The following is a 922,746-nucleotide window of genomic DNA, read 5'->3' as shown; positions in this document are numbered from 1 at the left end:
AAGAAATATAAAGACCCCTTCTCCTTCACCCCTTCCCACACACTGGTGTTATACACCAACCACCTACCCAGGGTCGGTGCGATGGACACCGGTATTTGGCGACGGCTCATCGTGATCCCATTCGAGCAAACCATCAAACCAGACAAAGACATCAAGAACTACGCCGACCACCTGTTCGAACAGGCAGGCGGTGCGGTATTGGCATGGATTATGGAAGGCGCTCACCTCATCCATGCAGAGGACTACCGACTCAACCCGCCCCCATGCGTGCTGGAAGCATCCGAGAAATATCGGGCAGCCAACGACTGGTTCGCTCACTTCCTCGAAGAATGCTGCCAGACCGGGCCAGGACTCTCAGAGAAATCGGGCGCGGTCTACGAGGCATACCGTGGATGGGCGTTAGCGCGCGGCGAATACGTCCGCTCGGCAGCTGATTTCTACGCCGCTATCGACAAAGGCGGTTTTAGCCGTCGTCGCACAAAAAACGCGCGGATGATCGATGGCCTTGAACTCATCAGTGAGTTCCTTGTCTAACAGCCCTTGGGTGACAGGGGTGTCAGGTGCTACTGGACTTCTCTTAAGAGAAAAACAATAACTACCTCTATAGAAGTCTAGGAAACCACATGACACCCCCGTCACCCTCCATAAATCATTCGGAGAGTGACATGAACGAAAAACACATCGAACAAGCCCTCAAACACGCCGTTGATGAGCTTGGCGGGCTGTGCTGGAAACTCGTCAGCCCCGGCACCGTTGGCGTACCAGACCGCATCTGCATCTATCACGGACGCATCGTGTTCGTGGAACTTAAAGCACCTGGACGTTCCCCGCGCCCGATTCAGCGCCGTCGTATCCAACAACTTCGCGACCACGGGATGAGCGTGCATGTTGTTGATTCGCGTGCAGGGATTGAGGAGGTGCGTGATGCGCTATCAGCCGCATAACTACCAAGCTCAAGCCACGCAGTTCATCGAAGATCACCCGCAGGCGGCAATCCTGCTCGGAATGGGGCTGGGCAAAACCGTCATCACGCTCACCGCGATCTGGAACCTCGTGCTGGACTCCTTCCAAGCCAGCCGAGTACTGGTGATCGCACCACTACGAGTAGCCCGCGACACCTGGCCCACCGAGGCCGCTAAATGGGATCACCTATCGGGCCTGACGGTCGCTGTCGCAGTCGGCACCAAAACTGAACGAATCAACGCTTTAGCCAGGCAGGCGATGGTCACGGTGATCAACCGCGAAAACGTGCCCTGGCTCGTCAAACAGCTCGGGAACGCTTGGCCGTTTGACATGGTCGTCATCGACGAACTGAGCTCGTTTAAGAACCAGCGCGCGCAGCGGTTCAAAGCCCTGGCTAGCGTGCGCCCGAAAATCAGCCGGATTGTTGGCCTGACCGGTACACCAGCGGCGAATGGGCTGATGGACTTGTGGGCCCAGTACCGGCTGTTAGATGAAGGCCAACGCCTCGGCCGGTTTATCACCGGCTACCGCAACCGCTGGTTCGTTCCCGATAAACGCAACGGACAACAAATCTTCACCTACAAGCCCAGGCCGGGAGCAGAAGACGACATCTACGCAGCGATTTCAGATATCACGTTGTCGATGAGAACCACCGACCACCTGCAGCTACCGAAACTGACGGTCACCACCACCAACGTGATCCTCGAAGCACGGGATCGGAAAGTCTACGACCAGCTTCGCGACGAACTGGTCGTAGACCTCGACGGACAGATGATTGATGCCGCGAACGCTGCCGCGTTGTCAGGCAAACTCTTACAGCTGGCCTCCGGGGCGATCTACAACAGTGACGGTGAGACGATCACAGTCCACGATGCCAAACTCGACGCCCTCGAAGACCTCGTGGAAGCAGCCAACGGACAAAACCTCCTCGTGGCGTACTGGTTCCAACACGACCTGGCTCGCATCCGGCAGCGCTTCCCACACGCGCGGCCACTGACCACATCGGCTGACATCGAATCCTGGAATGCAGGCGAGTTCAGCCTGGGGTTGATTCATCCGGCCTCTGCCGGACACGGACTCAACCTGCAAACCGGTGGGAGCCTGCTGGTGTGGTTCTCGCTGACCTGGAGCCTGGAACTGTATCAGCAGACGAATGCCCGCCTACATCGACAAGGCCAGCAAAATCCCGTCACGATCACCCACCTCGTCGCCCAGGACACGCTCGACGAAGCAGTCCTAGCAGCACTCGAACATAAAGACGTCACCCAATCCGCGCTCATTGACGCGGTCACCAGCGAACTACACCTACCCGACCACACCAGAAAGGCGTGAACGCAATGCATGTGATGACCAAATACCTCGACACAAGAAAGGCAGCAATCGCCGCCCTGCAGGATTTCCCTGTCATGGAGCACCTGGCCGAACAAACCAGCCACGTCGCAGACGACCTGCGCGCCGACCTGACTACGCCTGCAAGCCCGCGCATGGATGGCACCCCACGCCATGCCAACCCGCACGCAACCGAAAACCGGATCGCCGCCACCCTCGACAAGATCGACCTGCTTGCCGAACGCCAACGCCAAGCCCGCCAATACATGGACTGGTTCCTACCAGCCTGGGGCCTGCTCTCCGAAGACGACCGGTTCGTGCTAGAAGCGTTCTTTCTTGGTGATGGGCCACAAGAAGACGCCGTCAACCAGGTGTGCGACCACTTCTACGTCGAACGCTCCACGGCTTATCAGAAGAAATCCCGAGCAGTGGCCAGGCTAGCTAACGCCTTGTACGGAAGGCTCGAATAGAAGGCTGGCGTTAAAAGGTGTCACAAACACCGGATGCATTTCCGGTTTTGCCCACCTAGCCTAGTAAGTGGTTGAAAAGTAGGAACAGCGACCCCCAGACGAATTCTCGGTAGCCAGTCTGGGGGTCGCTGCTTTTCGTGGAAAGCGGGTGAGCCGGATGCCAAGGAAACCAAAGCGGCCATGTTCCCACCCCGGCTGTCCAGAACTCACTCACGATAGGTTCTGCCCAGCCCACGCGAAAGCAGAAGACACCCGCTACCGCAAGTATCAGCGTGACCCCGCAATCAACAAACGCTACGACCACAGGTGGAGAAAGATCCGCAACCGATACATCGCAGCACACCCACTGTGCGAAGGCTGCCTCGAGCGTGGCCACACCACGCCCGCTCAAGAAGTCCATCACGTTATGCCGCTCGAGCATGGCGGCACCCATGATGAGGCGAACCTGCGAGCACTGTGCAAGCCGTGCCATTCCCGCCAGTCAGCTCTTGATGGAGACCGATGGCGGCAAGCCCCAAGGGTCTATTCCTACTAGTAGATCGCACACGTCGCCCCCTGTCGCGTCCAGTTTGCCCAACCTCAACGATGCCCACCTGCGGCGTGTTCGCCCGACAGGGGCGATCCTGGTGCGCCTGGCAAGGGGGTAAGGGGGTGGCGATCTCTACGGCCTTTCTGCTCCTCAGCGGGCGGGGCCAACCGCGCAGAAAAATTTGGAATCAAACGGGGTATTGACCCGATCCGGTTTCAAAGATGATTCGCCATGGTTTTCGATTAAGGAGATCCATCACCCTGGCGGGCTGATAGACGAGGCTGAGACAGGTTAACAGCCAGTGCGCCCAGTCACCAGGCTCTTGCTCGTCGAAGCTCTCCAACGCGCCATGGCGAAGATGATCTCTTAACGGCCAAGGCAACCCCTCAGTTTTCTCCTGAACTATTTCATTTGCCTCGGCGATGACAGGTGAACGGTCAGATTTCAGTTCTAACCTGCCGATCATCTGTTTGGGTAAAAGTGGACGCTGTGTCGCCTCGTTGAGTCGGCTAACGATCTGGTTGATCTCTACGTCGCTGGTCGGAATTGATAGGACAGGCAGCTCTTGGACTGCGCGGATTGCTTCTGGTCTGATGGCTAGCGAGATACTGCCGGGGTCTTCGTGGTAGTTCACGTACCTAGCGACGGTTTCCGGGTCGCGGCACACGGCATCTGCCTGAATATCGCCGCCGAATTTACTGGGGTCAACAACCCAATCTGGGCGAATCACTACATCGTCTCTGAGTGCGACGCGGTAAAGATAGATCGGTTTACCGCCATCGCGTTGATCTCCTATCCGTCGATAAACGTTGTGGACGGCGGACTCGTAAGTGCCAAGATGCAATGCTTTAGTCTTTTGCCGGGCTGCCCACTGATCTAGGTTGATCTGGCGTCGCAGCCTAGGGATCGAATCTGGAGCCAATTGTGATATCGGATCATAATCACGTGGTGGCCAGTTTTCGATATGGGTTGTATGGAACCAAGCCTGTGAGCGAAGCACGTCGTCGTTGAGAACGGGTTCGTAATCGTAGATGTACGGTCGGGCGCAGTCCTCAGAATCAGACGGTTCGTCACACTTGGGACACGAACGTGAACCTTGTGACCAAAGGTCGAGCCATTCCCAATCGACCTGAAAAATGTAATCGCATCTTGCGCACCGCATGTTTCTGAGGCGAAAAAATCAATCCGACGATCAGTAACCACATCTTCAAAATACCCGGACTGGCCGCGACACAAGATACCAACAGACAAGGGAGGATCATCAGTGGCCAGAGACGGAACCAACCGGGGCGGACGGCGCGTGCGGGCGGGGGCGAAGCCAGATGCGTTGAATGACAAGCTTGCGAAGGGGCTGCCTGCTACTCGCCTGGAGGATCCGTTGAACCAGCCCTTCGATTTTGAAGGATCCGATATTGGCGAAGGCGCGGTACTTGCTGGTGAGACCATGCCCGAACCCTCTGACTACCTGTCAGAAATCCAGCGCGACGGTAAACCGTTGGGTGCTGACATCGTGTATCGGGAAACCTGGCAATGGCTCGACCAGCGCGGATGTTCACAGTTCGTGGCACCCCGCTTGATTGAAGCCTATGCGCAGGCTTTCGCACGCTACGTGCAATGTGAGCAAGCGATCTCGAAGTTCGGCCTGCTGGGCAAACACCCCACCACCGGTGCCGCCATCGCCTCGCCGTTCGTTGCCATGTCGCAGTCGTTTGGTAAGCAGGCGAATGTGTATTGGTACGAGATTTACGAGATCGTCCGCGCCACATGCACCACTGATTACTCCGGTGCTGCGCCTGGTGATGAGGTGATGGAGCAGCTTCTCAAAGCCCGCTCCTAACCCGCCGATAGTTTCTAACTTCTTTCCGCCTGTCCATCTAGGGGCAGGCGTTTTTGTGTGGCCTTATTGATGAAAGGAAAGTGCTGGTTGTGTTGAAAACTGCTGAGGCTGTGTGTATCGGCCATCCCGATAAGCTGTGTGATCTGGTTGCCGATACGATTCTCGATGACGTGCTGTTGGATGATCCGGCAGCTAGGGTGGCGGTCGAGGTGATGATCTCAGGTCACCGAGTGATCGTCACTGGTGAGATTTCGTCGACGGTGCGTCCTCGTATCCGCCAATCGGTAAGGGACGCGCTACTGCGGGCGGGTTATCGTCCGTGGCGGTTTATTGTCTTTGTGTGGGTACGCCGCCAATCACCGGATATTGCAGCAGGGGTTGCTCGGTCGTTGGAAGCGCACGCCGGTGATGATACCGCGTTCGCGTTACAAGGGGCGGGTGACCAGGGCACTGTTTACGGGTATGCCACCAACGAAACCCCGCAGCGTTTGCCGTTGCCGCTGGTGTTAGCCCGCGAAATGTGCCACCGCCTAGACAAAGCCCGCACGCAAGGAATCATCACTGGGATTAAACCGGATGGTAAGGCTCAAGTGAGCGTCCGCTATGACGACACGGGCAGCCCGGTGTCCGTGGAGACGGTGGTGGTGTCCATCCAGCACGAGGCTGACAAAGACCTCGACGAGCTGGCAGCTGAGGTGAAATCGCTGATCGTTGCGCCAGCGTGCCGACCCCACCTACCGGTTGATGCTGGCACGGAGGTGTTGGTGAACCCGGCTGGAGTGTTCACGGTTGGTGGCCCGAAAGCTGACACGGGGCTGACGGGTCGCAAGCTCATGGTTGACACCTATGGCGGTCTGGCTGGTCATGGTGGTGGTGCCTTCTCGGGTAAAGATGCTTCGAAGGTTGACCGGTCAGCCGCTTACATGGCACGCCTGATCGCTAAAACCATTGTTGACGCACGCCTTGCTGAAGAATGCCAGGTCGGGGTCTCGTATGCGATTGGCAAAGCTGACCCGGTCGCATTCACTGTTGACACGTTCGGTACCGGCCAGCACCCAGACTGGCTACTCACCGCTGCTGCACGAGACGTGTTCCCGCTACGCCCAGCAGCCATCATCGACCTGCTGCGTCTGCGCGCACCGGGCTACGCGAACTATTCGACTTACGGGCGCCTCGGCTACCCGGGGCAACGCTGGGAGGACGCGTTTAGCCATATTGACTCACTACGAAAGGCGGTGACCACTCATGCTGGTCAAACCCATGCCCATCAGTGAACTGAAGCCTGCTGACTATAACCCGCGTAAAGACCTCCAGCCAGGCGATGCGGAGTATGAAAAACTCAAACGGTCGCTGACCGAGTTCGGCTATGTCGAACCCGTCATCTGGAACCAGACCACGGGCAATGTGGTCGGTGGGCATCAGCGACTCAAAGTGCTCGAAGACCTCGGCCACACCACAGTCGACTGCGTGATCGTTGAACTCGACGAAACCCGCGAAAAAGCCCTCAACGTCGCCTTGAACAAGATCAGTGGGGCGTGGGATGAGGACAAACTCGCACTGCTGATCGCTGACCTGGATGCCAGTGATTTTGATGTGGAGCTGACTGGTTTTGATGATGCTGAAATCCAAACCCTCATCGGTTCCCTCGACGATGATGACGTGGCCGATGATGACTTTGATCTGAGTGCAGCCCTTGAAGCGGCCTCGTTTGTGGAACGGGGTGATGTGTGGACGGTGGGCAGGCACCGCCTAGTGTGTGGGGATGCCACGAATCCGGATGATGTTGCTGTGTTGATGGGTGGTAAGCAGGCCAATCTGGTGGTCACTGATCCGCCTTATAACGTGGCGTTTGAATCATCCGAAGGTCTCAAGATTAAAGGTGATAAGCAGTCGGACTCGGCGTTTTACGAGTTCCTGCTTGCCGCATTCACCAACATGAACACCTCCCTGGAAAAAGGTGGGTCGGCGTATGTGTTCCACGCCGACACTGAGGGCTTGAATTTCCGTAAAGCCTTTACCCAAGCAGGATTCAAACTGTCTGGGTGTTGCATTTGGGTCAAAGACTCCCTCGTGCTCGGCAGGAGCCCGTATCAGTGGCAGCACGAACCGGTGCTATTCGGGTGGAAGCAAGGCGGTAAACACAAATGGTATGCCGACCGCAAACAAACCACGATCTGGAACTTCGACAAACCCCGGAAGAACTCAGATCATCCCACATCGAAGCCACTGGACTTGCTGGCCTACCCGATCCGCAATTCCACGCAAGCCAACGCCATCGTGCTCGACACGTTCGCAGGCTCCGGGTCAACACTCATGGCTTGTGAGGCCACCGACCGCATCGCCTACTGCATGGAGTTAGACGAAAAATACGCCAGCGTCATCTTGCGCCGCTACGCCGAACACACCGGGGACGCGGCCGGGATCACCTGCCACCGCGACGGTAGGCAACTGTCGTACCTCGACGTCGTAAAAGACGTAGAACGCGACTAACCCCAACGATCACGACCAGTCGTTTTTCGCTGTGGATTAGCCGAAAAACGAGTGGATATCAGGTGCGACGTATGGCTGTATGTACATGACCAAGAACCGCCTGGCTGGCGGGCAAACATGATGAAAGGACTGGTCATGAGCGAATTACATATCGAAATCGGTGAGCTGATCGAAGCAGGCATCAACATCTACGATACCGACGAGGCCTACCAGGAAGCGAAGGTGCGCGGCTACCGGCTCTTACCTAGGCTGATCGAACGGGATCCGAACGGCTATCTCGACTTGGTTTTCTCTTGGTTCGACGGTGAAGGCGTGGTGGCGGCATGACCACCATCACCTTTGAACCGCATGAGGCAGGCCGTAAGAAACTCACTGGCACCATCGCCAACCTGCTCGGCGTAGCGGCGGTCTATGCGGGGACGCCATCATTTGCCTACCAGATCGGTCAGGCCACACTCGACCGCCACTGGACACTCACGCTACCTGATGGCGTGGACGCCAAGGCGGTGCGCCAGGCAGCTGCGCAGGCCGGATTCACCACAATAACGACTAGCGGCACGACGGCGCCCACCAGCGCCGGTGAGGCGGGCGAGATTGGGCTGACGGTCGTGGTGCCCGCTGATGGGTGGACGAGCCGTACGCGCGCCAACCTGGGCGCCTTGTTGGCCGCGAAAGGTGACCTGATCGCCCGCGCACTCAAGATTGAGGCAACACCGGTGGAGTTCACCTGTGACACGGTGGTCTTCCCGTGGTTTGCCACCATGCCGAGTAAAGAAGTAGGCGAGGCGGCGGCCTGGTTGATCACGGCATTATGCGACCGGGCAGCGACCGCGACCCGGATTCGTAGCAAACCGCCCGTGCCGGGTAATGATAAGTACACGATGCGCTGCTTCCTCATCTCGCTGGGCTGTATCGGCCCTGAGCACAAGACCACCCGGAAAGTGCTCCTAGCCAACCTGGAAGGTGATAGTGCCTGGCGCACCCCACCCAGCGGTGAACGAGACATCGCACAATCACATGGAAAATAGGCGGTGATCAGGGTGAATATGACTGGATACGTGGGCGAACGTATGGCTGTATATACACACGGCACACCTCAGGGAAAGGACCGGCAGCCATGACCACGACCACCAGCCAAGAGAACACCAAACGGTTGATTGCCCGCGCAGCAGAGCTGGGTTACACGATCATCGAGATCAACCCCGATGCGAATCGGATTGAGCTGATCCCCACCGACCCGGCCTCCTACACTCCACCGATGACGCGGGAGTGGGCAACCGGTCAGTGGCTGGTGCAGACCACCACCTACGGCCCACTTGCACCTGATGAGATCGGCAGAGTGGTCGATGGTTACCAGCAGGCGACCATCATGGCGAGCCTAGTCGAGCGGCTCGACGCTGCTAGCCTGGCACCCTATCGGATGACCCGATAATCCCGGCATCTGGCCGCAAGGTTATCCCTGCTCCGGGCAGGGGTTTCCTTGTCATTACGCTCGTGAATCTGAGGGATGTAGACCACTATTTTTCCTTGAAAATAAGCCAAAAATGAGTGGATATACCGTGGAAGGTATGGCTGTATATACATAACGAAACCACACCGGAAAGGACAATGACAGCCATGACCACAACGAAGATCACCACCGAAGAACTCCAGCGCAGGGTTGACTCCTACGGGGCGGTCCTCGCCCACGGCAACTACGTGCTCGCCACTTTCGCTACCTGGACGAAGGACGAAGGCTTCGGCAATAACGCGCAGGTCTACCGGCTGATCGAAGAACCAATCAACGGGTTCGGCCCAGACACGCGCGGTTTCAACGAATGCGGCCTGGAGCTAGTTACCGAAGCCGACCACTTGTTTGCTGATGCCGGACACGCGATTGCCTGGACGCTCACCCACATCTAAACGCTCACCCAACCGTTCACACCGCCCGGTAGGCAATAACCTGTCTGGCGGTGTGGCCCGTTAGTGATGTATCTGGCTAAAAATAGCCCCTGATCAGGGCGAATACGACTGGATATAGCCTGGCAGGTATGGCTGTATATACATGACCAAACGAGAACAAAGGAGAAGGTCATGAACAAGACAACCGCCAACCAGCTGCTACAGATCGCGAAGAACCACAGCTTCGAGATCGCCAACCGAGGCGACCTCGACCAGCGGATGAACGACAGCGAAGACTTCATCGAAGTCAGCGTCTGGGGATTGAAAGCGATGCTCGCCGAAGCCTACAAGCTCGGCCAACAACAGGCCCGCTAACCCGGCCCCAAGCCCGGCAGCCCCATCACCTGGATGGGGCACCGCTCGTACGACACGCCCCAACTCGTGGGGCTTTTCTTATGCCCAACTGGAAGGAACCGTCTGCCATGACCGCCTATACGCCGACACCGTTCATGGCCGAAGGCTCCACCTACGACCGACGCAAAGCCGACTATGCGGTCGCGTTCATCCAAGCCCTGCGCCACACCAAAGGAAGGTGGGCAGGCAAACCCTTCACGCTTTTACCGTGGCAGGAAAAGATCGTGCGTGACCTATTCGGCACCGTCAAAGCTGACGGATACCGCCAGTTCACTACCGCCTACGTCGAAATCCCCAAAAAGCAAGGCAAGAGCGAGTTAGCAGCCGGGATCGCGCTGCTGCTCACGTGTGGGGATGGTGAGCAGGCCGCCGAAGTGTATGGGTGTGCAGCAGACCGGCAACAAGCCAGCATCGTCTTTGAAGTGGCAGCAGATATGGTGCGCCAATCACCAGCCCTTTCCAAACGCGTTAAAATCCTGTCGAGCCAGAAGCGGATCATCTACAAACCTACCAACAGCTTCTACCAAGTATTGTCTGCTGAGGCGTACTCCAAGCACGGGTTCAACATCTCCGGCGTCGTCTTCGATGAGTTGCACACTCAGCCGAACCGGGCGCTGTTTGATGTGATGACGAAAGGATCAGGCGATGCCAGATCCCAGCCCCTCTACTTTTTGATTACGACGGCTGGCACCGATACTCACTCGATTTGCTATGAGCAGCACCAAAAAGCTGACGATATTCTCGCAGGCAAAAAGCACGACCCGACGTTCTACCCGGTCATCTACGGAGCAGATCCAGACGATGACTGGACAGACGAAGCTGTCTGGGCGAAAGCTAATCCCAGTCTTGGGGTCACCGTGCCAATCGAGAAAGTCCGCGCCGCCTGCAACTCTGCCCGGCAAAACCCTGCCGAAGAGAACACGTTTCGGCAGTTGAGGCTCAACCAGTGGGTAAAACAATCAGTGCGATGGATGCCCATGCACGTGTGGAACAACAACGATGCTCCAGTCGATCTAGACGAGCTGGAAGGCCGTCCCTGCTACGGCGGCCTCGATCTCGCCTCCACGACGGACATCACCGCGTTCGTGCTCGTCTTCCCACCCTACGGATCGGATGAGAAATACCAGATCGCGCCGTGGTTTTGGATCCCCGAAGACAACCTTGACCTTCGCGTGGCGCGTGATCACGTGCCCTACGACCTGTGGCAACAACAGGGTTTCTTGGACACCACTGAAGGTAACGTCGTCCATTACGCGCACATCGAGCACCACATCGAACAGTTAGGTGCCCGGTTCGATATCCGTGAGATCGCCTACGACCGGTGGGGTGCGGTACAAATGAGCCAAAACCTCCACGACGCAGGCTTCACCGTCGTCCCCTTCGGCCAAGGCTTCAAAGACATGAGCCCACCATCCAAAGAACTGATGAAACTCGCCCTCGAAGGCAAGCTCGCCCACGGCGGCCACCCCGTGCTCGCGTGGATGGTCGACAACATCCACGTACGCACCGACCCGGCAGGAAACATCAAACCCGACAAACAAAAATCCACCGAGAAAATCGACGGCGTCGTGGCCACCATCATGGCCTTAGACCGCGCCATTAGAGGCGGCAACACCAACACGAACAGCTCGGTGTATGACTCTCGTGGGCTGCTGGTGTTCTAACCGCCATGTTGGTGGGCGACATTAATGTCGGAGGCTCTTCGTATCGTTGTCACAGGACGACCTAACCGACATTGAGGAGCCCTGATGATCAATTACGACCAGTACAAAAACGACGCCGATTTCATGACGATTCTCAACGAGCTGCGGAGCAACTGCCTGTCTAGCGCCGATGAAATCGTTGACAGAACCGACCTGGATTGGGATGTCGTTGATCAACATTTTGATCTTGCCCAAGCGATTGTTGCCGAAGAGCTCGAGCACGGGATTGTCTTCGATCCCTACGGAGCCAGCATCGTCGAAGAGCTCAAGGTGTACTTTTCACAACACTAACCGGCCACCACGACCACCACAGGGCACCTCCCACTGCTACGTGCGAGGTGCCTTCTTATTGTCACGAAGGAACACAGATGGGCTTTCTGAACTGGCTACGCGGCACCAAAACCCGCACAACCACCGATCACGCTATCGGCTCTAGCTATTCCTTCTTATTTGGGCCGACATCGTCGGGCCGTCCCGTCACCGAACGTAGCGCGATGCAGATGACGGCCGTCTACTCGTGCGTGCGGATTCTAGCTGAAGCAATCGCCGGGTTACCGCTGCACGTTTACCGCCGAGAGGCGGATGGATCGAAAGTCAAAGCGACCGACCACAGCCTGTACCGGTTGTTGCACGATGAACCGAACCCGGAAATGACGAGCTTTGTGTTCCGCGAAACGTTGATGACGCACCTACTTTTATGGGGTAACGCGTTTGCTCAAGTGATCCGCAACGGGCTAGGCGAAGTGATCGGGTTGTATCCGCTCATGCCCAACCGGATGACGGTCGGCCGTGATCTGGACACCAAACAGCTCTATTACGAGTACCAAACCTCGTGGGATGAACCAGCAGGCCAGTGGGAACGCGTCCGGCTCACCCCTGGTGACGTGCTGCATATCCCAGGTCTTGGGTTTGATGGGCTGGTGGGCTATTCGCCGATTGCGATGGCGAAAAACGCTATCGGCCTCGCCCAAGCAACCGAAGATTATGGCGCGAGTTTCTTCGCTAACGGTGCCGCCCCAGGAGGCGTACTGGAACACCCAGGCACGATCAAAGACCCCAGCCGGGTGCGCGAATCATGGCAGGCCACATTCGGTGGAGCCCGCAATGGTAACAAGGTCGCGGTGTTGGAAGAAGGCATGAAATACACGCCGATTTCCGTCAGCCCAGAGCAAGCACAATTCTTAGAGACCCGTAAGTTTCAGATCAACGAGATCGCACGTATTTTCCGGATCCCACCGCACATGATCGGCGACCTCGACAAATCCAGTTTCAGCAATATTGAGCAGCAGTCGTTGGAGTTTGTGAAGTACACGTTGGATCCGTGGGTGATCCGATGGGAACAAGCCATCAACAAAACCCTGCTGTCGGAGCGCGAGAAGCCTTCGGTGTTTGTGAAGTTCAACGTCGAAGGCTTGTTGCGTGGGGATTACGAGTCACGGATGAACGGGTATGCCACTGCCCGCCAGAACGGGTGGATGAGCGCGAATGATATCCGCGCGTTAGAAAACCTCGACCGGATACCTGAAGACCAAGGCGGAGACGTCTACCTGGTCAACGGCAACATGCTCCCGCTCCCCATGGCAGGAGCCTACGCCACCACCACGACAGACCCGGCTGCCGATACAGACCATGCTGCTAGCCCGCCACCCGATGACGCTGCGGCACAGCACAGTAGTGAAAGGAAAAGATAGATGAGGCGGTTTTGGAACTGGGAACCAGATGGTTCCACAACTGATAGCCCGGCTGGGGATCCTGGCCGGGTTTTGCGTATTAACGGGGTGATCGCAGAAGAATCATGGTTCGACGACGATGTCACCCCAGCCCTGTTCGCCTCCGAACTGAACGCCGGATCTGGGGATGTGACGGTGTGGATCAATTCCCCGGGCGGGGATGTGGTGGCTGCCGCGCAGATCTACAACATGCTGCTCGATTACCCGGGGCAGGTGCGGGTGTGTATTGACGGGATCGCAGCCTCCGCTGCTTCGGTGATTGCGATGGCAGGTTCCACGGTGGCGATGTCGCCGGTGTCGATGTTGATGATCCATAACCCCGCCACGCTAGCAATCGGTGATAGAGATGAGCTCGCCCGGGCCATGGCGATGCTGGAGGCGGTCAAAGACTCCATCATCAACGCCTACGAGCTCAAAACCGGCCTGTCGAGAGCCAAGCTCGCCCGGTTGATGGATGCCGAAACCTGGATGGACGCGAAAGCCGCCATCGCCATGGGGTTCGCCGATGACTACCTCACCGGCACCACCACTAAGCCCACTGACCCCGATGATGACGAGGCCGACGACAACGAAACCGACCCGCCTGATGAGGATGATGACCAGCATCGACAGTCGTTGCCGGTTAAGGAGAACATGCGGGGTGGTGTGGTGTTTTCCCGCCGTGCTAGCGAGCAACGCCTCGTCGCTCATCTTGCTGATGGATCACCACCCCAAAGCCCGCCACCTGCTGTGCCTTGTGGTCGGCGGGTGGTTGACCTGTACGCCCAGTTAACGAATCAACCCTACTAACCCTGATTGGAGAACTCTTATGTCTACTGTGACTATTTCTGACCTACGCATCCGCCGTGCCGAGGCATGGCAGAAAGCTAAAGCGTTTCTTGATGAACGCCGTGATACTGAGTCTGGCTGCCTGTCTGCCGAAGACGATCAGACCTATGCGCGGATGGAAGCTGACATTGAACGGCTCACTGCTGAGATCGCCCGTAGTGAGCGCGCTGAGCGTCGGGACGCGGAGCTGGCCAGGGCCACTCACATGCCGCTGACGTCCATGCCTGGCCTTACTACGGAAGATTCCCAGCCGCAGACAGGGCGAGCATCGGCCTCGTATAAGCGCGCGTTTTGGGACGCGATGCGACTCAACGCCAGCCCGCTTGAGGTACGCAACGCACTATCTGAAGGTGTCGATTCTGAGGGCGGCTATCTGGTACCAGATGAGTTTGAACGCACCTTGGTGCAATCGCTCGCGGATCAGAACGTGATGCGCGGTTTGGCGAAGGTCATTCAAACCACGTCCGGGGATCGTAAAATCCCGGTCGTGTCCACACGCGGCACGGCAGGCTGGTTGGATGAGGGCAGCCCGTATACCGAATCCGACGAAGTGTTTAGCCAGGTGACGCTGAGCGCGTTCAAGCTGGGCACGTTCCTGAAAATCTCCGAAGAGCTGCTCAATGATGCGGCCTTCGATGTGGAGAGCTATTTGGCCTCAGAGTTTGCTCGCCGGATCGGGGCGGCCGAAGAAGAAGCCTTCCTCGTGGGCACCGGCTCTGGTCAGCCGACCGGTATCTTCACCGCTCATGGCGGCCAGGTAGGTGTGACTGCGGCGAAGGCGACGGACATTACGGCCGATGAGCTGATCGACTTGCACTATTCTCTGCGGGCACCGTATCGCAAGAACGCAGTGTGGCTGATGAACGACGCCACCGTGAAAACCGTGCGCAAGCTCAAGGACGGTCAGGGCCAGTATTTGTGGCAGCCCGCGCTCACTGCCGGTAGCCCGGACATGATCCTCGGCAAACCGGTCTACACCTCAGCGTTCGTGCCGGAAATCAAGTCGGGTGCGCGCACGGTCGCCTTCGGTGACTTGGGCTATTACTGGATCGCTGACCGGCAAGGCCGCTCGTTCAAACGCCTCAACGAACTATTCGCCACCTCCGGCCAGGTCGGATTCCTTGCCTCTCAACGCTTGGACGGCAAACTCGTCCTGCCAGAAGCCGTCAAAGTGCTCACCCAAAAGACCGGAGCCTAACCTGCCCCGGCATCCGCGAAAGGAAAGGAGGTGGCAGCCTAATGTCCACACCCACACCGCAGGCCGATTTGGTTGCGCTGGTGAAGGCGAACCTGATCGTGGCTCATGATGAGGATGACGCTTTGATTGGTTCGTTGGTGGAAGCTGCCACCTCCTACGCGGTGGCCTACCAACACCTCGACGATGGCCACTACGACAACCAGCCAATGTCAGGAGCGACCCGGCAAGCCATCGTGTTACTAGCGAGCCATTTTTATGAATCCCGTGATGGCTCGACGGCAGGGTTTTGGGCAGACAAACCCGAAGCAGCCAAAGCCGTATGGAACGCAGCCAACACTCTGCTGCGCCTTGATCGAGAATGGAAAATCTGATGGCCAGTATCGGCTCCATGCATGAAACCATCGACCTCATCACCCCCATCCCAGTCCGTGATCAGGCCGGGTTCACCACGACAACCGACCAGATTGTGGCGTCGGTGAGGGCCTATCGGGAAGTCCGCCACGCGTCGGCTGCGTGGGTTAACCGAGCCGCCTTCACGAAAGCCACCGTTTTGTTCCGCATCCGAACAATCCCCGGCCTGGACATCAGCGAGGAGATGGAGATCGCTACCCATGATGGCCGCTACGTGATCGACAGCGTGGAGACACTCGGACGGTATGTCGAAATCCTCGCCCACCACACCACCGCTGAAGGGAGCTAACCCATGGCACGCGCTCAGATCAAACTGCCCACCGCGTTCATCGACGCTCTCGACGCAGCAAGTGCCATCGTCGACACGTCCGCTGAAGACGTACTCAAAGCTGGGGCGGCCGTGGTTGAACCGCGCCTGCGAGCAAACCTGACCGCCGCCATCGGACAAGGCGTCACACCGTCGCGGTCAACCGGGCAACTCCTGGCCGCGTTAGGGACGACCTCAGTGAAGGTGAACTCTCGTGGTGAGTACAACCTGAAAGTCGGGTTTGCGGAAAACCGGTCTGATGGCAGGTCGAATGCGTTGATCGCCAACGTTCTCGAACACGGCCGCTCCAACCAAGCCGCCCGCCCGTTTCTAGCGCCCACCCGCAACCAAACCCGCAAACCCGCAACCGAGGCAATGAAACACACCCTCACAGCAGCCATCAACCAGATAGCACCATGACCACCGCGCCTTTACTCCAACGCCTCACAGCTGTGGCCGACCAGCTCGGCCTGCCACTAGCAGTAGGCATCTACGCCGACAGCCCCGCACCCGACACCTACCTCGTGGTGACACCCCTGAGCGACGTGTTCGAGGTGTTTGCTGACAACCAACCTGGCATCGAGGTTGAAGAAGCCCGCATCTCTGTGTTCACCAAAGCCAACTATCTACCCGTACGCAACCAGCTCACCGCCGCCCTTATGGAGGCTGGGTTGACGGTCACGGCACGCAGATACGTCGGCTACGAGCCCGATACCGGCTATCACCACTACAGCATCGACATTGCCACCTACACCCACTACCGATCATGAAAGGAACACATCAATGGCCACAATTGGTTTAGACAAGCTCTACTACGCCACCATCACCGAGGATCCCGCCAGCGGGGCAGAAACCTATGGCACTCCCACCCAGCTAGCGAAAGCAATCTCAGCCGAGCTCTCCGTCGAGCTTGCTGAGGCGATCTTGTATGCCGATGACGGGGCATCCGAGATCGTCAAAGAATTCAAATCCGGCACCCTCACCCTCGGGGTGGATGACCTGGGCACAGAGGTGGCTGCCGCGCTGACTGGTGCAACCGTTGACACTAACGGGGTGTTGATCTCGACCTCGGAAGATAACACCACACCGGTGGCGATTGGTTTCCGAGCCGCACGCTCGAACGGGAAATACCAGTACTTTTGGTTGTACCGGGTCAAGTTCGCGCTACCTGCCACCACGCTGGCGACGAAGGCTGACTCGATTACGTTTTCCACCCCGACGATTGAAGGCACGATCCTGCGCCGTAACAAACCCGACGCGAAAGGTCGTCACCCGTGGAAAGCCGAAGTCACCGAAGGCGGGCCTGGGGTCAAGGCCGAGACGATCACCAACTGGTACAAGCAGGTCTACGAACCTGCTACCACGACCCGGGCGAGCAGCTAACCAAAAGGAGAAGTTTTCATGGCAAAGACAAAGCAAACTCAGCCTAATCAGCCTGCAGGTGACTCGTCGGTGGTGATTGGTGGGCAATCCTATGAGCTGATTTTGACCACGCGCGCTACCCGGCAGATCGCTGCCCGCTATGGCGGGCTAGAAAACCTTGGCCAAGCGTTAGAAGCCAGTGAGGATTTCGCTGCCACGCTCGGTGAGGTGATCTGGCTGATCACCTTGTTGGCGAACCAGTCGGTCGCGATCCACAACCTTACCCATCCAGATGACCAGCGCGAAGAGCTGACGGTGGAGGCGGTCGAGTTGTTGACGGTACCGGCTGATATTGCTGACTACCGCCAGGCGATCAGTGCTGCGTTACAGCACGGCACCAGGCGGGCAATCGAAACGGTGCCAGCCCCAAAAGACCCGGCCAAGGACGCCTAAATGGCAGCGTTGATGCCACGTTCACCCGCCTGACCTACATCGGGCTCGCCCACCTGGGTCTACCCCTGGTGGAAGTGGAGTTGATGGTGTTCGGACGGTTATTAGATCTAGTGGATTGTTGGCTGATCGACACCGGACGGGCAGAACCCGTGAGGCATTGGTTTATCGACGACATTATCCCCGCAGGCATCTAAAACGGCATTGTGTAAGGAGGTGCGGATATGGCTGACTCCAGTTTCGGGCTCAAGATCGGGTTGGAAGGTGAGCGGGAGTTCAAGCGCGCGATTACCGATATTAACCGCGAGATGCGCGTGCTCGGCAGCGAGATGAAGCTGGTGGCCTCCCAGTTTGATAAGAACGACCAGTCTGCCTCGGCGTTAACGGCGCGCAATCAAGTTCTGTCGAAAGAGATCGACGCCCAAAAATCTAAGATCGAAACCCTTCGAGCAGCCTTGGATAATTCTGCTGCCTCCTTTGGTGAGAATGACTCGCGGACGAAGAACTGGCAGATCCAGCTCAATAACGCCCAAGCGGTGCTCAACGGGCTGGAAAAAGAACTCGCCGACAACAACTCCCAACTCGACAGTTTCGCTGACCACACCGATGAGGCCGGAGATGATGCGGCTGATGCGGCCAAAGACGCTTCCAAGCTCGAAGACGCGGTCGACGAGTTGGGTGGCGAACTCGACGACACTGCGGGCAAGACCCGCACGTTTGGTGATGTGCTGAAAGCCAACCTGGCCTCTGAAGCCATCGTGGCTGGGGTCAAAGGCATCGTGAGCGCTGTTGCTGGGGTAGCTAAAGGGTTCGCTTCAGCGATGAAAGACGGCGTGGAATACAACGCCCGCATGGAGCAATACACCACCAGTTTCACCACCATGCTTGGTGACCAGGCCAAAGCCCAACAACTGGTCAACGATTTGAAGGTGGAAGCTGCCCGTACACCGTTTGGGATGGAAGACCTCGCCAAAAACACCCAAACGCTGATGGCGTTCGGAATATCGGCTGATGAGGCCCAGCTACGCCTGAAACAGTTAGGTGATATTTCCCAAGGCGATGCAGTCAAACTTGAATCGTTAACGCTGGCGTTCGCGCAAATGAGCTCGACGGGCAAACTCACCGGGCAAGACCTGAATCAGATGATCAACGCCGGGTTCAACCCGTTAGAGGAAATCTCCCGCAAAACCGGCAAGTCTATCGGCGAGTTGAAAGAGGAGATGGGTAAAGGCGCGATCTCAGCCGAGATGGTCGCTGACGCGTTCGCTAGCGCCACCAGCGAGGGTGGCCGGTTTTATGGGGCGATGGACGCCCAATCGAAAACGTTTTCTGGCCAGCTCGCCACGCTAGAAGACGGGGTGGCAAACCTGAAAGGTCTGCTCGCTACCGGTCTGTCAGAATCGCTTGCTGGCACAGTGTTGCCGATGGTCAACGGCTGGGTCGATGAGCTCACGGCCGCGTTCGAACAAGGCGGCACACCCGCCTTGCTTGACACCCTCGGTGACGTGTTGCAAGAAGCGTTAACGTTTATCGCCGAGCAACTACCTGTGGTGGTTGAGTCGGGCATGTCGATCCTGCTCGCACTGATCGAAGGCATCATCGAAGTGCTACCCAGCTTGGCGGAGACTGCCGTTCAACTGGTGACCGCATTAGTGGAGGCGCTGATTGAAGCGCTGCCACTGTTATTAGAGGCGGCGATTGAAGTGATCGCCACGCTCGCGACTGGGATTGGCGAAGCGTTGCCGGAGTTAATCCCTGCAGCGGTGGAGATGATCACCACGCTGGTGACCTCACTGGTGGAAAACCTGCCGTTGCTTCTTGATGCCGCGTTGCAGCTAATCATGGGGCTAGCCGAAGGGCTCATCGCCGCCTTACCGGTGTTGATCGAATCGTTGCCACAGATTATTAGGGCGATTATTGATTTTCTGGTCGCAGCGATCCCGCAACTGATCGACACCGGCATCCGGCTATTGACCGCACTCGTCGATGCGTTGCCACAGATTATCTCAGCAATTGTCGCGGTCTTACCCCAGATCGTCTCGGCTATCGTGGATGGGATTATCCGCCTGGTAGGCCAAGTCGCCAAGGCTGGGGTGCGGTTGTTGACCGCGCTAATTAGTGAACTACCACAGATCATCTCCACCGTCGTTAGTGGTGTGGGCCAGTTGTTGGAGTCGATCCTGCGCGCCTTGGCAGGAGGCGTATCACGGATGGCCTCTGCCGGAGCTGATCTAGTGCGCGGGCTGTGGAACGGCATCCAATCACTTGCCGGATGGCTATGGGACAAGGTCTCCAGCTGGTGTAGCGATATTTGGGATGGCATCCTCGGCTTCTTCGGCATCCACTCCCCGTCCAAGGAAATGGCCTGGGTGGGCCACATGCTCACCGAAGGGCTGGCCGACGGTATCACCGCCACCGGAAAACAAGCCGTGGACGCAGCACACGACATGGCAAGCGACACCCTCGCAGCCATGACCACGCTGACTGAGGGCATCACAGTCCCAGTCACCACCACGGTCGATCCAGTGCGCGTGCCCGACATTGAACTTGCGCCCATGACGGCACACACCAGCCAAGCGTTCTCTGATAGCCGTAGTGGGAGTGGGGTGGATGTGGCATCGGTTGTTGACCAGACCACTCGACGGGTGTTGCAAGGGTTGGATATCAAGGTGGTGCTCAACGATGGCACGCTGGTCGGCAAACTGGCTCCTGGCTTGAATCGTCAGTTAGCCCGGTTGAGTAACCATCACAGCGTGCTGACCGGAGGTGTCATCTAATGCGAGGCTTCGCACTCAACCACACGACCAGTTCAGCGTCATTGGGGCTGCGGCTCGCAGGCTTAGTTGAGATCCCTGCCGCTCGGCGGGTAGTGGAAGATATCGAGGTCGCTGGACGGGCAGGCACCCTCACCCGGCTCGGCGGCTGGCACGACACCCTCATCACACTGCCACTAGCCATAAACCTCACCAAAGGTACTCATGTCTTTGACAAGGCAGCAGTGGCATTAATGAGCGCTACCACTATCGGGCTGTCGGGAGAGCCCGGGGTTTTCCGACACATCAAACACGCCAGCGTTTCTCCGCTGCGCCGCGAACTAGCCAGTTGGGGCATGTTCGATGTCGAACTTACCTGTGCTCCGTTTACCTACCTCGATAGTGGGCTGGAAACGGTCACGTTAACTAAGAGCGGGCAGGTAAATAATCCAGGGCTGATTGAATCCGCGCCGATCATCACCGTCTATGGCACCGGCAGGCTCACGCTCACCATCAACAACACTGCGTATCAGGTGAGTGCGCCTGCTGGGCAGGTCACGCTGGACTCAGCGCGGCTGGTCGCCCACGTGGCTGGCCGGATCCAAACCGATGCACTGACCGGTGATTTTCCACGCCTTACCCCAGGCAGCAACACGTTCACCTTCGGGGCTGGGGTGAGCCGGGTTGAGATTACCGGTAATTGGCGATCCCTGTAACCGCGTTTTGTTGTTTGTCTGCGAGCACTTCGCGGGCATGTCTTGAGAGGAATCACGCGTCATGTTGACTGTTCACGAGCGTGGGGCCACCGTTTTTACGACCACCGGTCTTGGCGTACTCGACCCGCATGTAGTTGAAGTGCGAGTGAGAGAAGAACTCGGCGGCCAATATTCACTGTCGTTGGTATATCCGGCAGATGGACCACTAGCTAAGCACTTAACGCTTGAGGCCATTATCGCAGCCCCCGTACCAGGATCATCGGCACGCCAAGGATTTCGGATCCACGAAGTCACCACCACGTTGGATGGGCTGCTTGAAATAACCGCGTTCCACGTGTTCTACGATCTGGCAGCGAACTTCATTGCCGACACCTACGTGGTTAACAAGACCGCGAAAGCCGCCCTCGACCAGCTACTCGCGGCTGCGACCACGGCACACCGGTTCACCGCAACCAGCTCCGACAGCACGACTCGGGCGAGTGCTCGGGTGGTGCGCATGCCACTGGCGGGCGCGCTGATGGACGCGGAGGCGGATAACTCGTTCGTCTCGCGGTGGGGTGGCGAGATCAGCCGCGATAACTGGCACATCCACCACAGTGTTCGTCGCGGCCAGGATCGGGGTGTGGTGATCAGGGATCGTAAGAACCTCACCGGCTATCAGTCCACCATCGACTTAAGCTCGGTGGTGACTCGGATCGTGCCCATCGGCTATGACGGAATCACCCTGCCAGAACTCTACGTTGATTCACCCAAGCTGGCCTCCTTTGTCACTCCACGGATTCGGGTGATGCGCTACCCGCACATTAAGGCCATCAAAAACCCGGAGCGTCCCGCCGACGATGAAGTACCCCTAGCTCAAGCCCACAAGCTGCTACGCCAGGCCGCGAAAGCCGAATATGCCATCGGCCGTGTTGATGAGCCGCATGCGTGGTACAAGGTGTCGTTTGTTGATTTGGCATCGACTAGCGAGTATGCCGACTTTGCTCAGTTAGAAACGGTGATCTTGGGTGACACAGTGACGGTACGCCATGGCGATCTTGGGGTGTCACTGTCAGCAAGAGTGGTGGGCTACGAATACGACCCGCTACGCCAGGCCTACCTCTCAGTAGAGCTGGGGTCGGTGGCTGCTAAGTTCACCACGATTACTCGCAGCATTGATTCCGCCGTGTCGGTGGCCGAAACCGCGCGTGACATGGCCGGGATAGCGCTCGCATCAGCAGATGGGAAGACCACCAACCACTACGGTGACACCCAGCCAGCTGCGGCGCGTTTGGGTGATACGTGGTTTAAACCCAACGGTGAAACTACTGAGATTTGGGTCTACCAAGAAACTGATACCGGCCAGCCAGGCTGGGTGGCGGTTGCAACCGATCTTAACCACGCCATCGTTAGTGCCGAACTAGATCGCGCGCGTCAGGATATCGAACACGCCCGCCAGGCCGTCACGAGCGTGAAAACTGAGGTGGCTGGCGTCCGTGAGGACATCACCAACACCAGCCAGGCGGTCACGAACGTAAAGACGGATGTTGAACTAGCACGGCAGGCTGGAGTCCGGGCTCAAGCCAAAGCAGACACCGCCCATGCACAAGCCATCCAAGCAATCACCCACGCTCAACAAGCCGCAGACAGTGCCGACCTGGTGGCTAAGGATCTAGCAGCCTACAAGCTAACAGTTAGCGATACCCACGCAGGCGTGGCCTCGCAGATTACTCAGTTGGCATCAGATATTGGGCTGAAAGTTGACCGGGGCGGGGTGATTTCCCAGATCAATGTCTCACCTGAGTCGGTGTTGATCTCTGGCAAACGGATCCACCTGACCGGCCAGACGATGATTGATGAGGCGATCATTACCGGAGCCCATATTCGTGATGCGGCGATCACCAGCGCGCATGTGGCCTCGCTAGATGCCGCGAAAATCACCACTGGCACACTTGATGCGGGCAGGATCGCAGCCGGGTCAATCACCACTGACAAGCTGACCATCGCACCGGCGAACCTGGTGTATAACCCGGCCATCGCCAATAACGCTGATGGATGGCATGGGTTTGGATCATGCACGTTCGCGATGAATTGGGACGGTCCTGCAACACCGACCACATTTCGTGCCACCCAAGTCAGTTCAGGCGATGGCCATATTTGGGTGGGTGCCCAAGATGGGGCAATGTTCCCTGTTGAGCGTGGCCGCACCTACCGGATCTCAATCACGGTACGCTCCAGCGTCGCCTTAGACCCTGACGCGATCCGGCTTGGGTTGGTGTTTTCCCCGATGATGTCGAATCCGACTGAGGTGGTCGCCTGGGAAGAAAAGATCGCGGCGAAACGGTGGCGGCAGCTGAGTGTCATGGTGACGGTGCGTGGCCGCCGGGCAGCTGGCGCGCTAGCTATCGAGTTCACCCCACCCCAAGGCGCAGTCATTGATTTCCACAGCCCCGTCATCGTAGAGGCTGCTGGAAGCGAACTGATCGTGGCCGGATCAATCACTGCCGACCACATCAAAACCGCCGCCATCACCAGCGAACACATCAAAGCAGGCGCGATCACTACTGAACATATTCAAGCCACCTCGATCACCGGTGAACACATTAAAGCCTCGTCGATTACCTCCGATAAGCTCACGATTACTGAAGGGTATATTCAGTCGGCAATGATCGGCGATGCGGCGATCACGAACGCGAAAATCGCTGGCTTGGATGCGGGTAAGATCACCACCGGTTTTCTCAACGCGCATCGGATTCGGGCTAGGTCGATTACCGCTGACAAGCTCGCCGCGAATGCGATCCAAGTCGGTCTAGCTGGCTGGAACCAAGCCATCAGAATCACCCCGACCCAGATCGCTTGGTATTCCGGTTCCTCGCTGCAAGGCCGCCTGGATGCTGACGGGATGGGGTTTTGGTACGGGACACGATACCTGGGAGGTATCGGTGAGCAGTACAAGAAAGGCGATAGCTCGATTCGCGGGATTTCGAACTCGCTGGACTACTCCGGGGATTACATCACCTGGGCCTACCGCGAGTCAGCTCACAGTGACACCTACACCACGATGTTGACCTTAGATCCACGCGGGGCGTTCAATGGCGGGAAAACCGGTATCCATCTGGGTGCTGACCTGCGTACTAACGGATACAAGTTCTTCACCTCCGGCAGCCGGTATGTCACGTTAGAAGACTGCGTCCTCAACGACGTGGGCACCTACCCAGGATGGGTCTCTCCCAGCGGGCTGGGTAAGGTCGTCTTCCACACCCACGACGTCATGATCGTCACCAACGGCACCTTCTACAACATGACCCGAGTATTCACCCGGATCGGCGATCTGATGCGGCGGATCAACACGCTGATCACACTGTTCAACCAAGGCTGGATCGTGTCCATCACAGGCAGCGGTTCCAACATTCAATGGCGCTACCACTCCAACACGGGGCTGACCACCATGAACACCAGCTTGTCCTAGCCACACATTGCAAGAAAAGGAGAAACGGTCATGAAGCTGCTTTTAGCAAACAAGTATGTGAAACCAGCCATCGAGCTATTGGACGACATGGCGCTTAAACCTGCCCAATCTCGGGCGCGCACCAAACTGCTCGGCCTGCTACGCGAAGCCTACGCCCGGTTCAGCGAAGACGAATACGCCCTCGTTTGCGCACACGCCGTCACCGACGATAACGGCCAACCTGTTATCAGTGATGAGGGGACGTTCACGTTGAAAGACCCCGGCCACGCCGAGCAATTCGCCACAGCCAGAACCGAGTTGTTTGAATCCCTCGCTGAAGTCGAAGGCCCCACCTACCACAGCCACCGCACAGACCTCATCGAACTCTTCGACACCTGGGACGGAGAACTCTCCGGCACAAAAGCCGATGCTTTCGATGCTCTCTACGACGCCCTAACTACGAAAGAAGGCCAATGACCACCGCATTAACACCTGACGGCCACGAAACGAGTCCAATCACGCCTATCGCGTCTGATCCGACCCCGGCCCCGCCAGCAAACCCAATAGGTGCTCACCCTGTGCCGGAGGCTGACAATGCCAGTCTTGACCTTTCCACACCGATTTTGGAGGTGCTGACCGACCCTGACCTGTAACCGTCCACGCTGCTTTTTGTCCCGCTCGTCCTTGGTGACGTGCGGGTTTTTTGTTGCCTCGACTTTGAAAGGAGCCTGTCATGTCACTAAAAGCACTATGGGCCACAATCCAAACCATCATCACCGGGATCGGAGCAGGGATCGGCGCTTTCCTGGGCGGCTTCGACGGCCTGCTCTACGCTTTGCTGGCGTTCGTGATCGCCGACTACATCACCGGCGTACTAGCCGCCATCACCGAACGGCGCGTCTCTAGCGCGGTCGGGTTCAAAGGCATCTCCCGCAAAATCGTGCTCTTCGCCCTCATCGGCCTGGCACACCTGCTCGATGTCCACATCACCGGCCAACCCGGCGTGCTACGCACCGCCACCATCTTCTTCTACCTATCCAACGAAGGCATCAGCCTACTAGAAAACGCTACTCGGCTCGGACTTCCCGTCCCGGCCCAGATCCGCCAAGCACTCGATGCGATCACCAACCACGACAACACCCGCCCACCACTAACCAACCACGACAATCACACTCAAGATGAGGAGAACTAGCCCATGAAGAACTGGGACACCCTTGACGCTGACGTCAACCAGATCATGAACAAGCACTACACCAAAGGCCGCTCCGGCAGGAGAATCAATAAGGTCATCATCCACCACAACGCAGGCAACCTCACCATCAAAGGCTGCTGGGACGTGTGGCAGACCCGGCCAGCCTCAGCCCACTACCAAGTAGAAACCTCCGGGCGGATCGGCCAACTCGTGTGGGACTCCGACACCGCCTGGCACGCAGGAAACTGGGATGCCAACACCACCAGCATCGGCATCGAACACGCAGATGCCACCACAAACCCGTGGAGCGTATCCCAAGCCTGCCTAGATAACGGAGCACACCTCGTTGCAGCCATCTGCAAGTACTACAAGCTTGGCCGCCCGCAATGGGGCAAAAACGTGTTCGGACACTCCCACTTCTCCGCCACCGCCTGCCCAGCATCCCTCGCCGGAACCCAACACCAGGCGTATATGGCACGCGCCCAGTACTGGTACGACCAGATGACCGGCCACACCCCAGCCCCCACACCCAAACCACAACCCGCACCAGCACCGGCACCGGTGAATATTGATGCGCTGGCTGATGCGGTCATCCGTGGTGAATACGGCAACGGCGACGAACGCAAACGCCGCCTCGGTGCCAACTATGCGGCCGTGCAAGCCCGAGTCAACCAAAAACTCGGTGCCACACCCCGCACACCAGCACCAGCCCCGGCAGTCAATATTGACGCTTTGGCTGACGCGGTCATCCGTGGTGAATACGGCAACGGTGAAGAACGCAAACGCCGCCTCGGCTCTAACTATGCGGCTGTGCAAGCCCGAGTGAACCAGAAACTCGGCTACTAACCACGAGCAAAATCCCATCAACGACATGCCCGCTGCCACCTACCACAGGTGGTGGCGGGGCATTTTTCATTTTCTGGCTGTTGGTGCCCGTCCGGATTAGCTGCCTGGTGAGGGCGTATAGATGGAAGGCCGCCCTACGTCCACATGTGGCCTTCGTGAGAAGGAGGTCAATGCGAGATGGCACTAGATGAACGAGAAAAACTTGCCATTAGGCGGATGCGCACCGATGGATTGGGATATAAAGCGATTGCTAACCGGCTCGCGGTTGGCCGAGACCAGGTACGCGCCTATCTGCTGCGAACCGACACCCAACCACAAGGAACCGTCGATGAGCAGTGGCGGTGGTGCCGGTGGTGCGGCGAAAGATTGCCTGCGCGAGCAGACGGCAAGAAACCACGATTTTGCTGTACCGAACACCGCCGCGCGTTTTGGAAACACCATCCAGATGAAGGCAACAGGAAAGCCTTCTACGCCTTTACGTGCGCCCATTGCGATACCGGGTTTAGCGCCTATGGCAACAAGAGCCGTAAATACTGTTCGCACGCCTGCTATATCCGCCACCGGTTCGCCACCAAAGGCGGCAAACGATGAACGTCACAGCAGAACTAGCCTTCGACCTCGCCTGGGACTACGTCGAACACCTCCACGACGTGGGCGTGTTAACCACCAGCGACCTCGACGCGCTCGCCACTGAACTGGCGCAGAAAACTGGGGCAACAATCACTGTCCTCAAAGCCGCGAATCGACTGGATAAATCCCGGCACATAAGTGATGTATAGACACGGCAAGGATACAAAACCACTAGCCACACTCAAGGAGGACATGATGAAAAAGATCGAACGGATCACCCCGCCCCAGGCTGGCCAGCAACTGAAGAAAGTTGCTGCATATGCGCGCATTTCAGCCGAGACTGAACGCACCCCCACATCACTATCGGCTCAAGTCTCGCACTACTCGGCTCTCATTCAATCCACACCCGGATGGCAATACGCAGGCGTGTATGCCGACAGCGGGATCTCTGGGACGACCACCAACCGGCCCCGATTCCAAGACATGCTTAGTGCTGCCCGCGACGGCCAAATTGATCTGATCTTGACCAAATCCATCTCCCGGTTCGCTCGTAACACCGTCGATCTACTCGAAACCGTCCGGGAGCTAAAAGAGCTCAATGTGGAGGTCTACTTCGAAAAGGAAAACATCTCCTCGCTTAGCGCGGATGGGGAACTCATGCTCACCCTGCTAGCTTCGTTTGCTCAAGCCGAATCAGAACAAATCAGCAACAACGTGAAATGGCGGGTATGGAAAGGATTCGAAGAAGGCAAAGCCAACGGGTTCCACCTCTACGGCTACACCGACTCCGCCGATGCGACCGATGTCGAGATCATCGAAGACGAAGCCGCCGTCGTGCGGTGGATCTTTGACCAATACATGAAGCAAGTATCGTGCGAGAAAATGGCAGCCCAACTCATCAACGACAACCGAGTGCCCCACCTTGCAGACAACAAGGCGCCAGGAGAATGGGTACGCCACATATTGAAAAACCCCGCATACACCGGCGATCTGCTCCTTGGACGATGGGCAACACCAGAAGGCAAACCCGGTAGAGCCGTACCCAACACCGGCCAGCACCCGAAATACTTAGTCAAAAACGCAATACCAGCGATCATCGACCACGACACGTTCCAAAAGGTGCAAGAAGAAATCGCTCAACGCCGTGAACTAGGAGCACGGGCAAACTGGTCGATCCCGACCACCTGTTTCACCTCGGTCATCAAATGCGGACGCTGCGGCATGTCATATTCACGCTCCGGCAAACGCTCAACCAACGGCAACATCAACTACGTGTGGCTGTGTCGCACCAAACGCAACGGACCTAAACGCAGCAAAGGCAGAACCTGCGACAACAAGATGATCCCAGAACCGACCCTGCAAGAAGTGTGCTGCGAAGTACTCAACATCGACCAGTTCGACCCAGACACGTTTAGCCAGCGCGTCAAACACATTGAGATCCCAGGTCCAAATCTCATTACCTTCCATCTCGCCGACGGAACCATCATCGAACGCGAATGGCAGTCTAACCAACGAGCAAAGTCATGGACTACTGAGCGTCGCAAAGAATGGGGCGAATACCAAAAACAACGCTGGACTGATGACATGCGTGCCAAGCGCGGTGAACAAACCCGCAGACGAGCCACACCCCAGCGTCGCGCAGAACACAGCCAAAAGATGCGCCAGTGGTACGCCAACCCCGAGAACAAGGCTAAACACCAAGCCATTATGGCCGACATTCGGAAACGAAAGAAGTCGGAGCGTGATGCCTAATGGCACGCACCGTCACCGCGATCCCCGCCACCAAACGCCGCTACACCGGCCAAGCCCTCGACCAACCAACCATCCGTAAAGTGGCCGGATACGCTCGCGTGTCCACCGACCACGAAGATCAAGTCACCTCTTACCAAGCCCAGGTCGACTACTACACCCGCTACATTGCCAGCCACGCAGGTTGGCAACTCGTCGACGTCTACACCGATGAAGGCATCACCGGAACCAACACGAAACAACGTGAAGGTTTCAAAACCATGATCGCCCACGCCCTGGACGGCAAAATCGACCTCATCATCACCAAATCCGTCTCCCGGTTTGCTCGCAACACCGTCGACTCGCTCACCACCGTCCGCAAACTCAAAGACGCCGGAGTCGAGGTCTACTTCGAAAAAGAAAACATCTGGACTTTCGATGCTAAAGGTGAACTACTCATCACCATCATGTCCAGCCTGGCACAAGAAGAAGCCCGCTCCATCTCCGAAAATGTCACGTGGGGACATCGCAAGCGCTTTGCAGACGGTAAAGTCACCGTCCCATTTAGCAGCCTGCTCGGATACGACAAAGGCGAAGACGGCAACCTCGTCATCAACCCCGACCAAGCAGTCACAGTACGACTGATCTACCGACTCTTCCTCGAAGGCAAGTCCATGGCCGGGATCAAGCGCCACCTTGAAAAACACGGACACACTACCGCCCAAGGACGCACCACCTGGACAATCACCGGCATCCGGAACATTTTGACCAACGAAAAATACAAAGGCGACGCACTACTACAAAAAACCTACATCGCTGACTTCCTAACCAAAAAGCAAGTCAAAAACCAAGGCGAAATACCCCAGTACTACGTCACCGGTAACCACGAACCCATCATCGCCCCACAAGTATGGGACTTCGTCCAAACCGAACTGGCCGACGTGAGGAAAGGACGCCGCTCCAGCTCACGCACCCGTGAATTCTCCGGCAAAATCAAATGCGGCCACTGCGGAGCCTGGTACGGCTCGAAAACCTGGCATGCCGGAACCAAATACGAAAAACGCATCTGGCGATGCAACCACAAATACTCGCAAGCCGAAAAATGTCCCACACCCCACCTCACCGACCAGCAAATCAAAGACACCTTCTCCCAAGCCCTCCACCAACTCGCCGCCCAAACGCAAGCCACCGTTGATGTTGATGCGCTCGTACTCGCACGGCTCGACACCAGGGAACTGGAAACCCAAGAATCCCTTCTCGCTGCACAAATCGAAACAGCGGCAGCCGAACTCGATAAACTCATCGCCACGAACTCACGCCAACCCCTCGACCAAGACGAGTACAACAAACGCTTCCAAACCCTCGCCGACCACCACACCAATCTGCTCAACCAACACCAAGACGTCGCGGGCCAAATCACCGACCGGCAAAGCAGACGAGCAGCATACGAGCATTACAAAACCCAACTAGCCGACCTGAAAACAGGCCACGACGCCACCTACACGCCATTTCGCTGGCACACCCTCCTCGGCCACGCCGAAGTAGACGAGAACGGAACCATCACCTACGCGTTCAGAGATGGGAAACGCTTGGGCTTACTTGCGTAGCGTGGAGAAGAAGCTGGCTATGGCATATTGTTGTCGCCGGGTTCAGCCATTACCCGAAGTGCTGTAAGCCCACTTTGATTGATGATGTCTCTTGTAATGTCATTAATAGTAGGCAGCAGCTCCTCGAACTCTGTTAACGAATCGAGTTCGACCGTAACGGGCTGAAAACTATCAATCGGGTCGCTGTATTCAATATCTAGCAACAAGTTCGAGCCACCTGTTGTGGTTCGAATATAGATTGGCTTTTCGGGATCACCCATCAGGCCAACCCGGATACGGAAACCCGCATGAGACTGACGCTCAGCGGCGTAAGCGCGCAATAGACTGAAAAAATCGATCACAGCCGATTCGATGTCCGAGACCATGCAATGATTCGATTCTCCAACCGGAAGGTAGGGTCTCGCCTCAGCGATATCTTCCGCAATCCCTAACTGATAACTGCAGGCAACAGTTGAGTCATCAAAAAGCGACTTACGGTAGGGGAAACGATTCCCGGCGAAACTGCGGATAACCCACTTGCGCAGGCCTTTCCTTACTTGCCCACGATCCCACCGCAATAAGGCACCAGAACTTGAATACACGAGCTCTGGCAAGTTGGGAAGCGAAACGTACTTGTACACAACATCTTCAGTAAGCGCCGGTAAAACGCTGGTTGGCTCATTAGGGATCGCCACCAACACACAGCAAACACCATCGGAAGGATTGAGAGACTTCCCTGTCTCTTCAAAGAGCTGTTGAAGCTCCCGCTCATCATCGTCGCGACGCTGAAACCGTTCTCGGAATCCTCGTTCGATGTCTCGCTCACTCATGAAAGCAGTGTGAGGACCATTTCGACGGGGCGCGACAAAGGCATCATTTCCTTTACGTGCAAAATGTGGAGCGTCGCGTGAATCAGGTACTCGCATCAGAACCACGTGGCCCTCTGCTAGTGGCAAGGCGAAAAATTCTAGCCCCAAAACCGGCGGGCTAACACGAGCGTAAGCTGTGCGAAGAATCCGCTGATGCTCATCCGAGTTCCAGCGAATCGGTTTTAGCTTTGAAGCAGCGCTTGTCTCGTTATCCTCAACAACCCCGAAAACGATCCAACCACCGCCGCTATTCGCCATTGCTGCGATATCTTTCGCGGCTTCATCTTGCCATCCGGGTCTACGAGAATCGTAAAGATCTGATTTCCAATCAAGTGAAGCTGTTTCTTCAACTTCAGCCGCTACAGCTTGCTCGAGCAAATCGACGGAAAGCCCACCAGGATCTAAGCCCAACGCTTGATGTATTGGTGTGAACACACCTACCCCTTCCAACTCGAAAACACCCCCTACGCAGCCAGCGCGTAGGTTCCGCTAATTTGTATCCATTTCGTGCTGGAAGTTTCAAACACCCGTATCTGACTAATTCGACTTAAAAGGGCGTTGAGTTTGGGCACGCTGTTTGCTGAACGATCGAACTCATCACGCAACTCGTCAAGGAACAACGGCTCAATAGTCTTCAGAATGTTCGGCACCGAAGTGTAGTGCTGGCCGAGCTCCGAACGACGCTCATCGCGGGCAATAGCCTGGAACATCGAACCGAAAATATCCGGGTTGATCTCCTGCCATTGCAGCTTGCCCAAATCTTCGAGAAGCTTGCGGGCGCGGGGAGAAAACTTGGGTACAACGTCGTCGTCGGTAATCGAAAATAGTCGCCCGTTAACGTACGGGAAGCGTCGTAAGTGGACTGGCTTGTTCTCGGAGTTCTCGGTATCCAAAGCCTTGAAGACCGCGCGAATCAGCTCGTCCGTATCTGACCCGTCCTCGCGAGAAAGCGACCCGATCGTCTCCGTAAATAAGTTCTGCGGGAAAATCTCCGTGTCTTCCGCAAAGTAGCAGAACAGCAGCCTCGTGAAGAATACATTCAACCCATGACGTTGGGCATCGGATTCAAGGAGTTTGGGGTTCACTTTGAGAAGCTCGTCGTACAGCTCCCCCATCCTCTCAGCTGCCCGCACATCCGCGTGCGCCTCCGCCGTGTACTGCGCCTTCTCCATCCCCGCCCACGGCAAGAAAAACGTGAAATACTGGTCGATCTGAGAGATCGGGATAATGAGGTTCTCGCGAGTCTTCGTGTCAATCGCGAGCAACTCTTCGTAATCAGTCACCACGATGAACCGCGGACGGAAGCGCACAGTCTCCGGAGCTGTCTTAATCGATTCAAGCTCACTAAGCGGATCGCCGTCCGTTTCCCGGAAATAGATCACGCCCTTTTGCAGGATGTCACGCGACTTGTCAGCCGCAAGATTGAGACTCCCGTTGCGCAACCGAGTCACCGAACTCTTGGAACGCCCGTAAGCCAGTAGCAAGTCGAAAATAAACTCGCGGTCGTAGTGCTCTCGGCCACCCAAAGGCGCTACCCGCTCCTCCACAGCCCTGAGATTCAACCTCGCCACTACACTGTCCCTTCTTTGCGACGCTGCACGCCTGCACCCTAGTGTAAGCCAGATGCGGCCAGCCGAACGGCAAGCGCGGCTTTGCGTGAATAGGCAAGAGAGCGTGTACATCGGCAAGCAGATACTTGGCGAAGCTGACCTCGCCTAGACAGCGGAAACTTTTCCTGCCTAGGCGGGTCATCTTCGTATATGCCAAGATCTCCCGCTATAGCGCGAAAAGTTTCCGGCCACGGCTCGCATAAGTGTTCCGCATCGAAAACTCACCCATCACCTTCGCAGTCCAACCCGATATTGTGTGTTTTGAAACGGATGGGAGGAACCGAATGCGTAAGTTTCTATCTCTTCTCACTTTCGCCTTGGCGCTCGTCATGCTGGGCGGGTGCGCCGACGCGGAAGAAAACCCGGATCCCAGCCCGTCGGTCAGTTCGCATGAAGACGTCATGGTTGAAAAGATGTCACTGGAGGCCACCGGCTGGACGAAGGCCAACAGCAATCCCGATCTGTTCCCAAACTCCGAAGCCTTTTACACCACCCCCGAAGGTGTTGAGGTAGCCATTGACCTGTGGGAAACAACCGACAGTGCAGAGGCCATTCGCGATTCCTACTACCGGGATGTCTTACGAGCCTCACCGCCCGAAGAGTTCGACGCTTTCCCTCTGGGCAGTCAGGAATCATACGGCCTGACTTACCCGATCGTCGATCCGGATCGAACCGTTGAAGTGCACTACGTGAGCTATGACGGAATACTGTATCGCATCGGTCTTCTCAGCCAGCCCGGTGAGCCGATTCCGGATTCTGTACACAATACGCTCCGCGATGACATCCGCTTCGAATAAGCAAACCGGCGTAGGCCTAGCGGAAAACGCCAACGGACTGGAAGGCCGACAGAATTTTATAGTTCTTTATAGTTCGCGCGATCTATAAAGAACTATAAAATTGGGACATCCTGATTTCTGGTCGAGTGTCTTCCCCTTTGTACACCCATTTACTACACTTGCCACATGGACACCATTTCCCACTACGAACTGCGCAACTACAGCAGCAAGATTCTCCGACGCGTCGAGGCCGGAGAATCCTTCGTGGTGACCGACAACGGGCGGGCCGTCGCCCGCGTCATTCCAGCCCCCAGGTCTCCGATCGATCGTGATCTTGCCGCCGGGGTTGCCATCGCCGCGCGTCGCGAGCCAGATTTTGATTCCACCCCTCTTGTTGACGGGCCTAGCACGGTCGACATCCTTAACGACATCCGGCGGGACTACTAAACACCCATCCCATGGGTACGGCCGCCCGTGGCAGAACTGCTACCACAGCAATAAATCCGGACTCAACAACTTTCGTGTTCGTTGACACTTTCCCATCGTCACACGCTGGTTCTGTTCACTCTTGCCTGTGAGTTTTCGGTTTCCGATAGAGATCCTTTTTCGCAAGCTCGGTAGCCTCGAAAGGAACATGGACATCAAATTTAGAAAGCTGTTCCCAAATCTTTTCAGCTTGCTTCTTTGTAGCGATGAGCCCCTTCATTACGGCCCGCACAAGCACATCTTCTGAAGACATATGCATGACCCCATGCCGCTTAGCGAGCTTTTGCGCCTCACCATCGTCGACAAACATCATGACTTTATCCCCGTTCCTCTGGAACTCTTTAGCGTGTGCGATTGCCATGTACTCGCCAAGATTCTTAGCTAATCCGCCTTGGAGATCGAATCTTGGGCCAGACCAGCCTTCAATGGTTCGGATCAACGCTGGATCATCATCGCTAATGATTTCTACACGGCGCGTTTGAAGTAGTGTGACCCATTTCGTCCTTCCTCCAGAAAATCGCCGCTGTTTGAGCTTCCTATCCATTTCATTAGCCACAGCATTCGGTATCCGGATGGAAGTCCCAGCCTGGTTAGCCAGGTCGATAAGAAAATGCTCGTTATGCGAGCAAATAAAAGAGAGCAGAATCGACGTGTCAGACAGTATGATGCGTGCGCTCATCACTTAGCTCCCGAAAAAGTCCTCGAGAAATCGTTCGCGCTCCATCTCAGTAGGGACATCTTGGGCTGAAAGCTCATCATCTAGGCCGTCAGCTTTTAGTTCCTCTGACTCCACCAGATCCATGTCCGCCTGCGTTTCTCCAATGGTGTCCCCACGCACGAACGCTAGCGAGCCAATCGTTACCTGACCCTCCAAATAAGCAGTGGTGACATCCTCGACAAGGCGGCGTGACACATGCGGTTTGCTAGCAAACTCAACATAATCGTTGTACTCGTTGATCCATCCCCAACGAGCCGCAAGAGCATTGGCAGTATGTTTACCGAGTTCTTTCACATCGTCGGCAGTGATTAAGCCAGCAGCCTCGAGCTGATATGCCGCTACTTCTGGCGACACTTTGAACTTTCGGACGACTCGTGACAGCATTTCAGTCTTGTGCATATTCTTAATCGTCTGATCCGAAGCAATCCCACTCACAGGGCACAGAAGATGGCGCGCAAACGAATGCGCGCGGGTCTCTTCAGCAGATCTCGGTGTGCATTCATGGATGCTTGTGGACGTAGAAACATCGCCCGCCAAGATATGCCCAATTTCATGCGCTAACGTGAATCGCTGGCGGAACGGAGCCCTCGACGTGGCTATCCCAATCAGAACATTGCCCGTTTGGGGATCTCGAAGCGTCAACCCATCCACGCCATCCGGCATGTCAGTCACCACAACATCGCACGGTACGAGATCCTCAAGTTCGGCGAAACTGATCGGTGAGCTTGCCAACCCACGTTCTTCACGAAGCTTCATCGCCAATTCCCGGCCCTGCGCGCTCGGCGATGTCATTATGCGGGCTCCATCGACACGATGTTGCGCAATTGCAGATACGGAAGCAGACGCTCCCGCACGTCGCGTACGTCTACCTGTTGCTCCGAACGAGCAGCCCACTGCACTCTTTCAGAAAGCGGGCATTCATCGACTAATTCGGAAACAGCTACGCCAAGCGCCCACGCAAGCGCAAGCAGCTCGGCCGCATCCGGATTCTTGGTTCCGTTTTCAATGCGGGATAGACCAGCTTGCGAGATCACCCCATCCAAACGCCGAGTTAGTTCGCGCGCTGAGAGGCCGCGAAGCTCTCGCATTTGCCTGATTCGGCCGCCAATACCCTTCAACTCCACCTGAATCACCCCATCTCTTCAGTGATTCAATTCTAGCTCCTATGACTCCAATGAATCAATATTTGCTGAAGTGATTCACAACCGTAACCATCCCGTTACTGCCCAAGCTTGGCGATAAACTCCTCCGCGCTCCACATCGGAATCCCAAGCTCTTGAGCCTTCTTCGTCTTGGACGCGCCCGGCTTCTCACCTACCACGACGGCCGTCGTGTTCCTTGACACCGAGCCCGTCGCCTTGCCACCGGCAGCCACGATTGCCTCGGCCACCGAATCGCGCGTAAACCCTTCAACTGCGCCGGTTACCACGATGGTCATACCCTCGAACGGGCGCGGCCCGGCATCCTCATCCGGATCTGCCCGTTCGTCTTCGAACACCACGCCCGCAGCTCGCCACTCCTCCACGATCTCCGCATGCCAATCCTCCTCGAACCAATCGAGGAAAGAGCGCGCAATAATCTCCCCCACGCCCTCAACATCAGCAAACGGCACCTCGCCCGCGGCAAGCTGCTCGCGGCCCGCAGCTAACATCGCATCGAGCGAACCAAACGTGTCAGCCAGCTCGCGGGCAGCCACCGGCCCCACATGCCGAATATTCAGCGCCACGATCTTCCGCCACAGCTCCTTTGACTTCGCTTTCTCAAGCTCGTCAAGCACCTTCTCCAGAGTCTTCGAGGGCACCGACTCCTTACGCAGCTCATAGCCCTCGCGTGTGGCGTTCGGCTTCAGCCAGGTCGGCTTCGTCCACCCTGCACGGATGTACCGCCAATCGCCGGTCTCCTCGCCCGCAACCTTCACCGGCTGCCACGTGCGCACATCCCGCATCGCCTCGGCCGTCAGCCCAAACAGCCCTGCCTCGGTGTCCAAATACGGCTGTTGCGCAGCCGGCAGTCCGAGCCGTTCCTGCACGTCACCGGGAATAATCGCTTCCGGATCAAGTAAAGCGCCGTCCTCGTCGGTAATCCCCAGCTCAACCCGCTGCTCCAGACTCAGTTGCATCCGCACCCGCGGATTAGCCCCGTCCTCCAGCGGCCACCCAGCCTGTGCGGCCGCGAGCGCCGCCTCGTCCGTCAGCTCGAGGGTGTGTCCGGTGGCGAGGGCGATCAGGGCGTCGTCGCGATACCTGTCTGGAGCCGCAAGCCACTGCGCTGACTCCTCGCCCAGCGACTCAATATCCAACGCCCCACGCGAACCAATATGAATCACGCGCTGATGTAACTGCGCGGGGCAAGACCGCGTGTTCGAACACCGCAAATCCTTATCGCCCTCTTTGGCCGGCTCGATCGCGCCGCCACACACTGGGCAGTCGGCTGGCATCTCGAAGTCGCGCTCCGAGCCATCCCGCTCAGCCAACACCGGGCCGACCACCTCAGGAATGATGTCGCCCGCCTTACGCAAGATGACGACGTCGCCAATCTTCACACCCTTACGCTCCACCTCAAACGGGTTATGCAAAGTGGCTTGTGCAACGGTCGAACCATCCACAAACACTGGCTCCATCACCGCATACGGGGTCACCCGGCCGGTGCGGCCCACTTGCACGCGGATATCGAGCAGCCGGGTTTGCACTTCGGTAGGCGGGAACTTGTAGGCCACCGCCCAGCGCGGCACGCGCGCGGTGTACCCCATCTGCTCCTGGACCCGCCGGTCCTCGAGTTTGATCACCACGCCATCAAACTCGTGGTCGAGGGCCGTACGTGCCCCTTGGTACTTGTCAAGATACGCGTTGATCTCCTCCAGGCTCGCCACCATTTCGGTGTTCGGCGAAACAGGCAACCCCCAGCTGGCAAACGCCTCGTACACGCCCTCCTGCGTGGCCATCGCGGCAGCCAGCTCGTCCGACGCGCCTTCCAGCGCGCCGATCCCGTGCGCGAGAAAATCCAGCGACCGGATGGCAAACCCCGTGGTGTCCTCCTGGCGCATCGTGCCCGACGCCGCGTTGCGCGGGTTGACGAACGTGCGCAGCTTATCCTCCCTGCGTAACCGGGCAAGCGGGGCTTCCCCACGCCGAGCACGCTCCCGATTTGTGGCCGCGAGCTCCTTATTAAACGCATCCACCTCCGCGTTACGCCGCTCGACCTCCTCGTTGCGCGCAGCCACGGCCTCGTTATACTCGGCGAACTTCGCCACCGGGAAGTACACTTCGCCGCGCACCTCCACCAACTCCGGATGGTCATCGCCGACTAGCCGCTGCGGGATCGTGGAAATCGCGAGCGCATTGCGCGTCACGTCCTCCCCACTCACGCCATCGCCGCGCGTGGCGGCCGTCTCCAACACGCCCCGCCGATAGGTAAGATTCAGCGCCAGCCCGTCAACCTTGACTTCGGCCGTAAACCGCGAACCGGCCGGCAACTCGGCCACGATCCCCTCGTACCACCTGGTCAGCTCCTCGCGGCTAAACACATCTTGAAGCGAATACATGCGCTCCCGGTGCGTCAATTCCGCCACCGCGCCGCGCGCCGCCTTCGCCCCCACTTTCATCGTGGGCGACTCCACGCTCCACAGCTGCGGATACGCATCTTCCAACGCCCGCATCTCGGCAATCAGGGAATCGTAGGCGGCATCCACCATGATCGGCTCGCCCGTCAAATGGTAGGCCTCCTGCGCCTTGCGCACCTTGGGCGCGAGTTCGTTCCACCGTGCTTTCGCCTCATCAAAATTCTTCACGCCCCCATTGTCTTATAAACCTCCGACACTTGCGAAGGCAATCCCTCCAGCCACCACGCCCTCAGCCACCACGTCCGCCGCTTTTCCCGCTAGGCTCGAAGCATGTGCGGACGTTATGCAACGGAGATGACCCGCGGCGATCTTCAACTCGAATTCGATATCGACGTCGCCGCCGCCGACTACCGCCCGCCCGTCAACTACAACGTGGCACCCACACAGGACGTGCCGATCATCGTTGCCCGCAAGCCACTTCCCGACGACGCGCCGCTGTCCAGCAACAAAGCACTTTCCGACGACGCCGTAGCCCGGCCCGCGTCCACCGCGAGCGCAGAATCCGCAATAGTCCGTGCCCTCACACCTGCCTTTTGGGGGCTGATCGCGCCGTGGGCAAAAGATCTTTCCCGGCCGGTGATTAACGCGCGTTCCGAAACGCTCACCGAGAAGAAAATGTTCGCGCAGGCCGCGCAGCGCCGCCGCTGCATCATTCCCGCGTCGGGCTATTTCGAGTGGCGCAAACCCGATAAAACCCCGTTCTACATCTACCGCCCTGACTCCCGCCCGCTCGCCTTCGCCGGCCTCTACGGCTGGTACAAACACGAGAGCGAATGGCTGCTCACCGCTACGATCGTTACGCGTGAGGCCACCGGCGAGATGGCCGACATCCACAACCGCATCCCCCTCATTTTGGAACGCCACGAATACGACACCTGGCTGGACCCAGCGAACCCGGATATCGGCGTCGTCGTCAGCGAAGCGCGAACCAACCCCACGCTCGCCTACCACCAAGTTCACAAGGCCGTGGGCAACGTACGCAACAACACCCGTGCAAACATCGAGCCAGCGTCGCACGGCGAGCAGTCACTCAACCTAGAGGGTGAGAACCGCCCGCACACCTCGCCCACCGGCCACGTAATCTAAGCACATGAGGAATTTCGCGACGATCAAAGGGGTCTCCCCATACGATCTCGTGCTCGCGCTGATCGCAGCCTGGTTCGGTATTTCGGAGGCAAGAGCCTTCCTGGGCGCCGGGGCGCTCAGCGATGCTGCGATGATCACGGGGATCGCGCTCGTCGTGCTCGGCACGTTCTTCCGCCGCCTCTACCCCACGCCCGCCGCGATCACCGTGTATGTGGGCGCGCTGCTCCGCTACGTGGTGGCACCGCAAGTCATTTGGATCTTCGACCTCTCCGTCCTCTTCGCCCTGTACGCCGTGCTCGCCTACGGGCCGAAGTCAGCGCGCTGGCCCGCCATCGCAGGAGCCAGCCTCGGCGCATTTTTAATCGCGCTACCAGCATTCGACAGCGACGCCAACCGGGTCACCGTCTTCCTCTCCGCTTTCGGCGCCCAGGCCACGGTGATCGCGACGACGACGGGCGCACTGCTGCGCCGTCAACAATTCAACCGGATCGACCACCTCGTTGACGAAGCCAAACTTGCCCAACAGAATGCTGAACGCGGAGCCGAGCTCGCCGTCGTCGGAGAACGCACCCGGATTGCCCGGGAAATGCACGACATCGTGGCCCATACCCTGTCTGTCGTCATCGCGCAGGCCGACGGCGGACGCTACGCGGCACGCACCAACCCCGAGGCCGCAGAACGCGCGCTCACCGTGATCGCAGACATGTCGCGTGCCGCACTCGCCGATATCCGTTCAATCATCGGCGTGCTTCGCGACCCGGACGATCCCACCGCGCCGCTCGCCCCCGAGCCCATCGACTCCGACCTCACCGAACTCATGGACCACGTGCGCGAGTCGGGGCGAACCGTCTCATACGTCACCACCGGCACGCAGCGCCCGCTGCCCGTGGGCGTGGGCAACGCGCTCTACCGGATCTGCCAAGAAGCGCTCACCAACTCGATGAAACATGCAGGCCCGCAGGCCCAGATCACGGTAGCCCTACACTGGCGCCCGTCCGGAATTATCCTCGACGTGTCCGACAACGGGCGCGGCGCCGCCGCACGCAACGACGGCAAAGGTCACGGGCTGATCGGCATGGCCGAACGCGCCGCAGTGTTCGGCGGAACAGTCGAAGCAGGACCGCGCCAAGGCGGCGGATACAAAGTCACAGCAACTATCCCAACCCCCACGGAAAGGACACCCCATGTCTGACGAACAAGACAAGATCAGAGTCGGCCTCGTTGACGACCAGGAGCTCGTACGCAGCGGATTCGCGATGGTCATCGACTCCCAGCCCGACATGCGCACCGTCATGGAAGCCTCGCACGGCCAGCAGGCGCTCGACCGCCTCAACCTCGTGCCCGCCGACGTCGTACTCATGGACATCCGTATGCAAGGCATGGACGGTCTGGAAGCCACCGAACGGATCACGCAGGCAAACTTCCCGCACGGCCAGCGCCCGAAGGTCATCATCCTCACCACGTTTGACCTCGACGAATACGTCATGCGCGCAATCCGCGGGGGCGCGTCCGGCTTCCTGCTCAAGGACGCCCCGCCAGACCAGATGCTCGAATCGATCCGCACCGTTCACAGGGGCGACGCCGTCATCGCGCCGTCGTCAACCAAGCGCCTCGTGTCTTACCTCGCCCAGAAAGCCGTGGAGGACCGCTCGCTACGCCCGGAGATCGTGGACGTGCTCACCGATCGCGAGCGCGAAGTGCTCTACCACATGGCCCGCGGGCTCTCGAACACCGAGATCGGCGAGGAACTGAGCGTTGCGCAGGCGACGATCAAAACCCACGTGAGCCGGATTTTTGCCAAACTCGGCGCGCGTGACCGCGTCCAGGCCGTTGTGCTCGCCTACGAGGCCGGCCTCGTTCGCCCAGGAGACCTCGGGTGAGCCTCATCAGCTTGGACTATGTGCGCAAGGCGTGCGGGGTTGGCCGCGCCCAGCGCACGGTTCTCGACGACGTCTCCCTCGAAGTCGATTCGGGCCAGTTCGTCACGGTGCTCGACCCGTCAGGAGCTGCTAACACGGTGTTACTCGAGGTCACGGCAGGACTGACGGATGCCGACGACGGCAACATCGTCATCGGCAACACCGACCTCACCAGGGCCACGAGCGCCGAACGCCACGAGCTACTGGCTCACACAGTTGGGGTGCTCTACGATTCCGACAACCTCATGCCAGCGCTCACCATCGCCGATAACCTCGACCTGCCCGCACGGCTTGGCAACATTGAGGTATCGGATGCGCAGCGGGCGCGAATCAGCGAACTTTTCGACCTCGCGCCCATCGCGAAATATTATCCCGACGCCGTCTCGCGCGCCGACCAGCAACGGGTGGCGATTGCCGCGCGGGTGCTCGCTGGACGCACGATCATGCTATGTGATGAGCCCACGGCCGGGCTCGACACGGCACAGGCCGATTCGATCCTCGCCCTGCTACGCACGTGCGTGCGAGAACTTGGCATGACCGTGGTCACGTTCACCGCGAACGCGCTCGCCGCCCAATACGCCGATAGGGTCTTTATTTTGGCGAGCGGGAAAAACGCAGGGGAACTCACCGACCCCACATTGGATGCGATCTTCAACGCCCTGCAAGCCATCCACGGCGAGGTCTAAATGCTCCGCAGACAGCTCGAGTACCACTGGCGTGAATACCTCTTCGTTGGCCTTCTCATCGCCGTGCAAGCAGCGTTAACGTTCGGCGCGCTCGCACTTGCCGACTACGGACAGCACGCCTTGACGACGTCGGTACGCAAGTCCACGCCGTCAGCCGACTTCCTCGTGTACGCCGACCACAAACCAGCCGCCGACATCGCTGCCGACATAGCCGCTAGCCCCGACGTCGTCAACGTGCATGTAGACGCGTGGCTAGCAGCCGAAGCCCTTTCACCTGGCGGGAAAGCGCCCGTGACCTTGCGCAAACTCGCACCTCTCCCCTTCCAAACCCAGAGCCTGACCAGCGGGGCCTACCCGAGCTCAGATGACCAGATCGCGCTCAGTAAAGATGTGGCCCGACGGCTCGGAGCCGACGTCGACTCCACAATCACCGTGGCATCTGGAAAAGTGGCCAAACGCTACGTCGTCAGCGGCATCTACGCCCGCTCCCCATTCGAAACGGGGATCAACCCCGGCGGAGAAGGCCTCGTAGTAGAACCGTCCGCCGACTATGTGGCAGCCCCACGCGACCACCTCGGCTACGGAGGTATCGAGGTGCGTGCCACGTCAGCCGCGAGCGCCGACAAAGTGTTGACCGACCTGCTCAAATCAGGAACCGGCACCGTGATCCGGGGAGATGATCGCGCGCAGATCGTGCGCGAACGTCACGCCCACGCACTTGACTCTCTACTCACTCCCATGCGCTGGCTCGTTCTTTCCGGCGCGGCAATCACCGCGCTGTTGCTGTTTATCGGGTTCGTGGCACTACACCAGCGGCGAATCACCCAACTACGCTACATGCGATCCCTTGGCGTAGCCCGTACGCGCCAGGCACGCATGGCGCTCGGCGAGCTGGGAACGGTCACCGCGCTCAGCGCGTCGACCGGGCTCGTGTTCGGGATTGTGGCCTGCTACGCAGTGGTGGCAATCGTGCGAGTAACCGGCTGGGCAATGTTCATGCCCGCACACCTGCGCGTATCACTGGGTACATACGCCCTCACGCTTGGCATCGTGGTGGCCAGCGTTGCCGGAGCCGCACTCTTGGCCGCAGTATTCGTAAGGCCGCACCACAACACAGAACTGAGCAGTGACGCGCCCCGCCGCCGCAGCCGCGCACTCCTACCGCTTCTCATCATCGCCGGCGCGTACGCCATCTACCGCGCGGCCATCCCAAGCTACGAACCCGCGCCCGCTCTGCCGATTCAAGCACGCTCGATAGGCATCATCGCCCTGTTGATCGCGGCAGTTTTTGCGCTTGTCATCACGCTCGTCGCCCTCATCATGCGCCGCCTCGGCCTCGGAGCACGCACCCACCTGTTCCCACGCACTCGCGGCGGCCTCATCAGGGCCCTTGCCCTCGTCGTCATCCTCGTGGGCACGAGCACCTTCACGGCGATCCTCACCGTCACCTATTCGATCGCCAGCCAGGGCGTGACCGTGCCGCCACTTTCTCGCCCGGGCACGGCGGCCTTCATCGTGCAGGCAGCAGTGTGCGTGGTCCTCGGTTTTGTGGTGCTCGGCCATGCACCGCGCGCGTTCCGCCTCTACGACGCGCACAGCCGCTACCTCCTCGCACTCGGAACCACCCGCCGTCAACGCGCCCTACGCCGCCTCCTGAGCGCCACCGTGTCCGCCGCCACGATGATCGTAGCCGGATGCTTCGCGGGCGTGGCCAGCGCATGGACGATCCTGTGGCAGCTACCCGGCACGCAGGGACAGCTGCACGTGCCGCTGCTCCACATCACCGCTGTTGCCACCACCAGCCTGATCATCTGTGTGACCTACGGCGCAACAGTCACCGTGGCGGGCGTGGTTAAGGCCACAAACGGCGCTAATTCAACGATTCTTAGGCATTAATCACAGTTTTTTCCCTTTACCGAAGGCGCAAAACCTGCAAAAGTTAGTTCAGTATTAACCGGCGATAATGATCGCACCTGTAAGGAGACGGAAATTCATGGATTGGCGCCATCGAGCATCTTGCCTTGACGAAGACCCGGAACTGTTCTTCCCGATCGGTTCGTCTGGTCCGGCAGTGGCACAGGCAGAACGCGCGAAGATGGTCTGCGCTACGTGCCAAGTTCAGCAGATCTGCCTGAATTGGGCTCTGGACAACAACCAGGACGCCGGCGTGTGGGGCGGCATGTCAGAAGACGAACGCCGTATCCTCAAGCGCCGCAAGGCCCGTACACGCCGCTAGGCGCGGGCTAACTCGCAGGCTGGGATCCAGCCACGAGGCATAGCAGCGGGTGCCAGATGCGGCTTAGGCCCCGCGAATTTTAAGATCAAGCACCACTACGGTGCCTCCGCTTTCTCGGTTTTTCCAGTCGATTGTGCCGTGCAATTCACCGGCCACCATCGTCTGCACGATCTGAGTGCCAAGCCCGGGTTTGTGCTTCTTCATCCCCACCCCGTCATCGGAGACTTCGATGTGCAGGTTTTGGCCGTCACGTTCGGCTTTGATGTCGAGCCGGCCGCCGTCGGGTAGACCATGTTCGATGGAGTTGGTGATGATTTCGTTCATGACGACTCCGAGCGCCGTCGCCTGCTCTGCTGCCACCCGCCCGAAGTTGCCACTAAACGTGGTAACAACCGGGTTGGACGTAACGGCCACGTCACGCACCATCCGCATGACGGGCACGAAGACCTGATCGAAGTCCACGACCTCGTCAATGGTCTGGGACAGCTTTTCATGCACGACGGCGATGGTCGACACGCGCCGCTGCGCCGTTTGCAGCGCCGTGCGAGTTTTCCGTGAGCCCGCCCGGCGCGCCTGCATCCGCAACAACGCCGACACGGTCTGCAAGTTGTTCTTCACCCGATGGTTGATCTCGCGAATCGTCGAGTCTTTCGACATGAGCTCTCGCTCTTGACGGCGCAACTCACTAATATCGCGGCACAGGATAATCGCGCCCTCCCGCTCCTTCCCGTTGAGCAGCGGCACTGCGCGAAGCATGACGACGACGTCGTTGCGCTCCACTTCCGCCATCCACGCCGCCCTGCCCATGAGTACTAGCGGTAGGGCCTCGTCAACCTGGTGCATCCCTTCCGAATTGCCTGTCACGAGCTCGGCAAGCACGGTTCCGATGATCGATTGCTCCACGCCCAGCCGGCGCAGGTGCGAGACCGCATTCGGGGAGGCATAGAGCGCCACGCCGTCGGGATCGACATGAATAAGCCCATCTGGCACGCGAGGCGTGCCGTGCCGGTATCCAGACGGTGAGCCGTCAATCGGGAACTGCCCCTGTTCAACCATCCGCAACAAAGCATCCGACAGGGTCTCATAGTTGGCCAGCATTTCCGTGGGCACCCGGTCCCCGCGCTTGGCCGTGACGAGCGCCATGACAGCAATGACCTGCCCGTCGTGGCGGACGGGCACGAGCCGCACGTCCACCTCCCCTGCCGGGTCGTCAACGTACATCTGCTCGCCGGTATCAAGCGTCTGGACGAGCTTAGCTTCGAACCATTCTTGCGGGCGGGCTCCCACAAAGTCGGTCTCATGAACCGTGGCCGCCGTCGATGGGCGTGCCTGGGCCGCAGACACCATCTCCGTCCCGCTTCGTACGTAAAGCACGAGGTCAGAAAAGCTAATATCGGCAATAATCTGCCAGTCGCCCGTCAACTGATGCAGCCAGTCGCGCTGAGCCGTGCTCAGGTTGGCCACCCTGTCTAAAATTCGTGAAAGCGTTGACACACCACCACAATAACGAGTGATCGTGTTGAATAGGAAATATGAAGTTTGAATCTGAAACAAGTTACGTCGGTCCCATCGACCTCGCCCTCAGCGTGCTCGGCTCCGAAGAGCTCTTTCGCAAGCGCGCACAGGCCGTGAAATTCGGCGGCGAGATCAGCTACAGCGGCGATCCGAACAAGCACACCGTGACCGCGCAGATCCCCGGCGATGAGATGCCGGCGGCCGCACGCTCGTTCCTCTCTGGCGGGGTCCAACTGCGCGTTGTTGGCAAGGCCACCACACTCGACCAGCCCGGCGTTCACGGCGCCTCCCTCAGCTACGACATCAGTGTCAAGGGCGCTCCCGCCTCCGGCAGCCTCCACATCATTTTGGCCGACGCTGGAGCCACCACCCCGGCGAAGGTGACCGGCGAGATCAACGTCAACGTGCCGTTTGTGGGCGGGCGGATCGAGAAGGCCGCCATCGAGCAGGTAGGCAAAGTGCTTGGCAAAGACACGAATCTGGTCAACGAAGAGATCGCCCGGCGGTTGGCCGGCTAGGGCTGGCTCGGCTGGAATGCAGAGCTAACGGTTGAGGATTTTCGAAACGTTGCATATATAAGCAACAAACCCGCAATTCTCAATCGTTAGCTCCCGGTCTCCCCGCTATCGCCTCCTTGCTAGACTTGCCCCATGATCAACAGGCAGTACGAAGACCTCCTCAAAGACGTGCTCGACAACGGCACGCGCAAAGGCGACCGCACCGGCACCGGCACGCTCTCAGTGTTCGGCCGCCAGCTGCGCTACGACCTCGCCCGCGAGGGCTTCCCGCGCATCACCACCAAATTCGTAGCAATGAAGGCAGTCAAGGGCGAACTGCTGTGGTTCTTGCGCGGCGACACGAACGTGGCCTGGCTACAAGAACGCGGGATCACGATTTGGGACGAATGGGCTGACGACGACGGCGAACTCGGCCCCGTCTACGGCTACCAGTGGCGCTCGTGGCCCACTCCGGACGGCCGGCATATCGACCAGATTGCTGACGTGATCGACCAGATCAAAAACACTCCGGACTCGCGGCGTATGATCGTCTCCGCGTGGAACGTGGGCGAACTCGACCGCATGGCCTTGCACCCGTGCCACGCGCTCTTCCAGTTCTATGTGGCTGACGGCAAGCTCTCCTGCCAGCTCTACCAGCGCTCAGCCGACCTGTTCCTGGGCGTGCCGTTTAACATCGCGTCCTATTCGCTCCTCACTCACATGGTGGCTCAGCAAACCGACCTGGAGGTTGGCGAATTTATTTGGACAGGCGGGGATTGCCACATCTACACCAACCATGTTGACCAGGTGAAAGAGCAGATTTCGCGTGAACCCTACCCGTTCCCCGAACTCGAGTTAAGGAAGGCGCCGTCGATTTTTGAGTACGAGATGGACGACATCTTCGCTTCCAAGGGATACCAGCACCATCCGAAGCTTGTGGGCGAGGTGGCTGTCTAGTGCTCGGGCTGATTTGGGCGCAGGGCCATGACAGGGCGATCGGCCGCGACGGCGCAATGGCCTGGCACGTGCCAGAAGACATGGCGTTCTTTCGCACGATGACTACCGGGCATCCGGTCATCATGGGCCGTAAAACCTGGGAGTCGCTCGGTGAGAAATACCGGCCGCTGCCTGGCCGGCAGAACATTGTCGTCACCCGCAATCCCGGATATTTTGCGAATGGCGCGCTGCTTGCTCCGAGCGTGGAGGAGGCCTACTCGCTTGCTCGGATGTCGGCGAAAGCTGCCACCGGGGAAGATGATCCGTTGGTGTGGGTGATGGGCGGCGGACAAATTTACGCAGCCGCATTAGAGCTAGCGGACGGCGTGGTGGTAACCGATATTGACCTGGAGGTTCCCGGGGCTGACACGTTTGCCCCACACATCCCGTTTGATTGGGAAACCGTGAGCTCCGATCCCGAGCGCGGCTGGCACACCTCTACCAACGGCACGCGCTATCGGATGAGCGTGTACCGGAAGAAGCGCTCCGGCTTCAACCCCGGCGGGCAAATCGGGCATTAAGGCGGGTGGAGGCTAGCCGAAGAGCTCGTCCATCGGTTTAAAATCCTCGAACAGTTCGCGAGCGGCCGCAATATCTGCCTCTGGGGCCGGTGCATCTAGCTCGTCATCGCCCTGTGCCTCGTCCGTGCCATGTATCCCCTGTTGGGCACTTGGGTTAACGGCCTGCACGATGGCCGCGAGCTCGCGGGCCGTGCGGTCAATCCGACCGCGGATGCCGGCACCCGTACCGTCGGAGTCGGCGGCGTGTGCACCAAAGTCCTCCGTCGCAGCGTACACGGCAGTCGGCGCGGTAATCGCATGCAGGTAAGTGAACATCGGCCGGATCGCGTGTTCCGTGACGAGCGAATGCCGCGGAGTGCCGCCCGTCGCGCCAATCGCCACGGGCTTGCCGCGCAAGGTTTCCTCCGGCAACACGTCGAAGAATGCTTTAAACAGCCCCGAATAGGACGCGTTATAGGCGGGCGTCACCGCGACCACAGCATCCGCGTTCTTCACGTCATCGAAGGCCGCCTCGAGGGCCTGGTTCGGGAAGCCGGTCAGCATCGCGTCCACGATCCCATGCGCGTGCTCACGCAGCGAGATCACGCTCACGCTCGCTCCCAACTGATCGGCAGTAGCCTCGGCGAGCGCCTCGCCGAGCTGGTGGGTGGTTGAGCTTTCCGACAGCGATGCTGATATGACGACGATGCGCATTATTCCCCTTCCGCCTGGCGGATCAGCTTATCAGCGTTGGCAACTGCCGCGGCGTCGGAATCTTGCTGCTCGTAGAACGAGGCGCCGGTGACGTCGTCGACAGCGCGTTCGCCGGCCTCGCCGCCGCCCTCCCCTTCACCAGCCTGGTCGTCGTTCGCCTGCGCTTTGCGAGCCGCGACCAGCGACTCGTGTGTGGGCGCGAGCGGCACGCCGGCCGGGCGCATCGCGTCGAACTCCTTGCGCATGACGGGCACAATCTCGCCGAGGAAATCAATCTGCTCGAGCACCGTCTTCAGTGGCAGCCCGGCGTGGTCGATGAGGTACATCTGACGCTGGTAGTCGCCCACATGTTCGCGGAAGCCGAGCGTGCGGTCGATGACTTCCTGCGGGGAGCCCACGGTCAGCGGAGTCTGCTCGGTGAAGTCCTCCATCGATGGTCCGTGCCCGTAGACTGGCGCGTTGTCGAAGTATGGGCGGAACTCGCGCTTGGCTACCTGCGAGTCGCGTGCCATGTAGAACTGGCCGCCCAGGCCGACGATCGCATGCTCAGCCTTGCCGTGTCCGTAGTGTTCGAAGCGCTGACGGTACAGGGCGATCATGCGCTTGGTGTGGCTCATCGGCCAGAAAATGTTGTTGTGGAGGAAGCCGTCACCGTAGTAGGCCGCCTGCTCTGCGATCTCGGGCGAACGGATCGAGCCGTGCCACACGAAGGGCGGCACGCCATCGAGCGGGCGGGGCGTGGCCGTGAAGCCGCGCAGCGGCGTGCGGAACTTGCCCTGCCAGGTCACTTCTTCTTCGTCCCACAGACGGCGCAGTAGCGCATAGTTTTCGATGGCCAGCGGAATACCTTGGCGGATGTCTTTGCCAAACCACGGGTAGACCGGGCCGGTGTTGCCGCGACCCATCATGAGATCCACGCGCCCATCAGCAAGGTGCTGGAGCATGGCGTAGTCTTCGGCGATTTTCACCGGGTCGTTCGTGGTGATGAGCGTGGTGGACGTGGACAGGAGTAGGGTTTTCGTTTCCGCAGCAATGTAGCCCAGGAGCGTAGTGGGTGAGGATGAAAAGAACGGCGGGTTGTGATGCTCGCCGATGGCGTAGACGTCGAGTCCAACGTCTTCTGCATGCTTGGCGATCGTGACCTGCGCTTTGATGCGCTCGGCCTCGGAGGGGGTGCGCCCCGTCGTCGGGTCTGTGGTGATATCGGATACGGACATGATGCCGAACTGCATGATTATCCCTTCGTGAGCTGGCTGGACGTGCGGCGCTCTGCCTGTGCGGTGAGAGCCAGATGTCTTGTCCCTGCCACCCTAACCCAGTTTAATTGAAGTTTCAACTACACGCGACACTCTTTGCAATGCACGTAAGATTCTCGTAGATTTTTAGCGACACCCACATGCCGACATAGCCGCAACCGTGTGCAGGAGGAAAACTCATGACTTTGTCGCGCCCCGTCTTTGCCGCCCTCGGGCTGGTCTTCTTCGGACTGGGGTTTATCGGCATGTTCGTCCCCGTATTACCAACCGTGCCATTTTGGCTCCTGGCAGCAGCATGCTTCATGCGTGGATCCCGCCGCCTGTACAAGTGGCTCATGACCCACCCGAAATACGGCGAATACATCTACCAATACCGCGAAGCGAAAGCCATCTCCACACGCACAAAAATAATTGCGATCACGATGATGTTGATCGGCATGATCATCTCGATCTGGATCGTACCGCTGGTCGCTGTCAAGATCGGGCTGGCTGTGGTGCTCGTGTGCGTGACGATCTACCTGGTACGCATGGACACCCTCACCGACGGCGACCTCGAGGCGGCACGCGCCACGTACGCGGACTTCGTCGCCACTGAATTTGGCAGCGACGCCGTCCGCGACTAGCAGCGTCTAACTAGCTTTACTTAGCCAGCTTGCGCTTGAACGTGGCACGCAAGCGCTCCTTGTTGACCGCAGCCACCGCACTGAGCGGAATGTTGGCCGGGCACACCGCCGCACACTCGCCATAGTTCGAGCACGGGCCGAAGTTCTCCTCGGCCACATCCACCATCGCCTTGGCACGCTGTGTGCGCTCCTGGGAGGGCAGGGGCAGCATCGCAAGGTGGGTGAGCTTCGCACCCAGGTACAGGTGTGCCGAGCCGTTCGGGCATGCAGCCACGCAAGCGCCGCAGCCGATGCATGCGGCGAAGTCGAGTGCATCCTCAACGGTCTCATGGCCCACGGGCACGGCGTCCGCGTCGGGCGCCGTGCCCGCGTTGATCGCCACATGCCCGCCAGCTTCAAGGATCTGGTCAAGGGCATGCCGGTTGACCATGAGATCGCGCAGCACCGGATAGGAGCCCGCCCTAAACGGTTCAATCCGCACCGTCTGTCCGTCTTTGAATTCGCGCAGCCGCTGATGGCAGGCGGGAGTGTTGCGTGCCGGGCCGTGCGGGGTGTCGCTGACCTGAATGCCGCACGCCCCGCAAATACCTTCGCGGCAGTCGGATTCGAAGGTCACCTGTTCCTGACCAGAGTTGACCAGCTCTTCGTTCAACCGGTCGAGCATCTCAAGGATCGACATCGACCCGTCGAGACCTTCCACCGTGTGTTTTTCGAAGCGTCCCTTGGCCTCGGGGCCTTCCTGACGCCAAATTTCTAAATTCAGTTTCATGAGTAGCTCCTCGTTGCCAACGGTACAGCCGTGAATTCAAGCGGCTCCATGTGGCGGGTAAACGTTCCATCAGGGTGCGATTCCCATGCGGAGGCGAACGCCCATTCCGCGTCGTTACGCTTCGCCTCGCCGTCGTCTTGATATTCAAAACGGAAGTGTGCGCCCGCGCTTTCTTCGCGGTCGAGCGCGTCGATACACATGAGCTCGGATAGCTCGAGGAAGTCGGCCACCCGGCCGGCCTTTTCTAGCGTCTGATTCACTTGGGCGCTCCCGCCGGGAACTGAGAGGTCTTCCCAGAACTCGCCTTGCAGCCTACGAACTTCGCCAAGCGCCTTCGTGAGCGATTCTTCCGTACGGCCCACGCCGCACCCCTCATACATGATTTCGCCCAGTTCGCGGTGGAACTGCTGCGGGCCGCGGGTGCCACCAATCGACATCAGGCGTTGCGTGCGCTGCTCTACCCGTGCGATCGCCTCTTGCACCGCTGGCGAATCAGGGCCGGGCAACTCTTCACCCAAATGGTCGGCCAAATAGTTTGGCACCGAGAACGGCAATGTAAACCAGCCGTCCACGCACGCCGACAGCAGCGAATTCGCACCCAGTCGGTTCGCACCGTGGTAGGCCCAGCCCGACTCCCCGCCTACGAACAGGCCGGGGATCGACGTCATCTGATCGAAATCAGACCACAGGCCGCCCATCGTGAAGTGCGCGCTTGGCGCGATCCGCATCGGCACCTCGTAGGGGTTCTCGCCGGTTGCGTGCGTGTACATGTCGAACAGGTTGCCGTAGCGCTCCTTGATCGTTTCCTTGCCATGGGCGCGCAGAGCATCCGAGAAGTCCAGGTAGACGGAGTTCTTCAGCGGGCCAACTCCGTGGCCGGCATTGATCCGCTCGGTCGCCGCACGCGAAGCGATATCGCGCGGGGTCAGATTACCGAACGCCGGATACTTGCGTTCCAAGTAGTAGTCGCGTTCGCTTTCCGGGATGTCGTTCGGCTCACGCACGTCGTTCGCATCCTTCGGCACCCAGATCCGCCCGTCGTTACGCAACGATTCGGACATGAGGATCGTCTTGGACTGCCACTGCGAGTTGACCGGCAACCCGGTCGGGTGGAACTGCACGAACGACGCGTGCGCCAAATAAGCACCGCGCTTGTGTGCCCGCCAGGCGGCCGACGCGTTCGAGTTCAGCGCGAGCGTGGACTGGAAGTACACCGAGCCGTATCCGCCGGTTGCGAGTATGACCGCGTGAGCTGGAATCGCTGAGATCTCACCGGTCACCAGATCACGGATGACGACGCCGCGGGCCACGCCATCTTCCATAATCAGCTCAAGCATCTCGCTGCGGATATGCATTTTGACCCGGCCGGCCTTAATCTGCCGCTGCAAGGCTTGCGAGCTCGACAGTTGCAGCTGCTGGCCGGTCATACCGCGCGAATAGTAGGTTCGCGAGACCTGCACGCCACCAAACGAACGGGTGGCGAGCGTGCCACCATATTCGCGGGCAAACGGCGTGCCGATCGCGTTCATGTGATCGATCACCCGCACCGACTCTTCTCCCAGCCGGAACGCTTCGGCCTCGCGAGCGCGGAAGTCCCCGCCCTTAACGGTGTCCGTGACGAAGCGCAGCAGCGAATCGCCATCCACCTTGCGGGCACGCGCCGCATTCACACCGCCCTGTGCGGCCACGGAATGCGCCCGGCGCGGAGCATCGTGATAGGTCACGGCATGGACGTTGTAGCCCAGTTCGCCCAGCGCAGCAGCCGCACCGGCTCCCGCTAGGCCAGTTCCAACGACGACGATCGTGAACTTCTTCGTATTCAGCGGGCTGACCAGCCGGTACGAATCACGCCTGCGCTGCCAGGCCGTGGCCGGGTCGCCGGCTGGCACTCCGCCGTCGAGAACCCTGCCCACTTTCGCACCCGGGATCTTCACCTTCGGAGGAGTGAACGCCGCACGGCGAGCAGCTCCCGCCGTCTCAGCCGCACCCTGCTTGCCAGCCGAACCCTGCTTGCCGGCCGAGCCCTGCCCAGCCGAAGTTTGGCCGCTCGCCGATGTGACGGCGTCGTCCTTACCTGTCAGCACCTCGCCGATCGTCTTCACCTTGTCTAAGAAACTCAACTGATCCACCCCATTTGCACTGCGATCGGAATCGACGCGTTACCGATCAAAATCGCGATTGCCGCAACCGCGCCCACGATCACAAACCCGGCACGCAGGCGCTTACCCATCGCACCCAAATCCACCGCAATGTTCTTCGCCCCGTGCGCCAAATGGATCGCGAGGAACACCATCATCAGCGAATAGAACGCAGCCACGAGCGGTCTGCTGAACGACGCGACCAGGTTTGAGTACGCCGTCGACTCCGTGGCCGTGGGCCCCTGGAACTGGTCCGTAGCAATGGGCTGCACTCCCACGGTCAGATCAAGAATATGGATGATGATGAACGCCAAGATCAGCACGCCCGTCAACGGCATCAACCGGGCCGACACCGCCTGCAGGCCGTTGCGATACTTCTTCGCCCGGTGTGGACCGCGAAAACGCCTGCCGCGGAAATACAAAATCGTGGCCGCACCCACGTGCAAGACCAGCGCAATCACCAGCACAATACGCATGATCCACAGCACGCCCGCCTCTGGGAAAAACGGCTCAAAGGCGTGACGCAACCAGAAGGCATAGCCATCAAACTTCTCGGCTCCCTGATAGACCTTCAGGTTCCCATACAGGTGAATAAGAACAAAGATCCCCCAGATGGATCCCGTGATCGCCATCGTGACCTTCAGAGCCCATGACGGCGGTGCTTTCAGTTTCATCTTTCCTCCTATGCACATTCTCCCAAGTTCCATGGACAATTGCCCGGGACTACCCTCCCGAAACAGCGCAAAAGAGTTGGGACGGGCATTTTTCCGACACTTTCTGGGACTAAAGTAGGTGAGAATCCTGCCACGTTAGGCTGCCCTAACCTGCAATTTTTTAGATCAGAGACGCCGCGCTGGGTGCGCTAAACTTGCGCTAAACTGACGAGCAATCTCTCCCGGGACGACCCGGCGAGCTTCACCAGACAAGGGACGGCCCTTAAGAAAGCGTGACATGCCCGCTGTAGTGAGCTGGATAGCCGTACTGGCCACACTCGTGATCACACCGATCGGCTCTGGAGCATTGCTGATTCTCCTCCCGATCATCGTCTACGCCTCATTCGGGGTGATGCGCCACGCCGACGCGCTTGCCCGCAGGCTCGGCGAACCCTTCGGCACGATCATTCTCACCCTGTCGATCAGCGTTATTGAGGTGGCGCTCGTAGCAAGCGCGCTCATTGGTGGCGGCAGCAAGAACGCCTCGATCGTGTCCGACACCGCGTTCTCCGCATCAATGATTCTGCTCAACTTCATCCTTGGCCTTGCGGTATTTCTTGGCGGGCGGCGCTACGGCACGCTCACTTTCCACGCTGCCGGCGCCTCGCAATACTTGGCAACTATTGTGACGTTCAGTGCGCTCACGTTCGCTTTCCCGCACTTGCTGGCCAGCGCCGATGCTCGCCGCGGCCCCAACTTCATCACGAGCGCCGACCTCGCGCGCGGCGGCGAGCTAGCAAGTAGCACCGGGCTGATGGGTGGTAGTACGCAGCCCACGCCGCTCAGCACCGAGCACGCGCTCACGATCGGGCTGATCATGCTGGCCCTCTACATTTTCTTCATGTGGCGCCAACTGGGAGCCAACTCAGCAGATTTCGCCGACCCCGACCCCGCACCGCGCAGCGACGACCCCGCACTGAAGAACTTCCTGTGGCTAGTCGCCACACTCCTGCCCGTCGTCCTTCTCGCAAACGTGGCCTCCCCCTTGATCACCAAGGCCCTCCCGCATAGCGCAATCGCCGGGCTGCTCATCGCGATCATCGTGCTTCTACCCGAAACATTCACCACACTAAAAGCCGGCCGCAATGGGGAGCTCCAACGCGCCTCCAATCTCACGCACGGCGCGCTCGTCTCCGTGCTTGGCATGTCAGTTCCGTCCGTCTTGCTCATCAGCGTGCTGACAGGTCACGACGTCGTACTCGGCGCCGGAGCAAGCGAGCTCGGCCTCCTCGGTCTCACCCTCGCACTGTCGATCAGCGTGCTTGCCGGGCGGCAGGCCACCGCACTACACGGCATGTGTCACCTGGTCATCTTCGCCATGTACATCGCCACACTCGTATGAGGCGCCGTCAGGCGGACGGCAGCCGAACCGTACGTTAGGCCTCCGCTGCAGGACTAGGGACGACGGCGTCGTCGCTACTTGCTGATTCAACCGCGCGTGGCGCTCGAGGCCAGCGCCAATCAAGAACCAAGCCAATGACGAGCGCGACGAGAGCTGGGACCACCCACGCCATGTGTACTTCGCCGAGCGGGAAGACATCGAGGACGTCGCGCAGCGGGGCGAACACGGCAAGCTTCGTCGAGTTGAGCGCTTCGAGCACGGAGAGCACGCCGGCTGTCCACGCAGTCAGGCGGTACGCCCAGTAAAAGCGAACGTGCTCACCACGATCCAGTAGAGCCACGATGACGAGGCAGATCGTCATCGGATACACCAACTGATTGAGCGGAGCAACAATTTCGAGGATTGTTTCCAAGCCCAAGTTCGCGAGCGCGAACGCGATCAGCACCTGCACCACCAGCCACGCGCGCATGCTCAGTGCCGGTACGAGTCCGTGGAAGTAGGCTGTCGACGACGCGAGCAGACCCAACGCCGTCGTCAAGCACGCCAGCAAAATAATCGCACCGAAGAACACTTGGCCGAAGCTGCCGAACAGTTTCTGGGTCATGCCCGCAATCACCTGCGCGCCGTTCGTACCCGAACCAGACTGCCCCACGCGCACAAGCCCAATGTAAACGACGGCGAGCAGCCCGCCAGCGATAAGTGCCGCATACGCCATGCCCGTCCGACTCTTCTTGCCCGTCCACCCCCACGACTTCAAAGCAGAAACAATAATCGCGCCAAACACGAGGGCGGCGATCGCGTCCATCGTGAAATAGCCTTGGATAATACCGGCTGAAAGCGGTGCGTTGACGTAGTCGCCGGTCGCTTCATGGCCCGCTAACGGCTGGCCGATACTGCCGATCACGAGGACTGCGAGCAAGATAAGCAGGGCCGGCGTGAGGAACGTGCCAATCCGGTTGACCACCGTTGATGGCCGCAACGCCGCCAAAAACGTGACTGCGAAGAACGCCGCCGTATAAAGAAAGAGGTTCGTTCGACTTGACCCGACAACGGGCGCGAGCGCCATCTCGTAACTCACCGCGGCCACACGCGGAATCGCATACAACATGCCAGTCGACAGGAAGATCAGTGTGGTCAGCACTAGGCCTAGGCGCGAACCCATCCGATCAGCAAGCCGCACCTCACCGGGCCGAATAGTAGCCATGGCGATCATCGCCGCAATCGGCAACGCCACACCCGTAATCAAGAAACCAGCCGCCGCAACATACGCGTTTGGCCCAGCCTCCACACCGATCATGGCAGGCAAAATCAAATTGCCCGCCCCGAAGAACATGGCAAACAGGGCAAAACCCGTAATAACTAATCCTCTAACACTGGGGATCCGTGGCATGATGTTCCTTTTTTGCGTGGTTAGTAAAGGCTGGCTGAGCCGCGCCAAACTTGGTGAGAAACCCACTCGCGCACCACAGCCACCTCACAAGAGTACGCTATCTTAAACGATTTCACGATCAGCGCCCGGATTTACCGAAAACGAGTCCACATTTCGGAAGCGGCTCGTCCACGATTCGGGAGCAGCGCGTCCGCAATTCGGGAGCGCGGCGCGGCTATCTGTGGGTATGGTAGTCGCGGCTACCTGCGGGTATGCATTCCAGCGCTGACGCCGGTGGGGAGCCCCGGAATTGTTGGTCGGCCGCCCGCCCACAGGCATTTCTGCTGCAGTAGCCGTTCCGCCCGGCCGTTGAGCGGCTATGGTGGGAGTATGAGAGAAAATCTTCTTGCCCCAGATCCAATTCTGTTACCAACCGACCCGGCCGCGGGTCTCGATCCGCTTGCTGCCGCAACAGCGTTCGCCCATCCGGAAAGCCCGAGCGTCTGGGCGGCGCGTGCCGAGCAAGCTATCGAGTCTGCTGAGTCTGATGATGACAAGCTCACCGCCTACGCCTTTGCCCGCACGGGCTACCATCGCTCCCTTGACCGTTTGCGTGCCAACGGCTGGCGGGGATCCGGACCTGTTCCCTACTCGCACGAGCCAAACCGCCCGGTGCTACGCGCGATTGCCGCGCTTGCGAAGGCCGCGCGGCTCATCGGAGAAACCTCCGAATACGAACGCTGCCTCACGATGCTCGACGACGCCGATCCGAAGGCTAAAGCAGAACTCATCGAAAGTTGAGATACCAAAGATAAAACCGGCCGACATGATCCGGCTCCAAAACGAGATGATTGGCTAAGTGGCTGCGAAATCTAGGCGATAACGCCTCTCGTTTTCTTCCCGCCTATCACGTAGGCTTGAAGGCAACAAGAAACGAGGTTCCCATGGAGTTCACCTACGACGACTACGGCGACACCGCCTTATACGACGTGTTCTATGAAGCAGGAACCTACTACGGAGGCGTGCTCGTCGCATTAAGCGATCAAGCCGAGGCGCAAGGCGACCATCAACGCGAACGCGAGCTTCTCAACGCGCGAATCGCTCTGCGGCGGGAGCGCGCGAACGTTCATCCCGATGATCGCGCCTCCCAGATCGCCTGTATCGAAAAGTGGCACGCTCGAGCAAATGCTGCACGCGAAGATTTACTTCAGCCAAGCACGTAGCTATGTCACCAGAGGAGTTACGCGATCTATGGCTCGAGGACGTCCAACCCGTCGTCTTTTCCCGCGCTGAGCCGAGCATCGAGCCCGTCACAGTTTTCCTTGGAAGCGGCACGCGCGAGGTCGTCGATTCGCCGGTCATTGATCATTTCACCGTCATGAAACGAGCCAGGCACACGTTGGCGGGAGCCTATACTCGGTACACTCCGCGTAACACATGAGAAAAGGGCCGATTTTCATGCTTTTTCGAAATGAGATTACGCTAGGTCATGTCTTACGCGGATTCGAAGCGGTATCCCCGCACCGAAGACACGAGCCATCACCACCAGATGGTTAGGTTTAAGTGACAAACGGGGAGCAGTCCAACGCATTCCCGGGGTACCTGTTACGTTCCCGGGGTAGACAAATCGCCGGATTCGGTACCCCAGGAAGTGAACGTGTACCCCCGGAACGATGTCCCGAGACATGCCGCCGGCGGCTTTCGGAATCGAAAAAGGCTTCCTGTTGCTTAAAACAGGAAGCCATTTCGTTAGTGGCGGGGGCAGGATTTGAACCTACGACCTCCGGGTTATGAGCCCGGCGAGCTACCGAACTGCTCCACCCCGCGTCGGCACATACAACCTTAAGAGCGATCGGAAAGATTTTCAAGGCGGACAGCGGTGCGCTTAATCACCTGCCGTACGCCCGCGCGCAACACAACGCCGAGGCCACAACGCGCAGCCCGAGCGATTAAATCCGCAGGTCAGCAAATAGGTCACAGACATTTCTCGCCCATTCGGCTATGGTGAGTATTTCAATACCTTACAGGCGGCACTAGTTAACAAAGCATCATTCAGCGTGGCTAAGGCCAACGCACATTACCTGATCGTGAGGCACACGCCAACGCGCGTTGCCTACCAAAGTAGCGCCCGCTGGCGTGTGACGCCCGTTGACTAGCCGATTCTAGAGAAATGGAAAGATTGAAAGCGTTATCGCACGTTAAGTCTCTGTTACCGCAGAAGCAGGATCTTGAAGAAGTTAAGCGGCATTGGAAGGGCGATATCCTCGCCGGAATCACTACCGGGATTGTGGCCCTTCCCCTTGCGCTCGCATTCGGCGCGGCGTCTGGGGTTGGTGCCGCCGCGGGCCTTATCACGGCCATTGTTGCGGGCTTAGTCGGTGCTATTTTTGGCGGGTCACGTTTCCAAGTGTCGGGGCCGACGGGCGCTATGGTCGTCATCCTCGCACCACTGGTAGCAACGCACGGCCTGCACGCAGTTCCCCTGCTTTCAATTATGGCCGCGCTCATTTTATTTGCGGCTGCACTTCTTGGCCTTGGCCGCATCATTTCTCTCATTCCATGGCCAGTCATTGAGGGCTTCACACTCGGAATTGCGCTCATTCTTTTCTTGCAGCAGGTACCAAATGCGCTTGGTGTCGACGTCGCTGCCGGCGGCAACACCTTAATCACTGCCGGATGGGCCGTGGTAAACGCGCCCTACCCGCAGGCGTTCATTCCGCTCGCCGTCGCGCTAGGCACGGTGCTCCTCATCGTCGTTTTCGATTCCATCCATCCGTCGTTCCCAGGATCGCTTGCGGCGCTGGCTGTGGTGTCGGTGGTCGTCGTCGTGACGAACACAAACGTGCCGTTGATCGGCGAAATTCCGGACTCGTTGCCTGCTCCGCACCTGCCTGCGGTCTCCCCGGATCTGTTCGTTGCGCTCTTGCCGGGCGCTATTTCGGTGGCTTTCCTCGCTGGGATTGAATCTTTGCTGTCAGCTCGCGTGGCCTCAGGAATGGTTGAAGGCGGCACCTACAATCCAGACCGCGAACTATTCGGGCAAGGTGCCGCCAACTTCGCCGCCGGAGTGTTCGGCGGTATGCCAGCCACGGGCGCAATCGTACGCACGGCAGTCAACATTCGATCGGGCGGGCGCTCGCGCCTGTCCCCGGTCATCCACTCGCTCCTGCTACTCGTTGTGGTCTATTCGCTCTCGGACGTTGTCCGGCAAATTCCGATGGCAGCACTAGCGGGCATTCTTTTCGTCACGTCGGCGCGCATGGTTCCCGTGAAAGCGACCAAGCAGATTTTGCGCTCCACTCGTTCCGACGCCGTCGTCTTCATCCTCACCGTGATCATCACGCTCGTGTTCGACCTCATCGTCGCAATCGCGATCGGCGTGCTGGTTGCGGGCGTGCTCATGTTGCGCCACTTCGCGCGTTCCTCGGGCGTGCATCGCGAATATCCAACGAAAAACAATAAGATCCGCGTGCTACGCATCGACGGCGCAATGTTCTTCGGCGTGGCCGACAGGATCGAGGAAGAGATCACGAGTCTCGACGACGTCCGCGTCGTTATCATTAGGCTCTCCCGCGTGGGCGTTATGGACGCGACGGGCGCGAAGGCGCTGACCGACATTGTTACCACTTTGCGCCGTGCGGACAATAACGTGCTTCTCGTCGGGTTGCGCACTTCTCACGAGGCGCTCACTGAACGCCTTGGTCTTGGAGCGGCGATGGGAGGGGCCGACCGCTTCTTTGACGATATGGACGACGCCGTGGCGGCCGCCGAGCGAATCATCGCCGAGGAGATCGCAGCGAAGGAGGCGGAACGGGAGGCGGAGCGCGAAGCGGCAAAGTCAGGTGCGGACAAGCCTGCGAAGGCGGCACCCAGAAAGCGTCGTATCCACGTCGACCGCTTACGCGAACGTGTGAAACAGCTGCGGCAAATCCAGCGCCGAAGGTTTAAACGTCCGCGAAGGTCGACGTCGTCGAAAAGCTAACGAGCCAGTGCGCTAGCCGCGCCTGCGCGTTTTCTTCCGCGGTAGGTTCTCCCATTCGAGGGTAACGCCGGCGGGGTTCAGCGCTTCGTAGGCTTCTTCGGTTCCCCAGTAGATTCCGTCGGCGACGTCCTCTCCGCCGGAGGTGATGTCGAGGACGACGGTTTCGGCGTCGTTACCGGACGGAACTTCGGTGAGCACCCAGCCGCCCCTTCCTCGGATTCCGTTCTCATCGGCGGGCAGCTGTGCGAGCCATGCGTCGACGGCGTCGCGCGCGTTTGAGCCGGACACGGTGAGCCGAACCGTGGCAAGCGAGCCGTCGTTGCGCGGCGGCTTGTCCCACAGCCAGTCGTAATCCATGAGATAACGGTTCGAATTCATGGTTTTAGGGTACGGCTTTGCGTCTGGTCATGTCTTATGCGGACGTGCCTCGCTACACCTTTCCCTAGCACTCGCACTGAGATCATTTGCTCACCTGTGCCGCAAGCGCTATTATCTGACTATGCACTCAGATAGTCAGATTCATGAGGAGTTTTCGCCATCCTCCGATAACGTAGAGCTAGCGGCCGAAGTGTTCGCCATTTTGTCGGATCCAACTCGGATACGTATTATTCTTGCTCTTCGCAAGCACGTCGAGTTGTCCGTCAACAGGCTGTCGGAGATAGTAGGTAAGAAACCTTCTGGGGTTTCCAAACACCTGGCGCGGCTTCGCATGGCACGGATGGTAACCACGCGCCAAGATGGCACAAGCGTGCTCTACCGCCTTGCCGACGAGCACGGAATATACCTCGTAGAAGAAGCGCTCAAGCAGGCTGAACACGCCGTCTATGGAGGGTTTCCACCGCACCACCGGTCTGAATCTGCGAGGTAACATTCATGCTCCACGTTCTTCAAGATCGAACGTACGCAAAACTGTTCGCCGCGCAGGTGATCGCGCTTATAGGGACCGGGCTACTCACAGTCGCACTCGGGCTCCTCGCCTACGACATCGCCGGATCTGACGGCGGTGCAGTGCTCGGGATGGCGATGACGATCAAGATGCTCGCTTACGTTTTCGTCTCGCCGGTTGCAGCGGCTCTAACTTCCAAGTTGCCCCGGCGAACGGTGCTGGTTGTAGCGGACCTCCTCCGTGCTGCCACCGCGCTCGCGTTGCCGTTCGTCACGGAAGCTTGGCATATCTACGCTCTCATTTTCGTTCTTCAATCGGCGTCAGCAACGTTCACTCCCACGTTCCAGGCTGTGATTCCGTCGATCCTTCCGCAAGAGGAGGATTACACGCAGGCTCTTTCGCTGTCTCGGCTAGCCTACGATTTGGAAGCTCTGGCAAGCCCTGCACTTGCTGCCGCTCTCCTATCGGTGACCAGCTATAACAATCTTTTCATCGGCACTGTTGTTGGTTTCCTTGGCTCGGCGGCACTTGTGATGTCGGCGCGGTTCCCGCAGATTGAAACGGAAAGTGAGTCGCCGTTCCTTGAACGCGTGACTCGTGGGGTTCGGATCTTTTGGCGCACACCGGATTTGCGCGGTTTGATGGGCGCGAATCTCGCAGTGTCCGCGCCGATCGCCATGGTGATCGTGAATACTGCCGTGTTGACGATGGATCACCTTCAGCGTTCGGAGTCCGAGGTCGCCATTTTGTTGGCTGTCAACGGTGCCGGTTCGATGATCGTTGCGTTGACCCTGCCGAAGGTTTTGACTGTGAGGGATGATCGTCAGGTGATGCTCGCCGGGTGTCTCGCACTACCCGCGCTGCTCGTTTTGGGCGCTGGAGCTATTCAGCTTTCGCCAGGTGCTCTGCAGTGGGTCGCTCTGCTTGCCCTGTGGGGTATTTTGGGGACGGCAACGTCGCTGGTGCTCACCCCTTCTGCTCGGCTTTTGCGGCGTGCTAGCGTCGAGAAGGACCGGCCGGCTGTCTACGCTGCACAGTTTTCGCTCTCGCACGCCTGCTATCTTGTGGCGTATCCCCTCGCGGGGATTGTGGGCGCGAAGATTGGTTTGGCGTCCGTCAGCCTCGTACTAGGTGCGGTGGCTTTGCTTGGCGTCGTGATTGCCGGCGTGGAGTGGCGACGACGGGCGTAGCGTTGCGGTACTCATACCAGTAATGGTCCTGAGCAAGGATTTTAGCGAGCTGTTCAGCAGGAAGAACATCTTCAAATTCTTCTACGATTGCCCACTGGCCAAGATGTTCTGGCTTTGAGCAGAACGAGTAGACCAGATCCTCTTCAGAAATCAGATCGTCGGCTTCCACCGGCACACAACGTGGCCACGAACTAGAGTCCCATTCGCCATTGATCCAGTATGAAAACCCAAGTTCCATGCCTACCTCCCACACGACGTCCTTGGCGACGTAACGTACATCATCTTCAGGATTTTTAGCGGGATAGAACGCCTTAACTTCGATCGTTGACCCGATCCCGTAGAGGTTAAGAAGCTGCTGAAATAGCTGTTGCGTTCGGGCACGTGTGTGCTCCACCAGTGGAAAGAAACTCGTCGTTGGATAGACGTCAATAGTTGTTGACATATTTCCACTTTACGAAAGCCCGCCGACAATTATCTGCGCCCATCGAGTTTGCCGTAGCACACCACCCAAAACAGTTACCATTACAACAATGGCCTCATCCCAGAACACGCAGCCGAAATCAAAATGAAAGTGTAAACCCGTGATATACCACGACATTGAATGGGAACAAGCAGCAGCAGTTGACCACTATGCATCTCAAAACTGGAATTCGCGATACCGCCTCACCTGGCATGGCGAAGACTCCTACATTGCTCGATTTGACACTACTTACGACAGTGAAAACGCTGGTGAACTCGACATCGATGAAACCGACCCCAGATATGACGAATTCATCAGCGTCGACTTCGAAATCCTCGAAATCATCACCGACGGACCTCGCCGCTACAACGAATACGTCTCCATCGATTACCGAGACTTCCCCGACGAAATCATCGACATCACCAACAACCACACCGTCTACCCCAACCCAAACGTGCCCCCACGCCCGTGACGGAAATGAAGCCAAAGCAGATAACCAACCTGGCGATGGCTCAACGCAATATCCACTCGCCTCGATGTCCAGGATGCGCTGAAAAACGGCACGTAATATCTCGACACCAAAAACCGAAGTATTGTTTACGTCAGAAATAATATCTCCGTAGCGACAGTACAAAATGTCATTACAACCGTATATAGAGGTAAGCGAACCTCTAGCATGGTTATTTGGGGGCGAGGATCCTGGGATGAATGATACGTTTTTAAGTGTTTCGGCCGGGCGAGTGGATCCGAGCGGCGAGACTACGATGTTCCGGCTGTACTGTGTGGATTCCGCTCAGGGAAGTTGGGTCGTGTCCGACGATATTTTGGACGTCTACTGGAAAACACTGATTTCTGACCTTCAGTCGATGGTCCTTGATGCAGAACGCGGGCGCATCGGCCTGACCGAAGGGGTTTGTGGCGTTGCAGGATACCCGAAAAATTACGCGTAGCTGGGTTCGACCGAGCTGCCGGAACCCCAGCTCACATTCAGTGTGTGGAGGCATGACACGGAAGACAAGGTTCTTTTCGAGGTCGAGCAGGATTTCTGGTCGGATGCCATAAGTCACCACTACGTCGTTTGTGCAACGGCTGCTGAGTTTCGCGCCTTTGTGGACGCACTCAACGAGGTCTTCGCTGGTCGACGAGACTCGGTCCAGCTTGGTGCAGCGCGTTTAGCTGCACGAGCCACGATTGGGGAAGCCATCGAGATTTCGCGTTCGCACGTGACTTTAAGAACGGGGTCACGGCGGTCCGTTCCAGTCGATTTATCCGACGACGATCACCAAAGCCTCGTTACCTTCTTTCACTCCCTGTTACGCGTAGGACACGACGGCGAGACTGCGACGTGGCACAGCAAGCGAAGCGATCTTTCCATCGTTGCAGTTTTTCAGCGCGATGATGACTCCTCCGTCGAAGCCGGAAGTTTCAATCTTTGGAAGCTTCGAATATGGGCGAATCAGTGGAGCACGATTAACCCCTTGGCAACTGTGCGCTTGTCTAAAGAAGCTACACAGCGCACACTCGACACCTCCGACGGACGATCACTAACCATCTATGGCACGGCGATTGACTCTTTCACCATTTAGGTGGTCGAGTCGATCTCCTGCCGCGCAGCAACCGCCCGATCAATCGCATCAGACAGCGCGTCTTGCGCCTTGCCGTACTCGGCCCAGTCGCCAGACTTCATCGCAGCATCCGAGCGCTCGATTGCCGCCTTCGCATCCTGCAGAGCAGTGTCCAAACGCTCCTGCGGGCTGCCCGCAGCGGGCGGAACCGGCGGAGTGGCAGGCGACGACGTCGGCTCATCCGGCGCAGGCGCTTCCGTAGTCGGCGCGTCCGTCGGCGGAGCACCAGGAGTCGCACCACCGTCGGGAGCGGCTTCCGGATCGGCAAGATTCGGATCTACAGTGCCGCCTTCAACCGGAGCTTCCTTTTCACCGACCACTTCGGCGTCGCCAGCAGACACACCGGAGTCACCGCCGAACACTTGGTCAAGCGATTCGTCGAGAGTCGGCGCGAATCCAACATTGTCACCGAACAGCGTGAGCACGTACTGCAGTGTCGGGTAACGCGTACCCGACGTGGCTTGCACGTAGATCGGCTGCACATACAACAGGCCGTCACCGATCGGTAACGAGAGCAGGTTGCCTTCCATGATCTCGGTACCACCCTGGCGCAGCAGGTTCAGGTCGGTCGACACCTTCGGGTTCGTCAGCATCGTATTCTCAGCCTGGCCCGGGCCCGGAACCGTCAGATCACGCGGGAGTTCGAGCAGGTTGAGCCTGCCGTACGATTCAGCTTTCACGCCGTCCTCATTCCCGGCGTCACCGGAGGCGGCCAAGAAGCCGGTCATCACGTTACGGTTCGTAGTACCGCCGGGGATGTACGACGTCGTCAGCGAGAAGTTCGTCTCCGTCTCACCTGGCATCTTGAGCGTCAGGTAGTACGGCGGCTGCTTCGGCGTCGTCGGCCCTGCCGGCATCGTGGGCTCCAATGGAACCTGCCAGAAGTCACCGCCCGAGTAGAAGGACTTCGCGTCCGTCACATGGTAGCGGGCCAGCAGTGTGCGCTGTACCTTGAACAGATCCTCCGGGTAGCGCACGTGTGCGATGAGATCGCCAGGCATCTCTTCCAGCGGCGTGATCTGGCCGGGGAAGATCGACTTCCACGCGTTAATAATCGGATCGTCAGCATCCCACTGGTAGAGGGTCACCGAGCCGTCATACGCGTTAACGATCGCCTTGACCGAGTTACGAATGTAGTTGATTTGCTCGGGCCGGTTCATGCCGGTGGCACCCATCGTCGTCGAATCCGTGGTCGCCTCAGACAGCGTTTCGCGCGCCGAGTACGGGTAGTTGTTCGACGTCGTGTAGGCGTCAATAATCCACACGAGCTGCTTGGGCGTGTTCGGATCGCCGTCCATGTCGACGGCGGCCGGCACGGCCTTCGTATCCAACGTCAGGTAGGGAGCCACCTTGCGCACGCGCTGGTGCGGATCACGATCGAAGAGGATCTGCGATTCGCTGGTCACCCGGTCGGAGAAGAACAGTTCGGTCGATCCCATGCGGATCGCGAACATCAACCGCGAGAACACGTTACCCACCGACGGCCCTCCGTTACCCGTATAGGTGTTCATCACCTGGCCGTTGGGAGCGGCATCGTCCGGGTAGTCAAGCTCCCACGGATCCGAGCCTTCGGGCGCGCCCACAATCGAATAGTTCGGGCTCTGCTGGCCGAAGTAGACGCGCGGTTCATACTCGCCGATCTCGCCGACCGACGGGATGCCGGCTTCCCAGAACTTCGGATCGCCACGGTCTGTCATCGTGTTTCCGTAGGCAGCAGCGACGCCGAAGCCGTGCGTGTAGACCGTGTGGTCGTTCACCCACGAGCGGCGTTCCGCATCCAAGCCGTCGAGGTTGAGTTCGCGCACGGCAATCACCGTGTCGCGGGTCTGCCCGTCGATCTCGTAGCGGTCCACCGTAAGCGGCTCGAGGAACTGGTAGTACTGCCTGTTTTGCTGCAACTGGTTGAATGACGGATCCACAATGTTCGGATCAAGCAGACGAATCTGTGCGGCGGTCTCCGAATCCTTGCGCAGCTGCCCGGGTTCGACGTCGGTGCGTGCTTCGTACTGCATCGTCTTCACGTCGGCCATGTCGTAGGCCACGCGCGTGGCATCAATGTTGCGCTGGATGTAGGTGGATTCCAGTTCGGCCGCGTTCGGGTTGACCTTAAAGTTCTGCATGAGCGCCGGGTAGAGCCAGCTGACCACGAGCGCGGTGGCCACCGTTGCTGCGATACCGACAAGCGCGGGCTTCCACATTTGCCGCACGGCCGCCACGATGAACAGGATCGCAACAATAGCGATGACGATCGCGAGGATCGTCAGCCCAGGCTTGGACGCGTTGATGTCCGTGTAGCTCGCACCGGAGAAGCGCTGCTGATTACCAAGGAGCAGATCGTAGCGCGAGAGCCAGTGGTTGATCGCCACGATCAACGCGCCCAGCGCCAGCAAAATACCGAAGTGGCGTTGCGCCTTCTTCGACACCTTGAAGCCACGCTGGTCAAAGCCCATGTCGCCTGTCATCCAGTAGGCAACGCCCGCGGCGAGCAACGAGAGCACGAGTAGGGATAGTAGGAAGCCCATAATCGCGTGGATCGCGGGCAGTGCGAATACGTAGAACGACACGTCGAGGCCATATTCCGGATCGGCAGTACCGAACGACGAGCCGTTGAACCACAGCAGGAACGTCCGCCAGCTGCCAGACAGGCTGGTTCCAAACAGGAGACCGACGACGGCGGGAACCACCCCGTATGTCAACCACTTCTTGGACAGCAGAGTGTTGCGGTAGTCGGTGGTCTGAGAATCCAGATTGATGACGTTACCCGGATCCTTCGGCTTCACTTTGCCGAGCGCGATCCGCAGGTTTAAGGCGACGACGCCGGCCACGATCAGGAAGCCGATTGTGCCCAGGGCGATTGAGGCCCCGTATTGAGTCCAAAAGACTCGCACGGCTCCGATCTGTTCAAACCACTTGAGTTCGGTCCAGAAATTAGCAAAAACAACGATGCCGAACACCAAAAGTCCGAGCACGAGCAAGGTGGGCAGGAATGCTCCACCGAGCAGTGAGCGCTCAGATTCGGGGCGTCCGGTGGTGGTCGTTTGATCGGTCAAATTAAACCTCTCCTCACACCCAGCTCTATGGGGCGACTTGTGCCGTGATCGACGGTGACAACTGACAAAACCGTATAACAAACTGGCACCCGATTGCCATGTAGTTCACTTAAAGAGTGGTTATTCGCGCCCGGCTCGGCGTGGTGTGTGACAATGACTGCGTGACTGACCATGATTCCGGTTCGACGCCGGCAGATGAGAAGACGCCCATGTTGAGGGCGCTCGAGAAGTCCACGTTGGAGATCGAGCGCCATGTTGCCACTGGCGGGTGGGATGCTCCGATGCGGCTGTTTGCGCTGGCCCGCGCGAAGGATGCGCTCGAACGCCATCCGGCGTTGGCTGATGAGCTTCCGGCTGATGTGCAGGCTGGTGCGATTAACGATCCCACCACGCTGTTTTCGATCGAGCAGGAGGGTTTGCCGCCGGTTGAGACTATCGAGCAGTTGGTGACGTCGATCGTGTGGCCCGCCGACGTCGACGGCGCGGCACTCTCAGTTGAGCGCATCGTGTTGCCTCCGGGTGCAGAAACCGCATTGCCGAAGGATCCCGAGGAAGCGGAAAAGGTTCTTGCTACTCATCCGGATCGGCAGGATGTGCGCATCGTGGCGTCCGTGTTGCGCACCGGCGAATCGTGGTGTGCGGTGCGGATGCGCAACTTTGACGATCCACTCAAGGTGCTGTCTGGTCGCAACCTTGTGCCCGGTATCGTTGAGGGCTTGCGGCTCGGTTTTGATTCGGATGAGGAGATTCCCGACGGCGTCTAGTCGCCTTCGCCTTCGACGAGCTGGATAGCCGAACATGGCACGAGCTGGGAAGTATCCCCCGCCCCGATAGCGTCGACGGCGCTGATCGCTTCGTCGATCGTGCGCACGGCCCACAAGTTCAGCCCGTCTGGCGCGAAGCCCTCGGTTTCCGGGCAGTTGACCGCCGGGGCGAGAAAGTCAGTGGCACCGGCTTGGCGGGCGCCATTGATCTTGTGGCGAATCCCGCCGATGGGCAGGATGTCACCATCCCAGGAGATCGCGCCCGTTCCCGCAATGGTTGCCGAACCTCCGAGTGATCCCGGGGTGACGGCGTCGTAAATCGCTAGCGTGAACATGCCACCGGCGGACGGTCCGCCAATTCCGTCGACGACGTAACTCACGTCCGCAGGTAGTTCGACGTCGGAGACCCCAACAGCAGCCCCAATCATTGAGCCGGGGTGAACCCACCCGGTGCGGTCAGGCTCGTGGGCGCGCGTGGTGATGACTGCGGTGTGTTCGGCGCCGGCACGCAACACGGTCAGCTTGACGTCGGTTCCGGCGGGGGTCACGTCCAAAACGTAGGCAAGATCAATAAACGTGCCGATAGGTACCACTTTTCCAGAGTCCACTGCAGGAGAAGAAATTGCCACCAGCTCGTCGCCTTCTTCAAGAACCCCGGAAGCTGGCGAATCTTCCGGAATCCCGGCAACCGTGAGGGTCATCTGCACGTCCATACCGGCTTTATCAAAAGCTACTGCGGCGGCCGTATCTTGCGAAAAGTCCATCAGGGCAAGGTTGCGTTCCTTCACGTCCGCCGAGCTCACCTCTTCCGGATACAGCGCGCGCACGGGCACGAGCTGCAGCTCGCGAGTCAGCAGGGAACCCGCGGCGATCACTCCGGGCACGCCGTGGTCGGCATTGCCTGTGGCGGTCACGGTGGTCATCAACAGGCTCGTGTCCGACTCGTGCGTGTCGGTTCCAGTGACGGCGAGCACTTGCTTGCCGTCGATGTCTTTCGTCACATCAAGCACGGGGCCGGGGCTTTGCACGATATACGACGTCGGAAGGGCAATACCTACAAGCGCAAAAAGCGCATACAAACTAAAAGCGACCGCCGTGCGCGAGGGTCGCCGCCACCCGGTGTGCCGCACGCGCTGTGGCCGCGAGCGCCAGTTCCCCAACAGCGCCATGTGTCCCCTCCCCTTGCTCGTATGTTGCTCTTGATCGAACGTTTCTTGCGCTTCGGCGTTCACGCCTGGCGCACCTATCCTCATTGTTATCTCGCGCGTTGCCAACTAATCTTGGGTACACACCAAGGAGGAAATTGTATGAGCAACAGTGATCATAGCGGGCAGGGCGCTCCCGGCGGTAACTGGGAGGAGATGCTGCGCGCGATCCTAGGCTCTGAACAGGCCGAACAGATCATTGAACGCATGAAGGCCGAGGGGCATGACCCGCAGGCAATGGCGCAGATGCTCAATCCTGGGAACATGGCGATGGTGACGAACCAGATTCGTCATTTTCTTGGCTCGTCGGGTGAGGGCCCGGTGAATTGGCAGCTTGCCGAGCGCGTGGCACGTGACACGGTGAGCCACGGCAGTTTGGATCGCCTCACCGCGGCGAAAGCGGATCGGGCACGTACCGCGATGCGGACGGCCTCCTTGTGGCTGGATGCCGCCACTGATTTTGCTCCGGCTACCGGCCCGAATCTTGCGCTCAGCCGCCTGGATTGGATTGCACACTCGCTGGGCACGTTCCGTAAGTTGCTTGACCCGATTGGTGCGAACGTGTCGCGCGCGTTTAGCGAAGTGCTGTCGTCGCACATGGATCACATGCCGCCACAGATGGCGCAAATGCTCGGTGATCCAAACAAGATGCTGACCACGATGATCGCCGCCGTGCTGGGCATGCAGTATGGAGGGGCACTGGCCGAGCTCGCAGTGAAATCTTTCGGTTCTACGGATACCGGCGTGCCGCTACTGGAGGGTTCGTCGTCGATCCTGGTGCCCGCAAACATCGCAGACTTCGCGGAGGGCTTGAACGTGCCGCAAGAAGAGGTGCTGCTGTACGTGGCGGTTCGCGAATGTGCCGCTACCCGCCTATATGGGCGCGTGCCATGGTTGCGCCCGCGAGTGCTGGATACCATCGCTGAGATCGCCTCGGGGATCGAGATCAACATGGAGTCGATTGAGGAGCAGGTGCGCGGCATGGCGATCGACCCGATGTCCGATCCGCAGGCGATGCCGCAGATCGACATGTCGAATATTTTCGTGCTCGAGCTGGGCCAGGACCAGCAAGATGCCGTGGAGCGCCTCCAACATCTGCTTTCGCTTATTGAGGGCTGGGTGTCTGAGGTGTCTGCGAAGGCGGTACTTCCCCATCTGCCGGCGGCTGTGCCGATGCGCGAGTTGTTCACCCGCCGCTACGCCACGGATAATCCGGCGAAGTCGGTGTGGGAGGAACAGCTGGGTATCGAGCTGGTTGCTCGCCGCCAGCGTGAAGCGTCCGCTTTTTGGGAGCTCGCTGAGAAGGAGAAAGGGATTGCCGGGCGGGATGCGCTGTGGTCACATCCGGACCTGCTACCGACGGCGGAGGCGTTGGATGACCCGGAGTCGTTCTTCTCTGACTCTCAGGAGGACATCGAAGCTGAACTCGATTCATTCCTTGAAGATTTGTTTAACGACGCCGAACAGTCTGGTGCTCCTCACGAGGAGCCTTTCGAGACGGGCAAGGATCCAGATAAGCCTAGCGATTCAGGCTCACCGCAAGCAGAGTAATCCACAGCCGTGCACAACCCCGGCGCCGCCTGCCACGGCGTCGTTAGCCTCGGTGTATGCAACTGAAAACTGGGGTGTTTTGGACGGCGCCGCGCAGCGCCCAAGTGGGAATCGATCCGCGTGTGGGAGTGAGTTTGGCCGGGCTCGACGTCGCCGAGCTTCGGCTCATTGATTCTTTGACCCGCCCGCAAACAGAAGCGGAGATCACTGCACGTGCTAAAGCGGCTGGCGTTGCCCCGCGCAGGCTTCGTTCCGTGCTGGCCATGTTGGAACGGGCCGGAGTACTCGACATGGATCCCTCCCCCGCTCCCGACGCGATCGCACACAAGCGTATTTACGGGCAGGCTCCAGACCGAGAAGGTAGGCACGTCCACATCGAACGCGCAGATTATCTGGGTGCGGGTATCGCCATCGGTTTGGCACGCTGCGGAATCGGGAAAATTACCACTGACGACGACGCCCCGATCACCTTCTATGATCATCCGGATATGCGCCGGCTCGGCGTTGGCTACGGGCGTGAAGGTGCCCTGAAAACCTTGCTACGCCACGCCCACCCGCGTGTGGCGACCGGGCGGCGTCGTTCCACCGTTCCAGACCTCGTCGTGGTAACCGGCACTTACGCTACCGACCCGGTGCTCGTGGGCCAGTACGTTGCCGACGACGTGCCCGTCTACCAAGCGTGGGTAGAAGAGGTGGACATTTACGCTGGGCCCATGACGATCCCTCACGAAACCCCGTGCGGGAACTGCCTCATGCTCCACCGGGAAACGTTCGACCCGAACTGGCGCACAATCATCCAGCAAGCATGTTCTGCGCCTCCGCTCATGCCGGACAACTCATCGGCGATGATGGCGATCTCACTGGCAGTACGCGATATTACCGAGGCCTTCGACACGGGTGCAGTACCAGACATGTGGCGGATCGGCCCATCCCCCAGCCCGCCCGAACAGCTCGTGCTAGCTCCGCATCCCGACTGTGGATGCACGTTAACTCCCGCGCCCGATCTGCGCCCAGAACCTACGCCCGAACCAGCACCTGTAACCAAGCCTGCTCCAAAGCCAGCGGCGCAGCCCGTGCACACCACCTAGCGTGGCTACTTGCCAGAGCCGAGTGGTTTGCCGTTGACGATGTCGAGGATGTCAAGCCCGTAGTCGGTGAGTTTACGGGTGCCAATCCCGCGCACTCGGCCAAGTTCTGCCAAGTCGCGTGGCTTGGTTTCGGCGATTTCACGTAGCGTGACGTCGTGTAAAATGGTGTGCGCCGGCCGGCCCGTACGCCTGGTCATCTCAAGGCGCCAGGCGCGTAGTTCTTCGAACAGGGGCACGTCCGCCGGGTTTTCTTTCGCCCAGTTTTCTTTCGCATCCTTCGAGCGCCTGCGCGCCCGGGTACTGCGCGAGACGGGTTGCGGCCAATGCGGTTCCACAAACCGGCTGAGCTTACGATTCGCTCTACCGGTGTTGCCCGTGGCGTAGGAAATGAACAGTTCCTCGCGTGCCCGGGTGACACCCACGTAGAGTAGCCGGCGTTCTTCAGCTATCTGCTCGCTCGTTTTCGCATGCGAGATCGGCATGAGCCCTTCGCTCATTCCCGCTAAAAACACGGCCGTCCATTCTAAGCCCTTTGCTCCGTGTAGGGACGAGAGGGTGACGGCGTTGGTCACCGGATCGTTGCCCGATTCTGCGCGCTCTTCCAGTTCTGCCACAAACTCGGGCAGCGTGGCCTGCCGGGCCTGCCACTTTTCTTCTGCAAGGTTCAAGATCGCCCGCTGTGCCTCCCAGCGCTCCTTCGCGGCGCCAGCCTGCGGAGCTTCCGGACGCCAGCCGAGCGTGCGCAGCGTGTCTTCTACCATGACGGGCAGGTCGTCACGCTGCGGGCCGCGTGCCACCGCACGCAAAGCCACCATTGCTTCACGCACTTCCTTGCGCTCAAAAAATCGCTGCGAACCTTTGACCTCAAAAGGTATCCCCGCCTGCGCAAGGGCCGTTTCAAACTCGAGCGACTGGGCGTTAATCCGGTAGAGCACCCCGATCTCCGACAGCGGTACCCCGGCCTCGCGCAATGAGAGAATCTTGCCGGCGATGTTGGCCGCTTCATCGGCGTCGTCGGTATATTCCGTGTACTCAACCGGCCTGCCCGATTTCATTGCCGAGACCAGCTCTACCGACGCCGGCGAGCGGATCGGCTCAATCATCTGGTTCGCTAGCTCAACAATCTGAGGGGTGGAACGATAGTCGCGATTCAACTTGACCGTGCGAGCCCGCGGGAACTCCTTCGTGAAATTCTCCAAATATCCGGCGGACGCCCCGGTAAACGAGTAGATCGTCTGTGAGACGTCTCCCACCACGCACAAATCTCGTCGATCACCCAGCCACAGCTGTAAAAGCCGGTGTTGCATGGGCGAGACGTCCTGATATTCGTCGACGACGAAATGCCGGTACTGTTCACGGATCCGCTTCGCAATATCCGGCCGGTCCACCATGATGCCAATGAGGATGAGGATGACGTCCTCAAAATCGATGACGGCCCGTTCTGTTTTCACCTCTTCATACGCCTTGATCAGGTTCGCAATTTGAGCGTGGGGATACTCGCCGATCAGCGCCCTATTGACTGCTTCGGCACGCTCAACATAATCATCCGGCGCGATAAGCGAAACTTTCGACCATTCAATCTCCGAGGCCAGATCGCGTACAGTCACCCGGTCCACGTCCATTCCCAAACTGGCCGCAGCCTGGGACACGAGCGGCATTTTCGACTCGCGAATCTCCGGCACGTATCCGCCGATCGCGTTCGGCCAAAAGTACCGCAACTGGCTGAGCGCGGCGGAGTGGAACGTGCGCGCCTGCACGTTACCCACGCCCAGGTCACGTAACCGCGAGCGCATCTCGCTTGCCGCCTTCGCAGTGAACGTGACGGCGAGGATGTTGCGCGGATCATGTGCGCCGGAGCGTATGGCGTAGGCGATGCGGTAGGTGATCGCCCGCGTCTTGCCCGTGCCGGCACCGGCGAGGACGGCCATGGGGCCGTGGACGTTTTCGGCCACTTCCCGTTGGCGGGCGTCGAGATGTTCGAGCAGGGCGTCGGCGTCGTCAAAGTTGTCAGTCATTTATGCCTGCCCACCAACGTGCTGGCCAGCCACCGGCAGCTCGCTGTTGCCAGCTACCGGCGGTTCGCTCAGCGGGCCGCCATACCAATCCGTGATCAGCGCGTGAGCAATCGAGGCCGGGCTTGGCAGACGCTGCGGGTTTTCGGTGAAAATCGCGTGTACGGCGTCGCGAGTAAACCAGCGGGCGTCAACAACTTCTACGCCGTCCACCTGAATCTGCTGGCTCTCGTTTGCTAGCCAGCCGTGGAAACCGAACATGAGCGAGCGCGGGAACGGCCAGGGTTGCGACGCGAAATAGCGCAGGCGCCCCACCCGAATCTGCACCTCTTCGAACACTTCGCGGCGCACCGCATCCTCCACCGTTTCGCCCGCTTCGACGAATCCGGCAAGCGTGGAGAACCGGCCCTCCGGCCATGCCCTGTTGCGGCCAAGCAGAATGCGCCCGTGCCCATCGTGAATCGCCATGATAACCGCCGGATCCATGCGCGGAAACACCATGTGGTTATTCGCGCAGCGCTGCTGCCACCCGGAGGCCTCCAGCTGGGTGGGCGTGCCGCACGTGGGGCAGAATTTGGCGCGCGCCTGCCAGTTCAACAGCGCGATCGCCGCCATCGCCAAACTGGCCTGCTCGGCCGGCAGGAGTGCCCCTACGCCGTAAAACCCTTCGAAAGTCACCGCTGCCAGTTGCTTCGACCATTCGTCGTCCACAATCAACGGCGCCACGTCGATCGCAAAGTGTGGGACCTTACCGATCTTGCCCAAATAAACCGGGCCGACATCACCGAGCGCGGCCGCCTGCTCGCGCGTCCACAGGTCCAACACCTTGCCGCGCACCGCCACCGAATCGCCGCTCACCAGCAGATAGCGGCCTGCCGGATCGGCCAACGCCTCATACGGATTGAGCCGAGTGGCGGCGTCGCGATCAAACACGGTGCTCGCTGCCGTTAACTTTCCATGCATAGCTTCTCCTCCTGCTCCACACTACCCACGCCCTCCGACACTCTCCCTACTTGTTCACATCCTGCTAACTAACGTGAAAAACGCCCCTGATCACGGGTTATCTCCCGCCATCTTTACCGAAAAACTAAATAACCTGCCAGAATAGAACGCGTGAATATCCACAACGCTCCAGTATCTCGTTACACGGCTCGCGAACCCGAGCCGAGCCTGCCGCTGGCCAGCCCGTATCGGCTCGGCGCCCACCTCACGCAGCAAGGGGTCGACGTCGCCGTTTTCGCCTCGCACGCAACCGCGGTGGAAATCTGCTTTTTTGACGGCTTTGGTCCGTATGCGTCGGAGCGTCGCTACAGTTTGGCCAAGGCCGCCCACGGCGTGTGGACCGGCCATATCCCCGGCATTCGCGCCGGGCAAGCCTACGGATACCGGGTACACGGGCGGTGGGATCCCGATAGCGGGCTGCGGCACAACCCCGCGAAAATCCTCCTTGATCCCTACGCCCGCGCGATCACCCGCGAACCGATCCTGCACCCCGCACTCTTTTCGCACTCCGTAGACGAGCACCTCAACCCCGAACCCGGCTACAGCCCCGACGATCGGGATTCTGCCGACGTCGCCGCGCTCGGTGTGATCGTGGACGAACCCGGCGTCGTCGACCACCATCCCTATACTCCCTGGGACAAAACGGTCATCTACGAAGCACACGTGATCGGCCTGACGAAACAGCTACCCGGGATTCCAGACGAGCTGCGCGGCACGTATGCCGGCGTCGCTCATCCCGTCACGATCGACTACCTCAAATCGCTCGGTATCACGGCGATCGAACTGCTACCGATCCACGCAAAGATGAGCGAACCTTTCCTCACCAAACAGGGCAAAGAAAACTATTGGGGATACTCCACGCTCAACTTCTTCGCCCCCGAACCCTCCTATGCGATGCAGTCCAGTATCGACGCCGGCCCGCAGGCGGTGATCGCCGAAGTCAAGGGCATGGTCAAACTGCTGCACGATGCCGGGCTCGAAGTGATCCTCGACGTCGTGTACAACCACACGTGCGAAGCCGGTTCGGACGGGCCCACCGTGTCCTTCCGCGGGCTGGACAACTCGATGTATTACCGGCACTCGTCGGCCCGCCCCGGCCAGCTCATCGACTCGACGGGCACGGGCAACTCGCTGGATTTCCGGCGCCTGCCCGTCATCCAACTCACGCTCGATTCGCTGCGCTACTGGGTGGAGCAGATCGGCGTAGACGGCTTCCGTTTCGACCTTGCCGTCACGCTTGCCCGCCAGGGTGATTCGTTCAACCACCAGCACCCGCTCTACGTGGCGATGGCCACCGATCCGGTGCTCTCGCGCGTGAAGCTCATTAACGAGCCGTGGGACATGGGCCACGGCGGCTGGCGCACCGGCCAGTTCCCGCCGCCAACCGCGGATTGGAACGATGGTTTTCGCGACACGCTACGTAGCTTTTGGATCACCGAACCGGCCTCCATTTTCAGCGGCGGCCAAGGTGGGGATCGGCGTGATCTGGCTACCCGGCTCGCAGGTTCTGCCGATCTGTTCGGCCACGGGCGCACGCCCGGCGGGCGGGGCGTGTATGCCTCGATCAACTTCATTACCGCCCACGACGGCTTCACCATGCACGACCTCACCGCTTACAACCACAAGCACAACGAGGCTAACGGCGAGGACAACCGGGATGGCACGGATAACAACCGTTCGTGGAATCACGGCGTGGAAGGCCCCACGGACGATCCCAATATTTTGCGTGCCCGGCGCACGACCATGCGCAACCTGTTCGCTTCCCTCATCTTTTCCGGTGGCACGCCAATGATCGCGGCGGGCGACGAGATCATGAAAACCCAGCACGGCAACAACAACGCCTACTGCCAAAACAACGAGATCTCGTGGCTGGACTGGGACTTGGATGAGCATCAAGAAAACATGCGCGACACGGTCTCCTACCTGCTGCGCCTGCGCCGCGATCACCGCGTGTTCCGGCCCAAGAATTTCTACATGGGAGCCGTAGCGCCCGGGGATTCGATCCTCGACATGGCATGGCTCGACAACACTGGCGAATCATTCCCGGACCACAAGTGGTTCGATCCGAATGTGCGGCTTTTGCAGACCCTCCGCTCCGGATTTGGCCAGGACGCCGACGCGCTCATCGTCATCAACGGCAACCCCGAATCCCGCGTCATCACGTTGCCGGAAGGGCGCGGCAATCCTTTCCGGCTCGAATGGTGTTCCACGTGGGAGCGCCCTCGCCGCGACGCGGAAGTCTACGCGCCGCGAGCCGTCACTCGCGTCGACCCGCTGTCGTTCACGTTGTTCTTCGCTAATCCGCGATAACGACGCCGCCACCCGGCTCCCAAGCAGGCCGGACGCCCAGCGTGAACCGATTTTCCGGCGTCGTCAATCACCCGTAACATGGGGGTATGAACGATACCGCACAACTGGACATCACGGACGCCTCGCTCGAACACGCACGCCAAATCAGTGCGAAGATTGACGCGGCGATTGACAAGGATCCGTCGGAGTTTCGCGTGCTCACCGGCGCGCGCCCCACGGGTAACCTCCACATCGGCCACTATTTTGGAGCCCTGCGTAACTGGGTGGATATCCAGCGGCGCGGCGTGGAAACGTGGCTGCTGATTGCGGACTATCAGGTCATCACCGATCGTGACGACACCGGGCCGCTCGCCGAGCGCGTCTACTCACTCCTCACCGACTACCTGGCGATCGGCATGGACCCGGAGGAGACCACGATCTTCGCGCACTCGCAAGTGCCTGAACTTAACGAACTGTTGCTGCCGTTCCTGTCGCTCGTTTCCGACGCCGAACTGCGCCGCAACCCCACCGTCAAGGCCGAGCTGGACGCCACGGGTGACCGCCCGATGTCCGGGCTGCTGCTCACCTACCCGGTCCACCAGGCGGCAGACATCCTGTTCTGCAAGGCGAACGTGGTTCCCGTGGGTAAGGATCAGCTTCCCCACCTGGAGCAAACCCGCGTGATCGCTGATCGTTTCGAAACGCGCTATGGGCACGACGGCGACGAACGGGTTTTCCCGCGCCCGCAAGCCCTGCTGTCTGAAGCAGAGAACGTGCTCGGGCTGGATGGCACCAAGATGAGCAAGTCAAAGGGCAACACGATCGAGCTCGGCATGAGCGCTGATGAGACCGCCAAACTCATCAAGAAGGCCGTCACGGATTCTGACCGGCACATCACCTACGATCCGGTTAACCGCCCCGAAGTGTCCAACCTGCTCCTCATGGCGGGCCTTGCGTCCGGGCGCGACCCACACGAAATCGCCACGGAGATCGGCGACGGCGGAGGCGGCACCCTCAAGGCCGTCGTCACCGAAGCTCTCAACGAACACCTCGCACCCATCCGCGAGCGCCGCGCCGAGCTTGCCGCCGACAAGGGCTACCTCACCCAGATTCTCACGCGCGGAAACGAACGAGCACGCGAGCAGGCTAGCCAGACGCTTGCGCAGGTCCACGCCGCACTTGGAATGGTTTATTAATAAAACGTGACGACTTCCTTACATCAGACTATTCCTAATTTGGAACCGGTCTTTATCCAGATATCCTAAAAGATGTCCGACGTGAGATCTCACGTATCAGCAAAAGGGGTTTCATTGACTCACTTCGATATTGAACAAGCAATCGGGGGCCAAGTTCGCTCGGTCTCTGGTAAGAACGCGCGCTCTGCCACTCTTATGGAGTACTGGCAGGGAACCGCTTCTGCCGTCGTCGACGCGATCGCGGAAAACTGGCAGAAAACCGAGGAGCGCTACAACGCTTCCCGCATGCAGCATTACTTCTCTGCTGAATTCCTCATGGGCCGGGCCCTTCTCAACAACCTGAACAACCTGGGCAAGATTGAGGAAACAAAGGCAGCGCTCGCCACGTACGGTCAGGAACTGTCTGACGTTCTCGAAGCGGAAAGCGATGCGGCACTCGGCAACGGCGGCCTCGGCCGGCTTGCAGCGTGCTTCCTTGATTCATCTGCAACTCAGGATCTGCCGGTTCGCGGCTACGGTATCCTCTACCGTTACGGTCTGTTCAAGCAGTACTTCGACAACGGTTTCCAGGGCGAAAAGCCGGATCCGTGGATGGAAGAGGGCTACCCGTTCGTCATCCGCCGTGAAGAAGAACAGGTGCTCATCAATTACGCCGATCTGAAGGTTCGCGCGATCCCCTACGACATGCCGATCACCGGCTATGGCACCGACAACGTCGGTACGCTGCGCCTGTGGAAGGCCGAGCCGATGGAGGACTTCGATTACAACGAGTTCAACTCGCAGAACTTCACCGGCGCCATCGTGGAGCGGGAGCGCGTCAACGACATTTCGCGCGTGCTCTACCCGAACGATTCGTCCTTCGAGGGCAAGATTTTGCGCGTGCGCCAGCAGTACTTCTTCGTCTCGGCGTCGCTGCAGCAGATCGTGGCCAACGAAATCGCTCAGCGTGGTTCGCTCAAGGATTTCGCGAAGAACAATTCGATCCAGCTCAACGACACCCACCCGGTGCTCGCGATCCCGGAGCTCATGCGCATCCTGCTCGACGAGCACGATTTCGGTTGGGATGAAGCCTGGAAGATCGTCCAAGGCACGTTCGCGTACACGAACCACACGGTTTTGGCTGAAGCGCTGGAGACCTGGGAGATCGCAATTTTCGAGCGTCTCTTCCCGCGTATCCTCGAGATCGTGCGTGAGATCGACCGTCGCTTCCGTGAAGAGATGGCCGAGAAGGGTCTGAGCGAGGACAAGATCAACTACCTCGCACCTGTCTCTGGCAACCGCGTTCACATGGCGTGGATTGCCTGCTACGCCTCCTACTCGATCAACGGCGTCGCCGCTCTCCACACGGAGATCCTCAAGGCTGACACGCTCAATGACTGGTACAAGCTCTGGCCAGAAAAGTTTAATAACAAGACGAATGGTGTGACTCCGCGCCGCTGGCTGCACCAGTGCAACCCGCGCCTGTCCGCACTGCTGACCGAACTCATGGGTTCGGATGAGTGGGTGCGCGATCTGGACAAGCTCAAGGAGCTCGGCCACTACGGTTCTGATCCTGCCGTGCTTGACCGCGTCAACGAGATCAAGCATGCCAACAAGGTGGATTTCGCGAAGTGGATCAAGAACCGTCAGGGTATCGAGATCGATCCGAACGCTATTTTCGACACCCAGATCAAGCGCCTGCACGAGTACAAGCGCCAGCTGCTCAACGCGTTCTACATTCTTGATCTGTACTTCCAGATCAAGGAAGATCCGTCGATTGAGGTTCCGCCGCGTGTGTTCATCTTCGGTGCGAAGGCCGCTCCTGGCTACGTGCGTGCGAAGGCGATCATCAAGCTCATCAACACGATTGGTGATCTGGTGAACGACGACGCCGATGTGGCCGGCCGCCTCAAGGTCGTGTTCGTGGAGAACTACAACGTCTCTCCTGCCGAGCACATCATTCCGGCAACGGATGTGTCCGAGCAGATCTCTACGGCCGGCAAGGAAGCGTCGGGTACGGGCAACATGAAGTTCATGATGAACGGTGCTCTGACGCTTGGCACGATGGACGGCGCGAACGTGGAGATCGTTGATTCGGTTGGACACGACAACGCCTACATTTTCGGCGCCGAGGAAGACGAGCTTCCCGAGTTGCGCAAGACGTACGATCCGCGCCGTACTGCGGCCGAAACGCCTGGCCTTCAGCGGGTTGTCGACGCGCTTGTGGATGGCACACTCGACGACGGCGGCACCGGGCTCTTCCACGACCTGCACCATTCGCTCATGACCGGCGACTGGGGCGGGGCCGACGAGTACTATGTGCTCGGCGATTTCGCCTCCTACCGCGAGACCCGCGACAGGATGGCGAAGGACTACTACGCCGATCGCCGCCACTGGGCTGCGATGGTGTGGAAGAACATCACCGAGTCTGGCCGTTTCTCTTCCGACCGCACGATCCGCGACTACGCGCGTGAGGTGTGGAAGATCGAACCGCAGAAGATCTAAGAAGATCTAACAGGTCTCATGCCAGCCTCGTTAAGCTGGCGAGCAGGCTCTTTCCCGTGGGCTCTTATGGACGCCCGTGGGAAGGAGCCTGCTTTTATTTCGGCCGAGGTCTCACGCCTGGCCGAGGTCTTGCGCTGGCCGAGGTTCCCCGTTTCTGCTTATATAGCAATTCTGCCGGACTCGAGGGCCTCCAACCTCCCCAAAACTGCTTATATAGCAATTCTGAGAGGCGTGCCGTCCGGCAGGTCATTTCGTGGTGGGTGAAGTCAGCAAAAATAGCATTGCTATCCATTAAGATCGAAGACGTGACAATAAACGCTGTTCCTCCCCGGCGCACTTGGCGCAGAGCCCGCATGGCCACGCCAAAAGTCGGCAGCGTCCGCTTCCCCCACGAGTAGGAAAGGCAGCTTCAATGACTGACAAGCCCGCGCCAAAGTCGGCGCCCAAGACCACCACTGCTAAGACGACTGCTGCTAAGACGGCCACGGCCAAGACCACCGCCGCTAAAGCCACAACGGCAAAGACCGCCGCTTCGAAGACGACGACGGCGAAGACCGCGGCAGCTAAGACCACCGCTACCGCTAAGGCAAGCACGGCGAAGACAGCCGCAGCTAAAGCACCCGCGAAGACCGCGGCAACCAAGACCACGGCAGCTAAGACGACCACTGCTAAGACCACCACCACGAAGCGCACAACAACCAAGCGCGCAACCGCCAAGTCCACAGCGCCGTCGGCTACCACTCCCCCGGGATTCACGGATCCGGTGGCTAGCCCTCAGGTTGCTCCGTTCGCGCCGGTTGGCCGGATTCCGATCGTGAACGTCCAGCCCGTTATCGAAAATGGCGCGTGGCCGGCCAAGGGCACCGAGAACGAAGCCTTCCCCGTGACCGCAACCGTGTTCCGGGAAGGGCACGACAAGTTTGGTGCGGCCGCCGTTCTCGTTGATCCGGATGGTAACGAAGTGCAAGAAGCGATTATGCACGATACTCATCCCGGCCTGAATATTTACAAGGGCTGGCTCACTCCAACCAAGCCTGGCGACTGGTCGTTCTTCGTGCGTTCGTGGTCGGATCCGATGGCCACGTGGTACCACGATTCAGAACTGAAGTTGAATGCGGACGTCGACGTTGAACTCGTCTTCCTCGAAGGCGAAAGGCTTTTCCGCCGCGCGATGGAAGCGATGCCCAAGGACTCCGACGAGTGGGATGTGCTCGACGACGCCGTGCAGGTCATGCAGCGCAAGCGGGTAGCAAAGGGTATCCGCTTTGCTGCGGCCACCTCCGACGACGTCAAGGCGGCACTCGCCAAGTATCCGGTACGCGATTCAGTAACGGAATCTGCGCGTTACCCGCTGGCGGTCGACAGGGAGCGCGCGCTCGTTGGTTCGTGGTACGAAATCTTCCCGCGGACCGTGGGCTCCTACTATGACAACGAGAAGAAGAAGTGGGTTTCTGGCACGTTCGAGACGGCCGCGAAGGATCTGGATCGTATTGCCGGGATGGGCTTCGACGTCATCTATCTGACGCCCATCCACCCCATTGGTGAAACGAACCGCAAGGGTCGTAACAACACGCTCAATGCTAAGCCGGAGGATCCGGGCTCGCCGTACGCTATCGGTTCGAAGGACGGCGGCCACGATTCGATTCATCCTGATCTGGGCACGTTCGATGATTTCGATAAGTTCGTGGCGCGTGCCAAGGAGCTCGGCATGGAGGTCGCACTCGACATCGCGCTGCAGGCCTCGCCGGATCACCCGTGGGTGAAGGATCATCCGGAGTGGTTCACCACGCGCGCCGATGGCACGATCGCGTTCGCGGAGAACCCGCCGAAGAAGTATGAGGACATCTACCCGCTGAACTTCGATAACGATCCAGAAGGGATCTATCAGGAGATCAAGCGTGTGCTCGAGGTGTGGGTCTCGCACGGGGTGACTGCGTTCCGTATCGATAACCCGCACACGAAGACGTTGCCGTTCTGGCATCGCCTGCTCGCCTACTTCCGTAAGAACCATCCGGACGTCATCTTCCTGTCGGAAGCGTTCACGAAGCCCCCGATGTTGCAGACTCTCGGTGCAATTGGTTTCCATCAGTCGTACAACTACTTCGCGTGGCGTAACGAGAAGAAGGAAATCGAAGAGTACTTGGTGGAGCTCGCCCACGAGTCGGATGCGCGCGTGCGCCCGGCGTTCTGGCCGACCACACACGATATCCTCACGCCGTACATGCAGCGCGGCGGAGTGCCAGCGTTTGCGATCCGTGCGATCCTCGCAGCTACCGGTTCGCCCACGTGGGGTATTTACAACGGCTACGAGCTGGTTGAAAATGTTGCCCGCCCGGGTGCCGAAGAGCAGATTGACAACGAAAAGTACCAGTACAAGAACCGCGACTACTCGGCCGGTGACGCGCTGGGTATCGCCGATCTGCTTGGCAAGCTGAATGAGATTCGCGGCAAGCATCTGGCGTTGCGGCGTCTGCGTAACGTGACGATCAACCCCACGAATAATGACAACATCCTGTGCTTCTCGAAGGTCACCAAGCCTGAAGAGTCACCGGACGGATCTGTTGATATGGTTATCGTCGTCCTCAACCTGAACCCGTACGAGACGCACGCGGCCACGATCAACCTGGATCTGTCTGTGTTCGGCACCTCGCCCACGTGGGACGGTTCGCCGGCCATCGAAGTTCATGACGAGCTGTCCGGGTCCACGTTCTACTGGAATGACCGCCCGTACGTGAGCTTGGATCCGCAGGGTCAGGTTGCCCATATCCTGTCTGTAAAGGTTCTGTAGTGCCCCAATCTCCGCACGCGTTACCGCAGCCGGCTACGGCTACCGATCAGGGTCATCGCCCGGGTTTGAGCAATGACCCTGATTGGTTCCGGACCGCGGTGTTCTACGAAGTTTTGCTCCGCGCTTTCGGTGATTCCACCGGTTCGGGCCAAGGTGATCTCCGCGGCCTGATCGACCACCTCGACTACCTGCAGTGGCTGGGAATCGATTGCCTGTGGATTCCGCCGTTCTATCCGTCGCCGATGCGCGACGGCGGATACGACGTGTCGAACTTTACGGCGATTTCGCCGGAGTACGGCACGATGGAGGATTTCGAGGAGCTGATCGAGGAAGCGCACGCGCGTGGCATCCGGATCATTATCGACCTCGTCGTTAACCACACGTCGGATCAGCATCCGTGGTTCCAGTCGTCGAGGTCGAATCCGGACGGGCCGTTCGGGGATTTCTACGTGTGGCGCGATACGGACACGGAGTACGCGGACGCCCGCATTATCTTCATTGATACCGAGGCGTCGAACTGGACGTTTGATCCGGTGCGCCGCCAGTATTTCTGGCACAGGTTCTTCTCTCACCAGCCGGATCTCAACTATGAGAATCCGAAGGTGCGTGAAGCGGTGAAGGACGTGGTGCGTTTTTGGGCGCGCCTCGGCATTGACGGCTTCCGCCTGGACGCGGTGCCCTACCTGTTTGAGGAGGAGGGCACGAACTGTGAAAACCTGCCGCGCACGCACGGTTTCTTGGCAGAGATGCGTGCGATGCTGGACGAGGAATTCCCCGGCAAGATCATGCTCGCTGAGGCTAATCAGTGGCCAGAAGACGTCGTGGAATATTTTGGCACCGAGGAAGAACCGGAGTGCCACATGTGTTTCCATTTCCCCGTGATGCCGCGGATTTTCTATGCGCTGCGCGACCAGCGTGCGACGGCGATCCGCGATATTTTGCGTGCGACGCCGGACATCCCGGCGGGCACCCAGTGGGGCACGTTCCTGCGTAATCATGACGAGCTGACTCTCGAAATGGTTTCCACAGAGGAACGCGCGAAAATGTATGGCTGGTATGCGGAAGACCCGCGGATGCGCGCCAACGTGGGCATCCGCCGTCGTCTTGCTCCGCTGCTCGGTAATTCGCGTGCCGAAATCGAACTGGCGAACGCGCTCTTGCTGTCGTTGCCAGGTTCGCCGTGCCTCTACTACGGCGACGAGCTGGGCATGGGCGATAACATTTGGTTGCCGGATCGCGATTCGGTGCGCACTCCGATGCAGTGGACGCCGGATAGGAACGCGGGTTTTTCGACGGCGGACCCGGGCAAACTCTATCTGCCTGTCATTCAGTCGCTCGTCTACCACTATCAGGCGATTAACGTCGAGGCGCAGCTGGCCCAGCCGTCGTCGCTGCTGCATTGGATGCGCGGAATCCTGTCGGTTCGCCGGCAGTATCCGGTACTCGGCAATGGCGAGTTTGAACTGCGTGAAGCGAACAACGAGGCCGTGCTCTCGTTCACTCGGGTTAACGAGGAGCAGGCGATGCTGTGCGTCATGAATCTGGCGAACACTCCGCGAGCCGCGGAGATTTCGATTCCGGAATTTGCTGGCTGGCAGGTCAAGGACGTGTTCGGCGGCGCCGGCTTCCCGCAGGTTGCCCGTGATGGCACCTATCCGATGACGCTCGGTTCGCGTGATTTCTTCTGGTTGGAGCTCATCCGCCCGGGCACACAGGAACCAGCGCCCGTGGAGGGTATTGAGGCTCCGGCGTCATGACGATGCACGGATGGACTACCTCACCTGCCCGCTTGGCGCAGGCAACCGGCGACTGGATTACTCAGGCGCGCTGGTTCACGGGCGATCCCGATGCGGAGCTCCGGTTCGTACACGCAAGTCCGATTGCGGTGACTGATCATGTGACTACCGTGCTGTTCCTGGTTCGTAGCGGCGAGCTACCCCTGAGCGTGCCGCTGACTTTCCGAAGGGCTGGCGGGGCGGCGTCGTCGCCTGGGCCCATCGGCGCTATCGATGACGTCCGGATTTGGGACGCGACGGACGATCCCGACGGCCAGCGTGCGCTCCTTGACCTACTCATGAGCGGGCGCACCGACACGTCCGGCGCGCTTCGCCTCGAAGCCCGCCCGTTGCGCCGGGATCTACCGGCGATAGCGAGCTCGCATCGGCTCACCTCGGAACAGTCGAACACGTCGGTCATCTACTCATTCGCCGAGCCGGATTCCACTGGTTCGCAAGGTTTGATCTTGAAACTTTTCCGAGTGCTCTCCAATGGGGTTAATCCCGACGTCGAATTGCAGCAGGCACTTGACGCCGTCGGCTCTGCGGCCGTGCCGCGACAGTACGGATCTGTGCGTGGCGCGTGGCAGGGCATGGAAGCGGACGTGCTCGTGGCACAGGAGTTTTTAGCGGGCGCGCTCGATGCCTGGCAAGTGGTCACCGGCCGGTTGAGCAACGCAGACTTCGCCGTCGGCGACGACATCACCCAGCTTGGAGCGTTGACTGCACAGATTCATCGGGAGCTCGCCGGTTCCTTCGATACGCAACGTCCGAATGAAACGCAGCGCAATGAGCTGATTTCTCAGTGGCACGCACGTGCCGAGCAAGCCATCGCAGACGCCCCTCAGTTAGCTGAACATCGCGACGCGATCAGGGCAGTGTTCGCCAAAGCACGCGACGTCGAATGGCCGGCGTTGCAGCGTATTCACGGCGACTATCACCTCGGCCAAGTATTGCGCGTACCCGATCGCGGTTGGGTGGCACTCGACTTCGAAGGTGAACCCCTCCGGCCGCTCGCTCAGCGCACCGCTCCTGATCTTGCCCTGCGCGACGTGGCCGGCATGCTGCGCTCCTTCGATTACGCGGGCGGTTCAGCACTCCTCGCGGGTGGTGACGAACAGCTGCTGGCGGACTGGGCCTCGCGAGCACAACATGCCTTCCTTACCGGGTACGGCGAACTGAGCGCTGATGAACAGGTTTTGCTGGACGCGCTCGTGCTCGATAAGGCGCTGTACGAGGTGTCATACGAGGTAGCAGCGCGCCCTGATTGGGTGGAGATCCCGATACTTGGAGTTCTTCGGCTCATTAGCCGCTCGAAAACATAAACCAGCGTAGAATGTGACTAATACTTGCCAGTGCCAAGCTAGAAGGAATGTGACATGACCGCACAGCCTGAACCGATGATGATCGACCACGAGATTCTTGATGCCGTGTCCAACGGAGTACACCATTCGCCTCATGATGTGCTCGGGCCGCACACCAATGGTGAGAACGTCACGATTCGAGTGAGCCGTCAGCTCGCCGATGAGGTGACGATCGTGACCGAAGACGGCGAATACCCTGCCGCCCACGAATGGAACGGCATCTGGGTAGTTGCCCTTGACGGCGGGGAAATCCCCACGTACCGGGTGCGCGCGAAGTACGGCGATTTTGAAGCCACCACGGATGACGGCTATCGCTTCCTTCCCACCATCGGCGAAGTGGATCGCTACCTGTTTTCTGAGGGCCGCCACGAAGAGCTGTGGAAAGTCCTCGGCGCACACATCCGTGAATACGACACGCCCATGGGTACCGTGCGTGGCACGAGCTTTTCCGTGTGGGCGCCGAACGCGCGCGTGGTGCGGGTGATTGGTGATTTCAACTCGTGGAACGGCGTCGCCTCTGCCATGCGTACCATGGGTGCCTCCGGTATTTGGGAACTGTTCATCCCCGGCGCGGACGATGGCCAGCGGTACAAGTTTGAAATCCAGTATGAGGACGGCTCCTGGCACCAAAAGGCAGATCCGATGGCACGGCGTACCGAGGCCCCGCCGTCAACGGCCTCCATCATCACCGAATCGCACTTCGAATGGGACGATTCCGAGTGGATGGAAAAGCGTGCCCAGTCCGATCCGCATCAGGGTCCGGTCTCGATCTACGAGGTACACCTCGGCTCGTGGCGTCAGGGCTTGGATTACCGTTCAGCCGCCGAACAGCTTATCGGCCATGTCAAGTATCTTGGTTTCACGCACGTGGAGTTCATGCCGCTGGCAGAGCATCCGTTTGGCCCGTCGTGGGGATACCAGGTGACGTCCTACTACTCCCCCACGGCTCGCTTCGGCCATCCGGACGATCTGCGTTACCTGATCTCCGAACTGCACAAGGCCGGCATCGGCGTCATCATGGACTGGGTGCCTGCCCACTTCCCGAAGGACGAATGGGCTCTCGCCCGATTCGATGGCACGCCACTGTACGAAGATCCGAACCCGATGCGCGGCGAACAGCCCGATTGGGGCACGTACGTGTTCAACTTTGGCCGCCGCGAAGTGCGCAACTTCCTCGTGGCCAACGCACTGTACTGGCTCGAAGAGTTCCACATTGACGGCATCCGGGTGGACGCCGTCGCGTCCATGCTCTACCTCGACTACTCGCGCGAGGACGGCCAGTGGCAGCCGAACGTGTACGGCGGGCGCGAAAACCTTGAAGCGATCTCCTTCATCCAAGAGGCCAACGCCACTGCTTACCGTAAGCATCCGGGCATCATGATGATTGCTGAAGAGTCGACGTCGTGGGGCGGGGTCACCGGCATGACGGAGCAGGGCGGTCTCGGCTACGGTCTGAAGTGGAACATGGGCTGGATGAACGACACCCTGCACTACATGCAGGAAAAGCCTGTCAACCGCAAGTGGCATCACGGCCAGCTCACGTTCTCGCTTGTGTACGCGTTCTCCGAGCAGTTCATTCTGCCGCTGTCACACGATGAGGTGGTTCACGGCAAGGGCTCGCTGTACTCGAAGATGCCGGGCGATCACTGGCAGAAGCTGGCGGGCGTGCGCTTGCTGTTGGCTTACCAGTGGTCGCATCCGGGTAAGCAGTTGCTGTTCATGGGTCAAGAGTTCGCGCAGATCGACGAGTGGAACTCCGGGCGCAGCCTCGACTGGTGGCTAACCGACAACCCTGGTCACGACGGCGTGATGAGCTGCGTCAAGCGCCTCAACGAGATCTACCTCGACTACCCTGCCCTGTGGTCTGACGACCACACGAACAACGGCTTCGAATGGCTTGAGGTCAACGATTCTGATCACAACGTGCTCGCCTACCTGCGCAAGTCCAAGGACGGCGAAGACATGGTGGTTGCCGTGTGTAACTTCTCTGGAGTTCCGCACAACGACTACCGGGTTGGCCTGCCCGTTCCGGGCGTGTGGGAAGAGATTCTCAATACCGACGCCGTCGAGTACGGCGGTTCGGGAGTCGGCAACCTGGGTGCCGTGGAGACTGAGGACATCGAATGGGCCGGCCGGCCTTACTCGGCTAACCTCCAGTTGCCGCCCTACGGCGTCGTCTACCTCACTCCGCAAAAGGCGAAGGCTGTCGAGGCCGAAGCTGCAGATGCTGTCGAAGCTGGCGCTGAAGACGCCGAATAGGGGGATGTAAACCCAAGCGCGTAAACCTAGCGCGGGGGCGGGGGCTCGATATCGGGCTCCCGCCCCTTGTGCATTCCAGTCGAAAATTCCAGACAGTGAGACGATTCGTCCCTCAATTTGGCCAAGCCGAGTTCATTTTGTAGATTAACCACATGAATATTTTCGTGTACGCAAACGCCCAGTCCGTTATGACTGCCCGTTTCGTTGCGCGAATGTGCGTGTGCTAGGTAGCAGCGCACGTTGGGCGCGCGGCCGCCTGTAGCACTTTTTAGCCGGAGTTATCCTCGCAGATCGAGTTTCTCCGAGCCCACATTTTCAGCCTTTATTCACATTCAGGATATTCATGCCTACAGATTTAGCATCTCCGGAGGCCTTCGGCTGGCTTCCGGCACCGGAATCAACACAACTACCGGCACACATCACCACGTCGTTTGAGGTCATGCCACCTCGTAACCCGGCGGCGGCGCCCAAGTTTTGGACGACGGTGAAAAAGCTCGTCGACGCCCGGCCAAATTTTATTTCCGTCACGTACGGGGCGGCCGGTCAGGATCGGCGTGGGGCGCGCGAGGTCACCGAAATCTTCGCCCGGCACATTCCCACTCCCCCGATCGCACACCTGACCTGCGTGGGTACGTCGATCAACGAGATCACCCAGATTGTCACCGATTATCTGGACTCCGGCGTGCGCACGTTCCTCGCGCTGCGCGGTGATCCGCCGGTAAACAAGCCGGATTGGTCGCCAGCCGACGACGCTCTGCAGCGTGCCACCGATTTGATCCAGTTGATTCGCGAGGTGGATTATAAGCGTGCGACGGCGTCGTCGTCGTTCGCCTTGCAAAGCGCGCTCGCTCCTATCCGGATCGCGGTTGCTACTTTCCTCAACGGAAACCCGGCATCGGGAACCACACGCGAACAGGAGATCTCGCGCCTGCTACAAAAGCAACTGGCCGGTGCCGATTTCGCGATCACCCAGCTGTTTTGGTGTGCCCGTGACTACGCAGATTTCGTTGCCGAAGCGCGTGCAGCTGGCGTGACGATCCCGATCGTGCCTGGCATTTTGCCGCCGGTGGAAACGCGCCGCGTGCTCCGCACTCAGGAGCTCACCGGGGTCACGCCGTCCCCGCGGATCCTCGAAGCTCTCGGTAACACCAACACCCCGGAAGAAGCCGAAGCGGTGGGCGTGGATATCGCCGCCGATCTGGCGCTCGAGGTGCTCGCAGAAGGAGCTCCGGGCATTCACTTGTACACGTTTAACAGGGCCGAACCGGCACTTGCGGTTATGGCCAAGGTGGCGCGCCAACACCGCGCCTAAACCATCATCACGACCTACGAAAAATCACAACACACAAAGGAAATACAATGACGAAGCTAACCTCTACGATCCTCGGCTATCCGCGCATCGGCGTGAACCGCGAGCTCAAGCGCGCGCTCGAATCCTACTGGGCGGGCAAGATCTCCAAGGAAGAGTTCCTGGGTGCAACGAAGCAGCTGCGCCTGGCCAATTACGAACGGCTAACCGATCTTGGGCTGGGCGAGCCTGGCGCGATCCCCGATTCGCACACCTACTATGACCAGGTGCTTGACGCGGCGTTCCTTGTTGGCGCGATCCCGCAGCGTTTTGCCGATCTGGACGGGCTGGACGCCTACTTTGCTGCCGCACGCGGTGATGCCACCCATCCGGCCAACGAGATGACCAAATGGTTCGACACGAACTACCACTACATCGTGCCAGAGATCGATTCACATACTGAGTTTGCTTACACGGATACGCAGATCGTGGACCGCTACCGGGAGGCGGCTCAGGCCGGGTACCAGGTGCGTCCCGTCGTCGTTGGCCCGGTAACCCTGCTCGCGCTTGCAAAGGGCACCGATGATGAGCCGGATTTCGATCCGCTCGCGCGTCTTGATGACGTGCTCCCCGCCTACGAACAGCTGCTCGCCGAGCTCGCCGCGCTTGGAGCGCCGTGGGTGCAGTTCGACGAGCCCGCACTTGCCACGGATAACCTGCCTGCTTCTCGTAAGCGACTCACGGAACTCGCGGGCAAGGTGTACACCCGGTTCGCCGAGATTGCCGACCGCCCGCAGATTCTGCTGGCAGTGCCATACGGTGATTCTTCGCAGGCGTTCTCCACGCTCGTCGGTACCGGCGTGGAAGCGATCGGGGTTGATCTTGATCGTGGCACGCTGCCCGAAGGCGCCACGGCGCAGGGCATCACGCTCGCGGCCGGCGTCGTGGACGGGCGTAACATTTGGCGCACCGATCTGCAGGAAGCGGCTGACAAGCTAGAGGCCGCTCGCCAGACGGGCGCACGGGTGGTGGCGAGCACGACGACGTCGTTGCAGCACGTGCCGCACACCCTCGAAGGGGAAACCTGGGACGAGCCGCTCAATTCTAACTTGCACTCGTGGCTGGCGTTCGCGGACGAAAAGGTGGCCGAGATCGTGACGCTTGGCCGCGGGCTTGCCGACGGCTGGGATGCAATCAGCCTCGAGATCGCCGAGTCCACCGCCGCGCTCGAGCAGCGCGCGGCAAGCGCTGGCGTTACGGTGCAGCACGTTCGCGAGCGCACCGCCGCCCTCACCGATGCTGACCGTACGCGTGGGGATGCTGCCGAGCGTCAGAAGGTTCAGCGGGAGAAGTTGCAGTTGCCGGTGTTGCCGACGACGACGATCGGTTCGTTCCCGCAGCGCACTGAGCTTCGGGTAGCGCGTGCGAAGCGTCGCTCTGGCGAGCTGGACGAGGCCGGCTACCGCGAGGTGCTGAAGAACGAGATCACGTCGGTCATCGAGTTGCAGGAAGAGCTTGGCCTAGATGTGCTCGTGCATGGCGAGGCGGAGCGTAACGACATGGTGCAGTACTTTGCCGAGCTACTCGAAGGTTTTGCGGTGACGCACAACGGTTGGGTGCAGTCGTATGGTTCGCGCTGTACGCGCCCGTCGATCCTGTGGGGTGACGTGGAGCGTAAGCAGTCGCTCGGTGGCGAGTGGATCCAGTACGCGCAGTCGCTCACGGACAAGCCGGTCAAGGGCATGCTGACTGGGCCGGTCACGATCATCGCATGGTCGTTCCCGCGCCGGGATATTCCGCTACCTGAGGTGGCCGACCAGCTCGCACTCGCACTACGCGATGAAATCGCTGACCTCGAAGCTCACGGCACGCCCGTCATCCAGGTGGACGAGCCCGCCCTGCGCGAGCTGCTTCCGCTGGACGCCGATAAGCACGCTGATTACTTGGCGTGGTCGGTGGGAGCCTTCCGGCTCGCAACCTCGGGCGTGCAGCCCCAGACCCAGATCCACACCCACTTGTGCTATTCGGAGTTCAACCAGATCATTGACGCGATTGCCGGCTTGGATGCGGACGTGACCTCCGTGGAGGCGGCGCGTTCACGCATGGAACTGTTGGAGTCGGTGGAGGGTAAGTTCTCGAACGATATTGGCCCGGGCGTGTGGGATATCCACTCCCCGCGCGTTCCAGCTACCGAAGAATTGGTAGACCTGATTGAAGCAGCGCTCGAGAACGTCCCGGCTGCGCAGCTGTGGGTCAACCCCGATTGCGGATTGAAGACCCGCGACTACGACGAAACCGTCAAGTCCCTACGCAACCTGGTGGCCGCAACGGCGCAAGTACGTGAGAAGCTCGAGGCAGCACGCTCGTAGTAGCCTCGTCAGCTCCTCGGAGCCTAGTCAGGTGGGGCCGGTGGTCTGAGACCACCGGCCCCACCTTGTTCACAATCAAGAGCCGTCAGAAAACGCGGTGGGATCCTACCGAACTGTCAATCAGACACTTATTCACTTTCGGCTATGAGATCCCACCGCGTTACTGCGAACTAAAGAAGTCTTAGCCCTTGACAGCACCTCCGGTCAGGCCAGAAACTATGTACTTTTGCAAGAACAAGAACAACAACAGGATCGGCAGCGCAGAAATGACCGAACCGGCAGCAAACCAATCCCACTGCTTGTCATTTCCACCAACCCACAAATTCATTCCCACCGCAAGAGTCCAGTTTGACTGACTGGTAAGGATCGTACGGGAAAGAATGAAATCATTGAATGCCGAAATGAAGGACAGCAGACCGACAACCGCAAGAATAGGGATCACCAGCGGCATGATGATCGTCCAGTACACTTGGCCGTGCGAGGCACCGTCAATTTTAGCTGCCTCATCAAGCTCCATCGGGATCGAATTGAAAAATCCGTACATGAGGAACGTGTTAGCGCCCAGCGCACCGCCAAGGTAAACACAGATCAGTGCTATCTTCGAATCTATCCCCAACCAAGGAATGATGTCCCCCAGTGTGGTAAGGAGCAAGAAGATCGCCACAAAAGTCAACAACTGCGGGAACATTTGGATCACCATAAGCGACATGAGAGTCACTTTCCGCCCCTTGAAACGGTACCGCGAAAAGGCGTATGCCGCCGCAGCCCCCATCAGGACAGTGCCAACCGCCGTCGCCACCCCAATGATGAGCGTATTCTTCAGCCACGTCCAAAACATGGTGTCCGAAAGCTCCTGAAAATTCTGCGTCGATACGTTTGCAAACAGATCATTCGCACCCGTAAGCGTGGTTGAAATATTCGGATTGAGAGCCGCTGACACGATGTACACAATCGGGAAGGCAGCATACACCACGGCAACAATTCCAACCACGTGGCGGAACCCTAGCTCACGGAACCATTGCCCGACGGGCATCCGGTTATCGCGCACCTGAAGTTGGGCAGAACGAGCATCGCCCGTCATATTCTCTTGATCTAAGCTCATTACGATCCCAACCCTTCGAACGCATTTGATTTCTTAAACGAGTAGAGCGAGACGCTCCCCACGATCAGGAAGATGACAAGCGACATTGCGGCTGCCAAACCGTAGTTCGGCAACGCCTCGCCTGTCAGGCCAGCGATCTTGTAAACCATAGAGATCAAAATATCTGTGTGCCCAACTGGAACAGATGCATCTGACATCGCTGGGCCGCCGCCGTTCAACATGTAAATCAAATTAAAATTATTGAAGTTGAACGCGAAAGAGGAAATCAGCAGCGGCGTTAGTGAGATCATCAGCTGCGGGAAGGTAACGTTGCGCCACACTTGGAAGGTGGAAGCCCCATCAATCTTTGCTGCCTCAACCAGGTCTCCGGGGATCGATTGCAGCGCCCCTGTCACGATTAAGAACATGTATGGGAAGCCCATCCACAGGTTCACTAAAATTACTGATACTTTCGCCATCGTGGGGTCAGTCAACCACGGAATTTCCATGCCCAGTAGCTCGTTGAAGAACCCATATCGAGCATTCATCAGGCCAGCAAAAAGGAACGCTGTCATGAATGATGGGAACGCATAAGGTAGCAGCATCATTGTGCGATAGAACTTGCGCCCCTTCATTCGCTCGTCGTTCATAACGATGGCTAAGACCATGCCCAAAAGGAACGTGGTAAGAACCGACATTGCCGCGAATATGACATTCCAGATCAGCACGGATGCAAACGGCTGAGCGTAGCGAGAATCGGAAAAGCCCTGGATGAAGTTATCGAATCCGACGTTCACCCGCCAGCCCACGCCGAGCTTCTCACCGGTCTGGCTTTCGAAGAAGCCTACCTCGTCGTTTGCGAAGTACACCTTGCCTGTTTCCGTGTCAACCATCGCGTCGCGTTCGTCGTCGTATTTTAACGACGACGTGAACTCGAAAGCCGTGGTTCCGGTTTGCGTTCCTATCGTACCGGCCTCCGGATCCGAGCTGAGTGGAACTCGCAACTGTGTTATCTCTTGCTGTCGTGCCGTAAGATCTGCACCGGTCAGCGGCTCCCAACCCTCCACTGTGACGATTCGGTTGCCATCGATCTCACCCGCGACCTTTTCAAGGGGTTGATCTGCGCTACCTACTTTGAGCTCTCCGTCGGCAAGGACGGCGAATCCGAGTTCGCCGTCCTTATGTACGAGCGCGAGCGGGTACTGTGGGGAACCCTCCACACGTTTGAAGCTATTTTGGAGCACTAGAGCGTTAATTGCTTGCGATTTATTAAGCGTGTGCTGATGGCCGTAGTTCGTAAAAGCAATATAGCCCGTATAGACGATCGTGAACGCTTGAAAGACGAGCAGAAAGATCAGCCCAGGCGTCAAGTACTTCAGTGCGAGGGTACGTTTAGAAAAATACACCCAGTCAGTGAAAATAACTAGGGCTACCATCAGGATCCCTAGCAGCCAAGAGCCTTGGCCGAAAGCAGTGAATATAACATGTATGCCGAGGGCATTCACCAATGCCATAAGAATAAGTTTGGCAATGAAACCAGGAGACCAGTTCGTGGCTTGCGAATCCTTCTTGCGATTTTCTTGACGACGCCGTTGCCTTGCCTTACTCGCCTCGGACTGAACCGTCATTGACATGGTTCCTCCTCGAGTTTTATTGAGGCGCGACCTTTGCCAGGTCGTGACTTGATAAGCCGGTGCCGGCTAGTTCTTACTCGCCGGCACCGGCCCTCATTCGATTTCTTACTTCGCTATCTCTGCTTCGATATCAGAGATCATCTTTTCCCACACCCCTGCTGGGTCGGAATCGCCTTGCAGGATCTGTGCTTCCGTCTTGCCCCAGAAGGTCCACACAGCACCCATCTCTGGCAGAGACGGCATCGGAAGCGCATCCTTACCAGCAGCAGCAAAGCCAGCCATCAGTGGATCAGACTGAGCGGCAGTGGCAGATTCGGTCAGCGCGGGCAGACGCTGGCCGATCTTGTACAACTCGTCTTGCACCTGCTTTGAGCCCACGTAGTTAACAAGGAAGTCTGTAGCGAGCAACTGGTTCTTCGATCCGGCATTGACGAAACCGCCTTGCACGCCAAGGAACGGTGATGCCGGCTTATCACCCGTGGTTGGAATCGGATCGACTGAGATATTCATATCCTTGAAATCTCCCAGCATCCACGGGCCACCCAAAATATAGGGCGACTGTCCATTCTTGAAAGCTTCGACCGCGATGTCATAGTTCACGTTGGTGTCTAGAACGCCCGTGCCACCCTGGCCGTTTGCGGAAAGCCACTTGGCAAACGCGAGCCCCTGTTCGCCTCCGAGGTTGAGTTTCTTCGTGTAGCCACCATCGCTGTCGAGTTCAAACACCGAGCCAGAGAACGAGGCTTCGAACGGATACATCGTGTACGGGTCACCCTCGCTGCCAATTTGCATGATGAACGGGTACTGGACGCCCGCCTCCTTGCCCTTGGCGATCATTTCGTCGAAAGTTGCCGGAGTCGAATCAACCAGATCAGCGTTGCGAATAATTGCAAGGTTTTCTACTGCGTAGGGAACTCCGTACGTTGTTCCCTCATACGTAAAGGCCTGAACCGCGAGGTCATTGAATTCCTTCGCCTTATCGCCAAGTTCTACCGGAGCTACGAGGCCGTTGGTCACGAACTCACCGAGCCAATCATGTGCGCCAAACACGATGTCCGGACCTTCACCGGCTGCTGCCTGTGAGGCGAACTCAGAGCGCATCTGGTCATTTTCTTTAACTACGAGTTCAACTTCGTTACCAGTATTTGCCTTGTAGTTCTCAGCTGCCATCTTGAACGCCGGTTCCCGGTTCGCGTCCGTCCAAATAACCAGCTTACCGCCGCTGTTTTCAGAGGTCTGTTCCTGCTTGGTGGCGTCAGCCGAAGGCTTCTCGCCGCCGTCGTTATTTGAGCAGGCGGCGAGCGTCAACGCCAGTCCTGCCGATGCCATAAGAGCAATGCTCCGTCGCATTTTTTCTCCTCGTATTCATGAAATTGTGTGTGTTCACTGTAACCTCGCATTGAGGTTAGCCGCGCGTCACCCGCTGAGCCTCCTCGCCCGCGTAGTGTTAACTGCGATTATAGGATTCCGTAACTTCACTGCACCGCTTTTCAGTATCTTTGCAAAAAGGCAGTTCTTCAAACCCCTTATTTATCAGGGATTACTCTTTTTCGGCGCCTCTGAAGCAGAGCAATTTTGCAAGATTTTCGAAAACTTGTTGCACTTTCGTTATCATTTTCGCAGGACAATGACGACCTATCTTCATGGAGGGGATCCATGGCTCATCGGATTCGGTTGGCAGACATAGCCGCTCAAGCCGGTGTTTCCACTGCTACCGTGTCGCGTGTACTCAATGCAAAGAGTTCTGTGGCGCCTAAAACGCGGCAAGCTGTAGTTGCTGCACTTGACCTTCTGGGTTATGAGCGCCCCAAAACCTTACGGGAACACGGCGGCGGGCTGGTCGGCATGATAGTTCCCGAATTGACAAACCCTATTTTCCCGTTCTTCACGCAATCGATAGTTTCGGCACTTTCACTTCAGGGGTACACTCCCCTACTGGGCACCCAGATGGCCGGAGGGACTACCGAGGATTCCTACGTTGAAACGATGCTTGCCCATCGCGTAGCCGGATTTGTTTTCGTTTCTGGCTTGCACGCGGATTCGACGGCGAATATTTCCAGGTACGAGCGTATTATTGCGCGCAAGATTCCTTTCGTGACCATCAACGGTGCGCACCCTGGCTTACGCAACCCTGATTTTTCTACCGACGACGCCGACGCAATCCGGCAAGCTGTCTGTCACTTAACTAGTCTGGGCCATCAGAAGATCGGTTTTGCATCTGGTCCCCTACGTTTTATCCCATCGCTTCACAAGACGGAAGCGTTTATTGACGCAATGCGCCACTCGCACCCGCACGAACAGCCGCGCGTTGTTCACACGCTTTACACGGTCAACGGGGGCGCAGGCGCGGCAGCTCAACTGATTGGCGCCGGCTGTACTGCCATTATCTGCGGCTCGGACATGATGGCACTGGGTGCGGTCCGCCACTGCAAAGCTGCCGGGATATCTGTGCCGAGCGACATCTCCATTGTCGGCTTTGACGATTCGCCTGTAACCGGATTTTCCGATCCTCCGCTAACGACGCTCCGCCAACCAGTCAAGGCAATAACGGAAGCAGCCGTATCAACCCTCGTTGCTCTTATCAAAGGCATGCAGGTGGATATAGGCAAGATGAGTTTCGATCCCGAACTCATAGTTCGTGGCTCAACCGCCGCCCGCAAGTAACACTCCAACCAATCGAGGTATCACACCCTAATGACTTTGTTGCTTCACACGGAAACCCCAGCCAGCGAGTGGTGGCGTGAAGGGGTGATCTACCAGATCTATCCACGTTCTTTCGCGTCCTCATCCGGGCCAATCGGCGGCTTGCCGGGCATCATCTCCAAGCTCGGCTACCTGCGCGATCTGGGCGTAGACGCCCTGTGGCTGTCGCCTTTCTATCTTTCTCCCCAGAAGGACGCCGGTTACGACGTCGCAAATTACAGGCAAGTTGATCCGATGTTTGGCACGAACGACGACGCCACGCGGCTGATTGCCGCAGCCCACGGTTGCGGGTTGCGAATCATCGTGGACTTGGTTCCTAACCACACCTCGGATCAACACGAGTGGTTTCAAGCTGCGCTCACAAACCCACATGCCCCCGAGCGTGAACTTTACTGGTTCGTCGACGAGACCGACGAACCACCTACCGATTGGCTTTCGGTTTTTGGTGGCGCGGCGTGGACGCGAGTGTGCGAACGCCCCGACGCGCCGGGATCCGCATGGGAAGATGACCGGAGCTGGTATCTGCACCTGTTCGATTCCTCCCAGCCGGATCTGAACTGGCGCAATCCGAAGGTACGGGCGGAATTCCGCGATATTTTGCGGTACTGGCTTGATCTGGGCGTGGATGGTTTCCGTGTTGACGTGGCTCACGGGTTAGTGAAAGATCCGCAGCTACCGAACTGGCAATACCATTACGACATGGTCGCCGGTTCCGGCGACGCCGCCGGCAGTATCCCTCCGCCGCCGCAGTGGAACCGCCCTGAGGTTCACGAGATCTATCGCGAATGGCGGGCCGTGCTCAACGAATACGGAACTGACAAGGCGTTGGTTGCCGAAGCGTGGGTCGATGACTTGAGCGATCTGGCCAACTACGTCCGTCCCGATGAAATGTACCAAGCCTTTAACTTCGATTTCCTCTCGGCTCCCTACACTGTCGATTCGTACCGTCACACCATCCGGGAATCGCTGGCCGCGATGGACGCAGTGGGCGCGCCAACTACCTGGGTGCTGTCCAACCACGACGTGGTTCGCGCGGTTTCTCGATTCGGTTTAAGTAAAACCGGCAAGGGGCCGAACGGGATCCGGCCGGGCGATGAACAGCCAGATGCTGTGCTAGGTTTCAACCGCGCGCTAGCAGCTCACGTCTTGCAGGCGGCTCTGCCCGGTTCGTGTTACATCTACCAGGGAGAGGAACTGGGTTTGCCCGAACACATGGCACTTCCTGACTCGGTGCGTCAAGATCCCGCGTTTTTCCGCACGAAGGGTGCTGAGGCAGGACGGGACGGCTGCCGAGTTCCCATACCCTGGCAAGCTGACGCCCCCGGCTATGGATTCTCCCCCTCGGGCGTATCGTGGCTGCCGCACCTCGACAGCGCGCACGAACTTGCAGCCGACGTGCAAGATCGTGACCCGGAATCTACGCTCAGCCTCTTCCGGCGGTTGTTTGCGCAACGTAAGCGCCTCCAGATGGCGCGGGCCAGCCTCTATGAAACCGACGAAGTAGCGCCGTATTTACACTATGTGTCCCGGCTGAGTGGGCGGGCGGACGTGCACGTGATCATCACGTTCGACACCCCGGCACCGCTCCCAGATCAGGCGCGGATCATCATACAATCACGCAACCTGGGCGAGAATCTCGCTCAGGACGCGGCGCGTAGCGTGCCGCCGAACGCAGCCGTGTGGTTTACCACAGATTAAAACAGCGCGTTCGCGAGCGCCTTCCGGGCCTGCGCAACAACCGGCTGCTCCGGGCCGAGAATATCGAAGTAGGCAAGCAGCCTCTCGCGTGCCTTCTCTCGTTCCTCACCGCTGGTGGCTTTGATGACGTCGATAAGCCTCCTGAACGCGGCGTCCGGGCGCTGATAGGAAAACTCGAGATCAGCGGCCTTGAGGTGAGAGTCAACGTCAGTCAACGGCGCGGACTGTGCAGCCGTAAGAATCTTCTGCGTCGCCTGGGTGTCGCCATCGGGATTCATCTGCGCGATCCGCTGGATGAGTTCGATCTGATAAAGCGCGGTTTGTGCTTCAGAATCGGCCGGATTCTGCGCGAGTGCCTCAGAGTATGCGGCGTGTGCGGCTTCGACGTCGCCCTTCTCCAAGGCTTCAAGACCAGCTTTGTGTAAAGGTGGGATTTCAGGTTCGGGCGGGGTGGCATCGGCGTCGCCATCGAGCACGCCCGTCATGCCGTATTCGCTCGCCGCCTGCAAAATCTTTGCGATCGTATCGGTTAACTGGGCGTCGTCGGGAAGCCCCTGGAACAGCGGAATCGGCTGGCCTTGCAAGATTGCGACGGCGGCCGGCACCGCGTTCACACCAAACGCCTGCGCCACATCCGAATTCTCGTCAACGTCCACGGTAGCCAACTGGAAGCGGCCCTTGTGCTCATTGACGAGCTTGCTAAGCATCCCAATCAACGCCTGGGAGTTCTGAGATTTATCCGAGTGGAACGCGGCGATCACCGGCAGCTGAGCAGACGTGTTAATAACGCCCTGCAGGTTCTGCGCCGTCACAGCGAGAACGTAAGGCCCCGGAACGGTGTCACCACCCCCGGCGTCGTCCTTCTTCTGAAATGCAGATAGATCGTAAACTCCACTCATCAATGTCTCCTCTTGGACTATTCCTCAGGTGCTACGTTCTCCACACTAATTAATGTTGGCTTCGAAGCACCAATAACGGATACGACCGCGTCCTGGCCAGCAGGTGGCACATAGAACGCTACAGTCGTGGCATATCTAGCTCGCCCCTCGTGAGAGATCTCGAGCATCGCGTTCTCGCCAGAATTTGCATGCAACGCACCGATTTCGCCACCAATTCGTAGCGTGGCGCCCTCGGCAGTTTTGGTGATAACGACGTCGTAGGTCATCTCTCCCACAATCACCAGTCCACCATTTTCGGTTGACACCCCACGCACGCCACTTTCCCCGACAGCGAAGTTCGTAGCCGCCGTTCCGAGATCGCCGAGCGACTGGACGAACGTATCTTGCTGAGCAGCGATCTGATGGAACAGCGGATCGCCTTCCGTGAACACGATCTGTTGCTGCTGGCGCGTGCCGTTATAGAGCGCGTATTGTTCCAGAACCTTACTCGGATCAACCGCATAGTCGCCCGCCTCCACCTCAGGGAAGCCGGGCTTATCGTTCAGTTGGTTCACCAGATCGGGAACTTTGACCCCGGGGAACAGTTCCACATCGGCCCACAGCTGGTAGTTCGAGCGCGGATCATTCTGGCTCCACACGGATAGCGTGCTGAGATTACGGCCATCACGCGGGGCAACCGCCGTAATCATGGTGCGCGGGAATGCACTCCCCGAAGAAATTGGTTCAGCTTCAACTTCGACAGGCATGGGATCCAGCGAGTAGGAATCCCCCAGCAACGATTCAAGTTTGAGCTGCGCGCCGCGATAGGTGCGCGCCGGGCCGCCAATCCGGTTTGTTAACGATTCAGGATCAAGGCTCGCGTTTGCGGCGTCAATCGACTCCTTCGCCTCCGTGGCGATCTGCGTATATTTCTCCGCGTCGATCACCTCGTGGGCGGCATTTCCCGAGGTAGCAGAGGGAACCGAATCGCCAGATGAGCATCCAGCCAATAGGAGTGCTGCCCCCGCAAGTGTGGCAGTGAGCTTACGCATCATCTTCTCCCTTCTTCCACGGAGATCCCCAATTGAAATTCCACAGCGAACGCCAGTCGTCGTCCTTGGACTCAGCCTCTGATTCTTCTTCGCCGTCGGTTGGCTCATCGCCTTGCTCATCGGCTGACTCAGCTGACTCACCGGCCGGTGAGTCGTCCAGTTCCGCCGGTTGTTCCTCAGGATCAGCAGGCTGATCTTCAGTTTCTGCGGGTTCGTCGCTGTTCGTCAGTTCTTCAGGTTCGCTGGCGCGTTCGCCGTCGTCGTCCTGTGCCGGCGGAATAACAAGTCGGTCGCCCTCATCAAGCGGACGGTTCCGAATGTCTTCATTTGCACCCGGCAGGACTGCCGCACCCAGCGCTCCGGCCGTCTGTGCAGCTGCTTCTTCCCTCGCCACGTCAACCTTGGTGAGCACTGCCGTTGCGGATTCTTGCCGCTGAAGCCGCTCACTGTATTTCGCGGCTCTCTTGCGGTTGATGCCCGCTTCTTGGTTGGCTGACATCACCATGAGCACACCAATGAGCGATGTCAACGCTCCGATGATGATCCACGGAACAGGATTGATCGCGGTCAGTTGGCGCTGCCACGTGAACGTCATCTCGGGTACCGTACCGGCCGATGTTGAGACGATCAGCGATTGCCGAACTCTTTGATCCGGTTCGAGCGCAATTGTGACGCTACCTTCACCCGAACCAGACTCTTCCCACATGTCTGACTCGTGAATGTTCCACCGTGATTCTTCCACAGCCTTTGCTACGGCGTCGGCTCCTTCTTGAGTGCCCGAACGCAACTCGTAAGCGGGAGTCTCCCAGTCTGCCAAGCCCGTCACCTGGATAGCAGAGGCATCACCGACGAAAGCTTCCACATCCGCCGTCGCACCCACACCCCAGTGCACGGTTCCTTCTGGAACGGACAGGGTGACGTCAACGACGTCGTTAACGAGCGACAACACACCGGGAGCGGTGTATGCCATCTGTGCTTCCGAGCTCGGAACCGTCACCTCGACGGTGTCTGGCTTCGCAGTCATGGAACTACGCAAAAACCCGAACGTAGCCAGAGCGATGCCCAGAAAGACGAAGATGAACCCGCCTTTACGTTTCATTCGTGTGTCTCCTCAAAAGCTCGACATAATCGCTCACAAAAATTATAACGATTTAATAACGATACCCTGTTTTCCTCATAAGATCATCGTAGTGTGAGTGAAACGACCCTGGAAAACGGTACGCTAGTGGATGACACTTTTCAAGGAGCACAAGTGAGTGAACAACAGTTTCCGATCGTCATGCGCGGCTATGATCGCGCGCAGGTTGATGAGCGCGTAGCAAAGCTTGAATCGAACCTCGAACAGACCCGCGATCACGTCACGCGACTCGACGCGCAGATCCTCCGGCTGTCCGCAGATCTCGCAGAGGCGCAAGCCGCTCTCGAAGAAAACGAGCGCCCGTCGTACTCCGGGCTCGGCACGCGAGTCGAACGCCTGTTACGTTCCACGGAAGAACAGGCCATGGATCTTATGACCCGCGCTCGCCGCGACGCCGATCACCTCATCTCCGACGCGCAAGCCCGCGCCGATCAGCTGCGCCGCTCCGCTGAACAAGACGCCCAGAAGACTCTTTCCCGCGCCGAACAGGAGGCCACCACCGTGCGTTCCGAAGCCGAATCAGAGGCCGGTGCCCTCGCCGAAACCACCCGGCGCACCTCCGAAGAGATGGTGTCCTCAGCAGAACGCGAAGCCCGGCGGCTGCGTTCGATGGCGGAAACCGAATCGGCATCACTGCGCTCCCAAGCAGAACACGAAACCAATAATCTTCGCGCCTCCGTTGAAGCAGAAATGACGAAGCTACGTTCCACTGTTGAGCAGGAAGTGGCCAAGATGCGCGCCGATGCAGAAAACGAGATCGCCACAAAATCGGCCGAAGCGGCACGCAAACTCGCCGAACAGGAAGAAGAACTGCGCACACGTTCTGCCGACATGGTTCAATCCGCCGAAACCCAGGCCAAGGATGCCGAGGCTCGGCTCGCCGAAGCGACCAGCCGCACAGAAGAACTTACTGCCCGCACGCATAGCGAGGCCGAAGCCATCGTGGCAAAGGCCCGCGAAGAGGCCGCGGCGATCCTCGAGGAAGCTCGCGACGAGGCCAGCCGCGTTCGCAGCGATGCAACCCGCGACGCCGATCAGAAGCGCACCTCAGCAGACGAATACATCGCCTCCCTCAGCGAACAGCGCCAGTCGCTCGAGTCCTACCTCGAAGACATGCGCGCCATGCTGACCTCCACCAGCCACTCCATCGTTCTCGACGAAATCGTAGAATCGGCAGAGAACAAGCACGACTCGGAACAAGCCAACCACGGCGAATAAACACGGGCCACGATGACAACCACAGTTCGCTCTGACGAATGGTGGCAGCTAGCCTGTATCCTCTAAAACTACTCAGCGTCCGTATGTTAGCTCAGTGTCGGATAGCATCTGCACGGACCACATCCGCATGGAAGTCTCGCAAAATCTTTGCCAGCTCCACAGGGTTTTCGTCTGCCGCGAAGTGACCCACGCCCTCGATCTCTTTGATCCGCGGCTGATCGGCACGCAACGCGAGCTGCATATACGATTCCAGCGACGCTGTTGGATCCTCGGTTCCACGAATAAAGTAGACCGGGCCCTTGACAAGGCCGACGGCGTCAGAGCGATCCTCGCGATTAGCCATCGCCCGCTGAATCCAGGCGAGCCCGGCGTTCGGCAGCGCCCGGAAGCGCGCATCGAGCGACTCGCGCACCTGGTCCGATGCTGCCGAGCCGACCATCGTCGTCGTCCAATCCTTCACAGCCTCATAGCCCTCGCCGCGATCGGCCATCTCGGCAACCGACCGGCGGAAAGCCTTTCGATCGGCGTCGTCGGCCGTAATGTTCGTGTCCATGAGCGCAAGCCCAGCTACCATGTGCGGATAAGCCGCCGTGAAATCAGCCGCGACCGAGCCGCCCATCGACAGCCCTCCAAGCGCAATCCTCAGGACGCCCAGCTCGTCCAACCGCTGCTTGATGGCATCCACGAAAGTCTTCATGTTCGGCTCGGCGTCGCTCAGCTCCTCACCGCGTGGCGAATCACCGAAACCGGGAGCATCGAACGTGATCACGTCCAGATCGCCAAGCTCCTGGCGTACCTGATCCCACATCGTTGAATCCAATGGCAACGCGTGCAAGAGCACGAGCGGAAGATCAGACTTGGGGCCAGTTCTACGGTATGCAATCATGCCACCCACGCTACCATTACCAGCCGAGTGCGCGCCGCCCGTTTGCCTTCCAACAACTCGTGTGCCAGTGCCTGCGCGCCTGCTGACCAGCCTCGGAACCAAACCAGGAGTCCTCCGTCCAGGCCACCACGTGAGACTCCCCGATAAGAATCAGCCCGTTGCATGCCGGACACACGTACTCTTTTTGCCCCGCACTGATCTGCCGCACGGTAAATTCCATCCCGTTATCTGCGGTCTCGTACGTCGTATAGTTCATCAACCGGCCAACATCGAGCGGCCGGTGGTCACCCGTATGTTTACGGCCGTGCTTGCGCCTGCGCCGTGCCATCAGAACAGCCGATCCTCAGGATTATCCACGCCGCGCATGGCATCGTAATCAAGCACCACGCACTCAATACCGCGATCCTCAGCAAGCACGCGAGCCTGCGGGCGGATCTCCTGCGCCGCAAAAATACCCCGGATAGGCCGCAGCGTCGAGTCCCGCTCCAACAACGTGAGATAGCGGGTGAGCTGTTCGACGCCGTCGATCTCCCCACGGCGTTTGACCTCGACTGCGATATGTCCCTCGGAATCACGCACGAGCAGATCGACCGGACCGATCGCCGTCGGAAATTCCCTTCGCACCAACTCCACATCCTTGCCCAGCAGCTGCGTTTGCTCTGCCAGCAGTTTTTGCAGGTGGTCTTCCACGCCGTCTTTGAGCAACCCGGGCTCTTCGCCGAGCTCCATCTCCATCTCATCGTGAATCTCGTAGATGTGGATGAGCAGGGCGTCATCAGTCTTGTCGTGATCCACCCGCCACACCTCGCGAACACCGGCCTCACGCTCAGGATCGGACGGCTCCTCAACCCGCATCGTGGCCGGCGGCGACATCCAATTCAGCGGCTTATACGAGCCGCCATCGCTATGTACGAGCACCGCACCGTCAGCTTTGATCATCAGGGCACGCTTAGCCGGCTCCAAATGAGCGTCAAGACGGCCAGAATAATCCACTGCGCAGGTGGCAAAAACGATTCGCACGGATGTCCTTTCCCTCCCGGTTCTCGGCGCGGAACATCCTACCAGACGCTTGGTTTAGCCGAGGGTTGGCTCAGCCTCCGGTGCCGCCGAATCGATCCATGACAGCAGGGCAGAAATCTCCCCGGGGCTAGAGGCAAGCTGCCAGCGATCCCCCGGGATATTCAACACAACAATCTGCACGCCAGCACGCGCAGGTTTCAGCTCGAAAGCGATGTGGTCGCGGCTCGTTTGTAACGACGGCGACCACTTCAGCGAACGCGTGTAATACACATCCAAACTGTGCTCAGACAGAATCACCACGCCGTTACGCCAACCGCCACCGTGCCGGATCGCCACCTGGATCGAGCCGGGCTCGTTCAGCAGACGCCGCATTCTCACCAGATAGACGGCACCAATCACGAGGACAACGAGCAAAACGGCGACTATCGCCCACGCTAGCGTGTCCAGCACCGCGCCTACTCTCCGATGGCCGCTGCGGGATTAGTGGGATGGTTAGGATCACGATCCTCGTCGAAGTTCTCCACGACAACCCGAATATGATCGGAGTCGACAGTCGCGAAGCCATCACCGATCTCCACAGACTTCTTCTGCCCATCCTCAGTGAAACGAATCGTTCCCTGACGCACCACGGCCATCACCGGCGAACGCCGTGGCAAAATACCCATCTCGCCGTGGAACGCCGGCAACACGACGTCGGAGACCTCCCCTTCGAAGAGGACTCCCCTGCGTGCCACAATCTCTAGTCTCATGATTCAGCCTGAATCTTGTGCCACGCACGCTCGATGTCGTCGATGCCGCCAATGTTGAAGAAGGCCTGCTCGGGAATGTGGTCGTACTCGCCGTCGGCAATCCGGCGGAAAGCTTCCACCGTTTCGGCGATCGGCACTGTGGAGCCTTCCACGCCCGTGAACTTCACGGCGGTGTAGGTGTTTTGCGACAGGTACTGCTCGATACGCCGAGCACGTGCCACGGTCACCTTGTCGTCCTCCGACAGCTCATCCACACCGAGGATCGAAATGATGTCCTGCAGTTCCTTGTTCTTCTGCAGGATCTGCTTGACCCGGGTGGCCACTTCGTAGTGCTCCTGGCCCACGTATTGCGGATCGAGGATTCGCGACGACGACGCCAGCGGATCCACTGCCGGATACAGGCCGCGCGAGGCGATGTCACGAGAAAGCTCGGTAGTGGCGTCCAAGTGTGCGAACGTCGTCGCTGGCGCCGGATCGGTGTAATCGTCAGCCGGCACGTAGATCGCTTGCAGCGACGTAATTGAGTGGCCGCGCGTGGAGGTAATGCGCTCCTGGAGAGCGCCCATCTCATCGGCCAGAGTCGGCTGGTAACCGACGGCCGACGGCATACGGCCGAGCAGCGTCGACACCTCAGAGCCCGCCTGCGTAAAGCGGAAGATGTTGTCGATGAACAGCAGCACGTCCTGGTTTTGCACGTCGCGGAAGTACTCCGCCATCGTCAGACCGGAAAGGGCGATACGCAGACGCACACCTGGCGGCTCGTCCATCTGCCCGAACACAAGCGCCGTCTTATCGAGAACGCCGGCCTCTTCCATCTCGAAAATCAGATCGTTACCCTCACGGGTACGCTCACCCACGCCGGCGAACACGGACACACCGCCGTGATCCTGGGCCACGCGCTGGATCATCTCTTGGATCAAAACCGTTTTGCCAACGCCCGCGCCGCCAAACAGGCCAATCTTCCCGCCTTGCACGTACGGGGTGAGCAGATCGATCACCTTGATACCGGTTTCGAACATGCGGGTCTCGGGCTCGAGCTGGTCGAAGGTCGGTGCCGGGCGGTGAATCGGCCAGCGTTCCGTCACCTCCAGGGTCTCCCCCTCCGGCAGGTTGAGTACCTCACCCACCACGTTGAACACGTGGCCGAGCGTGACATCGCCCACCGGCACGGAAATCGGGCCGCCCGTGTTGCGCACCGTGGCACCGCGGACCAGGCCGTCAGTCGGCTTCATCGCGATCGTACGCACAATGTTCTCACCCAGGTGCTGGGCAACCTCGAGCGTCATCGTGGTCGACGTCGGCTCGGCTTCGCCGGTAGGGAGCGTCACCTCGGTCTCAAGCGCATAGTTGATCTCCGGAAGTGCATCCGGAGGGAACTCGACGTCCACAACTGCGCCAACCACCTGGATGATGCGGCCAGTTGCCAACTTTTCAGACGTTTCAACAGTCATTGTCATTCCTTGTTCCGTTACGATCCGAGGCTATCCGCGCCGGAGATAATTTCAGTAATTTCAGTGGTGATCTCCGCCTGACGCGCGTTGTTCGCCAAGCGAGTGTAATCCTCAATGAGTTCTTGAGCGTTCTCAGTAGCCGCATGCATCGCCTGTTGGCGGGACGCCAACTCGGACGCCGCCGATAGCAACAGCACCGAATAAATACGCTGATCCACGTACATGGGTAACAGCGCGTCAAACAGCTCTTGAGCGGACGGCTCAAATTCGTAGAGCGGCTCTTCGCCCGGTTCATCATCACCATCGACGACGACGAGCGGCAGCATCCGCCGCGTCTCCACCGTTTGCCGGATCATGTTTTCGAACCGGGTGTACACAACGTGGACTTCGCTGATCCCGCCGTCTTCTGGCTCGGCCAAAAAGAGCCTGAGGAACTCTTGGGCGATGGTATGAGCGGTGTCGCCGCGCGGCTTTTCAGATTCGCCAATCCACTCTCCGGCCAGTTCCACCCCGCGGAACTTGTAGTAAGACACGCCCCTACGTCCGTACACGTACAGCAGCGGTTCCTTACCTTGGGCTTCGAGTTCCTCACGCAGCCTGTCAGCTTCACGCAGCACGGACGCCGAATAGGCGCCGGCCATACCGCGATCAGAGGTAACGATCAGCAAGATCACCCTGTTCGTGTCGTGACGCTCGTTGAGCAGCGGATGCTGCTCGTCTGCATGCGAGGCAACAGTGGCGATCGACTCCGTCAGCGCGCGCGTATAAGGATCTTGACCCAGCGCGCGTTCACGCGCGGCGCCAACGCGAGAAGCCGCAATGAGCTCCATCGCGGAGAAGACCTTCTCGAGCGTTTCAGTCGCCCGGATCTTCGCCTTGTACTTACGCTGTTCGCCCGCCACTACTAGCTCCTCTTCGGCCTCACGAGGGTCTCCTGCGTCTGTTCAGCAGGCTCGACCTCGTCGGTCGGCAGATCGTGAGTCTTGTATGCCGACGTGAACGACTCGAGGAACTCTTCGGTAGCTTTCCGCATCTCCTCTTCCGTCTCGTCAGTCAGCAAGCCCGTATCGCGAATCGTGTCCAAGACACTCGTATTGTGCTTGAGGTAGTCGATCAGACCGCGTTCGAACTTGTGTACATCTTCCAGCTCGATCGAATCAAGATAGCCGTTGGTGCCAGCCCAAATCGACGCCACCTGTTCTTCCACCGGATATGGCGTGTACTGCGGCTGCTTGAGCAGTTCCATCAGACGCTCACCGCGGGTGAGCTGCCGGCGCGTCGTCGCATCCAAATCCGAGGCGAACATTGCAAACGCCGCCTGGGAACGATACTGAGCGAGCGTAATCTTCAACGTGCCCGAGACTTTCTTCATCGCCTTAATCTGCGCGTCACCACCGACACGCGACACCGAAATGCCGACGTCGACAGCCGGGCGCTGATTCGCGTTGAACAGATCCGACTGCAAGAAGATCTGGCCGTCAGTAATCGAAATGACGTTGGTCGGAATGTACGCCGACACGTCATTAGCCTTCGTTTCGATCAGCGGCAAGCCTGTCATCGAACCGCCACCATATTCGTCAGAAAGCTTGGCACACCGTTCAAGAAGCCGGCTGTGCAGGTAGAACACGTCGCCAGGGTATGCTTCACGGCCCGGCGGGCGGCGCAGTAGTAGCGAGACCGAACGGTAGGCTTCTGCCTGCTTCGACAGGTCGTCGAAAATAATGAGCACATGCTTGCCCTGGTACATCCAGTGCTGACCAATCGCCGAACCGGTGTAGGGCGCGAGATACTTGTATCCAGCCGAATCAGAAGCGGGGGATGCAACGATCGTGGTGTATTCGAGTGCTCCGTGGCGTTCGAGCGTGCCGCGCACGGAAGCGATCGTGGAGCCTTTCTGGCCGATGGCCACGTAAATGCAGCGCACCTGCTTGTTCGGATCGCCAGATTCCCAGTTTTCTTTCTGGTTAAGCACGACGTCGATCGCGAGCGCAGTCTTACCAGTCTTGCGGTCGCCGATGATCAGCTGGCGCTGGCCGCGGCCGATCGGGATCATCGCGTCAATGGCCTTGATGCCCGTCTGCAGCGGTTCGTGCACCGACTTACGCATCATGACGCCGGGAGCCTGCAGCTCGAGGGCGCGGCGTTCGGTCAGGCCGTGGATTTCGCCCAGGCCGTCGATCGGATTACCTAGTGGATCGACTGTGCGGCCCAGGTAGGCATCGCCAACGGGAACGGAAAGAACTTCCCCTGTGCGGCGCACCTCCATGCCCTCTTGGATATGTGAGAAGTCGCCTAGCACGACCACGCCGATTTCGCGCTCCTCAAGGTTCATGGCAAGCCCTTGAGTGCCATCTTCAAACTCCAGCAGTTCGTTGGCCATCGCGCTTGGCAGCCCATCCACTCGGGCAATGCCGTCTGCTGTGAGGGTCACGTGGCCAACCTCCTCACTGGCGGCCTTTGCAGGTTCGTATGAACTCACAAAGCTGTCCAGTGCAGCCCGGATCTGATCCGGATTGATCAGTTCAGCCATTCTTCTTCCTTCGCTCGATTGCGGCTAGTGCCGCTGTTATTTCCTGACGGCCGCACGCGCGCGGTTAAGCCGGCTCGCGAGGGTGCCATCAATTACGTCGTCTTTGATGTGGATCCGAAGGCCGCCCACCACGGCCGTATCGATCGATACGTGGATCTGCACATCCGAGTTGTATTTTGCGGACAGGATGGCAGTGAGCCGTTCTTCCTGTTCACGCTTCAAAGGTAGTGCGCTCGTCACTGCTGCAACCAGGTGCTCGCCCATCTCGGCTGCGGCCGCAATATAGCCCCGCAAAAGTGAGCCGATTGACCGACCCTCACGCGCAACCGCTCGCCGCAACAAGCTGACCGTGTAGGGGTTAGCTCCGGTGAACACTTCGCTTACCAGGTCCATTCGCTGCTCGGCCGTGTGGATAACGGAGGTGAACGCCAAGCGCAGATCCCGCCTCTTGCGATATATCCGCGAGGAGCGGTAGAGCTGCTGTTCGGTTTGCCCCAGCAGGCTTTCTCTGCGTGCCCCGTACAGGATTGCGTGCACCGCGAGGTCTTCAAGTGCGCGGGTTAGATCGCCCATCTCCGACCACGATTCGCGTGCCAAGCCCATCGTCAGTTCAGTGACTTCGTCAGCGACCCGGCCATCAAATATCGCCTTGGCAAGGTTGGCACGATCGTCCTCACCACGGGAGGCGTCTTCCAACGCGTTAGCCAGGGCATGAGACTCTTCGATGGTGTCGACAACAGAGAAGATCTCCTCGGCAAACTTGAGCTCTTCACCCGGCCGATTGGCCAGTAAGCCTTCCCATCTGTCACGTGCCCGAGCAAGGGCGATACGGCTACCGGAACGCATTTACGCCTCAGCTCCCTTGGCGTATTCGGGTGTGTTTTGCGCAAGCTCGTCGATAAAACGGTCGATCACCCGATGTGCGAGAGCCTCATCTTGGATGGCTTCACCCACGATGCGCCCGGCGAGGTCAGTGGCGAGCTCGCCGATGTCGCCTTCGAGAGTGCGCATCGCAGATATCGTGTCGGCGTCGATCCGGCGCTGGGCTTTGAGGATCGTGTTCTCGGCTTCAGTATTGGCACGGGTTTGTGCCTCGGCCACGATAGCTTTCGCGTTATCTTGAGCCAGTTCCCTAATGCCGGTTGCTTCCCGCTGTGCCTGCCGGATTTCCTCTTCGATCTGCGCCCGCTGATCTGCGACCTCGGCTCGTGCCAGTTCGGCAGCCTTGAGCCCGGCGTCGATCTTCTCCGCACGCTCATCAAGGGTCTCCTTAAACGCCGGCCATCCGTACTTGTAGACGGCGAATGCGACCACGGCGAAAGCAACCGTACCCCAGATGAGATCTGCGGGTGCTGGGAGGAGGAGGTGGTAATCGATATCCCACCACGCGGATGTGGTCTCAAACATGGTTATACGCCAAAGACGATGCCAGCACCGAACCCGATCAGACCGAGGGCCTCAGCGAACGCCATGGCGATCAGCATGTTCACGCGGAGGAAGCCGGAGACTTCCGGCTGACGCGCGGTAGCTTCCTGGTTCTTCGCACCGATCATGCCGATTGCGATAGCAGGGCCGAGAGTCGCGATGCCATAGCCGATTGTGGCGATGTTACCGATCATTTTTTCTTTCCTTTGTGTTAGTGACTCTTTGAAATGGACAGGGAAACATAGATGGCGGAGAGCATGGCGAAAATGTACGCCTGGAGCGCCCCAACGAACATCTCGAAGATCAGGAAGGCAATGCCTCCGAAGAGCGCGAGAGTTCCAGAAGCGATTCCTACTACTCCGGACAGCTGGAAGTACAAGAAGTGAGTGCCCACGAAGAACAGCACCAAGATGAGGTGCCCGGCCACCATGTTCATCAGCAGACGGACGGTGAGCGTGAGCGGGCGGATGATGAAGGTTGACAGGAATTCGATCGGGGTCAAAATCAAATAGATCGGCCCAGGCACGCCTGCGGGCATGAGGGAGTCTTTGAAGAACGCTCCCGCACCCTTTTCGCGAATACCGGCCACGATGAAGCCCACATAGGCAAAGATTGCGTAGATGAGCGGCATGCCGATCAGTGACGTTCCCGCGATCTGCAGGCCGGGGATCACGCCGGTGATGTTCATAAACAAAATGCCCAAGAAGATAGTCATCAGCATCGGCTGATACTTTTCTGCCTGTTCTTTGCCAATAATCTCGTGGCCGATCTGCACGCGAGAAAAATCAAGGAGCATTTCCACCACGCTCTGGCGCCGATTAGGCACGAGCGTACGGCGTTTTGCATACCAGATGAGGATCAGGGCTAGGACGACCGCTGCGATCAACCGGATGAGAATGATTCGATTGATCTCGAACGGAGTGCCCGCGAAGAAAATCGCGGGCGGATCAAATTCGTGTTCCAGCGTTGGGGGAACAAATCCTTCGCCGTCACCGGCGCGCAAGATTGGCAACGATGAAAGTGCGTAAATATTCACTGTTCGCCTACACCCCAACTTGTGCGATATAACTCAGGCCTAGTGCCGGTAGTGCGTTCTGCATCACTGCAACCTGCCTTACCAGATTACCCCAAAACCGGGGCTGTGTAACATCCTAATCACATTTTATTGCAAAGCCGAATCAGTTTTTTCGCTGGTCTGGCTCGCATCCGGATCCTCGGCGTCGACGATTAGCCCGCGTTTACGCACCACAACGGCTGACATCACCACAAGCGAAAGCGCAATTGTGATAGCGCACACACCCACGACTGTTCGGGTTTGCGCGACGCCGGAGCTCGACACCCACCACAAGGTCGCAGCGAAAATGACGAGTTTGACGCCGTAACCGGCGAGCGCTAAAGCCGTGTCATAGCCAGATAATTTCGTTCCGACTTGCACGGATATCAAGGTCACAAGATGAAGCGTGATCGTGAGCGCCCCCGCGATAAGAATCGCAGCGCGCTCGCCTGCCACAAGCAGGCATCCGAGAATTGTGACGACGCCGGTTGCGCACGCCGCCATCACCGTGGCGTGCCGATAGATATCCACCTGGCGTCGAAGGCCGCGATTACGGCGTCGCACCCTCGACCTCCCGCTTCGCGCTTGTCTGGTCGTCGTCTAGCCGCTTTGCGTGCGCGCCCTGCCGAGCCGGGCGCTGGCCGCTCCCAAATTTACTCCACGTGATAGCCACACCCACGACCACAGCAACAAGCGCTATCACCAGCACCCACGCGTACGGGAAAATCGTGTAGGCCACGCCCGAAAACGATGCAATTGCCGTCCACATGTACAAAATCAACACCGCGGTGGTGTGCGAATATCCGCGGCGTAGCAGCCTGTGATGCAAATGCCCGGAGTCCGCAGAAAACGGCGACCTACCCTGACGTAGCCGACGCAGCACCGCCCACGTGAGATCAACCAGTGGAATAACCAAAATAAGCAGCGGAATAATGAGCGGCATGAAAGCTGGCAGCGCCTGGCGGGTCTCCACGGTTGCCGGATCAATCTGGCCAGTCACGAGGATAGTGGCACCCGCCAGCACTGTCCCTAACATGAGCGCACCCGAATCGCCCATGAAGATCTTCGCAGGATGGAAATTATGCGGCAGAAAACCTACGCACGCGCCTACCAACGCTGCCAGGACTGTGGCAGCCACCGACGTGTAATCACCCGGGGAGACCTCGCGAGTCAAATAGTACGCATAAATAAAGAAAGCGAACGCGGCAATCCCCACAACTCCGGCGGCCAGACCATCCAGCCCATCTACGAAGTTAACCGCATTAGCCACGATGACGACGGCGACGATCGTGACGAACAGGGTGAGCCGAGTTGAGCCCACGGTCAGGCCAAACAACGGCATCGTTACCAGCTGCACGCCCTGCCAGGCCATCACGCCGGCCGCGAGCAGTTCGCCCGCTAGTTTCGTGTACCAGTTGAGTTCCCACACGTCGTCGATCGCACCCAAAAGGCACATCATCGCCCCGCCCAGCATGATTGCCCACACCCCGGATGCTGGCGCGAAAACCTCCCGCAAATACGGGATCTGCGAGGCAATCACTAGCGCCAACGCGAACCCAGCAAACATGGCCACCCCGCCGAGCCGGGCCACGGGCGTGCTATGCACGTCACGCTCGCGTATCTGGGTTATAGCGCCCACGCGTAACGCCAAGCGAAGCACGGCCGGCACCAACAGGAATGTTAGTGCAGCCGACATCACCATGATGAGCAGGTACGTTCTCACACGCTCACCCCGAGCACAGCGCCGATCGCCGCGGCGTCGATACCACCGTGGCGCAAGATCGCCGGAGAACCCACAACAGTCACGATGGTTGAGGCAACCGCGCTACCGCCACCCACTTGGCCGCCATCAAGGTAAAGGGTGACAGCTTCGCCAAGCTGTTGTTCTGCCTCGCTCACCGTGGTCGCGGGCGGCTGACCATGTTGATTTGCGCTTGTGACGGCGAGCGGGCCGGTTGTGCGCAGCAGTTCGAGCGCCACCGGCGAATCCGGCATCCGCAGCGCAACCGTGCCATTCGTTTCGCCCAGATCCCAGCCGATATCGGCTCGGGCAGGCACCACGATGGTCAGCGCACCCGGCCAAAACGCCTCCATCAAATCCTCCGCCTCGCGTGATAGTTCCGCGGCCACGGAGCGGGCCTGGTCCACGCCCGCCACCAACACCGGTGGCGGATTGGCACGTGTACGCGACTTTGCGGTCAGAAGGCGGGTGATCGCCGACGCTGAAAACGGGTTCGCGCCAATGCCATAGACCGTATCGGTCGGCAGGCAGATCACTTCTCCGCGGGCAATAGCACGCTCGGCAAGCTCAATCGCATAAGGATCCGTTGCGGCTACCTTCATTGCTCCCCCTTTGCCGGCCCTGTTTTGCGCGCGCGTAGCCAGCGATCTCGGCCCGTCAAATCCTGACCGGTACGTGCCCTAAACCCGGCGTCGTCTGCAGCGTCCCGAAGTGCCAGGGCTTGATCATCGCCGTGCTCCATGATGAGGATACCGCCCGGGCGCAACAACTCGTGAGCCCGGCGGATCAGGCGGACGGGAAGCTCCAGCCCGTCTACTCCCCCACCAAACAGCGCGAGCTCAGGATCGTGGCGGACTTCCGGGTTGAGCTCATGATCACCGCGTACGTACGGCGGGTTCGTCACCACCATGTCGACCTTGCCCGCGAGCTCATCCAGAGCTGTGAGTGCGTCACCGTGCACGAGCCTCACCTTGCCCCCATAAGCCGCATTGTTGCGCTGCGCCGACTCGTAGGCCTCGGGCGAGATTTCCACCGCGCTCACGTCGGCGTCCGCCTCGGTGGCAATCGATATCGCAATCGCACCCGAACCGGTACACAGGTCGACGACGACGGGCCGCCCACTGTGGCTTGCCAGCCCGCCTGCTTCTGCACGCATCTTCGCCAGCTCATCGAGCGCTGCTTGGGCCACCATTTCCGTCTCGGGACGCACGATAAACACCCCTGGGCGCGCTTCCAGCTCTAGATACCGGAAATACATTGTGCCCACGATGTGCTGAAGCGGAACCCGCTGGGCACGCAAGGCGACCAGTTTGCCGTAGGCCGCCCGTTCGGCGTCGTCGATCTGCCTGGCCGGTTCAACAGGGTGGCGAACATGCTCGGCAAGCAACCGGGCATCGACGTCGGGAGAAGGCACACCGGCGTCAGCGAGCATGCTGCTCGCCCGGCCGATCTCGCGTGCCCACATTACGCGTCAGATTCCTCCGCGGCAGCCTGCAAACGCTCTTCTTCGTCCATCGTGCGCAAAGAGTCAATGACGGCGTCCAAGTCACCTTCCAACACGGCGTCAAGATTATGTGCCTTGTAACCAGTACGGTGATCGGCGATCCGGTTCTCCGGGAAGTTATACGTGCGCACCCGTTCCGAGCGATCCACCGTACGCACCTGACTGCGGCGCTGATCAGCTTCCTTCGCAGCAAGCTCGTCGAGCTGAGCCTGCCTGATCCGCGCACGCAAAATACGCATCGCGGCCTCACGGTTCTTAATCTGCGACTTCTCATCCTGCATCGCCACCGTGATCCCGGTGGGCAGATGGGTGATGCGCACGGCCGAATCCGTGGTATTCACCGATTGCCCGCCCGGACCAGACGAACGATAGACATCGATCCGCAGATCGTTATCGTTGAGCTCCACTTCCTCCGGCTCATCGACCTCGGCGAACACGAGCACACCCGCGGCCGACGTGTGCACGCGCCCCTGGGATTCCGTTACCGGCACGCGCTGCACCCGGTGCACGCCCGCCTCATACTTCAAGTGCGCCCACACGCCGTCAGCAGGATCATCCGGAACCGACTTGGCCTTAATCGCCACCTGGACGTCCTTGTAGCCGCCCATGTCCGTCTCCGTCTTCGACAGGGTCTGTACCGACCAGCCCTTCGCCTCCGCATAACGCTGATACATGCGCAACAAATCCGCGGCGAACAGCGCCGACTCCTCACCGCCCTCGCCGGCTTTCACTTCGAGGATGACATCGCGGCTGTCATCAGGATCACGCGGCAACAGGGCGTCACGCAAATCGGCTGACGCTTCCTCAAGCTCTGCTTCCAAGCGCGGCAGCTCGCTGGCAAACAATTCGCCATCCTCACCGCCAAGATCCACAATCTCTTGAGCCTCACGCAAATCAGTCGACGCATTCACCCAACGCTCATAGCGCGAAACCACACGCCGCAACTCTGCATAGCGCCGACCAAGCGAACGCAACTTCTCCGGCTTTGCAAGCACCTCCGGCGAGGCCATCTGCTGCTCGATGTCCTTATATTCCGCTGCCGCAGCTTCCGCTGCAGGAAACTCACTCATGTCAACCCTTCCCGACGACGGCGAAGACCGCCAACCATGCCTACCTACGGTAAACGCCGGTACAGAAAACTGTACCGGCGTTTCCAAGCTCAGCTACTTCTTGCGCTTACCGTAGCGCGCCTCAAAGCGGGCAACGCGGCCACCGGTATCAAGAATCTTCTGCTTGCCGGTGTAGAACGGATGGCATGCGTTGCACACGTCAACACGCAGCGCACCGGTGGTGATCGTGGAACGGGTCTCGAACTCGTTGCCGCACGTGCACGTCACCTTGATGTCCGTGTATTCGGGGTGAATTCCCTGCTTCATAATGTCTCCTTGGATCGTTAAGCGCCCTGGGTCCGAAAAATCGGTGAACCAGAAGCCGACGTTCAATTTAACCACACGTGGCCGCCAGAGAGAAACCGGCGGCCACGCGCGATTGCTCACAATGTCTAGTCCGCGTTCGCCATACTGCGCACGATCGACATGAGGAATTCGGCGTTCGATTCCGTCTTGCGCATCCGCCCAAGCACGTAATCAGAGGCCTCCTGCACGTCAAGGTTGCCCAGCGCGCGGCGCAGGTGCCACACCACTTTGAGTTCTTCAGGCGAGAACAGTTGCTCTTCACGGCGGGTACCAGACGCGGTGATGTCCACGGCCGGGAAGATACGGCGATCCGCAAGCTGACGCGACAGGCGCAGCTCCATGTTGCCGGTGCCCTTGAACTCTTCGAAGATAACCTCGTCCATCTTCGACCCGGTTTCCACGAGCGCCGTAGCAATGATGGTGAGCGAACCACCATTTTCGATGTTGCGAGCCGCACCGAAGAACTTCTTCGGCGGATACAGCGCAGCCGCGTCCACACCACCCGACAGGATACGACCCGACGCCGGAGCGGCCAGATTGTAGGCCCGCGACAACCTGGTCAGTGAATCCAGCAGAATGACCACATCCTGGCCGAGCTCCACGAGGCGCTTGGCGCGTTCCACCGCCAACTCGGCAACGATCGTGTGATCGGACGCCGGCCGATCGAACGTGGAGGCAATCACCTCGCCCTTGACGAGGCGCTGCATGTCCGTCACTTCTTCCGGACGCTCATCGACGAGCACGACCATCAGGTGCACGTTCGGATTGTTCTTCGCAATCGCCATCGCAATCTGCTGCAAGACGATCGTCTTACCAGCCTTCGGAGGCGATACAATAAGGCCGCGCTGACCCTTACCAATCGGCGCCACCAAATCGATGACGCGCGTGGTCAGCGCCTTCTGCGTGGTCTCCAAGCGCAGCATTTCGTTCGGATACAACGGCGTGAGCTTGTTGAACTCCGGGCGCTCCGCAATCTTCTCCGGCGGCAGACCATTGATAGCGGTCACCTCAACCAGCGGGTTGTACTTGTGCTGGCGCCCGCGCCGGTTCGTCATCTGCGACGCGTCACGCACCGCACCCTGAATCGCATCTCCCCTGCGCAGCCCATAGCGGCGAATGATCTGGGTTGACACGTAGGCGTCGTTCTTGCCGGGCAGGTAGCCACCCGTACGTAGATAGTTGTTATTGCCGTCGACGTCGAGAATGCCGGCAACCGGAATTAAAACTTCTCCGGAATCGTCGTCACGTGCCGAATCATTACCGCGGCGGTTACGATCTGACCGTTCCTTCTTCTCTGACCGATCCCGTTCATTGCTCTCCGAACGTTCGGCGCGCTCGCGCCGATCCTCGTTACGGTTACGGGTGCGCCTGCTCCGGTTACGCCGCCCGCGCGGAGAATCTTCATCAGCACGCTCCTCAGCGCGGCGCTCAGCCGCATCACCAAGAGCATCCAAAGCGGCTTTCTTTTCCTCATCGGACAGCTCTGGGCCCGCCGATGCTTTCGTACGCGCCTTAGGTAGCTCAAGCTGTTCGGTGGGATCACCGTGCTGGTCTACTGGCTTGGTCTCTTTTTCCTTAGCCTTCGCAGGCGCTGACTTCTTCGGAGTTTCCTTCCCGGCTGCCTTTTCCGCCTCACGGGCAGCACGAATCGCCGTAATATATTCGGGACGGCGGGATTTTGGCGGGAGGTCAAGGCCCATGTGCGCAGCAAGCTCTTTGAGATCGGCAAGACGCATCGTTGAAATAGGGCCGGTAGGTGGCGTTGATTTTTCGCTCACGAGGTTCCTTCCTCGGTTCCGGAATACAAAGCCGGAAGTAGGTATAGATTATTCATCCACAATTTAGCGCTACGCGCAGGTAGTGATTGTGACAGATTTGCAGATCACACGCGGAACACCGCCCGCTGTGCGCTCAGGCACGTAGCCTTACTGTCAATTTAGAATCATACACACTCGGCTAAATTTTTAACACTCATTCCACGTATTGTGTGCCTAAGCTCATCACCCGGCGCTTTAGGATTCGGCAACCGCATGCGCTCCACGCACCTGTTGCGAAGGAACCGCACGGAAACCTTGCTCTTCCAAAATTTTCACCATCACCGGATCAACCTCGGCAAACAGCAGGATCGACGGGCCAGCACCGGAGACGACGGCAGGCCAGCCGGCCTCACGCAAGGCCGCGAGCACCGCGCTCGTGTGCGCCATCGAATCGGCACGATACTGCTGATGCAAGCGATCTTCCGTGGCGGCAAACAGAAGCTGGGGCGCCTGAGCCAACGCATGCACCATCAGCGCGGAGCGCGAAGCGTTAAACGCGGCGTCAACCAGCGGGACGCGTTCGGGAAGAGCCGCTCGCGCCGTCGTCGTCAGCAAAACTTCCTCGGGAATAAGCAACGTGGTCTTCACGGCGTCAGCCACCGGCAGCTGGACGGTCTGATAACCCTCCCCCTCACGCCACGACAGCGTTGCACCACCGTAAATAGCAGGCGCCGCATTATCCGGATGCCCCTCATAGCCAGCCACAATGTTGAGCACTTCAGCGCGGGTAAACTCCTCGGGCTTGCCCAGCAGTTCACGCACGAGCATGACGGCCGCCGTCAGCGCAGCCGCCGACGAACCCATGCCCTTACCCTGCGGAATACTATTGCGGCACACCAGCTCAATCCCAGACACGGGAGCGCCCACACGTTCAAACGTTTCCCGCATCGTCTGCACGATCAAATGCGATTCATCCTTTGGCAGGCTCGCATTGCCCTCGCCGAGAATCAACACGCGCGACTTGCCCGTGGTCAACGTGACAGACACGTCGTCCCACACGTCGTGCGCCATCCCCATCGAGTCGAAACCGGGGCCGAGATTGCCCGACGACGCCGGCACCTTCACTCGCGCCGTGTCCTTCACGATCCTCACAGCCCAAGAACCTCCATCGCGGCCGCCGTCGTCGGTTCAATCGGCGTGAAATCCAGATCAACATCGCCAAGCGCCGTAGCGGTATCTTTCAGCCCGTTGCCCGTCACCGTACACACGATCGTCGCCCCTTCAGGAACCTTGCCCTGCTCAGCCGCCTGAATGAGCCCAGCAACAGAAGCCGCCGACGCCGGCTCTACGAAAATCCCCGCCTCAGCAGCCAGAATCTTCTGGGCCTGTAAAATCTGCTCGTCCGTCACCCGGTCGATCCAGCCGCGCGAATCATCACGCGCAGCTTCCGCATACTTCCACGACGCCGGATTGCCGATCCTGATCGCTGTTGCGATCGTCTCCGGATTATCCACAACGTGCCCGAGCACGAGCGGCGCCGCACCCCAGGCTTGCACGCCCCACATCTGCGGAACCTTCGTGGCCACCGGCTCCATATGCAGGGCCGAATCATCCATCGAGGCGAGCGTAGTCTTACCCGCGTACTCGTTGTAACCCATCCAGTAGGCCGAAATATTGCCGGCATTCCCAACGGGCAGCACGTGAATATCAGGCGCATCACCAAGCGCGTCCACAATTTCAAAGGCGGCAGTCTTCTGCCCTTGCAAGCGGTAGGGGTTCACCGAATTTACGAGCGCCACCGGATGTTCATCGGTCAGCTCGCGAACGATCCGCAGGCAATCATCAAAATTACCATCCACCGCCACGAGCTGCGCTCCGTGCACAATCGCCTGAGCCAGCTTGCCGGCAGCAATCTTGCCGGCTGGCAAAATAACCGCACACGTCAGCCCAGCAGCCACCGCATAGGCAGCCGCCGACGCCGAGGTGTTCCCCGTCGACGCACAGGCCACCACCTGCACATCAGACTGCTTCACCTGTGAAATCGCGGTGGTCATCCCGCGGTCTTTAAAAGAGCCCGTGGGGTTCGCACCCTCGACCTTAATATGAACGTCCGCGCCTACCCGCTGCGAAATCGCACGAGCATACACGAGAGGCGTGCCGCCCTCGCCCAGGCTCACAACCGGATCGTCGTCGCCAAACGGAAGCCTATCCCGATATTCGGCAATAATGCCGCGCCACTGATGCGCCATAAAGTTCTCTCCTTGGAACCCGAAGCCTACTCGTCCGCCACCCGCAGCACGCGCGAAACCTTCGCCGTCTGCGTGTCATTAATACTTTCGATCGTAGCGGCAAGATCAGCTGCCCGGGCAGTGTGGGTCGTAATCGTGATTTCCGCTTCGCCGTTGCCAGCCACAGATTCTTGCTGCACCGACGATATCGACACGCCCGCATCAGCAAACAACCTAGCCAGTTGCGCAAGCGTGCCCACTTCGTCTTGGACGTCCATCCGTACAAAGTACTTCGACGTCGAATCCTCCGCAGCCACGAACTCAGACTTTCCAAGCACGATTTCTTGCGGGGCTCGCCCGCCCACCACGCGCTTAGACGCAGCCGCCACGACGTCGGACAGCACAGCCGACGCAGTGGGCGCACCGCCCGCACCGCGCCCGTAGAACATGAGCCGATCCGCCGCTTCCGCTTCAATAACGACGGCGTTAAACGAACCGCCAATCGACGCCAGCGGGTGTGCCTCCGGCACGAGCGTCGGGCCAACCCGCACGTCAATCTTGCCCGCATCATCCTGCGTGGCCTCAGCGATCAGCTTGATGACGTAACCGCCAGCAGTTGCCGCCGCAATATCACTCGATGTGATTTCACGAATACCCTCCACCTGGACGTCGTCGATATGGACGCGCTTGTGGAACGCGAGCGAGGCAAGGATCGCGATCTTCGCCGCCGCATCATGCCCGTCCACATCGGCAGTCGGATCCGCTTCCGCGAAACCGAGCTCTTGGGCGGTGGCCAGCACCTCATCGAAGGGCAGCCCCTTCGTGGTCATCTCGTCAAGAATGTAGTTCGTGGTGCCGTTCAAAATACCCTGAATCGCCTTGACCGTATCGCCCGCGAGCGACTCGCGCACCGCATACACCACAGGCACGGCACCCGCGACCGCAGCCTCATAGTAGACGTCAACATTCTTCTCTTTCGCCAGATCATAAATCTCCGGGCCGTGCTCAGCCAGCAATGCCTTATTGCCCGTGACCACGGAAGCGCCCGAATTGATCGCATACAAAATGAGTTCGCGCGGAAGATCAACGCCGCCGATCAGTTCGATGACAATATCAGCCTGATCGATGATCGCCTTCGAATCCGTGGTGAGCAGCTCGCGATCAATCCACGGATCGCGCTCGGCCTCAAGATTCGACACCGAAATCCCCACCAGTTCCAACGGGGCACCCGCACGCGCGGCAAGCAACTCATTTTCTTCCTTGAGCAGGCGAGCCACCTGGCTGCCTACCGTCCCTGCACCTAGTAGCGCAATCTTGATTGTCATTGTTTCTCTTCCGTTTGCTTCTAGCGTTTAGCCGACGTCGAGCGCCAGCAGGTCATCGATCGTCTCGCGTCGAACAATTTCGCGAGCCTGTCCATCCACGACGGCGACCACACCGGGACGGCACATCATGTTGTAGTTCGAACCCATCGAACGCCCGTAGGCGCCGGTGACGGGCACCGCGAGCAAATCGCCCGCCTCCACACTATCGGGCAACCCCACGTTATGCACCACAATATCGCCCGATTCGCAGTGCTTTCCCACGACGCGCGAGCGCACCAGCTCGCCGTCGGCATTCCGGGACGCGAGCGCGGCCGTGTAGTTCGCTCCATACAGCGCCGGACGCAGGTTATCCGACATTCCGCCATCCACCGACACGTAGCGGCGCGGCCCCGAATCCGTCTGCACGTCCTTAATCGTGCCCACTTCGTAGAGCGTCAACATCGCCGGCGCCACGATCGACCTGCCCGGCTCAATCGACACCAGCGGTGCCGGCAGGCCGGTCTTCGACACGTGGTCGCGAACCGCCTGCGCAAGCACACCGGCAAATTCTTCGGGAGCCGGAGGAACGGCGTCGTCGTCCGTATAGCGCACACCGTAGCCGCCACCCAGATCCACCTCGCGGATCTGGGTGCCCTGCTCAGCAGCCCACGTGCGCAAATCGAGCACCACTTTCGCGGCCTCGCCAAAACCCGCCGTCGCCAAAATCTGCGAGCCGATATGCGAATGCAAACCCAGCAGGTCAAGGTGCTCGTTAGCCGCGATCTCGCGTATCGCCTGCTGCGCCGCCCCCGAGTTCACTGACAGGCCAAACTTTTGATCCTCATGGGCCGTCTGAATGAAATCATGCCCACCAGCATGAACCCCGGTGGTCACCCGCACATAAACGGGCGCGCGCATTTTCCGTTGTGCCGCAAGGCGCGCAACTTGATCAATCTCCGGCAGCGAATCGATGACGATATGGGCGATGCCCTTCTCCAGCGCGAGCGCGATCTCTTCATCCGACTTATTGTTGCCATGCAACCCAATCCGACTACCGGGCACGCCCGCCGCGAGCACGGTCTGCAACTCGCCATACGAAGCCGTGTCGATGTGCAGGCCCTCGGCGGTCATCCAGCGCGCCACCGCCTTGGACAGGAAGGCCTTGCCGGCGTAATACACCTCGGCTCCCGCCAGATCGGCGAAGGCCTCGTCCATGGCTCTCTTCCACGCGCGAGCACGGGAGCGCATGTCGTCCTCATCCAACACGTAGGTTGGCGTGCCAAACTCGCGCGCAATATCTTCCACTGACACTCCAGCCACGGTAAGCACGCCATCTGAATCTCTACGCGTGTTCACCGACCACAGGCCATGACGCTCGCCATTTGGCTCGGGCGTTGCCATCATCTCGCTCATTACATCCGCTCCGGAGCACTCACACCCAGCAGCCCCAGCCCGTTACGCAGCACCTGCCCGGTGGCGTCGTTCAGCCACAACCGCGTTTGATGAACAACGTCCACCGGGTCATCCCCACGCGGAGTCACCCGGGAGACGCCGTACCACGAGTGGTACTTACCCGCGAGTTCTTCAAGATAGCGGGCCACCCGGTGCGGCTCACGCAAACTAGCCGCCTGAACCACGATGTCTGGATACTGTGCAAGAGCCGCGATCAGATCGCCGTCGGCCTGACTATCAAGCAAGGCCGGATCGAACTCGTCGCGAGTAACCCCGTGCTGAGCCGCATTCCGGTCCACCGCACACGTACGCGCATGCGCATACTGCACGTAATACACGGGGTTCTCATTCGTATGCGACGTAATGACATCCAAGTCCAAATCAATCGGCGTATCGAGCGCCTGGCGCACGAGCGAATACCGCGCGGCATCCACTCCTGCCGCATCCACAAGATCACCAAGCACCACAATCGTGCCGGCCCGCTTCGACATCCGCACCGGCTCGCCATCCTTGACAAGATTGACCAGCTGACCAATGAGCAGCTCGAGGTTTTCGCCGACGCCGGCCGTGTCACCAAACGCACGAGCCATCGCGTACATTCTGCCCACGTACCCGTGATGGTCGGCGCCCAGCATAATGATCACGTGGTCCGCGCCGCGGTTGCGCTTGTTGAGATAGTAGGCAATATCGCCCGCGAAATAGGCCGCATCCCCGTCGGATTTAATAATCACGCGATCCTTATCATCACCAAAATCGGTGGTGCGCACCCACGTTGCGCCGTCGGCCTCAAAAATCACGCCGCGCTCACGCAGCTCGTCAATCGCCTCGGCCACCGCACCCGATTCGTGAAGCGAATCCTCGTGGAAATACACATCAAACTCAACCCGGAAATCGGCGAGCTCCTGCTTGATCGAGTCAAACATCAACGTGACACCACGCTCCCGGAACACCTCCAGCGCCTCGGCGTCCGGCAACGACGCCGGGTCAGGTCTACCAGCCTGCTTTTCGCCGTTGATCACCTCGGCCGCAATGTCAGCGATGTACTGGCCGCCGTAACCATCCTCCGGCGCTTCCTCACCGCGAGCCCGCGCCAACAGCGACGCCGAAAAGCGGTTAATCTGCGCGCCGTGATCATTGAAATAGTACTCGCGCACCACCTGCGCGCCCGCAGCCTCAAGTATCCGGGCGAGCGAATCACCCACCGCCGCCCAGCGCGCCCCGCCCACATGAATCGGGCCTGTTGGGTTAGCCGACACGAACTCGAGGTTCACCGTGCCGCCGCGCAACGACGTCGTCGTACCGTAATCAGACCCCGCCTCCACAATCGTGCGAGCGAGTTCCCCGGCAGCCGCCTTATTCAGCGTAATATTCATAAAACCCGGGCCGGCAATATCCACGGCCGTAATCTCATCCGCCCGCTCAATACGCTTAGCCAGAACCTCCGCGAGCGCACGCGGATTCGTACCCGCCTTCTTCGCATACTGCATCGCCACGTTCGTCGCCCAATCACCATGCTCGCGACTTCGCGGACGCTCCACCTTCACCTCACCAACCTCGGCCGGATCAAGAGTGACCTCACCAGCCACAATGGCCTCATTCAAACAGGTGCGGATAAAAGCAGAGAGTTCTTCTGGAGTCATGGCACAAAGTCTAGCCGCCAAGGTGGCCGAGCAAAACTTTGGTCTCTCATATCGGGCTCGAAAGGATGCGGCACGGAACCGATTCTAGGCAGGCTCAGTTGCCTCGTCGTTCGCCGCCGCAAAATCCGGCACCAAAATCTGCACGTTGCCCGTACCAAATTCTGCAACCAGATAGGAGCTCATCACCCACGGCCGCTGCGCCGCCAACTGCCACACGGGTTTACCCTCACGATCAATCAGGTAGATCATCCCCACCTTGTCATCTACCAGTGCATGCTTGCCATCTGCCGTCACAGCCACAATCTCCGGCGCTGGAGTTTCCTTGTGCCCAGTGTCCGAGGTTGGCATCGGGCGAGCATCCGGCGCTGACAGGTCATCCGGTGCGCGCGGAGTTTCGACGTCGCCAGCAGGCTCAGCCCGGAACTCCTCCAAATCAACCTCAAAATTCGCAGGATTACCCTGCGCATCAAAAATAGGACCCGCCTTCGGATTAAGATAAATATTCAGCGGAAACAATGCGCCAGCCCGAGCTGTCGGCACATAACTGCCACCTTCAAAACTCTCATCCAACTGGGAGACACTCCCGTCGAGGGACACGAACGTGAACGGGGCGTCGTCGTCGGGCTTAAACATGAAACCGTCGCTCGTGTACGTCACCGGACGCTCTGGCGGAATCGACTTGTCCACCACAATCTTCCCCGTCACAGCGTTGACTACATGCACCTGCGCGCCCTTGTCACGCATCCCAAAAATATGGCCCGTCATCAAGTTCTTCGACCACGACCACCCCGGCGCCGCCAACTGCCACATCAGCTCGCCGTCCTTATTGAGCCCATACAACGAGCCATCCACATTGAGCACGAGGACACCGCCCACCGCACCCATGGGCATCGGCGCACTCTCCGAACTCGGATCCAACACCGGAATGTCCATCAGCGACTCGCCCGTAGCAAAATCGAGGAGCTCTCCAGACTTAGGAAGCTCCTCCGACTTGTCGGCGGTCCGGTTAACACCAACGACCACGCCCTCAGTCAGCCTCTGCGGAACCAAACTATCCTTAGCACACAGCCGATCGGGAAGCACCCACGCAACAGTCCGCGTGGGCACATACCACCCCCGCACCTCACGCGACACAGGATTCGACGTCACCACAAAATCCCCCTGCAACGCACACAACTCCTCACCATGCGGAATTGGGAACGCCTCAGGAGCTTTAACCTCATACTCATTGAACGCCCATGCGTCAGGACTCGAATTATCAGCAATCCCCGACGTCTTAATCTCCGGCGCCACCACCGGATACGGAGTATCCTCCGTTGAACTGTGTTCCCCCGACGGACTCGTGGGCGAACTACCACCCGGGCCCACATCCCCCGTGCACGAACTACACGCAAGGCCAACCGCTGTCACAACAGCTGCAAACATCAACATCAACCTGCGAGACATTCATGATCCTTATCAACGACGGCTAGCGTGGCGGCACTTCCGCAAAGAATGTTAACAGCACAACGCAGATAGATAAATAGGCTTTCGCGTAGGTCTGAACCGGCAGGTGAGGCTCATGGCCCTGCAAGGCGCGAGGTGGATTGTTCACATTTTCTAGGTTGATTCGCGGGCTGAACAGAAACGGTGTTAGACTGGCAAATCGCTGAGCCCCGATAGCTCAGGGGATAGAGCGTCTGCCTCCGGAGCAGAAGGTCGTAGGTTCGAATCCTATTCGGGGTACCAATCAAAACTGGCCGCTTTGCGCCGGAAACCCAGTCACAACCCGGCTCAGCCCGCCTCTACTCACGCGTTTCTGCTTATATAGCAATTTTGCCGGACTCAAGGGCCTCAACCCCCGCCATTTCTGCTTATTTAGCAATAACGCCTGCACCAAGCCGTAACTATTTGCAGGACTGGCCCCAGCCCCTCTTAACCGGAAACTATCACACGATAAAGCGCCGGTACGCGCGCTACCGCTCGGCGATCACGGCACGGGCCAGCGACGGCTCGTCGGTGATCAGCCCATCCACGCCAAGCGCCAAGAGCTTACGCATGTCAGCTTCTTCGTTCACGGTCCACACGTGAACCGCCAAGCCCAGCGAATGCGCTAACGCCACAAAGCGCTCGTTCACCACTTCAATCTCTTTAAAAAACTCCGGCACTTGCACGGCTTCAACCCCCTGCGCGGGCCCGGGTAGCTTATGAACAACTAGCCGGCGAAGCGCACGCGGCGCTTTGGAAGCCACCACGATCCGCGCGATCGCCATTGTTCCCATCGACGAGCGCACCCCCGGCAACATTCGCCGCAAACGCCGCAGCCGCCGTTCACTAAAACTCGCCAGTGACACCCGGTCAACAGCGTTATGCCGGGAAATGACCTGAGCCATCGGAGCTGCTACCTCGCCGGTTTTCGCGTCCACATTGAGCACGAAGTCGGGGAACTCTTCAAGCAGTTCATCGAGCAACACGATTCGATTACCGGAATGATCCTGCACATGCTGCAGGTCATCCCACGTCCAGTCAGAAATTAGGCCGCTGGCATCGGTCACCCGATCGAGAAACGGATCATGAAACACCACCACGCGCCCGTCGGCAGTCAGCTGACAATCCGTTTCAATATGATAAAAGCCCAGTTCGTGCATAGCCCGAAAGGCCTCAATCGAATTCTCCGGCGCCTCGTTACTTCCGCCCCGGTGTGCTAAAACAACGGGTTCACCACCAACGGACCACAGCCGGTTAATTAACACAGGTCTGAGACGTCGATCGCGCCAAGCTCGTTAAGCTTGTCCATCGGATCGATAATGTTGTCGATCGAGCCATCCTCCAGTACGAGTTCGTGACCGGTGTGGATCTCAAAATGTAGATGCGGCCCGGTGGAACGGCCATTCGACCCGACAGCACCAATATGCTGACCGGCTTTCACGACGTCGCCGGTCTTGACGAACACGCCGTCATCGTACATGTGAACGTACCAGGACATGTACTTTTCGCCGTTGATCTCGTGCTCGATCACGATCACATTGTTTGAACGCCCGTCGATTCCTTCGCCGGCGTGAACCACGGTGCCGTCGGCCATCGCGTAAATCGGCGTGCCCGTAGGTGCAGCCATGTCCACGCCAAGATGGATCGACGGGGTGTAGCTAAACGGGTCAAGCCGCCAGCCGAAAGGCGAGGTGATTCGATACGTGTTCGCAGCCATCGGCATGACCACGTATTCTTCACCCTCCACAAACGCGGAGACCAGTGAATTCGGCGCGCGGCGCACATCGCATTGGACGACGTTCGTTCCAGCAAATCCGCGCTTGAAACCGTTGTACCGTGCGGCGTCGGCAGCACTATTGGTTTTCTTTAGCGACTCCGGAACGGCCGGTTGCACGTTCGGTTGGGTGCCGTCGTCGACGACGCCGTGTGCGGCAAGCGCGTCATGCGGCCCGGAAAAACTGAGCGCAGACACGGCAGATCCGACCGTGACCATCGCGGCCAGCCCGGCACCGATGAGCACGCCCCGGCGGTTAGCCAACCCGTTGCGCGGGCGCGTGAGTAAAAACTTAGGCGTGCGCGGCTTAACCTTCTTCATTGGGCCGCGCGCATAACCAGCGGTATCGAACGTGGCGGTTGCGACGACGTCGTCCCGCTCCTGGTCTACGCGTTCCACGTGCGTAGCGGCTTCTTTTTCAGCGGCCTCGCGGGCCAGCCTGAGTTCTTTGCGGGATGGAAGCGTCTTGCTCTCATCGTGGTTCAAGCCCGCTTCTCCCTTCATACAAAAATCTGATGCGTGCGATTGGCACACAGACAAGAATAACGGTTTGATAACAATCGCGCTACCCGGTTTGACTCCAGCACGACCACTAGACGTGTGAAAATCATCATGGAAAGCGCGCTAAAGCGGCGTTACAGACTAGTCGGCACCCCGCCTATTTCTGCATGGCGTCGCGGACCTCGCCCACGAGCTCTTCCAGGATGTCTTCGAGGAAGAGAACTCCAGCGATGTTGCCGTTCACGGAGACTGCAGCAAGGTGGGTGCCGTCTTTTTGCATGGAACGCAGCGCGGATTCGACTTCGTCTGCGGCATCGACTTTAGACATCTGCCTAATCTTCCACGGCGAGATCGGTTCCTCACGCCGATCCGGTGCGACGTCGATGATGTCTTTCAAGTGGATGTAGCCCATAAGTTCACCATGCGAAAGCACGGGATACCGGGAAAAGCCCGTGCGCGCGATTTCGAGTTCAACCTGCGCGGGTGTCACCGCGGGGCTCACGGTTACAAGGTCGTCGGTGGGCACCATGAGGTCGCCGGCACTGTGTTCGGAAAATTCGAGCGCGGACGAAATCAGTCCGACATCCGCGTCCAGCACGCCAGCCTTCTTTGACGCGTCCACGATGGACGCCACCTCGTCAACGGTAAAGGCCGAACCCACTTCGTCTTTCGGTTCGAAACCGAACAGGGAAATGATGTGGTTGGCGAACCAGTTGAGCGAGTGCACGATCGGTAGCAACACTTTCGAAATCGCAACCAGCGGCGGAACGAGCACGTACGAGACCTTTTCTGGGGTGGTGACGGCAAGATTCTTCGGCACCATTTCCCCGAGCACCACGTGCAAATAGACCACAAGAACCAGCGCGATAATGATCGCAACCGGATGCACCATCGCTTCGGGCACGCCCACGGCGGCGAGCGGGCCGGCGATCCACCCGGCAATAGCCGGCTCTGAGATCGCACCCAGAGCAATCGAGGCGACCGTGATCCCCAGCTGGCAGGTGGCCAGCATGAGCGTCACGTTCTCCAGCGCATAGAGCACAATTTTCGCTGACTTTTTCCCCGCTTCAGCAAGAGGCTCAACCCGCGAGCGCCGCGCGCCCATGACGGCGAACTCTGCGCCCACAAAAAACGCGTTAATTGCCAGCAGGCCGACGGTAATCAGAAGTGCCACGCCGATGCTCATGATTCATCAACCCCGGAAATTCGTATCTGTTCGATTCGGCGCCCGTCCATCGCTTCAACGACGGCGTGTACACCATTTTCTGTGCAGGCGTCACCAACGTGGGGCATCCGGCCGAGGCGCGCCATCATCCATCCGCCGATTGTTTCCCACGGCCCGTCGTCGGGAACGTCGAGCCCTAATTCTCGCGAGACTTCATCGGGGCGCATCGCCCCTGGGATCATCCACTCCCCGCCGGTAACGATGCGGGTGCGTGCGCGGCGGCGGTCGTGTTCGTCGGCTACTTCGCCCACGATTTCTTCCACCGCGTCTTCGAGGGTGACCAGGCCGGAGGTGCCGCCGTATTCGTCGACCACGATTGCCATCTGTAGGCCTTCGGCACGCAGTTGCACGAGCAACGGTGCGAGCTCGATGGTTTCTGGCACTTGGGTGGCTTCCACGAGTAGCGACGACGACGTGACACGCACGTCCTCACGCGATTCGTATGGGACTGCGATTGCGCGGCGTACGTGCACGAAACCACGGATGTCATCAAGGTTTTCGCCAATCACGGGGAAACGGGAGTGTCCAGTTTCGCGGGCGAGTGCGACGACGTCGGCAGCCGAAGCGTCTTCGGGAAGGACCTCGACGCGGGTGCGGTCCGTCATGACGTCAACTGCGGTCAGCGCGCCGATGTCGATCGAGCGTACGAGCAGGCGCGCAGTCGACACGTCGAGCGTTCCTTCTTGCGCCGAACGGCGCACGAGGGCGGTCAGTTCGGTGGCAGAGCGTGCACCGGAGAGTTCTTCGGCCGGTTCGATGCCGAACCTGCGCAAGATCCAGTTGGCGGTTTCGTTAAGCCCCACAATGAGAGGCTTGAAAACAGCGGTGAAAACCCGCAGTGGTAGGGAGACGAAAGCGGCTGTGTTCAGCGGCTCGGCGAGCGCCATGTTCTTCGGAATAAGTTCGCCGAACAGCATCGAGAACAGGTTGGTGATGATGAACGCGAGCGCGGCCGCGGTACCGACCGACGCGGCTGCGGCCATTCCCTGATTGGTGAACAGACGCTCAAAGATGTCTTGGAGTGGCTTTTGCGCCACGTATCCGAGCAGGATCGTCGTGAGAGTAATGCCCACCTGGCACGAGGACAGCTGCAACGAAAGATTGTGCAGAGCTTTGTTGACAGATTGGGCTTTCGTGTCTCCCGCCTGCGCCCTGTCGTCGATCGTTGCTGGATCGAGAGCAACGAGCGAGAATTCCGCGGCCACGAAGAGTGCGTTTCCAGCGATGAGAAGTAGGCCGACGCCGAGAAGTATGAGATCAGTCCCCAAGGCGTCCCCTATGTTGTCGTCCTTCCATGCGCTCATCGTAACGCACAGCGCACGCGAGGCAAGAAGAAGTCTTGACGTATCGATGAAATTCTCTTGACGGTAAGACATCGCGTGGAGAATTTTTGCCCTATTTGAGAGGTAATTCGGGTGCGCGAATCCCATTTCGAGGCGAAGATCACTAGGCTTGAATGAAAGATCGTTCCTTTAGCAGGTGAGGCAAGACAGTGTCGTCAACGAACTCCAATGATTTTGGTCCCAACCAAGGCTTCGTAGAAGATCTCTACGCAGCATTTCTCAACAACCATGAAGGTGTCGGCCCGCAGTGGTCCGAACTGTTCTCCAGGTGGCAGGCCGAAGGGCGCAAGCCACACGCAAGCGCAAGCCAGGCAACCGGCCCGGCAAGCGAAGCACAGCGCAAAGTGTATGCACAGGCGGATCGAGCATCAACGAAATCGACGAACGTCACGCGCTCGGATCTTCCTCCCCAGCCGCGTTCGGCTGCGGAGCCCGCACTCACCCCGTACGCCAAAACCTATAATCTTGCCCCCTCCACCGCCCCGGACGACATGGATCCCAAGGCCAAAACGACCACCGTTCTCAAGGGCGGCGATCGCGGACTAGCCAAGAATATGGATAATTCGCTGTCGATCCCCACGGCGACCTCACTACGCGCCATCCCCGCACGGGTCATGTTCGACAACCGTACGGTCATCAACAACTACTTAGCATCTACCCGCGGCGGAAAGGTTTCCTTCACGCACCTCATCGCATACGCGATGGTCGAATCGCTAGCTGAAATGCCGGACATGAACGTCTCCTACACGCTCGATAACGGCAAGCCGGCCCTCGTCGAACCCGCACACGTCAACCTCGGCATCGCGATCGACGTCGTGAAACCGGACGGTTCGCGCACGCTCGTCGTGCCCTCAATCAAAGCAGCTGAAACGCTCACCTTCTCCGAATTCGTCTCCGCATACGAAGAGCTCGTGGCCCGCGGGCGCAACAACAAGCTCACAATGGACGACTACGCGGGAACCACCGCAACCCTCACAAACCCGGGCGGGCTCGGCACCACACAATCCATCCCGCGCCTGATGAACGGGCAGGGTCTGATCGTCGGCGTCGGCTCGATGACATACCCGCCAGCTTTCCAAGGGACAGCCGACGAACAGCTGGCCAGGCTCGGCGTGTCCAAGGTGGTCAACATCGGATCCACGTACGACCACCGCGTCATCCAAGGAGCAACCTCCGGGCGCTTCCTGCGCCTCATGGAAACCAAACTGCTCGGCCTCGACGACTTCTACAACCGCGTCTACCTCTCACTACGCGTGCCATACGCTCCCGTCGTGTGGGAAAAGGACGTGGAATACGACGCCGAACGGGAAATGGGCAAGCCCGCGCGCATCGCCGAGCTCATCCACGCCTACCGCTCCCGCGGCCACCTGATTGCGGACATTGACCCGCTCTCCTTCCACCTGCGCCGCCACCCCGATCTCGACATCGCCTCCTACGGGCTTACCCTGTGGGATCTAGACCGGTCCTTCCCCACCGGCGGATTCGCCGGCACGAGCAACCTGACACTGCGCGACATCCTTTCGCGGCTACGCCAGTCGTACTGCCGCACGGTGGGCATCGAATACATGCATATCCAAGATCCAGTCCAGCGCGCCTGGTTCCAAGAGCGCCTCGAATGCGCGCCAGTGCCGGCCACCACCGCGCAGCGGCTCAAGATCCTCAAGAAGCTCAACGAAGCCGAGGCCTTCGAGACGTTCCTGCAGACCAAGTACGTCGGCCAAAAGCGATTCTCGCTCGAGGGCGGCGAATCGCTCATTCCGGCACTTGACGCGATCCTCGACGGGGCTGCCGACGACGGCGTCCACGAAGTCGCCATCGGCATGGCACACCGCGGCCGCCTCAACGTGCTCACGAACATTGCGGGCAAGAGCTACGCGCAGGTGTTTTCAGAGTTCGACGGCGTCGTCTCGCCAAAGCGCCGCGGCTCAGGTGACGTCAAATACCACCTTGGCACCGAAGGCACCTACACCTCTGATAGCGGGGACACGGTGGGCGTCTACTTGGCGGCCAACCCCTCGCATCTCGAAGCGGTCAACGGCGTGCTTGAAGGCGTGGTTCGCGCCAAGCAAGACGCCCTCGACCTCGACGACGACGGTTCAGCAGTCATGCCCATCCTCATCCACGGCGACGCCGCATTCTCCGGGCAAGGCGTGGTCACCGAGGTGCTCAACCTCAGCCAGCTACCGGCCTACCGCACGGGCGGCACGGTCCACATCATCGTCAACAACCAGATCGGGTTTACCACGGCCCCGTCAAACTCGCGCTCCTCGCGCTACCCCACCGACATCACGAAGGGCCTGCAACTTCCCATTTTCCACGTCAACGGTGATGATCCGGAGGCCGTGGTCAAAATGGCACGCATGGCCTACGAGTACCGGATGGAGTTCAAGAAGGACGTCATCCTTGACATCGTGTGCTACCGCAAGCGCGGCCACAACGAAGGCGACGATCCGTCGATGACCCAGCCAATCATGTACTCCCTGGTTGGTGAGAAGCGTTCGACCCGCCAGCTCTACCAAGAGGCCCTACTCGGCCGCGGTGACATCACGGAAGCTGAGGCTGCCGCCGTTGAACAAGACTTCAAGGACACGCTCGACCGGGCGTTCACATCCGTGCGCGAGCTGGAAAAGAGCGAGGAAAAGGACGCCAAAGATGCCTCGCTCGCCCTCGGTGTTCCACAGTCTCAGCAGGAGGACGCCGGCACGATGGTTGGGTGGACGACGGCGGTACCTCCCGCGGTCATCCAACGCATCGGCCAGGCACACACGACCCCGCCCGAAGGCTTCACCCCGCACCCGAAGGTCACCCAGCTGTTCGAGCGTCGCAACAAGATGGCGAACGAAGGCGATATCGACTGGGGCTTTGGCGAACTGCTCGCCTTCGGCTCGCTTTTGATTGAGGGCGTGCCCGTGCGCATGTCCGGTCAAGACTCCCGGCGCGGCACGTTTACTCAACGCCACGCCGTCGCCCACGACTACACCACGGGTGAAGAGTGGACCCCGCTGATGGGACTCACCGAAGATCAGGCTCGGCTGAAGATCTTCGACTCCGCCCTGTCCGAATATGCGGTGTTGGCCTTCGAATACGGCTACTCGGTACAACGCCCGGACGCGCTTGTTATCTGGGAGGCTCAGTTCGGTGACTTCGCCAACGGCGCGCAAACCGTAACCGACGAATTCATTACGTCTGCCGAGCAGAAGTGGAACCAGAGCTCATCGCTTGTGGTTCTTCTTCCGCACGGCTACGAAGGCCAAGGCCCCGATCACTCCTCGGCGCGCATCGAGCGTTACCTGCAGATGAGCGCTGAAGACAACATGATCGTCGTCCAGCCCTCCACGCCGGCGAACTACTTCCACATGCTGCGCCAGCAGGCCTACAACCGTCCGCGCAAACCCATGATCGTGTTCTCTCCCAAGCAGCTACTGCGCCGCAAGGCCGCCAAGTCGCAGCTGGCAGATTTCACCAGCGGCACAGTGCAAAAGGTGATTGGTGAACACGCGAATCTCGGCCAGGTGGATCGTGTGCTGCTGTGTTCGGGCAGGATCTACTACGACCTCGTCGCAACCCGCAGCGCGAACGACGACGACCGCACGGCCATCATCCGGATCGAGCAGCTCTACCCTAACCCGGTTGCCGAACTCCGCGCCGAACTCGACAAGTACCCGGACGCCGAGGTCATCTGGGTACAGGACGAGCCGGCCAACCAGGGCCCATGGGCGCACTTCGCGCTTGGCATGTTCACGGAGCTCGACCGCAAGGTCAGGCTGGTCTCCCGCCCGGCGGCAGCCTCAACCGCCGCGGGCATGACCTCCGCGCACACACGCGAGGCCGAACAGCTCATGAAGGAGGCCTTCGAACGCTAGCGTGCTCCCAACTTCCGCGTTTCTGCTTATACAGCAATTCTGCCGGACTCGAGGGCTCCGAACCTCCCCGTTTCTGCTTATATAGCAATAACGGTTAACTTGGTTTGCGCATCCTCAGGATTCGAACCCGCTCCAGGTCAAGAACCAAGACCGAAACCGCTATTTGGGGAAAAGTTTTCCCAAAATCGCATTTTCAACTACACTGGAGCTATGAAGATCCTTTCTTTCGTGGCACGGAATCATCGCAGCTTCCGGGACGAGTTCTTTTTAGACATGACGCGGGAGTCTCTTAAGACTAATGTTCCTCGCGCGGGCGAAAGCTGGTCGGACCACCTGTTCCCCGTTGCCGGCATTTTCGGAGCAAACGCGTCGGGAAAAACGTCGGTCATTCGAGCCTTCGAATACGTTTATGCCGCAATCTTAAGTTCAAGTGGCGAGTGGTCGGATAAACGTGTGTTTCCACGTGACCCATTTCGTCTTGACTCGCACTCGCGTTCTTCTGAAAGCTTCTACGCCCTCGATTTCCTTCTCGACATGACAGAGGAACAGGCTTCGCACTTCAACAAACCCACGGGTTCCGATCGCACATTCCGGTTCACCTACGAATTTTCTGTTGATCCTCAAGGCATCAAGCATGAGTTCCTGCAGGTGTATCTCAGCTCTCGGCCAACGGTTTTAGTTGAACGGGAACGCTCCGATGTCAGACTCGGCGCGCGTTTGGGAAGTATCGAAGTATCGCCCAGCGAGCTCGTCCTCTCTCGAGTCTTACGGGTGAACAGGGGTATCCTGACCTCGATCAGTGAATCGATCGTCGAAGGTCTGCATATCTTCCATGTCGGTGACCGTGAACGCGACTCTCGTCTCTCATATATCGCCAAAGAGGTCGCGAATAACCGTCTCGATCTTAAAGATCTGATCGATCTGGCTCGAATCGCCGACGTCGGCGTCGAAAATATCACGGTCGATGAAGAGGAGTTTCCACCAGACATCCTTCCAGACCTAAAAGAATACCTAGCCAAATTTTCCGGCGGTTCCGAGCCGCTCGAAGACACGGGAAATAATTCCGACGCAACATCACATGAGCCCGCGGAAGCGGATGCACTTGTTCGGTCAATCTTCCCACGATCCCTACGCTTCGAGCACCGCGCCGACGGAACCGCCGATCAAGCAGACTCTTTCAGCCTTGAAGACGAGTCATCAGGCACGTTAGCCTGGCTTGCACTCGCCATAGATGCGCTTACGGCGCTACGGAAAGGAACCGTGCTGTGCGTTGATGAACTAGACACCAGCCTTCACCCGCAACTGGCTGCTCTGCTCGTGTCGCTCTTTCAGAATCCGGAGCACAACCCCCGCGGGGCACAGCTCATCTTCACCTCGCATGATGTGAGCCTTCTCAGCGCCCACAGCGGGCTTGATCTTCACAAACGCCAAATCTGGTACGTGGACAAAGATAACTCGGGCGCTAGCGAACTGTATTCCTTAGGTGACTTCACAGACGTGAAGAAAAACTCCAACATCACCAAGCAGTATCTTGAAGGCCGCTTCGGCGCAGTTCCGCGCTTAGCTCCCTCCCTCATTTACCGCTTGATCGGTAAGCCTGATTCGCCGTCGACTGCAATCACCGAAGAGGCATCATGAGTAAACAGCGCAAACGCGGCCGGAACGCTTACAAACCGCGCTCAAGGCCAGTCCGGCGCAAGTATCGAAAAGTTTTAGTGGTGGTGGAAGGATCAAAAAATAAGTCCGAACAGGCCTATTTCGAGCAGCTTAATCAGGAGCTCCGTCAATCCGCTTCCATTTCGATTGTTGTTGAAGCGGGAGAAGGTGAGCCTTCTAAAGTATTGCGCGCATGTCAACGCAAGACAGTACAGGAACAAGAACGCACAGGCGACTCCAAGCCTTTCGATATTCGCGTCCTCGTCGTCGACGTCGACGAACACGCCAAGTTACCGTCTGTCTTGGAGCAATGCGAAAAGGAAGGCATCCACGCTCTCGTAACTAACCCCAGATTTGAGCTCTGGCTCCTATGGCACAAAGAGGACTACACCCGGGCGGCATCTGCACAAGATATAGATGCGAGGGTTCGCAGACTCAAGCTAGTTGGCGGATCAGGAGGGAAGGAGCTCGGGCGCGAATTTCTTATTACAAACTACGCAGAAGCGATTCAGCGAGCACGCAGGGCCTGGCCTGAGCTGTCACCTAACCACATAGGACCAGATCCTTCTAGTGCTATCCCGTGGCTCATCGACAAACTTTCTAGCGGATAGCGGCGCGAAGCGCGCAAATTGCCGTAAGGTAGAAGGGTGAGTATCCGAGTTTTCTTTGTTGGTGACGAACTGGTAGCCGGTTATGGTGATGCCCGGGCGCTGGGCTGGGTTGGCCGCACAATCGCCCGCTCGCCACATGAACCGCCGATCATGGCCCTACCGCTAGCCTGGCCTGGTCACAGCACGGAACATTTATCCACCAGCTGGGAACACGAAGTACTTCCCCGCTTGGATCGCGAAGCAGATAACCGCCTCGTCATCGGACTCGGATCGCGCGATATCGGCCGCACCTCCACGGCACGCTCCCGGCTCTACCTTGCCAACATGCTCGATAACGCGCAGCGTCAAGGGTTGGCGACATTCGTCGTCGGGCCACCGCCGCGCCTAGATGTTTCCGATCGCGCCCAACAAGACCTCAGTGATGCGTTCCAGGAAGCCTGCGACCGCCGCCAGGTCCCCTATGTGGACACCTACACGCCACTCAAACGCCACGAACAGTGGCTCACCGACATGGCCACCTCACCAGACGGCTACTGCCCACGCCAAGCCGGATACGGGCTCATGACCTGGCTCATCCTCCACAAAGGATGGCATAACTGGCTCGGCATCGAACCGCCGGTCGCAGAATAAAAAGATGGCCGGAGCAACAACTCCGGCCACCGTAGCTTTACGAATTCGGGCGCTTACCGTGATTCGCAGGGCGCTTCCTGCGATCCTTACGCTTCCTACCACGCTTCGACATATTCAGCTCCTTTTCTCAACTCCACAAGTGTAGCGGCTATACAGCCTACCGGCCAACCTGGTACTTGGTGATCCGCGTGATCTTCATCCGCAACGACTCGGGCGCGGATTCGCCACAACACCCGCGGCGGATCACTTTCCGGATCACGATCTCTTCTTCGATCCGGCGCAGACAGGCCGGGCAGTTCGCGCTATGGCGAATGAGGCGTAGCGCGTCTTGTTCGGTGATCTCGTTGTCGAGCAAGGCGAAAAGCTGGTCGAGAACGTCGTCGCACCGACACTGCTGCGCACAGTCACAACCGGAGCTTTCGCACGCGCACTCTTGCAGCTGCGCCATGAGTTCGTCCAGTTTCCTGCTCACACCGTCTCCTTCACATAGCCCAAATCGCGTGCGTAATCACGCAGCAGATCGCGCAGCTGTTTGCGCCCGCGGTGTAAGCGAGACATGACCGTGCCGATCGGGGTGTCCATGATGTCGGCAATTTCCTGGTAGGAAAAACCTTCCACGTCCGCAAGATAGACGGCCGTACGGCGGTCCTCCGGGAGCTGTTCGAGCGCTTCACGAATCTCTTCGTTCGGCAGGTTCTCCAAGGCTTCCATTTCCGCCGATTTCAACCCGTACGGATGATGATGCCTGGCCCGATATTCCTGCCAGTCTTCGGCCTCACCCGCATCGGACTCCAATGGCCTGCGCTGCTTTTTGCGATAGTTGGAGATAAACGTGTTGTTCAAAATCCGGTACAGCCACGCTTTCAGGTTGGTACCGGGTTTGAACTGGTGGAATGCCGCGAACGCTTTCTCGAACGTTTCTTGGACGAGATCCTCGGCGTCTTGCGGATTGCGAGTGAGCCGCATGGCCGCGCCATACAGCTGGTTAAGGTACGGTACGGCGTCGCGTACGAACCGTTCGCTACGTTCGCGTTCGGTTTCGTCGCCAGCCCGCACTAGTGTCTCGTTACCCATTCGTCTCCTTACGCTATTCAATATAGCGCACGGCTAGAGTACGTTGCCTTCCCGGATCACCTGCTCCACGTCGAGGGCGTCGTTCATGACGACGGCGTTAACCGTGGCACCCGGCCGCCAGGTCAAAGTAACGCCCGGGGTGTCTTCAGAAAAACCGACCGCTCGTGCCGGGGCTCCCACGCAGCAGCGCACGGCGTCTTCCATTGACACGTAGCCGCCGCCGACCATCCGCTGTACCTGTTCGGCCATCCGCGATGTCCCTCCGGCAATCGCACCGCCGCGTACGAGCCGGGCAGTTCCGTCCACGATCTTGACGCCCTGCCCGCCAAGCACGTATTCGCCGTCGGGCATTCCGGCACCTTCCATCGCGTCCGTGACGAAAACGACGCCGTACGGGTTGGATTCGCCGACGTATTCGACGACGTCGTGCACCAGATCCGGGTGGACGTGCACCGAGTCGGCAATCAGCTCGACCACACACGTGCCCTGTTTGGCTGCCGCAACTAGTTCACGTACCGGGCCTGGGGCCCGGTGGCCGAGCGGTGGCATGGCATTGAACAGGTGGGTGGCCGTCTGTGCGGGAACCTTCAGCCCGATGTGAACGCCGTGAGCGGTGCTTTCTTTCAACACCTTGCGGGTTGCTTCCAGCTTGGCATTCGTGTGCCCCCAGGAGGGCACCGCACCGTACTCGTGTAAGAGCTTGGCCGCCTCCACCGCGCCGGCCACTTCAGGGGCGATCGTCATCGTTTTAATCCAGCCCCTGCCGGTCTCTAGCCACTGGCGAAGCTCGTCCAGATCCGGTTCGCGAATCGCCTCCGGATTCTGCGCGCCTGCCTTGTGTGGCGAAATATACGGGCCTTCCAAATGGATGCCCTGCAGCAGTCCTTCATCGCACGCCGTGGCAAGGCCGTCGATTGCCGGGATGGTATCCACCAGGGAGACTGTGGAGGCGAGCATCGCCGTCGTCCCCATCTGCCGGTGTGCATCCACAGCCTGCTTGACGCCGGCCAAACTCGGATCGTCCGGAAACGAGGATCCCCCACCGCCGTGGCAGTGAATGTCAATGAAACCGGGCGTGATCCAGCCGGTCACTGACGGATCGGGGTCGAGCACGCGCACAACCTTTCCGTCTGCAATCTCCAGCCCGGAACCGACCAGTCGGCCGTCACCGTCAAGAAGTTTTCCGCGGATAATCATGCCAGCTTCTCCCAGCGCACAGCGTGCATCTCCCGGCCGCGCAGCTTCGACGCCGCCGCTTCATCCACATACACCCGTACGGACGGATGCATCTGCAAGATCGACGCCGGGCAGCCCGACGAAATCGGACCTTCCACCGCGCACGCAATCGCGTCTGCCTTGCCCTCGCCAGTCGCAATCAGCATGATGTGCTGCGCCTCGAGAATTGTGCCGAGACCCTGCGTGATACACATGTCGGGCACGTCGTCGATGTTGTCGTTAAAGAAACGTGCGTTGTCTTCTCGAGTTTGGCGGGCCAGCGCATCCACGTGTGTGCGCGAAACGAGCGAGATACCCGGCTCGTTGAATCCGATGTGCCCATTCGAACCGATTCCAAGGATTTGCAGGAACACTCCCCCGTTGTCACGGATAACGGCGTCGTATGCGGCGGCCGATTCACGCGCGCCGTCTGGGACGTCGACGTCGCCGTTCGGGGTAAACAGGTTCTCGTCGCGAAGTCCCGTCTTGTCCTCGCCCACAAGCTCACCTTGGAGCACTTTACGGTAGCTTTCCGGATGCCCCACCGGCAGGCCGATGTACTCATCGAGCGCAAAGGCTTTCGCGTCGGCGAGCGTGAACGTGCCGGCGGCGTGTGCCTTGCGTAGCTCTTCGTAGAGCGGCAGGGGCGTAGAACCGGTAGCCACTCCCAGATTACGCGGCGTTGCATCGGCCATCATGGTGATCAGGTAGTCGGCTGCCGCTTTCGCCAGCGAAACCTCGTCCGTAAAAACTCCAACCTTCATATCGTGTCCTTTTCTCGGCACGTGCCGCTATGTGCGCGCTTGTTCGCACGCGAAAATTTATTGTTATTTGTTGACCGCGTTCACGAACCACGACGTGATTGACGTTGGGTGTGTGATCGCAGTTCCGACGACGACGGCGTACGCCCCGGCGTCCATCACCTGGCGGGCTTGCTGGGGCGAATGTACTCGCCCTTCGCAGATCACTGGCAAGTCAGGGAACTCTGCCACCATCTGCTCAAGCAGCTCGAAGTCCGGGCCGTCAGTTTTTTCTCGTTCTCCGGAATAGCCGGCGAGTGTCGTGGAAATGATATGCGATCCGGCCTCGGCGGCCATCCGCGCGTCGTCGATCGACCCGCAGTCAGCCATGATGAGTGCACCCTCGTCTTTCAACGCGGCCACGGTTTGGGTGTAGGTCAGCCCGTCCGGGCGTGGGCGGCGCGTGGCATCGATTGCCACGATGTCTGCTCCTGCCATGATGCACGCGCGCGCATGCCGCAGGGTGGGCGTAATGTAGACCCCGTCGTGGCCTTCTTTCCACAGCCCGATCACCGGCACATCTACTTGCCCTTTGATCGCCGAAATGTCGGCCAGCCCCTGACACCGAATGGCAGCGGCACCCCCGCGTTCGGCCGCGAGCGCCACCTGCGCCATCGTCTCCGGATGGCGCATCGGTTCTCCTGGATAGGCTTGAACTGACACGATGAGTTTCCCGCGCAGTGATTCGATCACGTCGTTCGACATATGTTGGCCTGTCTTTCGTAGGTTATTGGTTGCGTAAGAAATTGATGGCCGCACCCATGAGGGGCGCGCTCGATCCTAATTCACCGAGAACGATCGGGGTGCCGGCAACCGGGTCCATTGCGCGCGCCGCATAGCCCTCGCGCAGTGCCTGCCACCAGCGCTCGCCCGAACGAGTCATAGAGCCAGAGAGCACGACGACGGACGGGTCGATCGAGTTCGTTAACGTCGCGATCGTCTCCCCGAGCGCGAACGCGGACTCGGTGAACACTCTTTGAGCAAGCTCGTGGCCGGAGTCGGCAAGGTCTTGGAGCTCTTTACCGTTGGCCACCCGCGGATCGCCGAACTCCCGGCGCTCGTTGAACCAGTTCGTAATGCCGTGCCCGGAGGCGATCGCTTCGATGTGGCCGGTGCGCTGGCACGAGCACACCAGCCCATCAGCAAGACAGTGGTGGATGTGGCCAAAGTGACCGGCAAGGAAGTGCTCACCGAAGTCGATCTGACCGCCGCGGATCAGCGCTCCGCCGATGCCGGTTCCCACCGCCAGCGAAAGCACCGTATTAGCGCCCCTGCCTGCTCCCCGCATAGCTTCACCCAGGCCGTGAGCGTGGACGTCGTTGATGACGTGCACGGGAAGCCCGCTCGCCCGAGCGATAATCTTTCCGAGCTCAGTACCCGCCCACTGGGGCATCGTGTTCGTTGCCGACACGATGCGCCCGGTAGCCGGGTCAACCACACCCGCGCTGGCGATACCGATCCCGAGGAGAGAGGAGTGGTTCGCCGCCACCTCTTTTACGAGGTCTGCGAGTCGCTTGGCGACGGTCGGACCGCCAGCGCGAGCGTTGGTTGCCATGGTCTGGACGCTATCGAATGCGAGGTTATCCGCGTCCGTGAGCGACCAACCAATTTTGGTGCCACCAATATCAATCGCGAGGATCTGGGCACCTGTCATTGATTCCCCCTAGTTCAGCAGGCCAGCCTGGCGCAGTACGCCAGCGACGGCCTCCACGTTGTGGCCTTCGAGAGCCTGCACGGGTTCGGGCATGACGTTCGTGTCGAACACGCCAAGCAGCATGAGCGCCGTCTTGAACGCACCCACACCGGCCGCGAAACCGAACTCGCCAGTGGTGACCGATGTGATCCGCATGAGGCGCGCCGCGTAGTCCTGCAGTTCGCGCACTCGATCCCAGTCGCCTGCCTGAGCGGCATGCCACTGTTCCACGTACACTTTCGGTTCCACGTTTCCGAGCCCGGGCACGGACCCGTCGGCACCGGACATGTAGGCGCCGTCGACGACGACCTCGTGCCCGGTGAGCAACGTCAGATCGAGCCCTTCCTCAGTGCGCATGAGTGCAAGGTTGCGGAAGGAGACGTCGTCGCCCGACGAATCCTTCACACCTTGCAACACGCCCTCGCGGGCCAGCTCGATGATCATCGCCGGGCTGAGTTTGACGTGCACGCACACCGGGATGTCGTAGGCGAACAGCGGCAGATCGATTGCCTGTTTGATGAGGCGGAAATGCCGCTTGATCTCCTTCGGCCCGAGGATCGCGTAGAAGGGTGCGGTTGCCACAATGGCATCCGCGCCAAGTTCTTGGGCGACCCGTGCCTGTTCGATTACGCGCGGTGTGGTCGTGTCGATCACGCCGACGAGGATCGGCGTGCGACCTGCCACGATCCGCACTGTTTCCGTGATGACCTGCCGCCTGCGCTCGTCTGTCGAAAACACGACTTCGCCAGACGAGCCGAGGATGAACAGGCCGTCCACTCCGGCGTCGATAAGCCGGTTTACGTGCCGTTCGTAGCTGACGACGTCGAGTTCGCCGTCGGCGGTCAGTGGGACGACTACGGGAGGTATAACTCCGCGAAACGTCATGATGATGTTCCTCCGAGATCCGGATGTAGAAGGGAGGGCGCAGCGCCAAGCAGCGTCCGAGTATAGGGGTGGCTGGGGTTGGCAAGGAGCTCCTTTGCAGGACCTTCCTCGACAACCTGGCCGGTATTCATCACTGCGATACGGTCAGAAATGTAGCGCACTGTCTGAATGTCATGGGAGATGAACACCATGGCGAGCCCAAGTTCGTTCTTCAGGTCCATGAGCAGATTGAGAATCTGTGCACGGACCGAGACGTCCAGGGCCGACGTCGGCTCATCCGCGATGATCGCATCGGGGCGTAGCGCGAGCGCACGCGCAATAGCCACGCGTTGACGCTGACCGCCCGACAGCTGGCCGGGTAGCGCGTCAAGCGCCGACTGCGGGAGTCCCACCTGCGTGATGAGTTGTTCCACACGCTCGTTGCGCTCCTCGTCGGTGCCGATGTCATGCACCCGCAGCGGGTCAAGCAGCTGGTCGCGAACGTGCATGCGCGCGTTCAACGCTGTTGCTGGATCCTGGAAGACGACGGAAACGACTCGGCCGATCTTGCGCCGATCAGCGGCACTGCGCTTCGTCACTTCCTCGCCCTTGAAGAACACCTGACCGGAGGTCGGTGCTTGCAGTCCGCACATGACGTTTGCCGCGGTGGACTTACCAGAACCGGACTCACCGACGATGCCGAGCACCTGGCCGGGCATCACCTTGAGGTTCACCCCGTTAACGGCATGCACCTTGTTCGGGTTGAAAATCGATCCCGTGCGGGTCTTGAACACCACGTGCACGTCACGCAGTTCAATGATTGGTTGTGTCATCGCTGTTCCTCCTGTGGTACACCGGGCTGCTGGGGAGCTTCATAGCCGGCCTCTTCCCACGCCGAATCAGGTACCGCGGCATACACGTGATCGCGCCCGGGGATCTCCATGCGCACCGGCGGAGTGTGGATTCCGACGTCGGGATGCGAGGAACGCGGTGCGAACCTGTCTCCATCCGGGAAGTCCTTCGGCGAGGGCACCGTGCCCGGCACCTGGTGCAGACGCTCGGCGCCCGCTTCGATGGACAGCACCGAACCAAGCAGACCGCGGGTGTATTCGTGAACCGGGTTGGACAGCAGCTCGGATGTGGGAGCTTGCTCGACAACCTGGCCCGCGTACATGACTGTGATCTTGTGTGCCACTTCGGCAACCAAGGCCAGATCGTGGCTGACGAACACCATGGCAAAGCCAAGCTTTTCGCGTAGCTCGTTGAGCAGGTCGATAACCTGCTTTTGCACGGTCACGTCGAGTGCCGTGGTCGGCTCGTCGGCGATGATGAGCTTCGGGTCGCGCGTGAGCGCCATGGCGATGAGGACTCGCTGGCGCTGACCGCCCGATAGTTCGTGCGGGTAGGACTCGAGCGTCCGCTTCGGATCGAGGCCCACGAGCTCGAGGAGCTCCTCGGCGCTGCGGGTTCCGCCGCGCGAGGTCAGCTGCTTCATCTGCGAACGGATGAGCATTGCCGGGTTGAGCGAGGACAGCGCGTCCTGGTAGATCATCGCCATCTCGTGTCCCAGCAGGCCCTGCCGCTCGGACGCGGGCATCGTCAGCAGATCCTTGCCCTGGTACAGAGCTTGACCAGAGATCTGCGCGCGGGAATCGATCAGGCCCATGATCGTCAGTGCCGTAATCGACTTGCCACAGCCGGATTCGCCGACCAGGCCCATCGTTTCGCCCTCGTTGACGGTGAAGGACACGTTGTCGACGACGTTGACGTCACCGTGACGCGGGAAGCGAATCGACAGGTTGCGCACCTCGAGCAGTGGCTTACCCTCGCCCGTTGCCACGAACCTGTCAGTTCGCTTGGATTCCACCGCGGCCAGCTGGTTAAGCCTCTGCTGGAGCGATTCGGCCTGCTTTTCGTGTGCCAGGCGCGGATCGAGCAGGAGCTTATCCTGTTCGCGGGTGGCTGCAACGTTGTCAACCTTCTGATCACCAGAGGGGGCTGCAACCATGGCGTCCGTAATGCCTTCGGACAGGATGTTCAGGCACAGCACGGTCAGCATGATGAACACGCCCGGGAAGAACGCTGTCCACCACTTACCTGCCAGCACCGACATGTTCGACGACGCGTCGGACAGCACGTTACCCCAGGTGGCAACCATCGTGGACTGCAGGCCCGAACCGATAAAGGTGAGCGAGGCTTCCAAAATGATCGCGTCAGCCACGAGCACCGTGGCGAACACGAGCACCGGCGCTGCAGTGTTGCGAGCGACGTGCTTGATGAGGATCCACGGTGCGCGAGCGCCCGCCACGATGACGGCGCGCACGTAGTCTTCGCCGTACGCGCTCATCACGTTCGCGCGAACGATACGTGCCAGCTGCGGCGTGTAGACGAATGCGATCGAGAAGATGATGACGGCCACGAGGCCGATCACGTTATCGGGCTCCAACCTGCGCGAGAACACGAGCACCATGACGGCCGCCATAGCAATGCCGGGCACGGCCATGATGATGTCCATGATGCGCATGATCACTTCGCCGATCCACTTGCGGGATACGGCGGCAACCGCGCCGATGATCGAACCGAAGAACAGTGCCACGAGGGTGGCCAGCACGCCGATCATGAGCGAGTAGCGCCCGCCGTACAGGATGCGCGAGAGCACGTCACGCCCGGAGTGATCGGTTCCGAAAAGGTGTTCCTTTGAAGGCGCTTCCCACACGCCAAACAGTTCGTCAGGAGTGTAGGGGGCGATCCATGGAGAAAGGAAGGAGACGATGAGGATGATGACGAGGAAGGCCAGCGCTAGCTGCGAGCCGAGGCTCATGTTACGAAGCCGGCTGAAACGCTTCGTCGTCACAGTGTTGAGTTTCTGCTTCTTAGATGTCATGTCACACCGACCTAATGCGCGGGTTGATGAGCAGGTAGAGCATGTCAACAATAATGTTGACGACGATGAAGGCCAGTGCCACCACTAGCGCACCACCCTGCACGAGGTTGACCCAGTTGTTTTGGATACCGAGGATGAGCACTCGGCCCATGCCTTGAATGTTGAAAATGATCTCGATAACGACGGCGCCGCCCATGAGGTAACCAACGCGCAAACCAAGCACGGTCACCGGCGTAATCAGGGCGTTACGTAGAACGTTACGGCCGATCACAACGGAGCGTGGCACGCCTGCACCGAGCGCGGTACGAACGTAGTCGCGGTCAAGCTCTTCCACCATCGAGGTACGCACCACGCGGGTCATCTGGCCGATCACAGGAACGGCCAAAGAGATCGCCGGCAGTAGCATGCGCATGAACCAGCCGCTGAAGTCTTCCGTCATCGACGGCAACTCACCGGACACCGGGATCGAGCTGCCAACGAATGCGAGCACGAGCAGCGATGCGAGCCAGAACGAGGGTGTGCCGATGCAGATCACGGACAGCACGCGGATCAGCTGATCCGGCCACTTGTCACGGTAGATTGCCGAGACGATGCCGAGCGGGAACGAAACAAGCACGGCGATGATCAGGCCGAAGAAGGTGAGAGAAAGGGTAACGGGAAGTGCCTCAGAGACTAGATCTGTGACCTTGTTTCCCTCGCCGATGCCGTAAAAGCCCAGATCGCCCTGGAGCATGTTGAGAAGATAATTGCCGTATTGCACGAGGAACGGATCGTTGTACCCGTGCTTGACGCGGAACTCTTCGAGAGCTTCCGGCGTCGCGAATTCGCCGAGTGCCGTGTAGGCCGGATCGATCGGCGAAAGAGACATGATGAAGAAGACGAGGAACGTTACGCCTATCACCATGATGGGGAGCGCTAAGAGTCGCCGCCCAAGTAGTCGTAAAAGATTATTCACTGTCCTGATTTCCCCTTCTACTGCGAAGGACGAGATTCAGCTGTGCTGAGTTATGCCACCGCGCTGTGGCGCACGTGCGGTTTGTGAAAATGAGTGGGAGCCGTGGAGGGGGAGGTTGATGCCCTCCACGGCTCCCAGTTTGATGCGCTAGAGCGCGTTACTTCTTGACGGTTGCGCCAACGAGCTCAAGGCCCGTGGTGCCGATGCCGTCAACGTTGTCGAGCTTGTCCTTGTTGAAGCCCGTGATCATCGTGCGGTGGAAGAGCGGGTACAGTGGCGCTTCTTCCGCAATCAGATCGAGTGCCTCAGCCCACTTGGCCTTGGCCTCGTCGCCCGTCAGCTGGGAAGCTTCGGTCGACAAGTCGCGGAGCTTCGCGAAGGCCTCCGGCGAGGTCTTCGCCCAAGACGTACGCTGCTGGGTCCACACGTTGTCGCCGTACCACCAGTCGATGATGATGCCCGGATCCTGGCCGAACACGGACGGATCGCCCGGTGCGAGAGCGACGTCGTAGGTCGGGTTGTCGACGTCGGCGAAGTTGGCGTACAGATCACCGGACGCCATGGACTGGACGTTCACGGTCAGGCCAGCGGCCTCGAGATCCTGCTTGATCTGCGGGGTCAGGTTCTGAACCCACGGGTGATCCGTAGAAATCAGGGTGACTTCCTTCAGGCCGGCGTCGGCGAATGCCTTCTTGGCTGCTTCGACGTCGAAGTCCATCTGGGTCTTGGCCTTGGAGTACATCGGGTTAGCTTCCGGCAGGAAGGCGGTGGATGCAATCGCGTCACCGGACAGTGCGGTGTCAACCAGCTTCTGGCGGTCGATCGCCTGGTGGAACGCGCGGCGAACCTCAGGCTTGTCGAACGGGGCCTTCGTGGTGTTGAACATCAGGAAGGCGTTGTTGTAGCCGGGAACCTCGTCGAGGCTCCAGCCAGAGCCGGCGAGCTGGTCCTTGGTTGCCGACGGCACGGTTTCCATGACGTCGATCGTGCCGCCGAGAGCAGCGGAGAGGCGTGCGGAGTCATCCTTGAGGACTTCCCAGTGCATGCGCTCAACCTGCGCCGGCTTGGAGCCGTTGTAGTGCTCGTTCGGCACTGCTTCAACAGCGGTGTTTGTGATCGTCTCGTACTTGAACGGGCCGGTACCAATCGGGAAGGAGGTCATCTCTTCCTGGGTGGACTTGGCCGGAATGATCTTGACGTTGACGAGGCGCTCCTTCAGGCCTGCGAACGGGTACTTGAGCTTAACGGTGACCGTGCGGTCGTCCTTCTTCGTCACCGAATCGATGAAGGTGAAGAACTGCTTGTAAATCGAGGTTTCGTCCGTCGTACGTGCCCACGATTCGAGGACGTCGTCAGCTGTGACGTCGGTTCCGTCCGAGAACTTTGCACCTTCGCGCAAGCCGATCTCGTATTCGGTGTCCGAAATCTCAACAGGGTCGCCAGCAGCAAGTGCCGGGTAGACCTCGTAGGTGGCCATGTCGAACTCGTACAGACCTTCCATCACGTGCCAGTTTGTGCCCATGGCAAGTGCCGACGACGTGGTCGACGGATCATAGTTGGTCGTTTCGTAGGCGACGCCCAAGTTGATCTGACCCGAAGGCCCGGCGCTTGTGCTTTCGCCCGTCGACGGCGAATCTCCGCCGCCGTTTTCACTTCCTCCGCCACCGCAGGCGGAAAGGACCAGCATCGCTGCCGCCGCAACGGCAGTAACCTTGGCCCAGCGCTTTGATGAACGCATGTTGTTTCCTCTCCATCGAGTGAATTATGAAGCGTCCTTGCTCCATATCGGGTACAATCAATCGTATGTTGTCAGACAAGTCAGCGCAACTGCTTTTAGAAAAGTTCTCTCCGCCAACGATGTCGGAGAAGCCTCGCGAGCCGATTTCGTCCGTCAACCGCTCTTTCGCCACGATGGATGCAATCAAGTCGTACATACTCCATCATGAGCTCAAGCCCGGCGACCCGCTGCCGAGCGAAGCCACACTGTGCGCCGATCTACAGGTCTCCCGTTCTTCGGTTCGGGAAGCTCTTCGTAAGCTGGAAGCGCTCGATATTGTGCGCGTGCAGCAGGGGCGCGGATCGTTCGTCGGGAAAATGTCGCTTGAACCGATGGTAGAAACCCTCGTCCTCCGTTTTGCACTGGATGCCCGCTCGGGCACCGAATCTTTACGGCAAGTGGTCTGCACGCGCCGGTTCCTTGATCTTGGAGTTGCCGATTCGCTCGTGGCCGCAATGAAGGGCACGTCGAATCCAGAGCTGGAAAAGGTGGTCGAAAAAATGATTGCCAAAGCTACGCGGGGCGAAAAGTTCATGGACGAAGACATGGCATTCCACTCGGGGCTCATGGCCTATCTCGACAACGAGCTGCTTTCTCAGCTGAATGCGGCCATGTGGCTCATCCACCAAACGTTCATTCCCGAACTGGATCCGCAATCCGCCGAAAGTTTGTTGCTCACGGCCCGCGCCCACGAGCGCATGCTGATCACCGCGCAAAACGGTGACGTGGGCGCCTACCGAGAAGCTGTGATCGACCACTACGAACCACTTGTCAGCCTGCTAGAAATGGACTAATGGATTTACCGCTTGCATACACCCGGGTTGGTTCCGGGCCACTTGTCATACTCTGCCACGGCGTCACAGATAGCGCGGCCGCACTGGCCGATCTCGCATGCCGCTTGGCAGACCAGTACACGGTTGCCTCGATTGATTCCTTGGGCCACGGACTATCTCGCCGCATGACGACGGCGGAACTTGCCGATCCGATGAGCGCCGCCTTATCCGCGTTGGAAGACACGGTTGCCGGCCTTGTAGAAGCGTTCGGCCCGGCCGTGGGAATCGGGCATTCGATGGGCGGCGCGCTTGTTACCCGGCTGGCAGCCCTGCGCCCGGAGTTGTTTGCGGGCGTGATCGGTGAGGATCCGGCGTGGCTCAGCCCGGAGCAGGCGCATGCTTACGCCGCGGCGGCAACGCGCTCAGTGGACGCCCAACTGGCAATTCGCCGCGATCCGGCTGCCGCGTTGGAGGCGAATCGGCAGGAGTATCCCGCCTGGCCAGGCGCCGAACGTGCCGGCTGGCTGGCTGGCAAACTCCAGGTGGATCTCGACTTTCTGGCCACTGGCGAGGTCGGCTACACCGATTGGCGTTCGTGGGTGCCAAAGCTGGCGGTTCCCACGCTCATCGTGACCGGCGACAGCGCAGACGTGATTCTCGGCCAGCGCGGCCTGGACGAGATCGGCGCGCTTGGCAACGCGAACATCGAGGGCCAGGTACTTCCTGGTACGGGCCACTGCGTGCGCCGCGACGACGCCGATGCTTTCGATCACCTCGTGCGCGGCTTCCTAGAGCGGGTACACCAGGGCGGTTCGACGCCGTCAGCCACACAGACAACTAACCTCACGCCCACAGCCAGCTACACCCCCACAGCCAGCTACACCTCAGCAACCAGCACTACCTCCACACCTATAGCGAGTACAGGGCAGCTGCCCGCGTGGCAGTGCACCGGCACTTTCACTACTGGGCCTGTGCTCACGGGCGATGCCGATGACGGGCGCTGGACGCTCGCAGTTCGCGACGGCGCGCTGCGCCTGTGGGGTACCGGTTTCGACTATGACATCGAAGATGCACACATCCTCGGCGATCATGCGATCACGATCGTGGCAGGCGACTACACCCGCGTTTTCTTGGACGGCTACGAAGTGTGGGCGAGCGAGATTCGCCTGACCGGCACGCCCACAGTTCGGCAGGGCAGGCTCACCGAGCTGAGCATTCCCGCTGGTTCTCCCGACGCCGTAGCAACTCGCGTACGCGACGCCGCGCCCCTGCCGCGTCCGCTCGTGCCGTTCGCGGCGATGCGCCTCTCGGATCGAGATGCGGCCATGGCAGGCGCACTCGACGAGCTGGTTATTCATGCCAAGTTCCGGGTGCGCGGCCCGGGCCAGTACGGAACGATTGTGGCCGCGGGCGTTTCTGAGGCAGACAACACTGCGCCCATGCCCGTTTTCCACGCCGAGATCGACGGCACTGCCGGCATTGTTCTCCACTTGGGAGACAGCACAATTTTCGCCGAGGGCAACTGGTCCGACGGACGCTGGCATCACCTGGCACTGGCCTTCACCCGCGGCGCCATTCAGATCTGGGTGGACGGCTGGCTGCACGCCCACGAACCGGGCACCGCGCCCGCGTTCACCGCGCTCGCCATCGGCCAGGATTTGGCCGGCCACCGGCTCATGGGTGAAGTGGGCGGCGGCGGAATCTACCGCCCGCTGTCCGATCAGCAGATCGCGTTGCTCGCTGGTCGCCCTACACTTTCACAGGTGCCTGTTTTTGATGCCTATCCCACGGGAGCTTTCCACCGGATCCCGGCGCTCACCCGCACGAGCCGCGGCACCCTACTTGCGTTTGCCGACCGCCGCCGTGACCTTCCCAACGATGCCCCGAACGCTACCGATCTGGTGTTGCGCCGCTCGTTCGACGACGGCGCTACCTGGCAGCCTGTGCAGGTTGTGGCGAGTTTCCCGGGTGAGGGCACGGACGGCGTCGCTGTCACAGATGCGGCAGCCGTGGAAGATTCCACGGGCACGATCCACGTGCTAGCCGATTTTTACGCCGCACACACGGGCCTGCTCAACGCCCGCCCCGGCCCGGGTATGGATGAGCGCGGCGTGTGGCTGCATGACTCAGCCGGCACGCAGTACTTCCTGCCGGGAAGGTGGCCGGCCGCACCCACCGGCGTCGTCGATGCCGACGGCAACCCGACCGACTGGGAGGTCTCCCCCGATGGGGCGCTCACCAAGAACGAAGCCCCTGCTGGAAACGTGCTCATCGACAGCGAACTGCTCGCCTACAAGACGGCGCATATTGGGGTGTGGAGCTCCGATGACGACGGCGCCACCTGGTCGCCCATGCGGCTGATCACCGACCAGGTGAAAGAGCCGTGGATGACCTTTTTGGGGATAGGCCCAGGCAACGGCATCCGGCTTGCTTCGGGCAGGCTGGTTGTGGCGTGCTACTTTTCGACCGAAGATGGCACGCAGCACTCGGCGGCCACGCTGTTATCAGACGACGACGGCGCCACCTGGCAACGCGGGCCGTCGCCAAATGATGACCGGCTCGTGGCAGGAGAACACGTAGACCCGCGCACGTTTACCGATCCGAGCCTGACGATGACGGAATCAGCGCTGGTCGAGATGGGCGGGCGGCTAGAGATGTTCTCCCGCTCCCAACATCCGCGAGTGCTGCGCACATACTCCACCGATTCAGGCAATACGTGGGCTGAGGTGGTGGAAGATCCGCAGTTGCGGGAAATTTTCTGCCAGCCCGCCGCCACCGTCACCTCGGACGGCGCGCTCGTGTTCGCGAACGCCTCCCGCATGCTTCCCTACCGGGGCTGTGGCACGGTGTACCGACTCGACGATGGCCGCTGGGTGGAACGTGCGATCAATCCGCGCCACCACGGCTACCAGGCACTAGCCGCGCTTGACGATGGCGACGTGGCGATGCTGTGGGAACGGGAAACGGCTGGGGTCTGGTTCACGCGCATCCCGGCGTCGATATTTCAGTAGACTGTGAACGACCACACGTAAACCCTGCCGGATCGGAGAAGCACATGATTACTGCCCTCGCTCGCCCTTTGCTGGCCGCACCGTTCATCGCCTCCGGGCTTGACGCCGTCATGAATCCTGAAGAGCACCGCGAAGCGGCCAACCGAGCGTTCGACGCCGTGGGCATGCCGCTACCAAGTAAGACCTCAATCGACCTCGTCACCCGTGCCACCGGCGTGGCGTTCACTGTTGCAGGGCTGTGCCTTGCGCGCGGGAAAATGCCGCGCACATCCGCTCTGGCACTCGGGGCAATGTACGCTCCGATTTCGCTGGCTCGCAATCCGTTTTGGACTCAAGAAGGGCGCGAACGGCGGGATTCGATTTCCGCGCTCATTTCGGCTGCCGGGCTGATCGGCGGAGCGTTCATCGCGTCCCAAGATCGTGGTGGTAAGCCGTCGCTTGGTTGGCGCGCCCAGCAGATCGCAAAGAACGCGTCCGAAGCGGTATCCGAGCGAGTTCACACAGGTGAGCGGCGGTGACGTGGGCTGCTCCGCACTGTGAGACCGTTACCGCAACCGTTGAACTTCCCGGTTCCAAATCACTAACTAACAGATACTTGGTGCTCGCCGCGCTCGGCGATAAGCCGACGACCATCCATCATCCGCTCGTGGCGCGCGACACCGAGCTCATGGCAGGCGCACTCGAGGCACTCGGTGCCGCGATAGAACGCTCCGACGACGACACGGTATGGACCGTGCATCCCGGCGCGTTTCGCGGCGGCCGTGTTGACTGCGGGCTGGCTGGCACAGTCATGCGTTTCATCCCGCCGCTTGCTGCCTTTGCCAGCGAGCCGGTGACGTTCGACGGCGACCCTGCGGCCCGCGTGCGTCCGATGAGCGCAATTGTGGGCGCGTTGCGCGATCTTGGTGTGCAGGTGGATGCGGCGAGCTACGACGGCGCGCCAGTCCTTCCGATCACGGTCCGCGGCACCGGCGAGGTCAGTGGCGGGCAGCTCGAGATTGACGCTTCGGCGTCGTCCCAATTTGTGTCGGCGCTCCTGCTGGCCGCACCACGCATGACTCGCGGTCTCGACCTGCGCCACGTGGGCGGCACGCTACCGTCCCAGCCGCACATCGACATGACCGTCACAGTGTTACGCGAAGCGGGGATCGACGTCGTCGCCGAACCTACCCGGTGGATCGTCACGCCGGGGATTCCGCGCCTCCCGGACGTCACGATCGAGCCGGACCTATCAAACGCGGGGGCTTTCCTTGCTGCCGCGATGGTCACCGGCGGCAGCGTATCAGTCCCCCGCTGGCCAGAACACACCACGCAACCAGGGGATGCGTACCGGCAGATTTTCGCCGATATGGGCGGGCACGTATCGCTCGACGACGGCGTTCTGAGTGTCACTGGACCGCAACAGCTTGTGCCCTACGATGCCGACATGAACGACGTCGGTGAGCTCGTACCGACCGTGGCCGCAGTCGCCGCGTTCGCACCCGGCACCTCCCGACTACGCAATATCGGCCAGTTGCGCGGGCACGAAACCAACCGTCTGGCTGCCATCGTCACCGAACTGGGCAAGGTCGGAGTGCCAGCTCGCGAAGAAGGCGACGACCTCGTCATTACGGGCACGCCCACCCGGGCCGCCGTCATTGAGTCTTACGACGACCATCGCATGGCCACCTTCGGCGCAATCCTCGGCCTGCGTATCCCGGGGATACGCGTGACCAACATTGACACGACGGCGAAAACCCTGCCCGGGTTTGCGAACATGTGGACGGCCGCCTTTGGGGAAGCTTGCGACCATGAGGCGTGACATCGGCACCGACGATCCGCGGGTGCGCGTGCGGCCGGGCAAACGCTCGCGCCCCCGCACGAAAATCCGGCCCGATTATTCGAACGCCCGCCGCGGACGCGTCTTCCGTGTTGATCGTGGTCGCTATCACGTCACAATGCTCGACGACGGCACGAAGGTGACGGCCGTGAAGGCGAAAGAGTTGCCGCGCGGGGCGATCGTCGTCGGCGATGTGGTGGCGATGACGGGCGATCTGTCTGGCAGAAAGGACACGCTAGCGCGGATTACCGAAGTTGACGAGCGGCGTACTGCCCTGCGGCGCTCGGCGGAAGAAACCGAGGCTGCCGGAACGGAACGGGTGATCGTGGCGAACGCTGACCAGCTCGTCATCGTCACGGCGATCGCGCAGCCAGAACCGCGGCCGGGCATGATCGACCGGCTCTTGGTGGCTGCCTACGACGCCGGCATGACCCCGATCCTGCTACTGACCAAAGAAGACCTCGGCGATCCGAGCACTTTGCAAGACCTCTACGCCCCGCTCGATCTGGACATCTATACCTCGGCGATTGATGAGGTGGCTGGCACGGCGGAGATCACCGAGATCGCGCAGGCGCTCGAAGGTCACGTGTCCGTGCTCGTCGGCCATTCCGGGGTGGGCAAATCCACCCTGATCAACGAACTCGTGCCCGCTGCTGACCGGGCAACCGGAGATGTCAACGAAGTCACCGGCCGCGGGCGGCACACCTCGACCTCCGCAATGGCCTTCCCGCTTGCCGAAGGCGGCGTGGTTATCGATACTCCGGGCGTGCGCACGTTTGGCCTCGCCCACGTGGAGCCCGAAGATCTCCTCCGCGGCTTCCCTGACCTGCAAGAGATCGCAGATGACTGCCCGCGCGGCTGCGAACACGCGGACGCCTCGATCGACTGCGCGTTCGACGACGCACTCGCCCAGGCGAGCGACGGCCGGTTACGCGCACGCGTCGACTCGTTTCGTAGGCTACTCGCCTCCCGCACGGCGATGGAACCGGACTGGGCGTAAAAAGCCGTCTATGCTGGAGACATGAACATTCCACGCTACTCTGATGATCTGCAAGTCGCGCTCGGGATCGCCGACCGCGTTGACGTCTTCACGATGCAGCGCTTCCGCGCAGCCGATCTCACCGTTGAAACAAAACCAGACATGAGCCCCGTATCGGACGCCGATCGCGGCGCTGAACGGCTCATTCGTGACATGCTCGGCCAGTTCCGCTCACGCGATGCGATCCTCGGGGAAGAGGAAGGCGAAACTGGCGTGTCCGGGCGGCGGTGGATCATCGACCCGATTGACGGCACGAAGAACTTTGTGCGTGGCGTGCCCGTGTGGGCCACGCTGATCGCGTTGGAGGAAAAGGGCGAGATCGTGCTTGGTATCGTCTCCGCGCCCGCACTTAAACAGCGCTGGTATGCGGCCAAGGGACTGGGCGCCTATAACGGCAGGTCGGCCACGAGTGCGCGCCGCCTCAGCGTGTCGAACGTTCACAAGATTGAAGACGCCTCGTTTTCCTATTCCTCGCTGGGCGGATGGAGCCAGCGCAATCAGCTGCGCGGTTTCATGCGCTTGGCACAAAGCTGCTGGCGTACACGCGCCTACGGTGATTTCTGGTCGTACATGCTCGTAGCAGAGGGTGCCGTTGACGTGGCGGCCGAACCGGAGCTGGAACTGTACGACATGGCCGCACTCGTTCCGATCGTTACGGAGGCCGGCGGTAGGTTCACGTCGCTCGATGGCACGGACGGCCCGTGGGGTGGCAACGCGATTGCGTCCAACGGGCGCCTGCACAGCGCGGCGCTCGAGATTCTTGACTCTGTTCGCGACGACGACGCATGAGATTCCTTCACACCTCGGATTGGCACCTGGGCAGGCGACTGCACGGGGCCGATCTGACGCCCGCGTTTGAAGCGTGGACTGATCACGTGGTGGAACTTGTAGCCACGCAGGACATCGACGCGCTGCTTATTTCTGGCGACGTGTATGACCGCGGCATTCCGCCGGTTGACATGGTGGAGCTGCTATCCGACACGCTCGCGAGGGCCTGTGAGCACACGCGCGTCATTATTATTTCCGGCAATCACGATTCGCCGCAGCGCTTGGGATTTGGTGCCAATCTCATGCGCCCGGGCCTGCACTTTTATACTGATTCCCGCCGAGCACACATTCCGGTGGTGATCCCGGATTCAGAAGGCAATCCGGGTGCCTACGTCTATCCCATCCCCTATTTGGATCCCGACGCCGAACGCGCCCGGCTTGCCGACGATCCGGCCGAACCGCTCGAGCGCAGCCACACCGCGGTGGTGGGTAAAGTGCTCGACAACATTCGCACGGATCTGGCTGCGCGGACTAATGGCGGCGGCCAGAAGCGCCCCTATGGCATCGTCATGGCGCACGCCTTCGTGGTTGGCGCGGAAGAATCCGATTCTGAACGTGACATCACGGTGGGCGGTGCGGGGCAGATACCGGCGTCGCTGTTTGACATACCGGGTATCGACTATGTTGCGCTTGGTCACCTGCATGGCCCGCAGCGCGTGGGCGGCCCGAACCGTGCAGATGGCCAGCCGCTCATCCGCTATTCGGGCTCGCCGATTGCGTTTTCATTTTCGGAGCAGAACCATCGCAAGTCGTCGGTGATTGTGGATACTCAGGCCAAGGATCCTATCGAATTGATTCCAGCTCCTGTGTACCGCAAGCTGGCCACGATCACCGGCACGCTCGAGGAGCTCCTGTCCGATAAGTTCGCCGACTACCGCGATCATTTCTTACGCGTGATCGTCACCGATCCGGACCGGCCAGCCGACCTGTTTGCGAAACTCACGCGGCATTTTCCGCACGTGCTCGAACATCAGCATTTGACCGATTCGACCGCCGTCTCGCTGGCAGAGCTCGAAGCGATCCGTAGCGAACCGCTTGCCGTGCTACGCGAATTTTTTGAAACATCGGGCGGGCGCAAGCTCACCGAGGTCGAACTTTCCCTGATCGCGGACACGTGGGATGCAGTAAGGCAGGCTCATGCAGTTTCGTAGGTTAGAGTTCAGCGCGTTAGGGCCATTTCCTGGTAAGCACCTCATTAACTTTGATGAGCTGATGGCCAGTGGCCTGTTCCTGTTCGATGGGCCAACCGGCGCCGGCAAATCATCCATTATTGATGCGATTGTTTTTGCGCTCTACGGGAAAGTGGCCGGCGACGAATCTGACGACTCGCGCATTCGTTCCGCCTATGCCGATGATCGCACGGAATCTTACGCCGACCTCATTTTCACTCTGCCTTCTGGTATTTATCGAGTCCGGCGTAGCCCGGCCTGGCAGCGCAAAAAGAAGCGCGGCGAAGGCACCACACCCGTTGCGAGCACAGCGAATCTATGGCGGCTTTCCGAGGCGGTGTTGGGCGACGACGATCCTGCCGGCGAACACATCGCTTCCGGTGCACGCGACGTCGGCGAGGCCCTCAGCCCGCTACTGAGCCTGACCAGGAAACAATTCGTGCAAACTATCGTGCTGCCGCAAGGACAGTTCGCCCAGTTTTTGCGGCTCAGTTCCACAGAGCGTTCCGCACTGCTTGAAACCCTGTTTGATACCGAGGATTACCGGACGTTTGCTCTCGAGCTCAAGAAGGCCGCCGACGCCGCGCAAGCTGACGTCACCGCGGCACAAGCCGAGGCCGAACGGGCCTTACACGCCTGGTGTGACATTGACGGGCTTGCCGAGAAGTTCGACGTCGAAAATCTAGCTTTTACGGACGTTGACGACGACACTCCGCTCACGTTTATTGCCAAGGCAGATGCCGAGCTCGCTGGGCAGAGCGCGGCGGCGAAAACGCTTGCTACCAAGGCGAAACAAACCTATGACAGCGCTGTACAAAAGCGTCAGAAAGCTGAGGAGCTCCGGCGCGCCCTGACCGATCTTGCCACGCTGAAGGCTCGGCGTGACGAGCTTTCCGCGCAGGCTGACAACATCAGCGAGCTTCGCGAGCGTGTGGCCCTGCATCACAAAGTGGCCACCGCCGTCGACAGGCTCGACTCGGCAGACGCGGCTCGCGCAGCGCTTGAGTCTGCCACCACGGGATTGCCCGATGGTGCCGGGGATCTTGTAGCGGCGATCGAGGCCGGCAACGTGGATCGCCTCGCCGTGCTTGCCGACGAACTTGTCACGACAACCGGCACCGAGATCGGCAAGCTGACGAAGAAGGCGGGGGCGTTGGACGCCGTCGTCGTGCTCGAAGAGGGCCTCGAGCGGCGTCGTGCCGAACTCGCCGCGCTCACCACCGACGCCGACAAGCTCGGTCAGGATATTGCAAAACTCAACCGCGAACTAGAGGCCTTTCCCGAGCAGCTTGCCGTATTGGATAAGCAGGTGGCCGCTGCTCGTGCTGACGGCGAGACGGCACCCGCCCGCGAGGCCGAGTTGAACACGTTGCAAGCCTTGCGCACCCAGCTGGAAAATTTGGCGCGTGTAAGCGACCAGGTGGCCAAGGCTCGCGAGCGCCACGAACGCGCCGATAGTCAACACCGCGAGCAGCTTGTTCGCGTGCGCGCTCTGACTGATCTGTGGCGGGAGTCGACCGCGGCGAACCTTGCCGAGGAACTTGTGGAAAACGAACCGTGCCCTGTTTGTGGTTCGGTGTCGCATCCACACCCGGCTACGCCGGGTGCCGAGTCTGCCACGCTCGCTGACGTGCAGGCCGCAGAAGAAGCACTCGCGCCGCTGGCCAAGGAGCTCGAGGTAGCCGCAAACGATCATGCCAAGCTCAAGGGCAACGAAGAAGAGCTTCGCAACGTGACTGGCTCGGCCGAGCTGGCCGACGTCGACCAGCAGATTGACACCGCATCCCAGCAGCTCGCCTCAGCGCAGGCCGCGAAAAAACTCGAGACCAAGCTGCTCGGTCAACGGGTCGAGCGTGAACGTGCTCACCAGCAACGCGAAAAGCAGCTTGCACAGCTGCAACAAGACCTCAGAGCGCTCAACGAGCGAAACGCGATCGCCGCGAAGAGTTTGGCAGACGATTCGGCCGCCGTCGCACAGGCACGTGGCAGCCATGAGTCCGTGGCGGCGCTTCGCGCCGATCTGCTTGCAAAAGAGTCGGAGCTGAGCGAACTGCGGGCACGCGGGCAGCTCATTGGTGAACGTGCCCGCGCCTACGACACGGCGCGCGTGCAGGCGCACGAGGCTCTCGATGCGGCTGGTCTGGACGCTGGTCAAGCACGCGCCGGATTCCTGGCGGCCGAGGCGCTCGCCCAGGCAGAAGCGGCCATCAGCGAACATGACAAGGCCGTCGCAGCCGTGCAGGCCCAGCTGGCGGATAAGCGTTTTGCTGACGTTACGGGCACCGAAGAGCCGGACGTGGCCGGGGCCCAGCAGGCCGAGATTGAGGCTGACCGCGAGTACCAAGAAGCCCAACGGGCTCACACGCTTGCCGAGAACCGCTCTTCTGCCTCAGCCCGGTTGCGCAAGAAAATCACGAAAGAACACAACACGTGGAAGCAGGCAGTTGCCAACGCAGGGCCCGCACTGCGCCTATCGAGCATCGCCAACGCCGAATCACAGTCACTATCGAAGATTCGGCTATCCACGTGGGTGCTCCTGCGCCGCTTCGAACAGATCGTTGACCGCGCCAACGAACACCTGCGCGAGTTCTCTTTCGGCCGCTACGAGCTCGCCCGTACCGACGACGCCGACGGCGAACGTAAAACCGGCTTGGGGTTGGAGATCATCCACCACGATTCCGGGCCACGCGGCGATCACCGGCGCGGAATCGGCACGCTCTCCGGCGGGGAAACGTTCTACACGTCATTGGCCTTGGCGCTCGCGCTATCCGAGGTTGTCCAGGCCGAAAACGGTGGTATTCGCATGGAAACACTCATTATTGACGAGGGTTTCGGCTCGCTGTCATCGGAGTATCTCCAATCAATCATGGACACGCTCGGAAAGCTACGCAAAGGCGGGCGCACGGTCGGCATCGTCAGTCACGTTGACGAACTTAAATCTATGATCAGTGACCGGGTGAGCGTTCGGCCACTACCGGACGGCGGTTCCACGCTCGCCGTCATCGCAGGAAACTAGCGCAGTTCGGCGGCAAGATCGGAACGCTCCACGACGTCGTACCACAGCAAGTCGATGTCACCCGATGCGATGAACGCCTGCTCGTCTCCATCAAGGGCGCGTTGGATGAGGTCGTCGTACCCGGGCTCATCGATGAGGATCGTTTCGACGTCGTCCCAGCTCACAGGCTCCGACAGTGTCAGGGCCGTCGGCAGCTGATCGGCGGGAGCCACCACCGTATCCGCCACCTCGGCAACGCAGAGCATGCGGCGCAATGGGTTCGCGGCGTCGCCGAGCTGTTGGACAGCATCTCGTAAGCGCCGGAAAGAATCGTCTGCGGCGGCGAGCGTGGCGATCATTTCCCAGCCTTCGGCGTCTTCGTGGGGAACCGCGCTTTTCAGTTGCGGTGTGACGCCGTGAACGAGGCGCGGGGAAATATCTGACTGCAAATCGGCTGGTTCCAACGGAATGTAGATGCGCATGCGCCCATTCTAATCGCTGATCAACTGCTGCCACAGCCTGCGTATGCCCGCAGAATATGCAGACCTGGGATAAGCCCGCGGCATGGCCTTGGCCGTAAGCTCGCACTCATCGAGGCGATCCTGATCGGAGTTGATGATCGTGCACGGAATCGGCGAATCGGCCACAAGCGCCTTCGCTTTCGCCTTCCCGTCCACACCGAGCGCTTTAGCCGCAGCCAGGATCACCCCATGTTGCTTCGGAATCTGCTCGCCCACGGAGTCCACATGTTCAATGAACCGGCGCAGCCCCACCGGGCTTCCGCGGCCAACATGTAGAACAACGTCAGCCGCGGCCAGCGCCGAGCGCGTAACGGCGTGCCGGTCTTCCCGCTGCGCACGCCCATCCATCCCGCCAGACAGGTCGATAATGATGTGCCCAGCTTGTTCAGCCAGCGGTTCCCACATGCGATCCACGACGACGCGCGGCAGTTCCCGCCACCGCTCCCCCGTGTTGAGCCCGGCAAGAAACATAGCTCGTTGTGCCTGCGCGGCCCGGCATGCGGCAGGAATATCAACCAGGGCCGAGTCCAGCATGTCACGCGGATCTTGCCCGCGTTCAATATGCCTAGCCACGGCCACAATCGCAGAGGTCTCCTCCACTCCGTACAGCTGTGCTAATGCGGGCCGCTGCGTGTCGGCGTCGACCACTAAAACGTCGTCGGCAACACTCGCCAGATCACGGACCAATGCCGATCTTCCCGTTGAACCGCCAGGGCCCCATACGACGATCTGTTTGCCGTGATGAGACGGCGCCTGCCCCACCTCCTCAGCACGCTCCATCAAGAAAGCTGGAATGTCCGCAACCGCCTCAGCGCCAAGCGCACGAATCCTGCGTGGCGGCATACGCCCCGGAACAATCCCCACCCGCACGCCGCGCGCCTGCCATCGGTTCACGAGGGAAAGATCGAGGCCGTCAAGATCACCGGAGACGAGCACGGTCGTTGCCAGCCCGGCATCCACTCCGGCTGTCACTTCAGCTAGATCAGCACAGCTACGCGCAACTAGATCCGAACGATCAAAACTGGCCAGATGGTTGATAACCTCCTCGTCGCGGCCATCAGGCAAACACAGTAAAATCACCGCGCATCACCCACTAGCACGAGACCATCTTGCGTGCCGAGCACTTCCAGAATTGCAGGAACATCAGCGGGCGCCACCCGAATATGCGCTTTTGTCACGCCTGTCGTACTGGGCGGCTCCACGGCAATCACCACTGCCCCGCCAGCAATACGATGCGCCTGCGCCTGCTCGTCAAACTGTGCAGCGCGCACACGCCACACTTCAACGCTATCGCCAATCTCAATGGAGGCCGGCAGCTCGGCGAGCAGTGGGACGGCGAGGTCGACGCCGTCGTGCTCGCCCGTCAACGCCGAATGTGCCAATAACTCTCCCTCGCCAACAGAATGCGCCGCAATCGCGCCGTCGGCAAGCTCGCCGTTCAGCACGTAGGCTGAGCCCACACTCTTTGGAAGCTCTGCGATCGTGAACTGACTGTGGTCCACAGGCGTTCCCGCCGCGATCGGCTGACTTGCGCGCAACACGGGTATCGTCTCCTCTCCACTGAGTAGCAGCGAGCCAGCAAGCCCGCCTCCAGCGATCAGAACAATCCCTATGGCAAGGCGCGGATCCTTCCACGGTGTCAATCTAGTCATGGTCCTAGACTCCCAAAAACACGCGGAACGTGATGAGGTTCTCCACAGGTTCGCCAACTGTTGACAACTTTGCTCGACGTCCAAAAATAGTGACAGTATTGAGCTATGGCTAGATTCTTAACAATCGCTGACGTGGCAGAATACCTCAACGTTTCCGCTGGGCAGATCCGTACTCTTATCAAGAACGGTGAGTTACCCGCGATCCAAGTTGGAGGGCGCGGCCAGTGGCGCATTGAAGAGACCAAACTCGCCGAATATGTTGAACGCGGTTACGAAACCACCCGGCGCAAGATCGCAGAAGGCGAATCTCTCTAACGTCTATTCGCCAACGTTTGGCTGATATGTGACACGGCAGAAAATGGGATCGCCACCGCATCCTCGTATGCTGGCACGTCAACCTCATAGACGGGTTCCCACTGCCGCGCATACGAACCACGCCGGCTTTCGGCGTCGTCGATAACGGTCACGAAATCACGCCCCACATCGGTCACCGTTCCAGCGACGACGCCGTCCGAGCACGTTATCGTCACGTGCGAGCCGCGCAATTCCCGCAACATTGACGCAAGTGACACGGGTATCCCCTCGGCTGCTTCGCGCGCATAATTTGCCGCTTGCACTCGCGTCACTGCAGCTATTCGTACAATGTGCTGGGTAGTACCACCGATTAACAGGAACCAGCCCTCGCCAGAGGTACCCACCGTGCCGGTCAGCTTACCCTGACCGGCGAGATACACGACGATACGTCGGCCCGCAAAGGCGCGGATCCGATCGGCAAATAGCTGAGTAGCACTTTCGGCTTGTGCAAGTTCGTCAGCTTCTGCCAACAACTCATCGCGCTCTTCCTGTTCGATCCGAGCCGCGATATCGTGCGCCAAAATTTCCCACGTCATGGTGGTAAACCTAGCGCACTTCACGTGGGCTGTTTTCTCACACAGCGGGATACCGGGTATACCCACTCGCCGCCCCACACAAACGCACTCATACTTTCTCATAGACCATCAAACAACATCAAACAACACGATCGGAGGCTTTCGTGCAGCACTCGCCCACCGCGCAGCTTCAGAGCCTGCTCGAGCTGGCCGCAGCCGGCACGCTCGCATTCATCGCGGCATGGTATCTGATCTCGGCGCTCGCTTACGTCTACGGCCGGTATGCCAAGCACGCCGGCATACGCGCAGCAGTTGCCCGATGGGGCCCGCCCTTCATCAAAACCCTTGCTGCCACCAGCCTCATCACCACTCCCGCACTGGCCGACACCGTCGATCTCAGCTGGGGTGCTGATGCGCCGGCTGTAGAGTCTGCTGTGGTGCACGCGCCGGCAGGACACCAGCGAGCAAAGCACACGCCACCGCGAACTACAGCACCACTGGACTCGTCACAAGACTTACCGCACACAACAGCACCACCGCACACAACACCATCACACCACACAGTCTCCCCCGGTGAGAGCCTGTGGTCGATCGCTGTCGACCACTACGAACCCCACAACGCCGCCGAGACTACCGAACTTGTCGAGCAACTGTGGGAAGCAAACCTTGACGTCGTCGAGGATCCCAATCTCATCTATCCCGGTCAACAATTAAGGATGCCGTAATGTCAGCAAACACTGCCGCCCAACTTGCCCCGCTGGCCGTCACAGTGCCGCCGCCATCAAGCCGGCCTCCGGCGCAACCCTACAAGGTCGACGGTCCTGCGCTGGCCACGCCGATGTTGGATTCGTCGCTCCCGCAGCGTTTTGACCGCGTAGCGTTCGCATCCCCGAAAGTCACGACCTCCATTTTTGCTGACCGCAGCGTCGAACCCGGCACGCAACTACCACCACCAGACAGGTTCGCAGCCACGCTTATCAAGCAGGCAGTCGAAGCGCTTCTTGGCCACCGGCCAGTACGCCAACTACAAACCTGGCTCCATCCGGCAGTCTATGAAGCATTCGTGCGGCGGGCTGGTCTTGGCCAGCGCATTAACGGACGGGCAGAAAAATGCCTGCCACCGCACGTGAAGAAGGTCGTCGTGTGTATACCGCGCGAAGGCGTGGCAGAAACATCCCTAGTTATTTTCGATGGCACCAAAATCCGTGCGGCCGCCGTGCGCCTCGAGGTACGCCGATCACGCTGGCACGCCACGGCTCTCGAGATTATCTAACGCTTACCACGCTGCTTCGACCGCTTTTTCGCGGCCCGACGCTGCGCACGATTCATCCCCGCCTGTGGATTTGACTGGGCATTCGAGTAAGTGAGCTTCTTCGTCGGCTCCGGCTTCTTCATGGGCAACGCTTGCTCAGATGTGGTTGCCTTCTTCTTGACCGGCTGTTTCTTAACCGCCTGCTTTTGCCCAATGAAAGCACTGCCACCGGCATCTACTCCGCTCAGCGCCGCGTTCTTCGCCGCCTCAACGGCCTCGCGAGCCATCTTCTCCGACGGGGTCTCAAAGTTCATGAGATGACGAACGGTCTCTTCCCGAATCGAATCGTTCATCTGTTGGAACAGCAGGTAGCCTTCCTGCTTGTATTCGACCAGCGGGTTACGCTGCGCCATCGCACGCAGGCCGATGCCCTCTTTGAGATAGTCCATCTCATACAAATGTTCCCGCCACTTACGATCCAACACGGTGAGCAACACTTGGCGTTCGATGTTGCGCATCTTGTCGCTACCAAGCTCGTCTTCTCGCTCGTCGTAAACGGCCTGCATGTCCTCGCGTAGCTCGGCGCGCAGCGTGTCACGGCTGAGCGAGTCGATCCCGCCATGAGCGTCAACGAGCTCTTCGGCTGAGAAGCTCGGCTTATAAATACCCTTGACGTCCGTCCACATCGCATGCATGTCCCACTCGTCGGCAGGCCCTTGAGCGTGCAGGTTGACGACGTCGTCAACAACGAAGTCCATGAACGAACCGATCTGATCGGCCACGTCTTCACCTTCGAGAATCCGCCGCCGTTCGGCATACACGACCGTACGCTGTTCGTTCATCACGTCGTCGTATTTCAACACGTTCTTGCGCGTCTCCGCGTTACGCGACTCAATCTGAGTCTGGGCCCGTTCGATAGCCGAGGATAGGATCTTGAAATCCAGCGCCTCATCTTCCGGACCATTCTTGAACGCCGCGGTCGCCCGCGTGTTACCAAACAGGCGCATGAGGTCGTCGTCGAGCGAGAGATAGAACCGCGATTCGCCCGGATCACCCTGACGTCCTGATCGGCCACGCAACTGGTTATCGATACGCCGCGATTCGTGGCGTTCCGAGCCGAGCACGTACAGGCCGCCCAGCTCCACAACCTCGTCATGCTCCGCCTTTACCTTGGCCTGCGCTTCCGCGAGAACCTCCGGCCACACGCTTTCGTATTCTTCCGCGTTCTCCTCAGGATCGAGCCCACGCGCGGCCATGAGATCGACGGCGATGTGCTCCGCGTTTCCGCCGAGCATGATATCCGTACCACGGCCGGCCATGTTGGTTGCCACAGTCACCGCATGCTTCCGCCCGGCCATGGCCACCACTTGAGCTTCACGCTCGTGCTGCTTCGCGTTGAGCACGGCATGCGGGATTCTCGCCTTCTTCAGCAGTGTCGACAGGTACTCGGAGTTTTCCACCGACGCCGTACCCACGAGCACCGGCTGCCCCTTCTGGTAGCGCTCTTTGATGTCCTCCACGATCGCGTTGAACTTGCCGTTCATGGTGGGATACACCAGGTCAGTCTTATCTTCGCGTTGCATGGGCATGTTTGTTGGAATAGGTACGACGCCGATATCGTACGTCGACGCAAATTCTTCGGCTTCCGTTTCCGCCGTACCCGTCATGCCCGACAACTTCTCATACAAGCGAAAGTAATTCTGCAACGTGATCGTAGCAAGCGTCTGGTTTTCGGCCTTGATCTGCACGCCCTCTTTAGCTTCGATCGCCTGGTGCATACCCTCGCTGTAACGCCGCCCGGGTAGTACGCGCCCGGTGTGCTCATCAACGATGTGCACTTCGCCGTCGGTCACAATGTAGTCCTGATCGCGAGTAAACAGCTCCTTGGCTTTAATCGCGTTGTTGAGGTAGCCGATGAGCGGGGTGTTTGCTGATTCGTACAGGTTGTCGATCCCCAGCATGTCTTCGATCTTTTCGATGCCCGGCTCGAGGATACCCACGTTGCGTTTCTTTTCATCGACCTCGTAGTCGATATCCCGTTTGAGATGATTCATCGCCTGCGCGAACATCGAATACCACTTGTTCGCATCGCCTTCAGCCGGCCCCGAAATGATGAGCGGGGTACGCGCCTCGTCGATAAGAATCGAATCCACCTCGTCCACGATCGCATAGTGGTGGCCGCGCTGCACGAGATTATCGAGGCTCATCGCCATGTTGTCACGCAGGTAGTCGAATCCGAACTCGTTGTTCGTGCCATAGGTAATATCGCACGCGTATTGTTCACGGCGCGTGTCAGGAGTGAGCCCGGAGGTGATACACCCGGTGGTCATGCCCAAGAACCGGTACACGCGCCCCATAAGCTCCGACTGGTAGGAAGCAAGGTAGTCATTGACTGTCACCACGTGCACGCCCTTACCAGGGATCGCGTTAAGGTAGGCGGTCAAGGTGGCCACGAGCGTCTTACCTTCACCGGTTTTCATTTCCGCAATATTGCCCAGATGGAGCGCTGCACCACCCATGATCTGTACGTCATAGTGCCGCTGGCCAAGCGTACGCACCGAGGCTTCCCGCACCACAGCAAAGGCTTCCGGAAGAAGATCGTCGAGTGATTCGCCGTCGTGATACCGCTTGCGGAACTCGTCGGTTTGCGCCTTGAGCTCATCATCGCTCATCTCCTGGAAAATGCTTTCCAGTTCGTTCACCTGATCGGTGATCTTCTCAAGCTTCTTCAGCAGGCGCCCTTCGCCAGCTCGCAGAATCTTATCGATAAGTTTGCGCACGTTCGCTCCTCGTCTAAGCTCCGAACAGTCTACAGCCAACTAGTACATTCGCTCTACCATGCCGTGAGCGAACGCGACGAGGTAGTCATACACCGGATAGTCGTCGAGCCCTACAAGGTACGTCAGTGCATCATCCACCCAGCTGCGTGCCACATCCCGGGTTTCAGCGACGACGTCGTGCTCCCGTAGCGCAGCCACGACGGCGGCGAGCCGGTCGCCTTCGTCGAGATTGCCCTGGCGCAGCGCCGCTAAGATTTCCGCGCCTGCCGCGTCTAGCTCACCCTCGGCTTCCCGCTTGTTGAGCAACAAAGTAGGGTACGTGGGCACGCCTTCGAGCAGGTCGGTGCCCGCGGTCTTGCCGGTGAGCTCGTCGTCGGATAGGTCGATGACGTCGTCGGCAATCTGGAACGCGACGCCGATCCGTTCGCCGAACTGTTCAAGCTTGTGGCTGATCTCGTCGGAGCCCCCGGCAGCCATCACACCGTGGTGTGCCGCCGCTGCAATAAGCGAACCCGTTTTGCCGGACAGCACGGCCACATGATGCTCGATCGGATCTTCGCCCTCACGCGGCCCAACGATCTCGTGTAACTGCCCCATGCACAAACGCTCAAAAGCGTTGGCATGCATGTAGATCGCCTTCTGCCCGAGCCCGGCAACAATCTTTGACGCCCGAGAAAAAAGCACGTCACCGGCCATGATCGCCGACGAATTACCGAAAATGTACTGTGCAGTTGGCACGCCGCGCCGCATCGGAGCTTCGTCCATGACGTCGTCGTGATACAACGACGCCAAGTGGGTCAGTTCCATCACCACCGCCGCATCAATGACGTGGCTCGAATCAGGATTCGGCCCAAGCTCGGCCGCTAACAAAGTCAGTAGCGGCCTCAGCCGCTTACCACCCGCGTCGGCGAGATGGGACGTGACAGGATCTGCAACGACGTCGTCTACCCGGGTCTGCTCGCGCAGGCGGTCTTCCACAACCGCCATGCGCTGCGAGATGCGCCGGGCAAACGGATCGTCACTGGAAAGAAATTCAGCTACGCTCACACAAACGACCCGTTGATGAAATCAAGAACCGGGCCGGGCAACACACCCAGCGCAACGGTCAAGATTGTGGCCATGATGATCGCCACGATCGACATGCCCTCAGACTCGACAGCCACGGTGGTTTCGCCCTCCGGTTCACGGAAATACATTAATTGAATGAGGCGGAAATAGAACACCGCGGTGGCCGCCGAAGCGAGCACTGCAATCACCACGAGCACGGTCTGCCCTGTGCCCACACCGGCTTGGAATACCCGGAACTTGCCAATGAAACCACCCGTGAGTGGAATACCGGCAAAGGACAGCAGGAACAGGCTCATCGCCGCAGCCAGAAGCGGGCTGCGCTTGCCGAGACCAGCCCAGCTGGAGAGCTTGGTGGCCTCGCCCAAGATGTTGCCGTTGGCGTCTTTTTCGCGCACGAGTGTCACGATACCAAACGCGCCGACGGTAGCAACTCCATAGGCCAACAGGTAGAACATGATCGACGTGAACGCCAGCTGCGTGGTCGCTTCCGAACCGTTCGGATGGTTGATCGCGTTGATCGCGATGAGGATGAAACCGGCGTGCGCGATTGACGAGTACGCGAGCAGGCGCTTGATGTCCGTTTGGATAAGACCCATCACGGTGCCAACCACGATCGTTGCGATGATGACGATCCACATGAACACGTTGACTGAATCGTGCACGAGCGAGGCGGTCCAGAAGAACACGCGTGCCATCGCAAGGAAAGCGGCGGCTTTCGTGCCTGCGGCCATGAAGCCTGTGATCGGTGTGGGTGCACCCTGGTAGACGTCCGGGGTCCACGAATGGAACGGCACCGCGCCCACCTTAAACAGCAGGCCGATGAGCACCATGATCGCTCCCACGGCAAGTAGCGCCGTGAAGTCGCCACCCGGGCCGAAGCGGAAGCGGATCACCGCGCCCACGAGCGACAGCGAACCGGTAGCACCGTAGATCAGCGCAGCACCCATGAGGAAGATCGCCGAGGAGAACGCGCCCAGAATAAAGTACTTCAGCGCGGCCTCTTGTGACAGCAAGCGCTTACGCCGCGAGGTTGCAGCCAGCACGTAGAGCGGCAGGGAAAGCACTTCGAGCGAGATGAACAGCGTGAGCAAATCGTAGGCCGAGGTGAAGGCCATCATCCCGCCCGTCGCAAACATGGCGAGCGGGAAGATTTCGGTCTGCTGGCGGCCGGCCTTCGTCATCTCCCGTTCGTCAGGCGACCCGGGGCGCGTGGCTGCAGAAGCGGCAAAGGCACCCTCGCGGGTTTCGCTGCGGTCGGCCATGACGAGGAAGGCGAGTAGCGCCGAGGTCAGGATGATCGCCTGCCCGATGAGCGAAATGTTGTCTTCTACCAGTCCGACGCTCTGGATTCCGGTCGGCACCCCTTCAAATCCGGTACCTGGCATGCCAGCGAGCGGATGGGCCGGAAGCGGCGACGACGACAGCGCCTGCGCTTGAATATTGGCAGCTTGCAGCTCGGTCCACCGCCACACGACTGCCACGAGGGCGGCGGCAAGCGAGATGAGCGAGCCCGCAATCTGGATTGGCCGGCGGAACCGGTGCGGCACAAAAGCTTCGACAAGCGTGCCCACGACCCCCGCACCGAGCACGATCAGCAGCGGAATAACTGCTACCCATTCAATGTGGAAGTTCACTTGTTGCTCCCTTCGCTCAGGTCAACATAGCTCGCATACTGCTCAGCTACCGGATTAATAGCCTCCAAGGCGGGAGCCGGATAGATGCCCAGCCCGAGCATGGCCGCAATAAGAACACCCACCACGACCTTCTCACGCCCATCAAGATCCTTAGCCTCCACGTCTGGCTTCGGGCCGGTAAACACGCGCTGGTAAGGCAACAGGATGTAGAGCGCTGCCAAGACGACGCCGATCACGGCCACAAGCGCAAATACCGGGCGTACCTTGAACGTGCCCATGAGAACCATGAATTCGGGGATGAATCCGGATAGGCCTGGAAGCGCGATCGTTGCAAGCCCTGCGATGAGGAATGCGCCCGCGATCAGCGGGGTGACCCGTTGCCAGCCGCCGTAGTCGGCGATCATGTGCGACTTGCCGCGCTGGCCGAGGAAGCCGACCACGAGGAACAGCGCTGCCGTTCCCACGCCGTGTGCCACCATGTACAAGATCGCGCCGGCCATCGCCGTCGTCGATCCAGAGAAAATACCTAGCACCATGAAGCCGAAGTGCGACACCGACGTGTAAGCCACGAGGCGCATAAGATTCTTGGACGCAATCGCCATGAGGGCGCCCCATATGATGGAAACCAGTGCTAGGACCATAATCACCGGCGCCGCCGTCGTTGATGCCTGCGGGAAGATCGGCAGGCAGATGGCGATCATGCCGAACGTGCCCATCTTGTCCAAAATGCCAACCAGCAATGTGGAGGTGCCCGCAGGTGCTTCCTCAGTCGCATCCGGTAGCCACGTGTGGACGGGCCACATCGGAGCCTTGATCGCGAACGCGATAAAGAAGGCGAGGAAGACCCACATTTGTGCAGACTCAGAGATCTGCAGGCCGGTGGCCAGGTTGTCGATCATGAAACCGCCAGCCCCACCCGGGCCGTATGCGTACACGGCGATGACGCCCACCAGCATGATGAGCCCGCCGAGCAGCGAATAAATGAGGAACTTCATTGCGGCCCGGCGCCGGTTCTCACTCTTGCCGTAGCGGCCGATCATGAAGAAAATCGGGATGATCATCAGCTCGAAGAGCACGTAGAACACGAACAGGTCACGTGCTGCGAACAGGCCGATGATGATCGCTTCCAACGCCAACACCCACGCCAGGTAGCCGTGGATGCGCTCGTCGTCGATTTCAGAAGAGGCGAGAATAACCACCGGAACAAGGAAGACGGACAGGGCGATCATAACTGCGCCCATGCCGTTGATACCCCATGCCAGGCTCACACCCAGTTGCGGGATCCACGAGTAGTTTTCGGCTACCTGAATGGTGCCTGCATTGGCGACGTCGAACTCGGTCACCAGCGCGACCACGTAGAGCGCCGCAACAACGACGGATAGGCCTAACGCGAGTGGGCGCGCGAACTTGCGTAAGGGCTTGATAAGCCACAGTGCGAGCGCGCCTGCCGCGGCGAGGAGAATGATGGTTGTCAGCCAGGGGAAGCTGGCCTCTGAAACTGTGTGCACGTCAATCTCCTCCTAGAACCCGATCGCCGCAACGACCGTGATGAGCGCTAGCACCACGCCAATCGAAATGTAGCTGGCATAGTTTCGCGCGTAGCCTGTTTGCAGTTTCCCGAGCTCGCTTCCGAGCGCGGGCCCGCCCTTCGCGATTGCCTCCACAGCGCCGTCAACCACCACGCGATCGGCAGCATCCGTTGCCGCAACAAGAGCCATACCGGGCCTCATGAACAGCGACTCGTTGATGTCGTCTTGGAACAGGTCGTTACGTGCCGCGCGGGTCAGGCCAGAGCCCACCGGGGCGGCCTTCGGCATCGGGTTCGCCACGTACATCTTCCATGCAATACCGACGCCGATAGCCACGGCAAGTAACGTTATGCCGGTAATGACCGGGATCGGCAGAACCGGATCCTCGTGTGCCATGTGTCCGATCGACGGCTCTAGCCACGTGAGGAATCCACCATAGTTGAGCACGGCGCCAAGGCCGAGCGAACCAACGGCCAGGATCGCCATCGGAACCCACATGAGTGCCGGTGGATCGTGCGGATGCTTCGCATCCGGGCCTTCGGAGCTCCAGCGTTCCTTTCCAAGGAAGATCCCGAAGAACAGGCGCGACATGTAGAAGGCCGTGAGCGCGGCAACTGCCACCGTGACCGATCCGAAGATCCAGGGCTGTACGCCCTCGCCGGTGAAGGCAGCTTCGATGATCTTGTCCTTCGAGTAGAAGCCCGAGAGGAATGGGAAACCAATGATGGCCAGATAGCCAGCAAGGAACGTGTAGTAAGTGATCTTCATGTGCTTGGACAGCCCGCCAAAGCCACGGATGGAGACCTCGTCATCCATCGCGTGCATGACCGCACCAGCACCAAGGAACATGTTGGCCTTGAAGAAGCCGTGCGTGACGAGGTGGAAGATCGCGAAGCCTGCACCTACCGGTCCGAGCCCGGCTGCCAGCATCATGTAGCCGATCTGCGACATCGTGGAGGCGGCCAGTACCTTCTTCATGTCGTCTTTCGCCGCACCCACGATCGCACCGAATACGAGCGTGATCAGGCCGATCAAGGTCACCACGAGTGCCGCCGTCGGGGCCGCCGCGTAGATCGCACCCGAGCGCACCATGAGGTAGACGCCCGCGGTCACCATCGTGGCCGCGTGGATGAGCGCCGACACCGGGGTCGGGCCGGCCATCGCGTCGCCCAGCCAGGCTTGCAGCGGGAACTGCGCCGACTTACCACAGGCAGCCAGCAGCAGGAACAGGCCAATGAACGTGGCCGCGCCGGTACTGAGCGTTGTGGTTTCGACGTCGGCAAAACTCAGCGAACCGATGTTGGCTACCATCGCCATCATCGCTACGAGCATGCCCAGATCGCCCACGCGGTTCATGACGAAAGCCTTCTTGCCCGCCGTCGCATATTCGGGAACGTGGTTCCAGAACGAGATGAGCAGGTAGGACGCCAAGCCGACGCCTTCCCAACCGAAGAACAGCACCACGTAGGAGTTCCCGAGCACGAGCAGCAACATGGCCGCCACGAACAGGTTGAGGTAGGCGAAGAAACGCCGCCGGTCCGGATCGTGCTCCATGTAGGCCACCGAGTAGATGTGAATGAGCGTGCCCACGAAGGTCACGAGCATGACGAACGTCATCGACAGCGGATCAACCCGCATGCCAAAGTCCACCGCAAACTCGCCGGGAATAAGCGTGAAATACGTGTTGTCAATAACGCGCGCGGCAGAGTCCATACCCAACAGCTGAATCGTGGCTCCGGCACCAACCAGTAGCGACGCCGTCGACGCGGCAATCGCCAGCCAGTGCCCCCACGCGTCGGCTGCTCGGCCTGCGAGCAAGAGAATCGCGAAACTCGCCAGCGGGATCGCGACGGTTAGCCAAATCATGTCAACCAATTCTCACACCTGCCTAATTCTTCATGAGGTTCGCGCCGTCAAGCGAGGCGGACCTGCGGGTTCGGAAGATGGACACGATAATGGCTAGGCCCACCACGACTTCCGCGGCGGCTACCACCATGACGAAGAATGCGAACACTTGCCCTTCGAGGTTTCCCCACATACGGGAGAATGTGATGAGCACAAGGTTGCACGAGTTAAGCATGATTTCGACGCCGAGCAGGGCCACCACGCCGTTGCGCCGGGTGAGCACTGTTGCACCACCGATAACAAAGAGGATGATAGCGAGGACTAGATAAGGCATTATTGGTCATCCTCCTGCGCTTCGAGTTCGGCGGTGTGCCCGCTACCGGATTCAAGCTGTTCCAAACGCTTGAGCGCCGCGTCGTGATCGGGTGCGATCTCGCCGGGCATGCCCATGAGCTTCGACCTGCCGACCTTGCCGTAGGTGCTCGGCCCGGAAATACCATCCCCGGTTGCGATGCGTTCCACGGTCTTCGGCGAAATTTCGCCAACCGTACGCACCTGCCCGCGGATCTGCAGCACGCGGTTCACCGAGCCCTTCTCAGGCTGGCCGTAGGCCGTCAGCGCGGGATTGGCCGAGGAGTTGGACTCCGCGTACACGCCCGGGTTCGGCTTGTGGCCCACATGGGTGCCCTTGGTGATGAAGTCGCGCATCTTGCGGTGTGCACGCTCTTCTTGGGTGACGATCGGGCGTAAGCGATCCTTGTGGGTGAGCGTCATCGCGCCGAGCGCCGCCACGATGAGCAGCGTGCCGGTGATCTGCAAGGTGAGCACGTGGTTGGAGAAGATCGACTTGGCCACGCCCACCGGGTTGCCCTCCGTGTTCGCCGCCTCGAGGCCCACGGCCGGCGGATGCGCGGCTCCCAGCAGCACGCCGATAAGGATCGCCGCCACGCCGAGCCCGCCGAGCACGGCCACGGCACGCTGCCCCTTGAGCGTTTCGTGGGTCGAGTCAGCAGAATCCACGCCAATAAGCATGAGCACGAAGAGGAACATCATGAGAATCGCCCCGGTATAGACCACCACTTGAGCCACCCCGAGGAATGGGGCCTCCTGCGCGGTGTACAACACTGCGAGTCCCACCATGATGAAAATGACGCAGACCACGGAGTGCACGGCCTTGCGTGCAAACAGTAGCCCGTACAGTGCGAGTGCGACCATCATGACGGCAACGACGCCGAAGATGATCATCTCGCCAAGAGAAATCTCTAGCATGCTACGTCGGCCTCCTGCCTATCGGATGCCTGTGCTGTTTTCAGCGAAGGATCGTCGGGGCGGTTTTCTGCCACCCAGTCGATCTGCGCCTGGGTTGGCCCGGTGACAGCGCCGCGGTAGTAGTCGGCGTCGGTCGTGCCCTCCGCCATCGGATGTGGCGGGTTGAGCATGCCCTCGGCCAGCGGTACCAGCAGTTCGCCCTTGTCGTAGATCATGCCCTCCCGGGTTGGGCCGGTGATCTCGTAGTCGTTCGTCATCGTCAGCGCGCGGGTTGGGCAGGCTTGGATGCAGTACGAGCAGAAGATACAGCGCAGATAGTTGATCTGGTAGACCTTGCCGTAGCGTTCACCTGGCGAGAACTGCGCCTGCGGGGTGTTCGTGCCGGCTTCCACGTAGATCGCGTCGGCCGGGCACGCCCATGCGCACAGTTCGCAGCCGATGCACTTTTCTAGGCCGTCGGCGTACCGGTTGAGCTTGTGCAAACCGTGGTAGCGCGGCCGGGTAGGAACCTTCTTGTACGGGTACTCTTCCGTGACGGTGGGCCGGAAGATCGTCGAAAACGTGACTCCGAAGCCCGCGACGGGATTGAGGAACCGGGCGATGGGGCCTTTCTTTGTTGGCCCGTAGAGCGCCGGATCCGGCTGTTCAAAACGTGGCGTATTATCAGACATTCTCGCTCTCCTTGGTGACCGTCGTGCGCGCTCGTGGCGACGGCGGAAGGTGCTGACCCGGAAGTGGTGGAACGGGGTATCCGTTCTCGAAACCGTCGAACTCTTGGCTCTCCCGCTCGGCGATGATCTCCTGCTCCGTCTTTTCTTCCGTGTCGTCTCCGAAGGCCCAGATCAGCAAAATCAGTGCGTAGCCGGTGGAGAGGATGACCATGACGTTGCGGACGTTAATTCCGACGACGGCGTCGACTCCGATCACGACGAGCACAATCGCCAGCCATCCGAGGGCGGCCGGGATGAGACCCTTCCAGCCCAGGTGCATGAATTGGTCGTAGCGGAAACGTAGCAGCGTGCCGCGCACCCACACGAAGATGCCCATGAAGAACCATGTCTTGGCGAGGAACACGAGCACGGGGAACCAGCCCTGGTTGGGATCCCCGCCCCACAGGCCGAAGATCCACGTGAGGATCGGACCCGAGCGCCATCCGCCAAGGAACAGGGTGGTGGCGAGCATCGACATGTTGAGCATGTTGATGTACTCAGCCAGGTAGTACCAGCCGAACTTCATCGAGGAGTATTCCAGGTGCGGGCCGGCTACGATTTCGCCTTCTGCTTCGGGAAGGTCGAAAGGCAGACGGTTGGTGCCGCCGAACATGGTGACGAAGAAAATCATGAACGCGGGCAGTGCCAGCAGGATGTTCCACAGCGGCTGCTGGGCGGCCACGATGCCGGACGTGGACATCGTCTGCGCCAGCACGAACACCGTGACGAGCGACAGCCCTTGAGCCAGCTCGTAAGAAATCATCTGCGTGGCCGCGCGCACCGAGCCATACAGCGGGAAGGTGGACTTTGCCGACCATCCGCCGAGTACCATGCCGTATTCACCTAGCGCGGCCACGGCGAGCACGAACAGCATCGCCACCGGCGAATCCGCCAGTTGGATCGGCGTGTTATTCCCGAACATGGACACGTTCGGGCCGACCGGGATGACGGCCATGACCGTGAACGCCGCGAGCGCCGAAATCACCGGGGCGATCGCGTAGATCACCCGGTCGGCGCCGGCCAGCCAGAAGTCTTCTTTCAGCATGAGCTTGAGCGCGTCCGGGAAGGACTGGCCAAGCCCGAGCGGGCCGACCGTGTTTGGCCCCAGACGGTTTTGCATTCTCGCGAGCAGGCGCCGTTCGAACCACAGCGCGAAGATCACGGAGAAGATAAGGAAGAAGATGATGGCAACAGCTTTGATCACCCAGATCCACCAGGTGTCCTGGCTGAAGTCCGCGGCTACCCCGCCGCTCATGAAGACGTTCACTGCGTTACCTCCAAGTCGACGACGTCGCCAGCGTTCGCCCCGATCAGGTGGATCTGGCTCCCCGGCGAGTTTTGCGGTACCCACACCACGCCGTCGGGCATCGCCTGAGTCACAGCGTCGAGTGTGAGCGTTCCCTTCGGGCCGCGTAGGGTGACCGTGGTTGCCCCAGCCGCAGTGTTCGGCGACATGACGGCCACTGGCTTGCGGGCTGTCTTGGCCAGGTGCGGTTCGTGGCTGAGGAGGGCTCCGGCGTCCAGCATCTGCTTCCAGGAAGCGAGCACGGCCTGTCCGGGGCCAACCGCGGGTACCGGTGCGGCTTCGACGTCGTGTGCGACGGCGCGCTCGCCGTCCCAATTGCGCAGCTCGGCCATTTCTTCGACGGCCTGCGCAAGCGTTGCCAGCCCGAGGTCAACTCCCATTTCTTCGGCCAGATCATGTAGCACGCGCCGATCTGGCAGCGACGTGGTGACGAGCGACTGTCCGAACGGACGCAGGCGGCCTTCCCAGTTGACGAACGTTCCGCCCTTTTCGGCCGTGGGCGCCACCGGGAGGACGACGTCGGCAAGCGCCGTCGTCTCCGTATCGCGCACTTCAAGTTGGACGACGAACACGTTGCGTAGCGCCTCATCTGCCCCTGCGGGAAGATCAGCAAGTTCAACGCCGCCCAGGATGATCGCGTCGATCTCACCAGTGCGGGCGGCTTCCAAGATCTGCTCGGTCGAGCGCCCCGGTTCGGATGGTAGCGCCTCAACGCCCCACACGGCTGCCGTGTCGATCCGTGCTTGCGGATCGGCCACCTGCCGCCCGCCGGGAAGCAGATTGGGCATCACGCCGGCATCAATTGCGCCGCGGTCGCCAGCACGCCGCGGAATCCACGCGATGCGTGCACCCGTGCGCTCGGCAAGCCTGCGTGCCGCGGTCAAAGCCCCCGGCGTCGCTGCCGTACGTTCACCGATGAGGATGATCGCGCCGTCGGTGTTCAGGTCTGCGAAGACCTCGCCGAATACGCCCTCGGCGCCTTCGGCCATCGCGTTCAACACCTCCGCTTCCGTGCCCGGTGTTGCCGGCACGAAGCGTGCATTCATTTTTTCGGTTCCGAGTGTCTTGTAGGCAGAAATCACTGACACCGTGGTGGTCTTGGCGAGCACGCCCTTGCGCAGCCGCAAGAACACGCTGCCGATTTCGTCTTCGGCTTCCAGCCCCACCGTGAGCACATGCCCGGCCTTCTCCAGATCGCTGTAGGTGACCCCGAGCCCCGTTGCCGCGACCTGCGCAGCAAGGAAGGAATCTTCTTCGTCCGATCCGGCGCGGGTACGGAAATCAACATCGTTCGTACCCAGCACGATACGGGCAAACTTCGCGTAGGCGTAGGCGTCTTCGAGCGTGACGCGCCCGCCGGTAATAACTCCCACGCCCTTGGCCGCTTGCAGCCCGTCAGCCGCTGCGCCGAGCGCGTCGAACCACGACGTCGGGCCGTCGGGCATATCTGCAACACGCGGGTACTTGAGCCGATCCGGACCAGCCTGCCAACGGAAGGCGAAACGATCCTTATCGGTGATCCACGCTTCGTTCACATCCGGATCTTCTTGCGCCAAACGGCGTACCACCTGCCCGCGGCGGTAATCCACGCGAATCGCAGATCCAGAGGAATCGTGCTCGGTCACGGACGGTACGGACACCAAGTCAAACGGCCGCGCGCGGAAGCGGTAAGCCGCGGACGTCAGAGCGCCAACCGGGCAAATCTGGATGACGTTACCGGAGAAGTACGACGCAAACGGCTTGCCCGTCACGTCCATTTCGCCCGGCTCAACAGGACCGGCGGCGAAACCAACCTGACTACCGGCGAAGCCTCCCGGCCCGGCATATTCATTATCAACAATCTGTGCGTCGTTGCCCTCGTGGTCAGTAAAGCCGAGGATCGAGGCGTCAAAGTTACCGATCTGCGAACCGTGCAGGCCGTGCACCTCCATGCCCGGTGAACCGCCGGAGCGGCCCTGCAGCTGAATAAACGGGTCACCGGCGATCTGCTCGGAGAACCGGGTACACCGCTGGCACAGAATGCAGCGGTCGCGATCCAGCAGGATTTGCGGGGAGACCGAGATCGGCTTCGGGTACGTCCGCTTGATGTCAACGAAACGGGATTCGGTGCGCCCGTCCGTCATCGCCTGGTTTTGCAGCGGGCATTCGCCGCCCTTGTCACACACCGGGCAGTCCATCGGATGGTTAATGAGCAGAAACTCCATGATCCCGTGCTGGGCCTTTTCGGCCACCGCGGAGGTCTCCTGCGTGTAGACCTCCATATTCGGCGAGACCGTCACAGCACACGCCGGCTGCGGTTTCGGCATCTTTGCCACCACGCCTTCCCGGTTCGGGGAGGCCACCTCAACCAGGCACTGGCGGCACGCGGCCGCCGGTTTCAGCAACGGGTGATCGCAGAACCTCGGAATATGCACGCCGATCTTCTCAGCGGCACGGATGATCAGCGTTCCTTTCGGAACGGAGGTCTCTTTGCCATCAATCTTGAGCGTGACGAGCTCGTCTGGCACGGTCATAGAACACCTACCTCAGCAAAGAGTGCGGACTTTTCGATCGGGAACTGCTCACGAACCGGCGTGCCCATGCACGCTTCGAACTCGTGGCGGAACAGGCTAATCGCCGAACGCACCGGGGTTGCTGCCGCATCACCCAGCGCGCAGAACGACCTGCCCGCAATATTGCCCGCGATTTCATCAAGCAATTCAATATCGCCTTCGCGTGCACGGCCGTCTTCAAACCGGTGCAGGATCTGGCGCATCCAATACGTGCCCTCCCGGCACGGCGTGCACTTGCCGCACGATTCGTGCTGGTAGAAGTCGTTCCACCGGGAGACGACCCGCACCACCGACACCGTGTCGTCAAACACCTGTATCGCCCTGGTCGCAAGCATCGACCCGGATTCGGCTACTTCTTCGTAACCCAGCGGCACGTCCAGATGGTCGGGTGTGCACAGCGGCGCGGACGAGCCGCCCACCGCGTAAAACTTCAGCTCGTGCCCGTCGCGAATACCGCCAGCCAACTCGAGCAGCTCGCGCATCGTAATACCAAACGGCGCTTCGTATTGACCGGGCCGCTTGACGTGCCCCGATAGCGAGAAAATACCGTGACCGGCCGAGTTCTTGGTGTTCTCGCCCATTTTCTTAAACCAGTCCGGGCCGTTATTAATAATCCCGGGTACCGAGGCGATCGACTCGACGTTATTGACCACTGTTGGCCGCGCATACAAGCCCTCCACAGCCGGGAACGGGGGCTTGAGCCGAGGCTGGCCACGTCGGCCTTCAAGAGAATCAAGAAGCGCGGTTTCCTCACCGCAAATGTAGGCGCCGGCACCGGCGTGCACGGTGATCTCCAGATCATAATCGCCATTCGGCCCGAGCCCGCGGCCCAGCAACCCGGCTTCGTGTGCCTCGCGCACGGCCGCCAGCAACCGCCGGTACACGTGCACCACTTCGCCGCGCAGGTAGATGAACCCGTGGTGACCGCCAATGGCGAGCATGCAGATCATCATGCCTTCGATAAGCACGTGCGGATTGGCCATCATGAGCGGAATATCTTTACACGTGCCGGGCTCGGATTCGTCGGCGTTGACCACAAGGTAGCGCGGCCCGCCGTCGGCAGGAGGTAAGAATGACCATTTGAGCCCGGTAGGAAAGCCCGCTCCCCCGCGCCCGCGCAGGCCAGATTCCTTGACAAGGTTGGTAATCGCGCCGTCCTCGCCGGCCATCTGCCACGCTTTTTCAATGGCCTGGTAGCCGCCATTAGCCCGATAGGATTCGAGCGTCCACGAACGCTCCTTGTCCCACATGTCGCTGAGCACCGGCGCAAGCGTCCCGGGCGCCGTCAACTCGCTCATTGCTGCTCCTCCTCGCTCACCGGTGCGGTCCAGCCCTGTTCGCGGGCAATCCGCAGGCCGGCCATCGTGGCCTCGCCACCCGCCGGGCCTTCGTCCACGTGACCATCTTCGAAACCGGCCAGCACGCGCGAAATCTCCTTGAACGTGTGCACCTTGTCCGGGCCGCGCGTGGGATGAATATCTTTACCGGCCCGAATGTCGTCCACAATCTGCTTCGCCGACGCCGGAGTCTGGTTATCGAAAAACTCCCAGTTCACCATGATCACCGGCGCGTAATCGCAACCGGCGTTGCACTCAAGCTGTTCGAGCGTGATCTTGCCGTCCGCCGTCGTCTCATCGTGGCCAACCCCGACGTACTCGCTGAGCTCGTCCCAAATGATGTCGCCGCCCATGACGGCACACAGCGCGTTCGTGCACACGCCCACGTTGTATTCACCGTTGGGACGACGCCGGTACTGCGAATAGAACGTAGCCACGGCCGAGACTTGGGCCCGGGTCAGGCCAAGGATGTCTGCCACTAACGTGATACCGCGCGGGGAACAAAAGCCGTCCTCAGACTGGATCAAATGCAACAGCGGCATGATGGCCGAGCGCGAGTTCGGATACCGTGCAATCACCTGCTCGGCATCCGCGCGTAGCCGCGCCTCAACTTCAGGGGTGTAGTTCATTAGCGATCCACTCCTCCCATCACTGGGTCAACTGCCGCCAGCGCAATAATCAGATCGGCGAGCAGACCGCCCTCGCTCATGATCGCCAGCGACTGCAGATTGTTGAATCCCGGATCACGGAAATGCGCGCGGTACGGGCGCGTTCCACCGGACGACACAAGATGAACACCGAGCACACCCTTCGGATGCTCGATCAGCTGGTACACCTGCCCGGCCGGCACCCGGAAGCCTTCCGTGACCAGCTTGAAATGGTGAATCAGCGATTCCATCGATTCGGTCATGATGTGCTGAACGTGCTCCGGGGTGGTGCCCTGGCCATCGGCCGCAATCGACAGTTGCGCCGGCCAAGCAATCTTCTTGTCTTCCACCATCACCGGCTGACCCTTCGTCTTATCCAAGTGATCGAGCACTTGGTAGATGATCCGGATCGACTGGTAGCACTCTTCAAACTTGACTTTGATGCGGTTGTACCCATCGCTCTTATCAGCAACCGGCACGTCAAACTCGTAGAGGTCATAGCCCGAGTTCGGCTGGGTCTTACGCAGATCCCACGGCACGCCGGCCGCACGGATCGACGGGCCCGTCATTCCAAGTGCCATGAGCGACGACAGCGGGGAGACCGCCACGTCCACGTGCCGCTTTTTAAAGATCGGGTTGCCAAGCGTGAGATCCTGCATCTCCGAAATCGTGTTGCGGATCCCCGGCAGCAGTTCGCGAATATAGTCGGTGCCGCCTTCTGGCAGGTCATCGAGCACGCCGCCCGGGCGGATGAACGCGTTGTTCATGCGCAAGCCCGTGATGTCTTCCAAAATCCTCAGCACGTCTTCACGCAGGCGGAAGGTGAGCGTCAGCATCGTCGTCGCACCCAGCTCGTTACCACCCGAGCCGATGCCCACGATATGCGAAGAAATCCGGGTCAGCTCCAGCAGCAGCACGCGGATCGCCTGCGCACGCTCCGGAATCTGATCCTCGATCCCAAGTAGCTTCTCAACCGCCTGGCAGTAGGCCACCTCTTGGAAAATCGGAGCCACATAGTCCATGCGAGTACAGAAGGTCACGCCCTGAGTCCAGGTGCGATACTCCATGTTCTTCTCAATACCCGTGTGCAAGAAACCAGTTGCGGCACGAACTTCGTTAACCCGTTCGCCGTCGAGCTCCACCTGAACGCGGAGCACGCCGTGCGTGGACGGATGCACCGGGCCAAGGTTGACAACAATATGCTCTTCTCCGAGCGCTTCGGCGTCCTTAGCAATATCGCCCCAGTCACCGCCCACAGCTTCGTAGGTTTTAGCGCCCGCCATCGACTCTTCCGTGGCGGCGCGTGTGGCACGTGGCATGGTCATTAGTTGTACTCCCTCCGTGCATCCGGCGGCGGAATAACGGCGCCCTTAAACTCCACGGGCACACCGCCAAGCGGGTAGTCCTTACGCTGCGGGTGGCCAACCCAGTCATCCGGCATCGCCGAACGGGTGAGCCCCGGATGGCCGTCGAAAATGATTCCCATGAGATCGAAGGCTTCCCGCTCAGACCAGTCATCGCCCGGGTAGACCGAGCAGATGGACGGCATGTGCGGATCGTCCTCCGGACACGTCACTTCGAGCGCGATCATCCGGTTGTGCGTGATTGAGAAGAATGGGAAATACGCGTGCAACTCGCGGCCCTTATCGTGCGGGTAATGCACGGCAGACACGCCCAGACACAGTTCGAAACGCAGATCCTGATCGTCGCGCAGATAGCGGGCGACGTCGACAAGGTGTTCCCTAGGCACGAAAATCACCAGCTGGTCATTTTCCACGCTGACTTTTTCGACGACGTCGAGACCATCGGCTTGGCCGAGTTCGATGATGATATCTACCACCTCATCAAACCAGCCGCCGTACGGCCTGGAAGCAGGCGGGGCGACGACGAAGACTTCCTCAAGATCCCCAAAACCGGTGGTGTCGCCAGTATCGGTGACACCCCACATGCCTTTACGTTTGGCGACGACGGAGGGGCGCGCCTGATCGATTCTGCTTAGCTCATCGCTCATACCAGTAGCCCCTTCTGCTCTTCGACCGGGATCGCAGCCAGCGCGGCCTGCTCGGCCTTGCGAGCGATTTCCTTCCGGTGTTCACCGATGGGACGGCCTTCAATGTGGTTATTACGCAGTTCGAAAATCGCGTTGATGAGCATTTCCGGGCGCGGCGGGCAGCCGGGTAGATACACATCCACGGGCACGAGGTGATCGATACCCTGCAAGATCGCGTAGTTATTAAACATGCCGCCAGACGAGGCACACACGCCCATCGAAATAACCCACTTGGGCTCCATAAGCTGGTCGTAAATGTTACGCACCACGGGAGCCATTTTCTGGCTCACGCGCCCCGAGACGAGCATGAGATCCGCGTGGCGCGGCGAGGCCCGGAAGACTTCCATGCCGATACGCGAGGCGTCGAACCGGACGGCGCCGAAGGCCATCATTTCGATCGCGCAGCACGCCAGACCCATCGTGACCGGCCACGGCGAGCGCGCCTGCGCCCAACCGCCAACGGCCTCGATGCCTGCGAGCAGTTTGCCTGATGCTTTTTCTTCAATACCCATTGCTTACTCCCATTCGAGTCCGCCCCGTCGCCACTCATAGACGAAGGGGACGGTAATGAGGAACACAAAACTTGCGATTGTAATAACGCCGGCAAGGCCGAGCTGGCCAGCCGAGACAGCCCACGGGTAGAGGAACACCACTTCAATATCGAAAATGATGAACGTCATCGCCGTCAAAAAGTATTTGATCGGGAAGCGCCCTTCTTGACCCGCGTTGGGTGTGGGTTCGAGCCCGCATTCATAGTTGGACACTTTAACGCGGTTATAGCGTTTCGGCCCCAAAATAGCTGACATCAGCAAACCGGCGACCGCAACTACGCCGGCAGCGATGATCATAACTAAGAATGGAACGTATGAATACATTAGTCCCTCAAACTTTCACCGTTGAAAATGCCGCCTGCACTACCGCAACACTTTTAATTCTATATCTTCCAGATAAAAAATTCTGGCTCATCAGGCTTTAGGCACCACTTTCGTCAGCGCGGTGATCAGCCGATCCATCCAATCTCCGCCCCGCCGATCGTAGGCATCGGACAGCAGCTTCATCACTAGGGTCATGAGTGTCTGCCGGGGCAGCCCATACTTGACACAGATGTGCATAATTTCCGGGCGTTCGATCAGCGCCGCGAAAATTCGGCCAAGCGTATAGTAGCCACCCAACTCTTCACGCAGCTCGGCAGGGTATTGCATCATCGCCCGGTCCTGTTGGCCTAGCGTTGGCCGTAGCAGCGCCTGCGCAATGAAGTCCGCCAGCAACCGCCCGGATGCGAGCGCGTAAGCGATTCCTTCGCCGTTAAACGGCGAAACCATACCGCCCGAATCGCCAACGAGCGCCAACCCGTTCGCGTAGTGCGGTTTACGGTTGAACGCCATCGGAAGCGCCGCACCCCGGATAGGGCCTCGTTGCGTTTCAGCATTGAGTTCCCATTCGGGCGGAGTGTTTGCAAGCCAGGTTTGGAATACTTTGCGGTGATCCACGCCGGTGGGTTTCGCCGTCGACGACAGCGAACCAAGCCCCACGTTGATCAAGCCGTCGCCTACTGCGAACGCCCACGCGTATCCTGGCAGCTGTTCGGATTCGTTCGGCTTGCCGGCCCACAGTTCCAGCCAGGATTCCATCATGTCCGTGTCTGCAAGCGGGGCTTCGAAATAGGTACGCACCGCCACGCCCATCGGCCGGTTCTGTGCCTTTTCACGCCCGAGCGCCGTCGACAGACGCGCGGCGACTCCCCCGGCGTCGACGACGAAGCGGGCCGAGAACGTCATCTCTTCGTTACGATCCGCCGTGCTACGTGCTTTCACGCCGACGACGCGGCCGGATTTTTCATGTACAACGGGCCCGGTCACAGTGACGCCTTCGCGCAGCCGCGCCCCAGATTCGACTGCCCGCCGAATAAGAATCTCATCGAAGTCGGTACGCGGACACGCGCTGCCCCAATTCGGCTGCGAGGCCAGTTCAGGCCAGGGCACTTCGATTTCATGGCCGGCGCCGCGGGCACGAATCCCATAGTTGCGCACCCAGCCGTCAACGGAGATCCCCATCCGAATCAGTTCACCGACCGCGCGTGGTGTCAGCCCGTCCCCGCACACCTTGTCGCGAGGGAAGGTGGCTTTTTCTAGAACGAGAACATCTACCCCGTTCTGTGCAAGATAGTGAGCTGTTGCGGCTCCTGCAGGCCCGCCGCCGACAACGACGACATCTGCATGCTCGACCATAATTTCCCTTTCAGTCATCCCCGCCGCAACGCCAATCAGTCTACGCATCTTGGCATACCTTGAGAAATTATGAGGCCCTGAATTACGTAAGACTTGGCTTACTGAATTAGGAAGTTACTGTGCCGCCTTTACCGCACTGTGAATCGCCATAATGCCGTTGGTCAGATTCTTATATGACACATCCGACCACCCTGCATCCCGGATCCTCGCCACGAATTCTTCCTGCGCCGGCCAGGCCTCGATTGACTCGAACAGATAACCGTAGGCCTCGGCATTAGAAGACAAAAGCGATGCCACGAACGGCATCACCTTCCCCAGGTAGAAATGATATAGCGCGCGGAAGGCGCGGTTTGTTGGCCGGGAAAATTCGGCGACGACGAGGCGCCCGCCCGGTTTCGTCACGCGCAGCATCTCGCGTAGTGCGGCGTCGGGGTCTTTCACGTTGCGCAGGCCATACGAGATCGTCGTGACGTCAAAACTGTTGTCTGCGAAGGGCAGGTCCATCGCGTCGGCTTTCACGAACGTCAGTAGTGGGAAGCGTGCGCGACCCTTGGCGATCATGCCTTCGGAGAAGTCCGCGGCGATCACATCCGCACCATACTTGGCGTAGCAGTTCGCGGATGATCCGGTACCAGCTGCGATATCCAACACTTTGAGCCCCGGTTTAGGCCCGATCGCTTCCCGCGTGGCGGTGCGCCACACTTTGATCAAACCGAAGGTCAACACGCCGTTCATGACGTCGTATTTATTCGATACCGTGTCGAACATGCTGGCAACATCACGCGGATTTTTTTCTAGTGTGGCTCTACCCATGTCTGCATTTAACCAAATAGAGACGTAACATCGTTATTCGTGTTCGAGATACCACATTTACGCGCCCAGACGACGCCGCTGCCCGATGGCTACGAGCCAGAGCTTGCAGCCCTATTTTTGGACGGGGAAATCGCCTGGATTAAAGACGGCACGGGTTTCGTGGCCGCAGGTGAGGCGGCGCGCTATGAGGCGCCTGCGACGCCGTCGCGTTTTGCTTTGGCATCCCAGTGGTGGTCGCGCGTGCTTGCCGACGCCGAGATCCGCGACGAGCTTCGCCTACCCGGCACCGGACTGATTTCGGTCGGCTCGTTTGCTTTTAACCACGCGTCCCCGGCCGGTTCGGTGCTTATCATTCCCCAAGTTGTGGTGGGCTGGGATGGGCAGACGGGGTGGCTCACCTTGATCGGCCCGACTGATCGCGACGTCTTTGACACCCTCAGCCCCGCTGCACGTGAACTCGTAGACGATACGCTCCGGCGTCGTAGGCCGCCTGCTGGCGAGGTTGCGCGCGTTTCGTGTGCGCCTGCCAGCACCGCAGAACGCGCCGACCATCGCTCCGGCGTCGTCGCTATTCAACAGCGCATCGGCGCAGGTGAGGCAGACAAAGTCGTGCTCGCGCGGCGGCTTGAGCTGGAAGCCAGCGAGCCGATCGACCAGCGCAGTGTAGTACGCGCACTCGCTGCTGCTAACCCGGAGTCGTGGACGTTCGCCGTCGACAGTCTTGTCGGCGCAACGCCCGAACTGCTCGCCGCAACAAAGGGCCGCGAGGTTCACGTACGCGTGCTGGCTGGCACGGCGCCTCGGGAACGCGATGCGAAAGCGTGGCTGATCTCGTCAACAAAAAACACCGCCGAACATCACATGTCAGTGGAGTCGGTGGTGTGCGCCCTCGAAAAACTTGGTGCCGTTGAGGCCGGGTCGCCGTTCGTGCTCGAACTACCGACCGTGCTTCACCTTGCAACCGACATCCGCGCGCATCTTGACCTAGATGCCACAAGCTTAGAAGTGGCGGGCGCTTTGCACCCAACAGCGGCACTCGGCGGTACACCTACCCACGCGGCGCTCAAGATAATCGACGAAGTCGAAGGGGCCGACCGCGGGCGTTATGGTGCCCCCGTGGGCTGGATGGGTTCCCACGGGGGCGAATGGTGTGTAGCACTCAGGTGCGCCCAGATTGACGGCACACGGGCGAGGGCCTGGGCCGGCGGCGGTATTCTCGCCGATTCCGACCCGGATACCGAATGGGCCGAAACCGAAGCGAAGTTCGCCCCGATCCTCGACGCTTTTAATCAGGCCGAGTAGCTAACGTGACGTCCACGTTCAGCAGCTCGCCGTTCCGGACGAGAAGCAGTGTGACGACGTCGCCGGACGCAAATTGGCGCACGTATCCGGTGAGCGCGAGCGCCGAGGACACGTCTCTGCCGTTGACCTGTAAGACGACGTCGTTTTCCTTGAGCCCGGCCGCTTCGGCCGGCGTGCCCGGCTCCACGTGACGCACCTGCGCGCCCTTCCAATTCGTGCCCTGTGCTTGGCCGATTCCGTCGACGATCGACACGCCAAGGTAAGCATGTTCTGCGACGCCCTTCTCGATCAGTTGGGCTGCGACGCGCTGGGCTAGGTTAGCCGGGATCGCAAACCCGAGGCCGATCGAGCCTGCTTTGCCTTCGCTTTGTTTGAGCGAGGCAATCGAGGATGCGACGCCGATGACGTGGCCTTTCGCATCAAACACGGGCCCTCCCGAATTTCCGGGGTTGACGGCCGCGTCGATTTGGATCGCGTTGGTAATCACCCTGGTCGGGTCGCGGTCAATGCCGCCTTCTTTCACGGTCTGCACGGGCCGATCCAACGCGGAGACGATTCCGGTGGTCATCGTGGAGCTCAACCCGAGCGGGTTACCAATCGCCGTGACCGGATCACCGACGGCAACCTTGCTCGAATCCCCGAACTGGGCCACCGTCAAATCCTCCGGTGGTGATTTCAGTTTGAGCACGGCCAGATCGGTCGACTCGTCGGTACCCACAATCTCGGCCTCGTAGACGCGCCCGTCGTGCAAGGTCACATATACTTCCTGCGCGCCGGACACAACGTGATCGTTGGTCATAATATGGCCCTGCTGGTCGATAACGAAGCCCGAGCCTGTGGAGGCACCTTCCGCCGTTTTCACATCAATGGCAACCACAGAATGTCCGACCGCCGTGGCCACCGCATTCCAGTCCGGCGCAGTGCCGGTACTTTCCACAGTTTCAGTGGTGCCCGACTGTGTGGAAATGGGCGCCGCCGCCGGGCGCGCATTACCCCAGCGCACGTTCATCACCCCGACTCCGAGCACGCCGCCAAGCAGCGACGCAATAAGACAGGCAACAATCAGCGCCGGCCAGCCTGGGCCGCGTCGGGTTTTCTGTACTGTTTGTACGGGCGGCGGTTGCACTGGGTTGGGCTGATAGTACCCGAAATCGTTTGGCCTGTTTTCTTCTGGCCTATAGTCGTCTGTCATTAATCCTCACTTCTGGCGCCTGCAACAGATTCTATGGAGCGCAGGCACCCGCGGTTAACTTTCGCCGTCGTTTTTTCCTCTCGGCTCAAGTTCGTACGCTACGCTCGTCACCGTTTGAGCAAATTGTGCGCGTCTCCCTCGCTCGGCTGACATGCTCGTCCGCCCAAGGTCGACGTGCACGATCCGCACGCAGTCCGATGGCATGTTCGCAACGAGCTGCGCAAGTTCACTCGCCGTCGTCGCACGCACGTACTTCGCGCCCACCGCTTTCGCATAGGCCTGGACGTCAATGCCGCGTTCGGTGCGAAACAGCTGGTCATAGGCTTGTTCGTCGCCCTTGCCGTATTCGAGGGTGGCAAACAGTGAGCCGCCGTGATCGTCGACCACAACCACGTCCAAGCCGGCTACCTTGTTCTCCACCCCGCGGATGAGCGCCCCGGCGTCGTGCACGAATGCGAGGTCACCAACGACGACGCGTACCGGTTCGCCCAGCGCGATCGCCAACCCGAGCGCCGTCGACATCGTGCCATCAATCCCAGCAAGTCCGCGATTGGCAAACCTTGGCCCGCCCGGTTTTCCGCCGTAAAGGTTCACTTCTCGAATAATCGACGACGCCGCCAGCTGAGTCGGCACCGGTGCCGCGTTGATGATCCGGGCGATGGCCGGGTACGTCAGCTCATCGCTTAATGCCAGTTCGTGTTCGATTGCTTCTTCTACCCGCTGGGATGCGTCCAGCCACTGGTCCACCCATCCGGGCTGCGTCGGAAAGTCGCCCACATCATCCACCACCCACGCCGTGCCGGCCACGTCGGTATAACCTGCGGGCTCGTCCACGGCATACACAGTCACCTTCGGATCAGCCAACAGTGCCGTCACCTCACGGGAGAGGGTCGGATGGCCGACGACGATCGCGGTATCAATCTGGTCACGAAGCGGGCTGCGCAATAGCAGCGGGTTGACACTGGTGGGCGCCCCGCGTAGCGGGCTGGTGGGCTCAGCGAGGATCGGCATATTTTGTGGAACAGACTTTGTTGGCGCGGCCGAGCCGGCCTGGGTTGCCGGACCCGCTATCACCACTGGTCTGCGCCCGGCTTGTGGAACTTCCTCAGTGCAGTCGCCGAGCGGATCTTCCCACGGCGTGCTGGGCATGAGCGGATCGCGGAAGGCGACGTTGATTAACACGGGTCCTGGTTCGCAGCCGGTTGCTTTATGCACCGCCTTGCGGACCTGCCCACGCACGCTTAGCACCCCGGCCGGAATTTCGGCGACGAAGCGCACGGACGCTTCCAACACTCCCCGGTGATCGGCCGTCTGTGAGGCCCGCACGCCTCGCATCTCGTGGGGCCTGTCTGCTGCCAGGACCACCATCGGCACTCCGGCGTAGGCGGCCTCTTCGACCGCCGGGTGTAGGTTCGCGACCGCCGAGCCCGACGTCGTCACAACCGCTGCCGGTGAGCCTGCGATTCCCGAGCCTAGCGCAACAAAGCCGGCCACCCGTTCGTCGGTTTCCACATGTAGTTCCACAACACCGGCTGTTGCTGCGTCACGTAGCGCATAGGCTAGCGGCGCCGAGCGTGATCCGGGGCAGAGCACGAACGTCGTCACGCCCGCTTTGACTAGCTCGGCCACCACGGCGCGCGCGAGTTGTTCACTGTTCATCGAAACCCTCCTTGGAACTCGTAGTTCCCGCTCACCCAGTGTCGCTGACGTGCATACTCCCACATCCGTTCCAGCCGCGTTGCCCATCGTTGTTCTAGCTCGGCGCTCACTGGCTCGGAAAATTCGGGGACGACGTCGCGAACTTCTATCTGGCCGTCGTGCGGAACAAGAGGTTTTGAGGTGATGTCGCGGTCGAAGAGCCGCGAGGTTGCGAGCCCACACGCGTAGGGTAGTTCCGGCAGTGCTGCCGCGAGCGCAATCCCGGCCCGGAGCCCTACCGAGCTTTCTACTGCTGAGGAGACGACGACGGGCACTCCCAGCTCTTCCTGCAGTCGCAACGCCCTTCGCACCCCGCCAAGCGGCTGGTTCTTGAGCACCACCAGGTCTGCCGCCTGTGTTCGTACGACCTCCTGTGCTAGCCCATCGATGCGAATCGACTCATCGGCAGCAATCGGCACGTCGACTTTTCTGCGCACCTGCGCCAGTTCGTCTACCTGCCTGCAGGGCTGTTCCACATATTCGAGTCCGCCCGCTGCTCGGTTCATCAGGCCGATATTGCGGACGGCTTCTTCGGCGCCCCACGCACCATTAGCATCGATCCGGATACGCGCCGTCGGTGCCGCTGCACGTACCGCTTCGAGCCGGGTGAGGTCTTCAGCGAGGGATTCGGGGTGGTCGGCGATTTTCACTTTAAAGGTGCTGCACGATGAGGCTGCAGCTAAGTCGTAGGCGGTCTGAGCGTCGACCGCGGGGATTGTTTCGTTGACGGGTACTTTTTGCCGGATCGGCTCAGGGTATCCCCGCTGTGCGGCTTCGTATCCGGCGGCTAGCCAGCGTGCGGCGACGTCGTCGTCGTAATCCCAAAACGGCGAGACTTCCGCCCAGCCTGTTCCGCCTTCGATTAGTAGGCCGTCTCGTTCGTCGAGGCGGCGGAAGCGGTTGGTAAAGCGTAGGCGGTAGACGTAAATGTTCACGCTTTCACAATACGCTGGCACAATAGGGGTATGACTGATTCACGTGTTCCCAATAAAGTGTCAGAGATTTTTGATCCGCGTAAGTGGCGGTCGATTGACGGTTTCCCGGATTCGGATATTACGTATCATCGGGGTGTTGAGAGGACGTTTGAGGGTTCACGTGTTGTTTCCGAGCGTGATTTGCCGGTGGTGCGGATTGCGTTTAATCGTCCGCTTGTGCGGAACGCGTTTCGTCCGGAGACTGTGGATGAGTTGTATCGCGCTATCGATCACGCGCGGCTTTCCGGCGAGATTGGCGCTGTTATTTTAACCGGGAACGGGCCGAGTCCCAAAGATGGCGGTTGGGCGTTTTGTTCTGGCGGTGATCAGCGTATTCGTGGGAGGGATGGCTACAAGTATGAGAGCGCAGGTTCTGCGGGCGGCTCACACGCCGGGCGTCTCCACATTTTAGAAGTGCAGCGTCTTATGCGTACGTCGGGCATGATTTTTATTGCTGCGGTGAGTGGTTGGGCGACTGGTGGTGGGCATTCGTTGAATGTGGTGTGTGACCTGTCGTTGGCTTCGCGTGAGCATGCACGGTTTATGCAGGTTGATGCGAATGTGGGCTCGTTTGACGCAGGCTATGGCGCGGCGTTGCTTGCGCGGCAGGTTGGGGATCGGCGGGCTCGTGAGATTTTCTTTTTGGCTCGTGAGTATTCGGCGGCGGATGCTGAGCGTTGGGGTGTTGTGAACGAGGCCGTGCCGCATGCGGAGCTTGAGGATCGTGCACTTGAGTATGCGGCGATCTTGCGTACGAAGTCTCCACAGGCTTTGCGCATGTTGAAGTTCGCTTTCAATCTCGCCGACGACGGCCTCGCCGGCCAACAAGTCTTCGCCGGCGAAGCTACCCGCTTGGCCTACATGACCGAAGAAGCACAGGAAGGCCGCGACGCTTTCCTCGAAAAGCGCCCACCAAACTGGGATGATTTTCCGTTCTACGCGTAGAGGGCTTCCGCCCAACGCCCGAGCGAGTTCAAGCCACCGCCACTCGCCCAGCTAGCGCCAGCCACTCGCCCGAGCAAGTTCAAACCGGCGCCACTCGCCCAGCCAGGGCCAATCACCTACCCTCATCCAGGTGGTCCGGGCGGTTGCGATTCAGGTGGTCCGAGCGGTTGCGAACTTGGCTCCGTTCCGACCATGCCATGTGAGTTACTTCGGTTATCGGACGACCAACTTCGGTTACCACTCGACTCACTTCGAGCATCACTGGGTCTACTTCGAACATCACTGGGCTTACTTCGGTTATACGGATCTGGGATTTCTTTCCCGTGCGCATCGTAGAAAATCCAGCCTCGTTCGTAGTGGATCGCGGTGATCTTCATGTCGTGAATGAGTTTGTGGTGATACCAGCAGACGAGCACGAGGTTATCCATGTCTGTGTTTCCTCCGTGCTCCCAATAGAGGGCATGATGGATCCGACACGACGCAAACGGGTGGTCGCATCCCGGGAACTGGCAGTGTTTGTCTCGTGCTCTCACTGCTCTGGCCTGCGAACTTGACGCTAACCGTGCCTGCCGCCCGAGGTCTAACACCTCGGATGGCTGCCCGAGCACCACCCGCGATATCTGCGCATCCGCCACAATCATCTGTAGCTGACCTGGCGACAACGGGCTGCCATCATCTAAAGTGGCCGGTTCCAAACCTTCGAAGAAAACAGGATCGATACCCGGGCTGATTTCTGCCAACTTCCGACCCAAATCGGGATGTACTGCAGGAGCAACACGCGAACTGGTACTTCCTCCCAGATGCCCAGACTCTCCTGCTGCACTTTGCCCTTCATTCCGTGCAGCCTTGTAACGAGCTTCCGCCACAGCCAAAGTCTCAACCGGACACAGCACCGACACATGCGGTGACACCCGGGCCGACCCCTCATACATGCCTTCTTCAAGCACCCGCGCACTAAGTTCAACCAAAGCAGCAGCCTGATGTTGTGCAGCAGAAAGCTTGCCCACCGAGGAGCGCGAGACGGCTTCGTTTCCGTTCACGCTGCCATTCCCGCTGCCCCTTTCGCCGGTTACCGCGCCATCGTTCCCGCGCGTACCAGTCTCTGCACCACCCGCGCCAGCTCCACCCGCGTGAGCCTCATCTGCATCTTCTTGTTTCGAACGCAGGTTGGTGCGCACGATGGCTTGCAAAAGGTTATACACCACCGCACCGTTGAGTAAAGAAAACCGACCGTTGAGAATGTAGTGGTTGTCTTTACGGAACATGTGAAGCTTTTCTTCGACCGCTTCGGCTTGAGCCTGCTTGTCCGCCAACCGTGGCGAATGCTTATAGACCCACGCCCGTACCTTCTTCGTGAAGGCGTCAATACCCATCTCAGCCGCCCATTCGACTAGGCGCGCTTCGCCCACTTGTTCATCCGCAAGCTTGGCTTTCAATTCCTCTGTGCAAATCAGCTTGCGCACGACGTCCACATACTCATCCGTGATCCGGTTCTCCCGCAACGCCTGACGAAATAGCGGAAAATCCTCCCTGAGCGCCTGTGCACGCTCCACCGTAGCGCGTGCCTGCCGATACGACGCCTTCGTGCGCTTCTGCTCCACCTGCGTAGGTGTGCGAACACCCGATTCCTTGGGCACTTCCGATTCTTCAACAACGACGAGGTCATAGCGCAACGTACGAAGCTGACGGTAGACGGTATCCAGATCATTGGAGAGCGCATTCTTTGCCACCGAGCCTAACCTGCGCAAGTCGATCCCCATCAGCACAGATACGGCAGTCTTTATTTCCTCCACAGACAGCGCGGCGGCTCTTTCGTCGGCCAGAATCGACCCGGAAAACTCTTCATCTCCACGGGCAGGCGTGCGCTCCATCCTGTCCACATGAACCCGAGGGTTAACAGCACATGCACCCATCACTGAGCTTGCACTGCCCACAGCACTTGCAGTTGCCGCACCCGTCCTACGCATGGCGGTTTCTTCTGACCGCCGAGCGCTCACACCAAAATCCAACTGCCCTTGTTCGAACAACATAGCGCACACCTCCTTCCCGGCCTATCAACGGACGCCAGCAGAAAAACATGACAACCAGATAAACCGCGAGCTACCAATGCTTTCCCGCCCATCTATCGGACTGCTTCTCCACTGCCGTCGCCCTTGTTTTCGTACTTAAATTTTACCTCAAAAACACCACAAACGTTCGGTTCATGGCATACATCATACCCAATCGCCGCATTTAACTTCCTGTGGAAAAGTTTCTCTTCTCCCCCGCCAACGCATCTCGTGCCGAGCCCCAAAGGTGAAATCACCACCGTCGCGCGCCTATCATCCGGTTATGGTCACTGTTGTAGAAGGCGGGCGCGGCCCCGAGGCTCGCAACCGCATTGAGCACGCCGTACGCCATGCACTAAGCGCGCATCTTTTCCCCGCCACTACCGCTCCCAGCCACCACGACGCCGCCACCGCCGCTACCGCCGTCACCGCCGTCACCGCCGTCACCGCCACCGCCGCCACCCTCAGCACCCCCACGCCCACCGCCGCCAACCCCACACGTTCCACCCAAGCCAACAACAACTACAGCCCGCTGTTCGTCGTCGCGCCCGGCACCAACGCCGAGGAGGCCCGCTCCGAAGCTCTCGCCCTTGGGATCCCACCCAACACAGGCGTACTCATGCGCACCTCTGGCTCCACCACGGGCACCGGCAAAATCGTAGCCCTGAGCTGGGATAACCTCATCGCATCAGCCCACGCCACGCACGCCGCGCTCGCCGGCCCGGGCGCGTGGGTCGCCGCTCTCTCCTACCACCACATCGCCGGCTTCCAGACCATCGTTCGCACAGTTTTAACCAGCCTCACGACGACGTCCGAGGCCGCCAACTCCACCCCCAGCCAGCTCGACTTTGCTTCACACGAGGCCGCCCGCATCCGCCCCGGCTACCTCGACCTTTCTTCACCCGACGCCATCTCCGCCGAACTAGCCGCCACACTCGGCGCCCCACCGTGCACCCCGACCACCACGGCCACCAAAGGCACACCAGCAGCCGACATCCCGATCTACTTCTCCCTCGTCCCCACCCAGCTACAACGCATCCTCGACTCCCCACCCATCCTTGACGCGCTGCGCAACGCGATTTTCCTCGTCGGCGGAGCCGCAATCAACCAGAGCCTGCTCGACCGCGCCCGCCACGCTGACCTGCGCATTCATACCTCCTACGGCATGACGGAAACCTGCGGCGGCTGCGTTTACGACGGCGCCCCGATCGGCGACACCGAGATCCTCATCGACGACGACGCCCGCATCAGCTTGCGTGGCAGTGCCGTCACGCTCGGCTACCTCGGCACAGCGGAAGGCTTTTCTAGCACACCACCGCGCACCCATCACACGCAAGACGCCGGCCGCATCATTGACGGCCGCCTCGAGGTTCTCGGCCGGCTCGACGACGCCATCACCACCGGCGGCCTGACCGTCATGCCCCGCCTCATCGAAGAAGCGCTCGCGAAAGCCGGCTGGAACGCCGTCGTCGTTGGGGTACCCGACCTCGAATGGGGAGAAGCCGTGGTGGCAATTATCGACGACGTCGACAAACCCGCCCAAAGCTGCAACGTCACGGTGATGCGCAGTTTCGTCAAGCTCGAGCTCGGCCCGGGGTGGAGTCCGAAGTACGTGCTGGGGATCTCGCAGCTCGGCGGACACTATCCCCATACGGACTCAGGCAAGATCAACCGGCGCGAGCTCGCCAACATGGCAGCCGACTATCTCGGTTTGTGAGCACCCCACACCACGCGCGACACGAGCCGCACGGCACAGCCCCCGCTAACGTGCGCCTAACAACCGGTATGATGGAGCGGCTGAAAGGACGGTTATGGCAACCATCAATGACTGGCTGGAAGGGGCGCGTGTGCGCACGTTGCCCGCGTCGGTGTCGCCGGTCCTCGTGGGGACGGGCGTGGCGGTCATGCACGACGGCGCCTCGTGGGTGCGCGCACTACTCGCCGCGGGAGTAGCGCTGCTGCTGCAGATCGGCGTGAATTTTGCGAACGACTATTCCGACGGCGTTCGCGGCACCGACGAGTTCCGCACCGGCCCACCCAGGCTCACCGGCGGAGGAAAAGCATCGCCGCAGGTAGTGAAAGCGGCAGCGTTCGCCAGTTTCGCGCTCGCCGGCCTCGTCGGCCTTATCCTGGTGGCCCTGACCGGCCAGTGGTGGTTGATCGCCGTCGGCGCTGCAGCCGTGATCGCCGCATGGTTCTACACCGGTGGCACGCGCCCGTACGGGTACATGGGCCTCGGCGAAGTGTTCGTCATAATTTTCTTCGGCTACGTCGCCACCGTGGGCACCACGTACACGCAAACCGGCACCGCGCCCTGGGAAGCGTGGGTGGGCGGCACCGGCGTCGGGCTCATCGCGTGCGCACTGTTAATGGTGAACAACATTCGCGATATCCCCACCGATTCCCTCAGCGGCAAAAACACCCTCGCCGTCCGCTTAGGCGATCGTCGCGCGCGGCTCGCCTACGGCCTCATGCTCGCCGCGGCCACCGCATGCGGACTCACACTCGGCATCACGCACTGGCCGATCGCGGCAGGCATGGTCGCCATCGGATTGTGGGCCGGCCTGCTCTCCGCACGCGTCCGCTCCGGCCTCACCGGCCGCGACCTCATCGGCGTCCTTCGCGACACCGGCCTGCTCGAACTGGGCTTCGGCGTCGTGGTCTTACTCGCGTCGTTCACAGCGTAAGCGAACGACGACGCCGTCACTCCTGCTGTGGCGAAATCGTGTTTATTCTTCAGCTCAATTGAACTAAGGTGGTGCGCGTGGCACGAATAGTACCGATCATTGTTGGCGTCGCGTTGATTATCTACGCGTTTATTGATGCTGCCCGCACGGATTCGACGAAGATGCCGGCGCGCATCAGCAAGCCGCTGTGGCTGTTGCTCATTGCGATTGTTCCCGTGATCGGCGCGTTGATCTGGCTGTTCTTCAAGTATCAGCACGTGTTCAAATCGGACTATAAGGTGACCGGCTATTCCAATCCGTTCTCGCGCCCGAAGAAGCCGTCTGGCCCGGTTGCTCCCGACGACGATCCCGAGTTTCTTGCCCGCCTCGAGGCCCGTAACCGGCGTCGCGCTTACGAGCAGCGCCTGCGTGAAGAGCAGGGGCTCGATCCGCTAGCGGACCAGGACGACGAGAACAGCGAAGAAAGCGACGACGACCGCAACGAAGGCGGCCTCTACGGCGCCCGGTAATCCCGGCCCACCCTATTCGCCGGCGCCGTGCGCGTGTGCCGCCGAGGTTCCGGGAACCATGTCCGCGGCTTCATCGAGCAGGTAGCCCACCGGCTCCCAATAGTCGAGTGCTAAGAGTTGCTTTCCTGCGAACGTCAACGACGTTACCGAGGCGAGGGAACATTCGCGTTTGCGCGGATCGTGTGCGGGCGGTTTGCCTTCCACGAACCTGCGCATCGTCCAGATCGGTAGCTGGTGGGAAAACAGTACGGCCTCGCCGCCACTGGCCTGATCTAGCGCGTAGGCAACAGCGCCAGACATGCGCTCAATAACATCCGTATACGGCTCACCCCACGACGGCTCCAACGGGTTCACATACCACGACCAGTAGCGCGGATGGGCCAGAATCCAACGATTCTTGTTGACGGGAACGCCCTCAAATTTGTTGTCTGCCTCGATGAGGCGCGCGTCCTTGACAATCTCGAGCCCGGCCGCCCGCGCGGTTGGCGTGGCTGTTTCCACGGCACGTTCGAGCGGGGATGCCATGACGAGCCGCACGTCATGGTCCGCGAACTCCTCCCCCAAGCCTTCCGCCATGAGAAAGCCGAGCTCGGACAGGTGGTATCCAGGCCGGCGCCCGTACAGTACGGCCTCCGGATTGTGTACCTCGCCGTGGCGGACCAAGTGAACCGTTGTAATATCCATGCCCCCAATTGTGCCATGACACGTTCGACGCCGTCGCCCGGCTCTCACCACAGCCCGGCTCTCACCACGGTTCAGCTAGCATCACAGCCCGGCTACCAGCACAACCGAACTACCAGCACTGCCGAGCGCTACGGCGTCGCACGCCCTACGGCGTCGTGCTCACTACTGCTGTGCGTCGATAAGTTTCGCCATGACGCGCCCCAACTCCAAAAACTCTTCCTGCGTCAAATGAGAGATCAGGTGTTTGCGAACCGATTCCACGTGCATGGGCGCGGTGGTGTCGAGTTTGGTGAACCCGGCGTCGGTGAGCACGCAGATGATGCCGCGCCGATCGTCGGGGCAGGGTTCGCGCGATACGTAGCCGATCTTTTCAAGACGTTTGACCGTATGGGTGAGCCGGGAGCGCGAGTGGACCAGATTTTCTGCAAGGTGGGACATCCGCAGTTGCCGGTTCGGCGCTTCGGATAGCCGTACGAGCACCTCGTATTCGTTCAAGGTGAGGTCTGAATCGTTGTTGAGATCTTGATTTATTGCGTCAAGGACGAGCGCCTGCCCGGTGAGGAAGGACCGCCAGGCCACCTGTTCTTTTTCGCTTAGCCAATCAACCATCGCCGCCTCCTTGCACCCTGATTGAATCTTCAACAACCCAAGTATGTCACACATTCCCGATTTTGTGAACGCCCACAGCAAAATCCACCAGACGAAACGTGAAACCAAAGAAAAGAACCGGCTCCCCTTAACGGAAACCGGCCCTGAGCACCAAGACTCTACTTCTTGTTGCGGCGCTGATGGCGCGTCTTACGCAGGAGCTTGCGGTGCTTCTTCTTCGACATCCGCTTCCGGCGCTTTTTAATAACAGAACCCATCGGTTTCCTCCGCTTCTATCGGCAATGACTCAGACTAACGCCCAGCCACGTGAACGAGAAAATAATACCCCAGTGTGTGCGTATGCCACATCTTGCGTGCGCAATACCACGACCCGGATAGCCCGGACCTACGCCGTGGTTGCTTCACCCGCGGTTTCGCCGCCGGACAGGAGGTTAGCGACAGCCGACTTGGGCACCCGGTAAGAATTGCCAACGCGTACCGCTGGCAACTCGCCTGAGTGCACCATCCGGTACACAGTCATTCGTGAAACACGCGTCAATTCAGCAACTTCGGCCACAGTAAAAAACTGCGGAGCCGACGGGGGTAATTGCGCCATGCCTTAACCGTCCTTGTATTCCACACGGGTATAAAATCTTGTACCGAAGCCTGCCGAGCTGCATGCCCAGCGGCTTCACTTCCTTACACACCATACCCGATTTCACCAACTTCAACACTGAAAACGTCATTTTCGAGATGAAATCACTTTCCTAGTCGCTGCTCACAGCGCCGAAGCTCTCCGACGTCGGGTAAAAAGCGTAATCTTGTATACACCCGCCCAGCAACAGGCCACATGGAGGCGACATGGAAAAAGGAGGCGCCACCGCCGGCACGCGACTTCGCGACCGGTTAGATCACCTTGCCCGCCACTGGCCTGCCCGCTTGGCCATGGTCGTCTTCGCCACCATCATCCTCATTATTACCGCGCTGTTACTGCTGCCGTTTGCCAAAGCCGGGCCGGGTAGTGCCTCCTTCCTTGAAGCGCTTTTTACGGCGACGTCGGCCGTGTGCGTCACCGGACTCACCGTCGTCGACACCGCTACCCACTGGACCCCGTTTGGACACGTGGTCATCGCGATCGGTATCCAAATTGGTGGCCTAGGCGTCATGACACTCGCCTCCATCCTTGGACTCGCCGTGTCCCGCCATATCGGCCTCACCCAGCGCCTGCTGGCAGCTTCTGAAACGAAGTCGAAGCTTGGCGACGTCGGCGGGCTCCTCAAAGCCGTGGTCATCACGTCGGTGTCGGTCGAACTCCTCATCGCTTTCGCGCTCTTTCCGTCGATCATGCAGATCCAGGGAACGTTCCTTGGCACGCTCGGGCACTCAGTGTTCATGGCGATCTCCACGTTCAATAATGCCGGCTTTGTGCTGACCACCCAGGGGTTAGCCCCCTTCGTTGGCAACTGGGCGATGTTGTTGCCGATCATCATCGGCACCATGGTCGGCGCCATCGGCTTCCCGGTGATCTTGAACATTTCCCGCAACCCGCGCTCGCCGAAACGGTGGTCGCTGCACACCAAAATCACGCTCATCACCTACGGCGGACTGTGGGTGCTCGCCGTCATCATGATCGGCGCACTCGAATGGAACGGAGCGTTTAGCGGACTGCCCGCCGACGAACGGCTTCTCGCCTCGCTCTTTCACGGGACGACGCCGCGCTCGTCCGGCCTATCGACAGTCGATATCGGCCAGATGGGCGAAGGCACGTGGTTCGTTATGGACGTGCTCATGTTCATCGGCGCCGGCTCCGCCTCGACCGGCGGCGGCATCAAAGTGACCACGTTCGCCGTGCTCGTCCTCGCCATCATCGCCGAAGCGCGCGGAGATCGCGACACGGAAGCATTCGGCAAACGCATCCCCGCCGACGTCCTCAGGCTCGCCATTTCCGCCGCATTCCTCGGCGCCTTCCTCGTTGGAGCTGCCACGTTGGCCATCCTCAGCCTGACCAACTTCCCGCTGTCTCGTGTGCTGTTCGACGTCATTTCCGCGTTCGCCACCGTTGGCCTGTCGACCGGAATCACCCCGCTCCTGCCCGGCTCTGCCCAAGTGATCCTTGTGGTCCTCATGTACTTGGGGCGAGTGGGCACCATGACGTTCGCAGCCGCACTCGCGTTGCGCTCCCGGCGCCGCGTTATCCGACTGCCCGAAGACAGGCCAATCATTGGATAAAATCACCCCCAATAGGAGGGATACACATGCCGCATAGAGTTTATTCGGATACTGCCACGCTGGTCATCGGGCTGGGGCGCTTCGGTTCGGCCATCGCCGCAACTCTCGATTCCCTCGATAAGGAAGTGCTCGCTGTCGAAGTTAACGCGGATTTGGCGCAGCAATGGTCGCACCGTTTCACGGTTGTTGAAGCCGATGCGCGCACGTCGGAAGCCCTCCACCAGTTGGGGGCCGAAGATTTCGACGTCGCCGTCGTCGGTGTTGGCGCGCTCGAAGCGTCGGTGCTCATCACTGCGAACCTCGTTGACCTCGGGGTGAAAGATATTTGGGCGAAAGCCACCTCGCGTGAACACGGCACAATTTTACGGCGGATTGGCGCCCACCACGTCGTCTACCCCGAGTACGACGCCGGAACCCGGGTAGCGCACATGCTGTCCGGGCGGATGCTCGATTACATTGACATGGAAGACGGTTTCACGATCGTCAAAATGGTGCCGCCCAAAGAACTCATCGGTTTTTCGCTGGCCGATTCGAAGGTGCGAGATAAGTACGGTGTGACGATCATCGGCGTGAAGTCGCCCGGCCAGCCGTTCGAATACGCCACCCCGGAGACCACGGTGGGCTCAGGCGATCTGCTCATCGTGTCTGGCGAATCCTCACTGCTTGAAGAGTTCGCGAACAGAAATGTCGGAAGGCCGCGCTAGCCTACAACCATGGCAAAGAAACACGGCTCGTTTGAGTGTAGCGAATGCGGCTGGACGTCCATGAAGTGGGTGGGCCGCTGCGGCGGATGCCGCGCCTGGGGCACGGTGGACGAAACCGCGCAACCTGTCGGCCCGTCAAAAGTTGCTGCACTGACACCGCAATCGCCAGCACAGCCGATCACGGAGGTGTCTCAGCAAGCCTCTGTGAAAGCCCCCACCGGCGTGCCTGAACTTGACCGGGTACTCGGCGGCGGGATCGTTCCCGGCGTCGTCATCCTGCTCGCTGGCGAACCAGGAGTAGGCAAATCTACGCTCCTGTTGGATGTGGCGGCGAAGGCCGCCGCGCAGGCCGCGAGCGCGGGCAAACGCCCGGTGTTGTACGTGACCGGCGAGGAATCGGCGTCTCAGGTGCGTTCGCGGGCGGAACGGATCGGGGCGTTACACGAGCATCTGTATCTGACTGCCGAGGCGGATTTGGCGAAGATCCTCGGGCATGTGGGGGCATCAAAGCCGTCGTTGTTGATTGTGGATTCCGTGCAGACCATCGTCGATCCGCAGGTCGATGGTGCGGCGGGTGGCGTGGCGCAGGTGCGCGCGGTGGCCTCGGCGTTAGTGAACACTGCTAAAGCTTCGGATCTTCCGGTGATCCTCGTGGGGCACGTGACGAAGGACGGCTCGATTGCCGGCCCGCGCGTGCTCGAACATCTTGTGGATGTGGTCTGCCAGTTTGAGGGTGATCGGCATTCGCGTCTGCGGCTTGTGCGAGCTGTGAAGAATCGGTACGGGGCCACCGATGAGGTCGGCTGTTTCGAGCTGGTGGATTCTGGGATTCACGGGCTTGCCGATCCATCCGGGCTGTTTCTTTCTGCGCGCAATCTCACTGTTCCCGGCACGTGCGTGACGATCACGCTGGAAGGTCGCCGGCCGATGCCCGTTGAAGTGCAGGCGCTGGCTGTGGCGGCGGCTGGACCGCCGCGGCGTACGACGTCGGGGGTCGATTCTTCACGTGTTGCGATGATGCTTGCTGTACTGCAGTCGCGGCTGGGCGTGGAGTTTGAGAAGAATGACGTGTTCGTGTCGACCATCGGCGGTGCGCGGGCGTTGGAACCGTCGGTGGATGTGGCGGTGGCTCTCGCTCTGGCCTCGGCGTCTTACGATCTGCCCTTGGCTCCGGGCGTGATCGCTATCGGCGAGGTCTCCCTTACGGGCGAGTTACGGCCGGTGGTCGGGTTGCAACGCCGTCTGAACGAGGCCGCCCGGCTCGGTTTCCACACGGCGGTGGTGCCGCATACCGCCGACGCCATCACCCCACCTGAGGGCATGAAAGTACGTTCTGTTGTTGACGTGCTGGAGGCCGCAAGAGCCGTACTCCCGGTTGAGGCCTGAGCCACGGGCACACTGAACCCCACTCGTAAAGCGCACTCGTGCAGCCGAGCCGGGAACGCTACTCGCTGGACTGTGCCGCCTCGTTTTCGGCGTCCTCGTTTTCGGCGCCCTTGTTGCCTGAGCCCTCGGCTCCTGAGCCCTCGTTGCCTGAGCCCTCGGTACCTCTAGCCTCGGTGTCGGAAGTTTCCGCATCTGCACTCTTGGTAGTTTCGCTGTCCTCAGACTCTTCGCCAGGGTCGGAGGCTGCCGGTTCGTAGGCTCCTCCGCCCAAGTTCATGACCAGCCCGCTATCGAGTAGTTCAGCAGAGTTGAGGAAAAGCCGTGCAACATACGTGCCACTCTTAGCGGGATTAGCCGCCGTGCACAGTGGACCCGTATTCATACCGTTCCAATGCAGAGATTGCGCCGTTTCCAATTGGGTGTCAAGCAACAGCATTTTTTCGTCACGGTCCGGTTCACACGCGGACGTGTCATAAATGGTCTGATCGCCGGATTCAATGCGCAAGTGCAGGTCGGCGGCGTCGAAATAGCATGGCCGCGATCCAGTGTTCTTGATATTCGCAGTGAAAGCCACGGGCTGGCCCGCCTGCGTTCCACTCCTATCAACCGTGACGGCAAGGTTCTGCGGATCGCATGCCACATGCTCGAATTTTTCTAACGGGTCGGGGCGTGGCTCACCATCGGCCAACTTTGATGTCAGGAAATTGTAAACAAGAAGAATAACAAGACCAGCGCCCACAGCTCCGGCAAGGATTTTGACGGCCGTCGTCCCCCAGATGCCTCCCACGGACTTTTGAGTGTTTGCGGAGGTTGCCGGGCTCCCCGCACGTGACTGCTGCGGTGTGCGCTCGCGCGGCGCTTGAGTTCTGTTTTCCCTCGCCTGGTTTCTGCCCGCGCGCGCCTGGCCGCTAGTCGCACGCTCCGGCCTCACGCCCGTTCTTGCCTGCCCACGAGCTGCGGCCTTCCGGCCTGCCTCCGTAGGCTTTCCGCCAGTGGGAACGCGCTTTCTGGTCTGCTGAGGGCTGTCTTTTCGGCGTCGTTTCGCCTGCTCGCGGTTCCCCTCCGACCCACGGGCTCGGCGCTGCGAATCTGGCCTCCGCCCACGCTTAGGGCTATCTTCCTGGGCAGGCCTACGGCTAGCTTCCGACCCAGACCGACGGTTACCTTGCTGGCGTGGCTTCCGGTTCTCATCCGGGCGAGACTTACGGCTGCCTTCCGGCCCGCGAGCGCGCCGGGAGCCGCGTGCGCTATCGGGGCGCCGCGGACGTCGAGGTGTTTCGTCAGCCATGCCCATACCGTAACCGGAATCTCCTCAGTGGCGCGCGACGCTCGCCGCGAGATGCTGACCACCTACCACGCCTTTAGGTTGGCAGACCCAACACTGTTCGTACTGCATGTTGGCCGTGTCATACTGCTTGTTGACTGTGCCAGGCATGGGCATATCGGGCATATTGCAGGCTTTTGGGGAAGGCTCGCCCGCACACCGGAGCTAACAAGTGAGGCTTTTCAAAACGTTGCATATATGTGCAACGTTTCGGAAATCCTCAATCGTTAGCTCCGCACTCAAACAACACCTTTTGGTAACCCGCGTATAGTGGCAGGGATGGCACCAACACCCGAGCACGCGTTTTCCGTTCTTCGCGCGTGGTACGAAGACAACGCCCGTTATCTGCCGTGGCGGCACACTAATGATCCGTGGGCGATCCTCGTCTGCGAGATTATGAGCCAACAAACTCCGGTAGCACGGGTGGAACCGGTGTGGCGCGAGTGGATGGAACGGTGGCCAACACCGCGTGATCTTGCCGCTGAATCGCCAGCCGAGGTACTGATCGCATGGGCCTCGATGGGATATCCGCGCCGGGCACTACGACTGCAGGAAGCAGCCCAGCAGATCACCAACCATGGCTTCCCCACCACCTACGAAGGCCTGTTAGAACTGCCGGGAGTGGGGCAATACACGGCCGCTGCGGTTATGGCTTTCGCTTACACCAAGCGCTCGGTCGTGCTCGACACCAACATTCGCCGCGTGTTAGCCCGCTGGCACGGGAACGCCCTGCCCGCGCCAAGCCAGACCAAAGCAGAGTTTTCCCGCGCCGCTCGTTTCGTTCCGCACGACGACGCCGCGAGCGCCACGTGGAATGCCGCGATTATGGAATTTGGGGCGCTCGTATGCCAAGCCCGAGCTCCCCTGTGTGAGCAGTGCCCGTTGACCGCCCAGTGCGAGTGGTATCAGGCCGGACGGCCGGGTGACACTCACGCGCATCGGCGTCGACCACAAAAATGGGAGGGTACTAACCGGCAGGCGCGCGGAGCAATCATGGCCCAGCTACGGCAGGCGCCCGCCTCCTACGATTCGCTGCTCGTCGCCACCGGTCTCGAGCCGGCCAGATTCGTGCCTGCTCTAGACGGGCTCGTGGCAGACGGCCTGGCCGAGCGTCACGGTGATATTGTGCGACTTCCGCTAGCATCAACACCATGAATGCCACCCATCCACTCCTTGCGCGAGTCGGCGCAATCCTAGCTGTCGTCGCGGTTTTCATTTTTGCTATCGGCCTCGTGGCAACCATGACCCCCGCGGCCAGCTCGCTGCCCGCCATTATCGCGGGCGGTGCAGGGCTCGCACTTGTCGTGGCAGCGGCCTATCTTGTGCTCGCCTCACGCCGTGGCGAGCCGTGGAATGAGGTGGCCGAGGCGAGCGTGGCCGTGCTCCGCCGAGCCGCGCTTATCACGGGCTTGGCGCTCATCGGCGCTATCATCGCAAGCCTGGCGCTCAGACGCACCACAAGCGCGTTGCCTGCGATTATTTTCGGCCTCGTCGGCTTGCAAGCACCGGTCGCGTTGGTCATGGCGGCCGGATACATCGCGAAGGCGCGCCCCTAAAGTTCTTTGAGCATCCGATAGTTGCCCAGCGTATTCGGCTTCACTCGAGCAAGGTCGAGGAACTCGGCCGTGCCGTCGTCGTGGGAACGCAAAATCTGCTGGTAGACATCCACACCCACCGGGGTGCCCTCGATCTGTTCGTAGCCGCGGCTTTCAAAGAAGTCGATTTCGAACGTGAGGCAGAACAGGCGCCGCAGGCCAAGCTCACGCGCACGGTCTTCCAGTTCTGCGACGATCGCCTTACCCACTCCTTGCCCGATCATCTCTTGTTTGACGGCAAGCGTACGGATTTCGCCGATGTCTTCCCAAAACACGTGGAGCGCTCCACAGCCCACGATCTCGTCGCCTTGTTGCGCGACCACGAACTCTTGGACGTCCTCGAAATAGTCGATGAGGTCTTTTGCCACGAGGATCCGCCTGCGCACATAGGGCCGCACGATGTCAGCAATTGCGCGGACGTCGCCAGCGCGGGCCGGGCGGATATGTACGGCGCTCATCGCAGCTCCTGCCGTTTGTTCCACGCTCCAGGAGCGCGCATCATCCGGTTTCGCATCGACCCGCAACCGTGCTGATGCCGAACCCTGTGTGCCCCGCCCATTTTCGACAGGGCGTAGGCGCGCAACTGCTCGGCGGTGTCTTCGTCGATGACGAGGTCGGTGATCACCCCGGCACGTAGTGCGGCGAGTGTGGCCGTCTTCTTGTCCAGTCCGGAGACGACGCCGATCCGCCGCGGAATTTTCTTCAGGTCTGTTGGGGTTGGCCCGGACGCCCGAGAGTTAATCTCGAGGTCTTCCCATGAGCCATCTGCCCGCAAGAGCACCGTGCAGATGTCGCCCACCACGCCTTCTTTGCGCAGGCATTCGATCTCTGTTTCGCTCAAGTATCCGCCGGAATAGACGAGTGAACGGTTCTTCGACGTCATCGACCCGATACCGAACAGCGCAACATCGGCCCGGGCCTGCATTTCCCGCACGGCGCTGATCGAGCGTTCCTGCCACAGCGCATCGCGTGTGGACGCGTAGTCAAAGAACGCCGGCACGGAAAAGTACATGACTTCCGAACCGAAAGCTCTGCCAAATTCTTCCATGAGAGAGCCGGCGTAGGGCACGCCCGTCGTGGATGCGTTCGCGGCGCCGTTCAGTTGTACAGCGACGGAACCGCGCGCCTGGCGGGGTACGAGGTGGTCGACGACGGCGGCAACAGTGTTACCCCACGCCACGCCGATCACGGTTTTCGGTTTCATGAGATCAGATACGGTGAGCGCTGCGATTTGTGCGACGGCGTTAAGCCGGCGGGTTTCGTTCACCCCGAACGGAACGGGCACAACTTTCGCGTTCACGTTGAACATTTGCGAAATCGACTGTTCCAACTCGCTCGCCGCTGCCTGCGGCGGATGGATCGTGACCTGTACGAGTCCGCTTTCCTTTGCTTCCGCGATCAAGCGCGAGACTGTTGACCGCGATACAGATAGGCGCCGCGCAATCGACTCCATCGTTTCTCCTTGCACATAGTGCAACACGGCAGCTTCATACGCTGCGTGTATACGATCTTCTCGCACCATTTACACCCCCACAACAATTCATTACTTGGTAGAATCTTACACACATTCTGAAATCAGTTTCAGATTGGTTGCACGAGCGTGCACGCTTGGGCAATTTCCTTTGGCGACTGCGGTAGGCGCCGCGCGGCAGGCGGCGTCGTCGTACATTGGAAACGTCTATTCCGGGGAGAATACGGAAGAAAAATGAATACTGTTAACACCGATGTTGTTGTTATTGGCGGCGGAGCAACGGGAGCAGGTGCCCTTCGCGACCTCGCAATGCGCGGCTTTAAAACCGTGCTAGTAGAACGCGCCGATCTGGCGCAAGGAACCTCGGGCCGTTTCCACGGCCTACTTCATTCGGGCGGACGCTACGTGATATCCGACCCGCACTCGGCCACCGAGTGCGCGGAAGAGAATGCGATTTTGCGGCGCATTCACGCGGATTCTGTGGAAGAGACCGGCGGCCTGTTCGTCGTCGGCCCAAACGACGATCCCGAATACTCCACGCGCTTTCTTGCTGCGGCGCAAGAAACACGGGTTCCGGCTCACGAGCTGACGATTAAGGAAGCTCTCACGCTGGAGCCCCGGCTTAACCCGGGTATCCAGCGCGCCTTCCACGTTGAAGACGGCTCGGTTGATGGCTGGGCAATGGTCTGGGGCTGTGTGGAATCGGCACGCGAATACGGCGGGCAGGTGCTCACCTATCACCGCGTGACGAAGATTCACTCCGAGAACGGGAACGTCTCGCAGGTGGTGTGCACGAACGAAAAGACCGGCGAGGTGGTGAAAATCAACTGCCGTGCGGTCATCAACGCAGGCGGTCCGTGGGCCGGCCAGATCGCGCAGATGGCCGGGGCGCACGGCGTGGACGTGGTGCCCGGGCGTGGCATCATGATCGCGATGAACCACCGGCTGGTCAACATGGTGGTCAACCGCTGCATCCACCCCGCGGACGGCGACATTATCGTTCCCGCCCACACCGTGTCCATCATCGGCACTACGGATCAGCGGGCGGACGACCCGGATTTCCTCGAGATCAAATCCTCCGAAGTGCAGCAAATGCTCGACTCTGGCGAGGATCTCATTCCTGGCTTCCGCAAGGCACGTGCCGTACACGCGTGGGCCGGTGCACGCCCACTCGTCAAGGATTCCAGGGTGGACGAATCGGATACCCGCCACATGTCGCGCGGGATGTCGATCATCGACCACTCCACGCGCGATGGCATCTCAGGCTTCTTCACCATCGCCGGCGGCAAGCTGACCACCTACCGGCTCATGGCGAAGAACATTGTGGACGTGCTGCTGACCCAGATGGGCGAGTTCGTGGAGTGCACGACGGCGGACGAGCCAGTTCCCCCGCGGGCACCACGCACGCACAAAATCACCGATCGACTGAAGGAAGCCGAAGAGCACCGCCATGACGATCCCATCTTGTGCGAGTGCGAACTGTTGCGGCGCTCCGTATTCGAGCAACAGTTGGAAGCTCAGCCGGAGGCGAATCTTGATGACCTGCGCCGTCGTACCCGGCTTGGTATGGGCCCGTGTCAGGGCACGTTCTGCGGGATGCGCACGGCCGGGGTCATGCACGAAAAGAAGGCGGCGACCATCACGGATCCGCAGGCGAACGCCGATCGCACGTCTGCGATGCTGCGGCTGTTCGTGAAGAACCGGTTCTCCGGGCTGGAGTCGCTCATGTACGGCGAGCAGCTGCGTGAGGCCGCGCTGAATAAGTGGATTTTGGCCGGCAATCTCGACATCGATCATCTACCCGCACCCGGTAAGGACGCCGTGGTTGCCACCGGTGATCTGGAACTGTTGCACGGCCGGCCGGTAAAGGCTAAGGAGGCTTAAGACATGAAGATCATTGTTATTGGCGCGGGGCTGGCAGGGCTCTCGAGCGCTCTTATGGCTGCCGAGGCCGGGCACCGCGTGAGCATCGTGACCCGCGGGCTTGGCGGCCTTGGTCTGTCCACCGGCACTCTTGACGTGTACGGATGGCGGGCAAACGGCCTTCCGGCCGACGATCCCTATGGGGAGATCGACGCCGTCGTCGCCGCTCAACCCGAGCATCCCTACGGTGCGATCGGCGTTGAGAACGTGCGCCGCGGCGTTGACTGGCTACGCGAGACCACCGGCCTGTTCGGCGAGAACACTGGAAAGAACGTGCTGATGCCGACGGCGATTGGCGCGATCCGCCCCACCGCCGTCGTACAAAAGACGATGCTTCCCGCGGTTGTTGAAGAGGGCAAGAAGTTCCTCGTGGTCGGTATCAAGCAGTTCCGGGATTTCCCGGCGGCGCTGATTGCGGATAATCTAGCCCGTTCGCCGCTCGTGAGCGTGAGTGCGCGGGCAACGACGATCAGCCTGGCTCCGCGTTCGCCCGAGGTTGATTCGACCGGAACCACGTTCGCTCGGGCACTCGACGGCGCGGACGGCCTTGACGGGCCAGCCACCCGCGACGCCCTCGTCCAGGCGCTGCGCGGCGAGGTTCGCGACGGCGAAACGGTGCTGCTGCCGGCGATCCTCGGCTTTTCGGCCGAGGCCTACGATGAGATCGCGGCCGAGCTGGGCGCGCCGGTTGGCGAAGTTCCCGTGCCGCCGCCGTCGATACCCGGCCGCCGCATCAACGACGCGCTCACGAACGCGGCACGCGCCAAGCGCATCGACATCAGCCTGAACGCCCAAGTCGTCGGTTTCGAAACTGGCGACGGCGAGGGGCGCGGCAGCGAAACTGGCGACGGCGTGCCCGCCATCACCGCACTGAAAGTGCAGCGTGCCGGGCGGGTCACCACCGAGAAAGTCGATGCCGTCATCTATGCAGGTGGCGGCCTCGAATCGGGCACGATCGAACGCGACTCCTACGGGACGATTCGCGAACGGGTCTTCGACCTGCCGCTCATGTTCCTGCCACCGGAAGACCCCGAATCTAAGTCGGTCACCGGCGAGGCGGTTGTCGACGGCGTCGATATCTTCGGATGCGGCGTAAAAGTCAATGACGACATGCTCGCGCTCAACGGCTCCACCCCGGTCTTCACGAACCTGCACTGCGTGGGATCGCTGCTTGGAGGCGCCCGCCCGTGGAGTGAAAAGTCCGGCGAAGGAATCGCACTTGGCTCGGCAGTTGCGGCCGTAGCAGCAATCAGCGCAAACGCACAGAAGGTAAAGGAAGAACGATGACTGTTAATCCACTCGAACATGCCAAAGCATCGCTGGCCCGGGCCTCGCTGGATGCGTGCGTCAAGTGCACGATCTGCGAAAGCCAGTGCCCGGTAGTGCGCTCCACCCCACTGTTTTCCGGGCCGAAATGGGTAGGCCCGCAGGCCGAACGCTTCCGGGACGGCAAGAGCGTCGACATGTCGCTCGACTACTGCTCCGGCTGCTCGATCTGCACCACCGTATGCCCGCAGGGCGTCAAAATCGCAGAGATCAACGCCCAGGCGCGCGCCGTCATGAAGGCCGACAAGATGCCGATCCGGGATCGGCTCATGCCCGAAACCGAACTCGAGGGCAAGCTCATGACCCCGTTCGCGCCCATCGCCAACGCCGCGCTCGCTGCCAAGCCGGTGCGCGTCGTCGTCGAAAAGGTGATCGGAATCCACCGGGACGCCCCGATGCCCACGGCACAGCCGCGCACCTTCATGTCCTGGTTCAAAGAACACGAAAAGACGCGCACCGGCCCGTTCCCGAAAGGGCCCATCGTGTTCTTCCACGGATGCGCCGGCGGATATTTCGAGGTCGCCACGTCGAAAGCGGCCGTGGAGGTGCTCGAACATCTCGGCTACGAGGTGATCGCCCCCAAGCAGGGATGTTGCGGGCTCGCCCACCAGTCCAACGGCCTGTTTGGCCGGGCGGCCAAAAAGCTGCGCACCCTCGTTGACCAGCTAAACTCCGCGGGCAAGGATCTGACCATCGTGGCCTCCTCCGGGTCGTGTGCGGGCATGATCCGCCACGAAGCCCACGAAATCATGGGCCTAGATGATCCCGACCTGCTCGAGGTGGGTTCGCGCACCGTAGAAATCTCGGAGTTCCTGGCCGAGCTCATGGACGAAGGCGAATTCCCGTTCGAGGATCTCAAGCCGTGGAACATCACGATCCCCTACCATCAGCCCTGCCAGGTCAAGAGCCAGGGTATTGGTAAGCCGGCGATCCGCGTCATGGAGGCGATCCCGGGGCTGACCGTCATCGAATCGGGGCAGGCCTGCTGCGGCATCGCCGGAACGTACGGGCTGAAGAAAGAAAAGTACGAGGTCGCCCAAGCCGTTGGTAAGCCGCTATTCGATATGATCAAGCGTACGAACCCGAAGCTTGCCGCCTGTGAAACCGACACGTGCCGCTGGCAGATCCGCAAATCGACGGGCGCAACAACCGTGCACCCGATCGAGATCATCCACCGGTCACTCGGATTGGGGCAAGCATAAGACCAAAGGAAGGCTGCCCGTGTTTGAACAAATAACCCCCGCCGTCGCATACCACGGCGAAGGCCCGGTGTGGTCACGCGAGTGGGGAGGGTTGCGCTGGGTGGACATGCTCGCCGGCGACCTGCTCACGCTGTCCGACGACGGGAGCGTTCACCGCCTTCACGTCGGTTCCCCCGTGGCGGCGTTTGTGCGCCCGCGGGCAGGGGGCGGCTTCGTCGTCGGCTTGGAGCGCGGGATCGGGCTTGCCGACGACCCGTTCGGCACCGTACGCCCGCTCGAGCGCATGTGGGACGATCCCGACATTCGCATGAACGAGGGTGGCACCGACCCGTGGGGGAACCTGTACGCCGGTTCCATGTCCTATTCGCGACGTCCGGGCGCGGGCAAGCTTTACAAGATTGCCCCGGACTATTCGGTGAGTACCGTGCTCGATTCGGTGTCGACGTCGAACGGCATCGACTTTTCTCCAGACGGCACCCGCGCTTACTACCACGACACCTCCCAGCGCAAAACCGAGGTGTTCGACGTCGTCGAGGGCGAACTGACCAACCGGCGCACGTTCCACGACGCCACCGGTACAAGCCCAGACGGGCTGACCGTCGATTCGGAGGGCAACGTGTGGGTGGCGCTCAACCGGGTGGGCAAGATCCGGCTCTACTCCCCCGACGCCGAGATTCTCGGCGAGTGGGACATCCCGGCGCGTCTCGTTACGGCTGTCACACTTGGCGGAGAGGATGGGCGCGACGTGTTCGTCACGACGTCGGCGGAAAACCTTGCCGATCCCACACCAACCGAGGGCGCAATCTTCCACGGGCGCGCCGACGTGCCCGGAAAGCCGGTGGTTCCTTTCGCGGGCTAGGGCGCTGCGGGCTATATACTTGCCACCATGTCCACTCCCCTGTCCGACGACGGCCTGTTCGACCTGCCGCATTCCGCGCGCCGTCCCAACGCTCGGGTCGTGCTCGTCATGGGCGCGTCCGGGAGCGGCAAAACTCGTTTCACTTCGCGTACCGGCCTGCCCGTCGTGTCGCTGGACGATTTTTATTACGACGGCGACCGGCCCGGCATGCCCACCCGCCACGGCATGGTCGACTGGGACTCCCCACTCACGTGGGATAAAGACGCGGCGATGGACGCGCTGCGCAACCTGTGCACGACGGGCGTGGCTACCGTGCCCGTCTACGACATTCCCACCTCCCGGCGGATTGGTGAACGCACACTTGAGATGGACGGGCGGCGTTACGTGCTCGCCGAGGGCATCTTCGCCGTCGAAATTATTGACGACCTGCGGGCCGAAGGGATACTTGCCGACGCGCTCGTTATCAAACGGCCCCGATTGCAAACCTTCTGGTTCCGGCTCATGCGTGACCTTGATGAAAACCGCAAGCCGCTGCCGAATCTGTTGCGGCGCGGCATCGCACACTTCCGTAAAGAGCCCGCCATGTACAAGCGGCTCGCCGACAAGGGCGCCCGCCTCGTGTCCTACTCCGAGGCACAAGAAGCCCTGACGCAGATGCTTGCTGCCCTACGCTGGGGCGAATAATCGCCGTCGTGCCTGCTCACTCACGCGTCACCGCCGTCGTGCCCGCTCATTCGCGCGTTTTCACCCCAGCCTGCACGTTCTCCACACGTGACGCCACCAGCTGAAATTTCTTGCAACATCACTGTATCGCGGCTCACTTTTCGGTGGATTATGGGAGAGTTAAGGGAGCGCGTTTTGCTGTGCGCAGCGACTACAGTGTCGGCGCGCGGACAACACGCCCATACCGTTCAATGAAGAAGGGAACTCAATGGCGACTCCAGAAAAGAAGTACGTAATGGCGATCGACCAGGGCACTACGTCCTCGCGTGCGATCATCTTCGACCACGGCGGCAACATTATCGCTGTCGGGCAGAAGGAACACGAACAGATCATGCCCAAGGCGGGCTGGGTCGAGCATGACCCGGTCGAGATCACGCACAATATTCGCGTAGTTGTTGGTGAAGCTCTCTCCCGCGCGGACATCAACCGCCACGAACTCGCCGCCGTCGGCATCACGAACCAGCGCGAGACCGCCGTCGTCTGGGACAAGAACACGGGCGAACCGGTCTACAACGCTATCGTGTGGCAGGACACCCGTACCGACAAGATCGTTCGCGAGCTCGCTGGTGACGAAGGGGTCGACCGTTTCAAGCCCATCGTCGGGCTCGGCCTGTCCACTTACTTCTCCGGCCCGAAGGTCAAGTGGATCCTCGACAACGTGGAGGGCGCTCGCGAGAAGGCGGAAGCTGGCGATCTGCTGTTCGGCAACATGGACACCTGGGTGCTGTGGAACCTGACCGGCGGCGTTAACGGCGGTGTCCACGTGACCGACGTGACGAACGCGTCGCGTACCATGCTCATGGACGTGCGCAAGCTCGAATGGGTCCCAGAGATCTGCGAGGCGATGACGATCCCGATGTCGATGCTGCCCGAGATTCGCTCGTCGTCCGAAGTCTACGGCCACGGCTCGAAGAACTCGCTCATCATCGACACGCCCATTTCCGGCATCCTTGGCGATCAGCAGGCCGCTACCTTCGGTCAGGCCTGCTTCGAGAAGGGCATGGCGAAGAACACCTACGGCACCGGCTGCTTCATGCTCATCAACACGGGCACCGAAGCCGTGACGTCGAAGAATGGCCTGCTGACCACGGTGTGCTACAAGATCGGCGACCAGGACACGGTCTACGCCCTCGAGGGCTCGATCGCTGTGACGGGATCGCTCGTGCAGTGGCTACGCGACCAGCTGGGTATCATCAACTCCGCTCCGGAGATCGAGGAGCTCGCTGGAACCGTTGCCGATAACGGCGGCGTCTACATCGTGCCGGCCTTCTCCGGCCTGTTCGCGCCTTACTGGAAGGACGACGCACGCGGTGCGATCGTGGGCCTGACCCGCTACAACAACAAGGGTCACCTGGCTCGCGCAGTGTTGGAGGCGACGGCGTTCCAGACAGCCGAAGTGCTCGAAGCAATGAATGCCGACTCCGGCGTCGCTCTCGAAGAGCTACGCGTTGACGGCGGCATGACGGCCAACGACACGCTCATGCAGTTCCAGGCCGACATCCTCGGCACGGACGTGGTGCGACCCGTCGTTGCAGAGACCACCGCGCTCGGTGCGGCATACGCCGCCGGTATTGCGGTTGGATTCTGGGATGGCGAACAGGACGTCATTGCGAACTGGCAGGAAGACAAGCGCTGGACGCCGTCGATGGACGCCGACGAGCGCGACCGCCAGATGCGCCTGTGGAAGAAGGCCGTCACCCGCACATTCGACTGGGTGGATGAGGATACCGAAAAGGCTCACACAGCAGAGGCGTAGTACTTACTACTCGGCCATGAGGCCTATCGAAAGCCGGGTGGGGCTAGCGAAAACGCTAGCCCCACCCGGCTTTTCGCGTTCAGTGCAGCCGGCCGGCGTCGAGCTCCCCATTCCGGGGGTACCTGTTGCGTTCCGGGGGTAGACAAATCGCCGGATTTGGTACCCCGGGAAGCGAACGTGTACCCCGGGAACGCAAGGAAGGTTCAGCGCGCGGCGCTACTTGCGGGCCTGCGGGCGTACGAACGGGAACAGGATGGTTTCCCGAATGCCCAGACCGGTAAGCACCATGAGCATGCGGTCGATGCCCATGCCCATGCCGCCCGACGGCGGGAAACCCTGCTCCATCGCCTCGATAAAGGCCTCGTCGAGTTGCATGGCCTCCGGGTCGCCGGCCGCCGCATCCAGCGACTGCTGGGTGAGGCGCTCGCGCTGGATCACCGGATCAGCAAGCTCGGTGTAGGCAGTGGCGACCTCCACGCCTCGCACGTACAAATCCCACTTCTCCGTTAACCCTGGCTTCGAGCGGTGGTTGCGCGTGAGCGGCGAGGTATCCTCCGGGAAGTCGAACACGAACGTGGGCGCCCACAGGTGATCGCCCACCAGCTCTTCCCAGATGTCTTCGGCGATCTTGCCGTTAACGGCGTAGTCCTTCACCGGGATGTCATGCGCTTCGGCGAGCTCCACCAGGCGTTCGCGCGGGGTCTCCACCGTCACCTCTTCACCTACGGCCTCGGACAGGGACTCGTACAGGTCCAAACGAGTCCATTCGCCGCCGAGGTCGTAGTCGGTGCCGTCGGCGAGCGTTACCGTCGTCGTACCAAAAATGTCGCGGGCCGCATTCTGGATCAGATCGCGAGTGAGCGTGGCCATCTCCTCGTAGGTGGCGTACGCCTGGTAAGCCTCCATGGCCGAGAACTCCGGCGAATGCGTGGAATCAGCACCCTCGTTGCGGAAGTTCTTGCCGATCTCGTACACCCGCTCCAAGCCGCCAACCACGGCCCGCTTCAAGTAAAGCTCGGTGGCAATACGCAGGTAGAGATCCTGGTCGTAGGCGTTGATGTGGGTTTCGAAGGGGCGTGCCGCCGCGCCGCCATGCAACGGCTGCAGGATCGGGGTTTCCACTTCCACATACCCGCGCTCGTCGAACGTTTTGCGGATCGACTTCATCATCTTCGCGCGAATCCGCACAATATTTCGCGCGTCAGCACGCGTGATGAGGTCAAGGTGACGGTTGCGCACGCGGGTCTCCTCGTTGAGGGACATCTCGGTGCCGTCTTCCGCCGTGAACGTCTTCGGCAGGGGGCGAATCGCCTTCGACGCCATCTTCCAGCTGGTCGCAAACACGGACAGCTCGCCGCGCTTCGACGCACCCACGTATCCTTCCACGAACACGTGATCGCCCAGATCGACGTCGGCCTTCAGCGCGTCCAACGCTTCCTTACCCACGTTGGCCAACGAGAAAATCACCTGAATACGCTCGCCCGCACCGGCCTGCAGCTGCACGAACGCGATCTTGCCCGACGGGCGGAACAGCATGACGCGCCCAGCGATCGCAACCGTGACATCGGTCAGCTCATCGCCCGGCTGGAGCACGGTAACGTCCGCGTCGACGCCGTTACCCGCGGCCTCGCCGTCGCCAGCCGTATCCCCGCCGTCGGCAACCACATACCCGGCACGAATCTGCTCAATCGCATGCGTGACGGTGAGTTCGGGCGGGTACGGATCACGCCCCTCGGCAAGCATGCGCTGGCGCTTTTCCTTGCGCACGGCGATCTGGTCGGAGGTGTCGTCGTACTGTGGCTGTGTCATTCAGTTTCCTCTTGTTGTGTTGACGTTCCCAAGCCTACGCGGCAAAGCCGCAGGTTAGTGATAGTTAGAGCTGATCCTTAATATACGGCGGCACAATCGAATCTAAAGAATCGAGCACGTAGTTCGGCTGATCCTTCTCTTGGCGGTTGCGGGCGTCGTCGATCGTGACGTCGCCGGCCAGGATGAGCGCGGTCGGAATACCGAAACGCTTCGCCATGCGAATGTCGGCGCCTAGCGAGTCGGTGACGAGCAGCGCGTCCTGCGGCTCTGCAGCCAGGTCTTCGAAAATCATTTCCAGCAGGTCGGTTTCGGGTGCGCCGAGGTTCTTCACCACGCGCTTGCGGGTTGCCACCTCGATGGCTGTAACGATTGAGAGTGTGCCCGGTTCGCGGGTGCCGTCCGGCTGGCGGCGTACCCTGCGCAACGACGACGCGACAAGCTCGGCCCCGTTCTCATCGATCGCACGGAAGGCGGTGGCGAGCTTGTCGAAAGTGAAGTTGCGGTCGTGCGCGACGAGTACCACGTTGATTTTGGCCGGATCGTCACACAGCTTGATACCCGCACTGGACAGCTCGGCAGACAGCGTGTCATCGCCAATCACGAACACGTTCGCCCCCGGATACGACTTGTGCAGGTAGTTGGACAGCTGCCTGCCCGGCGTGACAATCTGATGCGGTTCAATCGCCACACCCTCCTTGGCCATCGCCTCGATCAGGGCGTCCGTCGACACCGTGGACATCATCGACAGGTAGCGCACCGGCCGGCGCAACTCATCCAGCACGTCGATGACCGTCTTCATCTCCGGCATAAGCTGCGTGCCCGCATAGAGGGTGGCGTCGATGTTGAGGAGGTAGGCGTCGAACACCCGCTGCGGCGGTTCTTGAACCATGACGTCAAGGTCCGCGATGCGCTGCGAGATTTCTTTTTCGCCGACGTCGGTACCCGGCGCAGTCGACACGCGCTCGGTTGCTGCCTCGTCGGCTTTTTCCGCAGTCTTACGTGCGAAACGTTCGCGCACCTCGTCGGGGATAAGAGCTTTAGGATTGATCTTCGGTATTTCGGGCATCTGGAAACGCATGCTTATTATCCTTCTGGGTTCTCGGGGCTAGTTGCTGTCTGGATGCTGGTTGTTTCGCGGCTGGCATCGGCGAACGGAATGCCAGACGAACGCAAGTCGGCAGAGCCTTCGGGGGCGCGGCCGGGATCGGCGTCGCGGCTCACGATTCGGTTGTGGTCGTCAACGAAGACGACGCGCGGCTCCACGGCATTCGCACCGGCGTCGTCAACCTGCGAATAGCAGATGATAATGACGAGGTCGCCGGCCGAGCACAGATGCGCGGCTGCACCGTTGAGCTTGATCTCGCCAGCTCCGCGTTCGCCGGGAATCGTGTAGGTGGATAGGCGGTTACCGTTCGTGACGTTGACGATGTCCACGCGCTCCCCCGGCAAAATATCCGCGGCTTCCAGCAGGTCAAGGTCGATGGTTACCGACCCCACGTAGTGCAGGTCTGCATCCGTGACGGTAGCCCGGTGAATCTTGCCGGTCATCATCGTGCGAAGCCTCATTGCACGGTCACCTCCATGTTGTCGATCAGGCGCGTAGGGCCTACGTAAATCGCGGCCACGAGCAGGCCCTTACCGGTAGCGGCAGCCTCCAGATCCACGAACGTCTCCGGATCAACAAGCCGCACGTAGTCCACCGTGACACCCTCTGCCGCAGCCAAAGCGTCGTGAGCCACAGCGAGCACCTCACCAGCCGCAGCACCGCCGCGCGCGGCATCCATCCCAGCCTGTAAGGCCCGCGGAAGTGCCAGCGCTTGTTCCCGCTCGCTGGCCGACAGGTAGGCATTGCGGGATGACAGGGCTAGCCCGTCGGCGTCGCGCTTAATCGGCACGGCACGCACGTCAACATCCATGTTGAGATCGGCCACCATCGTCTTGACGAGCGCGAGCTGCTGGGCGTCTTTCTGGCCGAAGAACGTCACGTCCGGGCGCACAAGGTTAAACACTTTGTGCACGATCTGCAGCACGCCAGCAAAATGCCCCGGGCGAGTGGCACCCTCCAAAATCGTGGCAACCGGGCCAGGATCAATACGCACGAGCGGCTCACGCGGGTACACCTCGCCGTCCGTCGGCAGGAACGCGATGTCCACCCCTTCGCGCTCGAGGACCGCCAGGTCCGCCTCGACGGGACGCGGGTAGCGCTCGAAATCTTCGTTTGGTCCGAACTGCAGCGGGTTGACGTACACGGACGCAACCAGCACGTCGGCCGCCGCCCGGCCGGCCTTCAACAGTTGTGCGTGGCCGTCATGAAGAGCTCCCATCGTCATGACGAGGGAGCGAGATCCTTCACTAGCCGCGAGCGCCTCGGCGAGCTGAGCGCGCGTTGAACAAACTTTCACGGCTCAATTCTACCCGCATTCCGCGTCGGGTTTTTGGGCTGCCCGTCCTATCACGTCGAGGATCGCAGCGTGAGCCTGCGCCACATCGGTCACTTCGGCGGATTCGGCCGCCAGCGTGGTGAGTGCCTCGAGGTGCCGGGACGCCGCGGCGTCGTCGGGAACCTCGGCCCTGCCTGCGAGCCCGCGTTCCAACGCGGATTGGGCAAACGACCGCAGCAAGTCACCCGGGACCGGCGCGTCCGGCCGGGCGACGGCGTCGCTATCACCCTCTAATTGCCCGCCGGTGACGATGCCGAGCACGCGGGCAGCTCCGGCAGCGGCGAGTTGAATGCCGGCGACGGCGTGGGCAAGAGCCGCGTCGTAGAGCGGGCGGTCAGCGGAATTAATGACGACGCCTTCCCCGCCCATCTCAGCCACGAGCGCGAGCCCGATCGGCTGCAGGACGGTAGGTGCGGAGACGGCGAAGCGGCATTCGGCTAGCCGCGCAACATCAAGTGACGTGCCGGTGAACTCCATGGCCGGATGGATAGCGAGCGTCAGGGCGCCCGCCTGCGCCGCGGGCGCGAGTACTTCCACACCAAAGCGTGCGGCCGTGTGAACCACGATCTGGCCTGCCTGCCACGTGCCAAGTTTGGCGAGCCCGCTGACCAAGCCGGCGAGTTCGGCGTCGGGAACAGCAAGAATGACGAGTTCGGCGCGCTCCACAATGGTCTCCACGTCAAGTGCGGGCACGCCCGGCAACATAGCATCGAGGCGTTCGCGCGAGGCTTCGGAGGCGGCATGCGCCCCGACGACGGTGTGCCCGGCTGCTCGCAGCGCACTACCAAGAGCGGTACCCACTTTGCCTGCCGATATGACGCCCACGCCCATGCGCCCGGTGGTGTTTTCGATGTTCACGCCCCCATTCTAGGTTGCCCGCTAACCATTGCGGTCAATGAGTAACGGTGAAAGAATTGCGGCATGAAGAAAATCATCAATAACCCCAATGATGTGGTCACTGATTCCCTGCGCGGCCTCGCGCTCGCGCACCCCGACATGGTCGAGGTCGATCTCGATCAGCACATTGTTTACCGCAAGGATCCAAAGAAGGATCGGGTAGCAATCATTTCCGGTGGTGGTTCTGGCCATGAGCCGCTTCACTCTGGTTTTGTGGGCACCGGCATGCTGGATGCCGCAGTGTGTGGTGAAGTATTCACCTCGCCCGTGCCCGACCAGATTATGGAGGCCACTAACAAGGTCGACGCCGGCAAGGGCGTGCTGCACATCGTCAAGAATTACACGGGCGACGTCATGAACTTCGAGATGGCCGCCGAAATGGCTGCCGACATGGAGAACACGCAGGTGGCCTCCGTGATTGTTGCCGACGACGTCGCAGTGCAAGATTCGCTGTACACCGCAGGTAGGCGCGGGGTCGGCGGCACGGTGTTCGTGGAAAAGATCGCCGGTGCCTACGCTGAAGAAGGTCACGACCTGGCCGCGGTTGCCGAAGTTGCCCAGCGGGTGGCTGATAACACGCGTTCCTTTGGTCTGGCGCTGACCTCGTGCACGGTTCCCGCCGCGGGCAAGCCCACCTTTGAGCTGGCCGAGAACGAAATCGAACTCGGCATTGGCATTCACGGTGAGCCTGGCCGCGAGCGCCGCGAACTCCAATCGGCCCGCGAGTTGGCAGGCGAGATTGTGCGGCCGATTCTGGCTGATCTTGACTTCACCGGTGCGCCCGTGGTTGCCCTGCTGGGAGGGATGGGTGCCACCCCGCTGTCCGAGCTTTACCTCATCTGGGGTGAGTGCGCGGCACTGCTTGATGAAGCTGGTGTGAAGGTGGAGCGCGTACTTGTGGGCGACTACGTGACGTCGCTCGAGATGGCCGGCTGTGCCCTGTCTCTGCTCAAAGCCGACGCCGAACTTCTGCGCCTGTGGGACGCGCCCGTGGTGACCACCGGCCTGAGGTGGGGTGCCTAATGCTGGATCGTTACGTGCACTGGATGGCCGCGTTCAAAGAGAAGATCGATGCCAACGAGGCCGAGCTGACCGATCTTGATCGTCAGATTGGCGACGCCGACCACGGGTCGAACATGGTACGCGGCGTGCAGGCCGTGGCCGAACTTGATGCTTCTGCAATCCCCGACGCCGGGATGTATCTGAAGAAGGCGGGCATGGCCCTCGTGTCAAAGGTGGGCGGCGCGTCCGGGCCGCTGTACGGCACGCTGCTCATGAAGATGGGCGGCGCACTCGGCGCCAACGCCGACGACGTTCCGAGCAAGGAGACCTTCTTCGCTGCCCTACGCGCCGGTGTGGAAGGCGTACAGGCACGCGGTAAGGCAAGCGTGGGTGATAAGACGATGCTTGACGTGTGGTTCCCGGCTCTCGAGGCGGGCGAAGCCGCCGGCGATTCACTTGCCGACGCGCTTGCCGCAGCAGTTGAGGCTGCACGCAACGGTGCCGAGGCCACGATTCCGATGGTTGCTCGCAAGGGCCGGGCGTCCTATTTAGGCGAACGCTCCGCGGGAGTCAAGGATCCAGGCTCGGCATCATCGGTGCTACTCATCGAAGCTGCCGCCGAAGCGTTCGGCGCTTAAGACCAGATACCCGCCAGCGAGCGATATGAGCGTTCGCGGACGGGCGAGGAGGATTCCCGTGGCTAACGTTGGGCTCGTTGCCGTTTCTCATTCTGCGCCACTCGCGCAGGCCGCCTGCGATCTCGCTCTTGACATGGGGCGTGATGCCAACGTCATCGCGGCGGGCGGGACCGGCGAGGAGGGCTTTGGTACGAACGCCGAGCTGATCGCCGCCGCGATCGAGCAGGCTGATTCTGGAGTGGGCGTCGTCGTGCTCGTCGACCTCGGCTCTGCAGTGATGAGTACTGACATCGCGCTCGAGTTCATTGACCCGGACATCGCAGAGCGCACAACAGTCGTGCCCGCTCCGCTCGTCGAAGGCTTGGTGGTGGCCGCGGTGGCTGCGTCGGCGGGAGCCGAACGGGCCGTGGTTGCGCGCGAGGCCATGGGCGCTCTAGCAGCAAAAGCCGCAGACATCCCCTACTCTGATCCAGCCGCGCCAGACGTGGCGAACGCCGCCGCAGGCACAGCTCCCGGCGGCGAGCCTTCCGGTTGCGAACTAGCCGGTAGCGAGCCCGCAACCAGTAAACCGTCCGCAAGCGAGCCACCAGCGGAGGAAGAGTGGGAAAGCCGGCGCTTCGTCGTCGACGATCCTGCTGGCCTGCACGCCCGGCCGGCTGCCGCGCTCGTTGCCGCGGTAGCGCCGTTTGATGCGCAGGTGCGTGTGGCGCTGGAAAGTGCGGGGCGCGGGCCGAATCCGGCCGATTCGATGACGGCACTCATCTCGCTCGGCGTGCAAGAAGGCGACGAAATCCTCGTGCAAGCGGCCGGCCCCGACGCGCTCGCTGCCCTTGACGCCGTGGGTGAGCTCGCTCGCCGCGGCTGGGTCAAACAGGGTGCGGACAAGCCCAAAGTCTCCACGATTCCTGCCCATCAGCGGCAGGTGGCATCCGGGATGGAGATCGCAGTTGGCCCGGCGCTCGTGTGGCGGGCCAAGCCGCGCACGGACACCACCCACACGGCCGGAAACCAGCTGGAGGCGTTCCACAGTGCGCGTGAGGCCGTGCGCACCTACCTTCATTCTCTTGCCGATACCCCACTGCTTGCCCTGCAGCTCGGGCTACTCGACGATCCCGCTTATATCGGCAACGTCACCAAGCGGATCGACACCGGCGTCCCAGCCGAGATCGCGATCCGCGCGGCAACAAACGAGATGGCAGCTTCCTATGCCGATCTGCCCACGCATTACCTGCGCGAACGTGGCGACGACGTCGTGGCCCTCGGCGAGCTGCTCATCTTGGCGTTGCATGGCCAGCCGCTTGGCGGGCTTGCCAACGCGGTGGCTGACTACGGGCGGGCGCCGATCGTCGTCGTCGAATCACTCACCCCGGCACTTGCCTCCGAAATCGAGACCGGCACTGTGATGGGCATCGTCGCCGCCACGGGTTCTATCACGGGGCACGGCGCGCTGATCGCGGCGGCGAAAGGCATTCCCGTCGTCGCTGGCAAACCGGAGGCCCGAGATATCAACGACGGCGACGAAGTAGCCATCGAACCGCGCGGCGCCACCCTCACAGTCAATCCCTCGCGGGCCGAACTGCGCGAATTACTGCGTGCCTCGAAGGAGCAGCAGCGCTTCGACGAGGTCGCCCTCGCACACGCCCACAAACCTGCCACGTTTGCCGGACACACGGTCACCGTGTGCGCGAACGTGGCGATGGTCGACGACGCCGCCCTCGGCGCACGCAACGGAGCCGACGGTTCTGGCCTGGTGCGTACCGAGGTTCTTTTCGCTGACGACGACGTCGCGCCCACCATCGACCGCCAAGCGAGCACGTTCCTCGACATCGCCCGCGCCATTGGCACTGACAAGCCGATCACGATCCGCACCTGGGACGTCGGCGCAGATAAGCCCGTATCGTTCTTTACGGCCGAGCCGGAGGAGAATCCGTTCTTGGGCGTGCGCGGAATTAGGCTCATGCGCCGCTACCCGCAGGCGCTCGTCGACCAGTTCTGCGCCATCATCAAAGCCGCACAGGAAGCCAACATTCAGGTGATGGTTCCGATGATCACATGCGTTGACGAACTGCGCTGGGCACGCGAACGCTTCGACGAGGCCGTCGCTTTGGAAGGCAACCCGCAGGTGCTCCCCAAGTTCGGCATGATGCTCGAAACTCCCGCGGCGATCCTGCGGGTTAAGGATTTCGCCGAGCTCGTGGATTTCGTGTCAGTCGGCACGAACGATCTCATCCAGTATCTGGCTGCGGCTGATCGCGGCAATGCGGGCGTGGCAGGGCTGGCCAGCGCAGTGGTGCCGCTCGTCGTCGACCTCATCGCAGACGTGGCACGCGAACTGGACGTGCCGGTATCGGTGTGTGGAGATCTAGCGTCGTCCGAAACCCACGTGCCCGCTCTTTTACGGGCGGGTGTGCGCGGGCTGTCGGTACGCCCGGGGCTCGTGCCGCGGATCAAGCAGGCCGTGCGCTCGGCTGACTCATCTAGCTAGCTGGAGCGCTCAGCTTAAACGCCGACGCGCTTGCGCCACTGTTCGATCGACTCCGAGATACCGACTTCGCGCGCCTGCGCGGTGAGGTTGTTTTCCACCCACATCATTCGTTCGACGTCGGCGATTTCCATGTTCTTCTGCGCGGCCTCGACCCCCGTTCTCACGAGGTCGAGCTTGATCGCACCCAGGTTAAACCGGCGCTGGATCGGGCCTTGGCTCACGCGTAGCGATTGGGTGTGGTCCTGCCACACGATGACCACCCTGCGGCGGAAGCGGCCGGTACGGAACACGGCCACATTCGGGGTCAGGCACACGCCACGGGATTTCCACGTGATCGGATCAAACCAGCGCGCCCTGCGAGGTGCCGACAAGAAGTATTTGCCCGTACCAGTGCCGTCGAGAGCGTCGCGGAGCAAGGCGGCGTCGTTATCCGTACCTGCAGACGGCAGCATCGTCCACAGCACGTCCACGATTTCACTGCGTGTGCCCACCGGAACAACGTGGCGGGCTTGGCCAGCCTGGGCGTCAGAATCGAGGTCGACTTCACCGGCGAGCACGGCATCGAGTTTCCACCAGTCTGCTCGGCGCCACAGCATCGGCTGTTCAATGACGACGCCGTGCAGCCGCTGCGGCGGGATTGACCGGGTGATCAGGCTCGTCAGGCCCGAGCGGATGCGCAAGCCGTTGGCTGACAGGAAGATTTTCGTACCATACTCGCTAAACAGCGATTGCGCCCACGCCCATAGCACCGAGACGAAGGCCAAGATTAAGAACAGGAATCCGCCCTCGTCGAGAATAATCGCAAGAGCAATGATGGCGGCCAGCGACAGCACCGAAAAAATGAAGCCGACCTTCAACATCGACGCCGCGATCAGGCGCCCAGTAGACAGGGAGAAGATCTGCCGGTCGCGTTCCAGATCGTCCGGGTCGAAGACGGGGATCTGCGGCGCTGCTTGGCCGGCTGGCGAAGGGCCGGCGCCCTGCCAGCCAGGCTGCTCAGCAGGTTGTGCGGCGGCGTAAACTGCCTGCGTGGCGGCCTGATCTGGGCTGACGTGCTCTGGCGTTACATGCTGGCCGCGCGCGGCGCCAATGGGAATACCAGCTCGCGCGTTGGCCAGCCCGTTCAGGATTTCGCGGCGCACGTTCCCGGCGTCTTCCATCGTGAGCAGGCCGAGCTGCATCGCCGGTTCGGTGCCGGCCGTTTCCACCTTGACCGATGCGAAACCGAAGATTCGGCCGAAGAGCTTCTGCTCAATTTCCACGGTTTGGATGCGATCCCAGCGCATGTGCTGGTGATCTTTAAAAATTACGCCCGAGCGTTTGTGCACACCAGATTCTACAATCGCGAACGACTGGTATCGCCAGGCAATCCACGAAAAGAAGACGACGACGGCGGTGAGAGCCACGAGCGCGCCCAGCCCGATGAACAGGTGCGTGATTGTGATCCTACGGATCTCTCTTAACGCATCGCCGAAACCGGCCTCGAACATCTGCATGACGATATTGAAGATGACGATGGCGAGCACAACCCAGATCACCCCGCCTTGCGACAGCGGAGTAACCTTGTGGAACTTCCGCCACGCCTGTTGGGGCACCGAAGCGCCCAGTTGGGTGGCCTGCGAACTGCGCGAATGACGTGAACTCACAGCCCCTCCATGTTCGCTTCGCCAAGCGCGGTGAGCTTATCGCGTAGCCGTTCGGCTTCTTCAATTGCGACGCCGGGGATCGACGCGTTCGTATCCGCCGAGGCAGTTACGAGTTCCACTGAGGCCAGCCCGTAACGCTTCAGGAGCGGCCCGGTTTCGACGTTCACCTGTTGCATGCGCCCGTAAGGCACCACGGACACGCGGTGGAACATGATCCCTGAACGGACCAGCAGTTCGTTGTCGAGTTCCGCGTAGCCGAATGCCCGGGCGCGGCGAAGTGCTAGCCACACGAGCCAGATTCCGCATAACACGCCCGCGACGGGTAGGAGCCACCACAGCGGGTTCGACGAGCCGAGATAGCCACCGATCGCGCCAGCAAAAGTCGCAATAATGATCGCGGCGGCGAGGGCTCCCCAGCGGATAATGGCCACTGTTTTAAACTTCGGATGCAACGGCGTGAACTGCACCGTTTGTGCGAACGGACTAGTCATAAAGCCAGTGTAAAGCCTGCAGCCGATGGTTCCATCACCCTCGAGACGGATTGCGCTACGCTCCGGCCGCCTGGGTGGTTTCTGGCTGCCCGTCGTCGTCGACCATACACCAGCGTTCTCCGATCAGCCCGGCCACCGTCATCACCAACGCGCCGAAAGCGGCAAGCCCAGCGTTGATCGCCTGCTCCGTTAGGTACGCGGTGGGCCCGCCCAGCCAGTATGCGACGCTGATCCCAGCCGCTCCGCCGCACAGAAGGGCGCCGGCTCTCGACGTCGCCTGGGTGAGCACCCAGATCCGTGCGGCATGAACAGGGTCCATCGCGCGCTTGCCCAGCTTGTAGGCGCGCACCAGCCAGGCCTGCCACGCCACAAGAATGCCAACACCAATCGGCGCCAAAAACAGCAGGCCGTGCACACCCACCGGGCTCGCCCCCGAACGAATAAGCAGAGCGAAGAGCACGAAGCACGTCACCCCAGCTACAGCCGCGAGCGCAGCCAACATGAGGATCGACGTCGGGGTGAGTTTCTGTGCCACGGCCGCACCCTACTCTTTGCCCGTTCGCAGATCGGCACCGCCGCATTCGCCCGCCGGTTCGCCCATCCGCCGCACGCCCTGATCTGGCAGGCCGGCCACAATACCCGCCACAGGCTGGCTGCCAAGCTCCGCCTCCGGCTCGATCTCCAACCACGGTTCGAGCACGAAACGCCGCTCGTGGGCGCGCGGATGGGGCAGGGTCAGCCACGGCGAATCCGACTCCAGCTCGCCGTCGTCCGTACGCGCTGTGATGATGTCGAGGTCAAGCGTGCGCGCTTCCCAACGTTCGGTTCGCTCGCGGCCGTGCACGTTTTCGATGTGCTGTAGATCGGTGAGCACGTCGCTGGGATGTGTGGGCGTCACGAGTTTAGCGACGGCGTTGACGTAGTCCGGCTGAGCCGCCTGCTCTGCGCGCAGCTGCGGGGCGGTGACGTACAGACTCGATGTGTCCACTACCTCGCCGACGGCGGCGAGCTCGGCCACCGCGCGGCGCACGTGCTCCTCCGGCTCATCCAAGTTGGAGCCGATAGAAATCACCAGCTCGTAGGTGCGCGCCACCCGCGGGCGCACCCACTCCTGCGTGACCGACACGTCCGCAAACTCATGCACAATCGGCGCGTTCGGCTTGTGCACCGTGACCTTCAGCGCGTCGACCGGCAACTGTGCCAGCTTGCGCACGATCCGATCCGCGAGCGTCTCAATAAGGTCGGCATGCTCGCCTTCAATGATCTCGACGACGACGTCGGCCACGTCCGCATACGACACGGTGTATGCGACGTCGTCGGTAGCGGCCGCCTCGCGGGTGGACAGGCGCATCTCGATATCGACCACGAAATCCTGCGGCTCCACCTTCTCGTGGTCGAGCACGCCGTGCGTGCCGCGTGCTCGCAGGCCGGTCAGCGTGATCGTGGCGGTTCGCATTACGGCGTTCCTTCGCCGGAGTCAGTCATTTGGCCAGCCAGGGCGGCGTGGACGTTCATCGCCGTCGCGGTTGCGGCCACGTTATGCACCCGCACAGCCCACACGCCCCTATCGGCTAGCAGTCCAGAAATGACTGCCGTTGCCACGTCGCGGTTGTCCCCCACCGTCACCGGCCCAAGGAAACGCTTGCGCGACTGGCCAATAAGCACCGGGTGGCCCTCCCCAAGGAACGCCTCGAGGCCGCGCAGCACCTGCCAGTCCATGTCGCCCACCTTTGCAAAACCGAGCCCCGGATCAAGAATGATCCGCTCCGGCGCGATCCCGGCCGCCACCGCTCGGTCGCGTGATTCCAGCAGCTCGCTGCGCACGGTTGCCACGACGTCGTCGTACTGAGCAAGCTCGTTCATCGACTGGGCGTTGCCACGCCCGTGCTGCAAAATGTAGCGGCAGTCCAGCTCGGCCACCGTGGCAAACATTGCCGGATCGCCCTGCCCGCCCGTCACGTCGTTAACAATATGCGCGCCGGCCTCCACCGACTTTTTCGCCGTATACGCATGGTAGGTGTCTACCGACACGGTAGTTTCCTTTGCGAGCGTGGCAACGACGCCGGCAATCCGCTCCCACTCTTCCTCGGCTGGTACGGGTTCGGCTCCCGGCCGAGTGGACTCACCACCCACGTCGATAATCTGCGCGCCGTCGCTGATCAGGGCGCGACCGTGGCGGATCGCCACGTCCGGGTCGATGTAGTTCCCGCCGTCAGAAAACGAGTTCGGCGTGACGTTTAAGATTCCCATGATTTTCATTCGCAATCCCTTTCCGCTACCCTGCCTGCATTAAAGTTCAGCCCCGATGCGAGGTGCCAGCCATGATGAGGCTCATCGCCTCCGAGCGCGTGGCCGGATCGTGCATCGAGCCGCGCACTGCCGACGTCACCGTTTTCGACCCCGGCTTGCGCACCCCGCGCATCGACATACACAAGTGTTCAGCTTCCACGACGACGATCACACCAGATGCGCCCAGGCGGCTATCAATCGCGTCGGCGATGTTGCTCGTCAGCCGCTCTTGAACCTGCGGACGCCGTGCATAGCCTTCCACCAGGCGCGCCAACTTGGACAGGCCGGTCACCCGGCCATCACCTGCCGGAATGTAGCCCACGTGTGCCACTCCGTGGAACGGCAGCAGGTGATGCTCACACATGGAATACATCGGGATGTCGCGCACGAGCACCATTTCTTGGTGGCCGACGTCGAATACCTTGTCCAAATGCTCGGCCGGATCGTCGTGCAAGCCACCGAAAATCTCCGCGTAACTACGTGCCACCCGGCTCGGGGTGTCCCGCAACCCGTCGCGGTCCGGATCCTCTCCGATCCCATACAGCAGCTCACGCACCGCGTTTTCGACGCGCTCGGCGTCGTACTTACTGGTCACTGCGCTCGCCCTCCTGCTCGGTGCCCTCAGCCGGGGTATCAGGCTCAGCCGGCGCCTCAATCTGTGCCGGCGTTTCAGCGTCGGCCGGCTTGTCGGCGTCGGCAGTCTTATCGGCGTCGGCGGCTACCTGCGGCAACGGCACAGGCGGCAACTCGGAGACGGGGCGGTGCGGCGAGGACAGCCACAGCTCCCGCTTGGGCGCCTTGACGATGTCCTGGAAAATCTCTTTGAGCTCGGTTTCCAGAACCGTTTCTTTTTCGAGCAGTACGGAGGTGAGCCGGTCGAGGACGTGGCGGTTGTCGATCATGATCTGCCACGCCTCTTGCGCGGCGGTGTCCATGAGCTGGCGCACCTCTTCGTCCACAGTGTGTGCGAGTTGGTCGGAGTGCTCGCGCACGCCGCCTCCGCCCATGCGGGTCATCGGGTCGGCTTCGTCGGCGGTGAGCCGCACCGCGCCCACCCGCTGCGACATGCCGTATTCCATGACCATCTTCCGCGCGGTATCCGTGGCTTTTTGAATATCGTTGGACGCGCCCGTCGTCGGATCGTGGAACACAACCTCCTCGGCAGCTCGCCCGCCCATCGCATAGACGAGCTCGTCGAGCAGTTCGTGGCGGGAGGTCGAATAGCGATCCTCGGTCGGCATGACCATCGTGTAGCCGAGTGCCCGCCCGCGCGGCAAGATCGTCACCTTGGTCACCGGGTCAGTGTGGTGCAAGGCTGCGGCTGCTACGGCGTGGCCGGCCTCGTGATAGGCCGTGACCCGCTTCTCGGACGGGTTCATGACGCGGGTGCGCCGCTGCGGGCCTGCGATCACGCGGTCGATCGCCTCGTCGACGTCGTCTTCAGTAATCTTCGGATGCCCGCGGCGAGCGGCCAACAAGGCCGCCTCGTTGAGCACGTTCGCAAGATCAGCGCCCGAGAAGCCGGGCGTGCGGCGGGCGATCGCCCCGATCGACACGTCGTCAGCGAGCGGCTTGCCGTCGGCATGCACCTTCAAAATTCCCTCGCGGCCCACCAGATCCGGGGCGTCCACGGCAATCTGCCGATCAAAACGCCCTGGGCGTAGTAGCGCCGAATCGAGAACGTCCGGCCGGTTCGTGGCAGCCATGACGATGACGTTCGTCCGCTCGTCGAAACCATCCATCTCCACAAGCAGCTGGTTGAGGGTCTGTTCACGTTCGTCGTTACCACCGCCGATGCCTGAACCGCGGTTGCGGCCGACGGCGTCGATCTCATCCACGAACACGATCGCGGGTGCAACCTTCTTCGCCTTATTAAACAGATCGCGTACACGCGAGGCGCCCACACCCACGAACATCTCCACAAACTCCGAGGCCGAAATCTGGAAGAACGGCACGCCAGCCTCGCCTGCCACGGCTCGTGCCAGCAACGTCTTACCGGTTCCCGGCGGGCCATACAGCAGCACGCCTCGCGGAATCTTCGCACCCATCTTGCGGAACTTCTCCGGCGTCTCAATAAACTCTTTGATCTCGCGCAGCTCTTCCACGGCTTCGTCAACGCCGGCGACGTCGTCAAACGTCACGCTCGGCCGGTCCGAATCCACGCCGTCGCGATTGACCTTGCCGAACTCGCCCATCCGCCCCTGCATCCGCGGAATCATCCACAGGAAAAAGCCCACGATGAGCAGCATGGGCAACATGAACGTCAGCAGCGAAAACAGCGCCGACTGCTGCGGAACCACAGAGTTATAGCCGTTCTTCGAGTTCGCCTCGCTCACCAGCTCGGCAACCTGATCGGCCTCCGGATCGGTGTACTGGAACTGGACCTTCTTCGTGGCGTCCAGCTCCTTGCCGTCCAACGCCGTCGGCTTATAGTCATTTTCCAGCCAGATCTGCACGATCTGTGAACCGTCCGTCACCTGGATCTTCTCGATCTCTTGCGTGGCCAGAATCTGCTTGCCCTCGGACGTTTTGACCGGCGTGAAACCACCCGGTTTCAACACGAAAAACAGGATAATCCCAGCGATCAGCAGACCGGCCGTCACAATCCACAGCCGGCGCCGCTTCTTATTGCTATCGCCCTTATCGTTCGCATCCGGCTTCTCGCCGTCGTTATTCTTACCCTCGCCGCTCTTAGCGTGGTCGTCATCCTTGCGCCCTTTGCGATTGAACTCCTCGAGGATGCGGCGCTGCCGATCGCTCATTTAACCTCCGTAAACGTGCGGAGCGAGCGTACCGACGAACGTCAGATGGCGGTAGTCCTCCGCATAGTCGAGGCCGTAGCCCACAACAAATTCATTTGGAATATCAAATCCTACATAATCGACCGGCACATCCACCTTTTGCACGTCCGGCTTACGCAGGAACGTGGCGATCCGCACCGAATTCGGGCCACGGCTTTCCAAATTGTGCTTCAGATAATCCAGCGTGAGCCCGGAGTCGATGATGTCCTCAACAATGAGCACATCCATATCCGTGATGTCCGTGTTCAGATCCTTCAAAATCCGCACCACACCCGACGACTTCGTTGCCGCCCCATACGAGGACACGGCCATCCAGTCCATCTGCAACGGAACCGAAATCTCCCGAGACAGATCAGCCATCACCATGATCGCCCCACGCAACACGCCAACAAGCAGCAGCGGTTTACCGCGATAGTCCTCACTGATTTCCCGGCCCATCTCGGCCATACGCTGCTTAATCTCCTCCTCAGAGATCAGCACGTTAACGATGTCATCCTTGCAATCTTCGAGCCTCATGGTCACTCCGGTGTGTTGTTCGCGCCGCGAGCCGGTGCGATGGTTAAAAGATCGGACTCCCTGCGAGCGAAGGCACCCGGCAGGTCGATATGTAGCTTATTGTCCTCTCCAATGACGAGCCTATCAAGTGCATCGACATGCCAGTAAACGAGGTCCCCCGGCCTTTTACCCACACTTGCCACGACTTCACGTAGCACACGAGTGCGCAGCGGACGCGGATAGTTCGCCAGGCGTTCGCACGGAAGAACGACGACGCCGCCCTCGCCCGGTTCGCAAATATCGTGGGCGATCGCGTTCGCCAGTGAGGAGAGGAACTCGTCGTCTTCCTGCGCCATCGCGGCCGTGCGGAACAAGGCGTCCGTGACTCCCCCGCCCAAAGCTTGTTCAAGTGCGGGGATGACAGTGTGGCGGATCGCGCTACGGCGCAGCGGCGTGCCATCGGCAGCCCGCCAATCGCCGTCGATGTCATTCGTGGGATCGTCCACCCACGGCAGGTCAAGTTCCCGGCAAACCGTGCGAAGCTCATGACGGCGCAGTTTGAGATAGGGGCGCATCATCGGCACATCCGGATGGCCAGGCAGAGAATCGATTTGGCGCATGCCAGCAATCGACCTCGCGCCTGACCCGCGCCCGAGTCCCATAAGCACGGTCTCTGCCTGGTCGTCCGACGTGTGGCCGAGTAGCACCGGGATCGGCGCATCCGGCCACGCCGTCCACTGCTCGAGCAGACCGCGCGGATCCCAACCGGCGTGCCGCGAAGCAATCATTTTGCCGGCCGCCCGGGCGATCTCCGCCAGCCGAGCGTAACGCGCCGCCCGCGCATTCCCCTCCGGACCATCGCCGCCTTCAGGTTTGACGCGCGTGATGATCGATTGATCCACCACCCGTTGCAGGTAGTTATCCACCGCGAGCGCTTCCGCCTCCGATTCTGGGCGCAGCCCGTGATCAATTGTGGCGCTGAAGACTTCAATACGTCCGCGAGCGGCCCACATCGCCACCTTCGTTAGCGCCATCGAATCCGAGCCGCCGGACACGGCAAGAAGCACCGCCCCGCCGTCGGGAATCGCGGCGAGCGCTTCAGTCATCTCGTGCCGGGCGGCAGTCAGCGCCGGGGGCGGGAACGACATTACGCATCCTGCCCGATCACGCGCGCCACCCAAGCTGCGGGCGATTCAAGCTCGTGCGACGTCGGCAAATTCTCTTCACGCTCAAACACGCGGTTAAAGCCGTCCATACCAGCGGCGTCCACGACGGCCGCCACGAACTTCTCCCCGCCCGTATACTGCGCGAGCTTCTCCGCCACGCCCAGCTTCTTAGATAGGAACGCGATCAGCGGATTTTTGGGCGTGCGCCGATCAGTCATCGCTTCCACGATCCGGTCCCGGCCGGGCATACGCTGGCGGGGCACGTTGTTCATCACGTACTCGGCGTGCCCCTCCAACAGTGTCATGATCGCCTTGACCTCGCTGAACAGTTGCTCGCCGGCGGCGTCGGACTCCGGAGTATCGGGCTCATCGCCCTCGCCAAGCCGTAAAATCTTAGCCACGCGCTCCACGACCGCCTCGCGCAACCACGGAGCGGCCGCGAACTGCACGGCATGCGTCAGTTCGTGAACTGCCACCCAGCGGGCAAGATCACGCTGATCGAGATCGTAGGCCGCACGAAAATCAGCAATATTAGGCGCCACCAAGTATAGGCGCCCCGGCGAATCCGGCGCCGAATAAGGATCGTACTGCCCAAGGATCCGCGGAGCGAACGCCACCAACGCAAGGCCCAACTCTGGCGTACCTACCGGGCTATCTTCCGGTGGCAACATTGCCGCGATCGACGCCGCAGCGCCACCCGCCCACGTGGCCCGATCAACCACAAGCACCTCAGCTTGAGCCGCGACCTTCGCCGCATCTTCCAGCTCGGTAATCTGTGCAACGAGCTCCGGGGCACGCCGGGCCTGGGTGCGGAGCGTATCAACAGTTGCGCTCGCCTTCGCCTCAGGTAACGCCGGCCCGCCACCAGACAACACTCGCGACAGCGCTCGAATCTTACCGGGATGAATGCGACGTCCAGAATTCTTCATGCTCTAAGACTAGTTGGGTGTCCGGCGTCGTGCCTACCGTCCGGCGTCGTACCTATAGAGCCGCAAGCTTGTCCAAGAACTCGTCCTGGAGCGCGCGGGAAGCAGGCGCCGTACCTTCCTCGAGCTCGTCCATGAGGATGACGAACGTGAGCGGATAGCCCGAATTAGTTCGCATGTATCCCGACAGCGAGATCGCCTTCACGAGCGTGCCCGTCTTCGCCCGTACCTGGCCGGGAATCTCCGTGGCATGAAAACGATTGCTCAACGTGCCATCCAGCCCGCCAACGGGCAGCCCCGCCGGCAGCGCAGCCAGCGTACACGCGTCACATTCCCACGTGTGGTTTAACACGTCGTGGAGTGAGTTCGCGGTCAGCCGGTTCATCTCCGACAGCCCCGAAGCATCGCCGAGCACGACGCCGTCGGTCCGCACACCCAGTTCGTTCAGCGCGTCCATGATCGCTTCCGAACTACCGGCAAATGTACCGCCCTTTCCGGCCTCGATCCCCACAAGGTGACCAAGTACCTCAGCAACGGAATTATCTGACACGGTGAGCATGTGATCCACCAGTTCGCGCACCGGCGCCGACTCCACGCGCGCTAGCTCGGCGGCCTCCTGCGGGGCGGCAGCTCGCTCAACAGTGCCAACCTCGATCCCGTTCTCGCGGAGCCGCTCAGCAAATTCCTTCCCGGCCTCGAGGTCGGGATTCGGCAGGTAACCCTGACCAGTGATCCGGCCGCGATCAATCGCGATCGGACGCAGTTCCATGACGTAACCGCGGTCAGCCCCCTCAATATCCGTAAAATACTGCGGGCCGGAAAACAGCGACGAATCAACCTGCACGTTCACAGCCGTAGCTCCGCGGTCCTTGAGCGCGGCCGCCGTCGCTTCCGCAAGATCGGCAAGACCAGCACGCCCGATCGTCGCCTGCGGATCACCCTTACCGCCGGTCATCAGCACGTCACCGCCACCTACCAGGTGTACGGTCCCGTCCGTCAGCGACGCAACCGTGGGCAGGGTTGTTTCCGGGCCGAGTTTGTGCAGGGCGGCCGCAGCCGTCACGATTTTCATGTTCGACGCCGGAAGGGCCGGCCGATCCGCCTCCCTGGTCGCAATCGGCTCACCAGTCAGCGCATCGGCGATGATGACCGCCGTTCGGCCCGTGTTGCGCTGGTCCGACGCCAACGCGGCGATCAGTTCGTCAACCTGCTCGGCAGCCGGCGGTTTGACGGATTGCTCCGGGGGATCCACCGACGCCGCATCCGTGACCGGCGTAGCAGGCCCGTATTCGGCAATAGTCGGGTAATCAAGAGGCTCAGCAGGCTCCGGCTTAGTTGTGAGCGGCCCTGGCACAAGATCCCACGCGTCAGCAAAGGCGTAGCCGCCTACCGCGACGACGGCGATGCCAACAGTAACTTTCTTCCACACTCGGCCATCTTCCCACAGGTTACGGCCAACCATGGCCAAATGTGCGTGGCTTGGCGCCAAATTCTGAGCCATCGCAAGCAAATGCGGGCTAGAATGAGGTATGCAACACTTGGCCGAAGGAGAGTTCAATGGACTTTGACGTCACAATTGAGATCCCGAAGGGCAACCGTAACAAGTACGAGGTCGATCACAAGACTGGTCGTATTCGACTTGACCGCATGCTCTTCACCTCAACAAGATATCCGGATGACTATGGCTTCATCGATGGCACGCTAGGAGAAGACGGCGATCCGCTGGACGCCCTTGTCCTCCTTGACGAGCCCACATTCCCCGGTTGTGTGATCCGCTGCCGAGCTCTTGGCATGTTCCGCATGAAAGATGAGGCCGGCGGCGACGACAAGGTAATCTGCGTGCCGGTTGGCGATCAGCGCGCGTCGTGGCGCACTGAACTGGAAGACATTTCTGAATTCCACCGTCTTGAGATCCAGCACTTCTTCGAGGTGTACAAGGATCTCGAACCAGGAAAGTCTGTTGAAGGCGCACACTGGGTAGGCCGTGAAGAGACGGAAGAAGAAATCCGCAACTCTTTCCAGCGCGCCATTGACACCGGGTACTACAAGGACAACCCGCACGGGCTTCCTCCACAGTAACGCGCACGTAAACGCAGGCGCGGCGATATGATCCGCGCGGGGTGGGCAGGCGACGAGGCCTGCCCACTTCGCGTTCCCGTTGCTCGCGTGGTCGTCCGCAGAGGCTCCCCCGCGTTCCCGGGGTACACGTTTGCTTCCAGGGGTACCAAATCCGGCGATTTGTCTACCCCGGGAACGAAACAGATACCCCCGGAACGGTGTGGTATCCGCTGAGCATGTAAGGAGGGGCTCGGTTTACGACCGAGCCCCTCCCTTTGTTCGTGATGCGGCTTGTTAACGTTGCATCTAACCGCGCTGCGTTTTAGAGCACGCGCAGGTAAACCGGGTTGCCCCACACTGCACGTTCCTGAGTGCCCCACGACGGGTTCCACGCTGCGATGTGCATGCCATTACCCGTGTACAGGCCAACGTGACCGGGCCACCACAGCACGTCACCGGGCTGAGCCTGGGACGCAGGCACCTGCCTGTATCCGCTCCAGAACTGGTTCACGTACTGGCCGGTTCGCCGCGGAGTGGTGTAGCCAAAGTTGCGGTAGACGTACCATACGAACCCGACGCAGTCCCATCCCGCCGTAGGCGAGGTACCACCCCACACGTAGGGGGATCCTTCGAACTGGCGAGCAAAGTTAACAACAGCCTGACCATTCGTACCCTGCGGTGGTGCCGGCGCTGGCTTCGGCGCTGGCCGTGGCTTCGGCTTCGGAGCGGGTGCCGGTGCAGGCGCTGGTGCTGGCGCGGGTGCTGGCGCCGGAGCAGGCGCAGGTGCGGGTGCCGGTGCAGGAGCTGGTGCTGGTGCGGGTGCCGGTGCAGGTGCCGGCGCCGGAGCAGGCGCGGGAGCCGGTGCCGGCGCCGGAGCAGGCGCGGGAGCCGGAGCAGGTGCCGGAGCCTGCTGTGCCTGTGCAGCTAGCCGTGCCTGATTTTCTGCTTCTGCTTGAGCAAGCACGCGCGCGGCCTCTTCTTCAGCTTTGGCGGCGCGCTCTGCTTCGAGCTGGTCCAAACGCTGTTGCTCGAGTTCGGCGGTTGTGCCCCGATGAGCGGCAAGTTCAGCAGCCAGTGATGCTCGCTGTTCGTTAGCACTGGTAACGAGCGCTGCCTGCTGGTCAGCAAGGCGCTGGGCCTCGTCAGCCGTTTCTTGTACAGCCTGAGCGGCCTCGGCTTGGGCGGCTGCGGCGTCGTCGGCCTCGGTTTGCATGACCCGCGCGACTTCTTCGAGTGCGCGGAACTTCTTGACCTTCGAGTCCACCTGGTTCGCTACCGCAGAGTATGCCTGCTGGCGCTTATTGGCGTCCTCCATCGACTTGGCACCGAAAACGTAGTATGACTGCGTGAGTTCTCCAGCGGAGTTTTGGTACATCGCCTGCGAGACTCCGCCGAGTTCTTTACGCGCTTTGTCAAGATCTGCGAGTGCTTCGTTCGCCTTGTCCTGTGCGTCCATCGCCGCCGAAATGGATTCAGCAAGATCCGCTTGGGCTTCAAGCGCCGCGGCCTGTGCTTGGGCGGCTGAGTTTGACAGCTCGTTGAGGTCTGCAGATAACGCAGCTACTTCCAGTTCAACGTCAACGAGAGAACGCTCTGTGCGTTCGACGTTTGCGCGTGCCCGCTCGATGTCGTCTTCAGTGACGGGATCAGCCGACGCCGGCATCACCATCGAGCCTGCGAGGCCTGCCACTGCGATGAGAACTAGTGACTTTCGTGTCCAGGCCACTCGTACCTCCGTTGTCTAAATCTGTTTCCGCGCTTCCATGGCGTGTTGCCTTGACATCTCGGAAACCTTCCCTAGAAGACCGTATAACAATTTGTTAGAAAATGAAACACGAGAAACTTAATTCACTAGATTTTCGTTAGCAACATCCCTCACACCGTCCTCAACATTCACATTATTAACACGAGCATCACGACGACGTCGTCGCTCCACGGCGTCGTCGTTCCCTTTCTTTGCAATATTGCGCCGCGCAACCTAGGGTGAGAAGCATGAGTAAGCGAATGTTGCGCGGGCGCTAGCCCCTCCACACGGACCTGGCTTGGCGCCCTTGATTGCCCACACGATCACACGGTCACACAACAGAGGAATCAATGACGCACATCAACTCACCTGCTAGCGCACCAAGTGCAGCTCACCCGGCCTATCTGGTCGGATACCCGCCGCTCACGCCCGTCACGGACGCTGCGCCAGTCGGCGACTATGACACCGGCTACCATCCCCCGCTCGTCCGCAAACCCGTGCCCGCAACCGGAGCATGGCTCCCAGGCGATGACCCCGGCGAACGCGAATTCGCCAGCATCGGCCCGGTCGAACTTGAACTCGGCGGGCGAATCCCTGACGTCACTCTCGCCTACGAAACGTGGGGAACCCTCAACGCGGACGGCACGAACGCCGTCCTGCTCTGCCACGCACTCACCGGCGACTCCCACGCCACCTCAAAGGACGGCACGGACGGCTGGTGGCACGACATCGTCGGCCCGGGCAAAGCCATCGACACCGACCGGTGGTACGTGGTGTGCCCGAACGTGCTCGGCGGCTGCCAGGGGTCGACCGGCCCGGCGTCGATCGCTCCGGATGGCAAACCGTGGGGATCCCGCTGGCCCGAGATCACGATTCGCGACATGTGCTACGCCGAAAAGCGGCTTGCCGATCAGCTCGGCATCACCCGCTGGGCGCTCGTGGCCGGCGCCTCGTTCGGCGGCAACCGGGTGATGGAATGGGCGGCTTCCTATCCGCAGATGACGGGCGCAATCGCCGTGCTCGTGTCAGCCGCAGCAACGACGGCGGAGCAGATCGCCTACGCGAAAACACAGATTCAGGCAGTCCAGCTCGACCCGTTCTTCAACGGTGGCGACTACTACTCCCAACCCGATAACCACGGCCCCCACCGCGGGCTCGGGTTGGCGCGCGAACTCGCACACATCACCTACCGTTGTCCTACCGAATTTGATGAGCGCTTCGGGCGCACCCCGCAAGAAGGTGAAGACCCTCTGGCCGGCGGACGTTACGCCGTCTCTTCATATTTGGATCACCACGCATACAAGTTAGCGCTGCGTTTCGACGCGAATTCTTATATTGCGATTTCGCAGTCAATGATCACTCATGACATTGGGCGTGGACGTGGAGGCACCGCTAAAGTCGTGGCCTCGCTGACGATGCCTGCGCTCGTGGTAGCCGTTGACACCGACCGGCTGTTTTATCCGCGCGATGTTGAAGCCCTCGCCGATGCGCTGCCCGGGTCCGGCCCGGCCGTCTACGTTACCTCTGACTACGGACACGACGGCTTCCTCATCGAAAACGACCAAGTCACCCGCATACTGCGCGACTTCCTCGATGACCAGGAACGGTTTACTGATTAGCTCCGATTAGATGGCGTCGCGGCTGAGGTCAGCCTCTTCCGGTTTCACAGCCGGAGCTTTCGTGATGAGCTTGTGGCCGATCCACAGGCCGAAGAACAACGGCAGACCAATGTATGACGACAGCAGCGATGCGAACTCGGCGTTGCCGATGAGTGCCTCGTAGTTCTGCCCCAAGATCACGATGATGCACATGAGTAGCGCGAGGATCGGGCCGAACGGGAAGAGCGCTGCCCGGTACGGAAGATCCTTGACGTCACCGCCCTGGGCCACGTAGGCACGGCGGAACTTCAGATGACACCACGCAATACACACCCACGTAATGAAACCGGCCAAGCCCGAAGCGTTGACCAGCCATGTGTAAGCCTGCCCCGAACCAAGCAAGGAGAGGAAGAAACCGAACGCGCCCACCGCCGTCGTCGCCAACAGCGCAGCCATCGGCACGCCGCGCTTCGTGACGCTCGCGAACACGCGCGGCGCCTTGCCCGATTCGGCAAGCGCGAACAGCATGCGGGTGGACACGTAGAGGCCCGAGTTACCTGCCGAGAGCACAGAGGTGAGGATGACGGCGTTCATCACCGAAGCGGCCGCGGCCACACCCACACGGTCGAACACGAGGGTGAACGGGGACAGCGCGATGTCGCCATCCGGGTTGAGGAGTGCAGGATCGGTGTACGGAATGAGGAAGCCGATCACCGCGATGGCGCCAATGTAGAACAGGAGAATACGCCAAAAGACCGAGCGGGTAGCGCGCGGAATGTTCTTCTCCGGATCTTCAGTTTCACCGGCCGCAATACCCAACATTTCGGTGCCTTGGAAGGAGAAGCCGGCGATCATGAACACGGACAGAATGCCAAGCCCGCCGCCCACGAACGGCGCTTCGCCAACAGTCCAGTTCTGGAAACCGACCGAATCTCCGCCGAGGATCCCGAAGATCATCGCCACGCCTAACACGAGGAAGATGATCACCGTGACCACCTTGATTGAGGCGAACCAGAACTCGCTCTCCCCAAACCCGCGCACAGAAATCGCGTTGAGTGTGAATAGCAGCGCAAGGAAGCCAAGCGACCACACCCAGCTCGGCACGTCCGGGAACCAATACTGCATAACGATCGCGGCAGCAACCAGCTCAGCAGCCACCGTGATCGCCCAGTTATACCAATAGTTCCAGCCTGTTGCGAAGCCGAAAGACGGGGAGACGAAGCGCGTACCGTATTCCTCAAACGAGCCCGAAACCGGAAGGTACGTGGCCATCTCCCCCAGCGATTGCATGAGGAAGAACACCATCATGCCAATCAGGGCGTATGCCACCAGCGCGCCGCCCGGCCCGGCCTGCGAGATCGTGGCACCCGAGGCCACAAACAGCCCGGTTCCAATCGCACCGCCAATGGCGATCATGTTGAGGTGGCGCGCATGCAAGCCACGCTTCAGTCCCGACGCCGTGGTACCGCTCGGGGTAGCCACCTCGGCAGTGTGGGGCGCAGGAGCGCTTTGCGGCTGAGTGCTGTGTGCCGGGTTGTTGCCGGCCGGGTGTGATGTGGACACGTTAGTTCCGCCTTTCGCTACATCCGGCCATACTACTCCGCGTGGCGGCGATTTCGGCGCGGGCTTCCCAGATGTGAGAAAAGCCCGCCATAACAGGCGGTGAGCGATATTTCGTTGCGCCGTGGAGCGTTATTTTGGCATAGACGAAGATGCGGCGCTGTAGTGCCATGAAATGTCAATGTTCCGATGAGCCGCCGGCTATGTGCCTCAGCCTGCGGTGAGGAATAATGGGGTTATGACGTGGATTCCCGATCCCCTCGGTGCTGGCTTCTACCATCGTTTTATCTCGCTTCATGACGACCAGTTCGGTCCTAACCGCGCATGCCTCGTCACCTACCTCCCGGACCAACGGCCGGTAAGCCCGAGCCCAGTTGCAGGCGCCGCCCCGGTGGCTGTTCCACGCCCGAAAGAACCGTTTGCCGTACTGGCCTTGCACGGCTGGAACGATTACTTCTACCACTACGAATTCGCCCACCAAATAACCGCGCTCGGCGGCCACTTTTACGCTCTCGACCTGCGCAAATATGGGCGGGCACACCTCGAGGGTCAGATGTGGGGATACGTGGAAGACCTGTCCACATACGACGAAGAGATCAGCGCCGCCCTCGATCTCATCTATGACGCACACGGGCTGGGCGTACCGGTTTTCCTTTACGGGCACTCGACCGGCGGGCTTACGGCCACCCTGTGGGCGAACCGCCACCCGGGAGTGTTGCGCGGGCTCGTGTTAAATTCGCCGTGGCTCGAATTGCAGGCAGCTACGGCGGTGCGACAGGCCGGCCAGCCACTGCTTGACGCCCTCCACAAAATGGTTCCCACCGCCGCACTACCTATTTCTGACGACGGGTTTTACCAGCGGCTCGTGACCGGCTGGATGAGCGAAGAGGAACGGGCAGAGTTCCGCGAGCGCCAACATGCAGCGGGGCAGCCCGACGACGCCGATCCGTTCTTCCGCGAAGGTGGCTGGAATCCTAATCCGGACTACCGCCACTACCCGACCTTCCCCATCCGCCCGGGTTGGTTGCGTGCAATCCTCAACGGGCATGAAAAAGTGGCGGGCGGCTTGGCGATCGACTGCCCCATTTTGGTGTTGACGAGTGCACGCACTCATTTTTCTGACACGTGGAGCGACGCGATGCGCCGCGCCGACACCGTGCTCGACGTGGAACAAATCTGGAAGCGCGTGCCTGGGCTGGGTGCGGTCACCACGCTCGTCAAGCTCGAGGATGCGATCCACGACGTGCTGCTGTCACGAGGAAGCGTATGCCACCAGGCCTACTGGCATATCGGCCATTTTCTTGGCCAGTACCTGGGCGCATAGCTTTAGCCGCCCAAGTGTGGGGCCGGATTCAGGCACCTAGACTTAGAGGCCAGTTTTGAGGCTTCTCGTTTCACGTACCGGCTCGCTTTGCCTACCGGCGGCTAGGTTGCCTAGGCGAAATCGCCGAGTGCACGCCCGTCGGGGACTTGCCAGACTTTCCAGCCGTTCGCGAACCTGTTTCCTGATGCGGCAGCAGCGGCCTTGCTCGGGTCTGCAAAAATACCGACGCCGCTGATCTCAATCAGCCCGTTACTGGTGAGCTGCGCGGAACGTGAGGAGCGTCGGCGCCTCGATTTCCACGTGATCGTCACAGCCCCCACGTCTCCAACCACGCGCTGAATGCGCGGGTCGGGAGTCAACGCCTCCGAGGCATCTGATTGGGCTTGCCCCGCATCAGGTTCCACGGCCGGCTGTTCAGGTGTAGCTTCCGGTGCCGAGCCGCCACTCCGGGGATTTTCATCTACCCAGCGGTCGGATTTCAACGCGGCATCCGCCACCGCATCCGACGACCTACGCGATGAATCCTGCTCCGAATAAATCCGTGCATCCGAGTCTCGTTTCGGTGCGCTCATGTCCCACAGGCGCTGCTCGGGGCGCTTAACCGCGGCTTTCACCTGCTCAAACAGCGTGGTGCCCGTATCTTGACGCTCACGCTCAAGCTTGTCGAGCGCTTCCTGCCGCCTGGTCTCGCGTGTGGCCTGCTCGTGCTGCCGATCCTCGACCTGGTCTTTCAAGACCTGCGCAGCCCGCTTGGCCGGGCGGCTCTTTTCATGCTTCCACCCGGTGATCTCCCACGCCTCATCCACCTGCATCGCAGCGGCAACTTCGGTGTCAACAGCCCGCTGGTCGTCAGATTCACCGTGCTCGGCGGGTTCTTCTTCGACGACGACGCGCTCGAACTCTACCGTCTCAGCGTCCGGCTCGGCCGGCTCTGGGTGCGCGCTAGCACTTTCGCCTTGAGCATCCGCTTGTTCCGGCTGCTCTGCGTCGACAGGCTCGACCTGTTCGGCGTCAGACACCTCCGGCTCAGTATCCACCGGCGTGGGCTCAGCATCCACTGACTCAGCGTCCTCGGGCTCAGCCTCCACCGGCGCGGGCTCAGCCTGTTCGGGCACGAGCACGTGCCCGATCTCGTACTGCGCTTGCCTCGTACCAACGGCTTCCCGCGCCTCAAATCCTGGCGCGATTTCCACGAGAAGGCCGCGAGCGCCGTCGTGCACCACCACCCGGTACGTTTCCACGCCCACTCCGCGTAGCGCGGCAAGAGGTTGTGCGACGCCGGCGTCAGCAGAAACGTAGAAAATGAAGAGTCGCGGGCCGCGTTTCATTTGCGGCGGGGAAGACTCGACGAAGTTTTCGTAGTCTGCCGAAAACGCGTCGCGGCCGCCCGGGTAGATTTCGGCGATGTCGTGGCGTTTCATGTCCGCATGCCGCCCGGCACGCGCCAAGGCTGCTACGAACAGTTGAGCATTCAGCCGCGGAATTACGTTGATTGTGACGACCTGGCCGGTGGGATCCAGTGCGAGGAGCGATTCGGCGTCGGCACCAATCCAGCCGACGGGAAATAGCGGACGGTCAATAAACTCAAGCATTTGCGCACGTACAGCGCTCAACACCGAACTGGCCATGCCGCCTGCTGTCGCCTCGGGTGCTGGCACAAGCTTGCCGCCTCGCAATTCGAAAACTCCCACGCGCTCTCCTTCCCCTCGCTCTAGACTACCCGACTCCCCCGTCCACACTACCGCGCATTTTCATCCGTGGGTATGAGGGAAAAGAATGCGCTGTTCTTACCGGGTTTTCACCTAGTGTGATGTGCGACGGCGAGTCGAGGCGCCGTCGCGCAGCAGTTCGGCCAGGTGTACGCCGGAGTTACCGGCCAGCTGCTGGGCTTGGGTGCGGCAGGAAAAGCCGTCGGCAAGATAGACGGCGTCGGGTGCGGCCTCGCGCAGTGCGGGCAACAGGTTGTTGTCAGCCACTTGCACGGAGATCTCGTAGTGGCCTTTTTCCATGCCGAAGTTGCCGGCGAGTCCGCAGCAGCCAGACACGGTGGTCACCTGCGCGCCTGCCTCTTTGAGGAGCGCGGCGTCGGCGTCCCAAGCCATGACTGAATAGTGGTGGCAGTGCGGTTGAGCCACCACTTCGATACCGGACAGGTCGGGGGCCTGCCACTCCTCCCCCGGCCCGATTGGTTCGGGCGCGGTGAGCAGTTCGGCCAGCGTGAAGGTCATGTCGGCGACGACGTCGGTGCGCGCGTCGTCGGGAAGAAGATCGCGGATGTCTTCGCGCAGCACGGCCGTACACGAGGGCTCCACGCCGACGATCGGGATGCCCGATGCGGCGAACGGCGCGAGGATCGTCAGCAGGTTGGTCAACTCTTTCTTTGCGTGGCCGAGCTGGCCGGTGGTGATCCACGTGAGACCGCAACATGCGTCCTTGGGCGGGATGAGCACGGTGTAGCCGGCGCTCTGCAGCACGGAGACCATGGCTTGCGCACCGGCGGTGTCGAGGGTTTCGGAAAACGAGTCGGCCCAGAGCATCACGTACTTGCGCCCGTCACTGTTCGCCTGCGCGGACTCCCCCGCGTGCCTTTCGCGGGCCTGCAGGTGCTTACCGACCCTCCGTGACGGTCCCTTCAATTCGCGGACCGTGCGTGAAAAGCGTTTTGTGGCGAACCCGGGCATCTGGCGGCGCGGATCGATCCCGAGCAGAGAAAACGCGAGCTTGCGCACCCACGAGAACTTGAGCGCCCAGTTCGCGATCCCAGCCACGGCCGGCACCCACGTCACCAGCCGACCGAGGATCGGCAGGTTGCCGAGCACGTAGTGTGTGATCGGGCGCAGTTTGCCCTTATACCCGCGATACAGAGCCTCCGATTTGTATTTCGCGAGGTTCACGCCCGTCGGGCAGTCGCGCCCGCAGGCCTTGCACGCCAAGCACAGATCGAGGGCCTCCATGACGGCCTTGTCCGCAAAATCTTTGACCAGCCGACCGTTCGTGACCTCTTGCAATACGCGAGCACGCCCGCGCGTCACATCCTTTTCGTCCTTCGACGCCAAATAAGACGGGCACATGAAAAAGCCCGCACCCGTGCGGTCCGCCCGGCAGTTTCCGACGCCGGTGCACCGGTGGACGGCACGAGTAAAGTCGCCGTCGTCTTCCCTAAAGTGGAACCCGCCCGCGTACGACGTCGGCCGGGCAGCTGGGCGGCGCAGGTTCGCATCCAACGGCTCCGGATCGATGAGCACGCCCGGATTGAGCACGTTATCCGGGTCGAACAGGTCCTTGACCGCGGCGAACAGTTTCATGATCTGCGGCGGATACATCCGGGGCAACAGTTCGGAGCGCGCCCGGCCGTCCCCGTGTTCACCGGACATCGAACCGCCGTAGCTCACCGCAATATCCGTGGCCTCTTCCATGAACTGGCGCATGATCGGCACGCCCGTCTCTTCGTCGATCGGGAAGTCGATGCGCACGTGCACGCAGCCGTCACCGAAGTGCCCGTACATGAGCCCGTCCAGGTCGTGGCGGTCCATGAGTGCACGCAAATCCCGCAGATAGTCGCCAAGTTTTTCGGGTGGCACCGCCGAATCTTCCCACCCCGGCCACGCGGGCGCGCCCTGCGGGGTACGCCCGCCAAGACCTGCACCATCGGCGCGAATCCGCCACAGCTCGCTCGCTTCCGGCCCGGGCGGACGCACCATGATCGCGTCCGTTCCGGCGTCGCGCCTAATCCCGTCCACACGCTCAGCGACGACGTCGATCGGTTCACCTTCTTGAGCGCCCACCTCAATAAACAACCATCCGCCACCGGGCGGCAGTTCGGGCACGCTGCCCTTCGACCGGCGGACCACGTCCACAAGTTCGGCGTCGATCCCCTCCACGGCCAGCGGGGAGTGTTGCAAGATTGCGGGCACAGCGTCGGCAGCGGCCGCCATGTCAGGGTAGCCGGCGACGATAAGCGTCGGTGCTTGCGCGAGCGGCACGAGCCGTAGCGTCGCCTCCGTGATAACGACGAGCGTGCCTTCCGAGCCAACCAACATTTTTGCGAGGTCGCGCCCATTTTCCGGGAGCAGATGCTCGAGCGAATAGCCGGAGACCTGCCGGGAAAACCGGCCCATGTTCATCCGAATATCGCCCAAGTTTGCGGTAACAGCCTCTTCTAGGCCGGGCACCGCACTCAGGTCGCCGGCCCCCGCGGTGAACTCACGTCCGCGACCATCAATACATTCGAGCGCCAGCACGTTATCCGCTGTACGCCCCCATGCCACCGCGTGCGGGCCGCACGCATTGTTACCGATCATCCCGCCGAACGTGGCACGGTTCTGCGTGGAAGGATCGGGCCCGAAACGCAGTCCGTGCTTGGCCGCCTCACGCTGCAAGTCGCTCATCACCACGCCCGGCTGTACCCGGGCGGTACGCGCCTGCGGATCGATCTCCAAGATCTTGTTCATGTAGCGCGAGAAGTCGAGCACTACGCCCTCGCCCACCGCGTTCCCAGCCACAGACGTGCCACCACCACGCGACGTGAACGGCACACCACGGTCCCGGCACACGGTGAGCGTGGCCGCGACGTCGTCGGCATCTTTCGGGAAGACCACCAGCCGCGGTGGCACCCGGTAGTTCGAGGCGTCCGTCGAATACTCCGCGCGCACGCGAACCGACCCATCAACCTCACCAGAAATACGGGCGGCAATGAGATCAGCGAGTGTGGCCTCGCGAACCGACACGGACATGCTCCCTCCTCAGGCGCATAACACTAGGGCGCCACATAGCAGATCCTAACCCTACCGTGGCGCCCTAGCGCGAATTGCCAGCTTCCGAAACCCCTGAGGGTTACCTCAGATCGTGTTCGGTAAACGGCCCATCCGGCGCATCCGGTGCGCCGCCGGGAGCGTTCTCGCCGGGCTGGCCGCCAAACTCACCGCCGGGCTGGCCGCCTGGGTAACTACCGGGCGCGGGCTTGGCCGCCGCCGACGACATCACCTCAGAGCCGTACTCCTTCGCGGTCGCATAGCCGCTTGCCACGGTCTTTTGCGCCTGCGACAGCGCCGGCGAAAGCCTCTTGCGGAACACAATCAGAAGCACGATAGCAACGATCACGAGCACCCCGATCACGATCATCGTGATGAGGAAACCCTGCGAGGGCCCCGAACCGTAACCGTAAAACTCCGGAAGATAGACGCCGTCGTCGTCGCTCAACGTCTTCGAAAACGTGGCCGTGCCGCCGTCGATCTCCCAAAAGATATCCCTGTCGTCCGTAAACTTGTGGAACGTGCCAAGGTTGATTTCAGCGTCGATCTGCTTCACCGATGCCCCAGACAGCAACGACTGCAAACTGAGATTCAGGCGAACACTATAGTCAGCCCCTAACATCTCCTTGTCATACTCGCTCGCTTCCGCCACGCGCACTGGCGTTCCGGCCCGTGGTCCATCGAGGTATTCCGCGATCGCATCCGCGTTCTCCTCGTTTTCTGCGATCTTGATCGAGTAGGTGCGCTTACCGTCGGCGTCGCTCGTCTTTATCGACCCAACATCCTCGCCTGGGGTGAGTTCTTCTTCGACGACGTCGAGCAACGATTCGTACTGATTCGTATCAAGGACGACGTCGATCTCGAGCGTCCACGCCCGCGACATCGACACGTCCATCTTCACATCCAACGACTCAAAGTTGACGGGCATCGCATAGGTGAATTCAAACTCGCCCGTGCTAGTGCGATATCCCAGCGAGTCAAACAGGAGCTCGTATTGCTCATTGTTGCCCGGGCTCAACACATCGACATCCGCCCAGCAATAGTAGTTCGAGCACAGATTCGAAGGATTCACTTTACCCGCATAGGTTTGTTCCATTTGGAGGTGTCCGGATCGGCGCTCTTGCGTGGCACTGAACTCGGCCATGTCCTCACCGAAAACAGCGTTTAGTTTTGCGTCAACCTCGTCGGCGTCCGCCGCGGTGAACGTCACCGGGCGATGGTAGGCCATGTCATTACTACTGAATAGGGTGCTCGGACCTTCGGTCAGGCCGTCGACGTCGATAGACGCGATCAACTCGTCGTCTAGCTTGTGAAGCTCCTCCTCCGGCTCAGTCCTGCGCGAGAGCCTGACGCCCACCTCGTAAGTGCCATCTTCATTCGGGAGGATGACGACGTCGATACTGTCAAAGCCGTTATCTTTGACCTGGTTAACATCAATACTGCTGCCGTAGAGGGTTTCGTAAGTCTGATCCTTGAACGTGAGCACCGCCGTGTCCTCAGAAAACACTGACGACTTATTCGACTCGTCAATAATCCCATCTTCCACGAGCCCGTTCGCAACCCACTCCAAAAGCGACCTCGACGAGTAGCTTTCAGAAAACCGGAAACCGCTCTTGAGCCGTCCGTCCGTCTCTTCAAATTCGAGATACGGCTCGTTCAAATCGCCGCCAGCTTCCAGCAGGGCTTTGACTTTGGACTCGTAATCGTCAAGCGAGGTGAACGTCAGGGTAAACGAGCCGGTGACGACGTCGTCGCCCACCGTCAACCCGGAATACTCCAGCTGCTCAGGCAAATGCTTTTTGATCGACGCGTCCACGGCCTCGAAGCCGCCCTGAATGTTCTCCTCCATCGACTCATCACGCTCAACCGTGAACTCGATGACCCGGGTTCCCGACCCGTCCTCATTCAGTGTCAGATTCGTATTCAGCTTGGCGCCACATGCCGACAGGAAAACCATGAGCGCCGCGATGAGCGCGAACAGCTTGATACGGCTACGCGGCTTGTGACTCGTTGTGCGCGCTATTTCAGTCATGATCTCACCAGCAATTCAACGATGATGAACAACACCAGCGCCACGGCCACGTTAGCCGCACCGACGCACAGCGTGTGTGGGATAAGCATCGACTTTTTAGCGCGGCCCAGCGAGTTCATCCCCACGTAAAGCGCGATCTCCGCCATGAAGCCGGTCATCAATCCGAGAAGCACCAGGATCAACATCGCCAACGCGAACGTGGCGACGCTCGGGATGATGCCAAAGACCGAGGCGAGCGCGAAAACGAAAATGACCGGGGTGACCGCGACCGCCCACACCGTAGCACTCTGATCGAACGACACCGGAAGCTTACTTATCCTCAGCGCGCCGTGCGCGGCCACCGCACGAGCAAAGAAAATCAGAGCGCCGAGAAAAATACCCGAAACAAAGAAGCTCAGGCCCGCACCGAACGCGCTTCCCACCGCACTCGAGCCCGTCAGCTGCACAAACACCGAGTTGACGCCGCGGGCTGCACTCACGCCACTGCCGAAAGAAAGCAGACCAACGAGAACAACGTAAAGGCACGCCACTGCACGCCAATACCACTTGTGCTGCGCGGCCACGCCAAAGGCCTGCACCAGCTGCCCCTTCACGATCAGGCTAAGCACCGCGGGTACCGCCTTGAACGCTCCTCCGATCGTTGATGCCGGGTCTGCTGGCGGCGCAGGCGGCGCTACCTGTGCGGGAGGTGCTGCCGGTGCGGGAGGTGCTGCCGGTGTGCCATCCGCGTATGGTGCCGGCATTCCGCCTGGCTGTTCCGACTGAGGCTGCGCCGGTTCCGGCTGCGGCTGCGGGTTTGGGGCTCCCGGCTGGAACCGCGCGGTCTCCGGGTTTGCTGCCTCAGGCTGCGGCTCCGGGTTTGCCTGTTCCGGCTGTGCATCCGGGTTTGCCGGCTGCGGCTGCGCCTCCGGTAGTGGCTGGGTAAGGTTCTGATCCGAATTTGTAGGCTCTTGGCCAGGCAAGTTTTCTTTTTCCACAGGACTGCCTTTCGTATTTTAAAAACTGTGCTGCGTGTATCAGTTTCAAACTATGGTCTTGAGTGGAATGAGTCAAGGCAGTCCCACCCCTCGACCTCGGCAAAACTGCTATATAAGCAAAAACGCGGATGGTGGCCCGGCCGCATCGGCCACAGCCACCATCCGCGTCGTTAGTTCGAGCTTTTACTCGGTCGGTACGAACTGCGTGATGTACGTGGTTTCGTTCTCCACCGCAGCGCGGCCGGCCTCAAGGCGGGCAATCGGCACGCGGAACGGCGAGCACGACACGTAGTTCAAGCCCACCTTTTCGAAGAAGTGGATCGACTGCGGATCGCCACCATGTTCACCGCACACGCCGAGCTTGATCTCGGGATTCGTCTTGCGGCCACGGGCCACGGCGATGTCCACGAGCGGGCCAACTCCACCCAGGTCGATGGATTCGAACGGCGAGACGCCGAAGATTCCGTAGTCGAAGTAGTCGTTGAAGAAGGCGCCTTCCACGTCGTCGCGCGAGAAGCCCCAAGCGGTCTGCGTCAGGTCGTTCGTGCCGAACGAGAAGAAGTCAGACTCACCGGCGATCGTGTCAGCCGAGATCGCTGCGCGTGGCAGTTCGATCATGTTGCCGATCGGGATGTCCAGCTTCACGCCGGTCTCCTCTTCGACTTCCTTGAGCACTTCTACGGCCATGTCGCGTACGATCTGCATTTCGCGCACGGAGCCGATGAGCGGAACCATGATCTCCGGCTTCGGATCCTTGCCGTCCTTGATCAGGCGGGCAGCGGCCTCGGAGATCGCGCGCACCTGCAGGCGGATAAGGCCGGGGATCTTCAGGCCGAGGCGCACACCGCGCAGGCCGAGCATCGGGTTCTGTTCGTGGTTCTGGCGGACGGCCGTGAGAAGTTCACGCTCTTCGTCCGTGATTTCTTCGCCCTTGGCTTCCTTGACCGCAAGGTCAACGGACAGTTGCGTGAGGTCCGGCAGGAACTCGTGCAGTGGCGGGTCAATCAGGCGTACGGTGACGGGCAGGCCATCCATCGCGTCGAAGATACCCACGAAGTCTTCACGCTGGTGTGGCAGCAGCTTTTCGAGTGCGGCCTTCTGCGCGGCGTCGTCCTTCGCGAGGATCATTTCTTCGACGAGCTTGCGGCGGTCACCGAGGAACATGTGCTCGGTACGGCACAGGCCGATGCCTTCGGCCCCGAAGTCGCGGGCGGCCTTCGCATCTTCCGGGCTGTCGGCGTTGGCGCGCACGTTCATGCGGCGAACCTCGTCAGCGTGTGTGAGGATGCGGTCGACGGCGTGCACGAGTTCCTTCGCGTCGTCGTCGGTCGCTGCGGCCAATCCGGCGTCGAGCCCCTTGGTCAGGTAGGCGGTCACCGGCGAATCCGTCACAGGTACTTCGCCTTCGAATACTTCACCGGAGGCGCCGTCGATAGCGATGACGTCGCCGACCTTGTACTGTTTGCCGGTGGACTTCACGTCCATCGTGCCGGCGACTTCGTCGATGACGAGGTCGTCAGCGCCGACTACACAGCAGCGGCCCATACCGCGGGCGACGACGGCGGCGTGCGAGGTCTTGCCGCCGCGCGCGGTGAGGATACCTTCGGCGACGACCATGCCCTGCAGGTCGTCCGGGTTGGTTTCCCGGCGTACGAGGATCACCTTCGCGCCCGCCTTGGTGCGTGCCACGGCCGTTTCGTTGTCCATGACGATTTCGCCGACGGCGGCACCCGGCGACGCCGGCATACCCCGCGAGATCTCGATCTTGTCCGCATCCTTGTCAAACTGCGGGAAGAGCAGCGCGGTGAGCTGGTCGCCTGTCACGCGAGTAACGGCCTCGTCACGGGTGATGAGGCGCTCGTCAACGAGCTGGTCGGCGATGCGGAATGCCGCGGCGGCGGTACGCTTGCCCACGCGGGTCTGCAGCATCCACAGTTTGCCGCGCTGCACGGTGAACTCGATGTCGCACAGGTCACGGTAGTGCGTTTCGAGTCGGTCCATAATGCCGAGCAGTTCGTCGTACGACTTCTTATCCAGCTCGCCGAGTGCCGACAGCGGCAGAGTGTTGCGGATGCCGGCCACCACGTCCTCGCCCTGAGCGTTCTCAAGGTAGTCGCCGTAGACGCCCGAGTGGCCGGTGGAAGGATCGCGGGTGAAGCACACGCCGGTACCGGAGCCTTCGCCCATGTTGCCAAACACCATGGTTTGCACGTTGACGGCGGTGCCGATGTCGTTCGGGATGTGTTCGCGACGGCGGTAGATGATTGCGCGCTCGGTATTCCACGAGTTGAACACGGCTTCGATGGCCAGGTCGAGCTGGGTGCGCGGGTCTTGTGGGAAGTCCTTACCGGTGTCCTTCTTGATGATCTCCTTGAATTCGGCGACGAGGCGCTTGAGATCGTCCGTCGTCATGTCCGGATCGCCGGCGTAGCCCTTCTCGTCCTGTAGGGCGTGGAGCGCGTCGGCGAACGGTTCGCCTTCAATACCAAGGACGGTCTTGCCAAACATTTGCAGCAGGCGGCGGTAGGAATCCCATGCGAAACGATCATCGCCAGACTGTGTGGCGAGGCCAACCACCGACTCGTCGTTGAGGCCGATGTTGAGCACGGTTTCCATCATGCCCGGCATGGAGAACTTCGCACCCGAACGCACCGACATGAGCAGCGGATCTTCCGGATCGCCCAAGTTCTTGCCCATTACTTCTTCAACCTGGCGGATCGCCTTGGTGACCTGCACCGACAGTTCCTCAGGTTCCTTCCCTTCACGCAGATAGGTACGGCAAGCTTCCGTGGTGATCGTGAATCCGGGTGGAACCGGCAGGCCAAGCTTCGTCATTTCGGCGAGGTTGGCGCCCTTACCGCCGAGCAGATCTTTTTGATCCTTATCGCCCTCGGTAAAGTCGTATACGTACTTCGTCATCTTCCCTCCGTTGGGATTGTTTGTACTTCGGGTGGCATGTATTGCGCGGCGGCTTCGGTACCGCCACGCACCTGCTTTAATCTACCACTGGACACGTTCCAATATCGACCTTGGTCCTACCCGTGTATTGGTTCGCCGACCAGCTGAAACCGCAGCTTGGATTCCCGTGGCGACGCGGCGTAAGTAGCGCTGACGACGCCGTCGCCCGGCTCTCCTTCCGTCCCGGCTAGTCTTCGACTTCAACCTTTTCGCCGCGCACGAGCTTGCCGGACGATCCTGCGCCGAGCTTTTCTAAGGCGAGGCGGCCAACGAGCTGCTGGTTCGTCGTCGTACGTTCCGAACGCGCGCCGGAGATGAACGAGGTGAACCAGCTGAGTAGCGTGCCGATTTGGCTCTTGAAGCCGACGATGTAGAGCAGGTGGAGGAAGCACCAGGCGAGCCAGGCGAAGAAGCCGGTGAATTCGAGTTTGCCCATTTGGACCACGGCTTTGAAGCGGGAGATGGTGGCCATGGAGCCCTTGTCATTGTAGGAGAACTTTTCGGGGGCGGGCTTGCCGGCCAGGCGGGCTTTGATGACTTTCGCGGCGAACACTGCCGATTGGATGGCGCCCTGTGCGACGCCGGGCACGCCCGGGAAGCTCATCATGTCACCCAGCACGAAGATTTCGGGATGGTCGGCGACGGTGAGGTCGTCGTTGACGATGACTCGCCCGGAGCGGTCGAGTTCCACGCCGGTCTGTTCGGCCAGGGTTTCGGTGAGTTCGGAGCCCTTGACGCCTGCGGCCCACACCTTGCAGTACGCCTCGACGGTGCTGACCTCGCCGTCCTTGTTCTTGAGGGTGAGCGAGTCCTTGTCGAGGTCGGTGACGAACGTGTCCATGACCACTTCGATACCGAGCTTTTCGAGTTCTTTGCGGGTCTTCTTGCCCAGTCTTTCACCGAAAGCGGGCAGCGGGTAGGCTGCGCCGTCGATGAGGAGCACGCGGGCGTCGTCGGGATCAATGTTGCGGAACTCGTTCTTGAGGGTTTGTGAAGCGAGCTCGCGAATCTGGCCGGCCATCTCCACGCCGGTTGGGCCGGCTCCCACCACAGCGAAGGTGAGGAGCTTTTCACGTTCGGCCGGGTCCAGCTCGTTTTCTGCCTTTTCGAAGGAGTCGAAGATGCGGGCGCGGATCTCCAGCGCGTCGTCGATGGTCTTCATGCCGGGCGCGAACACGGCGAAGTGGTCGTTGCCGAAGTAGGACTGCCCGGCGCCAGCGGCCAGCACGAGCGTGTCATATTCCGTTTCGTAGTTGGTGTTGTGGTTGCGCCACAGCACTTTCTTGTTCGCGACGTCGATATCCTCGACAAGGCCGAGGCGCACCTCGACATTCTGTTGCCGCTGCAGGATTTCGCGGGTGGTGGGCGCGATATCGCCCTCGGACAGGATGCCCGTGGCCACCTGGTAGAGCAGCGGCTGGAAAAGGTGGTGGCTGGTCTTAGCGATGAGCGTGATCTTCACGTCCGCCCTCTTGAGTTTCTGGGCCACTTTCAGGCCTGCAAATCCGGAACCGACGATGACGACGCGGTGTTGTGCCACGAATACTCCCCTCAAATTACGCAAGTCAATGCTAGCGAAAATCCGGCGCTGGCCTCCGTAAACGTGACGAGTTTCCTATCCGAGCCGGGCTGGGGCGCGCTTGCTAGTCTGGAGGCGTGACCGTCTTGCTCGCCATTATTTACGCCGCGTTTATTTCGCTGGGTTTGCCCGACGCCGTGGTCGGCGCAGCCTGGCCGTCGATGCACGGCGATCTTGGCGCGGATGCCGCGGGCGCGGCGGTGGTCAACGCGATGGGGATTGCGGCGACGATCGCGATGTCGTTCGCCTCCGGGGCGTTGCTGCGGCGCTTTGGCACGTTTCGAGTATGTGCGGGTTCGATTTTGTTAACAGCGACGGCGATGGCCGGGTACGCGGTGGCACCCAACTTTGCGTGGCTGCTGGCGTTCGCCGTGCCGCTGGGGTTGGGCGCCGGCGCGATTGACACGGCGCTCAACGCGTTCGTGGCCGTGCGCTATTCGGCCCGCCACATGAACTTCCTGCACGCTTCGTGGGGAATCGGCGCGGCGGCCGGGCCGTTGATCGTGGCGTTCTGGCTGCACAACACCGGCCAGTGGCGCCCGGCCTACTGGACGATTGCCGCGCTGCAGCTGGTGCTGTTTGGCGTGTTCCTGGCCTCGCGGAAAATGTGGGAACGGCCGGTGGAGGCGCCAGCGAGTGAGGGTGCTGATAATGCCGATGCTGGCGAAGAAGCTGACGGTGATCTGGATCCCAACGCGGGCGCCGAACTGGGCGCCGAGGCGTGCAGTGAACGAACGGGCGCCGAGCGTGGGGGCGCCGAGCTAGCGCAGAACCCTGACACCGAGCGTGGGGGCGCCGAGCTAGCGCGCCTGCCGTGGTATCGGATGCCAAACCTGCCGGTGATCTTGGTGGGCTTCTTTGGGTACTCGGCGGTAGAAATGTCGCTGGGGCTGTGGGGCGCCACCTATCTGGTGGAACGTTTCCAGATGCACGTGGACCTGGCGGCGGCCGGTGGCGGAGCGTTCTTCATCGGGATCACGGCGGGAAGGTTCGTGGCCGGGCTGGTATCGCATAGGCTGACCAACCAGCAGCTGCTGCTCGCCGGGGCGGGTGTGCTGGCCGTGGGTGTGGCGCTGCTGTTTATCCCGGTGCCGGCCGTGAGTCTGGCCGGGCTGGCCGTGGCCGGGTTCGGCTGCGGGCCGATCTTCCCGATGATGTTGCAGGAGACGACTGCTCGCTTCGGCTCAGCGAACACCGAGCGGATGATGGGCATCCAAATGGGCTTTTCGTATACGGGCATGCTCGTGGCGCCGCCGCTGGTGGGCTTGGCGCTCACGCGGGTGACGACGCTGGCGCTCCCCGCCGCGGCACTAGCCTGCACGGCCTGCGTAGCGGGAAGTGTGTATGTGGTAGCCCGCCAGCTTAGGTGCGCATAGTGTTTGAGGAAGAAAGGCTTGAACGAAAACGCTTCACATCACCCACCGCCCTTACCCACCTCTGTCAAATCCTCAAAGCCGACGACATGGAAAACACAATCAGCCGGCCCAAGGACCTAATCCTTAAACAGACAAATAAATATGCCCCATACTAGGGTCTGGTTCATTCTGCCAGAAATTCCCTCTACGACATTACCGATCGCCCAGGTTGAAGCCGGTGAGATTCTAGTATTTTCGAGGGCCTCCTAACTCCTTTTGGACTAGTTGAACACCAACTTTCCAGTCGTCAAAACGTGGCCCATCTATGCCGCAGTTGTACTCGTGCGAGAACACGAAAGTCGTGATTCCTTTCTTCCGAAGCAATTCAATATTTGAGGGCGAATCTTCTATATACAGATCTGCATTAATGTCATCTTTCACGCTGGAAAAACAGATAGAACCAAACGGGATTTTCCGATCATCAAGCCAATGGGCTGTATCCGAAATAATTTGAGCGTGGCTACCACCGAAGGTCAATCGATGGGTAACAATGCGAATGTGATAGCCAATATCGGATAGCTCCTTAACTGCTTCAGCAGCTCCGGGGATAACCGGAAGCTTTCTGTAAAGACCGGAAATCACCGCCTGCTTATGGTACCTATGATATGAATCGTAATCCTTGAATGGCCAACCGCTTTCTGAAAGATCGTAGTGTTGGGGGGTAGGAAATTCGCTGGCCGGATGCCCTGTTTCATTCATCATGTAGTCCCTAAACCCCGAGATGTAGTCAGCGCAAACTCCATCAAGATCGATTGCAATAATTAGACGGTTTAAATCGGTCATTTCACTCCTCGCATTGTATTTATGTGATTTGACACTGGGGTGAAAATCGCGAATGTATTCCTTAAGAATTCTAGGGTTTTTCGATGGTTCTAACCCCATTGGCGTTCTCTCCATTAAATGCCTTTTCATTTTTGTCAGATATCCGGCCGTAAGATAGTGAACGTCATAGGGTCCCGTTTCTGTCAGCGCAATCGTCTGATAGCGACTCTGGCGTGAGTTAATGTTGCGCACTTGATAATCTTCAACTTCAGACAATCTCCCAACTTCTTTTTTTAAGTCTTTGTGCTTTTTATTCGTTCGAAAATTGCAGAATCCGAATAACAGTATGAAAACAGCGCTAATGCAAAAGATCGCAACCTTATGCTGAGCGTGGTTACGACTTAACAGAAAGGCGCATATGATGTTTATAAAAGCGAAAATAAACATGACTAGGATTCGAATGTTTGTATACCTAAGCACCCTATGTTCAATTTCGCTGCGGCCGGTAGTAAATAAAATCGCGGCATAGATCGCAAGTATCAGTGTCGCAGCGCCAAAAAAATTACTCCAGGCCGGAGCTCCAGATTCTTCTTTCAAGAGTTGGATTAACAAAATTGCCGCAGAACCCAGCAGAGTAGCTATTGAGGCGCGGTTCGCACCAGCGACATTCGGTATCAACTGAACTGCGTATGAGCCGACGGTTCGCAACCAATCGCTGCTCGGGCTAATGTGAATTATTCCCGGTGAGGTCCTGTAAGAGTCCCGTCTATGAGCTTTTTGGCTAAGATTGGAACTCTCTGAAAAAGATCCCTGCCGCTCGCTATCGTTACGTGACGCTATCTTAATTTCTGCGAACGTTAAAATGTCCGAGTACTCCGATTCATAACCATTACTCTCATTGCCTGTCATTGAATAAACGCCTGCGATTACAAGATTTTGTGGCGGATTGAATTCAATGTGGGCACTCTCAGCAGAGCATAGAGAAACGTCAAAGTTATATAGACTCCCTTTTTCGTCGCTAAAAAATCGCTTAATAGTTTCCCACGCGGTTGATGACCATAATTTCATCGAGTCATAGCAGCTCTTAAACTTCGAAGAATCTCTAACGTGAGTGGAATTTCTTGCCGGAGAATCCCTCTTGTCTGAGTCAAGGTTCGGTTCAATATCAGATGACATTTTGAAAACGGCTCGCACTTGGCCCGCTTGTTGGGAAAACTGCTCATCTTGCTCTCGCGCATATACGTCACCTTCGGGCGTTACGACAGCCGAAAGATAGCTCAGTGAAACTGCGCTCATTAGAATGCAAAATAGCTCTCGCGCTACTAGATCGTTTTTATTGTCTTTATGCGCCTCGCGAAAGGGTTCAATATAGGTCTCAAGCAGACTCAAAATGAGGATCAAAATTGCAGGAGAAGAGTCAACGGCACGAATTTCTACGCGTTGTTCGTGCTCATAAGCTTCTTTTCCGGACTTCTCTGAAGTGAAAATGGGCCATACTGTCAAAAAGAACGAACGCAGGGGGCGCCCATGCCTGAGCGCTGAGATTATACTTGCGACGGTTCCGAAAGCCTCGTGTCGATGGACATCTTGTTTAGCAGCGAGTTGACCTTCATGCGAGGCACTGTAATCAGTTTGACTCGATGTGATCACTTGCCAAATAGCTATCTTTACAAGCTTCTCACCAAGGGTTTCGCTATTTACGGAACCTGAATCGCGCTGGTGGTCAGAAGACGCCCAAATATCATGCTCTTTGAGGAAATTGTCTACAATCTCATCAATCTGGTTGTCCTTGCTAAGTTTACACAAGGCACTGTAGGTGAGTAGAGCGTTTTCGAGGAACCCTACGCTACTTCTCGTATTTCCATCAGGGCCCGATATCCCCAAATTCACGATCGGCCCCTTACGGAGAAAAGTCAGCGGTACTATCACCCCTGTCATATTAGATTCTTCATCAATAGCTTTGGCGATGTATGAATACCTGAGACCGTCACGTACTGGCAGACAGAGATCGAAAGAAATTCTTCTTCGAGATCTACCATCGGGCTGAACAGTGACTTGTTCAACCCTTCGCTTAACCCAATTCCAATCTGTAATCAGCGGAAGTATCGCCTCTCCAACGATCGAAAGAGGCTGAGGAGTTGGGTGGCATTTTTTCGGATTCATACGATCGTCAGCGTATTGCTTAACAGACTGGGCAAGCTGTTTGGCCTCACAGCCCAACAGCCTTTCCAGATGTCCGAGTTGCTCTCGAACGAATTCGCGCCAGCTTTCTATTGATGAGGATGCCATAACTAGGAACCCGCTTTACTCTTTCTTCGATAGTCACATTCGTCGCCACTACACAACTCGCAGCGCATTTTCGACACTCTAAATGTCAAGCTTAAGCTCATAATACACGGCCCCTATGCGCGAATGAAGTGTACACCGGTTACGTGTATCATTGTTACGTATCTGCAATCCGCGATTGGCCGGCTGCACGCTCGGAGGCGGTCATCGTTCTCAACCTTCTAATCAGCAGACAGGCTCAACTGACTCTACATAGTGCCTAACGTCGTGTCACTATAAGCAACCCTTGTCCATACGATAACTTATCGCACTTTTTAAGAGCGTACTTTACCGATAAAACAGCCCGAACTCAGATAGCCGAACAGCGACCTGGTAGCTTTCGATGTGCCGACGCACGGCACAGTCAGGCGTAGCTGTCAGTAGGAAACCGAGAACTCTGATGGCCACCCTAGCCCCGCCGAGTCTCACGAGCACCAGGAACGCCGCTATTAGCTGCTCTAACGTCTGTTTCAGTCGACTTACCATTACGCGCGGATGAAGCTCCCGCCCACATATACCGTATGACGCCCATAATTCCAACCAGACATTAATCACACGGATAAGATCTTATTAAAGATCCATTTGATGTAGAGTTTTTCCATGGCCGAACCATTACGCGAAAATGACGAGATCCTTCCACTTCCGAGAATTGCAGGTGGTTTCTCCACGATCCTTGCAGATCCACCGTGGCGTTTTGCAAACCGCACTGGCAAGGTCGCCCCGGAACATCGCCGCCTCGACCGCTACTCGACTATGGATCTTGACGCAATCAAATCACTGCCCGTCAGCGACGTCGCAGCCAAAAATGCACACCTCTACTTGTGGGTGCCAAATGCGCTTCTACCAGACGGTCTCGAAGTCATGAAATCATGGGGTTTTCGATATGTTAGCAACATAATTTGGGCTAAACGCCGAAAAGACGGCGGCCCAGACGGACGAGGCGTAGGTTTTTATTTTCGTAACGTCACAGAGATGATTCTCTTTGGCGTCAAAGGAAAAATGCGAACACTCCAGCCGGGGCGTAGCCAGGTGAATATGATAGAGACTCGCAAACGAGAGCACTCCCGTAAGCCAGATGAACAATACAACCTAATTGAGTCTTGCTCTCCCGGCCCTTTCCTTGAGCTATTCGCACGTAATCCACGCGACGGATGGACAGTCTGGGGGGATGAATCTGATGGCGAAGTGCGAGGTAAAGTACACCGCGGATATGCTGGCGGTGAAATATTCCCTCCAATCCCACCAAACAGGCGACTACCTCAAGCAGTAATGGAGGAAATCGCCGCAAAAATAACTGGCCTTTATGAGCAGAACATGAGCATTCGAGAAATAGCTGCTGTCACAGGCTATTCCATTCAGCGTGTGAGAAACCTACTAAAAGAGGGTGGAGCTGAGATCCGCCGTCCAGGCGCTCAAAAACGGGATTAGCATCCGGCTAATTTCAATACTGTCCCGTCAGAGAACTCGAAATTATTCACGTCACTGCATGGAAGATTGCTAACCTTTTCCGGTTCAATTCCAATGCATAACAAAGGACACTGGCCGCCTGCACCGATATTGATCATTGGGATAAGCTTATTCCAATGAGTCGTCGAAGTCCCATACTTTGAGGATGGGTAGTGCCCTTCTGTTCCAAGGTAGTAAAGCAGTTCCTGTAGTCGAGGCCCACGAGTAACAATAACACCAACGGCAATAACTCCCTCACGGTGGAGAGCCTGAAAATTGTTGAGGTCACGATGAAAGAATGGATCCTTATTGTTCCACTCCATTTCCACTGCGACTCCCGGATAGCCGCCGTCGTCACCCATCGAAAACACATCGATCTCATGGTTACGGACTTTAAAGATTGGCTTTCCATCAACAGCTTTCTCAATCGTCACATTGTGCTCATGCCAACCGCGCCTCTTTAAACCATCATCGTGGCGTTTCGTATGCCGCGCTCGAGAACCGCCACCCACCAAAATGTCTTCTTCGTAATCAATATAGTACTCTTCAAGGTTGTTTACAATCTCTTGGAATCTCTGCGGGAACGCGTCCCTAAGAATGATGTCGGCATACCTCGTCACGCCGTAAGTAAACCCATCCGGAAGATCTACCGTTGGTTGCCAGACAACTCCTGGGAGATCTTCCTCCGCAAACATTTCGTCTCGTTTCATATACGAAGCATATCTGTTTATACGATTCCATAAGGCAAGGCAATAGCTTTCTCACGAAGGCCCGTATCAATTCCAATCGTCTCCAAACATGGAGTGGGCAAGTTTGCCCGAGCAAAAGGTCAGGACCCTTTACACCCCGCCGACACACGGTCAACTACAGGATATGAATGCAGCGCACGGCCGAACTCAGTCCTGCCGCCGTTCAGTGTCAGACTCTTAAACGTACTTTCTACTCCCACTAACCGGCTCTGTCTCAACGTCCCGTATCCTTGGAAGTAGGCGAAGGGACTCACATGGTCATCTGGTTAATGGGACGGCGCATCGGCATCGGCTTTACCGCGCTGGCTATCGGCGCAGGCATTCTCATCCTCGTCGTCGGGCTGGCGCTCGGCGGGGCCGGCCTGATCGTCGGCCCGCTCGTCGGCGTTCTCACCACCGCCGCACTCTTAACCGCCGGCCTGCCGCCACTACTCATCTCAAATTCGCACATCAAGGCCTACCGCCGGGTCGCCGCCAACGGGCCGCGCATCACCGCCGTCGTCGATGGCGTCTACGAGCAATACATCCACCCCGCCAACTATATTCAAAGCAAAAGAATGTGGACCGTACACGCCTACGGCCCCACGCTGCACGGCGGCGAACGGCCCTACACCGAAATCATCGGCGAAACCATGCCACGGGTCCGCCGCGGCGACCACATCACCATCGCCGTCGACCCGTCCAATCCCAACACATTCGCCATGCTCATCCCCGACACCGCGCAGTACCACGGCCAACGCTGGTAGCAACGCCAGCGAACGATAGGCTAGAGGCATGGATTATTCCCTTCGCAAGTTCGCGGTTCTCACGGCCCTCGCCCCCATCGTCTTCCTCGGCGGCGCCATCATCCTTCTCTTCGGCATATGGCAAGGCATTTCGGACATGGTGCCCGTGGGTGGCGTGATCCTCGTTCTCGGCATCCTCATGGGGATATCCAGCTTCGTGGCATTCTCCCGCGCACGGCAACGCTTCGTCGCCCGCGAGGCCCGGCTGCTCACATGCCCGCGCATCACAGCGCGTGTCACGCGCGTGGTGCCCAACCCGGACGTTATTATCAACGGCCAACACCCGTGGATGGTCGAGGCTAAGGATAACGACGGCGCCACCTACACCCAGACCTTCTCCTTCACAAAGCCCAGCGTGCAAGAAGGCCACCGAGTAGACATTGGGATCGACCCGGACGATCCAGCGCAATACCTCATCATCATTCCCGAGATGCTGCAAGAACAGAATCGACACCTAGCACAGGCGCACGGCGCAACCACGGAAGGGGAAGCAGATGAATAGGCGAATGGCGCTAGCGATAGTCGGCGCGGTACTGGCCCTGTTCGGCGTTTTCGCCGCGGTACTCATCTTCACCGATCACCGCGGCAGCGGCACCTCCTTTCCATGGGGCTTCATGGCTGTGGCGGGCGCCTTCGTCGTCGGCGGGTGCGGGCTCGCGCTCTACAACCTGCGGGCCAATGCTGCAGATTCCCAGCTGGTCGAAAGCGGAATCCCCTACTGGGGCGTGGTCACCGCAATCGAACGTAAGGTGCAATCAGCGATCTCCGGCAAGACGCACTACGTGCTCACCGCCACCGGCACGCACGGCTCGGACACCCGGGCGTTCACGAAAGTCTACGAAGGCGTGCGGCCCTTCCTCGACGAGGGCCAAGAGGTGACGATTTACGTAGATCGCGAAGATCCGGAGCGCTTCGTCATCAAACGCTAAGCAAAACCGGGAGCTAATAATTGAGATTTGCCGAAACGTTGCTCGTATAGTGCAGCAAGCCCGAAAACCTCAATCTGAATCCCGGTCGACCACACTAGACGTCAGCAAAAAGCGCCCGAACCGCCCTCTTATCCACCTTCGAGCCCGGCGTCAGCGGAATGGCAGGCACTCGCCGGAAATATACTGGCACCTGATAGCGTGCCAGCCGCTTATTAAGCGCTTCCTTCAGCTCTACCTCGCTGGTTTCCTCGCCGTCGCGCAACACTACTGCAGCGGCCGCGACCTCACCATAAAAAGGATCCGGCACGCCCACCACGCAGGCGTCCTCCACGCCATCCAGCCTGCGCAGCTCTTCCTCGACATCAATACACCAGATTTTCTCGCCGCCTCGGTTAATCATGTCTTTCTTCCGATCCAACACGTAGATGTACCCGCCGGGAGTCGCTCGCCCGATGTCGCCGGTCCGCAGCCAGCCGTCTTCGCTGAGAGCCTCGGTTTCTAGCCCGTCATATCGGCGCGCAATATTCGCACCACGTAGTACGATCTCCCCCACTTCCCCGATGGGCAGCTCGGTGTCGTCATCACAAATCATCACGTCAAGGCCCGGAATTGGCATGCCTGAGCTACCGAGATCCGCAGACGTCGCTGCATCGCACGGAAACACGAACGCGGGAGAACACGTCTCGGTAAGCCCGTAGACCGTGCGGAACTGCATGTGCGGCATCCACTCATGCAATTCAGCAATCCGCGTGACCGGCATGTGCGCCGCTCCGCATGCCATTTTCTGTACGGAGGGCAGCTGCGGGAATCGGTCGCGTTCCTCAAGCATCATGGCGAACACCGTAGGCGACGCGTGCACGAAACTCACCCCAGACGTGTAAATCTCTTTCACGAACGGCCTGCCCTCCATCCGCTTTTGAATATGTATCGCCCCGCCTAGATACACGAACAGACCGATAATCGCGATCATGCCCGTCACATGGTAGATCGGTACGGCGATAATCGTGGTGTCATCGCTCGACAAGTCCAGCACGCGCGCGTAACTGCGCACCGCGTGCACAGCATTCATGTTTGTCAGCAGCACGCCTTTGCTCAGCGACGTCGTTCCCGACGTAAACAGCAGCACCGCGTCGTTTTCGATCACCGGCATGGGCACGCCTTCCAGTCCGTGGGGCGTGTGCCAAGAGGGCAGTCCAGCTGCGCACGTATTCGACGACGTCGTTATCACCGGCATGTCCGCGAACCAGTCGGCTTGTTCGGGTTGGCATACGACAAGGTCAAGCCGCGCCCGCTCGCTGAGCGCGTCGATCTCGGCACGCCGGAACTTGCCCGGAAGCGGCACGATAATCGCACCCAGCCGGTTGGTGGCATAGAAGACGGTGATGAAATCGATCCCGTTATCGAGCAACACCCCCACCCGCTTCCCTGTGGTGATCGCGTAGCGCTGGGCGAGGTAGCCCGCAAATCCATCCACGAGCTCCCGCACCTGGGCGAACGTGAACCGGTTGCCGTCTTCGGCATAGATCGCGATCTTGTCCGGAAACTTCGCAGCCGTGTCGGCCAGGGTTTCATAAAGCGACTGTGGGCCGGGCACATAGGTGCGCACCGTGCGGTTATATACCTTAACCTCACGTATATCTGCGGTGATATCAGAAGGCCAGAGGGTATCGCCTACGATCATGGTTTTTCCTCCTTACAGTCTTGTTGAGTTAAGTGCCGAGACTCCGAAACGCTAGTCGCAAGGATTCGACAGGTCATACGCACGGCTTCAAAAAGCGACTTCTCCGCGTTAGCCAGAGCATCGGCAAGCGTGCCCACTTTCCGAACCGTCGGCACGATGGCCGAAAACCCAGCGTCGTGGAGTTCTTCTACTCCGTGTCCAAGATTTCCGGCGAACGCGATCGTGGGGATTCCCTGTTCACGCGCGGCGCGCATAACGCCCCAAGGGGTTTTGCCGAATTTTGTTTGAAAATCTATGGAGCCTTCACCGGTGAAAACAATGTGGGCATTGCGTAAGTGTTCGCCGAGGCGCACGGTGTCGATCACCAGCTCGACGCCGCGGCGCGGTGTGGCACCGAATAGTGCCATGAAGGCAGCCCCAAGACCTCCGGCTGCGCCTGCGCCGGGCGTTTTCGATATCTGCGTGGGCGCATGTGCGACGCCAGCCTGCTGTGCGTGTGAGTCCAACAGATCGCCCCACACCGCGAGCGCGGAGTCGAAAATGCTGACGTCGGTTTCGCTCAACCCTTTTTGCGGCCCGAAGACGGCGCTCGCTCCGTTGGGGCCTGTGAGCGGATTATTAACGTCGCAGGCGAGCGTGATCTCAACGGCTGCCCAGCGTGGGTCGAGCCCACTCACGTCTAGGCGTTGTGCACGAGCTAACTCGAGGGGGCGATCCGCAAGCGACTCACCCTGAGAATCGAACACTCTGACGCCAAGTTCGCGTGCCATCCCCCATCCGCCGTCGTTAGTTGCCGAACCGCCGAGACCCACGATTATTCTTGCTGGTTCGAGGTCGAGGATGTGGGTAAGTAACTGGCCGACGCCGCGGGTGGTGGCGGAGCGCGGGTCGCGATCTGCGGCGGCGATGTGTTCAATGCCTGCCGCTTGTGCGATTTCGACGACGGCGAGCCGCTCGGCTGGAATCCATCCGAAATGTGCCTCACGGGAGTGGCCGAGCGCATCGGTGACCGCTGCCGTGCGAAGCTCACCGGCGAGGGCGTCAACGAGGGACTGCGTTGTGCCCTCGCCGCCGTCGGCCATGGGGATCTCGAGGCATTGCGCATCGGGGAAGACGGCGTGAACGGCGTCAGCCATGATGCTTGCTACCCGAGCGGCCGACATCGTTCCCTTGAACGAATCCGGAGCAAGAACGAATTTCATTATCTCTCCCTTGAGGTGCTGGCAAAGTGGTCAGCCTGCTCGTGCTGTGCATAGCGACTGGCCGACCTTTGGCGGGCGGTGTGGGAGCTGGTGGAGGACCAGCTCCCACACATTTGAGATAGCTAAGTATCCCGCCAACGAGAGGCGCCCATCTCTCACGTGTTGGATGTGTCGAACAAAAGTGTCTAGTTGGTCGAGTCCTCCTTTACTTCGAGCGTTCCCTTTGGAATGAACAGTTGCAAGACCACTCCGAGAATTGCACATCCTGCCATGAACAGGAACGTGTAGTTGTAGCCCGCGGCAGCTTCCCAGCCACCGCCGAGCCCGATCAACCATCCCATGAGAATCGGGGCAAGTCCGCCACCGATAAACATTGCAGTAGTGATGAACCCGTTTGCTGTTCCATGCGCTCCATCCGGAGCATTATCTGTAGCCGCAGCGTAGTACACCGGCCAGACTGCGTTTGCTACCAGCCCAAAGAACAGTTGGAGTGCAACATACATGCTGATGTTGCTCACGAAGTAGAAGCCGCCAACACCGATTGCCATCCAGACGCCACAAAGGAGGATAGTCTTGCGGCGTCCAAGATAATCAGAGAGCGTTGGCCAGAAGATCTGCCCGAGGGCTCCGGTAATCGTGAAAACAATTGAATACGCGGCTGCCTGAGAAAAATCGAGGCCCATGATGTTCGCAAGGTATAACGGGAGAACGTAATTGATACCCATGTATACGATCTGGGTAAGCATCGTGGTTCCCGACGTCAGCATAACTACCTTGTTCCTGAGGCACTTCCCGACGGCATCTTCAGCTTCAGCATGAATCGCTTCCTGCTCGGGATCAATGGGAACGGTCATGCCGTTCTCTTCGATCACGCGATATGTTTCTTGGATGCGCTCACGGGTCGAGTACCATTTCCAGAACATCATCACTGGAATGGAAACAATCAATCCGATGAAGAACACGTACATCCAATTGTCGTCACCAAATGTCTTCAGCACCCACGCCACTGCAAGGCCAGATAGAAGAGCTCCGATTGGATAGCCAGTGTGGTGAACACCAAGGGCAAACCCACGACGTTCTTTCGGCCACCATTCAGTCGTATTGGAAATACCAATTGGCTCTCCAGCACCGGCTCCTAGATTCACGCCGATTCGCAGAGCGATGAACACAACTAGGTTGTTAGCGACAGCTTTGATTCCGGTTATTGCTGAGATCAGGTTGTAGCCAATCACAAGCGGAACCTGGAAGGCGGCACGCTTCCAACCTACTCCATGCTTATCACTCATTCTCGATGCATAGATCGGGAAAATTGCGAGTGCGAACATAATCAGCGAGGTTATTCCGCCCCACGCCTCGGGAGAAAGATCAAAATGATCCGATATAACCGGGCCGAGCCGCAGGATGACTTCACGATCAAATGCGTTAATTGCCCAGATGAGCCATGTGACGCCCAATGCTACCCATGACCCTCGTGGGATGAGCCTCAACGGGGCAGCATTCCGCCCCACTTTCATTTCTGACATCAGATGACCTCCTTTCCAAACCGAGGCGTCTCATACCCGCAGACGCCAATGTCATCAATCACATACAAAGCGCCGCGATCTGGTCCGTCTTCCGGGAATCTAGGCAACGGCGGCCTCGCCATAGTCGTTACGTAGAGGCGGTCAAGATTCGGCCCACCAAATACAGGGCAGGTAACCTTCTTGACCGGCATGTCAATTTGCCGTTCAAGTACCCCGTCAGGATCGTAACGATTGATCTTTCCTGCATATACGTGGGCCTGCCACACAAAGCCTTCTGCATCGACAGTCATGCCATCACAAGCTCCGCCGTCGGATTGATCCACCTTTGCAAATACGCGACGGTTCGAAACTGAACCATCTTCCAGGTTGTAGTCGTAGGCCCAGATTTCTCCCGTCCAGGTATCAGCAAAGTAAAAAATGGATCCGTCTGGCGACCAGCACGGACCGTTGGAACAAATGATTCCTTCGTCAAGAACTGTGAGGCCTTTGCCCTCTTCGTAGGAATAAAGTTTGCCGCTCGCTTGCTCTTCTAGCGTGTCCATGGAACCAAACACGAAACGGCCGCGAGCATCAACCTTTCCATCATTGAGACGATTCTTTGGAAGCTCCGGCTCCGGATCAACAAGTAATTCGGCCTTGTCAGATTCCAAATCGTACTTATAAAGCCCCGTTTGCAGGGCGACTATCGCAGATTTACCGTCCTTGTACAGAGCCATAGAACCGATCTTTTCTCGGACATCCCAAACCCGAAGATCAGTCGTATCCTCGTTGTGCATGAATAAGCGACCATCTTGAGAATCTATCCACCACAGCTTTTGAGTTTCGACATCCCAGATTGGTCCTTCACCAAGGTTTGGCTTGAGATCGATAACCTTCGTAATTTTCATAGTTTATGTCTCCTTACATCGCGCGGAATACTGCTGCCACACCCTGGCCGCCGCCAATGCACATCGACACGAGTCCGTGTTCCTTATCTGTGCGCTGGAGGTTGTAAAGGGTACGCAAGGTGAGGATGGCGCCCGTCGCGCCAACCGGATGCCCGAGTGCGATTGCACCACCGAGTGGGTTAGTCTTGTCCATATCGAGGTTTTGATCGCGGACAACAGCCAGAGCTTGAGCGGCGAAGGCTTCGTTCAATTCAATCCAATCGATATCGGCAAGGCTCAGGCCCGCCTTTTCGAGAGCACGGGGAATCGCTAGAGCAGGCGCAAATCCCATGACCTCGGGAGCGAGTCCGGCTTTCGCAAAACTGACGAGCTCACCAATCGGTTCGAGCCCCTCAGCCTTTGCGGCAGATTCGGTGGTCAGCACTAGCATTGCTGCAGCATCGTTAATGCCCGAAGAGTTTCCGGCGGTAACGGAACCTCCTTCACGGAAAGCCGGTCTGAGCCTTGCCAGCTTTTCCTCATCCGATGTGGGGCGCAAATGCTCGTCCACATTAAAGACCCGCTCCGACTTACGCTCTTTCACGGTGATATCCGTGATCTCATCCTTGAACAGCCCAGCTTCCTGAGCCTTGGCAGCAAGCCGCTGGGAACGCGCCGCGAAAGCATCCTGATCCTCACGTGAAATACCATACTTATCCGCCACATTCTCGGCTGTCACACCCATCGGATAATTCCCGAACGGATCGGTGACCAGCGACATCGTGCCGTCCACCAACGTATGGTTTCCGGTTCGCCACCCATTACGTGCCTGAAAATCCATAAACGGTTGGTTCGACATGTTCTCCGAACCACCGGCGACGACGAACGTCGAATCCCCCGCACGCAGTTCGTGCGCAGCCGACTGCACGGCTTGCAAGCCCGAGCCACACAACCGGTTCACTGTGAACGCGGTCGAGTCTTTCCGAACGCCCGCCTCGAGGGCGATCCGGCGGGCGAGGAATGCATCCCCACCAACCTGACCCACACATCCGACGATCACCTCGTCGATCTTGTCCATCGGAACGCCGGAACGTTCCACAGCGGCCTTCATCGCCGTCGCACCCAACACGTGATTCGGTGTTGTGGAAAGCGAACCCGCGAACGTACCAACAGCAGTACGCGCACCGTCAACAATGACGATCTTTTCCATTGTCTACCTTTCTCTTATCGCACTAGTACAGCGCGTTGTGTATGTACGACGCCGCTTCCCGCGCGGCGTCGTTATCATCGACCTCGAGAACCTTCCAGCCCTGCTCGGTCAACTGCAACAAATAGTGTTCTGACGCCAGATAAACCTCCTGCCCCTTGTCCAACGCGGCAGCACCATAGAACGTGAGTTGATCGACGTCGTGCACCCACTTCGGATGCTTCGAATCCGCCACCATGAGGAAACAAATCCGCTTTGCGCCATCAACAATGTCCATGAACCCGCCACAGCCGATAGCCTTGCCACCGAACGCGGAGACGTTGATATTCCCACGGCCATCTACCTGGCCGACCCCCATGAACGTGATGTCAACCCCGCCGCCGTTATAAAAATCGAACTGCTGCGGATGGCCAATGATCGCCGCCGGGTGCAACGCACACCCAAAATCGACGCCACCCAACGGCACACCCCCATAGGTTCCCGATTCCACGGTGAGGGTCACCTTCGCCAGCTGGCCGCTCGTCGCAAGCGCCCGCCCAATCGAATCTCCAGGCAGGCCCGTGCCAAGGTTGATGATGTCGCCGTCGCGAACCAACTTCGCGCCACGCTCACCAATCCGTATGCGAACATCCTCAAGCTCATTGGCCATGATCGAATCCGCAAGCTCTTGCGGCGACGCATAACCGGTGATCAGATCCATGTTCACCTCGATCGCGGAGTTCGTCTGCTTGTGATACTTCGCCGGATCAGACGTCACCATCACGTAATCCACGAGCACACCAGGCACGTTCACCAGCCGTGCAGGTATATCGCCTCGCTCAACGATCTCTTTCACCTGCGCAATCACGATCCCGCCGTTGTTGTGTACGGCCTGTGCAATTGCTAGAGAGTCTAGAATCGTCACGTCGTCGTCCTGCGACATGTTGCCATCCGGATCAATCTTCGAGCCGCGAATGATCGCCACATCCAACGGGAAAGACTTGTAGAACAGGTACTCGCGCCCATCCACATGAACAAGCTTGACATAGTCCTCCGGTGCAACCGCCGCCCGCGCAGAATCATTAATCCGTCCGCCATCCAGCCGCGGATCGACGAAGGTTCCCAGACCAACCGTTGAAAGCTGCCCCGGCCTATTGGCCGCAATCGTGCGGTACAAGGTAGAGATCTGCCCCTGGGGCAAGCAAATTGCCTCGACCTCGTCCTCGCCGAGTACATTCGCCATCGGCGGGTTAAGACCCCAATGCGGGCCGACCACTCGCTTCAACAGTCCCGGATGAGCTAGCCGCGCCAAACCGTCCACCCGGTTCGACTGACCAGCCGCGTGCACGAACGTCAGACCATTGGGCACCCCACGATCAAGAAACGACTGCTCAATAGCCGCATAAATCTCATCCGCCACGCCCATCATCGTGAACCCGTCTCCGGCTACCGTGGCACCATTCGGGATGAGGCTCGCAACTTCCGCGGGCGTCACCTGCGTGATCATAGCTTGTATCCTCCTCCGATGTTGATGACCTCGCCGGTCAAGTAGGACGCATCATCCGACACCAAAAACGCCACCAGATTGGCCACATCCTCCGGGGTTCCCGCACGGCGCAGCGGCACCTTCGCAACCTGTTCCTCGTACAAGTTCTCGAAACCTGCGCGAGAAGGCACGTCTTTCAGCTCGGTCGTCATCTGCGTCTCAATAAATCCCGGGCAAATCGCATTCGCCGTCACGTTCTTAAACGCCAACTCCTTCGAAATCGACCTCGTCAGCGATACAACACCGCCCTTCGCAGCTGCGTAGTTCGTCTGGCCAATATTGCCCATCCACGACGCCGAGGCGACATTACAAATCCGGCCATATTCGTTGGTGCGCATATGCGCGCCAACCTTTCGGCAGAAATAGAACACCGCCGAAAGATCTACCGCGATCACCGAATCCCACATCTCATCGGTCATCTTGTGTAGCATCCCATCCCGGTTAATACCTGCGTTATTCACCAGAATGTCGATCTTGCCGAAGTCCGCAATCACGTGATCCATGGCCTTGTCCACGGCTTCCCGATCCGAAACGTCCAGGCCAATCGCCCTCGAACTACCACCGCACTCCTGCGCGACCTGCGCCGCGGCGTCGCCGTTAATATCCACCACCACAACAGTTGCGCCCCTTTGCGCCAACTTCAGAGCGATCCCCTTTCCAATCCCTTGGGATGCACCCGTGACAACCGCTACCCGGCCGTCCAATCGAATCGAACTCATTTTGCTTTGCCTTTCATTTCGTTGGAGCACACCGGCACGAATTGCCAATGCGCAGTTTGTATGGACAGATAACATCGTGTTCCGCAACCTTGTCGTTCCTCATCAACGCCTCCAAATACCGCACCGCCTGCTCGGCCATCTCTTCAATCGGTTGCACAACAGTCGTCAAACTAAAACCCGGCACATTTGATGCGATCACACCGTCGAATCCAGTTATCGCCACTTCATCCGGAATCCCAATCCCGTGACTGGCGAAGTCCTCCATCAGCCCAAACGCAATCGCATCCGTCCCGCAAATTACCGCCTCCGGAAGACCGCGCTTTAACGAACGTAAATAGCGCCCCGCCGTCGTACCGCCCTTCATCCCCAGATTCGTGCGAATAATCCACTCCGACGGTACCGACAAGCCAGACTCAATCAGCCCCTCGAGATAACCTGTCTGCCGCTCATTCGACGCCGACGACCTCCGCGGGCCAATCGCCAGCGCAATCTTCTTGTAGCCGTGGTCGACCAAATGCAAGGCCATGTCTTTTGCCGCATTCTTGTTATCAATCCCAACAAATCCAGCCTTCACAGTCGGCATCTTCCGCGACACTTGCACATACGGCGTATTCGTTCGACGAAGCAAACTCGCCACAGACGCATCGCCGTCCTGCGTGGCGGTAAGAATAATGCCGTCGACTCCGTGTTCCGTCATCGTCTGCACTGCCGACATCAGCTCCACCGGGTTATCCCACGTGTGCGACAACAAAGAAGAAAGCCGATGCTGGCGAGCCTTATTAGAAACTGCCACGCCAAGTTCTTGATAAAAAGGGTTTCCAAGGTCAGCCAGCACGAGGCCTACCACGCGATTAGCGCCTGCCCGGTTCTTCGCACGATCCGGAATGTTCATCCCGAAAGAGCGCGCCAATTCCAGCACGGCACGGCGCGTTTCCATCGACACGCCCGGCTTTCCATTGAGAGCATACGACACGGCTGCTCTGGACACGCCCAGCTGATTCGCAATATCAGTCGCCGTACCCTTGTTCTGGTGTTGGCGCCGCTCATCGCCGGAACTAGTTTCAATATCCATCATTTCACCTCCTCGTGAAAGTGTTGAAAGCCGTCATCGTTGCCGAGCCTTTCGAACGCTTTCACTCTCGCACCTGCGCAGATAGTTAAGCAATGTTAAGTAGAAGCAATTTTCTCAAGCCTAATCGCGAGCGTCAGGGGGCGATTTTGGCCAACCCCCTGGCAAATCGTTGCAGCAAAGGCGTAAATCGCACGCTGAATCTCGGGCAGCCACGGCAATCGGCCTGCCTAAACGGCTGCGAACCCCACTTCACGCATAAAAGGTCCCGCCCGATTGTGCGTCGGGCGGGACCAGCGTGGCCTAGTTATTGCCGGGCTAACCCTGCAATAAGGCAGTTAGCTATGCGGCAATTGCCGTGATCGCGTACAGGAGCGTGGTACCCGTGAAGATCGCGAAGGCCGGCGGATCAATGTGCGTGTCGCCGTTCGAGTTCGACACGCGGGCAAGGAGCTCGCCCCACAGGCCACCCAGCGCGCCGACCACACCACCGATGATCGTGGCAATCGCCAGGTGGGTGGACGACCACTGCACGACGGCCGATGTACCCGCAATGATCGGCATGAACTTCAGCGCCGCAATCGAGGCAAGGATCGTCATGTGGTGGGTCACCGGCGTCTTCACACCCAGTGTGAGGAACAGCAGGGTGAACGCGGAGACCGCCCAGCCAATGAGCTGCGCGTGGTTGACGATGCCGGGCTGCGCTTCGAAGAACTTCTGCACCACAACCAGGGTGGCGAACGCGGACATAAGACCGGTGGTCAGGCCGTGAGCCGCAGTCACGCCCCACTTTTCCTGATGCTCCACCCAGTGCTTGCCCTCCCCGACTTCGAGCAGGCCAATGCCGTTGACCTTCTGGAACAGGCCCATGTTGCCAAACATGTACCGGATAACAATCGAGAGCACGATGATTGTGAGCGCCACGGTATCCGTTGCACCGATAGCCTCGTTGCCAAAGTGCAACGCCGGATCGCCCGCCTTAAACACCGGCAGGATCCACGCAAAGAAGTTGTTGAGCAGGTAGCCGAGCACGCCGAAGATGCCGCCGACCATAAGCACGTCCGAGCGTGCCAGCCCGGCCAGTGGGCTCACGATATCCCTGCCATTCACGCCCTTCGGCATAGCACCAACCTTTGCCGCGTAGGCAGCAGCAGCAACGCCGCCTACGAACGAGATGTGCGGGCCGAAGACCGGGCCAAATACCACGGAGTCCATGTACGGACCGGCGTCAGCCCCGGCCATGTACGTGCCCAGGCCGACCAGATACATGATGCCTGTGAAAGTAAAAGCAGTCTGGCCGCCGAGAGCCGCACCGAAAGCGCCGCCGCCGAACGCAGCCACAAGCCAAAACAGATCGATTTCCATGTAAGTTCCTCAAGTCTGATGTGTGTGATGACGTAACGCCCGCCGCCGACGTTGGCAACCAGCGCACTTCGTTGAGAACCAGCCATATCTAGGTGAAAGGGCGGTGCCACATCACCCGATATGAACAAGGCTCCCACCTTTGATTCAACTTAACACCGGTTGAATAAGATGTCACAAGGCTGGAAGAAACTGCACAATATTTCATTTCCGCGGCTCAATTAGACACATTTCACAGCCGGTTCCCGATCCGTGAGCATTTTCCCGACGCTGCCGGTGACTCTACGTACACCAAACCCGTGTTCGCGTGGGCATCCACACGAACACGGGTGAGGGGTTCATCGCGCGCCGAGCGGCCCGGCGCCAGCGATCCTTATCGCAGCACCTCGCCAGACTCCCAGGCGTTGCCCGGCAGTGACTCGAGGGTCTCGAGTTCGCGGCGCAACGGCAGAGCCTCCCAATCGCCATCGGAGGCGACGAGAATACCGCCCATGATGTGAGCACGCCGCAGGCGAGCAACTGGATCTAGACCATCGAGGAAACCAGAGAGGTAACCGGAGACGAACGCATCGCCCGCACCAATCGGATCCACCACGCGGACCTTCTTATTCGGGCATTCAAACAACCCCTCGGATGTCATCACCCGAGCAAGATTGTCAGTCTTCCACACCGCTTGCTTCGCACCGTGGCGTAACGTTGCATCCATACCCTTAATCGGATCGGCGTGCGTAGACAGAATCTCGTATTCCTCCGTACCGCCGATCACAATATCGGCAAGGTGCGCGATCTCCTGTAACACCGGTGTCGCCTCCTCGCGCGACCACAGGCGGCTACGGTAGTTGATATCAAACGAGACGAGAATGCCAGCTTCCTTCGCTTTGGTCGCCATCGCCAACGTAGCTTTGCGCGCCGTCTCGCTCAACGACGGCGTGATGCCCGTAATATGCACGATCTTCGGCTTGGCCGCAATCGCGCGCTCGATTTGTTCGGGCGAGAAGAGGCTGCCCGCCGAACATTTACGGTGATAGTCCACGCGCTTGGCTTCCGAGCCCATGCCACGAACGACCAGCAGACCCGTCTGCACCGGGCTTCGCTCAACAAAATCTACATACACGCGCTCGCCGCGCAGGGTACGTAAAATACCTTCGCCAAATGTATCGTTTCCTAGGGTTCCCACCCACTGCACGTTGTGCTTGAGCCGTGCGAGCGCAATGGCAACGTTGCCCTCCGCGCCCGACATCGTGATACCAGCTTCGTTCCCAACACCGAAATCGCCGCGAAGTCGAATGGTTCCCATGACTTCGCCCATCGTTACAACATCAAGCTCCATGATGCTCCTTTGCAAGCTAACTGTCTCTTGTCAGTTTATCCCCTAAAGACGACGGCGGGGCGCAGTCTACGAAAGAACTACGCCCCGGAATTTTCCGCCTCATTACTCGGTGCGAGCACCGCCCCCGCCACCTGCGGGTTCACTGGCGGTCTGGGCACCAGACTCCGACGGACCAGTCGGTCCTACAGCTGCAGGCTGTGCCAGGCCGTCGATCCGTTCCGTCTCCTGCGCGGGTTTCACCCCCTCGGGCAGCTGGTAATCCGAATCGTGACCGGTGAACGTGAACGTCTTCGGTTTAGCCTCGTGATCGACGTCGACGACGATCGTCTGCCCCTTGCTGAACTCCCCAAACAGGAGCTTCTCTGACAGCGTGTCCTCAATCTCGCGCTGGATCGCGCGGCGCAGCGGCCGGGCGCCGAGAACCGGATCGTAGCCGCGGTCGGCGAGCAGCTGCTTCGCCTCGTCGGTGAGCACAATCGACATGCCCTGATCCCACAGGCGAGCCCCGAGCTTGCCAATCATGAGATCCACGATCTGCAAGATCTCGCTCTTCTCCAGCTGTGGGAAGACGATGATCTCGTCCACGCGGTTCAAGAACTCGGGCCGGAAGTGGTTTTTCAGCTCCTCGCCCACCCTGTTCTTCATCCGCTCGTACGACGTGCGGGTGTCGGCGTCGAACTGGAAGCCCGTCTGCACGCCCTTGGCGATGTCCTTCGTGCCGAGGTTGGTGGTCATGATGATGATCGTGTTCTTGAAGTCGACCACACGCCCCTGAGAATCGGTCAGGCGGCCTTCCTCCAGAATCTGCAGCAGCGAGTTGAACAGATCCTGGTGGGCCTTCTCGATCTCGTCGAACAGCACCACGGAGAACGGCTTACGGCGCACCTTCTCTGTCAGCTGGCCGCCTTCCTCATAGCCCACGTATCCCGGAGGCGCACCGAACAGTCGCGAGACTGTGTGCTTCTCCTGGTACTCAGACATGTCGAGGGTAATCAGCGCGTCCTCATCGCCGAACAGGAACTCGGCCAACGCCTTCGCCAGCTCCGTCTTACCCACGCCAGTCGGCCCGGCAAAAATGAACGAGCCACCCGGACGGTTCGGATCCTTCAGCCCGGCACGCGTACGGCGGATCGCCTGCGACAGCGCCGTGACCGCCTCGTTCTGGCCAATCACACGCTTATGCAGCTCGTCTTCCATACGCAGCAGCTTCTCAGACTCCGCCTCCGTCAGCTTAAACACCGGGATACCCGTGGACATGGAGAGCACTTCCGTGATGATGTCTTCATCCACGACGGACACGACGTCGAGGTCGCCTTCCTTCCACGCCCGCTCGCGCTCGTTGCGCTTCTCGGTCAGCTGCTGTTCCTGATCACGCAGGGCGGCAGCCTTTTCGAAGTCCTGGCCGTCAATCGCGGCCTCCTTCGCACGCTTAACACCCGCGATCTCCTCGTCAAGTTCGCGCAGCTCGGGCGGGGCCGTCATCTTCTGGATCGCCAAGCGAGCGCCCGCCTCATCAATCAGGTCAATGGCCTTGTCTGGCAAGAAACGATCATTGATGTAGCGGTCGGCAAGCGTGGCCGCGGCCTCCAGTGCGTCGTCGGTGATCGTCACCCGATGGAAAGCTTCGTAACGATCACGCAGACCCTCAAGGATCGCGATCGTTTCCTTCACGGTCGGTTCCTCAACCTGAATCGGCTGGAAACGACGTTCGAGCGCAGCATCCTTTTCAATGTACTTACGGTACTCATCCAGCGTGGTAGCGCCGATAATCTGCAGTTCGCCACGCGCCATCATCGGCTTAAGCAACGACGCCGCATCCAGCGCACCCTCCGCCGCGCCCGCACCCACGAGCGTGTGCACCTCGTCAATAAACAGGATGATGTCACCACGAGTGTTGATTTCCTTGAGGATCTTCTTCATCCGCTCCTCAAAATCACCACGGTAACGCGAACCCGCCACAAGCGAGCCCATGTCCAGCGAATACAGCTGCTTGTCCTTCAACGTCTCCGGCACGTCACCGGCCGCAATCGCCTGCGACAGCCCTTCAACGACGGCAGTCTTACCCACGCCCGGTTCACCAATAAGCACCGGGTTGTTCTTCGTCCGCCGCGAGAGCACCTGCATAACCCGCTGCGTCTCATTATGCCGGCCGATCACCGGATCCAACTTGTTCTCCCGAGCAGCCTGAGTCAGGTTACGCCCATACTGGTCGAGAATCGTGGAGCCAGCCTTCTGGCCTTCACGAGCCCCACCCGGGCCAACGCCCACAGCTTCCTTACCCTGGTAACCAGACAGCAACTGGGTCACCTGCTGGCGCACCAACGGCAAATCCGCACCAAGCTTGACGAGCACCTGAGCAGCAACCCCGTCCTGCTCACGCACCAAACCAAGCAGCAAGTGCTCCGTACCAATATAGGAGTGGCCAAGCTGCAAGCCCTCACGCATCGCGTACTCGAGAACCTTCTTCGCACGCGGAGTAAACGGAATATGCCCAGAAGGCTGCTCCTGCCCCTCCCCAATAATCTCGATAACCTGCTCTTGGACGGCGTCGTAACTAATATTCAACGCTTCGAGCGCCTTAGCCGCAACGCCCTCGCCTTCCTTGATCAAACCAAGCAGAATATGTTCCGTGCCGAGATAATTGTGCTTGAGGTTCCGCGCAGACTCCTGAGCGAGCACAATGACTCGCCGAGCGCGGTCAGTAAACCGTTCAAACAATGTTCGACTCCTCCGAAATAATTTTCGCGTGGATCGTACACGACACCCTGTGCGCTGCGCCTACAATCCTGCGATTCCTCAACCACCTTAACGGCGTGCAAGCAGCGAACATTCGTCGTTTCGCCGCTGGCGTGACATCTCACAGCCAAAAAGCCATGCCAACTCCACTCAAAAGACGGGCTGACTCGGCCGGTAAACATGCCGGCGCCCCCGGAAAAACCGGGGGCGCCGAGTTGAGTTCACCCGTGCAGGATTACTTCAGCACGTCTTCCTCAGAGCCTTCGCGGTGAGCCTCAGCCGGGTACGGCGGGAGCGGAATCTCGCCAGTATCGACCGTAGGATCAGGCTGGTTCTCCGGGTACTTCGAGCGGTACAGCTCCGCAATGGCCTCCACAACCTGCTCGTACGTGATCGAACCGGTGTTAATCACCAGATCGTAGTAGGCATCGTTGTTCGGATCCCACTGGTACAGGTGGCGCGACATTTCTGCACGCAACCTATCTTCAGCCTCGAGCTGTGCAGTCGCTTCGGTCGGGTTGAGACCCCAGCGGTGCATGATGCGCTCGATACGCTTCGGCTTCGGAGCGATCAGACGCACGTGGATCGCGCCCACCGCGTGGTGCAAGACGTAGGCACCGTTGCGTCCGTGGACGACGCCGCCGTTGGCAACTTCTGCAAGCACGTTGCGGGTGTTTTCCGCAGCAACCTGGAAGTTCTGCTCTTCGGATGCGCCGAGCGCCATCGTGGAGTCCTGCGCGCCCGCATGTTCGACGGAGCGCAGCCAGCGGTCGAAGCCGGAATCGGACACGAGAGCTTCGCGGTCCACGAGTGCCAGCTCTTCGGACGAGAACTTCTGACCAACGTACGGAACAGCAAGTTCGCGTGCGAGCATCGGGCCAATAACCGACGCACCGGCACCCGACTGGCCGAACACGGTAACGATCGGCGGAACAGCCTCGCCCTTCTTGCGCAGACGCATCGTACGGCCGTCGCCAACCTCGGTAGTCTTGACTTCGCCTTCGGACATGCCAGCCATCTCCGTGACGGCCTTCTTGGTGCGGCGCTCGTTGAGCTCGCGCACAATCTGCGAATGCTCCTCAAGGCCAAGCGGGTAGCGCGACATGATGAGGATCGCGATGAAGGTAAGCACTGCAGGCAGTGCGCCGGTCGCAATACGAATACCTTCGATCGCCTGCTCGGTCTGTACAGCTGCTTGAGAGTTGTAGCCAAACGCACCAATCAGCGCGGCGCCGGCCCAACCGCCAATACCCTGGCCAACCTTACGGATGAACGACAGGATCGAGTACGAACCACCCTCGGAACGGGTGCCAGTCTTCCACTCGCCGTAATCCACCGTGTCCGCCTGCATCGAGAACATCAGAGCGTTCGTACCACCAACGCCCATGCCGTACACGAACCAAGCAATAATACCGGCCACCAGCGAACCGCCCGGTGCGAAGTACATGATCACAAAGGCAAGCACTGTGACAGCGCCGCCCAGCATGTAGCCCTTGCGCTTACCGAGACGAACCGTAATCGTTGGCACGGCCGACGCAATAACGATCGAGCCCAACGTCTGCGCGAGCTGCAAGAACGCATACCAGCCGGCGTTACCCAAAACGTCACGCGCGTAGAACAGTGCCACCGCAGACATGGTGAACATGCCAGCCAGCAGGAACATGGCACCCGAGCACAGAACCAGCAGCGGCTTGTTCGCCCGGACAGTCTTCAGCGTGGAGCGCAGAGTCACCTTCTGCTGCGGACGCTCCACAACTTCCTTCGTGTTCTTGAAACAGATCAGGTACAGGATCACCGCAATAGCGCCCAAGATCAGCGTGGTGATCATGAACTTTTGCCGGATGCCATCGGCCGCGGTGTCCTGGAACTGCGGCGCAACAGCGAACGCCAGCAAAACGCCGGACAGCGACGACGCAATCGAACGCGCACCCGACAGGCGGGAACGATCCACCGGATCCTGAGTCAGTGCAGACGACAGCGAACCGTACGGAATGTTCACGAACGAGTACGCAAGCTGGTACGCGGCGTCGAACAACAGAATCCACACGATCGCCATCGTGGTGCCTGCAATGCCGGCGGGAACCGAGAACAGCGCAACGAACACGATCGCAAGTGGGGCGGACCCGAACAGAATCCACGGGCGCAGACGCCCCCATCGTGTATCGAAACGGTCAACAGTCTGACCGGCGGTCAAATCAGTAATGCCGGCCCAGAACTTAGTCACACCATAAATTGCGCCAGCCACGCCGGCGGAGATGCCTGCGAGATCCGTCATGTACACGACGAGGAACATCGAGGTCATCATGAAGGTGAGGTTGTTTGCAACGTCACCCAACGCATAGGAAATTACTTTCCCATTAGAAAGCCGTGTTGAGGCCACGGCGCCTTTCGTATCTGTCATGGCAATTCCAATCCGCGTCGTCTTCGACGCGAGTTCTAGTGAGTGCTGTTAAACACTAGCTTTAATTGCCAATCTAGCACTTTCACGTGTTTTACAAGCTGAAACGCATAAAATTTGCAACAGTTGCCATAAAAATGTCGGCTTAGGGACTTAGGGCCTAGGATAAACCCACCAAGCTTGCTTTGACTGCTGAGCGCGCACCGCTTAGGGCGTTATGCGCAAACCCTATGTTTCGAACAAAATAGTAAAAGGGCCGTCATTAACTAATTCGACGTCCATCATCGCCCCAAACTGCCCCGTCTCAACCGGCACACCATACCCGCGCACAGCCTCCACAAGCTGATCGAACAACGGTTCAGCGACGTCGCCCCCAGCCGCCTTCGACCAGCTCGGCTTACGCCCCTTGCGCACATCCGCATACAACGTAAACTGCGAAACAAGCAACACGGGAGCGCCGGACTCTTCGGCAGACACCCGCGCCCCGGCGTCGTCGGAACCATCCGGACCGCGAAGCAGATGAAGCTGGGCAATCTTCCGCGCCGTCTTATCCACCTCCGCCGCACCATCACCGTGCGTCACTCCTACGAGCACACACAGTCCGGCACCGATTTCACCGACGACGACGCCGTCCACACTCACCGACGCGCGCTTGACACGCTGAATCACACTACGCATTACCAGCCTCCTCGCTGCCTACGACCCCGGCCACCGTGCCCGCCCCATGGCGATCCCATCCGCGAGCGCTCCGGCCCCAGATAGTACACCGCAGCAATTAACAACGCGAAACTCACCAGGCGACCAAACGGGAACCACCACCTCAGCACCCGCACAACAAAATACACCAGGCCGCCAATGCCGAGCACTGCCAACCAGAAATTCTTCGACCTCGCCGCAAGCGCGAACTGCCCTTCCGGACGCCGCGAAGCATCCACAAAACCCCACGCGAACAGGCCCGTGAGCATCAACGGCAACAGCCTGTACACGATCAGGCTCAGCAAGGCATTTGCTTCCCACATGTCTACCGACTGCCCAGCCCGCCGCGGGCACTCCCGAACGCGCCCGCACCGCCGTCGGCACTGCCTGGTCCGCCGCCCCTGTTGCTTCGGCGCAAGCCCTGGCCGGGCCGCTCCTGCGGCGACACCGACGACTTACCCTCACGGGCCACAATCTCCTCCTGCGAAGCAACAAACGCGCCCACCTCAAGCTGTGCGTCGAGTGCCGTCGCACGGCGCAACAACGCGAGCGCTACCGGGCCGTCCTCACTATCACGAGCCACCGACGTTAGCTGGCCGACCGTACGACCCCCGGACGTCACCTCAGCACCCGGCTCAGGCAAATCCCCCTCCGGACCTTCCAAATACAGGTAGGTAAGCCTGCGCGGCGGCTTACCCAAATTCACCAGCTTGGCCACAGTCTCCTGACCGCGGTAACAGCCCTTATCCAAGTGAACGGCCGTGCGTAGCCAATCCAGCTCGTGCGGGAGCACCTGATTCGCCGCCTCCGTGTTCGGACGCGGACGCCACTGCGCAATCCGCTTCGCCTCCCACGCCTGCACGCCCGCCGGCACGAACCCGGCCGCAATCAACGTTTCCACCACCGGTTCATTTTGTGCGACGACGAGCAGCGTACGGTTGGCATTCCGCGCAGGATGGTTTTCATCAGCGACGCCGTAATGCGCGCCGCCAGGTAGCGTGCGCGGCCACGGATCCTCCCAGATCACAGTGGCATGCGTTCGCGTTTTTTCCGAGAGCTCATCGGCCGGAACCATGAGCCCAATGACCGCAGGTTTTTGCTCGCCTTCCCAGCGCTCCACTTCTACCCGCATCCGGAACTGCATCGACTCCAAGAACTGCGCAAACGGCTCACTACACCCGGTGTCCATCAAAAACCAGGTGCGCTCGCCGTCGTCGACCACCGCCGCCGCGGCTTCAACATGCCCATTCGGGCTCAACAACAACATCTCCGACGACTCCCCCGGAGCAAGCGCCGTGAAATCCCGGGTAGTCAAATTATGCAACCAAGTAGCGCGCTCCACCCCAGATACGGAGAGCACCTCAAGAAACGACAGGTCTGTGAACGCCTCGCCCGCCGCCAACCTATTACCCTCCGCAAACGGATTCGCGTAATGCGCTGGCACACCCAGCGATTCATCCATCACCGCACCCGGCAGCCCCTGCGTCACGTTCATCGCTGCGCTCCCTCATCGGCATCCGTGTGCTCGTCGGTTTGCGGGCTAGCTACGGGCGCCGCAGTCTGCGTGTTAGCCGGGGCGTCGACGTCGTCAGCAAACTGCCGCGAAAGCCTCCCCGCCATATAACTACGCATCTCGAAACCAAACGCCTCCATGTCATAGGCGTAAAAGAAATCCGAGGCCACGTTACCTCCCATAAACTTCGCCGCCTGCACATCAGCGCCCGAACCGGAGCGCACAATCGTGTCAGTCACCATCTGCAAACGCGGACCAGCAATCAGGCCCACCCACAGCTGGCCGGTGCCAGTCGGCGTCGCGACAGTCGCTTCCAACTCCACCGCGCCATCCGAACGCGAAGGCGCCTCCGGGTTCACGCGAACATAGCCAGTCTCCGCCTGCCACAACCGCTCCTTCGTCAGCGAATCATACGTGACCTGCCCGGGAGCCTCCTTATCGACGACGCTCGCCGGCTCATTCGCCAACCACACCCGCGAATTAAACCGCACGTACGGGCCGCCATCCACGGCGTCGATCGTCAACTCATGCACGTACGCCGCAGCCTCCACATTGCCGTACTCGAGGATCCCCCCGCCGTGCCAGGAGTCAATCAACCACGCCAACGGATAGTTTTCCGGCGCCAAATTCTCAGGAAGTCGAAAAGCCATGCCACTAGGTTAAAGCAGAATCATCGTAAAAATATAGCCAATCACGCCCAGCGAACAATGCGGCACCAACGCCTTCGTAATCCCCTGCACCCACGTAAGCGGACGTTCAAAAGCAGTAAGCGCCCGCTGCACTCCCGCATACACCACACCAACAGCAGCCCCCGCGAACAACCCCATCCACACCGGACCACCCAACAGGTAGGCACTCACCGCGCCCGTCACCATCGCATTCAACGTGCCCAACCAGCCCGCATTCGGCGAATCAAAACCATGAATCAACGCCGCCACCGCAATCACAATCGCGATCGTCAGCCCCACAGTCGGACCCGGATCAAGCCTCGAATACACATCCTCATTCCACGCGCCACCCGCATGCACCCACAACGACGCGGACACCATCATCATCGCACCCGCCACCGACGCCGACATATGCTCAACCAACTTCACATGGCCATCCCGGCGGAACATCTCCCCGATAAACGCCGCAATAATCGCACCGGCCGCAACCACCGCCGTCGTCTTGATCGTGCCAAAATACGCCGCTGGCAACGCGGCCGCCAACGTGAGCAGCATGACCACCCGCGACACAACACGGTTCTCCACGCCCATGAGCACTGGCCAACCCGGAATAACCGCCAACCCAAGCAACAACGCCGCAACCGCCGACGTAAACGGGCCAAAACTCACACCCAACGCCAACACCGCAGCAAAAAACGCTCCCACCGACGCCCAAATAAGAGGAGGATGATAAGCAGCCGCCGGACGCGCAGGATTCACTCGATCAAAAAGCAACGACACAAGAGACCTCTTAGGGGTGCTCTTAGCGGTGGCGTCACGTGGTTGATCATGCGGGTGCGATAACTCTGATCGCCCCTGTTCGCTCGGGGTCATACGCCCAAGTGTATATCCCAAACTCCGGTATTAGGACTTTACCAAGTTTTACGTGACCTGGGGCTCGTTCAACCGCAAACGCGCCAGCGTGCTCACCGTTTACGCCGCGGAGGAAAACGTGCACACAGATCGGGTGACAAGCAAGGAAACCTCGGTTAGGCTGTAGGCAAGACACCGGATCGCGAAAGCCCCGGGCTCCAAATATCTGCCGCTACGAGCGGCCTTCGCGCCGACAGGCGCTCTCAGGTTCGGTGTCCTAGGCTTGCGGGGCCGCGCTTTCAGGCGCGGCCCCTTCCCTTTGCTGGCAGGATGCCCGGCTTGCTGACAGGATGGCCGGCTTGCTGACAGGATGGCCGGCGTCTGATTTGCCGGATTCTGGCTCCCGCTCCCATGCGCTTCTGCTTATATAGCAGTTTTGCAGGGGTCGGAGGGCTCAAACCTCGCCGTTTCTGCTTATTTAGCAGAAACGGCGAGCAACGTCCTCTAACGGGCCGGCTCGGACGGCGCATCGGCCGGTTCGGCGGACTTGTAGGCGTCGTCCCACGCATCCGAGCCGATCTCGCCCGGAAGGCCCGCCTCCGCAGGCACAAAAACCGGCTCACGGAAACGACCAAGCTCACCGGCTGGCGATCCTAGGTTCACACCATCCCCGGCACCAGCAGCACCAGCATCGGCACCAGTCCCAGCACCGTCACCAGCCCCGGCACCAGCAACACCAGACCCAGCACCGACACCAGCAGCACCAGCGTTAGAAATACGCACGAGCACGTATCCGTTGCGGGCGATCTCGGCGCGTTGACGCTCGTAGTCTTTCAGTGCGGCGATCACCCAGCGGGAGAGCGAAAGCACTGCTACCAGGTTCAGGATTGTCACTACGAACATGGCTAGGTCCATAAGCACCCACACGAAGGTCAGTGCTAGAACTGCGCCGACAAACGAGAACACGACCATGGACGCGCGCGCCAGCATGTGCACGGTCTTGTTTGCGCCGAGGAATACGAGGTTGCCCTCGCCGTAGGCGTAGGCGCCGAGGATGGACGAGAAGCCGAAGAAGAAAATCATGATGGCCACTGGCCAGGCCATCCAGTCACCCAAAGTGTTGGTGATAGCAACCGTTGTGAGAACACCGGAATCGTCTGGCGTTACGTTGGCGAGGTCGAGCACGCCAGAGGTGAGGATGATGAAACCGGTGGCGGTGCATACGAACATCGTGTCGATGAACACGCCGAAGGATTGGATGAGCCCCTGTTGGACGGGGTGCGCCACGGTTGCGGTGGCTGCAGCATTCGGGTTGGTACCCATGCCGGCTTCGTTGGAGAACAGGCCGCGGCGCATACCGTTGATAAGGGCGGCCAGTACGCCTCCGCCGATTCCTGCGAGGGATTCGCGCAGTCCGAACGCGGAGAGGAAGACGTCGGAGAAGAAGGCGGGCAGCGCGTCGATGTTCATGATGACCACGGCTGCTGCGATCACCAGATACACCAGTGCCATTGCTGGGGAGATGATCTCGGTGGCGCGGGCTACTCCGCGCACTCCCCCAAAAATGACGACGGCGGTCAGCCCGGCAACAACGAGCCCGGTCACCCATGGGGCTACGCCCTGCGAGTTCTCGAGCACGCCGGCGATCGTGTTGGACTGCACCATGGGCATTGCTACGGTCATGGAGAACACCATGGCCACGGCGAAAGCGATCGCGAGGGGCCGGGAACGAAGCCCGCGCAAAATATAGGATGCGGGTCCGCCGCGGAAGGTGCCGTCAGGGTGTCGCTTTTTGAACAGCTGTGCAAGCGTGGCTTCGGCGAAGGCGGTGGCCATGCCGAAGAGCGCGACGAGCCACATCCAGAACAGGGCACCTGGCCCGCCGAGGATGATCGCGAGTGCCACGCCGGTAATGTTGCCGATGCCGATGCGTGTGGCCATGCCGATGGCGAAGGCTTGGAAGGAGGAGATGCCGCCGCGGGCTCCTTTGCGTGAGTGCACAACATGCCGTGCCATATCCGCGAAGTGTCGGAGTTGTAGGCCTTTGGAGCGGATGGTGAGGTAGATTCCGGTTCCGGTGAGGACTGCCAGCATGATCCACGTGTAGAGCCAGTCTGATACTCCGGAGAGGAAGACGGTTGCTGAGGCTGTGATCGAGTCAAGCCATTGTTGTACTTGGTCCATGTGGTGTCCTTTGTGCTGGCGGGGCGCGTCTGTTTGTACCTAGTCAGTGTGCGCGCCTAGTCAGTTTCGCACAAAATGCGCTCTTGTTGTGCCAGTAGCCGCGATGCGATCACGACCATTTGCTGTTCACACTTTGCAGCCACGTTCACCCTGCCGTAATCTAACCATTGACGCACGTTAACTTATTGTTATCGGTACACGCGTTATGCGTGAGGAAGCATGAGGGCTGATGGCTAGTTTCTTTAGTCGCACGAAGAGTCAGCATAATGTTTTGCCGCTGTTGAATGAGCAGGCTGAGCACTTGGTGCGTGCGGCGAAGGTTCTTGCCAAGATGGTTGCTGCTGATTCGAAGACGCGCACTGACATGAATACGCAGTTGCATGAGATTGAGAATTCTGCGGATGAGGCGTCTCATCGTGTGATGCAAGAGGTGGGTTCGCGGTTTGCATTGCCGTTTGATCGGGCGGATTTGCTGTCGTTGTCGTGCCGGATTGATGATTGCGTGGATGCGATTGATGAGGCTGGCGACAACCTGGTGTTGTATCGGATTGGTCCTGTGCCGGCGGGCGTGTACGAGATTGCGGACATTCTTATTGAGTGCGCCGAACATGCTGTGCATGCGATTAAGAAGTTGAAGAAGTCTGATCCGGCGTTGCGCACGGAGTGGTTGCAGATTCACAACCTGGAAAATCGCGCGGATGGGATTTATCGCGAGCTGATTATTGAGTTGTTTAGTTCTGACCCGACGCCGAAAGCGCTGCTCACGTCCAAGATTGCGCTTGATTCGTTCGAGGCGGCGGTGGATGCCTTCGAGCAGCTGGCTGTTGCGATCGAGTTGCTGACGTTGAAGGAGTCGTAGGTGGATCCGGTTGTGGCGTTGGTGTGCGCCGTCGTCGTAGCCGCCCTCGGGTACGGTTTCACGAATGGTTTTCACGACGCCGCAGACGCCGTCGCCACGTCAATCGCGACTCGCGCGCTCACTCCGCGAATTGCGTTGGCGCTGGCTGCGTCAATGAATTTTTTAGGTGCGCTGATCGGTGTTGGGTTTACGACGGCGATCGGTGAACGTCTAGCCGACGTGGGATTCTTGACGACGCCGGACGAGGCGGCTGGGCCTGCAGTGCTGCTCGTGTTGTTGGCTGGGTTGACCGGGGCGATCGTGTGGAATGTTGTGACGTGGTGGTTGGGGATCCCGATTGCGTCGACTCACGCACTGGTTGGCGGCCTGGTTGGCGCATGTGTTGGCGCCGCGGTGTTGGTGCACTGGGACGTGGTGGCCACACGTGCTGCCCTGCATATTTTGGTGGTGCCACTCGGTAGTTTCCTGCTCGCGTTTTTGCTGATGAAGCTGGTGACGATTGGGCTTGCACGCGCGTCGCATAAGCCGATGATGCAGCATTTCCGTGCTATCCAGTCGATGTCGGCGTCCGTGAGCGCGTTCGGGCATGGCATGTTTGAGGCCGGCAAAATGATGGCGCTCATGCTGGTGGCACTGTGGGCGGGAGGCTACTATGCCGGCGAGACGCCCACGTGGGTGGTCGTAGCGGCGGCCTGTGCAATTTCGCTGGGAACGCTCGCGGGCGGCCAGCGAATCATCAAAACGCTCGGCAAGAAGATCACGCCGCTGGATCCTGCGCAAGGTTTTGCTGCGCAGGCGGTGGCGACCACGATGGTCTATGCCTCGGCCGTCTTGCTATCAGCGCCCCTGGGAACTTCGCAGGCTGCGACCGGGGCAATTACGGGCGTGGGCGCCGCGCAACGGCGGTCTGTTGTCCGGTGGAATACGGTAGGCGCGATCGCATTCGTGTGGTTGCTAACTATTCCTGCGGCTGGCCTTATCAGCGCGGCCATGTACTACGGCCTTACCCACGTCTTCTAACGCGCCCGCCGGGTTCAGTTCAGCTGTTCCCGGGGTCAGACCACATCGCTCCCGGGTTCAGTGCAGCTGTTCCCGGGGTACACGTTCGGTTCCGGGGGTACCGGATCCGGCGATTTGTCTACCCCGCGAAGCAAACGTGTACCCCCGGAATGGAAAAACTGCTCCGCAAAGGCAACAAAAAGCGGGGCGCCCGCTTGGGGCGCCCCGCCTGCACTCGCCCGGCCACCCGAAGGCCGAGAGGAATTGCCAGATCAGCCGAAACGGCCGGATACGTAGTCTTCGGTTTCTTGATGGGTCGGGTTGGAGAAGATCTTCTCCGTGTCATCAAACTCGATGAGGCGGCCGGGCTTGCCGGTGCCTTCGATGTTGAAGAAACCAGTCTTGTGCGACACGCGCGCTGCCTGCTGCATGTTGTGCGTGACGATCACGATCGTGTAGTCCTTCTGCAGCTCCTGCATGAGGTCCTCGATTGCGAGGGTCGAGATCGGATCGAGCGCCGAACACGGTTCGTCCATAAGCAGGATTTCCGGCTTCACCGCAATCGCACGAGCGATACACAGACGCTGCTGCTGACCACCGGACAGCGAGGAGCCCGGACGATCCAGGCGGTCCTTCACTTCCTCCCACAGGTTCGCACCGCGCAGGGATTCTTCCACAACCTGCTCGGCTTCACCCTTCGGAAGGTCACGCTTGTTGAGCTTCAAACCAGCAAGCACGTTGTCAGCAATCGACATTGTCGGGAACGGATTCGCACGCTGGAACACCATGCCCACGTGCTGGCGCACCTGCACCGGATCCACGCCCTCGGCGTAGATGTCCTGGCCGTTCACCAGCACGCTGCCCTTCACGTGTGCCTTCGGGATCACCTCATGCATACGGTTAAGGGAACGCAGGAACGTGGACTTGCCACAGCCGGACGGACCAATAAGTGCGGTAATGGTTCGCGGTTCGATTTCCACATTTACGTTTTCAACCGCGAGGAACTGATCGTAGTAAATGTTGAGGTTCTTCGCCTTAATACCTTCAGACATTGAGTTTCCTTTCTTGCGGCTCACGCCGCTGTCCGCCTGGACTTACTTTTCACCAGCGGGGGCGAACCGCTTGGCGATCCAGCGGGCCAAAAGATTGAGAATCAGGACGATGAGGATGAGCAGAAGCGCTCCGCCCCACGCCGCCTCGCTGTTTCCTGCGGTGTACTGGTTGTAGACGTAAACGGGCAACGTGTACATCTGATCTTGGAAAATGTTGTAGTTGTAGTAGTCGGTAGTTCCGGCCGTAATCATGAGTGGCGCGGATTCACCGATCACGCGGGCGACCGCGATGAACACGCCAGAGACGATACCGGAGACGGCGGTGCGAAGCACGACGCGCACGATCGTTCCAGCCTTCGTGACGCCCAGCGCGTAGGACGCTTCACGTAGCTCGTTCGGCACGAGCCGCAGCATCTCTTCAGTATTCCTGACGACGATCGGAGTCATGAGCACCACGAGTGCGATAGCACCCGCGAAACCATTCTTGAACTGGGCTTGGCCAAACAACGCCTGGTTGATCATCGGGATCATCGCGGCCGCAAACAGACCGGCAACAATCGACGGAATACCCGTCATGATGTCCACCATGAACGTGATCACGCGAGCGATCGGACCGCGGCCGTATTCAACGAGGTACACGGCCGTGAGGATGCCGAGCGGGACGGCGATCAGCGCCGTCGTCGTCGTAATCAACAACGTGCCAACAATCGCGTGTCCAGCGCCCGTGATCGCGTTCGGATCGGACTGGCCGGCTGTGGTCGCCGTGAAGAAACCAGTGGCTGTCATCCGCGTCCAGCCGTGCACAATCACTGTCCACAGCAACGACACGAGCGGCACAACTGCAGCAATAAACGTGCCGGTGATCACCGACGTCATCATGCGATCGGCACCGTAGCGGCGACCTTCCACCCCGTAGCCGAAGCCAATCACGAGGACGAAGTACACTGCCAAGAACGCCAGAACTCCACCGATACCGCTTCCAGCCATCTGCGCGACGACGACGCCCACCACGAGCGACACCGCAATCGCAGCCGGCGTAAACCACTTCGGAAGATACTTCTGCGTACCAGAACCAATGCCCTGAGGGGACTTAACTTCTGCGACACTCATGCATTTGCTCCTGAGAACTCAGCGTAACGGGCAACAATCGCACGTGCGATGAAGTTAACCACGAACGTAATAACGAACAGAATGAGGCCGAGTGCGATGAGGAAGTCGGACTCGATACCCGAGGCCTCCGGGAAGCGCAACGCAATCTGCGACGCGATCGTCGAATGCTGGCCGGGGCTCATGAGCTTGAAGTTAATCTCCAAGCCAGGCGAGAGCACCATGAGTAGTGCCATCGTCTCACCGAGTGCACGGCCAAGACCAAGCATCGACGCCGACACGATACCGGAACGCCCGTGCGGGATAACGACCATCTTGATCATCTCCCAGCGGGTAGCGCCGAGCGCGAGCGAAGCCTCTTCCTGCAGACGCGGAGTCTGCAAGAACACTTCACGAGCAAGCGAGGTGATGATCGGCAAAATCATGATCGCAAGGATCACGCCACCCATGAGGATGTTGCGAGCCGGCGGAACGAACTGTGCGGCGTCGTGAGCCAGCGGCCACCAATCCCAATTCTGGGCTGCGTACTTCAACCCGGGAAGGCCACCCTCCCAGCCGACCACTTCGCCGCTCTCCTTGATCGGCGCTCCGGAAAGGAACTTGAAGACGGGAGTCAACACCGAAGATATCCACGTGAAGATCGGGCGCATCAACGGTTCGAGCGTCCACATACCCCACAGGCCGAACACAACCGAGGGGATCGCAGCCAGAAGATCGATCACATAGCCAAGGCCAGAAGCGAGCTTACGCGGCGCGAAATGGGAAATGAACAGTGCGATGCCCACCGCGAACGGCACTGCGATCACCAGAGCGATCAATGCCGCAAGCAGCGTACCGAAGACTGTGACACCGGCGAATTGCCAGAACGTCTTACCGCGGGCGAAGCCGACCTGTTCAGCGAGCTCATCTCCGGGCGTGATGAGCACGTTACCCGAAGAGATGAGAAGGAATGTAAACACTGACGCGAGCAGAATAAGGATCGAGATTCCGGCGGCCGTGGAAAATCCACTGAACACCTTATCTCCAGTCCTCTTGCCTCCGGAGCCAGGCGCCAAAGCCGGCGCCTTATCGACTGTCGAAGGGCGAAGTGCGGATGCTGGATCCGGCTTTTCGTCCACTGCCACATCAGCAGAGTTGTCAACGTGTGCCACGTTATACTCCGATCATTTGCGTGGGTGCGGGCCAGCCCCTAAAGGCTGGCCCGCTGCGACATCTTAGTTAGTCAAATTAGTTGGTCTTGATCTGGTCAATCGCCTTCATTGCCGACTCGCGCAGCGTATCGGAAATCGGGGCGTTACCACCGTTAGCTTCAGCAGCCTTCTTCTGGCCTTCTTCCGAAGCCATGTAGGTGAAGAACTCCTTGACGATCTCAGCCGTGTTGGCGTCGTCGTACTGGGTGCAAGCAACGAGGTAGGAGATCATGACGACCGGGTATGCGCCCTTGATCGAACCGTCACGCTTGAGGTCAACCGTGAGCAGACGGTCGGTAGCATCTTCGGTCGGCTCCGAGCCGTCAACGATCGCTGCAGCCGCTTCAGGCGAGTACTCGAGGTATTCACCAGCAACTTCAACTGCAACCGTGCCGAGGTCACCAATCTGCGAGGCGTCCGCGTAGGTGATCGCACCAGGCGTGGTCTTCACCAGGTTGACAACACCGGTGGTCTTTTCTGCCGACTGCGTGCCGGTGATCGGCCACGTGTCCGACGGCTCGTACGGCCATGCATCCGAGGCCTCGACGAGGTACTGTTGGAAGTTCTCAGACGTACCCGAATCATCAGCACGGTTGACCGGGATGATCGGCAGGCTCGGCAGCTCGATGTCCGGGTTCAGGCTGGTGATCGCGTTGTCATCCCACTCGGTGATCTTGCCGTCGAAAATCTTGGCGATCACTTCAGCGCTCATGTTGACGTTCTCAATACCGTCAAGGTTGAACGCGATAGCGATCGGCGAAATGTACAGCGGGAGTTCGAGCGGCTCTTCGCCACCGCAGCGCTGCTTAGCGCCTTCCAGTTCTTCAGCGCTCAGGATCGAGTCCGTGCCAGTGTAGTGGACTTCGCCCGCGATGAACTGGTCACGGCCGGTGCCCGAACCGGTGGCTTCGTAGTTGACGATCGCGCCGGTGTTGGCGGTGAAGTTATCGCGCCATGCCTGCTGGGCGTTCACCTGGGAGGAAGCGCCAGATCCGTTGATCGTGCCGCTGAGGCTACCGCCCGAGCCGCCGGTGGACTCGCCACCTGCTTCGGTGGTTGCCGGAGCCGAGCTGGTTTCTTCGCCACCATTACCCGAGTCAGAGCAAGCGGCAAGGCCAAGTGCGAGTGTGAGAGCCGCGATGCTGGCTACTCCGCGATTACGTGCAATCTTCACAGTATTTCCATCCTTACTAGATGTCGTTTCCTGAGGAGCCGCAACCCCTCACCTCCAACTACAGTAAGAGGGCAGGATTGCCTTTCAGCAATCGCAAGGTTAACAATTGGTTAACTGTGTGTCGGCTCAGTCACATCTGGCGATTTAGTCCTTTGTGCTCCCGGGGTACGCGTTGGCTTCCCGGGGTACCGAATCCGGCGATTTGTCTACCCCGGGAACGAAACAGGTACCCCCCGGAACGCACTGGTAGAGATAACGACGCCGTCGTTCGGCTAGTCCAGCAGTGGGCGGATCTTCTCCAACGCCACGATCGTGGGGGCCTTGCCATGCCGGTTGGCCACGTGTGCCACGATCACTTCGCCGGTGCGCAACCACGGATCTTTTTCGGGAACTTGCCGCATGATTGCCTGCGGGGTGAACTCTTCAACAGTCTCCATGACGGTCGGAAGGGTGGGCCGGTGGAGGCAGACGACGGTCGGCCGCATCTCTTTACGCAACCACTTGCGTACGAGCACGGCTACAGCTCGCGGCTTCTTCTTATGTGCGGCTTCGGTCAGGGCGGCCTCGGTCTCGATCTCATAGCCGGTAGCCTCAGCGTAGGGTGCTACCGAATCACGGCACCTTTTCCATGGGGAAGAAATCACGCGCTCAACCCCATAGGCCGAAAATACGCGCACGAGCCCCTCGGCACGCTCATGGCCAGTGGACGTCAAAGGCCGGGTATGCTCCGCGCCCTCGCCGTCCTTTTCTTTCCACGCCGAACGCTTCATCGCCCGCGTATGCCGAGCGAGCACAAGCGGCACGGTTTTATGCTTGTCGTCCGACCACAAATCCTTCATATACCCAAGAATCTCGCGGTCGCCCTTGTGCGTGAGCAGCTTCTTCGCCTGTTTCAAACTCACCCACCGCACCTCGTCGACTTCCTTCTTCGACGCCAAAGACACCTTCGGCCGCACTTTCACAGCCGGATGACCCTTCGACTTCACGGTCGCCAACCAGTAGCGCACCTTCTTCGTACGCCCACCTGCGATCTTGTACCGTTGCGATCCGAGCGGTACGCCAAGAACGACGTCGAGCCCCGTCTCCTCACGCATCTCCCGGATACAGCACTCGTGTAAGGACTCCTCGCCCTTCACCTTGCCCTTCGGAAACGACCAATCATCCCACGACGGGCGGTGCACAACGAGCACCTGGATAGTGCGATTCTTCATCCGCCAGATAACTGCGCCTGCCCCCAGAACATCTGGTTTCGACACGAATCTTTCCCCCTGTAAGATCCCTGCTCTGCCACTTCCTGAACTGCCACGACGCTCGCAGCGTTCGACCCGCCGCGAGCGCTTTCACCACTAGCCGCGGTCAGCCACGTTCTTACGTGCCCGAGCCATGAGTTCGTCTTGAATGTGCGGTAGCTTGTTGCCGTCGGCGTCGGCTACGACGCGTTCCCAACCGTCGGCACGCATGTGCCACGACTGCACCTCGTCAGAGGTTGCCCGGCGTACCAGCTCCACGAGGAACTCGATCTGATCCGGCTCCTTGATCTTGATGAGTGCTTCCACACGCCGATCCAGGTTGCGGTGCATGAGATCCGCAGATCCGATCCACACTTCGGGATCGTCGTCGTTGCAAAACGCGTAAATCCGCGAGTGCTCAAGGAAACGCCCCAGAATCGAGCGCACTCGAATGTTCTCGGACAGCCCGGGGATTCCCGCGCGCAGGCAACAAATGCCGCGCACCTGAATATCCACGGGCACGCCGGCCTGCGAGGCGCGATACAACGAGTCGATGATGCGTTCGTCCACGATGGAGTTGCACTTGAGGCGAATCCACGCGGGTTTGCCAGCCTGGTGGTTGGCGATTTCGCGGTCGATCCGTTCAATCAGTCCGTTGCGGATGCCCTTGGGCGCCACGAGCAGCCGGTGGAACTTCGCCTTCGGAGCATAGCCGGAGAGCTGGTTGAACAACCGCGTGAGATCCTGCCCGGTATCCCGATCGCACGTGAACAGGCCAAGATCCTCGTATCCGCGCGCAGTCTTTGGATTGTAGTTACCCGTGCCCACATGACAGTAACGGCGCAAACCGTCGGATTCTTGGCGCACCACCAGCGACAGCTTGCAATGCGTCTTCAGCCCCACAATCCCGTAAACCACGTGCACGCCCGCCTGCTCCAGTTTGCGCGCCCACTCGATATTGTTCTCTTCGTCGAAGCGTGCCTTAATTTCGACGACGGCGAGCACCTGTTTGCCCGCGTTCGCCGCCTTAATCAGCGCATCCACAATCGGTGAATCACCGGAGGTGCGGTACAGGGTCTGCTTAATCGCCAGCACTTTCGGATCGTCCGCTGCCTGCTGGATGAACTGCTGCACCGACGTCGCAAACGACTCATACGGGTGCTGCACCAGAATCTCCTTGCGGCGGATCGCCGCAAACATGTCTGGCATCGACGCCGACTCGACGTCCGTAATCCCCTTCGCCGTCACCGGCACAAACTTCTTGTACTTCAAATGCGGGCGATCCAGATCGTGGATCACGTTCAACCCGGTCAGGTCGAGGGGTGCGGGTAGGGCGAGCACGTCGTCGTCGCGAATCCCCAGCTCGCGAACCAGCAGCTCGAGCACCCGCTTCGATGTGTCTTCTTCCACTTCGAGGCGCACCGCCTGGCCAAAACGACGCCGCAACAACTCCTTCTCGAGTGCCTTCAGCAGGTTTTCGGCGTCGTCTTCCTCAACTTCGAGATCCTCGTTACGAGTGACTCGGAACGTCGAATACTCCACGATCTCCATGCCAGGGAACAGGGTGTCAAGGTGTGCACCGATCACTTCCTCAAGCGGAATGTAGGAGGTCTTGCCGTATTCGTCGACGGGCACGTCCTCCGGACGGTACGGCCTGCCTTCGGAGTCGACGGCGATAAAGCGCGGCAACAACGGCGGCACCTTCACCCGGGCAAACAGCTCCTTGCCGTTCTTCGGATTGCGCACCAATACAGCCAAGTTCAGCGACAACCCGGAAATGTAGGGGAACGGGTGTGCCGGATCCACTGCGAGCGGGGTGAGCACCGGGAAGATCTGCTTACGATAAAACTTCGACAGCCGGTCCTTTTCCTTCTCATTCAAGTCCGACCAATGCTGGATGACGATCCCCACCTCTGCGAGCTTGGGCTGGACGTCGTCGCGGAACACGCGCGCATGCCGCTGCTGCAGCTCCTTCGTACGGATCGTTATCCCCTCGAGCACCTGGCGAGGGGCAAGGCCGGACGCCTTCGTCGTCGCCATACCCGTGGCAATCCTACGCATGAGTCCGGCCACGCGAACCATGTAAAACTCATCCAAGTTCGACGCGAAAATCGCGAGGAACCAGGCCCGCTCCAAAATGTGCAGCTCCTGATCCTCGGCCTGTTCTAGCACGCGCTCGTTGAATGCCAGCCAGGAGAGCTCGCGGTCCAAGAAACGGCCTTCCGGCAACTCGCCTTCACCGGCAGCATCCTGTTCGGCCTCCGCCTCAGCCACAAGCTGCTCGGCCTCCTCGACCAGCTCCTGCGGGCTGACCGCACTGCCCATCCGCATCCCTTCAAGCACGCGGCTACGCAAATCCTGCACGTCCTGTTCCGTAAGGTCTTCATCTTCCAGCAGCTCTTCGAGAGCGTCGGGAAGGGCTTCGTCAAGATCAATGTGATCGATTGGCGACGACGGGGTGAGCCCGGCTTGTTCATGGCGTTCGGGCGCTGTCTGGTCAGAGGTGTGTTCGCTCATACTTAGATAGTCTCAGATTTCGCCGCGCCATGACAACGCAACTTCGCACTCGGCTATCACGCAGTTACAGCTGGTAGGCAGTATGGCTTTCCGACACGTCAAAACCCGCGCGACGATACGACCGCACTGCCGGCTCGTTTTCTTCGTCAACATAGAGCAACGCCTGTTGGAATCCGTGCCCGCGCATCACTTTCAACATGAGCTTCGACAGCGCACCGCCAAGGCCCTGCCCCTGCACTTTCGGATGAACGCCCAGCACATACAGCTCCACGAGCGATTCCGACTGCGGCTTCAACCAGAGGAATGCCAGCGGCTCATCTGGCGCAAAACCGTTCGCCGCGGCCACTGCCGCGCTCATCGCCGCACCGCTCGTTGCACCCGGACCAGTTGTTGCACTACCGGCCACATCATCCATCCTGTCAGGATTCTTTAGCCGCGCGAGCAACAGCAACTGCGGATCGAACCACGGCTGAGCAAAACGCTGGCGCATGTCGTCAACCGTCAGTTTGCCCTGCTCGGGATGATCGGCAAAAGCTGCAGCGTTCAGCGCCGTCAAGGCCTCGAGGTCCCGCTTCGGATCGATTGGTTCGATATGCCAGCCAGGGATCGCGCTTGCCAAATCCGGCTTGTCGACCACGCCCACCAACGGCCGAGTCATCACTAGCAACGTCCGGGTAGCCTCCAAGTTTTCTGATTCCGCGAGCGCCCGCGCAGGCGGCAATGTTCCATGCGCCCACAGCACCGCACCGCCGAACCGCTTGCGGGCTTCTCGTAGTAGGCGCTGGCCCAGCCCGCGCCTGCGATAGGGCGCACCCACTGCCAGTTCCACACTGTTATTTCGCACGTCGCGGATTGCCACCCCGGCCAGCTCTCCCGACCGCGGCTCAACAAGCAACAGGTAGTCTGCCGCATCCGGCGCATCAATATTCAGCAGTGTCTGTTCGTCAAAGGCTGACACGCCGTCGTCGTCTTTGACCTGCCCCGCAAACTCGCGGATCTGCTGTGCATACTCACCCGGTTCTTTAACAACGCGGATCTCAAAACTCATCTATGTTCCTCTACCCGAGCCCCTGACTCTAGCCCAGCATGCCTTTCACCAAACGCTCGCCCGCCGCCTGAAAATCTTTGGACACCCGCAGCATCGCCGTGTCCCGGCGAGTCACCTCGGTAGCCAGCGGGTGTTCATCATCGCCGATCCACCCCGGTTGCACCCGGCCAATGAAATCCGTGAACCGAGCCGACGTGCGCAGCACGTCTGCGAAATCACCGCGGAAGTCACCTTTCAACACCTCGTCCCACTTCGCACGCACCTCCCGTGGGGTCAGCACCTGGTCGATCTTTTCCGGATCGTGCTCCTGTGCCGCCTGCTTGGCTGCCGCGAACCGCAATTCAACCTCATCCGGATAGCGGCGCACCCACTCCGCGAGCAAAAACCCGCGCCACAGTGTGCCCGGCAGCGAGTCTTCCGGCGAGTCCACCCATGACTCGGCAATCACGTCGATGCCCTCTTCACGGATAAGTTCCAGAACCCGCGCAATCACATCATCATCTTCGCGGCGCTCCACACCCAAAGGCACGATCGCCTGTGCGGACGTGTTCGCAAGTTCGGACGTCGCCGCCGTGTCCGCTCCCCCTTCAATCAGCTCAATCTGCTCCGGTTTGAGCTGGGCTGGTCTGCGTGGTTTCGTCATGGTTGCCTCCTCCGTGTTACCCCTATTGTCCCCCAAAGCGCTGCTTCTTGGGCGAGTAGGCGGAAGCTTCACCGTGCTCACAGGCATCACGCCAATCAAAACCGGTCATATCCGGCGCTACGACGGGCGGTATCTAGCACTCAGCGAAATCTGATCGCAAAATAGCGGGAGATCTTCGCATATAACGAAGATCTCCCGCCTAGGCGTGAAAAGATTTCGGCCGGCGTCAGCTGCCCGCCACGATGTCGGCGACTTCGCGGATATCGCGAACGATATACGTAGCGCCGATCTCCTCGTAGGTGGCCTTCACCTTCGCATCTGCAGCCTCGCGCTCAGGATCGCTCAGCGCTTCGTATTCGGCTTGCGTCAGCCCCATGAGAGACGAGCCCTCGATGATGCCCACGGTGTCAAGGCCAGCATGCTGGCCTTCCCGAATATCGGAAACCGTGTCGCCAACCTTCAGTGCCTTGTGAACGCTATCGATCTTCAGCGCTTCAAGGTTGCGGAACACCATGTACGGGTACGGGCGTCCGAAACCGCCCACGTCATCCGGGGTCATCATCGAGTCCGGGCTATATCCTTCGGCAGCTGCGCGAGGTAGCACCAGTTCCATCATGGAGGCGGTGTAGCCCGTGGTGGACCCGATTTTCACTCCCATGTCGCGAAGCTTCGCGATCGTGTCAACCACGTAGGGCTTGACCTGCGAATATTTCGGAATCAGTTCCAGAATCTTCTTCTCAGAAATTTCGTAGATCTCCTGGACGTCGTCTTCGGTCCAGTCCCTGCCGTGTGTGTCGCGCCAGGCTTGGCTAATGCGCTCCATGTGCAGCATGGTGCGGACGTGGTCGATCTTCAGCATGCCCATCGGCTTGCGAACTTCATCCAGGGTTGGTGTGATCCCCCGGCCTTCGAACGCTTCCACGAAGGCTTGAACCGGAGAAAAGCACCCGTAATCGACGGTGGTTCCTGCCCAGTCGAAAATTACTACTTCATATCTCACTGTTCTTGCCCTTTCTGCGTGTCAACCTGGTTCAGGTATTCCCCGATGATCTCAACAACCTTGCGCATGTCATCCGGGTAGATTTCACCAATGTTTCCGATCCGGAAGGTGTCTGCCTCCGTCACCTTGCCCGGATAGATCGCGTATCCGCGTTCCTTAATGTAGTCATACATGTCTTGGAACGAGAAGGTTGCGCCTTCCGGGTAGAAGAAGGTGGTGATGATCGGGCTTTGGTGCTCATCGCCAACATAGGTTTGAATGCCCAGTTCGCGTAGCCCGGAGATGAGGATCTCGTTGTTTTCCGAGTAGCGCTCGTAGCGCGCTGACACGCCTCCTTCGGCCTCCAATTCACGGATTGCCTGCGCGAACGCGAGCACCGTGTGGGTGGGCGAGGTGTAGCGCCACTTGCCGTCGCCATCCATTCCTGCCCACTGATCGTAAAGATCAAGCGAGAGGCTGCGCGCCTTACCCTTGCAGGTTTCCAGCGCGTCACGACGAGCGATGATGAACGAGAATCCCGGGACTCCCTGGATGCACTTGTTCGCCGAGGAAATGATGAAATCGATCCCCAACTCGCCTACAGCGATCGGAATGCCGCCGAACGACGACATGGCGTCCACAATAAACGTCAGTCCCGCATCCTTGACGACCTTGGCGATCGGCTCCAGTTCGTTCAAGATGCCGGAGGTGGTTTCGCAATGAACCATCGCCACGTGGGTCACGTCTGGATTGGCTGCCAGGTGGTCGCGGACGACGTCGGCTTGCGGAACCTCGTCGTAGTTCCAGTTCAGCACGTTGTGCGGCACCCCAGCGGTGCGTGCGATCTGCACGATCCGCTCACCGTAAGCGCCGTTGGTCAGAATCAGCACACGCTCGTCTGAGCCAACAGCTGAGGTGATCACAGATTCCACACCGAACGTTCCCGAGCCTTGCATGAGGACCGCGGTGTAGTCGTCTCCAACTTGCGCGATCTTCAACAGGTCTTTGCGGATCTGTTGGGTGATCTGCTTGTAGTCGTCGTCCCACGTGCAGTGGTCAACCAGCATTTCGTCGCGGACGGTGCTGCTTGTTGTGAGTGGGCCTGGAGTTAACAGCTTGTAGTTAATGCTCATAGTCGAATATTACCAATTCTTCGCATTCTCAGAGATTTCGATGTGCTCTTTCAGCAGGTCGGCAGTGAGTTTTTCACGGAACTGCTTGGGGTACTTCGAACGAGCCGACTCGTCCGTCGTTTCGTGTGTGTACAGAGCATTCGGATAGTACTCTTGGATTTCTGGGCGGGCTTCTTCGACAATAATCTGAGCAATCCGCATGGCGTCCTGTTTCGTGTCGTCACCATGGTCGACGACGGCCACAGACTCGGTCATCGACATGTTGCCTTCAACCGGATCCACGTACTCGATCGGAAGCCCGGATTCCTTGTCTCGGATCGCCTGATGGCGCAGTCCGAAACCGATACCCATCTCACCCGCGCGAACTTTCTTCAGCGGGCCAGAACCCGAAGATTCGATGTGATCAGCAGCATTGGTGTAGATCCCTTCGAGAATCTCGCCGGCCTCTTCCTCACCGTATTCGTCAATGAGGGCGAGCAAGAGCAGCCACCCGGTGGTCGACGACTTCGGATCCGTCACGGAAACGTAGCGCAGGTATTCGGGCTTAGCCAGATCAGAGATCCGCTCTGGTGGTTCAAGCCCGTGTTCCTTGAGGACCTCCGTGTTGTAGAAGAGTGCTCCCTCCTGGGAGGTGATCGGAGCGTAGTAGTCCGGTGTCTCGTCAATCGTGTCTACTGGGAATTCCAAGGGCAGGAACATGTCATTACGCTCCTGCTGGGTCTCTAGGTAGAACGAGCTCATGGTGACCACGTCTGCTTGAGTGTGCGCGCCTTCGGTCAACAGCTTTCCGCCGAGCTCGGCCGTACCGAACCCTTGGATAATGTACTTGCCCGCATAGCCGTTCTCGTCAAGCGCTACCTCGATGGCTTCAACCGCTTCGTCATCGGCGTTCGAGAAAATGATGATCTTGTCAGCATTGTCGCTCGACGAGCAGGCGGTCAGACCCACCATCATGAACGCAGCTATAACAGCAGTAAGAAAAGATTTTGCCCTAGACATTCTTCTTCTCCTTGTAGTTAGAAATAGCTGCCATGATTCCCCGCACCACAAGGTTGGTGACAAGGATGAGGATCGACAGCACGAACACCTCGTTGTACTTGTTGAAGTACTGCAGTTCGTTGATCTTCGTGGTCATCAGCGGTGTGAACGCACCGACGATAAACACGACACCGGACAGCGCAACCATCGCGTTGACGAAGTAGTAACTGAACACCTGCGCCATGGTGGAGAACACATTCGGTGCGATGATGCGCCGGACCGTCTTAAACCAGGTGTCACCCATGAGCGACGCCGTGACTTCCCACCCGGAATTCAACTTCTCCAACGCGCCCTTCGTCATGAGATAGGGCGTCGAGAAGTAGTGGACGATGTTGAGCGCCACAATGATGATCAGCGTATTTTGCAGCGGTGTGCCCAAGAAGAACATCATGAACCCGATACCGAGAACCATGCCCGGAACAGCGTTGGTCACAAGGGAGACCGACTCGATCACAGACGTGAACTTCTTGCTCATGTTCGAACGCGCCGTAATCAGCCCGGCCAGGAAAGCCAGGAGGGTTCCGATGAGCGCAGTCGCAAACGCTGCAATCAGCGAGTTCGTGTACACGCTCGTCATTGCCGAATCACTCAAGACGGACTTGAAGTGGTCCAACGTGAAGTCGAGTTGGTATGGCCAGTTCGTTGTGAACGGAACAACCAAAATGACGACGAAGACGCTGAGCACCGCCATGAGGATCAAAATCGACCCGATACCGAACGTCCAGTCACGCGAGCGCGATTTACTCAACTCGACGACGGAGATCTTCGAGTAACGGATATTAAACCGGCCCAAGTACTGCAAAATGATGATCGAAATCACCGACGGGATGAGCATCATAATGGCGATAACAGCGCCCTTGCCGTGATCCGGCACGGATCCGAGCATCTCCTCATAAAGAAGAGTTGCGAGCACTTTGAATCGGCCGCCGATAGCCGCCGGAATACCGTAGTCGGTAAACGCCAAGAAGAAAGCCTGCACAATCGCAGCCGCCAGCGTTCCAAGCAAAGGCCGCAAGACCGCCGTCGTGAACGTCTTAAACCGCGAATCGCCCAGCGCCCGCGACACAATAAGGTACTTCTTGTCGATGTACCGCATCGTGTTGTTGAGCAGCATGAACGCAACAGGCAGCGTATAGATCACGTATCCGAGCAGCAGACCATTGAACCCGTAGATCCTAAACGGCCTGAAGCCCAACAGCTGAGTGACGATGCCGTTGTTGCCAAACGTATAGATGATGGCGAAACCGTAGGTGATGGTCGGCAGCAACATCGGGAAGATCGCCAGTACCGAAATGATCCTCTTCAGCAACGGCGGGACATCCGTGTAATGGATCGTATATGCCAAGAAGAACGCGAGGGCAGTGGCGATCACCGCGCTCGTGGTGGCGATAAGCAGACTGTTACCAAAGGCCTTTCCGAAGCCTTTGGCCAAGATTGTCTCCGAATAGTTATCAAGCGTTGCTCCGGTCGGCGTCAAAAACGACTGCACCAGAACGCTAAGAAGAGGGAGAACGAGGAAGAAAATGAAAATGATCGCCAGGAGCGTGTAGATGAGCTTGATCTCGCGCGGGGTCTGCGACGCCTTCACACGCTTGATCTTCTTCTCCACCTTCATGGGCGCGCCCAGCTCAGTAGTGGTTTTAACGTTCGACATGCTTACACGGCCTTCAGGTAGTTCTCAAACTCATGCTTGAACAGCTCGACAATGTTCTGCTTCTTAATATCGAGCTGACGCAAAATGAACTTCTCAACGAACTCCGACTCCGGCTGCCGAATAATCTGCTCGGGCTCACCAAACTGAGCGATATCGCCCGCGTTCAAAATCATCACGCGATCAGACAGGGTCAATGCCTCTTCAGGATCGTGAGTGACGATGATCGTCGTGAGATTGTACTCGCGAGCAATCTCCTGAATCTTGGCCTTAATCGATTCCTTAATCACGCCGTCAAGCGCGGACAGCGGCTCATCAAGCAGAAGAATGCGCGGCTTCATCACCATGGTACGAGCCAAAGCAACACGCTGCTTCTGACCACCCGACAACTGCTCGACACCCTTATTTAGGTGCGGACGAAGATCAAGAAGATCAATGAACATCTCGACTTCTTCGTTCGTGCTGCGATCAGGCATGTTGCGCAAACCGTAAGTGATGTTGTCTTTCACGTTGAGGTTCGGGAACAGTGCGTAGTCCTGGAACACAATGTTGAATCCCCGCTTTTCTAGCGAAAAATCCGTGATGTCTTCACCCTCGTAGAAAATCTGGCCAGACGTGACCGGGGTGATTCCGAGGATCATGTTCAGCAGCGTGGTTTTGCCACAGCCCGACGGGCCAAGGATCGAGACGATCTCTCCCTGGTCGATCGTGAAGTTGATGTTCCGAAGAACAGAGTTGTCACCAAAAGACTTTGATACATCTTTAAGTTCAAGCACAGTGAGGTTCCTTTCGTCTGCGCCAAAATGGTGCGTGTCTGAATGAAAGTACTCGACGAAGATATCCGCGCAAGGTAACCCGAGCACCCATAAAAGGTGTCTGGCAAACGAACGAAAGGGAAACGAACGATGAACGCATGGCGCGTGAACACAGCTTCGCCCGGCACCTCTTATGTTGAGATACCGGGCGAAAGCGGCGGTAGGCCCCGTGGGACTCGAACCCACAACCTACGGATTAAAAGTCCGGAGCTCTAACCAATTGAGCTAGAGGCCCGCCCAACCGACGCGGCTCAGACCCGTAGATCCAAACCAGTGTGCCAGCTCGTGCTGGCACATCCGTGGTCGAGGATTGATTCTACCCCGGCAACGCAAAATGCGGAAACTTACGAGCCCAATTCGCGGCGTGAATCACGCCCACCCGAGCCGCTAGGGCGGAAGGTTACGAGCGCTACAGCAATTGAAATGAGCGCAAGGCCGCCTACTTCGCCTGCGCTCGGAAACTGCCTGAGCAACACCATGCCCACAAACAGCGAGGTGGCAGGATAGAGCGCATTGAGCAGGGCGAACGTGCTTGCTGGAACCCGCGTCAAGATCGTGACTTCCAAAACGTAGGGCACCACGGAGGAAAATACGCCCACCGCCACCATGAGCGCGAGTAACTTCGGGCTTGTCAGGATTGCACCAAAGCTAGGGATTGCAAGCGGCAGGTAGAGCAGGGCGCCGATCGTCATTCCAATAGCGAGCGAGTCCGGTCCCGAGCCGGTCTTTGCCACTTTCGATCCCAACCACATGTACACCGCCCACGCGGCCCCCGCCGCGAGCGCAAACCCAATACCGGCTAAGACGCCGGGGGCAGCGGCATCCACACCAACCCAGGAGATCATGAACACGCCCGCGGCCGCGAGCACGATGCCGATGAGGATTCGCCATCCCCTACCGATCACGGCAGCCAGTAACACCGGGCCAATAAATTCAAGGGCGACGGCCGTCCCCAGCGGGATCCGAGCAATGGCTTGGTAGAACAGTACGTTCATCGTGACCAGCGCGATCCCATAAAGTGCTGGCAGGCCAAGAGCGCGCCACTCGATTTTGGGGCGGCGCCAGATCATCATGACGCCGGCGCCGACGGCGACGCGCCCCCACGCCACGGCACCCACCGTGGCAGCAGCAAACAGGGTAACGGCAATCGACGCGCCAATGTACTGGATGATTCCGGACGCCACGAGGATCGCCGGCGCCGCACGATGCATAGCATCCCCGGAAAGGTTGCGAAGGCTTCCCGTTTCGAAGCGACGCGCTCTGCTCATTGCTATTCCTCGCAGCCAAGCTAGTCGGTGCCGGCGCCCGCTGCATCTGGCGCAAACCGTAGCGACACCGAGTTCATGCAGTACCTCAGACCGGTTGGCATATGCGGCGCGTCTGGAAACACGTGGCCTAAGTGTGATCCGCACGCTGAGCACAACACCTCTGTGCGGACCATGCCGAGCGAGCGATCTTCAACATAGGACACGGCATCTTTTTCATTCGGATCATAGAACGAAGGCCACCCACAGTGGGCGTCAAACTTGGTGGTCGACCTAAAAAGTTCGGCGTCGCATGCACGGCAGTGATACATGCCGGCGCGAGTCTCGTTGAGCAGTTCCCCCGTGCCCGGCCGTTCCGTGCCGGCCTCTCGTAACACGTGGTATTCCATCGGAGTGAGCAGGTTACGCCACTCATCATCACTCTTGTTGATGGGGAAATTCACGGCTTCTCCTCTGACTACTATGTGTTGCCCGCTATCTTAACCCTCAGCAGGCCCTATGGATGTTCCCCTTTATTGTTTTGTGATTCGCCATCGGATTCAGCGTCCACTTTGTCGAGGTCATCCCGGGATTCCTCTATTCTGCGTGTGCGCTCTTCATAGACCTTCTCCCCCGGACCCGAGTACGCTTTCGCGCGTTCCACGGCTTCCGGCGATCCAGTAAAAATCGCGGACTTAATAGGCCCCGTGCTTACACCAGTAGTACGGGTCTCAGTAGTGTCACCACCACCGTTGGCCTCGTCTGGTGTGCCCGGCTCAGCATCAGCGCCCTCCGTTAGCTGTGCCCCACGCTCGTCGAGGGGAACACGGCGAATGCGCTTGACGTCGTCGTCGGAAATAACCTCCGTCTCAAGCGTTTTCCTGCGCGTCTCCTCCTCAGATTCAGGTTTGAAAACCGGCGGCTTTTCCTGCTCGCGAAGATTAACGAGCGCCTCAGTCTTCTGTTTTTTCTCCTGAAAATCGCCCTTCTCATCCCGGTAAATACGGGTATGAGGCGCGGCTTGTGGAGCCTCCTCCTGGATCCACCGCACCATCTCTTCACGCACGTGATTTCGCAAATCGGTCAGCTTCGGGGAGCTTTCCGCCGAAATCAAGCAGCGCACGAGCACGCCTTCGGTGGTCGACGCGTCGTTAATCTGGAGCACTCCCGTCCGCCCATCCCATAGGTCAGTCGCCTCAAGGATTTGCTCGAGCCGCAACCGCGCGGCGTCGATAGGAACCTGCCAGTCCATCTTGATGAGCACGTCGCCAGTCATCTCCGGCGCACGCCGCGTCCAATTCTCAAACGACTCGGTTGTCATGATCTGCGACGGCACAATAATTCGCCGCCCATCCCACACAGCAAGCACCACGTATGTGAGCGTGATTTCCTCGACCGTCGTGTAATTTCCCTGGTAGTGGACGATGTCACCCACCCGGATCGAATCCGTAAACGCCAGTTGCAGCCCCGAAAACACGTTACTGAGAGTCGTTTGCGCTGCAAGACCGACGACGACGGACACGATACCCGCCGACGCAAAAATTGACGCACCCGCAGCTCGCGCCCCCGGGAACGTGACCAGCACTCCCGCAGCACCGAGAATCCAGATGATAGCCACGACGACGCGGCGCAAAATCTGCGTCTGAGTCTTCACCCGTGCCGCACGCCCCTCGGACGTCTCGGCCATTCGCTCATTAATCGCCACGGTGACACCGTTGACGAACCCGACGAGCACCCACGTCACAAGAATGATCACGCAGATGAGGAAAATATGGTCCAGCGAGTCAAGCCAACTCGGCCCGGTTTCACCAATATCCGCACGGCCCACCTGGAATCCGGCCCATGCACCAATAACCGCGACGGCGAGCTCCACCGGGCGTGCAACAGCCTTAGTAACCGGATCCATATAGGGGCTACGGCGCCCTAACAGGCGCGCAACCGCAATAATAAGGAAACCGGCAACGAGGCCAATCACCGCTCCAATGCCCACATTTAGCAACAGCCGAAAGGCATCAAACGTGGTTTCGACAGCCGCTTCGACTTCTTCAGGAGGCGTGACGTCACCTCCAGGCACTGTATGCCACACCCGGCTCAACGCCACCCGGTAGGCCGACTCGGAAGCCAGCGGAGAAAAGAGAGCTAAGGTTGTCATGAAACAAGAGTAAATCATGCCTCGGACACCGAACGAACAGTTTCGCTTCTTGCTCACAGCCAGCGGAAAGCCGCGTAGGCACCGGTCAAAGCAGCAATAAGTCTGATATACCACGGTAAACGGGTTTAGCTTGCGAACGTGGCTAACGCCACCCCCAATAAATTTTGCATTCTTACAGCGCTCTCGCATATGCTAGAGCCCGTTCCACCAATGAGATATGGCCGGAACGATGAAGACGAAAAGTCTTTGCCCCTATCGTCTAGCGGCCTAGGACCCCGGCCTTTCACGCCGGTAACACGGGTTCGAATCCCGTTGGGGGTACTGCTTCACCAGAAGCCGGTAGAAATACCAGATCTGGCCCTGTAGCGCAGTTGGTTAGCGCGCCGCCCTGTCACGGCGGAGGTCGCGGGTTCAAGTCCCGTCAGGGTCGCAGGGGGAATCGCCCGGTCTGACCGGGCATTTTTCCTCTCAGGCTCTGTAGCTCAGTTGGTAGAGCGTTCGACTGAAAATCGAAAGGTCACCGGATCGACGCCGGTCGGAGCCACGAAAGCCCTCGCGCCGCGCGAGGGCTTTTGCGTTTCCGCCAGCCGCCCCGACCGCGACTCAGACCGCACGGTTGGCCGTACTCTCACCCTGATTTTAGATGCAGGCACTAAGCCTCCGAAATCTAGGACGCCCGCCACAGTTTTCCGTTAATATGAACGGACAGACAGCACATCACCAATGCTGTAATTACGACAAAGGAGACGTAATGTCAACAGTACCTCACGTGCGCGCGCTTCGCGCAATCTACAGCCTATTCTCAGTGGAAAACATGTCCGTCATCATCACGGGCGCAGGCCAAGGCATGGGCGCCTCGGCCGCGGAAGTCTTTGGCGAGGCGGGCGCCCGCGTCGTCGTCGCTGACTTCAACGACAAGACTGGCCCCGAGGTCGTGGACCGCATCAAGAAAGCCGGCGGCGAGGCCGCATTCTTCAAGGTGGACGTCTCGGACGAAGAGCAAGTCGCCGAAATGGTCAAGTTCGCAGTCAAGACGTACGGCCGCCTCGACGCCGCCATCAACAACGCGGCACGCACGCCAGACAACAAGCCGCTAGCTGAGATGGACATCGACGCGTTCGACGCCGTCATGAACGTCGACCTTCGCGGCGTGGCACTGTGTCTGAAGTACGAGCTCAAGCAGATGCTCGAGCAAGGCCAAGGCGGCTCGATCATCAACACCGCGTCCGTGTCAGGAATTCGCCCGCAGCCGGGCACCCCAGCCTACGTGGCCGCAAAGCACGGCGTGATCGGCCTGACCAAGCAGGCAGCCATGGATTACTCGCCCTACGGCATTCGCGTCAACGCTATCGCCCCGGGCGCCATTGACACCCCGATGCTACGTAACGCGCTCATCGAGTTCGGCCTTGAGCCGGAAAGCTACGCCAAAGAGCTATCCATGCTCGGACGCTTCGGCCGCCCGGACGAGATCGCGAAGAGCTACCTATGGCTCGCATCCGACCTGTCATCGTTCGTGACGGGCACCACGCTCGAGGTCGACGGCGGCTACTCCAACAAGTAGTACGAGAACAAAACCGCGGGGTTCTCACTGTGGCCGGGTTCTTCGGAACCCGGCCACAATCGCATCCACCACCTACCGTACCGGCCGCCTTCGTCACCTGGAGCCCGCCGCTAGAGCAAACACGAGAGTACCGGTTTGGGCGTCACCGCAGGTAGGTCTGTGTACCTCACGACATTTTCACCCGTACTATCTGGATGCGCTCCACATTGCTCTAGTATTTACGAAGGTCAAACTACGTGCCGTACAGAGTTTCTGCATGCACAGTTGTCACAGTCGGCGTCGCACACAGCGCCCACACAGAGCGTAGAGCTCTTTTACTTAGGAGGTCATACCGTTGGCATACGCAACACGCTACTCGACCCGCAAAATAGCGGCCGCTGTCGGCGCCGCATGCCTCGCCTTGGCCGGCGTCACCATGCCCATCGCTTACGCACAGGAGACGGACGTCAGCGATGCAACCACCGCGCCCGATAGCGCCACCAGCGAATCCAGCACCACCCACGATTCTCAGACAACACAGGGCAGCCCGGCAGCTTCCTCACAGCAGAGCACGCCCGCAGTACAGCCCGAGGTAGTCGCGTATTACGTGCCGGGCGGCGATTCTATGCCTGATCCGAAAACGGGCCACGCCACAGCTACGGGAGTCGCTTACGGTAGCTTTCCTGAAGACACTGAAGGGGCGCCCCCGGAGGGTGTTGTGAACGAGATTCTTGTGCGCCAACATGTGAAGCCGAATAAAGACTATATGTATCGGCCACTTCCCGGAGCGCAGATTCGCGTGTATAAAGGCGTGTACGAGCAAGAAATTCCAGAGCTCGCAACTACCGCCGATGAACGTGGTGTGTGGCAGGTGCAGATTCCCGCCAAAGTTAACACCGGCGGTCCTTTTAACTACGACACGTATTACTTCGATATCTCCTAAGGCGGCAAGACCTCGCGAATTGGTGGCCCTACTGGAGTGAACCGGATGACCGCGGTGCTCCCCCGGCTGTGTGCGAATCCAAACGGCACTTGCAATTACACCTACGGGCAAGAAGTCACGAAAAAAGATATCTTCCCCGATCGGTTCTTCTCGCTCGGCCACGGATACTACGTGTCATCTAAGAACTTCCAATCGCCCTCCAAGGAGGAAATGGAAGCGGCCTTTGACGCGAATACCGAAACCTTCACGATTACGGATAGTTCCGGCAACGCCGTCGCCCCGGAAAATGTCACCAACAAAATCGACACCTATCAGGTGTATGCGAAAATCGGTTTCACTGCTCCCCGCTCCATTTTCTATTCGGTTAACTACAACAAATCTCTCGATCCTCTGCGGCCTTTGGGATACAAAGGTCTGGATCCGGATACCACGTATTGGGGCGAGAATCAGGTAACGATTCGCGTTACCGGTGAGCTCACCTACAACGCCAACGGCGGTACGGATGCACCGGACGCCGTCGCTATCAATCCAGGCGAGGATTCAACGATCACCGATGCGAAACCGACTGCTCCGGAACACAAGGTTTTCGCCGGCTGGAACACTAAGGCTGATGGTACCGGTACCGCGTATGCGGCAGGCGCTACGGAACGCTTCGAGGAAAACACCACGCTGTATGCGCAGTGGAAACCGGTGGAATACGCCGTCACGTTCGACACGGCTGGCGGTAGCGACATCGCCGCACAAAATGTGGCACATGCCGAAGCTGCGGTAGCACCGGAAGCACCAACCCGTGAAGGCTTCACCTTCGCCGGCTGGTACACGGACGCCGCATACACGATGCCGTATGACTTCGCCGCGGCCGTAACCGGGCCGATCACGCTGTATGCGAAGTGGGATCCGGTGCCAGCGCCGCCTGCTCCGAGTGCATCACCCCAGCAGGAAGCACCCCAGCAGGTAGCGCCGAAGGAGACAACACCGAAGACTGGCCTTGCTAACACGGGTGCCAGCAACATCGGCGGGCTTACCGGTGCGGCCGTGGGCATGATCGTTGCAGGCGGACTCGTGTCCCTCCTACGGCGCAAGAACAGCTAGCGCGCGGACGGCAACGAGCAGCGCAGGTTATCCCAGCAGATAACAGCGAATAACAACCGCAAGGTTCACACTGTGGCCGGGTTCTTCGGAACCCGGCCACATTCGCATCCACCATCTACTACGCTGGCCGACTTCCGTACCTGCAGCCGGTGCTAGAGTACATCTGAAAGCACTGGTCAAACCGGGAGCTGCGCGGATGACTCAAACCAAGAAGAAGGCGCTCGCGGCGCTACTCGGCGCAATACTCGCCATCATAGGGCTGACATCAATATGGCTCATACATAACCCGTATGACGAGGAGCCTGCCCACGTCTTCGAAGAGATGTCACGTACAATCAAGAAAGGCCGCCGCGGTCCACTTTCCAAGGCGCCACACATCTGGGCTACCCCACTCAATAACAATCAAGAAAGCGATGGTTTCCAATACTACGCATACGAGGTGAAAGAAGACTCGCTTCCACCACGATTCGAATCGCTGTCGATTTCAATGTGGCCAACAGGACGGATAGACGCCACTCTCGTCTATGAAGCATCCGACACCAGTCGCGTGATGAGCCGATATTCATACGCCCCTCGTTCACACCCGGATACCGCCACGTTTTCGATCAGCGGCTGGGATTTCGAATCTGGCCCGAATAGGGACCTGTCTGCCGATGAGGTGACGGCCGCGCTAGCCGAACACGACATGACTCTCGCCGATTTCCAGCAACTCACGCTCGAGTCGGTTAACAGCTACCTCATTGATGCCTGGACCGAGGTGTATGATTCCGCGTTTTCATCCGACGATTGGGGAGCCATCACGATTGTTGACGAGGGACTCGACGAGTAGCCGCACAAACGCCGTCGTTTCACCAAGCCGTCGTCGTATCGCCAAAAAGTGATTGAACCCACCTGCGGCATAGCGTAGACTCGTGCCCATCAGTTGTCAGACAACTGAGGTGCGAACCCAAGGACGGGTTCCGAGGAACACATTAGCAACGACGCAAAGGTGGACTCATGTCATCAACCACACCCTGGCGAAGGCGTATCAGCCTTGCCATTGCAAGCGTAGGCGCGTTACTACTCACGCCCCTCGCTCCCCTGGCCAGTGCAACAGACACGGCCGCGCCTAACCCGGACCTGAGTGCGGCACAGGTCTCCCACTACTCCTTCGATGAGGAATCGGACGGCACGGGCGCCGTCGCAGATAAGTGGAGCCAGCGCACAGGCACCGTCACTGGAACGATCCCAACGGTCGAAGGAAAGGTAGGAAAGGCAGCGTCCATCACCCCGGGCAACTCCGTGGCCTTCCCCGAACTCGACCTCGGAAAGAACTGGACCATCGGCTTCTGGGTGAAAGCGCCCACCGCGCCTGGCACGTCCAACATTCTCGTGGCCAAAGACGGCTACACGACAATCTCCCAGCGCATCCGTGCAAACGGCGACAACATGGGCGTGTGGGTACGCTCTGGCGCCGGCGGCTACCTTACCTATAACGCAACGATGCCCAACGACCAGTGGCAACACATCACGTGGACGAACAGCGCCACTGAAGGGCTGAAGCTCTACGTCGACGGCGAGCTCAGCGAAACCAAAACGTGGACGGTTCAAAACCCCATCGTCGCACCGGTGGACGTGCTCGGCGGTGAAGGGTTCACCGGCCTCGTTGACGAGCTGAAGATCTACAACCGGGCGCTAACTGCCGAGGAAATCCCGACGACGATCGAGAACCTTCCCGTTAAAGAACCGGAAGCACAGCCCAAGCTCAACGCCACGTTCACGATCTCCAATCCCAAGCCGGAGGGCGTGGACTGGCAGGTTGGCGACAGGATTAACTTCGACCTGCGAGTCACGAACGACACGGGCATGACCCGCTCCTTCGAATCAACCGCGTCCAACCTAGATAACTGGCACGGTTGCAAGTGGGGCGCCCTGCCCGCAGGGAAGACGGAGTCGTGCCCCTTCGCGTCGCATGTGGTCAACGAGGCGGATATCGAGGCCGGCGGCTTTACGCCCTGGATCGAATTCCAGCTCTACGACGACATCCGCTACCGTGGCAAGGCCAAGCCGATGGAACGTTTCTCAGGCGAGCAGGTCGGCGTCGCGCCCATGCTCGCAAAAGTGGAGTCCTTCGAGTTCACCGGCGGAATCGGCAAAGATCAGTACGCTGAAGGCGACGAACTCACGGCCACGCTGAAGATCTCGAACCCGACGGACAAGCCCGTGCAGGTCTCCCTCAACGACGGCGCCCCGGCATGTTCCGGCGAGATCGCACCGGGCGCTACGCTCACGTGCGACTCCATGACGTACCCCGTGACCAGCGTCGATCTGGAGCGCGGCCGGGCCGTGCTCGACGTCGTCGTCACAGCCAAGCAAGACGGCAAGACAACCCAGGTTCCGGCAACCGCTACCGCGGATACGCCGACGACGTGGGAGGCCGCCAAGCCGTTCCCCGCACCAAACGCAGATCCGCGGCTGGCGCCCACGCTGTCTGACATGGAGATGCTCGACGAGAACGTGCCCGGCGAATACAACATTCGTATTCCCGCGATCGCAGTCGCATCGAATGGCGACCTGCTGGCCTCCTACGACTACCGGCCGATCAACGCCATGACTGGCGGCGGCGACTCCCCGAACGAGAACTCGATCGTGCAGCGCCGTTCCACCGATGGCGGTAAGACGTGGGGCCCGCGCACGATCATCGCGGAAGGTAAAGTGGCCGGTCCGGGTGAACGCTACGGTTGGTCCGACCCGTCGTACGTGGTCGACCATGACACTGGCGAGATTTTCAACTTCTTCGTCGGGTCGCTGGATGCTGGCCTGCCCAACAACCCGCACTATGTGTACAAGGAAGACGGGACGATCGACGAAGCCGACCGGCGCACCATGAACTTCACCGTGGCCAGCTCGAAAGACAACGGGCACACGTGGAAGCTCCGCACGATCACGAACGACGTGCTCGGCGATCGCGGCAAAGATGTCAAGGGCTGCTTCGCCACGTCTGGCGCCGGCATCCAGAAGATGTACGAACCACACAAGGGCCGGCTCGTGCAGCAGGCCGCGTGCTTGAAGAAGAGCGGCGGCTTCCTCGCCATCTCCATCTTCTCTGACGACCACGGCAAGACCTGGCAGGGCGGTAACTTCACGTCCGACACCGACGGCGCACCCTTCGCCCAAAAGTGGAACTACGACGAGAACAAGGTGGCCGAGCTGTCCGACGGCCGGCTCATGCTCAACTCGCGTATTCCGCGCGGCTCGTACGGTCAGGGCTACCGGATCGTTGCCATCTCCGACGACGGCGGCATGAACTGGAAAGACTACCGCCTCGAAAAGCAACTGCCCGACTCGCAAAACAACGCGCAACTCCTCCGGCCGTTCCCGACCGCCAAGGAGGGCACGCTGCGTTCAAAGGTTCTGCTTTTCTCGAACACGAAGAAGTGGTGGGATCGCGTTGACGGACACGTTTCCATGTCTTACGACGACGGCGCCACCTGGCCCGTCTCGAAGCAGGTTCGCAATGGCGGCACTGGCTACACGACGATGGCAGTTCAGCCCGATGGCAAGATCGGCCTGCTCATGGAGCCGGCTGTTGCCAACAAGGTCTCCTACATTAACTTCTCGCTGAAGTATCTGGAAGAGAATCTGCCGTTCGAAGTGGGATTGGAGCCTGTGGCGAATGTTTCTGCTACTGAAGGCTCTGAGATCACCCCGATCAAGCTCGAGACCACCGGCAACGATCCACTGCTTGCTGACACGTTTAGCGCTGAGGGTCTGCCCGCAGGCCTGTCGATTGATCCGGCAACCGGGGAGATTTCGGGTACTCCAGCGGTCAAGAATGCCGAAGAGGCCAGCTTCGACGTGACCGCGACCGTGACGGAAGCCGACGACGGCACAGGTATTCCGCGTACCGCTTCGACGACGTTCACGCTAACGCTTGCGCCAAACCCGGAGCCTGTACCGGAACCTGAACCGACGCCGGAACCGGAGCCGACGCCTGAGCCCGAACCAACTCCGGAACCGGAACCAACTCCTGAACCTGAGCCTGTGCCGTCGTGTGTGGTGGCTGATGGGTTGAAGGTTGGGTCTCGTGCTAGTGGCGTTCTTGGCGATGCCACTGGTGATGGGATCGCTGACGTGTGGTCGGTCGATTCCGATGGCCGGGTGCATTTCTACGCTGGTAACGGCCGTGGCGGGATCTACCATGTCGGTGTTGTTGCCTGCGACCAGGGCAAGATCACGTCGATAACTCCGATTCCGGATGTGAATGGTGATAACCGTTCTGACCTGTTGGTCCGCCATGCGGATGGGACCGTGCACTACTACCATTCCGATGGCGGTGGCGCACTATCTTACGGTAAGCAGGCTGGCCGGGGCTGGAACGGGATGGACAACATTGTCTATGTTGGCCGTTTCGGATCAGACCAGGTACTGGTTGCCCGGCAGGTTGATAGTGGACGGTTGTTTGCTTACAACGTGCGAGCTAACGGACTCAACGGCCGGGGCCAAGTTGGGCACGGTTGGGGTCGAACAACCACGATCCTTGCCCCTGGCCAGTTCACTGGTGATGGCAACCCGGACCTGATCGGTATTCGGGATGATGGACACATGTTCGCCTACCGAGGCCACGCAGGTGGCACGTTTAGTACCGTCGGCCAGGTCGGCCACGGGTGGAACGGGTTCGCCCATGCAGTCATCCCCGGTGACCTTGATGGTGATGGACGCCGTGACCTGCTCGGAGTTCATACGAATGGACGCATGTTCTTCTACCGTAACCTTGGCAACAGCCGGTGGGGATACCCTGTTCAGGTTGGCCACGGATGGAACAACATGACCATCATCTCCTAACCAACCTAGGCCGGCTTGGTAACTGCCCCAGGTAACCAACTCGGCCACCGGGCTGGTGGTGTAAGGGCGAGCGTGATCTTCACGCTCGCCCTTACACATGTGCATGTTGCGAATTGCCATGTGAAGGAATGTTCGCCGCAAAATCAACCTGCCTATGTGTGAGTAAAGTGCAGTAGCATGATCTTGGGTTAGGCAAGCCTAACCTTATTAACATATGTGCACTACATGAACTACATGAAGGGAAAAGCGTTGAATACGTCATTTTTGCGTGGCGGGAAGAAACGCCCGCCGCACGCGCGCACAGTGACAGCCGCACTTGCCGCAGCAGCGTTGCTCGGCGTCGGCTTTACGGCTCCGGTTCATGCCGCGACTGTTGACGACGGCGTGACGACGGCGTCGCACTCTGAATCTACGAATACACCGATTGCGGTTGACGAAGCGAGCTTCCCGGATCCTGCCTTCCGGGAACATGTTGCCAGCAAACTCGATCTTGATGGTGATGGCCGGCTGAGTGAATCCGAGCGCGCCGCCGTTTCGGAAATCATCATTTCCGACTCGGGGCTCACGTCGGTGGAAGGCATTGAGCATTTCCCGAATCTGCAGAAACTGGACGTTAAAAACAATCAGATCACCACACTGGATGTGACGAATAATCCCAAGCTGGAACGTCTCCATGTGCAGTACAACGAATTGACGGAACTTGTGGTGTCGCAGAACGAAAACCTCGCAGTGCTGCAAGCGCATGGCAATTCGCTGACTGGGATTGATCTACCGGTGGCGCCGAACCTCGTTGAGCTTGACCTTTCGGATAACGCTCTTACTGAGTTGGATGTGACGACTCTTCCCAATCTGGAGTATTTGACGCTGTCGAAGAACGTTCAACTGCAGAATCTGGATCTGTCGAACAATCTGAAGATGGAGAATCTCGACATCGACCATCACATGTGGCCGGTTCAAGGATTTGAAAAGCTCAAGCCTTTCTTCGTTACGTTGCATGATGTTCCGGTTGTGAAATCGACGGGTGAGGTCAACACTTCACGTCTTGGTGATCTTTTCGATCCGGAGACGGCAACTGGTTTGCAAAACGCCAACATCGAAGATGGCAAGCTTTACATTGTCGATGACGAGCTTGTCCTGTGGTGGCGCACCACTAACGGGCTCCAAGTGAATATTTTTGCCGCGGAAAATGCTACGCACCAGGTGACGTTCGATATGGGCGGCCAAGGTGAGCAGGTGCCCGCGCAGAAGGTTGAGGACGGGGCGAAGGCCAGCGCACCGGAGGCTCCGGTTGCTGATGGCTTCGAGTTTGAGGGTTGGTTCGCAGATGCTGGATTCACCACCCCGTTCGACTTCGAGGCAGCCATCGAGGATGACGTGACGGTTTACGCCAAGTGGAAGGATATGCGCGACGACGACAACGACGGCGTACCGAACTGGAAGGACGAATGTCCGGCTTCGGCATACAAGGCTGTTGACGAACGTGGCTGTACGAAGGCTCCGGAGCTGCGCGACGTCATCGACGTCGTTAACGGAACTGTTGGCAAGGAGATCAAGCAGAAGGTTGCCACCGATTACAGCTGGGGCGGATTTAGGAACATTCAGTGTGTGGCTGATGGTCTGCCTGAGGGTTTGACGGTCAAGCGCAATGATTTCGTTCGTGGTTGTGAGCTCACGGGTAGGCCAACCGAGGCTGTGGATAACAAGGTGATCACGCTGCGGCTGACTGCCGAGCGGATTGAGGATGACAATCCGAACGTGCCCCAGCCTGCCACGTTCATTTTAAACATCGTGGAACCTGCGCCGAAGCCGGTGGAAAAGCAGTTGCCGATCGACGAAGTGAACTTCCCAGATCCAGTACTCCGCAAGTACGTTGCAGATAATTTCGACTGGCACAAGGACGGCAAGCTCACTGATTCAGAGCGCAACTCCGTCAAGGCTATTAGGTTGAAGGACTCCGGGCTGACGTCAGTGAAGGGTATCGAACACTTCCCGTGGCTAGCGACCTTGAACGTGCAAAACAATCAGCTGACCGAGGTCGACGTTTCGGCGAACACGCGACTGGAGTTCCTTTACGTTGATAACAACCAGCTGACCGAGTTGGATGTCAGCAATAATCCGAAGCTTTGGCAGATTTTCGCAGAGAATAACAAGCTGACGAAGCTGGATGCGTCGAACAAGCCCGACTTGAAAGAAATCCGGATTAGAAATAATGCGCTCACGTCGCTCGATCTCACGAATTCGCCAGACGTGGGCTGGCTCTTCGCGGATAACAATCAGCTGACGGAACTCGACGTCTCCGCTAAGCCCCGGTTGAGCCGTCTGCACGTCGGTAACAATAATTTGACGAGCATCGACGTTTCCAACAGTCCGAGGCTCGAATACTTGGACGTGAAGAAGAACAAGCTGACGGAACTCGACGTGACGAAGAACGACAAGCTCACTCATTTGTGGGCGAACAATAACGCTCTGACCACGTTGGACGTGTCGAAGAATCGTTACCTGGAATGGCTGATCGTCAACGATAATCAGTTGACGGAGGTCAACACGTCAGGGCTCGGCAACCTCCGGTACGTATATGTGTACAACAACAAGCTGACCTCACTTGATATTAAGCGGGGCCAGACTATCCGGTGGCTGTTTGCAAACAACAACCAGTTGAGCGAGCTTGATCTTTCGAGTAACGGAGCCCTCCAAGATTTGAGGGTGAGCGGGAACAACCTGACCGAACTTAACTTTAATGGTAAGGACCTGCACACACTCCGAGCTAACAACAATAAGTTGACTGCCGTTGACCTGTCGAGGGCTAAGGGGCTGAAGGAAGTACAGGTACTCGGCAACAATCTCACTGAGTTGGATGTCTCGAACAATCCTGAGTTGACGCGTCTGACTGCGTGGGTGAACGACGGTTTGACAGAGCTCGACCTGACCAACAACCGCAAGTTGAACCATCTGGAGATCGACTATGGCTTGTGGCCGTTGGCAAGCGCTGACGGTCTTAAACTCAAGGAATTTGGGCTGTCTGGTCTTCCGATCGTGAAGTCAACGAAGCAGTTGGGGACGGATCGGCTTGGCGACCTGTTCGACCCTGACACCCTGAGCGGACTGACGAATGCCGAGGTTAAGGACGGCAAGCTCGTCATCAACGAACCGAACAAGAGCGTCAGCTGGCAAACTGCTGACGGGATCAAGATGACCGTGCTAGCCGCGAAGACCTACACCCATCAGGTGTCGTTCGATATGGGCGGCCATGGTGAGCAGGTGCCGGTGCAGCTGGTCCTTGATGGGCAGAAGGCTACGACGCCGGACGTTCCTGTTGCTGACGGTTTCGAGTTCGAGGGTTGGTTTGCTGACGCCGAGTTTGCGACCGCTTTCGACTTCGAGGCGGCTGTCACCGGTGATGTGACGGTGTATGCGAAGTGGAAGGATATTGGCGACGACGACGGCGATGGCGTTCCCAACTGGGCAGACAAGTGCCCGGACACCGCAGAAGGCGTCGAGGTTGACGACGACGGCTGCGAAATCGGGCCCGTGGTTGTAGCCGAGGTTGCTGAACCTGAGTACTCTGCCGAGGCTGGCGGGATTGTGATCCCAACGGTTGTCGGCGTTGAGTACCTGGTTAACGGCGAGGTTGTCTCGGGTACGTTCGAAGTGGCCCCGGGCACGGTCACAAACGTGACTGCTCGCGCCCTTGAGGGTTACAAGCTCGCCGACGACGTGGTGGTTGACTGGGCTGTTAAGGCTCCGCTGCCACCCAAGCCCGAAACGATCACTGAGTATGGCGACTGGGTGGATGGTGAAGCTGATGCAGAACAGCGCATCGTGCACCAGACGCGCACCATTAAGACCGTTGATTGGACGTGGCGTGCTGCCGAGGGTAAGTGGGCCGAGGTGACCTTCGAGTTCACACAGACGCGTACCCGCCCAATGACGACCGAGGAGATCAATGCCCTGACGGTGGTCGTCTCTGAGGTTGCTGAGCCTGAGTACTCTGCTGAAGCTGGTGGGATTGTGATCCCAACGGTTGACGGCGTTGAGTACGTGGTTGGTGGCGAGGTCGTCACTGGCACGGTCAAGGTGAACCCGGGCACTGTCACAAACGTGATTGCCCGCGCCCTTGAGGGTTACAAGCTCGCCGATGATGTGGTGGTCGACTGGACTGTGAAGGTTCCGCTGCCGCCCAAGCCCGAAACGATCACTGAGTATGGCGACTGGGTGGATGGCGAAGCTGACGCAGAACAGCGCATCGTGCACCAGACGCGCACCATAAAGACCGTTGATTGGACGTGGCGCGCTGCCGAAGGCACGTGGGCCGAAGTGACCTTCGAGTTCACTCAAACCCGCACCCGCCCAATGACGGCCGAGGAGATCGCTGAACTGACTCCCGCGCCTGAGCCGGAGCCAACTCCTGAACCCGAGCCAACTCCTGAACCCGAGCCAACTCCTGAGCCCGAACCAACTCCGGAGCCGGAGCCCGAGCCGGAGCCGACGCCTGAACCTGCACCTGAGCCAGAGCCGGAGCCAGAGCCAGAGCCAACTCCTGAGCCTGAGCCTGAGCCTGTGCCGTCGTGTGTGGTGTCTGATGGGCTGCAGGTTGGGTCTCGTGCTAGTGGCGTCCTAGGCGACGCGACTGGTGATGGGATTGCTGACCTGTGGTCGGTTGATTCTGAGGGCCGGGTGCATTTCTATGCTGGTAACGGCCAAGGCGGGATCTACGGTGTTGGAGTGGTTGCCTGTGACCAGACTCAGATCACGTCGATCACTCCGATCCCGGATGTCAACGGTGATAACCGTTCTGATTTGTTGGTCCGCCATGCGGATGGAACTATGCATTACTACTACTACTCCGATGGCGGCGGAGCACTGTCTTACGGTAAGCAGGCTGGCCGGGGCTGGAACGGGATGGACAACATTGTCTATGTTGGCCGTTTCGGATCAGACCAGGTACTGGTTGCCCGGCAGGTTGATAGTGGACGGTTGTTTGCTTACAACGTGCGACCTAACGGACTCAACGGCCGTGGCCAGGTTGGCCATGGTTGGGGTCGGACGACCACGATCCTTGCACCTGGCCAGTTCACTGGTGATGGCAACCCGGATCTGATTGGTATTCGCGATGATGGGCGCATGTTCGCCTACCGTGGTCATGGTAATGGCACGTTCTCTGGTGCCGGCCAGGTCGGCCACGGGTGGGCCGGGTTCTCGCACGTCACTATTCCAGGTGACTTGAATGGTGATGGACGCCGTGACCTGCTCGGAGTTCATACGAATGGACGCATGTTCTTCTACCGTAACCTCGGCAACAGCCGGTGGGGACACCCCATCCAAGTCGGCCACGGATGGAACAACATGCACATCATCTCCTAACCAACTTGCCAGTTAGCCAACTAGCCGGTTAGTCAGCTAGCCAGCTAACCAACCCGGGCGGGCGCTAAGAGAACAACACGAGTAGTGATACTCGTCGAGCAGCTCTCAGCGCCCGCCCTGTGCTCGCATACAATTACTCCATGACTACGCCACCGGTGCTGCCCGTCATTGTTGGGGCAGATATCTCTGAGTACACGATCGCGCGCTTGTTCCATGAAGCTTACGGGCTCCGTTCGCTTGTGATTAATGATTTTGCGCGCGGGCCGGTCTCGGATTCGCGTATTCTCGATTTTCGTATCGTTGACAAGGGCACGCTGATGGATCCGGCGCGTCTCATCCCGCTCATGCAGCAGATCAGTGCAGACAACCCCGGGCTAACCCCTATTTTCTTAGGGAATGTTGATGAGCCGCTCGAGATCGCTGCCACGCATCGGGAAGAACTGCCCGGATGGTTCTTGCCGCAACCGACCCCGGAGGTGATCGCTCGTGCCAACGATAAGGCCGCGTTGGCCGAGCTGCTTGAGTCGCTTGGGTTGCACGCGCCTCAGCATGTGACGATGTCGCTGGCAGATCCTGATTCGTGGCATGCGATAGATGCGCTTCGTGCCCCGCTCGTGGTCAAAACCCGTTCGGGTGCGGACTTTTTCAAAAATTCTAAGTATGGCTTGGACAAGGTGTCGGTGGCGGAGGACCACGACGCCGCCCGCGCACTATTCGCACGCGTGGCGCAAGCTCGTGTCGACTTAATCGTTCAGGAGCTCATCCCGGGTGATGACACCACGCAATGGGTGGTCAACGGATACGTAACAACGCGTGGCCGTCTAGCCGCGATTGGATCCGGGCAGGTACTTCTTGGCATCCACGAGCCAGAGCTGATTGGTAACGCGGGGATCATTTACGTGCGTGAGCACCCGGAGCTTATCGAGCAGGCACAGCGAATTATCCGCAAGATAGGTTTGACCGGCTTCTTCTCGTTAGACGTGAAAATCGATCCCCGCGACGGCCGCATTTACTGGCTAGACCTCAACCCGCGAATGGGCCGCGGCCACTACTACCTCAAGGTGGGAGGTATTGATCTGGCGCGTATTGTTGTGGCGGACGCGCTGGGCAAGGCGGATGATGACGACGTCGTCGCCCGGCAAACGCGCGAAGGTATTTTCGCGATCGTGCCGCCTTTGTTGGCGAATAGGAACTATATACGAGACCCGCACCTGCGTAAGCAGGTGCGGGCGGCGCGGAGGAACACTGTCACACCGCTTGACTATCGGGTTGACCAACATCCAAAGCGAGTGATTTTCCGCTTGGGATCGGGCTTGAATTACGTGCGCAGGATGCGCAAGTACTATCCGACGCCCACGGATAGCGGGTTCTAGCCGCGCACTCGCTGCCTATTGGTCGTCGCTAGCTGAGGGCTGCTCGGGCGGCGTCGTAATCGGGTTCGCTCTTGGTCTCCGGTACTTGCTCGGTGTAGATGACCGTGCCGTCGCCGTCGATGATAACGACGGAGCGGGACAGCAGGCCCGTTAGTGGCCCTTCGGCCATGGTCACTCCGTAGTCTTCGGGGAAAGACGAACGGAATGCTGAGCCCGTCACCACATTTTTGATGCCTTCGGCGGTGCAGAAACGCTCGTGGGCAAACGGGAGGTCGAGTGACACAGCGACGACGACGGTGTTGTCGACTTCTTCGGCCAGCTTGTTGAACTGGCGCACTGATTGGGCACAGATTCCCGTGTCAAGGGATGGGAAAATGTTGAGAACCACACGTTTGCCTGCGAAATCGGAGAGCTTCACGTCGCCAAGCTCTGAGTCTGTGAGCGTGAAATCGGGGGCTTTCGTACCAACTGCGGGCAGGTCGCCGATTGTTGTTATTGGAGTGCCATTGAAAGTAATCGTTGCCATGTGTCAACCGTAGCGAGGCCACTCGCGCCGGTGAACCTGTTCACGCGGTCAGCATAAAAAGATCGATATTCGACGTGTTCGCGTAAGAAGTCGAAAGATTACGTTTATTCATGCCAAAATGAGAGCATGATCTTGGGCGGACTCGCCCACGTAAAGGAGTATCCGTGACTGACAAATCGACACCCTCGGGTGCATCCCACGGCCGGGCTGCGCCCTCGGATCACACGCCGGAAGGTCCCACTTCGCTGTCTGGAAAGGGGCCGGTGGCTCCTCGAAGCGGGCAGTCTATTGGCGAGTTGATCGCGAAAGTGACCGCCCAGTTCTCCGCGTTGATGCGTGACGAGGTTCAATACGCCAAGTTGCAGGCAGCAGAAAAGGTCAAGAAGCTGGGTGTGGGCGGAGCTCTATTTGCAGTGGCCGGGGTGCTCGCGCTTTACCTTCTGCCCATGCTGCTCATGGCCGCAGCTTTTGGCCTTGCTAACGTCATGCCACTGTGGGCGGCTTTCCTTGTTGTGTCAGGCATCCTCCTAGTCGTGATTGGGATCCTGGTGGCAGTGGGTGCGAACCGGATGAAGAAGGCTCGCGAACACGAAGTCGACCCGATAGGTGGATTCCAGAAGAATGTTGACGCCGTGAAGAAGGGACTCAATCAGTGACTCAAGCACGCCATAAGAAAGCTGTTGATTACGAGGCACCCAAGGGCCTTCCGGATAACCGCAGTGCCGCCGAGGTTGCCGCCGATCTGGAGCGGGTTCGCGATGAGATGACTGAGACCGTGAACGAACTGGCGGCTCGCCTGCATCCGGACACGCTCAAGGAGGAAGCGACGTCGTTCGCCAAAGATAAGGCGGCCGAAGGCAAGGTGCTGTTCGCTGACTTTGTTGAGAAAGTGAAGGCTGGAGATCGCCAGTCGATCGCGATTGTTGCTGGTGCCGCGCTCGGCCTAGCCATCATCGTGCTGCGGAAGATCTTTAAATAACCACTCGAAACAGTGTGGGGTGGATGCGATACGCATCCACCCCACACTTTTTGACTTGCTTAAGTCTACTTGTTTACTCTTACTCGGCCTTGGGGTTCTACTCGGCCTTTGGCACCCGTGAACTCCTGATCGCGTCCATCACATCTTTACGCGGAAAACGCCGGTGTCCACCGAGCGTGCGAACGTAGGGTAGTTTGCCGTTGTCGGCCCACCGTGACACCGTTTTCGGATCAACCCTAAACAGTTCCGCCACTTCTGCCGGAGTCATTAATTCGCTTTGCTTCTCCATGTTGTCCCTCACCTAACCTATTTTCCCCTTCTCGACACCCTGTTGCGATGTGGGAGAGCCTGCCGCATTTTCCTCCCACAGCGCCATTTGAACGATTTGCTCTTACGCCCATCCTAGTTCTGGATTGTCTTCGCCTTCAATTCTTAACAGTAAAAGTTTCATGCCGAAAGCATAAAATCTGGTTAACGATTAACGCGCGAGCTCGAAGCAACAGCCCCTTACACGCGCCATTTCCGAAAATCGAGACATTTCTTCGTGGTCTTTCCCCAAGGCGTAATAGTCACGTAGAGATTTACCCCCTCTTCAAGGTAAGGTATGAGCACGAACCATTGAAGGATTAAAGTTGAGGGGGGTCGAGCCAAGCATGGGGCGCGGCCGTCAAAGAGCCAAACAGCGTAAAGTCGCACGTAACCTGAAGTACTTCAGCCCGGAGACCGACTATGAAGCTCTCGAACGAGAGCTCGCGGGCAAGGCTGAACAGAAAGATGAACCTGACGACGACAGCTATGCAAACTGGGATGAATATGATCCGGATGCATACGAAATCCCTCCAGCTACGGACGTCTGGGACGAGGACGACTGGTCGCCTCGCCGCTAGGCTTCCCTACTGAGATTCCACATGAGAAACGAGCTCGGGCTCCGAATCGGAGACGAGCTCGAAGTGGGATGTCAGATCGTCGTCGACACCCATAAGCCGTACCCGTACCCGCTCTCCCACGGGAACATGATGTCCGTGGATTTTCACCTCGAGGGCGGGTTCGGCTATCGACACGACGCCGCGTTGGGTGTCTCCTAAGGGTTTGAGGCGATCGACGACGACGCCGTCGAACACTTCACCCTCGCGCCCGCGTAAGGTCAGTGCTTCGACTGCGCTGATCGCACGGTTTTCCACTGTGTTTGCGATCCGCGTGCCGTTCGCCATGGTCGCGGGCAGCGAGGGCAGTTGTTCGGCTACCCACTGCGGGATTTCCTGCCCGGCGACGACGCATCGGCACACTTCGAGCCCGTAGCGGTCGACAAGCCGGCGTAGCGGCGCTGTCACGTGAGCGTACGGTGCTGCGATGGCGTTATGGTGCAGGTCGGTTCCCTGTTTACCGTTAGATGGCAGCGCTTCGTATCCGGCGCCTCGGAACAGGGTGACCGCCTCATGAGTGAACGCGAACGCAGCCGGTTCACGGGAACTGAGCGACCGGATGAATGTGGGATAGTCGACGTCGTCGGGCCAGTCCAACCCTAGGCCGGCGGCCACGGCGCGTAGCCTGGCAATGTCTTTGTCGCGTGCAGGTGGCAAGGTGCGAAGAATACCGACGCCCGCACGGATCATAATTTTTGCGGCCTCCATGCCAGTCATGAGCGACAGCTGTGAATTCCACCCTTCCACTCGGGTCACGTGGCGGAACGTGAGCCGGAAACCTTTCCGACGTCGTTCCACGCGCTGTTCTGGAAGGTCGAGTGACACGCCGCCCCGGCGGACTTCCAGCTCTTCGCGTAGCCTGCCAACCAGCGCCAGATTGGCTGGTAAATCCGCTGGCACATTCACTGGCAGGTAGGCGGCGTCACTGTAGGCGGCCTGTACCTGCACGTACGTGAGTTGGGCGCGGGAGCGAATCTGCGCCAATTCCAGGTCTGTTGAGGTCACGTTTCCTTCCGCGTCCAACTGGAACGTCCACAGGTATGCCGGACGTACCACGCCAGGCAGCAACGACGCCGCATCTGCCGACAGCACTTCCGGATGCAACGGAATCGACCGATCCGGCAAATAAATAGTGGTGGCACGCCGGTGTGCCTCGCGGTCGAGAGCCCCGCCAGGCGTGACGAAAAGCCCAACCGCCGCAATCGCGTAGTACACGGTGATGCGCTCCCCGACGTCGATGAACAGCGCCTGGTCTAAATCCCGCGAACCTTCCGGGTCGATCGTAACGAACGGCAGATCGGTACGGTCTGGCAGGTGAGGAAAATGGCGAGGCGCAGTTTGTGCTTCGTGGAGCGCATCAGCGGGGAACTCGATCGACACTCCGGCCTCATCAGCAAGTTGCGAGATCGTGGTGGTCATCGCCTCGATACTGACGATGTTCGGATTAACAAATCGTTGCCTCACACCCTCAGCCTACAGAGATTCGCTCATAGTTCGGTGAGGAGAAGCACTTTTCAGCTAGGCGCGGCGGCCTGCCAAGAGGCACGGCGGCACGCAAACGACGTCGTTAATGCCCGGGCTGGCCAAGCTCGACCGGGCGGAAGATCGGGAAGAACTCGGAAATGTTAGCGCGCGTGCCCGAGTAGGTGACCTTGGCAGGATCGACCTGCACGTCCCCGGGCGCTGACGTTGCCAGCGCGAGAAACGTGTCCACATCCATTTCGACGACGTTCGGCGGCGTACCCCGCGTGTGTTCCGGCCCTGCGATCGCCTGCACTGCCCCAGCCCACGGGATCCGAATTTCCACGCTTCGCCCCGGATGCCGGCTTGCGAACTCTTCGAGGGCGAACCGGGCGGCCTGCCGTTTATCGCGCGTTGAAAGTTCTTCGCCGCGTGCGAAGGCGCGTATCAGGCCGAGCCCTTCATCGGGGTCGATGCGACGTCTCATGGCAGCAGTCTACAGCGCGGAGCTGGCATTGCTGGGGTACCTGTTTCGTTCCCGGGGTAGACAAAACGCCGGATTTGGTACCCCCGGAAACGAACGTGTACCCCGGGAACGCCCGCACTGAAGCCGGACCGCAGCGCACCATGCCCGCGCTAGACGATCCCCTGCTCGATCATGGCGTCCGCAACTTTCATGAACCCGGCAGCATTCGCACCCACAAGATAGTTACCCGGCTCATCCAGATCGGCCGCAGTGGCTAGGCAGGTGGCGTGAATATCCGTCATGATTGCCTCGAGCTTTTCTTCGACGACGGCGAACGGCCAGCTTTGGAGCGACGCGTTCTGTTGCATCTCAAGAGCTGACGTGGCGACTCCGCCAGCATTCGCGGCCTTACCAGGCGCGTACAGGATCTTAGAGTGCTGGGCCGTTTCGATCGCACCCGGCGTGAGCGGCATGTTCGCACCCTCTGCAATGAGTTGCACCCCGTTGGCACGCATCGTGCGCACGTCGTTCGCGTGCACCTCATTTTGGGTCGCGCACGGGAGCGCAAGGTCAGCTGGTATCCCCCAGACTTTCTGGCCGGCCTGGAACTTTGCGTTCGGACGCAGCTCCGCATATTCGGACACCCGCCCGCGGCGCACTTCCTTAATCTCCTTGAGAAGAGCGACGTCGATCCCATCCGGATCATAGACTGCTCCGCTGGAATCTGAAATCGACACAGCCTTGCCGCCCAACTGGTGCAGCTTTTCAATCGCGTAGGTGGCCACGTTCCCAGAGCCGGACACCACCGCCGTCTTCCCCTCCACTGATTCACCGAGTTCAGCAAGCATACTGTTTGCAAACATGACGAGCCCGTAGCCGGTAGCCTCCGTCCGGCCACGCGAACCACCCCAGCCCACACCTTTCCCGGTGATCACACCCGCTTCGTTCCGGTTAGCCAGGCGCTTATATTGGCCAAACAGGTAGCCGATCTCGCGAGCACCCACGCCAATATCGCCAGCCGGGACGTCGACGTCGGCGCCAACATGCCTCGAAAGCTCCATCATGAAGGCTTGGCAGAACCGCATCACTTCGTTGTCGGATTTGCCGTGCGGGTCGAAATCCGAGCCGCCTTTGCCGCCGCCGATGCTTTGGCCGGTGAGCGCATTTTTGAAGATCTGTTCAAATCCGAGGAATTTGATGACCGAGAGCGTGACCGACGGATGGAAGCGCAAACCGCCCTTATACGGGCCGAGTGTGGAGTTGAACTGGATGCGGTATCCGCGGTTGACCCGCACTTTATTCGAGTCGTCCTGCCATGCCACCCGGAACATGATTTGACGTTCGGGTTCAATGATTCGTTCAAGGATTGCCGCGTCCTGATAGTCCGTACGCGACAGCAGAAGCGTTTCGAGGCTTTCTATCACCTCGCGTACCGCCTGCTGGAACTCAGGCTGGGTAGGGTTGCGCTTGAGTGCTTCTTCGTAGACGGCTTCTAAGCGTGCATCCATTAGAACTCCTCACGTGGGCGGATTGGCCGAAGCACCGACCGCTGTTAAGAATAAAACAATCACGGGGAGCGAGAAAAGTTATAGCCTGGCGCGTTCACATCATGAACTCACAACCATCCACACGGATGCGTGCGGAATTAAGCAGCGTCTACGGCGTCGTCCAACTGGTGTTGAAACCTTCGGCCGGTGAAAACGTGCGCACGTGCTCGCGGATCTCATTGCGCTTGTCCTCGGAGATCGGACCGCCACAAAAACTCTGTGTAGGTGTGAATCGTGACGTCTTCAGCCATGTACATCACGGCTGACACAAATATCCGCGTCAATCTTTCCTGGTCGATCTGCGCGAAATTACGTTGCCCGTCGGTCAAGTTTGAGTTCGGAAACTTCTCCGGATCCTCTGTGATTTCACGAACCTTAATCCACACCCGGGCCACACTTTTAACCATGCCAATGACAGATATCACCCACATGTACACGGTGCCCTCGTACAGCGGGTGGCTGGAGATCGCTTTGTCGGAGTAAAACAGCCTGCTCCAAAACTCAACAAGGGAACTTTCGCTGTATTCGCAACCCGCGACGCTCGGGTCATCTTCAAGTTCCGCCACGCGCATGAACCGGTACACGTTCGTGTATTCGCTGATGAGCTTCACAAAGCTTGCGAAAGTACGTTCTAGGATTTCACTGAAAACCGCTCCGGATTCGATCGCATCGTTCACGTCATCCATGATTTTTCCGATGACGTAACAACCGACCGCGTACTGGAGGGTCTCCTTGTCAGTAAAATATTTGTAAAGGATCGACTTTGACGTTTTCGCCGTGTCGGCAATTTGGTCCATGGATGCGTCCGGGCCGTGACTGTGCACGGCACAGATGACGAGTTCTAACAGTTCCCGACGACGAGCAGAACGGTGGGCTTCCCAACGAGTATTGCGGCGATCAGGGTTCTCCGCCCGATGCTGCGGCATTCGACTTAACCTCGAGTTCACTAAAGTATCACATACTGCTACATTCAGTTGAACTCAATGATACCGGCGACGCCCATCGGCTTCAATTTGGGACGGGGCGAGCGCCCAGCGCCGCGCCCGCAATAAACCGGCTGATCAATCAGGGTTTGAACAGTTCTGAGCGGACGTACTTATAGCGACAGCTCATCTCTTCAACCACGTCAGCACTGATCGCGGGCATTTCACCAGTATCTAATACTCCCGGAACGTTGCCGGCCCACTGTGGCACGTTACGTTCAACGGCGTCGCGTACATAGTCCTTACCGAAAGAGCGCGGCTTACCTTGCGCTACTTCGTCAGCAATCCAATACGTGGCCGTATCCGGAGTGAACGCCTGGTCGCCCAGCACGATTTCCTCATCGCCCGGATCCGAAGGGGTGCCGAACTCAAGTTTCACGTCGGCAATAATAAGCCCCTTAGCCTGGGCGATTTCATTGGCTGCCAAGTAGAGCTCGAGCGAAATCTGGCGCAACTTGTTCGCCTCTTGCTTTCCAGCAATCTTCTTCATCGCAGAAAAACTGATCGGTTCGTCGTCGTAACCGACGTCGCCCTTAATCGCAGGCAAGAAGAGCGGTTCGGCCAACCGATCGCCCACCTTTAAACCTTTCGGAAGCCGCTGCCCGGCAAGCTTGCCCGTGGCCTGATATTGGGCGAAGCAGGCGGCCGTCATATAGCCCACAACCGTCAACTCAAAGGGAAACATGCGCAACCGGCGCACCAACATTGCCCGCCCGCGCACAGATTCTGGAACATCCTGATCAAGAAAATGATTCGGGGTGATCTCACGCAAACGCTTAAACCACCATTGCGAAATCGAATTAACAACCTCGCCCTTATCCGGGATGATGGTTGGCATGACACGGTCAAGCACGCTCATCCTGTCAGAAGACACGAGCAGAAGGACCTCTCCACCACCATGCGCCAGCGGGTGGACCGGCGCATAAACATCATTGACTTTTCCCGTGAAAATTCGGGACCAACCAGTAATAGAAACCACGGTGCTCCCTTCGCTAGATCGTAACTCAATTCTAGTCCATACCACCCACCTACCGTCTATACGCTTTTTGCGAAAAGACCGGGAAATCTACCGCTTGCAGCTCGGGCGTGTTTTGCGTGACCAAAACAGGGAATAACCACCGACGACGAACCACACGGCTCATCCGTACCAGCATGAAAAGTTAAAGATCTTTTCATTTGTTCAAGTTCCATTCACCAAACCGTGAGATGATGAGAAAAAATAACATGCAGATGTAACACGCAATACGCGAAAACGCGAAAGAAAGGTTGCTCATGACAACAGCGACTACCCGCAAGAGGCAGCTTGCACTTGCTTTGATTCTTCCCGTAGGCCTAGCACTTGCCGCCTGCGAATCAGACACCACGATTGGTATCAATGAAGACGGTGTAGCGTCGATCACCATGGAAATTCACGACACGTCCGGAATGCTTGCCGCCGGCGGCATGACCTCATGCGATGAATTCAGCTCATCGATAGCCGAAGGCGACGACTCGTTCACGGTAGAAGACATCTCGAAAGACGGCAACCTCGGATGCCGGATCACGGGAAATTCGGGAGTCTCCGCTGTTGACGACGACGTACTCGTCGAAACTGACGACACCTACATTTTCACGATTGATGAAGACTTGGGCGACACCGGACTCACTGACGAAGACCTCGCCATGCTTAAGCAAATGGGCTTCGGTTTCTCATTCACTGTTGAGATGCCCGGCGATATTGTGAAGGCTGATGGCGCTCAGATCAGTGGTAATCGCGCTACGTTTGACGATCCGAGCGTCTTCTCGCAAGGGATCACGGTGGAAGGTTACAAGAGTGGTTCCGGTGGCGGCAGCAAGCCTACACCTTCACCGACTGCGACGACGGAAGGCCCGGAGACGCCAACTCCGACCGAGGATCCAACCGACGAGCCCACCGACGAACCCACTGAGGCTCCGACCACCAATGAAGATGAGGACGGCGGCTTCCCCGTCTGGGGCTGGATCCTCATTGGCGTGGGTGCACTGGCAGTGATTGGCGGCGTCGTGTTCGCCGTGACGCGTAAGAAGAACGACGGCGACAACGGCGGATTTGGCGGCCCAGGATATCCGGGTGGACCGGGCGGCCCTGGATACCCGGGCGGTTACGGCCAAGGTGGCTACGGCCAGGGCGGTTACGGTCAGGGCGGTTACGGTCAAGGTGGTCAGCCGACCCAGCAGTTCGCACCTGGTCAGGGTGCTCCTGGTCAAGGTGGTTACGGTCAAGGCGGCTACGGCCAGGGCGGTCAGCCCACCCAGCAGTTCGCACCGACACAGCCGCTCCCAACAGGCCAGGCCAACTATGGTCACAGCGGCCATCCAGCTCCGCGTAACCCTGCCGGCTACGATGCGGCTCCGAACGTGCCGCAGTCGCCGGGAGCTCAGGGCGCCTACGGGCAGGTGGGCTCGCAGGGCGGATACCAGAGCTCTGGCCAGTCAACCCCGGCAGCCTCCAGCTTCAGCCGCGGGGGCGCCGAAGGCGGACTCAATGAGACCGGCAACATGCCTAAGCAGGACTAACGCTTAGGCGGTAGGCCGTTCTCAGGCGGTAGGCCACTTATCGAAAGGGCGGCGGGGCTAGCTGGATATTCAGCTAGCCCCACCGCCTTTCAGTTGCTCTTCAGTTCCTAGTTGCTCTTCAGTTCCCGGGGTACACGTTCGCTTCCGGGGGTACCAAATCCGGCGATTTGTCTACCCCGAGAACGAAACAGGTACCCCCGGAACGATGAGGCTACGCGTGCAGCGCGCCTAATCCATGAGTGGGTAGCGCACGATCGTCTGCGAGCGCTCCGGCCCCACACCGATCGACGAGATCCGGCATCCCGACAGCTCTTCAAGCCGCAGAATGTACTTCTGCGCGTTCTCCGGAAGCTCACTGAACTCACGGCAGTGCGAAATGTCCTCGTCCCACCCGGGCAGGTACTCGTAGATCGGCTCGGCGTGGTGCATGTCCGACTGGTTTTCCGGCATGTCCTCCACCCGGCCGTCGTCGATGTTGTATGCCACGCACACGGGGATCTGCTCGATCCCCGTCAGCACGTCGAGCTTTGTGAGCACAATATCCGTCAGCGAGTTCACGCGCGTCGCAAAGCGAGCAACGACGGCGTCGTACCACCCACACCTGCGCGGGCGGCCCGTCGTCGTGCCATATTCGCCGCCCACCTCTCGAAGCCGGTCTCCAGCTTCGTCAAGCAGTTCGGTGGGGAACGGGCCTTCACCAACGCGGGTCACGTAAGCCTTCGCGACACCGACCACCCGGTCGATCCGCCGCGGCCCCACGCCCGATCCGGTGCAGGCGCCGGCCGCCGTCGTCGCAGACGACGTCACAAACGGGTAGGTGCCGTGATCAATGTCGAGCATGACGGCCTGGCCACCCTCGAACACCACAGTTTCGCCGTCGTCAAGCGCCTTGTTAAGCGTGGCGGACACGTTGATGACCATCGGCTTGATCCGATCGGCATAGGAGAGAAGTTCGTTGGTGACGTCGTCGACGTCGAAGGGCTCCTCGCCGTGAATATGCACGAGTTCCGCGTTCTTGCGGTGGAGCGCGCCCTCGACTTTCTGGCGCAAGATCGACGGATCGAACAAGTCCTGGATGCGGATGCCGATGCGGTTCATCTTGTCCGCATACGTCGGCCCAATACCGCGGCCGGTGGTGCCGATCTTGCGCTTGCCAAGTAGGCGCTCGTTCGCCGAATCAAGCCGCTTATTGTAGGCGGGAATAATATGCGCGGAGGCGGAGATCCGCAGCCGCGACGTATCCACGCCACGCGCCTCGAGGGCAGCAATTTCTTCAAACAGGACGTCGAGATCAACCACCACGCCATTCCCGATCACGGCCGTACAACCCGGCGTGAGGATCCCTGCAGGCAGCAGGTGCAGAGCGAAGGATTCTTCGCCGACGATGACAGTGTGGCCAGCATTATTTCCTCCGTTAAACTTCACGACGTAGTCAACCTGAGTACCAAGCTGATCCGATGCTTTGCCTTTTCCTTCGTCGCCCCACTGGGCTCCAACGATGACGATTGCTGGCATGGCTATTCCTTTTATTTTGATTACTCGCGGGCACATCCCACAAGCCGGAACTAGCATATTACCGTATCGATATGTGGGCAATTGTTTCTCGCACGATGAGAGGTAAGCGACCGAATAGCGAACAGGGCATTCACGTGGGCGCGACCTTCATACTTTGGCGCCTCGTAGGAGCAGGGAACTACGAGCTACATATGGCCAGGTGCTAGGTTAGACCCAGCTAGCGAATTGCCGCTGACATATTGCCGATACGCCAAAGGAGGCTCAGATGCCCAGCAAAGAACAAGCGATCGCTCACTACATCGCACAAATGATCAACACGACGGCGTACTACGCACTACCCGACGTCGTCCGCTCCACAGCACTTAGGCGCACTCTTCGCCTCGGGCTCGGCGGGATCATGGCCTATAACGAGTTTAACTACCAGCTCACGCAGGGCAACGTGGACCTGAACGTCAACGATTTAATCGACGACGACGATGACGACGCCGGCGCGGAAACGGCCTCCGAGGGCATGAACCCGCTAGGCATGGCCGTGATTGGCGGGGTTGTGGCAGGTGGAATTGCGCTGGTCGTGGGCGTTGAGCGAGCAATCTTTAAGCGGGGCGAACGCAAGCGGGCCGAAGGCGATAGGTTTGCGCACCTCAAGCAGGGTCTCATGGGCGGCGCGCTCACCGTGCTGTCTTCGGTTGCCATCGACTACTTTGACAATCTACCGAATAACCACGAAACCGCCGATGTCGACGAGGAAGCTGCATCCGCCGACGCCTAGAGGCGCCCTAATCTCCGCGCTCATTCGATCACTCCGCCTCCGTTTCTGCTATTACAGCAATAATGGCGAGGTCGAAGCCCGTAAACGCCCGCGTTTCTGCTATTTAAGCAGAAACGCAGCGCTTCGAGCCCGTCGAGTCCACATTGCTCGCCACGACGACAGCAATACCGCGGCTAATAGAAACGCGTGGGTTCCAGGCCATTCGAACCTGGAACCCACGCGTTAGCTATGCAGCGAACTTACTTCAGCTTCTTACCTGCCGAGCCAAGCTGCTGGGTTGCTTCCACAACACGGGCAGCCATGCCGGCTTCGGCCAGCTTGCCCCACGTGCGCGGATCGTACATCTTCTTGTTGCCGACCTCGCCGTCGATCTTCAGCACGCCGTCGTAGTTACGGAACATGTGCTCAACAACCGGGCGGGTGAACGCGTACTGGGTGTCGGTGTCAATGTTCATCTTGATAACACCGTGCGACACTGCAGTGGCGATCTCCTCCGCCGACGAGCCCGAACCGCCGTGGAACACGAGGTCGAACGGCTTTTCCTTACCGTACTTCTCGCCAACCGCGGCCTGGATCTCACCGAGCAGCTCCGGACGAAGCTTCACAGCACCCGGCTTGTAGACGCCGTGGACGTTACCGAACGTGAGTGCCGTAATGTAGCGGCCCTTCTCGCCAAGTCCAAGCGCCTCAACCGTGGCCATGCCATCTTCGACGGTGGTGTAGAGCTTCTCGTTGATCTCGTGTGCCACGCCGTCTTCTTCACCGCCGACGACCCCGATCTCGATTTCGAGGATCTGCTTGGCCTGGTTCGTCAGGTCAAGGAGCTCCTGGGCGATCTCGAGATTCTCTTTGAGGGAGACTGCCGAGCCGTCCCACATGTGCGACTGGAAGATCGGTTCGCGGCCAGCCTTGACTTCCTCGATCGAGGCCATGATCAGCGGGCGGATCCACGAATCAATGTTTTCCTTGGCGCAGTGATCGGTGTGCAGTGCGACCGTGACGGGGTAGTTCTTCGCTACCTCGCGCGCGTATGCTGCCAGACCGAGCGAGCCAGCCACCCGATCCTTCACGGTGGAACCGGAAACGTACTCCGAGCCACCAACCGAGATCTGGATGATGCCGTCGGATTCCGCTTCGGTCAGGCCTTGCAGAACCGCTGTGAGGGTCTGGGAAGACGTGACGTTGAACGCGGGGAAGGCGTATCCTTCTGCCTTCGCCCGGTCAAGCATTTCGTTGTATACCTCAGGTGTTGCGATACCCACTTCGATGAGCTCCTTTGCTAGTGAAACTTTACGTCTCTGATTATCTCACCTTTCTTGGAGCGCGACTAGCCTTTTGGCCTACGTTGGGCTAAGTGCGAATAAAATCGGCGAGTGCATGCGGCAAACAGCGGCTGATCCTGCTTGCCGACTACACTGTAGACGAGGTGCATTCATGGTTATTTCAGATCCAAACGAGGCCGCAGCCGAGTTGGCTGAGCTGATGCGCGGGAAGAAAACGCTGGCGATCACGGGGGCTGGCATTTCCACAGATTCTGGTCTGCCGGATTATCGCGGCCAGGGCACTACTGAGAAGCCTTCCATTGAATATGACATGTTCGTGGCAGACCCGGTGTGGCAGCGCTGGGTGTGGCAGCGCAATCATGAGACGTGGCGGGTGTTCGAGGCGCTCGAGCCGTCCGCGGGGCACGTCGCGCTAGCCCGCTTGGAAGAGGCGGGTCTGATCAGCGGGGTTGCCACGCAGAATATTGATGGCTTGCACACGAAGGCCGGCTCGGTCAACGTGTGGGAGTTGCACGGCTCGTTCGCGCGGGCGCGATGCGTGGATTGCGGGCGTGTGATTCCGCGCGAGGACTACGCCGCCGACCTCGACGCTCTTAATCCCGGATGGCCGCAGTATGATCGCGATCCGGCTGTGCTTGCCACGGCCGATAGGGACGACGCCGAGGCCTCCATGTTCCGGGTCGCTCCCTGTAGCGCGTGTGGCGGGCTAATGAAGCCGGCTGTCGTGTTCTTCGGTGAGGGTCTGCCCGGGGACGACATGGATGCGGCCATGCGCGCGGCAAGCGACGCGGACGTGGCGCTCGTGGTCGGCAGCTCGCTCGTGGTCAACACGGGCATGTGGATCACCCGCCAGGCGTGGGCCACGGATTCGCCGTTGGCCATCATTAACTACGGCCCGACGGCCGCCGACGGTATCTGCGACCTTCGGATCGACGCCGGAGCTTCAGAAACGCTTAGCGCACTGACCGATCTTCTACTCGCCTAGCCAGGTTCCCTAGCCGAGCTCGCCTAGCTAGCGGGCGCCGCTTTCTTCCGCGTTCTGCGCTTCCCACGTTCAGCGGGCTTCCCGTTCAGCGTCCTTTCCGCTCAGCGTCCTTGAGCGCTGAGGAGTTTTTCAAGTTCGACGACGACGGGCACGTCCGCTGGTGCCCAGTCCAGACCTGCCAGTTCTTCGGGCGTGAACCACCCGACAGCCTCATGTTCGGTCAGTTGCGGCTGCCCGCTGACAAGCCTGCAGACATAAGCGTCGAGGCGGACCGTGCCGAACGAATAGTCGTAGTCGCTGCGCGCCACGAAATCGCCGACCTCGACCTCCACCAGCAGCTCCTCGCGCAGTTCCCGGGCCAGTGACTGCTCGGGGGTCTCCCCCGGTTCGATCTTGCCGCCGGGAAATTCCCACATGCCGGCCATCGACTGCCCGGCTCCGCGTTGGGCGGCCATGACCAGCCCGTCGCGCAGGATGACTGCTCCGACGACGTGGATGATCCGGCTCATCACTGCCTCGCTTTCGTTATCTGCCGCGTCCCCGCCCAGTGTATGCCACCCCGCCCCTCTATCCTTCTGCCGCCCTCTATCGCCCGCGCGTTTTCCATGTAAGAATCGGGCTATGAGCCTGAATGAATTGACAGCCCGTGAACTTGCATCCGCACTGAAGAACCGTGAGGTCTCCGCGCTCGAAGTCGCCGACGCCGCACTCGAGCGCGCCGACAGCGTCGGCGCGCAGGTGGGCGCTTTCGCCCATCTCACGCCCGATCTTGCTCGCGAGCAGGCGGCCGCCGCCGATAAGGCGTTGGCCGCCGGCGACGCACCCGCATTCGCCGGAGTACCTCTTCCGATTAAGGACGTGAACCAGGTGGCCGGCCAGCCGTTCGAGGCCGGCTCGCGAGTGCTCAAAGGCAACGTGGCACAGAGTACCGACGCCGCAGCCCAGCTCCTGTTTGACGCCGGCACGGTGTGTATTGGCAAGACGGCCACGCCCGAGTTCGCCTTCCCGCCCTATACCGAGCCAGTGGCCGGCCCGAAGGCACGCTCTCCGTGGGATCTGACCCGCACGGCAGGCGGCTCATCCGGTGGCGCGGCCGCTGCGGTTGCTGCCGGTATCGCACCGGTTGCACACGCCTCCGACGGCGGCGGTTCGATCCGCATTCCGGCGTCGGCAACTGGGCTCGTCGGCTTGAAGCCCTCGCGCGGTCTGGTCTCGGCCGCACCAGGTGCTGACGGCGTCGGACTCTCCACACAGGGCGTGATCACGCGCGACGTGCGCGACACGGCAGCCTTCCTTGACGTGCTGTCCGAGCCACAGCCGGGCGACCCGTGGATGCGCACCCGCCCGGCCACCACCTATTTAGACGCATGCGATCGCGCGCCCGAGGGCCTGCGGATCGGCCTGCTGTGGGAGCCGCTGAACGTGGAAGAGATCGACATGCATCCGCATTCGCGCACTGCCGTCGAGCTCACCGCGAAAACGTTGGAAAGCCTCGGCCACCACGTTGAGATCGCGCCGCGGCCCATGAACTCGACAGACTGGGAAACGTTCATGCCGCTGTGGTCCACCGCTGCAGCGCAACTGGCGATACCGGACGACGCCGTCGACCAGCTCGAACCTCTTACTCGCTGGCTGCGTGAGCTCGGCGAAAGTTACTCGGCCGCAGATTTTGCGAACGCCGAGGCTGGCATGCACACGCTCACCCGCACGGTCGTGACCGCGTGGGAAGACTTCGACGTCATCCTCACCGCCGCGCTCCCGCCGGGCACCCTGCGCCCCGAGGACCTCATGAAGGCCGACCCCGCCGAAGACTTCTACGCCCAGCGCCGGTTTACGCCGTGGACAAGCGTGTGGAACATGCTCGGCGCACCGTCAATCGCACTGCCGGTTTTCGCTGGCCCGGTTGGCCCGCAGTGGCCGAACGGCGAGGCGGTGACCGACGACGGCGTCGTGCTTCCGTTCTCGATCATGCTCGGCGCCGTGCGTATCGGCACGGACGAGACCCTGCTCGGGCTCGCCGCGCAACTCGAAGAGGCGTTGCCGTGGCGGGACCGCCAGATCGAGGTGATCCGCCGGTTCGCCTAACCCAAGCCGTTCGCGACCTCCGCGAACGGTGGCGATTTGTGCGAGAGTTAAGCCATGCATACTGAACCGCTTCCTGCAGATAAGTTCACGTTCGAGCACACGTACGTCGCTTTCGACGAATTTGACGTCATGCTTGGCGTGGGTGACACCGAGAAGATTTATCCGTACATGTCGGTGACGAAGCCGCTGGCGTCGTGGGGAATCCTCGTTGCTATCGAAAAAGGGCTTTTCACGCTTGACACCCCGGCTGGCCCGGAGGGGTCGACCTTCCGGCACCTGCTCTCGCACGCCTCCGGGTTGCCCGCCGAACCGGGCGACCCTATTTCCAAGCCTGGGCGGCGGCGGATTTATTCGAACTACGGTTTCGACGTCATGGCCGCCGAGGCCGAGAAGTATGTAGACATGCCGATCCAGCAGTGGATCAAGCAAGAAGTGCTCGACCCGCTCGGGATGAGGACGGTGACAATCGAAGGTTCGATCGCACATTCGGCGCAGGGGTGCGCCCGGTGTCTCGTACCGTTCGGGCGCGAGGTCATGCACCCGCAGCTAATTTCGAAGGACCTGGCCGAAAAGGCGTTCCAGTCGCAGTGGAGCCAGATCCCCGGGATCACCCCTGGTTATGGCAGGTCGAATAACAACCCGTGGGGGCTCGGCTTCTCGATCCGTAACCCGCTCGGCCCGCACTGGACGGGAGACAACTTCTCGAACCACGTGGTCGGCCACTTTGGCATGTCGGGCTCGTTCTTCTACGTCGACCTGTACCAGATGAAAGGCGGAGCGTTCCTCGGCGTCGAAAACTTCAACGACGAGCACAAAGAATTCTGGCCGGCACTGACCAACGAGATGATCGTGTTCACATCCGACCAGGCCCGGGAGCTCGCAGAAGAGCGCCTGCTCGGCAACATCGACTAGGAGCAGCGCGCCTAGCTCAGGGTGACGATGACCGGCACGTGGTCGGACGCACCCTTGCCTTTGCGTTCGTCGCGATCAATCTCCGCGCCGGTCACGTGACTCGCGAGCGCGGGCGAGGCGTAGACGAAGTCGATGCGCATGCCCTCATTCTTGGGGAAGCGCAGGCGCTGGTAGTCCCAGAACGTGTAGTTCGTGGCGTACTCGCGGCTCACCTCCACAAACCCGGCCTCTTCGAACGCGAAGAAGGCCGCGCGCTCGGCCTCGGTCAGGTATAGCCCGCCCGTGCCCGTCACGTCCCACACGTCCGCGTCGGTTGGGATGACGTTCCAGTCACCCACCAACGCGATCTTGGCCTGCGGATCCTCGGCCAGCCGCCGCGCAGCGTAGTCTTTGAGCGCGCCCAGCCAAGCGAGCTTGTAGTGGTAGTGCGGATCGTCAATCGCCCGCCCGTTGGGAACGTACAGGCTCCAGATCTCGATCTCCCCAAGTTTGCTGGCGTCCACGCGCGCCCCAATCGCCCGGGCTTCGGGCTCCCCACCGATGAACAGCTCGCCGTTGGCAGGCTCGCCCTTCGTGAAGCCGGGCTGGCCGTCAAAAACCGTGCGAACGGCGTCGAGCCCAATCCGCGACACGATCGCCACGCCATTCCACTGGTTGTGGCCGTGTGCCGCCACCTCGTAGCCGCGCTCCTCAAAAAGCTCAACCGGAAACTGCTCCGGCTTGCACTTGATCTCCTGCAAGGCCAGCACGTCCAGATCGTGCCGTTCCAGCACGCCGAGCGCCCGATCCGCGCGGGCTCGGATCGAGTTGATGTTCCACGTCGCAATCTTCATGCCCCTACCCTAGCGAAGCTCACCGACAAACATTCATGCGCTAGCCTTGGGCTATGTCAACAGCACTCATCACCGGAGCGTCGGCGGGCCTCGGCCGCGAGTTTGCCCGCACGCTCGCCCGCCAACATTCGAGCCTCGTGCTCGTGGCGCGCAACGAGGATCGCCTCAACGAGCTCGCCGACGAACTCAGCGGCTACAACATCCGCATCGAGGTTCTTCCCGCCGACCTCACCAACGACGACGATCTGGCGCGCGTCGCCCACCGGGCGAGCCATCCGGAAGGATACGGCAGGTCCGGGGACACGCTGGAAGTTCCCGGCCCGGTCACGACCCTCATCAACAACGCCGGGTTCGGCCTCGGGCAGGACTTCGTGGGCGGCTCGCTGCAGCGCGAGCTTGACGCGCTCAACGTCATGGTCAAGGCAGTCATGGTGCTGTGTCACGCGGCGGCCCCGGCGATGCGTGCACGCGGCGAAGGGCGGATCATCAACGTCTCCTCAATGACGGCGCTGACCGCCCAGGGCACCTATTCGGCCCACAAGGCGTGGGTGCGCACGTTCTCCGAGGGGCTGGCCGCCGAGCTCGCCGATGCCAAAGGGGTCAGCGTCACCGCCGTCACCCCCGGGCTGATTCGCACCGAGTTCCACGAGCGCTCCGAGGTGGATGCCAGCCAGTGGCCGCGCTTCGCGTTCGCTGACCCGCAACGCGTCGTTGACGAAGCTCTCAAGGCCGCCGACGCCGGACGCGTGCTCGTCACACCCACCCCGCTTTACAAGACCGCTGCCGCTTTGGCTAAATTTGCCCCGCGAGCGCTGGTTCGCCGCGTGGCCGGCCCGGGGCTGTCCGGGCGTAACTAGCGCCTAGCAGTCTGGGGCCGTCCGGACGTAACTAACGTCTAGCGGTCTGGGCATGCAACCTGCGCGCGCACACGGCAACCACCGCGGACTACAATGGGCATATGCTGACCAACGACGCCCCCAAGGCCCGCCTTGCAGAGCTGATCCGCGACCTGTCAGTTGAGCGCGGAGATTTCACGCTGGCATCGGGGCAGACGTCGAGTTTCTACGTTGACGTTCGCCGCGCCGCGCTCCATCACGAAGCCGGCCCGCTCATCGGCCACGTCATGCTCGACGCGCTGGAAGAACATGGGCTTGGCCCGGGTGATGTCGACGCCGTCGGGGGCCTGACCATGGGAGCAGACCCCGTGGCGATTGCCATCATGCACGCGGCTGCCTCGCGCGGGCTGGACATGGACGCCTTCGTTGTTCGCAAGCAGGCCAAGGACCACGGCACGAAGCGCAGGATCGAAGGGCCACCAATCTCTGGCAGGCGCGTGGTCATCGTTGAAGACACGTCAACCACGGGTGGTTCGCCTCTTACGGCCATCGCGGCGGCGCGAGCCGAGGGTGCGCAGGTGCTGGGCGTCGCGGTCGTCGTTGATCGCGACTCCGGCGCCCGCGAAGCCATCGAGGCTGAGGGGCTGCCCTATATCGCGGCCTTCGGGCTAGACGACCTCGGACTCCCCTAAGGTCGCTGCCATGCTGTCGTATTTCTCGCCGTGGCCGGTGCACCCGGAATGGTATCGCGATACCGTTCCGCCCGGGCACTTCACGTTCGCGTTCCCCGAGCGTGACCTCGTGCTGTGGTACGACGTCCACTTTTCCACGGCCGTCTTGCGCATCGGGCAACCGAATATCGACGACGCCGGTGGCCTGCAGTTTCGCTGCTACACCAACGCGGACGGGCTCACCCAGTTCGATGCCACCAACAAGCTCGTACCCTTCGAGGAGGGCTCCGACATCGTGGTGCGCTACGTGCTCGACACCGAATCATGGGTGGCAGGCCCCAGCCTCGACTACGGTTCGCAAATCTCCGTGCTCCTGGCTGACCTCATGCTCAAGCACCGCACCGACAGGCCCGCAACCATCGGGCCTGGCGCAGTGCGACTTCAGGGGCTCGATGGCGAACGCTTCGTCGCACACGTCGGCCTTCCGGGCGGCGTGCTCCGACTCTTGCACGTTGCCGACGACGGGGCGCAGCCAGGAGGCTCCGGCGCCCGGCTTTTCCAGGTGGTCGAGGCACCACTCGACGGACCGCACGCCCACGCAGGCGGCGCGCTCGTCGTCGCCGAAAACGGGGTGCGCATGTATGTTCCCGACGTCTCGCGCGGCCGCTTCACCCCGCCGCTCACCGGCGACGCCGTGCCGCACGTCTTCCACGAACTCGCGCCGATCTTGTGGGCGGGCATGGACCCCGATACGGGTGGGCTCGCGGGCGGATTGTAAAACGCGCATGGATAAGTGCCACAATGATCCCGTGAGCGAGATGGAAGATCCGCACGGTTTCGCGGTGTGGGGTAACGGGGAAAAGATCGGCGGCGTCGTTGGCGTGGGGCCGTGGGAAAGCGAGCATCCAGGCCAGCCCATTCCGGACGATCCGCGCTACGATCCGGAGCTGCTCGCGGGCGGCGACAGGCGTAACGTCGTCGACCGTTTCCGCTACTGGACGGTCGACGCTATCCGAGCCGAACTTGCCACAGACCGCTCCGCTTTGCACGTGGCCATCGAAAACCTCGAACACGATCTCAACATCGGTTCGATCGTGCGCACGGGCAACGCGTTTAACGTGGGCGGAATCCACATCGTCGGCCGGCGCAAGTGGAATCGGCGCGGGGCGCTCGTCACCGACAGGTACTTGGATGTGCACCACCAGCCAGAGCCAGCCGACCTCGCCCGGTGGGCGGATGAGAACGGCTACACGCTCGTCGCCGTCGACAACACTGGCAACGCCCAGCCCATCCAGCGCGCCGAGCTGCCGGAAAAGTCGGTGCTCGTCTTCGGCCAAGAAGCCAACGGGATTTCACCCGAGCTGCGCAGCGTATGTCCGCTCGCGGTGTACATCGAACAGTTCGGCTCCACACGCTCCCTCAACGTGGCCGCGGCGGCCGCAATCGCCCAGCACGAATGGGTGCGCCAGCATCGGCCGTCGTCAACGGCGAGCGACGCCAACTAAGCGTTCTTACACACTTCCCGTGGTGGCGCTTGACCTTGCCGGGCAGGTGCCGCCACACCCGTGCGACACCTACCCGGACTTCCTCGCTGACTAGAATCCCAGCCGATTAGTCGACGCGCGTCAGCTCCAACTTGTGCTTACGCGCCGGAGCTCCGCTCGCGAACACGGACGTGTCGATATCCGCCGAATCGACGCGCACTGTATCGCCGTCGTCGACCTCCCCGGACAGCAGCATGCGCGCCAGCTGGTCGCCGATCTCCCGCTGAATCAGCCTGCGCAACGGGCGGGCGCCGTAAGCCGGATCGTAGCCGTCCACCGTGAGCAACGACTTCGCCGAGTCCGTGACCTCGAGCGTGATCCGCCGCTCTGCCAGCCGCTCCATGAGCTGGCTGACCTGCAGGTCCACGATCTGGCTGATCTCCTCCACGGTCAGCGGGTCGAAGATGATGATGTCATCCAACCGGTTGAGGAACTCCGGCTTGAAGTGGGCACGCACAGCGCTCATCACCGCCTCGTGCTTATCGGTCACGTTCTCGTCCACGAGGAACTGCGAACCAAGATTCGACGTCAAGATCAAGATCGTGTTCCGGAAATCCACCGTGCGGCCCTGACCGTCGGTGAGGCGGCCGTCGTCGAGCACCTGGAGCAGGATGTCGAACACCTCCGGGTGTGCCTTCTCGATCTCATCGAGCAAGATGACGCCATACGGCCTGCGGCGCACAGCTTCAGTCAGCTGGCCGCCCTCCTCGTACCCGACGTAACCCGGAGGCGCACCGATCAGCCTGGCTACCGAATGCTTCTCCGAATACTCGGACATGTCGATTCGCACCATGGCTCGCTCGTCGTCGAAAAGGAAATCCGCGAGCGACTTCGCCAGTTCCGTCTTCCCGACGCCGGTGGGGCCAAGGAACATGAACGATCCAGTCGGCCGGTTCGGATCAGCGACGCCGGCACGCGAGCGGCGCACCGCATCGGCGACCGTTGCCACGGCTTCACGCTGGCCGATCAGCCTCTTTCCGATATGTTCCTCCATGCTCAGCAGCTTCTCGGTCTCACCCTGCATAAGGCGGCCGACCGGGATGCCCGTCCACGCGGCCACAACCTCCGCGATGCCATCGGCGTCCACGCGCTCTGCAATCATCGGCTCGACGTCGTGCTCTTCCTCTGCCGCCTCGCCGGCCTCGATCTGCGCCTCAATATTCGGGATGTCACCATTTTGGATGCGCCCGGCGTCCTCGTAACGTCCCTCGCGGATCGCCTTCTCGAGTTCCGTACGCAGCTCGTCAAGCCGCACGCGCAGATCGCCAACCTTGTTCCGGCCAGCCTTTTCGGCCTCCCAGCGCGCGTTCAACCCGGCCAGTTCCTCAGACTTGTCCGCCAGCTCAGCCTCGATACGCTCGAGCCGATCCGCTGCGGCGTCGTCGAGCTCCTCCTCCGTATCTTCAAGGTACGACTTTTCCATCTTGAGGCGGTTCACCTGACGCTGGAGCGCATCAATCTCTTCCGGGGAGGAGTCGAGTTCCATGCGCAGGCGGGAAGCCGCTTCATCCACGAGGTCAATCGCCTTATCCGGCAACTGACGGCCGGAAATGTAGCGATCCGACAGGCTGGCAGCCGCCACTAGCGCGCCGTCCGAGATGGTGACCTTGTGGTGAGCCTCGTACTTGGGTGCGATACCGCGCAAGATCGCCACCGTGTCTTCCACCGAAGGCTCGCCCACGTACACCTGCTGGAAACGGCGCTCCAACGCCGGATCCTTCTCGATGTTCTCACGGTATTCGTCAAGCGTGGTGGCACCCACCAGGCGCAGCTCGCCGCGCGCCAACATCGGCTTGAGCATGTTACCCGCATCCAGCGAGGAATCCCCGCCAGCGCCCGCGCCCACGATCGTGTGCAGCTCGTCGATAAAGGTGACCACTTCGCCGTCGGAATCGGCAACCTCCTGCAGCACGGCCTTGAAGCGTTCCTCAAATTCGCCGCGGTACTTCGCGCCCGCAAGCATCCCCGAAATATCCAGCGAGATCAGCCGCTTGCCCCGCAGCGACTCCGGCACATCGCCGTCGACAATCCGCTGCGCAAGCCCCTCGACCACGGCCGTCTTACCGACGCCCGGCTCGCCGATCAGGACGGGGTTGTTCTTGGTGCGCCGCGAAAGCACCTGGATGACCCGGCGGATCTCCGCATCCCGGCCGATGATCGGATCAAGCTTGCCATCGCGGGCCATCTCCGTCAGATCCGTGCCGTACTTTTCAAGCGCTTGGAAGGTGCCCTCCGGGTCAGGGTTGTCGACCTTCCTGTTTCCGCGCACGTTCGGCAACGCAGCCATGAGTTGGTCGCGGCCAGCGCCCGCCGAGCGCAGAATCTCGCCAGCCGAATGCTGGGAGGTTGCCAGCGCGAGCAGCAGGTGCTCGGTAGAGATGTAGCTGTCACCGAGGGAGGTCGCTTCCTTTCCGGCATCAGCAAGCACAAGGTTCGTTGCGCGAGACGCCTGCGGATTACCCGCCGAGGCTCCCTGCACCGAAGGGAGCGTTGCCAGCTGGGCGTTCGCCCGCTTCGCGATCGCGCCGTGATCCGCGCCGACCGCCTCAAGCAACGCGTTCGCCACGCCCTCCTTCTGATTAAGCAGCGCCACAAGAATATGGGTGGGCTCGAGCTGCGGATTACCTGCTCGCGTCGCAGCCGTGAGGGCGTCCGCAATCGCCTCCTGCGACTTAGTCGTTAGTTTGTCCATCAAAATCCTCCATCTATGGCTGCTCGCGGATATGATTCGCGAGCGAAAGAATGTTCCTAATAGATTCAACGGCAACTAAGTTGAGTCTATTCCACTCAACTGGTGGAGAGCGGGTGACTTGCATCACTTTCGCCTTTGGTGCCGCTATGCTTTGGGCGCTGACGGCTTTCGAAGCGAGCGGAACTTTACGATTTGACCACACCCGTACACTGGAGTCATGCCAGAAGGTCATTCAATCCATCGCCTAGCCAGAGTGCTGACCGAACTATTTGCAGGTCAGCGGGTTGCCGCGTCGTCGCCGCAAGGAAGGTTCGCCGCCGGCGCCGAGCTCGTGAACGGCAGCCAGATACTCCCCTCCCAAGCGTGGGGCAAACACCTGTTCATCCCGTTCACTACCGCGGAGGGCGGCCCGTACAGCTCATCGGGCGGCCCTGCTCGAGAAACCCCGTTCGGGCCGGAAACCGCGCTCGGGCCAGAAACGACCCTCGGACAAGAAACCGCCCTTGAGGCAAAGCACGCTACTGGTCTAGAAACAAAGCACGGCGCCGACCTAGAGACGATGCTTGCCGCGGAAGAGATCAGCTGGGTGCACGTTCACCTCGGGCTTTACGGGCGCTGGGTATTCAACGGCGACTCCACGTTCCTGCGATCTTCGCTACTCGGCGTCCCGCACATCATCATCGGCGAGGGCGACGAGATTCGCTCCGCCGTCACTAATCCCGACGATGACGTGCAATTCGGGCCGCGCACTGACTCCGCCGAGGGCGGCGAGGATGCTGCGGAGACTGGCCGAGCGGCCGCGTGGCGACCACCGGCGCCACGCGGCGCGGTACGCTTGCGGATTTTGACAGCACACGGATCGGCAGACCTCTCCGGTCCAAACCAGTGCGAGGTAAAAACAGGCGCAGAGGTTGAGGCGGTGCTCGACCGGCTTGGGCCCGACCCCCTCCACAACAACCCGGGTGACCGGGAGGAATTTATCGACCTTGTGCGGCGTCGTCGCAGTCCTGTTGGCGGGCTCATCATGGATCAGTCCGTAGCCGCCGGCCCGGGCAACATTTACCGCGCTGAATCGCTCTTTCGCGTGGGCGTGCACCCGGATAGGCCAGGCAACAAGGTGTCCCGGGAGCGCCTCGGACTCGTGTGGGACGACCTCGTCGATATCATGAACGACGGTCTTGCCACCGGCACGATCCAAACGATCCAGCCCGAGCTCGCACCCGCCGAGCCGATCGAAGCAGACCCGGAGGCTTCCCGCTGGGCCGTCTACCACCGCACCGGACGCCCCTGCCTGCGCTGCGGTGCCACCGTGCGCGAAAAGCTCATGCAAGGCCGCCGCCTGTTCTGGTGCCCGGGATGTCAGAGGTAGGCACGCCAACTAGGTTTGTGGATTCTGCTTCGGGTCGCCCTACCTACCCAAGCACTGACGGACCAGCCTCAAGAGTCGCCGCATCTAAAACCCACGGCTCGCGCGGCATCTCTTCTGGCACGACATCGCTCGGCTCGGCATCGGGCGCAAGCCCCAGGGAGCTAAAAATGAGTGCCCGCACGTCGTGCGCGCTCCAGCCGTATTTGGCAAGGTCCGTGAGCGTTACTGCGCCGTCGCGCTTCGCGAGCCGCTGCCCGGCCGGGTTAACTACAAGCGGCACGTGAATATATTCGGGTGTGTCATAGCCGAGGAGTTTCTGCAGGTAGACCTGCCGCGGCGTGGAAGAGAGCAGATCGTCAGCGCGAACGATCTGCGAGATCCCAAAGTCGCCGTCGTCTACGACCGCCACAAAGTTATAGGAGAACGCACCATCGCCACGGCGAATAACGAAGTCGTCCACTGTGCCGGAGTACTCACCTGCGAGCCTGTCAACCATCGCTAACTCACTGACATCCGTAGCGAGCCGGAAGGCCGGGCCACGGTTCATATGCGACAACTTTTCCCGGCCTGCCGCGCATTCGGCCTCCGTCAAGTAGCGACACGTGCCTGGATAAGACCCCGGCGGCTGGTGAGGTGCGGAGGCGACACTCGCTAACTCGCGGCGCGTGCAATAGCACTCGTAGAGCAAGCCTCTTTCACGTAAGGCGTCGAAAATCTCGGTGTACCTGCCGATACGGGAGGTTTGGTAGAGGACCTCGCCGTCCCAGTCCACGCCCACAGCAGCAAGATCCGCGAGCTGGCGGTCATAGTATTCGGGATGTGAGCGATCATCGAGGTCTTCCATCCGCATGTGGAAGCCAAGACCAGCACGGCGTGCGAACGCCCACGCCAAAATCGCGGTGCGCAGGTTGCCGATATGGAGGTCCCCCGTTGGAGAAGGTGCGTATCTGCCGCTCATAGGTGCGATTCTTGCACACTTGGGCCAGTCCAATAGCAAGGCAGGGGCTCTGACCGGAAACTTTTCACGCTATAGCGGGAGATCTTGGCATATACGAAGATAACCCGTCAGGGCGCGAAAAGTTTCCGCACATCACGGAACACTCTGGGATACCGCTACCCTTGAGGCAGGCACATGAGGAGGATCGTCGTGGATAAGGGCGCGAGCGGGGACAACTCCCGCGAAACCGCAGATAACAGGCACGCAGATAGCGGGCGCGCCAATGACGGACTCCTGGAGGGTCTACAAGATATCGGCGCGGTGGTCATCGGAGCAGGTCTCGAGGGCGGTGCGCTTGCCGAGCGCCTGCTAGATATCGGCATCACCCCAGCAATTGCAACCTCACGTCCCGCTGCCGTGCTCGCCCGCGACCTAGCTGGCACGATGCCCTTGAGCCGCGCGATCGACGTCGCCGACATCGCGCTCCTCCCGCACAACCTACCCGTGTTTGTGGCGATACCGCTGTCGGCGCTCCACACGATTCCGCCGGCCGCGCTGGCCGGGAAACTCGTGATCGACGTAATGAACTTTTGGCCCCGGCTCGACGAGGCCACAGCTTTCGCCAACGCGCCGCGGGATACGAGCCTCGCCGTACAAGAGCATCTCGCGGATTCGATCGTGGCCAAGACCATGAACCACATGGCCTACTCCGACATCTCGTTCGATGCCCGCCCCCGCTCGGCCGACTACCGCCGCGCTCAGGCCGTCGCCTGCGACGATCCGGTTGCTCGCGAGCGCGCCGCCCGTATCGTTGACGCGCTCGGGTTCGACGCTGTGGACGCCGGCCCGCTTGCCAATGGCCGCATGTTTGGCCCTGGCACACAGATCTTTAATGGCGGCTGGCGGACGGCCGAGCAGATCACGCGGATTCTGGCGCGCCGCACGGATTACCCGGCTGCCCCCTACGAGTTCTAGAGTGCCACGGCAGCCGGCGCCGCCGTATGATTGCCGCATGAGCATCTTTGAGTCGCTGGAAGATTTCGTTTCCCATCCGCGCACCACGCGCCTTGTGACCAAGCACGGCCGGATTATTGCCACGGTCGCGCGGATTGCGGCGAAGAAAGACAGGTACGTCTCCTCCCTCGTTGACATCACGGACGGCAGCCCGCGCACGCTCACCCGCTCGCTCAAAGGCGAGGGGCTTATGGCGGTCGGCGAGCGCGGCGAAGTGTATTTTACGTCCGGGCGCGACGACGCCGGCCTGCCATCCGCCGAGGCCACGGGCTCTGCGCTGTGGATGCTGCCGCCATCCGGCGAGGCGCGCGTGGTTGCGCGAACCGCCGGGCCGCTTGAGTCCGTGCACGCGGCTGGAGGCAAGCTCGTCATGGTGGTGGGCACGTTTCCCGGCCGCGATCCGGAGTCGGCCGCAAAGATCGCCAAGACCCGCAAAGAGCGCGGCGTGAGCGCGATCTTGCACGAGGATTTCCCGGTTCGGTTCTGGGATCACGATCTTGGCCCTACCTACCCGCGCCTGTTCATTGCCGACGCGCCAGCGCTGGACGACTTTTCGCCGTCGGGCACCACCGCGAACAGCGACGACGCCGAACCCGGCACGCCCTCGCCCCTCCCCGATTCTGAGGTGAGCTTGCGCGAGGTGCCGATTCCCGCGGGCAAGCTGGGCGAGATTTCGGTGTCCCCGGACGGAACCCGCGCGCTGATAACGCTCGGGCATTCCGTCCAAAATTCCACTGAACAAGTTTCGTCGGTCTACGAGGTCGAGCTGGCCTCCGGCGTCGTCACAGAGGTCGCTATTGCGCCCCGGCACAACGCGGACGTCCCGGACTACACGTCCTATTATGCCGGCTCCTACAGCACCGACCGCCAGCGCGCGATCGTGCAGGTGGAGTCCGGAAACATGGATGGCGACCCGCTACGCGCCTGGCTCGAGGTGTGGGAACGCGAGTCTGGTGAGCGATACCGAATCCCGGCCGACTTCGACGACTGGCCCGCCGAAGCTGAATGGCTCGATTCCGACACTCTCGTTATCGCGGCCCCGCGGCGCGGGCGCCAATCGCTCTACCTTGTTGACCGGGCCAGCGGCGCGGCCACGCTCATCACCGACGACGACCACGCCTACACGAATATCGGCGTGCGTGACGGGCAGATTATCGCGCTCCGGTCGGCGATCAACGAACCACCGCGGCCAGTGAAGGTGACGGACGACGGCGTCGTCGATCTTGCCGAGCTGACGCCGCCCGTCGTCGCTCCCGGACGCCTCACCGAAGTGGAAACGCGCGCCGAGGACGGCACCGACACCCGGGCGTGGCTGTGCCTGCCGGACGGCACGGAACCGGCGCCGCTGCTGGTGTTTGTGCACGGCGGGCCGTGGGGATCGTGGAACGACTGGACGTGGCGATGGAACCCGTGGCCATTTGTGGCGAAGGGCTATGCGGTTCTGCTCCCCGACCCGGCGATCTCCACCGGCTACGGCCAGGCCATGATCGACCGCGGCAACGACGCAATCGGCGATACGCCCTACACGGATATTCTGGCGCTCGTCGACGCCGCGGAAGCCCGGCCGGACATCACCGGCGACCGCACCGCCCTGCTCGGCGGATCGTATGGCGGTTACATGGCGAACTGGATGGCCGGCCACACCGGCACTCGGTTCTCGTGCATCGTCAGCCACGCCTCGCTGTGGAACATCGGCCAGATGGCCGGAACCACCGACAACGGTTCGTGGTACGAGTGGATGATGCCTACTCAGGAGGCGATCTATTCGCCGCACCGATTCGCCGACCAGATCGAAGTTCCCATGCTCATCATCCACGGCGATAAGGATTACCGGGTGCCCATCGGGCAGTCGCACGCCTTGTGGCAGGCGCTCAACCGGGTGGCGAAGGTGCGCGGACACAAGTTCCTCTATTTCCCAGACGAAAACCACTGGGTGCTGGGGCCGTCGAACTCGATGGTGTGGTACCAGACTGTTATGGCTTTCGTGGATCAGCAGGTGCTCGGCAAGGACTGGCGCCGCCCGGAGCTGCTCGGATAGCTCACGCCTCAGATGGCTTGCCGCCCTCGAATCAACGTTAGGAGTTTGCGCGATGAATAAGCGGATTTTTGCACACCGCGGGGTGTCGGGGATCTGCCCGGAAAACACGATGGCAGCTTTTCAAGCAGCTGTCGATCACGGTTTGGAGTGGATTGAAACCGACGTCGATATCATCGGCGACGGCACAGCCATCCTCATCCACGACACCACGCTGGATCGCACGACGAACGCGAGCGGATCATACTACCGCTTGGGTTCGTCCGATTTAGCCAATATCGACGCCGGATCCTGGTTCGCGCCCGAATACGCGGGCGAACGCATTCCCACGCTGCGCGAGCTGGTTGACTTCATGAACGACACCGGGTTAAACGCCAACATCGAACTGAAATCAAACGAGGCAGGTGGCGCGATGAGCTACCAGCTCATCAATAATGTGGGCGCCGAGCTGTCGAGGCTCAATGGCCCGCAGGTGATCGTCTCGTCGTTCAACCACCTGCTCCTGCGCATGATTAAAACCGAAAATCCTGAGCTCCCCATCGGCGCACTTTTCACTAAAGATAGCCTAGGGCCTGACTGGAGATCCGTACTCGACCTCCTCGAAGCCGACTACATTCACCCCGAATCCGCCGGGCTCACCCACGAGATGGTTCGCGCCTTCCGCAAGGCAGGTTTCGGGGTGAACGTGTGGACGGTCAACAGCCCCGCCCGCGCCAACGAACTGTTTAATTGGGGAGCCACCGGCGTGTTTTCGGACGTCCCACACCTTCTGAAACACCTTATCTAGGCAGCTAACGAACGATTTTTGTAGCTCGACGGCGTGCCGTTACGCGCACGACGGCTGACCCTACGACGGCGAACCACGGCACACGCCCGCAACCCCGGCTACCGAGAAAACCGCTCTGGCACGTCAATGATCCGCGTGCTGTCCCACGGGCGGGCCCAGCCTGCCACGTCCAGTAAACCGTCCAACAGCATGGCGGTGAACCCCCAAATCACGAATTCGCCATGCACAAAGGCCGGGCCTTCGTGGCGGCGCCGGGCGTTCGGCGTCGTCGATAAACTCGCACCGGATTTTGGACTGCTTTGCGCAGCTGGTTCTGGAAAGCGGGGATCGGGAAAGCGCCAGATTCCGCGGTGTTCCGGATCAGTCAAGGCGCTGACGGGAGCCGTGAAAATCTCGGCGACTTCGGCCGGGTCTGCCACCGCGTCAATCGGCAGCCCGCCCTGCCACAGTCCGACGACGGGCGTCACCGCAAACGACGTCACAGGCAAGACGCTCGCAGGAAGCCGGCCACCCACGTGCACGCTCCCCGGCGCAATCCCGCACTCCTCCCACGCTTCACGAAGCGCCGTCTGCTCGGGCGTTTCCGCCCCGTCCCGGCTACCGCCTGGGAAACTCACCTGGCCGGGATGCTTACGCAGATGCGAGGCGCGCACCGTGAACAGCACGCGCGGGTCGGGCTCATCGGTGAGCAAGATGAGCACGGCCGCCTTACGCATCGCGCCACCAGCAGCCGCACCTTCGAGCGAACTATCGCGCGACAGGCCCGCCGAACCGGGCGCCAAGCGCGCCACCTGCTCTGCCGCCGGACCGTCGTCGCGCGTCAGCGCTGAATGCAACTGTGAAAACACGTTCCTCCACAGGCGCTAGCTACGCGCCACATCGCCAAGCCGGGCTCGTCACCCGGCTGGCTAGTCGTCAAACAGTGTGTGCGGAATGAGGGTACGCGGACGCCACACCACGACGTCGCGACTCACCCGCGGCCCGCGCCGGGTTTCTCGCTGGTAGTCGCGCCGGTCGGCAAGCAGGACGTCGCCATCCATATCCGCAGCAAACACGCGGCTAAGCCTGCCGTCATAGCGGCTCAGCTGATCGTGCAAATACTCGACAGCATCGCGCAACTCCGCGACTTCATCCTCGGCTCTGGCCCGAGCCCGCTCGGCACGCTCCACACGCGCCTCAGCCCGCTCCAACTGCTCCTGCAACTCAAAGATCTTCGCCACGCCGTTCAGGCTCACGCCTTCTTCTTGCGAAAGACGCTGGATCTCCTGAAGCTTTTCGACGTCGTTGAGAGAGTAACGCCGGCCGCCGCCCTTCGTACGCCGCGCCACGACGAGGCCAAGGCGATCATATTGGCGGACAGTCTGGGCGTGCATACCCGCAAGCTCAGCAGCAACCGTTACAGACAGTATTGGTGCGTTCCTCGATATTTTTGCCATGTCCCCTCCTCTCTCACATTAAAGTTTAGCCATGTCATGAAACTCTCGGCGTGGATCGGCTTCAGTGGTGGCATCACGGAACTGTTCGACGATCTCGCGAGCGTGATCCGACAGCTTCTTCGGAACCACAACCTTGAGCCGCACGTACATGTCTCCCGCGTCGCCACGCCCGTTATCGATGCCCTTGCGCCGCACGCGCATCAGCTTGTCGCTCGACGACCCGGCCGGGACCTTCACCTTGACCTTCTTGCCGTAGATAGTCGGCACCTCGATCGTCGCACCCAACGTGGCCTCATCGAAGGAAACAGGCACGTTCACGTACACGTCCTTGCCCTTCACCTCGTACACCGGATGCGGCTCCACGTTCACAGTGACCAGCACGTCGCCAGGCTCTCCGCCGTGAACACCGGGGCGGCCCTTGCCGCGGATACGAATCTTCTGCCCGTCCGTGATCCCCGCCGGCACTTTCGCCGTCACATTCTGCCCGCCGGTTTGCACGGTCACCGTAGTGCCGTCCACCGCCTGACGCAACGGGATCGATATCGACGCCGTCAGATCGGCTCCACGCTCCGGGCGACGGCGAGATCCAAACCCGCCAAAACCACCGAAGCCACCGGCCGACTGTTGCTGCCCGCCACCGCCGAACATTTGCGACAGAATGTCCTCGAATCCCGGGGCGTCAGCTCCCCCGGTCGTATACCGGAACGTGCCACCATTACCGCCGCCGAAAGCCGTGAAGATATCTTCAAATCCTCCACCGCCCGAGGAGAAACGCGCGCCGCCACCCGCCATGGAACGGATCGCATCATACTGTTTGCGATCCTCCGGATCGGACAGCACCTGATACGCCTCCGACGCGGCCTTAAACTTCTCTTCCGCCTCCTTATTCCCCGGATTACGATCCGGATGATATTTGCGGGCATAAGAGTTGTACGCCTTCTTGATGTCGGCCTGGCTCGCGTCTTTATCAACGCCGAGCGCCGCATAAAAATCTTTCGTTATCCAATCTTGGCTAGCTGCCACTGTTCACCTCCTTCTTACCAGGATCTACGCCTGCACTTGCATATCGATTATTCAGGGGAGACCACTCCCACCCGCGCCGGGCGAATCACCTTATCGCCCTGCCGGTAGCCCGGCTGGATGAGCTGAGCGATTTGCTGAGTCTGCACGTCAGGGGAGGTCTGATTCATCAGCGCGTCATGCAACTCCGGATCGAACTCATCACCCTCTGCGCCATAGCGCACCAGCTGGAAATTCGTCTCCAACGTCTGCTCGAGCTTATCTACGATCGTTCCGGCCGGGCCGTCCAAGTCGCCGTGTTGGCGGGCGAGCGCGGCGTCGTCGAGCACCGACAGCAAAGTATCGAGCACTTTCGTCACGCCGTTCTCGTACTGCACAAGGCCGTCCGCCTTCGAACGCTTAACGTAGCCGTTGTACTCCTGCTGCAGGTTGTACAGATCCGCATTACGCCGCGCCAGATTCTCTTCAAGTTCGGCCACTTTCAGCAGCGCCTGGTCGAGTTCGCTCAGTTCGCTGGGCGCATCTTCGGCGTCGGGCTCGGCCTGTTGCTCGCCAAACACTGCTTCGTTGATCGAGTCAACCACCGACTCCACGGCGTCCTCACCAGCTGTGTCACTAGCCTTATCGGAAGCCTCCGCGGCTTTCTTCGCGGCCTCCGCCGCCTGGTCCTCGTGATCTTCCGGCACGAAATTCTGATCGTTGGTCATATTCGTTCCTTTCTATGTGGGGGCGGCGAGCAAAACTCGCCGCCCCCAATCTCGATCACTTAGTTCTTAGACTGATCTTCGTCATCGACGATCTCCGCGTCAACGACGTCGTCATCAGCCCCACCAGCCGCACCAGCCGCAGACTCCTGCGCCGCCTTGGCCGCCTCAGTCCAGCCCTCACCAGATTGCTGCGCCTGCGCGTCCGCATAGAGCGCCTCGCCAATCTTCTGCGCCTTCGTATTGAGGTCATCCTGAGCCGACTTAATCGCCTCGACGTCGTCGCCCTCAAGAGCCTTCTTCAACGCATCGACAGCCTCACGAACCTCGGTGACGACGGCGTCGTCCAGCTTGTCCTTATTATCGTCAAGCAGCTTCTCCAGCGAGTAAACCTGCTGCTCAGCCGTATTACGCACCTCAGCAGCCTCGCGACGCTTCTCATCTTCAGCCGCGTTCTCCTCGGCCTCCTTGACCATCCGCTCGATGTCTTCCTTCGACAGCGCTGAGCCGCCCGTGATCGTCACCGACTGCTCCTTGCCCGTGCCCAGATCCTTCGCGGACACGTGCACAATACCGTTCGCGTCAATATCGAAAGTCACCTCGATCTGCGGGACACCGCGCGGCGCCGGAGCAATACCGGACAGCTCAAACGTGCCCAGCTGCTTGTTATCCCGCGCAAACGGACGCTCACCCTGGTAAACCTGAATGAGCACCGACGGCTGGTTGTCCTCCGCCGTCGAGAACGTCTCCGAACGCTTCGTCGGGATCGCCGTGTTGCGCTCGATCAGCTTCGTCATCACGCCACCCTTGGTTTCAATACCCAGCGACAGCGGGGTGACGTCAATCAGCAGCACGTCCGTACGATCACCCGTGATAACACCGGCCTGCAGAGCAGCGCCCACAGCCACGACCTCATCCGGGTTCACGCCCTTATTCGGTTCGCGCCCACCCGTCATCTCCTTGACTACCTCGGTCACGGCTGGCATACGAGTCGAACCGCCAACCATGACAACGTGATCGATCTCTGACAGCTGGATGCCCGCGTCTTCAATCACCTTCTTGAACGGAGCCTTCGTACGCTCCAGAAGGTCGCGCGTCATCTCCTCAAACTTGGCGCGAGTCAACGTCTCGTCCAAATGAATCGGACCATTCTCCGACATCGACAGGTACTGGAGCGTGATGCTCGTTGAGGTTGTGGACGACAGTTCTTTCTTCGCCTGTTCCGCAGCCTCACGCAGACGCTGCAAAGCAATCTTGTCCTTCGACAGATCGACGCCGTAGCCGTTCTTGACCTGCTGCACGAGCCAATCAACAATGCGCTGATCCCAGTCGTCACCACCGAGCTTGTTATCACCCGAGGTTGCACGCACCTGGATGATCGAGAAATCGTCGTCATCCTTGCCGACCTCAAGCAGCGAGACGTCAAACGTTCCGCCGCCCAGATCGAACACGAGAATGAGCTCGTCTTCCTTACCCTTTTCCAGGCCGTATGCGAGCGCCGCCGCCGTAGGCTCGTTGACGATACGCTGCACGTTCAGACCCGCAATCTGGCCCGCGTCCTTCGTTGCCTGACGCTGCGCGTCATTGAAGTATGCCGGCACGGTAATAACCGCGTCCGTCACCTTCTCACCCAAGTAAGCTTCGGCGTCCTTCTTCAGCTTCTGCAAAATAAACGCGGAAATCTGCTGAGCGTTGTACGTCTTGTCATCAATCTCGACCTTCCAGTTCGGATCACCCATGTGACGCTTAACCGACTGAATGGTGCGTTCGACGTTCGTCACAGCCTGACGCTTCGCAATCTCACCGACGAGCACCTCGCCCGTCTTGGAAAAGCCAACCACCGACGGGGTGGTACGCTGCCCTTCCGCATTCGCAATAACCGTGGGCTCTCCGCCTTCGAGGACGGAAACCACGGAGTTCGTTGTACCCAGATCGATACCTACCGCACGTGCCATAAATGTTCTCCTTCTGTCCAGTCCTCCGCTCGGGAGGCCGGGTTCACAACTTCTTCAATCTCAGAATAGGCGGCTCTATATCCTTGCGTCAAATAGACTGCCAATTTCTTGAGTCCATTTAACTCAACCTTTAAGAGCCCGGCTTTATTCCCGGCCGCGCAAATGTGGCGCTCTTCACTTTTGATTCATGTTGTGTATCTGCTGGCTGTGTACTGCGCCGGGGCTGCGGCGCCTCCGGGCGGTGGCAACCGCTATGCCCGGAAACTTTTCCCGCCCTGGCGGGCGATCTTGGCATATACGAAGATCTCCGGCTAGAGCGGGAAAAGTTTCCGGTGACCCGGCCAAAACAGCCAGCCCGGCGCGAAAAAGAGCGGCCTGGCCGCCCAACTGGCCCTAGTCGCAGTGGTCATCCCGTTGAATGGGTAATTCGGGCGGGCTCCTCGCCCAACCGGCCTTATTGTTGCTCTTCGCGTGCTTTCTGCGCGGCCTCGGCCTTGGCGAATCTTTCCTGCCCAACTACGGCCTTTGCCGCTTTCATCAGCGGTCCGTACATTTCCCGCTCGTCGGTTTGCCCCGCACCAACACCCTCGAGCTCCCACGACATTGGCTTCCCGCCAGGTCGTAGCTCCCCGTGGTCGCGCAACATGAGCGAGCCAGCCGCTTCGCACACGCTCGCCACGTCCGCCTCTGGAGTAAACGCAGTCTCCTCGAAAAACGCCTCACCGTCGTAGCCGCCCATTGAAAAGTCGGCGGTACCATCCTCGTTCAGCTTGAGCGACCAGTAGTGGAAATACGGATCGGGAAGCGAGCCAGTATTCCACGTCACCCGCCCTACGCATGCGCCACTCTGCGGCGGCTCCGGCGATGTGGGATCATCTGCGTCACTGCAGCCGCTCAGCCCAAGGAGACTACCGATGGACAGCCCGGCCAACGCAGCTAAAACGCGGCTCTTTTTCATGCGACAACTCCCTACAGTTCCCAATCCCCCATACGGTGCCAGACATCCCTCTTACTGTGCTGGGTGCCCTTGGCACCGATCTTGCTCCGCTACTCCCGCGAGCGCCTCTTCGATATGTTGGCCGCATCCGGCCCACGTTGGTTTCCCGCACGTGCTACAGGTAATTCGCTTACACATGGTTCCAGAGTACCGAAATTCCGTGCACCTCGTACAGATCGCTTGCGCAGATGTGCAACATAAGTTCCCTCCACGAAAAGCCGCACAGCATCGCGATAGGACTTAGGTACGAGGCCACGCAAAGACGATCGCCGCACGAGCGATTTACCTGCTTAAACGGCCAGATTTCGCCTATGCGCGCCTGATTTCGAGCCTCATTTTCGATAGACTGAAAGTGCGGCTATATCAATCAGCGAACCCCTCTTACCCAGGGGTGATTCGCTCTATATCGAGGTGTGAAGATGACTCACGTTTTTTCAGCGGACGGGGAGCCAACCGGTGGGGGTACGGCGACGGCGACGAGCACAGTGCCTGAAAATTCTCCGGCGCTCACTGAAAACACGGCCTCGACCAGCACCTCTGTATATGCGGGTGCTACAGCTCCGACGGGCCCATCTCGCCGCACGTTTTTGAAGTGGTCGGGCGTCGCTGCGGGTGTTGCTGGCCTTGCAGCAACAACATCGCGCCTCGGCTCCCCCACTCCCGCGCATGCAACCCCCGGAGACGGCTACGAACATGCGGACAAGACGGTGTGGTCGGCGTGTGCCGTGAATTGTGGGGCGCGCTGCCCGCTGCGCCTGCAGGTCAGAGAGGGGCACGTGGTCCGAGTCCTGCCCGACAACACGGGCGGCGACACCATTAACGAACCGTGGCGTATCCCAGCCTGTCCGCGAGGCCGCTCGATCCGGCATCGCATTTACAACCCGGACCGCCTGAAGACCCCTCTCAAGCGCCGCGAAGGTACGCCGCGCGGGGGTGGCCAGTGGGAGGAGATCTCCTGGGAGCAGGCTTTCGATGAGATCGCCCAGCGCTACCAAGATGCGCTCGATAAGTATGGCCCGGAGTCGATCTTCCCGGTCTATGGAACGGGCGCCATCGCGGGCATCATGCATAATTCTTATACGCCCTACGTGGGTGCGGTCGGCCGGCTGTTTAATCTCAAGGGCGGTTTCCTCGGGTATTACGGGGACTACTCGACGGGCGGGATCACGGAGGCGATGCGCCTGACTCTTGGCGGTTATTTCGATTCGCATTCGTCGGATGATTTGAAGAACACCCGCCTGCACGTGCTGTGGGGGCACTCCCCGCTAGAGACGAAAATGTCTGGCGGTTCGGAGGCCTACTATCTGCACCAGTTCCGCAAAGAAAACAGTGTGAAAACGTGGGTGGTCGACCCGCGTCATTCGGACACGGCAGCCTTGCTGGCTGATGAGTGGGTGGCGCTGCGTCCAGGCACTGACGCCGCGCTGGTGGCCGGCATCGCACATGTGCTGATCTCCGAGAACCTGCACGACCAAGAGTTTTTGGATACCCATGCTCTCGGTTTTGACGAGGAGCATTTGCCCGACGGCGCTCCAGCCGGTTCGTCGTACCGCGCTTACATTGAGGGCAAGGGTCCGGATAAGACGGAGAAGACCCCGAAGTGGGCAGAGGCCATCACCGGCGTTCCGGCTGAAACGATCATTAATTTTGCTCGCGATCTTGGCGCGAACAAGCCGTCAATGATTCAGCAGGGCTGGGGTCCACAGCGCCACGCGAACGGCGAGAACTCGGCGCGTGCGGTCATCACGCTCAACGCAATGCTCGGCAACGTGGGCGTACCAGGCGGCGGGCTGGGCACAATGACCGGCAGCGCCGGGCTGTCGATTGCCAAACCGTTCTGGGACGTGCCCAACGGCGTCACCAAGATGATCTCCCACTTTTCGTGGCTCGACGCCGTCGAGAACGGCGAAGCCATGGGCGCAAGTCAGGGCGTTCGCGACTGGGATGCCGACGGCAACCCGATCCGCGACGCGAAGCTCGACACCTCGCTGAAGTTCCTGTTCGTGTACGGCTCGAACATGCTCATCAACCAGAACTCGGATATCAACCGGGCGAAGAAAGTCCTGGAAGATACGAGCTTGGCCGAGACGATCGTCGTCGTCGAAAATCAGTGGACGTCGTCGTGCGACTACGGAGACTACGTGCTCCCCGGCACGATGAACACTGAGGAAACCGACCTGATTTTGCAGGGAATGTCAGCGAATATGGGATATTCGATTCTGGCGAGCCAGGCGATGGAGCCGCTGTACGAGTCGAAGTCAATTTACGAGATCTGCTCGGAGATCGCACACCGCGTGGGCGTGGGCGAACAGTACACCGAAGGGCGCACGCAAGAAGAATGGGTGCGCGAACTCGTGCGGGCCTCCCGGGAGCTCACGCCCGAGCTACCAGATTACGAGACGTTCAAAGAGCAGGGTGTTTACAAGACCCTGATGGACACGTCCCGCACGCTCGTGGAATTTGCCGAAGATCCGGTGGCAAACCCGCTGGATACGCCGTCGGGACTCATCGAAATCTACTCGCCGGAAGCCGCGTGGAAGGCCGAAAACTGGGACCTTCCCGAAGGCGATGTCATCACCGCGCTGCCGGAGTTTATCCACACGTGGGAAGATGTCCAGGCCGCCTCCACCAACCCCGACTATCCGCTCACGATGATCGGATACCACTTTAAGGGGCGGACGCACTCGTCGTACGGGAACGTGGACTGGCTGCGAGAAGCCCACCACCAAGTGGCATGGATCAACCCGATTGACGCCGAGGCCCGAGGTATTGCCGACGGCGACACGATCGACGTGTTCAACCCGCGCGGCCGAATCCGCCTGTTCGCGAAGGTCACGCACCGGATCGTCCCCGGCACGATCACCGTGCCCGAAGGCGCGTGGTACAAGCCCGACGACGACCAGATCGGCCCCGAGGGCACCCCGATCGACATGGGAGGAAACCCGAATACGCTCACGTCACTGCGGCCGAGTGCACTCGCGAAAACCAATGCGCAGTACACCAACAACGTGCAGGTGGAGCGCGCGGCCAAGCAATTCCCCGACGGCGCCGACCCGTTCCGCATGTGGCCGTCCGCGCGAAACAACCACACGCCAGGGGCAGACACGGGCTTCCCGCCCGAACTGTCCACTAAAACAACCTATCGGCAAACGAACGGCTGAGAGCAGAAAGGATAACCCGTGACTATCAACATCACCCCGGCAAGCACCCGGCTGACCGGCGATGACCGCGTGGTGGACAAGGGCACCATCGCTACTGAAGCCGGCGCGAACTACGGTTTCTATTTCGATCAAGCAGTGTGCAACGGCTGTAAAGCCTGCCAGATCGCCTGCAAGGACAAGCATGACCTGCCGATTGGTGTGAACTGGCGGCGCGTCGTCGAATATTCGGGCGGCTCGTGGCAAACCTCCGGCACCACGCTGCGGCACAACGTGTTTTCGTACTACACGTCGATTTCGTGTAACCATTGCGAGGACGCCGTGTGCATGCGCGTGTGCCCGACCACGGCGATGAGCAGGCGCGACGACGGCACCGTGTGGGTCGACGACAACAAGTGCGTGGGCTGCCGCTACTGTGAGTGGGCCTGCCCCTACGGCGCTCCGCAGTTTAACGCGGAAACCGGGCACATGTCCAAGTGCGATCTGTGCTACGACTACCGGGAAACCGGGCAAGATCCGGCCTGTGTGGAGGCCTGCCCCACGCGCGCACTCGACTGGGGGCCAATCGACTTGCTCCGTGAGGCCTACGGTCACGAAGACGGCACGGCACCCCTTCCGGATCCGGCGATCACCAAGCCGCGCCTCGTCATTGCCCCGCATAAAGACGCCCAGCCATGGCACACCAACGCGGGCACCATCGCGAACCCGAAGGAAATCTGATGAACCTGCATGAACTGCCAATGATCATTTTCACCGTGGTCAGTCAGATGGCCGTGGGCATGTTCGTCTTGCTGGGCATTATTGACCTGTGGGTGAGTTCGAAAACCGACGACGCCACCGCCGACCGGCTGGTTACCCCGATCGTGTACGTGATCGGGCCGGTGCTCGTGGCGGCGATGATTTCGTCGATGTTCCACATGAACGACGTGACAAACACTCTCAACGTGATTCGCAACTGGAAGACCTCGTGGCTATCGCGGGAAATTCTTGCCGTGTCTGGGTTTGCCGGGTTGGGCGCCCTATATGCGGTGATGCAGTGGTTCCGCTGGGGTTCGCGCAGGTTGCGCCAGCTGGTTGCGCTGGCGACGGCGGCAGTTGGGCTCGTGCTCGTGCTGTGCGAATCCATGATTTACGCCTCTGTGGAAACCATTCCAGCCTGGCACACGTGGGTGTTGCCGCTGCAGTTCTTCATGACGGCGGTCATGCTCGGTGCCGCTGCAGTCAGTGCGTCGGTTGCCGTGATGACCTTGATCCGTAAACACTACGAGGACGCCCCTAAGCCCAAGGTGGGTCCGAAGTTGCAGGTGTGGCTTGACCGCCTTGGTTTCACCGAGAACGTGCGGGCGATCAACGCGCGCCCAACGCCCAAGGAGTGGGCGTTTTCGGTGAAGATCATTCGCGGTTCTGCTGTGACTGCCGCGCTTGCCGCCGTCGTCATTCTTATCTCATATGTGGTGCATATCCAGAATCTGGCGGTTCATCCTGAGCCGGCTGCGGCGTCGTCGGTGGCCGTGTTCTCCGGCGGGTTCTTCCTCGCGCGCCTGATACTGCTGGGGATTGGGTCTGTGGCCGTGGGCTTCGTGGCCTACCGGATGGCCGATGTTGACGCGCTCGAACGGCCGATCCCGCTCGTGTTCACCGTGGTGACCGGCATGATCATGCTGATCGCGGCCGAATTCATGGGCCGTTCGTTGCACTACGACTCGATGTTCCTAGTGGGGATCGGGTAAGACCAGCGGCGAAGAAAAATGTCGGTGCCCTTGCCTAGAATGACTCCATGACGAAGAAGCACCAGAAATCCGCGGATCCCTACCTTCACCTTGAGGAACTCAATAAGAAGAACCATAAGTGGGTGACGAAGGAATCCGAGCGCACGCTTGCCGAGTTTGGCGGGCGTGGTTTTAAGCGGCGTCGTAAGGACGTGGCGAAGATTCTCGCCGCGAAAGACAAGCTGGTTCTGGGCAGTAAGCGCGGCGAATGGATTTACAATTTTCACACGGACGGAGATAACCCGCGCGGGCTGTGGCGGCGTGCGAAAATGGCGGATTACCTAGCCAAGGATCAGGAGAAGATCGGCTGGGAGGTGCTCCTCGACGTCGACAGGCTGGGCAAGAAAGAGGGCGAATCGTGGGTGTTCCACGGGGCGAGCCTGCTGTATCCCAGTTACGACCGCGCGCTGATCACGCTGTCGCGTGGCGGGTCGGATTCGAACGTGGTGCGCGAGTTTGATGTGGCGAAGAAGCGGTTCGTCAAGGGCGGGTTTGAACGGGGCGAGTCGAAGGGGTCGATGAGCTGGGTGGACGATTCCGCCGTGATCGTCAGCGGCGATTTCGGCGCCGGCTCGCTCACCGATTCGGGCTATCCGCGCACGGCCCGCCTGTGGAAACGCGGCACCAAACTGGCCAAGGCGCCGGTCATTATCGAGGGCGAGGCGAGCGACGTCATCGTCGGAGCAACCTACGATCCCACGCCCGGCTTCGAACGGCTGATCGCTTATCGTGCCACCGATTTCAGGTCCACGATGATGTACGACGTCGATCTGGCCGCGGTTCGAAATGCCGAAGGTGTTGTGCCTGCTGAGGCGTTACGTCCGTTCCAGCTCCCGCACTCCGCCGAGGTTGGCGCACTGCGGGATTGGGCGCTCGTGACGCTGCGGCACGACTGGGAATTGGACGGGCACGTGTTTGTGGCCGGGTCTGTTCTCGTGCTTCCCTATGAGGCTGCGCTTGCCGGGCCGCGAGCTGGCGATGTACGCGTGTTGTATAAACCGACTGACAGCACTGCTTTCCTTGACGTCACGGCTACCGCAACCGGGTTAGTTTTGACCATTCTGGACAACGTGCAGACCCGCATCTTGTTTGCGGCCGATCCCCACGTGGCTGGTGGTGGTGCTGGTGGTGATGCTGGTGGTGCTGCTTCGCGGGCCGATGGCAGTGTGGCTGGTGGTGTTGCTTCGCGGGCCGATGGCAGTGTGGCTGGTGGCGATAAGTGGCAGATCGTCGAGGTGACTCCGGAGGCGGCGCAATTTGCGACGGTGTCGGTAGCGGCAGTTGACCCGCGCGAGTCTGAAGACGTGTGGATGACCATCTCCGATTTCCTTACTCCGCCAACGCTGTACTACGGGACGGTTAATCAGGAGGAGCTGCGGGCGCGCAAGCTTCGCAGCGCGCCCGCACGGTTCGATGCGGAAGGCCTCGAGGTTCGCCAAATGTGGGCCGAGTCGGCAGACGGCACGAAGGTTCCGTATTTCGCGGTGGGATCACCGAAAGTTTTAGATGGCAAGCGCCGTGCCCGGGTGCTCCTCGACGGCTACGGCGGCTTCGAAGTGCCGAGGCTACCTTCGTATATTTCCACCTACGGAAAGGTCTGGTTGGAAGAGGGTGGCGTGTACGTCGTCGCGAATATTCGCGGTGGCGGCGAGTTCGGGCCGGCGTGGCATCAGGCCGCGTTGAAAGAAAACCGCAACAAGGCCTACGAGGACTTCGCGGCCGTCGCCGCCGACCTGGTAGACCGCGGGATAACGAAGGTGTCGAAGCTGGCGGCCATCGGCGGTTCAAATGGCGGGCTGCTGATGGGCAACATGTACACAACGTATCCGCAGCTCTTCGGCGCGATTGTGTGCCAGGTTCCGCTACTGGATATGAAACGGTACTCGCACCTGCTCGCGGGGGCCTCTTGGATGGAGGAATACGGGAATCCCGACACCGACGACTGGGAGTACATGGAGCAGTACTCGGCCTACCACAACGTGGGTGACGGCCCACATCCGCCGATCCTGCTGACCACGTCCACGCGGGATGACCGCGTCCATCCCGGGCACGCGCGCAAGTTCCACGCCCTCCTCAAGGATTCCGGTTTCGAAACCTACCTGTATGAGAACACCGAAGGCGGGCACGCCGGCGCTGCCGATATCGAGCAGCAAGCACTCATGACAGCTTTGGTGTTCTCGTTCCTCGATAAGAAGCTCAAGAAGTAATGCGAGAACACACTGAGGGTGGAGAACGTGCGGAGTCCGGTGGCCGCGGCCTGGAAGGCCGCGGCGCAGCAGTTCCTACTGGATGGCGTGCAGCTGAGGGGCTTTCAGCTGACGCCCCTGCTGTCAACGAGTGTGCAGCCGAAAGGGTTGACGCCGAAGAGTCTGCCGACGCGAGCTTTGCTGCACAACGGTTCGTAGCCGAATGCCCTGTTGATCGACTGGACGCGCTGGCGGCGGCCTTTCTGACTCTCGGGCGTCTGCATTTGGAGCCTCCGACCGCGGAGACTCTACAACTCCTTGAGCAGATGTATCATGATTGGCCACTCGGACGGGGCTGGAAACTCAGGGGTGATCAGCTAGCTGACAAGAATGTTGACGGCGCTTCGCACATTGACGATGGCTTCCACGCCGCCGACAGTGCCGTCCACGCTGACAGTGTCATCCATGCCGACAGCGCCGGTCACCCCGACAGTGCCGTCCACGCTGACAGTGCCTTCCATGCCGACAGCGCCGGTCACGCCGACGGTGCCGTGGCCGACCCGAAGGCTACCTCGGATTCGGAGGCTGCGGCAGAGCTAGAAGCCAAGCCAGACTCGGATCCCGTGCCGGACTCAGATACCGCGGACGGGCTACGTAGCTGGGCGGAGGCATTCGCTCACGGCGAGAGCGCCGAACAGGTTCACGCGGATTTAACCACCCTGTATGGTCGGGTCGCGAAGGCGAAAGTGCCGCCCTTCGAATCGGTTCATCGCGGGCGTGACAGGCTTGTTTTTGACGAGCACACCTTCGAAGTGCGCGCCTACTACCGCAAACTCGGACTGCAAGCACCGCACGGAAATAAAGTGCCAGATGATCATGTCGGGCTCGAGTTTAACTTCGTAGCGCAAGGGCTCGAACGGCTGCTTGTTGCTATCGAACACGATGCGTTGAACGATGCGGCGACCTACGCGGGTATCGTCCACGACTTTTACACCGATCATCTTTCACAGTGGGCGCCGGCCATGCTGGCACAAGCGCGCGATGAGGCAGAAACCGAGTTCTACCGCGGGGTTATGTCGCTTTCGCTCGGTGCGTTGACCGGCCTCAGGCAGATCCTCATCTACTTCGGGAGCTAATGCTTGAGATTTTCCGATCTGTTGCACATATACGCAACAGATCGGATTTCCTCAATCATTAGCTCTCGATTTCCTAGCGGAGAGGCTTCGGCGGCTTCATATGCCGCCTCGTGCGAATAATTTTGTGAAGATAATCCTGAGTTTGTGGCCACGTTTCCCACACGTGTCGGTAACTCAGCCGCGCTGTGTGATATCCGAGAGTGGAAGCAATAAGGTCGCGTTGCCTGTCACGATGATAATCATAGGCCTTCGAATGGAACGCATGGCTGTCACACTCAAGAATCTGCGAGAGCCCAATTAACATATCCACTCTGCCTACACCGGGTATCCGAACTTGCTGCTCTACTTTCACGCCGAGTGATTCAAAGAAGTTTTTCAATCGAGTTTCAGAGCCGGATTCCGATCGCCCGTTTGCCCTCCTGAGAATCCGCTGTTTTTCGACAGACGCTGTACAGATAATCTCCGGCATGTCCACCCGCCCAATAAGCCCTTGATTTAAAGCGGACTCAAGAACGATAAGGCCAGTCTCAGCGTCATGGAATCTGCACACTTGCCGCAAAGATTCAACAAGGCTAGGAACGATCTCTTTGCCCAGAGCCGGGAGCCGGTGAACATATAACCGATTCCGTTCCCCTGCATCCCGCAGATTATTGGACTTCGCTCTGTTCTTGGGGGCCTTCGCCCCCACCGACATCAAGTGGTGGATACCGGAGTCCGGCGGCACCCATATTCCGTAGAGTTTGCACGCGCTCAAACAACCAATACGTCGACCGGCGGCAACTGCAGCAGCGACGTCCTGGTTTGCTCCGGGTACAGCGTAGTAGCCCCGACCTAGGCGAATGAGCTTTCCGGATTTCAGCGCTTTTCGAATACGGTAGTCCGTGCTCAAACCACGCACTTTCAGTTCGTCTCGGTGAAACACACCAAGGTTCAAGTTGGAGGCATCGGGATGATATGGGAGCTTGAGAAAGCCGGGGAAATCATCCCAGTTAGAGTTGGTAAGCGTCATGCGTCTAGTGTTTCGCGTTGGCAAAAATCGCATCTCGAGCAGCAGCTAGTTGTGGATAAAAATGACATATTGAAGCTTGTGCATAACTAACCTCTTTTACGCCCGCAACTGCCCGCATGGGGGGCTTTCATTTTAAGAGCACACGGTTGGAGCGGGAGCTAGTGATTGAGATTTCCCGATCTGTTGCACATATACGCAACAGATCGGATTTCCTCAAGCATTAGCTCTCGATTTCTGTGTGAAACGTGGGAAACTAGGCACATGACTATGACAATCGGGGTTGATATCGGCGGTACGAAGATCGCCGCGGGTCTCGTGGATAACAATGGCAACATCGTCCACATGCTCCGCAGGCCCAGCCCGGCACGCGACACCACGTCAGTGATTGCCACAGTCCTCAGCCTCGTAGCCGAACTACAACAAACCGGTGAAGCCACAGCCATCGGCGTGGGAGCAGCGGGATTCGTGAACTCAACGCGAGACCGAGTCATATTCGCACCCAACCTTGCCTGGCGCGATGAACCATTAGGCGATCAGCTCGCCCGCGAAACCGGCCTGCCCACGATCATCGAAAATGACGCAAACGCGGCCGCCTGGGGAGAGTTCCGCTTTGGAGCAGCAAAAGAATACAGCTCCGCCGCGGTGATCACGATTGGTACGGGCATCGGCGGCGGCATTATCCTAGGCGGGGAACTCCTACGTGGTGCCACCGGTTTCGCCGGAGAGATCGGCCACCTGAACATGGTCGCGGGAGGCGTGCCGTGCGGGTGTGGTCAGCGCGGATGTTGGGAAGTGTACTCGTCGGGCGGAGCACTCCTGCGTGCTGCTAGGGAAAATGCTCGCACTGACCGCGAGCGCTCGGCAATGCTCCTCGATCTTGCGGGCGGAGATCCTGAAAACATTACGGGGTTGATGGTGACGGAGGCGGCGCAGGCAGGCTGTGCGGGCGCACTCGACGCCTTCCAAGAAATCGGCAACTGGCTCGGCCAGGGCATGGCAGATCTTGGGGCTTTACTCGACCCGGAGGTGTTTGTACTCGCAGGCGGGGTCTCCGAAGCTGGTTCCGTGCTGCTCACTCCCGCAACTGACGCGTATCGCGAGCGCCTCACCGCGTCACAGTACCGCCAGATTGCGCCGGTTGTGCTTGCAGAACTTGGTAACGATGCCGGGATCATCGGCGCAGCTGACCTCGCCCGCCATCACACCTAGACAGACAAAGCGTCAGCGCGCCTCGGCGAACAAAGCGTCAGCGGGCTTAGACCAACAAGGCGTCAGCGCGCCTCGGCGAACAAAGCGTCAGCGACCCTAGGAAAACAACTCGCCGGCGACCTCGGCCAACAGCGCACCAGAGGGCTAATGCCGATCGAGAACGAAGATCTTGGCAAGCAAACGGCCGGGGATGCGGATCTCCTCCGCATCCCCGGCCCGTCGCATGCCTACCTCAGACATGCATCATGTATTTGAGTCCGTTGCCTTCCGATACCACGGCGGCTTTTATGCTCAGTGGTCTTCGTTAGGATCCGACTCGGCGTCTTCCTGAGTCTCATGTACGGTGCCCGGCTCGTGATCCGGTGCCGCGTAGATCGTGTACAGCTTCAGGGGCTCATCGCCAATGTTGGTGATGTTGTGCCACACGCCGGAGGGTACGAAGATCGCGTCGTCGTCCTTCACCTCGACCTCGAAGTTGAGGTTATCTTCAGCCGGTCCCATCTGGCACTTGCCGGTGCCCTGCTCGACGCGCAGGAACTGGTCTACCCCATGGTGGACTTCCAGCCCGATATCTCCGCCAACCGGGATTTCCATGACGGTCAGCTGCAGATGTTCGCCCGTCCACATCGTGGTGCGGAAGTTGGTGTTGTCTAGCGTTTCTTTTTCGATGTCGATCACCCACGGCTTCTTGCCTTGATCGTCGAAAACGCCTGCGTACTGTTTTTCGGCCATTGGTTTCCTCAGTCCTTTCGTTTAGCTATTCCAATTATCGCGCGTGGCGGCCCTGCACGCCCGGGTTATCGCTCAGCGATTAATTAGGGACGCCTTAGTCCACCGCTCCTACGCCTGTTCCCGCGTCCACGGCTCACGAGTCTGCTCCCCCGTCCGTAGCTCACTGACAGGCGCCACCGCACCGGAAGTACAGGCTGGTCCGTTTTAGGCCCGACGCCGTCGGGTCGGTTCTTTGACGAGGAAGATCCACACGAGTGCTACGGCTAGTAGGATCGCGCCGGAGAATCCGTAGGCGAGCGCGTAGCCGGAGTAGTCGATCATCAATCCGGCCACGATTGGTCCGAGGATTTGCCCGAAGTCTCCGGACTGTTGGAAGAATGAGACGACTTGGCTTCCTGGCCTGTTACCGACGATGTCGGCGACGGTGCCCTGTTGTGAGGGCTGGATACAGCCTGAGCCGAATCCTCCGAAGAAGCTACCGATGAGGACAACGGCGGAGACGTCCCACAAGCCCATGATGACGGTGAAAATTCCAGAGATGATGAGCCCGACGACGACGATCGGTTTGCGCCCGTAGACGTCAGAGAAATATCCGGCGCGGGTGAGCGCCAGGCCGTTGCCGGCTGCGAAGAACATGAGAGCTGCACCTGGTAGCCACCCTGGGGCGCCGGAGATGGAGGCGGCAAGTAGTGGGACGACGGCGACGCGCACGCCCATGTTCGTCCAGCCCTGGGCGAATGCGGTGAGGAGCACGACTTTGAAGCGGCGGACCGCGAGCGCTTCCCGAATCGTCATAGGGGTTTGGGATCTCGCAGATTCACGTGCCGGGGTTTGTTCACTGCGGATGGTGTCGGCGTTGTTGGCGGTGTCGCGTCTATTCCGGGAGGTGTTGCCAGAAGTGTGTCCAGGCTTGGCGTCTGTGGTGCCGCGGCTGGTCCGCGCCTCGCGGGTGTTACTTTCGCCTGAGTGGGTGCGGGTGCCACCGGATACATTGGCCGGCACCATGACGAACACGATCGTTGCTGCCACGCCCAGCAATATTGCGTAGATCCAGAACGGCCACCGGTATCCGAGGGGTGCGATCAGCGCGCCGACGGCTGGGCCGCAAATGTTGCCTAGCAGGAAGCCTGAACCGTAGGCTGCTGAAGCTCTCCCCCGCCCCTCCGGCGGGGCTAATTTGAAGATGAGCGACATCGCTGCCACAGTGAACGTGACTGAACCGATTCCGCCGAGCCCGCGGAAAACCAGGAGTTGCCAGTAGCTTTGCGCGAACCCACTGGCTGCCGACGATGTTGCAACCATCGCGATCCCGATGACGTACATCCAGCGCTCACCAAATAAGTTTGATAGCCGCCCGGAGGCGGGCGCGAAGATGAGCCGCATGAAGGCGAAGGCCGAGACGACCACGGTGGCGGCCGTTGTGGTCACGCCGAAACTCTTCGCGAATTGCGGCAGCACTGGCGCGACGATTCCGTAGCCAAGCGATACGACGACTGCTGCGGCGACGAGCACCCAGATTTCACGAGGAAGAGTTACACGGTTAGACACACTTCTTGTTCTATCACCCTCCTCCGACAAGTCAAAGTGCGCGCGTCACCATCGGCGCAGACAGTGAGGGTGGTGTGCGAGTCTGAGCCGGGAGCACAGCCGAACCGGATAGTGTGCCTGAGCCAAGCAGTGCAGTTGAGCCGAGCGAGAAAAATTAACGCTGACGGTGATAATCGCCGTGATCCGCCGCTTTTATTTTTCAGGAAGCGGACAATAAGAAGTTGAAGGACCCCGGCGGGCTATCCGCGCGGTCATCGTACAAGACTTATTTGCACAGGAGAGCACATGGCAGATTATCGGATGTTAACTGAGGTTAAGGATTACGCGCAGGCACAATTTATTGTGGACGGGCTGTCCGATGCCGGATTCCCCGTGGAGCACACGCGGATTATTGGTACTGATTTGGAGACGGTGGAGGATGTGCGCGGGCGTAAGACGATCGCGGGCGCGGCCGGGCAGGGTGCGCTGTCTGGTCTGTGGTTTGGTTTCTTCCTTGGTCTGATGTTCTGGATTCTTTTGCCGGGTCTGAACGTGCTTGCCGCGTTCGGTTGGCCGATCCTGTTCGGCGTTCTTTTCGGTGCGATCTGGGGAGCTGTGGCGCACTGGGCCACTGGCGGAGTGCGTGACTTTAGCTCCACGCATGCGCTGCGCGCCCAGCGTTACGAAGTGCAGGTGCGGGCCGAGTTCTTGGCGCAGGCGAATCAGGTGATGAGCGCCCATGGCATTCGCCCGCCCTCGCAAACTACCTCGTACTAGGGACTCATCGAAAAGTTTTCTCGCCTAGGCCGGTTATCTTCGGATATTCGAAGATAACCGGCTATTGCGTGAAAACTTTCCGCGGTTACCTCCTAAGGCGCCTCACCTAGTTGATAGAATGAGCGCGCCCACGCAGAAAGGACTGCCCATGCCAGGTTATGAATCATTCCGCGAACCGATCACGAAGATGGCAGACGGAACGATCAAACAACTCAACCCTTTCTCAGGAACGGAGGTGTGGACGGTACCGGGGCGCGCCAACCGCCCGCTCGGCATCAAGAACCCTGATCCACAGCCGATTGACCCCGAAAAGATTGGTCATCACTGCGCGTTTTGCACCCAGCGTGTTTTGGAGACCCCGCCGGAGAAGGCGCGCCTCGTACGTAAGGGCGACGACGCCGAAATCATCCGCACCACCAGCGTGGACATGCTTTCGCGCCAGTGGGAGTTCCGCCGGGTGCCGAATCTTTTCGAGATCCTTTCCTTCGATTACTGGGCGATGAACTACGACTACCGCCTCACTCCGGAAGCGTCGAAGCGGCTCGAGGCCTATATCGCCGATCCGGCTGGGCGTAAGCACGTGATGAACGTGCTACGCAACAAGTATGCCTCCCGGATGAGCGCGGATGAGTTCGAGCAGCTGCCCGAGGGGGAAAAGATCGCGGGCGCGTATTCATTCTTCGGAGGCGGACATGACCTCGTGGTCGGTCGCCGGCATTTTATTGATGGTGCGACGGACGATACCCAACTCGCGGGTTCGGGCACGCTCACTCCGCAGGAGCACGAGTGGTACATGCGCCTGACCATCGACGCGATGCGCGATCTGTACGAGACGAACCGGTATGTGCGCTACGTCCAGGTGTTCCAGAATTGGTTGAAGCCGGCGGGGGCCTCCTTCGATCATCTGCACAAGCAGTTGGTGGCGATCGACCAGCGCACGGTCAACGCCCGGATTGAGGTGGAAAAGGTTCGCAAGAATCCGAACCTGTACAACGAGGCGGGGATTAACTACGCGGGCTATCACAATCTGATCATTGCGGAGAATAAGCACGCGGTAGCGATCGCGGGATTCGGCCACCGCTATCCGACGCTCGAGGTGTGGTCGCGGTCGGCGAATATTCAGCCGTGGGAGCACACGCGCGAGGAGATCGCCGCAATGTCTGACCTCGTTCATGCGATGCATGCCGCCACGGGTGTAGACGTTCCGACCAACGAGGAGTGGTACACGAAGCCGGTCGATTCTGATGTCAACATGCCGTGGCGGATCCTGCTCAAGTGGCGCGTGTCGACTCTTGCAGGTTTTGAGGGTGGTTCGAAGATTTACGTCAACACGATTGATCCGTGGACGTTGCGCGACCGCGTCGTGCCGAAGCTTCTCGAGCTGCGCGCGGAGGGCAAGCTAGCTCGCAACATCAACATTGCGACCGAGTGTTCGTGCGAGGTGAACGCGCTGAAGTACAATCCGGCGCTTTAGTTTGGACGGTGTGTTGCCCGGCGGCAGCTAGCTACGTTCGGCGTAGCGACGTTGCGCCCAGCTGCGTTGCACCCAGTTACATTCAGCCGAGCTACATCCGGCCGAGCTACATTCAGTCCTGGTGCGTTGAGCTTGGCTACGTGAGTAGGCGTACGACGACGTCGGAAGCCGGCTCGCGCAATAATTGCTCGGCGGTTCCAATTTGGACGAGCCGTCCGCCGTCCATGATTGCTACGCGATCGGCGATGGCGAGGGCTTCTTCTCGGTCGTGGGTAACGTAGAGAGCTGTTGCTTTGACGCTCGTAAGGATCCGCCGCAAGTCGCTCGACAGGCGCGTGCGCAGGATGCGGTCGAGTGCGGATAGTGGCTCATCAAGGAGGACGACCTCGGGTTGCGGAGCCAGTGTGCGAGCTAGGGCGACTCGCTGGGCTTGCCCGCCCGAGAGCGTGGTGATCGGCCGGTTTTCGTAGCCGGCGAGCCCGACTAGGTCGAGGAGTTCGGCCACGCGGGCGGCTCGCTCGCTCTTCGGCAATCGTCGCCCCCGCACGCCACGACCAGAACCGGTGGACCCGGCGTCGTCTCCCCCGGTCTTTGCATGCCCGGGAATCTCCAATCCGTAGGAGATGTTGCGTGCCACGTTGCGGTGTGGGAAGAGTTGCCCGTCTTGAAACACCATGCCAACGCCGCGCCGGTGTACGGGCACGCCTGCCACGTTGGTGCCGTTGATGAACACTTCGCCGTCTGCAGGCTCGAGGCCAGCCACTGCGCGTAGCAGTGAGGACTTGCCCGATCCTGACTCGCCGAGGAGTGCGACGATTTCCCCGGTGTCCACCCGCATCGACAGGTCGTTGACGGCGCGAACCGGCGGCTCGTCATAAGTGACGGTGACGTTCTTGAGTTCAAGCATTCTTTCCTCGCATTACAGTATTCCTCCGTGAGAACCGCGCGGGCGCACACGCTCGGCTAGGAACATGATCGCGCTGGTGAACAGGGCCAAGATGACGGCGCCGGCGAGCGCCATCCCGTAGTTGTCTGCGCCCGGCCGGCTGAGTAGGCGCCCAATGAGGACGGGCAGCGTGAGGTAGTCGGGACTGGCCAAAAACGACGTAGCACCAAATTCGCCGAGCGAGATTGCGAAGGCGAATCCGAAGGCGATGCCGAGGCTGCGGGCCATGATGGGCAGGTCTATAGTGGCGAGCACACGGCCGGGGCTGGCGCCGAGGGTGGCGGCAGCTTCGCGCATGCGCGGGTCGATGGCCCGCAAGATGGGCACGAGCGAGCGCACCACCAACGGTAAGGCGACGACGGCCTGGGCAAGCGGCACAATATACGACGTCGGGATGGTGTTCGACGCTCCCCAGGTGATAAGGAAGCCGAAGCCGACCGTCACTGCCGAAATTCCCAGCGGCAGGAGAACCGCGGTATCCAAGAGCCGCTGGCCGGCTCGCGCCCACCGCCCCTCCGCACGGCGCGAGAGCGCGAACGCCAAGATCATGCCGATGACCAGTGCGATCACCGAGGAGTCGAGTGCGATGCGCACGGAATGATCCAGCGCTTCGAGCACCGAGGTCCCGCCGCTAAACCCGGCGCCCGTCTGTGTGAGAGCCAGGTAGTTGTGCACCGACCACTGCCCACGAACCCGCAAGGATCCTGCCACGAGCGCGATGATCGGGGCGGCAAGAAATGTGAGCGTGGCGGCGGTGACCGCAAGCGCGGGCACCGCCGCCCGCCCGATAGGCACCGCACGGTTATGCACGTTGAGGCCCAGTGCTCGTTCGGTGCGTGTTGACATCGCGCCGGAGACTATGAGCGCGAGTGCCACGATGGCGAATTGGACGACTGAGAGCACGGCTGCCACGTCGAGGTTGAGGTAGGCCGTGGTCTGCGTGTAAATCTCGGTTTCCAGGGTTCCGTATCCCGGGCGGCCGAGGGTTTGCACGAGCCCGAACGAGGTGGAGCAGAACAGGAAGACGAGCGCGCCTCCCGCAGCGATGGCCGGGCCGAGCTGCGGCAACGTGACTGTCAAGAATGCTCGTACCGGGCTCGCGCCCAAGGTCCGCGCGGCCGGCGTGAGATCTTCAATCGCCGCCCACATCGTTCCTACCGTGCGCACGACGACCGAGTAGTTGAAGAAGATCATCGCGAGCACCACCGCGGCCGTGCTCTGATCGAGGCCCAGGAAGCCGAGCGGACCGGCGTCGTCAAACAAGGCCCGGAAGGCTACACCCACCACGACTGTAGGGAGCACGAACGGTGCGGTTGCCAGCGCGCGCAAGGCGCGCCGCCCTGGCACGTCCAGCCGATAGAGCACGTAGGCGCCCGGCACTCCGAGCAGCAGGGCACCCGCCGTCGCAGCCAGCGCCATACCGAGCGTCTGGCCGATGATCCGCCACGTGCGGCCCGCGCTGAGCACCTGCTCGAACACGGCCCAGTCCCCCAGCCCGCGCCCGAGCATCGCACCGACCGGCCAGAAGAAGAACAGCGCCAAGAATGCGAGCGCCGCACCCACGGCAACTATTCCTCCGGCCGTATACGCCAGTCCGCCCAGCCCGCGCGAGCGGACGGACTGCCCTTTCGCCTCCGCCATCAAGGTTTACTTAGAGTGGTTTTCGTAGAGCTCAGTCCACTGCTGTTGCCACGTCTCCCGGTTCTTCGCCACAAGCGCGGGATCGGGCACGATCACGTTCTTGGGCTGGGCGGCGTACGTGGCCCACTCGGCGGGCAGTTCGACGTCGGCAACCGGGTACATGTACATGGTTTCCGGGATCTCCGACTGGAACTTGTCCCCCACCATGAAATCAATGAACGCCTTCGCGCCTTCTTCGTTGGCCGCACCCTTGACGACGCCGGCGTACTCCACCTGCCGCACGCACGTGCCATCAACGGCCGTAAACGCGCCCTCACCATAGGCAGGGCTGGAGGCGTAGGACACGACGAGCGGATAAGCGCCCTTTCCTTCACCTGCCGAAAAATCGGTGTAGAACGCCGTCGACCACGAATCAACAACCTTCGTACCGTTAGCTAGCAGGTCCGTCCAGTACTGCTGCCAGTCATCGGCCTGGTCAATCGAACCAACAAAGAAAGCGAGCCCCGGGCTCGACAGCACCGGGTTCGTCACCACGAGCAACTTGGCATATTCCGGCTTCGTCAGATCAGCGAACGACGACGGCAACTCAAGACCGGCCTGTTCGAAATACGCCGTGTCAGCGTTCAAGCACACGTCTCCACGGTCAATCGCCGTCAGCCCGCCGATCCTCAAATCTGCCCCCGGATCAGTGTCCGGGCGATAGTCAGTGACCACGCCCTCGTCGATCACCTGTTGAGCCGACATCGTGTCGATCCCGAACACGGCGTCAACGGTCGGGTTGTCCTTGTTAAGAATCAGCTGGTTGAGCACCATCCCCGAATCACCGGGCGACGTGGTACGCAACGTCATGCCCGTCTGCTCTTCAAACTCGGCCTTCGCCTCGTCAGAGATCGTAAACGAATCGTGCGTGAGCACAGTGACGGTCTTGTTATCCGTGGTGCCCGCTTGGTCCGCAGCAGAACAGCCGGCCAAAGCAAGCCCAGCCGCAGCGATAATAGAAACAATGGTGGATAGGCTACGCGCCTTCATTTTTCCTCCCACAATGTACGGGAGGGCCCAGGCGTTCAAGCCTAGGGAGAGATTGCTCGACTTCCTTCGCCGGTACTAACCGGAGCAGGTTCGAGGGTCTGCGATCTGTTCGCACTCTCAGCGCATCCGCGCTCCCCTGTCGTGCCACACACATTAGCACCTTTACAAGGCAAGCGCGACCGCACGAGCACGCGGCGTCACAAACGCGCGACTACTAGGCTTTCGCTCCGTACCAGTTCGCGGCCTTACGCTTAACAAACGTGGTGATCGTGGTGTGCACCAGGGTCGTGACCAGCGTAAACAAGACGACTTCCTTCAGCGGCAGATCCAGCATGTCGTCGTCATCTTTCGGGGTCTGCTTATGCAACCCCTTTTCCCACACTTGGCTCGCTATCGCATTCGCCGCCGCGCCCGCCGCAGCCGAAATGCCCGCGCTCATGAGTTTCCAACCGATGTTCATACGACCTCCAAACCGTGTCGTCTCCATTATCCCCACCATGCCCGCGCGTGTCACGGTGGGAAGTAAACATTACTGCTAGGCGTCGTCCCCGCGCGCCACGTCCTCAGCCAGCTCGTCGAGTACGAGCCGCCTGCGATCAACCCGGCCCGTCCGATACCCGGATCGTGCCATCATGTGCGCCGAAATCGGCGAGGTCACCAGCTGCAAGCCAATCACGAGCAGCATCGTCCACGTCATCGACGCCTCACGCACCAGCAACGACACCCCCGCCATGAGCATGATCAGCGAAAACACCTGCGGCTTGGTCGCTACGTGCTGGCGGGCGAGCAGGTCGTCATAGCGGAAGGCACCAATCGCGGCGATCAGGGTGAAAATTGAGCCGATCAGAATACAGGAAATTCCGACGACGTCGGCTATCGCTTCCCAGTTCACGAGTCCGTCCTTTCTGCGGCTGTCGCCCTTCCATGCCTCGGCCCGGTCTCCATCGGGTCGGGCACGCCGTCGTCCGCGTCGCCGTCGTCGTAGGCGTCGACGTCGTGCACCGGCGCGTCGTCGTCGCGGCGCAACGCCAGCTGGGCGTCGAGCTCCTTTTCCTCTTCGCGCGACAGGATCCGCTTGGCCTCTGGATCAAGCGGTGTGATGAACCGTGCCAAGGTCATCGAACCAACGAAGCCCACGAGCGCGAGCACAATAAACAGCGCGAGCAGGTCAGACCTGCGAGTCAGCGCGGCAAGCAGAGCCACCGCACCAATAAGGATCGAGGAGATCATGTCGACCGAGACCATGCGGTCCAGCGACGTCGGCCCCTTAACGGTCCGGATCGTCACCAAAATCGCGGCAATAAACAGCATTGCCATGCATGCGCCCAGAATGTAAATCATTGATCCACCTCCGCCTGTAGCGTGTTCCCGGCGATCCGCTGCATACGTTCGGCGCGTTCGTCACGCTTAGCTTTCTTCGCAAGAGCCGCGGAGACGTCGTCGGTGATCGACGGCGTGATCGGCTCGCCAGTCGGCGGCGCGTACGGAGTGGGCAGACGTCCAGCACGCGGAGTCGAGCCTGGAACATATCCGGCGTCCACCAGCTCGTCGTGCGAGGCGAACGCACGCAACACCCGCTCTTCAAGCTCCAGCACAGTTTTGTGAACGCCCTCAATACCACCCGCCAGGCGAGTATCGAACACGTGCACGTACAGCGTGCCCGTCACCCGGTGCGCTTCAACGACGACGGAACCCGGCACGAGCGCCGTCATCCCCGAAATCATCGCTAGGTACACGTCCGAATGGGAACGCAGGTGAATGCGGATGATCGCGGCCTGCGGCTGCCCGCCCGTCAAAATGAACTTGCCCTGCTGGAATGAGGAAACAATGATGTCCCACAGGAACCGTACGGCAAGGTGTGCCACGCCAAGCGGACGGAACCGCCCATCAAACGGGGTGGCCGGGAAGGGGGCCACCGTGGTCACGAGCAACGCCACGAGCAGGCCGGCAAGGAAGTTCCCCGCAGACAGGTCACCCCACAGCAACACCCACACGAACATGAGCCAGGCCAACATGCCCGCGGAGGCGTGCGGGAAACGCCCCGGACGCCGGGTGGCGCGATGGATCGCGCGCGCGGACTTACTCCACTGTGGTCTATCCATTATCGCTACCTCCTATCCCGCCTTTTTCGGGGGTGGGTGCCCAGTCGGGCGCTTCGGTCGGCTCGGGTGAGGGCAGGTCGTCGGCGGGAACAAGCGGGCTCACGCCCGTTCCGCGCCCGTCCTCAGGAAGCACGGCCACAATATACGGGCTACGTGCCTTGAGTTCGAAGGCCGCGTTCTTCGTGTATTCGTTGATTGGCCCAGCCCAGAACGAAATGAACAGTGAGACGACCACGAGCGCACCTGCCGACGCCGTCATCCCCCACGGAATCGGCTTAGCCGGCAACGGTTCGGGCGCGGTCTGCCAGAACGCCATATTCCACGCGCGCGCCACCGCATACAGGGTGAGCAGCGAGGAGATGATGCCCGCACCGATCAGCAGCCAGTCGATCCACATGAGCCGGTTAATCGACGCCTGGATCAGACCAACCTTTCCAAAGAAGCCGGACCCTGGCGGAATACCAGCCAGGTTGAGCGCCGGCACAAGGTAAAGGATCGCGATGAGCGGCGCGAGTTTCGCCAGCGAACCGAGCCGTACCAACGACGTCGTACCGCCTCGGCGTTCGATCAAGCCCACCACTAGGAACAGTGCGGTCTGCACGGTGATGTGGTGGACCGCGTAGTAGATCGTGGCACCCAGCCCGGCCTCGGATGCGATCGAAATACCCCAGATCATGTAGCCAATGTGGGAGACGAGGGTGAACGACAGCAAACGTTTGATGTCCTGCTGCGCTACCGCGCCGAGGATTCCCATGATCATCGTGGCCACCGCGATCAACCCCAACATGATCGACAGCCGGTTGTTCGGGAACAGCAGCGTCTGCGTACGAATGATCGTGTACACGCCCACCTTGGTGAGCAGGCCAGCGAACACGGCTGTAACCGGCGCGGGCGCCGTCGGATACGAATCCGGTAGCCACGCCGACAGCGGGAACACCGCGGCCTTAATACCGAAGCCGACGAGCAGCATCATCTGGATCGTCAGCCGCACATTCGGGTCGATCTCCGGCAGACGCAAGGCCAGCTGTGCCAGATTCACCGTGCCGGCTGCCGCATACGCCAAGCCGATCCCGATGAGGAAGACCACCGACGAAATCAGGGACACCACAATATAGACGGTTCCCGACCTGATCCGGTCTCGTGTACCACCGAGCGTGATGAGTACGAAAGACGCCACGAGCAGGATTTCAAAACCCACGTAAATGTTGAACAGGTCGCCAGACAGGAACGCGTTCGACACGCCTGCCGACAGCAGTAGGAACGCGGGATGGTAGACGGCGATCGGCGCGGCGTCGTCGCCATCAGCAACACCCTGTGCAAGCGAGTAGAGCAGAACCATCAAGGTCACGGTGACGGACGTCAGCAACATGATCGCCGACAGGCGGTCCACCACCAGCGAGATGCCCACGGGGGCTGCCCACGAAGCCACGTCCAACACCACTGGGCCAGAACGTGCCATCTGCAACAGCACAACAGCGACAACCCACACCGCGCCCAGCACGATTGCCGACAGCCAGCCCTGCATGCGCCGCACCGACGCGAAGGCCAGCGACAGGCCGGCGCCCAGAATCGGCAAGGCCACCGGGAGGGCAGCAAGGAATGTCCACGTCATAGCGTCTCCTCCCGTTCTCTGGGCCGGTCACGGACAGGATCGATAGTCCCGCCCAGTTCGTCGTCTTCAAACTCGCCCTCGGTCTCATCGTGAGCCTCGGAGGCGTCCGTCTGAATATCCGCAGGCAAATCTGCGCGGGCCTCAAACTCGGCTTCGCGCTCGGCGATCCGCCGATCCTCAAGATCGTCTTGCACCTCGTCGTTACCGTTGAGCTGCCACGACCTGTAGGCCATCGCGAGTAGAAACGCAGTCGTCGCCAAACCGATGACGATCGCCGTGAGCATCATGGCCTGCACGAGCGGATCAGCCATGTCCTCCGGTTCCGCGCCACCGACGAAGGGCGGTTCACCCGACCGGCCGCCTGCAATGAGGAACAGGATGTTCACCCCGTTCGTGATCGCGGATAGCCCGAGGATGATTCGCGACAAGGAGCGTTCCAACACGAGGTAAATACCCACCGCCGTTAAGAAACCGGCGAGGATTGCCAATGCCAGTGATGAGGTCACTTGTTCTCCTCCTCATCCGTGATACGCGGTATTGAACCGGTCGTCGTGCTCGTCGTACTCGGATCAGATGCCACGGTTCGCAGGCCGGTGCGTGGATCCACACGCTCGCCCGAATCATCTTCGGCACGTTCCGCACTCGAGCGGCGCACAGGCACCGACTTCGCGGGGCCGGACTCGTGCCGGGCAGCCGTATTATCCGCCTCAAGCACGCCGACAGCGGCCATCTCTTGGGTCATCTGACCAGCGCGTTTCTTCCCGTGAATCTGCTCGTTCTTCTCCTGCGTGTCGAAGTGGATCGCCTCCTGGGCATCCTTCGTATCGCGGCGAGTATCCGCGGACGGGGTGATGTCATAGCTGTCATCATCCAGACCTTCGATCTCGCCGTGCCGGTCAATCTCAGCACCCAGCGAGCGCAGAATATCCAAGATGAGCCCGACGACGACTAGGTAGACGCCGATGTCGAAGAACACCGCCGTCGCGATCTTCACCTCACCAAAGCCCCACAGGGTGACCGTGATCTTCGCCGACTGCAGGATCGTGCCACCCAGCAACACCGGGGTGAACGCCGAAATGCCAGCAACCGCGAGGCCCGCGCCCATGAGGTGCCCGGGGTGAAGCGGGATCGCAGCACCCAGTTCGTAGCGCCCGCCGGCCACATAGCGCAGCACGAGCGCGATACCTGCGAGCAGACCGCCCGCGAAGCCGCCGCCTGGAGCGTTATGGCCAGAGAATAGGAAGAACACGGAGACCACGAGGATCGTGTGGAACGTCAGGCGCGTACCCACCTCCAAGATCACCGAGCGGCGCCAGAACGGCATCTGATCCGTGCCTTCCAGCCAGCGGCGGTTACGACCCGGCGAGATCACCGATGATTCAATGACACGGGTGCGTGTACGGCGCCATGCCGGCCCGTCGACGTCGTGCGTCGGCCTTAGCACCTGGCCTGCCACGTTCGTCACCGGCGTCTGCAGGTTACGGAACCTGTCAATGCGCCCGCCGCGATCGCGGATGAACAGTAGCGACGAAATGCCGATCGCCGCGGCCACAACCACCGAGATTTCGCCCATCGTGTCCCAGGCCCGGATGTCAACCAGCGTCACGTTCACAATGTTCTTGCCATAGCCGTAGTTGTAGGCCTCGTCGTTGAACAGTAGCGAGATCGGTTCGTGGACGCGCGCCCCGGCCGCATACACGCCCAGGAACGCCACCATCGCACCAAACAGCGCCGCCAACGCGATCCGCCACCAGCGTGAAAACCGCAGCGGACGGTTCGAGAAGTACTGCGGCAGACGGCGCAACACGAGGATGAACACCACGAGGCTCATCGTCTCCACGAGCGCCTGGGTGACCGCAAGGTCGGGGGCGCCATACAGTTCGTAGGTGAGCGCGACGCCGTAGCCCGAAATACCCATAAGTAGCACGGCTTTCAAGCGGTGCCGGGCGCGAGCCGCGAGGAACGCCGCCAACATCGTCACAATAACGACGAGCAACTGGGCCACCGAATCGTAGCCGCGCACCTTCGGCAGGTTCGTCACCTCACCAATCGTGAGTGCGAGCAGAATCATGACCACGGTGAACGTGAAGATCGTCGATAAGTAGAAGGGCAGCGAACCACGCTGAGTGAAGGCGGTGGCGCGGCCCGATAGCCAGTCCAACCCGTCGAGCGACTTTTGATAGGTGGCATCCGCAGCAATCGGGAACTGCCGCGAGCCAAACACCCGCTCGAAGGGCCCGCGCGCCGCGAAGATTGCCACACCGGCCACGATGATCGCAATGGTCACGAGGAACGGCGTGCCAAAGCCGGGCCATGCCACCAGATGCCCCGGATCTCCCGGGATCTGTTCGGCGTGCGGGCGGAGCACGGCGTCGAGCAGGTGTGCACCAATTCCGAACACGAGACCGCCGAGCGACAGCACGATCACCGGCAAGGTCATCATCCACGAACGCTTTTTAATCTTCACATTCGTAACGCCCGGCTTATCCGCGAACGCACCCCACCAGAAACGTAGGGTGTATGCGGCGGTGAGCGCCGAACCAATGGCGATGGTGATCCACGTGAGGGTGTCGACGGCGTCGCCACCAATAAGCGCGTGAAGTGCCGCCTCCTTCGCTACGAAACCCGCGAACCCGGGAAAGCCCATCATCGACAGGCCGGCCAAACCGGCGGCCGTGGCCGTGATCGGCATGAGACGGCCGAGCCCGGACAGCTCGCGCAAATCACGAGTGCCGGTAGCCCAATCGACCTGGCCCACTGCGAGGAAGAGCGTGGACTTGAACATCGAATGTGCAACAAGCATGCCCAGGCCAGCAAGCAGCATCGCCGACGTGCCGTAGCCGACCATGAGCAAAATCAAACCCAACTGGGAGACCGTGCCGAAGGCGAGTACCAGCTTGAGGTCGTACTGTTTGAGCGCGCGGAAACCACCGAGCAGAAGCGTGCCCATGCCGCCAATGAGGATCATCCACCGCCACGCCGGTACATCCGCGAAACCGGGAGCCAAGCGCGCAACCAGGTAGACGCCCGCCTTCACCATGGCCGCGGCGTGCAGATAGGCCGACGTCGGTGTGGGAGCCGCCATCGCGGCCGGAAGCCAGAAATGGAACGGGATAATCGCAGACTTCGCGAGCGCACCCAACAAAATGAGCACGGTTGCCACCGGGATCACTGCCGAGGGCACCGACTCCGCGGCGATGGGTGCGACGCCGAGCGTACCCGCGTTCGCAGCCTCAATCAGCTCAGTGATCGAATACGAGCCACCCGGAATGTTGCCCATCGTAATGATGCCCACGAGCATCGCAAGACCACCCAACGTGGTGACGATGAACGCCTGGCCGGCCGCGCGTCGTGAAGCACGCTTCTCATAGTTAAAGCCGATCAGCAGGAACGAAAATACCGAGGTCAGCTCCCAAAACAGGTAGAGCGCCAGAGTGTTATCTGTGGTGACCAGCCCGAGCATCGCGCCCGCGAAGGCTACGAACACCCCGGCGAACCGGCCCATTCCCTGCGCCGCCGCCGAAAAGTAACGGGCACAATAGAACAGCACTGCCGCCCCAACACCCGTGACAATCAGCGACATCACCCACGACAGGTGATCAAGCCGGAACGTGAGATTAAGGCTTAACTGTGGCACCCATGCCCATGATTCAGCAGGGAAATCACCACTCAGCACCTGCCTACCTTGCGCCGCGAGAATCACAAACGACACGAGCGGGATCACCGACAAGATGACGTAGCCAAGCCTGCCGCGTCGCATAATCGCAGGCGCCAAGAGAGCGCCTATCGCGAAGGCCGCTAACAGAAATAGCATGTTGCTCCCGAGACGTAAGATGACGGCCGCGGCGCAACGATGGCTCGGCTGCCACGGGCGTCGTTGTTTTTTCCTTTCCCATCCTAGGAAAAATAAGTGTAAAAGTCCCTACGTCTCACGCTCTTGTGGACTAAAGTCACCTCCGCGCGGCCAACTTCGCTGGCGCTGTTCATGCGGCTGTGCGCCGCCGCGGGTTACTCGGTGAAGTTGTGGTCGGAGACGTCGATACGGTGGAAGTTCAGATCCGAGCGCGAAGCCGTTGGACCACGCTGACCCTGATAGCGCGAACCATGCGCGCCCTGGCCGTAAGGGCGTTCAGCCGACGAACTCAACTGGAAGAAACAGAACTGCCCCACCTTCATTCCAGGGAACAACATGATCGGCATCGTCGCAGTATTCGACAGCTCGAGCGTGACGTGCCCAGAGAATCCCGGGTCGATAAACCCGGCAGTCGAATGAGTGAGCAGGCCGAGCCTACCCAAGCTGGACTTACCTTCGAGCCGCGCTGCGACGTCGTCGCCAAGCGTAATCTGCTCGTAAGTGGAGCCGAGCACAAACTCGCCAGGGTGAAGCACGAGGTGGCCGTCTGCCGGGACTTCCACCAGGCGGGTGAGCTCTGGCTGCGGCTGCGACGGATCAATCATCGGGTATTTGTGGTTATCGAACAGGCGGAAGAACCTATCGAGGTGAATATCTACCGACGACGGCTGCACCATCTGCGGATCCCACGGATCAAGAGCGATGCGGCCGGTGGACACGTATGCGTGAATGTCGCGATCAGAAAGAAGCATGCCTTGATTCCCTCACGGGATTCGTGTTCTCTCATAAGAGTATGAGGGTCTGCTTTCTCTTGCGGAATGCGCGATCCGCCATAACAGTTTGGAACTTGACAGGTTTTTTCTTAAAATCAATCTCACCGGCTTTCAAGGCCGGTTCGCGGGTGTAGTTCAATGGCAGAACTGCTGCTTCCCAAGCAGCCGGCGCGGGTTCGATTCCCGTCACCCGCTCCACTACGACCTCTCGCGGCACCGTTCTTGTGTCGTGGGGCAACTTTTGTTTTGGCGCGGGACTGTCTCGGGACATCGTTCCAGGGTTCTCTCTGCATTTCTGCTGTGGTAGCAGAAACGAGGCCGGTTAACGCCGTCGAGTCCGGCAAAACTGCTATATAAGCAGAAACGTAGGGATTAGGCCGCTCGCCACCTATCTGCGCTGGCTTATCGGAGCACTGCCACATTCCTTTATTGCATTCCGGGGGTACGCGTTCACTTCCCGGGGCACCGAATCCGGAGATGATATGTCCCGGACCCACACGGCTATCGGCGGCCACACACCCGTCGAATATGAATTAATAACCGCGGCACCATTCGTGGAAGCCGCTTTGAAAAACGTCGGCAACTTGCGGGCAAGCCCATACCGCCTCGAGGAAGAGGAACGAAATATACAGGCCACAGATGGTGAAGCTGACCCACATGGGCGCGCCGAACAGGCCAATCGCGGCGCATGAGCTGAGTGTCATTAAGAAACAGAACCACCAGGCGAACTCTTTTTGGGAGGCGCCTACCCACTGAGGCTCGCGGCTGCGAACCGTGAACCGGCCGATCGCGAGGACGGGTGACCAACGCTCGCCGAGGGTAACGCGGATGGCCATGTCGAACATGAAGACCACGCCGAAGGGCTTGAGCGGGGTGAGGGGCCAGTCCATAATGGCGCGGACGTAGGCGATGTGCCGAGCACGAAGAGGATGCCCGCGCCAACGCGCACCGCGCGTTCGTTGATGACGGGTACCACGTAGCCGGGCGCGTGGCGGCCGATAAGGGGCTCATCCTCGGACGTGGTTGCACCGGTGTGCTCCGCCGTCTAGCGTGAATCCGTGACTGTCCTTGTTCGGGTATCTGACAGCCAATCTGGCATACCCCTAGGGGTATAATCGCGCGGGGACGAGCTGTTTTCGGGTGCCAGTAGGGTTCTTCAATTTGATGACTTCGTCGCAGGACTCGACTGCCTGCGGGTCGTGGGTTGCCAGCACGACGCAACTACCCGCTTTTGCGAATTCGCGCATGTAGCCCAGAATTCGATCGGCGTTGCTTCGATCGAGAGCGCCGGTGGGTTCGTCCGCAAGGATCAACGGTTTCGGCTTGAGGAGCAGGCGGGCAACGGCGAGACGCTGACGCTCTCCGCCGGAGAGGATTGCGACGTCGGTTTTCAGGGGTAGATCAAGATCCACCTTGGCTAGCGCCTCGCTCATCCGATCCCGCGAAACCTTCTTCGAGAAGACGGACGTGCGAGTGGCGATCTGAAGATTGTCTTCAACCGTTGAGTCTTCGACGAGCGCATAGTTTTGAAACAGAAAGCCGATGTGCTCCGCTCGGATCTGGCGTTGCCGGCCCTGATTGTGTGGCGAGAAGTTGCCGTCGAACATGATTGAGCCCGTGCTTGGCTCAATGAAACCCGCAATGCAGTTCAAAAGGGTCGATTTACCAGAACCGCTTGGGCCGGTCAGTGCATACATCTGTCCCGCCTCAAACGTGAACGAGAGATCATGCCACAAAACCCGTGGGCCGAATCGCATCGTGAGGTTGCGTGCCTCAACTGCTGTCATTGTGTTGCTCCTTTTTTAACCATGCGGTGGTGAACGAAGGCCGTACTGAGTGTGAAGACGACGACGGATGAGGCAAGCGCCACCAATGCGGCGATGCCGGCGAAAAACGGGGTGCCCGATCCCTGGAGCTCAACCAAGAGGTAAGACTCTTGCTCGGCACGGAATGCGGACCACTCGTTGAAAAGCCAAACTGCGAGCGCCGCTAGAGCAAGCGCTTCCAAAACGATGAACCACAGGTACATCGAGCTGAGTCTCCATCCGAAGAGATACTGAATCTTGAGGCGCTTTCGGGCGTATTGCCCGTAAGAGATAACGCCAGTCATTGTCACGATGATGAGCGCGATGATTCCTGCGACGAAGGCCGAGACTGCTGCCGCGAGGTCTGCGGACGTCGATGCGATGGTTTGATTCGCGATTGCGCTGAGTGGAGTGACGCTTCGTAGGTAGCGGTTGAGCTCTGGGTTTTCTGCAGCGTCTGCCAGTGCGCCGTCTCCATCAGTGACGTAGAACCCATCGCCGCTCAGCGCGAATCCTGTTGTGGCGATCGACCCTGGCGGAAGTACGGCAAGAACAGGATCACTCACGGACGTCACCGCCGAACTGCCGCCAGCTGACGGCATACTGTAAGTGGGGTAGGTGCCGGTACTATCGACATCGTGCACAATAATCGAATCTTCCGGGCTATCGGATTGGAAGGCGACGTCTTCAAGTGCGCCTGCCAACTCCTCATTTGAAATATGCGAGGGCCGGTAGACGTGCACCGAATCCGTGTTTTCGGTGGCGTGCGGCAATTGTCCGGGATTGCGCTCGAGGTAGGCATCGTTGACGTAGAGAAGGTCAATGGTGCGAGGTCCGTTCATGAGTGCGACGTGATGGGCAACGAGTCCATCGCCTCGTTGGTCCAAATCGGTGATCCAAGCACCGGCGATCGGGCCAACCTCGGACTCTTGCTCCTGCGTGTAGACTCCGCCGAATTGCACGGTGCTCAGATTCTCGTCCTTGATTTGATCCGCATACGTGCTGAAGCTGTCGAATCGGTGGCTGGCACTGAGAGCCGTAGCTCCCAAGCTCGCCACCACGATGAGGAGCAAACCATGAAGGAGCCACGACGTGAGGAGGAGCGAACGCCCGGGCGTGGCCCCTTGTAGGGCAGGCAGTGGATCGATCTGGTGGTAGAGGAATGTTGCAAGCGACATTCCAGCGACGAGAAATACAAAGAGGAGACCTGCAAGCAGGAAAGTCTGCCCGACGAACTCGCTCATGTAAGCGCCGTCGTAGAGAACGAAACAGAAGAGTACTTCTAATACGCCGACGATGGCCATTGTGGCAGCGAAAACGGCAGCGGGAGCATCAAGCATGCCCCAGAGTTTCGCGGTGAAGGTAGCTCCGTGTAGTTGCTGGACGGCGAGTGTGCGTTGGGCAGAGACGACGCGCGCAACGCCGATGCCGATGACGAGCAGAACGAGACACGCGAAGACTTGCAACAGCGACGGTGGTAGTGAGGAGATCGTGGGAAGCTGCGGCGGATTGCCGATGATTTCGGCAGTGATGCCCTCGGCGCTTAACCGCTCGATGAAATTCTGGAAGGCAGACACTGGCCCCCATCCGCTCCACTCGCCGATCGGAGAGAGAGGTGCGGGTGCGGCGTCGACGACGACCTCCGTACTCATCAATCGACCGAACTCTGGCGGGATATCGAGCATGTTGGACTCTGATGGTGTTGTTCCGGAGTTCACCGAGCTACCGCTGTAGAGGATCCGGGACGCGCGCGGATCTGCGGGATCCTGAACGATCTGGGCGACCTGCACTCCGCTCTCGTCAGCCAAGGTGGCGATCGCGTCTCGTATGTCTGTCCCTCGGCGCTCGCCGCTCCAATCCATGATGCGAAAGGCTGCCGTTGCTTGCGGGGGAGCGTTTAATGATCGTTCTTCAAGCGCCTGATACGCAATCATCGCGCTAAGGAGCGCGACAACAACTAGAAGAGGTGAGGTGATTTTCTTGAACATCTTCTCGTACGGTCTGGTTGAGGTGGCGTTGGCGGATAGTTGTCTTGCCGCCAACGCCACCGATGAGTCTTGAAGTTAGACTATCAAGTCTCTAGTAGCCGCAGCGAACCTTTGCCCAGTACGACCTGTCAATAGCCCCTCGCTTAGCGCGCTGAGAGTTGTTTGCCCACCTACCGCGGTTCGCCGAAGTGTGGGGTTACCCGCAAATTGTGGACATTTGTTTAAGCTGCGTTCTTAACTTGTTGGTTGGTAGTGTGTTTGGTTTCGAAGTCGCAGGGGCTAATGTAGCCCAGTGACGAGTGGCGGCGTTGAGATTACCCTCGAGTCCGGATTTATTGCTGTGGTAGCAATAACGCGTGGAAAGGACTATTAGAAGGGTCGGATTAGTGTTACATGTTCCCGAGTGAGGGCTATTGCCGTCGCGTTTCATACATTAGAATGCGTATAACAGCGCCTGCTGAACTTGCTTCGCGAGGAGTCCTATGTTGAAGTTCCTACGAAACCTCTTCAAGCCTGAATCGCCTGCGCCGGTAGGATGGGCTAAGCCCTTTAATGTGGTCAGCGTGAATAAGATCTATGCGCAAGACGGCAATGCGGTAATTCACGAAATAGTCACGTTTGATGTGGTTGCCTACTGCCACGATGTTGCACCGTACCGCACCCGCCTGAAGCTAAAAGGAAAACCTGGCGAGCTTCTCAAAAGCTCTGGCAGACCCGCGATTAAAGAATGGCCAATCCAGCGAGTTCGGCCAGACGTAGGAGACCTGATGACCGGCTCCAAAAAGACCCCCAAGCCAGCAAATTTCGGCACAGCAGATCATACTCGGATAGGAACGTTTAAGTCTGTATACCGAAAATAGGGAGCGTCGCTGAGTGACTCGTCGCGTACCAGTTCTTAATTCCTCTTTTGAGTTCAGGCTTGACTCTCCAGTAACTGGATAGCCCACACTGAAACTACGAGGCCAACGGCCGCGCGCCGGCGAAGCCTAATACGAAGGAGCAAGATGAGCATCAGCATCGGGGAGTTTTCCCATAGCACTGGACTGAACGTAAAAACGTTGCGCTACTATCACGACATCGGGCTGCTTGAGGCTGCCCGCGTGGATGAGTTTAGCGGGTATCGCTACTATCAGGCCGAGCAGTTGAAGCAGGCCGGCCTGTTGCGGCTATTACGAGCGACGGGAATGGGGATTGCCGAAATGCGGCAGGTCTTGTCCCATCCCGATGAGATCGACGCACAATTAGCCGTTCGCCGCGACCAGTTGCAGGTTCAGCGGCGCCTTGAGGATTGGGCTTTGGAGCGTGCAGCTACGTGGAACACCGACTTACAGCGAGTTAATCCTGTACGCGAACGACGAGCACGCCTAACACACTGGGCAGGGGTTTCGGCCGTTGTGGACGCCGCCGAGTTGGAAAACGAAATGGCTTCGACCGAAGAAGTGTTCTCTCGGTTGGAGGGGGATTTAGTAACTCTGCTGACGAGCTTGTCAGAGGTTTTCGCAACTGACGCCAGCGCCGAAATTCACAGCGACGAAACCGCAGTTTCCCAGACGGACGAACCGGTGGAAAACACCGGGTTCATAGCGAACTCGTGGACGAGTTTGCAGGTCGATAAGACTAAGCCCACCCGCATTGTCATCGGGCTATGTTTCGCAATCCCCGGCCCGCTCCCCGCCGATTTCCGCGCGGATGCGGAAATCTCGGCTGAAGTAGTCTCTGGGGTGTTACCAGAGCGCACCGAGGTTTGGATTCGAACCGCGAGCTTCGCCGACACCAGTTCACAGGTAGACGATTCCGACAGCGCCGACGGCGACGCCAACGGGGCTTGCGACGACGACGTAATAGAGGAACTGCTGCCAGGAGGGCCTCTCCCCACAGCTGAAGCAATCGCACTCTCGCTGTATCTAGAGGAACATGGCATCACCGAACCTCGAGAGATCCGGCAGAAAGTGGTTCAGGAAGTCAGCGCGGAGAACCCGCACGGGGCTACTCAACTGGAAATGAGCATCACGCTCGATTAGCCCGGCACCTCAACTGTAATCTGACATGCCAGCTTCTCTCTCTTGTGTTCTGGTTGGCATAGCAGCGGAAAAAATCCCGTCGCTGGAGCAGCTTCAGGCTGCCGAAGAGGACATCCGTGATGCCATCAAGAATCATAAAGGCACCGGACAATTCTGGGTTTTTGGTTCGGTCGCCAGGGGCGAGGCAACAAGCAGTTCAGACTACGATCTCTTAGTTGAATTCCTGCCTGGCGCAAGCTACTTCAATCTGACCGCGCTAGAAATTCAGTTGAGCGAAATGCTCGGACACCGAGTTGATGTGATGTCGAGTAAGTCGGAGGGCTACGCCGCAGACCACGCGAGATCTCAAGCAGTTTCCGTTGATCATGATCGCAGCTTCTAAACCAAAAACTAGCAGGCTGGGCCGGATGACCGGAAACTTTTCACGCCGTGGCGGGTTATCTTCGCATATGCCAAGATCTCCGGCTATAGCGTGAAAAGTTTCCGCTCGCCGAAGCACACCCAGTCGAAACAACGTGCTGCGCGCACACCCAGTTGGCTATAACCTGGTCCCATGCGAGAAAGCAAGGGCAGCGAGACCAATCCCGGCGTGCCAGAACCCGGCAAGTCCACACCTGGCGAACCCGAACCTGCCACGGACACCCCAACTGTCGGCCTGTACGAAATAGTTTTTGATTCCCACATACGCGAACGGTTTGCCGATGTGCGTGACCGCGTGGAGTTGCGCGCTGTTGACCAGGTAGATGTTCCGGCGGTGCTCAGCCAACACGTTGCGGACCGTCTGAGCACCGCCCTTCAGGCATTGGATGCTTCCGACCAGCTCAAACTGGCGTCCCAAATGTTGCATACGATTGACGCGTCTACCCTTGAGCTCACCGACGCGCACCAGGCGCAAAAACTCCTTGAGTTGAAGGCGGATGCTGGTTCGGCGTCGTTGCGCCGCCCGAACACGCCGCTCACTGATGCTGTGCTGCTCACGAATGCGGCCCAGGAGCCGTCGATCAACTCTGAGCTGGCGTCGGAATTCTTTTCGGCTGACGCGGTAGACGTCATCATGGCGTTCGTGAAGTGGACTGGGCTGCACACACTCCTGCAGCCGTTGCAATTGCTGCGGGATCGTGGGGTTCCGCTGCGGATTGTGACGTCCACGTATTTGGGCGTGACTGAGCGTAAAGCGCTTGACCGCCTTGTGCAAGATTTTGGGGCGCAGGTGCGCGTGGCTTATGACGGGCGTTCCACGCGGCTACATGCGAAATCGTGGCTGATTAGGCGCAATACGGGGTTTCATACGGCATTCGTTGGGTCGTCGAATCTTTCTCGCTCGGCCATGTTGGATGGTGTGGAATGGAATGTGCGCTTAGCTCACACGAGCACTCCCGCGGTTTTTGCAAAGTTTCAGGCAACGTTCGAGTCTTATTGGAATTCTCCGGCTTTCGAGGAGTACGTACCTGATCGCGACGCCGCCCGGCTCGACCGCGCTCTCGAGGAGGCGGCTGGGCACACGCCCGGCGGCGGACGTTCGCCAGCCGCTCTCGTGTCCGCCGGCGTGGATTATTCTCCGCTTGAGGTGCGTCCCTATCCGTATCAGCGGCGGATGCTTGACGATCTGGCACTGTCTCGCCGTCATGGCCACCACGAAAACCTTGTGGTGGCGGCAACGGGCACGGGTAAGACGGTGGTGAGCGCGCTTGATTGGAAGCGTGTGAGCGAGCAGCTTGCAGTTGAGCTTGGCCGCACGCCGCGCACGTTGTTTGTTGCACATCGGAACGAGATTCTTCAGCAGGCCCGGGCCACTTTTACGGAAGTGATTAAGCGCGATAATTTCGGCGTGTTGGGCACGGACTCAGGGCCGATCGCGCGTGCCACACTGGATTTACTGGCCTCCCGCGGCAACACGTTGTTTGCCACGATTCAGTCGCTGCATGCTCACGCGCTCGAAGCGATTCCGCCGGACTTTTTCGACATCGTCATCATCGACGAGTTCCACCACGCGGAGGCCGCTTCGTATCGTCGCCTGCTGGATCACCTGCAGTGGCGTGAGCTCGTGGGGTTAACTGCGACGCCGGAGCGCGGCGACGGCGTGAACGTCGCCCACGAGTTTTTCGGCGGCCGTATCGCCACGGAGTTGCGGCTGTGGGAGGCACTCGACGAGGATCTGCTCGTTCCGTTCCATTATTTTATGAACAACGACGGAACCGATCTTTCACAGGTGACCGTGCGCGCTGGTGAATATGATTCGGCCGAGCTTTCTCGGCTGTTTACGGCCAACGATGCCAGGTTCAGGCTGATCTTGCGTTCTTTGGAGAATCGGGTGCTCGATCCGGGCACGATGCGCGCCCTGTGTTTTTGTGTTGATATTGCGCATGCCGAGTACATGGCCGCTAAGTTCACTGAGGCGGGCCTCCACGCCGTCGCTATCACGTCGCGAAACACGGATCCGCAGACTCGGCAAGGCGCACTCGATGCGCTAGCACGCGGCGAGCTTCAGATTATTTGCGCGGTGGATATTTTCAACGAGGGCGTTGACATCCCTTCGGTGGACACGTTGCTCATGTTGCGCCCGACGTCGTCGCCTACCGTTTTCTTGCAACAGCTCGGCCGAGGGCTGCGCCGCGCTCCCGGAAAAGCCGTGCTCACCGTGCTTGATTTTGTGGGCAATCAGGCGCGCGACTTTGCGATCCACCGGAAGTTTCGGGTGCTGAGCGGCAAGAGTGGGAGGGCTCTCGAAAAGGCGGTGGAGCAGGGTTTTCCTTCCCTTCCGTCGGGGTGTCAGATCGTGCTTGACGAGTATTCGCAGGACGCGGTTTTGCGATCGGTGCGCGATAAGATTCGGGTGCGTTTTAAGGACGTCGTGCAGGATGTGCGGATCTCGGCGGAGCAGCGTGGGGTGTCGCCGGTCGATTACATGCTCGAACAATATTTGGAAGATTCCATGCACGATCTTCCAGATCTGTACGCGCGTGATAAGGCGGGCGGACGCGGGGTTAAAGCTCCATGGAGTTGGTGGCGGATCACCCAACTCGCCGCAACCGGGCAGGAGCCTCCCGGGCAGTGGGATGGGGTGCGCGTTCGGCTTCGTAATCTGGCTCGGGTCAACGACGCCGAACGAGCGGCTCAGTACGTGGAGCTCTTGATGAGTTCAGAGCCCGTGGTGCCCGACGACGTGCGTCGGTCCCGTTACGCGCACATGCTTGCTTATTCTTTCTTCCCCACTGGAAAATACGACGGGAAGAACATCGGAGATGTCAACGAGGCCTTGCAGATTCTGCGTTCCGTACCGGGCCTGGCCGAGGAGCTTCGGCAGATTTTCGCTGTTCGGCTCGCCCGTGATGAGGCGCTCGTCGCTAATCCCAAGTGGGCGGATGACAAGCTTTCCAGTGTGCCTTTGTTCGTGGGCGCTGATTATTCGCGTGAAGAATTACTGGCTGCGATCGACGTCGGGAAAAACTTTTCTGGGCAAAAGCCGGGTTCAATGCGCGAAGGTGTGCACTATTCGAAGGAACTGAACCTCGACGCGCTGCTCGTGACGCTCGTGAAGTCGGAAGCGGACTTTTCTCCGCACACGATGTATCGCGACTATGCGATGAGCGCGGATTCGTTCCACTGGGAGTCGCAGGCGACGACGCCCGCCGATTCGCCGACCGGGCGCCGCTATTCGAGTGGTTCTTCGAACGTGGCTCTTTTTATTCGCACCCACAAAACCGACGAGTTCGGTGGTGGAGCCGCCTACACCTTTGCTGGGCCGGCAACCCTAAAGTTCGTGCAGGGTTCGAAGCCTATGCAGGTGGTGTGGGATTTGCACCACGAGCTACCGCCGGATCTGTACCTGAGCGCTCGCGCCGTAGCGGGCGCGTGAACCGCTTCTCAGGCGATCGGGGCGGCGGTGTAGCATGAACACGATGACCAGCCAGCACATCGATCGCAGACACGTCGCCGTCGTCGCTCCGTCTACTCCGGCCGCGCTCATCGGCCCGGCGGTACACGCTCAGGCGATGCGCCGGATTCGCGATAAGTTCCAGTTGCCGCCCGTCGAATACCCATCGGTTCGCGAGAGCCTTCCCGCTCGCGAGCGCGCAGCCGACATCAACGTAGCCAGCAGCCGAGGTGATTGCGCGGCGATTTTCGCCGTCGTCGGCGGGAATGACTCGATCACTCTACTCAAGCACCTCGATCCGGATGCGCTAGCCGCGAGCCGGGTTCCGTTCGTTGGATATTCCGACAACACGGCCATCTGTAACTTTTTGTGGAAATTGGGTCGCACAAGTTTCTACGGTGGTTCGACGCAGGTCCAGCTTGGCGCGGGGCCGTCCGTCGATCAGATGCACGCCGCGTCGCTGAAGAAAGTGCTTGCCGGCACGGGTTCCCTTGAACTCGCACGCCCCGCCGATTATGAGGTGCGCGGGCACGACTGGCAGTCCCCGATCGCGTTGACCGAGGGCGGCCTGCGAGCACCCTACCCCGACTACCTCTGGGACGGCGAGGCGCGGATAGTCACTGGCAGGTCGTGGGGCGGATGCGTGCAAACCCTCCTTCAGCTCGCAATCATGAATGAACTGCCCTCTCCGGACCAACTGTGCGGCGCCATTCTTTTCTTCGAGCTTTCCGACGAGCATCTCGGAGAGGGCAACGTCCTCAAATTCGTCCGCGCGTTCGGTGAGGCGGGATACTTCGACGTCGTGGGCGCCGTCCTTTTTGGCCTTCCACCGCATTCACGAGACGGCGGGCAAATAATTCACGACGACGAACAGCGGCTCGCGCCCGATCCAGCCGAAGCTACCGCCTTCCTCGGCGCGATCTCCGCTGAGATCGGCAGATACCAGCCTGGTTTACCGCGTGTTTTGGGGCTTCCTATTGGTCATCTGCGCCCGCAATACGTGATTCCCTACGGCGGAAAAATCGAGGTCGACGCCGTTAACAGAAAGGTCACAGCGTTTTACGACGCGCTGTAAGCCGTTCAAGCTTCCCACTTAACTTCCCACCAACTTCCCAAAGTGTTATGTTAAGTGGGAAGTTAGGTGGGAAGTTGATTTCTACCCGGCCTACGGCATCGCTAAATTATGACCACCAGCCCCGCTCGCCGAAATCTATAATTTAAATTATAGTTGTCTTGAGGATTGGTCGTTTCCCATAAATTAGAAGCAATTCCGTTCAGGCCAAGGAGAGCCCATGACAATGCCGACGCCCGGAGACCCTGTTGGGCACGCCCTGCACGACGCCCTTCAAACCCTCCTAGACGGACGCCTTCTACCTGAACGCGCTGCCGTAGATTACAAGGAAGAGCCCGGCCGCCGCACGAAGAACGGCCGCATTCTTGATGGGGACACGGAGAACGAAGAAGCCGCAAGATTTCTCGCGGCAGAGGTGGCCTGTATGGCCAATTCCGACGACGGTGGCGCGATAATCCTTGGCGTTGCCGACGACGGTCAAGTTATTGGAACCCAACTGTCCCGAGAGTGGTTACACCTGCGTCTTTATCAGCTGCTGGGCAGGAAGGTTAACTGCATCATCACAGAGCATCAGATACACGACGCCCGAGTTCTGGCTATCCGGGTACCCGAATCAGCAGAGCCCATTGTTTACAAGAATAAATTCACCTGGCGCATCAAGGATCATTGCGAGCCAGCCACAATCACTGACTGGTATCGACATAAGCAGATTCGTGCCGGAAAAGATTGGTCTGCTCTGCCGAGCGGGGTGTCAGCCGCCCAAGTTCGCTCGGCTGCCCTCGAACTCGCGAGAAAGTATTTATTCGAATCCGGCGATGAGCGCGCCCTCGATCTTGCGCATGCACCAGATTTGGATCTTCTGCGCAGGCTCAACGTTATGACGGCGGAGGGAGATCTTCGCAACGCCGGGGTCGTCCTTTTCGTAGCCCGTGACGTGCCTGCCCTCGACTATGTTCGGCGCCCTTTCTTTGGCGCGGATAGCGAAGAGCGAATTAACGAGCCCGGAAAGTCTCTCCTGGAAGAGCTAGACACTGTCTTCACAACTGCCCGCGCTTACAACCCCGAAAAGCACGTCGATCGCGGTTTGCAGATTGCGCGTTATCGTTCACTTCCGCAGATCGCAGTTCGCGAAGCAATAGTTAACGGCGTGATCCACCGGGAATGGCTCGACCCGGCACCTACTTTCATCGAGCATGTCGGCGACACTCTTCGAGTCACGAGCCCGGGTGGTTTCTTCGGCGGCGTGACGCCCGAGAACATCATCAACCATCCACCGCATTCCCGGAACCCGCTCCTGAGCGAAGCACTCGCTAAGTTGCGTATCGCCGAACGGCAAGGGATCGGCGTCGACAGGATGTATGGTGAGATGTTGCGCCTCGGCCATCGCGCGCCCGAGTTCACGGAGCACGACGGCGCAAGCGTGCTCGTCGTCCTCGCCGGGGAAAATCCGGATGAAGGGTGGATGCGCTGGTTAAGCGACATCGGCGAAAAGGCTTCCGGAGACCTACGGATACTCATGGCGTTACGCAGGATTGCCACGTTGGGCTGGACGGACGCCGACGACCTCGAGCCTTATCTTCAGGTCACGCACAGCGAGGCCGAGCAGGTCATTGACGCGCTGCTCTCCCTCGATCTCAAGGGAAAGCCGGTCGTACAGGAGGTGCAAGGAGTGCCGGTCGGTTCACCGACGGTGGTCTCGCTTGGCGCCGACGCATATAGCGCGCTCGTCAATCCCTCCGCGGGCGCTCCGGCGTGGATTCGCCGTGCAGAACCGGCAGCCATAGCAAAAAGATATGCGGAGCATCGGGGGCGAATCAGCACCACCGAGCTAGCGTCGATCGTGGGCGGCTACTCGTCCAACATGGGCGTCTACCTCACCGCACTGGAAGACGACGGCGTACTCAAACCCTCACGTCCAAGCAGGCGCGGCCCAGGTTTTCACTACGTCTACTGCGGATAATTTAGCCGATGCCCTGCACCCGCCCGCGCAGGCTACCTGTGTGATTTCACGGCATCGTTCCGGTTATATCTCATGACATAGTTCCCGTCATGTCTCACGACATCGTTCCGTTTCGGGCTGGCGAGCTGACACGGTGATGGCTCGCCCAACACGTCTATCACCACAGGCACGTTCTCTCCTCCCACGCGCCTCGCCACGCGTTCTTGCCACCGAAGCAAAGTCGCGCTAGGCCTAGCAGGCCCGCAAGCTCCACTCCGCACGTTCTTGCTAAATAAGCAATGAACCCGGACTCGAGGGATGCCAAGTCCGTTTTCGTTACTACACAAGCACAAACGCGGCGAGAAGCCCAACCGTCGCGAGCGAACAACAAAGCCTACGCCCAGACTTGTACTGGGCACACTCCGCATAGCACATGAAAAAAGGGCCGGTTTTCATGCTTTTTCGAAATGAGATTACGCTAGGTCATGTGTTACGCGGACATGGGCAAGTATCCCAGCCCCGTAGACCTGGGCCAAGCCGCCATCAGACACGACTCACACCGCTACAACACGCACATTTTGTCCACCAACACCGGAACGATGTCCCGAGACACCTCGCGCCAAAAAACAACAAAAAATGTCTCGCGACACAGGAACTATGTCGCGAGACATCACACCCGCACGCGCAGGCTACCAATAAGCGCCGGACAGACCCGCACGTCGCTAAATTATGATCACAAGCCCAGCTCGCCGAAATCTATAATTTAAATTATAGATCCGGGCGAGTTTTGCGGGATCTCATAATTTAGCTCCAGACTCGGCAGTTCGGAAGGCAAGGATTGCCTGGAGGTTCAACAGTTAAGACAGCGAGAGTCGTCTCGAGGCTCGCCCGCGTGAAGGTTAACGGACGGAAAATAGTCGCCAAACTTCGCATTCGCAGACTTTTCTCAACGCGAAACGCGCGATAAAATGGAAATGACCCAAAGAGGAGAATGAGCGTCTAGCCTGCCACACGCAGGAGCCACGCATGACCAGAACACCCCTAGCACACACTGCAACATGCACGTGCGGACAATAGGAAGGACTGATCGAAATACGTGTAACAACGCTAGTGACCGCCGCCGTCGTCTACCTAATCCCACTCCTTTTGCTGCTAAACGTCGAGCGTCAATATGTCACCGCCGAATTCGGGATCGTCATCTTCGCTATCGGAGTGGTGATGTGGACCATCTTTACCTTGGCGATCGTGCGCCTCGGACTCGGTGGGTACAAGCACGCCAAGGCTCATCGCGAGGTGCAACAGACGGGCGTTCCCGTCAGCGCGGAGGTCGTCAGGTCAGAGGAGCGAGGCCGCGAAAAGGACATGGCCAAGCTCAGGATCGATGTGCGCTTTCGTAATCTCTCGGGATCTGACGTAGAGCGCGAGCTCGACATCGTCGATTCAAAACCGTACCTGCGCAGATACGAGCCGGGAAACCGGATCAACCTTAGGCTCAACCAAAAAAGCCACATTCCGCCGTTCACAGTCGATTCCGCAAAAATTACAGTTAAATTCCCGTTTGGCTACTTGGCATGGGCCGTGTTCAACGTGGCCTATTCGGTGGGCTTGTTCCTCGCCGAATACCATCTCTACGGGCAAGGTTTTGGCCTTCGCTTCCTATGGCCGTTTTCTATCTGGCTCTTCCCGCCGGTCTTGTTCTACTTCACCTTCGCCTTCGTTAGCGTCAGGGACAAAGACGAGATTTCCACTGCGAAGAACGACCGCCAGACCCACCAGCTCACGCTGTATGGAGTGGTGGCTACAGGCGAGATTATCAATTACCGCCAGACGGGCCACGTCGTCAACGAAAATCCAGAAGTAGAGATCACGATCCAATTCCTGAACCGCTACGGGCAGAAAGAGCAGCACAAACTGTCCCAGGTTATCCACCTCGTCGACCTATACCTGCTCGGGCAAAGCTCGATTAAGGTGCTGTACCTGCCGGACGATCCCAGTGTTTTTGAGATCACGCGAGAAATCTAGGGGGAAGCTCATGAAACGGAAAATCTATTTCACAGCATTCGCGGTGGCGATCGCCGTCGGCACGTCGTCGTGCTCAATTGCGGAGCAGATTTACGACGAAACCATGCAAGAGATTCCGGGCTCTGGCGAAGATACCGGCGATTCGTCGTTCTTAGACAAGTTATTCGAAAGAAATATTGAGTCCTGGACGCCCACCACGATTGTGGAAGACGCCAAAAATAAGATGGATTGGGAGCTTTCCTCCGATGTCGTATCTGAAATCAGAGAATATGCGGAGCGCAACAGGATCAGGCGCTCTCTCACTGAAGAGGAGATCCTCGAACTAGCTGAAGCTGCCGACGCGAAAAATTTCCTCATGGATTCCACGCTCGTGGTGGCGGCCTTCGATGAGCTGAAGAACGAGCTCGGAGCAGATGAACTCTACATTCACGAAGCAAATCTCTATGTCCAGGCGCGTGGGATTCAGGCAGATATTGTAGATCCGAATAACCCGCAACACGTTGATACGTATAACTACTTCGCCGGGGGTGTAAATGCGCCGCGTTGGGAAAACACGCCCAAAGTGGTTGACGACTACTCGGCAGAAGGAAAAACAGCACTCGACTTCGCCGTTCCCCTCTCCGAGATCAACTTCGGCGTGATTGATACGATGCGCGCCCACGCCGTCGAAATTCTCAAAGCCAACGGGATGGAACGCGATCACGACTATGCAGGAAGAACCGACTTCGGAATGGGAAACGTCTACGTCGGGTTCCCTGTATTGGCGGAGGAGGAAATTATATTCAGAAGCGGGGTAAATTTACCGCGCGGAGATGTGGATCTACGTTTCGATAATGAGGGCAACCGCATCGAGGAAAATTAGGCACGATTTCACCGCCCGGCCAGGATGCCCACAAACGGTAGAACGTTGCAAGAGTGCGAAAAATCGCAGAAATGAGCGGTAGAGCCACTTGGCGGGCGGCCGATAAAATATACGTATGAAGCTCCGACGTATCGTATTTGCGACTATCGGTGTAGCACTGGCTCTAGCAGGCTGCTCGGCTGATACGTCAGAATCCCACAATCAATCCTCATCAAACTCGGCCACCGCCGACGCTCCCGCGGCACCGACGTCGACCTCGGAGGGCGCTGCCTCACCCGATTCGAATCCGGGCGATAGCGACGTCGTCAGCCAACTCAGGCAGAACCACCCTGATTTCGAGTCCAAAACCGACGCCGAACTCCTCGCGCAGGCCGACCTCATGTGTGAGAAGTTGCGCGCGGGCGCCGAGAATCGGGCAATCCCGCATCCGATTTTCGCTGAGGTGACCCGGGAAGCGGTTGGTGCCGGGTTCACGGAAGGCCAGGCCCATCACTTAGTGTCGGCGGTTCCGGCGCTGCACTGCCCGGACGTGTTGCCCTGGCTTCAGGGCCATCCCGGCGAACATCCCATGCCACACGGCCCGCGGTAAAGAAAAGCACAGGTAACGGCGGGTCGCGGTTTAGTAACAATTTGCCCTGCGATTACGCAGCGAGCGCCGGCTCGTATCAAAATAGCGAGTATGAAAAAGCCTCTTATTGCCGTAGCTATGCTCTGCGCTCTTACGTCTTCGTTGCTGGCAGCATGTACATCCAGCACCAATGTCCCTTCATCTGGCGCCGATACTACTTCGATCAGCTCATCGCCTACGCACTCTGATTCGGGGGTCGAGGTAACTGAGCTATCCGCAGGAACCTTGAATGTGGATGGCACGGACATCCCGGTTCGAGGCATTTTGACGATGCCGGACAGCGCGGAAAGCACCAAGCCAAAACTGATTTTCGTGGGCCACCTGCGCACACCCAACTGCAGTGACGAAAGCTTCGCCTACCCCTGCCCGGCCGGCACCGAGGAAGTACGCCCGGATCAGGGCATGACCTATTTCGGCGAAGCAATGGCCGAACGCGGTTACGCCACCCTCATCCCAGACCTTTCGGTGGCCTACTCCGAAAAGGTGATCGACGAAAACCAGGCCGACGTCATCCGGCAGATCACCGAAAAACTCGCAGCCGAAGCCAAGCTTTCCGATCGGGTTAACAGCGACGGCGTTGACATGCTTGTTCATTCTCGTTCCGGCACGATGGTGGAGGCTTTTTCGAAGGGCCTTGGCATGGATGTGTCATCCGTGTTTGCTTACGGGCCGGTCTACCTCACGCCCGGTGATCCTCTCGGTCCTGACACGGATTACCTGGCCGTCATGGGCGAACAGGATTTCGAAGCCTCCGACTCCGCTAACCTGTGGATATCGGGCCATATCGCAGCCTCCAGAGAGCATCCCGCAACCGTGATCTCGGTTCCGCAGCTGGGACACAACTACATCAACCGGGCCCTGTCGGAGCGGAACTTCGACGATCGGATCGTGTGCGATGTTGAAGAATGCGCGAGCGCTGCGGACCACGAAAAGTTCCTTATCGAATCCGCCTACGCTTTCTTTACAGACCGCGAGATCCCGGAGCATAACCGCATTCTCGCAGTACCGGGCGGAATGGATATTGTGCGGCTGACGCCTCGGGACTTTGAGGGAACCGTGTGCCAGCGTGTGGATTCTATGGATCCCACCGAGTACGACAATAAATGTGCAGATCCCGAGATCGGCGTGATTATCGGACTCGATGAAATGCTACGGCTCGGCGAGGCGAAAGCTCAATTAGCTTCCGTGCCGACGAAAGCCCTCGTTGTTCACGCGCTACCGGTGGATCAACCGGCGAGCCTGACCGTGACCGTAGGCTACGCCTCCGGGGAATCAGAAACCCTTGAGATCGCGCCCGATACCAGCATGCTTCGCGATCGGGAAACTGCGGACGCTAACGACATCTACCTCGTCGGCAGTGAACGCGTAGAACTGGCTGGCGGCGACGTGGTGAGCATCGAGCTCTCAGCCCCAGACGGAGACGTGGAAGTACGCGGAATCGATCTTATTCCGTAGACCTGCCACCGGTGCTAGCCACGGCCGTCAGCGGCGGGCTCGAGCACAGCTCGAGCCCGCCGGCCTGACTAGCGCTAAGCCTGCTCGCGGGCAGCCGCCTCCTCAGCCTCATTCTGCTTATTGAAGTCCGCTTTCGAGGCCTGCCACTGGTCTTCCGTCATTCCGAGTCGCCAATATCCGGAGATCGAGGCGTCTTCCTTCGCGACGTCACCGTCAACGAAAAGGAACCTGCGAGTATCCTTGACCATTTCGGCCACGCCGTGAATAAACCAGGCCGTCTTCTTCTCCGGGTATCCCCCGGCTCGCACGGCCTCGATCAGCGCCGTACCATGAGTGGCACCATCACGCTTGACCCAGTTGACCGTAATATGCTCGCTGCCTGGGACGGCGAACTTGGCGTCGTCGTCGGCAATCTCGATATACGCCGTCGCGGACGCCCCCTCCGGAAGCGCCTCAAGCCCTGCGCAAATCGCGGGAGCCGCAGACTCGTCACCCGCAAACACGAAATGCTCATACTTGCTGTCAGGCCGCCACGCGCCGCCCGGGCCCAAGAACCCGATCGCGTCACCAACCTTGGCGTGCTCCGCCCACGGCCCCGCCAGACCCTGGGTGCCATGCGTAACGAAATCCGCCGTAAACGTACCCTCCTCCGTATCCACGTGACGCAACGTGTACGTGCGAGTGACCGGCCACATCTCACGCGGCTTCGTCTCCCGAATATTCGCAACATCGTAGGGCCACTCGTAGTCGGCACCCTCCGGCACGAACAGCAGCTTGATGTAGTGATCGGTGAACGGCAGGTCTGCGCCCTTCAGCCCCGGGCAATCGAAACTCAGCCTGATGAGGTCCCGCGAAATCCGCTCTTTGTGGGTCACGGTAGCTTCGGTTGCTTTACCGCGCCGCTTGAGCATCGCCTGCAACTGCTCCACGGTCACGCCAAGCGCTTTCGCACGCTCCGCGAGCTTGTCAGTATCAGGCGTCACTATGTTGCGAACCATTCGATCACACTCCAGCACTAAAATTTACTGGCTCCAATATAGGTGACTTAGGGTCACCTTATCTATGGTGTTCGCCTCACGCCTATTTTTTACGACGACGCCGGCGGCCCGGCAGCGCCCTAAGCCTCGCGCTCTCCCACCGCGTTAGGACCGGTGTGAATATCAAGTACCACCCTATCTGGCACCATGAGCGACTTCTCGTAATTGCACCGCCACATAGTAGCTGGATCCTTGGTTTGGCCCGCCTCGTCGCTGTAGTCCGATTCCTCTATACCGGCGATCGAGTTACCGCTACGGATTGGGAAGTCATGTTCGAGCTGATACTCGGCCACGGTCAGAGCGTGAGCTGCCACCTTCGTCAGGTCAAGGCCGCGGAAGTGGTACTGCACATCTGGTGCGCCGAGTTTGTGCAGACCAAAAGTATCGATCAGCCACTCGTCGCCGTCCATTCTGAACACGCGAACATTGGCTGCCAGCCGCACGTAGCGACGCCACGCCTGATCACGCACGTGTTCGGTACGCTCAGCATTTTCGGCAGCCTCGCCGTGTTCGCGCAGGTCAGCCACGCGCATGAGCCTGCCCGTATCTGCAAATAGCACAGCTTCCGTGGCGGGAAACAGTTCGAGGAGAGCGTCGAGGTAGAGCATGGTGAACGCGGCCCTATCACGCGGGTGAAGCACCGTGCCCAACACATCACCGCCCAACACCTGGTACTTGAGCGAGTCGAGAAGTTCGTTTTGGTGAGGAAACACGTCCCACATCTGATCGCGAATCGGCTGAGCAATAGCCGACGCATCAAACGGATGTGAAGGAATGATCTGCAACATTGGAGGCAGCTTCTTTGGTTCCTGGGCTGCCGACCCGCCGTCCTCGGCCTGATCGGCGGTGGCCTGATCGGCAGTGGTCTGGTCAGCACCGGCGCCAACGTCGACTGCCCATTCCAACATCGCCGCAGTTATGCCTTGCTCGCTGTGCTGCACGATGTTGAGCTCACCTAAATGCGATCGCAACACGTGGACGATACGTTCCTCAGTGGGCCAGTCTTGGCTTTCCGGTGAGAGTAGCTCGATGAATATTGGGCCAGGCGAGGTTCCGCCACTATCAGAGGTGCCGGAATCGGGTGAATTAGCTAGCGCATCGGTCTTATCGGACACATTTCCTCCACTAAGCTCGAAGTCATGTCCAGTTTACCCGCGCTCAGCCCTGCACACCGGAAACTTTTCACGCTATAGCCGGTGATCTTCGTATATACGAAGATCACCGGCTATATCGCGACAACTTTTTGCTCAACCACCGACGCCCTTCTAGGCGATGAGTTTCTTGATCACGTCAACAAAAGCCGGATCATCATTGATAGGAGGGATCCGCGCGTACCGCACCCCACCCGCCTCTTTGAAGGCGTCTTGGTTTTGGATGTCGAGCTCTTCAAGAGTCTCGATGCAGTCTGCAACGAAGCTCGGGGTGGCCAACATGACCGAGGTCACGCCTTTGTCCGGCAAGCTGGCCATCGTGTCGATGGTCGCTGGCGTGAGCCATTTGCCCGGCCCGAATTTCGATTGGAACGTGGAGATCACCGGCACGTCGATACCACGTTCGCACAGGGCCGCGCCGATGGCAGCTGTGCTGGCTTCGCATTCGGTGCGGTAGCCGGCTGGCCGGTGGACTTTACGTTCGGGCACGCCGTGATAGCTGCACACCACGAGTTGTGCCCGTTCGGATTCAGGCTGGGCCGCGAGCGCCCGCTCGATCGTATCGGCATGCCAGTTGATGAATGCTTTCTCGGTCGGCCAAGCCTTGACGATCCGCCACTGGAGCTTATCCGGGTTCTTACGGAAATAATCATGGACCTGGTCGGCAATCGCGCCAGACGAGCTCGGAGCCCACTGCGGGTAGAGCGGCACGACTGTCACATCGGTCACGCCCTCAGCCGCCATCTCATCTAGCGATTCGGCAATGGAGGGTTCCGTGTACGTCATCGCATATTTGACGTTCCATTCCGGCAGCGCTTCGGCCAGCATCTCTTGCTGGCGCTTGGTGTAGACCACGAGCGGCGACCCCTCGTCCATCCAGATCTGCCGGTACAGCTCCGCTGATTTCGCGGGCCGTACGCGTAGCACGATTCCGCGCAGGATCGGCTGCCACAGGAATGGCGGAAAGTCGATCACTTTCGTGTCGGACAGGAAGTCGCGCAGGAATGTGCGCACGTCCTCGGGGTCTGTACTATCTGGCGAACCGAGGTTGACGATGAGGAGGCCTCGCGTGGGCGTTTGCGTGTGTCCATGCATGATTCCTCATCTTATATGGAATCGCCCAAAATGCTATTTCGTGAAGATCGCTTCGATCCGAGCTTTGACTTCCGGGGTCAACCGTTCGAGTGCGTGCAGGGCGCCGAGGTTTTCGTTCAGTTGCGTCACCGACGACGCGCCCAAGATTACGGTGGACACGTTCGGGTTAGACGCCGCCCAGGCAGTAGCCAACTGCCCTGTGGTGACGTCGAGTTCCGCGGCGATGTCCGCCAGCTGACGCACCTGGTCAGCATGTTGCTTCGCGGTGTCCGCCAGATGTGTGTGCCCGGTGATCGTGGCACGCGAACCTTCGGGCGCGCCGTCGGCATATTTCCCGGTCAAAATGCCGCCCGCCAGCGGGCTGAATGTGGTGAGCCCGAGCCCGACATCTTCGTACAACCGCGCATATTCACGCTCGACGCGCCCGCGGTGCAGCAGGTTGTATTCGGGCTGTTCCATGACGGGTTTGCGCAGGTTGCGCTTGTCGGCAATCTCCCACGCTGCGCGGATCGAGTCCGCGGACCATTCCGACGTCCCCCAGTACAGCGCCTTGCCGGATTCGACGATGTCGCTCATCGCATACACGGTTTCCTCGATCGGCGTGTGCGGATCGGGCCGGTGGCAGAATACGAGGTCCACGAAATCCAGGCCGAGCCGTTCGAGCGAACCGTCAATTGCTTGCAGAAGGTATTTGCGGTTGAGCGTGTAGTGCATGTTCGGAACGTCGTCGTAAATACCCCAGAAAAACTTGGTGGAGATCACGTATTCGTGACGTTTCCAGCCGAGTTCCCGGATTGCCTCGCCCATGATCTGCTCGGATTTGCCCTTGGCGTATCCTTCCGCGTTGTCGAAGAAGTTCACGCCGGCTTCAGCTGCGGCCTGCAGTTGTTCTTTCGCGACGCCGGTGTCCACCGCTCCCCCGAAGGTCACCCACGAGCCGAAGCTGAATTGGGAGACCTGTAGTCCGGATGATCCGAGGCGTTTGTATGGCATGGCTGGCAATTTCGTGGTCATACCACCACCCTACACGCACCCTCCGACACCGAGCTACGCCGCCCACGCACACTGTTTATGATTGCGTGGCTAAGCAGAGTATTCTTGCTTGTCGTGGAACGCACTGCCGCGTTTTCTACGATCACTAGCACTGGGAAGAATTTAGGGAGTTATGAAAAACAAGCTATGTGCCGCCGGCGCCATTATTGCTCTTGCCCTCGCGGGTTGTTCAGATACGGCTGGGGATGCCGACGCCTCGAACACTGCCTCCGGCTCGACGTCGGCTACCGGACTGCCGCTGCATGGCACGTACAACAACGTTGACGAGCTGAAGGCTGCCGTTACTGACAAAGGTTACGCGTGTGAAACGCCTCAGGAGCTTGGCTGGAATCAGATTTCGTGCGACGGCGACGACGTGCTGGGCGTCTTCCCGAACCACGGCTCAACGACGGCGTACATTCACCGCACTGAGAAGACGGCCGAGGAACCGTTCCTCGCACTGGTTGGTGATAACTGGCTGGTGATCGGCAAAGATGCCGAACTGGAGAAATTGCAGGCCGAGCTTGGCGGAGAGATTGCCAGCTATGGCCAGCAAACCGCGGAGGAGTCAAACTAGGCACTGGGTTACTGGCTAGCCCACCGGGCACGCGGCTAGCCCGTCCGGTACCTGATTCGTCACCGGGAGCCTGGCGAACCCACCGGGCATGTAGCAGCCTGTCACAAGTGAACCTATCAGCGTGGGGGCGGATATGTCCGCCCCCACGCTTTTGGTAGGCTTTGTGATAGATGCGATAGCCATACCGCATGCTCACATTTCGAGGAGGCCGCCACGCATGTCTGCTTTTCTTCCACCTGATGACAAGCCACGCAACATCTTTTCTGGTAGCAGCTTTGATAATCGGCGCTCTCAGCGTCCTCCTCGCCGTGGAGCTTTCGACGACGACCACGATTCGCCGTACAACGCCCGGTACGATGAGCCTCACGGCGGCTCCTACCGGGGCGACTACGACTACCGCACAAGTAATCAGTACGGTTCTGGCCGTTATGGTTCGCGAGATTACGCGGATAACCGAACCTCGTATGACTACGATTACGCCTCCACCTACGGGAACGACGACTACCAATACAGCCCGGGCATGTTGTATCCGGGTGTGCGGCGGATCAATAAGCACCTGTTCGTGTGGCTGGCATCCTTCTTTCTTGGCGCATTCGGTGCGGATCGTTTCATCCGCGGCCAGGTGGGTCTCGGCCTTTTCAAGCTGTTTATTGGTTCGTGGATCTCGCTCGGTATCTGGCCGTTGGTCGACTTTGTGATCGCGGCTGTGAAAGCTTACGGCGCCGAGTATGCGCACACCGAATATTTTTATTTCGATTCCGAAGGGAATTACGCTCGTTAGGGCAACTCGTTAGGGCAGGTTGTCAATCGCGTATTGTGCTTGTTCGGGTGTGAACTCGTTTCCGTGGATGAGGATGTCGTAGATTTCTTCCTTCGACACATCTAAGTACTTCTGGTGGTCTTTCGCCGCTTCGAGTGCTTCTTCGTTCCAATCAACAGATATGTTCTTCAGAGCTTCCGTCGCTTCTTCCTCGGTGAAGCCGGCGCCGCCTTCGTAGGTGAGTTGCCCGAAGAGTTCCTTTTCTGAGAACGCCATGAGGTCGATGTATTCTTGAGCTATCTGATTTGCTTGCGCTTGCCAGTCGGCGTCCATGTTTTCGACGACGTACGTGGCCGTCTCTTTCGAAAAGCCGTCATAGATGAGCATGTCAATGAGGTCATTACGGGAAAGCGCTTCCACGTCGAGATAGTCGTTAGCAACCTTTAACGCCTCGTCATAATCTTCTGGGGTGCCCGCGACCGGTGCTCGGGGCGTGCTCGGTCGGATCGGCGTGGGCCCGGAGGTCAAGGTTGGCGACGGGCTAGGTCCGATGGCTTGGGGCGTTGATGTTGCGCTTGGCGTTGGCTCGGCGTCGTCGTTGTTTCCACTGAGTATCGCAATCGCGCCAACGATAATGCCGACGAGGAGAACAACGCCGACGACGATCACCCACCAGTTCTTGTTTCCCGAACTCGTGGCGGCCCCGCCCTGCACGTTCTGCAAGTAATCGCCCTGCCCGTAGTTGCCCTGCCCGTAGTTGTGCGGCTGGCCGTAGTTCTGGGCATAGTTTGGTTGTTGCCAATTGCCGTACGGAGCAGCACCTGAATAGGGACTCCCCTGTTGCGGATCACCCGGTTGGGGAATCCCCTGTTGACCCTCACCAAGTTGGCCTTCGTGCTGTTGTTCCGGTGCAAAGCGCCGATGTGAAGGGTCTGGCTGAGTGTCCGGTGGAAAACTCTGTTGCTGATGGCCGTTCCCCTCAGGATGGCCGTTGCCGTTAGGGTTTGGCTCGGGGCTAGCGAATTCCTCGGTGCGGTCAGTCACGGGTCCTCCAACTCTTTGAGTGTCCCTTCCAGTTTAACGATGTTGTAGAGGAATGCGCGCCCGGCCAAGCCGCCCAATCTCCCCGTTTCTGCTTATATAGCAGTTCTGCCGGACTCGAGGGCGCCGAACCTCGCCAAAACTGCTATTTAAGCAATAACGCGAGGGCGCTAGCCCTAGTAGCGGATTGCGTCGATGGGACGGACGCGCAGGGCCATGACCGCTGGGATGATGCCGCACAGCGCGCCGACGGCCGTGGCAATCCCGACGCCGGCGATCGCGGCAGACATCGGGAAGGCCGGGTTGTCCTGCACGACGACGTTGACGCTTTCCCACGGGAAGAGCCTGATGATGAGGATCGAGATCATGACGCCGATGAGCCCGGCCACGAAGGTGTCCACGACGGACTCCATGAACACAGCGAAGAAGATTCGTTTGCTCGACGCGCCGACCGCGCGGCGGATGCCGATCTCGCGGATGCGCTGACGTACTGTCACGATCGCAACGTTGAGCAAGCCGAGCGCGCCGAGGGCGATGACGATCGTGCCGATGCCTAACACAGCCTTGCGTAAGATGCTCTGCGCTTCGTCGATCTGGTGGAAGGCCTCGCCGCCGCCGATCCACACCTCGTACTCGCCGCCAAGCGCGGCGGAGATGCTTTCGGCCAGGGCGTCGCGCATCTGCAGCGGTTCGCTGTCTCCAACCCACACGCGCAGCGCTGGATAGATGCCACCGGTGTCGTTAGCCGCCCACAGCCACGATTCGTAGGGGATATAGCCCACTGGCCCTTCCCACGGATCGACCTGGTCGAGAACGCCGACCAGCCGGTAGGTGGCTGGCACCTGCCCCTGGGAGGACAGCAGGAACGGATGCTCGATGGGCGGGCTGCCGATGGTCTTCCAGAAGGTTTCGTTGATGACGATCGGGATAGCCACCTGATCGGAGTCCGACGGCGTGAGCCAGCGGCCGTGCAGCATGTTGAGCCGGTAGATTGTGCCATACATCGGGTCCACTGCCTCTACTTGGGTGGATCCGTAGCCTTGTTCAACGGGTTCTACTGGCCGCCCGTGAACGGTACCCAGGGTTTGGGCTTCGTTCAATTCCTTAAATGTGGCAGGGAAGCTGACGCTGCGCGCCCAGAACGGGACATCGAAGCGTTCCATGATCGCTTTGAACCTGTCGCCAATCGGGTCTGGAAGGGGCTCGTCGAGCGGGCGGGTGCGCTGGGAGCTTTCGGAATGCTGCTCCGGCATGAACTCCATGCTTCCCATCATGTCGCCCGATTCGTCAACCTTCTTGTCCACATTGACTGACAGGGTGAGGTTGCGCCCGTCCCAGCGTTCTTGCCGTTCCCGGTCGGCCTGCGCCATGAGGTTTCCAAGAGCGACGACGGTGGTCATCGCCGTCACGGCCGCCACCACGCCGATGAGGGACATGATGACGCGCGCCTTTTGGACTTTAACTTCTTCCCACGCTTCGACCAGAGCGCCCACGATCGACGTGATCATGATGGCACCTCCGTTCCCGCATGCTCTCCGGTTCCAGCCGGCTCACCAGGTCCAGCCGGCTCACTAGGTCCAGCCGGTTCGCCAGTTCCAGCAGGCTCACCAATTCCATCCAGCTCGCCAGATGCAGCCGCCCCGCCGGTGTCAGCCTGCCCGCCGGGCGCGGTGGGCACGAGCACCTGCGCGGCGTGGTCGATCTGGCTGAGCACGCCGTCAGCGAGGTGGTACACCCGCTGGGCGCGCCGTGCCACGTTGAGGTCGTGGGTGATGACGATGAGGGCGGCGTCGTTCTTGTGTGCTTCTTCTTCGAGGAGGGCCATGATCTCGCGCCCGGTGTCGGGGTCGAGCGCGCCGGTCGGTTCATCGGCGAGGATCACGCGTGGACTCCTCGCGAGGGCTCGCGCGATGGCGATGCGCTGTTGTTCACCGCCGGATAGTTGCGGCGGGTATTCGTCGAGACGTTCGCCAAGTCCCACCCGGTCGAGTAGCTCGGCGGCGATATTCATTCTGTCCCAGAATTTCTTGCCCTGCGCATACAGGAGCGGAACGGCCACGTTTTCTACTGCGGTTCGGCTGGGGAACAGGTTGAATTGTTGGAAGACGAAGCCGAAGTTTTCGCCGCGCATGCGTGCCGCCGTCGCATCGCCTAGCCGCGTCACGTCCTTCCCGGCAAAAAGGTAGTCGCCCGTGCTTGGCTTATCGAGCAGCCCGATGATGTTGAGCAGCGTAGATTTTCCGGTGCCCGAGCGCCCCACGATCGACACGTGATCGCCCGGATTCACGGTGAGGTCGAGGCCGCGCAGAATATGCAGGTCGCTGCCGTCGGGGAGGATGACTGTGCGCGTGATGGCGCGCATTTCGACGAGGCTCATTACATGCAGCCTTCGCCGGTCCACGGGTCGCATTGCATCTCGTCCCGGTTGATGGGGGTAAATTCGAGGACTTCCTGGTCGGGTCCGAGCCCTTCTTTGATTTCGATCATCGCGCCGTCAGTCAGGCCGAGCACGACCTCGTGCTTCTCGGGGGCCTCGGGGTCGTCGGTCGGCAGGTAGACATAGCCGGTGCCGTAGCGGCCCTCGACGGCGGAGACCGGCAGCGCGAGCACGTCAGCCGCCTCGCCGCCCGTCACAGTCATGCTGATCGCAAGCCCGGCAAACACTCGCTGTTCGCCGGGAATCGTGCACGTGAGCCGAACCCCCGCCTCGGTTGTTTCTTCTGCTGTTTTCGGCTGACTATCGATCCCGGTGTCCAGCTTCAGGCCCGTGCATTCGAAAGGCGCCGGCCCGTCCTTGATCGTGATCGTGGCCGTGTCCGGCACAGTGGCAAGCCGGTAGAGCAGTTCAGGGGTGAGTTGGGCGTGAGCGGAGAACGTGTCCGGGGATAGTTTGGCTACCGGATCTCCAATGTTGAACGTCTGCCCGCGCAACACATTCATTTTCACGCGGCCAGCCACCGGCGCTTTGATCTGCGTGTACTGGTACCACGACTGGCCGGGGGTGATGGTAACGTTCCCCTCCTCGTCTTGGGTTTCGACGTCGTCGCCCGGCATTTCTTTCCGCAGTTCTAGTAGGGGTGCACCGGCGTCGACCCATACGCCGTCGTCGACGAAAATGGTGGAGACTTCGCCCGACGACGTCGCAGGCACGTCCGTGGCCGGGTTCGGCTGGATCGTGCCGGTCAGTTCGAGGGTGTTCGTGATCGTGGTCGTTTCGGGCAGGATCGTCATTTGCGGGATCGCAAACTCGGGGTCGAGGGAGTTGTTTTCCTCGTCTTCGCCGGGGAAGAACGCGAATTTGACGAGTGCGATCGCGATGACTGCCAACACGATAAGGCGTGCAACCGCCATGAATTGTGAGAATCGGGATTGGCGTGGATGAGCCATGGGAGCCTCCTGGCCTGGCGCGAATAAGCGGCGGGTTATTCGTGGTAGTGCATGAATATAAGCACAGAGTACTCCAGTGAGATTGAAGACACATCTGGCTCGCATCATCCCTCGGGTTGATTGTGCACCCGGAGTTTTTCAGGGTTCCGCCCAGCTCAGCGCCGGGGGTGTTTCAGGTGCGGGGTTCCATGGTGGAGCGGCGCACCACCAATTCTGGTTCGAACATGGCGCGGATCGGTTCGCTACGCCCGTCGATTCGGCTCATGACGAGTTCGACAGCACGCCTACCCATCCGTTCTTGGGGTTGGGCGATGGAGCTCAAGGTTGGGGAAAGGACGCGTGCCATGGTCGTGTCGTCGTAGCCGATTACTGCAAGGTCAGCGGGGACGCGGATTCGCTCGTCGGCGGCAGCGCGCAATACTTCGGCGGCGGCCATGTCATTGTTAGCCACAATGCCGTCATATCCTCCGCTGCGGATGATCTCGCGTATCTGCCCGGAGTCCCACAGAGCAAGATGGTGGGTAGCAAGCTCGATCCCTGCCGCCATGGTGACTTCTCGCACGCCGCGTTCCCGGGCACGTGACGTGGCCGAGGCGGAGCGGGTGACGTAGGCAATCTTGCGCGCACCCACGGAGAGCAGGTGTTCGCAGGCGCGCCGTCCGCCTTCGACGTCGTCGAGGGTGACCGAATCGATCGTGTCAGGTAGCGAGTCGTAGCGGGCCACCACGCAGGTGGGCACGGTGGCACCTACTCGTTCGAGGTCGTGTTTACGCACCCACGACGAGACGATGATGATCCCGTTGACGCCCAGTTCGATCATCTCGTTCAAAACCCGGCCGAGCTTGTCTGGGTTTTCTGCGCCATTGCCGAGCACAACGCCGTGGCGGGCCGCGAGCGCTTCCGCTTCAATGCCTGCCACGATGGCGGTGTTGTGCGGGTTTCCGATGTCGTTGAGGACGACGCCGAGCACTCGAGTATCCGCGCGTAGTGCGCGTGCGGCGAAGCTCGGGTGGTAGTTGAGCTCCGCGGCGACGGCGAGTACGCGTTCCCGGTTTTCGGGGCTGACTCCGGATTCTCCGCGTAGGGCGCGCGATGCGAGGGATTTGGATACCCCGGCCATGTTGGCCACGTCGACGATTGTTACCCGACCGTGTTTCTTCTCAGCCATCCTCGCCCCTTGCAGTTTTTAGCTGAGTCTAGTCCTCCACGCGACGAGGTGCTCGGCGCTTGTGTTAAGAGCAGGATAGTGGCCGCCTGGTCCGGTGGCCACGTATCCGGGTGCGTAGTGGTCGCCTGCCTCTGGTTCGACGCCGTCGATCGGGTAGCGTAGCGGAGTATAGGTGCCGCCTGCTTGGCGCAGAATGAGGATTGCGGCTGCTACGTCCCACGAGTGTATGGAGGAGCCGAACGCGCTGTCTGTCCATCCGGCAGCGACATGGCATAGGCTGAGGGCGCCCGAGCCGGTGCGCCGCACCGAGCTGAAGGCCTTGATCCATGAGTGCAGTTCGTCGATTGCTTGCGGGCCGTCGATCTCGAGGTCACGAGCGGTGGGGTATCCGGTGATGACCGTGGCCGCATCGGTGGGCAGGGCTGGCGGGGTGCGCAGCTCGGCGCCGTTCAAGTAGGCGCCGGTCAGGTCGGCGGAAAACAGGTTGTTAGCCATCGGGTCGTAGACCGCTCCGGCCACGAGCTGCCCGTTTTCTTCCACGCCTACTGACGTGCAGAAGAAGGCCAGGCCTTGTACGAAGTTCGACGTGCCATCAATCGGGTCGATATGCCACAGCCGTTCGCCGTTACCACCGGAGAATCCGGCTTCCTCCCCTAGAATCCGCGCCTCCGGGTCGGCTTGTTCCAGGTAGGCGACGATGCGACGTTCGCAAGCGCCGTCGTATTCGGTCACAAGATCGTGGCGGTCGTGTTTTGCGCTGACGTCCATGTCGGATCGGAAGGCGGCGCGCAGGTCGTCACCGCACAGGGTGGCAGCCTGTTCGGCTATTGTTCGTAGGTCCACTCGTTGGTTCCTCTCAGTTGCTGGCCAGCTCGCGTAGCACGTCGAGTAGGCAGGCCGGATCGGCGACCTGCACTTGCGGGCGTGCGAGCACTCGGAAGGGGCGCTTCGGGGCACCCGGGGCGGGCATAAGCACGGATGCGGCCACCCGAGCACGCTGTCCGCACAGCACGTCACGGTCCACGTGGTCGCCGACATACCAGCACTCGGACGGCTGGCAGTCGATAGCTGCGGCGCCCAACCAGATCAGCTCCGGGTTCGGTTTACGAATACCGTACTCATCCGAATAGATCTCTGCTGCGATGGCATCTTCGAATCCGAACTGGCGGATGTGGTCGCGGTGCACCTGCCCGCAGAGCGCGTTTGACACGATCGCAACCGGAATCCCCGTCTCTTTGCAGTATGCGAGCAGGTCTGCGATCCCTGGGCGCTGGGTGCGCTGCGACTTCCAGTCCGACACCCAGTAGGCAATCTGCGAGGTGTGCGGGCGGATCGCCTCCCGCGCTGCGTACGGCCAGTCAGCGGCGATGTAGCCGAGCACGTATTCTTCGTGGCTGGGTTCTTTGGGGAACATGAGCCGCGATTGCGAATCACGAAACAGTTTGACGGCCGTTTCCCCGGCGTCCACGTCCGCTTCAATACGGTCAATATCGACGACGTCGGCGTCGGCGTCCACTAAAATCTTGTGGATTTCAGCTGCCACTTTCGGTGCCCATCCCTCGATAGGAGAGTCTTGGACGATGACGCCACCGAAGTCGAGCAGCAATCCTTTCGGCCCTGGCAGGCCGGGTTCGACGTGTGTTGGGTAGAGGGCGCGGTGGTCGAGGTCGCGCTGTGATTGCGGCGCGGATGCCATATTTTCCCCTTTCGGAAACGGGCTGGCCGCGCGCCCGCGGCCAGCCCGACGTCCACCAGCTTTCGGCTGGTTAGTGTTTACTTAGCGGACAGGCGCCAGAAGTCCTGCCAGTCTTGGCGGGTCTTCCAGTCCGTGTCGGCGCCAGCGTTGTCGAAGAAGAACACGTTCTCACGGTGCTTGGCAGCGTTCGACGGGTCCTCCGGCTGCGTAATCGCCGTGTTGGACGAGTACTTGCCGTCACCGATCTGCGGAGCGATGCCCTCTTCGGTCATCGCGAAGTGGACGAACAGCTTCGCCGCGTTCGGGTTCTTCGTGTTCGAGGCGATCACGATCGGCTTCGGAGCAGCGATACCGACGAAGGGTTCGATCCCCTCGCACACGCCCTGATGGTAGCCCTTTTCTTCCACGTTGCGGAACTTCGAGGACGCCATGAGGCCCATTGGCGGTTCGGTCTGGCCGGGCGAGCCGACGGCGGCCGAAATGTCTTCGTTCGAATCGGTCAGGATCGGGTTGTTGCCAGCGAGGCCTTCCACCCAGTCGCGCACCGCGTTTTCGCCCTCGTAGTCCTTACCGTAGTGATCCTTGTAAGCGGCCTTCATGTCGTCCTGCAGGAACTGATCCATTTCAGAGAACCAGTCGAGGATCTTGTTAGCACCGGCCGGATCTTCGATCGAGATCTTGCCGTTCCACTCCTCATCGGTGAACGCCCACACGTTGTCAACCGGGCACGTGTCATAAACCTCGGTGTTGTAGGACCAGAAGTTCGGATCGTTAATCATGATGAGCGGATCGCGCTGGGTGCTTTCGATGTCGTCAACAAGATCGCCGGGAATCCACGAGTACACGTGGCCTGCCGGGATCAGGTTGTTAGCAAGCGCGGGAAGGTCTTGAATGGCGATGACGTCGCCTTGCACGTTGCCCGACTCGGCTTCACGCGTAACCATTTCGAGTACTTCGGCCGAGTCCACTTTCACGCCGGTGGCCTGGATGCCGTACTTTTCGGTGAACGCTGCGGCCATGTCTTCGACTGCCGACGAGTTGTCGTAAATCGTGATCGGGCCTTCAGCCTTGGCCGCTTCAACGAGCGCGTCCAGGTCGAAATCTTCGTCGACCTGCGACTTGACAGAGTCAACGCCGCCGCCGTCTGCCGTGTTGCCGCCGTCTTCAGAGCCACCGCCGCCCGCACAGGCGGTCAGCATGGCCAATGGAACCACAAGCGCGATAGCGCGCTTGAAGATTGAGGAAGTCATGAGTTGTCCTTTCGGTTGGTTGTTGATCGTTCCGCTAGTCGGCGTGTTCAACGCGCATGCCGGCGGAGTCAAAAAGGTGAACATCTTTCGGGTATGCCCACATGACGACGTCGTCGCCCTCGCGAACACCCGGAAGCCTTGACGTGGTGCCGAACCAAATGTTGTCCCCATCGGTCACTTCGATGATGTAGGAGCCTCCGGTTGGCAGGATGCCCGAGCAGTGCAGCTCCAGGCCGAGGGCGTCGTTCGGGATCTCGTCGCGACTGAAGGCGAAGTTCATGTCCTCCGGGCGCATGCCGGCAGATTCTGCCTGCACTCCGCGCCCGCGCAGCCAGTCGGCGAGAGTCTTTTGTGCCCAGTCGTGGATCGACATTTCGATAATGTTGATCGGCGGGGATCCCATGAACTCGGCAACGAAGCGGTTGGCCGGCTTGCCGTAGATTTCCATGGGCGTGCCTTCTTGCTGGATGGTGCCCTTGTCCATGACGACGATCCGGGTGGCCAGGGTCATTGCTTCCCACTGGTCGTGGGTCACGAAGATCATGGTTGCTCCGGTGTCGCGGTGGATACGCTGGAACTCGGAGCGCATTTCAAGACGCAGCCGGGCGTCAAGGTTTGACAGCGGCTCGTCAAGCAACATGATCTTGTTTTGTGCGGCGAGCGTGCGAGCGATAGCCACACGTTGTTGTTGGCCGCCGGACAGTTCGGACGGGTAGCGTTCCGCATAGTCGGAGATCGCGAGTTTGGACATCGCGTCAGCTACGACCGCCTTCGTGGTCTCCTTATCTACCTTCTTGATTTTCGGGCCGAAGGCCACGTTATCTTTAACCTTCATGTGCGGCCACAGCGCATACGACTGGAACACGAGCGAAAGTTCGCGCTGTTCGGCAGGGATACGCTGCCCGGCGTCGACGTCGTCAACAACACGGCCGTCGATTTCGATACGGCCAGCCGACGGTGCTTCCAACCCGGCAATCATGCGTAGCGTGGTTGACTTGCCGCACCCGGACGGGCCGAGCAAGCACAGGAACTCCCCTTCGTTAATCGACAGGTCGATGTTGTCGACGGCCGGGTATTCCCCGCCGGGATACACTTTTGTAAGCGAGCTGATATTAATGATTGACATCGCAGTTTCTTCCTTGAACTAGGGCTAGGCGCCCATTCCCTGTGACAGATCGGCCTTCAAAACCTTGCGCGACAGCCAGGTCAAACCCAGTGCGAGCACGCAGATCACAACCGTGACAGCGTTGGCTGCCTGGTCGTATCCGGAATCGATGAGGAACATGTTGAGCGTGGTCATCATTTCCGTGCCAGGCGTGGCTAGGACGATGACGAGCGACAGGCTCTGAATACCTGAGACGAACGGCAGCAGGATCGCCGAGGCGAGCGCCGTGCGTTGGAGCGGGATGACGATCCGGCGCATGCGGGCCAGCCAGCCGGCACCCAGTGATTGCGCGGCCTCTTCGGGTTCTTTGCCGAGCTGCATCATGGCTGACACGCCGGCGCGTGAAGCGAACGGCATTTCGTCCATCATCATCGCGAAGATCAAGATCCACGGCGTTCCGTACAGGGCCGGGATTGGTCCGCGCTGGACGGCGAACAGCGAAATGTAGGCCGCAGCGAACGCGATACCGGGCACCAGGTAGGGGGTGAACGTGATGGATCGGAGGATGGTTCCTAGCCACTTCCACGGTGAACGGACGACGACGTAGCCGACGGCCATGCCGAGCACACCCGAGCCGATCGATGCGATACCGACGAACAATAGCGTGTTCTTCATCGCTTCCAGCAGGCGTTCGTTGAGCAGGATGCCGTCCTTGAACGCGGCGAAGGGAAGATCGCGGCCGATCCAGTAGTCGAGCGTCACGTTGTCCGCACTTAACACACCTGGCGTGCGAAGGAGCGTGGACAGGACGAGTACGAAGAGCGGGATGAAGACGGACACGAAGAACATGAGCGTGACCCACGTGAACGCCACCGGGCGGAAACGACCAAGCTTCTGCTCTTTCTTAGCTGATCCCTTGCCGCCCACGACCGTGTACTTGCTCATGTTGCGCACGAAAATGAAATCGACTGACAGCGAGATCGCACCAATCAGCACCATCGTCAGTGCGATCACTCCGGCCACGCCACCTTGCGAGGTGTCGATCGACTGGTAGAGCGTGGTGGCGAGCACCTGGAATTTCACCGGGGTGCCAAGCACGTAGGTCACACCGAATTCGCCGATAACCTTTGCCACGATGAGCGTGGCGGCCGACAGGATCGAGGGGCGCAACAACGGTAGAAACACCCGGCGGAAACGGACCGAGAAAGGAGCACCGTGGATGCGCGCCGCCTCGTCCATGTCTTCTGGAATGTTCGAGATCGCTCCCGTCACCAGAAGAATAATGAACGGGGTTAGGTGCAGCGTGAAAATAATGACGATGGGCACCGGCCCGTAGGCCAACCAGTCTGGCGGTGAAAAGCCCATGGCTTCCAGCCAGCCTTGCGAGCCCGCTACCTTGCGGTTTTTGAAGATCGTGCGCCACGCCAGCGCGAAGGTCCATGCTGGGATCATGTACGGCACGATCAGTGCGGTCGAGAACCACTTGCGGCCTGGCAGATCGGTACGCGCCAGCAGGAAGGCTGTGGGCACGCCAATCAACAGCGCAAAAATGATGGTCAGGCCAGCCAGCACGAGCGTGTTAAGCAGCGGCTGCCAGAAGGTGAGCACCGAAATATCGGAGGTGAGTGCACGCTCCAGATAGTAGGTGGTGAATTCGCCCGGCTCGGTTCCGGTTCGGAAACTATCGCCGGTGTTGGTTTGGATGGATGAGAGCAACAGCGAGATCACTGGTGCAAGGATCATGTAGCCGAAGAATGCGACCAGCACGATCCCCATCAGCGTGGCTGGATGTTTCAGCGCAAGCTTGACGTTGTATTTGCTAAATGGGCGATAGCGAACCGGTTCTGCTTTCGGCTCGCCCTTCCTAGCCTGCACCTCGCCGTCAACACCCGTTTGGGAACGTTCCACGATAAGACTCCAGATCTCCTCATGCAAACTACTGACCACTTGAGAGTAGAGGGCTGAAGATAACTCGCGAACACGCGTGCGCTAACAGTTCGTAAACGTTTGTGGAACGTTCCCCAATCTGCCGTCGTTTTGCGGCTTTTCGCCGCGCTCGGGCGATAAAACTATTTAATGTGGATAGAGTCTTTTATTCCGGCCGCAGTCGATTCGTCACCTGAATCCAGCGCTAGCGTGATCTCGTACGCATCACCCTGGGCAATGATCGAGTATACGTGGAGAGCATCGCCCTCCAAGGTCGTAATCTCAAAGGTTTCAGCTTCGTACCCGTTGAGATTCGTAGTGCCGAGATGACGCACGAAATCGTCGGCAAGTCCCAGGTTCTTCTTCAAAATATCCACATATTCATCCGGCTCCGGGATCAGCAGCGGGCTGCCAACCGCAGTGACAGCCACGAAGCCCAGCGATTCCGGATCAGGATCCACGAACGCAATCGGAACGTCCTCGGATGGCTCCTCAAGCGGCGTCCAGTCCGCAGGCACTTCTAAAGAAATGGCATCATTCGCCAGGCTCACCCACAAGCGATCTCCACGATCGTCAGTCTTCAACGGCAGCACCGTGTCGCCACTCGTGGGCTCCGACGTCGGCTCGGTCGGATCGCCTTCCGGACTGGGGCTTTCCGTCGCCTCGGCTGTAGCGCTAGTTTCGGACGTGGCAGCTGGGGTTTCATCGTCCGTACTATCCGAACAACCGGCGAGCGTAAGACTGACGACGACGGCGAACGCAAACAATTTCTTCATGGTGGACTCCTTCCGTCTCACCATCATTGTATGGCCTAGCACACACACCTGCACTCCGCCGCCCACCGTCTCCATGCGGTCCGTGCGGCCAGCGTTCTAGTCTCGCTCCAAGTGGCGGCGAAGTTCATCGAGCGACGGCTGGCCGGGCGCCGTCGTCGCCCCCGCAGCTGCAAACGTAGCCACCGAACCGTACGCGCCACCTTCAAGGCGCGAACGCTGGCCGGCCTCCCCCATCGCAATCGTGAGCACCGGCCGGCCGTGCCGCTCGGTCACCAGCCGGGTGATGTCAAGGAGGCGCTGCGTGTCCGAATCGTCGCGTGCCATGACCGCAAGTTTGGGGATCGCACCGGAAATTGCGAGCATGTCGTCAAGCATCACGTAGAGCACTTCGTCATCCGGGGTGTCGGCCCATTCGTGGTGAGAGACCACCGGCGTGTAGCCGAGCACGAAAGCCCGCCGGGCTAGTTCGGGTGTGGCATCCCAGTGGTATTCGAAATCAACGCCCACCCGGGCCGCCGGAAAGTTTTCTTGCAACATGAGGTCAAGCACGGTGGCCATGAGCACCCGATACCGGAACGGCGTCACATCAAGCTCCCCGCCCTGCCCGCGAGTACGAATAGTGAAGAGGATCGGCACCCGGGTTTGCTTGAACAGTTCACGCAATACCTCACGCCCGGCAGAATTGAGATCGTAATCCGGATGGTTAGCCAACAGGAAGTCAGCGCGGAACTCGAGCACGTCCGCGCCAGCGGCTTCGGCTGCGCGGGCCTCGTCAATGAGCACCTCCGCAGTCGTGCCAACCAACGGCACAATAATCGCCGGGCCATCCGATCCGTTACTAAAAATCACCAGTTCTCTCCACCATATCCACCGTAACCACCAGTGAGACCTTCACCTTGACGGCGGAGCCGTTCAGCCTCAGCCGCACGCTTGGCAAGCTCACGTAATTTGAGCTCCGACGTGCTCGGAGGATCCTCGCCGGTCGGCTCCTCCCCGCCCGGCTCGTCCCCTCCAGTGGGTTCCTCCCCACCCGGCTTATCCCCGCCAGGATTTTCCTTGTTGCGCTCGCGGGCGTCGGATGCCTTGGTGTCGGTGTCTTTCTTTTGCTGTTGGGGGTTTTCCCCTTGAGGTACGCATTGTTCCACAGTCTGGGAGGCCTGTGTAAAGGTTTGTTCAGCTTCGGCGAAATACCCGGCTGCGAACTGCCGGTCCCCAAGGATTTCTTGGCCGACCGCCATGTTCATGCGCACTCGGCACTCCGGAGTCAGCTCGTCTTCGTCGTCGTTGGTGGGAGTGCCGGCGTCGGCGTCTTTCGGAACAAACTGAAGAGCCACTGCGAGCGTGGCGACGCCGCCCTCCACATTTCCCGCCCGGATCTGCGCCGTGCCCTGCCCGAAATATGCTTCCCACCGGTCAAGCTGCTCGGGCAGCACTTTGCTCGCCGCCCGGTAGAACTGTGCGCTATCAGCGTCGTGACCGCTGGCGTACCGTGACTGGCCGGCCCACATGCCACCGACAGCTATTCCCGCCACAATCGCCACGACGGCGAGCACGAGCGCAAGCACGGCAGCCACCGCGCCCACAATTTTCTGCGCCGTTGTGCGCGTCATGTCTGATCACCACCGTGCGGCAGCCGGGCAATTCCCCTATTCGTATCAAGGGTCTGCCGTTTCGTGCTCAACGCAGTAATCGGCCGGAGGTGGCCGGCCAGGTGGGCGATCTCCCAAATCATGAGGAGAGCAAACGCGAGCGCGAACGGCCAGATAATCGGGCTGTAGCGCGAGTCGGCCGTCTCCTCCTGAAGAAGAGAGTCGACGTCGATGTCAGCGAGCACCTCGTCCATTCCACCCGGGCTGGTGCGGTGCACGTAGCGAACGCCGATCTGGTCGGCTGCGGCCTGCAATGCGCCGGGGTTCGCCTTCGATATCGCCACATTCTTATCCGGACCTATGATGTATTCGGGCCTGTGCAGCGGATATAGTTCGTTTTCCCTCATCCGCCCGCCCTGCTCCGTTCCATAGCCGAGCACCAGGCCGTCTGCAAACAGAGCAGACCAGGAGCCAAACGCCGGCTTCTCATCACGACTCGTCTGAGAGGTGTTGGTTGATTCGCCGTCGGTCATCAAGATAACAATCGGCTGATATTTCGTGAGATCTTGCCGTCCCATAATCTCTTCCACCGTCTCAACAGGGCGATTGATCGACGAGCCGTACGAATAGGCGGTAAATTCCCGATCGTAGCCCTCTAACCAGGTGCGCACGGCCGTCTTGTCGGAGGTCAGAGGAAGCTGCTGGGACGTCGTCGACGAATATTCAATAATCGAATAGTGCGCACTCGGAAGATTTTCGACGATCTCAAGCGCATCGGCTCGCACGCCATCCGTGCGCGGCGAATCACCGTTGTAGTCCTCCGCTGCCATCGACCCGGTCGCATCAATCACGAAGAACACGGCAAGGTTCGACGTCTCGTGGGTGGCAGTAATCGGCACGGCAGGAGCAAGCCCCATCGCGATCACCATCACCAACATGACGGCGCGGCGCAACCACGCCACGCGCCCCTGACGCCTCGGCACCACGCCCGCCACGATAAGCGCGACGCCGACGACGCCGATATTCGCGAGCGCCCAGCCGGGGATCAGATACTGGAAATTCATAGCCTGAACCTCCACGCAATCGCCAGCAACACAAGGAATGCGGCCGCGATCACCACCGGCCACGATCCCGGATTGTCCAGCGTGACGCTGTCTCCCATCGTGCCCAACTCGACGGCGTCGCGCGACTGGATCTCCTCAACAATCCGTTCTGCCGCCCCGGGGTCATCGGCCTGGTAGTAGTGCATGCCGTGGTTTTCTAACGCTGTTTGCATCTCGCTCGAGCCCCACCCGTATGACAGGCCTGCTTCCAGACCATGGACGACGATGCCTTTTTCTGCTGCGAGTTCAGCCGCCTCCTCAAGAGTGAAAACCGGGTTGCCCGCCAGCGAATTGTCCGTGGCGAAAATGATCGACCGTGAACGCTCCTCATCTTCGAGGTCAAACCCGCGAGTACACGAGGCAAGGCCATCCCCGATTAGTGAAGATCCGAAGGCGCCACCCGCATCCGTGCCGCTGATGAGTTCAAAAAAATCGTCGTTGTAACGTATGGCGCCGAATGCTCGCGCTGCCCGTTCCAGTTCGCTTTGCACCACGTTGTAGTCGCTCGCCAGTGGGAAGACGGTTCGCGTGCCGGAGTTCCACAGGAACAGGCCGATACGCTCCCCTTCGAAGTTCTCGGCCACGCGCGCGAATGCCTCCAACAGTTCCGCATCGAAATCTGTCATTGATCCCGACACGTCCAAACACAACACGATGTCCCTCGTAGCCATTTTTGACTCGAGCGTGAGCGTTTCAGACGGACGGGCAGCAACGTAAGCACTGGCCACTCCGGCAGTGAACGCACCTGCGAGAACGAGGACGAGCCCGGCGCGCAACAGGTGCAGACGACGCCGGAAGCGCGGGTGTTCCCGGGCGCGGGTGGTATGTGCGACGCCGACCCCGCTCGCCGTGCGCTTACGCGCCAGCCACCAGCCAGCGACGGCGCCAACCACGAAAAGCACGATGAGCAGGGCGAACAGCCAGGGCATTACCATGCGAGCACCGCCTCAACCGCGCGGTCGCGCGCCTTGGGGATATCCGCGCGCGCATAGGCCGCAAACGAGGGTTCTTCCCATGAGCCGATCGCTTCGGCGGCCTTCGACAGCGCGGGCACTTTGCTCAGCTGGGAGGGCTGCCACGAGCTGAGGTCCATCCCGGCGCGTTCGCTGAGGATTGCACGCAGTTCGGCCGCAAGTTCAATGTGCAAGGCGCGGGCCTGCTCGTCCGCACTATCGGCGTGCCTGGCGACGACGGCGTCGATCCTCGCAATCCATTCCTCCCGCTGGCTGCGCTTGACCGGCGCGAGCTTAATCTTCTTCACCGGCACGCGGCTCACAAACCACAGGCCAAAAGCGACCACGATGATCAGGCCAACCACGGCGCCGATCGCAATAGCGATGAGGGCGGTGGTAGGGCCTGCCGGATCAATAAGCTTGTCAGCGGGCACGGCGCCTCCCCAACAGTTCGATAAGCGCCCCCGGCACATCATCCGAGGAGCTCACTGTCATGTGGTTGACGCCCGTGGAACGCAACAGGTCACGGGCAAACGCGTGAGCACGCATCCGGTCCTCGTACAGATCGCGGCGGAGCGCGGCGTCGTCGCGAAGGAACTGCGGAATCTCGGTGCCATCCAGCACGTCCACCATCTCCTCCACACCCTCCTGCGACACCGGCATGTCCGCTACCCGCAGCACGAGCACCTCGTGACGGGTACGGATGCGCCGTAGCGTGCGCCCGTCGGGTAAATCCGGCCAATATTCGTCCGTCACGATGAGCAGCAGGGAACGCGGCTGGGGAATACGCAGCACCTCTTCGAGCATGGCCGATACGGCGGACGTGCCCGTCGTCGTCTCGAGCCTGGCTTGCGCGGCGTCAAGCGACAGATCCAAGTGGCTATTACCGTGCCGGGCCGGAACGCGCGCCAACCCCGTACTATCCCCGTACACCACCGACAGGCGGTCACCGCGGCTGATCGCCAGATAGCCCAGAATATTCGCGGCAAACATGCCGATCTCAGCCTTCACCTCACCCGACGGTGCCGCGCCGAGCATGTCCTTCCCCGTGTCGATGACCAGCTGGGTATACATGTCCGATTCACGTTCGAACCGGCGGATAATCGGGAAGCCTGCCCGCGCCGAGGTTTTCCAATCAATATCTGCCACGTCGTCGCCGTGCTCGTATTCCACCAAATCCTCAAAATCATGGCCGTGACCAGTGAAAATCGAGGCGTGACGGCCTTCAAACATTCCAGAGGCACGGCGGATCACGGGCAACGACACTTTCGCGCGAACCAACGCGGCGCGCGTCGCCTGAGCCCGATCCGACAGCCCGCTCATTACGGCGTGGGAACTGCTTGGAACACGGCGTCGATCAACGCCTCGGGCTGCACGTTGTTAGCCAACGCGTCATAAGTGCGCACAAGCCTGTGCCGCAAAATCTGGTAGCGCATCTTCGTGATGTCTTCCGGGATCACATAGTTGCGCCCGGCCAGCAACGCGAGCGCCTGGCCCACCTGCATAAGCGCCAAACCACCACGCGGCGAGGAGCCCACCCGCACGTGCCGCTTAAACTCTGGAAGTGGCCGCGGCCCGGCACCACGCGTCGTGTTGATGATGTTGACGATGTACTTTTTGATCGAGTCGTCCACGTACACCTGGCGCGCGGTTTCTTGCAGGTAGACGACGTCGTCGGTCGAAATCGGCTCCACACCCTCCGGGCGGCCAAACGAGCCCTCCGCCGTCTTGGTGAGGATCGTCAGCTCTTCGTCCGGCTCCGGATACGTGAGCACTTCCTTGATGAGGAAGCGGTCCATCTGCGCTTCGGGCAGCACGTAGGTGCCCTCCTCTTCGATCGGATTTTGCGTGGCCATCACCATGAACGGATCCGGCAGCTTGAAAATCGTTCCACCGATCGAGGTTTGCCGCTCCTGCATCGCCTCCAACATCGCCGACTGGGTCTTCGCCGACGACCTATTAATCTCATCAAGCAACACCAAATTCGCGTGAACCGGACCAAGCTGAGTGGAAAACTCGCCCGTCTCATAGCTGTAGATTTGCGTGCCCACGATGTCATTCGGCATGAGGTCCGGCGTGCACTGAATACGCGAGAACGTGCCCGAAATCGCGTCAGCCATCGTGACGGCCGCCGTCGTTTTCGCCAGCCCCGGCACCGACTCTAAAAGCACGTGACCGCGCGCAATCAACGCTGTGAGGAGCGCCCTTGCCAGATCCTTCTGGCCGACCACCCGGCCCTCAAAAATCTGCCTCACCCGGCCGACAAGATCGGCGACCCGCGCCATGTCGTCGTCGTTAATCTTTCCACTAGCCAGTGCGCTCATGTCACGTCCTTGCCTTCGAGGAACTTCCCCGGCCATTGTACGCGGTAAGCCGCTGAGGGCAGAAGCCGCAAACCGCGTTCTCATACTATGGGCGGATCTTTGCCCGCGAATAAGCGCCCCCGCAATGCGAGCCCGTGGTTTAAGATGAAATGACGTAAAGCTATTGTGCCCGCACAGCACGGGCAACACGCAGGGCGAGGAGGGCCGATGAGCAACGACTGGCTGCCCGATCATGAAGAAAAGTCGAGCCGTTCTTCAACTAAACGTTGGCCGCTCTACTTTTTCCTGGGTTCTGCGACGCTCTTGTTCCTCGTCGTCATCTTCATTTTCTACAGTTACGTGATCGGACAGGGGCGTTCGCTGGGCGAAAGCGGCGACGACCGCGGTACAGAACCGACGGCGCAGGCGACGATTCCGGCGCCTGCCGAGCCCACGCCAGAACCTGAGCCAGAACCTGAGCCGGAGCCGACTCCCGCACGGCCCGCTCCCGAAGGCGCAATCGAGGCCGCCTCCTTCACCACGCCGGCACAAAACATTCACTGCCACATCACAGACTCCAACGTCGAATGCTCCATCTACGTCTACGACTACCCCTCCCCCGGCCAATGCGAAGGCATCACCGCCACATATTCTGTAGGCGCGGAGGGAGCCGTGAACGCGGACTGCCAGCATTTCGTGAAAACCTCCGAAGTCTACGACTACGGCACCGCCATCGCGAAGAACGGTTTCGCCTGCACGCTCGAACGCAACGCCGGCATCACATGCTGGTCAGAAATGTCCGGGCACGGCTTCAACCTCACGCGGGCCGATGACACGATCTTCTAACGCGCGCGGGGCTGACCGCACGCGCGCCTCGGCTAAGAAGCGCAAACGGAAGCCTGGGCCGGGGTGGATCCCCAACTATCACGGCGCGTGGGCAATGATCACGGTGCCCGTGTTGATCGGCGTCGTTAAATCCGGTTTCGTGTGGGAACACCTGTTGCTGCTCGGGCTATGGTGGATTGGCTACTTTGCCTTTTTCGCCACCAGTTTGTGGCTGCGGTCCGGGCGCAAAGCTCGATATTTGCCGCCCGTGCGGACTTACTGGCTTGCCATGCTTCCATTCGCGCTGGGAGTGCTCGTCACCGCCCCGCACCTAGTGAAGTGGCTACCCGTGTTTGCGCCGCTCGTGGCGGTGGCTGCGTGGGCGTCGGCGAACCGTCAAGACCGGTCCATGATCAACAACGTGGCCACGATCCTCGCGGCCTGCCTCATGCTGCCCGTCGCCTACGACATGGGCGTTGGCGGCGCGACCTCCACGGCGAACGGCGGGCCTGGCGGGCTGGACGGCGTCGTAAACGCGGTGAGCGGCGGCGACTGGCCGGAGATCTGGCTGGTCACCGGCGTCGTCGCCTGGTATTTCGTCGGCACCGCGCTGTACGTGAAAACCAATATTCGCGAACGCGGCATGCGCAGATGGTATGTGGCGTCGGTGGTTTTCCACGCGGTGGGAGCCACTGCCGTGGTGGGTCTGGCGTCGTGTGGCGCTGTCACGTGGTGGCTTGCAGCTCTATGCCTTGTCATCTTGCTGCGGGCGATCTTCGTGCCGCTCTACGGGCACAACAACGGCTGGCTGCCGGCCAAGGTGATTGGAATGGGCGAGGTTGTAGCCTCGGTAGCGCTCTTCGTCGTCGTTATATAGCGGACTCCATCGTTATATAACGGACTCCAGTGGGGGCGTTACGTTCCCTTTCTGCTGTCTCGTACCTGGTGCGACTGTCCGTGGCCCAATCCAACGCGCACCGTGAACTGAAGTGGTCCGGGTTTTCTTCGTAGTCGTTTACTGTGCAGTCCAACCCTCGAGTATCGGGCGAACACGGAGCTAACGCTTGAGGATTTCGAGTTTGCTGCATATATGTGCAACGTTTCGGAAAACCTCAATCAGTAGCTCGCACATGTTCAGAGCCACCCCGCCCGTGACCTGCCAAAACATCGTATTTGCGCCAATTACCGGCATTTGCGGGCTTTAAATGCAGAATGTGCAGTGACCCTGGAGTTCCTCAACGCATCAAGCGCCACTTTCAGATTTAACGCGTTGATGGACTTATTCGTTACCAACACCGACCGTTCGCTCCGTCGTCGACGTTTCTGAGCACACCACAGGGGCGCTTCTTTTCCTCTCCACCCACGACAACGAGGTGGCAGGCTCTCATGATAAAGTTCGCTACACATCCACAACTAAGTTAGTAACACATTTTGAAAAGTACCCGCATGCTGGCAACCCTGCGCTCTGCCAATTCACAGCTCATTCTTTTGGCCTGGGCGCAGGGATTCCAAGCCTTGGCAGGAGTGCTTCTCACTCTCGCGTTAGCGTTCTACGGCGCAGCTAACAGTGATGCGATGGGCTTGGGGCTCTCCCTCGCCGCTCGTACGCTCCCGACGCTCCTCGTCGCATTAATCGGCGGAGCCGCCGCCGATCGGTGGAATCGAACGAAGATTGCAGCAGGGTCTGTGGCCCTAGGCGCCATCGCAAACGCTGGGCTAGCTATTGTGATTCCGCTATCCGGATTAGATTGGAAAGCGCAGTCGCTATCACTCATCGCCGGATTCGCAAGCGCCATCGGTGCGCCGTCGCTTTACGCACTATTGCCCTCAATAGTTGGGAACGATGAACTCGTCAAAGGCAATGCCGTCGTTCGCACTTTCCGAAATACTGCCAGCGCGTTAGGGCCTGGCTTAGGCGCCGCCGTCGCTTCCCTCGCTTCATTTCAATTCGTGCTGTGGGCGATCGTCGTATGCAACGCTTTAGCGTGCGTTCTACTTTCACAGATCAAGGTTGCTTCACGCGCTGTTAAGCCAACGAGCTTTCGACGTGAACTCGCCGGGCTCGGTTCGGTGTTGAGTGAAAACCGTTGGCTTCTTTTCGCTGTACCTTTCTGGGGTCTTTTCCTTGCAATCCAGTCAGGAGCCGCGGACGTAACTCAACCTTTGCACGTAATGGACCGGCATGGCACTGGCGTGTGGTCGATAATGCTGACCGCGATGACCATTGGCTACATCACCGGGAGCCTTATCGCGATAAAAATGAAACCTCGCAGGCTTTTTACATGGAGTGTTGTATTCGGAGCGTTTTCAATATCGCAACTGCTTGCCAGCGCCCATTCAGGAAGCACACTTGTTTTGATTTGCACCTCCTTCGTGACCGGTTTGGGATTTGAGATTTCTGGCGTGCTCTGGGGCGCCGCGCTCCAAAGCCGCGTGCCAGAAGAACACATGGGCCGTGCAGCGTCTTTTGACTACGCGATCAGCTTTGGCCTCACACCCATCGCCTACGCAGCCTTTGGTTTCTTTCCAATCGCTGATGCCATTCCCGTTCTCACGCTGAGCGCCGCGGTCTTGGGCGGGCTAACCGTAGCCGGCGTCTTCATCGGTTTGATACTTGACGCGGCATATCCTCGATCCGGGTGCTTCAGCCTCACACTCTGGGCAATAGACAAATAGCACATACGCCTCATAGCGGATATCTGAAGACGTGGGAAAAGTTTAGCCCCGGAATCACCGGGGCTAAACAGCAGTGTGTAAAGCACGCCCAATAAACGTGCTATGGAGAAAACGCTAGCAAGCGCAACTCCAGCTGTTCGGGTGCTGGCTGATTGGGCCAAGGCCGAGCAACAAAATCATTCTACGCGCCCCACCTTCACAAACGCAAGAACGCGAAGAAGCCCAATCATCATTCGACGTACTCGAGCCCGGGAAGAGTTGCTGGACCAGACATCGTCAAAATGTTCACCTTCCCCTGCTTAACGTCGTCAAAACTGTCCAATTCAAGAGCCCGCTGAAGCCTTTTCATTACTCGGTGTTTTGGATTCCGGTCAGAACGCGAACGCCCAGTTTTGGCCTGCGATCTTTCGTAGTTGATTGCACCCGCAACGACATCTGCCAGTTGAATAATGTCATGGGCTCGCGAGTCGACGTCGTAGGCCTCGAGAATTGGACTACCCGTAAGGTGCCGGTTGGCTTCCGTCTTCACATTTTCAACGACAGTCACCCCGCGTGGAGTCTGGACGAGATCGAGGAAGCAAATCACGTTCTCATTTTTGTTGATGTTGCCAACGATGAGTTTCCTAGCCATAGAAGCCTGCTCTTGCCACGTATCAAACGCGGGGTGGAAACCCGTTTTAGAATCGTAAACAGATCCACCCACTCTCGCCACGTAGTCACCTGTGGCTATCTCCTCAACTAGGTCGAAGTAGAATCTTATGTTCTTGCCATTGATGGATGAGAATTTGATTTCAGCGGTTTCTTTGTGGCGCTGTCGTATATCTCGTATTGCACGCCAAAGCAGCGAAGGTTCATAAGTTTTTATAAACCCCACGACAAATGCACCTCCGGCGCTGTTCTTGGCTCCGGATTCGTCTAGGTAAATTGAGGCTATTCGCGCTGGCTTGTCGTTCATTGCTACGTCTCCGCCTCTCCTCCCTTTCGTCGTCGCAACCATATGGAGCGTTACGCAATGGCCCGATTCTGACACATAGCCGAAGCCGGACCGCGCCGTTTCATAGTGCTGTGGAGAAAGCGGGAACAACAGACGCCTGTGGAGAGTGCGCCATTCGTCGTGCGGTGAGTAAAGTGCTCCGGGTTTTCTTCCCAAGCTCTCGTGACTGCACAACACGGAGCTAACGCTTGAAGATTTCGGGTTTGCTGCATATATGTGCAACGTTTCGGAAAACCTCAATCAGTAGCTCGCACATGTTCAGAGCCACCCCGCCAGCGCCGCCTAATTACTTGTTCACCTGGACAGAAGGCGGATTCGCTAGCCTTCGGCGTCCTGCTGCTCGCGCCTCTCAAGCTCGCCGAGCGTCCGCCCGTCGGGCATCTTCCAATCGACGAACCCATTAGAACTCGTGCCACAGACGAAAGCAGCAGCACCCGACGGCGAGCGGAAAAGCAGATCTGACGTCAAGACGTTACTTGAATCAATCCTGTCCGCATACTTCTCCCGATTCTTTCGAGCTGAATCCGGCGCTGACTTATAGAAATCGTCGAGGGCACGCAGCTGCGAGCCAGACAACACAACGAAGCCATCTGCCGTCTGGCGCCCACGAGCCACCAATCCGTGTCTGGTCAGCTGAAGCGTGGGTTCGGCTCCGCCGAGAGGCTGGTTGTTCGCTTTGACGTCGTCGGCAGGTTCGAAAACCCGATAACCGAGCGCGCCGATCACGAGCCGCGCGTAGTCAATAAACTCGTCGAGCTCGGCTTCCTTTTCTTCCGTGACCGTGCCGGGCGACGGGTCATTACCGTTCGTCACTTGGTACCGGCCGGCCTCTTTGGCAAGGTTCGTGAACTGGTTTTCGAGGTAGCTGATTTCGGTCGGGCCGAAAGAATTGTTTGACGTCACGAGTGCGACAGCGTGGGTCCAGTAATCGAGCTTTTCCTCACCGATGTGCTCGATGATACGGCCGAGTACGCCCGCGCCGTTCTTTCGCTCGCGGGCTTGGCCGATGTAAACCTTGTCGACGTCGTCGTCATCCGTACCAAAAAGCAGGTAAACGCCGGTCTGCTTGAGGTCCTCCCTATGTTTGAGCTCGCCTACGTCCGTGCGCGGGATGAGGTAGGTGATGCCGGTCCAATTGCCGATAGTCGCTTTCTTCGGCCCGTTCGCCGCGCCGTTCATTAAGAAAAGCTGGACGGTTTTCCCTCTTGCCATGTGCGCTCCTTTGCTGGGCTGCCCTGCTTCAAGACTAGCTGGAATGGGAGCTGACGAGTGCGAATGGCGGGTCTGCTGTACCAATACGCAAGGTTTCAGAAGACAGTGCGCGTCCGTTTTGTCTATTAACCCCCGCGACGGATTCCCTTTCGCCCGGCCGAGTGTCAAGTTAAATGAAAAGCGCAGGGACCCGACTAAGTCGGATCCCCCGAATTGGCGCTCTGGCGCACTATTTCAGCGCCCGCTTCCAATAGGAAGAATACTGCGCGCGCCGTTTTCGCGTCAATCCCTGAGTTGTCTGCTGGCAAGCACACTCGGGCCGCGCTTCCGGCGCCCTTACCCCTATTCAGATTCCACGTTCGGCGGGTATGGTGAGCGTTGACAAGAGAGTTGCTGGGATTGGGGGCGGTTACAGTGGCCGGTGAGGATCCGAAGGTTATACGTAAACAATTGACGGCGAGAGGCGAGCGTATTGCCCAGTTGGAAGCCGAGCTTGAGCGTATGACAGACGCGCTTAACCGCGAGCGTCAGGCGGTGGAGATAATGAAACAAGCTATGGCACTCGTGGAAAAGTTCTCCGATCCAGAAGCACCGGAATCGGATCAGACCGACAAGAGCTCATCGCCAAAGAAAACCAAACCAAGTAATGATTAACCAAAGCGTGGGATGCCAACGCCGGACGTTAGCGATGCTGGAGATCTCGCGTGGCCGTGGCATCACCACACCTGTGGCGGCCCGCGTGCACTCACGCGTTTCCGTTACCACGGCAGAAACGCACCCGGATCCACGAACCTGGCAACCCCAATCCGCGCATTATTGCTACCACAGTAAGAACGCGGCAAGAGGCCAACACAAGCAAGAGGCCCAGCAGCTGGCAAGAACTCGAGTATCGGGCGAACACGGAGCTAACGATTGAGGCTTTCGGGTTTGTTGCATATATGTGCAACGTTTCGGAAAAGCTCAATCAGTAGCTCGCACATGTTCAGAGCCACCCCGCCCGTGACCTGCCAAAACATCGCATTTGCGCCAAGTACTGGCATTTGTGGGCTTTGAATGCAAGAATGTGCAGTGACCTAACATCGCTGTTGGGTCACTGCACAACAGAATCGTTCTTTACACAACCGCCCGGTGGGGCTACCACTGCGGCAGTTGTTCCATACACAGTGGCTCGCCCTTGGCAGCCAGCACGGCCGCGACGGCATCCGCTACGCCGAGCTTCCGGGGTAGTGACGCACGGATCTGCCAGCGCAGGCAGCTGGAGGCGCCGCCACCTTCACAGAAGGACACGTCATGAGATCTTTATGGATCATGTTGATCGGTCTGGCTATCTTCGCGTTCGGGTATTTCGTGTATTCGAAGTATCTTGCGAAGAAGGTGTACCAGCTGGATGAATCTTTCGTCACGCCCGCTCATGAGTTTAACGACGGCGTCGACCACGTTCCTACGAACAGGTACATTTTGTGGGGTCACCACTTTACGTCGGTGGCTGGTGCTGCTCCGATTGTGGGGCCAGCCGTGGCCATTATTTGGGGATGGGGCCCTGCGTTCCTGTGGGTGACGCTGGGAACCATTTTCTTTGCTGGCATGCACGATTTCGGTGCCCTGTGGGCGTCGCAACGTAATAAGGGTCGGTCGATTGGTTCGATTGCTTCGCGTTATATTGGCCAGCGCGGCTCTTACCTGTTCCTTATCGTCATTTTCTTGGTGCTGCTCATGGTGGTTACCGCGTTTGCTGTGGTGATTACGGGGTTGCTGGTTTCTACGCCGTCGGCTGTGATCCCTACGTGGGGTGCGATTGCCGTGGCAATTTGTGTGGGCGTTGCGCTGTACCGGCTCAAGTTGCCGCTCATGCCGGTGACGGTGGTCGGCGTCGTCGTGCTGTACACGCTGATCTTTATCGGCGACAAGGTGCCGGTTGTGCTCCCCGAGGATTTCTTGGGGATTGGTCCGCACGCGTTCTGGATTATCGTCCTGTTTATTTATGGGGCGCTCGCGTCCACGTTGCCCGTGTGGCTGCTGCTCCAGCCGCGTGACTACATTAATGGCGTGCAGCTGTTTGTTGGTCTTGCGTTGCTGTACACGGCGGTGCTTATCGGCACGGTTATTGGCACTGATGCGACCGAGGTGGTTGCTCCGTTCTGGAACTCGAACACGCCTGAGGGCACGCCGTCGATTGTTCCGCTGCTGTTCGTCACGATTGCCTGTGGTGCGATTTCGGGTTTCCACGGGATTGTGTCGTCGGGTACGTCGTCGAAGCAGCTTGATAAGGAGACGGACGCGCGTTTCGTCGGCTACTTCGGTGCTGTTGGCGAGGGTCTGCTTTCGCTTGGCACGATCCTGTCCGTGGCTGGCGGTTTCGGTACGGTGGCTCGCTGGGAGGAGATCTACCACGCGTACGGCCAGGGCGGCGTTCAGGCTTTCGTTGAGGGCGGCGGTAACTTGATGGAGCAGGGTATTGGTCTTCCGGCGTCGCTGTCCGCTACGGTTCTGGCCACAATGGCGGTTCTTTTTGCGGCGACGACGATGGACACCGGCATGCGTCTGATGCGTTTCGTTGTCCAGGAGGCGGCCGCGACTGTCAATATCAAGGTGGGCAAGTATGTGGCCACCTTGATCGTGGTCGCGCTCGGTTTGGGTATGACGTTCTCGCAGGGTCTCGACGGCGGGGGCGGGTTGCGAATATGGCCGCTGTTTGGCACGTCGAACCAGTTGCTTGCCTCGCTTACGCTGTCCATTATTACGGTCATGTTGCTACGTAAGCGGCGTAACCCGTGGCCGGCGATCATCCCGCTCAGTATCGTGTTCGTGATGGCGTTCTGGGCGGCGATTGAACAGGCTGTCAGCTTCCTTAATCCGGACAACCCCGATTACCTGCTACTCGCAGTCGATGCCGTGATTATCATCAGTTCGATCTGGGTGGCCATCGAGGCCTTCCTTGCGATGCGGCGCGCCAAGATTGAGCCGCCGGAGGAACCGGACGCGGATGTCACCTACGAGTGGGCTCGCGCCGAATCTGAAAGCTAAGGCCTAGCTCGTGATGGAGTCGCTGAAGAGGCGCGCCCAGAGGATCTGGGCGCGCCTCGTGGCGGCCAATCGCGCATTCGAGGAATATTATGCGCGGCCTTATTCGCAGGCTATTGCCCGTGAAAAGCGGGACGAGGATGATTTTTTCACGCTCGTCGTGCTCGGCGAAGCGCTCGGGGTTCCCGACCCTGCCGCCTACTACAACGCCGAATTGCTCCCCTTTGTTTTTGAAGACTTCCACGCCTGGCATCGCCGCATGGGCATGCCTCGCTCCCCTTTGGACCACATCTCATGCTGCTAACTGATATCGCTGACCACAACGTGGTGTTCGTGGGCGGTAAGGGCGGGGTCGGTAAGACGTCGATCAGTTCCGGGCTTGCCCTTGGGCGCATGCTCCAAGGAGCACGCGTCCTCCTTATCTCTACTGACCCGGCGCATAACCTCGGCCACCTGTGGGGCCGCAAACTGTCCGACGCCGTCACCCAGCTTTTACGCCCGTCGGATGTCACGGGTCAGCTTGCCAGCCTGCACAAACGCCTCGGTGGTGGCGATGTTGGGCTGATCGACGTCGTCGAAATCAACCCCACAGCCATGATCGCTAAACATTTTGATGCGATCCACCGCCAAATGCTGCGCATCTTGCCGGAGAACATGCACGGCCCAGCCAAGCGGCACCTTGATTCGGCGCGTAACGCACCCGGTTCGCACGAGGCGGCCATGCTCGAGCGAGTGGCGGAGAACGTGGAGTTGGGGACGAGGGACTACGACGTCGTCATCTTTGACACCGCCCCCACCGGGCACACCCTGCACCTGCTCACCTTGCCCGAGCAGTTGAGTACGTGGACGGAAGAGTTGCTGAAGTCGCGTTCGCGGGCCGACCATTATTCGGCTGTGCTCGGGTCGATTGTGGGGCGGCGTGCCGACGACGGCGAACGGGCAACCGACCGTGACACTCACCTTCGGCGCACGCTCATCGCCCGGCAGAAGAAGCTCGCCCACCTGCGCGAGACTTTGCAAAGTGGCAATGCGGGGTTTGTGGTGGTCACGCTCGGCGAACCGATGCCGGTGCGTGAGGCGATTGAAACTGTTGATGAGTTGCAGCGCATGAACGTGGCCTTGCGTTCAGTGGTGGTGAATCGACGTTCGCCGCTCGATGCCGGAGAGTTCCTGGCACACCGGCATGCGCTCGAGGCCGAGCAGGTTGCCGTGTTAAAGAAGCATGTGGGTGGCAAGGTCCCGATCCGGGAGGTGCCGCTGCTTGCCGAGCCGCCGCAGGGCGCGCAGGGAGTTGCGCTCATTGCCGGCGCGTTGTGAGTGGGGCTTTTCGCGGAAAGTTGGCGACGGCGTCGTCGCCCTCTCACACCCAGCGGATAATGGTTATCCGTGTATCGCAGCGAAATCTGTTCACCTTTAAGCGCTAAAGGCGATAGCTTTAAGATCTGATTATTGGATAACGCGTAAAGGTGAAAGGCATGGGAACGTTTACTGACGCAGTGTGGGAACCTGACCTTTCGCTACCTGGGCGAGCAAACCAAAAGGGCGGAACGTATCGCTACTACACGCCTGATCTCCTGTCGACGCTTAGTATCAGTATTGATCCAGAGCTGAGCACCTATCTATCTCAAGTGGAGCGCCGCGTGCAGTCACTCGTAGGCGCCGAAGGGATCGCTGAGCTCGAAGATCTTTCCCGCTTCCTTCTCCGCTCTGAAGCGATAGCTTCATCTCAAATCGAAGGAATCGCACCCGCGGCAAGGCAAATCGCATTGGCGGAAATCGGCGAGGGAGAAGATGTTCGAGGTATTTCTGATGCCGCTAAACTCGTCGCACGCAACATGACAGTGGTGCGAGAAGCGTCTCAGCGGCTTGCATTCGCAGACAAAGTACAAACGGCCGACCTCATAGCGCTCCAAGCCGCACTCCTCGGAACCGACGGTTCAGCAACCGGGCTTCGAACTGTTCAAAACGGGATCGGCACCTCCAACTACCACCCCATTGACGCCGAGTATGTTCCACCCGCGCCTCACCTCGTGCCCGAACTGGTCGAGGACCTCCTGTCGTATCTCAACGGAGCAACCCACGGCCCTCTCGTCCAGGCGGCACTCGTACACGCCCAATTCGAGAATATTCACCCGTTCACAGACGGAAATGGGAGAGTTGGCCGTGCGCTCATTCACACCGTCTTAACAAGGCGCGGACTAACTCCCAGCAGGGTTCTTCCGGTGAGCCTCGTGCTGTCAACGTTCAGAACCACATACGTCTCCGCTCTCAACGCCACACACTTCGAAGGAGCAGCAACCGAACCAGAAAATACGGCTGCGCTCAATGATTGGATTCGAGTGTTCGCGAGCGCAGTCGATGAAGCCGTCACACAGGCCGAAAAGTTACGTGAACAGATACGGGAACTACATAAAAAGTGGTTCGCCCAATTGGCGGACTATCGGGAGCAGCAAGGGTTCACGCGAGCCCTCCGTTCGGACTCCGCCGTGGCGCAGATCCTTCCCAGGTTGGCCGGCTCGCCTGTGCTCACAATTAAGACGGCGAGCGACATTCATGGCCTCTCTCCTCAAAAAGCACATGATGCTCTCAGCCAGTTAAACGACGCCGGAATTATGACCACACGCAAGATCTCTCGCGGCACCAACGCCTACATGGCAAATGACGTACTCGACCACATCACCGTGAGCACGCGCGAGGAGGGGTTGGCATGGTTGTCGGATTGAACACGGACGGCTACTGGTTCACTATCGGTTCGGGAGATTTCTTTAATTCGTTCTTTTCCACTGTGGTGGTCAATCTCGAAAGCGGGAGATGGGGTAGCCGGTTTCCAATGATCATGAACGGGCTTTACCGCGGCAAGGTTGAGGCGAACGACGTCGAACCGACACTGGTTGAACTTGCTCAAATTCGGGAGGAGTTTCGCGCGTTGCCGCCGACCAGTGTGGTGTGGGATTTCGAGGACCGGAGCAAACAGCCGCCCTGGGGAGACGACGTCGCTGACAACATCACCGATCTGTCCAACTATTTCGTGACCAGCAACGGCGAGGACCTGTTCGAGGTGATCGAGGAAGGCCTGCAGAAAGCGAAACAGTACGGCTGGCCGATCGAAGTTGAAAGCTTATAAGTGCGGCGATGAGAAACGGGTCAGCCCACGCATTAGCAGAAGAGGCCAAGCACGAGTGAGGGCCCCGCATCTGCTATTGGTGTCGGAGGCCACGGTTAGAATGGACGCACGTGACAAAGGAGGCTAGGCATGAGCGATCGCATCCGTATTGCTGACACGAAACCCTACGACGTGCCGTCTTCGCTGGAGGCTCTCCACGGCCCGGGTTTAGGAGGGGTTCTTCACCTCGGTCACGAGATTATCTGGGCTCCACACTCGCAAACCATTCACCTGGCGACTTTAGACGACGCCACCTTCGCCTACACGGCTATCATCAACGAGGCAACCGCTGCCGACCAAGAGCGCTTGCTAAACAAGGATCTGCTGCTGGAGGTATGGCCCGCATTAACCTTGCCGTGGCGAGTATATGAGCTTTGGGAGGAGCGTTTCCCGGAGCTGCCGAGGAACGAGTTGAGCCATGCTTTCCTCCAGCGCTAACCAACGCCGCCTCATCCGCGAGTCATTGGACGCACTTGAACCCTACGGCTTTGCACTCGCTGGGTCCGGGGCGATCCGTGAGCACGGGATCACCGCCCGGCCTACGGAAGACGTCGATTTGTTCACGGTGATGGAGTTCAAAAGCGATTTCGCTCAGGCGGTTCTCACCCTCGAAGCACATCTTCTTGATCTGGGCTACAACGTTAAGATCTATCGGCAAACGGCTACTTTCTGCCAGCTTGTCGTCACAGATAGCACGAGTGGGCGGTTCAATGTTGACCTCGGCATCGACTGGAGGCAAAACCAGCCTACGCAGTTCAGTGTAGGTCCTGTGCTCAGTCAGGACGACGCCGTCGCCAACAAGATTGCCGCGTTATATTCACGGGGCGAACCGCGAGACTACCTCGATGCCGATGCCATACGCCAATCTGCACTGTATACCGACGCCGAGCTACTAGCCCTAGCGCAAAGTTCCGATCCTGGTTTTGACCTCACCATGTTCACCTACCGGCTACGAGCAGTTGAAACCATCGACTATCGGCGAGTCGAGCCCTATGACATCGACCCCGCAGAATATGAACGTGTGCAGCGCCGCCTCATCAGTTGGGCCATCAGCATTGAAAGCGCCGAGTAAGCCACGTAAGACCTCGCCTTGCCTTCTACGGATCGAAGCGAAGACGAAAGGCTGTGCCACCTCGCTTTTTTCTTCTGCTCCCCCGCGGGCGCAATTGCAAACATTAACTAAACATTCAAAAACCAGAGCAAACATTGAAAATGACCGCTTAAACATTGAAAACTTTTCATAGTTTCAATGTTTCTTTCAATGTTTGAATGCATGTGTGCGAGACGATTGTGGGTGACGGCTGGAAAGTAGCCACTTCCGCGCACGGTGATCATCAGCTAGTTTTGAATGACAAGAGCCGACTAAAGCAATTCGGAGGCGTCCAAGTGGACATCGCAAAGCAGGCAGAGGACTGGTTGAACTCACTAAGCCCGGAAGCACACTCACTGTGGGCTAAATCGGGCACGGAGGATGCTTACCTGCGACTTCCTCAGCATCTCATCGACGCCGCATGTGTAGCGGAATGGCTCTGGGAGCATTGGGTTTCTGATTCGCTCAAACGCTCGCTGGCAAGCACATGGAAACTCAGCGAATCCGATACCAAGACCCTCTACATTTTCTACGCCGGCACGCACGACGTCGGTAAAGCGACCGTGTCTTTCCAACGCTTAGTTGAGCACCGCGAAAACTCTAGTTACCTGTTGCAGCCCATCTACGACGTCGGTCTTTCACTTGACTGGCCAGAAGACGAGGGAGCGAACACCAAATTTCCCCATGGCACAGCCTCGGCGGGGTTCATCAAAAAGTGGTTGAGAGCGCAGGGCGTGTCTATGCCGGTAGCTGCTCGCATGGCCAGCGTCGCCGATGCTCACCACGGCTTCACTACCGATACTTGTGTCTTGGCCCATTTTGAAGAAGTCATAGAGCACCGAAATACGGAATTCGATACCGTCGCAATTGAATTCATCGAGGCCATGGCTCAGATAACAGATATTTTCTCGGTACTACCAAACGTGCCGGAGATAACTTCCGACGCCTGCCAGCTCATGACGGGCTTGCTCATCATGGCCGACTGGATCGCCTCCAACGAGGAGGCATTCCCCTACGATTTCATCGCCCCTCAGCCTGTGAGGGTGAAACAAGGAATGAGCGCGGTGGATCTGCCACCATCGTGGGATCCGGTTGCACCTCTCTCTAACGCGCAGGAGTTTTTTACTCGCACCTTCGACTGGGATGAATCTGCGACGGTGCGGCCCATCCAGCAGGCCGCCGTTGAGATCGCCCGCGCGGCTACTGGCCCCACCCTCATGATCATCGAGGCGCCAACGGGCGAAGGAAAGACGGAGGCGGGGCTCGCAGCTGCCCATGTGCTAGGTGAGAAGTCGGGAGCTCAAGGCGTTTTTGTTGCGGCTCCCACTATGGCAACCGCGAACGGACTTTTTGAACGCATCACGGAATGGGCTCGCCGAAGCTCCAAAAGTGGAAGCGTGGCTTCGATGTACCTTGCCCACTCGAAAAACAGGCTCTATAACCAGTTTCAGCAGCTTCGGCGTCGGCCTTTAGGAAAGCAAACAGCCGGCCAAGGTAGCCACTCGGATCAGGAGGAAAATAAGGGTGATCTGGTGGCCAACCAGTGGCTCTCGGGCTCGCGTCGGGGCATGCTTTCGAATTTCGTAGTGGGCACTGTTGATCAAGTGCTCATGATGGTGCTAAAGGTTCGGTTCTCGATGCTGCGCCACGTCGCGTTAGCTGGAAAAGTTGTCATCATCGACGAAGTGCACGCCTACGACGCCTACATGTCACAGTATCTCTACCGAGCACTCGAGTGGCTCGCGCGGTACGGCGCCAGCGTGATTCTCATGTCGGCAACTTTGCCGCCGCAGCAGCGGTTGGCGCTCGCTTCCGCGTATCGCAAGCAGATTCCCCACGACGTCGATGAGCCGGTTTGCGCCCTCGACTCGAGTTTCTATCCCCTGGTGAGCGTCGTTGACGGCGAGGGAGTTCGTTCAGTGGAGGTGTCTCCGCGCCCTGACGACGCCCAGATTTCTGTTCGTCGTATAGCCGATGACCTCGCCACCCTATCCGAGCTTGTAGGTGATCTCCTCACTGACGGCGGAATTGCGCTGGTAATCTGCAATACCATCAAACGCGCCCAGGAAGCGTACCGCTCGTTGCAGGTGGATTTTGCAGGTGAGATAGAACTGCATCACTCCGCGTTTATCGCCTCCCACCGAAGCGCGAAAGAGGACGCACTCCGTGAAAAACTCGGGCCAACTGCACGGCGCGGTAAGGGCAGGCCACTACGGCAAGTTATCGTAGCCACTCAGGTTGCTGAACAGAGTCTGGATATTGATGCGGACGTGCTGATCACCGATATCGCGCCAGTCGACCTCATCATCCAGCGCGCCGGGCGTCTGCATCGCCATTCGCGCCCGGTCGAGGATCGCCCGGAGAAAGTGCGCACGCCCAAGATGTTTATACGAGGGATAGAGGACGACGGCGAGGTCCCCGCTTTTGACCGCGGTGCGGTACACATTTACGGAAAGAAGCTCCTTTTGGCCACCATGGCTCACCTCCCTGAGGCGATTAATCGGCCTTCAGGGGTGCCACAACTAGTCCGCGAAGTCTATTCGGAAGAACCCGATATTCCCGCGGCGTGGCAGGTTCAATGGGAAGAGGCGTGCGAAAAAGCTGATGCCGAGCGCTCAGCCAAAGAAACACGGGCAAAGACGTTCCGTTTTCCTTCCCCCTCCAACGCTGCTGAGCTGGAGCTTTTGTTCGACAAGATTCACAACGATTCTCCCGATCTTAACGGCGAACAAGGTGGCTCAGCCCAAGTGCGAGACTCAGAATTCACCATCGAAGTGATCGCCATCCAGCCAACAGCCAACGGATACCGCGCATTCGGCTCGGACTCAGAGGTGCTCAACGGCGTTTTACCCACCTACAGCCAGGATCTCGATCTTGCGGGCAATTCTTTGCGCCTCCCTGCTTGGACCACGCGAAGCGATACGGATTTCAACTCCGTTATCGATTCTCTGGAGGCGAATACACCTGGAGAATGGGCATCGTCCGGTTTGCTTAGCGGGCAAGTCGCTTTGAATTTTGATGAATCCGGGATAGCCAATCTCGGCAAGTATCGCGTGGAATACGATCCCGAGATTGGCTTAGCCGTGAGCACTGATGAAACCCGCTAGAGATCGTTTGGCTCACTCACGCTAAATCGCTATGAGCTGAACGCGCTGGTAGAGGACCTAAATGAGCCGAACAAAAAGTGGGGACTCTGGAGAGTATTTTCGGGCGCGTTTTTCTGTCGGTGCCGTTTATTACTCTTTTCATTAAGACCACCACAAGGGAACAACCGAAAGAGGGCCGATGTTTTCTTTACTAGATGAGCCATGGATCAAATGTGTGGACATCGATGGGAAGCAGTTAACCGTCGGAATCAAAAACGTTTTTGACGGCTCTCAGAACATCTACCGGATCCAGGGGGATTCGCCAGCGCAAAACTACGCATTGACCAGGTTGTTGCTCGCGGTTTTTTGGCGTGCCCACCACCCCGAAACCGAGGTGCGGCCGGGAAGCACCTACGAGCACCGGAAATGGTTTGAAGAAACGCGTGAGGACTTGCGCCGTGCTGGACGGGACGAAGCCGTCCTTGAATATCTCAGGCAATTCGAGTCTAGATTCCATCTGCTCGATGTGAAACACCCGTTCATGCAGGTGGCTGATCTACACACGAGCGAAGGCGTGATCAAACCAGTAACACTGATTGTTCCGGAAATTAAAGATGATTATTTCTCGATGCGTGCTGGAAGCGAACGCGATTCGCTCAGCTTCGATGAAGCTGCACGTTGGCTTGTCTATCTCCAAGCTTACGATTATCGAGGCGTCAAAACAGGTGCGGTCGGTGATCCCCGGGTTAAAAAGGGAAAGGGCTATCCTAATCAGCCTGCTTGGACAGGTATGACTGGTGGAACGCTGGTGATCGGAAGAGATCTGTTAGAAACACTCGTGCTGAACACGCCTCAAGAAGCACTCATCAACCCAAATGATAAACCAGTGTGGGAACGCAATCCCGATGGCCCTGGTGAGCGCTCCACCGTTGGAGAACCGAAAGAACCGCAGGGGGCAGCAGATCTTGCTACGTGGCAGTCGCGCCGTGTACGTCTGTACTTCGAAGGAGATAGGGTTACGGGTGTTCTCGTAGCACTCGGTGATCTTACTCCTGACAAAGGCAAGAACGTTTTTGGCGATCCCATGACCCCGTACCGATACTCTCCCGCTCAATCTAAGAAAGGTCAGGATATCTACTATCCACGCCCTTACGATGTGGAACGGACGATATGGCGTGCCTTTGATGCTCTTGTAGTGACAGCAACAGACGGCGGCTTTAGCACTAAGGCCAAAGCGCCCAAGCGTCCGCTCAATCTCAGCAGTCTGGCGACTCTTGCTCGGCAAGTTGAGGGCATCCCAAAAGTTTTGAACGTTGAACTCGTATCGATCGCCTACGGATCAAACCAGTCATCGGTTGCCACAACATATTCTTCCACGATAAGCATGCCAACGATCCTTCTTTTGCAAGAATCACGGCATCTTCGAAATAAGGTACGCGCAGCTGTAACTGCTACTACGCAAGCCGCACTGGCGCTCGAAAAATTTGAGGGAAATCTACTCATTGCTGCGGGCTTGTGTCCTAAGGACGATGACGGACGTCTCAAATCTAAAGAGAATGACCACATTCCCAAAGGCACGCCCACCGACCGCCTGCTGACAGAACTCGAGCCTCACTTTAATCACTGGCTCCGGCAGCTGGCTAGCCTCACCCCAGAGGAAGCAAGCACAGATAGTAACCGTCTCGAAGAACTGGAAGCTAGCTGGCAAAGCACGGTGCGTAGCAAAGTTGAAGACGAGGCGCGCATAGCTTTACGCGGTGCCGGGCCGCGAGCACTCGTCGGCAAACTCGTGAAGGCGTCAAAAGAATCACCGAAGGAACTTGTCTCCGCAGCCGAATATTATCAGCGCTTGCTACTCGATTTGGACGAACACCTTCCTAAAACAGCAAGGAACAAAACTATGAACCATGAAAACACGGAGGAGAGTGCATAATGGAGCAACCACAGCCTGCTGCCACTGCAGGCAACTCCAGAATCGAGGATTCCCCAGTAAAGGGAAGAACGCGCAACCATCTCGCTAGGGCTATCCATGCCACTTGCTCAAGGTTGCAAGAGGCCTATTTCTCGGATCCGAACTCTCAGCGGCATCGCGCTGCTCGGGCCACACTTGCTGAGCTGCGGCGGTATTCAAGCTTGGATCTCCGAGCAAATCCCCTTGCCGTTGGGCAGGTGCTGTTCGTGATGCAAGAAGAGTTCAGTGAAAAACTGGTAGGAAAAGGGGACGCTCCAACACCGTCGGAGAAAGCAGCCTACGTATCACTCACTTTGTTCGCCATCCACATGCAATCGGCGTCCGAGCCTGCTCATGTAAGCGGTATCGGCTTCGCTCGAGCCTGTGGCAGATTGCACGCGAAGATCGCTTCCGGATCAGTGAAGGCTCGAGTTGATGCCATGCTGCTTGCCAGCAATGAGGATGCTCGGCTCGTACATATTCGCTCGCTCGTTTCTCTTCTCCGGTCAAATAATCTGGGTTTCGACTACGCTCGGTTAGCCACCGATCTTCGAGCCTTAGCATCCATTGAAAAGCGCCCCGGCGTCCAATTGCGCTGGGGAAGGGATTTTGCCTGGGGATACGACGAACAATGCAAAACTCAGTCCGACTCTACACGACCAAACCAAGATTAAAAGGAGCAAGATTATGACACTCGTAGTAGACATTCACGCCCTGCACACCATTCCGCCGAGCCTTATTAATCGAGATGATACGGGAGCACCGAAATCAGCAATTTTCGGCGGTGTACCGCGCCAGCGGGTTTCTTCCCAGTCATGGAAACGCGCCATCAGGAAATACTTTGGACAGAAGATAGGTAAAGACAGATTAGGCCTACGCTCCAAAAAGCTCCCAGAGATCATCGGTGCGCGAGTATTGGAAATCGCTCCAGATTTCGGTCTCGATAATGCCGTCGAAGGGGTGAAAAGCCTGTTTGAGGAAACTAAAATCACAATTGTTAAGCCTAAGTCCGGCAAGGATACTAAAAAAGACTCCAAGAACCAATCACCATATCCCACCACTGAGGCCCTCCTGTTTCTCAGCCCCCATCAAATTGAACGCGCGGCACAGGAAATTGTCGCAGCCAGAGGTGAAAAGATCTCGGAGAAAGATGCCGCGGAGATCCTCGACACCAGGCATTCCATCGACATGGCGATGTTTGGGCGCATGCTCGCAAAGCCTGCCGCATTCAGTGTCGATGCTGCTGTTCAGGTGGCTCATGCGATCGGCGTACACGAATCGCAGCCCGAGTTCGATTTCTTCACTGCGGTAGACGACGTCGTTGAAAACGCCGACGAGACCGGTGCTGGAATGATGGGCACGGTACAGATGATGTCTTCCACTCTCTACCGCTTCGCTACTGTCAATGTTGATGGCCTGGCAGCAAACCTTGGAGACGTAGAATTGGCCCTCCCAGCAACAAACATGTTTATCAGGGCATTCATCGAATCGATGCCCACGGGAAAGCAGAATACTTTCGCAAATAACACACTCCCTGAGCTTGTCTACGTGGCGATCCGAGATACGAGATCCGTTTCGCTCGTCAACGCTTTCGAAGATCCAGTCGAAGGCAAGGACGGCACCAGACGGCAGGCAGCGGCTCGTGCACTCGCGCAGGAAGCTCGGGAGATCGAAGAGACCTACGGCATGAAACCGATTGGCTCCTTCGTTCTCGCCACCGGAGGTCTAGACGAAGCATTCGGCGACTTCGCAGAAAAAGTCAATCTCCCGGAACTCGGCGAAAGAGTTCTCGATGTGCTCTCCTCAGCCAAGGAGGAATAAAGAATGGCACATTCCCTTCTTCTCTTGCTGAAAGGCCCGTTGCAGTCTTGGGGCGATGAATCTAGGTACAAGATTAGAGCTACTGGCACTACACCATCTAAATCTGGCGTGATCGGCATATTAGCGTCAGCGTTGGGAAGAGATCGCTGCGAACCCGTAGATGATCTTGTACAGCTCGAGTTTGCAGTTCGGATCGATCAACCTGGATCGCTGTTGCGTGATTACCAAACTGCACAGCCCTGGCAAGACAAGCCGAACGCCAACGCCAACCTGGTCGTTCGTTACTTCCTTTCAGATGCTGCTTTCGTGGCTGCATTAGGTAGTGAAGACCGTGCCTGGATCGAAGACCTTCAGCGAGCTCTTCGAGAACCTGCGTACCCGCTTTTCCTCGGGCGCCGCTCTTGCCCGGCACCGGCAAATCTGGATCTGGGGATCACCGATCAACCGCCTGTTGATGCTCTCCTTAATCACGAAGAATGGTATGCAACAGCCGCTCACAAAAAGGAATCCGCACGGATCGTGGAACTTCCCATCTACCGTGACGGGAGACCGGGAGAACAAGGCGAAGCCCGGCAAGACATCCCAGTTTCTTTCTCCCAAAATCATCGTAAATACGATTGGAGAACGGTTGTCTATGCCGGTTCTCGCACAGTGGAGAACGGGTTGTGCCAAGCATCCGATCCTTTCTTTAACGAGGTGATCTCGTAATGACTACATTTACCCGGCTGCAACTAAACCCCGCACGCCGCCAAGCTCGAAAATATCTCACCAATCCGCAAGCACTGCACGCCGCTGTGATGGCAAGTTTCCCCAGAGATGTCGATCAGAATAATGAGCGAATCCTGTGGCGGCTTGACCAGCGCGGCGAGCAGCACCTCCTCTACGTCGTCGGGCCGGAAAAACCGAGAGCCGCACACATAGTTGAAGAGGCGGGCTGGGAGATCCGACCGCAGGAAACTGCGGATTACGATCGCCTTCTCGAGCGCTTAGCCGAAGGGCAAGTGTGGAACTTCGAGCTTCTAGCAAACCCCACAAAAAGCATTAATCGTGGGCGCGAGCGGCGCGGAAAAGTGGTGGCGCATCTCAGTGTTCCCGAGCAAATCAAATGGCTGCTCGGGAAGGCCGAGTCAATCGGCGTCGACGTTGGTTCTTTGGAGCACCCCACCTTTAACGTGACCGAAAGCAAAACACTAAACTTCAGCAAGGCGATTGGAACCGAAGGCAAGCGCAGGAGAGTACATCTCGTTACTGCGCGCTATGCGGGACGTTTAAAGGTGACGGACGCCGAAAAGCTACGATCTGCTTTGGTCAACGGCGTGGGGCGCGCAAAAGGATACGGTTGCGGCTTGATCACGCTTGCTAGAGGGCAGGAGTAGCTATGGCATCAGGCCCGAGCAGCAAACCGATCGATCGCCTTCTTCTCACAAGAATGGAGAACCGGCTTTCCTTCCTTTACGTTGAACGGGCCGTGATCAACCGAGACGGTAATGCGCTTACTATCCAAGACGAGCGCGGAATCGTCCACGTACCGGCCACCCAGATCGGCGTCGTCCTCATGGGCCCTGGAACCAAGGTGACCTATGCGGCGATGGCGTTGCTGGGTGACGCCGGTACGTCGGTGGTGTGGGTAGGCGAGAAGGGGGTGCGATATTATGCGCACGGGCGCCCCGCCGCGAAAACCGCGAAGTTTGCTGAAGCCCACGCAAAAATCTGGTCGAATCAGCGTTCGAGATTGCGGTGTGCTCGGCGGATGTACGCAAAACGCTTTCCCGGCGAGAACATCAAAACCTTCACGATGGCTCAGCTTCGCGGCCGAGAAGGCGCTCGGATGAAGACGATCTATGCGGTAGAAGCGCAGCGCACGGGAGTTCCCTGGACGAAGCGTTCCTACGATCCCAATGATTTCGATTCGGGAGACCCCATCAACCGCGCACTGACGGAAGCATCCGCTGCTTTGTACGGCATCGCGCATGCCGTGATTGTAGGGCTCGGTTGTATTCCCTCGTTGGGAATCATTCACTCGGGCACGGATCGCTCTTTCGTTTTCGACATTGCCGATCTTTACAAGGCAGAGATCGCTATACCGGCTGCGGTTGAAGCGGTGGCTGCGTCTGCAGAAGGCGACGATCTGAATGTACGACGCCGGGTACGAGACAAGGTTGTTAGTGCTCGGCTGATGCAGCGAATGACTCGGGATTTGCAGGAACTCATGGAGCTGCCAGAAGAAGATTCGTATGCGGACGTAGATCTGTTTTTGTGGAGCGAACTCGAACCTGTTCCCGCTGGAACGAATTGGGATTTCGGGGCGCTGCAATGATTGTCCTTCAGCTCACTGCAGTTCCCGCCGGTCTTCGTGGCGATCTTACGAAGTGGCTGATGGAGATTGCACCCGGCGTCTTTGTCGGAAATCCGAGTGCTCGTATCCGGGAACTGGTGTGGGAAAGAACTGTGGAACTGTGCAAAGACGGACGAGCGATTATGGTCTGTTCCGCCGATACCGAGCAGGGGATGACGTTCCGGACCCACCGTCATGCGTGGGTTCCTACAGATTTTGACGGTTTAACTCTGATGATGCGCCCGGATAATTCGTCTAAGTCCAAAGCAACAGAAAGACGCACCGGGTGGTCTACCGCTCGGCATGCTCGGAAGAAGCGGAGGTAAACGGGAAAATGTTCCTATGTGCAAAGCGAGTTTAAGACACGACGACGGCCTCCCGACCGTTTTCTGTGCGCCGTCGACTAAGGCTGGCGATGGACGACTAAGCTAAGAAGTCGTATGTAAACTGGCTCAATCATTCGAATCTCTGCTGGTCAGCAAGAGTGCTCCCCGCGCTGGCGGGGATGAGCCCCGTGGAAGTGACGTGCCCAATCGTGGTGACCAGTGCTCCCCGCGCTGGCGGGGATGAGCCCCGTGGAAGTGACGTGCCCAATCGTGGTGACCAGTGCTCCCCGCGCTGGCGGGGATGAGCCCGAGACAAGGCGTTAGCCCGGCTACGAGAGCCAGTGCTCCCCGCGCTGGCGGGGATGAGCCCGTTCATGCCGTTAGGCTATACCATCTGGCATAGTGCTCCCCGCGCTGGCGGGGATGAGCCCATGTGATAGAGAGAGGCTAACGTGGGAGGTAAGTGCTCCCCGCGCTGGCGGGGATGAGCCCAGCGGGTAGGCCAGCGTCATCGGATCGCGGGCGTGCTCCCCGCGCTGGCGGGGATGAGCCCGTGTTTCGGCTGCCGATGCCGCAGTCTCTCATGTGCTCCCCGCGCTGGCGGGGATGAGCCCGTCTGGCCGACATCGCCCTCACTGAGAATCTGGTGCTCCCCGCGCTGGCGGGGATGAGCCCAGTTTCTCGTTCGACTGCTCAAGCTGGTCACGGTGCTCCCCGCGCTGGCGGGGATGAGCCGACAGGCTGAAGCCTCTGGTGATCTGGAAGATAGTGCTCCCCGCGCTGGCGGGGATGAGCCCAGTTTGGACAAAGATTCCAACGCACCCGTTTCGTGCTCCCCGCGCTGGCGGGGATGAGCCCGCCTCCCGCAATGACTCTGAGACCGGGGAAAAGTGCTCCCCGCGCTGGCGGGGATGAGCCCTGTACTGATTTCGTGTTTTGGCGGGTTAACCGGTGCTCCCCGCGCTGGCGGGGATGAGCCCATCGTGATAGCCACATCAGACACGGGCAGGCCGTGCTCCCCGCGCTGGCGGGGATGAGCCCCGGTGCGTGCAGCGGAAAATTTTCGCTGACGAGTGCTCCCCGCGCTGGCGGGGATGAGCCCCAATGTCGCTAGGCTACTTTACGAAAATCGCTGTGCTCCCCGCGCTGGCGGGGATGAGCCCGTCACCGTCTTCGGCACGTGAATAGAAGCCCAGTGCTCCCCGCGCTGGCGGGGATGAGCCCAGTTCTGATACTTGTTCAACGTCAGCCGCCCCGTGCTCCCCGCGCTGGCGGGGATGAGCCCTCGTGCGGCATGAAATCATCGCCCAGATTATGGTGCTCCCCGCGCTGGCGGGGATGAGCCCGGTGGTTCGTTGTCGAAAGCGGACTGCTGGTAGGTGCTCCCCGCGCTGGCGGGGATGAGCCCCGTCTGGCCGTCGAGGCAAGCGGAAAACGTATGTGCTCCCCGCGCTGGCGGGGATGAGCCCGGTCGGACTCGTAGGCTGTCCGGAACGAGGCAGTGCTCCCCGCGCTGGCGGGGATGAGCCCAATTACAGTACGCTAACGGCGTCGCAGTCATGGTGCTCCCCGCGCTGGCGGGGATGAGCCCTTGCCGGCCCAATCCAAGCCGCTCTGCCTTTAGTGCTCCCCTCGCTGGCGGGGATGAGCCCTGAGCACAGAACTATACCCAAGTGAACTATATGTGCTCCCCGCGCTGGCGGGGATGAGCCCCGGCGCACCCTCTACGGCGAGAAAGACAAGCCGTGCTCCCCTCGCTGGCGGGGATGAGCCCTCCACGAAAAAGCACAGGTGACCAAGCTATGAGTGCTCCCCGCGCTGGCGGGGATGAGCCCATCGTGGCATGGACGATAAGAAACCGGTCCGCGTGCTCCCCGCGCTGGCGGGGATGAGCCCATCGTGGCATGGACGATAAGAAACCGGTCCGCGTGCTCCCCGCGCTGGCGGGGATGAGCCTTCCTTTTCAGAAAGTGGAATCGCCTGCGTCAGGTGCTCCCCGCGCTGGCGGGGATGAGCCTGAGTATGCGGCCGCGTATTGTCAGTCGCTATTGTGCTCCCCGCGCTGGCGGGGATGAGCCCACGCGCTTAGCGTTTTCTGCCAGCTCATCTTCAGTGCTCCCCGCGCTGGCGGGGATGAGCCCGTGACTGCGGTGACGTGCTCGTGGTCGTCTTCGTGCTCCCCGCGCTGGCGGGGATGAGCCGGGGTTTGGGCGGGAGCCCATGCACGCCCCGCAGTGCTCCCCGCGCTGGCGGGGATGAGCCCTGGCGTACGCCCGGCGCGTTGTCATGCGTAACGTGCTCCCCGCGCTGGCGGGGATGAGCCCCCGCGTTAGAAGCGATGAAGACCGCGATAGAGGTGCTCCCCGCGCTGGCGGGATAAGCCTGTGGTACTCTTGTCAGTGATGAGCTTCCACTCTGGGTCGCCTGCAATAATGGATCGACAAAACCCGGACTAAGAAGCTCATCTACTACTTCACGACAATTTCAACTAAGTGCTCCCCGCGCTGGCGGGGACAATCCCCCGGCGCCCTCGCTACGCGCGATACCGCTTATACGCCCTGAGCAGCCTGAGCGAGGCCTCCGGCTCGGCCACCGTCACGCGCACGCCCTCATCCACAAACGTGCGCACCACAATCTTCTCCTCGGCGCAGAAGCGCGCGAAACGCGCCGAGTCCTCCCCCAGGTCAAACCACACGTAGTTCGCCTGTGGCTCCGGCCCGTCCCAGCCAAGCGCGCGCAGCGCCCCCACAAGCTTCCCCCGCTCGGCCACCACGGCCGCCACCCGCTTATCCACCTCCGGACGCGACTGCAACGCCGCCACAGCCGCCGCCTGCGCCAACACGTTGACCCCAAACGGCGTCGCAACCTTATCCAAACCGGCAACCACGCCGGCGTCGGCGATCGCGTACCCCACGCGAATCCCCGCCAAACCGTACGCCTTCGAAAACGTCCGCAACACGACGACGTTCCCAAACTCGCGAGCCAACTCCACGCCCCGCACGGGGTCGTCCATCTCAACGAAATCCACGTACGCCTCATCAAGCAATACCGGAACCTCGGCCGGCACGGCATGCAAAAACTGGTGCAGCTCGCTGTGAGTCAAGGCGGCGCTCGTCGGATTATTCGGCGTACAAATCAACACCGCGCGCGTGTCCGCACCGATGGCGTCCACCATCGCAGGAAGATCGGGCTTCCCGCCCTTCAACGGCACCCCCACGGGCGTGGCGCCAGCCACCTGAATCGCAATCGGATACGCCTCAAACGACCGCCACGGCATCACCACCTGCGAACCCGCAGTACACACGGCCGTCAAAAACTTCTCAATCAGCGCCGTCGACCCGTTGCCCACCGCAACATTCGCCGGCGACACCCGATGGTACGCCGCAATCGCATCACGCAACACCGCATTACCCATGTCCGGATACCGGTTCAAATCCCCCAGCCGCCCGTTGATCACCGCCGCCACACCCGGCAGCGTCGGGAACGGCATCTCATTAGACGCCACCTTGATCACATCCGGATCATCCGGATTCTTTCCAGCGACGTAAGCGGGCAGGTCAGCGATATCAGGTCGGAAGTACATACCCCTATCATGCACCGATTTCGCGCCCGGCGCATCGCCCCGCCACCCCTTGACCAAGCCCGTAAAGTAGCCCATATGAGGTTCTTAATCACTGCAGCAGTCAACGCCGTAGCACTGTGGGTGGCCACAATCCTGCTCTCCGGCGTACGACTCGACGGCGCCGTCCCCGCCGACTCCTTCCTGTCCGGCGTCGACCCCAGCGGCCAGCGCGCAATCTACTTCCTACTCGCAGGCGGTGTGCTCGGCGTCGTCAACATGCTGGTCCGCCCCATCGTCAAAGTACTATCGCTGCCGTTCTACGTGCTCACGCTCGGACTTTTCTTTATCATCGTCAACGCGCTCATGATCTCGCTGACTGCCTGGGTCACCGGCATGTTCGACCTCAGCCTTACCATCGACGGCTTCTGGTGGGCCGTGGGCGCCGGCATCGTCGTCGGCGTCGTCAACTGGTTCCTCAGCGCACTCCTGCCCGACCGCAGCTAACACCATGCCACGCACCTTCCGCAAAACCGCGAGCGCCCGCGCCATCGCCCACGAAGTAGCCGGTTTACAGGAGCTTGGAGGGGCGACGACGGCGGGCGGCGTTCCCGTCGCCCAGCTCGCCGGTTACACAGGCACGACGCTCGAAACCATCGCGATCACCGCGGTCGGGCCGAGCCGTGAGGCTGCGCGTGAGTTCGGCGCGCGGCTGGCACGCACCCACGCATTCTCCAATGGTCCGCGCGTGTTCGGCCAAGCGCCGGCCACGTTCCCGCCCGAGTTCGACGGGGTCGGCCACATGGGCGACGCGCTACTCCCGATGGTGCAGGCCGATTCGACGACGCCGGAGCGTCCCGCCCAGCAGGCCGCCCGGCGGTTCGGCGAGTTCTACGCCGCAGACCGCCTCCTGCCCTACGTGAAGGCGGCCGTCGACAACGGCTCGATGCCGAACGGGCAGGTCATCGAGCGGCTGGCAAAAAGGCTGCGCGACGGCGTCTTCGATTCACCCCAACCACACCTGGTGGCCACGGAGGCGGCGCTGCTGCATGGCGACCTGTGGTCGGGCAACGTGCTATGGGCGCGCGAGGGCGCCGTGCTCATCGACCCGGCCTGCCACGGCGGACACGCAGAATCCGACCTCGCCCAACTGCGCGTGTTCGGCACGCCGTTCGTAGAGGACATCTACGCCGGCTACCACGAGGTCTCACCGCTGGCCGACGGCTGGCGCGACCGCATCGGCCTGCACCAGCTACACATACTCATCGTTCACGCCGCCCTGTTCGGCGGATCGTACGGGCGGCAAACAATCCGGGTGGCCAGCCCATACCTTTAGCCCGCCTGCCTATAATCAGACCATGACGAAGTTTTTAAGCCCGCTCGATAGCCGCTACCGCGCCGAAACCGAGGCGCTCGCCGACTACCTGTCCGAACCCGCGCTCAACCGCGCGCGCCTGCACGTGGAGGTCGAGTGGCTGATCTTCCTGTCGGTCAACAAGATTCTGCCGGGCGCGCCCGTGATCGGTGAGTCCGAGATCGCCTACCTGCGCGCGCTCGTGGAGGATTTCGACGACGTCGCTATCGCCCGGCTCGCCGAGTTCGAGGCTGAAACACGCCACGACGTCAAGGCCGTCGAATACTATCTGAAAGAAAAGATGCACGCCGGGCCCGCCCCGCTTCCGCAGATGGACGAGATCGTGCACATCTTCGCCACGTCCGAAGACATCAACAACCTCGCCCACGCACTCAACATCAAGCACGCGGTCGAATCGGTGTGGCTGCCGCAGGCCCGCGCGTTCGTCGCCGAACTAGGCGAGCGCGCCCGCGACTACGCCGAGGTTCCCATGCTCGCACGCACCCACGGCCAAGCCGCCTCACCCACCACGCTTGGTAAAGAATTCGCAGTGTTCGCGTGGCGGCTCACCCGCCAGTTAGAGCGGATCGACGACGCCGTCTACCTCGGCAAATTCAACGGCGCCACCGGAACCTACGGCGCACATGCCGTGTCTGTGCCGGATGCCGACTGGCCGGCGCTCGCCAAACAGTTCGTGGAGGGCTTGGGGCTCACGTTTAACCCGCTGACCACGCAGATCGAATCGCACGATTGGATGGCGGAACTGTTCGCGGACGTGGCGCGCTTCGGGCGGATCGCCCACAACCTGGCCACCGACTTTTGGACGTACATTTCGCTGGGCTACCTCAAGCAGAACCTCGCGGCGCAGGGCTCCACGGGCTCGTCGACGATGCCGCACAAGGTCAACCCAATCCGCTTCGAAAACGCAGAGGCAAACCTGGAGATGTCGTGCGCGTTGTTCGACACGCTGAGCGCCACGCTCGTCACCTCGCGCCTACAACGCGACCTCACGGATTCCTCCACGCTGCGCAACGTGGGCGTGGCTTTCGGGCACTCGCTGCTGGCGGTCAAGAATCTGCGCCGCGGCCTGGCGGGAGTGGACGCGAACCCGCAGCGCCTCGACGAGGACCTCGACCGCGCGTGGGAGGTGCTCGCCGAGCCGATCCAGCAAGTCATGCGCACCGCCCGAATCGCCGGAGTCGAGGGGATGGAAGACCCCTACGAACGCCTCAAAGAACTCACCCGCGGCCACGCCGTCGACGAACACACCATGCGCGACTTCATCGCCTCGCTCGGCCTACCGGCTGATCTCGCGGAGAGATTGGCCAATCTCAGCCCCGCAACTTACACTGGGGTGGCCGCACAACTCGCCAAAAGTTAGGACCTGAATGTCAACCCTCGATGGGATCGCCGGCTGGGCAGTAGAACTGATGGAAGCCCTCGGTGGCGTCGGCGTGGCGCTGCTGATCGCGATCGAAAACCTCTTCCCGCCGATTCCCTCCGAAATTATTCTGCCGCTCGCCGGATTCACGGCGTCGCTGGGCACAAAATTCTCGCTCGTTGAGGCCATCATCTGGGCGACTATCGGCTCGGTGGTCGGCGCGTGGGCGCTGTACGGCGTGGCACGCGTGTTTGGCCGCGAGCGCACGCGCGCCGTGTTCGAGTGGCTGCCGTTGGTGAAGATCGACGACGTCGACAGAACCGAAGAATGGTTCCACAAGCACGATCAAAGCACCGTGTTCTTCGGGCGAATGCTGCCGATCTTCCGCTCGCTGATTTCCTTGCCAGCTGGCGTCATTAAGATGAACTTCCTCAAGTTCACGCTGCTGACCGCCGCCGGCTCGGCCATCTGGAACATTGTGCTCGTGGGAGCCGGATATCTGCTCGGCGAAAACTGGCACCTCGTGGAGCAGTACGTGGGCGTGCTGTCGAAGATCGTGCTCGCGGTCATCTTGATCGCGCTCGCCTGGTGGATTATTCGGCGGCTACGCCAAAACAAGTAACCGCCGGGCGCGGGCTACACGCTGGCCGCCACTCGGCGGGCACGCCGAAAGAATCAGGTGCGTCGGCTTAACCGAGGGCCCGTGACGTCTAGCCGGTACGTGGTGGCCTCTAGCCGGTGCGTGGTCATTTCTAGCCGAGGTCGCTGAGGTCGAGGCCGGACGTGCGCGGGGCGGAATCAAACCTGTCAATCCGCTCGAGCAACACGCCTTCGCGTAGCGCCCACGGGCAAATCTCCAAGCGCTTGATCTTGAACATCTTCATCGCCTTGTACGCCACTTCGGCTCCGGCCACGATCTGATAGGTGCGCTCCGGAGTAATGCCCGGCAGTTCCATACGGGAAGCCGCAGGAAGCCGCGCAATACGCTCCACCCAATCCCCCAAGTCGGAGCGGCTCATACGGCGTCGTTCCTCCGGGCCTACCACCGAAATCCGGTTACCAGCCAAACGTGCCAGCGAGCGGAAGGTTTTCGACGTCGCCACCACATGATCCGGCGACGGCAACTCCTTGAGCTGCTGCGCAAGCGGCTCAAGCTGGGACTCGATCTCCCGGCGCAACAACACGAGCTCAGAAGCACGCGGCGGATCGTGCTTCAAAAAATCCTTCGTCAGCCGGCCAGCACCCAACGGTACGGACGCCACGAACTCAGGCTCCTCGTCAATCCCAAGCGAGACCTCAAACGAGCCACCGCCGATGTCAAGCACCATGATCCGCCCGGCAGCCCAGCCATGCCAGCGCCGCGCCGCGAAATACGTGAGCTCCGATTCTTCCGCGCCAGACAGCACGCCGAACTTCGTGCCCGCAATCTTCTCCAGCCGTTCCATCACCTGCGGGCCGTTCGTCGCCTCCCTTACGGCGGACGTGACGATGCCGATCAGCTCGTCCACATTATTCTTCCGCGAAAACGCCACGGCCTTGCGGGTCGCCCGCTCAAGGGCCTGCACGCCCTCGGGGTTAATCGAACCGTCATCTTCCAAATACTGCATGAGCCGCACAATCGACCGCTCGTCGGCGAACGGATCGGGGCGCGCCCGCGAATAAGCATCAACAACCACAAGGTGAACCGTATTCGAGCCAATGTCTAAAACTCCGAGACGCATGCCACAAGGCTAGTAGGTTTTCCTGGTCGGCGGAGGCATTTTCGCGATCTTGTGCCGGTAGGGTGGTCATATGGTTACCTTCATGCTCGCCGTATCCGCACCCCAGGCCGAAGCACTGTTGCAGGGGTACGACGTCGTCTCCGGATACGCGGTGGACGCCGCGGCTGGTTCGCGCGTCACCGAAGTCTCCGACCTGCTCGACCTGCTCTGCCTGCGCTTTCCCGACACGCCCTTCGCCGATGACGAGCCGCTCGACATCGTCCACCTGCCCTCCGATCCGTTCACGATGGACCGGCACGCGGTGGGCCCGTTACATCCAGACGCGATACGCGGCGGGGTGATCGACTACGGGTTTGACGGGTCTGGCGTGGCACGCGGCGGCGGAGTGGAAACCGACCTGCTCTACCTGGAGCCTTGCCGGGTGACCAGCGGCGCCACCCTGTGGCGGTTCTATCCCGGAAACCCGCAGCCGGAACATCGGGGCACCTACCACGGGATCGCCTACGGTTGGGAAAACATGGAGACCGGCACGTTCACGGCCGCGGTGCCCACGCCCTTCCTCGGGCCGGTCATCAAACGGGATTGGGGTGCGGTGCCCTGCGACGTCGAAGTTGAGGGTGGCAAACCGGTGGCAGTCACGATGGTCTCGCCTGCCGAACCAGATCAGGAAGACGGCTTCCAGCTCATCGAATCGGGCATGTGGGCAAAGCGGATCGCGGTGGACGACTCGGCGCACATTTACACCGAGTTCGTGACCGGCCGCGTGTCGGGCATGCCGGTGCGCGTAGTGCGTACCGTGAACTCGAACGGGCGTCTGCTTTTGCAGGTGGCCTCGGCACTCACGGACGCCCTGTATCTGACCCGGGCGCAGTTCCAGCGTTGGTCAAGCGGCACGTTTACGGCGCTCATCGCACCGGACAAGGTGACAGATCAGCGCCGGATCGAGGCCAAGCCTACGGATTGGGATGTGGCCGACCGCCCCGCGATTGCTGCGCGCCGGGAATCTCCGGTGAATTTTTCGGACGCGAACGAGCTGCTTCGTGAAACGTTCACGCTGGTCTCGGACACGGCCCCGCCTGACTGGCGAGAAGTCACGCTGCGCATCCAACTGGTCGGCACCTCGGCGCTATACGAGGGGTACGCGAAGCTTGACGGCGACAGGTTCGCAGCGATGCGCGTGCTGCCGACCGCGGTCATCCACTACATGCGCCGCCTCAAGCAGGATCGCGTGCTCGCCGGCGAAGAGCCGTTCCTCGTGGCCGTCATCCGCCTGGGCAAAGACGGGCAGGGCACGCTCAACGTGAACGGCTCGCAAGAGCCGGTGTGGGCAGACCACGTCGATCCCGCCGAATGGAGCAACGAGATGGCGGCATTCCCGCGCGAGGCGCCGGACTGGATGGAAGAACGCCTCGCGAGCGCCCCGCCGGCAACGCACACGGGCCCGACCCCCTACCCCGCCGACCTCACGGCCAACATCCACTGGATCAAAGAGATAACCGGCGAGGACGAAGACGCGTAGCGGATGAACCGGAGGAACCCAGCTGTGGAGAGAGAAAAATGTGTCGGTGGCAATTGGTAGTGTCAAGGCATGGAGAAGATGGAAAGAACACGTCCGATAGCTGTTGACCTCTTCGCTGGTGCGGGAGGTCTGTCCCTTGGCCTTGAGCAGGCTGGCTACGACGTGCTTGCCGCGGTGGAATACGATCCAATTCACGCCGCGGTTCACGATTACAACTTCTCCTATGGGGCGACATTCGCCGTCAACGTTCAGAACATAACTGGTGATGAGATTCGGCGCGCATCGGCTATTGCAGATCAAGAGATTCATGTTGTAGCCGGTGGCCCACCCTGCCAAGGAATCTCGATGATTGGTAAACGCGCGATTGATGATCCGCGAAATGAGCTTCTCAAGGAGTACGTGCGCCTGGTGCTCGAGCTAAGGCCGCGCTACTTCGTGATGGAGAATGTGGCCGGTTTGTTGGTCGGCACTCACAGGCAACTGATTGGTGAGCTCATCGAATTACTGGAAGATGACGGCACCTACCACGTGGTCAAACCACTAAAGGTCTTACAGGCTGCGGCGTACGGCGTACCGCAATCACGCAAACGAGTGTTCATGATTGGGCACCGTAATGATGTGGCAGCTCCTCGTTATCCGGAGGAGAGCTTCACGCCGCGCACGATTCGTGGATCTATTCCCGCGAAAGCAGAGCTGCCGTTGGGCCCTTCTGTTGCAGATGCGATTGGCGACTTGCCAGATGTTGACCAATATGAGGAACTTCTCGTTTCAGACACACTACTGCGCGCTCCATATGGGTCAGCCTCGCCGTACTCAGCTATTCTTCGCGGGATAACAGTGGATGCACACGACTTCTCGCATAGAAGGCCTGCAGTTGATGGAATATTGACTTCCTCTATGCGCACTATCCATACTCAACGGTCAATTGATAGGTTTATGAAGACTGAACCTGGTACTACCGAGAAAGTCAGTAGGTTCTTGCGGCTCCACCCCGACGGCGTGTGCAACACACTGCGGGCCGGAACCGCCTCAGATCGCGGCGCGTTTACCGCGCCACGGCCGATTCACCCGGCTCGCCCCCGCGTGATCACGGTTAGGGAAGCTGCCAGACTTCACAGTTACCCGGATTGGTTTCGGTTCCACGAAACGAAATGGAACGGATTCCGGCAGATCGGTAACTCTGTGCCACCCATTTTGGGCAGGGCGGTAGCTTCCGAATTGTTAAAGGCTGATGGGATCGTTCCCATCGAAGGAATTCATGTTGAGCTTGGCAATGCTGCACTGTTGTCGATGACAGCAGGCGAAGCTCATGAGTATTACGGGCTCACAGAGCGAGCTATCCCACAGCGCAATCGAAAGGTAGGGTAAATATACTGTCCATGCACAATGCTATTCCGGACAAAAGAGAGAATCGCTACCAGCAACTCGCCGGCTGGGTGTTTTCCCGCCATTACAAGCCAGGCGACACCTCAGTGCGCTGGAAACGTGAAGAACTACGCAGTGCAGCGAAAGAACTCGGAATACCGCTGCCAAAGAATCTTGGAGACGTTCTCTATGCGATTCGTTACAGGATGCCACTTCCTTCTGTCATGTTAGAGACTGCACCAGCCGGTTTTGAATGGATAGTGCGTTCTGTTGGCCGCTCTGCGTACAGTTTTGATTTAATCCCAGCCCAAGTACGCATCGCGCCGAACCCGGCGCTTGCTGTGACGAAGATTCCCGATGCAACTCCGGAAATCATCGCGGCATCGGCACTTGGTGACGAACAAGCCCTCCTAGCTCTCGTGCGATATAACCGACTCATCGATATTTTCCTTGGAGTAACCGCCTACTCGTTACAGAATCATCTACGGACAACCGCCATAGGCATTGGACAAGTTGAAGTTGACGAAGTCTATCTCGCGGTTGACCGGTTCGGCCGACAGTTCGTTCTGCCAGTGCAGGCCAAGGGCGGCGCAGATGAGATAGGTATTACACAGACCGAACAGGATATTGCTGTGTGCGAGGAAAAGTGGCCTGATAAAATCTGCCGCCCCATCGCAGTTCAATTCGCAGACAGCGGCCGCATCGCGCTGTTTGAGCTGGCAATTCAAAACAACCAAGTCAGGGTCAGACGCGAATCTCATTACCAACTTGTCCCGGCATCAGTTATCACCAGAGATGACCTTGCCGAATATTCTCACAGTGCGATGGTAGAAGGATGATTCTTAGTCGCTGGTATTTCCGCGGTGGTCTGCTATGTCCCGGGTTTCCTTCCGAGGGTTAGGGCTGGAAGGACGGGGTTATACCCAAGTAATTTGATCAGGAGACGAAGGATCGGGTGGTGCTACATGAAGAAAAAGACGTGCTGGCTGAAAATGCCAGGCTACGGGCAGAAAATGCCGAGTTACGGGATATCAACGAGCTGCTACGTGTCACGTCGGCTGGTAGTGTAGGAGACGCGTTGGACAACGCGTTAGCAGAGGAAGAAGAATACAGGCAGTCACACACTACCAACCAAGAACAGGAAACCAAGGTAAACACCTAGGAAGAAAACCCGGGGCATTTCACCGAGGAGGTAAATCGTGGCTGAACCTGTACTTAGCGCTTCTTCCCTTTCGAAGAGATACAGCAAGAACGCCGACTTTGCCTTGCAAGATTTTTCGGCGGACTTTTTCGAAGGTGAACTAGTCGCTGTGATAGGCCCCAATGGAGCTGGCAAATCGACGCTATTCGACATCCTAGGCAGCCTCATCAGACCCACGTCAGGCGAGCTGACCACTCACGTTGACCGCTCCCACATTGGCTGGTGTCCGCAGCGTGAGGTGATCGATTGGTCGTTGACCGTCCGGCAAAACATTACGATGGGTGTGGAACTGAGAACTGCGAGTTTCCGTGCGTCTCATCAGGTTGAACACATTGCTTCACTACTTGGTTTGTTGCCGTACTTAAACCGGACGGCAGAAACCCTTTCTGGCGGGGAGCTGCGTAGAACGCAGATCGCACGCGCAATTATCGGCGATCCACAACTCATGATCCTCGACGAGCCCACAACTGGGCTAGATCCCTCAGCGATCAATACGGTGTTTGACTACCTTCGTACGCGAGTCGACGCGGGTGCAACCGCGTTAGTCAGCACGCATGAGACCTCGAAGTTCGCGCGGTACTGCACAAGGGTCATCGCCATCAATCAGGGAATCACCATTCGCGACATGGACGCTGCCGAGTTCATGAGCTACGCACCTCAAAGCAACGACCTGTGGGATGCTTTCCAAGCCTGTGTCAACGAAGAGGTATAACCCATGAAAAGAATGGTTATCTTAACGAAATACCACGTTGCCTCACTGTGGAATTGGCGCAGTGTCTATCTCGGCAGACTCGTGGAGCCAGTCGCATATTTCGTTTTCTTAGTCGCCGGTATTTCCGCGATGGTCTCCGATAGTTTCGGCACCGACTATGTACGCTACGCGCTCACCGGAATATTCTGCCTTCTGGCGTTCAGGGTATTCACCTTTACCGTGTCTGACGTGTCAAACGACCGGAAATGGGGAGTTTACGCGATCTTCACGATGCAAGGCGGCAGCCCTCGAGCTTATCTTCTGACAATACTTGCGGTTGACACACTCGTCTTCCTAGTACAATCTGCCATTCTGTTACTCGCCTACGTTGGAGTATCAGGCTGGAGCATCACAGCGCCCACCCTCACAGCGATCATTCACAATATTCTTGTTGCCGTGTTGGTGGTCTGGGGGTGGGCTGGGCTCGGAGCCGCCATCGGCGCGCTCGTCGATAGCTACTCGACACGCGACATGATTTCAACACTGACCTCGTTGCCCATCGTCCTATCTGCCCCTCTGTTCTACACGTTGGATTCAGTTCCCACATACCTGTACGCCATCGCCAAGGTAAACCCACTGACCTATCACGTTGAGTGGATACGAGAGCCAAGCATTGAAAACATGTGCTTCGCGGCTCTCTGGGCTGTCATCTGCTACGCGGTTGGCGCCTTCGCATTACAGCGCTCAGATCGGGTTAGTTCGGAGAGATAGCGGCGACGGCCGGAAACTTTTCCCGCCCTGGCGGGTGATCTTGGCATATACGAAGATCTCCCGCTATAGCGTGAAAAGTTTCCGCACGCGGGGGAATAAAAGCCGCTCCCCGGCCGTTCCGCCTGCATGATCAAAATCTACGTAGACGGAATGACGTGCAACAACTGCGTATCGCACGTAACAGAAGAACTCACCGCCATCTCAGGCATTGACGAAGTTATCGTCACGCTTGACGCGGATGGCACATCCACGGTTGAGGTCGTCGGCGAAGCAACAGACGACCAGCTGCGCGAAGCAATCGACGAAGCGGGCTACGACCTCGTACGCATCGAACGGTAATGCCCACCGACATTGACCTTGCCGTTTCGGGTATGACGTGCGCCGCGTGCGTGGCGCGCGTGGAAAAGAAACTCAACAAGGTTCCGGGCGTCGAAGCGGTGGTCAATCTGGCCACCGAGCGCGCCCACGTGGTCGTCAGCGACGATTCGATCACCCCCGATCAACTCATCGACGTGGTTACCAAGGCCGGCTACGGCGCCACCGTCGTTGAGAACCCGGCACAGGCCGACGACGCCGCACAAACAGCCGCAGAAGAACGCACAACAGATCTGTGGCGGCGCTTCGTTATATCAGCCGCGCTCTCGGTGCCGGTCGTCGGCATCTCGATGATCCCCGCCCTGCAATTTCCAGGCTGGCAGTGGCTGGTCGCCGCGCTGAGCCTGCCGATTGCTTTCTGGTGCGGCTGGCCCTTCCACAAGGGAGCTCGCGCAGGCACGATGGACACCCTCGTCTCCCTCGGAGTGCTCGCCTCGATGGGCTGGTCGCTGTGGGCGCTCCTGTTCGGCGGCGCCGGGCACATCGGCTACACGATGCACATGAGCGGCATCCACGGCCTAACGGGCAAGCCGCACCTGTACTTCGAGTCCGCCGCCATGATCGTCACCTTCCTTCTGCTCGGCCGATACTTGGAGGCGAAATCGCGCAGATCGGCCGGCGACGCGCTTCGCGCCCTCCTCGAACTCGGCGCAGACCAGGCTTTCCTCGTCTCCCGAGGCGGCGCTGAGATCGGCCGCATGATCCCCGCGTCCGAGCTCCAGGTTGGGGACATCTTCCGGGTCCGCCCCGGGGAAACGGTGGCTGCCGACGGCGTCGTCGTCGCCGGGCATTCGGCCATCAATGCCTCGCTGGTGACCGGGGAGTCCGTGCCCATCGACGTCACCGTAGGCTCGCCGGTCACCGGCGCGACGATCAACGAGCAGGGCTCGCTCGACGTGCGGGCAACCCGGGTGGGCGAAGAAACAACGCTGGCTCAGATGGGCCGCCTGCTCGCCCAAGCACAAACCGGTAAGGCGCCCGTGCAGCGGATCGCGGACCGTATCTCGTCCGTATTCGTACCCGCCGTTATCGTGATTGCGCTGGTCACACTGGTTGTGCGGCTCGCGCTCGGCAACCCCGTGCAGATGGCGCTGGCCTCGGCGATCACCGTTCTCGTCGTGGCATGCCCGTGCGCGCTTGGCCTCGCCACGCCCACCGCCCTGCTGGCCGGATCAGGCAAACTCTCCAAACTCGGCGTGCTCATCCGCGGGCCGGAAGTGCTCGAAGGCGCACACCGAGCCGAGGTCATCATGCTCGACAAAACCGGCACGCTCACCACCGGGGTCATGTCCGTTGACGAGGTCGTCGCACACGAAGCAACAGAGGCAGAGGTGCTCACCTACGCCGCGAGCCTCGAAGCCCATTCCGAGCACCCCATTGCGAAAGCAATCGTCCGGGACGCCCAGGATCGCGGCCTTACGCTACGCCAGGTCACCGGTTTCACGGCGGTTCCGGCCGGGGGCGTCGTCGGCGAGATCGACGGCGAACGCGTGGCCGCTGGCAAGCTCGACTGGCTGACCGACCACGACGTCGCGCCGGTACGCGCAGCCGCCGAACGGATCGCAGAATCCGGGTCCACCGCCGTCGTCGTCACCGTTGATCGCCGCGTAATCGGTGTGATCGGCGTACGCGACACGCTGCGCCCCGAGGCCAAGGAGGCCGTGGACGGGCTGCGCGACCAGAGGCTCACACCGGTGCTCGTAACCGGCGATAACAAGGCGGCCGCGCGCACCGTGGCCGCCGAGCTCGGCATCGACCGCGTCCACGCCGGCGTGCTCCCGGAAGACAAGGTGGCAATCGTGCGCGAATGGCAGCAAAAGGCGAATGTGGCGATGGTGGGCGACGGCGTCAACGACGCGGCCGCACTCGCGCAGGCAGACCTTTCGATCGCGATGGGGTCGGGAACCGACGTCGCCAAAGCGGCCGCCGACATCACGATCGTCAACTCCGACATCCGGGCGATTCCCGCCGCGCTACGCGTCTCGGCGGCCACACTAAAAATCATCAAGCAGAATCTGGCGTGGGCGTTCTCCTACAATCTGATCGCCATTCCGCTCGCTGTGGGCGGGGTGATCGTGCCGGGGATTGCGGCGTTTGCGATGGCGTCGTCGTCCGTGATCGTGGTTCTTAATTCGCTCCGGCTCCGTTAGATTATAGGATCACCTTGTGACCTCGCAGATCCAAACCCCGCGCCGCCGTGTGCTCTTAATTGATTCGCCGCAGCGGTGGGCTCGCAACCCCGCGGATCTGTTCGGGGCGGTGCTCGCCGTGCTCGGCGCGGTGCTTCTTGCTTTCGTGGCCGTCTACGCCCAGACCACTACGTTTGCGATAGCGGCGGACGTGCGCCGGGCAACCGGCGGCGTGCTCGAAACTCTGCTTGCGTTGCCGATCAACGTGCTTGAAGGCCTCATGTCGTTTTTCTTGCCGTTCGCGTTGATCGCCGAAATGATTGTGCGACGCCGTTGGCGCACGCTCGCCACTGCGGCGGTCGCTGCCGGCGTGTCCGCGGTGGTGACGAACGTGGTCGTGTGGGCTGGTGAGCATTGGTGGCCGACGTCGCGGTTCATCGACCAGCTGTCCACTGCGATCGAGCAGCAATCTCATATTGCGCTCGTGCCGTATGTGGCCGTGGTGGCTGCGATCCTGGCCGTTTCCGGATCGGCTAAGGGCTCGCGGATTACCCGCACGGGCTGGTGGCTGCTGGCCATCGTGCTCGTGTTCTCGGTGATCCAGGGAAACCAGACGCTAACCGCTGCGCTTTTGACCGTGTTCGTGGGGCTCGCCTGCGGGCTTGCCACCCGCTACGTGATCGGCGGTGAACCCGAGCGCACCACGGGGGCCGATCTCGTGACGATGATCCGCCGCGCCGGGCTCGATCCGGTCACGATTATCCGGATCGACGACCTCACCTCCGACGATCCGCTCTACGCCTACCACATTGATTCTGCCGCGCCGCTCGGGCACACCAACATGGCTGGTCTCGAGCAAATCCGGCAGATTATTCAAGCCTCCCCCACAGATAACGAGGTGACGTCCGAGGCGGAAAACCTCATCCGCGAACTTGAAGACCTCGCTAAACGTGACGACCTTGGGGAGATCAACGGGCTGGACGCCGAAATGTTTCGGCAAGAGGCGCGGGCTAAGTATCCGGCCACGCGGTCGTCGCTCGTGTCGCGCAACTATATTGCTACCGACGACGACGAGCGCGCCTTTCACGTCAAGGCGCTCGACGCCGACCGCCAGGTCATTTCTTTCCTTGACGACCTGTGGGCGCGGCTGACCCTGCGCACGACCTTCCGGCAAACCCGTAGCACGACCGCTGCGATGGCCGAACAGATGGTACTGATTTCGATGCGTGCGGAAAAGGTTGGGATCGATAGCCCGAAGCTTGTGGGCTTGGCGCGCATGGAGTCGTCGATCGTGCTCATCGAGCCTGCCTCAACAGAGCCTTTTATCGACGACGTACCGGCCGACGATATTTCCGACGCCGACCTTGATTCGTTGTGGGATCAGCTTCGCCTCGCACACCGCGCCGGCATGTCGCATGGCAACATGCACGCAAAATACGTGAAGGTCACCGATGACGGCCTGCGGGTGACGGCCTGGCACCACGGCTCTGTGCTGTCTACTGACGCCGCCCGCCAGGTTGATCTTGCCCAAACGGTTGCGATGTTGGCGTCTACCGTGGGTGTGGATCGCGCCGTCGCCTCACTGCAGCGCGCCCTGCCCGCGCCAATCGTGGCCTCGATTGCGCCGTTCCTCCAGCGCACCATCCTGCCCAGGTACACGAAAGATGCGTTTTCGAAGAAGGATCTGCAGGCGCTTCGCGACGCACTCGCCCAAGACATTCCCGAAGCGACTAATTTCCAAGACGTCGAGTTCAAGCGCTTCTCACCGAAGACGATCATTACGGTCACGATTGGCGTGGTCGCCGTCGTCGCGCTACTTGGCTCGCTTAATTTCGACGACCTACGAACCGCAATCGCGAACGCGAACCCGTGGTGGATGGTCGCCGCGTTCCTCGTGGGACTTGGCACGTATGTGGGTGCCGCGATCTCGCTCAAGGCCTACACGCAGGAAAACTTGCCGTTCGGTGAGACCCTCGCCGTGCAGGTGGCCGCCTCCGTCGTCACTCTCGTGGCCCCGGCAGGTATCGGCCCGGCAGCGCTCAACCTGCGTTTCCTTCATCGCAAGGGCGTGCCGACGACGCCGGCGGTGGCCACGGTGACGATCACGCAGATCGCCCAGTTCCTCGTCACTATCATTTTGTTGCTCGTGCTCTCGCTGCTCACCGGCGATCTTGGCAACCTATCTCTGCCGTCCGGGTCGGTGATGATCGCGATCGGCGTGGTCATTGCTGCGATTGCCATCATGTTCGTCATCAAACCGATCCGCGACTGGGTGCTTGGCAAGATTCGGCCCACGTTGCAGCAGATTTGGCCGCGGATGGTCTGGCTCGTCACGCATCCGACCCGCATCCTCTTAGGTGCGGGCGGAGCCGTGTTCCAGTCGGCGGCGTTCATCGCCACGTTCGGCATGTCGCTCAAGGCCTTCGGCTATGAGTTGCCGCTCGTCACGCTGGCCATCACGTACCTGCTGTCGAACTCGGTTGGCTCTGTGGTGCCCTCACCGGGTGGTATCGGCCCGGTTGAAGCCGCACTGACCGGCGGCTTAGTGATCGCCGGGATCCCTTCGTCGATCGCGTTTTCCACCGCTGTGCTCTACCGACTGTTCACGTTCTGGGGGCGCGTGCCGCTGGGCTGGATCGTCCTGCGGGTGATCCAGAAGCGGAACATCGTATGATGCCCCGCCGCCTGACTGCGCGCCCTATGCGTGATCGGCCCATGTCAGACCGGCTCATGTCGGACCGGCTCGGGTGGGTGCTCGCCGGGTTGGCATTTGCCGGCTATAGCGCGTTTTCGCTATGGCAGTGGGCGAACTTCGCGGCGCCCAGTTGGGACTTGGGGATTTTTACTCAGCTGCTCGACCGCTACCGTAATTTCGCCGAACCCATCGTGGCGATTAAAGGCCCGGGCTACAACCTGTGGGGCGACCACTTCCACCCCATCCTGTTCCTACTCACGCCGATTTTTGCCCTGTTCCCCTCCGGGCTCACCCTGCTCATTGTGCAGAACGCACTGTTCGCGGTGTCGATCGTGCCGGTGACGTGGCTTGCACGCAGGCAGCTCGGCAGACCAGGGGCGGCCGTCGCGCTTGCCTACGCGCTGAGCTGGGGGCTGGCCAACGCGGTGGCGGTACAGTTCCACGAGATCGCGTTTGCCGTTCCCCTGCTCGCCTTCGGCCTGGCGTGCTACGTCAGCGGACGCCCCCGAGCGGCCATCATCTGGATCGCCGCGCTGGTTTTCGTCAAAGAGGACCTGGGGCTCACCGTGGCCGCGTTCGCGGGCGTGGGGTTGTGGGACGCGCGGCGAGCGAGCTGGTCGGCGGCAAGCCGGGGTACGACGCCGTCGTACGCCCAGCGTCAGAACCTCGCCGCCCGCGCGTGGCTCGGCCGTGCCAGCCCGTGGATCTGCCTTGGCCTGTGGGGCGTGGGCTGGTTCGTGGCCAGCGTGTTCTTTATTATTCCCACCTTCAATACAGCCGGCGGATGGGATTACACGGACCGGATCGACGACGTCACGTTCGCCGAGCAACTCTTGGGCTTTGCCACGCCGTGGCAGAAGTGGTTCACGCTCGGGCTCCTCATCCTGCTCGGCGGGATCATCGCGCTGCGCTCCCCGCTCATGGTCATGATCGTTCCCACGCTCGCCTGGCGTTTCATTGGCAACATCGAACACTACTGGGGTTGGACGTGGCACTATTCGGCGGTGCTCATGCCGATCGTCGTGGTCGCGGGAATAGACGGGTATCGCAGGTTCGCCGCGAGCCGGGCTGACGAGAGCGACCCAGATGCTTGCGAGCCGGGCGCGAGCCGGGAGCACGTCAAGATCGCGGCGAGCGCGGTCGCCCTCACCTCGTCGCTCGTGATGGTGGGCAGCGGGCCGCTCGCGCATGTCGCCCACGGCTGGTACGTGTGGGATCCGGCAGGCTCGCAGCAGGCGCTCGCTGACCTTGCCGACGTCGAACGCGAACGCCACGAGCGCTCCGCTGGCAACCAAGCCGAGGGTGAGCAGGCCGACGCCGGTGGGCAGGCCGAGCGGCTCGTCGTCGCCTCGGATATCTCTCATCTGGCGTATCTCGCGCCCGATTATGAGGTGTATTGGACGGGATCGATGGGCAACGTGATCCCGCAAGCGTGGGTGGTGCAGCTGGACGAGCCGGTGGCGGACAAGGTCGCGTATGCGCAGGCAAGGTGGGGTGGAACGTGGGAGGCGCGCGTTCACGGAGACGTCGCTTTGCTGCTGCCTGACGGAAATTCATAGCGGTTGGCATAAATTCGTAGACCTGCGTCACAAAAAGTGAGAACATACACGTATGAACGAACGTGCTGGCAAACTTGCTCAAGAAGAAGATCTCATCGACGTTGATGCCCTCATTGCGGCGTACTATGACATCGAGCCTGATCCGGAGAATCCGGCTCAGCAGGTGGTATTCGGTACGTCGGGGCATCGCGGCTCCGCATTCGACGGCGCTTTTAACGAGGCGCATATCGTCGCAACCACTCAGGCGATTGTCGAATATCGCAGGTCGCAGGGAATCGACGGCCCGCTATACATCGGCCGTGATACCCACGCCCTGTCCGAACCCGCAGAGAAGACGGCTCTCGAAGTGCTGGCCGCCAACGATATCGAGGTGCGTATCGACGCGCGAAATTCGTGGACTCCCACGCCCGGCGTCTCGCTCGCAATCCTCACGGCGAACGGTGCGAACACGGCGGCTGGCGTGCGTACGAAAGGCCCCGGCCTCGCCGACGGCATCGTGATCACGCCCTCGCATAATCCTCCTCGCGACGGCGGCTTCAAGTACAACCCGCCACACGGCGGCCCGGCTGATACGGATGCGACGTCGGTCATCGCCGCGCGTGCCAACGAACTGCTGCGCGAGGGGTGGAAGAACGTTAAGCGGGTGCCCTACGAGAAGGCGCGTAATGCTGAGACGACGCGCGGGCACGACTTCCTGTCTGCCTACGTTGACGACCTCGCCTCGATCATCAACCTCGAGGCGATCCGCTCCGCTGGAATCCGCATCGGTGCAGATCCCATGGGTGGCGCCTCGGCAGAATACTGGGGTGCAATCGGCGAACGCTACGGGCTGGACCTCACGGTCGTGAACCCGACGGTCGACCCCACGTGGCGTTTCATGACCTTGGACTGGGACGGCAAGATCCGCATGGACTGCTCCTCCCCGCACGCCATGGCCTCACTGCTCGAGCGTATGAAGCCCGGCGCAGATGGTTCGGCACCTTTCGACATCGCCACGGGCAACGACGCCGACGCCGACCGCCACGGCATCGTCACCCCGGACGCCGGACTCATGAACCCCAACCACTACCTCGCCGTGGCAATCAACTACCTGTTCAGCCACCGCGACCAGTGGAAGGCAGATGTTGGCGTGGGTAAGACCCTCGTCTCCTCCTCGCTCATCGACCGCGTGGTTGCTGGCATGGGCAAGAAGATGGTGGAAGTGCCGGTTGGCTTCAAGTGGTTCGTACCCGGCCTGATCACTGGCGACATCGGCTTCGGTGGCGAAGAATCGGCAGGCGCATCGTTCCTGCGGATGAACGGAACCGTGTGGACCACGGACAAGGACGGCCTGATCCTCGACCTTCTCGCATCCGAAATCATGGCGGTCACCGGCAAGTCGCCGTCGGAGCTGCACCGCGAGCTCGTCGACAAGTACGGCGCATCCGCTTACGCGCGTATCGACGCGGCTGCCACGAAGGAAGAGAAGGCCAAACTCAAGGGCCTCTCCCCAGAGGACGTGACGGCCACCGAGCTGGCCGGCGAACCGATCACGGCACGCCTCGTCAACGCTCCAGGCAACAACGAGGCGATCGGGGGCCTGAAGGTCACCACGGAAAACGCCTGGTTTGCTGCCCGCCCGTCGGGTACAGAAGACGTCTACAAGATCTACGCCGAATCCTTCCTCGGAGAAGACCACCTCAAGCAGGTGCAAGCCGAGGCCAAGGAGGTCGTGAACGCGGCCCTGGCATAGGCTGAGATTTTCCTTGGTGGCCTAGGTTCCGTCTGGTTTGGTTCCGCCCAGCCAGGTAGCGCCTAGGCCACTGGCATTGCGACGAGGCGGCCGCCTACCGTTGCCACATCCACGTCCACGCCAAAAATCTCTTCGAGCTGCTCGGCACGCATGACTTCCGCGGGAGTCCCGTGTGCTACGAGGTGGCCGTCTTTGAGTGCCACCATCGTGTCCGCATAGGCGGCGGCCGTGTTGACGTCGTGAATAACGATGACCACGGAGATCCCCCGCTCGTCGCACACCTTGCGTAGGTGGCGCATCATGTCGCGGGCATGGCGCATATCGAGTGCGGACAGCGGCTCGTCAAGCAACAAATACTTCGTGTCCTGTGCGAGAGCCATCGCAATAAAGGCGCGTTGGCGCTGCCCGCCCGAGAGTTCGTCGAGGAACCTATCGGCGTGGTCGCGCATATTCACACAGTCCAATGCCTGGGCCACGTGTGCGTAGTCGTCCCGCGTGCGCCGGCCTTTCGAGTGTGGGTGGCGGCCGAGCATGACGATCTCTGCCACCGTCAGCCTGATCGACAGGTGGTTTTCCTGCCGCAGAATCGCTACGGTGCGCGCGAGTTCTTCGGCGTCCCAGTCGCCGAGGTCGACGCCGTCGATCCGCACATTCCCGCCGCGTAGCGGGTTGAGCCGCCCCACACCAGCCAGCAGGGTGGACTTGCCCGCGCCGTTCGGTCCGATGAGTGCGGTCACCCCCGAGTCGGGGATAGTGAAGCTGACATCGCACACCACCGGATCGGCGTCGTAGGCCATGGTGACGTTGGAAATCTCGATCACTTGCGAGCACCTCTCACAATCATCGTGAGCAGGAGCAGGCCGCCCACGAGTTCCAAAATGACGGGCAGGATTGTTGCCTGATGCAGAATGTGCTCGAGGATCGCCTGCCCTCCCACGAGCACGGCCACACCCATCGCAGACGAGCCGACGATCAGGTCGCGTAACCGGTTCGAGTCCGTAGCAAACACGGTGATGTTGACGATGAGTAGGCCGAAGAACATGAGCGGCCCAACCAGCGCCGTCGCTGATGCGACGAGAACCGCCGAGGCGCCGAGTGCCAGGCGCACTTCACGCCGGTAACGGATCCCGAGGCTGCGGGCCGTGTCTGGCCCGAGGGCGAGGATGTCCCATTCCGGGGCGCGCAGCCAAATGTAACCGAGCGCGAGAATCGCTAACACTACTGCCGCCTGCAACGACGTCGTGTTAATCACCGCGAACGACGCCGTATGGGCGTCGGCTACCGCCAGATACTCCCCCGGATCCATGATTGTCGTCAACAGCGAATTGATCGAGCGCAAAAAGGTTCCGACCACGATGCCCACGAGCACGAGCAGGTAAACGTTCGAGCGGTTGCGGCCGAGCACGGCCATGAACAGTGTGACCGCCAGGATCATCATGAGTGCCGTGTTGATGGCGAACATGACCGGCCCGGGCACTTTCGCGATCACCGTCGAGCCGAAGAAGAACACGGAGGCCGTGGCGGTGAGCTGATACATCGAGTCAAAGCCCATGACTGACGGGCTCAAGATTCGGTTACGTGTGACGGTTTGGAACACGGCAGTGGCCGTTGACAGCGCAATCGCGACGACGATCAGCGCACCCAGCCTTTTGGCCCGCAGCGGGCCGATAACTGCCCACGCGTCGAGCGCATCGTACGTTAAGAACAGGGCACACATCGCCGCCGCGGCCACGCCGATGATCGCAAGCTTGCGGCGGATGTCTGTGCGGCGCGCGTTAATCGCGCGGTCAATATCGATGCTCATTTCACCCGCCGAACCAAAATGACCAGGAAGATACCCGCACCGATAATGCCCATGACCACGCCCACCGGGATCTCCGCCGGATAAATGAGGCTGCGGCCGATGATGTCAGCGAGTAGCACGAACGCGGCACCGACGAGCGCCACGAGGGGTAGCGAGCGGCGAATGTAGTCACCTTGCACCATAGAGACGAGGTTGGGCACGACCAGGCCGAGGAATGGAAGCGGGCCGGCAACCACCGTGGTGATACCGGTAACCACGGCGACGATCGTCAGCCCAAAAGCTTGCACGGCTCGGAAGTTAAGTCCGAGGTTACGTGCGAGGTCCTCGCCCAAACCGGCCACGGTGAAGCGGTCCGCATAAATGTATGCCAGCGCGGCCACGGCAGCTACGATCCAGAGCAGTTCGTAGCGACCGCGGATAATGCCCGAGAAGTCGCCGGTCATCCACGCGTTGAGAGTGCCCTGCAGGCTGAACTCCCAGGCGAGGAATGTGGCGCCCGCGCCGATCACTCCAGACAGGATGAGGCCGATCAGTGGAACCACAATGATGTCTCGATGCGGTAGCGACCGGACTATTGCAGTTAGCGCGAACGTGCCCGCAAGTGCGAAAAGCACGGCCACGAGCATTTTTATTGGCAGGCTCATCGCAGGCATAAAGATTGTTGCCACGAGGATGCCTAACCCGGCGGATTCGGTGACGCCCGTCGTCGACGGTTCCACAAAACGGTTCCGCACCAGAAGCTGCATGACGAGCCCGGCCACTGCCATCGCCGCGCCGGACAGCACGACGGCGAGCGTGCGCGGGATGCGCGAGGCGCGCAGCACCTGCATGTCCTCCGCGCTGCCGCGGCCGAGCAGGATGTCCATCAGATTCATGTCGGCTCCGCCGATCGCCGTGGAAATGCCAGCCAGCACGACGACGGTGATAGCCGATACCGCTAGCAACAAGGCAAACTTGCCCCGCCTGCCTGACCTGCTACACGTGGGCGTGTGCGGGCACGATGCGGGATTTACACAAGGCCGCGCCGGCTCAAGGTTCAGCGGCTTGAGCCGGCGCGGGGGCGAGACTGTTGCGGCAGGTGTAACTCGCCCGGCAAGAGAAGTTTTCTTTTTACTTGATGGCATCTGCGATTTCGTTGAGCATCGCCGGGAAGTTCGAAGCTCCCTGCATCACGATGTACCAACGTTCAGGCGACAGGTAAACCACCTGCTCGTTCTGCCATGCGTTTGTGGAGTGAACCAGTTCGTTATCCAGAACCTGTTCCGCAGTCACTCCCGCGTCGGTCTTGCCAACCGCCGCGTCACGGTCAACCACGAAGATCCAGTCCGGGTTGAGTTCCTTCACTGTTTCGAACGACACCTTGTCGCCCTTGTGGCCTTCATCGGCCTCGTCCTTCTTGTATGCCTCGGTGAAACCGAAGACGTCGTAGATCGGAGCCCAGCGCGACTTCGAATCGTGCAGCGAGATCTCGCCACCGTTCGTCATGATGACCAGAGCGCTACCCTTGTCTTTAGCTGCGCCCTTATTGTCCGCAATCAGCTTGGTGATCTCATCAGCAGACTTTTCCGCCGCCTCATCAGCGCCAACTGCTTCGCCGATCATCTTGATCTGATCCGGCACAGTCTCCGAGTAGTTATCGACATCCCACGAATGCGTGGCATCAATAGTGGTGAACGACTTTTCAAACTCCGGGTACAGCTTCGCAGAGCGGGCACCCAACACCACCAGATCCGGATCCAGCTTGGCAATGGCTTCCATGTCTGGTTCCTTGAGGGAGCCTACCGACTCGACGTTGCTGTAGTTAATTCCGTCGTCGTCAGCCAGCCAGGTAGGAAGATTCGATGTGACAGTTCCTACGACCTTGTCTCCCGCTCCAAGAGCATCAAGCGTGTCAAGCGCTGCCATGTCCATGACGACAATGCGTTCAGGCTGTGCCTCAATCGTGGTTTCGCCCGACGCGTGCTTGACCGTGCGAGGGAAGTCTGCAGCCTCCGTGGTTGCTTCTGCTGGTGCAGTGGTCTCGTTCCCCTCTGCCGGCTTGTCACTGTTAGACGAACAGCCCGAAAGTAGAAGTGCGAGGCCAGCCACGGCGGCAAGTGCCTTCCTGATGTGCATGTATGCTCCTTAGAGTTTTGTTTAACGCTTGTTTAACGCAAGCGCATCTTTGTGTAATTAGGTTAGGGCAGCCTAAGCAAAAGCGCAAGGACTAAAGTCCCCTATTTGGATTTTTGGTGAGAGTGAACCGATCCGCGGCCTTCCGAGCCTTCGTTCTCAATATTGAACAAAATCGGCGATTAAACCGCGGTTTCGGTAAAATTATCTCTCGATACAGCTGGACTGAGGAGCTAACGTGGAAAACGTGGAATTTCCCACACCTGAAGCAGGAATCGCAGACATCGGCGTCACCGGAATGGGCGTCATGGGATCAAATCTGGCGCGCAATTTGGCGCGCAACGGCTACAAAGTAGCGGTACACAACAGAACGCCGCAGCGCACGGGCGCGATGATCGCCGAGCACGGCAGCGAAGGTCAGTTCTTCCCATCCGGCCCGATTGAGGATTTCGTGCGCTCGCTGTCCACGCCGCGCGTCGCGATCATCATGGTCCAGGCAGGTGCGGCCACCGACGCCGTCATCGAACAGCTCGCCACACACATGGACACCGGCGACATCATCGTTGACTGCGGCAACGCCCAATATGAAGACACCCGCCGTCGGGAAGCAGCTCTCCGCGAGCGCGGCCTGCACTTCGTGGGCGCCGGCGTATCAGGCGGCGAAGAGGGCGCGCTGCTTGGCCCGTCGATCATGCCCGGCGGCACGAAAGAATCCTATGACCGGCTTGGCCCCATGTTCGAAGCCATCGCCGCGAAAGCTCCAGATGGTACGCCGTGCTGCACGCACGTCGGCCCGGACGGCGCCGGCCACTTCGTCAAAATGGTGCACAACGGCATCGAATACGCGGACATGCAGCTCATCGCCGAAGCCTACGACCTCATGAGTCGCGTACTCGGCATGAGCGCCCCGGAAATCGGCGAGGTTTTCGCACAGTGGAACGACGGCGAACTCGGCTCCTACCTCATCGAAATCACCGCTGAAGTTCTCCGCCACACCGATGCCCGTACGGGCAAGCCGTTCGTCGACATCGTGCTCGACCAGGCCGCGCAAAAGGGTACGGGCGCGTGGACCGTACAAACCGCGGCCGGGCTGGGCGTACCCACCACTGGCATCGCCGAAGCCACGTTCGCACGCTCGCTGTCCGGTTCTGTTGCCCAGCGCGAAGCCGCACAGGGCGTCTTACCCGCACACACGACGCCGGGCGCGGACGGCGTTAATGAGGATGATCGCGCGGCCGCCATCGAAGATATCCGCCTCGCACTCTACAGTTCAAAGATGATCGCCTACTCGCAAGGCTTCGAACTCATTCGCACGGCCTCGGACGAATACGGCTGGGACATCGACCTCGGCGCCATGGCCCGCATCTGGCGTGAGGGGTGCATCATCCGCGCCCGCTTCCTCGACCGGATTACCGAAGCCTACGAGCGCAACCCGCAGCTGCCGCTTCTTATTGCCGACGAGTATTTCGCCGGTGAGATCAGCAAGTCGGTAGCGGCTTGGCGGCGAGTCGTCGCAAAGGCTGTGGGTGCGGGCATTCCGGTGCCGGCCTTTGCAAGCTCGCTGTCGTACTACGATGGCGTACGCTCCCCTCGCCTGTCAGCCGCACTCATCCAGGCGCAGCGCGACTTCTTCGGCGCACACACTTACCGGCGCGTGGACGTTGACGGCGTGTACCACACCAACTGGTCAGGCGACCGGCGCGAGGAACGCCAAGATGGCTGAACCTAACGCTGGTCAGCCCGGTGGTCGTGGGGGCCGCGGTGGCCAGCCTGGTGATGACCAGCCTGGTGATGGCCGGACTGGTAATGAGCGCCAGCATGCCAAGCCGGGCCGCGATCCCTACTCCCACCTAGGCGAACAGCTTGATGTTGGGCCATCCGACAGGCGTGCTTTCCAACACCGCGTGCGGGCAAATGCCGGCCTGCTAGGAATGATGGCGCTCGGCCTGAGTGCGATCATCCTTGGCTGCGTCATGCTTGCTATCGCGCTCTAGCTCTCCACTCGGTCCGGCTCTTCCCACGCAAGGCGGAGCTAACTATTGAGATTTTCCGAAACGTTGCACATATATGCAGCAAACCCGAAATCCTCAAGCGTTAGCTCCGCGTTTGGTGCCGGCCCGGCCCGGCCCAGCCAAACCGCCCGGCTCAGCCCGCCCGTTCACCTGTTGTTTACCGGAATATTGCCGACTCTCCTCCTTGCGTTGCTAAATTAAAAGAAAAGGTTCGGCAACGGTGAGGTAAGGAGATTATGGCCTCCACTCCGCGATACATTGACTCGTTTTCGGGCCGCGATCACGGTCTGAACAAGTGCCCGCGATGCGGTTCGGCTGAGGTCAAGGTCGACGCCGGCACGTTCACCTGCGCATACTGCAAGAACACATGGACCACCCGAACGGTTGCCGAACACTCATCCACCGACGTGCGGGAACTTACCGGCATGCACATCGGGCTGGGCGCCTCCGATATTGATAAGCATGCCTCCAACCTCGTCACAGTAAAATGCCAAGGCTGCGGCGGTGAGATCGTCCTCCACACCGACAACACTCTGCAAGCCACATGCCACTGGTGCCGCCAAACCCTGTCAATCAACCGGCAGATCCCAAACGGCCTGGTTCCCGACCTCATTCTGCCCTTCCAGGTCAGCCGCAAAGAAGCAATCAAGTCGATGAAACGTCACATGCGCAGCGGTGGCATCTGGGTCGACGGGCGTTTTCGCCGCCAATTCAACAAGGACGCCGTGCGTGCGGTGTACTTGCCGTACGTTGTCGTTGATACGAATGCGACGATCACACTCGAAGGTCGCGGGGAACGCCAGCAAGGCCGAGGGGTGGAAGGGTCGCGGAGGTCGTACGACGTCGACAGCTATCAGGTCGGGCGAAAGTTCAACATCGCCGTCGACGACCTGGCCGTGGAATCCTCCGCGGACTACGGCGTGTACTCGGAGGGCTACCAGGAAAAGCGCCCGAGCCGGTTCAACATCCTCGCCACGTCTTTTAAGACGCTCGCCGCATCCGTAGGCGTGGGAGCCAAGGGCGCCGTCAACATCCTCAATACGCTCCAGCCTTTCGACACCGAGAACGCCGTCGCTTTCGATGCGAACCTTATGCGCGGCTACACGTCCGAACGTCGCACGCTCGACGTCGACGACCTCACCGACGTCACCCTCTGGCAAGTGAGTGCCATCGGCCGCCAACGCATCCGGCCGACCCTCGCCCACTACGACCGGGGTGTGAGCTGGGATAAACAGCAGATTGACCTCGTGGGCTCGCGGTGGTTCGCCATCTACCTGCCCGTATGGCTCTATAGCGCGCGGTTCGCCAGCGCGAAGAAAGAGCCGGAGTTGGACTATCACGTGGCCGTCAACGGACGGACCGGCAAGGTCAACGGCTCGCTACCGGTGTCTCATCGGACGCTCATGGCGTTCAGCGGCGGCCTGACGCTACTCGTTTTTCTGCTCGGCCTATTCCTCACCTACCTCGGTTTCTTCCGCATGCCTGGAGAGACGAAGATCCTCGGCCTGGCCGCCTTGCTCTTCACGTTAGCCGCGCCGCTGCTGACCATGCTGACCGCGATCACGTGGGTGTATCGGCGGACCGTGAAACTCGAAGACACGCACCCATTCGAAGACGAGGCAAACGCGCAACTGTGGGACGTCACGCACCTCGACGAGTTCGACTACAACGATCCAGACGTGCAGGAAAGCAAGATCAAAGATCGCAACGAGCACCAGCCGCGCATGCGCATCAACGACACGACGATCACGAGATACGAGCCCACCTAACCTTTCGCGCGTGAGCCCACGTAGGCGTGGCGCGCGAACCGACATCAGAACCGACATCAGAACCGACACTACAAAAAGGAAAGCACATGGGATTCATCAAAGCATTCGCCGGCGCGATTGGCGGCACGTTCGCCGACCAGTGGCTCGACTTCCTCACCCTTCCCGCTGATCTTCCGCCGACGGCGGCGCTCGCCCCGGCCGTCATGCAGGAGCAGAACGCCGGGCGCGGCTCGAACACGCGGCACTCGCGGGCGATCGTGAGTAATGGTTCGCGTGTGGTGGTACCGCAAGGGTATGGCCTGGTCACGCTTGTCGACGGGCGGATCACCAGCTTCATCGCCGAGCCCGGCGGGTACGTGTGGAATCCGGGAGATCAGAACGCGAAGACCCTGTTCGTTGACGGTCTGATCTCGCCCACGCTGGCGACGTCGTGGCAGCGGTTCAAGTTCGGCGGCCAGCCTGGCGCGCAGCATGTGGCGATCTTCGTCAACCTCAAGGAGATTACGGGCAACCGGTTTGGTACCCAGTCGCAGATTCACTGGGACGACGCCTTCCTCGGCACGCAGGTGGGCGCGGTGGCACGCGGCACGTATACGCTGCGTATTTCCGACCCGTTCCTGTTCATCACGAACCTCGTGCCGGCTAACTACCTGCAGCCAGATGCGCCGGTTTTTGACTTCACTGATTCCGACAATCCGGTCGGCGAGCAGTTGTTCACCGAGCTGGTGGGCTCGCTGGCCGCCGCCTTTTCGCGCTACTCCAACGATCCAGAACGCGCCGGGCGGATCGCCAACCTGCAGGCCGATTCGGTGGGCTTCGCGCGCTCGCTGTCTGCCGCTGTCGAGGAGAACTACCACTGGACGAGCCGGTTTGGCCTCATCATTCCGTCCGTCGCGATCGCTTCTATTGAGTACGACGCCGACACAACCAAGCTGCTGTCTGATGTGCGCAAGGCCGACGCGCTGGCCGGTCAACGCGGCAATGCGTTCTTGCAGCAGTCGGCGGCTCGGGGCGTGCAGGCCGCCGGCGAGGCCGGCGGCGGTGACGGGCTGGCCATGTTCGGCATGGGTGCAGGAATGGCAGGCGGACTCGCGGCGTTGCAGCAACCCGCCGGCGGCGCTGATTCTGGCGCTGGTGGCACTACGGGTGGCACTGCGGGCGGCGAGGCAAACGATCCGGTAGCCACACTGACCCAGGCTAAGAAGATGCTCGACATGGAGCTCATCACCGAAGCCGACTACGACGCCCTCAAGAAGCGGGTGCTCGGGCTCTAGTTCTCCGCGTTCCGGGCTCAGGCACTTCCCGCGTCTAACGCGCTGGCCCTCCGCCTGCTGGGCCTACCCCATGTTCCGGGGGTACATGTTGCGTTCCCGGGGTAGACAAATTGCCGGATTTGGTACCCCCGGAACACAACGTGTACCCCGGGAAGCGCTGCGCTGGCGCGGGGCGGGCCGCCCGGAAGCGCAAAATACCAGCACCCATGCGCAAAGCGACAACAAAACGGCGGTGGGCCGGGTTTTCACCCGGCCCACCGCCGCTCTTCGAGTCACCACTCAGGCGGTTACAGCAATCCTGCAACTCCTGGGAGCCACAGCGAGATGGCTGGCACGAACGCGACCACGAAAAGCGCGAGGATGATTCCCACGAGGAATTGCCACAGCTTTCCGATCACCGGTTCGATGCGCAGGCCTGCAACCTTCGCGCCCACGAAGAGCACGTTGCCCACAGGCGGCGTAATCACACCTACCGACAGGTTCATGACGACCATCGCGCCGAAGTGCACCGGGTGCACGCCCAGCTCCGTGACGATCGGAAGGAAGATCGGCACGAAGATAAGGATGGCCGGGGTTGGATCCATAAACGTACCCACCACGAGCAGGATCAGCATGATGATAATGATGATGCCCGTCTTCGAGTCGGTGATGGACAGCAGGCCGTTCGAGATCATGTCGGGGATACGCGCGAACGCCATCACCCACGACAGGCCCGACGACACGGCCACGAGCAGCATCACAACCGCGGTGGTGCGCGTAGCGCTCACCAGAATGCCTGGCAGGTCCTTGATCTTGATGTTCTTGTACAAGAACCCAAGAACCAGACAGTACACGACGGCGATCGCGGACGATTCGGTCGCGGTGAACAGGCCGCCCAAAATACCGCCGATCACGATGACGATCATGAGCAGCGACGGGATGGCCCGCCACAGCGTAATGCCGATGACCTTCAGCGACGGGCGGTCCTCCGGCGGAACAACATTGTCCTTCTCATACTTGTAAAACAAGATGACGGCCACGGCCAAACACACGGCAACCCAGAGCAAGCCCGGGCCGACGCCGGCCATGAACAGCGCGGCGATCGACGTCGACGACACCAGCGAGTACACGATAAACGTGTTCGACGGCGGCAGCAGCATGCCCGACGGCGCCGAGGCCACGTTGACGGCGGCCGCGTATTCACGCGAATAGCCGTCCTTGACCATGCGCGGGTTCATGATCGTACCGATGGCGGAGGCCGCGGCAACCGCAGCACCCGACACGGATCCGAACAGGCCGTTAGCGACGACGTTCGTCTGCGCCATAGCGGCCGGAAGCTTACCGACCAGCACTTTAGCGGCGTCGATCAATCTGGCAGCGATACCGCCTTGATTCATGAGCACGCCGGCCAAAATAAAGAACGGGATGGCCAACAGCGAGAACGAGTTCACGCCGGTGAACATGCGTCCGGCGATCGACATGGCGGCCACGTCGGGGGCCATGACGGCCATGGCTGCGATCGTCGTCGGCAAACCAATAGCAATAGCGATCGGCACCGAGGTGGCGATCAGGATTACGATTCCAACAAGCAGGATCAGACCTGCGGCAGCTGTAGGTGTCACTTGTCTGCTCCCTTCTGTTCAACCTGTGCTTCCTTTTCGGCGTCGGCAGCCATCTTTTCGCCTTCTTCAGCGGCAAGTTCGGCTTCGGGCACCGGGTAGTTCGTCTCCCGGCCGGCCGAGATTTCGATGATGTGGTAGACGGCGTACAGCGCGATAGCGACGCCGGCAATCGGCATCACGAGGTAGACGGAACCGATGTTGACCGGCAGGGCCGTCAGGTTCTGCGACCACGCGTTCATTGCCGCGTTCCAGCCACCCCACACGAGTGTCATGACTGCGAAGATGAACGACACCACGTGGGTGAAGATCGCGAAGCCGCGCTCCTTCGAATCGTCGAACTTGCGGGCGACGAACTCCACGGCCATGTGGCCGCGTTCGCCATACACGAGGGCCGAGCCGAGGAAGGACAGCCATACGAACAGCATCTTTGCCAGCTCTTCCGACCAGGTGACCGGAGAGTGCAGGACGAGACGGGAGAACACCTGCCACGTGGTTGCCAACACAAGCAAAGTAAACAGGATGATGCACAGAATCTGGAGGAAACGGTTCAGTCCGTTATACACGGTAGTCATGATTACTTGCTCCCTTCTTTATCTGCATCGCGGATCGCTTCGAAAAGCGAACGCTGGTAGTCGGTCTTCAAGTATTCGTCCACGATTGGGCTAAGTGCCTCAGCGAAAGCTTCCTTGTCGACCTCGTGGAACTGGGCTCCCCCAGCCTCCGTCTCAGCCTTCGCTTCTTCGGTCTCCTTCAGCCACAGTTCGGTGTGGTTGTCCATCGAGTCGTACCATGCCTCGTAGAGCAGCTCCCGATCAGCCTCGGGCATTGCCTGCAAAAGATCGTGGCGCATAATCATGTAATCAAGACCCACCAGGTGGCCCGTGTACGACAGGTGCTTCGCCACCTCAAAGTGACGCGCCGTCAGGTAAGACACGATGTTGTTCTCAGCCCCGTCAAGCACGCCGGCCTGCAACGCCGAGTACACCTCACCGTAAGACAGCGGCGTCGCTGACCCACCCATGAGGTTAATCATCCGAATGTGCATGTCCGATTCCTGCACGCGGATCTTCTGACCACTCAGATCCTCCGGCACTTCAACCGGCCCGAACGTCGTGTACACGTGACGCTCACCCTGGGTGTAACCACCGAGCACCGTAATGTTCTCCTTCTCCTCCAACGAAGAGAAAAGGTCACCCACGATCTCGGGAGACTGCAGAACCTTGATCTGATGCTCGATCGAGCCGAACGTCGTCGGCATGTTCAACACCCGGAAATCAGTGTTAATGTTTTCCAGCTGCGTACCAGACACAATCGCCATCTCAATAGCCCCGGACTTCACCATTTGCAGGACTTCCTGCTGGGATCCGAGCTGTTCGTTCGGGAAGACTTCGACGACGTAGCGCCCGTTCGTCTTTTCGTTAAACTCCTTCGCAAACGCCTCAAGCGCAATATACGACGGATGGCTCTCAGTCTGGTTGAGCGCAACCTTAAAGTAAGAAACAGTGTCTTCGTCGCCGACACTATCCAGCTGAATACCACCGAAACCAGAACATCCGGTCACGGCAAGAAGCATGCTGGCGAGCACGGCGAGAAGCCTCCAACGTTTTCTCATTGGAACTCCTTAATGTGGCCCTGTGCGAGGGCTCACGCGTGGAAATTTGAGCGCGTTTCGCAACGCTGCGGATACGCTCCCGCAGATTCCTTTCCCTGTCGAAAGGAATCACGAGATGGGTAGAGCGTAACAATTTTTTCCGCCTAACTCGAGGGCTAAAAGTCCGGAATGTCAAAACCGTGATGTGCCGGGCGTCTGGTACCCGCCGGGCGTCTGCTGCTTGCCGAGAGACGGCGTCGTCGGGAAATGTTTCCCATCTTCACCAAACGGGTACCCATTCTAATCGCGACCACCTATCCTAGAATGAGAGCGGATCACCGATGATCCACCTCGCCTAAGGCGGGCCAACCAATCGCCTACAGGCAGGCAATATACAGAGGAAGGCAGTTATGAAACTCCAGCCGCATCCGGATCGCCTGTTCCCGGCCGATCCTACGACCCGCGACATCGCGCGCAAACTTCACGATTCCATCAAGGATGAACCGATCATCTCTCCGCACGGTCACGTGCCTCCGGAGTGGCTCGCGAATGACGAGCCGTTCAAGGATCCGACGTCGCTGCTCATCACGCCGGATCACTACGTCAACCGCATGCTCCACAACCACGGGGTTGACCTGGCGCTGCTCGGTGTTGGCCAGAAGGACTTCTCTGAAGAAGAATCCCGCAAGGCGTTCAAGCTCCTGTTCAAGCACTGGTGGCTCTACCGCGGCACGCCCGTGAAGTACTGGATGGAAAACGAACTCTACGACTACTTCGACATCCGCGTGCGCCCGTCGGCAGAAACCGCCGACCAGATCTACGACCAGATCGCCGAACGGCTGCAGGAGCCCGAGTTCCGCCCGCGCGCGCTGTACAAGCGCTTCCCGCTGTCGTTCATCGCTACCACCGACGACCCGGTTGACGACCTGCGCCACCACAAGAAGATCAAGGAAGATCCGGATTTCGACGGCGAAGTACGCCCGACCTTCCGTCCGGACAAGTACCTTGAGCCCGCCCGCGAGGACTGGCCGCAGCTCATGGAGGCGCTCGCGAATGCGTCGGGCGTGGATACGACCACGTGGGCCGGCTTCAACGAGGCCATGGAAAACCGCCGCGCCTACTTCAAGGAGAACGGCGCGATTTCTACCGACCACTCGCACGCCGATCCGGGCACCGCGCGCCTGTCCGACGCCGAGGCCGAGCGCATCTACAAGGAAGCACTGGCCGGCAAGGTCAGCAAGGAAGACGCAGACGCGCTGCGCAGGTCGATGATGTACGAGCAGGTCCGCATGGCCAGCGAAGACGGCCTGACCATGACCTTACATCCGGCCGTGTACCGCAACCACCACAGGCCAACCTTCGAACGGTTCGGCGCTGATGTTGGCTGTGACATTCCCACGAAGACTGAGTTCACCGAGAACCTGCAGCCCGCGCTGTCGGACTTCGGCACGTCGGAGAACCTGCACCTCATCCCGTTCACGATGGACGAGACTGTGTACTCGCGCGAGCTTGCTCCGCTGGCTGGCTTCTACCCGTCCGTGTTCATCGGCGTGCCATGGTGGTTCATCGACGCTCCGGAGGCAATGGCTCGCTTCCGCGGCGCCGTCACCGAAACGGCTGGCTTCACGCGCACCTCGGGCTTTATTGACGACACGCGCGCATTCCTGTCGATCCCGGCTCGCCACGACGTGGCTCGCCGCATCGACTCCGGTTACGTGGCCAAGCTCGTGGCCGAGCATCGCCTCGAGATGGACGAGGCCGAGGAAGTCATCAAGGAGCTCGTGGTCGGCAACCCGATCCGCGCGTTCAAGCTAGAAGGCATTCTGGGCGAGCAGGAGGGCGTGATCGGCAAGTAAGCCGGCCCGCTCTGGTTCGAGCAGGCTGCAGCTGCACCTAGCTGCTGGCTGTAGCCGGGCGTAGCCAAGCACAGCTAGTAGCTGGGCGAAGCCCTCTCATCACGTGAGCGAGCTTCACAGTGCAAACGGACATTTGCACCGTGAAGCTCGCTTTTTCTTGTGCTCAGCCGGCTCGAGTCAGCCGGTCAGTCGGTTTTAGCGAAAAGTTTTCCCGCTATAGCGGGCGATCTTGGCATATACGAAGATCTCCGGCTATAGCGGGAAAAGTTTCCGGTGCTACCGAGCAGCATCTAATAAGAGTCTGGCACCTCGCCGCCCGCCTGGCCTTGGCGCGCATAAATATAGGTATCCGCGAGCGCCTCCGACTGACGAGCCAAAATCGCCACGTCCGCCCCGACCAGGATGAAGTCGATCCCCTCATCGATATACCTATTCGCAAGAGTCGGATCGAAGGCGTTGATGCCTACCGGCTTGCCAGCTTTCCTGGCGGCGGCGATTGCTCGCTGCACATTCGCCACCACATCGGGATGACCCTGCTGGCCGATCAGCCCCATCGAAGCGGCCAAATCAGACGGCCCAATGAAGATCGCGTCCACGCCGTCCGTGGCAGCGATCTCCTCCGCATTGTCCACGGCTTGAGCCGATTCGATCTGCACGATGAGGGACACGAGTTCGTCATTAGCCCGCTGGAGATAGTTCGCCACGCGGTTCCACCGCGCACCACGCGCCAACGCCGAGCCAACCCCGCGCACGCCCTGAGGCGGATACCGGGTTGCCCGCACGGCAGCCTGAGCATCCTCAGGAGTATGCACCATCGGAACCAGCAGGTTTTGCGCACCAAGATCGAGGTACTGCTTGATGAGCACGACGTCGTTGGCCGGCACCCGCACCACCGGGGTTGCCGGATAGGCGGCAACCACCTGCAGCTGGCTCTGAATGTCAGCCAGAGACAGCGGGGCGTGTTCCCCGTCGATGAGGATCCAGTCCAGGCCAGAACCTGCTGCGATCTCCGTGTTGACGAGGCTTCCCGAAGTCACCCACATGCCGACCAGCGCCCGGCCACCAGTTGCCTGACTAGCCGTGGCCCGGCTATCAGCCCGACCAGGCTCGGCAGAGCCAAGCCCGGCAGGACCGGCGCCCACAGAGGGCTGACCAGCCGAACGCTGGTCAGCCAACCGCTGGGCGAATGTGGGCGGGAGTTCTACACGAAACGACATGAGATGGTTCCCATCTGTCCGTAGTCGCACAGCACGGTGTCACCGCGGTCGACCCACATGGGGCGTGTGAACGACCCGGCCAGGATGACCTCCCCGGCTTCGAGGCGGTCACCATGTTGGGCGAACTTGTTAGCCAGCCAGGCCACGCCGGTGGCCGGATGATTGAGCACACCGGCTGCCACGCCGGTTTCCTCAATCGTTTCGTTCTTGTAGAGCAGGGCGCCTACCCAGCGCAGGTCGATGGCGTCGGGCTTCATCGGGTTGCCGCCCAACACCATTCCGCCGTATGCCGCGTTGTCCGAGATCGTGTCGACGATCGTGCGCCCTTCGAGCTCGATATGCGAGTTTAGAATCTCCAACGCGGGAGTCACGAACTCGGTGGCTCGCAGCACGTCGAACACCGTGCAGTTCGGGCCTTCGAGCGGGTCTTTGAGCACGAACGCCAGCTCCACCTCGATGCGCACATTCAAGAACCGATCAAAGTCGATCACTGATCCGTTCTCGAACACAGTGTCCTCGAAGATCACGCCGTAATCAGGCTCGCTGATACCGGTGGCAGCCTGCATCGCTTTCGAGGTCAGCCCGATCTTGCGCCCAACAATCTTCCTCCCGGCAGCAACCTCGCGGTCCCGCCAGGCGGCCTGAATGGAGTACGAGTCCTCAATGGTGGCCTCTGGATACCGGGCCGTGATGCGGGGCATCACGGCCCGCGTCCGCTCCGCTTCAGCTAGCTCAGCTGCGATCTCATCTAAGATCCGTTGTTCTAACACCTGTGCTCCTAGCTCAGATCAAAGATCGGTGCGAAGAAGTTGGCGAGCGATTCCGTGTCCTCAAGCGAGGTGATGTGGGCGACGTACATGTCTGGCCGTACAACAACCACGGCACCATCACGCGAGATCCCGCGCGCCTCGAAGATGTCTTCCTTTTGGAACATGTTCGTGGTGGCCGGAACCAGGGCGTCACGCTTCTCTGGGATGCCCGGGTGGTGGATGATGCCGAACACTTCGTTCTTGTCTTCCAGCTGGTACTTGCCAACACGCGGGCGGAAAATCTCCGGCGCGTCCCCGAGCTCAAACTCGCGGTGCGGCTGCTGGTAGATGACCTTGACGTCGAACACCGAGTTGATGTCGTCGCCCGGCTTCGTGTGGCGCACCACCGGCGAGTCCGGCGAGTTCTTCAGCCAGTCACCAAAGGCGCGCACCTTCGAATCCGGGGCGTCAGCCTTCGGACGGTCGGCGAACACGTAGATGCGCCAGCGGCCGTCGGCTTCGTGCAGGTGGCCAAGGTGGACGTCGTGAGCGTCCGAGCGGCGCATCACACGGTAGGACTTGAAGCGCTTGCCCAGCGGGTAGCCGGTGGCCAGCTCCTGCTTCGCATCCGAAGCGATGAGCAGCGACGGCGGGTACTCGGTTCGGAACCCGGAGGGGAATTCCCACGTGCGCACGTAGAAGTCCTCGATCGATTCGTCGCTTTCCCCGGTGGCAGCCATCTTGCCAGACCATTCGAGGTCGAAGTCGATGAGGTCTTGCGCCACCGGCTGGCGCTCAGCGTTGTAGGTGGACAGCAGCGACGGCGAGGAGTAGCCGCGCAACACCTGCGCAAGCTTCCAGCCCAGGTTGAACCCGTCTTGCATGGACACGTTCATGCCCTGCCCGGCCTTCGCCGAGTGGGTGTGGCACGCATCGCCGGCGATGAACACGCGCGGGTCTTGGCTGCCCCGGTTTTCTGGCAGGACGTCGTCGAACCGTTCGGTCACGCGGTGCCCCACTTCGTACACGGACCACCAGGCCACGTCCTTGACCTGGTAGGAGTACGGGCTCATGATCTTGTTACCCTTGGCTACGATCTCCTCAAGCGGAGTGTTGCGCACTTGGTGGTTGTCGTCCTCAGGAACTTCGCCGAGGTCCACGTAGGTGCGGAACAGGAAGCCGCCCTCACGCGGAATGTGCAAGATAGAGCCGTGGTTGGAGTTGATGATCGCCTTGGTCATCGCATCCGGGAAGTCGGTGTCAACCAAAATATCGGCAACGCCCCACGCGTGGTTGGAGATCACGCGCGAGTTCTTCGCACCGATGGCCGTGCGCACGTTGGAGCGCGCGCCGTCGGCACCCAGCACGTACTTAGCATGCACGGTACGTTCTTCGCCCTTGTTGGCCGCGCCCGAGCCCACCAGCTCGCACTCCACCGGGTATTCCGCGCCTTCGTTAATACGCAGCGTGCGGAACTCCCAACCGAAATTCACCGGCATACGCGAGGCCTGCCGGCCCATAAAGCGCCGGAAGTAGTCCAAGATACGCGCCTGGTTGACGATCAGGTGCGGGAATTCAGACAGGCCGTTCGGGTCGTCGTCGGTCCAACCGGTGCGAATAATGTGGTCGGGGTTATCCGGGTCTGGCTTCCAAAACGCCGTCTCGGTGATTCGGTAACCTTCTTCAATCACTTCCTCAGCAAAGCCGAACGCCTGGAAGGTCTCAACCGACCTAGACTGAATACCGTCAGCGTGCCCGAGCGGGAGCCGCCCGTCACGAACGTCGATAATGCGCGCCTCAATCTCGGGGAAAACCGAGAGCTGAGCGGCCGTAATCATCCCGGCTGGGCCGGCGCCCACGATAAGAACATCCACCTCGTCGGGGAGATCCGGGTTGCGATCCACGCAGGATTCGTGTGCGATCTGCACGCGGGGATCTTCGGAAATATATCCGTGGTGATGGAACTTCACTTGAAAGCCTTTCCTGGTTATGTGGCAGTTGTGGTTTCAGTACCAGCAACTGGTTCCGTGTCAGTAAGTGTGTTGAGCGAACGCTCCAGCGATGCGAGCTTGTGCTGCCGCGCAAAAATCTCGATCTCGGTGGCATCGGCGCCGCCTTCAATGAGATTCAAAAGCTCGTGATGCTGCTGGACTGACGTCATGGAACGCTGGGCGTCGAACTCGAACGAGGTTCGGCGCATGAGCGCGACGCGTTCTGCTTCTCTTTTCATAAGACTAATGAGACGGGAATTGGGGGACGCGGACGTGAGCACAGCGTGAAACTGTTCGTTCAGTTTGCGATAGTTCGCCGAGTCAAACACGGGCATCCCGACGACGAAACGCATTTCGTCGTTGAGCTTGCGTGCCGTAGCGAGGTCGGCGCCCGTCAGGTGGGGTGCCGACGACGCCGTTGCCATTCCTTCTAGCAAGGCCAGTACGCGGAGCGAATCTGCGTATTTGGTGACGTCGATCTGGGTGACTTGCGCACCCACGTTATGGGTGTATTCGACGAAACCTTCGGCCTGAAGCCAGCGGATGGCTTCCCGGACGGGGACGGCGGACACGCCGAATTCTTTCGCTAACGTGCTGATGGTTAGCCGGTAACCCGGCGTGTACCGCCCTGCCACAATCGCATCGCGAAGAGCCTCGTACACCATGGTCGATTTTGACTTCGCGTTCCCCATGAGTTTCCCTCTCTTACTGTGAATCCCTTAGCAAGGATTCTAGTTGAGCCGTTAGAAGCCGGCTCCACGATCGAAGGTTGTTTCAATAACTCCTTCTTCTTCTGCCGCGATCTTTTCGATCTTTTCGTTGAGTTCGGCGTCGGCTGCCGGGCTGAGGTCACGGCCCGTGCGATCCTTCATCCACAGCAGTGCCGCCACTGCGACGAGGGTGACGATCGTAATGTAGACGGCCACCGAACGTGTGGTTCCCGTTTCGGCCACGAGGTAGGTGGCGATCAGCGGGGCGAATGCGCCGCCGAGGATAGCACCGAAAGCGTTGCCGAGTCCGGCACCCGAGTAGCGGATCTTCGCGGGGAACATTTCCGCAAACATTGCTGCCTGCGGGCCGTAAGTGAACCCGATGGGGATCGCCCACACCATCATGCCCAAGCCGATCAGCGTGTAGTTGCCGGTTTCCAGGAACTGGAAGAGCACCCACACCCACACCAGCTGGATAACGAAGCCGATCATGTACGTCTTCTTCCGGCCGATGTAGTCAGATAGCCAGGCCGAGAAGATCGTGGAGATGATCCACACCACGGCCGCTGCCGAGATCAGGTTGAGGATGATGTCTCGATCTAGACCCTTATCTTGGGTGGTGTACGACAGGATGAACCCGCCCGTGATCATGTAGCCTGCCACGCCGTTGCCGGCGAAGATGAGCGCTGATTGAACAAGTGGTTTCCATGCCGTGCGGAACATTTCCACAATCGGCAGGCGCACCTGCTCGTCTTTCTCGTCGGCCTCACGGATCTCCTCCATGACTGGCGATTCGCTCACGCCGAGCCGGATCGCCATACCGATTCCGATGAGTACGATCGAGAACAGGAACGGTACGCGCCAACCCCAGCTCATGAACTGGTCGTCGCTGGTCACGGCGGACGTGATCGATAGGACCACGGTTGCCATGAGCATGCCCAGTGGCACGCCGATCTGCGGGAAGCCGCCGAACAGGCCACGCTTCTTCACAGGAGCGTGTTCCACTGCCATGAGCGCTGCGCCGCCCCATTCGCCGCCAGCGGCAAAGCCCTGGAGCACGCGCAGGATGATCAGGCTGATCGGCGCGATCACGCCAACCTGGTGATAGGTGGGGAGCAGGCCGATGACGAACGTTGCAACACCCATAAGAAGGAGAGTTGCGACGAGCATGGCCTTACGGCCAATCCTGTCACCGTAGTGGCCGGCCACTGCCGCGCCGAGGGGACGGAAGAAGAAGGAAATGCCGACTGTCGCGAACGAGATCAACCGGCCTGCCACTTCGCCCGAGCTTTGAATGAACGGGTCAAAGAACAGTGGTGCGAACACGATCGCGGCGGCGTTTGCGTAGATGAAGAAGTCATACCACTCCACGGCCGTACCCACGAGAGTGCCTACAGCAACACGGCGATCTTCCTTCTTCTTCGTCGATAAGACGAGATCATCGCGATTGTACGGATGCGATTCTGGTGCCATTAGACCTGCTCTCCCAACTTGAAGCCCTTCTCCGTGTCGCCCTTACGGGTGTAGGAGAATCCGTCTGCGCCGATGGTGACGTCCATTTCACGTGAGTCGGTGCGCTCGACGAGCGGCTGCAGATTTCCGTCCAGGTCGAGCACGCGCGAGGCGTCCGTGTACCAGGAGGGGACGACGGGCGTACCCCACCAGTCGCGACGCTGGTTGTCGTGCACGTCCCAGGTGACGACCGGGTTGTCCGGATCGCCGGTCCAGTAGTCCTGCGTGTAAACTTCCACGCGGTGACCATCGGGGTCGCGGATGTAGAGGTAGAACGCGTTGGACACGCCGTGACGACCCGGGCCACGCTCAATGTGATCCGACATGCGCAGGGCGCCCAGCTTGTCGCAGATCGCCAGGATGTTGTGCTTTTCGTGGGTAGCGAAGGCGACGTGGTGCATGCGCGGGCCGTCGCCGCCCGTCATCGCCGTGTCGTGCACGGTTGGCTTGCGGCGAACCCATGCTGCGTACGTCGTACCCTCGTCGTCCTTGATGTCCTCCGTCACGCGGAAGCCAAGGTTCTCCATGTACTTCACGGCCTTCGGCACGTCCGGGGTGACCTGGTTGAAGTGGTCGAGGCGTACGAGCTCGCCGGGGACCTGGCGGTCGTATGCCCACGCGAGCCGCTCCACGTGGTCAACCTCGTAGAAGAACTCGTAGGGGAAGCCCAGCGGGTCCACGACGCGCACGGCGTTGCGGACGCCGTCGACGAAATCGCCGCGGCGCACTTCGCAGCCGAGCTCCTCGTAGTAGGCCGCTGCCTTGTCCACTTCCTCCTGGCTGCGCACGCGGAATGCGAAGGCGGCCACCGCAGCCTCCGGGCCCTTGCGCAGGATCAGGTTGTGGTGGATGAACTCCTCTGCAGTGCGCAGGTAGATCGCGTTGTCGTCTTCCTTCGTGACCACGAGGTTGAGCACATCCACGTAGAAGTGGCGTGACTTCTCGAGGTCGGTGACGACGAGTTCCATGTATGCGCAACGCACAATATCTGGAGCAGGCGCCTTGGGGCGCTTCGTGATATCAGTCATGTCAGTCTCCTTTGGCTGAATGCCGCACCTTCTGCCGGCGGGCTGGGTTGGGTAGGTGGGACGCGCCGCGTACGAGCACGCCCCACCAGTTTTTAGGCGCTCGGTCCCCCGAGGCCAAGATCGTTGTCTGCGTATCCGGTGGCACCGAACCGCGTGGTGTGAACCTCACCGAGGGTGACGTGGATTGCCTGCTGCACCGAGTAGAAGTCCAGCGAGCGGTAGCCACCTTCGTGGCCGAGGCCCGATCCCTTCACGCCGCCGAACGGGGTGCGAAGATCGCGCACGTTATGCGAGTTGATCCACACCATTCCGGATTCGATCTGGTGGGATACGTTGTGTGCCCGGGCGATGTCGTTCGTCCACACGTAGGCTGCGAGTCCGTATTCGACGTCGTTGGCCAGCTTGATCGCTTCTTCTTCCGTGTCGAACGGGGTGATGGCGACGACGGGGCCGAAGATTTCCTCCTGGAAAATCCGCGCGTCCGGGGCGACGTCCGCGAACACGGTGGCTTCCACATAGTTGCCTTCGGGCAGGTGTGCTGGGCGGCCACCGCCAGCGACGAGGCGGCCTTCGGACTTGCCGATCTCGATGTACTTGGTGACCTTCTCGTAGTGTTCCGGATGGACAAGGGCCGCGATTTCCGACGTCGGATCCGACGGCGGGCCGACCACGATCTTCTTCGCGCGCTCCGCGTAGGCTTCCACGAAACGGTCGTAGATCGGGCGCTCCACAAGCAGACGTGAGGAGGCCGTGCAACGTTCGCCGTTCAGCGAGAACACGCCAAACAGGGTGGAATCGAGGGCTGCTTCGAAGTCGGCGTCGGCGAAAATGATCGCCGGCGACTTGCCGCCCAGCTCGAGCGAGAGGTGCTTCATGTACGGAGCGGAACGCTCGAAAATCTTCTTGCCCGTTGCCAGCGAACCGGTGAAGGACACGAGCGGGGCGTCCGGGTGGGTGACGAGCATGTCGCCCGTCTGGCCGTCACCGTAGACAATGTTGAACACGCCCTTCGGCACGCCTGCACGCTCCATGATGCCCGGCCACAGCGACGCCGACACCGGCGTGAACTCTGCCGGCTTAAGGACGACGGTGGCGCCGGACGCCAGAGCCGGCGCCAACTTCCACGATTCCTGCATGAACGGGGTGTTCCACGGGGTGATAAGGATGGCCACGCCGTGCGGCTTACGGTTGACGTAGTTAAGCTGACGGCCCGGCATCGAGAACGCCTTGTCCTCATTGGCCACGATGAGGTCTGCGAAGAAGCGGAAGTTCTCCGCCGCACGGTTCGCCTGGCCGCGTGCCTGGCGGATCGGCAGGCCCGTGTCGAACGATTCGATCTGTGCGAGCTCGTCGTTAATCTTCTCGACCTCGTCCGCGATCGCGTTGAGGATCTTCCAACGAGCACGCGGAAGCATGTTCGCCCACGTGCCCTCATCGAAGGCTTCCTTAGCTGCGGCTACCGCTGCGTTCGCTTCCTCCTGGCCGCCCAGCGGGGCCGTGAGGTAGTTGGAGTTCGTGGTCGGCTCGAGGATGTCAAACCTCTCCCCCGAGGCGGAATCAACGAACTCACCGTTGATGTAGTGCTTGATCTCTTCGGGAATTCCCGCTGGCTTGGCTACCATGTGTCTACCTTTCCTGGTCTTCGCTTCTTGATGTTCTTCAGTGGCCTGGCGGCTAGCTCTGCCGCTAGCTTTAGTTGTCGTTTTGCTCCGCGAGCCACTCGTTGTACTTTTCACGCCACTGCGCGTTGAGCGGGTACAGCCCGTCGACCGATTCGCCGGCGGCGACCATCTGCGCAATGAACTCTTCTTCGGATTCTTGCTGTTCGGCGTCGGCAACCAGCTCCTCGACCATGTGGGGAGGGATGACGATCGCGCCGTCGTCGTCGCCAACAATCACGTCACCGGGTTGGACGGCGACGCGGCCGCAGGTGATCGTCACGTCGGTGTCCCAGGGGATGTGGACGCGGCCGAGCACGGACGGGTGTGCCGCCTGCGCGAACACTGGCAGGCCGACTTCTTCGACGGCGGCCCAGTCGCGGACCGCGCCGTCGGTGATAATGCCGGCCGCGCCGCGCACCTTCGCCCGCAGCGCGAGGATGTCGCCGAGCGTTCCGGCGTGTTCGTAGCCGCGCGCCTCCATGACGAGCACCTCGCCCGGATTGACCGTGTCGATAGCGCGCTTTTGCGCGTTGTAACCGCCGCCGTACTTCTTGAACAGGTCAGGGCGATGGCCGACGTAGCGCAGCGTACGCGCCCGGCCCACCAACTTGGTGCCCGGCACCTGCGGGCGAACGCCGTCAATCGACACGTTCGGGTAGCCCTTCTGCCGCATCTGCGACGACAGGGTGGCAAGGGCCAGGTTGGAAATCCGCTCGCGCAGCTCGTCGGTCAGCTCAAATTCCGGTTCGAGGCCGGCTGCTTCACGCGATCCCCAGGCGTCGATCCGCTGCTTGTCATCAGCCGCGGGGGCGGAGCCAACGTCTGCGAGCGCCGGGCCGGACACGACCGTCGTCGTCAATTCACCCGACGTAAGCGACGGGTCGGACTCCGAATAAACTTCGACCGTGACGCTCTGGCCCGGCTGGAGCACCGAGGAGCCTGCCGGCGTGCCGGTAAGGATGATGTCGCCCGGTTCGAGCGTCATGACGCGGGAAAGATCGGCGATGAAGTGCTCGAAGGGGAAGAGCAGGGTTCCGGAGGAATCATCCTGCATGACCGTGCCGTCCACGGTGGCCTTCACGCGTAGTTCGCGCGGGTTGATCTTGTCAGCGGGAATGAGCTTCGGACCGATCGGCGTCATGCCATCACCGGACTTGGAGCGCACGTTCGAACCCTTGTCGGCCGGGCGCAGGTCGAGGATCCCCATGTCGTTGGCCGCGGTAACGTGGCTGACGTACTGCCAGGCCTCCTCTTCGGAAACGTTACGAGCAGGCTTGCCGATGACGAGCGCGATCTCCGCCTCGAACACGAGCAGCTCAGCGTTGTCCGGGCGAACCACTTCACCCGGGCCGTTCAGCGACGACGACGCCTTCATAAAATACGAGGCCTCCGCCGGGATGCGCCCGCGCTGCTCGGCTCGTGAAGGATAAGACAGGTGAACAGCAATGATTTTGCCGACCTCATCCCCGAGGGTTTGCGAAACAATGTTCTGGCTCAACGCCCGCTCCTTTGCTGAGTCAATCTGCGATCTGCCTTAGGTGTGCTGCCGGTGGTCGTTCACCTGCCGCTGGGTATGCTGCCTTCTCCCGCTGCCTGGTTGCTGCCTCTGCCGGTTGCTGCCGCCTGCGACCAGTTCGCGTTTGGGGCTTGCGCTCCCCCAAGGTGGATCGTATATGATCTTGTATATGATCTTCGTTGGAAAACGCTCCGACGTCAAGAGCAAAATGGAAAGTCACCAAAATTGCTTCCACAATCACCCTTTGCACGGCGCCGTGCAGGGGGAGGAAAGGGCTAGAAATGAACGATTCACGAATCGCAGAGCTACTTGCAAACATCCCCACGGGTATTTTCATCAACGGTGAATTTACAGACTCGTCGTCGGGCGAACGCTTCGACGTCCTAAACCCTGCTACCGGCGACGTGCTTATTTCCGTCGCTGATTCCACTCCCGACGACGCCGCGCGCGCCATGGACATCGCCGTCGACGCTCAGTGGGACTGGGCCGTGTCTGCTCCCCGCGAGCGCGCTGAAATTTTGCGCCGGGCCTTCGAACTTGCCACCGGCAAGTATCGGGACACGCTCGCCACGGTCATGACCCTAGAAATGGGCAAGCCGCTCGACCAAGCTTACGGCGAGGTCACCTACGGAGCTGAGTTCTTGCGCTGGTTCGCCGAGGAGGCCGCCCGCATTCGAGGCGATTACTTCCGCGTTCCTGAAGGCCACCTGCAGGCGATGGTGGTGCGCCGCCCTGTTGGCCCGTGCCTCTTTATTACCCCGTGGAACTTCCCGTTCGCGATGGCCACCCGCAAGGCTGGCCCGGCGTTCGCAGCAGGTAACGTGGCGATTTTGCGGCCGTCGCAAGACACCCCGCTGACCGCCCTACTGTTCGCGCAGATCATGAATGAGGCCGGCCTGCCCAAGGGCGTGCTTTCCGTGCTGCCGTCGAAGAGTGCCCGCCCGATCACCGGGCCGCTCATCCAAGATCCGCGCATGCGCAAGCTTTCGTTCACCGGCTCCACCACCGTTGGTAAGGCGCTACTGAAGGAAGCGGCAGACAACGTATTGCGCACGTCCATGGAGCTCGGCGGAAACGCGCCCTTTATCGTGTTCGAGGATGCCGATATTGACGAAGCGGTGAAGGCCGCCGTCGCCACCAAGCTGCGCAACATGGGCGAGGCGTGCAACGCGGCCGACCACTTCTTCGTCCACACGGACGTCTACGACGAGTTCACCGAAAAATTCTCCGCAGCCATTGCGAAGCAAAAGGTAGGTGACGGACTGGCCGAGGGCACGGACGTGGGTCCGCTCGTGTCTGAGAAGCAGCTGGCCGACGTGTCAGGCATGCTGGACCGTGCAGTTGCGGCCGGCGCGAAGATCGCCGTGGGCGGTGGCAAGCCGTTCAACAATGGTTTCTTCATCGAGCCGACCGTGCTCGTCGACGTCGATCCCGAGTCCGAGATCGTCACTGAGGAGATCTTCGGTCCGATCGCTCCCGTCATTCGTTTCGACGACGAGGCCGAGCTCATCCGAGTGATCAACAAGGATTCAGTGGGCCTGGCCGGCTACTTCCACACGAAGGACATGAGCCGGGTGCTGCGCCTTGCTGAGCGCCTGGAAATCGGGATGCTCGGCGTCAACTCGGCGACCATTTCCAATGCGGCGGCACCGTTCGGCGGGCTTAAGCAGTCGGGGACGGGCCGCGAAGGCGGCAAGGAAGGCATCGAGGAGTACCTCGAAACCGTGTACGTGGGCATGCCCGCGCCCGACTTCTTCTAAACACCTCGATTGAGTGGCCCGTCAGCCCTGCTTGATCAGCCGGGCTGACGGGCCCGACCGTGCCGACGAACCCGACCGGGATTCACAGTGCGATATCAGCCTCTGCTACAACTACGCGCAGGGATGGCGATATCCGCATTTTGAATCTCGGCAGCCCGCTTGTCCGGTATGCTTTTTACCATCTTGGAGCCGGCAAGGACGAGGTGAGTGGATGATGTTGAGCCCTTCGATTATAGGCGCGGGCATAGCGGGTCTCGTCGTGCCGATCGCAACATGGATCGTCCTTTCCACTCGCAAACCGAAGGCGCCTGGGGTTGTGCAAACCTACTCGAAGGGCGCTCCGCTTCTTTTGATGCTGGTGGCCGTGGGAACCATCGCCACAGGCATTCACCTCATCGTCAGTGGCCCTGGCGAAAACAGTGTAGCCGTCCATTGGATCACAGTCGCTCTGGCGTTCATCGCCGGTCTGGCAGCGCTCGTGGGCATTTACTTTTATGGCAAGTACGCGCTCGTCGCCGATGAAGATTCGGTGGCGATCTACCACCCCTTTCGTGGGACTCACGTGCTCACACATCAGAACATCGTCGACGTTGAGGACTTCCGACTTAGAGGTACGAAGTATTTCGTAGTGACCTATCGTGATGGGAACAGAGCTCGAAAAATCCAGATTGACCCCGTTCGCTTCGATGTAACTCAATTTTTCGACAAACGGGCAGCAAATCAAAGATTTACCTACAGTGGCACCGCTCGTTTGGGAACAGATACCAAGAAGCATGGCCTGGTCATCACACCTGAGACCACACTTTTTGGAAACCGCTTCTACCCTGTCACTGAAGGGATTGGTTTCATTGCCGCAGGCGTGAACGAACTTGCTGACTCGTTTGAGACTTGGCGCCGGACGTGGGATGGAGGAGGCGAAGAAGGCCGGTTCTTCCACGGTGACTTCGAGCAGCTTCTAGCTTCGATGGAGCCGTTAGATAGAAGCCAGACTGCTTTCGTCCAGACAGCAAATCCGCAATGGACAGCTGTGTTTTCAAATGATTCTACGGCTGGTCAAGGATCCGATGGTAGCGTTGCTGCAAAACGGCTGCGTTGTGATTATGTGCAGGCGTCGATTGGGTTTGCGTCGGAGAATCCGGCCACGGGGTTTGGTGCCAAAGCGGGTTGGCTTTTCTACTACACGATGCCGTCATTCCCATATGGCGTGAACATGTATGTGCAGGTCAGTGATCAGGGTAATCATCGGGTTAAGTGGCAGTTTGATCATTCAGCGGCGTTTATGCCTTTTGAAGATCTGGCCTCTTATGAAAAACGTCGGATTGTTGATCGGTTCAGCCCGCAGATGGTCATCGACTATTGCCGGGCGGTAGGTATTGATCCTTATAACGAAGAGTTTTACTCCGGCCCGATTTTCGTGGTGGAAAACTCGGCAGCGAAAAAGAACGTTGAGCCGCAGTCTTTGTCGTATGCCCAAGCTCAGGATCGGGTCGGGGCTCATCGGCTTTAGTGCGAGGGGAAGTTAGTTGTGTTGAGGTTTTATTCGCATCGGACGACGTTGTTTGGTGGTCGGTTCATGCCGGTGACGGATTCGATCAGTTTCGTCCGCGCATCATTTGATGACGTGGTAGATCAATTTGATACGTGGCGTTTTCCTAGCAAGTTCCACACGATGAGTATTCGGACAAGTCCGGGATCGTTTGAAGAGAACCTAATCGGTCTGCAGCCATTGTTGGGTGAGCCGGACTACTTGTTAATGGCAACTGTTCCAGATGAATGGACCGCGATTTTAACGAACAGGGCAATTCTCCAGGAGCAAGAGTTGCTTTCCCATCGGATCGGGCTCACGTTGAAAAAAGACACGGTTGACGTGTCGTTGATCTGGCCCTCCCCGAAATCTGGAATTCGCAATTTTACTGACTTCGGCGCGTGGCTCCAGTACAACAAGAACGCCGGTTCGTTACCCATCGAGCATAGATACGTCTCCGTGTTCCAAAGTGATCTCGGATTGAAATGGAATAGGCCCTATCTCGTTGAACAGTCCCTAACGCCTTTCCCCTGGGCGCCTGCTGCTAGACCTGATGCCGATCCGTTTGAGGTATTCAACCCTGATCTGTTGGTTGATTACTGTCACCAGATGGGAATTGATGTGTTCAACGAGGGCTTCTACGCTGATCGGGCCGCACGCGTCACTGATGACAATCTGCTTGAGAAAATCAAACAGGTCGCTAGTAACTCAACATACGAAGCCGCTCAAAAATACGCAGGCATTGACTCACTCGTCCTCCCCTAAGGCTGACAAGCCACAGCGAACGTGCCGTAGATTTACGGCAATCTAACGTATGCCGTTTTGCGGCGCTTTCACACCCGCGGCCAATGCTCAGACTGAGCATCCAGCTGTTTAGTCGTAGATCGCCTTCTGGATCTCCTCATCCTGCCAGTTCGTGGCGTCATACCAATAGAAGCCGGAGTCGATCACTTTCTCCACCTCTTCGCCGCGCGCCGCCTTCACCGCCGTCTCCACCGCCATGTAGCCCATCATGTACGGGTTTTGCGTCACCGAACCAGCCATCGCGCCCTCACGGATGAGCTGCACCTGCACCGCGCCCGAGTCAAACCCGATCACGTGCACGTCCGCCCCCGCTCGCCGCGCGGTCTGAGCGGCGGCCACCGCGCCGTCGTCGTCGGTAGCAAAAATGCCGTCCAAGTTCGGCCGGGCCTGAATGATCGCCGACGCCTGCTGCTCCGCCTTCGCCTGATCCGAATCGTTGTACTGCACGTCCACCACCTTCAAATTGGGGGCGTGCTCGGCCAAATAGTCGATGAACCCGTCGCGGCGATCGGTGCCGGTCACCGACGTCGAGGACTGCGCCAAAATCGCCACCTCGCCCTCACCGCCGGTCAGCTCAATCATCTTCGCCGCCGCGGCAGCCGCCGCCGCACGATTATTTGTGGCCACAGTTGACACCGGAATATCCGAACCCGGCACACCCGAATCGAAGGCGACCACCGGGATCCCCGACTCCACAAACTGCTCGAGCGCAATCACCGACGCCGAGGAATCCAACGCCGAAAACACGAACGCATCCGGGCTCATCACATGCGCCAAATTAATCTGATCCACCTGGCGCACCACGTCCGACTCGGTGTCCGGCCCGTTAAACGTGACATTCACGCCCAGATCCTCACCCGCCGCGAACGAGCCCTCCTTCACGGCCGCCCAAAACGGGCTCGCATAACCTTTAGCGACGACGGCGATGTCCAGCTTGTCGTCAGCGTCCGTCAGCCGCTCACCCAGGCCAGCACACCCGGCCAGCGCGACGGCGAGCGCCGCAAGCAACGCACAAACTTTGGCGCGCCGCGCCCCACGCCGCCAACCAGAACGCTTACCGATGCCTTCTTTTTTCGCGTATACCATGCCCATACTCCCGCCTAGGCGATCTCTTTCGCTGGGCGCCGCCGCACATCCAAGTACACGGCGATGAGTACCACCACGCCGAGCAGGATCTTCTGGTTTTGATCCGAGACGCCCATGTGGACGGCGCCGTTGCGGATCGTGGCGATAAGAATCGCACCCACGACCGAGCCGAACACGGAGGCCTTACCGCCGCGCAGGGATGCCCCGCCGAGCACCGCCGCCGCGATCGCATACATTTCATACGACTGCCCCACATCCGGCTTACCGGATGCCAAGCGCGAGGCCATGAGCACGCCGGCCAGCCCGGTGAACACGCCCGCGAGCGCATACACCCGCCACTTCCACTTTTGCACGTCGACGCCGGAGAGCCGGGTGGCCTCCTCGTTCGAGCCCATCGCGAGCGCGTAACGCCCGATCAGCGTGTGTTTGAGCAGGAAGTGGGCGAAGATCGCGGCGATGATGCACAGGTAGATCGCGTTGGTCAGCCCGAAGGTTTCGCCGTTTCCGAGCTCGAGGAATGGCCGGTAGTCGTTGAGCGGCACCGACGACGTACCGGTGAGCGAGAGCGCGGCGCCCCAGGCAACGAGCATCATCGCCAACGTGGCCACCATCGGCTGCATGTTGAGCTTCGCCACGAGGAATCCGTTAACGATGCCAAGTGCCAGGCCCGCGAGGATGCCCGCGATCACGCCCGCGGTGATCGCCACCCACATTGGTCCGCCCGCCTTCGTCATGACGAGCGCGGTGATGACGCCGGTGAACGCGAGCCCGAACCCGGGGGTGAGGTCGATGCCCCCGGTGGCGATCACGAACGTGAGTCCGAGCGCGAGGAGAATGTACACCGAGGCGTCCAGCAGGAGCGCCGAGATGTTTCCAAGGTCCAAAAAGTACGGGCTGAGCAACGAAAATATCGCGATCAGCGCGAGTTCAGACACGACGATGAGCACCTGCGCCGGATGCCGGGTATACAAGGTGCGCACGTAGTTAACCGGGTTCATTGTTCTCCTCCCGCCCGCGCCACGGTAAAGCGCGTGGCAAGATCCATAATGTTTTCTGACGTCGCTTCTTCATTGGCGAGCACGCCCGTCATCCGCCCCTGGCACATGACGCCAATCCGGTGGCACACCCGCTGCAGCTCGGCAATCTCCGACGAAATCACCACAATCGCCTTACCCTGCGCGGCCAGATCCTCCATGAGGGCGTAAATTTCGTCCTTCGCCCCCACGTCCACGCCGCGGGTCGGCTCGTCAAAAATGAGCACGTCGCAGTCGCGTGCCACCCATTTCGCAATCACGACCTTCTGCTGGTTTCCACCCGAGAGGTTCCGCGCTTTCTGCTCCACCGACGGCGTAGCGATCCCCAGCTTCTCCACCGCCGTTTCGGCGACTCCCTGCGCCGCGGCGTCGTCGATCACGCCCGCCGCGTTCGCCCACCGCCCCAGCGAGGGCAACGCAATATTCTGCGTAATCGACTGGTCGAGCAGCAGGCCGTAGTGCTTGCGGTCTTCTGACAGGTAGCCGATCCCGGCACGCACCGCATCTTCCACCGAGCCGATACGCACCTCTTCTCCGCCGACGACGACGCTGCCGCCCTCTTTCGGATCAGCGCCGACTATCGCGCGGGCGGTTTCCGTCCGCCCTGCACCCACGAGCCCGCCAATCCCGAAAATCTCGCCCTTACGAACAGCGAAGGAGACGTCGTCGACCATGCCAGCCTTAATCGAGCGGACTTCGAAACCGATCTCCGGCTGCGGCTGCGACTCCGGCCGGTGCGAGGTGTCAATCGCCCTGCCCACCATGAGCGCGATCATGTCATCACGCGTGAGTTCAGCGGCCGGGTGGGTGGCCACATTCTTACCGTCACGCAACACCGACACGTGCGTACACAGCTCCTGGATCTCATCGAGCCGGTGCGAAATATAGACCACCGCGCGCTCGCGTGGCGCGGCGGCAATAAACTCGCGCGTGATCGTAAACAGCTGCTGAACCTCGTGGGCGGACAGCGCGGCAGTCGGCTCATCCATGATGAGCACCCGCGCGTCCATCGACAGCGCCTTCGCGATCTCCACCATCTGCCGCCCAGCCACGCTCAGTTCACCCAGCGGCATTCGCGGATCCACATCCAAGCCCACGCGCTGCAGGATCTCCCCCGAGCGGGCGGCCATCGCGTCGTCGTCAATCCGCAGCCACTTACGCGGCTCCCGGCCAAAGAAAATGTTCTGCGCGATCGTCAAGTCCGGCATAAGGTTGAGCTCTTGGTGGATGAGCGCGATCCCGGCGTCCTGGGCGGCGAGCGGTCCAGAAAAACTGACGCGTTCGCCGTCGTAGATAATCTCACCGGAATCTGCCTGCACGATCCCGCCAAGGATCTTCATGAGGGTGGATTTCCCGGCGCCGTTTTCACCCACGAGCGCGTGAATCTGCCCGGCCTCCAACTGGAAATCGACGGCATCGAGCGCCTGCACGCCCGGGTAGCGCTTGCTCATCTGGCGAGCTTCAAGAAGCATTGAGCCTTGCCTCATTTTTAATCGGGGTTGCGCGCCGGCACTGGCAGCCTCCCGCCTTTCGGCGCGAAACCGCGATTTGCCGCCGTTCTATGCAACCTTTGTTCGGTGTCTTCCCGCCAGTATATGTCATGACAAATGATCATTCCAGCGTTTCTCACAGCCCGGCGGTAAACTGTAGGCAGCCGCACAATCGCCGCACACGGAAAAGAGGGACGGATGGCAGAGCGCTACGAGCCGGACATCGACATCGACCGCACGTCGCCAGCGCCCCTGCACGCCCAAATCTCCGCGCCCATCAAACGCGCGATCCTCGACGGCGTCATCGGCCCCGGCACCCGCATCGAAAACGAGGTTTCGCTCGCGCAGCGCCTCAAAGTCTCCCGGCCAACCGCCCGGCAAGCCCTGCAAACGCTCGTCGAAGCAGGCCTGTTACACCGGCGCCGCGGAGTGGGCACCGTCGTCGCCGCCAGACCCCACCACCAACTCCTCCAACTGCCGTCCCTCCACGAAGAAATCCAGGACGCCGGGCACGAATCGACGTCGAAAATCCTGCAATACAACCACCGCCGCGCCACCGACGCCATCGCCAAACAGCTCGGCGTCGCCGTCGACGACTCGGTAGTCGAACTCGAACGGCTCCGCCTACGCGACGGCCAACCAGTCGCCATCCTCTACAACTGGCTGCCCGCCGCCATCGCACCGCCAGACGACCAGCTCGAACACCGCGGGCTCTACGAACTGCTGCGCGAATCCGGCGTCGTCCCCACCTCCACCACCCAATCCGTGGGAGCCGAACGGCCCGACAAACGCGAAGCCCGCCTGCTCGCCATCTCCACCCGCGACCCGGTGCTCACCATCGACCGCACCGCCTACGACGCGCGCGGCCACATCATCGAATGGGGATTCCACGTCTACCGGGCAGATTTATACCGGTACAAGTCCACCGTCGTCGCACACGGCAACACTTGATTCACACCAATCAACGGCAACACGCTCGTACACGCCTGCCCGCCTTGTAAACTTAACGCGTTACCAGCAGGAGGACAGATGCTTATTGGAGTGCCCACAGAGGTTAAAAACAACGAATACCGGGTGGCCATCACGCCGCTTGGCGTACACGAACTCGTCCGTGCCGGCCACCGGGTCATGGTACAAAGCGGTGCGGGCATCGGCTCGTGCATCACCGACGACGACTACGCCGACGTCGGCGCCTACATCGCCCCCACCGCCGCGGACGTCTGGGCACAAGCCGACATGATCCTCAAAGTCAAAGAACCCACCCCCGCCGAATACGACCTCATGCGCGAAGGCCAGGTCCTTTTCACCTACCTCCACCTCGCCGCCTCCGAAGAGCTCACCCGCGAACTCCTCGCCCGTAAAGTCACTTCCATCGCCTACGAAACCGTGCAGACCGACAACGGCGTACTCCCCCTACTCGCGCCCATGTCCGAAGTTGCCGGCCGACTCTCCGCCCAAATCGCCGCACACCTCATGCTCAAAGTCGGCGGCGGACGCGGCATCCTCATGGGCGGCGTACCCGGCACCCGCACCGCCAACATCGCCATCCTCGGCGGCGGCACAGTCGGCTTCCACGCCGCCCGCATCGCCTCCGCCATGGGCGCCGACGTCACCGTCTACGACGTCGACTTCCGCCGCATGGCCTACATCGACGACGTCACCTCCGGGCGCATCCACACCGAATACTCCACCGAACTATCCGTGGCCCGCGGGTTGAAAAACGCCGACGCCGTCATCGGCTCCGTCCTCATCCCCGGCGCCCGCACCCCACGGCTCGTCACCAACGAGATGGTAGCCGACATGCGGCCCGGCTCCGTGCTCGTAGACGTGGCCATCGACCAAGGCGGCTGCTTCGAAGCCTCCCGCCCCACCACACACGACGATCCAACTTTCGAGTTCGAAGACTGCCTGTTCTACTGCGTGGCCAACATGCCCGGCACCGTGCCCTACACCTCCACGTATGCGCTCACCAACGCCACCATGCGCTACGTGCTCCACATCGCCGACGCCGGCTGGCAACAAGCCATGCATGACCTGCCCGACCTCGCCCGCGGACTCTCCACATTCGACGGCAAACTCTACGAGCGCGGCGTAGCCGAAGCCTTCGGCCTCGAGCTGGCCACCTTCGGAAACTAGGGCTCGCTGGGCGCGCGCTAGGTGGACGGGCGGGTGCTGCCGGGCAGACCGGCGTCGTGCGATTAATGCGCGCCCACCCACCAAGTGGCAGGTAGGCTGGAACCATGGCAATTGCGAACTTGGCCCGGCGTTTTGAAGACGGCCTGAACCGGCGGAACATCGTGCGCCGGCGCGAACAAGGCTGGCTGCCACGGCTGACCGGATACACCGGCTACGGATCTGTGACCGCCGCGAAAGTGCTCGCGCGCGCCATCATGGCCGACCCGGACGAAGATTCAAAACCGTTCCAGATCCCCTTCTTGCCATCCTCCGCACACTCGTTCACCACGCAAGGCATGCGTGATATTGCCACACTCGTAGCCGAACAAGCCGAATACGCCCAACGCGGGTGGCGGCAATTCTTTACCACCCAGGTCGGCTTCCTCCCGGTCACCGTGCAACTCGGCCAGCAAACCATCGAGACGCGCACCGACCGCTCCGGCTACGTCGACCTCCTTATCGACAACCACGGCCTCGAACCCGGCTGGCACGAAGCCACGCTCACGCCCGCCGCCGGCGAACCCGTGACCGCGCCAATCATGATCGTCTCGCCAGACACCACCCACGGGCTGATCTCCGACGTCGACGACACGATCCTCGTCACGTCCCTCCCGCGCGCCATGATCGCCGCCTACAACGCCTTCATCTTGCACACCAACATGCGCAAACCCGTACCCGGCATGGCCGAATTCTACGACCACCTCCTCGAACCGGTCCCGGACGCGCCCGTCTTCTACCTGTCCACCGGCGCCTGGAACGTGTACACCTCCATGCAACTATTCATCCAAAAACACGGACTGCCCGTCGGCCCGATGCTCATGACCGACTGGGGGCCGACCCCCACCGGCCTTTTCCGCTCCGGCATGGAACACAAGAAGACACAGCTGCGCAACCTGCTCATCATGTTCCCCAACATCCAGTGGTATTTGATCGGCGACGACGGGCAGCACGACCCGATCATCTACGACGACCTCGCCCGCGAACATCCCAACCGGGTGCGCGGAATCGCCATGCGCACCCTCGACCCGCTCGAACAAGTTCTTTCGCACGGCACCACCGAAGCCACCCAAGGATCACGAAAAGACGCCGACATCGAAGATGCCGGCGTGCCCATCATCCGCGGCGCCGACGGCTTCGAACTACTGGACAAGGCCGGGCAGCTACGCGGCGACTAACTGCGGGGAGCTGGACCTATTCGTAAGTGATGTACCACTTGCCGTCGCGCTTGACCACCACGCCAGAATACGGCAAATCGTCAATTTCATATTCGACGATGACTCGGTCACCCATCTCGATCTCAGTGAGCTGTTCGGCCGTGAGCTTGGCAGTCGCTTCCACCACCCCTGGCCTGGCCTGTTCCATTGATGCTCGTATGGCCTCTTCGCAGGAGCTTTGCCGCGTCTCTTTCTTGAGGATTTCCACAGTTTCCGGGGTAACCATCGCGCAGGCTTTGTTCATGTCCCCGTCGCTTGTGGCCTTGAGGAACTCAAGCACAGCATCGGTGGGGGTAGCTTCTTCAGAGGAACATCCGGTGAGGGCGAGCGGAAACACCATGCATGCGGCAGCCAGCCGAGCGATTGTTTTCTTCATACTGCAACTATATCGCCAGGTCTAGCTGGCGCTGACCTGGGTGAACAGCACGTGGACGGGCGATGACTGTTTGTCGAAGCCCACCGTATGCTGGCTCCAGGCCTGCTGTATGTGGCTTCGGCCCTGCCCGTGTTCGGGCTCCAGCGACATTTCATTGCGCCCTGGAGCCCGATCTTCGTATATACGAAGATCTTGCGCTATAGCGCAATGAAATGTCGCTGTCGGTCGGTTAGAACCCGCGCGGCTGGGAATTTCGCACGATTCTTTCACCCATATCGGCTAAATCGGCGCCTGTCATGCCCGGCCATCCGAATAGGGCGTCCTTCCACTTCTGCGGAACCGCCGATTCGCCCCAACGTGCACCCAGCAAAGCGCCCGCAATCGCAGCAACCGTGTCAGTATCACCGCCGAGCTTGACCGCTCGGCGAACCCCATCAAACACGGCGGCCTCTCCGAAGTATTCCGTGGTGGCCTTGACCGCAAACCATGCGCACTGCAACGCCGAGACCACGTACCCGTTCGTCCGCGGGGTCACGAGTCCGCGATCGGCGTCGTCAATCAACGCCTCCCACTTATCCCGCGAATCCTCAAGCAAAAGGTCGAGACCTGCACGAACATCAAGCACGCCGTCCACCACGGCCACCCGCATCGCCTCCGCCCACAGCACGCAGGATTCTTCCACTTCCCGATCACAGTGCGTCAGCGACGCGATGTCGCGCGCGGCCCGGGCCGTGGCCTCCCGGTCCCACAGGAAAGAAATGCCAATGGGAGCAATCCGGGCAAGTGCACCGTTGCCAGCCGACCGGTCGGTACTCGCACTAAACTCTTTGGCCGCATGGCGCAGCCGGTCGGATACGTCGCCGTCCATGTCGGCTGCTCGCCCGAGGACCGCCCGGGTCTGGATGCCGATGTCGGACGCGCCGTCGCGCATCCAATCGATGAAGTTCTGGCCGATCTCATCATGTGCGGCGTCGGATGTGAGCCGCACGCCGGAGTCAGCAACGGACGCGACGCAGATCGCCATCTGCGTATCATCCGACCATTCGCCGGGCGAATACGGGCCAAGCCCGCCACCTATCATTTGGGGATCATCGGGGGCTTTGCCAAATTCGTAGGGTACGCCAAGCGCGTCGCCTGCAGCCGAGGCGAGCAGGGCGCCGCGAGCGCGGTCAACCATCAGGTCAGTGAGCTCAAAGTTTTCCATGGATTCCTCCTACCAAACACCTCCAAGTGTAGCGTGGATCACCTTTGCGTGTGGCCTGTGCTCATGGGTGGATGTCGGGTGTGGCGTGATACGCGCGGGGTGTTGCAGTCAGTAATGTTGCCAAATCGTTACAATCGAATATGGTTGGCGCCCACGAAACCGGGAGCGCCGCGACATAATTCCATGCGGCTTGAACGCATCACCGCAGGTGAGGGAATGGAGCATTCATGAGATTTGTTTGGGGTTTGCTGGCGATTGCGCTCGTGGGCGCGGGCGCCGTGACCTTGCGCCCTGATCTCGTGCCCGGCTTCACCGACGTCGCGCTGTCTGCTCCCATGGTTCACATCATGTCGGTGCGCCCGTGGCTTGCTGTCGTCTGCTTCGGCGCAGCGATCTTCCTGCTTATTTTCGGTCTTATTCGCCGCACGCTCGTGGGTGCAGGCAGAATCGCGCTCGTCACGGGTGTTGCTTACCTGGCGATGGCCCTTTTCCACGGTGGCACCGTCTACACGCGCGGGCTCGCCAGCCCCGATCAGCTTGGCCCCGACCGCGGCGTCACCAGCGCAGGCATCGGCAATGGCGACATCACCGTGCTCACCTATAACACGCTCGGGGGCAGTGTGGACGTCGACGCCCTCGTAGACGCGATCGATAGCAACGGCGTGGACGTGGTTGTTCTTCCGGAAACCGCTACTGCGCGCGGCACCGAACTTGCGAACATTCTGGCCGAACGCGGCCTGGCGTTCCAGCATTTCAACACGGGAACAGATCAGTATCAGCCCGAGTTTAAGTCGACGCTCGTGCTCGTGTCGGAGGCGATGGGCGAATATCGGCAGACGACGTCGGCTGACGGGCTCGCCACCAGCGTGGCGGTTGCGCCCGCAGCTGGGAACGGGCCGGTGATTGTGGGCGTTCACCCGCGCGCCCCGATGATGGAATCGATTGACCAGTGGCGAGCGGACGTCAGCGCCATATATTCGCTGTGTGACGAGCGCGATCCGCTGATTGTGGCCGGCGATTTCAATTCGACTGTTGACCATCAAATGGTTGTGGGAAGCCAGTGTCACGACGCCGCTATCGAAGCCGGCTCTGGCGGTCTGGGCACGTGGCCAACCCGCCTGCCGCAGCTACTTGGCACGCCTATCGACCGGATCGTACACAACGGCGCATATCGCGGAGTAGACGCCATGCATATCGAGCTCGGCTCCTCAGACCATCGCGGCCTGATCGTGCGGCTCTCCCCGGAAAGCTAACTCCCGCCTGTGCCTAGGCGCAGCGCGTTAGTCACGCACCAACCCTGTAGGTTGCTAGAGGTTTAAGGCAGGGCTTATCCCTCTCGAATTGCTGCCTTATAGCGTAAAATCGGATATCAGTATGCGATTGCATAGGGAGGAATAACATGGGCTTTTTAAGAACACTAACAGTCGGCGCGATCGGCTACGTGCTCGGTGCGCGCGCTGGGCGGAAGAGGTACGAGCAGATCAAGGCTGGTGCGCAGCGGCTGTGGGAGTCGAATACTGTGCGGCAGGGTCGCGACGCCGTGCGCAACCAAGCAGCCGAGACCTTCGCGCAAGCGCAGGAGGCAGCGACGGCGAAGTTCGCCGAGGCGGCAGAGGCAGTGAAGGATAAGGTTCGTAGCGATGACTCGGCAGAATCGTGGTCTGCCGATGAGATCGTGGTCGACGAGATTCGGGTTGAGGCCGTGCGCGTCGACGATCACGACAAGCCTCGAAGCTAGCTGTAGGACGCGACTAACCTCGGTCTCAGCTAACGCCTAACAGATTCACACCTGAACCTGCACTCGAACTTGCACTGCTCTTGCACTGCTCCCGGGGTACCTGTTGCGTTCCCGGGGTAGGCAAATCGCCGGATTCGGTACCCCCGGAACCGAACGTGTACCCCCGGAACGCTCAAGGTAATAGCCGAACGCGCAGAGGAACCACAGGAGGGGGCGCCCGGGATTTCCCGGGCGCCCCCTCCGCCACACTAGCCCACCACCGCAGTGGCGCGGCTAGCTTGAAGCAGTGTTAGCGCTGCACGCGAGCAGAACCACCAGCCACAACACGCTCGATCTCCTCGAGCGAGGCCATCGTGGTGTCGCCAGGCGTGGTCATCGCGAGAGCACCGTGCGCCGCACCGTACTCAACGGCTTCCTGGATCGAATCCTTCTCGAGGATGCCGTAGATCAGGCCGGTGGCGAACGAGTCGCCGCCGCCCACGCGATCCATGATCTCCAGGCCGTCACGCTGGGTGGCCTTCACGAAGCCCTGATCCTTGTGCCAGGCAACAGCAGACCAGTTGTTGTTCGACGCCGTAATAACCTCGCGCATCGTGGTTCCGATGATCTGGAAGTTCGGGAAGTCCGCGCTTGCCAGTTCGATCATCTTGCGGAACGACTCAACCTCAAGGTTGTCGAGGTTCTCCGACGCGCCTTCGATCTCGAAGCCGAGCGACGCGGTGAAGTCTTCCTCGTTGCCGATCATGACATCGACGTACTTGGCCAGTTCGCGGTTAACGCGGCGGCACTCGTCGAGGCCACCGTGTGCCTTCCACAGCGACGGACGGTAGTTCAGATCGTAGGACACGATCGTGCCGTACTTCTTCGCAGCCTCCATGGCAGCCTTCGCGGTCTCTGCGGACTGCTCGGACAGCGCGGCGTAGATACCGCCGGTATGCAGCCAGCGGGCACCGTACTCGCCGAACAGCTTGTCCCAGTCCACGTCCTCAGGACGCATCTGCGAAATAGCCGTGTGACCACGATCCGAGGTGCCAACCGCACCACGGATGCCGAAGCCGCGCTCGGTGAAGTTCAGGCCGTTGCGGGCCTTGCCACCGTAGCCGTCGGACTCTACCCACTTGATCCACTGCGGATCCACGCCACCGTTGAGGATGAGGTCCTCAACCAGGCGGCCGACCTCGTCCTTAACAAGCGCGGTCACGATCGCCGAACGCTTGCCGAATGCACGGCGCATGCCACGAGCAACGTTGTACTCGCCGCCACCTTCCGAAGCACGGAACTGACGAGCCGTACGAATACGCCCCTCGCCCGGATCCAGGCGGAGCATGACCTCGCCTAGGGAAACGACGTCGTAACGGACCTCGTCCGCTGGACGCAACTCAATAAGACTCATTTACGAAGCTCCTTCACTTTTTCCGAGGCTTCCTTTGAAAGCTCGGTGATCTTGTCAAATTCCTTGTTATTGATGAGGTCTCGCTTGATCATCCACGATCCCGAGACTGCAGCAATTGCTGGATCTGTGATCCACTCCTCAAGGTTAGCAGGGTTCACGCCGCCCGAGGGCACGAATGCCGTGTTCGGGAATGGCCCGCGCAGTGCCTTGACCATCTTCAGCCCGCCAGCTTCGCCACCGGGGAAGAACTTGACCACGGTTGCTCCGCGGTTGACGGCCATCATCACTTCCGTGGCCGTCTGCACGCCGGGCAGGTACGGGATGCCACGCTCTGCAGCAACATCGGCGACGCCGGAATCCCAGCCCGGCGAGACGAAGAACTTCGCACCCTGATCGGCTGCGCGTTCTGCCTGCTCACGGTTGAGGATCGTGCCCGCGCCGACTGTCATGCCTTCAACAGCGGACATCTTCTTGATCGCCTCCGGGCCAGCCGCCGTACGGAACGTGACTTCCGCGCAGCAAATACCACCGGCCACGAGCGCTTCGCCAACGGCGACGGCGTCCTCGGCGTCGTCAATCACGACGACGGGAACAATCGGGTTTTCTGCCAGGAATGGCAGTGCGTCTGGGAGATTCTTAGGCATTTTCCTTTTCCGCCCTTTCCTTCAAAAGTACTGTGGCATCCCACAGGCCGAGCAGGTACTGGGTACCGAGCGCGCGATCGTAGAGCGGGTAGCCTGGACGGCCTTCTTCGCCCCAGATCATGCGGCCGTGGTCGGGACGCACGTAGATGTCAAACGGTTCGCCTGCATCCTTGGCTGCCTTTTCGACGTCGTAGAGCACTTCCATGCACTCTTCCATCGGGTTGTCGCCAGTGCGGGACAGGTGCGGCGACTCCTTGAACGTACGCTCCGAGAAGTGGATGACGTTACGCTGATGCGTAGCGTGTAGGCGGCCGCGCTCACCGACGTAGCGCAGGATTGCCGGCAGATCGTTCTTGAGCTCCGAGCCGAGCGAGCCGATGCACACGCACAGGCCGTGCGCCTTGGACTCGTGCAGATCAAGGATCTTTTCGATGTCTTCCATGTTCTTGAACACGCGCGGAATACCGAACAGATCCCATGCCGGATCATCCGGATGGCAGGCCATCTTGATGCCGACCCTCTCACAGGTGGGGATGATCGCGTCGAGGAAGTACTTCCAGTTCTCACGCAGCTTGTCGGCTGTCATGTCCTGGTAGAGCTCCATGACTTCGTCGAGGCGCGCGAGGCGCTCTGGCTCCCAACCCGGAAGCGTGAGGCCGCCGGACTCTTCCTCGGTGGTGTTCACGATGTCCTGTGGTGTCATGCCCTGGATCTTGTCGTGATCGTAGAACAGCGAGTTCGAGCCGTCCTCCGGATCAACGTGAGCCAGGTCGGTGCGCAGCCAGTCGAACACGGGCATGAAGTTGTAGACCACAACCTTGACGCCGAACTCGGCAAGGTTTTCGAGCGTGGTCTTGTAGTTTTCGATGTACTCATCGCGCGTGTCGAGGCCAAGCTTGATGTCCTCGTGAACGTTGACCGACTCGATGACCTCACATTCGAGACCAGCAGCGTGAACGCCGTCGATCAGTTCCTTGATCTCTTCCTTCTCCCAGTTTTCACCTGCCTGCTTGTACGACAGGGTGCCCATAATTCCGGACACGCCCGGGATCTGCTTGATGTACTGTAGCGGAATCGGATCGTGACCTTCGCCGTACCAGCGGAATGTCATCTTCATGCCATCATCTCCTTGTTGAGGGTTGCGCGGACGGCGCCCGTGCCGGCCACGAGTTCGGTAAATAGTTGTTCGATCCGCTGGGCGAGCGGAGTGTCGTACAGATTGACACCAAAAATAGCTGGGTTAGAAAGAATCGGCTGTAGCACTGCGTGTGCGTCGACCGGCTTGCCGAGCTCAACGCCCTTCAGGTGGCCCTGCAGCTCGTCGAGGAGCGGATCCGGCGACGGATCGAACGGCTTACCCGAATCGTCCACCGCGAGCAGGTAACGCATCCAGATGGCGATCACGAGCGGGATTGCCTTCAGTTCGCCCAGATCACGGCCCTGCTCGATGTACTTCTTGATCGTCTCACCGAAACGGATGCCCACCTTCTGCGAGGTGTCCATCGCGATACGCGACGGGTTGTCCGGCAGGTAACGGTTCGGGAAGCGCACCTCAAGCACTTCGTTGAGGAAGTCTTCCGGATCCACAATTCCCGGATTGACGACGACGGGCAGGCCTTCCTTACGGCCGAGCTGCTCGACGAACGCACGCAACGCCGGATCGCGCATTTCGGCGTCGATCGTTTCGAATCCGAGGACGACGCCGGCCGTGGCCAGTGCCGTGTGCAGCGGATTGAGGCAGGTGGTGACCTTCATGTTCTCGAAGTCATCGGCCACCTTGCGTGAGGTGACGTTGACGCCGTACTTGTCGAAGTTCGGAACGTCGCCGACCAGCACGTCCTCAATAATGAGGTATTCCGTAGGCTCCGCGTTGACGAAGCCAGCAATCGGCGTACGGCCCAGAAGTTCAACCTTCATGTCGGTGAAACCGAGCTCCGTCAGCTCGTCTGCCACCGACTCGTTCGGGCGCGGGGTGATCTTGTCAATGACCGACACCGGGAAGGCCACCTTCTCCGGGTTTTCCACCCATTCGAGCACGGCCGCATCCAGCTTGCCGCCCTCAACCCAGCCACGCATGACCTGCGTAACCGAATCGCGCAGCTTATCGCCGTTGTGGGAGAAGTTATCGAACGACATGACGTTGATCGGGACGCCACCGGCGTCGTACCGACGAACCAGCAGGCCCGCAATGTTGGCCATCGTGTTCTTGTGGAACTGGCGCGGATCGGAAGCGATGTCCTCAAGCACCTGCTCGGACAGGTTGCCCTGCGAATCGTGGATGCCGTAGCCCTTTTCCGTGATCGTCATCGAAATCATCGTGACGCCCGGATCCTTCACGATCTCCACAAGCCGCGCGTAGTCGTCCGGGCGCGCCCATGCCAAGCCCTCCGAGATACCCGCAATGACCTTGAGGCCGCGCGTACCATCCGGGTTGAGCGTGACCGAGAGCGTCATCAGATCGTGCGCTGCCAGCTGACGATCCAGTTCCTCCGGGTTCATCGGCACGACGGCGGTGATCGGCCAATGCTCACCATCAGCAATCAGATCGTGCGCCACGCGTGCGGGGAATGCACGGAAAATATTTCCCGGGCCGAGGTGAATCCAGCGCGGGTTCGCCTTCCCCTTCTCCTGCATCTCGGCGACGTCGAAGCTAGGTAGCTCAACGCCCGCCTTCTCGAAATCGGCCTTGTTCTTAATGCCGTCAATAGTTAATTCCATGTACGCTCTCCATCGAACTCCAACGAACCGTGATCTAGCGCGTGGCTACCGGCACGATGCGCATCTCTGCGTTATCAGCGCTAACCGCGGGCTTCTCATTGTTGAAAGCATATCCGTTCGGTAAATATGCTGCCATGAGTCTATCTTAGTGTGTACGCGGCCACAGCGAAACGTGATTACTCAACTTGGAGGAAGTCCATCTACGCTCGCTGCGAATCCTGGCGCACAAGTTTTTGGCACCCAACTACTGGCACTCAAAAATTGGCACGTAAAATATATGCGCATATATAAGCGCAAAAATTCGCGCGCAAAATATTGGCACGCAAAAGGCAGGCAGGTCGTGGTGCCTGAGCATGATATGCGAGCGAAGGGGCTGACATTGCGGTGCTACGTACAGCCCTCGCGGTTTCTACGCAGCCCACTCGCGCGTGCCGGGCAGGATCTGCCTTACTTGGCAGCCCCTTGCAGTTCGGCTTCCAGCATCTCTCCACACTTGGCGGTGGCGGTCTCGATCAGTTCGATATCCTTTTCGGTGCCCTCCGCAGCAACACCATCATCAATCAAAGACTGAATAGTGGAGGCAGGAAGCTCATCGTACGTGTCGTCCACGATGCAGTTTAGGTAGTTGTCAATCACCTGCTGGTGCTCCTCGCCGAGCATTGACCGGTAGGAGTCAATGTTGGACACCTCAACAAGCGCCTCGCGGTATTCTTCTTTACTCGGTTTAGACTCCGAGCAAGCTCCCAAGCTAAAAGTAAGAAGTACTGCCGATCCAATAGCTGCTACTCGAGCGAATGACTTACGCATAATGCGATCCTCCACATGTTGTATGGCTTGCGTCACTACGCATGCTAACACACAGAAGCAGCTAATCAGTGGGCTGCTCATTCTGTGATCATTCCAGAATTTGCGACTGTTCCCGGGGTACCTGTTTCGTTCCCGGGGTAGACAAATCGCCGGATTCGGTACCCCGGGAACGCAACATGTACCCCCGGAACCGAAGCAGGCTTACGATCTGGGCGCTGCCGGCTGCACAAATTCGACTGAGCTTTCCGTATCCCGCCGCCCCGAACTCCACAAGGCGGGTTCGGGAAGCAGCTGACCGGCGTCGTCGCGTGAAAGCCGCAGGTCAATAATCCGTTGGTTGCTCGAACCTCGGAACGCCAAATCATGGTGATACAAGCGTTTGATAAACGGGCCGTCGACAAGGACGTCGCAGGCCTCAAGCAACTCGCGCTTATCCGCCTGCTCGGCCAGTAGCTGTTCGTACGTGTAACCCGACCAGATCCAAATATCCTTCGCGTCCCCAAAACGCTCGCGTACCCGGCGTACCAGCGGCAACAGGATCGGCGCGGACAGCATTGGTTCCCCGCCCACGAGCGACAACCCGGCCACATACGGCTGCGCCAGGTCGTCCATGATCCGTTCCTCGAGCTCAGGAGTATACGGCTTGCCATAGCGAAAACTTTGCGCTGCCGCGTTATAACAACCCGGGCACTTAAACGGACAGCCAGAGACGTACAGCGAACAGCGCACGCCCTCGCCATCCACAAAATTGAACGGCTTGTAATCCGCTACGTAACCGGCAGACAGCACACGGCCATCCCACTCCCCAGGGCGGGGAGCGGAAATGCCGTCACTATCCTTAACCGCCACAAAATCCCGCGCCTTCCCGGCGCTCCCCTGCGCTTTCCTAGCGCGTCGGACCATCCATGTGCTTCACACGCGAAGAAATCTCCACGTGGCGGCCATGCACCATCGGACGCTTCTGCGGGTTACCCAAGTAACCACAGGTGCGCTTCACGACGTCGCAGGTGGCCGGATCCTCGTTACCGCAGTCCGGGCAAGCAAAGCCCTCGGCGGTCGGAGAGAACTCGCCCTCGAAGCCGCACTCGTAGCACTTATCAATCGGCGTGTTCGTGCCCAGGTAGGCCACGCGGTCATACGCGTAATCCCACACGGCCTCCAGCGCCTTCGTGTTGTGCGTGAGCTTCGGGTACTCGCAGTAGTGGATGAACCCGCCCTTCGTCAGCTCGGCGTATTCGGCCTCGAAGTCGATCTTTTCGAACGGGGTGATCTTCTTGCGCACGTCGTAGTGGAAGGAGTTCGTGTAGTACTCCTTGTCCGTCACGTGTTCGATCACGCCGAACTTCTCCCGATCCAAGCGGTTGAAACGATCTGTCAAAGACTCCGACGGCGTGGAGTACACCGAGAACCAGTACGGGTACTCCGCCTTCCACTCATCCGTGTAACGGTTCATTTCACGCAGGATGTCCAGCGTGAACTCCTTCGCTTCCGGATTCGACTCCCAATCCGGGCCGTAGAACAGCGTGGCCACTTCGTACAGGCCGATGTAGCCCACCGACACCGTAGCCCGGTGCCCGCGGAAGAACTTGTTGACGTCCGTCTCGTGGTCTTCAGCCCGCTTGCCGAAAGCTCCGTACTTGTACAGGATCGGCGCGTTCGCTGGCGTGGCTTCCTCACAGGTTTGAATACGGAAGAGCAGCGCCTGCTTCATGATGTCCATGCGCTCGGCGAAAATCTCCCAGAACTTCTCCTTATCGCCCCGCGCCTCAATCGCGATACGCGGCACGTTCAGCGTGACCACGCCCAGGTTGTTGCGGCCGGCGTTCACGGCCTCGCCCGTTTCCGGATCAACCCACTTCGGCAGGAACGACCTGCAGCCCATCGGCGTCTTGTAATCGCCCTCGATTTCGGTGAGGCGGTCGTAGGACAGCACGTCCGGGTACATGCGCTTTACCGAGCATTCGAGCGCGAGCTGCTTGATGTCGTAGTTCGGATCCTCCGGCTCGAGGTTGACACCGCGGCGCAGGCCGAACACCAGCTTCGGGAAGATCGCCGTGTGCTTATCGCGGCCGATACCGCCGATGCGCACGTTGAGGATCGCCTTCTGGATTTCCCGCTCGAACACGCCCGTGCCCAGGCCAAAGCCGAGGGTGACGAACGGGGTCTGCCCGTTGGAGGTGTAGAGCGTGTTGATTTCGTACTCCAGCGACTGCATCGCGTCGTAGATATCCTTGCGCGTCTTCTCCATCGCGTATTCTTCACGCAGCTCTTCGGCCACCCACTTTTCGGCGTCGGCCATGTGCTTCGTGTAGTTGATCTTCGCGTAGGGAGCCAGTACCTCGTCGATTCGATCCACGGACGTGCCGCCGTACTGCGAGGATGCGACGTTCGCGATGATCTGCGCAATCTGTGCCGACGCCGTGTTGATCGACTTCGGAGATTCCACCCGCGCGTTACCGATCTGGAAGCCGTCCTTGAGCATGTTCGGGATGTCAATGAGGCAGCAGTTGGTCATCGGCTGGAACGGGTTGTAGTCCAGGTCGTGGAAGTGGATGTCGCCTTTGATGTGCGCGTTGGCTACCGGCTTGGGCAGCATGTGCTTGAGCGCGTAGGCCTTTGCCACCGAGCCCGCCGTGAGATCACGCTGGGTGTTGAACACCGTGGCGTCCTTGTTGGCGTTCTCGTTGACTACCGACTTGTCACGCGAGAGTAGCTTGCCCACCGAGTGCTGCACGTCCATCGCCTGCTCGCGAGCCACATCGCGATCGTGACGGTACTCAATGTAAGCACGCGCGACTTCCGGGTACTTTGAGCCCATGAGGTAGTCTTCCACCGCGCGCTGGATCGTGGGGATGTCCAGGTTTTCCTGCGGAAGGCTGGCGACGACGGCGTCCGTTGCCCGTGCTACGAACTCGTGATCTTCAATGCCTCGGCTGTTAAGAGCGGCTTCGATAGCCCGGTAAATCTTTGCCGCATCAAATCGCACCGTACGCCCGTCACGCTTGGTCACCGTGACCTTCGCGTTGGCGCCGTGTGGCTCGTGCGTGTTCTCCGTTGACGTGTGCACTTCTGCCCGCGTGTGATTGGCCAGTAGCGACATTGATGTCCCTCTTCCCCCATGCTCGTTCAAGTGTGTTGTTAGGCGTAACGTCGGCGCCGCGGCGTACGCACGCGGTGAGCTTCGCATGCGATGCTTGGCCGATGTAAGCTTGTGCTTTGATTTACGCGGAAACCCTATATTTAGTGTTCCGATTTTTTTCAAGCACTACATATGGTAGCCCTTTTTGAATCACATCGCTGTCATTTCCACGGGGTGGACGCCACTTGTCGCGAGCGCACGTGAGCCGAAACGCGCGACACGCCGCATGTTCCGCGCCTCTTGCCGCTCTCGAACCCCCGAGAAACTGCAAGTGGCGTCGGCCACACGGCGTGTCGCTGGTGCTTCTTCTTAACTACTCGACCTCGTCAGTCGCCTCCACGAGATGACGTCGCCGCACCGCCACGCCCCCAAGGAGGAGCAGCGCAACCGCAACCGCCATCAGCCCTGCCACTGATGCACCAGTCCACGGCAGATCCCCACCAGGCGTGGGCGTGGGCGACGGCGTTGGCGTCGGGTCTGGCGTCGGATCCGGATCCGGCGTTGGCTCTGGCGCAACCACCACGCCCACGTCGATATCCGTGGTCTCCTTGTCGGACACGACCGCGGCTGGATCGGAGTTGGGCCCGTCGGAGTCGCGCGTGCGATCGTCGCCAACCAGGCGGGTCGTCCACTCATAGGTCATCCCGTCTGCCAGCGCGAACGTGACGGAGTACTGGCCTGGCCTCAAGTTGCCGAACAGGTACGTGCCGTCCTCGGCCGTCACCGCCGGTGCGACCGGGTTTCCGTTCACGTCGACGGCGGGCTCGCCATCGGCGTCGAGGAGCGTGACTCTGATGCCGGCCACGCGCTCTTCCCCGTCGTCTTGGAGGCCGTTGGCATCCGCGTCGAACCACGCCAGGCCGGATAGTGCGCCCGGGCGGAACAGGCCGGTGTCGTAGCCGCTCACAATCACGCCGTTGGGCACGCCGTCGATCGCGATGTCACGGCCATCGGAGTCGCGCGTCGGATCGTCTCCGACCCTCAGCGGCGAGTCGTACCACCCATCTCCAGGATGAACGGTCACGGAGTAGTCGCCGCCGAGCAGGTTGGTGAACTCGTACGTGCCGTCAGCACCCGTGGTCACGCACTCGACGGGGTTTCCGTCGAAGTCACGGGCCTGAACACCGTCTCCATCGGCCAAGCAGACCAGCGCGCCTGGGATGCCCACTTCTGCGTCGTCGCGAATGCCGTCCGCGTTGACATCGTGCCACACGATGTTTGTAATGGCAGAGCTGCGCTTCAACGTGAGCATGGCCTGGTTGATGACCGGCGAGAACACCTCGTCAGAGAACGCTTCGACGTCGTTGCTCCACTCGAGGGTGTGCCCGTCGCTGGTGATCTGCCCGATCGTGGTCACCACGGTGAATTTGACGTAGCCATCGGCCGGTAGCGTGTCGATTGTCCACACCACCCGGTCGCGGCCCAGCTCTGCGCCGTCGCCCTGATCTTGCGCCGCGGCAGCCTGCGGGTCTGCGAGCGCAATGCCCTCAACCCCCGTGCTGGACTCCGCGGACCAATCGGACAGCGTCAGCTTGCCCACGCCGTTTTCTCCTGGCAGGGTATCCACGACATTCACGTTGTGTTGATCGCGGCCAGACGTGTTGACCACGAGGACATCCCAGGTGACCTTCGTTCCAGCAGCCCCACCATCAGAGGGTGCGAAAGCGAAGGTTTGCTCGAGCGGTGTCTTCAAGATCGACAGTTCAGCATCGGGGTACAGGTAGGGTGCTTTCGCTTGCGCGCGCACGGTCGCTTTGCCGTTGCGGGAAATCGCGGTGGCTGACGCCTCGTTGAACCCGGATGTTGCGGCAAGCGCGGGAGCCTGCGTCTCGAACCGGATTGTCACTGACTGCCCGGAGGCCAGTTCGTCGATGACGGGGAACGTGAGCTCTCGGCCATCCTGCGCCACGCCGGCCAGCGGCGTAAACTCACCGCGCTCCTCGGTGTACGGGGCAGTCATCTCGACGCCGTCCAGATCGGCCACCCATTCATCGGGGAGCAGGTCGCTGATCGTCAGGTCGTAGATGTTCTGGCTTCCCACCGACGACGCCGTGAGGCACCACGTCATACGCCCATCTGGGCTCACCATCCCGGCAGGCATATCACATTGGGTGCCCGCGGTCTTCGTCAGCTGCAGACCCGGAGCATCCAGTGGCGCGTGTGCCTCGGCAAATTCGTTGCTCGGATACCACTTGGAACCGGTGGGCATCGGCGCTGGCTGAGATGCGAACCCGTTGATTTTCGCCGTGTTGTCCAGCTGCGTCTTCGCTTCGGCTTCCTCTTCGTATCCGCCGCGAACCGTTCCGCTGTACCGGACCGTAGCGGTCTGGCCGGGAGCGATCGACTCGATCCACAGCCCGAAGGTGGGCGCGTCGGCCGTCCAGCCCTTCACCAGCACCGTTTCGCTGTTCATGTCCGTGATCTTGACGTCCGTCAAATAGTAGTCGGGCGCGTCTTGCACGGAGGTTCCATAGGCGGTCGTGCGCCCGGTGTTCGTGACTTCCAGCAGGTAGTCCACCTGGTCACCGGTCGAGTACGGGCCGTCGCCCACCACAGACTTCGCAATCGTCAACGACGGCTCTCCGATCACCGTGATGGCCGTGGCTACCGCCGGCTTGAACGCCGTCGGATGCTCGGTCGGGATCTCGTCTGGCATGGTGTCTTCTTTAACCACGTCCTCCGAGTAAGCGTGCGTTTTCACGGTCAGCCTGTCGCCGTCATTCAACGACGACGCCTGGTCACCATCCGAGATTCGCACGTTGACGGGTAGGGTCACGTCGCGTATCTGGGGAGAGGCCTCAACGTTGCCGAGCCACCAGCCGATCGTCGTCGTGCCGTCGTCGTTAGTGATCACGTCCCACGCGCGGGTAGTGTCAGCCAACTTCTTACACGTGTCGCCTGAACAAGCGGGGTCTCCGAGCGACTCGACAGTCATCCCTGCCGGGATGGTCGCTGTCACGTAGAGGTTCGACCACACTTTATTCTCGCTCAGCGGCACCGTCACATTAACGGTTCCCTTTTGGCCGGGTGCGAGCAGGTCCGGGGTGTCGATCCCAACCGCGGGCGGCGGCGACGGGTTGACCACCGTGAACCGGGCAGAATCGGATGCCTCCTGCGGCGGGATTCCCGTCACCGCGTAATCATTCGTCACCATGCTCGAGCCGTAGTTCTGTTCCGGAGGCCCCCACACGTCTCCAACTTGTCTGCTCCTGTCAGCTTGTACGCGCACAGAGTTCGCGATCTGCGTTCCATCTTGGACGTCGTCTGGAACAGTGAACGGAACGTGAATCTTCACCTCGTTCGGGATGAGCTCATACGTCCTCGGACCATCAGGATTCTCATGATCTTCCTGCATGTGGTAGCTCACCATGCGGGTTGCGTCGATTTCCCACTGTATCGTCACAGAATCGTCGGTTTGCTCCACGATCGTTTCCGTCAGTGATATCGGTGGGTCAAACGGTCTGAGGTATTCAAACCAGAGATCTGAGGACGTTGCCGTGTCCGGTACAGACACGGTGGCGGTTCCCGGCTCGTATTTTCCAGGCCCGGTAATGGTATCCGTGATCACCATTCGGGGTATGTGCGGATGGTGGAATGCCACCGAAATGTCGAAGCCATCAGCTCCTCCAGCCGCAACGTAACCGTCGTCGGGTTCCTTACTCACCTTCATCGTGCGCATGGTGGCCACGGTGGCCTGCGTGTTATGCACGCGCGAGCCCGCTATCATTTCGAACTCGACGCTGGTTTGTGCCGTGAAGCCCGTCGCGGCGAGATGGCCGGCTAAGCCTTCGAACTTATACTTGTTTTCCGGATCCGTCAGAGTGTACGACGGGTTCTTCGCATACGTGTCAGACCAGTAGTTCTGCAACGTCCACGAATCTGAGCCAACCGAGTTCGCGAGCGCCTCATCCGTATTCACGTCGAAGACGAGCACGGCAGTCAGGGCAGACGTGCGATTCTCCACCTTGGGCAGGCTATCGAAAACGCTTCTATCTATCTCCCATGACAACCGCTGCCCGCCGGTGTTATGCGCCTTCGTGGCGTCGGCTAAATCGGTGTAAGTCTCGACCGCGTCCACTTGCGGGTCTCCCGATATGGTCGGATCGGGAAGATTAACGAGTCCGGGATTAACCTTCACTCGGTGGTCGTCGCCGAAGTAGAACCAATTGGGGCTTCGCGTCTGCACAAATAGTTGCGAGCTACCCGGTACATAGGAAAAGCCCTTTGGCAGCACGTCGTTAATTCGAATGTTGTTGACCAGCTCTGGGCTGTTCGCTTCGAGGATGATGCCCGCTTTGAGCGTGTCACCTGCGCCAAACGGGTACTTTAGGGGATCTTGGTAAGCGATGTTCAACGCCTCTCGATAGACGCTCAGACCAGATTGATCGGTTCCCCCTCCGTGGTAACGCGTCTCGTTGTCCGCGCTCGTGTACAGGGTCGTGGCAAGCTGTCCCTTCCAGTCGGGGAAATACCAGCCGCGTTCAATGTTCGTCTCGGGCAGCGATAGCCCGAACTGGTCGAAGGCACGGAATGGCCAGTTAGGCTTGTCACCCAGAGAAACTTCGATTTCGTTTCCGCTCGGCGATTTGTACATCCACCCACGCACTTCGGCCCAGTTAGTCGCTTCGCCAGAGGTGCGTGCACGCAGCATAGCCTGCGACATGGGATTCATGTATGACACGGGGTGCTCGGATGGAACGTTTGGCGCATCGCCAGTGACCGCGAGCTTGACTTTGTAGTCTCGCGATTCGCCCGGCTGTAACTCTTCGATGATGTCCCACGTGATCGTGTTGTCCGAGATCACCGGCGAGCCTTCCGCGGACACGACGGTAGCGGACACTGCAGTGGTTTCAAGATTCTGATAATCAAGCTTCCACGTGGCCTCCGTTGGGAGCAGATCGACGAGGGTGAATCCCTGCACTGGAACCGTCCCGACGTTCGTGGCCGTGATCGTACATTCCACATTGGCCTCGCCTGCGGCGGAGAACGCCGTCACGTCCGGTGTACAGACCTTCGACGGTTCGACCTTCCCGGCTACAGCATTCACTTTGGCGCGGGTATACACATTGGGTTGGCGCGTGCCGTCGACCGTCAGCCAAGAGATGACGTCGTTCGTCAACGTCGCGGGTCTCACATACGGAGTGACCTCATCCAATTCACGTGACGCCACCTGGTAGGTCAGGCGGAATGTGCGCGGCTGGCTGGACGGAGCAAGATCTTTCACTTCACCCCATATGTCCGAACCGGGATACATGTAGATTTTGAAATCTTCCCACGACTGGGGGTAGCGCTTGCTACCAAGCGACAACGTTATGTCCAGCTGCTCGTCGGGAGCGCAGTCCACGCACGTCAGCGTTGGCTCGCTGGCCAGACTCCAGTCCCGAGGCGCACCCGGCCGGCCCGGATTCCAATCGGCCTCCATGTGGTCGCGGAACTCCAACGTGACGGGCCGTTCACTCGCGGGCACCGTGAAGTCGACGTCGAACGTGTGGGTCGACCCGAACACAGCCTCAGCCGGTGTTCCAGACTTGGTCACCTGCAGTTCGCCGCCGTCGATCACCTGCACCGAATCGGTAGCACACAGAGCACGATCGCCGTACCCACACGTTGAATGCGACAGCGAGCCGTAGCTGACACGCACCTCGTTGGTCAGCCTTTGGTTAAGCGGCACGTCGTCGGCGAGCGTGGTTGGCATCGTCACGCGCACGGCACTATTTGGTTCCTGGTCGGCAATAGTCCAGGTCACGCGCTGGTAAGACTTACCGTGATGCTCGTCTTGTTCAACGGTTTCGTCGTACTCAATGGGTGCCCAATCACCACCCCCAGTGCGCGCCTCAATAACAGCGGTCTTCGGCTCGTACACGATGCCCACCGGCAGAGAATCCGTGATCGTGAAATCGCCTTGGGCTCCCGCCGCGCGATCATGCCAGTTCATCCTCCACGTAATGGTCGGATCGTCTTTCACGTCGACGACGTCCGGCCCGTCATGCGACTTCCACACCGATGGCGCAGTCGAGCTTCCACATGTCAGTGAACTCGACACGGAATAGTCATAGATGAAGCCAGAGTTTTCGCCGCGCTTAGAATTGCCCGACGTATCTTTCCACGTGAACTCCATCGAGCTCGACATCGACTTTTCTTCGATATCCGCGGTTACCTCACCCGCGACGGTAAAGGTCGAACCACGCCCCCGTGCTACGTCGCCCAGAGGAACAGCCAGCTCATAGCCCGCCTCTTCCGTGCCCCCCACAATGTATTGCTCAGCAGGTTCGTCGTTTACAGTGGCCGGCTGGAAATTCCGGGGAAGCTTGATGTTCCCGACGACGTCGATCGCCCGCCCAGCCGATTGATCTTTCAGCGCGCGTCCTTCGGTCGTATCACCGAAGTTCACCGAGTAGTGCAGGGTCGTCGTCGACCCTGCAGGCATCGCTCCACACTGCATCGACCCACTCGGATAGCTCGCGGTCGGAGTAGCGACATACGTTATTTGGGTAGCCGACACAGAATCGGTGTAGGTCACATCCGTGCCTTCCGCGCCGAACGTGTCAACCTTCGCAGTATTGAGCACGGCCGCAGCAGACTGGGGACGCACCGAATTAAACGGAATAAGATCAGCCGAGTTCGGCGACGTCGCAACGTACGTGAGGGTGGCGCTCTCCCCGGCAGGAAGCGCGTCGATCAGCCACGTCAACGCATCGCCGTTCACCTGCGCACTTCCTACGCTTGCCATAATCTCTGTCACGTCGGTCAACCCCGGCATCTCGCCGCCATGACCGAGGTCGTCAACAATGTTGACGTCCGTTGCTGTCACATTGCCAACGTTCGACACCTCGACCGTATAGGTGTTCTCGGACGACGGGCCGACGTTTGAGTACTTTGCCTTCTTGTCGATGCGGAAGTGCGGAGCCAGCGGACGCACGCCCGCAGCCGAGGACGGGCCTCGCCGATCAAACACGTCTGTCCGATGCTCCGGAACGGCGGTGAGTGCCTCGCCATCCGTCGTCGAAAACCACGGCTGCACCGTGTTAACCAGCAGACCATCACTCTTCGCCAAATTCACTTCACTCACCCGCGCACCGGGGAGCGGGACCAACGTGCGTGACGTTCCACCAAACGTTTCGTCAATCTTGGCAACAACAGTCGCCCGGTAGACAGCCGGCTCGTCGAGCGGCGTCGTCAAATCACCCAAGTACCAACCCAGGTCCGTGCTGCCCAGACTCTCCCGCTCAAGCGCAGTAATTACCCCGCCGTCCGAAAGATTCAGCTCGGGGCCAGACACGTGCGTCAACTGGCCCTGCTCGACCACGGACATACCGCGAGGCAACTGATCAATGATCGTCACGTCATACTGGGCTGCCGCGTGGGCCGGCACAGTGACGTCGATCGTGAACGTGACCTCTTCGCCTACTGCCGCTTCAGGCACGTTCACACTCTTAGCAACCTCAACCTGCTTCATCGCAGAAATCAGCTCGAGCCAGCCCTCCGCTGAGGCTTCGAATCTTCCGTGCTGAATCGTGGCCGTATTTCGATAGAGCGAACCAATCTCTGCCGCAGACCCGTCATGCTTCACCGGCACCGGGAACGTCACCACCGCACCCGCAGGAAGCACCGGGATCTCCCACGTCACCCTTTCACCATCTGATGCAGTGGCAGGAGCCGCGGTAAGCTCCCTCATCTCCACCTCGGCGTCGGTACCATTCACCGTCAACTCAGGCACCTCGCCTGGGAACGCATCTCGATCAAGCGACAGGTGGGCCGGTAACTGGTCCACCACACGCACGCCGCGAGCCTCCACATTACCCGAGTTACGAACCGTCACAGTGTACTGGCCAGCACCAGACTGCACGACAGTTCCTGGCCTTTCTTCCTGCGGCGTCTTCGTAATCGACAGGTCCACCGCACCCACAGTAAGCCGAGCCTGCGCGTATGCAGAGAAACTACCGTACGGCGTACCATAAGCGCCGAACGTATCGTTACCGTACACGTAAAGCTGGTTAGTTCTCGGACCGACTTCCTGACCCTCCGGAACCCGGAAACTCGCCCGGAACTCTCCAGACTCTCCCGGCCGCAAGGAACCAGAGTCGAGTTTAAACTCCACATTACGCGTGCCCGTCTTAGAAAATTCGACCGGCTGACCTGCGACCGTGATGGTCACAGAATCGTCCACCAATTCCCACTGACGCGGCGGAGTATCCCGCAACCTCAACTCGTAGATCGGGGCTTCACCCGTGTTCGTGAACGTCGCCTGGAAATCAACGACATCACCGGAGGCCACCGTCGTCGCACCCACCACCTGCTTCGACGCGCCCAGATCCGGATGGGCAACCTTCGTCACCATCACGTTCGAATCAATCTGCTTCACACTCTCTTGATCAGTGCTCGGTTGGCTCAAACGTTCTTGGCCGGCTTCCTTATACTCATAGATCCGGCCAACCACCTGCAAGATCTCTTCATACTCTGGCGTCATGCCCACTTGCTTGCCACCAATGTGTGCCGTCAACTCAACAGATTGCCCCGGCTCAATCCTCGCAATCGTCGCCGTTGATCCGCCTTCCACACCACTGGCATCGCTGAACTCGTGGGTGTTATAAAAACGGTACCACTCGCCCACCGAGTCCAACGCCACAACCACATCGTCTGCGGCCATATCGCCATCGTTACGAACCGTGAGCTTATATTCGAGCGTGTAATCATCACCATCACGGCTCGGCACCCAGTAATCAGTCTCCACCGTTCCAGTGATCGCCAGTTTCGCCGCACCCAACGTCACATCAGCACTCGCCTCAGAGTTAAGCGTGAAATCCGGCAACCTGCGAGTATCGGGCAAAGCCCCACCCAGCGTATCAACCGGATACGCGCCAAAACGCGCCGTGTTCGTCAGCGTCTGCCCCGCCTGACCCGTGACTTTCGCAGGGTACGTCAAACGGTACGTCACCGGCGTCGGCGCCGGATCAATCGTGCCCAAATACCAGCCGACGCTCGTTGCTCCCAGATCGTTCGTGTGCGTCGTCAGCGGATCAGCAACCACCGGCGAAGCAGCAGTACCCTCAACGACGCCGAACGTGACGTCGTCGACAAACTCCAGTCCCTCCGGCAAGGTATCAGTGATCGTCACGTTAAACAGTGGCGTCTGTGCCGGAACCTGCACGTCGATCGTGTAGTGGACGGTCTGCCCGTCCGCCACCTTCGGAATGTCAACCTGCTTCGTGATCGTCGGCGAGGTACCCGCCACCGCCAAGCTATTATCGGCTTCAACCGGGCCCACCTCTGAACGCGCGCCACCCTGGTCCACCACGTCCTGCGGCAAGGTGAAGCCCTTTGCGACAGCCTTATTCGTCACCGTGACATGGCTTGCATTCTCATCGCCCACAACCTTGACCCGGTACGTGAAAACCTGTTCCTCACCCGGCACGATCTTGGGTGCGCTGAACGTCAGCACGCCGTCGGACAACGATCCCTCCCCGGCGTCGACAAGCTCCACATACTCCGGAAGCTCATCCGAGATCGTCACCTCATACACAGTGGAGTCAACCGCGCCAACCCGCAGCTCGTAATCAACCTCGGCACCCCGCGTCACAGCACTACCAGGATTCGACAACTTTGAGATCGTCAGCTGAGGATCGACCACCTCAACCTGCATACGCTGCTCCGACGAGGAAATACTGGACGCCCCATCAGACATCGACGCATAGAAACGCAACGAATCAAGAGCCGAACCCGCCTCGGCATCCTCAGGCACGCGCATACGAGCATCAAACGTCACCGTTCCACCCTGCTCCAAACCAGGGACCGCAGCCTCGGCGCTAGGCTCCGCTCCCTCGCTGTTAGCCTCCGGCTCGGAAAGTGGCGCGTAGATCCGGATAACGCCATCTTTGTTGTGGCGCACCCACTGGCCGGCCTGCGGCTCAGTACCCTCGACCAGCTCAACCGGCTGCCCATTCACCGCCAGCTGGTAGCTGTGCATATCCTCCAGCTGCGTTGAAAAGTGAAGGAACGTCGCATGATCCACGCTCCCATCCGGACGCACAAAAGCCCGCTGATGGACAGGTTGCGTGAACGTCGCAGTCATCGACACATCAACCGGCTCACCCGCCACCACCTTCGTGGCTCCGCCAGCCGAACCACTCGACACCGCGGGAGTAGCACTCGACTCTAATTCGATTGCGTCTTGCTGCACCGCCACAGCCAGTGACGTTGGCAACACGAGAAGAGACACCAAGAGCATCCCCAGAAATTTCGCGAATGATTTTGCTGCGCCATTATGCATGAGTTTCGTCCTTAAACTCGCCTAAATCTCACTACTCCGAAATGTGCAAACAACCAGTACTCGCAGTCTGGTGCAAGTCCAAACTAACGCGACACAGCTGGTTGAGCAACCGGTAGTCAACACGCGGACGCCATACGCGGCGTGTTCTCTTGCAATCCCCGGGCGTGGCGTCTACCTCCGGGCGCGAGCGTGGCGTCTACCAGCTAACTTGCGACCTGCTGGCCATGACAACTGTCATGGCAAAATTCGAACGGCTGACACTTCCCCGGGCTCGCTGCTTCCCGCGATCATGGTGATATGAACACAATTGAAGCCCGCGGGCTCACCAAGAAATTCGGATCGGTCACTGCCGTTGACGGAATCGACCTCACAATCAGGCAAGGCGAGGTGGTTGCGCTGCTCGGCCCCAATGGCGCCGGCAAGACCACTGCCCTTGACATGATCCTCGCCCTCACCACGCCCACATCCGGAGAGCTGCGCGTACTTGGCGGCACTCCAAGTGAGGCGATCCGCGCGGGGCGCATATCCGCGCTCCTCCAAACAGGCGGCTTGCTCGCGGACATGACGGTGCGCGAAACCGTCACCTACATCGCAGCGGCCTACCCATCGCCGCCATCAGTTGACGAGGTGCTTGCCCGAACAGGTCTTGACACGATTGCGAAGCGGCGTGTGTCGAAATGTTCGGGCGGCGAACAGCAACGCCTCAAATTCGCTTTAGCCCTCATCGCCGAACCAGACATCTTGGTGCTCGACGAACCCACCACCGGTATGGACGTCGGCGCCCGGCGCGAATTCTGGGCCACCATGCACGCCGAGGCCACCGAGGGACGAACCGTCATCTTCGCCACCCACTACTTACACGAGGCCGAAGAGTTCGCCCACCGCATCATCCTCATGAACAAAGGCAAGATCGTCGCGGATGGCCCGATGGAAGAAATACGCGGGCTCGCCGGAATGCGCCAGGTTCGCGCGCGTGTCAACGCTCAACCAACCCGAGCCCGCGACATGCTTGACGCGCTCATCACGGCGGTGCCGGGCACCGTCGTCGACATCGATGACGATTCTTTCACGGCAACCACGCCGGACTCCGACTCGGCCGCGCGCTACCTGCTAGCCCAGCCCGACGTCGTCGACCTAACAATCACCCCTGCATCCCTTGAAGACGCCTTCATTGCACTCACTCAAGACGCCCCCGCCGACAACTTGCGCGCAACCGCAGCGAAAGGAGCCTGACATGACGACCATGGTCACCATCGACATCAAACGCGCACTGCGCGACCCCGGAATTTTCTTCGTCATCGGCATCCCCGTGCTCATGTACCTCATTTTCGGAGCCGCGCAAACATACGGCTCCGAAAAGATCGGGAACGGCAACGTGGCGATGGCCATCGCGATCGGCATGGCCGCCTACGGCGCCGCCTCCGCCACGCTCACCCTTTCCACCTCCGCAGCCGTAGAACGAATGCAAGGCTGGGGCCGGCAACTCTCCCTCACACCGTTGACCTCGGGCCGATTCATGGCAGTGAAATCGGCGTCGGCGCTCCTGTTCGCCGCCATCACACTCACCGCCATCTACGCGGTGGCCGCAGCCACGGGATCGCACGCCACTGGCATGGGATGGGCCGTATCGTTCCTCGTGATCCTTGTTGGATCGCTGCCCTACGCGCTCCTTGGCCTTGCCATCAGCTACATCTTCCGCTCCCAAGTAGCGATGTCAGTTGGCTCCGCGTTCCTCTTACTTTTCGCTTTCGCAGGCAACCTATTCGTGCCACTATCCGGAAAACTCCTCGAGATCTCGAGATTCACGCCCATGTGGGGCTATATCACGCTGGCACGCTGGCCCGTCACAGAGGGCATGTGGACCACATCGGAGGGTGTTCCCTACCAAGACGAGCTCTGGCAAGCCGGACTATCGTTCGGTGTATGGACACTCGTCTTCGCCGTGCTCGCAGTGCTCGCCCTTCGCCGGGCGGGGAACCGGCCATGAGCACGCAACAACTCAGCGAGCGCGTAGGGCGGATCGTCAGCTACGGAATGGCACTCGTATGGCTCGGATTCCTTGCCTTCCCGATCTGGGCGCTTATCCGTGCCGATCTGACGGGCCTCGAACTCGCCTTACGCCTCGGTGTTCTTGCGTTGTTCGCAGCGATGTACGTGTGGGGCATGGTCCACGCGTTACGGCGCGAGGACCCCTTTTCCGACGAACTACGACCACTGGCTGTCGTCCTCGTCGTCTCACATATCGCGCTAATGTTGGCGTTCGTTGCACTGACGGAGCCCGAATCCTGGATGCTCGGCACCTTCACGGTGGCGCTCGCCGTGATCACACTACCGCCACGCTACGGGTATCCACTCGGCGCGCTCCTCGCCACAACCTGTTCGTACGCACTGATTTCCACATTCGGCGGCTCCGGCGCTGCCGCCGTACTGATTATTGTGGGGATTTACGCCACCGTGGTCGGCTCGAGCTATTTCTCTCGGCAATCCGACCGGGAAATCGCAGTCAGTGCCCGCGAGGCTGTGGTCAGCGAACGGGAACGTGTGGCTCGCGACGTCCACGACGTCCTCGGCCACACCCTGACCGTTATTTCTTTGAAATCCGACCTCGCACACAAACTCATCGACCGCGATCCGGCCCGCGCCAAATCAGAAATCAGCGACATCCACAACCTAAGCCGGCAAGCGATAGCTGAAGTACGCGCCACCGTGTCCGGGCTGAGCGTGCGCCAACTCTCGGCCGAACTTGAAGCCGTCCGCAAACTCGCTAACAATGCCGGTCTTGCTCTCGAGGTACGCGGCACACCGGATGACGTGGATCCGCGCCATCGCATCCTCTTCGCATGGATCCTCCGGGAAGCGATGACGAATGTGATCCGGCACGCGGGCGCGAGCCGCGCCCGCGTGCAGCTCGAGCAGTCTCGGATCACAGTCAGCGATGATGGCAGAGGATTCGACCCAGCCACCTGTGAAGGTCACGGTCTTGCAGGATTGCGTAAACGAGTAGAAGATGCTGGTGGCACCATGGAGATCGACAGCTCTCCAGGCGGTGGAACCACAATCGAGGTGCGAGCATGAGCAACAAAAGAGGACTAACTGCGGACGGCGCGGGCTCGAGTGACACGGGTCCGAGCCGTGCAGGATCAAGTGGCGCTCGCGAGCCGATCCGGGTGGTGCTCGCCGACGACCAAGCGCTCGTGCGCGGAGCTCTCGCCGCTCTGCTCTCCCTCGAAGATGGCATTCATGTTGTGGGCGAAGCAGGCCGAGGAGATGAACTCGTGGATCTGGTGCGAGAACGGCGTCCCGACGTTGCCCTCATCGATATTGAAATGCCGGGACTCGACGGGATTGCGGCCACGGAGCAGATTGTGGCGGAGTGCCCCGAGGTGGCGTGCCTGATCGTCACAACATTCGGGCGGCCGGGTTACCTACAACGTGCACTGGAGGCGGGAGCCCGCGGCTTTATCGTGAAGGAAACACCCGCCGAGCAGCTCGCGGACGCCGTTCGGCAAGTTCATGCTGGTCAGCGCGTGGTAGATCCTTCGCTTGCTGCAGAGTCACTGTTCTCCGGGGCGAATCCTCTCACTGCTCGCGAGCGCGAAGTGTTGACACTCGCCTTAGAGGGCGGGCGGGTCTCTGACATTGCTCGAGCCGTCTACCTGTCAGAGGGTACGGTGCGGAATCATCTGTCGTCAGCGATAGGGAAAATGGGAGCCGAAACACGGGTTGAGGCAGCGCGGCGTGCAAACGACCTCGGCTGGCTGTAGAACTAGCTTTCGCGATCTGGCTTTCATCGCTTCGCACCCTGCCTTTCATCGCTTCGCTCTCGGGCTTTCATCGCTTTCGCGTTCTAGCTTTCGTTAACGAACTGCAGAATACGAGCGGATTCACCGCGGCGATGATGCGTGCTATGCCTTGGATCCTCGCGGCTTTTTCAAATAATCTCGATGGCTAATCAAACTATCGAGCATGGTCTTGGTGTTTTCCCAGTCTTCCCAGATCTGCTCGTAAGTTAACCGCGTAACCTGATATCCCTTTGACTGGAGATACAAGTCTCGTTCCCTGTCATTCCTATAGGCCGCAATCGAGGAGTGGTACCTCACCGAATCACACTCAATCACCCACGACTCACCCACCAAGATATCCACCCGGTTAGCCTCGTTCGGGAACAACGGAACTTGCTGACGGACCCGCAAACCTTTGGTCCGGAGGTAAAAGGACACGCGTGTTTCACTTCCCGACTCCGAAAGGAGCTGAAAGCCTGTGAGCCGCCGTCCGCGCCGTTTAGGTATTCGATCGAGCATGGCATCAGCCCACTCGACGTCCACCACGTTCTTATTCAGCGCTGATTCAAGAACGATGAGCGCGGATTCGGTGTCATGAAATCGAGCCACTTGTTCTATGGCCTCATCCACCGGACATACAAGTTCCATCTTGGTGCCGTGCACGCGGTGAACGATGGGACTGTGCATTCCGCGTGTGGCTTTTAAGACCTGAGCTGCTACATGTTCTCGGTTCTCGTACTGGGCTGCGAGCGCGTGAATGTGGTTCGGTTCGGGTAGCACCCATAAACCGTGGTAGCTACACGCGGTGAGACAGCCGAGCCGCGTATGAGCCCGGGCCGCGATAAGTAGCCTCGGATCCGCATCAGGCTCCGCATACCAGTTTCGTGACACATGGGTAAGATCGCCGTCTCGCACCCGCTGCTCAATATTCCATCGCGACAGCCCTATTCCGGCAAGATCAGGCGCCGTAAAAACACCTCGGTTCATGCACTTAGATTGCTTTACATTCTTTTTGAGCGTCATAGATAGCCACAGGTGTGGAAAATTAACGGCAATGCTCTGGCGATTGGCATAGGAATGTCGCCGCTTTACAGACGGCACTCGCAAACGTACAGCCCGTTACTAGTGTTTCTGGCATCGCACTTCACCCCTTGCAAGCCTTTCTTTCATTGCTAACCCGCCCTCTGCGAGCGGTCATACAAGGCCCACTCCGCACAGCACATGAAAAAGTGACCTAAAATCGCCATTTTCGAAATGAGATTACGCTGGGTCATGTTTTACGCGGACTGCCCTCAGCATCGATCGCATTTCGAGGTCGCGAAGCCTGCGCATAATTGCCTCATTCTGGAACAAATACCCCGGCCCACTATGATCGTTGAGCTGTCTCCCCATCGGCACAGCTCTGCATCGCCATCGCACAAGCGCATGGTGGTACGCGCTAGCACGTTGGTCGCGCGCGGAATCGCTACCCGTACGGTCTTTGCTGACCCGCATGAAGGCCCGGGCGTTCACCCAAAACGCGTCGACTTGGCGGGCGTGGCACAATAGTGAGCAATGACGAGCCACCGTAATCCAGATTCTTCGGAGCCCCACGACCGCGCGCCGCGCCGCGGCTCACGTGGGCAGCGCAGTTCACGCCAACACCGCAGTTCACAGAAGCGCCGCCCGCGCGGCCCACGCCCGTTCACGCCTGCAGAGCTTGAGGCACGCCGCGCGGCCGTGCCCGAGATTTCTTATCCACCACAGTTGCCGGTGTCGGCGCGCCGGGAGGACATCGCCGCGGCAATCCGGGACAACCAAGTGGTGATCGTGGCTGGAGAAACGGGGTCGGGTAAAACCACGCAGCTGCCAAAGATCTGCCTCGAGCTTGGCCGGGGCATCACCGGCATGATCGGGCACACGCAGCCGCGGCGAATTGCGGCCCGCTCGGTAGCCGACCGCATCTGCGACGAGCTTGGCGTAGAACTCGGCGGCGCTATTGGCTATCAGGTTCGTTTCACGGAGCAGACTTCGCGAACCACGCTCGTCAAGCTCATGACTGACGGCATTCTTTTGGCCGAAACCCAGAACGATCCCGAGCTGCGTAAATACGACACGATCATCATCGACGAGGCGCACGAACGCTCACTCAACATTGATTTCTTGCTCGGCTACCTCGCTCGCTTGCTACCCCGCAGGCCCGACCTCAAACTCATCATCACCTCAGCCACCATTGATTCGCAGCGCTTCGCTGAACATTTCGGCCGCCACATGCACGGCGGTGGCCCTGACTGCGAGGCCCCAGTGATTGAGGTGTCGGGGCGCACGTTCCCCGTAGAGATTCGCTATCGTCCGCTTTACGACGACAGTGCCACCGATCTTTCCGGGGCGAGCGCCGGTGGCAGACATGGTGGCGGACATGCCACTAACGAGGGATCAAGCCTGACCGCCCGAGGTAGTGGTATGTCCGCCACCGGCTCAGAAAACTTGACCGCCCAAGGTGGTGGCCGTGCGCCCGGTGGCAGACGTACCGCTAACGAGGGATCAAGCCTGACCGCCCGAGGTGGTGGTATGTCTGCCACCGGCTCAGCAAGCCTCACTGCCCGAGGTGGCGGTGTGTCTGCCACTAGGTCAGCCATCCAGGAGCGCGACCAAATCACTGGAATCCTTGAGGCTGCAGATGAGCTGATGGCGGAGGGCCCCGGCGACATTCTTGTTTTCCTTTCGGGAGAAGGAGAAATCCGGGATACCGAGAAGGCTTTCCAGGAGGAGCTCGGCCAGCGCTACATCGAGCCGGGTGGGCGTTCCTCCGTGCCGAACGCGGTGGAAGTGTTGCCGCTGTTCGCCCGGCTGTCGGCTGCTGAGCAGAGGCGTATTTTCCAGCCGCATAATCACAGGCGGATTATTTTGGCCACGAATATCGCGGAGACTTCGCTGACCGTGCCTGGTATTCGTTACGTGATCGACCCCGGCACCGCCCGCATTTCCCGCTATTCGACCAAGACGAAGGTTCAGCGTCTGCCGATTGAGGCGATTTCGCAGGCGTCGGCGAATCAGCGTTCGGGTCGTTCGGGTAGGGTCGCGGACGGCATCGCGATCCGGCTTTATTCTGAGGAGGATTTCGCGGTGCGCCCGGAGTTTACTGAGCCGGAGATTCAGCGCACGTCGCTTGCGTCGGTGATTTTGCAGATGGCGGCGATGAATCTGGGTTCCGTCGAAGACTTCCCGTTTATTGACCCGCCGGATATGCGGGCGGTTCGCGCTGGAATCCAGCTGCTTGAGGAGATCGGCGCGCTTGAACCGGTTTCGAAGCACGACGCCGGAAAACCCGACCAGCGCACGCCTGGCAACCGCACCACATCCAGCCACCCCAAGGACCGCGGTGAAACCGGCCGGGCCCGAGTGGTTGGCACGGGAACGCACGTGCTCACCGAAACTGGTCGCACGCTGGCCAAGCTTCCTATTGATCCGCGTCTTGGCCGGATGCTGCTCGCCGCGGTGGATAACGGAGCGGCGTCGGAGGTGTTGGTGCTGGTGGCGGCGATGTCGGTGCAGGATGTGCGCGAGCGCCCGGCCGAGTTCCGCGCGCAGGCTGACCAGTTGCATGCCCGGTTCACGGATCGTACGTCTGATTTTCTGGCCTACCTGAATTTGTGGCGGTATTTGCGCACTCAGCAGCGTGAGCTTTCGGGTTCGGCGTTCCGCCGGATGTGCCGGGCGGAGTACATCAATTGGCTGCGTTTCCGCGAGTGGCAGGATGTCGTCGCCCAACTGCGTGAACTGCTCCGCCCGCTTGGAATCAACCTCAAGCCGATCAAACTCCCCACCAAAGACCAGCTACGTGCAGCAACAGAAGAGGGCAAGGACAATTCGCATAATCAGGATGTGGCGCGGGCGGTGGTTCGCTTGGGGCAGTCGTCGGATACGCCGGCGGCGGACGCGATTCACAAGTCGATCCTCGTCGGTCTGCTGTCTAATCTCGGTTCATGGGATCAGCGCACGAAAGATTACCTCGGTGCTCGCGGCACCCGCTTCGTCATCTGGCCGGGCTCTGGCTTGCATCGGCGCAACCCCGAGTGGGTGATGGCCGCCGAGCTCGTTGAAACCTCGCGCCTATTCGCCCGGTCCGTGGCTCGCATTAAGCCTGAGTGGGTGGAGGAGGTGGGCGGTCACCTCGTCAAACGCCAGTATTCGGAGCCGTTCTGGTCCACCCGCATGGGCGCGGCGATGGTTCATGAAAAAGTGCTGATCTACGGGCTGCCGATTATTGCGGATCGGCGCGTGTTGCTATCGAAAATCGGCACGGAATCCGCCCGCGAACTCGCACGCGAAATGTTTATCCGCCACGCGCTCGTCGAGGGCCAGTGGCGCGCCCACCACGTATTCATCAAGCACAACAAGGAGCAACTCGCGCAGGCCGGCGAGGTCGAGCAGCGCATGCGCCAGGTGGGGCTTGTTGCCGACGACGACGATCGCTTCACGTTCTTCGACGAGCGCCTTCCAGCGGGCATCGTCTCGGCCGGGCATTTTAATTCGTGGTGGAAGAAGGAGCGCCGGAAGAACCCGGAGCTGTTGAACTTCACGCAGGAGTTCCTGCTTGGGGATACAACCGTCTCGGAGGAGGATTTCCCGTCCGAGTGGGTGCAGGGCGACATCTCGCTGCCGATCGAGTACCACTTCTCGCCGGGTAAGCACGCGGACGGGCTGACGATCGACGTGCCGGTCACGCTTTTGCCACAGTTGACCGACGACGGTTTCGACTGGCTCGTTCCCGGCCTGCTGCCCGATCTCGTGACGGCCACGATTCGCGCGCTGCCGAAGCCGGTGCGCCGCAACCTCGTACCAGCGCCCGACGTGGCTCGCGACATCCTCGCCGTACTCCCGCCGTGGAACGACGTGGCGCACGGCCAGCCGGGGGCGCCGTCGTTCCGCGAGGCGTTCACTGCTGCCGCGCGCGAGCTGCGTGGGATAGATATCGACGACGGCGCCTGGGCGTCCGTCAACCTGCCGCCGCATTTGGAGATTACGTTCCGGGTGCGATCCGAGCGCGGTGCGGTGCTGGACGAGGGGACGTCGATCGCCTACCTGCAGCGGGAGCTGGCGCCGCAGACCCGTTCGGCGGTGGAGTCGGTGGTCAAGGGCGCTGTGGCGCAGGCTCTCGACGAGGCCCGGGCGGAACTGCTGCGCGCCGCGGAGGGGGCAGGTCACGATCAGGCGGGCGGCGCGGCGGCCGGCCCAGGTTTGGAGTCGGGCGCAGGCACGGAGTCGGGCGCCGGGCAGGCCGGGACAGATTCCGCACGGCCAAGTTCCGCGGAACCTAATTCTCCGCGCTGGGACGCGCCCGATTCCGAGAATCTGGAGACCTGGCCTGAGCAGATCGCGGAGCTGCCCGCGGTGGTCGAAACACAAAAGGGTCGGATGACTGTGCGCGGGTATCCGGCGTTTGTGGAGGTGCCTGCGCCGGGTGCGGCTGGGCGGACGGACGTCAACGTCGCGCTCCAGGTACTCGCAGAGCCGGCTGAGCAGGTGCGCGATCATCGCCGCGGAATCATCCGGCTGCTAGCTATTGATCTGGCTCTTCCGGAATCGCGGGTCACCACACGGTGGACGGGCGCGGAGTCGCTCACGCTGGCGGCCACGCCGTATCCGAGCACCGAGGCGCTCGTGGACGACCTTCAACTTGCCGCCGCCCGCAATATCGCCGATCGGTGGGCGCGGACGGCAGACCAGCCACTCGGACGCCTGCGCACTCGCAGCGCCTATCTCGAGCTGCGCGCCCACGCCCGGGAACTTCTCGAAGACGAGGTCTATCAGCTAGTGAAAACCACGGTACGAATCATGCAGGCATATGGCGAGGTGGACGGCGCGATCCGCGAGTCCAGTTCGATCACGCTCATCAACACGGTGGCCGACGTACGTGCTCACATCTCCGGTCTGGTCTTCAACGGATTTATTTCCGCGACGCCGGAGGCTCAACTCCCGCACCTCGTGCGCTACTTACAGGCCGCTAAGATCCGCCTCGATAAAGCCGCAAGCAACCCGGCCGCCGACGATTCACTCGCCTGGCAGGTCGCCGACGTCGTCGAACAACTCGACGCCGAGTCCGCCGAGTTCGCCGCCGGAAGCTACGACGCCGGCCGCGCGCGTACCCTCGAGCAGGCGCGGTGGATGGTCGAAGAACTGCGTGTGTCCCTCTTTGCCCAGCAACTCGGCACGGCAGGCAAGGTCTCCCCGCAGCGAATCCGCAAGCTCTTGCGCCGGTAACACGTGGCTAAACCGCCACATATCTGCGCATACATCTGCGCTTACTCGACGTAGCTTGGCTCTGGCTCGGGCGACGGCGTCGTCGTCGGCTCTCCTTTAGGAGCTGCCTTTGGCACGTTTGCCAGGTCTAGCCAAACGGCCGTGTCGTACCAGGCACCTTGGGCAGCAAGCCCGAAGGCCTGCGCGGTTTGGCCTTCCTCGAGCCGGAAAACAAAGAGCAACTTCGCGCTTTTTCCTGGTGGGAGGATGAGTTGTGCATACTGGTCGCCATCAATGGCCGGTGTTTCAGCTCGCCCGTATTCGCCGTCGTCGAAGCGTATGAAGGCTCCCGGTGCGGTGGTCGAAGAAATGTTTTCCGTGCCAACATTCGTGACAGTCGCTTCAATGGCGAGGAAACGTTTGTCACTTGCATAAATCACAATGTATCCGTGCTCGTCGTTGAGGGAATCGGCGTCGTGTATGGATTGACTGTCCGCGGTGATCTCAACATTTCCGCTGATCAACCCTGAATCGTTCTTGTTGACGAGCGTGAATGTGGTTCCCTCGAGCTTGACGTCGTCGGAGGTGGTTGGCGGCGTGGTCGGCGTCGTCCCACCGGTGCCGCCACCAGTAGCGCCGCCTGTACCTCCACCACCACCGCCGGTTCCGCTCGTTGCCGGCGTGGCTGGGTCGAGTGGCGGATCTGCTTGGAGGGCCGGCCCGCGCAGGGCGTAGATGCCGAGCGCAATGCCTGCTGCCACGATCGCGAGCGCCGCCAGCACTGCGAGTGCAATCCGGCCTGCTTTGCGCCGAGGCTTATCTGGGGTGTGTGAGCCGTCCTGGTGAACGTCGTCGGTCATTGTCTGCCTCCGCCTGCTCGTTGTTCGCGTGCCGCCGGTTAGGCGATCGCCCAAATAAAAAGAATTGTGATGAGCGCGCCGCCCACGATCGCACCCCACCATTGCGCTGCCGCCCACCAGGGCACACGTTCGAGGGGTGCTCGGCGCATGGGTAATGTCGGCGCCGTGTTGGAGAGCATGCGCGGTTTGCGTATGAGGCGGTCGTGGAGGTCGGCCTGTTCGGGGGTCACCTGCTCGATGTTTGCCAGCTCGCCCATTCCCGGCTCCACCTGTTGCAGGGCCATGAGTGTGCCGACCGGCGGGTCTTCTACCTGCACGCCCGGCTGCGTTTCGCGAAGTAAAATCACGGATCGAAACGCGTCTGACCCGTCCACTGGTGCGACGACGACGGGCACGAGCAAGCCCTTATTCGATCCGCTTTTCACGTAGCGCACGTACGGGCTTTCCGCGGTGGCCAGCGTGCGCGCAATCACCGGCACAGGATCGCCCGCCCTGGGCTCTTTCGTCACTTTCCACACCACTATCAGCGCGATCACAATGATCACTGACGGGATGAACGCGAGAAATATTTTCGTGTGAGCCAGTGCGGCCATGTTCATGACCATGCCGATCAAGGTTCCGACGAACACTCCCACGGTGGCGCCCGTGACGATCCGGCGAGCGTGGTCAATCGGCCGGTTGGCGGGCACGGCACCCGCCTCGCCGATACGAGCCACAAGATCCGAATGCGATGCCATAGTCCTCCTCGGCAGCCATCTTACTGATCATCAGCAAGGTACCGCAGGATTTCTCGGACAGCCGTCCGCGAATCTCGCCGCGCCCCCACCGTTGACGCACTCGCCCCGTAGCCCAACAAGTGCAGGTTCGGATAGGCCGCAACCCGCGTGCCACGCATAAGAATGCCGCCACTTTCCCCAGCTCCCTTGCCGCGCAGCTTTAGCGGTGCCAAGTGGTTGAGGTGCGCGCGAAACCCGGTCGCCCACACGATCGCATCCAGTTCAAGGTAGCGTTCACCCCACCAGGCGCCATGGGCGTCGAGCCGGTCGAACATGGGGAGCCGGTCGAGTAGTCCGCGCGCTTCCATGTCGCGTACTTTGTCGGTTCGGGGTAGACCAGTTTCGGCGACGACGGGCAGCGGCCTCAACCCGGCTTCAGTTCGCGCTCGCACCCGGTTTTCCACAGCCCGCCCAGCTTCGACGCCGAGCCCGCGCTGCTCGTTGGGTGCCTGAGTAGCCGCCGTTCCTGCACTGGCAGGCGAAGGACCTCCCCGGCCGAAGTCGGCCATATTCTTCCATCGCGGTGGGGTGCGAGTAGCCCAATACACGTGGTCGGTCACTTGTGAAATTTCATCCAGGTGGTCGAGGGCAGAAATTCCGCCACCGACGACGAGCGTGCGCTTACGCCAAAACACATCCGGATCACGGTAATCACGCGTGTGTACGTGTAGGCCTCGGAACTCATATAGCCCCGGATACCACGGGATGAACGGCGATCTCCATGTGCCCATACAGTTAAGAAGCGCACGGGTGCGGAACTGGCCGGCCGTCGTCGTCAACACAAACTCCGAGCCCTCGGCCGAAACCGATAGCACTCGTACCGGGCGGAAAATCGGCAGGTCAAACTCCACCTCGTATTCGCTGAAATACTCGGGGATGAACTGAGCCGACTTCTCACTGCCCGAATACGGCGGCGCCGCCATTCCCGGCAAATCCGCAATATCGTTGACGGTCGCCATCGTCAGACCCGGCCACCGGTGCCGCCACGCTCCACCTGGGCCGGCCTCGGCGTCGAGCACAACAAACGTGAGGGGATCGGCGTCGTCGTTGGGAACGGACGACGGCGCATACCCGGCCACCCCGCGCCGTTGCAGTTCGCGGGCCGCCACCAAACCGGCCTGGCCGGCACCAATAACGACGACGTCCACCTCGTGGACGCCCTCAGGCCGTGCGTAATCATGCATGCGTTAAAACTATCGCATTCACGTGGACATCAGATGAACTGTCGGAGGCGGGCGCTATGATCGAGGGCGTGAATCTTAGTGACGCCGCCGTGCTTGTGCGGGATCTGATGGACGCCCAGGGTCTTACCGACTGGGCGCTCGTCTTCGACCGCGCGAAACGACGCGCCGGGCGCACGAGGTTCGCGGCGAGGGAGATTTCGCTCTCGCGCGAATTCATCGAGCTTTTTACGGCCGAGCAGGTGCGCAAGCTTGCCCTGCACGAAATTGCGCACGCGCTCGTTGGCCCTAGTCACGGGCATGATTCCACGTGGAGGTCGACGTGCCTGTCCATCGGCGGCGACGGGCGCACCAAACTCGATCCCGCCATGCCCGTACCGCGAGGAGTCTGGCACGGGGTCTGTCCGTCGGGGCACGAGGTGTGGCGGCATCGGCGCCCCTCCCACCCGAGCTCGTGCGCGGTCTGCAACCCCGATTTTGCCGAAGCAAACCGGTTCACGTGGCACAACATCCGCACCGGGGAGGTGCTCGTATGACCACCGCTCCGCTTGCTCGAACGCCGAGGCGTAACCGTCGCAAAGCCAAAGAAATAGCTACCGCATGGGCGATGCTCGTGCCGTCACTGATCGGCGTCGGGCTGTTTTTGATGGTGCCGATCGTCATCGTCATCGCGCTCTCGTTCTTCCGGTGGGACCTCATCTCAGACCCGGTGTTTGTTGGGCTCGCCAACTACAGCTCGATGGTGGACTCGGCCGGCTTTTGGAACTCCGTGTGGGTAACGGTCAAATTCTCCGTGTTCGCCATTCCCGGGGCGATCGTCATCGGCCTGCTCATCGCCGTCGGCCTCAACCGCAAACTGCCCGGCTCGGGAGTGCTGCAAATCCTGTACGTCACACCCTGGGTGGCTGCCCCGCTCGCACTGGGCATCATCTGGTCGTGGCTACTCGCACCATCAGGGCTGATCAACGACGTGTTCGGCACTCGCACCGCATGGCTAGCAGATACGACGACGGCGCTGCCCGTCGTCGCGTTCGTCTACATTTGGCAAAACGTCGGCTACATTTCCCTGTTCTTCCTGGCCGCGCTGCAGTCGATCCCGCGCGACATCTACGAAGCGGCCGAACTCGACGGCGCAGGACCAGTGCGTAAACTGTGGTCGATCACCCTGCCGCTCATCCGGCCCACCACGTTCTTCGTATCCGTCACTTCGCTCATCTCGTCGTTCCAAGTGTTTGACCTCGTGTACGGGCTGACCGACGGCAACCCCGGCTACCCGGGCGGCACCACTGACGTGATCGCCGCACGTATTTATAACGCGGCCTTTTCTTCTCAACAGATCGGCAATGCTGCCGCAATGGCCGTGTTCCTCATGGTGATCATCGTGATTATTACCCTTGCCCAACAGCGCTACTTCTCCTCGCGCATGACCTACGACATGAGCTAGACCATGAGCGATTCACTTTCACTACAGTCATCGAACTCGCAGAACCTGGCCGGCGCTCGCAGCGTGGGTAAGCCGGGGCGTCGGGAACAAGCCGGGCTACGGCGTCGTCGGAAACCACGCAACAAAAACTCGCTCCTATCCGTGCTACTCACCTATGGCGTGCTGATCTCCGGCGCGCTGCTCACCGTGCTGCCGCTCGTGTTTTCGATCCTCATCTCGTTCCGCACCGAACGCGACCTCATCAACAACGGCGCACTGTCCTGGCCAGAAACGATCACCCTCGACAACTATGTGCGCCTGTTTACCGACCACGACTTCATTGTGCCGCTGGCTGTGACCGTGCAAGTGGTGATCGTCATGGTGATTGGCCAGTTTACGGCGTCGATCCTGGCGGCCTACGCGTTTGCTCGCCTCGAATTTCCGGGGCGTGACGTGCTGTTCTGGGCCTATATTTCCACGATGATGATCCCCGCAATCGTCACGGTCATTCCGCTGTTTACGATGATGTCGCAGTGGGGGTTGCGCAACACGTTCGCCGGTATCGTGGTGCCCTTCATGCTCGGATCTCCATACGCGATCTTCTTGCTGCGCCAGAATTTCCGGGCCGTTCCGCAAGAAATCTTGGATGCCGCCGAGCTCGACGGCGCGGGCTTTTGGCGGCAACTATGGTCAATCGTGCTACCGATGAACCGGCCAATTCTGGTGACGCTGTTCCTTATTACTGTGGTCAGCCAGTGGAACAACTTCCTGTGGCCGTCGATCATCGCACCGAATAAAGAATGGAACGTGCTCACCGTCGCGACCGCCGGGCTACAAACTCAGTACACGTCTAACTGGACGCTCGTCATGGCCGCCACCACGTTGGCGATCCTGCCACTGCTCGTTCTCTTTATTGCGTTCAATAAGCAGATCGTCCGCTCGATTGGCATCACTGGCCTGAAATAGGCGGCGGTTTCGGTACTTCCCGTAGAGCTTCCCGGGGTACCTGTTGCGTTCCCGGGGTACCGAATCCGGCGATTTGTCTACCCCGCGAAGCAAACGTGTACCCCGGGAACGGCCGAATGCTGCACCGCACACGCCTGGCCGCAGCGCTAGGCGGCGCGCGAACAGTCCTATTCCACCCCGTGCTGAGCTGGTAGGCTCAAAAGGAGTAACACGCACGACTAACTCATCAATTGAAATTTCAAGGAGATCACATGAAGAGATCGATCTACACCGCCGGAGCGATTGTTGCCACGCTTGGCCTCGCGCTGGCGGCATGTTCGCCGAGTACGGGTGGCGGCTCGTCGCCCTCATCGTCCGCGAGTGGGAGTTCACAGCCCGCCGGTGAACAAAAGACGATCACCTTCCGCCTGTGGGACGAAACCGCGGCACCCGCCTACGAAGAGTCTTTCGCCAAGTTCGAAGAGAAGAACGCGGACATCAAGGTTGAAGTTGAGCTCGTGCCCTGGGGTGACTACTGGAATCAGCTTCCACTCGACGTCGCATCCGGCGAAATGGCCGATATCTACTGGGTCAACTCCTCGAATTTCGCCCGCTACGCAGATAACGGCAACCTCATCAACATCACCGAGGAACTCAGCCCGGATCATGACGAATGGCAACAATCCATCGTCGATCTGTATACGCGCAACAACGCGCTGTGGGGCGTTCCCCAAATCTGGGATTCGACCGCGTTGTTCTACAACAAAGACCTGGTAGAAAAGGAAGGCATCGACGTCACGAACCTGAAGTGGGGTGGCGACGACGACACGCTGCTTCCCGCCGCGCAGGCCCTCACCGTGGACAAGAACGGCAACAAGGCCGGCACACCAGACTTCGACCCGGAAAATATTGCCGTCTACGGGTTCAACGCACAGGCGGACCTGCAGGCGATCTACAATCCGTGGATCGCGTCGAACGGATCGAGCCTTCAAGACGACGCCGGACAGTTCTCTTTCGCTGACCCGAAAGGTGTTGAAGCGTTCCAGTACCTCGTGGACATGATCCACACCCATCACGTAGCGCCTCCGGCAACGGAAACCAACACGAACGGCGACATCACACGTGACATGTTTATTCGCGGAGAGCTGGCGATGTACCAGTCTGGCCCGTACCACCTCAAGCAGATCGATGAAAACACGAGCGTGAAATGGGCGCTCGCCCCGCAAGTGGCCGGGCCGGAAGGGCGATTCTCTGGCTCGCACGGCGTGGTCGCCGTCGGCAATGCGCAAACCAAGAACCATGCCGAAACGTTGCGCGTGCTCGAATGGCTAGGGTCTGCTGAAGGCCAAAAGCCGCTGGGCGAAATGGGCGTGTCCTTCCCGGGTGCGGTTGACGCACAGTCCGCGTACGTGGACTACTGGGCCACCAAGGGCGTTGACGTGTCCGTGTTTATCGAAGCAGCCAACGGCAACACGGCGAAGGCTCCGTTCGGGCCGGACGTCAACTCGGGCGCCTCAGCATATTCGCCAAAGCTTCTTGACGTGTTCCTCGGCGTTGTTCCCGTTGAACAAGGGCTCAAGGAAGCCCAAGATCTCGGCAATGCTGCGATGAACCACTAAGCTGGGTCGGATATTCCGCATGGGATGAGCGCGCTTCGGCGCGCTTTCTCATTCCCAGCAAATTCCCAGCTAAACCTAGCTGTCTTGCAGGGTTATCACAGGGTTTAAAAGCTAAAGTAGACCTATCTGTTTTCACACTTTCTAGGTTGTTACTAAATGAGTCGCTGAGGTCAGGCAACGAGAGGGGATTTATGCAGCCAGGTCGCGTCATTGCAACGCTTGGAGCAATAGCCATCGCCGCAGGTGGCTGTTCCAGTGGCGAACCCGCGGGAGCCGCATCCGGCTCGCCAGCCGCAGCGCGAAGCGTCGACCACTGCACCAATCCCCTCGACGGAAATCCGCAGACTGTCAACGCTCAAGAACTCGCCTTCTGCCAGGCAGAAGCACTTGGCAAAATCAGCGGTTGGGTGCAAGAAGATACCGTGGACGGCACCCTCACCTCCACCTCGCGAGTCAACATTGATCCGCTCGCAGTTGAGATCCAACCATACGACGCCGCCGGCACCCCCGGGTCGCGGGCGATTCTGATTCGCGGCAACACGTTCGTAGAGAAAGGCGGCCGGTGGATCCAGGCCACGAAGAATTCTGACGACGACGCGCTCGCCTACCAGGCCACCATGCCCATGCGATTCGAAGCCCTGCTCAACGCCGACATTCGCGCGGCGGGCACGGATCCAAACTTGACCTACGACGTCGTCGGCCATGAAACCCTCAACGGGCAAGAGGTGACCGTGCTGAAAATGCAGGTCGCGTCGGATTCCCCGAGCGGTGACAGCCTCACGTCAAAGCTGTACATTCGCGACGACTACGTGGTGGTTCATTCCGAGTCAACGTTCCAAGTCGACGGATCGGAGCACGTGCGTGCAGCCACGCTCACCACGATTGACGAACCGCAGGAGATCATCAACCCGCGCTTCGAGACTGATTAGTACAATCGCCCGCCCGGAAATCGCCTTGTGAATCCCGCAGTCGGCGTGACACCAGCCGACAAACCGGATAAACGCCCGTGATACCGGGCTTATTAAGCCCGTTCGGACTGGATGTAGTCCACGACGCCGTCCGTCCCGGCATGCACGCCGTCATAGGTGTCGTAAAAGTCCTCTTTCGTGCCATACCACGGATCGGGAACGTCGAATTCGCCGGCGGAGTAGTACAGATTTGCCGAAAGGGAACCGCCCAGATCGTTGGCGAGCTGTCCGCCCGGACCAAACACGCCGCCCTCGCCAAACGCACCTCCGGGAGCGACCGGAAGCGTGCCGTCGAACTCGCGCCACAGGTGCAGTTTGGCCACGTCGGCCCCCGCGGCCTCCATCATCGCTCGCAGAGATTGAGCGTGTCCGCTGGTCATGGCTAGCACGAGGTCGGCCTCGCGCAATTCCGTATCGCTAGCTCGATGGGCCTGATGCCCGCGCGGTACGGCGTGCCCGAATTCTTCGAGAACCGCCCGTGCCCTGCGGTCGATCGGGTTGCCGGTTTCCTCAGTGGACACGCCCGCAGAGGTAACCACAACATCGTCGATCCCCAACTGTGCCAAGCGATCCCGCAACACCACCTCGCCCATCGGCGAACGGCAAATATTTCCTGTGCATACAACCAAGACTCGATAAGCCATGCCCTCTACCCTACCCATTCGTGCACGCAATCTCCCCGAGGAGCAGTCCACCCGCTCCGGGGGTACACGTTGTGTTCCCGGGGTACCGAATCCGGCGATTTGTCTACCCCGCGAAGCGAACGTGTACCCCGGGAACGAAATAAGAGAACTGCGTGAGGCGCCCGCTCTCGCGGCCTGATAGCGTGGCGAGGGAAGGTACCGCGAGTGCAAACGTGAAGGAAGGCTAATGATGAGGGCGGAACTGTCGATTCTTGATCTGGTGCCGATCACCGAGGGTGCCACGGCAAAGGATGCGATTGAGCGCTCCATGCGCGGGGCTGAGCTCGCTGACGAGCTCGGCTACAAGCGTTACTGGTTTGCCGAGCATCACAACACGAGCAGTCTGGCCTCTTCGGCGACGGCCTTGCTCATTGGTCGGGCGGCCTCCCGTACGAGCAGGATCAGAGTGGGCGCGGGCGGTGTGATGCTGCCGAATCACGCGCCTTTAGTGGTGGCAGAAAACTATGGCACGCTGGCGAACATGTTCGGCGAGCGCATCGACCTCGGGCTTGGCCGCGCGCCCGGCACCGACCCGCTCACCGCCCAACTGCTCCGCCGCACCGCCGCCGACCCGCAGTCTTTCGCCACGGCTATCCACCAAATGCAGGGGTGGATGTCCGACGACGGCTCCCCGGGCGGCGTACCGATCAGCTCGGCGGCGTCGGCGGGCACGAACGTGCCGATGTGGGTACTCGGGTCGACTGTGAATGGGGCGTCGATTGCGGCGCAACTTGGTCTGCCATTTTCGGTGGCCTCACACTTCGCTCCCGATTCCCTCGACGATGCGATTTCGCTTTACCGCGCGAACTTTAATCCGGACGCGCCCACCGCGCAGATCTCCGAGCCACGGGTGATGGTGGGCGTCAATATCCTCGTGGCGGACTCCGACCAGGAGGCCGAGTTCGAGTTCACGTCGCACATGCAGATGATGTTGGACGGCGCCACGAACAAGCGCCGGAAGGTGCAACCACCGGCGGAGGTGGCCTCGTTTGCTGACGACCGCGCGGCCGCTTTCGTGAACGCCACCCTACGCGTACGGGCGGTAGGTTCGCCGGCTACGGTCAAGGAGCGCCTCGACCAGTTGCAGGCACGCACAGAGGCCGACGAGTTTATCTTCACCTCATACATTTTCAACGAGGAGAAGTGGCACAAATCTTTGCGCCTACTCGCCGACCTCTGGGGAATGGCCTAGCAGCCCGGTTTAGAAGTCCCAGTCGTCGTCCGTCGTCGCTTCGGCGGTGCCGATCACGTATGACGAGCCGGAGCCGGAGAAGAAGTCGTGATTCTCGTCCGCGCCCGGGGATAGCGCTGCGAGGATCGCCGGGTTGACGGCGGTTTCCTCGGCCGGGTAGAGGGCCTCGTAGCCGAGGTTCATGAGCGCCTTGTTGCCGTTGTAGCGCAGGAACATTTTCACGTCTTCAGTCAGGCCGAGCGGGTCATACAAGGCGGAGGTGTACTCCACTTCGTTGTCGTAGAGCTCGTCGAGTAGCTCGTAGGCCCAGGCCTTGAGTTCTTCTTGGCGTTCTTTCGACTGCTTGGCGACGGCCTTTTGGTATTTGTAGCCGATGTAGTAGCCGTGCACGGCCTCGTCGCGGATGATGAGCCGGATCAGGTCGGCGGTGTTCGTCAGTTTGGCATGCGCGGACCAGTACATGGGCGCGTAGAAGCCGGAGTAGAACAGGAATGATTCGAGCATGACGGACGCGATCTTGCGGCGTTCCGGGTCGTCGCCGAGGTAGAGCTCGGAGATGATCTTGGCCTTCTTCTGCAGCGTGGGATCTTCGTTGGCCCACTTGAAGGTTTCTTCGATTTCCTCAGAAGAAATGAGCGTGGAGAAGATCGACGAGTACGACTTCGCATGCACAGATTCCATGAACGCGATGTTCGTGTAGACGGCCTCTTCGTGTGGGGTCTGCGCGTCGGGAATGAGCGAAACCGCGCCCAGGGTGCCCTGGAGCGTGTCGAGTAGCGTGAGGCCGGTGAACACGCGGGTGGTCATCAGCTGTTCGGCCTCGTTGAGGCTGTTCCACGACGGGATGTCATTCGACAGCGGAATCTTTTCCGGCAGCCAGAAATTCTCCGTCAGCCGATTCCAGATCTCTAGATCCTTCTCGTCTTCAATCCGGTTCCAGTTAATCGCCTCAACGGTGAAAGTTGTGTCTGTCATGATGTAAACCTTTACGCTTCACGTTTGTTGACGACGGCGTTCGCGCGGCGCGCGCCGTCCGTGCCCTTTATCCTCTCACGCCGGGAGGACTTTGGCCCCACCGAAATACCCGGAATGTTTTCCAGCGAATGACCTCACAATCCGCCTCCGGAATGACGTGGCGTGAAGCGTGGGAGGCTGGCGCGGCTTTACGCTATATCCCATGACAGTTTCAGATTTTGCCTCTTCTTCTGGCACGCGCTCCGACGTCGACTCTGCATCGTCTCAGCCGCCGACGCCACCCCCGTCCGCTGACAAACCGGCAGCCGTGAGCGCGAAGAAGCCACGTATTGCCGGGATTGATATTGCCCGCGGGCTAGCCATTATTGGGATGATTTGGGCGCACACTAAAGCCTTTTCGTTTGAGCAAACCTCGATCGGCGACTACCTGTCTACTATCCCGGATGGCCGCTCGGCCGCGCTGTTTGCGCTGTTGGCGGGCGTGTCCCTGTCGTTAATGACGGGCCGTACGCAGCCGTATACGGGTACGAAGATGTATCACGCGAAGTTGCGGATCGTGGGCCGCGCGATCATGTTGTTGGCCATCGCGGGAATCTTCGTGTTCTTCCCCACGCCGATCGCGATTATTTTGGGTTACTACGCGGCGTGGTTCATTTTGATGATTCCCGTGCTGGGGTGGTCTGCGCGCCGACTGTTTATTGCGGGCGCAGTGCTGGCGCTGGTTGGCCCGCCGCTCATCCAGGTGATTGAGGCTCCGGCGGTGGACCAGCACATCATGTCGGCGGGCAATATCAACAATCTGTTCCATGACGTGCTCGTTACCTCGATGTATCCTGGCTTGGCCTATTTGGGTTACGTGCTGATCGGCATGGCACTGGGCAGGCTTGACCTCACCCGGCGTGACCTGCAGATTTCCATGGTTGTGATCGGCACAGGCGTGGCGTTGTTGGCCTACACGGGCTCGTATGCGATCACCCGCACCTGCGACGACGGTTTTGACGGCATCATCAAGGAAATTCCGGCTTCCGAGTTTCCAAGTTCCCAGCTTCCTGATACCGAGCTTGACGGCTCAACGCCCGGCGGCTCGGAGCTTCCCGACGCCGCCCTTCCCGCACCCACCGACGGTACGACGGATGGTTTGAGCGGCTTGGACGACGCGCTATCTGGCGGCGAACTCACTCCCGAGCAGCTCGAGAAACTGAAGAAGAACGGCGACGTCGAGATCATCACGCCCGGCAAACCCGGACAGGGCTCATCTCCCGCCCTTCCGGGCCCGGACTCTTTTGATCCAGACTCGAAGGGCAACGACTTCCCGGGCAAGGACTTCCCCGATAAAGATCTCCCTGGGGATTATTTCCCTAAGGGCGACTTCCCCGACGACGACTATTACCCGGGTGACTGGTCAACGATCAACACGTGTACGCTCTTCAACGCGAATCCGCATTCGAACACGACGCCCGAGGTGCTCGGCAACACCGGAGTTGGGGTAGCCCTGCTAGGACTCAGTCTGCTGCTGTCCCGCCTCGCCCGGCACGTGCTCTTCCCGGTGGCAGCGATCGGGTCGATGGCGCTAACCGCCTACACGGCGCACGTCATCATCCTGAGCCTCCTGCCTAACTCCTTCGGTTTCTACGACGGCGTTAACACCACTTTCTTGTGGTTGACCGGCGGGCTCATGGTGTTCTGTTCGCTGTGGAAGCTCCTGCCGATCGGGCGCGGACCGCTCGAGTAGCTGACGTGGAAGTTCTCGCTCTGGTTCGCCCGCCCGAGCAAGCCAGCACCAGAGGCTACGGCCGGCCCGGCCGCCGACACCAGCCCGAGTGCTACGGACGAGCCTGGGCAGCTGCCCGCGCAGCCCGCGGAGCAGCCTCGAGAATCCGAGTGATCGCGGCGTCGTCGTGGGCGGCGGACACGAAGTAGGCCTCGAACACTGACGGCGGCAAGTGAACGCCGTCGGCGAGGAACGAGTGGAAAAAGGCCGGGAAGCGGAACTGCTCCTGAGCCTCCACGTCCGCCCACGAGCGTGCCGGACCTTCGGCGAACAGGATCGAGAACAGCGAGCCGACCCGCTGGACGTGATGGGTCACCCCTTCGGCGCTGAGCGCCTCGCTGATGCCGCTGGCCACGGCGTCGGCGGCGCGGTTAATCGCGCCATAGACTCCGGCGTCGGCCAACCGTAGCGTGGCAAGCCCGGAGGCGGTAGCCAGCGGGTTACCGGAGAGTGTGCCGGCCTGGTAGACCGGGCCGAGCGGGGCGAGGTAGTCCATGACGTCGGCGCGTCCGCCGAGTGCCGCGATGGGCATGCCGCCGCCGAGTACCTTGCCAAACGTCATGATGTCGGGCGCGTACGGCTCGTCTTGGTCGATTCCCCACATGCCGGCGGGTGACAGGCGGAAGCCGGTGAGCACTTCGTCGTAGATAAGCAGGGCATCGTGACGTTCGCATACGGATTTGAGGAAGGCGTTAAATCCGGGGTCGGGCGCGATAACGCCCATGTTTGCGGGCGCGGCCTCCGTGATGATGGCTGCGATCCGATCACCGTGCTCGGCAAACAGGTCAGTGATCGCCTGGCGGTTGTTGTATTCGACCACCACCGTGTCGCGAACCGTGCCGTCCGGAACGCCCGCCGAGGAGCTCATGCCAAACGTGGCAACCCCCGAGCCGGCCGCTACCAGTAGTGCGTCCTCGTGGCCGTGATAGCAGCCTGCAAACTTGACGATGAGATCGCGCCCGGTGAACCCGCGGGCCAGCCGGATCGCCGTCATCGTCGCCTCCGTGCCGGTGGACACGAAGCGTACTTTTTCTACGGGCTCCACCCGGTCGATCACCACTTCGGCCAGTTCGACCTCGGCGAGCGTGGGCGCTCCGAAGGACAGCCCACGCGCCGCAGCCCGCTGGACCGCGTCAACCACCTCTGGGTGAGCGTGGCCGAGCAGCGCCGGCCCCCACGAGCCCACCAGGTCCACGAATTCGCGGTCGCCGGAATACGTGTAGGCTCCGCGAGCGCGGTCGATAAACACTGGGGCGCCACCCACGGATCCGAAGGCGCGCACGGGCGAGTCCACGCCCCCGGGGATGGCGCGTTTGGCGCGTTCAAAATCAACCATGATTACCCTTTCTGGCCGGCGCTGACCGGCTGTGTGTGCCTGTTAGCCTGCCGCGTGTGCGGCTTTGTGGGCGAGTTCGGCGGCCCAATACGTGCAGATCATCGTGGCGCCCGCGCGGGCGATTCCGGTGACCATTTCGTCGATCACCCTATCGCGGTCGATCCAGCCGCGCTCGGCCGCCGCTTCCACCATCGAGTATTCGCCAGAGACTTGGTAGGCGGCCACGGGCACGGGCGAGATCGCACACACGTCAGCCAGCACGTCGAGGTAGGAGCTTGCGGGTTTGACCATGACGACGTCGGCTCCCTCGGCGATGTCGAGCTCTGCCTCGCGCACGCCTTCCCGCCGGTTGGCCACGTCCATTTGGTAGGTGCGCCGGTCGCCGCTCAGCTGGGAGTCGACCGCTTCGCGGAATGGGCCGTAGAACGCTGAAGCGTATTTCGCGCTGTAGGCAAGGATGGCGACGTCGGTGTGCCCGGCGGTGTCCAGGGCCGCGCGGCAGGCGGCCACCTGGCCGTCCATCATCCCGGACAGGCCAAGCATGTGTGCTCCGGCTTCGGCTTGGCGAACTGCCATTTCTTGGTAGATCTCGAGCGTGGCATCGTTGTCCACCCGGCCGTGATCGTCCAGCACTCCGCAATGGCCGTGGTCGGTGAACTCGTCAAGGCACAGGTCGGCGATGATCACCGCGCTATCGCCGATCTCTGCGCGCAGGCGGGCAATCGCCCGGTTGAGAATGCCGTTCGGGTCGGTGCCAGCGCTCCCGACGGCGTCGCGCTGTTCCGGCACGCCGAAAATCATGAGCCCGCCAACTCCCGCCGCCACGGCCTCCCGGGCCGCGTCGACCAGCGAGTCCATCGTGTGCTGCACAACCCCGGGCATCGACTGGATCGGCGCAGGCTCGGTAATCCCTTCCCGTACGAACATGGGCAAAATGAGGTTACCCGGGCGGTATCCGGTTTCTCGCGCAAGTGCACGCATTGCTGGTGTGGCGCGCAGGCGCCGAGGGCGGTGAATCATGAGTGCGTCCTTTCCAACGTCTCTAAACAGTCTTCGATTCCCCGGCGGTCCGGGGTGGCGGCCACGCCGGCAGGCGGCGCTCCGAGGCTGGTCAGCGTGTCGGCAGTCGGCTGCCCGATCGCCACGAGCAGCGGGAGGTCTCCCGGCCAGTGCTCGGCGAGCGTACGCCCCGCGCTTGATGACGTCACGACGACGACGTCGGGCCGCTCCGCCGCCATCTTTCGCACGCCCTCCGGGCTCGGCTCGCTCGTGTAGATGTCTATGCGCGTAGTCGGGATACCTGCTGCGGCAAGGGAGTCGGTGAGCGTGGTGGCCGCGAGCGCGGACGCCGGAAACGTGACGCGGCGCGGTTTGGCTGCCACGAGCGCGACCGCGAGCTGCGCGGCGGTGGATGGCGCGGGTGCGATCAGCTGGGGCGAGCGGGGTGCTCGCCGGGCGGTTGCCTGGCCGACACACGCGATCGGCATACCCTGCGGTATCTCAAGGCCGCTCTCTGCCAACACGGTGAACGTGTAACCGGAGGTCACGGCCAGCCAGTGCCCGGCCGCAGCGTCAGCTCCGTGCCGCACTGGTTTCTCCCTGCGGCCTTCATCATCACAGCAAGCCGCAATCTCGGTGAAGGCTTCGCGCAGCCGGGCAATCCCCTCGGGTAGCGGCACGCGCCGCGTGACCGGGATGCTGATCCACCCCTCGGTGAGCTGCGAGGGTGCTCGCGTAGCCGCGATCTTCATCGGTTGCCCACGCCCGCTGCCAAGAAGTGCTCGGCCAGCTCGCTAGCGCAATCCAACGGATCTGGCCCGGTGACCTCGTGTTCGACGTGCTCTTCGGCGTCGACGTACCTGGCTCGCACGCTCAGCTGCCCGCCGCTATCGGTGGCCAGTACGCCCACGGGGGTCGTGCATCCGGCGCCGATGAGCCGCATGAACGCCCGCTCGGCAGTGACTTCCCTGCGGGTTGGCCCGTGATCTACTCGGGCAAGTATCTGCTCCCATTCCGATCCGCGGGCTGTTTCTATCGCGAGCGCGCCCTGTGCCGCCGCTGGGATCATGATGGTCGGGTCGAGGTCCTCGCCTACGTCCAATCCGAGCCGTTCGAGTCCGGCGCGGGCGAGTATGACGCCGTCGAGGTCGTCGCCTGCGCGCGCCAGCCGGGTGGGAACGTTCCCTCGGATCGCCACAACATCAAGATCTGGGCGGCGTGCCAATAGCTGGGCGCGCCGGCGCGGTGAGCCGGTGCCGATCCGCGCCCCCTGCGGGAGTTCGGCGAAAGGAACGGATGCGCAGAGTACGTCGGCCGGATTGGCTCTGAGCGGGTAGTAGATCGCCAGGTCCGGGTGGTCTGCTGCGGGAAGGTCTTTCGCCGAGTGGATGGCAACATCGCACTCCCCGGCCAGGATTGCTTGGCGTACCGCCGAGGTGAACAGGCCCGTGCCGCCAATCTTTTCCAGCGGCGCACGGTCGACATCGCCGCGGGTGGTGATGCCGACGATCTCGTATCCGCTCACGCGCATATCGACGCCGCCAGGCGAGCCCAAGCCGTCAGGCGAGCCCGAGCCGCTGTCTGCACCGGCGTCAACAATGAGTTGCGCGGTCGCTTTCGCCTGGGTCAAGGCCAGGTCAGAGGTGCGGGTGCCCACGCGTAACACCCTGGGAGCGCGCGGAACCTGGCGAGCGGCGTCGTCGTTCATCTCGCTCATCCCCGCTCCAGAATCGCGCTCGCGGTCGCACGCGCGTGCGGGATGACCGCCGAGATTCCCGATCCGGCCTTCCACACGCCGGTGATCCACACCGTGGGTGGGGTTTCGATCCGCCGGGCCCACGCGCGCAGGCCCGCCGTGGCCGGGGTGAGCGCTCCGCCCCAGCGCAGTACGTAAGAATCGGCGACGTCGTTGGCGGTGATTGCCGTGCCGAACAGCGCATTCACGTCCTCAATCGCGTGAGACACCGGCACGTTGTCGTTGACCGGGTAGCTCACGCGCAGCACGTGCAGGTCGGTGGCCTCGCCCAGCCAGGCCCACTTGTGCGACATGTGGGAGATTGCCTTCGTCCGCGCCGTGCCCGCCACGCACAGCATGCCCGAGCCGCGCGGTGCGGCGTCGAGTTCCTCGCTGCGCACCGCCAGCGAGACGTGGGTGGTCAGCCGCCCCTTTGGAAGCTCGAACGGCTCGAGCACCATCGCGCCCGGCAACAGCTGCTGCGCCCGCGCCACGCCGGTGGCGACGACCACGTGGTCGGCAGCCAGCGTATGCGTCGTGCCGCCGCGCTCGTAGGTGACCGACCGGGCCGTCATTTCTTTCGCCTTCGCTCCGGTGATGATCTGCGCGCTGGCCTCTGCCGCCTGCTCTGCCAGTCGCTCGGGAAGGCGGAACATTCCCCCGCGCACGGTCGCAATCGCCGGGCCGGTCAATCCCGCTTCCACTGCGCCCGCGAGCGTGCCGTGCTCGGCGAATCGCGCCTTCAGCAGTGGATCGAGGGCCAGATTATCGGGATGCGTGGAATAGATTGCGCTGACGATCGGCGAGACCAGGCGCTCCACAATCTCATCGCCCATACGCGCCCGTACGAGCTGCCCGAGCGTAGCGGCATCCTTACCCACGTGTGCGGGCATGTCCAAATCGGCGGCCACCCGCGCCGGATCAGCCAACAAGCCTGTGATCTCGTCGGAGTGCGGATCGGCCGGGATGCCCAGCTTAGCCCGCGCCGGCATCGGAAACGCCTCTCCGTTCCAGATCCACGACCTTCCCGTCGGCCCCATCGTCTCCAGCCCAAGCCCGCGAATGTAGTCGGCCACCTGCTCGGGCTGGGTGGTGAACGCGTCCGCACCCAGGTCAATCGGCACGCCCGCAAGCTCGCCGCGAGGAATAAGACCGCCTAGGTTCGTGCGCTCTTCGAGTACGGTCACGGCCTGCCCGGCTAGTGCCAGTTCGCGGGCTACGGTCAAGCCGGCAAGTCCGCCGCCGATGATAACGATCATGCCTGCTCCTTGATGTAATCCACGATCCGGGTGAGTACCCCGGGATCCGTCGTGGGCGGCACGCCATGGCCAAGATTAACGATGTGGCTCGGCGCCGCCTTGCCCGATTCCAGGACGTCGTCGACGTGCGCGCGCAGCGTCTCCCACGGCGCCGTCAGGTAGGCCGGATCAATATTTCCTTGCAACGGTTTACCGGGAAGCTGCGCGGCCGCGCTGGCGAGTGTGATGCGATAGTCGACGCCGACGACGTCGCCCACCGTCCCCATAAGGTCAAGGATGTGTCCGGTGCCAGTTCCAAAATGAATAACGGGAACCGGCAGACCCTCGACTGCGGCACGCGAATACGGCAGCACGTAGCGTTCATAGTCGGCGCGGGAGAGCGAACCGGCCCACGAATCAAACAGTTGCGCCACACTCGCGCCAGCCTCCACCTGAATTTCGATAAAGCGCCGCGTGGTGTCCGCCGCCCAGGTCATGAGCTTGTGCCAATACTCCGGGTCAGTGTGCATGAGTCCACGCGCAGCCAGGTGATCGCGCGAGGGCTTGCCTTCCACCATGTAGGCAGCGAGCGTGAACGGGCCGCCCCCAAAACCGATCACCGGCACACCCGCGTTAGCGACACATAGTGAGACAGCCTCACGAATCTCCGGCGAATCCTCCAGCCGGTGAGTGAGCACATTATCGATGTCGGCTCGGGTGCGTAGCGCCGTATTAAAAACTGGGCCAACGCCAGGTTTAATATCGACGTCGATGCCCGCAATTTTCATGGGAACCACGATGTCAGAAAAGAACACGGCGGCATCCACCCCGTGCCGGCGAACCGGCTGCAACGTGATTTCTGCTGCTAATTCCGGAATCAAACACGCCTCCAACATTGGCGTCTTTGCGCGGATTTCTCGGTATTCGGGGAGCGACCTTCCGGCCTGCCGCATGAACCATACCGGCGGGCGCACCCCGCGCTTCCCACGTGCCGCATCAACAAGAAGACTCATGGCCGTAAGTGTTCCAAAAGTGGACGTCCTTATCAATTCGAGTAATAATCATGGGCGTGGCTCTTTTTGTCGTTTCAGCAAACCATCACGATCTCACGATTTCAGACGTGGAACGGGTGGCTCAGCACGCCCAAAATCTTAGCGACACTTTAAGAGACACCGTCAGCATAACTGGTCACGCTGTGCTGTCCACATGCAACCGCTACGAGCTCTACCTCGACTCTACTCGCGAGGCCGCTGAGGCTATCCGGGAACAGCTGAACGGCGCGACCACGCAGGGCGGTGTCATCCTACGCGAAGCCGCCGAGGCGGCCCGGCACATTTACGCCGTCGCCTCCGGGCTGGACTCAATGGTGGTGGGCGAACGTGAAATCGTCAGCCAAATGCGCACCGCGCTCAGCTCGGCTCGCGAGGCACACACCACCACGCCCCTGCTCGAACAAGTCCTGCAGGGCGCACTTGCCACCTCCCGCAAAGTCGCCTTGCACACAGACTTTTCCGCGGCCGGCAGGTCCATCGTGGGCGCCGCGCTCGACATGGCGAACTCGAGCGGATGCGAACGCGCCGCCTGCGACGACGCCGGGCGTTCCCCGTGCGACGACGTCGCAATCCCCCGGAGTAACTGGGCGAATATTCGCGTGCTGCTTGTGGGCACGGGCGCCTATGCGGGGGCAACCGTCGCCGCGCTTAAAGACCGGGGTGCGACCCATATTTCGGTGTGGTCAAAATCCGGCCGCGGCCACCAGTTCGCAGCGGACCACGGCGTCGTCTACACGCCCGTGCTCGACCTCATGAGCCCCGCCGTCGTGATTCTTTGCCGGGGAACAGGTTCGCCCGTCATCACCGCGGACGCCCTGCGCGAGGTCATGCCCCGCCGCAGCCCGCTCACGCTTATTGATTTGGCGCGCTCACGCGACGTCGAAACCACAGCCCGTGACGTGGAAGGCGTGCGGCTCATCGACCTCGAGGTCATCCGTCACCACGTGCCAGCCGCGTGCCAGGGCGATATTGAACGTGCCCAGCAGATCATCGCGGACGGGCTCGCGGATCTGGATAAACAGCTGGTCGGCCGGGCAATGGACCCGGTCATCATCGCGATCCGCAACCACCTGGGAACCATGCTCGAACGCGAACTGGAAAAGTTCCCGGCCGGTGGCGACGTTCCAGCCGAACGCTCCACCCGAGCATTGCAACGATTTGCAGCCACCTTGGCCTATCAACACTCAGAAAACGCGCGCCGGGCCGCCGAAGGCGGGCGGGCAGAAGAATTTCATGCGGCAGCCGAATTAGTTTTCGGTATTTCACTTCCCGAACCTCAACCAGTTAAAGGATCGTCATGACCGACGCTTATATGATCGTCTCCTACGGCGGGCCGGACAAACCGGACGATGTCGTGCCCTTCTTGCGCAACGCCGTCGCCGGCAAAGGAATCCCTGATGAGCGGCTCGAAGAAGTGGGCGAACACTACTTCCTTTTCGGCGGCAAATCCCCGATCAACGAGCTCAACAGTGAGCTTGCCCAGAACTTGCGCGAGGAGCTGGCGCGGCGTGGGGACACCACGCCCGTCGTCGTCGGGAATCGGAACTGGCTGCCCTATGGCAACGACGTGCTTCGCGAGCTGTACGACGCCGGGGCGCGGTCGGTTCGTGCGATAGCGACGTCAGCATACGGCTCGTATTCATCGTGCCGTCAGTACCGTGAGGATTTGGCTCGCTGGCTCGGCGAATTGGACCTGCCCGAAATGGATATTGATAAAGTGCCGCCGTTTTGGGACACGGAAGCGTTCTTCCGGGCGTATCGGGATTCGACAGCGCGCGCGTTGCGTGAGGCGCCCGATGGTTCGCGGGTGTTGTTCGTGACGCATTCTGTGCCGACCGCGATGAACGAAGCCTCGGGGGTGGCTCGCCCGCTCACCTATGAGGGTCAGCATCTGAGCCTGGCCCGCCGGATCGCGGATTCCCTCGGTATCGCCGAGTGGGACATGACCTACTGTTCCCGCTCGGGCAGCCCGCGCACGCCCTGGCTCGAGCCCGATGTCAACGACCACATCGAGTCCCTTGCTGAGCGCGGCGTGACCTCTGTGGTGATCGTGCCGATCGGGTTTATTTCCGACCACATGGAAGTCATCTACGATCTGGACACGCAAGCGAAGGAAACCTGCGACGAGCTCGGCATCGCCCATCACCGCGCAGCGACCGTGGGCACCGATCCGCAGTTCATTTCCGCGCTCGCCGATCTTTTACAAGCGCCCGAGCATCCGACGTGTGCGGCGTCGTGCTGCTGGGCCGGCGCAAAGGAGCCGGCCGTTCCCGCGCTTTGACATCGATCTACGAACCTTCAACACCAAAACTGAGAATTTAAAAGTAAAGGAGTAATCATGACTCATCCACACCACGCCGAACATGGCGGTCATCCGGGCGCGGCTATCTCTGCCGTTCACGGCCACGACGACCCCGAATTCGTCGAGAAACTGAACCGCGAGCGCCCATACGTCATGTGGGCCGTGTTCGCCGGGGGCTCGTTCGCCGCCGACGACGCCGCCCAGATTGCAGCCGAGGTGGAAGCAGGCATCGCCAAGACCGGCGTGAAAGTGCGGGGCTTCTACGATCTGTCCGGATACCGGCACGACGCCGATCTCATGGCCTGGTTTATTGCCGACACTCCCGAAAAGCTTCAGGCCGCCTACCGCGTGATTGCGCGTGGCAAGCTTGGTGTGGAGCCGGTGTGGTCTGTCATCGCCCAGCACAAGCCGGCCGAGTTCAACAAGGCGCACCTGCCCGGCATGTTCGTCCACGAAGAAGCGCCGAAGTATGCCTCGGTTTATCCGTTCGTGCGCTCGTATGACTGGTATCTCATTGAGCCGTGGAAGCGTGCGGCGATCATGCGCAACCACGGGATGGCCGGCCGTGAATTTGGCGACCTCGTCACCTCTACGCTGGCGACCTTCGCGCTGTCGGATTACGAATGGGTGGTCTCGCTCGAAGGTGACGACCTCACCCGGATCGTTGATCTGCTCTACGCGTTCCGCAACACCGAAGCGCGCATGTACATCCGCCAAGATACGCCATTCTTCACCGGCGTCAAGTGCGAGCTGGCGGACTGGGCGCGCAAGCAAGCTCGCTAAACCCGGCCGTCGTCGCCGACACTCGGCGGCGATACCGTCAATGGGCAGGAAAGCAACCCGCTTACCTGCCCATTTGCGTATCATGCACCGAACATACTCACCCGTTAGTAAAACAACGCTGTTATACTGAAAGCGTACAGACAATACCCATGTCTGGGAGACGGCACCTGGGCAGATGGCACTGCTCGGCCGCAACATAAAAAGTTAACTTTTCTGGAGGACACACCATGCACGTTCAAGACAGGCGTCAGGCGCTCGTCGCGCCGATCATCGCCCTTGTGCTGACACTCTTGCTGAGCTTCGGTGGAATGATTTTCGCCAAACCGCCCGCACTGGCACAGACCAGCAATAAGGCTCGAGTTGAGCTCGACCTATCGAATAATTCGAATGAGGGCACTGCTGGCGTTGAGGTCGGCAAGCTTGCGTCATACAACGTGCAATGGACGTGCCAGGGCACGGACACCGGGTGTGACGACCTCGTGCTCACCGTCAAGATTCCCGGACTCGAACAGGCCAATAACACGGAAAAGAACGTACATTCTCTGTATGTCTCGCCCGATCGCGGGCCGACGGCCGCCCAACCGGTGGTGTCAGGTGACACGATCACCTGGAACATTGGCTCCGTGGACCCGGGCGCTACCGGCTCCGTTCAAATCCAAGTTGCGGCACAGAACCGCATGTGGCCAGCCGGCGAGGAGTTGTCGGTGAAGGCCACACTCACCTCCAGTGGTACGCAAAACCCGGAGATCACCGATGTTGCGACCACTCCGATCCTCGTTGCTGGAGAAATCGACGTCGCTAAGAAACGCCGTGGCCCCCAACCCTATCCAGGAGCCGAAGTCCGCTACGACATCGCCTACGGATACCACGGCAAAAAGCGCGAGTCGAGCGTCATTTTTGACGCGCCCAACGAGGTTGGTGTGCACGGCATTCTTGACACGAAAGTTGTTGACCAGCTCCCGGCTGAAGCCGAGTTCGTGGCAGCGTCCTCCGGTGGCGTCTACGATCCTGCCAGCCACACGGTGACGTGGACTCGCCCCGGCCTGCTCAGCCATGTGAACGACATGTGGGTGGACGTGCGCTATCCCGAGGACCAGGTCGTTGAATCCGGCACAGAGGTGACCAACACCGTCACCGCCACAGGCACCAAGCGCGGGGGCGTCCCCACTATCGCAACTGACACCGATGTCAGCACGTTCCGCGAGATCAACCCCCGGACTAACCAGCGCAAAGTGACGGTTAACAGGTACCGTACGACTGCCCGCGGCGCTCTCGCGCAATGGGAGCTCGAATGGTCCAATACAGGCAACGTGCCACTTGAACTCACCATTGAGGACGCCCTGCCCTGCCAGTACACGTCCCCAACAGACGGATCAACTGACTGCGCCACACCCGCACTCAAAGACATCCGCATTCACGGCAGCCGCCCGGCAACCGGGCCGACCACACTCGTCTACTACACGAACCTCGACCCAGACGGACGAACGCTCGAGCTTCAAGGATCCACGCGCGAACGGCGCCTTGAGGTTAGCGACGGCGAGTGGGTCACCAAACTCGTGTTCAAAACGATCATCAACCCTGGCGACTCCAGCCGCAACTGGACTGTGACCGGCGTCGTCGTCGACGATTTCCCCAGCGAAGCACCTACTGCCGTGACAGGAGCCGACGGGAAGACCACCTATGTGGCACCAGACGGCACGCCCTACCACTGGGCAACAAGTGCTTTCACTCAGGGAGTACCCGTCATTGAGAACACTGCCAACTATTCGTGGCGAATCGACCCCTCGCTCGGCATCACCGACGACGATCTTCCACTCGACGAAAACGGCAACCGCATCGCATCCAGCGGCACTGCCACATACACGGACTACGTACAGGTACGCGAACCTTACCCCACGTACGGCACGTGGAAGTCCATCGAATCAGAAGACGGCAAGCAGATCAAAGCTTCCCATCTGACTAGCCCAGAGAACGACAAGCTACAAGCTTTCAACCCAGGAGACGACATCACATTCCGAGTCGGCTTCTACACGGGCGAATCCGGCACGAACTTCTACCCCGTCATCGTTGACACCCTCCCAGAAGGCGTCAAGTTCAACGGAGTAGACACCGTCAAGTTTTCGAAGAACTGGCCGGCGACCCTGCCTGCCGACAAAATGAAAGTCGACGTGTCAACCGTTGAGATCAAAGGCAAGAAACACGAAGTCGTACGCTTCTCGTGGCCAAGCGATTCTGAGGGTGAATACTACGCTCCTCCAAAGCTCGGAAGCGCATCAAACAATCGGAGCACGGAAGCAACTTTCAGCTTCACGGCACGAGTCACGCCAGACACGCCCGCCACGGGCGCAGCCACTGTGGGCTACCACGAAAACAAGGTCGCGTTCTACGACGCCAAAGTGCCCAACTACGATACGTACCTTCATCCGCAACAGTGCTTGTGCTCCTGGGATCCTGATAATCCACACGAGAAAGACGAGCACGGCCTGTCCGGGCTTGTCGACGCGGCCGGGAATCCAGACAAGGAGCGTATCGGCTGCTACCAAACCGTGCCATTCACCGTGATCGGCGCCCCCGCCTTGCAGGGAAGCAACTGGGTGAAAGGCACCGACCAAAGCGACTTCCTCAAGCATCCGAACTTCGGCGCCGCCGACCTCTCTGAGCCCGCACAATTCCGCGCCGAAATCAAGAACACCGGCAACGTGGAAGCCAGCGGCCTGATCCTGTACGACATCCTGCCCTACCCAGGGGACTACTCAGTCGCCTCGAAAAACACGAAAGCCGACTTCCGGCATTCCGAATTCCGCGTACTCATGGACGGACCCGTCAAGTTCAGCCCGGACACTCCTGAACCTAAGTCGGTGCTCTACTCGACGTCGTCGAACCCGTGCCGCGGCGAAATCCTTTCCAAGGGTGGCACGCGCGAATCCGGTCCAGAAAACTGCTACGACCAGTGGATCCCTGAAGACGAGGTCACCAACTGGGCGACCGTTCGGTCCATCCGCGTGGAGTGGGACGACGAGACGAGGCTCAAGAACGGCGATGTGTGGAACATGGACATCGACGTCGTTGCGCCCTCTCAGCCCGTGTCTGGAGTTGCGTGGAACAACTACGCCGTGACCGGAAAGAACGCGCTCACTGATGCGCACTTGCTCGCAGCCGAGCCAGCCAAGGTTGGCTTGACGCTAGCGACGGATCCGAGCATCAGCAAGACAGTCGCAAAGTCTACTGTTGAGTCCGTTGACGGATATGAGGGCGTCGACCTTCTCGATCGCACCGACAGGTGGCAGGAAGGATCGAAGCTCGAATACACGATCACGGCCTCCAACGGCGGGCCTGGGCCTCTCACTCAAGTGAAAGTGAACGACCCGCTACCCGCCGGCGTGAACTTCCTTGCCGCACATGCCGACAACGGCAGCTACGATCCTGCGACTGGCATATGGACCCTGTCCGAGCAGACTCAACTGACTGATGAAGCGGGCAACAAGGCGTATTCGTTGCGTGAAGGAGCGAGCCTGCCCGCCGAACACGCCTCCCACACCGGCTACATCTATGAGACTGCGGCCGGAGATTTCCAGATTCATGCGGAAACAGGGGAACCCACCTCGGTTGTCATGAACCGCGACGATCTTGAACCTGTGATGACCGACAAGGGCATTCCGGGTGGATCTTCAGCAACCCTGAAGATTTACGGCGAAGTCGCAACCGATGTGACGCCCGGTTCCCCGATCTGTAATACGGCAGGCTATGCACCGGGTAGTCCGCAGGTCGACGCACACAGCCCAGACCAGCGTCCGAGCGCCGAGGCATGCTTCACGCCGGTGGAGCCAGATCCTGAGCCGACGCCAACGCCTACGTCGACTCCGACGCCAACGCCGACGCCTACACCTACACCGGAGCCGACTCCTGAGCCGAGTCCGGAACCGTCGCCGACTCCTGAGCCGAGTCCGGAACCGTCGCCGACTCCTGAGCCAACGTCGGAGCCAACTCCAACGCCGGAGCCGTCGCCCGAGCCTAGCCCGGAGTCAACACCCAGTGAGGATCCAACACCGGACCCGACGCCAACGCCTACGCCGTCGCCGGCACCGCAAAAGCCGCGGCTCCCATTGACTGGTGCTCAATCCGGGCCTCTACTGATCGGCGCACTTGGTGCGATTGCGCTCGGTGGCTTGTTGCTGGTGCGCAGACACCGCAGCATGAACTAGGAGCTTAGGTCTAGATCCGTCCCACGTTCCGGGGGTACACGTTGCCTTCCCGGGGTACCAGATCCGGCGATTTGTCTACCCCGAGAACGAAACAGGTACCCCCGGAACCCGTGTACGGGACCCCTTTTTCCGTAACACGTGAGCCCCTCGTGCGTTTCTGCTTATATAGCAATTCTGCCGGACTCGCGGGCCCCAAACCTCGCTATTTCTGCTTATATAGCAAGAACGCGCGGCTTTGATGCGTGTGCATGTGTAAGGGCGAGCGTGAAGATCACGCTCGCCCTTACACACTAGCCAGGTGGCCGAGTTGGTTACCTAGGTCAGTTACCAACCCGGCCCAGGTTGGTTAGGACAGGATGTGCATATCGTGCCATCCGTGGCCGACTTGGATGGGGTGTCCCCACCGGCTGTTGCCGAGGTTGCGGTAGAAGAACATCCGCCCATCGGTGCGTACTCCGAGTAGGTCACGGCGTCCATCACCATTCAAGTCACCTGGAATAGTAACGTGGGAGAACCCGGCCCACCCGTGGCCGACCTGGCCGGCACCAGAGAACGTGCCGTCCGCGTGGCCTCGGTAGGCGAACATGCGCCCATCATCCCGAATCCCAATCAGATCAGGGTTGCCATCACCAGTGAACTGACCAGGTGCAAGGATCATGGTTGTTCGACCCCAACCATGCCCAACCTGGCCACGGCCGTTGAGTCCGTTAGTTCGCACGTTGTAAGCAAACAACCGTCCATTATCAACCTGGCGTGCTACCAACACGTGGTCTGATCCGAAACGGCCAACATAGATGATGTTGTCCATCCCGTTCCAACCCCGACCAGCCTGCTTACCATAGGACAAGGCGCCGCCTCCATCGGAGTAGTAGTAATGCATAGTCCCATCACTGTGGCGGACCAACAAGTCAGAACGGTTATCACCATTCACATCCGGGATCGGAGTGATCGACGTGATCTGACCTTGATCACAGGCAACCACTCCAACACCGTAGATCCCGCCTTGGCCATTACCAGCATAGAAATGAACCCGGCCATCGGAATCAACCGACCACACGTCAGCAATCCCATCACCAGTGGCATCGCCAAGCACGCCACTAGCACGAGACCCAACCTTCAACCCATCAGCCACCACACACGACGGCACAGGCTCAGGCTCAGGCGCGGGAGTCAGTTCCGCGATCTCCTCATCGGTCATCGGCCGAGTGCGAGTTTCTTCAAACTCGACCTCGGTTTCGATCCACGCAGCCTCAGACGCGCTCCACGTCCAATCAGTCGTGGTCACGGTGCGGGTCTGATGCACGATGCGCTGTTCTAGGTCAGCCTCACCATCCACCCAGTCGCCATACTCAGTGACCACGTCGGGCTTGGGTGGTAGCGGTGCCTCGACAGTCCACTGGGCTATGACGTCCTCAGCGAGCTTGTAACCCTCAACAGCGCGAGCAGTCACATCCGTGACAGTGCCCGGGTTCATCTTGACCGTGCCCGAGACGACGTCGCCATCAACCAGGTACTCCACGCCTTCAACCGTTGGGATCACAATCCCACCAGCCTCAGCAGAATACTCAGGTTCAGCAACCTCGGAGACCACTACCGTCAGGGCATCGATCTCCTCGGCAGTCATCGGACGAATACGCGTCTGCGTGAACTCGAAGGTCACCTCGGCCCACGTGCCTTCGGCAGCACGCCAGGTCCAATCGATGTTCTTGACAGTACGAGTCTGGATTACAACGCGCTCAGCCTTATTGACTTCACCGTCAACCCACTCACCGTACTCAGTGACCGCTTCCGGCTTCGGTGGCAGCGGAGCCTTCACGCTCCACTGGGCCACGACGTCCTCAGTGAGCTTGTAACCCTCAACAGCGCGAGCAGTCACATCCGTGACAGTGCCAGGCAAGACCTCCACAGTCCCAGTGACGACCTCGCCACCAACCAGGTACTCAACGCCTTCAACTGTTGGGATCACAATCCCACCAGCCTCAGCAGAATACACAGGCTCAGCAACCTCAGAGACCACCACCGTCAGGGCGTCGATCTCCTCAGCCGTCATCGGACGAATACGCGTCTGTGTGAACTCGAAGACCATTTCGGCCCACTTACCTTCGGCAGCGCGCCAGGTCCAATCGATGTTCTTGACAGTACGAGCCTGATGCACGATGCGCTGATCTGCATCAGCTTCACCATCGACCCAGTCACCGTACTCGGTCACCGCTTCGGGCTTCGGTGGCAGCGGAACTTTCACAGTCCAGTCAACCACCACATCCTCAGCGATCGTGTAACCATCGACAGCGCGAGCAGTCACATCCGTGACCGTACCTGGCAAGACCTCCACAGTCCCAGACACGACCTCGCCACCGACCACGTACTCAACGCCCTCAACCGTTGGGATGACAATCCCACCAGCTTCAGCAGAGTACACAGGCTCAGCAACCTCAGAGACCACCACGGGCAGGATTTCACAGCCGTCATCGTCGACCTTGACGCCCTCCGCAGTGTCCGGGCACTTGTCTGCCCAGTTCGGAACGCCGTCGCCGTCGTCGTCGCCAACGTCCTTCCACTTCGCGTACACCGTCACGTCAGCCGTGATAGCCGTGTCGAAGTCGAAAGCGGTCGCAAACTCGGCGTCGGCGAACCAGCCCTCAAACTCGAACCCGTCAGCAACAGGAACGTCCGGCGTCGTAGCCTTCTGCCCATCAAGGACCAGCTGCACCGGCACCTGCTCGCCGCGTCCACCCATATCAAACATCACCTGATGCGAATAGGTGTTCGCAGAGAACACGATCAGGTTAAGACCGCTCGGGCTCACCCACGAAATACCCTTGGATTCATCCACGATGAAGAGCTTGCCGTCCCTGACCTCCGCATTCGCAGCCTCGCTCGCAGCCTCAGGATCGTACAAGTCACCGAGCCCATCCGTGATCAACTGTTTCGTCGACTTCACGGTCGGAAGGCCAAACAGACCCAGAGTCTCAAGCTCAAGACCCTCAGCGCTCGCCAACGGCCACAACTCATAGTTGATGTTAAGCCGTTCAAGCTTCTTGTTGTTTGACACGTCGAGAGCCGTGAGGTCGTCATTCAACCAAAGGGTCAGATACGTCAGCTCAGGATTCTTCGACACGTCAATGGCGCTGAGCTGATTACCTGACAGGTTCGCGATCTTCAGCTTCTTCGCCTTCGTGAGATCCACAGACGTCACATTATTGGTCTGAGCATACAGCTCCTCCAGATGTAGCCCTACGAAATTCAGTTCGGACAAGTAATTGTTCGACACGTCCAGAACTTCGAGGGCTCCGTTACGAGACAGATCAATCTTCTCAAGGTTGTTATTTCGTGCATACAGCCATTCGATGCCTTCACTGTGCTTGACATCAAGCGCCGTCAGCTTGTTGTTATGCACGTAAACGTAGATGAGATTGCCGAGACCTGACGTGTTGACCTCCGTCAACTGATTATCGTTAACGATCAGCCACCGCAAGTAACGATTCTTCGACACGTCCAACGTGGTCAAAGCGTTATCGTTCGCCCACAACCGTTCGAGCTCTTTGTTCGTCGACACGTCGAGTTCCGTCAGCTTGTTCTTCTGCACATTGAAGTAGTAGAGCTTCGGATTGTTCGACACGTCGATGCTCGTCAAATTGTTGTTCGGCACATACAGTCTTTCCAGCTTCGGATTCTCAGAAACGTCAAGCTCTGTCAGCTGATTGTTATCCGCGAAGATCCAAGACATCTTCGGAGAATTCGTGAGATCAAGCGACGTGAGCGCGTTATTCCTGACTCGGATTTCGCTCAACTCTGGCTTATCTGACACGTCCAGCGCCGTCAGCTTGTTGTTGTCTGCAAAAAGCTGCCTCAAATCCGGATTGTTACTGACGTCAATCTCTTCTACCTGGTTATTGTTCAGGTTCAGGAATCTCAACTTTTGATTAGCAGAAACATCAACCTCAGTCAGCTGATTACCCGACACATTCAGATTGGCGAGGTACGGGAAGTGCTCGATACCTTTCAGCGATGTCAGGCCGGCCTTCTCCAAGTTGATGTTCTTGACGGAATTGCGCTCCGAATCAGTGAGCTTGCCATCGTTATGCCAGTCGAATTCATCGGCAACGTACTTGCGGAGTACCGGATCTGGGAAGTTCACTTCATCGATCGGAAGCTGATTTTCAACAGGCTTCGGAGCCGGCTCCACAATGTTCAAAATGAACGTCGCAGGCAGCGGGACGTTCGGGTTATCATCTTCGATCGGATCAGCTGTAATCCGGAGAGTGATCACCTTATTATCCACAGCCTCGGTTGGCGTACCCGTGAGCTCACAACCACGAACGAAATCATTGCTCTGGACCGTCAAACCCTCAGGCAGACCATCGGCAACGCATTGGACGTTCCAAAAACCGCCGTAGCTGTGATCATCGGCAACCTTCTGCTTGATCTCTTTACCAACAGTTCCATTGACGACGTCGACGACGTTGCGCAGCTCCGGAGCCTTCGTGCAACCACGTTCGTCAACAGCCTTGTATGCCGAAGCCGGACATTCGTCCTTCCAGTTCGGCACGCCGTCGTTGTCGTCGTCGCCCATGTCTTTCCACTTGGCGTAAACCGTCACGTCACCCGTGACAGCCGCGTCGAAATCGAACGGCGTGGTCAACTCAGCGTCGGCATACCAGCCATCAAACTCGAAACCATCAGCGGCCGGAGCCTCCGGCGCGGCAACCTTCTGCCCATCAAGCACGAGCTGCACCGGCACCTGCTCGCCTTGACCGTTCATCTCGAAGGTCACCTGATGAGAGTAGGTGTTCGCCGAGTACACAGCCATGTAGACACCGCTCGGGCTCACCCAGTTAACGGACAGACCCTCGTCGTCAACGTAGAGCTTGCCGTCCTCGATCTTTCCGTTCAAGACCTTTTCGATCTTGTCCGGATCGAACAAATCGCCAAGCCGACTGGTATCCAACTGTTTCGTTGACTTCACGATCGGCAGGCCGAGCAGTTTGAGATTCTTGAGGTCAAGATCTTCAGCGCCTACCACCGGCCACAAATCATAGTTGATCTCGAGTTGTTGTATCTTCTTGTTGTTCGACAGGTCGAGATCTGTCAGCTTGTTTAACCAGACGGTGAGATGCGTCAGCTCAGGATTATTCGACACGTCAACGCCGGTCAGATGGTTCCCCGAAAGGTCCAGAATTTGCAGCTTCGGAGACTTCGTGAGGTCAATGGCCGTCAACGCGTTGCGATCCGCATACAACCTTTCCAGATGCTCGCCAACGAAATTCAATTCCGTTAAGTAGTTATTCGACGCACCCAGAATTTCGAGAGCAGTGTTATTGGACAGGTCGATATCTGCGATCTTGTTGTTTCGCATATGCAGCCACCTGACGTTTTCACTTTGCGTGATATCAAGCTCGGTCAGCTTGTTGTTATGTACGTAAACGTAGATAAGCTTTTCGAGCCCTGACGTGTTGACCTCCGTCAGCTGATTGTTCTCAACAAGCAGCCAGGTCAGGTTTTTATTCGTCGACACGTCAAGCGTGGTCAGAGCGTTATCGTTCGCCCACAACCGATCGAGATTCTCCAGATTCGACACGTTAAGACTCGTCAGCTTGTTCTTTTGCACATCCAAGTAGACAAGCTTCGGATTATTGGACACGTCAAGAGTCGTCAGATTGTTCTGCGGTACAAACAATCTTTCCAAATCAGGATTCTCGCTGAGATCAAGCTCGGACAGCTGGTTGTTGTGCAACGACATCCGATTGAGTTCCGGAGAATTCTTCACGTTCAACGAGGTCAGCCCGTTATTTTGCGCGTAAATCGAATACAGCTTCGGCAGATTCGACGCATCGAGCTCCTTGACCTGGTTATCCTCGAAAGAAACTGTTTCCAATCGCGGATTCTTGCTGATATCCAGCTCGGTTATCTGGTTTTGATCGAGCGTCAGGACTTGCAGGATCGGGTTCCACGAGACGTCAATCTCAGTCAACTCGTTGTTCTTCAGGTTCAACGTCCGCAGGTACTGGAAGTATTCAATACCCTTCGCTGATGTCACGCCCGAATCTGGCAGATGAATGAGTGCGCCCCAACGCTCCGATTCTTTGAGCGTGCCATCGTTGTTCTTGTCGAACTTTTCCGCAATATACTGCCGGAAAACAGAATCTGGGAAGTGCACCTCGTCAATCGGAATGTCCTGGGCAAACGGCCTTGGTTGCAACCTGGCCTGCACGTTCCATTCAACCACCACGCCGTCGGCGATCTCGTAACCGTCAACAGCACGAGCAGTCACGTTCGTGACCGTACCCGGAGCGACCTGGACCGTACCCGAGACGACCTCGCCGTTCACCAGGTACTCAACGCCTTCAACCGTTGGGATCACAATCCCGCCATCTTGGGCAGAATACACAGGCTCAGCAACTTCAGAGACGACGACGAGCACGATTTCGCAGCCATCACCATCAACTTGGACGCCTTCCGCGGTGTCCGGGCACTTGTCTGCCCAGTTCGCAACGCCGTCGCCGTCGTCGTCGCCCATGTCTTTCCACTTGGCGTACACCGTGACGTCACCAGTGACAGGGGCGGCGAAATCGAACGGCGTGGTGAATTCGGCGTCGGCATACCAGCCGTCGAATTCGAAGCCGTCCGCGGTCGGGGTGTCCGGTTCTGTAGCCGTTCCGCCTTCCTCCACGAGCTGCGCAAAAACCACCTCGCCGTGACCGTTCATCTCGAACGTCACCCCATACATAATGATTTTCGGCGCAACAATCCTCACGTGGATCGCTCTAGCGGTGACCCACCACACGTCGAATTCTCTATCGAGAAGGAAGAGCTTGCCGTTTTCGATTTTGCCGTTGTCCAGGCGAGTTGTCGACCTTGGATCAAAAAGTTCACCCAGATGCCCGGTATCAACCTCGCCCGTATCCTCCGCAATCGGAACTCCATGCAAGGTAACGAAAATGGGCTTTATATTCTCCCATCCTTGAACCGGCCACATGTGGTTGTCGAGTTCCAGACTGTACATGTTCACATTGTTCGACAGGTCCAAATTCTGCAGGTCAGGATTCCCCGATACGTTCAATTCCTTTAGATTCGGAAGAGCCGTCACGTCCAATTCGGTGAGCTGGTTATCCCACGCTTCAAGGACCACAAGCTTCGTATTCTGGGAGACGTCGAGTTCGGTGAGCTCGTTCCTATCCACCCGCAGTTTTTCAAGATTCGGGAAGTGCTCAATGCCCTTTGCCGAAGTCAATTCGTGCCACGTGAGTCTGAGTTCCGTGACGGCATTCCGCTCTGCTTCACTCAGCTGACCATCACCATCAAGATCGAGTTTGCTGGCAACATGTTCCCGGAATGCAGGATCCGGAAAGTTAGCTTCGTCAACCGCAATCGACGTATTTGTAGATTCAGTGTGCGACGCCGTTGTGGCGCCGTCGTCCACAGTGGCGGCGTGTACTGGGGACGTAAAGCCGACGCCGAGCAACGCTGCTGCGGCAAGTGCGGCTGTCACTGAGCGCGCTTGCTGGAATCGTCCTTTCCAGCCGCGCAAAAATGACGTATTCAACGCTTTTCCCTTCGAATAGTTTATGTAGTGCACGTGTAGCGAGTTAGGCAAGGCTTCCCTAACCCACGATCATGCTACTGCACTTCATAACCAAATCGGTAGGTTGTTTTAGCGGCAAAAGCGGCCGGAGCACAACCTGCTCCGGCCGCTTAGCCCTTATCAATCAAGATTCAGACTGGTACGCGCCTACAGCATGCACGACACGCAACCTTCAACCTCCGTGCCCTCAAGCGCAGCCTGGCGGATACGCATGTAGTACAGGCTCTTAATGCCCTTACGCCACGCGTAGATATAGTTCTTGTTCACGTCACGCGTGGTCACGGTGTTCGGGTAGAACAGCGTGAGCGACAGGCCTTGATCCACGTGCTGGGTCGCTACCGCATACGTGTCAATAATCTTCTCCGGACCGATCTCGTAGGCGTCCTGGAAGTATTCGAGGTTGTCGTTCGTCATGTAGGCGGCCGGGTAGTACACGCGCCCAAGCTTGCCCTCTTTCCGAATCTCGATCTTGGACACGATCGGGTGGATCGACGACGTCGAATGGTTAATGTACGAAATCGACCCGGTGGGCGGGATGGCCTGCAGGTTCTGGTTGTACATGCCGTGCTCCATCACCTGCGCCTTGAGCTCACGCCAGTCGTCCTGCGTTGGAATGTGAATGCCGTCGAACAGTTCGCGCACCCGGTCATGTTCCGGTTCCCACACCTGGTCGATGTACTTGTCGAAGTACACGCCAGAGGCGTAGTCCGACTTCTCGAAGTTGTAGAACGTCTCGCCGCGTTCCTTCGCGATCTCGTTCGACGTCTTAATCGCATGGTAGGCCACGGTGTAGAAGTACATGTTCGTAAAATCGAGCGCTTCAGGCGAGCCGTAGTAGATCCGCTCCCGGCCGAGGTAGCCGTGCAGGTTCATGGCGCCGAGCCCGATTGCATGCGAAAGATCATTGCCGCGCTTGATTGACGGCACCGACTCGATTGACGTTTGATCCGACACGGCCGTCAACGCGCGGATCGCCGTGCTGATCGTCTTCCCAAAATCGGGAGAATCCATCGCCTTCGCAATGTTCAGCGAGCCCAGGTTGCAGGAAATATCGCGGCCAACATGGTCGTAGGACAGATCGGCGTTGTAGGTGGACGGCGTCGACACCTGCAAAATCTCCGAGCACAAATTCGACATCGTAATCCGGCCGTCAATCGGATTCGCCCGGTTTACCGTGTCTTCATAAATAATGTACGGATAGCCAGATTCGAACTGGATCTCCGCCAGCGTTTGGAAGAACTGCCGAGCGTTGATCGTCGTCTTCTTAATCCGATCGTCGGCAACCATCTCGTCATACTTTTCCGTCACCGAGATTTCGGTGAACGGCACGCCGTAGACCCGTTCGACGTCGTAGGGCGAGAATAGGTGCATGTCCGCGTTATCGCGGGCCAGCTTGAACGTGACGTCAGGGATGACGACGCCGAGCGAGAGCGTCTTAATCCGGATCTTCTCATCCGCATTCTCCCGCTTCGTGTCAAGGAAACGCATGATGTCTGGGTGGTGGGCGTGCAGGTAGACGGCGCCTGCACCCTGGCGCGCACCGAGCTGGTTCGCATACGAGAAGGAATCTTCGAGCAGCTTCATGACCGGATTGACGCCGGAAGACTGGTTTTCGATCCGCTTAATCGGCGCACCCTGTTCGCGCAGGTTCGTCAGATTAAGAGCGACGCCGCCACCGCGCTTGGACAGTTGCAACGACGAATTGATTGCCCGCGCAATGGATTCCATGTTGTCTTCCACGCGCAGCAAGAAACAGGAGACGAGCTCGCCGCGAGCCTTCTTCCCCGCATTAAGGAATGTGGGCGTGGCAGGCTGGAAACGGCCCGTGATCATCTCTTCCATAAGATCCATGGCCATCTGCTCATCGCCACGCGCGAGGAACAGGGCCACCATGACCACGCGATCTTCAAACCGTTCGAGGTAGCGCTGACCGTCGAAAGTCTTGAGCGTGTACGACGTGTAGTACTTGAACGCCCCAAGGAATGTGGGGAAGCGGAAGTTATGGGCGTAGGCAGCCTGATACAGCGACTTAATGAAGTCGAACGAATACTGCGCGAGCACCTCCGGCTCGTAGTAGCCTTCCTCCACCAGATAGTCGAGCTTTTCCCGAAGGCTGGGGAACTCCATCGTGTTCTTGTTGACGTGCTGAAGGAAATACTGGCGTACAGCCTCCTTGTCGGCGTCGAACTGAATCTTGCCGTCGGCGTCGTACAAATTCAGCTGCGCGTTCAGCGAATGGTAGTCGAGCTCTGGCGGCAGGATGTCGCTACTCGTATCCGTCAAAGTCGTGTCCAAAATTCTTCCAATCCCTCACGAACCAGCTGCAGATCTCTGTCTGTGCCAAGCAGTTCGAACCTATACATATGTGGCACTTTTGTTTTTGCGGAGATGATGTCTCCGGCCAGGCAGTAGCCTTCGCCAAAATTCGTGTTACCCGCAGAGATCACGCCCCGAATGAACGAGCGGTTGTGCTCGTCGTTCAAAAACTTGATCACCTGCTTGGGTACGGCACCGCGAATGGTGCCACCCCCATAGGTGGGGGTAATCAGAACGTAGTCCCGATCAACGTGCAAAAACTCATCGGACGGGCGCAGCGGAATCCGATCGGCCGGAAAGCCCAGCTTTTCCACGAACCGATGCGTGTTGTTCGTGACCGACGAGAAGTAGACGACGTAAACCATGGCTCCAGCGCTACGCGGTCACAGAGTTTACTCGGGCTGCGGCAAGAGCCTTGATCCGATCCGGACGGTAGCCAGCCCAATGCTCACCATCGGCAAAAATCACCGGAGCCTGCTGGTAGCCAAGAGCCTTGACGGTCTCCAGCGCGTCGTCGTCCTCCATGAGATTCACTTCCGTGAACTCTAGACCGTACTTTGTGAGCGCTCGCATCGTCGCAGTGCACTGAACGCACGAGGGCTTTGAATATACGGTGATCGCCATTGAATGACTCCTTAAGTGACTTTATTGCCTTTATTATCAGCTTGGGTTCGAGGTGTTTTCTCGGCGCTTTCGGCCTGACCTCGAATACGGATATCAACACTACACCTAGTAGGAAATTTTTTAATCACCACTAGATAATGTGTTTTCGGCGTGTCTTCCACCCTTCCGCGGCAACTCAACGGAAACCCTTTGTGGAGAGATTCCAATCACCGCGGTGAGCGACGGCGAACGAGCGCGAGATATCCACGAGGATATCCACGACGACGCGCACGGCGTTTCGCCAAGTTCCACGGCTAGCTGGCTTTCATCCACATAACCACAGCCTGTGGATATCTTTATTCCACTTATCCACGGATGTTGATAAATTAATCCACGGCAGTGGACAACGTGCCATTTTTTTCGGGCAGTGCAGAACGCGCCACAGTTTATCGACCGGCGTGTCGTACGAACCATAAAGGTAGGTAGCGCCCAAGTGGTCACAGTTCGCCAACCAATGTTGCTTTACTGAATCTTTCAAGAGAAAATAAAGGTTATGGAGAGACCATTTAAAGATCAGTTGCGCGATGTTGGCCTGCGAGTCACCCGCCCACGCCTCTCTGTTCTCGAGGAATTGTCCGAAAACCCACACTCGAGTGCAGATCAAGTGCGTAAGGGCGTTACTCGGCGTTTGGGCTCGGTGTCGACGCAAGCGATCTACGATGTTCTCCACGCACTGACCGAAAAGCGTCTTCTTCGAGAGATTGAACCGCACGGTTCGGTGCCGCTCTACGAGCTCGCCAGGCCGGACAATCACCACCATCTGGTGTGCCGCTCGTGCCGGAAAATCGTCAACATTCCATGTGTAATCGGCGCTGCCCCGTGTCTAACACCGGACGACGACCACGGTTTCACCATTGACGAAGCCGAAGTCGTATTTTGGGGATTCTGCCCCGACTGCGAGGCGGGCTCGGACACCGAGTAACGGCCACGGATGAACGGCCACCAACGAGCGACCACCCGACGGTTCGCGGCACCTGCAGGCATTTACCTTACCCGGCGAGCGCTTTGCTCATGGGTGACTATCTTACTGCGAGCCTCCCGCGAACTAGCGAACCTTTGTGCACAAGCTACGCGTTGACGTGCACGTTTCTTCAAACCTAGCAAAAACGCGATCACCACTATAGCATTGACCCAAGGGTTTGATGCTTATGTGCGACGCCCCTTGCACACGCGCAACGTACATGCAGGAGACGCGAATGGAAGAAATGAACGTCGAGTCGTTTAACCTCGACCACACCAAAGTGAAAGCGCCGTTTGTGCGGATCGCGGATGTCAAAGATTTAGGAGGGGCAACTCTCACCAAGTATGACGTCCGCTTTTGTCAACCGAACGTTGACCACCTGGGTATGCCTACGATCCATTCGATTGAGCACTCGTTTGCTGAATACTCGCGAAACCACGCGTCCGACGTCGTCGACTTTTCCCCTATGGGATGCCAAACCGGGTTCTATCTTCTTCGTGCAAGCGCCCCGGATCTGGAATCAACAATGAACCTTATCGAAACTACTTTCCGCGATATTCTCGCGGCTGAATCTGTGCCAGCGGCAAACGAGGTCCAATGTGGCTGGGGTGAAAGTCATTCACTTGAAGGTGCACAGGCCGCCGTGGCCACCATGCTTGCACAGCGCGCAGAATGGGGAGTTGTATACGCATGACGAACGTGAACGCCATCGTTGTAGCTGCGATGAAAGACGAGATGAAGCCAATGCTTAGCCAGCTCGAAGACCTCACCGTCACGTCAGTGAGCGCCCCTCACGGCAAAGCACAGCTGGCTCGTAAGGGCAGGTCGCGGATCCTGCTGCTGACTACCGGCGTTGGAATGGTCGCTGCTTCATCTTTGCTCAGTTGGGCGCTCGCACAGTATTCCACCCGTATCGTCATCTCGATCGGCTCGGCAGGCGGCTTGGATTCGGCGCTCAAGGTGGGAGACCTCGTCGTCGGCACGAGGTACATCAACTGCGGTGCTGATGCTACGGCGTTCGGGTACGACGTCGGGCAAGTACCCGGCCAGCCCATGTACTTCGATATCCACGAATCACTGGCCGAGCCGCTCGCTCAACTGCGTGACCAATCCGACCAGACGGTCCATGTGGGCACTGTGCTGTCATCTGATTCTTTCGTCACGGAAGACATTGCGCAACGGCTCATCACACAGTTCCCGGGCGCGCTGTCTGCGGATATGGAATCGCAGGCGCTTGCACAGGTGGCTCAAGGATTCGACGTGCCGTTCGTGTCGCTCCGCTCGATTTCCGACGTCGCAGGCGGGCAAACCGCATCCGATCAGGCCGAAACGTTCAAGACCACGGTGAGCGACGTCGCGAACCTCGCCGCGAAAACAGCCATCGACGTGTTGTGGAGAACCGGCGCACTCGACGTCGAACGTTCTGCTCACGGACCAGCGCAACATTTTTCAACGACGTCGTTACGTGCGGCTATGTACCTCATGCTCGCCCGAGCACACAACCTCGAGCCGGCAACAGACGTGCCGGTTGACGACATGGAGGACATCACCTCTCACCTCGCTGACCTGCCAGAAGATGTTCGCGACCACACGTTGGGGCTCGTGGTCGCCGGATACGAGCTTGCGAAAACGGACACCAACGCCACGTTGACAGCCAAAAAGTACGACGAACACCGGGCGCAGTTTGTGGAAAACTATTCCGAGGAGGACCGCAAGGGTTTCCTCTGGCCACCCACGTCTCAGACGGTGATCAAGCGCTTCAACGGTTATTGGAATGATGCGCTCGCGTCGATCGGGTTGACCCCGCGCCGTGGCCGCAGCCGCGGCGGGCTCAAGTTCACGACCGACGACTACCTGTTCGCCATCCGCTCCTACATTGTGGATTCTCAGCGGGAACACCGCCAGCCGTCGTTCAACAATTATTCGACATGGCTGACCGACTCCGGCAACTATGGCAAACTGCCGTCCGGTGCGGCGATCCGGCAACGCTTCGGCTCGTGGCGCGAAGCATTAACCGCCGCCCAGACACGCTCCTAGGGCAGGCTGATTGTTAAAGCTGGAGGGCACGGCACCCGCCGTGCCCTCCAGCTTAATTTCGGGTTGCAGCTGGCTAGGCTACGCCGAGCTGACGGAAAATGAACGCTAGCTCGCGAGCGCGGCTCTCCCAGGCCTTGTAGCGGCCAGATCCGCCGAAGTGCCCTGCGACCTTTTCGGTGTGCTGAACGATGAGCCCGGAATCGTCAGCCACGGTGTCTCGTAGTTGCTGGACCCATTTGGTGGGTTCAACGTAGGAGACGCGGACGTCGTTGAGCGACGTCGTCGCAAGGATTGCTGGATAGGTGACGTCTCGTACGTTCTCATACGGCGAGTACTCGGACATGTACTGGTACACCTCGGCCGATTCGATGGGGTTGCCCCATTCTTCCCACTCGCCGACTGTGAGTGGGAGTTCGGGTTTGAGAATCGTGGTCAGTGCGTCAACGAACGGCACGCCCGCGTGGATCACGCGGTATAGCTCTGGAGCGAGGTTAGCAACCGCGCCCATGAGCAGACCGCCCGCAGACCTACCCTCGGCAGCGATCCGCCCCTCGTCCACCAGACCAATCTCCACGAGGTGCCGGGTGGCATCCACGAAATCAGTAAACGTGTTCTTCTTCTTGAGCAGCCGGCCGTCTTCGTACCACTGCCGGCCCATATCCCCGCCGCCGCGCACGTGCGCAATCGCGTAAACAATCCCGCGATCGAGGATCGGCAGACGCAGCGGCGTAAAGTTCGGATCCATCGAGATTTCGTATGATCCGTAACCGTAGACGAAACCGGGGTGGGCGCCGTCGCGCGCGAGATCGGCACGGTGGGCGATGGTCAACGGGATCTTCGTGCCATCTGCGGCAGTGGCCCATTCACGATATTCCACGTAATCATCTGGGTTGTAGCCGGGCACCTCGAGGGTTTTGAGGGTGTCGAGTTTCTCGTCGCGAACGTCCCATGCCATCCACGTCCGCGGACGGGTGAGCGATTCGGCAACCACCACAACCTCAGACGTTTCCCACATCCGGTTTTCGCCCAGGTCAACCGTCATCGTTTCCGCGATCGGCACGTCAATGGGCTCGCCCCAGCCGGTGGCCTCGGCGTCGGCAACCGTGTCGACGTCGTCACGGCACAGCACGCGCACACGCTGGCCACCACCGGAACGCAAGGTGAGTGCGGCGAAATCCTTGAACGCCGCGACGTCGAGGAGCCGTTCGCCGTCGCCAGGTTCGACGACGACTCGCCAGTCCTCCGGCTCGCTCGGCTCAAGCGGAGCTGTGGAAAGTTCAAACCCGGGATTGTTGGCGTTGTGGATAATAAGCAGTTGGTCGCCGGCAGGTTCCACACTGTAGAACAACCCGTGACGCCGCTCGCACACCCTGAACCGCTCGGTAATGTCCACAGTCGAAATGATGTGGTACTCCGTCGTATCAGTGGAGACAACAGCAATGACCGCCCACCTGCCATCCCGTGACATCTCGAGGCCAACACCGAAAAGCTCGTCGTTTTCTTGGTAGATGAGCACGTCCTGCTCCGGGTGCGTACCCACCTTGTGCAGCCACACTTGGAACTGCCGCCACGCCGCATCCGTACGCGTATAGAAAACGCCACTGGAATCAGCCAGCCAGCCGAGCCCGTAGCCAATCCCTTCTACGGCGTCGTCGATGACGATGTCACGTTCAATATCGTGGATGCGAAGCCTAAACTCTTCGTCACCTGCCGTGTCGATCGCGAGCGCAAAATATTTTCCATCCGGCGAGACGGCAGAGGATCCTGTGGCGAAGTATTCTTCACCCGCGCCGAGCACATTGCCGTCAAACACGCGGGTCTCACCATATCCACCGGCCTGCGGACGAACGGGGCCGGAATCTTTTTCCACCTGCTTATCTTTACCGTTGCGAGGAACTCGGAAAAGACCAGAATACGGGCGGCCTTCCCACGTGCGCGTCCAGTACCAGTAGTCGCCCTCAAGTACGGGAACCGACACATCTGTTTCCTTCGTGCGAGCAGCGATCTCGGCAACGATCTGATTGCGCAGCTCTTCCTGGTCGGCCGTGTGCTGCGTAAACCAATCGTTTTCGGCGTCGATATGCGCGATAACCTCAGGGTTGTCAATATCGCGGAACCACTCATAGTTATCCACAAACGTGTGCCCGTGGAACGTGCGTTCTACCGGTATTTTCTTAGCGCGAGGCGCGCCAGCGTTAGGCGAAGATGTCATTGCACCATTCTATGCGTTCGGCCCGGATACGCAGAACTCGAACCTGCCCGCATAACAGCACCGAACTTTCGTGGAATCCACCAAGTTTTCGCCAACCATCGGTAGGCTTGACCCCATGGCACATCAGATTGTTGTTCACGTGTGGTCCGATATCGCATGTCCGTGGTGTTGGATCGGTAAACAGCGCCTCGAAAAAGGCATCGAGCTGTCAGGCAAAGACGTCGCAGTCGAATACCACTCCTACCAGCTCTACCCCGACGCCTCCTCATCCGAGGATCGCAGCTACGCGCAGGCGCTCGCCGACATCAAGAATGCGAACATCGACGACGTCGTCCCCATGATCGAACAGGTCGCCGAGGTCGCATCAGCCGAAGGCCTCGAACTGAACTGGCAGAACGCCAAGCACGTAGGAACTTTCCTCGCTCACCAATTCGTCTACGCGGCGAAAGCCCACGGTAACACGGCTGAAGAGGCCGCCGAGCTGGGCGGTAAAGCGTTCGAGCGGCTCTACCGCGCCCACTTTTCGGAAGGGCGCAATGTGGGCGATACAGATACGTTGCTTGAACTCGCCGAAGATATCGGTTTGGATGTTGAGCGCGTGAGCGCTGAACTTGAATCCGGTGAACACGCGAACTCCGTGCGCTCCGACATCCGCGACGCCCGCAGCCTCGGCATCCAAGGCGTGCCCTTCTTCGTGGTCGGCGGAAAATTCGGCATCTCCGGCGCACAACCACCACAGGTTTACGCGGACACGATCAACCGCGCCCTCGCCGAAATCCAATACGCTCGCGCGCAAGAAGTTCCCGTAGAAATTCCAGAGATCACCAGCGACGACGGCGGTGTAGACCGCCCGTAACGCCCACCCGGTTGATTTCGCTTGCGGCACCAAGCGCTTGGCGTGCGCCGGCTAGTTCTGCGCGAATTTCGCCGTCTGCTCCACCGCAAGCGAATCGGCCATCTCGTTGGCGGCGTCGCCACTATGGCCGCGCACCCACTCCACGTCCGTGCGCCCGGTACGCGACTCGTAAAGCTCAAGCATCCGCTGGATCAGTTCTAGGTTGAGAACGGGCTTGCCGTCCGCTTTCTTCCAGCCGCGACGCCGCCAGCCGGGCGCCCACTCCGTCATCGCCTTGATCACATAGCTGGAATCCGAACGCAGCAGCAGATCAGGCTCCGGGCCAGCGAACTCTAGCGCCGAAATCATGGCGGTCAGTTCCATGATGTTGTTCGTCGTCGACGGCGAACCGCCCGCTTGCGTCTGCCCAGAGATTTGCTCCACCCACGCCCAACCGCCAGGGCCGGGGTTGCCAGAACACGAGCCGTCCGTAGCAATCACGAGATCGTAGCCAGGTTTCGGGTTTCCAATAGGATTCGACATGCGACTACCCTACGGCAGGGCGCTCGCGGATTCCATGAGGCGAAGCTTTTCCACAGCGCCACTGCCGGTTGGCCAGCTTTTCCGGCTGCGCCGAGCTTCCGGTTACGCCGGGCTTGGCGGCGTCGTCGGCTTGGCGGCGTCGTCGGGAATTGTTGCTCAAGTTACAGCGCGCGGCGAACTCGGGTAGCCTAGAGGTAGCAACTGCAGGAGGGTTTGTGATGCTGCCACTGTCTGAATATCAAGACGCCATTAAGCTTTCGGAACCGTTCCCGGTACCGGCTGACGACACCCGCTCCACCTACGACCTACTGATGACCGCCCTCGGCGGGCTCCCCGACAAGCACTACACCGGCACAACCGGCGTGGCACATCTTTCTACCGACGACGGCCTGTTGCGCTGGCTCCAAGCCGAACTGGCCCTGCGTGATCCGGCTCCCGTCAACCCGGTGGCCGGCCGTGCGATTAACACCCTGCTCTACCGGCAGGTAGGTGAACACGGGCGAGTCGAGGCGAATAACCTCCGCCGAGTCAACGCCCTACTCCCGCAAAACGACTTCGGACAGGCCTCGGAAACCGTGCTGTACCGCGGGGATATGCGCCAGCTCGTCATCGACGTCATCGTGAATACTGCACTCCCATCACTGACCGGGTGCCGCATTCCCCTGCACGGATGCCTCGACTCCGTACTGCACGCTCAGGCCGGGCCGTGGATGCGCAACGACTGCGCGAAAATCATGGAGATGCAAGGCCTAGATGAAGAGCCTGCAGGCAACGCGAAAATTACCCGCGGATACCGGCTACCCGCGCGCTATGTGATCCACACGGTTGGCCCCGATGTGAAAGACGGCCAGATCGAAGAGCAGGACCGGGAGATCCTCTACAACTGCTACTGGAACTCACTCGATCTGGCTGGCAAAATGCCTGACGTGCGCTCGATCGCCTTCCCGGCTATTGCCACCGGCTACAACGCTTTCCCAATCCGCGAAGCCGCAACAATCGCGCTCGGCGCAGTCAATGATTGGATGGACGCGCACGGCCACAACCTCGACCTCATCGTTTTCTCGGTACAGTCCGAGGAAGATGCGCTCGTGTATGCCGACGTGCTCAACACCTGGATCGACTAATCGGCTAGATTCGCGGTTTCATTCCTCATCGTCGGCATTGTCCGCTCAAGCCTGCCGACCCCCTGCCGTTTCTGCTTATATAGCAGTTTTGACGCGTTTCGGGGTGGCCGACCTTCCTGTTTCTGCTAAATTAGCAATTCTGCGGGACTCGACGCCTTCAAATCTTCACATTTTTGCTGTGGTAGCAGGAACGCGCCGTGCTAAGTGCCTAGTGGTGCTCGAGGGGGGAGTTGAACCCCCACGCCCTCAACGGGCACATGGACCTGAACCATGCGCGTCTGCCTATTCCGCCACTCGAGCATGCGGACTTTAGCTTACACTCACCGGCGCACGCGATCAAAGTTGATATCTGCGATGTCACGATTCTCACGGGTTTGTAACGATTCATAGGTTAGGCTGTGGGCTGACCACCTCGTTCAACGGAAGCGAGTAACCTAGTGCCATACACATCCTTCGGGAAGATGGCGAAGACTCGGCACACTGCTACGGTCTAGGTGTTAGGAGAATGATGAGCGCATTCGACAGAATCGAACGCGGCGTGGAAAGCGCATTCGAGAACGTGTTCTCTCGCGCTTTCAGGTCGGACCTTAAACCTGTAGAGCTTGCATCCGGCATCAAGAAAGCGATGGACGATCGCGCGGCAGCCGTGAGCAGAGAGCGCGTGGTTGTTCCTAATGAATTTGACGTGATTCTTTCGGAATCTGATTTTGGAAAGATCGCAGAATGGGGCGAGGAGGCGATGCGTGACGAGCTGATATCCGTGGCAACCTCGTATGCGGAAGAGCAGCGGTACACGTTCCTTGGCCCGGTCACGATTAGTTTCAGTCACGATTCTGAGCTATCCCGCGGAAAACTCATCGTACGCGCACGGTCCAAGCGTGGCCCTGCAGCGCCGGCAACGACGCGGGATGCCAGCCCGGAAAATCCGATCATTGACGTGAACGGCGAACGCTACCTGTTAACCGGAACGGTCACGGTGATCGGGCGTGGATCGGCTGCTGATATTAAGGTTGACGATTCTGGAGTATCGCGCCGTCACCTGGAGTTGCGGATTACGCCCGGCGGCGTGATCGCCACTGATCTCAACACCACGAACGGCACCTATGTTGAAGGCCACCGGATCACGGCCGCAACGCTGTTGGACGGGAATACGATCACGATAGGTCGCACCCGCATCATGTTTTGGACAAGCCCGGAGATGCTATGAGTGCTGTTGTTGTGGCGTTATTGCGCCTGAGTTTCCTCGCGTTGCTGTGGATTTTCGTGCTGTTCGTATTGCTTACGATCAAGAATGACGTGTTCGGCACGTCAGTGAATTCACGTGGATTTACAGGGCAGGGGCGCCCGCGGTTGCGAGAGCGTACGACGCCGAACAAACCACGCGCACAAGCACCTTCCCGCGCCAGTGATGCTTCGCTCGTCGTATCCAGCGGATCGCTCGCGGGCACAACACTGCCGCTGTCCGGAGCCACGGTCACTATTGGCCGCTCACCTGATTCGGCGCTTGTGCTCGATGACGGCTACACGTCAGCCCGCCACGCCAGAATTTTTAATAGCGGCGGGGATTGGTATGTTGAAGACCTTAATTCTACGAACGGCACGTGGGTGGGTAAAGAGAAGATCTACCAGCCCACGCGCCTGAGTTACGGGGCGCCAATCACGATTGGCCAGACCACTTTGGAGTTACGCCGGTGACGATTAATCTGCGCTACACAGCGATGTCCGATGTCGGCCTGATTCGTAAGTCGAATCAGGATGCCGGCTACGCGTCAGCGAACCTGTTGGTTCTTGCTGACGGGATGGGCGGAGCGGCCGGCGGCGATATTGCGTCGTCGGTGGTGGTGGCGCATTTGGCCGAGATTGACGACGTTCACCAAGCTGAAGATCTCGTGCCTTTGCTGGTCAGTACGTTGGAAGAGGCCCATGAGGATCTGATCGCGCGCGCTGAGGAAAAGGCGGAGCTCGCGGGTCTAGGTACTACGTGTATCGCGATTTTGCGGGCCTCGAACAAGCTTGGCATGGTTCATGTGGGTGATTCTCGCGCATATTTGTTGCGCGATAACAAGCTGACACAGATCACCCGCGATCACACGCTCGTCCAATATTTGTTGGATAAGGGTGAGATCACTGCCGAGGAGGCCGAGAATCATCCGAAGCGTAACGTGATCATGCGCAACATCGGTGATACTCCTGAGCCGATCGAGTTGGATGAATCGGTTCGCGAGGCCGTGCCAGGGGATCGCTGGCTGTTGGCCTCGGATGGGCTTTTCGGCGTCGTGTCGAATGAGAGTATTTCGCAGACTCTGACCGAACATGAGGATCTTGACGAGTGCGCTCGCGAGTTGATTGATCTCGCGTTGGCGGCGGGTGCTCCGGATAATGTGACGGTGGTGCTTGCCGACGTCGTCGACGACGACCGGACGCCAGACGCCAAACCGGTGATCGTCGGTTCGGCGGCGGTGGATGCGGGCAGGCCGACGCGCGCGGGTAGGTCGGCGGCGGGCAGTCTGGCACGCTTGCGGCGCAGGCCGGAGGCCGAAGCTGAGGATAGCGACGTCGAACGAGCACCGGGCAGGTGGGCTCGCCTGGCGGCGATAGTTGCGTTGGTCTTGCTGTTTGGTGGTGGTGCGACTGGCGCGTATGCCTGGTCGCAGACCCAGTATTATGTGGCTCCCGCGGCCGGCAATATTGGCATATATAAGGGTGTTCCGGCGAACCTCGGGCCGATCACGCTTTCGCAATTGTATGAGCGGTCTGATGTGACGATTGGGGACCTCAACCAGATTGCACGCGACCGGCTCGAAGAGCCGATCACTCGCGGGTCGTTGGAAGAGGCACGCCAAGTGGTAGACGATCTAGCTAAGCAGGAAAAGCCTGCGGATCCTCCCGCGACGCCGGCGGATACGTCCACTCCGACAGGTCCGGCAGTTTTCCCGTCGACCAATCCATCCCCGAGTTCGTCGACCACCCCGTCGCCCAGCGCGACCAGTTCAGGCAGCCCACAACCAGCTGACGATTCTGATGGCACGTCGAAGCCGGGGCGGGCAGGAGGCGGATCGTGAGCGTCGTCGCCCAAAAGAATGTGAGTAATGGCCGGTTCCGTGAACTGGGCCTGCTCGTGCTTGCCCTTGCCATTGTGCTCATGGGATGGGTACTCGTCTATCAGGGTGTGACGGTGGATCCGCCGTCGGCACTTCCAGAGAATTTTGCGAAAGTCGCAGGGATTGCCGCCGGTTTCGTGCTCGCTGGACATATTGCTATTCGGCTGGCAACGCCGTGGGCGGATCCGATTTTCTATCCGACAGCCGTGTTGCTCACCGGGCTCGGTCTGGTGATGATCCACCGGATCGACGACGTGCTTGTGGCCCGCGGGGAAAGCGCCGAGGTGGGTGGCCAGGCCATGCTTGCCGGGGCGGGCCTTGTGCTCATGGTCATCACGATTGCAGTGATTCGTGATCATCGCTTGCTGCGCAGGATCACCTATATTTCGCTGATCGCGGGCGTGGTGTTGTTGCTGTTGCCGATGGTCCCTGGCCTTGGCCGTACGGTCTATGGCGCGCGGATTTGGATTAATGTGGCTGGTTTTTCGTATCAGCCGGCAGAGCTAGCAAAAATATTTTTCGCGATTTTCTTCGCGGGTTATTTGGTGAGTCAACGCGATAATCTGGCGTTGGCAGGCAAGAAGTTCCTCGGCATTCAGCTGCCGCGAGCGCGTCATTTCGGTCCGATTATTGTGGGCTGGGCGGCGTCGATGATCGTGCTCGTGTTGGAAAAAGATTTCGGCACGGCCGTATTGTTCTTTGGTTTGTTTGTGGCGATGCTCTACGTGAGTACCGAACGGGTGTCGTGGCTGATCATTGGTGGTTTGTTGACGGCCGTCGGCGTGTATTTCATCGTTCAGGTGATGCCACATATTCAGGCGCGTTTTGATATTTGGTTGGATCCGCTCAGCGCCGAGTTGTATGACGCCAAGCATGGCTCGTATCAGATCGTTCAGGGCTGGTTTGGGATGGCTTCGGGCGGACTGTTCGGTACCGGGCTCGGCAGGGGTTATCCGGCGAATGCGTCGCAGTCGAATTCGGACATGATTATCGCCTCGTTCGGTGAAGAGATCGGGCTGATCGGCCTGCTGGCAATGCTGTCGGTGTACCTCGTGTTCTGTGCTCGTGCGCTCAAAACGGCGATCGATTTACGCGACGGCTTCGGCAAACTTCTCGCCTCCGGCCTCGGTTTCACGATTGCACTCCAGTGCTTTATCGTTGCCGGCGGCGTGACGGGCGTGATCCCCATGACCGGCCTGGCGATGCCGTTCATTGCACTCGGCGGCTCGGCTCTGCTGACGAATTGGATTATTGTGGGCTTGCTGTTGCGCATGTCGGATGCAGCCCGGCGTCCGTACGTGCCCGATTCGACACCGCTTCCTGATATCGACGACGCCGTTCCCGCGGCTAGCGAGCCGGAACCCGCGGCCGATTCTGATGCCGACACCGATGAGACGACGAACATGTCCGCGCTTACTGGTGAAGACCGTTATCCGACGGAGGTGGTCCGGTGAATCCGCCTCTTCGTAAACTAACCGCGGTTGTCATGATCATGTTCGTGACCGTGATGATCGCTGCGACGTCGATTTCCTTTTTCCGTGCTGATTCCTTGAACGCGGATGCCCGTAACGCGCGCACGTTGTATAAGCAGTACGGCGTGGATCGAGGCCCGATCATTGTGGCTGGCGAAAAGATTACGGATTCGGTGGAGACCGCCTCGCCGTACAACTATCAGCGCAGCTACCTGCAGCCGGAGCTGTACGCGCATCTGACCGGGTATTTTTCGGTGTCTCATAATGCGATGACCGGGCTTGAACGTGCAGAAAACCCGATTTTGGGCGGCAGCGCAACTGAGCTTGCACCGCAGCGGCTGGGGGAGATGTTGACGGGCGCTGATCCGGAAGGTGGCGCGGTTGCTCTGACGATAGATCCCGCCGCACAGCAAGCAGCCTGGGATGCGCTGGGGGAGCGCCGTGGCGCCGTCGTCGCCATCGAACCGCAGACGGGCAAGATTCTGGCGATGGTGTCCAAGCCGTCGTTTGATCCGAACCTTATCGCCTCGCATGATTCAGACACGGCGAACGACGCCTGGGAGTCGTATAACTCCGCCGAATCGAAGCCGCTGCTCAACAGGGCAATCGGCGATGATCTGTATGCTCCCGGTTCGGTGTTCAAGATTATTACCACCGCGGCCATGATCGAGAACGGCGCGAACGCTGACGAGCCAGTGGAAGCCCCACACAGCTATTCTCCTCCTGGTACAACCCACGAGATTTTCAACCCGGGCAGGTTGCACTGCGGTGACGGTTCGGGCTCGGTCCCCCTGCGCACGGCTTTCGTGGAGTCGTGTAATACGGCCTTCGCGATTGGTGGGCTCGAACTGGGTGCTGAGAAGATGACTGAAATGGCTGAGGCTTTCGGTTTCCACCAAGAGCTGGAGATTCCGTTGACTGTGCGCCCGTCGCGCTTCCCTGAACCGCAAGACCAAGCGGAACTGGCCGGAGCGTCATTCGGACAGTACAACGTGGTCACCTCTCCGCTGCAAATGGCAATGGTCGCCGCCGCGATCGCGAACGACGGAAAACTCATGACCCCCTACCTCGTCCACCAGCGGCTCACCGCTGATCTCGGGGTCATTTCCACCACCTCGCCATCAACGTTTAGTACGCCGATCAGCAAAGACACCGCTGAACAGCTCGAATCCATGATGATCGACGTCGTCAACAAAGGCACCGGAGCGTACGCCGCATCAAGCCACGTGCAAGTTGCGGGCAAAACCGGCTCGGCAGAAATCGCCGCGGGCGTGGAACCGCACGCCTGGTTCGCCGGTTACGACGCGAGCGACAAGCCGCGCGTGGCCGTGGGCGTGTTCGTAGAGAACGGTGGCGACGGCGGTCAACAAGCAGGCCCCATCGCACGCGCAGTCATAGAAGCGGTGGTGGCGAAATAATTGCAGAAACGTAACCGTATTGTGACTATATTAAGCCGACGTACACAATTTACGGCACTATGTTGGAAGGTGTGGACTGCACACCAAGAAAGGGAAGGGCGGCATGGCAGAAATACCCCGCGTCCTAGGTGACCGCTACGAGGTCGGGGACCTCATCGGTCGCGGCGGGATGGCGCAAGTGCATTTGGGGTACGACACCCGGCTATCACGGACAGTCGCCGTGAAGGTTCTTCGTACCGATCACGCCACGGATCCGACATTCATTGCACGCTTCCGTAGGGAAGCCCAGTCGGCGGCAGCGCTCAACCACCCGTCCATTGTGGCCGTGTATGACACGGGCGAAGAGACCGTTGAATCGGCATCCGGGCGCACAATGTCGCTTCCCTACATCGTCATGGAATACGTCAAGGGCCGCACCGTCTCCCAACTGCTGTCCAAGGGTGACGCGCTACCGATTAACGAGGCCGTGCAGATCGTCGTCGGCGTGCTCTCCGCCCTCGAATACTCGCATCGGGAAGGTATCGTCCACCGCGACATCAAGCCGGGCAACATTATGCTCACCCCGGACGGCAAGGTGAAAGTGATGGACTTCGGCATCGCGCGAGCGATCGCCGATTCGGCCGCCACGATGACTCAGACGAATTCGGTGGTGGGTACAGCCCAGTATCTTTCGCCCGAGCAGGCCCGCGGCGAAGTTGTTGACGCGCGCTCCGACCTGTATTCCACAGGTTGCCTGCTCTACGAGCTGCTCACCGGGCAGCCCCCGTTCCGCGGCGATTCTGCGGTTGCGGTTGCCTACCAACACGTGTCGCAGGAGCCCGCGAACCCGAAGTCGATCGCCGCGGACGTTCCGGACGCGATCGACCGAGTGGTCATGAAATCTTTGGCTAAGCGCCGGGAAGATCGCTATCAGAGCGCGGCAGACATGCGCTCAGATCTGCTGGCTGCCTCGCGTGGCGAACACGTTTCGGCGCCAGCCGTGTCAGCGTATCGCACCGAAGTGGTTCCCGCTCCAACACAGGTTGCTCCTGCCCAAGCTGCCAGTGCGCCTTCCCAGCAAACCGCTACGCAGCCGCAGGCCGAACCTGAGGAGAAAGAGTCGAAACGCAATAAGACGTTCATCGTTCTCGGCGTGATCTTGCTGTTGCTCGCCGTCGTTGGAATCGGATGGGCGATCAAGAACGCTAACGAGGATCCGCGCGCGAACGAAACCACTGCCGTGCAAACCACGGTTCCGGATCTGACGGGCATGAACGAAACCCAAGTGCGCGAAGCACTGCAGGCCGTTAATCTCAAGCTCAACATTGGAGATCCGGTTGAGGACGACGACATCGCCGAAGGTCTCTACGTGTCATCCAACCCGCAGATCGGTTCCACGATCACCGAGGGTGAGACCGTGACCGTGCACTTCTCCTCCGGTAAGGGAAGCGTGAACGTTCCCGATCTGACGAACGGAAGCTACACGCAAGATCAGGCCAAGCAAGCGCTCGAAGCCGCTGGCCTGGAAGTTGGCAGAGTAGACACTAAGGATGTGCCAGGGCGTGCCAGCGACATCGTTGCGGAAACCTCCCCGGCGGCCGGCACCAAGGTTGAGCGCGGAAGCTCCGTCAACCTCGTGGTTGCGTCCGGCGAGATCGTGTTGGAAGACGTCCGCGGCATGAGCAGATCCGACGCCGAAACCCTGTTGCGTTCCGAGCTCAAGGTTCCGCTGATTTCCATCACCGAATCTGAGACTGCCGACGCCGAACCAGGCACCGTGATCGCGCAAAGCCCGCTCGCTGGCAAGGTTCCTTTCGACCAGAGTGTCGAGCTCGTGATCGCTAAAGCACCGCCACCACAGCCTACGCCCGAGCCCACTCAGGCGCCGCCAGCTCCAAACCCGCAGCCTGAACCGGAGCCCGAGCCGAACACGTCCGAACAGTCAGGTAGCTGATTGTCTACGAGCTGATCGTCTACGAGCTGATCGTGTTATCCACAAGGTTGGTGTTTTCCATGACCCACGGGAACACGTACTCAAACAGTACGAAGACCACGGCAAGAATGAGGATGATGGCTTCGATGACTTTCAGCCACGTCGGGCCTGGAAGAGCCCGCCAAATTGCTCCATACATGTTAGTTCTCCCTTTCTAGGGTGTGGCTTTCTAGGCTATGGCTGCCAGCTGCTTGGACGTTATCTTGGCCTGGCTCAACGAGCGCTTCGGGCATGCCGTCTTCTCGCTTCGTCCAATATTCGAATTCTGCGTGGACTACCCACCGTTCATTGGACACGAATGGCGGATGACACGTAGTGATCGTGAGCAGGCGCCGCGTTGGTTCCCCCATCTGGGCGCCGCTCTTTTCACTTTCTAAAGCCTGGAACGGATCAGCAGCGATCGTCCACACGTCAGTCGGAGCCACCACTTCGTCTGCCACAATCGAGTAAACAAGGAACTCGTTTGGCCGTTCGACCACAATCTTGTCACCCAATTCCAGCTGGTCAACGTGAAGCATCGGAGCACCGTAGGTTTGCCGGTGTGCCGCCGTCGCAAAATTACCAACCTGCCCGGGAAGAGCCGTATCCTCGTAACGACCAAACGCGCCAGTATCGAGAATCTCCACCATGTCGGTTCCGTTTTGGATCGTGTAAGCGTAGTCGTAGCCAAACTCCGGAATACGCATGATCCCAAGGGTCTCTCCGTAGCCCGGCTCATGATCCCACTCCGGCGGCGGGCCAGGTTGAGCAGGCGCAATACGCGTAGCATCCGTCGGCCCGTACTCTTCTTGCAACGCAATAATTTTCTCGTTTTGCGCCTGGTTGGCCTTGATATCAGTCCACCAAATCTGCCACACGATGAACAGCACAATCACCAGACCCGCGGTGATAAGCAACTCCCCGATCACCCCGAGAATACGGTTAAAAAGCGAGGGCTGTTTTTTGTGCGTCACCGCCCGCGCGTGTGCGGCCGTGTTCGCATGAGTCATATTTTTCCTTCAGCTGATGGTCAGGCAGGCTGAGCTGCTTGCCGGATCCGGTTGACCAGTTAAGCAATTTGTTTCAGCATAGTGGAAGATCATGCCAGTGGTCATGTTTCGTGTTTTCCACATGTGCGTATAAGATTTGGACGTACCGACAAACAAAGGATAGCGATGCCAGAGTCTAAGAAGCGCAAGAAGGTTGAAGAGCGCCGGATTGCACGGCAGCAGGCACAGGAACGCCGCAGCAAGAACAAAGCCGTCAAAGTTGAGCAGGGCTCACCGAAATGGTGGGTGCCCGTCATGGTCGGCCTTGCCGTTATCGGATTAATCATCATCGTCATTGCGTACATCACCGGAGGTCGCTACCCGATCCCTGGTTTGGACAACGGAAACATCAACCTGTTCGTAGGCATCGGCTTCATCCTGGTCGGCTTTTTGATGACGATGGGATGGAAGTAGACGGCGTTAGCTAAGTCAGCTCTACGCCGTTCCGTTCCCGCCGTCCTCAGTAAAAATTTTTAGTTATCCACAGGTGGGAAAACTGTGGCCCTAGGTAAATTACATCGATGTAATTATCCACAGGGTTAGTCGCAGGTGGGGATAACATCAAAGGGCGCTCCCTTACTGGAACGCCCTTTGAGCTTTACTAACGCGCTTTCTTCACCAGTTCATGTCAGCGGACCCAGATCAAGAAGCCCACAGCTACAAGCACGAGGAAGATCACCACGGTTGCGAGCACCTCAAAGAAAGGCCGCCACCTCGTTTTCTTGCCTCTATAGCGTTCTGCAATATGCAACCACGCCCAGGTCAACGTCACACCCGTGACCAGGCCGCCCAGGTGCGACTCCCACGAGATCCCCGGAACCACGAAGCCAAGCACAAGGTTGATCACCAACAGGCTCACCACGCCTGACATTTTCGCGTTGACCCGCTTATAGAGGACGGCGAGCGCACCAAACAGGCCGAAGATCGCACCCGATGCCCCAACAGCCCCGATGTTCCACTCGCCACTCAGGTGCGACATCAGCATAATCGCGGCATTGCCACCTATTGCTGACAAAATATACACCGTGATGAAGCGCAGCTTCCCGAAAGCCGGCTCTAACACGCGGCCAATCAGCCACAGCGCATACATGTTGACCACAAGATGCCAAAACCCGCCATGCAAAACAGCCGACGTCAAGAAACGGTAGGGCTGCTCGAAAGCAAACGGCGGATAGAACATGAGCTCCGCCGTCACCTGTGGCTGCATCCGGCCAAGAATCGCCATCGCCACACACACGACGATGATCGCCGTCGTCAGTGGCGGCACATGTGAAAAACGACGCCGAACGCCGGAACGTCCGGCGTCGTTACTCGTCGACTCCTCGGACGTCACTCAGTAACCGTAATCGACGTGATCACGACGTCCTCGAGCGGACGATCCATCGGATTCGTGTCAGTCTTCGCAATCTTGTCCACAACCAGCTGCGAATCGACGTCGCTCACCTTACCGAAAATGGTGTGCTTACCCTGCAGCCAGGTAGTCGGAGCAACCGTGATGAAGAACTGCGACCCGTTCGTGCCACGACCACCCTGCTTACCAGCATTCGCCATCGCGAGCATGTACGGTTCGGTGAAATTCAGTTCGGCGGCAATTTCGTCGTCGAACCGGTAACCCGGGCCACCCGTACCCGTACCAAGTGGATCCCCACCCTGGATCATGAAACCAGGGATCACCCGGTGGAAAATGACGTTCTCATAAAGCGGGGTATTCATTTCAGCACCCGTACGCGGATCCGTCCACGCCCTCTTACCCGTAGCAAGACCAGTAAAGTTCGCTACCGTTTCGGGGGCATGCTCCGGGTAGAGCTCAACGTTAATGTCACCAAAATTCGTATGTATTGTTGCTTCCATACAGTCAATCTTGGCACACTACACGCCCAAGAGCCGACTTTGTCAACAGATTTATCTCCTCGAACCCGCTGATGGCGTAATTTCCGAAAAAGAGCTGTTTACTGGCTCTATCTTGTGGCAATCTTGCCTGACAGCCTGCAAAAGTTACATTCGCGTGCAAAGATTAGGTAAGTAACCTGCGATTGCGAACGACATGGGAGGTATAACATGTCTTTTCTCAGGAAGAAGAGTACGAAAGATAAGGTTGCCGAACGGGTAGAACCCGTTGCAGATCAAGCGTCCGAAACGCTTGGGAGCCTTGGCAGGAAGATTGCGGACGTTTTCACCACGGCAGTAGAAATCGCCAAGCCAAAAGTTGAGGATGCCGCAAAGCGCACCTCCGAGTTCGCTCACGACGTGTCAACCAAGGCACGCCCCTATGTGGAAGACGCCTACCTTCGTACCCGGCCCTACGTCGTCGAAGCATACGATCGCGCGAACGAGGCCGCTCACGATGCTTACGAAAAGGCTCGCCCCTATGTTGAGGATGCGACGAAGCGTGCCGAAGTAGCTGCCGAAAACCTGCGTGAAGATTACATTCCGCGGGCTCGCCGCGCTGCCAATGCCGCTTTGGAAGAGGTGCGCACCGGATCCGGTGACTTACAGACCCGTGCTAAGGACGTCATTGAGGTGTCGCGCAAGGAGTTGGAGAAGCAGGAAAAGAAGAAGCGCCGCGGGCGTAAGCTTCTTGGCTTCCTCGCGGTTGCTGGTGCTGGCGCTGCTGCCGCCTACTATGCGTGGGTGAAGTCGAAGCCGGTTGCCGATCCGTGGGCGGAGGCCTACTGGGAGGACGTGTCAGTACCCCAGGATAACGATTCTGAGGTGGCTGAGGATCAGACGAGCGATGCGGCTGCTGAGTCTGCTGACGACGTCGCCGGTGATGCTCAGGCTGCTGACCAGCCGGACGAGGCCGACAATCCAGAACAGGCCGAAGAAGCCGAAGATGAAGAACAGAATCTGAGCGAGGAAGACGCTGCCAAGGCGGCCGGCCTTGCGGAAGAAGACAAGGACTCCGACGCCAAGTAGGCGCCTAGGTTCAATAAATACGCCGAGGCCGGTTAGATTCGTCTGTACGGATCTAACCGGCCTTTCGTCGTCGTGTTCCCGGGGTACCTGTTTCGTTCCCGGGGTAGACAAATCGCCGGATTCGGTACCCCGGGAACGCAACGTGTACCCCCGGAACACGGGTGGGCCTATGCAGCAGTGCCGCGTTCAGCCAATGACTGAGTCACTATTCATAATGAGTCCACATGCGTAGGACGTGAACGATTTTCCTATCAGAGTCGACCTCGTACACGAGCCTGTGCTGGATATTAATCCTGCGAGAGTAGCAGCCTGACAGATCTCCCACGAGCTTTTCGAACCGGGGTGGAGTATGGAAGGGATTGTCTGCAAGTATTTCTAAAAGTCGCTGCGCTTTCGGTTTCAGACCAGCCTCACGTAACCGCTTCGCATCTTTCTGAGCGGCCCGTGAAAAGACCAGCTGCCATTCGCTCACCAGTCAAGCTCCCGCGAACCCGCCTCGACACCTTCGTGACGCGCTTTCTGAATCGATTCCACCATCCCTGGCATAGACATCAAGTAGAGCGTTTCCTTAATCGCATGCCAGTCATCTTCCCCCACAAGAACAGCGTTGCCTCGCTGCCCCGTGATGGTGATTTCTGTCGACTCTTCGTTTACCTGATCAATCAACCGATATAGATTCGCACGAGCATTGGTTGCGCTGAGCGTCGTCATATTAACCTCCCACCACATAGCGTACGTTAAGACGTACGCTCATTCAATAGTTGGGTTTTACTGAAGAAAAAGGGGCCGTGGGTTTCAGTGCTATTCGTTCCCGGCGGCGCCCGGCTAGGCGGCGCCGCGTTCCCGGGGTACCTGTTTCGTTCCTGGGGTAGACAAATCGCCGGATTCGGTACCCCGGGAACGCAACGTGTACCCCCGGAATGCGAAGAGCGCAAAAAGATGAAGCCTGACCGGTATCAGTCAGGCTTCTTGCTGGTGGAGCCGAGGGGACTCGAACCCCTAACCCCCTGCTTGCAAAGCAGGTGCGCTACCAATTGCGCCACGGCCCCGCAGATCTTCTGCGAAGATCCCTAGAAATCGACCTCATCAGTGACCTGCTGCCAAAGTGCTTGGCGTTGCAGATTCTCCTGAATCTTCAAGGCGAGTAAAACTCCCCCTGCGAGAGCCAAGCTGGTGAAGATTACCTTCTTCATCTTGACCTCCTCGATTCCCGGAGTGGGCGTAGGTGGACTCGAACCACCGACCTCCACATTATCAGTGTGGCACTCTAACCGGCTGAGCTATACGCCCGGGTGCGCCTTTGGGCGCCGAATTAGGTTAACTCATTTCCTTCCCGATATTCAAACCAGTATCACCTGTAGCGCTATACCTCACAGTTTCCCTGCACTGGCTACGAATTCCCTGCACTGGCTGCGAAAGCTCCGAGGGGCTGCGAGCGCGCCGAACGCTCCACGGCTTATTCGTCGGTCACCGTAATATACAGGCCACCGACCAGCATCGCCACCACGTTATAGAGCAACGCCATGACGGTTCCAAACAACGTCAGTAGCACGACTTCGATCACTCCGACGACGACGGCGAACGACACCACGCGCCCAAATTCCATAAACTGCCCAAGTTCGAGCAGAGGCTCCGAATTAAGGGTAACGAGCAGGTTCTCGATCCGCGCCCACACGTGCATCGCATCGAGCACGAACCACAAGATGATCGCGGAGATGACGATCATGATGCCGATCCCAACCGAGATGAGGAACGAGAGCTTGAGTGCCGACAGCGGATCCACCCGCGAGATCGTCATGCGCACTCGCCTAATTCCCACGTCCTGACGTGGCGGTGCCACCGGTGCCGCTCCGGCCGCCTGCTCACCACCGGCGGCTTGCCGCGCTGGCGGATTATCTCCTGCCGCAGGAGGTTCCACATTGACAACGGTTGGATTCTGATCAGTCTCGGTCATGATCTTTCTTTCGTCGATAAAGTTCCGTTAGGTAGACGCTACCGCTTTTTCGCGGTGAGCTCATCGTTCTTCAGTCGGTTCGTCGGTGTCTGGGCTTTCTTCCACGTCAACATCGACGACGGCGTCGTCGCTATCTTCGCCATTATCCTCGTCGTCATCCAAATGTGGGGCCATGGCGATGACGCGATCGCCGTTGTCAGGCCGTACGAACCGTACGCCTTGAGTGTTGCGCCCTGTGAGGTTCACTTCGTCAACAGAAGAGCGCACAACCTTGCCACCTTCCATGATGACGAGCACCTCGTCGCCTGGCTGAGTAATCAAGGCACCCACGAGGTTGCCGCGTTCTTCGACCACCTTGGCCACGCGGATACCGAGGCCGCCACGCTTTTGGGCGCGATATTCGTCGATGTGCGTGCGCTTGGCGAAACCGCCGTCGGTGATGACGAACACTTCGGAATCGTCGCGGACGACTTCCATCGTGAGCAGCGAGTCGCCGTCGCGGAACTTCATGCCCCGCACGCCAGACGTAGCGCGTCCCATGGGGCGTAGCGCGTCGTCGTCGGCAACAAAACGCAGCGATTGGCCTTGTTTGGATACGAGTAGCAGCTCGTCGTCGCGGTTGATAAGCCGCGCGGAGACCACCGTGTCGGTTGAACCGTCTTCGCGTTCCCGCAGGTTGATCGCGATGAGGCCGCCCGTGCGCGGGGAATCGTAGTCGGATAGCGCAGTCTTCTTCACCAGGCCGTCTTCGGTGGCGAGCACCAGGTAGTCGGCCTGATCGTAGCTGCGCAGCGTGAACGCGGACGCGATTTCTTCGCCCGGCTGCATCGCAAGCACGTTCGCCACGTGCTGCCCTTTCGATTCGCGCGAACCTTCCGGAATCTCGTAGCCCTTGACCCGGTAAACCCGGCCCATGTTCGTGAAGAACAGGTGCCAATCGTGGGTGGAGGCGATTCCCATGTGTTCGACGACGTCGTCCGAGCGGAGCGTCGCGCCCTTCACGCCCTTGCCACCGCGGCGCTGGGCGCGGTATTCGGATACCTTTGTGCGCTTGATGAAGCCAGAGCGAGTGACAGTGACGACGACGTCTTCTTCCGTGATGAGGTCTTCTTCCGATACCTCGCCATCGAAGGGCAGGATCTTCGTGCGCCGGTCGTCGCCGTACTTGTCCACAACCTCGGTCAGTTCCTCCGAGACAATGGCACGCTGACGCTCGGGCTTAGCCAGAATGTCCTTGTAATCCTCGACCAGGGCGAGCTTTTCGGCGTGCTCGTCCATGATCTTTTGCCGTTCGAGCGCGGCCAGGCGGCGCAGCTGCATGGCAAGAATGTGGTCGGCTTGAATCTCGTTGATGCCGAGCAGGTCGATGAGACCTTCGCGGGCGACGTCGGCGGTGGGCGACCTGCGAATCAGCGCGATCACCTCGTCCAGCATGTCGAGAGCCTTGACCAGACCCTCGAGGATCATCAGCCGCTCCTGCGCCTTACGCAGGCGGTAGGCCGTCCGCCGGGCGATGACCTCGACCTGGTGGTTCACCCAGTGATAGATGAAGCCGTCCAGTGAAAGCGTGCGCGGAACGCCGTCGACGAGCGCCAGCATATTCGCGGAGAAGTTGTGCTGCATCTGCGTGTGCTTGTACAGGTTGTTGAGCACAACCTTCGGCACGGCGTCGCGTTTAAGCACGATGACGATACGCTGACCGGCGCGGCCAGACGATTCGTCGCGAATATCGGCGATTCCGCTCAGGCGGCCATCCTTGACGCCTTCGACCATCCGGTCGAGTAGCCGGTCCGGGTTCACCTGGTAGGGCAAATCGGTGACCACCAGGCACTGCCGCCCGTCGATCTCGTCGATGTCGACGACGGCGCGCTGGGTAATCGACCCGCGCCCGGTACGGTAGGCCTGCTCGATCCCCTTCGTACCTAGGATCGTGGCACCCGTCGGGAAATCCGGCCCGGAAATCCGCTCGAGCAGAGCTTCGAGCAGCTCGTCGCGTGTGGCATCCGGGTTGTCAAGGAACCACTGGGCTCCCGCAGCCACCTCGCGCAGGTTGTGCGGCGGGATCGAGGTCGCCATACCAACCGCGATACCCTCCGAACCGTTGATCAGCAGGTTCGGAATGCGCGCGGTGAGCACTTTCGGCTCTTGCACCGAACCGTCAAAGTTCGGCTCAAAATCCACGGTGTCTTCGTGAATGTCACGCACCATTTCGACGGCGAGCGGAGCCATCCGCGCCTCGGTATATCGCGGGGCTGCCGCGCCGAGATCACCGGCCGTACCGAAATTGCCTTGGCCGGCTACGAGCGGGTAGCGCATGTTCCACGGCTGGACGAGGCGCACCATCGTGTCGTAGATCGCGGCATCGCCGTGCGGGTGGTAGTGGCCCATGACGTCGCCAACAATCTTCACCGACTTCGAAAACGCCGAATCTGGGCGGTATCCGCCATCCCACATCGCATAAATGACGCGGCGGTGCACGGGCTTCATGCCGTCACGCACGTCGGGCAACGCGCGCCCCACAATCACGGACATCGCGTAGTCGAGATAGGAGGTTTCCATCTCCCGCTGCAGATCGACGTCCTTAATCGCGCCGTCGAGCGGCTGGGTGCCTGTATCTTCTGTCGTCTTATCGCTCACGATCGTCCTTTAAATGTCGAGGAAACGCACGTCACGGGCGTTGCGCTGGATGAAAGACCGGCGCGAGGCCACATCCTCACCCATGAGTACGGAAAATGCTTCATCAGTAGCCGCAGCTTCGCCGATATTGACGCGCTTGAGCGTGCGAGTCTCCGGGTTCATCGTGGTGTCCCACAGCTCCGAATCGTTCATCTCACCCAAGCCCTTGTACCGCTGAATGCCCTGGCCTTCCGCCTTGGGAAGCTTCTTACCGGCGGCAAAACCAGCTTCGAGCGCGGCGTCGCGTTCCGCATCCGAAAACACGTATTCGTGTTCCGCGTTCGTCCACTTAATGCGGTACAGCGGCGGCATGGCAAGATACACGTACCCGCCTTCGATCAGCGGTTTCATGTACCGGTAGACGAGCGTGAGCAGCAGGGTGGCAATGTGCTGGCCGTCCACGTCCGCGTCCGCCATGAACACGATCTTGTGGTAGCGCAGCTTATCGATATCAAATTCTTCACCGATACCCGTACCGAACGCTGTGATGAGTCCCTGGATCGTATCGGAGGACAGTGCGCGATCCAGCCGTGCCTTTTCCACGTTGAGGATCTTTCCGCGGATCGGCATGATCGCCTGGTTGTGCGGATCACGGCCGTTGACGGCCGAACCGCCAGCAGAATCACCCTCAACGATGAAAATTTCGCATTCTTCCGGGTTACGCGAGCTGCAATCCTTGAGCTTGCCTGGCATCGACGCCGACTCCAGCACCGATTTCCGGCGGGTCGCCTCACGAGCCTTCCGGGCCGCGATCCGCGCCTGATAGGCCTGGGTGGCCTTGCGGATGATCTCGCGCGCATCGGTAGGGTTCATGTCCAGCCAGTCATTGAGCTGCGCGTACGTCTGCTGCTGTACATAGGTGCGCGCTTCGGTGTTACCGAGCTTCGTCTTCGTCTGGCCCTCGAACTGCGGTTCGCCGAGTTTGACGGACAGCACGACGGCGAGGCCTTCGCGTACGTCGTCGCCGGAAAGATTCGGATCCTTCTCTTTGAGCAGGCCCTTATCCCGTGCGTACTTGTTGATGACCGTGGTCAGCGCCGAACGGAAACCTTCCTCGTGGGTGCCGCCCTCGGTGGTGTTAATCGTGTTCGCGAACGTGTGCAACGTTTCGGAATAGGCGTTCGTCCATTGCATCGCCACTTCGAGGGAAATCTTGTTGTCGGCGTCCTCGGCCTCGAAATAGATCGGCTCAGAGTGGAGCGGGTCCACCTTCTTGGTTTTCACCAGGTGCTCAACGTAGTCGCGCAGACCGCCCTCATACTGGTACGACACCTCGCGTTTCGGAGCTTCTCCGCTGGTCAGCGACTCGTCTTCACCCGTAATTTCTTCGCCTTCAGCGACGACGTGCGCCCGCTCATCCGTGAGCGTGATGCGCAGCCCCTTGTTCAGGAACGCCATCTGCTGGAGGCGGTGACGCAGGGTTTCAAAATCGAACTCGACGGTTTCGAAAATCTCTGCGTTCGGCCAAAACGTTTGGGTGGTACCGGTCTCGTCTGTTTCCTCGCCCTTTTCTAAGGGGGCAATCGGCACGCCGTCTTCATACGAAATCCGCCACACGTGCCCATCACGCTTGACTTGCGTATCCATCCGCGAGGACAGTGCGTTGACCACTGATACGCCGACGCCGTGCAAGCCGCCGGAGACCGCATACGAGCCAGAACCGAACTTGCCACCGGCGTGGAGCACGGTCATAACAACCTGGACTGCAGGCAAACCCTCACCTGGGTGGATATCCACGGGAATACCGCGCCCGTCATCTTCCACCCGCACGCCACCGTTTTCCAGCAGGGTTACTTCAATATGCGTGGCGTACCCGGCCAGAGCCTCGTCAACGGAATTATCCACAACCTCGTAAACGAGATGGTGAAGACCCCGTTCGCCCGTCGAGCCAATGTACATACCCGGACGCTTACGAACGGCCTCGAGGCCTTCGAGCACGGTGATATTAGACGCGTCATACGACTGGTCGGAAGAAACCTCCCCGATCTTGCCGTTCGACTCCTGCGCATTCTGGTTGTCAGACAATATCGTTCCTCACACTCGCACACATGTGGTGTACGTCTCCATTGGACCGTAAACGCCATTTCTAGGCGTCGAACTGTGTTGTGGTAGGTCCCTACCAATTTGGCCCAAGACGTAAGTATACCGCTTTTAACGTGCGAATTCGAGTTATCAACAGGTCTTCCAGAGCTGTTTTCACCAGCCGCGTGGCTATCCGTAGGTATCCCGCGGCCCGCGGCCAGGCACCGAATAGGGGCCGTGTTTCCACGACGGCGCATTCGGACCTTTCACCACGATGTCTTTGACCACACCCTCACCCAGCTCGTCTGCCAGTTTCTTATCCAAAAACGCGAGCAGCGCACGGATCTGGGTCTGCCACGACGTCGATTTCGCACGTAAGGTGAGCACGCCGTCGTCGGAAAAATCCTCCACCACACAGTTTTGTGCGACGGCGTCCCCAACTATTTGCGGCCACCTCGCCTGGACCGAGCCTACGCTCAAGCGTTCTTGCCAGCCCATCTTTTCCACAAGGCCAGACACAATGAAACTTAACGGCTTCGGATCCCTCTTCGACGGGCGGGCACCCGAGCCCACGTCCTGGCCGGGGCTCGGCACATAAACTTCCTCGCCCATCTGGTCCTCGTCACGCAGCGGATTGTCCGTCTCAATCCGCCTGCGCACCCATCCGTGCTGTTCGGCCATCCGGCGCACGCGCTCCAAGACTTCCAGCGGCAGGCGATCACCGAAACGCTCCGCAGCTTTCTTACGCGCCGCAACTATTCGTGAGCTCGGCGTCTGAGCAGAAGGCGGCTGAGGACTAGTCATCGCCAGGCTCTTCCACGTGTTGCACGGTTCCGTCATGGACAACAAATCTTGTGCCGCCCAATTCTGGTAGGTCTTCGCCGACCGCGGCGGTCACGAATACCTGCTCGGCCTCCGTGACGATACGAGCGAGTTGTTCCCGACGCCGGGAGTCGAGTTCCGCGAACACGTCGTCGAGAATCAAAATCGGCTCTTCGTTGTCTGCCCAATCACCCGACGAATGGCTACGCAACAACTTCCATGAGCCGAGCCGCAACGCGAGCGCATACGACCACGATTCGCCATGGGACGCGAAACCTTTTGCGGGCAGGGTTCCCAGGCTCAGCGCAAGATCATCGCGGTGCGGACCAACCAAGTTCACGCCGCGGTCGATCTCATCTGCGCGCCACTGCTGCAACGTTTCGCCAAACAAACGGGCAGTCGCCTCGACGTCTTGCGCGTCTCGTTCGTGGGCTGCTACCTTGTCGCGGGCGCTTTGCCGAACCTCGGCGTCGTCGCTATTGAGCTCATGAGGTTCGGGCAGATCCCAGCCGCGGCGAACGTCAAGGTTGGCAGCGTAGTCGATCCGGGCCAGACCCCGCCCCGCGGATACAGCCGTGTAATACTCCTCAACGAAGGGGCGCAAACCCGCCACAATCTCCGCGCGGGCCGCAATAATTTGCGACCCGAACCGGATCAGCTGAGCATCCCACACGTCAAGTGCAGCTTCGTCATAGTATCCGCCGCGGCGCTTGGCTTTCGCCATCGTCTTCAACAACGCTCCGCGCTGACGTAACACCTTGTCATATTCGGCGCGGACTGCTCCAAGACGCGGGCGGAACTGCACCATGAGGTCATCAAGAAAACGACGCCGTGCCGCGGGGTCTCCTTTCACGAGTTCGAGATCCTCGGGAGCAAACGTGACAGCGCGGACGATTCCTAGCAGGTCAGCAGGCCTCGCATTACCCCGGTTAATCCGAGCACGGTTGGCTTTGCCTGTCAGGATTTCCAGTTCGACCATTGTGTCCGAGCTGCCACGGTTCACTTTCGCCCTGATAACACCGGCGTTTGCGCCCTGCCGTACCAAAGCGGCGTCGGCTGCCACCCTGTGGGACGAAAACGTGGCAAGGTAGCCGATCGCCTCCACGAGGTTCGTCTTCCCCTGCCCGTTTTCCCCTATAAAGGTGACAACTCCGGGCGAAAACTCGAGCACGACCTCGCGATACGACCGAAAATCGTGTAACGCCAGATCTGAAATATACAAAGGTCTGTGTTAGTTCGTTCCAAACGTGCGGATAGGCATGAGCAACAGGCGGTAGTCGTCGCTTACCTCGCCGTCCTCATCCTGCGCAGTCATGACCGCCGGCTTCGTGGGATCTGTAAACGACAGCCGCACAAATTCCTTGTCCATCGCAGAAAAACCATCCTGCAAGAACACCGGGTTGAACGCCATCTTGATTGGCTCGCCTTCCAGCTGAGCCGGCAGTACTTCAGAGACTTGCGCGTTATCGCCATGCCCGGCCTCGAGAACCACATCGCCCTCGGAAAATGACAACCGGACGGACGCGTTCTTTTCCACAACCAACCGGGAACGCTTGATGCCTTCAAGGATTTCTTGCCGGTTCATCACCACGTACCCGTTCATCTCCGCTGGGAACAATGAACGGACCTGCGGGTATTCGCCGTCGATCAGCTGAATCGTGTTTTGGCGCCCGCCAGCCGAAAAGCCGATCATGGCACCCATTCCCTGATCCTGGAGAGACACTTCAATCGGCCCAGACGAACCGAGTGCTTTGGCAACGTCAAGCAAGCGGGACGCGCGCACGAGGATCCGAGTAGAAATATCAGAACTCTTGGGAGTCCATCCAAGATCACGGATAGCAAGCCGGTACCGGTCGGTTGCCATGAGAGAAATCTGGTCGCCCTCGATTTCGATGCACACCGAAACGAGCATGGGCAGGGTGTCATCATTCGACGCCGCGATAGTGACCTGAGAAACGGCCTTTTCCCATTCCGCGCCATCAACCGTGCCCACAACATCCGGCATGGCAGGCTGTTCAGAGTAGTCCTCAAGCGACATGGTCTTCAATGAAAAGTGCGACGACCCGCTTTCCACCTCGAGTTTCCCGCCGTCAACATTCAGTTCGATGTCTTGGCTAGGCAGCGAGCGCGAAATTTCAGCGAGCAGCTTCCCATTGACGAGCACTTCGCCCTCTTCGTCCACACTGCCATCAATGGTGATGTGAGACGACACATCCGAATCTCGCGATCGGAGAGAAATCGTGCCATCGTTACCCGCGCTGATGTGCAGGCCTGCAAGCACAGGAATGGCAGGACGATTTGGAATGGTACGCGATGCCCAGGTGACTGCATCGGTAAACACGTCATGATCAACGCTAATTTTCACCGTGTGACCCACTTTCGTTTCATACTGGATTCAACTTTACGCGACACCGACGATCTTTGCTTTATTAACCAACGGATCGAGTAGGTGGCTGAAAAGTAAATGGTCTTAGTTTTTATTTAGTAGTAGTTGTAGCCTCTGTGGAGTTTGTGGAAAAGCATGTTTCCCCTTGGAAAATCAAGGCTTTACGGCTGTGGACATGTGTGGGAATAAGTCTGTGGGTAAGAACAGGATTTTGTGGATGGGACACTTCGCTGCTTGAGTTATCCGCAATATTTCACGGATCCTCCACGGTTTTCAGTCACCTATCCCCGCCTTTTCCACAGCTTATGTGGATAACTTCATGCTTCGCGTTCAGCGGCCTGTGTTTGGTCTTTACACGCCTGCTTGATCCGAGACGTTAGCTCGGTGACCTGATTGAACACCGTCTGCTTTTCAGCCATGAGCTTTTCAATCTTGCGAAGGGCATTGAGCACAGTGGTGTGATCACGCCGATTAAACGCCTCAGCGATCTTCGGCAGCGACAGGTCCGTCATTTCCCTACACAAGTACATTGCGATGTGGCGGGGCTGGGTGAGGGTTCGCGTCCTGGTGGGCGATTTAAGATCGTCTACACTCACCCCGAAATACGACGCCGTCTGGCTCATGACCATGCTTGCCGTCACGGTGAATGTACTGGTATCCGAAATGATGTCTTTGAGCGCTGTTTCGACGACGTCGATCGTGACCGGCTGGTCGAAAAGACCAGCATAGGCCGTGACCCTACGCAGCGATCCTTCCATTTCTCGAACGTTCGTCGTGATCCTGCTGGCGATGTACTCGAGTGCTTCACGTGGCACGTTGAGCATTTCGGAAGCGGCCTTCTTTTCCAAAATCGCGATTCTTGTTTCGAGATTGGGAAGGTCAATATTTGCCACGATTCCAGACGCGAACCGGGAAATCATCCGATCCTCGAAACCATCGAGCAGCCGGGGTGCGACGTCGGATGTAATGACGATCTGCTTGTTCGCGTTCGCCAGTGCGTTAAACGTGTTGAAAAACTCTTCGAGCGTTCCTTCCTTGTTGGACAGGAACTGGATGTCGTCGATGAGGAGGATGTCAACAGAGCGGAACAGGTTCTTGAAATTGTGGCCCTGCTGCGTGCGCATCGCGTTGATGAACATGTTCGTAAATTCCTCAGAACTTACGTACAGAACCCTGCTCCCCGGGAACAGGCTGAGGTAATAGTTTCCGATCGCGTGCAACAAGTGGGTTTTACCCATGCCCGAGTCCGAGTACAAAAACAGCGGGTTGTACGTAGAACCAGGGGCTTCGGCGACGGCGAGCGCGGTTGCGTGCGCAAAGCGATTTGATTCACCGATCACGAAATTATCGAAGGTGTAGCGCGGATTCAGGTGAGCATCCGACTGATTTTTGTTCGTCTGAATCTTCGGAAGCATCGGGGAAAGCCGATCATCCGACGGAGCGGACGGCAGCTGCGAAGCCGGTTCTACCGCACGTAACGGTTCGGGACTATGCGGAGCCGGTTCCTGTGGCCACGGATGATCCGGCCACGTGGGTGTTGCCGGCTGGCTCGGCGTCGTCGGCTGTTCAGACAAAGACGGATCGACCGAGATGACAAGCCGAACTGTTCGCCCCAGAATGTCAGACAGTCGATTTTCCATGATCGCCGACACGTGTTCAGTGAGCCAATCTTTCACGAACTCAGAGCCGACTCCGATCATGAAAATATCGTCTGCGGTGGCAAGCGGATGTGCGAGACGAACGAAAGCAGTCTGCGAATCAGAAAGCTCTCCTTGCGCGCGGAGCAGTTCTGTTGCTGCTGTCCATGCATCCTGCGCAGGTGAGGTATCCACTATTTGTCTCCTCGAAATTTGATGATACTGACCCATACTAGAGAAAAAATTGTGGAAAGTCAGATCAGTTATCCACAAGGTTGTTCACATGTGTGGATATTACATCGATGTAATTCACATATGGGATCCGCGCCGTCTCATAGGAAAAGATCTCCCACAGGTTTAACCACAGGTGTGGAGATCTCAAGAAAGTGGTTTTGGTCAACTTTTCCTCATCTGTGGGAAAGAAAAGTAGTGACACAGATCGTTGTTATATCTGTCACCGCAGGCCCGTTAATCGTTGCCTTTTCGGGGAAAACTCCAGTAAAGTCATCAAGTCATGTGTGTCAAACACACAAGCCCAATCTCTGGGTGCCATGTCCGAATCTAGAATTTAGGTGTACAGATGACTACGAAGCGCACGTTTCAGCCGAACAACCGCCGTCGTTCCAAGGTGCACGGCTTCCGTAAGAGGATGTCCACACGCGGTGGGCGGGCAATCCTCGCTGCGCGCCGTCGTAAGGGACGCGCCAAGCTTTCCGCATAAATGCTTCCCGCAGTAAACCGTATGCGGAGAACTGAAGACTTCCGGTTCGCTGCCCGCACGGGACTGCGCAGAGCAAACAGATATTTCGTCCTCCACGTCGTTGAAGGCGAACCCGGAGCCGGCCTATTGGTCGGCTTCACTGTTAGCAAGAAGGTAGGAAATGCCGTGGTGCGCAACCAGGTACGCCGCAGACTGCGGCATATCATGCGGGACTATCTCGATATACCCGCCGCGATGGTTGTGATCCGCGCGCTTCCAGCGAGCGCTGGCACGTCGTCGTCGGTATTGCGAACGGCGCTGCACAAAGAATTTGTAGCGTTAGGGCTCGCAGATGAGTAACCCGGCCGTCACTATCCTCACCCGAGCCATCCGCTGGTACCAAACGAACATCTCCGCACACATGGAGCGCAGATGTAGATACCAGCCCACCTGCTCCGCCTACGGGCTTGAATCGATTCAGATTCACGGGGCAATAAAAGGTACACTCTTAACTGTCTGGCGGCTTCTTCGGTGCAATCCTTGGTCAAAGGGCGGCGTGGACTGGGTTCCACCCAAAGGATCCTGGCCGAAAAAGCCTCTCGGCTACCGCGAACTGATCGCATACCGCGAAAAAGAAAATACAGATCATCAGGCCAGCCGTGGCCACGGCGATGATCCCGACGCACCATAAGGAGCGCACAGGTTGGATACCATCCTCTTCCCCATCATGTGGGTTATTTCCTACATCATGTACGGAGTCCACAATCTTCTCACCCTGGTCGGCATGCAAGCAGGAGCCGGACCAGCGTGGGTGCTATCCATTGTCGGCCTCACCGTCGTCATCCGAATCCTCATCATTCCGCTGTTTAACAAGCAGACTCGAGCATCTCGAGCAGGCCAAGAGCTGCAGCCTGAGATCCAAAAAATTCAGCGCAAGTACAAGGGCAGAACCGATCAGATTTCGATGCAGCGCCAACAAGAAGAGATGATGGCGCTCTATCGCGATCACGGCACGTCTCCGTTTGCGGCATGTATGCCGGCGCTCATTCAGATGCCGATCTTCTTCGCATTGTTCCGGCTGCTGTATGCGGTGCTTCCGCTGTCGCAAGGCACCTATCAGGGTGGATCACGAACGGCGATTGGACCGATTAACCAAGAAGTAGCGCAAGAGATCGCGAACTCGACCGTGTTCGGTGCGCCGATTTCGTCGTCGATCGCTACTCGTCACGAGTTCAGCCAGCCTACGAACGTGCTTATCGTGGCCGTCGTGCTTATCGCGCTCATGATGATTACACTGTTCTTCTCGCAGAAGCAGATCATGACGAAGAATCTGCCTGAATCTGCGAAGGATCCGGATAATCCGGCATACAAGATGCAGAAGTACATGATGTACGGTATGCCTCTTATTTACGTGTTTTCTGGTGGCGTGTTCCAAATCGGCGTTCTCGTGTACTGGTTGACGGGTAATTTCTGGAATATCGGCCAGCAGACCTGGCTCATCACCACGAATCCGGCGCCGGGATCGGAAGCGTATAAGGCGCGTCAGGAACGCTTGCGTAAGAAGCGGATTCGCAAGGGCCTGCCGCCCGAGGAAGATAAGGGCGACGCGTTAGAAGGTCCCGTTCAGACGGGGCAGCGTGCCCAGCCGCTTGGCAAGAAGCGTTCCAAGAAGGCACGCCAGACCGGGCAGATTCCCGAGAACGCGCTCGTTCCCGACGAGATTCGGGAAGAGATCGAAGGCGCAGACGAAGAAGTTCGCGGCCCGGACGGGCTCACTGACGCCGAGCGTGCACAGAAGCGCTACGAACGCAGAATGGCAGAACGCCGTCGTTCTAAGCAAAAGCGCAAGAAGAAGCGGCGTTAGACATGGGCGTTGGACATGCGGCGTTCAGCGGCTCGCGGCACCTGACGAAGCACAGATTTTGTAACCACTACCTTCCTTATCATTAAGGGGAAACACTATGACTGAAGAAAATGTTGAGAAGCTGGATCGCGAAGGCGATATCGCAGCGGACTACCTCGAGGAATTGCTCGACATCGCCGATCTTGACGGCGACCTTGAAATCGGTATTGAAGCGGACCGCGCGTCCGTTGGTATTGTTGCCGACGACGGCGGGGATCGCCGACTCAAGCGGCTCATCGGACGCCGTGGTGAAACCCTTGAATCTCTCCAGGAGCTCACGCGTCTGGTTGTTCAGCAAGAAACTGGCGAGCGTTCCCGGATGATGCTCGACATCCTGGGCTACCGGGAAAACCAGCGCGAGAATATTGCTGAGATTGCTCGCCGCGCTATCGAGCGAGTGAAAAAGACCGGCGAAGAGTATGCAATGAAGCCGATGAACCCCTTCGAGCGTAAGGTTGTTCATGACGTAGTTGCGGACGCTGGGCTCTTCTCTGATTCTTCGGGTACGGGTAACGCCAGGCACGTTGTTATTTATCTCGAAGAGCCGGTAAGCGACGACTTCGATGATGATTACGATGATCAGGAAGATGACGAATAGATTCATTTCGAGCATCAACTAGTACAGAGGGAGTCGGCGGTTTGCTGGCTCCCTTTGTACTAGTGTTCGAAGCAGAGTTCTCAGGGAAAGGGTAAACGTGGAGCATAACGCGCGTGTGGAGCCTGCACCGGATGGTGGTGCTGCCAGGTTCGGTGAGGAAGCGTGGCAGAAACTCGTCAGCTTTTCCGAGATGCTGTCGGCTGAAGGCGAGTTGCGCGGACTAGTTGGCCCTCGGGAACTCGAAAGATTGTGGACCCGCCACATTTTGAACTCGACGGCGGTTTGTGAGTTTTTACCGGATAGTGGATTAGTTGCGGATGTTGGTTCTGGAGCTGGATTCCCTGGAATTGTTTTAGCAATAGTGAGACCAGACCTTCGTTTTGATCTTATTGAGACGATGGAACGACGCACGGATTGGCTCGACCACGTGAAACAAGAATTGGATCTTGCCAACGTCCGCGTGATTCGTTCACGTGCGGAAGATATGCCTAAACGGTATGCAGCTGACGTCGTGACTGCGAGAGCCGTAGCTGCTCTGAAGAAACTTATCCCGTGGACTCTCCCACTTCTTAAACCGGGAGGGCACCTGGCAGCTCTCAAGGGCCAGCGAGCAGAACAGGAAATCCAGGACGCACACTCTCAGCTCATGAAGTTTAACGCGCAACGCGCGGATGTTTATGACGTGGATGTGTGGGGCTCGGACGAAGGCACGAGAGTATTACTTGTGGAAAAGATGAAGTAATTCAGTTCGTTAGTTTTGAGCTTTTTGGTTGGACCGGAATGTGAGGCGTTGTCCCAATCTAATTCAAAATCCAATTTGGATTGGTGGGGTAGCTGAAGCGATTTTCATATCGAGGTGACTTACGTTTCTGGCTGGCTGCCTCTAGATGTCAATGATCATTCTCAAGGTCGACCGTATTGGAAGTGTTTCACGTGAAACATTCCTTGCTCCATACACCGATCTGCTCATATGTTCGGCGTTGTCCAGCTGTTCTTGACCGAGAACAATATTTAATGGCAGCCTTATGCGGACAAGATTTACATGCGGTATGCGATCATCAACAAGTGGTTCACGTGAAACAAATACGTCGGATTTTAATATTTCGAAATTAAACCGGAATTTCATTGGGGAAACGTTTCACGTGAAACATCTACGCTCTACTCAAATGAATCTGAGTAGCACTACCGGTCTTCGACTCAGTCAAACAATGTCAGGTATCCGGATTGATTGTAACGTTGATTAACAATAAGTCTGAACCTTTCGAGAAGGTTTCACGTGAAACATTTTCTTATCACTTACATGAATTTGATTCTCGGCATCTAGTTCAACCAGCCCATAAAATTAAAGGACTACGTTTATCGCTAAGGTCAATTAGCTAGGTATCAGAATTGTTCGAGAATGTTTCACGTGAAACGGTTAGTCAAAGTAATTCTTCCGTGTTAACAAAATGCCGCGAAGCATAGGTACCGTGACAAGAGTGCTGCAACTAAGGTGACGCGAGGAAAATGTTGACGTGACCAGGTCCGTCAACGAACACAGCCTGCATTATCAGATCCGACAACGAACAGCACTGCTTTGAATGTGCTGTGAGGAATGTTCTTAGAAGAAAGTGATGTGAAGAAAGATGATGCGTGAACTGCTCTTGCAATGAAAAGGTAATTCCATAAACGATTACAGTCTTGAACCGGTCCTGCGATCAGAAGGTGACGCCCTAAAAAACAGTCCTGAAATTTCCGCGACGAAGAAGTTCCGGAAGATTAATATGCGGTAATAAAAATGTGCAGTCAATTAGAGCTTGTCAAGAATGTTTCACGTGAAACATGTGGATAACCGTTGTTATCCACACCAGGTATGCAGACGAAGAACCATCTAAGACTCGGGTAAGATTGATATTCGAGATTAAGGAGCAGATGTGGCAGATCCACGAGATATAGCGAAGCGACCGCGCAATATAAAGCGTGTCAATAGAACCTTTGCGGATCAATTCTCTGACAGCAGCTCGCCATTGGGAGCACAGCTCGTCAGGGATCGCGAAATGCTCAAGGATCTATCCACCACCGATCTTCCGCGGCCGCCACGTCGCAGAATTATTACAGTTGCCAATCAAAAAGGTGGCGTTGGCAAAACAACATCCACGGTCAACATTGCCGCAGCGCTTGCCATGGGTGGATTACGGGTGCTCGTTATCGATGCTGATCCCCAGGGAAATGCGTCAACTGCACTCGGCGCAGAACACTCATCCGGAACGCCGTCGTTGCATGATGTGCTCATGCAAGAAAAGTCAATCAACGACGTCGTCGTTCCATGTGAAGACGTGGACAACCTCGATGTCATACCCTCCACGATTGACCTTGCGGCTATTGAGATGTCGTTGGTGCTCGAAGAACGCCGCGAATTTCGCCTCAAAGACGCAATCGAGCAACTAGACAAACATTACGACTACATTCTTATCGACTGCCCGCCAAGCCTCGGCCTACTCACACTCAACTCCCTGGTTGCAGGACGTGAAGTCATGATCCCAATCCAGACTGAATACTACGCACTCGAGGGTCTCACGCAGTTAATCAAGACGATTGGCGTCGTGCGCGAATCATCTAACCCTGAATTGGAAGTATCTACCATTTTGTTGACTATGTACGATAAGCGTACTAACCTCGCGCAAGAGGTGGCAGGCGATGTTCGGCAACATTTCCCAGAACAGACCCTCGACACCGAAATTCCGCGAAACGTCAAGATTTCCGAGGCGCCAAGCTACCAGCAGACCGTTGTGACATATGATCCCCGGTCAGCCGGAGCAGTAGCGTACCTCGCTGCGGCACACGAAATCGCCCACAGAATAGGATAGACAATGGCAGAAAAGCGACGCGGCTTAGGCAGAGGGCTCGGAGCCTTGTTCCCTGAGGAACAAAAGGAAAACAAAAGCCGGGCAATCGACATTTTCTTCAGTGCGCCGCAGAGTGATGATGAGATGCCTCCAAGCGCAAACACACCCACTTCTGCGGAAAGCACCCCCGCTACCGTTGAAACACAAAATAACTCGGCTGAATCCGATGATATTGATTTAGTTCCCGTTCCCGGCGCGACCTTCGGCGACATCCCGGTTGAACAGATCATGCCCAACCCTCGCCAACCCCGCGAGATTTTCGATGACGACGAACTCCAGGAACTCGCCGATTCGATCAAAGAAGTCGGTGTGCTGCAGCCTATTGTGATCAGGCCGATGTCGGAAGAATCGGAGGATTACCCCGAAGCGCGCTACGAACTCATCATGGGTGAGCGGCGCTGGCGAGCTACCCAGCGTGCGGGCCTTGACACCATCCCCGCAATCATTCGCCAAACCGATGATTCAGATCTGCTCCGTGACGCGCTCTTGGAAAACCTACATAGGTCGAATCTCAACGCCCTTGAAGAGGCGGCGGCCTACCAGCAGCTTCTAGAAGACTTCGATTGCACGCAAGAAGAACTCTCCCGCCGTATTGCCAGATCCCGCCCGCAGATTTCTAATACGCTGAGGCTGCTCAACCTGCCACCACTCGTACAAAACCGGGTTGCAGCCGGCGTGCTCTCAGCAGGGCACGCACGTGCACTGCTTGGACTACGAGACCCGGCAGCAATGGAACGCCTCGCGCAACGCATCGTGGCAGAAGGTCTTTCCGTCCGCCAAGTAGAAGAAATCGTGGCGGTCGGCGATGATCAAGCTGCGCCGCGTACCCGTCGTTCTCGCGGGGGCCGCCACCAAGAAGAACTTAACGAACTCGCCCTACGGCTGTCTGACCGATTCAACACGAGGGTGAAGGTTAACTTAGGAGTCACAAAGGGCAAGATCGCCATCGAATTTGCCACCATCGAGGACCTCAACCGGATCCTAGGCGAACTCAACGAAGACGAGGTTGAAATCTAGTTACCTTGGTCGGCGGAAATCGCCGCGGTCTTGAGAATATCTAAGTAGATATCATCGAGTGTCCTGCCCTGCTGGCGCGCAAGAGCGGACGCGGCTTGCGGGAAGATCGACGTTTCAGTCATGCCCGGAGCCACGTTCACGTCAAGGAACCAAGGCTGCCCGGCGTCGTCGACAATGATGTCCGTACGTGAATAGTGGCGCAAACCCAAGGCTTCGTGGACGTCCTCGGCCACCTTCCCCACCTCAGCAGTGTCACTATCGTCAATGAAATATTCCACTCGACCGGGGTTGTACCGGGCGTCGAAATCATATGGTCCACTCGCCCGGATTTCGACCGGCGGGAGGGCGCGCGGACCGTCACCCAGATCAGCGACGCCGACGCCGTATTCCCGGCCCTCAATATACTGCTGGATAAGCGCGACGTCGCCATAAGCGAAACAATCCACCATCGCGCCGGGGAGGTGTGCGCGGTCTTCGACGATTGACAGACCCATCGATGATCCGGCCTTCGTCGGCTTAACCACCAACGGGAACGAAAAACGCTGCTCCACCAAATTCAAAATATTGCTGACCCCCACCTCGCGGAAGAGTGTTTGTGGCAGCGCAGTCGAATCCGGCACCCGAATTCCTACCTTCGCCAACACGGACGATGCCACCGACTTATCCGAAGCCAGCCGACATCCGTAAGCTTCCGAACCAACAAACGGCAAACCGGCCAAAACCAGCAAATCCTGCAGTGAGCCATCTTCGCCGATCGAACCATGCACAAGCGGCCACACGACGTCGGGCTCAATCGCAGTTAGGCGCTGCAACAGCTGACCGTCGACGTCGAGAACCTTCACCTGGATACCCTGCGAACGCAGCGACTCCGCAACCCGCCTCCCCGAATTGAGTGAAATTTCCCGTTCGTGGGTTAGCCCGCCCGCGAGAACCGCGACTGTCATTGGTCCCATTGTCTTACCTTTCCGGATTGCCAAACATCTGAACGGTCTCAAGCTCGCTCTTAATGACGCCAGCAAGCCGGCGCACGCCCTCCTCGATCCGCTCGGGAGTCGGATAGCAGAACGAAAGCCTCATATGATCAGAGCCCTGCCCGTCGGCATAGAAAGCCGTCCCGGACACGTAGGCCACCAAGTTGGTAGTCGCCCGCGGCAACATATCTTTCGCATCAATCCCGTCGGGAACCTTTACCCACGTGTAGAACCCGCCCTCCGGCACATTCCACGACGCTTGCGGCAAATACCGATCAAGCGCGGCCGTCATTGCATCCCGGCGCTCGCGATACATGGCACGATAATCCTTGATTTGCGCCATCCAGTCGTAGGTGCGCAAATATTCGGCTATCGACAGCTGCCCGACCTTCGTTGGCGAGAGCACCGCGTTTTCGTTCGCCAACGTAAGACGTTGCGTGACGGCGTAGTTCGCCAGCGCCCACCCCACACGGTAACCAGGGGCAAAAGTTTTGGAAAATGATCCAAGATAGATGACGCCGTCGGGATTAATAGTTTGTAGCGGGCTCATCGTCTGATCGTTAAAGCCGAGCATGCCATAGGGATTGTCTTCCAAAATCAACACATGGTGGCGTTCGCAAATCTCCACGATCTGCGGACGGCGCTCAGCGGACATGGACACACCGGCCGGGTTGTGGAAATTCGGCACGGTGTACAAAAACTTTACTTCGCGGCCCTCGTTAGCAAGCTTCGTCAGCGTGGCCTCCAACGCCTCCGGGATCAGCCCGTCCTTATCCAGCGGAACATGCACCACGTTTGCCTGATAAGCCCGGAAAACACCGAGGGCTCCCACATACGACGGCGCTTCAGCCACGATTACGTCGCCAGGATTAATGAAAATCTGCGTGATGATATCCAACGCTTGCTGCGAACCTGTGGTCACCGTGATGTCATCAGGATGTGCACGAATCCCCTCGGGTCGCATCACTTCCACGATCATCTCACGCAGTTCTTCTTCACCCTGGCCGCCACCGTATTGCAGCAGTTCAGGGCCGCGATCACGAATTAGGCGGGCGGTCATATCCGCCAAAAAATCGAGCGGTAGCCCGGCAATATTCGGCATGCCACCCGCAAGCGAGACCACCTCCGGGCGATTCGCCACCGCAAACAGCGAACGAGTCTCGGACTGTTTCATCCCGAGCGCCCGATCCGCGTAGCGATCAAACCACGGGTCAAGCCGAGTGCCCGAGCGTGTTGACGCATCGAGCTTCGAAGCAATCTTGGAATCAAACATTGGCGTCATCCTAGATAGGCTTCCACGTCGAGAGCAGCCTTGGCTCCACTTCCCGCGGCCGTGATTGCCTGCTGGTAGTAAGAATCGACGACGTCGCCACAGGCAAACACGCCAGGAATCGAGGTTGCTGTGGACGGCTCGGAGACGACGATATATCCGGCGTCGTCAAGCTCGAGCGCGCCGTCGAGAATCTTTGTGCGCGGCTCGTGACCGATCGCAACGAACATGCCAGACACGGGCAGGTCGCGGGTTTCGCCGGTCTGTGTATCACGCAGCGTGAGCGATTCGAGTTTGCCTTCGCCGTTAATTTTTTCCACAACCGAGTTCCAGTGCATCGTCACTTTGTCGTTAGCGAGCAGGCGATCAGCCATAATCTGCGAGGCGCGCAGCTCGTCACGGCGGTGGATAACATGCACGGTGGAACCGAACCGGGTCAAGAACAGCGCTTCAGTCACGGCTGAATCACCGCCGCCGATCACCGCGATTTCGCGGTCTTTGAAGAAGAAGCCGTCACAGGTGGCACAGTACGATACGCCCTTACCGGTGAAGAGTTCTTCGCCCTCGAGGCCGAGCTTTTTGTATTCGGAGCCGACGGCCAGGATAACCGCGCGCGTCCGATAGGTGTCCTGATCGGTACGGATCTCCTTGATGTCGCCGTCGAGTTTCAGTTCGACGGCGTCTTCGTAGCGCATGTCCGTACCGAAGCGGACAGCCTGCTCTTCGAATTTTTGCATGAGCTCCGGGCCCATAATGCCTTCAGGCCAGCCGGGAAAGTTTTCTACCTCAGTGGTGGTCATGAGCGCACCACCCGCGTCCATCGTGCCGGCGAGGAGAATTGGTTTGAGTCCGGCGCGTGCCGTGTAAATAGCGGCAGTCCATCCGGCAGGGCCGGAGCCTACGATGACGACGTCATGAATCATTCTATTTCACCTTGATCTCATTAACTATTAGCTGGTTTTCACCGGCGCCGTTCTTGGGAAGTTCAGTAATCCACATGATAAACGAACGAGTCTTCAGGGGCTCATTGAGCGTAAACGTGGTTTCGCCCGCTTGAAGCGTACCTTCGGCCACCACTTTGCCCGACGACGGCGCATCCGGCACCGTGTCACGAATTTGAATGTTTCCGCCCGTCGACTGGGTATCGAGCACGACCTCGCTGACCACGGCCTCGTCCTGCAACTCAATATGCAAGCCGATTCCCGACATCGGGGCCATTGACGCATTGACATACGTCCACGTCTTCCACTGGGTTCCCGGATTGCCATCGACGGCGTTACCCACCGACGACGGGTTATCCAACGTTGCCGGGTCAGTTCCGGCGATCATGCCAGCATCGGGGGAGACGAGGGTTGCCTGTGCGATCGCTGGCGGATTCGTGGGCTCAGGAGCTGGTGGCTCTGCCGGCTCGGCTGGTTCGGCAGGTTCAGTCTCTTCGCGCACAATATCGGAATCCGGATCCTGGAGTGTGACGGGATCGAAGGGCGCCGTGAGTGCCTTGATCGCGAAGAATCCGATGACCACCACCAGTATTCCAAAGAACGCCAACACGAAGCGGGAGGAATTGAGGGTGGGTTCTTCATCGGTGGCTTCAGGCGCAGCTACGGAAACGGCAGGCGCAGGTTCGGAAACTTTAGGCGCAGGTTCGGAAACTTCGGGAGCTACATCGATGGGCTCTTCCACTGTCTTAGGCGCAGCTTTGGGAACCTCGGTTAATGATGGCCACTCCACCTCAGATTTCAGTTGGTGGCGTTCGTCGATGTTAAGCCTGTCGTCGATAACGTCTTCGACTTGTTCGAGGGTGCTTGCAGGCTTAGGCAGCGCCGCCGAATCCAATGCAGGCCATTCGATTTTATTTGGCAGTTTGCCCCACGGGGTGAAACGTAGGCTGAGGTCGGCAGCGGAGGCCGCCCCGTCGCCGTCGCGTTCTTGGCGAAGTAGCCCGGCCATGGGGGTGTCGAGCTCGGCTGCTTCGGCGATGACGGCGTCGTGCTCATCGGCCTCGGGCATATCCCGGCCGAGCAACAGCGATGCGATTAACACGGTCAGTCCGCGTGCCTCGTCGCGTTCGAGCTTGACAGGATCGGCGTCGGTATCAATGCCAGCGAGCGCGGCGTGAACGCCAAGCCCGTCGAGGGTGACGTCGTCGCCAATATATATGCAGTGAGCGTTGACCTGCAGGTGGTGAACGCCGCGGCGGGACGCCTTCGCAATCACCCGAGTCACTTCGCCCATCACCACGTGCACAAGTTCGGCATTCGGCCGCCCGGTGAGATAGTCCGCCAGCGGTTTACCCTGCGGAATCTCAGACACGTAAGCCTTTTCTTCCGCCACAACTTGGAGAATGGGAACGAGATGAGGATCGACGATGAGGGCGGCACGGCGTGCGGCGTCGATGACGGCGTCGTCGTCCACCTTCATCACCCGCACTTGGCGCGAAAGCGCGGTATCACGGGCAATCCACGCGTCAGCGTTGCCCTTATATGGCTTTTCCAGTTCGAAGCGCCCAGCGATCATGTGCATTCCTTACTCTAGCTCCGCTTTGTGGCGGCAACGAAGTCATCGGGCTCAATAGGTTCGGAGCGGCGGCCATCACGGATCGACTTCACTACGCCAACCACGAATATTAGCCCTATTAGGCTCGCGATGATCACCGTTCCTGTACTCTCCCAATCTGCTCGCACTCTCACATGCAAGGTATCAGGGCTTCCCACCAGATCGCCTGCACTGTTCGTCACATATACCTTGGCATCGATATTGCCAGAACCGTGCGCTTCTACTGGAATCGACACGGTTGTTGTACCCGGCGGTAGTTCCGCTTCCACGGCCTCGGTGGCTACCAACCGGTTGTCGGGAGTATCAAGATGCACGGTCACCTTCGCCGGCTGGTTGAAACCGTTCGTGACGGGAATCGGCAGTTCGGAGCTTTCCGAGATCATATTAATTGGCGACGACGTCGTCACCGATATCGCGCTCAGCTGGTCGGGGGTGGGTGCGATCTGGGAAATCTGCTTGTTAAGGCCCACAGAATCCTCCCGCCATCTGGCACCCGTAAGGAAACTGGCCTGTTCGCGGGCTTTGGCACTGAGGTTGTCGCCGTCGGGGAAAATACTGCTCAGCGCGTCGAATTTAGCGAGTTCGGCATCGATCTTGTTGAGCGCGTCCGCGGTTAACGGCCCCGGCTCGGAGCGGTCAATAAATACTCGTTCGACCGGCGCCGGTTCGCCCGCGCTGATCTCGGTGAGCCCAACAGGTTCCACCCACGGGATGCTCAGTAATTCTTGTGCGGCGGCGAACTGTTCGTCAGTAGCGCCGCGTTCCAAGGCGACGACGATCGGGCGCGGATCGTTAGGGCGCTGGCGTTGGTGAACAGCCGACAGGGCCACGGTGACCTGCCGCCGATCCAATGCGTCTAGGTCAAGTTCGGCGTCGCCTGGTTCGGCCACGAACTTCCCGTTGATTGCCGAGCCGATCACGGAATGGGTGGCAATCGCCGGCGTGTGTTGATCGGGGAGCGTGGTGACCGCACTGGGCGTGTAGGTCAGTTGGCGTGCCGGCGGATAGACGGCGTCGGGAATGAGCACGTGCAAGCCTTTACTGGCGGCGACCTCTAACGATTCCAGTGAGGGCAAGCCGGCTGGGAGGAAGACGTCGTCGCCTTCCGGAATCTGATCGGCCCTCCCGGCATCCACGAGCGCTGCGATATCGGCGTCGTAGGGCGGCAACGCTAGCCGTTGCGCATGGGTCGGCTTATTGGTTTTGAGCATCGGATCAACGAGCAGAGTGAGGCCGGGGTAGTCGGCAAGGCTTTCGGCCTGCGAAGCTGTCGGCTCTTCCTGCCACAGCAGTTCGTTGATCGGAGACTGGTGAGATGACGTCACCGGCACAACCACCGTAGCGGGATAGGGGACGACGTCGTCGGGCGCCACCGTGATCATCGTACGATCCGAGGCCGTACTGCCCACGGCCCGCACCTCAATCCCGCGCGGACCCGAATCCCATGGCAGCTCCTCGCGGGGGATCGTGATCGTCGTCGTCAACGTGTCCCTCGCTGGAACGGTGTAGGTGCCGTCGGCATCGGCAATATGCCACGACGTCGTCACGTCGCTCATCCACGAATAGACGGACGTCGGCGAAATTGCCGTGCCAGCCTGCGCATACAGTTCGAAACCTTCCAAGTTGACCGGCTGTGAACTGTGGTTTCGGTATTCGACCGTGATCGTCAGATCCTCACCGGGGTCTAACGTGGGACCATCGGTGTCAATAATGGTGAGGGATTGGGCGTTCATTGCCAATGCTACGGCGAGTCCGATCATAGGTCCTCCCCGTAGAGCAAATTTTTCGCCATTCCGATGATTCGGCGCTCGTTGGGATAGGCCAGGCGTGAGGCGACGGCATCGAGCCTTACCCATTCGGCTTTTTCAGCTTCTTGGTCGGGATCGTTGTCAACAGTCAGCTCACCCGAGAGCGCTTCAAGGAGGAAGTGGTGGACGACCTTATGCACCCGCCTCTTGGAGTCAGAGAACCAGTAGTCGATGGACGATAGGTGGCCGAGCACCCTGCCGTAGATGCCGGTTTCTTCCGATACTTCCCGGATTGCTGCTTCCTCGGCCGTTTCATTGCCTTCAAGGTGACCTTTGGGTAGGCACCATTCAAGGCGCCCGGCGCGATTACGCCGTGCGATGACCGCAACATAGGCCTGCCCGTGGTGAACGGCCACCACGACACCGCCCGCCGACGTTTCGCTGACGACGGGCAAGTGTTGCCGCCGCGGACGCACCTGCTGACGCCTGCGGCGTGGCCCCTTATGATTCCTTGACATATATATCCACTGTAGTGATCTAAGCCTGAGGGTATGCTTTCGCCTTCACTTTTCTGGCACCCTTAAAGGGTGAACAAACGCGATATCACTTCCCGTCAGCTAAACCAGCGTGCCCAGCTTCTTGCTCAAGCACAGCGAACCTTGAATGAGTTGCCTCAGGCAATCCATGAACTGGGATCTATTTTCGCACGTTCTGGCCACGAATTGGCAATTGTTGGTGGACCTGTGCGAGATGCTTTTCTGGGTTTGCCTGTTCATGACTTTGATTTCACGACGTCGGCACGCCCGGATGAGACGCATGCCCTGCTTGACGAGTGGGGTGATTCGGTGTGGGACATCGGCAAGAAGTTCGGCACGATCGGCGCGGCTCGGGATGGGCTCGTGGTTGAAGTGACGACGTATCGGACGGAGAGTTATACGCCGTCGTCGCGTAAGCCCGATGTGTCCTATGGTGATTCTCTTGAGGGCGATCTGACGCGCCGGGATTTCACGGTGAACGCGATGGCCGTGCGGCTGCCGCAGATGGAGCTCGTGGATCCGACGGGTGGGCTGGACGATCTGCTTGATGGCGTGCTTGATACTCCCGCGCCGGCTTCTCAGTCGTTCGACGACGATCCGCTGCGCATCATGCGTGCCTGCCGGTTTGCCTCCCAGCTGGGCTTTTACGTGTCCGAGCCGGTGATGAAGGCGATGGGTACGATGGCGGCCCGGTTGGAGATCGTGTCGGTGGAGCGTATTCAGGCCGAGCTGGAACGGTTGATGATTGGCCGCAACCCGCGAGCCGGCCTGGAGCTCATGGTGGAAACCGGGGTTGCCGACGTCGTGCTTCCTGAACTGTCGGCGCTGCAGGAAACCGTGGACGAGCACGGCCGGCACAAGGACGTTTACGAGCACACGCTCACCGTGTTGGATCAGGCGATTGCCTTGGAGACCGACGAGGATGGTCCGGTGCCGCGCCCGGATTTCGTGTTGCGTTTCGCGGCGGTCATGCACGACGTCGGAAAGCCGGCGACTCGCGAGTTTCAGCCGGATGGGACGGTCACGTTCCACGCTCACGACATTGTGGGTGCGCGAATGACGGCGAAGCGGATGCGGCATTTGCGGTTTGATAAGGCGACGACGAAGGCCGTGTGCCGTTTGGTTGAACTTCACTTGCGCTTCCATGGCTATGGGGAGCAGCTGTGGAGTGATTCGGCGGTGCGCAGGTATGTGGCTGACGCGGGGCCGCTGCTCGAACGCTTGAATCGGCTGACTCGTGCCGATGTGACCACGCAGAATCGGCGTAAGGCACGCTGGTTGGCCGCTGGTATGGATGATTTGGAGCGGCGTATTGCCGAGCTGAAGAAACAGGAAGAGATTGATGCGATCCGTCCGGATTTGGACGGGAAGCAGATTATGGAAATTCTTGACCTGAAGCCGGGCCGCGAGGTTGGCGAAGCGCGGAACTACCTGTTGCAGGTGCGGATCGAGGAAGGTCCGTTGGGCGAGGAGGAGGCCACGAAGCGGCTGCTGCAGTGGTGGGAGAATCGTGAATAATCTGATTGAGCAGCTGCGGGCTGTTCTGCGGTATCCCAAGTATCGCAAGCTGCTGGCCGTGCGCCTGGTGTCGCAGGCTGGCGATGGCATGTTCCAGGTGGGGCTGGCCACGCTGTTTTTCTTTAATCCGCAAAACGCGACGACGGCCGGAGATGTGGCTGTGGCGTTCGCCGTCTTGCTGTTGCCGTTCACGGTGGTGGGGCCGTTTGCGGGGCCTTTGTTAGACCGGTGGAGCCGGCGGAACGTGTTGCATTATGCGAATTTGGTTCGTGCCGGGCTCACCGTGGTGCTTGCGGTGCTCGTGTATTTTTCGCACTGGTTGGTGTACGTGTTGGCGTTGGTGACGTTGGGCGTGAACAGGTTCTTGCTGTCTGGCCTGTCGGCTGGTCAGCCGCATACGTTGCCGAAGCACTTGTTGGTGATGGCGAATTCGATTACTCCGACGTTGGGTTCGGTGTCGGCGGCCGTGGGCGCGGCGGCTGGCTTAGTACTGAATTTCGCGAGCGAGGGCCTGCGTAACACGATTGCGTTGTTGTTGGCGGCGGTGCTGTTTACGGTTGCTGCCTTGTTGGCGTTGCGGCTGGGCGAGTGGGAGTTGGGCCCGGATGAGAAGCCGACGACGTCGTTGAGCGACGATTTTCGCCGCGTGCTTGGCCAGATGGGTGAAGCTGTAGGTTATTTGACCCGGCGCGGAACGCCTATGTATGGGCTGGGGATTATGGCGATTCACCGGTTTTTGTATGCGGTGAACTTTATTGCCTTGTTGTTGATTTCTCGTAATCTGCTGTCGGATCCGTTGGATGCTGAGGCTGGCTTGGCGACGTTTGCGCTGGTGGGCGGGATTTCGATCATCGGGAACGGCTTGGCGATCGTGTTGACGCCGACGATGTATAAGTGGGTTTCTCCGCCGCAGTGGATAATGGTGTGTTTGGGTTTGTCGGTGGTGTCGCAGGCGTTGTTGATTGTGACGTATCGTGCGCCGTTGATTTTTGTGTCGGCTGTGCTTCTTGGTTTGGGTGTGCAGGGTGCGAAGATTGCGGTGGATACGATTGTGCAGGCGGATACGGCGGATGCTTACCGTGGCCGCGCGTTTGCCTTGTACGACATGATGTACAACGCGGCATTTGTGGGTGCGGCGTTTTTGGCGGCGTTGACGTTGCCGGATACGGGCTGGTCGCCTGCCGTGTTCGCGGGGCTTACGGTTGCATATGTGTTGGCGGCTGCGTGGTATTGGCGCAAGATGAAAGCAATTGATTTTGAGCCGCGTGGGGTTTAGATGATAACTCTAAGATCTTAGGTTGCGACCACGAGTCTAAGTTATCGTCTTACCTTCGGGCGTGGTGAACACCCAGCCGTGTTCGTAGTGGGTGGCTGTGAGGTCGAGTTGGTGGATGAGCGCATGGTGGTACCAGCAGACGAGGACCATGTTGTTCAGATCCGTGGGACCTCCGCGTTCCCAATAGTGGGCATGATGTATTCGACATGCGGGGAACGGATGACTGCACCCGGGATATTGACAGTGTTTATCTCTCGCCCGGATTGCTCTGGCTTGGGCTGGACTGGCTAGTCGGGCTTGCCGCCCGAGATCGAGAACTTCGCTGCCCTGTCCGAATACGACGCGTGATATCTGCGAGTCCGCAATAATCGTTTGCAATTGCGCGGGTGATAGCGGAGTGCCATCATCGAGCCGCGCCGGTTCGAGGCCGGTGAAGAATTCTGCGCTTATGCCCGGCTTAATCTGACCGAGCTTGCGCCCGAGATCGGGGTGGATATTGGGGTGGATATTGGGGGGAATATCGTGTGCGCTAGATTCGGTTGCTGGAGCGCCGATCATGCCCGCTTCTCCATGCAACCGTGCCCCTTCTTCATGCAACTGCGCTTCTTCGTAGCGCGACTGTGCCACGGCGAGCGTTTCAACAGGGCAGTGTACGGACACGTGTGGGCTCGTGCGAGCTGAACCCTCGTAGACTCCCTCTTCCAATACTCGCGCGCAGAGTTCCACGAGGGCGTTGGCCTGAAGTTGGGCAGCCGTAACCTTCGGCGACTCCGAGTTAGCCGCAGAGTGCAAGGAAGCCTGCTGCTGTGAAGGTTGAAGATCATGCTGGAGCTGCGTGCTGCTATCGTCGGGACGAACACCATGGCCGCTTTGTTCGCTGGCAGGATTTTGCCCACTGCCCGCGTTCTGCGAGTTACGTAGGTTCGTGCGCGTGATCGCCTGAATCAGGTTGTAAACCACGGTGCCATTCAGGAGTGAGAGCCTGCCGTTAATGACGTAGTGATCCTGCTTTTGGAAAATATGCAGCTTTTCTTCGACGGTTTGCTGGAGAGTCTCCTCATTAGCCTGCCGTGGCGCCCATCGATATACCCATGCTTTAACTTGCTTGGCGAATTGGTGGGTGCTCATCGAGCGTGCCCATGCCAACAGGCGCCCTTCGCCGTGAGTAGGATCGCTCAGCTTTTGTTTCAACTCTGGCGTATTGATGTAGCGCCGCACGATATCTACGTGCTCCTCAGAAATGAGGCTCTCCCGTAGCGCTTGGCGAAACAGCGGGAAATCCTCCCGTAACGCCTGCGCCCGCTCCACTGTTTTGCGCGCCTGAATAAACCCGCCATTCGAAGTCTTCACTTCGAGCTGGGTAGGAGTGCGCGCACCAGATTCTTGAGGAACCTCGGCCTCGTCAATCACGACGAGGTCATAACGAATAGCCTTCAGGCGCCGCCATGCCGTATCCAAACGCTGCGACAGGTCGCCTTTAACCCGCGCATTCAACGACTGCATATCCATCCCAGCCAGCCCGTCCACAGTCTGTTCGAGGCTAGCGACAAGCTCATTTGCTCGAAGACCAAGCACGTCGGACGAGGCGGGTGATTCTAGATGCGCACTGACGGATTCCAGATGAGTGTCATCCAGATGAGTGTCATCCAGATGAGCGCCATCCGAATGCTCATCGCCCAGACGCGGGCCGCCCAGAGGATTTCCGGGACCACTGCTCGCAGCGTCATCCCGCGCGGTCATAGCGTTGAAACTCGCCACGCCGTCGTCAAACAACATCGCCACCGCCTCCTCTCCCGAGCCGAATCTTGGACTAATACCTTTCGAACTGCTCCCATCCTACCACAATCCGAACAGCCGTTCGATAAAATGTGGTGCGTTGCACGATTTTCTCCCATGTACAATCGCGCCGCACGTCACGCCCGATTCCGGGAACCACACCGCGCTTCCGCAGGGCCAATAGTCCCGATTCGCAAAAAACCAACCTCTTATGATGATCCAAAATCGGCAGCGACGTCACAGCGGCAACGACGCCACGCCACAGCAGCACTTCAGCACCAATAGGAAAGGCTGAATATGAATCGCGCGCACACTGAAAGCGACAGCCAGCACCCAGAACAGCACAGCAGCCAACACAGCCAACACACAAACCAGAACAACAGCCTGTGGCGCCAGCGCGGCTACCCGCAGTGGTTCACTGCGGACACGACGTTCACCCTCATGGGCGCGATCCACGGCTTCGTTATTTCGCTGCTCGTCATCGCGGAAACTGGCTCGGCGGCGCAGGCGGGAATCGTCACCTCAGCAGGCCTGCTAGCATCCGGCATCACGAGCTTCTTCGGCGGCTGGTACCAAGACCGCTTCGACCGCAAGAAAATCGCGATCTCGCACGGGTTACTCGGCGCATTCTGGTACGGCCTCGCGATCGTCCTCCTCATCACCGGCAACTTCACCTTCGTGTCGGCAATGATCCTGGCAATCGGGCTCGGGATCCGCTCAGGCCTCGGCGGAAACGTCACCGACGTCATGCTCCGTTCCTTCCTCCCTGCCAACATCCTTCCCAAGGCAATCTCCGTGGGCCAGGCGCGCGACGCCGTCGTCGAATTTACCGGCCCACCGATCGCCGGCTTTCTGCTCGGCGTCGGGAAAATTCTGCCCTACACGGTCAACGTCGCCTTGAGCCTCGTCGGTGCAATCGCAAGCTATTTGTTACCGGATTCGGTGGGCAAGCCGGCCGCGGCCAAAGCCAAAAACGACGTCAAGCCCAGCGACGACGCCACGCCCAACGACGAGGCCAACGCCGACGCCACCACCACCAAGACCCCCAAAGCCCGCTTCACGTTCGACGAACTGATCGCAGGTTTTAAAATCACGTTCTCGATGAGGTTCCTGCGCGTGCTCGCAACCTCGGGAAACCTCGCGTTTGCAGTGTTCAACGCGATGATCACGGTGTGCGTGTGGGAGACCGTCAAGATAGAAGGGAACGCGGGATTTGCAGGCTTCGTCAACACGGCGGTCGCGATAGGCGTGTTCGTGGGTGCCGTTGCCGCAAGCAAGCTCACCCAAAAGGCGCACGGCGGCGCGATCGTGGTTCTCGCCTACGCACTTCCGCTGCTCTCCACTGTTTTGATGGGCGCGTTCGACTCCACCTACGGCCGAATCGCAGCCCTGCTACCCGCAATGCTCCTCTTGCCCGCGGGCAGCGCGGCCATGGGGTCGATCCAGATGCTCGTCGTCCCCGACGCCAAGCTCGGCCGCATGTTCTCCGCCATCGGCGTTGTGGAACTGGCGCTCAGCTCGGCCGTGTTTTCCGCCGTCGGCTTCCTCTACGAACACCTCGGATATACGACGACGATCGCGCTCGGCTCCGCATTCATGGCCCTCTGCCTCGCCCACATCGTAAGCGTTCGCGACATCCGCCAAATTCCGAAGGCCGCCGACTACGAAGAGTATGCCGCCACGATCACGCAATAACGCATCACGCCGTGGCGCTCCACTCGCTCGACGGCGTCTACACACGCCCGTTGGCGACCATAGGCGCGCTGTATGACCGTGGTGCTATTCCGCCCGCGTACTATCGTGAGATGATAGGCGCATGACGAACCAGGAGTCTTCCCAAACAACTCCCGAGGTGGCAGCCCCGGCGGATACAGCCACGTCGGGTTTCCAGATTTTGCTCGTGCTCGGCCTGCTGACCCTGCTCGGTGCGGGCCTGCACTTTATCTCGCCGGTGTTCACGCCGATCTTCCTGGCGCTCACGCTCGTGTTGGCGGTGCGCCCGGTGGGTCAGGTGATGATCCGCAAGGGCGCCCCGGCGTGGTTGGCTGCGCTCGTGGTGATAATCGTGCTCATCGTCGTCGTGTTCGGAATCGTGGGCGTCACGGTGCTGCTGCTCACGCCCGTTCCGCAAACTCTGATGAACTACGCCGGCAATTTCGAAGCCACCACTACTCAGTTCCTCAACTGGCTTGCAGAACGCGGCGTGGAAACCGTTGATCTTTCCACATATATCGACCAGATCAACTTCAACTCGATCATTAGCCTCGCGTGGGATCTGGTTGACCGGATGTCGTCGATTGGCGGACTGATTGCGATCATCGTGGTTGCCGCGTTCTTCATTACGATTGACACGACCATCATGAAAAGCCGCCGAGCACTCATAAACAAGCGGCATTCGAACCTTGGTCAAGCGCTCGCCGATTTCGAACGCCGCGTGCGCTCGTACTGGGTAGTCTCCACCGTGTTCGGTCTGATCGTGGCGGTCATCGACGGTTTCGCACTGCAAGTGATGGGCGTACCGCTGGCATGGACGTGGGCGTACTGGGCGTTCGTCACCAACTACATCCCCAACATCGGCTTTGTCATCGGCGTCATTCCGCCGATGGCGATGGCGCTGCTGGATCAGGGCTGGCAGTCGATGGTGTGGGTGCTCGTGCTCTATTCGGTGATTAACGTGGTCATCCAAACGTTTATCCAGCCGAAGTTTACTGGCGACGCCGTCGGGCTGTCGCCTACCGTCACGTTCATTTCGCTCGCGTTGTGGACGAGCATCGTCGGCATTCTCGGGTCGATCCTGGCCGTGCCGCTGACGCTGTTCTTCAAGGCTCTACTTGTGGATTCTGATCCGCGGGCACGCTGGCTTGACGCCTTCCTCATCTCCGAAGAACATATCGAACGTAAAGAAGAACAGGGGCTCTATAGCCTTCCAGCCGCAGAAGAATCGACCGCGAAGACCCGGCGCAAGTCGAGTCTCAGATCGCGCGCCCAACGGGCGAAGAAGACAAAAGCGGCTAAAGAAGTGAGTTATCATGACGAAGAATAAAAAACGCGGCCGCGGCTATCCCCGGCAGGGCATGGGTCCGATCCGGCGGTGGCTGCCCTCGTGGCGGGTTGTGCTGGGAACATTCCTTACGCTCGTCGCCATGGGTATCGGCGCCCTCGTTGGCCTGTACGTCACCACGGACATTCCGGAAGCCGACGAGTTTGCGCTCGCGCAGAAGACCACCGTCTATTACGAAGACGGCACCACCGAACTCGGCCAGTATTCGGAGCTCAACAGGTCGTCGGTTCCGCTCGATCAGATTTCGCCGAGCCTGCAGCATGCTGTCATCGCCTCGGAGGATGCCTCGTTCTACGAAAACTCTGGCATCGACCTGCGCGGAATTGCCCGCGCGTTTTGGAACAACGTCCAGGGCAAGCCGCTGCAGGGTGGATCTACGCTCACCCAGCAGTACGCCGAACGTTATTACATGGGTACGACGACGTCGATCCCCGGCAAAATCAAAGAAGCCATCCTGGCAATCAAGATTGATCAGACCCAGTCGAAGGAAGAGATCCTCGAAAACTATCTGAACACGATTTACTTCGGCCGTGGCGCCTACGGTATTGAGGCGGCGGCACAGGCATATTTCGGGATTCCAGCTGCGAACCTTGACCTTTCTCAGTCGGCCATGTTGGCCGGGATTATTCCTGCGCCGTCCGCGTGGGATCCTGCCGTTGATCCGGACCGGGCAAACGAGCGGTTTGAACGCGTTCTCGGACTCATGGTTGACGAGGAATGGATTACGCAGGCTGAGGCGGATGCGGCGTCGTTCCCGAACGTCCAACCCGTGACGCAAAACAATAGTTTTTCGGGCACGAACGGCTATCTGCTGGATTCGGTGCGCTCCGAACTGTTGGCAAACGGGTTCACCGAACAAGAACTGGCCACGGCCGGGTTCCAAATCGTCACCACGATTGATGAAGAGAAGCAGCAAGCCGCCGTCGACGCCGTCGCCGGACTTCCCGAGGATAGGCCGGATAATAACCATGTTGGCCTGCTTTCCGTCGATCCGCGCAACGGGGAAATCTACGCCATGTATGGCGGCGCCGACTATCTGGAACGCCAGCGCAACTCGGCCACGCAAGACCGCGCGCAGGGTGGGTCCACGTTCAAAATGTTCGGCGTGGTGGAAGCCCTCGATCAGGGTATTTCCCCAGATAAACGCTACGACGCCCCCGCCCAATACACGGTGGGTAACCCGGGTGGCAGCCAAATCGTGTTCAACAACGTTGACGAGCGAAGCTACCCCAACGTGACGGTCCGCGACATGACCGCCAGGTCGCTCAACACGAGCTTCATCAAGCTCAACGAAGAGATCGGCCCACATAATACGAAGGAGATGGCGATCAAGCTCGGCCTGAGTGAGGATACGCCAGGTTTGGACGACGGCGTCGGCAACGTTTTGGGTTCGGCGTCCCCGAATGGGGTGGAGATGGCGACGGCGTTTGGCACACTTGCGAACGACGGCGAACGGGTCACCCCGCATATTGTGCGCGAGGTGCGTGACCGGGACGGCAACCGAATCTACACCGGCGACACCACGGCCAAGCGCGCGATCAGCGCCGAGACCGCGCAGTTGGCGACCGACGTCCTGCAAGGCACACTCAAGTCAGGTGGCACGGCGGCCGAGCACGCCCTGCCGGACCGCCCGGCTGCGGGTAAGACGGGCACGTCGTCGGGTCCCATGTCCGCATGGTTTGCGGCTTACGTGCCGCAGATGGTCACGGTGGTCAACATGTATGCGATTGCCGACGACGGTTCGGAGGCCATCGTTGAACCCTTCGGTGGCGTCTACCAGGTGGCCGGCGGTAATTTCCCCGCCCAGGTATGGCACGACTACATGGTGGCCGCGACCGAGGATATGGACGTGATCGAGTTCGCCGACGTGAGCAAGCTGCTTGCCGAGCGGGCTCCCGCACCTGCCCCGGTGCCGACTCAAAGCCCGAGTCCGTCAGAGAGTCCGAGCCCGACGCCGTCGCCCACACCGTCCGAACCGGCACCTGAACCGGAACCAGAGCCAGCTCCCGCGCCTCAGCCAACACCAGCGCCTGCACCGGCACCGGCACCCCCACCGCCGGCGGATGACCAGCAACCACCACCCAATGAACCCGAACCTGAGGCCGACGGAGCCGGCTAGTGCGGTGTGGCCAATCCCGCACGAAAGCACGGCAAAAAGTGGGATAAGCTTAGGTGCTATCTACCAAACCAGTGCGAATCTCCACACGAGATTGCGGGGGTGGTAGAGCATGACCCTCCTGTCACGGAAATCCCGTGACCGCGAAGACCAAAGGAGGCGGGTACATACATGCGTCAATACGAGATGATGATCATCCTCGATCCGGAAGTTGACGAGCGCAACCTCCAGCCCAAACTGGACGACATGCTGAAAGTCGTGCCAGCCGAAGGCGGAACCCTCGACAACGTGGACATCATGGGCAAGCGTCGCCTTGCCTACGAAATCAAGAAGAAGACCGAAGGCATTTACGTCGTCGTCTTCATGACGGCCACGCCAGCCACCGCACAGGAACTCGACCGCCAGCTCGGCCTTAACGAAAACGTTATGCGCACCAAGCTACTGCGTTACGAGCCCGAACCTGCAGCCGAATAAGAAGGAGAGCTGACATGGCAGGCGAACCAATTATTACCGTCGTCGGAAATCTCACTGCAGATCCCGAACTCAAGTACGTTGGCTCGGGTACGCCAGTCGCATCCTTCACGGTCGCGTCGACCCCGCGTACCTATAACCGCAACACGGGCGAATGGGAAGATGGCGAAGCCATGTTCATCCGCTGTTCCGTGTGGCGTGATTACGCTGAGAACGTCACCGAATCCCTGACCAAGGGGATGCGCGTGGTTGTTCAGGGCAGGCTCCAGGTCCGTAACTACCAGCGCCAGGACGGCTCGCAGGGCACGTCTGTGGAAATGCAGGTAGACGAGGTTGGCCCCTCACTGCGTTACGCAACGGCACAGGTCACCAAGACCTCCGGCCGCGGCGCAGGCGGCGGATTCAACCGTGACCAGCAGGGCTACGGCCAGCAAGGCTATGGGCAGCGAGGTCAAGCTTCATATAACGCGCCCCAGGGCGGATCGGCGAATGATCCGTGGGCCCAGCAGGGCGCAGGTGGTTCGGCGTTTGACGACGATCCGCCGTTCTAAAAGTTTTTGTTCACAGAAAAAGAGGATTCAATCATGGTTGCAAAGCCAGTTTTGCGTAAGCCCAAGAAGAAGTCGAACCCGCTCAAGACCGCCAAGGTCGGCAAGATCGACTACAAGGACACCGCAACTTTGCGTAAGTTCATCTCCGACCGCGGCAAGATTCGTGCTCGCCGCGTGACCGGAGTCAGCACGCAGGAACAGCGTCAGATCGCGCGCGCAGTGAAGAACGCCCGCGAAATGGCTCTCCTGCCGTTCTCCAGCTCGAACCGCTGAGGAAGGGGATAAGTTTTATGAAGATCATCCTTACTCACGAAGTTGAAAAGCTCGGCAAGCCCGGCGATGTGGTCGAGGTTAAGGACGGCTACGGCCGTAACTACCTGATCCCGCGCGGATATGCCACGAAGTGGACGAAGGGCGCTCAGCGTCAGATCGACCAGATGAACGAGGCACGACGCCGTCGCGTCACCGAAGATATCGAATCGGCACGCGAATCGCGCGAGGCTCTCGAAGCCGGCCCGATCACGATTGCGAAGACTGCCGGCTCGAACGGCCGTCTGTTCGGTGCGGTGACCACGGCCGATGTTGCCGAAGCCGCATCGGAGATCACCGGTAAGAAGATCGACCGCCGTCAGGTGAACCTGACCGGTTCGCTCAAGTCCGTGGGCGAATATGTTGGTTCGATCAAGCTTGCTGACGAGATCAACGCCGCGATCAAGATCGAGGTTGTTGCTGCCGAGTAACTTAAGCAGCTGTTTGTGGGGCCCTACCATTCGGTAGGGCCCCACTCTTATTATGTGATCCCGTTCACAAAGATTAAATACGCGACGGCGGCCTTGCTAAATTAGGTTAGGGTAACCTAAAACTTGAACCGTTCTGGAGAACCAGGCTGGTAAAGGAGCACGTAGGCAGTGACGTCAAAGCAGATGACCACTACAAGAAAAGCCACGCCACGAAAGGCTAGGCTCATCGGCCTCGTTCTTGCTTTGATGGTTGTCCTGGCCGCGTGCGGCAGTGGAACGGGCACCCAGCAGCAGGGGGATACAGACCCGGTCAAGCTTTCCGATGCCACGTTCGCTGAAAATCCGAAAGAGTACGTCGGCCCATCGACCGCGGTGATGACAAACAACGTGGTTCGCCCCGTGGCGGATAACCCGAAGCCGCAACTCCCTGTCACGGTCACCGACGCTCAGGGCACGGTCACCACGGTCACGGACGTGTCGCGCATCCTTGCCATTGATTTGTACGGCACGGCCTCCCGCACGGTCTACGAACTAGGCTTGGGCGACAACGTGGTGGGCCGGGATACGTCGTCGGGATTCCCGGGTATTGAAGACAAGCCGGTGGTCACGCAAAACGGCCACAACCTCAACGCTGAAGCCATCCTCGAACTAGCGCCCACCGTGATCATTACCGACACCTCGCTCGGCCCGTGGGACGTCATGCTCCAAATGCGCGACGCCGGAATCCCAGTGATCGCCGTCGATTCCAAGCGCGATATTGACTCCACAGAAGAATTCACCATGCAGGTGGCCGAGGCGCTCGGCGTGCCAGACGAAGGCCGCAAGCTAGTCGAACGCATCCAGTCTGAAACCACCGAGGTTCTCGAAGAAATCGACCAGTACGTGCCGAAAGACGATTCGGAGCGGCTGCGCATGATGTTTTTGTACGTGCGCGGACAGGCCGGGGTGTACTACATTTTCGGCCCTGGATCGGGCACGGACTCCCTCATTGAAGGGATCGGAGGCATCGATGTGGCCAGCGATATTGGCTGGGAGGGCATGCAACCGATGACGGACGAGGCAATCGTCGAAGCTCAACCTGATCTGGTGCTCATGATGACACTCGGCTTGGACTCGGTAGGAGGCGTTGACGGCCTACTTGAAGCCGTGCCCGCTCTCAAACACACGCCGGCCGGCCAGAAGAAACGCATCGTCGACATGTCCGACTACGAAGTGATGAGCTTCGGGCCAAACACCCCGGGCGTGCTGGAAGCGCTCGCGATCGCCGTCTATGCACCTGAGACGAAGGTGCCGCCGTCGCCACTATGCGGCGTGCGAATCGACTGCGGGGGTGAATAGTCGCCTATGAGTATCGCTGCCAAGCCGCTTGTTTTCGCGCCGGAGCGCACGTCCGGCAAAGAGGCGAACGCGCAGTTACTCACCAACAACGCCGCGCAGGCCGTACTCAAACGGCAGTCGACAGGCCGCAGCCGTTGGCTGTTTATCGTGCTCGCAATTGCGCTGGTCGTCATGATCCTTGTTGCCGCGGGGGTGGGGCAGATGTCGATCACCCCGGCCGAAGTGGTCGCCTCGATCCTCCGGAAAATCGGCATAGAAACAGGTGTTACCGCAGAGCACCAGTACTATGAGGCGGCGTTGTGGGATGTGCGCTTCCCGCGCATCGCGCTCGCCGTGCTCGTAGGTGCAGGGCTGGCCACCGGCGGCGTGCTCATGCAGGGCGTGTTCGGAAACCCGCTGGCTGAACCGGGAATCGTAGGCGTGTCGTCCGGTGCGGCGGCGATGGCTGCGATGGTCATCGCACTCGGTCTTGACGTGTTTGGTTCGTGGACGCTCGTGGTCGGCGCGTTCATCGGCGGCCTCATCGCCACGCTCACCGTCTATCTCACGGCACGCAAGAACGGGCGCACCGAAGTGGTCACCCTTATTTTGACGGGCGTCGCCGTCAACGCCGTAGCCGGCGCCGTCACCGCACTCATGACCTTCCTTGGTGACACGAACGCCCGCGAAGAAATCGTGTTCTGGCAGATGGGTTCACTCAACGGCACGCGCTGGCCAGAGGTCTACGTGGCCGCCCCGGTCATGATCGTGGGCATCGCCGCGTCGCTGTTTTACATGCGCAAACTTGATCTTCTTGCGCTCGGCGAACGGCAGGCCCGGCATTTGGGTGTCGACGTCGAACGGTTGCGCCGCGAAGTCATCGTGCTGGTTGCCGTCATCACCTCGGCCGCGGTGGCCTTTTCGGGGATCATCGCCTTCGTGGGCCTCGTCGTGCCGCATATTGTGCGGATGATCGTCGGCCCGGGGCACAAAGTGGTGTTGCCGGCGTCGATCCTTGGCGGCGCTGTGCTGCTGTTGTGTGCGGACACGGCGGCGCGCACGCTCATCCCTTACGCAGACATGCCGATCGGGATCCTCACCGCACTCGTGGGTGGCCCGTTCTTCTTCTACCTCATCAGGCGCACCCGCCGCGGCGCAGGGGGGTGGAGCTAATGGATTCGCGTCCCACGCCTTCGCTGGGTGGCCCCGCGTTGGGTGGCCCCGCGATGAGCGGCCGCAACCTCAAGGTCGAGCTCGGCGGCAAAACAATCATCGAAGGTATTGATCTAGAGGCCTACTCGGGCCAGATCCTCGCGCTCGTCGGCCCGAACGGCGCCGGCAAATCCACTCTGCTCAGCGCCCTGACCGGCGACTACGCGCTCAGCGACGGCGAGGTGCACATCCGCGGTGAGGTCCAGTCCGGGCTGTCGGTCCAGGAGTTGGCAAAGATTCGCGCCGTGCAAGTGCAAGAAAACCAGTTGTCGTTTGCGTTCACGGCGAGCGAGGTTGTGCGGATGGGCCGCGCAGCCTGGGCGCGCACGGAAGAGGAGGTGCGCGACGACGTCGTTATCTACTCCGTCATGGCGGACACGGAAACCACGCACCTAGCGCAACGCACCTATCCCACCCTGTCTGGCGGAGAAAAAGCCCGGGTGACGTTTGCTCGCACGCTCGCCCAAGAAACGCCGATCATGCTTCTTGACGAGCCGACCGCCGCGATGGATATCCGCCACCAAGAGGCCGTCCTGCAGCTGGTACGTCAGCGAGCCGACGACGGCGCCGCAGTCGTCATCGTCGTCCACGACCTGTCAGTGGCAGCAGCCTATGCGGACCGGGTGATGATCTTGCGCGATGGCAGGCTGGCCACGGTGGGCTCACCTCGGGAGGTTCTCACCTCCGAGATTCTGTCAGACGTGTACGGCTATCCCATTGACGTGTTCGACCATCCGCGCTCTGGCGAGCTCGTCGTCGTTCCTCAACGTACTCACCAACACACTCAACCTGTCGAGTTGGAGGTTTCCCTATGATCTCGTCTATTCAGGCAAAGCATTCGGCGCGCATTCTCAGCGCGATTGTCAGCCTCCTGCTGGCGCTCGCGGGTGTCATAGTTGTCGGCGCGGCAAGCCCGGCACATGCCGCTGGTCAAGTAGTCGTGTCCGGTATTGGCGGGCAGCCGGTGGTCTCGGCGTCGGGGGTCACCGACATCCGGGTGTCCGGGCGCGGATTCCAATCGCTCCAGGGAGGTTTCGGCGGAATCTACGTGCTTTTCGGCTGGGTGGACGATCCGCAGGGCGGAAGCTGGAAGCCTTCCCGCGGCGGGCAGACCGGCGTCAACTACGCCTACGTTCCCGATACCGAGGAAAAGGACAATCTTGGCTACATGCGTTTCGTGACGTTCCCGGGATCGTCGACGGCGTCCGCAGCCAATGGCGGGGAAATCGCGGCTGACGGCAGTTGGAGCCTGACCATGCGCACGCCCGGCGCACGGTTCGTCACCCGCAACCGGGATGGCAGTGAGCGGACGATTGACTGCACCCAAGTACAGTGCGGGATCATTACGATCGGGGCACACGGCGTCGCTAACTCATCAAACGAAACGTTCACGCCCGTCACGTTCCAAGGCCAGGCCGGGGACGCGGTCAACGTGAACGTGGATAATTCGGCTGCGCAGGCGAACCGGCAGGCTGCCGGTGATCGCACGGTTGGCGGGCAGCGGGTTGCCAATCCGCAGCAGGCCGCGATTGACGAGGCCGCCCGCCAGGCACAAGGCAACCAGCAGCCGGGCGAGAACGACGGCGAGGTGACGGCCTTACCCGGATCGGGCTTCCTCACACTCGCCTTGCAACAAAAAGCTATCCAAGCCGGTGCCGTTCTTGGTTTTACCGGCCAGGGTTTCCAACCGGGTGAACAGGTGGTGGTTACCCTCGGTGATGGGTCGACGGGCGCAGGCCCGCTTATTGCGGGAACGCGCGGCGAAGTGGCTGGCGCGATCCCGATTCCGGCCGATGCCCGGCCGGGAACCCAAGTGTTGCGGGTAACGAGCGCGTCAACCGGGCAGACGGTTGAAGAGCAGTTCCGGGTGTACGCCCCGATCGCAGCCGCAGATGGCGAAGACGCCGAGGATGGCTGGTCGTGGGGTCTACGCGTAGTGATCCTTATCGCCGCGCTGATCGTCGCGTTCATTGTTGCTTCCCTCATCATGTCTGGTGTTCGCCAGCGGAGGCAGAAGAAACAGATTGCAGCACTCGAGGGCGCTGGACTCTCGCAATCAACGCCGCGGGATAGCGAGGAGCCAGCCACGCAGACTCGGCGGATGCGCCGAGTGAGCATGAAGGACGGTGAGACCCAGTGAGAAAGCTACGCATACTCGTCCTGCTGCTCGCGCTGATCTTTCCGGGCTTGATCGCTCCTGGGCTTGCGGCGCCGGCTAGCGCGGATGAGACCATCGACGTCGAAGTTGAGATTCCCGAGCCGCCAGCCAAGCCCTCCGATCACAGCCTCGTTATTTCCAACGCGGAGCTGCGCTGGGGTATCAACGTGGAAACCAATTCGGGCGCGTTCTTCGGTGGCTGTAACTGGGTGCAAGCTGGTGAGGCTGGAAACTGGGGCAGGTCGGAAGTGTGGACGGATGCCCGTTTCTGGAAGAGCCGAGATGGGAACGTGCGTATCGAAAAGCCGGACGCCAACGGCAACATGGTTGAGCCCACGTGGGAGAACAAGTGCCAGGACTTATCTGGTTCGCAGCCGCGCAACGTCACCACATTGGAGACCCACGAATCTGGACAAGGCACGAAAGCTGAAGTGGTCATCACAGGCGGAACAGGTAAGTACGACGCCGATACGGACACCTTGCGTATTGAATGGCAGGGTTCGTTCACGGTGGTTTTCTACGGCGGTATGACCTACTGGTGGGCACGCAACCCCGTCCTTGAGATCCGCAACGGCGTGGGCACGCTGACCGCTGATCTTGGCGGGTACGGCGCAGACATGCACGATTCCTCGCGCTGGGAAGTCCTCCCAGTGCACAAGAACGTGCCGCTTGCCCAGCTTAGCGGAGTGAAGCTCGTACGTGATCACAATGGGAGGCTGACCGGTTTCCAGCATCGCCCCGACTATGAAGGCGTGAAGGTGAACGCGGCGGCGTCCGGGCCGTCCCAACCGCAAAACCGTACCGAGCCAGGCTGGGGAGCCTTCCCACAAGAATTCATCGACTTCCAGGTGCTGACCGGGCAGGCCGGATACTGGTACACGAGCGGAGGCATTCGCGATCGTGCCAAGCCGCCGCATGACATCATCGTGTCGTTTGACGCGAGTAACCCGCTTGATGCCGAGCGCCCCGACGTGGCCGGACCTCCGCCGTCGTCAGGCACGCAGCAACAACCGGGCTTGCCCACGCAACCGCAACCGCCTGATCAACCCGGGCAGCGGGTAGCGCCCCAGAATTTGGGAGTTGCCGGTGCGGGCGTGACCACGGTGCTGCCGAACACGTACGAGCCCGTTGACCTTAGTGCGCTGATCGCAGCGATACGGGGCGAGGCCGAGGGTGAGGACGTGTGGTACGCGGGGCACACCCCCGAAGCGCAAGACATCGAATGGCTGGGCGGCGGACTCATACCGCCCGCGGTTGCCGATTTCGTACGCGATCACCAAAAGACTTTCTGGTGGGCCCTTGCGGGCTTACTAGTGCTGGGCGGAATCACTATCTACGCCTACCGAAGGGGATGGCTCACTGTGCCGTGGGCATAGGGCCGGACTCAATCAACACACAACATCATGGAGGATGACATGAAGAACACAGTCAAGCGCTTCATCTCCGGCGCGGCTGGCCTAGCCTTGGCGGCGGGTGCCTTTCTCGGCCTCGCCGTCCCGGCACAGGCCGCACCCGTGACGGTTGATGATGCGACATTCCACTGGCAGGTCAATCGCGAAGCTGGCAGTGGAGCATATTTCGGGGGTTCGAACTGGCTCGTCGCCGGCGAGCTCCCAGACGTACACGGAGTCGTTGGCCGCGGAGCTACCGTATGGAGCGACGAGGACGGCGCGAAGTACTACAAGGCCGCAGAGGGCAACGTGACGATCACGCGCCCCACCTTCGATCCAGAGACGAAGACTCACAACTTCGACGAGCAGGTTCCTGCCACGTGGGAATTCCGCAATTCGCAATCCCCTACGGATGCGTCTTTCGCTCTCCGGCCGTACCTCGCGTCCTGGAATCAGGTGAACATCGCCAACGGCACGGGCTGGGTTGATCCGGCAGCAGGTACCGCTGAAATTCAGTGGACCGGCTCGTTCTCGCTCGTGTTCTACGGCGGCATGACCTACTGGTCAGTCAACGATCCGAAGCTCACGGTCCAGGACGGCAAGGGCGTTGTGACCGCCCGCCTGTCCGGTTACGGTGCGTCGATGCAGGACCTGACCAAGTGGACAAAGCTGGACGACGCGAACAACGCGACGATCGCAACGCTGAGCAACGTCGTCGTCACCGAAAACGGTATCGAGTCGACCATCGACTACGAGGGCGTGGAGTTTGACTCGTCCGCCTATCCTGATGCGACCCCGCAGGACCGCTCCAAGGAAGGCTGGGGCTCGTTCCCGCAAGATTGGGTGGAATTCAATATCGGCACCGGTCAGAGCTCTTACTGGTACTCCTCGGGTGGCGCGGCTGATCCGCGCAAGAAGGCCGAACCGATCACGATCAACTACACGGCCCAGATCCCTGCAGAGCCGCTCCCCGAGTGCTCTGTTGACGGCTCGGTTGGTGCCGATGGTGATGCGAACATCTGCGTCGACACCGAAATCCCGGTACAGCCAGGCGAAGAGCCGGGTGAAGATCCGGACGATCCAGTTGTGCCACCGGCACCGACCGGCGAGTTCCGCTGGAAGGTTGCAGAGAACAACGGGGTTGTGCTCGGTGGGTCGGCCTACAACGAGGGCGGTAACGTAACGGCGACGGGCGAACTGCCAACGGTCACCGTGATTGATACGCGCTCGAACTCGGGCGGCTGGTCCGTCTCCGGCGTGGCAAGCGACTTCACTGCTGCTTCCGGTACGGAAAGCTTCGGTGCGGCCGCACTTGGCTGGGCGCCACAGGCGAACGCTGAAGGCATCGCAGCTGGCGTAGTTGAGCCGAACAATCCGGGTCTGGCCAACACGGCACAGCTGGGCAGCTCGCTGGGAGCAACTGGTGAGGCCGGCGTGCAGTTGAAGGCTGCGCTCAACCTCAACGTGCTCAAGGACAACGTGCCGAAGCCGGGTAACTACCGCTCGACACTGACCCTGACTACGATCGCCCAATAGAATAAGCGACGACCCTAGGTGCGTGGCTCGCTCCGGCGGGCCACGCACCTGCTACACGCCGCGCTAGCATAGGACATTCCATGACATCACGCACTCCTTCCCGTTACCGGTCTGTTTGGTTGGCGATCATCGCCATGCTCATGGCCGCACTGGTTGTTTCAGTGCCGCTGCCGCACGCGCGGGGCGCCGCCCAGGAAGTGGAATGGTCGGTGGCCCCCGCTGATGGTGATTTCGGTGCGGGGCGCAGTTCGTTCCGGTATTCCGTGGATCCCGGGGCGTCGTTCACGGATGCGATCGTGGTGCGTAACTACAGTGCGATCACTCTTGACCTGCAGGTGTTTCCGCTCGACGGTATCGTGACCGATTCGGGCACGCTCGGCTTGCCGCCGTCGGGCACTCCAAGTACGCAGATTGGCGCGTGGGTAACCGCCGATAAGGCTGAGGTGTCGATTCCGGCCGGTGGAGAAGAGACCGTGACCTTCCAGGTGAACGTGCCGGCCGACGTCGCTCCCGGCGACTACGTGGGCGGCCTGGTGACATCGCGAACGGCTCCCGGTGCGAACCAGGTGAATATTGAATCGCGGCTCGCCTCCCGGATTGTGGTGAGCGTGGCCGGGGATGCCGCGGTGGGAACTCAGATTGACAGCGTAGAAGTGGTTGATGTTGACGGCGCGTGGATTCCTTTCACACCCGTCAAAGGCACCTTGCGGTACACGGTGACGAACACGGGTAACGTGCTCACCCGGGTGAATACCAATAATTCGATCACGTTGGGCTCAGTTCGCGACGTCGCGGCTGGCGGCACCGGGGATCCGGAAGCTGCGAACAGCGTCGAGCTCATGCCGGGCGGGACGGGCGTGTTCGAACAGGAAATTTCTGTGTGGCCGGCGTTCTTCCACAAGGCTAGTGTGGAGATCACGCCGGAGGCGTTGACGGGAGAAATAGGCGAAAGCGTGTCAGCTTCGGCCACGGTGTGGGTAATCCCGTGGGGATCGCTCGGCGCGATCGTGCTGATTGCGGCGGGAGTGGTGGTGGGCGTGCGCGTTCACCGCTCGAATAAGGCGAAGGAAGCAGAGTTGGCAGCACACAAAGAACGGCTCTTGAACGCTGACGACGACGCGCAAACAATCCGCGAATGACGGTGAGGAGACACATGACGACGACGCAGGCACGGCAACGGAACGAACACTCGCGCGCTCGTGGGGTGGCTCGCACGTCTACAGCGGGTAACCGGGGTAGTCAGGCACACGTTCAGGTGGGCACGGCAGGAGGCCGAGCAACCACGCGCACGGTCATGCTCGTGCGGATTGGAAGTGCGATAGCGACGGCGGTCGCAGTCGTCATGCTCGGGCAAGCGATCGGAACGTACGCTGCCAACGCCGGGGCGAATGTGACCTCATGGCTTGCCGGTGCCGTGTGTGCCGGGCTTGTGGCCGGAGCGCTCGCGGGCGCCGAACTCATCATTGGCACCACCGGTGCTCGCCGGGAAGAAAAGCAGCTGCGCCGCCAAATCTTACACACCGCGTTTGAAGCGACCACGTTACCCAAGAATGCCGAGGAAGATTCCGATTCGGGTGCGCTCATCACGATGGCCACGCAGAACGCCGAAAAGATGACGGAATACCGCCAGCAATACTGGGGATCGACCAAGGCGGCGCTGCTAGTGCCCGTGCTCGTCGTCGCCTATATTGCGGCGGCTATCGACTGGCGGCTCGGACTCGGAATGGCGGTCGCCGTGCCGATCATTCCGGTGCTCGTGATTGGCTTCCTCGTGGTGTTGCGGAAAGTGTCTAAGCAGTCGCGGCAAGAACGCGCCCGGCTGACCACGCAGTATATGGACGCGCTGCGTAACCTCACCGTTATTCGGCTTTTTGGTGCTGGGCCGCGGCTCGAGAAAAAGCTCGCTCAGCAGGGCGAGCGCAACCGCGGCGCGATCATGCGGCTCCTCGCTGGTAACCAGCGGGTGATTATCGTCATCGACGGCGCGCTCTCGCTCGTCATGATCTGCTGGTCCGTGTTCCTCATCAGCCAGGGCGTACAGCGTGGAACCATCGACGTCACCGGGGCGGTCACCGCAATGCTGCTCCTCGTACTCCTGCTTGAACCGCTCACCCAACTCGCCGGCTTCTTCTACATTGGCATGGGCGGGATCGCCTCCGAAAAGATCATTGGCGCCTACATGGGCCGGGAGCAGGCCAAACAGGCAGCAGCGATACGGCCCAAGAGTGCTGGCGACGCCGGGGCGGGGCGTGGGTCAACGCGGGCTGTCGAGCTGCGGGATATTACCTATGACTACGGCCGCGGCGAAGTACTGCACGGCGTCAGCCTCAGCCTCGACTACGGCGAAAAGGCTGCGATCATCGGACGATCGGGAGCAGGAAAATCCACGCTGCTGTCGATCCTGCGCGGCTCCCTACCGTTGCAGGGCGGGGCTGCTTACGTGGGCGGCCAGGACCTAGGCGCTCTCAGCGCGCCCGACATCCGCTCCCTTAGCGCTACGGTTTCCCAGTCGACGTGGTTGTTCAGCGGCACGATCGCAGACAATCTTCGGATCGCCAACGAACACGCCACCGAGGCCGAAATGTGGGAGGCGCTCGCGGCCGCACACGTTGCCGACGACGTGCGAAACATGCCGCTCGGTCTCGACACCGAGGTGGGTGAACGCGGGGCGCAGCTATCCGGCGGGCAGGCCCAGCGCGTGTCGCTCGCCCGCGCCCTGATATCCGGCCGCAAGATTCTGTTCCTGGATGAGCCGACGTCGCAGATCGACCTCGCCTCCGAAGCCGCGATCATCGATGCGATCGGCGAGCTCGGCCCGGAATACGCGCTGCTGATCGTTACCCACCGGCATTCGCTTTTGGAGATCGCGGACACGGTGTACGAGATGGCCGACGGCACGATCCACCGTCTGCACGAAGAAAGGAGCGGGCGATGAGTGAACCTTCCGTCAAGCAGATTTTGAGGTGGTTGACCTCGATCACGCGACCCGTGCACGCACCCCTGCTGGCCTCGACCATGTTCCGCTTCGCCTACCTCACGCTCGAAATCTTGTTGTTTGGCGTGGCCGGGTGGGGCGTTGCGAAGATCGCCCAAGGTGAGGGCTCCGCGCACCTGTTGCTGTGGCTGGTGGTCATCGCCGTCGTGAAAGCGCTGAGCTTCTACCTCGAACAGTTCCTCGGGCACTATGTGGCCTTCAAGGCGCTCGAACTGTTGCGCGGGCATTCGTTTGCCAAGCTGTGGCCGAAGGCGCCAGGCATTTTATTGCACTCGCGTTCTGGCGATTTGCTCGCCTCCCTGACGGCCGACGTGCAGCGGATCGAAGTGGTTTACGCGCACACGTTCGCCCCGGTCGTGTCGGCCGTCGTCGTGCCGACGGCGGTACTCATCACGGTTGGCGCCACGGTGAGCTGGCCGCTCGTCGCGATCCCCGCCCTGTGCTATCTCGTGTCGATTGCCGTGGTGCCGGTGTTGGGAATCCGGCGGTCGTTCGCCGCCACCGACGCCGCGTTGCGCGCTCGCGGAGAATTAACAGCGCACGTCACCGACTCGATCTTCGGCATCGAAGAGGTGGTTGGTTACGGCCGCCAAGAATCCCGCCTGGCAGAAACGGACGAGATATCCGACGTCGTTAACCGGCATTCGCGCACGCCCGCCTACTATCGGGGGCTGCGCCGCGGGCTCAACCTGCTGTTGCTGCTCGTGTCGACCACCGCCGTCGTCGGGGTTGGGATGCACCTGGAGCTCGCGTTGCCGCTGCTGGTTGGCCTAGCCGCGGGAAGCTTGCGCCTGTTCGAAGGGCCGCGCGGCGTGGAAGACGCCGTGGGCGCGCTCGACGCCTCGATCGCATCGGCCCGCAGGCTCTGGCACCTTACCCACGCGCCCGAACCCGTCACCAGCGGCAGCCGGGACTTCCCAGAGCTGGGCGGCGGCGTGGAATGGCGCGATGTCACCTACACGTATCCCAGCTCGCGTACGGCGCACGTCGCCGCCGTGAAGAACGTGACCGTGACGGCGCCTGCGGGTAAGCACACGGTGTTCGTGGGAACGAGCGGCAGCGGCAAGACCACCGCGTTGCAGCTCCTTTTGCGTTTCGACGATCCCGACTCCGGGCAGGTACTCATCGGCGGCGTGCCAGTGCGCGAGCTCAAGCTCGGCGAACTGCGCTCGAACGTGGTGCTCGTGCAGCAGCGCAACCAGCTCCTGGACACAACGATTGCCGAAAATCTGCGGCTTGGTGCCCCGACGGCGTCGGACGACGATCTGTGGTGGGCACTCACCGTGGCTGAACTCGACGCGGAAGTGCGCGCCATGCCGGACGGCCTGGAGACGAAGGTGGGCCAAGACGGCTCGCAGCTGTCCGGCGGGCAGGCCCAACGCCTGAGCCTGGCGCGTGCACTGCTCATGCGGCCGGCCGTGCTGCTTTTTGACGAATTTACGTCCAACCTCAACGTTGAACTGGCACGCACAATCCGAGCAAATTTGGCGAGTGAGTTTCCGGGGCTGACGACCATCGAGGTCACGCACCGGGTGAGCGAGGCGGCCGACGCCGACGTCATCTACCGGTTCGATTCTGGGCGCGCCGAGCAGGTGTCAGCCGACCAGGTGGTTTCCTAAACCATCCACTCGTCGCCGCGCACGCGCCACAGCATCGTGCCGGCGCGCATGCCCATGAACACCACGGCATAGCCCGCCCACAGCAACAGCATCCCGGCGGTTCCCCAGCCCGCGCCCGGGCCGCTAAAAAACAGTGCTACGGGTGTGAACGCGGCCAGCGCGGCGATCATGTACCAGGCCAGCTTGCGCGTGTCGCCGGCGCCGATGAGCACGCCGTCCAAAATGTAGGCGACCGCCGCGATTGGCATTGCCGCGCTTGTCACCCACATGGTTTGGGTGGACAGCCAGGCGACGGCGTCGTCGACGCTCATCAGATGCGGAACCACGAACGAGAGCGCCGCGAGCACGATGCCGAGCACCACGCCGACTCGCAGGCCGTAGAGGAGATTGCGGCGCAAAACGATGCGGACGCGCTCGCGGTTGCCCGAGCCGAGGCCTTGGCCGACGAGGATTTGTGCTGCTGTGGCGAGCGCGTCGAGGCCGAATGAGGCGAAGTTCCACATCGTCATGACGATCTGGTTGGCGGCCAGCGCTACCGTGCCGAGCGAGGTGGCCGCCGAGATTTGGAGGAGGATCGCGCCGCGTAGGGAGAGCGTGCGGACGATGAGCGGCACGGCGTCTTTGAGTGAGCGCAGCACGCCGGCGCCGCTGGGGCGCAGGGCTACGGCGTGTGTGCGGGCCAGGTTTTTAACGACGACGCCGAGGTAGGCGCCCATCGCGATCTGCGCGATCGCCGTGCCGAGTCCGGCGCCTGCCACACCGAGGCCGACCGGGTAGATGAGCACGGCGTTGAGCGGAATGTTGAGCAGCGCTCCCGCGGTGGCGGCGATGAGGGGCGTGCGGGTGTCGGCGAATCCGCGCAACGTGCCGTTCGCCGCGAGGACGAGCAGCATGCCCGGCAGGCCGAGCGCGGAGGTGCGGGCATACCGGACTGCTTGGTCAAGAACGGGCGCTTCCGGGCCGAACCAGCCCAGAATGGTGGGTGCGAACGCGAAGAGGACGACGCCGAGGATCACTCCGAGTCCGGCGCCCAGCCACATGCCGTCAATCCCTTGGCGCAACCCCTTGGCTGGCTCGCTGGCACCAACGTAGCGGGCGGTGGCCGCCGTCGTCGCATACGACAGGAAAATGCATATCCCTACCAGCGTGGTGAGCACGGTGGACGCGAGCGACAGCCCGGCGAGCGGATGCGTGCCGAGGCGGCCGACCATCGTCGTATCGACTGCGATGAGCAGCGGCTCGGCGAGCAGTGTTGCTAGCGAGGGTAGGGCGAGCTGCCGGATGGAACGGTCGATATCGCGCGGGTTCGATTTACCTGTGGACACGGCCTAAGTATCGAGCGCGCGACCAGGTTTGACAAGTCCGCCCCGTCTACAGGATGCGGTCAAGCACCGTGAGCAAAATCGGAATGGAAATCAGCGCAATGAAAATCTTCGACCCGAACGAGGAGCCCTCGTCCTCATCATCATTGGGCTGCGCGGGCCGCGGCGGCGCAGCCGGAGCCGATGCGGGCACGGCGTTGTGGGCCGGTGGGGCTGAGCGCGCGCCGATCACCACGAGGCGTTTGTTCATCTCCGGATCGCCGCCCTGCCAGGCATCGTATTCCTCTTTGGTGAGCTCGACGCCGTCGAGCGTGTACCCGGATGAGTTGGGGATCGTTTCGTCGTCTTCCACAACACGGAGACGATCGTTGAAGAAGTTGTTGGCGCTACGTTTCATTTTGCCGACTGTCGAATCATCGCTATGAACCGTGACGCCGACGAGCCTGCCCACCTGGGTGGTCCCCGGGGGCGGGCTCATACGCTGAGGTGCTGGGGTGGCTGTGCGAGGTGGCTGGGCCATGTGAGCCCGTGGGGCCGAGTATGCCCGTGGCGCCGACTGCGCTTGCGGGGCCGAATGCGTCTGTGGATCTGGAAATGCCTGCGCAGATGCAGGCCTGTGCGGCGTTTCCTGCGCAGGCGGGCGGGGTGGCACCGGCTGGTTGGGCCCAGGGCGTTGAGTTGATGGTTCAAACCGGATCGCGGGCTGTATCGCCTGCGCGACCGGTTCGATAATCCGGGCGACTGAAGCGGAATCTTGGGCTGGCCGAGAAGAGGCGCTTTCAGGTGCGGGAGTCCACGACTTCGGCTGATTCTTTTCGTGACGCTTCTGTGCGCGCTTCATCTTGCGGGATCTGCGCTTATCAGCCTTGGCGTAGTCGCCGGCGAGGAATGCAGACTCGACCGGGCGACGCCGTTGCGGCAAGCTTAGACCCGGCCGCGGAGACACCCATGCAGAACCGGTGGTGTTATCCGATTGAAAGCCAGTCACTGTTTCCTCCCTTGCGTTCCGCCGAATCGCTGCTCACTATCAACTTTAGCCGCCTATCACCTTAATTTTACGTGGAACTAGCAAACCTAAGGTAAACGCATACTCATACTGGAGTAGGGCATTCGCTGTGGGGTACGACGTCGGGACGCCCGGCGTGACACGCGAGCCAAGCAGTTAACCTTGCCGTTGCCAAGAGGGCACGCGGAGTTAAAACTTAAAGTTAGCAGGATCACACGGCGAGAAACTGTTTTTGTGGTCGAGACGTGTTTTCCACACTTGTGGATGACCCTGTGAACGAATTGATGCCGATTTCCCATCCCGTCTCCACAGTTTCAGGAAAATGTGAACAACCCTGTGGATAACCAGGGTGAATTGCTCGCAGTTTTCCCACAGGTGCTCGGCGTGCCTCCACAGAAATACTTAAAAAATTCACAGGATATCTTCGCGCTTGTGGAAAACTATTGTTCTAATTTTTGACATCGACAGCCCGATACGTTATCCACAAGGTAACGACACGGTTAACTCACCTCCGCCACGCGATCGCAACGCACGGTGAAAGGCGCTGACCTTGTGCTGAAGAGGTCTGGTCGGTGAGGTGAAAAGTGTCGGAGCAGCCCGCTAGATTTAATGGCGAGACCAAAGGAGGCGCAGTGTCAGAAGTGTCATCATTTGAGCGCGTGCCACCGCAGGATATTGATGCGGAGCGCTCTGTTCTCGGCGGAATGATGCTGAGTAAGGACGCGATTGCAGACGTGCTCGAAGTGCTGCGCGGAGAAGATTTCTACCGCCCGGCACACGAGACGATATTCAACGTCATCCTTGAACTCTTCGGTCGCGGTGAGCCAGCCGATGCGATCACCGTGTCGTCTGCCGTGGCAAAGAACGGGGATTTGGACCGGGTTGGCGGGCGCACCTATATTTTTGACCTCGTCAATAGCGTGCCGACTGCGGCAAACGCGAGTTACTACGCGAAGATCGTGGCAGACCAGGCGAAGATGCGAAAGCTCATCGAAGTCGGTACGCGTATCACTCAGCTGGGATATACCACCGACGGCGGAGATGCGGACGAGCTGCTCAACATGGCGCAGTCTGAGGTCTATCACATGACCGAATCGCGAGCTACACAAGACCACATCGAAATGAAGGATCTCGTCAAAGAGCTTGCGAGGGAAGTTGATGCCAACGCGAGCCGAGAAGATTCCATCGTTGGTCTATCCACGGGTTTCCAGGAGCTTGACGACATCCTGAACGGTCTGCGTGGCGGCCAGATGATTATCGTGGCGGCACGCCCGGGTATGGGCAAGACGACGATTGCGATGGACTTTTGCCGCCATATTGCGATCAAGGAAGAACGCCCAGTCGCATTCTTCTCGCTGGAAATGAACCGCGTTGAGCTGGGCCTGCGTATTCTTTCTGCAGAATCTGATGTTTTCCTCAAGAATCTTTTGAAGGGCGATATTCGGCAGAGCCAGTGGGCGCGCATTTCTAAAACCCTTGAGCGGATCTCCTCTGCGCCGCTCCTCGTAGACGATTCCCCGAACCTCACGATGATGGAGATCCGTTCGAAGGCCCGCCGCTTGAAGCAACAGTTCGACATCGAGCTCATCGTTATCGACTACCTTCAGCTGCTCACGTCTGGTGGGCGCACCCCCGAATCGCGCCAGCAAGAAGTCTCCGAATTTTCACGTTCGATCAAGCTACTTGCGAAAGAGCTCGAAATTCCGATTATTGCGATTTCGCAGCTCAACCGTAACCCGGAACAGCGTGGAGACAAGCGCCCCGCCGTCGCTGATCTTCGTGAGTCTGGTTCGCTCGAGCAGGACGCCGACGTCGTGCTACTCATCCACCGCCCACAAAGTGTGGACGGCGCTCCTGACGATCCGCCGGCAGAAGTGATCGTGGGTAAGAACCGTTCCGGCCCCACGGGCAAGATCGAACTCGCATTCCAGGGCAACTACACGCGGTTTGCCAACTTCGCTGCAGACCAACCCTAAAGCCCTAAAGTCTGCATAGACCCACTGCGGCCGATCCACAAAACCTGCTCAGGCACGCCGGACATGCAGTGTGTGGATAACCGCGTGTGTGAGCGCGCACACGGGTAGAGTAGAGTCCAATGGTTTATACGCGAATCGGTCGCGTGTGGCGTGCTCAGGGAAGGTAACCGTGGTTTTCCTCGATATTTCATACCCATCATTCAATGACCGCGACGAGGTGTACGCCTGGATTAATACTCCGGTAGGTGAGGCGCCGCTCGCGATTGTGCATCTCGTGCACGGCTTAGGTGAGCATTCGGGCCGTTATCAGCGCCTCGTCACGGAACTGGTGGAAAACGGGATCGCCGTCGTCGCGAATGATCACGTCGGCCACGGACGAACAGCCATGAGGTCTGAAATCTGGAAGGACACCGGGGAAACCGGCTGGCAAACCTATGTGGAAGATGAGCGTGAGCTCGCCCGCCAGGCGATGGAATTCTTCCCCGACGCCGCCTACTACATGCTCGGACACTCATGGGGGTCGCTCATTGCGCGGGCGTACACCCAAAAATATGGCGGCATGCTAGACGGCCTGATTCTCACCGGTCCCGTGGAGCAGATGCTCGGTGCGAAGAAGGTCAACCGGAAGACACTGCAAAAACAGATCGACGCCGGTAAGGGCGCCGACAAGGTTACGCAACGATACTTGAAGCAACTGTTCGCCGGGGTCAATGACAGGTTTGGCGAGTTCGCCCATCCGAATGCGTGGCTGTGTACCGACGACGCCGTTGTTTACGACCACGAAATCGATCCGTTTAACGGCTCGGACGAAATAATGAGCTACCGGTTCCTCAAAGATTTTCTGGATTTGTACGACGCCGTCACCTCGGCGAACATTGCTGACACCTGGCCAGCTGAGCTGTCCGTGCTTCTCCTTGCTGGAGACAAAGATCCGGTAGGTAACTATGGTGAAGGTGTTTATCACCTTGCAAACAAGCTCATCGAGGGTGGAGTGACGGACGTGCACACCCAGGTGATCCCAGGAATACGCCACGAAGTGTTGAATGAGCCGAAGATCAAGAAGAACGTTGTTAACGACATCCTGATGTTCATCATGTTTCACACGGTGGGGCCGATTCTGGAAGAAGAATTTGGGGACGAGTTACCCTCTGATCTCGACGACTTCTTCCCCGGTTCGTTCGGCGGGCCTGGCGAGCCCGATTTCCCGATGGGTGGGCCTGGCTTTGGCGGCCCCGGGTTTGGCGGGCCAGGTTTTGGAGGCCCGGGCTTTGGCGGCCCCGGGTTCGGAGGGCCCGGCTTCGGTGGGCCGGGTAATATTCCGCCGAGTTTCCTTCGCGGCAGCGGGTTCATAGGAGATATTCCAGACACGATCCCGGATGACTTTATGACCGACGATCCTGACGAGGGCGCCAAGTAGACACAACGCTCCCACTGCGGGAAAACGAAGGGCCGCGGCTCCGACACGGAACCGCGGCCCACTGTAATCCGTGCAGCTATCCGAGGTACTTCTTCTCAATGCGCGCGAGCGTCACGGCGCCAATTGCGCGGAACGGATGTAGCGGATCCGGATCTTTCGAACCCGTGGGCCCACCGAGCTCGGTGTGCGCAACGGCGGACATGAGCGTGTAAGCGTCTTCCTTGCTCAGACCCTTATCGGTGGTCAGAACGTCGAACAGTGATTCGTAGGCCATGACGATCGAATCCTGGACCGGATCGCCGAGGCCAACAGCCACGATCTCGTCGGCGGTTTCCACTCGGGGAGCGCGCAGGCGCGAAAGGGAATTGTCCTCGCCTGGAGCCTTGATGAGGTCTACGCTCACGGTAGCTTCGCCGGCGGCCTCAATTGCCACGAATGAGGATTCGCCGCGGGACATCACCGCGTGCAGATCACCAATGTAGAGCAGTGCGCCCTCCACCTGAATCGGCAGATACACGGTTGATCCCGGTGCGGCGTCGGTCAGGTCCATGTTGCCGCCGGTCGGATAGGAGGGCATGACGGTCGACATCGTGACGTCCGCAGCCGCTACACCGATACAGCCGATCATCGGGGCTGCCGGCACCGACATATTCTCGGTCACATGCACCTGGCCATCCACGACCGGAATCTTGCGGGTGTACATCTCGTCACCCATCTGCGCGGCCAAAGCGCCGGCGCCCGGTAGGAACACTGACCAGCCAACCTCGGACGGGAACTGAATATCGTGAATGTGTACGGCCAGCACGTCTCCAGGTTCGGCACCTTCCACGTACACCGGCCCGGTGAGCGGGTTAAGTGTGGCAGTCACCTTATCCATCGACTTGAATTCGTGCATTTGCGCGTAGGCTTCGTCGTCGGTTTCGAACGTGATCTTCTCACCGGTGCCCGGCGCGATGCGCAGTTTCGGTTCCCGATCGGCGTGGAAGCCGTCCGTACCGTCTGCTTTACTGAGGAAATGTGTAGTCATCATGGGCTCCTTCCCCGTTGTAGTATTCGCTCCCACCGTATCCAATACGACGGCGACATGGACCCCCTGGCTTCACTGAAGCGCCGCGCGCCGCCGAAGAGTTTCGGCAACGCGCGGCGCCAGCGCATGCACCTGTTTACACGGTAAACGTGCTCACGTTCGAGTCATCCTCGGACGACGTGCCCACGTATACCTTGAACTCGCCCTTTGGAACTACGAAGTCGTGAGCGACCACGTCCCACACGCCAAGCGGGTGGTGGGTTGCGCTGGCCGGAATGTCGATCTCCACCTTCTCGGACCCGCCAGCTGGCACGGTCACCTTCTCGAATGCGACCAGGCGCTTCGGCGGCTGCCCCTCCGACGGCACGCCCAGGTACACCTGGACCACCTCGGCGCCGTCGACGTCGCCCACGTTCTTCACGGTGGCACTCACCTTCACGCCGTCGGCCGAACCGGACACCTCCACGTCGGCCAACTCGAACGTGGTGTACGACAGTCCGAAACCGAACGCGAACTGCGGTTCGACGTCGTTGGCCTGGAACCAGCGGTAACCCATCTCCAAGCCTTCGCTGTAGTGGATCGTGTCGTAGCCTTCGCCCTCGTTGATGCCGGGGTAGCGTTCGGGGTGGCCGTGGCCGATCCAGTCCTCTTCGCGCTTCGGGTAGGTGGTCGGCACCTTGCCGGACGGGTTGACCCGGCCAAACAGCAGGTCGGCAACCACGTGGCCGTCTTCAACACCCTGGTTCCACACTTCGAGGATGGTGGCGGCGTCGTCGACCCACGGCATGACCATGGGCGCCGACGACTTGAGCACGACAACAGTGTTCTTGTTCGCCTCAAGAAGCTTGGCAACCATGTCGTTCTGCTTGTTTGGCATGAGCATGGTGGGCGAATCGGCGCCTTCCGTGGCGATGAGACCAGCCATGACGACGACGATATCCGCGCCCTTCGCAGCCTCCACGGCCTCATCAAGGTTCGCCAGATCATCAGCAACGATAAACGAGCTGACCTCCGTCTTCCCGCCAAGCTCTTCGATAACGTTCTTCATGCCCGGCTCCGGATCGACCACGTAGATCGGGCTCACCTTCGACGAGCCGCCGCCACCCTGGCAGGCATCCTGAGCGAACTTCTTCTGGCCAACAATGAGCATCTTGCCCTGATCCGGCGACAGCGGAAGTACGTCGTCGTCGTTCTTCAGCAACACCGCCATTTGGGCGCCGAGCTTGCGTGCCAGCTTGCCGTTCTTCTCACCGTTGATCGGCACCGGGTTGTATTCCTTGCCGAACTGGTTGAAGCGGAACATTTGGGTGAAGCGGCGGATAAGCGCGCGGTCAATAAGATCGATTTCCGTCGAGGTGTCTTCGAGTGCGGCCTTGAGCAGATCCTCGTTAAACCACTTGGCGTCTGGCATCTCGTGGTCGAGGCCGGCGTTCAGCGACGCCGCACACGAGCGGGTCGACCAGAAGTCAGACTGCACGTAGCCTTCGAAGCCCCAGTCGCCGCGAAGCACGTCGTTGAGCAGGTAGCGATTCTCCGTAGCATAATCGCCGCGCACGCGGTTGTATGCGGACATGATCGACGCGATGTCGCCGTCCTTGACGAGCATTTCGAATGGCAGTAGGTACATTTCGCGCAGCGTACGCTCGTCAAGCTCCACATTGGTGCGGAAGCGGTCATGTTCCTGATCGTTGACGGCGTAGTGCTTGCCCATCGCGATCACGTCGTGCGACTGGATCGCCTTCGTGACCTCCACACCCATCGCACCGGATAGGTAGGGATCTTCGGAGAAGTATTCGAAGTTGCGCCCTGCGGTGACGGTGCGATGCAGGTTGACAGCCGGACCTTCGAGCACGTGCTGACCGGCGTCGGCGGTTTCCTCGCCGATGATGTCGCCGTATTCGTAGGCGAGCTCCTTATCGAAAGAGGCGGCCACGCCGATCGTCATCGGCAACGCGGTCGCTTCGGGAGCCTCTGCGCCGTCGCCCATACCAACGCCCACCGGGCCGTTCGTGATACGGAAGCGCGGGATCCCGAGCTCCTCAATTCCCTTGACATGGCGCTCCACGTTAATCTGGGCGGCCAGCTGCTCCATGTCCTCGGACGACTCAATGTCGTTCGTCATTGCGTAAATGTTGATCGTTTCCATGCCGCCGTGCATTTGAGCGATCTTCTGCTCGAGGGTCATGGCCTCGACGAGTTTTTCAGCGCGCTCCCGAGGTGAGAGCGATTCGTCCATCCAGGGACGATTCTCGGTAGTCATCATCGGTTCCTTTCCTGAAGACGTCGGTGTCTTACGTCTCAATTCTGACAGGCACCTTGGAAAATGTGGCCGGGTTTCCGTCAGTTTCCTAAACACAGGCGGGAAAACGGCATTGGGGTGCGATTTAGGGAAAACCTGCCCATAGTGACAGCAAAGACTTAGATCGCCCTGTTAGCCGACGTCGGCCAGCAGGCGGGTGAAGTATTCCTGCTGGAAATCGAGCCGGTCGATCCACATCTGTTGCGCGGCCTCGGTGGTGCATTCGTAATCGTAGAGTCCGCTCAGGTTGAACAGGTAGTCCTTAATAAATTCGCGCTGCTCGGCGGTGGATTTGTCCATGAATCGCACGTAGTGGAGGGTGTCGGCGATTCGGTAGGCGCTAAACCGATCGAGGTTATCGCAGTCGCCGATCGACGTGGCCACCGGGCCGGGATTGCGGGTGAAGGTGAGGTAGGGCTCTCCGGAGGCAGCGCGGTCTGTGCCCTCGCCGTCGGTACGCGGGTTGAACTGGCCGTCCACGTGCATGGCGATTCCTTGGACGATTTCATCGGCGGCCGATCCGTGGAAGCCTTGGCTGTCGAACCAGGAGTTGACGACGACGGCGCCCGCCCGGCCATGATCCACCGGCACTTGCGCGTCGTACTTTCCGATGTCGTGGAGGAGGCAGCCAAGCTGAAGCATGTCCGGGTCAAGGTGTGAGCGTTCGGCGACGACGCGGCCGAGCCGGGCCACGCGCAGGCTGTGCTCGAAGCGGTAACGCACGGCAGGGCGGGGTGCACTGGTGGCCTCGAGGTGGGCGCGGAGAAGTTCTTGTGTGGCGGGCAGGAGTGAGGCGGCGGTCGGTGCCATGGCTGACCTTTCGTTGACGCAGGCGGTGGTGGACTCCTTTCCCAGCTTAGACGGGTGTGGCGTGGCGTGCTTGGCGTGCGGCAATTCACAGTTGGGGAGTGAGACCGGCTTTAAAAATGGAATGAGAATCATTATCATGTAGGGAGGTTGTCGTTACACACAAGGAATGCCATGAAAACTATTCGAGAAGGTGGGGGCCTGAGGCCTCGCACCGCCGTAGCAACTTACACAGGCGCGGCCGCTAGTACGAGCGGTGCCCGCGCACATCGACTGCTCGCCGGATTCGTGGCCTTGATTGCCATGTTCGCGGCGGTCTTTTCTGCCGCACTTCCAGCGGCAGCTACCTCAGAAGATTCACAGGACAGGCCCACGGTCATTTTGACCAAGGGTCACACCGACGCCGTGACCGCGGTCCCCAACGGGCCGACGATCTCGCTCGTGTCTAAAGAAGACGTGACCGATCCGCTCGGGTACGTGACCTATCACAACCCGGATCGGATCGTGTTCGGCGTGCTGGATGCGGCGTCACAGAGCGAAACCGCGAAGCTTCCGGAGATCGGAGCGTCAGGATACTTCCTGCCGCAAACGCAGGATTACAACCTGCTGTGGCCGGGATGGGATTCCACCAAACTCGGTGAGATCGATGCGACTAAGACTCGTTTCATCACCGAAGCTGTTGAGGGCCCGGGTGACATCTTCGTGTGGCAGCAGAGTTTTGCCGGCATCCAACCGATCTTGGATAACGGTGCCTACAAGATGGTCGCAGGTACCGTGAACACGCATATCGAGCCTGCGCATCAGCACGGCAACTGGCTGTTCACCAAGCCGGGCACGTACACGCTGAGAGTGCGCGCGGAATCAGAGACTCCGCGCGGCACGCTCGTGTCTGATCCGGCCACGTACACGTTCGCTGTCGGCCAGCAGGCAATCGACGAGCACACGGCGAAGGCGAACACTGTTAAGCCAGAGATCACCCAGAACGAAACGAACCAGTCAAACACGCCCCCACCGCCACCGGGCAACCAGCAGCAACGCCAGCAACAACAGCAACAACAGCAACAGCAAGGCGGCGGAGGCGGCCAAGGTGGCGGCCAAGGCGGCGGTGGCGGTAACAACGGGGAAATCGAACCGTGTATCCCCACCCCTGTGGTTCGCGAGGGTGCATCAGGTGGCGTGACCACGAAGGTTGGCGATTCCTACACTGTTCCGGCCAACACGCACGTTCACCCGAATTGGGTGTTCACCGCGCCTGGCACGTACAAGGTCTCGCTCACGCAAACCGCGAAGCTGAAGTCCGGGAGAACCGTGAGCACGAATGGCACGCTGACCTTCATCGTCGGCGGTTCGGGTAATGCGAACTCCGGCCATTTCGATATTGGTACGACGGCGACTGCGAACGGCATCCAAATGCTCATCAAGGATGACCGCCACTCGCCGGCGCGCTGGGTTAGTCCGGCGAGCCTGACGTTCGGGCTGGGCAATGCCGCAAAGAAGAAGGCTCCGGCCGGTATCGAGTTCATTGCGTCTCCTGGTCAGGAAGTGTGGATGATTCAAGCCACGCAGGAACCGAACGTTCCGTGGGTGGGAGCTAATACCCAGCATCCTGACCTGCTACGCAACACCACTGGTGCTGTGACCTGGACGCTGACCGGAGTGACCGGGCCGGGTGCGCTCGCGGTCTTCGAGTCGGGTAATTTGGGTCAGCCGGTTGGTCGCTTCTGGTTCGGTGGAGCGACCAACGCTAAGGGCGAGTCGATCGTGGAATACGTGGGCAAGACCCCGTCTGGAGAGGACTGCGAGCTGTCTCCTGAACAGATCGCACAGCTGCAGGCTGAGGGTCATAAGGTAGCCGGTTCGTCTGGTTCTGGCGATCCGCTGTCGCACACCGGTTCCACGGTGGCTGGCTTGGCAACGGTGGCCGTCGTGCTGATTGTTGCCGGTGGCAGCCTGCTCGTGATTCGTAGGCGTAGGCGTAACGCGAGAACGGTGGCATAGCGCGTGATGAGTCGGATCCGCCAGGTGGTACTGGCCGCAGTGGCCACCGCAGTAACGATCGGATTATCGGGCATGGTGATTGCCAAGCCCGCGGTCACGAGTGCCGCGAGTGGCGCTGGCGCTGCATCAGGCAGCGCCAGCGGCTCCGCGCCCACCATCGTGGCATCCACCCCGATCATTGCTGACCTAGTGCGTAATGTTGCTCCGCAGGCACACATTCACACGCTGGTACCTCCTGGTGCGGATCCGCACACGTACGAGCCGTCGATGGCCACGTTGCGCGATATCACTCATGCTGACATCGCGTTTTCGAACCAGCTCATGCTGGAGGAACGCTCGCTTATCTCCACAATCGACGCGAATCTGCCCGACGGCGCCCCGCACGTGGCGCTCGGCGAGCAGGCCGTCCAGTTTGGCGGCTACCAGATCCCGCTCGTAGAAAACGCGGCGCTATCCACCGTGTGGTTGGGCTTGCGCGTCGATGGGCGTGCTTCGGATTCGACGGTGTCAATCGCGGCCACGGATTCGCGTGGGCCCGGTGAGATTTCGGCGTTTACGACGGGCACGTTCGGGCAGCCGACCCCGTGGATGGCGAGCTACGACGGTTTCGACGAGGCCGACGTCGTCGAACTTCCCACGAACGCACACACGCACATGTCGTGGGGCTTCACCCAGCCGGGCGTCTACGAGCTGGACATGACCGCGGCGTACAACGCGAAGGGCGCCGACGCCGACGGCGAGTCCCGCGAGCTGGGGCAGGCGACGATCACGTTCGCCGTGGGTGTCGATCCGCATGCGCTCGGCAAAAGGGTGATCGACGCTGGTCACTTCGACATCACCGGCCACCTCGACGGTGGGATGACGCTGTATGGTGACACGCCGGAAGGCGACCAGATGACACTGGATCCGCAGTCCGTGGTGATCGCTGTACCGCACACGACCACCACGGTGGTGCCGGATCGCAGCTGGGAGTTCCTGGGTGATCCGGGTGAAGAAGCGTGGATCTTGGCGCAGGCCGTGCTCGGCCGGCACGTGCATGGTGAGGTTGATCCGCACCTGTGGCACGACGTCGGCAACGCGATCGCTTACGTGGAGGTTATTGCGGACGAGATGGCGAAGGTGGACCCGGCGAACGCCAACGCGTATGCGGCAAACGCCGATACGTATATTGAGCGCCTGCGGACGCTCGATTCGTGGGCGGGCATGGTGCTCGGCTCGATCCCGCGCGGTCAACGCACGCTCGTCACAGCACACGATTCGTTCGGCTACCTGGCACGCGCCTACGACCTAGATATTGCTGGGTTCGTGGCCCCCAACCCGTCGTTGGAACCGTCCGTGCAGCAGTTGACCAACTTGACTCGAACGTTGCAGTCTACGCCAGCGGCCGGAGTGTTTTTAGAGCCGACGTCAATGAAACATGTGGGCGAGCTCGTGTCGATCGCTCACGATACCGGTAAATACGTGTGTTCAATCTATTCGGACACGCTCGATCAGCATGTGACCACGTACGAGCAGATGGTCGAATACAACGTGCGATCCCTGAAGTCTTGTCTTGATCCAGCCGGATTACCAGCATGGGATCCGGCCCAGCACACCGCGATTCCCGTTGTGGCAGACGGAACCGGTGTATCCCAAGGAGAAAATGAATGAAAAAGTTAACCACAGGTCTTATCGCGCTCGCGCTGGCCGCGTTCGGGTTGGTGCCCGGTGCTGCTGCCACGCAAAACGATCCGGAGCAGGCGGATCCCGCGCTCACGCAAGTGGTGGAATCTGACGAGAACATTGTGGAGCCTGGCAATCCCGTAGAGATTTCCGCGGGCCATATTGACCTCGGCCCGAAGTTTATTGACGGCACGTTCACCCTCATGGCGCGCGATGACACCGCGATCGAACCTGTGTGGCGTCAGCTTGACGACGTCGTCTTCCGGGTGTCCGACGCCGCGAAACTCGAGCTGCCCAAGGACGATCCGGACTACGACTTTATTAACGCCGACGGCGAAGTGTGGGTGGTTCCGCAAAGCGAAATCCGCAACGTGGTCTGGTTGGGGTGGAGCACCCAGGATCCAGAACTGATCGAGAAAATTGAGGGCGGGGTTTCCCTCGTCTATGGCGGGCATGAAGGCGACGGCGACATGCACGTGTTCGTCCAGGCCGGCAACTTTACGGGCCCGCAGCAGCTGTGGAACTCGACCACGGAGGCAGCGCAACCGATTCACGTGGAGGCTAACTCGCACGCGCATTCCAACTGGGTGTTCACCAAGCCGGGCATCCACCTCATGCGGCTGACCGCCCAAGCAAAACTTGCTGATGGCACCACGGTTGAAGATACGCGTATTTTGCGTTTCGCCGTCGGCGACGCCGCAGACGCGCAAGCAGCGCTTGAAGCCAAGTGGAGCACGGAAAACCTGCCGGAGACGGTGGCTGACGTGGCCGAACCGTCGGAGCTGGACCAGTCGTCGTCGGTGCCGCTCTACATCGGTATTGGTCTGCTGGTTCTTGCTGTGGGCGCGGTAGCGGGCGTGGCGCTCATGCGCAGCCGTAGCGCCAAGCAGCGTGACGCTGCCGAGCGCGCTGTCGTCGGAAACGACTCCCACCACGAAACGGGTGGTGTTCAGTGAACTCAGCGCTAGCGGTGCAGGATCTCGGCGTGCGGCTATCCGGACGCCAGATCCTCAGCGGGGTGAACGTGCATGTGAATCCCGGTGAGCTCGTGGGGCTCATCGGGCCGAACGGCGCGGGCAAAACCACGCTGATGAGGGCCATCATGGGGCTCATCCCCGCCAGTGCCGGAACCATTGAGGCTTCGGGGCCGATCGGCTACGTTCCCCAGCGCCAGGAGCTGGACTGGGGATACCCGATGAGTGTGGAAGAACTTGTTGCGACGGCGTTCATCCGCGGCTGGCGGCCGAGTCGGGGCAATCACTGGGAGGCCGTGTACCGCGCGCTGCGCAAAGTGGACATGTTCGACTATCGCAAGCGAACGATTAACGAGCTGTCTGGCGGTCAAAAGCAGCGGGTGATTATCGCCCGTGCGCTCGCGCCGCAGCCGCACATTCTGCTGCTGGACGAGCCGTTTACTGGCTTGGATCATCCGAATCAGGACGTGCTGTCGGACCTGTTTGTCGGTTTGGCACGCTCCGGCGTTGCGATTCTCATGTCCACCCACGACCTCACGCAGGCTGTGGATATTTCCGACGAGCTCGTCATGCTCAACGAAACGGTTCGAGCCTGTGGAAAACCGGATGAACTGCTGAAGCCGGAGTTGTGGATGGAGACCTATCAGGTGAAAGAAGATTCGGCGCTGCTGCGCTCGCTCGGGATGGTGAGCCGATGAGCTTCGTCGATTTTCTTGGTGACCTGATGAACCCGAACTTGAGCTTCCTGCCGCGGGCGCTGCTCGTGGCCGTGCTCAGCTCGGTGGTCTGCGGGGTTGTGGGAGTGCACGTGGTGCTGCGCGGCCTGTCGTTTGTTGGCGACGCGCTCGCACACTCGGTCTTCCCGGGTATCGCGGTGGCGTTTGCACTGCAGGGCTCAATCCTGCTGGGTGGCGCTGTTGCCGGCGTGATCGTGGCCGTGCTCATCGCACTGTTCTCGCAAAACAGGCGGCTGCGCGAAGACTCCCTGATTGGGATTTTCTTCGTGGCAGCCTTCGCGATAGGCCTGGTCATCGTCTCGCGCACGCCCGGCTACACGGGCTCGCTCGAGTCGTTACTGTTCGGATCGTTGACGGGCGTGACGAACACGGACATCGTACTGTCAGCCGCCGTGGGCGCCGTCGTGCTCGCCGTGCTCGTCGTGATGCACAAGCAGATCGTGCTGGTGAGCGTCGATCGCGACTACGCGCGTGCGAACAAGATCCCCGTGGGCTTCGTGGATCTGGTGCTCTACCTGGTGATCGCGGCCGCCGTCGTGATCTCCGTGCAAAGCATCGGAAACATCCTCGTGCTCGCACTGCTCGTGGCTCCTGCTGCGACGGCGCGCATGCTCACCGACCGCGTGGTGCCAATGATGCTCATCGGTCCACTCATCGGTGCGATCTCGGCGTTTGTGGGGATCTGGCTGTCGTGGGCGTGGGACGTGCCCTCGGGGGCAACGATCGTCATTGTTGCCACCATCATTTTTGTTTTTGTTTGGATTTTCGCCCCAAAGAGGGGCCAAGTTGCTGGCGCGATAAACGCTAGCCGGAAAGAAAGGGTAGCCTCATGAAACGGCTTTTTGCGGTACTGGTTACCATGTTATTCATGGCGACGCCGCTCAGCGCGTTTGCTGCTGACGCACCGCCTGCCGAGCGCGAGTTGCGCTTTGAAGGGCACGTTGACTCACCGAAGGTTGCTTGGGATGGCAGCCAGTTGGTGTTGCAGGCCGGTCCGAATCCGTCGGTTCCTCTAGATTCGACGGTGAACTGGCTTCACCGCGCGTATTCGAACGGGAATCCGTACTACTACTACACGGTTCCGGATGAGGCGCGGATGAGCTTCCTCGGCGAGCCGGGTGAGCACCTGTACTGGGGTTCGCCGGCGAACGCTCCGGGTGGCGCGAAGGCGCTGTGGATCGGCTACGCCGGGGATACTGACATGCCGGCGGAACTGTTCCAAGATGAGAACACGAGCCTGGAGATTATGCGCTTCCATGGCCCGGGTGAGATGAACCTGTTTAGCATCAGTGACTGGACGCCGCTGAAGCGCATGCTATCCAGCCACGATTCGGGCTACCGTGCGACGCCCGTCACTGCTGGCACGCACACGCATCCGACGACGACGTTCTCCAAGCCTGGCCGCTACCAGGTGACCTACCGTGCAACGGCCCGTACGACGGATGGCACGTTCATCACGTCGAAGCCGACGATGGTGGAGTGGCAGGTTGGCGGTACGAACCCGCTTGAGGCCGACGCGGGCAGTGTCAAGGCTGCTTACGACGCCGCGGCTAAGGGCGAGGCGGGCAACTACTCGTTCGCCATGTCGCGTACGGGGGAAAATGAGCCGCTCACGCGCTTCACGTTCTCAACGGGCAACGCAGCCGATTCGGGTAAGGTGGCCTTCTTCATTGATGGCTTCTTCCTGGCTGAAGTGCCGGTGGCAGACGGCGTCGCTGTTTATGACGACATGATCGGCGCTGGCAGCTCGAACTTCCAGGCCGTGTACGTGCCGGATGCTGGAAGTCCGTCCGGTGCGTTCGTGACCGAAGGCATCAACTACGCGTTCGACCAGGCCGTGACGGAAGTCAAGGGCGCTGGAGCGTTCCCTGTTCCTGCCCCGCAGAATCCGGCGCCGGAATTTGCGCCGGGCGGTTTCACGGCGTCGAGCACAGACGTGCAAGTGACGGCAAAGTTCGAAGGTGACTCCTGGAGGATCACTGCAACTCCTGCCGATGACAGGCTGACGTTCCACGTGGTTGGCGGCCCGGAAAGCGACCTCCACACGGCTATCAATAGCTGCCCCGTAGAGTTCATGTCCGCCCCGGGAAGCCGTTCCTACGTGGTCGAGCGCGACTGGGTGGAAGACTGCGACCCAGATACCGCTACCTTCCAGCTATCGCCGACCCCGCAAGGCAACGTGGGGCGCACAGTATTTACCACGACGGCGGACAGCCACGAGTTCGTGACGAACCAAAACTTTGCTGACGGGCCGGCAGACGCTAGCGCGCCTGCTCCCGCGCCGGAGCCTGCACCGGCACCTGAGCCGGAGCCTGCCCCTGCGCCGGCACCGGAACCGGAGCCCGAGCCTGCGCCTGGTGATACCGAGCAGCAGGTGGATGACAAGCCGGTCTACATCGTGCACAAGGGCCACATGGATCACGCGATTGCGTATAAGGGTGGTGACGTCCGCGTGTTTGTGGATGATACTGCTGATCCGCGTAACCCGCTGGTGCATGAGTCGGGCGAGTTTGCGTTTGCTGTTCCGGATTCGACTTTCACGAAGATTCCGGAGCGGGCAAGGGGTTTTGACGCGCTGCGTGAGGCGGCACCGGATGGCATTTGGATTTTGCCGCAGGTCCAAGATCATGCGATTCCGTGGGTTGGTTTCTCGACCGAACGGGTTGATTACAGCCTGATGGACAAGTCCAAGGGCATTACTGTTCACATTGAGAACTACTCGGGTCCTGGCCGTTTTATTACTGGCCATACTGGGCTCTTGGGTCTGGAGATGAAGCTGGATTCTGCTGATCCGGATTCGAAGATTGTGTACCCGATTCGGGCGCACGATCACCAGAACATGTTCTTCACTGCTGCGGGTGTGTATGAGATGGACTTTGTGTTCACGATGTACCATGCCGACGGAAATGTGACGGAGCATCCGTTGCGGACGAGGTACTTGGTCGGTGATGAGGCGATTGCAGCTGCAGCAAAGCCTGCGCCAGAACCAGAGCCTGAGCCTGAGCCGGAGCCTGCTCCTGCACCCGAGCCAGAGCCAGCTCCCGAACCTGCACCGGAGCCAGAGCCCGAGCCAGCTCCCGAACCTGAGCCAAGCGAGGAGCCTGGTGACCAGCCGGGCGAAGAACCTGGCGAAGAGCCGGGCGAAGAACCTGGTGAAGAACCGGAGCCTGCACCAGAGCCAGAGCCTGCTCCTGCGCCGGCACCTGAACCCGAGCCGGAGCCAGAACCCGAGCCAGCTCCTGCACCGAGTGACGATGTGGAAATCCTCAACGACGACGTCGTGCTAAATAATGGCCATGTCGATATGGGTCCGGTGATGAAGGGCAACCAGATGCTCATGGTTGTGCGTGATGATACGCGTATCCATGAGAAGCGTTCCGTGCTCCGTTTCCCGGAGTCGGTGACATTCGAGGCGAAGGTGCCGAAGACCGTTCGCGGTAAGAAGGCGTTTAGCACGAAGCATTTCGACTTCCTTGGCGATGAGGGCACTGAGTTGTACGTCATTCCGCAAGAGTCGAAGCCGGGAATTATTTGGCCGGGATTCTCTACGGAGAATCTGGATCCGAAGCGTTTCCCGAATGGTGCTCGCGTTGATGTCAAGCCTCGCACGGCACCTAAAGGTGCTAAGTGGTGGGCGTTCACGCAGAGTCCGTTTGGCGAGGTGGATATGGTCGCGTCGTCGCAAGGCGAATCGTCGATCGACTGGGGTAGCCCCATGCACCTGCACGTGAACTGGGTGTTCACCGAGCCGGGCACGTATGTGATTGATGTTGCGTCGGAAGCGACTGATGTCGACGGCAACACGTACACGGCTGGCCTGCGCAGCTACTTCTTTGAAGTGGAGGAGCTGACGAAGGATTCGAACGACGACGTCGGCGAGCCCGCTGTCGATGAGCCAGGCGATCAGCCGGGCGAAGAACCGGGCGAAGAACCGGGCGACCAGCCAGGTGAAGAACCGGGTGAGGACCCAGGCGAGGAACCTGCTCCTGCCCCGGAGCCTGCCCCTGCGCCAGCGCCAGCTCCGGAGCCTGCTCCAGCGCCGGCTGACCCCGACAAGCCGGCAGACACCACGTTGCCGAAGGAGAATGGTCAGTACGGTGATATTTACCTGGTCATGAAGGGTCACATGGATCATGCGCTTGCCTACACGGGTGATGACGTTCGCGTGTTCGTGGACGACACGGTGGATCCGCGTAATCCGCTGGCTCACGAGTCGGGTAAGTTCGCATTTGCTGTTCCGGATTCGACTTTCACGAAGATTCCGGACCGGGCGAGGGGCTTTGATGCTCTGCGTGAGGCGGCACCTGAGGGCATTTGGGTGCTGCCGCAGGTCCAAGATCACGCGATTCCGTGGGTTGGTTTTTCGACCGAACGGGTCGATTACAAGCTGATCGACAAGGCCAAGGGCATCACTGTTCACATTGAGAACTACTCGGGACCTGGCCGTTTCGTGACTGGTCATACTGGGCTCTTGGGTATGGAGCCGAAGTTGGATTCTGCTGATCCAGATTCGAAGATTGTGTACCCGATTCGGTCGCACGATCACCAGAACATGTTCTTCACGGCTGCGGGCGTGTACGAGATGGACTTCGTGTACACGATGCACCACGCTGACGGGAAGGTGACCACGCATCCGCTGCGTGCCAAGTTCTTGGTTGGTGATGAGGCGATCGCGGCTGCGGTGAATCCTGCACCGGAGCCAGAGCCCGAGCCAGCTCCTGAACCTGAGCCCGAGCCAGCTCCTGAACCTGAGCCAGCTCCCGAACCTGAACCAGAGCCCGAGCCAGCTCCCGAACCTGAACCAGAGCCCGAGCCCGAACCTGAACCGAGTGAGGAACCTGGTGAACAGCCGGGCGAAGAGCCGGGTGAAGAACCGGGCGACCAGCCAGGTGAAGAACCTAGCGAAGAACCTGGTGACCAGTCGGGCGATGGCCAAGGTGACAAGAAGCCTGGTGACCAGCAGGGTGAAGAACTCGGCGAGAAGCAGGATGACGACAAGAAGTCAGACGACCAATCTGGCGACAAGAAGCCTGACACTGATACGACTGCTGACCTGGGCGAGAAGCTCTCCATAGACGACCTCGTTGACAAGCTCAACAGGGAAGTCCGGGGCAAGTCTGGCGACCAGGGCGGTACGACCAATACTCAGGTAACGAATGGTGGGTCGAACAAGAACACCCAGAAGCCGGAAGAAAAGGTCGATACACAGCAGAAGCCCAATGGTCAAGGGAACACCGATCAAAACGGTGTCGGTGAGGGAGGCCAAGGTGACGGCCAAGGTGGCGGCCAAGGTGGCGGCCAAGGCGGCGGCGGTGGCCAAGGTGGCGGCGGAGGCTCCGACAATAGGCAGAACGGCGTCAACCAGACGGCACTAACAGCAGGCGAGCTTGCCGCGTTGGGAGGAGGCTCCGGAGGAGTAGTCCTTCCAGGTGGCGGTGGTGGATCCGGTGCGATCTTGCCAGCTAGCGTTCCACCGGCCGGCGGGGATGCTACTGCTGAGGGCGACGAGAATCCGGAGGAAGCTGGAGAGGAATCACTGGAGGATGCCGACGAGTTGGATGAGAACCCGCATCTTCAAGACGCGGTAACACCGCTGTCGGCTCCGGGAGATTCGGTGAATGCTCTTGCTGCGCCTGCTGTTGCTGCAGCTGATGATGGCAAGAGTGGTACGCCGATCTGGCACTGGGTGGTCCTTGCCCTAGGCATCTTGGGTGCCGGCGGCGTGGGTGCCTGGACGCTACGCTTCGGACACTGAGCCAGCTACTCCGGTGCAGATCCTGCTGATGTGGTGCTGATCCTTATGGGCTGGAACTGAGCCACAAAGGCGGGAGCTGAGCCCGAGAAGCCGGAGCCCAGCCGGAGAAGCCGAGATGGCCGGGTCACGGAAATTCCGTGACCCGGCCATGTCATCCATTCCGGGGTTCACTGCACGGGTTCCGGGGGTACCTGTTTCGTTCCCGGGGTACCAAATCCGGCGTTTTGTCTACCCCGGGAAGCGAACGTGTACCCCGGGAAGCGATGTACTACTCTCCGGAAAGCGCGCGAATCGTTTTCGGCTGCATGGGTTCGACATCGGTTTCCCAAGGGCGCCCCTCAACCGGATCAAGTTCTGTGTTCGGAAAACCAGCCTCAATTTCAGCTCCCCAACGCTGAATATCTTCGTCGGTAAAGGGTTTTCCGTTACTTGCGATGTAATCCATTCTCAACCTCCTTCTTGAATCCCTCGGTGAGCCAATTAGCGAGAAAGATTAACACGCCCTCGATAGTGTGAGCGAAAACCAGCTCAATGGGTTCCGGGGGTATCGGTTTCGTTCCCGGGGTACCAAATCCGGCGTTTTGTCTACCCCGGGAAGCGAACATGTACCCCGGGAAGCGATGTACTGCTCCCGGGGAACGGCTGAACCGCACCCGGAAAGCGGGCGGAGACTTAGTCCTGAGAGGCGCAGCCGCACTGGCCGTCGCTGCAGCCATCGCCGTCTGCTGAGCCGCCGCCGGTCATCTCGAGGTCGGAGTAGTCCACCTGAGCTGGGAAATTGTAGTCTTCCATCGGCTTGAAGGCGCCCTGCCATACGGTGTTGAACGGCGTGTTGGCACTAACCTGCGCGTCGATACCCTGAGTGACCAGGTCCTTTGCCACGCGCACGGCCTTGTGGATGTCCGAACCCTTTGCCAGCTCGGCGGTGATCGCGGCGGCGAGCGTGCATCCTGCACCAGACACCTTCGTGGTCCCGATCTTCGGCACGGTGAACGACACGGCCTTTTCGCCATCCCATAGGACGTCGACGGCGTCGTCGCCCGGGAAATCCATTCCACCCTTGACGATCACATACTTCGGCCCGAGCTCAGAAATCCGTTGCGCGGCCAGCGCCAAATCCTCCACGGTCTCCAGCGCGTCCATGCCGCTCAGCGTGAGCGCCTCAAAATAATTCGGCGTGGTTACCGTGGCAAGCGGCAGGATCTTTTCCCGCAGCGCATTATCCGTGTCGAGCGCCTGCCCGGGTTCTTGGCCCTTGCAGATCAGCACGGGGTCAACCACGATGTTCTTCCACGGCTGCTTCTTCAGACCTTCAGCGACGACGTCGATCGTGGCCGGCGTGCCCAGCATTCCAATCTTGACGGTGTCGAGTGTCGCATGCCCGGTGGCCGCTTCCATCTGTGCGGCGATAACCTCCGGCGGTACGGGCACGAAACGATGGTTCCAGTTGTCGTTCGGGTCGAAGGACACGATACAGGTCAGCGTTCCCAACCCGTAGGTGCCAAGCTGGTGGAACGTTTTCAGGTCGACTTGGAACCCTGCACCGCCGGTCGCCTCCGAACCTGCGATTGTATATGCGTACGTGACCATTTCACTGCCTTTCACATGACCGTCACTACTGGCCGTCATCATACTCCCCACCGGCGCAATTCGCAGTAGTGGCCGTTTAGCCGAGACGTATCCGCCCCGCGCGTCGCCTCCCGCTTTCACGCAAGACGGGCAGGTACGACGACGTCGTCACATCCGGTCGAACACGTCTGGGTGCCGCCCGGTGCGGCCTTCTTCCCCGCGATCGAGGTCGTCGATGCGTGCGATCTGCTCGGGCGTCAACGAGACGTCCGCCGCTGCGAAGTTCTCCCGCTGCCGATCCGCGTGCGAAGACTTCGGGATCGCAATGTAGCCCTTCGCCAGATGCCACGCGAGAATAACCTGCGCCGGAGTCGCATCGGTTTCCTGAGCGATCTCGCCGATCACCGGATCGGCAAGCACACCGCCACGCCCGAGCGGACTCCACGATTCGACGGCGATCCCGCGCTCCATGCAGTAGTTCGCCACTTCGCGATTCTGGAAATACGGGTGTAACTCGATCTGGTTCACGGCAGGCGGGATGCTCGTGCCGGCCATGAGTTTATCCAGGTGATAGGTCTCGAAATTCGACACCCCAATCGACTTCGCCGTTCCCGCGTGCACGAACTCTTCCATCACGCGGTAAGTGGTGACGAAGTCGCCGTCGTAAAACATTGGCATCGGCCAGTGGATAAGGAACAGGTCTACGTAGTCGGTGCGAAGGTCTCGTAGGGACTGGGCGAACGTGCGCCGCACGTCTGCTGGCTCGTGGTTGGGAGTGTTGAGCTTCGTCGTCACGAACACATCGCCACGGTCAAGGCTCATTGCGGCCAGTGCCTCGCCCACGCCGCGCTCGTTGCCATACATTTGCGCCGTGTCCACGTGCCGGTAGCCGGCATCGAAAGCGGACAGCACCACCTGCTGAGCATCCGCATCCGCCACTTTGTAGGTGCCGAACCCGAGCTGCGGAATCCGGTGGCCAGAGTTAAGTTCAATCACACGCCCGTTACTCATAGCGCAAGTATCGCACGCATTGGGCGGCGCCGATAGTGGTTTCGTTACCGGCCTAGGCGTGCGGGCGGCGGGTCACCGGCCCGGGAGTGCGGGCGGCGGGTTACCGGCCTAGGCGTGCGAGCGACGGGTTACCGGCCCACGCCACCGGCCTAGCCAAGAGCCAAGCCGCGGCGGCCTCAGGCGTCTTCGCCGCGCAACCGCGGAGGCGTACCATTCTCCGGATTAAATCCGGCGGCGTCCTTGTACACTTCGCGGATCTTCTCCATGTCAGCAGCCATGTCGCCCGACACATGAATCGATTCGCGCCAGCCGTAAACCATCCGATTCGAATCAATGTAGGCGAGCGTCACTGGCAGCCCAGACTGGTTGGCAATATGCCAAAAGCCCGACTTCCAGTAGTCCTTCTTCTTGCGCGTCCCTTCGGGAGCGATCACGAGCTGAACCTGGTCGAGGTCGGCCATCTGGCTGACGATCCCCTCAACCATGCCCGTGTTACGCGGGCGATCCACGGAAATCCCGCCCAGCCAGCGAATGATCGGGCCAAGCGGGCCCTTGCCGAGCGAGTCTTTGACGAGGAACTTGAACGGAATCCCCAGATCCCACAGTGCCATGACCATGAAGAAACCGTCCCAATACGATGTGTGGAAAGCACCTATAATAATGCCCTTATCGGGCAACGGGCCGGGCTCGAACGTCCACTTCGAAAAGCGCTGATACGTGCGTGAAATAAAACGTTTAATTTTCATGGTTGACCTCGCGTGCTGTGCTGACTGCCAGTGCGCCACCACCGCTGCCGTTACGCCGCTGGCCGGGCCAGCTCGGCGTCGACCACCTGGGTGAACGTCTCGAATGGAATGTACCCCGGCACGTAGGAATATCCGATGATGAACGCCGGCGTGCCGGTGATCCCAAGTTGCTGGGTGCCGCGCACGTAATCTTCCTGCACTTTCGCCACGATCTCTGCGGACGTCATGTCGGCCGTAAACTTGTCGATGTCCGCCACGCCGATCTCTCGTGCGACGTCGGCAAGCCCAGCTTCCGTGAACTCCACCGGGTTCTGCTCGTGGTGACGTTGGAACACGTAGTGGTGGAAGTCGGCAAACTTGCCCTGGTTCGCCGCAGCAAGCGAAGCCTGCGCGGCCAGCATCGACTCTTCGCCAAGCACGGGAAGATTATGGTATTCGATCCGGATCGTCCCATCATCCACAAGCGGTTTAAGCTGCGGCTCGAGCTCGACCGCCGCCTGCGCACAGTACCCACAACGGAAATCGAAATAGGTCTGTACCACGAGCTTGGCATCCAGATTCCCGACGGCGAGCTGATCGGCCTCGTCCAGACGCCACTGGCTTTCCACAACCTCTTTTAACTCGGGGCTCACAGGGCCAAGTTCGCGCGGCCCGTCCGGCTCACTAGGCGCGTCACCGCCTCCGGGTGCCGTGCCCGGATCGGCGCTCTCAGACTGCGTGACCTCCGGCGTCGGATTATCTGCTGAACCCGCAGACTTCTTCCCCAAACTAAAGAAAATCGCCCCGATCACCACCACGAGGATCACCACACCCGTGACGGCCACCGCGATAACGCTATTCCTGCTCATCTTCCGCTCTTTCGGCGGTTCGGCAGTATTGAGTTTCTTCGACATGTGATCCTTCCGGGTTCTCGTGGCACGCACGGGTTTTCGGCGCACTCGCCGTCCATACTATTACTTTTCGGCGCGCCTAGACCACGAGACCACCTAGACCACGAGACCAGCTAGAGCACGAAACCGAAAGCGGCCGAATTGGGTTCCAGCTTTTCGATCTCCAGCTCGGAGGTCTTCATCCGCTCGAGCAGGGCGCCGAGCTGGCCGGCGTCGTCGATCTCAATGCCCACGAGCGCGGGCCCGGTCTCTCGGTTGTTCTTCTTCGTGTACTCGAACTGGATGATGTCCTCGCCGTCGGCAAGAACCTCGTCGAGGAAACCGCGAAGCGCGCCCGGCTTTTGCGGGAACGTCACGAGGAAATAGTGGCGCAGCCCTTCGTGGACCATGGAGCGTTCGACGATGTCGTCGTAGCGCGACACGTCGTTGTTACCGCCGGTGACGATACAGGCCACCGGCCCGGGCGGCAGCTCGTCAATATAGTCGAGCGCCGCGCTCGCCAGCGCCCCCGACGGCTCCGTAATAATGCCCTCCACCTGGTACAGTTCGAGCATTTCAGTGCAGATCGCGCCTTCGGGTACGACGACGAGGTCGTCAATCAGCTCGCGAATCACCTGGAACGGGATGTCGCCGGCACGGGCGACAGCGGTGCCATCGGCAAACGTGTCGATCTCCTCGAGCGTCTGCGGGCTACCCGCTTCGAGGGCTGCTTTCATCGACGCCGCCCCCGCAGGCTCCACGCCAATCACCTTCACGTCCGGGTGGAATTGCTTGACCCAAGCGAGCGTGCCCGCCGCCAATCCGCCACCGCCAATCGGCACGATCACGCTGCCCGGCCGCTCCGGCGCCTGCTCGAACAGCTCCTTAACCACGGTGCCCTGGCCGGCGATCGTGCGCGCGTCGTCGAACGGGTGAACGTAGACGGCGTCGTGCTCGTCCGCGTATGCGACGGCGGCAACCGAACACTCGTCGAACGTCAGCCCCTGCACCCGCAAGGTCACCCACTCCCCGCCAATATCGGCGATGCGGGCGCGCTTTTGGCGCGGCGTCGTCGACGGAATAAAAATCGTTCCGTGAATCTGCTTCTCATTACACGCGAACGCCACGCCCTGCGCATGATTACCCGCCGATGCACACACCACTCCGTTCGCCGCGTCGGCCGGGTCCATCGTGGAAATAAAATTGTAGGCCCCGCGCACCTTATACGACCTGCCCACCTGAATGTCCTCGCGCTTAAGCAACACGGGCCTGCCGTATTTGGCAGACAGCCGTGGCGAGTTCTCGAGGGGCGTAGTACGTACCGTGTTGCCAAGCGTTTGAGCAGCAACGACGACGTCGGTTCCAGTAGGGGCGTGATGTGTCATGATTCTATTTTCGCCGCGGATGGAAGCGAAAACAAATTCCGTCACCGGCGCCGCGCCTGTATCGTGGGAGAATAACAGCGAAAGGACGCGTATGAGGAAGCAGGCGGCGCTGGCAGCTGCAGCGGTGAGCGTGGTGTTGGCAGGATGCTCGAGCTCGATTACAGAGCCGGCAGCTCCGGCGACCCCGATGACGCCAAGCCCGCGCGCCACCGCGAGTGAAGCACCCGCAACGCCCACGCCCGCCCCAGCACGCAACCCGTATGAGACCGGCGCCGAACGCGGCTGGGCAATCGAACCGTCGGCCGAACCGACCGCCGTCGTCTTTGACCGTCAATCCAGAACCGCGATTGCCGTCGTGCAAGGGCACGCCGGCACGACCCTCGAAGCATTCAACATCACGAGCAGCGGACGCACCGCGCCCGCGTGGACATACGACGTAGCCGACGGCGGGCTGGTTGGCGCGATCGACGCGGCGAGCGGGCGAGTCTACGTGCAAGTCGGCGCCAAACCAGACGACCTCGTGGTATTAAACGCGCGCACCGGCGCCGAACAGACACGCTGGACCCGCGCACACGTACTCGACCCGGACGTCCCCGCGCTCGTCGGCGCCTACGACACCGGCGGCGGCATCGCCAAACTCAGCCGCGACTCCATCCTCACCGCGATCATCAACGACGCCGGAGAAGCCATCAACGACGAACGACTCTTCATGTTCGACTCGTCCAGCGACGAGCTGACCATCGGCCACAACATCGTCAACACCAACCTCAGATCACGCGCCGGCAACGCATTCGTCACCTTCCCAGAACTCAGCGTGGTCTCCGGCGAAGAATGCTGGACGGTCAGCGACGGGATCGTGTGCATCGCCGCCGACTCCGGCAAGCACACCGTGGCCGAATACGACCCCCGCGGTGGCACACTCAAAGTGCACGACGTCGACGCCGGTGCTGCCGCCCTCACCTATCAGCCCGTAGCGTTCGACGCGGACGTGACCGCGAGCGAACTGGCAGAGGCGCTCGCGGACAAGGTTGGCGAGTCGGGTGGCGAGACTGCTGACGGCGAAACGGCGGGCGAGGCTGCTGACGGCGGCGAAGCTACGGGCGACGGTGAAGCTACGGGCGAGGCTGCGGGCGAAGAGAATGCTGAGCCGGATGGTGAGCCTGCAGGTGACGCGCCTGCCGAGCGGATCCCGGCAATATTGCATGATGGAACGTGGGTCACGGATCTACCGCAAGCGAGCGAAGGCGCTGAGGTTGTGCCGATCGAGCGGGGTGCACCGTTCGTGCTGGTCGGCAAGCAATTGGTGAACGCGGCCGTCGGTGAGGTGCTGACCGTGGACGGTTCGCCTGCTGAGCAGAGCGCTTTCCTCGTCGGATCGGGCCACAGCTTCGACATGTTCTTCGAATGGGACGGCGCCGCCCTGCACTACTTGGAGCCCGTGGGATAACGCCCACGCAGGGCAGAAAAGGAAAGGCACGCATGGAACTCACCGACTTCTCCTTCGAGTTTGAACGCAAGTTCTTAGTGCGCGAACTGCCCGAGGGCGTGGTCGAACACGGCGCCCCACAAGCGATCATCCAGGCTTACGTGTTCGCAGAGGCCGGCTATGCGATCCGGGTGCGCTTACAGTTCCGCGGCGTTGAACTCCCAACCGGGAGATTCGATCCCGCGCTCGACGAACTGGGGGCCTACGAACGCCGCCTGCTCGCCGAGCTTATGAAGGAGGCGGGCGACGGCGTCGTCGCTACAATCGCAGTGAAATCGCCGTCGGTCAACGGTGAACGCTACGAAATGGAAACCGAACTCGACGCGGACGTGGCGGTACAGATCGTGCAGCGCGCGCCGCGGGTGATCGCGAAGACCAGGCACTCGCTGTGGTTCAACGAAGACGGCTGGGAATTCGACGTTTTCGCAGGGCAAAATGCGGGGCTCATCGTTGCCGAGATCGAACGACTCGGGCCGGTTGTGGACCTTGCGATCCCCAACTTTTGCGTGACCGAAGTGACCGCCGACCCGCGCTTCACCAACGACTCACTCTCAAAACAACCCTGGCAACACTGGGACGTGCTTTACATGAACGAGCTCGCCCAACGCGGCCCGTTCTTCATGGACCTGCGCGGCACGGACTAGCCGCGGCTAACAACCGGGCCGTGAGCATGGCCGGGCTGTGAGCATGGCCGGGCCAAAAGCCGGAAAGCCGCGAACCCAGGACAAACCGGGCGAGGCTTCCACCTGCAGGCGGACGGCGCCCGAAAAAACGCAAGGGATAATAACCGCATGGTTACCTCGCAGAAGGCACACGCTGTTGCGCCGCAAATCCTCATCGCACTGGGCCTTGCGCTCATCGTGCTCGTAGGAATGACAATGGCGGTAGCTGAGCCAGAAAACGATAGCGAGGCAGCAGAGCAGATCACCTACCGAAACCACGACATCGCCGGCATAAGCGCCTACGAATCCGCCTATGTAGGCGACAGCGTCAACACGGTAGAACTGCTCTACTCGTTGCCGCTCGGCGAACGAATCGAACGGGTGGAGATTCACGAAACAGATGTGGTCGTGACTCTCTTGGACGCTCCCAACATCGACCAGTTCGCCGAGCGTGACGACGCACTATATTCCGCAATCGCGTTCATGGCCTCAGTAGACAATGCGACGTCCGTGACTTACGAGAGTCCCGACTACGAATACAGTGTGAGTCGAAACGACGTGGAAGACAGGTTCAACGCACCACTCAGCGGGCTGCTCGACTCCCCAGACGACTGGCGGCGCGTACGCACATTGGTACCGATCGAATCCGACTCCTTAGTCTCTTGACGTGCGGATTCAGACAGGCTGATGTGTGGCTTTGCGGGCGGGTCGCGCGTGGTGTTGCTCGCGGGTGGTGTGCGGCTTTGCTGGCGGCTGGTGTGCCAGCGAAAATGACCGTTTGACCAGTGAGAATAATTCTCTTGAACTTTTGATCAAACCCAGAATCCGTGTTGACACCCGCGCGCGATTGGGTAGGATAAGTACCAGCTTGCGCGCCAGGTCAGTGATCTGAGCGGCGCTGGCAGGGTCCTTCCAGATTGACAACTGAGGTGAGCGGTTTTCAATCAATTCCCCTGCCTTAACTGGCTGGTACGAGGTGTTTGCTGTCCTCTCGTACCAGCCAGTTCCTTTTGCTGTGGGTCGGTTGGCCGGAAACTTTTCGCGCTCAGGCGGGTTATCTTCGTATATGCCAAGATCGCCGGCTATAGCGTGAAAAGTTTCCGGTAATCGGCTTGCATGCGCCTCGCGGGAGTGGATTTATCGGGCGTATTGGGTATCTTTGGCGCCCGGTGCGAACTTTTCCTTCGCGGGGTTCGGTGCAGCCCGCACGTGCACACTGTTCCCGGGGTACTTGTTTCGTTCCGGGGGTACCAAATCCGGCGATTTGTCTACCCCGCGAAGCAAACATGTACCCCCGGAATGCGCGGATGAGAGAACAGGTCGGTTAACCTTGGCGCACCTAACGGATTAATCCGTTAGTGAGTAGTGGATTAATCCGTTAGCTTGGGGTGGAGTAATCCGTTAGGCTTGGGTTGTGAGCAAGCATTACATCCCCAGAATTGTCGACGCCGAACTGCGGCGAGCTGCTGAAACCGCCGGTGCCGTCGTCGTTCGTGGAGCGCGAGCCTGCGGGAAAACTGAGTCCGCTCGCCAGATCGCGGCCTCCGAACTGCGCCTTGACTCTCAAGACCCGGTGGCAATGCTCGCCCGTACCCAGCCCGAGGTTGCGCTTGCCGGGAAAACCCCGCGGCTCCTCGACGAGTGGCAAGTCGCGCCCGGCTTGTGGAATGCGGTACGCCACGCCGTTGACGATAGGCGCGAGCCTGGGCAGTTCATCCTTGCTGGATCAGCTAGTCCAGACGACGATCCAAGCCGGCACTCCGGCGCGGGCCGCTTTCGCCGCGTTCGCATGCGAACCATGACTCTGAGTGAAAGCGGGCATTCGACGGGCGCGGTCTCCCTTGCATCGCTATTGCAAGGTGACATTCCACCCCTCGAAAGTAGCGACATCAGTTTCCCCGATCTTGTTAGTCGGATCGTCAGCGGTGGATGGCCAGGTTGGATTACCGCCGACGAACAGCCGGCACAAGCCATGGCTCATTCATACATTGAAGACATCGCTGAACACGATTTTCCAGCTGTTGCCGGAGCAAGGCGCGATCCACGCAGAATCCTCGCTTATCTCACCGCGGTTGCTGCTCTGACTGCGCAACCCGTAACCAACGCGGCCATTGTGCGGCGGATGCGAGAGGAGGCGATCGGCCCGGTTGGCGAGGCGGCCGTGCCGCAACTCCATGACTTCGCAGAACGCATGTTTCTTGTGGAAGAGCAGCACGCATGGGCGCCTAAGCTGCGCTCTCGCCAGCCTCTCGTGCAAATGCCGAAAAGACATTTGGCAGACCCTTCGCTGGCCGCAGCCCTTCTCAACGCAACCTCGGACCGGCTTATGGGCGAGCTTGAAACTCTTGGTTTCCTCTTCGAATCACAAGTCGTGCACGACCTGCGGGTATACGCGCAGGCAAACAGCGCCCGCGGCGTATTCCATCTTCGCGACGCCAAAGGGCGCGACGAAATCGATGTGATAGTCGAAGGTGAATCCGGCCAGTGGCTTGCTATTGAAGTAAAGCTCGCCATGAGTGATCCGAACTCGGACGTCATCGAGGCGGCTGCGCAGAACCTGCGGCGCGTGTGCGCAAAGATTGAGCGCCCGCCTGTGGCCATGATCGTCATGACGTCTACCGGGATCACCTACCGGCGTGACGACGGCGTGCTCGTTGTTCCGTTGACGGTGCTTGGGCCTTAGATTTCTTGGGCCCTAGATAACGCTCCTGCGCGGTGGAGCTCATGAGTGAGGGTATTCGAGTTTTTGTTCCGGGGGTACCTGTTTCGTTCCGGGGGTACCAAATCCGGCGATTTGTCTACCCCGCGAAGCAAACATGTACCCCCGGAACGCGCGGAGGTTCAGCGGAACGCGCGGAGGTCCAGCGCGGCGCGCCCGGGTAGACTTGCCACATGCAGGAACTCGGAATCTCGGCCATCCACCCGGAAGCGCCCGCCATGTTTTCGGCAGCGGCCATCATGCGCGCACCCGTCAACCTTGACGAGACGATCGGCCAACTCGCCGCGCTATGGGGTGAGACCATCGATCCGGTCTGGGAGCAGGCCGACTCGGCCGACCCCAACTCGCGCATCCTGCACTTCGAGATCGACGGCGTCCACGTGCTCCTCACACCGGTCAACCACGGGCTCACCCTGGAAAAAGGCCAGCTGCCCCTGCACCGTTTCCACGTGGCAGCCAGCTTCTTCGCGCCAGAGGACCAGGCCGACGAAGGCCGCATCGCAGGTGAAAGTGCGAACAATCCGGTACGTGAGCTGCGGCGTCGTCATCGAATGGTCTCCGCACACGTGGTCTACACCGAAGTCATGGACGCGCTCATGCGCGAACCCGCGGCGATCGGCGTGTATCGCGACGAGCTGGGCGTGCTCATGCCGCCAACCATGGTGACGCAGCTGTCGGACATGTTGCGCCACGGCCAGGCGCCGCTGCCGCTGTGGATAAACGTGCGCGTCCACAAACACGACCTCACGAACGGGCGAACGCTCGGCCTACCCACGTTTGGCCACCTTGACCTGCAGATTCGCGAATCCACGAGGTCGGACGAAGACGTGTACAACCTGCTGATGAACGTGGCGAACTATATCGTCACGGGTGATACGTTCCTGCTGCCCGGGCAGAGCCTGGGATACGCGGATGGGGAGGCGCTCGCGATGTCGCAGGAGATTTCGTCGGCCGACGGCGCTACGGTGATCCGCCTCGACTACTGAGTGAAAGAGAGGGCAAGTTTCCACAATGTGCGAGCGTCACAGCCCTCCGCTTTGTGCCAGCCGCCACCACTAGATATAGTGGTGCAAGAAAAAATGACCCGAAAATATAGGATGTGACAGCACCCGTGGCACTCGTAACCATTGGCGGCATGATCGGAGTCGGGAAGACGACGGCGGCCCGCCTCATCTCAGATCATCTCTACGCCCCTCTCCACCTTGAAAGCGTGGAAGGCAACGAGATTCTTGAAAAGTTTTACACGGCCACGCCGGAGGAGGAGCAGGCCAAACGCTATCCGTTCCTGCTTCAGCTGACGTTCCTCAACTCACGCTACACGGATATCAAGCGCGCGCTCGTCAATCGGCATGCCGTGCTCGACCGGTCGATTTATGAGGATTGGTACTTTGCTCGGGTGAATACGGACATGGGTCGGATCTCCGAACTGGAGTTTTCGATTTACGAATCCCTGCTTGCGAACATGATGGAAGAGCTCGAGTTCTTCCCGAAGAAAGCGCCGGACCTGTTCGTGTTCTTGCACGCGGAGTTCGACACGATTCTGAAGCGCATTGCCACCCGCGGCCGGGATTTCGAACAGGACGAATCGCAGCTGTCCTACTTCCGCCAGCTGTGGGAGGGCTACCGGGATTGGGTGGACACGAAATATAAGGAGTCGCCGGTGCTCATCTTCGACACCGACCGCTACGACCTTTCCGTCCCCGAACATCAGCAGTATTTGCTGGAGCTTGTTGACGCCGAGTTGGAACGCCAGCGTACGCAGGAAAGTTAGCACGACGACGTCGTTCGGCCGTCCGCGCACGTCGTGCTAGTATCCGAGTGGGCGTTTGAGTGATCGGCGCCCCGCCGCGTTCACACCGTGAGCGCAGGCGCGCCGGGTAGTGGCAGTGCCCGGCGGGGTTCACGCACGGCGACTTCCGTCCTTTTCCCGTGCGATCTCGAAAGGACATCATGACTGCCACATCTTCCCGGGAAAGCACTGCCCCGGCCTACGCTCCGATCCGCCGCGGTTATTACGATTATTTCGCGGTTTTCTTCGTCGCGTTCTTATTGCTGTCGAATATCGGGGCGACCAAGCTGATCCAGATCGGCCCGCTAACTTTTGACGGCGGGGCCGTGCTTTTCCCGCTGACCTACGTGATCGGTGACGTGCTCTCGGAGGTCTACGGATTCCGGGCCGCGAAGCGGGCGATCCTCATGGGCTTCGTGGTCTCCGTGGTCGCGTCCGTGACGTTTTGGCTGATCATCGCGCTGCCCGCTCATCCTGACTACACCTCCCAGGCCGCCTTCGAGGAAGTCTTGGGTGTGGTGTGGCGGTTCGTGGCGGCGTCGCTCGCGGGATATCTGGTCGGCCAGCTGCTCAACGCCAAGGTGCTCACCTCTATTAAAGAGCGGTGGGGTGAGCGGCATTTGTGGGCGCGGCTCGTCGGCTCGACGGTGGTGGGCGAGGCTGCTGATACCGCGATTTTCTGCGTCGTCGCCTGGACCGGCGTGATGGGGTGGGGCGTGATCGCGAACTTGGCCGTCGTCGGCTTCGCCTACAAGGTGGCCGTGGAAATCCTGCTGTTGCCCGTCACGTATGCGGTGATCAACTGGGTGAAGCGCCGCGAGCCGGACTACCACGCCGCGTTGCCCCAACCAGCGGGCGAGCCCCAAACCGCCAATCAGCCCACGAAGTGAAAGGACATAAGCTAGCACCATGACGTTCACACTCGGCACTCGCCTCGATGGCCAGCTCGGCCGCACCGGCACGATCCACACCCCGCACGGCGACATCCACACCCCGGCGTTTATTCCCGTGGGCACCAAGGCCACGGTCAAGGGCGTCACGCCCGAGCAGGTGGGTGAGGTGGGTGCGCAGGCCGTGCTTGCGAATGCCTATCACCTTTATTTGCAGCCGGGCTCCGACGTCGTCGATGCGGCTGGTGGGCTGGGCGCGTTCATGAATTGGCCCGGCCCCACCTACACTGATTCGGGTGGGTTTCAGGTGATGAGTCTGGGGTCGGGGTTTAAGAAGGTGCTGTCGGAGGAGTTTTCGGGCAAGCGTGTTGCCGACGACGCCGTGGCGGCCGGCAAGGAGCGGCTGGCGAATGTGGACGACGACGGCGTGTGGTTCCGTTCCCACCTCAACGGGGATTTGCATCGGTTTACGCCGGAGGTGTCGATGCGGATCCAGCACGAGCTGGGTGCGGACATTATTTTTGCGTTCGATGAGCTGACGACGTTGATGAACTCGCGCGCCTATCAAGAAGAGGCGTTGGAGCGGACGAGGTTGTGGGCGGAGCGTTGCTTGGTGGCGCATAAGCAGCTGACGGAAGAGCGTGTGGATAAGCCCTATCAGCAGTTGTTTGGCGTGATTCAGGGCGCCCAGTATGAGGATCTGCGGCGGAAGGCGGCTCGCGATCTCGGGGCGATGGAGGTGGACGGCCAGCGCTTCGACGGTTTCGGGATCGGCGGAGCCTTGGAGAAGGAGAATCTGGCGACCATCGTCGGGTGGGTGTGTGAGGAGCTGCCGGAGGGTCGGGCTCGGCACATGCTCGGCATTTCGGAGCCGGATGATTTCTTTGCCTGCATCGAGAATGGGGCGGATACGTTTGATTGTGTGAATCCGTCGCGGGTGGCGCGTAACGCTGCGATTTATTCGCCGGACGGGCGGTTTAACGTGACGCGGGCAGAGTTTAAGCGTGACTTTTCGCCGCTGGTCGAGGGCTGCGAGTGCTACACGTGTACGCATTACACGAAGGCCTACATGCATCACCTGTTTAAGGCGAAGGAAATCCTCTCGGCCACACTGGCCACCATTCACAACGAGTACTTTACGGTCAAGCTCGTGGACGGCATTCGTGCAGCGATTGAGGACGGCACGTACTGGGAGTTCAAGGCCGAGGTGCTGGGCAGGTTCTACGCGGGCAAGTAGCCGCCGCTCTACCGGTTGGCCTCGAGCGTGAGCAGACCGCGGAAACGGTCGATGAAGTCTTGCAGCCGCTTGATGATGCGGGCGCGTTTTTCTGCACGTCCGCTGTCGGGTTGGAAGCGCGAGACGGGTGGCATGACCTCGGTGACCGCGGTGCCTTCCAATGGGATGTCAGTGTTGTCACGGAAAATGTTCTCGGTCAGCGTGCGAGCCTGGGCGGGCCGCAGGTTTTCTGCTGCGATGATCGCATCAAGTTCGCTGTCGAACTGCTGGCGAATATAGCTCTGCCACTCTTCGTCGATCTCGGAGTCGGCGTTGATGCGCGCAAGGAACTCTTCGATGAGGTCGCGCTTGTTGCGCAGGGTTGGGCTGGCGTTGATGGCGCGTTCGATGTCGGCCCGGATTTCCTTGTCGGCAAAGCTTCCGTGTTGTTCGATGTGCTGTTTGACGAGCATGAGGATGTAGTCGACGTTCACCTCAACTTGTTTGGCGAGTTCGATTTCGAACACGACGTCGTCGGCAATCGACTCCTTGTCGCCCTGCGAGCGACGGCGGAACTCGTCGTAAAGGTCGAGGTAATGGCTCTTGTAGTCTTGGATTTGGCGAGGGTCGAGGAGTTGCGAGCCCGCGAACTCGGGGAACGAGTCCAGGATGTTGATGAGCCGTAGGATGGCTCCGAACAGGCCGACGAACTGCTTTTGGTTGTCTTCGCCTTCGATACGCCCGCCGAGGGGAAATCGTTCGAGTAGTTCGGCTACTTTGGCCTCGTATTCGCCGTAGTACTCGGCGTATGGCTTGAGTAGGACGATACCGGCGGCGTCTTTGTTGCCGAACAGGGCAAGCGCGGCGTTGGTTTCTTCTTCGAGGTTCCGGTAGCAGACGATGTTGCCGTATGTTTTCACGGAGTTGAGGATCCGGTTGGTGCGGCTGAAGGCTTGGATGAGTCCGTGTTGGCGGAGGTTTTTGTCAACCCACAGCGTGTTGAGCGTGGTGGCGTCGAATCCTGTGAGGAACATGTTGACCACGATGAGGAGGTCGAGTTCCCGGTTCTTCATGCGTAGGGAGACGTCTTTGTAGTAGTTTTCGAATCCTTGCCCGTGGGTGGAAAACGAGGTCTTGAACTCGGTGTTGTAGTCCTGGATGGCATCTTCGAGGAAGTCTCGGGAGGCGGCGTCGAGTCCGTCTGCGGTGAGTGCTTCTTCGCCGAGCAGGCCGTCGGGTTGCGCCTCGTTGGGATTGTAGGAATAGATGAGTGCGACTTTGAGTTTCCTGTCGGATGGGAAGTCGTCGGTGGCCTGGGGTCGCGTGAACGCGTTGTAGTACGCCTTGGCTGCTTGGATGGAGGCTGTGGCGAGGATCGAGTTGAAGCCGCGTAACCGTTGGCCGGAGTGGCTGTAGCTGGCGGAGCGTTTGGTTTTGATGTCGAAGTTGTCCCGAATGTGTTCGGTGATCATCTGGATACGCTCGGGGTTGAGGAGCGCGGTTTCGGTTTCGATGCCGGATACTTGCTGGTCGGGCGTGGTTGGGTTGTCTTTGATCGTGTTGACGTAGTCGATCCTGAAGGGCAGCACGTTCCTGTCGTTGATAGCGTCCACAATCGTGTAGGTGTGGAGCTTGTCGCCGAAGGCTTGGGCTGTGGTGCGTAGGTTGACGTTCTTCCCGCTTCCGGCGTTTTCGGCGAAGATCGGCGTGCCGGTGAATCCGAACAGGTGGTATTTTTTGAACGCTTTGGTGATGGACACGTGCATGTCGCCAAATTGGGAGCGGTGACATTCGTCGAAGATGATGACGAAGTGTTTGGTGAACGCGGGATGTTTCGGGTTTTGTTTGATGAAGATCGCCAGTTTTTGGATCGTGGTGATGATGATTTTCGACGTCGTGTCCTCGATCTGGCGTTTGAGTTCGGCGGTGGACGTGTTGGAGTTGGCGGCGCCTTTTTGGAAGCGGTCGTATTCGGCCATGGTCTGGTAGTCGAGGTCTTTACGGTCGACGACGAAGAGCACCTTGTCGACTGTGCCGAGCTGCGTGGCTAGTTGGGCTGTTTTAAAACTGGTGAGCGTTTTGCCGGAGCCGGTGGTGTGCCAGATGTATCCGCCGGCTGCGAGCGTGCCGTATTGCTTTTGGTTGGTGGATGTTTCGATGCGGTTGATGATGCGTTCTGCGGCGACGATCTGGTAGGGGCGCATGACCATGAGCGTGCGCTGGGTGTTAAAAATGCAGTATTTGGTGAGGATGTTGAGGATTGTGTGTTTGGCGAAGAAGGTTTTGGCGAAGTCGATGAGGTCGGTGATGGGTTGGTTGGCGCCGTCGGCCCACCATTGGGTGAAGGCGAAGCTGTTGGAGGTTTTCTTGGCGTTGGGTTTGTTGCCGTTTTCGCGGATGACGAGGTCGCGGGTGGTGTTGGAGTAGTACTTGGTGAGGGTGCCGTTGCTGATGACGAAGATTTGGATGTATTCGTAGAGTCCGGAGCCGGCCCAGAAGGAGTCGCGCTGGTAGCGGTTGATCTGGTTGAAGGCTTCGCGCAGTGGCACGCCTCGGCGTTTGAGTTCGACGTGGATCATGGGTAGGCCGTTGACGAGGATCGTCACGTCGTAACGGTTGTCATAGTTTCCGGTGGTTTCGTACTGGTTGAGTACTTGCAGCCGGTTGGCGTGGATGTGTGTTTTGTTGAGGAGGAGGATGTTTTTGGTGCTGCCGTCGTCGCGGGTGAGGAGTTGGATGTGGCCGTCTTCTTGTATTTTGGCGGTTTTCTCTACGATGCCTTCGTTTTGGTTGGCGATGACGGTAGTGAAGAAGCGTTGCCATTCGGTGTCTGTGAACTGGAAGTTGTTGAGCGCTTCGATTTGGGTGCGGACGTTTGCGATGAGGTCGGCTTCGCTGGTGATGTGGAGGCGTTCGTAGGCTTGTTTTTCGAGTTGGGTGATGAAGGCGCGTTCGAGGTCGGCTTCGGATTGGTAGTCGACGTGCCGTTCGGCATCACGTTCATAGGTGGCGACGACGGTCGCCTGGTCGCTGACCGCTACGGGCAAGTATCCGTAGGCCGAGTTGGGTTCGTTCATGATGTTGCGTCCTCCTTGAGCTCGGGGAAGGTGAGGAGCTTATCTCGATAGTACTCGTACTGTTTGCGCCGGGCCTCGATCTCGGCGGGTAGGCCGGAGCTGATGTCGTTGACGAGGGCGTCGAACTTGTCGAGGATCGCGACGATGCGCTCCTGCTCCTCAAGCGGCGGGACTGGGATTTTCACGCGCTCAAGTCTCTTTACAGATAAGCCGGGCTGAGCTGATTTCGTGGCATATTGATTGAGGTTGAGATGAGTTAACAGGTGGTACGCCCAATGTATGCTGATCATGTCGTTGTCTTTTGGTCTCGTGACGACAGCATGCTCCGTAGCAAAAAATGGGCCAGAAGAACGGGCAATATTCCCACAGAGAGCACCTTGTCGACCGATGAAAATGGCAGGTTCTGTATCGCTTGGCGTGGATACGTAACCGCGGATCCCATTTCCTCCGAAACACGGAATAGGTGTTGCCGCAGAGTGTGTGGCACTAATTTGGTTCGCCTTGATTGCTTTACCGGCTGCCATTTGAAAAGTGCTACCCAAGGTCGCCCACCTGATCGGCCCCCCCTCAGGTGGGAAGGTGAGAAGCGCGTCGCGGTAATACTCGTATTGCCTGCGGCGCGCTTCCAGCTCCGCTTCCAGCTCCGCTTCCAGCTCCGCTTCGAGCGCAGTAAACGAGTCAAGAATCCCAACGATTCTTTCACGCACCGATTTGGGTGGCCAGGGAACTCTGATCTTCGAGAATTTGGAAATCCAGTGACGCTCATGGTTGCTCGGCTGATAATTGAGACTCTGAAGAACGTAGTAAATAAATTTCAACGAGAGTGGAGATCCGTCCCTAGCCGTTATCAACTTCATAGCTGATGATTTTGCTTTAAACCGAAAATCAACCCATTTTGAAGCGGTAGTGAAATCGTCGAATATGACGACTGGATTCTTATCAGATGCCGGGTAGATTCCGTCTTCTTCATCTGTATATCCCAAGATAAACGTCCGGCCGGCTGTTAACACCGGAGTAGTGTAAGAATCGTCGTAATTGGTAGACGAAACCAGAAACTTTGTAGGTTGCTGGTAATTTGCAAGTTCGCCCAGCGGTACATATTGCACCCCGTCTGGACAGAGTTTGTCGACGAGCTTTTCTACCGAGTTCATTCCTTCTCCACCTGCTTTTGAGCCGCTTTAATTGTGTCGAGATACGCGCGCTCCACCGGCGTCGGTTCGTCAGCTATCGACTCTCGATACTTGGCTAGTTCGGCCTTTGCATACGCATCCGCCTGAGCCTTAGTTCGCTTTCCGGCGTTCTCAAGCACAGGAGCGTCCATGGCAACCAACATATTGTCCAAATGAACGAGCCAGTCCTCCATGCGAGTCACCTGATGCATTTGCGCACGCAATTCGGCTGCATCGAAATACGCCGATACTATGAGGTTCAACCGAGAAAGCTCCTCCTCTGAAAGGTAGTTCTTAGCTACAGTCACGTCGGAGGATTTCGGCTGGTGCCCCTTGAAGCTTGTCAAACCCATGAACGGTTGAGTCGCGTCGGCACGTTCAAAAATAAGCTCTGCAGCGGTATGCCCGTGCGCGGCAAAATGTAGTTTATTCTGCACGGTTGCGAAGAACTCACGGCTAACCTCAGCCTTCGGATCGTAATCCACGCTCGTGGCATATAGATCTAGGACTTGCTGGTAGAGCCGACGCTCACTCGAGCGGATATCACGTATCCGTTCGAGGAGCTCTCGCCAATACGCATCCGGACCGGAGGCCATCCGGGCGTCGTCCATCGTGAAACCTTTAATGATGTACTCCCGTAAGACCGCAGTAGCCCACTGTCGAAAACGAGTACCAGCAAGCGACTTAACCCGATATCCGACCGAGATAATCACGTCAAGGTTGTAATGTGTTATGTCGCGTTCAACTACGCGAGACCCCTCTTGACGAACTGTTCGGAAATCCCGAACAGTTGCTTCACGCTCGAGTTCCCCTTCCTCGAAAACATGACTGATATGCTCGCTCACATTGGATTTTGATGTCTGGAAAAGCTCGACCATCTGGGCCTGCGACAACCACACCGTCTCGTCCTCAAGTCGCACCTGCAGCTGCGTCACCCCGGACTCGTCTTGATAAAAGACAAGCTCACTTCCCGTGCTCATTCCTTCTCCACCTGCTCACCATCGGCGCCTTCGAGGTCGCGGACGATCTCATCAATCTGAGCTCGCAGCTGCGCCTGGCGGATCACGATCTTCTCAATCTCCGCATTGAGCTCGGCAATATCGATGATCTCGGTGGTGTCCTCGGGCTCCACATAGCTCGTCACCGACAAGTTATATTGATTCTCCCCGATCTCCGTGTTGTCAACCACGGTGGCAAAATGCTCCACATCCTCACGAGCAGTAAACGTGGCAAGAATCTTCTCTTGATCCTCCGGACGCAACACATTCTTATTCCCACTCCGGGTGAACAAAGCAGAAGCATCGATGAACAGCACGTCGTTCTCCGGCTTCGACTTCTTCAGCACGATAATGCACGTGGCGATAGTCGTGCCAAAAAAGAGGTCCGCTGGAAGCTGGATGACGGTGTCGACGTAATTATTCTCAATCAAATACTTACGAATCTTCTGCTCCGCCCCGCCACGATACAGAACGCCCGGGAACTCAACTATCGCTGCCGTGCCATCCACAGCCAACCAATGCAAGATATGCATCGTAAACGCCAAATCCGCCTTCGACTTCGGCGCAAGCACACCGGCAGGAGAATAACGCGGATCATTAATCAACAGCGGGTTCGCATCCCCCTCCCACCTCGTGGAATACGGCGGATTCGAAACGATCGCCTCAAACGGTTCGTCATCCCAATGCGCGGGCTCAATCAGCGTGTCGCCATTAGCGATTGAGAAGTGGTTGAAGTTGATGTCGTGCAAGAACATGTTAATCCTGCACAGGTTGTACGTGGTCAGGTTGATCTCCTGACCAAAGAAGCCACCACGCACGTTCTCCTTACCCAGGATCGACGCGAACTTCAGGAGCAGGGAACCTGAACCACACGCAGGATCGTAGACCTTGTTGACTTGTGTCTTGCCCACAACCGTCAGCTTCGCGAGTAGCTCCGAGACTTCAGGCGGCGTGAAGAACTCTCCGCCCGACTTACCAGCGCTCGAGGCGTACATGGTCATCAGGAACTCGTAGGCGTCACCGAACGCGTCAATCTCATGGGTGTCCGCACTGCCAAGCGGAAGATCGCCGATCGCGTCAAGAATTTGCACGAGCTTCTTATTCCGCCCCACAACCGTAGACCCCAGCTTCGGGCTATTCACGTCAACATCCGCGAACAGCCCTTTCAGATCATCCTCCGACGCCGTGCCCGTGGCAGACCCTTCGATGTCACGGAACACCGCTGCCAGAGTCTCGTTCAGATTCTCCTCTTCACCGGCATGTGCACGTGCACGCACGTTCTCGAACAACTCCGACGGCAGAATAAAGAAGCCCTTTTCGGCGACCGTCTCGGCACGACCCACCTCAGCCAGCTCGTCCGGCAGCTTCGCGTAATCGAAATCAGGATTACCTGCTTTTCGTTCCTGCTCGTTCAAATAATTCGTCAAGTTCTCCGAGATGAACCGATAAAACAGGAAACCCAAAACATAGGCCTTGAAATCCCAGCCGTCCACCGTTCCGCGCAAATCATTTGCTATCCGCCAGATCGTCTTATGCAGCTCGGCGCGCTGGGCCGTCGTCGTCGAAGGAGTCATGCCAACAGTATGGCACACGCCTCCGACAGAAAAATCGAAGACTGCTCGCAGTGAAGTAACCGGCGAACGCCGCTACTCTCGCCGGCCGGCGCGCTCAGCAAGAGCGTCGAGCGCCGCCAACGGAGCCGGGGCGATCCAGTAGCTCCCCTTCTTGTAGGCGTTCTTCTTCTCGACGATGCCTAGCGATTCAAGCCGCTTCATATGAGGGTAAATGTTAGTCGGAGAGATCCCTATCTGCTCTGCGAGCAGGCCCGCAGTTGCAACCGGAAAGGTAAGCAATGCATCGATGAGATCCCATGCGCGGGCGTCCCGCCTGATCTTGGCGGTGACGAGCCGATGCTCCCAGTCAGAATGCACCGCCTGCAGCTCAGATACAAGGCGGCGTGAATTTTCAACGGCGCGTAGCGACGCATGCGCGAACGCCTCGAGGATAGGCGCGATGTCGCCTTCACGGTAAGAATCGAGTGCGCTGTGATAGTGATCTAGGTTTGCAAGAAGTCCGGCAGACACGGGTATCGCAACACTGCGGGTCACCCCTCTGTGGCGAAGAAGCGCCTGAACGAGTGCTCGCCCAGTCCGGCCGTTACCATCCGTGAATGGATGGATAGTTTCAAACTGTGCGTGGGCAAGTGCCGCCAGCGTCAACGCCGGAATATCACTACGTTCCATGAACAGTTCTAAGTCCGCAATAAGACCAGGCACGCGTTCAGGCGTTGGTGCCACGTAGTCGGCGCCAACCGGAGACAGCGACGACGTTCCTATCCACACCATGTCTTGACGCCACGTCCCGGTCGACTCGTCTGGAAGAAGAGCGCTGTGCATCGCAAGAATCGCGTGCGCATCCGGCTTGCCAGCCAACTCCAGCGCTGCTTCCATCGCGCGGGTGTTCCCCACGATAACTCGCGAGTTGCGTGACGTGGCAAGATCCAACTCGGCAGCCAGCACGTTACGTGCGCTCGCCGTGAGGTTCTCAATACGTGAAGATGAACTGGCCTCTGACCGCAGGAGGAGCGGGCCAAACCCATGCAGGTGATGACCATGTTCAGCGTCAAAGCGAGACAGTTCCAACGTCGCAGACTCCAAAAGCTGCGCGAGGTTATCGTCGATGGCAGGGGTAGCCTGCGCAATCTCTGCGGGAATCGCCGAGGTGTAACGAGCGCGCGAGCGTGCTAGTTCTTGCGAGCGCGGAATCCACGACGTCGGCCCCTGCCACGTTTGTTCCTCGTAACTAACTAGCGGCCAGCTCATACACACCTCCCTCGCTGATTATGACTTAAACGCTAAGTCATAATCTATCCGGCAGCAGATTATGAGTTCAAGAGTCGGCGCAGCTTCTCGCGTGATGTCGCGAGTCTTCGTTTCGGCGTTAGCGGACAAAATGTAAGTCTAATGGCGTGGCATATCGGGTGTTTGATGCGGGGATACCTGGCCATGTCCGCGTAACACATGACCAGGCGTAATCTCATTGCGAAAAAGCATGAAAACGGCCGTTTTCTCATGTGTTACGCGGAGTGTGCCCAGTACAAGCCCCGTCGTGGGCTCTCTCGTTTTCTCGACATTGTGGGGTTTCGCGCCGCCTGCTCCGCCATCAATCTTGGCGCGTCTCTTTCCCGAAGTTCGAGATCGCAAAGCAGCTCTCGATATAGACTTTTCCCATAAAATCCAAGGTCGATGACGATCGAGGGCGAGGTGATCTGAACCGTGGGCGTCGTTGAACTAGTGTTCTGCCTGTTGAACGGAGTAGTTATGGTTGGAGGCGGCGCCTTTGTGATCGTTATCGGACGGCGAATGAGGAAAGACCAAATTCGCCCTAACGAATTGATGGGGACGCGGACGCCATACGCGATGGAATCCGAAGAGAATTGGTACCGAGTTCAGAGAGCCACAGCAACGCCGGCTCTCCTGATGGGATGCGCAATTCTCGCCGCGGGGGTTATTGCCTCCATTGGCGCAGTTGTAGAGTATGTTGATCCTCGTTATAAGGTTTCGTTCGATTCTTTAGTGTTTTCTATGGCGACATGCGTGGTCGCCATCATCTTGTTCTGGGTTCGCTATTTTCGGGCAAAAAGAGCTTTTGATTCTGACGAAAAAGGTCGAGCTAGTTAGGCGCAGCTTACCGAGTACAAGCCCCGGCAGCCACTGATTATGACTCCAAAAGACGGCGCACCGTTTCGCCCTAGAACTGGCGGTCGGTGGCACCCTTCAGCGCGAGCAGCGTGTCATCATCGGGGAAACCGGTGATCGTGTAGCGCGGCGGCCACACGTTCGTATCGTCAGAAAAACCGGCCGGCCACAGTTCACGTGCCACGTGCGTGCGCACCGTAATATTCACAGGCGTAACATCCTCCCACGGATGCGGGGACGGCCGGCGCGTGAACGTGACGAAGTCCGTCTTCGGGATCGTGCCGTGGTCGTTGCTGGCATCCCACGTGGTCACAGACACGCGCTCCCCGCTCGTCAACCGCCGAATATCGAACGAGGTCACGGCCCCCACGTGCGGCCACTGCGAGATGACGTCGAGCTGGGCGCGATAAATCTTTTGCCGGTAGTGGTTGCGCAGGTTCGCCAGCACGTCGGCAAGGCGCGACCCGGGGAAGGGCTGCCATTCGAGCCACCCATCCTCGGCCACCGTGTGCGGAAGCGGATAGACGACGTCGCTCGCATCCCGCTGATCAAGCAAAAACTCAAAGAAATCAGTCAAATGCGGGTCGTCGGCAAATACGATGTACAGCTTGGACCTCGACGCCGGCACGAACAGCGGAATGTCGTCGGGCCGGTGTTCGGAAATCCGCTCGGCGATATGCATGGTCATCTCAACGTCCACGAACCACGACACCTCGTAGTTCGCCGGCTGCAAGAACGACATGACGCGCGCGCCCGCAATCTCGGTCACCTCAATCTCGACGCTCTGACTCCTGCGCCCAGCCGCCTGCCGCAGCCTGTTAACCGCCTCGGACACCACTTCGCCGATGTCCGCATCGGAATCCTCGAGCTGCGAATAGTAGATCGGCTCGATCGTATCCGGATAGTCGTGCGCGATACCCACGGCAAGAAAATCCGTGATCGGCAAGTAGACCATCGAGTCAGAACCGCGATGCGAGGCCAAAAAATAGTCGGCCGCCCGCACGATCGGGAAAATGGGCGCCTCGCCCTGGTCCTGAGGCTGCCCGACGCCGGATTCGCTTCCAGACTCGCCGCCGCCTTCGCCCGTCCGTTCTCCGCCGCTTTCCTCATCTCGGCCACCAGACGAGTCCGCCGGTTTGTTTGCGACGACGCCGTCCCCCGGCTCGTCGGCGGCCTCCAGCACGCGTGATTCTTCGGCTTGCTCCACGCCGACGTCGATCAGGCGATCCAGCAACACCGTGCGCTGCTCAAGTGGGGCGTCCGACTTGATGAGGGCACCCGGGCGGAAGCGGAATGCTCGCCCGTCGGGAAGCAGCACGTCAAGCCATTCGCCGCTGGCGCTCACAAACGCGCCTTCCAACTTCGGATGCTTCACGGCCTGCTCAAGTGCCCAGTCGATAAACGTCATGGCGCAATTGTTTCAAAGGTAGGTGGTGGAAAGAAACCAAATGTGAGCACTATGGCCATGGCGGTGGCCAAGGCGTAGGCTAGAACGGTATCGACAGCGAGGTTTTCATGTTTAAGCTTTCGGAAGGTTCACTCAAGAACCGCGCGTTTGTTGCGCTTGTGTCCATTGTTATTGCCGTGCTCGGAACGTTCTGTGTGGGGTTGCTTCGCCAAGAGCTCATCCCGCGCATCGAGCTGCCAGTGATCAATGTGCTCACGGTGAGCCCGGGAGCAACCTCGGAGCAGATGCGTGACCGCGTGTCGATCCCCGTCGAACAGCGCGTGATGACGATTCCGGAGGTGGCGAACACGACTACCCGTTCGTCGTCGTCGGTCTCCTTCGTCACCATCGAACTGGACTACGGAACCGACGTCGCCCGGGCGGCAAACCGCGTGGAACTTGCGATTAACCGGGCCGATGAGAACTTCCCCGAGAACGCCGATTACCAGGTGATTGCGGGCGGAAGTTCGGATATTCCGCTGGCGTATGTGGCGATCACGTCGGAGGGAACGCCGTTGGAGACGGCGGAGCGGATCCGCAACACGGTCATGCCCGAGCTGGAAAAGATTAGCGGCGTCGCTTCGGCCGAGCTCATCGCCGCTCCGGAACAAAACATTTCCATCACGCTGAACGCCGAGCGTGTGGCCGAGCTGGGGATCAGCCCGGACGCCATCGAAAAGGCGCTCGACGACAACGGGCTATCGGTCCCCGTGGGCACGCTCGTCGAGGGCGGGCAGGCCAAGGACGTCACGGTCGGCAACCAACTCGACTCCATCGAAGCGCTGCGCGCAATTCCCATCGTCGCCGGCGACACCGAGGCCGGTCAGCCAGCCACCGTCTACCCGCTATCCGAGATCGCCCAAGTGGAGTTCACCGACGGCGCTCGCGACATGGTCGGGCGCATCGACGGCGAAGACGCCATCGCGATCGTCATCTTCCCCACCGCAAACGCGAACATTGTGGACACCTCCGCCGAGGTAGGCGACGCGCTGGACAGGCTCGCGCCGTCCGTGGGCGGCAACACCGAATTCACCATGCTGTTCGACCAGGCGCCCTACATCACCGGCTCGATTGAGTCGCTCGCGCAAGAAGGCCTGCTCGGCCTCATCTTCGCGGTGCTCGTGATCCTCGTGTTCCTCTTCTCAGTGCGCTCCACACTGGTCACGGCGATCTCGATCCCGCTCTCGCTGCTCGCCGGATTCATCGGCATGTACGTGGGCGGATACTCGCTCAACATGCTCACGCTCGCCGCGCTCACCCTGTCGATCGGGCGCGTGGTGGACGACTCTATCGTCGTCATCGAAAACATTAAACGCCACCTGGATTACGGGAAGGATAAGCGCGACGCCGTGCTCGACGGCGTACGAGAAGTCTCCTCGGCGATCACCGCCTCGACGATCGTGTCCTTCATCGTGTTCGTGCCGATCGGCCTGGTGCCCGGGCTCGTGGGCGAACTGTTCCGCCCATTCGCGTTCACTGTGGTGATTGCGCTCGCGGCGTCGCTGCTCGTGGCACTAACGATTGTGCCCGTGCTCGCCTACTGGTTCTTGAAGCCGGCGAAGGCAGCGCTCGTTGCCCAGCGCACCGGTGAGCTCGAGGAATATCAGCAGGTGGCCCGGCGCAAAGAGGAACGCTACTGGTTGCGCCGCGCCTACGAACCCGTACTGCGCGGCACGCAAAAACGCCCGGTGGTCACGCTGCTGGTGGCACTCGTGATCCTCGGGGCGTCGGTGGCGATGTTCCCGCTACTCAAGATCAACCTGCTGGGCAGCGCAAACCAGGGCTCGATCTCGCTCACCCAAGAGGTGGAGCCGGGCTCGTCCACGCAGGCGCAGGTGGAGGCCGCCGCCGAGGTGGAGCAGGCGCTGAGCGAGGTGCCGGGCACGAACACGATCGGCACGCTGATCGGGGCGAACCCGATGACCGGCGTGCCGCAGATTTCCTATTTCGTGAGTATCGACGAGGACGCCGACGTCGACCAGATTACCGACGCGCTCCAGGCCGCCGGCGACGCGGTGGCAGGCGAGGGTGCGCTGACGACCTCGACGGAAGGGATGCTCGGAAGCGGCACGATTGACGTCAACATTACGGCCCCCGATCCGCAGTCTTTGGCGCAGGCTACGGACGACGTGCAGGCGGCGCTCGCCGAGTTAGCTGAGGTCAAGGCGGTGGAACACAACCTTGCCGCCGAGGCTCCGGCCGTGCAGGTCACCGTGGATCGCGACGCCGTGGCAGCGGTGGGGCTGACGGAGAACGACGTCGTCGGCATGATCGCCGCCCAAATGGTGGAGCCGGAAATCGGCACGATCGCGATTGACAACGTGGATACGGCGATCAAACTGTCGATCAACGACCCGGTGACGAGCGTGGACGAGCTGCGCGCGATGACGATCATGGGCCAGCCGATCGCGGCGTTCGCACAGATCGAGGAGGTCGGCTCGATTCCGACCATCGTCACGATTAACGGGCAGACGACGGCGACGGTATCGGCAACGCCCGTTGCCACGGATAACCTGGGCGAGGCGAGTGCGGCGGTGGAGCGAGCGCTGGCCGACGTGGACTTGCCGGACGGCGCGGTGACGATCGTGGGAGGTTCAGCGGAGCAGCTGGCCGAATCCTTCGAACAGCTCATCTACGCGATTGCCGCGGCCATTCTGCTCATCTACGTGGTGCTCGTGTGGATTTTCAAGTCGCTCGTGCAACCCGCGTTGCTGCTGGTGGCAATCCCGTTCGCGGCCATCGGCTCCTTCGGCGCGCTGCTGCTCACGGATACGCCGCTCGACCTGTCGGCGATGATCGGCCTGCTCATGCTCACCGGCATCGTGGTGACCAACGCGGTGGTGCTCGTAGACCTCATGAACCAGTACCGCGAGCGCGGCTACGAACTCGGCGAGGCGGTGCATGCGGGTGCGATGCGCAGGGTGCGGCCGGTGGTCATGACGTCGCTGGCAACCATTGCAGCGATGACCCCGATGGCGCTCGGCGTATCATCGGCAACCGGGTTCATCTCCACGCCGCTGGCGATCACGGTGATCGGCGGACTTATAACGTCGACGCTGCTCACGCTCGTTCTGCTGCCTGTGCTGTACCGCCTGGTCGAAGGCGCGAAGGAGCGGGCGGCTGCCCGGCGCGCGGCGAAGGTCGAGGCGATGGTGGCCGCCGAGGTCGCGAAGGATGCGGACGCCGTCGTTGACGGGGATGCGGACGTCGTCGTTGACGGGGATGCGGACGCCGTCGTTGACGGGGATGCGGACGTCGTCGTTGACGGGGATGCGGGCGCTGACGGGGTGAAAGATAGCGACGCCACCCAAGACGAAGATCGCTAAGATTGCCCGGACGTGCCTGCCGGATAGGTAGCATGGAGGGGAAATCTTTTGCGAGCAGGGAAGGGAAGCGAGCACATGAGCCCGAAGATTTCTGCGCCGTCGGTACGCGAGCACAAGTCGATGATGTTCGAAAAGCTGGTGGATAGCGCGGAGGATGTGCTGCGTAACGAAGGCCCGTCGGCGCTCACGGCGGGCGTGGTGGCCAAGGCTGCGGGAATTGCCCGCAACTCGATCTATCGCTACGTCGATTCTGTGGACGACCTGCGAGTACACGTGTTAGAGCGCTATATTCCGGGTTGGGTGGAACGCCTCGAGCAGGCGATCGCTGAGCACGACGAACCCTACGAACGCCTCGAAACACTCATCAGTCTCAGCTTGGATATTGGCGCGGAGGCCGGCCATCAGTGGATGGTTGACGTGCTCACCGTGGGAGCCGGCCGCGGGAAGAAGCCGGAGCATCCGGCCACCGGCGAGGAAATCCAGGCACGCTCGGGTGCAGTGATGAATTTCCACCAAGAGCTTGCGCGCAACATTATGGAACTGTGGCAAGAACTCACTCCCGAGCAGGCCACGATCAATTCCCGCATGACCCGCTCGATGCTCGACGCCGGCCTCAAACTCCTCGACGCCGGCCACGACCTCGCGCAGGTCAAAGCCACGTCCCTACGCGTCCTCGCGGCGCTCGCGAACGTTGACTGACCGCCTCATCGCCCGTCCGCCGGATTTACCGGTCGCTGCGGGGCTCGCGGATATCGCGGCGCAGACCGGCAACGTGGTGGTCACCGCTCCGCCCGGTTCCGGCAAAACAACTCTCGTGCCGCCGCTGTTCGCCAAGATACTTGCCGACGACGCCGTGGGGTCGGCGAGCCCCGGTGTGCTGGCCGGTGTCGTGGGTGTGGATCGTAACGCTGGCGGGGATGGAACCACCGCCGCGGGCGCTGCTGCTTCGGGCGCGGCGGGTGCGGCCGGCCGGAAGGTGATCGTCGTGCAGCCGCGCAGGGTGGCGGCCCGGGCTGCGGCACGCAGGATCGCGGCGCTGATCGGTGAGCCGGTGGGCAGGCAGGTTGGGTTCCGGGTGCGCGGGGAAACGAAACCTGGCACGCGGATTGAGATGGTGACGCCCGGCGTCGTGCTACGAATGCTGCACGCCGAACCGGACCTGCCGGGCGTGGGCGCGCTCATCATCGACGAAATACACGAACGGGACCTCGACACCGATCTCGTCACCGCCTTTGCCCTCGACGTGCAGGAAACCCTGCGACCGGATCTGCGGATCGTGGCCATGTCGGCCACGTTGGCGGCCGAGCAGGTGGCCGAGCTCATCGGCGGCACGGTGGTGGACGTGCCGGGCGCGATCCACCCCGTGGAGGTGACGGAGAAACTTGGCCCGCGGGCGCTCGGCGACGTCGGCTATGGGATTACCGTGACCCGCGAGTTTTTGGCCCATGTTGCGGGTGTGGTTCGCGAGGCGGCGGCGAGGCCGGGCTCCACGCTCGTGTTCCTGCCGGGCGTGGGGGAGATTAACCGGGTGCGCCAGCTGCTTGCGGGCGCGCCGCTGCCGGTGATGGCGCTGCATGGCCAGTTGAGTTCGCGCGACCAGGACGCCGTTCTGGGCAGCGCCGAGGACCGGATTATTTTGGCGACGGCGGTGGCCGAATCTTCGCTGACGGTGCCGGGCGTGCGGACCGTGGTCGATTCCTGTTTGGCGCGTGAGCCGCGGTTTGATCCGCGCACGGGGATTTCCGAGCTGGTGACGGTCCATGCGTCGCGTGCACGGATGACCCAGCGGGCCGGGCGAGCTGGACGCGAAGGGCTGGGGCGGGCGTATCGCTGTTTGGCATTCGCGCCGGCGGCCGAGTTTTCTGAGCCGGAGATTCTGTGTGCGGACGTGACGGATGTGCTGTTGCAGTCGGCGGCGTGGGGCAACCCTCGAATGGACGGCTTGCGGCTCCTCGACCGGCCGCGCCCGGCTGCCGTTGACGCCGCCGAGCGCACCTTGCGCGGCCTGGGCGCAATTGACGACGACGGCGCGATCACTGCCGCTGGCCGCGCGCTTGTCGACGTGCCGGCCTCCCCGCAGCTGGCGCGCGGACTGATCGCAGGCGCTCGAGCCGTGGGCGTGGATACCGCCGCGGGCGTCATCGCGCTGCTGAATCTCGGCGTGCGGGCGGCAGGCTCCGACCTTGCCGCTGAACTGCGCGGCGCCGGGAAGAACCGGGAATGGACGGCCGAAAAGCGGCGGCTCGCCACGATCGCTACGGAGCATCTGGGCGCTGAGCGTCTGGGCGCAGAGCATCTGAGCGCTGAAGCGGGCGCAGAACATTCAGGCGCGGGGAAGCGAAACACGCAAGGGGCGAGCCTGGCAAGTCAGGATGAGGCGATTGCCGACGTCGTCGCGCGTGCGTATCCCACGTGGATAGCCCGCCGCCGTGGGCGCGGATATCTGCTGGCGAACGGCGCGGGAGCCACGCTGCCCGATGGGAGTCCGCTGGAAGGCTCGCCGTGGCTGGCCGTCGCCGAACTGAGCGGCGGGCAGGGGCGTGCCGACGCCGTTATCCGCGCGGCCGTGCCCATCGAGCAAGACGCGGCACTAGAGGCGGGGGCGGACATGCTGACCGAGCGCCTCGAAGTGGAGGTCGCGGGAACGAAGGTCACCGGGCGGACCGTGCGATCCCTGGGCGCCATCGAGATCGCGAGCGCGCCCGCGAAGCTCACCCGGCAGCAGGTGGCCCGAGCGCGCGCGGACGATATCGCGAACCGGGGGATTGGCACGCTGGACTGGAGTGAGTCGGCCACGCGGCTACGGGAGCGGATGGCGTTTGTGCGTGACGTCGTCGGCGATCCGTGGCCGGACGTGTCGGATACCGGGCTGGCGCAGCGCGTCGACGAGTGGCTCACCCCGCAGTTGGGCGCCGCGTGTCCGGACCTGGTGGCCGGGCTGCGGGCGTTGTTGCCGTGGCCGGAGGCCGCGAACTTTGACGAGCTTGCCCCGGAGCGGATTGCCACCCCGATGGGAACGGCGAAAGTGGACTATTCGAGCGGTAAGCCGACCGTGCGGTTGCGCATCCAGGAAGCCTTCGGGTGGGCGCGAACGCCGGAACTTGCCTGCGTGCCGGTGACGTTGGAGCTGCTCTCCCCGGCGCAGCGGCCGCTCGCGATCACCGACGACCTCGCCTCATTTTGGGCCGGCCCCTACAAAGACGTGCGGGCTGACATGCGCGGGCGCTATCCGCGCCACCCGTGGCCGGAGGATCCGCTCCGCGCCGAGCCCACGCGGCGTGCCAACAAGAAACGCCCGCGCGGCACGTAACATAGACCCATGCTGTTGCACCGCGACCTCCACGTCGGCCACGAACCCCTCCTCGACTGCCACTACTATGCGGCCGCCGAATGCCGTTCGTGCACGCTCATCACCACCCCGCAAGACGTGCAGCTCGCCCGCAAACAGGCGCGCGCCGAAGAACTCATCCTCGCGGCGCAGTGGCTGCCACCGCACGCGTCGGCCCGCGAGGTGTTCCGCAACAAGGTCAAACTCGCTGTGTCGGGCACGCCCGGTTCGCCGCGGCTCGGCATTATTGATCACGACGGCGTGGGCCACGACCTGCGCGAGTGCCCCCTCCCCACACCCGGCATCCAGGAGGCAACCCCGGCGCTCGCCCAGTTCGTCGCCGAGTGCGGCTTCAGCCCGTACAACCCGCGTACCAACACCGGTGAACTCAAATTCATCATCATCACCGAATCGCCGGACGGGGAGCTTATGGTGCGATTCGTCGCCAAACGCCGGGGCATACAAGGCATGCTATTCAAAAAGCTTGCCCGCCTGCGCGAGCTCGTGCCGGCCGCCCGCGTCATCTCCCTCAACGTACAACCGGAACGCAAGGCGATTATCGAAGGCCCCGAGGAGATCGTGATTTCTGACGACGACGTGCTGCCCATGCGCCTGCAGGTTGCCGGCCAGGAACTCGAGCTTTTGCTACGCCCGCAGTCCTTCTTCCAGACCAACACCGACGGCGCCGAAACCCTCTACACGCGGGCCGTCGAATGGCTGGCCGAGACTAGCACCGCGTGGGACCTCTACTGCGGGGTGGGCGGGTTCGCGTTGGCGCTCGCGGCGAGGGGCGTGGACGTCGTCGGCGTGGAAACACAAGAGCAGGCCGTGGCGGCAGCACAGGCGGCGGCAGAGCGGCTACGGGACGTGGCCGGCACGCAGGTGAATGCCCAGTTTATTGCGGCCGACGCTACCGAGTGGGCGCGCGCCCAAGCCGGTGCACAGGGCAGGCTGCCGGACGCGATCGTCGTCAACCCGCCGCGCCGCGGAATCGGCGCCGAGCTGGCGGGCTGGCTCAACGACGCCGGGCCGGCCACAGTGCTCTATTCTTCATGCAACGCGGCCAGCCTTGCCGCCGACCTTGCACGGATGCCGGCCTACGGCGTCGTCAAAGCCCAAGTGGTGGACATGTTTCCGCACACCCGCCACTTCGAGGTGATTGCCCTGCTCGAGCGGTAATAGTGGTTAGTCGACTACCTTATTTCCGCCGTGAATAAGGTCTTCATAATGGGTGTCCATGTATGAACCTTTAACCACGTGAACATCGACACCCAGCAAGAACAAAGCACCATCTTCTATCTCTTCAGGTTCAGCTTCTTCTGGGAAATAGAAAGATTCAAAACTCTCGCTATATAGGCCGTTATATCCGATCGTTTTAATGGCTTTAGGAATCGTGAACTCAGTCAACCCAGTTAAGTAAAACGCTTCCGATCCAATTGACTCAACGTTTTCGCTGAGCGTCAATTCGGTGAGCTGCGGGGTATTGATAAAAGCCGTGTTTTTGATCTCAGTGACGCTATTACCCATTGTCACCTTCTTTAAGCCTTTGCAGTGTGAAAACGCTGACTGTCCAATAACTTTGACGTTCTCAGGAATTGTTATTTCTTCCAGACTTTCCGTACTGGCAAAGGAGTAATCGCCTATTTCAGTCAAGCCGCTAGGTAGCTCAACGTGCTTAAGGTTCGGCGCCCCATAAAAAGCTTGATATAGTTCAATATCCTCGTCGCTCTCAAAAACAACGGTGTCTATTTGGCTGTCTTGCAATAGCGGCCCCGTTATTCCTTTGGCTCTTTTGGGAATGACCAAGGTTCCGGATGTAGGAGCCTCGTCTTTCTTCAAGGCGAGAATGTTGTCATCTTCCCACAGAAAGTAGTCCTCATTGGCCTCGCCGGAAGAAACACTTGTTTTCTCTTGGCGGTCTCCACCTTGGCTGTCTTCGCTTCCGCCACATGCGCTCAAGGTAATCACCAGCGCAGACGCTAAAACTATTCTGAAGAGATTCTTAATTATGAGCATTTTTCCTCCTCTATAAGTAAGGCTAATCCCCGCAGATCCTGCCACCAAAATGCTGAGGTGAATTGTTGGTCAGTGTTTACCTTGTGTTTGGCATCTGTAAAACTGGCAGGCGGGGCTCGCGCGGAGGTTATCGGCGAGGCGAGGTCCGCAGCCAGGGCTCACAGTGTGCGGAGGACGGGATGCGGGCGGCGATGTCGGAGGGCCATGGCAGGATTAGACTGTGGAACAGACCAACGGGAAAGATCAGCGAAGGAGAGCTCATGATTCGCGTGGCGATTAACGGATATGGAAACCTTGGCCGGGGCGCCGAAATCGCGCTCAGCCACACCACGGACATGGAGTGTGTGGCCGTGTTTACCCGGCGCGATCCGGGCTCGCTCGTCACGCAGGGTGCGCCAGTCGCACACGTGTCCGACATGGCCGACTACGTGGGCAAGGTGGACGTCGTGCTCAACTGTGGGGGATCGGCGTCGGACCTGGGCACGCAGGGCCCGCAGGTGGCGCGCATGTTCGACACCGTCGATTCCTTTGATACGCACGCGAAGATTCCCGAACACTTCGCCGCACTCGACGCGGCCGCGAAGGAGGCAGGCACGCTCGCGCTGATCTCCGCCGGATGGGACCCCGGCCTGTTCTCAATGCTGCGCGTACTCGGCGAATCCGTGCTCCCCACCGGCTCAACCGCCACGTTCTGGGGGCCGGGCGTATCCCAAGGCCATTCGGACGCGATCCGCAGGATCGACGGCGTCGCCGACGCCAAACAGTACACGGTACCCGTCGAAGAGACCGTGCAGGCCGTTAAGGAGGGGCGCGACGTCGAGCTCACCCCGCGGACAATGCACAAGCGGGTGTGCTACGTCGTCGCTGAAGAAGGCGCAGACCAAGCCGAGATTGAGCGGCAGATCGTGACCATGCCGAACTATTTCGCGGACTACGACACCACGGTCAACTTCGTGTCAGCAGGCGAACTTGCGCGTGACCACGCCGGAATCCCGCACGGCGGCCAAGTTATTCGGGCAGGGCAGACGAGCGAGGGCACCACCAGCTCGGTGACCTTCCAACTCGACTTGGGGTCCAACCCGGAGTTCACCGGGTCAGTGCTTGTCGCCGCAGCGCGCGCCGTGGCACGCAAATCCGCGCGGGGAGAAACCGGGGCGATCACGCTGTTCGACGTCAGCCTTACTGATTTGTCGCCGCACAGCGCGGAAGAGCTACGCAAAAACTACCTGTAAAAGCGCAGGGGAGGACGCCCTCACAGGTTTAAGAGCGAGGCTCCCGCGATGTGCGGCAAGCTTGATGAATCGATTTATGAGTCGGTTATGAGTCGGCAGAGGGCGCAGACACGGAGTCTGCCGAATCTGCCTCGTAAACCTTCGGCGCCGGTGCGGCCTGCCGAGGTTGAGGAGCGGGAGCAACATGCTGCGGTTTAGGAGCCTGCCCGGAGCCACCTCCGGACCCGCCACTACCTCCTGCTCCGCCACTGGAACCGCCACTGCCACCAGAGCTGCCTCCTGTAGCAGCGCCACCAGCACCGGAAGAGCCCGAACCGCCCGCCCCGGTGCCATCAGCACCTGCCGTACCGTCAGGGGAATCGGCGGGATCTTCAGTTGGTAGCTCTGTGGGAGCGGGGATCTTGATAGCAGTGTTGCGGTCGCGCGTCGTCGAATCGTCAGCCATCGCTAAACCAGCCCCCACAGCGATCAAAGCCGCTGCGGCAAGAGAGCCCGTGATGGTCCATATCTTCTTCTGGTCAGCCACGTATCCTCCTAGCTACAAGATGCGTGTTAGCTCTAAGCTACACGAGCAACCGGCAAGGAACCATCCGAAAGCCGACGTTGACACTCCACCGGTGTGAGCGAACGAGCGCCGAATCCCGGCGTCGTTCGCCCACACACGCTTGAGCTTAGGAATTGGCCGACGGTGCCGAGTAGGAAGCAGCCGACACCGGGGACGGCGCCGAGACCGGGGAGGGAGCCGAGTACACGGGAGCCGGAGCCTGACGCTGTGCCGGAGCAGGACGCTGAGCCCGAGCCGGCGACGGAGCCGACGGCGCCGAGTACGCACGAGCCGGAGCAGGAGCCGGAGCCGGGGCAGGAGCCTGGGCGCGGGCCGGAGACGGAGCCGACGGAGCCGACTGGGCACTCACCGTGTTCGGAACCACCGTATTCGTATCGGACGCACTCGGAGCGGAATCCGCGTCGGTGCCTGGCGTCTGCGCATCCGGGTTAGGGATCGTCACGCTCTGATTCTTCGAGTTGTTGTTCGCATCGTTTGCGATCGCCAGACCCGCTCCAGCCGTAATCAGCACGGCTGCTGCCAGCGAGCCGGAAATAGTCCACAGCTTCTTCTTGTTGTTCATCTCAAAACCTTTCTCAATCTCGCGAACCCTTCTGGATCGCTGTTGATACCAGTATGGAAACCGAGTGTGAAAACTTTAAGATGAAGAAAATGAGGATTCTTTAATCCACTTTCATGTGTGCGCGTTGCCGTGTTTGTGCCAGTGTTTCGGCCGGCCTACGTTTGTGCCGGCCGGCCTACGTTAGCGGGTGTGCTAGTTTTCCAAACCGGCTTTCGCGCGGGCTAGCGCGGATTGCACGCGTTCGGCCATGCCGCCCGCTCCGCCGTCGGGAAGATCCGCGACCGGGAACCAGCGCACGTTCTCCGACTCTGATGAGACGACGACGGGCGCGTCCGCATCAGCGAGCGCCACGAAACCCACATCCCAATGTTCCCGGCAGATCGCGCCGAAGCCGCCGCCCAGCTCGTGAATGTCGAAGTCGCAGGGTTCGGGGAGCACGTGGACGAACTCGGCTAGGCCGGACTCTTCGCGCCCCTCGCGCAATGCGGCGTCTGCGAGCGAGGCGTCAGCGCGCTCAAGATGCCCGCCGAACTGCAACCACATTTTCGCCTTCTTATGCTCGGCGAGCAGAATCTGCGACAGGTCAGTAGACAACACAAACAACGACGCCGTAATGTGCCGCGGATGCGTTCCCTTAAACAGGGCGCCCTCACCGTGTTCGAGCACGAGCTCGCGGAAATCGGAGAGCCTGTGTGCAGTGAGCGGGGCGGTGGTGGGCCGTGTGTTTGTGGTGTGGGCGGTGTCGCTGGCGTGGACGGCGTCGGTGGTGGGCCGGGCGTCGTCGTCGCTGGCCTGTGCGGGGTTGCTGGAGCGGACGGCGTCGTTACTGGAGTGGACGGCGTCGTCGTCGCTATCGAAGAAACGCGCGTGCCAACCGGCAAGTTCGGCGGCAACTGAATCCGGGGTCAACATAGGCCAAGCCTACAAGAAGCCTGATCCGGGAGCTGGTTGGTGGCTTCCACCGTAAATTCCGCATGTGCTTGCACGCTCTCTGAAGCCTAGTCAAAAAGAGCGTACTGATCTTTAGTGACGGAAATGTTTATCCGCGCCCCAACAGCAAGCGCATAACCAATGAGAGTTGAAATCTTCGGGTTATTATTAGGGTCCTCGATTTTGGCAACGGCCTGGCGACTAATCATCAATTCGTCTGCCACGTCCTGCTGGCGGAGGTTCCGCTCTTTGCGGATCTTTACGAGTTCTTGCGTAACCTCTCGCAACTGTGAATACATGTCAATCGAATTCGTTACACCAACATCGTTGACATCAACACCAAGCTGATCAAAAATATCCATGGCTCCCCCTTTCTTCATCGTTTTCTACCCATTTCTATTGTGCAACTTTTTAGTTGCATTCCGCTAGTGGTCTTAGGGACTGTTATTGAGGGACCACCAATCATCGGCTCGGAGCAGTGACTCGTCAATGTGGCGGTTCTGCTGATTTAAGCCAAACTGAGAAGCATCTTTCGGCTCGAGCAGCAAGAAAACGATCAGTTCAGGATATGCCGGCTCTGCGAAATACAAACGGAGTCGCTTGCCTTTCAAAAGAATTTTGGGAGGATCAAAACGGTGCTCAAGCCGGACTTCAAGAATCTTGTTGCCGCCACGGGCGAGCTGCTCCACCTCACCAGTCCTGTCCCCATAGCCATCTGTCGTTACTGGGGTCAGTTTGCCAAGGAGTGCGTCGCGGATGGTTGCTATGACGAGACCCTGTATCTGCTTCTTCAATGTGTCTGTCAAGCCGTCGAGTAGCGAGTTAAACTCGCGAGCGAAATTACCGTAATTGCCGTTATAAAGATCTGCGTCGTATTTTGTTCCGTCGCGCGCCATTTTGCATGCGCGTCCGGGAGGCCAATCGAGAGGGATGAAACCGGCACCTTTTCGCATGCTTCCACTTCTTCGCTGTCCTTGGGCTGAGTGAGGTCTTTCCAAATTTAACCTATTTTGGAACCTCGACGAGGCTCTTTCCACAAGAGCGGATTGGGTAATATCCGGAAGGCTTGGCGCGAGTGTGGGGTTGCTACTCGCCGTTCCGGGGGTACCTGTTTCGTTCGCGGGGTAGACAAATCGCCGGATTCGGTACCCCGGGAAGGCAACGTGTACCCCGGGAGTGTAGGGCCGCGGGTACACGTAGAAAAATCGACCCAGCGGGACACCTAAGTCAACCACTGGGCCGAAGCGCGCCCGGAGGGACTCGAACCCCCAACCTTCTGATCCGTAGTCAGACGCTCTATCCGTTGAGCTACGGGCGCTGGTTTCTTAGAACGTCGTTCAGTCTACTCGCCGTACAGTCACAAACGCCAATTGGTAGATAGTGTTTTTGAGCACGGCCACCACCACCCAGTAGCTGGAGTGGCTTGGGGCCAGCGTTTTTAAAAAACACTGGCCCCAAGGCTTCGCGAGTCTATTGCCGCGTCAGAGTTGAATCCCGAGTACGAGTGGTCCGAACACGACAGTCCAGAAGGTGATGAGTACGACGCCGATAACGTTCAGCCACGCACCGGCTTTGACCATTTGTCCAATGGTAATGTACCCAGACCCGTACGCGATCGCGTTTGGCGGTGTGGCCACGGGAAGCATGAACGCACAGGTTGCGGCGAGCGCCACCGGGATGACCAGCAGTTGCACGTCCACGCCCATGCCAATCGCCACTGCGCCGATGATCGGCAGGAACGCTGCGGCGGTAGCGGTGTTCGATGTCATTTCTGTCAGGAGCAGCACGATTCCGGCCACGGCGGCGATGATCACGATCACCGGCAGACCCTCTAGGGCTCCAGCCTTTTCGCCAATCCAGTTCGACAGGCCCGTCTTACCGAAAGCGGCAGACAGCGCCAGGCCGCCACCGAACAGGAGCAGAACGTCCCACGGAATATCCTTTGCGGTCTCCCAGTCGAGGATCGCCACGCCCTCAGAAGGCTTAGCGGGAGTGATGAACAGGACCATGGCGAGGATCATGGCGATAGTCGTGTCGCCAATCGGCCCGTCCGGCCACACGGTCGGGATGATAATCCACGACAGCGCTGCAAGAACGAAGATCGTTGCCACGATCTTCTCCTGCGCAGTCATCGGGCCCATCTTGTCCAGCTCGCCCCTGATGAGCTCCCGCCCACCAGGAATCTCATTCACTTCAGGCTTGTAAAGCCGAATGAGTAGCTGCCAGGCGATCAGAAGGAAAAGCCAAGCCAACGGCGTCGCAAATACCATCCACAAGCCAAAGTTCAACGTGATGTCGTGGTTATCCTGCAGGTAGCCGCGCAAAAGCGTATTCGGCGGAGTGCCGATGAGCGTGGACAGCGACGCGATCGACGCCGCGTACGCAATACCCAGCATGAGCGCGGTACCGAAGTTGGAAAGCTTCTTTTGCCCGCCGGCGTCGTCCACCTGCCCGATGGTGGCCAGCACCGAGATGCCGATGGGGAGCATCATGACGGCCGTCGCCGTGTTCGACACCCACATCGACAGGAAGCCGGTAGCGACCATGAACCCGAGCACGAGACGCGACGGCTTCGTACCAACGGCCAGCACGATTCGTAGCGCGAGCCGGCGGTGGAAGTTCCAGCGCTGCATGGCGAGCGCCAGGAAGAATCCGCCCATGAACAGGAAGATTGTGGAGGAGGCGTACGAGCTGCCGACCTCGGAGTACGTCATAATTCCCATAATCGGGAACACTGTGACCGGCACGAGCGCGGTTGCCGCAAGCGGGATGGCTTCCGTCATCCACCACGCGCCCATGAGGACAGCGACGGCGGCCGTGAGCGCGATCTTGTGGCCGTCAGCTTCGATGTCTTTTTCGGCAAGTTGCGCGACGAGGTCGGCGGAAAGTTCCTTCGGGAAAATGAAGTAGACGACGACGGCGAGCACGAGGCCTAGCGTAAGACCGCCAAGGTGGCGGATCCACGGCCGGCCAGGGGGCATAATTGTTTCGTCAGAGTCATCTAGCTGACCTTGCGATACGTATGAATCCATCTGGAGTTCGGGAGTACTCATGGAGATCCTCTTTTCTGTGTGATGCCAGCTAAGGCTGTGATGCCAGCTAGGCGAGTGGGTGCACGTTCACTGCATCGTTGCCGCAAATTAGTGCGTGTGGGTGAAGCCACATGCCCTGTGAAAACTATACGTGTTCTGGCTAACAGAAAAAGCCTTGATGTCGAGATGTTATCAAATTGTAATGACTCCAAGCTGCGCGGCAGGTTGTCCCCGGAATTTTCAGGGAGTTTCTCTTCCGCTTCTGCTGCTCTCTTCTGTTTCACCTTTGCGGTGCTCTAGAATCTCTGAAAGGGACTTGGAGGTTGTGCCTGCCGATGTGGGCATGGCAACCGTGTTGTCATCAGGATGAGTCCGTCTGGGAAGGTGGTGTTTTGGGTTAATGGACGATGAGCTGCGTAACCGGAATATTGCTTTGTTCTTCGAGGGCTTTTCGTTGGAGGAGGTGCGTGAGGTGCTCGAACAGTTCCCCCGTACGAAGCCGACGGACTATACCGATGATGAGGAGGGTTCTTTTCCTGTTATGGTCGGTTATTCAACGCCTGTTCCTCCTGAGGAGATTCAGGAGTTTGTGAAGGAACGGCTTGGTTATCGGCCGCCGTCTGATAAAGAATTTGAGACGCTGCCCGATCTTGAAAGCGTGCGTGCCTTCGCGCGTACTTAGTTGTGGTGTCGACGTCGGCTAGGCGTGGAGCGCCGTGTGTGACGCCGTTCGAGCTGCGCGATGACATGCGGTTTGGGTAGTTGGTGATGAACGTTGGATAAGCCGGTGCAGTATATCCGTGAGGAAGACAAATATGTTCTTCGTAGTCGTGAGTACTACGAATCGCTTACGCCACGTTCGCTGAGCAAGGCATACTGCATGGAACATGTCGATATTGCGTTAAAACAAGCGGTAGGCGTTTCAAACGAAAAAGAACGCTACTTGCTTCGGATGTTTTCAGGGTGTTCAATTCGCAGCCGAGGCGTATGGTCGATCGATGGCGAGATGAAGCCAAGAGTTATCAGGCCATGCAGTCACGACACGACGGAGAGGAATCGTCTTGAAACGCGGTTGCGGTTGTGCTCGGCACACTCCGCGTAGCAGGTGAGAAGAACGCTGATTTCTACGATTTTGGTAATGAGATGCGGAGATGCAGGGAAACTAAAACACGCCCACTTTTCCGCACTGCGCCAACTCGATAGGTAGAAAAGTACCCCTCACGCCCGGCACGAACGGCCAGAACAGGGCTGCTTAGCTCCTGTTTTTGAGGTCGGTTCTCGCTTCGCGTCCTGGCCGGTTGGCTTGCCAGTGGTCGACGGTTTCGGGCAGCCAGCCGTGGGTGGTGGCGTTGCTTTCGCCGATGACGTCCGGACAGCCATCATGCTCACGTGGAATAAGCCAGATCTGTATCGTATAACTGGAGACCGTTTCGAAGCCAGAAAGATGATAAATATTGTTGTGGTGCATGTGAGCGTGGATGACAAAGACACCGAGGTTTCCGCGCTGCTTATACGCTCGGAGGAACAGGTGTATTTATTGACATCCTAGATGGTGAAACGCCTAGAGACGTTCCCCTGATTGGGATTCGGAGAAAAACAGATGGAAAAAGATATAGACACAGACGATTTGCTGGAGCTGTTGAATACACATGTTTTTCCCTTGTTGAAAAGAAAATATCAGTGCGTGATAGAAGATGATAGAGTTTCAGTTGACATTGCGATGGAAGTCGACGATTTTCTCCAATTTGCCCTTCTCGACGGCGTGAGAATCTCTGATGACATTCTTGATGTTGCAGAGGCTGAGGTGCGTGGTGGTTGGGATCCGGAGTTGACTGAGCGGACGCTCGGCTGGATCGCCAAGCATCGAGAGAAGAATGCTGGTGCTTAGCGAATAGCAGTAAATGTTCGTTCCGCCTTTTTCTGAGTGGGCTTACTTTCATGATGCAGGTGGTAGAGTGTAGGGGAAGATCCCCGGAGGTTTTCCGAGGTCTTCCTGAAGGTGTTTAGTCCTTCTTCTTGTTGGAGAGGATTGCCACGATAATGGTTCCGATTCCCACTAGCGTGGCTCCTACTCCTTCAAGTAGTTTCCCTGCTTTTCATCCGCGTATTGCCCAATTGCCTATAATTTCTTGCAAAGGGTTTTCGGTTATGCCGACGGATGTCGGAGGCGAATTTGCATCGTTGCCGGGCTGGGGCGGTCTGTGAAGGTGGTGTTTTGGGTTCATGAGCGATGAGCTGCGTAATCGACAGTTTGAATTATTTTTCGAGGGCTTTTCGTTGGAGGAGGTGCGTGAGGTGCTCGAACAGTTCCCCCGCACAAAACCGACAGACTATTTTGATGATGAGGATGTTCCTTTCCCAATTATGGTCGGTTATTCAACGGCTGTTCCGCCTGAGGAAATTCAGGAGTTTGTGAAGGAGCGGTTAGGCTATCGCCCTCCGACGGACGAACAATTGGAGGAACTTGGAAGCTTTGATGATGTGCGCGCCTTCACACGCACTTAGTAGCGGTGTGTATCCCCTCTACGATATGGGCATGGCAACCGTGTTGTCGTCGGGCTGGGTCGGTCTGGGAAGGTGGTGTTTTGGGTTCATGAGCGATGAGCTTCCAAATCGACAGTTTGAATTATTTTTCGAGGGCTTTTCGTTGGACGAGGTGCGTGAGGTGCTCGAACAGTTTCCCCGCACAAAGCCGACGGACTATTTCGACGAGGAGGAAGGCCCTTTTCCGATTATGGTCGGTTATTCAACGGCTGTTCCGCCTGAGGAGATTCAGGAGTTTGTGAAAGAACGGCTTGGTTATCGGCCGCCGTCTGATGACGATTTTGATACGTATCCTGATCTTGAAAGTGTGCGGGCCTTTACGCGCACCTAGCGTCGGCGAAATGAGTGTGCGGTGGGAGGATCTGACATGACATTGTTCGCCAGACTAATCGTTTATGAGAACGTCACGTTTCCGCGTCTTTTTCAACTGCGCGATGACGTGCACTGTTGCGTAGTTGGTGATGAACGTTGGATAAGCCGGTGCAGTATATCCGTGAGGCAGACAAATATGTTCTTCGTAGTCGTGAGTACTACGAATCGCTTACACCTCGCTCGCTGAGCAAGGCATACTGCATGGAACATGTCGATATTGCGTTAAAACAAGTGGTAGGCGTTTCAAACGAAGAAAGAGCGCTACTTGCTTCGGATGTTTTCAGGGTGTTCAATTCGCAGCCGAGGCGTATGGTCGATCGGTGGCGGGATGAAGCCAAGAGTTTCAGGCCATGCAGTCCCGACACGACCGAGACGAATCGTCTTGAAACGCGGTTGCGGAGTTCAGCTTGCCAATATAGGCGACGTTTAGAATGCCTTTAAAATGCGCGATTCTGCCGTGGCGACTATCCACAACCCGAGGCTAACCTCACGAGACGAGTGCAGCTGTAGCGTTGATCCATGTCGGCAGATCGATGTTATGCCTTGGCGAGTTGGGAGATGCGGGCACGGGAGACGCCCATGAGTGCTGCCGTGTCTGCTTGGGTGTATCCAGCATCGAGCAGGGAGCGGACTGTGGCACGGGTTTGGGCTGCGGCTTGTTCTTGGGCTTTGGCGGCTGCTTCGGTGGCGGCGCGTGCTTGGGTCAGGCTCTCGGCCAGTTCTCCAATGTCGGGAATGATGTTGATGGTCCAGCCGGTGTGGTCGACGTCGTCGTACATGGTGTCGAGGTAATCGATGACTTGTTGGCGTGCGTTGGACAGGTGGCGGACTTGGGTGTGATCGGTGGGGCTGATTTCGAGTTCCCAGCCGCCGCTCCAGCGCGATGCGGTGACATTAATGGTGGTCATTTGCTGCTCCTTTCGATGGCGTTGAGTAGGTCACGTGTGACCTTTGGTGACAGCTCGCGGGATTGGGTGATTGTGACTGTGACGGAACCGTTGCGCCAGATTTCGTGGTCGCCTTTGCCTTGGCGCGATGTGAACCCTGCTTTCTTGAGGAGTTTGATCGCGTCTCTGCGTTTCATTGGCTTCGTCACAGCTAAAGTATACCCCCACTTAACGCTTAGAGTCGAGGCGGGGTTAACAAGAATTAAGGAAGTGCGCTAAATGTCCACACTTTGGGGTAACCCCAATCTCCATCTGAAAATGGTCGGCGACCACTTCGCATGTCAGCTTTGCGGACGCGATTTAGAGTTCAACGTTCGAAGACCATTTTAGGTATGCGTATCGATCAAAAGCTGGTTTAATGGAAATTGGGGAGCTTGCGCAGTCTGAGGAATTCCAGGCGTTGATGCCGTACTTCAACACTCTGCCAGGAGAACAGCTGAAAGGAGTTGCCGGGTATGAAAAGTAACCAGTTCATAGCTGAGGAAGATAATATTCTCGGTGCTCGCATATGGGATGTGACCGAGATTGACGAAGATGGTAACTCGCCACGAGGTGTTCACCTCGTGACGTTTGATAAGAAAACAGTTCTCAATCTATTCGCTGATTACCCGCATAATTTCAGTGCTGAGCAAATCGAAATCGTTAAGAAAGAGCGCCCGTTTTGGGCTGACTTTTTCAAAGGACGATCAGGTGCATAACAGTAGCGGTGGGTGTCTACTCTACGATATGGATGCGGACACCGTGTTGTCATCGGGATGAGTCCGTCTGTGAAGGTGGTGTTTTGGGTTAATGGGCGATGAGTTGCGTAACCGGAATATTGCTTTGTTCTTCGAAGGTTTTTCGTTGGAGGAGGTGCGTGAGGTGCTCGAGCAGTTCCCACTTACGAAGCCGACGAACTATTTTGATGACGGCCCAGGCCCTTTTCCGATAACAGCCTGTTATTTAACGGCTGTTCCGCCTGAGGAGATTCAGGAGTTCGTGAAGGAACAGCTAGGTTATCGGCCGCCGTCTGATGAACAATTTGAGACGTTGCCCGATCTTGAAAGCGTGCGGGCCTTCGCACGCACCTAGCGGTGCCGATAGTTTAGTTGCGGCGGGCTTCTTGCGCTGGTCTGTGAAATCGACGTTTATCTGAACGCATGCCAGTAGAGCTAAAGTTAAATAGTCAAGAATTGGAGAACGGAGTGGTTTTGATGCCAAAGGCGTTAGGCAGTAAAGGCCTGCTAGAACTGTATGCTCCGTATTTTCCGCTTCTGAGTTCCACGGCGAAAGCTTTCGTTGCCAGTGGGAGGAATGGTGCAGAGCCGGGAATCGAGCTCGATGCGTTTCTTCAGGGAATGTTCCTCGAAGACATTGAGGTGCCGATAGAGCTTCTTGATATTACCGAGGCTGAGGTGCGTGGTGGTTGGGATCCGGATTTGACTGAGCGGACGCTCGGCTGGATCGCCAAACACCGAGAGAAGAACGCACAGCGTAGCCGATAGCGCTACAAGTTCGTCCCACTGCTTTCTCGTGGGTTTTGGCCCTTAGGGGCTTAGCGCACCTCAGAAGTGCGCCTAAGATTCCCGGCCTCAGTCGGAAGAGACCCGGTGCCGGGGCTCGTACTCGGCGCCCTTCGCATAGCAGGTGAGAAAAGGGCCGATTTCCTGCTTTTCACCAATGAGATTACGCTAGGTCATGTCTTACGCGGAACTGGCGAGGTATCTCGCGCCAAAAACAACAAAAAATGTCTCGCGACACCGGAACGATGTCGCGAGACATCACAGAGCGGAGATGGAGGGAAACTAAAACACGCCCACCTTTCCGCACTGCGCCAACGCGTGGGCTAGAAAAGTACCCCTCGCACCCGGCGCGAACGGCCAGAACATGGGCTGCTTAGCTCCTGTTTTTGAGGTCTGTTCTGGCTCCGCGTCCTGGCCTGTTGGCTTGCCAGTGGTCGACGGTTTCGGGTAGCCAGCCGTGGGTGGTGGCGTTGCCTTCGCCGATGATCGCATCGGGTGCGGGTAAGCGCTTTTGGCGTTGATAGTTTCGAATGGTCGAGTAGGCGATTCCTATTCGCGCTGCGAAGCCGTGCAGGGATAGGTAGTGGGTGGTCATTGGTTCCTCCCTGTGGCGCGCTGGATTGCGCAGAGGGCTGCTGTGAGGCTGACGAGGCCTAAGGCGAGCGTGACTGCGGGCGTGAAGTTGCAGGCAAGCGTGGCTAGGCCAACTGTGATTGCGGTGGCGATAAGTGTTGTGTCTTTGTTCATGGCGCTGTGATAGAGTCTAGGGGAAGATCCCCGGAGGGGTTCCGGGGTCTTCCTAGAAGAAGTTGCTATTTCTTCTTTTTCCTCTTCTTGGGCTTGAGGACTTTGATCAGTGCGGCAAGGCTACCGATGAAGACTCCAAGCCCGGCGAAGAGGTTTCCTAGGCTGTCTATCATGTTGCACCTCCTTTCTTGTTGACATCTATAAGTTTAGTCCACCAGACAACACCAGTCAAGTGGTGGACTAAACTCATGGGTGTGGACTAGACCACAAACACCACGCTCAGCCAACCACTCTCGATAAGCCGCCACCACCCACATTGGTACGCCCAACTCATCAGCAATCGCCACCACATTCACCCCAAACAGCCGCTCGGCAGCCGCATACTCCACAGGCGAGATCAACAGCTGGGCGGCCTCACGATCCACCGAGGATTCCACAGTCTCATCTTGGACGCCGTCGTGGCCGTGCAACGCGTGCACATACTCATGGGCCAACACGGCCCGCTGCTCCACTGCTGGCAGGCCAGAATCAACCACGATCAACCTGATGTCGTGCACGTAGCCGCCAGCCACGCCGACAGGTAAAAACACCACATGCACACCAATGGCAGCACAGGCAGCCACTAGTTCATCAATACTCACGTGCTAGAGCCTAAAAGCCACCTCCGACAGAAAAAACTAGCCGCCTATAGGCGCTAGAACGCAGTCCCTTATAGATGCAAGGCCGCGAAAAGGCTAGGATTGAGACATAACCAAGGTCGGATGTCCAAATAGTCGCCCAAATGGTGTGCGTGCTCAAAACGAGCTAGGACATCCGACCGTTCTATTGTCTGCGGTCAGCCAACGAAATAAACCCGACCCCGGCGCTAGAAATGCACAACATGTTCTCGAGGAGAATTCAACGCAATATCCTCCCCACGATCAGCTACTTCGTACAGAACGATAAGCCTAACCAAGCTAAAGGCAATTAAAGCCACCATCCCAGCCGAAGCGCCAGTCAAGATTCGAGAAAATGAATCGGGCACAAAGAACAATGCAAGCGCCAAGATTGCGGCTGAAGCGCAGTACACCATCACATACTTGATATTCCTACGTAGCGTCGGCGCATGCAGTTGATAGATTTCACCCAGTTTCGTTGACGCGGCCGCCAAGAACCGGTTACGAACAACGGCCGAGAACCCCAAAACAATTGATGAGACCGTCGCAATCGCACCATAAAGCTGGGAACCGAGAGCACGGTCAACCACAGGAGAAAGGAAAATACCGGCGAGCACGCCGACGGCCACAGCCAGCGCGAAATCCAAGCGCGGACGATCAAGCAACCTATCTAAAAGCCGCATCGTGCTACCTCCCCTCTGGCTATCCGTATAGCTTTTTTATCCTATCGAGATTGTCCGACAAACACGAGACTACATTCGCCTGCAACTGCTGCAACCCTTGCGCTCCATTCGGGTCAATCGAAATATCAACCTCAACAGATAGACGTTCTTCTATTAGGTTCATAACCTGCTGTGTGCCATCGTCGCCAAAGAGTTTGACAGAGAACTTCGAACCGCTACGCACTACAGGCGGCACATCGTGCCGTAGATTCCGGAGGAATCTACGCCGAGTTTCTTTAGATTGTTTGCCCGTGTGCGTGAGCTTTGCGGTGATGGTGATTTCTAGATCCCCTCCGATGGTGTTGGCGTAGGCTTCCATTGCAGCGACCAGCCCGGACTGCAACTGTGTGTTGAACAAATCGTGTCGTGTAGGGAACCGTAGCGTTGCTTCGGTGACGCCGCCAGAGTAGTTATCGAAGTCTTTAATTGAAGATCTTTCGATGACTGCTTCACTGCCCCATCGGCGTTGGACGCCTTGTTCGACTGGTAGCGTGGCGGCTTCGTCTAAAAACACCTCTAGCGCGTTAGCTGAGGGTGCTGACTGGCTGCTACGTATCATGGCGATGATGCCGGTTGGGCCGTCGACGGCGAACACGCTCGCGTGGGCTAGCACTTCGTCGGGGTCGTCGTCGGGGGTGAATAGTTCTGATATTTCGCCGTTTGATCGGTTGTAGCGAGTAATGAAGTCGTCGCTCATTGGTTTGAAGATGGTGACTGTGGGGTATTCGGTGGCGTGGTCTGCTGAGCAGTACATGTCGACCCCGTTGACTTTTACGTGCTGTTGGTCTGCTGGAAGTTTGGCCCATTGTTCAAACTTGTTTGCAAGGCCGGAGTGGATGGATGGGTAATTGGCGAGTTTCTCGCCTGGCGCTAGGGAAGTTAGTTTCCTGAAGTAGGCCTTTTTAGTTTTTGGTTTAGTCGTCATTGTTCCGTTTTCTTACTGTCCGCTGTTCTCGTTTTTGTGGCGTGCTGCCATATCCCACTCGTGGGCTTCGAATAGGGTGCGTTTGGCGTCGGCTTCGGTGAGGTAGGCGTCAACATCATTGGTGGTGTTTTGTTGGCGGGCTTTGATGAGGAGGCGGATGATTTCATCAACAGCCTCACGCTCACGCCTAGTAAGCAGCGCAGCCTCTTCCGGAGGCCTATACTCCTCAACTTCCTCTCGGGCTGGACGGCCCAGAATATCCAAAAGCTCTTCAGTCGAGATGCGAAACGCCTCTGCGAGCCCCGCAAGAGTCTTGAGCTGCGGCCGCGCGCTGCGCCCAGAAACCGCAGAGTAAACAGTCGGCCGAGAAAGCCCCGACCTTTCAGCCAGCTGCCCGTAGGAGGTAATGCCTACTCTGTCTGCCAGGGTCTTCCACGGTTCTGGGAATGTGCTACTCATACTTGAATCCTCGCCCGCCTATAGCCGTTTGTCTACGGCAATTGTAGACGAGCCGTATACAAACTACGGCAATGTAATTCGCTAAAACGTCGAAGTTTCGCCAAAAAGCAGTTGCAACCCTGTAGACGTTGGCGTATACTGCTTGCGAAAGCGGTAAACAAAAGTCTACGCTAAGGAGTAAGAGATGAAGAGATACAACTGGAGGTTCTCAGTGAAACTCATATCGCCTGAAGCGCTAAAGCAGTTCCTGCGCTTCCGAGGGATGAGCTACGCGGAACTCGCTTCCCGCGTAGGCTGCTCAAAGTCCCTGATCGGACACCTCGCCTCCGGCCGAAATACTCACACTGGCGTCGACGTCGCAAAGGGAATCGCCAAAACCCTCGACGTCCCCGTCGACGCTCTTTTTTGCCGGAGGTGTCTACTGTTCGACCAAGCGCCAATCATGGGCGGCGGGAGGTGTCGGCATGAGGACCCACCCGTACGCAGACAAATACCCAATGCTCCCAGACGACGAACTAGCCGAGCTGGCTGAGTCGATCCGCGCGAACGGACTACGCCAACCCATCGTCACCGACCGCGAAGGACGCATCCTCGACGGACGCAACCGCTACCGGGCGTGCGAACTGGCAGGCGTCCAACCAGACTACGTCGTCTACGACGGCGAGGACCTAGCCGAGTACGTGATCGACTGCAACACGTCACGCAGGCACATGTCGACCGGTGCTAGGGCAATGGCCACCGCGCTCGTGCTGGCTGAGGATGGGCGTCGTCGTAACGGACGTTGGACACGCGGATCAATCGATATTACCGGATCCGGTAATAGCAGCCAGTGGCGTCAACGCCTCACCGAGGCTGGTGTGGTTCTCGACTACACACCCCACCTCGCCAACAACATCATCACCGGCACACTCGCCCTCGACGCCGCCTACCGCGAAGCCAACCAAGCCAAACAATCCGCCGAAGCTGCGAAAATCGCGGCACGCAACCAAGCCCGCGCCCAACGCGAAGCCGAACAAGCCGAAGCCGAACGCCAAACCCGCCTCCTCAACGAGCTCACGGAAGCAGCGGCCACCCAGTTCTTGGCCTACATCGACTCAGGTGAAATGACCATCCCCACCGCCCACGCCGCTTGGACCGAGGCAACCCGCAAACAACGCGAAGAACAACAACAACTCGACCACTCCTACCGCACCACCATGCGAGCCATCCACACCGCCCTAACCACCTTCCAAGGAGGAGCCGACTACGCAACCACCATCTACACCAAGGTCTACCCCCACGAACACCGACTCATGGACCCCCACGAACACCTAACCATCCCACTCATCAACACCGCTATCGACTACCTAACCCGCTTAAAGGAGCACCTACAATGACCATCAACATCACCGCCCTGTATGACGCTCACGTCGCCCGCCATCCTCACGGGGTGACCACGGCTGACACGCGCGCCTATTTGAAAGCCCAAGTCAAACAACGCCTCGAACACGCCCCACGCGACCTTGAAGCGGAAGCTGACAACCTGGTGGCCGCCCAGCTGCCCCGCCTGCGTGAAAAGCGTAAGAACCTGGTTCGTACGAACTTCACGCGGATCATTGACAACCTCACTGGTGATGATGCCCAGTTGGATGTGGAAGCCATCTCGACGATTGCGTTGCCGACTGGTGACCCTGCTGGGGTGGATAAGACACTGCGGTTTTGGACGTTGGCCGACGCCCAACTGTGGTTGGAGGCTCGTCGTCAGCATAAGGATGCTGCGGTTGCGTCGTTCCATGCTGACTTGGACACGATTGGCCGGTTGTCGGAGTTGATGTATGCCAAGCGTGCGGTCACAATCGGTGACCTCATCCCCACCAGCGAGGTGAACTAGCCATGCGAACCCGCACGTCAACCACCCGCTGGCTGTCCCCACGCCAGGTCGCCGACACGCTCAACATCCCCGTCAACCGCATCTACGAAGCCGTAGCACGCAAAGAAATCCCACACAAGAAAATCGGCCGCCTCATCCGCATCCCAGCCAACTACCTAGAGGTGGGAGACCAACGATGAGCATCAACGCCGACCTACACCCACACGCGCCCCGGCTAGAGCGTGACCACTGGATCAACCGGGCCGTGTGCACGCAAACAGACCCAGAAATTTTCTTCCCCCAATACAAAGGCGACACCTATGTTGAAGCCCGCCAAATCTGCAGCACCTGCCCCGTAGTCCAAGAGTGCCAACAGTATGCGGACCGTGCCGAAAAATTCCAAACCGGGACGCTGCATGGCATGTATGGCGGAGAAACCCCCGACGAACGGGCAGCCCGCCGCCGAAAAACCCGAGAAAGGAAAACCCCGCAATGAAAATCACTTTCGTTGAAGAAATCGCCGACCACTACCACCCCGCAACAGTGGCCCACTTGCTCGGCATGCCACTCGAAGATGTGCACGCCGAAATCCGCGCAGGCACCATCCCCCACAAAACCGTGTACGGCACCCCCTACGTACCCGCCGAATACGTCAACACAAAAAAGGAGTCCCACTCATGAACACGATTGCCAGAAACCTGCTCATCGCCGTCGCTTTCGGCTGGACATTCGTCGCAGGCCGCGCCTGGGAATACGCTAGCTGGCCAGCGCTGGCCATCTGCCTTGTTCCCCTCGTCGGCGTCTTGTACGCGATCCACGTCCTCGACCAGGACGCAGCAGACGCCGAACGAGCACACTATGAGCGGCTTGATTACTACCGAGCCAAGGCTGAGCAGGAACGTCGCGCCTACTATCAGAAGCGGTTCGCCAGGCTTGAAGCGAAGGTGAACCAGCCATGAAGTGGATGCCCGAAAACTTCCACCCTTTTAAGGCAAGGTCGCAGTTTAACCAGATGGTTCCGCGCGAGCTGATGCGCAGCCTGTACCGGAACCCAGGCAGGTGGGCGTTGCTAGCAGATGCGTGGCAGCCCGACAGCCGCCAAGAACCAAACTCGCTACGCGCCTACTGCGCCACCCACGGGATCACCACCTCAATCCAACTCACCTGTGAAGACCCCCGCCAATACGTAGTGTTCGCCTGTTACGACCCGAAGTCGTCGTATGCACGCCAGCATGCTCGACGCCACAACAAGAAAGGAGACTGAAATGACGCCTGAAGAGACACTCGCCGCCCACAACAGAGGAGAAATCGAGTTGACCGCTGCCGAGATGGCAGCCGTAGAGCTCTCCCTCGCCGTCAAAAAACGGCTCCTCGAAGCAACCATCGATGACTTCGAGGTCGCTGTCGATGATCTGAAACCCCACATTTAGAAAGGAAACCCTTGACGATGACCAGCCACAAAGACCCGCTCACCCCCGGTGAAGCATTCCGACTCGCCTCAAACGCAGTCGTCGACGCAAACATCGCCTACGACTACATTGGCAACCGGCTCGACGACCTGACCGCGTCCACGATCACCGACGACGACATGGACTTGCTCCGCAGCATGGTCAACCGAGAACGCAAAAACCTATCCGCAGCCATCGACATGCTCGACGCGAGCGTCAAGGCGTGGCTAGTCAAAGACGCGTGCGACGACCTCGACAAGGTCAACGACGTCTCCGACCTTGGCTTCACCGACGAGCGCGACCATGACTAGCCCGCACAGACTGCCGTTGTTTCACTGCGAAACCGCACTCACACTCCTAGGCCAAGACCCGGTCGACTTAGACCGTGTACGCATCCACTTAACGTCCGCAATAGCCCAACTCAAACAGAAAGAAAACAAGAAATGACCACCACAGAAGAACTCATGAACACCTACCAGGCACTCAAAGTGCAGCGGGAGACGATCACCGAACAAATGGAACAAACCAAAACGCTGCTAGCAGCCGCGTTGCCTGATGGCGGGGAAGTGGCCGGTCACAAAGTGGTGTATACGCGTGGCCGCGTCAACTGGGCGAAAATCGCCCGCACCTACCCGCAAGAAAACAACCCGCACCTGTACCAGACCGTGACCGAGCTGAATCGTAAGGCGGTTCCGGAGAATGTGCAGGATGAGTTCCGGGCCGAGGCCACGGTGACCATCCGATGACCTTTGAGTACATAAGCCCTGACTACCTCGACGACGCCCGCCTGCACCCGGGTGACATCATCCGCATGTGCAATGGTGAAGCGGCGATCTTTCACGTCACCCACTTCAATGATGAGCGGCTCTTCTTCTGGCGCACCACAGGTTCAGTGTGGCTAGACCACCCGCTGCCCAAACACGTGTTTCCGATCCGCCTGCTGTACTCCCACTACGAGGAGGCCAATAAGTGACCGCCCAAACACTACCCGTCATGCAACCGGTCGCCCAACCTGACCTCAGTGTCCAGGAGTCGGTGATGGGCATGCTCAAAACCATGATCGAACACGAAATCACCAACCAACCCCGATCCCTGCAAAAAAGGATCGGACCGTCGGAGATTGGGATGGACTGCGATCATTGTTTGGCGGCGCGGCTGGCCGGGTGGGACAAACACGAACCCGTACCAGCATGGCTGCCGTTCATCGGCACCGCCGTCCACGCCACCCTCGAGCGACTCTTCACACAGGCTAACGACGAGATCGTCGCTAAAGGCGATAAGCCGTTGTGTTTGGTTGAGCAGCGGGTCACGGTCGGCCAAATCGGCAGCCAGACCATCACCGGATCCACCGACCTGTTCCTACCCGACCAGTTAGGCGCAACGAGCACGGGGATGACCGTGGACTGGAAGATTGTTGGCAACCGGACGCTCGATAAGGTGCGAAGCGCCGAGCACCCCGGCAAGCAGTACGAGGTGCAAGCACACTTGTACGCACGCGGTTGGGAGAACGCAGGCTATGACGTGTCGCATGTGGCCGTGTATTTCATGCCCCGCCAAAAACCAACCCTCAACGAAGGATATTGGTGGATCGCCGAATACAACCCAGATATTGCCGACAAGGCGTTGGCACGTGCGAACCACTTCCAACGCCAAATCGACGCCCTAGCCACGATCAGTAGCGATCAGGTCGGCAAGTGGATTAGTGGTCTTGACCGCGCGGCCGGTTGTTACGACTGCGCGAAATACCCCGATTATCACATGGACGCCAATGGGCAGACCAGCCTGGGCTCCGTCCTCAACATCAAATGAAAGGAACCAAGACTATGTCTTCTACTTTGAACGAAGTCCTCAACGAGGACACCAGCAGCGAAGTTGCCTCCATCGATGCCGGTGAACTCCCTCGATACTCTAACCCATTCGCTCATTTCATCGCGCTGCTCAACGACGGTGCACTTAACCGGGATGCCAGCGGCGAACTACGGAAACTGCTGTCACGCTGTGACCAAACCGGAGGCAAAGGCACGCTCACGTTGACAATCACTGTTGATGCTGAAAGAACAGACCACTCCGGAGAAGCGTTGATCTCTACCAAGCTGGCCAGCAAGCTGCCTGACTACCCGCGCGGATTCCACACGCTACGCCACAACGACGGCTACTTCCATCCGACCTTGTTCTAACCCAACCAATTAATTGAAAGGAAACTAATTATGTCTCTGACACTCAACGACGTGCTCGCACCAGACGGGATCACACTCAAACCCGAAACCATCGGCGAAACCCTCGGCGGCATAATCACCGCCACCGAAGTCCGCCAGGCCAACGACTATACAACTGGCAAGCCTGACTTCTGGGACGACGGCAAGCCGAAAATGCAGATCGTCGTCACCGTCAACACCGGCAGCAAGACTGCTGAGGGTGATGACGAGCTCGGCAACATCTACATCAAAGTATGGGGCGAACAACGCACCGCGCTGATGAAAGCCATCAAGGACACCGGATTGGACGCCGACGCCGCCCTAGCCGCCGGTAACCAGTTCTCAGTGACATTTACTGGTGAGAAGCCGAACGAGAAGAACCCTCGGTTTAACGCGACGAAGCTCTATGAGTATCGGATTGTTCCGCGTGCGAACGTGGCTGGCGCTCTGGCAGAACCCACGCCAGCGCCTGCTGCGCCTGCGGCTCCTGCGGCTCCTGCTGCGCCAGTGGCACCAGCCACGGTAGCCCCACCCACACCCGCTGCACCTGTAGCGGCTGCACCCGCGGCGGCGGCTACTCCAGCAGACACCGCCCGCCAACTCATCGCCCAAGGCCTCGACAACCAATCGATCGCCATGGCCACCAACCTCGACCCGGCCGTCATCCAAGCCCTCCGCGGCCAACAATAACCCCCACCCCTACGGGGGGGTGCCTGTGAAGCGAACCAGCGCAACCACCGGGGTGCAACTCCCCGGCACAGGACAAAACAACAACCAACGACGACGAAAAAAAGAGGACACCGTATGACCAGCCCGATCCACGACCGCGCACTACACTTACACTCCTACGGGCTCGCCATCCTCCCCATCCACGCCCACCACCCAGAACGCGGCGACAAACGCCCCGCTATCAACTGGAAACAACTCCAAACCCAGCACTTAACCACTGCTCAAGTCGACCAATGGTTCCACAGTGGTGACTACGGGATCGCCGTCGCTATGGGCGCCACGTCCAACGGGCTCATGATGATCGAACTCGAAGGCAACGCAGCATCTCATCTTGCCGAACTAACCCAGCTTGCTCAAGACTCCGGGCTCGAACACCTATGGCGGCGCTTGTTTGGTTGGTGGGAAACCACGCCGTCTGGCGGCCACCACTGGTACATCTACGTCCCAGACAACACGCATGGTAACCGGAAGCTCGCCCGCACCGCTGACGGCAAAGTGTTGGCTGAGACGCGCGAGAACGGCGGCTACAGCGTCGTCGCACCCCTCGACGGAGCCAAGTTCCATCATTCTGGGAAAGGCGCCTGGACGGTCTTACAGGGTGGTCCAGAGACCGCTGGGACGTTCACGGTCGACGAGCTCGACGACGTCCTGGCCGTGTTTCGTACGCTCGACCAGACCCCACAACGCGAACCAGCCCGGCCAAGGCCTGTGAGCGCGCTGTCTGAGGTTGATCCGCACGCCGGGATTAGCCCCGGCGACGCCTTTGAAGCTGCACACACGTGGGAAGACATCCTCACCCCACACGGATGGACACCAGTCGCTCAACGCGGCAGCGAGACCTACTGGCGGCGTCCTGGCAAGAAGCATGGGATCAGCGCGTCGACCGGCCGCGCAGCCGACCGCGACCGACTCTATGCCTGGACCACAAGCACCATGTTCGAGGCTGAGGTGCCCTATACGAAATTCGGCGCCTACGCGCTGTTAGAGCATGGTGGTGACCACTCGGCAGCGGCTAAACACCTGCACGGTAAGGGTTATGGGCGGCAGGCTGAGCACGTGCGGGACACGACCGGGTTGGATGCGTGGATCACCCGCAAAACCACAGAAACCCAGACTGAGACTCAGACTGACACTCACACTGAGACTGAGACTGACAGTGTCGCTGCGCCTGATGCTGCACCTCAACCCGCAGCCACGACACCCACGACGCCGCCCACGCTCACCATCGTCGAGCCAGACGTGTACACGCGTACCGACGACGGCAACGCCCTCCGCTTCACCGACACCTACAAACACGAATTCAAATACATCGAAGAACGCAACACGTGGGCACACTGGGACGGATCCAAATGGGACATCGAAGGCGGCAACGCAGCCGCCATCGAAGCAGCACGCACCCTCGCCCGCAACCTCCCCACCGACGACAAAGCCGACGAAACCCACCGCCGCCGCTCCCTATCCGCCAACGCCATCCGCAACATGTTATCGCTTGCCCGCAACACCAAAGGAATCTACTCCCACATCACCCAATTCGACGCAGACCCCTACACGTTAAACACACCCAAAGGAACCATCAACCTCCACACAGGCCAACACACACCACCAGATCCTGCGATCCTCTGCCTACGCTCCACCACCGTCGAACCCAACTGGCAACAACCAACCCCCAGGTGGAACCAGTTCATTGATGAGATCTTCATGGGCGACACCCACCTCGTCACCTACATCCAACGCTTCCTCGGCCAAGCCATCATCGGCGAAACCAAAGAACAACTCCTACCCTTCTTCTACGGAACCGGAGCCAACGGCAAAACCACGCTACTTAATGTGGTCCAGCATATTCTCGGCATCGGCCAAACCGGCTACTCAACCACAAGCCCTGCCGAAATCCTCACAGTCGCAAACCGGCACCCCACCGAAATCGCCGCCCTATCCGGCGTCCGCCTAGCCGTCATCTCCGAACTCGAAGAAGGCCAACGCATTGCTGAAGCCAAAGCCAAAGAACTCACCGGCGGCGACAACATCACCGCAAGGTTCATGGGACGCGACTTCTTCACCTTCAAGCCGACTCATACGCTAGCCGTCCTCACCAACAACACGTTAGAGACCCGTGGCGGCGGCAGCCCAGCGTTGTGGAGACGCATGCGACTCATCCCATTCCTGTACACAGTCCCTAAACGCGACCGCGACCCCTACCTAGAACAAGCACTCATGGACGAAGCCCCCGGCATCCTCGCCTGGCTCATCCAAGGCACCCTCGACTACCTCAACGACGGACTACGCGAACCAGAATCCGTCCGAATAGCCACCTCCGAATACGAAGCCGACCAAAACACAGTCCGCCAGTTCGTATCGGAAGTGTGCACGATCCATGAGGTTAATCAGGATTTGTTTCAGGTGCCGGTGCCGAGGGTGCGTGCTGCTTATGAGCGGTGGTGTGAAGCCAACGGATACGACCCGGTTAATGCGATCGCGTTCGGTCGTCGCATGCGCAAAGAAGGACTCGACGTCAAAGTCTCGAACAGCATCCGCTTCTACGTTGGTTTGTCGTTGCCTGACGACGCCTTGGAAGGAGCGCTAAATGACTGATTTAACCGAGTACGGATCAGCACTCAACATCCGTACTACATCCGTACTGATCCGTACTTTTCCACAGGATTCTGTGGACAAGTCAGTACGGATAGTACGGATCAGTACAGATAAAAAACTTGATCCGTACTGCCACTTTTCCGCTCTAACTAGCCACTCCATAAAACAAAAGTACGGATGTACGGATACTTTTCAATACATATGTGATGAGTATCCAGAAGAGCTATCCCAAATGTCTAAAAACAAAAACCGTAAAACGCTATATACGCAACGCGACTCAAAAACATCCGTACTGCCGTACTGTGCTGCTTCCGGGCAGGTGGCCCATGCGTGAAAAAACACTCGAACAACACCTCACCAAAACCGTCCAAGCCCAAGGCGGACTCTGCTGGAAACTCGTATCCCCCGGCACGGCCGGAGTCCCAGACCGCCTCATCATCCTCCCCGGAAACAAGATCGGCTTCATCGAACTCAAAACCACCGGCCAAAAACCACGCCCAATCCAACAACACCGACTCAACCAACTCCACGCCCTCGGAGCCACCGCCCTCACCATCGACCACCCCAACCAAATCCAGGAGGCACTCAATGCAATACAAGCCTCATGACTACCAACGCACCGCGATCACATTCCTCTACACCCACCCGGCTGCTGTGCTCCTACTCGACATGGGCTTAGGTAAAACCGTCATCACGCTGACTGCTTTGCAGGGCTTGCTCTCATCCTGCTTGTCTCGCCGGGTGCTCGTCGTCGCTCCGAAACGAGTCGCCCAATCCACATGGCCACAAGAAATCAGCAAGTGGGATCACCTCGCCGACCTCACCTACACCGTCTTAGCAGGCAGCCCCGCCCAACGCGCACAACAAGCCGGCACGCAAACTCACATTCACATCATTAATCGTGAACTCCTACCTTGGCTCGTCACCCACCACGGTAAAGACTGGCCATACGACACGGTCGTCATCGACGAGCTCTCCAGTTTTAAGAACGCCCAATCCAAACGCGGCCGAGCCCTCTCCCGCGTCCGCCCACACATCAAACGGATCATCGGCCTAACTGGCACACCCACGCCCAACGGACTCTTAGACTTGTTCGGTCAATATAAGATCATCGACCCTACGATTTTCGGCACAAGGATCACCGCCTACCGCGAAAAATATTTTCAGCCCACCAAATACGTGTACGGCCGCCCAGTCGACTGGCAACCCATTGAGGGAGCCGAACAACAAATCCATGACAAGATCCGGCCCGTCACCCTGTCCATGTCTGCTGCCGATCACCTGTCCATGCCTGACCTGTTCACCGTCAACCACCGGGTGGTCATGCCTGCTAAGGCTGCGGCGTTCTATAGTCGGCTTAAGCGTGACCTGGTCGCCGACCTCGACGGCGACACTATTGACGCGCTCAACGCGGCATCCCTTGCCGGCAAGTTGCTGCAGCTCGCTAACGGCGCTCTTTACACGTCAGAAAACGAGTGGACCGAGGTTCACAACGCGAAGCTTGACGGGCTCGAAGACCTACTCGAGGCAGCCAACGGACAACCCCTGCTCGTCGCTTATTGGTATCAACACGACCTCGAACGCATCCAACAACGCTTCCCACAGGCTCGGCTGCTGGATGCGGCCGAGGATTTCCAAGCATGGAACGAGGGTGCGGTGCCGCTTGGCCTGATTCACCCCGCGTCCGCTGGGCACGGACTCAACCTCCAGCAAGGCGGACACCTACTCGTCTGGTACTCACTCACCTGGAGCCTTGAGTTGTATCAGCAGACGAACGCCCGCCTGTACCGGCAAGGTCAAACCCGACCTGTCACTATCACCCACCTTGTCACCCAGGACACGATCGATCAACGAGTCCTCAACGTACTCAACAACAAAAACAACGTTCAAGCAGCGTTGATTGATGCTGTGAAGACCGAACTCAACAACCAATGAAAGGACGATAACGATGACCACAGGATTCCACCCGGTCAAAACCACGACCACTGACGGCTACATCGAAATACAAAGCGGCAGAATCGAACTGACGATCTCCCGCAAAGACCCCGTCGCAACACTGCACATGCCCGGACTGCAATGGCATGCACCGACAGAACACGTCAAAGCATTCATCGATCAGGTAGTCCGCTGCCTAACCGGCCAAGCTACGACGACGCAAAAGCATGGCCCGTTCACAGTCTACGGATCCGCTAAAGGCGACTTCCTCGTCAACGTGATAGCGGCTGCGTCCGAGTTCCGCGACGGTGGCTTCTTCTTTGACCTGCACCGATTGTATACCACCGTCGATTTTGAACCGCTGCTCGACATTGCCGCCGGGATCAACAGGCACGGCTGGTGGGAAAACAACCAGGAGGATAACTCATGCAGCCTGTAGGTTCCCCTCGGTGCGTCCACGCCCACAAAGGCAATCTCGCCATCACCCTCTACGAAAACGGCACCGGCCACTTCACCCTCGGCAACACCACATGGGATGCACCCAAACCGAAAATCATCGCTCTGGTCAACCACATTGTGGCCGGGCTCAACGGCAAGTCTGGTTCGATGCGCCGCCACGGCCCATTCCGCGTGTACACGGCACGCGCCAACGAGGGCTACATCGGCGTCACCGTCACCGTCACCGAAATGTTCGACGACGACCTCGCCACGTTCGAGCAGCTGTACCGCAACGACGACTTCACCGACTTGCCGGTCATGGTTGAAGCGCTCGCTAAACATGGCTGGTGGGAACAGGAGGACGGGCGATGAGTAGCAAGTCTTATCAGAAAGGCCGCAAGCAGGGCTACCAACGAGGCCTGACTCGCGGGCTCGAACTGGCCCCGCACACGGTTACGCGACATCAACTTCGCGTTAGCCAACAAAGCAGCAGGCCCCGGCTCACGTTACGACCTATACAACACCGGTTATGCGCACGCCATGCGAGAAGCTCGCAAAGCGATCGAAGAGCTGCGCCGCGAACTCGCCGACGACCTACTACGCCTGCACCTAACAAACCCCAGCGACGACAACGACGACGACTAGAAAGGACTACTGCTAGTGGCTGTGCTCGACCTGACAACCATCCTCGCCGACCTCAAAACATGGGAGCCCATCATGAACGACGCCTCCCACATCACGGTGCCTGCGATCCGGTACACGCACGGCCACACCACCGGCGCACAGGCAGACTCTCAGGTCGAGCGCGCCACATATGCTAAAACCCGATACCTAGCCGACCTCGAAACAATCCTGAACGCCGCCTACTCGACAGGGTGGCGTGACGAACCGCGTGACGGCAGCCCCTACGACTGGCTGACTGCTCGCGCGGATTGGGGGCCACGCAACGGCCCACAATGGGCGCAGCATGTCACCGCTTTAGAGCAGGTGCATGCTCGTTGGCAACACGCCTGCGCACCAGCCTCCGAAACCTCGGACCACTTGTGTCCGGCCTGCGGCCACGCAAACCTGATCTGGCACCACCACGAACGCCTCTACCGCTGCCCGGCATGCTCGTACGCAGCCACAGCCGAGCAAGCCGCCAACCTCCGCCGACATGTGATCCGCCAATCCGACACGGGGCTCACCCGCCAAGACGCCAGCACACTGTTCGACCTGACCCCCGCCGCATTGCGTAAACATATCCAGCGCGGCAACCTCACCCCCAACCCTGACGGACTCATCCACACTGGTCAGCTGCGAAACCTGCCACGCCGCTAACCCCAAACCCCGCCACACATCTGCTATAGTCACGCCTAGAGGTCACTCACTGCACCCAAAAACACCCTCACCCATAGTTTTCACGCCCACCCCACCCGGGAGGTGAAACCATGCCCACCCCCAAAAAACCACGCCGCCGCATCAACAACTACCCCTACCGCGACCTCTCCAAAGCCCTATACCGCAAAAGCAAACGCACCAACGCACCCTGCTGGATCTGCGGCCAACCCATCGACTATGACGCCCACTGGAAATCCAAATGGTCATTCACCGCAGACCACATCACACCAATCGCGCTAGGCGGCAAATGGCGCGGCGAACTCCGACCAGCACACCGCTCCTGCAACTCCCGCCGCGGCGACACAACCAACAAAAACCAACAAACAACAGTGAAACCACCAACAACCAACAGCAGGAAATGGTAAAAACCAAAGAATAACTTTCCTCAACAACTTCGACGCCACCAAAACCCCAGGGGGACCACACCCCACCACGCCCACCTGCCACCCGCGTGCATAGGCAGTTTTTTACACGAACCTAGTTTTCGCGAGTTACACGAAAAAGAACAGGAGGGTCACGATGGCTAAAACAGTTAAGCCGTGTGGGACTCCTGCGGCCTATCAGCGTCATCGGCGGGCTGGTGAAGAGCCGTGTGATGCGTGCCGGGCTGCCCAGCGGGAGAATTCGCGCCGGTATCGGCAGCGTAAGCGAGACGGGTCGGCTGCCAAAGTTAATGATGCGGTGGCGGAGGCTGCGCCGGTTGAGACCGTGGACGCCTTAGAAGAAGCGTTGGATTCGTTGCGGATTGTTCGCGCCGTGTTGCATGGCGGTGAGGTTCCGGCGAACGCGGTGGCGGGGTTGACTCGGCGGCGTGATGAGCTGGTTGACCGGATCGGCCAGTTGCGTGGCGAGTCTGGCCAGAAGAATGAGGGCGGGGTTTTTGATGAGCTTGCAAAGCGTCGGAAGAATCGGGGCGCAGCGTCCTAGGATCGAAACGGTTCCGTCTGATGCCGTGTTTTTTGAGCCGGGTGAGATTGCCGCTGATTTGATGGCGTTGGCGGGTAAGCCGTTGGATGATTGGCAGGCGTACGTGGTTCGTGCTGCTCGTGGCCAGCGTGCCGACGGCAGGTATGCCGCATTCGAAGTAGGAATTAACGTGCCTCGCCAGAACGGCAAGAACGTGATTATTGAGGCGGTTGAGCTTGACGGGCTGTTTATGGATCCTGATTGTGAAGTGATCACGCATTCAGCGCATTTGTTTTCGACGGCGCGGAAGGCGTTTCGTGAGTTGGAAGCGATTATTAGGTCTTCTCCTGATCTTTTTGCTCGTGTGGTGGGCAGTGAGGGTAAGGGGCTGCGTGATGACGTGCGTGGGATTAAGACATCATCGGCGGAGATGAGTATTGAGATCATGCCGTCAGCGGATAAGCCGCGGGGTGCGAAGATCACGTATTTAGCGCGGTCGGCGGGGTCTGCTCGTGGGTTGACTGGTGACTTGGTTGTTTTGGATGAGGCTTATGATCTGACGGCGGATCAGATCGCGGCGATGATGCCGACGATGGCTGCGCGGACGATGGATCGTAATCCGCAGATTTATTACACGTCTTCGGCGGGTATGCCCTCGTCGGAGGTGTGGGAGGAGGTCCGGGCGCGTGGTCTTGCTGGGGATAGTCCACGGTTGGCCTATTTTGAGTGGTCGGCTGATGATGATGCTGATTCTGATGATGTGGATGCGTGGTATCAGGCTAACCCGGGTCTTGGGGTGCGGATCGATGAGGAGTATGTGGCTGAGGCTGAGTATCGGGGCATGGATGAGGAGCGGTTCCGGCGGGAACGGCTAGGGATCTGGGCTCGTGTTGGTGACGAGCAGGGGTTGTCTGATCGTCAGTGGGCTCGCCAGCTTGATGAGGGTTCGATGCCTGGGGATCTGGTCGTGTTTGGGCTGGACGTGTCCCCGTCGCGTGATAGTGCTGCGATTTCGGTGGTGTCTGCACGTGGGGATGGCCGGTTGCATGTGGAGCTGGTCGACCACCAAGTGGGCACGGATTGGGTTGTGGCTCGTGCGAAAGAGCTGTGTGACCAATGGAGCCCTGGCGGGTTGGTGGTTGATGCGGGGTCGGCTGCTGGTTCGCTGGTGGGTGAGTTGTTGCGTGCCAGGGTGAAAGTGATCCAAGTGTCTGGCCGGGAGTATTGGCAGGCCTGCGGGCTGGCCTATGACCTTTTCCAGCAGGGAGCGTTAGCGCATATTGGGCAAGAGCCGTTGGATGAGGCGGTGGGGAACGTGAAGATTAAACCTAAAGGGGATTCGTTATTTACGTGGGCGCGGATTGACACGGCGGTGACGATCGGCCCATGGGTCGCAGTCACGTTAGCGGTCGCTGGTTGGGATAAGACGAAGAAACGCCGGCCTCGTAAGGGTGGTTCGAGCGGGTGGAAGGTGGTGGCTTTATGAGCATGCTTTCTGATGGTGAGTGGGCGCTGGTTGGGCGTTTGGAGGAGACAATTCGGGATAAGCAGCGGCGTAACCGGCTGCGCACCGCCTACATGGATGGCAAGCATGTGTTGCGCCGGTTGCCGCCGTCGGCTCCACCATACTTGCAGCACTTGAAAACAGTGCTGGGTTGGCCCGCTAAAGCGGTGGAGTTGTTGGCACGAAGGATCCGGTTGGACGGGTTCGACTACGGTGCTGATGACGTGTTCGGCGTTGATAGTTTGTTGGCTGGGAATGATTATTTTGCGGCGGTGGCGCAAGCTCAGATCTCGGCGTTGGTGCATTCGACTGTGTTTCAGACGGTGACTGCTGGTGGTGAGGGTGAGCCGGGTGCGGTGATCTCTCAGGTGACCGCGCTGAATGGGACTGGCGAGTGGGATGGTCGACGTCGCGCGTTCAAGAATTTCCTGGCTGTCACCCAGTGGCCTACCCGTGGTGAGACTGGTTTGCGGTCCAGTGGTGAGTTCACGCTTTTCCTTGACCATGAAGTGGTGTGGGTGGTTGATGGGCGTGTGGTCTCGCGTGTGCCGAGCGTGGTGCGCATGCCGGTGGTGCAGTTGCCGTATAAGCCAAGGTTGGATCGGCCGTTTGGGTCGTCTCGTATTTCGCGTGCGGTCATGTCGATTACTGATTCAGCGGTGCGCACGCTAATCCGTTCAGAGGGCACTGCAGACCTGTATGGTGTGCCCTGGTTCGTGATTTTCGGGCCGGATGAGTCCGCGTTCTCACGCGATGGCTGGCAGATGATCATGGACCGGATCAACGTAATCCCAGACAACGAGGACGCGGCCAGTCCGCGCGCGGAGGTCCAGCAGTTCTCGCAGGGCTCTCAGCAACCTCACGTGGAGCAGTTGCGCGTACTAGCCGGGCTGTTTGCCGGTGAGACGAACATCCCGGTCAGTTCGCTGGGTGTGGGCTTGTCGCAGGCTAATCCGACGTCGGCGGAGTCGTATATTGCTTCGCGTGAGGATCTGATCGCTGAAGCATTGGATGCGCAGGCGGCATGGTCTAGCGCCCACCAACGTATCGTGCAGTGGGCATGGCAGATCGCTAACCGTGAATCGGTGTTGCCGGTTGAGTTGGAGCGTATGGTGCCGGTGTGGCGGGATACCCAGTTCACTTCGCGGGCGGCCGCAGCCGATGCGACCGTGAAGCTCGTGTCGGTGTTCCCGTGGATGGCTAGTTCGGACGCTGTGGTGGAGTCGCTTGGTTTTGATGCGGGGACGACGCAGCGGTTGAAGCAGGACATGCGCCGGGGTGCAGGTCGGGACATGCTCGCTGGACTACTAGGAGGCGAACGTGGTTTCACGCAGGGAACTAGCAGCCAAACAGACTCTGGACCGGGCGTTGGAGGAAGCGTTACTGGCTGATCTTGACCGGCTGTGGGACCAGATTAAAGGCTGGGACCGTGTCGCGGTGGAGAACGCGCTTGTCGAGTTGCTGCCGGGCATCGTGGATGCTTATGGGGCTGCCTATGCGGAGGTTGCTGCACTGTGGTTCGAGCAGCTGGTCGGTTCAAGCCCGGTGGTGGGCTCGCCGGATCGGCGTGAGGCTGTGACTCGGTCGGTGCGTTATGCGTTGCGTCCGTATCTTGAAGGGGCTGCGTTGGGTGTGGTGCAGTCTCGGGTGGCGTCGGTGGTGTTGCGTCATGCTCGGCAGGCTGGCCGGGATGTGATCGATGATTCGGTTCGTGCCACGCCCGGGGTGCGCTACGCACGGCGGCTCACCGGTACAGAAAATTGTGATTTCTGTGTGATTCTTGCTTCGCGCGGACCGGTGTATGGGACTGAGTTGGATGCTGGTGGGTGGGGGAATCGGTATCACGATGATTGTGATTGTGAGCCGGTGCCTGTACGCGGCCAGTGGCGGCCAGACTCGGATTCACCACGGGGTGTGTCCTGGGATGGGGAGAACCCGGGCTATGACTTTGAAGAGCTTTATCTTGATGAGTACCGGCCGTATTGGCGTCCGGGTGACAAGATTACTGATGTTACTCGTAGGCGGCGGGATGCGCGACCTGCAGGTCGGCCGGGTAGGCCGAAAGGATCGAAGAACAAGAAGCCGAAGGTTGCGACAGGTGCTGGTGGTGGTGGGAAGAAACCACCGGTGATTCCGTCGGTTGAGGGCATGGACGTACCCGAGTGGTTGACTGACAGGGTGCTGGATAAGATCATGAACGGCGTTATCTGGGTCGACAGGAGCGGTAAAGCGATACTGCATGGCGGTCACAAGCATGGCAAAGGCTGGCTAAACAAAACTGAGTTTCCCGAATCGTGGACTACTGATGACGTCCGGAAAGCCATCATCCTCACGTGGAACAAACCTGATGCGGTCAGGTTTAGTGGAGATCGAAGAGAAACAAGAAAAATTATTGATGGCGTAGTTGTTCATGTATCTGCCTATGGGCGACACTACGATAGATTCATTGCAGCGTATCCTCTTGGCGGGGCGGGAGTGCGTGAAAATCGGATTAATAAGAGTTATAATAAAGTCATCCCTCCTGATTGGAACGATAAGAGGCAGAGATGGCAGAGATCTTAGGCGCAACTCGTCTACTTGAAATCTATCGCGCCCAGATATTTCCAAAATTAGACCCGGGATTTCAGGGGACAATTGAAAGCGACCAAATAGCAGGAGAAATATCTTGGGAACTCGAGGGATTCTTGCAGTTTTCTCTGCTTGATGGCGTAGAAATTCCCGATGAGCTTCTTGACATCACCGAGGATGAGGTTCGTGGTGGTTGGGATCCGGAGTTGACTGAGCGAACACTCGACTGGATCGCCAAACACCGAGAGAAGAACGCCGCCGCATAGGCGATCACACTACAAGTTTCTACCCCACCTAATGGTGGGGTTTAGTTTTGCCCATCCCGCACGGGATGGGTTTTTCAATGCCCGCACGGGAGAAAGAAGGTTGACCATGGACGAAACCACTAAGCCAGACAGACAGACAGACGAGGCTGAGAAGAATGATTCTCAGGTTCAAGAATCTGCCAGCACCGATACTCATCCTGCACAGGAAACAGACTGGAAAGCGCAGGCTCGCAAGTGGGAAGAACGAGCCAAAGCCAACAAGACGCGTGCCGACCAGCTCAAAAAAGAGCTCGACGACGCCAACAACGCGTCAACCGACCTAGACAAGGCCCTGGCACGGATCAGCAAGCTCGAAGACCACAACAAGCAGCTGCAGCACTCCGCGCTCGTCGCCGAAGTCGCAGCCGCGAAAAACGTGGACGCCAGCCTGCTGTCGGGTACGACTCGCAAAGAGTTAGAAGCCCACGCTGACCGGCTGTTGGCATGGCGAGGATCTGGGGCGGCTAGTGCTGCTGCGCCGAACCTTGGCGGTCAACCATCGAACCAACCAGAACCTGACGCCACCAGAAAACTGGTGCGCGAACTATTCAACAAGGAGTAAAAACAATGGCGATTATTGACTCTAATAGCCTGAAGGCGGTCTTGCCTGAGACGTTTGCGGGCAAGATCGTAGATAAGGAAAAGTCCACCTCGACGGTGGCACGCCTGTCTGCGTCCGAGCCGATGCTGTTCGGCCACGTCAACTACGTGCGGTTCAACGACACGGTTCGTGCCGAGTTCGTTGAAGAAAAGGGCGAGAAGTCCTCGACGAGCGCCGCATGGGAAAAGGTGACCGCCGTGCCGCACAAGTCCGTCGTCACCGTCCGCGTGACCGACGAGTTCCTGTGGACGGACGAGGACCATCAGGTGCAGATCATCGACCGGGATGTGGTTCCGGCGATGCGCCTGGCACTCGCGCGTGCTCTTGATCTTGGTCTCTATCATCGGATCAACCCGCTCACGGGCAACACGATTGACACGTGGACCAACTACCTGACCTCGACCAGCCTTACGGTCGAGCAGAACACGGCCGACGCCGACGTCGATATTCGCACGGCGGCCGGGCTCGTCGTCGCTAACGACGCACCAGTCAATGGCCTGGCGTTGGACCCGAAGATGGCTTGGGAGCTGGGTAACCTGCAGGGCAAGCTCGCTAACGGCGACCCTGACGGCCGTCAGCGCTACCCTGAACTTGGCCTGGGCGCCGACATCACCTCATTCATGGGGCTTAACACCGCCGTGGGTAACACGGTTTCTGGTCTGCCGGAAGCTGCGGACACGAAGGTCCGCGCGATCGTCGGTGATTTCCGTGATGGTATCCGGTGGGGTATCCAAAAGGAACTCCCGCTCGAAGTGATCCCCTACGGTGATCCCGACGACCAGGGTGACCTCAAGCGTGGTAATCAGGTGGCGCTGCGTATCGAGCTGGTTTACGCCTGGTATGTGCTGGCTGACCGGTTCGCCGTCGTGAAGGCGAAGGCAGGTGCCTAATGCGGCTGGTGCATAAGCAGACGCAGGTCGTCGTGGATGTGCCTGAGGATTTTGTGGCTCGTCTTGGCGTGGGCTGGGAACCTGTGAAGGAGTCCAAGCCCGCCGCTAGGGCGGCTGCAGCCAAGAAGGCGTCAGCTAAGAAGTAAGCAGCATAGAGGGGTAGGGGGTAGTCGTGGCGTGGACAACCGCAGATGATGTTTTTGATTCGTGGATTGGTGCGAATGTGCCGTCCGAGCCGCTCGTGGTGTCACGGTGGATCGCGAAAGCTGAGCGGCTACTACGCCGCGAGTTCCCCACCCTCAACGACCGGATCGCTAGTGGCGATGAGCCTGACCTGTTAGACACGGTCAAAGACGTCGTGATTGCGATGGTCACCCGCGTGTTCCGCAACCCGGAAGGGATCCGCCAGATGCAGGAGACTGACGGGTCGTTTACGGGGTCGATCACGTTTAGTGGTGACCAGCCGGGCGGGCTGGTGTTGCTGGACTCGGAGCGAGACGCGCTGCGCGAGCCCGGCATGCAGAAGACGGGGCAGGTGTTCAACCGGAGCATGCTCCCGGCCGGTCATGGTGCGCATTTGCCGTGGTGTGACCGCACATGGAACCCGGCTCGGTGTTCGTGCGGGGCGAGCCTTGCCGGGTATCCGTTGTGGGAGGGCGGTGAACATGCTTAAACGCATCACCACCACGCTGATGATCTACCGGGCGCCGCAGGGCGTGGACGATGACGGCTATCCGTTGTTGGAGCGGCCGTGGACGCAGTGGGAGACGGTGGCGTGGCCGGTGTGGACGGTCTCGCCGCGGTGGGAGGAGCGTGAGCATGCTGGCGGTCGGCAGACCGTGGCCAGCGGGCTACGCATCTCGGCTCCTATCGACGGGCCACGGCCCGAACCCGATGATGTGGTCATGGTTCCTGGTTTGGAGTCCGGTGGCCCTTATCGCGTGTCGGGTGAGGTGCTCGTGTGGGATCGTAACCCGTTCTTGGCGGTGACCCGGCTGCGCGGGATCGTCGTCAACCTTGAAAGGAGCAGACGATGAAAATCGAACGAGTCCAACTCAACCACGGTCAGATCGCCGCGTTCTTAAAATCCGGGGACATGACTGCGCTGATGAGCGAACATGCCGACCAGGTCGCGGGGCGTGCAGGTCCAGGCTACCGGGCATCAACCTGGCACGGTGATAATCGTGTCATCGGCTCGGTCGAGACCGACACGGTCCAGACGATGAGGCGTGAAGCTCGTGACCACAGGCTACTGCGCGCGTTAGGAGGCTAGACGCGATGGAAAGCATGGTTGCACCTGCCGATGTGGCCACCGGCGTGCAGCGGTTCTTACGTGACTGGGGTTTCGACGCTCGTTCGAAGTTCCCACTCGACGGGGGAGAGCGGGCTTGTCCGTGTCTCACGCACCGGTGGCAGCCCGATCAACGCTAAACAGGAACGAGCCCAGGTTCTTATTGAAGTCTGGGCTGATTCGCAGCGGGACTCGTTCCTGCTCGCACGTCGCCTGTGGGCACGGTTCGCCTCTGTATCGCGTGAGGATCAGGCCGCGTTTCCCGGGCTGGTGGTCTACGAGGCAGTGCCCTCGATGCCAGTGGAGTACCCAGACCCAGATACGCGGCTGGTTCGCCACCAATTCACTGTGTCGATGATCGTCGGCCTGGACGTCATCGACCTACCAGACAAACAAGCATAGAAGGAAGATGAGACACCATGGTTAAGGTGCATCATCCGCTGCTCGACCACGTGGTCTATGAGGTGGCGGACAACAAGGGGGAAGATTGGACGGCAGCCGGATGGCAGGTCGTCGAAAAGCCGCAAGCAGCGGTGAAGAGTTCTAAGAAGAAGGAGGCCTAACGATGGCTTTGCCAGAGATTATGATTGGCGCCCCGCTGACCGCTGGTGGCGCTTTCGCGGTAGCCCCGGTTGGTACCGCACTGCCCACGGATGCGACGTCGGATCTGAATCCGGCGTTTAAGACGCTTGGCCTGATCGGCGAGGATGGGTTCACGCTCACCCAGAACCGATCAACGAACGACATCAAAGTGTGGGGTGGTGCGACCAAGCGTCGACTCACGAACGAGTTCTCAGAGACCGTCGGTGCGACGTTCATGGAGTCTGCTGCCGCTGAAACACTCAAGGCGATCTTCGGTGAAGATAACGTGCAAGTGGCGGGGAAGAAGATCTCTATCGCGCACACTTCCGACGGGTCTGCTGAGCAGTCGTATGTGATCACCATGAAGGATGGGGATGCTCGTCGTCGTCTGGTGATTCCGCGCGGCCAGCTGTTCTTGACCTCGCAAATCCAGTACGTGCATTCCGACGCGATCAAGTACGACGTCGAAATTACCTGTTACGAGGACGAGGACGGGCGTACGTCGCTGGAGTACGTGGACGACACGGCAGCCTAAACGACAGGCTGGCCGTTGTTTTGGAGGCCGGGCAGGTTTTGTGGGGTTTCCTGCCCGGCCTCCGCCTCACTACCCCACAGTTTTAGGAGTGTGCCTGAATGGCGAAAAAGCCGGTTGTAAAGCTGCATGATGAGCAGGAAATGTTCGAGTGGGAGACCGTTCACGGCGTGATTCGTCTACCGTTTTTAGAGAACCTGCCCATGGGTCTGATCGAGGACTCGGAGGGCTTGTCTGCCCAAGAGTTCCTCTCAAAAGCAGTACGTGAACTCATGGATGAAGATTCGGTGGCTGTGCGTAAGAAGATGACGTTGCAGTCGTTTAACAAGATGCTCGTGGCGTGGAATGAGCAGTCTGCGATTAAGTTGGGGGAATTGTTCGCCTAAGCCGCTGGTTAAAGGCACACCGTGACGCGATCGAGTATGAGTTGGTGTGTCATGGGCTTAGGCTGCGTGACGTGCCCGGTCCTGCCGTGAACTGGCGTGACGTGTGGCTTATTTGCGTGCATGCCCGGCCAGATAGTCCGCTTGCAGCCCGGCTTTCCGGGCAGGACGGCGAGGATTGGGGCTGGGGCTGGCAAGAAATACTGTTAGCGCAGGCAGTGGACGTGTTGCACGTGTTGGTGTGGATGCAGACCGCTGATGGGCGTAAGGGCAGGAACCGGCCTAAGCCAATTCCCCGTCCGCCAGCGTTCCGCGCCCCCACCACGTCTAACGATGACGGCGAGGGTGTGGTGCGTCGTCAAGGTGACAGGTTGACCCAAGAAGAAATCGCCGACCTTATTTAAACCCGCCACAATTTTGGCGGGTTCACAAGTGCGTGAAGGGAGACATTAGTGGCTGTTGAATTAGCGAAAGCTTATGTGCAGATTGTGCCGTCCATGCGGGGCACGGTTCCCGCGTTGAAGAAAGAACTCGGCGGGGTCGCAAAGTCTTCTGGTGTGAGTTCGGTCGGCAAGCAGATCGGCGGTCGGCTGACCTCTGCGATCGGTAAAACTTTGAAAACTGGTGTGGTGGCTGCTGGTGTGGCCACCGGCGGTGTGCTTGCCACGTCACTGAGTAAAGGTTTTGGTCGGCTGCGCGCGTTCGAGCAGGCAGAAAAGTCGCTCGAGGGCATGGGACTGGCGGCTGACCAGGTTGCCACGGTCATGGCTAACGCGAACGCTGCGGTTGATGGCACGGCGTTCGGGCTAGACGCTGCGGCCACGGCCGCCCGTGGGCTTGTCGCCGCTGGTGTCGAACCCGGTGAGCAGCTTGAACGCGTGCTAACGCTGGTGGGGGATTCTGCTGCGCAGGCCGGGACATCCATGGACGAAATGGGTGTGATCTGGCAGAAAGTTGCTGCTAAAGGCCGCCTGCAAGGCGATGAAGCCCTCCAGCTGATGGAACGCGGCATCCCGATCTACCAGATGGTAGCCGACCAGCTGGGCATCACGGCGGAAGAAGCCACCAAACTTGGTTCGCAGGGCAAAATCAGTTTCGACATGTTCGCCGACGCGATGGAATCCTCGTTCGGTGGCACCGCTTTGCGTATGGGCGAAACCGTCACCGGGTCGTTCCAAAATGTTGGGGCGGCCTTAGGGCGGCTTGGGCAGGGGATTCTTGCCGGGCCGTTTGCTGACCTGCCGGGCTTGTTTATGAGCGTGCGGGATCGGATTAACGCGATCACTCCGGCGGTGACCGAGTTTTCTGACAAGGCGTATAAAGGTTTGAAAGGCGTGGCTGAAATCTTGTCGGGCGCGTCCTTTTCTGACAACTTGTTTGCGGTGTTTGGGTCGCAGACGTCTAAGGTTGTGGGGAGTTTGCGCCGGTTGCGTGGCGGCCTGGACGATGTGAAGGGCGCGGTCGCAGGTTTCTCGCAGGCTGTCCAGGTTGAGTTTGGTCGGCTGCGGACAGTCCGGTTAGATGATTGGTTGGCTGGGTTTGACCGTGTCGGCCAGTTCTTCACTGATACGACTGCTCGGTTGGTTGGTGTGGGTACTGCGTTGGTGCCTGTGGTGTCGCATTTTGCGCAGGCTGGTGCCGTGTTGGCTGGTGGAGTGTTTAGCGCGGTTGAGCGGTTGACGCCGGCTTTTCTTGATTTGGCGTCTGCTGTGGTGGAGGCTGGGACGCCGGTGTCTGCCGTGCTCGTCCCCACCGCTTCGGCCGTGGTTGCCTTGGCGACCCCTTTGGTCAATTTGGTCGGTAGTCTCGTTGAGGGCATGTCTCGCCTGCCCGGACCAGTACTCGCCGCTGGCGCAGCTTTCATTATGTTGAAGCGGCATTCTGAGGGGATCACTGGTGCGGTCACTAAGATGCGTGGCGCGTGGGATACGCTCAAGCTGCGGAAGCATTTGGCGTCGATGGAGATGACTGCAGCGGGGGCTTCCGGGCTGCAGGGCGCGATGACGCTGGCGGGGACTGCGGTGCGCGGCCTAGGCGCAGCGTTCAAGAGCCTACTGGTGGCTAATTTGCCGATGTTGGCGATCACCGGGATCGTCTCTGCAATCGCCGCATTCAACTCGACGTCGGAGAAAGGCAAGCAGCAGGCCGAGTCGCTGGCGAATTCGTTTGATGAGCTCGGCCAGGCTACTGATGATACTAAGCGTCAGATTGTGGACATGCTGGCTGACGACGACCTGCCGAACAGGTTTGAGAAGGTTGGTATTTCGACGAAAGAGGTGACTGATGCCCTTTTGGAGGGTGGGGATGCGGTCGAGAATCTGAAATCCAGATTGCAAGATATGCGCGAGGAAGCACTCGCTACGGGGGATTATCAGCTGGCCAATGGTGAGCTGAAAAACCTACAGGACGCGCTCGACAAACAAAGCAAAAAAGTCGACGAGGCCAAGGGCAAGTGGGGGCTCTATAACGACGTCATCGGGAGTTCGGCTGCCGAGCAGAACAAGCTCGAGGACGCGATCAAAGGCGTAATCGAAGCTGACAAAGCGCGTCAAGACCAACTCGCAGGCGTACAGAATGCTGCACTGGCGGCTCGAGCCGCTGAACGTGATTACGCGCAAACCGTCGAAGACGCTATGGCCAAGATGGCTGACAGTGAGGCTACGGCGCGTGATCGTGAAGCAGCGCTCGACGCGATCGCTAAAGCTACTCGGAACACGGCTGAAGCAGCGGCTGAGGCTGGCAAGCCGCAGGAAGAGTTGAATGCGATTATTGCTCGTGGTGAAGAGGATTTCCGTAAGGCCGCTGAAGCCGCAGGCATGAACGCGGCAGAGATTGATGAGTTGTGGAAGACCATCGGTATGGCTCCTGATTCAGTGGTGACCCGTGTGGATGTGGATACGATGGCCGCCTGGACAGGGCTCGCCGACCTCAAGGTCGGCATTGACTCGACCAGTGGCCTAGTCACCATCGACGGTGACCCGATGTTAGGCCACACCAAACTGCGTGATCTCAAGGGTGCTATCGACAATGAGGATGGCACGGTGACGATCAACGGTAACCGGGTTCCGGCTGATCAGACGCTCGATGAGTTCCTGGCTAGCGTTGTTGAATCGCATGAGTATGTGACGATTGACGGTGATCGGGTTAAGGCTGACGGGGTTTTGCAGGATACGTTGGCGGCGATCCGCCGGGGCGAAGAAAGCGTGACCATTGATGGTAAGGATTACAAGGCGCGTAGCGTGTTGAATCAGTTGCAGGCTCAGGTGCAGCGGACTCATGGTCATGTGAATATTGGTGCAAACCCTGCGAATTTTGATTCGTGGGTGTCCCGTGTCCGCGGCAAAGTCGTCGGCACCGCCTACATCCAGATCGGCGCGACAGGTTCGGGCGTGCGCATGTTGCAGCAAGCCCAGGGCGGCGTGCTTGAGTTCTATGCCCATGGTGGGTTGAAAGAGAAACATGTTGCGCAGATTGCTCCTGCTGGGGCGTGGCGTGTGTGGGCTGAACCCGAAACTGGTGGTGAGGCCTATATTCCGTTGGCGGCGTCGAAGCGTGCCCGGTCGACCCAGATCCTCGCAGAGGTGGCTGACCGTTTTGGGTATCAGTTGCAGAGGTACGCGGACGGCGGTTTAGCTGGCGTGAGCAGCAGTGTGAGTGCGGGGTTGCCGCGGAGCGTTGTGTTGCAGGTGGGTGACCGCGAGTTCACGGCGTACGTGTCGGAGGTTGCTGATGCTCGGATGAGCGTGAATCCGGGAGTGGCCGCCGCCAACGATCTGGTGGCTAACCATGCGCGGTATCGGTCGCAGTTAGGAGGCTTCTAGGATGGCGATTTCGTGGGGTTCATGGTCTGGTCTTGCCAGGCTTGGAATTGAGTTCAGCCGTGTCGCTCAACATGCGACTACCGAAGTCTGGCAGCTTGATGTTTACCTTGGCCTGTCTGGCTGGGTGTCCGACAACTACAACACGCTGCGCGTGTCAGGCTCGTTCGATTACTCGGGTAATACGCCGGTTAATTCGGGTGCGACCTCAGCGCTCAAACTGTACTCGACGCAGAAGGCATTTAGTCGCATGTTGGGCCGCACGTCTGGTGGGCATGTGTCGGTGTCACTGTCAGAGTTTTCGGGTGGCAGCCCATCGGCCTCTGCTGCGTTTAATGTGTCTGCTCGGCCTTATCAGCCACCGACGACGCCGGGCGGCGTATCCGTCACCATCAACCCCAACCAGACGGCGACCGTCAGGTTCACGCAACGCGCCTCCACCGACGCCCCCGTGGCTGGGTTCGATATCAACCAGCAAACCTGGCCGGGTGGCGGCACTAGTCTGGTTGGTCAGCCGGGATCTTCGCGTACATCGTGGACATCTAGCACGCTTGAAAATGGGCGCGAGTACAGGTTTTTGGTGCGTCAGCGCGGCGCTGGTGGCACTAGTGACTGGGCTTATACGGCGTGGGTGCAGACCCGGCCGGTCGCACCAGCACACGTGACTGCTGAACGCGACACCGGAAACATTGTGGTCACGTGGAAAGGCATGTCTGACTACCGGCCAGGCCGATCCACATACAACATTTATCGCAATGGCACCCGTGTCGCGACCGGTATCACCGCCCTGGCGTGGACGGACACGTCTCCGGTGGCTGGCGAAGCAGTCTACGAGGTGGCAGAAGTCAACTCAGCTGGCATAGAGGGACCAAAGGGTGCGGCGCTGCCGGTGTCTGTGTTGGCTCCGCCTGCTGCGCCGTCTAACCTGCAGCCTAATGGCGGCTACCAGCCCGCTAACAACCCAATAGTTTTCGCATGGGAGCACGCCCCCATTGATGGGACTGATCAGGAAGCTTTCGAGCTGCAGTATCGTGTCAACACGGGCTCGTGGACGACTGTAACAAGGGATAAGGGCTCGTCGAACGCTAAAACCCTGTCGTATCGTGTGACCTCTTCCAGTTTCACTACAGGGGCTGTGGTGGAGTGGCAGGTGCGCACTAAGGGTGCTCATGCGGATTGGGGGCCGTGGTCGCCTGTGGCCGCAGTCGACATGGCCGCACGCCCCACCGCCACAATCACCGCACCCACATCTACGATCACCGGCAACACCACCACAGTAAGGATCACCACCAACAACACGAATAAGGATCATTCGTGGCGGGCGGTCGCTTATGTGGACGGGGTTGAGCATGATGCGACGTCGGGTTATGGGCGGCCACCCTACACGTGGCCGCTCACAGGCCTACCCAACAACAGCCAACTCCGCATCGTGGCCACGGTTCAGGCGGAAGTCGAATCCCGGGAAGCCAGCCGGACGGTGAAAATCGAGTACGCTGCGCCCGCGAAACCAACAGTGTCAGTGGCGTGGATTCAGGCAACCGGCGCGGTCCAAGTGCAGGTAGACAATCCCAGTGGTGGTGTGGTGGCCGCGGTCGACAATCAGGTTCAACGCCGGGTTCCGGGCGGCACGTGGGAGACCATCGCCGAACGGGTCCCACTGAACGGGACAGTGACTGACCCGGTACCACCAACACACACGGCCGTCGAATATCGCGTAATAGCGTTCGCGGCCACGCGGGCGGCCGCCTACAGTCAGCCAGCTTCTCCACCCGGTCGGCTTGGCGAGGCGATCTACCTCAACTGGGGCACCGGTTGGACTGAATCGCTACGCGTGCTTTATAACCCGGAGGTCGGCTATTCGCCCGGGCTCGCCCACCAAGAACTCGTCTACTTCGCAGGCCACACGACGCCCACGTTGTTGGCAGGCCCGCAGACACGGGAGACCGCGAAATACGCTGGCACACTCGTCGACGACCAGCCCGGCGATGTGGTTGAGCAGGCTGACCGTGCCCGCCAGCTCGCATGCCAGCCGGGGTTGGTCATGGTCCGCCACCCAGAACAAGCCCCAACGGTCGGCGCCGTGTCAGGCATGACCGTGAACCGTACCCAGACCGGCCGCTACGACCTCGGGTTCACGCACACGAAAGCGAGATAAGAGAATGGCGCTACAGGACTGGTGGACTTTCGATCTGGTTGGTGGCTATGGTGCGGTCGCTGGTCGACTCGACGGCGTCGTCACCGGCTCACTGACTGGGAATGTTCATGCGCAGATCAGGTGGGCAGGCAGGCTCACGCTCGACAAGGATCCGAGCGTGGACTGGGGACAATTCCGGGTGCGCCCGGTCCGCCACACCCAAACCAGCCAAGGTGTGGTGCGCTCAGAGCCGTATGGAGTGTATTTGGTACGCGAAACCACGGTCGACGCCAGGCCGGGAGTGCACCGGGTCGAACTCGACCTTTTAGACCGGACGGCCGTCGTCGCAGAAGACGCGACCGCCACGTCATTTACGGTTCCGGCTGGTACAAACATCGTCACCGCGGTCGGCCAAATCATCGCATCCACGGGCGAAGTCGGCACCGCCCTCACACCCACAGACGACGTCACCAGCTCAGACCTAGTATGGGAGCCCGGCGAAACCAAACTCAGAATCATCAACGACCTTTTAGAGCATGCTGGCTATTTCGCGCTCTGGGCCGACCATCACGGCCAATTCCGGGTTGAACCGTATGTGGCGCCGCAAGCCCGCCCAGTCGCCTACCAAGCACTACCGGGAGATGCAGCAGTGCACGTGGCTGACACGCGGTTTGACTTGCCGGGACCTGTGCATAACCGGGTTATTTGTGTGTCGCAGAGTACGGGGGATAATCCGGCGATGATCGCCGACGTGATGAACGCTGACCCGGATAGCCCGCATAGTTTTCAGGCTCAGGGTCGGTGGGTGACCCGGGTGGTGGAGAATGTGGAGGCTGCGTCGCAGGCGGTGCTCGACCAGCATGCGCAAAGACTTTTGGCTGGTGAGGGGACGTCGGGTAGGAAGATTTCGCGGCGCATGTTGCCTAGTCAGTTGGGGTTGAATGCGATTATCACTTCGAGGGCTGATGGTGGCGGTGTGCGGCGGGAAACCGTCGAAACAATCGAAATCAGCTTGGAGTCGGCGGCGTTGATGGGTGTGACGTCGCGGGAGGTGGCCTAAAGTGTTGAATAATAATCCGCTGACAGATTTGATGCGCCCGACGAGTGTGCCGGAGTCGTGGCGGTGGGCAACCGTCGTCCAAACCAACCCAGTACGGGTACGCCTAGACGGAGACACTGAGCCGTTGCTGGCTACTCCGGATTGTTTGGTGCCCGTGTCGGTTGGGGATCGGGTGCGGGTGCACATGTTGCACCGGCGAATGACCATCGCCGGAAAATTGTATAGGGGTTCGCCTGATCCGGGCAGCATTGTGATCGGCGGTACGGCCTACGCCACGTCAGGCACAATCCGGATCCCTGCGTTCACGTGGGCGTTTCAGCAACCACCCGTTTACGCGACGACCGTGCACATGCCCATACCCTATATGCCGCCTGACGGGTGGTCTTTCCAATTCCACATGGCTGGCAGCACCGGATTCACGTTTTTGCAGAATATCGGTCCGGGTGTTTCTAATGGTGGGGTTTATTGCCGTCTGGTCCAGTTCGGGAATGCTTCGACGACGGCGGCTCATCTGGCACGCTGGCAACTAGTCAAAAACTAACAAAAAGGAGAACAATATTATGTCGTTTTCGTCAATACACGACTGCGCAATCAACACTGATTTCCGTAACCGGATCGCCGTCTGCGCCACCCAACTAGGAGCAGCACCCGCCGGGGGAGAAGCGTTCGCTACCCAGCATGCGCTCGCCATCGCCGCACACAAACCCATCGCCGACGCGTGGGAAACAAGCCTAACTGAGCAGCCGTATCATTCCCGGCGCGGCTGGGACGAAAACATCATCTCAGACCAGCTTATCCGCCGGGCAGTACGCCGAATCGCCAAACTCGACGGAGAACCAGACCCCGCCTAAAAACGCCTGCTCCCTACACCACTCACAACAAGACGATGGAAAGGAGCACGCTTTTGGACGGCAACCAGGCAGAAACCATTGGCCAGATCGTCGCCGGAATCGGGCTAGGCCTACTACTCCTAGCCCAATTCTTTTGGGCGCAGGCCAAAGAAAAATTCTTAGACTGGCGCAAACGGCGCGTATCGATCGTGAAAAGCGTGCAGCGGATCGAAGAATCCACAGTCAACGCCCACTCAACCAAATTACGGGATGATGTGGATGATCTTGCCAGCCGGTTGGGGATTGTGGAGCGGACGGTGACGGCTAACTCGGAGGGGCTTGGCCGGATCGAAAAAACGTTGGATCAGCTCGTGTCGATCACTCAGGACACTTCCGACAGGCTAGCCAACGAAGAACGCGACCGCTACGCGCTGGGCGAGCAAGCCAGGTTGGATCATGCTCGTTTTGATCGCGAGTTGCGGCATTTGAAGTCTCGTGTGGGTAGGTGCCCGGCAGCGAGCAGTGATGACAAAGACTAAGCCCCGCTCATTCGGCGGGGTCTTTTTCAAACCAACCTAGAAAGGGGCGAGCGCCGTGGAGTTCATAGAAGCAAAACACTTTACGAAAGGCCGACAAGGCAAAACTATCAGTCAGATCATTATTCACTGGTGGGGTGACCCAGCCACCAACCCAACCCACGACGGCGTCGTCACCTGGTTCCGCACCGGCGGCGGAAACAACAGCGCGCACTATGTGGTGTCGGCTGGCCGAGTGACCCAAATGGTGGCCGATGAGGATACGGCCTGGCACGCCGGAAACTGGGACACCAACCTAACGAGCATCGGTATCGAGATTTCGCCTTATGCGACCGAAGCCGACAAGCACGAAGCAGGCAAGTTGATCAGCCGTTTGTATGCGAAATATGGGCGGCTACCGCTCAAAGGCCACAAGGACGTCTCTAACCGGCCGACGGCTTGCCCAGGCATCTACGACGATCCTGAGCGCGTGCTCGGCCCATACATCAAACAAAAACCGACTCAAGGAGAAAACATCATGGTCAGAATGTCTAGTCCCGCCGTGGGGCGGGTGTCGTCCGAGTATGGGTGGCGGCCGCGCCTGAACCGGTGGATTCCGCGCATGCTGCACGCCGGCATCGACATCGCCAACAAAACCGGCACCCCGGTTCACGCCGCCTACGCTGGCACAGTCGAAAAAGCCGGCTGGAACATCGTGCCCGGTCGCACCGGCAACGGGATCCTCATCCGCAACCCCGACGGCGAAAAGCAGTATTACGGCCACCTCAGCGCTATCCAAGTCCGTGTCGGCCAGAAAGTAGCTCTCGGTCAGCAGATCGGGCTGATGGGTGCTACCGGCCGCGTGACAGGTCCGCACCTGCATTTTGAGTGCTGGGACCAGCGAGGGAAGACTCGTAATCCGCGTATTGATTTCGCGTCGCATGGGGTGCGTCCGGGTGCTGCGCCTGTGATCCCAGCGAAAGCGCCCGCACCTTCGCAGGTCGCACCCGGTGATCTCAACCGCGACGGGAAGGTTTCGTATTACGAGTATGCGATCGACGGCGTCGCGGGCGTGGAAACGATCAAGGGGCTGCAGCGGTTTTTACGCGATCGCGGCTACTACTCGCGAGCCATCGACGGCAAGACCGGCCACTATACGTGGCTTGGCTGGCAGAAATGGTTGCGCTCGCGTGGCTTCTACCCAGCCAGCAGGTTCGCTTTAGACGGCCAGCTCGGCTACTGGACGATCTACGAGACCCAACGGTACTTCCAATCGCTGGGGCAATATCAAGGTTTCGTGGTCGATGGCAAGGCAGGAAAAGAAACAATTAAAGCACTCCAACGGGTGCTTGCGACGACGAAAAGGAGCAAATAATGATGGATCAGGTTTTTAGTCCTCGGGTGCGTTCGTGGATTTACGGCGTCTCGGTCGCGCTCATCGCCCTGCTAGTGGCGTTGGGTGTGATTGCTGACGGGCTCGACACGCAGATTCTCAATCTGGTTGCGGCGGTGCTCGGGTTGAACGCTTCGGCGTTGGCGTCTGTGTATCGGCCTACGAGGGTGCCGGAGGATGCGCCGGACGTTTACGCTGAGTAAGCCGGGGGACTTACTCGCCGAGAATATGAAACTCCCCGCCACGGTGGCGGGGAGTTCTTACGAGATGAAATTTGTGTTCGGATGCCTGACTACAGGATACAGGATTTACAGCACAGAGTGAAGCGGAATAACCCAAGTGTTTCCGACTTTCCTGCCGGGAAGCGTACCTGAGTTCAGCCGCTTGTTCACTGCCTGTGCTGTGATCCCGAGAAGCTCGGCTGCTTCGCTGACGGAAACAAGAGGCGGGATGTCTCCGTAGGCCGTATCTGAATCGACAAGATCGGTGGGTGCGGTCTCGATTGCGTATGGGGTGCCGATGGTTTCAGCAATCCTAGTCGCGCTAGCGACTGCTTCACTGAGGGTATCGGCCTCGTAGGTAAAGACCGCCCGGTATCCGTTCCTCGATTCACCGATCGCGCCATGGTAAGGTGCGAGCCGGTCGAGGGCGTCGTCAACGTCGAGGTTGGTAGCGACGTCGACGGTGGCGGTGTACTGCATGGTGTCTCCTTTCTCACGAGATGAAGTTCAGGTGCCAGAGTGGGGAGGGGGGTGGTGCCCCACGTGGGTGGGGCACCGGGACTTTCAGTTCTTGAATCCTGCTTTGGCGAGAAGCCGTATTGCGTTCTTCAAAGCCCTGTAGTCCGATGGAGTCGCAGGAAGCGTTGTGATGAGCTTGCCGTTTGCGCGAACCTTGATGTGGTTCTTGCGGGTGGTTTCGCAGGTGAATCCCTGTGATTCAAGCTTTTTCACGAGTTCCTTGACTTCCTTACTTGGCATCTGTTCCCTCCTTTCATCTCGTGGTTTCAGTTTAGCAACCTAGTTGCGGAACTGCAACCACGGCGTGGGAGGGTGTCGAGAATCACAAGCAAGCGCCCCACCTACTACCCGTCTGGGTGGCAGGTGGGGCGCTATTTCTATGCCTAAACCCTGTCGATCAGCTCCCGATCCCGCTGCGCCGACGAATGCTGATACACCATCACCGTATCCGCATCAGCATGACCCGCCCGCTCCATCAAATCCGCCAACGTCGCACCCGCACGCCCATACAACGTCAACCCCGTATGCCGCAGATCATGACAACGCAACTCGCTTGGAAGTTTCGCCGCAGCGGCCGCATCTCGAATGATCCCGTTCCACCTACGGTTGGACGTCAACCCCTCATGCCAAAACACCACGTCAAGCGGATTCGGCTCCGCAAACAGACGCAAATGTTCCTCGACGATCTGCCCGTGCCTGGCAGGCAGCGCATTAGTCCGATAGGCAGCCTCTGACTTCGGCACCCCCAAACACAAACCACCATTCTTATCGCGCTTGACTGATTCATCCACGCGCACAGTCAACCGCTCCACATCAAGATCATCAACCTTAACGGCTGCGCATTCCCCATAGCGTAGACAGCCATAGGACATCAGGAGGATTCCGAGCCGCCATTGCCCTGGAGTGGCCGTAATGAGGTCGTCGACCTGGTCGGCATCGAGCGCAATCTTCGGCCGTATCGGCCTATGCCGCTTAAGCCCACCCTTAACCTTGACCGGATTCTCGGTGACAAGCCGCGCATCGACGGCGGCGTTCATGCACGATGAGAAGCATAAGAGCACGTTGCGGGCGGTGATCGGTGCGACCTTGCCCAGGGCGGTGGCGTGGACTATTTCGGCGTGCTCGGTGGTGATCTCGTCGAGTTTGAGGTCTCCGACGATGGGTGTGATGTGGACGGCGAGTAGCGACGTGTAGGCGCGGATCGTGTTCACCGATAGGCCGGCTTTTTCTTGCGCGGTGATCCACTCATCTGCCCACGTGGCAAACGTCGGTGTGTGCCGTGTTTTGCGTAGTGGCGGCGTCCACTGGCCTTGAATCATCTCAGTGCGGATTTGGGCGAGCAGGTCGCGGACTTCTGTTTTGGTGCGCATCGTCGCGGTGTAGTAGTCCTTGCCGCCTACGCGGTAGCGGCCGATGTAGTTGCCGGATTTGGTGCGTCTGATGGAGCCGAATAGTGCGCGTGCCATGAGAGTACCCCTTCGCTGGTTTTTGGTGGTGTCTTTAGAGTACCCCTAAGGGACGACAATAGGCGTGACTAGACGGGAATAGGCGGGAGAGTGGCCACCGGCGAAAACCCGCACCAACCCAACGAAAACCCCGCCAACTCAACGAGTCGGCGGGGTGACCTGCGGAGATGGAGGGATTTGAACCCTCGAGCCGCGTATTTGCGACTACTCCCTTAGCAGGGGAGCGCTTTCGACCACTCAGCCACATCTCCAAGCCACATCAGAATAACGGATGGGCAGGCTCGGTTGCCAATCGGTGACAAACGCCACCGACCGCACAAACCGCGGAGAGTGGGGGATTCGAACCCCCGATACGGGATCACCGTATAACGGTTTTCAAGACCGCCTCATTCGGCCGCTCTGACAACTCTCCTTGACACACGGCAGCCGCCGCTAATCACGGCGCGAAAGGTGTGCCACCGTGCCATTGTGGCACGTCGCGGCTTTTCACGCAATCTACTTGCTACTTGGTCGATCCTTGGAGGAGGGCGTTGACAAAGTATTTTTGCCCGGCGAAGAACACGAGCAGCGGGATGATCATCGACAGGAAGGCGCCGGCGGCGAGGATGTCGATGTTCGACGAAAACAGTCGCAACTGCTCAGACAGCGCCACGGTGATCGGTTTGTCTTGAGGTCCGGCGAAGATGAGGGCCACCAGCATGTCGTTCCACGACCACAGGAACTGGAAGATAGTCAGCGACGCCAACGCCGGCGCACCCAGCGGGAGTGCTATCCGCAGGAAAATCCGCATTTCACCCGCGCCGTCCAGCCGGGCGGCCTCCATGAGCTCGGGCGAGATTTGCCGGAAATAGTTGCGCATGAGGAAGACGGCGAACGGCAGGCCGAACGCCGTGTGGAAGAGGATGACGGCCCACCGCGTGCCGAATATGCCCATCGCGCCAAACAGTTGGGCGAGTGGAATGAACGAGACCTGCAACGGCACGGCCATGAGGCCCACGATGATGGTGAGGACGGCGGTGCGGCCCGGGAAGTCGATCCAGGCGAGCGCATAGCCGGCCATGGCCCCAATGAAAACAACTAGGAAGGTGGATGGAATGACGATGAGGACGGTGTTCCACAGCGAGCCCATCATCGTTTCGTTGGCGAGGATGGATTGGTAGTTGCCCCACGTCCACTGCTCGAAATTGTCAAAGATTGTCCACCAGCCGGTTTGCGCGTTGTCTTGGGGTGATCGCACGGACTGGAAGAACAGGCCGACGGTGGGAAGGAGCCACATTGCGGCAACGATCAGGAGCACGACGTTGACTGTCGAGTTCGCCAATACTCGGTTGATGCGGGCACTCAGGGTGTTCTTCATCGTTACTCTCCCTTCCTGAAGTTGCGGATCTGCCAGGCCATGAATGGGAGGACCATGATGACCAGGAGGATTGCGAGTGCGGATCCGATTCCGTAGTTGATGTTGCCGAAGTTCTTCCACATTTCGACGGCGACGACGGTGCCGGCTTCTTTCGATTGTCCGGGTGGTATGACGTAGACGAGGTCGAAGATTTTGAGCACGTTAATGGTGAGTGTGACGAGCACGACGGTGACGGTGGGCAAGAGTTGTGGGACGGTCACGTATCGGAAGACCTGCCATTCGTTCGCGCCGTCGACTCGTGCGGCTTCCATGAGGGAGCGGTCGACGGCGGATAGGCCGGCGCCGATCATAACCATCGCGAAGCCTGCCCAGATCCAGATGAAGGCCACGATCATGACCGGGGTGATGAGCGAGGGGCCGAGCCAGTCGATTCCGGCGGGTGCTTCGGCGAAGTTCGCGGCGGTGAGTTTGAGCTGGTAGGGCTGGTCGCTGAGGTCGTCGAAGACGAATCGTCCGGCATCGTCGGTGTGGGTGGCAGCGACGACGTCGCCCGCTTCGTCTAGTAGCTCGACTTCGAGGTGGTTGAGTCCGGCTTCGCCGTCGTCGATGACGCCGGGCTGTCCGCCTCCGCCGCGGCTGAAGTCGAGCCAGACTGTGCCGGCGATTTGCCCGCTGGCAGCGTCGGCACTGAGGGCTTGGGTTTGCTCGTCTTCAGAAGGTAGGGCGTCTTGCCGGATGCCGACGAGGGGGAGGTCGACGACGTCGCCGGGGCTAACGACGCCGGTGGTCACCATGGAGCCGTCCTCTGCCTGCGCGAGTGCGGCCTCATCGCGGGGCCGTGCTCCTGGGTATTGGGTGGAGTCGCCAACGAATTGTTGGACTGCCACGATGGCCGCGTTCGCGAAGCCGATGTTCGGGTTTTGTTGGAAGATGGAGCGGAAGATGATGCCGGCTGCGAGCATCGAGATCGCCATCGGCATGAAGATGATGAGCCGGAATGCCGTCTTCCATTTGATCTTGTCCATGAGCACGGCCAAGATCAGGCCGAGCACCGTGGTGATGAGCGGAGCGGCGAGCACCCAAATCAGGTTGTTTTGCAGTGACTGTTTGGTGGACGACAGCGAGAACATGCGCACGTAGTTGTCGAATCCGACGAAGTTGCCGGCGTCGTCGAACAGGGAGCGCACCACGGAGTAGCCGGCCGGGTAGATGATCATGACGATCAAAATTACGGCGGCAGGGCCAAGGAACCACCACAGGGCAGGGTTGATCTTCTTGCCAGACTTGCCAGGCTCGCCGGACTTTCCGGCCGTGCCGGGTTTGCCGGTCTGGCCAGGCGCGCTGTCGTGGTCGGCGGGCAAGGCCGCGCTGTCGTGGTTAACGGTGGTGCTCATACGTGTCCCTCATATCGTGAGTTAGGCGCTGGGCCTGATTAGTGCATGAACCGCACAGTGCATGCGAATGTGGGCGGGGCATACGCCCCGCCCACATCCAATCACCTCTTACTTGGCGTAAGCAGCTTGTGCCGCCTTCTCAAGAGCGTCCATAGCGCCCTTGATGTCGCTGGGGTTCTCGTAGAAGTTGATGAACTCCTGCCACATGCCCTGGCCTTCCGTGCCGCCGAACTCGGACGGCACGAGGTCTGACATGTCGAAGCGGAACGTTTCAGCGTTCACGAGCTCCTGTGCGATCTGCAGAGCTGTCTCATCTGGGTAGAGCGACATGTCTGCCTTCTGGTTCGGGGATGTGAAGCCGCCGAGCGGGATCCAAATGTTCGCCGAATCCGGGGAGGCCAGGTACTTCATGAGTGCCTGGGTTGCTTCGGAGTCGTCGAAGGCAACAGCAACGTTGCCTGCGCCCATGACTGCCGGGGCCGAACCGTTGATGGACGGGAACGGGTAGAACTTGGCGTCCTTGCCGACGACGGACGAGGTCTGGTCCGCAATATTGCCGGCTACGAAGTCGCCTTCGTACACGGTTGCGGCTTCGGGGTTGTCGCCGAACACGGCGGTGACCGAGTCGGGGAAGGTGCGCTGTGCGCCGCCGGGCTGGACCACGGCCTGGTTGCCCCATACTTCAGCAAGCACCGTGAGGGCCTCTTCGACCGACGGGTCGGTCCACGGGATTTCGTGGTTGGTCAGCTGGTCGTACTTTTCTGGGCCTGCGGTACGCAGGTAGACGTTTTCGAACCAGTCGGTGAGCGGCCAGCCCACATCAGCACCGATGGAAACTCCGTAGGTGCCGGAATCAGCGAGTGTTTGCAGTGCGGTCACGTACTCGTCCCAGGTTTGGGGTGGCTCTACGCCTGCCGCGTCGTAGAGCGCAGTGTTGTACCACATTGTCGACTTGTTGGCGGCCTTGAACCACACGCCGTATGCCTTGTCGTCCTTCGACCCGAGGTCAACCCAGGTCTCGGCATAGTTTTCTTTAACTTCGGCCAGCACGTCGTCGGACAGGGGCACGATGGCGCCGTCGTCGACCAGCTGGTTCATCAAACCTGGCTGCGGGATAAGTGCGATGTTTGGTGGCGATCCGCCTTCAATCTGCGTGCCAAGTGCCGTGGCCACGTTATTGCCAAGCGACGTGTAGACCACCTTGGCACCCGTCGCCTGCGAAAAGGCGTCGAGTACCTTTTCAAAATTTGCCTGTTCGGCACCAGACCAGTCGGATGCGACCGTGAGGGTCTCGCCCGTCAAGTCCGGGTAGTCGCCGGACAGGGTCGAGCCTGCGTCACTGGTGCTGGTCGTGGTTGTCTGGCTATCGGAGCCAGTGTTGTCAGAGTCATTCGAGCTACATGCCGCGAGTGACGTACTCGCCAGCAGTACCGCGAATATTGCAGCAATCCGCTTCATTGCGTCCTCCTCGTTAGTGTAACGCCGATCATAGTGCCGTCTTTTGAATAGTTCAAGGTTTAACGGCTATTTGGTTCATTGTATTTTTAAAATGGCAGGTCACGACGCCGGGCGCGCGGCTATACGCGAGTGGGATCGGCGGTTTCCGGGCACGGCTATCCCATCCGCCTCTAACAAACGAGGCGAGACATTAAAGCGTTGCGTTACAGCAGAGCCTCGAGTACGTGGGCTAGACCGTCGTCGTCGACGTCGGGCGCCATCGTATCTGCGAACGACGCCACGTAATCTTTCGCGTTGCCCATGGCAATGCCGAGGTCGGCCCAGGCGAGCATTTCACAGTCGTTGCCCGAATCGCCCACGGTGATCGAACGTGTCGTACCAAGAAGGTCGGCAACTTCTTGCAGGCCAACGGCCTTGTTGATGCCCTGGGGTGCCAGGTCCATCCACGCCGACCAGCCGACGGCGTATTCCACACCCTGCAAACCCAACTTGTTGATCGCTTCGAGCATCTCGACCGCGCTCATGTGCGGGGCGCGGATGGTGACGCGGGTGGTGTCGGGGACGACGAGCTCATCGACAGGCACGAGCACGGCGTCGTCCATCAACTCGCCTTCGGGGAATGGCCCGGAAATCCGTGTAGGCCCGGTCAGTGATTCGACGGCGATCACAGCCTCCGGAAGCCCGTTGGCGATCAGTTTGATTTCGCGGTGAGGGCTGAACGTGTGTGCCCGCAGCAGCTGAACGGGCACGCTATCGGCGGCTACTCCGCGTGCAAAGTCTGTGGCCGCAACACCGTTGTCACCGTTGCCGATCGTAATGATCATCGCGCCGTTGGAGACGACGGCGATCCCCTCGGTCAGCCCGATCGCGTCGAGTGCGATCTGCGTGCCCTGCACGCCACGGCCCGTGGCAATCACAATGTGGGTGCCGGCTGCCACGTGGGCGAGGATGGCCTCACGTACCCGGTCGGACAGCGAGGTGTCGTGGCGCAAGATCGTGCCGTCGACGTCGAGCCCAATCAACAGGTCCGAACCGGCGGAATAATCTTCGAGCCGCTCCAGGTAGTCCCGCTTGGGCAGGTCAGCTGGATCGCCCGTGTATTCCGGCGACGGATAGGTGTTCTTCGGTGTTTCGTCACTCACGTTGCTCACCCTTCCCCCGAATCGGCTCAATAACCTCACGCCCGCCCAGATACGGACGCATCGCTTCAGGCACGTAGAGCGAACCATCGGCCTGCTGGTGATTTTCCAAGATCGCCACCAGCCAACGCGTGGTGGCCAGCGTCCCGTTGATCGTGGCGACGACGTTCGTGCCATTCTCCCCGCGCTCGCGAATCTTCAGCCGGCGCGCCTGGAAGGTGGTGCAGTTCGACGTCGATGTGACCTCCATGAACCGGTTCTGGCTGGGCAGCCAAGCCTCGCAGTCGAACTTGCGGGCGGCAGACGTGCCAAGATCGCCGGCCGCGGTGTCGATCACCCGGTAGGGCAGCTCTACTTTTGCGAGCATTTGCTCTTCCCACTCGAGGAAGCGGGCATGTTCGGCCTCCGCCTCGGCTGCGGTGGTGAAGGAAAACATTTCGATCTTGTTGAACTGGTGCACCCGGATGATGCCGCGGGTGTCACGCCCATGCGAGCCGGCCTCGCGCCGGTAACACGTGGACCACCCGGCATAGCGCTTCGGACCATCCGACAGGTCGATAATCTCATCGGCATGATAGCCGGCAAGTGCGACTTCGGACGTTCCTGTCAGGTAAAGCTCGTCGGCGGGCAGATAGTAGATCTCATCGGAGTGCTCGCCAAGGAAGCCGGTTCCGCCCATGACTTCCGGTTTAACGAGCGTGGGGGTCATCATCGGCGTGAACCCGGTTTCTTGCGCCTGATCCATCGCCATGTTGAGCAGGGCCAGTTCGAGCCGGGCGCCGATCCCCTTCATGTAGTAGAAACGCGCGCCAGACACCTTGGCGCCGCGATCCATGTCGATCGCGTCAAGCCCTTCGGCGATATCCAAATGATCCTTGACCGGGAAGTCAAAATCGCGCACCTCGCCCACGTGCTTGAGCACGGTAAAGTCCTCTTCGCCGCCGGCCGGCACGCCGTCGACAATCAAGTTCGGGATCTTGTACATGGCCTCGGTGAAGGCCTGCTGCGCCTCGTTGGCCGCGCCCTCCAGGGCTTTGACCTCGTCCGACATCGCCTTGGCACGCTCCAAAATAGCCGGGCGTTCCTCGGGCGTGGCCTTGCCGATCGACCGCGAGAGTTCCTTTTGCTCGGCACGCCGATCTTCGAAGGCCTGCAACGCGCTGCGGCGGGCTTCATCAAGTTCGACGACGGCGTCAACCAGCTCCTCGCTCGTGCCACGGGCACGTTGGGAAGCCTTAACAACATCGGGATTTTCGCGGATTGTGCGGATATCGATCATAGTTCAAGGATAGGTCGGAACAGGGTGCAGGGGCAATTGCGCAGGCGCTACCATTGACCCATGGATGCGAGCCTGATTCTTAGTATTGTTGGCGTTCTCGTCGCGGTCGTTGCCGCGGTGGTTGCCTTGCGGGTGAACAGTCGCGTCGATGCCAATAAGCGGACTGTCGAAGAAAACCGGGCGCACATCGCCGAGCTTCGCGAAATGATTGCCTCCCAGAAAGAGGAGATTGCGGCTCAGCAAGAGGAGATCGCCAGCCACGAGCTGCGCGCCGGAGTGCAACCGGCTCCAGAATCGGGCCCCGCCGTCGTCATTTACAACCCGACGAAGAACGCAGACTTCGACCACCTCAAGTCCGTGTTGGCCCGGGCGGCCCGGGATGCCGATCTGCCCGATCCGATCTGGCTGGAAACCACGGCCGACGATCCCGGTTTCGGTCAGACTCGCAAGGCACTCGACATGGGCGCGTCCGTCGTGATCGCCGCGGGCGGGGATGGCACGGTGCGCAACGTGGGCGAGGTGCTGACCGGCACGAACACGCCGCTCGGACTACTGCCCGTGGGAACTGGCAACATTCTGGCTCGCAATCTTGATCTTCCGCTGTCGAGCACGCGGCGCATGGCGATCATCGCGCTCACCGGTAAGGCGGCGTCGATCGACGTCGGCTGGCTGACGATCCCCGAACAAGGCGAGCCGGCAGCTGATGAGCTTCCCGACGACGCACGGATTCCGGGCGGGGAGATCACGCTCGCAAAACCGGGTAAGCATGCTTTCCTCGTCAACGCCGGCATCGGTTTCGACGCGGCGATCATGGCCGCAGCCGACGAGGAGTCCGAACTCAAATCCAAGATTGGCTGGCTTGCCTACGTGAAAGCGGCAATCCCGTACCTGCTCGCTCCGAAGATGAACGCGCGTATCCGCACGGGCGAATCTCACCACGTTGACGTGGAAGCCCGTTCGGTCATGACCCTCAACTGTGGGCAGCTGCTCGGCGGCTTCGTACTCGACCCGCACGCACAACCCGACGACGGCTGGCTCGACCTCGCCGTCCTCGACACGCGCCGCGGGCTCATCGGCTGGGCAGATCTGGTGCGCCAAGTCGGCTTGAACGGGGTTGGCCTCAAACCGATCACGCTGCCGGGCGTGGAACAGTCGGGCGAGATTGACGTGCATCGCATCAACGGCGCGCAGATCGAAGCGCAGACCATCCAGCCCGTCCAAGTGGACGGCGACGTGCTTGGTTTCGCCCGCGAAATCTCGACGAGCATCGAGGAGGCCGCGCTACTCGTACGCGTGGGATAACCGCGGCTAGATCGAGCGTTCGATGAGCCCGTCTACCCAGGCGCGGGCGGAAATGAAGTCGTCGTCGGTAGTGCCAGGGCGCAAGCGAATCCGGTGCTGGTTCGCACTCGGATACGAGCCCAAGAACGTGACCCGCGGGCACACCCGGTGCAAGCCGAGGAGAACGGCCTGGATGCGTTCGTCGAAAAGGTGGCCTTCGGCGTCGATGGAAAACGCGTAACGCCCGAGCGAATCGCCCACGGGCCGCGACTCGATCCGCGAGAGGTTGACGCCGCGGGCCGAGAACTGTTCGAGCATGTTGAGTAGGGCGCCGGCTTCGTCGGTGGCGAGTTGAACCATGAGCGTCGTCTTATCGGAACCAGTGCGCTCCGGTAGTTTGCCTACTTTGCCGATGAGCACGAAACGCGTGACGGCATCCGGATTATCCGCAACCCCGCTTTCGAGGGCTTCCAGCTCGTACTGTTCGCATGCGAGCGCCGAGACCAGCGTGGCCTGATAGCCCGGGTCGCCTTCTTCGGCAAGGCCTGCCGCGCCTGCCGCCGTCGACGCCGCCGGCAAATGAACAACCTCCGGCAAGTGCTCACCCAGCCAGTTGCGGCACTGCGTCCACGCCGCGTGATGCGTGGAAATATGGGTGATATCAGCCAGTGTGGTGCCTGGGCGCACCGCCAACGTAAACGCCACCGGCACGAGGACTTCCGCGTAAATCAGCAGATCGGAATCGGCGGCCAGCGTGTCCAACGTGGCGTTAATGCCGCCCTCGACCGAATTTTCGATAGGAACGACGGCGTAGTCGGCATCCCCGTTACGCACCATCTTGATCGCCCGCGGAGCATCCAGCGCAGGAATATGAATCGCCTCCTCCTCGGTGGCAATCTGATTCAACGCCTGCTGGGTAAACGTGCCACGCGGGCCAAGAAATGCGAAACGAAGTTGACTCATGAGCTCATTGTATAGACGCCGCGCCACCTGGTGCCGGGGTGCCTCGCCTTTTGGCACTGCGCGCCGTGCAAACATTAGGCTGTGCCTATGAGCAGTATCAGGGCGTGGCGAGCTGTGGTGGTCGGCGTCGTCGTGGCGCTCGTCGCTACGCTGGTGCTGCCAATGTTGCGCGACTACGATCCGCAGCCGATCCCGGCCGACAACGGCAAAGTGGTGGTACTCGGCATGGCGGGTGTGCCGTGGGAGGCCGTAGACGAACGCACCCCGCATCTGCAGCAGCTTTCCACCGGCGCGGTTTTAGCAAACGTGTCCGTACGCACTTTCGGGATGACGACGTGCCCGGCAGCCGGCTGGATCACTCTCAACACGGGCGTCCGCACGGCCGGGATCGACGGCGACGCCGAACCGTGCGCACAGTACGGGCAGGGCATGCTTCCCCAACCTGCCACCGAACGGCTCGCCATCTGGGACGACGTGCGGGTAGCCAACTCCGCGAACCGGTTCACCCCACAGTTCGGCCAGCTTGCCGAGACGGTGACAGGGCAGGGCAAGACTGTTGCTGCGGTGGGGCCGGGCGGGGCGCTCGCGATCGCAGACAGTGCGGGTATTCCAGCGGGCCCAGTTGTGCATCCGCCGATGAACGGACCGGTGAGCGAAGGAGCGGCTCGCGCCTACCGGCAGGTCAAGGACGCCGACCTCGTCGTCGTCGATCTTGGCTCCGCACATCGCGACTCGGCTCCGGCGAGCCAGCTCGAGATGACGTTCATTCCACCCGGGCCCGTGTCCACGCAAACGCGTGCTCTGGCCGCCCGAATCGACGCTGAGATCGGCGCGCTCATGCACGAGATCGAACCGGGCACCACGTTGATCATCACGTCGCTTGCCGACGCCGACAGGCAAACCGCGCGCCTGCAGCTCTACTTGCAATTCGTGGCGGGCGACGACGGCGCGGGCGACGCTCCCGGAAGCGGCGACGTCGAGGGCAATGCGGGTGATGCCCAGGGCGGGAACTGGTTGGCGACGTCGGCTTCGACCCGGCAGGCGGGCATCATCCAAAACGTTGACGTGCCGCACGCCGTGTTCGCCGCACTCGGGGTGGACGCTCCGCGCGGGGGAGCAGGCGCTCCGGTGTCTGCTCTTGACGCCGGTTACGCCGGGCCGACCACGCTCGCCGACACGAACGAGCGCGCCATCATGACCCGCGCGATGGTCGGCCTGTTTTACGTGCTCTACGTTGTTGGCGCCCTGGTGATCCTCGCCGGCGTTGCGATCATGATCCGCGGGCACCGCTTTGGCCCGCACCACGCCTTCGCACTCTTGGTCTCGAGTTCGCTGCCTGCGGCGTCGTTCCTCGTCAACCTGTTGCCGTGGTGGCGTGCCGGGCGTTTTTCTGCGCTCACATACACTGGCCTAGTCACGGCAATCGCGCTCGTGATCGCCTTTGCCTCGCTGAAAATAGCTGCCGGAAACAACCGCGTCGACGAGATCGCAGGCCGGCGGCGAATCCTCGCCCCCGGGTTTATTGCGCTCACGACGGCGGTGACGCTCGGCGTCGACTCCATGCTCGGCGCACCCCTCCATTCGATCTCCGTGCTCGGCGACCAACCTCAATCCGGTGGCCGCTTCTACGGAATGTCCAACGCGCCGTTCGCGGTGTGGGCGGTGAGCATGATCCTATTGGCCGTTATTGCCGTCAACATTGTGAAACAGCATAGGGCGCGGGTGGCCGTGCCCGGCGTCGTGCTCGCAATCGCGTTCATCGCGATCTACGTGGACGGCGCCCCACACATCGGCGCAGACTTCGGTGGGCCACCTGCCTTGGTGCTCGGCTTCGGTGTGTTCCTGCTTCTCGTGATCGGGGTGCGCCTGACCGCCACCCGGATCGGCGTGCTTGTTGCGGCCGCAGCCGTAGGCACACTCGCGATCTCGTTCGCCGACTGGCTCCGCCCACCCACCGCGCGCACCCACCTCGGCCGCTTCTTCGATTCGCTCCTCAACGGCGAAGCGCTCACCATCGTGGCACGCAAAGCCGACCAACTCATCACCCAAGTGCCCTGGTACGGTTGGCTCGCCGCAATCTGCGCGGTCATATTTTTGTGGTTGCTCTGGCGCCGCGCCGACCTCAGCATCGTCCGCCACAACGACGACGTGCCCGAACTACGCGCCGGCGCGATCGCCGTCGTCGTCACCCTGCTCAGCGCAATGCTCATCAACGACTCAGGCCTGGTTATTCCGCTGATTGGCGGGCTGTACGGAATGTGCCTGTGGGCGATCGCCGCCATCCCAGCCACGCCCGAAGCGCACTGGACTAATCGAAAGAATTAAACGGGACGCCGGGCTCCACGCGATCAGTCTTACGCTTACGCCGCGAAATCCGCACCCGCCGGGCCCGGCGCGCAGCAACCGCGCGAACAACGTCCACGTACTGGCTCGCCCGATGCAACTGACCGGCAAGATCGTCACCAGACGGGCGATGATACAGCTTGCAGGCGATCTCCTGGACCGTGAAACCCTGAGTGAGCAGGTCGATCGTCAACCCCACTTCCACACCCCAACCCGATGCCAGCGGCTGAGCGGCAGTGAGCGCCTCGCGCGTCAAACAACGCTGACCCGACAGCGGCTGCTGCGGATACCAGCCCGTCAACCGGCGAATCCACTTGCGCGCATACCCCGTCACAAGCCCGCGCCCACCCGCGCCCGCCTGCGGAGGCAAATACGCGATCGTCATATCCACCTCGCCACTCAACACCGGAGCAACAAGAGGCGCACACTCAACCGCCGAATCACCCAGATCAGCATCCAAAAACAGCACCAGCCGCGGCGGAGCATCCTCCGGATCCCGCATCGCCACCACCGACGCGCCAGTCTCCAACGCCGACGCCTTACCACGATTCACCGAATGACGCACCACCGTGGCACCCGCCGCCCGAGCCACCTCACGCGTATTATCTTCCGAGCCATCATCAACGACGACGATCAAATCCACTCGCGGAATAGCGCGCGCGGCCCTAATTGTTGCGCCGATCCGGTCGGCCTCATCTTTAGCCGGAATAACTACTGCAACACGATTCGCCTGCACGGTTAAAGTCTATATGGCAAAGGTCAAGAATGAGCAAAGAATCCGCCACTTGACCTCGGCGAAGTTTGACCTGCTTAGCGTAGGGTGACTTGGCGGGAAATAATCCCCGAGCGCGTGCGGCGCTCGTCGGGGCTGAGCGGGGCGTCGTCGTCGATAGCGGCCTGGAACTTCTTCGCAAACTCGGCCATCGGCTTTTCCAACTCGTCGGCCTCGGAACCCGCCTCGAGCTCGAACACCGGAATCAGCAAACCGGCCGCGCGGAACGCGCCCACGAACCGTGAACCGTCAAAGGTCAGCTCGCGCTTGTGCTGCAGGCGTGCCAATGCGTCGGCCACGGCGTCCTCCGCCTCCGGGCGCACCCAGCGCACGAACTCGCGCTGCATCCGACACCAGTACGCACCCTTCACGCCCGGCACCTGCGCTGTGGGCACCATCTGCTCGGTGGCCTGCGCGATCGCCGCCTGCACATCCGGCTTTTCTGCTTCGGAGGAATCCACCCAGTAATCGTAGGTGTCGTGAATCTCCAGCTCGGCCGGCGCAGAAAGATCAAGAATGTCCTGCAGGCGCGGGCCCGGCTCAGGCTGATCGGTCTGGTTGAACGACTCGCCAGGTGCCAGTTCGACGCCGCGAAGAGTCCTCTCCGCAATATCCAGCGACACATCACCCGACGACATCACCGTCTGCATCGCCACCAGCAGCTCGCCGTCGTTCCTGCGCAGCGCGGCCGCCATCCCCGGCAACAACGTCACAAACGTCAGCTCGTGCCCGCCATGCTCCTCGGTGAGCTTCACGCGCATCGACGCCGACGGAATAATCTCCCGCATCGCCACCAAGTCAGCCTCGAACTCGATCCCCTCAAACGGGCGATCCACATACTGGATCCGCGACTTCTTCTTCGCCTTACGCGCCTCAGCGCGGCGCTCGCGGCGGCTCTGCTTACCCATAACGTCTCCTCATACAACCGGATGGTGCACACGAATAACCACCACAGACTAACAAATTAGACGCGCCCGAAAAAGGCGGGTTGCCAACGGCGCCGCGCGTAGGCGAGCCGGGGTTTAACAGGGCGGCGAGCCTGGGCGGCCCAAAGTGGGGAGCCTAGGCGTTAGTAGCGCGTGGTATCTCCCGCAACGTCCACTGCCCACGCAATCGACTCACGCGTATAGAACTCGCGGGCCGGAGCCTGCGACAGCGCCAGGTCATGCCGCCCACCCGGCACTTCCAGCAGGTCCACGTGCGCACCCAGTTTCGGTGCGAGCCGCACCATGTCCGCAACGTTCAACACGACGTCGGTGCTCGCCAACTCGTCGGCGCTAGGCTTCGTGAAACTTCCCGACGCGTCGCTATGCGCCACCAGCACAGGCTCACGGATGGCCAAGCCGGCCGCCACTTCCTCGTGTGCGAGCCGTACCGCCCGGAAGAACCCTGCGAACACAGGAACCGGGTCGAGGGGCTTATGCGCCGGATCGAAAGCGAACTCCCCGCCGTAATCCATGTGCAGGTTGCGTGCGTAATCCGGTTTGAGCATGCTAATCGGCAGCCGTGGTAGGCGCGTGCCCACCCGTTTGACCAGCGCAGTCGCCTGATTCTTTTCCAGCGGCGGCCCGTTGTGATCAAGCCACGGTGAATTCAAAATCACCGCGTCCACCTCGCCCGGCCTATCGTGAGCAAAAAGTGCGGCGTGCAGGCCGCCCGTCGAATGACCAATAAGAATCAGCCGGCGAGCACCCCATCCGCGTAGCACCGCGAGCGCCTTCCCGATCTCTTCGTGGCGAACCCGCAGGTCGCGCACGTCGTCGCGATAACGCGGATCGCGCAGTGCCCGCCCACCCCGACGCATGTCCAGACCCACCAACGGGATGCCCGCCGCACGCCACGCGGCCGCGTGCTCCACGTGGAAAAACGAATCCACGAAACCGGGGATCCACAGCGCCGCAGTGCCCGTGCGCGAGATCGCCTCCGGGGCGTCGGTCTCATGCACGAGCACCGCCACGTCTGGCCGGGAAACGGGGGCTCCGCCGTCGTCGTCACTAAGCGCAATTGACGACGCCCGCCACGCGGAGCCGAGATAATCGCGGGTGGGCGAACCAAGCCACGAGGGCCGAGCTGAGCTGGTCATTTAGTCGACGACGCCGTAGAGCCTGTCGCCGGCGTCACCCAAGCCCGGCACGATGAAGCCCTTCTCGTTCAAGCCCTCGTCAACGGCGGCCACCACCACGCGCACGTTCGCATTATCGGACAGGTGCTCCTCCAGAGCCTGCAGGCCCTCCGGGGCGGCGAGAATGCAGATCGCCGTCACGTCGCGGGCGCCGCGCTCGAGCAGGTAGTCGATTGACGCGATGAGCGTGTGACCCGTCGCCAACATCGGATCCAGCACGAAGCACTGGCGGCCAGTCAGATCATCAGGCAGTCGGTTCGCGTAGGTGATCGCCTCCAGCGTGTCCTCATCACGCTTCAGACCCAAGAACCCGACCTCCGCAGTGGGGATCAGGCGCGTCATACCCTCGAGCATGCCTAGGCCAGCACGCAAAATCGGCACAACGATCGGCGGAGGCGTGGACAGCACCTTGCCCGTCATCGACGTGACCGGCGTTTCGATCTCCTGATCCACAACCTCCACGTCGCGCGTGGATTCATAGGACAGGAGCATGATGATTTCCTCCACCAACTGGCGGAAAATCGGGCTCGGCGTGGTCTTATCACGCAGAACCGTGAGCTTGTGGGTGACGAGCGGGTGATCAATGACTTGAAGTTTCATACCTTAAATCTAACGCGTCTCGGCTGGTCGCGTTGGCTGCCCGCGCGGTCTGTCGGAATATTCGTGAAAATTACTTTGGGCTGGCGGCTGCGGAGCTGGTGAAAGCCGGGGCAGTGCTCGCGTGCGGTGATCTCGTACGATTGATGTATGAACAACGATTTTGCGTGGATCAACCATGTGCTTGAGCTGGCCGAGACTGCCGGTGTGGCAGGTGATGTGCCGGTGGGTGCCGTCGTCGTTGACGAACATGGCCGGCTCCTGGGTAGCGGGGTGAACACGCGTGAAGTCGATGCCGACCCGGTTGGTCACGCGGAGGTGAACGCACTGCGGGAGGCCGGGCAGGCGCTCGGCGCGTGGAACCTCAGCGGATGCACGCTGTATGTGACGCTGGAGCCATGCACGATGTGTGCTGGGGCGATTGTGAACGCGCGGATATCGCGGGTCGTGTTTGCGGCGTGGGATCCCAAGGCCGGGGCGGCGGGATCAGTGCGCGACGTGCTGCGCGACGCCCGGCTCAACCACACGGTCGAGGTATTAGGCGGGGTTTCCGAAGAGCGAGCCAACCGTCAGCTCGTGGAATGGTTCGACCAGCGGCGTTGACGTTCAAACGGCGCCGTTAAAGTGCGGGCTTCGTGTGAGCTAGCTAGCAGAACTAGGGTGCGACGTTGCTTGGCGGCCGAGAAAACGGTTAAGATGGCGTGCCGAGGTGGAGTGTCCGAGCGGCCGAAGGTGCAGCACTCGAAATGCTGTGTGGTGCAAGCCACCGTGGGTTCAAATCCCACCTCCACCGCCATTGTGATGTCTCGCGACATAGTTCCTGTGTCGCGAGACATTTTTGTTGTTTTTGGCGCGGGGTGTCTCGGGTTGTTGGCCTATAGGTCATGTGGTGTTGGTGGACAAATTTGGGGTTAATGGCAGGCTGGTTCGGGTGTTTAATGCTGGGATACTTCACCGAGTCCGTGTAACAGGTGACCTAGCGTAATCTCATTTCGAAAAAGCACGAAAATCAGCGTTTTTTCACCTGCTACGCGGAGTGCACCGAGTATCAGCCCGAAATTCATCCCTGATGAGCCTCGAGCTCCCCCGCTGCGTGGGCTAGGCGATTACCTGCCAGCGGTAATACAATCGCACTAGTCAACGTGAAGGAGCTTGCGTGCCACGCATCGGATTTGACCGCGATCAGTACATTGAGATGCAGTCCGCCCACATCTCGCAACGCCGCACAGCAATCGGCGGGAAGCTCTACCTTGAAATGGGCGGCAAGCTCTTCGACGACCACCACGCCTCCCGCGTGCTGCCCGGTTTCACGCCTGACAACAAGATCGTCATGCTCGAGCAGCTCAAGGATGAGATTGAGATCCTCATCTGCCTCAACGCCAAAGATATTGAGCGCCGTAAAAAGCGGGCTGACCTGCAGATTTCCTACGAGGATGACCTGCTTCGCCTTATCGACGTGTTTCGCGAGCGCGGCTTCCTTGTCAACAATGTGGTGGTCACCCAGATCACCGATGAGCACCATCAAGCGCACGCCTTCTCCCAGCGCCTCGAGCGTCTGGGGCTGAACGTGTTCCACCATCACCCGATTGCCGGGTACCCCTCTGCCACGGAGCGTGTGGTCTCTGAGGAGGGATTCGGGTCTAATCCGTACATTCCTACCTCGCGTGACGTCGTGCTCGTGACGGCTCCCGGGCCGGGCTCGGGGAAGATGGCGACCTGCCTGTCGCAGGTGTACCACGAATACAAGCGCGGGGTGCCTGCCGGTTACGCGAAATTCGAAACGTTCCCGATCTGGAACCTGCCGCTCGAGCACCCGGTCAACCTCGCCTACGAGGCGGCCACCGCCGACCTCGACGACATCAACGTCATCGACCCCTTCCACCTGCAGGCATACGGCAAGCAGGTCACGTCCTACAACCGGGATGTTGACGTGTTCCCCCTGCTCGAAGCGTTGATGGAGAAGATGCTGGGGGAGTCGCCGTACAAGTCTCCGACCGACATGGGCGTCAACATGGTCGGTTATTGCATCAGTGATGATGCCGTGGTGCGCGAAGCGTCCAAGCAGGAGATTATTCGGCGCTACTACAAGGCGTTGGTTGATGAGGAAGTCAACGATCTTGAGCCGGTGCAGTCTGATCGGATCGCCCTCGTCATGTCGAAGGCGAAAACTCGCCCGGAGGATCGCCGGGTGGTTGGCCCGGCGCTCGCGATTCAGGAGCGGACCGGGGAGCCGGGCTCTGCGATCGAGCTGCACGACGGCACGATTATCACAGGTAAAACCTCGGCGCTTCTTGGGTGTTCCGCGGCGATGCTGTTGAATGCGCTGAAGCATTTGGCGGGGATCGACGACGATCACTTGCTGCTTTCGCCGGAATCTATTGAGCCGATCCAGACGTTAAAGACCCAGCATTTGGGTTCGCGTAATCCGCGTCTGCACACTGATGAGGTGCTGATCGCGCTATCGGTGTCTGCTTCCCAGTCGGAGGAGGCGCGGATGGCGTTGGATGAATTGCGCAATCTCGCGGGCTGTAATGTTCACACGACGACGATCCTGGGCACGGTTGACGAGGGAATTTTCCGGAATCTCGGAATCTTAGTGACGTCGGAGCCGCACTACCAGCGTAAAACGCTCTATCGGAAGCGCTGACCGGAAACTTTTCGCGCCCTGGCCGGTTATCTTGGCATATGCGAAGATCTCCGGCTATAGCGTGAAAAGTTTCCGACGAAGGCTACAGCTGAATCTTATAAACTGATCGCCCTATCGGCTTGCGCTGCTACCTCAGGGTCGTGAGTCACGATGACAAGCGCTGCGTTGTAGGTGTGTGTTGCTGCGAATAAGTGTTCCATAACTTCGTCTCGTGTTTGCATATCCAACGAGCCGGTGGGTTCATCGGCGAGGATGATTCGGGGCTCCGAAGCGAGAGCCCGAGCCAGCGCTGTTCGCTGAATTTCACCACCGGAAAGTTCCGACGCCAGAGTGTTGGGTGGAACTCCGACATTACGGAGTGTTTTTTCGGCATGTTCCCAGAGATTCGGTTGCGGGTGCTGAGTGAGCATGAGTGCGACTGCTACGTTCTCGGTGGCTGTCAGTTCGTCAATCAGTTGCCCGTCTTGATGCACCATGCCTATTTTTTCGCGGCGGATGTTCAGTTTCTTAGCGGCGGGTGCGGAAACGATGGATTCTCCACAGATCTTAATATCCCCACTGTCGACATCGCGAAGCCCCATAATCGCTGCAAGCAACGTTGATTTTCCGGTGCCGGAACGGCCTACGATCGCGACGCTCTCTCTTTCTCCAACGCTGAAATTCAGGTTGGAAAACAAAGTGCGATCCGGAATGCTGCACGTCAGATCTTGTACTTCTAAGAGGGGCGTCATTGTGTTCCTTTCACAAGAGAACGGAGATTCCTAGCACTTACTACCCATAGTGCAGAGAATAATAAGGCGAGCGCTATGAAAATGGCGGGCAGGGTTCGAGTAAAAAGATTGAGGCTCTCGCCGTACAGCAAAACTAGACTTATCGAGAAGATGCTGGCTAGAAGTAGCCCCGCGGCGGCGCCGAGCCCAACGGGGAGTCCGATTCTGATGAAACTGATTTTGTTGACGTGGATAGGACGCCCAGAAACAGTCTTCATTTGAGCGAGACGTCGCAGGCCGTCATTACTTTCATCGACGATAAAGACGACAAGCGACAATGCCAGGAGTCCTAGTGCACCCAGTACAAAGAGCTCGACCCAATCGTTTCGGGCTATTGACTGAGTTTGAGCTACTATCCATGATTCTTCCGGGATTTGCATGAATGGCAGAGGCGCGATTGAGCCGAAAGCTATCTGTTTGACTTTGGCGATATCCAACGTTCCGGGAGTGTGAGATATGAATACGAGTTCCCATTCGGGGTGAATTTCTTCGGCGGGTATTGACGCGTCTGTATTGCGCAGTTGAAGGGCCTCTTTAATCGTTAATGTCTTGATTGAATCCGAGTCATCGCCAATTTTCTGTTGACGCATGCTGACATATTCTCGAGCAATTTCATTGTCCAATAAGGCCCTGTCAGTTGGGTCGTTGAGGGCGATTTCGAGCTTTTCTTGCTCTGTGCTGGGGTCAAATCGTGTGGAAAGCAGTAGTGCGTGAGCTGACTGAGAGTCGTCGACAGCGTCAACGAGCTGAGCGATGTGTTTCTCAGGCATCTCTGGAAAAAGAGATAGGACCAGTACAGAATTGTTGAATTTGGTAAATGTGGCTTTTGCTGTCTGGTCGGCTTGAGCGAAGATTCCGAGGACTGTTTGAATAACGACGGCGCTGAGGAGCGCCATGAGGGTGGTGACAGCGATTCTATTGACTGACGAGCTGCGGCTTTCCAGAGTTGCCGAGGCGACCAGTGTTTCTGGATCCTCTCTGTGTTTCGCGCGTTGGCGAAGGCTACGGGCACAGTAGAGGAGCAGGGCCCCAATTGTGTCGGAGGTTGTGATGATTGTGATGACCACGAGCGCTATAAACGCAAAGAAAGCTAACGTGTTTTTCTGGTCGGCGCCGATGGTGGCGACGACGATTGTAAGAGGAGCTGCAATCGCTCCTATTCGAGCCCGCTTCGGACTATAGCTTTCTGCGATAGAACTGGGGCGTGTAGTCACTTTAGTATCGAGAGGCTTGAGACTAACGGCTAGCCATACGAAAGAAAAAACTACGCTCACTAGTAAAGCTGTGATAACAAATGGGAATAGTCCTGCTTGAAAGTCGTCTGCACTTATTACGAAATTGATGTTGGGAATCCGAAGTCCGAACGTGCATAGGATAGCGAGGCCGATTATTGCAAGGCACGCCCAACCGATGAAGGGTGCGACAACCTTTCCGAGGTGCCATAGGATTAGCTCTAACCTCTTTGCTCCTAATCCAAACAAAACTGTTGATTCTCGGCGCCGATGGTAAAGCCCCATTTTCAGCGTGGAACGAACGAGAAGAATAAGCGGTATACCTAGAATTAAGAAAATTGCTTGTAACGGCTGGCTGATTGGAGGCCTGTCTAAAAGGGAACCGGTCAGTGCTGGACGTGAGGCCCCGAAGTGGGATACCGGCTGAAATCTCTCATCTAGTGTTGGTCGGTCGGCGGGATTGACATATGCGAATAACTCGTTTTCTGTCGTGAGCCCTCCAGGTGAAATTTCTCCAGCTAGCTCACCATAGCGCGTTTCTATTCCTTCACCTTTTCCGGCCTTAAGAAGTGCGGGAGAAAGGTAGACTTCCCCTGGCTGAGGCCATTCTTCAAGCCCCGGTGGCGGAGCAGCCGTGATATCTTTCGGTATGACATATGCGACCGTGAACTGTAGCGAAGCGCCCGAGAGTCGGTCAAGGACAAAGGCTATGTGACTTGTTGGCTCGGAATCGGTCGCGATAACAGGAGCTCGTTGTGAACCACGAGCGTCTTGTCCTTGATAGCTTGCGACCGTTGCTCCAATACTCCAGACAAATAGCGTAAGGCTCAAGAGCGTCAGCAAGAAGAGCGCGGCGTGGCTTATGCGAGCCTGGTTTGGTTGCGCCCGAAAGCCGAGCGCAACCAAACCAGGACTTCTAGATGGGTAACTGGCCACGTGCTAGTACTTCCAAGATCCGCATTCCATTGGCTTGAGCCAACGGGAGCGGCAAATCTTGTCGTTGTTAATGTTGGTCAGTTCGGTCGCGGAGGTGCTCTTCATATAGCCCAGCTTATTTGTGAAAGAACCACGCGATTTGTGATTGTCATACACATAGTGAGCAGCCACGAATTTCCCGTCATCGGCGTTGTCGCGTAGTGTTATCTTTTTCCCATGGACGGTGACGTATCCCCCCATTGAGGTATGCGTCCAGCTGGCCGAGACTGCGGGCGCTACGAAGCTAAAGCTACATATCAGAAGGATTGCAGCAACTATTTTTTCTTCATCGTAGAATCTCCTTTGATTCTGAGCTCTGACTCATCGCCTAGAGCTGTTGTGAGAATTGTTGGGTGTACAGCGGTGTCGTGATGCCAACGCTGTGAAATGAGACTAGCGCCACATGCTTTTGTGTGTCTAGGTTTTGGATAATTCAGGCTTTGCACGCTTGGGTGATCCCGTTGTCCTGGTCCGCACCGGAAACTTTTCGCGCCCTGGCGGGTTATCTTGGCATATACGAAGATCTCCGGCTATAGCGGGAAAAGTTTCCGGCTAAGCGGGTCAGACCCTCGGCCGACGCCGCCCCTTCGCACGTGGTCAGCGAAATGATTAGGCTGAAAGGCGACACCAACGCCACGATCACAACGCCACGATCACGACGCCTAGATCAGAAGGAGCCCCATGAGCGAAACGGCTCGCACGTCAACGCCAACAACACTGGGCCTAACTGCCAGCGAAGTGGAGGAGCGCCGCCGGGATGGGCGCGCTAACGAACTCCCGCCGCGCACCGGCAAATCCGTGGGTCAGATCGTTAAGCAAAACGTGTTCACTCGGATTAATGCGATCTTGTTCGTGCTGTTCGTCATGGTGCTGAGTACGGGCTCGCTCATCAACGGCATGTTCGGCCTGCTCATCATCGTCAACTCCGGGATCGGGATCATCCAAGAGTTGCGCGCCAAGCGCACGCTTGAATCGCTGACGATTGTGGGCGAAGAACATCCGCGCGTGTGGCGTGATGGCGAGCTCGTCGAGGTCACGCAAGAGGATCTGGTTCTCGACGACGTGGTGCGCGTCGGGGCTGGCAACCAGATTGTGGTTGATGGTGTGGTGACCACCTCCGACTACCTCTCGGTCGATGAGTCCAACCTCACCGGCGAATCCGACGCGGTGCGCAAAGCCCCGGGTGATCCGATCATGTCAGGCTCGTTCGTCGTGTCTGGCACGGGCGACTACACGGTCACCAAGGTGGGCGCGGAGTCCTATGCGGCAAAGCTCGCGGAGGAGGCCTCCCGCTTTTCGCTCGCGCACTCCGAGCTGCAGGCGGGTATCAACAAGATTTTGAAATACATTACGTGGGTGCTCGTGCCGGTTGGCCTGTTGACGATCTGGTCGGCCGTCCGCGGGGGCGCTACGGATTGGCAGGCGGTCGTTCTCGAAATTACGGGCGCGCTCGTGCCCATGGTTCCCGAGGGGCTGGTGCTCATTACGTCGACGGCGTTCGCGCTCGGCGTGATCCGGCTCGGCCAACGTAAGTGCTTGGTGCAAGAGTTGCCCGCGATTGAGGGATTGGCGCGCGTCGACGTCGTGTGCGCGGATAAGACCGGCACTCTCACCGAAAATACGCTCGAGTTTTCCGAGATCATTATGGTTGAGGGCTGCCCGGAAACCGCAGCCGAATGCGAGGAGATCCTCGCCCAGCTCATTGCCACCGATCCGGATCCGAACGCTACTGCCGCCGCAATCGCGCAGCGCTTTCCGCTTACGAGCAAGCCGTGGACGCAAGGTGCGCGCCAGCCGTTTACGTCGGCAAAGAAATGGTCGGGTACCACGTTTTTGAACGACGACGGCACGGCATCGTCGTGGCTGATGGGCGCCCCGGACGTGCTCGCGGGAGACCATCCGGCAGGCCAGAAGGCCGAAGAGATCGGCGCGCAAGGTTTGCGCGTGCTCATGCTCGCGCATTCCCCGCACCCGGTCGATGCAGCGGATGCGCCGGTGGACGTGCGCCCGGTCGCCCTCCTCATTTTCGATCAGAAACTCCGCCCGGACGCGCAGGATACCCTCGAGTATTTCGCGGATCAGGGCGTGGAAGTGAAAGTGATCTCGGGTGATAACGCGGCTTCGGTCGGTGCGGTCACACGCCGCCTCGGAGTGGACGCCGGCCAGGCCGTCGACGCCCGCCACATCGACACCGATTCTTTCGCGGACACGATCGAGAACAATCGCGTGTTTGGCCGGGTGCGCCCGGATCAGAAGCAGGCCATGGTCACGGCCTTGCAGGAGCGCGGGCATACTGTGGCGATGACGGGCGACGGCGTCAACGACGTACTCGCCCTCAAAGACGCCGACATCGGCGTCGCCATGGGCTCGGGTGCCGCGGCCACGCGCGCCGTCGCAAAAATCGTGCTGCTCGACAACCGGTTCGCCACCTTGCCGTACGTCGTCGCTGAAGGGCGGCGCGTGATCGGCAATATCGAACGCGTCGCCAACCTGTTCCTCACCAAGACGATCTACTCGGCCATGCTCGCCATCCTCGTGATCATTGCCGCGGTGCCGTTCCCGTTCATGCCGATCCACGTGACGATCACGGGCTGGTTCACGATCGGCATCCCCGCGTTCCTGCTGGCCCTGCCGCCGAACAACAACCGGGCCCGGCCTGATTTTGTGCCGCGCGTGCTACGGTTCGCCGTGCCCGCTGGGTTGATCGTGGGCACGTCGGCGTTCCTCACGTACATGATCGTTTCCGGCTGGGACGTGCCCGAGCAGCATACCCAGGAGTCGACGGCGGCACTGCTCGCGTTGATCATTCCGTCGTCGTGGGCGGTGTGTACGATCGCTCGCCCGCTGTCGCCATGGAAGTTGCTGCTCGTGGCGCTACCGTTGGTTGGCTACGGGGTGATTTTCAACTGGTCGTTTACGCAGCAGCTGTTCTATCTGGATTCGTCGAATACGGCGATGATGATCCAGGCAACCGCGATCGGCTTGGTGGCGGCGGCATGTATCGAAGCGCTGTGGTGGATGTTGCGCCGCAAGGCCCAGCCGCAGATCCCGCTGTGGAAGCCAGAACCGTTCTTTGATAGGGATTAGCCAAGCGAGCGCGGAAGGATTGTCGATGATTGTGAACGTGCGATACTTCGCGGCAGCCGCGGCTTACGCCGGCGTGGATGCGGAGCGGTTTGACCTTGCGGACGGCGCGAGCGTGGGCGACCTTGTGGCAGCAATTAAAGCCAAGCACGACGCCGGGAGCGCGCCCGACGCCGTACCACCGGCTAGCGAGCCCGGCGCCGGCAACCCCGCCGGCAACGAGCGATTGAGCCGCGTACTAGAACTGTCGTCGTTCCTCGTCAACGGGGTGCGGGCAGAGTCTGCTGACGTGCTTCCTGCCGACGCGGACGTCGACGTCCTGCCACCGTTTGCCGGCGGCTCGCCAGACGAGGCGCAATGACTAGCGCGCGTCCACTTGTGGAGCCGGGCCCGAAGCTGACTGGCGAGCAGCGGGAGCGATATGCCCGGCACATCGTGCTGGAGGGCATGGGAGAGCTCGGGCAGCGGCGGTTGCTCAATGCGCGCGTGCTCATGATCGGTGCTGGCGGGCTCGGGTCGAGCGCGCTCACCTATCTCGCTGCGGCGGGGGTGGGCACGATTGGGATTGTTGACGCCGACCGAGTCGACCTATCGAACCTGCAACGCCAGATCATCCACGCCACCTCGGCTATCGGTGAGCTGAAGGCGGAGAGTGCGGCGCGGCGTCTGCGAGACATCAACCCGGATATCGACGTGATCCCGCTGCCGGTGCGGCTGGAGAAGCACAACGCTGCCGAGCTGCTGACCGGTTGGGATGTGGTGCTCGACGGCACCGATAACCTCGCCACCCGGTATCTGATCTCGGATACGGCAGTGGAACTTGAGATTCCGGTCGTGTTTGGCAGCGTGCTCCAGTGGGGTGCTCAAATATCGGTGTTCTGGACGGGGCCGCGCGCGGTTGCCGCGGGATTCCCAGCTCCGAACGGCTTAAGTTTGCGCGACCTTTTCCCGGTCGAAGCTCCGCCCAGTGCCGTGCCAAAAACCGCGGAGGTTGGGATCATGGGCGTGGTTCCGGGCCTTGCCGGGACGATCATGGCGAGCGAAGCGATCAAGCTGATTACCGGCACAGGCTCCGCGCTCATCGGGCGCGTCTGCTATGTGGATGTAGCCGGCGCCCGGGTGGCCGACATCCCGCTGCGCCCGCGCCCGTAAAACTGGTTACCGGTCTTAGTCTGCGACTGTAAAACTCGTTACCGGTCTTAGTCTGCGACTGTGAAGTGGCGCGCGAGCTCCATTGCCCGCCCCTGATCAAGAACCGGCAAGTGCGGCAGGGGGTTGATTCCCGCGACCTCCACGAAATCCGTCAGCATCCGGCGTGACGTTTCGCGCAGATCCTCGGGATCCCACGGCTTGGCAATGTAGTGGTCGAGGTCGGCGTCGTTGACTGCCCGCACGGTGTCCGCCAGATCGGCCTGCCCGGTCACAAGCACTTTGCGTGCCATCGCCGTCCGTTCGTCGTCCATCATCTCAACAAGGAAGTCGACGCCGGTCGTGCCCGGCATCCGGTGATCGCACAGGGCGAGCGCGACGACGTCGCCGTCGGCATCAATCTCGTCAATCACGTCCCATGCGTCCGCGACGTCTTCGGCCGGTTCGATACGGACGTGGTCAGCAAAATCAATGAGGTCGCGCTCGATTGAGGTGCGCACCTCCGGTTCATCTTCAACGATGAGAATCGCGAGTTTCATGTTTCCTCCCTAGTGGTTGGCGCGTGAGAATCCGACGGCGGGTTCGCCAGGGGTACTTCGCCGTCTTCTTGGGGCCCGTCGATGGGCAGGACGATCGTGAACGTGGTGCCGGCTGGGCTGGAGTCGAGGTCGAGCGTGCCCTGGTGGCGGCTGACAATAGACTGAACGACGCTGAGCCCGATACCCATGCCGTAGCGGACCTGCCCGTTCTTCGTGGTGAACCGCGGCTGGAACACGCTCTTTTGCAAATCCTGGGGGATGCCTGGCCCGTTGTCGGCGACCTTGACGAAGATGTGCTCGGCGTCGAAACATCCGGTGCTGATGGTGATCGTGGCATCGTCTTGGTCGACCATCGCTTCAGCCGCGTTGGTGATAAGGTTCGTCCACACTTGCGACACTTGGCCGGGATAGCACGTGATCGGCGGGAGCGTGTGGTAGTCGCGGCGTACGTCCACGTTGAGCAGTTTGTGGGACAGCAGGCGGATCGTGTCGTCGAGGCCTTCGTGGACGTCGACGTCGGTGATCGGGTCGCCGTCCGGGCGCGCGTAGGAGCGCAGCGAGGCGACAAGTTCGGTGATTCGGTGCGACGCCGTCGACACGTTCCGCAACCCCGTACCAATCGACGCGGCAAGCTCGATGGTTTCGAAGTCGATGCTGCGCGAGCGTTTGATCTCTTTGGCAAACTTCGGGTCGTGCAGGCCGGCGAGCACGAGCCGTTGCGCCAGGCTACGATCCCCGGTGACGGCTTCGAGTTCGCGGCGGATGCTTCGGGCTTCGCGGGTGGTGACCGACGTCGAATTGTGTGCCGTTTCGATGGCAGACAGGGTGCGGCGCGCCCACTTTCGATCCGGAGATTTTTTGATCAGCTCGCACACGTCGGTGAACAGGTGGTCTGATGTGCGCCCGATGGCCGCCATCGGATTGTTGAGCTCGTGAGCCACGCCAGCCGCCAGTTCGCCGAGCGACGCAAAACGCGCCTGCGCCATGAGCTCGGTACGCGCCGCCTCCAGATTGCGCAGAGCCGCCGCCAAGTTCGCCCGCTCCTTTTCCAACTGGACAGTCAGCACGTGCTGCTCAATCTGGATGTCCTCCGAACGCCGCAATCGCCGATCAAAGGACCGAACGAACAGCGCGGCAACGAGCACGGGAATCTGTGGGTCGTGATTCCAAATGTAGTTCAGCTGTTCGAAGGTCAGTTGAACGGCGACGACGTTCGTCGTCGTCCGCGACGTAAAAAATGCTTCCCGCCCGGACGTGAGCGCGAGCATGCCGATCAGCCGCCCGGTGGTGGATTGGTGCATGAGCACGTCACCCTCGCCCGACGCACGCTCCAGCGAGACTTGGCCAGACAGCGCGAGCGTCACCTCCTCCACCCGGTGGCCTTCGGACGTGAGATGCACGTCGGGTGGGAAGTGAATACGCGGCTGATAGCCAAGCAACCGATCCGCGATCGCCACGATCTCGTGCACAATCTCCAGATCGGACACGTCGATGTTCAGCGCGAAACGCTCATCAGCCGTGGTCCGTTCAGGTTTGCCCGCAACCGCGCGCGTGTTCTTGCGATAGCGGCGGAGCTGTGTGCGAATATCGCGGGTGAACACTTTCGGCCGCAGGTCGGGCAGATAGGCGATGAGGTCGAGCCGCGACCTGTGTGCGAGCGTAGCCAGCCCGTGCGTGTCACGCTCCGTGGCCAGCACGACAATACGCACGAAATCATGGTCTTTATCGTCGAGGAAGCCGTGGATCGGATGGTCGTCGCTGACGCCGTCGCTATCAACCGTAATTGTGATAACGGCCAGCTCGTCGAGCCGATGCTCAATCTTTTTTAGCGCGGCGAAGTCGGGCACGGAGTGGATCGTGCATTCACCCTGCAGGTTACGTGCCAGCCAGGGGCGTACGAACAGGGTGGGCTCGTCGGCGCCGATCATGACGACGTCGAGCACGCGCTCGTCAACCTCCGAGCTGCCGTGCTCGGACGGTGGGATCACTCCGGGATGACTCATCGCGCCTCACTCATCACTGCAATAATCCGAGCAGATCCCACACGGGCGGCAGGCCGAAAACTAGGAGGGCGGTGGCCAGCGAACCAACGACCATACCTACGAGCGCCATCTGCGAAATCTTGATCTCGCCAGTCGAGTAGGCGATCGCATTGGGCGGCGTGGAGATCGGCATCGACATGCCAAGCGAGCAGGCGATAGCGACGACGACGGCCACGGTGATCGTGTCAATGCCGTCGAGCGAGACCGCGAGCGAGACGGCGAGCGGCACGAGCAGGTTCGCCGCAGCCGAATGTGAAATCACGTTGGCCATACCGAACGCGATGAGAGCAAGAAGTGCGAGGATCGCGAGGCCAGACATCGTCTCCCACGGCACCGACGAGACAAGCCACTCATCCAGCCCGGTGGCGCCCACGCCCGTGCCGAGCGCGATACCGCCGGAGACGAGCCAGAGCACCGGCCAGTCGAGCTTCTTGATGTCGTCCCCGCCCATGACCTTCAGCGCGAGCAGTGCGACCACCGGGAAGAAGCCAACGATATTCGAGGAGACTCCGTGCAGCGGCTCCGTCATCCACAGCAGAATCGTGGTGGCTGCGACCGCGTAGAACAGTTTCGCGTTCGTGGACATGTCCCACGAGGACGTCATGTCGATCTTGATCTTGACATCTTTCGGCAGGAACACCACGGAGATGAACAGCCAGGAGAAGATCAGGACGACGAGCATGAACGGGATCGCCATGATCATCCAGTCCACGAACGACACCGTGATCCCACGCTCGGCGAGAGCCGCGATGGCAATCGCGTTCGGTGGGGTGCCCACCGGTGTTCCGATACCGCCAATGTTCGCGGCCGTGGGGATAGCAAGAGCCACGCCGGCTCGCGCCTTACCCTTCGGCAGGCTACGCAGAATCGGTGCGACAACGGCGAACATCGTGGCCGTCGTCGCCGTGTTCGACATGAACATGGATAGCAGGGCAGTAATGAGCATGAGCCCCGCCGTCGTCGCCCGCGCCGAATCAGAAAATGGCTTGAGCATGACGGCCGCAAGGTTCTTGTCCAGGCCGAACTTTTCGGCGCCGTCGGCAATCATGAAACCGCCGAGGAACAGAATAATGACCGGGTTGGCAAGCGCCGCGAAATAATCCGCTGCGGGGAGGGCGGCCTCGGCGAGTGCGGGATCCCCGCCACCCGGGTCGAGGATCGCCCCCGAAGAAATGAGGATGACCTCGAGGAAAATGACGAGCACCGCTGTGGCGGTCAACGAAATCGGTTCGGTGATCCAGAAGACGATTGCGAGTAAGAAGATCGCGAGCATCCGCTCGCCGGGCACCGACAAGTTCGGGATATCAACGAGGAACGGAAACAGGAACGCTACTAGGCCAAGCACGAGGCCGATCTTTTGCTTAGTTCCCAAAGGCGGACGCTTCGTGGTCACGGGAGGTTTTGTGGTGGCACGGCGAACTGGCCGGGGGCGGCGAAGAGGTTGTCGGGGCTGCGGCTGGCCGCTCGGGGAAGGGGTGTTTTTACTCGCGTGGTCAGTCATACCTCTAATATATGCGTTTCTCTAGCGGGGTGGGCACTCGGCTCGTTCGGGTGACCTTAATCCGCGCGTGCCAGCGGAACGTGAACGGCCGTTCGCCCCGGCCAGACCGTGTGTGCTGCGGTTGGGCAGGCGCGAAAATTCCCAGACAATTCCCAGACGGAATCAATGGTTATCTAAGGGTCGCCCCACATAATAGAGATATCGCAAGGAACAATCCCTTAAAGATTTACCTTTCGTGTGTGTGATGCTGACGTGACGCGCAGGTCAGAGAAGGAATTTGTGCAGTCTTCTCGATGAAGCCAGTGCGTCTTGCCCGAGGCGGGCGGCCTTTTTTGCGTGGATGGCCGCCCGCCTCATTAATTTCTGCAAACCCGGTCGTTTCGCCGTTACCTGAGCGCGTACGCGGAGCTAACGATTGAGGATTTTCGGTTTGCTGCACATATACGCAAGGCTTCGGAAAATCTCAATTGTTAGCTCCGCCGAGCAAGCAAGCGTTCCGCAAAATCGCCCATATTGCCTGTTATGACCGCTCCTAGAATTGGCGTCTGTGCCTAGACACCGCCCGCAGACTGCGAGTCGTCACGGCTAGCCGACCTGACCGGGATAATCCGCACCTGCATCGCCTTGACCTCGGCCACAAGCTCCGTGCCGACCGTGATGCCAAGCTCGGAGGCCGCGGCCGCCGTGATGAGCGCGCGCAGAGGCGTTGTGCTCCCAATGTCGAGTCGCACGTCTACGCCCACGGAACTTGCCTGAATCGAGGTCACCGTGCCGGGTATGGCGTTGCGAACGGAGCTGCGTCCAACTGTTCCACGACTAGGCGCTTCCCCAGTTTGGATATTGTCAGTGCTGATCGTGTGGGCATCGGCTTCCCCATGTGGCACAGTCCCGCGTGACACCGCGCTAGGCGGCACCGCCCGCAGTGCCACGGCTCGCGGGTCGAAGACGGCCGCCGCCCGGGCTCCCTCGTGAACGTCGGCGAGCTGGCCGTGAATCTGCACCTTGGCGTCGTTGATCTGGAGCACCCCGCCGGTGACGTGCCCGAACTGCATGTTAAGCCCGGCGAATTCGGCGGCGAACGCCGTGGCGGGATTCGTCAGGCAGGAGGAGGTGGGGCCAAGATCGGCAAGCCGCCCGGCATCGAGTACGGCCACGCGGTCGGCGAGGCTGAGCACGTCGATGAGGTCGTGGGTGACGATCACCGTGGTCAATCCGCGAGTGCGCGCGGCGATGAGGGAACGCAGCGCGTCGGCGGAGGCGGCGTCGAGCGCGGCGAAAGGTTCGTCGAGGAGTAGGAGCTGCGGGTCGACGGCGAGCACCCGGGCCAACGCCACCCGCTGCGCCTGACCTCCGGAGAGTTGCGCAGGCGCCCTGTCTGCGAGGTCGGCGAGCCCAACGGTGGCGAGCTCGGCGCGTGCCCGCTGCCGCGCGGCGGTCTTGCTAAGGCCGTGGCAGCGCGGGCCGAAAGCAACATTGTCGAGCACGGACATGTGCGGAAATAGCGACGGCGACTGGTCCAGGAATCCGATCGTGTCTGGCACGTCCACGCGGGCCGTCGGGCTGGTGATGTCGCCAGCCAGCAGGCGCAGGCCGGTGGACTTACCGGAGCCGTTCGGCCCGATAAGCGCGAGCGTCTCACCCGGTTCGCCGGTGAGCTCATAGGCGACCTTGCGTTCGGGCACGTGTGCCACGAGAGTGAACGGCGCCGGGGCGGGTGAAGGCTCGCTTGGTGCGTTCGTAGGCCCGGGCTCAGGCGTGTTTGCTGCACGCCCAGGGCCCACTGCGGCGGTTGCTGCGCTTGCCGCTTGGACCGGCATGCTTGACGCCTGGCCGGGCGCGCTCGCTGCGGGGTCGGGTGCGCTCGCGATTGCCGCGGCTGCCGTCTGGTTCGTCTTGCTCGCAGTCCGAGCTGCCAGCTTGGTAAAGCCTGCCGCATCGCCGAGCCCTGAAGAAGCCACGCCGCTCCCGGTGTCGTGCCCGGTGTCATGCCCGGCGTCGTGATCTGAGTGTGCGAAGCGGCGCATGTTACGCGCCTCCAACACGGAGGTCAGCCCGGTGAGCGCGAGCGCAAACACGATGAGTACCAGGGCGAGGGCGAGCGCAGCGGCCGGATCCTGCTCGCGTTGCAAATAAACTTCGAGCGGGAGCGTGCGAGTGGTGCCTTGCATCGACCCGGCGAAAGTGATGGTGGCGCCGAATTCTCCTAGCGAGCGAGCGAATGCGAGCGAGGCGCCCGATGCGATTGACGGCGCGAGCAGCGGAAGCGTGATCCGGGAAAACTGCACCCAACGGCTAGCCCCCAGGCCGCGCGCCGCGTGTTCGAGGTCCGACCCCGCGGCGCGCGCCGCAGTTTCCACCGTCATCACCAGGTAGGGCAGCGACACGAATATTTGCGCGAGCACAACAGCGAGCGTCGTGAACGGCACCTGGATTCCCACCGCCTCGAGCGCTGGCCCAAACACGCCCCGCCGCCCGAATGTGGCTAGTAGCGCCAAGCCGGCCACGACCGGCGGCATCACCAGTGGCACGAGCACGAGCGCGCGCACGGGCGTGAGCCAGCGCGGCCTCACGGGCAGCTCGCCGGCCCGCGCAAAAATGAGCGCCAGCGGGCAGCCGATCACAAGGCTCACGGCAGTCGACACGAGGCACGTGCGCAACGAAAGCCACAGCGCCGTCACAGACGACTCGGAGGCGAGGATCGTCCCCAAATCCGCCCACGGCACGCGCGACGCCATGCCGACCAGCGGCAACGTCAACGCGAGCAGAGCAAGCAGCGCAGGCAGCCAGAACCAGCTGGGAATCCCGCGGAGTTTCATCATCGTGCCGGGCCTACCGGGCCCCCTCACTTCGCCGTTTCACCGAAGCCGTACTTGGCCATGATCTCTTGTCCGGCATCGGACATGACGGCGTCAATAAACGCCTTGGCAAGCTCCGGATTGGGAGCATCTGAGAGAGCCGTGATCATGTACGTGGTTCCGACGGCGGCCACGCCCGGAGCATCGACGATGTCGACGGCGTCGCCAGCAAGTAGCGCGTCAGTGAGGTAGACGAGCCCGGCGTCGGCCTCACCGCTTTCCACCTTTGCGCGCACGTCGCTCACCGACTGCTCCTCAGAGACGGGCTGCAAGGTGATGCCCTCAGCCTGCGCGAGCTCCTGGCTGGCCGCCCCGCACGGCACCTGCGGTGCACACACCACGAACTTGGCGGCGTTGGCCGATTCGAGGTCGGTCACGCCCGCCGGGTTGCCGGCCGGCACAATGAGCCGCAGCGTATTCGTGGTGAGCTTGGTGGGCTCTGCGGCGAGCCCGGCGTCGGTCACTTTCGTCATGTTGGCCTCGTTGGCCGAGGCGAACACGTCCGCAGACGCGCCAGACTGCAGCTTTTCCGCAAGCGAACTGGAGCCTTCAAAAGCAAAACGGACGACGACGTCGGGATGGCTTTCAGTGAAAACCTCCTCCGCGATTTCTGGAAAAGCGGCGTTCAGGGAAGCGGCCGCAAACACGGTGATCTCGGTGGTATCGTCCGAGGGGCTGGCGTCGTTGTTATCGTCGGCCGAACATCCGCCGGCTGCCAGTCCAATGAGTAATGAGCCCACAAGGGCGAGGGTGCGCGTTTTCATGAGATATTCTCCTGCCTTGCAACGTAGGTCCCGAGGCGCCGCCGGGGCGTTGCCATTCCCGGCGAGAGGACGTGTGACGGCAGCTTTCGCCCTGCCGTGGCGTGTCTCCATCTTATGCTGTTTTGGGTTAGCACGTGCCAAATTTGCGTCTCTTGATTCGACCAACTCTTGACTATTTACTTACTCGGTTTATGCTGGATGCATGGACATTAACGCGGCAGTAGTGACTGTGTCAGACAGGGCGACGGCGGGCGAACGCGAGGACCTCTCCGGCCCCACAGCAGTGCGCCTACTTGAAGAAGCTGGCGTCAAAGTGCTGGAAACAGCAGTGGTTAGCGACGACGTGCGAGCAATCGCCGAAGGCGTACAGAACGTTGCCTACGACGAGATCGACCTCATTATCACCACCGGCGGCACGGGCATCACGCCGCAGGACTACACGGCGCGCGCCATGGACCCGCTGTTGCGCTTCGACATTCCGGGCATCGCCGAGGCGATTCGTCACCGTGGAGTCCAAAAAGGCGTACCTGGAGCTCTGCTTTCGCGCGGGCGGGCCGGCGTCATGGTCGGCGGTAAAAACCGCACACTCGTCATCAATCTTGCCGGTTCGCCGGACGCGGTTGAGGACGGCCTGGCAGTCGTCATCCCCGTGCTCGAGCACGCGATTGCGCAGATGCGCGGCGGAGACCACTGAGCGGCTCGCCTAAATTCGGCCAGTCCGGTTAGAGCGGGATAATTTGCACGAGGTCGCCGGGCTTTACTTCAGTCACCTCCGCGTCGACGACGGCGAGCACCTGCGCAGCGTGCAACGAAGCGGCCAGGTGCGATCCGGAGCCGAGACGGTGAACTGGCACGACGACGTCGTACCCGTCCCCGTCCGTAGAGCCCCCGGCTGTAGAATCCCCGTGTGTAGAGCCCTCGTCCACAAGGTTCTCGTTTGCTGAACTCCGAACCGTAGAACCGCCGGGCAGGAGCGCACCCGGCAAGTATTGGCGGCGCCCGGGCGACGAACGCCACGCGGGGCCCGCACGGGCCATGCGCGTCGTGCTCGCGAGGCTATCAGGCTGACCAAGCAGTCGGCCGATAAACGGCCGCACAAACAACCGGAAAGATACTGCTACCGACACCGGATTGCCGGGCAGGGCAATGACGGGAACGCTGCCGGCCATGCCGTGCCCTTGCGGTTTGCCGGGTTGCATGGCCACTTTTTCGAACGTCCACCCGTGGGCGAGCCCGTATTCTTTGACGGGGTCGAACGCGCCCATTGATACTCCGCCCGAGGTGACGATGAGGTCGACGTCGGTGGGCAGCGCCGCGCCGAAATCCGCGGCGGTGTCGCCCGTCGTGCGCGCTAAGACGGCCTGCCCGCCAGCCTCACGAACGAGCAGTGCCAGAAGAGTTGAGTTCGAATCGGGGATCATCCCGGGGGAGAGCTGTTCTCCCGGTGCGGCCAGCTCGGCGCCGGTGGCCAGCACCGCCACCCGCGGGCGCGTGACCACCTCGACCTCGCCATACCCAATCGCTGCAAGCGTGGATGCCGTGCGCGCACTGATCACGCTTCCCGCGCTCACAACGAGATCCTCGGCTGCAATATCCTCGCCGGCCAGGCGCACGTTCGCTCCCGGCTTCGGCGCGCGGTGCACCGTGACAGTGCGGGGTGCCGCGGAGGCACCACGCGGGGCGTCGGTATCCTCGACCGGCACGACGGCGTCGGCCCACGCGGGCATCGGCGCCCCGGTCATGATGCGCGCAGCCGGCGGGAGCTGGCCCACCTCCTCGCGCGCTGTGCCTTCGACATCGCCACGCGCGGTGGGCGTGTGCCCGGCAGCAATATCCGCAACGACGGCGAACTCCCACGGCCCGTCGTCGTGCCCGGCGTCGTCCCCAAAATCGGCGCCCCTCACCGCGAAACCGTCCATCGCTGAATTGTCGAACGGCGGAACGGAGAACGTGGCGTGTGCGTCGTCGGCGAGCGTACGGCCGTGACTATCTGCCAGCGAGACCACCTCGGTGCCCAAACGCTGCGGGGCGAGGTTCTCGACCAGCAGCTGCCAGTAGTCCTCCGGTGTCAGCGGGCGATCAGAGGTCGATGACATGATCATCCTCGAAACCTGGCCGCTCCCATGTGCCCGAACGGCCCCCGGACTTGCGGGTAATAAAAACGTCAGTGATCGCAGCCGACCTGTCCACGCCCTTCACCATGTCCACCACGTTGAGCGCCGCCACGGCCGCCGCCGTCAACGCCTCCATTTCAACACCCGTGCGATCAGCGCTGCGCACCGTGGTGCGAATGAGCACGTGGTCGGCGCCCAGGGCAATATCAACCTCGGCGCCGTGCACGCCAATCGTGTGCGCCAGGGGTAGCAGATCCGGCACGCGCTTCGCAGCCGCAATACCAGCAACTCGGGCCACCGCGAGCACGTCACCCTTCGGAACCGTGCCCTCCCGCAACGCCGTCATCACCTCGGGCGCCACCAGCACCTTTGCCTGTGCGCTCGCCTCACGGATCGTGGGCTGCTTCGCCGTCACATCAACCATCCACGCCTCACCGGCGCCATTCATATGGGGGAGCTTCATCGTTTCCTCTCGCAGATCACCTCCCATGTTAATGTGATCTGCAGGCCACGGCACACTAGGAGACGCCATGAACACCCGCATCGGTTCCACCGGCATCCAATGGGAACCCCTCGACACGGACACCATCGCGAGCACCGTACGCTCCGATACGTGCGGCGCCGTCGTCATCTTCGAAGGAATTGTCCGTAATCACGACGCCGGGCGCGCGGTGAGCGGCATCGAATACAGCGCCCACCCCTCCGCGGCAGAGGTTATGTACGACGTCGCCGCGGAAGTCGCCGGCAGGCACCCGGAGTGTCGGGTGGCCGTGGTGCACCGAGTCGGCACACTTGGCATCGGCGAGCTCGCCCTCGTGGCGGCTGTGGCAAGCCCGCACCGAACGGCGTCGTTCGCGGCGATCACCGACGTCGTCGACACCGTTAAAGAAAAACTGCCCGTGTGGAAACGCCAAGTTTTTGCCGGTGGCACCGACGAATGGGTAGGCAGCGCCTAGCCGCCAATCTCCGACATGTAGCGGTCCGGCTGCACGAAACTCGGGTCGTCAATCCCGTGACCGGGCTTCTTTTTCCACGTGGCACCCGCCCATATTCGCGCGAGCTCCTCATCGGATGCGCCGGCCCGCATCGGACCGCGCAGATCGGTCTCTTCGCGGGCGAACAGGCAGGTGCGAATCTGGCCGTCGGCGGTCAGCCGCGTGCGGTCGCAATTCCCACAAAACGGCTTCGACACTGAGGCGATCACCCCGACCGTTCCCGCCGGATGATCGCGGCCCGGCGCCACCGCCCACAGGCTCGCCGGCGCGGACTCGTCCACGCGCGGCAGCGGCGACAGCTCGAACTCGGCGCTGAGCAGCTCGAGCACATCCTCCTGTGTCATCATCGCCTCCCGCCGCCACGTGTGCCGCGGCCCAAGCGGCATATGCTCAATAATTCTCAGCTGCGTGCCGGCTTGCAGGCAGTAGCGCAGGACGTCGGGCAGACCGGCGTCGTTAACCCCGCGCATCGCTACCGCGTTAATCTTGATCGGCGTTAGGCCAGCGGCGCGCGCGGCGTCGATTCCGGCGAACACGTCCGGCAGGCGGTCCCGCCCGGAAATGCGCGCATAAAGTTCGCGGTCCACCGTGTCCAGCGAAATGTTCACCCGAGAAATCCCCGCTTCGGCCAGCGCGGACGCCTTCTTGTCTAGCCCGAGCGCGTTCGTGGTCAGCGCGAGTTCCGGGCGTGCCCCACTGCGAGTGCGAAGCGAACGCGCATAGGCCGCAATATCGAGCAATCCGCGGCGCAAAAGCGGCTCGCCACCCGTGAACCGAATCTCCTCAATGCCCAGCAGGCTCACCGCTATGTTGATCAGGCGCTTCACCTCGGCGTCCGTGAGAGTCTGCGCGGTGGGTAGCCAGTCGAGACCTTCCGGCGGCATGCAATACGAGCAGCGCAGATTACAGCGGTCAGTCAGCGACACGCGCAGATCTCGCGCCACGCGACCCCACTGATCCGCAAGCGCCAACATGCGCATAGGCTCAACCGTCATGCTCACCATCCTAGTGTGGGCGCTCGTATTTAGCCGATCTGCTTCGTTCCGGGCGCGCATGCCCCCGTGCCTGCCTGCACGCTACGAGTAGCATGGGCTCGAAGATATCGCGCAATCAGAGCAGGAGGAAGATTGTGAACGAGGCGGTTCAAGCGATCATCATCCTCGGCGGGGGCACGGGCGCCCGCCTCGGCGGCGTCTCAAAACCCGAGTTTCGCGCCGGCGGCCGGCGGCTCATCGACATCCTCTTCGACCAGCTCGGAGAGACCGGGTTCGCGGGGCGGCGCGTCCTCGTCGCGCCGCGAAGTGTGGAGGTGCCGCCCGGCGTGCTCGTCACGCTTGAAGACCCACCCCACGGCGGTCCGGTTGCTGGCATCGGAGCCGGGCTAACAGCGCTACACGATATCGACGACGCCGCGCTTATCGCCCTTGCCACCTGCGATGCGCCGGTGGCCGTCCGGCTTTTGCCTGAACTTGCCACGGCGATCGGCGTTCACGACGGCGCCGTACCTGTGAACCCAGAAGGATGGCCACTATACACGCACGGCGTGTACCGGGCTGGTGCGCTGCGGACGCTGGACTATCCGCGCAACGCGTCCGTGCGAGCAGTGCTATCCGTGCTGGATCTTACCTATGTGGAGGATACGGCCGGGCACTGCATCGACGTCGACGAACCCGCCGACGTGCCGGTGTTGCTGCGCCACCTGGATACTTTGAGCTGAGCGAGCTCGCCTGATCTAAGTGCGCGCGAACATGCGAAACGGGTACTATGTGTAAAACTGGTAGCAGCACACGCGGTTCGCATCCATCCACAACAGGAACGAGGTCTTCGCCATGCGCTTTCTACTCAACATCATCTGGGTTATTTTCGGAGGGCTTGCTCTATTCTTGGAGTACCTCCTGGCAGGAGCCGTGTCATTTATTTTCATCATCACAATCCCGGCCTCGATCGCGTGCTTCCGTATTGCGGGATATGTGCTGTGGCCGTTCGGTCGGGTGGTTGTGGACAAGCCGGGTGCGGGCGCCGGTTCAACGTTCATGAACGTCGTGTGGTTCTTGGTGGCCGGGCTCTGGCTTTCCATCGGTCATATCGTGACCGCTGCGGTGCAGGCGATCACGATTATCGGCATTCCCCTTGCTATCGCCAACATTAAGCTCATTCCTGTCACGTGCTTCCCGTTCGGCAAGATGGTCGTGTCAGCTGACCAGGCGCGGTTTTATAACAACCCCCGGGGCCAGCAGATTTTCATCGGCCAGTAGCTCAACGACAATCGCGGCGCAGGTGAACCTGCGCCGCGACAGCGAGTCGGGGTGGCGGTGTGTGATTTCACGACATCGTTCCGGTTCGGGCTGGTGAACTAAAACGGTAACGGGCTTGCCCGATCTCACGTACAAAGAACGCTTATCCGACCCTTCTAACAGCTCTTTCCACGCACTATTGCTACCACAGCAATAAATCCAGACTCGAGGGCTGCTGCATCCGTTTTCGTTGCTATAAAAGCAGGAACGCGGCATGAAGCCTAACCGTGACGAGTAGACAGGAGCGCCTGCGGCATGACCCATACTCGGCCCGCTCCGCGTAGCAGGTGAGAAAAGGGCCGATTTCCTGCTTTTTGGCAATGAGATTACGCTAGGTCACCTGTTACGCGGACTCGGTGCGGTATCCCCGCACCGAAGAGCTGAGCCCACCATAGGGCTAAGGGACAAACGGGGAGCAGCACAACGCGTTCCCGGGGTACCTGTTTCGTTCCTGGGGTAGACAATTCGCCGGATTTGGTACCCCGGGAAGTGAACGTGTACCCCCGGAACGCAATAAAGGATTGCGGCAGTGCTCCGACGAGCCAGCGCAGATAGGTAGCGAGCCGCCTAATCCCAACGTTTCTGCTTATATAGCAGTTTTGCTGGACTCGACGGCGCTAACCGGCCTCGTTTCTGCTTATATAGCAGTTCTGCCGAGCTCGAGGGTAAAAACGCGTGGGCAACAGGCCAGTGGGCGGCCAGCGGACCTGAAACGACAATCGCGGCGCAGGTGAACCTGCGCCGCGACAGCGAGTCGGGGTGGCGGGATTTGAACCCACGGCCTCTTCGTCCCGAACGAAGCGCGCTACCAAGCTGCGCCACACCCCGTTATGGCAACCTAATTATGATAACCAACTGCCAAGAAAATCAGAAATCACCGCAGCACACTGCGCTAGAGTTCACAGCCGGGCTGAACCTCGTGTTGCGCCCTTAATCCCGGAACGGAATCACATCTAAGACGATCGCTTCAGGCGGGCAGAACGTGCGCACCGGAGCATAGGGCGAGGTGCCAATACCCGCAGAGACTTGCACCCAGGCTGAGCCCGCAGCACGCGAACCGGGCTGGGAATGCGAGATCACGGCGCCGTCCCCTTTAAGCACCGCGATCTGCCCGCTCGGATCTGGCTCGCCACCGGCGCCCGCAGCACTCCCGTGGTCGTCGCGTGGCCACGTAAACAATCCCGAGGCGAACTCGGTATCCAGATCGCAGTTTGTGACGAGTGCGCGCCCGCCCGGCAAGCACACCTGCCCGCCGTGCGTGTGACCAGCGAAGATGAGCGAGCAGCCGTCATCGACCATCGCGTCGAGGACCCGCGTGTAGGGTGCGTGAGTCACGCCAATACGCGCGTACGGGCCAGAGGCCGGCACGGCCTCGCTGTCAGGCGCGGGGAAAGCATCGTAGTCGAGGTGCGGGTCGTCAACCCCCACAAAGTCAAGCGTCCACCCGCACACGTCGAGGCGCCCGCGCTGATTGTTAAGGTTCAGCCAGCCGCGCTCTTCGAAAGCGGCACGCATCTCACGCCAGCGCAACTCGCGGGTCTTTGCTGAGCTGCTATCAGAACCCACATTCGATGGGCTGACCAGATAGCCGAAGGGATTGCGGAAGCGGGGAGCAAGGTAGTCGTTTGACCCAAAGACGAACACGCCCGGCACGTCCAAGAGCGGATCGAGCGCGTCGAGTACAGGTTCAAGGGCGGCATCCTCGGAGATCATGTCGCCGGTGAGGACGACGAGGTCGGGCCGCATCTCCCCAAGTTTGCGCAGGAATGTGAGGCGTTTGGCATGCCGGGCGAGCGTGTGCGCGTCGGAAATGTGGACGATACGTAACGCTTCGCCGTCGCTGTGCGGGACGAGTAGGGAACGACGCCGCACCCGGTAACTATGCGCATGCGCAAGCCCGTATATTGCGCTGGCTCCCGCGCCAAGAACTCCGAGCCCGAGGCCGGCAGTGAGAAACTTTTTCACACGGGCCACGTTAACCTCGCCCTGACGAGATCCAGATTTCGATCTGAGTGCCAGTTGCTGCGGCGGCCCCCGCTTCGGGAACCTGCCGCACCACGGTACCCGCTGGCGCGCTCGAATCAACAACGCGTGTCACGTACCCATAGCCGGCCGTGAGTGCGGTCGATTGCGCGTCGTCTTGCGATTTGCCGATCAGGTTTGGTGCGGCCTCGCCAGGCGGTGGCGCCTGGGTGTCCTCGGCAGGAGTTTCGTTTTCTTCTTCCTTCGACTCGTCTTGCTGATCGGAGGCCGGGTCGGTGGTTGGTGCGCGGCGGGCCGAACGCGGATCCTTGCTCGGCGCCGTGAACTGCTCGATAGGCTGGTCGGCAAGCGCAGCATCCATGAACGCCTTAAACGTCTGCGCAGGATACAGGCCGCCATACACTTCATAGTGGTATTGGCCGTTGATGACCGAATTGAACATCGAAATGTAGCCTTCGTGGTGGCCTTGCCACACGGCGGTGGCAAGCTGTGGCGTGTAGCCCATGAACCAGGCGTGCCAGTCCATGTTCGCGGTACCAGTCTTGCCTGCGGCTGGGCGGTCACCGGATAGAACGGCCCGGCTTCCCGTGGCGTTCGGGGCTACCACCGTTTGCAGTACGCTCGTGGTTTGCCGTGCGAGTTCGGCGTCGATCACTTGCCGGCATTCGGGCTCGTTGGTGGCGATAACGTTGCCGTCCGAATCGGTGATCTTGGTGAAAGACAGCGGCTTGCAGTACTTGCCATCGGCCGCGATGGTCGCCATCGCGTTGGCCATCGACAGCGGGGTCACCGGGTTTGATCCAAGCGACGCGGCCGGGTTAGGCATCAGCGGGAGGGTTTCACCATATTCGAATGGGATCCCTGACTTTTCAAATTCGGCGGTTTCGGGGTCACCTTCCACGGCCATACGTCCGCGTTCTAGGCCGAGGTCGCTCGCTAAGTCGACGATGTCGCACATGTCGAGCTGGTTGGCCATGGCCACGTATGACACGTTGACTGACAGACGAGTGGAATCGAGCACGGTCATCATGCCCGAACCGATGCCTTCAAGGTTGGTTGGCCGGTAGTCATCACGCAGACCGGGGGCACAGCGGATGGACCATGAGTCACGTGGGAAGGTGCGCCCGTTCGCGTTAACCCGGTCGTAGACTCCGTTTCCTTGCCGCAGCCACTCCATGAGCGTGAACACCTTGAACGTTGATCCGCCCTGATATCCGGAGCCGCCACCCATCGTCATGCCAACGTTGAGGTTGAGTGTCATGTCCTCCGGGTTTTCCGGGGTGGGGTTGCCATAGTTCGTGTTTTGCACCATGGCTTTGATGTGTCCGGTACCCGGTTCGACACTGGACAGGGCCATGTTGATCGACGACGGGTCGTCGACCGGGGTGGAGGCGACGACGGCGTCGTAGGCGTGCTGCTGGTCGGCAGGGTTGATCGTCGTGGAAATGACGAGGCCGCCGCGGTAGAGCTTTTGGGTGCGCTCTTCGCGGGTTTCGCCGAGCGACGGCGAATTGAGAAGGTCTTTGACGACGTATTCGCAGAAATACGCTGAAATGCCAGCCTCGGCACACCCGTTGGTCGCTTCGGTGACGTTAAGCATGTCTTCAATTGTGACGGCCGTGGCTGCTTCAAACTCTTCACGCGTGATCATGTCGAGTTTGTACATTTGCCCGAGGACGACGTCGCGACGCTGCTTTGCAGCCTCCGGGTTGGTGACCGGGTTCCACTTGCCGGGCGCCTGTGTGATGCCGGCGAGCATCGCGGCCTGTTCGAGGGTGACGTCTTTCGCGGACACGCCATAGAAGTATCTGGAGGCCGCCTCGACTCCCCATTGAGACGGGCCGAATTGTGCCAAGTTGAGGTAGCCGGTGAGGATTTCGTCTTTCGTTGCCACGTTTTCGACGGCGATCGCGAAGCGCGCTTCGTTGAGCTTACGCGAAATGGAACGTTCGGTGGCTTTCGCAATCATCGTGTTATCGCCGCTGATACGCCCTTCTTCGATGATGGCGTTCTTCACATACTGCTGGGTGATCGTGGACCCGCCGGAAAGTTGGCCGCCCATGAGGTTCGTCATCGCGGCGCGAGCCAGACCTTGGGCGTCGATTCCGTTGTGCTGGTAGAAGCGTTCGTCTTCGATAGCGACGGCAGCATTCTTAATATGCTGCGAGATTTCGTCCGAGGCGACGATGATCCTGTTTTCCGCGTAGAACGTGGCCAGCTTCGATCCGTCGGCTGCAAGAATGACGGATTGTTCTGACGGGCGTGTGAAGTCGATGTCTGTAGGCAGGTCATCGAACATTCGGGCGCCCGCGTTGGCCACCGTGCCCGTCGTCGCCGCAAACGGAAGCGCAGCAGCGGCCATCAGCCCGCCCCCGATGCCCGTGAGCAAGAAAAAGCTGAGGAGCGCCACGATCATTTGCCGTAGCGTCATCTTGCGTCCAGAATTCTGCATGCTATTAACAATAGTGGTTTCGCGCGGCGGCGTCGCCTTCCTTCCTCAAATCACAACCTTCACTTAGCGCATAAGAATTTCAAAACGTGGGACTTTGGTTGTGAAAAACAGGTATTCCCACTGTACTATTGGGCTAGGTGACGGCGGTCACGCCAGTCATTGGTTCGAAAGCAAAGGCGCTTTCGGAGGAGGGACAGTAAAATGACGCAAGTCTATGAAGATCAAACATGGGCGGTTCGCGCTATCTGTGCAGATTCGGATCCAGACGCACTATTCGTGCGTGGTTCAGCACAAACGGACGCCCGGCAAATTTGCTTTTCGTGCCCGGTACGAATCGAATGCCTAGCCGATGCTCTCGACTCGGGAATGACCTTCGGCGTGTGGGGAGGCATGACCGAACGTGAACGCCGAGCCCTCTTGCGCCGGTTCCCGCATATTACAAACTGGTGGGAATACCTGACGCAGTCTGATGATCAGGTTGCCACGGAACTACGCGCCGGGAGGATACCTCGCCTGTCGCGCAGGCCCGTTGCCCGCAAATAGGGGTGTAGCGGCCAGATCGACGTCGATCCCTTGCCACGTGACGCGTGGTGAACGTACCCTAAAGGCATGACTACTTGGGAATATGTAACCGTGCCACTGTTGGCACATAACACGAAGCAAATTCTAGATAGCTGGGGTAAGGATGGTTACGAGCTCGTGACCGTTATCCCCGGTCCGAACGGCACCAATCCGGTGGCGTATATGAAACGGCCGATCGAGTGAGTGCTGGGCCAGTATCGCAGCGGCTTGCCGAGCTCGGCATCGAACTACCAGAGGTTGCCGCACCCGTGGCCGCCTATGTGCCGGCACGCCAGGACGGGGCGCAGGTTCGCACGTCGGGCCAATTGCCGTTCGTCGACGGCGAGCTGCCGGTTTGCGGCAAAGTGGGCGGGCAGGTCACTGCAGAGCAGGCGCAAAAACTAGCGCGTCAGTGTGCGCTTAACGCGTTGGCGGCCGCTGCCGACGTCGTCGGACTCGACAACCTCGCGGGCGTTGTGCACGTGACTGGTTTCGTTGCGTCCACAACGGATTTCACGGGCCAGCCAGGCGTGATCAACGGCGCCTCCGAACTGTTCGGCGACATCTTTGGTGCCGACGGCGCACACACCCGATCCGCGGTGGGCGTGCCCGTGTTGCCACTCGACTCAGCCGTCGAAGTGGAAGTGACGTTCGCAGTTCGGTAACGAACGCAAGGTATGAGAAGTGGCCGCCCGTTTCCGGGCGGCCACAACGCTTTAGAAGCTCAGCGTAAGGCTAGCTCAGTGTGCGCGGCGCTGCAGGCGCCCCACCTGGATGAGCATGACGGCACGGCCTTCGAGGCGGATCCACCCGCGTGCCGTGAAGTCAGCAAGCGACTTGTTGACCGTTTCACGCGAAGCACCCACGAGGTGGGCGAGCTCTTCCTGCGTGAGGTCGTGAGCCACATAAATACCTTCGGGGGTGCGTTCACCGAAACGCTCAGCCAGATCAAGCAGTGCCTTGGCGACTCGGCCGGGAACGTCAGAGAACACGAGGTCGGCCATCTGGTCGTTCGTGTTACGCAGACGCTTGGCGAGTTCGCGGAGCATCGACTTTGCCAGCTTCGGGTGGTCGTCGATGTAGTTCATCATGTCCTTGTGTGACAGGTACAGGAAACGCGACGGCGCGATTGCCGTGACAGTCGACGACCGGGCGCCAAGATCAAACAGTGATAGTTCGCCGATGATCTCCCCGGGGCCGAGGATTGCGATCAGGTTTTCCCGCCCGTCGTCGGACGTGTGAGAAAGCTTCACCTTTCCTTCGATAACCACGTAGAGGCGGTCTCCGGCATCTCCTTCATGGAATAGCGATTCGCCGCGCTTCAGGCTCGTCTCTGACATGAGGGAGAGCAGGGCGTCGCGCTCGTCGTTATCCAGATCCCGGAACAGTTCAACGTTTGCAAGGATGTTCAATTCCATCCACGTACCTTCCTTCTAGGTCTTAGTAAATCTCCAGGCGCGGAGCGGTGTTTCCATCGCCTTCTCGCCGCGGAAGCACGAGCGCTGCGGGCGCGTAGCGTTGTGCTTGAAGTCATACAGTTTATATCTTGCCACGTGAGCGGCGGAAACGCACGAGGTTTAGCGATTCTTCCGGGATAATGAACAAAGTATCGTTCAAGAGTTGAGGTTTGGGGGTTCGCACATGGTGCAGGTCGAGCAGGTGGATGGCATTTTGCGGTCGTTGGCCGTGCTTTATCCTGATGCGACAACCGATCTTGTGCATGCGAATCCGTACGAGCTGCTCGTGGCCACGATCCTGTCGGCACAAACCACTGACGTGCGGGTCAATCAGGTGACGCCCGAATTGTTTGCTCGCTATCCTGATCCGCACGCGTTGGCGGGCGCCTCGCGGGAGGACTTGGAGAAGATTTTGCGTCCGCTGGGATTTTTCCGGGCGAAAGCAAAGTCCTTGGAAGGTCTAGGAAAAGCGTTGGTGGAAGAGCACGACGCCGTCGTCCCGGCTACTCGCGACGAGTTAATGAAGCTTCCGGGCGTGGGGCGTAAGACGGCGAACGTCGTATTGGGTAACGCGTTTGGGATCCCGGCGATCACGGTAGATACGCACGTGGGCCGCCTCACGCGGCGCTGGGGGTGGACGGCGCATAAAGATCCCGTCAAAGCAGAACGGGATTTGATGGAGATCATGCCGGAAGACAACTGGACGATCGACTGCCACCGGATTATCTATCACGGGCGGGCCGTCTGCCATGCCCGGGCGCCCAAGTGCGGCGCGTGCGAGCTTGCGGAACTGTGCCCGTCGGCCAGCTAGAGCTCGATCGTAGCCAGAAAATCTAGTAGAACCTTGGTGAACACGTCCGGTTGTTCTTCGGGGACGAAATGCCCGGCGTCGGCGATCCGCATTTTCCGGTAGGGTCCGAAGGCGAACTCTAAGTCTTTGTTCCACGCGCGGTCGGGCAGGAGCGGGTCTTGTTCTCCGCGCACGGCCAGCACGGGCACGTGGATCGCGTTGGCGGACTCACGCAAATATTTCCGCCCGGTGGGCGAGTGTTGCGAGCGCCAGGTCCAGCGCAACTGGTCGAGGGATACCTTTGCGGCGCCGGGCAACTGGAGAGCTTGCGCGTATAGCTCGGCCTGTGCGGCAGCGCCGTCGTTGTTCGGTGCCGACCATTCGGTCAGCAGGCTGCGCACAGCATCCTCACGTACGAGGCCCTTCTGGCTGAGCGGGCTGATCATGCTCGCCAGAACATGGCGCCACGTGCGTAGCGTGACGTGCATGCCCACCCGGTGTAACGTGCGCGGATGTGGGGAGGACACGGTGACGAGCCCAGCGAACAGGTTTTGTTCCATCGACACGGCAGACCAGCCGAGCGCCCCGCCCCGCCCGTGGCCCACAAGCACGGTTTTACGTGCGCCGAGTGCGCGGACAACCGAGATGATGTCGAAAGCGAGGGTGAGCCCGTCTTCCGAGTTCGGAGTCTTGTCCGAACCACCAATCCCACGCCGGTCTATGGCGACGACGTGATATCCGGCACCCGCAAGCGGCTCGATCTGATTGCGCCACGCCCACCAATACTGCGGAAAACCGTGGACGAGGAGCACGAGCGGGCGGTCGTCGCGATGTTCCCCGGCGATTGCTGCGTGGAACTGTGCTCCGTTGGCCTGAATCTTTTCGTGGCGCCACGGACCGGGCATGGTGATACACGTGGTGTCAGCGGGCATGGGACCCTTTCTGGTTAACTCTGGCTATCGGCGTGGCCGGATTATTGGCGGCCGAGCAGGAAGTTCCGCCGCGTCACAGCGGTGGCGTGCCGTTCTCCGCGCCTGCGAGCAATGTGTGCCACAAGCCCGGTGAGGAACAGTAGCAGGCCGAAGATAGCGATGCGGCCGGTTGCGAGGTCGTTGGCCAAGTGGAAGACCACGTTGCCGGTGAAGTCGTTGAAACCGCCGATCGCGTCAGCTAGAGATTCGACGAGGCCCTTGGCTGTTTTCGGGATGATCAGCGCGACGACGCCGGCCAAGCCCACGATCGCGCCAATCACTTGCGCGCCGAGCGACGACGAGCGGGCGAACAACCAGATCACCGCCAGAACAGCGAACGCGCCGAGCATTTCGAGCAACGGTAAGACTTGCACGGAGCCCGTGATCCACGGGTTGTCGACGACGGCGCCGAGCCGTGCACCAGAATCCGCCATGAGATACCAGGCCACCGGCACAAGCAGCAAAGTGACGAGCACGGACAGGAAGTGCATGAGCCCGCGGCCCTTCGGCTGATCGGGAATATCGAGGGCAAGAGCGCTGTCGCCAGCCCCTGGAGCCCACTGGTTGGCAGGCTGATTCGGGCCGTCGGTGGCAGGAGGATTATCGGATGGCAGCGGCGGGAAAGCAGGACCCGAGTGATGTAAGGCCGGTTCGGCCGGAACCTGTGCGCCCGCGGCGGCCGGTGCCGGGCCGGAGGGGATTGCCACGCCCTCCGATGGTGCCGGAGCCATCGGTGCTGCTCCGCTCATGACAGACGTGCGAGTAGGGCCGACGGGCTCGTCGGAAACAAGGCTACCAAGAGTCGGATTATGCGACTCGGCATCCGGTTCGGCAGCCGGCTCGCTCGGCTCGGCGTCGCTAGGCTCGCTCGCGTCGCTGGCCGGCTCGCTCGCAGCGTCGCTTGGCTCGGCTGCCGGTTCGCCAGCCGGTTCGGCGTCGTCGCTCACGTCAGCGTCCGCGTCAACTGCCTGCCCGTCAGGAACATCTCCTGGCTCATCGGACTCGAACGCGCGGTCCCAAGCGGCCTTGTCGGCGTCGTCGGAAGATTCGAGTGGTTCGAGGATCGATTCGTCATCGTCAAAAGGGCGGCGAGAGCCGGAATTATATGGATCTGTAGGCGTTGACACGGTTTCTCCTATCATGCGTTACACCCAGCGTAACGATAAAAACGGCCAAGGCGGCGGACGTTTTCGGCGTGCCTTTGTGGAAAAGCGTGGTTATCCACATTTGCAGGAACGCTTTAGCGGGCCGTGAGTGCCCTGCGAGACTGCGGCCATGATGAAAAACGACATGCTGTCTGTGGTCTACTCCGGGAACGATGCGAAGGTCGCCGATGAGCTTTCCCGGCTGGCGGAACTGGTGGGCGTTGATTTTACGCGCGGTCAAGGCCCGGCCGTGCTCACATTTTCTGATGCGGAGGCGAACACAGTGGTGGCGCATTTTCACGACGTGTTCTCACCGTATTTTCCGCGCGGGCGGGTGCGCTTGCACGTTCGTGACGACACGGCGGACATCCTCGAGCTTCTCGCGGCTGTGGGTAGCACGTTGCGTGGCCGGGTGGTGGGCGTCATTGGGGCGCATGGCGGTGCGGGTACGACGACGCTCGCCGCCTGGCTGGCCCGGCTTTTTGCTGAGGGGGCCTCGGCGGGGCTGATTGATGCGAATCCGGCGTCGGTGGGAATCGACCACGTGCTCGCGATCGACGCGGCGCCGGGTAAACGCTGGGCAGACCTAGCGGGTGACGGCGTGATTCTTGCCGGGCGGTTAGCGAACTTGCTGCCAGGCTGGCATGGAGTGAGCGTCGTGTCTGCAGACGAGCGTGGCGCGATGCCGAATCCCGCCCTCGGCGCACAGGTGATCTCCGCGCTTGCGCAGACTCAGCCGTGGACGGTGGTCGACTTTTCGCCGGTGGAACTCGTGCGTTCGCGCGGTCTGGCACCCGGCGAAACGGCGGCTGATCGAACGGAAAGCCTTATCGAATGGTGTGACCAGATCGTGCTCGTCACTCGGGCTGACGCCGTCGCGCTCGCCCACGCCCGCAGGCGCGCTAGCGAGTTGCCTGGCGCGCTCGTCGTCGGAATTGGAATCTCGGGCAAATCCGAGGCTGCGCACGCCGCCGACGTGATCGGCGTGGCCGACGTGCTCGGCGTGCGGCTACTGCGCGGGATGCGTGGCGACGTCGACCACGGGCTAGCGCCGGGGGATCGCAACAGGTCGGGCACGCACCGCGACATTCAGGCGATTCGTGAGCGCCTCGAGGAGCTGATCGCATGACGTTGAATCCGCAGCAGCTTGCGCGTATCCGGCGGCGTATCGCGGCTGGGGAGAATGTGCGCGCCGCGTTGGACGACATGCCGGGCACGCTATTTACGGCGGACTTGGCGGCCGTCGATGCCCAGGTGCGCCACGAGGTTATTGGCGCCGGGCCAGTGATTGCCCCGCTGCTCGAAGACCCGGCGGTGACCGACGTCGTCGTCAACGGAACGGACGTGTGGGTGGATCGCGGGAACGGAATGGAACCGGTGGATAGTACGGGATTGGGCGGCGAGGAGGAAACTCGGGCGCTTGCTGTACGGTTGGCGGCTCGGTGTGGTCAGCGGTTGGACGATGCGAGTCCGATTGTGGATGGCACGTTTCCGTCCGGGGTGCGCTTGCATGCGGTGATTCCGCCGTTGAGCGCGGAGGGCACGTTGATTTCGCTGCGCACACATCGCTCCCGCGTGTTCACGCTCGATGAGCTTGCGGCCGCAGGCGCGGTGGCCGGCGAACTGGTGCCGCTTGTGCGCAGGCTCGTGTTAGGCAAAGCGAATGTGCTCATATCGGGGGCCACCGGCGCGGGCAAAACGACGTTCCTGAACGCGATGCTCTGCCTCGTGCCGGCCAGTGAACGGATTTTGATTATTGAAGAATCGGCGGAATTGCGGCCGGCTCATCCGCACGTCGTCCACCTGCAAGTCCGCAAGGCAAACGTGCAGGGCGCAGGTGAAGTGACGATGAGCGAACTGGTGCGCGCGGCCATGCGCATGCGCCCGGACAGGATAGTGCTGGGCGAATGCCGCGGCGCCGAGGTACGCGACGTGCTCGGTGCGCTCAACACCGGGCATGAGGGCGGGTGGGCCACGATCCATGCCAACTCGACCGCCGACATTCCCGCGCGGCTCGTGGCACTCGGGGCGCTTGCGAACATGGCCGAATCCACCGTGGCCGCGCAGGCCGCGGCCGGCTTAGACGCGGCGATTCACGTGCGCCGATCAGGCAGGAAACGGTTCTTGGCCGAGATCGCCGTGTTTGAGCGGCGCGGCGGGGAACTGTTCGCGCCGGTGGCTGTGCGAGTGGGGGCGGACGGCGTCGTCACCCATGACCGGGCGTGGAACGCGTTGTGCGAGCGGCTGGCAGCGAAGGAGAACTCGTGATCTGGCTGGTAACAATCCTGCTCGTGGCCTACGTGAGCGTGCCGCGCAGAACAGTCGTCAGAAAACGGGAGGTTCGGCGCAAACCCGTGCGCGCTCGGCCCCGGCCGATCGACCTTGGTCAGATCGTTACCGAAGTAGCATCGCGGCTACGCTCCGGCTCGCAGCCCGAACGCGCCTGGGCACAAACCTTGCGGCAGGCCGGGCTGCACGTAGGCGAGCCCGTGTTAGACGAAGACGGGGTGCCGCTCGCACTACGCGCACTTCCGCACATGTCGTGGCGAGAGCGGAAGCGGCTGGGCGTCAACGACGTCGCACTCCACACCCTGCCGGCCACGTTCGCCGTATGCACGATGAGCTACCGCACGGGCGCGCCCATGGCCGAAGTGTTGGACGCGTGCGCCGTAGGAATCACCGAATCGGGTGAGGCGCGCAGCGCTCGCGATGTTGCCCTGGCCGGGCCGCTCGCCTCGGCACGCATGCTAGCCGCACTGCCCCTGTTCGGGTTGGCGTTGGGCTGGGCGATGGGCGCTGACCCGCTCGGTTTTCTACTGACGACGCCGCTCGGCTGGCTCGCGCTCGTAGCCGGGCTCGCTTTCGAAGCGGCGGGAATTGTGTGGACGATGCGCCTGGTCGCACAGGCGCGGGCGGCGGAGGTCGAACAGTGAAACTGCTAGCCGTAGCGTTAGCGGCAGGGTTGGCGTGGGTGTGGGCGGTACCCGGGCCGCCGCGGGCGCGCAAGCCGGCACCGCCACCAGCCGTGGACACCGCCGTCGTGCTCGACTTAGCTGCGGCGGCAATCTCGTCGGGCCTGTCAATCCCGGGCACGTTGACCGCGCTGGATGTGGCGACGGGAGGAGAACAGCGAGCAACGGCAGCGCGACTGTTGCTCATGGGAGCCTCGTGGGAAGAAGCCTGGGAAGGCGTGGACGGCCACATCCTGCGCGATGCGCTACACGCGGCATGGACCGACGGCGCGGCCCCAGTTCCCCTCATCGAACGCGCCGCACAGACCGTGCGCCTGCAACGTCGCCGTAACGCGAAAGAGGCCGCCGAACGGCTTGGAGCGAAACTCGTGATGCCCCTCGGGCTGTGCTTCCTGCCCGCCTTCATACTGTTGGGCGTGGTGCCGGTGATCGCGGGCGCGGCAGGCGCGCTGTTTTAACTGTGTGTGGGCGTCGCCGGCGGTGGCGGCGTCGTCGATCGGTGATAGTTCTCCACAGGTGGCGAAGCGCTGAGGTAATCCACTTTTGGTCGATGTTCGCCGCGGCGGATTTTGAGAAAAGCGCAAACTGAGGGTGTCACACAGGGTGACCACCGGAAGCGAATTCGCGTAGCGGTGATAACAGCGCCGAAGGGTGCAGAAAGAAGGAGAACATGATCAAGAACATGCTGGCCGCGGCGGTAACGCCACAGGCAGAGTCGGGAATGGTGTCTGCTGAATACGCAGTGGGCACGGTTGCCACCACGTCGATTGCAGGAATCCTCGTCTGGCTCGCGCAGCAAGACTGGTTCCGCGACGGCATCGCGGCCATCTTCAAGATGATCTTCAAGTTCATTTGAAGAGGGCCAGGTTACATGATGTTGACCTAGGTAAGCGGACCGCGTGGGGCTCGGCGATACAGGGCGCCGAGCCCCACGGGTAGCCCCTCGCGAACAAGAATGGGAGGAGACTATGAGACGGCAGACGCGAGTGAGTGGGCAGACTATCCGCCCGAAACCGGAGCCGGGAATGGTGACCGCCGAGTTCGCGCTCGTCGCACCTATGTATTTTCTGGCTGCGCTCGCCATGATTGCTGCACTCGTGGGTGGGTGGAAGACGATCGTCGTCGCCAATGAAGCCAAAGAAATCGCCCGCGAATACGCTATTGACGGTTCCACGCAGATTGCCACGGACGTCGAGCGAGCCGGCGGAGAGGTCACGATCGAGACCGAGGGCGGAGTGGTACACGTGGTGGTGCGCCGGGAGGGAACGGGCGTTTACGATCTGGTGGGCGTGGACTTTGTGGGCCAGCACCGGAGTGTCATCGAACCGGGGGGCGCGCGGTGGATAGGCGGACAAGGTTGCTGACACCGCAGCCGGAGGCCGGTTTTGGTACGGTGAGCATCGCGCTCACCATGTTGGCTACGGCGTTGGTCATGGTGGGAATGCTGCAACTGTTCTACACCGCTTGGGAACGGGTAGAGGTGCGCAACGACGCTGATTTGGCTGCGATCTCAGCCGCAATCGTGTTGCGTGATACGGGTGTGGCCGACAAGGCCTGCGCTCGAGCCCGGGACATCGCCGCGCCGAGCGAGATCACGTGCAGTGCCGACGGTGAGATCGTCACGATTAACGCCTCGCGCAAGGCGCGCTTTACGTGGATTACCGCAGAACATTCGGCGCGGGCGGTGGCCGGCCCGGCGTCAATAGCGCCAGTCGCCAACAAGCCTGCGAAGTAGGAGGCGGGCGCCTTCTTTGTCGAGTGGCTCGTTGTTGTTGCCACACTTGGGCGACTGCACGCAGCGTGGGCAGCCGTGCTTGCAGTCGCAGGCCTCCAGCGTGTCTAGGGTTGCTCGCAGCCAGTCGAGTCCGGCGCTAAAACCGCGATCTGCGCATCCCGAGCCGCCGGCTGTGGCGTCGTGGACGATGATGGTTGGCATCCCGGTCTGCCCGTGAACTGCCGTCGACAGCCCGCCGATGTCCCACCGGTCGCAGGTTGCGAAAAGTGGCAAGAGTGCGATCATCGTGTGCTCGGCGGCGTGAAGCGTGCCCGGAACGTCTGCTGGGGCGATCGCGGCGGCGTCGATCACCTCTGGTGTGATTGTCATCCACACGCCCGTCGTTTCCAGCGTGCGCATCTGCATGTCTAACGGGACGTGGCCGATGTACATGCCGTCGCTGAGGCGCCGGATATCGTAGCCGACCACGCGTGACTGCACAGCTACGTTCCCGCGCGCCCACGTGCCCCACGGCAGTTGTGCTTCTTCGGCCGTGTTGAGGATTTCTACGGACGTCTGCTCACGAGGATAGGTGCGGATCTCCTCATCGCGGTGGCGGTGGACGAGCGCGACGTCGTCGCTCAGCGACTCCACAAGATAGGCCACGCCCTGATGAAGATAGATCGCGCCGGGGTGAACGGTGTGGTCGGCGCGTGCCTCATCGACGGTGCCGAGCAGGGTTCCCGATTCGCTGTCAATGATCGACACGGTGGTCCCGCCGCCGCGGATGTCAACTAGCTCGTGTGGGCTCGCGCCCATCGCCGGATTCCAAAACCAGCCCGTGGGGCGTTCCTTGAGTAAGCCCGCTTCGACGAGCTCGGTGAACGCTGCTGGTGACTCGAGTGAGAACACTGGAAGATCGGCGGCCGTGAGCGGCACTTCCGTGGCGGCGGCGCACAGGTGACCGGGCAGAATCCACGGGTTCGTGGGATCGAACACGCTCATCTCGGGGTTGCCCTCCGCGAGCGTGTGCGGGTGCGAAAGAATGTACTGGTCGAGCGGGTTGTCGCGGCCAATGAGCACGGCGAGCCCGGGCTGGCCTGCCCGGCCGGCCCGGCCGATCTGCTGCTGGAACGAGGCGCGGGTACCCGGCCAGCCCGTCACTATCACCGCGTCGAGACCGGAGATATCGATGCCGAGCTCGAGCGCGGACGTGGTGGCAAGGCCGCGCAGGTCGCCGGTGCGTAGCCGGGCTTCCAGTTCGCGGCGCTCTTCGGGCAGGTAACCGCCGCGGTAAGCGGCGACCGTGCCTTCTAGGTGGGGTGCGTTAGCGTTGAGGTGCTCCTGCGCCACTTCGGCCACTCGTTCGGTGCCGGGGCGCGACCGTACGAAGGTCAGTGCTCGGGCGTTCGCGGCCACGAGGGTTGCGGTGAGCTCGCCGGCCTCGGTGTTGGCAGCCCGGCGTTGAACCTCCCCGGCAGAGTTCTCGGTACCGGGAACTTCCCGGCAGATGAGCGTCAAAATATCGCGCTCCCCGGCTGGTGAACCGTCATCGCTGACCGCGGCGACCGGGCCGAAAGCTTCCCCAAGAAAGCGCTGCGCTGATACCTGCGGCTGATAGGCCGTGGCCGAGAGAAACACTACGCGTGGATCGGCGCCGTAGTGGCGGGCGACGCGTAAGAGCCTGCGTACCACGAGTGCGACGTTCGCGGCGAAGGAGCCGCGATAGGAGTGGAACTCGTCGAGGACGATGAGCCGCAACCCGCGCCACAGGCGGTGCCACACCTCGTGCCGACCGAGCAGGCCAAGATGGGCGAAGTCCGGGTTGGTGAGGATGATGTCGGCGGATTGGCGCGCCCATGACCGGGTTGCTGTGTCGGCGTCGCCATCCACGGTGGCGATACCGATCCGGGGGTCGACGAGGTGAGCGAGCCGGGTGAGCGATTCTTCTTGATCGGCAGCGAGTGCCTTGGTGGGGCTGATGTAGAGAACGGTGGAGCGCGCCTTGACTTCGGCGAGCGAAGGGGTGGCCATCGAGGAGGCTGAGACGATCTGTGACAGGGCGGGCACCCATGCGGCCAGCGACTTTCCCGAGCCCGTGCCGGTAGCGACTACGACGTTGTGGCCGGCGTGAATGAGGTCGGCTGCCTCGGCCTGGTGAATCCACGGCCGTTCGGCACCGATCTGGGCGAGGGCTGCGCGTACGGGTTCGGGCACCCACGCGCCCCATTCGCCGTGGCGGGCAGCTCGGGCGGGAACGGTGACGTGCCCGGTTAGCTGGTCGCCGGCGTAGCGCAGCGCGGTCTCCAAGAGTGTGGCCATGGCCTTAGTGTGCCATCGGCTCGCCCGGCGAGCGAAAACTTTTCGCGCCCTGGCGGGTTATCTTGGCATATACGAAGATCTCCCGGTATAGCGCGAAAACTTTCCGCTATTAAGGCTACTAAGCCTATTAAGAATGTAAAGGTGCCCCACACTAGCAAGTGTGGGGCACCATGTGTCGGTCGCGGTGGCGGTCAAGTTGCGATCTGTGGCTGGCGCGCGCAGCAAGCGCCCGGTGTTAGTAGCAGTGGCCGGTTAAGCATTGACCTGTGGCTGGCACGCGCAGGAAGCACTCGATGTCAGCTGGGCTGGCCGGTCATTGTTGTAGAAGATAATCCATGAAACCTTGTGCAATTGCGGCGCCCCAGGGATCGTAGATGATCCCATTGTCGATCTCTTCAGAAACAATCGCCTGGGCTAGAGAGTAATGTCGATTCACGACATCCACATCCAGACCGGTTGCGTTAGCGACCTCTTCGGGAACGTAAAGACAGTTGTGCCGTATCTCGTCAAGAATCCTCATGAAATCGGGATTGTTCTTGTGCTCGTCGTAGTTGATCATCGGAACTCCTCAGTGTTGGTTGGGTTGTTCAGTTACAACGATACGAAGAGCCTCCGACATAAATTTGCTCCTCTGAAAGGGCGGCTAGAACACCATTAGCGCCCGGTGAGCGAAAACTTTTCGCGCCCTGGCGGGTTATCTTGGTATATACGAAGATCTCCCGATATAGCGTGAAAAGTTTTCGGTGCTCGAAAGCGCCTGCGGGCAAAACAGGCAAAACGAAAGGTGTGAGATGGGCAATTCGGATGCGAGGGGCGAGGCTGGCGCCTTTTTGGTGGCGTTGCGGACCGATATCGCCGGGTGGACCCGCGAATCGGTCGCCGGCGAGCTCGGGAAAGACGCGCTCGCGGCCCTCGACCGCGACATGGCCGTGCCGGCCTCGATGGCCTGCGCAGGCGGCGCGCAGATCGCCCAGCTCACGAGGCTGTTCTGGCTCGGCGAGGAACTCAGCGATGACGAGCTGGCGGCGGCGTTGCCGACCGCGTGGCGGAAGTTAATGGGTGGCCGCGAGATTGTGAAAGGGCACGAAGGCGCGGAGAACCAGGACAAGCTTGCGGGTGCGGGCCAGCCTGTAGACCGGAGTGCGGCCGGGCATGTTCTGTTGGGCAGCCGCGGCGCGGGCGCGGGCCGCCTGTGGCGCTCACGCTGGCAGGTCGTTCCGGTCAACGTGCCGCAGCACGTACGGCAGGCGATCCAACGAGCCAACCCGGAATCGGCGGCGGCCCGCACGAACACGGTGTGGATCGCGTCCTCCCACGGCACACTGCAGGGCGCTCGTCACGCAGAGGACTTCGTCATGGGCGTGGGAGGCGCAACCCGCACCCTCGCAGCACTCGCGAACTACGAGCCCGGCCAGCGAGTGCTCGACCTCGGCACCGGCTCGGGCATACACGCGATCGTTGCGGCGCTCGCGGGAGCACGCGTTACGGCTACGGATATTTCGGACGCGGCCCTCGAACTGGCACGCCTCAACGCCGAGCTCAACGGCGTTCGCATTGACCTTCGCAAGGGATCGCTGTTCGAACCCGTGGCAGGGGAACGTTTTGACGTCATCGTGTCGAACCCGCCGTTCGTTATCACCCCGCCGGCCGCGAGGCCGGCCGTGGGCGCACTCGACTACCGCGATGCCGGCCTAGAATCCGACCAGGTCAGCGCGCGCGTCATCGGCGCGCTCGCCGATCACCTCACCCCGGAAGGCCGGGCCTGGATGCTCGTGAACTGGGAGATCCCCGCAGACCCGAACTCGGATTCCGGTGTGTCGACACCAGAGTCTGAAAAGGGGTGGGCGGCGCCCGTGCGCCGCTGGGCACACAAGCTCGACGCTCACCTCATCATGCGCGAGCAGCTACCCGTCACCTCCTATATTGAAACCTGGCTCGGCGATGGTGGCCTACGCCCCGGCCACCCTGATTTCGCGCCCGCCTATCGGGCCTGGCTCGCCGACTTCACTGAACGCCAGGTGAGCCACGTCGGGCTCGGCTACCTCGCGGCCGGGCTCCCACCGGCCTCACCGCCAACGCGCGAGCCGGTCTTCCTCGCCCAACACCTGCGCGGCACCGCGCCGGCGAACCTGCACGACTACATGAGCGCGATCTGGGCGGGCCGCCGCCTGAGCGCCACCGATCTGGTCAACATGAAGCCGGTGGCTAAGGACGTCGTCGAACATCGCTTCTATCGGCCGGGCGAAGCCGAACCGTGGATCATCAAGTTCACGCAAACCAACGGTTTCGGCGAGGAAATCCAGGCGGATACGGCGCTAGCCGGCTTCGTGTCTGTGGCGGACGGGGAGCTGACCTGCGGGCAGATCGTGGCGGCGCTCGCGGAATTATTGGGGGAGGATCCCGCTAAACTGGCCGCAACCCTACTGCCCAAGGTTGTCCACATGAAACAGTTGGGTATGCTGACATTCGATAACGCACACTAGGATCGAGCTAGCGCGGTTACGAAGCGGATAGAGCGGATAGAAAGAAGGAGTGCATGACGAAGCTGGTCATCGTCGAGTCGCCGGCGAAAGCGCGTACGATCGGGAACTATTTGGGGCCCGAGTACGAGGTTGAGGCGTCCATCGGGCATATCCGCGATTTGCCGCGCCCGTCCGAACTGCCTGCGGAGATGAAGAAGGGCCCGTATGGCAAGTTTGCGGTGGACGTGGATAACGATTTCGAACCGTACTATGTGGTGAGTCCTGATAAAAAGAAGAAGGTCTCGGAGCTGCGTGCCAAGCTCAAGGATGCCGACGAACTCTACCTCGCAACCGATGAGGATCGCGAGGGTGAGGCGATTGCGTGGCATTTGCTGGAGGCGCTCAAGCCGAAGATTCCGGTCAAGCGCATGGTTTTCCACGAGATCACGAAGGAAGCGATTGAGCGCGCGCTAGAAAATACGCGTGACATCGACACGGAGTTGGTGGACGCTCAGGAGACCCGTCGGATTTTGGACAGGCTGGTCGGCTACGAGGTCTCGCCGTTGCTGTGGCGGAAGGTGGCGCCGTCGCTGTCGGCGGGGCGCGTGCAGTCGGTGACCACTCGGCTCGTCGTGGAGCGTGAGCGGGAGCGCATGGCGTTCGTGCCGGCGTCGTATTGGGATGTGACGGTGCGCCACGCGAAGGCGAGCGAGAGCTTCGAGTCGAAGTTACATTCGCTGGATGGCGCGCGGATCGCGTCGGGTAAGGATTTTAACGACGACGGCGAGCTGAAGCCGAAGCCGGTACGCGACGGCGTGCGTGCGCTCGGCCAGGAGGACGCGGAAGCGATCGCGAAGGTGCTTGAGGGTGCGGAATCGTCGGTGGCGTCGGTGGAGACGAAGCCGTATCGGCGTCGGCCGGCGGCGCCGTTTACGACGTCGACCCTCCAGCAGGAGGCCTCCCGGAAGTTGCGGATGAGTTCGCGTGACACGATGAGCATCGCTCAGGCGCTGTACGAAAACGGGTATATCACGTATATGCGTACGGATTCGACGAACCTGTCCGGTGAGGCGATCGCGGCGGCACGCAAGCAGATCAAGGAGCTGTACGGGGCGGCGAGTTTGCCGGACAAGCCGCGGGTGTACGCGTCGAAAGCGAAGGGCGCGCAGGAAGCTCACGAGGCGATCCGCCCGGCGGGTGATTCGTTCCGCACGCCGCAGGAGGTGGCCAGCGAGCTGCGCGGGCGCGAATACGCGCTCTATGAGCTGATTTGGAAGCGCACGGTGGCGTCGCAGATGGCGGACGCGACAGGGTCGACGGCGTCGGTGCGGCTTATCGCCGATCTCGGCGGAGCTGCGGGTGCGCAGGAAGCCACGCTGGCGGCGTCGGGAACCATCATCACCTTCCGCGGGTTCCTGGCCGCCTACGAGGAGGGCGAGGACAAGAAGCGTTACGAGGACAAGTCGGATTCGCGGCTGCCGGACCTGCACGAGGGTGAGGTCGTGGCGAACGAGGAGGCCACGGCGGACGGGCATGAGACGACGCCGCCGCCGCGCTACACCGAGGCGTCGCTGGTGCGCGAGCTGGAGGAGAAGGGGATCGGCCGGCCGTCCACGTACGCCTCCACGATTTCCACGATCATCGACCGCGGATACGTGTATAAGAAGGGGCAGGCGCTCGTGCCCACGTGGCTCGCGTTTTCGGTGGTGCGGCTGCTCGAGGAGAACCTGCCGAACCTGGTCGACTACGATTTCACGGCCGACATGGAGGCCGAGCTTGACGACATCGCCGCTGGTGAGAAGGGGCGCGTGGAGTACCTGGAGCGGTTCTATAAGGGCGGCGACGGCGTGGAGGGCTTGCACGAGCAGGTCGAAGGTCTGGGTGACATCGACGCGCGTGCGGTGAACACGATCGAGCTGTCGGACCGGATTGCGGTGCGCGTGGGGCGCTATGGCCCGTATCTTGAGGAGACGAACGAGGCCGGCGAGGTGGCGCGCAGGGCGAATATTCCCGACGACGTCGCCCCCGACGAGCTGACCGTCGACAAGGCGAAAGAACTGCTCGACGCGGCACTGCAAGGGGATCGCGAGCTGGGTAAGGATCCGGAGACGGGGTACACGATCGTCGTCAAGGACGGGCGGTTCGGCCCGTACGTGTCCGAGGTGTTGCCCGACGACGCCGTCGCCTACACGCCCACGGGCAAGGTCTCGAAGGTCAAGCCGAAGCCGAAGACGGCCTCGCTGTTCGCGTCGATGAGCCCGGACACGGTGACGCTCGAGGAAGCGTTGAAACTGTTGGCGTTGCCGCGCGAGGTGGGAGAGAGCCAGGGCGAGATGATTATCGCGACGAACGGACGCTACGGCCCGTATATGAAGCGCGGTAAGGAATCGCGGTCGCTGGAGACCGAGGAGCAGATTTTCGAGATCACGCTCGAGGAGGCGGAGGCCATTTTTGCGCAGCCGAAGAAGCGGGGGCGGGCGGCGGCGCGTCCGCCGTTGGCGGAGCTGGGTAAGGACCCGGTCTCGGGTGGCACGATCCTGCTCAAAGACGGCCGGTTTGGGCCGTATGTGACGGACGGGATCGTGAATGCGTCCGTGCCGCGCTCGGACGACATCAACCAGATCACGCCCGAGCGGGCGCAGGACCTGCTGGTGCAGCGCCGGTTGAAGATCGCCGAGCAGGGCGGGCCGAAGGCGCGCAACAAGACGAAGAATACCGTGCGCGCGAAGGGACGCGGGCGCGGGAGTAAGGCGAAGAAGTGACGTCGCTCGGTGCCCGCGGCGGGCGGCGCGAAGGCCTCTTCATCTCGTTTGAAGGTGGCGACGGCTCGGGGAAGTCCACGCAGGTGAAGCTGCTGGCCGGCGCATTGGAAGCAGCCGGGCATGAGGTGGTCGTGACCCGCGAGCCGGGCGGCACGGCGATGGGCGAGCAGATCCGCGAACTGTTGCTGCACGGCGGTGAGATGGGGCCGCGCGCCGAGGCGTTGCTGTATGCGGCGGACCGGGCTCATCACGTGGAGTCGAAGGTGCGCCCGGCGTTGGCCCGCGGGCAGGTGGTGATCACGGATCGGTATCTGGATTCGTCGGTGGCCTATCAGGGTGCGGCGCGCGAGCTGGGTACGGGTGAGGTGCGCGACCTGTCGTTGTGGGCCGTGGGCGGCCTGCTGCCGGATGTGACGTTTTTGCTGGACGTGTCGGCCGAGGTGTGCGCCCAGCGGGCGCACGCCCGCACGGGCGGAAAGCTTGATCGGCTGGAGCGCGCCGGGGCGGAGTTTCATGAGGCGGTGCGCGCCCAGTTCCGCGAGTTGGCGGCCGCAGAGCCGGATCGGTTTTATGTGCTTGATGCGGCGCGTTCGCCGGAGGACTTGGCAGGCGAGGTCCTCGGCGTCGTCGCTGAATTGTTGGATGCGGGCGGGCAGCACAGTCGCGGCGCTCGCGGCGAGGCGGAGGCGCGGCCGTGAGCGTGTTTGCTGATCTGGTGGGGCAGGAGGCGGCCGTCGCAGAGTTGCGGCGGGCTGCTGAGGCGGCCCGCCAGATCGCGGGTGAAGACGTCGCTTCGGGCGAGCTCGGCAATGCGGCGATGAGTCACGCCTGGCTGATCACCGGCCCGCCCGGTTCGGGGCGTTCGCTCGCGGCGCGCGCGTTCGCGGCGGCCCTGCAGTGCACCGAGGCGGAACCGGGGGCGGGCGAGTGCGCGCAGTGCAAAGCTGTGATGGGCAACAACCACCCGGACGTGACGGCGCTGACCACCGACCTCGTCACAATCAAGGCCGACGACGTGCGCGCCTACGTGGCCAGCTCGTATCAGGCGCCGAGCTCGGGCAACTGGCGGGTGTTCATTATCGAGGACGCCGATCGGATGCTGCCTCGCACCACGAACGTGCTGCTCAAAGCGATCGAGGAGCCTGGCCCGCGCACGGTCTGGATCCTGTGCACGGCCGCCGTGGCCGACGTGCTGCCGACGATCCGTTCTCGCACGCGCAACGTTAATCTTGTGACGCCGTCGGCTGACGACGTGGCACGCCTTCTTGTGGAGCGCGAAGGCGTGACCGAGGAGAAGGCGAGGGTGGCCGCCCAGGCGGCGCAGTCGCATATCGGCGTGGCGAAGGCGCTGGCCACCGACCCGCAAGCTGGCGAGCTGAGGCGGAAAACGCTGGACGCCGTCGTCGGAATTAAAACGACGGGCGACGCCGTGCTGGCCGCGATGGAGCTGACCGACATGGAGGCGATGCGCGGCGAGGCAGGCGCGGAGGCGGACGAGGAGGCGATTGAGCGGGAGGTCGAGGAACGGTTGGCGGCCATGGGCTTGGAGGCCGGCGCGCGCGTGCCGGCGGCGGTGCGCAGCCAGGTGAAGGCGGCCGGCGTGGATTCGAAGCGGCGCGCCACGCGTACCATGCAAGACACGGTCGATCGCGAGCTGACCTACATCATGTCGCTGTATCGCGACGTGCTCGTCACCCAACTGGACGCGCAAGTCGACCTGATCAACGCCGATTATCGTGAGGCGATTGAGCGGATAGCGGTGGGGACGACGTCGTCGCTCACCTTAGAACGGATCGATGCGATTGCGACGGCGCGGCAGCGGCTGCGCGGGAACGTGGCGGTGCAGCTGCTGATGGAGGCGGCGCTGGTCGAGTTGCGGGCTCGATAAACCCGATAGTTTTCCACAGGTGCGGTTGTGGGATGGGCGCCCACAAAGCGCCGGGCTAGGATGACGCGGCTCATAAAATCGCATAAGTTTGAGGTGTGAAACTCAAACTGATTGCTCTGATTGCCGCAGCTTCGCTAGGCCTAGCTGCCTGTACGGATTCCACGAACGTGCCGGATAAGACGGAGACGCCGTCGCCGACGTCCCCGGTACAGACCGGCGATGCGGTCCCGATTGATGCAGCCATGCCCGAGATTCCGGCGGGGCTGGACAAGTTCTATGAACAAGAGTTGGCGTGGGAAGCGTGCGATGATTTTGAGTGCGCGGACGTGACCGTTCCGATGGATTATGAGAATCCGGGCGGTGTAACCATCACGATTCGGATGAAGAAGAGGGCCGCCGACGAACAGGCGATCGGTAGTCTGCTGGTGAATCCGGGCGGGCCGGGTGCGAGCGGGCAGTCGATGGCCGAGAGCGCGAACATGTTCTTTTCGGACGATCTTTTGAAACACTTTGATGTGATCGGGTTCGATCCGCGTGGGGTGGGCGATTCGGCGCCCGTCGACTGTTTGAGTGATGCCGACCTGGCCGCCTACCTCGACACGGCCCATCCGGACACCCCGGAGGGCGAGGCGCAGGAGCGTGCCGATGTGGATAGGCTCGTTGCCGGATGTAAAGAGAACACGGGCGACCTGCTGGAGTTTGTGGGCACGCGCGAGGCGGCACAGGACATGGACGTCATGCGGCATGTGCTCGGCGATCCGCGCCTGTACTATGTGGGTTACTCGTACGGCACCACGCTCGGCGGCATGTATGCGGAGCTGTTCCCGCAAAATGTGGGCCGGATGATTCTCGACGGCGCGGTTGATGATGCGATCCCGAATTTCGAGCAGAATCTTGCGCAGGCGAAAGGCTTCGAGCAGGCGCTTGACGCCTATATTGAGTACTGTATTGACGGCGGGGACTGCGCGCTGGGCGGCACGCCTGAGGAGGCGCGGGCAACCGTGGCCCGGCTCTTCGATGAGATCGGGGCGAACCCGGTGCCCGCGGGCGACCGCCAGCTCACGGAAGCGGGCCTGTTCTACGGGGTGGCCGCACCTTTGTATGACGATACGTCGTGGTTCCTCCTCGATTCGGCGTTCGACCAGCTGATCAAAGAGAACAACGGGGAAATATTCCTGCTGCTGTTTGACCTGTACATGTCTCGTCAAGGTGACACGTTTACCTCCAACATGACGGAGGCGAACTGGGCGATCAACTGTGCGGACACCGTGGTCGAAGGCGACGAAGCCGAGTGGGAGAAGCTCGCCGACAAGATGGCAGCAGAGGCACCTATTTTCGGTAAGGCGATGGGATATTCGCAGTATTTGTGTGCGCAGATGCCGGGCGGGCTGGATGAGCCGATGGGGCCGTTCGTGGCAAAAGGTTCGGAGCCGATCGTCGTCGTGGGAACGACCGGTGATCCGGCCACCCCGTACGAGTGGTCGCAGGCGTTTGCCGACAAGATGGACAACGCCGTGTTCGTCACCTGGGAGGGTGAGGGCCATACGGCCTACGGCCGGGCTGGCGACTGTATCGGCAAGCCGCTCGATGCCTACATGCTGCGCGGCGAGGTGCCCGACGACGGGCTGCGTTGCGTGGGGGATGAGTAGGCCCGCCCTGGTGCTGGCCGGCGCCCGCCTGATCGCGCGGGCGGACAGCGCGCGCGGCGCGGCGCGGCCAAGATCACGTCGCATTATTTGAAATGCGGTGCGCTGGTTAGGTAAATTGAACTGGCGCAGGCCACCTTAGCTCAGTCGGTAGAGCGTCTCACTCGTAATGAGAAGGTCGCGAGTTCGATTCTCGCAGGTGGCTCGACACGGCTCCAGAACCCACAAGGTCTGGAGCCTTTGCCATCTCTACTGTTTCTTCGGGTAGAAGTTCCGAAAGTGGAACATCTAGGAATGCAGCTGTTTTAACAAGATCGGTAGCTGACCATGAGACATGACCGGAAACTTTGCGAGAAACGACAGAACGTTGAATTCCTAGAAAGTCCGCAAGTTCCATTTGCATGAGACGTTTGCGACGTAGCCATGTGTTAACGCGCTCGCCGATGATCTGATCGACGCTCATTTGAGTAATGAATTCCTGAGTCGTTGTTGACATGCGACCATTGTTACATGCAATTGCATTGGGTGCAACTGAATTGAGTTGACAAATCAGATTGGCCTAACTACTCTCGCTAACAGAAGTTCATTAAATGCAACTAGATGGAGAAAATGTGGCCGAGAAGCTATACACCACTCGACAGGTGAGCGAAATGCTCAACGTGAGTCGGCAGACTGTCACGCGCTGGTGCGCTGAAGGGTACATTACCTACATTGAGTTGCCAACGGGGCAGTTTCGCATTCCCAAGTCGGAGGTTGATCGCATCCTCGTCCCCGTTGATCCGCACGATAACAGCAATGATCCTTTGCCGGGGCAGGGGGCTTTGCTGTGAAGATCTTTTTGTCCATGTTGGGGGTGCCTTTCGTTTTCGCGCTGGCTTTATTTGGTGGTGTAGTGGTGCTCGATGAGGTTTACGAAGAGATGAGTGTGGACTAATGAGGATTGTTAAGGCTTTCGCATTTGCTGTGGCTGTAGTTATCGTTCCTGATTCTGTGCGCGCACAAATGGGGTGGGGACTGTGACATCTTGCTCGTTCATGTCGTTTGATTCGCGTTCGCAGTCGGTGTTGTCAGTGAATAATAGGTGTAGCGCCCCGTAGGGTGTGAATAAAGTGTTTGTCTGCTTTTGGGAGGGCAGTGCAGGTGAGTATTACGGAACGGTTGAAGTCCACGACGGTAGGCCAACGGGTTGCGGCGGTTGCTGTGCTCGTGGTTGTTGTGTGCGTGGCGGTGTGGCTCGTGGTTGCTGGCCAGCAGCGTGCCGCGCGAGCCGAGGCTATCGAGCGCTATGAGACGACGTTAGCGACTTTTAGTACGGAGCTTGCGCAGGCGAAGCAGGATGCCACGGCGGTGCAGGATCGGTTACCGGAGTGCCGGGAGGTTGCGCAAACTTCGGCGGGTTACGTGCAAAAGCATGAGGCAACCTGTAGCACGGTAGAGAACTCGCTGGGAGCTATCTTGGACTATCCAGAAAAGCCGAAAGCAGTGATTGATGATCTTGAGGCGGCCTCGGTCGATGAGATCAATGCGGCTGCCGATGAGTTAGAGGACAAGGTAGCCCACGCCCGTAACATGCAGGAGATCGCTAAGGGATATGACGCTGACATTCAAAGCGTGATCGATACAGTGCGTGGCGAGTACAAGGACAAGCATGTACGTGAAGCGCTTGATGAAGCAACCGCGGCGGTTAAGGCCGCTCGTGACGAGATCGCAAAAGTCCCGGCTGGCTTGATTGAAGACTGGGTGATTTCCGAGCTGAACACGAAAGCTGATGATCTTGAGAAGTTTGTGAGCGACGTGGAGGCGCGGTTCGATGAGATCGACTACGAAGAGGCCATCGACACTCGCACCTCGCTTGCCGGGTATACCGGTGAGCTGACGACGGCGACAGCGGAACTGTCGCAAATGGCAACCGCGAACTCGGTTGGCGGACGCGGGTTTGCAGAAAGCTACCGCCGTGACCGTGACCAAAACGACGCAACAAGCAGTCAGCCCTCTGCAAACAAAGAAACCGCTAAGAACAGTAGCTCGAGTACTCGCAGTGGTAGCAACAGTGGGCGGAAAGCACCAGCCGCAGCGGCTCCGGCCGTTCCAACACGTGCGCAAGCACCTGCCCCGGCTCCAGCTCCAGCGGCTGCACCGAATACCGGCGGCTGGGTCGAAACTGGTGATGTCATCGTGGAAAACAAGACAGGCGAAGGCATTTGTGGTGATGAGTTTGGCAATACGTGGCCTTGCTAGACACGGTTCAATCTTTAGACGGAAGGAGTCCTAAGACCTGATTAGAGCGGTGGTGAACCATGTTCCCGCATGGTTCACCACCTAGGAAAGAGATGCAACCTTTTGGTTGTGCGTTAGTTTCAATCTTCCCTTAAGGAGAATTATATGTCGGTGAACGACAAGATCGGCGTGAAAAGCCGGTCTGCCGCGATTGTTGCGGCATTGACTTTGCTACTTACATTGTTCGTGCCAAGCGTGGCGCGAGCTGATTGGGATGCTTCGGTTGGCCGTGGACTCGATGTGCCGGGCGTGAATGCGGTTGGCTATTTGCGTCTTGGCCCGCATTACGTGGAGACCCCGTCGATTGATGGACAGACGGTGGAGGAAACGCCGATTTGGTGTATTAATGCTCGTCTTGCTGATCCTGGCCCGAATGAAATGACGTCGATTGAGACGTTGACGGATGCTTCGCAGTGGGGACCGACTGAACTGACAGTGACTACTCCTCAGATGGCGTGGCTCCTGAACAAATATCAGTACAACCAAGAAGACGTTAATCTTGCGGCGCTGGCGTATTTGATTCACGTGAATTTCGAATCGAATAAGACTGGTCATGCCCAAATTGCCGTCAACGAACTGATTGGATCGGTGCGCGCGAATTTGCCACAGGTCGAACAGCGCGCGCAGCAGTACGTGCAAGAAGCACGCCAGTCCGCCGTCGTCGGCTACGAAAGCGGTGGCGTTACGGGAGACGGCCAACGTACTGGAGCGATTAATGGCCTTGGCCAAAAGAATGGGGCAGGCTCGTATGTGGCAGGACTGCCACTATCAGTGACTCTCAACGGCCCGGCGGTATTCGATGCTACTGGCACGAACACGTGGTCAGGAACAACAAAATCTGAACCTGTCAGCCTCACATGGAGTGCTACTGGTAATGGAACCGTATCTTATAAGGCGGTTTATCATTCTGAAGTTCGTCGGACGTTGACGAAGTTTGGAGCTGATGGCAGGGTGCAGGACATGCTTTCGTATGGCAACCGTCCGGGTAGTGATCCTCGTGAGATCACGGTGGATGGGCCGTCGTGGCGGGTTATTTTTGATTTCCAGCCGATGGGTGTGTCGAATGTTGCCAAGATTTCCGAGTACGGCACGGCCGCTTCAGACACCGCGATCTGTCCCGGCTTGAGCCACTCCGTTAACCCGGCAGGTAAAGCAGCATCGTCACTCAGAGGCTCAATCGCCAACACGCCCACAAGGTGAGAATCAATAAAGGTGTTGTCCACTCGATAAGCAAAACTCGCGCTCTCCTCAGTAGAGACATATAAAGGTGAACGCGAGTTTGCTATCGAGTGCCTAGAATCAAGTTCAGCGGGGATCGCAGCTAGGGCGAAAAAACACATAACAACGAAGAATGATGTGAGCCCGACGGCAACCCGCTGAATAAAGCGTTGATTTGACATCTATGTTCTGGCTTCTAGTAAATCCAACCTCCGCAGTCCATCGGCAGAGGTGTCGAACGTGAAATGCAAGGTTGAATAGAAGTAATTGTGCTAGGAGCATACTTGGTTACTGTTGTGCCATAGCCGTTCTTGTTTGCTAAACCGGCTTGCTTTGTTCCTCCGTCATATTTGTAGTTAACGGCGGGAAACCTTCCATTCATTTTAGTCTCACTTCCCTCCATGGATCAGCTGGTGCTTATTTGCTAAGGGCATGGGGAAATAAAACACTCAAGAAACGTGTTGTCTCTCCCTAGCTTGATCTTAGGAGATGTGAAACCTGTCACGCAATCATTTTTTGGAGTCTTTAGTTTTACGCTTGCAACTTGTACTGCTGTCTATCTGGGCGTGATTGCCCGTTGTTTTAATTGTCGTAGTCACGTCCGCCATGAGTCTTGGCACTCTCTTGGGCATGTAATCCGGTGCCAACAGCCGATCAAGATCAGACCTCAGACTAAAGCGCGATTCCCGGGCCGCGCGCACCCCTCGTGCGGCAACCCGGGAATCGCTTCGGCAGAGTTCTCTGCCTAAAGTGTCTGCCCTACGCGGCGCGGACTATGCGGCGTGGTCGCAGGTTTCGCAGCTGCAGTCCGCACAGTTGCAGTTCGCGCAGTTGTCGGAGCAGTCCGGGCACTCGCACACGTTGTGGTTGCAGGTGGTGCAGGTGCAGTCGGCGCACTCACAGGTGGCGCAGATGCAGTCCTTACACTCGACGCACTCACAGGTGGCGCACTCGTCGTAGTGATCGCCGTGTTCGCGGTGTGCGTGGCCGTCGTGGATGTAGTCCACATGATCGAGATGGATGACGGCCTCGTGTCCGCAGTCCGGGCCGTGGGTGTGGTTGTGAGCTTCAGCTCGAGCATGTTCAGTGGTTGCAGTCATTGTCATGTTCCTCTGTGTGGTTCCAGGCAGCCAAGAAGATGGCCGCCACGTGGTCATCGACCAGCGAGTATTCGTTGTTTCGCCCAATTCGGGTTGCCTGAACGAGGTGTGCGTCGCGCAAGATTCGCAAGTGATGCGAAACGAGTGGTTGCGACGCACCTTCGACGTGATCCACCAATTCGCCGACGCTTGCCGGCGACTCGGTGAGGCGATGAACGATGTCGGCACGTATCGGGTGGGCGAGCGCTTTAAAGAGCTCGACGACAGGATGGACGTGGCCATCGCCTACAGTTTCATGTCCGTTCTCGTTCATAAAGACAACTATATATCAAAAATTTTAGATATCAAGTTTTCTTTATAAATGATAACGGGTCTCAAAGTAGCTCGGCGTCACGCATCTCCGCGCGAGCGCATCGTCGCCGCTCCGATGCCGTAGAACGCATAGGTGGCACCCCAGGCCGTCATGCCGACGCCGAGGCCCAAGTTTTGCGAATACCATCCGAGTTCGGGGTTGAGCAGCATCATGATCGCGGCAGCGAGTACGAGCGCGTTGGCGAGCCCGGCGGCCACAGCCAGCGGCCGGTTGAGTTCCCACAGCCTCGGCAGCAGGAGGAGGTTCGTGAGCGAATCAAGGATGAAGACAATGGCGGCCACGGCGAACAGAGCGTTGAGCAGGATGTCCGGGCTGATGATCAGCACGAGCCCAACGATGGCGAGCACGCCGCCGGCGATATAGCCGAGCGTGGCTTGGCTCTTGTTGCCGGCGCCCAGCGATTTCGTGGCGCTGAACAGGAACACGACGGCGCGCAACACGAGCACAACGCCCAAGATCAAGGCCACGGTTGACAGCGTGGCCCGCGGATTGATGAGCATAAACACGCCTAGGGCGATCAGCCCAAGGCCGACGGCGATGGCGATCGGATGCCACGTCCACGCCGTTTTCGTGTTGTACAAGCCTTCGGTGTCTCGCAGGTTGGCCATCGTCGTTACCTATCTTTGTGTCTTTTCAGGTTACCGATCCCAATTGTTTCATAGGCTACAGCGCCGCGAGAAATGGCGGGTTAGGATCTCGCTTGAGAGCGATCCGGAACGGAGGACACATGTACGTGGCACGCCAACACGCGATGGGCGACGACGACGCGCTCGCCGTCGTCGAACAAGCCGGAGCCGGACAGTTCATTACGGCCGGACCAAACGGGCTGAACGCCACGTTCGTGCCCTTTAACGTGGACCGGCGCGGCGAGCAGATCTTCTTGCAAACCCACCTGACCCGGGTGAACCCGCAGTGGCGCGACGACGCCGACACGCTCGTCGTCGTGCAAGGCCCGCAAGCGCGGGTGTCCGGCATGGATCTTCCCCCGGAAACGCCCACCCAGCGTCTGCCGAACGTGCCCACCTGGAATTATGTGACGGTGCACGTGCGCGGGGAGTTCACGGTTCATGATGACGCCGAGTGGAAAACCGCGCACCTGACCAAGCTCGTGGAACGTTTCGAGAGCGAGTGGCGGGTGGGCACGCATTCCTCGTACGAGCTGGTCAATAATGCGCTGGCGGCGATGGTCGGGGTGGAGATCAGGGTGCGCGAGATTGTGGGGAAGGCGAAGCTGGGGCAGAACATGTCGCCGGTCGAGATCGCTCAAACGGCTGAGCACATGCGTAATCGGGATGCGGCGGCCGGCCCCGTCGCGGACCTGATGGAAGATATTGCGATCCCGTGGGCGCAGGCGCGCGAAGAGCGGGTCGAGGGTGCACTTTCGCGTAGGACGAATGACAGCGCCGCCGAGCCGCCGCGCCCGGTAGACTGAGCGTGGAAGCGCACACCTCGCGCGCCATCGACACGACACAGAAGGAATCGCATGGTTTACAAGTTGGTTCTCCTGCGCCACGGGCAAAGCACGTGGAACGCTGAAAATCTTTTCACTGGCTGGGTTGACGTCCCGCTATCGGACAAGGGTGTAGAGGAGGCCGCGCGTGCGGGCAAGTTGCTTGTCGACGCCGGCGTCCGCCCCGACGTCCTGCACACTTCGCTGTTGCGCCGCGCGATCACGACGGCGAACCTCGCACTTGACGCCGCGGATCTGCATTGGATCCCGGTCAAGCGTAGCTGGCGCCTCAACGAGCGTCACTACGGTGCGTTGCAGGGTAAGAATAAGAAGGAAATCCGCGACGAATACGGTGAAGAGCAGTTCATGCAGTGGCGCCGCTCGTTTGACGTGCCGCCGCCACCGATCGAAGAGGGCTCTGAATTCTCGCAGGATGCTGATCCGCGTTATGCTGGCGAGCCGATTCCGGCTACCGAGGCGCTCGCGAACGTGATCGACCGGCTGACCCCGTACTGGGAGGCCGAGATCGTGCCGGATCTGAAGTCGGGCAAGACCGTCATGCTCGCCGCGCACGGCAACTCGCTGCGCGCGATCGTCAAGATGCTCGATGAGATCTCGGACGAGGACATCTCCGGCCTGAACATCCCTACCGGTATTCCGCTCTACTACGAGCTGGATGAGGAAACTCTCAAGCCGGTGAAGAAGGGTGGCACCTACCTCGACCCGGAGGCCGCGAAGGCCGCCATCGAAGCGGTTGCCAACCAGGGTAAGTAACCTCTGCGGTAAACAAAAGGGGCGGCGGCACCCGATCGGGTGCCGCCGCCATTTTGTTCTCTTTAGTTCACGGCCTAGAAGGGCTTACCGCCTGTTAGGGCTTACCGCCGGCCCGCCTAGAATTCTTCGATTTCGGCGCGTGCCTCGTCGTCGGGCTCCATGCCCGTGACGAGGAAGCGCATACGGTGTGCGACGGACACGCCGTGGTCGCCGAAGCGTTCGAGGTAGCGGCCGAGCAGGATCACGTCAACGATCTCCTGGCGGCTCAGCTCGAGCGATTCGTCGAGTGCGAACTCGAAGGTCTTGGCGTGCATGTCGTCGAGCGCGTCGTCGCCGGCGATGATCTCGTCGGCGAGCGAGAGGTCTTGGGTTTCGACGAGCTTGGCCACTAGCTGGCCAACCTGTGCCGCCTTGTCGGCCATGTTCTCGAACAGCTCTTGCACTTCGCCGGAGGCGACAGTCTTCGGGAAGCGGCCGCGGGCAACGTAGGCGACGTGCCGGGCCAGGTCACCCATCCGTTCGAGCGTGGCGCTCAGGCGCAGCGCGGAGACCACGGTACGCAGGTCGCTTGCCACGGGAGCCTGACGGGCGAGTAGGGAGACGCCCATTTCGTCGATGTCACGTTCCAGCATGTCGATGGTGTGATCGGCATCGATAACCCGCTCTGCGAGTGCCAGGTTGGCATCTTTTAGCGAGGCTGCCGCGCCGGTGATCGCCTTTGAGGCCGCCTGTGCTTGCAGGACGAGGGTATCGGTAAGTTCTTTCATTTCCTGACGGAATTGTTCGCGCACTCGTTCTCCTTATTCGTTTCGACGCCGTGGCGCTACGCCAGCTGTGCTAACCCGAGCCTATCTCACGGCACGCCACAGGTTGATGAAATCACGCGATTTTAAACGCGGGGCGCCCGTCAGGTTAACAACTGGAAACGTGCGGGTTGCGGGGACCATGCCGGTTAAGGCTGCGGGGCGGGTTTGGTTTACGCTAGGAGTATGTTCGATGGCTTGGCGTTTGGATTGGGGATCCTCGTCGGTGTGCTTGTTGCTGGTGCTGGGCTCGTTGCCTACTGGTTTTCTCAGCGTCAGTGGGAGAGCGACGACGAGCCCGTCGTCGAGTCTGCTGATACGGGGGCGGTAGCGCTTCTGGCTGCGTTACCGCAGTCGTATATCGTCGTCGGAGCCGACGACGACATTCTGCGCGCGTCGTCGATTTCGTACGCGTATGGCCTGATCCGCAACGGACAGTTGTGCGAGGAGCTGCGCGAGCTCGTGCAGCGGGCGCAGGATGAGGGTGAGGTGTCTGACCTTGAACTGCGTTTAGTGCGCCGGGAGGAGAACCGGTCCGAGTTACGGTTGTGGGTGCGGGCCGCTCCGCTGTCGGGCGACCAGGCACTCATCCTGTTCGAGGACAACACGGAAAAGCGGCGGCTCGAGGAAACGCGCCGGGATTTTGTGGCGAACGTGTCGCACGAACTGAAGACTCCGGTGGGGGCGATCGGTTTGTTGGCGGAGACGATCGGCCAGGTGGCTGACGAGCCGGAGCATGTGCGAAAGTTCGCCCAAAAGCTCGTGGTTGAATCGGATCGGCTGGCGAACCTGGTGCAGGAGATCATTCAGCTCTCGCGCCTACAGGATTCGAATGTGCTCGCCGATTCGGAGTTTGTGGAGGTGGACGACATCGTCCGCGAAGCCGTGGACCGAGTGCGCGTGGAGGCCGAGGCTCGCAACGTGACCATCGTGACGGGCGGCCAACCATGCTTGCGCGTGTACGGCGACCGGGGGTTGTTAACGACGGCGGTGCGCAACCTGCTCGACAACGCTGTGCGGTATTCCCGTCAGCACGGCCGGGTGTCGGTGGCGACGAGCGAGGATTCGGGCGAGGTGCATATCGCCGTCGTCGACGCCGGAGAAGGCATCGATCCCGCGGCGCACGAGCGTATTTTTGAACGGTTTTACCGCGGGGATCAGGCACGTTCACGGGAGACGGGCGGCTCTGGCCTGGGGCTGAGTATCGTCAAACATGTGACCGCTGATCATGGCGGGCGGATTAAGTTGTGGAGTAAGAAGGGGCAGGGTTCGACGTTCACGATGATCCTGCCGGCCGCATTCCAGCCGCAGGTGGAAGCCGTATCGGCGTCTTCTCCGGCGCGAATTGCGGATAGGGTGGACACGTAGGCCCGATGGAGAGTAACGATGACACACATTCTTGTTGTTGAAGATGAACCGACGTACCGGGAGACGCTCGAGTTTAATTTGGAGCGCGACGGTTTTAAGGTGACGACGGCGGCCGACGGGCCGAGCGCGCTGGAAGCGTTTGCGGATTCCGAGCCGGACTTGATCGTGCTTGACCTTATGCTGCCGGGGATGAGCGGTAACGAAGTGTGCCGCCAGATTCGGCAAAAGTCGAGCGTGCCGATCATTATGTTGACGGCGAAGGATTCGGAGATCGACAAGGTGGTCGGGCTCGAGATCGGTGCCGATGACTACGTGACTAAGCCGTATTCGTACCGGGAGCTCGTGGCTCGGATTCGAGCGATTTTGCGGCGCATGTCGGACGTGCCGGAGGACGACGAGGACGGCGACGTGCTGCGTGTGGGCCGGATCGAAATGGATCAGGATGCGCACGTGGTACGCGTGGATGGCGAAGAGGTCAAGATGCCGTTGCGTGAATTCGAGCTGCTTGAGATGTTCATGCAAAATCCGGATCGGGTGCTCACGCGCGGGCAGATTCTCGACCGTATTTGGGGCATGGACTATATGGGTGATTCGAAGACACTCGACGTCCACGTGAAGCGGATCCGTTCGAAGATCGAAGTGTCGGCCTCCAAGCCGACCGCGCTGCTGACTGTGCGCGGCTTGGGGTACAAGCTCGTGTCGAAGCCGGAGTGAGCCCGCCTCGTTATCTGATGGCGTAATTGAGCCGTTATGTCGGGGCAAACGCGATGGTAGAATGGGTGACTAGGCTATGAAGAAAGAGTGATCACCCAGTGGCGAAATTCAAAGTTGGCGAGACTGTCGTTTACCCGCACCACGGCGCGGCGTACATTGAGGACATCTCCGAAAGGACTCTGCGCGGCGAAACGCGCACGTATTTGACGCTGCGAATTTTGCAGGGTGATCTTGTGATCCAGGTGCCGGAGGAGTCGATCGAGCAGGTCGGGCTCCGGGATGTCTCGAACGAGGAGCAGCTGGAGAAAGTGTTCGACGTGCTGCGTGAGGAAGATGTTGAGGAGCCGTCGAACTGGTCGCGCCGCTATAAGGCAAACGGTGAGAAGCTCACCTCGGGCGATGTCAACAAGGTGGCCGAGGTGGTGCGCGATTTGACGCGGCGCAACGTGGACCGTGGCCTGTCGGCGGGCGAGAAGCGGATGCTCGGCCAGGCCCGGGCGATCCTGGGGTCGGAAGTCGCTTTGGCGCGCGACATCACGGACGAAGAGGCGGACGCGCTACTTGACGAGATTATGGGGGTCGAGAACCCCGATGCGGACTCGCCCGCGGCGGCCGAGTAGCGGCATCGTCGTCGGTATGGTATCGAAACGGCAGCCCACTTTCAGCGCCATCGTGGCGGGCGCGGGGGCCGGCACGCGGCTCGGGGCGAACAAGCCGAAGGCGCTCGTCGAGCTGGGCGGCGTGCCGTTGATTGTGCATGCGGTGCGCGGGGTGCGTGCGGCGGGTATTGACGACGTCGTGGTGACGATCCCGCCCGATGCCGCGGCGCGCGAAGAATTTGAGGCGGCGCTCTCGGGTGAAGGGGTTCTCTCAGGTGAGCCGGCGCTCGAGAGCGAGTCGGCGGTTTCGGGTAAGTCAGCGGTTTCGGGTGTGCGGCTCGTGCCGGGCGGGGCGACTCGGCAGGAGTCGGTGGCGAACGGGCTGGCGGCCGTCGATACGGATTTTGTGTTGATTCATGATGCGGCGCGGGCGCTGACGCCCATCGCGGTGATCGAGCGGGTGATGGCCGCGCTGCGGGAGGGCTACGACGCCGTCGTGCCGGCTTTGCCTGTGACGGACACGATTAAAACCGTTGATGGCGGTTCGCCCGAGCGGGTCGTGGCCACGCTCGATCGGGAGAATTTGCGGGCAATGCAGACCCCGCAGGGTTTTCGCGTGGACGTGTTGCGGCAGGCGCACCGGGCCGGCGAGGCGCGCGGGGCGACGGAAGCGGCGGCCCCAGACGACGCAGCGCTCGTCGAGGCGATGGGCGGGCAGGTGGTGCTCGTTGAGGGGGCGGCTGAGGCGATGAAGGTGACGACTGCCTGGGATCTCGCGGTGGCGGAGATGCTTCTCGCTGGGAGGCGCCAGTGACGATCCGCGTTGCGACCTCGTTTGACGCCCATCAGTACGATCCGGACCGTCCGTTGTGGTTGGCCTGTCTGGAATGGCCGGGTGAGATCGGTTTGGCGGGGCATTCGGATGCGGACGTGGCTGCTCATGCGGCTTGCGACGCCCTGCTCATGGCGAGCGGGATCGGCGAGCTCGGTACCATCTTTGGGACGGATCGGCCCGAGTGGGCGGGCGCCTCCGGTGCCCGGCTGCTGGGTGAGACGGTGCGGCTCGTGACGGAGGCCGGCTGGCGGATCGAGAATGTTTCGGTGCAGATTATTGGGCAGCGCCCCCGGTTCGCGCCACGTAAGCGGGAGGCGGAGGCGGCGATGTCGAAGGTGGTCGGGGCGCCGGTTACTGTGTCGGCGACGACCTCGGACCGCATGGGTTTCACCGGCCGCGGCGAGGGGCTCGCTGCGATTGCGACGGCGCTTCTCGTGCGGGGGCATGACGCTCCGCCGGAACAGTGGTGAGAAGACGACAGAGCGAATTCCGGGGTTTGTACTTGGCACACTCCGCATAGCACATGAAAAAAGCACAGATTTTCGCGTTTTTAGCAATGAGATTACGCTAGGTCATGTGTTACGCGGACATGGCAAGGTATCCCCACGCCGAAGGCCCAAGCTAAGCCACGCGTTGCGGGTTTAGCCCCGGGGGACTGGCCTCGCCGCACGGCAGCTGAGTCCCGGCGAGCCGAAGCCAACCCCGCGCTACTGGAGGATCCTTGCAGTTCGTGGTTAGCCCCGGCGGTGTCGGCTGTGCGGCTGTCCCGCGGAACTACCTAGCCTTCGGCTGCGCCTTGACCGGCAGGAAGCCGACCAGCCCGATGAGCAAGACGAGCGCGATGCCGAGGATGCCGAAGTAGGCGGCGTCGTCGAGTCCGATCCCGAGCGCGGCGGCCCCGATTGTGATCGCCGTCGAGTACATGAACGGGGACAGGAATGAGACGGCGCGGCCCGTCGTCGCATACAGGCCGAAGATTTCGCCCTCGTCGCCCGGCGGCGCAATGCGGGCGAGATACGTGCGGGAGGCCGATTGGGTCGGCCCGACGAACACGCATAGCAGCAGGCCGAAGATCCAGTAGACGCCCTTCGGCGAGAGCGGCCCGACGCCGTCGTGGAAGAAGAAAATGACGAGCCCGCAGGCGACCATCGACGCGAGCGAGATGATGATGACGGTGCGGGCGCCGAGGAGGTCGTCGAGCCAGCCGAACACGATCGTCGCGATCCCGGCCACGAGGTTGGCGGCGATGCCGAACATGATGACTTCGTCGGCTTCGAAGCCGAACGCGGTGCCGGCGAGCACGGCTCCGAAGGCGAACACGCCGGCCAGGCCGTCGCGGTAGATCGCCGACGACAGCAGGAACCAGACGACGCCCCGATCGGCCCGCCACAGCCGGCGGATCGAAGCGAACAGTTCCTTATATGAATCGATGAGGCCAAGCTGCGGGGTGTCGGTGCGCGGCGGCTTGTTCTTCAGCGTGAGCAGCAGCGGGGCGGAAAACACGACCGTCCACAGCGCCGCCACCAGCATCGCCGCACGCACGTTCAGCCCGTTTTCGCTTGTGACGCCGAACCAGCCGACGTCGGGCGAAATGAACCCGACGTACAGGATGGCGAGCAGCACGATGCCGCCGATATAGCCGAGCCCCCAGCCGAAGCCTGACACGCGACCCACGTTCTCGGGCGACGAAATGTCCGTGATGATCGCGTTGTAGACGACCGAGCCGGTCTCGAAGGCGATGTTACCGGCCGCCAGGAGGAACAGGCCGAGCCACAGCCCTGCTTGGCCGGGCACCACGAAATACAGGCAGGCGGTAATCAGCGCGGTGGCGAGCGTCGTCACCCGCATGACCGTGCCGGATTTGCCTGAGCGGTCGACGGCCTGGCCGAGCACCGGGGCCACCACCGCCACAAGCAATCCCGCTATGGTGAGCGCATAGCCGAGCCGCTGGTTGGCCTGCGGCCCGAAAAGATTCGCGTTCGTTAAATACACCGAAAACACGAACGTCGTGACGATGGCGTTAAAGGCGGCCGAACCCCAATCCCACAGCCCCCACGCCCAGACTTTCTTCGTAAAGACGGGACCGCCCGCCCCGTTAGTTGTGTGCGACATACCCCTTAGCGTACGCGGCAAAAGCAACGAGCGGGTAAATCCCGGAAGAGCGAGGGGACGCGGTAGGGTGGGAGTGTGAAAATTTTTGATTCGAAGTCCAAGTCCCTTCGCGAATTCGAACCGTTGGAGGCCGGTAAGGTCGGCATCTACCTGTGCGGTGCCACCGTGCAAGGCTCCCCGCACATCGGGCACATGCGCTCCGCGCTCGCCTTCGACGTGCTCATTCGCTGGCTGCGCCGCTCCGGCTACGACGTCACCTTCGTCCGCAACGTGACCGATATTGACGACAAGATCCTCGCCAAGTCGGCCGAAGCGGGCCGGCCTTGGTGGGCGTTGGCCTACCGTTACGAAAAAGAATTCACGGCCGCATACCGGGCGCTCGGCGTCGTCGACCCTACCTACGAGCCGCGGGCCACCGGACACGTACCCGAAATGATCGAGATGATCGAGCGGCTCATCGAGCGCGGGCACGCCTACGTGGGCGAACCGGGGAACGTGTATTTCGACGTCGCCTCGTTGCCTGACTACGGGTCGCTGACCAACCAGTCGCTCGACGATCTCACCGCCGACGACGCCGCCCCCGACAAGCGCAGCCCGCACGACTTCGCCCTGTGGAAGGCCGCCAAGCCGGGCGAACCGGACACCGCGGCGTGGAACACTCCGTGGGGGCGCGGCCGGCCGGGCTGGCACCTCGAATGCTCGGCGATGGCAGGCAAATATTTGGGTGAAGAGTTCGACATCCACGCCGGCGGGATCGACCTGCGTTTCCCGCACCACGAAAACGAGCAGGCCCAGTCGCACGGCGCCGGCTACGGGTTCGCGAACTATTGGATGCACAACGCGTGGGTGACCATTGAGGGCGAAAAGATGAGCAAGTCGCTCGGCAATTCGCTGACGGTGGCCAACATTCTGGCCGAACACCCGGCGGTGATCGTGCGGCTCGCGCTCGGCACGGTTCATTACCGTTCGACTGTCGCCTATTCGGAGTCGACGTTGACCGAGGCGGAGGCGATTTGGGAACGCCTCGCTGGCTTCGTGGAGCGTGCCGTGCAAACCGTGGGCGAGGTGCCGCTTGACGAGGTGGCGGCCCTGACGAAGGGTGAGCTGCCGGCCGAGTTCGTGGCCGCGATGGACGATGACCTCAACGTGCCGGCCGCGCTCGCCGTCATTCACGAGCACGTCACCCAGGGCAACAATGCGCTCGCTGACTCCGATCACGTGGCGGTGCGCGAGGAACAGTTGTTGGTGCGCGCGATGCTCGACGTGCTCGGGCTTGACCCGCTGGCGGAGCCGTGGCGCACGCATGTCGGTGGCTCCGCTCTAAGCGACGCGCTCGATGCGCTGGTGTCTGGGCTGCTCGAGGAACGCCAGGAGGCGCGGGCGGCGAAGGATTGGGCGCGGGCGGACGCGTTGCGCGATTCGCTTGCCGAGGCTGGGATTGTCGTGGAAGATTCGGCTGAGGGTGCCCGGTGGAAGGTGGGTGGCGAGCTTGGCTAATCATCGAGGGCGTCCGGGGGCGGTGCGCAAACATGCGCGTAAGGGCTCGACGAAGGGTTCGGGCGGACATAACCGCCGCCGGCTTGAGGGGCGTGGGCCGACGCCGAAGGCCGAGGATCGCACGTATCATCCGGCGCATAAGCGCAAGTTGGAGCGGGAGGCGGCTGAGCGGCGGGCGGCTGGGCCGAAGCTGCGGGCGAGTTTGCGCCAGCCGGAGGGCTTCGAGCTGGTTTGTGGCCGTAACGCCGTGTATGAGGCGGTGCGGTCGGGCATTCCGTATGAGCGGGTGTTCATGGTGGCGGCGATGTCGAATGACGAGCGGGTGGCCGAGGTAGCGCGGGCTGCGATGGCCGACGGCACGCCGCTCGTGGAGGTGTCGCGCGGTGAGCTCGACAAGATGACGGACGGCCAGGTCCACCAAGGCATCGCGATCGAGGTGCCGCCGCATCGTTACGTTCGCTTGGAAGACATCGTGGTCGGCGACCGGCCGGGCCTCATCGTCGCGCTCGACTCGGTGACCGACCCGCATAATCTCGGGGCGATCATGCGCTCGGCGGCCGCGTTCCGGGCCGACGGGGTGCTCATCACGGAGCGCCGGTCGGCGTCGGTGAATGCGACGGTGTGGAAGGTGTCGGCGGGTGCGGCGGCTCGGCTGCCCGTCGCCCGCGAGACGAACTTCGTGCGTTCGCTCAAGGAGCTGCAAAAGCTCGGCTACTTCGTGGTCGGCCTGGCGGGGGATGCCGACGTCGATCTGGGCGCGGCCGACCTGGCCGACGTGCCGCTTGTTATCGTTACCGGTTCGGAGGGCGCCGGCCTGTCGCGCCTGGTACGCGAGACGTGTGACGTCGTCGTGTCGATTCCGATCGATAGTGCGATGGAGTCGTTGAACGCGTCGGTGGCGACGGCGATCGTGCTCTACCACGTCGACAGGGAGCGCGCGGCGGCCCGGGCATAGCCGGTAGCGCGGGGATCGCCGGGAAGCAACCGATCTTGCCACCTGGGGCACGGTTGTCATCCCGCCGGGGGCGTAAATGTGTTCCCAAGGGCCCCGCGGCCTGCGATAGGCTGAGGGGAGAGGAGGCGAGTGATGGCATCTTGGCGTACGGTGCACGGACACATTGAGCGGTTGGACCAGTGGCTGGTCAGCGACGAGGACGTTCAGGCGTTTTTTGAAGAGCAGCGGATTTTGGGGCGCGGCGCGAGTGACGGCAAGGGCGGTTTCGACTTTGAGGTCGCCGTGGCGGGGCGACGACGCCGGGTGGCCACGCTCGATGAGGCGGGCACCGTGTTCCGGGGCCGCTCGGTCACGGAGCTTGTGGACGTGATGCGGGAGAGCCTGCGCAAGGTTGAGGTCGAGCTGGATGGCGAGATCGCGCACGGGCCAATTGATTTGGGCGCGGTGGACGTGTCGGACGAAGAGTTGATTGCCGATCCGCCCGAGGCTGACGAGCCGGCCGATTCGGATAACGCCGTCGGCGCCGGCGATACAGATGGCACCGGTGACGCGGGTGACGTCGTCGGAACCGGCGATGCAGGCGAGTTGGGCGGATCCATGGCCGAGGAGGCCGAGCAGCCCGAAGAGCACAAAGGGCCCGAAGGACACGAGGGTCGCGAGGGGTCCGACGAGGCCGAGTGGGCCGAAGTGTTTGAGCGGGAGAGCCCGATGCTCGTCATCGTCGATCTGCCGCTGTCCGAGGTGCCGAGCTTGGTGGCGGCGGCGGACGTGCCGGTGGCGGCCTCGAAGTTGGGGTCGGCGTTGGTGTTGACGGCGGAGAAGCCGTTGTTGTCGGCCCGTAAGTTGTTTCCGCGCCCGTCGTATCAGATCGTGTTGTCGGCGGCCGAGGATTCGCCGCTGTTGTATGTGCGCCGGGATAATCAGTGCAGCACGTGGAACTGGGATGGCGAGATGCCGGTGTTCCCGTGGATCGAGCCGGGAAGCGAGGGGCACGATTTCGTGGTTGATGAGACGGGGGCGGGCGCGGTGGCGCGCCGTGCTGTTGCCGACGTGATCGACGCCCGGTTTGCCGATATTCGGTGTGCGTTGCAGGCGTCGCCGCAGACGGCCGTACGGTCGCTCGTGGCGGCGTTGAATTTGCCGGAGGAGATCGTGGACGTGCTCGAGGGACGGCGCGGGCTCGCCGAGATTCCGAACTCGCAGCTCTTCACGCCGGGCAGTGGAGGTTCAGCGTTTCAGGATCGGCTCGCGTTTGAGATTGCGGGCGAGGGTTTCGTCGAGCCGGATCTTATGGGAGCGTATCGGAAGATTTATTTGGAGAGGCCGTGGGCGGTGGCGGTAGCGTCGGCGGTCCAGACGGCCGTGGCGGGCGGCATGCTAACCGCCGGGTTTAATCGCGCGAACGCGGGCCGGCCATGGAAGCTGCTCACCGCGCTCGGCGGGTGGGCGCTCGTGGGAGGGGTGGCTCGTATTTTGACGACGTCGTACGCCCAATCGCTCGTCACCCAGCGGCAGAGCGACATTGAAACGTGGAAGATGATGAGGAATCTGCAGGACCAGACGGCCGGGCAAGAACCATCGGCGGGCCCGGGCCGTGCGGAGGATTAGGTTCGCCTAGCCCCCGCCCGCGTGGTAACTGGGCGACTAGCCTCGCTCCCCGGACCCAGCTTGTACGTTCGCCTTTTGTCCGGGGACGCTCGCCTTGTCTCGCACGGCGACGCTCACCGTATTTCGCACGGCGACACCCGCCTCATCTCGCACAGCGCGGCTCGCCTACGTTCCAGGAGGCTCACCCTCGATGGTGCCTGTATTCGGTTCCCGACCGGGCGGTTGTTGCCCTTTGTGTCGGCCGCGCGCCGTGTAGTACCAGCCGTCCGCGTCCCGGAATGACCATCCGTCGCGGTGTCGGTAGATCGTGATGTTGCGCCAGTGGACGAGCCGGTGGTGGTACCAGCAGAGGAGGACGAGGTTGTCGATATCCGTTTTCCCGCCCCGCGACCATGCGATGGCGTGATGGACGTCGGATGCCATGTGAGTGTGGTGACATCCGGGGAATTGGCATGTTCGATCTCTGCCTATCACTGCCCGCTTTTGTTGCGGCGTGCATAATCGGGTGGAGTGCCCGTGATCGAGCACGAGGCCGTCGGCTGTAAAAATCTGGCGTGAAATTCGAGAATTGCAGATTAACGCCATCAGGTCGCTGGGAACGAGCGGCGTGCCATCGTCGAGAGTCGCGGGCTTGAGCCCGCTGAACCTTTCGGGATTAATCCCGGCCCGAATTTCGGCGAGCACCGCGCCAAGCTGTGCCTCGTCGGGGAACTCGCTTCCCTCCCCGGACGCAAAGTCTGACTGGGTGTCGAGCTCGCTCGCAGCTTCCGCCCCGACGAGCGTTTCAAACGGCACATGCACAATGATGTGTGCCGGACTGCTACTGGATCCCGCACGATCGGCCCCTTGCGACACGCGTTGGCAGATTTGTGCGAGCGCCGCCGCCCGGCGCTGGAGCGGCCCACGATCATCCTTCAGCGTGGGCACGCCCATTTCTGCAGTGAGCGTGGTGTCAACGATCGTGCCGTTCAACGAGTCGAGGTAACCGGAAATAGCCCAGCCGTCACCGTTTTGCACGATCGAAAGCCGCTCTTCCTTCTTATTCTTACGGGCCATACGCTCGGCGAGTGTGGGCGCATGCTTGATCGACCAAGCCTTCACGTGCTTCTTGAACCTATCTGCGTCCATCGACTTCGCAGCCTTCCGTAGCTGTTCAACTCCGTCCACCGGATCGGACAGCTGGGCTTTCAAGTCGGGTGCCTGAGTGGCTTGCACGATTGCATCAATATGAGCGTTGGAAATCTCGCCTGCGCTCAAGTCCTCACGCATAGGAGCCAGATCGTCGGTTAAGGCGCGAGCCCGCTTCACGGTTCGGCGCGCATCAGATAAACCCGTGCGAGAAATTTGCCGCTCATATTCGGCGACCGTGCGAGCTCCCGCCGCCTGCCAATCGCCCGTTGTGTCAACCCGCGCGAGCACAGCCGAGCGCATGCTGCTTACCCTCGACTCAGCCGTAGCCAACAAGGATGAAAACTCAAGCAATTCACTTCCCGCCAGCGACTCAATGAACCGGCCCGCTAGCTCGTCAAAAATAGAAATGGCATGGGCCAACTTCGCAACAGCGCCCCCACTGACACCATCCCCGACACTCGCCACGCTGCTTCTGCCTGCAGTACCAGTGCCGTTCCCGGGAGCACCGGAAGCGGGCGCGACGCCTTCCCCGCCAAGCTGATCCATGTCAACTGCCGCAGCCATCACGCCCTCCTTTCCAGTGCCCGAAGCACCACCCGCGTTCGGCTAAATAGTTACATCTCTGTCATCGATTCCAGTCTAGCAAAATACGAACATCTGTTCTGTGTGTGCTTGTTCACATGGAAAAGGTTCCCGTTTCGTGCCCTGTGGATGTCTTTCCGCTAAACCTCGCCGCGCACACCACCGCAGCCACGCACCATCACCGCCCGGCGGGCGCACGGCGCACAAGCGCACAGCACGCACCACCCCCGCCCGAGCACACCCTCGCCCGAGCACACAACCAGACCACCCAACTTCCGCATCTTCCAAGTAAAACGGCGCCCGGTGGACTAGATTAGGTGCGTGACTTCGAACGCGCGCGCAGAGTATCGGAAGCGCACTCAGCAACGCCAGACGGTTATTTTCGGTTCGATTATTGCCGTGATGGCGATTTTGTTGGTGCTTGGGGTGGTTGTGTGGACGGGGTTGTTGCCGTTCCCGTTTAATCGTGAGTTTTCGCAGCCGCCGAATTCGGATGCTGTTGTGTGTCCGGCGGAGGGGGCGGCGCCGCAGGAGCCGGCATCGATCACGGTGACGGTGTACAATGCGACGTCGCAGACTGGTTTGGCGGCGAGTGTGGCTGGTTCGTTGGCTGCGACGGGCGTCGTCGTGAATGATACGGCGAATTGGTCGGGGACTGATCAGTCGGATCCGGTGCGCCTTTACACGAGTGCTGATGGTGTGAGTGCGGCGTATACGTTGCGCGCGTATTTCCCGAGTGCCACGGTGCATATTGATCCGAATGTGACGTCGCAGGTTGTGGAGGTCGTGTTGGGTGCGGGTTATTCGGATATGGTCGCCGCGCCGACGCCGGAGCAGTTTGCCGCGGCGATGGAGCCGATTCCGGATTGTGCGTCGTTGGATAATTTCGCTGGCTAACTTCCAGTTTGTCGACGACGCCGTCGTTCGGCTTTCCCACCGCCGCGGCAACTAGACCGCTCGGCTCACCACCGCGGCAACTGCGAACCCGCAGCGCCTAGCTTCTACTCTTCCGGTTCGCGGTTGAGCGCGCCGGGTTCGAGCTCGGCCCCCGCGGGCGCCGACGCCGGCGATGCGGCCTCCATCGAGGTGCCACGCCAGTTGGAGATGGCGCGCATCGAGTGGTAGATGATGATGGCGGCGAAGGAGCCGAGGGCGATGCCTTCGAAGACCATGTCGCCCCAGTGCCACGTGTAGTTTGCGATGGCGACCACCATGGCCACTGCTGCGGTGTTGAGGTTGACGGGGTCGGAGAAGTCCACGCGGTTTTGTACCCAGATGCGTACGCCGAGCATGCCGATCATGCCGTACAAAACGGTGGCCGCTCCGCCGAGCACGCCCTGAGGGATGGTGGCGATGAGCTGGCCGAACTTGGGCAGCATGGACAGGCCGAGGGCGATCACGGCGGCTACCACATAGGCGGCTGTGGAGTAGACGCGGGTGGCGGCCATGACGCCGATGTTTTCCGCGTACGTCGTCGTGCCGGAGCCACCGCCGGACCCGGCGAGCATGGTGGACACGCCGTCGGCGAAGAGGGCGCGGCCTGTGATGTCGTCGAGGTTTTCGCCGGTCATCGCGGCAACGGATTTAACGTGGCCGACGTTTTCAGCGACGAGCACGAGCACGACGGGCACGAATAGGCCGAGGAGGGAGACGTCAAAGGCGGGGGCGCGGAAGTCGGGGGCGCCTACCCAGGCGGCGTCGGAGATGGCGCTGAAGTCGACTTCGCCGCGGATGACGGCGGTGATGTAGCCGACCACCACGCCGATGAGGATCGATAGTCGGCCGATAATTCCCTTGAATAGTACGGTGACCAGCAGGATCGTGATCACGGTGACGAGCGCGGTGACTGGCGCGGCTTTGACGTTGCCCCACGCGGCTGGCGCGAGGTTGAAGCCGATGAGGGAGACGATCGCGCCGGTGACCACCGGGGGCATGAGCCGGTCGATCCAGTGGGCGCCGGCGAAGTGGACGATGAGGCCGACGAGCGCGAGCGCAGCACCGGCCGCAATCACGCCGCCTTGTGCGAGGGCGGCTTTAGCTTCGTCGAGGGGCGCGCCGCCGCCTGCCACGTAGCCCGTGACGGCGCCGATCGGCGCGATGAGTGCGAACGACGAGCCCAGGTAGGAGGGCAGGCGCCCCGCCGTAATAAGTAGGAAGAGAATCGTGCCGATGCCCGTGAAGAAAAGTGTGGTGGCCGGTTCAAATCCGGTGAGTAGAGGTACTAAAAAAGTGGCCCCAAACATGGCCACTACGTGTTGTGCTCCAATACCAATTGTTATTGGCCACGACATCCGTTCTCCGGGAAGAACTACTTCTCCTGGGCGAATAGTTGTGCCGTCGCCGTGTACTTTCCAACCAAAACCCGCCATGCGAGCCTCCATATCATTCCGTGAAATGCTGGTGAGGGGCACGCAGCCTGTCAGCCGCGTTTGCGACCCTGCTCGACAGTAGTAGCGCGGCGCGTCGTTCGCAAGTGAGTTTTCACGTTTTGGGCGCTGATTCCGGCTTTTCGTGGTGAACGCAACATTGGCCGACGACGTCGTACCGGTCGCCTCGCGCCCGCCGCGCCGCCCGCCGCCCGCCGCTCCGCCAGCCGCCCGCCCGTCGTCGTCGAGAATGAAGGACTCCCCACGCACCCGCCAGAGCCCGAGTACCCTTGCTGCATTCCTGCCCTGGGGGAGTTCCTCAAGATAGCGCCACGTGGGGAGCCGGTAGAGATCTTATCATTAAAAATCTGTCATGGACGTGTCATGATTGGTTGAGGGTGCTCAGGTTAGCGTGACGTTCAGCGCATCATGTGCGCGGTGTGAGCTCGTGGTAGGCGCGCCGCCTGTATGGCTGGTGTGTTGGTTGAGAGAAGGTAGTGACGTGAGCAGTAAGCAAAAGTTGTCTGAGAATGTGGCCCGTGGTCGTAGGCCGCTTCTTTTTGTGTTGGTGGCCGGGCTGTTGGGTGTGGCGTTGACGGTGGGCGGCGGTTTGTTGGCGCAGCATCGTAATGTGGATCAGTATGCGGCTGAGCAGGTGGAGCATCAGATTGTGTGGATTACGAATCATCCGGAGCCGTATGATCCGGCGGGTGAGGTGCCGTTGTCTGATTGGTTGGCGGACAAGGTGACGCGCACGGGCGTGGATCGTGCGGAGATGGTTTTTTCGATGAATAGTGCGGGCGAGGACGTGACGAAGCTGGGTGCGGATGTGCCGGAGTTGGCGCAGTCGGGTTTGTTGCTTGACCCGGCCACGCGCAGCCAGGTGTTGACCCCGGGCGAGGGGCGGGTTTCTTCGCATGCCGGCGATTTCTACTATCGTACGGTGAATTTTAATGTGGGTGAAGAGTCGGTGCCGTTGGCCTCGCTGCTGTTTTTAGGCGGTTTGGAGAAGGTTGAGGACCAGACTCGCAATTCGATGATCCTGATCGGTTTGGGCGGTTTCTTGTTGTTGGCGTTGGTGGCGGGTAACGTGTTGGCTGGTCGCCGCGGCCAGGTGGGGGAGGACGTGTCCGACGACGCCGTAGCCTCCGCCGATCGCGCCGAGGCAGGTTTGCGGGATGCAGGTTCGCGAGGTGGGCCGGCGAAGCGTCAGGAGGGTCCTAAGTCTGTGGGCGTGAGGCGCACGAGTGCGATGAGTGACGCGCAGACGGCCGAGTTTGAGATGGAGCCCACGGAGATTCGTGCCTCTGGGATTTGGGAGTGGGCCGACGACGATTCGAAGGGCCGCCGCGGCAACTGAGAGGAAGTCCACCGGTATGCGGGGTGTTGGCGATTTCCTTATTTTCTGTTGGTTACGTAAACTAGGGTGGCGTTCGAGTTCGTGCTCGGCCAAAGGAGGATTCGCCTAGTGGCCTATGGCGCTCGCTTGGAAAGCGGGTTGGGTTAACGCCCTCGGGGGTTCGAATCCCCCATCCTCCGCGTTGTGATGTCTCGCGGCACCGTTCCGGTGTCGCGAGACATTTTTGTTGTTTTTGGCGCGGGGTGTCTCGGGACATCGTTCCGGGGGTTCTCTCTGCATTTCTGCTGTGGTAGCAGAAACGAGGCCGGTTAGCGCCCTCGAGTTCGCCAAAACTGCTATATAAGCAGAAACGCAGGGATCAGGCGACTTGCCGCCTATCGGCGCTGACTCATCGGAGCACTGCCGCAATCCTTTATTGTGTTCCGGGGGGGGGACACGTTCACTTCCTAGGGTACCAAATCCGGCGATTTGTCTATAAATGCCCTCATGGTTATGGGCCTAAGAGTCGATGGCCGCACATCAAGGAGGGGTTCTGAGATATGTTCCCCAATAAGCTAAATTAGGTTGGCAATTGCCAACCTCTTTGTAATGCTAAGTAATCAGGGGAGGGAGAACGAAATGAATAACTACGAATTTACCGTCGAAGTTGACGGCCTTGACGTTAATAGCCCCGATCAGATGGGGAAGCTTGCTGAAACACCAGAGGGTATCTATATTTTGCCTGCGATTATCGGACGATCACAGCAGCTTTCGTGCGAAGTTAGTGCCGATGAACTAAGTAACGCTCTACGAGACGTCTATCAATTCGTCGTTAAGGCGTGTCCAGAAATTAAACTTCGCTCCATCGTCCCAGACGTCGTTAATACGACTGAAATTGCTGAGTTGCTTGGCCTCTCTCGTGAGACTGTTCGCAAATGGGACTCGAACGAATACCGAAACTTCCCACGGCCCTATACAAGTGTGGGCGCCGGTACCCGCGTTCAAGCAGTATGGATTTGGGGCGATGTCTTTGCATGGGCTCAAAGTGAAGGCTACACGGCGCAGCTGGACGAGTCCGCCACCCCGTTGACTAGGGCGCAAATTCGCGAGGCTGATTTCGAGATTCAAGAATGCTTCCGTAAGGAAGGTGTCCAAGAAACGCACGAGTGCGCATCCAGGAGATTCCGAAAATCTTATAGTGAGCTTACAGCTTAGTTATGTGCGCAGTGTTGTAGATGAGGGGCACATTTTTAACTGGGTTATTCAGTCTCAGGAAGATGGCCCGTTTGCTGTTCAAATCGAACTTGCCGCTTTTTACCAAAGTAAGAACGGTTGGGATTTTCCATCGGAAGACGATGCCTCAGTGTTTTATGTCGAAGTCGTGTTGCCTGTCCTGCATCAAGCAGTGGAACGAGTTCACGGTTCCCTATGGGGGCTCTTCGGTGTGAGATTTCGTCTCCTTCCAGAACTTAGTTTTTGCGTGAGAATTTTGATCCTGGGCAAGCGAATAGCTAGGGCGTTGTCGAGATTTCTCGTTTTTGCAGCTTTAGGTTTCCAGCTCTGCTACGGACTGTATTGGCGATGAGTGGCCCGGGTAGCTATTGAGGGGAAGCCGTTAATCTCACCTCACGACAGCTGATCGCAGTTGCGCCCTGGCGCGTTATCTTCGCACCATTCGAAGTTCGTGCGCTATGGCGCAACCACATGTCGCTGGTTGTGTCGTCCAAGGAGCTTCTGGCGGGTTTTTGTGAAAGTTTGCTTGTCCCTATCCGTTGGGCTCGTGTTGGCGCTCTGCGAACGAGACAGCTAATGGAGTAGCGAAGCATCGGGAGATGAGCGCTGTAACCCGCCAACGACGACGTTAGAGGTCATCGTCCATTTCTTTCTGCCGCCGGGACAGTCCCCACGTTAATTTCTGTTGAGGTTAAGTCGGGAACTTCAACGGGAAGTAGTTTCATCATTCCTGCAGTAGATTTGAGCGCGCTTGAGGCGATGTCCCAGAGTAGTGCGCAGGTGCGTTCTTGGTAGAGGTCGACGATGGTTTGTACCCATGTGTCCTCATCTTTGCGCGACATTGGACGGGCTTCATCGCTGATAAGAAAGACTTGCGATACAGCTCCCAGGAGCCAGTCATCGGCGTAAAGTGTGACGGACAAACTGGCGGCGACACCGGGAAGCTGCCCGTTATCATCGCGGTCTTTCGTCATCGGGAAAAAAGTGAGATTGGCTCTGTTTTCGGGGTTCTCTCCTGTTGGTGTGTCGATTTCAGCTCCAACGGCGATTGCATACCTGCGAACTGTAGAGAGGTGTGGATCGTGTTGTCCTGTTTCAAAGCGGTAGACGGCGGAGGCGTCAGTTCCCATCTTTTCTGGGACTTCCCGCAGGGTCATGTTGCGTTCTCTGCGGATTGCTACGAGCTTGTTTATGGCTTGGTGTGAGTCGCGAGCTAGGTTGTGAGCGGCGTGTTGTGGCCCTACTAGCGACGCCGAGAAGCTATCATTCGCACAGAGAGTGATTTATGTCTCTCGGCTTAGTTGACTGGATCAAGGTTCCGACGACGTCGATCGCGCGCGTTTTCTGGGTGTCTGTCGCGAGAGTTATCCCTGATAGGACGCGGAAACGCAATCTTTTACCTACGGAACGGTAGCCTGTCTTCCGCGACGTAGCAACGTTTTTGCAAAATCTGGCAACGATAGTTTCTAGTACTCATTGTTTGTATACTGACGAAAGGTGCACTCTTTGTGCACTCATGTCCATAGACATCGCGTGGAGTTCAGACACGCGTGAAATCGTTAAGGGGAAAGTATGACTAACAGTCAGGCCCTCCGTAATCGTATGGGGGGGTGGGATCCCGTAAAGTTCTGGCTATGATTGCCGCGCTGGCGTTGTTGTTCGGCGGCGTGCTGTCAGGTCTGTTCCGCACAAATACGGCGCAGGCAGCGGAACCGGGATTCCAAACGATTGATGGTCAGCAGGTGTATCAGCACCCTGTTGACGACCAAAGATTCACTTTTACGCCTCCAGATCCAATTGATGGCGCGATCGAAGCGACCACCACGGTGGCGCATAAGGGGTCTATTAGCGGATCGGTAGTGTTCCAGCGCGGTGGAAACATCATGGTGGATCACAATACGAGCAACCCTCGTGCGATCCCGATGGAGGGAGTGCGTGTCTACGCCCAGTGGATGCAAGCTGGCGATACCAAGGATAAGGGTGCGGTCTCTCCGGTTTACACGACCGTGACGAACTCTGACGGCACGTTTGCTATCGAGATGAAGGATTTCACCCTTCCGACAGGTAAAGTGGTGAAGTTCGATGCTGATCCGGCTTTGCCAGAAGGCGAAAAAGTCAAAGTTTGGGCGGTCAACCCGAATGATGACAAGTACACCCTGCTCTTTTCTGCAGGCAACGGCGCTTTCTATCCGAATGCGGTTGTCGCTGATTTGACCGCTGGCGCAGAGTGGTCAGTGGCCAATGACTCGATTGCCAAGTTCCGAATTAAGTACGGCGAAAAGATTGACAACACTGTCCTACACAAGACGGACGACGCCGGAAACATTCTTGCTGATGCTAACGCTCGTGATCCAAGACTTGACGGTCTCGGGGGCGGTGGCTACGTGAAGGGCCGAGTTGCATGGAACTTCACGGGTAGTGCGTCTGCTGCTCTCTGGCAGACCTTTGCGGATTTGAGTAACAGCGGCGACATCCCGGTGCCGAATATCAATGTCTACGCTTCTTACCTTTCCGATTATGCAGTTGGCAAGATTCACAATGAGTACAAGAGTCTCATTGGGAAAGAAATCCGCGGTGGAGGTGCTCCAACGACCTGGTCTGCAGAAGATGAAATGAAAATGCAGAACTGGATCAAGCAACAGATCGCCAAGGAAGGCAAAGACAAGTGGATTGCCGAAACTGCTACGGCGAAGACCGGAGCGGACGGACATTTCGAGATTCAGTTCCGTGGAACGTACGGTGAAAATTGGGATAGCTGTGGTACCATCGCATCTCAAGTCTGTAGAAACCTAGACCTGTTTGGGAAGGTCGCTGACGATCCGCAGGACGGTTGGTGGCAAAAAGGAGACTTGCTGAGGCCTGTCAAGCACGTCAATCTTGACTGGATGTTCGTCTCCCACGAGCCTGTTCCGGGTGCTGCAGACACCACCCAGCATCACCTGAATGTGTGGGCAAACACCAAGATTTACGCAGGAAGCCAGGTCTCGTCTTACGCTGGCTGGGCAACTGGTTTCAATGTCACGAACAGCTCCGCAGATGGCTACCTCTGGGGCCTTTACCCCGGTGAGCTTGTCTTCGATGTCTTCCCCTACAATGTGACGGATAATCCGGCGCATCGTGGCGATACTGCCAAGACAACGGCGTACAACGTTCCCACGAAGTTCGTGGAGAACGTGCGTTACGAAATCGAATGGGAGTCTTTCGGAGTTGACACCGAGACTTTCAAGTCTGTTCACAAGTGCTCGAATATTGAGCCTACTGCTACAGGTGAGCTCCCTAGCTGTGATTACACGGTTGGTGACGACGTCGCTGAAGATACAATCTTCACTGCGAAGCTCTACTCGGTGGATCCGGACGGCAAGCGCTCTGCGCAGCCGCTCGCTGCCGATAGCTTCATTGTGAAGTTTGGATGGGATCCGAAGTACGACGACACGCAGGCGATTGCCGGCGTCGCAACTTCTTCGGCTGCTCCGCTGTTTGATGACAACTCTACGGTGGACATCGTAGAGAAGGTTGCTGCTGCGGACCTCCCGGTCGGCAAGAAGGTTAAGCCGGGCTCCTACGTACTTGCCTCCTCGTTCACAACTCCTGCGGATCATGTCGTGAATGTTGACCCTGATACGGGTGTTGTGACCGTTACCTTCCCTGAGGGAACTCCTCCTGGTGCGGAACTTGATGTTCCGGTCAGTGTTGAATTTGAGGACGGTTCTAGCTCTCGCGGAACTGCAAAGTTCATCACGGTTCAGGCAGATAGGGATAAGTACGAGCCGTCCTACGAAGGTAAGGAAGGCAAGCCGGGTGAGACCGTCACCATCGACTCGCCGACCTTCACCGACAACGAAGGCAACACTGCCACCCCGGCCAACGTGACCTACGGCGAGCAGCCTGGCAATCCGGTTCCCTCCGGCGTGACGATCAACCCCGATGGTTCCATCACCGTGGAGATTCCGAATGGTGCCACCAACGGCCAGAAGATCGACGTTCCCGTCCGCGTGACCTACGAGGATGGAACCCCCGACGATGTGACCGCTACCGTTACCGTTCGTACGGACGACGACGGCGACGGCTACCTCGATCCGCTCGATCCTGCCAACCCGCAGCCTGGCGATGATCTCTGCCCCGACACTCCTTCTGGTGCGACGGTCGATAGCAATGGTTGTTCTGTTGCTCCGATGGTTGAGCAGCCTGGTCCGATTACGGGTACGGTTGGTGAGCCGATCACTGAGATCGTGGTGAAGGTTGATAATCCTGGTCTGCATACTGATCTGGTGTGTAAGGCTGAGGGTCTGCCTGCTGGTCTTGATATCGTTTACGACGAGGCTAAGGGTGGCTGTGTTATCACCGGTACTCCGACTGCGGAGGTTACTGATCAGCCTGTGAAGATCACGGTTGAGCACAAGGCTCCGGAGACGGATAACCCGAACACCGATCCGGTTGTGACGAACACGACGGCCACGATCAACCCGGCTAAGGATGACGATGGCGATGGTGTTCCGAACCATCTTGATAAGTGCCCGGATACTCCTTCTGGTGCGACGGTCGATAGCAATGGTTGTTCTGTTGCTCCGACGGTTGAGCAGCCTGGTCCGATTACGGGTACGGTTGGTGAGCCGATCACTGAGATCGTGGTGAAGGTTGATAATCCTGGTCTGCATACTGATCTGGTGTGTAAGGCTGAGGGTCTGCCTGCTGGTCTTGATATCGTTTACGACGAGGCTAAGGGTGGCTGTGTTATCACCGGTACTCCGACTGCGGAGGTTACTGATCAGCCTGTGAAGATCACGGTTGAGCACAAGGCTCCGGAGACGGATAACCCGAACACCGATCCGGTTGTGACGAACACGACGGCCACGATCAACCCGGTTGGTGACGACGATAACGACGGCGTCCCGAACGATAAGGATCTGTGCCCGGACACCAAGCCGGGTGAAACGGTGAACGAAGAGGGCTGCTCCCTCAACGATCTGAACGATCCGAAGTACAAGCCGACGAACGCTGTGGTTGGCCAGGCGACCTCCTCTGAGGCTCCGACCTTCGACAACCCGAAGACCGACGCAGTCGAGACGAACCCTGCGCCCGCAGGCACCACGTTCGCACTCGGCGCTGGCGCTCCGGCAAACGCAACGATCGATTCGGCTACCGGTATCATTACGATGACGCCGACGATCGATCAGGCCGACCAGACGTTCAACATCCCGGTTGTGGTGACCTACCCGAACAACGGTGGCGTCGATGAGACGACCGCTCAGTTCAACGTGGGTGATACGCAGGCTGCTACCACCACTCCGAAGTGGGACGATTCCAAGACCCGCCCGGGCGTGCCGGTTGTTATCCCGAACACGGGTGACGACCTGCCGAACGGCTCGGTAGTAACCGTTGAAGAGTGCCCGGCCGGATGGACGTGCACGGTGCAGAACGGCGACGAGCTCGTCGTGACGCCTCCTGCGGACGCCCCTGCCGGTGCAACCGTTACGGTCAAGGTGAAGGTGACCTACCCGGATGGTTCCGAAGACCCCGAAGACGTGAAGGTGACAGTCGTTGCGAACCCGAACTGGGACGACACGACCACGCGTCCGGGCAAGGACGTCACGATCCCGAACACGGGTGGCGACGTTCCGGCGGACACCGAGGTTACGACCGACGGCCCGGGTACGGCAACGCTGAACCCGGATGGTTCGATCACGGTGACGCCGAACCCTGATGCGGAGCCGGGTCAGCAGATCACGGTGACTATCAAGGATAAGGACGGACGTCCGATCGACGAAGTCACGGTAACCATCGTGGAGAACCCGAACTGGGACGATCAGAATACTCGCCCCGGTAAGGACGTCACGATCCCGAACACGGGTGGCGACGTGCCTGAGGGCACCGAGGTTACGACCGAGGGTCCGGGCGAAGCTACGCTCAACCCGGATGGTTCGATCACGGTGACCCCGAAGCCGGAGGCGAAGCCTGGTGATGTCATCAAGGTGACCATCACGGATAAGGATGGCGACCCGATCGACGAGTTCACGGTGGAGATTGTTCCGAACCCGAACTGGGAGGACAAGGAGACCACTCCGAACAAGCCGATCGTCATTCCGAACACGGGTGGCGACGTTCCGGAGGGCACCGAGGTTACGACCGAGGGCCCGGGTGAAGGTACGCTCAACCCGGATGGCTCGATCACGGTAACCCCTGGTCCGGATGCGAAGCCTGGTGATGTCATCAAGGTGACCATCACGGATAAGGATGGCGACCCGATCGACGAGATCACGGTGACCATCGTTCCGAACCCGAACTGGGAGGACAAGGAGACCACTCCTGGCAAGCCGATCGACATCCCGAACACGGGTGGCGACGTTCCGGAAGGCTCCACTGTCGAAGTGACTGGCCCAGGCGATGCAACGCTGAAGGATGACGGCACCATCACGGTGACCCCGAACCCGGATGCGAAGCCAGGCGATGTCATCAAGGTGACCGTCAAGGACAAGGACGGTAACGTGATTGACGAATTCACCGTCAAGATCGTTGAACCGGACGCCCCTGTGGTCGCCAAGGCTGACCCGCCGGCCAAGAAGGAGCTGTCGTTCACCGGTGCTTCGGTGCTCGGCACGCTGGGTATCGCAGGTCTGCTCACTGGCGTTGGCGCGCTCCTCGTGCGTCGTCGCAACCAGTAAGCTGAAAGCTGCTAAGCGCTAACTAGCGCGCAAGGGCGGCTGGTACGGGAAACAACCCGCACCAGCCGCCCTTCGCTATGCCCCTCGAACTTCCCGGGGTACACGTTCACTTCGCGGGGTAGACAAAACGCCGGATTCGGTACCCCGAGAACGCAACAGGTACCCCCGGAACGAATGCAAGTCAGAAACGCAAGCGTTAAGGCCGCCAAGCCTGCACAATATCGGTGAGTTCGCGGACGTCGTCGTGAATCGCCTTCGCCGGCCGCAAGCCGTCAACGGGATGAGCAAGAATACGGTCGAGAGGCTCGCGGCACTGCGCGGCAAGATCGCGCGCGTTACGCAAATCCGGATGCCAAGCCATCGCCAACACGAGATAGCCGAGGTTGGACAGACTCTCTTCCATCTCCACATACCCCTCAGAGGCGTCCGGCTCGTCGGCCTCCGCATACGACGACACCTCGTGCGACTGCAACAGCGCGTAATACAACATCCTCCGGTGCTCTTGGCCCTTCGGCGTCGTCTGCCGATGCCCAGCAATATCCACCAGCACCTCTTCGATGCCCTCAACCACGTTACGGGCATAGGCGCGCATCATCGGCACGCGCCGCGAGCGCCCCACAAAAAACAGCGTCACAATAACAAACGCAGCGGCAATAAACGTGTCCAGCAGGCGATCCAGCACTAGCACTTCGGTCACGCCCCCAGACGCAGCCTTCTCCGCTAGCGTCAACGCCAGCGGCGTGATAAACATGGTGGCCACGCCATAGTTACGCTCCATAAACATTTCCACAGTGGCCTGCATCAGCCCGGCCACAATAATCAGTGCCCACCCGCGCAAATCCAAATATTGCAAGATAGCGAACACACCGAGGCCGCCAATCGTGCCAAGTACGCGTTGGAACGTGCGCACGATCTGCGAATCACGCGTGCCGCCGCGGTTGAGCAGCAGGGTGGCGAAGGCGGCCGCCCAATACACGTGGCTGGAGCCGAGAATGAGTGCAACCGATCCGGCGAGCAGCGTGCCGATAAAGGCGCGCAAAGCTACGAGCCGCTCCTCAGAATATGGGCGCAGCGCACGCATGAGCAGCCGCACGGCTTGTGGGCGGCCCAGCGCGGTTTCTCGGATCTGTTCGGTGGCGATGCGGCGGGCTTGCCGGCGTCGTTCCGGATCGGCCGAATGCAAGGTGGCCTCGTCCACGCCGATCTCCGTTTCGGCGGAAATATTCTTAAAACTGGCTACCCGCAGGCCGGTCACGTAGTCGAGGGCGCGCGTGTTGTAGCGCATGTAGCGGCGTTCGATGGCGCTGAGCTCGTCGGCGAACTGGAGCACGTCGGTGCCGTCGGTGACGGTGGTCCACGCGTGGTGGATGGACATGGAGGCGTCGTGGCGTTTAGCGGCGAGCGTTTCCCATTCGGGGGACTCTTCGGACAGGTGGCCGATGACGACGACGTCGAGCGCCTTGACGAACTCATCCGTAGCTTTGACCGCGGCTTTGACGGCCCGGCGTTGGGGCCCGTGCGGATCCCAGAGCAGGTCGAGCATTCCGATCGCGGCGGCCACGAACGCGCCGATGCCGACGGTGATAAAAACCGTGGTCGGTGTTTTGCCAGACAGCGCGGCACTGCCAGCCGCGCCTTGGACGAGCACAATATAGAACGCCCCGGGCGGGCCGACCTGCAAGGTTTTTAACAGGAAGGTGAGCAGGGCTGCGGTTACGGCTAGCGACATCACCCATAGCCACGGGATCGGCGCCACCACGGCGCCCACGGTGGCCGAGATCGTCATCGCCGCAGCCACGCCGGTCACGGTGCGGAAGCGGCGGCCCGCCGCCGTGTCATGCCCGTAGAGAACCACGAACGTTCCGAAGCTGACGAGCGAGCCGACGTCCTTATATCCCAACACGTACGAGCCCGCCAGTAGCGTGGACATGGCGAGCCCTGCTTTGAGCGCGAGTGGCCAGCGGCGCTTGTGCGGGTTAAACGCCGTCGCCGCGCGGAAGTGCTTCCTGAAATCGAGTTGAGACATTTGCTCCCATCTTTCCAGATAGTAGTGATCCCTGCCATAGTGTTCTTCGTTTTTGTTATGCACAGGCAGCCAAACGGGCGAACGCTGCGGTCCTGTGGGTAAGCAGCGAAAAGTGGCGGCCGCTTTGCGTAGACTGTGGGCGTGAGTATTGCCCTGTATCGCCGCTACCGGCCCGAAACGTTCCAAGAAGTGATCGGCCAAGATCACGTAGTGCAGCCGCTCATGGCTGCCCTCGACGCGGGCCGCACCACCCACGCCTACCTGTTTTCTGGGCCGCGGGGATGCGGGAAGACGACGTCGGCGCGCATCCTTGCGCGCGCCCTGAACTGCGTGGAGTATCCGACGGCCACGCCGTGCGGCACGTGCCCCTCGTGTGTGGAGTTGGCACGGGACGGCTCGGGGTCGCTCGACGTCGTAGAAATGGACGCGGCCTCGCACGGCGGCGTGGATGACGCACGCGAACTACGCGAACAGGCCGGGTTCGCGCCCGTGCGGGATCGGTTCAAAATCTTCATTATTGACGAGGCCCACATGGTCACCAACCAGGGCTTCAACGCGTTGCTGAAACTGGTGGAGGAGCCGCCGGCACACGTCAAGTTCATTTTCGCTACTACGGAGCCGGAGAAGGTGATCGGCACGATCCGCTCGCGCACCCACCACTATCCGTTCCGCCTCGTGCCGCCGCAGGTGCTGGAAGAGTACCTGGCGAAGCTCACCGAAGCGGAGGGCGTGAAGGCCGGGCACGACCTGCTCTCGCTTGTGGTGCGCGCGGGGACGGGCTCGGTCCGCGACACCCTTTCGGTGCTCGACCAAATCATCGGCGGCTCCGACGGCACCGTACTCGACTACGAACGGGCTGTTTCCCTGCTTGGTTACACGTCGGCGCATTTGCTTGACGACGCCGTGGCCGCGATTGCCGCCCGCGATGGAGCGGCCCTGTTCGGCGTGGTTGACTCCGTGGTGAAATCTGGTCATGATTCGCGCCGTTTCGTCGAAGACCTCTTGCAGCGGCTGCGGGACTTGGTGATCATCGCGCTCGCGGGTGACGAGGCGAAGGACGTGTTCGTGTCCGTGCCCGAAGATCAGTATGCGCGCATGGTGGCGCAGGCCGAGCAGTTGGGGGCACAGCGCGCTTCATTGGCCGCCGACCTGACGAACGACGCACTCACCGAGATGGTAGGTGCCACCGCACCTCGCCTGCAGTTGGAGTTGCTGTGTGCGAGGTTGGTGGTGACGCGCCCGGTGGTCGCGCAAACGGAAGTGAGTGATGAGCCGGCAGAGCCGACCCCGGAAGTGGCCTCGCAGCTTGCTCGCCTGCAGGGCGAGGATCCGGAGCAGGCAGCGCGCGCTCAGGCCAAGCGTGCGGGAAGCATGCCGCAAGGGAAAGGTGTGCGCGGCGAGCCCCGCCGGTCGAGTGAACCCCGAACACGTAGCGAGTCGAACACGGACCCGCGCAACAGGCCCATGCCGGCGATGCCCGGCGCCACGGTTTCGCAGGTGCCGCCCGTACCGGCTTCGCAGGTGCAGCCCGCTCCAGCCGCGCAGCAGCCGCCCGTCGAAACTGTCCAAGCAGCCCCCCAGACGTCTGTGTCCGAACCTGAGCACAAGCGGCCCGCGCCACCAGCACGTGAGCCGGCGCAAGACCAGCCTGCAACCGCGCAGCAGGCAGACCCCCAGCAGCCGCAAACCGGCGAAACCGACCTGGCCACGATCGCTAACAACTGGCAGGCGATTGTGGCGGATCCGAACCTGTCGAAGATTGCACGCGCCCAGCTCGATGCGGCAACAGGGCCAGTCGCCTTGGACGGCGGGGTGCTCGTGGTTGGTTTCGAACAGCCGGGCGTGGCGAACGCATTCACCGCGCGGGGCGCTCGCGAAGTGCAACAGGTGCTCAACGCTCAATTTGGGCTAAACCTTCAAGTGGAAGGCCGGGCGGGAGGCGAGCCGCCCGCCCCAAAAGCTAGTGCCGCGCAGGCCGCGGCACCCGCCCAACCCGCGGCCCCGCCTGTGGCCCCGCCGACCCCGCCTGCAGCGCCGGCTCCGCCGGCCCCGTCAGCCCCATCGCCGGCCCCGGCAGCCCCGTCGCCCGAACCCTCAGCGCCAGCCGAGCAACTCTCCGAACCGGATCTCGAAAGCTCGGGCGTTTTTGAAGACTTCCCGATGCCACCCCCACACGAGGACCCGTTCGCACCAGAAGATCCCTACTCGAGCACTGTCACCGGCACGTGGGCACCCCCGCCAGCCGAGCTTGACGGCGAACCGGGCAACGGCGTCGTCGACCCCGACGACCTCCCAGACGAACCCGAACCAGACCCGGAAGAAGAAATCTGGGAAGGAGCCTCGGCAGACGACCCGGAAATATCACAGTCGAACCTTGTGGGTCTCCAAGTGGTATTAAACCAGTTTGACGCTAAGGTAATCGAGGAGATTACACACTAGCGGCACCAACGGTCATAAGCGAAACAGTGACGAGGGAGGAACATGGTCGGGGTATATGACGGCGCGGTTCAAGCGCTGATCGACGAACTGGGGCGGCTGCCAGGCATCGGCCCCAAAAGCGCGCAACGCATCGCCTTCCACCTGCTCGAAGCCGACGACTCCGACGTCGACGCCCTCGTAAACGCCCTGCAGGCCGTCAAACAAAAAGTAAAGTTCTGCAGCGTGTGCGGAAACGTCGCCGAAGAAGACACGTGCCGCATCTGCGCCGATCCGCGCCGCCTCGACTCCGTCATCTGCGTGGTCGAAGAAGCCAAAGACATCGTCGCCATCGAACGCTCCCGCGAATACCGCGGGCGCTACCACGTGCTCGGCGGAGCAATCGACCCGATCGGCGGCGTCGGCCCAGACGACCTACGCATCCGCGAACTCTACGCACGCCTCGGCTCCGGCGACATCCAAGAAGTCATCCTCGCCATGGACCCAAACGTGGAAGGCGAAGCCACCGCCACCTACCTGTCCATCAACCTCGCCCACATGAACGTCATCGTCTCCCGGCTCGCCTCCGGCCTGCCCGTCGGCGGCGACCTCGAATACGCCGACGAAGTCACCATCTCGCGCGCACTCGAAGGACGTCAGCGGATTCACACGCCCAGTAATTGAGAGACTTTGGTCGCCACCCGCGCACTGAACTACGATAAACAGCACGTATAGCAAGGAGTTGAAGTGTCGCTCATCGTTCAAAAGTTCGGAGGCTCATCCGTTGCCGACGCCGAAGGCATCCACCGGGTGGCCAAACGTATCGTTGACACGCACAAGGCGGGTAATAACGTCGTCGTCGTAGTTTCCGCGATGGGGGACACCACGGACGAACTCATCGACCTGGCCGCGTCCGTCACCGACCAACCGACAGCCCGCGAAATGGACATTTTGCTGACGGCGGGCGAGCGCATTTCGATGGCTCTGCTTGCTATGGCCGTCACCGACCTAGGCGTGCCCGCACACGCGTTCACAGGCCGCCAGGCCGGCCTGCACACGGACGCCGCATACGGGGCAGCCTCGATCGTCGGCGTCGTCCCCGAACGCATCGCACGCACAATCCAAGACGGCGAAATCGCCATCATCGCCGGATTCCAAGGCATTAACCGGGAAAACGACGTCACCACGCTCGGCCGCGGCGGCTCCGACACCACCGCCGTCGCCTTCGCCGCAGCCCTACGCGCGGACGTGTGCGAAATCTACTCCGACGTCGACGGCGTATTCACCGCCGACCCACGCGTAGCACCCGCCGCCCGCCAAATCCCGGCACTCACCTACGAGGAAACCCTCGAAATGGCCGCCCACGGCACAAAAATTTTGCACCTACGCGCTGTCGAATACGCTCGGCGCTACGACGTACCCCTACACGTACGCTCATCGTTTTCAACCAAAGAAGGGACGTGGATCGTGAACGAATCCGCACGTAGCCGCTGGGACGGCAACAACGAAGCCCCCGTCATCTCCGGCATCAGCCATGACACCTCGCAGGCCAAGATCACCATCACCGGTGTTCCGGATAAGCCCGGTGCCGCGGCGCGCATTTTCCAGACGGTCGCCGACGCCGGCTCGTCCATCGACATGATCGTCCAAAACGTGCCCGTCAACATGCCCGGCAGCGCCACGATCTCCTTCACCTTGCCGATCGCCGACGTCAAGCGCACAATCACCGCCCTCGACATCAACAAGGCCGAGCTCGGCTACGACAAGCTCATCCAAGACGACGGCGTGGGCATCCTCTCGCTGATCGGCACGGGCATGCGCTCCCACCCGGGCGTCACCGCGAAATTCTTCGCCGCACTCGCCGAAGCAGGCATCAACATTGACATGATTTCGACGTCCGAGATCCGCATTTCCGCGGTGTTGGACGCCGATGACGTCGCCGAGGCCGTCCGCGTCGTACACAGCGCATTCGACCTCGACGCCGAAGAAGAAGCAATCGTATACGGAGGTACTGGGCGATGAGCATCACCCTTGCACTAGTTGGAGCCACCGGCCAGGTTGGCGAAGTCATGCGCGATCTGTTGGAAAAGCGCGGCACGGATATCGACGCCGTCCGCTTCTTCTCCTCCCACCGTTCGGCAGGTAAAGAGCTCGAGTTCCGCGGCGAAAAGATCGTTGTGGAAGACGTGGCCAAGGCCGATTTCTCTGGTATTGACATCGCGCTGTTCTCGGCAGGCGGCGGCACCTCGCTCGAGTACGCGCCGAAGTTCGTGGAGGCCGGCGCCGTCGTCGTCGATAATTCCTCGGCGTGGCGTAAGGATCCGGACGTGCCGCTCGTCGTGTCCGAGGTTAACCCGCATGCGCTCAAGAATCGCCCGAAGGGGATCATCGCGAATCCGAACTGTACGACGATGGCGATCATGCCGGTCATGAAAGTGCTGGACGAGGAGGCCGGGCTGAAGAAGATGGTCGTGTCGTCCTACCAGGCCGTGTCCGGTTCCGGGCTGGCCGGCGTTGACGCGCTGTACAACCAGACCGCCGCTGTGCTTGCCAACGGTGAGGCTGCGAAGGGGCTGGCCGTGGACGGCGAGGCCGTTGAGCACGCCGCCGATCCGGCGCCTTACGTGAAGCCGATTGCGTTCAACGTGGTAGCAGTAGCCGGGTCTGTTGTGGATGACGGTACGTTCGAGACTGACGAAGAGCAGAAGCTGCGCAACGAATCGCGCAAGATCCTTGAGATCCCGGACCTGCGGGTGGCGGGAACGTGCGTGCGCGTGCCCGTGTTCTCTGGGCATTCGATGGCTGTGTCCGCCGAGTTCGAACGTGAGATTTCGGTGGAGCGTGCGATCGAGCTGCTCAAGGACGCTCCGGGCGTGGAATACACCGAGGTGCCTTCGCCGCTCGAGGGTGCTGGTAAGGACGCGTGCTTCGTGGGCCGCGTGCGGCAAAACTACGCCGCCGACGATGAGGCCAAGGGCCTGTCGCTCTTCGTGGTTGGCGACAACCTGCGCAAGGGCGCCGCACTCAACACGATCCAGATCGCTGAACTGCTGATCGAGGAGCTGCGCGGCTAACAGCGGCGAGCAGACTAAACACGTGTTGGGGCGGCCTTATAGCAAGGCCGCCCCAACGCTAATGTGTGTAGCTTCTGTTAGGCGAACGCAATAAATGCGGCTAGTCCGGCGATGAGAACAACTGCGCTGATGCCACTGAATATGAGGAGTTTTCTCTTCCCGCTTTCGTCAACTTTGACTGCGGGCACAACGAAGGCCAAGAACAGCGTGAGGATCGCCATCGTCGCCCCAGCCAGGATGACCTCAAATAGGTTGGCGTTGAACGCTTCGCCGAGGGTCAATCCGGCGGTAAGGCCGGGCAGTAGCGCAATGGCAATCGCGGCCAGTGTAGCGACCAGCCCTAAAGTAAGGGTTTTCGTTCGGTTCATGAGTGTCACCTCCTGCAACTTGAGTCGTCAACCAGATACGTTGTTCCGAGTGAACCTGCAAGGCCGCAGACATAGGAAATTCCCGGATTTATAAATCCAAGCGGCATGCAAACTAATCCGTTCCAAGCAATCGTAAAAATCATTTCACCTGCTTTGATTTTGTTGCAGGCTGCAGATTTTGAAACGCGTGGGTAGTTTTTGATTATTCGCCCCCCTCCTTCCGTAGTTGGTTTCATCCAATTCGGTGTTATTTCCCCCTGCGTCTTAAACAATCCATCAGGGGCTTCCCGCTCCTGGAGATGCTTTGTGATCGGTGAATTCGATAGATGCGCTTGGTTCAATGTTATAGCCGAATTTGACGCAATAGCTCTATCGTTGAATTCGGGTGGCGAACTGTCAGACATTGGCACCGATGATGCAATTGCGAGACTCGTCGCAGTCAAAAAAGAAGCTAGTGTATTTATGAGTTGCATGTTGGCTCCTAGTATCCGTGTTGCTATTGAGGTGTGATGAGACTAACATTTACGGCGAGTTGCGTCAATAGTTTTGAGTGATTCAATTTACGAGGGTTGGAGTGGAGAGTTTGACGCCTTCGGGGCGCTCTCGAGGTGATTTGTTGCCTTGCGAATGAAGTGGGCGTGCTGGAAGGTGCATGGAGCATGAGGCGCGCCCGGGTTATGTGCTCTGGGTTCGTTTGTTTTGTCGCGTAACCTGTAATGTTAGACCTCTGTCGGCGGCGGAATTAACGTCGTCGATAGAGTCTATGATCAGTCGGCAAGCGCCGATGTTGTTCAGTGTGCTGAGCATGAAATTCTTGCCGGGTCGTCTTATCTTATTGATGATAGAGGGGATTCTTTTCATCCGAAAAGATGCGACGGCGCCGGGGAAAGATTTGGTTATTTCAAGGACTGATTGGAAACACGAGATTGTCGGGTCGAAATGTTGAGCCCTCCAAGGCTGCACTCCGTTGAGAGGAATCGGATCAATGTTTCCGATCGGACCTTGGGATTCTCGAAGCTGTTTGCTGATCTTCTTTGCTTGATTGCGCGTGATGGCACTCTCTTCTCGATCAGACTTTTGCATACTAGAGTCTTATAGGATGTTCTTGTCAGTCTAGGGGAGTTAAGGGGGTACAAAATGGCAGGCATTGCGGACGTCGCCGCGCGAATTCTGGACAACCACGGAGTGATGAGCACGATGAAGCTCCAGAAGCTTGTTTTTTACGCCCAGGCTGAAAGCCTTGCAACAACCGGGCAGCCCCTCTTTTCGGAAGATTTTCAGGCATGGCGCGGAGGGCCTGTATCCCTCGCGCTATACCGGCAGCACCGCGGACTCTTCTTGATCAGACCGGGGCAGATCCGGCTGATTCAGAAACTGGGCTTTCTGCCGAGCAGGCCGAGATTGTTGACCGTGCAGCAGGCAAGCTCGCGAGTTTGAGCGGAAACGAGCTCAGTGAGCGCACGCATTCTGAGAAGCCGTGGATCGATGCACGCGGAGGGCTTGCGCTGCATGAGTCGTGCAGCAACATCATCACCAAGCAGAGTATCGCCGATTATTACTCGCGCCATCCGATCGTGTGAGTGGCCGTACGCCAGGCTTGGCGCGGGCTAGTCGGCCACGTCTTGCTCCAACAGGCGCTCCTCGTCGCGGCGGTGCGCCAACACGTCCGCGGCGTAGAGCCGGGCAGCCTCCAACATGGGCACGTCGCGACCTTGCCGTTCGCTCGTATACCAGCGATGCTCAAGAATCTCGTGGAAAAGCTGCGCCGGCTGAAGCTTCGTGCGCAGCTCGGCGGGCACAGCCTGGATGGTCGGCTCGTAAACATTCATCATCCACTCGTGCGTAACAATCTCCAGCGGCACGTTCGACTTGCCCATCATCGCCCGGTACGACTCCATGTCGTTAACCATCCGGCGCGCCTGCATCTCCTCCACATCAAGGCCGGTCAGGCGCATCATCTTACGCGAGTAATGCCCCGAATCCACCACTTTCGGTTGGATGGACACCGTGGTGCCGTCCAGATCGGTGGCCATGGACAGTTCGCCCACCTCGAACCCGAGGTCGTTCAACCGGCGAATCCGGGCGTCCACCCGCCAGCGCTCAGACGAATCGAATGACTCTTCGCCAGTCAGCTCATCCCACAACTCCACGTAGCGTTGGAAGAACCGATCGCCCACAGCTATCGAGTCGAACTCCGGATCGAGAATCTCGCCGGCCTGCAAGTCCATGAGCTCGCCAATGATGTTCGTGCGTGCCACGTCAATGTCGTAGTGGCGTTTGCGCTGGGACAGGTTATCCTCGAGCTCGCCCGTCTCCGCGTCCACAAGATAGGCGGAAAACTCGCCGGCGTCTCGCCGAAATAGCGTGTTCGACAGCGAGACGTCACCCCAAAAGAAGCCAATCAAATGCAACCGCACCATGAGCACGGCCAGCGCGTCAATCAGGCGCCGCACGGTATCGGCGCGCATCGAGCTCTGTCCGAACAGTGAACGATACGGCAGCGAAAAATCCAAATGCCGAGTCACCAGCGCGGCGTTCAGCGGCTCGCCCGCCGCGTCGAAGCGCCCGGTGATCACGGCCAGCGGCTCCACGCACGGGGCGTCCAGCCGCTTCAGGTCGCGCAAGGTTTCGTATTCGTGGTGGGCCACCGTCTCGCCGATCTCCTTGACGGCTACCACCTGCCCCTTCAAATAGGCGAACCGCACCACGTGGCGGGAAATACCGCGGGGGAGCGCGGCGATCACGTCCGCCGGCCACTCCTCAAGCGGCACGTTCCACGGCAGGTCAAGCAGCGCAGGCTCCACCTGCGCAGACGTGATCTGCATCGACCGCATCTTGACCCTCCTACCTGCACAAACATACCGCAGACCGGGCTAACTGTGAGCAGCTAGCGCAAAATCGACGACGCCGGGGCTCGGCTTCCTGCTGAGCCCCGGCGCCCAGAACACATAGGCGGACGGCCGCTACTGCGCGTCGGCAGCAGAGGTGGGTGTGGCGTCGTCGTTGTTCACGACGTCGATCACCGCGCCGTTCGTCGACGAGTCGATCCGCGTGCCCGTCGACGCCGCAAAGAAATGAGTGTGCTTCGCGCGCGGCCGCACGTGAATAATCTCCCCGGCCGCCGGCACGCTATACGGCTCGATCCGCACAACAAGCGTGTCCGAGGAATCGCCCGAGCCGAAGTTGCCAGGCTCCCGCTCAGCGCCGACGATCGTGCCGTACACGTAGGCGTCCGAGCCGAGCGACTCCACGAACGTCACTTTGACCGGGATGTCGCCGGCCGCCTCGTCGTCGGAAATATCAAGCGCCTCCGGGCGCAACCCCACGATCAGCTTGCCCTCCGACTTCGCCTCCGCCAGCACGTCGGCGGGGAGGGGGAAGCGGGCGTCGCCGAACACGGCGTCGTCGCCATCGATCCGCCACTCACCAAGATTCATGGCCGGCGAACCAATGAAGCCAGCCACGAACGCGTTCGCCGGACGCGAGAACATCTCCGCCGGTGAAGCCACCTGCTGGAGCACACCATCCTTGAGCACGGCAATACGGTCGCCCATTGTGAGCGCCTCCGTCTGATCGTGCGTCACATACACCGTGGTCACGCCAAGCGAACGCTGCAACGACGCGATCTGCGTACGTGTCTGCACACGCAACTTCGCATCTAGGTTCGACAGCGGCTCGTCCATGAGAAACACCTGCGGCTTACGCACAATAGCCCGGCCCATCGCGACACGCTGACGCTGCCCACCCGACAGCGCCTTCGGCTTACGATCCAAATACTCCGTCAGGTCGAGGATCCGGGCCGCTTCCTCCACGCGCTCGCGAATCACTTCCTTGCTTTCACCTGCGATCTTCAGCGCAAAACCCATGTTGTCCGCAACCGTCATGTGCGGGTAGAGCGCATAGTTCTGGAACACCATCGCAATATCGCGATCCTTCGGCGTCACGTCGGTGACATCCCGGTCGCCAATATAAATACGCCCAGAGTTCACGTCCTCAAGCCCGGCAAGCATACGCAACGACGTCGACTTCCCACAGCCTGACGGGCCCACGAGCACAAGAAACTCCCCGTCCTCAATTTCCAGATTTAGTGCGTCAACAGCGGGCGTCGTCGACCCCGGGTATATGCGCGTAGCATTCTCAAATGTAACAGTAGCCATAATGAATGGTCCCTCCACCGGCAGGTACGTGCCGGACGATCCGTTGTGAAAGGTGCCGGAGTGTGTCAACTCTGACACGATGCCGCCTAGGTATGAGCATCCCTAGTATTCTTACACACTGCGCCCGATTTACAATGGTTGCTAAGAAACCCTGAAAGCGGAGTTCACCACATTCTTGCAAAGGAGGCGGCGTGAGATCGGAGATCGGCGGATACCGCCTCGTCGAACGTATCGGCTCGGGCGGCATGTCGACCGTTTACAAGGCTATCGACGCCGACCAGCGCGCCGTCGCACTCAAACTGCTACACCCAGAACTGGCGGCCGACCCGAAATCGCGGGAACGGTTGCGCCGCGAGGTGCGCATGTTGCAGCGAGTGAGCGGACCGTACGTGGCCCAGATTCTCGACGCCGAAACCGAAGACCCAGAAATCTTCATCGTCACCCAGCTCATCGACGGGCCCACACTCGACGCGGACGTCCTCCACAACGGCCCATATAAAGGCGCCGACCTGGTGGAACTCGGCCGCGAACTAGCAGCCGCACTGCGGTCCATCCACGCGGTTGGCGTGCTACACCGGGATTTGAAACCGTCCAACGTGATGATGGGCGCCGACGGACCGGTACTCATCGACTTCGGCATCGCCCAACTCGGCGACGACCTACGCCTCACCCAAACCGGCTCACTCACCCACACCCCCGGATTCGCCGACCCGCGCGTCATCCGCGGCGAACCACCCGACGAAACCGCCGACTGGTGGGCGCTCGCCGCCGTCCTCGCCTACGCCGCCACCGGCGAGGCACCCTTCGGCACCGGCAACAGCCCGGCCGTCATGCACCGGGTACTCATCGGCGACGCCAACCTACCCGGACTCACCCCCGTTGTCCAGGACGCTTTCCAGCGTGCACTCGACCCGCTCGAAGACGTTCGGATTTCGTTCGACGAGCTTGTGGACATTATCGACGACGCCGGAAGCGCGGCGTCGCAGGGGAGCGCGGCTTCGCAGGGGAGCGCGGCGTCACAGGGGAGCGCGGCTTTGCAGGACAGCGCGGCTCTGCCGCACGGTGCTGAGCCGATGCCAGATGCGGGACCGGGTGCGGACCTCGGTGCAGGGCCAGGTGCGGGATATGGTTCGCCAGAAAGCAGCGGGTACGATGCTGGCCTGCGTGAGGCGGGCCTGTACGAATCTGGGCTGCGGGAGTCTGCGAATGTTGGCGCGGAAGACGGGGACACGGCGGTGGTTTCCGGATCGAACATGGATTCTGCGCCGGCGACCTGGCAAGAACCCGCGAACGAGCACACTGCGGAGGCCGCGCCAACCGTGCCGCTCGCAGTTCCCGCGCCTAGGGCGCCAAGCCCGGTCCGCACCTCCATCTACGACCAAGTAAACGACCCGGTCGCGCAGCCTGCACACCCGCAGCCTGCACACCCGCAGCCCGGATATTCGCAGGCCGCGGGCTACCCGATCGCGGCCCCCGCCGCGCACGCTTACCCACATCCGGGTGCCTACCACTCCGGGCGCCTACCGCAGTGGCTCATCCCGCCACGCAAAGCGCGACTCCACGTGTTTTTGGTTGGCATCATCATCGCAACTTTCGCTGTCGTCTGGCCGGTTCAAGCGGCGGTGGCGTTCGGCGTCGTCGTCGTTGCAATGTCAGTAACCGGCGAAGCGAAAGCAGACCTCACAAAACGCCGCTATGCCAACGGTGGCCCCTTCAAAGGCGACGTGTTCCGCACGGTCCTTGCACTGCCCGTGGCGATCGTGCGCGCGGTGGCAAACAGTGCCGTGTCCATAGCCTTCGGCGCTGCCGGCGCATGGCTCGTACAGACCACGATCAACCACTACTATCCGCCAGCCATCCCCTTCGTAGACGCAATAGCGCTCGCGGTCGGCATGATACTCGCATGGTTCCTAGGCACGAGCCGGAGGGCGCGCGAAGGAGCAAGAGTAGTGGTGGACGCGCTCGCACCAACCGCGGGATACCGGCTCTTCTGGTGTGCGATCTTGCTCGTGGTGGCGATGGCGGCGCTCGTCGTCGTCGCACAAAGCGGCCACGTAGTAATTTAGATTTCAACAAGGTGCGAGCGGTGGTTTATCCTAGTACCCATAGCACGCCGCACTCGCGGGCGGTGGGCGATCTAAGCGTAGATAAAACCACGCTCCTATGGTTGAATTTTTGCAGGGTCTAGCAAAGGGAACACAATGGCGAACAATCGAAAGCCCAAAGGCCGCCCGGCCACCAAAGAAGAAAAACGGCAGATGGCGCGCGAAAAGGCGCGAATTCTGCGCGAACAGGAAGAAAAGCGCAAGAAGCGGAACAGGTTTCTCGCCATCGCAGGTGGCGTGGTCGTACTCGCGCTTGTCGTGTTCGCCGTCCTGCAGATCCTCGGCAAAGACTCCGGCGGACAAGAATACGAAGGCACAGCACGCCCCGCCGAACTCGCCAACGTGGCAGATGACTACGGCATCAATATCGGTGCGAGCGGCGCCGCCGGCGAAACCGTGGCAGACGCGGGCGTCCTGTCCGTATTTTCCGACTACACGTGTAGCGGGTGCATCAACCTCGAAAACAAGTACTCACAGCAGTACCGTACGCTGATGAACGAGGGCAAACTCTCGCTACGGCTCTACCCGGTGGCAACGCTCGGTAACCATATTTCTGACAACATGACGGCCGCCATGTATTACGTGGCCACCTATGCGCCCGCCCAGGCCCTGGACTTCAACGAAGCGCTTTTCGCTGAGACCAACGGCGTGGTGTTCGGCGGCAACCGCGGGCCAGACGCGAAAGGAATCGCGGACATCGCTGCCAAGGTGGGCGTGCCCGCAGACGTGGTCGCCGACATGCCCGCATCAATCACCTCCGAGGCCTGGCAGAAGGTCGCTGTTGACGCCACCGAATCCTTCCGTGCCAAGGGCCACCAATACACCCCGACCCTCGAAGTCAACGGCGTAGCCGACAACTCGTGGGCCGAAGAAGGCGGCAGCGTGGACGCCGTGATCCAGCGCGTGGTTGATGAGGGAGCGCCCGGCAAGTAGAGCCTGTCGGCCGCGTCTGTAGTGTGAACGGAGTTTTGGCTATCGCCCCGAAATCTGGCACACTATGAAAAGCCCCGGTAAGGGGCAGGCCTCCTTAGCTCAGTTGGTAGAGCGCCGCTCTTGTAAAGCGAAGGTCGTCAGTTCGAGTCTGACAGGGGGCTCCGCGAAAGCTCCAGAACGTGTAGGTTCTGGAGCTTTCACCTTTTGCGGGTGTGCTTGCGCGGGTGTGCTTGGGCCGGCTGCCTCAGTCGGGCCGGTCGAACGGAAACTTTTCACCCCCTAGCCGGTTATCTTCGTATATGCCAAGATCGGCCGGTATAGCGTGAAAAGTTTCCGGTGGTCGGCGGTAAGGTCGAGCTACGCCAGCGACCAGTCAATCGGCTCCGCGCCCTGCTCCACCAACAGCGCGTTCGTGCGCGAAAACGGCTTGGATCCGAAGAAGCCGCAGCTCGCCGACAACGGCGACGGATGCGCTGACTTAACCACCGGCGTTGTACCCAACAGCGGCTGCAACTCCTGCGCCATTCGCCCCCACAGGATCCCAACAAGCGGCTGGTCGCGGCACGCGAGCACTCGGATCGCGTGGTCGGTCACCTTCTCCCAACCTTTTCCGCGGTGGGATGCCGGTTTACCCGGCTGGACCGTCAGCACCCGGTTGAGCAGCATGACCCCGCGCTCAGACCACGCGGTCAGGTCACCGTGAGGCGCGGGCGGAATGCCGAGGTCGTCCTGAAGCTCCCGATAAATATTGCTCAGGGAACGCGGCAACGGACGCACCGACTCTTCCACCGAAAACGACAGCCCAATCGGATGGCCGGGAGTCGGGTAAGGATCTTGCCCGACGATCAGCACCCGCACCTCACTCAGCGGATAGGTGAACGCGCGGAGCACGTTCACCCCCGCAGGCAGGTATCCGCGCCCTGCCGCGTTTTCGGCGCGCAGGAAATCGCCCATCTCAGCGATGATGCCGGCTACCGGTTCCAGTGCCTCCGCCCATTCCGGGTCGATGATCGAATGCAAGTCGCTCATAGGGCTACGGTATCGTACTGGTCGGCACCGAGTGCTGTAGCGGCGACGGCGCTTAGCCACAGCGGCGATGAGCGCCTCGCCGCGTGGCGTTCTAGAGTAGGGGTATGAAGGTGAACGACGGCGAGCAGGCGGCGAGCGAAGAGTCTGGAGTTGAAGAACAGCTTTCGGCGGGCCTGTCTGAACTGGAGGCGTCTATCCTCGAGTTTGAACGCGGCTGGTGGAAATACGGCCAGACTCGTGACGCCGCAATCCGCAACCGTATGAACATGACCCCGATGCGCTATCACCTTATGCTCGCCCACATGCTGGATTCAGAACGGGTGTGGCACGCCGACCCTGCGCTTGTTGACCGGCTCCGCCGTCTGCGTGACGCACGACTAGCAGAGTGGCGCGGCGAGTAAAGCCGGCCAATTAGTGCAGAGCAAGTAGCGCCACCGGTAGGCTTACAATCCGGCTGGCAAGGATTGCAACCGCCTGGCAGGGATTGCAACCCGCACCCGAACACTGCCAGCCGGCGCCGTGCCGCCGGGCGTCACGTGGCAGAAAACGCGAAGTTGCGCACTTCCGTTGCCGATTATTCGCGGTAGGGTATACGTGTGGCTCAGAAATATCCGGAAGATGAATTCGATCGGCTAGCTGCGAAGCGTAAGACGGTCGGCGCACACCGCCGCCCGCATAAATCGCGAACGTGGCTGTGGACTCTGCTAGGCGTGCTCTTTGTGGCGGTATTGGTAGGTCTTCTCATCGGCAATGCCATGTCGGGGGATCGTGCGCCGAACGCTGAGCCGTCGGCGACCACGCAGGTTTCCCAAGAGCCAACCGACGGGCAGGCACCCGACGCCGAGCAGCCCACTGACGGAGAGGGCGCGGCAGGATCAGAGGGCGCCGATAGTACGCCGCCTGATGCCGGTGATGGCCAGCCTGATCCGAATACGCCACCGGAGGAAGAACCTGCCGAAGAGCCGGCGGCGCCGGACAAGAGCCACCAGATTCTCGTGTTGAACGGGCGTGGGGTAGCCGGTTTTGCCGCTGAGAATCAGGCCATTTTGGAAGGCGACGGCTACGGTAACGTCCATGTAGCCGACTATCGTGGAGGTGCCGAGCCCGCGCAGTCCACTATCTATTACAGCGACGACGCCTACGCCGGCACCGCCCAGGCGGCCGCTGCAGTGCTGGGCGTTGACGCCGTGCAACTCGATGCTGAGGTGACGGCCGCGTATGGCGCGCCGATCGTCGCCGTCATGCGCTAGTTTCGCCTTGTCGCCGTCATGCGCTAGCGTCACGCCGGCAAAGTTGACACCCTCTCGCTCAACTTTTGGCCGATGGTGAAACTCAGCTAAACATTCCGCGGATAGATTTGCACTCTCAAGCCGAGAGTGCCAGAATCTTTATTGGCACTCTTGCAGTGAGAGTGATAATTGTGCAGTCAATGAGGGGTGCACGTGGCCGAGACATGAGCGGTCACTGGTACGCCGTCCGTCGCGGGCATTGGCTGGAAACAGATGAAGGAATTAGGAACGCATGGCAAAGATCATTCACTTTGATGAAGAGGCTCGCCGCGGTATGGAGCGCGGGCTTGACGTCCTTGCGAACACCGTCAAGGTAACGCTTGGCCCCAAGGGTCGCAACGTGGTGCTCGACAAGCAGTGGGGCGCACCGTCAATCACCAACGACGGCGTCTCGATCGCCAAGGAAATCGAGCTCGAGGATCCGTTCGAGTCGATTGGTGCAGAGCTCGTCAAGGAAGTCGCGAAGAAGACCGACGACGTCGCTGGTGACGGCACCACCACCGCAACCGTTCTCGCTCAGGCGCTTGTGAAGGAAGGCCTACGCAACGTGGTTGCTGGTGCTAACCCGATCGCGCTGCGCCGTGGTATTGACGTGGCTGTGGACGCCGTCGTCAAGCAGCTTCTTGAGGACGCAAAGGAAGTTGAGACCACCGAAGAGATCGCCGCAACGGCCGCGATTTCGGCTGGCGACAAGGAGATCGGCGAGCTGATCGCCGAGGCTCTCGACAAGGTGGGCAAGGAAGGCGTTGTGACCGTTGAAGAGTCCAACACCTTCGGCACCGAGCTCGAGCTCACCGAGGGCATGTCCTTCGACAAGGGTTACCTCTCCCCGTACTTTGTGACCGACGCCGAGCGCCAGGAAGTCGTGCTCGAGGACGCGTACATCCTGTTCGTTGAGTCCAAGGTGTCGAACATGAAGGACCTGCTCCCGCTGCTGGAGAAGGTCATGCAGACGGGCAAGCCGCTCGTCATTATCGCCGAAGACGTGGAAGGCGAAGCGCTGGCCACCCTCGTGGTCAACAAGATTCGTGGCATCTTCAAGTCCGCAGCCGTCAAGGCACCGGGCTTTGGCGACCGACGCAAGGAAATGCTGCAGGACATGGCTGTTCTGACCGGCGGCCAGGTCATCTCCGAGACTGTTGGCCTCAAGCTGGAGAACGCCGACATTCCGATGCTCGGCCAGGCACGCAAGGTCGTCATGACCAAGGACTCCACCACCATCGTCGATGGCGCTGGTTCGAAGGAAGACATCGACGGCCGGGTTGCTGTTATCAAGACGCAGATCGAGAACTCCACCTCCGACTACGACCGCGAGAAGCTCCAGGAGCGCCTCGCCAAGCTCGCAGGTGGCGTGGCTGTTATCAAGTCGGGTGCTGCAACGGAGGTTGAGCTCAAGGAGCGCAAGCAGCGCATCGAAGACGCCGTGCTCAACGCGAAGGCTGCTGTTGAAGAGGGCATCGTTGCCGGTGGTGGCGTTGCACTCCTGCAGGCTGCTGACAAGGCGTTTGAGAACCTCGAACTCGAAGGTGACGAAGCAACCGGTGCGAACATTGTGCGTTACGCCGTTGAGGCTCCGCTCAAGCAGATCGCTGAGAACGCGGGTCTTGAAGGTGGAGTCGTGGCTGAGAAGGTCCGCGCACTCCCAGCAGGCGAAGGCCTTGACGCGCAGACCGGTGAGTACACCGATCTGCTCGCCGCTGGCATTGCCGATCCTGTGAAGGTGACGCGTTCGGCCCTGCAGAACGCTGCATCGATTGCTGGCCTGTTCCTGACCACCGAAGCGGTTGTGGCTAACAAGCCGGAACCGGCAGGTCAAGATGATGCCGCAGCTGCAGCAGCAGGCGGTGGCATGTACTAATGCGCGTGCTGGCGGATGATCCGCTAGCAACCGTAACAGAGGCGGGGAGCACCAAAAGGTGCTCCCCGCCTTTTTGAGTCGGTTCGGCGCCTTTTGTGTTGCTCCGACAGGAAACTTTTCACGCTATAGCGGCCGATCTTGGCATATACGAAGATCTCCGGCTAGGGCGGGAAAAGTTTCCCCAGATGTCAGGTGGAAGCGTTTTTCTCGGCCTCGTTGCGGGCACGCTCGGACTTTTCTCGCGCTAATTTAGCGATTTCGTCCCTGCGAGCCTGTTTTGCTTCTTCCGGGGTGAGCACCCGGTTCGGCGACCCCGGATCCATGTGCTCCGCCGGCTCCTCAAGCGACGACCTGCCGTAGGTGATCTGCGATGGTGCCGCCCCCGGCTCGGGTTCCCTGACTTCGGCAGTCACCGGACCAGAAGCCGCAGCGGCATCGTTCCTGGCATGCGCATCGTTGCCGGTCTGCCCGCCCGTATCACCCGCGCCACGGGTAGCGTCGCCCTCGCCCGGATCCCTTGCGCCCGCGCTCACATCGCCCGCGCTTGCTTCACGTGCCCCCTCGCCACCAGCATCGCCACCACCCGAAAGGTCTTCGAGCTCGGCGGTGAGCCGGGCTTTTTCGGATTCTAGATTTTGGCGGGCGGGCCCGTCCCAGTCGGCGGCAAGCGGAGTGGAAAATAGCGTGCGGCGCCCCAGTAGCCGCGAGACCACTTCGAGCCGTGCGCTCACAAATTTTTCGGGAGGTATGTGGGCGTATTCGGCGCGCACGCCGGCCATGTAGGAGCGGTATGCTTGCGGTTCGCTGGCGAGCACGCCGAGGTGGGCGTCGGCGAGCACGAGTAGGTCCATGTCGGCGGAGTCGAACTTGCCTGATTCGGGGGTGGGGAGTGGGTGGCGGCGCATGTCGAGGATCAGCGCGCACACGGCGTCGATCACCTCGGGCGGAATCCCGAGCCCGCGGTAGATGTCGGCGCTGACGCGTGCGGAGGCTTCGCGGTCTTCTCCTGCGTTGCGCCGATACCTGGTGAGCTCATCGGTGGAAAACACGCAGCCGTGTCCCCAGGCGGCGAGCCGTACTTCGTTGGCGTTTTGCGCTTCGGATGCGAGTTGGTCCACGCGGGTGAGCAGGTCGAACAGGTGGCGGGTGTCGTGGAAGTGGCGGCCGGGGGTGGACCACAGGTCAATGAAATCGAGGCAGGCGACGTCGAGTTCCGCGCGCGAGGCGCTGGCGCCCGCGTCTACTGCGGCCTGCGCGAACGATCGCGTGACCCACGAAGGAACATCAATTCGAGACATCTCACTCCAACATTTCGAGGACGACCGAGATTCTACCTACAATGGCATTATCTAGATACTAAGGCGTGCGGCCCGCACGCGTGGCAAATGAACGTAGGTACTATGGCTGATCACCCCTCACCGTTACACGGACGCGCACTTATTACAGGCGGGTCGTCTGGCCTTGGCCTTACTTTTGCTCGCCAGCTTGCAGACCGCGGCCTCGATCTGGTCCTCGTCGCTCGCAACGAGCAGCGCCTTGAGGAGGTGGCCACCGACTTGCGCGCCCGTGGCGTTGACGTCGAGGTGCTGGCAGCCGATTTGGGTGACGACGACGGCGTACGCAGCGTTGCGCAGCGGCTCGGTTCGCAGGAGTCTCCGATTAACGTTTTCGTCAATAATGCTGGTGCCGGACTCTACACGCGGATGGCAACCGCTGATCCGACCGCCTTGCTTGAAGGCACGCAGCTTATGGCGCGGGCGCCGATGGTGCTCGGCGGGGCGGCCGCGGCGGCGATGAAGGAGCGTGGCGCGGGCGTGATTATTAATACTTCCTCGATGGCGGGTGCTGCTCCGATGGGTGCCTATTCGGCGATTAAGGCTTTCGTGCGGGTGTGGTCTGATTCCCTGGCCATCGAGGTCGGCAAGTTCGGGGTTCACGTGGTCACGTTTATCCCGGGCTGGGTGCGCACCGAGTTCCACCAGCGTTCGGGGGTGTCGACGTCGTCGATCCCGAACTGGCTGTGGTTGGACGCCGAACGTGTGGTCGCCGAGTGCCTTTCCGACGTCGACGCCGGGAAAACCACGTCCACGCCGTCGAAGCGTTTCAAAGTGATTGGCTTTTTGGCGAAGCATGCGCCGGCGTCGCTGGTGAAGGTTGTGGTCAAGAAGCTGAATAAAGGGCGCCGATGACGAACCTGCAGCCGCTGGACGACTACCATTCCGAGTCAAAGAAGAACGTGCGCAGGAATGTGCGCAAGTTTTTGACGCGCCCGGTGATCAAGGCAGTGTTGAAAACGTCCGTGACAGGCCAGGAGAACGTGGAGGGTCTGACGGGCGCGTATATTGTGGTGTGTAATCATACGTCGCATCTTGATGCGCCGATGGTGTTCACGCTGCTGCCTGAGCACATGACGGAAAACTTGGCCACGGGTGCGGCCGCCGACTACTGGTATCGGCGCCCCGGAATCTCTAAGCTGACCTCGGTGTTCTTCAACACGTATCCGATCGAGCGCAAACACAAATCACGCGATCCGAATGCGGGCCGGGCGAAAGGCATGACGTCCCGCCTGCTCAAAGATGGCATTCCGATTCTTATTTTCCCGGAGGGCACCCGTTCGCGCACCGGCGAGATCGGGGAGTTCAAGGTGGGTGCGGCGGCGCTCGCGATCAAGTTCGATATTCCGATCGTGCCGCTGGCGATGCGTGGCGGGCACGAGGCGATGCCGGTGGGTGCGGTTTTGCCCACCCCGAACCGCCCACCCATCGACATGTACATTGGAAAGCCGATGAAGGCGCTGGAAGACGAGACCGCCGAGGATTTCATGGGGCGCGTACGCGACCACATTATTGCCATGCTCGACCAGGGTACCGCTCACCCGACTAACGGCGATTAGAACACCAAGACCCGCCAGCTGCCAAGACCCGCCAGCTGCCAAGCCGGCTAGTTTTTGCTTGCCTCCGGCTCGGCTTGTTCGGCGGGGAATTCTAGCCGTACGGTGAGCCCGCCGCCGGGTGTTTCGCGTACGTGCGCTTCGCCGTCGTGAATGTGCATGATGGCCGATACGATGGCGAGCCCGAGCCCGGAACCGCCGGAGACACGCGAGCGGGAGGCGTCCGTGCGGTAGAAACGTTCGAAGATCCGCTCAGAATCTTCGGGTGAAATGCCCGGCCCGTGGTCGCGTACTTCCACGATCCCGGCTCCGCCAGCTCCCGTCCCCACGGCTACCTCGAGTGGCGTGTTCTGAGGCGTATGGGTGAGCACGTTGGAGAGCAGGTTGGTGATGACTTGGGTGACTTTTTCTTGGTCGGCGATGACGACGACGGACTCCGGTTCTTCGCCGTCGAGCCCGATGACGCGGGCGGGCCAGTCCGGGGCGCGCACGTGGAAATCTTGCATGGTGTTGAACGCGGTGGCGGTGAGGTCCACGCGTTGCATGTTGATTTTGCGCCGTTCGTCGAGTCGGGCGAGCTGCAAAAGGTCGTCGACGAGGTGTGCCATGCGCTGGGATTCAGATTCGATGCGGGACATGGCGAGGTCAACGCCGTCGTCGGGTACGCCGCCGAGGCGGTACAGTTCGGCGTATCCGCGGATGGTGGCCAGTGGGGTGCGTAGTTCGTGTGAGGCGTCGGAGACGAATTGGCGCATTCGCTTTTCGGAGGCGGCTTGGGCTTCGAAGGATTCTTCGACGCGGGAGAGCATACGGTTGATGGACTGGCCGAGCAGGGCGACTTCGGAGCCGTCGGTGCCGGTGGGCACGCGTACGGATAGGTTGCGGGCGGCCACTTCGTGGGTGGCGCGTTCGATGTCACGCAGGCCGGTCAGTGATTGATCGACGATGAGGTAGGCGGTGAGCGCACCGAGCACGAGGGTAATGAGGACGAGCGTGACCAGTGCGCCAGCAAGGTTGCGCACGGTCTCTTCGATCTGTTCGAGCGGCAGTCCGATCACCACCGAGCCAACCGAGGTGAGGTTCGTGGGCGAATACGTGAGATCCGTGGTGATGATCCGCCACTCTTGTCCGTCCAGCGTGGACGGTACGGTGATGGGGCCCGACGTCGGGTGAGCGGCAAGCTGGCGCGGATTGGCTGGCGTGCCGTTCTTCTCTGCGATCACCGGGTTGACCACGGAAAATTCGGAGGCGGGCTCGCCTCGGTACGGATCGTCATAAGTGATGTAGAGGTAGAACTCGGATGGGAAAACTTGGGAACGTGAATCGTCGAGGAGTTGTTCAATCGTGACTGTGGCGATGGTCCGGCCGGACGAGCGCAGGCTGCGGTCGGTTTCCTCAATGAGCGAGGAGCGCAGTGTGACCGTGGCCAGCCAGGACACGACCACGAGCACCACTGCCATGAGCAACATGAATGCGAACACGATGCGCACGGATAGGGTGCGCCACGGTTTGGGCGCTGGCCGCGAATCTGCAAAGTGGTTGCGCGTCATTTCGGCCGCCGCAGCACGTAGCCGATGCCGCGCTTGGTGTGGATAAGCGGTTCGAGGGCTGCGGCCTCGTCCGGATCGGTGATGCCGAGCGCCTCTGCGCTGTCGATCTTGCGGCGCAGGTAGGAGATGTACGATTCGACGATCGACGCTTCGCCTTCCCAGTTGTAGTCCCACACGTGGTCAAGGATCTGGATTTTCGACACCACGCGTTCGGCGTTGATCAGCAGGTAGCGCAGGAGTTGGTATTCGGTGGGGGAGAGTTCGACGACGCGCCCGGCTCGGCGCACCTCGTACGAGTCTTCGTTGATCTCGAGGTCGTGATAGCGCAAGATTTCGGGTGCGTCGTCCTCCGGTTGGGTGCGGCGCAAGATCGCTCGGATGCGAGCCACGACTTCTTCGAGTGAGAACGGTTTGGTCACGTAGTCGTCGGCCCCGATTTGCAGGCCGTGTACCCGGTCGCGGACGTCGTCTTTCGCAGTAAGAAAGAGAACAGGCAGGTCCGGTTCGCGTTCGCGGAGCGCTTCGAGCACGGCGAAACCGTCCATGTCCGGAAGCATGATGTCGAGAACCACGAGGTCGGCTCCAAATTCGCGTTCGGTGCGCATCGCCTCCGCACCATCTTGGGCGGTGGCGACGTCGAAACCGGCGAATTTCAGCGACGCCGACAGCAGCTCACGGATCGTGGGCTCGTCGTCGACCACTAAAATCTTTGCTTCGGGCTTATCGTTATCTACCTGTGCGACCATATCTTCATCTTGCCGTAAAAAGTGCCGCCGCGATAGCCTACCGGCTCCGACCGGCGGCTTAGAGCCCGTAGCAGAAGGCCGGTAGCAGGAGGCCGGTGGCTTAGAGGTAGGGGAGCGGGTCGAACTCGTCGATCTCGATCGGATAGATCCGATTGAGCGTCTGGTTGAATGCGCCCACATCGTATTCGAGGTCGATGATCTGCAGACCGCGGTCTTCGAGTTCGGCGAGCTGGACGGAGAGGTATTCGCGGAAACACATGATCGCCACACGGTGTCCGGCGGCGAGCAGGTCGGAGACGTAGGGCAGGTAGTCGGCGTCGTGGGAAGCGATGATGATGTCAGCGCCGGGCCGATGCGTGCCGATCGCGGTGAGCGTTTTTTGGATGCCCGCGTCCACGATCTTAATGTTCGGATCGTCAGAGGTAAGAAGGATGGGCTGCCAACCGATCGCGAGGAGGGCTTGCACGAAAGTCATGGCAGTGCGCTGGCTGGCGTTCATGAAGAACAGGCCCACTGGCGCTGGCGTATCCTGCTGCGAATCGCTGCCGTCAGACGAATCGCCGCGTGCCCACGGGTTGTAGTTGAGTACGCGATCCCACCGCGGCCGCTCCTCCGGGTGCGGGGCACGTTTGAGGATGTTGACCCCCAGGGTCGCGTCAATATTTTCACCGTCAATAAGTAAATACATACCGAAAGCATATCGCGATTCGGACATAAAGCAGCCCCGCTTCAGAAAAGTCTTGAACTGCGAGACGTTTTGTTCCAAAAGCGGGGCGCTTGCGCTCAGATCGCGAGACGCTTAGTAGGAGGTGAACTCCTTGCCTTCGATCTCCTTCGGCTCGTCGCCAGCCTGCAAAGCTGCGAGGCGTGCCTCGACTTCGGCACTGTTCGTGGTCGACTCCAGTGCAGCAAACTGGTCTTCGAGCGACGACGCCGCCACCTCGGCCTTGCCAGCAGCGATAGCTTCTTGGCGGCGCACCTTGTCTTCGAAGCGCGACAGCTCGGAGGTCGGATCGAGGACGTTGATCGAGCCGATCGCGTCCTGGACCCGGTTTTGTGCTTCCGCGGTCTTTTGCCGGGCGACCAGGTGATCACGCTTGGTCTTGAGCTCTTCGAGCTTGTTGCGCATCGTGTTCAGGCCGTCCTTGAGCTTGTCAACGACCTCCTGCTGGGAAGTGATCATCGGCTCGGCGGTACGCGCTTCGCCCTCGTACTGGATCTGCCTCTCCAGGGCGACGCGGGCGAGGTTGTCAAACTTTTCGGCGCCCTTCTCATCGCCGGCCTCGCGCATCTGCTTGGCCTTGGTGACAGCGGCTTGGGCCTTCTGACCCCATTCGCGAGCCGAGCGGATGTCTTCGTTGTAGTCAGCTTCAGCAAGCCGAAGGTTGCCGACCGTGACCGCCACCGCGTCTTCGGCCTCGGCGATGGAGTTCGTGTAGTCGCGAACCATCTGATCGAGCATCTTTTGCGGGTCTTCCGCCCGGTCAAGAAGTGCGTTAATGTTGGCCCGCGCGAGCTGGGAAATCCGCCCGAGGATCGACTGCTTTTCTGCCATGAGTTGTGACCTTTCTGGGTTTTATAGTTGTTGTCTGGAATGCTTGTTGCCGGCTACCGGCCTCCGAAACTCTTGCTACCGCCGCCACCAAAGCTGCGGCTGCCGCCACCGCCACCGCCGAAGCTGCGGCTACCTCCCGAGCTGCCTCCGAAACCGCGGCTGCCACCGCCGCCGCCAAACGAACCGTCAAAGCCCGAGGAGCTCCGGCCAGACCTGCGCCGGCCGCGGTTGTTGATCTGAATGTTGCGAGGTTCGAAGACCTCCTCGAAAATACTCGAGATGATCGAACCCGATAGTGCCCCAGCGAACGCGTCGGCCGATGTTGAACGGCGCTGGTGCAGGTGCGGGTCGACGTCGTTGAGGATCGCCTGCTTCGTACGCTCGGCGGCGTTGCGCGCAGATTCAAACAGGCGAAGCTTTTCGCGAGGATCATCTTCCTGGCGTGCCCGGGTGAAATCATTTTCTGCGCGCGAGAGCTGGATGCGCGCTCCAATATTGACCACGTACCGGTAACGGGTAAGGGCCGCGTCGGCCTCCCGGATCGCGTGGGCTGCAAGCTCTTCAGCCTTGCTCACGTCAGAGTTCAACCTCTTGCGGACGTCCTCGGCTTTGCGCTGCGGTGCGAGCGCGAGGTCGAGTGCCGTTTCGGCGTCGTGAAGCTCTGCAGAAATAAGGTACGGATCAGCCATGCCGGTCACGGCGCGCCGTAGCACGTCCTCGGCACGGGAACGGTGAGGTTCGACGGCGGGGTCATTGGCTCCGAGCCGGGCGGCGTCTGCGACGTCGGCCTGCAACGATTCAATCTGCCGGGCCACTTCCTCCTGTTTAGCGGCGAGCGCCTGCGGAGCCTCAACAAGGGTATCGGTAAGCTGGGAGGCCTGGTTGAGCGTGCCCTCGGCCATCCGGACGTAGGGAACGGCACCGTTGCGGTCGCCTGCCCCGAGCTTGTCCCGAGCGGTCGCAATCGATTCCTTCGTAGCCGTCAAGAGGCGAGACACCTGCCCCGGATAAGTACGCAGGGTGCCAAGCGCCGATTCGGGGAAGTTCAACTCGAGATTGGCAAGCGTGCGTTCGCCAATCTCGAGGCGTTCGGCGATCTCATCGCAACGAATCGTGATCTCGCCGATGACCTCTTCCACCCGCGAGGCCAGTTCGCGCAGCTGCGAAAACTTCTTCGTGTGCTCAGTTAGCGCATGCCGGGCCTGCGTGACAAGCTCGTCGATCCGCCCGGCCAGTTGCATCTTTTCTTGCGCGCTTTCCGGATGCTCGTCATGAAGCACGCCGTGAATCTGGAAAGCCTCACTGATCGCCTCGCGGGCCGTAGCAAGCGTCTCTTGGAAATCCTGGGTGGCTTCCAACCCAAACTCGGCGCGGGCAAACTCGAGCTCTTCGGTGGCAGAACGCAGCTCGTCGTCGGTCTTGATGAGCGCTGCAGAAGCGCCTGACACGCGGTCGTCGGCATCCGATTCCTGATTGCTTTCGCGCCGGCGCTTACGTAGCACGGACACGCCAACAACTGCGCCGGTGGCTACGAACACGCCTCCACCAATCGCAAGCCACGGGATATCCGGCGGGCCGCCCACCACGGGCTTACCACCATCCGCGATTGAGGACACGTTCTGTGCGATCGCCAGAGTTCCACCGCTCCAATCGCCAGCGGCAAGCATGTCAAGGACCTCGTCGGTGAGCGCCTTGTCGATCGCCGCGTCAGTCACACCGGGTTCGGGGCCAGGCGCATACCAGCCGACCTCCTCATCGTCAATGCTGACAACAATCACGCCGGTCGTACGTGGAAAATTATTGAGATCGTGAGTATCCCACGCCCACTTTCGCCTGTTATGAGGGCCGGTATCAGTAACTATCGCGATCCGTAGCTCCCCGTTCGGAATCGCCTCCAAGACCGCCTCGATTTCGCCCGCGTTGTCGAGCACTCCGGCGTCGTCAGTCAGCAGCGAATCCAAGCGCATCGGATCCACGCTATCCCCGTTCGCGGTGTGCAACTCTGATGAGGCAACCGAAAGACCCGAAGCAGCCGAAAGGCTCGATCCAGCCGGGCTGGCGAGAGCCGCAGGAGCTAAGATGACCGGTGTGCACACGATCCCGAGCGTGAACAGGCTGGCTACAAACCGGTGCGATGTCACGTCGTCCTCCTCCTACGAACCACCCACAACGGCACGTGTGGCGCGCACCACCAAGATATCAGGTATGCAGGTGGCACGGCATAATTTCTGCGCGCTGGGCGTATCCCCTGAGATCGCAGGGCAACCGTGTGAGAAATGCTGTAAAGCACGCATGGTAGGCCGCGACGCTAAGAAAGTGCCATAATAGGGGAAAGTATTATCAACAGACGAAAGAGAGCGCTAGGTGCCTACAGGACGGGTAAAGTTCTTCGACGACAAGAAGGGCTTCGGATTCATTACAGGCGACGACGGGCAGGAAGTCTACCTGCCTGCTAGCGCCGTGCCGATCGGTGCCCGGCTTCGCTCTGGAACCCGCGTGGAATATGGCGTTGGAGAAACGCGCCGCGGGCCGGCAGCCTTGCAAGTGACGGTGCTGGAAAAGACGCCGTCGTTGGCAGCGGCGAACCGCCGTTCGCCAGAAGATATGGTGCCCATCATCGAAGATCTCATTAAGATTTTGGATTCCGCCTCAAATTCGCTTCGCCGCGGGCGTTACCCGGATGGCGGGCCGCGGATCGCACGAGCCTTGCGCACTCTCGCCGAGGATTTTGATGTCTAACCGTATTAACCCAAGCCACAACATCACAAAAGAAAAAACGCTCGTGGGCACTGTTGACGTGGCTCGCCAAGCGCTCGTTGAACTTACGCACGAATCGTCGATCGGTGAGCATGCGGGCGTCGTCTACGAAGCTGAGCGGGTGATCACTCACGCGTTCGTGTGCCAGCTGCCTGGATATCGCGGCTGGTTCTGGACTGTGACGCTATCGCGGGTTCCTCGCGGGCGCACCCCGAAAGTTGACGAGGTGACGCTCCTTCCCGGGCCCGACGCCCTGCTCGCCCCCGACTGGGTGCCGTGGGCGGATCGGCTGCGCCCCGACGACGTGTCCGGTACCGACCGGCTTCCCTACAATCCCGACGACGCGAACCTTCAACCCAATGACGACCCGGAAGAGTTGATGCCGGGTTTTTCAGAAACGGGGGCTGACGCCGATCAGCTCGCCGGCTATGACATGGGCTTGGGTAGGGCGCGTGTCCTATCGGACCAGGGCCGTAGCGCAGCTTTTCAACGCTGGTATGAAGGTCCGGGCGGACCAAAAAACAGGTCCACTCGCGCTGCGAAAGCCACCTGTTCGGCGTGTGGGTATCTCATGCACATGGGCGGGTCGGCCCGGCAACTCTTCGGCGTGTGTGCGAATGAATGGTCGGAATTTGACGGGCGCGTGGTCTCACTCGATCACGGCTGCGGCGCTCACTCGGAAACGGATGTGCGCGCCCCAGAAAAAATCTGGGACCAGTCCGAGCCGGTGGTTAACGACATCAGTATGGACGTCGTCGAAAGCTAACCGAAACAATGCACGTCATCCAAGGGCGCGTTAAGGACTACGACTGGGGAGCCGCCCACCTCATCCCGGGCACGTTCGGCAAACCCGCCGCCAGTTTCCCGGTTGCTGAACTGTGGCTCGGCGCCCATCCGGCAGGCCCGGCGCGTTGCGACGTCGACTCTCGTGCAATCGCGCTCAACGACGCCGATCTCGCTGCTGGCGAGGCAGGCAGGCACGCACGCGAGCGCGCGGCTAGCGACTTGCGAGGATATATTGCCGCGGACCCAGAAGGAACCCTGGGCGCCGACGTCGTTAATCACCACGGTGGCCAACTGCCCTATCTGCTCAAACTGATCGCCCCGGCCAAGCCGCTATCACTGCAAGTCCATCCGTCCCTGGAGCAGGCACGCATCGGGTTTGACCGGGAAGAAGCGGCAGGTATCGACGTCGACGCGGCCGAGCGGTCCTACAAGGACCGCAACCACAAACCAGAACTCGTCTATGCGATGACCCAATTCGAAGCGCTCGTCGGTTTCCGTACTCCGCGCCGGATCCTCGGCGTGCTGGAAGGGCTGAACACCGAGCTGACAGACGCGCTCGCGGCCTGCATTCGAGCCCAGCCTGATGCCCGTGGCGTACGCGACGCCTTTGCTTCCCTCCTCCAAGAAGACACGCGCCCCGACGCGCAGGCGGTTGCCGACGTCGTCGCCGCATGCCAGAACCGGCCCGCGGATGATTCTCCCTCGCCTCGTGCAGATGCGATCATCGCCAAACTCGCCGCAAACTATCCGGGTGATCCGGGAGCCGTGGCGTCGTTGCTACTCAATCCCGTCACGCTGCAACCGGGGGAAGCCATGTTCACCCCGGCCGGCACCGTCCATGCCTACACTTCCGGGCTTGGCCTGGAGATCATGGCCAATTCAGACAACGTGCTGCGCGCCGGACTCACAAGCAAATACGTCAACGTGCCAGAACTGCTTAACATTGTAGAAACCGTGGCCGCCCCACCGATCAGGATCGCCCCCGAACGCATCTCGCCCATCCAATCGACCCACTATGCGCCAGTCGACGACTTCGAACTGTCCATCATCGAACTGCGGCATGCCAACCGGACGGCGTCGATACGTGGAGCCGGGCCGCGAATCATCCTCGCTCTCGAAGGGGCATGTGAACTGTGGACTGAGTCCGGGCAGCAGCACGTTCTCAACACTGGCCAAGCAGTGTTCGTGCGGGCCGACGACGGCAAAGTCCGCGCCCGCGGGTTTGGCCGCTTCGTCCAAGCTGACGTGCCCTGATAATGAGCCGTCGACCACGAATCCCAAAAGGCGAGATGGGGGCGGCGTATTTTTGGTCGAATGGTGAGACAAAATTTGCTCCGGTTGTTCTCCTGTGTGAGACTCAAGAGGTGAATACACAACAGACATCCACACGCACGTCCACGCCCACCGGCTGGCTCGACCGCACGTTCCACATCACCGAACGTGGCTCAACCATCGGCCAAGAACTACGCGGCGGCCTCGTCACGTTCTTCTCCATGGTCTACATCCTCGTCCTCAACCCCCTCATCCTGTCTGGCCCGGATTCAACAGGCGCGTTCCTCGGCGGCGGCAACGAACCCAACGTGGCAGCCATCGCGGCCGGCACTGCTCTCGTGGCCGGCATCATGACGATCCTCATGGGCGCCGTGGCCAACTTCCCGCTCGCGCTCGCGGCCGGGCTCGGCCTGAACTCGATCATCGCCTACACGGTTGTCCAGTTGCCGGGGATGACGTGGGCCGACGGCATGGGCATCATCGTCATCGAAGGCATCGTCATCGTGCTGCTCGTGATCACGGGCCTGCGCGAAGCGATCTTCCGCGCCGTCCCCCAAGTGCTACGCACCGCCATCTCCGTAGGCATCGGCCTGTTCATTGCGCTGGTGGGCCTCGTCAACGCCGGCATCGTCTCCAGCGGTGAAGGCACCCCGCTCGTGTTCGGCGTTAACGGCTCGATTTCAACCTGGCCGCTCGTCGTGTTCATCTTCGGTCTGTTCCTCGCGATCGCGCTACTAGCTCGCAGGGTGAAGGGCGCAATCTTGTGGTCGATTGTTATCTCCACGGTGCTCGCCGTTGTCGTCGAAGCCGTCGGCAAGGTAGGCGGCTGGGGACTCACCGAACCTAAACTCACCGGATCACCCATCAACATCCCCGAGTTCTCCACGCTCGGCGAGTTCTCCATCGTCGGGCCCTTCCAGAAACTCGGCGTGCTCGCCGTCGCCGTACTCGCCTTTTCCGTCATGCTCGCCGACTTCTTCGACACGATGGGCACCATGGTGGCCGTTGCCTCCGAAGGTGACCTCCTCGACGACGACGGCAACCCGCCGCGCACCCAAGCAATCCTGCTCGTCGACTCTGTCGGCGCCATCGCAGGCGGTATGGGCGGCGTCTCATCCAACACGTCCTTCGTGGAATCCGCAACAGGCGTGGGTGAAGGCGCACGCACCGGCCTGTCCGCGATCTTCACCGGAATCCTATTCTTAGCCTCAACCTTCCTCGCGCCGCTGTTCGCCGTCGTGCCCTCGCAGGCTGCGGCGCCTGCGCTCGTCGTCGTCGGATTCATGATGATGCAACAAGTGGTGGACATCGACTGGGAAGACCTCTCCGTGGCTATCCCGGCTTTCATCACGATCATCTTCATGCCCTTCGGTTACTCAATCACCGTAGGTATTGGTGTGGGCTTCATTGCCTACGCGTTCATGCAAACCGTGATCGGCAAAGCCAAGAACGTGCACCCACTCATGTGGATCACCGCCGGGCTATTCGTCATCTACTTCCTCATGGATCCCATCACGCGGGCGCTAGGAATCGCCTAGGAATCCTGCTTGCACGCCGCCCATACCGCGCCAGAATTGCTATATAAGCAGAAATGGCGGGGTTGGGCGGCGTCGAGTCCGGCAGAACTGCTATATAAGGAGAAACGGGGAGGTTTAGCGCCCTCGAGGCGCCCTCGAGCCCGGCTCCTGGGGCGTTAACGTGCGGCTATGACGTGGTCGATCGCGGCCAGGAGTGCGCGCACGTCCTCCGTGTCGATCGCGGGGAACGTGGCGATCCGCAACTGGTTACGCCCGAGCGACCGGTAGGGTTCGATGTCCACGATCCCGCGTGCCCGTAGTGCTTTGGCGATACCGGCGGCATCGACGTCGTCGGTGAAATCAATCGTGCACACCACCGGCGAACGGAACTCGGGCGCAATAAACGGGCTGGCAAACTCGCGCTGCTCTGCCAACTGGTAGACCGCATCCGAGCTGGCGCGCGAGCGGGCTTCCATAGCATCGAGCCCGCCGCTGTCTAGCATCCACGAAACCTGGTTATCCAACATGAGGAGCGTGGCGATCGCTGGAGTGTTGAGCGTTTGCGACTTGCGCGAGTTGTTGACCGCCAGTTGGAGATTAAGGAAATCGGGGATCCACCGCTCGGCCGCCAGCCGTTCAATACGCTCCAACGCTGCCGGAGATGCGAAGGCGAGCCAGAGTCCGCCGTCGGCCCCAAAACACTTTTGTGGCGAGAAGTAGTAGAAGTCGGCGGCAGACACGTCCGCGTTTACTCCGCCGGCAATCGACGTGCCGTCCACTACCGTCAGCGCCCCGTCGTCTCCATAGCGTACGAGCGGCACGGCCGCGCCCGTCGAGGTCTCGTTGTGTGCGTATATATAGGTGTCAATACCCGGCACGGTGGCGCACTCGATAACTTGCCCGGGCTCCACGCGGCGCATATCCGGGTCAGCAAGCCATGGGGCGCGCTCCACTGCACGAGCCGCTTTGCCCGAGAACTCACCGATCACAGCCGCCTGGGCGCGGTCCTCAATGAGCGCGAACGTGATCGCATCCCACAACGCGCTCGCCCCGCCATTGCCAAGCAACACTTCGTAGCCGTCAGGCAGGCGGAAAAGCTCGGCGAGCCCCGCTTGAATAGAGCCGACGACGTCACGCACGCCAGCCTGCCGATGCGAGGTGCCCATCGGCGGACTTTGAATCGCGGCGAGCTGCTGGCTGCGAACTTTCGACGGGCCAGAACCAAAACGGCCATCACGAGGAGCGGGGAACTGCTGGTCAAGATCGGAGTGTGTGTTCGTCATGCCCCCATCGTCTCAAATAGACCGCGGTCGTATCCATATGGTTCTCGCAACTCGGTTATTATTATCGAAATAGAGGGTGGAGGAGTTCAGCGTGAGTCAGTTAATCGATACTACTGAGATGTATCTCAAGACAATCTACGAGTTGTATGAGGAAGGCGTGCCGGCATTGCGGGCGCGTATTGTGGAGCGGCTCGGCCAGTCGGGGCCGACCGTGTCGGAAACAGTCGGCCGGTTGGAGCGCGACGGCCTTGTGACCATGGCACCAAACCGCCAGATTGTGTTGACTGAGACCGGGAAGAATGCGGCTATCCAGGTCATGCGTCGGCACCGTCTTGCGGAACGGCTGCTGTTCGACGTCATCAAACTAGATTGGGCTGCCGTTCACGAGGAGGCGTGCCGTTGGGAGCACGTGGTGTCCGACGTCGTCGCCGATAAGATCGCCGAACTGTTGGACAACCCGGAAACCGATCCGTTCGGCAACCCGATTCCGGCCGCCGACGCCACGGAGATCGCGACTGTGGCGCAAGCCGGCCTGGTGTCAGTGATGGATGTGAGCCGGGTAGGCGACGGCACTGAATACGAGATCATCCGTCTTGCGGAGATTGCGCAGTTACACGAAGACGTGCTCGCCATGCTGGATTATGAAGAACTGCGCCCCGGTGTTAATATCTCCGTGGACGCAATCGACGCCGATAGCGCTCTGGTGAGTCGCGAGGGGTACTCTGTACGCCTGTCAGCTGAAGTGGCACGCGGAATTTTCGTGAACGAATCACAGTGACGAACCCCATCGTTATCAAATCGTGACAAATTGTTATTCTTCCGTTACGATGAACCCTGTACGAAAAACGCACAGGAAACTGCGTGTCTAACAAGCAGGCAGTCAAGCATAACTACGGAGAATTTTTATGGCGGGACGTCACGAAATGGTCAAGCCTCGGGCGACCTTCTCGAAGCAGACCATGACGACAGCGGCCACCGCATCAGCAGCAGGTATGCTGGTGGGTCTGAGTGCGCCGATCGCGTTTGCCTCACCGGACAACGAAAGCATTGATTCCCGGAAAGCTGCTGCTGTGGCGCTTCAGACGCCCGCGGCTGAGTCGGCCGAGCCCACGTCGCTCGAGCTGAACACGGTATCGGGTGGCGAATGGGAAATGCAGCGCGTGGTTGTGGAAGCCGAAGCGGCTCCAGAACCCGTGGTGGAAGAGCAGGAAACCCAGGCTGATACCGGCTACGAGCAAACTGCATCCAACGACGCCGGCACTGCAACCAACGCGGAAGCCAGCTACACCGAAGAGGCCGAGCCTGCGCCCGTCTACTCGGGGTCGTCCAGCTCGGTAGCTAACACGGCAATGGCCTACATTGGTTCACCGTACCGCTGGGGTGGCACCACGCCGTCCGGCTGGGACTGCATCGGTTTCGTGCGCTACGTGTACGCCCAGCACGGCGTGCACATCGGCGGATACACCACTTCGGTGCTCTCGGTTGGCCGTCAGGTGCCGTACTCGCAGGCGCAGCCTGGCGACATCCTCTACTGGCCCGGCCACGTGGCGATTTCTGTAGGTGGCGGCCAGAATGTTGGCTCGTGGAATCCGAATATGGGCACGAGGATCGGCCCAGATTCATGGGGCGGAGGTACGCCTACCGTCATCCGAGTATTCGGCTAATCGCATAAACATAGCGGGAAGGGAGCGGGTTCTCACAGAATCGGCTCCCTTTCACTATTTCTTCAAGAAGCTCACGATAGGGTGGAGTGGCGAGATACGCAAGTGAGGGAAAATGCGATTTGTTCGGCTAGATGATGATTCCTATGCGCGCTTTGCAGCGCAGGTAGAACGGATGTCGTTCACTCAGCTTCCCGCCTATGTCACTACTCGGAGGCAAGACGGACTGCAGATTGAGCTAGTCGGGGTGGTTGACGGCGATCCGGAACAGATCGTAGCCGCGGGCGCCGTCGTCTTCCAACCGTGGAAGAAAGTGTTCCGGAAAGCTAACTTGATTTTCGGGCCGACTTTTACGACGTATTCGCAACAAGCTGAGCGATGCTTCTATGAGGGGCTACTCGATTTCCTTCGCCGCGATAAGCGGGTGGTTGAGGCACGTTTCGTCCCTCCGGTTGTCGCTGCCACGTACGACGACGTGACGCGTCAGGGCCCCACCGAGCACGGCCAGTTCGTGGCTGGCCTACTAGAGGAGCTGGGTGCCCACCGCCTCGACAAAGACTTCAACGATGCGAGCGACATCCAGATGAAGTTCGTCTACGTCAAAGACATCACCGGCATGGACTTCCCTGCGATTACCAAGAGCGTGTCGCAACAAGTGCGCACCGCGTTCAATAGGTGGGGAACCAACGGGGTGAGCGTCGAGTTCCTCACCCCGGATAAGATCGGCGTGCTCGAGGACGTGCTGCAGCATACCGCCGAGCGTACTGGACAGCCTCCCCCGTCAGCAGCCGAGATCGAGTACTATCGCCAGCTTGCGACGAACATGGGCGAAGACGCGGCGTTCTTTCCCGTCGCCGTGTTGAACGCGCCCGAATATTTGCGTCAGATTGCCACCGAACAAGACCAGATCCACCAGGACCTTGCCGATCTGAAATGTCGCGAAGAAGAACTTGTGGCCGAGGGCAAGCAGCTCAGTAAAAAGCAGCGCAACCGTGGCAAAGAAATGGAATCACGGCTAGAGGTGCTCGCCAAACGCGCGGCGGAAACCGAGCAAGTGCGTGCCGAACATGGCGACGAAGTCGTGTTAGCGGCGTCATTCTTTGTGGCTTCGCCAAACGAGCTGACCTACCTCGTCTCTGGCGCCTACGCCGAGTTCAACAGTTACTACGGGATTTACCTCATCCACCGAGCAATGTTCGAGTGGGCGGCCGAAAACGGGATTCGCTGGTACAACTTCTACGGGATGACCGGCGACTTTTCGGAGGATGCGTCGGATGCCGGCGTGGTCCATTTCAAACGCCAATTCGTGGGGGACGTGGAAGAATACGTGGGCACGTACGAAATTTCGCTCCCACCTTCGCTGGCACGCCTCGCCGCGGCAGTCGACTAGCCATCAGTCAACCAACGCCTCGGCGTGTGCCCCGGCTCGAAAAAAGCTGGTGCGCGCGAAGCCGTGTAGTGCGATAATAAAGCTGGGAGGTTGCAATGGCGCACGAAAATATTGTTGTAGTTGGAATTGATGGATCTGAGGCGGGGCAGACCGCCTTGCAGTGGGCGCATGCCCAAGCTCGAGCACGGCAGGCACGGCTGCACATCGTGTGCGGCTACGAATTGCCCTCGCAGTATATGACCCCGGAGTTTCAAGCCGGGCAGGGCAACACGAACCATCTGTTTGATTCGGCGAAGAAGATCGTTGACGACGCCGTGAAATCCTACGAAGGCCAAGGCGTGGAAGTGACCTCCGCGCTCGAATTTGGGGATCCTACCGAAGTGCTCGTGGAATTGTCGAAGCGTGCCGCGCTCATGGTGGTGGGCGGCCGGGCCCAGCACACGAACAGGCTCGCAGATCGGCTCCTTCGCACAGTGTCCTCTGCCGTACCGGCGAACGCATACTGCCCCACCGTCGTAGTACCGACGGGCAGCGCTGATGAGAACCTGCCGATCAAACGAGTTGTGGTAGGCGTGGATGGCTCACGGCACTCGAAGATGGCACTGCAACGCGCAGTGTGGGAGGCCGACCGTTGGGGTGCAAAGCTCAAAGTGATCACCGCCGTCAACCCTGCCGCAGCCGGCTGGGTGCCCGCGCACGCATTCCGCGAAGAGCACCTTCGGGACATGGAAGAATCCATGGCAAAAGCACTCGCTGAAGTTGACGAGGGCCGCAAGATCGACGTCGAGATCGTCGCCGTTGAAGGTAGCCCCGCACACATTCTCGCCACCGAATCCGAAGACGCCGACCTGATAGTCCTCGGCACTCGCGGACGCGGCGGCTTCACCGGATTGCTGCTCGGATCGACGTCGCAGACCCTCCTTGGATACTCCGCATGCCCCACAATGGTGGTGCCTAGGCGAGTGCGGATCGGTGATGACGTCGGCCCCGAGCCCGTGCAATTCGTAGACGAAGGCGAACCAGGTATCGTCGCCGACGGGGAGCAATAGCGCAAATTCTGCGAGTGCTGCCCTAATGTTGGTGAGCCACGGCAGCTGCCGGTGAGCCGAGAGTAGCTGCTAGTGAGCCGAGAGCAGCTTTCGGTCAGCCAGACTAAGTGGTCGGCTAACTGTGCTGTGCTTTTCGTAAGCGGGCAAGTATTAGGTATGATTTACAGGCTGGCTACCGCTATAGCTGGTAGCCTCCATGCCCTCGTAGCTCAGTGGATAGAGCACGGCTCTCCTAAAGCCGGTGTCGTAGGTTCGATTCCTATCGAGGGCACTTTTTGTTGGCGTGCCAGTGTCTATTGGCGCTTCCCGGGGTACACGTTCGCTTCCCGGGGTACCGAATCCGGCGATTTGTCTACCCCAGGAACGAAACAGGTACCCCGGGAACGGTTAGTGTCAGCGCTCGGGTATTGCCCAGCTGTATCCGGTGGGACACAATTGGGTGTGGACGTCAAAGGGGGAGGGAACATGGGCATAGAAGTCAGCACGTGGGATGCCAGTGACTATCTGGAAACGGATGAGGACATTGCCGCTTACCTGAATGCGGCACTTGAGGATGGCGACCCCGCTTTGCTGCAAGCAGCGCTCGGTGATGTCGCCAAGGCGCGAGGCATGACGCACATCGCGCGGGAAATTAATGTTGGTCGAGCTTCCCTTTATAAGTCACTGTCCGAAAACGGAAATCCGTCCTGGCAGACCATCACAAAGGTGCTCACGGCGCTCGGGTTGAAAATTGAAGTGAAAACTGTAGCACCTCATACGTAGAGCAAACTGGTTGAGCCCCGACAGTGGCGAGGGTCTTCCGCCTAGGGCTTAGAGGAGATGCTTCAGATCGTCGTATGTGGAGTGCACTTGGTCCGCACTGTACTCGAGCGCTGCCTTCTCGTGCTCGGACAGCGGCAGTTCAAGCTGACGGGTGGCTCCCGAAGCTCCCACCAAGGTGGGCACTGATATGCACGTGTCGGACATGCCGTGCCAGTTGTTGAGCTGGCGGCTCACGGGCAGAATGGCCTGCTCGTCGCGGAGGATCGTGCGCAAAATATGTGCGCCCACCACGCCGATCGCATAGTTCGTGGCCCCCTTTCCGGCGATCACTTCATAGGCGGCGTTGATGACCCGGTTGGCGATGTCTTCACGTTCGTCGAATCCGAGCTGGCCGGTCTGTGATTCCCACTCTTCGATCGGAACGCCGCCGATGGTGGCGGTGCTCCACAAGGGTGTTTCGGAATCGCCGTGTTCGCCGGCAACATAGGCGTGCACGTTCGACACCGAGACGCCCACCCGAGAAGCGACCAGCTGCCGCAGCCGCGCTGAGTCGAGCACGGTGCCCGAGCCGAATACCCGCTCGGGCGGGAGGCCGAGGATGTCGATGGCGGCCATCGTAGTAACGTCCACCGGGTTAGTAACCATGAGGAAAATGGCGTCGGGGGAGCGCTCTGCTAACGGCGGTAGCATCGTCGACATGAGCCGCACGGTTGATTGGGCGAGGTCGAGCCGGGTTTGGCCGGGTTTTTGTTTGGCTCCTGCGGTGATGACGATGACGTCGGAATTTTCTGTGACGGCGACGTCGGCAGTTCCTTGCACGATAGCTTCGGGCATGAATTGTCCGCCGTGCATGAGGTCGAGAGCTTCGGCTTTAACTTTTGCTTCGTTGATGTCTTGGAGGACGAGGTGGCGGGTGACCCCGCGAATGAGCGAGGCGTAGGCCAGTGATGAGCCCACTGCTCCCGCGCCGATGATTGATACTTTGGATCCTTCGCGAGCAATCATGTCTCCATTGTCTCACGCGAGAGCGGAACGATTGGGTGTGATTGTGTGCGGCGCGCTTGCACCTTTCGGCGTCCGGTTCTCGGTACGGTTAAGACGTGAGCCCTTTCTTTAGACGCAGAAAACAGTCCTCGCCTCCGGTCTCAGCGGATTCGCCGGAGGTTGCGCCGTCGCCCGCGAACGCCGTCGATACGGAAAATGGTGCGAACGGTTCACACGTGGAGGAGCAGTCTGTGCCAGCTCCTGAACCGTCGCGGTCCAGGGAGGATCTGATTAGCGACGCCTACCAGGGATGGCATAGGGAGTTGGCTCGTAAGGTTCGTGAGGCTGACGACGACGTCGATGATGCGGCTCGCGGAATTATTGATCTTACTCATCCGCATCCGACTGGTTCTGCCCAGTTGGCGGCAGGTTCGCCGGTGCGGATTACGTCGCTTGTGCGGGAGCAGTTTGCTCAGCAGCGTGCGTTGACGAACGTGCGCCGACTTCGTTTAACGATGCAGCGGATCGCGGAGGCGCATGGTCATGCTCCGGCGTCGCTCGCGATTGGCCGGTTGACGTGGACGCAGTTGCCTGATGAAGACGGGGCAACGCTGCCTGCGAATGTTGATTCTACGCAGATGACGAGCGAGATCCCGATGGTGGATTTGGCTGATGATGCGCCACCGGCTTCCAGCGAGCCCGCGCCAAGTGAAACCAGCGCAGCCGAACAGGGTGGTGGCACGACATCGGAACGCGAGTTGCGTCAAGCCACCGAGGTGACCGATTACGCGATTTTCCGTGCGGTCACGATTAAGTTTGCTGATGACGACGCCGTCATCCAGCAGGGCAGTGGCACCGAGATTAATCCGGTGGTGCTGAACGCGTTGCGGGAAAGCGGCGCTACAGCCGACGAGCTTGCGCAGCTACGCCAGGACGCGCAAAGTGCGCAACGTGTGGAAGACGTGTATGCCGCCGTCGTTGCGTTGGCTCGCACGCACCTGCCGGGTTTTGCGCACGAGTATTCCGTGCAGCTCGGGTGTTTTGAGCGTGCCGAACGGGTCATGCTTGCCGATTTGGAGGCGATGGAGCCTTATATTCGCACGTCGGGGATTATGATGGCGCTCGCGAGAGACGAGCAGACGCGCAAGCTGTCGGCGGCGCCGTTGCCTCCGGGTGGGGATGAGGATCGCGCGCCGGAAGTGGAGCGCGGCGCGGGTGATCTTGACGTCCAAGAATTGAATGCTGTGGAGGCGGTGGCGTCGGGCCGGTCGATCGTGTTGGATTGCCCGCCGGGGTCGCATAAGGTTCAGACGATCGCGTCGATTTGTGCTGATGCGGCCGCGTCGAACAGGTCGGTTATTGTGGTGCCACCGCGGTTGTCGGCCGGCCGGCAGCTTATTGATGAGCTCGAGCGCTTGGGCTTGGGCGATCTCGTGCTCGATTTTTCGAGGGTGGACGAGGTGGCGCGCCGCCTGCGGACGGGCATGCGTTTGGAGCGTCCGGAGTTGCCTGAAGAGGAAACGTTGGCGTTGCGCGGGAAACTGGTGGACACCCGCCGCATGCTCGAAACGTTTGTTGATGACTTGCATACGCAGGACGACGAGTGGGGCGTGTCCGTTCACGGGTTGTTGGAGAAGTTGGCGGAGCTGACCAGTCAGGAAGAACCGCCGCGTACGCGCGTGCGTCTGGAAGCGCGGGCGATCGAGGCGATGAAAGGTGAGGGCTACGACGTCGTCCGTGCCGATTTCGCTGAAGCCGCCCAGTTGGGTGCTTTTGATCCGGGTATTTCTACGTCTGCGTGGGCACGTTCAACTATTGCGGACGCGGATGAGGGTGTGCAGGCGCTTGAGGCTGTGAACCGTTTGAAGGACATCACGGTTCCCGCGGCGATTAGTCAGTCGTCGCGGTCTGCCGGTGAGACGTCGATGAAGCAGCCGACCACGCTCGCGCAGTGGTTTGAGCAGATTGACGTGTTGGACGGGATTGCCGAGTCGCTTGACACGTTCTTGCCACGCGTGTTTGAAAGTTCGCCGATGAACATGGCGATTGCGTGTGCGCCGCGGGAGTGGCGTGATTCGCATGGGCATACGATGAAGATGTCGGATCGGCGTCGTTACAAGAAGCAGGCTCTTGATCTGGTGCGTCCGGGGGAGTCGACTGCGAATTTGCATGAAGAGCTGCTCAAGGTGCAAAAGCGCCGGGAGATTTGGAAACGGTATTCGCAGGAGGGCGGCTGGCCGACTCTGCCGGATGGTATGGCGCAGATCCGGTCGACGCGCGCCGAGGTTCAGCGTGACCTCGAGTCGCTCATGGGCCATTTGGCGGGTGAGCCGTTCTTCGACATGGAGTTTGACGAGCTGGAGCAGCGGCTGGCAGCCCTTGCAGCCGACGCCGATCACATGGATCGGCTCCCGGCGCGTAACAAGGTGTTGGGAAGCCTGCGTGACCGTGGTTTTGGGGAGTTCCTTGACGACGTCGTTGCGCGCGGCGTCGCACCCGAGCGTATTTCTGCTGAACTGGAGCTCGCCTATAGTTCGGCGCTGTTTGAGCGGATGATTAGTAAGTCGCCGACTCTCGCGGCGTGTGGGCCGCGTGATCTGGCTGAGTTGCTCGCGGATCTGCGCAGGCTTGACGAGGCACATACGGAGTCGTTGGCAGGGCCCGTGTTGCGTGCGGTGGTGAATAATTCGCGGCTGGCGATGCAGGCGCGCCGGCAGGATACGTTGAATCTTGATTCTGCGCTTGCTCACAATACGACGAGCGGGCTTCGTGACGCGATTGCTACTCATCCGCGTCTGGTGCAGACGGCCCGCCCGGTGTGGGTGGTGCCTCCAACAGTGTTGGCGAAGTTTGTGCCCCCGATGCCGTGGGCGGACTTGGTGATCGTTGAGCCAACGGATTGTGTGGCGAGCGTGATTTCGCCGATGATGCGTGGCCGGCAGGCGGTTGTGGTGGGCGATTTGCGCCGCCCGGGCGCCCAGGCGATCAATGAGTTCGAGCAGGTGTTGCCTGTGGCCGAGCTTCCAACGTTCCAGGCGGAGCATGACGCGTTGTCGACTGCGGCGTTGAAGGAAATCGGCTACGACTTGGCCGCGATTGTGCCGGTGCGTGAGTCGCGCCAGTCGAGGCTGATTTATGTTGATGGGCGCGGGGTGCCCGGTAGTTTCCGGGCTGGCACGGTGGAGTCGACGCAGGTTGAGGTTGACGCCGTCGTTGACGCCGTACTTGAGCATGCGATGAACCGTCCGGATGAGACGCTCGCCGTGGTCACGCTGTCGGTCACGCATGCGCAGCGCGTGCGGGAGGCGATTAATGCGGCGCAGTCGTCGGATATCGAGCGGCTGGCGAATTTTGTGATCACGGATATTACGCGTGCTGCCGGTTTGAAGCGCGACCACGTGATCCTTTCGGTTGGCTACGGTAAGACGGTTCACGGGCGCGTGTTGCATTCGTTTGGCGAGCTTGCCACCGATGCCGGCCTTGCCGGTTTGATCGACGCGATTTCGGCGGCCGGTTCGGAGTTGACGATTATTTCCGCGCTTGGCCCGGGCGATATTGACATGCGCCGGGTGTCGACTCCTGGTCCGCGCCTGCTGTCCAGGCTTATTGAGGGCGCGGGTGGCGGTGATGACGTGCGGGTTCGTTTCGACGACGACGTCGCCCCGCTTCTCGCTGATATCGCGCAGCGGTTGGAGGCGAAGGGATGGTCGACGCGCGCCTCGTACGGCTATGAGGATTCCCCGGCGATCTCTCTTGTTGCGGGCCGTGATGATGAATATGCCGTGGCCGTGCTGCTTGATGACGCCGACTATGTGGCCGAACGGTCGCTGCGGCGCAGGGATCGGTTCTGGGTTCAAGCGTTGGAGGCTCGTGGCTGGTCTGTGTTCCAGACCTTCTCCAGTTCGTTGTTTATTGATCCTGCCGGTGAAGCGGCTGCCATCGAGAAGCTGTTGGAGGAGCGGTTTGCGCCGCAGCGCGATGAGGTGAAGGTGCCGATCCTTAGCGCCGACGAGTGGGCTGATTCGGTGCCGGCTCAAGAGCCTGATGCGACTGGTCGGGTGGGCAATCAGCTGCGCCCGCGCGGTGAGCGTCCGCAGATCGTGCCCGGGTTGAGCCTGGCAGCTTATACCGATGACCAGTTGGATGACATGATCGCGTGGATCGCTTCGGATGGTCAGGTGCGCGACGAAGACGAGCTAGTTTCCGCCTTGCGCGCAGAGCTGGGCATCGAGCGCCGAGGTGAACAAATTGATGTGATCTTGCGGAACGTGGCACGGCGTACCGGTTTGATTGGCGTGTCCGTAGCCCCGACTCCGGAGCAAACAGCAGCCGTTCCGGTTGCAGAGCCAGAGCCTGTGGCTGAACCTGAACCGGAGCCAAAGCAGGCGCCGGAGCCCATTGCTGAGCCTGATCCTGTGGCCGAACCGGAGCCCGAGTCGGAGTCTGTGCTTGAACCGGAGCCGGAGCCTGTTGCTGAACCGGAAGCTGAGCCTGAACCCGCTGCTGACCCAGATCCAGAACCGGCACCCGAGCTGATCGCTGAGCCAGAGCCGGAGCCAGCTCCAGAACCCGAGTCTCAGCCCGAGGAAGTCGACTATGAGATCGTTGCTGAGGTCGAGGACGGGCTTGATCTGGGGGACGATGATCCGTTTATTGAGGGCGACCTTGAGCGATAGTAAGCCTGGCGGCGCGATGGACGAGGCCGTGCGTGCTGTTGGAAAACCGGTGCGAAGGCGAGGATCGCGCAGGGTTGTCATGGTGTCGGATGTGGATGCGCGGCGCATCGAGTCGGGTGAGTTCGAGTCGGTGGAGGAAGTCTTGCACGCGAGCGACGCACCCGCACCAAGCGCTAAAGGCCGAGGTGCGCAGCCCACAAGTTCCCAGAAACGCCGCAGCCGGTCGAGTAGCACGTTGAGTGCTCGCGACCGCGACATTCTCGACGAGGTCCCGCCACATTTCGGCAATCTGTAACGGCTAGGAGCGCGGCCCGGACAGCACCGCGTATAGCGGCGAACGCGCGCTGGCTCCCAGCACTTGGTCGATCGCCGAGTCGGGAATCTCGAGGTAGAACACGTGGACGTCTTCCGTTGTGGCAAGCAGGTTGGACGTTCCCTTCTCCGTCGCTATCCCAGCGACTCGGACGGCAGGTGCAAGCAGAACGGCGTCGTGGCTGTCAGTGAATTCGTCGGGCATGGCGTACAAGTCGACGTGGACTCCGGGTTGGAGGAGCGCGTTACCGCCGGTGTCCACGATCGTCACGGGTGCGATCACCGTGCCTGCCGGCGAGTTTTCCAAAAACTCGGAGGTCAACAAGTGGGTACTCAACACGGGTGCACCTTCCGGCAACGGCCCCACAAGGTATTCGCCAATCACATCGCCCGGATCCGGCACGGCCCCGGGAAGTTCATCAACATTGTGGCGCAACGCCACGTCGTCTGCCTCTAACCGTTCACCGCTCTCAATCTGCCGGGTTGTGACCACCATCGGAAACGACGGCGCCTCGGCCGGTGTTGGCATGAGCATGTGAATCACGACGACGGCGAACAGTGCCACACCAACCCACCGCCACCGCCACAACACGGCGCGCAACGCGGTGGAACGGGCCGTGCGAGGTGCTGTGCGCGACTCGGGGGACCGCCTCCCAAAGACTCGTGCCTTGCCTCGCCGCTGCGAAGAATCTGCAGGCGCCGAGGTAGCCGGCGGGTCAGAATTACCTTTCAGGTTGTGACCAGTTCGTGCTGAGGATCGGGTTAAAAGTGTCATGCTCCGATTATGAAACGCACACTACACGCCAGGCGAGCGTCGAACGTGGGCTGTGGAAGACGGCGTCGTTAATCGAACTGTGGACAACTTTCGTCGGCCGCGGCGGTCATCTCAATGCGCGTCGGATGAATGACGTAGGGGATAGAGACGTCCATTTCGTCCTGCGGAATATTTTCAGAAATGTACTCTTCCGGATAGACCATCGCGCCAATCAGCGCGTCCGGGCTGACTTGCTTGAGCGCGCGATCGTACCAGCCCCCGCCCTGGCCAAGCCGGGCTCCGCGCCAGGAAACCGCCAACGCCGGAATCACCAGCGCCTCCACGGTATCCAACACGTTCGACTGCAACGCCGCACTCGCAGGCTCCGGCGGCCGACCGGGCGCCAACTCCACAAGCTCGTCACCCAAACCATAAAAACCCCATGCGCGAGTCAGCCCCGGCCCAAGCTTGGGAAGCAACACGCGCTTTCCGGCACGGCACAGGGCGTCAATGACCTCGCGAGTCGGCGGCTCCTGATTCACGGACACATAGCAGGCAACAATCGTGCGATCGCCAACAAAACGAAGAACCGTGTCCACCCACTGCTGCGAATACGTGTGCAGCATCTTCCGTCCCCGCTGTTTGCGGTGAGCGCGGATCGCGGAACGAAGCACCTGCTTGCCTTCCTCAACCTCCAACTGGGAGATATCGGGAAGGGTCAACGAAGAAATTGTCATGGTGCCATTCTCTCATGTAACCGTTGCTCAATGCCTCCACCTTTCACAGCTAGTAAACTAGCTTGCAAGTCTAGGGAGGCCCAATGAAGTCTGTAGCCGAACACCTCGAAGAGTGCCTGGCCGTGGCCAAGCCATTACCGCCGTTCACCGTGGCACTCTCGGACGCCGTAGGATGCGTGCTCGCAGAAGACGTCCGCTCGCTCGTTGACGTGCCGCAAGGCAATCTTGCAGCGCGCGACGGCTATGCGGTGCGGATCGCCGACGTCGCTGGAGCCAGCCGGGACACCCCGGTAGAACTGCCGGTGGTTGAGGAAGTGCGTGCTGACACGGTTGATCCCTCCAGCCTCGTGGCCGGGGCGACTGTGCGGATCTCGTCGGGTGCTACGCTGCCGACCGACACGGAGGCCGTGATCCCCATCGAAGACACCGACCAAGGCCGAGCCAAGGTAAAAATTTTTGCTGGTGCGGAAGCTGGGGAGAACGTGCGGGCGCAGGCCGAAGATTTTGCTGCCGGCGAGGTACTGTTGCGCGCCGGCGTACGTATCGGATCTCGCCAAATCGCGGTGCTGGCATCTGCCGGCCACTCCACAGTCTTGGTGCATCCGGCGCCGCGAGTGGTCATCATGTCAATCGGCGACGAAATTCAAGAACCCGGCATGCCCGCCGCCGTCGGCAAAATTTACGACGCCAACTCGCACGCGCTCGCCAGCGCCGTTCGCGACGCCGGAGGGCAAGTATTCCGAGTAGGCGCGGTGTCCGACGACAAGCGCGAACTACGCGAAATGCTCGAAGACCAACTGGTACGCGCCGACATCATCATCACCACCGGCGGACTCTCATACGGCGGGGGAGACACCCTCAAAGAAGTCCTCTCACCGCTGGGCACTGTACGGTTCGACAACGTGGCGATGGCGCCAGGCCGCCAGCTCGGCGTCGGCAAAATTGAAGAAGACACCACGGTGTTCTGCCTGCCCGGATCCCCAGTTGCAGCGATGACAGCCTTCGAAGTCTTCATCCGCCCAGCACTACGCCACATGGCCGGATACTCCACCATTCATCGCCGATCGATCACGGCTGCCGTGCAAAACAAGTGGGAATCGCCTGCGGATACGCGGGAGTTCGTGCGCGGGCGGGTAGTGGGAAATCCGCACGAGGGCTACAGAGTAGAAGCCCTCGGAGACCCCGGGCGGCCATTGCTCAAGGCGCTCGCGGAGGCGAACTGCTTGGCGGTGGTTCCCGAACAGCAACGAGCCGTGCAAGTCGGCGATACGCTTGAGTGCATCGTGCTCAACGCGTAGTTGCGAGTAACAGCTGCGTGCGGTCGGAGGCGTCGTTTGCAACATCACATGTTAACGGCGTGAACGCTGTGACTAATGCCGGAATTTCTTTCGCGGCAATCCGCGTAAACACGCGGAAAACGGCAACACGCCAGCGGTAAATCTTCGCGAAACCCCGCCGTCGTCGTAACTTGGAGGTATGGGAATTGAGGGGGCGGTTCTTGCCATAGGCGTACTTCTCCTTTTGGCATACGTCATCCCTCATATAGCCCGCAGTCGCGCCGTTCTCGCGGACGCGCCGATCGGTGACAAATACTCCGAAGACATGCGGATCATCACCGGGCGCACGCTACGCAAGACGAGCGGCGAACACGGAAGAATTTTTACGATGGAGCGAACGATGAGCACACCTCAACAGCGTGGCAAACGTGGCCCTGACGCCGCGAAGATGCGTGCCGTTGCTCGAGATCGTGCGCGGGCTCGGGCGCGAATCGCACAGCGCAACGCGGCCCGGCAGCGGGTGCTGTTTGGTGCTGCGGTGCTCATCGCCATTACTGTCGTGGTGTGGATCTTGGCTGTGGCGACGTCCTTCCCGGCGGGATTCGCGATCGCGCTGACCGCCCTGGATGGCCTGTACCTCGTGGGGGCTGGTATGGCGGTTTCTCAATGGTCGAAACTCGACGAGGAAGATTCCCAGCGGATCTCGCGCGCTAACCAGGCGCTCCGTTCTGTCAAGGCGCGTCAGCGCAAGCGTTTCAAGGCCGACGACGCCGAACGTGCAGTGGTCGCGCGGAAAGCTGAGCGTGTGGAGAGCCGTGATCGTGGTGTGGAATCCGGTGAACAACGTGTTGAGGCGCCGAGCGATCTGAAGAACAAGCAGGTGGAACCCGCGGGCGTGCAGGCCGATGTGGATAACGTGCAGGCTAGCCAGGAGCGTACGCAGGTCAGGCACAAGCAAGTTGAACGCGAAGAGCCGAAGGTGCGGCCCGCCGCGCATGTTCCCGCGGCGAGTGTTGATACGGATAGCCGCGCGCAGGCGCCGTCGTACACCCTGAAGCCCGAAATCCAACGCCGTGTGGTGAAGCCATACGAGGCGCCCGCAGCCGCGGAAGCCGACGTGCCCTACCGGCCGAAACGAGTTGGCGAACGTATGGGCGGCGAACCGGTGCAGGCCGCGCATTCTGCATCCGAGATGACTGGTGCGGAAGAACTGCGGCAGGACGTGCTTGGTGGCGGTTCGACCTTGGATGCGCTGCTGGATCGTCGTCGCGCCTAATGACTACCGTTGCGTTCGTGCACGGGCATGCGACCAGCCCGCAATCATGGCGGGACGTGGCCGATAACCGACCTGCGCACTGGGCAGTTGTGGCCCCGAATTTCTTTGCGCGTGCTGCTGGTGGTGGGGTGAGCGGCGCGGGCTCGCCTGGTGTTGAGGGTATACCTGCTGGTGAATTGGCTGCTCAGATCAATCAGGACCTTGCCCAGCTCGGGATCGGGGAGCCGGTTGTTGTGGTGGCCGAGGGTGCCGGTGCGATTGTGGCGATTCGTTATGCGCTGGACTTTCCGGAACGTGTTGGTGGCCTCGTGGTCTCTGGGCCGCGGCTCTATTTGCGTGGTGCTGATGTCGTCGCGATGCGGGCTGCGAGCCGTTTTGGAAAGAATGGCGGAGCGACCCGCGAGCAAACGCGAGATTATCTGGCAGCACTTAAGGGCGTGGATGTGCGTGAGCAAGCTGCTGAGGTGACCGTTCCGAAACGAGTACTGGCCGCAGAGAATGATCGGCCGAGCCGCGCGGATTCACGGCAGTTGCGTGCTGCCGGATGGGATTTTACGTTGGTGCCCGAAGCTGAGTGGGACTGGTTCACATACGCCCCGGCGGCGTTTGCTGCTCACATCACGCGATTTGTTGGGGAGCACGAACTCTAGGCGGGTAGTGTATGTGCCCGTTCGTCATGCTGGCGTTGCGACGATCTGCCGTGTGAGTGATCGTGACGCAGTAGACGAAAACTAAGTGGGTATTCGTGGGGATCTGTTTGTTAAGATCGTACGCATTGGGGCTATGGCGCAGTTGGTAGCGCGTTTCGTTCGCAATGAAAAGGTCAGGGGTTCGAATCCCCTTAGCTCCACCATGTGATGTCTCGCGACATCGTTCCGGTGAAGTCTCACGAGATCGTTTCGCTTCGGGCTGGCGAGCCGACACGGTGATGGCTCGCCCGATCTCACGTACAAAGAACGCTTATCCGACCCTTCTAACAGTTCTTTCCACGCACTATTGCTACCACAGCAATAAATCCAGACTCGAGGGCTGCCGCATCCGTTTTCGTTGCTATAAAAGCAAGAACGCGCCATGAAGCTTAACCGTGACGAGTAGGCAGGAGTGCCTGCGGCAGGACCTATACTCGGCCCACTCCGTGTAGCACATGAGAAAAGGGCCGTTTTCGGCTGTTTTGGCAATGAGATTACGCTAGGTCATGTCTTACGCGGACTCGGTGAAGTATCCCCGCAACCAAGACCCGAGCCCTCCCACCACGAGATGCTGAGGGTTAAGGGACAAACGGGGAGCAGTACAACGTATTCCCGGGGTACCTGTTTCGTTCCTGGGGTAGACAATTCGCCGGATTTGGTACCCCAGGAAGTGAACGTGTACCCCCGGAACGATGTCGTGAAATCACACACCCTTAGCTCCACCACTAGGACGCTCACTTTGATGTACGGTGGGCGTCTTTTTGTTTTCTCTCTTGCGAAGCAACTAGCTGGTGAATACGATGTATTCAAGCGGAGAGGTTGGGGAGGAACGTTATGGCCACGATGACTGTCCGTATGAGCGAGCAGGATGCGGAACTAGTGCGCAGGTTCGCACAGTTCGAGGGTGTGACGATTTCCGACTTCGTTCGTAATGCGATTTTGGAGAAAATTGAGGACGCCTACGATCTTCAAGAGCTACGTGAGGCAATCGCTCAAGATAATGGTGAACGATTCAGCATTGACGAGGTCCTGTCTGAGCTTTCATGACGGAATCGCGGAACGTTGTGTGGCGTGTTGAGCTTACTGCGCGTGCGCGCAAACAATTGAAGAAGATGCATCGGTTCGATGCGAGGATTCTTGCAACATGGATTAAGAACAACCTCGATGGATGCGCTGATCCGCGTGCCTTCGGCAAAGGGTTGACCGCTAATCGCTCGGGCGAGTGGCGTTACCGCGTTGGCTCGTATCGAATCCTTGCACTCATCCACGACGACATCATCACGATTGAAGTCTTCTCAATCGGTCGAAGAGATGCGATCTACAACCGTTAAACAACCTCTCAATCAGGGACTATAGGTTATTTGGTGTTGGTTTTGGGCTGGAAGAAAGCTCTGGACGCAGCAAGTGCCTGCAAAATGCAGTCTAGGTATCCTGCAAATCACGGTCTAGACACGCTGCAAATCACGGTCTAGACACGCTGCAAATCACGGTCTAGAGCTTGTTGCCAGCCGTTTTACTTGATACGGTCGGGATGTGGAAGTCCGTCAACCAATGAGTGATGATTACTTACCTAGAGTTATAGATCAGCGGCTCAGTCGGCTGCTGAAATCCGTGGGAGCAGTGGTCATTGAGGGGCCGCGCGCCAGTGGGAAGACGACGACGGGGATGCAATTTGCCCAGTCCACCGTGTTTTTTGACGACCCAGATACCGCGCTTCTGGCCGAGATTGACCTCCGGCAATTATTGAATGGTGAACGGCCTCGGTTATTGGACGAGTGGCAGTTATACCCTCAGATTTGGAATATGGTCCGTAGAGAAGTTGACTTTGGCCGAACGCCTGGTCAATTCATTTTAGCCGGATCTGCAACTCCAACCGACGACGTGCGGCGGCACACGGGCGCTGGCAGATTTGCTCGCATTCGCCAGTACACCATGACGTGGGCAGAAAAGGCAGGGCTGCAGCCTCAGGTCTCGTTTCGGAATCTGCTTTCTGAACCCGAAGTGGCCGCAGATTTGGCCAGACCCACGTTGGATGATGTGGTCGATCTGTTGCTGACTCCAGGTTTTCCGGGTTTAATTTCGATGCCTCGAGAAGCCACAAATGCTCTTCTTGACGAGTACATCAATAACATCATCGAAGTTGATGTTCACCGGTTGGCGGAGATCCGACGCGAACCGATTGTGCTGAAGACCCTGCTGATTTCATTGGCGCGTAATATTTCTACCGAGGTCAGCGTCCCAACGTTACGCAAAGACATTAGCGCCACATTGTCGAGCCCAGCCCCCGAAACAATCAGTCATTTCTTGCAGTTGTTTGAAAGGCTATTTGTTGTTGAGCGTCAACCAGCAATGGCAACTGCTTTACGTTCGAAGGCTAGGCTGAGGCAATCAGCGAAATATCATCTAGCTGACCCAAGTCTGGCGGCTCGACTGCTTGGTGCTGAAAGCGCTGACTTGTTAGCTGACACGAGAACGTTAGGGTTTCTGTTTGAATCGGCCGTAACCCATGATCTGCGTGTTTATGCGCAGGAAGTCAACGGCCAGGTATCCCACTACCGCGACTCTAATGGGCACGAGATCGACGTCGTCATTGAGCTGCCGGGCGATAGCTGGGCAGCGATCGAAGTCAAACTTGGTGCCGGCCAGATTCAGACTGGCTACGAAAGTCTCCAGAAGGCGATCAAGCAGATCGACCGTCCCGCTCCCGCATTCAGTGCCGTTATCACCGGAACCGGTCCGATCGCGAACTTGGGATCAGGATGCGTCACTTTCCCACTATCGGCACTGGGGCTCTAACTGCCTTCAATTACACACTACTGAGTCTCGTATGTGAACTTATCCGAATCTTCAGTCCGTGGTAGCAACGAAAGAGCAAAACGATGGTCGACATTCATAATGCTGATTACTACACGGTGCTCACAGAGGGTAGCCGCGTTGATTTTGAGGCCAAGCTTGCCAGCGAGGGGAAGAATTTCGAGCAGATTGCTGCCGCTCGCACAAGTGGTGGGTCGAGCATCCTTCGCTATGCCATTGCCGGGCGCCACTTTGAACTGGCCTGCGACATGCTCGACGCCGGCGCGCCGGTTAACGTCGTTGATTATGCCGGCAATAACGAGTTTCACCTCCTGGCACCTCGACTCATGGACGCGCCAGAAGCCGGTGACCTCGGACTCGCCTTGATGAAACGAGGCACATCACTCGAACACCGCGAGAGTCGATGGAATAATTCTGCGCTGTTTTCGCTTGTTAGCCGGGGTCTTTCAGCGCCGGGCGGGTCTGTGATGGATTTTCTTGGTCAGGCGATCGCCTCGGCGACCGATGTTGATACGCCCAACTCGGCAGGGCTGACAGTGCGAGAGGTGATTGAAGATCGCGGTGGAGAGGCACTGCGAGTTGCGCTCAACAAGTACCATCCTGAACTTGGGAGCGGCACGCAACAGCCGGCAGCCAACGGCTGTCGGTCTGCGGACCAGCTTTCCGACGACGGCGTTCCAGTCGCTTCGCAAGCCCAGCGCTATCAGGCCACGATGCGCGGGCAGAACATCGCTAAACTGGGCGCTTCGATTATCTCGCAAAGCATTCTTGATGGACATGCGCGCATGAAATGGTGTTTCCGGGAAGAACCCATGAATTCGGCTGATAACGGTTGGCGCTTCCTTTCTTCGCGAGACACGGACGCGTACTTAGCTGATCCGCGAAATTCTGCCGTAGTGGCTTGGGAGAGCATCATTCTCATCGAGCCAGCCGTTATGCCACTGATCGACAAGCCGGTGGGTATGGACGTGCAGATCGTCGGCACCGAAAGCGGCGAGATCCTCACCGTTGATAACGCCACCGGCCGGCCTCTCGAGTTTACTGAGCATGACTTCCTGCCCTACGAACAGTAGTCTGCACGCTCTGCGCTGAGTTGTGAACCGAGGTCTAGTCCTAGCGTGAACGCTCGAGTAAACTGGAAGTACTACAAAGTGGAGAATGGGCAAATAGCTCGTCACCCAAAGGGGCGCGTATGGCGCGTATGAACAGAAGACTCCCCGCATCGGCGCGAACAGCATCGCGCAGATACGAGGAGAGGAAGGGCTCACTGAGGTGTTACTCGTCTTCTTTTTCCTCTACATATTCCCGCTATTTTTTCTCCTGATGGATGACCGGCCGTATTCCACCACCGAATTCGCGGTTGTCCTTTTCGTGATCGGGGTGGTGATGTGGACGATTTTCACGGTGTTTCTCGTGATGTTGGGATTCGATCCGTATAGGAAGGCCAAGGCTCATCGCAAGCTGCGTGAAACGGGCGTTCCCGTGATCGGGGAAATTATCAGATCTATACAGGCCGGTGATGAAAAGGGCAAGCCTAAGTTCAGGTTGCGTGTGCGCTTTCAGAACCTTGCGGGCTCCAAGATAGAGCGGGATCTCGACGTCGTCGATGAGCAACCTCAACTGCGCAGATACGCCCGGGGAAACCGGATTAATCTTCGGCTTAATCAAAACGGATACAATCCGCCCTACGTCGTAGATACCGCTGAATTTACGCCTAAATTCTCGGTCGGCTACCTTAGGTGGGCCGTGTTTAACATTGCCTATTCCGTGGGCCTGTTCCTGGTTGAGTATCACCTTTATGGACAGGGGGTCGGGCTGCGCTTTTTGTGTCCGCTATCGAATTGGCTCATGCCGCCGGTCATTTTCTTGGTCTTCGTATTATTTATCCTTATCCTTAGTGGCGGCAACGGCCTTTCCAGCGTGAAGAACGCTCGCCAAGCCCACGAGCTCACGCTGTATGGGGTGGCGAGTCCGGGTGAGATTGTTGATTACCGCCAGACGGGCGTGTACAAAAACGAAAACCCGCAAGTTAACGTGACGGTTCAGTTCCTAGATCAGCGCGGGGAGATTAAGCAGCGCTCCCTGCGGGAGGTTGTGCCACTGGTTGATATGCATAAGTTGCGCCGCGGCCCGGTTGATGTGCTGTATCTGCCAAGCGACCCCGATGTGTTTGAGATCGTTGAGGAAAGCTAGGGCAAATATTTGATGTCCGCGCTAGTCATAGCGGTAGGTGTTTTCGACGTCGATGTCGGTGAGGATATCCGCCACTGAGAGCAGATAAAGTACAACGACGTTGTCCTGCGGTGCACATTAATGTCGGAGCCTGCGGTTAACATGGGGCTATGAGTGCACAGGCTACAGGTTCAACGCTCACCGAAACTCAGCGGCGCCACAATGCGCAAGCATTTGCGCAAACGTGGCGTGGTCGCGGCTATGAGAAGGGCGATACTCAGCAGTTCTGGGGCAATCTGCTGCGTTCAGTGATGGGCGTGCCGGAAGATCAAACTGTCACGGGCGTGCGCTACGAGGAAGGAACCTCCCGGCGCGGTTTTATTGACGTGATCATCCCCGATGCGAAGACTCTGATCGAACAGAAATCGATCGGCGTCGATCTTGACCGTCCAGAAATGCGCCAGGGCCAGATGGTCACACCTTTTGAGCAGGCTTTGAACTATGCGAATTCGCTTCCTAATTCGCAGCGGCCGGATTACATTATCGTCTGTAATTTTGAGGAATTCCGCATCCACAATCTGGATCAGGTGAAACCGGAAGAGAACTATCTTTCTTTCCGGCTTGAGGAGCTCCCGGAGCAGTACCATCTCCTCGATTTTCTTATCAACCCGGCTAACACGCGGCGCTACCGGGAAGAACAGGTCTCGATGGATGCCGGTGTTCTTATCGGCGAGCTGTATCACGGTTTGCGCGAGCAGTACATCGATCCGGATAGTGAACGCAGTCAACACTCTCTCAACGTGTTGTGCGTGCGGCTCGTGTTTTGCTTGTTTGCGGAAGACGCCGGAATTTTCGCCAAAGATTCTTTCCACTACTTCCTTGCCAATACCCCGCACGATCAGGTTCGCACCCGCCTTCTTGAACTTTTCCAGGTGCTCGACACCCCGGAAGATGAACGCGATCCATATCTGAGTGCGGATCTGAAAGCCTTCCCCTATGTCAACGGTGGGCTGTTCGATTCGCGAACATCTGGCCCGATTGAGATTCCGCTGTTCACCGAAGAACTCTATGATCTCTTGGTCAATCGGGTGTCGCGGGATACGAACTGGGCGGAAATTTCGCCCACGATTTTTGGCGGCGTTTTTGAATCCACACTGAACCCGGAAACGCGTGCCAGCGGCGGGATGCACTACACAAGCCCGGAAAATATTCACAAGGTGATCGATCCGTTGTTCCTCGATGATCTCACCGCCGAGCTGCAAAGTATCCTCACTGAATTCGCTGGGCAGGATGTGAAACGCAAGAATCGGCTGCGTGCTTTCCACGATAAAATCGCAGGCCTTACTTTCTTTGATCCAGCTTGCGGCTCCGGAAATTTTTTGACGGAAACCTACATCTCGCTGCGTCGGCTGGAAAACAAAGTGCTCTCCGAACTCACCGATCAGACCGAGCTAGCTTTTGGTGATATCACGCCGCTCAAAGTCTCGCTCGATCAGTTCTACGGCATCGAAATTAACGACTTCGCGGTATCGGTCGCCTCAACGGCCATGTGGATTGCCGAACTGCAGGCGAATATCGAGGCACAGACGATCGTGACCCAGCTGATTGACGATTTACCGTTATCCGATTCCGCCCATATCGTTCAAGGAAATGCCCTGCGTACTGACTGGGCTGAGATTCTTCCGCCCGAAAAATGCGACTACATTATTGGCAACCCGCCGTTTTTGGGATACTCACGGCTGAATGCAGATCAGAAAGAAGAACGCCTCGCAATCTTCGGTAAAGGTGGAAGCGTACTTGATTATGTGGCCTGCTGGCATCGGAAAGCCGCGGAATACATGGAAGGTACAGAGTGCGAGGCCGCACTGGTATCCACCAACTCGATTTGCCAAGGCCAGCAGGTTGCGCCGCTGTGGGAACCGCTCTTCGAGATGGGTATTTCCATCAACTTCGCGCATCGATCGTTTTCCTGGGCGAATGAAGCAACGGACCAAGCGCAGGTAACCTGTGTCATTATCGGTTTCTCTCATAAGGAACGAACAGAAAAATACCTTTGGGATTACCGGCGAGCGACGGCGGAAGAGCGTGCAGCGGGTTCTGCGCGTGAAATTGGCACTCGCCGCGCGGTGGATCATATTAATGCCTATCTCGCCGATGCTCCTGACGTTTTTATCCAACGCCGGGGTAAACCGCTCAGTGATGTTCCAGAAATGAAAGCGGGCGGAAAACCGACCGAAGGCAATTTTCTGCTTCTTAGCCCGGACGAAAAAGCTCAAGTACTCGCTGCAGAACCCGATCTTGAAGAATGGATTCGTCCCTTTTCTATGGGTCAGGAATTCATTAATGGCAAAGACCGTTATTGCTTCTGGCTTGTTGATACTCCGCGATCCGTTATAGCTAAATCACCTATTCTCCGTGAACGTGTCCAAGGCGTACGAGATATGCGACTTGCATCTACCAAGAAAGCCACCCAGAAGAAAGCTGAAACACCGTGGTTATTTGACGAGATCCGCTATGCCGGCAGTGAACCATATATCGCAGTGCCCGCGGTGTCCTCAGAACGCCGGCGATATATCCCACTTGGATTTGTAGCTAATGGCATGATTCCGGGAAACCAGCTCTATTTCATTCCTTCGAACTCCCTGTTTATTTTTGGAGTAATGTGCTCCCAATTTCATAACTCTTTCATGAGGGCAGTAGCCGGCCGTCTTGAACTTCGTTACCGCTATGCCAACACGATTGTTTACAACAATTTCGTGTTCCCGGATCCCACAGCCGAGCAGCGGGAAGCAATCGAGAACGCAGCGCAGGCAGTATTGGATGCCCGCGAGGAATATCCGGAGGCTACGCTTGCTGATCTGTACGATCCGGATAATAGCTGGCTGTATCCGGAGCTCACGCGAGCCCACGAACAGCTGGACCGCGCTGTGGAAGCCGCCTACGGCGTCGACTATTCAGAAATGGATGATTCCGCACGTGAAGCCGCCATCGTTGCCCATCTCTTCGAGCTCTACGCCCAGGCCGCAGAAGAGTAGCACTGTACCAACGCCGTATATACCATCACGAAAGAAGAGGAGCGCCGCACACAATGGGAATTTTCGATTGGATAGTGAACCTAAAGAAATGCGCTAGCCCCGGGGGTATATCGATGTTTCGCGACATTGACCTATCCGGGGCTATCAGCACCGAACATACCCTGCCGATGAAGTAACCGCAAGATCAGGTCTTCACGAGATCGTTTTACTGTTTACCTTAGAAATATGAAGACCAGCTCTGAATCTGGGAAGCTGAGTGTTGGTCTCAGGGCCCCAGCGCTCCAATCGAAACGACTTGCACACCGTCTGGTCGCAAATACGAGTAGCCGCCCGCGGTGACGACGATGAGTCGATTACTGCCGCCCATCTCTGCGGAAAAAGCTTTCAAGTTATCAGCTGCCCGATTCACGACTTCCATGCTGGCGCCCAGTTTTATTTCAAAAAGTCCGCGTTGATCCGGGTGGTCAATGATTGCGTCAACCTCCAACCCGTTCTGCAAGCGGGCATGGCTAACCTGCTCGCCGGAAAGAACGCCCAAGTCATGGACGACTTGCGATTCAAATAGCTGCCCGAAATACTCGAAATTTTGCAGCAGATCAGCTGGCCCCTTGTTGAGCGCAGCCAACGCTAGCGCAGGATCCGCGAGATGGCGTTTCGGAGCTTTTCGTAGAGGGGTTCTGGATCGCATGCTTAATGACCATGCGGGCTGATCTTGCGCGATATATATTCTGGCCAGAGCATCAAGATAGTCCCGGACAGTGTCACGGCTGAGATCTGCATCGGCGGCGATTGTTGTCACTGCCATTTCTGTTCCCACGCCTCGCGCCAACGATCTTAACAATGCTTGGACTCGGATTGGATTTCGAGTGCGGCCATCGGGCGTGGCGATATCGACCTCGGCAATAGTACGGATATAGTCCCTGTTGGTTGCCAACGCCTGTGACACGGTAAGGGACTGATAGTGTGGCCAGCCGCCCCGACTTATCCGTTCTGCCAATTCCTCCACACTCAGACTGGAAGGTTCTGCCGCGGCGGGTTCTCCCTGAAGTAGTGCAGCTACTGATACTTCTCCGCTGGAGTGCCCTGTCTCCCACAAGCTCATTGTCTGCATGGTTATGCGTGCGAATCTGCCCGCTCCCGAGTGTCTTCCAGCGCTTTCCGCCGGAGCTGTCGATCCGGTAAGAATGAATTGGCCCTTCTCGCGACGGTCGTCAACCGCTCTGCGAACGGTGTTCCACAGCACGGGGTACGCTTGCCATTCATCGAGTAATCGAGGGGTGGATCCATTCAAGACGAGATTTGGGTCGAGATTAATGACAGTTGCGACATTTGGGTCAGTATCCACTCGCACCTCAGAGGCGGCAACTCGCCTAGCGGTTTCAGTTTTGCCGCACCCTTTAGGACCTTCAATAAGAACAGCGCCAGCGCGCTGCAGAGCTTCTGAAAGCGCGCGATCTGCCACCCTCGGAAGATACTTGAAAGTCTCTTTTTCCTGAGGATTCTGCACTTTGACACCTCCACTCGTCAATTTCAAACCATTCTACTCGTCACTTTCAAGCGATTCCACTCGTCAATTTCAAGTGGTTTCACTCGTCACTTTCACGCAGGCTCGCTCGTCGCTTGCCGGTGCTCCGCCGTCGTCGATATCCAACTCACGTGACTGATACGCTGAATTGACGGCGCGCCCGAACAAGCGATCGGCGAAGCTACCCCGGTGGACGGCGAAGTCGGCAAGCTCAAAGTGGACTTCCTGCCCAAATTTATTCGGTGGATTCCGTTCACCAGCGGAGACTATTGGGTGCTCAAACTTGATCCTGACTACCAGATCGCGTTGGTTGGCACGCCCAACCGCGAAAACTTGTGGGTTCTTGCCGGCGACTTCTGCTAGTAGAGGCCGTCATTTCGCCGAAGAGTTGGTCGTCAACGAAGAGTAGCGGGGTAGTGCCGATTGGTGTCGTGAAAAAGCTTGGTTCATACGGCTGGCGTTGCTTAACTGGACGTATCAGCACGTCAGCAGAGTACATGAGCCGAGGAAGTGAAAGATCATGGAGATTAGCGCAAGAATCAAAGAGCTCCGCACTAAGGCGGGGCTGTCACAAACCGAGCTTGCTGAAAAGCTCTCGGTGTCACGCCAAGCGGTGTCCAAATGGGAGTCAGGGCGGGGAACCCCAGATATTGTCAATATTCAGGCGATGGCTGCACTGTTCGACGTGTCAGTCGACTATCTCCTCGGCAACATAGAGGTCTCGCCGACCCCCAAGGTCCGTGTTCCCATCGACGTCGACTCATTAACCCCGGTTCGACCAAAGGGGAAGATCCTAAAGAGAAAGACTCACGCTGCGGTGCTCGCCGCCCATCCCCGTGCCACCACGATTCACCCGCTCAACCGGACGAAGGTAAAGACGAAAGCAGAGAACTTGTTTGAATGGGTCGCTTTCCTGCTCGAGGGAACCATCTTCGGCACGTTTCAATCGATAGACGCGTTTTCGAATAGGGATGCCTATTATCTTGTGGAAGAAAAAGACCGCCAGTTCCTTGCACGCGTTTCGCGTGAGGCGGTGGAATCTCAAGAGCTTCTCCAGCCAGTCACCGGAAACACTTTCACCGTGGGCCAGAACAAATTCCAAAAACAGTTCAACCCGATTAAGGAGTGAATGGAGCTTGAGCGGCCCGCGAAAACGGTGCGGAAGGTAAAACCAAACGGAAAGTGAAACCCAAACGGGCGGGGGAGTCCAGAGAACTCCCCCGCCCGCTTCGCAGTTCGTCAGCGGCAAGGCTTCAGCAGCCCCGCCGCCGTGCACCGACTTGATTAGCCTTCGATGTCTGGTGCTACATCCACGAACTCGGTGATCGGTTCAACCTTTTCACGCACCTTCTGCGCTTCAGCCTCAGAGAAGATACCTTCAGCTTCTTCTTCCGCCTCGCAGCGAGCACGGTACTGATCAACTTCGGCCTTGCGGGTTTCCTCGTCCCAGCCCAGGATGTCACCGGCAATCGCCGCAACTTCCTCGGCGGCGGATAGGCCACGGTCCCGGAACTCGTACTGTGCGCGCGTGCGGCGTGCCAGCAGGTCTTCAAGGTGCAGGGCGCCTTCTTCCTTGACGCCGAATACGATCTCCGCACGAAGGTACGGTTCGATGCCCTTGACCGGCTGAGCGAGCTCGGGATCTTCCTTGATCATGTCAAGAATCTTCACCGTCTCCGTGCCGTAGCGATCCAGAAGGTCTTCGACCTGGTCAACCGACAGCCCAGACAGCTTTGCCAGGTTCGCCCGGTTGTCCCACATCGCGTGGTAGCCGGCCCCACCCGTCAGAGGCGTGTTCTTCGTCTGGCACTCGCGCTCGGGCAGGCGGCAGGTCTTGATCGCGAAATCGACGGCGTCTTCGGCCATCTGCCTGTAAGAGGTCAGCTTGCCGCCAGCGATCACCGTGAGACCGGGCGCTGCTTCCGTCACCGTGTGTTCACGCGAGACCTTCGTCGACTTCGACTCATCGCCGTCGAGCGTGCCGGGTTGCAGCAGCGGGCGGAGCCCCGCGAACGTGCCAATGATGTCGTCCTTCGTCAGCTTGTCACGCAGCACCGAGTTCGCCTGATCCAGGATGTATTCGATATCTTCCCGGTTGGCAACGGGCTCGAGCCGGTTTTCGTGGTAGGCCGTGTCCGTCGTGCCAATCACCCAGTAGCGCTTCCACGGAATAATGAAAAGCACGGACTTTTCAGTACGCAGGAAGATACCGACCTTGGAGCGGATCCGATCCTTCGGGATGACGATGTGAATGCCCTTTGATGCGAGCACTTTCAGGCCCCCGCCGGTTCCGGCCAGCGACTGCGACTTCTCCGTCCATACACCCGTCGCATTGATGACCGACTTGGCACGCACCTCGTAGATCGTGCCGTCTTCCAGGTCTTTCACTTTGGCCCCGCGCACGCGCCCACCTTCGTTGATTAGCTCAACAACCTGGGTTCGGTTAGCGGCAAGAGCGCCGTATTCTGCGGCAGACCGGACAAGGTTGACGACGAGGCGGGCGTCGTCGACCCGCGCGTCGTAGTACACGAGCGAACCGATGAGTGACTTCGGATCGAGCGCCGGGGCAAGTTCCAGCGAGCCCTTCTTCGAGTGATGCTTTTGGATCGGCACTGAGCCACGGTGGGCGGTTTGTGCGATGGCGTCATACATGCCGACGCCGACCGCCGAGTACGTACGTTCAATGAGGCGCATCTTGAGCGGCCACAGGAACGGCTGTGCCTTCACGAGGTGCGGCGCCGTCTTTGTGAGGAGCAAACCGCGCTCCCGCAGTGATTCGGCGACGAGCGCGAAGTTCAGCTGGTAAAGGTAGCGCAGGCCGCCGTGGACGAGCTTTGACGAGCGCGACGACGTTCCGGACGCCCAGTCTTGAGCTTCCACGATCCCGGTTTTCAGTCCGCGTGTTGCGGCGTCGAACGCTATACCAGCGCCGGTCACGCCGCCGCCGATGACGAGAATGTCTAGTTCGGCGTCGGCCATTTTCTTCAGTGACGCTTCTCGGGTTTCAGCCGAGAGTGTTGCACTGTACATGTTGTATCTCCTCGCTCCATTGGTAGGAATAACAGTGTTAATTTACGAAAGGCGCACGTTTTACAAAAGATGCGGCTTTCTTAAATCTACTACAAGACGACGGAACTTTTGGCGGCCTGCCAAACCTTCACTGCGCTGTAGGTAGGGGCGTGACCTGCCCTTTTGCCGATTTGGAGGCCTCAACGCTTAGAAGGCGGATGCCGATCGTGGGAAAACGTGCCCGCCCGCTAGTCGCGCAGAATATCCGTGCACAGAAGAAAGTCTTTCTGGAATGAGTCATAACTATTGACTGGCGCGCCTGAGGAATGTAACGTGTGCAACACCTTTACGAAATCACATTGCATATCTGTCAAGGAGGACAAAATGAAAAAGAAAATGCTACTGTGTTTGTTCGTATCATTGGGTATGTTTTTTGCCAGCACTAATGTTGTGCACGCTGCTGAATCCAACAATTTATCGGGCGTAGTAGGCTCAGATGAGAACCAGCCTACTCGATGGCAGGAGGGCAGTTTAGGTGATGACTTCCTCGTGGCCGACACAGCTCTGCAAACTCGATTTGAAGAAATAAAACCCCAAGATAGCATCCGTGAATCACATGGATTGCGTTACAGGATTAGTTCTGAAAACGGTCGCTTTGGGGAAATTCGTCCTAACCTTCATGTGGGAGCTGGGAAATTTCTTTATATTTATATGAATCCCAGTGATTTTGCAGTCTTTGCAGGCGGTGCTTTGGGTGCCAGCGGTTATGGCTTGTGTGCTCTCCTCGCTCCGTCGGGTGTGGGAGCAGCTGCGTGCGCAGTAATTGTAGGGGCGATCTACAGCTATCTAGCTTACGAGGCGAGTCCAAGTGCTGGACAATGCGGCGAATTGAAACTCATCTGGGGAGCTTTCACGCCTGCAGGATATAAGATAATTAACCGGCCTTGTAGTGAGCTGAAGTGATCATGTTTCGCGAGAGACGTTTTTGGCGCAAGTACCGCTTCTGGCTGAACACCTCAGGTCTTTTTGCTGCGATGTGTCTGGGAGCGGTACTGGGAATTCTCATCGCCGATGCAGACTTGCATAAGGGATATTTCATCATCCCAGTACTCATCTCTGTTCTCTGCCTGATCGTGGGACTCGTAGTCAAGGCAAAAAATGAGCAGGCCGATAAAGTACTGATAGACAATGGGTAAAGCCATGATCCGCATTCGGCATCGTATGAGCATCCTTGCTGAGGTTACGAAATAACCCGACCTCGGACGCCTCGAAGCCAATTGGGTTGCTGTGGTAGCAGGAACGCGCCAAGGGCGCCCCGCGCACCGCGCCAACGCCGGTGAGGCCCGCGCCGGCGCGCTGCCACAGCAACCCGAGTCTGCCGTTAGTTCTCGAACATCTTGTCGCAGGCCTCGACGTCGCCGTTAATGCACTTGTCCCATAGTTCTTCGTCAAAACCAGGAATGTAGTTGCCGGGATCATCGCCGCCAAAGCCATTTTTAATGAACTGGCAGGTGCCGAATTGTTCTTCTGCTTCGGTGTTGCCGCAGGTGCTTGCGAACTTGGAATCCTCTGAACCGTACGGGGCGACGATGAACAGCTGGTCGCAAGCAACCCAGTCGCCGGCTCCACACTTATCGCGTAGTTCCTTCGGGTCGCCGAAAGGATTCGTAGTTGGGTAGGGATTCGGGCCATCGGTCGGCAGTGGACCAACCGTTGGCAGCGGGCCAACTGTTGGCTGCGGACCATCGGTCGGTAGCGGCTGGCCGGTTTGATGCGTTCCTGTGGGCGACGGATCCGGATCATCCTTCCCACCGATCGTACCGGTTGCGAACAGAATGCCAACGACGATCGCGGCCACCACGATGATCGCAATAATGACGATCGCCGCGGTGGGCACCTTCTTCTTAGGCGGCTGACCATACGGGCCCGGATAGCCTGGCTGCCCGTAGCCCTGTTGCGGATATCCCTGCGGTGGGTAACCCTGTTGCTGGTAGCCTGGCTGCCCGTAGGGTGCCTGACCCTGTGGCGGGTAACCTTGCCCCTGTTGGCCGGGCTGGCCGTAAGGATTCTGGCCTTGCGGCGGATAGCTTTGCGGCGGATAACCGCCTTGCCCGCCTTGGGGTTGTGGCGCTGAGCCGCCACCGTTTCCCGGACCGTACGGGTTGTTGTTCGTGCCGTCGCTCATGGTTATCCTCCACTCGGAAAGACCACAGTGCATGTGGATAGCGTGGTTCCACTACGAGTCTAATTCGCTGTTGAGTTCAGCCCAAACTTGTCCACGAGTCGTCTTAACATGTGGCCATATCTGAAGCCGCCATCACTTCTCAACCGCCGTGCACCACCGCGTACAATACCCTTCGTGATGGAAAGATTTGCTGGCGTGCGGCGTCGTCAAAAACCGGAAGTGCTCGCTCCCGCGGGAAGCCTGGACACTCTCAAGACGGCTGTCGATTTTGGTGCCGACGCCGTCTACTTCGGCGGGCAGGCATTCGGCATGCGGACTGCGCCGAAGAACTTTTCTCTTGACCAGATCGAAGAAGCGAAGAACTACGCTCACGCCCGCGGGGCTCGCGTGTTCGTCACGTGCAATATTTTGCCGTCGTCGCAGGATGTAGCCGAGATGAACCGCTACATGGGCCAACTGGGTGACATCGGGGTGGATGCGCTCATCGTCTCCGATATTGGTGTACTCATGGCTGCCCGGCAAGTGGCGCCGAACGCGGAAATCCACATCTCCACGCAAGCAGGGGTGACGAACTATCAGGCAGCCAACGCGCTCGCCCAGCTGGGCGCAAGCCGCGTGGTGCTCGCCCGCGAACTCACCCTCACCGACATTCGCGAGCTGCGCGCCAACGTTCCCGCAGATCTGGAGATCGAAGCTTTCGTACACGGCTCCATGTGCATGGCGTTCTCGGGCCGGTGTCTGATTTCGCAGCACACCGTGGGCCGGGACGCCAACCAGGGCGATTGCTCGCAGCCGTGCCGGTACAAGTATCACGTGGTGGAACAGCGCCGCCCAAACGAGTTCATCCCCGTAGAAATCACCGACCAGGGCACGTTCCTGTTCAATTCGCACGACATGAACACAGTCGAGCACGTAGCCGACATCCTCGACGCCGGCGTCACCAGCCTCAAAATCGAGGGTCGCGCGAAGAGCGCCTACTATGTGGCCGCAATGACGAACGCCTACAAGACCGCCGTCAACGAGTACATGGTCCAGCGCGGGTTTGAAGACGACGCCGGAGCCCAGCTCGTACCGTTCCACGATCAGGTACACGTGCCGGCAGGCGATCAGGCTCGCCCGGCTACCGAGGTTACGTTCCCCGTGTGGCTCGCAGACGAACCGTACAAGGTCACCCACCGCGCGTACTCCACAGGTTTTTACTATCCCGAATCGCCGGCAGGCGAGGAGACCAAAGTGGGCGGCTATATCAACGACTGGCTGCTGGTCGGCGTCGTGGATCAGCAAGACCCCGACGGCCGGCTCTACCTCCACGCCAAAAACAAAATATTGCCCGGCATGGACATCGAGTTTTTATTCCCTGGGCAGGCGCCCGTCACGTTCACGGTTCCAAGCGAGGGAATTCTCGACGACGCCGGAGCGCCCGTGAGCGAGATCAACCATCCGGCACGCGTGTTCTCGCTACCGTGCGAGCACAAGATCCCGGCCGGTGCGATGATCCGTGCGCGTAACCCGCGCGGCAGGTAGGTCGGCACATATCCGCTGTCGCTTCGGCGCACGGCGTCGTTTCGGCACCTAGAGGTGACGGCGAACTTAGAGATGGAAAGCAGCCGCGGCCGCGAGCGCGCCGAACCCGTTGAATGCGCAGTGCAGGCCGAGCGGGGCGAGCACCGAGCCGGTACGGTGCCGCAGCCAGGTGAATGCGAGTCCGGCCAGCGATGTCGCTAACACGGCGAGCCCGATGCCGGCGAGTTGAGCGAATGTGCCAGATCCAAGGATGGCGGTGAGTCCTTGGTTGCCGGCGGTCAGGCCGAACGACGACGTCACGTGCCATAACCCAAACAGGCCGGACCCAACGAGGACGGCGGCTTTGATTCCGCCAAGTTCCTGTAGGGAGCTGTGGAGCACGCCGCGGAATGCGAGCTCTTCGGGAAGTGCTGTTTGTAGCGGGATGATGACGAAGGCGCTCAACAGGGCGGTACGAACTGAAGAGAATCCTTCGTCTAAGAACAGCGGCCGGGTGAGCGGAATGAGCAGGCCGATCGTCACGCCCAGCAGTACGAGTATGGAAGCGACGGCTCCATACCACAGTCCCTTTTTCAGCGTTTCGCGGGACAGCCCGATGTCGTGCCAGGTCATGCCCATGCGCCGTGCCACGAACACGAGCACGCCAACTCCGAGCGGCACGGTAAAAAACCAGCTGGACAGCGGGGTCAGTTTGGACACCAAGTTAAGGGCAAGCAACAGCCCCACAACGACGAGGACGACGCGCCGCCGCCCACCGCGCTTTGGCTCACACGGCACGCCACGTTTTGCTTCACGTTGCACGCTACGCCGTACACCTACCACTTCAACTGCCATCGGCTACAACTGTAAACCGTCTGCGGCCGAAAAGGTAGGGCAATTTACGAGTCCGTGGAAAACTGCTGTTTGCGCGATGGAATGAGAAACCAGATCGCGATGATTGCGATGATCGCGCCGACCAGCAGGGTCGATAGCGAGATCGTTCCTGCCTCACGAACGGCCACGTTCGACTGTTCGCCCGTGTACTCGATAATCCGGCCCACGATCTCCGAACCGCTACCGCGCTGGGAGAACATGGTGAACACCGTGGACGCGATCGCAAGGCCGATGGCCGAGCCGAGCGAGGAGGCCATCTTCAAAATACCCGAGCCCGCACCAACGATATCTTGGGGGAGCGAGTTGAGGGCGGCGGTCGTCGTCGGGGTAGCAAACAGTGCCAAACCAACGCCGTACAGCGAGAACGCAATGATCGCAACAACGACGTACTGTTCAACCATCAAGTTGGTGAACATGAGCATGAGAACCGAGATCGCCACAAGTATAGCGCCGGTCAGCATCGGAATGCGGAAGCCGAGCGTTTTCATCATGCGTTCACCCGTGGTGATGAAGGCGAGCACGCAGATCGCGTAGCCGATCGTCAAGTAGGATGCCCGAGTGGCGTCGTAACCCTGGCCGGAGCCTTGCATCACCCACAGGGCGATCGTGATCATGCCGGCTGTCGTCGTGATCAAGAAGTTAGCCACGATGGCGCCGGTGAACGTACGATTCTTGAACACTGCAAAGTTGATGAGCGGATCGGCGGCGGTACGCCCGTTGTGAATGAACACGATCAGAGCGACGACGAGCACCGCGGCAAGCCCGATGGTGGCAGGCGACGTCCAACCCAAGCTTGGACCTTGGGTGATGAACAGTTGTAGGGACAGCATGGCCACGGCAAGAGAAAGAATGCCGACGACGTCGAGTTTCTTGCCCGAGTTGGCAAGCGGTGCGACGTCGGGAGTGTTGCGCAACATGAGGATGGCCAACACAGAGAAGACGGCAGAGATCGCGAAAATACCGCGCCACGTGAGCGGGCTGCCCGCGATGAGGCCGCCCACGATCGACGACAGCGCCATACCGCCGAACGTACCCATCGACACGTAGGAAATCGCACGTGCCCGCTTGTCTCCATGCCAGTAGGAATTCACGAGCGCGAGCGCCGCCGGAGTGATCGCACCACCGGCGAGCCCATGCAGGACGCGGCCGAGGAGAACCATCCAGCCGCCAAGCGCGCCGGCTGCGAACACCATGAGCAAACAGCCAATAATGTTGAGAACCGAGCCCAGGCGAAGCATCTTGAGACGCCCGTGGGAATCGCCAAGCGAACCCCACATGACGATCAACATGCCGCACACGAGCGAGCCCATGGATACGGCGAGATTGGTCAGGCCTGGGGCCATGCCGAGATCATTGCCAACCGTGAGCCCAACGTTGAGCATCGATTGACCGAAAAGCCAAAATGTGAGAACTGCGAGAACAAGAGCGAGCAGGTCTGACTTAGTGCCTTGATAGTCCTTTACATCAGACATACGAGTTCCAATCAAGTGAGTGTGCCAGATAACATTTCTATTTTGTCATATCTGCCAGCGTTTTTGGCCGGTTTTCAAGTTGTTGCCAGTGTTTACCGGCGGATCTGCGGGCGTTTCAAGTCGGATCTGACTGTGCTTGAAGCCGGAGCTGCCACGGCCTGCCCGGCTCGATAGGATGAGGGCGGGTGATAAAAGTGACGCGTTTTAACATCAGTAAAAAGTTCCCCGAACTGCAAAAGCCACTCAATAAGGCGGCGATGGAATCAGCGAAAGTAAGCCGTGCCAATGGGATCTCCGACGAGCTACGCGAGCTGATCAACGTACGGGTTTCGCAGATTAACGGTTGCGTGGCCTGCTTACGCTCGCACGTTCCCGCACTTCGTGAGGCCGGCATGGCCGACGAGCTCATCGATCTGATTCCGGCGTGGCGCGACGTCGAAGCCCCGTTCACGCCCGAGCAACGGGTTGCGTTAGGGCTGGCTGAAGCATTCACAATCATGGATCATGCCACGGATCGCGACATGATCATCGACGAAGCCCGCGACTATTTCACCGACGACCAAATCGCTGCGATTGAGTGGACGACGATCCTCATCAACGCGTTCAACCGGATTTCGATAGCCAACGGCTAGCCGCGGCCAACTGGCGACGCCGCTTGGTCGCCGTCGGGAAAACTAGTCGTCCTCGGGAAGCACGCGTTCTTTAGGCACGTAAGGAATCTCGGTGAGTGGTTCTTCTGGCTCGTTGAGCGTGCGGAAAACCGCCCAGCAAATCGCCATGATCGGAATGGTGATGACCGCGCCGATGAGCCCGCCAGCAAAACCACCTGCGGCCACGCCCACCGCGATGACCACAGGGTGTAGCGAGACCTGTTTGCCCATGACGAGCGGCTGGAACAGATCGCCCTCGAGCTGGCCGATGATAGCGATACCGGCGCCGACGATCAGGCAGTCAACGATTCCACCGGAGGCCAGTGCCACGACCATCGCCACCACCATCGCGGCAGGCGCACCCACCAGCGGAATGAACGTACCAATGAGCACGAGCACCGCCAGGGGAGCAGCAAGCGGAACGCCTACGATCGTGAGGAAAATAAACGACAGCACGCCATTGATGAGCGAGATAATCACCGTGCCACGCGAATAGCCAGAAAATGCTGTCCACGCAGCAAACGCACCAAGGTTGAAACGCTCGCGATTACGCGCTGGCAGTAGGTTGAGCACCCACAGCCACATTTTCGGACCCTGCGCAAGCAGCACCGCTGCTATGAACAGTGCGAGAGCTAGAACGGTGACGATGACGGCGAACTGGCCGGCGTTCGTTGCCACAGTCGACGCGATCGTACCCGCGTTACTTTGCACCCATTGCGTGCCAGCCTGGACGGCGTTCGACACCGCCGAATTGATCTCCTCGCGGGTCAGCTCAATCGGAAGCGGGCCGTCGGTGAGGAATGCGAGAATACTTTCCACACCCTCTTCGAACTGGCCTGCCAGCGCATTCCACTCGTTCGCCACCGAGTAGACCACGTAGGTGAGCATGCCGCCGAACACTAAAAAGCCGAAAACCAAAGCCAGCGCGGTTGATAGTGCGCGCGGCATGTATCGGCTTAGCCAATCCACCATCGGGTGCAACACGGAGGTCAACACGAAGCCGAGGAACACGGCCAGGAACACTTCGGTCACGGCAGACAGCGCCGTCGTGATCCCGATCAGTGCGATCGCCATTCCGATGAGCATCCACGCGCCCAGCCCGTATTTTGCTAGCCAGTGCGGGATTCCAAGCGCATGCACACGAGCATTCGGCGGTGCCACCATGCCACCCCACGTGCCACGCTCTTTATCTTGGGCGATCGCCTCCACGTCCGCCGTCGTAATCCTGCGAATACCAGCTTTCTCACGATCCCGCTCAGCCTGCCGCTTAGCTAGCAGGGCGTCGTCGTCGCGTGTAGTGCTTCGCCGAAATCTCGCAAATATTCCCATAATGAAACAGCCTACAGTAACCTTTTATCATGAAGGCAAAGAATCCGTGCGCTTTTAAAACGAATGTGAGATTATAAGGAAATCCGCCGAAAAAACAGCCCTTAACTGGAATATTTTTAAATTTCGCGAAGACTGGCCTTATGGCTGACAAAAGTGACCTTGCAGAACCAACGTCCGACACGAAAGCTACAGGGGGAGATAAGTCACCGGCGATCAGCGAACCTTTAGACGCGACGTCGTCGGCTACGTCAGAGCTTGCCGCACTGCTCGCCGAAGAGCAATCCATTAACGCAGCAGACCTCGTTGAAGAACCAATCGAACTTGCAGCAGAGACCGACGATAAGCGGATTTCGTGGGCCGTTGTACTTCCGGCTCTCGCACTTATTTTGGCTGTTGCCGTGTGGGGCCTAGGGTGGCCAGACCAGTTCGAAACCGCCGCGAACTACGCCTTCGGCTGGGTGCTCACCAACTTTGGCTGGTCGTTCGTGCTGCTATCCACCGTGTTCGTGGTGTTTATGATCATCATCGCGGCCTCCAAGTTCGGCAAAATTAAACTTGGCAGTCCAGACGAAGCGCCCGAGTTTTCCACTGGATCGTGGATTTCCATGATGTTCGCAGCCGGCATGGGAATCGGCCTCATGTTCTACGGCGCCTCCGAACCTCTGGCGTTCTATCGCGAGGGCGTGCCCGGCCACGAACCCGGAGAAGTGGGCACCGCGATGGCCCAAGCCATGTTCCACTGGACGTTACACCCGTGGGCGATGTACGCCATTGTTGGCCTAGCAATTGGTTATTCCACCTACCGGCTCGGCCGCCGTCAACTCATTTCGTCCGCGTTCACCCCGCTCATTGGCGAAAAACGCGCGAACGGGCTGCTCGGCAAAATGATCGATTCGCTGTCTATTTTTGCCACCGTGTTCGGAACCGCCTGTTCGCTCGGCCTTGGCGCACTACAAATCCGCGCAGGTCTGGAAGCCTCCGGGCTGGTGAAGAATCCCGGTAACGGAATGATCTTGGGCATCGTGCTCGTGCTCACGCTAGCCTTCTTGATCTCTGCGATGTCCGGTGTTGGCCGCGGCATTCGCTACCTGTCGAACTTCAACATGGCGATTGCGGCACTGCTCGCGATCGTCGTGTTCATTTTCGGCCCCACGATCGCACAGCTCAACATCCTGCCCGAAGCGATTGGCACGTATGCAGCGAACTTCTTCGAAATGGCCGGGCGTACGGCCGCCTCAGCAAACGGCACGGCAGGCGTGTGGCTGTCTGGCTGGACGATCTTCTACTGGGCATGGTGGGTGTCATGGTCGCCATTCGTGGGTATGTTCATCGCCCGTATTTCGCGTGGCCGTACGATCCGCGAGTTCACGCTCGGAGTGATGCTGATCCCGTCGGGGCTCTCGCTCGTGTGGTTCACCATTTTCGGTGGCACCGCGATCCGCATGGAGCACAGCGGGAATTCGATTTACGGTGATGGCAGTACTGAATCGCAATTGTTCAACCTGCTCCACCAGCTCCCGGCCGGTTTGTTCTTCAGTATTTTCGCGGTGATCTTGCTGGGCACGTTCTTTATTACGTCTGCCGATTCAGCTTCTACCGTGATGGGCTCAATTTCGCAGGGTGGGCGCGCTACAGCATCCCCGTGGCTGACCGGCATGTGGGGCGTGCTCACGGCAGCGATCGGCCTTACCCTGCTGATTTCAGGAGGCGACCGCGCACTGTCCAACATCCAAAACGTGACGATCGTGGCGGCCACGCCCTTCCTTTTCATTATCGGAGCGCTCATGTTCGCAATCGTGCGGGATTTGCGTAACGACGTCGTCTACCTCGACCAACGCGAACAAGAAGCGTTCAGCCGCCAACTGGCTATCGAACGCAGGCATCGCCGAGAACGAGAAGAACGACGACGACGGCGCGAGGTCCGTTCCCGAGGCCGCAAACGCGGTGGGCGAGCGGGGCACCATAAGCGTGCAGCGGGCGCCGAACAACGGTGATGGCCGGCGTTGAAAGCCGGGCTGAACGTCGCAAGCCGAGCCGAACGTCGTCGGCGAGCTATCCGTGAAACAATGAGGGTATGAAACCTCAGAACTTCCAGCCCTCGGATGATTTTTGGACGCCCGCGGCCTCCCGTTACGACGACGTGCCGATCGTCCCCTGCGGGAACTCCGGCCTGCACCTGCCACGAATTGCGCTTGGCCTGTGGCACAACTTCGGTGATGACCGCCCGTTCCAAACCCAGCGGGATATCGTGCGCTACGCCTTCGACCGCGGCGTGATCCACTTCGACTTGGCGAACAACTATGGGCCGCCTGCAGGCTCTGCCGAGGAGAACTTCGGGCGAATCATTGCCAAGGATCTGCGCCCGTATCGTCATGAGATCGTGATTTCCACGAAAGCGGGCTGGAACATGTGGCGCGGGCCGATGGGCTTCGGCGGTTCACGAAACTATCTGTTGACTTCGCTCGACGAATCACTGGCTCGCATGGGCGTCGACTACGTGGACATTTTCTATCACCATCGGCCAGACCCCGACGTCCCACTTGCCGAAACGATGCTTGCTCTGCACGACGCCGTCCGCTCCGGCAAGGCGCGGTACGCTGGGATTTCGTCGTACTCGGCCAGTGCCACGAAGGAGGCTCAGGCGATCATGCGCGAGCTGGGCACGCCACTGGTGATTCACCAGCCGTCGTATTCGATGCTCAACCGGTGGGTGGAAGACGGCGAACCGTCGCTGCTTGACTCGGCTGCAGCCGAGGGCATGGGCGTGATCGCGTTTTCGCCGCTCGCGCAGGGCATGCTCACCGACAAGTATTTAAACGGCGTGCCCGAGGGATCACGCCTCGACCAGGGCAAAGTCACGCGCGACTATTTCACCGACGAGGTGCTCGGGCACGTGCGGGCGCTCAACGAGATTGCTGCTGGCCGCGGGCAGACCCTAGCGCAGATGGCGATCGCGTGGATTTTGCGCGACCAGGGAGAGCGGACCGTGACGACCGCGCTGGTGGGAGCCTCGTCGGTTGACCAGCTCGCCGACTCGCTCGGAGCCGTGGAGAACACCGAGTTTTCAGCTGAGGAGCTAGCGCAGATCGACGAACACGCCGTCGACTCTGGTATTAACAGCTGGTGGGGTGCCACCCAGTCGCGGGCGTAAAACAGGCTCGGGCAAAGACGCGCAAGCTCGGGCAAAACGCATGTGATCATAAACGCGCGTGTGGACAAAGAAGCGTGCGTGGACAAAGGCACACGTGGGGTTAAACAGGAGGCTCCGTGAATATTTCAACCTTGGACCAGTTAATTTTGGACGTCGCACGACACGAGGTGCCCCGGCCCGCGCGGGTGGCTATCATCGACGACCCACACGGTGCGTTGCTAAGGTCCGTGCTGTCGTGGGATGGCGTCGACGCCGTGTTGGTCGGCTCGCGAACCATCGACCAGGCGCGGGCTGCGCGGCAGATCGCCGACCAGGCCGGTGCTGACAATGTGCGTGTGGCGGGTGTTGACGGGCCGCTACGCCTCGGAGATTTCTTCGCTGAGACGCTTGCGGGTGAGCGCGCCGGGGCGAACGCCGGCAATCCTGCTGGTAGTGAGCTCGGCGAGACCGCAAGTAGTGAGCTCGGCGAACCTGCCGACAGCGCACCAGGCATTGACCTGGCCCTTGGCCATACTCCAAAGTCCCTCGAGGAGGTGGCCTATCTTGCCGCCGCGGTGGCTGGTGCCGCCGCAAGCCGAACCCCGAGCGGTGAGACTACCGGCGCTTCCGAGCCGGATCAGTCTGCCGTCCTCGTACTCGGCGCGAACAACAAACACATGGATCGTGGTCATAACGCCACGCTTGCCGAGTACTTTTCTGACGTGCGGGCGAGCAGGGGCCGTGGCAAGTTCCGCGCACTCGTCGCGGGCGGTAAACCGACCGGCCGCACCTATGCTCCCGCTGTCGGAAACGCTGACGCCGGTCCGATCTTTGGCGTAGGTGGAGTGTTTAGCGGCGCTACCGAAGATCATGGCGGGCGGCTGCTCGTCGATGCAGCACTGCCTGAACTTGAGGCCGCAGTACGCGACCATCGGGCAGCGAGTAATCCGTGGGATTCTTGGGAACGGCCGGAGGACTCGGCGTTGGGAAATTCAGGCTTGAGTGCTTTCAACGTCGTCGATCTCGGTTGCGGTAACGGCTCGGTAGCGCTCGCGGTGCTCGATGCGTTGCCAGCCGCTCACGTGTTGGCCACCGATTCACATGCGGATGCCGTGGTATCGGCGTCGTTGACCTTGCGTGAGTTTGTGGATGCTGGGCGTGCTCGGGTGACGTGGGACGATGCGGCCGGCCAAGAACCGGAAGCGAGCGCGCACGCAGTTCTGCTGAATCCGCCCTTCCATGCGGGCAATGCTATTGATGCCACGTTGGTGCACGGTCTGCTGGATGCCGCGCGGCGACTCCTCGCGCCCGGCGGCCTGCTTTTCATGGTGCACAACAACCATCTGCGCTACCGGCCAGAGGTGGAGGCGCGCTTCGCCAACGTCGAGCAAGTGGCCCGCAACCCGAAGTTCACGGTGTTGCGTGCCCAGGCCTAGCCGCCGCCTCTGCGTTATTGCTATATAAGCAGAAATGGAGAGGTTCGGAGCGCTCGAGTCCGCCAAAACTGCTATATAAGCAGAAACGAGAGAACAGGCCGGCCTTCGAGCTCCCAGGCCCGATAACAAGACTCGAAAAAAGGTGGGCAGACCCGAAGGTCTGCCCACCCCTGTTAGCTGTAGTCAGCTTGAGCGGAGGACTTAGCCGCCGCGCTTGGTGCGAACCATGTCGCGTAGCACGTCGTCGTCGAGATCTGCGAGCTCGTTGACCAAGATTTGCTTCTCGATCCGTTGCAGATCCTTGAGCGGCAACGCAGACAGGTGATCGATGATCTGCTGCTTCGACTCGTCGAGGGTCGGCTGTGGTGCCGGAGCTGCGGACTCGGCCATCTTGCCGCCGTCGCGGCTGCCGCCACCCTTCGGAACGGTCATCACGATCGACAGGATCGCGGCGAGCGCCATCACTGCATTAATGATCATGACGACCATGCCGGCGAAGCGTAGCGAGACGTTATCCTGAACGCCCACGTACTCCACGCCAACAGCCATCGGTTCGCCAGCCTTGAGCGCGTTGAACACGGCCAGCGAAATCGCCAGACCGAGAGCGCCACCCAGCGAGGATGCCATCTTGTAGATACCCGAACCGGCACCGGCCTGGTCGGCAGGCAGGTTCGAGAGCGCGGCGTCGGTGGACGGGGTAGCGTAGAACGCCAGACCCAGACCGAACAGACCGTAGCCGATAACAGCGAGGATCTTGTAGGTGTCAAGGTAGACGAAGGTCGGGGTCAGGAACAGCGCCGACAGGATGACGATCAGCATGCCCCAAATCATCGGCTTACGCGGGCCGAAGCGCTGAAGCAGTTTTTCACCGAAGCGGATGAACGTGACGATCATGATGCCGTAGCTGAGCGTGAGCAGGCCAGCGCCCATCGTGCCGAGGTAGCCGTCCTGACCAGGCTGACGTGCACCGATGAGAACGAGCTGCGACACGTTGAGCAGGCCGATCGTTGCATTGGCGAGGAAGTTCGAGATCGTGGCACCAGTGAAGGTGGTGTTCTTGAACAGTCCGAAGTCAATGAACGGGTTGTCGGCCTTCTGCTCGATACGTACGAAGATGAACATGCCGATGACGGCGACGGCGGCCAGGCCAAGTGTGATTGGCGAGGTCCAACCAGCAGGTTCGCCGGCTTCGTTGATCGGCGGCATTTGCGCGCCGAAGATCAGCGCAACCATGAGCGAGAGCAGGGTGATGAGGAAGACGATCAGGCCAGGCCAGTCGAAACGCTTCTTCGGGCCCTTCTGCTCGACCTTCGACTCGGGCGTGCCCCAGATGAGGAGCATGGCGAGGATCGACACGATGATGTTGATGATGAAGATCCAACGCCAGTTGATCTGCTGGGCAACAATACCGCCAAACACGGCAGCAAAGCCCGAGCCGCCCCATGAACCGATCGACCACATGGACACGGCGCGCTGACGTGCTTCGCCCTCCCAGTATGTCTTCAGCAGTGCCATGGTGGACGGCATGATCATGGCGGTCGACAGGCCCTGAAGAACACGGCCGGTCAGCATGAGCGGCGTGGCCAGCGGGCCGGAAGCGAGCACGAGCAGTGCGGAGCCGACAACCGACAGGATCAGGCCGAGCATCGTCATCTTGACGCGGCCAACGCGGTCGGCCATACCGCCGAGCACCACGATGAACAGACCGGAGAACAGGCCTGCGATCGGGGCTGCGAGCGACATGATCGATTCGCTGATGTATTCAGTGCCGATGTCATCAACGATGGTAGAAACGAGGTTGCCGATCGTACCGGCGAAGAGCCAGTAGGTGACGACGGCAAGAACGAAACCGAGGAGAACCTTATCGTTGCCCTTGAATTCCGTCTTTTGTTGAGTTTGCGTGGACATTAGTCCTCCTTGCCGAGGTACGCGAGTGCTGCCGCTGCTGCGGCTTCCGTACCTGTAGTTAGTGTGGGTTGCATTGCGGGCAGGAACTTCGGATTGTGGTTCGGATAGGTGGGTTCACCTTCGAGGAATCCGCCGAGCCCAAAGTATGCGTATGGGATGTCGAACGCGCGTGGAACGTTCGTGAAGTCTTCGGATGCGGTGATCGGGTCAAGTTTGACTACGCGATCTTCACCGAGGTACTTCTTCAACGACGCTGTAATCTTCTCGTTCACCTCGGGATCGTTGATCGTGGAGGGGAAGCGGTCGAAGATTTCGAACTCGGGTTCCTTTTCGACGCCGGCTGCCTGGCATTCACCGATGGTGATGCGCTTGATCGCGTCGATGATTGCTTCGCGGACTTCATCCTTGTAGGCGCGGACGTTGAGCAAAAGCTCTGCCGACGCCGGGATGATGTTCGCCTTGGAACCGGACTGGAAGGCGCCAACTGTGACGACGCCGAAGTCGAATGGCGAGACTTCGCGTGCCACGATCGTCTGCAGACGCAGAACGACTGCGGACGCGATGACGACGGGATCAATGCCCAGGTGCGGCATCGAACCGTGCGAGCCCTTACCGTGAATGGTGATCTTCAACGAGGCCGCAGTGGAGAGTACCGGACCCGCCGTCGTGCCAACCTTGCCG

At 60.0% G+C, this 922,746-nt stretch carries 808 protein-coding genes, 20 tRNA genes, 1 other RNA gene, 1 pseudogene, 1 CRISPR repeat array and 1 riboswitch (2 of these 832 running past the window's edge); of the genes and pseudogenes, 436 read left to right on the top strand and 394 right to left on the bottom strand.

Features of this window, described 5'->3' with window-relative positions; genetic code table 11:
* From EL234_RS07840 to EL234_RS07820, 5 genes are all read left to right on the top strand, one after another.
* Nucleotides 1–534, top strand: the 3' portion of a protein-coding gene (locus EL234_RS07840; protein WP_126417308.1) for a phage/plasmid primase, P4 family. The gene continues 1,713 nt to the left of window position 1, outside the view; 534 of the gene's 2,247 nt are visible here — the last part of the coding sequence; its start codon lies beyond the left edge, outside the window; it ends in the stop codon at nt 532–534.
* A gap of 131 nt (nt 535–665) precedes the next feature.
* A complete protein-coding gene (locus EL234_RS07835; protein WP_126416926.1) occupies nt 666–944 on the top strand; it encodes a VRR-NUC domain-containing protein in 279 nt (92 codons plus the stop codon).
* Nucleotides 925–2,295, top strand: a complete 1,371-nt coding sequence (locus EL234_RS07830) for a DEAD/DEAH box helicase (protein ID WP_126417307.1) — start codon at nt 925–927, stop codon at nt 2,293–2,295. Before EL234_RS07835 ends, EL234_RS07830 begins: the two co-directional genes overlap by 20 nt.
* Before the next feature lie 5 nt (nt 2,296–2,300).
* On the top strand, nt 2,301–2,762 hold the full coding sequence (locus EL234_RS07825) for a hypothetical protein (RefSeq protein ID WP_126416925.1): 462 nt from the start codon (nt 2,301–2,303) through the stop codon (nt 2,760–2,762).
* A 157-nt stretch (nt 2,763–2,919) separates the two neighbouring features.
* Nucleotides 2,920–3,297: an HNH endonuclease gene (locus EL234_RS07820; protein WP_126416924.1), complete on the top strand. Its 378-nt coding sequence runs from the start codon at nt 2,920–2,922 to the stop codon at nt 3,295–3,297.
* A gap of 181 nt (nt 3,298–3,478) precedes the next feature.
* On the opposite strand, the gene EL234_RS07815 is transcribed toward EL234_RS07820, so the two are convergent.
* Nucleotides 3,479–4,291, bottom strand: a complete 813-nt coding sequence (locus EL234_RS07815) for a hypothetical protein (protein ID WP_126416923.1) — start codon at nt 4,289–4,291, stop codon at nt 3,479–3,481.
* Between the two features lie 264 nt (nt 4,292–4,555).
* Between EL234_RS07815 and EL234_RS07810 the strand changes: the two genes are divergently transcribed.
* The 26 genes from EL234_RS07810 to EL234_RS07685 all read left to right on the top strand — a co-directional run bounded on the left by EL234_RS07810 (nt 4,556) and on the right by EL234_RS07685 (nt 26,836).
* Entirely contained in the window at nt 4,556–5,128 is a 573-nt protein-coding gene (locus tag EL234_RS07810) for a P27 family phage terminase small subunit (RefSeq protein ID WP_126416922.1), read from the top strand.
* Between the two features lie 83 nt (nt 5,129–5,211).
* Complete coding sequence (metK, locus tag EL234_RS07805; protein WP_126417306.1) at nt 5,212–6,402, top strand: methionine adenosyltransferase; 1,191 nt, start codon at nt 5,212–5,214, stop codon at nt 6,400–6,402.
* A complete protein-coding gene (locus EL234_RS07800) occupies nt 6,374–7,618 on the top strand; it encodes a site-specific DNA-methyltransferase (protein ID WP_126416921.1) in 1,245 nt (414 codons plus the stop codon). The genes metK and EL234_RS07800 overlap by 29 nt, the downstream gene beginning before the upstream one ends.
* Before the next feature lie 135 nt (nt 7,619–7,753).
* Nucleotides 7,754–7,945: a cell division protein gene (locus EL234_RS07795; RefSeq protein WP_126416920.1), complete on the top strand. Its 192-nt coding sequence runs from the start codon at nt 7,754–7,756 to the stop codon at nt 7,943–7,945.
* Nucleotides 7,942–8,646: a hypothetical protein gene (locus tag EL234_RS07790; RefSeq protein ID WP_126416919.1), complete on the top strand. Its 705-nt coding sequence runs from the start codon at nt 7,942–7,944 to the stop codon at nt 8,644–8,646. The genes EL234_RS07795 and EL234_RS07790 overlap by 4 nt, the downstream gene beginning before the upstream one ends.
* Nucleotides 8,647–8,735: 89 nt before the next feature.
* Nucleotides 8,736–9,050 (top strand): hypothetical protein, encoded by a 315-nt coding sequence (locus EL234_RS07785; RefSeq protein ID WP_126416918.1) that lies wholly within the window; start codon nt 8,736–8,738, stop codon nt 9,048–9,050.
* A 185-nt stretch (nt 9,051–9,235) separates the two neighbouring features.
* Nucleotides 9,236–9,520 (top strand): Nmad4 family putative nucleotide modification protein, encoded by a 285-nt coding sequence (locus EL234_RS07780; protein WP_126416917.1) that lies wholly within the window; start codon nt 9,236–9,238, stop codon nt 9,518–9,520.
* Between the two features lie 171 nt (nt 9,521–9,691).
* Nucleotides 9,692–9,874 carry a DUF6900 domain-containing protein gene (locus EL234_RS07775; RefSeq protein ID WP_126416916.1) on the top strand — a complete coding sequence of 61 codons (183 nt, stop codon included), beginning with the start codon at nt 9,692–9,694 and terminating at the stop codon, nt 9,872–9,874.
* Nucleotides 9,875–9,981: 107 nt separating this feature from the next.
* Nucleotides 9,982–11,577 carry a terminase large subunit gene (locus EL234_RS07770; protein WP_126416915.1) on the top strand — a complete coding sequence of 532 codons (1,596 nt, stop codon included), beginning with the start codon at nt 9,982–9,984 and terminating at the stop codon, nt 11,575–11,577.
* A gap of 84 nt (nt 11,578–11,661) precedes the next feature.
* Entirely contained in the window at nt 11,662–11,907 is a 246-nt protein-coding gene (locus EL234_RS07765; protein WP_126416914.1) for a hypothetical protein, read from the top strand.
* Nucleotides 11,908–11,984: 77 nt separating this feature from the next.
* Nucleotides 11,985–13,307: a phage portal protein gene (locus tag EL234_RS07760; protein WP_241968986.1), complete on the top strand. Its 1,323-nt coding sequence runs from the start codon at nt 11,985–11,987 to the stop codon at nt 13,305–13,307.
* Entirely contained in the window at nt 13,308–14,135 is an 828-nt protein-coding gene (locus tag EL234_RS07755; RefSeq protein WP_126416913.1) for a head maturation protease, ClpP-related, read from the top strand.
* A gap of 19 nt (nt 14,136–14,154) precedes the next feature.
* Nucleotides 14,155–15,372, top strand: coding sequence for a phage major capsid protein (locus EL234_RS07750; RefSeq protein ID WP_126416912.1), 1,218 nt, complete (start codon nt 14,155–14,157; stop codon nt 15,370–15,372).
* Nucleotides 15,373–15,413: 41 nt separating this feature from the next.
* A complete protein-coding gene (locus EL234_RS07745) occupies nt 15,414–15,743 on the top strand; it encodes a head-tail connector protein (protein WP_126416911.1) in 330 nt (109 codons plus the stop codon).
* Nucleotides 15,743–16,072: a phage head completion protein gene (locus EL234_RS07740; protein WP_126416910.1), complete on the top strand. Its 330-nt coding sequence runs from the start codon at nt 15,743–15,745 to the stop codon at nt 16,070–16,072. Before EL234_RS07745 ends, EL234_RS07740 begins: the two co-directional genes overlap by 1 nt.
* Nucleotides 16,073–16,075: 3 nt before the next feature.
* A complete protein-coding gene (locus EL234_RS07735) occupies nt 16,076–16,510 on the top strand; it encodes an HK97-gp10 family putative phage morphogenesis protein (RefSeq protein WP_126416909.1) in 435 nt (144 codons plus the stop codon).
* Nucleotides 16,507–16,860, top strand: a complete 354-nt coding sequence (locus tag EL234_RS07730; protein WP_126416908.1) for a hypothetical protein — start codon at nt 16,507–16,509, stop codon at nt 16,858–16,860. Before EL234_RS07735 ends, EL234_RS07730 begins: the two co-directional genes overlap by 4 nt.
* A gap of 13 nt (nt 16,861–16,873) precedes the next feature.
* The gene (locus tag EL234_RS07725) at nt 16,874–17,473 is read left to right on the top strand and encodes a major tail protein (RefSeq protein WP_126416907.1); all 600 of its coding nucleotides are present in this window, start codon (nt 16,874–16,876) and stop codon (nt 17,471–17,473) included.
* 18 nt (nt 17,474–17,491) lie between these two features.
* Nucleotides 17,492–17,905, top strand: a complete 414-nt coding sequence (locus EL234_RS07720; RefSeq protein WP_126416906.1) for a hypothetical protein — start codon at nt 17,492–17,494, stop codon at nt 17,903–17,905.
* A gap of 221 nt (nt 17,906–18,126) precedes the next feature.
* Entirely contained in the window at nt 18,127–20,679 is a 2,553-nt protein-coding gene (locus tag EL234_RS07715) for a phage tail protein (protein ID WP_126416905.1), read from the top strand.
* Nucleotides 20,679–21,371 (top strand): hypothetical protein, encoded by a 693-nt coding sequence (locus tag EL234_RS07710; protein WP_126416904.1) that lies wholly within the window; start codon nt 20,679–20,681, stop codon nt 21,369–21,371. Before EL234_RS07715 ends, EL234_RS07710 begins: the two co-directional genes overlap by 1 nt.
* Nucleotides 21,372–21,432: 61 nt before the next feature.
* A complete protein-coding gene (locus tag EL234_RS09475) occupies nt 21,433–24,819 on the top strand; it encodes a phage tail spike protein (RefSeq protein WP_241968984.1) in 3,387 nt (1,128 codons plus the stop codon).
* 30 nt (nt 24,820–24,849) lie between these two features.
* Nucleotides 24,850–25,275 carry a DUF1617 family protein gene (locus EL234_RS07700; RefSeq protein WP_126416903.1) on the top strand — a complete coding sequence of 142 codons (426 nt, stop codon included), beginning with the start codon at nt 24,850–24,852 and terminating at the stop codon, nt 25,273–25,275.
* A complete protein-coding gene (locus EL234_RS07695; RefSeq protein WP_126416902.1) occupies nt 25,272–25,451 on the top strand; it encodes an acetyl-CoA carboxylase in 180 nt (59 codons plus the stop codon). Before EL234_RS07700 ends, EL234_RS07695 begins: the two co-directional genes overlap by 4 nt.
* Nucleotides 25,452–25,531: 80 nt before the next feature.
* Nucleotides 25,532–25,990: a phage holin family protein gene (locus tag EL234_RS07690; protein ID WP_126416901.1), complete on the top strand. Its 459-nt coding sequence runs from the start codon at nt 25,532–25,534 to the stop codon at nt 25,988–25,990.
* Nucleotides 25,991–25,993: 3 nt separating this feature from the next.
* Entirely contained in the window at nt 25,994–26,836 is an 843-nt protein-coding gene (locus tag EL234_RS07685; protein ID WP_126416900.1) for an N-acetylmuramoyl-L-alanine amidase, read from the top strand.
* A 183-nt stretch (nt 26,837–27,019) separates the two neighbouring features.
* On the opposite strand, the gene EL234_RS07680 is transcribed toward EL234_RS07685, so the two are convergent.
* On the bottom strand, nt 27,020–27,397 hold the full coding sequence (locus EL234_RS07680) for a hypothetical protein (RefSeq protein ID WP_126416899.1): 378 nt from the start codon (nt 27,395–27,397) through the stop codon (nt 27,020–27,022).
* Between the two features lie 26 nt (nt 27,398–27,423).
* On the opposite strand from EL234_RS07680, the gene EL234_RS07675 reads away from it, so the two are divergent.
* From EL234_RS07675 to EL234_RS07665, 3 genes are read left to right on the top strand one after another with little or no spacing between them, the layout of a single operon-like run.
* Nucleotides 27,424–27,615 carry a hypothetical protein gene (locus tag EL234_RS07675; RefSeq protein ID WP_126416898.1) on the top strand — a complete coding sequence of 64 codons (192 nt, stop codon included), beginning with the start codon at nt 27,424–27,426 and terminating at the stop codon, nt 27,613–27,615.
* A gap of 43 nt (nt 27,616–27,658) precedes the next feature.
* Nucleotides 27,659–29,158: a recombinase family protein gene (locus EL234_RS07670; RefSeq protein WP_241968982.1), complete on the top strand. Its 1,500-nt coding sequence runs from the start codon at nt 27,659–27,661 to the stop codon at nt 29,156–29,158.
* Nucleotides 29,158–30,741: a recombinase family protein gene (locus EL234_RS07665; RefSeq protein WP_126416897.1), complete on the top strand. Its 1,584-nt coding sequence runs from the start codon at nt 29,158–29,160 to the stop codon at nt 30,739–30,741. Before EL234_RS07670 ends, EL234_RS07665 begins: the two co-directional genes overlap by 1 nt.
* A 17-nt stretch (nt 30,742–30,758) precedes the next feature.
* On the opposite strand, the gene EL234_RS07660 is transcribed toward EL234_RS07665, so the two are convergent.
* Both EL234_RS07660 and EL234_RS07655 read right to left on the bottom strand, forming a co-directional pair.
* Nucleotides 30,759–32,024: an AlbA family DNA-binding domain-containing protein gene (locus EL234_RS07660; RefSeq protein WP_126416896.1), complete on the bottom strand. Its 1,266-nt coding sequence runs from the start codon at nt 32,022–32,024 to the stop codon at nt 30,759–30,761.
* Nucleotides 32,025–32,053: 29 nt separating this feature from the next.
* A complete protein-coding gene (locus EL234_RS07655; RefSeq protein WP_126416895.1) occupies nt 32,054–33,160 on the bottom strand; it encodes a type IIL restriction-modification enzyme MmeI in 1,107 nt (368 codons plus the stop codon).
* 323 nt (nt 33,161–33,483) lie between these two features.
* Between EL234_RS07655 and EL234_RS07650 the strand changes: the two genes are divergently transcribed.
* Nucleotides 33,484–33,996, top strand: coding sequence for a hypothetical protein (locus EL234_RS07650; protein ID WP_126416894.1), 513 nt, complete (start codon nt 33,484–33,486; stop codon nt 33,994–33,996).
* 165 nt (nt 33,997–34,161) lie between these two features.
* Entirely contained in the window at nt 34,162–34,422 is a 261-nt protein-coding gene (locus EL234_RS07645) for a type II toxin-antitoxin system Phd/YefM family antitoxin (RefSeq protein WP_126416893.1), read from the top strand.
* A 115-nt stretch (nt 34,423–34,537) separates the two neighbouring features.
* Here the strand turns inward: EL234_RS07645 and EL234_RS07640 are convergent, their stop codons facing one another.
* From EL234_RS07640 to ligA, 4 genes are all read right to left on the bottom strand, one after another.
* Nucleotides 34,538–35,140, bottom strand: coding sequence for a PIN domain-containing protein (locus EL234_RS07640; RefSeq protein ID WP_126416892.1), 603 nt, complete (start codon nt 35,138–35,140; stop codon nt 34,538–34,540).
* 3 nt (nt 35,141–35,143) lie between these two features.
* Nucleotides 35,144–35,971 (bottom strand): ImmA/IrrE family metallo-endopeptidase, encoded by an 828-nt coding sequence (locus tag EL234_RS07635; RefSeq protein ID WP_126416891.1) that lies wholly within the window; start codon nt 35,969–35,971, stop codon nt 35,144–35,146.
* On the bottom strand, nt 35,971–36,303 hold the full coding sequence (locus EL234_RS07630; protein WP_277870847.1) for a helix-turn-helix domain-containing protein: 333 nt from the start codon (nt 36,301–36,303) through the stop codon (nt 35,971–35,973). The genes EL234_RS07635 and EL234_RS07630 overlap by 1 nt, the downstream gene beginning before the upstream one ends.
* Nucleotides 36,304–36,398: 95 nt before the next feature.
* Nucleotides 36,399–38,966, bottom strand: a complete 2,568-nt coding sequence (gene ligA / locus EL234_RS07625; RefSeq protein ID WP_126416889.1) for an NAD-dependent DNA ligase LigA — start codon at nt 38,964–38,966, stop codon at nt 36,399–36,401.
* 102 nt (nt 38,967–39,068) lie between these two features.
* Between ligA and EL234_RS07620 the strand changes: the two genes are divergently transcribed.
* From EL234_RS07620 to EL234_RS07595, 6 genes are all read left to right on the top strand, one after another.
* Entirely contained in the window at nt 39,069–39,884 is an 816-nt protein-coding gene (locus EL234_RS07620) for an SOS response-associated peptidase (RefSeq protein WP_126416888.1), read from the top strand.
* Between the two features lie 4 nt (nt 39,885–39,888).
* Nucleotides 39,889–41,076, top strand: a complete 1,188-nt coding sequence (locus tag EL234_RS07615) for a sensor histidine kinase (RefSeq protein ID WP_126416887.1) — start codon at nt 39,889–39,891, stop codon at nt 41,074–41,076.
* Entirely contained in the window at nt 41,069–41,764 is a 696-nt protein-coding gene (locus EL234_RS07610; protein WP_126416886.1) for a response regulator, read from the top strand. Before EL234_RS07615 ends, EL234_RS07610 begins: the two co-directional genes overlap by 8 nt.
* A complete protein-coding gene (locus EL234_RS07605; RefSeq protein ID WP_126416885.1) occupies nt 41,761–42,489 on the top strand; it encodes an ABC transporter ATP-binding protein in 729 nt (242 codons plus the stop codon). The genes EL234_RS07610 and EL234_RS07605 overlap by 4 nt, the downstream gene beginning before the upstream one ends.
* Nucleotides 42,490–44,385, top strand: coding sequence for an ABC transporter permease family protein (locus EL234_RS07600; RefSeq protein WP_126416884.1), 1,896 nt, complete (start codon nt 42,490–42,492; stop codon nt 44,383–44,385).
* Between the two features lie 97 nt (nt 44,386–44,482).
* Entirely contained in the window at nt 44,483–44,725 is a 243-nt protein-coding gene (locus EL234_RS07595; protein WP_126416883.1) for a WhiB family transcriptional regulator, read from the top strand.
* 63 nt (nt 44,726–44,788) lie between these two features.
* Here the strand turns inward: EL234_RS07595 and EL234_RS07590 are convergent, their stop codons facing one another.
* Nucleotides 44,789–46,219 carry a sensor histidine kinase gene (locus EL234_RS07590; protein WP_126416882.1) on the bottom strand — a complete coding sequence of 477 codons (1,431 nt, stop codon included), beginning with the start codon at nt 46,217–46,219 and terminating at the stop codon, nt 44,789–44,791.
* 38 nt (nt 46,220–46,257) lie between these two features.
* On the opposite strand from EL234_RS07590, the gene EL234_RS07585 reads away from it, so the two are divergent.
* The 3 genes from EL234_RS07585 (at nt 46,258) to EL234_RS07575 (ending at nt 48,254) form a co-directional block, all read left to right on the top strand.
* On the top strand, nt 46,258–46,758 hold the full coding sequence (locus EL234_RS07585) for a DUF2505 domain-containing protein (RefSeq protein WP_126416881.1): 501 nt from the start codon (nt 46,258–46,260) through the stop codon (nt 46,756–46,758).
* A gap of 132 nt (nt 46,759–46,890) precedes the next feature.
* On the top strand, nt 46,891–47,694 hold the full coding sequence (locus tag EL234_RS07580) for a thymidylate synthase (RefSeq protein WP_126416880.1): 804 nt from the start codon (nt 46,891–46,893) through the stop codon (nt 47,692–47,694).
* Nucleotides 47,694–48,254: a dihydrofolate reductase gene (locus tag EL234_RS07575; protein ID WP_126416879.1), complete on the top strand. Its 561-nt coding sequence runs from the start codon at nt 47,694–47,696 to the stop codon at nt 48,252–48,254. Before EL234_RS07580 ends, EL234_RS07575 begins: the two co-directional genes overlap by 1 nt.
* A 12-nt stretch (nt 48,255–48,266) precedes the next feature.
* Here EL234_RS07575 and EL234_RS07570 read toward each other — a convergent pair whose 3' ends face one another.
* Entirely contained in the window at nt 48,267–48,947 is a 681-nt protein-coding gene (locus EL234_RS07570) for a CE1759 family FMN reductase (RefSeq protein WP_126416878.1), read from the bottom strand.
* Nucleotides 48,947–50,179 (bottom strand): LLM class flavin-dependent oxidoreductase, encoded by a 1,233-nt coding sequence (locus EL234_RS07565; protein ID WP_126416877.1) that lies wholly within the window; start codon nt 50,177–50,179, stop codon nt 48,947–48,949. The genes EL234_RS07570 and EL234_RS07565 overlap by 1 nt, the downstream gene beginning before the upstream one ends.
* A gap of 203 nt (nt 50,180–50,382) precedes the next feature.
* Here EL234_RS07565 and EL234_RS07560 point away from each other — a divergent pair, with 203 nt between their 5' ends.
* Entirely contained in the window at nt 50,383–50,826 is a 444-nt protein-coding gene (locus EL234_RS07560) for a YbaN family protein (RefSeq protein ID WP_126416876.1), read from the top strand.
* Nucleotides 50,827–50,842: 16 nt separating this feature from the next.
* Here EL234_RS07560 and EL234_RS07555 read toward each other — a convergent pair whose 3' ends face one another.
* From EL234_RS07555 to EL234_RS07545, 3 genes are all read right to left on the bottom strand, one after another.
* Nucleotides 50,843–51,595: a succinate dehydrogenase/fumarate reductase iron-sulfur subunit gene (locus EL234_RS07555; RefSeq protein ID WP_126416875.1), complete on the bottom strand. Its 753-nt coding sequence runs from the start codon at nt 51,593–51,595 to the stop codon at nt 50,843–50,845.
* Nucleotides 51,592–53,523, bottom strand: a complete 1,932-nt coding sequence (locus EL234_RS07550; RefSeq protein ID WP_407701394.1) for a fumarate reductase/succinate dehydrogenase flavoprotein subunit — start codon at nt 53,521–53,523, stop codon at nt 51,592–51,594. The genes EL234_RS07555 and EL234_RS07550 overlap by 4 nt, the downstream gene beginning before the upstream one ends.
* 188 nt (nt 53,524–53,711) lie before the next feature.
* Nucleotides 53,712–54,407, bottom strand: coding sequence for a succinate dehydrogenase cytochrome b subunit (locus EL234_RS07545; protein WP_126416874.1), 696 nt, complete (start codon nt 54,405–54,407; stop codon nt 53,712–53,714).
* Nucleotides 54,408–54,684: 277 nt separating this feature from the next.
* Between EL234_RS07545 and EL234_RS07540 the strand changes: the two genes are divergently transcribed.
* A complete protein-coding gene (locus EL234_RS07540) occupies nt 54,685–55,788 on the top strand; it encodes a calcium:proton antiporter (protein ID WP_126416873.1) in 1,104 nt (367 codons plus the stop codon).
* Nucleotides 55,789–55,822: 34 nt separating this feature from the next.
* Here the strand turns inward: EL234_RS07540 and brnQ are convergent, their stop codons facing one another.
* Nucleotides 55,823–57,178, bottom strand: a complete 1,356-nt coding sequence (gene brnQ / locus EL234_RS07535; RefSeq protein ID WP_126416872.1) for a branched-chain amino acid transport system II carrier protein — start codon at nt 57,176–57,178, stop codon at nt 55,823–55,825.
* A gap of 369 nt (nt 57,179–57,547) precedes the next feature.
* On the opposite strand from brnQ, the gene EL234_RS07530 reads away from it, so the two are divergent.
* The 3 genes from EL234_RS07530 to EL234_RS07520 all read left to right on the top strand — a co-directional run bounded on the left by EL234_RS07530 (nt 57,548) and on the right by EL234_RS07520 (nt 58,598).
* Complete coding sequence (locus tag EL234_RS07530) at nt 57,548–57,958, top strand: DUF3151 domain-containing protein (protein WP_126416871.1); 411 nt, start codon at nt 57,548–57,550, stop codon at nt 57,956–57,958.
* Between the two features lie 143 nt (nt 57,959–58,101).
* Nucleotides 58,102–58,380 (top strand): hypothetical protein, encoded by a 279-nt coding sequence (locus EL234_RS07525; protein ID WP_126416870.1) that lies wholly within the window; start codon nt 58,102–58,104, stop codon nt 58,378–58,380.
* 2 nt (nt 58,381–58,382) lie between these two features.
* On the top strand, nt 58,383–58,598 hold the full coding sequence (locus EL234_RS07520) for a hypothetical protein (protein WP_126416869.1): 216 nt from the start codon (nt 58,383–58,385) through the stop codon (nt 58,596–58,598).
* Between the two features lie 312 nt (nt 58,599–58,910).
* Here EL234_RS07520 and EL234_RS07515 read toward each other — a convergent pair.
* Nucleotides 58,911–58,984 (bottom strand) — tRNA-Met (locus tag EL234_RS07515).
* A gap of 343 nt (nt 58,985–59,327) precedes the next feature.
* Here EL234_RS07515 and EL234_RS07510 point away from each other — a divergent pair.
* On the top strand, nt 59,328–61,139 hold the full coding sequence (locus tag EL234_RS07510) for a SulP family inorganic anion transporter (protein ID WP_126416868.1): 1,812 nt from the start codon (nt 59,328–59,330) through the stop codon (nt 61,137–61,139).
* A gap of 12 nt (nt 61,140–61,151) precedes the next feature.
* Here the strand turns inward: EL234_RS07510 and EL234_RS07505 are convergent, their stop codons facing one another.
* Nucleotides 61,152–61,517: a hypothetical protein gene (locus tag EL234_RS07505; protein ID WP_197718433.1), complete on the bottom strand. Its 366-nt coding sequence runs from the start codon at nt 61,515–61,517 to the stop codon at nt 61,152–61,154.
* Between the two features lie 121 nt (nt 61,518–61,638).
* Between EL234_RS07505 and EL234_RS07500 the strand changes: the two genes are divergently transcribed.
* Nucleotides 61,639–62,007 (top strand): ArsR/SmtB family transcription factor, encoded by a 369-nt coding sequence (locus tag EL234_RS07500; protein ID WP_126416867.1) that lies wholly within the window; start codon nt 61,639–61,641, stop codon nt 62,005–62,007.
* A 5-nt stretch (nt 62,008–62,012) separates the two neighbouring features.
* Nucleotides 62,013–63,215 (top strand): MFS transporter, encoded by a 1,203-nt coding sequence (locus EL234_RS07495; protein WP_126416866.1) that lies wholly within the window; start codon nt 62,013–62,015, stop codon nt 63,213–63,215.
* On the opposite strand, the gene EL234_RS07490 is transcribed toward EL234_RS07495, so the two are convergent.
* Nucleotides 63,142–63,657 carry a hypothetical protein gene (locus EL234_RS07490; RefSeq protein ID WP_197718432.1) on the bottom strand — a complete coding sequence of 172 codons (516 nt, stop codon included), beginning with the start codon at nt 63,655–63,657 and terminating at the stop codon, nt 63,142–63,144. The two genes, EL234_RS07495 and EL234_RS07490, sit on opposite strands and share 74 nt — an antisense overlap.
* A gap of 139 nt (nt 63,658–63,796) precedes the next feature.
* Here EL234_RS07490 and EL234_RS07485 point away from each other — a divergent pair, with 139 nt between their 5' ends.
* The 3 genes from EL234_RS07485 to EL234_RS07475 all read left to right on the top strand — a co-directional run bounded on the left by EL234_RS07485 (nt 63,797) and on the right by EL234_RS07475 (nt 65,261).
* A complete protein-coding gene (locus EL234_RS07485) occupies nt 63,797–64,147 on the top strand; it encodes a hypothetical protein (protein ID WP_126416865.1) in 351 nt (116 codons plus the stop codon).
* A 232-nt stretch (nt 64,148–64,379) separates the two neighbouring features.
* Nucleotides 64,380–64,625, top strand: a complete 246-nt coding sequence (locus EL234_RS07480) for a hypothetical protein (protein WP_126416864.1) — start codon at nt 64,380–64,382, stop codon at nt 64,623–64,625.
* 42 nt (nt 64,626–64,667) lie between these two features.
* The gene (locus EL234_RS07475; RefSeq protein ID WP_126416863.1) at nt 64,668–65,261 is read left to right on the top strand and encodes a hypothetical protein; all 594 of its coding nucleotides are present in this window, start codon (nt 64,668–64,670) and stop codon (nt 65,259–65,261) included.
* Here EL234_RS07475 and EL234_RS07470 read toward each other — a convergent pair.
* Nucleotides 65,258–68,350 (bottom strand): UPF0182 family membrane protein, encoded by a 3,093-nt coding sequence (locus tag EL234_RS07470; protein ID WP_241968980.1) that lies wholly within the window; start codon nt 68,348–68,350, stop codon nt 65,258–65,260. The genes EL234_RS07475 and EL234_RS07470 overlap by 4 nt on opposite strands.
* A gap of 161 nt (nt 68,351–68,511) precedes the next feature.
* On the opposite strand from EL234_RS07470, the gene EL234_RS07465 reads away from it, so the two are divergent.
* Nucleotides 68,512–69,114 (top strand): PPA1309 family protein, encoded by a 603-nt coding sequence (locus tag EL234_RS07465; RefSeq protein WP_241968978.1) that lies wholly within the window; start codon nt 68,512–68,514, stop codon nt 69,112–69,114.
* Here EL234_RS07465 and EL234_RS07460 read toward each other — a convergent pair.
* On the bottom strand, nt 69,111–70,283 hold the full coding sequence (locus tag EL234_RS07460; protein ID WP_126416862.1) for a YlbL family protein: 1,173 nt from the start codon (nt 70,281–70,283) through the stop codon (nt 69,111–69,113). The two genes, EL234_RS07465 and EL234_RS07460, sit on opposite strands and share 4 nt — an antisense overlap.
* Before the next feature lie 138 nt (nt 70,284–70,421).
* Here EL234_RS07460 and EL234_RS07455 point away from each other — a divergent pair, with 138 nt between their 5' ends.
* Together EL234_RS07455 and EL234_RS07450 are read left to right on the top strand one after the other, a co-directional pair.
* Nucleotides 70,422–71,870: a zinc-dependent metalloprotease gene (locus EL234_RS07455; RefSeq protein WP_126416861.1), complete on the top strand. Its 1,449-nt coding sequence runs from the start codon at nt 70,422–70,424 to the stop codon at nt 71,868–71,870.
* A gap of 56 nt (nt 71,871–71,926) precedes the next feature.
* Nucleotides 71,927–72,958: a hypothetical protein gene (locus tag EL234_RS07450; protein ID WP_126416860.1), complete on the top strand. Its 1,032-nt coding sequence runs from the start codon at nt 71,927–71,929 to the stop codon at nt 72,956–72,958.
* Between the two features lie 5 nt (nt 72,959–72,963).
* Here the strand turns inward: EL234_RS07450 and EL234_RS07445 are convergent, their stop codons facing one another.
* The gene (locus tag EL234_RS07445) at nt 72,964–74,973 is read right to left on the bottom strand and encodes an ATP-dependent DNA helicase UvrD2 (RefSeq protein WP_126416859.1); all 2,010 of its coding nucleotides are present in this window, start codon (nt 74,971–74,973) and stop codon (nt 72,964–72,966) included.
* A complete protein-coding gene (gene nudC, locus EL234_RS07440) occupies nt 74,974–75,933 on the bottom strand; it encodes an NAD(+) diphosphatase (RefSeq protein ID WP_126416858.1) in 960 nt (319 codons plus the stop codon).
* A 150-nt stretch (nt 75,934–76,083) separates the two neighbouring features.
* Here nudC and glgX point away from each other — a divergent pair, with 150 nt between their 5' ends.
* From glgX to metE, 9 genes are all read left to right on the top strand, one after another.
* Nucleotides 76,084–78,282 (top strand): glycogen debranching protein GlgX, encoded by a 2,199-nt coding sequence (glgX, locus tag EL234_RS07435; protein WP_241968977.1) that lies wholly within the window; start codon nt 76,084–76,086, stop codon nt 78,280–78,282.
* Nucleotides 78,283–78,368: 86 nt separating this feature from the next.
* Entirely contained in the window at nt 78,369–79,457 is a 1,089-nt protein-coding gene (trpS, locus tag EL234_RS07430; protein ID WP_126416857.1) for a tryptophan--tRNA ligase, read from the top strand.
* Between the two features lie 114 nt (nt 79,458–79,571).
* The gene (locus EL234_RS07425) at nt 79,572–81,941 is read left to right on the top strand and encodes a glycogen/starch/alpha-glucan phosphorylase (RefSeq protein WP_241968975.1); all 2,370 of its coding nucleotides are present in this window, start codon (nt 79,572–79,574) and stop codon (nt 81,939–81,941) included.
* Between the two features lie 412 nt (nt 81,942–82,353).
* The gene (locus EL234_RS07420) at nt 82,354–84,729 is read left to right on the top strand and encodes a maltotransferase domain-containing protein (RefSeq protein WP_126416855.1); all 2,376 of its coding nucleotides are present in this window, start codon (nt 82,354–82,356) and stop codon (nt 84,727–84,729) included.
* Nucleotides 84,729–86,486 carry a maltose alpha-D-glucosyltransferase gene (treS, locus tag EL234_RS07415; protein WP_126416854.1) on the top strand — a complete coding sequence of 586 codons (1,758 nt, stop codon included), beginning with the start codon at nt 84,729–84,731 and terminating at the stop codon, nt 86,484–86,486. The genes EL234_RS07420 and treS overlap by 1 nt, the downstream gene beginning before the upstream one ends.
* A complete protein-coding gene (locus tag EL234_RS07410; RefSeq protein WP_126416853.1) occupies nt 86,483–87,829 on the top strand; it encodes a phosphotransferase in 1,347 nt (448 codons plus the stop codon). The genes treS and EL234_RS07410 overlap by 4 nt, the downstream gene beginning before the upstream one ends.
* 54 nt (nt 87,830–87,883) lie before the next feature.
* Nucleotides 87,884–90,127 (top strand): 1,4-alpha-glucan branching protein GlgB, encoded by a 2,244-nt coding sequence (gene glgB / locus EL234_RS07405; RefSeq protein ID WP_126416852.1) that lies wholly within the window; start codon nt 87,884–87,886, stop codon nt 90,125–90,127.
* A 343-nt stretch (nt 90,128–90,470) separates the two neighbouring features.
* A complete protein-coding gene (locus EL234_RS07400) occupies nt 90,471–91,439 on the top strand; it encodes a methylenetetrahydrofolate reductase (protein WP_126416851.1) in 969 nt (322 codons plus the stop codon).
* A 47-nt stretch (nt 91,440–91,486) separates the two neighbouring features.
* Complete coding sequence (gene metE, locus EL234_RS07395) at nt 91,487–93,784, top strand: 5-methyltetrahydropteroyltriglutamate--homocysteine S-methyltransferase (RefSeq protein ID WP_126416850.1); 2,298 nt, start codon at nt 91,487–91,489, stop codon at nt 93,782–93,784.
* 181 nt (nt 93,785–93,965) lie between these two features.
* On the opposite strand, the gene EL234_RS07390 is transcribed toward metE, so the two are convergent.
* The 3 genes from EL234_RS07390 to EL234_RS07380 form a co-directional block, all read right to left on the bottom strand.
* Nucleotides 93,966–94,865 carry a sugar ABC transporter permease gene (locus EL234_RS07390; protein WP_126417299.1) on the bottom strand — a complete coding sequence of 300 codons (900 nt, stop codon included), beginning with the start codon at nt 94,863–94,865 and terminating at the stop codon, nt 93,966–93,968.
* A 20-nt stretch (nt 94,866–94,885) separates the two neighbouring features.
* On the bottom strand, nt 94,886–96,499 hold the full coding sequence (locus EL234_RS07385; protein ID WP_126416849.1) for an ABC transporter permease subunit: 1,614 nt from the start codon (nt 96,497–96,499) through the stop codon (nt 94,886–94,888).
* Nucleotides 96,500–96,604: 105 nt separating this feature from the next.
* A complete protein-coding gene (locus tag EL234_RS07380; RefSeq protein WP_126416848.1) occupies nt 96,605–97,849 on the bottom strand; it encodes a sugar ABC transporter substrate-binding protein in 1,245 nt (414 codons plus the stop codon).
* A 306-nt stretch (nt 97,850–98,155) separates the two neighbouring features.
* Here EL234_RS07380 and EL234_RS07375 point away from each other — a divergent pair, with 306 nt between their 5' ends.
* Both EL234_RS07375 and EL234_RS07370 read left to right on the top strand, forming a co-directional pair.
* Nucleotides 98,156–99,163: a LacI family DNA-binding transcriptional regulator gene (locus EL234_RS07375; protein WP_126417298.1), complete on the top strand. Its 1,008-nt coding sequence runs from the start codon at nt 98,156–98,158 to the stop codon at nt 99,161–99,163.
* Nucleotides 99,164–99,193: 30 nt separating this feature from the next.
* On the top strand, nt 99,194–100,900 hold the full coding sequence (locus EL234_RS07370; RefSeq protein WP_126416847.1) for a glycoside hydrolase family 13 protein: 1,707 nt from the start codon (nt 99,194–99,196) through the stop codon (nt 100,898–100,900).
* On the opposite strand, the gene EL234_RS07365 is transcribed toward EL234_RS07370, so the two are convergent.
* From EL234_RS07365 to EL234_RS07355, 3 genes are read right to left on the bottom strand one after another with little or no spacing between them, the layout of a single operon-like run.
* Nucleotides 100,897–101,799, bottom strand: a complete 903-nt coding sequence (locus EL234_RS07365) for a tetratricopeptide repeat protein (RefSeq protein WP_126416846.1) — start codon at nt 101,797–101,799, stop codon at nt 100,897–100,899. The genes EL234_RS07370 and EL234_RS07365 overlap by 4 nt on opposite strands.
* A gap of 17 nt (nt 101,800–101,816) precedes the next feature.
* Nucleotides 101,817–102,833, bottom strand: a complete 1,017-nt coding sequence (locus EL234_RS07360; RefSeq protein ID WP_126416845.1) for a hypothetical protein — start codon at nt 102,831–102,833, stop codon at nt 101,817–101,819.
* Complete coding sequence (locus EL234_RS07355) at nt 102,823–103,929, bottom strand: prolipoprotein diacylglyceryl transferase (RefSeq protein ID WP_126416844.1); 1,107 nt, start codon at nt 103,927–103,929, stop codon at nt 102,823–102,825. The genes EL234_RS07360 and EL234_RS07355 overlap by 11 nt, the downstream gene beginning before the upstream one ends.
* 153 nt (nt 103,930–104,082) lie before the next feature.
* Between EL234_RS07355 and EL234_RS07350 the strand changes: the two genes are divergently transcribed.
* Nucleotides 104,083–105,186, top strand: a complete 1,104-nt coding sequence (locus tag EL234_RS07350) for a DivIVA domain-containing protein (protein ID WP_126416843.1) — start codon at nt 104,083–104,085, stop codon at nt 105,184–105,186.
* A gap of 91 nt (nt 105,187–105,277) precedes the next feature.
* Here the strand turns inward: EL234_RS07350 and EL234_RS07345 are convergent, their stop codons facing one another.
* From EL234_RS07345 to EL234_RS07225, 25 genes are all read right to left on the bottom strand, one after another.
* Nucleotides 105,278–106,072: an alpha/beta fold hydrolase gene (locus EL234_RS07345; RefSeq protein WP_126416842.1), complete on the bottom strand. Its 795-nt coding sequence runs from the start codon at nt 106,070–106,072 to the stop codon at nt 105,278–105,280.
* A 16-nt stretch (nt 106,073–106,088) separates the two neighbouring features.
* A complete protein-coding gene (locus EL234_RS07340; protein ID WP_164712436.1) occupies nt 106,089–106,400 on the bottom strand; it encodes a hypothetical protein in 312 nt (103 codons plus the stop codon).
* The gene (gene nucS / locus EL234_RS07335) at nt 106,400–107,092 is read right to left on the bottom strand and encodes an endonuclease NucS (protein ID WP_126416841.1); all 693 of its coding nucleotides are present in this window, start codon (nt 107,090–107,092) and stop codon (nt 106,400–106,402) included. Before nucS ends, EL234_RS07340 begins: the two co-directional genes overlap by 1 nt.
* Nucleotides 107,093–107,146: 54 nt before the next feature.
* Nucleotides 107,147–107,542 (bottom strand): DUF2550 family protein, encoded by a 396-nt coding sequence (locus EL234_RS07330; protein ID WP_126416840.1) that lies wholly within the window; start codon nt 107,540–107,542, stop codon nt 107,147–107,149.
* 5 nt (nt 107,543–107,547) lie between these two features.
* Complete coding sequence (locus EL234_RS07325) at nt 107,548–107,841, bottom strand: F0F1 ATP synthase subunit epsilon (RefSeq protein ID WP_126416839.1); 294 nt, start codon at nt 107,839–107,841, stop codon at nt 107,548–107,550.
* Nucleotides 107,838–109,292, bottom strand: coding sequence for a F0F1 ATP synthase subunit beta (atpD, locus tag EL234_RS07320; RefSeq protein WP_407701386.1), 1,455 nt, complete (start codon nt 109,290–109,292; stop codon nt 107,838–107,840). The genes EL234_RS07325 and atpD overlap by 4 nt, the downstream gene beginning before the upstream one ends.
* Before the next feature lie 17 nt (nt 109,293–109,309).
* Complete coding sequence (locus tag EL234_RS07315; RefSeq protein ID WP_126416837.1) at nt 109,310–110,194, bottom strand: F0F1 ATP synthase subunit gamma; 885 nt, start codon at nt 110,192–110,194, stop codon at nt 109,310–109,312.
* A 2-nt stretch (nt 110,195–110,196) separates the two neighbouring features.
* Nucleotides 110,197–111,822 (bottom strand): F0F1 ATP synthase subunit alpha, encoded by a 1,626-nt coding sequence (gene atpA / locus EL234_RS07310; RefSeq protein ID WP_126416836.1) that lies wholly within the window; start codon nt 111,820–111,822, stop codon nt 110,197–110,199.
* A 36-nt stretch (nt 111,823–111,858) separates the two neighbouring features.
* The gene (locus EL234_RS07305) at nt 111,859–112,668 is read right to left on the bottom strand and encodes a F0F1 ATP synthase subunit delta (RefSeq protein ID WP_126416835.1); all 810 of its coding nucleotides are present in this window, start codon (nt 112,666–112,668) and stop codon (nt 111,859–111,861) included.
* The gene (gene atpF / locus EL234_RS07300; RefSeq protein WP_126416834.1) at nt 112,669–113,229 is read right to left on the bottom strand and encodes a F0F1 ATP synthase subunit B; all 561 of its coding nucleotides are present in this window, start codon (nt 113,227–113,229) and stop codon (nt 112,669–112,671) included.
* Between the two features lie 2 nt (nt 113,230–113,231).
* Complete coding sequence (atpE, locus tag EL234_RS07295) at nt 113,232–113,441, bottom strand: ATP synthase F0 subunit C (protein ID WP_126416833.1); 210 nt, start codon at nt 113,439–113,441, stop codon at nt 113,232–113,234.
* 17 nt (nt 113,442–113,458) lie between these two features.
* Nucleotides 113,459–114,283 carry a F0F1 ATP synthase subunit A gene (gene atpB, locus EL234_RS07290; protein WP_126416832.1) on the bottom strand — a complete coding sequence of 275 codons (825 nt, stop codon included), beginning with the start codon at nt 114,281–114,283 and terminating at the stop codon, nt 113,459–113,461.
* A 126-nt stretch (nt 114,284–114,409) separates the two neighbouring features.
* Entirely contained in the window at nt 114,410–114,865 is a 456-nt protein-coding gene (locus EL234_RS07285; protein ID WP_126416831.1) for a hypothetical protein, read from the bottom strand.
* On the bottom strand, nt 114,852–116,024 hold the full coding sequence (locus tag EL234_RS07280) for a glycosyltransferase family 4 protein (protein ID WP_126416830.1): 1,173 nt from the start codon (nt 116,022–116,024) through the stop codon (nt 114,852–114,854). The genes EL234_RS07285 and EL234_RS07280 overlap by 14 nt, the downstream gene beginning before the upstream one ends.
* On the bottom strand, nt 116,021–116,644 hold the full coding sequence (locus EL234_RS07275; protein ID WP_126416829.1) for an L-threonylcarbamoyladenylate synthase: 624 nt from the start codon (nt 116,642–116,644) through the stop codon (nt 116,021–116,023). The genes EL234_RS07280 and EL234_RS07275 overlap by 4 nt, the downstream gene beginning before the upstream one ends.
* Entirely contained in the window at nt 116,641–117,507 is an 867-nt protein-coding gene (gene prmC, locus EL234_RS07270) for a peptide chain release factor N(5)-glutamine methyltransferase (RefSeq protein ID WP_126416828.1), read from the bottom strand. The genes EL234_RS07275 and prmC overlap by 4 nt, the downstream gene beginning before the upstream one ends.
* Entirely contained in the window at nt 117,507–118,616 is a 1,110-nt protein-coding gene (prfA, locus tag EL234_RS07265; RefSeq protein WP_126416827.1) for a peptide chain release factor 1, read from the bottom strand. The genes prmC and prfA overlap by 1 nt, the downstream gene beginning before the upstream one ends.
* Before the next feature lie 93 nt (nt 118,617–118,709).
* Nucleotides 118,710–118,922 carry a 50S ribosomal protein L31 gene (gene rpmE, locus EL234_RS07260; protein WP_126416826.1) on the bottom strand — a complete coding sequence of 71 codons (213 nt, stop codon included), beginning with the start codon at nt 118,920–118,922 and terminating at the stop codon, nt 118,710–118,712.
* A 125-nt stretch (nt 118,923–119,047) separates the two neighbouring features.
* The gene (rho, locus tag EL234_RS07255; RefSeq protein ID WP_126417296.1) at nt 119,048–120,697 is read right to left on the bottom strand and encodes a transcription termination factor Rho; all 1,650 of its coding nucleotides are present in this window, start codon (nt 120,695–120,697) and stop codon (nt 119,048–119,050) included.
* Between the two features lie 276 nt (nt 120,698–120,973).
* On the bottom strand, nt 120,974–121,870 hold the full coding sequence (gene thrB, locus EL234_RS07250) for a homoserine kinase (RefSeq protein WP_126416825.1): 897 nt from the start codon (nt 121,868–121,870) through the stop codon (nt 120,974–120,976).
* Nucleotides 121,867–122,967: a threonine synthase gene (thrC, locus tag EL234_RS07245; protein ID WP_126416824.1), complete on the bottom strand. Its 1,101-nt coding sequence runs from the start codon at nt 122,965–122,967 to the stop codon at nt 121,867–121,869. Before thrC ends, thrB begins: the two co-directional genes overlap by 4 nt.
* Nucleotides 122,968–122,993: 26 nt before the next feature.
* Entirely contained in the window at nt 122,994–124,271 is a 1,278-nt protein-coding gene (locus tag EL234_RS07240) for a homoserine dehydrogenase (RefSeq protein WP_126416823.1), read from the bottom strand.
* A 27-nt stretch (nt 124,272–124,298) separates the two neighbouring features.
* Complete coding sequence (gene lysA, locus EL234_RS07235) at nt 124,299–125,663, bottom strand: diaminopimelate decarboxylase (protein WP_126416822.1); 1,365 nt, start codon at nt 125,661–125,663, stop codon at nt 124,299–124,301.
* On the bottom strand, nt 125,663–127,342 hold the full coding sequence (argS, locus tag EL234_RS07230) for an arginine--tRNA ligase (RefSeq protein WP_126416821.1): 1,680 nt from the start codon (nt 127,340–127,342) through the stop codon (nt 125,663–125,665). The genes lysA and argS overlap by 1 nt, the downstream gene beginning before the upstream one ends.
* Before the next feature lie 84 nt (nt 127,343–127,426).
* Nucleotides 127,427–128,788: a PQQ-like beta-propeller repeat protein gene (locus EL234_RS07225; protein WP_126416820.1), complete on the bottom strand. Its 1,362-nt coding sequence runs from the start codon at nt 128,786–128,788 to the stop codon at nt 127,427–127,429.
* 206 nt (nt 128,789–128,994) lie between these two features.
* Here EL234_RS07225 and EL234_RS07220 point away from each other — a divergent pair.
* Nucleotides 128,995–129,070 (top strand) — tRNA-Arg (locus EL234_RS07220).
* A 227-nt stretch (nt 129,071–129,297) separates the two neighbouring features.
* On the opposite strand, the gene EL234_RS07215 is transcribed toward EL234_RS07220, so the two are convergent.
* The 4 genes from EL234_RS07215 to EL234_RS07200 all read right to left on the bottom strand — a co-directional run bounded on the left by EL234_RS07215 (nt 129,298) and on the right by EL234_RS07200 (nt 133,613).
* A complete protein-coding gene (locus EL234_RS07215; protein ID WP_277870824.1) occupies nt 129,298–130,074 on the bottom strand; it encodes a glycerophosphodiester phosphodiesterase in 777 nt (258 codons plus the stop codon).
* Nucleotides 130,068–131,087, bottom strand: a complete 1,020-nt coding sequence (locus EL234_RS07210; RefSeq protein WP_126416819.1) for a M23 family metallopeptidase — start codon at nt 131,085–131,087, stop codon at nt 130,068–130,070. The genes EL234_RS07215 and EL234_RS07210 overlap by 7 nt, the downstream gene beginning before the upstream one ends.
* Before the next feature lie 154 nt (nt 131,088–131,241).
* Nucleotides 131,242–132,270: a hemolysin family protein gene (locus EL234_RS07205; RefSeq protein ID WP_126416818.1), complete on the bottom strand. Its 1,029-nt coding sequence runs from the start codon at nt 132,268–132,270 to the stop codon at nt 131,242–131,244.
* Nucleotides 132,267–133,613: a hemolysin family protein gene (locus EL234_RS07200; protein WP_126417294.1), complete on the bottom strand. Its 1,347-nt coding sequence runs from the start codon at nt 133,611–133,613 to the stop codon at nt 132,267–132,269. The genes EL234_RS07205 and EL234_RS07200 overlap by 4 nt, the downstream gene beginning before the upstream one ends.
* 188 nt (nt 133,614–133,801) lie before the next feature.
* Between EL234_RS07200 and EL234_RS07195 the strand changes: the two genes are divergently transcribed.
* The 4 genes from EL234_RS07195 (at nt 133,802) to EL234_RS07180 (ending at nt 140,412) form a co-directional block, all read left to right on the top strand.
* The gene (locus EL234_RS07195; RefSeq protein WP_126416817.1) at nt 133,802–137,515 is read left to right on the top strand and encodes a multifunctional oxoglutarate decarboxylase/oxoglutarate dehydrogenase thiamine pyrophosphate-binding subunit/dihydrolipoyllysine-residue succinyltransferase subunit; all 3,714 of its coding nucleotides are present in this window, start codon (nt 133,802–133,804) and stop codon (nt 137,513–137,515) included.
* Nucleotides 137,516–137,725: 210 nt separating this feature from the next.
* Complete coding sequence (locus EL234_RS07190; RefSeq protein ID WP_126416816.1) at nt 137,726–139,153, top strand: AAA family ATPase; 1,428 nt, start codon at nt 137,726–137,728, stop codon at nt 139,151–139,153.
* Nucleotides 139,150–139,782, top strand: coding sequence for an RloB family protein (locus EL234_RS07185; protein ID WP_126416815.1), 633 nt, complete (start codon nt 139,150–139,152; stop codon nt 139,780–139,782). The genes EL234_RS07190 and EL234_RS07185 overlap by 4 nt, the downstream gene beginning before the upstream one ends.
* Before the next feature lie 42 nt (nt 139,783–139,824).
* A complete protein-coding gene (locus tag EL234_RS07180) occupies nt 139,825–140,412 on the top strand; it encodes a GDSL-type esterase/lipase family protein (protein ID WP_126417293.1) in 588 nt (195 codons plus the stop codon).
* Between the two features lie 37 nt (nt 140,413–140,449).
* Here EL234_RS07180 and EL234_RS09545 read toward each other — a convergent pair whose 3' ends face one another.
* From EL234_RS09545 to EL234_RS07125, 12 genes are all read right to left on the bottom strand, one after another.
* Nucleotides 140,450–140,524 carry a 50S ribosomal protein bL37 gene (locus tag EL234_RS09545; protein WP_407701393.1) on the bottom strand — a complete coding sequence of 25 codons (75 nt, stop codon included), beginning with the start codon at nt 140,522–140,524 and terminating at the stop codon, nt 140,450–140,452.
* A gap of 45 nt (nt 140,525–140,569) precedes the next feature.
* Nucleotides 140,570–140,884 carry a mycothiol system anti-sigma-R factor gene (rsrA, locus tag EL234_RS07175; RefSeq protein ID WP_126416814.1) on the bottom strand — a complete coding sequence of 105 codons (315 nt, stop codon included), beginning with the start codon at nt 140,882–140,884 and terminating at the stop codon, nt 140,570–140,572.
* Nucleotides 140,881–141,486: a sigma-70 family RNA polymerase sigma factor gene (locus tag EL234_RS07170; RefSeq protein ID WP_126416813.1), complete on the bottom strand. Its 606-nt coding sequence runs from the start codon at nt 141,484–141,486 to the stop codon at nt 140,881–140,883. The genes rsrA and EL234_RS07170 overlap by 4 nt, the downstream gene beginning before the upstream one ends.
* Nucleotides 141,487–141,519: 33 nt before the next feature.
* A complete protein-coding gene (locus tag EL234_RS07165; protein WP_126416812.1) occupies nt 141,520–142,683 on the bottom strand; it encodes an N-acetylglucosamine-6-phosphate deacetylase in 1,164 nt (387 codons plus the stop codon).
* Nucleotides 142,680–143,465 carry a glucosamine-6-phosphate deaminase gene (locus EL234_RS07160; protein WP_126416811.1) on the bottom strand — a complete coding sequence of 262 codons (786 nt, stop codon included), beginning with the start codon at nt 143,463–143,465 and terminating at the stop codon, nt 142,680–142,682. The genes EL234_RS07165 and EL234_RS07160 overlap by 4 nt, the downstream gene beginning before the upstream one ends.
* A 63-nt stretch (nt 143,466–143,528) precedes the next feature.
* Nucleotides 143,529–144,206 carry an N-acetylmannosamine-6-phosphate 2-epimerase gene (locus EL234_RS07155; protein ID WP_126416810.1) on the bottom strand — a complete coding sequence of 226 codons (678 nt, stop codon included), beginning with the start codon at nt 144,204–144,206 and terminating at the stop codon, nt 143,529–143,531.
* A 22-nt stretch (nt 144,207–144,228) separates the two neighbouring features.
* The gene (locus tag EL234_RS07150; RefSeq protein WP_126416809.1) at nt 144,229–145,155 is read right to left on the bottom strand and encodes an ROK family protein; all 927 of its coding nucleotides are present in this window, start codon (nt 145,153–145,155) and stop codon (nt 144,229–144,231) included.
* Nucleotides 145,156–145,164: 9 nt separating this feature from the next.
* Nucleotides 145,165–146,079, bottom strand: a complete 915-nt coding sequence (locus tag EL234_RS07145; RefSeq protein WP_126416808.1) for a dihydrodipicolinate synthase family protein — start codon at nt 146,077–146,079, stop codon at nt 145,165–145,167.
* Nucleotides 146,076–146,891, bottom strand: a complete 816-nt coding sequence (locus EL234_RS07140) for an ABC transporter ATP-binding protein (RefSeq protein WP_126416807.1) — start codon at nt 146,889–146,891, stop codon at nt 146,076–146,078. The genes EL234_RS07145 and EL234_RS07140 overlap by 4 nt, the downstream gene beginning before the upstream one ends.
* Nucleotides 146,888–148,942: a dipeptide/oligopeptide/nickel ABC transporter permease/ATP-binding protein gene (locus tag EL234_RS07135; RefSeq protein ID WP_126416806.1), complete on the bottom strand. Its 2,055-nt coding sequence runs from the start codon at nt 148,940–148,942 to the stop codon at nt 146,888–146,890. The genes EL234_RS07140 and EL234_RS07135 overlap by 4 nt, the downstream gene beginning before the upstream one ends.
* A gap of 1 nt (nt 148,943) precedes the next feature.
* Nucleotides 148,944–149,897 carry an ABC transporter permease gene (locus EL234_RS07130; RefSeq protein WP_126416805.1) on the bottom strand — a complete coding sequence of 318 codons (954 nt, stop codon included), beginning with the start codon at nt 149,895–149,897 and terminating at the stop codon, nt 148,944–148,946.
* A 157-nt stretch (nt 149,898–150,054) separates the two neighbouring features.
* Nucleotides 150,055–151,635: an ABC transporter substrate-binding protein gene (locus EL234_RS07125; RefSeq protein ID WP_126416804.1), complete on the bottom strand. Its 1,581-nt coding sequence runs from the start codon at nt 151,633–151,635 to the stop codon at nt 150,055–150,057.
* A gap of 65 nt (nt 151,636–151,700) precedes the next feature.
* Here EL234_RS07125 and EL234_RS07120 point away from each other — a divergent pair, with 65 nt between their 5' ends.
* Genes EL234_RS07120 through EL234_RS07085 form a run of 8 tightly spaced genes read left to right on the top strand, consistent with a single transcriptional unit; the run spans nt 151,701 to nt 163,329 of the window.
* Entirely contained in the window at nt 151,701–152,468 is a 768-nt protein-coding gene (locus tag EL234_RS07120; RefSeq protein WP_126416803.1) for a FadR/GntR family transcriptional regulator, read from the top strand.
* The gene (locus EL234_RS07115) at nt 152,468–155,458 is read left to right on the top strand and encodes an alpha/beta fold hydrolase (RefSeq protein ID WP_126416802.1); all 2,991 of its coding nucleotides are present in this window, start codon (nt 152,468–152,470) and stop codon (nt 155,456–155,458) included. Before EL234_RS07120 ends, EL234_RS07115 begins: the two co-directional genes overlap by 1 nt.
* Before the next feature lie 44 nt (nt 155,459–155,502).
* On the top strand, nt 155,503–155,976 hold the full coding sequence (locus EL234_RS07110) for a DoxX family protein (RefSeq protein ID WP_126416801.1): 474 nt from the start codon (nt 155,503–155,505) through the stop codon (nt 155,974–155,976).
* Nucleotides 155,973–157,259 (top strand): 3-phosphoshikimate 1-carboxyvinyltransferase, encoded by a 1,287-nt coding sequence (aroA, locus tag EL234_RS07105; RefSeq protein ID WP_126416800.1) that lies wholly within the window; start codon nt 155,973–155,975, stop codon nt 157,257–157,259. The genes EL234_RS07110 and aroA overlap by 4 nt, the downstream gene beginning before the upstream one ends.
* On the top strand, nt 157,249–158,277 hold the full coding sequence (gene rsgA / locus EL234_RS07100) for a ribosome small subunit-dependent GTPase A (protein ID WP_126416799.1): 1,029 nt from the start codon (nt 157,249–157,251) through the stop codon (nt 158,275–158,277). Before aroA ends, rsgA begins: the two co-directional genes overlap by 11 nt.
* A 21-nt stretch (nt 158,278–158,298) precedes the next feature.
* Entirely contained in the window at nt 158,299–159,105 is an 807-nt protein-coding gene (hisN, locus tag EL234_RS07095) for a histidinol-phosphatase (RefSeq protein WP_126416798.1), read from the top strand.
* Nucleotides 159,102–160,295, top strand: a complete 1,194-nt coding sequence (locus tag EL234_RS07090) for an exonuclease SbcCD subunit D (protein WP_126416797.1) — start codon at nt 159,102–159,104, stop codon at nt 160,293–160,295. Before hisN ends, EL234_RS07090 begins: the two co-directional genes overlap by 4 nt.
* Complete coding sequence (locus tag EL234_RS07085; RefSeq protein WP_126416796.1) at nt 160,282–163,329, top strand: AAA family ATPase; 3,048 nt, start codon at nt 160,282–160,284, stop codon at nt 163,327–163,329. The genes EL234_RS07090 and EL234_RS07085 overlap by 14 nt, the downstream gene beginning before the upstream one ends.
* Here EL234_RS07085 and EL234_RS07080 read toward each other — a convergent pair.
* Genes EL234_RS07080 through EL234_RS07070 form a run of 3 tightly spaced genes read right to left on the bottom strand, consistent with a single transcriptional unit; the run spans nt 163,326 to nt 165,481 of the window.
* The gene (locus EL234_RS07080; RefSeq protein ID WP_126416795.1) at nt 163,326–163,790 is read right to left on the bottom strand and encodes a DUF6912 family protein; all 465 of its coding nucleotides are present in this window, start codon (nt 163,788–163,790) and stop codon (nt 163,326–163,328) included. The two genes, EL234_RS07085 and EL234_RS07080, sit on opposite strands and share 4 nt — an antisense overlap.
* A 9-nt stretch (nt 163,791–163,799) precedes the next feature.
* Nucleotides 163,800–164,909, bottom strand: coding sequence for a hypothetical protein (locus tag EL234_RS07075; RefSeq protein ID WP_126416794.1), 1,110 nt, complete (start codon nt 164,907–164,909; stop codon nt 163,800–163,802).
* Entirely contained in the window at nt 164,906–165,481 is a 576-nt protein-coding gene (locus EL234_RS07070) for an SAF domain-containing protein (RefSeq protein ID WP_126416793.1), read from the bottom strand. Before EL234_RS07070 ends, EL234_RS07075 begins: the two co-directional genes overlap by 4 nt.
* Before the next feature lie 105 nt (nt 165,482–165,586).
* Here EL234_RS07070 and EL234_RS07065 point away from each other — a divergent pair, with 105 nt between their 5' ends.
* Nucleotides 165,587–165,796, top strand: coding sequence for a helix-turn-helix domain-containing protein (locus tag EL234_RS07065; protein WP_126416792.1), 210 nt, complete (start codon nt 165,587–165,589; stop codon nt 165,794–165,796).
* Here the strand turns inward: EL234_RS07065 and EL234_RS07060 are convergent.
* Nucleotides 165,793–166,371, bottom strand: a complete 579-nt coding sequence (locus tag EL234_RS07060; protein WP_126416791.1) for a hypothetical protein — start codon at nt 166,369–166,371, stop codon at nt 165,793–165,795. The genes EL234_RS07065 and EL234_RS07060 overlap by 4 nt on opposite strands.
* Before the next feature lie 143 nt (nt 166,372–166,514).
* On the opposite strand from EL234_RS07060, the gene EL234_RS07055 reads away from it, so the two are divergent.
* Complete coding sequence (locus EL234_RS07055; RefSeq protein WP_164712435.1) at nt 166,515–167,075, top strand: LysM peptidoglycan-binding domain-containing protein; 561 nt, start codon at nt 166,515–166,517, stop codon at nt 167,073–167,075.
* Nucleotides 167,075–167,623: an Rv3235 family protein gene (locus tag EL234_RS07050; RefSeq protein WP_126416789.1), complete on the top strand. Its 549-nt coding sequence runs from the start codon at nt 167,075–167,077 to the stop codon at nt 167,621–167,623. The genes EL234_RS07055 and EL234_RS07050 overlap by 1 nt, the downstream gene beginning before the upstream one ends.
* Here the strand turns inward: EL234_RS07050 and secA are convergent.
* From secA to EL234_RS06960, 18 genes are all read right to left on the bottom strand, one after another.
* Nucleotides 167,620–170,382, bottom strand: a complete 2,763-nt coding sequence (gene secA / locus EL234_RS07045; RefSeq protein WP_126416788.1) for a preprotein translocase subunit SecA — start codon at nt 170,380–170,382, stop codon at nt 167,620–167,622. The two genes, EL234_RS07050 and secA, sit on opposite strands and share 4 nt — an antisense overlap.
* 39 nt (nt 170,383–170,421) lie before the next feature.
* Nucleotides 170,422–171,429 (bottom strand): polyprenyl synthetase family protein, encoded by a 1,008-nt coding sequence (locus tag EL234_RS07040; RefSeq protein ID WP_241968971.1) that lies wholly within the window; start codon nt 171,427–171,429, stop codon nt 170,422–170,424.
* Nucleotides 171,426–173,084 (bottom strand): NADH-quinone oxidoreductase subunit NuoN, encoded by a 1,659-nt coding sequence (gene nuoN, locus EL234_RS07035; protein ID WP_126416787.1) that lies wholly within the window; start codon nt 173,082–173,084, stop codon nt 171,426–171,428. The genes EL234_RS07040 and nuoN overlap by 4 nt, the downstream gene beginning before the upstream one ends.
* A complete protein-coding gene (locus EL234_RS07030) occupies nt 173,081–174,592 on the bottom strand; it encodes an NADH-quinone oxidoreductase subunit M (RefSeq protein WP_126416786.1) in 1,512 nt (503 codons plus the stop codon). The genes nuoN and EL234_RS07030 overlap by 4 nt, the downstream gene beginning before the upstream one ends.
* 12 nt (nt 174,593–174,604) lie before the next feature.
* Complete coding sequence (gene nuoL / locus EL234_RS07025) at nt 174,605–176,479, bottom strand: NADH-quinone oxidoreductase subunit L (RefSeq protein WP_126416785.1); 1,875 nt, start codon at nt 176,477–176,479, stop codon at nt 174,605–174,607.
* Nucleotides 176,480–176,501: 22 nt separating this feature from the next.
* Nucleotides 176,502–176,792 (bottom strand): NADH-quinone oxidoreductase subunit NuoK, encoded by a 291-nt coding sequence (gene nuoK, locus EL234_RS07020; protein ID WP_126416784.1) that lies wholly within the window; start codon nt 176,790–176,792, stop codon nt 176,502–176,504.
* The gene (locus tag EL234_RS07015) at nt 176,792–177,727 is read right to left on the bottom strand and encodes an NADH-quinone oxidoreductase subunit J (RefSeq protein ID WP_126416783.1); all 936 of its coding nucleotides are present in this window, start codon (nt 177,725–177,727) and stop codon (nt 176,792–176,794) included. The genes nuoK and EL234_RS07015 overlap by 1 nt, the downstream gene beginning before the upstream one ends.
* Nucleotides 177,721–178,398 carry an NADH-quinone oxidoreductase subunit NuoI gene (nuoI, locus tag EL234_RS07010; protein ID WP_126416782.1) on the bottom strand — a complete coding sequence of 226 codons (678 nt, stop codon included), beginning with the start codon at nt 178,396–178,398 and terminating at the stop codon, nt 177,721–177,723. Before nuoI ends, EL234_RS07015 begins: the two co-directional genes overlap by 7 nt.
* Nucleotides 178,391–179,704, bottom strand: coding sequence for an NADH-quinone oxidoreductase subunit NuoH (gene nuoH, locus EL234_RS07005; protein ID WP_322787195.1), 1,314 nt, complete (start codon nt 179,702–179,704; stop codon nt 178,391–178,393). Before nuoH ends, nuoI begins: the two co-directional genes overlap by 8 nt.
* Complete coding sequence (locus EL234_RS07000; RefSeq protein WP_126416781.1) at nt 179,701–182,256, bottom strand: NADH-quinone oxidoreductase subunit G; 2,556 nt, start codon at nt 182,254–182,256, stop codon at nt 179,701–179,703. The genes nuoH and EL234_RS07000 overlap by 4 nt, the downstream gene beginning before the upstream one ends.
* The gene (gene nuoF / locus EL234_RS06995) at nt 182,253–183,593 is read right to left on the bottom strand and encodes an NADH-quinone oxidoreductase subunit NuoF (protein ID WP_126416780.1); all 1,341 of its coding nucleotides are present in this window, start codon (nt 183,591–183,593) and stop codon (nt 182,253–182,255) included. Before nuoF ends, EL234_RS07000 begins: the two co-directional genes overlap by 4 nt.
* Nucleotides 183,590–184,261, bottom strand: a complete 672-nt coding sequence (nuoE, locus tag EL234_RS06990) for an NADH-quinone oxidoreductase subunit NuoE (RefSeq protein WP_126416779.1) — start codon at nt 184,259–184,261, stop codon at nt 183,590–183,592. Before nuoE ends, nuoF begins: the two co-directional genes overlap by 4 nt.
* A complete protein-coding gene (locus EL234_RS06985) occupies nt 184,261–185,598 on the bottom strand; it encodes an NADH-quinone oxidoreductase subunit D (RefSeq protein WP_241969124.1) in 1,338 nt (445 codons plus the stop codon). Before EL234_RS06985 ends, nuoE begins: the two co-directional genes overlap by 1 nt.
* A gap of 5 nt (nt 185,599–185,603) precedes the next feature.
* The gene (locus EL234_RS06980; protein ID WP_126416777.1) at nt 185,604–186,290 is read right to left on the bottom strand and encodes an NADH-quinone oxidoreductase subunit C; all 687 of its coding nucleotides are present in this window, start codon (nt 186,288–186,290) and stop codon (nt 185,604–185,606) included.
* Nucleotides 186,287–186,841, bottom strand: coding sequence for an NADH-quinone oxidoreductase subunit B (locus EL234_RS06975; RefSeq protein ID WP_126416776.1), 555 nt, complete (start codon nt 186,839–186,841; stop codon nt 186,287–186,289). Before EL234_RS06975 ends, EL234_RS06980 begins: the two co-directional genes overlap by 4 nt.
* A 3-nt stretch (nt 186,842–186,844) precedes the next feature.
* The gene (locus EL234_RS06970; RefSeq protein WP_126416775.1) at nt 186,845–187,204 is read right to left on the bottom strand and encodes an NADH-quinone oxidoreductase subunit A; all 360 of its coding nucleotides are present in this window, start codon (nt 187,202–187,204) and stop codon (nt 186,845–186,847) included.
* A 90-nt stretch (nt 187,205–187,294) separates the two neighbouring features.
* Nucleotides 187,295–188,605, bottom strand: coding sequence for an NAD(P)/FAD-dependent oxidoreductase (locus EL234_RS06965; protein WP_241968969.1), 1,311 nt, complete (start codon nt 188,603–188,605; stop codon nt 187,295–187,297).
* A 66-nt stretch (nt 188,606–188,671) separates the two neighbouring features.
* A complete protein-coding gene (locus tag EL234_RS06960) occupies nt 188,672–189,370 on the bottom strand; it encodes a demethylmenaquinone methyltransferase (protein ID WP_126416774.1) in 699 nt (232 codons plus the stop codon).
* 39 nt (nt 189,371–189,409) lie between these two features.
* Here EL234_RS06960 and EL234_RS06955 point away from each other — a divergent pair, with 39 nt between their 5' ends.
* On the top strand, nt 189,410–190,672 hold the full coding sequence (locus EL234_RS06955) for an isochorismate synthase (protein WP_126416773.1): 1,263 nt from the start codon (nt 189,410–189,412) through the stop codon (nt 190,670–190,672).
* Here the strand turns inward: EL234_RS06955 and EL234_RS06950 are convergent.
* The 3 genes from EL234_RS06950 to EL234_RS06940 are packed head-to-tail and all read right to left on the bottom strand — an operon-like array spanning nt 190,656 to nt 194,497.
* Complete coding sequence (locus tag EL234_RS06950) at nt 190,656–191,864, bottom strand: S1C family serine protease (RefSeq protein ID WP_126416772.1); 1,209 nt, start codon at nt 191,862–191,864, stop codon at nt 190,656–190,658. The genes EL234_RS06955 and EL234_RS06950 overlap by 17 nt on opposite strands.
* 54 nt (nt 191,865–191,918) lie before the next feature.
* Complete coding sequence (gene menD, locus EL234_RS06945; RefSeq protein ID WP_164712433.1) at nt 191,919–193,523, bottom strand: 2-succinyl-5-enolpyruvyl-6-hydroxy-3-cyclohexene-1-carboxylic-acid synthase; 1,605 nt, start codon at nt 193,521–193,523, stop codon at nt 191,919–191,921.
* The gene (locus EL234_RS06940) at nt 193,520–194,497 is read right to left on the bottom strand and encodes an o-succinylbenzoate synthase (RefSeq protein WP_126416770.1); all 978 of its coding nucleotides are present in this window, start codon (nt 194,495–194,497) and stop codon (nt 193,520–193,522) included. Before EL234_RS06940 ends, menD begins: the two co-directional genes overlap by 4 nt.
* A gap of 30 nt (nt 194,498–194,527) precedes the next feature.
* On the opposite strand from EL234_RS06940, the gene EL234_RS06935 reads away from it, so the two are divergent.
* A complete protein-coding gene (locus tag EL234_RS06935) occupies nt 194,528–195,481 on the top strand; it encodes a 1,4-dihydroxy-2-naphthoyl-CoA synthase (protein ID WP_126416769.1) in 954 nt (317 codons plus the stop codon).
* Nucleotides 195,482–195,603: 122 nt separating this feature from the next.
* On the opposite strand, the gene EL234_RS06930 is transcribed toward EL234_RS06935, so the two are convergent.
* Nucleotides 195,604–197,511 (bottom strand): HNH endonuclease signature motif containing protein, encoded by a 1,908-nt coding sequence (locus EL234_RS06930; protein WP_126416768.1) that lies wholly within the window; start codon nt 197,509–197,511, stop codon nt 195,604–195,606.
* Between the two features lie 301 nt (nt 197,512–197,812).
* Here EL234_RS06930 and EL234_RS06925 point away from each other — a divergent pair, with 301 nt between their 5' ends.
* From EL234_RS06925 to EL234_RS06915, 3 genes are all read left to right on the top strand, one after another.
* Nucleotides 197,813–199,246: an AMP-binding protein gene (locus tag EL234_RS06925; RefSeq protein WP_126416767.1), complete on the top strand. Its 1,434-nt coding sequence runs from the start codon at nt 197,813–197,815 to the stop codon at nt 199,244–199,246.
* Nucleotides 199,247–199,340: 94 nt separating this feature from the next.
* Entirely contained in the window at nt 199,341–200,216 is an 876-nt protein-coding gene (locus EL234_RS06920) for a 1,4-dihydroxy-2-naphthoate polyprenyltransferase (RefSeq protein WP_126416766.1), read from the top strand.
* A gap of 77 nt (nt 200,217–200,293) precedes the next feature.
* Entirely contained in the window at nt 200,294–200,725 is a 432-nt protein-coding gene (locus tag EL234_RS06915; protein ID WP_164712431.1) for a PLD nuclease N-terminal domain-containing protein, read from the top strand.
* A gap of 12 nt (nt 200,726–200,737) precedes the next feature.
* Here EL234_RS06915 and EL234_RS06910 read toward each other — a convergent pair whose 3' ends face one another.
* The 4 genes from EL234_RS06910 to EL234_RS06895 form a co-directional block, all read right to left on the bottom strand.
* Nucleotides 200,738–201,409 (bottom strand): histidine phosphatase family protein, encoded by a 672-nt coding sequence (locus EL234_RS06910; protein WP_126416764.1) that lies wholly within the window; start codon nt 201,407–201,409, stop codon nt 200,738–200,740.
* 162 nt (nt 201,410–201,571) lie between these two features.
* Entirely contained in the window at nt 201,572–202,018 is a 447-nt protein-coding gene (locus EL234_RS06905) for a MarR family winged helix-turn-helix transcriptional regulator (protein WP_126416763.1), read from the bottom strand.
* A gap of 158 nt (nt 202,019–202,176) precedes the next feature.
* Nucleotides 202,177–202,275 carry a 30S ribosomal protein bS22 gene (locus EL234_RS06900; RefSeq protein ID WP_005504750.1) on the bottom strand — a complete coding sequence of 33 codons (99 nt, stop codon included), beginning with the start codon at nt 202,273–202,275 and terminating at the stop codon, nt 202,177–202,179.
* Between the two features lie 128 nt (nt 202,276–202,403).
* Complete coding sequence (locus tag EL234_RS06895; RefSeq protein WP_126416762.1) at nt 202,404–202,613, bottom strand: helix-turn-helix domain-containing protein; 210 nt, start codon at nt 202,611–202,613, stop codon at nt 202,404–202,406.
* Nucleotides 202,614–202,858: 245 nt separating this feature from the next.
* Between EL234_RS06895 and EL234_RS06890 the strand changes: the two genes are divergently transcribed.
* From EL234_RS06890 to radA, 3 genes are read left to right on the top strand one after another with little or no spacing between them, the layout of a single operon-like run.
* A complete protein-coding gene (locus tag EL234_RS06890; RefSeq protein WP_126416761.1) occupies nt 202,859–204,226 on the top strand; it encodes a TrkH family potassium uptake protein in 1,368 nt (455 codons plus the stop codon).
* 26 nt (nt 204,227–204,252) lie between these two features.
* A complete protein-coding gene (locus tag EL234_RS06885) occupies nt 204,253–204,930 on the top strand; it encodes a potassium channel family protein (protein ID WP_126416760.1) in 678 nt (225 codons plus the stop codon).
* A 9-nt stretch (nt 204,931–204,939) separates the two neighbouring features.
* Complete coding sequence (gene radA / locus EL234_RS06880) at nt 204,940–206,316, top strand: DNA repair protein RadA (RefSeq protein ID WP_126416759.1); 1,377 nt, start codon at nt 204,940–204,942, stop codon at nt 206,314–206,316.
* Between the two features lie 58 nt (nt 206,317–206,374).
* Here radA and EL234_RS06875 read toward each other — a convergent pair whose 3' ends face one another.
* Complete coding sequence (locus EL234_RS06875) at nt 206,375–207,103, bottom strand: hypothetical protein (protein WP_126416758.1); 729 nt, start codon at nt 207,101–207,103, stop codon at nt 206,375–206,377.
* An 816-nt stretch (nt 207,104–207,919) separates the two neighbouring features.
* Here EL234_RS06875 and EL234_RS06870 point away from each other — a divergent pair.
* Both EL234_RS06870 and EL234_RS06865 read left to right on the top strand, forming a co-directional pair.
* Nucleotides 207,920–208,795, top strand: coding sequence for an HhH-GPD family protein (locus tag EL234_RS06870; protein ID WP_126416757.1), 876 nt, complete (start codon nt 207,920–207,922; stop codon nt 208,793–208,795).
* Nucleotides 208,792–209,196, top strand: coding sequence for a hypothetical protein (locus EL234_RS06865; protein WP_126416756.1), 405 nt, complete (start codon nt 208,792–208,794; stop codon nt 209,194–209,196). The genes EL234_RS06870 and EL234_RS06865 overlap by 4 nt, the downstream gene beginning before the upstream one ends.
* On the opposite strand, the gene EL234_RS06860 is transcribed toward EL234_RS06865, so the two are convergent.
* Nucleotides 209,193–209,693 (bottom strand): amino-acid N-acetyltransferase, encoded by a 501-nt coding sequence (locus EL234_RS06860; RefSeq protein WP_126416755.1) that lies wholly within the window; start codon nt 209,691–209,693, stop codon nt 209,193–209,195. The two genes, EL234_RS06865 and EL234_RS06860, sit on opposite strands and share 4 nt — an antisense overlap.
* Nucleotides 209,690–210,757, bottom strand: a complete 1,068-nt coding sequence (locus EL234_RS06855; protein ID WP_126416754.1) for a sugar-binding transcriptional regulator — start codon at nt 210,755–210,757, stop codon at nt 209,690–209,692. Before EL234_RS06855 ends, EL234_RS06860 begins: the two co-directional genes overlap by 4 nt.
* A gap of 183 nt (nt 210,758–210,940) precedes the next feature.
* Between EL234_RS06855 and glpA the strand changes: the two genes are divergently transcribed.
* From glpA to glpK, 6 genes are all read left to right on the top strand, one after another.
* A complete protein-coding gene (gene glpA / locus EL234_RS06850; RefSeq protein ID WP_126416753.1) occupies nt 210,941–212,590 on the top strand; it encodes an anaerobic glycerol-3-phosphate dehydrogenase subunit GlpA in 1,650 nt (549 codons plus the stop codon).
* 3 nt (nt 212,591–212,593) lie between these two features.
* A complete protein-coding gene (glpB, locus tag EL234_RS06845; protein ID WP_126416752.1) occupies nt 212,594–213,916 on the top strand; it encodes a glycerol-3-phosphate dehydrogenase subunit GlpB in 1,323 nt (440 codons plus the stop codon).
* Nucleotides 213,913–215,157 (top strand): anaerobic glycerol-3-phosphate dehydrogenase subunit C, encoded by a 1,245-nt coding sequence (locus EL234_RS06840; protein ID WP_126416751.1) that lies wholly within the window; start codon nt 213,913–213,915, stop codon nt 215,155–215,157. The genes glpB and EL234_RS06840 overlap by 4 nt, the downstream gene beginning before the upstream one ends.
* Before the next feature lie 19 nt (nt 215,158–215,176).
* Nucleotides 215,177–216,016, top strand: a complete 840-nt coding sequence (locus tag EL234_RS06835) for an SMP-30/gluconolactonase/LRE family protein (RefSeq protein ID WP_241968966.1) — start codon at nt 215,177–215,179, stop codon at nt 216,014–216,016.
* A gap of 27 nt (nt 216,017–216,043) precedes the next feature.
* Nucleotides 216,044–216,700 carry a uridine kinase family protein gene (locus tag EL234_RS06830; protein WP_126416750.1) on the top strand — a complete coding sequence of 219 codons (657 nt, stop codon included), beginning with the start codon at nt 216,044–216,046 and terminating at the stop codon, nt 216,698–216,700.
* Nucleotides 216,701–216,947: 247 nt separating this feature from the next.
* Complete coding sequence (gene glpK / locus EL234_RS06825; RefSeq protein ID WP_126416749.1) at nt 216,948–218,495, top strand: glycerol kinase GlpK; 1,548 nt, start codon at nt 216,948–216,950, stop codon at nt 218,493–218,495.
* Between the two features lie 216 nt (nt 218,496–218,711).
* Here glpK and lysS read toward each other — a convergent pair whose 3' ends face one another.
* The 5 genes from lysS to EL234_RS06800 all read right to left on the bottom strand — a co-directional run bounded on the left by lysS (nt 218,712) and on the right by EL234_RS06800 (nt 223,603).
* On the bottom strand, nt 218,712–220,304 hold the full coding sequence (gene lysS, locus EL234_RS06820; protein WP_126416748.1) for a lysine--tRNA ligase: 1,593 nt from the start codon (nt 220,302–220,304) through the stop codon (nt 218,712–218,714).
* 64 nt (nt 220,305–220,368) lie between these two features.
* Nucleotides 220,369–221,382, bottom strand: coding sequence for an HAD-IIA family hydrolase (locus tag EL234_RS06815; RefSeq protein WP_126416747.1), 1,014 nt, complete (start codon nt 221,380–221,382; stop codon nt 220,369–220,371).
* A gap of 5 nt (nt 221,383–221,387) precedes the next feature.
* Nucleotides 221,388–221,870 (bottom strand): aspartate 1-decarboxylase, encoded by a 483-nt coding sequence (gene panD, locus EL234_RS06810; RefSeq protein ID WP_241968964.1) that lies wholly within the window; start codon nt 221,868–221,870, stop codon nt 221,388–221,390.
* Nucleotides 221,867–222,706, bottom strand: coding sequence for a pantoate--beta-alanine ligase (gene panC / locus EL234_RS06805; RefSeq protein WP_126416746.1), 840 nt, complete (start codon nt 222,704–222,706; stop codon nt 221,867–221,869). The genes panD and panC overlap by 4 nt, the downstream gene beginning before the upstream one ends.
* 9 nt (nt 222,707–222,715) lie before the next feature.
* On the bottom strand, nt 222,716–223,603 hold the full coding sequence (locus EL234_RS06800) for a Rossmann-like and DUF2520 domain-containing protein (RefSeq protein ID WP_197718431.1): 888 nt from the start codon (nt 223,601–223,603) through the stop codon (nt 222,716–222,718).
* 63 nt (nt 223,604–223,666) lie between these two features.
* Between EL234_RS06800 and dhaK the strand changes: the two genes are divergently transcribed.
* From dhaK to dhaM, 3 genes are read left to right on the top strand one after another with little or no spacing between them, the layout of a single operon-like run.
* Complete coding sequence (gene dhaK / locus EL234_RS06795; protein ID WP_126416745.1) at nt 223,667–224,665, top strand: dihydroxyacetone kinase subunit DhaK; 999 nt, start codon at nt 223,667–223,669, stop codon at nt 224,663–224,665.
* Nucleotides 224,665–225,282 (top strand): dihydroxyacetone kinase subunit DhaL, encoded by a 618-nt coding sequence (dhaL, locus tag EL234_RS06790; protein WP_126416744.1) that lies wholly within the window; start codon nt 224,665–224,667, stop codon nt 225,280–225,282. The genes dhaK and dhaL overlap by 1 nt, the downstream gene beginning before the upstream one ends.
* Before the next feature lie 58 nt (nt 225,283–225,340).
* Nucleotides 225,341–227,767, top strand: a complete 2,427-nt coding sequence (gene dhaM, locus EL234_RS06785) for a dihydroxyacetone kinase phosphoryl donor subunit DhaM (protein WP_164712429.1) — start codon at nt 225,341–225,343, stop codon at nt 227,765–227,767.
* A 14-nt stretch (nt 227,768–227,781) separates the two neighbouring features.
* Here dhaM and EL234_RS06780 read toward each other — a convergent pair whose 3' ends face one another.
* The 11 genes from EL234_RS06780 to dacB are packed head-to-tail and all read right to left on the bottom strand — an operon-like array spanning nt 227,782 to nt 239,082.
* Nucleotides 227,782–229,413, bottom strand: coding sequence for a PH domain-containing protein (locus tag EL234_RS06780; protein ID WP_126416742.1), 1,632 nt, complete (start codon nt 229,411–229,413; stop codon nt 227,782–227,784).
* Entirely contained in the window at nt 229,410–229,904 is a 495-nt protein-coding gene (locus EL234_RS06775) for a PH domain-containing protein (RefSeq protein WP_126416741.1), read from the bottom strand. The genes EL234_RS06780 and EL234_RS06775 overlap by 4 nt, the downstream gene beginning before the upstream one ends.
* Nucleotides 229,905–229,959: 55 nt before the next feature.
* Nucleotides 229,960–230,439, bottom strand: coding sequence for a DUF3180 domain-containing protein (locus EL234_RS06770; RefSeq protein WP_126416740.1), 480 nt, complete (start codon nt 230,437–230,439; stop codon nt 229,960–229,962).
* Between the two features lie 9 nt (nt 230,440–230,448).
* The gene (folK, locus tag EL234_RS06765) at nt 230,449–231,360 is read right to left on the bottom strand and encodes a 2-amino-4-hydroxy-6-hydroxymethyldihydropteridine diphosphokinase (protein ID WP_126416739.1); all 912 of its coding nucleotides are present in this window, start codon (nt 231,358–231,360) and stop codon (nt 230,449–230,451) included.
* A complete protein-coding gene (folP, locus tag EL234_RS06760; RefSeq protein ID WP_126416738.1) occupies nt 231,360–232,163 on the bottom strand; it encodes a dihydropteroate synthase in 804 nt (267 codons plus the stop codon). The genes folK and folP overlap by 1 nt, the downstream gene beginning before the upstream one ends.
* Nucleotides 232,164–232,200: 37 nt before the next feature.
* On the bottom strand, nt 232,201–232,788 hold the full coding sequence (gene folE / locus EL234_RS06755; protein ID WP_126416737.1) for a GTP cyclohydrolase I FolE: 588 nt from the start codon (nt 232,786–232,788) through the stop codon (nt 232,201–232,203).
* On the bottom strand, nt 232,778–234,955 hold the full coding sequence (gene ftsH / locus EL234_RS06750) for an ATP-dependent zinc metalloprotease FtsH (RefSeq protein ID WP_126416736.1): 2,178 nt from the start codon (nt 234,953–234,955) through the stop codon (nt 232,778–232,780). The genes folE and ftsH overlap by 11 nt, the downstream gene beginning before the upstream one ends.
* Nucleotides 234,956–235,510: a hypoxanthine phosphoribosyltransferase gene (gene hpt / locus EL234_RS06745; protein ID WP_126416735.1), complete on the bottom strand. Its 555-nt coding sequence runs from the start codon at nt 235,508–235,510 to the stop codon at nt 234,956–234,958.
* 2 nt (nt 235,511–235,512) lie between these two features.
* On the bottom strand, nt 235,513–236,637 hold the full coding sequence (tilS, locus tag EL234_RS06740; protein WP_126416734.1) for a tRNA lysidine(34) synthetase TilS: 1,125 nt from the start codon (nt 236,635–236,637) through the stop codon (nt 235,513–235,515).
* Nucleotides 236,637–237,584, bottom strand: a complete 948-nt coding sequence (locus EL234_RS06735) for a zinc-dependent metalloprotease (protein ID WP_126416733.1) — start codon at nt 237,582–237,584, stop codon at nt 236,637–236,639. The genes tilS and EL234_RS06735 overlap by 1 nt, the downstream gene beginning before the upstream one ends.
* Before the next feature lie 52 nt (nt 237,585–237,636).
* Nucleotides 237,637–239,082, bottom strand: a complete 1,446-nt coding sequence (gene dacB, locus EL234_RS06730) for a D-alanyl-D-alanine carboxypeptidase/D-alanyl-D-alanine endopeptidase (RefSeq protein ID WP_126416732.1) — start codon at nt 239,080–239,082, stop codon at nt 237,637–237,639.
* Nucleotides 239,083–239,138: 56 nt separating this feature from the next.
* Here dacB and EL234_RS06725 point away from each other — a divergent pair, with 56 nt between their 5' ends.
* Nucleotides 239,139–239,660, top strand: coding sequence for an inorganic diphosphatase (locus EL234_RS06725; RefSeq protein ID WP_126416731.1), 522 nt, complete (start codon nt 239,139–239,141; stop codon nt 239,658–239,660).
* 301 nt (nt 239,661–239,961) lie between these two features.
* On the opposite strand, the gene EL234_RS06720 is transcribed toward EL234_RS06725, so the two are convergent.
* Nucleotides 239,962–241,365: a C40 family peptidase gene (locus tag EL234_RS06720; protein ID WP_241968962.1), complete on the bottom strand. Its 1,404-nt coding sequence runs from the start codon at nt 241,363–241,365 to the stop codon at nt 239,962–239,964.
* Nucleotides 241,366–241,733: 368 nt separating this feature from the next.
* Between EL234_RS06720 and metX the strand changes: the two genes are divergently transcribed.
* Nucleotides 241,734–243,002 (top strand): homoserine O-acetyltransferase MetX, encoded by a 1,269-nt coding sequence (gene metX / locus EL234_RS06715; protein ID WP_126416730.1) that lies wholly within the window; start codon nt 241,734–241,736, stop codon nt 243,000–243,002.
* Nucleotides 243,003–243,008: 6 nt separating this feature from the next.
* Here metX and EL234_RS06710 read toward each other — a convergent pair whose 3' ends face one another.
* Nucleotides 243,009–244,463, bottom strand: a complete 1,455-nt coding sequence (locus EL234_RS06710) for an amino acid permease (protein WP_241969122.1) — start codon at nt 244,461–244,463, stop codon at nt 243,009–243,011.
* Between the two features lie 316 nt (nt 244,464–244,779).
* Between EL234_RS06710 and EL234_RS06705 the strand changes: the two genes are divergently transcribed.
* Entirely contained in the window at nt 244,780–245,865 is a 1,086-nt protein-coding gene (locus tag EL234_RS06705; protein WP_126416729.1) for an alpha/beta hydrolase, read from the top strand.
* A 110-nt stretch (nt 245,866–245,975) separates the two neighbouring features.
* On the opposite strand, the gene EL234_RS06700 is transcribed toward EL234_RS06705, so the two are convergent.
* The 6 genes from EL234_RS06700 to EL234_RS06675 form a co-directional block, all read right to left on the bottom strand.
* Nucleotides 245,976–247,556, bottom strand: coding sequence for a hypothetical protein (locus EL234_RS06700; protein ID WP_126416728.1), 1,581 nt, complete (start codon nt 247,554–247,556; stop codon nt 245,976–245,978).
* Between the two features lie 111 nt (nt 247,557–247,667).
* On the bottom strand, nt 247,668–250,598 hold the full coding sequence (locus EL234_RS06695) for an FAD-binding and (Fe-S)-binding domain-containing protein (protein ID WP_126416727.1): 2,931 nt from the start codon (nt 250,596–250,598) through the stop codon (nt 247,668–247,670).
* A gap of 100 nt (nt 250,599–250,698) precedes the next feature.
* Nucleotides 250,699–252,648 carry a hypothetical protein gene (locus tag EL234_RS06690; protein ID WP_126416726.1) on the bottom strand — a complete coding sequence of 650 codons (1,950 nt, stop codon included), beginning with the start codon at nt 252,646–252,648 and terminating at the stop codon, nt 250,699–250,701.
* Nucleotides 252,645–253,625, bottom strand: a complete 981-nt coding sequence (locus tag EL234_RS09355; RefSeq protein WP_164712427.1) for a hypothetical protein — start codon at nt 253,623–253,625, stop codon at nt 252,645–252,647. The genes EL234_RS06690 and EL234_RS09355 overlap by 4 nt, the downstream gene beginning before the upstream one ends.
* Before the next feature lie 183 nt (nt 253,626–253,808).
* A complete protein-coding gene (gene ppdK / locus EL234_RS06680) occupies nt 253,809–256,544 on the bottom strand; it encodes a pyruvate, phosphate dikinase (RefSeq protein WP_126416724.1) in 2,736 nt (911 codons plus the stop codon).
* 226 nt (nt 256,545–256,770) lie between these two features.
* Nucleotides 256,771–258,123: an NAD(P)/FAD-dependent oxidoreductase gene (locus tag EL234_RS06675; RefSeq protein WP_126416723.1), complete on the bottom strand. Its 1,353-nt coding sequence runs from the start codon at nt 258,121–258,123 to the stop codon at nt 256,771–256,773.
* 116 nt (nt 258,124–258,239) lie between these two features.
* On the opposite strand from EL234_RS06675, the gene EL234_RS06670 reads away from it, so the two are divergent.
* A complete protein-coding gene (locus EL234_RS06670) occupies nt 258,240–259,538 on the top strand; it encodes an MFS transporter (RefSeq protein ID WP_126416722.1) in 1,299 nt (432 codons plus the stop codon).
* A gap of 225 nt (nt 259,539–259,763) precedes the next feature.
* Here EL234_RS06670 and EL234_RS06665 read toward each other — a convergent pair whose 3' ends face one another.
* Nucleotides 259,764–262,628 (bottom strand): 5' nucleotidase, NT5C type, encoded by a 2,865-nt coding sequence (locus EL234_RS06665; RefSeq protein WP_126416721.1) that lies wholly within the window; start codon nt 262,626–262,628, stop codon nt 259,764–259,766.
* A gap of 636 nt (nt 262,629–263,264) precedes the next feature.
* Here EL234_RS06665 and EL234_RS06660 point away from each other — a divergent pair.
* A complete protein-coding gene (locus EL234_RS06660; RefSeq protein WP_126416720.1) occupies nt 263,265–264,092 on the top strand; it encodes an MT-A70 family methyltransferase in 828 nt (275 codons plus the stop codon).
* Here the strand turns inward: EL234_RS06660 and EL234_RS06655 are convergent.
* Nucleotides 264,089–264,820, bottom strand: a complete 732-nt coding sequence (locus EL234_RS06655; RefSeq protein ID WP_126416719.1) for a BglII/BstYI family type II restriction endonuclease — start codon at nt 264,818–264,820, stop codon at nt 264,089–264,091. The two genes, EL234_RS06660 and EL234_RS06655, sit on opposite strands and share 4 nt — an antisense overlap.
* Before the next feature lie 293 nt (nt 264,821–265,113).
* Between EL234_RS06655 and EL234_RS06650 the strand changes: the two genes are divergently transcribed.
* The 3 genes from EL234_RS06650 to EL234_RS06640 are packed head-to-tail and all read left to right on the top strand — an operon-like array spanning nt 265,114 to nt 266,573.
* Complete coding sequence (locus EL234_RS06650) at nt 265,114–265,605, top strand: hypothetical protein (RefSeq protein WP_126416718.1); 492 nt, start codon at nt 265,114–265,116, stop codon at nt 265,603–265,605.
* A gap of 28 nt (nt 265,606–265,633) precedes the next feature.
* Nucleotides 265,634–266,146: a hypothetical protein gene (locus EL234_RS06645; protein ID WP_126416717.1), complete on the top strand. Its 513-nt coding sequence runs from the start codon at nt 265,634–265,636 to the stop codon at nt 266,144–266,146.
* Nucleotides 266,139–266,573 carry a DUF3592 domain-containing protein gene (locus EL234_RS06640; protein ID WP_126416716.1) on the top strand — a complete coding sequence of 145 codons (435 nt, stop codon included), beginning with the start codon at nt 266,139–266,141 and terminating at the stop codon, nt 266,571–266,573. Before EL234_RS06645 ends, EL234_RS06640 begins: the two co-directional genes overlap by 8 nt.
* Nucleotides 266,574–266,667: 94 nt before the next feature.
* On the opposite strand, the gene EL234_RS06635 is transcribed toward EL234_RS06640, so the two are convergent.
* From EL234_RS06635 to EL234_RS06550, 18 genes are all read right to left on the bottom strand, one after another.
* Entirely contained in the window at nt 266,668–268,254 is a 1,587-nt protein-coding gene (locus EL234_RS06635) for a class I adenylate-forming enzyme family protein (protein WP_126416715.1), read from the bottom strand.
* Nucleotides 268,251–269,456 carry a glycerate kinase gene (locus EL234_RS06630; RefSeq protein WP_126416714.1) on the bottom strand — a complete coding sequence of 402 codons (1,206 nt, stop codon included), beginning with the start codon at nt 269,454–269,456 and terminating at the stop codon, nt 268,251–268,253. The genes EL234_RS06635 and EL234_RS06630 overlap by 4 nt, the downstream gene beginning before the upstream one ends.
* A 185-nt stretch (nt 269,457–269,641) precedes the next feature.
* Nucleotides 269,642–270,979, bottom strand: a complete 1,338-nt coding sequence (locus tag EL234_RS06625) for an MFS transporter (protein WP_126416713.1) — start codon at nt 270,977–270,979, stop codon at nt 269,642–269,644.
* The gene (locus tag EL234_RS06620) at nt 270,979–271,866 is read right to left on the bottom strand and encodes an SMP-30/gluconolactonase/LRE family protein (RefSeq protein WP_126416712.1); all 888 of its coding nucleotides are present in this window, start codon (nt 271,864–271,866) and stop codon (nt 270,979–270,981) included. Before EL234_RS06620 ends, EL234_RS06625 begins: the two co-directional genes overlap by 1 nt.
* 13 nt (nt 271,867–271,879) lie before the next feature.
* On the bottom strand, nt 271,880–273,055 hold the full coding sequence (locus EL234_RS06615; RefSeq protein ID WP_126416711.1) for a thiolase family protein: 1,176 nt from the start codon (nt 273,053–273,055) through the stop codon (nt 271,880–271,882).
* 22 nt (nt 273,056–273,077) lie between these two features.
* On the bottom strand, nt 273,078–274,538 hold the full coding sequence (locus EL234_RS06610) for a CoA-transferase (RefSeq protein ID WP_126416710.1): 1,461 nt from the start codon (nt 274,536–274,538) through the stop codon (nt 273,078–273,080).
* Entirely contained in the window at nt 274,535–275,296 is a 762-nt protein-coding gene (locus tag EL234_RS06605; RefSeq protein ID WP_126416709.1) for an SDR family oxidoreductase, read from the bottom strand. Before EL234_RS06605 ends, EL234_RS06610 begins: the two co-directional genes overlap by 4 nt.
* A gap of 13 nt (nt 275,297–275,309) precedes the next feature.
* Nucleotides 275,310–276,371 carry a LacI family DNA-binding transcriptional regulator gene (locus EL234_RS06600; RefSeq protein ID WP_126416708.1) on the bottom strand — a complete coding sequence of 354 codons (1,062 nt, stop codon included), beginning with the start codon at nt 276,369–276,371 and terminating at the stop codon, nt 275,310–275,312.
* 336 nt (nt 276,372–276,707) lie between these two features.
* Nucleotides 276,708–277,730, bottom strand: a complete 1,023-nt coding sequence (locus EL234_RS06595) for a hypothetical protein (protein WP_126416707.1) — start codon at nt 277,728–277,730, stop codon at nt 276,708–276,710.
* A gap of 370 nt (nt 277,731–278,100) precedes the next feature.
* The gene (locus tag EL234_RS06590; protein ID WP_126416706.1) at nt 278,101–279,057 is read right to left on the bottom strand and encodes a sugar kinase; all 957 of its coding nucleotides are present in this window, start codon (nt 279,055–279,057) and stop codon (nt 278,101–278,103) included.
* Between the two features lie 102 nt (nt 279,058–279,159).
* Nucleotides 279,160–281,775: an ATP-dependent Clp protease ATP-binding subunit gene (locus tag EL234_RS06585; protein WP_126416705.1), complete on the bottom strand. Its 2,616-nt coding sequence runs from the start codon at nt 281,773–281,775 to the stop codon at nt 279,160–279,162.
* 253 nt (nt 281,776–282,028) lie between these two features.
* A complete protein-coding gene (locus tag EL234_RS06580) occupies nt 282,029–284,194 on the bottom strand; it encodes a cytidylate kinase family protein (RefSeq protein ID WP_126416704.1) in 2,166 nt (721 codons plus the stop codon).
* 225 nt (nt 284,195–284,419) lie between these two features.
* Nucleotides 284,420–284,869 (bottom strand): D-aminoacyl-tRNA deacylase, encoded by a 450-nt coding sequence (dtd, locus tag EL234_RS06575; RefSeq protein ID WP_126416703.1) that lies wholly within the window; start codon nt 284,867–284,869, stop codon nt 284,420–284,422.
* Nucleotides 284,869–285,210 (bottom strand): DUF2516 family protein, encoded by a 342-nt coding sequence (locus EL234_RS06570; protein ID WP_126416702.1) that lies wholly within the window; start codon nt 285,208–285,210, stop codon nt 284,869–284,871. Before EL234_RS06570 ends, dtd begins: the two co-directional genes overlap by 1 nt.
* Nucleotides 285,211–285,212: 2 nt before the next feature.
* Nucleotides 285,213–286,382 carry a CAF17-like 4Fe-4S cluster assembly/insertion protein YgfZ gene (gene ygfZ / locus EL234_RS06565; protein ID WP_126416701.1) on the bottom strand — a complete coding sequence of 390 codons (1,170 nt, stop codon included), beginning with the start codon at nt 286,380–286,382 and terminating at the stop codon, nt 285,213–285,215.
* Complete coding sequence (locus tag EL234_RS06560; RefSeq protein ID WP_126416700.1) at nt 286,379–287,050, bottom strand: FABP family protein; 672 nt, start codon at nt 287,048–287,050, stop codon at nt 286,379–286,381. The genes ygfZ and EL234_RS06560 overlap by 4 nt, the downstream gene beginning before the upstream one ends.
* 9 nt (nt 287,051–287,059) lie before the next feature.
* A complete protein-coding gene (locus EL234_RS06555; RefSeq protein WP_126416699.1) occupies nt 287,060–287,848 on the bottom strand; it encodes a hypothetical protein in 789 nt (262 codons plus the stop codon).
* Nucleotides 287,849–288,424: 576 nt separating this feature from the next.
* Nucleotides 288,425–290,104: an alanine/glycine:cation symporter family protein gene (locus EL234_RS06550; RefSeq protein ID WP_126416698.1), complete on the bottom strand. Its 1,680-nt coding sequence runs from the start codon at nt 290,102–290,104 to the stop codon at nt 288,425–288,427.
* A gap of 271 nt (nt 290,105–290,375) precedes the next feature.
* Here EL234_RS06550 and EL234_RS06545 point away from each other — a divergent pair, with 271 nt between their 5' ends.
* Both EL234_RS06545 and EL234_RS06540 read left to right on the top strand, forming a co-directional pair.
* The gene (locus EL234_RS06545; RefSeq protein WP_164712423.1) at nt 290,376–290,963 is read left to right on the top strand and encodes a DUF47 domain-containing protein; all 588 of its coding nucleotides are present in this window, start codon (nt 290,376–290,378) and stop codon (nt 290,961–290,963) included.
* A complete protein-coding gene (locus EL234_RS06540; protein ID WP_126416696.1) occupies nt 290,964–291,983 on the top strand; it encodes an inorganic phosphate transporter in 1,020 nt (339 codons plus the stop codon).
* A 251-nt stretch (nt 291,984–292,234) separates the two neighbouring features.
* Here EL234_RS06540 and pstB read toward each other — a convergent pair whose 3' ends face one another.
* The 17 genes from pstB to EL234_RS06455 form a co-directional block, all read right to left on the bottom strand.
* Nucleotides 292,235–293,014 (bottom strand): phosphate ABC transporter ATP-binding protein PstB, encoded by a 780-nt coding sequence (gene pstB, locus EL234_RS06535; RefSeq protein ID WP_126416695.1) that lies wholly within the window; start codon nt 293,012–293,014, stop codon nt 292,235–292,237.
* 42 nt (nt 293,015–293,056) lie between these two features.
* Nucleotides 293,057–294,124, bottom strand: coding sequence for a phosphate ABC transporter permease PstA (gene pstA, locus EL234_RS06530; RefSeq protein ID WP_164712421.1), 1,068 nt, complete (start codon nt 294,122–294,124; stop codon nt 293,057–293,059).
* On the bottom strand, nt 294,121–295,272 hold the full coding sequence (locus tag EL234_RS06525; RefSeq protein WP_241968960.1) for a PstC family ABC transporter permease: 1,152 nt from the start codon (nt 295,270–295,272) through the stop codon (nt 294,121–294,123). Before EL234_RS06525 ends, pstA begins: the two co-directional genes overlap by 4 nt.
* A 76-nt stretch (nt 295,273–295,348) precedes the next feature.
* Nucleotides 295,349–296,485, bottom strand: a complete 1,137-nt coding sequence (gene pstS / locus EL234_RS06520) for a phosphate ABC transporter substrate-binding protein PstS (protein ID WP_126416694.1) — start codon at nt 296,483–296,485, stop codon at nt 295,349–295,351.
* A gap of 272 nt (nt 296,486–296,757) precedes the next feature.
* Entirely contained in the window at nt 296,758–297,741 is a 984-nt protein-coding gene (locus tag EL234_RS06515) for an NUDIX hydrolase (RefSeq protein ID WP_241968959.1), read from the bottom strand.
* Nucleotides 297,742–297,831: 90 nt separating this feature from the next.
* Nucleotides 297,832–300,231 (bottom strand): RNA degradosome polyphosphate kinase, encoded by a 2,400-nt coding sequence (locus tag EL234_RS06510; RefSeq protein ID WP_126416693.1) that lies wholly within the window; start codon nt 300,229–300,231, stop codon nt 297,832–297,834.
* A 64-nt stretch (nt 300,232–300,295) separates the two neighbouring features.
* Nucleotides 300,296–301,279, bottom strand: coding sequence for a GNAT family N-acetyltransferase (locus tag EL234_RS06505; RefSeq protein ID WP_126416692.1), 984 nt, complete (start codon nt 301,277–301,279; stop codon nt 300,296–300,298).
* Nucleotides 301,280–301,307: 28 nt separating this feature from the next.
* Nucleotides 301,308–301,922, bottom strand: a complete 615-nt coding sequence (locus tag EL234_RS06500; RefSeq protein WP_126416691.1) for a hypothetical protein — start codon at nt 301,920–301,922, stop codon at nt 301,308–301,310.
* A gap of 226 nt (nt 301,923–302,148) precedes the next feature.
* On the bottom strand, nt 302,149–302,922 hold the full coding sequence (gene phnX / locus EL234_RS06495) for a phosphonoacetaldehyde hydrolase (RefSeq protein WP_126416690.1): 774 nt from the start codon (nt 302,920–302,922) through the stop codon (nt 302,149–302,151).
* Complete coding sequence (locus tag EL234_RS06490; protein ID WP_126416689.1) at nt 302,919–304,034, bottom strand: 2-aminoethylphosphonate--pyruvate transaminase; 1,116 nt, start codon at nt 304,032–304,034, stop codon at nt 302,919–302,921. The genes phnX and EL234_RS06490 overlap by 4 nt, the downstream gene beginning before the upstream one ends.
* 9 nt (nt 304,035–304,043) lie before the next feature.
* On the bottom strand, nt 304,044–305,033 hold the full coding sequence (locus EL234_RS06485) for an ABC transporter substrate-binding protein (protein ID WP_126416688.1): 990 nt from the start codon (nt 305,031–305,033) through the stop codon (nt 304,044–304,046).
* On the bottom strand, nt 305,026–306,726 hold the full coding sequence (locus tag EL234_RS06480; protein WP_197718430.1) for an ABC transporter permease: 1,701 nt from the start codon (nt 306,724–306,726) through the stop codon (nt 305,026–305,028). Before EL234_RS06480 ends, EL234_RS06485 begins: the two co-directional genes overlap by 8 nt.
* A gap of 2 nt (nt 306,727–306,728) precedes the next feature.
* Nucleotides 306,729–307,499, bottom strand: a complete 771-nt coding sequence (locus EL234_RS06475; RefSeq protein ID WP_126416687.1) for an ABC transporter ATP-binding protein — start codon at nt 307,497–307,499, stop codon at nt 306,729–306,731.
* Between the two features lie 200 nt (nt 307,500–307,699).
* Nucleotides 307,700–307,773, bottom strand: a tRNA-Lys gene (locus EL234_RS06470).
* Between the two features lie 109 nt (nt 307,774–307,882).
* A complete protein-coding gene (locus EL234_RS06465) occupies nt 307,883–308,806 on the bottom strand; it encodes an EamA family transporter (RefSeq protein ID WP_197718429.1) in 924 nt (307 codons plus the stop codon).
* A gap of 20 nt (nt 308,807–308,826) precedes the next feature.
* Nucleotides 308,827–309,246, bottom strand: coding sequence for a peptide-methionine (R)-S-oxide reductase MsrB (gene msrB, locus EL234_RS06460; protein ID WP_126416686.1), 420 nt, complete (start codon nt 309,244–309,246; stop codon nt 308,827–308,829).
* A gap of 53 nt (nt 309,247–309,299) precedes the next feature.
* The gene (locus EL234_RS06455) at nt 309,300–310,934 is read right to left on the bottom strand and encodes a mechanosensitive ion channel family protein (protein WP_164712420.1); all 1,635 of its coding nucleotides are present in this window, start codon (nt 310,932–310,934) and stop codon (nt 309,300–309,302) included.
* A 248-nt stretch (nt 310,935–311,182) separates the two neighbouring features.
* Between EL234_RS06455 and EL234_RS06450 the strand changes: the two genes are divergently transcribed.
* From EL234_RS06450 to EL234_RS06405, 10 genes are all read left to right on the top strand, one after another.
* Nucleotides 311,183–311,255, top strand: a tRNA-Glu gene (locus EL234_RS06450).
* 35 nt (nt 311,256–311,290) lie between these two features.
* Nucleotides 311,291–311,364, top strand: a tRNA-Asp gene (locus EL234_RS06445).
* A 41-nt stretch (nt 311,365–311,405) separates the two neighbouring features.
* Nucleotides 311,406–311,478: transfer RNA gene (locus tag EL234_RS06440), tRNA-Phe, on the top strand.
* Between the two features lie 207 nt (nt 311,479–311,685).
* On the top strand, nt 311,686–312,495 hold the full coding sequence (locus EL234_RS06435; RefSeq protein ID WP_197718428.1) for an SDR family NAD(P)-dependent oxidoreductase: 810 nt from the start codon (nt 311,686–311,688) through the stop codon (nt 312,493–312,495).
* Nucleotides 312,496–312,829: 334 nt separating this feature from the next.
* Nucleotides 312,830–313,417 carry a hypothetical protein gene (locus tag EL234_RS06430; protein WP_126416684.1) on the top strand — a complete coding sequence of 196 codons (588 nt, stop codon included), beginning with the start codon at nt 312,830–312,832 and terminating at the stop codon, nt 313,415–313,417.
* A gap of 45 nt (nt 313,418–313,462) precedes the next feature.
* Nucleotides 313,463–314,509, top strand: a complete 1,047-nt coding sequence (locus EL234_RS06425) for an InlB B-repeat-containing protein (RefSeq protein ID WP_126416683.1) — start codon at nt 313,463–313,465, stop codon at nt 314,507–314,509.
* A gap of 196 nt (nt 314,510–314,705) precedes the next feature.
* The gene (locus EL234_RS06420; RefSeq protein WP_126416682.1) at nt 314,706–315,338 is read left to right on the top strand and encodes a TipC family immunity protein; all 633 of its coding nucleotides are present in this window, start codon (nt 314,706–314,708) and stop codon (nt 315,336–315,338) included.
* 167 nt (nt 315,339–315,505) lie between these two features.
* Nucleotides 315,506–319,333: a LamG-like jellyroll fold domain-containing protein gene (locus EL234_RS06415; protein ID WP_126416681.1), complete on the top strand. Its 3,828-nt coding sequence runs from the start codon at nt 315,506–315,508 to the stop codon at nt 319,331–319,333.
* Between the two features lie 225 nt (nt 319,334–319,558).
* Entirely contained in the window at nt 319,559–324,694 is a 5,136-nt protein-coding gene (locus EL234_RS06410; protein ID WP_126416680.1) for an InlB B-repeat-containing protein, read from the top strand.
* A gap of 140 nt (nt 324,695–324,834) precedes the next feature.
* Nucleotides 324,835–326,067: a carboxylate--amine ligase gene (locus EL234_RS06405; RefSeq protein ID WP_126416679.1), complete on the top strand. Its 1,233-nt coding sequence runs from the start codon at nt 324,835–324,837 to the stop codon at nt 326,065–326,067.
* 28 nt (nt 326,068–326,095) lie between these two features.
* On the opposite strand, the gene tpx is transcribed toward EL234_RS06405, so the two are convergent.
* A complete protein-coding gene (gene tpx / locus EL234_RS06400; RefSeq protein WP_126416678.1) occupies nt 326,096–326,593 on the bottom strand; it encodes a thiol peroxidase in 498 nt (165 codons plus the stop codon).
* Between the two features lie 164 nt (nt 326,594–326,757).
* On the opposite strand from tpx, the gene EL234_RS06395 reads away from it, so the two are divergent.
* Nucleotides 326,758–327,249, top strand: a complete 492-nt coding sequence (locus tag EL234_RS06395; protein WP_126416677.1) for a phage holin family protein — start codon at nt 326,758–326,760, stop codon at nt 327,247–327,249.
* Nucleotides 327,246–327,572: a DUF3618 domain-containing protein gene (locus EL234_RS06390; RefSeq protein ID WP_126416676.1), complete on the top strand. Its 327-nt coding sequence runs from the start codon at nt 327,246–327,248 to the stop codon at nt 327,570–327,572. Before EL234_RS06395 ends, EL234_RS06390 begins: the two co-directional genes overlap by 4 nt.
* Before the next feature lie 97 nt (nt 327,573–327,669).
* Here EL234_RS06390 and EL234_RS06385 read toward each other — a convergent pair whose 3' ends face one another.
* The gene (locus tag EL234_RS06385) at nt 327,670–327,861 is read right to left on the bottom strand and encodes a BldC family transcriptional regulator (protein WP_126416675.1); all 192 of its coding nucleotides are present in this window, start codon (nt 327,859–327,861) and stop codon (nt 327,670–327,672) included.
* Nucleotides 327,862–328,204: 343 nt separating this feature from the next.
* On the opposite strand from EL234_RS06385, the gene EL234_RS06380 reads away from it, so the two are divergent.
* Nucleotides 328,205–328,459 (top strand): DUF3073 domain-containing protein, encoded by a 255-nt coding sequence (locus EL234_RS06380; RefSeq protein ID WP_407701385.1) that lies wholly within the window; start codon nt 328,205–328,207, stop codon nt 328,457–328,459.
* Between the two features lie 6 nt (nt 328,460–328,465).
* On the opposite strand, the gene EL234_RS06375 is transcribed toward EL234_RS06380, so the two are convergent.
* The 5 genes from EL234_RS06375 to EL234_RS06355 form a co-directional block, all read right to left on the bottom strand.
* A complete protein-coding gene (locus tag EL234_RS06375; protein WP_126416674.1) occupies nt 328,466–329,959 on the bottom strand; it encodes an RNB domain-containing ribonuclease in 1,494 nt (497 codons plus the stop codon).
* 103 nt (nt 329,960–330,062) lie between these two features.
* On the bottom strand, nt 330,063–330,443 hold the full coding sequence (locus EL234_RS06370; RefSeq protein ID WP_126416673.1) for a sterol carrier family protein: 381 nt from the start codon (nt 330,441–330,443) through the stop codon (nt 330,063–330,065).
* 149 nt (nt 330,444–330,592) lie between these two features.
* Nucleotides 330,593–331,930 (bottom strand): NADP-specific glutamate dehydrogenase, encoded by a 1,338-nt coding sequence (gene gdhA, locus EL234_RS06365; RefSeq protein ID WP_126416672.1) that lies wholly within the window; start codon nt 331,928–331,930, stop codon nt 330,593–330,595.
* Nucleotides 331,931–332,145: 215 nt separating this feature from the next.
* Complete coding sequence (locus EL234_RS06360) at nt 332,146–332,895, bottom strand: TetR/AcrR family transcriptional regulator (protein WP_126416671.1); 750 nt, start codon at nt 332,893–332,895, stop codon at nt 332,146–332,148.
* A 139-nt stretch (nt 332,896–333,034) separates the two neighbouring features.
* Nucleotides 333,035–333,931: a phosphoribosylaminoimidazolesuccinocarboxamide synthase gene (locus tag EL234_RS06355; protein ID WP_164712416.1), complete on the bottom strand. Its 897-nt coding sequence runs from the start codon at nt 333,929–333,931 to the stop codon at nt 333,035–333,037.
* A 293-nt stretch (nt 333,932–334,224) separates the two neighbouring features.
* Between EL234_RS06355 and EL234_RS09415 the strand changes: the two genes are divergently transcribed.
* Nucleotides 334,225–335,487: a hypothetical protein gene (locus EL234_RS09415; protein WP_197718427.1), complete on the top strand. Its 1,263-nt coding sequence runs from the start codon at nt 334,225–334,227 to the stop codon at nt 335,485–335,487.
* Between the two features lie 228 nt (nt 335,488–335,715).
* Here EL234_RS09415 and EL234_RS06345 read toward each other — a convergent pair whose 3' ends face one another.
* A complete protein-coding gene (locus EL234_RS06345) occupies nt 335,716–337,002 on the bottom strand; it encodes an adenylosuccinate synthase (RefSeq protein WP_126416669.1) in 1,287 nt (428 codons plus the stop codon).
* A gap of 265 nt (nt 337,003–337,267) precedes the next feature.
* Here EL234_RS06345 and EL234_RS06340 point away from each other — a divergent pair, with 265 nt between their 5' ends.
* Complete coding sequence (locus tag EL234_RS06340) at nt 337,268–337,771, top strand: peptidase S9 (RefSeq protein WP_126416668.1); 504 nt, start codon at nt 337,268–337,270, stop codon at nt 337,769–337,771.
* A gap of 239 nt (nt 337,772–338,010) precedes the next feature.
* On the opposite strand, the gene fbaA is transcribed toward EL234_RS06340, so the two are convergent.
* The gene (gene fbaA / locus EL234_RS06335; RefSeq protein ID WP_126416667.1) at nt 338,011–339,033 is read right to left on the bottom strand and encodes a class II fructose-bisphosphate aldolase; all 1,023 of its coding nucleotides are present in this window, start codon (nt 339,031–339,033) and stop codon (nt 338,011–338,013) included.
* A 172-nt stretch (nt 339,034–339,205) separates the two neighbouring features.
* On the opposite strand from fbaA, the gene EL234_RS06330 reads away from it, so the two are divergent.
* The gene (locus tag EL234_RS06330) at nt 339,206–340,039 is read left to right on the top strand and encodes a Sir2 family NAD-dependent protein deacetylase (protein ID WP_126416666.1); all 834 of its coding nucleotides are present in this window, start codon (nt 339,206–339,208) and stop codon (nt 340,037–340,039) included.
* A 101-nt stretch (nt 340,040–340,140) separates the two neighbouring features.
* Here EL234_RS06330 and EL234_RS06325 read toward each other — a convergent pair whose 3' ends face one another.
* The gene (locus EL234_RS06325) at nt 340,141–340,548 is read right to left on the bottom strand and encodes a (deoxy)nucleoside triphosphate pyrophosphohydrolase (protein ID WP_126416665.1); all 408 of its coding nucleotides are present in this window, start codon (nt 340,546–340,548) and stop codon (nt 340,141–340,143) included.
* A 112-nt stretch (nt 340,549–340,660) separates the two neighbouring features.
* On the opposite strand from EL234_RS06325, the gene EL234_RS06320 reads away from it, so the two are divergent.
* Both EL234_RS06320 and EL234_RS06315 read left to right on the top strand, forming a co-directional pair.
* A complete protein-coding gene (locus tag EL234_RS06320; RefSeq protein WP_126416664.1) occupies nt 340,661–342,124 on the top strand; it encodes an amidase in 1,464 nt (487 codons plus the stop codon).
* A gap of 54 nt (nt 342,125–342,178) precedes the next feature.
* Nucleotides 342,179–343,036, top strand: a complete 858-nt coding sequence (locus EL234_RS06315; protein WP_126416663.1) for a serine hydrolase domain-containing protein — start codon at nt 342,179–342,181, stop codon at nt 343,034–343,036.
* An 11-nt stretch (nt 343,037–343,047) separates the two neighbouring features.
* On the opposite strand, the gene EL234_RS06310 is transcribed toward EL234_RS06315, so the two are convergent.
* On the bottom strand, nt 343,048–343,869 hold the full coding sequence (locus EL234_RS06310; protein ID WP_126416662.1) for an exodeoxyribonuclease III: 822 nt from the start codon (nt 343,867–343,869) through the stop codon (nt 343,048–343,050).
* A gap of 53 nt (nt 343,870–343,922) precedes the next feature.
* On the opposite strand from EL234_RS06310, the gene EL234_RS06305 reads away from it, so the two are divergent.
* The 4 genes from EL234_RS06305 to EL234_RS06290 all read left to right on the top strand — a co-directional run bounded on the left by EL234_RS06305 (nt 343,923) and on the right by EL234_RS06290 (nt 346,881).
* Entirely contained in the window at nt 343,923–344,726 is an 804-nt protein-coding gene (locus EL234_RS06305; RefSeq protein ID WP_126416661.1) for an SDR family NAD(P)-dependent oxidoreductase, read from the top strand.
* A 101-nt stretch (nt 344,727–344,827) separates the two neighbouring features.
* Nucleotides 344,828–345,397 carry an orotate phosphoribosyltransferase gene (gene pyrE / locus EL234_RS06300; protein WP_126416660.1) on the top strand — a complete coding sequence of 190 codons (570 nt, stop codon included), beginning with the start codon at nt 344,828–344,830 and terminating at the stop codon, nt 345,395–345,397.
* 10 nt (nt 345,398–345,407) lie between these two features.
* Entirely contained in the window at nt 345,408–346,154 is a 747-nt protein-coding gene (locus EL234_RS06295; RefSeq protein WP_126416659.1) for a hypothetical protein, read from the top strand.
* Between the two features lie 40 nt (nt 346,155–346,194).
* Nucleotides 346,195–346,881 (top strand): TrmH family RNA methyltransferase, encoded by a 687-nt coding sequence (locus EL234_RS06290; RefSeq protein WP_126417277.1) that lies wholly within the window; start codon nt 346,195–346,197, stop codon nt 346,879–346,881.
* A gap of 106 nt (nt 346,882–346,987) precedes the next feature.
* Here the strand turns inward: EL234_RS06290 and clpB are convergent, their stop codons facing one another.
* Nucleotides 346,988–349,612 (bottom strand): ATP-dependent chaperone ClpB, encoded by a 2,625-nt coding sequence (clpB, locus tag EL234_RS06285; RefSeq protein WP_126416658.1) that lies wholly within the window; start codon nt 349,610–349,612, stop codon nt 346,988–346,990.
* A gap of 217 nt (nt 349,613–349,829) precedes the next feature.
* Between clpB and EL234_RS06280 the strand changes: the two genes are divergently transcribed.
* On the top strand, nt 349,830–350,981 hold the full coding sequence (locus EL234_RS06280) for an Fpg/Nei family DNA glycosylase (protein ID WP_126416657.1): 1,152 nt from the start codon (nt 349,830–349,832) through the stop codon (nt 350,979–350,981).
* A 43-nt stretch (nt 350,982–351,024) separates the two neighbouring features.
* Here EL234_RS06280 and gluQRS read toward each other — a convergent pair whose 3' ends face one another.
* Nucleotides 351,025–351,939 carry a tRNA glutamyl-Q(34) synthetase GluQRS gene (gene gluQRS / locus EL234_RS06275; protein ID WP_126416656.1) on the bottom strand — a complete coding sequence of 305 codons (915 nt, stop codon included), beginning with the start codon at nt 351,937–351,939 and terminating at the stop codon, nt 351,025–351,027.
* 174 nt (nt 351,940–352,113) lie between these two features.
* On the opposite strand from gluQRS, the gene EL234_RS09350 reads away from it, so the two are divergent.
* The 3 genes from EL234_RS09350 to EL234_RS06265 are packed head-to-tail and all read left to right on the top strand — an operon-like array spanning nt 352,114 to nt 355,754.
* Complete coding sequence (locus EL234_RS09350; protein ID WP_164712414.1) at nt 352,114–352,893, top strand: NADPH-dependent F420 reductase; 780 nt, start codon at nt 352,114–352,116, stop codon at nt 352,891–352,893.
* 37 nt (nt 352,894–352,930) lie between these two features.
* The gene (locus tag EL234_RS06270) at nt 352,931–354,970 is read left to right on the top strand and encodes a S9 family peptidase (RefSeq protein WP_164712412.1); all 2,040 of its coding nucleotides are present in this window, start codon (nt 352,931–352,933) and stop codon (nt 354,968–354,970) included.
* 52 nt (nt 354,971–355,022) lie between these two features.
* Nucleotides 355,023–355,754: a glycerophosphoryl diester phosphodiesterase gene (locus tag EL234_RS06265; protein ID WP_126416654.1), complete on the top strand. Its 732-nt coding sequence runs from the start codon at nt 355,023–355,025 to the stop codon at nt 355,752–355,754.
* A 98-nt stretch (nt 355,755–355,852) separates the two neighbouring features.
* On the opposite strand, the gene EL234_RS06260 is transcribed toward EL234_RS06265, so the two are convergent.
* From EL234_RS06260 to EL234_RS06235, 6 genes are all read right to left on the bottom strand, one after another.
* Complete coding sequence (locus EL234_RS06260) at nt 355,853–356,602, bottom strand: NUDIX hydrolase (protein ID WP_197718425.1); 750 nt, start codon at nt 356,600–356,602, stop codon at nt 355,853–355,855.
* A gap of 60 nt (nt 356,603–356,662) precedes the next feature.
* Nucleotides 356,663–357,190, bottom strand: a complete 528-nt coding sequence (locus EL234_RS09500) for a heat shock protein transcriptional repressor HspR (RefSeq protein WP_126416653.1) — start codon at nt 357,188–357,190, stop codon at nt 356,663–356,665.
* An 18-nt stretch (nt 357,191–357,208) separates the two neighbouring features.
* Nucleotides 357,209–358,213, bottom strand: coding sequence for a DnaJ C-terminal domain-containing protein (locus EL234_RS06250; RefSeq protein WP_126416652.1), 1,005 nt, complete (start codon nt 358,211–358,213; stop codon nt 357,209–357,211).
* A gap of 47 nt (nt 358,214–358,260) precedes the next feature.
* Nucleotides 358,261–358,917, bottom strand: a complete 657-nt coding sequence (grpE, locus tag EL234_RS06245) for a nucleotide exchange factor GrpE (protein WP_126416651.1) — start codon at nt 358,915–358,917, stop codon at nt 358,261–358,263.
* Between the two features lie 59 nt (nt 358,918–358,976).
* On the bottom strand, nt 358,977–360,869 hold the full coding sequence (gene dnaK, locus EL234_RS06240) for a molecular chaperone DnaK (RefSeq protein WP_126416650.1): 1,893 nt from the start codon (nt 360,867–360,869) through the stop codon (nt 358,977–358,979).
* Between the two features lie 454 nt (nt 360,870–361,323).
* Nucleotides 361,324–361,827 carry a hypothetical protein gene (locus tag EL234_RS06235; RefSeq protein WP_126416649.1) on the bottom strand — a complete coding sequence of 168 codons (504 nt, stop codon included), beginning with the start codon at nt 361,825–361,827 and terminating at the stop codon, nt 361,324–361,326.
* 458 nt (nt 361,828–362,285) lie between these two features.
* Between EL234_RS06235 and EL234_RS06230 the strand changes: the two genes are divergently transcribed.
* The 5 genes from EL234_RS06230 to EL234_RS06210 are packed head-to-tail and all read left to right on the top strand — an operon-like array spanning nt 362,286 to nt 370,115.
* Complete coding sequence (locus EL234_RS06230) at nt 362,286–365,027, top strand: DMSO/selenate family reductase complex A subunit (protein ID WP_126416648.1); 2,742 nt, start codon at nt 362,286–362,288, stop codon at nt 365,025–365,027.
* A gap of 18 nt (nt 365,028–365,045) precedes the next feature.
* Nucleotides 365,046–365,744, top strand: a complete 699-nt coding sequence (locus EL234_RS06225) for a DMSO/selenate family reductase complex B subunit (RefSeq protein WP_322787194.1) — start codon at nt 365,046–365,048, stop codon at nt 365,742–365,744.
* Complete coding sequence (locus EL234_RS06220; RefSeq protein WP_164712410.1) at nt 365,744–366,754, top strand: dimethyl sulfoxide reductase anchor subunit family protein; 1,011 nt, start codon at nt 365,744–365,746, stop codon at nt 366,752–366,754. Before EL234_RS06225 ends, EL234_RS06220 begins: the two co-directional genes overlap by 1 nt.
* A gap of 47 nt (nt 366,755–366,801) precedes the next feature.
* Nucleotides 366,802–369,000 (top strand): prolyl oligopeptidase family serine peptidase, encoded by a 2,199-nt coding sequence (locus EL234_RS06215; protein WP_126416646.1) that lies wholly within the window; start codon nt 366,802–366,804, stop codon nt 368,998–369,000.
* Nucleotides 369,000–370,115 (top strand): TorD/DmsD family molecular chaperone, encoded by a 1,116-nt coding sequence (locus tag EL234_RS06210; RefSeq protein WP_126416645.1) that lies wholly within the window; start codon nt 369,000–369,002, stop codon nt 370,113–370,115. Before EL234_RS06215 ends, EL234_RS06210 begins: the two co-directional genes overlap by 1 nt.
* A gap of 73 nt (nt 370,116–370,188) precedes the next feature.
* Here the strand turns inward: EL234_RS06210 and EL234_RS06205 are convergent, their stop codons facing one another.
* Complete coding sequence (locus EL234_RS06205) at nt 370,189–371,124, bottom strand: type IV toxin-antitoxin system AbiEi family antitoxin domain-containing protein (protein WP_164712408.1); 936 nt, start codon at nt 371,122–371,124, stop codon at nt 370,189–370,191.
* 261 nt (nt 371,125–371,385) lie between these two features.
* On the opposite strand from EL234_RS06205, the gene EL234_RS06200 reads away from it, so the two are divergent.
* A complete protein-coding gene (locus tag EL234_RS06200; protein ID WP_126416643.1) occupies nt 371,386–372,333 on the top strand; it encodes an ROK family glucokinase in 948 nt (315 codons plus the stop codon).
* Between the two features lie 291 nt (nt 372,334–372,624).
* On the opposite strand, the gene EL234_RS06195 is transcribed toward EL234_RS06200, so the two are convergent.
* Entirely contained in the window at nt 372,625–373,065 is a 441-nt protein-coding gene (locus EL234_RS06195; RefSeq protein ID WP_126416642.1) for a cupin domain-containing protein, read from the bottom strand.
* Nucleotides 373,066–373,269: 204 nt separating this feature from the next.
* Entirely contained in the window at nt 373,270–374,613 is a 1,344-nt protein-coding gene (locus EL234_RS06190) for an MFS transporter (RefSeq protein ID WP_164712406.1), read from the bottom strand.
* 285 nt (nt 374,614–374,898) lie between these two features.
* On the opposite strand from EL234_RS06190, the gene EL234_RS06185 reads away from it, so the two are divergent.
* Both EL234_RS06185 and EL234_RS06180 read left to right on the top strand, forming a co-directional pair.
* Nucleotides 374,899–375,369 (top strand): general stress protein, encoded by a 471-nt coding sequence (locus tag EL234_RS06185; protein WP_126416640.1) that lies wholly within the window; start codon nt 374,899–374,901, stop codon nt 375,367–375,369.
* Between the two features lie 148 nt (nt 375,370–375,517).
* Entirely contained in the window at nt 375,518–376,843 is a 1,326-nt protein-coding gene (locus tag EL234_RS06180) for a DUF4921 family protein (protein WP_126416639.1), read from the top strand.
* A gap of 136 nt (nt 376,844–376,979) precedes the next feature.
* On the opposite strand, the gene EL234_RS06175 is transcribed toward EL234_RS06180, so the two are convergent.
* From EL234_RS06175 to dcd, 11 genes are all read right to left on the bottom strand, one after another.
* The gene (locus EL234_RS06175; protein WP_126416638.1) at nt 376,980–377,750 is read right to left on the bottom strand and encodes an ABC transporter ATP-binding protein; all 771 of its coding nucleotides are present in this window, start codon (nt 377,748–377,750) and stop codon (nt 376,980–376,982) included.
* 12 nt (nt 377,751–377,762) lie between these two features.
* Entirely contained in the window at nt 377,763–379,430 is a 1,668-nt protein-coding gene (locus EL234_RS06170) for an ABC transporter permease (RefSeq protein WP_126416637.1), read from the bottom strand.
* 6 nt (nt 379,431–379,436) lie between these two features.
* Nucleotides 379,437–380,459, bottom strand: coding sequence for a thiamine ABC transporter substrate-binding protein (locus tag EL234_RS06165; protein WP_126416636.1), 1,023 nt, complete (start codon nt 380,457–380,459; stop codon nt 379,437–379,439).
* A 44-nt stretch (nt 380,460–380,503) separates the two neighbouring features.
* Nucleotides 380,504–380,607: riboswitch (TPP riboswitch) on the bottom strand.
* A gap of 66 nt (nt 380,608–380,673) precedes the next feature.
* Entirely contained in the window at nt 380,674–380,919 is a 246-nt protein-coding gene (locus EL234_RS06160; RefSeq protein WP_164712404.1) for a DUF4235 domain-containing protein, read from the bottom strand.
* A 75-nt stretch (nt 380,920–380,994) separates the two neighbouring features.
* Nucleotides 380,995–381,351: a monovalent cation/H(+) antiporter subunit G gene (mnhG, locus tag EL234_RS06155; RefSeq protein ID WP_126416634.1), complete on the bottom strand. Its 357-nt coding sequence runs from the start codon at nt 381,349–381,351 to the stop codon at nt 380,995–380,997.
* On the bottom strand, nt 381,348–381,800 hold the full coding sequence (locus EL234_RS06150) for a monovalent cation/H+ antiporter complex subunit F (protein ID WP_126416633.1): 453 nt from the start codon (nt 381,798–381,800) through the stop codon (nt 381,348–381,350). Before EL234_RS06150 ends, mnhG begins: the two co-directional genes overlap by 4 nt.
* Nucleotides 381,797–382,561: a Na+/H+ antiporter subunit E gene (locus EL234_RS06145; RefSeq protein ID WP_126416632.1), complete on the bottom strand. Its 765-nt coding sequence runs from the start codon at nt 382,559–382,561 to the stop codon at nt 381,797–381,799. Before EL234_RS06145 ends, EL234_RS06150 begins: the two co-directional genes overlap by 4 nt.
* Nucleotides 382,554–384,173, bottom strand: coding sequence for a Na+/H+ antiporter subunit D (locus tag EL234_RS06140; protein ID WP_126416631.1), 1,620 nt, complete (start codon nt 384,171–384,173; stop codon nt 382,554–382,556). The genes EL234_RS06145 and EL234_RS06140 overlap by 8 nt, the downstream gene beginning before the upstream one ends.
* Complete coding sequence (locus EL234_RS06135; RefSeq protein WP_126416630.1) at nt 384,170–384,679, bottom strand: Na(+)/H(+) antiporter subunit C; 510 nt, start codon at nt 384,677–384,679, stop codon at nt 384,170–384,172. The genes EL234_RS06140 and EL234_RS06135 overlap by 4 nt, the downstream gene beginning before the upstream one ends.
* Entirely contained in the window at nt 384,676–387,987 is a 3,312-nt protein-coding gene (locus tag EL234_RS06130; RefSeq protein ID WP_126416629.1) for a Na+/H+ antiporter subunit A, read from the bottom strand. Before EL234_RS06130 ends, EL234_RS06135 begins: the two co-directional genes overlap by 4 nt.
* Nucleotides 387,988–388,181: 194 nt before the next feature.
* Complete coding sequence (gene dcd, locus EL234_RS06125; RefSeq protein ID WP_126416628.1) at nt 388,182–388,778, bottom strand: dCTP deaminase; 597 nt, start codon at nt 388,776–388,778, stop codon at nt 388,182–388,184.
* 145 nt (nt 388,779–388,923) lie between these two features.
* On the opposite strand from dcd, the gene EL234_RS06120 reads away from it, so the two are divergent.
* Nucleotides 388,924–388,997, top strand: a tRNA-Gly gene (locus tag EL234_RS06120).
* A 335-nt stretch (nt 388,998–389,332) separates the two neighbouring features.
* Here EL234_RS06120 and EL234_RS06115 read toward each other — a convergent pair.
* From EL234_RS06115 to EL234_RS06105, 3 genes are all read right to left on the bottom strand, one after another.
* Complete coding sequence (locus tag EL234_RS06115) at nt 389,333–389,689, bottom strand: DUF4395 family protein (RefSeq protein ID WP_126416627.1); 357 nt, start codon at nt 389,687–389,689, stop codon at nt 389,333–389,335.
* A gap of 213 nt (nt 389,690–389,902) precedes the next feature.
* On the bottom strand, nt 389,903–390,586 hold the full coding sequence (locus EL234_RS06110; protein ID WP_197718424.1) for an ATP-binding cassette domain-containing protein: 684 nt from the start codon (nt 390,584–390,586) through the stop codon (nt 389,903–389,905).
* Nucleotides 390,583–392,538 carry a hypothetical protein gene (locus EL234_RS06105; RefSeq protein WP_126416626.1) on the bottom strand — a complete coding sequence of 652 codons (1,956 nt, stop codon included), beginning with the start codon at nt 392,536–392,538 and terminating at the stop codon, nt 390,583–390,585. The genes EL234_RS06110 and EL234_RS06105 overlap by 4 nt, the downstream gene beginning before the upstream one ends.
* 536 nt (nt 392,539–393,074) lie before the next feature.
* On the opposite strand from EL234_RS06105, the gene EL234_RS06100 reads away from it, so the two are divergent.
* From EL234_RS06100 to EL234_RS06055, 10 genes are all read left to right on the top strand, one after another.
* A complete protein-coding gene (locus tag EL234_RS06100) occupies nt 393,075–393,452 on the top strand; it encodes a hypothetical protein (protein ID WP_126416625.1) in 378 nt (125 codons plus the stop codon).
* Nucleotides 393,453–393,596: 144 nt separating this feature from the next.
* Nucleotides 393,597–394,613 (top strand): MerR family transcriptional regulator, encoded by a 1,017-nt coding sequence (locus EL234_RS06095; RefSeq protein ID WP_126416624.1) that lies wholly within the window; start codon nt 393,597–393,599, stop codon nt 394,611–394,613.
* A 25-nt stretch (nt 394,614–394,638) separates the two neighbouring features.
* Entirely contained in the window at nt 394,639–394,995 is a 357-nt protein-coding gene (locus tag EL234_RS06090) for a nucleotidyltransferase family protein (RefSeq protein WP_126416623.1), read from the top strand.
* Between the two features lie 171 nt (nt 394,996–395,166).
* Nucleotides 395,167–398,469 carry a DUF3427 domain-containing protein gene (locus EL234_RS06085; protein WP_126416622.1) on the top strand — a complete coding sequence of 1,101 codons (3,303 nt, stop codon included), beginning with the start codon at nt 395,167–395,169 and terminating at the stop codon, nt 398,467–398,469.
* A gap of 43 nt (nt 398,470–398,512) precedes the next feature.
* The gene (locus EL234_RS06080) at nt 398,513–399,562 is read left to right on the top strand and encodes an LD-carboxypeptidase (RefSeq protein WP_126416621.1); all 1,050 of its coding nucleotides are present in this window, start codon (nt 398,513–398,515) and stop codon (nt 399,560–399,562) included.
* 217 nt (nt 399,563–399,779) lie between these two features.
* Nucleotides 399,780–401,519 carry an ATP-binding protein gene (locus tag EL234_RS06075; RefSeq protein ID WP_164712402.1) on the top strand — a complete coding sequence of 580 codons (1,740 nt, stop codon included), beginning with the start codon at nt 399,780–399,782 and terminating at the stop codon, nt 401,517–401,519.
* A gap of 1,089 nt (nt 401,520–402,608) precedes the next feature.
* Entirely contained in the window at nt 402,609–403,520 is a 912-nt protein-coding gene (locus tag EL234_RS06070) for a hypothetical protein (protein WP_126416620.1), read from the top strand.
* 10 nt (nt 403,521–403,530) lie between these two features.
* Nucleotides 403,531–404,382: a hypothetical protein gene (locus tag EL234_RS06065; RefSeq protein ID WP_126416619.1), complete on the top strand. Its 852-nt coding sequence runs from the start codon at nt 403,531–403,533 to the stop codon at nt 404,380–404,382.
* Nucleotides 404,383–404,497: 115 nt separating this feature from the next.
* Nucleotides 404,498–404,971 (top strand): hypothetical protein, encoded by a 474-nt coding sequence (locus EL234_RS06060; RefSeq protein WP_126416618.1) that lies wholly within the window; start codon nt 404,498–404,500, stop codon nt 404,969–404,971.
* A 270-nt stretch (nt 404,972–405,241) separates the two neighbouring features.
* The gene (locus tag EL234_RS06055; RefSeq protein WP_126416617.1) at nt 405,242–406,465 is read left to right on the top strand and encodes a hypothetical protein; all 1,224 of its coding nucleotides are present in this window, start codon (nt 405,242–405,244) and stop codon (nt 406,463–406,465) included.
* Nucleotides 406,466–406,539: 74 nt separating this feature from the next.
* Here EL234_RS06055 and EL234_RS06050 read toward each other — a convergent pair whose 3' ends face one another.
* The 4 genes from EL234_RS06050 to EL234_RS06035 form a co-directional block, all read right to left on the bottom strand.
* Nucleotides 406,540–407,463 carry a siderophore-interacting protein gene (locus EL234_RS06050; protein ID WP_197718423.1) on the bottom strand — a complete coding sequence of 308 codons (924 nt, stop codon included), beginning with the start codon at nt 407,461–407,463 and terminating at the stop codon, nt 406,540–406,542.
* A gap of 119 nt (nt 407,464–407,582) precedes the next feature.
* Nucleotides 407,583–408,617, bottom strand: coding sequence for a DUF4261 domain-containing protein (locus EL234_RS06045; RefSeq protein WP_126416616.1), 1,035 nt, complete (start codon nt 408,615–408,617; stop codon nt 407,583–407,585).
* Between the two features lie 150 nt (nt 408,618–408,767).
* Nucleotides 408,768–409,748 carry a ferrochelatase gene (gene hemH, locus EL234_RS06040; protein WP_126416615.1) on the bottom strand — a complete coding sequence of 327 codons (981 nt, stop codon included), beginning with the start codon at nt 409,746–409,748 and terminating at the stop codon, nt 408,768–408,770.
* Nucleotides 409,749–409,781: 33 nt separating this feature from the next.
* Nucleotides 409,782–410,762, bottom strand: coding sequence for an aldo/keto reductase (locus EL234_RS06035; RefSeq protein WP_197718422.1), 981 nt, complete (start codon nt 410,760–410,762; stop codon nt 409,782–409,784).
* 151 nt (nt 410,763–410,913) lie between these two features.
* Between EL234_RS06035 and EL234_RS06030 the strand changes: the two genes are divergently transcribed.
* Entirely contained in the window at nt 410,914–411,357 is a 444-nt protein-coding gene (locus EL234_RS06030) for a hypothetical protein (RefSeq protein WP_126416614.1), read from the top strand.
* A gap of 217 nt (nt 411,358–411,574) precedes the next feature.
* The gene (locus EL234_RS09465; protein WP_241968957.1) at nt 411,575–412,138 is read left to right on the top strand and encodes a TM2 domain-containing protein; all 564 of its coding nucleotides are present in this window, start codon (nt 411,575–411,577) and stop codon (nt 412,136–412,138) included.
* A 9-nt stretch (nt 412,139–412,147) separates the two neighbouring features.
* Here EL234_RS09465 and EL234_RS06020 read toward each other — a convergent pair whose 3' ends face one another.
* The 18 genes from EL234_RS06020 to EL234_RS05935 form a co-directional block, all read right to left on the bottom strand.
* Nucleotides 412,148–413,161, bottom strand: coding sequence for an Ltp family lipoprotein (locus EL234_RS06020; RefSeq protein ID WP_126416613.1), 1,014 nt, complete (start codon nt 413,159–413,161; stop codon nt 412,148–412,150).
* Between the two features lie 173 nt (nt 413,162–413,334).
* On the bottom strand, nt 413,335–414,666 hold the full coding sequence (locus EL234_RS06015; protein ID WP_126416612.1) for an ABC transporter permease: 1,332 nt from the start codon (nt 414,664–414,666) through the stop codon (nt 413,335–413,337).
* Complete coding sequence (locus tag EL234_RS06010) at nt 414,663–415,535, bottom strand: ABC transporter ATP-binding protein (RefSeq protein ID WP_126416611.1); 873 nt, start codon at nt 415,533–415,535, stop codon at nt 414,663–414,665. The genes EL234_RS06015 and EL234_RS06010 overlap by 4 nt, the downstream gene beginning before the upstream one ends.
* Nucleotides 415,535–416,545 carry an efflux RND transporter periplasmic adaptor subunit gene (locus tag EL234_RS06005; RefSeq protein ID WP_126416610.1) on the bottom strand — a complete coding sequence of 337 codons (1,011 nt, stop codon included), beginning with the start codon at nt 416,543–416,545 and terminating at the stop codon, nt 415,535–415,537. The genes EL234_RS06010 and EL234_RS06005 overlap by 1 nt, the downstream gene beginning before the upstream one ends.
* A 172-nt stretch (nt 416,546–416,717) precedes the next feature.
* Nucleotides 416,718–417,713 (bottom strand): LacI family DNA-binding transcriptional regulator, encoded by a 996-nt coding sequence (locus tag EL234_RS06000; RefSeq protein ID WP_126416609.1) that lies wholly within the window; start codon nt 417,711–417,713, stop codon nt 416,718–416,720.
* 18 nt (nt 417,714–417,731) lie between these two features.
* Nucleotides 417,732–418,556 carry an inositol monophosphatase family protein gene (locus EL234_RS05995; RefSeq protein ID WP_197718421.1) on the bottom strand — a complete coding sequence of 275 codons (825 nt, stop codon included), beginning with the start codon at nt 418,554–418,556 and terminating at the stop codon, nt 417,732–417,734.
* Between the two features lie 13 nt (nt 418,557–418,569).
* On the bottom strand, nt 418,570–419,409 hold the full coding sequence (locus tag EL234_RS09410; RefSeq protein WP_126416607.1) for an HAD family hydrolase: 840 nt from the start codon (nt 419,407–419,409) through the stop codon (nt 418,570–418,572).
* A 77-nt stretch (nt 419,410–419,486) separates the two neighbouring features.
* The gene (locus tag EL234_RS05985; RefSeq protein ID WP_197718420.1) at nt 419,487–420,659 is read right to left on the bottom strand and encodes an ABC transporter substrate-binding protein; all 1,173 of its coding nucleotides are present in this window, start codon (nt 420,657–420,659) and stop codon (nt 419,487–419,489) included.
* A 34-nt stretch (nt 420,660–420,693) separates the two neighbouring features.
* On the bottom strand, nt 420,694–421,785 hold the full coding sequence (locus EL234_RS05980; RefSeq protein ID WP_126416606.1) for an ABC transporter ATP-binding protein: 1,092 nt from the start codon (nt 421,783–421,785) through the stop codon (nt 420,694–420,696).
* A gap of 24 nt (nt 421,786–421,809) precedes the next feature.
* Nucleotides 421,810–423,672, bottom strand: coding sequence for an ABC transporter permease (locus EL234_RS05975; RefSeq protein WP_197718419.1), 1,863 nt, complete (start codon nt 423,670–423,672; stop codon nt 421,810–421,812).
* A gap of 161 nt (nt 423,673–423,833) precedes the next feature.
* The gene (locus EL234_RS05970; protein WP_126416605.1) at nt 423,834–424,466 is read right to left on the bottom strand and encodes a hypothetical protein; all 633 of its coding nucleotides are present in this window, start codon (nt 424,464–424,466) and stop codon (nt 423,834–423,836) included.
* A 96-nt stretch (nt 424,467–424,562) separates the two neighbouring features.
* Entirely contained in the window at nt 424,563–425,315 is a 753-nt protein-coding gene (aroD, locus tag EL234_RS05965; protein WP_164712400.1) for a type I 3-dehydroquinate dehydratase, read from the bottom strand.
* The gene (locus EL234_RS05960; protein ID WP_126416603.1) at nt 425,312–426,076 is read right to left on the bottom strand and encodes a tetratricopeptide repeat protein; all 765 of its coding nucleotides are present in this window, start codon (nt 426,074–426,076) and stop codon (nt 425,312–425,314) included. The genes aroD and EL234_RS05960 overlap by 4 nt, the downstream gene beginning before the upstream one ends.
* Complete coding sequence (locus EL234_RS05955; RefSeq protein WP_126416602.1) at nt 426,073–427,119, bottom strand: vWA domain-containing protein; 1,047 nt, start codon at nt 427,117–427,119, stop codon at nt 426,073–426,075. The genes EL234_RS05960 and EL234_RS05955 overlap by 4 nt, the downstream gene beginning before the upstream one ends.
* Nucleotides 427,116–428,093, bottom strand: a complete 978-nt coding sequence (locus tag EL234_RS05950) for a VWA domain-containing protein (protein WP_126416601.1) — start codon at nt 428,091–428,093, stop codon at nt 427,116–427,118. The genes EL234_RS05955 and EL234_RS05950 overlap by 4 nt, the downstream gene beginning before the upstream one ends.
* A complete protein-coding gene (locus tag EL234_RS05945; RefSeq protein WP_126416600.1) occupies nt 428,087–428,545 on the bottom strand; it encodes a hypothetical protein in 459 nt (152 codons plus the stop codon). The genes EL234_RS05950 and EL234_RS05945 overlap by 7 nt, the downstream gene beginning before the upstream one ends.
* On the bottom strand, nt 428,535–429,434 hold the full coding sequence (locus EL234_RS05940; RefSeq protein ID WP_126416599.1) for a DUF58 domain-containing protein: 900 nt from the start codon (nt 429,432–429,434) through the stop codon (nt 428,535–428,537). The genes EL234_RS05945 and EL234_RS05940 overlap by 11 nt, the downstream gene beginning before the upstream one ends.
* Nucleotides 429,434–430,435 (bottom strand): AAA family ATPase, encoded by a 1,002-nt coding sequence (locus tag EL234_RS05935; protein WP_126416598.1) that lies wholly within the window; start codon nt 430,433–430,435, stop codon nt 429,434–429,436. Before EL234_RS05935 ends, EL234_RS05940 begins: the two co-directional genes overlap by 1 nt.
* Before the next feature lie 207 nt (nt 430,436–430,642).
* Here EL234_RS05935 and EL234_RS09345 point away from each other — a divergent pair, with 207 nt between their 5' ends.
* The 3 genes from EL234_RS09345 (at nt 430,643) to EL234_RS05920 (ending at nt 433,915) form a co-directional block, all read left to right on the top strand.
* A complete protein-coding gene (locus EL234_RS09345; RefSeq protein WP_164712398.1) occupies nt 430,643–431,260 on the top strand; it encodes a hypothetical protein in 618 nt (205 codons plus the stop codon).
* On the top strand, nt 431,244–432,116 hold the full coding sequence (locus tag EL234_RS05925; protein ID WP_126416596.1) for a YwiC-like family protein: 873 nt from the start codon (nt 431,244–431,246) through the stop codon (nt 432,114–432,116). The genes EL234_RS09345 and EL234_RS05925 overlap by 17 nt, the downstream gene beginning before the upstream one ends.
* A 569-nt stretch (nt 432,117–432,685) precedes the next feature.
* Nucleotides 432,686–433,915: an MFS transporter gene (locus tag EL234_RS05920; protein WP_126416595.1), complete on the top strand. Its 1,230-nt coding sequence runs from the start codon at nt 432,686–432,688 to the stop codon at nt 433,913–433,915.
* 229 nt (nt 433,916–434,144) lie between these two features.
* On the opposite strand, the gene EL234_RS05915 is transcribed toward EL234_RS05920, so the two are convergent.
* Nucleotides 434,145–434,870: a DUF3800 domain-containing protein gene (locus EL234_RS05915; RefSeq protein WP_126416594.1), complete on the bottom strand. Its 726-nt coding sequence runs from the start codon at nt 434,868–434,870 to the stop codon at nt 434,145–434,147.
* A 357-nt stretch (nt 434,871–435,227) separates the two neighbouring features.
* On the bottom strand, nt 435,228–436,121 hold the full coding sequence (locus EL234_RS05910; RefSeq protein WP_126416593.1) for a GIY-YIG nuclease family protein: 894 nt from the start codon (nt 436,119–436,121) through the stop codon (nt 435,228–435,230).
* 378 nt (nt 436,122–436,499) lie between these two features.
* Between EL234_RS05910 and EL234_RS05905 the strand changes: the two genes are divergently transcribed.
* The 16 genes from EL234_RS05905 (at nt 436,500) to cas2e (ending at nt 452,914) form a co-directional block, all read left to right on the top strand.
* Nucleotides 436,500–436,775: a hypothetical protein gene (locus EL234_RS05905; protein ID WP_126416592.1), complete on the top strand. Its 276-nt coding sequence runs from the start codon at nt 436,500–436,502 to the stop codon at nt 436,773–436,775.
* A gap of 636 nt (nt 436,776–437,411) precedes the next feature.
* Nucleotides 437,412–439,145: a carbon starvation CstA family protein gene (locus EL234_RS05900; RefSeq protein ID WP_126416591.1), complete on the top strand. Its 1,734-nt coding sequence runs from the start codon at nt 437,412–437,414 to the stop codon at nt 439,143–439,145.
* A 13-nt stretch (nt 439,146–439,158) separates the two neighbouring features.
* Nucleotides 439,159–439,446: a cory-CC-star protein gene (locus EL234_RS05895; protein ID WP_277870845.1), complete on the top strand. Its 288-nt coding sequence runs from the start codon at nt 439,159–439,161 to the stop codon at nt 439,444–439,446.
* Nucleotides 439,437–440,459, top strand: coding sequence for an ArsA family ATPase (locus EL234_RS05890; protein ID WP_126416590.1), 1,023 nt, complete (start codon nt 439,437–439,439; stop codon nt 440,457–440,459). Before EL234_RS05895 ends, EL234_RS05890 begins: the two co-directional genes overlap by 10 nt.
* Before the next feature lie 158 nt (nt 440,460–440,617).
* A complete protein-coding gene (locus EL234_RS05885) occupies nt 440,618–441,865 on the top strand; it encodes a Fic family protein (RefSeq protein ID WP_126416589.1) in 1,248 nt (415 codons plus the stop codon).
* The gene (locus EL234_RS05880; RefSeq protein ID WP_126416588.1) at nt 441,850–442,266 is read left to right on the top strand and encodes an immunity 70 family protein; all 417 of its coding nucleotides are present in this window, start codon (nt 441,850–441,852) and stop codon (nt 442,264–442,266) included. The genes EL234_RS05885 and EL234_RS05880 overlap by 16 nt, the downstream gene beginning before the upstream one ends.
* Nucleotides 442,267–442,395: 129 nt before the next feature.
* Entirely contained in the window at nt 442,396–442,743 is a 348-nt protein-coding gene (locus EL234_RS05875; protein WP_126416587.1) for a transcriptional regulator, read from the top strand.
* Nucleotides 442,724–443,377: a nucleotidyl transferase AbiEii/AbiGii toxin family protein gene (locus tag EL234_RS05870; protein WP_126416586.1), complete on the top strand. Its 654-nt coding sequence runs from the start codon at nt 442,724–442,726 to the stop codon at nt 443,375–443,377. The genes EL234_RS05875 and EL234_RS05870 overlap by 20 nt, the downstream gene beginning before the upstream one ends.
* Nucleotides 443,378–443,691: 314 nt before the next feature.
* Complete coding sequence (gene cas3 / locus EL234_RS05865; protein ID WP_126416585.1) at nt 443,692–446,502, top strand: CRISPR-associated helicase Cas3'; 2,811 nt, start codon at nt 443,692–443,694, stop codon at nt 446,500–446,502.
* A 178-nt stretch (nt 446,503–446,680) separates the two neighbouring features.
* Entirely contained in the window at nt 446,681–448,414 is a 1,734-nt protein-coding gene (casA, locus tag EL234_RS05860) for a type I-E CRISPR-associated protein Cse1/CasA (protein ID WP_126416584.1), read from the top strand.
* Nucleotides 448,414–449,106, top strand: coding sequence for a type I-E CRISPR-associated protein Cse2/CasB (gene casB / locus EL234_RS05855; RefSeq protein WP_126416583.1), 693 nt, complete (start codon nt 448,414–448,416; stop codon nt 449,104–449,106). Before casA ends, casB begins: the two co-directional genes overlap by 1 nt.
* A gap of 13 nt (nt 449,107–449,119) precedes the next feature.
* On the top strand, nt 449,120–450,253 hold the full coding sequence (gene cas7e / locus EL234_RS05850; RefSeq protein WP_126416582.1) for a type I-E CRISPR-associated protein Cas7/Cse4/CasC: 1,134 nt from the start codon (nt 449,120–449,122) through the stop codon (nt 450,251–450,253).
* Nucleotides 450,254–450,256: 3 nt separating this feature from the next.
* Entirely contained in the window at nt 450,257–450,961 is a 705-nt protein-coding gene (gene cas5e / locus EL234_RS05845) for a type I-E CRISPR-associated protein Cas5/CasD (RefSeq protein ID WP_126416581.1), read from the top strand.
* Nucleotides 450,961–451,629: a type I-E CRISPR-associated protein Cas6/Cse3/CasE gene (gene cas6e, locus EL234_RS05840; protein ID WP_126416580.1), complete on the top strand. Its 669-nt coding sequence runs from the start codon at nt 450,961–450,963 to the stop codon at nt 451,627–451,629. The genes cas5e and cas6e overlap by 1 nt, the downstream gene beginning before the upstream one ends.
* A gap of 53 nt (nt 451,630–451,682) precedes the next feature.
* Complete coding sequence (gene cas1e, locus EL234_RS05835; RefSeq protein WP_197718417.1) at nt 451,683–452,570, top strand: type I-E CRISPR-associated endonuclease Cas1e; 888 nt, start codon at nt 451,683–451,685, stop codon at nt 452,568–452,570.
* The gene (gene cas2e / locus EL234_RS05830; protein WP_126416578.1) at nt 452,567–452,914 is read left to right on the top strand and encodes a type I-E CRISPR-associated endoribonuclease Cas2e; all 348 of its coding nucleotides are present in this window, start codon (nt 452,567–452,569) and stop codon (nt 452,912–452,914) included. The genes cas1e and cas2e overlap by 4 nt, the downstream gene beginning before the upstream one ends.
* A 158-nt stretch (nt 452,915–453,072) precedes the next feature.
* Nucleotides 453,073–455,238: direct repeats of the CRISPR family, unit length 29 nt; unit sequence GTGCTCCCCGCGCTGGCGGGGATGAGCCC.
* A gap of 209 nt (nt 455,239–455,447) precedes the next feature.
* Here the strand turns inward: cas2e and EL234_RS05825 are convergent.
* Nucleotides 455,448–456,497 (bottom strand): histidinol-phosphate transaminase, encoded by a 1,050-nt coding sequence (locus EL234_RS05825; RefSeq protein ID WP_126416577.1) that lies wholly within the window; start codon nt 456,495–456,497, stop codon nt 455,448–455,450.
* 75 nt (nt 456,498–456,572) lie between these two features.
* On the opposite strand from EL234_RS05825, the gene EL234_RS05820 reads away from it, so the two are divergent.
* The 4 genes from EL234_RS05820 to EL234_RS05805 are packed head-to-tail and all read left to right on the top strand — an operon-like array spanning nt 456,573 to nt 459,830.
* Nucleotides 456,573–456,980: a phage holin family protein gene (locus tag EL234_RS05820; protein ID WP_126416576.1), complete on the top strand. Its 408-nt coding sequence runs from the start codon at nt 456,573–456,575 to the stop codon at nt 456,978–456,980.
* 4 nt (nt 456,981–456,984) lie between these two features.
* Nucleotides 456,985–457,809: a fructosamine kinase family protein gene (locus tag EL234_RS05815; RefSeq protein ID WP_126416575.1), complete on the top strand. Its 825-nt coding sequence runs from the start codon at nt 456,985–456,987 to the stop codon at nt 457,807–457,809.
* A 22-nt stretch (nt 457,810–457,831) separates the two neighbouring features.
* The gene (gene purB, locus EL234_RS05810) at nt 457,832–459,208 is read left to right on the top strand and encodes an adenylosuccinate lyase (RefSeq protein ID WP_126416574.1); all 1,377 of its coding nucleotides are present in this window, start codon (nt 457,832–457,834) and stop codon (nt 459,206–459,208) included.
* Between the two features lie 7 nt (nt 459,209–459,215).
* A complete protein-coding gene (locus tag EL234_RS05805; protein ID WP_126416573.1) occupies nt 459,216–459,830 on the top strand; it encodes a DedA family protein in 615 nt (204 codons plus the stop codon).
* Between the two features lie 130 nt (nt 459,831–459,960).
* Here the strand turns inward: EL234_RS05805 and EL234_RS05800 are convergent, their stop codons facing one another.
* Nucleotides 459,961–460,929 carry a Ppx/GppA phosphatase family protein gene (locus EL234_RS05800; RefSeq protein WP_126416572.1) on the bottom strand — a complete coding sequence of 323 codons (969 nt, stop codon included), beginning with the start codon at nt 460,927–460,929 and terminating at the stop codon, nt 459,961–459,963.
* A 70-nt stretch (nt 460,930–460,999) separates the two neighbouring features.
* Here EL234_RS05800 and EL234_RS05795 point away from each other — a divergent pair, with 70 nt between their 5' ends.
* From EL234_RS05795 to pgm, 11 genes are all read left to right on the top strand, one after another.
* Nucleotides 461,000–462,448 (top strand): hypothetical protein, encoded by a 1,449-nt coding sequence (locus EL234_RS05795; protein WP_126416571.1) that lies wholly within the window; start codon nt 461,000–461,002, stop codon nt 462,446–462,448.
* A gap of 78 nt (nt 462,449–462,526) precedes the next feature.
* Nucleotides 462,527–463,816 carry a DNA cytosine methyltransferase gene (locus EL234_RS05790; protein WP_126416570.1) on the top strand — a complete coding sequence of 430 codons (1,290 nt, stop codon included), beginning with the start codon at nt 462,527–462,529 and terminating at the stop codon, nt 463,814–463,816.
* A gap of 11 nt (nt 463,817–463,827) precedes the next feature.
* Nucleotides 463,828–464,652 (top strand): endonuclease, encoded by an 825-nt coding sequence (locus tag EL234_RS05785; protein ID WP_164712393.1) that lies wholly within the window; start codon nt 463,828–463,830, stop codon nt 464,650–464,652.
* Between the two features lie 119 nt (nt 464,653–464,771).
* The gene (locus EL234_RS05780; RefSeq protein ID WP_126416569.1) at nt 464,772–464,975 is read left to right on the top strand and encodes a hypothetical protein; all 204 of its coding nucleotides are present in this window, start codon (nt 464,772–464,774) and stop codon (nt 464,973–464,975) included.
* Between the two features lie 37 nt (nt 464,976–465,012).
* Nucleotides 465,013–465,726 carry an ABC transporter ATP-binding protein gene (locus tag EL234_RS05775; protein ID WP_164712391.1) on the top strand — a complete coding sequence of 238 codons (714 nt, stop codon included), beginning with the start codon at nt 465,013–465,015 and terminating at the stop codon, nt 465,724–465,726.
* A 3-nt stretch (nt 465,727–465,729) separates the two neighbouring features.
* Nucleotides 465,730–466,476: an ABC transporter permease gene (locus EL234_RS05770; RefSeq protein WP_126416567.1), complete on the top strand. Its 747-nt coding sequence runs from the start codon at nt 465,730–465,732 to the stop codon at nt 466,474–466,476.
* A gap of 150 nt (nt 466,477–466,626) precedes the next feature.
* Nucleotides 466,627–466,815 (top strand): heavy-metal-associated domain-containing protein, encoded by a 189-nt coding sequence (locus EL234_RS05765; RefSeq protein ID WP_322787193.1) that lies wholly within the window; start codon nt 466,627–466,629, stop codon nt 466,813–466,815.
* The gene (locus EL234_RS05760; protein ID WP_126416565.1) at nt 466,815–469,001 is read left to right on the top strand and encodes a heavy metal translocating P-type ATPase; all 2,187 of its coding nucleotides are present in this window, start codon (nt 466,815–466,817) and stop codon (nt 468,999–469,001) included. Before EL234_RS05765 ends, EL234_RS05760 begins: the two co-directional genes overlap by 1 nt.
* A gap of 16 nt (nt 469,002–469,017) precedes the next feature.
* On the top strand, nt 469,018–471,654 hold the full coding sequence (locus EL234_RS05755; RefSeq protein WP_126416564.1) for a lysylphosphatidylglycerol synthase transmembrane domain-containing protein: 2,637 nt from the start codon (nt 469,018–469,020) through the stop codon (nt 471,652–471,654).
* 41 nt (nt 471,655–471,695) lie between these two features.
* Nucleotides 471,696–473,234 (top strand): DUF2079 domain-containing protein, encoded by a 1,539-nt coding sequence (locus EL234_RS05750; RefSeq protein WP_206750436.1) that lies wholly within the window; start codon nt 471,696–471,698, stop codon nt 473,232–473,234.
* 52 nt (nt 473,235–473,286) lie between these two features.
* Nucleotides 473,287–474,966 (top strand): phosphoglucomutase (alpha-D-glucose-1,6-bisphosphate-dependent), encoded by a 1,680-nt coding sequence (pgm, locus tag EL234_RS05745; RefSeq protein ID WP_126416562.1) that lies wholly within the window; start codon nt 473,287–473,289, stop codon nt 474,964–474,966.
* A gap of 62 nt (nt 474,967–475,028) precedes the next feature.
* On the opposite strand, the gene EL234_RS05740 is transcribed toward pgm, so the two are convergent.
* From EL234_RS05740 to EL234_RS05725, 4 genes are all read right to left on the bottom strand, one after another.
* A complete protein-coding gene (locus EL234_RS05740) occupies nt 475,029–475,787 on the bottom strand; it encodes an iron ABC transporter ATP-binding protein (protein ID WP_126416561.1) in 759 nt (252 codons plus the stop codon).
* A complete protein-coding gene (locus EL234_RS05735; protein WP_126416560.1) occupies nt 475,784–476,770 on the bottom strand; it encodes an iron chelate uptake ABC transporter family permease subunit in 987 nt (328 codons plus the stop codon). The genes EL234_RS05740 and EL234_RS05735 overlap by 4 nt, the downstream gene beginning before the upstream one ends.
* Complete coding sequence (locus tag EL234_RS05730) at nt 476,767–477,714, bottom strand: ABC transporter permease (RefSeq protein ID WP_241968956.1); 948 nt, start codon at nt 477,712–477,714, stop codon at nt 476,767–476,769. Before EL234_RS05730 ends, EL234_RS05735 begins: the two co-directional genes overlap by 4 nt.
* A 166-nt stretch (nt 477,715–477,880) precedes the next feature.
* Nucleotides 477,881–478,885, bottom strand: a complete 1,005-nt coding sequence (locus EL234_RS05725) for a siderophore ABC transporter substrate-binding protein (RefSeq protein ID WP_126416558.1) — start codon at nt 478,883–478,885, stop codon at nt 477,881–477,883.
* A gap of 244 nt (nt 478,886–479,129) precedes the next feature.
* Between EL234_RS05725 and gndA the strand changes: the two genes are divergently transcribed.
* The 4 genes from gndA (at nt 479,130) to EL234_RS05705 (ending at nt 483,937) form a co-directional block, all read left to right on the top strand.
* Nucleotides 479,130–480,605, top strand: coding sequence for an NADP-dependent phosphogluconate dehydrogenase (gene gndA, locus EL234_RS05720; protein ID WP_126417265.1), 1,476 nt, complete (start codon nt 479,130–479,132; stop codon nt 480,603–480,605).
* Nucleotides 480,598–480,876: a hypothetical protein gene (locus EL234_RS05715; protein WP_126416557.1), complete on the top strand. Its 279-nt coding sequence runs from the start codon at nt 480,598–480,600 to the stop codon at nt 480,874–480,876. Before gndA ends, EL234_RS05715 begins: the two co-directional genes overlap by 8 nt.
* A gap of 254 nt (nt 480,877–481,130) precedes the next feature.
* Nucleotides 481,131–482,663: a TFIIB-type zinc ribbon-containing protein gene (locus EL234_RS05710; protein ID WP_126416556.1), complete on the top strand. Its 1,533-nt coding sequence runs from the start codon at nt 481,131–481,133 to the stop codon at nt 482,661–482,663.
* Between the two features lie 86 nt (nt 482,664–482,749).
* Nucleotides 482,750–483,937, top strand: a complete 1,188-nt coding sequence (locus tag EL234_RS05705; RefSeq protein ID WP_126416555.1) for an SPFH domain-containing protein — start codon at nt 482,750–482,752, stop codon at nt 483,935–483,937.
* A gap of 287 nt (nt 483,938–484,224) precedes the next feature.
* Here the strand turns inward: EL234_RS05705 and EL234_RS05700 are convergent, their stop codons facing one another.
* The 3 genes from EL234_RS05700 to EL234_RS05690 are packed head-to-tail and all read right to left on the bottom strand — an operon-like array spanning nt 484,225 to nt 487,150.
* Entirely contained in the window at nt 484,225–485,538 is a 1,314-nt protein-coding gene (locus EL234_RS05700; protein WP_126416554.1) for a TRAP transporter large permease, read from the bottom strand.
* A complete protein-coding gene (locus tag EL234_RS05695) occupies nt 485,535–486,110 on the bottom strand; it encodes a TRAP transporter small permease (protein WP_126416553.1) in 576 nt (191 codons plus the stop codon). The genes EL234_RS05700 and EL234_RS05695 overlap by 4 nt, the downstream gene beginning before the upstream one ends.
* A gap of 2 nt (nt 486,111–486,112) precedes the next feature.
* Complete coding sequence (locus tag EL234_RS05690; RefSeq protein ID WP_126416552.1) at nt 486,113–487,150, bottom strand: TRAP transporter substrate-binding protein; 1,038 nt, start codon at nt 487,148–487,150, stop codon at nt 486,113–486,115.
* 389 nt (nt 487,151–487,539) lie between these two features.
* On the opposite strand from EL234_RS05690, the gene uxaC reads away from it, so the two are divergent.
* Complete coding sequence (gene uxaC, locus EL234_RS05685) at nt 487,540–488,985, top strand: glucuronate isomerase (protein ID WP_126416551.1); 1,446 nt, start codon at nt 487,540–487,542, stop codon at nt 488,983–488,985.
* A 290-nt stretch (nt 488,986–489,275) separates the two neighbouring features.
* Here the strand turns inward: uxaC and EL234_RS05680 are convergent, their stop codons facing one another.
* From EL234_RS05680 to EL234_RS05645, 8 genes are all read right to left on the bottom strand, one after another.
* Nucleotides 489,276–490,202: an HpcH/HpaI aldolase family protein gene (locus tag EL234_RS05680; RefSeq protein WP_241968954.1), complete on the bottom strand. Its 927-nt coding sequence runs from the start codon at nt 490,200–490,202 to the stop codon at nt 489,276–489,278.
* Nucleotides 490,187–490,972 (bottom strand): 2-oxo-hept-4-ene-1,7-dioate hydratase, encoded by a 786-nt coding sequence (gene hpaH / locus EL234_RS05675; protein ID WP_126416550.1) that lies wholly within the window; start codon nt 490,970–490,972, stop codon nt 490,187–490,189. The genes EL234_RS05680 and hpaH overlap by 16 nt, the downstream gene beginning before the upstream one ends.
* A gap of 8 nt (nt 490,973–490,980) precedes the next feature.
* A complete protein-coding gene (locus EL234_RS05670; protein ID WP_126416549.1) occupies nt 490,981–492,921 on the bottom strand; it encodes an FAD-dependent monooxygenase in 1,941 nt (646 codons plus the stop codon).
* 17 nt (nt 492,922–492,938) lie between these two features.
* Nucleotides 492,939–493,634 (bottom strand): GntR family transcriptional regulator, encoded by a 696-nt coding sequence (locus EL234_RS05665; RefSeq protein ID WP_126416548.1) that lies wholly within the window; start codon nt 493,632–493,634, stop codon nt 492,939–492,941.
* 51 nt (nt 493,635–493,685) lie between these two features.
* Nucleotides 493,686–495,125, bottom strand: coding sequence for an MFS transporter (locus EL234_RS05660; RefSeq protein WP_126416547.1), 1,440 nt, complete (start codon nt 495,123–495,125; stop codon nt 493,686–493,688).
* A complete protein-coding gene (gene hpaD, locus EL234_RS05655; protein WP_126416546.1) occupies nt 495,125–496,192 on the bottom strand; it encodes a 3,4-dihydroxyphenylacetate 2,3-dioxygenase in 1,068 nt (355 codons plus the stop codon). Before hpaD ends, EL234_RS05660 begins: the two co-directional genes overlap by 1 nt.
* A 92-nt stretch (nt 496,193–496,284) precedes the next feature.
* The gene (locus EL234_RS05650; protein ID WP_126416545.1) at nt 496,285–497,814 is read right to left on the bottom strand and encodes an aldehyde dehydrogenase; all 1,530 of its coding nucleotides are present in this window, start codon (nt 497,812–497,814) and stop codon (nt 496,285–496,287) included.
* A gap of 70 nt (nt 497,815–497,884) precedes the next feature.
* Nucleotides 497,885–499,351: a fumarylacetoacetate hydrolase family protein gene (locus EL234_RS05645; RefSeq protein ID WP_126416544.1), complete on the bottom strand. Its 1,467-nt coding sequence runs from the start codon at nt 499,349–499,351 to the stop codon at nt 497,885–497,887.
* Nucleotides 499,352–499,650: 299 nt separating this feature from the next.
* Here EL234_RS05645 and EL234_RS05640 point away from each other — a divergent pair, with 299 nt between their 5' ends.
* The 3 genes from EL234_RS05640 to EL234_RS05630 all read left to right on the top strand — a co-directional run bounded on the left by EL234_RS05640 (nt 499,651) and on the right by EL234_RS05630 (nt 503,419).
* Nucleotides 499,651–501,129 (top strand): NAD-dependent succinate-semialdehyde dehydrogenase, encoded by a 1,479-nt coding sequence (locus tag EL234_RS05640; protein ID WP_126416543.1) that lies wholly within the window; start codon nt 499,651–499,653, stop codon nt 501,127–501,129.
* A gap of 211 nt (nt 501,130–501,340) precedes the next feature.
* On the top strand, nt 501,341–502,636 hold the full coding sequence (locus EL234_RS05635; RefSeq protein ID WP_126416542.1) for a hypothetical protein: 1,296 nt from the start codon (nt 501,341–501,343) through the stop codon (nt 502,634–502,636).
* A 72-nt stretch (nt 502,637–502,708) separates the two neighbouring features.
* A complete protein-coding gene (locus EL234_RS05630) occupies nt 502,709–503,419 on the top strand; it encodes a hypothetical protein (RefSeq protein ID WP_126416541.1) in 711 nt (236 codons plus the stop codon).
* Nucleotides 503,420–503,527: 108 nt separating this feature from the next.
* On the opposite strand, the gene EL234_RS05625 is transcribed toward EL234_RS05630, so the two are convergent.
* From EL234_RS05625 to EL234_RS05615, 3 genes are read right to left on the bottom strand one after another with little or no spacing between them, the layout of a single operon-like run.
* The gene (locus tag EL234_RS05625; RefSeq protein WP_164712387.1) at nt 503,528–504,544 is read right to left on the bottom strand and encodes an ABC transporter substrate-binding protein; all 1,017 of its coding nucleotides are present in this window, start codon (nt 504,542–504,544) and stop codon (nt 503,528–503,530) included.
* A 14-nt stretch (nt 504,545–504,558) separates the two neighbouring features.
* Complete coding sequence (locus EL234_RS05620) at nt 504,559–505,542, bottom strand: ABC transporter permease (protein WP_126416539.1); 984 nt, start codon at nt 505,540–505,542, stop codon at nt 504,559–504,561.
* The gene (locus EL234_RS05615; RefSeq protein ID WP_241968952.1) at nt 505,539–507,029 is read right to left on the bottom strand and encodes a sugar ABC transporter ATP-binding protein; all 1,491 of its coding nucleotides are present in this window, start codon (nt 507,027–507,029) and stop codon (nt 505,539–505,541) included. Before EL234_RS05615 ends, EL234_RS05620 begins: the two co-directional genes overlap by 4 nt.
* 237 nt (nt 507,030–507,266) lie before the next feature.
* Here EL234_RS05615 and EL234_RS05610 point away from each other — a divergent pair, with 237 nt between their 5' ends.
* From EL234_RS05610 to EL234_RS05600, 3 genes are all read left to right on the top strand, one after another.
* The gene (locus EL234_RS05610; RefSeq protein ID WP_126416537.1) at nt 507,267–508,019 is read left to right on the top strand and encodes a GntR family transcriptional regulator; all 753 of its coding nucleotides are present in this window, start codon (nt 507,267–507,269) and stop codon (nt 508,017–508,019) included.
* Nucleotides 508,020–508,097: 78 nt separating this feature from the next.
* Nucleotides 508,098–509,204, top strand: a complete 1,107-nt coding sequence (gene ald / locus EL234_RS05605) for an alanine dehydrogenase (RefSeq protein ID WP_126416536.1) — start codon at nt 508,098–508,100, stop codon at nt 509,202–509,204.
* A gap of 104 nt (nt 509,205–509,308) precedes the next feature.
* Nucleotides 509,309–510,418, top strand: a complete 1,110-nt coding sequence (locus EL234_RS05600) for an App1 family protein (RefSeq protein WP_126416535.1) — start codon at nt 509,309–509,311, stop codon at nt 510,416–510,418.
* A gap of 16 nt (nt 510,419–510,434) precedes the next feature.
* Here EL234_RS05600 and EL234_RS05595 read toward each other — a convergent pair whose 3' ends face one another.
* Nucleotides 510,435–510,833 carry a DUF4878 domain-containing protein gene (locus EL234_RS05595; protein ID WP_126416534.1) on the bottom strand — a complete coding sequence of 133 codons (399 nt, stop codon included), beginning with the start codon at nt 510,831–510,833 and terminating at the stop codon, nt 510,435–510,437.
* Nucleotides 510,834–511,062: 229 nt separating this feature from the next.
* Nucleotides 511,063–512,037, bottom strand: coding sequence for an ADP-ribosylglycohydrolase family protein (locus EL234_RS05590; RefSeq protein ID WP_126416533.1), 975 nt, complete (start codon nt 512,035–512,037; stop codon nt 511,063–511,065).
* Nucleotides 512,038–512,264: 227 nt separating this feature from the next.
* Between EL234_RS05590 and EL234_RS05585 the strand changes: the two genes are divergently transcribed.
* Both EL234_RS05585 and EL234_RS05580 read left to right on the top strand, forming a co-directional pair.
* Nucleotides 512,265–513,290, top strand: coding sequence for an endonuclease/exonuclease/phosphatase family protein (locus EL234_RS05585; RefSeq protein ID WP_126416532.1), 1,026 nt, complete (start codon nt 512,265–512,267; stop codon nt 513,288–513,290).
* Between the two features lie 146 nt (nt 513,291–513,436).
* On the top strand, nt 513,437–513,775 hold the full coding sequence (locus EL234_RS05580) for a hypothetical protein (RefSeq protein WP_126416531.1): 339 nt from the start codon (nt 513,437–513,439) through the stop codon (nt 513,773–513,775).
* A gap of 289 nt (nt 513,776–514,064) precedes the next feature.
* Here EL234_RS05580 and EL234_RS05575 read toward each other — a convergent pair whose 3' ends face one another.
* The 8 genes from EL234_RS05575 to EL234_RS05540 form a co-directional block, all read right to left on the bottom strand.
* A complete protein-coding gene (locus EL234_RS05575) occupies nt 514,065–515,168 on the bottom strand; it encodes a sugar kinase (RefSeq protein ID WP_126416530.1) in 1,104 nt (367 codons plus the stop codon).
* On the bottom strand, nt 515,165–515,812 hold the full coding sequence (locus EL234_RS05570; protein ID WP_126416529.1) for a bifunctional 4-hydroxy-2-oxoglutarate aldolase/2-dehydro-3-deoxy-phosphogluconate aldolase: 648 nt from the start codon (nt 515,810–515,812) through the stop codon (nt 515,165–515,167). The genes EL234_RS05575 and EL234_RS05570 overlap by 4 nt, the downstream gene beginning before the upstream one ends.
* On the bottom strand, nt 515,805–516,929 hold the full coding sequence (gene uxuA / locus EL234_RS05565) for a mannonate dehydratase (RefSeq protein WP_126416528.1): 1,125 nt from the start codon (nt 516,927–516,929) through the stop codon (nt 515,805–515,807). Before uxuA ends, EL234_RS05570 begins: the two co-directional genes overlap by 8 nt.
* On the bottom strand, nt 516,926–518,530 hold the full coding sequence (locus EL234_RS05560; protein WP_126416527.1) for a mannitol dehydrogenase family protein: 1,605 nt from the start codon (nt 518,528–518,530) through the stop codon (nt 516,926–516,928). The genes uxuA and EL234_RS05560 overlap by 4 nt, the downstream gene beginning before the upstream one ends.
* A gap of 447 nt (nt 518,531–518,977) precedes the next feature.
* Nucleotides 518,978–519,337 carry a hypothetical protein gene (locus tag EL234_RS05555; RefSeq protein ID WP_126416526.1) on the bottom strand — a complete coding sequence of 120 codons (360 nt, stop codon included), beginning with the start codon at nt 519,335–519,337 and terminating at the stop codon, nt 518,978–518,980.
* Nucleotides 519,338–519,538: 201 nt separating this feature from the next.
* On the bottom strand, nt 519,539–520,186 hold the full coding sequence (nrdG, locus tag EL234_RS05550; RefSeq protein WP_241968950.1) for an anaerobic ribonucleoside-triphosphate reductase activating protein: 648 nt from the start codon (nt 520,184–520,186) through the stop codon (nt 519,539–519,541).
* 37 nt (nt 520,187–520,223) lie between these two features.
* Nucleotides 520,224–522,437, bottom strand: a complete 2,214-nt coding sequence (gene nrdD, locus EL234_RS05545) for an anaerobic ribonucleoside-triphosphate reductase (RefSeq protein WP_126416524.1) — start codon at nt 522,435–522,437, stop codon at nt 520,224–520,226.
* 352 nt (nt 522,438–522,789) lie between these two features.
* Nucleotides 522,790–532,743, bottom strand: coding sequence for an isopeptide-forming domain-containing fimbrial protein (locus EL234_RS05540; RefSeq protein ID WP_126416523.1), 9,954 nt, complete (start codon nt 532,741–532,743; stop codon nt 522,790–522,792).
* 297 nt (nt 532,744–533,040) lie between these two features.
* On the opposite strand from EL234_RS05540, the gene EL234_RS05535 reads away from it, so the two are divergent.
* From EL234_RS05535 to EL234_RS05520, 4 genes are read left to right on the top strand one after another with little or no spacing between them, the layout of a single operon-like run.
* The gene (locus tag EL234_RS05535; protein WP_126416522.1) at nt 533,041–533,976 is read left to right on the top strand and encodes an ABC transporter ATP-binding protein; all 936 of its coding nucleotides are present in this window, start codon (nt 533,041–533,043) and stop codon (nt 533,974–533,976) included.
* A gap of 1 nt (nt 533,977) precedes the next feature.
* A complete protein-coding gene (locus tag EL234_RS05530) occupies nt 533,978–534,730 on the top strand; it encodes an ABC transporter permease (RefSeq protein WP_126416521.1) in 753 nt (250 codons plus the stop codon).
* Entirely contained in the window at nt 534,727–535,818 is a 1,092-nt protein-coding gene (locus tag EL234_RS05525) for a sensor histidine kinase (protein WP_164712385.1), read from the top strand. The genes EL234_RS05530 and EL234_RS05525 overlap by 4 nt, the downstream gene beginning before the upstream one ends.
* Nucleotides 535,815–536,507 carry a response regulator transcription factor gene (locus EL234_RS05520; RefSeq protein WP_126416519.1) on the top strand — a complete coding sequence of 231 codons (693 nt, stop codon included), beginning with the start codon at nt 535,815–535,817 and terminating at the stop codon, nt 536,505–536,507. The genes EL234_RS05525 and EL234_RS05520 overlap by 4 nt, the downstream gene beginning before the upstream one ends.
* A 141-nt stretch (nt 536,508–536,648) precedes the next feature.
* On the opposite strand, the gene EL234_RS05515 is transcribed toward EL234_RS05520, so the two are convergent.
* Nucleotides 536,649–537,512 carry a hypothetical protein gene (locus EL234_RS05515; RefSeq protein ID WP_126416518.1) on the bottom strand — a complete coding sequence of 288 codons (864 nt, stop codon included), beginning with the start codon at nt 537,510–537,512 and terminating at the stop codon, nt 536,649–536,651.
* A gap of 567 nt (nt 537,513–538,079) precedes the next feature.
* Here EL234_RS05515 and EL234_RS05510 point away from each other — a divergent pair.
* The gene (locus tag EL234_RS05510) at nt 538,080–542,768 is read left to right on the top strand and encodes a DUF3418 domain-containing protein (RefSeq protein WP_126416517.1); all 4,689 of its coding nucleotides are present in this window, start codon (nt 538,080–538,082) and stop codon (nt 542,766–542,768) included.
* Between the two features lie 41 nt (nt 542,769–542,809).
* Here EL234_RS05510 and EL234_RS05505 read toward each other — a convergent pair whose 3' ends face one another.
* Genes EL234_RS05505 through EL234_RS05495 form a run of 3 tightly spaced genes read right to left on the bottom strand, consistent with a single transcriptional unit; the run spans nt 542,810 to nt 545,567 of the window.
* Nucleotides 542,810–543,607 (bottom strand): hypothetical protein, encoded by a 798-nt coding sequence (locus tag EL234_RS05505; protein WP_126416516.1) that lies wholly within the window; start codon nt 543,605–543,607, stop codon nt 542,810–542,812.
* A 38-nt stretch (nt 543,608–543,645) separates the two neighbouring features.
* On the bottom strand, nt 543,646–544,344 hold the full coding sequence (locus tag EL234_RS05500; protein WP_126416515.1) for a hypothetical protein: 699 nt from the start codon (nt 544,342–544,344) through the stop codon (nt 543,646–543,648).
* Between the two features lie 20 nt (nt 544,345–544,364).
* Nucleotides 544,365–545,567, bottom strand: coding sequence for a flavin-containing monooxygenase (locus EL234_RS05495; protein ID WP_126416514.1), 1,203 nt, complete (start codon nt 545,565–545,567; stop codon nt 544,365–544,367).
* A gap of 68 nt (nt 545,568–545,635) precedes the next feature.
* Here EL234_RS05495 and EL234_RS05490 point away from each other — a divergent pair, with 68 nt between their 5' ends.
* The 5 genes from EL234_RS05490 to EL234_RS05470 all read left to right on the top strand — a co-directional run bounded on the left by EL234_RS05490 (nt 545,636) and on the right by EL234_RS05470 (nt 550,480).
* Entirely contained in the window at nt 545,636–546,100 is a 465-nt protein-coding gene (locus EL234_RS05490; protein WP_126416513.1) for a SprT-like domain-containing protein, read from the top strand.
* Nucleotides 546,097–547,008, top strand: coding sequence for a carbohydrate ABC transporter permease (locus tag EL234_RS05485; protein ID WP_126416512.1), 912 nt, complete (start codon nt 546,097–546,099; stop codon nt 547,006–547,008). Before EL234_RS05490 ends, EL234_RS05485 begins: the two co-directional genes overlap by 4 nt.
* 3 nt (nt 547,009–547,011) lie before the next feature.
* A complete protein-coding gene (locus EL234_RS05480) occupies nt 547,012–547,953 on the top strand; it encodes a carbohydrate ABC transporter permease (RefSeq protein WP_126416511.1) in 942 nt (313 codons plus the stop codon).
* A gap of 251 nt (nt 547,954–548,204) precedes the next feature.
* Nucleotides 548,205–549,551, top strand: a complete 1,347-nt coding sequence (locus EL234_RS05475) for an ABC transporter substrate-binding protein (protein ID WP_126416510.1) — start codon at nt 548,205–548,207, stop codon at nt 549,549–549,551.
* A 191-nt stretch (nt 549,552–549,742) separates the two neighbouring features.
* Nucleotides 549,743–550,480 carry a hypothetical protein gene (locus EL234_RS05470; protein ID WP_126416509.1) on the top strand — a complete coding sequence of 246 codons (738 nt, stop codon included), beginning with the start codon at nt 549,743–549,745 and terminating at the stop codon, nt 550,478–550,480.
* 92 nt (nt 550,481–550,572) lie between these two features.
* Here the strand turns inward: EL234_RS05470 and EL234_RS05465 are convergent, their stop codons facing one another.
* Nucleotides 550,573–551,163: a low molecular weight protein-tyrosine-phosphatase gene (locus tag EL234_RS05465; protein WP_126416508.1), complete on the bottom strand. Its 591-nt coding sequence runs from the start codon at nt 551,161–551,163 to the stop codon at nt 550,573–550,575.
* Nucleotides 551,164–551,389: 226 nt separating this feature from the next.
* Here EL234_RS05465 and EL234_RS05460 point away from each other — a divergent pair, with 226 nt between their 5' ends.
* Complete coding sequence (locus tag EL234_RS05460; protein ID WP_241968948.1) at nt 551,390–552,394, top strand: LLM class flavin-dependent oxidoreductase; 1,005 nt, start codon at nt 551,390–551,392, stop codon at nt 552,392–552,394.
* A gap of 9 nt (nt 552,395–552,403) precedes the next feature.
* Here the strand turns inward: EL234_RS05460 and nrdF are convergent, their stop codons facing one another.
* The gene (gene nrdF, locus EL234_RS05455) at nt 552,404–553,369 is read right to left on the bottom strand and encodes a class 1b ribonucleoside-diphosphate reductase subunit beta (protein ID WP_126416507.1); all 966 of its coding nucleotides are present in this window, start codon (nt 553,367–553,369) and stop codon (nt 552,404–552,406) included.
* Between the two features lie 202 nt (nt 553,370–553,571).
* Between nrdF and EL234_RS05450 the strand changes: the two genes are divergently transcribed.
* Nucleotides 553,572–555,101: a heparan-alpha-glucosaminide N-acetyltransferase domain-containing protein gene (locus tag EL234_RS05450; RefSeq protein WP_126416506.1), complete on the top strand. Its 1,530-nt coding sequence runs from the start codon at nt 553,572–553,574 to the stop codon at nt 555,099–555,101.
* A gap of 91 nt (nt 555,102–555,192) precedes the next feature.
* On the opposite strand, the gene hemL is transcribed toward EL234_RS05450, so the two are convergent.
* From hemL to hemE, 6 genes are read right to left on the bottom strand one after another with little or no spacing between them, the layout of a single operon-like run.
* Nucleotides 555,193–556,476 (bottom strand): glutamate-1-semialdehyde 2,1-aminomutase, encoded by a 1,284-nt coding sequence (gene hemL, locus EL234_RS05445; RefSeq protein ID WP_126416505.1) that lies wholly within the window; start codon nt 556,474–556,476, stop codon nt 555,193–555,195.
* A 42-nt stretch (nt 556,477–556,518) separates the two neighbouring features.
* On the bottom strand, nt 556,519–557,496 hold the full coding sequence (gene hemB / locus EL234_RS05440) for a porphobilinogen synthase (RefSeq protein WP_126416504.1): 978 nt from the start codon (nt 557,494–557,496) through the stop codon (nt 556,519–556,521).
* Nucleotides 557,493–558,227, bottom strand: a complete 735-nt coding sequence (locus EL234_RS05435; RefSeq protein ID WP_126416503.1) for a uroporphyrinogen-III synthase — start codon at nt 558,225–558,227, stop codon at nt 557,493–557,495. The genes hemB and EL234_RS05435 overlap by 4 nt, the downstream gene beginning before the upstream one ends.
* Nucleotides 558,224–559,192, bottom strand: coding sequence for a hydroxymethylbilane synthase (gene hemC / locus EL234_RS05430; protein WP_197718416.1), 969 nt, complete (start codon nt 559,190–559,192; stop codon nt 558,224–558,226). The genes EL234_RS05435 and hemC overlap by 4 nt, the downstream gene beginning before the upstream one ends.
* Nucleotides 559,189–560,469, bottom strand: coding sequence for a protoporphyrinogen/coproporphyrinogen oxidase (locus EL234_RS05425; protein WP_126416502.1), 1,281 nt, complete (start codon nt 560,467–560,469; stop codon nt 559,189–559,191). Before EL234_RS05425 ends, hemC begins: the two co-directional genes overlap by 4 nt.
* Nucleotides 560,466–561,461 carry a uroporphyrinogen decarboxylase gene (gene hemE / locus EL234_RS05420; protein ID WP_126416501.1) on the bottom strand — a complete coding sequence of 332 codons (996 nt, stop codon included), beginning with the start codon at nt 561,459–561,461 and terminating at the stop codon, nt 560,466–560,468. Before hemE ends, EL234_RS05425 begins: the two co-directional genes overlap by 4 nt.
* 56 nt (nt 561,462–561,517) lie before the next feature.
* On the opposite strand from hemE, the gene EL234_RS05415 reads away from it, so the two are divergent.
* The 4 genes from EL234_RS05415 (at nt 561,518) to EL234_RS05400 (ending at nt 568,787) form a co-directional block, all read left to right on the top strand.
* Nucleotides 561,518–562,801, top strand: coding sequence for a glutamyl-tRNA reductase (locus tag EL234_RS05415; protein ID WP_164712383.1), 1,284 nt, complete (start codon nt 561,518–561,520; stop codon nt 562,799–562,801).
* Nucleotides 562,798–563,781, top strand: coding sequence for a ferrochelatase (hemH, locus tag EL234_RS05410; protein WP_126416499.1), 984 nt, complete (start codon nt 562,798–562,800; stop codon nt 563,779–563,781). Before EL234_RS05415 ends, hemH (EL234_RS05410) begins: the two co-directional genes overlap by 4 nt.
* Nucleotides 563,782–563,838: 57 nt before the next feature.
* Complete coding sequence (gene hemQ, locus EL234_RS05405) at nt 563,839–564,585, top strand: hydrogen peroxide-dependent heme synthase (protein ID WP_126416498.1); 747 nt, start codon at nt 563,839–563,841, stop codon at nt 564,583–564,585.
* A 227-nt stretch (nt 564,586–564,812) separates the two neighbouring features.
* Complete coding sequence (locus EL234_RS05400) at nt 564,813–568,787, top strand: DUF11 domain-containing protein (protein ID WP_126416497.1); 3,975 nt, start codon at nt 564,813–564,815, stop codon at nt 568,785–568,787.
* Between the two features lie 346 nt (nt 568,788–569,133).
* Here EL234_RS05400 and EL234_RS05395 read toward each other — a convergent pair whose 3' ends face one another.
* From EL234_RS05395 to nrdH, 4 genes are all read right to left on the bottom strand, one after another.
* Nucleotides 569,134–576,330 carry an InlB B-repeat-containing protein gene (locus tag EL234_RS05395; protein WP_126416496.1) on the bottom strand — a complete coding sequence of 2,399 codons (7,197 nt, stop codon included), beginning with the start codon at nt 576,328–576,330 and terminating at the stop codon, nt 569,134–569,136.
* A 186-nt stretch (nt 576,331–576,516) separates the two neighbouring features.
* A complete protein-coding gene (nrdE, locus tag EL234_RS05390; protein WP_126416495.1) occupies nt 576,517–578,664 on the bottom strand; it encodes a class 1b ribonucleoside-diphosphate reductase subunit alpha in 2,148 nt (715 codons plus the stop codon).
* Complete coding sequence (gene nrdI, locus EL234_RS05385; protein WP_126416494.1) at nt 578,649–579,050, bottom strand: class Ib ribonucleoside-diphosphate reductase assembly flavoprotein NrdI; 402 nt, start codon at nt 579,048–579,050, stop codon at nt 578,649–578,651. The genes nrdE and nrdI overlap by 16 nt, the downstream gene beginning before the upstream one ends.
* Before the next feature lie 10 nt (nt 579,051–579,060).
* Nucleotides 579,061–579,309, bottom strand: coding sequence for a glutaredoxin-like protein NrdH (gene nrdH, locus EL234_RS05380; protein WP_126416493.1), 249 nt, complete (start codon nt 579,307–579,309; stop codon nt 579,061–579,063).
* 532 nt (nt 579,310–579,841) lie between these two features.
* On the opposite strand from nrdH, the gene EL234_RS05375 reads away from it, so the two are divergent.
* From EL234_RS05375 to mtnN, 3 genes are all read left to right on the top strand, one after another.
* The gene (locus EL234_RS05375; RefSeq protein ID WP_126416492.1) at nt 579,842–580,270 is read left to right on the top strand and encodes a Fur family transcriptional regulator; all 429 of its coding nucleotides are present in this window, start codon (nt 579,842–579,844) and stop codon (nt 580,268–580,270) included.
* Between the two features lie 274 nt (nt 580,271–580,544).
* Nucleotides 580,545–581,003, top strand: a complete 459-nt coding sequence (locus EL234_RS05370) for an S-ribosylhomocysteine lyase (protein WP_126416491.1) — start codon at nt 580,545–580,547, stop codon at nt 581,001–581,003.
* Nucleotides 581,000–582,346 (top strand): 5'-methylthioadenosine/S-adenosylhomocysteine nucleosidase, encoded by a 1,347-nt coding sequence (gene mtnN, locus EL234_RS05365; RefSeq protein ID WP_164712381.1) that lies wholly within the window; start codon nt 581,000–581,002, stop codon nt 582,344–582,346. The genes EL234_RS05370 and mtnN overlap by 4 nt, the downstream gene beginning before the upstream one ends.
* A gap of 73 nt (nt 582,347–582,419) precedes the next feature.
* On the opposite strand, the gene EL234_RS05360 is transcribed toward mtnN, so the two are convergent.
* Nucleotides 582,420–584,558, bottom strand: coding sequence for a S9 family peptidase (locus tag EL234_RS05360; RefSeq protein ID WP_126416489.1), 2,139 nt, complete (start codon nt 584,556–584,558; stop codon nt 582,420–582,422).
* A gap of 115 nt (nt 584,559–584,673) precedes the next feature.
* Between EL234_RS05360 and EL234_RS05355 the strand changes: the two genes are divergently transcribed.
* A complete protein-coding gene (locus tag EL234_RS05355) occupies nt 584,674–585,414 on the top strand; it encodes a DsbA family oxidoreductase (protein ID WP_126416488.1) in 741 nt (246 codons plus the stop codon).
* A gap of 51 nt (nt 585,415–585,465) precedes the next feature.
* Here EL234_RS05355 and EL234_RS05350 read toward each other — a convergent pair whose 3' ends face one another.
* Nucleotides 585,466–585,936, bottom strand: a complete 471-nt coding sequence (locus EL234_RS05350) for a ribonuclease H family protein (protein ID WP_126416487.1) — start codon at nt 585,934–585,936, stop codon at nt 585,466–585,468.
* Here EL234_RS05350 and EL234_RS05345 point away from each other — a divergent pair.
* Both EL234_RS05345 and EL234_RS05340 read left to right on the top strand, forming a co-directional pair.
* Nucleotides 585,935–586,123: a hypothetical protein gene (locus tag EL234_RS05345; protein WP_126416486.1), complete on the top strand. Its 189-nt coding sequence runs from the start codon at nt 585,935–585,937 to the stop codon at nt 586,121–586,123. The two genes, EL234_RS05350 and EL234_RS05345, sit on opposite strands and share 2 nt — an antisense overlap.
* Before the next feature lie 31 nt (nt 586,124–586,154).
* Complete coding sequence (locus tag EL234_RS05340) at nt 586,155–587,060, top strand: macro domain-containing protein (RefSeq protein WP_241969118.1); 906 nt, start codon at nt 586,155–586,157, stop codon at nt 587,058–587,060.
* Nucleotides 587,061–587,272: 212 nt separating this feature from the next.
* On the opposite strand, the gene EL234_RS05335 is transcribed toward EL234_RS05340, so the two are convergent.
* Nucleotides 587,273–587,360 (bottom strand) — tRNA-Leu (locus tag EL234_RS05335).
* Nucleotides 587,361–587,568: 208 nt separating this feature from the next.
* Here EL234_RS05335 and EL234_RS05330 point away from each other — a divergent pair.
* The 6 genes from EL234_RS05330 (at nt 587,569) to pknB (ending at nt 594,984) form a co-directional block, all read left to right on the top strand.
* Complete coding sequence (locus tag EL234_RS05330) at nt 587,569–588,267, top strand: FhaA domain-containing protein (protein ID WP_126417261.1); 699 nt, start codon at nt 587,569–587,571, stop codon at nt 588,265–588,267.
* Entirely contained in the window at nt 588,264–588,755 is a 492-nt protein-coding gene (locus tag EL234_RS05325; RefSeq protein WP_126416484.1) for an FHA domain-containing protein FhaB/FipA, read from the top strand. The genes EL234_RS05330 and EL234_RS05325 overlap by 4 nt, the downstream gene beginning before the upstream one ends.
* Nucleotides 588,752–590,122: a PP2C family protein-serine/threonine phosphatase gene (locus EL234_RS05320; RefSeq protein WP_126416483.1), complete on the top strand. Its 1,371-nt coding sequence runs from the start codon at nt 588,752–588,754 to the stop codon at nt 590,120–590,122. The genes EL234_RS05325 and EL234_RS05320 overlap by 4 nt, the downstream gene beginning before the upstream one ends.
* Nucleotides 590,119–591,615, top strand: a complete 1,497-nt coding sequence (locus tag EL234_RS05315; protein ID WP_241968946.1) for an FtsW/RodA/SpoVE family cell cycle protein — start codon at nt 590,119–590,121, stop codon at nt 591,613–591,615. Before EL234_RS05320 ends, EL234_RS05315 begins: the two co-directional genes overlap by 4 nt.
* Complete coding sequence (locus tag EL234_RS05310; RefSeq protein ID WP_126416482.1) at nt 591,612–593,051, top strand: peptidoglycan D,D-transpeptidase FtsI family protein; 1,440 nt, start codon at nt 591,612–591,614, stop codon at nt 593,049–593,051. The genes EL234_RS05315 and EL234_RS05310 overlap by 4 nt, the downstream gene beginning before the upstream one ends.
* 103 nt (nt 593,052–593,154) lie before the next feature.
* The gene (gene pknB / locus EL234_RS05305; RefSeq protein ID WP_126416481.1) at nt 593,155–594,984 is read left to right on the top strand and encodes a Stk1 family PASTA domain-containing Ser/Thr kinase; all 1,830 of its coding nucleotides are present in this window, start codon (nt 593,155–593,157) and stop codon (nt 594,982–594,984) included.
* Between the two features lie 19 nt (nt 594,985–595,003).
* Here the strand turns inward: pknB and EL234_RS09340 are convergent, their stop codons facing one another.
* Both EL234_RS09340 and EL234_RS05300 read right to left on the bottom strand, forming a co-directional pair.
* Nucleotides 595,004–595,162 (bottom strand): hypothetical protein, encoded by a 159-nt coding sequence (locus EL234_RS09340; protein ID WP_164712379.1) that lies wholly within the window; start codon nt 595,160–595,162, stop codon nt 595,004–595,006.
* Nucleotide 595,163: 1 nt separating this feature from the next.
* Nucleotides 595,164–596,012 carry a class E sortase gene (locus EL234_RS05300; RefSeq protein WP_126416480.1) on the bottom strand — a complete coding sequence of 283 codons (849 nt, stop codon included), beginning with the start codon at nt 596,010–596,012 and terminating at the stop codon, nt 595,164–595,166.
* A gap of 165 nt (nt 596,013–596,177) precedes the next feature.
* Here EL234_RS05300 and EL234_RS05295 point away from each other — a divergent pair, with 165 nt between their 5' ends.
* Complete coding sequence (locus EL234_RS05295; protein WP_126416479.1) at nt 596,178–596,465, top strand: cell division protein CrgA; 288 nt, start codon at nt 596,178–596,180, stop codon at nt 596,463–596,465.
* A 214-nt stretch (nt 596,466–596,679) separates the two neighbouring features.
* Here the strand turns inward: EL234_RS05295 and EL234_RS05290 are convergent, their stop codons facing one another.
* Nucleotides 596,680–597,384, bottom strand: coding sequence for a rhomboid family intramembrane serine protease (locus EL234_RS05290; RefSeq protein ID WP_126416478.1), 705 nt, complete (start codon nt 597,382–597,384; stop codon nt 596,680–596,682).
* Nucleotides 597,381–597,902, bottom strand: coding sequence for a peptidylprolyl isomerase (locus tag EL234_RS05285; protein ID WP_126416477.1), 522 nt, complete (start codon nt 597,900–597,902; stop codon nt 597,381–597,383). Before EL234_RS05285 ends, EL234_RS05290 begins: the two co-directional genes overlap by 4 nt.
* A 207-nt stretch (nt 597,903–598,109) precedes the next feature.
* Between EL234_RS05285 and EL234_RS05280 the strand changes: the two genes are divergently transcribed.
* Complete coding sequence (locus EL234_RS05280) at nt 598,110–598,967, top strand: hypothetical protein (RefSeq protein WP_126416476.1); 858 nt, start codon at nt 598,110–598,112, stop codon at nt 598,965–598,967.
* A gap of 205 nt (nt 598,968–599,172) precedes the next feature.
* Here EL234_RS05280 and EL234_RS05275 read toward each other — a convergent pair whose 3' ends face one another.
* The 12 genes from EL234_RS05275 to dnaA form a co-directional block, all read right to left on the bottom strand.
* The gene (locus EL234_RS05275) at nt 599,173–599,439 is read right to left on the bottom strand and encodes a Txe/YoeB family addiction module toxin (protein ID WP_126416475.1); all 267 of its coding nucleotides are present in this window, start codon (nt 599,437–599,439) and stop codon (nt 599,173–599,175) included.
* A complete protein-coding gene (locus tag EL234_RS05270) occupies nt 599,436–599,678 on the bottom strand; it encodes a type II toxin-antitoxin system Phd/YefM family antitoxin (RefSeq protein ID WP_126416474.1) in 243 nt (80 codons plus the stop codon). Before EL234_RS05270 ends, EL234_RS05275 begins: the two co-directional genes overlap by 4 nt.
* A 262-nt stretch (nt 599,679–599,940) precedes the next feature.
* Nucleotides 599,941–600,016 (bottom strand) — tRNA-Ala (locus EL234_RS05265).
* 21 nt (nt 600,017–600,037) lie between these two features.
* Complete coding sequence (locus tag EL234_RS09460; protein ID WP_241968944.1) at nt 600,038–600,160, bottom strand: DLW-39 family protein; 123 nt, start codon at nt 600,158–600,160, stop codon at nt 600,038–600,040.
* A 23-nt stretch (nt 600,161–600,183) separates the two neighbouring features.
* Nucleotides 600,184–600,257 (bottom strand) — tRNA-Ile (locus tag EL234_RS05260).
* 166 nt (nt 600,258–600,423) lie between these two features.
* Nucleotides 600,424–600,921: a DUF3566 domain-containing protein gene (locus EL234_RS05255; RefSeq protein WP_241968943.1), complete on the bottom strand. Its 498-nt coding sequence runs from the start codon at nt 600,919–600,921 to the stop codon at nt 600,424–600,426.
* Between the two features lie 60 nt (nt 600,922–600,981).
* Nucleotides 600,982–603,558: a DNA gyrase subunit A gene (gene gyrA, locus EL234_RS05250; RefSeq protein ID WP_126416473.1), complete on the bottom strand. Its 2,577-nt coding sequence runs from the start codon at nt 603,556–603,558 to the stop codon at nt 600,982–600,984.
* 9 nt (nt 603,559–603,567) lie between these two features.
* On the bottom strand, nt 603,568–605,583 hold the full coding sequence (gene gyrB / locus EL234_RS05245) for a DNA topoisomerase (ATP-hydrolyzing) subunit B (RefSeq protein WP_126417258.1): 2,016 nt from the start codon (nt 605,581–605,583) through the stop codon (nt 603,568–603,570).
* A gap of 225 nt (nt 605,584–605,808) precedes the next feature.
* Entirely contained in the window at nt 605,809–606,423 is a 615-nt protein-coding gene (locus EL234_RS05240) for a DUF721 domain-containing protein (protein ID WP_126416472.1), read from the bottom strand.
* Entirely contained in the window at nt 606,416–607,663 is a 1,248-nt protein-coding gene (gene recF, locus EL234_RS05235) for a DNA replication/repair protein RecF (protein WP_126416471.1), read from the bottom strand. Before recF ends, EL234_RS05240 begins: the two co-directional genes overlap by 8 nt.
* 9 nt (nt 607,664–607,672) lie before the next feature.
* Complete coding sequence (gene dnaN / locus EL234_RS05230) at nt 607,673–608,806, bottom strand: DNA polymerase III subunit beta (RefSeq protein ID WP_126416470.1); 1,134 nt, start codon at nt 608,804–608,806, stop codon at nt 607,673–607,675.
* Between the two features lie 338 nt (nt 608,807–609,144).
* Complete coding sequence (dnaA, locus tag EL234_RS05225) at nt 609,145–610,659, bottom strand: chromosomal replication initiator protein DnaA (protein ID WP_322787192.1); 1,515 nt, start codon at nt 610,657–610,659, stop codon at nt 609,145–609,147.
* Nucleotides 610,660–611,044: 385 nt separating this feature from the next.
* Here dnaA and rpmH point away from each other — a divergent pair, with 385 nt between their 5' ends.
* The 8 genes from rpmH to EL234_RS05185 all read left to right on the top strand — a co-directional run bounded on the left by rpmH (nt 611,045) and on the right by EL234_RS05185 (nt 617,567).
* On the top strand, nt 611,045–611,185 hold the full coding sequence (gene rpmH / locus EL234_RS05220; protein ID WP_126416468.1) for a 50S ribosomal protein L34: 141 nt from the start codon (nt 611,045–611,047) through the stop codon (nt 611,183–611,185).
* Nucleotides 611,186–611,524: a ribonuclease P protein component gene (rnpA, locus tag EL234_RS05215; protein WP_126416467.1), complete on the top strand. Its 339-nt coding sequence runs from the start codon at nt 611,186–611,188 to the stop codon at nt 611,522–611,524. It abuts the gene before it with no gap.
* Nucleotides 611,517–611,855, top strand: coding sequence for a membrane protein insertion efficiency factor YidD (gene yidD / locus EL234_RS05210; RefSeq protein ID WP_126416466.1), 339 nt, complete (start codon nt 611,517–611,519; stop codon nt 611,853–611,855). The genes rnpA and yidD overlap by 8 nt, the downstream gene beginning before the upstream one ends.
* 12 nt (nt 611,856–611,867) lie before the next feature.
* The gene (gene yidC, locus EL234_RS05205; RefSeq protein ID WP_126416465.1) at nt 611,868–613,028 is read left to right on the top strand and encodes a membrane protein insertase YidC; all 1,161 of its coding nucleotides are present in this window, start codon (nt 611,868–611,870) and stop codon (nt 613,026–613,028) included.
* Between the two features lie 97 nt (nt 613,029–613,125).
* Nucleotides 613,126–613,665, top strand: a complete 540-nt coding sequence (locus EL234_RS05200; protein ID WP_126416464.1) for a Jag family protein — start codon at nt 613,126–613,128, stop codon at nt 613,663–613,665.
* A gap of 97 nt (nt 613,666–613,762) precedes the next feature.
* A complete protein-coding gene (gene rsmG / locus EL234_RS05195; protein WP_241968941.1) occupies nt 613,763–614,407 on the top strand; it encodes a 16S rRNA (guanine(527)-N(7))-methyltransferase RsmG in 645 nt (214 codons plus the stop codon).
* Nucleotides 614,408–615,701: 1,294 nt separating this feature from the next.
* Nucleotides 615,702–616,511 carry a ParA family protein gene (locus EL234_RS05190; protein WP_126416463.1) on the top strand — a complete coding sequence of 270 codons (810 nt, stop codon included), beginning with the start codon at nt 615,702–615,704 and terminating at the stop codon, nt 616,509–616,511.
* A 3-nt stretch (nt 616,512–616,514) separates the two neighbouring features.
* Nucleotides 616,515–617,567, top strand: a complete 1,053-nt coding sequence (locus EL234_RS05185; RefSeq protein WP_126416462.1) for a ParB/RepB/Spo0J family partition protein — start codon at nt 616,515–616,517, stop codon at nt 617,565–617,567.
* Here the strand turns inward: EL234_RS05185 and EL234_RS05180 are convergent.
* The 6 genes from EL234_RS05180 to EL234_RS05155 are packed head-to-tail and all read right to left on the bottom strand — an operon-like array spanning nt 617,564 to nt 624,630.
* Nucleotides 617,564–618,511 carry a D-alanine--D-alanine ligase family protein gene (locus EL234_RS05180; RefSeq protein WP_241968937.1) on the bottom strand — a complete coding sequence of 316 codons (948 nt, stop codon included), beginning with the start codon at nt 618,509–618,511 and terminating at the stop codon, nt 617,564–617,566. The two genes, EL234_RS05185 and EL234_RS05180, sit on opposite strands and share 4 nt — an antisense overlap.
* 13 nt (nt 618,512–618,524) lie before the next feature.
* Complete coding sequence (locus EL234_RS05175; RefSeq protein WP_197718414.1) at nt 618,525–619,811, bottom strand: aminotransferase-like domain-containing protein; 1,287 nt, start codon at nt 619,809–619,811, stop codon at nt 618,525–618,527.
* A 5-nt stretch (nt 619,812–619,816) separates the two neighbouring features.
* Nucleotides 619,817–620,731 (bottom strand): thioredoxin-disulfide reductase, encoded by a 915-nt coding sequence (trxB, locus tag EL234_RS05170; protein ID WP_126416459.1) that lies wholly within the window; start codon nt 620,729–620,731, stop codon nt 619,817–619,819.
* A gap of 1 nt (nt 620,732) precedes the next feature.
* Nucleotides 620,733–622,325, bottom strand: a complete 1,593-nt coding sequence (locus EL234_RS05165; RefSeq protein WP_126416458.1) for a protein kinase family protein — start codon at nt 622,323–622,325, stop codon at nt 620,733–620,735.
* Nucleotides 622,326–622,339: 14 nt separating this feature from the next.
* Nucleotides 622,340–624,124: a DUF6049 family protein gene (locus tag EL234_RS05160; protein WP_126416457.1), complete on the bottom strand. Its 1,785-nt coding sequence runs from the start codon at nt 624,122–624,124 to the stop codon at nt 622,340–622,342.
* Complete coding sequence (locus EL234_RS05155; RefSeq protein ID WP_126416456.1) at nt 624,121–624,630, bottom strand: NUDIX hydrolase; 510 nt, start codon at nt 624,628–624,630, stop codon at nt 624,121–624,123. The genes EL234_RS05160 and EL234_RS05155 overlap by 4 nt, the downstream gene beginning before the upstream one ends.
* A 69-nt stretch (nt 624,631–624,699) precedes the next feature.
* On the opposite strand from EL234_RS05155, the gene EL234_RS05150 reads away from it, so the two are divergent.
* Entirely contained in the window at nt 624,700–626,166 is a 1,467-nt protein-coding gene (locus tag EL234_RS05150; RefSeq protein WP_197718413.1) for a CCA tRNA nucleotidyltransferase, read from the top strand.
* Nucleotides 626,159–627,442 (top strand): MFS transporter, encoded by a 1,284-nt coding sequence (locus EL234_RS05145; RefSeq protein WP_197718412.1) that lies wholly within the window; start codon nt 626,159–626,161, stop codon nt 627,440–627,442. The genes EL234_RS05150 and EL234_RS05145 overlap by 8 nt, the downstream gene beginning before the upstream one ends.
* Before the next feature lie 36 nt (nt 627,443–627,478).
* Here the strand turns inward: EL234_RS05145 and EL234_RS05140 are convergent, their stop codons facing one another.
* Entirely contained in the window at nt 627,479–629,218 is a 1,740-nt protein-coding gene (locus tag EL234_RS05140) for an HNH endonuclease signature motif containing protein (RefSeq protein ID WP_241969112.1), read from the bottom strand.
* Between the two features lie 297 nt (nt 629,219–629,515).
* Here EL234_RS05140 and EL234_RS05135 point away from each other — a divergent pair, with 297 nt between their 5' ends.
* From EL234_RS05135 to EL234_RS05060, 16 genes are all read left to right on the top strand, one after another.
* Complete coding sequence (locus EL234_RS05135) at nt 629,516–630,913, top strand: MFS transporter (protein WP_126416454.1); 1,398 nt, start codon at nt 629,516–629,518, stop codon at nt 630,911–630,913.
* A gap of 121 nt (nt 630,914–631,034) precedes the next feature.
* Nucleotides 631,035–632,261, top strand: coding sequence for an AI-2E family transporter (locus EL234_RS05130; RefSeq protein ID WP_126416453.1), 1,227 nt, complete (start codon nt 631,035–631,037; stop codon nt 632,259–632,261).
* Nucleotides 632,248–634,398 carry a transglycosylase domain-containing protein gene (locus EL234_RS05125; RefSeq protein ID WP_126416452.1) on the top strand — a complete coding sequence of 717 codons (2,151 nt, stop codon included), beginning with the start codon at nt 632,248–632,250 and terminating at the stop codon, nt 634,396–634,398. The genes EL234_RS05130 and EL234_RS05125 overlap by 14 nt, the downstream gene beginning before the upstream one ends.
* A 168-nt stretch (nt 634,399–634,566) precedes the next feature.
* Nucleotides 634,567–634,869, top strand: a complete 303-nt coding sequence (gene rpsF / locus EL234_RS05120; protein WP_126416451.1) for a 30S ribosomal protein S6 — start codon at nt 634,567–634,569, stop codon at nt 634,867–634,869.
* A gap of 14 nt (nt 634,870–634,883) precedes the next feature.
* Nucleotides 634,884–635,417 (top strand): single-stranded DNA-binding protein, encoded by a 534-nt coding sequence (locus EL234_RS05115; protein WP_126416450.1) that lies wholly within the window; start codon nt 634,884–634,886, stop codon nt 635,415–635,417.
* 33 nt (nt 635,418–635,450) lie between these two features.
* Nucleotides 635,451–635,690 (top strand): 30S ribosomal protein S18, encoded by a 240-nt coding sequence (gene rpsR, locus EL234_RS05110; RefSeq protein ID WP_126416449.1) that lies wholly within the window; start codon nt 635,451–635,453, stop codon nt 635,688–635,690.
* A 17-nt stretch (nt 635,691–635,707) separates the two neighbouring features.
* Nucleotides 635,708–636,157 carry a 50S ribosomal protein L9 gene (gene rplI / locus EL234_RS05105; protein ID WP_126416448.1) on the top strand — a complete coding sequence of 150 codons (450 nt, stop codon included), beginning with the start codon at nt 635,708–635,710 and terminating at the stop codon, nt 636,155–636,157.
* A 168-nt stretch (nt 636,158–636,325) separates the two neighbouring features.
* Nucleotides 636,326–637,495: a heme/hemin ABC transporter substrate-binding protein gene (locus EL234_RS05100; protein WP_197718411.1), complete on the top strand. Its 1,170-nt coding sequence runs from the start codon at nt 636,326–636,328 to the stop codon at nt 637,493–637,495.
* A 6-nt stretch (nt 637,496–637,501) separates the two neighbouring features.
* The gene (locus tag EL234_RS05095) at nt 637,502–638,647 is read left to right on the top strand and encodes a FecCD family ABC transporter permease (RefSeq protein WP_126416447.1); all 1,146 of its coding nucleotides are present in this window, start codon (nt 637,502–637,504) and stop codon (nt 638,645–638,647) included.
* Complete coding sequence (locus EL234_RS05090; protein WP_126416446.1) at nt 638,647–639,501, top strand: heme ABC transporter ATP-binding protein; 855 nt, start codon at nt 638,647–638,649, stop codon at nt 639,499–639,501. Before EL234_RS05095 ends, EL234_RS05090 begins: the two co-directional genes overlap by 1 nt.
* Nucleotides 639,498–640,826 (top strand): hypothetical protein, encoded by a 1,329-nt coding sequence (locus EL234_RS05085; protein ID WP_126416445.1) that lies wholly within the window; start codon nt 639,498–639,500, stop codon nt 640,824–640,826. Before EL234_RS05090 ends, EL234_RS05085 begins: the two co-directional genes overlap by 4 nt.
* Nucleotides 640,823–642,220 (top strand): hypothetical protein, encoded by a 1,398-nt coding sequence (locus EL234_RS05080; RefSeq protein ID WP_126416444.1) that lies wholly within the window; start codon nt 640,823–640,825, stop codon nt 642,218–642,220. The genes EL234_RS05085 and EL234_RS05080 overlap by 4 nt, the downstream gene beginning before the upstream one ends.
* A gap of 39 nt (nt 642,221–642,259) precedes the next feature.
* Nucleotides 642,260–643,771, top strand: coding sequence for a hypothetical protein (locus tag EL234_RS05075; RefSeq protein ID WP_126416443.1), 1,512 nt, complete (start codon nt 642,260–642,262; stop codon nt 643,769–643,771).
* 80 nt (nt 643,772–643,851) lie between these two features.
* Nucleotides 643,852–644,910: a hypothetical protein gene (locus EL234_RS05070; protein WP_126416442.1), complete on the top strand. Its 1,059-nt coding sequence runs from the start codon at nt 643,852–643,854 to the stop codon at nt 644,908–644,910.
* 14 nt (nt 644,911–644,924) lie between these two features.
* Nucleotides 644,925–646,706: an ABC transporter ATP-binding protein/permease gene (locus EL234_RS05065; protein WP_164712376.1), complete on the top strand. Its 1,782-nt coding sequence runs from the start codon at nt 644,925–644,927 to the stop codon at nt 646,704–646,706.
* Nucleotides 646,703–648,385, top strand: a complete 1,683-nt coding sequence (locus tag EL234_RS05060) for an ABC transporter ATP-binding protein (protein ID WP_126416440.1) — start codon at nt 646,703–646,705, stop codon at nt 648,383–648,385. Before EL234_RS05065 ends, EL234_RS05060 begins: the two co-directional genes overlap by 4 nt.
* Here the strand turns inward: EL234_RS05060 and EL234_RS05055 are convergent.
* Nucleotides 648,382–649,710: an MATE family efflux transporter gene (locus EL234_RS05055; protein WP_126416439.1), complete on the bottom strand. Its 1,329-nt coding sequence runs from the start codon at nt 649,708–649,710 to the stop codon at nt 648,382–648,384. The two genes, EL234_RS05060 and EL234_RS05055, sit on opposite strands and share 4 nt — an antisense overlap.
* Nucleotides 649,711–649,756: 46 nt before the next feature.
* A complete protein-coding gene (locus EL234_RS05050; RefSeq protein ID WP_126416438.1) occupies nt 649,757–650,695 on the bottom strand; it encodes a hypothetical protein in 939 nt (312 codons plus the stop codon).
* Between the two features lie 650 nt (nt 650,696–651,345).
* Here EL234_RS05050 and dnaB point away from each other — a divergent pair.
* Together dnaB and EL234_RS05040 are read left to right on the top strand one after the other, a co-directional pair.
* The gene (dnaB, locus tag EL234_RS05045) at nt 651,346–652,689 is read left to right on the top strand and encodes a replicative DNA helicase (protein WP_126416437.1); all 1,344 of its coding nucleotides are present in this window, start codon (nt 651,346–651,348) and stop codon (nt 652,687–652,689) included.
* 169 nt (nt 652,690–652,858) lie between these two features.
* Nucleotides 652,859–654,106 (top strand): alpha/beta fold hydrolase, encoded by a 1,248-nt coding sequence (locus EL234_RS05040; RefSeq protein ID WP_164712374.1) that lies wholly within the window; start codon nt 652,859–652,861, stop codon nt 654,104–654,106.
* 76 nt (nt 654,107–654,182) lie between these two features.
* On the opposite strand, the gene EL234_RS05035 is transcribed toward EL234_RS05040, so the two are convergent.
* From EL234_RS05035 to EL234_RS05025, 3 genes are all read right to left on the bottom strand, one after another.
* Nucleotides 654,183–655,136, bottom strand: coding sequence for an acetamidase/formamidase family protein (locus EL234_RS05035; RefSeq protein WP_197718410.1), 954 nt, complete (start codon nt 655,134–655,136; stop codon nt 654,183–654,185).
* Between the two features lie 133 nt (nt 655,137–655,269).
* Complete coding sequence (locus tag EL234_RS05030) at nt 655,270–657,393, bottom strand: beta-glucosidase family protein (protein ID WP_126417252.1); 2,124 nt, start codon at nt 657,391–657,393, stop codon at nt 655,270–655,272.
* A 171-nt stretch (nt 657,394–657,564) separates the two neighbouring features.
* The gene (locus EL234_RS05025; protein WP_164712372.1) at nt 657,565–658,242 is read right to left on the bottom strand and encodes an HD domain-containing protein; all 678 of its coding nucleotides are present in this window, start codon (nt 658,240–658,242) and stop codon (nt 657,565–657,567) included.
* A 171-nt stretch (nt 658,243–658,413) separates the two neighbouring features.
* Here EL234_RS05025 and EL234_RS05020 point away from each other — a divergent pair, with 171 nt between their 5' ends.
* From EL234_RS05020 to EL234_RS09335, 6 genes are read left to right on the top strand one after another with little or no spacing between them, the layout of a single operon-like run.
* Nucleotides 658,414–660,237 carry a choice-of-anchor M domain-containing protein gene (locus EL234_RS05020; protein ID WP_126416434.1) on the top strand — a complete coding sequence of 608 codons (1,824 nt, stop codon included), beginning with the start codon at nt 658,414–658,416 and terminating at the stop codon, nt 660,235–660,237.
* Nucleotides 660,238–660,243: 6 nt separating this feature from the next.
* Nucleotides 660,244–661,887, top strand: a complete 1,644-nt coding sequence (locus tag EL234_RS05015; RefSeq protein WP_126417251.1) for an anchored repeat ABC transporter, substrate-binding protein — start codon at nt 660,244–660,246, stop codon at nt 661,885–661,887.
* Entirely contained in the window at nt 661,884–662,855 is a 972-nt protein-coding gene (locus EL234_RS05010) for a choice-of-anchor M domain-containing protein (RefSeq protein ID WP_126416433.1), read from the top strand. The genes EL234_RS05015 and EL234_RS05010 overlap by 4 nt, the downstream gene beginning before the upstream one ends.
* Entirely contained in the window at nt 662,852–663,571 is a 720-nt protein-coding gene (locus tag EL234_RS05005; RefSeq protein ID WP_126416432.1) for a metal ABC transporter ATP-binding protein, read from the top strand. Before EL234_RS05010 ends, EL234_RS05005 begins: the two co-directional genes overlap by 4 nt.
* A complete protein-coding gene (locus EL234_RS05000; protein ID WP_126416431.1) occupies nt 663,568–664,443 on the top strand; it encodes an anchored repeat-type ABC transporter permease subunit in 876 nt (291 codons plus the stop codon). The genes EL234_RS05005 and EL234_RS05000 overlap by 4 nt, the downstream gene beginning before the upstream one ends.
* Nucleotides 664,440–669,365 carry a choice-of-anchor M domain-containing protein gene (locus tag EL234_RS09335; RefSeq protein ID WP_164712370.1) on the top strand — a complete coding sequence of 1,642 codons (4,926 nt, stop codon included), beginning with the start codon at nt 664,440–664,442 and terminating at the stop codon, nt 669,363–669,365. The genes EL234_RS05000 and EL234_RS09335 overlap by 4 nt, the downstream gene beginning before the upstream one ends.
* A 268-nt stretch (nt 669,366–669,633) precedes the next feature.
* On the opposite strand, the gene EL234_RS09330 is transcribed toward EL234_RS09335, so the two are convergent.
* From EL234_RS09330 to ilvA, 6 genes are all read right to left on the bottom strand, one after another.
* Complete coding sequence (locus EL234_RS09330) at nt 669,634–669,810, bottom strand: hypothetical protein (RefSeq protein ID WP_164712368.1); 177 nt, start codon at nt 669,808–669,810, stop codon at nt 669,634–669,636.
* A 227-nt stretch (nt 669,811–670,037) separates the two neighbouring features.
* Complete coding sequence (gene thiD, locus EL234_RS04975) at nt 670,038–670,955, bottom strand: bifunctional hydroxymethylpyrimidine kinase/phosphomethylpyrimidine kinase (protein ID WP_126416430.1); 918 nt, start codon at nt 670,953–670,955, stop codon at nt 670,038–670,040.
* A gap of 147 nt (nt 670,956–671,102) precedes the next feature.
* Nucleotides 671,103–671,945 (bottom strand): aldo/keto reductase, encoded by an 843-nt coding sequence (locus EL234_RS04970; RefSeq protein ID WP_126416429.1) that lies wholly within the window; start codon nt 671,943–671,945, stop codon nt 671,103–671,105.
* Between the two features lie 176 nt (nt 671,946–672,121).
* Entirely contained in the window at nt 672,122–672,691 is a 570-nt protein-coding gene (locus EL234_RS04965; protein ID WP_126416428.1) for a 1-acyl-sn-glycerol-3-phosphate acyltransferase, read from the bottom strand.
* A 50-nt stretch (nt 672,692–672,741) separates the two neighbouring features.
* Nucleotides 672,742–673,584: a DsbA family protein gene (locus tag EL234_RS04960; protein WP_126416427.1), complete on the bottom strand. Its 843-nt coding sequence runs from the start codon at nt 673,582–673,584 to the stop codon at nt 672,742–672,744.
* A gap of 110 nt (nt 673,585–673,694) precedes the next feature.
* Nucleotides 673,695–674,945: a threonine ammonia-lyase IlvA gene (gene ilvA, locus EL234_RS04955; protein ID WP_126416426.1), complete on the bottom strand. Its 1,251-nt coding sequence runs from the start codon at nt 674,943–674,945 to the stop codon at nt 673,695–673,697.
* Between the two features lie 91 nt (nt 674,946–675,036).
* Between ilvA and EL234_RS04950 the strand changes: the two genes are divergently transcribed.
* From EL234_RS04950 to tgt, 8 genes are all read left to right on the top strand, one after another.
* Nucleotides 675,037–676,392: a prolipoprotein diacylglyceryl transferase gene (locus EL234_RS04950; protein WP_126416425.1), complete on the top strand. Its 1,356-nt coding sequence runs from the start codon at nt 675,037–675,039 to the stop codon at nt 676,390–676,392.
* Nucleotides 676,393–676,424: 32 nt separating this feature from the next.
* Entirely contained in the window at nt 676,425–677,075 is a 651-nt protein-coding gene (locus EL234_RS04945) for a CYTH domain-containing protein (RefSeq protein WP_126416424.1), read from the top strand.
* Nucleotides 677,076–677,222: 147 nt separating this feature from the next.
* Nucleotides 677,223–677,759 carry a DUF4825 domain-containing protein gene (locus EL234_RS04940; RefSeq protein WP_126416423.1) on the top strand — a complete coding sequence of 179 codons (537 nt, stop codon included), beginning with the start codon at nt 677,223–677,225 and terminating at the stop codon, nt 677,757–677,759.
* Between the two features lie 748 nt (nt 677,760–678,507).
* Nucleotides 678,508–679,776 (top strand): ATP-binding protein, encoded by a 1,269-nt coding sequence (locus EL234_RS04935; RefSeq protein ID WP_126416422.1) that lies wholly within the window; start codon nt 678,508–678,510, stop codon nt 679,774–679,776.
* A gap of 209 nt (nt 679,777–679,985) precedes the next feature.
* Nucleotides 679,986–680,798: a DUF4261 domain-containing protein gene (locus tag EL234_RS04930; RefSeq protein ID WP_126416421.1), complete on the top strand. Its 813-nt coding sequence runs from the start codon at nt 679,986–679,988 to the stop codon at nt 680,796–680,798.
* Nucleotides 680,799–680,911: 113 nt separating this feature from the next.
* A complete protein-coding gene (locus EL234_RS04925; protein ID WP_241968935.1) occupies nt 680,912–681,583 on the top strand; it encodes a deoxynucleoside kinase in 672 nt (223 codons plus the stop codon).
* A gap of 179 nt (nt 681,584–681,762) precedes the next feature.
* On the top strand, nt 681,763–682,491 hold the full coding sequence (locus EL234_RS04920) for a queuosine precursor transporter (RefSeq protein WP_126416420.1): 729 nt from the start codon (nt 681,763–681,765) through the stop codon (nt 682,489–682,491).
* Nucleotides 682,492–682,510: 19 nt separating this feature from the next.
* Nucleotides 682,511–683,728, top strand: coding sequence for a tRNA guanosine(34) transglycosylase Tgt (tgt, locus tag EL234_RS04915; protein ID WP_126416419.1), 1,218 nt, complete (start codon nt 682,511–682,513; stop codon nt 683,726–683,728).
* Between the two features lie 8 nt (nt 683,729–683,736).
* Here tgt and EL234_RS04910 read toward each other — a convergent pair whose 3' ends face one another.
* From EL234_RS04910 to EL234_RS04890, 5 genes are all read right to left on the bottom strand, one after another.
* Nucleotides 683,737–686,784, bottom strand: a complete 3,048-nt coding sequence (locus EL234_RS04910) for a type I restriction endonuclease subunit R (RefSeq protein WP_126416418.1) — start codon at nt 686,782–686,784, stop codon at nt 683,737–683,739.
* Nucleotides 686,781–687,935 carry a restriction endonuclease subunit S gene (locus tag EL234_RS04905; RefSeq protein ID WP_126416417.1) on the bottom strand — a complete coding sequence of 385 codons (1,155 nt, stop codon included), beginning with the start codon at nt 687,933–687,935 and terminating at the stop codon, nt 686,781–686,783. Before EL234_RS04905 ends, EL234_RS04910 begins: the two co-directional genes overlap by 4 nt.
* The gene (locus EL234_RS04900; RefSeq protein ID WP_126416416.1) at nt 687,932–688,933 is read right to left on the bottom strand and encodes a virulence RhuM family protein; all 1,002 of its coding nucleotides are present in this window, start codon (nt 688,931–688,933) and stop codon (nt 687,932–687,934) included. Before EL234_RS04900 ends, EL234_RS04905 begins: the two co-directional genes overlap by 4 nt.
* Nucleotides 688,930–690,525 carry a type I restriction-modification system subunit M gene (locus EL234_RS04895; RefSeq protein WP_126416415.1) on the bottom strand — a complete coding sequence of 532 codons (1,596 nt, stop codon included), beginning with the start codon at nt 690,523–690,525 and terminating at the stop codon, nt 688,930–688,932. Before EL234_RS04895 ends, EL234_RS04900 begins: the two co-directional genes overlap by 4 nt.
* 72 nt (nt 690,526–690,597) lie before the next feature.
* Entirely contained in the window at nt 690,598–691,773 is a 1,176-nt protein-coding gene (locus EL234_RS04890) for a Fic family protein (protein WP_126416414.1), read from the bottom strand.
* Between the two features lie 453 nt (nt 691,774–692,226).
* Here EL234_RS04890 and EL234_RS04885 point away from each other — a divergent pair, with 453 nt between their 5' ends.
* A complete protein-coding gene (locus EL234_RS04885; protein WP_126416413.1) occupies nt 692,227–692,631 on the top strand; it encodes an SdpI family protein in 405 nt (134 codons plus the stop codon).
* A 70-nt stretch (nt 692,632–692,701) separates the two neighbouring features.
* Here EL234_RS04885 and EL234_RS04880 read toward each other — a convergent pair whose 3' ends face one another.
* On the bottom strand, nt 692,702–694,057 hold the full coding sequence (locus tag EL234_RS04880) for a hypothetical protein (RefSeq protein WP_126416412.1): 1,356 nt from the start codon (nt 694,055–694,057) through the stop codon (nt 692,702–692,704).
* 107 nt (nt 694,058–694,164) lie between these two features.
* On the opposite strand from EL234_RS04880, the gene EL234_RS04875 reads away from it, so the two are divergent.
* The 4 genes from EL234_RS04875 to EL234_RS04860 all read left to right on the top strand — a co-directional run bounded on the left by EL234_RS04875 (nt 694,165) and on the right by EL234_RS04860 (nt 701,929).
* Nucleotides 694,165–697,422 carry an efflux RND transporter permease subunit gene (locus EL234_RS04875; RefSeq protein ID WP_126416411.1) on the top strand — a complete coding sequence of 1,086 codons (3,258 nt, stop codon included), beginning with the start codon at nt 694,165–694,167 and terminating at the stop codon, nt 697,420–697,422.
* 75 nt (nt 697,423–697,497) lie between these two features.
* Nucleotides 697,498–698,121 carry a TetR/AcrR family transcriptional regulator gene (locus tag EL234_RS04870; RefSeq protein ID WP_126416410.1) on the top strand — a complete coding sequence of 208 codons (624 nt, stop codon included), beginning with the start codon at nt 697,498–697,500 and terminating at the stop codon, nt 698,119–698,121.
* Nucleotides 698,114–700,732 (top strand): ATP-dependent helicase HrpB, encoded by a 2,619-nt coding sequence (hrpB, locus tag EL234_RS04865; protein WP_126416409.1) that lies wholly within the window; start codon nt 698,114–698,116, stop codon nt 700,730–700,732. Before EL234_RS04870 ends, hrpB begins: the two co-directional genes overlap by 8 nt.
* A gap of 9 nt (nt 700,733–700,741) precedes the next feature.
* Nucleotides 700,742–701,929: a class I SAM-dependent methyltransferase gene (locus EL234_RS04860; protein ID WP_126416408.1), complete on the top strand. Its 1,188-nt coding sequence runs from the start codon at nt 700,742–700,744 to the stop codon at nt 701,927–701,929.
* 6 nt (nt 701,930–701,935) lie between these two features.
* On the opposite strand, the gene EL234_RS04855 is transcribed toward EL234_RS04860, so the two are convergent.
* Entirely contained in the window at nt 701,936–702,766 is an 831-nt protein-coding gene (locus tag EL234_RS04855) for a leucine-rich repeat domain-containing protein (RefSeq protein ID WP_126416407.1), read from the bottom strand.
* 260 nt (nt 702,767–703,026) lie between these two features.
* On the opposite strand from EL234_RS04855, the gene EL234_RS04850 reads away from it, so the two are divergent.
* Nucleotides 703,027–703,998, top strand: coding sequence for a diaminopimelate dehydrogenase (locus EL234_RS04850; RefSeq protein ID WP_126416406.1), 972 nt, complete (start codon nt 703,027–703,029; stop codon nt 703,996–703,998).
* 85 nt (nt 703,999–704,083) lie between these two features.
* Here the strand turns inward: EL234_RS04850 and EL234_RS09325 are convergent, their stop codons facing one another.
* The 7 genes from EL234_RS09325 to EL234_RS04810 all read right to left on the bottom strand — a co-directional run bounded on the left by EL234_RS09325 (nt 704,084) and on the right by EL234_RS04810 (nt 709,108).
* Nucleotides 704,084–704,524 (bottom strand): hypothetical protein, encoded by a 441-nt coding sequence (locus tag EL234_RS09325; RefSeq protein ID WP_164712366.1) that lies wholly within the window; start codon nt 704,522–704,524, stop codon nt 704,084–704,086.
* Between the two features lie 145 nt (nt 704,525–704,669).
* Nucleotides 704,670–705,125: a hypothetical protein gene (locus tag EL234_RS09405; protein WP_197718408.1), complete on the bottom strand. Its 456-nt coding sequence runs from the start codon at nt 705,123–705,125 to the stop codon at nt 704,670–704,672.
* Nucleotides 705,126–705,317: 192 nt separating this feature from the next.
* Nucleotides 705,318–706,037, bottom strand: a complete 720-nt coding sequence (locus EL234_RS04835; protein ID WP_164712364.1) for an NUDIX hydrolase — start codon at nt 706,035–706,037, stop codon at nt 705,318–705,320.
* A gap of 86 nt (nt 706,038–706,123) precedes the next feature.
* Entirely contained in the window at nt 706,124–706,417 is a 294-nt protein-coding gene (locus EL234_RS04825; RefSeq protein ID WP_164712362.1) for a helix-turn-helix domain-containing protein, read from the bottom strand.
* A 72-nt stretch (nt 706,418–706,489) separates the two neighbouring features.
* Nucleotides 706,490–707,008 carry a hypothetical protein gene (locus EL234_RS04820; RefSeq protein WP_126416403.1) on the bottom strand — a complete coding sequence of 173 codons (519 nt, stop codon included), beginning with the start codon at nt 707,006–707,008 and terminating at the stop codon, nt 706,490–706,492.
* Nucleotides 707,009–707,300: 292 nt separating this feature from the next.
* A tRNA-Arg gene (locus EL234_RS04815) sits at nt 707,301–707,373 on the bottom strand.
* Nucleotides 707,374–707,536: 163 nt separating this feature from the next.
* Nucleotides 707,537–709,108, bottom strand: a complete 1,572-nt coding sequence (locus EL234_RS04810; RefSeq protein WP_126416402.1) for an SLC13 family permease — start codon at nt 709,106–709,108, stop codon at nt 707,537–707,539.
* A 379-nt stretch (nt 709,109–709,487) separates the two neighbouring features.
* On the opposite strand from EL234_RS04810, the gene EL234_RS04805 reads away from it, so the two are divergent.
* Nucleotides 709,488–709,769: a hypothetical protein gene (locus EL234_RS04805; protein ID WP_126416401.1), complete on the top strand. Its 282-nt coding sequence runs from the start codon at nt 709,488–709,490 to the stop codon at nt 709,767–709,769.
* Between the two features lie 570 nt (nt 709,770–710,339).
* Here the strand turns inward: EL234_RS04805 and EL234_RS04800 are convergent.
* A complete protein-coding gene (locus EL234_RS04800) occupies nt 710,340–710,555 on the bottom strand; it encodes a hypothetical protein (RefSeq protein ID WP_126416400.1) in 216 nt (71 codons plus the stop codon).
* A gap of 132 nt (nt 710,556–710,687) precedes the next feature.
* Between EL234_RS04800 and EL234_RS04795 the strand changes: the two genes are divergently transcribed.
* The 3 genes from EL234_RS04795 to EL234_RS04785 all read left to right on the top strand — a co-directional run bounded on the left by EL234_RS04795 (nt 710,688) and on the right by EL234_RS04785 (nt 711,962).
* Entirely contained in the window at nt 710,688–710,975 is a 288-nt protein-coding gene (locus EL234_RS04795; protein ID WP_126416399.1) for a hypothetical protein, read from the top strand.
* A gap of 335 nt (nt 710,976–711,310) precedes the next feature.
* The gene (locus EL234_RS04790) at nt 711,311–711,592 is read left to right on the top strand and encodes a hypothetical protein (protein ID WP_126416398.1); all 282 of its coding nucleotides are present in this window, start codon (nt 711,311–711,313) and stop codon (nt 711,590–711,592) included.
* Between the two features lie 88 nt (nt 711,593–711,680).
* Nucleotides 711,681–711,962, top strand: a complete 282-nt coding sequence (locus tag EL234_RS04785) for a hypothetical protein (RefSeq protein WP_126416397.1) — start codon at nt 711,681–711,683, stop codon at nt 711,960–711,962.
* Between the two features lie 577 nt (nt 711,963–712,539).
* Here EL234_RS04785 and EL234_RS04780 read toward each other — a convergent pair.
* Both EL234_RS04780 and EL234_RS04775 read right to left on the bottom strand, forming a co-directional pair.
* Nucleotides 712,540–712,911, bottom strand: a complete 372-nt coding sequence (locus EL234_RS04780; RefSeq protein WP_126416396.1) for an antitoxin HicB — start codon at nt 712,909–712,911, stop codon at nt 712,540–712,542.
* Nucleotides 712,908–713,099 (bottom strand): type II toxin-antitoxin system HicA family toxin, encoded by a 192-nt coding sequence (locus EL234_RS04775; protein WP_197718466.1) that lies wholly within the window; start codon nt 713,097–713,099, stop codon nt 712,908–712,910. The genes EL234_RS04780 and EL234_RS04775 overlap by 4 nt, the downstream gene beginning before the upstream one ends.
* A 306-nt stretch (nt 713,100–713,405) precedes the next feature.
* Here EL234_RS04775 and EL234_RS04770 point away from each other — a divergent pair, with 306 nt between their 5' ends.
* The 3 genes from EL234_RS04770 (at nt 713,406) to EL234_RS04760 (ending at nt 714,434) form a co-directional block, all read left to right on the top strand.
* Complete coding sequence (locus tag EL234_RS04770; RefSeq protein WP_197718465.1) at nt 713,406–713,648, top strand: DUF7675 family protein; 243 nt, start codon at nt 713,406–713,408, stop codon at nt 713,646–713,648.
* Between the two features lie 91 nt (nt 713,649–713,739).
* Nucleotides 713,740–714,021, top strand: a complete 282-nt coding sequence (locus EL234_RS04765; protein WP_126416395.1) for a hypothetical protein — start codon at nt 713,740–713,742, stop codon at nt 714,019–714,021.
* Nucleotides 714,022–714,143: 122 nt separating this feature from the next.
* On the top strand, nt 714,144–714,434 hold the full coding sequence (locus EL234_RS04760) for a hypothetical protein (protein ID WP_126416394.1): 291 nt from the start codon (nt 714,144–714,146) through the stop codon (nt 714,432–714,434).
* A gap of 391 nt (nt 714,435–714,825) precedes the next feature.
* Here EL234_RS04760 and EL234_RS04755 read toward each other — a convergent pair whose 3' ends face one another.
* From EL234_RS04755 to EL234_RS04735, 5 genes are all read right to left on the bottom strand, one after another.
* Complete coding sequence (locus EL234_RS04755; protein WP_126416393.1) at nt 714,826–715,047, bottom strand: helix-turn-helix transcriptional regulator; 222 nt, start codon at nt 715,045–715,047, stop codon at nt 714,826–714,828.
* A gap of 358 nt (nt 715,048–715,405) precedes the next feature.
* On the bottom strand, nt 715,406–715,840 hold the full coding sequence (locus EL234_RS04750) for an ImmA/IrrE family metallo-endopeptidase (RefSeq protein WP_126416392.1): 435 nt from the start codon (nt 715,838–715,840) through the stop codon (nt 715,406–715,408).
* Between the two features lie 224 nt (nt 715,841–716,064).
* The gene (locus EL234_RS04745) at nt 716,065–716,502 is read right to left on the bottom strand and encodes a hypothetical protein (protein ID WP_164712360.1); all 438 of its coding nucleotides are present in this window, start codon (nt 716,500–716,502) and stop codon (nt 716,065–716,067) included.
* Nucleotides 716,503–716,557: 55 nt separating this feature from the next.
* On the bottom strand, nt 716,558–717,502 hold the full coding sequence (locus tag EL234_RS04740; RefSeq protein ID WP_126416390.1) for a hypothetical protein: 945 nt from the start codon (nt 717,500–717,502) through the stop codon (nt 716,558–716,560).
* 12 nt (nt 717,503–717,514) lie between these two features.
* On the bottom strand, nt 717,515–717,961 hold the full coding sequence (locus tag EL234_RS04735; protein ID WP_126416389.1) for a helix-turn-helix domain-containing protein: 447 nt from the start codon (nt 717,959–717,961) through the stop codon (nt 717,515–717,517).
* 184 nt (nt 717,962–718,145) lie between these two features.
* On the opposite strand from EL234_RS04735, the gene EL234_RS09540 reads away from it, so the two are divergent.
* The 47 genes from EL234_RS09540 to EL234_RS04515 all read left to right on the top strand — a co-directional run bounded on the left by EL234_RS09540 (nt 718,146) and on the right by EL234_RS04515 (nt 750,039).
* Nucleotides 718,146–718,493: a helix-turn-helix transcriptional regulator gene (locus EL234_RS09540; protein WP_126416388.1), complete on the top strand. Its 348-nt coding sequence runs from the start codon at nt 718,146–718,148 to the stop codon at nt 718,491–718,493.
* Nucleotides 718,426–719,337 (top strand): ParB N-terminal domain-containing protein, encoded by a 912-nt coding sequence (locus EL234_RS04725; RefSeq protein WP_126416387.1) that lies wholly within the window; start codon nt 718,426–718,428, stop codon nt 719,335–719,337. The genes EL234_RS09540 and EL234_RS04725 overlap by 68 nt, the downstream gene beginning before the upstream one ends.
* On the top strand, nt 719,334–719,831 hold the full coding sequence (locus EL234_RS04720; RefSeq protein ID WP_126416386.1) for a hypothetical protein: 498 nt from the start codon (nt 719,334–719,336) through the stop codon (nt 719,829–719,831). Before EL234_RS04725 ends, EL234_RS04720 begins: the two co-directional genes overlap by 4 nt.
* A 2-nt stretch (nt 719,832–719,833) precedes the next feature.
* Entirely contained in the window at nt 719,834–720,010 is a 177-nt protein-coding gene (locus tag EL234_RS04715; RefSeq protein ID WP_126416385.1) for a helix-turn-helix domain-containing protein, read from the top strand.
* Nucleotides 720,007–720,306 (top strand): WhiB family transcriptional regulator, encoded by a 300-nt coding sequence (locus tag EL234_RS04710; protein ID WP_126416384.1) that lies wholly within the window; start codon nt 720,007–720,009, stop codon nt 720,304–720,306. Before EL234_RS04715 ends, EL234_RS04710 begins: the two co-directional genes overlap by 4 nt.
* Complete coding sequence (locus EL234_RS04705; RefSeq protein ID WP_126416383.1) at nt 720,303–720,491, top strand: hypothetical protein; 189 nt, start codon at nt 720,303–720,305, stop codon at nt 720,489–720,491. Before EL234_RS04710 ends, EL234_RS04705 begins: the two co-directional genes overlap by 4 nt.
* Nucleotides 720,488–720,769, top strand: coding sequence for a hypothetical protein (locus EL234_RS04700; RefSeq protein ID WP_126416382.1), 282 nt, complete (start codon nt 720,488–720,490; stop codon nt 720,767–720,769). Before EL234_RS04705 ends, EL234_RS04700 begins: the two co-directional genes overlap by 4 nt.
* Nucleotides 720,766–721,074, top strand: a complete 309-nt coding sequence (locus EL234_RS04695; protein ID WP_126416381.1) for a hypothetical protein — start codon at nt 720,766–720,768, stop codon at nt 721,072–721,074. The genes EL234_RS04700 and EL234_RS04695 overlap by 4 nt, the downstream gene beginning before the upstream one ends.
* A 1-nt stretch (nt 721,075) precedes the next feature.
* Nucleotides 721,076–721,240 (top strand): hypothetical protein, encoded by a 165-nt coding sequence (locus EL234_RS09320; RefSeq protein ID WP_164712359.1) that lies wholly within the window; start codon nt 721,076–721,078, stop codon nt 721,238–721,240.
* Between the two features lie 17 nt (nt 721,241–721,257).
* Nucleotides 721,258–721,569 carry a hypothetical protein gene (locus tag EL234_RS04690; protein WP_126416380.1) on the top strand — a complete coding sequence of 104 codons (312 nt, stop codon included), beginning with the start codon at nt 721,258–721,260 and terminating at the stop codon, nt 721,567–721,569.
* A gap of 132 nt (nt 721,570–721,701) precedes the next feature.
* On the top strand, nt 721,702–722,004 hold the full coding sequence (locus EL234_RS04685) for a hypothetical protein (RefSeq protein ID WP_126416379.1): 303 nt from the start codon (nt 721,702–721,704) through the stop codon (nt 722,002–722,004).
* The gene (locus tag EL234_RS04680) at nt 722,001–722,231 is read left to right on the top strand and encodes a hypothetical protein (protein ID WP_126416378.1); all 231 of its coding nucleotides are present in this window, start codon (nt 722,001–722,003) and stop codon (nt 722,229–722,231) included. The genes EL234_RS04685 and EL234_RS04680 overlap by 4 nt, the downstream gene beginning before the upstream one ends.
* Nucleotides 722,228–723,067, top strand: coding sequence for a hypothetical protein (locus EL234_RS04675; RefSeq protein ID WP_126416377.1), 840 nt, complete (start codon nt 722,228–722,230; stop codon nt 723,065–723,067). Before EL234_RS04680 ends, EL234_RS04675 begins: the two co-directional genes overlap by 4 nt.
* 14 nt (nt 723,068–723,081) lie before the next feature.
* On the top strand, nt 723,082–723,435 hold the full coding sequence (locus EL234_RS04670) for a hypothetical protein (RefSeq protein ID WP_126416376.1): 354 nt from the start codon (nt 723,082–723,084) through the stop codon (nt 723,433–723,435).
* A 30-nt stretch (nt 723,436–723,465) separates the two neighbouring features.
* Nucleotides 723,466–724,143, top strand: coding sequence for a hypothetical protein (locus tag EL234_RS09315; protein WP_164712357.1), 678 nt, complete (start codon nt 723,466–723,468; stop codon nt 724,141–724,143).
* 114 nt (nt 724,144–724,257) lie between these two features.
* Nucleotides 724,258–726,771, top strand: a complete 2,514-nt coding sequence (locus EL234_RS04660; protein WP_126416374.1) for a phage/plasmid primase, P4 family — start codon at nt 724,258–724,260, stop codon at nt 726,769–726,771.
* Nucleotides 726,764–727,105, top strand: coding sequence for a hypothetical protein (locus EL234_RS04655; protein WP_126416373.1), 342 nt, complete (start codon nt 726,764–726,766; stop codon nt 727,103–727,105). Before EL234_RS04660 ends, EL234_RS04655 begins: the two co-directional genes overlap by 8 nt.
* Entirely contained in the window at nt 727,098–727,379 is a 282-nt protein-coding gene (locus tag EL234_RS04650) for a PDDEXK family nuclease (RefSeq protein WP_126416372.1), read from the top strand. The genes EL234_RS04655 and EL234_RS04650 overlap by 8 nt, the downstream gene beginning before the upstream one ends.
* Complete coding sequence (locus EL234_RS04645; RefSeq protein WP_126416371.1) at nt 727,360–728,706, top strand: SNF2-related protein; 1,347 nt, start codon at nt 727,360–727,362, stop codon at nt 728,704–728,706. Before EL234_RS04650 ends, EL234_RS04645 begins: the two co-directional genes overlap by 20 nt.
* Before the next feature lie 13 nt (nt 728,707–728,719).
* A complete protein-coding gene (locus EL234_RS04640) occupies nt 728,720–729,145 on the top strand; it encodes a hypothetical protein (protein ID WP_126416370.1) in 426 nt (141 codons plus the stop codon).
* Nucleotides 729,133–729,516, top strand: a complete 384-nt coding sequence (locus tag EL234_RS04635) for a hypothetical protein (RefSeq protein ID WP_126416369.1) — start codon at nt 729,133–729,135, stop codon at nt 729,514–729,516. The genes EL234_RS04640 and EL234_RS04635 overlap by 13 nt, the downstream gene beginning before the upstream one ends.
* Nucleotides 729,517–729,804: 288 nt before the next feature.
* Nucleotides 729,805–730,464 (top strand): hypothetical protein, encoded by a 660-nt coding sequence (locus EL234_RS04630; RefSeq protein WP_126416368.1) that lies wholly within the window; start codon nt 729,805–729,807, stop codon nt 730,462–730,464.
* A gap of 110 nt (nt 730,465–730,574) precedes the next feature.
* On the top strand, nt 730,575–730,889 hold the full coding sequence (locus EL234_RS04625) for an HNH endonuclease (protein ID WP_126416367.1): 315 nt from the start codon (nt 730,575–730,577) through the stop codon (nt 730,887–730,889).
* Between the two features lie 154 nt (nt 730,890–731,043).
* Nucleotides 731,044–731,451 (top strand): hypothetical protein, encoded by a 408-nt coding sequence (locus EL234_RS04620; protein ID WP_126416366.1) that lies wholly within the window; start codon nt 731,044–731,046, stop codon nt 731,449–731,451.
* A gap of 25 nt (nt 731,452–731,476) precedes the next feature.
* Nucleotides 731,477–732,916, top strand: a complete 1,440-nt coding sequence (locus EL234_RS04615; RefSeq protein WP_164712355.1) for a terminase large subunit — start codon at nt 731,477–731,479, stop codon at nt 732,914–732,916.
* On the top strand, nt 732,913–734,325 hold the full coding sequence (locus EL234_RS04610) for a phage portal protein (RefSeq protein WP_126416364.1): 1,413 nt from the start codon (nt 732,913–732,915) through the stop codon (nt 734,323–734,325). The genes EL234_RS04615 and EL234_RS04610 overlap by 4 nt, the downstream gene beginning before the upstream one ends.
* Nucleotides 734,255–735,496 (top strand): VG15 protein, encoded by a 1,242-nt coding sequence (locus EL234_RS04605; RefSeq protein ID WP_126416363.1) that lies wholly within the window; start codon nt 734,255–734,257, stop codon nt 735,494–735,496. Before EL234_RS04610 ends, EL234_RS04605 begins: the two co-directional genes overlap by 71 nt.
* A complete protein-coding gene (locus EL234_RS04600) occupies nt 735,481–735,768 on the top strand; it encodes a hypothetical protein (protein ID WP_126416362.1) in 288 nt (95 codons plus the stop codon). The genes EL234_RS04605 and EL234_RS04600 overlap by 16 nt, the downstream gene beginning before the upstream one ends.
* Before the next feature lie 106 nt (nt 735,769–735,874).
* On the top strand, nt 735,875–736,369 hold the full coding sequence (locus tag EL234_RS04595) for a hypothetical protein (RefSeq protein ID WP_126416361.1): 495 nt from the start codon (nt 735,875–735,877) through the stop codon (nt 736,367–736,369).
* Nucleotides 736,370–736,374: 5 nt separating this feature from the next.
* Nucleotides 736,375–737,298, top strand: coding sequence for a phage major capsid protein (locus EL234_RS04590; RefSeq protein ID WP_126416360.1), 924 nt, complete (start codon nt 736,375–736,377; stop codon nt 737,296–737,298).
* Between the two features lie 8 nt (nt 737,299–737,306).
* A complete protein-coding gene (locus tag EL234_RS09310) occupies nt 737,307–737,444 on the top strand; it encodes a DUF7302 family protein (protein WP_164712353.1) in 138 nt (45 codons plus the stop codon).
* Between the two features lie 26 nt (nt 737,445–737,470).
* Entirely contained in the window at nt 737,471–737,971 is a 501-nt protein-coding gene (locus EL234_RS04585; protein ID WP_126416359.1) for a hypothetical protein, read from the top strand.
* The gene (locus tag EL234_RS04580; protein ID WP_126416358.1) at nt 737,964–738,335 is read left to right on the top strand and encodes a hypothetical protein; all 372 of its coding nucleotides are present in this window, start codon (nt 737,964–737,966) and stop codon (nt 738,333–738,335) included. Before EL234_RS04585 ends, EL234_RS04580 begins: the two co-directional genes overlap by 8 nt.
* Nucleotides 738,332–738,571 (top strand): hypothetical protein, encoded by a 240-nt coding sequence (locus EL234_RS04575; RefSeq protein WP_126416357.1) that lies wholly within the window; start codon nt 738,332–738,334, stop codon nt 738,569–738,571. Before EL234_RS04580 ends, EL234_RS04575 begins: the two co-directional genes overlap by 4 nt.
* 60 nt (nt 738,572–738,631) lie before the next feature.
* On the top strand, nt 738,632–738,991 hold the full coding sequence (locus EL234_RS04570; RefSeq protein WP_126416356.1) for a hypothetical protein: 360 nt from the start codon (nt 738,632–738,634) through the stop codon (nt 738,989–738,991).
* A 17-nt stretch (nt 738,992–739,008) separates the two neighbouring features.
* Nucleotides 739,009–739,152, top strand: coding sequence for a hypothetical protein (locus EL234_RS09305; protein WP_164712351.1), 144 nt, complete (start codon nt 739,009–739,011; stop codon nt 739,150–739,152).
* Between the two features lie 2 nt (nt 739,153–739,154).
* Nucleotides 739,155–739,706, top strand: coding sequence for a phage tail tube protein (locus tag EL234_RS04565; RefSeq protein ID WP_126416355.1), 552 nt, complete (start codon nt 739,155–739,157; stop codon nt 739,704–739,706).
* 98 nt (nt 739,707–739,804) lie between these two features.
* On the top strand, nt 739,805–740,089 hold the full coding sequence (locus EL234_RS04560) for a hypothetical protein (protein WP_126416354.1): 285 nt from the start codon (nt 739,805–739,807) through the stop codon (nt 740,087–740,089).
* A 71-nt stretch (nt 740,090–740,160) separates the two neighbouring features.
* Nucleotides 740,161–740,490 (top strand): DUF5361 domain-containing protein, encoded by a 330-nt coding sequence (locus EL234_RS04555; protein WP_126416353.1) that lies wholly within the window; start codon nt 740,161–740,163, stop codon nt 740,488–740,490.
* Nucleotides 740,491–740,538: 48 nt separating this feature from the next.
* Entirely contained in the window at nt 740,539–743,907 is a 3,369-nt protein-coding gene (locus EL234_RS04550) for a tape measure protein (RefSeq protein ID WP_126416352.1), read from the top strand.
* A 1-nt stretch (nt 743,908) separates the two neighbouring features.
* Nucleotides 743,909–746,059 carry a phage tail protein gene (locus tag EL234_RS04545; RefSeq protein WP_126416351.1) on the top strand — a complete coding sequence of 717 codons (2,151 nt, stop codon included), beginning with the start codon at nt 743,909–743,911 and terminating at the stop codon, nt 746,057–746,059.
* A 4-nt stretch (nt 746,060–746,063) separates the two neighbouring features.
* The gene (locus EL234_RS04540; protein ID WP_126416350.1) at nt 746,064–747,098 is read left to right on the top strand and encodes a hypothetical protein; all 1,035 of its coding nucleotides are present in this window, start codon (nt 746,064–746,066) and stop codon (nt 747,096–747,098) included.
* A gap of 1 nt (nt 747,099) precedes the next feature.
* Nucleotides 747,100–747,639 carry a hypothetical protein gene (locus EL234_RS04535; RefSeq protein WP_126416349.1) on the top strand — a complete coding sequence of 180 codons (540 nt, stop codon included), beginning with the start codon at nt 747,100–747,102 and terminating at the stop codon, nt 747,637–747,639.
* 19 nt (nt 747,640–747,658) lie between these two features.
* Nucleotides 747,659–747,949 (top strand): hypothetical protein, encoded by a 291-nt coding sequence (locus tag EL234_RS04530; RefSeq protein ID WP_126416348.1) that lies wholly within the window; start codon nt 747,659–747,661, stop codon nt 747,947–747,949.
* 53 nt (nt 747,950–748,002) lie between these two features.
* A complete protein-coding gene (locus tag EL234_RS04525) occupies nt 748,003–748,467 on the top strand; it encodes a hypothetical protein (protein ID WP_126416347.1) in 465 nt (154 codons plus the stop codon).
* 55 nt (nt 748,468–748,522) lie between these two features.
* Nucleotides 748,523–749,818, top strand: a complete 1,296-nt coding sequence (locus EL234_RS04520; protein WP_126416346.1) for a peptidoglycan DD-metalloendopeptidase family protein — start codon at nt 748,523–748,525, stop codon at nt 749,816–749,818.
* Nucleotides 749,818–750,039 carry a phage holin gene (locus EL234_RS04515; RefSeq protein WP_126416345.1) on the top strand — a complete coding sequence of 74 codons (222 nt, stop codon included), beginning with the start codon at nt 749,818–749,820 and terminating at the stop codon, nt 750,037–750,039. The genes EL234_RS04520 and EL234_RS04515 overlap by 1 nt, the downstream gene beginning before the upstream one ends.
* A 105-nt stretch (nt 750,040–750,144) precedes the next feature.
* Here the strand turns inward: EL234_RS04515 and EL234_RS04510 are convergent, their stop codons facing one another.
* The 10 genes from EL234_RS04510 to serS all read right to left on the bottom strand — a co-directional run bounded on the left by EL234_RS04510 (nt 750,145) and on the right by serS (nt 758,669).
* Nucleotides 750,145–750,537, bottom strand: a complete 393-nt coding sequence (locus tag EL234_RS04510) for a helix-turn-helix domain-containing protein (RefSeq protein WP_126416344.1) — start codon at nt 750,535–750,537, stop codon at nt 750,145–750,147.
* An 84-nt stretch (nt 750,538–750,621) separates the two neighbouring features.
* The gene (locus EL234_RS04505) at nt 750,622–750,816 is read right to left on the bottom strand and encodes a hypothetical protein (RefSeq protein ID WP_126416343.1); all 195 of its coding nucleotides are present in this window, start codon (nt 750,814–750,816) and stop codon (nt 750,622–750,624) included.
* 143 nt (nt 750,817–750,959) lie between these two features.
* A complete protein-coding gene (locus EL234_RS04500; protein ID WP_126416342.1) occupies nt 750,960–752,042 on the bottom strand; it encodes a tyrosine-type recombinase/integrase in 1,083 nt (360 codons plus the stop codon).
* 162 nt (nt 752,043–752,204) lie between these two features.
* Nucleotides 752,205–752,293 (bottom strand) — tRNA-Ser (locus EL234_RS04495).
* Between the two features lie 73 nt (nt 752,294–752,366).
* Nucleotides 752,367–752,454: transfer RNA gene (locus tag EL234_RS04490), tRNA-Ser, on the bottom strand.
* Between the two features lie 90 nt (nt 752,455–752,544).
* Nucleotides 752,545–753,399, bottom strand: coding sequence for a carbohydrate ABC transporter permease (locus EL234_RS04485; protein WP_126416341.1), 855 nt, complete (start codon nt 753,397–753,399; stop codon nt 752,545–752,547).
* Nucleotides 753,400–753,401: 2 nt separating this feature from the next.
* Nucleotides 753,402–754,793: an ABC transporter permease gene (locus tag EL234_RS04480; protein ID WP_126416340.1), complete on the bottom strand. Its 1,392-nt coding sequence runs from the start codon at nt 754,791–754,793 to the stop codon at nt 753,402–753,404.
* 108 nt (nt 754,794–754,901) lie between these two features.
* Nucleotides 754,902–756,251, bottom strand: a complete 1,350-nt coding sequence (locus tag EL234_RS04475) for an ABC transporter substrate-binding protein (RefSeq protein WP_126416339.1) — start codon at nt 756,249–756,251, stop codon at nt 754,902–754,904.
* Nucleotides 756,252–756,454: 203 nt separating this feature from the next.
* Nucleotides 756,455–757,393 (bottom strand): HAD family hydrolase, encoded by a 939-nt coding sequence (locus tag EL234_RS04470; protein ID WP_241969098.1) that lies wholly within the window; start codon nt 757,391–757,393, stop codon nt 756,455–756,457.
* Complete coding sequence (gene serS / locus EL234_RS04465) at nt 757,386–758,669, bottom strand: serine--tRNA ligase (RefSeq protein ID WP_126416337.1); 1,284 nt, start codon at nt 758,667–758,669, stop codon at nt 757,386–757,388. The genes EL234_RS04470 and serS overlap by 8 nt, the downstream gene beginning before the upstream one ends.
* A gap of 60 nt (nt 758,670–758,729) precedes the next feature.
* On the opposite strand from serS, the gene EL234_RS04460 reads away from it, so the two are divergent.
* Complete coding sequence (locus EL234_RS04460; RefSeq protein WP_126416336.1) at nt 758,730–759,971, top strand: diacylglycerol/lipid kinase family protein; 1,242 nt, start codon at nt 758,730–758,732, stop codon at nt 759,969–759,971.
* Nucleotides 759,972–759,977: 6 nt separating this feature from the next.
* Here the strand turns inward: EL234_RS04460 and pheA are convergent, their stop codons facing one another.
* Nucleotides 759,978–760,913: a prephenate dehydratase gene (gene pheA, locus EL234_RS04455; protein ID WP_126416335.1), complete on the bottom strand. Its 936-nt coding sequence runs from the start codon at nt 760,911–760,913 to the stop codon at nt 759,978–759,980.
* Nucleotides 760,914–761,000: 87 nt separating this feature from the next.
* Here pheA and EL234_RS04450 point away from each other — a divergent pair, with 87 nt between their 5' ends.
* A complete protein-coding gene (locus tag EL234_RS04450) occupies nt 761,001–763,238 on the top strand; it encodes a hypothetical protein (RefSeq protein WP_126416334.1) in 2,238 nt (745 codons plus the stop codon).
* Here EL234_RS04450 and EL234_RS04445 read toward each other — a convergent pair.
* The 4 genes from EL234_RS04445 to upp all read right to left on the bottom strand — a co-directional run bounded on the left by EL234_RS04445 (nt 763,222) and on the right by upp (nt 766,750).
* Nucleotides 763,222–763,992, bottom strand: coding sequence for a glycosyltransferase family 2 protein (locus EL234_RS04445; RefSeq protein ID WP_126416333.1), 771 nt, complete (start codon nt 763,990–763,992; stop codon nt 763,222–763,224). The genes EL234_RS04450 and EL234_RS04445 overlap by 17 nt on opposite strands.
* Nucleotides 763,993–764,066: 74 nt before the next feature.
* The gene (locus EL234_RS04440; protein WP_126416332.1) at nt 764,067–764,936 is read right to left on the bottom strand and encodes a DUF5926 family protein; all 870 of its coding nucleotides are present in this window, start codon (nt 764,934–764,936) and stop codon (nt 764,067–764,069) included.
* A gap of 161 nt (nt 764,937–765,097) precedes the next feature.
* Nucleotides 765,098–766,111, bottom strand: a complete 1,014-nt coding sequence (locus EL234_RS04435) for an alpha/beta hydrolase (RefSeq protein ID WP_126416331.1) — start codon at nt 766,109–766,111, stop codon at nt 765,098–765,100.
* Nucleotides 766,112–766,750 (bottom strand): uracil phosphoribosyltransferase, encoded by a 639-nt coding sequence (upp, locus tag EL234_RS04430; RefSeq protein ID WP_126416330.1) that lies wholly within the window; start codon nt 766,748–766,750, stop codon nt 766,112–766,114.
* Between the two features lie 147 nt (nt 766,751–766,897).
* On the opposite strand from upp, the gene EL234_RS04425 reads away from it, so the two are divergent.
* The 3 genes from EL234_RS04425 to EL234_RS04415 all read left to right on the top strand — a co-directional run bounded on the left by EL234_RS04425 (nt 766,898) and on the right by EL234_RS04415 (nt 769,394).
* Entirely contained in the window at nt 766,898–767,350 is a 453-nt protein-coding gene (locus EL234_RS04425) for a nucleoside deaminase (RefSeq protein ID WP_126416329.1), read from the top strand.
* Between the two features lie 105 nt (nt 767,351–767,455).
* Nucleotides 767,456–767,543: transfer RNA gene (locus tag EL234_RS04420), tRNA-Ser, on the top strand.
* Nucleotides 767,544–767,903: 360 nt separating this feature from the next.
* On the top strand, nt 767,904–769,394 hold the full coding sequence (locus EL234_RS04415) for a DUF1846 domain-containing protein (protein WP_126416328.1): 1,491 nt from the start codon (nt 767,904–767,906) through the stop codon (nt 769,392–769,394).
* Between the two features lie 95 nt (nt 769,395–769,489).
* On the opposite strand, the gene EL234_RS04410 is transcribed toward EL234_RS04415, so the two are convergent.
* Together EL234_RS04410 and EL234_RS04405 are read right to left on the bottom strand one after the other, a co-directional pair.
* The gene (locus EL234_RS04410) at nt 769,490–770,125 is read right to left on the bottom strand and encodes an ABC transporter ATP-binding protein (RefSeq protein WP_126416327.1); all 636 of its coding nucleotides are present in this window, start codon (nt 770,123–770,125) and stop codon (nt 769,490–769,492) included.
* The gene (locus EL234_RS04405) at nt 770,122–772,302 is read right to left on the bottom strand and encodes a hypothetical protein (protein ID WP_126416326.1); all 2,181 of its coding nucleotides are present in this window, start codon (nt 772,300–772,302) and stop codon (nt 770,122–770,124) included. Before EL234_RS04405 ends, EL234_RS04410 begins: the two co-directional genes overlap by 4 nt.
* A 750-nt stretch (nt 772,303–773,052) precedes the next feature.
* Here EL234_RS04405 and EL234_RS04400 point away from each other — a divergent pair.
* The 3 genes from EL234_RS04400 to EL234_RS04390 are packed head-to-tail and all read left to right on the top strand — an operon-like array spanning nt 773,053 to nt 776,607.
* Nucleotides 773,053–775,458 (top strand): HAD-IC family P-type ATPase, encoded by a 2,406-nt coding sequence (locus tag EL234_RS04400; RefSeq protein WP_126416325.1) that lies wholly within the window; start codon nt 773,053–773,055, stop codon nt 775,456–775,458.
* 25 nt (nt 775,459–775,483) lie between these two features.
* Nucleotides 775,484–775,816, top strand: coding sequence for a MoaD/ThiS family protein (locus EL234_RS04395; protein WP_197718464.1), 333 nt, complete (start codon nt 775,484–775,486; stop codon nt 775,814–775,816).
* On the top strand, nt 775,813–776,607 hold the full coding sequence (locus EL234_RS04390; protein ID WP_126416324.1) for a HesA/MoeB/ThiF family protein: 795 nt from the start codon (nt 775,813–775,815) through the stop codon (nt 776,605–776,607). The genes EL234_RS04395 and EL234_RS04390 overlap by 4 nt, the downstream gene beginning before the upstream one ends.
* A gap of 47 nt (nt 776,608–776,654) precedes the next feature.
* Here the strand turns inward: EL234_RS04390 and EL234_RS04385 are convergent, their stop codons facing one another.
* The 5 genes from EL234_RS04385 to modA form a co-directional block, all read right to left on the bottom strand.
* Entirely contained in the window at nt 776,655–777,143 is a 489-nt protein-coding gene (locus EL234_RS04385) for a response regulator (protein ID WP_126416323.1), read from the bottom strand.
* On the bottom strand, nt 777,140–779,146 hold the full coding sequence (locus EL234_RS04380; protein WP_241969096.1) for an ATP-binding protein: 2,007 nt from the start codon (nt 779,144–779,146) through the stop codon (nt 777,140–777,142). The genes EL234_RS04385 and EL234_RS04380 overlap by 4 nt, the downstream gene beginning before the upstream one ends.
* Before the next feature lie 13 nt (nt 779,147–779,159).
* Nucleotides 779,160–780,686, bottom strand: coding sequence for an SLC13 family permease (locus tag EL234_RS04375; RefSeq protein WP_126416322.1), 1,527 nt, complete (start codon nt 780,684–780,686; stop codon nt 779,160–779,162).
* Nucleotides 780,687–781,237: 551 nt separating this feature from the next.
* Entirely contained in the window at nt 781,238–783,505 is a 2,268-nt protein-coding gene (locus EL234_RS04370; RefSeq protein ID WP_126416321.1) for an ABC transporter permease, read from the bottom strand.
* Between the two features lie 23 nt (nt 783,506–783,528).
* Complete coding sequence (modA, locus tag EL234_RS04365) at nt 783,529–784,305, bottom strand: molybdate ABC transporter substrate-binding protein (protein ID WP_126416320.1); 777 nt, start codon at nt 784,303–784,305, stop codon at nt 783,529–783,531.
* Nucleotides 784,306–784,507: 202 nt separating this feature from the next.
* On the opposite strand from modA, the gene EL234_RS04360 reads away from it, so the two are divergent.
* Nucleotides 784,508–784,999, top strand: coding sequence for a MogA/MoaB family molybdenum cofactor biosynthesis protein (locus EL234_RS04360; protein WP_126416319.1), 492 nt, complete (start codon nt 784,508–784,510; stop codon nt 784,997–784,999).
* Nucleotides 785,000–785,027: 28 nt separating this feature from the next.
* Here EL234_RS04360 and EL234_RS04355 read toward each other — a convergent pair whose 3' ends face one another.
* A complete protein-coding gene (locus EL234_RS04355; RefSeq protein WP_164712346.1) occupies nt 785,028–786,401 on the bottom strand; it encodes a molybdopterin molybdotransferase MoeA in 1,374 nt (457 codons plus the stop codon).
* Nucleotides 786,385–786,882, bottom strand: coding sequence for a cyclic pyranopterin monophosphate synthase MoaC (gene moaC / locus EL234_RS04350; protein WP_126416317.1), 498 nt, complete (start codon nt 786,880–786,882; stop codon nt 786,385–786,387). The genes EL234_RS04355 and moaC overlap by 17 nt, the downstream gene beginning before the upstream one ends.
* A gap of 67 nt (nt 786,883–786,949) precedes the next feature.
* Here moaC and EL234_RS04345 point away from each other — a divergent pair, with 67 nt between their 5' ends.
* A complete protein-coding gene (locus tag EL234_RS04345) occupies nt 786,950–787,375 on the top strand; it encodes a molybdenum cofactor biosynthesis protein MoaE (protein WP_126416316.1) in 426 nt (141 codons plus the stop codon).
* Here the strand turns inward: EL234_RS04345 and moaA are convergent.
* Entirely contained in the window at nt 787,372–788,409 is a 1,038-nt protein-coding gene (gene moaA / locus EL234_RS04340) for a GTP 3',8-cyclase MoaA (RefSeq protein ID WP_241969092.1), read from the bottom strand. The genes EL234_RS04345 and moaA overlap by 4 nt on opposite strands.
* Nucleotides 788,410–788,543: 134 nt before the next feature.
* Here moaA and mobA point away from each other — a divergent pair, with 134 nt between their 5' ends.
* Both mobA and EL234_RS04330 read left to right on the top strand, forming a co-directional pair.
* On the top strand, nt 788,544–789,131 hold the full coding sequence (gene mobA, locus EL234_RS04335) for a molybdenum cofactor guanylyltransferase (protein ID WP_241969090.1): 588 nt from the start codon (nt 788,544–788,546) through the stop codon (nt 789,129–789,131).
* A gap of 112 nt (nt 789,132–789,243) precedes the next feature.
* Complete coding sequence (locus EL234_RS04330; protein WP_126416313.1) at nt 789,244–789,669, top strand: YccF domain-containing protein; 426 nt, start codon at nt 789,244–789,246, stop codon at nt 789,667–789,669.
* Between the two features lie 793 nt (nt 789,670–790,462).
* On the opposite strand, the gene EL234_RS04325 is transcribed toward EL234_RS04330, so the two are convergent.
* The 3 genes from EL234_RS04325 to EL234_RS04315 all read right to left on the bottom strand — a co-directional run bounded on the left by EL234_RS04325 (nt 790,463) and on the right by EL234_RS04315 (nt 794,143).
* Nucleotides 790,463–790,536, bottom strand: a tRNA-Pro gene (locus tag EL234_RS04325).
* Nucleotides 790,537–790,638: 102 nt separating this feature from the next.
* The gene (locus EL234_RS04320; protein ID WP_164712342.1) at nt 790,639–791,673 is read right to left on the bottom strand and encodes a metallophosphoesterase; all 1,035 of its coding nucleotides are present in this window, start codon (nt 791,671–791,673) and stop codon (nt 790,639–790,641) included.
* A 10-nt stretch (nt 791,674–791,683) separates the two neighbouring features.
* Nucleotides 791,684–794,143 carry a penicillin-binding protein gene (locus EL234_RS04315; protein WP_126416311.1) on the bottom strand — a complete coding sequence of 820 codons (2,460 nt, stop codon included), beginning with the start codon at nt 794,141–794,143 and terminating at the stop codon, nt 791,684–791,686.
* Nucleotides 794,144–794,344: 201 nt separating this feature from the next.
* Between EL234_RS04315 and EL234_RS04310 the strand changes: the two genes are divergently transcribed.
* From EL234_RS04310 to EL234_RS04305, 3 genes are all read left to right on the top strand, one after another.
* The gene (locus EL234_RS04310) at nt 794,345–794,686 is read left to right on the top strand and encodes a WhiB family transcriptional regulator (protein ID WP_126416310.1); all 342 of its coding nucleotides are present in this window, start codon (nt 794,345–794,347) and stop codon (nt 794,684–794,686) included.
* Nucleotides 794,687–794,752: 66 nt separating this feature from the next.
* A complete protein-coding gene (locus tag EL234_RS09300; protein WP_164712340.1) occupies nt 794,753–794,908 on the top strand; it encodes a hypothetical protein in 156 nt (51 codons plus the stop codon).
* A complete protein-coding gene (locus tag EL234_RS04305; RefSeq protein WP_126416309.1) occupies nt 794,905–795,369 on the top strand; it encodes a RidA family protein in 465 nt (154 codons plus the stop codon). The genes EL234_RS09300 and EL234_RS04305 overlap by 4 nt, the downstream gene beginning before the upstream one ends.
* A gap of 75 nt (nt 795,370–795,444) precedes the next feature.
* Here EL234_RS04305 and EL234_RS04300 read toward each other — a convergent pair whose 3' ends face one another.
* Nucleotides 795,445–796,122 (bottom strand): Crp/Fnr family transcriptional regulator, encoded by a 678-nt coding sequence (locus EL234_RS04300; RefSeq protein WP_126416308.1) that lies wholly within the window; start codon nt 796,120–796,122, stop codon nt 795,445–795,447.
* A gap of 223 nt (nt 796,123–796,345) precedes the next feature.
* On the opposite strand from EL234_RS04300, the gene nth reads away from it, so the two are divergent.
* Entirely contained in the window at nt 796,346–796,972 is a 627-nt protein-coding gene (nth, locus tag EL234_RS04295) for an endonuclease III (protein WP_126416307.1), read from the top strand.
* Here the strand turns inward: nth and EL234_RS04290 are convergent.
* Nucleotides 796,969–797,883, bottom strand: coding sequence for an alpha/beta fold hydrolase (locus EL234_RS04290; protein ID WP_126416306.1), 915 nt, complete (start codon nt 797,881–797,883; stop codon nt 796,969–796,971). The genes nth and EL234_RS04290 overlap by 4 nt on opposite strands.
* A gap of 41 nt (nt 797,884–797,924) precedes the next feature.
* Nucleotides 797,925–799,049, bottom strand: coding sequence for a hypothetical protein (locus tag EL234_RS04285; protein WP_126416305.1), 1,125 nt, complete (start codon nt 799,047–799,049; stop codon nt 797,925–797,927).
* 148 nt (nt 799,050–799,197) lie between these two features.
* Here EL234_RS04285 and EL234_RS04280 point away from each other — a divergent pair, with 148 nt between their 5' ends.
* The 7 genes from EL234_RS04280 to EL234_RS04250 all read left to right on the top strand — a co-directional run bounded on the left by EL234_RS04280 (nt 799,198) and on the right by EL234_RS04250 (nt 803,774).
* A complete protein-coding gene (locus EL234_RS04280) occupies nt 799,198–800,196 on the top strand; it encodes a hypothetical protein (protein WP_126416304.1) in 999 nt (332 codons plus the stop codon).
* Complete coding sequence (locus EL234_RS04275; protein WP_126416303.1) at nt 800,193–801,335, top strand: TadA family conjugal transfer-associated ATPase; 1,143 nt, start codon at nt 800,193–800,195, stop codon at nt 801,333–801,335. Before EL234_RS04280 ends, EL234_RS04275 begins: the two co-directional genes overlap by 4 nt.
* Nucleotides 801,332–802,000: a type II secretion system F family protein gene (locus tag EL234_RS04270; protein ID WP_126416302.1), complete on the top strand. Its 669-nt coding sequence runs from the start codon at nt 801,332–801,334 to the stop codon at nt 801,998–802,000. The genes EL234_RS04275 and EL234_RS04270 overlap by 4 nt, the downstream gene beginning before the upstream one ends.
* The gene (locus tag EL234_RS04265) at nt 801,997–802,497 is read left to right on the top strand and encodes a type II secretion system F family protein (RefSeq protein ID WP_126416301.1); all 501 of its coding nucleotides are present in this window, start codon (nt 801,997–801,999) and stop codon (nt 802,495–802,497) included. The genes EL234_RS04270 and EL234_RS04265 overlap by 4 nt, the downstream gene beginning before the upstream one ends.
* Nucleotides 802,498–802,709: 212 nt before the next feature.
* Nucleotides 802,710–802,895, top strand: coding sequence for a DUF4244 domain-containing protein (locus EL234_RS04260; RefSeq protein ID WP_126416300.1), 186 nt, complete (start codon nt 802,710–802,712; stop codon nt 802,893–802,895).
* Nucleotides 802,896–803,007: 112 nt separating this feature from the next.
* On the top strand, nt 803,008–803,403 hold the full coding sequence (locus EL234_RS04255) for a hypothetical protein (RefSeq protein ID WP_126416299.1): 396 nt from the start codon (nt 803,008–803,010) through the stop codon (nt 803,401–803,403).
* Nucleotides 803,397–803,774: a hypothetical protein gene (locus EL234_RS04250; protein ID WP_126416298.1), complete on the top strand. Its 378-nt coding sequence runs from the start codon at nt 803,397–803,399 to the stop codon at nt 803,772–803,774. Before EL234_RS04255 ends, EL234_RS04250 begins: the two co-directional genes overlap by 7 nt.
* Here the strand turns inward: EL234_RS04250 and EL234_RS04245 are convergent.
* On the bottom strand, nt 803,739–806,075 hold the full coding sequence (locus tag EL234_RS04245) for a DEAD/DEAH box helicase (protein ID WP_126416297.1): 2,337 nt from the start codon (nt 806,073–806,075) through the stop codon (nt 803,739–803,741). The two genes, EL234_RS04250 and EL234_RS04245, sit on opposite strands and share 36 nt — an antisense overlap.
* Nucleotides 806,076–806,388: 313 nt before the next feature.
* Nucleotides 806,389–806,634, bottom strand: a complete 246-nt coding sequence (locus EL234_RS04240; RefSeq protein WP_126416296.1) for a hypothetical protein — start codon at nt 806,632–806,634, stop codon at nt 806,389–806,391.
* 232 nt (nt 806,635–806,866) lie between these two features.
* Between EL234_RS04240 and EL234_RS04235 the strand changes: the two genes are divergently transcribed.
* From EL234_RS04235 to EL234_RS04210, 6 genes are all read left to right on the top strand, one after another.
* Complete coding sequence (locus EL234_RS04235; protein ID WP_126416295.1) at nt 806,867–808,558, top strand: methyltransferase; 1,692 nt, start codon at nt 806,867–806,869, stop codon at nt 808,556–808,558.
* A 53-nt stretch (nt 808,559–808,611) separates the two neighbouring features.
* Nucleotides 808,612–811,299 carry a type I DNA topoisomerase gene (gene topA, locus EL234_RS04230; protein WP_126416294.1) on the top strand — a complete coding sequence of 896 codons (2,688 nt, stop codon included), beginning with the start codon at nt 808,612–808,614 and terminating at the stop codon, nt 811,297–811,299.
* Nucleotides 811,296–811,997, top strand: coding sequence for a dTMP kinase (tmk, locus tag EL234_RS04225; protein WP_126416293.1), 702 nt, complete (start codon nt 811,296–811,298; stop codon nt 811,995–811,997). Before topA ends, tmk begins: the two co-directional genes overlap by 4 nt.
* On the top strand, nt 811,994–813,187 hold the full coding sequence (locus tag EL234_RS04220) for a DNA polymerase III subunit delta' (protein ID WP_126416292.1): 1,194 nt from the start codon (nt 811,994–811,996) through the stop codon (nt 813,185–813,187). Before tmk ends, EL234_RS04220 begins: the two co-directional genes overlap by 4 nt.
* 95 nt (nt 813,188–813,282) lie before the next feature.
* On the top strand, nt 813,283–814,836 hold the full coding sequence (locus tag EL234_RS04215; RefSeq protein WP_126416291.1) for an alpha/beta hydrolase: 1,554 nt from the start codon (nt 813,283–813,285) through the stop codon (nt 814,834–814,836).
* 129 nt (nt 814,837–814,965) lie between these two features.
* Nucleotides 814,966–815,038, top strand: a tRNA-Thr gene (locus EL234_RS04210).
* Here EL234_RS04210 and EL234_RS09535 read toward each other — a convergent pair.
* Complete coding sequence (locus tag EL234_RS09535; protein WP_407701392.1) at nt 814,994–815,296, bottom strand: helix-turn-helix domain-containing protein; 303 nt, start codon at nt 815,294–815,296, stop codon at nt 814,994–814,996. The two genes, EL234_RS04210 and EL234_RS09535, sit on opposite strands and share 45 nt — an antisense overlap.
* 148 nt (nt 815,297–815,444) lie before the next feature.
* Between EL234_RS09535 and EL234_RS04200 the strand changes: the two genes are divergently transcribed.
* From EL234_RS04200 to EL234_RS09400, 4 genes are all read left to right on the top strand, one after another.
* Nucleotides 815,445–815,663, top strand: coding sequence for a helix-turn-helix domain-containing protein (locus EL234_RS04200; RefSeq protein WP_164712338.1), 219 nt, complete (start codon nt 815,445–815,447; stop codon nt 815,661–815,663).
* Nucleotides 815,664–815,973: 310 nt separating this feature from the next.
* Nucleotides 815,974–817,071, top strand: a complete 1,098-nt coding sequence (locus tag EL234_RS04195; RefSeq protein ID WP_126416289.1) for a hypothetical protein — start codon at nt 815,974–815,976, stop codon at nt 817,069–817,071.
* Nucleotides 817,072–817,215: 144 nt separating this feature from the next.
* Nucleotides 817,216–818,310 (top strand): hypothetical protein, encoded by a 1,095-nt coding sequence (locus EL234_RS04190; protein WP_126416288.1) that lies wholly within the window; start codon nt 817,216–817,218, stop codon nt 818,308–818,310.
* A gap of 768 nt (nt 818,311–819,078) precedes the next feature.
* Entirely contained in the window at nt 819,079–819,288 is a 210-nt protein-coding gene (locus EL234_RS09400) for a hypothetical protein (RefSeq protein WP_197718463.1), read from the top strand.
* 123 nt (nt 819,289–819,411) lie between these two features.
* Here the strand turns inward: EL234_RS09400 and EL234_RS04180 are convergent, their stop codons facing one another.
* Both EL234_RS04180 and EL234_RS04175 read right to left on the bottom strand, forming a co-directional pair.
* Nucleotides 819,412–819,741, bottom strand: a complete 330-nt coding sequence (locus EL234_RS04180) for an ArsR/SmtB family transcription factor (RefSeq protein WP_126416286.1) — start codon at nt 819,739–819,741, stop codon at nt 819,412–819,414.
* 77 nt (nt 819,742–819,818) lie between these two features.
* A complete protein-coding gene (locus tag EL234_RS04175) occupies nt 819,819–820,409 on the bottom strand; it encodes a DUF308 domain-containing protein (RefSeq protein ID WP_126416285.1) in 591 nt (196 codons plus the stop codon).
* A 125-nt stretch (nt 820,410–820,534) separates the two neighbouring features.
* Here EL234_RS04175 and EL234_RS04170 point away from each other — a divergent pair, with 125 nt between their 5' ends.
* Both EL234_RS04170 and EL234_RS04165 read left to right on the top strand, forming a co-directional pair.
* Nucleotides 820,535–821,233: an FMN-binding negative transcriptional regulator gene (locus EL234_RS04170; protein ID WP_164712336.1), complete on the top strand. Its 699-nt coding sequence runs from the start codon at nt 820,535–820,537 to the stop codon at nt 821,231–821,233.
* A gap of 51 nt (nt 821,234–821,284) precedes the next feature.
* Nucleotides 821,285–822,025, top strand: a complete 741-nt coding sequence (locus EL234_RS04165; RefSeq protein WP_126416283.1) for a phosphoglyceromutase — start codon at nt 821,285–821,287, stop codon at nt 822,023–822,025.
* Between the two features lie 116 nt (nt 822,026–822,141).
* On the opposite strand, the gene phoU is transcribed toward EL234_RS04165, so the two are convergent.
* Nucleotides 822,142–822,816 (bottom strand): phosphate signaling complex protein PhoU, encoded by a 675-nt coding sequence (gene phoU, locus EL234_RS04160; RefSeq protein WP_126416282.1) that lies wholly within the window; start codon nt 822,814–822,816, stop codon nt 822,142–822,144.
* Between the two features lie 198 nt (nt 822,817–823,014).
* Between phoU and EL234_RS04155 the strand changes: the two genes are divergently transcribed.
* From EL234_RS04155 to ispF, 5 genes are all read left to right on the top strand, one after another.
* Nucleotides 823,015–824,196, top strand: coding sequence for a sensor histidine kinase (locus EL234_RS04155; protein WP_126416281.1), 1,182 nt, complete (start codon nt 823,015–823,017; stop codon nt 824,194–824,196).
* Nucleotides 824,197–824,214: 18 nt separating this feature from the next.
* On the top strand, nt 824,215–824,910 hold the full coding sequence (locus EL234_RS04150; protein ID WP_126416280.1) for a response regulator transcription factor: 696 nt from the start codon (nt 824,215–824,217) through the stop codon (nt 824,908–824,910).
* A 98-nt stretch (nt 824,911–825,008) separates the two neighbouring features.
* A complete protein-coding gene (locus EL234_RS04145; protein ID WP_126416279.1) occupies nt 825,009–825,530 on the top strand; it encodes a CarD family transcriptional regulator in 522 nt (173 codons plus the stop codon).
* Between the two features lie 16 nt (nt 825,531–825,546).
* The gene (gene ispD, locus EL234_RS04140; RefSeq protein ID WP_126416278.1) at nt 825,547–826,323 is read left to right on the top strand and encodes a 2-C-methyl-D-erythritol 4-phosphate cytidylyltransferase; all 777 of its coding nucleotides are present in this window, start codon (nt 825,547–825,549) and stop codon (nt 826,321–826,323) included.
* On the top strand, nt 826,320–826,814 hold the full coding sequence (gene ispF / locus EL234_RS04135) for a 2-C-methyl-D-erythritol 2,4-cyclodiphosphate synthase (RefSeq protein WP_126416277.1): 495 nt from the start codon (nt 826,320–826,322) through the stop codon (nt 826,812–826,814). The genes ispD and ispF overlap by 4 nt, the downstream gene beginning before the upstream one ends.
* 304 nt (nt 826,815–827,118) lie before the next feature.
* Here the strand turns inward: ispF and EL234_RS04130 are convergent, their stop codons facing one another.
* Nucleotides 827,119–828,456: an MFS transporter gene (locus EL234_RS04130; RefSeq protein WP_126416276.1), complete on the bottom strand. Its 1,338-nt coding sequence runs from the start codon at nt 828,454–828,456 to the stop codon at nt 827,119–827,121.
* A gap of 75 nt (nt 828,457–828,531) precedes the next feature.
* On the opposite strand from EL234_RS04130, the gene cysS reads away from it, so the two are divergent.
* From cysS to EL234_RS04115, 3 genes are all read left to right on the top strand, one after another.
* Nucleotides 828,532–829,953 (top strand): cysteine--tRNA ligase, encoded by a 1,422-nt coding sequence (cysS, locus tag EL234_RS04125; protein ID WP_126416275.1) that lies wholly within the window; start codon nt 828,532–828,534, stop codon nt 829,951–829,953.
* A complete protein-coding gene (gene rlmB / locus EL234_RS04120) occupies nt 829,946–830,908 on the top strand; it encodes a 23S rRNA (guanosine(2251)-2'-O)-methyltransferase RlmB (RefSeq protein ID WP_126416274.1) in 963 nt (320 codons plus the stop codon). Before cysS ends, rlmB begins: the two co-directional genes overlap by 8 nt.
* Nucleotides 830,909–831,040: 132 nt before the next feature.
* The gene (locus EL234_RS04115) at nt 831,041–832,516 is read left to right on the top strand and encodes an ICP22 family protein (protein ID WP_126416273.1); all 1,476 of its coding nucleotides are present in this window, start codon (nt 831,041–831,043) and stop codon (nt 832,514–832,516) included.
* Between the two features lie 165 nt (nt 832,517–832,681).
* On the opposite strand, the gene EL234_RS04110 is transcribed toward EL234_RS04115, so the two are convergent.
* Nucleotides 832,682–834,211: an HNH endonuclease signature motif containing protein gene (locus tag EL234_RS04110; protein WP_126416272.1), complete on the bottom strand. Its 1,530-nt coding sequence runs from the start codon at nt 834,209–834,211 to the stop codon at nt 832,682–832,684.
* A 339-nt stretch (nt 834,212–834,550) separates the two neighbouring features.
* Here EL234_RS04110 and EL234_RS04105 point away from each other — a divergent pair, with 339 nt between their 5' ends.
* The gene (locus tag EL234_RS04105) at nt 834,551–835,126 is read left to right on the top strand and encodes a LytR C-terminal domain-containing protein (RefSeq protein ID WP_126416271.1); all 576 of its coding nucleotides are present in this window, start codon (nt 834,551–834,553) and stop codon (nt 835,124–835,126) included.
* 104 nt (nt 835,127–835,230) lie between these two features.
* Here EL234_RS04105 and EL234_RS04100 read toward each other — a convergent pair whose 3' ends face one another.
* Together EL234_RS04100 and ffs are read right to left on the bottom strand one after the other, a co-directional pair.
* On the bottom strand, nt 835,231–836,598 hold the full coding sequence (locus EL234_RS04100; protein ID WP_197718462.1) for a uracil-xanthine permease family protein: 1,368 nt from the start codon (nt 836,596–836,598) through the stop codon (nt 835,231–835,233).
* A gap of 247 nt (nt 836,599–836,845) precedes the next feature.
* Nucleotides 836,846–836,942: signal recognition particle sRNA small type (ffs, locus tag EL234_RS04095), an RNA gene on the bottom strand.
* A gap of 155 nt (nt 836,943–837,097) precedes the next feature.
* On the opposite strand from ffs, the gene EL234_RS04090 reads away from it, so the two are divergent.
* The 4 genes from EL234_RS04090 (at nt 837,098) to EL234_RS04075 (ending at nt 839,519) form a co-directional block, all read left to right on the top strand.
* Nucleotides 837,098–837,955 carry a hypothetical protein gene (locus tag EL234_RS04090; RefSeq protein WP_126416269.1) on the top strand — a complete coding sequence of 286 codons (858 nt, stop codon included), beginning with the start codon at nt 837,098–837,100 and terminating at the stop codon, nt 837,953–837,955.
* Between the two features lie 94 nt (nt 837,956–838,049).
* Nucleotides 838,050–838,134 (top strand) — tRNA-Ser (locus EL234_RS04085).
* A gap of 439 nt (nt 838,135–838,573) precedes the next feature.
* Nucleotides 838,574–839,149, top strand: coding sequence for a helix-turn-helix transcriptional regulator (locus tag EL234_RS04080; protein WP_126416268.1), 576 nt, complete (start codon nt 838,574–838,576; stop codon nt 839,147–839,149).
* Entirely contained in the window at nt 839,133–839,519 is a 387-nt protein-coding gene (locus EL234_RS04075) for a hypothetical protein (RefSeq protein WP_126416267.1), read from the top strand. Before EL234_RS04080 ends, EL234_RS04075 begins: the two co-directional genes overlap by 17 nt.
* Nucleotides 839,520–839,802: 283 nt before the next feature.
* Here EL234_RS04075 and EL234_RS04070 read toward each other — a convergent pair whose 3' ends face one another.
* Nucleotides 839,803–840,342, bottom strand: coding sequence for a helix-turn-helix domain-containing protein (locus EL234_RS04070; RefSeq protein WP_277870844.1), 540 nt, complete (start codon nt 840,340–840,342; stop codon nt 839,803–839,805).
* A 459-nt stretch (nt 840,343–840,801) separates the two neighbouring features.
* Here EL234_RS04070 and EL234_RS04065 point away from each other — a divergent pair, with 459 nt between their 5' ends.
* On the top strand, nt 840,802–845,826 hold the full coding sequence (locus tag EL234_RS04065) for a Rib/alpha-like domain-containing protein (protein WP_126416265.1): 5,025 nt from the start codon (nt 840,802–840,804) through the stop codon (nt 845,824–845,826).
* Nucleotides 845,827–846,022: 196 nt separating this feature from the next.
* On the opposite strand, the gene EL234_RS04060 is transcribed toward EL234_RS04065, so the two are convergent.
* Entirely contained in the window at nt 846,023–847,852 is a 1,830-nt protein-coding gene (locus tag EL234_RS04060) for an FUSC family protein (protein WP_126416264.1), read from the bottom strand.
* 141 nt (nt 847,853–847,993) lie between these two features.
* On the opposite strand from EL234_RS04060, the gene EL234_RS04055 reads away from it, so the two are divergent.
* The 4 genes from EL234_RS04055 to EL234_RS04040 all read left to right on the top strand — a co-directional run bounded on the left by EL234_RS04055 (nt 847,994) and on the right by EL234_RS04040 (nt 853,341).
* On the top strand, nt 847,994–850,291 hold the full coding sequence (locus EL234_RS04055; RefSeq protein ID WP_126416263.1) for a DNA polymerase III subunit gamma and tau: 2,298 nt from the start codon (nt 847,994–847,996) through the stop codon (nt 850,289–850,291).
* Between the two features lie 42 nt (nt 850,292–850,333).
* Nucleotides 850,334–850,951: a recombination mediator RecR gene (gene recR / locus EL234_RS04050; RefSeq protein WP_126416262.1), complete on the top strand. Its 618-nt coding sequence runs from the start codon at nt 850,334–850,336 to the stop codon at nt 850,949–850,951.
* Nucleotides 850,952–851,014: 63 nt separating this feature from the next.
* Complete coding sequence (locus EL234_RS04045; protein WP_126416261.1) at nt 851,015–852,289, top strand: aspartate kinase; 1,275 nt, start codon at nt 851,015–851,017, stop codon at nt 852,287–852,289.
* A complete protein-coding gene (locus tag EL234_RS04040) occupies nt 852,286–853,341 on the top strand; it encodes an aspartate-semialdehyde dehydrogenase (RefSeq protein WP_126416260.1) in 1,056 nt (351 codons plus the stop codon). Before EL234_RS04045 ends, EL234_RS04040 begins: the two co-directional genes overlap by 4 nt.
* Nucleotides 853,342–853,418: 77 nt before the next feature.
* On the opposite strand, the gene EL234_RS04035 is transcribed toward EL234_RS04040, so the two are convergent.
* Nucleotides 853,419–853,709 carry a hypothetical protein gene (locus EL234_RS04035; protein WP_126416259.1) on the bottom strand — a complete coding sequence of 97 codons (291 nt, stop codon included), beginning with the start codon at nt 853,707–853,709 and terminating at the stop codon, nt 853,419–853,421.
* A gap of 5 nt (nt 853,710–853,714) precedes the next feature.
* Nucleotides 853,715–854,182 (bottom strand): hypothetical protein, encoded by a 468-nt coding sequence (locus EL234_RS04030; protein ID WP_126416258.1) that lies wholly within the window; start codon nt 854,180–854,182, stop codon nt 853,715–853,717.
* Nucleotides 854,183–854,846: 664 nt separating this feature from the next.
* On the opposite strand from EL234_RS04030, the pseudogene EL234_RS09520 reads away from it, so the two are divergent.
* Nucleotides 854,847–854,975: pseudogene (locus EL234_RS09520) on the top strand (Panacea domain-containing protein); the annotation flags it as partial.
* 17 nt (nt 854,976–854,992) lie between these two features.
* Nucleotides 854,993–855,289: a Panacea domain-containing protein gene (locus EL234_RS04025; protein WP_277870841.1), complete on the top strand. Its 297-nt coding sequence runs from the start codon at nt 854,993–854,995 to the stop codon at nt 855,287–855,289.
* Between the two features lie 27 nt (nt 855,290–855,316).
* On the opposite strand, the gene EL234_RS04020 is transcribed toward EL234_RS04025, so the two are convergent.
* Complete coding sequence (locus EL234_RS04020) at nt 855,317–856,543, bottom strand: DUF4032 domain-containing protein (protein ID WP_126416257.1); 1,227 nt, start codon at nt 856,541–856,543, stop codon at nt 855,317–855,319.
* Nucleotides 856,544–856,672: 129 nt separating this feature from the next.
* The gene (locus EL234_RS04015; protein ID WP_126416256.1) at nt 856,673–857,866 is read right to left on the bottom strand and encodes an ABC transporter ATP-binding protein; all 1,194 of its coding nucleotides are present in this window, start codon (nt 857,864–857,866) and stop codon (nt 856,673–856,675) included.
* 191 nt (nt 857,867–858,057) lie between these two features.
* Between EL234_RS04015 and EL234_RS04010 the strand changes: the two genes are divergently transcribed.
* The 3 genes from EL234_RS04010 to EL234_RS04000 all read left to right on the top strand — a co-directional run bounded on the left by EL234_RS04010 (nt 858,058) and on the right by EL234_RS04000 (nt 861,065).
* Nucleotides 858,058–859,932 carry a serine/threonine protein kinase gene (locus EL234_RS04010; protein WP_126416255.1) on the top strand — a complete coding sequence of 625 codons (1,875 nt, stop codon included), beginning with the start codon at nt 858,058–858,060 and terminating at the stop codon, nt 859,930–859,932.
* A gap of 135 nt (nt 859,933–860,067) precedes the next feature.
* A complete protein-coding gene (locus tag EL234_RS04005) occupies nt 860,068–860,904 on the top strand; it encodes a DsbA family protein (protein ID WP_126416254.1) in 837 nt (278 codons plus the stop codon).
* 88 nt (nt 860,905–860,992) lie between these two features.
* Nucleotides 860,993–861,065, top strand: a tRNA-Thr gene (locus tag EL234_RS04000).
* A gap of 196 nt (nt 861,066–861,261) precedes the next feature.
* Here EL234_RS04000 and EL234_RS03995 read toward each other — a convergent pair.
* Nucleotides 861,262–861,933, bottom strand: a complete 672-nt coding sequence (locus tag EL234_RS03995) for a uracil-DNA glycosylase (RefSeq protein ID WP_126416253.1) — start codon at nt 861,931–861,933, stop codon at nt 861,262–861,264.
* Between the two features lie 104 nt (nt 861,934–862,037).
* Here EL234_RS03995 and EL234_RS03990 point away from each other — a divergent pair, with 104 nt between their 5' ends.
* The 3 genes from EL234_RS03990 (at nt 862,038) to groL (ending at nt 865,080) form a co-directional block, all read left to right on the top strand.
* Nucleotides 862,038–862,334 (top strand): DUF3263 domain-containing protein, encoded by a 297-nt coding sequence (locus EL234_RS03990; RefSeq protein ID WP_126416252.1) that lies wholly within the window; start codon nt 862,038–862,040, stop codon nt 862,332–862,334.
* A 195-nt stretch (nt 862,335–862,529) separates the two neighbouring features.
* Nucleotides 862,530–863,183, top strand: coding sequence for a LytR C-terminal domain-containing protein (locus EL234_RS03985; protein ID WP_126416251.1), 654 nt, complete (start codon nt 862,530–862,532; stop codon nt 863,181–863,183).
* A gap of 271 nt (nt 863,184–863,454) precedes the next feature.
* Entirely contained in the window at nt 863,455–865,080 is a 1,626-nt protein-coding gene (gene groL / locus EL234_RS03980) for a chaperonin GroEL (protein ID WP_126416250.1), read from the top strand.
* 188 nt (nt 865,081–865,268) lie between these two features.
* Here groL and EL234_RS03975 read toward each other — a convergent pair whose 3' ends face one another.
* Nucleotides 865,269–866,378: an HD domain-containing protein gene (locus tag EL234_RS03975; protein WP_126416249.1), complete on the bottom strand. Its 1,110-nt coding sequence runs from the start codon at nt 866,376–866,378 to the stop codon at nt 865,269–865,271.
* Between the two features lie 102 nt (nt 866,379–866,480).
* On the opposite strand from EL234_RS03975, the gene EL234_RS03970 reads away from it, so the two are divergent.
* Both EL234_RS03970 and EL234_RS03965 read left to right on the top strand, forming a co-directional pair.
* Nucleotides 866,481–867,269 carry an SDR family NAD(P)-dependent oxidoreductase gene (locus EL234_RS03970; protein WP_126416248.1) on the top strand — a complete coding sequence of 263 codons (789 nt, stop codon included), beginning with the start codon at nt 866,481–866,483 and terminating at the stop codon, nt 867,267–867,269.
* Nucleotides 867,266–867,973: a lysophospholipid acyltransferase family protein gene (locus EL234_RS03965; protein ID WP_126416247.1), complete on the top strand. Its 708-nt coding sequence runs from the start codon at nt 867,266–867,268 to the stop codon at nt 867,971–867,973. The genes EL234_RS03970 and EL234_RS03965 overlap by 4 nt, the downstream gene beginning before the upstream one ends.
* A gap of 47 nt (nt 867,974–868,020) precedes the next feature.
* Here the strand turns inward: EL234_RS03965 and EL234_RS03960 are convergent, their stop codons facing one another.
* The 5 genes from EL234_RS03960 to EL234_RS03940 all read right to left on the bottom strand — a co-directional run bounded on the left by EL234_RS03960 (nt 868,021) and on the right by EL234_RS03940 (nt 873,962).
* A complete protein-coding gene (locus EL234_RS03960; protein ID WP_126416246.1) occupies nt 868,021–869,520 on the bottom strand; it encodes a sensor histidine kinase in 1,500 nt (499 codons plus the stop codon).
* The gene (locus EL234_RS03955; protein ID WP_126416245.1) at nt 869,517–870,266 is read right to left on the bottom strand and encodes a response regulator transcription factor; all 750 of its coding nucleotides are present in this window, start codon (nt 870,264–870,266) and stop codon (nt 869,517–869,519) included. Before EL234_RS03955 ends, EL234_RS03960 begins: the two co-directional genes overlap by 4 nt.
* 100 nt (nt 870,267–870,366) lie before the next feature.
* Nucleotides 870,367–870,954: an NYN domain-containing protein gene (locus EL234_RS03950; RefSeq protein WP_126416244.1), complete on the bottom strand. Its 588-nt coding sequence runs from the start codon at nt 870,952–870,954 to the stop codon at nt 870,367–870,369.
* Nucleotides 870,955–871,065: 111 nt separating this feature from the next.
* On the bottom strand, nt 871,066–871,821 hold the full coding sequence (locus tag EL234_RS03945; RefSeq protein WP_126416243.1) for a PspA/IM30 family protein: 756 nt from the start codon (nt 871,819–871,821) through the stop codon (nt 871,066–871,068).
* 53 nt (nt 871,822–871,874) lie between these two features.
* The gene (locus tag EL234_RS03940) at nt 871,875–873,962 is read right to left on the bottom strand and encodes a TPM domain-containing protein (protein ID WP_126416242.1); all 2,088 of its coding nucleotides are present in this window, start codon (nt 873,960–873,962) and stop codon (nt 871,875–871,877) included.
* A 223-nt stretch (nt 873,963–874,185) separates the two neighbouring features.
* Between EL234_RS03940 and EL234_RS03935 the strand changes: the two genes are divergently transcribed.
* From EL234_RS03935 to EL234_RS03920, 4 genes are all read left to right on the top strand, one after another.
* Complete coding sequence (locus EL234_RS03935) at nt 874,186–874,560, top strand: cold-shock protein (protein ID WP_126416241.1); 375 nt, start codon at nt 874,186–874,188, stop codon at nt 874,558–874,560.
* The gene (locus tag EL234_RS03930) at nt 874,553–875,344 is read left to right on the top strand and encodes a DUF3027 domain-containing protein (protein ID WP_241969088.1); all 792 of its coding nucleotides are present in this window, start codon (nt 874,553–874,555) and stop codon (nt 875,342–875,344) included. The genes EL234_RS03935 and EL234_RS03930 overlap by 8 nt, the downstream gene beginning before the upstream one ends.
* A gap of 8 nt (nt 875,345–875,352) precedes the next feature.
* Entirely contained in the window at nt 875,353–876,618 is a 1,266-nt protein-coding gene (gene manA / locus EL234_RS03925; RefSeq protein ID WP_126416239.1) for a mannose-6-phosphate isomerase, class I, read from the top strand.
* A gap of 110 nt (nt 876,619–876,728) precedes the next feature.
* Nucleotides 876,729–878,174, top strand: a complete 1,446-nt coding sequence (locus tag EL234_RS03920; RefSeq protein WP_241969086.1) for an NCS2 family permease — start codon at nt 876,729–876,731, stop codon at nt 878,172–878,174.
* Nucleotides 878,175–878,329: 155 nt separating this feature from the next.
* On the opposite strand, the gene serC is transcribed toward EL234_RS03920, so the two are convergent.
* A complete protein-coding gene (gene serC, locus EL234_RS03915) occupies nt 878,330–879,436 on the bottom strand; it encodes a phosphoserine transaminase (protein WP_126416238.1) in 1,107 nt (368 codons plus the stop codon).
* Nucleotides 879,437–879,527: 91 nt separating this feature from the next.
* On the opposite strand from serC, the gene EL234_RS09490 reads away from it, so the two are divergent.
* The 6 genes from EL234_RS09490 (at nt 879,528) to EL234_RS03885 (ending at nt 884,298) form a co-directional block, all read left to right on the top strand.
* Complete coding sequence (locus EL234_RS09490) at nt 879,528–880,214, top strand: metal-dependent transcriptional regulator (RefSeq protein ID WP_126416237.1); 687 nt, start codon at nt 879,528–879,530, stop codon at nt 880,212–880,214.
* 127 nt (nt 880,215–880,341) lie between these two features.
* Nucleotides 880,342–881,100: a C40 family peptidase gene (locus EL234_RS03905; RefSeq protein WP_126416236.1), complete on the top strand. Its 759-nt coding sequence runs from the start codon at nt 880,342–880,344 to the stop codon at nt 881,098–881,100.
* A gap of 112 nt (nt 881,101–881,212) precedes the next feature.
* Nucleotides 881,213–882,487, top strand: a complete 1,275-nt coding sequence (locus tag EL234_RS03900) for a peptidoglycan bridge formation glycyltransferase FemA/FemB family protein (protein ID WP_126416235.1) — start codon at nt 881,213–881,215, stop codon at nt 882,485–882,487.
* Nucleotides 882,488–882,582: 95 nt separating this feature from the next.
* Entirely contained in the window at nt 882,583–883,536 is a 954-nt protein-coding gene (locus tag EL234_RS03895; protein WP_126416234.1) for a universal stress protein, read from the top strand.
* Nucleotides 883,537–883,734: 198 nt separating this feature from the next.
* A tRNA-Arg gene (locus EL234_RS03890) sits at nt 883,735–883,807 on the top strand.
* Between the two features lie 194 nt (nt 883,808–884,001).
* Nucleotides 884,002–884,298: an addiction module antidote protein gene (locus EL234_RS03885; protein WP_126416233.1), complete on the top strand. Its 297-nt coding sequence runs from the start codon at nt 884,002–884,004 to the stop codon at nt 884,296–884,298.
* Nucleotides 884,299–884,346: 48 nt separating this feature from the next.
* On the opposite strand, the gene EL234_RS03880 is transcribed toward EL234_RS03885, so the two are convergent.
* Complete coding sequence (locus tag EL234_RS03880; RefSeq protein WP_126416232.1) at nt 884,347–885,303, bottom strand: L-lactate dehydrogenase; 957 nt, start codon at nt 885,301–885,303, stop codon at nt 884,347–884,349.
* A gap of 95 nt (nt 885,304–885,398) precedes the next feature.
* On the opposite strand from EL234_RS03880, the gene EL234_RS09395 reads away from it, so the two are divergent.
* Nucleotides 885,399–889,958, top strand: a complete 4,560-nt coding sequence (locus EL234_RS09395) for a hypothetical protein (RefSeq protein WP_126416231.1) — start codon at nt 885,399–885,401, stop codon at nt 889,956–889,958.
* Nucleotides 889,948–890,253, top strand: a complete 306-nt coding sequence (locus EL234_RS03870; RefSeq protein ID WP_126416230.1) for a hypothetical protein — start codon at nt 889,948–889,950, stop codon at nt 890,251–890,253. Before EL234_RS09395 ends, EL234_RS03870 begins: the two co-directional genes overlap by 11 nt.
* A gap of 3 nt (nt 890,254–890,256) precedes the next feature.
* On the opposite strand, the gene EL234_RS03865 is transcribed toward EL234_RS03870, so the two are convergent.
* Both EL234_RS03865 and EL234_RS03860 read right to left on the bottom strand, forming a co-directional pair.
* Nucleotides 890,257–891,045, bottom strand: coding sequence for an SAF domain-containing protein (locus EL234_RS03865; protein ID WP_126416229.1), 789 nt, complete (start codon nt 891,043–891,045; stop codon nt 890,257–890,259).
* Between the two features lie 68 nt (nt 891,046–891,113).
* Nucleotides 891,114–891,761: a 5-formyltetrahydrofolate cyclo-ligase gene (locus EL234_RS03860; protein ID WP_126416228.1), complete on the bottom strand. Its 648-nt coding sequence runs from the start codon at nt 891,759–891,761 to the stop codon at nt 891,114–891,116.
* Between the two features lie 83 nt (nt 891,762–891,844).
* Between EL234_RS03860 and EL234_RS03855 the strand changes: the two genes are divergently transcribed.
* The 10 genes from EL234_RS03855 to EL234_RS03810 all read left to right on the top strand — a co-directional run bounded on the left by EL234_RS03855 (nt 891,845) and on the right by EL234_RS03810 (nt 903,024).
* A complete protein-coding gene (locus EL234_RS03855; protein ID WP_126416227.1) occupies nt 891,845–893,059 on the top strand; it encodes a molybdopterin molybdotransferase MoeA in 1,215 nt (404 codons plus the stop codon).
* Nucleotides 893,060–893,237: 178 nt separating this feature from the next.
* A complete protein-coding gene (locus EL234_RS03850) occupies nt 893,238–894,314 on the top strand; it encodes a DUF6667 domain-containing protein (RefSeq protein WP_126416226.1) in 1,077 nt (358 codons plus the stop codon).
* Entirely contained in the window at nt 894,314–894,964 is a 651-nt protein-coding gene (locus EL234_RS03845; protein WP_126416225.1) for an alpha/beta fold hydrolase, read from the top strand. Before EL234_RS03850 ends, EL234_RS03845 begins: the two co-directional genes overlap by 1 nt.
* A 127-nt stretch (nt 894,965–895,091) precedes the next feature.
* Nucleotides 895,092–895,167 (top strand) — tRNA-Ala (locus EL234_RS03840).
* A 670-nt stretch (nt 895,168–895,837) separates the two neighbouring features.
* Nucleotides 895,838–896,050 (top strand): type II toxin-antitoxin system RelB family antitoxin, encoded by a 213-nt coding sequence (gene relB, locus EL234_RS03835; RefSeq protein ID WP_126416224.1) that lies wholly within the window; start codon nt 895,838–895,840, stop codon nt 896,048–896,050.
* On the top strand, nt 896,047–896,334 hold the full coding sequence (locus EL234_RS03830) for a type II toxin-antitoxin system RelE family toxin (protein WP_126416223.1): 288 nt from the start codon (nt 896,047–896,049) through the stop codon (nt 896,332–896,334). Before relB ends, EL234_RS03830 begins: the two co-directional genes overlap by 4 nt.
* A 220-nt stretch (nt 896,335–896,554) precedes the next feature.
* Nucleotides 896,555–897,799 carry an ATP-binding protein gene (locus EL234_RS03825; RefSeq protein WP_197718461.1) on the top strand — a complete coding sequence of 415 codons (1,245 nt, stop codon included), beginning with the start codon at nt 896,555–896,557 and terminating at the stop codon, nt 897,797–897,799.
* An 83-nt stretch (nt 897,800–897,882) separates the two neighbouring features.
* Complete coding sequence (locus EL234_RS03820; RefSeq protein ID WP_126416221.1) at nt 897,883–898,890, top strand: immunity protein Imm33 domain-containing protein; 1,008 nt, start codon at nt 897,883–897,885, stop codon at nt 898,888–898,890.
* Between the two features lie 199 nt (nt 898,891–899,089).
* Nucleotides 899,090–900,010, top strand: a complete 921-nt coding sequence (locus EL234_RS03815; RefSeq protein ID WP_126416220.1) for a DUF3592 domain-containing protein — start codon at nt 899,090–899,092, stop codon at nt 900,008–900,010.
* Between the two features lie 149 nt (nt 900,011–900,159).
* Nucleotides 900,160–903,024 carry a DNA methyltransferase gene (locus tag EL234_RS03810; RefSeq protein ID WP_126416219.1) on the top strand — a complete coding sequence of 955 codons (2,865 nt, stop codon included), beginning with the start codon at nt 900,160–900,162 and terminating at the stop codon, nt 903,022–903,024.
* 265 nt (nt 903,025–903,289) lie between these two features.
* Here the strand turns inward: EL234_RS03810 and EL234_RS03805 are convergent, their stop codons facing one another.
* Nucleotides 903,290–904,531 carry an ATP-binding protein gene (locus EL234_RS03805; protein WP_241969084.1) on the bottom strand — a complete coding sequence of 414 codons (1,242 nt, stop codon included), beginning with the start codon at nt 904,529–904,531 and terminating at the stop codon, nt 903,290–903,292.
* 165 nt (nt 904,532–904,696) lie between these two features.
* Between EL234_RS03805 and EL234_RS03800 the strand changes: the two genes are divergently transcribed.
* Nucleotides 904,697–904,912: a lipocalin family protein gene (locus EL234_RS03800; protein WP_126416218.1), complete on the top strand. Its 216-nt coding sequence runs from the start codon at nt 904,697–904,699 to the stop codon at nt 904,910–904,912.
* A 157-nt stretch (nt 904,913–905,069) separates the two neighbouring features.
* A complete protein-coding gene (locus EL234_RS03795; RefSeq protein WP_126416217.1) occupies nt 905,070–905,678 on the top strand; it encodes a helix-turn-helix domain-containing protein in 609 nt (202 codons plus the stop codon).
* 155 nt (nt 905,679–905,833) lie between these two features.
* Here EL234_RS03795 and EL234_RS03790 read toward each other — a convergent pair whose 3' ends face one another.
* The gene (locus EL234_RS03790) at nt 905,834–907,579 is read right to left on the bottom strand and encodes a glycerol-3-phosphate dehydrogenase/oxidase (protein WP_126416216.1); all 1,746 of its coding nucleotides are present in this window, start codon (nt 907,577–907,579) and stop codon (nt 905,834–905,836) included.
* A 363-nt stretch (nt 907,580–907,942) separates the two neighbouring features.
* On the opposite strand from EL234_RS03790, the gene EL234_RS03785 reads away from it, so the two are divergent.
* Nucleotides 907,943–908,521, top strand: a complete 579-nt coding sequence (locus tag EL234_RS03785; protein ID WP_126416215.1) for a hypothetical protein — start codon at nt 907,943–907,945, stop codon at nt 908,519–908,521.
* Complete coding sequence (locus EL234_RS03780) at nt 908,518–908,754, top strand: hypothetical protein (protein WP_126416214.1); 237 nt, start codon at nt 908,518–908,520, stop codon at nt 908,752–908,754. Before EL234_RS03785 ends, EL234_RS03780 begins: the two co-directional genes overlap by 4 nt.
* 185 nt (nt 908,755–908,939) lie before the next feature.
* Here the strand turns inward: EL234_RS03780 and EL234_RS03775 are convergent, their stop codons facing one another.
* Nucleotides 908,940–909,743, bottom strand: a complete 804-nt coding sequence (locus tag EL234_RS03775; protein ID WP_126416213.1) for a hypothetical protein — start codon at nt 909,741–909,743, stop codon at nt 908,940–908,942.
* Between the two features lie 177 nt (nt 909,744–909,920).
* On the opposite strand from EL234_RS03775, the gene EL234_RS03770 reads away from it, so the two are divergent.
* A complete protein-coding gene (locus EL234_RS03770) occupies nt 909,921–911,267 on the top strand; it encodes a peptidase U32 family protein (protein WP_197718483.1) in 1,347 nt (448 codons plus the stop codon).
* A gap of 66 nt (nt 911,268–911,333) precedes the next feature.
* Here EL234_RS03770 and EL234_RS03765 read toward each other — a convergent pair whose 3' ends face one another.
* Together EL234_RS03765 and EL234_RS03760 are read right to left on the bottom strand one after the other, a co-directional pair.
* On the bottom strand, nt 911,334–912,101 hold the full coding sequence (locus EL234_RS03765) for a CPBP family intramembrane glutamic endopeptidase (protein ID WP_126416211.1): 768 nt from the start codon (nt 912,099–912,101) through the stop codon (nt 911,334–911,336).
* Nucleotides 912,102–912,145: 44 nt separating this feature from the next.
* A complete protein-coding gene (locus tag EL234_RS03760) occupies nt 912,146–913,612 on the bottom strand; it encodes an MFS transporter (RefSeq protein WP_126416210.1) in 1,467 nt (488 codons plus the stop codon).
* 194 nt (nt 913,613–913,806) lie between these two features.
* On the opposite strand from EL234_RS03760, the gene EL234_RS03755 reads away from it, so the two are divergent.
* Entirely contained in the window at nt 913,807–914,244 is a 438-nt protein-coding gene (locus EL234_RS03755; RefSeq protein ID WP_126416209.1) for a carboxymuconolactone decarboxylase family protein, read from the top strand.
* A 42-nt stretch (nt 914,245–914,286) separates the two neighbouring features.
* Here the strand turns inward: EL234_RS03755 and EL234_RS03750 are convergent, their stop codons facing one another.
* Nucleotides 914,287–915,591, bottom strand: a complete 1,305-nt coding sequence (locus EL234_RS03750; protein WP_241969083.1) for an AI-2E family transporter — start codon at nt 915,589–915,591, stop codon at nt 914,287–914,289.
* Nucleotides 915,592–915,731: 140 nt separating this feature from the next.
* Here EL234_RS03750 and EL234_RS03745 point away from each other — a divergent pair, with 140 nt between their 5' ends.
* The 3 genes from EL234_RS03745 to EL234_RS09295 all read left to right on the top strand — a co-directional run bounded on the left by EL234_RS03745 (nt 915,732) and on the right by EL234_RS09295 (nt 920,157).
* Nucleotides 915,732–917,585: a BCCT family transporter gene (locus EL234_RS03745; protein WP_126416208.1), complete on the top strand. Its 1,854-nt coding sequence runs from the start codon at nt 915,732–915,734 to the stop codon at nt 917,583–917,585.
* Nucleotides 917,586–917,665: 80 nt separating this feature from the next.
* Nucleotides 917,666–918,742 carry an aldo/keto reductase gene (locus EL234_RS03740; protein WP_126416207.1) on the top strand — a complete coding sequence of 359 codons (1,077 nt, stop codon included), beginning with the start codon at nt 917,666–917,668 and terminating at the stop codon, nt 918,740–918,742.
* A gap of 116 nt (nt 918,743–918,858) precedes the next feature.
* On the top strand, nt 918,859–920,157 hold the full coding sequence (locus tag EL234_RS09295) for a class I SAM-dependent methyltransferase (RefSeq protein ID WP_197718459.1): 1,299 nt from the start codon (nt 918,859–918,861) through the stop codon (nt 920,155–920,157).
* A 201-nt stretch (nt 920,158–920,358) separates the two neighbouring features.
* On the opposite strand, the gene EL234_RS03730 is transcribed toward EL234_RS09295, so the two are convergent.
* The gene (locus EL234_RS03730; RefSeq protein ID WP_126416206.1) at nt 920,359–922,065 is read right to left on the bottom strand and encodes an MFS transporter; all 1,707 of its coding nucleotides are present in this window, start codon (nt 922,063–922,065) and stop codon (nt 920,359–920,361) included.
* Nucleotides 922,065–922,746, bottom strand: the 3' portion of a protein-coding gene (locus tag EL234_RS03725) for an amidohydrolase (protein ID WP_126416205.1). 539 nt of this gene lie beyond the right edge of the window; only the last 682 of its 1,221 coding nucleotides appear in the window; its start codon lies beyond the right edge, outside the window; its stop codon occupies nt 922,065–922,067. Before EL234_RS03725 ends, EL234_RS03730 begins: the two co-directional genes overlap by 1 nt.

Origin of the sequence: Trueperella bialowiezensis, from assembly GCF_900637955.1 — a bacterium.
GTDB classification, from domain to species: Bacteria; Actinomycetota; Actinomycetes; order Actinomycetales; family Actinomycetaceae; genus Trueperella; species Trueperella bialowiezensis.
This window is presented reverse-complemented; position numbering and strand designations above follow the sequence as displayed.

What these genes read in the sequence shown, in the direction of transcription:
- EL234_RS07835 (WP_126416926.1), top strand. Translation starts at nt 666, where the DNA reads ATGAACGAAAAACACATCGAACAAGCCCTCAAACACGCCGTTGATGAG.
- EL234_RS07830 (WP_126417307.1), top strand. Translation starts at nt 925, where the DNA reads ATGCGCTATCAGCCGCATAACTACCAAGCTCAAGCCACGCAGTTCATC.
- EL234_RS07825 (WP_126416925.1), top strand. Translation starts at nt 2,301, where the DNA reads ATGCATGTGATGACCAAATACCTCGACACAAGAAAGGCAGCAATCGCC.
- EL234_RS07820 (WP_126416924.1), top strand. Translation starts at nt 2,920, where the DNA reads ATGCCAAGGAAACCAAAGCGGCCATGTTCCCACCCCGGCTGTCCAGAA.
- EL234_RS07800 (WP_126416921.1), top strand. Translation starts at nt 6,374, where the DNA reads ATGCTGGTCAAACCCATGCCCATCAGTGAACTGAAGCCTGCTGACTAT.
- EL234_RS07795 (WP_126416920.1), top strand. Translation starts at nt 7,754, where the DNA reads ATGAGCGAATTACATATCGAAATCGGTGAGCTGATCGAAGCAGGCATC.
- EL234_RS07790 (WP_126416919.1), top strand. Translation starts at nt 7,942, where the DNA reads ATGACCACCATCACCTTTGAACCGCATGAGGCAGGCCGTAAGAAACTC.
- EL234_RS07785 (WP_126416918.1), top strand. Translation starts at nt 8,736, where the DNA reads ATGACCACGACCACCAGCCAAGAGAACACCAAACGGTTGATTGCCCGC.
- EL234_RS07780 (WP_126416917.1), top strand. Translation starts at nt 9,236, where the DNA reads ATGACCACAACGAAGATCACCACCGAAGAACTCCAGCGCAGGGTTGAC.
- EL234_RS07775 (WP_126416916.1), top strand. Translation starts at nt 9,692, where the DNA reads ATGAACAAGACAACCGCCAACCAGCTGCTACAGATCGCGAAGAACCAC.
- EL234_RS07770 (WP_126416915.1), top strand. Translation starts at nt 9,982, where the DNA reads ATGACCGCCTATACGCCGACACCGTTCATGGCCGAAGGCTCCACCTAC.
- EL234_RS07765 (WP_126416914.1), top strand. Translation starts at nt 11,662, where the DNA reads ATGATCAATTACGACCAGTACAAAAACGACGCCGATTTCATGACGATT.
- EL234_RS07760 (WP_241968986.1), top strand. Translation starts at nt 11,985, where the DNA reads ATGGGCTTTCTGAACTGGCTACGCGGCACCAAAACCCGCACAACCACC.
- EL234_RS07755 (WP_126416913.1), top strand. Translation starts at nt 13,308, where the DNA reads ATGAGGCGGTTTTGGAACTGGGAACCAGATGGTTCCACAACTGATAGC.
- EL234_RS07750 (WP_126416912.1), top strand. Translation starts at nt 14,155, where the DNA reads ATGTCTACTGTGACTATTTCTGACCTACGCATCCGCCGTGCCGAGGCA.
- EL234_RS07745 (WP_126416911.1), top strand. Translation starts at nt 15,414, where the DNA reads ATGTCCACACCCACACCGCAGGCCGATTTGGTTGCGCTGGTGAAGGCG.
- EL234_RS07740 (WP_126416910.1), top strand. Translation starts at nt 15,743, where the DNA reads ATGGCCAGTATCGGCTCCATGCATGAAACCATCGACCTCATCACCCCC.
- EL234_RS07735 (WP_126416909.1), top strand. Translation starts at nt 16,076, where the DNA reads ATGGCACGCGCTCAGATCAAACTGCCCACCGCGTTCATCGACGCTCTC.
- EL234_RS07730 (WP_126416908.1), top strand. Translation starts at nt 16,507, where the DNA reads ATGACCACCGCGCCTTTACTCCAACGCCTCACAGCTGTGGCCGACCAG.
- EL234_RS07725 (WP_126416907.1), top strand. Translation starts at nt 16,874, where the DNA reads ATGGCCACAATTGGTTTAGACAAGCTCTACTACGCCACCATCACCGAG.
- EL234_RS07720 (WP_126416906.1), top strand. Translation starts at nt 17,492, where the DNA reads ATGGCAAAGACAAAGCAAACTCAGCCTAATCAGCCTGCAGGTGACTCG.
- EL234_RS07715 (WP_126416905.1), top strand. Translation starts at nt 18,127, where the DNA reads ATGGCTGACTCCAGTTTCGGGCTCAAGATCGGGTTGGAAGGTGAGCGG.
- EL234_RS07710 (WP_126416904.1), top strand. Translation starts at nt 20,679, where the DNA reads ATGCGAGGCTTCGCACTCAACCACACGACCAGTTCAGCGTCATTGGGG.
- EL234_RS09475 (WP_241968984.1), top strand. Translation starts at nt 21,433, where the DNA reads ATGTTGACTGTTCACGAGCGTGGGGCCACCGTTTTTACGACCACCGGT.
- EL234_RS07700 (WP_126416903.1), top strand. Translation starts at nt 24,850, where the DNA reads ATGAAGCTGCTTTTAGCAAACAAGTATGTGAAACCAGCCATCGAGCTA.
- EL234_RS07695 (WP_126416902.1), top strand. Translation starts at nt 25,272, where the DNA reads ATGACCACCGCATTAACACCTGACGGCCACGAAACGAGTCCAATCACG.
- EL234_RS07690 (WP_126416901.1), top strand. Translation starts at nt 25,532, where the DNA reads ATGTCACTAAAAGCACTATGGGCCACAATCCAAACCATCATCACCGGG.
- EL234_RS07685 (WP_126416900.1), top strand. Translation starts at nt 25,994, where the DNA reads ATGAAGAACTGGGACACCCTTGACGCTGACGTCAACCAGATCATGAAC.
- EL234_RS07675 (WP_126416898.1), top strand. Translation starts at nt 27,424, where the DNA reads ATGAACGTCACAGCAGAACTAGCCTTCGACCTCGCCTGGGACTACGTC.
- EL234_RS07670 (WP_241968982.1), top strand. Translation starts at nt 27,659, where the DNA reads ATGATGAAAAAGATCGAACGGATCACCCCGCCCCAGGCTGGCCAGCAA.
- EL234_RS07665 (WP_126416897.1), top strand. Translation starts at nt 29,158, where the DNA reads ATGGCACGCACCGTCACCGCGATCCCCGCCACCAAACGCCGCTACACC.
- EL234_RS07650 (WP_126416894.1), top strand. Translation starts at nt 33,484, where the DNA reads ATGCGTAAGTTTCTATCTCTTCTCACTTTCGCCTTGGCGCTCGTCATG.
- EL234_RS07645 (WP_126416893.1), top strand. Translation starts at nt 34,162, where the DNA reads ATGGACACCATTTCCCACTACGAACTGCGCAACTACAGCAGCAAGATT.
- EL234_RS07640 (WP_126416892.1), bottom strand. Translation starts at nt 35,140, where the DNA reads ATGAGCGCACGCATCATACTGTCTGACACGTCGATTCTGCTCTCTTTT.
- EL234_RS07635 (WP_126416891.1), bottom strand. Translation starts at nt 35,971, where the DNA reads ATGACATCGCCGAGCGCGCAGGGCCGGGAATTGGCGATGAAGCTTCGT.
- EL234_RS07620 (WP_126416888.1), top strand. Translation starts at nt 39,069, where the DNA reads ATGTGCGGACGTTATGCAACGGAGATGACCCGCGGCGATCTTCAACTC.
- EL234_RS07615 (WP_126416887.1), top strand. Translation starts at nt 39,889, where the DNA reads ATGAGGAATTTCGCGACGATCAAAGGGGTCTCCCCATACGATCTCGTG.
- EL234_RS07610 (WP_126416886.1), top strand. Translation starts at nt 41,069, where the DNA reads ATGTCTGACGAACAAGACAAGATCAGAGTCGGCCTCGTTGACGACCAG.
- EL234_RS07600 (WP_126416884.1), top strand. Translation starts at nt 42,490, where the DNA reads ATGCTCCGCAGACAGCTCGAGTACCACTGGCGTGAATACCTCTTCGTT.
- EL234_RS07595 (WP_126416883.1), top strand. Translation starts at nt 44,483, where the DNA reads ATGGATTGGCGCCATCGAGCATCTTGCCTTGACGAAGACCCGGAACTG.
- EL234_RS07585 (WP_126416881.1), top strand. Translation starts at nt 46,258, where the DNA reads ATGAAGTTTGAATCTGAAACAAGTTACGTCGGTCCCATCGACCTCGCC.
- EL234_RS07580 (WP_126416880.1), top strand. Translation starts at nt 46,891, where the DNA reads ATGATCAACAGGCAGTACGAAGACCTCCTCAAAGACGTGCTCGACAAC.
- EL234_RS07570 (WP_126416878.1), bottom strand. Translation starts at nt 48,947, where the DNA reads ATGCGCATCGTCGTCATATCAGCATCGCTGTCGGAAAGCTCAACCACC.
- EL234_RS07565 (WP_126416877.1), bottom strand. Translation starts at nt 50,179, where the DNA reads ATGCAGTTCGGCATCATGTCCGTATCCGATATCACCACAGACCCGACG.
- EL234_RS07560 (WP_126416876.1), top strand. Translation starts at nt 50,383, where the DNA reads ATGACTTTGTCGCGCCCCGTCTTTGCCGCCCTCGGGCTGGTCTTCTTC.
- EL234_RS07555 (WP_126416875.1), bottom strand. Translation starts at nt 51,595, where the DNA reads ATGAAACTGAATTTAGAAATTTGGCGTCAGGAAGGCCCCGAGGCCAAG.
- EL234_RS07545 (WP_126416874.1), bottom strand. Translation starts at nt 54,407, where the DNA reads ATGAAACTGAAAGCACCGCCGTCATGGGCTCTGAAGGTCACGATGGCG.
- EL234_RS07540 (WP_126416873.1), top strand. Translation starts at nt 54,685, where the DNA reads ATGCCCGCTGTAGTGAGCTGGATAGCCGTACTGGCCACACTCGTGATC.
- brnQ (WP_126416872.1), bottom strand. Translation starts at nt 57,178, where the DNA reads ATGCCACGGATCCCCAGTGTTAGAGGATTAGTTATTACGGGTTTTGCC.
- EL234_RS07530 (WP_126416871.1), top strand. Translation starts at nt 57,548, where the DNA reads ATGAGAGAAAATCTTCTTGCCCCAGATCCAATTCTGTTACCAACCGAC.
- EL234_RS07525 (WP_126416870.1), top strand. Translation starts at nt 58,102, where the DNA reads ATGGAGTTCACCTACGACGACTACGGCGACACCGCCTTATACGACGTG.
- EL234_RS07520 (WP_126416869.1), top strand. Translation starts at nt 58,383, where the DNA reads ATGTCACCAGAGGAGTTACGCGATCTATGGCTCGAGGACGTCCAACCC.
- EL234_RS07510 (WP_126416868.1), top strand. Translation starts at nt 59,328, where the DNA reads ATGGAAAGATTGAAAGCGTTATCGCACGTTAAGTCTCTGTTACCGCAG.
- EL234_RS07505 (WP_197718433.1), bottom strand. Translation starts at nt 61,517, where the DNA reads ATGAATTCGAACCGTTATCTCATGGATTACGACTGGCTGTGGGACAAG.
- EL234_RS07500 (WP_126416867.1), top strand. Translation starts at nt 61,639, where the DNA reads ATGCACTCAGATAGTCAGATTCATGAGGAGTTTTCGCCATCCTCCGAT.
- EL234_RS07495 (WP_126416866.1), top strand. Translation starts at nt 62,013, where the DNA reads ATGCTCCACGTTCTTCAAGATCGAACGTACGCAAAACTGTTCGCCGCG.
- EL234_RS07490 (WP_197718432.1), bottom strand. Translation starts at nt 63,657, where the DNA reads ATGTCAACAACTATTGACGTCTATCCAACGACGAGTTTCTTTCCACTG.
- EL234_RS07480 (WP_126416864.1), top strand. Translation starts at nt 64,380, where the DNA reads ATGAATGATACGTTTTTAAGTGTTTCGGCCGGGCGAGTGGATCCGAGC.
- EL234_RS07460 (WP_126416862.1), bottom strand. Translation starts at nt 70,283, where the DNA reads ATGGCGCTGTTGGGGAACTGGCGCTCGCGGCCACAGCGCGTGCGGCAC.
- EL234_RS07455 (WP_126416861.1), top strand. Translation starts at nt 70,422, where the DNA reads ATGAGCAACAGTGATCATAGCGGGCAGGGCGCTCCCGGCGGTAACTGG.
- EL234_RS07450 (WP_126416860.1), top strand. Translation starts at nt 71,927, where the DNA reads ATGCAACTGAAAACTGGGGTGTTTTGGACGGCGCCGCGCAGCGCCCAA.
- EL234_RS07445 (WP_126416859.1), bottom strand. Translation starts at nt 74,973, where the DNA reads ATGACTGACAACTTTGACGACGCCGACGCCCTGCTCGAACATCTCGAC.
- nudC (WP_126416858.1), bottom strand. Translation starts at nt 75,933, where the DNA reads ATGCATGGAAAGTTAACGGCAGCGAGCACCGTGTTTGATCGCGACGCC.
- trpS (WP_126416857.1), top strand. Translation starts at nt 78,369, where the DNA reads ATGAACGATACCGCACAACTGGACATCACGGACGCCTCGCTCGAACAC.
- EL234_RS07420 (WP_126416855.1), top strand. Translation starts at nt 82,354, where the DNA reads ATGACTGACAAGCCCGCGCCAAAGTCGGCGCCCAAGACCACCACTGCT.
- EL234_RS07410 (WP_126416853.1), top strand. Translation starts at nt 86,483, where the DNA reads ATGACGATGCACGGATGGACTACCTCACCTGCCCGCTTGGCGCAGGCA.
- glgB (WP_126416852.1), top strand. Translation starts at nt 87,884, where the DNA reads ATGACCGCACAGCCTGAACCGATGATGATCGACCACGAGATTCTTGAT.
- EL234_RS07400 (WP_126416851.1), top strand. Translation starts at nt 90,471, where the DNA reads ATGCCTACAGATTTAGCATCTCCGGAGGCCTTCGGCTGGCTTCCGGCA.
- metE (WP_126416850.1), top strand. Translation starts at nt 91,487, where the DNA reads ATGACGAAGCTAACCTCTACGATCCTCGGCTATCCGCGCATCGGCGTG.
- EL234_RS07390 (WP_126417299.1), bottom strand. Translation starts at nt 94,865, where the DNA reads ATGACGGGCGATGCTCGTTCTGCCCAACTTCAGGTGCGCGATAACCGG.
- EL234_RS07385 (WP_126416849.1), bottom strand. Translation starts at nt 96,499, where the DNA reads ATGTCAATGACGGTTCAGTCCGAGGCGAGTAAGGCAAGGCAACGGCGT.
- EL234_RS07380 (WP_126416848.1), bottom strand. Translation starts at nt 97,849, where the DNA reads ATGCGACGGAGCATTGCTCTTATGGCATCGGCAGGACTGGCGTTGACG.
- EL234_RS07375 (WP_126417298.1), top strand. Translation starts at nt 98,156, where the DNA reads ATGGCTCATCGGATTCGGTTGGCAGACATAGCCGCTCAAGCCGGTGTT.
- EL234_RS07370 (WP_126416847.1), top strand. Translation starts at nt 99,194, where the DNA reads ATGACTTTGTTGCTTCACACGGAAACCCCAGCCAGCGAGTGGTGGCGT.
- EL234_RS07365 (WP_126416846.1), bottom strand. Translation starts at nt 101,799, where the DNA reads ATGAGTGGAGTTTACGATCTATCTGCATTTCAGAAGAAGGACGACGCC.
- EL234_RS07360 (WP_126416845.1), bottom strand. Translation starts at nt 102,833, where the DNA reads ATGATGCGTAAGCTCACTGCCACACTTGCGGGGGCAGCACTCCTATTG.
- EL234_RS07355 (WP_126416844.1), bottom strand. Translation starts at nt 103,929, where the DNA reads ATGAAACGTAAAGGCGGGTTCATCTTCGTCTTTCTGGGCATCGCTCTG.
- EL234_RS07345 (WP_126416842.1), bottom strand. Translation starts at nt 106,072, where the DNA reads ATGATTGCATACCGTAGAACTGGCCCCAAGTCTGATCTTCCGCTCGTG.
- EL234_RS07340 (WP_164712436.1), bottom strand. Translation starts at nt 106,400, where the DNA reads ATGGCACGGCGCAGGCGCAAGCACGGCCGTAAACATACGGGTGACCAC.
- EL234_RS07325 (WP_126416839.1), bottom strand. Translation starts at nt 107,841, where the DNA reads ATGAGACTAGAGATTGTGGCACGCAGGGGAGTCCTCTTCGAAGGGGAG.
- atpD (WP_407701386.1), bottom strand. Translation starts at nt 109,292, where the DNA reads ATGACTGTTGAAACGTCTGAAAAGTTGGCAACTGGCCGCATCATCCAG.
- atpA (WP_126416836.1), bottom strand. Translation starts at nt 111,822, where the DNA reads ATGGCTGAACTGATCAATCCGGATCAGATCCGGGCTGCACTGGACAGC.
- EL234_RS07305 (WP_126416835.1), bottom strand. Translation starts at nt 112,668, where the DNA reads ATGCGTTCCGGTAGCCGTATCGCCCTTGCTCGGGCACGTGACAGATGG.
- atpF (WP_126416834.1), bottom strand. Translation starts at nt 113,229, where the DNA reads ATGTTTGAGACCACATCCGCGTGGTGGGATATCGATTACCACCTCCTC.
- atpE (WP_126416833.1), bottom strand. Translation starts at nt 113,441, where the DNA reads ATGATCGGTAACATCGCCACAATCGGCTATGGCATCGCGACTCTCGGC.
- EL234_RS07275 (WP_126416829.1), bottom strand. Translation starts at nt 116,644, where the DNA reads ATGAAGGTAGCCGCAACGGATCCTTATGCGATTGAGCTTGCCGAGCGT.
- prmC (WP_126416828.1), bottom strand. Translation starts at nt 117,507, where the DNA reads ATGTGGGCACGCGAGATCGGCCGGGCGAGCAGCATGCTCGCTGACGCC.
- prfA (WP_126416827.1), bottom strand. Translation starts at nt 118,616, where the DNA reads ATGAGTGAGTTTCCTGCAGCGGAAGCTGCGGCAGCGGAATATAAGGAC.
- rpmE (WP_126416826.1), bottom strand. Translation starts at nt 118,922, where the DNA reads ATGAAGCAGGGAATTCACCCCGAATACACGGACATCAAGGTGACGTGC.
- rho (WP_126417296.1), bottom strand. Translation starts at nt 120,697, where the DNA reads ATGCGTCTTGCCGATCTCAAAGAGCTTGCTGCGCACATGGGCCTTGAC.
- thrC (WP_126416824.1), bottom strand. Translation starts at nt 122,967, where the DNA reads ATGGCGCATCAGTGGCGCGGCATTATTGCCGAATATCGGGATAGGCTT.
- EL234_RS07240 (WP_126416823.1), bottom strand. Translation starts at nt 124,271, where the DNA reads ATGACAATCAAGATTGCGCTACTAGGTGCAGGGACGGTAGGCAGCCAG.
- lysA (WP_126416822.1), bottom strand. Translation starts at nt 125,663, where the DNA reads ATGAGCGAGATGATGGCAACGCCCGAGCCAAATGGCGAGCGTCATGGC.
- argS (WP_126416821.1), bottom strand. Translation starts at nt 127,342, where the DNA reads ATGACTCCAGAAGAACTCTCTGCTTTTATCCGCACCTGTTTGAATGAG.
- EL234_RS07225 (WP_126416820.1), bottom strand. Translation starts at nt 128,788, where the DNA reads ATGTCTCGCAGGTTGATGTTGATGTTTGCAGCTGTTGTGACAGCGGTT.
- EL234_RS07210 (WP_126416819.1), bottom strand. Translation starts at nt 131,087, where the DNA reads ATGAAGGGAGAAGCGGGCTTGAACCACGATGAGAGCAAGACGCTTCCA.
- EL234_RS07205 (WP_126416818.1), bottom strand. Translation starts at nt 132,270, where the DNA reads ATGAGCATCGGCGTGGCACTTCTGATTACCGTCGGCCTGCTGGCAATT.
- EL234_RS07200 (WP_126417294.1), bottom strand. Translation starts at nt 133,613, where the DNA reads ATGAGCGCATGGAAGGACGACAACATAGGGGACGCCTTGGGGACTGAT.
- EL234_RS07190 (WP_126416816.1), top strand. Translation starts at nt 137,726, where the DNA reads ATGAAGATCCTTTCTTTCGTGGCACGGAATCATCGCAGCTTCCGGGAC.
- EL234_RS07185 (WP_126416815.1), top strand. Translation starts at nt 139,150, where the DNA reads ATGAGTAAACAGCGCAAACGCGGCCGGAACGCTTACAAACCGCGCTCA.
- EL234_RS07170 (WP_126416813.1), bottom strand. Translation starts at nt 141,486, where the DNA reads ATGGGTAACGAGACACTAGTGCGGGCTGGCGACGAAACCGAACGCGAA.
- EL234_RS07165 (WP_126416812.1), bottom strand. Translation starts at nt 142,683, where the DNA reads ATGATTATCCGCGGAAAACTTCTTGACGGTGACGGCCGACTGGTCGGT.
- EL234_RS07160 (WP_126416811.1), bottom strand. Translation starts at nt 143,465, where the DNA reads ATGAAGGTTGGAGTTTTTACGGACGAGGTTTCGCTGGCGAAAGCGGCA.
- EL234_RS07155 (WP_126416810.1), bottom strand. Translation starts at nt 144,206, where the DNA reads ATGTCGAACGACGTGATCGAATCACTGCGCGGGAAACTCATCGTGTCA.
- EL234_RS07150 (WP_126416809.1), bottom strand. Translation starts at nt 145,155, where the DNA reads ATGACAGGTGCCCAGATCCTCGCGATTGATATTGGTGGCACCAAAATT.
- EL234_RS07145 (WP_126416808.1), bottom strand. Translation starts at nt 146,079, where the DNA reads ATGACGTTTCGCGGAGTTATACCTCCCGTAGTCGTCCCACTGACCGCC.
- EL234_RS07140 (WP_126416807.1), bottom strand. Translation starts at nt 146,891, where the DNA reads ATGACACAACCAATCATTGAACTGCGTGACGTGCACGTGGTGTTCAAG.
- EL234_RS07135 (WP_126416806.1), bottom strand. Translation starts at nt 148,942, where the DNA reads ATGACATCTAAGAAGCAGAAACTCAACACTGTGACGACGAAGCGTTTC.
- EL234_RS07125 (WP_126416804.1), bottom strand. Translation starts at nt 151,635, where the DNA reads ATGCGTTCATCAAAGCGCTGGGCCAAGGTTACTGCCGTTGCGGCGGCA.
- EL234_RS07120 (WP_126416803.1), top strand. Translation starts at nt 151,701, where the DNA reads ATGTTGTCAGACAAGTCAGCGCAACTGCTTTTAGAAAAGTTCTCTCCG.
- EL234_RS07115 (WP_126416802.1), top strand. Translation starts at nt 152,468, where the DNA reads ATGGATTTACCGCTTGCATACACCCGGGTTGGTTCCGGGCCACTTGTC.
- EL234_RS07110 (WP_126416801.1), top strand. Translation starts at nt 155,503, where the DNA reads ATGATTACTGCCCTCGCTCGCCCTTTGCTGGCCGCACCGTTCATCGCC.
- rsgA (WP_126416799.1), top strand. Translation starts at nt 157,249, where the DNA reads ATGAGGCGTGACATCGGCACCGACGATCCGCGGGTGCGCGTGCGGCCG.
- hisN (WP_126416798.1), top strand. Translation starts at nt 158,299, where the DNA reads ATGAACATTCCACGCTACTCTGATGATCTGCAAGTCGCGCTCGGGATC.
- EL234_RS07090 (WP_126416797.1), top strand. Translation starts at nt 159,102, where the DNA reads ATGAGATTCCTTCACACCTCGGATTGGCACCTGGGCAGGCGACTGCAC.
- EL234_RS07085 (WP_126416796.1), top strand. Translation starts at nt 160,282, where the DNA reads ATGCAGTTTCGTAGGTTAGAGTTCAGCGCGTTAGGGCCATTTCCTGGT.
- EL234_RS07080 (WP_126416795.1), bottom strand. Translation starts at nt 163,790, where the DNA reads ATGCGCATCTACATTCCGTTGGAACCAGCCGATTTGCAGTCAGATATT.
- EL234_RS07070 (WP_126416793.1), bottom strand. Translation starts at nt 165,481, where the DNA reads ATGACTAGATTGACACCGTGGAAGGATCCGCGCCTTGCCATAGGGATT.
- EL234_RS07065 (WP_126416792.1), top strand. Translation starts at nt 165,587, where the DNA reads ATGGCTAGATTCTTAACAATCGCTGACGTGGCAGAATACCTCAACGTT.
- EL234_RS07060 (WP_126416791.1), bottom strand. Translation starts at nt 166,371, where the DNA reads ATGACGTGGGAAATTTTGGCGCACGATATCGCGGCTCGGATCGAACAG.
- EL234_RS07050 (WP_126416789.1), top strand. Translation starts at nt 167,075, where the DNA reads ATGTCAGCAAACACTGCCGCCCAACTTGCCCCGCTGGCCGTCACAGTG.
- nuoL (WP_126416785.1), bottom strand. Translation starts at nt 176,479, where the DNA reads ATGATTTGGCTAACCGTCGCGATCCCGCTGGCGAGTTTCGCGATTCTC.
- nuoK (WP_126416784.1), bottom strand. Translation starts at nt 176,792, where the DNA reads ATGCCTTATCTAGTCCTCGCTATCATCCTCTTTGTTATCGGTGGTGCA.
- EL234_RS07015 (WP_126416783.1), bottom strand. Translation starts at nt 177,727, where the DNA reads ATGCTAGAGATTTCTCTTGGCGAGATGATCATCTTCGGCGTCGTTGCC.
- nuoI (WP_126416782.1), bottom strand. Translation starts at nt 178,398, where the DNA reads ATGTCTGATAATACGCCACGTTTTGAACAGCCGGATCCGGCGCTCTAC.
- EL234_RS07000 (WP_126416781.1), bottom strand. Translation starts at nt 182,256, where the DNA reads ATGACCGTGCCAGACGAGCTCGTCACGCTCAAGATTGATGGCAAAGAG.
- nuoF (WP_126416780.1), bottom strand. Translation starts at nt 183,593, where the DNA reads ATGAGCGAGTTGACGGCGCCCGGGACGCTTGCGCCGGTGCTCAGCGAC.
- nuoE (WP_126416779.1), bottom strand. Translation starts at nt 184,261, where the DNA reads ATGAACTACACCCCTGAAGTTGAGGCGCGGCTACGCGCGGATGCCGAG.
- EL234_RS06985 (WP_241969124.1), bottom strand. Translation starts at nt 185,598, where the DNA reads ATGCCACGTGCCACACGCGCCGCCACGGAAGAGTCGATGGCGGGCGCT.
- EL234_RS06980 (WP_126416777.1), bottom strand. Translation starts at nt 186,290, where the DNA reads ATGAGCGATGAGCTAAGCAGAATCGATCAGGCGCGCCCCTCCGTCGTC.
- EL234_RS06975 (WP_126416776.1), bottom strand. Translation starts at nt 186,841, where the DNA reads ATGGGTATTGAAGAAAAAGCATCAGGCAAACTGCTCGCAGGCATCGAG.
- EL234_RS06970 (WP_126416775.1), bottom strand. Translation starts at nt 187,204, where the DNA reads ATGTATTCATACGTTCCATTCTTAGTTATGATCATCGCTGCCGGCGTA.
- EL234_RS06965 (WP_241968969.1), bottom strand. Translation starts at nt 188,605, where the DNA reads ATGCGTAGACTGATTGGCGTTGCGGCGGGGATGACTGAAAGGGAAATT.
- EL234_RS06960 (WP_126416774.1), bottom strand. Translation starts at nt 189,370, where the DNA reads ATGGGTAGAGCCACACTAGAAAAAAATCCGCGTGATGTTGCCAGCATG.
- EL234_RS06950 (WP_126416772.1), bottom strand. Translation starts at nt 191,864, where the DNA reads ATGACAGACGACTATAGGCCAGAAGAAAACAGGCCAAACGATTTCGGG.
- menD (WP_164712433.1), bottom strand. Translation starts at nt 193,523, where the DNA reads ATGAACAGTGAACAACTCGCGCGCGCCGTGGTGGCCGAGCTAGTCAAA.
- EL234_RS06935 (WP_126416769.1), top strand. Translation starts at nt 194,528, where the DNA reads ATGACTGATTCACGTGTTCCCAATAAAGTGTCAGAGATTTTTGATCCG.
- EL234_RS06930 (WP_126416768.1), bottom strand. Translation starts at nt 197,511, where the DNA reads ATGTTGTTCGAACAAGGGCAGTTGGATTTTGGTGTGAGCGCTCGGCGG.
- EL234_RS06925 (WP_126416767.1), top strand. Translation starts at nt 197,813, where the DNA reads ATGGTCACTGTTGTAGAAGGCGGGCGCGGCCCCGAGGCTCGCAACCGC.
- EL234_RS06920 (WP_126416766.1), top strand. Translation starts at nt 199,341, where the DNA reads ATGGCAACCATCAATGACTGGCTGGAAGGGGCGCGTGTGCGCACGTTG.
- EL234_RS06910 (WP_126416764.1), bottom strand. Translation starts at nt 201,409, where the DNA reads ATGGATATTACAACGGTTCACTTGGTCCGCCACGGCGAGGTACACAAT.
- EL234_RS06905 (WP_126416763.1), bottom strand. Translation starts at nt 202,018, where the DNA reads ATGGTTGATTGGCTAAGCGAAAAAGAACAGGTGGCCTGGCGGTCCTTC.
- EL234_RS06900 (WP_005504750.1), bottom strand. Translation starts at nt 202,275, where the DNA reads ATGGGTTCTGTTATTAAAAAGCGCCGGAAGCGGATGTCGAAGAAGAAG.
- EL234_RS06895 (WP_126416762.1), bottom strand. Translation starts at nt 202,613, where the DNA reads ATGGCGCAATTACCCCCGTCGGCTCCGCAGTTTTTTACTGTGGCCGAA.
- EL234_RS06890 (WP_126416761.1), top strand. Translation starts at nt 202,859, where the DNA reads ATGGAAAAAGGAGGCGCCACCGCCGGCACGCGACTTCGCGACCGGTTA.
- EL234_RS06885 (WP_126416760.1), top strand. Translation starts at nt 204,253, where the DNA reads ATGCCGCATAGAGTTTATTCGGATACTGCCACGCTGGTCATCGGGCTG.
- radA (WP_126416759.1), top strand. Translation starts at nt 204,940, where the DNA reads ATGGCAAAGAAACACGGCTCGTTTGAGTGTAGCGAATGCGGCTGGACG.
- EL234_RS06870 (WP_126416757.1), top strand. Translation starts at nt 207,920, where the DNA reads ATGGCACCAACACCCGAGCACGCGTTTTCCGTTCTTCGCGCGTGGTAC.
- EL234_RS06865 (WP_126416756.1), top strand. Translation starts at nt 208,792, where the DNA reads ATGAATGCCACCCATCCACTCCTTGCGCGAGTCGGCGCAATCCTAGCT.
- EL234_RS06860 (WP_126416755.1), bottom strand. Translation starts at nt 209,693, where the DNA reads ATGAGCGCCGTACATATCCGCCCGGCCCGCGCTGGCGACGTCCGCGCA.
- EL234_RS06855 (WP_126416754.1), bottom strand. Translation starts at nt 210,757, where the DNA reads ATGGTGCGAGAAGATCGTATACACGCAGCGTATGAAGCTGCCGTGTTG.
- glpA (WP_126416753.1), top strand. Translation starts at nt 210,941, where the DNA reads ATGAATACTGTTAACACCGATGTTGTTGTTATTGGCGGCGGAGCAACG.
- glpB (WP_126416752.1), top strand. Translation starts at nt 212,594, where the DNA reads ATGAAGATCATTGTTATTGGCGCGGGGCTGGCAGGGCTCTCGAGCGCT.
- EL234_RS06840 (WP_126416751.1), top strand. Translation starts at nt 213,913, where the DNA reads ATGACTGTTAATCCACTCGAACATGCCAAAGCATCGCTGGCCCGGGCC.
- EL234_RS06830 (WP_126416750.1), top strand. Translation starts at nt 216,044, where the DNA reads ATGTCCACTCCCCTGTCCGACGACGGCCTGTTCGACCTGCCGCATTCC.
- glpK (WP_126416749.1), top strand. Translation starts at nt 216,948, where the DNA reads ATGGCGACTCCAGAAAAGAAGTACGTAATGGCGATCGACCAGGGCACT.
- lysS (WP_126416748.1), bottom strand. Translation starts at nt 220,304, where the DNA reads ATGACACAGCCACAGTACGACGACACCTCCGACCAGATCGCCGTGCGC.
- EL234_RS06815 (WP_126416747.1), bottom strand. Translation starts at nt 221,382, where the DNA reads ATGCGTTTCCAGATGCCCGAAATACCGAAGATCAATCCTAAAGCTCTT.
- panD (WP_241968964.1), bottom strand. Translation starts at nt 221,870, where the DNA reads ATGAGGCTTCGCACGATGATGACCGGCAAGATTCACCGGGCTACCGTC.
- dhaK (WP_126416745.1), top strand. Translation starts at nt 223,667, where the DNA reads ATGAAGAAAATCATCAATAACCCCAATGATGTGGTCACTGATTCCCTG.
- dhaL (WP_126416744.1), top strand. Translation starts at nt 224,665, where the DNA reads ATGCTGGATCGTTACGTGCACTGGATGGCCGCGTTCAAAGAGAAGATC.
- EL234_RS06775 (WP_126416741.1), bottom strand. Translation starts at nt 229,904, where the DNA reads ATGACTAGTCCGTTCGCACAAACGGTGCAGTTCACGCCGTTGCATCCG.
- folK (WP_126416739.1), bottom strand. Translation starts at nt 231,360, where the DNA reads ATGCGAACCGCCACGATCACGCTGACCGGCCTGCGAGCACGCGGCACG.
- folP (WP_126416738.1), bottom strand. Translation starts at nt 232,163, where the DNA reads ATGAAAATCATGGGAATCTTAAACGTCACGCCGAACTCGTTTTCTGAC.
- ftsH (WP_126416736.1), bottom strand. Translation starts at nt 234,955, where the DNA reads ATGAGCGATCGGCAGCGCCGCATCCTCGAGGAGTTCAATCGCAAAGGG.
- hpt (WP_126416735.1), bottom strand. Translation starts at nt 235,510, where the DNA reads ATGAGGCTCGAAGATTGCAAGGATGACATCGTTAACGTGCTGATCTCT.
- tilS (WP_126416734.1), bottom strand. Translation starts at nt 236,637, where the DNA reads ATGTCGTTCCCGCCCCCGGCGCTGACTGCCGCCCGGCACGAGATGACT.
- EL234_RS06735 (WP_126416733.1), bottom strand. Translation starts at nt 237,584, where the DNA reads ATGAAGAATTCTGGACGTCGCATTCATCCCGGTAAGATTCGAGCGCTG.
- dacB (WP_126416732.1), bottom strand. Translation starts at nt 239,082, where the DNA reads ATGGCTCAGAATTTGGCGCCAAGCCACGCACATTTGGCCATGGTTGGC.
- EL234_RS06725 (WP_126416731.1), top strand. Translation starts at nt 239,139, where the DNA reads ATGGACTTTGACGTCACAATTGAGATCCCGAAGGGCAACCGTAACAAG.
- metX (WP_126416730.1), top strand. Translation starts at nt 241,734, where the DNA reads ATGACGCACATCAACTCACCTGCTAGCGCACCAAGTGCAGCTCACCCG.
- EL234_RS06705 (WP_126416729.1), top strand. Translation starts at nt 244,780, where the DNA reads ATGACGTGGATTCCCGATCCCCTCGGTGCTGGCTTCTACCATCGTTTT.
- EL234_RS06695 (WP_126416727.1), bottom strand. Translation starts at nt 250,598, where the DNA reads ATGTCCGTGTCGGTTCGCGAGGCCACACTCGCTGATCTCATTGCCGCC.
- EL234_RS06690 (WP_126416726.1), bottom strand. Translation starts at nt 252,648, where the DNA reads ATGACTGAAATAGCGCGCACAACGAGTCACAAGCCGCGTAGCCGTATC.
- ppdK (WP_126416724.1), bottom strand. Translation starts at nt 256,544, where the DNA reads ATGACGAAGTACGTATACGACTTTACCGAGGGCGATAAGGATCAAAAA.
- EL234_RS06665 (WP_126416721.1), bottom strand. Translation starts at nt 262,628, where the DNA reads ATGGCATCCTCATCAATAGAAAGCTGGCGCGAATTCGTTCGAGAGCAA.
- EL234_RS06660 (WP_126416720.1), top strand. Translation starts at nt 263,265, where the DNA reads ATGGCCGAACCATTACGCGAAAATGACGAGATCCTTCCACTTCCGAGA.
- EL234_RS06655 (WP_126416719.1), bottom strand. Translation starts at nt 264,820, where the DNA reads ATGAAACGAGACGAAATGTTTGCGGAGGAAGATCTCCCAGGAGTTGTC.
- EL234_RS06650 (WP_126416718.1), top strand. Translation starts at nt 265,114, where the DNA reads ATGGTCATCTGGTTAATGGGACGGCGCATCGGCATCGGCTTTACCGCG.
- EL234_RS06645 (WP_126416717.1), top strand. Translation starts at nt 265,634, where the DNA reads ATGGATTATTCCCTTCGCAAGTTCGCGGTTCTCACGGCCCTCGCCCCC.
- EL234_RS06640 (WP_126416716.1), top strand. Translation starts at nt 266,139, where the DNA reads ATGAATAGGCGAATGGCGCTAGCGATAGTCGGCGCGGTACTGGCCCTG.
- EL234_RS06635 (WP_126416715.1), bottom strand. Translation starts at nt 268,254, where the DNA reads ATGATCGTAGGCGATACCCTCTGGCCTTCTGATATCACCGCAGATATA.
- EL234_RS06630 (WP_126416714.1), bottom strand. Translation starts at nt 269,456, where the DNA reads ATGAAATTCGTTCTTGCTCCGGATTCGTTCAAGGGAACGATGTCGGCC.
- EL234_RS06625 (WP_126416713.1), bottom strand. Translation starts at nt 270,979, where the DNA reads ATGTCAGAAATGAAAGTGGGGCGGAATGCTGCCCCGTTGAGGCTCATC.
- EL234_RS06620 (WP_126416712.1), bottom strand. Translation starts at nt 271,866, where the DNA reads ATGAAAATTACGAAGGTTATCGATCTCAAGCCAAACCTTGGTGAAGGA.
- EL234_RS06615 (WP_126416711.1), bottom strand. Translation starts at nt 273,055, where the DNA reads ATGGAAAAGATCGTCATTGTTGACGGTGCGCGTACTGCTGTTGGTACG.
- EL234_RS06610 (WP_126416710.1), bottom strand. Translation starts at nt 274,538, where the DNA reads ATGATCACGCAGGTGACGCCCGCGGAAGTTGCGAGCCTCATCCCGAAT.
- EL234_RS06605 (WP_126416709.1), bottom strand. Translation starts at nt 275,296, where the DNA reads ATGAGTTCGATTCGATTGGACGGCCGGGTAGCGGTTGTCACGGGTGCA.
- EL234_RS06600 (WP_126416708.1), bottom strand. Translation starts at nt 276,371, where the DNA reads ATGATGGATATTGAAACTAGTTCCGGCGATGAGCGGCGCCAACACCAG.
- EL234_RS06595 (WP_126416707.1), bottom strand. Translation starts at nt 277,730, where the DNA reads ATGGAAATCGATCTGTTTTGGCTTGTGGCTGCGTTCGGCGGCGGCGCT.
- EL234_RS06590 (WP_126416706.1), bottom strand. Translation starts at nt 279,057, where the DNA reads ATGGAGCTTGATGTTGTAACGATGGGCGAAGTCATGGGAACCATTCGA.
- EL234_RS06580 (WP_126416704.1), bottom strand. Translation starts at nt 284,194, where the DNA reads ATGACAGATACGAAAGGCGCCGTGGCCTCAACACGGCTTTCTAATGGG.
- dtd (WP_126416703.1), bottom strand. Translation starts at nt 284,869, where the DNA reads ATGCGTAGTGTGATTCAGCGTGTCAAGCGCGCGTCGGTGAGTGTGGAC.
- EL234_RS06570 (WP_126416702.1), bottom strand. Translation starts at nt 285,210, where the DNA reads ATGTGGGAAGCAAATGCCTTGCTGAGCCTGATCGTGTACAGGCTGTTG.
- ygfZ (WP_126416701.1), bottom strand. Translation starts at nt 286,382, where the DNA reads ATGAACGTGACGCAGGGGCTGCCGGGTGCGGTGATGGATGAATCGCTG.
- EL234_RS06560 (WP_126416700.1), bottom strand. Translation starts at nt 287,050, where the DNA reads ATGGCTTTTCGACTTCCTGAGAATTTGGCGCCGGAAAACTATCCGTTG.
- EL234_RS06550 (WP_126416698.1), bottom strand. Translation starts at nt 290,104, where the DNA reads ATGGACCAAGTACAACAATGGCTTGACTCGATCACAGCCTCAGCAACC.
- pstB (WP_126416695.1), bottom strand. Translation starts at nt 293,014, where the DNA reads ATGTCTGAAGGTATTAAGGCGAAGAACCTCAACATTTACTACGATCAG.
- pstA (WP_164712421.1), bottom strand. Translation starts at nt 294,124, where the DNA reads ATGAGTGTCGCAGAAGTTAAGTCCCCTCAGGGCATTGGTTCTGGTACG.
- EL234_RS06510 (WP_126416693.1), bottom strand. Translation starts at nt 300,231, where the DNA reads ATGAGCGAACACACCTCTGACCAGACAGCGCCCGAACGCCATGAACAA.
- EL234_RS06505 (WP_126416692.1), bottom strand. Translation starts at nt 301,279, where the DNA reads ATGAGTTTTGAGATCCGCGTTGTTAAAGAACCGGGTGAGTATGCACAG.
- EL234_RS06500 (WP_126416691.1), bottom strand. Translation starts at nt 301,922, where the DNA reads ATGACGAAACCACGCAGACCAGCCCAGCTCAAACCGGAGCAGATTGAG.
- EL234_RS06490 (WP_126416689.1), bottom strand. Translation starts at nt 304,034, where the DNA reads ATGAGCATTAACTACAAGCTGTTAACTCCAGGCCCACTCACAACAAGC.
- EL234_RS06485 (WP_126416688.1), bottom strand. Translation starts at nt 305,033, where the DNA reads ATGTCTAGGGCAAAATCTTTTCTTACTGCTGTTATAGCTGCGTTCATG.
- EL234_RS06480 (WP_197718430.1), bottom strand. Translation starts at nt 306,726, where the DNA reads ATGTCGAACGTTAAAACCACTACTGAGCTGGGCGCGCCCATGAAGGTG.
- EL234_RS06465 (WP_197718429.1), bottom strand. Translation starts at nt 308,806, where the DNA reads ATGAGCAGAGCGCGTCGCTTCGAAACGGGAAGCCTTCGCAACCTTTCC.
- EL234_RS06455 (WP_164712420.1), bottom strand. Translation starts at nt 310,934, where the DNA reads ATGACAACCTTAGCTCTCTTTTCTCCGCTGGCTTCCGAGTCGGCCTAC.
- EL234_RS06435 (WP_197718428.1), top strand. Translation starts at nt 311,686, where the DNA reads ATGTCAACAGTACCTCACGTGCGCGCGCTTCGCGCAATCTACAGCCTA.
- EL234_RS06425 (WP_126416683.1), top strand. Translation starts at nt 313,463, where the DNA reads ATGACCGCGGTGCTCCCCCGGCTGTGTGCGAATCCAAACGGCACTTGC.
- EL234_RS06420 (WP_126416682.1), top strand. Translation starts at nt 314,706, where the DNA reads ATGACTCAAACCAAGAAGAAGGCGCTCGCGGCGCTACTCGGCGCAATA.
- EL234_RS06415 (WP_126416681.1), top strand. Translation starts at nt 315,506, where the DNA reads ATGTCATCAACCACACCCTGGCGAAGGCGTATCAGCCTTGCCATTGCA.
- EL234_RS06410 (WP_126416680.1), top strand. Translation starts at nt 319,559, where the DNA reads ATGAACTACATGAAGGGAAAAGCGTTGAATACGTCATTTTTGCGTGGC.
- EL234_RS06405 (WP_126416679.1), top strand. Translation starts at nt 324,835, where the DNA reads ATGACTACGCCACCGGTGCTGCCCGTCATTGTTGGGGCAGATATCTCT.
- tpx (WP_126416678.1), bottom strand. Translation starts at nt 326,593, where the DNA reads ATGGCAACGATTACTTTCAATGGCACTCCAATAACAACAATCGGCGAC.
- EL234_RS06385 (WP_126416675.1), bottom strand. Translation starts at nt 327,861, where the DNA reads ATGGAGAAGCAAAGCGAATTAATGACTCCGGCAGAAGTGGCGGAACTG.
- EL234_RS06370 (WP_126416673.1), bottom strand. Translation starts at nt 330,443, where the DNA reads ATGAGACGTCGCATCGACCCCGATGAAGGGCTCGGCCTGATACGCGCC.
- gdhA (WP_126416672.1), bottom strand. Translation starts at nt 331,930, where the DNA reads ATGGATGCACGCTTAGAAGCCGTCTACGAAGAAGCACTCAAGCGCAAC.
- EL234_RS06360 (WP_126416671.1), bottom strand. Translation starts at nt 332,895, where the DNA reads ATGCCGCAGCATCGGGCGGAGAACCCTGATCGCCGCAATACTCGTTGG.
- EL234_RS09415 (WP_197718427.1), top strand. Translation starts at nt 334,225, where the DNA reads ATGACAACAGCGACTACCCGCAAGAGGCAGCTTGCACTTGCTTTGATT.
- EL234_RS06345 (WP_126416669.1), bottom strand. Translation starts at nt 337,002, where the DNA reads ATGCCAGCAATCGTCATCGTTGGAGCCCAGTGGGGCGACGAAGGAAAA.
- EL234_RS06340 (WP_126416668.1), top strand. Translation starts at nt 337,268, where the DNA reads ATGCCCAGCAAAGAACAAGCGATCGCTCACTACATCGCACAAATGATC.
- EL234_RS06330 (WP_126416666.1), top strand. Translation starts at nt 339,206, where the DNA reads ATGGTTATTTCAGATCCAAACGAGGCCGCAGCCGAGTTGGCTGAGCTG.
- EL234_RS06325 (WP_126416665.1), bottom strand. Translation starts at nt 340,548, where the DNA reads ATGAGCCGGATCATCCACGTCGTCGGAGCAGTCATCCTGCGCGACGGG.
- EL234_RS06320 (WP_126416664.1), top strand. Translation starts at nt 340,661, where the DNA reads ATGAGCCTGAATGAATTGACAGCCCGTGAACTTGCATCCGCACTGAAG.
- EL234_RS06315 (WP_126416663.1), top strand. Translation starts at nt 342,179, where the DNA reads ATGCATACTGAACCGCTTCCTGCAGATAAGTTCACGTTCGAGCACACG.
- EL234_RS06310 (WP_126416662.1), bottom strand. Translation starts at nt 343,869, where the DNA reads ATGAAGATTGCGACGTGGAACATCAACTCGATCCGAGCCCGCGCGGAT.
- EL234_RS06305 (WP_126416661.1), top strand. Translation starts at nt 343,923, where the DNA reads ATGTCAACAGCACTCATCACCGGAGCGTCGGCGGGCCTCGGCCGCGAG.
- pyrE (WP_126416660.1), top strand. Translation starts at nt 344,828, where the DNA reads ATGCTGACCAACGACGCCCCCAAGGCCCGCCTTGCAGAGCTGATCCGC.
- EL234_RS06295 (WP_126416659.1), top strand. Translation starts at nt 345,408, where the DNA reads ATGCTGTCGTATTTCTCGCCGTGGCCGGTGCACCCGGAATGGTATCGC.
- EL234_RS06290 (WP_126417277.1), top strand. Translation starts at nt 346,195, where the DNA reads ATGGAAGATCCGCACGGTTTCGCGGTGTGGGGTAACGGGGAAAAGATC.
- clpB (WP_126416658.1), bottom strand. Translation starts at nt 349,612, where the DNA reads ATGGACAAACTAACGACTAAGTCGCAGGAGGCGATTGCGGACGCCCTC.
- EL234_RS06280 (WP_126416657.1), top strand. Translation starts at nt 349,830, where the DNA reads ATGCCAGAAGGTCATTCAATCCATCGCCTAGCCAGAGTGCTGACCGAA.
- gluQRS (WP_126416656.1), bottom strand. Translation starts at nt 351,939, where the DNA reads ATGAGCGGCAGATACGCACCTTCTCCAACGGGGGACCTCCATATCGGC.
- EL234_RS09350 (WP_164712414.1), top strand. Translation starts at nt 352,114, where the DNA reads ATGAGGAGGATCGTCGTGGATAAGGGCGCGAGCGGGGACAACTCCCGC.
- EL234_RS06270 (WP_164712412.1), top strand. Translation starts at nt 352,931, where the DNA reads ATGAGCATCTTTGAGTCGCTGGAAGATTTCGTTTCCCATCCGCGCACC.
- EL234_RS06265 (WP_126416654.1), top strand. Translation starts at nt 355,023, where the DNA reads ATGAATAAGCGGATTTTTGCACACCGCGGGGTGTCGGGGATCTGCCCG.
- EL234_RS09500 (WP_126416653.1), bottom strand. Translation starts at nt 357,190, where the DNA reads ATGGCAAAAATATCGAGGAACGCACCAATACTGTCTGTAACGGTTGCT.
- grpE (WP_126416651.1), bottom strand. Translation starts at nt 358,917, where the DNA reads ATGACCAACGATCAGAATTTCGTGCCGGAAGATCACGAGGACCAGGCG.
- dnaK (WP_126416650.1), bottom strand. Translation starts at nt 360,869, where the DNA reads ATGGCACGTGCGGTAGGTATCGATCTGGGTACAACGAACTCCGTGGTT.
- EL234_RS06235 (WP_126416649.1), bottom strand. Translation starts at nt 361,827, where the DNA reads ATGAAAAAGAGCCGCGTTTTAGCTGCGTTGGCCGGGCTGTCCATCGGT.
- EL234_RS06230 (WP_126416648.1), top strand. Translation starts at nt 362,286, where the DNA reads ATGACTCACGTTTTTTCAGCGGACGGGGAGCCAACCGGTGGGGGTACG.
- EL234_RS06220 (WP_164712410.1), top strand. Translation starts at nt 365,744, where the DNA reads ATGAACCTGCATGAACTGCCAATGATCATTTTCACCGTGGTCAGTCAG.
- EL234_RS06215 (WP_126416646.1), top strand. Translation starts at nt 366,802, where the DNA reads ATGACGAAGAAGCACCAGAAATCCGCGGATCCCTACCTTCACCTTGAG.
- EL234_RS06210 (WP_126416645.1), top strand. Translation starts at nt 369,000, where the DNA reads ATGCGAGAACACACTGAGGGTGGAGAACGTGCGGAGTCCGGTGGCCGC.
- EL234_RS06205 (WP_164712408.1), bottom strand. Translation starts at nt 371,124, where the DNA reads ATGACGCTTACCAACTCTAACTGGGATGATTTCCCCGGCTTTCTCAAG.
- EL234_RS06200 (WP_126416643.1), top strand. Translation starts at nt 371,386, where the DNA reads ATGACTATGACAATCGGGGTTGATATCGGCGGTACGAAGATCGCCGCG.
- EL234_RS06195 (WP_126416642.1), bottom strand. Translation starts at nt 373,065, where the DNA reads ATGGCCGAAAAACAGTACGCAGGCGTTTTCGACGATCAAGGCAAGAAG.
- EL234_RS06185 (WP_126416640.1), top strand. Translation starts at nt 374,899, where the DNA reads ATGGCAGATTATCGGATGTTAACTGAGGTTAAGGATTACGCGCAGGCA.
- EL234_RS06180 (WP_126416639.1), top strand. Translation starts at nt 375,518, where the DNA reads ATGCCAGGTTATGAATCATTCCGCGAACCGATCACGAAGATGGCAGAC.
- EL234_RS06175 (WP_126416638.1), bottom strand. Translation starts at nt 377,750, where the DNA reads ATGCTTGAACTCAAGAACGTCACCGTCACTTATGACGAGCCGCCGGTT.
- EL234_RS06170 (WP_126416637.1), bottom strand. Translation starts at nt 379,430, where the DNA reads ATGGCGGAGGCGAAAGGGCAGTCCGTCCGCTCGCGCGGGCTGGGCGGA.
- EL234_RS06165 (WP_126416636.1), bottom strand. Translation starts at nt 380,459, where the DNA reads ATGAAGGCGCGTAGCCTATCCACCATTGTTTCTATTATCGCTGCGGCT.
- EL234_RS06160 (WP_164712404.1), bottom strand. Translation starts at nt 380,919, where the DNA reads ATGAACATCGGTTGGAAACTCATGAGCGCGGGCATTTCGGCTGCGGCG.
- EL234_RS06150 (WP_126416633.1), bottom strand. Translation starts at nt 381,800, where the DNA reads ATGATTTACATTCTGGGCGCATGCATGGCAATGCTGTTTATTGCCGCG.
- EL234_RS06145 (WP_126416632.1), bottom strand. Translation starts at nt 382,561, where the DNA reads ATGGATAGACCACAGTGGAGTAAGTCCGCGCGCGCGATCCATCGCGCC.
- EL234_RS06140 (WP_126416631.1), bottom strand. Translation starts at nt 384,173, where the DNA reads ATGACGTGGACATTCCTTGCTGCCCTCCCGGTGGCCTTGCCGATTCTG.
- EL234_RS06130 (WP_126416629.1), bottom strand. Translation starts at nt 387,987, where the DNA reads ATGCTATTTCTGTTAGCGGCCTTCGCGATAGGCGCTCTCTTGGCGCCT.
- dcd (WP_126416628.1), bottom strand. Translation starts at nt 388,778, where the DNA reads ATGCTTCTTTCTGATCGCGACATTCACGCATACGTGTCCACCGGCCGC.
- EL234_RS06115 (WP_126416627.1), bottom strand. Translation starts at nt 389,689, where the DNA reads ATGGACTGGCCCCTCACCCCGCTCAAGCCCTTCGGCGTGGTCTTCATG.
- EL234_RS06110 (WP_197718424.1), bottom strand. Translation starts at nt 390,586, where the DNA reads ATGACAGCAGTTGAGGCACGCAACCTCACGATGCGATTCGGCCCACGG.
- EL234_RS06105 (WP_126416626.1), bottom strand. Translation starts at nt 392,538, where the DNA reads ATGATTGCGTATCAGGCGCTTGAAGAACGATCATTAAACGCTCCCCCG.
- EL234_RS06100 (WP_126416625.1), top strand. Translation starts at nt 393,075, where the DNA reads ATGTTGAAGTTCCTACGAAACCTCTTCAAGCCTGAATCGCCTGCGCCG.
- EL234_RS06095 (WP_126416624.1), top strand. Translation starts at nt 393,597, where the DNA reads ATGAGCATCAGCATCGGGGAGTTTTCCCATAGCACTGGACTGAACGTA.
- EL234_RS06090 (WP_126416623.1), top strand. Translation starts at nt 394,639, where the DNA reads ATGCCAGCTTCTCTCTCTTGTGTTCTGGTTGGCATAGCAGCGGAAAAA.
- EL234_RS06085 (WP_126416622.1), top strand. Translation starts at nt 395,167, where the DNA reads ATGCGAGAAAGCAAGGGCAGCGAGACCAATCCCGGCGTGCCAGAACCC.
- EL234_RS06080 (WP_126416621.1), top strand. Translation starts at nt 398,513, where the DNA reads ATGACCAGCCAGCACATCGATCGCAGACACGTCGCCGTCGTCGCTCCG.
- EL234_RS06075 (WP_164712402.1), top strand. Translation starts at nt 399,780, where the DNA reads ATGACAATGCCGACGCCCGGAGACCCTGTTGGGCACGCCCTGCACGAC.
- EL234_RS06065 (WP_126416619.1), top strand. Translation starts at nt 403,531, where the DNA reads ATGAAACGGAAAATCTATTTCACAGCATTCGCGGTGGCGATCGCCGTC.
- EL234_RS06060 (WP_126416618.1), top strand. Translation starts at nt 404,498, where the DNA reads ATGAAGCTCCGACGTATCGTATTTGCGACTATCGGTGTAGCACTGGCT.
- EL234_RS06050 (WP_197718423.1), bottom strand. Translation starts at nt 407,463, where the DNA reads ATGGTTCGCAACATAGTGACGCCTGATACTGACAAGCTCGCGGAGCGT.
- hemH (WP_126416615.1), bottom strand. Translation starts at nt 409,748, where the DNA reads ATGCATGGACACACGCAAACGCCCACGCGAGGCCTCCTCATCGTCAAC.
- EL234_RS06035 (WP_197718422.1), bottom strand. Translation starts at nt 410,762, where the DNA reads ATGACCACGAAATTGCCAGCCATGCCATACAAACGCCTCGGATCATCC.
- EL234_RS06030 (WP_126416614.1), top strand. Translation starts at nt 410,914, where the DNA reads ATGAAAAACAAGCTATGTGCCGCCGGCGCCATTATTGCTCTTGCCCTC.
- EL234_RS09465 (WP_241968957.1), top strand. Translation starts at nt 411,575, where the DNA reads ATGTCTGCTTTTCTTCCACCTGATGACAAGCCACGCAACATCTTTTCT.
- EL234_RS06015 (WP_126416612.1), bottom strand. Translation starts at nt 414,666, where the DNA reads ATGATCACGTCGATCGTGGGCGCTCTGGTCGAAGCGTGGGAAGAAGTT.
- EL234_RS06010 (WP_126416611.1), bottom strand. Translation starts at nt 415,535, where the DNA reads ATGAGCCTCGTCGAAATGCGCGCCATCACGCGCACAGTCATCCTCCCC.
- EL234_RS06005 (WP_126416610.1), bottom strand. Translation starts at nt 416,545, where the DNA reads ATGGCTCATCCACGCCAATCCCGATTCTCACAATTCATGGCGGTTGCA.
- EL234_RS06000 (WP_126416609.1), bottom strand. Translation starts at nt 417,713, where the DNA reads ATGGCTGAGAAGAAACACGGTCGGGTAACAATCGTCGACGTGGCCAAC.
- EL234_RS09410 (WP_126416607.1), bottom strand. Translation starts at nt 419,409, where the DNA reads ATGGCATCCGCGCCGCAATCACAGCGCGACCTCGACCACCGCGCCCTC.
- EL234_RS05985 (WP_197718420.1), bottom strand. Translation starts at nt 420,659, where the DNA reads ATGACTTCCTCAATCTTCAAGCGCGCTATCGCGCTTGTGGTTCCATTG.
- EL234_RS05980 (WP_126416606.1), bottom strand. Translation starts at nt 421,785, where the DNA reads ATGTCAATCATTAATATCAGCTCGCTTACAAAAGTGTATCCCGGCGGG.
- EL234_RS05970 (WP_126416605.1), bottom strand. Translation starts at nt 424,466, where the DNA reads ATGAAGAAATTGTTTGCGTTCGCCGTCGTCGTCAGTCTTACGCTCGCC.
- EL234_RS05960 (WP_126416603.1), bottom strand. Translation starts at nt 426,076, where the DNA reads ATGACGCGCACAACGGCGCAGAAAATTGTGGGCGCGGTGGCTGCCGTG.
- EL234_RS05955 (WP_126416602.1), bottom strand. Translation starts at nt 427,119, where the DNA reads ATGAATTTCCAGTATCTGATCCCCGGCTGGGCGCTCGCGAATATCGGC.
- EL234_RS05950 (WP_126416601.1), bottom strand. Translation starts at nt 428,093, where the DNA reads ATGGTAATGCCCTGGCTGTTCGCCCTGCTCATCGTGCTTTTCGTGGTT.
- EL234_RS05940 (WP_126416599.1), bottom strand. Translation starts at nt 429,434, where the DNA reads ATGAGCGGGCTGTCGGATCGGGCTCAGGCGACGCGCGCCGCGTTGGTT.
- EL234_RS05935 (WP_126416598.1), bottom strand. Translation starts at nt 430,435, where the DNA reads ATGAGCGCACTGGCTAGTGGAAAGATTAACGACGACGACATGGCGCGG.
- EL234_RS09345 (WP_164712398.1), top strand. Translation starts at nt 430,643, where the DNA reads ATGAGCAACGACTGGCTGCCCGATCATGAAGAAAAGTCGAGCCGTTCT.
- EL234_RS05925 (WP_126416596.1), top strand. Translation starts at nt 431,244, where the DNA reads ATGACACGATCTTCTAACGCGCGCGGGGCTGACCGCACGCGCGCCTCG.
- EL234_RS05920 (WP_126416595.1), top strand. Translation starts at nt 432,686, where the DNA reads ATGCTGGCAACCCTGCGCTCTGCCAATTCACAGCTCATTCTTTTGGCC.
- EL234_RS05915 (WP_126416594.1), bottom strand. Translation starts at nt 434,870, where the DNA reads ATGAACGACAAGCCAGCGCGAATAGCCTCAATTTACCTAGACGAATCC.
- EL234_RS05910 (WP_126416593.1), bottom strand. Translation starts at nt 436,121, where the DNA reads ATGGCAAGAGGGAAAACCGTCCAGCTTTTCTTAATGAACGGCGCGGCG.
- EL234_RS05900 (WP_126416591.1), top strand. Translation starts at nt 437,412, where the DNA reads ATGAGATCTTTATGGATCATGTTGATCGGTCTGGCTATCTTCGCGTTC.
- EL234_RS05895 (WP_277870845.1), top strand. Translation starts at nt 439,159, where the DNA reads ATGGAGTCGCTGAAGAGGCGCGCCCAGAGGATCTGGGCGCGCCTCGTG.
- EL234_RS05890 (WP_126416590.1), top strand. Translation starts at nt 439,437, where the DNA reads ATGCTGCTAACTGATATCGCTGACCACAACGTGGTGTTCGTGGGCGGT.
- EL234_RS05885 (WP_126416589.1), top strand. Translation starts at nt 440,618, where the DNA reads ATGGGAACGTTTACTGACGCAGTGTGGGAACCTGACCTTTCGCTACCT.
- EL234_RS05880 (WP_126416588.1), top strand. Translation starts at nt 441,850, where the DNA reads ATGGTTGTCGGATTGAACACGGACGGCTACTGGTTCACTATCGGTTCG.
- EL234_RS05875 (WP_126416587.1), top strand. Translation starts at nt 442,396, where the DNA reads ATGAGCGATCGCATCCGTATTGCTGACACGAAACCCTACGACGTGCCG.
- EL234_RS05870 (WP_126416586.1), top strand. Translation starts at nt 442,724, where the DNA reads ATGCTTTCCTCCAGCGCTAACCAACGCCGCCTCATCCGCGAGTCATTG.
- casA (WP_126416584.1), top strand. Translation starts at nt 446,681, where the DNA reads ATGTTTTCTTTACTAGATGAGCCATGGATCAAATGTGTGGACATCGAT.
- casB (WP_126416583.1), top strand. Translation starts at nt 448,414, where the DNA reads ATGGAGCAACCACAGCCTGCTGCCACTGCAGGCAACTCCAGAATCGAG.
- cas7e (WP_126416582.1), top strand. Translation starts at nt 449,120, where the DNA reads ATGACACTCGTAGTAGACATTCACGCCCTGCACACCATTCCGCCGAGC.
- cas5e (WP_126416581.1), top strand. Translation starts at nt 450,257, where the DNA reads ATGGCACATTCCCTTCTTCTCTTGCTGAAAGGCCCGTTGCAGTCTTGG.
- cas6e (WP_126416580.1), top strand. Translation starts at nt 450,961, where the DNA reads ATGACTACATTTACCCGGCTGCAACTAAACCCCGCACGCCGCCAAGCT.
- cas1e (WP_197718417.1), top strand. Translation starts at nt 451,683, where the DNA reads ATGGAGAACCGGCTTTCCTTCCTTTACGTTGAACGGGCCGTGATCAAC.
- cas2e (WP_126416578.1), top strand. Translation starts at nt 452,567, where the DNA reads ATGATTGTCCTTCAGCTCACTGCAGTTCCCGCCGGTCTTCGTGGCGAT.
- EL234_RS05825 (WP_126416577.1), bottom strand. Translation starts at nt 456,497, where the DNA reads ATGTACTTCCGACCTGATATCGCTGACCTGCCCGCTTACGTCGCTGGA.
- EL234_RS05820 (WP_126416576.1), top strand. Translation starts at nt 456,573, where the DNA reads ATGAGGTTCTTAATCACTGCAGCAGTCAACGCCGTAGCACTGTGGGTG.
- EL234_RS05815 (WP_126416575.1), top strand. Translation starts at nt 456,985, where the DNA reads ATGCCACGCACCTTCCGCAAAACCGCGAGCGCCCGCGCCATCGCCCAC.
- purB (WP_126416574.1), top strand. Translation starts at nt 457,832, where the DNA reads ATGACGAAGTTTTTAAGCCCGCTCGATAGCCGCTACCGCGCCGAAACC.
- EL234_RS05805 (WP_126416573.1), top strand. Translation starts at nt 459,216, where the DNA reads ATGTCAACCCTCGATGGGATCGCCGGCTGGGCAGTAGAACTGATGGAA.
- EL234_RS05800 (WP_126416572.1), bottom strand. Translation starts at nt 460,929, where the DNA reads ATGCGTCTCGGAGTTTTAGACATTGGCTCGAATACGGTTCACCTTGTG.
- EL234_RS05795 (WP_126416571.1), top strand. Translation starts at nt 461,000, where the DNA reads ATGGTTACCTTCATGCTCGCCGTATCCGCACCCCAGGCCGAAGCACTG.
- EL234_RS05790 (WP_126416570.1), top strand. Translation starts at nt 462,527, where the DNA reads ATGGAAAGAACACGTCCGATAGCTGTTGACCTCTTCGCTGGTGCGGGA.
- EL234_RS05785 (WP_164712393.1), top strand. Translation starts at nt 463,828, where the DNA reads ATGCACAATGCTATTCCGGACAAAAGAGAGAATCGCTACCAGCAACTC.
- EL234_RS05770 (WP_126416567.1), top strand. Translation starts at nt 465,730, where the DNA reads ATGAAAAGAATGGTTATCTTAACGAAATACCACGTTGCCTCACTGTGG.
- EL234_RS05765 (WP_322787193.1), top strand. Translation starts at nt 466,627, where the DNA reads ATGACGTGCAACAACTGCGTATCGCACGTAACAGAAGAACTCACCGCC.
- EL234_RS05760 (WP_126416565.1), top strand. Translation starts at nt 466,815, where the DNA reads ATGCCCACCGACATTGACCTTGCCGTTTCGGGTATGACGTGCGCCGCG.
- EL234_RS05750 (WP_206750436.1), top strand. Translation starts at nt 471,696, where the DNA reads ATGTCAGACCGGCTCATGTCGGACCGGCTCGGGTGGGTGCTCGCCGGG.
- pgm (WP_126416562.1), top strand. Translation starts at nt 473,287, where the DNA reads ATGAACGAACGTGCTGGCAAACTTGCTCAAGAAGAAGATCTCATCGAC.
- EL234_RS05735 (WP_126416560.1), bottom strand. Translation starts at nt 476,770, where the DNA reads ATGAGCATCGATATTGACCGCGCGATTAACGCGCGCCGCACAGACATC.
- EL234_RS05725 (WP_126416558.1), bottom strand. Translation starts at nt 478,885, where the DNA reads ATGCACATCAGGAAGGCACTTGCCGCCGTGGCTGGCCTCGCACTTCTA.
- EL234_RS05715 (WP_126416557.1), top strand. Translation starts at nt 480,598, where the DNA reads ATGGCTGAACCTAACGCTGGTCAGCCCGGTGGTCGTGGGGGCCGCGGT.
- EL234_RS05710 (WP_126416556.1), top strand. Translation starts at nt 481,131, where the DNA reads ATGGCCTCCACTCCGCGATACATTGACTCGTTTTCGGGCCGCGATCAC.
- EL234_RS05705 (WP_126416555.1), top strand. Translation starts at nt 482,750, where the DNA reads ATGGGATTCATCAAAGCATTCGCCGGCGCGATTGGCGGCACGTTCGCC.
- EL234_RS05695 (WP_126416553.1), bottom strand. Translation starts at nt 486,110, where the DNA reads ATGACTACCGTGTATAACGGACTGAACCGTTTCCTCCAGATTCTGTGC.
- EL234_RS05690 (WP_126416552.1), bottom strand. Translation starts at nt 487,150, where the DNA reads ATGAGAAAACGTTGGAGGCTTCTCGCCGTGCTCGCCAGCATGCTTCTT.
- uxaC (WP_126416551.1), top strand. Translation starts at nt 487,540, where the DNA reads ATGAAACTCCAGCCGCATCCGGATCGCCTGTTCCCGGCCGATCCTACG.
- EL234_RS05680 (WP_241968954.1), bottom strand. Translation starts at nt 490,202, where the DNA reads ATGTCGTTTCGTGTAGAACTCCCGCCCACATTCGCCCAGCGGTTGGCT.
- EL234_RS05665 (WP_126416548.1), bottom strand. Translation starts at nt 493,634, where the DNA reads ATGGGGAACGCGAAGTCAAAATCGACCATGGTGTACGAGGCTCTTCGC.
- EL234_RS05660 (WP_126416547.1), bottom strand. Translation starts at nt 495,125, where the DNA reads ATGGCACCAGAATCGCATCCGTACAATCGCGATGATCTCGTCTTATCG.
- hpaD (WP_126416546.1), bottom strand. Translation starts at nt 496,192, where the DNA reads ATGACTGATATCACGAAGCGCCCCAAGGCGCCTGCTCCAGATATTGTG.
- EL234_RS05650 (WP_126416545.1), bottom strand. Translation starts at nt 497,814, where the DNA reads ATGGTAGCCAAGCCAGCGGGAATTCCCGAAGAGATCAAGCACTACATC.
- EL234_RS05640 (WP_126416543.1), top strand. Translation starts at nt 499,651, where the DNA reads ATGAACGATTCACGAATCGCAGAGCTACTTGCAAACATCCCCACGGGT.
- EL234_RS05635 (WP_126416542.1), top strand. Translation starts at nt 501,341, where the DNA reads ATGATGTTGAGCCCTTCGATTATAGGCGCGGGCATAGCGGGTCTCGTC.
- EL234_RS05625 (WP_164712387.1), bottom strand. Translation starts at nt 504,544, where the DNA reads ATGGTATACGCGAAAAAAGAAGGCATCGGTAAGCGTTCTGGTTGGCGG.
- EL234_RS05620 (WP_126416539.1), bottom strand. Translation starts at nt 505,542, where the DNA reads ATGAACCCGGTTAACTACGTGCGCACCTTGTATACCCGGCATCCGGCG.
- EL234_RS05615 (WP_241968952.1), bottom strand. Translation starts at nt 507,029, where the DNA reads ATGAGCAAGCGCTACCCGGGCGTGCAGGCGCTCGATGCCGTCGATTTC.
- EL234_RS05610 (WP_126416537.1), top strand. Translation starts at nt 507,267, where the DNA reads ATGGCAGAGCGCTACGAGCCGGACATCGACATCGACCGCACGTCGCCA.
- ald (WP_126416536.1), top strand. Translation starts at nt 508,098, where the DNA reads ATGCTTATTGGAGTGCCCACAGAGGTTAAAAACAACGAATACCGGGTG.
- EL234_RS05600 (WP_126416535.1), top strand. Translation starts at nt 509,309, where the DNA reads ATGGCAATTGCGAACTTGGCCCGGCGTTTTGAAGACGGCCTGAACCGG.
- EL234_RS05595 (WP_126416534.1), bottom strand. Translation starts at nt 510,833, where the DNA reads ATGAAGAAAACAATCGCTCGGCTGGCTGCCGCATGCATGGTGTTTCCG.
- EL234_RS05590 (WP_126416533.1), bottom strand. Translation starts at nt 512,037, where the DNA reads ATGGAAAACTTTGAGCTCACTGACCTGATGGTTGACCGCGCTCGCGGC.
- EL234_RS05585 (WP_126416532.1), top strand. Translation starts at nt 512,265, where the DNA reads ATGAGATTTGTTTGGGGTTTGCTGGCGATTGCGCTCGTGGGCGCGGGC.
- EL234_RS05580 (WP_126416531.1), top strand. Translation starts at nt 513,437, where the DNA reads ATGGGCTTTTTAAGAACACTAACAGTCGGCGCGATCGGCTACGTGCTC.
- EL234_RS05575 (WP_126416530.1), bottom strand. Translation starts at nt 515,168, where the DNA reads ATGAGTCTTATTGAGTTGCGTCCAGCGGACGAGGTCCGTTACGACGTC.
- EL234_RS05570 (WP_126416529.1), bottom strand. Translation starts at nt 515,812, where the DNA reads ATGCCTAAGAATCTCCCAGACGCACTGCCATTCCTGGCAGAAAACCCG.
- uxuA (WP_126416528.1), bottom strand. Translation starts at nt 516,929, where the DNA reads ATGAAGATGACATTCCGCTGGTACGGCGAAGGTCACGATCCGATTCCG.
- EL234_RS05560 (WP_126416527.1), bottom strand. Translation starts at nt 518,530, where the DNA reads ATGGAATTAACTATTGACGGCATTAAGAACAAGGCCGATTTCGAGAAG.
- EL234_RS05555 (WP_126416526.1), bottom strand. Translation starts at nt 519,337, where the DNA reads ATGCGTAAGTCATTCGCTCGAGTAGCAGCTATTGGATCGGCAGTACTT.
- nrdD (WP_126416524.1), bottom strand. Translation starts at nt 522,437, where the DNA reads ATGTCGCTACTGGCCAATCACACGCGGGCAGAAGTGCACACGTCAACG.
- EL234_RS05540 (WP_126416523.1), bottom strand. Translation starts at nt 532,743, where the DNA reads ATGCATAATGGCGCAGCAAAATCATTCGCGAAATTTCTGGGGATGCTC.
- EL234_RS05535 (WP_126416522.1), top strand. Translation starts at nt 533,041, where the DNA reads ATGAACACAATTGAAGCCCGCGGGCTCACCAAGAAATTCGGATCGGTC.
- EL234_RS05530 (WP_126416521.1), top strand. Translation starts at nt 533,978, where the DNA reads ATGACGACCATGGTCACCATCGACATCAAACGCGCACTGCGCGACCCC.
- EL234_RS05525 (WP_164712385.1), top strand. Translation starts at nt 534,727, where the DNA reads ATGAGCACGCAACAACTCAGCGAGCGCGTAGGGCGGATCGTCAGCTAC.
- EL234_RS05520 (WP_126416519.1), top strand. Translation starts at nt 535,815, where the DNA reads ATGAGCAACAAAAGAGGACTAACTGCGGACGGCGCGGGCTCGAGTGAC.
- EL234_RS05515 (WP_126416518.1), bottom strand. Translation starts at nt 537,512, where the DNA reads ATGAACCGAGGTGTTTTTACGGCGCCTGATCTTGCCGGAATAGGGCTG.
- EL234_RS05510 (WP_126416517.1), top strand. Translation starts at nt 538,080, where the DNA reads ATGACGAGCCACCGTAATCCAGATTCTTCGGAGCCCCACGACCGCGCG.
- EL234_RS05505 (WP_126416516.1), bottom strand. Translation starts at nt 543,607, where the DNA reads ATGACCGACGACGTTCACCAGGACGGCTCACACACCCCAGATAAGCCT.
- EL234_RS05500 (WP_126416515.1), bottom strand. Translation starts at nt 544,344, where the DNA reads ATGGCATCGCATTCGGATCTTGTGGCTCGTATCGGCGAGGCGGGTGCC.
- EL234_RS05495 (WP_126416514.1), bottom strand. Translation starts at nt 545,567, where the DNA reads ATGCATGATTACGCACGGCCTGAGGGCGTCCACGAGGTGGACGTCGTC.
- EL234_RS05485 (WP_126416512.1), top strand. Translation starts at nt 546,097, where the DNA reads ATGACCACCGCTCCGCTTGCTCGAACGCCGAGGCGTAACCGTCGCAAA.
- EL234_RS05480 (WP_126416511.1), top strand. Translation starts at nt 547,012, where the DNA reads ATGAGCGATTCACTTTCACTACAGTCATCGAACTCGCAGAACCTGGCC.
- EL234_RS05475 (WP_126416510.1), top strand. Translation starts at nt 548,205, where the DNA reads ATGAAGAGATCGATCTACACCGCCGGAGCGATTGTTGCCACGCTTGGC.
- EL234_RS05470 (WP_126416509.1), top strand. Translation starts at nt 549,743, where the DNA reads ATGCAGCCAGGTCGCGTCATTGCAACGCTTGGAGCAATAGCCATCGCC.
- EL234_RS05465 (WP_126416508.1), bottom strand. Translation starts at nt 551,163, where the DNA reads ATGGCTTATCGAGTCTTGGTTGTATGCACAGGAAATATTTGCCGTTCG.
- EL234_RS05460 (WP_241968948.1), top strand. Translation starts at nt 551,390, where the DNA reads ATGATGAGGGCGGAACTGTCGATTCTTGATCTGGTGCCGATCACCGAG.
- nrdF (WP_126416507.1), bottom strand. Translation starts at nt 553,369, where the DNA reads ATGACAGACACAACTTTCACCGTTGAGGCGATTAACTGGAACCGGATT.
- EL234_RS05450 (WP_126416506.1), top strand. Translation starts at nt 553,572, where the DNA reads ATGACAGTTTCAGATTTTGCCTCTTCTTCTGGCACGCGCTCCGACGTC.
- hemL (WP_126416505.1), bottom strand. Translation starts at nt 556,476, where the DNA reads ATGGTTGATTTTGAACGCGCCAAACGCGCCATCCCCGGGGGCGTGGAC.
- hemB (WP_126416504.1), bottom strand. Translation starts at nt 557,496, where the DNA reads ATGATTCACCGCCCTCGGCGCCTGCGCGCCACACCAGCAATGCGTGCA.
- EL234_RS05435 (WP_126416503.1), bottom strand. Translation starts at nt 558,227, where the DNA reads ATGAAGATCGCGGCTACGCGAGCACCCTCGCAGCTCACCGAGGGGTGG.
- hemC (WP_197718416.1), bottom strand. Translation starts at nt 559,192, where the DNA reads ATGAGCGAGATGAACGACGACGCCGCTCGCCAGGTTCCGCGCGCTCCC.
- EL234_RS05425 (WP_126416502.1), bottom strand. Translation starts at nt 560,469, where the DNA reads ATGATCGTTATCATCGGCGGCGGACTTGCCGGCTTGACCGTAGCCCGC.
- hemE (WP_126416501.1), bottom strand. Translation starts at nt 561,461, where the DNA reads ATGAGTCTTCTTGTTGATGCGGCACGTGGGAAGCGCGGGGTGCGCCCG.
- hemH (WP_126416499.1), top strand. Translation starts at nt 562,798, where the DNA reads ATGACCGACGCTTATATGATCGTCTCCTACGGCGGGCCGGACAAACCG.
- hemQ (WP_126416498.1), top strand. Translation starts at nt 563,839, where the DNA reads ATGACTCATCCACACCACGCCGAACATGGCGGTCATCCGGGCGCGGCT.
- EL234_RS05400 (WP_126416497.1), top strand. Translation starts at nt 564,813, where the DNA reads ATGCACGTTCAAGACAGGCGTCAGGCGCTCGTCGCGCCGATCATCGCC.
- nrdI (WP_126416494.1), bottom strand. Translation starts at nt 579,050, where the DNA reads ATGGTTTACGTCGTCTACTTCTCGTCGGTCACGAACAACACGCATCGG.
- nrdH (WP_126416493.1), bottom strand. Translation starts at nt 579,309, where the DNA reads ATGGCGATCACCGTATATTCAAAGCCCTCGTGCGTTCAGTGCACTGCG.
- EL234_RS05375 (WP_126416492.1), top strand. Translation starts at nt 579,842, where the DNA reads ATGGAGAGACCATTTAAAGATCAGTTGCGCGATGTTGGCCTGCGAGTC.
- EL234_RS05370 (WP_126416491.1), top strand. Translation starts at nt 580,545, where the DNA reads ATGGAAGAAATGAACGTCGAGTCGTTTAACCTCGACCACACCAAAGTG.
- mtnN (WP_164712381.1), top strand. Translation starts at nt 581,000, where the DNA reads ATGACGAACGTGAACGCCATCGTTGTAGCTGCGATGAAAGACGAGATG.
- EL234_RS05360 (WP_126416489.1), bottom strand. Translation starts at nt 584,558, where the DNA reads ATGACATCTTCGCCTAACGCTGGCGCGCCTCGCGCTAAGAAAATACCG.
- EL234_RS05355 (WP_126416488.1), top strand. Translation starts at nt 584,674, where the DNA reads ATGGCACATCAGATTGTTGTTCACGTGTGGTCCGATATCGCATGTCCG.
- EL234_RS05345 (WP_126416486.1), top strand. Translation starts at nt 585,935, where the DNA reads ATGCGACTACCCTACGGCAGGGCGCTCGCGGATTCCATGAGGCGAAGC.
- EL234_RS05350 (WP_126416487.1), bottom strand. Translation starts at nt 585,936, where the DNA reads ATGTCGAATCCTATTGGAAACCCGAAACCTGGCTACGATCTCGTGATT.
- EL234_RS05340 (WP_241969118.1), top strand. Translation starts at nt 586,155, where the DNA reads ATGCTGCCACTGTCTGAATATCAAGACGCCATTAAGCTTTCGGAACCG.
- EL234_RS05330 (WP_126417261.1), top strand. Translation starts at nt 587,569, where the DNA reads ATGAGCGCATTCGACAGAATCGAACGCGGCGTGGAAAGCGCATTCGAG.
- EL234_RS05325 (WP_126416484.1), top strand. Translation starts at nt 588,264, where the DNA reads ATGAGTGCTGTTGTTGTGGCGTTATTGCGCCTGAGTTTCCTCGCGTTG.
- pknB (WP_126416481.1), top strand. Translation starts at nt 593,155, where the DNA reads ATGGCAGAAATACCCCGCGTCCTAGGTGACCGCTACGAGGTCGGGGAC.
- EL234_RS09340 (WP_164712379.1), bottom strand. Translation starts at nt 595,162, where the DNA reads ATGTATGGAGCAATTTGGCGGGCTCTTCCAGGCCCGACGTGGCTGAAA.
- EL234_RS05300 (WP_126416480.1), bottom strand. Translation starts at nt 596,012, where the DNA reads ATGACTCATGCGAACACGGCCGCACACGCGCGGGCGGTGACGCACAAA.
- EL234_RS05295 (WP_126416479.1), top strand. Translation starts at nt 596,178, where the DNA reads ATGCCAGAGTCTAAGAAGCGCAAGAAGGTTGAAGAGCGCCGGATTGCA.
- EL234_RS05285 (WP_126416477.1), bottom strand. Translation starts at nt 597,902, where the DNA reads ATGGAAGCAACAATACATACGAATTTTGGTGACATTAACGTTGAGCTC.
- EL234_RS05280 (WP_126416476.1), top strand. Translation starts at nt 598,110, where the DNA reads ATGTCTTTTCTCAGGAAGAAGAGTACGAAAGATAAGGTTGCCGAACGG.
- EL234_RS05270 (WP_126416474.1), bottom strand. Translation starts at nt 599,678, where the DNA reads ATGACGACGCTCAGCGCAACCAATGCTCGTGCGAATCTATATCGGTTG.
- EL234_RS09460 (WP_241968944.1), bottom strand. Translation starts at nt 600,160, where the DNA reads ATGAAGAAGGTAATCTTCACCAGCTTGGCTCTCGCAGGGGGAGTTTTA.
- EL234_RS05255 (WP_241968943.1), bottom strand. Translation starts at nt 600,921, where the DNA reads ATGACCGAGACTGATCAGAATCCAACCGTTGTCAATGTGGAACCTCCT.
- EL234_RS05240 (WP_126416472.1), bottom strand. Translation starts at nt 606,423, where the DNA reads ATGACTAGTCCTCAGCCGCCTTCTGCTCAGACGCCGAGCTCACGAATA.
- rpmH (WP_126416468.1), top strand. Translation starts at nt 611,045, where the DNA reads ATGACTACGAAGCGCACGTTTCAGCCGAACAACCGCCGTCGTTCCAAG.
- rnpA (WP_126416467.1), top strand. Translation starts at nt 611,186, where the DNA reads ATGCTTCCCGCAGTAAACCGTATGCGGAGAACTGAAGACTTCCGGTTC.
- yidD (WP_126416466.1), top strand. Translation starts at nt 611,517, where the DNA reads ATGAGTAACCCGGCCGTCACTATCCTCACCCGAGCCATCCGCTGGTAC.
- EL234_RS05200 (WP_126416464.1), top strand. Translation starts at nt 613,126, where the DNA reads ATGACTGAAGAAAATGTTGAGAAGCTGGATCGCGAAGGCGATATCGCA.
- EL234_RS05190 (WP_126416463.1), top strand. Translation starts at nt 615,702, where the DNA reads ATGCTCAAGGATCTATCCACCACCGATCTTCCGCGGCCGCCACGTCGC.
- EL234_RS05185 (WP_126416462.1), top strand. Translation starts at nt 616,515, where the DNA reads ATGGCAGAAAAGCGACGCGGCTTAGGCAGAGGGCTCGGAGCCTTGTTC.
- EL234_RS05180 (WP_241968937.1), bottom strand. Translation starts at nt 618,511, where the DNA reads ATGACAGTCGCGGTTCTCGCGGGCGGGCTAACCCACGAACGGGAAATT.
- EL234_RS05175 (WP_197718414.1), bottom strand. Translation starts at nt 619,811, where the DNA reads ATGTTTGATTCCAAGATTGCTTCGAAGCTCGATGCGTCAACACGCTCG.
- trxB (WP_126416459.1), bottom strand. Translation starts at nt 620,731, where the DNA reads ATGATTCATGACGTCGTCATCGTAGGCTCCGGCCCTGCCGGATGGACT.
- EL234_RS05165 (WP_126416458.1), bottom strand. Translation starts at nt 622,325, where the DNA reads ATGATCGCTGGGCGCTTCGAACTGGAAAAGCCATATAAGGGCAACGCT.
- EL234_RS05160 (WP_126416457.1), bottom strand. Translation starts at nt 624,124, where the DNA reads ATGATCGGACTCGCCGTAGCATTGGCAATGAACGCCCAATCCCTCACC.
- EL234_RS05155 (WP_126416456.1), bottom strand. Translation starts at nt 624,630, where the DNA reads ATGTCAAGGAATCATAAGGGGCCACGCCGCAGGCGTCAGCAGGTGCGT.
- EL234_RS05140 (WP_241969112.1), bottom strand. Translation starts at nt 629,218, where the DNA reads ATGTTGTTTGACGACGGCGTGGCGAGTTTCAACGCTATGACCGCGCGG.
- EL234_RS05135 (WP_126416454.1), top strand. Translation starts at nt 629,516, where the DNA reads ATGAATCGCGCGCACACTGAAAGCGACAGCCAGCACCCAGAACAGCAC.
- EL234_RS05130 (WP_126416453.1), top strand. Translation starts at nt 631,035, where the DNA reads ATGACGAACCAGGAGTCTTCCCAAACAACTCCCGAGGTGGCAGCCCCG.
- EL234_RS05125 (WP_126416452.1), top strand. Translation starts at nt 632,248, where the DNA reads ATGACGAAGAATAAAAAACGCGGCCGCGGCTATCCCCGGCAGGGCATG.
- rpsF (WP_126416451.1), top strand. Translation starts at nt 634,567, where the DNA reads ATGCGTCAATACGAGATGATGATCATCCTCGATCCGGAAGTTGACGAG.
- EL234_RS05115 (WP_126416450.1), top strand. Translation starts at nt 634,884, where the DNA reads ATGGCAGGCGAACCAATTATTACCGTCGTCGGAAATCTCACTGCAGAT.
- rpsR (WP_126416449.1), top strand. Translation starts at nt 635,451, where the DNA reads ATGGTTGCAAAGCCAGTTTTGCGTAAGCCCAAGAAGAAGTCGAACCCG.
- rplI (WP_126416448.1), top strand. Translation starts at nt 635,708, where the DNA reads ATGAAGATCATCCTTACTCACGAAGTTGAAAAGCTCGGCAAGCCCGGC.
- EL234_RS05095 (WP_126416447.1), top strand. Translation starts at nt 637,502, where the DNA reads ATGAGTATCGCTGCCAAGCCGCTTGTTTTCGCGCCGGAGCGCACGTCC.
- EL234_RS05090 (WP_126416446.1), top strand. Translation starts at nt 638,647, where the DNA reads ATGGATTCGCGTCCCACGCCTTCGCTGGGTGGCCCCGCGTTGGGTGGC.
- EL234_RS05085 (WP_126416445.1), top strand. Translation starts at nt 639,498, where the DNA reads ATGATCTCGTCTATTCAGGCAAAGCATTCGGCGCGCATTCTCAGCGCG.
- EL234_RS05075 (WP_126416443.1), top strand. Translation starts at nt 642,260, where the DNA reads ATGAAGAACACAGTCAAGCGCTTCATCTCCGGCGCGGCTGGCCTAGCC.
- EL234_RS05070 (WP_126416442.1), top strand. Translation starts at nt 643,852, where the DNA reads ATGACATCACGCACTCCTTCCCGTTACCGGTCTGTTTGGTTGGCGATC.
- EL234_RS05065 (WP_164712376.1), top strand. Translation starts at nt 644,925, where the DNA reads ATGACGACGACGCAGGCACGGCAACGGAACGAACACTCGCGCGCTCGT.
- EL234_RS05060 (WP_126416440.1), top strand. Translation starts at nt 646,703, where the DNA reads ATGAGTGAACCTTCCGTCAAGCAGATTTTGAGGTGGTTGACCTCGATC.
- EL234_RS05035 (WP_197718410.1), bottom strand. Translation starts at nt 655,136, where the DNA reads ATGATGACTACACATTTCCTCAGTAAAGCAGACGGTACGGACGGCTTC.
- EL234_RS05030 (WP_126417252.1), bottom strand. Translation starts at nt 657,393, where the DNA reads ATGACTACCGAGAATCGTCCCTGGATGGACGAATCGCTCTCACCTCGG.
- EL234_RS05025 (WP_164712372.1), bottom strand. Translation starts at nt 658,242, where the DNA reads ATGGCACCGACCGCCGCCTCACTCCTGCCCGCCACACAAGAACTTCTC.
- EL234_RS05020 (WP_126416434.1), top strand. Translation starts at nt 658,414, where the DNA reads ATGAAAACTATTCGAGAAGGTGGGGGCCTGAGGCCTCGCACCGCCGTA.
- EL234_RS05015 (WP_126417251.1), top strand. Translation starts at nt 660,244, where the DNA reads ATGAGTCGGATCCGCCAGGTGGTACTGGCCGCAGTGGCCACCGCAGTA.
- EL234_RS05010 (WP_126416433.1), top strand. Translation starts at nt 661,884, where the DNA reads ATGAAAAAGTTAACCACAGGTCTTATCGCGCTCGCGCTGGCCGCGTTC.
- EL234_RS05000 (WP_126416431.1), top strand. Translation starts at nt 663,568, where the DNA reads ATGAGCTTCGTCGATTTTCTTGGTGACCTGATGAACCCGAACTTGAGC.
- EL234_RS09335 (WP_164712370.1), top strand. Translation starts at nt 664,440, where the DNA reads ATGAAACGGCTTTTTGCGGTACTGGTTACCATGTTATTCATGGCGACG.
- EL234_RS09330 (WP_164712368.1), bottom strand. Translation starts at nt 669,810, where the DNA reads ATGGATTACATCGCAAGTAACGGAAAACCCTTTACCGACGAAGATATT.
- thiD (WP_126416430.1), bottom strand. Translation starts at nt 670,955, where the DNA reads ATGGTCACGTACGCATATACAATCGCAGGTTCGGAGGCGACCGGCGGT.
- EL234_RS04970 (WP_126416429.1), bottom strand. Translation starts at nt 671,945, where the DNA reads ATGAGTAACGGGCGTGTGATTGAACTTAACTCTGGCCACCGGATTCCG.
- EL234_RS04965 (WP_126416428.1), bottom strand. Translation starts at nt 672,691, where the DNA reads ATGAAAATTAAACGTTTTATTTCACGCACGTATCAGCGCTTTTCGAAG.
- EL234_RS04960 (WP_126416427.1), bottom strand. Translation starts at nt 673,584, where the DNA reads ATGTCGAAGAAACTCAATACTGCCGAACCGCCGAAAGAGCGGAAGATG.
- ilvA (WP_126416426.1), bottom strand. Translation starts at nt 674,945, where the DNA reads ATGACACATCACGCCCCTACTGGAACCGACGTCGTCGTTGCTGCTCAA.
- EL234_RS04950 (WP_126416425.1), top strand. Translation starts at nt 675,037, where the DNA reads ATGAGGAAGCAGGCGGCGCTGGCAGCTGCAGCGGTGAGCGTGGTGTTG.
- EL234_RS04945 (WP_126416424.1), top strand. Translation starts at nt 676,425, where the DNA reads ATGGAACTCACCGACTTCTCCTTCGAGTTTGAACGCAAGTTCTTAGTG.
- EL234_RS04940 (WP_126416423.1), top strand. Translation starts at nt 677,223, where the DNA reads ATGGTTACCTCGCAGAAGGCACACGCTGTTGCGCCGCAAATCCTCATC.
- EL234_RS04930 (WP_126416421.1), top strand. Translation starts at nt 679,986, where the DNA reads ATGCAGGAACTCGGAATCTCGGCCATCCACCCGGAAGCGCCCGCCATG.
- EL234_RS04920 (WP_126416420.1), top strand. Translation starts at nt 681,763, where the DNA reads ATGACTGCCACATCTTCCCGGGAAAGCACTGCCCCGGCCTACGCTCCG.
- tgt (WP_126416419.1), top strand. Translation starts at nt 682,511, where the DNA reads ATGACGTTCACACTCGGCACTCGCCTCGATGGCCAGCTCGGCCGCACC.
- EL234_RS04910 (WP_126416418.1), bottom strand. Translation starts at nt 686,784, where the DNA reads ATGAACGAACCCAACTCGGCCTACGGATACTTGCCCGTAGCGGTCAGC.
- EL234_RS04905 (WP_126416417.1), bottom strand. Translation starts at nt 687,935, where the DNA reads ATGAACTCGGTAGAAAAGCTCGTCGACAAACTCTGTCCAGACGGGGTG.
- EL234_RS04900 (WP_126416416.1), bottom strand. Translation starts at nt 688,933, where the DNA reads ATGAGCACGGGAAGTGAGCTTGTCTTTTATCAAGACGAGTCCGGGGTG.
- EL234_RS04895 (WP_126416415.1), bottom strand. Translation starts at nt 690,525, where the DNA reads ATGACTCCTTCGACGACGACGGCCCAGCGCGCCGAGCTGCATAAGACG.
- EL234_RS04890 (WP_126416414.1), bottom strand. Translation starts at nt 691,773, where the DNA reads ATGAGCTGGCCGCTAGTTAGTTACGAGGAACAAACGTGGCAGGGGCCG.
- EL234_RS04880 (WP_126416412.1), bottom strand. Translation starts at nt 694,057, where the DNA reads ATGACGTTTATCGACTGGGCACTTGAGCAGGCCGTGAAGCATCCGAAG.
- EL234_RS04875 (WP_126416411.1), top strand. Translation starts at nt 694,165, where the DNA reads ATGTTTAAGCTTTCGGAAGGTTCACTCAAGAACCGCGCGTTTGTTGCG.
- EL234_RS04870 (WP_126416410.1), top strand. Translation starts at nt 697,498, where the DNA reads ATGAGCCCGAAGATTTCTGCGCCGTCGGTACGCGAGCACAAGTCGATG.
- EL234_RS04860 (WP_126416408.1), top strand. Translation starts at nt 700,742, where the DNA reads ATGCTGTTGCACCGCGACCTCCACGTCGGCCACGAACCCCTCCTCGAC.
- EL234_RS04855 (WP_126416407.1), bottom strand. Translation starts at nt 702,766, where the DNA reads ATGCTCATAATTAAGAATCTCTTCAGAATAGTTTTAGCGTCTGCGCTG.
- EL234_RS04850 (WP_126416406.1), top strand. Translation starts at nt 703,027, where the DNA reads ATGATTCGCGTGGCGATTAACGGATATGGAAACCTTGGCCGGGGCGCC.
- EL234_RS09405 (WP_197718408.1), bottom strand. Translation starts at nt 705,125, where the DNA reads ATGAACAACAAGAAGAAGCTGTGGACTATTTCCGGCTCGCTGGCAGCA.
- EL234_RS04835 (WP_164712364.1), bottom strand. Translation starts at nt 706,037, where the DNA reads ATGTTGACCCCGGATTCAGTTGCCGCCGAACTTGCCGGTTGGCACGCG.
- EL234_RS04825 (WP_164712362.1), bottom strand. Translation starts at nt 706,417, where the DNA reads ATGGATATTTTTGATCAGCTTGGTGTTGATGTCAACGATGTTGGTGTA.
- EL234_RS04820 (WP_126416403.1), bottom strand. Translation starts at nt 707,008, where the DNA reads ATGCGAAAAGGTGCCGGTTTCATCCCTCTCGATTGGCCTCCCGGACGC.
- EL234_RS04810 (WP_126416402.1), bottom strand. Translation starts at nt 709,108, where the DNA reads ATGAGTACTCCCGAACTCCAGATGGATTCATACGTATCGCAAGGTCAG.
- EL234_RS04805 (WP_126416401.1), top strand. Translation starts at nt 709,488, where the DNA reads ATGGACGATGAGCTGCGTAACCGGAATATTGCTTTGTTCTTCGAGGGC.
- EL234_RS04800 (WP_126416400.1), bottom strand. Translation starts at nt 710,555, where the DNA reads ATGCACCACAACAATATTTATCATCTTTCTGGCTTCGAAACGGTCTCC.
- EL234_RS04795 (WP_126416399.1), top strand. Translation starts at nt 710,688, where the DNA reads ATGGAAAAAGATATAGACACAGACGATTTGCTGGAGCTGTTGAATACA.
- EL234_RS04790 (WP_126416398.1), top strand. Translation starts at nt 711,311, where the DNA reads ATGAGCGATGAGCTGCGTAATCGACAGTTTGAATTATTTTTCGAGGGC.
- EL234_RS04785 (WP_126416397.1), top strand. Translation starts at nt 711,681, where the DNA reads ATGAGCGATGAGCTTCCAAATCGACAGTTTGAATTATTTTTCGAGGGC.
- EL234_RS04780 (WP_126416396.1), bottom strand. Translation starts at nt 712,911, where the DNA reads ATGACCACCATTAATGTCACCGCATCGCGCTGGAGCGGCGGCTGGGAA.
- EL234_RS04770 (WP_197718465.1), top strand. Translation starts at nt 713,406, where the DNA reads ATGAAAAGTAACCAGTTCATAGCTGAGGAAGATAATATTCTCGGTGCT.
- EL234_RS04765 (WP_126416395.1), top strand. Translation starts at nt 713,740, where the DNA reads ATGGGCGATGAGTTGCGTAACCGGAATATTGCTTTGTTCTTCGAAGGT.
- EL234_RS04760 (WP_126416394.1), top strand. Translation starts at nt 714,144, where the DNA reads ATGCCAAAGGCGTTAGGCAGTAAAGGCCTGCTAGAACTGTATGCTCCG.
- EL234_RS04755 (WP_126416393.1), bottom strand. Translation starts at nt 715,047, where the DNA reads ATGACCACCCACTACCTATCCCTGCACGGCTTCGCAGCGCGAATAGGA.
- EL234_RS04740 (WP_126416390.1), bottom strand. Translation starts at nt 717,502, where the DNA reads ATGACGACTAAACCAAAAACTAAAAAGGCCTACTTCAGGAAACTAACT.
- EL234_RS04735 (WP_126416389.1), bottom strand. Translation starts at nt 717,961, where the DNA reads ATGAGTAGCACATTCCCAGAACCGTGGAAGACCCTGGCAGACAGAGTA.
- EL234_RS09540 (WP_126416388.1), top strand. Translation starts at nt 718,146, where the DNA reads ATGAAGAGATACAACTGGAGGTTCTCAGTGAAACTCATATCGCCTGAA.
- EL234_RS04725 (WP_126416387.1), top strand. Translation starts at nt 718,426, where the DNA reads ATGAGGACCCACCCGTACGCAGACAAATACCCAATGCTCCCAGACGAC.
- EL234_RS04720 (WP_126416386.1), top strand. Translation starts at nt 719,334, where the DNA reads ATGACCATCAACATCACCGCCCTGTATGACGCTCACGTCGCCCGCCAT.
- EL234_RS04715 (WP_126416385.1), top strand. Translation starts at nt 719,834, where the DNA reads ATGCGAACCCGCACGTCAACCACCCGCTGGCTGTCCCCACGCCAGGTC.
- EL234_RS04710 (WP_126416384.1), top strand. Translation starts at nt 720,007, where the DNA reads ATGAGCATCAACGCCGACCTACACCCACACGCGCCCCGGCTAGAGCGT.
- EL234_RS04705 (WP_126416383.1), top strand. Translation starts at nt 720,303, where the DNA reads ATGAAAATCACTTTCGTTGAAGAAATCGCCGACCACTACCACCCCGCA.
- EL234_RS04700 (WP_126416382.1), top strand. Translation starts at nt 720,488, where the DNA reads ATGAACACGATTGCCAGAAACCTGCTCATCGCCGTCGCTTTCGGCTGG.
- EL234_RS04695 (WP_126416381.1), top strand. Translation starts at nt 720,766, where the DNA reads ATGAAGTGGATGCCCGAAAACTTCCACCCTTTTAAGGCAAGGTCGCAG.
- EL234_RS09320 (WP_164712359.1), top strand. Translation starts at nt 721,076, where the DNA reads ATGACGCCTGAAGAGACACTCGCCGCCCACAACAGAGGAGAAATCGAG.
- EL234_RS04690 (WP_126416380.1), top strand. Translation starts at nt 721,258, where the DNA reads ATGACCAGCCACAAAGACCCGCTCACCCCCGGTGAAGCATTCCGACTC.
- EL234_RS04685 (WP_126416379.1), top strand. Translation starts at nt 721,702, where the DNA reads ATGACCACCACAGAAGAACTCATGAACACCTACCAGGCACTCAAAGTG.
- EL234_RS04680 (WP_126416378.1), top strand. Translation starts at nt 722,001, where the DNA reads ATGACCTTTGAGTACATAAGCCCTGACTACCTCGACGACGCCCGCCTG.
- EL234_RS04670 (WP_126416376.1), top strand. Translation starts at nt 723,082, where the DNA reads ATGTCTTCTACTTTGAACGAAGTCCTCAACGAGGACACCAGCAGCGAA.
- EL234_RS09315 (WP_164712357.1), top strand. Translation starts at nt 723,466, where the DNA reads ATGTCTCTGACACTCAACGACGTGCTCGCACCAGACGGGATCACACTC.
- EL234_RS04660 (WP_126416374.1), top strand. Translation starts at nt 724,258, where the DNA reads ATGACCAGCCCGATCCACGACCGCGCACTACACTTACACTCCTACGGG.
- EL234_RS04655 (WP_126416373.1), top strand. Translation starts at nt 726,764, where the DNA reads ATGACTGATTTAACCGAGTACGGATCAGCACTCAACATCCGTACTACA.
- EL234_RS04650 (WP_126416372.1), top strand. Translation starts at nt 727,098, where the DNA reads ATGCGTGAAAAAACACTCGAACAACACCTCACCAAAACCGTCCAAGCC.
- EL234_RS04645 (WP_126416371.1), top strand. Translation starts at nt 727,360, where the DNA reads ATGCAATACAAGCCTCATGACTACCAACGCACCGCGATCACATTCCTC.
- EL234_RS04640 (WP_126416370.1), top strand. Translation starts at nt 728,720, where the DNA reads ATGACCACAGGATTCCACCCGGTCAAAACCACGACCACTGACGGCTAC.
- EL234_RS04635 (WP_126416369.1), top strand. Translation starts at nt 729,133, where the DNA reads ATGCAGCCTGTAGGTTCCCCTCGGTGCGTCCACGCCCACAAAGGCAAT.
- EL234_RS04625 (WP_126416367.1), top strand. Translation starts at nt 730,575, where the DNA reads ATGCCCACCCCCAAAAAACCACGCCGCCGCATCAACAACTACCCCTAC.
- EL234_RS04620 (WP_126416366.1), top strand. Translation starts at nt 731,044, where the DNA reads ATGGCTAAAACAGTTAAGCCGTGTGGGACTCCTGCGGCCTATCAGCGT.
- EL234_RS04610 (WP_126416364.1), top strand. Translation starts at nt 732,913, where the DNA reads ATGAGCATGCTTTCTGATGGTGAGTGGGCGCTGGTTGGGCGTTTGGAG.
- EL234_RS04600 (WP_126416362.1), top strand. Translation starts at nt 735,481, where the DNA reads ATGGCAGAGATCTTAGGCGCAACTCGTCTACTTGAAATCTATCGCGCC.
- EL234_RS04595 (WP_126416361.1), top strand. Translation starts at nt 735,875, where the DNA reads ATGGACGAAACCACTAAGCCAGACAGACAGACAGACGAGGCTGAGAAG.
- EL234_RS04590 (WP_126416360.1), top strand. Translation starts at nt 736,375, where the DNA reads ATGGCGATTATTGACTCTAATAGCCTGAAGGCGGTCTTGCCTGAGACG.
- EL234_RS04580 (WP_126416358.1), top strand. Translation starts at nt 737,964, where the DNA reads ATGCTTAAACGCATCACCACCACGCTGATGATCTACCGGGCGCCGCAG.
- EL234_RS04575 (WP_126416357.1), top strand. Translation starts at nt 738,332, where the DNA reads ATGAAAATCGAACGAGTCCAACTCAACCACGGTCAGATCGCCGCGTTC.
- EL234_RS09305 (WP_164712351.1), top strand. Translation starts at nt 739,009, where the DNA reads ATGGTTAAGGTGCATCATCCGCTGCTCGACCACGTGGTCTATGAGGTG.
- EL234_RS04565 (WP_126416355.1), top strand. Translation starts at nt 739,155, where the DNA reads ATGGCTTTGCCAGAGATTATGATTGGCGCCCCGCTGACCGCTGGTGGC.
- EL234_RS04560 (WP_126416354.1), top strand. Translation starts at nt 739,805, where the DNA reads ATGGCGAAAAAGCCGGTTGTAAAGCTGCATGATGAGCAGGAAATGTTC.
- EL234_RS04545 (WP_126416351.1), top strand. Translation starts at nt 743,909, where the DNA reads ATGGCGATTTCGTGGGGTTCATGGTCTGGTCTTGCCAGGCTTGGAATT.
- EL234_RS04540 (WP_126416350.1), top strand. Translation starts at nt 746,064, where the DNA reads ATGGCGCTACAGGACTGGTGGACTTTCGATCTGGTTGGTGGCTATGGT.
- EL234_RS04530 (WP_126416348.1), top strand. Translation starts at nt 747,659, where the DNA reads ATGTCGTTTTCGTCAATACACGACTGCGCAATCAACACTGATTTCCGT.
- EL234_RS04515 (WP_126416345.1), top strand. Translation starts at nt 749,818, where the DNA reads ATGATGGATCAGGTTTTTAGTCCTCGGGTGCGTTCGTGGATTTACGGC.
- EL234_RS04510 (WP_126416344.1), bottom strand. Translation starts at nt 750,537, where the DNA reads ATGCAGTACACCGCCACCGTCGACGTCGCTACCAACCTCGACGTTGAC.
- EL234_RS04505 (WP_126416343.1), bottom strand. Translation starts at nt 750,816, where the DNA reads ATGCCAAGTAAGGAAGTCAAGGAACTCGTGAAAAAGCTTGAATCACAG.
- EL234_RS04500 (WP_126416342.1), bottom strand. Translation starts at nt 752,042, where the DNA reads ATGGCACGCGCACTATTCGGCTCCATCAGACGCACCAAATCCGGCAAC.
- EL234_RS04485 (WP_126416341.1), bottom strand. Translation starts at nt 753,399, where the DNA reads ATGAAGAACACCCTGAGTGCCCGCATCAACCGAGTATTGGCGAACTCG.
- EL234_RS04480 (WP_126416340.1), bottom strand. Translation starts at nt 754,793, where the DNA reads ATGAGCACCACCGTTAACCACGACAGCGCGGCCTTGCCCGCCGACCAC.
- EL234_RS04475 (WP_126416339.1), bottom strand. Translation starts at nt 756,251, where the DNA reads ATGAAGCGGATTGCTGCAATATTCGCGGTACTGCTGGCGAGTACGTCA.
- serS (WP_126416337.1), bottom strand. Translation starts at nt 758,669, where the DNA reads ATGATCGATATCCGCACAATCCGCGAAAATCCCGATGTTGTTAAGGCT.
- EL234_RS04460 (WP_126416336.1), top strand. Translation starts at nt 758,730, where the DNA reads ATGGATGCGAGCCTGATTCTTAGTATTGTTGGCGTTCTCGTCGCGGTC.
- pheA (WP_126416335.1), bottom strand. Translation starts at nt 760,913, where the DNA reads ATGAGTCAACTTCGTTTCGCATTTCTTGGCCCGCGTGGCACGTTTACC.
- EL234_RS04450 (WP_126416334.1), top strand. Translation starts at nt 761,001, where the DNA reads ATGAGCAGTATCAGGGCGTGGCGAGCTGTGGTGGTCGGCGTCGTCGTG.
- EL234_RS04440 (WP_126416332.1), bottom strand. Translation starts at nt 764,936, where the DNA reads ATGGGTAAGCAGAGCCGCCGCGAGCGCCGCGCTGAGGCGCGTAAGGCG.
- EL234_RS04435 (WP_126416331.1), bottom strand. Translation starts at nt 766,111, where the DNA reads ATGACCAGCTCAGCTCGGCCCTCGTGGCTTGGTTCGCCCACCCGCGAT.
- upp (WP_126416330.1), bottom strand. Translation starts at nt 766,750, where the DNA reads ATGAAACTTCAAGTCATTGATCACCCGCTCGTCACCCACAAGCTCACG.
- EL234_RS04425 (WP_126416329.1), top strand. Translation starts at nt 766,898, where the DNA reads ATGAACAACGATTTTGCGTGGATCAACCATGTGCTTGAGCTGGCCGAG.
- EL234_RS04410 (WP_126416327.1), bottom strand. Translation starts at nt 770,125, where the DNA reads ATGACGCCCCTCTTAGAAGTACAAGATCTGACGTGCAGCATTCCGGAT.
- EL234_RS04400 (WP_126416325.1), top strand. Translation starts at nt 773,053, where the DNA reads ATGAGCGAAACGGCTCGCACGTCAACGCCAACAACACTGGGCCTAACT.
- EL234_RS04395 (WP_197718464.1), top strand. Translation starts at nt 775,484, where the DNA reads ATGATTGTGAACGTGCGATACTTCGCGGCAGCCGCGGCTTACGCCGGC.
- EL234_RS04390 (WP_126416324.1), top strand. Translation starts at nt 775,813, where the DNA reads ATGACTAGCGCGCGTCCACTTGTGGAGCCGGGCCCGAAGCTGACTGGC.
- EL234_RS04385 (WP_126416323.1), bottom strand. Translation starts at nt 777,143, where the DNA reads ATGAAACTCGCGATTCTCATCGTTGAAGATGAACCGGAGGTGCGCACC.
- EL234_RS04380 (WP_241969096.1), bottom strand. Translation starts at nt 779,146, where the DNA reads ATGAGTCATCCCGGAGTGATCCCACCGTCCGAGCACGGCAGCTCGGAG.
- EL234_RS04375 (WP_126416322.1), bottom strand. Translation starts at nt 780,686, where the DNA reads ATGACTGACCACGCGAGTAAAAACACCCCTTCCCCGAGCGGCCAGCCG.
- EL234_RS04370 (WP_126416321.1), bottom strand. Translation starts at nt 783,505, where the DNA reads ATGATGAAACTCCGCGGGATTCCCAGCTGGTTCTGGCTGCCTGCGCTG.
- modA (WP_126416320.1), bottom strand. Translation starts at nt 784,305, where the DNA reads ATGAAAACGCGCACCCTCGCCCTTGTGGGCTCATTACTCATTGGACTG.
- EL234_RS04360 (WP_126416319.1), top strand. Translation starts at nt 784,508, where the DNA reads ATGGACATTAACGCGGCAGTAGTGACTGTGTCAGACAGGGCGACGGCG.
- EL234_RS04355 (WP_164712346.1), bottom strand. Translation starts at nt 786,401, where the DNA reads ATGTCATCGACCTCTGATCGCCCGCTGACACCGGAGGACTACTGGCAG.
- moaC (WP_126416317.1), bottom strand. Translation starts at nt 786,882, where the DNA reads ATGAAGCTCCCCCATATGAATGGCGCCGGTGAGGCGTGGATGGTTGAT.
- EL234_RS04345 (WP_126416316.1), top strand. Translation starts at nt 786,950, where the DNA reads ATGAACACCCGCATCGGTTCCACCGGCATCCAATGGGAACCCCTCGAC.
- moaA (WP_241969092.1), bottom strand. Translation starts at nt 788,409, where the DNA reads ATGACGGTTGAGCCTATGCGCATGTTGGCGCTTGCGGATCAGTGGGGT.
- EL234_RS04330 (WP_126416313.1), top strand. Translation starts at nt 789,244, where the DNA reads ATGCGCTTTCTACTCAACATCATCTGGGTTATTTTCGGAGGGCTTGCT.
- EL234_RS04315 (WP_126416311.1), bottom strand. Translation starts at nt 794,143, where the DNA reads ATGCAGAATTCTGGACGCAAGATGACGCTACGGCAAATGATCGTGGCG.
- EL234_RS04310 (WP_126416310.1), top strand. Translation starts at nt 794,345, where the DNA reads ATGACGCAAGTCTATGAAGATCAAACATGGGCGGTTCGCGCTATCTGT.
- EL234_RS09300 (WP_164712340.1), top strand. Translation starts at nt 794,753, where the DNA reads ATGACTACTTGGGAATATGTAACCGTGCCACTGTTGGCACATAACACG.
- EL234_RS04300 (WP_126416308.1), bottom strand. Translation starts at nt 796,122, where the DNA reads ATGGAATTGAACATCCTTGCAAACGTTGAACTGTTCCGGGATCTGGAT.
- nth (WP_126416307.1), top strand. Translation starts at nt 796,346, where the DNA reads ATGGTGCAGGTCGAGCAGGTGGATGGCATTTTGCGGTCGTTGGCCGTG.
- EL234_RS04290 (WP_126416306.1), bottom strand. Translation starts at nt 797,883, where the DNA reads ATGCCCGCTGACACCACGTGTATCACCATGCCCGGTCCGTGGCGCCAC.
- EL234_RS04280 (WP_126416304.1), top strand. Translation starts at nt 799,198, where the DNA reads ATGATGAAAAACGACATGCTGTCTGTGGTCTACTCCGGGAACGATGCG.
- EL234_RS04275 (WP_126416303.1), top strand. Translation starts at nt 800,193, where the DNA reads ATGACGTTGAATCCGCAGCAGCTTGCGCGTATCCGGCGGCGTATCGCG.
- EL234_RS04260 (WP_126416300.1), top strand. Translation starts at nt 802,710, where the DNA reads ATGATCAAGAACATGCTGGCCGCGGCGGTAACGCCACAGGCAGAGTCG.
- EL234_RS04255 (WP_126416299.1), top strand. Translation starts at nt 803,008, where the DNA reads ATGAGACGGCAGACGCGAGTGAGTGGGCAGACTATCCGCCCGAAACCG.
- EL234_RS04245 (WP_126416297.1), bottom strand. Translation starts at nt 806,075, where the DNA reads ATGGCCACACTCTTGGAGACCGCGCTGCGCTACGCCGGCGACCAGCTA.
- EL234_RS04240 (WP_126416296.1), bottom strand. Translation starts at nt 806,634, where the DNA reads ATGATCAACTACGACGAGCACAAGAACAATCCCGATTTCATGAGGATT.
- EL234_RS04235 (WP_126416295.1), top strand. Translation starts at nt 806,867, where the DNA reads ATGGGCAATTCGGATGCGAGGGGCGAGGCTGGCGCCTTTTTGGTGGCG.
- topA (WP_126416294.1), top strand. Translation starts at nt 808,612, where the DNA reads ATGACGAAGCTGGTCATCGTCGAGTCGCCGGCGAAAGCGCGTACGATC.
- EL234_RS09535 (WP_407701392.1), bottom strand. Translation starts at nt 815,296, where the DNA reads ATGAGCGTCGATCAGATCATCGGCGAGCGCGTTAACACATGGCTACGT.
- EL234_RS04190 (WP_126416288.1), top strand. Translation starts at nt 817,216, where the DNA reads ATGTCGGTGAACGACAAGATCGGCGTGAAAAGCCGGTCTGCCGCGATT.
- EL234_RS04180 (WP_126416286.1), bottom strand. Translation starts at nt 819,741, where the DNA reads ATGAACGAGAACGGACATGAAACTGTAGGCGATGGCCACGTCCATCCT.
- EL234_RS04175 (WP_126416285.1), bottom strand. Translation starts at nt 820,409, where the DNA reads ATGGCCAACCTGCGAGACACCGAAGGCTTGTACAACACGAAAACGGCG.
- EL234_RS04165 (WP_126416283.1), top strand. Translation starts at nt 821,285, where the DNA reads ATGGTTTACAAGTTGGTTCTCCTGCGCCACGGGCAAAGCACGTGGAAC.
- EL234_RS04155 (WP_126416281.1), top strand. Translation starts at nt 823,015, where the DNA reads ATGTTCGATGGCTTGGCGTTTGGATTGGGGATCCTCGTCGGTGTGCTT.
- EL234_RS04150 (WP_126416280.1), top strand. Translation starts at nt 824,215, where the DNA reads ATGACACACATTCTTGTTGTTGAAGATGAACCGACGTACCGGGAGACG.
- ispD (WP_126416278.1), top strand. Translation starts at nt 825,547, where the DNA reads ATGGTATCGAAACGGCAGCCCACTTTCAGCGCCATCGTGGCGGGCGCG.
- EL234_RS04130 (WP_126416276.1), bottom strand. Translation starts at nt 828,456, where the DNA reads ATGTCGCACACAACTAACGGGGCGGGCGGTCCCGTCTTTACGAAGAAA.
- EL234_RS04115 (WP_126416273.1), top strand. Translation starts at nt 831,041, where the DNA reads ATGGCATCTTGGCGTACGGTGCACGGACACATTGAGCGGTTGGACCAG.
- EL234_RS04110 (WP_126416272.1), bottom strand. Translation starts at nt 834,211, where the DNA reads ATGGCTGCGGCAGTTGACATGGATCAGCTTGGCGGGGAAGGCGTCGCG.
- EL234_RS04100 (WP_197718462.1), bottom strand. Translation starts at nt 836,598, where the DNA reads ATGGCGGGTTTTGGTTGGAAAGTACACGGCGACGGCACAACTATTCGC.
- EL234_RS04080 (WP_126416268.1), top strand. Translation starts at nt 838,574, where the DNA reads ATGAATAACTACGAATTTACCGTCGAAGTTGACGGCCTTGACGTTAAT.
- EL234_RS04065 (WP_126416265.1), top strand. Translation starts at nt 840,802, where the DNA reads ATGATTGCCGCGCTGGCGTTGTTGTTCGGCGGCGTGCTGTCAGGTCTG.
- EL234_RS04060 (WP_126416264.1), bottom strand. Translation starts at nt 847,852, where the DNA reads ATGTCTCAACTCGATTTCAGGAAGCACTTCCGCGCGGCGACGGCGTTT.
- recR (WP_126416262.1), top strand. Translation starts at nt 850,334, where the DNA reads ATGGTCGGGGTATATGACGGCGCGGTTCAAGCGCTGATCGACGAACTG.
- EL234_RS04040 (WP_126416260.1), top strand. Translation starts at nt 852,286, where the DNA reads ATGAGCATCACCCTTGCACTAGTTGGAGCCACCGGCCAGGTTGGCGAA.
- EL234_RS04035 (WP_126416259.1), bottom strand. Translation starts at nt 853,709, where the DNA reads ATGAACCGAACGAAAACCCTTACTTTAGGGCTGGTCGCTACACTGGCC.
- EL234_RS04030 (WP_126416258.1), bottom strand. Translation starts at nt 854,182, where the DNA reads ATGCAACTCATAAATACACTAGCTTCTTTTTTGACTGCGACGAGTCTC.
- EL234_RS04025 (WP_277870841.1), top strand. Translation starts at nt 854,993, where the DNA reads ATGGCGCGGAGGGCCTGTATCCCTCGCGCTATACCGGCAGCACCGCGG.
- EL234_RS04020 (WP_126416257.1), bottom strand. Translation starts at nt 856,543, where the DNA reads ATGCGGTCGATGCAGATCACGTCTGCGCAGGTGGAGCCTGCGCTGCTT.
- EL234_RS04015 (WP_126416256.1), bottom strand. Translation starts at nt 857,866, where the DNA reads ATGGCTACTGTTACATTTGAGAATGCTACGCGCATATACCCGGGGTCG.
- EL234_RS04005 (WP_126416254.1), top strand. Translation starts at nt 860,068, where the DNA reads ATGGCGAACAATCGAAAGCCCAAAGGCCGCCCGGCCACCAAAGAAGAA.
- EL234_RS03995 (WP_126416253.1), bottom strand. Translation starts at nt 861,933, where the DNA reads ATGAGCGACTTGCATTCGATCATCGACCCGGAATGGGCGGAGGCACTG.
- EL234_RS03990 (WP_126416252.1), top strand. Translation starts at nt 862,038, where the DNA reads ATGAAGGTGAACGACGGCGAGCAGGCGGCGAGCGAAGAGTCTGGAGTT.
- groL (WP_126416250.1), top strand. Translation starts at nt 863,455, where the DNA reads ATGGCAAAGATCATTCACTTTGATGAAGAGGCTCGCCGCGGTATGGAG.
- EL234_RS03975 (WP_126416249.1), bottom strand. Translation starts at nt 866,378, where the DNA reads ATGTCTCGAATTGATGTTCCTTCGTGGGTCACGCGATCGTTCGCGCAG.
- EL234_RS03970 (WP_126416248.1), top strand. Translation starts at nt 866,481, where the DNA reads ATGGCTGATCACCCCTCACCGTTACACGGACGCGCACTTATTACAGGC.
- EL234_RS03965 (WP_126416247.1), top strand. Translation starts at nt 867,266, where the DNA reads ATGACGAACCTGCAGCCGCTGGACGACTACCATTCCGAGTCAAAGAAG.
- EL234_RS03960 (WP_126416246.1), bottom strand. Translation starts at nt 869,520, where the DNA reads ATGACGCGCAACCACTTTGCAGATTCGCGGCCAGCGCCCAAACCGTGG.
- EL234_RS03955 (WP_126416245.1), bottom strand. Translation starts at nt 870,266, where the DNA reads ATGGTCGCACAGGTAGATAACGATAAGCCCGAAGCAAAGATTTTAGTG.
- EL234_RS03950 (WP_126416244.1), bottom strand. Translation starts at nt 870,954, where the DNA reads ATGTATTTACTTATTGACGGTGAAAATATTGACGCGACCCTGGGGGTC.
- EL234_RS03945 (WP_126416243.1), bottom strand. Translation starts at nt 871,821, where the DNA reads ATGGCAGAAAAGCAGTCGATCCTCGGGCGGATTTCCCAGCTCGCGCGG.
- EL234_RS03930 (WP_241969088.1), top strand. Translation starts at nt 874,553, where the DNA reads ATGTCTAACCGTATTAACCCAAGCCACAACATCACAAAAGAAAAAACG.
- manA (WP_126416239.1), top strand. Translation starts at nt 875,353, where the DNA reads ATGCACGTCATCCAAGGGCGCGTTAAGGACTACGACTGGGGAGCCGCC.
- serC (WP_126416238.1), bottom strand. Translation starts at nt 879,436, where the DNA reads ATGACGAACACACACTCCGATCTTGACCAGCAGTTCCCCGCTCCTCGT.
- EL234_RS03905 (WP_126416236.1), top strand. Translation starts at nt 880,342, where the DNA reads ATGGCGGGACGTCACGAAATGGTCAAGCCTCGGGCGACCTTCTCGAAG.
- EL234_RS03900 (WP_126416235.1), top strand. Translation starts at nt 881,213, where the DNA reads ATGCGATTTGTTCGGCTAGATGATGATTCCTATGCGCGCTTTGCAGCG.
- EL234_RS03895 (WP_126416234.1), top strand. Translation starts at nt 882,583, where the DNA reads ATGGCGCACGAAAATATTGTTGTAGTTGGAATTGATGGATCTGAGGCG.
- EL234_RS03885 (WP_126416233.1), top strand. Translation starts at nt 884,002, where the DNA reads ATGGGCATAGAAGTCAGCACGTGGGATGCCAGTGACTATCTGGAAACG.
- EL234_RS03880 (WP_126416232.1), bottom strand. Translation starts at nt 885,303, where the DNA reads ATGATTGCTCGCGAAGGATCCAAAGTATCAATCATCGGCGCGGGAGCA.
- EL234_RS03865 (WP_126416229.1), bottom strand. Translation starts at nt 891,045, where the DNA reads ATGACACTTTTAACCCGATCCTCAGCACGAACTGGTCACAACCTGAAA.
- EL234_RS03860 (WP_126416228.1), bottom strand. Translation starts at nt 891,761, where the DNA reads ATGACAATTTCTTCGTTGACCCTTCCCGATATCTCCCAGTTGGAGGTT.
- EL234_RS03855 (WP_126416227.1), top strand. Translation starts at nt 891,845, where the DNA reads ATGAAGTCTGTAGCCGAACACCTCGAAGAGTGCCTGGCCGTGGCCAAG.
- EL234_RS03850 (WP_126416226.1), top strand. Translation starts at nt 893,238, where the DNA reads ATGGGAATTGAGGGGGCGGTTCTTGCCATAGGCGTACTTCTCCTTTTG.
- EL234_RS03845 (WP_126416225.1), top strand. Translation starts at nt 894,314, where the DNA reads ATGACTACCGTTGCGTTCGTGCACGGGCATGCGACCAGCCCGCAATCA.
- relB (WP_126416224.1), top strand. Translation starts at nt 895,838, where the DNA reads ATGGCCACGATGACTGTCCGTATGAGCGAGCAGGATGCGGAACTAGTG.
- EL234_RS03830 (WP_126416223.1), top strand. Translation starts at nt 896,047, where the DNA reads ATGACGGAATCGCGGAACGTTGTGTGGCGTGTTGAGCTTACTGCGCGT.
- EL234_RS03825 (WP_197718461.1), top strand. Translation starts at nt 896,555, where the DNA reads ATGAGTGATGATTACTTACCTAGAGTTATAGATCAGCGGCTCAGTCGG.
- EL234_RS03820 (WP_126416221.1), top strand. Translation starts at nt 897,883, where the DNA reads ATGGTCGACATTCATAATGCTGATTACTACACGGTGCTCACAGAGGGT.
- EL234_RS03810 (WP_126416219.1), top strand. Translation starts at nt 900,160, where the DNA reads ATGAGTGCACAGGCTACAGGTTCAACGCTCACCGAAACTCAGCGGCGC.
- EL234_RS03795 (WP_126416217.1), top strand. Translation starts at nt 905,070, where the DNA reads ATGGAGATTAGCGCAAGAATCAAAGAGCTCCGCACTAAGGCGGGGCTG.
- EL234_RS03790 (WP_126416216.1), bottom strand. Translation starts at nt 907,579, where the DNA reads ATGTACAGTGCAACACTCTCGGCTGAAACCCGAGAAGCGTCACTGAAG.
- EL234_RS03785 (WP_126416215.1), top strand. Translation starts at nt 907,943, where the DNA reads ATGAAAAAGAAAATGCTACTGTGTTTGTTCGTATCATTGGGTATGTTT.
- EL234_RS03775 (WP_126416213.1), bottom strand. Translation starts at nt 909,743, where the DNA reads ATGAGCGACGGCACGAACAACAACCCGTACGGTCCGGGAAACGGTGGC.
- EL234_RS03770 (WP_197718483.1), top strand. Translation starts at nt 909,921, where the DNA reads ATGGAAAGATTTGCTGGCGTGCGGCGTCGTCAAAAACCGGAAGTGCTC.
- EL234_RS03765 (WP_126416211.1), bottom strand. Translation starts at nt 912,101, where the DNA reads ATGGCAGTTGAAGTGGTAGGTGTACGGCGTAGCGTGCAACGTGAAGCA.
- EL234_RS03760 (WP_126416210.1), bottom strand. Translation starts at nt 913,612, where the DNA reads ATGTCTGATGTAAAGGACTATCAAGGCACTAAGTCAGACCTGCTCGCT.
- EL234_RS03750 (WP_241969083.1), bottom strand. Translation starts at nt 915,591, where the DNA reads ATGGGAATATTTGCGAGATTTCGGCGAAGCACTACACGCGACGACGAC.
- EL234_RS03745 (WP_126416208.1), top strand. Translation starts at nt 915,732, where the DNA reads ATGGCTGACAAAAGTGACCTTGCAGAACCAACGTCCGACACGAAAGCT.
- EL234_RS03740 (WP_126416207.1), top strand. Translation starts at nt 917,666, where the DNA reads ATGAAACCTCAGAACTTCCAGCCCTCGGATGATTTTTGGACGCCCGCG.
- EL234_RS03730 (WP_126416206.1), bottom strand. Translation starts at nt 922,065, where the DNA reads ATGTCCACGCAAACTCAACAAAAGACGGAATTCAAGGGCAACGATAAG.